The sequence below is a fragment of the Nocardioides sp. BGA-UO-ETr-FS32 genome (assembly GCF_059567905.1).
The window spans coordinates 168,304-963,336 of record NZ_JCAQOX010000013.1; the positions used below are offsets into that span (position 1 = coordinate 168,304).

Below are 795,033 nucleotides of genomic sequence, written 5' to 3' on the forward strand. Positions count from 1 at the left end.
TTGGTCGACCAACTCGTGAGTTGGCGACTTGGGTGCGCAGAATCGGACGATTCCGCACCCAAGTCGCCAACTCGCGAGTCACAACGACGCCCGGATGCGTTCCCGCAGCAGCGCCTGACCGGCTGGCGAGAACAGGGACTTCTTCAGGAGCGCGTGCCAGGCCCGGACCCGGGTGGGGTCGTGCGGGCGACCCAGGGCCTGGTCTGCGTCCTTCAGGATCGTGATCGCCCGGTGGAGAACGTCGTGGGAGGTGTAGCCGCGCCGCTCCCACCTCTCGGTCGCGAGCCGGCGTTCCCGCCGGAGGTCCTTCCGGTGTTGCTTGGGGTCGCGGTGGCCCGCACCGTCGAACTCCGGGAGCCGCCGCGTGTCCACGATCCACAGGTCGCTCCGCGCGATGAACTCACCATCCGCGCCGAGGACCCGGTGCTGCGCCACGACCGCCACGTCGCAGGCGCGGTGCAGCTCTCGGAGCAGCACCTCCCAGATGCTCTCCGCGCCGCCGGTCGCCCTGTCGAGAGCACGCCGCATGCGAGGTGACCCTGGGTAGCTCTCGCTCAGCAGCCGGTCCTCGTCGTCCTCGGTGAGCACGCCGCGGTGGCGGGCACCTTCGACCAAGCACGTGAGGTCGAGCTCATGGAGGTCGCGAGCGGCGATGAGCAAGCACTGGGGAGCGGTGTCGCAGCGAAGCCCGTTGACGATGACGGGATTAGGCGAGACGTGTCGGCGTACGACTCGCAGGCCGGGACGAATCGGTCGCGGGACGCCGTAGGGGAGTGAGATCCAGACAGGGAGGCCGTCGTGCGGGGGTAGCCAGATCCCGTGGACGCCAGCCCCTGTCAGGTGGGTGAACGCCGCCTCGGGTGGCAGTGCCAGCTGCCACGCGTGCAGCGAGCCGGTGCGTACGTCCTCGGAGTCGGAGAGCCGGTACGCGTTGCGGGTCACCCGGGTCGTCCCGGCGGGCGCGCGGCTCGTACGGCTGGTGCGGATGGCGTCCATGGATCGGGAGCCTGCCGACGGTTGGGCGGCCGGGGCCACCCCGTCAGCCGGATCTGTGGACGAGCGCGGCCGAGCTACTGCCGAGTTGGCGACTTGGGTGCCGCTGGAGGCCCGATCCGAGCCCGCAAGTCGCCAACTGACGGGTTAGCTCACCAACTCGTGAGTTGGCGACTTGGGGCGAGGGGCAGTTGGGCCGGGGCAGCGGCCCGCGGACTCACCCCTCGAAGACCGTCGGGATCACTGGCTCGCCCGCCGACATCATCGTGATCGCGCGGGGCAGCTCGGCCACGGAGGCGCGGTGCCGGGCGCGGGCCTCCTCGAGCGTGGCCCGACCGACCACCTCGCCGCCCTCGACCAGGCGCACCAGGAGGGGACGGTCGTTGCCGTCGTCGACGGGGGTCTCGCCGATCCCGACCACCTCGGCCTCCGCGACCCCGGACGGGCCGAGGCGGCGCAGGGCGTGCTTGCGGCCGCCGATGGAGATCTTGTCGTGGGACTTCTTAGCCACCGAGACGAGCTCGCCGTCGTCGCCCTCGCGCGCCACGATCTTGTAGACGAAGCCGCACGTCGGGTGGCCCGACCCGGTGACCAGCTGGGTGCCGACGCCGTACGCGTCCACGGGCGCCGCGGCCAGCGCGGCGATGGCGTGCTCGTCGAGGTCGCTCGTGACCACGATCCGGGTGCCGGTCGCGCCGAGGCCGTCGAGCTGGGCCCGCACCTCGCGGGCGACCTCGCCGAGGTCGCCGGAGTCGAGCCGTACGGCGCCGAGGCCGGTGCCGGCGATCTCGACCGCCAGCGCCACCGCCTCGGCGACGTCGTAGGTGTCGACCAGGAGCGTCGTGCCGACACCGAGGGTCTGGACCTGCGCGCGGAAGGCGTCGGCCTCCTCGTCGTGGAGCAGCGTGAAGGAATGGGCGGCGGTGCCGCTGGACGGTACGCCGTGGCGTGCCCGTGCGGCGAGGTTGCTCGTGGCCTCGAAGCCCGCGACGTACGCCGCCCGCGCGGCCGCGACCGCCGCCTCCTCGTGGGTGCGCCGGGAGCCCATCTCGATGCACGGTCGGTCGCCGGCCGCGAGGGTCATCCGTGAGGCGGCCGAGGCGATCGCGGAGTCGTGGTTGTAGATCGAGAGCAGCACCGTCTCGAGGATCACCGCCTCGGCGAAGGTGCCCTCGACGACGAGCAGCGGCGAGTGGGGGAAGTAGGCCTCGCCCTCGGCGTACCCCCAGACGTCGCCCGAGAAGCGGTAGGACCCGAGCCAGTCGAGCATGTCGGCGTCGACGACCCCCTCCAGCGCGGTCAGGGCCGCCGCGTCGAACCGGAACCCCTCGATCGCGTCCAGCGCGCGGCCGACGCCCGCCACCACGCCGTACCGCCGCCCCGCGGGCAGCCGGCGCGGGAAGAGCTCGAAGACCGCCCGCCGGTCGGCGGTGCCCGACTGCCGCGCGGCCTGGACCATGGTCAGCTCGTAGTGGTCGGTCAGCAGCGCTGTCGACACATGGGGTGAGCTCGTCACGACCCACACTGTGCCACGATGGGAGACGTGTCAGCCGCCAGTCCCGTAGAGGTCGAGCCGACCCAGACCCCCGACGAGATCACCTTCCTGGCCAAGCCGTGGGTGACCCTCGTGTGGGACGACCCGGTCAACCTCATGTCCTACGTCTCCTACGTCTTCCAGAAGTACTTCGGCTACGACAAGGCCAAGGCCGAGAAGCTCATGCTCGAGGTGCACAAGGAGGGCAGGTCCGTGGTCTCCACGGGCACCCGCGAGGAGATGGAGCGCGACGTCCAGGCGATGCACGAGTACGGACTGTGGGCGACGATGGAGAAGGCGTCCTGAGGTGAGCGGCTTCGAACGACACCGCAGGACCGGGAACGTGATCGCCACCTTCACCGGTTTCGAGGCAGACCTCCTGCGCTCCCTGGCCTCGCAGATGGTCGAGCTGCTGCGCAACGAGCGCGCCGAGCCCGCGTCACCGACCGCCGACCCCTTCGAGGCGCTCATGACGGAGTTCTCCGGGGCGACCACCATCCCCGAGGACCCGGTGCTGGCGCGCCTGTTCCCGACGGCGTACACCGACGACGAGGAGTCGGCCTCGGACTTCCGCCGGTTCACCGAGGGCGGGCTGCGTGACGGCAAGGCGGCGGCGTCCGGCTCGATCATCGACGTCCTCGAGGAGGCGGGGCTGCCGCCCGAGCTGACCGAGGACGGCCTGGTCATCGACGTCGAGCTCAGCCACGGCGAGGCCGAGACGTGGATGCGCGCCTTCACCGACATCCGGCTCGCGCTGGCCACCCGCTTGGGCGTCGAGGCCGGCGACGAGCACTACTGGCACTCGCTGCCCGACGACGACCCGCGCGCCCAGGCCCACGACATCTACGAGTGGGTCGGCTACCTCCAGGAGACGATCGTCGAGGCGCTGACGGCGTGAGGCCGGCGTGAGCCCCGTCCCCGACTTCGTGGTCGCGATCCGCGAGAAGATCGGCAGCGACCACCCGCTGTGGCTGCCCGCCGTCACCGCGGTCGTGCGCCGCGGGGACCAGGTGCTGCTCGTCAAGCGCGCCGACAACGGGCACTGGACGCCCGTCACCGGCATCGTCGACCCCGGCGAGGAGCCGGCGGTGGCAGCGGCACGCGAGGTGACGGAGGAGACCGGCGTACGCGTCCGGGTCGACCGGCTCGCCTCCACCGACGCCCACCCCGAGGTCCGCCATGCCAACGGCGACCGGGCCGCCTACCTCGACCTCACGTTCGCCTGCACCTGGCTCGACGGCGAGGCGCACGTGGCCGACGACGAGTCGAGCGAGGTGCGCTGGTGGCCGGTCGGCGGCCTGCCACCGATGGGCGACCTGCCGCTGCGGCGGATCGAGGCGGCGCTCAGCGACGAGCAGGAGGCGCGCTTCGTGGCCCCGGCCGATCCCGACGGCCTCGAGCCGCCGCCCGTCCTCAGGCCACCGGCCCCCGTGCTCGGCGTCGACGCCTGCCCGGCCGGCTGGGTCGGCGTGGTGCTCGACCCGACGCTGCGGGCCACGGTCTTCGTGTCCGCCGACATCACCAGCCTGCTCGCGCTGGTGCGCGAGCAGCACGACGTGCCCGTCGTCGCCGTCGACATCCCCATCGGCCTGCCCGACGCCGGCGGCCGACGCGCCGATGCCGAGGCCCGCCGGGCGCTGGTCGGCAAGGCGTCCTCGGTCTTCTCCACGCCCGTACGCTCCGCGCTCGAGGCCGCGACCTACGCCGAGGCGCGCGAGGCCAACCTCGCCGCGACGGACGGACGCACCAGCGTCAGCGCGCAGGCGTACGCACTGCGCGACAAGGTGCTGCAGGTGGACGCCTGGGTCCGCTCGGGCCCTGGCGCCGACGTGATCGAGGTGCACCCCGAGGTGAGCTTCGCCCGGATGGCCGGCGGACCCGTGCTGGCCCGCAAGAAGGACTCCGACGGCGTCCGTGCCCGGCGCGAGGCGCTCGCCGCGCACGGCATCGTGGCGCCACCGTGGTTCCGAGGCGCGGGGTTCGGCGAGGACGACCTGCTCGACGCCTGCGCGGTCGCGTGGACGGCCGTACGCCACGCCCTCGGGGTCTCGGAGTCGTTGCCGGGCGAGCCCGAGGTGTTCTCCGACGGGATCTCGGCGGCGATCTGGGTCTGAGGCTCAGCCCGAGTGGGTGAGCACGCCGTAGCGCTCACGCGACGCGAGCGCCCACCTCGAGACTGGCACCGTGACCAGCGCGACGGCCAGCATGAGGACGGCGAGCACGAGCCAGCCGGTCTCGCCCATCTCGACGCACAGCAGGGTCACGATCGGCGGGCCGATGACGGCGATGACGCTGAAGCCGAGGCCGGCGAAGCCCTGGTACTGACCCTGTCGCTCGTGAGGGGCGAGCCCCATCTGCAGACCCCACTGGCCGCCGGAGCCGATCATCTCGCCGACGACGTGGACCAGCGACCCGACCACGAGCACCACGATCGCGAAGGCGGCGTCGCCGCGGGCGGCCAGCGCCACGATCGCGAAGCCCGCCGCGATCCACACCGCACCGCGGACCAGCGCCCGGGCGCCCGCCTCGACCGAGTCGGCGCGACGGCTGAGCCGCACCTGGAAGAGCGCGACGCAAGCGGTGTTGACGATCAGCAGGACCGCGACCATCACGGGCGGGGCGGCCGTGCGCTCGGAGATGTAGAGCGCCAGGCCCAGCTCCATCACGAAGAAGTGCAGGGAGAACAGGCCGGTCAGCGCGACGACGGCCACGTAGGGCCAGTCGCGCAGCACCGCGAGCCGCGGCTCGCCCTCGAGCCGTACGTAGGCCGGCAGGTCGGGGAGCCGGGTGGAGTTCCACGCGGCGAACCCGGTGAAGACGGCGTTGAGGACGAAGACCGACACGTAGGCCCAGGTCTCGTCGACGACGAGCGCGGCGCCGCCGAAGACCGAGCCGAGGCCGATCGCGGTGTTGGTGACCGCGCGCAGGTAGGCCTTGAACTGCACACCGCGGCCGCCGGTCGCGAGCTGCGCGATCACGCCCTGCTGGACGGAGCCGGCCGAGCGCTCGAAGAGGGTGAGCAGGGCGAGCAGCAGCGCGAGCTGCCACGGCGTACGGGCCAGGGCGGGCAGGGCGCTGGTGAGCGCGGCGCCGACCATGCAGACCGTCAGCACCCGGCGCGGGCCGTGGCTGTCGCCGAGCTGGCCGGCCGGCACCTGCACGAGGATCCCCACGACTGCCGCGACCGCGAGGGCGAGCGCGACCTCGGCGGCGGAGAAGCCGACCCGGCGGGTGAAGTAGAGCGCGCTGGTGGTCATGACCGCCCCGGCGCCGAACCGGTTGGCGAAGGATCCCAGCGCCAGGACCCGCAGGTCGCGCTCGAGGGGGATGCCGCGGCGGGTCAGCGGCGCGTACGCCTGCGGCAACGACATGCTCTTCCCCCCGTGAACTCTCTCGACGTCAAGACTATGCGTTGAGACGTGGTCGGGTCACATCGGTTTCCGACCTACCCTTGACGGCGTGCTGACCATCGAGCAGGAGATCTACGACGCCATCGTGGCGCACGCCCGACGCGACCATCCCGACGAGGCGTGCGGCGTCGTCGCGGGCCCCGAGGGCAGTGACCGGCCCGAGCGGTTCATCCCGATGGTCAACGCCGCGGGCAGCCCCACGTTCTACGAGTTCGACTCCACCGAGCTGCTCGCGCTCTACAAGGACATGGACGCCCGCGACGAGGAGCCGGTGGTCGTCTACCACTCCCACACGGCCACCGAGGCCTACCCCAGCCGGACCGACATCGGGCTCGCGAGCGAGCCGAACGCCCACTACGTGCTCGTCAGCACACGCGAGCACGGGAATAGTGAGGGCCCGGTGGAGTTCAGGTCCTACAGAATCATCGACGGAGCCGTGACCGAGGAAGAGGTCACGATCACGCCTACCCAGAAAACCCAGGAAGCGAGCACCCCCTGATGGCCATCGAGGTCCGGATCCCCACCATCCTGCGCACCTACACCGACGGCGCCAAGGCCGTCGAGGGCTCGGGCGGCACCCTGTCCGCGCTCATCGACGACCTCGAGGGCAGCCACCCCGGCATCAAGGAGCGCCTCGTCGAGGACAAGTCCGGCTCGGTGGACCTGCGCCGCTTCGTCAACGTCTACATCAACGACGAGGACGTCCGCTTCATCGGCGGCCTCGACGCCGAGCTCGCAGACGGCGACCAGGTCGTCGTCCTGCCCGCCGTCGCCGGAGGCTGATCCCGGGCCGTGACCCGCTACGACGACCTGCTGGCCTCGGTCGGCAACACGCCTCTCGTCGGGCTGCCGCGGCTCTCTCCCGGCGTCCAACCCAACGGGGCCGACGTACGGCTGTGGGCCAAGCTCGAGGACCGCAACCCGACCGGCTCGATCAAGGACCGCCCGGCCCTGAAGATGATCGAGCAGGCCGAGGCCGACGGCACACTGCGCCCCGGCTGCACGATCCTCGAGCCGACCAGCGGCAACACCGGCATCTCCCTGGCGATGGCGGCCAAGCTCAAGGGCTACCGCATCGTCTGCGTGATGCCCGAGAACACATCCGAGGAGCGCCGCCAGCTGCTGCGCATGTGGGGCGCCGAGATCGTCTCCTCGCCGGCCGCCGGCGGGTCCAACGAGGCGGTCCGGGTCGCGAAGAAGATCGCAGCCGAGCACCCCGACTGGGTGATGCTCTACCAGTACGGCAACGAGGCCAACGCCCTCGCGCACGAGGAGGGCACCGGCCCCGAGCTCCTCGCCGACCTCCCCGAGATCACCCATTTCGTCGCCGGGCTCGGCACGACAGGCACGCTCATGGGCGTCTCCCGCTTCTTCCGTGAGGCCAAGCCGGACGTACGCATCGTGGCCGCCGAGCCGCGCTACGGCGAGCTCGTCTACGGCCTGCGCAACCTCGACGAGGGCTTCGTCCCGGAGCTCTACGACGCCTCGTTGATCGACTCGCGCTTCAGCGTCGGTCCGCGCGACGCCGTACGCCGGGTCCGCGAGCTGCTCGAGCTCGAGGGCATCTTCGCCGGCATCTCGACCGGCGCGATCCTCCACGCGGCGCTCGGCCAGGCCGCCAAGGCCGTCAAGGCGGGGGAGTCCGCCGACATCGCGTTCATCGTCTGCGACGGCGGCTGGAAGTACCTCTCCACCGGCGCCTACGAAGGCACCATCGACGATGCCGAGGACGCGCTCGACGGCCAGCTCTGGGCCTGAGCTCCCCTCACCTCGGTGGTCGAGGTGCGAGCGCGCTCTCTTGGTGGTTGAGGTGCGAGCGCACTCTCTTGGGGTTGAGGTGCGAGCGCAGCGAGCCTCGAAATGACTTCCGAGATCACTGTCCGGCAACCATTCCAGCCACGGCCATTGTCGGTGGGCTTCCGTAGACTCGAACACATGATCGATGGACTGGCAGCCGAGGCGCGAGAGGTCGCAGACGACCTCTCGGCCTCCGAGCTGCTCGCCTCGATCAAGACTTCCCGCGACCTCGAGAACGCCGAGGCCGCCCACCAGCTGGTCCTCGCCGCTCGCTGGGCCGACCTCCACCCGCCCGAGTCGATCCACGACGCCGCCTCGTTCACCGTCCCCGGCTGCGAGCACGAAGAGCCCATCGCCGGCGACGGTGCTCCCCTGGTTGCGGAGTTCTGCGTCGCCGAGCTCGGCACCACCCTCGGCATCTCCACGACGGCGGCAAAGAAGCTCATCGGCCACGCCCTCGAGCTGCGGCACCGCCTGCCGCGGTTGTGGGAGCAGGTCCATGCCGGTCGGGTGCCGGCGTGGCGGGCTCGCGCGGTCGCGGACACGACCATCCACTCCTCGCCCGCGCTGACGGCCGAGGCGGCGGGGTTCGTCGACTCCCAGGTCGCGGCCGTCGCCGGACGCATCGGGTCGGCGCAGCTCGACCGGCTGATGGCGGAGACGATCAAGCGGTACGACCTCGCGGTCGCCGATCCCTCCGCGGACCCGGAGGACGGGTGGCAGCACGTCGACCCCCGACATGTCACCGTGAACAAGGACGACGTGCACTACGCCGGCACGATGCGCATTGAGGCGGAGGTCGACATGGCCGATGCCCTCGACCTCGACCGCGCGGTCGCCCACCACGCCGCCACGCAGAAGGTCCTTGGATCGCAGCTGCCGCTCAACGCGCGACGGGCCAAGGCGCTGGGCGACCTCGCCCGCACGCAGACCGCGCTCGACCTCGCCTTCCAGGACGGTGCAGCGCAGGAGGGTGGTTTCGAGGCTCGCTCCGCTCACACCTCAACCACGGACAGCAACGCCGACGCCGAGGCCGAGGAGCCGAACCTTCCGGCCGCGCGGGAGGTCGTGATCCACGCCCACTTCGACGCCAGCTTCTCCGGCGACACCACGGTCTTCGGTCCCACCGGGCGGATGGAGAACGGGCAGCGCCTCGTCCTGCTCGACCAGATCAAGTCGTGGTGCTCAGACTCCCGCACCAAGGTCACCATCAAGCCCGTCATCGACCTCAACGCCCAGCTCACCGCGCAGGGCTACGAGATCCCCGACCGGATCCGTGAGCAGATCCAGCTCCGCGATCGCGCGTGTGTCTTCCCGTGGTGCACCCGCCCGGCACGCGGCTGCGACGTCGACCACATCGTCGCGTACGACGCCGACGCCGACGCCGAGGGCAGACCCCAGCCCGGGCCCACACGGACCGACAACCTCGCCTGCCTGTGCCGCTTCCACCACCGCCTCAAGACCCACTCCGCCTGGCGCTACGCGATGGTCGAGCCCGGGATCTTCGAGTGGACCAGCCCTCACGGCCATCGCTACCGACGAGACCGATCAGGCACGGCGGCAATCGAGCCACCCGATCCGCCTCGCATCCCGCGACCCCGCCGACGATGACCCCGCCCCGCACCCCGCTCAGCATTGACCGGCGGGGCCGTCGGCGCGCCCAGGCCGGTCCTGCGGTCTGCTGATCAGACGGGGTCGGTGAACGAGACTGGCTTGCCGGCTGCGCGGGCGTAGGCGATCTCCCTGCTCGTGGACTCGCCGACGTACCCGCCGGGGTTCACGACCAGGACCCGGTCAGCCAGGTCGATCTTGCGCAGGTGGAGGGCGTCCAGTGCGGTCTTCTGCTCGGCGGTGACCACCTCGTCTGCCTCGCCCGGCGCGACGACGATGACACCGGCGAAGGTCAGGTCGCGGTTCGCCGCACGCATCTCCGCCGCGAAGCGGATGGAGCCGCAGATGCAGACGATCTCAGGTCGTTCCGGCACGGTTCAGTCCTTCTGTCGCGGGGGAGGCGGTCAGGCCGACGGTGTGCCAGCGCTCGATGGCCATGAAGCGTTCTTCGCTGGTCGCGCGGTACCGGAATCGGGTGAGGCTGAGCGAGTCGAACCATGTCAGTGGGCCGGCGACGCTCACCGGCGGGCACTGTCACGGCCCGGAGCCTACTGCCGGTTCGCAGGAGCGGAGGGAGCGACGCCACGGCAGCGTAGGCTCCCGACATGCCCCGGGCCGCCCTCGTCGCCGTCGCGGTCGTGCTCGCCCTGGGCCTGCCCGCCCCGCCGGCGGCTGCCTTCGAGGCCGAGGCGCGTGAGCACCGGCGTACGCCCGGCGCGGGCGAGCAGACGGCCGAGGCGTACGCCGTGCCCGTGCGCCGGCGCGTCACCTACTCGGTCACCACCCGGGGCCGGATCACCGCCTCGCTGAAGGTGTTCCGGCGTCAGGCGCAGGAGACCTTCGACCACCCGAGCGGCTGGCGGGCCGGGGGAGTGGAGTTCCGCCGCGTACGCCGGGGCGGGGACTTCACCCTCGTGCTCGCCGCTGCGGGGACCCTGCCGTCCTTCGCAGCCGGTTGCTCCGAGCAGTGGTCGTGCCGGGTCGGGCGCCTCGTGGTCATCAACCAGCTGCGGTGGACGCAGGCGTCACCGGCGTGGAACGCGGCCGGCCGGTCCGTGCGCGACTACCGCCACATGGTCGTCAACCACGAGACCGGGCACTGGCTCGGCCTCGGGCACGCGTCGTGCCGCGGGGGCGGCAGGGCGCCGGTGATGATGCAGCAGTCCAAGGGCACCGGCGGCTGCCGGTTCAACCCGTGGCCCCTGCCCGGCGAGGCCGCCGCCGTCAGGCGACGGTGATCACCGGGCCGGGGCTCACCTGCGGTTGTCCCGGATCACGACCGTCGCGACGTGGGGGGAGCCGATGACCAGCTCGCGCGACGAGCCCGTCAGGAGCACGCGCAGGTTCTCGCGTCCCTCGGTGACTGCGTCGTCGAGGATCCGCACCGGGACCCAGCGCTCCTGCTGCCCGGGCGCGAAGGTCACCTGCCCCTGCTCGTCGACGTAGTCCTCACCCGGTGTCGCGCTGCCGGCCCGCAGGCTCCAGCTGACCTGCACCGAGGTGGTGGCCGGGGACTGCAGCTGCACCGGTACCCACACGGTGCGCTCGCGCTCCTCTGTCGCCTGCCGAGTGCTGCCGAGGCGCACCTCGTTCTTGCTCAGCCACTCGATCCGCTTGGTGAGCCAGTCGCCGAGGTAGGCGACCTCGCCGTCGAGGGTCTTCGCGTGGTGGGTCCACTCGAGGTCGCCCGACTCGTGCCACTGCTTCCAGTCGGCCTGCGCGGCCGGGGCCAGCGTCGCCGCGGCCGCGGGGATCTGGGACACGACCTCGCGCACGCCGGGCCGCAGACGGGCCCACCGGCTCTTCACGCGTGCGGAGAACGCCGGGTCCTCGAGCATCCGGGCGACCCAGTGGCGTCCCTCGCGGGTGTGCCACACGTCGGGCGGGCCGTAGTCGCGCCACCGCGTGCCGGCGCTCAGGTCGAAGTCCCAGACGGGACCGAAGACGAACTTCTTGCCGGGCACCCAGCTGAAGTTGACGCTGGACTGGAAGTTGGAGTCCTGGTTGGAGAACAGCTCCTCGACGAGGTACCAGTCGATGATCCGACGCACGTTGACGTACTTGGCGTAGCCGCGGGTGGGGTGGGCGAACGAGGGTCCGTAGAGGACCTTCTCGAAGCGCGTCACGGCACCGCGGACCTCGCGCCGCTGGCGCTTGGTGATCTCGTCGGGGTCCTTGAACGCCACCGCCGTCCCGCGACCCGTGCGGAACCCGGGCTCGCCGTCACGGAGGTAGCGCTTGTTCATCTCGAGCAGGTAGCCGTCGTCGGGCAGGTCGACACGACCCTTGCCCTCCTCGACCTGCTCGGTGAGCATGTAGAGCCCCTGCACCTGGCCGTTGAGGACGACCTCGACGAAGCGGAAGCGCGGGGTCCACGCCAGCCGGGTCTGGGCCGCCACGGCGAAGGCGGCCGCCGTACGCAACCCGCTGCGGTCGCCGTAGCCGGCCAGGAGCACCCACTCGTCGAAGGGGCGCGAGCCGATGAGCGCGGCGTCCTCCTCCAGCTTGAGCTTGTAGGGCTTCTTGGGCCAGCCCCACGTGGAGTTGCCGCGGCCGCGGACCTCGGTGACGTGTGTGACGCCGTCGAGGGTCACGGTGCCGGGGACGTAGTCCTCGCGGCCCACCTCCGCGCCCTGCGTGTCGATGACGAGCTGGCTGGGCGCAGCCGGCGGCCAGCCCACGGACGCGGGACTCCGGTCGGAGGCCTGCGGCGCGGCGCTCTCGCGAGCGGACGCGGGGGCCAGGAGCAGGGTGGCGGCAGCCAGCGCCAGCGCGGTCGCCACGGACAGGTGCCTCGGCACGGACATGTTGCCCCCTCTATCCGGAGGACCCGCCGGCTGGTGGGTCCTACCCGGTCGTATCAGTTTGCGTAGGAGACGTCGAGATCGAGCGCAAAGTTGTGCTCACTTCCGGGTACGGCGTCGATGTCGAGCAGGTCGAGCGCCAGGTTGGCCAGGTCGCCGTTGCGTACGGGCTGCACGGACTGGCCGTAGGACGTGCGCTTGGTGCCGGGGTCGCGGCGGTCGTCGGCGTTGAGGTCGTAGAGGTCCGCACCGACCGCCACGCCGGGACCGGCCACCATGAACGGGACCCGGTAGTTGGCGAGCCGACGCGGGTCGGAGTGGCTGGCACCGCGTCCGCCGTGGTCGCTGGTGACGATGATCGCGGTGCGGGCGTCGAGGAGCGGGTCGGAGTCGACGGCCGAGACGATGCTGCCGAGGAGGGCGTCGACCTGCTTGATCGCGCGCAGGTAGGGCTTGGACATGAACCCCTTGTCGTGCCCGACGGAGTCGGGCAGCGAGAAGTGGACGAAGCGGAAGGCGCGGTCGTGGTCGCGCAGGTCGCGACGCACGGCCCGGGCCAGGAGGCCGTTGTCGAGCTGGATCCGGGTCTTGTCGATCGCGAGCGGCCAGCTGCGCCTCCACAGGGAGAACTTGGTCTTGCTCGCGAAGAGCGCGGTCGAGCCGCCGGCGTCGCTGACGGAAGTGAAGACGGACTCGACCCGCTCGCCCGCGGCCGCCTGCACCGTCCTGGGCCGGCGTCGGTCGTCGTTCCACGTCACGCCGTGGCCGCCCGAGGTCTCCTCGACGCGACGGCCGGTCACCATTCCCGTGTGGTTGGGCAGGGTGACGGTCAGCTCGCGAAGGCCGCGGGCGTTGAGCGTGGAGGCCCCGGACGCGATGAAGGCGTGCAGGTGGGGGGTGCCCTCGGGCCCAAGGGCGCGCAGCGCGTCGGGGTTGAGGCCGTCGACCGAGATCGCGAGGACCGAGTCGATGGCATTGTCCGCGGACACGCGGCGGGTCTCGGGGGCCGTGCTGTCGTACTCCGGCTGGGCCGGCGCGGAGGTCACGACCAGGCCGACGGTGGCGGAGGCGAGGACGGAGGCGAGGATGGAGCGGAGGATCACCGCACGACCCTAACCCGGCGCGTGCCGTGTGACCGGGACGACGCACGCGATGGCGTGACCGGCGGCGGGCCGAGCGCCTAGCCTGCTGCCTGTGCCGACCCCGACCCCGCGGATGACCGCCGATGCCCCCATCGGCATTTTCGACTCCGGTTTCGGTGGGCTGACCGTCGCGCGCTCGGTGATCGACCAGCTGCCGCACGAGTCGGTGGTCTACCTCGGCGACACGGCGCGCCAGCCCTACGGCCAGAAGCCGATCGGCGAGGTCCGCGAGTACGCACTCGAGTGCCTCGACCACCTCTACGCGCGGGGCGTGAAGGCGCTCGTCATCGCGTGCAACTCCGCCAGCGCCGCGATGCTCCGCGACGCCCGCGAGCGCTACGACGTGCCCGTCGTCGAGGTGATCCTCCCGGCTGCCCGCCGCGCCGCCGCCGCGACCCGCAACCGCAAGGTCGGCGTCATCTGCACCCGCGCGACCGCGAGCTCGATGGCGTACGACGACGCGTTCGCCGCGGCACCCCACCTCGACCTGCACATCCAGGCGTGCCCGCGCTTCGTCGACTTCGTCGAGCAGGGCGTGACCGGTGGCGACGAGCTCCTCGCCGCCGCCCACGAGTACCTCGACCCTTTGGTGGAGGCCGGGGTCGACACGCTGATCCTCGGCTGCACCCACTACCCGCTGCTGACGGGGGTGATCTCGTACGTCATGGGTGACGAGGTCACGCTGGTGAGCTCGGCGGAGGAGTGCGCCAAGGACGTCTACAAGATGCTCGCGAGCACCGGGCTGATGCGCGCGGACGGCGAGCCCGACTACACGTTCGCCACCACCGGGAGCCCCGAGGACTTCGCGACCGTCGGGCGCCGCTTCCTCGGCGCGGAGCTGCTCAGCGCCACCCAGTTCGCCGGAGGCACCCGATGAGTGCCGGGATGCAGCTCACCATCGTCGGGTGCTCGGGCTCCTACCCCGGCCCCGAGTCCGCTGCGAGCTGCTACCTCCTCGAGGCCGACCACACCCCGGAGTCGGGGGAGACCCGCACCTGGCGGATCCTGCTCGACCTCGGCAACGGCGCCCTCGGCCAGCTCCACCGCTACGTCGACCCGCTGGCCATCGACGCGGTCTTCCTCAGCCACCTGCACGCCGACCACTGCCTCGACCTCTGCGGCTACTACGTGATGCGCAAGTACCACCCCACCGGCGCGCAGCCGCAGATCCCCGTGTGGGGTCCGGCCGGCACGGCCGCGCGGATGGCCCGCGCCTACGACCTGCCCCTCGAGCCGGGGATGAACGAGGAGTTCGAGTTCCTCGAGCACGGCGCCTCCGGCACGTCGGTGGAGGTCGGTCCCTTCTGCGTCGAGGTCCGCGAGGTCGTGCACCCCGTCGCGGCGTACGCGCTCAGGGTGACCGCCGGCGGCCGCACCCTGGTCTACTCCGGCGACACCGGGCCGTGCCCCGAGCTCGACGAGCTCGCCGGTGGCGCCCACCTGCTCCTGGCCGAGGCGTCCTTCCGCAGCGTGGACGACAACCCGCCCGACCTGCACATGACCGGGGCGGACTGCGGGCGTACGGCGTCGGTGGCGGGCGTCGAGCGCCTCGTGCTCACCCACGTCCCGCCGTGGCACGACCCCGCGGACGCCGAGGCCGAGGCACGGGGCGAGTGGTCCGGGCCGGTCGACGTGGCCCGCGCCGGAGCGACCTACGCGATCTGATCAGACGAGGCCCGCGTCGTGGACGACCATCGCGACCTGCACCCGGTTGGTGGAGTCGAGCTTGGTCAGCAGCCGCGACACGTGTGACTTCACCGTGGGGATCGAGAGGTAGAGCTCCGAGGCGATCTCGGAGTTGCTGAGCCCGCGTCCGACGCACACGGCGACCTCGAGCTCGCGCTCGGTGAGCACGGCCAGCCGGTCCGCCGCGGAGGTCGTCCGGTCGTCGGGCCTGGTGCCCCGCAGGCGCGACACCAGGCTGCGGGTCGCCGAGGGCGACAACATCGCGTCGCCCGCCGCGACGGTGCGGATCGCACCGACGATGTCCCCGGGCGGGGTGTCCTTGAGCAGGAAGCCGTCGGCCCCCGAGGCGACCGCCCGGAGCACGTGGTCGTCCGCGTCGAACGTGGTCAGCACGACGACGGCGGGCGGCGACGGTCGCGAGTGGAGCACCCGAGTCGCCTCGAGGCCGTCCATCACTGGCATGCGGATGTCCATCAGCACGACGTCGGGCTGTGTCTGCGACACCAGGGCCAGGCCGGCCTCCCCGTTGGGGGCCTCGCCGACCACCTCGATGTCGGACTGCCCGCCGAGCATCAGCGACAGCGCCGATCGGACCAGCGGGTCGTCGTCTACGAGCAGCACGCGGATCACGCCGACCACGGTAGCCAAGCCTCCAGCACGAACCTCGACCCGTCGGTGCGCTGGTGCAGGCGACCGCCCCGCAGCTCGGTGCGCTCGCGCAGGCCCACCAGCCCGAGCCCGGCGCCCGGCGTCGCGGACGTACGCCCACCGATCGGGTTCGACACCACCACGGTGATGCCCCTGCTCGGGTCGCCGCTGGAGCGGATCTCGACCTCGGCGCCGGGGGCGTGCTTGCGGACGTTGGTGATGCCCTCCTGCACGATCCGGTAGACGGTGCGCCCCGTGGCCGGCGGCACCGGGACCGAGGCGTCCAGCTCGTCGGCGAAGGCGATGTCCATCCCGAGGGACACCTCCTCCGCGACGAGGGCCTCGATGTCGTCGTACGTCGGCTGCGGGCGCGCCGTCGGCGGGCCCGGGTCGTCCGCGCGGAGGACGCCGAGCACGTCGCGCAGCTCGTGGAGGGCGTCGTTGGCATGCCGCTGGATCTGGCCGAGCCCCTCGCGGAGCCGGTCGCCGGCGAGGTCGTCGCGGAAGGCGAGCGCGCCGGCGTGCATGGACACCTGCGTGATCCGGTGCGCGAGCACGTCGTGCATCTCGCGTGCGATGCGGGCGCGCTCGGTCGAGCGCGCCTGGGCGAGCCGCAGCTCCTGCTCCAGCTCGGCTCGCTCGGCGCGGTTGCGCAGACTCCACAGGAGCTCGCGGCGCGAGCCGATGTAGAGACCCCAGCCCATCATCCCGGCGTTGACGGTGAGGTTGACGAGGGTGGTGATGAGGTAGTCGTTGTCCGGGATCGGGGCGATCGTCGTCCAGGTCTGGGCGGCCACGAAGTTCGTGGTGCCGACCAGCACGACCTCGCGGAAGCGGCGCCGGGTCGCGACGGAGACGGCCGCCAGGGTGGCGGGTCCGGCCGCGATCCCCGAGAACGCGCTCATCGCCGCGATCACCAGCGCGACGCGTACGGGAGCGCGGCGCCGGAAGTGGACCAGGACGAAGGCGGCGGCGCCCAGCGCGACCTCGGCGGTGAAGAGGAGGCGGTTCTCGCGCCACTCGATGCCCGCCACCGTCTGCCAGACCGCTGCGGAGAAGACGAGACAGAGCGCATAACGCCATGCGTGGGACACCCAGGTCAGCTCGGGCCGGGTGTCGGGGACGGCGGGTCGCTGCTCCACGGGCGCCAGCGTAGCCAGCACATTTCCTACTTTGGTCTGCATTGACATGGCCTGACGGCCGATGACGTCCCCGGCCGTGACGCGCACGCTGGTGGCACCACCGCGCGGAGGGAGCTGCGCGGCGTGGGGCCGCGCAGCATGACGGTCCCACGGGGGAAGGGGCTTCGAGCCGGGTCCGGTGACACACGGGGGTGACCGGACCCGGCTCAGCCGCGTCTAGGGTCGTGCCATGACTTCTGCCGCACCCGGATCCACCTCGCGTGCCGACGGCCGCGCCGACGACGAGCTCCGTCCGATCACCATCACCCGCAACTGGCTCGACCACGCGGCCGGGTCCGTGCTCGTGGAGTTCGGCGGCACCAAGGTGCTCTGCGCCGCGTCCGCCTCCGAGGGCGTGCCGCGCTGGCGCAAGGGCTCGGGCCTGGGCTGGGTCACGGCCGAGTACGCCATGCTCCCCGCCGCGACCAACACCCGCTCCGACCGCGAGTCGGTCAAGGGCCGCATCGGTGGCCGCACGCACGAGATCTCCCGCCTCATCGGCCGCTCGCTGCGCGCCGTCATCGACTACCAGGCGCTCGGCGAGAACACGATCGTCCTCGACTGCGACGTCCTCCAGGCCGACGGCGGCACGCGCACCGCCGCGATCACGGGAGCGTACGTCGCCCTCGCGGACGCGGTCGCGCACCTGCGCGGCCAGGGTGCCCTGACCGGCGAGCCCCTCACGGGATCGGTCGCCGCCGTCAGCGTCGGCATCATCGACGGCGTCCCGCGTCTCGACCTGCCCTACGTGGAGGACGTCCGCGCCGAGACCGACATGAACGTCGTGATGACCGGCGAGGGCAAGTTCGTCGAGGTGCAGGGCACCGCCGAGGGCGCTGCCTTCGACCGCGCCGAGCTCGACGCGCTCCTGGCGCTGGCCGAGAAGGGCTGCGCCGACCTGACCCGGCTCCAGCAGGAGGCCCTCGCTCGATGAAGGTCTTCCTCGCCTCGGCCAACGCCAAGAAGATCCTCGAGATGCAGCGCATCCTGTCCGAGCACGTGCCCGGCATCGAGGTGCTCGGCATCGGCGACGTCGAGGGCTACGTCGAGCCGGTCGAGGACGAGCCGACGTTCGCAGGCAACGCGTTGCTCAAGGCCCGCGCCGGCGTCGCGGCCACCGGCCTGCCCTCGGTCGCCGACGACAGCGGCCTGTGCGTCGACGCCCTCAACGGCATGCCGGGGGTGCTGTCCGCGCGGTGGTCGGGCCGGGTCCTCAGCGACAAGCGGTCGGTCGACATCCGCAACAACGAGCTCCTGCTCGACCAGCTCCACGACGTGCCCGACGGGCGCCGCGGCGCCCACTTCGCGTGCGCGGTCGCCTGGGTGCTGCCCGACGGTCGCGAGCGCGTCGTCGAGGGTCGGATGGACGGCCGCATCATCCGCGAGCAGCGGGGGAGCGGGGGCTTCGGCTACGACGTGGTCTTCGTCGCGGTCGAGCACGACGCCGAGGACCTCACGTCCGCCGAGCTCGGGCCGGGGGAGAAGGACCTGATCTCGCACCGGGGCCGGGCGCTGCGCGAGCTCGCGCCGTACGTCGCCGCGGACCTCAGCGACGCCGGGTGAGGCGCCAGAGCGTCCACACCTGGACGCAGACGTAGGCGACGAGCAGCACCTGGACGACCGTGAACGCCCAGTCGGGCCAGCCGCCCTCGGTCACGCAGGTCGGCGGCACGGTCGAGCTCACGGCCCCGTTCGGGCCGACCTCGGTCGAGACCGCCTCGGCGCTGCATGTCGTCGTGCCGCCGGACACCGGGACGAGGAGCACGGTGACGACCACCGGGAGCCCCGTGGCGAGGGCCGCCAGCCCCCAGGCCTTCTGCGCTCCCCACCAGACCCGTGACACCGCGAGCAGCACCACGCCCGCCAGCCAGAGCAGGACGGCGAGGGGGAGGATGACGAACAGGAGCTCCGCGCCCACCAGGCCGACCAGCGCCAGGATCTCGACGGCGCCGAACCGCGGCTCCTGTGTCGGCGGTGCTCCGGGGTGGGTCGCCGGCCCGCCGGCGGCCGAGACCAGCTCCTGCGGCGTGCCGAGGCGGTCGAGCACGTCGCGCACGGCCGCCTCGTCCGCCTGGTCCGGGATGGCCTCGCGGAGGTGGTCCGCGATGTCGGTGACCAGGTCGTCGGCCTCGTCGTCGGTGAGGACTCGAGCCGCCACGCGCAGGCGGTCCAGGTAGCCCAGCGCGAGCGGGTGGAGGTCGGTGGCGGCAGTCATGGGGTCCCCTTCTGGAGCAGCTGGTCGACGGAACCGGCGAACCCGGCCCAGGCGGTGCGGAACGAGTCGAGCGCGGCCTGCCCGCGGTCGGTCAGGGCGTAGTAGCGACGAGGCGGGCCGGCGGGGGACTCACGCCAGGCGGTGCTCACCAGCTCGTCGCGCCGCAGTCGGCTGAGCAGCGGGTAGAGGGTGCCCTCGCTGGCGAGGAGGCCTGCCTCGGACAGCTCGGTCACGAGGTCGTAGCCGTAGCGCTCGCCCGACTGGAGCAGGGCGAGCACGCAGTGCTCCAGCACGCCGCGGCGCAGCTGCGTGAGTGCCGCTTCGCCTGTCGCCATGTAGAAAGGCTAGCCGCAAGGTACCTTGCGGCACAAGATAGAGGTCTCCCGGTCAGGCGTCAGGCAGAAGCGCTCTCGCGAGCCTCGACCTGCTTGCTGACCCACATGCCCCACAGGGCGGCGAAGAGGAACATGATCAGCGAGTAGACCGCCGCCGGCACGGAGATCTCTACCTCGTCGAGCACCTCGACCGCGACGAAGATCGCGAGGGTGGCGTTGTGCACCCCGACCTCCATCGACGAGGCGATGGCCTGCGGGCCGGTGACGCCGAGCGCCTTCGGCACGTAGTAGCCGACCACCAGGCTGATCGCGCAGAACAGGGCGGCGATCAGGCCGACGTCGGCGATGTAGTCCCCGACGTCCTCCCTCTGGTCGAGCAGGATCCCGAGGACCAGGATCGCGAGGATCACCGCCGACCCGATGCGTACGGGCTTGTCCATCCGGCGCGCGAAGCCGGGCGCCCGCTTGTTGACGAGCATGCCGATGCCGACGGGCAGCAGGATCAACGCGAACACCTTGACGATCTCGACCAGCGGCATGGACACGTCGTCCTGCCGGTCGTACCAGGCGATCGCCAGGCCGGTGATCAGCGGCAGCGTCACGACCGCGATGACCGTGTTGATCGCGGTCAGGGTGATGTTGAGGGCGACGTCGCCGCGGAACAGGTGGCTGAACAGGTTGGCGGTCGTCCCGCCGGGTGACGCAGCGAGCAGCAGCATGCCGATGCCGAGCAGCGCGGGCAGGTCGAACAGCACGACCAGGCCGAAGCAGATCGCCGGCAGCAGGACGACCTGGCACCCGAGCGCGACCGCCACCGCCTTCGGTGCCCGGCCGACCCGCTTGAAGTCGCCGACCGTGAGGTCGAGGCCGAGGCCGAACATGATGATCGCCAGCGCGAGGGGCAGCCCGACGGTGGTCAGAGCGGAATCCATGCGCGGACCCTAGTGGTGACGGGGGTCACAGGGGAGGAACTCGCGCGAAACCTGGTGCCGAAGGCGGGAGTCGAACCCGCACGCCCGAAGGCACACGGACCTAAACCGTGCGTGTCTGCCTGTTCCACCACTCCGGCAAGGGCGACAGTCTAGGAGGTGGCGGCTGCCTGCGACGGCGGCAGGGCGGTCGTACACTGGACGGCCAGGGTGTGCGGGGCCGCCGGTGATCCGATGGCTGTCTCGGGACAGGCAGCAGAGGCTGGAATCCGTATGGCAACCACGAGGTCGACGGCGTCGGGGCGGGGCGTCCTGCCCGCTGAGCTGACCAGCTTCGTGGGCCGACGACGCGAGCTGGCCGAGACCCGGAAGCTCCTGGCCGGCAGCAGGATGCTCACCCTGACCGGCGTCGGTGGGGTCGGCAAGACGCGACTGGCCCTCCGGATCGCGGCCGAGGTCCGGCGCACCTTCCCCGACGGGGTCTGGTTCGTCGAGCTGGCCGCCCTCCGCGACCCCCAGCTGCTCCCGCACACCGTGGCGAACACCCTCGAGCTGCGCCAGGTCTCCGCGGACCCTGCCGGCGACCTGGCTGCCTACCTCGAGAAGAAGAGGCTCCTGGTGGTGCTCGACAACTGCGAGCACCTGACCGACGCGTCCGCGGTGCTGGCCGGCAAGCTGCTGGCTGCCGCGCCCGACCTGCGCATCATCGCCACGAGCCGGCACGTGCTCGGCGTCGAGGGCGAGCAGATCCTCGTCGTGCCACCCCTGTCGACGCCCGATGCCCAGGTGAGGGCGGGCGACGCGGCCCACTACGACTCCGTCTCCCTCTTCCTGGACCGCGCCGCCGCCGTGGCACCCGACTTCGAGCTCGCGGACGGCAACCGCGACGCCGTGGTGGAGCTGTGCCGGAGGCTCGACGGCATCCCGCTGGCGATCGAGCTCGCCGCGGTGTGGTTGCGCACGCTCTCGCCGGTGCAGATCCTCGAGCGCCTCGAGGACCGGTTCCGGTTGCTCACGACCGGCCGCCGTGGCGCGCCGGCGCGGCAGCAGGCACTGGCCGCGACGATCGGGTGGAGCTACGAGCTCTGCTCACGCGCGGAGCAGCTGTTGTGGGCGCGGCTCTCGATCTTCTCCGGTGGCTTCGACCTGGAGGCGGCCGAGGACGTCTGCAGCGGCGGGGAGATCGCGCACGAGGAGGTCCTGAACCTGGTCGCGAGCCTGGTCAACAAGTCGATCCTGGCCCGGATCCAGGCGACCGAGCACACGACCGCCTGGTACCAGATGCTCGAGACGGTCCGGCAGTACGGCGCGGAGCGGCTCGACGAGGAGGAGCGGCGGGCGCTGCAGGTCCGACATCGCGACCACTACCGGTCCCTGGCGCAGCAGTACGACGCCGAGAGCTTCGGGCCCCGTCAGGCGGACTGGTTCATCCGGCTCCGGCGCGAGCAGGGCAACGTACGAGCCGCGCTGGAGTTCTGCCTCTCGGACCGCGCGGAGGCGGCCGCTGCCTTCGAGATCGCCGCTCCCACCTGGAACTTCTGGTTCGCCGGCTTCCTGCGGGAGGGCTACCGCTACCTCCTGCAGGCGCTGGACCTGGCCGCCGAACCGACCAGGGGCCGGGCCTACGCGCTGTGGGCCGCGAGCTACCTGGCGATGTTCGCCACCGAGTTCGACCGCAACGCCGCGATGCTCGCCGAGTGCGCCGAGATCGCCGCAGGCCTGGACGACGCGCGGCTGACCGCGCGCATCAAGGAGTGTCGCGGGCACGCGACCCTCTACCAGGGTGACCTGCCCACCGCGATCACCCTCCTGCTGGAGGCACGTGCCGAGTTCCGCGCGGTCGGCGATCCCCTCGGCGAGTTCGACACGCTGATCCTGCTGACCGCGGCCATGTTCTTCCTCGACGACCCGCGGGTCGCCGAGTTCAGCCGCGAGGCCCTGGCCCTCGCGGATCGACACGGCGCGCTGTCGTCGAAGGCCTACGGGCTGTGGAGCGTCGGCGTCGCCCAGTGGCGGGCCGGGAGGTACGACCGGGCGGTCCGCTCGCTCCGCGAGTGCGTCCGGCTCTTCCGGCCGATGCGCGACCTCACCGGCATCAGCTTCGGCGTCCAGGCGCTGTCGTGGTGCGCCGCGTCCACCGCACCCGACGAGGCGGCGGCCCGGATGCTCGGTGCCTCGCAGGCGGTCTGGCGCACGAGCGGGGCGAAGGTCGACGAGACCAACGCCTACGGCGCGTTCGACCAGCGCTCGCAGGTCCGGGTGCGCGAGGCGATCGGCTCCCCGGCGTACGAGGAGGCGTTTGTGGAGGGTGCGGCGTACTCCTTCGAGCAGGCGGTGTCGCTGGCCCTCGGGGAGGCGCCCGACGGCGGAGACGCGGCCACCGGGTCCCGCCGCGGGCCGCGCGAGTCGGGCGGGCTGACCCGGCGTGAGCGGGAGGTTGCCGGGCTGCTCGCCGAGGGATTGAGCAACAGGGAGATCGCGACGCGGCTCGTCATCTCCCAGCGCACCGTCGAGACCCACGTGGACCACGTCCTGGGCAAGCTCGGCATCACCTCGCGCGCCCAGGTCGCCAGCTGGGTGGCCGAGCAGCAGGCTCGCTGAGCCGCGACCCGGACTACGTAGTCCCGCGCATCTCCGTAGTGATCTCCGTACCTCTTCGGATGCCGGGGGCCGTGCCATGCGTGAGCGTTCACATACGCCGTTCCCCGCCATCCGACGACTCCCCTGATGTCCACCCTGACCCTTGCTCCCGCTGTTTCCCCCGGCAGCGACGAGCGGTCTCGTGGCAGCCGCGGGTGGTGGCGGAACGGCGTCACCCACCAGGTGCGGAGCGAGGAGATGTCATGAGGCACCGCCCACTGCTGCTCGGCTACATCCGTACGGACGTCGTCGGCGACCGCGAGGACCTCTCCCGGGTGGAGGCCGGTCTCCGGGAGTGCGCAGACCGCGAGGACTTCTGCCTCGGCACCGTCTACGTGGAGCAGCGCCACGACCCCGGCGCGTTCCACGCCCTGATGGCCGAGGTGAGCCGCGAGGAGGCCGTCTGGGGAATCGTCGTCCCGGACCTGCGCCATGTGGGCGCGGTCGAGCAGCTCATCCTGGACCGGCACGAGGCGGGCTCGCGGATGGCCGTGCTCGTCGCCCTCGTTGCCCCCCGTACCGGCGGACCTGGCGCCTCCCAGCCTGCGCGCCAGGTCTGCCGTTCCACCTGATGCGCCGGTCCCGCGCCGCCCGGGATCAGTCGAGCCCCAGGTCCCGCCGCAGCTTCGCGACGTGCCCGGTGGCCTTCACGTTGTACTGCGCGAGCTCGAACTTCCCGTCCTCGTCGATGACGAAGGTGGAGCGGATCACACCCTCGACCTCCTTGCCGTAGAGCTTCTTGGTGCCGTACGCCCCGTAGGCCCGGTGGACGGCTAGGTCCTCGTCGGAGAGCAGGGTGAGCGTGAGGGAGTCGCGCTCGCGGAACTTCGCGAGCTTGGCCGGCTTGTCCTTCGACACCCCGAGGACCTCGTAGCCGGCACCCCGCAGGGAGTCGAGCGACTCCGAGAAGTCGCAGGCCTGCGTGGTGCAGCCCGGGGTCATCGCGGCGGGGTAGAAGTAGAGGATCACCTTCTTGCCGCGCAGGTCCGCGAGGCTCACCTGCTCCTCGGTGTCGCTGGTGAGGGTGAAGTCGGGTGCGGTGTCGCCGATGGCGAGCCGGTCGTCGGCCATGAGGTCTCCTGGTGGGTCGGGTCGGTGTGGAATGGCTGGTGCCGAATGGTTGTTGCAACACCATTGCAATAAGGTCGAGGAGTGCCGGCCCGGTACCGGGGGGTCCGCGGCCGGCCACCAGACATCCAACCAGCCCACCCAGGAGTGAGACGTGCACGTGCCCGACGGCTTCCTCGACGCCCCCACCTCGGTGGCCACCGGCGTCGTGGCTGCAACAGCGGTCGCCGTGGCGCTCCGCGGTGCGCGACGCGAGCTCGACGACCGTACGGCTCCCATGGCGGGACTGGTGGCGACCTTCGTGTTCGCCGCGCAGATGATCAACTTCCCCGCCGGCGCGGGCACGAGTGGGCACCTGATGGGTGGTGCGCTGGCCGCGGTGCTCGTCGGCCCGTGGACCGCGGTGCTGTGCCTGTCGGTCGTGCTGGTGGTGCAGGCGCTGCTCATGGCCGACGGCGGGATCACCGCGCTCGGCACCAACATCACCCTCATCGGCATCGTGACCGTCGCGGTGGGCTGGGCCGTGTTCGTCGTGCTGCGCCGGGTGCTGCCCAAGCGCCTCGACCTCGTCGCCCCTGCGGCTGCGGTCGGTGCCCTGCTCAGCGTGCCGGCCGCCGCGCTGGTCTTCACGGGCCTGTTCGCCATCGGCGGCAACGCCCCCGTCGACCTCGGCGCGGTCGTCACCGCGATGCTCGGCTGGCACACGGTGATCGGCATCGGGGAGGCGGTGATCACCGGTCTGGTGGTCGCCAGCGTCGTCGCCGCCCGTCCCGACCTCGTCCACGGGGCGCGTCCCCTGATCGCCGAGCGCGAGCTCGTGACCAGGAAGGTCGTGCCGCAATGAGCACCCGCCGCTTCTTCGCCGTGGCCCTCGTGGTGAGCCTGCTCGTCGCGGGCGTCGCCAGCTACTACGCCAGCTCGCACCCGGACGGTCTCGAGCACGTCGCCGAGCAGACAGGCTTCATCGACTCCGCGGAGGACTCCGCGACGGCCGACAGCCCGCTCGCCGACTACGAGACCTCCGGCGTCGACGACCCCCGCATCAGCGGCGGCCTCGCCGGAGTCATCGGCGTCGTGGTGATGCTCGTCCTGAGCACGGGCCTGTTCTGGCTGGTCCGCCGCCGCGAACCCGCCGACGGCACGCGCTGATGGGCGCGGGGCACGGGCACCGGCTGCACTTCCACGCGCACAGCCCTGTCCACCGCGCGCCGGCGCACCTCAAGGTGCTGGCGCTGCTGGGATTCATGCTGGTCGTCGTCGCGACCCCGCGCCAGGCGTACGCCGTGCTCGCCGTCGAGGCGCTCGTGCTGCTCGGCGTCATCGGTGTCTCGCGGGTTCCGCTGCGCTACCTGCTGCCACGGATGGTGGTGGAGGTGCCGTTCGCCGTGTTCGCCGTGCTGATGCCGTTCATCTCCCACGGCCCGCGCACCGAGGTGCTCGGCGTGAGCGTGTCCGAGCCGGGGCTCGTCGCCGGCATCGCCCTGCTCGTCAAGGGCAGCATCGGCGTGCTCGCCTCGCTCACGCTCGCCGCCACGACCGAGCCCCAGGACCTGCTCCGCGGCCTCCAGCGGCTCCGGATGCCCGAGCTGGTCGTGCAGATCATGGGCTTCATGATCCGCTACCTCGACGTGGTCACCGCCGAGCTGGGCCGGATGATGACCGCACTCCGCTCGCGCGGCTGCGACCCCCGATCGCCGCGGCACTGGCCGGTGCTGGCGCGCTCGCTGGGCGCGCTGTTCATCCGGTCCTACGAGCGCGGCGAACGCGTGCACCTGGCCATGCTGTCGCGCGGCTACGACGGGAAGCTGCCCCAGCTGGAGAAGACCTCGTGAGCACGCCCGTGCTGGACGTCCGCGGGCTCGCCTTCGCCTACCCCGACGGCCACCAGGCGCTCTTCGGCGTCGACCTCCACGTGCACCGCGGCGAGCGCGTCGCGCTGCTCGGCCCCAACGGCGCCGGCAAGACCACCCTCGTGCTGCACCTCAACGGCATCCTCACCGCCGGCAAGGGCTCGGTCACGGTGAGTGACCTCCCCGTCGCCAAGGAGCACCTCAAGGAGATCCGCCGCCGGGTCGGCGTCGTCTTCCAGGACCCCGACGACCAGCTCTTCCTCGGCACGGTCCGCCAGGACGTCGCGTTCGGCCCCGCCAACCTCGGGCTCAAGGGGCCCGCGCTCGACCGTCGGGTGATGGACGCCCTGGACCGCGTCGGGATGGCCGACTTCGCCGACCGCCCGCCGCACCACCTCTCGTACGGCCAGCGCCGCCGCGTCGCGGTCGCCACGGTCCTCGCGATGGAGCCGGAGGTCCTCGTCCTCGACGAGCCGTCCTCCAACCTCGACCCCGCGTCGCGGCGCGAGCTGGCCGAGATCCTGCGCAGCCTCGACGTCACCGTGCTGATGGTGACCCACGACCTGCCCTACGCCCTCGAGCTCTGCCCGCGCAGCGTCGTGCTCAGCGAGGGAGTCGTGGTCGCGGACCGGCCGACCTTCGACGTGCTCACCGACGAGGCGCTGATGGCGGCCCACAGGCTGGAGCTGCCCTGGGGATTCGATCCCCGGCGCATTGATAGCCTTCCCGGGTGACCCAGGACATGAGCGCGCTCGAGCGCGAGATCGAGGAGACGCGCCAGCGGCTCGCCTCGACCATCGACCAGCTCGCCCACCGCGCCCACCCCAAGACCATCGTCGGGCGGCAGGTGGTTACGGTGAAGTCCCACTTCGTCGAGCTCGACACCGGCGCCCCGCGCACCGACAACATCCTCAAGGCCGCCGGAGCGGTCCTCGGGGTCGTGGTCCTGTTCGCCGTCGTCCGCAAGGTCGCGCGCTGAGCGCCGTGCCGGGCACCGGGGGCATGAGGGCCGCCCCGATCAAGATGCTGCACGACCGCCTCCTCGTCGAGGTCGACCAGGAGGCCGGCGAGCGCCGCTCGACCGGCGGCATCGTCATCCCCGCGACGGCGGCGATGGGTGCGCGGCGTCTGGCGTGGTCGCGCGTGATCGCGGTCGGGCCGCACGCCCGTGCCGTCGAGGTCGGTGACCGGGTCCTGTTCGACCCGGAGGACAAGGCGGAGGTCGAGGTGCACGGCGAGGTCTACGTGGTCATGCGCGAGCGCGACGTCCACGCCGTCGCCGCCGAGCGCCTCGAGGGCGGCTCGACGGGCCTCTACCTGTGAGCGCCCTCCCCGGGAGCCACCGCTGATGGGTTACCTCGTCAAGCAGTCGCACCGCGCGCCCGCGGTCACCGTGCCGGTGCCGGTGGACGCGTCGCTGCCCCGCGCGTGCGTGATCGGCGCCGGCTCGTCGGGCATCGCCGCGGCCAAGCACCTCCACCTCGCCGGCATCGGCTTCGACTGCTTCGAGATGGGCAGCGACATCGGGGGCACGTGGGTCCTCGACAACTCCAACGGCCAGTCGGCCTGCTACGACACCCTCGAGATCAACACGTCCTGCGCGCGCATGGCCTACTCCGACTTCCCGATGCCGGAGGACTACCCGCCCTACGCCCGCCACGACCAGGTCGCCGCCTACTTCGACCGCTACGTCGACCACTTCGGGTTCCGGCACACGATCACCTTCGACACGACCGTGGAGGACGTCTCCCGCTCCGGCGACGGCCGCTGGGACGTCCGGATCACCGGTCCCGGCGGCACCGAGACCCGGACCTACGACGCCGTGCTGGTCGCCAACGGCCACCACTGGGACCCGCGCTGGCCCGAGCCGGCCTATCCCGGCACGTTCGACGGCGAGCAGATCCACGCCCACGACTACCGCTCCGCCGAGCAGCTCGCCGGTCGCGACGTCGTCGTGGTGGGTGCCGGCAACTCGGCGATGGACATCGCCGTCGAGTCGTCGCTCACCGCGCGTACGACGACGTGGTCGGTGCGGCGTACGGAGTGGGTGCTGCGCAAGTTCTTCCTCGGCAAGCCGAGCGACCAGGGCCTGCTGCCACCGGGGTGGGTGCCGTGGTGGGTGACCGCCACGCGCCTGCGCATCGGCGCGATGGCGGCGGGCAGCATGACGAAGCACGGCCTCCCCGCGCCGACACACAAGCCGGGCCAGTCCCACCCCGTGCAGTCGGAGCGGATCCGCGAGCGGCTCGCGGCGGGTGCGGTCACGGCCCGGCCGGGGATCGAGCGCCTCGACGGCGACCGGGTCGTGTTCGTCGACGGCTCGAGCGCGCCGGCCGACCTCCTGGTGTGGGCCACCGGCTACCGGGTCAGCTTCCCCTTCTTCAAGCCCGAGCTCGTCGCCGCCGAGGACAACGACCTGCCGCTCTGGAAGCGTACGGTCCACCCGGACCTGCCGGGCCTCTACTTCCTCGGCCTGATGCAGCCCCTCGGCGCGGTGATGCCCCTGGCGGAGGCCCAGGCGGCGTGGATCGCCGAGACCCTCGCCGGCCGCTACGTCGCGCCGCCCGACGCGGCCGTCCGCCGGCAGATGGCCGCCGAGCACGCGCGCAACAAGAAGCGGTTCTACGCCTCTCCCCGCCACACGATGGAGGTCGACTTCGACCACTACCTGTGGGACCTCGCGCGCGAGCGCAAGAAAGGACGTTCCCGTGCTGCGTCGTAGGATCGCCGGACTCGTCCTGCGCGCCGTCAGGTGGAAGGCCGTCGGCGAGGTGCCGCAGCGCGGCGTGCTCGTGGGGGCGCCGCACACCTCCAACTGGGACTGGGTGCTGACCATGCTCCTGGCCTGGAAGTACGGCATCACCATCCGGCTGCTGGTCAAGCAGGAGCTCTTCGTCGGCCCGCTCGGCTGGCTGCTGCGCCGCACCGGCGCGGTGGAGCTCGACCGCAAGAACCCGGCGCGGACGATCAAGGAGCTGCTCGCCGAGGCCGAGGGCGACGACCCGTGGCTGATCGGGATCGCCGCAGAGGGGACGCGCTCGCGCGGCGAGCACTGGAAGTCCGGCTTCTACCGAATCGCCCGCCAGACCGGGCTGCCGATCACGCTCGCCTTCATCGACGTGCCCTCGCGCACGGTCGGTTGGGGCCCGACCTTCCACCCCACCGGTGACGTCGGTGCCGACATGGACCTGGTGCGCCAGTTCTACGCGGACAAGACCGGCTTCAAGCCGGAGAACTTCACGCCGCCGAGGTTGCGCGAGGAGGGCTGAGACCGCCCACCCCACCATCCCTCCGGGTGTGACCCGGTGTCGCCGACCCTCCGCGAAGGCTAGGTTGAGGGCACAACCGAAGGGAGCATGAAATGGCATTTCTGCTGTGGATCCTTGCCGTCATCCTCGTGGTGGCCGGCATCGTCTCGTTGATCAGGGGTCAGATGCTCTGGGGCATCGTGCTCATCATCGTCGGGCTGCTCGTCGGCCCGGGTGGTGTCAGTCTCTTCACGTAGGAGCACCCTGCGGGAGAGAACATTCGAGGAGCCGGTCCGAGCGGACCGGCTCCTCGCTTGTCAGTCGGTCGGCGGCGGAGGCGGGGTCGGTGCGCCGCGCGGCGGGGAGATCTTCGCGGCCAGCGTGCGCTCGCGCGCGCCGGTCTCCCCGGACTCGGTGGGGCCACCCACCCGCTCCCGGTGCGGAGCCGGGTCCCACCCGGTGTCGACCACGCGCTTCTGCCACATGATGGCCGCACCGAGGATGCCCGCGCCGACGAGGACGATGAGCGGGATGCCGGCAGCGCCGAGGAGCGCCGGGTAGCCCGTCGCGATGCCGACCCAGCCGAAGTCCGTGTCGCCGAAGGTGGTGTTGGCGTCCCCGAAGTCGCCCAGCACCTGCAGCAGCAGGGCCGGCAGGAACGTGATGAGCAGCCCGTTGAGGAACCCACCGACGAGGGCCCCGACCCGTCCGCCCGAGGCGTTGCCGTAGACACCGGCGGCGCCACCGGTGAAGAAGTGCGGCACGAGGCCGGGCAGGATGAGGGCCAGGCCCAGCCAGGGGTTGAGCCACACCGACAGCACGGCCAGCCCGACGAGGCCCCCGGTGAAGCTGGAGAGGAAGCCCAGGAGCACCGCGTTCTGGGCGTAGGGGAACACGATGGGGGCGTCGAGGGCCGGGATGGCACCCGGCACGGCCTTCGCGGCGATGCCCTGGAAGGCCGGCACCAGCTCGGCCAGGATGGTCCGGACACCGAAGAGGATGACCGCGACCGCGACACCGAACTGGAGGCCCTGGGTGACCGACTGCATGACGTAGTCGCCCACCCCCGTCGCGCCGCCCTCGAACGCCTCGAAGGCCGTCTCGCGGCCGCGACGCGCCAGGAGGGCCACCGCCAGCACGACGTACATGACCACCATCGACAGTGCGGTCGCGACCATCGAGTCACGCAGGAACCGGAGCGACTCGGGCAGGCGGAGGTCCTCGGTGGAGCGGCTGTTCCGGCCGATCCGCGACCCCACCGCTCCGGCCGCGACGTAGGCCGCGGTGCCGAAGTGGCCGATGGCGATGCTGTCGTCACCGGTGATCCGACGGGTCCACGGATGGGCGAAGGCCGGCAGGGCGACCATGAGGATCCCGAGGACGAGCCCGCCGAGACCGACGACGACGGCAGGTGCGTAGTCGGCGGAGGCGAGCACGATGGTGAGCAGGGTCGCCATGAACAGCATGTGGTGACCGGTGAGGAACACGTAGCGCAGGGGCGTGAACCGGGCGAGCACGAGGCTCACCGCGAAGCCGAGGATCATCAGCCACGAGACCTGCGCGCCGTACTCCGCCTGGGCGATGCCCGCGATCGCCTCGTTGGTCGGCACCACCCCCTGTGCTCCGGTCGCGCCCTCGATCATCACCCCGAGCGGGGCGAGCGAGGCCACGACCAGGGTGGCGCCGGCCCCGATCAGGAGGAATCCCAGCGTCGCCTTCAGGGCGCTCCCGACGACCTGGCCGACGGGGCGACGCAGTGCCGCGAGCCCCACCGCCGTGATGATGCCGATGAGGAAGGCCGGGACGCTGAGGACCTCGTTGACGACGAATTGCGCTGCGGTCAGGAGCCAGTCCATGTCGATCTCTCCCTGGTGCCTCTAGATGTCGTACGACGCGCGAAGTGCGGCGTCGATCTCGCGTTGGCTGGTGAAGTTCTCGATCACGACGAGGGGTACGCCGACGTCCCCGAGCGCGCGGGCGATCTCGCCCGAGGTGAGGATCAGGTCGGCGTCCTTGGCCTTGCCGCGTGCCGAGACCGTGTCCGTGGCCTCGACGGTGATCAGGCCGCCCCAGCCCCACCGGTCGAGGACCTGCTCGAGGGTGTTCTTCAGGAACAGGCTCGTGCCGAGGCCGTTGCCGCAGACGGTCAGGATGTGGTCGCGGGTACGGCCCCCGCTGTCGGGTCGTGCCCGCTCTGTGTCGTCGGGTCGCGTCCGTTCCGTGTCGTCGGGTGGCGTCCGTTCCGTGTCGTCGGGTGGCGTCCGCGCCGTGTCGTCGGACGCGGCCACGGCGCCGGTGGAGGTGTCCCCGCGGAGGATCGCGTGCACCTCCGCGGCCGACGTCGCCTCGTCGAGCGACTCCCGGAGCGAGGTGTCGGTCATGACGGTGGCGAGCGAGGCCATCGCCTGCTGGTGGGTCGAGCTGTCGGTCGCTGCCAGCGCCACCACCAGGGTGACGGGATCGTTGGCGCGGCTCCCGAACTCGACCGGAGATGCGAGCCGCACCCACGACATCCCGGTCCGGTGGACGGCCTCGGACGGCCGCGCGTGCGGGAACGCGAAGCCCGGGGCGAGCACGATGTAGGGCCCGTTCTGGTGCACGCTGTCGACCATCGCCTGGGTGTACGCCGGTGCGGCGACGCCGGCCGACTCGAGGAGGCGGCCGGCCAGGCGGATGGCGTCCTGCCAGTCCTCGGCCTCCTCGTCGAGGGCGATCGTGTCGGGGGTGAGGAGGTCGCTGAGTGCGGTCACAGGCGCTCCTCCGCCGCGAACGCAGCCAGCACGTACTCCTCGGCGGCGTGGTTCCAGATGTTGTCCTGCTCGGCGCAGATCTCGGCGAGCCGGGCGAACCGCTGGTCCTGGGCGGCGTGGGCCTCGAAGTCGGCGATGGCCGTGAGGTCCATGTCGACGTGCGGGTAGATGAGGATCTTCCCGCCCGTGAAGGAGGGCAGGTCGGACAACGCGTCGGGCACGGCTTCCAGCCCGCCGACGTGCGTCACCATGCGCGAGGGGTTGATCGCGCCGGACGCGGACAACGCCAGGCTCTCCTCCATGTCGCTGCGCGAACCGCCGGAGGTGCCCACGAGGTGGGTGCTCTCGTAGTGGATGTTGTAGAGGTTGAGCGAGGCGGAGAAGGTCCCGTCGGTCGGACCGGCGAAGAAGTTGAGGCAGCCGTCGTGGGCGAGGACGGCGTCGCCGGCCTCGACGAGCTCCGTGATCGCGGCGAACACCACGACGTCGTCGAAGCCGTCCGGGGAGATCGCGCGCAGCGCCTCCACGGGGTCCTGGCCGCTCGCGTCCACCACCTCGAGACGACACCCGCGTCGGCGCGCCTCCTCCGCGGGGAAGAGCGTGCGCAGGCGCTCCAGCCGCTCCGCGTCGACGTCGACCGCCACCACGAGGCTCGGGGTGAACGGCCCGTGGAGGGCGTAGTCGAGCGCCCCGATGCCCATGGCGCCGCCACTGCCGAGGAGGGCGAGCCGCCCGCCGGGCTTCAGCCCCATGTGGTGCTCCCACACGAGCGGCTCGGTGTGGTAGTTGGACCGGAACGCCCCGATGATGCAGGACATCGGCTCGGCCAGCGACCCGTTGGCGTAGTAGCCGTCGTCGTACGGCAGCACGCAGCCCTTCTCGACGGCGATGGCGGGGACGATGCAGTACGTCGCGTCGCCGCCGAAGTAGGGATAGCTGTAGCCGGGGGAGTACCCGCTGGGCAGGCCCATGGTGGGCAGGATCGCCACGCTCTGGCCGACGGTGAACCTGTCGGTGAGCTCGTCACCGACCTCCTCGAGCACGCCGGCGAACTCGTGGCCGGTGATGACGGGGTCCGAGGAGATCGTGTCGGGGACGCGCTTGTGGTCGCTGCCCAGGGACATGGCCTTGTAGGTCGAGAGGCACATGCTGCTGCTCACGACCCGGAGCAGGAGCTCGTCCGGCCCGATGTCGGGGAGCCCGAACTCGCTCACCGCCACCTTGTGGGTCCCGTGGATGCGCGCCGCGCGGGTCAGGCGCCTCTGCATGGGCTCGTGGTGGTCACTGCTCGGCATCGGTGGTGGTCCTCTCGGTCAGGCGCTGGCTGAGCGCGTCGAGTGCGGGATCGCCCAGGTAGCTCTGGATGGTGACGATCTCGACGTCCGGTCGCGCCGCCCGGGCGCGGTGGGCGAGGTCCTGGTGCACGACGACCAGGTCGGCGTCGGCCGGGACGGACTCGATCGCCGCGTGGGTCACGGTGACGTCGTCGCGACCGGCGTCTCGCAGTCGCTTGCCGAAGGCGCTCGAGCCCATGGCGCTGCTGCCCATCCCGGCATCGCAGGCGAAGACGACCCGGCGTACGTCCGCCGCGGCGCCCGCGCTGCCGTGCGAGCCGCCCACGAGCGCTCGGCGTGCTCCTCCAGGTCCGACTGCTCGTCGTCGCCGGGCTTGCGCCCGAGCTTGAGGATCCCTGCGGTGATGACGAAGCTCACCGCGGCGGCGACGAGGACACCCGCGACGACGCCCAGGTGGTTGCCGGGCGGGGTGAGGGCCAGGTAGGCGAAGATCGAGCCCGGGCTCGGCCCGGCCGTGAGGCCCACGCCGAACGCCATGAACGTCGCAATGCCGGAGGCGCCGCCGGCGATCATCGCGATGATGGTCGACGGCTTCATGAGCACGTAGGGGAAGTAGATCTCGTGGATGCCGCCGAGGAAGTGGATGATCACCGCTCCCGGGGCGCTGTCGCGGATCACCCGGTTGTGTCCGAAGAGCCAGAAGGCCAGCAGCAGCCCGAGACCCGGGCCGGGGTTGGACGCCACCATGAAGAAGATCGACTTCCCCTCGTCGGCGGCGACCTGCAGGCCGAGCGGGTAGTAGATGCCCTGGTCGATGACGTTGTTGAGGAACAGGACCTTGGCCGGCTCGTTGAGGATCGAGAGCAGGGGGAGGGCGCCGGTGTCCACGAGCGCGTTGATCGCCCGGAGGAGCTGGTCGTTGAGCGCGCTGATGACCGGGCCGATGACGCGGTAGGAGGCCACGATCAGTCCCAGGCCCAGGAAGCCGAGCGTGAAGTTGTTGACGACCATCTCGAAGCCGGAGCGGATCCGGGGCTCGAGGACCCGGTCGACCTGCTTGATCAGCCAGGCGCTGAGCGGACCCATGATCATGGCGCCCAGGAACATCGGGATGTCGGCGCCGACGATCAGGCCGATCGTGCCCACCGCTCCCGCGACGCCACCGCGATGGCCGTGCACCAGCTTGCCGCCGGTGAAGGCGAGGAGCAGCGGGAGCACGTAGGTGATCATCGGCCCGACGGGCTTGGCCAGGTCCTCGTTGGGCAGCCAGCCCGTCGGGATGAACAGGGCGGTGAGCAGGCCCCAGGCGATGAACGCCCCCACGTTGGGGATCACCATCGCGGTCAGGAACCCGCCGAACGCCTGGACGCGCGCTCGCAGGCTCGTTCCGGCCTCGGCGGGGAGGCCACCTTCGATCGATTGACTCATCACATCTCTCCTTGCTGGATGGATCCGTCGGCCTGGACCACCAGCGTCAGGTCGACCTTGCTGAAGTCGGAGGAGCCCATGACCCGCTGGACGTTCAGCCGGTCGCTGCGCTCGTAGAAGTCCTCGGCCTCGGCCGGGGTGAGGCCGCCACGGACCTTCCGCTCGACCAGGCGCTCGCGCAGCAGGTCGGGGTCGGCCGTGAGGAGCACGACGTAGTCGGCATGGGTCGCGAGGTCCCGCCAGCCCGGCTCGTCGAGCAGCAGCCAGTTGCCCTCGACCAGCACCAGGTCGGCGCTGAGAGGGTGCGTGCCGGGTACGACGTCGTGCACCCGGCGGTCGTACGTCGGCCAGACCACGTCTCGGTCCGCAGAGGCCGCGAGGTGCCAGGCGAGCCCCTCGACGTCGAAGGTCTCCGGAGCACCCTTGATCGAGCTGAGCGGGACCGTTCCGTCGGCGGTGCGGAGGTGGTGCGCCTCCAGGTGGCTCTGCGGGAGGTGGAAGCCGTCGATGCCGACGACGTCCATCTCGGTCGGCTCCGGGCGGCGGCGACTCCCGGCCTCGGCCAGGACCGTGGCCAGCGTCGACTTCCCCACGCCGGGCGGACCGACCAGGAACGTGAACGCCCGCCGCTGGGCCCGCGGACGCGCGGCCACCTCGGCGAGTGCGGGGAGCAACGTCTCCTCGACCAGCCCTCGGTCGACGTCGACCTCCACCTCCAGGCCGTTCACGAGCATCTGCCGAACCTCCATGCCGCTCATATGAGCATTGCTGCACGTTTGAGAGTGACATGGATTACAGCACTGCGTCCCGGGGGAGTCAAGGGGCGCACCACAGCCGCCTCGTCGGGCAGGCGGCGGCCGCGAGGGTGTGTCAGCGCTCGATCAGCGCCTGGTCAGCGTGGAGGGAGACGCAGCAGCGCTGCCGCTGCGCGGTCGTCGGTGACGAGGCTGCTCAGGATCCCGGACCGGCAGACGGCGGCGATGGCGGCGGCCTTCTCGACGGAGCCCGCGACGGCCATCACGCGAGGCGTATGCCTCAGCTCGTCGGCGGTCACCGAGATGCGGCGGCGGCTCACGTCGGTCTCGATGACCGAGCCGTCCGCGCGGAAGAAGATCCCGGCGATCTCGGCCACGACGCCCTCGCGCTCGAGCTCGGCGCGCTCCTCGTCCCGCAGCAGGGGCCCGAGCTGGGTGATGGGCGGGTCCCACGACCCGACCGCCACGACGGCGAGCGCCAGCTCGCTGTAGCGGCTGAGGGCGGCCTGGATCGAGGGGTCGCTCCGGAACGTGTCGGCAGCAGCCTCGGAGGCGGCGAAGAGGGGTGCGAAGACCGCCACGGCCTCGACGCTGGACCGCCCGCTGATGCGGCGGATGACCTCCACGGGGGACTGGCGCAGGTCGTTGCCGACGGTCCCGGTGAGCTGGATGACGGTGCTCGGGGGGAGGGCCGGGAGCTCCTCGCCGATCGCCACGAGCGTCCGGCCCCAGGTGAGGCCGAGGACGTCGCCGTCGCGGATGGTCCGCGCGATGCGGGGCGCCGCGGCCCTGGCAAGGCGGCGCCTGTTGTCGTCGCCGGTGTCGCCTGCCTTGACGACCACGCACTCGTCGAGACCGAGGTGGCCGGCCAGCTCGGCCGACAGCGCGTCGCGCGGCTCGTCGCGGTCGTGGATCTCGATGGTCACGACGCCCTGCTCGCGAGCCTGCTGGAGGAGCCGCGCGACACGGAAGCGGCTGATCGAGAACTCGTCGGCGAGCTCGGTCTTGGAAGCGTCCTCGAGGTAGAAGCGACGAGCGATCGTCGACAGCAGCCGCCACTGCGCCTCGTCCATCCCAGCCCCCGCTCGCTCGGCTCGTACGTCGTGCGACGACGAAGGCCAGGTCCCGGTCGGGGCCTGGCCTTCGTCGAGTTGGTACGCCATCAGGGACTCGAACCCCGAACCCGCTGATTAAGAGTCAGCTGCTCTGCCAATTGAGCTAATGGCGCAGGCGGTGAAGCGAGTAGAACTCTACCGCCTCGTGATCGGTAGGCGAAATCGAGGGGGGGCTGGTCAGAGCTCCGCGAGGACGGCCTGCGCGGCGTTGTGCCCACCGAGGCCCGACACGGCGCCGCCGCGACGCGCGCCGGAGCCGCAGAGCAGCACCGCGTCGTGCCAGGTCTGGACGCCCCACTGCTGGGCGGGCGTGTCGAGGCGCGCGCGGTTGGGTGCCCACGGCCACTCGAGGTCGCCGTGGAAGATGTGGCCTCCGGGCATCGCGAGGTCCCGCTCGACGTCCTGCGGGATCTTCGCCTCGATGCAGGGCCGGCCGTCGGCGTCGGTGGCGAGGCAGTCGGCGAGCGGCTCGGCCAGGACGGCGTCGATCGAGGCGAGCGCACGCTGCACGGCGAGGTCGCGGGCGCCGGGGTCGGCGTCGAAGATCCCGGCGGGGGTGTGCAGGCCGAAGTAGGTCAAGGTGTGCGCCGACCCGGCGCGGTCGCCGAGGATCGAGGGGTCGGTGAGGCTGTGGCAGTAGACCTCGCCCGGCATCGGGTCGGGCACGCTGCCGGCGGCGGCAGCGGCGTACGCCCGCTCGAGCTGCGCGTAGTCCTCCGCGAGGTGGAGGGTCCCGGCGAAGGCGACGGCCGGGTCCTCGCCGGACCTCAGCGCGGGCAGCCGGTCCAGCAGGAAGTTGATCTTGAGCTGTGAGCCCACCGGCTTGGTCTGGGCGTCCTCGCCCTCGCCCAGCAGGATCCGCAGCACCCACGGGGCGACTCCGGACAGCACCCGCCGCCCGGTGACCGAGCGCTGCTGGCTGCCGTCGTGCCAGGTGACCTCGGCGCCGTCGGGGCCGGGGGTGATGGCGCTGACGCCGGCGCCGGTCACGATCTCGGCGCCAGCCTCGACCGCGGCCTTCGCGAGCGCGTCGGTCACCGCGCCCATCCCGCCGATCGGCACTCGCCACTCGCCGGTCGCGTTGCCGATCAGGTGGTAGAGGAAGCAGCGGTTCTGGACGAGCGACGGGTCGTCCATGGAGGCGAAGGTGCCGATCAGCGCGTCGGTGGCGACGACGCCGCGCACCGTGTCGTCGCTGAACCGGTCGACGATCGCGCGACCGAGGGGCTGTTCGACGACGTCGGCCCAGGTCCGCGGCTCGACCAGGGCGCGTACGTCACGCTCGAGGGGCAGGGGCTGCATCAGCGTCGGCGCCACGACCTCGGCCAGACGACCGATTTCGGCGTAGAACCCCTGCCATGCGGCGTACTCCTCGTCGCCGCCGGTGAGCTCGCGGAACGACGCGCGCGTCGCCTCGCCCTCGGGGCGCTCGACGAGCAGGCCGCCGGTCCGGTCGTCCCGCGTCCACGGCGTGTAGGACGCGGTGGTGCGGGAGGCGAGCCGGACGTCGAGGCCGAGGTCTGCCATCAGCTGCTCGGGCATGAGGCTCACGAGGTAGGAGTAGCGCGAGAGCCGGGCGGGCTGGCCGGCGAAGGGCTCGACCGACACCGCGGCCCCGCCGGTGTGGCCGAGTCGTTCGAACACGACGACGGAGAGTCCTGCGCGGGCCAGGTAGGCGGCGGAGACGAGGGCGTTGTGGCCGCCGCCGACCACGACGACGTCATAGCTGCTGTTGCCGGGATTCACCGATCCAACGTAGACCCTCGGCGCGGCGTGGCCCGTCGACGCCTCCGGGCGTCAGGCCGTGAACGTGTCGTTGGGCACGATGACGGCTCGACCGGTGACCTCGCCGTGTGCCAGGTCCCGGTAGGCGGAGACGGCGTCCTCCAGCGGGTAGATCGTCGTCTCGGCGTGCAGGAGACCCCGGTTCGCCAGGTCGAGGACCTCCACCAGCTCGCGCCGGTTGCCCCAGTAGGTGGTCTGGACGCTGGCCTCGTAGGGCAACCCGAAGAAGGAGACGGGCAGGGTGCCGCCGCCGATGCCCACGATGGTGACGTCGCCCAGCTGGCGTACGCACGCGGCGGCGGTCGCCAGCGTCTCGTCGGAGCCGACGAAGTCGAGCACCACGTCCGCACCCCGGCCACCGCAGGCCTCGCGGATCCGGGTCGCGGTGTCGGGGCTGGGAGCCAGCACCAGGTCGGCGCCGAGCGCCGAAGCCTGGTCACGGGCGCTCTCGCGGCCGTCGACGGCGATGACGCGCGTCGCCGTGACGGCCTTGAGCACCTGGAGGCCGAGGTGGCCGAGGCCGCCCACGCCGATCACCACCGCGGTGGTGCCGGGGCCGAGCTTGCCCAGCGAGCGGCGTACGGCGTGGTAGGGCGTGAGCGCGGCATCGGTCAGCGGTGCGGCGTCGACGACCTCCAGACCGTCGGGCAGCGGGACGAGGTGGCGCGCTGCGGGGACGAGCAGGTAGTCGGCCATGCCGCCGTCCATGCCCAGGCCGCCCCCGCCGCCCGCGACGGGTGCCAGGTCGGGACGCTCGCAGTAGGTCTCCATCCCTGCCAGGCAGTGTGCGCAGGTGCCGCAGCCCCAGGCGCCGACGACCGCGACGGCCTGCCCGACCTCGAGCCCGGTCACGCCCTCACCGAGCGTGTGCACCCAGCCGGCGTTCTCGTGCCCCAGGGTGAACGGCGGGTTCCAGGGAACGGCACCCGGCTCGAACTCGTGCATCAGGTGCAGGTCGGAGTGGCAGGCGCCCGCGGCGCCCACCTGCACCAGCACCTCGCCGGGTCCGGGCTCCGGGCGCGGCACCTCTTCGAGCACCGGCTCGCTCTTCCACTCCTTCAGACGCAACGCGCGCATGTCGACCTCCTCAGGCTCGACTCCAGCCTCCTCCCGGCAGGCGGCGCGGAGCAGGGCCCTTTGCCGTCGTTCCGCGGGCCCAAGGACCCTTCGTGCCGGGCCGCGCTCGGCGAAGAGTGGAGGCACAGGACCACCGAGGAGGACGTCATGACCCAGCAGCCCGCCCCCGCCACCACCGCCCCGCGGATCGTCGTCGGCGTGGGACCCGAGGAGGTCGAGTCCGCCCTGGCCTTCGCGGCCGCCGAGGCCGTACGCGTCGGGTGCGGCCTGCACCTCGTGCACGCCGTCAGCCTCGTCCCACCGGGCCCCGACCAGGTGCTCCTCCCCGCGATCGACCTCGAGGCGTGGGGCGCCGAGCGCCTCGCCGAGGTCGTCAAGCTGGCCGACGACCTGGTGCAGGGTGCCGTGCCCGTCACGCACGAGCTCCGCCGCGGCACGCCCGTCGGCGTGCTCGTCGACGTCGGTCGCACCGCGCGGATGGTCGTCCTGGAGCACCGGCACCTGTCCCGGCTGTCGCGGATCGTGAACCGTACGGTCGCCGGCGGCGTGGCCGCACACCTGCGCATCCCGGTCGTGGCGGTCCCGAGCGGCTGGCACGAGGACCAGCGCCGCGGCGTGGTCGTCGCCGGCATCGACGTGCCGGACCGGTCGGAGGAGGTCCTGCGCGCGGCCCTGGCCGAGGCGAACGCCCGTGGCGCGCGACTCCGGCTCGTCCACTCGTGGTCGCTGCCGGGGCCCTACGAGGAGTCGCTGCCGTCGGACGAGGTCCGTCGGTGGTCCGACCGCTCGCGTGCCGAGGTGCGCGCCGCCCTCGACGCCATCGGGGACCTGTCGGCGGCGATGGACGCCGACGTCCAGGTCGTCCACGGCCGTGCCGCCGAGACGCTGGTCGAAGCGTGCACGGACGCGGAGCTGCTGGTGATCGGGCGCCACGACCCGCTCGTGCCGATCGGGTCGCACGTCGGGCCCGTCGCGCGAGCGGTGCTCAGGGAGGCCACCTGCCCGGTGCTGCTCGCGAGCCCGCGACCGCACCGTGCGGCGTACCACCCGTGACGGTCAGCCGCGGCCGAGGAGCCGCGACAGGAAGCCGCCGCTGCCGCCGGTGCTGCTGGCTGCCTTCTCGCCCGCGGTGTGCTGGCCGTTGCACCAGTCGTTCGCGGGGACGCCGGCCTTGACCTGCCCGACGTGCTGGCCGCAGCCGGCCCATGTGGTCTTGCCGCAGGTCTTGCATCGAACTGCTCGGCACATGGTGGATCTCCTTCTCGGTTGGATTTTAGGGTCAGACGAGTGCGGGGAGTGCGGTGGCGGCGGTGTACGCCGCGACGACCAGCACGAGGCCGGTGAAGGCGGCCGAGAGGCGTCGGGTGTCGACGCGGTCGGCGAGCCGGGCACCGGCGACCGCGGCCAGCGCGGCCGCGACGGTGAGTGCGGCCACCAGCGACCAGTCGGGCGCGGTGCCGGTCCCGGCGCGCGCGGCGAGGGCGACGGTGCTGGTGATCGTGATGACCACCAGCGACGTGCCGGCCGCGAAGTCGACGGGGAGGCTGAGCGCGAGCAGCAGGGCCGGCACCACGAGGAAGCCGCCTCCGACGCCGAGGAAGCCGGTGAGCAGGCCGACGACGGTCGCGGTCACCAGCACCTTGAGGGCGCGCGGGCACCGACAGGCGAAGGTGGGGCTGAAGGTGATGATCGGGTCGTCGATGCCGGGGTGGCGGGTGCTCCGGTCTGTCGCGGTGTCGTGCCGCCCGCGCCACTGGCGTACGGCGAGCGCACCGCCGACGAGGAGCATCAGCGCGGCGAAGGCTGCCAGCAGGACCGGCTCCGGGACCGCGCTGGAGGCGCGGGCGCCCGCCACGGCGCCGCCGGTGGCGACGAGGCCGAAGGCCAGGCCGCGCGCCAGCAGCACGTTGCCGGCGCGGTGGGCCGTCACCGCCCCGGCGAGCGAGGTCACCGCCACCACGACCAGCGAACCCGTCGTGGCCTGCGCCGGCCCCTGGCCGAGGGCCACGAGCACGGGGACGGCGAGGATGGAGCCGCCGCCGCCGAGCGCACCCAGGCTGAGCCCGATGAGCGCGCCGGCGACGACGGCGAGGAGGAGCTCGATCACGCCTCGGGTCCCACGAGGTGGAGGCCCACCCGCTCGGCGTTGTCAAAGGTGTCGTCGATCGCCACGAGCGTGCGGCCGGCGGCGTCGAGCATCGAGGCGGCGACCGACGCGCGGTAGCCACCTGCGCAGTGCACCCAGACCTCGCCGGGAGGCACGTCGCCGAGCCGGGACGTCAGCTCGTGCAGCGGGATGTTGACCGCGCCGTCGATGCGGGCGGCGTCGTGCTCGTCGGCCCGGCGCACGTCGAGGACGACCACCTCGCGATGGTGGCGCACCTGGGCGAGGTCGGCGAAGGTCGCGGTCGAGAACGAGCTGAGCTCGCCGTCGCTCCAGTCCTGGGGCCCGCCGGTGGCGTGGGCCGCCGGCCGGTCGATGCCGATGCGCACCAGCTCGCGCTGAGCCTCGGCCACGTGCTCGGCGGTCTCGCCGAGGAGCGTGATCGGCGTGCCCCAGGCGACCAGCCACCCGAGGTAGGTCGCGAAGCCGCCGTCGAGGCCGAAGTTGAGCGTGCCCGGGGCGTGTCCGGCTGCGAACGCGGTGCGGTTGCGCAGGTCGACGACCCACTCGCCCGCCTCGATCCGTCGGCGCAGCTCGGTCGCGTCGGCGACGGCCGGGGGAGACAGGTCGGGCTCGGAGGGGCCGGCGGCGTTGGCCGGTGCCATGTGGGCGTAGTAGGCCGGCCACGGGCCGAGGCCCGCCAGCAGCTCCTCGACGTAGGTCTGCTCGTCCTGCGTGAGCACCGGGTTGGCCTGCTTCTCCCGGCCGATGGTCGACGACGTCGCGTCCGACTGGGTGGCGGAGCAGAACGAGCCGAACCCGTGCGTCGGGTAGACCTCCGCCTCGTCGGGCAGCAGGTCGGCGAGCCGGTGGGCAGAGGCGTGCTGGTGGTGCACGAGCTCGTGGGTGTGCTCGGGTCCGAGCAGGTCGGGACGTCCGGTCGCGCCGTAGAGCAGCGACCCGCCGGAGAACACGCCGACGTGCTCGTCCCCGTCGAGCCCGCCGTCGGTGAGGAGGTAGGAGAGGTGGGTGAACGTGTGGCCGGGGGTTGCCAGCGCAGTGATGCGCATACGTCCACCCACCTCGACGACCTGTCCGTCCGTTACGGGGGTACGGGAGAAGGACACGTCGTCCTCGCCATTGACGAGGTACTGGGCACCGGTCCGCTGCGCGAGCGCGAGGCCGCCGGTGACGTAGTCGTTGTGGATGTGGGTCTCGAAGACGTGGGTCAGGCGTACGCCGTGCTCGTCGAGCAGGGTCAGGACCCGGTCGATGTCGCGCTGCGGGTCGACCACGAGCGCCACCTCGCCGTCGTGCACGAGATAGCTGCGGTCGCCGAGCGTGGGCGTGTCGATCACGAGGACGGTCAGGTCGGTCATCACAGGCCCACCCCGATCGCACGACCGGAGGCGATCCAGGCCTTGGTGCCGCCGGCGACGGACACGGCGTCGAAGCCCTGGGCGACGAGCAGGTCGGTCATCGCCTTCGAACGGTTGCCCGAGGCGCAGATGACGTGGACCCGGCTCGAGCGGTCGAGCTCGCCGAGGCGGGAGGCCAGCTGGCCCATCGGCACCAGGAGGGCGCCGGGGACGTGGCCCTGGGCGTACTCGCCCCGCTCGCGGACGTCGACGGTGATGCCGTCCTCACGCTCAGCGGCGAACTCCTCGAGGGTGATCTCGGGCGTCGGGTGTGACATGCGAATCCTCTCGTGCTCGGGTGTTCCAACCTGTCGACAAATACCCTAGGGGGTATCTGGGCGGAATGCAAAAACACCCCGGGGGGTATGCTTGGTGCATGACTACCTACACGCTGTCGGTCGAGATCGCCCGCCCCTACACGGAGGCAGTGGACGCCACGCGCGCAGCGCTGGCCGAGCAGGGGTTCGGGATCCTCACCGAGATCGACCTCGCCGCCACCATGAAGACCAAGCTCGACGTCGACCTGCCCCCGCAGGTCATCCTCGGCGCGTGCCGCCCGCCACTCGCCTACGAGGCGATCCAGGTCGACCCGTCGATCGCCGCGGTGCTGCCGTGCAACGTCGTCGTACGCTCCCTCGACGACTCGACCACCCTGGTGGAGGCCTTCGACCCGGACGCGATGATGGGCCTGTCCGACTCCGGCGCGCTCGACTCCGTCGCCGCGGACGCCAAGCAGCGCCTGACCGCGGCCCTCGCCGCCCTGGCCGCGCCTACCGAGGAGGACTGATGCAGCTCGACGCCGACGAGATGACACCCGTCATCAACCGCATCAAGCGCGCACAGGGGCAGCTCGCCGGCGTGCTGCGCCTGCTCGAGGAGGGCCGCGAGTGCGAGGACGTCGTCATGCAGCTCGCAGCCGTGTCCAAGGCACTCGACCGGGCCGGCTTCGCGATCGTCGCCAGCGGGCTGCAGCAGTGTCTCCTGGCCGGCGACGGCGAGGTGGACAGCCTCGACGTGAAGAAGATGGAGAAGCTCTTCCTCTCCCTGGCGTGACCACGGGATGAGGCGCGCCCCTCGCCCCAGCCGTAGTGTCGATCGGTGAGGGAGAGGAGATCGCATGAGCACGTGGAGGGAGCGCGTCGACGACCGGCTCGGTGACCCGATCTGGTGGAACGACGTCCTGCAGCTGGTCAAGACGGTGCTCGCGGCGGTCGTCGCGTGGGTGATCGCGGCGAGCCTGCTCGAGCTGCCACAACCGTTCCTGGCGCCGTGGGCGGCGCTGCTGGTGGTGCACGCCACCGTCTACAGGACATTCTCCAAGGGCATGCAGCAGGTCGCCGCGACCGTCGTCGCGGTGCTGCTCGCCACCGCGGTGGGTGAGGCGCTGGGACTGAGCACCTGGGCGATCGCGCTGCTGCTCGTGGTGGCGCTCGTCCTGGGAGCCGTCCCGTGGCTGGGGGCGGAGGCGACCACCATCGCCACGACCGGCCTGGTGGTCCTCACCACCGGGTTCGAGAGCGACGTCATGCTCATCTCGCGGCTCTACGACACCGGGATCGGCGTCGCCGTCGGCCTGCTGGTCAACGTGGTCGTGTGGCCGCCCCTGCGCAGGCACACGGCCGCCAAGGCGGTGGACCGGATCGACGACGGCATCGGCGAGCTGCTCGTCGACATGGCCGGCGCGCTGGGGGAGGGCTGCCAGGAGGAGGACGTCAGCGGCTGGATCGAGCGCACGCGAGACATCGACGCCGACCTGGACCAGGCCTGGGCGCTCGTCCGGCAGGCACAGGAGAGCGCCCGGCTGAACCCGCGGCGCCAGGCGCGCGCGATGCGCAACCCCGAGCACTGGCACGGGCTGCTGCGACGCATGGAGCAGGCAGTGGCCGAGACCCGCAGCCTCGCGCGCACGCTGGGTGGCCAGGGCTCGCACCGCGAGACGTGGGGCGAGGCCTTCGCCGACCAGTGGATCTCGATGCTCGGCGACGCCGGCCGCGCCACCAGTGACGCCGACCCGGGCGCGCTGCTCGACGTACGCCGCCGGCTCGAGGTGCTGACGGAGGACCTCCGGTCCACCGAGCGGTCGCCCGAGTGGCCGATCTACGGCGCGCTGATCATCAACCTGCGCAACATCGTCGACTCGATGGACCGCGTCGCCGAGGCCAACCCGATGGGGGGCCCGCCGCTGCCGCTGCGTGTGCCGGTCCGCCGGCGAGCGGCAGGCGGGTAGCGGGACCTTCGCCTCTGGCCCTGCGCGACCGCCGGCATGAGGATCGTCGTGAGGAGGGAGGCGACGTCGTCATGCGGACGATCCGGATGCCCGCCTCCGCCCGGGCCCGGTCGTCGACCGTCCTGCTCCTGCCGATCGGTCTGGTCGCCCTCGCCGCCGGGGTCGGGCTGGGACCGCGCCACTACGCCGAGGAGGGCTTGACCGCCACCGCCGCGACCGGCGTCGTCCTCCTCGCCGCGGGAGCTGTGCTGGTGATCTGGGGGACCATCCGCATCCTGGCCTCCATCCGGCGCAGGTGGTGGACCCCGGTTGCCCTCCTGGTGCTGGTCGCCACCTTGCTGTCCTTGTGGACACTCGGCCAGGCGGTAGCCGCGGCGTACGCACCGCGCCCCGAGCTGGGTGAGCGCACGCCGGCCGACCTGGGAGTGGCGTTCAGCGACGTCACCTTCCCCAGCGGCGACGGGGTGGAGCTGGCCGGCTGGTACGTCCCCACCCGCAACGGCGCCGCCGTCGCCCTCATGCACGGAGCCGGGTCCACCCGGTCCGGGGAGCTCGAGCACGCAGCGGTGCTCGCCGAGCACGGATACGGGGTGCTCCTCTTCGACGCCCGGGGCCATGGCGAGAGCGAGGGGCGGAGCATGGACTTCGGGTGGTACGGCGAGGCCGACGCCTCGGGGGCGGTGGACTTCCTCGCCGGACAGTCCGGCGTCGCTGCTGGACGCATCGCGCTGGTCGGCACGTCGATGGGAGGAGAACAGGCCATCGGTGCCGCCGGAGCGGACGGCCGGGTCGCCGCAGTGGTGGCCGAAGGGGCCACCAACCGGGTGGCGGCCGACAAGGGCTACCTCGAGGCGGCGTACGGCGCACGCGGAGCGGTGCAGCAGCGCATCGACGCCGTCACCTACTGGTTCACCGACCTGCTGAGCGACGCGCCTCGGCCCCTTCCGCTGCGCGACTCCGTGTCGATCGCCACCAGCCGTTCCGACCCGACTGCCTTCCTCCTCGTCGCCGCCGGCAGGAGGCGCGACGAATCACTGGCCGCCGACTACCTGCAGCAGCGGGGCCACGGCCTCGTACAGACCTGGACCGTGCCGGACGCCGGCCACACCCAAGCCCTGGAGACGGCGCCCGACGAGTGGGAGGAACGGGTGCTCGACTTCCTCGACGACTCATTGGACGGGCGACGATGAGAGGCGCCCGAGAACGCTCCCGAGAAGGAGGGACGTCATGGAGAGGATCATGTGGCTCGTGCTCGGGGGCACCGCCCTCGTCGCGGCACTGCGGGCGGGGCAGAGCCCGCGCGCACTCAGGGTGGGCCGATGGGCACTCGGCATCCTGTTCACCGTGTTCGGCGCGGCGGTCAACGCCGCCTACCTGGCAGCCGACAACGGCTACTACGACGAGTTCGCAGAGCCGTCCCCGTTCGCGTTCGTGAGGGACACGTGGGAGTCGCTGGTCCTGTCCCACCAGTGGTTCTTCATCGGTCTGCTGATCCTCGGTGAGGCCATCGCGGGGACGCTCGTCCTCCTCGGTGGACGACGGGCCCAGGCCGGGCTCATCGCCCTGATCGTCTTCCACGTGGGACAGCTGGCCTTCGGCGGCGTGCTGTGGGTGTGGGCCCCGCTGATGCTGGTGACGCTCTCGCTCATGCTGCGCGCCGAGCGCAGGGTCGAGCGAACGAGTCGAGCCCCCGACCTGGTCGGGTCGGGGGCTCGATCTGCTTGGGGTGAGTAACGGGACTTGAACCCGCGACATCCGCCACCACAAGGCGGCGCTCTACCAGCTGAGCTATACCCACCATGTCCCGCGGCGCTCGCGCTGCGGACGACGAGAAGTGTAGGGCACTCAGCCCGCGGAGTCGGAATCGGGACCGGCGTCCTCGCCGAGCCCGGTCAGCCGGCCGCCGTGGCGGGCCGCGATCTCCTTCGCGCGGGCGCTGTCGGGGCCGGGCGGGGGCACGAAGACGGCCTCGCGGTAGTAGCGCAGCTCCTCGATGCTCTCCTGGATGTCGGCCAGCGCGCGGTGGTTGCCGCGCTTGGTCGGCGCGGCGAAGTAGGCCCGGGGGTACCACCGGCGCGAGAGCTCCTTGATGGAGGAGACGTCGACGATGCGGTAGTGCAGGAACGACTCCAGGCCGGGCATGTCGCGTGCCAGGAAGGCCCGGTCGGTGGCGACGGTGTTGCCGGCCAGCGGCGGTCGGCTGCCGTCGGGGCAGTGCTCCTTGATGTAGGCGAGCACCTGCTCCTCGGCCTCGGCCAGCGTCGTACCGGTGGCGAGCTCGTCGAGCAGCCCCGACTTCTCGTGCATCGACCGGACGAACTCGACCATCTGGTCCAGCGACTCCTGCGACGGCTTGATGATGACGTCGACTCCCTCGCCCAGGACGTTGAGCTCGAAGTCCGTCACGAGCGCCGCCACCTCGATGAGCGCGTCCGCGCCCAGGTCGAGGCCGGTCATCTCGCAGTCGATCCACACCAGTCTGTCGCTCACGACGGGCCACCCTACTGGGGTGCTCTCAGCCTCGACTCAGCCTCACCTCCTAGGGTCGGGGGTGCAACACCTGCAGATCACCACACCGAACGACGAAGGAAGCCTCGATGGCGCAGAAGAAGAGCTCGCACAGGAGCGCTGAGGAGAAGGCGGCGACCGCGGCCAGGCGGGAGGCACGGCGCGCGCGCACCGAGCGCGCCCGCGCGGAGGCCGAGGAGCGGCGCAAGAAGGCCAAGCGCAAGGAGCAGCTCACCCGCTTCGGCCTGATCGCGGGCGTGCTGGTCCTCCTCGTCGGCGGCTACTTCCTCGTCACCAACCTCGGTTCGGACAAGCCGGACACGCCGCCGGAGGGCGCGACCGACACCTACGGGCTGCTCGTCGGTGAGGCCGACGCCCCGAAGGAGATCGTGATCTACGAGGACTTCCTCTGCCCCTTCTGCGGCCAGCTCGAGCAGACCGTCGGCGACCAGCTCGACGCGGCGGTCGAGGCGGGCGAGGTCAACGTCGAGTACCGCCCGCTCCCGTTCCTCGACCGGATCAGCGACTACTCGCCCGCGTCGGCCAACGCCTTCGCCGTCGTGCTCGACGAGTCCGGGCCCGACGTCGCGAAGGCCTTCCACGACCTGCTCTTCGACAACCAGCCGTCCGAGTCCGGGCCGTTCCCCGACGACGACCAGCTCGTCGAGTGGGCCGTCGAGGCCGGCGCCGAGGAGGACGCCGTACGCCCCGGCATCGAGGACATGGCCTTCGAGGGCTGGGTCGAGGCGGCCGGGGACGCGGCGGGCGACGCCGACGTCGACTCGACGCCGACGGTCCTCGTCGACGGCGAGCGGGTCGAGGGCGAGACCCTGGCCGACATCGCCGAGGCGATGGTCGGGCCGACGGGCTGACACACTGCGGGCGTGAGCCTCACGTCCTTCATCGCCGGTCTCCCCAAGGCCGAGCTGCACGTCCACCACGTCGGGTCGGCGTCGCCGCGGATCGTCTCCGAGCTCGCCTCGCGCCACCCCGGCGCCGGCGTCCCGTCGGACCTCGACGAGCTGCGGAGGTTCTTCACCTTCCGCGACTTCGCCCACTTCATCGAGGTCTACCTCGCGGTCGTCGACCTGGTGCGCACGCCCGAGGACGTCCGGCTGCTGACCTACGAGGTGGCGCGCGAGATGGCCGAGGGCCAGCACCTCCGGTACGCCGAGCTCACCTGCACGCCGTACACGTCCGTGCTGCGCGGCATCCCGATCGAGGCCTACACCGAGGCGATCGAGGACGCGCGGGTGGCGGCCGAGCGCGACTTCGGCCTGGTGCTGCGGTGGATCTACGACATCCCCGGCGAGTCCGGGATCCCGGCGGCCGACGCGACCCTCGCGTACGCGCTCGAGCACCGCACCGACGCCCTGGTGGGCTTCGGGCTGGGCGGTCCCGAGATCGGGGTGCCACGGGCACAGTTCGAGGAGCACTTCACGCGAGCCCGCGCCGCGGGCCTGCGGTCGGTGCCGCACGCGGGCGAGACGACCGGTCCCGAGACGGTCTGGGAGTCGCTGCGGTTGCTCGGCGCCGAGCGGATCGGCCACGGCGTCTCCGCCGCACAGGACCCGGAGCTGCTCGCCCACCTCGCCGAGACCGGGGTGGTGCTCGAGGTCTGCCCGACGTCCAACATCGCCACCGGGGCCGTCGAGCGGATCGAGGCGCACCCGCTGCGCAGGTTCGTGGAGGCCGGGGTGACGGTGACGATCAACTCGGACGACCCGCCGATGTTCGCGACCACGCTCAACAACGACTACGAGGTGGCCGCCGGCCTGCTCGACCTCGACGAGCGCGGCGTGGCCGACCTGGCCCGCGCCGCGGTGGACGCGTCCTTCGCCCCCGACGACGTCAAGGCGCGCATCGGTGCGGAGATCGACGACCACGTCGCGGCGTACGCCGGGAGCCGCTGACCGCTGACCTCCGGGTCAGGACTCCACGCGTCGCCGCTCCGCGCGGTGCGACGGCTTCGGCGTGCTGGTGGGGTCCAGGACGGCCATGACGTACAGGAGTGCGCCGATCGCGGCGAGCACGCCGATCACGGTCATCAGGGTCGTGCTCATGTCGTACGTCATCGGGTTCCTCGGTCTTCTCGGGTGCGATCTGGGGGACGATCCCGGGACCGGTACCCGTGCGGAGGTGCCGCATGAGCGTCGCCCACCCTCAGGGCGGTACCTCGATGGGTAAACGCCAGTCGGACACGTGTCCTAGCCCGTTGGGGTATGACCGGCAGAGGTCGACCGTGCCTACCGTCGGCAGCTGGGGGCGGCGCCTGTCGTCCTGCGGGAGGCGTTTCAAAACTCGGAGGGAAAAATGCCACACATCACACATGCAGCACGGCGGTTCGCCGGAGGATTCGTGATCGCTCTGGCGATGTCCGTCGGACTGACCTCGTTCACCGTCGGCACTGCTTCGGCCGCCGAGACCTCGAGCCGCTCGGTCGTGGGCAAGTCCGACCTCGGCAAGATCACGAGCAAGGTGGTGGGTCGCACCTCGAACGGTGACCGCGTCAGGGGCTCGTTCACCCCGATCAAGACCGTCGACCGCGACGGTGTGCTCTACATGAAGGGCTTCCTGCGCGGGGTGATCAAGGACGCCGGGCCCAACACGAAGTTCTCGGGCGTGAAGCTGATCCCCGTCAAGAAGATCAACGGTCAGTCGCTCGTCGACGGACGGATGGCGTCCAGTGCGGCCGCCTGCGACATCCTCAACCTGGTGCTGGGTCCCCTCGACCTCAACGTCCTGGGGCTGGAGATCAAGCTCCAGCGCGTCGTGCTCGACATCGTCGCCGTGGCGGGGGCCGGCAACCTGCTGGGCAATCTGCTCTGCGCCGTGGCAGGGCTGCTCGACGGTGGCCCGCTCGCCGGGCTCCTCGGCCAGTTGCAGACCCTGCTCAACCAGATCCTGGGGCTGCTCAACCTCGGCGTCTGATCGCCGCGACGGCCCGGGGTCGGGGGACGAGCTCCTCCGACGCCGGGCCGCTCGGCACGTACTCGGCCCCGCTACCTCATACGTGGCGGGGCCTGGCCACATCCTGACGTGGCCAGGCCGCGGGGTCGGGGAGGCGGAGGGGCGTGTCGGGCAGAAGCGCAGACACAGCGCCCCCGGCAGGACTCGAACCTGCAACCCACGGATTAGAAGGCCGTTGCGCTATCCATTGCGCCACGGGGGCTGGGCGCCGCCAGTATCCCAGCAGCGCCCAGCCCGTCCGTTGCTCCCCCCGATGACCCTTACGGGTCGATGACGATGGTGCAGGTGATCGTCCGCGGCGACGGATCGATCTTGATGCCGGCGTAGGTCGCCGAGTCGTCCCAGCCGGTCGCGGTGGTGGTGTCTGCCGTGACGCCCGTGTTGGTGCAGGAGATGGCCCCGACCAGGCTGGTCTCACCCGACCCGCCGTCCCGGAAGTTGACCTGGAGATCGGCCAGCGGGGCGTTGACGAAGGTCGCGACGCCCGTGCCGGTCGGCTGGTTGTCCGAGCAGTTCGTGCCCGTCACGACCGTCACCGCCACGTTGGTCTGCGTGGCGCCGCCGTACCCGGGGGGCGGTGTCGTCTCGTTGACCGTGTAGTTGCCGGTCGCGAGCCCGGGCACGCACACCTCACCGATGTCGGGGTCGGAGTCACCCGTCCCGTTGTCGGTCACGGTGCCGCCGGTGTAGGAGAACACGGCGCCTGCTGTGGAGACCGCTCCGCCCTTGGTGCTGTTCTTGAGGATCTTCAGGGCGCCGAGCTGGAGCTCGTTGTAGTAGGTGCACTCGAGCACGTCGGTGTCGGCGTCGATGTCGAAGGTCACCTCGGCGCCGTCGAACGTCGGTGTCACGCCCACGCTCGCCGAGCAGTCGACGCTGTCGAAGGCCCAGTTGGTCGGGATCACGTCCTCGGTCACGGTGTAGCCGGTGCCGAAGAGCACACCGTTGAAGACCTTCTCACCGTCGTCCTTCAGGGTGAAGGTGTTGGCGGACGTGGGGTCCGTCCCGAAGGCCTTGGTGTAGCCGAAGTCCGTGACGTTCGGGTCCTCCTCCGGGATCGTCTGCTTGTGGATGACGACCTTGCCGCAGTTGGTGAGGTTGATGCCGACCGGTGCCACGAAGTCCTTGAGCTGAGAGGTGAACGCGTCGGAGGACCGGCTCTTCAGCATCGCGCTGCCGAACGACGAGCACTTGTTGGCCTGGAAGATCAACCGCAGGTCGAGCTGCGCCTCGCCGAAGGTGCGGGCCTGCTTCGAGCCGGCGTCGATGAGCCCGTCGGACTCGGCGAAGGGGATCGGCGAGGAGTTGATCGTGCCTGCGGCACACGGGTTGCCGCCGCAGGTTGCTGACGGGATGTCGAGGTCCGCGGGGTCTCCCCAGGCCGTACCGGACCAGGTCCGGGCGGTGATGTCGGCGCGCGAGCCTCCCTGGTCGATGGCGTACTCGAGCAGCAGGTCACCGGCGGTGCGTACCTTGTTGGGCCCGGAGGCGCAGCTCTCGCTCGACTGGTTGAACTCGAAGTCCATCAGCGTCGTGCCGCTCGGCTCCGACACGCGGCTCCAGGCGAGGTTGAGGAAGCCGGGGTGGCCACCCGTGCCGGCCTCGCGGTAGACGTGGAAGCTGAGCAGGTCGCTCTTGTTGGGTGGGATCGAGTCGGTGACCGCGCCGGGACACGACGTGTCCTCCTTGACGCCTCCGGCGTAGGAGTCGTCGCCCGTGCCGTTGACCTTGTCGGTCGCACGGGTCTCGGGGACGTTGGCCCAGTCGAGCGAGGGCGGGGCGGCGTCGTCGACCTTGAGGTTGGCGTCGACGTCTATCTCGAAGTTGCTGCCGGCCAGCGAGGCCTCGGCGTGGCTGGCGAAGGCCCCCGTCGAGGCCATGGCGATCACCAGGAGGGTGGCGCCGCCGACGGCGGCTGCCCTCCTGGTCCGGTGGGTGCGAAGGTGTGGATGCATGCCGAAAGCTCCCTGCGTGAAGGAATTCGGTCGCGGTCGACGTGGAGGTCGGGGCCTGGTGCCCGAAGGATCGGGTCTCGGCGCGCGCGCTGCGGCCGTGCGGAAGTGCTAGGACCTCCGATCGTGACCCGCCCACCCGTAGGGGTGCGCCGTCGCAGGCGTCACGATTCGACCCTGCTTCCCCGCAAGTCCTGTCACTTCGGTCAAGCGGGCCGACAGACTCGCCGCGGGTCCAGACCAGTCCAGACCAGTGCGGACGCAGACGGGCCGCCGACGGACGTGTCCGTCGGCGGCCCGGTGAGGTGCGCTCGCGTCGTCAGGCAGCGGCCCGCGCGGAGTCCTCGGTGCGCGCGGACTCCTCGCGCCACACGGTGCGCCCGCGCGGGGCGTCGTACGCCTCCTGGTCGAGGATGCCCTCACGCTTGGCGACGATCGTCGGCACCAGCGCCTGGCCGGTGACGTTGACCGCGGTGCGGCCCATGTCGAGGATCGGGTCGATCGCCAGCAGCAGGCCGACGCCCTCGAGCGGCAGGCCGAGGGTGGACAGCGTCAGCGTCAGCATGACCGTCGCGCCGGTGACGCCCGCGGTGGCGGCCGAGCCGATCACCGAGACGAAGGCGATCAGCAGGTAGTCGGTGACCGAGAGGTCGAGGCCGAAGAACTGCGCGACGAAGATCGCCGAGATCGCGGGGTAGATCGAGGCGCAGCCGTCCATCTTGGTGGTCGCGCCGAGCGGCACGGCGAAGGAGGCGTACGAGCGCGGGACGCCCAGGTTGCGCTCGGTCACCGACTCCGTCAGCGGCATGGTGCCCACCGACGATCGCGACACGAAGGCCAGCGAGATGGCCGGCCAGGCGCCGGAGAAGAACTGCCGCACCGAGAGGCCGTGGAGGCGGAGCAGCGCGGGGTAGACGCCGGCGATCACCAGGGCCAGGCCGGCGTAGATCGCGACGGTGAACATGCCGAGCGAGCCGAGGGCGTCCCAGCCATAGCTGGCGACGGCGTTGCCGAGCAGGCCGACGGTCGCGATCGGGGCGAGCAGGATGATCCACCACAGGACCTTCTGCACGACGGCGAGCGCGGAGCGTACGAACGCGAGGAACGGCTCGGCGGCGTCGCCGACCCTGAGGGTCGCGATGCCCACGGCGATGGAGACCACGAGGATCTGCAGGACGTTGAAGGACAGGCCCACGGAGCCGTCGCCGGACGCCGAGCCCTCGAGCCCGAGCACGTTGGCCGGCACCAGTCCGGTGAGGAAGTCGAGCCACGAGCCGGTCGTCGAGGGGACGGACGCCGCGTCGGAGGTGACGCTCGTGTGGTCGCCGGGCTGCAGGACCAGGCCGAGGACGATGCCGATGACGACGGCGATCAGCGCCGTGATGGCGAACCAGGCCAGGGTGCGCCACGCCAGGCGCGCGGCGCCGGTGACGTCGCGCAGGTTGGCGATCGAGGCGACGATCGCGAGGAACACCAACGGCGGGACGACTGCGCGCAGCAGCGTGACGAACGTGCCCCCGACCGTGGCGAGGGTCTCGGTGAGCCAGTTGGGGTCGATCTCACCGGTCGTGGCGTCGACGCCGTCCGCGCCCATGCTGCGGGCGACGAGGCCCAGGGCGACGCCGAGCACCAGGCCGAGCAGGACCTGGACGCCGAAGGATGGGAGCGTGAAGCGGGTCCGCTTCTCGGGCTCGATGACAGAAGTACTCATGCTGGAGGGCAACCTTTCGGGACCGTCCGGACGGGAGGCGGACGGTGGACGCAGCGGATGTCGGGATGTCGACGGGTCAGGCAGTGCGTCGATGGCGACAGAGCGCGCTCTCGGTGCGGGCGAGGTCGACGGCACGGCGCTGCGTCAGCAGGTCTCCGACTGTCAGGTTGGTGCACACGACCGGCACAACCTGTGGTGGCGGCCACTGATTCCGTGGTTCCGGTCACAGCCGAGGTGCCGGGTACCTAGGGTTCACGGCATGTCACGCCTCGCCACACGGCTCGTCGCCGTCCTCGCGCCCGTCGCCCTGCTCCTGCCCGCTGCCGCCCACGCCGAGCAGGCGACCGTCGACGACGCCGTCGGCGACGCGAAGGCGCTCAACTTCGCCTCCGAGCTGGGAGGGTTCCTCTTCGGGACGGAGACCGAGGGTCAGCCGGCCTTCCTCGACGCGCCGGCCGAGACGGCCACCGACATCACCCGCACGACCATCCAGCACGCGAAGCGCGTGACGGTGACCACCCACTTCCGCGACCTGGTCGAGAACGCGGAGCACTCCCTCGACCTGCGCTTCTTCACCCCGGACGGGCGCTACTCGCTGTCGGCCTCGCGGTCCGCGGACGGAACCGGGTACGCCCACCTCTTCCCGGCCGTCGTCGTCGCCAGCGAGGGCCCCGTGCGTCCGCGCCCCTGCCGCTCGGTGCGCGGGCGCTACGACGTGGTGGCCGAGACCGTGACGGTGTCGTTCCCCGCTGCCTGCATCGGCAAGCCTCGCTGGATCCAGGTCGCGTCCGGCGCCTTCCGGGTCCAGGTCACCCCCATCGGCGACGGCTCGGTCAACCTCGCCGGATGGGCCGACGACGCGTTCCGCTCGAGCCTGAGCGAGAAGAGCATGGGCCGGAGCCAGAAGGTCCGCCGGGGCTGAGCGCGGCGCCATGATCAGGACGGACCCTGTGCTCACTCGTCGACGCGTCAGGCCGGCTGCCCTCCTCGCGCCCGTCGCCCTGCTGATCCCCACCTCCGCGCATGCAGCGAAGGTGGTGTCCGAGGACCCGGCAGGTGACGCGGTGGTCGTCGGCTGGCTCGCGGATGACGACGCCGAGCTCCCACCGCCGCCCGACCCGTCGCCGGCCGACGTCGTCCGCACGGTGGGCGCGCACGGAGAGAACCGGTTGGCCGTCACGGTTCACTTCCGCGACCTCGCGGGCATGCAGCAGCACTCCACGCGCATCCTCGTCCGGACCGGGGCAGGTTCGTTCCACCTCGAGGTGAAGGCGGAGGAGGGACGTCGGACGCGCGCGACACTCGCGCGGCGCGGAGAGCAGATCGACTGTCGCGGCCTCCGGGCACGACTCGACGCCAGTGAAGACCTGGTCGCGGCGTCGGTGCCCACGGCGTGCCTCTCGTCGCCCCGCTGGGTCCGGCTGGGCGTCAAGGCCTTCGCCCCGCTTCCCACGACGGACCCCGCGGTCCTCGCGTCCACCGTGGACGACGGCCACCGCGACACGGTGCGCCTGATGAGCACCGGCACCGGACCCAGGATCCACCGGGGCTGACGCTCACCGCTCCAGCAGCACCATGACCTCGTAGTGGGTCGTGTGCGGGAACATGTCGAGCACCCGCGCCTCCACCGGCCGCAACGACGGCACGAGGGCGAGGTCGCGCGCCAGCGACTCGGCGTTGCACGAGGAGTAGACGACGTGGCGCACGCCCGACGCCTCCAGCCAGCCCGCGAGGTCGGCGCCGATCCCGCGTCGGGGCGGGTTGACCACGACGAGGTCGGGCACCTCGGGCGAGGCCAGGGCGTACGCCGTCGCGTCCGCCGCGACGAACCGCGCGGCCACGTCCATCCCGGCCGCCGTGATGGCAGCCGCGTCGACGGCATCGGCTGACACCTCGACGCCGAGCACGTCGCGACCGGGCGCCGCGAGGTGGAGGGCGAAGCCGCCGACGCCGCAGTAGAGGTCCCACACGGTGCGGACGTCCGGCAGCGCGTCCACCCACGCGCGCGCCTGGTCGTACAACGCCTCGGCGACGAACGTGTTGGTCTGGAAGAACGACCGCGGTCCCAGCCGCAGCGTCACGCCGGTGGCGAGGCGCATCGGCAGGGTGGCGTGCTCGGTGAGCACGATCTCGCGCTCGCCCTCCAGGACCGCCTTGTGCTCGGGCTGCACGTTGATCGTCACCACCCGCAGCCCGGACACCGCCTCCAGCAGCGCGGGCAGGCGGGACCGTACGCGGGCCTCCAGCGCCGTGGAGCGCATCACCAGCCGGAGCAGCATCTCGCCGTCGGGCGACTCCGAGAGCAGCACGTGCTTGAGCTCACCCGTGCGTGCGGCCACGTCGTAGGGCACCAGGCCGGCGTCGCTGACCCAGCCCGCGATCCTGTCGAGGGCCGCCGTCAGGCCGGGGGAGTGCAGGCCGCAGTCACGCAGGTCGACCCCGGCCAGGTCGCGGTCGAGGATGCCGAGGGTCGGCGCGTCGACCGTGCCGCCGACCGCCATCTTGGCCTTGTTGCGGAAGCCGGCCTCCGGGCCGGCCACGGTCGGCAGCCACGCCGGTGCGTCGACCAGCGACCGGGCGTGCTGCTCCTTGTCGGAGAGCTGTCGGGCGCGCGGCACCTCCAGCAGCGTGCAGGAGCGGCACCGGAAGGCGTCGTAGTGGTGGCAGTCCACCTCAGCGGAGCCGGCCCATCCACTCCTCGACGTCGGCCGACGTGCGGGGGAGCGCGGCCGAGAGGTTCCGGTGGCCGTCGGCCGTCACGAGGATGTCGTCCTCGATGCGGATGCCGATGCCGCGCAGCTCCTCGGGGACGAGCAGGTCGTCCTCCTGGAAGTAGAGGCCCGGCTCTACCGTGAGCACCATTCCCTCGGCGAGGTCGCCCTTGGGGTAGATGTCGGCCGACGAGCGGCCGCAGTCGTGCACGTCCATGCCGAGCATGTGCGAGGTGCCGTGGAGGGTCCAGCGCGCGTAGAGCTTCGACTCGGGATCGAGGGCCTCCTCCGCGGAGACGGGCAGGAGCTGCATGTCGGCGAGGCCGTGCGCCAGCACCTCCATCGCCGCGTTGTGGGCGGCCAGGAAAGGCACGCCGGGGCGTACGGCGTCGATGCCCGCCTGCTGCGCCTTCTGGACGAGGTCGTAGAGCTCGCGCTGGAGCGGGGTGAACGTGCCGTCGACCGGCAGCGTGCGGGTGACGTCGGCGGTGTAGAGGTTGTGGCCCTCCACGCCCATGTCGAGCAGCACCAGCTTGCCGGGCTCGATGGAGCCGGTGTTGTCGATCCAGTGCAGCGTCGTGGCGTGCGATCCACCGGCGCAGATCGAGTCGTAGCCGATGTCGTTGCCCATCGCGCGGGCGCGACGGAAGAAGGTGCCCTCGATCCAGCGCTCGCCGAACTCCAGGACCCGGTCCCACTCGCTCACGGAGTCCTCGAAGCCGAGCGTGGTGATGTCGCAGGCCTCCTGCAGCTCGCCGACCTCCCACTCGTCCTTGACGAGCCGCAGCTCGTCGGCGACGCGGGCGAGGTCCTCGTCCTTGGTCAGGTCGCGCGTCTTGCGATCGTCGCCGAACGACGGCAGGTCCTTGACGTGGCGCACCTCGATGCCGAGCGAGTCGGAGATCTCCTGCGCCGACGGGCGGCGGCCGGCCCACAGCTCGCCGTACTGGCGGTCGCGGAAGAACTCGTCGGTGTCGCGGTCGGAGCGCGGGCGGGCGTAGAGCACGGACTCGCCGTCCTCGATCACCAGCACGGCGTCGGAGGTCTGGTTGCCGGTGAAGTAGGTGTGCGCGGTGTCGGGCCGGAAGCGGTAGTCGGTGTCGTTGGCGCGCACCTTGTAGGTGCCGGCCGGCAGCACCAGGCGGTCATCGGGGAAGGCCTCGGTGAGCTTCGCGCGGCGGGCAGCGGCCAGGTCCGCGACGGGGTGGCGCGGCACGTCGAGCTCGCGGTCGCCCCAGCCCTTGCGCATGAACGCGGCGTAGGCAGCCGGCACGGCGGGGTCGTGCGACTCGGTCTTGGGCTCGGTGCTCTCGGGGGTCGTCTGCTCGCTCACGCGGTCACTGTACGCCCGGCGGGGGGTGCGAAGTCCCCGAGGCGACGCCCCGCAGCCGCCGCCCCAAGGGGTGCGGCGAGGCGGGCGCGAGGGGCCTGCTCCGTTAGGGTCGGGCCCATGCAGAGAGGCCGCCGCGACAGTGTCGCGTTCACCGTGGTGGTCGCGGCCCTCGTGCTCCTCGGCGGCGTCGTGATGGCGGCCGTCGTCGCGTTCTCCGGGGCGCCCGGCACCCTCGCCCTCGCAGCGCTGGTCGCCGCCGTCCCCGTCGGCCCGCTGGTCGGCTGCTTCATGTGGCTCGACCGCTACGAGCCCGAGCCGCGCAACCTCCTCGTCGCCGGCCTGCTCTGGGGCGCGTTCGCCGCGACCGGCGCGGCGCTCGTCTTCCAGGGCCTCGGGCTGGTCGGCGGTGCCAGCGAGCGCGACAGCCTCGCCGTGGTCGCCCCGGTCACCGAGGAGCTCACCAAGGGCGCGTTCCTCCTGCTCCTGCTGTGGTGGCGCCGCCACGAGCTCGACGGGGTGCTCGACGGCATCGTCTACGCCGGCATGGTCGGCGTCGGGTTCGCCTACACCGAGAACATCCTCTACCTCGCTGCCGCCTACGACGGCACCGACGGCCTCGGCCCGGGCGGGACCACCGCCCTGACCGTCACCTTCGTCGTGCGGTGCCTCATCAGCCCGTTCGCGCACCCCTTCTTCACCGCGTTCATCGGCATCGGGGTCGGGCTCGCCATCGCGTCGCGCCGCGGCGTCGTACGTGTGCTCGCGCCCGTCGCGGGCTTCGTCCTGGCCGCCTTCCTCCACGGTGTGTGGAACTCCTCGACGCTGTCGGGCACGGATGACTTCCTCGTCGTCTACGGCACGCTGATGTTCCCGGCCTTCGTCGGTGTCGTCGCCTTCGCGGTCTACCGACGCCGCTCCGAACGCCCCCTCCTCACCGAGGCCCTCCAGGACGCCGCGGACCGCGGGCTGCTCCCCGCCACCGACATCCCGTGGCTCGTCGACCTGCCCGCGCGGCGGCACGCCCGGCGCTGGGCACGCCACCACGGCGGTCAGCAGGCCGAGCGTGGCATGCGCGAGTACCAGGCCGTCGCGATCGAGCTCGGCTACCTCCACCACCGCTACCTGCGGGGGACCGCACCGGACGACTTCTCCGTGCGCGGTCAGGAGCACGTCGAGGAGCTGCGCCGGATCCGCCCCTACATCTCCTTCCCCGGACAGGTGGTACCCACCCGATGAGCGACACCACTGCGATGGTGACGGCCCTGGTGCGGCTGCGTGGTGCCCTCCAGGAGGCGCGGCTGCCGCTCGAGCTCCCCGGTGCCGCCGAGCAGCGTGCGGCCCGGGCGGAGATGGTCGACCAGCTCGAGGACTACGTGATCCCGCGGTTGATGACCCTCGAGGCACCGCTGCTCGCCGTCGTCGGGGGGTCCACCGGCGCCGGCAAGTCGACGCTGGTCAACTCCCTGGTCGGCACCCGCGTGACCGCCCCCGGCGTGCTGCGTCCGACCACGCGCTCGCCCGTCCTCGTGCACCACCCCGACGACGCCAAGTGGTTCGGCCAGGACCGGTTGCTCCCCGAGCTCGAGCGCGTCGACCGGCAGACCAACGACCCCGGCGCGCTCCAGCTGGTGCCGTCGCCGGCGATGGCACCCGGCCTCGCGATCCTCGACGCGCCGGACATCGACTCCGTCGAGGAGCAGAACCGCGTCCTCGCCGCCCAGCTCCTCGCCGCCGCCGACCTGTGGCTGTTCGTCACGTCCGCGGCCCGCTACGCCGACCAGGTCCCGTGGGAGTTCCTGCGCAAGGCCGCGGAGCGGTCCGCCGCGGTCGCCATCGTCCTCGACCGCACGGCCCCGGACGCGGTGGACACGATCTCCACCCACCTCGCGCGGATGCTGGCCAGCAGGGGTCTCAAGGACTCCCCGCTCTTCGTCGTCGAGGAGGGCGAGGTCTCCGAGCTCGGGCTGTTGCCGGCGCCGGACATCCTGGAGATCCGGCAGTGGCTCCGGGCGCTCGCCGACGACCAGGAGGCGCGCGCCTCCGTCGTCCAGCAGACCCTCGACGGCGCCATCCGCACCCTCGGTCGGCGTACGCACGCCGTCGCCGACGCCGCCACCGAGCAGGTCGACGCGGTGCGCCGGCTCCGGGAGGACGCCAACGAGGCCTACGACCGCGCGGTGACCGCGGTCGGCGAGGCGTCGGCCGACGGCTCGCTGCTGCGTGGGGAGGTGCTCGCCCGCTGGCAGGAGTTCGTCGGCACCGGCGAGCTGCTCCGCAGCCTCGAGACCCGCGTCGGCTGGTTGCGCGACCGCGTCGTCAACGCGGTCAAGGGCAAGCCCCAGCAGGCCGAGCGGGTCAGCGTCGCGGTCGAGTCCGGCCTCGAGACGCTGATCCTCGAGCACGCCGAGGCCGCAGCCGAGCGCGCCGAGGCGTCGTGGCGCAGCACCGCGGCCGGTCAGGTCCTGATGCGTGACGCCGGCGAGGACCTCGGCCGCGCCTCCCGCGACTTCCGCCGCCGCGCGGAGCGGGCCGTGCGCGACTGGCAGTCCGACGTGCTGGAGATGGTCCGTACGGAGGGGGCCGACAAGCGTTCCACCGCGCGCTTCCTCGCCTTCGGCGTCAACGGTCTGTCGGTCGCCCTGATGGTCGTCGTCTTCGCCCACACCGCGGGTGTCACGGGCGCCGAGGCGGGCATCGCCGGTGGGTCCGCGGTGCTCGGCCAGAAGCTCCTCGAGGCCGTCTTCGGCGACCAGGCCGTCCGCTCGCTCGCCGAGCGCGCCCGCCTCCAGCTGGAGGCCACGATGCACGAGCTGCTCGACGCCGAGCGTCGCCGCTACACCGACCTCCTCGACAGCCTCCAGATCGCGCCGGAGACGCCGGACCGGATGCGCGCAGCGGCTCGCAAGGTCGACGACCTGCGCTATGCCGCAGCGCACACCCCTACGGGTTCGGACACGGACGCGGACGCGCCCTAGGGTTGGGGGACAAGCAGTCCGCCCAAGCCGTGAGGGAGTCATGACGTCGTTGCTCGAAGGTGCCAAGAAGCTGGTCACCAGGAGCTCTGACATCGGCGCTCGCGTCGACGGGCTCGAGCGCGCGGCCGAGGCAGCCCGAGGCCGCGTCGACGACGCCGTGGTCGACGACGCCGCGACGATCGCCGCCCGCGCCGCGGGCCGCCTCAAGCTGTCCGCCGACCACACGGTGGTCGCGCTCGCCGGGGCGACCGGCTCCGGCAAGTCCTCGACCTTCAACGCGCTGAGCGGGCTCGAGCTCGCCGCGGTCGGCGTACGCCGGCCCACCACGTCGTGGGCCACCGCCGTCGTGTGGGGCAAGCAGGGCGCGGAGGAGCTGCTCGAGTGGCTCGGCATCCCCGCCCGCCACCAGGTCACCCGCGACTCCATGCTGTCGAAGGCCGACGAGGACGTCGAGATGCGCGGCGTGGTGCTCCTCGACCTGCCCGACCACGACTCGACCGAGGTCTCGCACCACCTCGAGGTCGAGCGCCTCGTGCAGCTCGCCGACATGCTGGTGTGGGTCCTCGACCCGCAGAAGTACGCCGACGCGGCCATCCACGACCGCTTCCTCAAGCCGCTCGCCGGCCACCGCGACGTGATGCTCGTGGTGCTCAACCACATCGACACCGTGCCCGAGGACCGCCGCGCGGGGATGGTGGACGACGTACGCCGCCTCCTCGAGGCCGACGGTCTGGCCGGGGTGCCCGTGGTGCCGGTCAGCGCACGACACGGCTGGGGCGTCGACGAGCTCCGCGGCCTCGTCGCCAAGCGCGTCGCGGAGAAGAAGGTCACCCGCTCGCGGCTCGAGGCCGACGTGCGGTCCGCCGCCGAGCGGCTCGAGCAGGCCGTCGGCACCGGGAAGGCCCCGACGCTGTCCAAGGAGCGGGTGGCCGCCCTCGACGACGCGTTCGCCGACGCCGCCGGTGTCCCCACCGTGGTCAAGGCCGTCGCCGACTCGACGCGCCTGCGTGCCAACCGTGCCACCGGCTGGCCCGTCACGGCATGGTTCTCCCGGCTGAAGCCCGACCCCCTCAAGCGGCTCCACCTCGACCTCGGTGCGGCCGGCAAGGAGCTCACCGGCACCGCCCGGACGTCCGTGCCGAAGGCGACCGGCGTGCAGCGCGCCCGGGTCGACACCGAGGTCCGCGCGCTCGCCGACCAGGTCGGCGAGGGGATGGCCCCCTCGTGGGCCGGGGCCGTGCGTGCGGCATCGGTCTCGCGGCTGCCCGACATCAACGACCGTCTCGACCGCGCCGTCGCCGCCACCGACCTCGGCGCCGCGCGGATCCCGGCGTGGGCCGGCCTGGTGCGGGTCCTCCAGTACGTCCTGATCATCTCCGCGCTGGTCGGCGCGGGCTGGCTGGCCCTGCTCGCGCTGGGCTCGTACGCCCGGCTGCCCGAGCCGCCGACGCCGGAGGTCGGCACGTTCCCGTTGCCGACGCTGCTGCTGCTCGGTGGGATCGGTCTGGGCCTGCTCCTCGCCCTGGTCAGCCGGTGGCTGGTCGCCGCCACCGCCCGCAAGCGGGCGCGCACGGCCGACAAGCGGCTGCGCGACGCGATCTCCGAGGTCTCCGCGGAGCTGGTGGTCGCTCCGATCGAGGCCGAGCTGGCGTCGTACGCCGCGGTGCGCGAGGGGCTCACGGCAGCCCTGCGCTGAACGAGTCGGGGCTGAACGGTCGCGGCCGAACCGTTCCGGGGCCAGCAGGCGTCCACAGGCGCCTCCGACGGCCCGTCCTCCACAGGGAACCCGCCCGGTCAGCCCGTGCTGTCGGTCGGACTGCGGAGCCTTGGGTCATCGCGGCGGACCACCGCCGCCCGACTCGAGGAGCCTTCGATGAACGACACCCACATCACCCTGGCCGGCTGGATCGGCGGGGACATCACCCTTCGCGAGGTCGCCGGCGGCCGCGTGGTCGCCTCGTTCCGCCTCGCCTGCACCCCCACCCGCTACCGCGACGGCGAGTGGGTCAAGGGCACCACGTCGTGGCACACCGTCAAGGTGTGGAACCGGCTCGCCCGCCACGTCGCGGCCTCGCTCCACAACGGCGACCCGGTGGTGGTGCACGGCCGGCTGGTGGCCGACGTGTGGGAGCGCGACGGCAAGCCGCAGACCACGTTCGAGGTCGTCGCGACCTCGGTCGGGCACGACCTGACCCACGGCACTGCGAGGTTCACCAAGGCGACGGCTGCCGAGGCGGCTGCCGAGGCGGCTGTCGAGGCCGCACCCGAGGCCGCACCCTCACCCGCACCGGAGGCCGCACTCGGGTCCGCGCCGCAGGCGGCGTGAGCCGGGGCGCGATTGTCGGCGGGGGCTCGCTTCCCCGTAGGCTCGCCCGCATGGCTGAGTACGTCTTCACGCTGCGCAACGTGCGCAAGGCCCACGGTGACAAGGTCGTCCTCGACAACGTCACCCTCTCGTTCCTCCACGGCGCCAAGATCGGCGTCGTCGGACCCAACGGCACGGGCAAGTCCTCGCTCCTCAAGATCATGGCGCAGCTCGACCACGCCAACAACGGGGACGCGATCCTCGACCCCGACGCGACCGTCGGGATGCTCCAGCAGGAGCCGCCGCTCTCCGAGGGCAAGACCGTCCTGGAGAACGTCGAGGAGGCCGTCGGCGAGCTCAAGGCGAAGATGAAGCGCCTCGAGGACGCCTACATGGAGATGGGCGAGCCCGACGCCGACCAGGACGCCCTCATGGAAGAGACCGGCAACCTCCAGACCGAGCTCGACAACGCCAACGCCTGGGACCTCGACAGCCGCCTCGACCAGGCGATGGACGCGCTGCGCTGCCCGCCGCCGGACGTGCTCGTCGACAACCTCTCCGGTGGTGAGCGCCGTCGCGTCGCGCTCTGCAAGCTGCTGCTCCAGCAGCCCGACCTGCTGCTCCTCGACGAGCCGACCAACCACCTCGACGCCGAGTCCGTGCAGTGGCTCGAGGGCCACCTCGCGTCCTACCCGGGCGCCGTCCTGGCCGTCACCCACGACCGCTACTTCCTCGACAACGTCGCGCAGTGGATCCTCGAGCTCGACCGCGGCAAGGCGCACCCCTACGAGGGCAACTACACGACCTACCTCGAGACCAAGAAGGACCGCCTCAAGATCGAGGGCCAGAAGGACGCCAAGCGCGCCAAGGTCCTCGAGCGCGAGCTCGAGTGGGTCCGCTCCAACGCCAAGGCCCGTCAGACCAAGAGCAAGTCCCGACTCGCGCGCTACGAGGAGATGGCGGCCGAGGCAGACCGGATGCGCAAGATCGACACCTCCGAGATCAACATCCCCGCCGGTCCCCGCCTCGGCGACGTCGTGCTGGAGGCGGACGGTCTCGGCAAGGGCTTCGAGGGCCGCACCCTCATGCACGACGTGTCCTTCAAGCTGCCGCGCGCCGGCATCGTCGGCGTCATCGGTCCCAACGGCGTCGGCAAGACCACGCTGTTCCGGATGATCACGGGGGAGGAGCAGCCCGACACGGGCGAGCTCAAGGTCGGCCAGACGGTGAAGCTCTCCTACGTCGACCAGAGCCGCGGCGGCATCGACCCCAACAAGAACGTCTGGGAGGTCGTCTCCGACGGCCTGGACTTCATCAAGGTCGCCAACTTCGAGATGAACAGCCGCGCCTACGTCGCGTCGTTCGGCTTCAAGGGCCCCGACCAGCAGAAGAAGGCCGGCGTCCTCTCCGGTGGCGAGCGCAACCGGCTCAACCTCGCGCTCACCCTCAAGATGGGCGGCAACATGCTGCTCCTCGACGAGCCCACCAACGACCTCGACGTCGAGACGCTGTCCTCGCTCGAGGACGCGCTGCTCGACTTCCCCGGCTGCGCCGTGGTCACCTCGCACGACCGGTGGTTCCTCGACCGCGTCGCGACCCACATCCTGGCGTGGGAGGGCGACGACGAGGACCCGGCCAAGTGGTTCTGGTTCGAGGGCAACTTCGCGGCCTACGAGGAGAACAAGATCGAGCGCCTCGGCATCGAGGCCGCGCGCCCGCACCGGGTCACGCACCGCCGCCTGACGCGCGACTGACGAGCCGGGCAGCCGGCCGTGAGGACCGAGCGGCCGGCGTGGGCCCGGCCAGGTCGAGTGGCCCGCGACCGAGGGACGAGGTCGCGCAACGGCTGTATCGAGACCCGGTTACCTGATCTCGCTCTCCGGGTGCCGGGTGACCAGGTGGTCGGAGATCCGGTCGAACACGCGTCCGACGGCGGCGAAGTCGGCGGCCGGCACCAGGTCGACCACGTTGCGCCGCACGCTCTCGACGTGGCACGGCGCCGCCTTGACGAGCAGGTCGTAGCCGGCCTCGGTCATGGTGGCCACCACGCCGCGCCCGTCCTCCGGCGTCGTGCCGCGGGTGACGTAGCCGGCCGCCTCCATCCGGGCGACCGTGTGGGTCACCCGGCTGCGCGAGTACGCCATGGCGTCGGCGAGCTGCGCCATCCGCATCGCCCGACCGGGTCGCTCGGAGAGGCGCACCAGCACCTCGTACTCGGTCAGGGACATGCCGAACTCGCGCCGCAGGTCGTCGTCGAGCCGTTCGAGCAGCAGCGTCATGCCCATCATCAGGGCACGCCACGAATGCTGCTCGTCGTCGTCGAGCCAGCGCGGTTCCCCCGTCACGGTCATGACGGCAGCCTAGTGCGGACGAGCGCCGGTTCGGCTCAGGAGACGCGCTCGAGGATCATCGCCATGCCCTGGCCGCCGCCGACGCACATGGTGATGAGGCCGGTGGACTTGTCGTGCCAGTCGAGGCTGTTGAGCATCGTGTTCTGCAGCCGGGCGCCGGTCATGCCGAACGGGTGGCCGACCGCGATGGCACCACCGTTGACGTTGAGGCGGTCGAGGTCGATGCCAAGGTCCTGGTAGGACGGCACGACCTGGGCGGCGAACGCCTCGTTGATCTCGACGAGGTCGATGTCGTCGATGGTCATGCCGGCGTACTTCAGGGCGTTGCGAGTCGCCTCGACGGGGCCGAGGCCCATGATCTCGGGGGACAGCCCGGACACGCCGGTCGACACGATCCGGGCCAGCGGCGTGAGGCCGAGCTCGGCCGCCTTGGTGTCGGACATGATGACGACCGCGGCCGCGCCGTCGTTGAGCGCGCAGCAGTTGCCGGCGGTGACGACGCCGTCGGGGCGGAAGACCGGGTCGAGGCCGGCGATGGCGTCGTACGTCACGCCCGCACGCGGGCCGTCGTCCTTGGTCACCACGGTGCCGTCGGGAGTGGTGACCGGGGTGATCTCGCGATCCCAGAAGCCGTCGGCGATCGCCTTCTCGGCGAGGTTCTGCGAGCGTACGGCGAACTCGTCGAGCTCCTTGCGGTCGAGCCCGCGCATCCGGGCGACGTTCTCGGCCGTCTGGCCCATCGCGATGTAGATGTCGGGCAGGAGCCCGTCCTCGCGCGGGTCGTGCCAGTCCCGGCCACCCTTGGCGTACTCGTCGGTGCGCGCCCCTGCGTCCTCGAACAGCGGGTTGCGGGTGCCGGGGAGGTGGTCGGAGGTGCCCTTGGCGAAGCGGGACACGGTCTCGACGCCGGCGGAGACGAAGATGTCGCCCTCGCCGGCCTTGATCGCGTGGAACGCCATGCGGGTCGTCTGCACCGACGAGGAGCAGTAGCGGGTGACGGTCGCGCCGGGCACCTCGAGTCCGAGCAGGGTCGTCACGACGCGAGCCATGTTGTTGCCCGACTCGCCGCCGGGGAGTCCGCAGCCGAGGAGGAGGTCCTCGATGGCGGCCGGGTCGAGACCGGGGATCTTGTCGAGCGCGGCCTGGACGACGAGGGCGGTGAGGTCGTCGGGGCGGAAGTCCTTGAGCGAGCCCTTGTTGGCCCGGCCGATGGGGGAGCGCGCTGCGGAAACGATCACTGCCTCGGGCATGGAGAACTCCGGTTACTCGTGGGTTGCATGGTCTCCCGGCACCTTAGCGCCGCAGCTGGTCAGGCCTGCCCCTGGCCCGGGTCGAACCCGGCGAGCAGCAGGTCGACACTGCTCGCCACGAACGCGCCGCGGCGGTCGGCGGGCAGCAGGAGCGAGGCGAGCAGCACGCCGTCGAGCGCGGCGACGAGTGCCTCCGCGGATCCCGGGTCGTTGCCTGCGTCGGCCAGGACGTCGCGGACCATGCCGACGAGGTCCTCGCGCCACTGGGTGAACCGCTCGGCCAGCCGCGGGTCGCGGGTCGCGGCCACGGTCAGCTCGAGCCTCGCCGCGAGCAGGTCCGGCTGCTCGAGCCACTGGGCGAACAGTGCGGACACCTCCGCCACGGCGCGCTCGTGGTCGTCCGGGCAGCACGCCAGGCGGGTGCCCAGCGCCGCCACGTCTGCCGCCAGCCGGTCCGCGACGAAGTCCCCGAGGGCTCCCATGAGGGCCTCGCGGGTGCGGAAGTAGGCCGAGGAGCTCCCCTCGGGCAGACCGGCCTCGCGGTCGACCGCGCGGTGGGTGAGGCCGCGGTTGCCGTTCCTCGCCAGCACGGTCGTCGCCGCCGAGAGGATCTCGCGGCGCCGCGGCGACAGGGCTTGGGTCCTGGGGCTCACGGGTCTCCTCTCCCGACCACGGTGACGCAGGACACCCACGGTCCGGCTTGTGGTTCGGCGAGGGCAGCGTAGTCTTCTACATACGTAGAACCACACCTGTAGAAAGAAGGACCCCGTGCAGCTCTTCGCCTCCACCGCCCTCGCCCCCTACCTGTCCTTCGTGGGCGTGGTGCTCCTCGTCGGCCTGGTCACCCTGCTCGCCGTCGCGCCCCTCGCCCTGCGCGAGACCCGCCGCGACCGGCAGACGCGTCGCGAGTCGATCCCGACCTACTACGGCCGTCTGCACTTCGCGCACTGATCCCCGGCACCGGTGGCATCTGCGACGATCAGGTCGTGCGCCATCTGTACCGCTGCCCGCTGAGGTGGGCCGACCTCGACCTGCTGGGCCACGTCAACAACGTCACCTACGTCGACTACCTCCAGGAGGCGCGGGTCGACATGTTCCGCACCCACGCCCCCGACAGCAGGGCCGAGGACCTGGCCGAGGGTGTGGTGGTGGTCCGGCACGAGGTGACGTACGTGTCCTCGCTGACCTTCGGCTTCGAGCCGGTGGCGATCGAGTGCTGGGTCACCGAGATCCGCGCGGCCAGCTTCACCATGGCCTACGAGGTCTTCGAGGAGGACGAGTCGGGTGAGCGCACCGTGTTCCTCCGTGCGCGCACGGTGCTGACGCCGTACGTCTTCGCCACCGAGCGCCCGCGGCGGCTGCACGCGGAGGAGCACGAGTCGCTGTCCCGCCTCCTCGAGCCGGACGAGCCCGTCCGTCCGCGCCCGGCGCCCGAGGTGGTCGACGTGCCGGGTGGGCACTACCCGGTCCACGTGCGGTTCAGCGACGTCGACGTCTACGGCCACGTCAACAACGTGAAGTACTTCGAGTACTTCCAGGAGGCGCGGATCCAGCTGATGGTGGCCAGCGGCCGCGAGCTCGGCGAGGGCTACCACCTCGTGGTGGCGCAGACCGACGTCGACTACCGGCGGCCGATCCTGTTCCGCCCCGAGCCCTACGACTGCCGTACGTGGGTCTCCCACCTCGGCAGCACCTCGGTCGTCTTCGAGTCGGTCGTGCGCGACGGCGACGAGGTCCTCGCCCGCGCCCGTGTCGTGGGGGTCTGCATCGACAGCGCGACCGGGCGCCCGGCGCCCGTGCCGGACGGGTTCCGCGACGTCGTCGCGGCGGCTACTCCATCGAGTTGACCATGAACTGGGCTGCGTGGGTCACGTAGTCCCAGAAGCGCGCGTCCTGCTCCTCGGTGAGGTCGGCCTCGTCCAGGCCCGCCCGGAAGTGCACGAGCCAGCGCTGGGCGGCCTCGGGCGTCACCCGGAACGGAGCGTGGCGCATCCGCAGCCGCGGGTGCCCGCGCGTGTCCCCGTACGTCGTCGGCCCGCCCCAGTACTGCATGAGGAACAGGGTGAAGCGCTCCTCGGCCGGGCCGAGGTCCTCCTCGGGGTACATCGGCCGCAACAGCTCGTCGTCGGCCACGCCCTCGTAGAAGCGGTGGACGATCGTGCGGATCGTCGCCTCGCCGCCGATCTCGTCGTAGAACGTGGTCGTCACCCGGCCATTGTGTCCGGTGGCTGCTCGTCCGCTCAGGCGGGCCCCTCCGCGCGGGAGGGCCCCTCCGCCGGCGGGGTGCCGGCGGGGGGCTCGGCGGGCGAGTCCGCGGCGTCGCCGTCGGGCTGGCGCGGGTCGCCGTCGCGCATCCACAGCACGCGCTGGGCGAAGGGGATCTCGATGCCCTCGTGGTCGAAGCGGTACTTGATCCGCTGGCGCATCTCGCGGGCGACCGCCCACTGCTCGAGGGGCGCCGTCTTGAGCGCCACCCGGACGACCACGGCGTCCGGTCCGAGGTCCTGCACGCCCCACACCGAGGGCTCCTCGATGATGCGGCCCTTGAAGTCCTCGTCCTCCCAGAGGTCGTGGGCGACGTCGGCCAGCACGTTGCGCACGCGCGCGAGGTCCTCGCCGTACCCCACGCTCACGTCGAGCACGGTGCGCGCCCAGTTCTGGCTCATGTTGCCCACGCGCAGGATCTCGCCGTTGCGGACGTACCAGACCGTCCCGTTGACGTCGCGCAGTCGCGTGACGCGCAGGCTGACGGCCTCCACCGTGCCGACGGCCTCGCCGAGGTCCACCTCGTCGCCCACGCCGTACTGGTCCTCGAAGATCATGAAGATGCCGGACAGGAAGTCCTTGACCAGTGCCTGCGAGCCGAAGCCGATCGCGACGCCGATGATGCCGGCGCTGGCGATGAGCGGGGCGATGTCGTAGCCCAGCTCGGCGATGAACATCAGCGCGATCACCACCATCACGACGCCGGTGACGATGCTCTTGAGCAGCGAGCCCATGGTCGCGGCGCGCTGGACGCGCCGCGTGTAGGCGGGGTCCTCGCGCAGGTTGAGCGCGGCTCCCATCCGACCGCCGGCGATGGCGCGGCTGACCCGGTTGGGCAGCATCCCGTGCTCGGCCTTGAGGACGACGCGGTCGATCAGCCGGTGGAGCAGCCACCGGACCGCGAGTCCGATGAGGATCAGTCCCAGCAGGGCCGACGGCTTGCCGACGACCCAGTCCGCGACGTTGGCCAGCTGCTGGTTGCCGGTCTGGTCGAAGACCCATCCGCAGATGTTCTCGTCGGGGCCGCAGGTGGACATCAGGTTGAGGGGGCGCTCGATGGGAATGGTCTCGCTCCCGGAGACCTCGGTCACGTTGATGATCGGGGTGGTGAGGGGGTGAGGCATGCCCGCCAGTATGGCGATAGCCTTGTGGCCGTGACCACGCACGTCAGCCCGCACGTCAGCCCCTCCCGCTCGCCCCGCCGCGCGTACGCCCCCTGGGCCGGGCGAGCCGTCGTCCTGGCCGGCGCCCCCGTCCTGGCCCTGCTCTCCGCGCCGGCCCACGCCGACGTGCCCGCGGGCTGGGGCGACCAGACCGAGCCCGCGGGCCTCGACGCCCTGCACAGCCTCGGCATCTTCCTCGGGGCACCGCTCCTGCTGTTCGTGATCATCGCGGTCGCGGTCTACCTGCCCGCCATGATCCGTGGCGAGAAGCTGCTGCCCGACCACTCCGCCGGCGAGGCCCAGTGGATCGGCGGCCCCCGCCAGGGTGTCGCCGAGCTGCCCGCCCCCGACGGCGCGGACTCCCGGGCGGGTGGCGCCAGTGGCAGCTGGTGAGCTGAGCGAGACCGACCGGCTGTCGCTCGACAGGGCCATCCGTCTCGCCGAGCAGTCCTGCCGCTTCGAGTTCTCGGTCTACGTCGGGCCGGCCGAGGGTGACGACACCCGTGCCTGGGCGACCCGGCTGCACAACCGGCTCGTGGCCCCCGCGCGCAGCGTGCTCGTGCTCGTCGACCCTCGCCGACGCGTCGTCGAGGTCGTGACGGGCGGTGACGTCCGCCGGCACCTGACCGACGCCGAGGTCGAGCTGGCCGTGCTGACGATGTCGTCGGAGTTCGCCGCAGGCAACCTGGCCGTGGGCCTCCAGCGCGGGATCGCGATGCTCGCCGAGCACGCCCGCCCGCAGAACACCCTGCACGCCTGAGGCTCGAGGTCAGCTGGCGTCGTACCGCTGGGCCGTCAGGGCCCGGGCGATCTCGGCGCGCGCCTCACCGACGTAGCGCTGCGCCTGCTTGGGCGCGGTGTTGTCGGCGAGCCACTCGTCGAGGCGGGCGAGCGTGGCCTCCGAGCCGAGGGGCGTGGGGAAGCCGTACTCGAGGATCGTCGACGCCTTGTGGAAGCCCAGCACGTCGACGAGCGTCTCCGAGGCGGTCAGGAACTTCTCGAGGTAGGGCTCGATGACGTCCTCCTGGCCGAACCGGAAGATCGAGAACGCGATCTCGCGCGAGGTCTCGTTGGGCGTGGCCGGGTCGACGAGCGCGTCCCAGGCGGCGGCCTTGGCCTCCGCCGTCGGCTGGGCGGCGCGGGCGGCTGCGGCCTGCTCCTGGCCGGAGATCGTCCTGTCGACCTCGAGCTCGGCGTCGATCTCCGCGTCACCGAAGCGACCCTTCTTGGCGAGGGCGGTGATCAGCGCCCAGCGCATGTCCTGGTCGATCGCGAGACCCTCGACCGTGAACGACCCGTCGAGGAGGCCGATGAGGTCGCCGAGCGCCGCGTCGCTGTGCGCGGCGCCGGCGTAGGACCGGGCGAAGGTGAGCTGGTGGTCGCTGCCGGGCTCGGCGGCGAGCAGGAGCTCGCGCAGACCCGTCTCCCAGCGCGCCTTCAGCTCCGGACGGTGGGCGGGGTCGGAGTAGAAGTTGATCGCAAGGGCGGTCGACGCCGGGATCCGGGTCACCGCCCACGCGTCGGTCTCCGCGCCGATGTTGGCGAGCACGAGGTCCGCCCAGTCGCGGGTGCGCATCTCGCCGTCGCGGGTCATGTCCCACGCCGCACCCCACACGAGCGCTCGCGGCAGCGAGTCCTCGAAGGTCGACAGCGCCGAGATCGCGGTGGCCATGGACCGCGCGTCGAGGCGGATCTTGGCGTAGGCATGGTCCTCGTCGTTGAGCAGCAGCAGGTCGGGCTGCTTGACGCCCGCCAGCTCGGGCACCTCGGTGCGGGCGCCCTCGACGTCGATCTCGAGGTAGTCGCGACGGACCAGGGAGCCCTGACCGTTCCCGTCGGACACAGCGTCGTAGAGACCGATGCCGAGGCGGTGGCGCCGCAGGGTCGGCCAGTCCTCGTGGGCCGTCTGCTGGACGGAGAACGACGAGTAGGCACCCTCGCCGTCGAGCTCGAAGGCGGGGGCGAGGGTGTTGACGCCGGCGGTCTGCAGCCACTCCTGCGCCCAGCCCTGGAGCTCGCGGCCCGACGCCTTCTCCAGCGTGGCGAGCAGGTCCTTGAACTCGGGGTTCGCGTACTCCCACTCCTTGAAGTAGGCGCGCAGGCCCTCGAGGAACGGGTCGATGCCCACCCACGCGACGAGCTGCTTGAGCACCGAGGCGCCCTTGGCGTAGGTGATCATGTCGAAGTTGACCTCGACGGCGTGCAGGTCGACGTTGTCGGCCGCGATCGGGTGCGTCGAGGGCAGCTGGTCGGCGCGGTAGCCGGTCTGCTTGCGGGCGTTGGCGAAGCCGGTCCAGGCGTCGTCGAACTCCGTGGCGTTGGCCTCGCACCAGTAGCAGGCCCACTCGGCGAACGACTCGTTGAGCCAGAGGTCGTCCCACCACTTCATCGTGACGAGGTCGCCGAACCACATGTGGGCCATCTCGTGGGTGATGACCGAGGCGCGGAACTCGAAGAACGAGCGCGGCTGGCGGCTGCGAGGGAGGTACTCGTCGCGCAGCGTCACGCAGCCGGCGTTCTCCATCGCCCCGGCGTTGTACTCGGGGACGTAGAGCTGGTCGTACTTGCCGAACGGGTAGGGGTAGTCGAACTGCTCCTCGAACCACGCGAAGCTCTGCTTGGTGAGCTTGACGAGCTCGGCCGTGTCCATGTGCTCCTTGAGCGACTGGCGGCAGTAGTGGCCGAGCGGGATGGTGCCGAACTTGCCCTCGTAGGTGTCGAGCTCGCCGTGGTACTCGCCGGCGACGATCGCGGTGATGTAGGTCGACATCCGCTTGGTCGTCGGGAAGCTCCACAGCGACGCACCGTCGCCCGCGTCCGTCGGCTCGGGGGTGGCGGCGTTGGAGACCACGACCCAGTGCGACGGGGCGGTGACGTTGAAGGTGAAGACGGCCTTGAGGTCGGGCTGCTCGAAGGTGGTGAAGACGCGGCGGGCGTCGGGCACCTCGAACTGGCTGTAGAGGTAGACCTTGTCGTCGGCCGGGTCGACGAAGCGGTGCAGGCCCTCGCCGGTGTTGGAGAACGCGCAGTCGGCGGTGACGACGAGCGTGTTGGTCGCCTCGAGGTCGTCGAGCGCGATGCGGCTGTCGGCGTACGCCGTGGCGGGGTCGAGGCTGCGGCCGTTGAGCGTGATCTCGCGGACGGTCGGGGCGACCAGGTCGGCGAACGTGCTGGCGCCGGGCTCGCGGCAGGTGAACTCCAGCGTGGTGGTGGAGACGAAGGTGGTCTCCTCGGGTCGGGTGGCTGACGTGAGGTCCAGGTCGACGGTGTACGCCGAGACGTCCAGGAGCGCGGCGCGGGTGGCGGCCTCGTCCCGGGTGAGGTTGGTTCCAGGCATGCGGGCATCCTGCCACCGCGGTTGTGGCCCGGCCCACACCGGTGGGGAATACGTGGACGAGGAGAGGGATTGTGGTGGACATGGCCACCGCTGACCTCTGGTTCGACCCGCTCTGCCCCTTCGCCTGGATCACTTCGCGCTGGATCCGCGAGGTCGAGCAGGTCCGCGACATCGACGTGCAGTGGCACGTGATGTCGCTGGCCTACCTCAACAAGGACAAGGACATCCCGGCCGACTACCGCGAGATGCTCCAGGGCACCGAGAAGCCGGTCCGGGTGGCGATCCGGATCGCCGAGCTCTACGACAACAAGACCCTCGGCGACTGGTACACCGCGATCGGCACCCGGCGCCACAACAACGGCGAGGAGCTGTCGAAGGAGACGGTCGCTGCGTCGCTGGCCGACGTCGGCCTGCCGGCCGAGCTGATCGAGGCCTGGGACGACGCGTCCCTCGACGAGGCCGTCGCCAAGAGCCACCACGAGGGGATGGACGCCGTCGGTGACGACGTCGGGACCCCGACCATCCACATCAACGGCTCGGCGTTCTTCGGTCCGGTGCTGTCGAAGATCCCGCGCGGCGAGGAGGCCGGCGAGCTGTGGGACGGTGCCGTCGCCGTCGCGAAGTTCCCCTACTTCTACGAGCTCAAGCGCTCGCGTACGGGCGACCTCGACTTCAGCTGACGCCGGGGTCGGCCGTGCGCACCGCGCGGTCGGCCAGCTCGGCCCCCGCTGCGTCGTACAGGCCGACGACCGCCGCCCGCTCCACGAGCTGGGCGACCTCCTCGTCGTAGCGCGTCACCGCGGTGACCGAGCCCCCGAACCCGCCGCGCTGCAGCTGCTCGAGCGCGGCGAGGTTGCTGCCGTGGAACGGCATCGCGAGGAGGACCAGCCGCACGGTGCCCTCGTCCCGGACCCGGGCCCAGAAGAGGGGGTCCGTGGCGTCGCCCTCGACCACGTGCAGCCCCTCGGCGGTCAGGTCCCCGGCTCGCGCGGCGTCGGAGTCGACGCCGGTGACGCGCAGGCCGTAGCCCTCGACGAGCCTGGTGCTGGCGGCCCGTCCCAGTCGTCCCATCCCCAGCACGAGCGCGTCAGCACTCCGCAGGTCGACGGGACGCTCCTCCGGGTGCAGGCGTCCGGGGTCCGGGACCCGGCGAGAGGCCGCGGACGACACGCCCTCGACCGCGGCACTGGTCACCGACGCGGCGACGAAGCTCAACGCGACCGCCGTCGAGACCACGACCAGCCACTCGGGGTCCAGGGCGCCGGCCGAGGCCGCCGCCACGACGACGATGAGGGCGAACTCCGAGAAGCTCGCGAGCGAGACGGCAGCTCGGGTGGCTGTCCGTACCCGGAAGCCGCACGCCCGCAGCAGCAGCACGAAGAGGACGGCCTTCAGCGGCACCAGCGCCGCGAGCGCCACGGCCAGCGCGATGCCGGACGCGTCGGGTGCGCCGTGCAGGCCGACCGACAGGAAGAACGCGACGAGGAGCAGCTCCTTGACGGAGAAGACGGACTTGGCCACCTCCTCCGCCCGCGGCGAGGGCGCGAGCAGGACTCCGATCGCGAGGGCTCCGAGGTCTCCCTTCAACCCGGCAGCGTCGAACAGGGCGTAGCCGGGGACCAGTGCGAGGGCGACGCCGACGAGCGTGAGCAGCTCGCCGTGGTCGAGCCGGGCGAGCATCCGGCGTGCCGGCCACGAGGCGGGCACCAGGAGCAGGAGCAGTGGCGCCCACCACCGGGGCGCCTCTCCCTCGACGACGGCCAGGACGGCGACGGCGACCAGGTCCTGCACGACCAGGATGCCGATGGTGGTGCGTCCCGGGAGCGATCGCGTGGCGTTCTGCTCCTCGAGGACCTTGACCGCGACCACCGTGCTGGAGAAGGACAGTGCGAGGGCCACCAGCGCCAGCTCGCGGCCCTCGACGTCGGCGAGCAGTCCCACCCCGACGGCTCCAGCGGCCGCGAGCAGGGTCAGCACCAGCACGATGCTCAGGAAGGCGTGCACCGCGCTCACGCCGAGGACCTCGCGGCGTACCAGCACGCGGATGTCGAACTTCAGTCCGATCGCGAACAGCAGCAGCACCACGCCCAGGTCGGCCAGCGTGTCCAGCGCGGGCGTACCGGTCACGCCCAACCCGGCGAGCACGAACCCGGCGAGGAGGAAGCCGACCATGGGCGGCAGTCGCAGTGCATGGGCCAGCAGGCCCCCGGTCACGGCCACCGACAACATGAGCACCAGGTCGATCGACATCCCACCTCCCAGCGACCGGTCGGCGCCACCCTAGGTGCTGCGCGCGGTCGCCGCGGTACCGGCTCGGAACCGGCTCGCGAGCCTCACTAGTCTTGCCCCATGACTCGTGTCCTGTCCGCCGTCGCCTGGCCGTACACCAACGGCCCGCGCCACATCGGCCACGTTGCCGGTTTCGGCGTGCCCTCCGACGTGTTCAGTCGGTTCATGCGGATGGCAGGCCACGACGTCCTGATGGTCAGCGGCACCGACGAGCACGGCACGCCGATCCTGGTGCTCGCCGACAACGAGGGCGTGCCCGCGCGCGAGCTCGTGGACAAGTACAACCAGGTGATCGTCGACGACCTCTGCGGCCTCGGGCTGTCCTACGACCTGTTCACCCGCACGACCACCGGCAACCACTACGCCGTGGTGCAGGAGATGTTCGAGACCTGCCGCCGCAACGGCTACATGGTCGAGGAGACGACGAAGACCGCGATCAGCCCGTCCACCGGCCGTACGCTCCCGGACCGCTACATCGAGGGCACCTGCCCGATCTGCAAGTATGCCGGCGCGCGCGGCGACCAGTGCGACAACTGCGGCAACCAGCTCGACCCGACCGACCTGATCGAGCCGAAGTCGAGGATCAACGGGGAGACGCCGCAGTTCATCGACACCCAGCACTGGTTCCTCGACCTGCCCGCGCTCGCCGACGCGCTGGGGGAGTGGCTCGACCAGCGCGAGGCCACCGGCCTGTGGCGCCCCAACGTCATCAAGTTCAGCCAGAACATCCTCAAGGAGATCCGGCCGCGCGCGATGACGCGCGACATCGACTGGGGCATCCCGGTCCCCGGCTGGGAGGACCAGCCGACGAAGCGCCTCTACGTCTGGTTCGACGCCGTCATCGGCTATCTCTCCGCCTCGATCGAGTGGGCCCGTCGGCTCGCCGAGAAGGAGGGGACCAGCCCCGAGAAGTGGCGTGAGTGGTGGAACCCGACGGCCGACGGTGAGGTGGCGGAGTCCTACTACTTCATGGGCAAGGACAACATCGTCTTCCACTCCCAGATCTGGCCGGCCGAGCTCCTGGCCTACAACGGGGAGGGCGCCAAGGGCGGCGAGCCCGGCACCTTCGGCACCCTCAACCTGCCGACCGAGGTGGTCTCCAGCGAGTTCCTGACCTTCGGCGACTCCCAGTTCTCCACCAGCAGGGGCAACGTCATCTACGTCGGCGACTTCCTGGCCCGCTACGGCCCCGACCCGCTGCGCTACTACATCTGCGCCGCGGGGCCGGAGACCTCCGACGCCGCCTTCACCTGGGCCGACTTCGTCACCCGCAACAACTCCGAGCTGGTGGCCGGCTGGGGCAACCTGGTCAACCGCACCGCGACGATGATCGCGAAGAACTTCGGCGAGATCCCGGCGGCCGGGACGCTCGAGGAGGTCGACGAGCAGGTGCTCGCGACCGTCCGCGGCGGCTTCGACACCGTGGGCGGCCTCGTCGAGAAGCACCGGCTGCGCGCCGCGATCGCCGAGGCGATGCGCGTCGTCGGCGAGGTGAACAAGTACCTCACCGTCACCGAGCCCTACAAGATGAAGGACGAGTCGCAGCGCGAGCGCCTCGGCACCGTCCTCCACGTCGCGGCCCAGTGCGTGAGCGACTGCAACACGCTCCTGTCCCCGTTCCTCCCGCACTCGGCCAACAAGGTGCACGCGGTGCTGGGCGGCGAGGGCGAGTTCATGCCGATGCCGCGCATCGAGCAGGTCGACGAGCTCGAGCCCGACAACGGCGCCGGCCACACGTCCTACTCGATCATCACCGGCGAGTACACCGCGACCCCCGCCTGGGAGTCGCGGCCGGTCACCGTCGGTGCGAAGGTCGACAAGCCGACGCCGGTCTTCACCAAGCTCGACCCCTCGGTGGTCGAGGAGGAGCTCGCCCGCGCGGTGGCTGACTAGGCTCGGCACATGTCCGCCGGAAGCACTGCCGAGATGTACCTGCCCCACTTCGTGGTGAAGCAGAAGCTCACCCTGATGGTGAACCGCTACGAGGTCTCCGAGTCCGACGAGGCCGGGAACCCGACGCGGCTGATGGCGCTCGCCGAGCAGAAGCGGATGGCCTTCAAGGAGCAGGTCACGTTCTTCTCCGACGCGAGCAAGGCGCGTCCCGTCTTCGGCTTCAAGGCCCGCAAGAAGCTCGACCTCAACGCCGGCTACGACATCACCGACGAGTCCGGCGCTCAGATCGGGTTCTTCCGCAAGGACTTCGGCGCCTCGCTGCTGCGCTCCACCTTCCACATCGAGGGCCCGGGCTACACCGGCACCGGCCAGGAGCGCAACCAGGTCGTCGGGCTGCTGCGCCGTTTCGCCGACCTCGACTTCATCCCGATCCACTTCGACTTCGTCGACTCCGCGGGCAGCCCGCTCTTCTCCGTCGAGCGCAAGATGTCGTTCGGCGACCGCTACCGCGTCACCGTCCCGGACCAGCGGGTCGACTTCCGCGTGGCGGCCGCCGTCGCAGTGGCACTCGACGCACTCATGTCCCGCTAGCCCCAGGAGGTCGTCATGCAGGTCGCAGTCCTCGGCACCGGAATGGTCGGTGTCACGATCGCCCCGCGACTCGCCGAGCTCGGCCACGTCGTACGCCTCGGCACCCGGGACCCGGCGACGACCCGGGCACGCGAGGGGTGGAGCGAGCTGCCCGGCGTCGAGCTGTGCACGTTCGCCGAGGCGACGGCGGGCGCTGACCTCGTCGTGCACGCCGGCAACGGCGCGAGTGCGCTCGACCTGCTCGCGCAGGCCGGCGACCTGGCGGGCGTCGTGCTCCTCGACATCTCCAACCCGCTCGACTTCTCCGCCGGGTTCCCGCCGACGATGAGCGTCAAGGACACCGACTCGCTGGGGGAGCAGGTCCAGCGGGCCTTCCCCGACGCGCGCGTGGTCAAGTCGCTCAACACCCTGACGGCCGAGCTGATGGCCCACCCCGACCGTCTGCCCGAGCCGACGAGCGTCTTCGTCAGCGGCGACGACGCCGACGCGAAGCGCCTCGTCGCCGGGGTGCTGGCCGAGCTGGGCCACCGCGACGTGATCGACCTCGGCGGCATCGAGACCTCGCGCGGCGTGGAGATGTGGCTGCCGCTGTGGCTGCGCCTGATGGGGTCTCTGGGCACGGCCGAGTTCAACCTCAAGGTGGTGCGGGCGACGTGATGTACCCGGAGGTCCGTGCCGCGGTCGCAGCCGACACCAGCCCCGACCTCCGCGCGCCGGGCTTCGACCTCGCCGGCCACCGCGAGAAGGTGCGCCGGTTCAACCTGCGCCAGCCCCGCGAGGACGTCGCCTCGGTCGAGGACCTCGATGCCGACGGCGTGCCGTGCCGGTTGTTCACACCCGAGGACCCGCTTCCCGGGTTGGTCGTGCACGCCCACGGCGGCGGCTTCGTCCTCAACGACGTCGACGTCCACGACGGCATCTGCCGGCGGATGGCCAACCGGGGCCGGCGCGCGGTGCTGAGTGTGGAGTACCGCCGTCCACCCGAGGACCCGTTCCCCGCGGCCCCCGACGACCTGGACACCGTCGTGCGCTGGCTGCGCGACGGCCACGGACCGCAGGGGCCGTACGCCGCCCACGGCGACTCCGCCGGCGGCAACCTCGCACTGGTCGCGGCGCTGCGCAACCCCGGTTTCTTCCACGCCGTCGCCCTCGTCTACCCGTTCCTCGACCCGCGCACCAGCTTCCCGTCCTGGGAGGTGGGGGCCGCGACGGGCTTCGACCCCGCCGAGGCGACCTGGTACTGGCAGCAGTACGCCCGCAGCGAGGCCGACTGGGACGACCCCGACCTCGCGCCACTGCTGTCCGACCGGCTGCACACGCTCCCGCCGACCTTCGTCGCGACCGCGGAGGCCGATCCGCTGTGCGACGAGGGCGAGGAGCTCGCGCGGCGCATCGCCGAGGCGGGGGTCGAGACGGTCGGCATCCGCTGCCTCGGCCAGACCCACGGCTTCTGGCGGCACGCGCAGTTCACCGCGTCCGAGCCGCTGGTCCGGCAGGTGGCGGGCTGGCTCGACCAGCACCTCGCGTGAGCTGACGCGACCGCCCGGACCGGCGGGGGAGGCGTCCGTCCGCTCTGCCAAACTCATCCCATGCGCGTTCACCTCGGCTCCGACCATGCCGGCCTCGACCTGAAGGACCACCTGGTCACCTGGCTGGTCGACCAGGGCTACGAGATCGTCGACCACGGTCCCTTCGTCTACGACGCCCTCGACGACTACCCGTGCTTCTGCCTCCGAGCAGCAGAGGGAGTCGCCGCCGACCGGGCCGAGGGGCTGGACAGCCTCGGCGTCGTGATCGGCGGCTCGGGCAACGGCGAGCAGATCGCGGCCAACAAGGTCGAGGGCATCCGCTGCGCGCTGGCCTGGTCCGAGGAGACCGCCGCGCTCGCGCGCGAGCACAACGACGCCAACGTCGTCTCCGTCGGCGGCCGGATGCACTCGCTGGAGGAGATGACCCGCTTCGTCGAGGTGTTCCTGACCACCCCGTTCTCCGGCGACGAGCGCCACGTGCGCCGCATCGGCCAGCTGACGACCTACGACGAGACCCAGGAGCTCCCCCCGCTGCCCGAGTCGGCCCTTCGCGGCCCGGATGCCTGAGGGGCACACCCTCCGCAAGCTGGCTGACGACCTCGCCGCTGCGTTCGCCGGTCGTGCCGTACGGGTGACCTCGCCGCAGGGGCGCTTCGCCGCCGACGCGGAGCAGGTCGACGGCTCGCGCCTCGTCGGCGCGGAGTCCGCCGGCAAGCACCTCTTCGTCGAGCTCGAGGGCGAGCGCTTCATCCACGTCCACCTCGGCCTGATCGGACGCTTCGACGTGCACGTCCTCGACGCGGGCGGGCACGAGGTGCCGGCCCCGGTCGGAGCCGTACGCCTGCGCCTGGTCACGGTCGCGGTCCCGAGCGGGGCGGACGACCCGCGCCCCCCGGCGTACGCCGACCTGCGCGGCGCGATCCTGTGCGACCTCATCGGTCCGGCCAAGCGGGAGCAGGTGCTCGCTCGGCTCGGCCCGGACCCGCTCCGCGCCGACGCGGACCCCGACCTGGCCTGGCGGCGGATCTCGAGGAGCCCTCGCGCGATCGGCGACCTGCTGATGGACCAGAAGGTCCTCGCGGGGGTCGGCAACGTCTACCGCGCCGAGGTGCTGTTCCGGCACCGCATCCACCCGCTGCGCCCGGGCAACACCCTCCGCGTCAGCCAGTGGCAGGCGATGTGGGCCGACCTCGTCGAGCTCATGGCCGAGGGCGTGCGCACCGGCCGCATCGACACGGTGCGCCCCGAGCACACCCCGGAGGCGATGGGTCGCGAGCCCCGCCGCGACGACCACGGGGGCGAGGTCTACGTCTACCGCCGCACCTCGATGCCGTGCCTGGTCTGCACCAGCACCGTCCGCACAGGTGAGCTCGTGGGGCGCAACATCTTCTGGTGTCCGCAATGCCAACCGAAGTTCCGCTCGCGGGCCGTACGATCTCCGAGCAAGGGGCCTGGTGCAGTGGGAGGAGCTCGGTCGTGAGTTCTCCATCGCTGGGCGCAGCCGTGGGACGGGTCGTCCCACGGGGATCGCGCGTGCTCGTGCTGCTCGTGGTCGCGACCGTCCTGATCGGCCTGGCCATCTGGCAGTTCGACGAGAGCATGCCGCTCGTGACCCTGCTCGTGCCGCTCGTCGTGTCGAGCCTCGTGCTCGGCCCCCGGCAGCTGCCGTGGTTCGTCGTGTTCGTGCTGCTGGTGCTCGCGCTCGTCGTGCCCACCCAGGACGACATCTCGGTCCGCATCGCCCTCACCGTGGTGATCATCTTCGGCCTGGGCTTCATGGTGCTGATGTCCTCGTTCCGGCGTTCGCGCCTCGGCGTCGCGGGCATCCAGGGCGAGATGATGTTCGTCGACCTGCGCGACCGGATCCTGAGCCAGGGCGGGATTCCGGACCTCCCCGACGAGTGGTACGCCGCCTCCGAGCTGCGGTCGGCCGGCGGAACGCCTTTCGCGGGGGACTTCGTCGTCGCCTCTCGGGTCGAGGGTCGCCTCGAGGTGGCGGTGGTCGACGTCTCCGGCAAGGGCCAGGGCGCGGGCACCCGGGCGCTGCTCCTCTGCGGGGCGATCGGCGGGCTGCTGAGCGCACTGCCGCCGAGCGAGTTCCTGGCCGGCGCCAACCGGTTCCTGCTCCAGCAGGACTGGGACGAGGGCTTCGCGACCGCGATCCACCTCTCCCTCGACCTCGAGACCGGCCACTTCGACGTCCGCAGCGCCGGCCACCCGCCCGCCGCGCTCCGCCACGCCGGCTCGGGGCGCTGGGAGGTCCTGGAGTCCGAGGGGCCGATCCTGGGCCTCATCGACGGCGCCGACTTCCCCGCGACGTCGGGGGAGATGCGCCACGGCGACGCCCTGCTGCTCTACACCGACGGCATGGTCGAGACGCGCAACCGCGACATCGCCCTGGGCATCGACCGGATGCTCGGCCAGGCCGAGCGACTGCTGCGGGGGGAGTTCGAGGGCGGGGCCACCCGGCTCGTCGAGGCGCTCGGCTCCCGCAACGACGACCGCGCGCTGCTGCTCGTCCACCGCCGCTGACCCCGCGCGAGCCGGTTGCGGCGCGCGCTCCCAGGTGTGGCACCATGACACCCGCACGAGGCAGCGCACCCCGCCCGAGAGGTTCTTCGGGGGCCCACGGGGGCGGAGCCCCGTGTATGCGGATGTAGCTCAATGGTAGAGCCCCAGTCTTCCAAACTGGCTACGCGGGTTCGATTCCCGTCATCCGCTCCAAGCTGGCTCCCGCGCCTTGGCCTCGAGGCGCGCAGGGCCCGTTTGGCGGGGCGTAGCGTAGTGGCTAGCGCGCCTGCTTTGGGAGCAGGAGACCGCAGGTTCGAGTCCTGTCGCCCCGACCCACCTGTCCCTCCCGTGACCTCCTGTCCCAGGGCTTGCGGCACGGTGTGGGCGTGATTCGGCGTGTGCCCACGGCGTCGATAGACTCATCGGGTTTGCGGTCGCCGGGCGCGTGCCCGGGCGCTGCCGCACGTCACCCCACGACCATCAGCATCAGGAGACATTTGTGAAGAGCGCCGTCGAGACCTTGAGCCCGACCCGGGCCAAGCTGACCGTCGAGGTGCCCTTCGAGGAGCTCAAGCCGAGCCTCGACGCGGCGTACCAGAAGATCGCGAAGCAGATCAACGTCCCGGGCTTCCGCCGCGGCAAGGTCCCGCCGGCGGTCATCGACCGCCAGATCGGTCGCGGCCCGGTCCTCGACGAGGCGATCAACGCCGTCGTCCCGCAGCAGTACATGGCTGCCCTGCAGGAGCACGACCTCGAGCCCCTCGCCCAGCCGGAGATCGAGGTGACGAAGTTCGAGGACAACGAGTCCCTCGAGTTCACCGCCGAGGTCGACGTGAAGCCCGACTTCGAGCTGCCCGCCTACGACGGCCTCGAGGCCAGCGTGGACGACGTCGAGATCTCCGACGCCGACGTCGAGGAGCAGGTCGAGGCGCTGCGTGAGCGCTTCGGCACCCTGGTCCCCGTCGAGCGCGCGGCCGCCGACGGCGACTTCGTGACGATCGACCTCCTCGCGGCCAGGGACGGCGAGACCGTCGAGGGCGGCGAGGTCACCGGCATGTCCTACAAGGTCGGCCGCGGCGGCATGATCGACGGCCTCGACGAGGCGCTCGCCGGCATGTCCGCCGGTGAGGAGAAGACCTTCGACTCCGAGCTCGTCGGTGGCGACCTGGTCGGCGAGCCGGTCCAGGTGACCGTCAAGGTCTCCGCCGTGCAGGAGCAGCAGCTGCCCGAGTACGACGACGAGTTCGCCCAGCTCGCCTCCGAGTTCGACACCGCCGAGGAGCTCACCGCTGACGTGCGCGAGCGCCTGGGTCGCGGCAAGCGCCTCGAGCAGGCCGCCGCCGCCCGCGACGCCGTCCTCGAGGCCCTGCTGGAGAAGGTCGAGATCCCCCTGCCCGAGGTCATGGTGACCGACGAGCTCAACGCCCGCCGCGCCAACGTCGAGCAGCAGCTCGGCTTCGCCGGCATCACCATGGACAAGTACCTCGAGGACGAGGGCCAGACCCAGGAGGAGTTCGAGGCCGACCTCGAGCGCCGGGTCCGCGACGCCGTCGCCGCCCAGTTCATCCTCGACAAGATCGCCAAGAAGGAGGAGTTCGGCATCGACCAGGCCGAGCTCTCCGAGCACCTCGTGCGGCGCGCCCAGCAGTCCGGCCAGGACCCGCAGGAGTTCGCCAACCACATGTTCGAGCACAACCACATCCCCGAGCTCGTGCAGGAGATCCTGCGCGGCAAGGCGCTCGCGACGATCGTGGAGGCCGCGACCGTCAAGGACGCCTCGGGCAACGTGGTCGAGCTGAAGAACCTGCGCCCCGACGGCACCATCGGCGAGCCCGTCGACGAGGCCCCCGCGGACGCCGATGCTGCCGAGGAGACCGCGGAGGACTCCGAGAAGGCCTGACCAGCACCACGCGCGACGGCGCCCGTTCCTCCGGGGGCGGGCGCCGTTCGTCGTCCCTGCGGCTCCTCAGGTGTCGGTGGCGGCGAGGACGCCGAGGGAGTAGCGGGCGATCGCGGCCCGCTGCCGCGACCAGTGGTCGAGGGCGGCGTCGTCGGGGCTGCCCAGCATCTCCAGCGGCAGGCTCGGCAGGCCGTTGAACAGCGCGAGGCACACGGCGTGGCTGCGCCGGACCTCGGCCAGGGGGACGTCGAGGCCCTCGTCCGCGAGGCCCGCGGCGTACGCCTCGACGCAGGCGGCGGCACGCCCGGGCAGGTCGTCGGCGTCCTCCCGCCCGATCTGGATGTCGCCGACGAGGAGCTGCGACAGGTCGAAGCCGACCGGCTGCCGACGCCAGAAGCCGAAGTCGATGAGGGTGAACCCCGGGTCACCCTCGCGACGCAGCAGGTTGTTGGGGCAGGCGTCGCCGTGGGCGGCGAGGTGGCGCGACGTGGCGAACTCTCGGGCCAGGACGTCGAGGTGGCGCGCCGTCGCCTCCAGGCCGCTGCGGAGCTCGCCGAAGTGCTCGGCCACGCACGGGTGCGCCCAGGTCGCCTCGTCGTACAGGCCCGGGAGGACGGTGTAGGCGAGCCGTCCGGCGACGAAGTCGTCGATGTGCCACGGCTGCGGGTCGATGCCGGCGAGGGGTGCGACGGCCGGACTCGCGGAGAGCCGCCCGAGCAGGCGCGCCGCTCGTACGCTGTCGTCGGGGCTCCAGCCGACCGGGTCGGTCTCGACGGCCTCGATCCACACGACCGCCGTCTGGTCCGGCCGCTCCTCCACCCGGAGCCCGCGCGGCATCTCCAGTCCGTCGGGCAGCCGGTCGGCGAGGTCCGACGCGTAGAGGAGGGGCTCGGCGCGCCACGGCACCGAGGCCGCCGCCCACTCGCCGATCTCGGGCGGCACGCCGGCGAACGCGGGGGAGTGGCGCCAGTTGTGCACGCGCTTGACGAACAGGGTGAAGCCACGCGGCCCGTGGCCGGCATCGGCGTGGCCGCGCACCCACGTGCGGGCTCCGGTCAGGATCGACGGCACGTCGTACGCCACGGGCTCCGCGCTCGAGTCGAGCAGGTCCACCGTGTCGACTCCCCAGAGGTCCGCCACCATCGCGGCAAGCTCGGCGTCGCTCACGTCGTCGGCTCCGAGCACCTCACGCCGGTCCGTTCCCGACGACGGCGTGAAAGTTGCTTTCATGAACAGAAAAGGTAAGTTGCTTTCATGACCGGCGTCAAGAGGCTCCCCGCGACGGAGCCCCACCTGCCCATGCTGATGGGGATGGTCTTCGGCCGGCTGCGCGAGCAGCTCGCCGAGCAGGCCCCCGAGCTGCGTCCGTCCCAGCTGCGGGTGCTGGAGTGGCTGCCGCCCGAGGGGCTCACGATCAGCGAGCTCGCCGAGTGCGCCGAGATGACCACGCAGGGCTGTGGCCAGTTCGTCCGGCAGCTCGAGGCCCTCGGCATGGTCGAGGTCGCGGTGGCCGACCACGACGCCCGCGCGCGCGTCGTACGGGTCACCGACCGCGGTCGCACGGCGCTCGCGCGGTCCGCTGCCGTGCTCCGGGCGTGCGACGACGCCTGGGCCGCGCAGGTGGGTGCCGAGCGGTGGCGCGTGTTCCGCGAGGTGCTCGAGGAGGTCGCGCTCGGGTGAGGGCCCGTGCGCGGCACACGAATCCGCTGTGGGCGAACAGGGTGGGTTAGCGCGTGGAAGTGTCCGACCTTCCGGCTAGTGTCGCCAGCGTGAACCAGAACTCCAGCCCAGCCCTCTCGCCCGAGATGAACGGCGCCGGTGGGATGTATGGCCTCGACGACCACATCTACCAGCGCCTCCTCCGTGAGCGCATCGTCTTCCTCGGCTCCGAGGTGCGCGACCAGAACGCCAACGCGATCTGCGCGCAGCTCCTCCTGCTGTCCGCGGAGGACCCGGAGGCCGACATCTTCCTCCACATCAACAGCCCCGGCGGCTCCGTGGACGCCGGCATGGCGATCTACGACACGATGAACTACATCCCCAACGACGTGGCGACCGTCGGCATGGGCCTGGCTGCGTCGATGGGCCAGTTCCTGCTCTGCGCCGGCACCAAGGGCAAGCGCTACGCCCTTCCCCACGCGCGCATCATGATGCACCAGCCCTCCTCGGGCATGGGCGGCTCGGCCTCCGACATCAAGATCCAGGCCCAGCAGTCGCTCCACATCAAGAAGGTGCTGCTCGACCTCATCGCCGAGCACACCGGCCAGACCGTCGAGCAGGTCGTCGCCGACGCCGACCGTGACAGGTGGTTCACCGCCGACCAGGCCGTCGAGTACGGCCTGGTCGACCAGGTCATCACCAGCGCCCGCGAAGCCGCTGACGAGGGCCGCCCGGCCCGCCAATCCAGCTCGACGCAGAAGGACTGAACATGAACTACTACATCCCCCAGTGGGAAGAGCGGACCTCCTACGGTTTCCGCCGCATCGACCCCTACGCCAAGCTGTTCGAGGAGCGCATCATCTACCTCGGCACCCCGATCAGCGACGACGTGGCCAACGCGGTCATCGCCCAGCTGATGTGCCTGGAGACGATGAACCCCGACACCGACATCAGCATCTACATCAACAGCCCCGGCGGATCGTTCACCGCGCTGACCGCGATCTACGACACGATGCGCTTCATCAAGCCCGACGTGCAGACCGTGTGCCTGGGCCAGGCGGCCTCCGCGGCGGCGATCCTGCTGGGCGCCGGAGCCAAGGGCAAGCGGATGGCGCTGCCCAACAGCCGCATCCTGATCCACCAGCCCTACACCGAGGGCACGTTCGGCCAGACCTCCGACATCGAGATCCAGGCCAACGAGATCCTGCGCATGCGCGAGCTCCTGGAGCAGATGATCGCCGACTCCAGCGGCAAGAGCATCGAGCAGGTCAGCTCTGACATCGAGCGCGACAAGATCCTGACCGCGGAGCAGGCTGTCGAGTACGGCCTGATCGACCAGGTGATCGAGTCCCGCAAGGGCACCCCCGTCCTCGCCTGAGGCGCGGAAATGAGCGCCCCCGACATCTCGTGTCCGGCCCCCGCAAGGGGCCGGCACGGGGTACCGTCGTGGGGCTCGTCGCAAGGCAGCACAGTGCAAGGTGTGGAGTGCCGGAGCCCCCATCCGGCGAGACTGGAGGACACGACTCGTGGCACGTATCGGTGACGGCGGCGACCTGCTGAAGTGCAACTTCTGTGGCAAGAGCCAGAAGCAGGTCAAGAAGCTCATCGCTGGCCCCAACGTCTACATCTGCGATGAGTGCATCGAGCTCTGCAACGAGATCATCGAGGAGGAGCTCGCCGAGGGCTCCGAGGTGAGCCTCGAGGAGCTCCCGAAGCCCAAGGAGATCTTCGAGTTCCTCAACTCCTACGTCATCGGCCAGGAGCACGCCAAGAAGTCCCTGGCCGTCGCGGTCTACAACCACTACAAGCGCGTCCAGTCCGGGCTCCAGCCGGTCTCCGGCAAGGCCAAGGACGACGTGGTCGAGGTCGCCAAGTCCAACATCCTCGTCATCGGACCGACCGGGTGCGGCAAGACCTACCTCGCCCAGACGCTCGCGCGGATGCTCAACGTGCCGTTCGCCATCGCCGACGCGACGGCGCTGACCGAGGCGGGCTACGTCGGCGAGGACGTCGAGAACATCCTCCTCAAGCTCATCCAGGCCGCCGACTACGACGTCAAGAAGGCCGAGACGGGCATCATCTACATCGACGAGATCGACAAGGTGGCCCGCAAGGCGGAGAACCCCTCGATCACGCGCGACGTCTCCGGTGAGGGAGTCCAGCAGGCGCTGCTCAAGATGCTGGAGGGCACGACCGCGTCGGTGCCCCCGCAGGGCGGTCGCAAGCACCCGCACCAGGAGTTCATCCAGATCGACACCACCAACATCCTCTTCATCGTCGGTGGCGCCTTCGCCGGCCTCGAGCAGATCATCGAGCAGCGCGTGGGCAAGAAGTCCCTCGGCTTCACCGCCGAGGTGCGAGGTGCCGCCGAGCGCGAGGCCGACGACCTGCTCGCCCAGGTCCGCCCCGAGGACCTGACCAAGTTCGGGCTGATCCCCGAGTTCATCGGTCGCCTGCCGCTGATCGCGAGCGTGAGCAAGCTCGACCGTGAGGCGCTCGTGCAGATCCTCACCGAGCCGCGCAACGCGCTCGTCAAGCAGTACCAGAAGCTCTTCGACCTCGACGGCGTCGAGCTCGAGTTCAACGACGACGCCATCGACGCGATCGCCGAGGCGGCGCTCGAGCGCGGCACGGGCGCCCGCGGCCTGCGCGCCATCATCGAGGAGGTCCTCCTCTACGTGATGTACGACGTGCCCTCCCGCGGTGACGTCGCCAAGGTGATCGTCACCCGCGAGACCGTCGAGAACGACGTCGCCCCGACCCTGGTGCTCCGCGAGTCCGAGGGGCGCAAGAAGAAGTCCGCCTGACCCACTGTGACCATGCCGGTCTAGTCATTTCGGACTATTCCGGGCCATGGACGTGGGACACGCGTCATGGCCCGTGGAGACTGGCGTCTCGTCTGCATGTGGGAAGGGGACCCGGTGGGGGTTGACCAGAAGCGGCCACTCGTGGGGTTCGCTCTCGTAGCGGTGCTCTGTGCCGTCCTGATGTCGCTGTCGGTGAGTCGCGGCTTCGGGCTCGACGACCTCGTCCAGCCCGGCAAGCCCATCGCTGCACCGGTCGAGCATCGCGCGGAGGCTCCGACTGTCGAGGTCGTCGCCGAGGACGCGCCCGTGAGCATCCCTGCGGAGCTGAGCGCCCAGCCGCTGACGGCGATCGTCGCCGGCGCCGCGCCCGCCTCTGCCGCTGAGCAGCCCGCGGATCAGACCACCGAGCAGACCGCAGGGCAGACCAGCGAGCCGTCCACCGCCGTCGCGTCCTCGGACACCAGGGACGCTGCGAAGGCGGACCGCAAGGCCGAGCGTCAGGCTGCGAAGGCGGACCGCAAGGCCGAGCATCAGGCGGCCAAGGCCGCCCGCAAGGCCGAGCGTGAGGCAGCCAAGGCCGCCCGCAAGGCCGAGCGTGAGGCAGCCAAGGCGGACCGCAAGGCCGAGCGTCAGGCAGCCAGGGCCGCCCGGAAGGCTGAGCGTCAGGCAGCCAGGGCCGCCCGCAAGGCCGCCCGGATGGCTGAGCACGAGGCGGACAAGGCTGCCCGCAAGGCCGAGCGGGACGCGGTCAAGGCTGCCGCGCACGCCGCGCACGCCGCCAAGGGTCACGGCAAGGGCTGACCGCACGGCCTGTCGGACAGGACGAAGTCCGGCTCCGCGCGCTCCGCGAGCGTACGGCTGAGGGGCGAGGCGGGTTCCTCCTGTCCGACGCGCCGCGCACCCCGAGACGCACAGATCCCCCTCGCGGGCCGACCAGCGGCCCGGGAGGGGGATCTGTGGTGGTCAGTCCTCGGTGGGCGCCAGCTCCGCGGTCACCCGCAGCTCGGTCGCCGACTCGTCGGCCACGAAGTCGAGGTCGCCGACGATGGTGCCGACGGCCCGGAGGTCGTCCTGCGCCTGCTGCGCGGCCTCGATCAGCGTGGTCGGGCCGGTGATCTCGACGCGAGAGAGGGGCGCGCGCATCTTGGCCTTGGCCTGCGACTTGGCGCCGCGGATGCCGGTGAGGGCGGCGGCCACGGCGTCGAGCACCAGGGGCTGCGAGGCCGCGGCGGAGCCGAGGTCGGCGGCCGTGGGCCACGCAGCGTGGTGGATCGACCCGCCCTGCCACCACGACCAGACCTCCTCGGTCGCGTACGGCAGGAAGGGCGCGAGCAGCCGCAGCTGGACGTGGAGGGCGATCGCCAGCGTGGCGCGGGCGGAGTCGGTGCCCGGGCCGCCCTCGGCGTCGTACGCACGCTCCTTGACGAGCTCGAGGTAGTCGTCGCAGAACTCCCAGAAGAACTTCTCGGTCACCTCGAGCGCGGTGGTGTAGTCGTAGGCGTCGAACGCCTCGGTCGCCCTGCGGACGACGACCTCGAGGCGGCCCAGCAGGGCGCAGTCGACCGGGGCGCTGACGGCGGCCGGGCTGAGCTCGGTGGCGCCGACGTTGCCGAGGACGAACTTCGAGGCGTTGAGGACCTTCATCGCGAGCCGTCGACCGACCTTCATCTGCGACTCGTCGAAGGGCGAGTCCATGCCCGGGCGGCCGATGGCGGCGCGCCAGCGGACGGCGTCGGCGCCGTACTTGTCGAGGATGTCGGTGGGGACGACGACGTTGCCCTTGGACTTCGACATCTTCTTGCGGTCGGGGTCGACGATGAAGCCCGAGATCATCGCGTGCGACCACGGGACGACCTGGTGCTCGAAGTCGGCACGGACGACGCGGGAGAACAGCCAGGTGCGGATGATGTCGTGGGCCTGGGTGGCCAGGTCGTAGGGGAAGACCCGCGAGAACAGGTCGTCGTCGACCTCCCACATCCCCGCGATCTGCGGGGTGAGCGAGGACGTCGCCCAGGTGTCCATCACGTCGGGGTCGCCGACGAAGCCGCCGGGCTTGCCGCGCTGGTCCTCGGTGTAGCCCTCGGGCGCCTGGGTCGACGGGTCGACCGGGAGCTGGTCCTCGGTGGGCATCAGCGGGTGGTCGTGGTCGGGCTCGCCGTCGGCGTCGAGCGGGTACCAGACCGGGAACGGGATGCCGAAGAACCGCTGGCGCGAGATCAGCCAGTCGCCGTTGAGGCCACCGACCCAGTTGTCGTAGCGGTGCTTCATGTGGGCAGGGATCCAGGTGATCTCCTCGCCGCGGACCAGCATCTCCTTGCGCAGCGCCGCGTCACGGCCGCCGTTGCGGATGTACCACTGGCGGGTGGCGATGATCTCGAGCGGCTTGTCGCCCTTCTCGTAGAAGTTCGCCATCCGCTGGGTCGCCTTCGGCTCGCCGTCGAGGTCGCCCGACTCGCGGAGCAGGCCGACCATCGCCTCGCGTGCGCTGAAGGTGGTCTTGCCGGCCATCTCGGCGTACGCCGTGGCGGCGGGCCCGGCGGCCAGCCACTCGGGCGTCTCGCGCGCGAGGCGTCCGTCGCGGCCGACGACCGTGCGGATCGGCAGGCTGAGCTCGCGCCACCACATGACGTCGGTGAGATCACCGAAGGTGCAGCACATCGCGATGCCGGCGCCCTTGTCGGGCTCGGCCGCCGGGTGCGCGAGGACCGGGATCTCGACGCCGAAGACCGGCGAGGTGACCGTGGTGCCGAAGACGTCCTGGTAGCGCTCGTCGTCGGGGTGGGCGATCAGCGCGACGACGCTCGGGATCAGCTCGGGACGGGTCGTCTCGATGTGGATGGGGCTGCCGTCCGGCTTGTGGAACGCGATCCGGTGGTAGGCGCCGGGGTAGTCGCGGGCCTCGAGCTCGGCCTGCGCGACCGCGGTCTGGAAGGTGACGTCCCAGAGCGTCGGCGCCTCGGAGAGGTACGCCTCGCCGCGCGCGTAGTTGCGCAGGAAGGCCCGCTGGCTGACGGTGCGGGAGTGGTCGCCGATCGTGGTGTAGGTCGGGTTCCACTGGACCGACAGGCCGAGCTGGCGCCACAGTGCCTCGAAGGCCTTCTCGTCCTCGACGACGAGCTGCTCGCACAGCTCGATGAAGTTGGGCCGGCTGATCGCGACCTGCTTCTTGGGGTCAGGCTTCTCGGGCGGGGTGAAGTCGGGGTCGTAGGGCAGCGTCGGGTCGCAGCGGACGCCGAAGTAGTTCTGCACGCGCCGCTCGGTCGGCAGGCCGTTGTCGTCCCAGCCGATCGGGTAGAAGACGGCCTTGCCCTGCATCCGCTGGTAGCGCGCGATCAGGTCCGTGTGGCTGTAGGAGTAGACGTGGCCGACGTGCAGTGATCCGCTGACGGTCGGCGGGGGAGTGTCGATCGAGTAGACGTTCTCCCGCGGCTGGGTGCGGTCGAAGGCGTAGGTGTCGTTGTCGGCCCACGCGCGGGACCACTTGTCCTCCAGACCCTCGAGCGCCGGACGCTCCGGTACGACGACGGCACGCTGGTCGGTGCTCGCTGTCGTCGGACCAGTGTCCGGGGCCTGGGTGCTGGGGTTCTCAGTCATGCTCTGAGTCTATTGACGGGCCTCCGGCCCGCGAAAACGAGTATCGACGCAGGCCGTCCGCGCCCTAGCGTCCCGGTATGGACCACGACCTCGGCGGCGCGTACGCACTGGAGTTCTTCGACGACCCGCGATCCTTCCTCGACGCGGCTGGGCAGCTCCTCGGGACCGACCCCGTGCTCGGGAGCGTCATCGCGAGCGTGAGCGAGCGGACCGCCCGGGAGCTCGCCGACGGCCACGACTCCTGGACCGGGGTCGGCGCGCCGTTCGAGCGCTGGTGGCTCGTCGTGCGCGACCCCGCCGGCGAGGCGGTCAGCGCCGTCATGCGGACCGCGCCGTTCAAGCCCCACCCGACGTTCGCGATGCCGATGCCGGACGCCGCCGCCCGCGCGCTCGCCGTGGTGCTGCACGAGCGGGGGGAGTTCCTCGGCGGGGCCAACGGTGCGCTGCCGGGCGCGGAGGTGCTGGCCCGCGCCACCGCCGAGCTGACCGGCGGTGAGCTGCTCGTCGACAAGGGCACGCGACTGTGGGAGGCCACCTCGGTCGAGGTGCCCCCGGCGCCGGAGGGTCGCCTGCGGCTCGCGACGGAGGACGACGCCGCCCTCGTGCTCGCGTGGTTCACCGCGTTCCACGAGGAGGCCGACGAGCAGGCCGGGCGCGAGCCCGACCCGACCTCCGGGGAGCACAACACGCTCGACAGCGTGCTGGTCCGGATCCGCGAGGGCGTCGAGTGGCTCTGGGAGCTGCCCGACGGCACGGTGGCCCACCTGACCGGCGCCGGCCTCCCGTCGTACGGCGTCTCCCGGATCGGTCCCGTCTACACGCCCCGCGAGCACCGTGGGCGCGGCATCGCGTCGTACGTCGTGGGCGAGCTGACCCGACGCGGGCTCGAGGCCGGGCACCGGATGTGCCTGTTCACCGACCGGGCCAACCCGACGTCCAACAAGATCTACGCCGGCCTCGGCTACGAGCCGGTGGTCGACATGGCCGAGCACCTCGTCAGGCGGTCGACCACGTCCTAGCCCCAGTGGATCGTCACCTGCTGGCGACAGTCCCTAGACTCGAGGAGCCATGACTGACGCCTTCCCTGACCAGCAGGACGCCCCCCGGCTCGCCGAGACCTTCGAGGAGGTCGAGGACGCCCTGCTGTCCCGCTGGCCCGAGACCAGGCTCGAGCCCAGCCTGGACCGGATCGAGGCGTTCACCGAGCTCCTCGGGGAGCCCCAGCGCTCGTTCCGGTCGGTGCACCTGACGGGCACCAACGGCAAGACGAGCACCAGCCGGATGATCGAGACGCTCCTGCAGGCCCTCGACCTGCGCACCGGCCGGTTCAGCTCGCCCCACCTGGAGCGGATGAGCGAGCGGATCAGCATCGACGGCGAGCCGCTGGACGACGAGGCGTTCGTGCGGGCCTTCAACGACGTGGCCCCCTACACCCACCTCGTCGACTCCGAGCAGGAGCACCCGCTCAGCTTCTTCGAGACCATCGTCGGCATGGCGTACGCCGCATTCGCCGACGCGCCCGTCGACGTGGCCGTGGTCGAGGTCGGCATGGGCGGCAGCTGGGACGCCACCAACGTCATCGACGCCGACGTCGCGGTCGTGCTGCCGATCGCGGTCGACCACGCCAAGTACCTCGGCGAGGATCCCGCCACCATCGCCGCCGAGAAGGCAGGCATCATCAAGCCCGGGTCCGTCGCTGTCCTGGCCGAGCAGACCCCGGAGGCGGCCGCCGTGCTGCTCGCGCGCGCCGCCGAGGTCGGCGCCACCATCGCCCGCGAGGGGATGGAGTTCGGCGTGGTCTCCCGCACCCCCGCCGTCGGTGGACAGGTCGTCTCGCTGCAGGGCCTGCGCGCCCGCTACGACGACGTGTTCCTGCCGCTCTACGGCGCCCACCAGGCGCAGAACGCCGCCGTCGCGCTCGCCGCGGTCGAGTCGTTCGGCACCGGCGAGCTCGACGACGACCTGGTGCGCGCCGCCTTCGCGGAGGTCACCTCGCCGGGGCGGCTGGAGATCATCCGCCGCAGCCCCACGATCGTGCTCGACGCCGCGCACAACCCCCACGGCGCGGAGGCGGTCGCCGCCGCTCTCGACGACTCGTTCTCCTTCAGTCCGCTCATCGGGGTGATGGCCGTGATGGAGGACAAGGACGCCGAGGGCGTGCTGGCCGCCTTCGAGCCCTACCTCGAGCACGTGGTCTGCACCCAGAACTCGACGCCGCGGTCGATGTCCGCCGCGGCCCTCGGCCGCGCCGCGGCCGAGGTGTTCGGGGAGGACCGGGTCAGCGTCGTCCCCGACCTCGCCGAGGCCATCGACCGGGCAGCCACCCTCGCCGAGGCCGGCGAGGCGATCAACGTCTCGATCGGGTCCGGCGCCGTGCTGGTCACCGGGTCCGTGGTGACCGTCGGCGAGGCGCGTGGCCTGCTGAAGGGGCGCCGATGACCGACCCGGCACCTGAGGCCGCACCCGAGGACGTGCCCACCAACACCGAGCGCTCGCCGCGTCGCGGGATGGCCGCGGCGGTGCTGAGCCTCGAGGCCGTCACGCTCGGCCTGACGACCCCCGTGATGATCACGATCGCCGACGTCGACACCTCGCTGGCGCTCTCCGTGGGCCTCGGCCTGGCCGTCGTGTGCCTGCTCCTCGCCGGCATGCTGCGTGCCGAGTGGGCCTACCTGGCCGGCTACGTCGTCCAGGTCGCGGCCGTCGCGCTGGGCTTCGTCGTGCCGGTGATGTTCGTCCTCGGCGTGGTCTTCGCGATGCTGTGGACGGCCGCGGACCAGCTCGGTCGCAAGATCGAGCGCGAGCGCGCCGCGGCGTGGGCGGCGTACCACGCAGAGCAGGGCTGAGCGTCCTCGCTAGGCTGCGCCCATGACCGACGTGCAGCGTTCCCTCGTCCTCGTCAAGCCCGACGGCGTGCGCCGCGGCCTCTCGGGCGAGGTCCTGTGCCGGATCGAGGCCAAGGGCTACACGCTCGCGGCCGTCGAGCTGCGCACCGCGACCCCGGAGATCCTCGCCGCCCACTACGCCGAGCACGAGGGCAAGCCGTTCTACGGCCCGCTCGTGGAGTTCATGCTCTCCGGCCCGGTGCTCGCCGTCGTCATCGAGGGTGAGCGCTGCATCGAGGGCTTCCGCTCGCTCGCCGGCGCTACCGACCCCACCGTCGCGGCGCCCGGCACCATCCGCGGCGACCTCGGCCGTGACTGGGGAGTCGCCGTCCAGCAGAACATCGTGCACGGCTCGGACTCCGAGGAGTCCGCCGCCCGCGAGATCGGGATCTGGTTCGCCGACCTGGCCTGAGGCCGACACCTTCCGGCACACCCCGCACGCCGCCCGTTGGTGGGGTGGCGGCGGATTGCGTCCGTACGGGGGTGTGGCCCGCGACGTGCCGCCACCTCGGGATCGCGGCTGACCCGCCGCCACCCGGGGGTAGTCCAGTGGGAAGTGGCTGCCTGGTGCGGTAGTCCAGTGGGAACTGGCTGCCGATGTTCCGTTTCGGGAACCAGTCTCCGCTGGACTACCCCGGCGGGCGGCGAGATCGAACCAGTTCCCACTGGACTACCCCGGCGCGCGACGCCACCTCCGTCACACCAGCCACACACACCCGCGCGTGTCCTGCCGGGAACGGGCGCGACCGCTACCTACCCTGAGTCACGGGTCGGCTGCAGCGGTCGGCCCCCTTCCCACGTACGACCCGACCTGCAGGGGCAGCAGCGGCAATGGCACACAACATCATCGGCCGGGACATGGCCGTCGACCTCGGCACCGCCAACACGCTGGTCTATGTCCGCGGCAAGGGCGTCGTGCTCGACGAGCCGTCCGTCGTCGCGATGAACACCACGACCGGCGAGGTCCTCGCCGTCGGCCACGAGGCCAAGCGGATGATCGGGCGCACCCCGGACAACATCGCCGCGATCCGGCCGCTCAAGGACGGCGTCATCGCCGACTTCGAGGCGACCGAGCAGATGCTGCGCTACTTCATCCACCAGGTCCACCGCCGCCGCTACTTCGCCAAGCCCCGCATGGTGATCTGCGTGCCGAGCGGCATCACCGCCGTCGAGCAGCGCGCGGTCAAGGAGGCCGGCTACCAGGCCGGCGCGCGCCGCGTCTACATCGTCGAGGAGCCGATGGCCGCCGCGATCGGTGCCGGGCTGCCGGTCCACGAGGCCACCGGCAACATGGTCGTCGACGTCGGCGGGGGCACCACCGAGGTCGCCGTCATCAGCCTCGGTGGCATCGTGACGAGCATCTCGGTGCGCACCGCGGGCGACGACCTCGACCAGGCGATCATCGCGTGGATGAAGAAGGAGTACTCCCTCATGCTGGGGGAGCGCACCGCCGAGGAGATGAAGATGACCCTCGGGTCGGCCTTCCCGCTCCCCACCGAGCCCGATGCGGAGATCCGCGGCCGCGACATGGTCTCCGGCCTGCCCCGCACCGTCGTGGTGTCGAGCTCCGAGCTCCGCCAGGCGCTCGAGGAGCCGCTCCACAACATCGTCGACGCCGTGCGCACCACCCTCGACCAGACGCCGCCCGAGCTGGCCGGCGACATCATGGACCGCGGCATCGTCCTCACCGGCGGCGGCGCGATGCTGCGCGGGCTCGACGAGCGGTTGCGCCACGAGACAGGCATGCCGGTCCACGTCGCCGAGGACCCGCTGTCCTCGGTGGCCTACGGCGCCGGCAAGTGCGTGGAGGAGTTCGAGGCGCTCCAGCAGGTCCTCGTCTCCGATCCGAGGCGCTTCTGATGGGCGCCTTCGGGGGACACGACGGGCGGGAGCGGCGCTGGACCGGTCTCGACCGTCTCGAGTCACGCAACCGCCCGCCCCGGTCGCTGCTCGTCGCGCTGGTGCTCGCGAGCATCACCCTCATCACGCTCGACGTGTCCGGCGACGGCGCCTCGCCGCTCGAGCCGGCCCGCCGCGTCGTCGGAGAGGCGCTCGGGCCCGCCGAGGCAGGCGTGGCGGCAGCCGTACGCCCCTTCACGACCGTCCCGGCGTGGTTCCGCAGCAAGGGCGACCTCGCCGACCAGGTCCGAGACCTCGAGGCGAGCAACGCCGAGCTCCGCGGCCAGGTGGAGCTGGCCGGCTTCGACCGCAACCGGCTCGAGCAGTACGACGGGCTCACCACCGCTGCCGAGGACCTCGGGTCCGCGCTCGTCCCGGCCCGCGTGGTCGCGCTCGGGTCCCGCCAGTCGCAGAGCTTCACCGTGACCATCGACGCCGGCTCCGAGGCCGGCATCGGCCCCGACATGACGGTCGTCAACAACGACGGGCTCGTCGGTCGGGTCCTGCGAGTCACCCGCAGCACGGCCACCGTGCTGCTCGTCATCGACCCCGACTCGACCGTCGGCGGACGCGTGGGGTCCAGCATGGAGATCGGCTTCGTGACGGGCAGCGGCTCGCTGCGGCAGGAGTCGGGCCTCGACCTGCGCCTGGTCGACGACGCCTCGGTGCCGTCGCGCGACGACACCGTCGTGACGTGGGGCAGCACGACCGGCCCCTACGCCCCCGGCGTCCCGATCGGCACGATCACCGAGGTCTACAGCTCGCTGCGCGAGGCCTCCCAGCGCGCGGTCGTGAAGCCGTTCGTCGACTTCTCCGCCCTCGACGTGGTGGGCGTGATGGTCCCGAGCGGCATGGAGAGCGATCGCGCGATCATCGAGGCGGACGGCACGCTGCGATGACCCAGCTCCGCTGGCTCGCCGCCCTCGCTGCGGTCGTCGTCGCCCTCGTCGTCCAGGTCTCGCTCCTCCCGCACGTGGCCTGGCACGGCGTCGTGCCCAACCTCTGCCTGCTCGTCGTGGTCGCCGCCGCGCTGACCGTCGAGGCGCCGTTCGCGCTCCTCCTCGGGTTCGCCGCCGGCCTCACCCTCGACCTCGCGCCGCCCGCCGACCACGTCGCCGGGCGCTGGGCGCTGGCGCTCACCGTCGCCGCCTTCCTCGCGGCCCGGGTGCGCCAGGACCAGAGGCCCAGCGCGCTGGCCGTGGTCGGCACCGTCGCCGCCGCCTCCTTCGTCGCGTCCTCGCTCTTCGCGCTCTCGGGGGTCCTGCTCCGGGACCCGGCGATGTCGGTCGCCGGCCTCCTCGAGGTCGTCCTCGTCGCCGTCGTGTGGGACGTGCTGCTCACGCCGTTCGTGCTGCCGCCGCTGATGAAGCTCTTCACCCGCCTCAGCCCGCAGTGGGCGACGGCGTGAGCTCCTCCACCAGCCGGTCGGCCGGCAGGAGCCGACTGCGCCTCGTGGTCGTGCAGGCGCTCGTGTTCTCGCTGTTCGCGACTCTCTTCGTCCGGCTCTACTACCTCCAGGTGATCGGCGGGGAGTCCTACCAGGCCCAGGCCGCCGACCAGTCGGTGCGCGACATCGTCGTGCAGCCCCAGCGCGGGCTGATCGTCGACAGCCAGGGCCGCCCGCTCGTGGCCAACCGCACGTCGTGGGTGATCTCGGTCGACCGCACCCTCCTCGGCAAGCTCGAGGACGGCCAGCGCGCCGAGCTCGTACGCCGGGTCGCGGTCGTCGTCGACGCGACGCCCGAGGACGTCGAGGCCCGCCTGGTGACCTGCGGCGACCCCGGTAGCGTCCCCGACGTCTGCTGGAACGGCTCGCCCTACCAGCCCGTACCCGTGGCCACCGACGTGCGCAAGGACGTCGCGCTGCGCATCCTCGAGCAGCCGGAGGACTACCCCGGGGTGCTCGCCGAGCAGCAGAGCGTCCGCTCCTACCCGCGCCCCTTCGGCATCAACCTCGCGCACGTGCTGGGCTACCTCAGCCCGGTCACCGAGGACGAGTACGACCTGGCGGCCGAGCGCGACGACCGCTCGCTCAACGGCGCCTCGGTCGTCGGCCGGGCCGGCGTCGAGAAGGAGTACGACGAGTGGCTGCGCGGCCTGCCCGGCTACCACCGCGTCGCCGTGGACTCGATGGGCCGCGTGCTGGGCGACGACTCGATGGTCGAGAGCACTCCCGGTGACACCCTCGTCACGTCGATCGACGCCAAGGTCCAGTCCGTGGTCGAGCGCCAGCTCGCCGAGCGGATCGCCTACCAGCGCACGCAGCTCGACACGGTCACCGGCCGGAAGTACGCCGCGGACTCCGGCGCGGCCGTCGTGCTCGACGCGAAGACCGGTCGCGTCATCGCCATGGCCAGCCAGCCGACGTACGACCCTGACGTGTGGACCGGCGGCATCAGCGAGGCGCAGCTGACCCGGCTCTACTCCGAGAAGGCCGGCACGCCCCTGCTCTCGCGCGCCACCCAGGGCCAGTTCGCGCCGGGCTCCACGTGGAAGCCGTTCATGACCGCGGGTGCCCTCACCAACGGCTACTCGCTCGACACCGCGCTGCCGTGCTCGTCGGGCTTCCAGGTCGGCAACCGGGTCTTCAAGAACTACGAGTCCGGCGCCTACGGCAGCATCGGCTTCGCCAAGGCGCTCGAGGTCTCGTGCAACACGTTCTTCTACCGCATCGGCTATGACTTCTGGCAGCGCTTCGGCAGCGACCCGGCCGACATCGACGCCCGCGACCCGCTCGTGGAGGAGGCGAAGGAGTTCGGCTTCGGCTCCCGCACGGGCATCGACCTGCCCGGCGAGGCACCCGGCCGCATCGCCGACCGGCAGTGGAAGCAGGACTACTACGAGTCGCAGAAGGACTACTACTGCGAGCTCAGCGAGAAGCCCCAGACCGCGGACACCAGCGACTTCGTCTACAAGTTCGCCCGCGAGTTCTGCCTCGAGGGCAACCTCTACCGCGCCGGCGACGCCGTGAACTTCTCGATCGGGCAGGGCGACACGATCGTCACCCCGCTCCAGCTCGCCCGCGGCTACGCCGCGCTCGGCAACGGCGGCACGCTCTGGGCGCCCACCGTCGCCAAGGCGATCGTGAGCCCCGAGGGCGAGGTCCTGCGCCGCATCGCGCCGCGCAAGGTCGGCAAGGTCGACGTGCCGAAGAAATACCTGGACTACATCGACGGCGCACTCGAGAACGTGTCGCGGGTCGGCACGATGGCCTGGAAGCTCGTCGGCTTCCCGATCGACGACGTGACCATCCGCGCCAAGACCGGCTCCGCGGAGGTCTACGGCAAGCAGTCCACGGGCTGGGTGGCGTCCTACTCCGAGGACTACGTGGTCGTGATGATGATCAGCCAGGGCGGCACCGGCTCGGGCTCCACCGGCGAGGGCATCCGCGCGATCTGGGAGGCGCTCTACGGCGTCGAGGGCGAGACCGTACGCCCCGCGCGGGCCGCGATCCCCGGGACCGTCCCGCCCGTCCGGCTGCCGCAGTTCCTCGAGGACGGGTCGATCATGCCGCCCGTGCCCGACAAGGCGGGGGAGTGAACACGATGACCGTCCTGTCGAACCGTCCCGCCAGCCGTCCTGCGAGCCGTCCCGTGGGTCGGGCGTCGACCTTGCGCGCCCCCGGCCTCGACTGGGTCCTGATGGCTGCCACGCTCGCGCTCGTCACGATCGGGACGCTGCTCGTCTGGTCGGCGACCTCGACCCGCGCCGACCTCACCGGCGGCGACCCCCACGCCTACCTCCGCAAGGAGCTGGTCAACGTCGCGATCGGCCTGGTGCTGATGGTCGCGGTGCTCGCCACCGACCACCGCTGGGTCCGCATCCTCGCCCCGCTGGCGTACGTCGCGAGCGTGGCGGGCCTGGTGATGGTGCTCGTCGCCGGCAGCACGATCAACGGGTCGCGCTCGTGGCTCCAGCTCGGCGGGATGTCGATCCAACCGGCCGAGTTCGCCAAGCTGGCCGTGGTGGTCGGCATGGCGCTGGTCGTGGCGGAGCGCACCGAGCGCCGCTGGGGCCGGGGGGTGGGCAGCCTCGAGGTGGTCGCGATGCTGGCGATCGCCGCCGTGCCCGCGGTCCTGATCCTGCTCCAGCCCGACCTCGGCACCATGCTGGTGCTCACCGCGACCGTCTTCGGGGTGCTGGCGATCGCCGGGGCCGGGCGCGTGTGGCTCGCCGGTCTCACCCTGGCCGGCATCGCGGGGGCTGCCGGCGCGGTGACCATGGGTGTCCTCAAGCCCTACCAGGTCGACCGGTTCCTCGCGTTCACCAACCCGGGCCTCGACCCGCGCGGGGCCGGCTACAACACCGAGCAGGCCCGCATCGCCGTCGGCAACGGCGGCCTGTTCGGCCAGGGGCTGTTCGACGGCTCGCAGACCCGCTCGGGGTTCGTCCCCGAGCAGCACACCGACTTCATCTTCACCGTCGCGGGCGAGGAGCTCGGCCTCGTCGGCGCGGGCCTGCTGATCCTGCTCCTCGCGGTCGTGATCTGGCGCGCGCTGGCGATCTCGGCGCAGGCCGACGACCTGTTCGGCCGGGTGGCCGCCGCGGGCATCGCCTGCTGGTGGGGCTTCCAGGCCTTCCAGAACATCGGCATGTGCCTCGGCATCATGCCCGTCACCGGCGTGCCGCTGCCCTTCGTCTCCTACGGCGGCAGCTCGCTCTTCGCCGGCATGCTCGCCCTCGGCCTGCTCCAGAACATCCACCTCCGCTCGGCCGGCCAGGTCCGTCGCTGAGTAGGCCGCACCACCGCCCGGGACGTAACCTTGAGGGCCGGTGCTGTCGTTGCGCCTGGCTTCTCCGGTCCACACCATGCCCCTAGCCCTGTCGAGGTGAGCTGTTCATGTCCGTCGCGTCGGTCTTCCCGCGCCTGGAGGCACGTCTGCCGTCGGTGCAGAAGCCCATCCAGTACGTCGGCGGCGAGCTCAACTCCGTCGTCAAGGACTGGGACTGCGCCGCGGCTTCGGAGACGGGCGGCCCCACCGTCCGCTGGGCGCTGATGTACCCCGACGCCTACGAGGTCGGCCTGCCCAACCAGGGTGTCCAGATCCTCTACGAGGTCCTCAACGAGCGTGACTGGATCCTCGCTGAGCGCACCTACTCGGTGTGGCCTGACATGGAGAAGGTGATGCGCGAGGGCGACGAGCACGGCCCGATCCCGCAGTTCACCGTCGACAGCCACCGTCCGGTCGGGGCGTTCGACCTCTTCGGCCTGAGCTTCTCCACGGAGCTCGGCTACACCAACATGCTCAACGCCCTCGACCTCGCCGGGATCCCGCTGCACGCGGCTGACCGCGGCGAGGACGACCCGGTCGTGATCGCCGGCGGCCACGCGGCGTTCAACCCCGAGCCGATCGCCGACTTCATCGACGCCGCGGTCCTCGGCGACGGCGAGGAGGTCGTGCTCGCGATCTCCGACATCGTGCGCGAGTGGAAGCTCGAGGACCGGCCCGGCGGCCGGGACGAGCTGCTGCGCCGCCTCGCGGTGACCGGCAACATCTACGTCCCGCGCTTCTACGACGTGGCCTACGCCGCCGACGGCGCCATCGAGGCGGTCGTGCCCAACCGTCCCGGCATCCCCTTCCGCGTCCGCAAGCACACCCTGATGGACCTCGACCAGTGGCCCTACCCGGCCAACCCGCTGGTGCCGCTGGCCGAGACCGTGCACGAGCGCTTCTCCGTGGAGATCTTCCGCGGGTGCACCCGCGGCTGCCGCTTCTGCCAGGCCGGCATGATCACCCGCCCGGTGCGCGAGCGGTCGATCAAGACCATCGGCGACATGGTCGAGAACGGCATCCGCAAGTCCGGCTTCGAGGAGGTCGGCCTGCTCTCGCTGTCGAGCGCCGACCACACCGAGATCGGTGAGGTCGCCAAGGGCCTCGCCGACCGCTACGAGGGCTCCAACGTCTCCCTGTCGCTGCCGAGCACCCGCGTCGACGCCTTCAACATCACCCTCGCCAACGAGTTCTCCCGCAACGGCCGGCGCTCGGGCCTCACCTTCGCGCCCGAGGGCGGCTCGGAGCGGATGCGCAAGGTCATCAACAAGATGGTCAGCGAGGAGGACCTGATCCGCACGGTCGCGGCGGCGTACTCCCACGGCTGGCGCCAGGTGAAGCTCTACTTCATGGTCGGCCTCCCGACCGAGACCGACGAGGACGTGCTCCAGGTCGCCGACCTCGCCAAGCGCGTGATCGCGACCGGACGTGAGGTCTCGGGCCGCAACGACATCCGCTGCACCGTCTCGATCGGCGGCTTCGTGCCCAAGCCCCACACGCCTTTCCAGTGGGCCGCCCAGCTCGACCACGAGGCCACCGACGAGCGGCTGCGGCTGCTGCGCGAGGTCGTCCGCGAGGACAAGAAGTTCGCCCGCGCGATCGGTTTCCGCTACCACGACGGCAAGCCCGGCATCGTCGAGGGCCTGCTCTCGCGCGGCGACCGTCGCGTCGGCCGCGTCATCGAGCAGGTGTGGCGCGAGGGTGGCCGATTCGACGGCTGGAGCGAGCACTTCTCCTACGACCGCTGGATGGAGTCGGCGGCGACCGCGCTGGCCGGCACCGGCGTCGACGTCGACTGGTACACCACCCGCGAGCGCGACTACGACGAGGTGCTGCCCTGGGAGCACCTCGACTCCGGCCTCGACAAGGACTGGCTGTGGGGCGACTGGGAGGACGCGCTCGCGGCCGCCGACGGCGCCGACATCGAGATCGAGGACTGCCGCTGGACGCCGTGCTACGACTGCGGCGTGTGCCCCGAGATGGGCACCGAGATCCAGGTCGGGCCGACGGGCCAGAAGCTGCTGCCCCTCAGCGTCGTCTGACCTCCGGGACGGGCGCCGACCGGTGTCCCGCCGGGCTGGGGAACGGTCGGCACCCTGAGGGAACCGAAACAGGTGCGGTTGGTTCCCCAACCCCTCCGGGTCGCCGTGGCACAATCCCCGCTCGTGCTGCACCTCCTCGACCTCGGGACCCGGAAGTTCTGGCGGCTCACCGGCCGTGAGGTCGACCTCGACGGTCCGGAGCGCTGGCTGGACGCGCCGATGAGCGGGTCGTCACGCGTCACCACCGCGTGGCTCGAGGCCGAGGCCGCCCGGCACGGGGGAGCGATCGGCCCGCAGGACGACGAGGCCGGACTGCTGCCGTCGATGGGCGCGCTCGACGGTCCGGGGTTCGACTCGCGACGGCTCCGCCCGGAGGTCCGCGACTTCTACGAGCGCACGTCCGCCTGGCAGATGGAGGTGTGGACCGGCTGGTCGCCGCTGTTCTGGCCCGGCGGCGAGCTCGTCTCGCGGCTGTGGGGACGGCGCGTCGAGCAGCTCGCGCTGCCGATGCGGCCGCTCGACGTCGCGCGCGGGATGGACAGCCGGGTGACGCCGATCCGCGACGGCACCGGCACCCAGGTCGCGGCGGCGTGGACCCGTACGCTCCGCGGCAGCGGTCGGCCGGTCTTCAGCGGCGCCTACTCCGCTCGTACGCTCCCCGGCGCGGCCGGTCCGAGCGTCCACGTCGCCTTCCCCCTCGAGTCCGGCAACGTGCAGGTGTTCCTCCGGCCCTCCGTCGTCGGCGACTGCGGACTGCTGCTCGAGTCCCCGGCCGGTCGCTTCGGCGAGGACGGGGCGTACGTCGTGGTCCGCGACGGCGGTGGCACGTACGCAGCCCGGGTGCCGCTGCACGAGACGTTCCACATGTACGTCGACGAGCACGGCGTCCTGCGCACCGACCACGCGCTCCGGCTCTGGGGCGCCTCCGCCGTCCGGCTGCACTACAAGCTGGACCGTGCCGGGTGAGCCTGCACTCCTTCCACCTCGCCGAGGTCCCGCGCGTGGTCGGCGCGCGTGCGCTGCTGCGCCCGCCCGGGCGCACGGTCGACGGGCTCGACCACGCCGAGTGCCTGTCCCTGATGCGGCTCGGCGCCCCGACCGTGTCACCCGAGCGCCTGCAGCTGCGCCGGCTGGCCGTCTTCGCGCAGTGGCGCGACGAGGCGGCGCTGGAGCGCTTCCTCGCCGACGACCCGCTCGGCCGCTCGCTCGCCGGGGGCTGGCACGTGCGGCTGGAGTTCCTGCGCCGGTGGTCGACGCTCGCCGCGCTCTCTGGCCTGCCGGTGCGGGCGGGCATGTGGGACCAGGACGAGCCGGTCGTCGCCGTCACCCTGGCGCGGATGAGACTCCCGGAGGTGCCGCGGTTCCTCCGTCACGGCAAGCCCGTCGAGCGGCTCGTGCGCGACCACCCGGGCGCCACGCTCGCGCTGGCCGCCGTACGACCGCCCCGCACGATCTCGACCTTCTCCGTGTGGCGCAGCGTGCGCGAGATGGAGGAGATGGTGCACGGGCGCTCGGACGTGCCGGACCCCGCGCGCCACGCCACCGCGATGGCCGAGCGGGAGCGCCGCGACTTCCACCACGAGTTCGCGACCTACCGGTTCCGGCCACTGTCGGAGCACGGCGCGTGGCAGGGACGCAGCGGCATCGTGCCGGCCCGGTAGGGGGTCGCTAGAGTGCGGCGCGTGAGCGAGCCGGACCTGGAGACCCTGCGCGACGAGGTCGACCTGCTGCGACGCGAGCTGGCAGCCGTGCGCGCGGAGCAGGAGAAGTGGGGCGAGCGCGAGGCCCGCCTGCGCAAGTCCCGCGACCGCGCCGCCAAGGCCGCCGAGACCCTGTCGGCGCTGCTCGCGGAGCGGTTGCGCGGCGAGACGGCCGTGGCGGGCGCTGGCGAGCGGTCGTGGTGGAAGCGTGGCTCGACGAGCGTGACGGCCGAGGAGGCCGGGCAGCTGGAGCTCATCCGCCAGTCGCCGCTCTTCGACGCCGCCTACTACCTGCGCAGCCACCTCGACGTGGCCCGGCGCGGAGAGGACCCCGGTGTCCACTTCCTGCGCCACTGGGACCACCCGTTCCGCAAGCCCAGCGAGGCCTTCGACATCGCCCAGTACGTCCTCGACCACCCCGAGGTCCTCGTCGAGCGGGTGAACCCGCTGGTGCACTTCCTCGCCTCGGCCGAGTCCGACGGCGCCGACGCCTACCCCCCGGCGAGCCGGTGACGGGCGGCGTGCAGCCGGAGGGCAAGGGTCGGCTCGAGGATCGCCTGGCCGAGCGGCGCGCCGTCGTCGCGGACTTCGACGACCGCTGGGCGGGCTTCGTCCGGCGCTGGCGTCGCGCCGCCGCCGACGGCCCCGAGGCGGCGCAGGCACTCGTCGAGGAGGTGCTGCGCGACGGGCTGCCGGAGGGCGGTGCCGTTGGTGCGCAACCACCCGAGCGGGTCCGCGTCGCCGCCGCCCGTGCCGTGGTGGCCGCGAGCGGCTTCCTCGACGCCGACGCGTACGCCGTGCGCCACCGCCTGCGACGCGGCACCGACCCCTACCGCCACCACGTCGAGACCGGCTGGCGCCTGCTGCAGAACCCCAGCCCGCGCTTCGACCTCTGGTCCTACTGGGTCGACCACCTCGACCCGACCACCGACGGTGCCGACCCGCTCCTGCACTGGCTCGTGGTCGGTCGCCACCTCGGCTGGGGCCCGGTCCCCGAGCCGGCGCCCGAGCGGACCCCGACGCGGCCGCCTGCCGGCACGACCCCCCGCCGTCTCTGCCTCTTCGCGGCCTACGACGCGGACGGGGTCGTCGACGACTACGTCGTGACCTACCTCCGCGAGCTCTCCCGGCACGCCGACGTCTACTACCTCGCCGACGGCGTCCTCGAGCCCGGCGAGCTCGACAAGCTGGCCGACGTCACGGCCGGGGCGTGGAGCGTCCCGCACGGCGCCTACGACTTCGGCTCGTTCTCGATGCTCGCCCGCGACCTGGTCGGCTGGGACGTCGTCGACTCCTACGACGAGCTGCTCCTCGCCAACGACTCGTGCTTCCTGCTGCACCCGCTCGACGACGTGTTCACCACGATGGACGCCCGTGCCTGCGACTGGTGGAGCCTCCAGGCCACGTCGATGGAGCACGACGAGAACTACTTCCGCGACGACTCGCCCATCCCGCTGGCCGAGGCCAAGCGGCGGTTCATCGGTCCGCGGCACTTCAGCGACGTGCGCTACCTGCACCTCAGTTCCTACTTCCTGGTGTTCCGTCGGCCCGTGGTGGCCGACGAGGGGTTCCGCTGGCGCCTCGACACGGTCGTCCCGCAGGAGGCCAAGGGCCTCGTGGTGCACAAGTACGAGATCGGCATCAGCCGCCACCTCACCGACGCCGGCTACGACTTCGACACGTGGCTGCCGGACCTCCAGCCGTTCCACCCGCTCTACTCCCGGCACGTGTTCGACCTCATCGGGCGAGGCTTCCCGTTGGCCAAGCGCAACTTCCTCGGGGAGAACCCGCGCCGCGCGCCCGACGTCGGCCGGTGGCGCGAGCACCTGCGCGAGCTCGCCCCCGGGGCGAGGGTCGAGGAGATGGCGGCCAACATCGACCGGGTCACCGATCCCGCGCGGCTGCACGACGCGTACGACGTCGTCCAGGATCCCGCGACGGGGCGCCGGACCGTACGCACCTCCGCACTGGCCGGCCACCCCTTCCGACGGATGGACCGCGAGACGCCGTCGTTCGGCCACTGGTGGGCCTTCGCGGCCGGTCCGTCCGGCCGGCTGGACCCCGGCGTGCGGGCCGTGTTCGAGGAGGTCAGGCACGACCCGACCGTGCGCAAGGTCGTCCTGACCCGCACCCGGGCCCTGCGCGACGACGTGACCGGCAGCAACGTGACCGTGGTCCCGATCGCCACCCTCGACGGCCAGGAGGCCGTGGTGCGGTGCGGCGTGATCGTCGTCGCCGACCCGCTCGACGCCGCGCTGCCGCACGCGCCGCTGCCCGCCCGGCACCGCATCGTCCACGTCGGCGCGCCGTGGGCGCCCGGTCGAGCAGCGCCGGGCCTCGGCGCCGTCGACGCGGTCGCGGTGACCTCCGACCACGAGGCCGCATCTCGCCGGGTCGCCGACCCGCACCTGGGCGGGGACGACGTGTGGCTGACCGGTCTCCCTCGCCACGACCTGCTTCTCGCCGAGGTGCTGCCCGACGACCTGGCGAAGGTCGAGGCGCGGCTGCGGGCGCGGCTCGAGGGTCGCCGGCTGGTCGTGCTCAGCGGCGACCGGCCCGCGACCTGGTCACCGGACGACGTGGCGCTGCTGGGCGACTGGGCGCGCAGCGCCGGGGTGGTCCTCGGTGTGCGCGAGGAGCGCCCGGACACCCCGACAGGGCTGACCCGGGCGCTCGGGCCGCTGGCCCCGATCGGCCTCAGTGACCGCAGCGTCCTGAGCGCGGCGGTCGTGCTGCGGGCCGCTTCGGCGGTCGTCGGTGGCTCCCCGGCTGGCCTGCTCGACGCCCGCGCGGCCGGGCACGCCCACGTCGTGCACCGTCCGGGCGACCCGGTCGCACGACTCCTCGAGGACCTGTCCGCCGCGGCCGCCGCGGGCTGGCAGGCCCCGCCGGGCTCGTCCGACGACGTCGTGCGGCTCGACGGCGGTGCGACGCGACGCTTCGTACGCCGGGTGCGCGAGCGCGAGCTCGAGCGGCTCTGAGCCGCCTCAGTCCGTCCCGAGCGAGGCTTCCTCGGCCGCCCACTCGTCGACCGGCAGGTAGGTCCGCTTGAGCGCGAGGACGACGCGCTCGGCGGCGTGCCCGTCGCTCGCGGGGTGCAGGGCCTGCCCCCAGGCGACGTAGCCCTCGTCGGGGCCGTGGGCGAGAGCGGCGTCCAGGGCCACCCCGAGGTCGCGCCCCGCGATGGACGCCAGCGGCAGACCGGCTGCCTGCGCCTGCTCCGTCGGGACGATGCTGACGGCGGGGCGCCCGAGCACCGCCCAGTCGGCGAGGTCGGCCGCGGAGCCGGAGACGAGCACGTCGGCGACGCGCCACGCGGTCTCCGGGTGCACCGGGAGCGGCGTCTTCGCCGGGTCGGAGACGAGGGTCTCGTCCGACAGGTCGAGCAGGGGCTCGGGCAAGGTGGCGCCGGCGCCGGTCCCGGGGCGTACGGCCACCGCGACGTCCGGGTGTGCGTTCGCCCAGGCGACCAGCACGGGGAGGTCGAGCATGCGGTCCCACGGCTCGACGACCACCAGCCGGCGGCCGGAGAGGACCCAGCGCAGCCGCTCGAGCTCGCCGCGATGGGCCGGGGCGAGCGCGGCCTCGTCCGCCACGAGCAGGTCGATGCGCGGCGAGCCGACCTCCCAGACGCCGTCGGGGTCGAGCCTGGGGAGCTGTGCGGCCGCCTCGGCGCCGGGCGTGCCGGAGACCACGACCACCCGCGTGAGGGCGTCGTCGAGCTCGACGGCGCCGGCGTCGCGCAGCCCCCAGGTGTCGCCGCTGCCGTCGAGCCCGACGTCCGGGGACGCCAGGCCCGTGGGCCGACCGAGCTGGAGGAAGCGGTGGTGGCGCGGCGACAGTGGGTGGTTGACGTCGCTGCGGGGGCCGACCGAGGTGAGGATGGTGCCCATCCGCAGGCCGTACATCTGGCCCGGCGGGCTCTCGGTGGCCACCCGGACGACGTTCTGGCCGGAGACGTCCAGCGGGCGCGAGCCCTCCAGCACGATCTTCTTCACCGAGGGGTCGTCGCGCACGGCGTCGAAGACGGCACGCACCGCGCCACTGAGCAGGCCCGTGCGCGGGTCGACGGGGAAGCCCCACCAGTGGTCGAAGGAGGGGACCCACCGGTCCTCGTCGGGGAAGGTCTCCGAGCCGAGGGGCTCGGGCAGCACGGCGGCGCCGTCGGGTCCGGACCGGATGGCGAAGCTGCGGTGCAGGCTCCAGGCGGGCGCGATGCGGCGCAGGTTCGACTCCATCGCGTCGACGTCGGCGTCGGGGACGTGCTCGAGCACCCGCTGCTTCCACAGCCGCAGGTCGGGGGCGGAGAAGGGGTTCTCGTAGAGGAACTGCCGCTTGAGCAGCGGGAAGCCCTCGGCCATCAGGTCGAAGGCCGACGCCCGGTAGACCGGGTGGTAGGGCAGGATCCCGTCGACGAAGGTGGCGAGGTGGTAGCCGCTGAGGATGAGGTGGCGGGAGAACCCGATCTCGTACTTGAGGATGATCGCGGTCTTGTCGCGCTGCTTGGCGACGGTCTCCAGCCGGCGGCGGAACTCCGGGTCCTCGAGCACGCGTCGGCGGTAGACGAGGAAGTAGGAGCCGACGTGGATGAAGTCGGAGTAGCGCCAGAGGTCCTGCTGGCGCATCTGCTCCTCGACGTCGTCGAGCGAGAGGGGCCGGCCGAGCGCCTCGTAGTCCTTGATGCCGAAGTCCTCGTAGGTGGCCTGCAGACCCCACCAGTCGCACGCGGTGGCGTCCATCTTGGCGAAGACGGTGTCGAGCGGCTGCACGAGCCAGCACGAGTCGTTGGCCAGCATCATCTCGTCGTACTGGTCGATGACGTCCCAGCCGACGAGGTCGGTGGCGAGCATCGAGTAGGAGCCGAAGTCGTAGCGGCCGTGGCGCACGGCCCACGCGCCCTTGGTGTAGGGCGCGAGCTTGTCGAGCTCGCCGTCCTCGAGCTCGCAGTCGGCGAGGTAGTAGATGTCGGCGAACCGGCTGAGGTCGGCGAGGTAGGACACCACGGTCGGGTCGACGATGCCGTCGACGTCGAAGGCGGCGTACAGGCAGACCCGTCGCGGTGAGTCCGGGGGCGTGCTCGGGGCCGGCAGCACCCGCACCTCCGGGAGCGTGGCGAGCCCGTGGCGCCGCCCCTCGAGCGCGTAGTGGACGACGGGGTTGACCTCGTCGTCCTCGGGGTCGAGGTGGGCGTTGGTGTAGTGCCAGAGGTCGAAGCCGGGGGAGGGGTGCCGCATCTCGTGCCAGCCGCGCTCGGCGAAGTGGATCGCCTGCTCGGGACCGGTGCACAGGTGCCAGCGCAGGTCCGGGTTGTGCCACATGTAGCCGAACTCGTCGAACTCCCCGCTCGCGCGGATGACGGCCACCTCGGCGGCGAGGACGGCGTCCCGGTCCGGGGTGTCGGTCGGCTCACCCTCGGGGAGGCCGTGCGCCATCGCGTCCTCGACGAGCCGGGTGCGCTCCTCGGGAGACGCGGCGGCCCAGCGGGGGACGAACGCGCGCCAGCGCGAGGTGAACTCGGCGAGGTCCAGCATGCCCGTCACAGGTGAAGGTCGCTGGCCGGGGACGCGGTGGCGTCGTCGTCGCGCGTCTCGCCGAGCCGGTCGTGGCGGATCGCGTGGATCAGGGCGGGCAGGCCCGCGCCGGCCGCGTCGGGATGGCGTTCGAGGTAGCCGGCGGTGCTGAACGACGGCCCCGGGTCGAGCCGCTTGGCGTTGCCGTGGCGTACGTAGTGCAGGGCGGGGCTCAGGCCCGTGCCGACGGCCTTGGGGTGGGTGCGCAGGTACCACCCGCCGTCGAAGGCGGTGCTCGCCTCGACCTCGCGCACCAGGTCGGCCTCGGGGTCGGCCGACGAGCGTCGTCCGACGAGGCGGCCCACGCCGGAGCCGCGCGACTCCTGGGCGGTCCAGTAGGCCTCCGACAGCGTGGTCGCGAGGACGTCGGAGAGCGTGTCGACCTGGTCGCGCAGCCGCGCCCGCTGGCGCCGCGCCCGCTGCAGGGCCTCCTTGGTGTGCTCGAGCTCGATCTGCCACCACTTCAGCTCGCGCCCGGACTGCCGCAGCGCCTTCTCCGCGCGGGCGAGCCTGGTGGTCGCGTCGGTCTCGTCTCCCCGGTTCTCCACGGGGCAGCACCCTACCCTCGGCGCGCAGTACCTATGCTGTCGCCCGACCTCGCACCAGCACCTTGGAGGACCCCAGTGGCCGACACCTTTGACCACGTCGTCGTGGGCGGCGGCATCGTGGGAGCCGCGACCGCGTGGACCCTCAGCCGACGCCACCCCGACCGGCGGGTGCTGCTGCTCGACAAGGAGCCCGAGTTCGGGCGCCACCAGACGGGCCACAACAGCGGCGTCATCCACTCCGGCATCTACTACACGCCCGGCAGCCTCAAGGCCGACCTGTGCCGAGCCGGCGCGACCGCGACCGAGCAGTTCGCCGAGGAGCACGGGATCCCGTGGCGGCGCATCGGCAAGCTCCTGGTCGCGACCGACGAGCGCGAGCTCGCCGCGATGCAGGCCCTGGCCGAGCGGGCCGCGGTCAACCAGATCGAGGCCACCGTCCTCTCCGGCGCCGAGCTGCGCGAGCGCGAGCCGCACGTGGCGGGCCTGGGTGCGCTGCACGTCGCCGCCACCGGGATCACCGACTACGGCATGATCAACCGCCGCCTCGCGACCCTGGTCGAGGACGCCGGCGGGACGCTCATGCGCGACACGCGGGTGCTGGGGATCCGCGAGACCGCGCAGGAGGTCGTCCTGACGACGAGCCGCGGGGACGTACGCGGGTCGCACGTCGTCTTCTGCGCGGGCGTGCAGGCCGACCGGGTGGCGGCGATGGCCGGCCTCGACGTCGACTTCGCGATGGTGCCCTTCCGCGGCGAGTACTACGACGTACGCCCCGAGCGGGCCGACCTCGTCGACACGCTGGTCTACCCGATCCCCGACCCGGAGCTGCCCTTCCTCGGCGTCCACCTGACGCCCACGGTGGACGGGGGCCTCAACGTCGGACCCAACGCCGTCCTGGGCCTCGCCCGCGAGGGCTACCCGAAGTTCTCCTTCGACCGCCGCGACTTCCGCGACATCGTCACCTTCCCCGGCATGTGGCACGTCGCGCGCGCCAACGTCCGCACCGGGGCGCGCGAGATGCGCAACTCGCTCTCCAAGCGCGGCTACCTCCGGCTGTGCCAGAAGTACTGCCCCGACCTGCGCCTCGAGGACCTGACGCCCCGGGAGGCCGGCATCCGCGCACAGGCGGTGATGCGCGACGGGTCGTTCGTGCACGACTTCCTGATGCGCGACACGCCGCGCTCGCTCCACGTGGTCAACGCACCGTCACCGGCTGCCACCTCGGCGCTCCCGATCGCGTCCCTGATCGTCGACCGGGTGGACGGCGTCCAGGGCTGACCAGAGGGGCCAGGTCGGGGGACGGTCAGACCTCGTCGTCGCCGACGCCCTGGTCGTGGGGGATCGGTCCGTAGTGCCGCCGCTCCCACCAGCCGAGCCCGGCGGCGCAGGCGGCGGTGAGCAGGTCGGCGATGACGATCAGCACGCGCGAGACGGCGGCGAGGGCGATCGCTTCGCCGGCCCCGATCGTCGGTGCGAGCGCCGTGACGATGATGACCTCGCGCACGCCGGCGCCGGAGGGCAGCAGGAAGAAGAACAGGCCCGAGATCATCGCGATCGCCATGGTGCCGATGCACACCAGCAGGAACGACGCGCTGCCGTCGACGTCCGAGACGCCGCGCACCAGCAGCCACAGGTGGAGGCCGAAGAAGCCGTACGACGCCACGGCCGCTGCGAGGGAGAGGGCCACGGCGCGCGCCCGGACGGGGTGGTCGCGCTGCGGGCGGCGCAGGATCTTGAAGCCGAGGGCCACGAGCCGCTCGAGGATGCGCGGGTGCAGGCACACGACACCGATCGGGAGCAGCAGGTAGAGCCAGACCAGGTTGCGGAGGTCCTCGTAGTCCCGGATGAAGCCGGGGAGCACCAGCGAGCCGGCGAGGAGGGCTGCCACGACGGCGACGGCGAGGGAGAACAGGGTGGCGGTGAAGATCCGCGCCCGCGCCAGGCCGGCGCGTCGCCCGAGCTCGATCTGCAGGAGGTAGGCCCACACCGAGCCGGGGAGGTACTTGCCGAGCTGGCCGACCAGGAAGATCTGCGCACCGCGGGCCACGCCGATCGGCTTGCCGAGCTCGTCGACGAGCAGCTGCCAGCTCCAGGTCGACAGCAGGATCGCGACGGGCAGCGCCAGGAACGACGGCAGCCAGTCACGCCAGGACAGCTCGGCCAGGGTCTCCTGCACGACCTCGTGGTTGGACCAGAGGGCGTAGCCGGCGGCCAGGACCACCGCGACGACCAGGAGGATGCGCGCCCAGTGGATGAGCCGGCCGCGCATGGTGTGCGCGGGCTGCACTTCGGTGGACGTGACGGATCCCTTCGTCGGGCGGCCGCCGGAGCGGCACCTGGTGAGGCGACGCCGTGCTGCGGCGTCTGGACAGCCATCTTGCCCCACCGGGGCGCGATGCGGCCAAAACGCGGCCCGTATATAGGGTTCGGGCATGGCTGAACCACTGCGCATCGCACTCGTCGGATCCGGGTCCATGGGCCGCAACCACGCACGTGTCATCGCCACCGGTCCGCGGACCGAGCTGGCTGCCGTGATCGACCCCCACGAGGAGAGTGGCCGCGCCGTCGCCGGCCAGTACGGCTCCGCGTGGCAGGCCGACCTCGACGGGATCGGTTCCTTCGACGCGGTCGTGATCGCCGCGGCGACCGAGGCCCACCACGGCCTCGCCGCCCAGGTCATCGACGCCGGCCTGCCGCTGCTCGTCGAGAAGCCGCTGTGCCCCTCGCTCGAGCAGTCCCAGGAGCTCGTCGACGCCTCCGCGGCGGCCGGCACCCCGCTCATGTGCGGCTTCCTTGAGCGCTTCAACCCGGCCGTCATGACCGCGATGAGGATGGTGGAGGCCCCGCTCTACGTGCGCGCCCAGCGCCACTCCCCGTACGCCCCCCGCATCAAGACCGGCGTCGCCTGGGACCTGCTCGTGCACGACGTGGACCTCGTGGTGCGCGCCTTCGGCGGCGAGCAGCCGGAGTCGTTCGACGTCAAGGTCGGCCAGTTCCACCCCCAGAGCGTCGAGGGCGCGGAGGACATCGTCGAGGCCGGCGTGCGCTTCTCCGGCGGCGGCATCGCGTCGGTGTCGGCGAGCCGGCTCGGCCAGGTCAAGGTGCGCTCGATGGTCATCCAGGAGCTCGACCGGATGATCGAGATCGACCTGCTCCGGCGCGGTCTGACCAGCTACCGCCACTCCAGCATCGAGGCCGACGACGACTTCGTCGGCTTCCGCCAGTTCACCGAGATCGAGGTCCCCGAGATCGGGGGAGCCGAGCCGCTGGTCTCCCAGCTCGCCCACTTCGTCGACCTGGTCGACGGCAAGGTCGACGTCGACGCCGAGCGTGCGAGCATCCTGCCCGCTCACAGCGTCGTGGACGAGGTCCTCAGGACCCGGTGACCAACTTCGGGTCGGTCGGGGCGGCGAGGTCGACCCGACCGATCTGACGCGCCGGCACGCCCCCGACGATCGCGCGGGCCGGGACGTCCGCGGTCACGACCGCCCCGGCCCCCACGACGGCCTCGTCACCGATGGTGACGCCCATGTTGATGATGGCGCCGGCGCCCACGAAGACGTGGTCCCCGATGGTGACCGGTCGGCGCTCCACCTCGGCGAAGCGGCGTCCGGAGACGCACCGCCTCGCCGAGGAGTGGGTGTAGATGTGCACGCCGGAGGAGATGTCGCACCCCCGGCCGATGGTGAGCCCGCCCGAGGCGTCGATGACCGTGAAGGCACCGATCCAGGTGCCCTCGCCGACCGTCGGCTCGCCGACCACCCAGGCGTGCTCGTTCCACGGGTTGGGCGGCAGGGAGGCGCTCACCGGAGGCTCACTGGGCCCGGATCAGGTCGATCATGCCCTGCCGCACCTCGATGGTCGGCTCGAAGCCGAGCATCTCCTTGGCGCGGGTGATGTCGGCCGCGCGGCGGCTGGCGATGACGTCGCGCTCGTTGAAGATCGGCGTCACGTCGGCGTTGACGGCCTCGATGAGGATGTCGGCCAGCTCGGCGATGGTGGTGTCGATCCCGGTGCCGATGTTGACCGGCTTGTTGTCCTGCTCGGACTCGAGCGCCAGCACGACGGAGCGCGCGATGTCGTGGACGTGGATGAAGTCCATCGACTGCTCGCCCTTGCCGTCGATGACCGGGGGCTCGCCGTTCTTGATCCGGTTGACGAAGTGGTTGATCACCGAGGTGTAGTAGGCGGTGGTCTTCTGGCCGGGGCCGTAGACGTTGAAGAACCGCAGGCCGACCCACGACAGCCCGCTGCGGCGGTGGTAGAAGTCGAGGAGGTCCTCGCCCGCGCGCTTGGAGATGCAGTAGGGGGTCTGCGGGGAGAGCCGGTCGTCCTCGTGCATCGGCAGCCGCTCGGGGTCGCCGTAGACCGACGCGGACGAGCAGTAGACCAGGCGGTCCACGCCGTGGTCGGCGGCGGCCGCGAACACGTTGTGGTTGCCGATCATGTTGATGTCCATCGACTCAAAGGGGTCGGCCTGGCTCTTGTTGATCGACACCGCAGCGGCGTGGATGACCTTGGAGCACCCCTTCATCGCCGCGTGGACGGCACCGCCGTAGCGCACGTCCTGGTCGATCAGCTCGACGTCGTCGCCGAGGGCGGCCACCGCCTCGCGGTCACCGCGGAACATGTTGTCGAAGATGCGGACCTTGTAGTCCTTCTCGAGCAGCATGGGAACGACGTGCATGCCGATGAAGCCGGCACCGCCGGTGAAGAAGACGGTTTCCTTCGAGCTCATCTGATGGATCTCCTCATGGGTGTGGTTCGGGGTTCGGGGGCGTACGGGTGGGTGGGACCGGACGGGGTGCCGGGGTCAGCGGGTGCGCTGCGGTGCGGGGGCCGCCACGAGGTCGCCGAGGACCTCGAGGTGCCGCTCGGTCACCCGGTCGAGGGCGAAGTGCTGGTCGACGATCGTCCGGGCGCTCTCGCCGACGAGGCGGGTCGCCTCGGGGTCGTCGAGGGCGAGGTTGAGGCGCTCGGCGAGACCGTCGACGTCGCCGACCTCGCACATGAAGATGTCGTCGCCGTCGATCATCGGGATGCCGGGGAAGTTGTCGATGCGGCCCCACGCCACCACCGGGGTGCCCGCGGCCATCGACTCGAGGGTCGCGGTGCCCAGGCCGAGGCCCTGCTCGTGGCTCTCGACGGTGGCAGCGGCCAGCAGGTGCGGGATGTCGGCCTTCGGGACCGCGCCCAGGCTGTGCACGGCATGGGCCACGCCGAGCTCCTCGGCACGCTTCTGGAACAGGTCGTAGTAGACGCGACCCACCACCACGAGGCGGGCGTCGGGGTGCCGGGCGAGGACCGCCGGCAGCGCCTCGACCAGGCCGAGCCGGTCGCGCACGGGGATGACGTGCCCGACGGACAGGATGATCGGCGCGTCGGGACCGACCCCGGCGAGCTCGCGACCGCGTGCCGCGTCGCCCGAGCGGACCCAGGCCGGGTCCACGCCGACGGGGATCGCGACGAGGTCGCGGTAGCGGCCGCGGTAGCGCTCCTTGATGTAGTCGTCCATGTAGGAGTCCATCACCACGAGCGAGGGTCGCGAGCGCCGCAGGCGCGGCGCCACGAGGGTGGCGTCGAGGAAGCGGAACGCGTGCCGGTAGGCGGCCGCCGGGTTCTCCAGGCGCGTGTGGATGCTCAGCAGCACCGGGATGTCACGGCGCCGCGCGTAGGCGCCCGTGGCCCAGGTGAGGTCCATGAACTGCCCGTGCTGGTGGATCACGTCGGGCCTGAACTCGTCGAGGAGCGCGGCGAGGCGGCGGCGCAGCGAGGGTCGCGTGGCGAAGGAGATGTCGAAGGAGACCGCCAGCCGGCTCTCGGGGAGCACGAAGGCGGGGAAGCGCACCACCCGCACGCCGTCGCGCCACTCCTCGGCGGGGGCGTCCTCGTAGGCCGCCGTCACCACCAGCACCTCGTGGCCCCGGGCGGCATAGCCGCGCGCCAGGGCGTCACTGAGGTGCGCGCTGCCTCCCACCCGCGGCGGGTAGAAGTTGTTCACCACGACGATGCGCACGTAGGGACCCCGATCGATTGCGCCGACAAACCGGTCCACCATAACGATCTGCGGCGGCGTGCTCCCAATCCGGCCGCGGCCCGGGCGCGGCCCGCGCGGGAGGTGTGCCGTACGGCATGGAGTAGCCTGACCGCCGCTCGGAACCAGACACGGGGGAGGCCGTCATCGACACCACGTCGCCGGAACCAGCGGTGTCGGAGTCACCGGAACCCCCGGAATCCCCGGAGTCGTCGGAGTCGCCGGAATCCCCGGTCCCCGACGACCAGCGGCGGACGTGGCGGATCCTCGGCAGCTGGCCCGACCGCCTCGAGGTGCTGCTGCCGCTGCTCGCCTACGCCGCGATCGCGCTCGGCAGCCTGTCCACGTCCTCGCTCGGCCTGCTCTCGGTCGACGGAGGTGGCGACGGTGCCGACCAATGGGGCTCGTCGCTCCCCATCCGCAGCGACGAGTGGCTCACGCAGGCACCGATCGACCTCTCGGTGCTCGCCCACGGCACGTCGACGGCGCCGTCGCTGTCGCAGGACCCCGACCTGATCTACCAGATCTCCTCCGGGCAGGTCGTGGAGTCGGTCCTCTTCCACGAGGGCAACTTCCTTCGCCTGGGGCCCTGGCTGCCCGACGAGATGCTGTTCTCGGCGTTCCGGGCGTGGCCCTGGCTCCTCCTCGTGCTCGCGCTGCCACCGCTGCTGCGCCGCATGGGTGCCTCGAGGCCGATGTCGTGGCTGGGCGTGGTGCTCGTCTTCCTGGCCCCGGCCTCCGTGTGGTGGTCGTTCATGCCGGTGCGGATCATGGCCTTCGCCGCAGCCGGCAGCTACGTGCTGTGGCTCGCGCGCGACCGGATGGTCGCGGGGCACCGGCTGGTCGCCGTGCTCCAGGCCGCGGTGGCCGGCGTCCTGCTCGCCCGGCTGGTGACCTACTACGTGCCGTGGTCGCTCACCCTGGGCGTGCCCCTCGTGATCGCCACGGGGGTCTACCTCGTCGCGGACCGGGTCACCCGCCGACAGGCGCTGCTGACCGTCGGGGCCGGCGCGCTCGTCTCGCTGGCCGTGCTCGCCGGCACGCTGCTCGAGAACGCCGCGTCGCTGTCGGCCGAGCTCAACACCGTCTACCCGGGACTGCGGCGGGTCACCGGCGCGGCCCAGATGCCCTCCCAGCTCTTCGGTGGGCCGGCGCTGTTCGAGATGGAGGACGGCGCGGCGCCGATGCTCCTCAACCAGAGCGAGATCTCCTCCGGCTTCCTCGTGTGCGCCTTCTGGGCGCTGGTGGTGTGGCGACGCGCCTGGGCCGGTGCCACCACCGCCCAGCGGGGCGCGATCGCCACCCTCGCCGCGGCCACCGCCCTGTGGAGCGCCTGGGCGATGTTCGACTGGGGGCCGCTCGGCGAGAGCATCCCGCTGCTCAGCGCGGTGCTGCCGGTGCGCGCGGCGCAGACCGTCGGCTTCCCGGCGACGCTGCTGCTGGTCCTGCTGGTCTCCCGCCTCACCGGGGACTCCTCGCGCCTCGCCGTGGCCGCGGCCGTCACGACCGGTCTCGTCACGGCCTACGGCGCCTCCGACGCGCGCCGCGCCCTGCCCGACCTGGCCACCTGGCAGGTCTGGGCGGCCGTCCTGGCGGTGTCGGCCGTCGCCTATGCCGTGACCCGCTGGCCGTCGCGCTCGTGGCCGGTCGTCGGCACGCTCGTGGTGTGCCTCGCCGCGGGCATCGACGCCAACCCCGTCGTACGCGGGGTGGGCGACCTGCGCAGCAGCCCGGCGGCCGACGCGGCCCGGGCACTCACCCGGCGCGCCGAGGCCGACGGCACGCTCATCGCGACCAACTCGATGGCGGCCAACGCGCTCTTCATCGCCAACGGCGCGCCGACCCTCACCGGCAACCAGGTCACCGGCCCGATCGTGTCCGAGTGGGAGAAGGTCGACCCCGACCACGAGTACGAGAACGTGTGGAACCGGGGGGCGAGCTATCTCTACGTCGCCTTCGACGGCGAGCGCGACGCCCCGTGGGTGGAGGAGGCGGCCCCCGACGTCATCGTCATCCACGTCCACCCGTGCTGGCTGGCCGAGAGCGACCTCGACGTCGGCTACGTCGTCGCGACGCTGGAGATCCCCGGCCCGTGCGTGCGGCCACTGCGCACCTTCACCTGGTACGGCGGCACCCAGTACGTCTACGCCTTGCGCGACCGGCGGTGAGCAGGGATCGGGGAGTGCCGGCTTGCCCAGGGCGAGCCGTCACTCCCCGATCTCGTCGGGCGGGGGCGCTCAGGCGCCGGCGCGCACGGTCGTGTTGACCGCCGTGACGATGCGCTCGAGGGCGGCCTCGTCGAGCGAGGGGTGGACCGGCAGCGAGATGACCTCGCGCGCCACCTGCTGCGTCACGGGCAGCTCGAGGCCCTCGGCGTAGCGGGTGAGCGAGGCGAGCTGGTGGTTGGGGATCGGGTAGTAGACGCCCGAGCCGACCTGGTGCTCCTCGCGCATGGCGGTGACGATGCGGTCGCGCTCGTCGCCGTCGACCTTGATCGTGTACTGGTGGTAGACGTGCGTCGCGTCGTCGGCGACCGGCGGCACCACGACGCCCTCGAGGTGGGCGTCGAGGTAGGCGGCGTTCTCCTGGCGGACCTTGGTCCAGCCCTCGACCTTGGTGAGCTGCACGCGGCCGATGGCGGCGTGGATGTCGGTCATGCGGGCGTTGAAGCCGACGACCTCGTTGGCGTACTGGCGCTCCATGCCCTGGTTGCGCAGCAGGCGCACCATGCGCGCGATCTCCTCGGTGGCGCAGGAGACCATGCCGCCCTCGCCCGAGGTCATGTTCTTGGTCGGATAGAGGCTGAACATCGCGAAGTCGCCGAAGCTGCCGACCTGGGCGCCCTTCCACGTGGCGAGGTGCGCCTGGGCGGCGTCCTCGAACAGGCGCAGGCCGTGCTCGTCGGCGACGGCGCGCAGCGCGTCGACGTCGGCCGGGTGGCCGTAGAGGTGCACCGGCATGATCGCCGCGGTGCGGTCCGTGACGGCCGCGCGGACGCTGTCGGCGTCGAGGCAGAAGTAGTCGGGCTCGACGTCGGCGAAGACCGGCGTCGCGCCGGTCAGCGCGACCGAGTTGGCGGTCGCGGCGAATGTGAAGGACGGCACGATGACCTCGTCGCCCGGGCCGATGCCGGCAGCCAGCAGGCCGAGGTGGAGGGCCGAGGTGCCGGAGTTGACGGCCACGGTCGTACGCCCGCCCGCCACCGCGGCGCCGAACTCCTGCTCGAACGCAGCGACCTCGGGGCCCTGCGCGATCATGCCGGAGCGCATCACGCGGTCCACGGCGGCGCGCTCGTCGTCGCCGACGATCGGCTTGGCGGGCGGGATGAACGGGAGTGACTCGGCGGACATGTGGGGCCTTTCGGGTGCGGACGGTGCAGTCGGTGCAGTCAAGGTCTGGGCGGGGCTGGTGAGGTCTGGTCAGGAGTGGTCAGTGGGCCTCGAGGCGCGACAGCCACGCCTCGACGGGGGCCCGCAGCGGGTCCTGGAGGCCGCCGGTGTCGCGCGAGCCGTGCAGGACGACGGCCGCGAGCGGTTCGTGCTGGTCGGCGGAGACGCCGAGGCGGTCGAGCCGATAGGTGTTGAGCCGTGCGGCGCGGGCGGGGACGCCCATGCTCACGACGAAGGGCGGCAGCTGCCGCGTCACGGCCGACTGCATGCCGATCATCGACCCCTCGGGCACGGTCAGGCGCTGGTGCACGACGGTGCCGAGGCCGAGGTTGGCGCCGTCGCCGACGGTGACGTGGCCGGCGGTCACGACCATGGCCGACACGGTGACCTCGTCGCCGATCCGGCCGTCGTGGTTGACGTGGGCCTTGGTCATGAAGAAGCCGTCGTCGCCCACCGCCGTCTCGTGGGCCCAGCCGCCGCTGATCGTCACCATCTCCTTGAAGACGTTGCGCGAGCCGATGACGACGGGGTTGCCGTCGAACGGCTCCTCCCACGACGCGGTCATGTCGTGGCCGCGCACCTCCGCGGCGCCGCCGACCACGACGTGCGAGGCGAGGTAGTTGTCGTCGCCCAGGCTGACCCTGCCCTGGAGGACGCAGAAGGGACCGACGACGTTGTTGTCGCCGAGGGTGACCTCCGGGCCGACGACCGCGGTGGGGTGGATCCGGTTGCTGGTGCCCACGTGCGTGCTGCTCCTGCGCCTCAGCGGCGTACGGCCGGGTCGGCGAGCACGGCGCGCAGCTGCTCGGCGACGTAGTCGAGGTCGTCGGCCACCAGGTTGGCGTGCATCGGCAGCGCGAACTGCGTGGTGAACAGGCGCGCCGACACCGGGCACACGTCCTGGGTGCCGTAGACGGGCTGGACGTGGGAGGCGTACGTGCCGAAGTTGCTGCCGACCCCGCGCTCACGCAGGGCCATGACGACGGCGTCGCGGTCCACCGAGTCGTCGGTGGTCACGAGGTAGGACTGGTAGGGGTGGGTGCGGTCCTCCGCGACGACCGGCAGGGTGATGCCCTCGACGTCGCCGAGGCGCTCGGCGTAGCCGTCGGCGGCGGCGGTGCGCGCGGCGAGGAGGGCCGGGAGCCGGGTGAGCTGGACCCGCATCATGGCCGCCTGCACGTCGGACATCCGGTAGTTGTAGCCCGCCATGTCGAAGGACGGCACCGCGAGTGCCGAGGACCCCTCGCGGCTGACGGCGGGAGCGATGCCGTAGGTGTGCAGCTTGCGGGCCAGGTCCATGCGTGTGGCGTCGTCGCCGACCAGCGCGCCGCCCTCACCGGCCGTGATGCCCTTGCGGCCGTGGAAGCTGAACGCGGCCAGGTCGGCCAGGCTGCCCGCCGGGCGGCCCTTGTAGGTCGCCCCGGCCGAGCAGGCGGCGTCCTCCATCAGCCACAGCCCACGGCTGCTGCAGAGCGCGGCGAGCTCGTCGTAGTCGGCCGGCTGGCCGACCATGTCGACGGCGATGATGCCCACGGTGCGCTCGTTGACCAGGGCGGCCGCGGCGTCGACGTCGATGGTCCCGATGTCGGGGCGGACGTCCGCGAAGCGCGGCGTGGCGCCGGTCCACATGACCGAGTGGCCGGTGGCCGGGAAGGTGTAGTCGGCGACGATCACCTCGTCGCCGGGGCCCGCGCCGAGCACCTGGAGCGCCAGGTGCAGCGCCGAGCCGCAGTTGGAGGTCGCGAGCGCGTGGGAGGTGCCGGACACGGCGGCCAGCTCACCCTCGAAGGCGACGCACGTCGGGCCCGCGCCGGACAGCCAGCCGCTGGCGAACACCTCGCGGAGCGCCTCGATCTCCTCCTCGCCGACAGTGGGCTGACCGAGGGCGACCTGACGGGTGGCGAGCATGGAGGACCTTCCGGATCTTGGCCCGAGAGGGCCTGCGCATCGTGGGTTGTGACCGTCACAACCTAGACGCCGCCCCGGGCAAGACGGAAACCACCGGCGTCGACCACCGCGCTCACCAGGCGCTGACGCACCAGGCCACGACGGCGATCGCGCTGACCGAGGCGAGGACCCGGGCGAACCAGGGGTGGTCGCGCGCGAGCAGGAGGATCACCAGCACGAAGAACGGGGCCAGGGAGATGGAGTAGCGGGAGACGACCGGGTAGTCGATGCCCACGTTGACCGCGTTGAGCAGGCGGAGCAGCGGCGGGTAGGCCAGCAGGCCGAGCAGCGCGGACACGGCGGCCAGCTGGAGGACCCGTACGGGCTCGTCCGCGGGAGGTCGCGGCGGGTCGAACCGGCGCAGGACCCCCGTCGCCCCGGCGATCAGTCCGCCGGCGACCATCGCGGTGACGAGCAGCGGCATCCCGATCCCGGCCGCCCGGACGTAGGTGCGCACCGTCCCCAGCTCGGGGCGCACCAGGCTGCCGTCCTCCACCCACGGCAGGTGGGAGGCGAAGATCTCCGCCCACACGCCGAGCGCGACCTGGTCCCAGCCCGCCCGGGCGTACGGGGCGTAGAGCGTGGCGTCGTCGATCGTCGCGCGGGCGTCGATGAGGGCGCCGAAGGCGAGGATCGGGACGACGAGCAGACCGGCGAGCACGGCGGCGTGCCACCAGCGGGGGTCCCACGGCGTGTTGAACCGCCGGCCCCGCAGCCGGAGCACGAGCCCGAGCAGGACCGCGACGAGCAGCACCCCGGCGGGCAACGACGCCGTCACCGCGACGGCGGCGCTGACCGCCGTGGCGGCCGCGACCCAGCCGAATCCCCGCCCCGTGAGCAGCCACCGGAGCCCCGCGCCGGCGACCAGCGCCCCGCACACCACGGCTGCGGACATCGGGTTGACCATCGTGGAGTAGACGAGCACCGACGGGGCCGCGACCGGGGTGAAGGCGGCCGCCACCTGCTCCGCCGATCCCAGTCCCAGCCGCCTCGCGACGTACGCGCAGAGCGCCATGCCGAGGACGGCGACGACGGCGGCGAACCGCCGGTAGGTGTCGATGTCCCACCTGGCCTCGCCGGCGACCGCGTCGTGGGCACGGCGGAAGCCCTCGCCGGCGACGAAGTAGGTCGGGTAGTGGATGTATCCCGTGGTGCGGGAGCCGGTGGGCTGCGGTAGGCGGCTCGGCACGGCCCTCGCGGAGCCGCACCGGGCCTGCCACGCGATGGTCTGGTGCCCGGAGTAGCAGGTCCACGTGTCGACGAGCGGCTGGCCGACGTCGGCACCGCGGTAGGGGAAGGTGCCCCGGTGCACCTTGAAGGCCGTGTCGGCGTGGGCGATCTCGTCGACGGGGGAGAGCGGCTTGCCCTCCCCGGCCAGGCGCCAGGTCGTCACCAGGGTGAGGAGCAGGCCGGCGACGAGCACGCCGACGCCGAACCATGACGCCGCGCGGCTGCGGAGGGAGGACTCGCGGGTCACGGGCCTCACCAGGTCGCCAGTCCGAGGCCGAGGCAGGTGGCGGTCGCGACGACGGCGAGCCCCCGCGTGAGGAGCGGCCGGTCCTGCACGGCGACCAGCACGAGCCACACCAGCAGCGGCGCGAAGCCGATCGAGTAGCGGGCCACGACGGGGAAGTCGAAGCCGACGTTGAGGGCGTTGCTCGTGCGCAGCAGGACCGGGTAGACGAGGACGCCCGCGAGCGTGCAGGCGGTGAGCAGCTGCATCGGCTGCAGGATGCGCTCCTCCTCGGCCCGGGTGGCGGCCACCCGCGTGACCAGGCGCACCGACGCGACCGCCAGGACGGCGAAGACGGCGATGGTCACCCACAGGGGCAGGCCGTTGACGCTCGCCCGCAGGAAGCGCTGCAGCAGCAGTCCGTCCTCGCCGATGCCGAGGGAGCCGGTGGCGTACCACGGGCTGTGGACGATGAACAGCTCCTCCAGGGCTCCGGACACCACGGTCCGCCAGGAGTCGAGCGCCACGAAGGAGTAGAGCTCGGCGTTGGAGATGGTCGCGCGGGACGAGATCCACCGTCCGTACGCGACGACGGGCGCCACGACGACGACCGTGAGCACGCCGAGCTGCCACCACCGCGGGCGCCAGTCGCCGGCCACGCTCCACCCGGCGCGGTGCAGCAGCAGCGCGACGATGATCGCGAGCATGAACGCACCGGCCGGCAGCGTGTGGGTCACCGCGACCGCGGACGCCAGCACGGTCGCCGCCGCGAGCCACCAGAACCCGCGGCCCGTACGCATCCAGCGGATGCCGGCCCAGCCGATCAGGGCACCCGCCAGGACCGCGGCGGCCTGCGGGTTGGCGATCGTGCCGAAGAGGAGGATGCCGGCCGAGGCCGAGGGCAGCAGCGTCCCGGCGACGAGACCGGCGCCGCGAAGCCCCAGCGCCCACGCGGCGGCGAGGCAGGCGAGCAGTCCGGCGACCGTCACGAGCGCCGCGTAGCGCCGGTAGGTGTCGACCCACGAGTCCGGGTCCGCCACGCTCTCCTCGACGGCGCGGTAGGCCTCGCCGACGACGAAGTAGGTCGGGTAGTGGATGTAGCCCGTCGTGTGGACGCCCGACGGCAGGGAGATCGGGCCGAGGTCGGGGTGGTCGCAGGGCGCCATCGCGGCCCCGGCCTCGTGGCCGACGCCGCACGCCCACTCGCGCACCAGGTCCATGGTCATGAGCGACCCGCGGTGCGGGTACTCGCCGTCGTGGACCCGGACGTGCGTGTCGAGGTGCACGTGCTCGTCGACCGCGCTCATCGGCATGCCCTCGCCGGCCCGCACGAAGAGTCCGATGGCCAGCGCGCCCAGCACCAGCGCGAGCAGCACGGTCGCCCCCCTGCTCCCGCGGTCCGGCCGCGTCCGGGCGTGCCTCGTCGTCCTGCGCACTGCGCCCCCGCTCCTGTCGTGCGTCGTGTGGGCGACGCCGCTGCGCCGCCGGTCCTGCCCGGCCGCAGGCTAACCCGTCCGGCGACTACCCTTGACGCCCGTGCCCCAGCAGCAGCCCGAGCAGCAGGCCCCGCCCGTCCAGCGCCTGCGGGTGCGCTACGCCAAGCGCGGCCGGCTCCGCTTCACCAGCCACCGCGACTTCAGCCGGGCCTTCGAGCGCGCCGTCTTCCGCGCGCGCATCCCGATGGCCTACTCCTCGGGCTTCAACCCCCACCCCCGCATCTCCTACGCCGGCGCCGCGCCGACGGGCTCTGCCAGCGAGGCGGAGTACCTCGAGCTGGCGCTCGCCGAGGTCGTCGTCCCGGTCGACGTCCACGCGATGCTCGACGAGGCGCTGCCGCCCGGCCTCGACGTGCTCGAGGTCGTCGAGTCCCCGGGCGGGTCGCTGGCCGACCTCCTCGAGGGCAGCCGGTGGCGCATCGACCTCGCGGCCGACCGGGACGCCACGACCGACGCCGTCGCGCGCTTCCTCGCCGCCGACGAGGCGCTGGTGGAGCGGATGACCAAGAAGGGCCTGCGCGAGTTCGACGCCCGTGGCGCCGTCGTCTCGCTGGTGGTCCTGCCCGCCGACACGGCGACCGGAGGGCGTACGTCGCTCGACGTGGTGGTGCGGCACGGGACCCCGGCCGTACGCCCCGACGACGTGCTGCGCGGGCTCGAGGCCGTCGCGGGACTGTCGGCCGGTGAGGCCCCCCTCATGACCCGTACGGCCCAGGGGCCGCTCAGCGCCGCGGGTGAGGTGGGCGACCCGCTGGCGTCTCACGCATAGGGCCCGCGCCGCGAGGGTGTGCGATACTCGCCACGTTCGACGCCCCGGCTCCCGCCGGGATCCCGTCGAGCCGACGACGTTCTCGCCGGCCACACCAGTGTCCGGCACCCCGGGTGGGTGGACGTCACCGGACCGCGACGCGGCCACATGAGTCGGTGACAGCGACTCGACGGTGGCCCGGCGACCGCGGCAGGTGACGGATCAGCGGCCCGGAGACGCACACGCGGAGGGTGTCGCCGCCACAGAAGCTTTGCGTCCCCGGGATCGTCACTCGAGAGCGGCGGACGCCGTATCGGCACCGCCACGGTGCCCGAGGAGCACCACATGCTCAGTGAAGACCAGATCGACGACCAGCCCGAGCGCAGCGAGTCGGGGGCCGACACCTCGGCGGCACTCCCGGAGACGGCGCCCGCCGCTCCCGTCGTGACGCGACGTACGCGCAAGGCACCCGCCAAGAAGGCGGCCCCCGCGGCGGAGGCGCCCGCTGAGGCAGCTGCCGAGACGGCCGGGGAGCCCGCCGCGTCTGCGAAGGCGACCGCCAAGAAGGCCGCGGCCAGGAAGGCCGCCCCCCGCAAGTCCACCGCCAAGAAGGCCGCCGCCGCGCCCGAGGCCGGCGCCACGGCCGATGCCGCTGTCGAGCCCGCCGTCGACGTCGCCGTCGAGCCCGCCCCGGCCAAGAAGGCCGCCGCGCGCAAGACCGCCGCGAAGAAGGCTCCGGCGAAGAAGACCACGGGCATGAAGGCCGCCAGCGAGCCCACCGCCGAGCCCACCGCCGAGGACCCGGGTCCCGCTGCCGACGCAGCCGGGCACGCCGTGCTGTTCCAGGCTCCGGTCGTGACCACGACCACCCGCCGGACACGCAAGAAGCCGGCGCCGGTGCCGGTCGAGTCCGCGCCGGCCGGGGACGAGGCGGCCGGGGACGAGGCGGCTGCGCCCGAGTCGGCTGCGGTCGACGTGGCCGGTGACGAGGTCGTGCCCGCCACGACGTCCGCGAGGACGAGGGGTGGCGCGAGCAAGAAGGCCGCCAAGAAGACCGCCGGCAAGAAGACGGCCGCCAAGAAGACCGCTGGTCGCGGTGCGGCGGCGCAGGACGCGCCGGACGCCGACGACCTGGCGGCTGAGGAGCTCGCCGAGGACGAGGTCACCGAGGAGGCCAGGGAAGAGCCCGCCGAGCAGACCGCCGCCGCGGACGCCGGCACCGAGGCCGACACCGACTCCGCGGACGACGACACTGACGGCGAGGGCGGCCCCGCGCGGCGTCGCCGTCGTCGCGGCGGCCGACGCCGCCGCAAGGCCGAGTCCGGTGCCGACGGCTCCGAGCCCGGCGCCGAGAGCGCCTCGTCGGACTCCGGGGAGGAGTCCGAGTCCGAGGGCGAGTCCGGCACGGCCGACGGGTCCGACGGCAGCTCCTCCGACGGCAGCTCCTCCGACGGCAATGGCGAGGCGAACGGCGAAGGGACCTCCCGACGTCGCCGGCGCCGCCGGCGCGCGGGCGATGACAGCTCGTCCGACGCCGACGACCCCAACACCGTGACCCGCGTGCGCAAGGGGCGCTCCGCGGAGGACCAGATCACGGCCGTGGCCGGGTCGACGCGTCTCGAGGCCAAGAAGCAGCGCCGCCGCGAGGGCCGCGAGGCCGGTCGTCGCCGCGCCCCGATCGTGAGCGAGGCCGAGTTCCTGGCCCGCCGCGAGTCCGTCGAGCGGGTCATGGTGATCCGCCAGCGCGAGGACCTCATCCAGATCGGCGTGCTCGAGGACAAGGTGCTCGTCGAGCACTACGTGGCCCGCGAGTCGCAGACCTCGCTCATCGGCAACGTCTACCTCGGCCGGGTCCAGAACGTGCTGCCGTCCATGGAGGCGGCCTTCATCGACATCGGCAAGGGCCGCAACGCCGTGCTCTACGCCGGTGAGGTCAACTGGCAGTCGCTGGGCCACAAGGAGGGCCAGCCCCGCAAGATCGAGTCGGTCCTCTCGAGCGGGCAGATGATCCTGGTGCAGGTCACCAAGGACCCCGTCGGGCACAAGGGCGCCCGCCTGACCAGCCAGGTCAGCCTCGCCGGTCGCTTCCTCGTCTACGTCCCGGACGGCACCACCTCCGGCATCTCGCGCAAGCTGCCCGACACCGAGCGCAGCCGCCTCAAGACCCTCCTCAAGGAGATCGTCCCCGACACCGCCGGCGTCATCGTGCGTACGGCCGCCGAGGGCGCCAGCGAGGAGGAGCTGACGCGCGACGTCGAGCGACTCAAGTCGCGCTGGGAGGACATCGAGAAGAAGGCCACCAACAAGGGTTCCGGCCCGCAGCTGCTCTACGGGGAGCCGGACCTGACCCTCAAGGTGGTCCGCGACCTCTTCACCGAGGACTTCTCCAAGCTCGTCATCGAGGGGGACGACGCCTGGAGCACCGTCTTCGGCTACGTCGAGTCCGTGGCCCCCGACCTCGCCGAGCGCGTCGAGAAGTTCGAGCGCGGCGCGACCGGCGGCGACGTCTTCGCGACGTACCGGATCGACGAGCAGATCCAGAAGGGCCTCGACCGCAAGGTCTGGCTGCCCTCCGGCGGTTCGCTCATCATCGACCGCACCGAGGCGATGACCGTCGTCGACGTCAACACCGGCAAGTTCACCGGCTCCGGCGGCAACCTGGAGGAGACGGTCACCAAGAACAACCTCGAGGCGGCCGAGGAGATCGTGCGCCAGCTCCGGCTGCGCGACATCGGCGGCATCATCGTCGTGGACTTCATCGACATGGTCCTGGAGTCCAACCGCGATCTCGTCGTGCGGCGCCTCGTCGAGTGCCTGGGCCGCGACCGCACCCGCCACCAGGTCGCCGAGGTCACCTCGCTCGGGCTGGTGCAGATGACGCGCAAGCGCATCGGCACGGGTCTGGTCGAGTCGTTCAGCGAGAACTGCGAGCACTGCCACGGTCGCGGCGTCGTGATCAAGGACCAGCCGGTCGACCCGAACGCCAAGTCCTCCGACGACGGCGGGGAGGGCCGCCGCGGCAGCCGCAGGCGCGGCCGTCGCGGCGCCGACGACGGCAGCCCCAACGGCAGCGGCTCCAACGGCGGCGGCTCCAACGGCGGGGGCAACGGGAAGGCCACCGAGCCCCACCACGCTCCGTCGCCGAAGGACGTGGCCGCCATGGCTCGCCACGAGAAGCCCGCCGACGAGCCGGCAGACGAGCCGGCAGACGAACCGGCGGCCGACGAGCCGACGGTCGACGAGGGTGCTCCCGAGCCGGAGGCGCCCGGCGTGGAGGCGCCTGCCGAGGAGTCCGCGACCGAGGCTGCCGACGCTCCTGCCGAGACGCCTGCCGAGACGCCTGTCGAGACGCCTGCCGAGGCTCCCGAGGAGGCTGCTGCCGAGGCTCTCGCCGAGCCTGAGAAGCCGCGGGTCGTGACGCGTACGCGCCGTCGGTCCGCCAGCCGCCCAGCCGGCCCGCCGGCCGGTGTCGGCACCGTGCCCGACTCAGGCCTGGTCGAGCCGGGCGCAGCCGGCGTCGAGCAGGGCGTCCAGCCGTCGGGCGAGCCCGCAGCCGACCTCTCCACCGAGCCTGCCGGACAGCCCGCGGCGGACGCGCCGGTGGTCGAGCACGTCCCGATCAAGAAGAGGGGCTCGCGCAAGCGCTGAGCGCGGGGGAGCGGGTGGCCGACCTCGTTTTGCCCGGTCGGCACCCGATCCCGTAGTCTTGACCCTCGGTGTTCGACACACCGATTCTGCGCGCCCGCCACGCGGCGTACTCGCCCCACCAGGCGGTGTCGTGCGCAGTCCCGCAAGTTTTCTTATCTGTAGTCCGTATCGAGGAGAGTGACTCGCCGTGTACGCAGTCGTGCGCAGTGGCAGCAAGCAGCAGAAGGTTGCCGTGGGCGACGTCATCGAGATCGACGCGATGGCCGCCGCCGGTGACACCCTCACCCTTCCCGTGGTGATGGTCGTCGACGGTGACAAGGTGACCGCGACCGGCCTCGACAAGGCGAGCGTGACCGTCGAGGTCACCGGCCGCACCAAGGGCCCGAAGATCATCATCCAGAAGTACAAGAACAAGACCGGCTACAAGAAGCGCCAGGGTCACCGCCAGAAGTACACCCAGGTCAAGGTCACCGACATCTCCCTCTGAGCGTTCGCTCGAGGTCGACCAAGTCTCTTCAGAAGGACTGAACAATGGCTCACAAGAAGGGTGCTGCGAGCACCAAGAACGGCCGTGACTCCAACTCCCAGCGCCTCGGTGTGAAGCGCTTCGGCGGCCAGGTCGTCGGCGCGGGCGAGATCATCGTCCGCCAGCGGGGCACGCACTTCCACCCGGGCACCGGCGTGGGTCGCGGCGGCGACGACACCCTGTTCGCCCTGCAGGCCGGCGCCGTCGAGTTCGGCACCCGCCGCGGTCGCAAGGTCGTCAACATCGTCCCCGGCGAGTGACGTCACCGCGACACTGAGCACTTCTGCGAAGGGCGTCCCTGTCTGGGGGCGCCCTTCGTGCTTTCACCCACCGATGCAAGGAATCTGATGGCCATCCCCACGTTCGTCGACCAGGTCACGCTGCACCTCGCGGCCGGACGAGGTGGCAACGGCGTGGCCTCCGTCAAGCGGGAGAAGTTCAAGCCGCTCGGCGGGCCCGACGGTGGCAACGGCGGCCAGGGTGGGTCGATCATCCTGCAGGTCGACACCAGCGTGACCACGCTCGTGGACTACCACCACAGCCCCAAGCGGCGTGCCGACAACGGCGGCCAGGGGGCCGGTGACCACAAGAACGGCGGCAACGGCAAGGACCTCGTCCTGACCGTCCCCGACGGCACCGTGGTCAAGGACGCCGACGGCAACGCGTTGGCCGACCTGGTCGGCCAGGGCACCACGATGGTCATCGCCCAGGGCGGGCGCGGGGGGCTCGGCAACGCGGCGCTGGCATCCTCCAAGCGCAAGGCGCCCGGCTTCGCGCTGCTGGGCGAGCCCGGCGACGAGCTCGTCGTACGCCTCGAGCTCAAGGTCGTCGCCGACATCGGCCTGGTCGGGTTCCCGAGCGCCGGCAAGTCCTCGCTGATCGCCGCGATCTCGCGGGCTCGGCCCAAGATCGCCGACTACCCGTTCACCACCCTGATCCCCAACCTCGGCGTGGTCACCGCGGGCGAGACGACCTTCGTGGTCGCCGACGTGCCCGGCCTGATCGAGGGCGCCGCGGAGGGCCGCGGTCTCGGACACGACTTCCTGCGCCACATCGAGCGCTGTGCGGCGCTGGTCCACGTCATCGACACCGCGTCCATCGAGCCCGGTCGCAACCCGCTCGACGACCTCGACGTCATCGAGGGCGAGCTCGCCCGCTACGGCGGACTGGAGGACCGGCCCCGGTTGGTGGCCCTCAACAAGGTCGACGTGCCGGACGGCCAGGAGATCGCCGACATGGTGGTCGAGGAGCTGCGCGGCCGCGGGCTGCGGGTCTTCGAGGTCAGCGCTGCGTCCGGCGCGGGCCTGCGCGAGCTCACGTTCGCCATGGCCGAGATCGTCGTCGCGTCCCGCGAGGTCGCGCCCACCGCCGAGCCCGAGCGGATCGTGCTGCGTCCGAAGGCGGTCGACGGCGGGGACGACTTCGAGGTCGTCGCCACCGACGACGGCTGGCGGGTGCGCGGCACCAAGCCCGAGCGCTGGGTGCGCCAGACCGACTTCAGCAACGAGGAGGCGGTGGGCTTCCTCGCCGACCGCCTCAACCGGCTCGGTGTGGAGATCAAGCTCGCGCAGATGGGTGCGCAGGAGGGCGACGCCGTCATCATCGGCCCCGAGAACAACTCGGTCGTCTTCGACTTCAAGCCCAGCATCGAGGCCGGCGCCGAGATGCTCGGTCGCCGCGGCGAGGACGAGCGGCTCCGCGAGACCCGCCCGGCCCGCGAGCGCCGCCGCGACATCGCCGAGGCGATGGAGACCAAGGCCGAGGAGGAGGCCCGCGCCGACGTGGCCCGCCGCCTCGACGAGGAGCGCCGCAAGAAGGGTCCCAACCGCAGCTCCGGCAGCTCGGGTGTCGGGCCGATGGCCTACGAGATCGGCACCAAGGACGACCCCGACTGGGACGGCAGTGACGACTGACCGCTCGGCCCTGGTGGAGGCCGCCCGACGCGTCGTGGTCAAGGTCGGCTCGTCGTCGCTGACCACGGCCGCCGGCGGCATCGACCCCGCACGTGTGCGGCAGCTCGTCGAGGTCCTGGCGGCCGCCCGTGACGGAGGGGCCGAGGTCGTCCTCGTGTCGTCCGGGGCCATCGCCGCCGGTCTCGCGCCGCTCGGGCTCACCGCCCGACCGCGGGGCCTCGCCGCCCAGCAGGCCGCGGCGTCCGTGGGGCAGGGGCTGCTGGCGCACCGCTACCAGGAGGAGTTCGCCCGGCACGGCATCGTCACCGGTCAGGTGCTGCTCACCCTCGACGACGTCACCCGGCGTGCCCACTACCGCAACGCCCACCAGACCTTCGCCAAGCTGCTCGAGCTCGGCGTCGTGCCGATCGTCAACGAGAACGACACCGTGGCGACCTCCGAGATCCGCTTCGGTGACAACGACCGCCTCGCCGCACTCGTCGCCCACCTGGTGCACGCGGACCTGCTCGTGCTGCTCTCCGACGTCGACGGCCTCTACGACGGACCGCCGTCGCGGGCCGGTTCGAGCCTCGTCCCGCTCGTACGCTCCGAGGAGGACCTCGCGTCGGTGACCATCGGGTCCGCCGGCGCGGCCGGGGTCGGCACCGGCGGCATGACGACGAAGGTCGAGGCCGCCCGCATCGCGACCGGCGCCGGGATCGACGTGGTGCTGACGTCCGCGGAGCAGGCCGCGGCGGCGCTCGCGGGTGCGGAGGTCGGGACGCTGTTCGAGGCGACCGGCAAGCGCCGCCCGACGCGGCTGCTGTGGCTGGCCCACGCGACGTCGGGGCAGGGCACGCTGACCCTGGACGCCGGAGCCGTACGGGCCGTGGTCGAGCGCCGGGCCTCGCTGCTCGCCGCGGGCGTGACCGCCGTCGACGGCAGCTTCGTGGCCGGCGACGCCGTCGACCTCCTCGACCCGGCCGGCGTCGCCGTGGCGCGCGGCCTGGTGAACTTCGACGCCGACGAGCTGCCGGCGCTGCTCGGTCGCTCGACCCGAGAGCTCAAGGTGGCCCTCGGCGCGGCGTACGAGCGCGAGATCATCCACCGCGACGACCTGGTCCTGCTGTAGCCAGCCCTCGCGCCGGCTCAGTCGCCGCTGCGGGCAGCCACCAGGGTGTCGTCGAACGCCTGCAGCAGGTCGATCACCGCCTGCCGGGGGACGTTCGGAGCCTCGACCCCCAGGTTCCCGAACTCGACGGCGGCGAAGGTCGCCAGCAGCTCGTCGGAGTGGACGAGCGCGCTGCTGGCCGTACCGCCGGAGGTCACGATGGCGATGCCGGCGTCGCCCTCCTCCACCGGGAAACGGCTCTCGCGCTGCGCCGGCCGGGCGGCGTCCGCCACCAGCGCATCGGCCTGCTCCTGCGGGATCGGGCCGGCGGTCAGCCGGAGCTGGCGGTCGCGCTCGGGGTTGCGGTAGAGGCACTGGATCTTGCCCGCCCCGTTGTCGGAGCCGCGTGCCGTGGTCGCCTCGCCGATCACTGCCCGGACCTGGGGGTCGTCCTGGCGGGGGCACGCCTCGGGCAGCAGCACCCGCGGCTGGACGTCGCGTTCGAGCGACAGCGAGTCGAGGACGGCGAGCAGCCTGTCGGTGGTCCTCTGTCGTGCGGCTGGGTCGAGCTCGTCGAAGCGGCGGGCGGCGCTGTCCTTGACCAGCACCCAGAAGCCCACCTCCTCGGCGGCGTGGTAGCCGTAGCCGTTGACGGTGGCGAAGTCCGACGTGGTGATGGCGGCGTAGCCGCGGTCGGTCGCCGTCCCGCCAGCCGTGGCGAGGATCTCGTTGACGTCGGTGGGCCCGAACTTGCCGAGGAACCAGCCCCACGCCGCGACGTCGACCTCGTCGCCGTCCTTGCCGGGGTGGCTCACGACGCAGCCGTACTTGGGCGTGTCGTCCACGACGAAGGCGCCGATCGCGTCGAGCAGGGTGATGGCGCCGGTCAGCTCGGTGTGCAGCCGGACCGACTCGCGCTGGGCCCGGGGGACGAAGAGGCGCCACTCCTCCGGGGCGAGGCTCTCGCACGGATTGATGTTCTCGACCGCCGCGGCGTCGGCGGTCGGCTCGGGCTCGTCGGGCTCTGTCGATGCCTCGGGATCGTCGGTGTCGGTGGACTCCGACGTCCCGGCCGTCGGCTCGCCCTCGCCGTCCGAGGGGTCGGACGATCCGCCGCTGCAGCCGGCGAGCAGCAGCGTGGCGAGCAGCAGGGCGAGCAGGGAGCGGAGTCCGGGACGGGCAGGCGTCGTCATGATCGCCATCCTGCCCACTCGCCCGCCCGGTAATCCTCGGGTCGGGCTCAGTCCTCCGCGAGCACCGTGTCGAGCTCGTCCATCGTGCTCGTGAACGCGCCCGCCAGGTCGACGTCGTAGGCGTCGGCGAGGGTCAGGACGGACCACAGGCAGTCGGCCAGCTCGTGGGCGAGCGCCTCGTCGAGGTCCTCCCGGGGGCGTACGCCGGCCTTGCCCTGCACGAGCTTGGCGAGGTCGCCGACGTCGCCGAGGAAGCCGAGCATGATCTCCTCGGTCGTCCACGACCGGCCGTAGGCCGAGGCCTCGACCTCGGCGTAGCGCGCCCGGACCGAGCGGGCGCGCTCCTGCATCTGCTGGAAGTCCATGGGTCGATCCTGCCTCAGCTGAAGGTGCGCGCGAGGCCGAGCTCGGTGGCGAGCCGGTCGGCGTACGGCCTGCGCTCCACGGCCGGCACCCAGCGGGTGCTGCGGTGCTGCTCGTAGAGCCGGTCGTCGGCGTGGCGGGGGAAGACGTGGACGTGGAGGTGCCACACGTCCTGGTTGCCCGCCGGCTCGTTGTGCTGGCGGGTGGAGATGCCGTCGCAGTCGTACGTCGCGCGCATGGCCACTGCGACCTGCTGCGTCAGGTCCCAGACGGCGTGGCCGGCCTCGGACGGGATGGCGTAGAGGTTCTCGTGGTGCCCGCGGGGGATCACGAGGACGGCGCCGTCGTTGGCCGGCCACCACTTCGGTGAGATGCGGGCGTAGGCGAGGTCGGTGACCGCGACGACGTCCGTGGGCTGGTTGTGCTCGTCGTGGACGCCTTGCTCGAGCCGGCAGAAGGGGCAGTCGTAGCCGAGGGGTTCGTGCACGCGGACACCCTGCCACGGTGCGGAGCGCTAGCGTCGCCACATGACCGACGAGCGGGAGCCACTTCACCGGACCGCGGAGGAGATCGCGGAGGACGAGGTGTTCTTCCGGTGGTACGGCGACTGGGCACCGCTCGACCCCGCAGGTCTGGCGGCCTTCATGGCCGGCTTCACCCGGCCGTGGTGGATCGTCGGCGGCTGGTCGATCGAGGCGTTCACCGGGGTGCCGCGCGAGCACGAGGACGTCGACCTCTCGATCCTGGCCTGTGACCTCGACGCCTTCCGCGAGCACGTCGGCGAGGAGTGGAACCTCTGGAGCATCCACGGGGGCACGCTGCGCCCGTTCGACGACCGCCACCCCGAGGTGCTCGACGTGCGCAGCCAGGTCTGGGTGCGGCGCAGTGCCGCCGACCCGTGGGTGATCGACCTCCCGATCACACCGGACCGCGGCGGTCTCTGGACGAGCAAGCGCGACCCCGACCACGTCGCCCCGCTCGACGACGTCACGTGGGTGGCCGACGACGGTGTCCGGTACCTGCGACCCGAGATCACGCTGCTCTACAAGGCCGTGCTGCACCGCCCCAAGGACGACAGGGACCTGGCCGTGACGTGGCCGCTGCTCGGCGAGGAGCAGCAGGCCTGGTTGCGCGAGGCCGTACGCCGGCTGTACCCGGACCACGACTGGCTCGAGCGGATGACCTGACTCAGGCAGACCGCGCCCAGGCGAGCGCGTCGGCCACGATCTCCTCCGTGGACATGCCGAGCTCCGCCCGGACGCGGGCCTCGACGTCGGCGGGGAACGGGGCGCCCTTGCGACGGAAGCTGTCCATCAGGTCCCACAGCACGTCGTCGCCGCGCGTGCTGGCGAGGTAGTCGCAGGCGAGGTGGGCGAGCGCGTAGTTGAGCCGGGAGCGACCCTGGTAGAAGTCGCGCCCCGTCGGCAGGCTCCGCGGCGCCATCGACCCGACCTGCTGGGCCAGGCCGCGGCGGCGCTGGTAGACGTCGTAGACCGCCGAGTAGGCGACGTAGTCCGCCACGCCCTCGCTCAACCACCGCGGGCTGCCGTTGTCGGAGGACCCGAGCGCGACGTGCACGAGCTCGTGGCGGAAGAGGATGCCCCGCCACTCCTCGCCGTCGGTGTGGACGGGATTGACCGCGAAGCGGTGGGCCGCGACCTTCTTGCCCCCCGGCCGCGCCATGACCGGGAACGCGATGCCGGCCGTCCGGTCGATCGACATCGAGCTCATCTTGTCGATGGCGTCGACGTCGCTGATGTCGTAGGCGACGACCCGCCCGGACCACGGGGGCACGAGCGGCTCGATGGCGTCGCGGGCCGCGACGATGGCGTCCTGCAGCTCGGCGGCCTCGTCCTTCGTCTCGTCGTCGAAGACCCCGAGCACGCCGTCGGACTCCTCGACGGTGATCGCGGCGACGTCCCACGGCGCGGGGAGCCAGCCGGTGAGTGCGTCGTTCTGGAGGTTGCGGTCGCTGGTGAGCAGCACCTCGTCCTCGTCGCCCACGAACGTGTAGATCAGCGGCTGGGTCACCGCGTGCTCGTCGTAGCCGTCGAGGCGCATCGTGAAGTCGACCGGTAGCTGGAGGTCTCCCTCGCCGTGGACCCGCGTCATGACGCCCTCGTCGCCGAGCTCGAGGGACATGTCGGTGGCCGGCAGGCGGGCGATGTTGTCCCACCACCGGGCCTGCGTCCTCGCGAACTCCCCGGCCGAGGGGTCGATGGTGGCCAGGAACGCGTCGCGGTCACCGTCGACCAGGGCCTGTTCACGTGTCTCCACGAGCTCCAGCGCGGCGTCGCGGAGGGACTCGTCCATGCCCGCGGGCGGTCCGGAACGCTCCGGCAGGCCCGGGTGGCTGGGCTCGTCAGGAGCCGGCGTACCGCCCTGGCAGGCGGCCGTCGGCAGCAGGAGGAGGCAGGCGAGCCAGGCCCGGGATGCGCGCACGGGGGAAGCCTAGGTGGTCAGCACGACACTCGGGCCGGGTTCGCGAGGGCCGCCCCGTAGGCTTGGCAGGTCATGAAGCAGCCGCTCGTCTACCTCGACCACGCCGCGACCACGCCCATGTTGCCGGTCGCGGTCGAGGCGATGACCCGGCTGCTCACGGGCGTGGGCAACGCGAGCTCGTTGCACGCCTCGGGCCGCGGCGCTCGCCGGGTGGTCGAGGAGTCGCGCGAGACGATCGCCGGCGTCATCGGCGCCCGCCCGGGGGACGTGGTCTTCACCTCCGGCGGCACGGAGTCCGACAACCTCGCCATCAAGGGCATCTTCTGGTCGCGACGCGCGCAGGACCCGCGTCGTACGCGCATCCTGTCGACCGCGATCGAGCACCACGCGGTGCTCGACCCGCTGCACTGGCTCGCGGAGAGCGACGGTGCCGACGTCGAGCTCCTCCCGGTCACGTCCGAGGGCGTGCTGGACGTCGAGTCCCTCAGGGACTCAGTGGCGCGCGACCCCGGCTCGGTGGCCCTCATCTCGGTGATGTGGGCCAACAACGAGGTCGGGTCGCTGCAGCCGATCGACGAGGTCGTCGCCCTCGCCGCCGAGCACGCGATCCCGGTGCACACCGACGCGGTGCAGGCGCTCGGCCAGGTGCCCGTCGACTTCGCCGCCTCGGGCGTCGACGCCCTGACCTTCACCGGCCACAAGGTCGGTGGCCCGTACGGCGTGGGCGCCCTCGTCGTGCGCCGCGACGTCGCCGTGAGCGCCCTCGTGCACGGCGGCGGGCAGGAGCGCGACATCCGCAGCGGCACCCTTGACGTGCCGGCCATCGCCAGCCTCGCCGCCGCGGTCGAGGAGTCGGTCAAGCAACAGCACGAGCACGCCGTGCGCGTCGCCGCGCTGCGCGACGACCTGGTGCGCCGCGTCATCGAGGTCGTCCCGGACGCCCACCTCCACGGCACGCCGTCCGGTCCGCTGCGGCTGCCCGGCAACGCGCACATCGGCTTCCCCGGCTGCGAGGGCGACTCCCTGCTCATGCTGCTCGACGCCCGCGGCATCGAGTGCTCCACCGGCTCGGCCTGTTCCGCGGGTGTGCCCCAGCCCTCCCACGTCCTGCTCGCCATGGGCTGCGACGACGACCAGGCCCGCCACTCGCTGCGCTTCTCGCTGGGCCACACCACCACGTCCGGCGACGTCGACCGGCTCGTCGAGGCGATCGGCCCGGTCGTCGAGCGCGCCCGGGCCGCCCGGGCGCGCTGAGGTGGCGGCATGAGGGTCGTCGCCGCGATGTCCGGCGGGGTGGACTCCGCGGTCGCCGCTGCCCGCGCCGTCGAGGCGGGGCACGAGGTGACCGGCGTGCACCTCGCGCTGAGCCGCAACCCGGCGTCCTACCGCTCCGGGGCACGCGGCTGCTGCACCATCGAGGACAGCAACGACGCGCGTCGCGCCGCCGACGTCATCGGCATCCCGTTCTACGTCTGGGACCTCTCCGACCGCTTCCACGAGGACGTGGTGGAGGACTTCATGGACGAGTACGCCGCCGGGCGCACGCCCAACCCGTGCCTGCGCTGCAACGAGAAGATCAAGTTCGCGGCCGTCCTCGACCGCGCGCTGGCGCTGGGCTTCGACGCCGTCGCGACGGGCCACTACGCGCAGCTGCGCACGGGCGCCGACGGGCTGATCGAGATGCACCGGGCGACCGACCACGCCAAGGACCAGTCCTACGTCCTCGGGGTGCTCGACCAGGAGCAGCTGCGCCACTCGCTGTTCCCGTTGGGCGACACCGACAAGCCGGCGGTGCGCCGCGAGGCCGGGGCCCGCGGGCTGCTGGTCGCCGACAAGCCCGACTCGCACGACATCTGCTTCGTCGCCGACGGCGACAACGCCGGCTGGCTCCGGGAGAAGCTCGGCGACCGCGCCCCCAACCACGGCGGCGACATCGTCGACGTCACGACGGGGGAGAGGGTCGGCAGCCACAGCGGCACCTACGGCTTCACCATCGGCCAGCGCCGCGGGCTGCGGCTCGGCGTCCCGGCCGCCGACGGCAAGCCGCGCTTCGTCCTCGACATCGAGCCGGTCAGCGGCACCGTCACCGTCGGCCCGCGCGAGCGGCTCGCGGTCGACCACGTGTCGGGCATCCGGCCGCGCTGGTGCGGCACCGTGCCCGAGCGCGTCGACGGCACCGTGCAGCTGCGCGCCCACGGTGCCGAGCACCGTGCCGTCGTGGAGGTCTCCGGCGACCGCGTCGAGATCGACCTGCTCGACCCCGCCGAAGGCATCGCGCCCGGCCAGGCGGCGGTGATCTACGACGGCACCCGCGTCGTCGGCTCGGCCACGATCTCGGCCACCCGCCCCGTGGTGGCCGCGTGAGCGCCGCCACCGGCGTCGGATCGATGCCCGGCGCGACGGATGCGGCGTACGCCGAGTCGGTGCGGCTCGTCGTCGGCGAGCTGCCTGACCTGCCGCACGTGCCGGAGGTGCCCGGGCGCGGGGTCTGGGCCGCGATGACCGGACGCGGCCTCGCTGTGCTCGACGGGCTCGCGGCGGACCTGCAGCCGGCCGGCTGGCGGCTCACCGACGTCAGCGGCGTCGACCTCCGCAGGGCGCGGTCCCTGCTCGCGCAGGACCTCGACACGGTGGAGGAGCTGGCCCAGGACTACGCGGGTGCGTTCAAGACCCAGGTCGCGGGGCCGTGGACGCTGGCCGCCACGGTGGAGAAGCCCCGCGGCGACAAGGTCCTCAGCGACCACGGCGCGCGCCGGGAGCTGGCGCAGGCCCTGGCCGAGGGCGTACGGCTCCACCTCGCCGACCTGCAGCGCCGGCTCCGCGGTGTCGACCGCTGGATCGTCCAGGTCGACGAACCCGCCCTCGCCGCGGTCGTCGACGGACAGGTGCCCACCGCGAGCGGCTACGGCCGGCACCGCAGCGTCGACCTGCCCGAGGCCGCGGCCCACCTGGAGTGGGTGGCGGCCGCGGTCGCCGAGGCCGGGGGAGAGGCGTGGGTGCACTCGTGCGCGCCCCGCACGCCCTGGTCGCTCGTCGCCGGGACCGGCGTGCTCGGTCTCTCGGCCGACCTCGACCTCCTCGGACCGGGCGACCTGGACACGTTCGCCGAGGTGCTGGAGGCGGGACGTACGGCGGTGCTGGGCGTCGTGCCGTCCACCGACCCGGCCACCGACCCCTCCGACGCCCGCCTGACCGAGCGGGTCCAGCGGTGGCTCGACATGCTCGGCCTCGACCCGGCGGTCCTGGGGGAGAGGCTGGTCGTCAGCCCGACCTGCGGGCTGGCGGGTGCCACTCCGCAGTGGGCGGCACGGGCGGTCCGGTTGTCGGCGACGGTCGCGCGCAACCTCTGAGACGACTCACCTGCGAAGGTGCGGGACCTGCGCCTCCAGCACGGAGAGGCACGACTCGATCGCCACGTCGTGCCAGCGCCGCGAGCCGGCGAGCATGTAGTGGCCCAGCGCGCCCATTTCGCTGAGCTCGGCGCTCTCGGCCACCGCGCGGGCCCGCTCGACGTAGCGGGCGGTCTCGCGGAAGGACGTGATGCGGTCGCGACGGCCGTGCGCCGCGCGGAGCCGGCGGCCGGCGAGGGTGTGCACCGGGTCCTCGGCCGACCACCAGGGCGCGAGCCCGACCACGCCGACCACCGACGGGTCGTCCGCGACGTGCACCGCCACCCGCGCGCCCATCGAGTGCCCCAGCAGCACGACGGGCACCTCGCCCAGCTCGGCGCGTACCTGCTCCAGCGCCCAGCGGGCGTCGGCCTGGGGCTCGCGCCCGCCGTTCCAGCCGCGGGTGCGGTAGCGCGCCGACCACACGCCCACGCCCGCCGCGTGGGCCCGGTCGGTGATCTCGCGCTGCAGCCACAGGACGCGACGCCACGAGGCGCTGCGCCCGTCGACGGACTGTGTGGAACGCGGCTTGCCGCCGTGGAGCACGAGGATGATCGCGCGGGCGGATCCGTCGACGGTGTCGTGGCGGGTGAGGTGCGGGTCGGTCACGACTCTCCTTCGGAGCGGCGGCTGGAACGGATCGGGCGTCGGGTCGGGTGTCAGTGGGCCCCGGCGCCCTCGGGTGCGGACTCGGTGGCGAGCTCCTCGTGCTTGACGTCGAGGAAGATCCACACGATGGCGGACGCCGCGATCATCATCAGCGAGCCCACGAAGAACGCCATGGTGGCGCCCTCGGTGAACGAGCCGAGCGAGGCGAGCTGCCCCACGGTTCCCGGGTCGAGCTGGGGCGCCGCGCCGGCGATGGACGGGGCGATCTCGTCGGCCCGCGTCTGCGCGAAGTGGAGCGACACCGTGCTGAGGGTGGCGAGGCCCAGCGCACCGCCGACCTGCTGCATGGTGTTGAGCACGCCGGACCCGATGCCGGTGTCCTGGGCACGCAGGTGGTGCACCGCGACGAGGGTCAACGGCACGAAGTTGAGCCCCATGCCGAAGGCCATCAGCACGACGAACGGCAGGATCTGCGTCCAGTAGCTGACGCCGTCGCCGAGCGCGACGCCCTGGCCGCCGAGCGCCTCCGGGAGGGAGGCCAGGATCGAGGACGGGTCCTCGGGAACCGTGATCCGGCTGAAGCCGTAGAGGGCGATCGCCGACAGCAGGGTGCCGACGCCGGAGAGGAGGCGCGGGTCGACCGAGCTGATCAGCCTGGACGCCGTGGTGGCCGAGATGATCATCGCGATCGAGAAGGGCAGGAACGCCACGCCGGTCTGCAGCGGGGAGTAGCCGACGACGAGCTGGATGAACAGCGAGAGGAAGAAGAACATCGCGAACATCGCCGCCGGGACGATCATCATCACGGCGAACGCTGCGGCGCGGTTCTTGCTGCGGAAGATCCGGAACGGCATCAGGGGGTGCTCGACGCGGGACTCCAGCAGCAGGAAGAGCCCGAGCAGGGCGACGCCGACGACCAGGCTCGCGATCGTGGTCGTGTCGTCCCAGCCGTAGCGCTCGTCGCCGGCGCGGGACAGGCCGTAGACGATGGCGAGCAGGCTGCCCGTGCCGGTGATGGCACCGGGGACGTCGAGCCAGCCGGTGTGGCGCTCGGACTCGTCGAAGAAGCGCGGGGCGAAGAAGGCCGCGGCGAGGCCGATCGGCACGACGATGAGGAAGGTGTAGCGCCAGCCCTCCAGGCCCAGGATCGGGTCGAGGCCGGTGAGCCAGCCGCCGAGGATCAGGCCGACGGCGGCGCCCACGCCCGCCATCGCGGCGTACACCGCGAACGCGCGGTTGCGCTCGCGGCCGGCCGGGAAGGTGGTCGTGATCAGCGCAAGGGCGGCAGGCGAGGCCATCGCGGCGCCGAGGCCCTGCAGGCCACGGGCGGACAGGAGCATGAACTCGTTCTGGGCGAAGCCGCCCACCAGCGAGGCGACGGCGAACACGAGGACGCCGATGATGAAGACCAGCCGCCGGCCGTAGAGGTCGGCCAGCCGACCTCCCAGCAGCAGGAAGCCGCCGAAGGTGAGGGCGTAGCCGGTGACGATCCAGGACAGGTTGGCCTGGTCGATGTCGAGGTCGGTGCCGATGTAGGGGAGGGCGATGTTGGCGATGGTGCTGTCGAGCACCACCATCAGCTGCGCGAGGGAGATGAGCACCAGCGCCCAGCGCAGGCGCTTGTGCTGCTCGGGGGTCACCTCTGCGGCGGCCGGAGCGAGGTCGGTCATGGGGTTCCTTCGGTCGTGGTGGGTCGGTGTTCGTGGGTCGGGCCGTGCAGGGCTGCGGGGAGGACGACCTCGTCGAGGACGCGTGCGACGAGGTCGGGCGTGACGGCCTCGCCGAGCAGGAACGCGCGGTGCAGGACGATCCCGGCGAGCGACGGCGCGAGCATCTCCAGGTCGGCGTCGGGGTGGACCTCGCCGCGCGCGCGGGCGCGCTCGTAGATGGTCCGTGAGGAGGCGATCTTGGGGCCGATGAAGTCGCGCCGGTAGACCTCGGCGAACTCCGGGTCGCGACCCATGGCCGTGACGACCGCGCTGAGCACGGACCGCGTCATCGGGTCGTTGAGCCCGCCGTGGCCGCAGTACGCCGCGATCAGGTCGCCGCGCAGGGTGCCGGTGTCGGGGACGACGGACTCGCCCTTGTGGGCCATGATCGCGGCCACCACGAGCTCCGGCTTGCCCTTCCACCGGCGGTAGAGCGTGGCCTTCGAGGCCTTGGCGCGGCTCGCCACGGCGTCCATGGTGAGCAGGTCGTAGCCCACCTCGTCGAGGACCTCGAGGGTCGCCTCGAGGATCTGCAGCTCGCGCTCGCCCTCCACGCGGGGGCGGGTGCCGGTCTCGGTCGGGGTCACGGCGTCCTTCCTGGGGGTGGTCGGATGGAATGGAACGGAACGGTTTCGTTTCGACCAACGCCCTACCCGTCCGGTTCATTCCGATGGAACAGATGTGTTCCATCCGGTCCAGACCGGTCCTCGCAGACCCTGTCGGTGCGGACCGGCAGACTGTGCCCATGAGCACGCCCGACCGGACCGCCGCCGAGCCTGTCGCGCCTGCCGTCGCGACTGCTCCGACCGAGGCGCGCGAGCGCCACCAGGAGCTGAGCGAGCAGGTCGAGGACGCCCGCTGGCGCTACTACGTCCTCGACGACCCGACGCTGTCCGACGCCGACTTCGACACCCGGCTGCGCGAGCTCGAGGCGCTCGAGGAGCAGTTCCCCGAGCTGCGCACCCCGGACTCACCGACGCAGAAGGTCGGCGGCGCCGTCTCGACCGACTTCACCGCGGTCGACCACCTCCAGCGCATGGAGAGCCTCGACAACGCCTTCGACCTCGAGGAGCTCGAGGCCTGGCACGCCCGCATCGTGCGCGAGGGCATCGCGGCCCCTGCCCTGCTCTGCGAGCTCAAGGTCGACGGCCTCGCCATCAACCTGCTCTACGAGGACGGGCGCCTGGTGCGCGCGCTGACCCGCGGCGACGGCCGCACGGGCGAGGACGTCACGCCCAACGTCAAGACGATCGCCTCCGTCCCGCACCGCCTCACCGGCACCGGCGAGCACCCGGTGCCCGCGCTGGTCGAGGTGCGCGGCGAGGTCTTCCTCCCGAGCGACGCGTTCGAGCGGCTCAACGCCTCGATGGTCGAGGCGGGCAAGCCGATGTTCGCCAACCCCCGCAACGCGGCCGCGGGCTCCCTGCGGCAGAAGGACCCCCGCGTGACCGCGACGCGCGACCTCGGGATGGTCTGCCACGGCATCGGGGCGCGCGAGGGCTTCGAGCCGCCCGCCCAGAGCGCGGCGTACGACGCCCTTCGCGCGTGGGGGCTGCCGGTCTCCGAGCAGGTGCGGGTCGTGCCGACGCTGACGGACGTCGAGGAGTGGATCGGCCACGTCGGCGAGCACCGGCACTCGATCGTCCCCTACGAGATCGACGGGGTCGTGGTCAAGGTCGACTCCGTGGCCGAGCAGCGCCAGCTCGGCTCGACCTCGCGCGCGCCGCGCTGGGCGATCGCCTTCAAGTACCCGCCCGAGGAGGTCAACACCGAGCTCCTCGACATCCGGGTCAACGTCGGCCGCACCGGCCGGGTCACCCCCTACGGCGTGATGCGTCCGACCAAGGTGGCCGGGTCGACGGTCGAGCGCGCCACGCTGCACAACGCCCACGAGGTACGCCGCAAGGACGTGCGTCCCGGCGACACGGTCATCCTGCGCAAGGCGGGCGACGTGATCCCCGAGATCCTCGGACCGGTGCTGGCGCTGCGCCCCGAGGGCCTGCCGGAGTGGGTGATGCCCACGGTGTGCCCGACCGAGATCGGCGGCTGCGGCACCGAGCTGGTCGAGCAGAAGGAGGGCGACAAGGACCTGCGCTGCCCCAACCACGAGAAGTGCCGCCTCCAGGTGCTCGACCGCGTCTTCCACGTGGCGGGCCGCGGTGCCTTCGACATCGAGGGTCTGGGCTCGGAGGCGGCGGTCGCGCTGCTCGACGCCGGGGTGATCGACAACGAGGGCGACCTGTTCGACCTCGACGCCGACAAGCTGCTGCGCACCGAGCTCTTCACCCGCGCCGCGAAGAAGCAGGAGGGCGAGGGCCGGGTCCTCTCGGCCAACGGGGAGCGGCTCCTGGCCAACCTCGCCACGCGCCTCGACGTGCCGCTGTGGCGGGTGCTCGTCGCGCTGTCGATCCGCCACGTCGGCCCGACGGCGGCACGGGCGCTCGCCACCGAGTTCGGGTCGGTCGAGGCGATCCGTGCCGCCTCCGAGGAGGAGCTCGCGGCGGCCGAGGGGGTCGGGCCCACGATCGCGGCGTCGGTCCGCGAGTGGCTCGACGGCGAGGAGTCGGGCTGGCACACCGCGATCCTCGACAAGTGGGCGGCAGCCGGCGTGACGATGGCCGACGCGCGCGACGAGTCGGTCGCGCGGACGCTCGAGGGCCTCACGATCGTGGCCACGGGCTCGCTGCAGGGCTACACCCGCGACTCGGTCAAGGAGGCCATCATCAGCCGCGGCGGCAAGGCGTCCGGCTCGGTGTCGAAGAAGACCGACTACGTCGTCGTGGGCGAGAACGCCGGCTCCAAGGCCGACAAGGCCGAGCAGCTCGGCGTCCCGGTGCTCGACGAGGAGCAGTTCACGGTCCTGTTGGAGAAGGGGCCGGACGGGCTGGACGCCTGAGGGAGTGCCGGATGTGCCCCCGGGGTTTGGGAGGCGGAGGATCCGGTTAGGAGACCGGGACAGACCAATCCCTGGGAGTCAGCATGCGTCTCGCCCGTTCACTCGTCCCCGCGCTCGTCGCGGCCGCCGGCCTCGCCGCCCCGGTCGTGCTCGCGCCGACGGCCCACGCCGCCGCCCCGAGCTGCGGAGGGCTGAAGGCCACGATCGTGGGCAACAACAAGGCCAACACCATCACCGGCACGCCGCAGCGCGACGTCATCGCGGCGCGCGGTGGCAACGACACCATCCGCGGCATCGGTGGCAACGACGTGATCTGCGGCGGCGACGGCGCCGACACCATCCTCGGCGGAGACGGCAACGACCGGATCTGGGGCGACGCCGACCTGGTCCGGATCGACCCGTTCGGGCGGGTGGTGAAGAAGGGCGACACCATCTCGGGTGGGGCCGGTGACGACACGATCGACCTCGGCCTCGATCCCCGCCCGGCCACCGAGGGCACCCGGGTCGTCGGGGACGGGCTGTCCTACGCCGGCGCGCCCGCGGCCGTCGTCGTGGACTTCCGCGCCGCGGCGACGTCGGTGATCACGGCCGAGGGCAGCGACACCATCAGTGGCTACGGCCAGGGCATCCGGGTCATCGGCTCGCCGCAGGGCGACATGATCAAGGGCACCAACTCCGACGACGTGATCCACGGCCGCGGCGGCGACGACCTGCTCTACGGCCAGGGCGGCGACGACACCATCGTCGGCGACAACGACGGCGTGGCCGGCAACGACCGCCTCTACGGCGACGCGGGCGACGACGCCATCACCGGCTCGGTCGGCATCGACACCTTCGTCGGCGGCAGCGGCAGCGACGTGCTCACCTCGACCTCGGAGAGCCACCAGAGCTTCCGCGGCGGCAGCGGGGTCGACACGATCACCTTCCCGATCCCGCTCGAGTCCGGCTTCGTGGCCAAGGGCCACGGCGGCCAGGACAAGCTCCGCCTGCTGCCCAACGCCAACCCCTTGGCGAAGCCGACCGTGCGCATCGACCAGCTCAAGAAGTCCACCATCCGCGACCTCCAGCCGTACACGCTCGAGGGCAGGATCAACGGGTTCAGCGACATCGTCCTGCCGGCCCGGGCCCTGTCGATCTTCAAGGGCAGCAACGACTCCGAGGTCATCACCGCCCACCCCGACTACCGCGCGATGATCTACGGCCGCGGCGGCGCCGACGTGATGACCGGCTCGCGCCAGCCGGACCGCCTCGACGGCGGCAACGGCTTCGACATCGCCCGCGGTCGCGGCGGCAACGACACCTGCAAGAACGCGGAGAAGCGCTCGAGCTGCTGAGGGCCCGCCGCGCGCGCCCGCTTCCCCCGTGCCCGGCGCGAGGGGCACGATGCCTGCATGTCGCGCAGAGGCAGGCTGCTCGTGCTGGCAGCCGCGTGGGCGGTGCCGGTCTGCTGGACCCTCCTCGCGCTCCTGGCGACACCCTCCGACGGCACCAGCCTGTCCTCGCGGCTGGTGCCGTCGGGGGCCGTGCAGTGGGGCGAGACGGTCCGCGTCGCCGCGACGTACGGTGACACGCCGCTGCGACCCGGCGACGAGGTGCAGGCGGTCGACGGCCGGTCGTTGTCCGACTGGGTCCAGGGCCGCGGGGCGGCGACGCTCGAGACCGGGGACGTGGTGCGCTACGAGGTGCGCCGCGCCGGCGCCGGGCTCGACCTGATCCAGCAGGTCGACGTCAGGCTCGGCACCTACCCGGTGCTGGGTGCGCTGCGGGCGGCACCTCTCGTACCGCTCCTCGCCGTGCTCGTCCTGCTCGTCGGGTCGGCGGTGTTCTGGTCGCGGCCCGCGGCCGCGTCGGCGCGCGCGTTCCTGGTCGCGGCTGCGCTCCTTCCGGCCTCCGTGACCTCGACCCCCTGGGGGCCGGACGTCGTCGACCTCGGGGACGGGGCCTGGCCCAGGTTGGCCGGCGAGGCGATCTCCGCGCTCGGGCTGGTGGCGCTGGTGACCGCCGTCGCCCTGGCGACCCGTCCGTCGGGGCGCGAACGCTGGGTGACGGCCGCGCTGGTCGCGATCCCGCTCCTCGCGTACGCCGCGACCCTGGACCTGCGCCTCGGCGCGGCCGGCTCGCCTGCCGCCCGCCTCCAGGTGCTGTCGAGCGTCGCCGCTCCGACCCTATGGGCCTCGATCCCCGTCCTGCTCGTCGCAGCGACGCTCGCCCACCTGCGTGCGAGCCGACGCGACGACGTGCTGGCCACCCGGCTGGCGCTGCTCGGCAGCGGTGCCGGCGTGGGCGCCTGGTTCGTCCTTGGTCCCTCCCCGGTGCTCCTGACCGATCGGGCACTCGTGCGGGCGGACCTGCTCGTGCTGCTCGCCGGTGGACTGGTCCTGGCCTGCGTGGCCGCAGCGGCCGGCCGCTTCCGGCTCGAGGAGATCGAGCCGCGTGTGCGGCGGGGCCTCGTCCAGGCGCTGGTGCTGGTGGTGGTCGGGGCCGCCTTCGGCGTCGTGGTGCGCGCGGTGGACCTCGCGGCCGACGTCGCCGTCGAGTCGATGCTCGCGGGCGGGCTGCTCGCGCTCCTGCTCCTCCCCGTCGGTGTGGCCGTGCAGCGGACGGTGCGGCGCTGGGTCTACGGCGACCGCGACTTCCCCGAGCGGGTCGTCTCCGAGCTGCGGCGGCTCGACGCGCTCACGGCCCCGGAGGAGACGCTGCGCGAGGCGCTCGAGCTGCTCGCCCGGCGGCTCCACCTGTCCTTCGCCGCGGTCGACGTGTTCGCCACCTCGACCTCCGGCCCGATCGCCGCCTCCATCGGGGACTCCGCCGGAGTCCCGTCGACCGTCGACCTCGCCGTCGGCGGGACGACGCTGGGTCGTCTGCGCGTCGAGGTCGACCCCGGGCACGACCCCTTCGGTCCCGGCGACCGGCGCCTGCTGGAGGACGTCGGTGCCCAGGTCGGGGCCCTCGTCCAGGCCGTCACCGCGAACCGCGAGCTCCAGCTGTCGCGCCGTCGGCTGGTTGCTGCCCGCGAGGAGGAGCGGCGGCGCCTGCGTCGCGACCTGCACGACGGACTGGGACCGTCGCTGGCGACCTTCGCGATGGAGCTGGAGGCGGCCACGGACCTGATCCGCGACGACCCCGACCGGGCCGCCGACCTCGTCGCCCGACTCTCGGACCGGGCGCGGGCCGACATCGGCGAGGTGCGGCGCCTGGTCGAGGGGCTGCGGCCGCCCGCGCTCGACCAGCTCGGCCTGGTCTCGGCGCTGCGGCACCTGGCCGCGGACCACGCCGACGGATCGGGCCCGGTCGCGGTGCGGTGGTCGGTGGAGGCCGAGGACGGCCTGGAGCCGCTGCCCGCAGCGGTGGAGGTCGCGGCGTACCGGATCGTCGTCGAGGCCGTGACCAACGCGCGCCGCCACAGCGGGGCGTCCCGCTGCTCCGTGCGGCTGAGCCGCGCGGGTGACGACCTCGAGATCGAGGTGTCCGACACGGGCTCGGGGCTGGCCGCGGACCGGTCGCCGGGTGTAGGCCTGTCCTCGATGCGTGAGCGCGCGGAGGAGCTCGGCGGTTCCTTCGAGGCGGTGGACCGTCCGGGCGGTGGAACCGTCGTCCGGGCGCGGCTGCCGGTCACGGGACCGTCGGGCGGTGACGGCGGGCTCCCGACGAGCTGAGGGGCCGGCATGGAGAGGGGGAAGGCATGGACACGCAGCGCGTGCTGATCGCCGACGACCACGAGGACTTCCGCAAGGGCCTCGCGGCGCTGCTGGCGGCCACGCCGGCGGTGGAGGTCGTGGGCTCCGCGTCCGACGGCGCGATGGCGGTCGCGCTGGCGCTCGACCTGCAACCCGACGTCGTCCTGATGGACCTGCACATGCCCCGGGTCAACGGCATCGACGCGACCGCGCAGATCGTGGCGTCCTCGCCCCACATCGGGGTCCTGGTGCTGACCATGATGGAGGACGAGGAGTCGGTGTTCGCGGCCGTGCGGGCGGGCGCCCGCGGCTTCCTGCTCAAGGGCGCGCGTCGCGCCGAGATCACCCGCGCGGTGCAGGCCGTCGGGGCAGGCGAGGTGATCTTCGGTCCGGGGATCGCGGACCGGGTGATGGCCTACTTCTCCGGCGTGCGGAACCGCCCCGTCGCCAACGCCTTCCCGGACCTCACCGACCGGGAGCGGGTCGTGCTGGGGCTCATCGCCGAGGGCCGGGAGAACGGCGAGATCGCACGGCAGCTCGGGCTGTCGGTCAAGACCGTGCGCAACCACGCCAGCAACATCTTCACCAAGCTCCAGGTCGCCCACCGCGCCCAGGCGATCGTCAAGGCCCGCGAGGCCGGGCTGGGATAGCGCCTCAGCCGTTCCCGTCGCGGCACCCGCCCTGGAGGCGTACGTCGTCGCGTGCGTCCGCGCCGACTGCCCGGGCCTGCGCCGCGTCCGGGTAGACGACGTCGGCGCCGAACTCGACGCCGAACTCGCCGCGGATGATGCACGCGTCGGTGCGCGCGGGGTCGATGGTGGTCAGCGCCTGGAGCAGGCGGTAGGCAGCCGACGGCGACAGGTCCGTCTCGAGCCCCTCGAGCGCGGCGAGCGCGACCTGCTCCATGAAGCCGACCTCGTCCTCCGCGCCCCGCAGCCGCTCGAGCGCGGCGAGCAGGAGTCGCTGGTGGTTGGCGGCGCGGTCGAAGTCGCCCGCCGGCAGGCCCTCCCGGGTGGAGGCGTACGCCAGCGCCTGGCGGGCGTCGAACGTGTTGGTGCCGCGTCGCACCTCTACGCCGCCCTCCTCGGTGGTGAAGCCGATGGGCGACTCGACGCGGACGTCGCCCACGGCGCCCATCATCGACAGGAAGCCGTCGGCGGCGGTCACCATCACGACGTCGGGAGTGATCCCCAGGAGGTCGTCCACCTCGCGCGCCGCGCCCTCGGGGCCACCCTCGGAGAGTGCCTCGTTGATCCGCGCGCGCCCGCTGGGCAGCTCGACCCACAGGTCGCGGGGCAGGCCGATCGCCACCGCCCGACCGGTGTCCCAGCTCACCCCGATCAGCTGGATGGCGTCGGTGCGCCCCGCCGTCACGTCCTGGCCGGGCCCTGCCTCGGAGCCGAGGGCGAGCACCCAGAGCTCGCCGTCGCCGGCGTCCACCGACTTGGCCGCCGTGACCGTGGTGAGGCTGAGGGTCGTCGGGTGCACGGAGGCGGTCGGGACCAGCAGGGCCACGCCGGCCAGCAGCAGCAGGCGCGCCGCAAGGCGTCGTACGGCGCTCACGACGAGCCCTCCGTCGCTGAGTCCCCGGCCTCGTCCTCGAGCTCGGCGTCGACCGGGGCTCCGTCGTCGAGGGCCACGTCGTAGCCGAAGATCGACCAGCCCTCACGGTCGGGGACGAGCAGGAAGCGGCCGTCGAGCACGAGCGGTCGGGTCGAGCCGTCCTCCATCGTCGCATCGAACGCGAAGTGCACCGTCGCCGTGCCGCCGTGGACCGTGCCGGCGCGGGCCAGGAAGGACAGGCGGGCCTCGAGGTCGGTCGCGCGCACGGCGGTCGCCTCGCGCGCGCTCGCTGCGGTGAGCACGTCGATGTCGCCGGCACCGTCGCGCGCGGCGATGCTGGTGAACGACTCGAAGGAGCGGACGAACTCCTGGCGCGGGAACGTGCCGAGGAAGGCCTCCACGACATAGGCCGACAGCGTCTCCCCGACCGCCGCCTCGACCTCGGCGCGGGTGCCCTCGTCGAGGCGGTCGGCCCCCGCCACGGTCTCCACCCGCAGGGCGACCTGCTGGGCCTGCGGCGGCTCCGGTTCGTCGGGCGGGCCGCCCGCGGAGCACCCGGCCGCCGCCAGCACGGCGACCGCCGCGGCGATCGCCGCGAGGTCTCGACAGTGGCCCATGCGCTTCATCATGGCCGAACCGGGGGCGCCGTGCCTCAACTCGCCGACACGCTGTTGGTGGCGGAGAGGCCGAAGTCGTCGACGTTGTCGCGGGCCGGGTGTCGCTCGCCGACCGGCCCGCGGGCGAACTCGGTGAGGAGCGTCGTGGTGACGGTCCGGACGAAGGCCGCCGTCCCGGCACCGAGCGGGCGCTCGCACCGCTCGGCCATGGCGCAGCCCCAGCGGAGCGTGCCGGCGTTGAACACCCCGGCGCCCGAGCCCGTCGTGTAGTAGACCGACTGCGAGGACGTCGTGACCCCGCGGCACGAGTACGGCGAGTGGGCCAGCACCTGGAGCGGACGGGGCAGCCGCGCGTCGGGGTAGACCCGGTCGGCCTCCGGCCCCACCAGGCCGAGCACCCGGTGACCGCGACGCACGCCGGTGCCGCGGAAGCCCCACCAGCGCGGGCTCGCGATGACGTAGTCGGTGTCGACGGGGTAGCACTCGTACTGCATCCCCAGCAGGTCGTGCTCGGGCCGGGGCACCGGCGACTGCCGGAACAGCGCGGTCGCGTCCACGGAGCCCTCGGCGTACAGCGGGTCGAGGTGGGCGTCGTGGCGGTAGCCGACCATCCGGCGGGCGCGACCGCCGGCGGTGTCCTCCAGGCGCACCCGCCAGTACATGGTGTTGGCGCCGAGGAACGCGAGGTTCGTGCCGGCCTCGCGCGCCGCCAGCACCGCGTCGCGCATGGCGTTCGTCCAGTACTCGTCGTGGCCCATCGACACGTAGCCGTGCGCACCGTCGAGCGCGCCGACGCTGGTGTGGAGGTCGAGGTTGGTGAAGTAGGACAGGGCGACGCCGGACCGCTCGGCGCGCACCACGACCGGGATCGCCGCGGTGCGGTAGTCGTTGGCGCCGGTCGTCGCGGCGTACGGCCGGTCGAAGCTCACGGCGTGGCTGCGGGAGTCGCCGGGCGGGCCGGCGTACAGGCTGTGGCCACCCCACCGGTTGTAGGCCTGCCAGGTCGTCACGGGCGCCACCAGTGCCACGGTTCCTTCCGCCGACGGCGACGTCACCACGTAGGGCACCTGGACGTCCCAGCCGGTGTCGGTGCGCAGCAGGAAGACGTAGAACCCCGGCTCCCACCCGGCCGTGTCGACGGTGAGGTCGCGCGTCCAGGGAGCGACGACCGTGCGGGTGGCGTACGGCTCCAGGCGAGGAGCGGGCTGGGCGCGCCCGAGCCGGAAGCCCGACTCCCAGACGAACGCGCCGCTGCCCCCTGTGTAGGCGCCGATGCGGAAGGCGGACGCCTCCCACCCGCCCTCGGTCGTGGAGACCTTGAGCCCCACCCGGGTCCCCGGGATCCCGCTGGCACGGGTCGTGTACGCCGCCAGCTCGCCGTCGAGCGACGGGTTGCGCGAGCGCCAGTCCTCGGACCCGCGCGGACCGGGGGCCCCCTCCCTGTCGGGATCGACGGCCTCGGACCCCGCCGCGTGGGGGAGCGCGGCGCTCGTGCCCACGGAAGGCACCGTGCGCGCCACCGGCGACCCGCACCCCACGCCCCCCAGCGCCAGCAGCACCCCGACGACGGCCGTCCCCGCCCTCATGATCTCCATGGGGCCGACGATCCGGCCGGCGCCGGTCCCGGCACACGAGGCGGTGATCCCGGCCGCCCGGGAGGATCCGGACCTTGGTCCCGACCGGCTCCCGACCGGCTCCCGACCGGCGTCGGGCCCCGACCTGGCGTGGACCTAGGATTGCCCGCATGCCCGAGATCACCCGCGACGAGGTGGCCCACCTGGCCACCCTCGCCCGCATCGACCTCTCCGACGCCGAGCTCGACCACCTGGCGCCCCAGCTGAGCGTCATCCTCGAATCCGTCGCCTCCATCACCGGTGTCGCCGGCGACGACGTGCCGCCCACGTCGCACGCGATCCCGCTGACCAACGTCTTCCGCGAGGACGTCGTGGTGCCCGGCCTGACGGCCGATGAGGCGCTCGCGGGCGCCCCCGAGGTGGAGGAGCAGCGCTTCTCCGTCCCGCGGATCCTGGGTGAGGAGGCCTGATGACCGAGATCATCCGCAGCACCGCCGCTGCGCTCGCCGAGCGCCTCGCCGCCGGCGAGGTCACCTCCACCCAGCTCACCGAGGCCCACCTCGACCGCATCGACGCGGTCGACGGCGCGGTCCACGCCTTCCTCCACGTCGACCGCGACGGCGCCCTCGCCGACGCGGCCGAGTCCGACGCCCGTCGCGCCCGGGGCGAGGCCCGCGGCCCGCTCGACGGCGTACCGGTCGCGGTCAAGGACGTGCTCACCACCCGCGGGCTGCCGACCACCTGCGGCTCGAAGATCCTCGAGGGCTGGATCCCGCCCTACGACGCGACCGTCGTGACCCGCCTGCGCGAGGCCGGCCTGCCGATCCTCGGCAAGACCAACATGGACGAGTTCGCGATGGGCTCCTCCACCGAGCACTCCGCCTACGGGCCGACCCGCAACCCGTGGGACCTCGACCGGATCCCCGGCGGGTCCGGCGGCGGCTCCGCGGCCGCGGTCGCGGCCTTCGAGGCCCCGCTCGCGATCGGCACCGACACCGGCGGCTCGATCCGCCAGCCCGGCGCCGTCACCGGCACGGTCGGGGTCAAGCCGACCTACGGCGGCGTGTCCCGCTACGGCCTCGTCGCCCTCGCCAACAGCCTCGACCAGGCCGGCCCGGTCACCCGCACCGTGCTCGACGCGGCGATGCTGCACGACGTCATCGGCGGCCACGACCCGCGCGACTCCACGTCCATCGCCCAGGACTGGCCCTCGTTCACCGAGGCCGCGAGGGCCGGCTCGACCGGCGACATGACCGGCGTGAAGGTCGGTGTCATCACCGAGCTCGCCGGCGACGGCTGGCAGCCCGGCGTCATGGCCCGCTTCCAGGAGTCGGTGGACCTGCTGGTCAAGGCCGGCGCCGAGGTCGTCGAGGTGTCGTGCCCGTCCTTCGTGCACGCGCTCGCCGCCTACTACCTGATCCTCCCGGCGGAGGCGTCCAGCAACCTCGCCAAGTTCGACGCCATGCGCTTCGGCCTGCGGGTCACGCCCGAAGGTGACCCGAGCGCCGAGGACGTCATGCGCGCCACCCGCGACGCCGGCTTCGGCGACGAGGTCAAGCGCCGCATCATCCTCGGCACCTACGCCCTCTCCAGCGGCTACTACGACGCCTACTACGGCCAGGCGCAGAAGATCCGCACGCTGATCAGCCGCGACTTCGACGCCGCGTTCGCCAGCGTCGACGTCCTCGTGTCGCCCACCGCCCCCACCACGGCGTTCAGGCTGGGCGAGAAGCTCGACGACCCGATGGCGATGTACCTCAACGACCTCGCCACCATCCCCGCCAACCTCGCCGGCGTCCCCGGGATCTCGGTCCCCAACGGTCTCGCCGACGAGGACGGCCTGCCCAGCGGCTTCCAGGTGCTCGCACCCGCGCTCGCCGACGACCGCGTCTACCGCGTCGGCGCCGCTCTCGAGGCCATGTACGCCGAGCAGTGGGGCGGCCCGCTGCTCGACCGCGCCCCCGGACTGGGTCTCGATACGCTCGCTGGCGCTCGCTACTCGACCGACGAGGAAACCCGATGACCGCCCCCGCGACCGACCTGGCCCTGATGCCCTTCGACGACGTGCTGGCGGCGTACGACCCCGCCCTCGGCCTCGAGGTCCACGTCGAGCTCAACACCGCCTCGAAGATGTTCTGCGGCTGCCCGGCCGTGTTCGGCGGCGAGCCCAACGCCGGCGTCTGCCCGACCTGCCTGGGCCTGCCCGGCGCGATGCCCGTCGTCAACGGCAAGGCCGTCGAGTCGGCCATCCGCATCGGCCTCGCGCTCAACTGCGACATCGCCGAGTGGTGCCGGTTCGCCCGGAAGAACTACTTCTACCCGGACATGCCGAAGAACTTCCAGACGTCCCAGTACGACGAGCCGATCTGCTTCGACGGCTGGATGGACGTCGACATCCAGAACGACGCGGGTGAGACCGAGACCTTCCGCGTCGAGATCGAGCGCGCCCACATGGAGGAGGACACCGGCAAGTCTCTGCACGTCGGCGGCTCGACCGGTCGCATCCACGGCGCCGACCACTCGCTGGTCGACTACAACCGCGCCGGCATCCCGCTCATCGAGATCGTCACCCGCCCGATCCTCGGCGCGGGGGAGAAGGCGCCCGAGGTCGCGAAGGCGTACGTCGCCCAGCTGCGCGAGCTGATCGTCGCGCTCGGCGTCTCCGAGGCCCGGATGGACCAGGGCAACCTGCGCGCCGACGTCAACCTGTCGCTCTCGCCCAAGGGCAGCGGCACCCTCGGCACCCGCACCGAGACCAAGAACGTCAACTCGTTCCGCTCCGTCGAGCGCGCCGTGCGCTACGAGATGCAGCGGCACGCCGCGATCCTGAGCGGTGGCGGCTCGATCCTGCAGGAGACGCGCCACTGGCACGAGGACACCGGCATCACCACGAGCGGCCGCGTGAAGTCCGACGCGGAGGACTACCGCTACTTCCCCGAGCCGGACCTGGTGCCGGTCGCGCCGAGCCGCGAGTGGGTCGAGGAGCTGCGCGGCACGCTGCCGGAGAACCCGACGGTCCGTCGGGCGCGCCTGCAGGCCGAGTGGGGCTTCAGTGACATGGAGATGCGCGACACCGTCGGTGCCGGGGCGCTCGGGCTGGTCGAGCAGACCATCGCCGAGGGCGCTGCTCCGCAGGCCGCCCGCAAGTGGTGGCTCGGCGAGCTGGCCCGGCGCAGCAACGAGGACGGCGTCGACATCGTCGACCTCCCGATCACGCCTGCCCAGGTCGCCCGCATCCAGGCGCTGGTCGACGAGAAGGTCGTCAACGACAAGCTCGCCCGGCAGGTCTTCGAGGGCGTGCTGGCCGGTGAGGGCACCCCCGACGAGGTCGTGGAGAAGCGCGGACTCGCGGTCGTCTCCGACGACGGCGCGCTCGGCGCCGCCGTCGACAACGCGATCGCTGCGAACCCCGACGTCGCCGACAAGATCCGCGACGGCAAGGTCGCCGCCGCTGGAGCGCTCATCGGTGCGGTGATGAAGGAGATGCGCGGGCAGGCCGACGCCGGCCGGGTCCGGGAGCTGATCTTGGAGAAGCTCTCCTAGAAAGCCGGTTGTCTAGACAACTTGTTAGGGTGCAAGCGCGTCACATTGGTCACATCACCAACCAACGCTCGCACCATCGGGGGAAGGGGGTCGGCCGCGGCATGCGGTCATGACCGCCCCGGCGAGCGGGAAGGAAGTCATGCACCATCGCATTCGACCCATCCGAACGGCTGCCGTCGCCCTGTCGACCGCGGCGCTGGGGGTCGGCGTTCTCGCCGCTCCGCCCGCCTCCGCGGAGCCGACGCCCGCACTGCGTGCCGCCAAGGCCGCGATGCCCACGGACAGCACGCCGTCCACCATCGCCGCGGAGTGGCTCGCCGACGAGCTCACCAACGGCCTCATGGTCGGCGACAACGGCCCCGACTTCGGTCTCACCATCGACACCGGCATGGCCCTGTCGACGGTCGTCGACCAGGGTGCCACCAACGCGGCGATCACCACGGCCCTCGAGGCCCGCATCGGCGAGTACGTCGGCGACGGCACCAAGGAGTCCTACGCCGGACCGCTGGCCAAGGCTGCCGCCTACGCCAAGGTGGCGAAGCGGAACCCGACCAGCTACGGCGGGGTCAACCTCATCACCCGCCTCGAGGAGCGCACCGCCGACGTGCCCGCCGACGCGGCGGCAGAGCCGCAGGCCGCGGCGATCGCCGGGCGGATCTTCGACAAGTCGGAGTACGGCAACCACGCCAACGTCGTGGGCCAGTCCTACGCCGTACGAGCCCTGTCGCAGGCCCGGTCCACCGAGGCGGCCGCGGCGCGTGACTTCCTGCTCAAGCAGCAGTGCGCGTCGGGCTACTTCCGCGCGAGCTTCGAGAAGGCCAACGTGCCCAACCAGTCGTGCACCGAGGGCGCTCCGGGCAGCGAGGCCGACCCGGACGCCACTGCGCTGGCGGTGATCAACCTGGTCGAGTCGGACGACAAGACCCCGGCCGTCCAGGCGGCGCTCGACAAGGCCGGCGCCTGGCTCGTCGACCGGCAGCGGGGGAGCGGGGCGTTCCGCGCCGCCGCGCCGATCAGCCAGATCAACACCAACTCGACCGCGGTCGGCGGCTTCGCCCTCGGCCTGCTGAAGAAGCGCGACGCGGCGCTGAAGGCCGCGCTGTGGGTGCGCAAGAACCAGCCCGTCGACAAGTACAAGTGCCGCACGGCGCTGACCAAGGACATGGGTGCCGTCGCCTACCGCAAGGACCGGGTGAAGGCCTCCTCGACGACCGGGATCCCGGCGTCGGCCCGTGACGAGTGGCGCCGCGCCACCGCCCAGGCGGTGCTCGGCCTCCAGTTCGCCCCGGCGAGCAAGGACGAGCTGCGCATCGTGTCGGTGCGCAAGGAGGCCCGCGCGGGTGACCGCGTCCAGTTCCGCGTCTTCGGCCTCGCGCCGAGCGAGAGCGCCTGCATGCAGGTCAAGGGCGACTTCCGACGCGTGAAGGGCAAGAAGTCCGGCGGCAAGATCGTGCGCAAGCTCCAGCTGCCGGCGGGCAACCAGCGCCGCGTCGGCCTGGTGAAGACCTCGGACGACGAGGCGCGTACGTCGCTCCGGGTCCGCAACTGATCCACCAGCTCCACCAGCCACACCGCTCCGGCCCGGCGTCCCACGACGCCGGGCCGGAGTGCGTCCGGGGGCGCGCGAGGGTTACGCTTCGCAGGCCGCACCCGACCGGGTCGGCACCACACACGCCCGAGCTGGGGAAAGCCGGTCCGAAACCGGCGCTGACCCGCAACCGTGGGCACGGGAGCCATCCCGTGCGAGCCGGAACACCCGCCTCGACGCGTCTTGATCACCATCGCTGTCGAGGAATGCAGCGGGGCGGACCGGCACGTGCCGATTCCCTCGCTGTCGCAGCGAGGGAGGAAATCATGAAGCTCATCCCAGGGTTCGCGGCCGTCACGCTCACCGCCAGCCTCGTCACCGCCACCCTTGCCGCCCAGCCGGCCGGTGCCGCCACCTCCGCGTCTCCCACCCGGCTCGCGGGGGACTGGATCGCCACGCAGCTCACCAACGGCATCGCCGTCGGCGACTTCGCCGACATCGGCCTGACCATCGACGCGGGTCTCGCCTTCGACGCGATGGGTGACACCGCCCGGGCCGAGCTCATCGGCGACAGCATCGCGGGCACCCTCGTCACCTCCGAGGACTTCCCCTACGGCTACGCCGCGTCCGACGAGTACGACTGGCAGTCCCCCTACGACTTCGTGCAGGTCGGCCGCTACGCGAACGCCACGGCCAAGGCGGCAGCGTTCACCGGGCGCATCGGTCGCGACGCCGGCACGGCGTACGCCAGCATCGACCTCCTCGCGCAGCTCGAGGATCTGACCGACGACGCCACCGGCGTCATCGCAGACGACTCCAGCTTCGGCGACTACGCCAACACCATCGGCCAGGCCTTCGCCGTCGAGGCGCTCGTCCGGGCGGGCTCGGACGAGGCGGCGGCCGCCACCGATGCGCTCCTGGCCCAGCAGTGCCCTGCCGGCTACTTCCTCTTCACCCTCGGCTCCACCGCGTGCACCGACGTGCCCAGCGCCGACACCACCGCGCTGGCCGTGATCGCCCTGCGCGAGTCCGGCCTCGGCACGGCCAGGGTGGCCGGCGCCATCAGCCTCGCGACGCAGTGGCTCGAGTCCGTCCAGCTGCCCGACGGCTCCTTCGCCGGCGATGCCTCCGCCCCGGGCAGCAACGCCAACAGCACCGGCCTCGCGGGCTGGGCGCTCGGCGAGTCCGGCCGTACGGCCGCCGCTACGAAGGCGGCCGCGTGGACCCGCGGGCTCCAGGCCGCCGACCCGGGCGCGTGCGCGGCCCAGGCCCCGACGGGAGCGATCGCCTACAACGCCGAGGACCTCGCGAGCGGCCGCACCAGCGGCCTCGGCGCGAAGACCGGCGTGTGGCGCCGTGCCACCTTCCAGGCGGCGCCCGTCCTGCGGTGGGCACCTGCGGCCTCGGGCGCTCTCGGCCTCACGGCTCCGGCCTTCGCCGCGGCGAGCAGCAAGGTCGACGTGGTCGTGCGCGGCCTCGCCGCCGGGGAGCAGGGCTGCGTGACCTTCGGGACCGCCAAGCGCCTGGTCACAGGCACCGGCAGTGACCTCACGGTGTCCTTCGCCCTGCCCGCCACCGTGCCCGCCGGGCACACCTTCACGGTCACCACCCTGTCCGGCGCCCAGTCGGCCACCACGACCGTCGCGGCCCCGCCGGTGCCGGCGCCCGTCGTCGGCGACCTGAGGGTGGCGAAGGTCGAGAAGGTCGGCACGAACAACCGCTTCAAGGTCGCGGTCTCCTGCGACGCAACGGTGGCCTGCACGGGCAAGCTCAAGGTCCGGACGGCTGGCAAGGTCGAGCGCGCCGACGGCACCACGGCCAGGCTGGTGGTGGCGAAGTCGACGTACGAGGTCGAGCCCGGCCGGTCCTCCCGGATCACGCTGCGGCTCACCAAGCCCGCGCGCGCAGTCCTCGGTACGAAGCGGATCCGTGTGGTGGCAACGCAGACAGCCCCCGGTGCCGAATCCGGCGTCACGAAGTTCTGGCTGCGGCGGAAGTGACCTCCATGGGAGCCCGGACCCGGCGGTTCGCCACGTCGGCTGCCGCCACCTTCGCCGCCCTGGCCGTGAGCCTGGTCGGCGGCGGCGTGGTGCTCGGCCTCGGCCCGGCCGCCGTCCTGCCCGCGGCCGCCGCGGCCACCTGCACCTCGGCCGGGGGCGTCAGCGTCGTCGTCGACTATCGCGAGCTCGGCGGGGGAGTGACGACGGCCTGCGCGGCGGACGGCGGAGGCAAGAGCGCCACGGCGATCGTCGGGTCCGTCGGCGTGAGCCTCACGTACGCACAGCGCCAGCCCGGGTTCGTCTGCCGGGTCAACGGCGTCCCGACCACCGACCCCTGCGTCACCACCTCGCCCGCCGACGCGTACTGGGGCCTGTGGTGGTCCGACGGCACGTCGGGATCGTGGACGTACTCGTCGTACAGCTCGGGCTCCCTGACCGTCCCGGCCGGCGGCTCGGTCGGATGGGCCTGGAAGCAGGGCAGCGGCAACGCCGCACCCCCCAGCGTCGCTCCGCCGGTGATCGCGGCCTCGCCGTCGCCGACGTCGTCGCCGTCCTCCTCGCCGACCAGCTCGCCGTCCTCCTCGCCCACGTCCTCCCCCTCGGGCGGCGGTGGGTCCGGCAGTGGTTCGGGCAGTGGTTCGGGCAGTGGTTCCGGCAGTGGTTCGGGCAGTGGTTCGGGCAGTGGTTCGGGCGGTGGCTCCCAGACGAGCCCGTCGCCGTCGAGCGGCAGCAGCCCGTCGTCGTCCCCGTCGTCGAGCCCCTCGGCGTCGGCGTCCGACGCCCCGTCCGAGTCGCCCCTTGCCAGTGAGTCTCCTGGAGACTCAAGGTCACCCGCGGGCTCGGGCGAGCGCGGGAAGAAGAGGCCCGGCGACCGTGAGTCTCCTGGAGACTCACGGCCCAGCGACGAGGACGACCCCACCGCCGAGCCCCTTGAGTCTCCAGGAGACTCAACGGCAAGCGACGCGCCGGCCACGGCCCAGCCGGACGCCGACGGACCGACGAAGGTCCCGGCAGCCGTCACCTGGGGAGCGGTCGGCCTGCTGGGCGCAGGTGTCGCGGCGAGCGCTCTCGTGGCCCGTCGTCGACGGGAGCCCGGCGCGTCGTGACGGCTTCGGCGCTGACCCGTCCCGGGCTGGCTCGTGACCTGCACCCCCTGGCCTGGTGGGCCTGGGCGGTCGGTCTGGCCACGGCTGCGTCGCTGACCACCAACCCGCTGCTGCTCGTGCTGGTGATGGGGTCGGCGACGCTGGTGGTCATGGCTCGCCGGTCCGGACACCCGTTCGGCCGCTCGTTCCGCCTGTACGCCCTGCTCGCTGCGCTCACCGTCGTGCTGCGGGTGGTGTTCCGCATCCTCTTCGGCGGGCAGGAGGTCGGCCACGTGCTCCTCGACCTCCCCGAGATCCCGCTCCCCACGTGGGCGGCCGGGGTCCGGCTGCTCGGACCGGTGACCAGCGAGGCCCTGCTGGCCGGTCTGTACGACGGGCTGCGGCTCGCGGCGGTCATCCTGTGCGTCGGTGCCGCCAACTCGCTCGCCAACCCCAAGCGCCTGCTGGCCTCGGTGCCGCCGGCGCTCTACGAGATCGGCACGGCGCTCGTGGTCGCCGTGACGATCTTCCCCCAGCTGGCCGACAGCGCCCGCCGCGTACGGGCCGCGCAGGCGCTCAGGGGCGGGAGCACGACGGGCGTCGGTCGGCTCCGACGGTTCCTGGTGCCGGTGCTGGAGGACGCGCTCGAGCGGTCCCTGGCGCTCGCGGCAGGCATGGACACCCGCGGCTACGGCCGCTCCGGCGGCGCGTCCCCTCGGGAGCGGTGGGTGACCGGGTCCCTGCTCCTCCTCGCCCTCACCGGCATCTGCGTCGGCACGTACGCCTGGCTCGACCCCACCGCGCCCCGGGTCCTGGCCGTCCCCATGCTGGGCGCGGGCGTGTTGGTCGCGGTGCTCGGCCTCGTCAGCGCGGGACGCCGGGTGCAGCGCACCCGCTACCGGCCCGACCCGTGGCGCGCGCCGGAGCTGGTCACCGTCGGCACCGGTCTGGTCGTGGCGGTGCTCGGCTGGTGGGTCGCCCACACCCAGGTCGTCGTCGCCTACCCGGGCGTCGACGTCGCCCCGTACCTCTCGCCCCTCGCGCTCCTGGTCGGCGTGATCGGCACCCTGCCCGCCGTGGCGACGCCGGTCCCGGCGAGCGCCCCGGTCCGGCGGGAGGCGATCGCATGATCGAGCTGCGCGGGATCGGCTTCCACTACGACCGGGAGGTCGTGCTCAGCGGGGTCGACCTCACCCTCGAGGAGGGTGAGCTGGTGCTCGTGTCCGGCCGTACGGGCGTGGGCAAGTCGACCCTCCTCGGCGTGGTCACCGGGCTCGTGCCCCGCTTCACCGGCGGCGTGCTGACCGGTGAGGTGCTGCTCGAGGGGCGGAGCATCGTGGAGCAGCCGCCGCGCGAGCGCGCCCACCTCGTCGGCTACGTCGGCCAGGACCCGCTGGCGGGGTTCGTCGCCGACACCGTCGAGGAGGAGCTCGCCTACGGGATGGAGCAGCTCGGCACCGCTCCCGAGACGATGCGCCGGCGCGTGGAGGAGACCCTCGACCTGCTCGGCATCGCCGACCTGCGCGCGCGTGACCTGCGTACGCTCTCCGGCGGCCAGCAGCAGCGGGTCGCGATCGGGGCGGTGCTCACCACCCACCCGCGGGTGCTCGTGCTCGACGAGCCGACCTCCGCGCTCGACCCGACGGCCGCGGAGGACGTCCTCGCGACGATCACCCGCCTCGTGCACGACCTGGGCCTGACCGTCCTGCTGGCCGAGCATCGCCTGGAGCGGGTCGTGCCCTTCGCCGACCGGATCTGCCTCGTCACGGGCGACGGCGGTGTCCGCGTCGGCGATCCGCGGTCGGTCCTCGCCGACTCACCCGTCGCGCCTCCTCTGGTCGAGCTCGGTCGCCTCGCCGGGTGGCACCCCCTCCCGCTCACGGTGCGCGACGCCCGCCGGCACGCACGTACGCTCCCGGACCTGCCGGCCCCGGACCCGGCCCCGGACCCGGCCCCGGACCAAGCTGCAGCACCCGGGGCGGACCCGTTGGTCGTGGCCCGCGGCGTCACCGTCGTGCACGGTCGCCACGTCGCCGTCCGCGACGTCGACCTGACCCTGACGTCGGGGCGCACCACCGTGCTGATGGGCCGCAACGGGTCGGGCAAGTCGAGCCTGATCTGGGCGCTCCAGGGCTCCGGGCGGCGACGCTCCGGCTCGATCGACGTCGCGGGGAGCGACCCCGCGGAGCTCGCGCCCGCCCAGCGGCGTACGCACGTCGGACTGGTCCCGCAGACCGCCGCGGACCTGCTCTACCTCGAGACGGTCGCCGACGAGTGCGCCGCAGCCGACCGCGGCGCGGAGGCGGCACCCGGCACCTGCCGCGACCTCCTCGACCGGCTCGCTCCGGGCATCGACGACGCGATCCACCCGCGCGACCTCTCCGAGGGCCAGCGCCTGGCGCTCGCGCTCTCCGTCGTGCTCACGGCGCGGCCCCCCGTGGTGCTCCTCGACGAGCCGACCCGCGGACTGGACTATGCCGGCAAGGCCGAGCTGGCCCGGATCGTCGGCGACCTCACGGCCGACCACCACGCGGTCCTGGTCGCCACGCACGACGTCGAGTTCGCCGCGCACGTCGCGGACGAGGTCGTGGTCATGGCCGAGGGGGAGGTCGTCTCCAGCGGACCGCCGCGTCGCGTGCTGGCGGAGTCGCCGTCCTTCGCGCCGCAGGTCACCAAGGTGCTCGGCGCGCCCTGGCTGGTCGTCGAGGAAGTCGCCGCGGCCATGGGCGGGGTCGCCCGGTGAACGCCGCCCTCCCCGTCGGCCCGCGCACCGCCGCGGTGCTCGTCCTGGCCTCGGCGGCCGGGCTGATGATGCTGTGCTGGCCGCTGCTGCTCGAGGCCGAGCCGGGCCAGCGTGTGGAGCCCCCCTTCGTCTTCCTCGCCCTGCTGCCGCTCGTGATGGTCGTCGTCCTCGCCGAGATGGGCGAGGGGGGCATGGACTCCCGGGTCCTGGCCGTCCTCGGGGTGCTGTCCGCGATCAACGCGGTGATGCGTGGCCTCGGTGCGGGCACGGCCGGCATCGAGCTGGTGTTCTTCCTGCTGGTCCTGGGCGGCCGCGTCTTCGGGGCCGGGTTCGGCTTCGTGCTGGGCTGCACGTCCCTGTTTGCCTCCGCCCTGCTCACGGCGGGGGTCGGGCCGTGGCTCCCCTTCCAGATGATCTGCGCGGCGTGGGTGGGGATGGGCGCCGGCCTGCTGCCGCGCCGGGTCGGCGGCCGCGCCGAGATCGCGATGCTGGCCGCCTACGCGGTCGTCGCCTCCTACCTCTACGGCCTGCTGATGAACCTCAGCTCCTGGCCGTTCGCCCTCGGCATCGTGGTGCCCGGGCACGAGGGCTCGCTGGCGTACGTCGCGGGTGCGCCGGTGCTCGAGAACGCGCACCGCTTCCTCGTCTACACCCTGCTGACCTCGACCGGCGGCTGGGACACCGGCCGCGCGATCACGACCGCCGTCGCGATCGTGGTCCTGGGCCCGGCGATCCTCACGACCCTGCGCCGCGCGGCGCGGCGCGCGGTCGTACGCCCCGGCTCACCGGTCACGGCCGGACCAGGATGATCCGGTCGTCCACCGGAGTGAGGGCGCCGCGGCCGTCCTGGTTCGAGGTGGTGAGCCAGAGCAGCCCGTCGGGCGCGGTGGCCACGGTGCGCAGCCGGCCGTAGTCCTCGGTGAAGTACGCCGTCGGCCGGGACGCCTTGCCGTCGCCCGAGACCCGGATCCGCCACAGCCGCTGGCCGCGGAGCCCGGCCATCCAGAGGTGCCCGTCGGCGTACGCCAGCCCGCTCGGTGAGGCCTGTTCGACCGGCCAGACGAGCTGGGGGTCGATGAGCTCCGGGCCGCCGCCCGTGCCCTCGACGCGGGGCCAGCCGTAGTTGCCGCCCTTCTCGATGAGGTTGAGCTCGTCCCACTCGGAGGCGCCGAACTCGGAGGCCCAGAGCCGGTCCTCGTCGTCCCAGGCGAGGCCCTGCACGTTGCGGTGGCCGAGCGACCAGACGGGGGAGTCGGGGTCGGGGTTGCCGGGAGCGGGGTCGCCGTCAGCGGTGATCCGGAGGATCTTCCCGGCCAGGCTGTCCGGGTCCTGGGCCAGCTCGGGGTCGCCGGTCTCGCCCGTGGTCACGTAGAGGTGGCCGTCCGGGCCGAAGGCGATGCGTCCGCCGTCGTGGATGAAGCCCGCCGGGATGCCGTCGAGGACGACGCTGGCCGCGCCGAGCCGCGAGCCCTCGAGCCGGGCCCTGACGACGCGGTTGTCGGTGTCGGTGGTGAGGTAGAGGAACACCGTCCGGTCAGTCGCGAAGTCAGGGGACACGGCGACGCCGAGCAGGCCCGCCTCGCCCTGCGGGACCGCGGCGGTGATCGCGCCGAGGAGGCTCACCCGGCCGTCGGCGGTGACGCGCAGGACGCGCCCGGAGTTGCGTTCGGTGACCACGGCTGCGCCGTCGGGGAGGAAGTCGACGCCCCACGGCACCTCGAGGCGGTCGACGAGCGTGCCGACCGCCTGCGGGTCGCGGTTGCTCGTGGGTTGGCTGGGCGTCGTCTCGGCGGGCGTGGTCTCGCTGGAAGAGGTCTCGCTGGGTGTGGGCTGGCTGGGCAGGTCGGTCGGCTGGGTCACCCGCGGGATCGGTTCGGCGGTGTCGCCCGCGCAGCCGGAGACGGCGAGCGCCAGGGCCAGCGACCCGAGGACCAGTCTCATGTCGCCAGTGTGCCCGGTGCGGCCGAACGGTCCTCGTCGCCGTGACGGCCGGGCGGCTCGCCGGGCGTCGAGCCGGACCGGGTCGCCCCGATCGACGCCGCGACGACGCACGCGATGGCCAGCCACTGCACCGGTGAGAGGTGCTCCTGGAGCACGACGATGGCGGCCAGCGCCGCGGCAGCCGGCTCGAGGCTCATCAGGATCCCGAACACCGCGGGTCGCAGGCTGCGCAGGGCGACGAGCTCGCAGCTGTAGGGGATGACCGAGCTGAGCAGGCCGACGAGCGCACCGATGAGGAGGATGCGACCGTCCCACAGCGACGTACCGGCGCTCAGCAGTGCCGGCGTCGTCATCGCGAACGCGGCGACGATGCTCGCCACCGCGAGCCCGTCGAAGCCCTCCCATCGTCGACCGGTGCTCGCGCTGAGCAGGATGTACGCCGCCCAGGCCGCACCGGCCAGCAGGGCGTACAGGACGCCGAGCGGATCGAGTCCGGTGCGCTGGAATCCGAGGAGTGCGACGCCGATGCCCGCCAGCAGCACCCAGACCAGGTCGCGGGCGCGTCGCGAGCCCAGCACGGCCAGCGTGAGAGGGCCGATGAACTCGATGGTGACCGCGATGCCGAGCGGGATGCGGGAGAAGGACTGGTAGATGGCCCAGTTCATGGTGGCGAGGCTGGCGCCGAAGCCGAGGACGACCAGCCAGTCGTGACGGGTCCGTCCGCGCAGCCGCGGCCGGACGACGGCAGCCAGCACGAGGGCACTGGTGGCCAGGCGCAACCAGACCATCGCGGTGGGGGAGATCTCGCCGAAGAGCCCCTTGGCGATCGCGGCACCGATCTGGACCGACAGGATGCCGACGAGGACCAGGCCGACGGGGCCGAGCACGTCCCGGCTGGCTCGCGTGGTCACCGCCTCACCCTATTCAGCCGCGCGTCTGCCCCCGCCGCCGGTCTCGTCGCCGGTCTCGCCGCCGGTCTCGGCGAGGCTCTCCAGCGCACGGCGGGCGTGCCGTGCCTCCGCGGCGAAGTAGTCCAGCCCCCAGTCCGCGACCAGCGAGGGAAAGCGGAACGGCTCGCCGAGTCCGTCTGCGCCGCGCAGCGACTCGCGGACCTCGGCGAGGTCGTGGAGGGCCTGGTCGAGCTCGGTGAGGTAGTCGTGCAGCATCCGCCGTGACTGCTCCGGCTCTGTCGCGTGCCCGACCAGCAGGCGGAGCAGGACGGTGTGCTTGAGGACCGGGAAGCCCGCCGGGGTCTCGTCCATCCAGTTCCGCAGGGCGTCCTGGCCGGCCGCGGTGATGGCGTACGTCGTGACGTCCCGTCCGCCGTCGGCGCGGGAGTCGGCCCGCACCAGCCCGTGGTCGGCGAGGCGGCGCAGCTCGGTGTAGATCTGGCTCATCGCGGGCGACACCCAGTAGAAGCGGAGCGTGACATCGGCGCGCTGCTTGATCTCGTACCCCGTCAGCTCGTCGCCGAAGGTGAGGAGGCCGAGGATCGCGTAACCGGTGACCGGGATGTCTTGACTCATCTCGGTCCGAGAGTAGTGTTCCTAATCGGAATAGTCTCGTTTCTCCAGCGCCGGGAGGCCCGATGTCGCGCACTCTGCTCATGGTCGGCACCCGCAAGGGCATGTGGCTCGGGACCTCGGACGAGACTCGCTCGTCGTGGGAGTGGACCGGGCCGCACTTCCCGATGGAGGAGGTCTACTCCGCCATGATCGACACCCGCGGCACGACTCCTCGCCTGCTCGCCGGTGCGTCGTCGAGCTGGCTCGGCCCTCAGGTCTGGCGGTCAGACGACCTCGGCGCCTCGTGGGACGAGACCCCCAACGGCGCGGCACGCTTCCCCGAGGACACCGGCGCCACGCTTGCCCGGGTCTGGCAGCTCCAGCCCGGGCTCTCCGACGACGGCGGCAGCGACGTGGTGTGGGCCGGGACCGAGCCCGGCGCAGTCTTCCGCTCGACGGACCGGGGCGAGACCTTCTCGCTCGTGCGGGGGCTCTGGGACCACCCGCACCGGGAGGAGTGGAACGAGGGCTTCGGCGGTCAGGCGTTCCACACGATCCTGCCCCACCCCTCAGACCCCTCGCGGGTGCTCGCGGCGCTCTCGACGGGCGGTGTCTACGTCACCAGCGACGGCGGAGAGAGCTGGTCGCCGTCGAACACCGGCGTGAAGGCCGAGTTCTTCCCCGGCGAGCGCAACTACCCCGAGTTCGGCCAGTGCGTGCACAAGGTGGCTCGTGACGCTGTCGACCCCGAACGGCTCTACCTGCAGAACCACGGCGGGGTCTACCGCTCCGACGACGGCGGCGCATCGTGGCAGGACATCGCCCCCGGCCTCCCGACCGAGTTCGGGTTCGCCATGGTGGCCCACCCGCACCGCGCCGACACGGCGTACAACTTCCCCATCACCGGTGCGGAGGCCCGGTGGCCGGTGGACGGCAAGGCCCGTGTGTACCGCACGACGGACGCCGGGTCCTCCTGGGAGCCCCTGGGTGAAGGGGTGCTCCCCGACGGCTACTACACCGCGGTCATGCGCGACGCGATGTGCGTCGACGACCACGACGAGGTCGGCCTGTACTTCGGTGGCCGCAACGGCGGAGTCTGGGCGTCGCCGGACGAGGGCGCGACCTGGCGTGAGATCCACAAGGACCTGCCGGACGTGCTCGTCGTCCGGGCGGCCAGGGTCTAGCGCGCGCACATGGTCGACTTCTCGCTCTCCCGCACCACGCGCATCCACGCGGATCCTGCAACCGTGCACGCGCTCGTCGACGACTTCCGGGAGTGGCAGAAGTGGTCGCCATGGGAGGGCCTGGACCCCGACCTCCGACGCGAGTACTCCGGTCCGGACCACGGGGTCGGGTCGACGTACCGCTGGTCGGGCAACAAGAAGGCCGGCGAGGGCGAGATGCGGATCACCACGTCGACACCGGCCGCCGTCGTGGTCGACCTCGAGTTCCTGAAGCCCTTCAAGGCCACCAACATCACGACCTTCACCCTCACTGAGGTGGGAGAAGCCACCGAGGTCACCTGGACGATGACCGGCACACGCAGCGCGATCATGTCCCTCGCAGGCAAGCTCTTCTTCGACAAGGCGATCGGCAGCGACTTCGAGAAGGGGCTGGCTGCGCTGAAGCAGGAGGCAGAGCGGTCTGCTGGCCAGCGTCCTTGACGCTCCCTTGCCCGTGAGTCTCTGAGGGACTCACGGTCCGCGCGGGCCTCTGCCGTGGCCCCTTGCCGGCGAGTCTGTGGGCGACTCATGGGCAAGGGTGGCTGGCGCCTTCGCGCGCGGGAGGGGCTGGCGGTGCCGAGAGGGGGCCGTGAAGTGTCCACAGGCGCTGCCCGGGCGGCGTGTGCGGGGTGGGTGTGGATGACGGGTGCGGGGTGTCGGTCGTGGGGCGTGGGATGGGGGTACGAGGCGCCCCGACGGGCGGGGGCCGTGCACCGAGAGGGTGGAGCGAGCGTGAGCGAGGAGAACGGGGACGACAAGCGCCGGGACGAGCGTGGGGACGAGCGTGGGGACGAGCGTGGGGCCGAGCCGGTCGGCGCGCCGGTGGGTGGGCCGGAGCGGGATGCGATGGTGAACTGGTCCGAGGCCGAGCGGGAGTGGTGGTGGATGGGGCCGTTCGCGGGCCGGGTGCCGGGGCTGGTGCGTCGGGTCAGACGGATCCTGGATGTCTCGCAGCGGGGGCTGGCGGCGTTGTTGGGGGTCTCGCAGTCGGTGGTGGCGCGGTGGGAGACCGGTCGGACGAGTCCGCGGGCTCGGGTGGTGCAGGAGATGCTGCAGCTGGCGGGGCTGCGGGTGGGGTTCAGTGATGCGGAGACCGGGCAGCGGGTGGAGCCGATGCGTGCCGATGGGGCGCGTACGCATGCGGGGAGCCGGTTCCCCGCGCACGTGGACCTGCGGGCGCGGGGGTGGTGGTTGCCGCGCCGGTTGCGGGCGATGACCTCGATCGAGGCGTGGCAGTGGCTGGATCGCTCACGTGAGCTGCGTGATCCCGCGATCGGGTTCTGCCTGTCACCGCACGACAAGCACCACGAGCGGCAGCGGTGGGGTGTCCCGGTCGACCATCCGGCCGTGCACCAGTTCGCCGCCGAGGTCGAGTGGCGCGACGAACAGCGCGAACGACGACGCCAGGAGATACGACGCCAGGAGATCCGACGCCGCCGCACCGGCTGACCGACCGGACGTGGCGAGCGGGTGAGACGCAGGGGACCATCCGGGGGAGCGGCCACTAGCCTGACGCCATGACCCACGCAGCCGACGGACCCGACATCAAGCCCCGCAGCCGCGACGTCACCGACGGTCTCGAGAAGGCCGCCGCGCGCGGGATGCTCCGCGCGGTGGGCATGGGTGACGACGACTGGGAGAAGCCGCAGATCGGCGTTGCTTCCAGCTGGAACGAGATCACGCCGTGCAACCTCTCGCTGGACCGGCTCGCGAAGGCCGTGAAGAACGGCGTGCACGCGGCGGGCGGGTTCCCGCTGGAGTTCGGCACGATCTCGGTCTCCGACGGCATCTCCATGGGCCACGAGGGCATGCACTTCTCGCTGGTCAGCCGTGAGGTGATCGCCGACTCGGTGGAGACGGTGATGATGGCCGAGCGGCTCGACGGGTCCGTTCTTCTCGCAGGCTGTGACAAGTCGCTCCCCGGCATGCTCATGGCCGCGGCCCGCCTCGACCTGGCGAGCGTCTTCCTCTACGCGGGGACGATCATGCCCGGTCAGGTCGACGGCAAGGACGTCACGATCATCGACGCGTTCGAGGCTGTCGGCGCCTGCCTGGCCGGCAAGATCACGCGCGAGAAGGTCGACGAGATCGAGCGGGCGATCTGTCCCGGCGAGGGTGCCTGCGGCGGGGCGTACACCGCCAACACGATGGCCAGCGTCGCCGAGGCGCTCGGCATGTCGCTGCCCGGCTCGTCGTCGCCGCCGGCGGTGGACCGCCGCCGCGACGGCTTCGCCCACAAGTCGGGCGAGGCTGTCGTCGGGATGCTGCGCCAGGGCATCACCGCGCGCCAGATCATGACCCGGCCCGCCTTCGAGAACGCCATCGCGATGGCGATGGCTCTCGGCGGCTCGACCAACGCCGTCCTGCACCTGCTCGCGATCGCGCGTGAGGCCGAGGTCGACCTCACGCTCGACGACTTCACCCGCATCGGCCGGAAGGTCCCGCACCTGGCGGACATGAAGCCGTTCGGCCGGTTCGTCTGGACCGACTTCGACCGGGTGGGGGGCATCCCGGTGCTGCTGCGCGCACTGCTCGACGCCGGGCACCTGCACGGCGACGTCCTCACCTGCACGGGCAAGACGATGGCGGAGAACCTCGCCGCCCTCGACCCGAAGCCCCTCGACGGCGAGATCCTGCGCCAGCTCGACCGGCCGATCCACGCCACGGGCGGGCTGACGATCCTCAAGGGCTCGCTGGCCCCCGAGGGCGCGGTCGTCAAGAGCGCCGGGTTCGACGACTCGACGTTCACCGGCACCGCCCGCGTCTTCGACGGCGAGCGCAAGGCCCTCGACGCCCTGGGCGAAGGCGCGATCCAGGCAGGTGACGTCGTGGTGATCCGCTACGAGGGCCCCAAGGGCGGCCCCGGCATGCGCGAGATGCTGGCGATCACCGGCGCGATCAAGGGCGCCGGCCTGGGCAAGGACGTCCTGCTCATCACCGACGGCCGGTTCTCGGGAGGCACGACCGGACTCTGCGTCGGCCACATCGCGCCCGAGGCGAGCGACGGCGGTCCGATCGCGTTCCTCCGCGACGGTGACCAGATCACCCTCGACGTGGCCAACATGACCCTCGACGTCCACGTCGACGAGGCCGAGCTGGCCGCCCGCGCGGAGGGCTGGGAGCCGCTGCCGCCGAAGTACACCCGCGGCGTCCTCGGCAAGTACCGCAAGGTCGTGCAGTCGGCGGCCCACGGCGCGGTCTGCTACTGACGTACGCCCGGTCCTGGTCAGGTGGGGGAACGGTCGGCGGATAGGTTGCCGTGGTGACCAACCCGATCCAGTCCGGCCCGATCCAGTCCGGCCCGATCCAGTCCGGCGCCGAGCAGCTCGACGCCGCCGACCCCCTCGCCCGGTTCCGGGAGCGGTTCGTCGGCGCCGGCACCGACCTCGTGTACTTCGACGGCAACTCGCTGGGGCGTCCCGTCGCGGCCGCCGCCGACCGCCTCGGCGAGTTCGTCCGGCAGGACTGGGGCGGCCGGCTGATCCGGGGCTGGGACGAGAGCTGGATGGAGCTGCCGACCCGCCTGGGCGACGACCTCGGCCGGGTCACCCTCGGTGCGGCGGCCGGCCAGACCGCCGTCGGCGACTCGACCACCGTCTGGCTCTACAAGCTGATGCGCGCCGCCGTCGACCACGCCGTACGCACCGACCCGGGCCGTACCGAGATCGTGATCGACACCGACAACTTCCCGACCGACCGCTACGTCGCGGAGGGGATCGCCGCCGAGCGCGGCCTGACCCTCAGGTGGATCGAGGTCGACACGTCCGCGGGAGTCACCGCCGACCAGCTCACCGACGCCGTCGGCGAGCGCACCGCGCTCGTCGTGCTCAACCACGTCGCCTACCGGTCCGCGTGGCTCGCCGACGTCCCGGAGCTCACCCGCATCGCGCACGCCGCGGGCGCGCTCGTCCTCTGGGACCTGTGCCACTCCGCCGGGGCGGTCCCGGTCGCGCTCGACGAGTGGGACGTCGACCTGGCCGTCGGCTGCACCTACAAGTACCTCAACGGCGGTCCCGGCTCGCCGGCCTTCGGCTACGTCAACGCCCGCCTCCAGGGCCAGCTCACGCAGCCGATCCAGGGCTGGATGGGCCACGCCGACCCGTTCCTCATGGGGCCGGGCTACACGCCCGCGCCGGGGATGCGGAGGTTCATCTCCGGCACGCCGCCGATCCTCGGCATGGTCGCGATGCAGAGCATGCTGGAGCTCGTCGAGGAGGCCGGCATCGACGCGATCCGCGCCAAGTCCGTCGCGCTCACGTCGTACGCGGTCGAGCTCGCAGACGCGACGCTGCCCGAGGTCACCCTCGCCTCGCCCCGTGACCCGGCGCTCCGCGGTGGCCACGTGACGCTCCACCACGACCGGATGCGCGAGGTCACCGCCCGGCTGTGGCAGCGCGACGTGATCCCCGACTACCGCGACCCGGGCGGCCTCCGCATCGGGCTCTCACCGTTGTCCACGTCGTTCGACGAGGTCGAGCGCGGCATCGCCGCCGTGGCGGAGGCGCTGCGATGAGCGCCGCGACGCCCCGCACCAACGAGCACGGCCAGCGGATCGGACGCCCGGTCGACTGGACGCCCGCCACCGCGCCCGGCCGGACGACCGTCCTGGAGGGCGTCGGCGTACGCCTCGAGCCGATCGGCCCGCAGCACGTCGACGACCTGTTCACCGCGCTGTGCGGCGAGGACGACGAGCCGATCTGGACCTACCTGTCGTGGGAGCGGCCGCGCGCCCGCGACGAGATGGCCGCGATCGTCGACGCCGCTGCGGACGCCCCCGACCGGGTGATGTTCGCGATCGTGGCCCGGGAGACCGGCCGCGCGGTCGGCTTCTGCTCGCTGATGCGCATCGACCCGGCGATGGGCTCGATCGAGGTCGGCCAGATCGCCTACGGCCGCCAGCTCCAGCGCAGCCGCGCCGCGACCGAGGCGATGGCGCTGCTGGCGCGCCACGTCTTCGACGACCTCGGCAACCGCCGTTACGAGTGGAAGTGCGACAGCCTCAACGCGGCGTCGCGCCGGGCGGCGATCCGGCTCGGCTTCATCTGGGAAGGCCGCTTCCGCAACGCCCTCGTCCACAAGGGACGCAACCGCGACACCGACTGGTTCTCGATCACCGACAGCGAGTGGCCCCGGGTCCGCAAGGCCCTCGACGACTGGCTCGACGAGCGCAACTTCGACGACATGGGGCGCCAGCGCGTACGCCTCGCAGCCCGCCCGCCCGCACCTGACCAGCACGTCGACCAGCAGGAGGCCTGAGATGGACCAGCGCGTCAGCTTCATCACCCTCGTGGTGACCGACCTCGACCTGACCCGCCGCTTCTACGTCGACGGGCTGGGGTGGGAGCCCGAGGTCGACGTGCCGGGGGAGGTGCTGATGTTCCGGGTCGCCGAGAAGGTCGTGCTGAGCCTGTGGGTCGAGACGGGCTTCGCGGCCGAGGTCGGCCACGCACCGGCCCGCGGCGGCACGCCACCCGTCACCCTGTCGCACAACGTCGCTACAACGCAGGGCGTCGACACCGTCCTCGAGCAGGCCCGCGCGGCGGGTGCCTCGCACGTCGGCGAGGCGAGCGAGCGCGACTGGGGCGGCTACTCCGGCTACTTCGCCGACCCCGACGGATTCCGCTGGGAAGTCGCCTACAACCCCGGCGAGATCGGGCAGTCCGTACTCCCGTGAGCACCCCCGACACGACCCAGGTCCCTGGGCAGGTCCCCAGCTGGGACGACTACTTCCTCGGCATCGCCGTCGCCGTCGCCGCGCGGGCCAAGTGCACGCGCCGGCGCGTCGGCGCGGTCCTCACCATCGACCACCGGATCATCGCGACCGGCTACAACGGGGCCGCCCCTGGCGAGGACGACTGCCTGGCGGGAGCGTGCCCGCGCGGCCAGCTCGGGTACGACGACGTGCCCGGGCTCGGCGACTACGACCGGCCGGGCACTCCGGGGTTCTGCATCGCGATCCACGCGGAGGTCAACGCGCTGCTCTTCGCGACCCGCGACACCAAGGACGCGACGGCGTACATCACCGACCCGCCCTGTCCGGGGTGCCGCAAGGCGCTGGCGGCGGCCGGCGTGGTGCGCGCGGTCTGGCCCGGGGGCGAGCACGACCGCGAGGGCCTCACCTCCTGGGCCTGACCCAGACCAGCTCGCCGGCCTCCCACATCGCCAGGGCCACGGGCACCAGGCTCGTCATCGCCTCGGACGGCGAGAGCCCCGCCAGGTCGTCGGCGTGCTCGGAGCCGTACGCCTGGCCGGCCGCGTTGTTGTGCTCGTCGACGCGCGAGTCGCGAAGGCGGGGGCTCGAGGACTCCTGCGCCGCCGCGATCGAGCGCGCCGCGTCGACCCCGAAGCGCGCGGTGAGCGCGGCCTGCCACAGGAAGTGCCGCAGGGCGTTGCTGCGCCCGGGCACGCCACGCCCGTGGGTGGCGGCGGCGGAGAGGGCGGCCTGCGAGATCCGCAGGACCTCGACCGCGCCGGCCGGTCCGAGGCCGACCCGGATGGCCGCAGCGTAGAGCCGCGGCACGCCGGTGCCTGCATGGATGGCCTGCTGGACCACGTCACCGAAACCCATGGACACAGACTGTCAGAATCAGTCCATGGCTCCACCACTCCGCTTCCCACGCCCCCTCCGTCCGGGTGATCGCATCGGCGTGACGTCGCCGTCGGCGGGCGTGTCCGGCGCCGCCGAGGCGCGGATCGACTTCTGCGTCGAGTGGCTGCGCGGACGCGGGTACGACGTGGAGGTGGGGGAGTGCATGGACGGCACCGGCCTGACCTCGGCCCCTGCCGAGGAGCGGGCGGCCGAGCTGACCCGGATGCTGGCCGATCCGGCCATCGCCTGCGTGGTGCCGCCGTGGGGCGGCGAGACGGCGATCGACCTGGTGGACCTGCTGGACTGGGACGCCCTCGCCGCTGCCGAGCCGACGTGGCTCGTCGGCTTCTCCGACCTCACGACCGTGATGCTGCCCATCACCACCCGCCTGGGGTGGGCGACCCTGCACGGTGACAACCTCGCCGACACGCCGTACGCCGTCCCCGACGGGCTGCTGCACTGGCTCGAGCTGGTGAGCGGTGCCGGCCCGTTCGTCCAGCGCGGGTCCGGCGTCGTCGCCGACTGGTGGCGCTTCGAGGAGGACCCGCGTGCGACGACGTGGAAGCACGTGGGCGCGGGAGCCTGGGAGGTCCACGGCGGCGGCAGCCTCGACGCCACCGGCCGGCTCATCGGCGGTTGCATCGAGACCATCGCCCACCTCGCCGGCACGCCGTACGGCGACGTGCGGGCGTGGGCCGACTGGCTGGGCGAGCCGACCATCGTCTACGTCGAGGCGTGCGAGGACCATGCGGTCGACATCTGCCGCTACCTCCACGGCATGCGGCTCGCCGGGTGGTTCGACCGCGCCGCGGCCGTGCTGGTCGGCCGGACGAACGCCCCCGACCACCCGGAGCTGACGCAGCGCGAGGCGGTGCTCGACGCGCTCGGTCGCCTCGACCTGCCGATCGTGTGGGACCTCGAGATCGGGCACGTGCCTCCCCACCTGCCGCTCGTCAACGGGGCGCTGGCCAGGGTCCTCGTCGACGGCGACACCCGGCAGGTCACCCAGACCCTGGCCTGACGGGTAGCCGCTGTCGGTGGGCCGTGGCAGTGTCGTCCTCATGAGCGATCCGGACCCGAAGACCAGGCTCACCCACGACCAGATCCTCGCGGCGGGCCTCGACGACTGGCGCAAGGTCCTCAACGGGCTGCGTGCCCGCTTCCGCACGGGCGACTTCGCCACCGGCGTCGCCCTCGTGGACAGGATCGGCGCGGCGGCCGACGAGGCCGACCACCACCCGGACGTCTCGCTGACCTACCCCGAGGTGATCGTGACGCTGTCGAGCCACGACGTCGGCGGCATCACCAGCCGCGACGTCGACCTGGCCCGGCAGATCAGCGGCTTCGCAGCCGAGCTGGGCGCGACGGCGGACGTGTCCGGGCTGACGCAGGTCGAGCCCGGGCTCGACACCGCGGACGGCGCGAGGCTGGCTCCGTTCTACGCCGCCCTGATCGGCGGCGAGGTGCAGGGCGGCGAGCCCGTCGACCCCAGCGGCCAGGTGTCCACGCTGTGGTTCCAGCAGCCCGCCGCGAGCGAGGACGACGTCGGACCGGTGCTGCCCGAGCAGGACCACGAGCAGCGCTGGCACCTCGACGTGTGGGTGCCGCACGACGAGGCGGAGCGGCGGCTGCAGGCCGTCCTCGACGCCGGCGGGCGACTCGTCAGCGACGCGGAGGCGCCGTCCTACTGGGTCGTCGAGGACGCCGACGGCAACCGCTCCTGCATCTGCACCCCGCTCGACCGCGGGTGACAAAGCCACCGAACTGCCACATTCCGAGACGGCTGTTCCACATCCTGGGACGCCTGTCACACTCGCTTGACGCCGGACCGTCCCGGCGGCGACGGTTGTCGCATGCGCACCGAGATTCTTGTACGCACGCGACGCGTGAGCTGAGGCCCCCGGCCGAATGCACGCGCGTCACCCCTCGTCGCCCACCGGGCCGAGGGGCTTTTTTATGGGCTCAGTTGGTGGACAGCCAGACGCAGGAGAGAAGGACATGACGGAGCAGGGCGGACAGGGCAGCGGATCGGTCACGGGCGCGCAGAGCCTGGTGACGTCCCTCGAGGCGGCCGGCGTCACGGACATCTTCGGCATCCCGGGCGGCGCGATCCTCCCGGCGTACGACCCCCTCATGGACTCGACGCGGATCCGGCACATCCTGGTCCGCCACGAGCAGGGGGCCGGCCACGCCGCGCAGGGGTACGCCGCGGCGACCGGGCGGGTGGGCGTGTGCATGGCGACGTCGGGGCCGGGGGCGACCAACCTGGTCACGCCGCTGGCCGACGCGCACATGGACTCGGTGCCCCTGGTGGCCGTGACCGGACAGGTCGGCGCCTCGATGATCGGCACCGACGCCTTCCAGGAGGCCGACATCCGCGGCATCACGATGCCGATCACCAAGCACAACTTCCTCGTCACCGACCCCGCCGACATCCCGCGCACGATCGCCGAGGCCTTCCACATCGCCTCGACCGGTCGCCCCGGTCCGGTGCTCGTCGACGTGGCCAAGTCGGCCCTGCAGGCGCAGACCACGTACGCCTGGCCGAGCGAGCTCCACCTGCCCGGCTACCGGCCCGTGACGACGCCCCACGCCAAGCAGATCAAGGAGGCCGTGCGCCTGATCCGCGAGGCGAAGCGGCCCGTCCTCTACGTCGGCGGCGGCGTGATCCGCGCCCGCGCCGACCGTGAGCTCGCGCAGCTGGCCGCCCTGACGGGCATCCCGGTCGTGACCACGCTGATGGCGCGCGGGGCGTTCCCCGACAGCAATGCCCAGCACCTCGGCATGCCGGGCATGCACGGCACCGTCGCCGCGGTCGCCGGCCTGCAGAAGAGCGACCTGATCATCAGCCTCGGCGCCCGCTTCGACGACCGCGTCACCGGCAACCTCGACTCGTTCGCGCCCGGGGCCCTCGTCATCCACGCCGACATCGACCCGGCCGAGATCGGCAAGAACCGCCACGCGGACGTGCCGATCGTCGGCGACTGCAAGGAGGTCATCGCGCAGCTCGTCGCGCTCCTGCAGGCCGAGGGCGCCGACGGCGACTACGAGGCCTGGATCGCGTTCCTGGCGGGCGTCAAGAAGCAGTACGCGCTCGGCTACGACGCGCCGTCCGACGGCTCGCTGGCGCCGCAGTACGTCCTCGAGCGGCTCAGCGACATCGCCGGCCCCGACTCGATCTACGTCGCGGGCGTGGGCCAGCACCAGATGTGGGCCGCCCAGTTCGTCGGCTACGAGAAGCCCAACACCTGGATCAACTCCGGCGGCCTCGGCACGATGGGCTACGCCGTGCCGGCCGCCATGGGCGCCAAGGTCGGCATGCCCGACACCACCGTCTGGGCCGTCGACGGCGACGGCTGCTTCCAGATGACCAACCAGGAGCTGGCCACCTGCGCGATCAACGACATCCCGATCAAGGTCGCGATCATCAACAACGAGTCGCTCGGCATGGTGCGGCAGTGGCAGACGCTCTTCTACAACGAGCGCTACTCCAACACCGACCTGCACTCCAAGCGCATCCCCGACTTCGTCAAGCTCGCCGACGCCTACGGCTGCGTGGGCCTGGCGTGCGAGTCGCCCGGCGACGTGGACGCCACGATCGAGAAGGCGATGGCGATCGACGACCAGCCGGTCGTGGTGGACTTCCGCGTCCACCGTGACGCGATGGTGTGGCCGATGGTGGCCGCCGGCACGAGCAACGACGAGATCAAGTACGCACGGGACCTCGCGCCCCAGTTCGACGAGGACGACATCTGATGAACAAGCACACCCTGTCCGTGCTGGTGGAGAACAAGCCGGGCGTCCTCGCCCGGATCGCCAGCCTGTTCTCGCGGCGCGGGTTCAACATCGACAGCCTTGCCGTGGGCCCGACCGAGCACCCGGAGATCTCGCGGATGACCATCGTCGTCAACGTCGACGAGTCGCCGCTCGAGCAGGTCACCAAGCAGCTCAACAAGCTGGTCGAGGTCATCAAGATCGTCGAGCTCGACGGGCCCGGCTCGGTCAACCGGGAGCTGCTGCTGGTCAAGGTCCGTGCCGACGCGGCCAGCCGTGGTGCGGTGCTCGACGCCGTGCAGCTCTTCCGCGCGAAGGTCGTCGACGTGGCACCGGACGCCGTCACCATCCAGGCCGTCGGCAACGCCGCCAAGCTCGCCGACCTGCTGCGTGTGCTGGAGCCCTTCGGCATCCGTGAGCTCGTGCAGTCCGGCATGGTCGCGATCGGTCGCGGCTCGCGCTCCATCAGCGAGCGCCCGCAGCGCCCCGTCGCCGTGCCCGCTCCCGTGTCCGCCATCGCCACCTGACCCAGATCTCGACAAGCCGCTCTCGCGGCTACTCGATCAACGAGTGACACACCAACCCATGAAGGAGAGCCCCCAGTGGCTGAGATGTTCTACGACGACGACGCCGACCTGAGCCTGATCCAGGCCAAGAACGTCGCCGTGATCGGCTACGGCAGCCAGGGTCACGCCCACGCGCTGTCCCTGCGCGACTCCGGCGTCGACGTCCGCATCGGCCTGCAGCCCGGCTCGAAGAGCCGCGACAAGGCCGAGGCCGAGGGCCTGCGCGTCCTCACCCCCCGCGAGGCGGCGGAGGAGTCCGACCTGATCGTGATCCTCGCCCCCGACCAGCACCAGCGCAAGCTGTACGCCGAGGAGATCGAGCCTGCCCTGACCCCGGGCGACACCCTGGTCTTCGGTCACGGCTTCAACATCCGCTTCGGCTACATCACCCCGCCCGAGGGCGTCGACGTCTTCATGGTCGCCCCCAAGGGCCCCGGCCACCTCGTGCGCCGCGAGTACGTCGACGGGCGCGGCGTCCCGGTCCTCGTCGCGGTCGAGAAGGACGCCTCCGGCAACGCCTGGCCGCTCGCCCTGTCGTACGCCAAGGCCATCGGCGGCCTGCGTGCCGGCGGCATCAAGACCACGTTCACCGAGGAGACCGAGACCGACCTGTTCGGCGAGCAGGCCGTCCTGTGCGGTGGCGCCTCGCAGCTGGTGATGTACGGCTTCGAGACGCTCATCGAGGCCGGCTACCAGCCCGAGGTCGCCTACTTCGAGTGCCTCCACGAGCTCAAGCTCATCGTCGACCTCATGTACGAGGGTGGCATCGCCAAGCAGCGCTGGTCGGTCTCGGACACCGCCGAGTTCGGCGACTACGTCTCCGGCCCGCGGGTGATCACCCCGGACGTGAAGAAGAACATGCAGGACGTGCTCGCCGACATCAAGAGCGGCGCGTTCGCCGACCGCTTCATCACCGACATGGACAACGGCTCGCCGGAGTTCACCGAGTTCCGCAAGAAGGGTGAGTCGCACCCCATCGAGCAGACCGGCCGCGAGCTGCGCAAGCTCATGGCCTGGGTGAAGTCGCACGACTCCGACTACACCGAGGGCACCGCCGCCCGCTGACCGCGGCGCACCCGTGACGCGTACGGCGCGTCGGATCACCTGAGGGGTCGATCCGGCGCGCCGTCCGCGTGTCAGGATGCCGTCATGAGCAACACGACCACGCCCGCGTCCGGGCTCGAGCGGACCAGACGCCTCGGCGTCGAGACCACCGGCATCGAGATCATCGAGGAGTCCGCGCGGACCGCGCGCCCGCGCGACCTGTTCTGGCCGTGGTTCGCGGCCAACGTCTCGGTCTTCGGCATCAGCTACGGGTCGTTCGTGCTGGGGTTCGGGATCTCGTTCGTGCAGGCCCTGGTCGTCGCAGTGGTCGGTGTCGTCGTCTCCTTCGCGCTGTGCGGGATCATCGCGATCGCGGGCAAGCGCGGCTCGGCGCCGACCATGGTCCTCAGCCGAGCGGCGTTCGGCGTGCAGGGGCAGAAGCTCCCGGGAGTGGTCTCGTGGCTGGTCTCGATCGGCTGGGAGACGTTCCTCGCGATCCTCGCCGTGCTGGCGACGGCCACGATCTTCGACCAGCTCGGGTGGGCGGCCGGCACGACCACCCAGGTGGTGGCCACCGTCGTCGTGGCCGCCCTCATCGTCTCCGCCAGCGTGGCGGGCTACCACGTCATCATGCGCATGCAGTCGATCCTGACCTGGCTGACCGGCATCGCCACGATCGTCTACGTCGGCCTGACGCTCGACGAGATCGACTGGTCGGCCGTGCAGGCCGTTCCCTCCGGCAGCACCCAGCAGATGGTCGGCGCGCTCGTGATGGTGATGACCGGCTTCGGGCTCGGCTGGATCAACATCGCGGCCGACTGGTCGCGCTACCAGCACCGCGACGCGAAGGGCGCGGCGATCGTCGGGTGGAACACCTTCGGCGGGGCGGTCGCGCCGGTGCTCCTGGTGGTGTTCGGCCTGCTGCTCGCGGCCTCGTCGGACCAGCTGAGCGCCGGCATCGTCGCCGACCCGATCGGCACACTCGGCATCCTGCTGCCCACGTGGTTCCTCGTGCCCTTCCTCCTGGCGGCGATCCTCGCCCTCGTCAGCGGTGCCGTGCTCGGCATCTACTCCTCGGGCCTGACGCTGCTCTCCCTGGGCGTACGCGTCGCGCGCCCCGTCGCGGCCTTCATCGACGGGGTGATCCTCACCCTCGGCACCGTGTGGGTGGTCTTCTTCGCCGAGGACTTCCTCAGCCCGTTCCAGAGCTTCCTGATCACGCTCGGCGTGCCCCTGGCCGCCTGGGCGGGGATCATGATCGCCGACATCGCGCTGCGCCGACGCGACTACGACGACGAGGCGCTCTTCGACAGCCGCGGTCGCTACGGCGCCGTCGACTGGACCTCGGTCGCCACGATGGTGGGCGCCTCGGTCGTCGGCTGGGGCCTGGTGGTCAACAACTTCGCCGTCGACGCCGCGTGGAACAACTGGCAGGGCTACTTCATCGGGCCACTCGGCCTCGGGACCTACGTCGACGACCCGGCCGGCCCCTACTGGGACGGCAACTGGCCCTATGCCAACCTCGGCGTGCTGCTCGCCCTGGTCCTGGGGTTCGCGGTGACGTACGTCGCCCGCCGGGGCACGGTGCGCCGCCAGGAGGCCTGACGCGGGAACACGCGGGTCAGGGCGGGTGTTGGGCCGGACGTGAAGATCGAGATCTGGTCCGACGTCGTCTGCCCGTGGTGCTACATCGGCAAGCGCCGCATCGAGAAGGCCCTCGCGGAGTTCGAGCACGCCGACGAGGTGGAGGTGCACTGGCGGTCGTACCAGCTGGACCCCGGCGCCCCGACCGCCCCGAAGGAGAAGACGGCGACGATGCTGGCCCGCAAGTACGGCCAGTCGACCGCGGGGGCGCAGCAGATGCAGGACCGGGTCGAGGCCGTCGCCGCCGAGGACGGGCTGGTCTACCGGCTCTCCGAGACCATGCACCTCAACACCGTGGACGCCCACCGGCTCATCCACCTCGCGCACCAGCAGGGTGGCAACGAGCTCCAGGGGCAGGTGAAGGAGGCGCTGCTGCAGGCGTACTTCACCGAGGCTCGCAACGTCGCCGACCACGACGTGCTGCGTGAGGTCGCCGTGACGGCCGGGCTCGATGCCGTACGCGTCGACGAGGTGCTCGCGGGCACCGAGTTCACCGCGGACGTCCACGCCGACATCGAGCAGGCGCAGGCATACGGGGCGAGCGGCGTCCCGTTCTTCGTCGTCGACGAGAAGTACGGCGTCTCCGGCGCGCAGCCGAGCGAGGTCTTCAGCCAGGTGCTCGAGCGGGCCTGGTCGGAGTCGCACCCGAGGATCGAGGTGCTCGCGACGGGCGACGCCGGCGAGGCGTGCGGCCCCGACGGCTGCGCGATCTGACGTGTCAGCGCGACTTCTCGCCGCGGGCGGCCTGTTCGGCCGTCGCCTCGACCCGGGTGGCGCGGGTCTCCGGTCTCTTCGCGAGCACGATCCACGCCAGGATCATCCTGTGCGCGGACGGTGACCAGGACTCCCAGTGCTCGCGCGCGCCGGGGTGGCGGTCGAAGGCGGCGGCGAGGTCGTCGGGCACGATGCAGTCCTCGACGTCGTCCATCAGGGTCCACATGCCGGTGTCCTTGGCGACGGCGATCGCCGCGGCACCGGCGGGCTCCATGAGTCCGGACGCCTCGAGTCGTGCGACGCGACCCTTGTTGATGCGGGTCCACATGCTGCCGCGACGGCGTGGGGCGAACCACTGCATCGAGCGGAGCTCGTCGAGCGGCCGCACGGTCGAGTCGACCCAGCCGTAGCGCAGCGCCTCGAGCACGGACTCCTCGTAGGAGAACGGCCTGTCCGCCGCCTTGCGCGGCATCACCAGCCACACCCCGACGGGCCGGGTGTGGTGCTCCCGCAGCCACGCGCCCCACTCCTCGACGGTCGCGAGCTCGAGCCGCTCGGCATCGTCCATCGCACCCATCCCCCCAGCGTAGGCGCGGCCGGGGACATCGGGTCGGGGTCGCGCCGCGGCAGGCCGGCGTCCCGCCATGTGGGGCGATGGAGCGTACGTCCGACTCACGGGTAGTGTGGGTCGGGCACAGCGTCGTGCAGTCCCGGACCACCCTTGATCATCACGAGGACCCCGCTGTGAACGCACCCGCCAAGCCAGTCGTACTCATCGCCGAAGAGCTGAGCCCCGCCACGATCGAGGCGCTCGGGCCGGACTTCGAGATCCGCAGCTGCAACGGGGCCGACCGCGCCGAGCTGATCCCCGCGATCGCCGACGTGGACGCGATCCTGGTCCGCTCCGCCACCAAGGTCGACGCGGAGGCGCTCGCTGCTGCCGCACGGCTCAAGGTCATCGCCCGCGCCGGGGTCGGGCTCGACAACGTCGACGTGAAGGCCGCCACCCAGGCCGGCGTGATGGTCGTCAACGCGCCGACCAGCAACATCGTCAGCGCCGCCGAGCTCGCCGTCGCGCTGATGCTCGCCGCCGCCCGCCACCTCAGCCCCGCCCACGCCGCGCTTCGTGGCGGCGAGTGGAAGCGCTCGAAGTACACCGGCATCGAGCTCTACGAGAAGACCGTCGGCATCGTCGGCCTCGGCCGCATCGGCGTCCTCGTCGCGCAACGCCTGAGCGCGTTCGGCATGAAGGTGATCGCGTACGACCCCTACGTGCAGGCCGGCCGGGCCGCGCAGATGGGCGTGCGCCTCGTCGACCTCGACACGCTGCTCGCCGAGTCCGACTTCATGAGCGTCCACCTGCCCAAGACCCCCGAGACCGTCGGCCTCATCGGCGCCGACCAGCTCGCGCAGGCCAAGCGCAGCCTCGTCCTGGTCAACGCCGCCCGCGGCGGGATCGTCGACGAGGCCGCCCTGTTCGACGCCCTCAAGACCGGGCAGATCGCGGCCGCCGGCCTCGACGTGTTCGCCAGCGAGCCGTGCACCGACAGCCCGCTCTTCGAGCTCGAGAACGTCGTCGCGACGCCGCACCTCGGCGCCTCGACCGACGAGGCGCAGGAGAAGGCCGGCATCGCCGTGGCCCGCTCGGTCCGGCTCGCGCTCAGCGGCGAGCTCGTCCCCGACGCCGTCAACGTCCAGGGCGGGGTCATCGCCGAGGACGTCCGTCCCGGGATCCCGCTCACCGAGAAGCTCGGCCGCGTGTTCACCGCCCTCGCCGGCGAGGTGGCCCAGCAGCTCGACGTCGAGGTCCGCGGCGAGATCACCGAGTTCGACGTCAAGGTGCTCGAGCTCGCGGCCCTCAAGGGTGTGTTCGCCGACATCGTCGAGGAGCAGGTCTCCTACGTCAACGCCCCGCTCCTCGCGGCCGAGCGCGGCACCGAGGTCCGCCTCGTGACCGACCCCGAGAGCCCCGACCACCGCAACCTCATCACGCTGCGCGGCACCCTCGCCGACGGCACGCAGGTCTCGGTCAGCGGCACGCTGGTCGGCCTCTCGCAGAAGGAGCGCCTGGTCGAGGTCAACGGCTTCGACGTCGACATCGAGCCCACCACGCACCTCGCCTTCGTGACCTACGAGGACCGCCCCGGCATGGTCGGCGTGGTCGGCGGCATCCTCGGCGACGCCGCGGTGAACATCGCCGGCATGCAGGTCTCGCGCCAGGACCGCGGCGGCGAGGCGCTGGTCGCGCTGAGCGTCGACTCGGCCATCCCCGCCGACACGCTCGCGGAGATCGCGACGGCCATGCAGGCCACCACCGTGCGCGCGGTCGACCTGTCCTGACCGAGGCCCTCCTAGGCGACCATCACCCGGCCGGCAGTCCTACGCGAGCCTGATGGCCGCGTCGCTGCCCTGGTCGCGTCGGAGCTGACGTGGTCCCACGCTGCGGCCAGCCGGCGTACGGCCTCGGTGAGGGTCTCGGGCGACGCGGTCCACGGGATGCGGACGTGGCGGTCGAGACCGCCCTCGACGGCGAACACCGGTCCCGGCGCTACGATCACACCGCGCCGCTCGGCCTCCGCCGACGTCGCGGTGCCGAGCGCCTCGGGCAGCTCGCACCACAGCGCCAGGCCGCCGTCCGGCACCCGGAACCGCCACGAGGGCAGGTGCTCGCGCACGGCCGTCACCAGCGCGTCGCGGCTGACCAGCAGCCGCTCACGGTGCAGCGGCAGCACCTCGTGGGCGTGGTCCATGAGGTCGGCCAGCACCAGCTGCTCGAAGACCGGTGCGCCGAGGTCGAGGCCGATCCGGGCGTGGACGAGCCGGTCCATCTCGGCGAGCGGCGCCCGCACCCAGCCCAAGCGCAGGCCGCCCCAGAACGACTTGCTCGCGCTGCCGATCGTGATCGCGTCCTTGGCGTACGCCGCCAGCGGGCGCGGCATCGCGGCGGCGAGCCCCGGGCGCAGGGCCAGCGCCTGGTGGGCCTCGTCGGCCACCACGACCGTCCGCGTGCGGGCGAGCGCGGCGGCGAGCTCCTCGCGCTGCTCGTCGGACATCAGGTGCCCGGTCGGGTTCTGGAAGTCTGGGATCAGGTAGGCCAGGCGCGGCGACGTCTGCCGCAGCGTGGCGGCCAGGGCGTCGAGGTCCCAGCCGTCGGGGTCGACGGCGGCCGGGACGAGGCGCGCACCGGCGTGACGGACGGCCTGGGTGGCGTTGGGGTAGGTCGGCGACTCGACCACGACCCGTTCGCCCGGGGCGGTGAACGCCTGCGCGACGATGGAGGCGGCCGCCAGCGCCCCCGCCGTCACCATGACCTGCTCGGGCACGGTCGGCAGGCCGCGCGCCTCGTACGCCGCGGCGATCCGCGCCTGGAGGGCCGGGACGCCGAGCGGGAAGTAGCCCGGCCCGCTGAGGTAGGCCGGCAGCTGCTCGGTGGCGCGCTGGTAGGCCTCGACCAGGCCCGGTGGCGCGGAGTGGGCGGCGCAGTTGAGATCGATCACGTCCTCGCCGCCGACGCCCGGCAGCAGGGACCGGTCGTGCGCGCGGAGCCGCCCGCCGGGGACCGTGGTAAAGGTGCCCGCGCCGCGGCGGGACTCGGCGTAGCCCGACTCGCGCAGCACCTCGTACGCCCGCGTCACCGTGGTGCGCGAGACGTCGAGCGCAGCGGTGAGGTCACGCTCGCTCGGCAGCCGGACCCCGATGCCGACGCGTCCGTCGCCGACCAGCACGCGCAGGCTGTCGGCGAGGCCGACGTAGGCGGGGGAGCGGGGGAAGTCGCCGACGAGAGTGGCTATGCGCTGGGCGCTGATCACGTGGCTCATGCAGGCCACTGTCGCACGATTGGCTATGGGCAACAAGGCCAATCGCGGGAACCATGGTCGCCATGGCCAGCACCACCCCTGAGCTCGGCGGCGCACCTGCCGGCACCGTCCACGCCTCCCGCGGGGTCCTCGTCGACCTCGGTCCGATCGCCCAGCTCCGCGCCGGCAGGCTTGCGCGCCGCCTGCCCCAGCTCTACGTGGGCCTGTTCCTCTACGGCGTCTCGCTCGCGCTGATGGTGCGCGGCGCTCTCGGGCTCGCCCCGTGGGACGTGCTGCACTCCGGCTTCATCCGCCACGTGCCGATGACCCTCGGCCAGGCCGTCGTGCTGTTCAGCTTCGTCGTGCTGGTGCTCTGGATCCCGCTGCGGGAGATGCCCGGGCTCGGCACGATCAGCAACGCGGTCGTGGTCGGGCTGTCCGCCGACGCCACCCTCGCGGTCCTCGAGCGCCCCGACGCCATGGCGGGCCGGGTCGGACTGATGGTCGGCGGCGTGGTGCTCTGCGGGCTGGCCAGCGCTCTCTACATCGGCGCCCAGCTCGGGCGCGGGCCGCGAGACGGGCTGATGACCGGCCTGTCCCGCCGCACCGGGCTGTCGCTGCGCCTGGTCCGCACCGGGCTCGAGGTGACCGTGGTGGTCATCGGGCTCCTGCTCGGCGGCGTGCTCGGCATCGGCACCGTGGCGTACGCCCTGGCGATCGGGCCGCTGACCCAGCTGATGCTCCCGTGGTTCACCGTGGCGCTACCGGGCGGCCCGGTGGGCCGCGACACGACTCGCTGACAGCGCGGAGTGATAGACCGCGACGTTGTCGATGGAGCCGGTGAACGTGGCGGTCCCGGACCCGCCGCCGATGCGCACGTAGCTGGTGTAGTCGTCCACCTTCGAGGTCAGTCCGCTGGCGCGTGCCACCCCGTCGACGTAGACGACCGTGCTCTGGCGCCCGCCGTTCGCGGCGGTGGAGACCACCACGAGGTGGTGCCAGGCGTCGTCGTCGTAGGCGCCCGGGGTGGCGATGAGGCTCCTCGGGTTGGAGTCCCAGTCGCCGTAGGTAATCTGCCCGGACGGCGTGAGCCGCACGACGCGGTCCTCCTGCGGAGGTGCACCCGCCGTGGTGCTGGACCCGAAGCCGATCAGGGGGCCGACGCTCCGGGGGCCGGCCCTGAACCAGAGCTCCATCGAGTGCGTGCTGGGTGATCCGGCGGTGTACGCACTGGTGAGGGCCAGGCCGCCGCTGGTGCCCATCGAGGTGCCGGGGTTGTCAGGCAGGCCGCCCGGCTGGCCGAGGACCGCGGGGGGCTCGTAGTCGCCGAGGAACGCGTTGCCGGACCTGTCCTGGGCGGTGGTCGTCCCTGCCGGCTCGTCGAGGAGCCACAAGAACCGGGGCGAGTCGGCGAGGACCGCGCCCACGTACGGCTGCGCCCAGGCTCCGGCCGTCCACTCGCTGCCCGAAGCCGTCGTCCGATCGGTGAAGGTGGCACCGGCAGACCCGGCGGTCCCCGCAGTGACGGCTCCCACGGCCACGGCCGTCACGGCGGCCGTACGGGAGCCGCGCGGGCGTGAGGGCCGCTGGGTGTCGAGCCGCTGCGCGGCGAGCACGAAGGTGGCACTGCTGGCGAGGATCCACACGAGGAGCGGCACCCAGTCACGGCTGCGCGCCCAGTGCACGGGCAGTCCCACCAGGGGGACGAGCAGGACCGCCTGGGCCCGGATGGCCGCGGGCTCCAGAGGGGCGATGTCGGTGACGTCGTTGGCGTCTCCCGCGGTGGTGTAGTCGCCGTCGTCGCGCCGCTCCACCACGCGGTGCACCAGCAGCCGTCCGGGGCGCGCGGGGTCGTCGAAGACGTAGACCCGGCCCACGCGCACCCGGTGATCGGTCGCGGTCGGCCGCCCCAGGACCACGTCGCCGGGGGCGATCGAGGGCTGCATCGACGCGGACGCCACGACGTACGAGCCCCAGCCGGCCACGAGGGGTGCTGCGGCGATCGCCGCCAGGGTCAGCAGCATCGCCCGGTAGGCGCGTGACGCGAGCACGAGCAGCAGCCGGGTCCATCCGGACCCGGCTGCTGTGTCGTGTGGTGACGTCTGCACGCGTGTTGCTCCGAGAAGAGGGGTGCCGCCGGGCAGGGATCAGGGGGTGGACTCCGCGGTCCGCATCTCCCACTGGATGTCCACGCCGGTCTTGGAGCCCTGCATCTGGTCGATCTGCGCCTGGGTCATGCCGGTGGTGTCGAACTCCCAGGTGATCTTGTAGGTCCGGCTGCTGACACCGGACGGCACGTCCCAGCCGCCCATCGCGGTCTCGAAGGTGTTCTTCTGCGAGACCATCGACAGCGGTGCGTCGGCGACGATGACGCCGCTGGTCGCGTCCTCGAGCGGCGCGAACCCGGCGCAGTCGGCGAAGCCGCCGCCGTTGCCCGCGATGATCGTGATCATGATCCGGTTCTCCAGGCCCTGCACGGAGGTGACCGGGTTGATGGTGAAGCCCCTCACCGTGCTCGGCACGCTCGCGTCGGCGGTCACCTTGATGCACTTGGTCTCGGTGTCGCCGGGGAGCATGTTGGCCACCCGGAAGCGGGCCTGCCCGTTGTCGTCGTCGGTCAGCCGGACCGAGCCGGTCGCCCACTCGTTGCCGGAGTTGCGCGTCTGGCCGGTGAAGGCGGCGTAGGACGCCTGGTAGACGAGGGCGCCCGCCGCGACCACGGCGACGGGAGTGGTGGCCGCGGCCAGGAGCTTCTGGGCGCGACGGGACGGCTTGATCATGGTGTGTGTCTCTCCAACCGAGAACGTGCAGATGGTCGGGGCGCCCGGTCAGGACACCCGGCACTGAGTGCAGCCACACCGTAGGAACGAAAGGTAAAGAAATCTGCTGTTCGGCAAAATCTGGTCAGTTCGGTATTGACAACTAGTCACGCGACCGTCAGCGACGCGTGGCGATGACCGCGGAGGCGTCGGCCGCCACCATCACCTCGACCGCGGTGAACCGGTCGTCGGTGAGCCACTGCTCGCGCAGTGTGTCGACCCGCCCGTAGGTGATCGGCGGCCAGGACTCGCAGGGCGCGAAGTCGTCGAGCACCACGATGCCGCCGGGCTCGACGAGGTCGATGACCGCGTCGACGCCGACCTCCGACGGACTGCCCGAGTCGAGGAACAGCAGGGAGAACGGGCCGTGCTCGCGCAGCACGTTCCAGTCGGCGGCGAGCACCTCGACCTTGTGGTCGTCGTCGAAGATCTTCGAGGCCGCGCCGGCCAGCGACTCGTCGAGCTCGGCGGTGAGGATCCTCGCACCGTTGCGTACGCCGCTGCGCAGCCACGCGGTGCCCACGCCGCAGCCGGTGCCGAACTCCGCCATGGTGCCGCCGCGCGTGGCGGCGAGGGTCGCGAGCAGCCGTCCGGTCTCGTTGCGGCAGAACGCGACGTAGCCGGCCTGGCGGCACACGTCGAAGGCGCGCTGGACGATGTCGGGGAGATCAGGGGGAGCAGACATGAGGCCGTCGAGTCTGTCACCCCTCGCTCCCGATCCCAGTGGGCGGGCCGACATCTCACGATCTGACACGTTTGCGGAAATGCGGTGCGCCGGGCCAGCGGGCGGTCGTACAGTCGGCTCACCATGCGGAGCGTCTTCGTACTTATCGATCGCCGCGGCGGGGCCTGACAGAGAGGCCACCTCGTCGCGGTGTTCGGCGTTGACGAGGTTCCGCCACCCGGCCTTTCGCCCCCTCAGCTGGGCACCAGCCCAGCCGAGTTCGAAGCCGCCGCCTCCGTGGCGGGTCCCACGCAGTCACTGCGCGATCCGCACGCTCGTCGGCCGGCAGCCGGGCCCGGGCGATCCCCGCATCCCTGCTCCGTCACCCGCCGCGGTGTCGGCAGCTTCGGACTCACACCTTCCACCGAGATGTGACCAGGAGTGAGAACGATGTACGACCTGTACCCCGACACCTGGGGCCCCGCGGCCCACGACCCCGAGAACCCGCGCAGCGCGGAGAACGTCGCACTGGCGCTGCAGACGGCGCTTGACCTGCGAGACGGCGGCGGCCAGCGGCCCGACGACAACTAACGTCAGCCGCATGCCAGACACCCAGCAGACCGCTCCCACCGGCACGCCCACCCTCGCCGTCATCCCCGGCGACGGCATCGGCCCGGAGGTGACCGCCGAGGCCCTCAAGGTCCTCGAGGTCGCGTCCCCGGTGAAGTTCGAGTCGACGCGCTACGACCTCGGCGCCGAGCGCTACCTCGCGACCGGCGAGGTGCTGCCCGACTCGGTGCTCGCGGAGATCCGCGAGCACGACGCGATCCTGCTGGGAGCCGTCGGCGGCAAGCCAAACGACCCGAACCTGCCCCCCGGCATCCTCGAGCGCGGCCTGCTGCTCAAGCTGCGCTTCGAGCTCGACCACTACGTCAACCTGCGTCCGTCGCGTCTCTTCCCCGGGACGGCCTCACCCCTGGCCGAGCCGGTCCTGCAGAAGGGTGAGATCGACTTCGTGGTGGTCCGCGAGGGCACCGAAGGCCCCTACACGGGCAACGGCGGTGCCCTCCGGGTCGGCACCCCCGCCGAGATCGCGACCGAGGTGTCGGTCAACACCGCGTACGGCGTGGAGCGGGTGATCCGCGACGCGTTCGCCCGCGCCGAGAAGCGCCCGCGCAAGAAGGTCACGCTGGTCCACAAGACCAACGTCCTCGTCAACGCCGGCTCGCTGTGGTGGCGGCTGTTCGAGCAGGTCGCGGCCGAGCACCCCGACGTCACGACCGACTACATCCACATCGACGCCGCCATGATCTTCATGGTCACCGACCCCGCGCGCTTCGACGTGGTCGTCACCGACAACCTCTTCGGCGACATCATCACCGACCTCGCCGCCGCCATCACCGGCGGCATCGGGCTGGCCGCCTCCGGCAACGTGAACCCCGACCGGACCGCGCCGTCCATGTTCGAGCCCGTCCACGGCTCGGCCCCCGACATCGCCGGCCAGCAGAAGGCCGACCCGACCGCCGCGATCCTCTCCGGAGCGCTGCTGCTCGACCACCTCGGCCACCCCGACGCCGCCGCCGCGATCGAGGCCGCCGTGCTGGCCGACCTCACCGCACGTGAGCCCGGGACGAGCCGTCGTACGAGCGAGGTCGGGGACGCCATCGCCGCCCGCCTCTGAGCCGAACCTGAGTAGGTTGACCCCATGCAGATCAGCACCACCGCCAACCCCACGCCCGTCGACGACGCCCGGCTGGCCGAGATCCTCGCCAACCCCGGCTTCGGCACCTACTTCACCGACCACATGCTCACGGTCGAGTGGACGCCCGACGAGGGCTGGCACGCGGCCCGCATCGAGCCCTACGGTCCGCTGACGCTCGACCCGGCGACCGCGGTGCTGCACTACGCGCAGGAGACCTTCGAGGGCATGAAGGCCTACCGGCACGACGACGGCTCGATCTGGACCTTCCGGCCCGAGCAGAACGCCGCGCGCATGGTGCGCTCGTCCGCGCGCCTGGCCTTCCCCGAGCTGCCGGTCGAGGACTTCGTGGCGTGCGTGGACGCACTCGTCGAGACCGACCAGCGCTGGGTGCCCGACAACGCCTCCGGTGGTGGAGAGGGCGAGAAGTCGCTCTACCTGCGCCCGTTCATGTTCGCCTCCGAGACGTTCCTCGGCGTGCGTCCGGCGCAGCACGTGACCTTCATGGTGATCGCCTCGCCAGCCGGCGCCTACTTCAAGGGCGGCATCAAGCCGGTCAACCTGTGGCTCTCGGAGACCTTCACCCGCGCCGGTCGCGGCGGCATGGGAGCGGCCAAGACGGGCGGCAACTACGCCGCGTCGCTGGCCGCCCAGCGCGAGGCGATCGAGAAGGGCTGCGACCAGGTCGTCTTCCTCGACGACCAGGAATTCCGCTACATCGAGGAGCTCGGCGGGATGAACCTGTTCTTCGTCCACGCCGACGGCTCCATCGTCACCCCCGAGACCGGCACGATCCTCGAGGGCATCACCCGCGCGTCGATCATCGAGCTCGCCGGCAAGCTCGGCCACGCGGTCGAGGAGCGCAAGTTCAGCATCGACGAGTGGCGCGACGGCGTCGCCTCCGGAGAGATCACCGAGATCTTCGCCTGCGGCACCGCGGCGGTGGTCACTCCGGTCGGTGAGCTGCGCTCGCCCCACGGCGTGACCCCGGCGCCGGCCAGCACCGAGCTGACCATGCGGATCCGTGAGGCGCTCGTGGGCATGCAGTTCGGCCGTGCCGATGACACCTTCGGCTGGATGCACCGCGTCGTGTGAGCACCGAGCAGTCCGCCTGCACCGGATCCGCGGCGTTCGAGGCGCAGAGCCCGCGCTCGCTGCGCGACTTCATCCGCACCGAGTCCGGCTCCGCCGGGTTGCTCGTCGTCGCGGCGCTGGTCGCGCTGGTGTGGGCGAACTCGCCGTGGTCGCAGTCCTACGTCGACCTGTGGCACACCGAGCTGTCGGTCCGGCTGGGCGACGGCGGGCTGTCGATGGACCTGCACCACTGGGTCAACGACGGCCTGATGGTCGTGTTCTTCTTCGTCATCGGCCTCGAGGTGCGCAAGGAGTTCGCCATCGGCGAGCTCACCGACCGCAGCCGGGTCGTGGTCCCGCTGGTCGCCGGCGTCACCGGCATGCTGGTGCCGGCCGGCATCTTCCTCACCCTCAACCCGTCCGGCGAGGCGGCGGCCGGGTGGGGCGCGGTCATCGGCACGGACACCGCGTTCCTGCTCGGCGTGATGGCGCTCGTGGGGCCGGCCGTCTCGACCCAGCTGCGGATCTTCCTGCTCACGCTGACCGTCATCGACGACATCGTCGCCGTCAGCGTGATCGGCGTCGTCTACTCCGACGACCTCTCGGTCGGCGCCCTGCTCGTGGCGGCCGCCTGCCTGGCGGTGCTGGTCGGCCTCGACCGCGCCGGCGTGTGGCAGGCCGCGCCCTACGTGCTCGTCGTGCTCGTCCTCTGGATCGCCACCGTCGAGTCCGGCGTGCACGCCTCCATCGCGGGCATGCTCAGCGGACTCCTGGTGCCCGCCCTGGACCCGCGCCGGTCCGACGTGGAGGACGCCGCGCGCAGCTTCCGCGCCTTCCGGCAGTCGCCGATGCCGGGCGTGCAGCGGGCCGCCCGCCGCTCGCTGACCCGCGCGATCTCGGTCAACGAGCGGCTCCAGGAGGCCCTGCACACCCCGACCAGCCACGTCGTCGTACCGGTGTTCGCGCTGGCCAACGCCGGGGTCGACCTGCGCGACGGCGTGCTGGGCGACGCCCTCGGCTCACGGTTGATGTGGGGCATCGTGCTCGGCCTGGTCGTGGGCAAGGCGGTCGGCATCTTCCTCGGCGCGTTCGCGAGCGTACGGCTGGGCTGGGGCCGGTTGCCTCAGGGCGTCGGGCTGGGCCACACCCTGGCCGGCGGCGCGCTGTCCGGCATCGGCTTCACCGTCTCGCTGCTCATCATCAGCCTCGCCTTCGAGTCGCCGCGGCTGCAGGACCAGGCCCGGGTCGGCGTCCTCCTCGCGGCCGTGCTGGCCAGCCTGGCCGGGTGGCTGGCCTTCCGCTTCGCCGCGCGGTTCCTCGGCCAGCGCGACGCGGCCCTGCCGACGCTCCTCAGCCGTGCGGTCGACCCGGCGCGCGACCACGTCCTCGGCCCGGCCGACGCCGAGCTGACGCTCGTGGAGTACCTCGACTACGAGTGCCCGTTCTGCGCCCGCGTCAGCGGCGTCGGCGACGAGCTCCGCGCCCACTTCGGCGACCGGCTGCGCTACGTCGTCCGCCACCTCCCGCTCCCGGTCCACCCGCACGCAGAGCTGGCCGCCCTCGCGTCCGAGGCGGCGGCGCGCCAGGACCGGTTCTGGGAGATGCACGTCGTGCTCTTCGCCCACCAGGACGAGCTCGAGCTCGAGGACCTCGTCGGCTACGCCGCGGAGCTGGACCTCGACGTCGAGCAGTTCATGCGCGACCTCGACGACGACGAGCTCGCGCGCCACGTCGCGCACGACGTCGCGTCGGCGGAGGAGAGCGGCGTACGCGGCACGCCGACGTTCTTCATCGGCGAGGACCGGCACATCGGGCCGCACGACGCGAGGACCCTCATCGGCGCGCTCGAGGCCTCCGGGCGCGCGCCTCGGACGATCGGCTGAGGCGCTCCGGCCTGCTGGCCGATGCGCCCGTACGCCGGTCGCGGCGAGGCTCGTCGCCATGACGACCATCGCCCCGGACCGGCCCGACGCCACGACCCGACCCCGCCGCGAGTGGTGGATCCCGGCGAGCCTGCTGGCGCTCACTCTCGTACCCGTCGCCGCCGGGGTCTTCCGCGTCGCGGAGCTGGCGGCGGGGGAGGCCGACGCGGGCAACCAGCGCTTCTTCGACTCGCCGCTGGCGGTCGTGGTGCACGTCTTCGGTGCCTGCCTCTACACCGTGCTCGGGGCGTTCCAGTTCATGCCGTCCTTCCGGTCCCGGCGCCCGCGGTGGCACCGCTGGAGCGGACGGGTCCTCGTGCCCGCCGGCCTCGCCGCGGCGCTGAGCGGGCTGTGGATGGCGGTCTGGTACCCGCTCCCGGCCCACGACAACGACGCCCTGATGCTGTCCCGGCTGGTGTTCGGCTCGCTGATGGTCGCCGGCCTGGTGCTCGGCGTCCTCGCGATCCGGCGCCGGGACGTCCGCACCCACCAGCGGTGGATGGCACGGGCGTACGCCGTCGCGCAGGGCGCGGGCACGCAGGCGATCGTCCTCGGGCCGATGGTCCTGCTCATGGACGGGCCCAGCGTGGGCCCGCCGGGTGGCAACCTCAAGGCCGCCGGCATGACGGTCGCGTGGCTCAACAACCTGGCGGTGGCGGAGTGGCTGGTGCGGCGCAGCCAGACACAGTCGGGTAAGTCCAGGCGCCGGGGCTGATCGCCCCGAGGGTGACTGCGACCCGGTTGCGGGGGGTGTTCCTCGGTCGGTCCGCGGAGCGGACCGTAGGCTCAGCGCATGCACGGGGGCACGGGTCGGAGCCGCGGAGGCGGGGCCGTCCGGAAGCGGCGTACGGCGGTCGTGGCGGCCGCGGCGATAGCGGTGGTGGGGCTCGGGCTGGTGCTGGCCGTCTTCGCCGTGACCTTGTCCGTGGGGCAGCAATGGTGGTGGTCGCCGGACGCGGCGGTCGCCAGGGACGGAGCACCACACCGCGTCTCGGTGGAAGGGGCCGCCGAGTCCTACGCGATCTGGAGCGACCGCAGTCTCGGCGATCCCGACTGCACCCTCACCGGCGACGACGGAGCGCCGATCGAGGTCACCTCGGTACCGCGCGACGAGCGCGTGTTCCTCGACGAGCCGTGGGTCGGAGAGCCCGAGGCGTCGTTCACCTTCACGGCACCCTCGGACGGCGTGGTCGTCGCGACCTGCGAGGCCGTCGACGCCACCCCGATTCAGGAGCTCCACCTCGCGCCCATGCACCCGCGCATCTACTACGACGCGATGCAGTACGGGCTGCCGCTCCTCGGCATGCTGCTCTTGGTCGGGGGCATCGCCCTCGCCGTTGTCACCGCGATCCGGCGGCAGGCGCGTGTCTGAGGCGTGCCGATGACCCCGTCGACCTCAGGTCAGCGGGGTGTGGGGCGGGGTCATGGTCGGCGTGGTCGCGGGATGCCGGGCGAATCGAGTGGGTCGAGGTCGGTGGTTCCGGTGTGGTCGCGGCGGTAGCGGTGGCCGTGGGGTGAGGTCCACTCGAACACCCCGTTCTCGATCATGAGATAGCGCCAGGCGGAGTGGGTCTTCAGGCGGTGGTGGAAGCGGCACAGGCAGGCGAGGTTGTCGGTGCGTGTCGGTCCGGGTTGGGGTCTGCCCTCGGCCTCGGCGTCGTGGTCGTACTCGATGATGTGGTCGACGTCGCAGGCCCGCGCGGGGCGGGTGCATCGCGGGAAGACGCACGTCCGGTCCCGGAGCTGGATCTGCTCGCGGATCCGGGCGGGGATCTCGTAGCCCTGCGCGGTGAGCTGGGCGTTGAGGTCGATGACGGGCTTGATGGTGACCTCGGTGCGCGAGTCGGCGCACCACGACTTGATCTGGTCGAGCAGGACGAGGCGCTGGCCGTTCTCCATCCGCCCGGTGGGCCCGAAGACCGTGGTGTCGCCGGAGAAGCTGGCGTCGAAATGGGCGTGGATCACAACCTCGCGAGCGGCCGGCAGATTGTCGGTGCTCTCGTCGTCGCCATCGCCCTTGACTGCACCGTCCTGGAAGGCGAGGTCGAGCGCGGTCTGCGTGCGGGCGAGCTCACCGAGCGCCTTGGCGCGTCGTGCGTCGAGTGACAGCTGGGACCCGAGAGCCTTCTGGACCGCCGCACCGTGGGCGACGGCACGGTCGAGGTCGAGGGCGTCGGCGATGTCGACCTCGGCCTCGATGCGCATGGTGCCGGCGTAGTGGACGTCGTCCTTGTTGACGGTGACGTGGCGAGGGTCGACGGCGAGGTGGCCGTCCTCGGGGTCCTTCGTCGGGTCGGCGGTGGCGAGGTCGTAGCGCTTGATGGTCTCGGCGACGAGCCGGTCGAGTTGTGCTTGCCCGATGCGTCCGGCGACGGCGGCGACCTGGGAGTCGACGAACCCCGCCGCCTCGGCCGTGAGTGCTGGTGAGGAGTGAATGGTCGTGTCGGCGACGGCGCGGGCGCGCCAGGCGGGCACCCGTCCGGCGTGGACCTGGTCCCACAGCCGGGGGAGGCGGTGGCGCAGCTCGAGGGCGTGGCCGACGAGCTTCTTCGCCGCCGTGCTCGAGATCCCGAGGGTGGTGCCGAGCTCGGCAACGCAGAACTCCGCCACCAGCGGTGCGCCTTCGCCGGCGATGGGCTCCTCGTGCTCACAGCCGGGGACCGTGAACGAGGCGGCGTCGTGGATCGACTCGGGTGGGTGCAGGTCCGCCCACCGGGCAGCGAGGACCAGCTGGTGGGCGGCCTCGGCGTTCTCGAGCTCGCGGGAAGCCTTGATCGAGGCGAGCAGCTCGGCGGCCGAGAGGTCGTCTGCGAGCTCTCGTGCCCCGGCTGCCAGTCCGTCGATCATGTGTTCGAGTCTACGGAAGCCCACCGACAATGGCCGTAGCGCGAGTTCAAACGGCTGTTGCAACGAGCCTCTTGTTGAGGGCCTGACCTGGAGTCTGCCATTCGAGGGTCTTGCGGGGTCGGGTGTTGAGCTGCAGGGCGACGGCGTCGCAGTCGGTGTCGGTGAGCTGGCGCAGGTCCGCGCCCTTGGGCCAGTACTGGCGCAGCAGCCCGTTGGTGTTCTCGTTGGTGCCGCGCTGCCACGGCGACTGGGGATCGCAGAAGTAGATCGGGAGCCCGGTCTCGGTCTTGAACCGGGCGTGCTGGGCCATCTCCGATCCCCGGTCCCAGGTGATCGACTTCCTGAGTTCCAGCGGCAGGGTCGCGATCATCTCGCTCAGCTTCATCCGGGCGATCTCCGCGGTGTGACGGCCCGGCAGCGGCGCGAGGAGCACGAACCGCGAGGACCGCTCCACGAGTGTGATCACCGCGCCCTTGCCCGTGCCGCCGAGCAGAAGGTCGCCCTCCCAGTGCCCGGGCACGGCCCGGTCCTCGGCCTCGGCTGGGCGCGCGGAGATCCGGATGTCGTCGGTGATGCCGAGTGTGGGGCGCTTGGCGCCGCCGGTCTGGGTCTTGCGGCGCTGCCGCCGGCTGCGTAGGTGGGCGGTCAGCTCGCGCTTGAGCTCGCCCTTGGTCTGGACGAACAGCGACTGGTAGATCGTCTCGTGCGACACCCGCATCCTCAGATCGCGTGGGAACAACACCGGCAGCATCGCCGCGATCTGTTCCGGCGACCAGTTGTCCCGCAACAGCTCCCACACCTTCTCCCGCAGCGGCGCATGATCCAGCCGGCGGGCCTTCGGGCGGCGGGCCTTGCGCGCGGCCTCCCGCTGGGACCACTTCGCGCTGTACTTCACCCGATACCCCCGACCTCGATCGCGGGCCGTACGAGCACGCGGGGACCTGGTCCCGAACGACCCCGCCCGACGCAGCTCCCTCGAGATCGTCGACGGGTGCTTGTCCACCAACGCCGCAATCGTGGCCTGGTCCAGCCCCGCCAGATACGCCCGCTCAATCACCAACCGCTGATTCGCGGTCAACCTCACTCCCGGCATGCGCCGCAACCTCTCACCTCACGATCGAGTTGCAACAACCGATTGAGTTCGCCTAGCTGGAATGGTTGTTGGCCAGCGATGTCGGAAGGGGTTTCGAGGCTCGCTACGCTCGCGTCTCAGCCACGCACCGAGGCGCACCCGATGCACGTCCGGGCGGCCGGCACGGCCTCGAGCCGCGCGTCCCCGATCGCCTTCCCGCAGCGCTCGCACACGCCGTACGAGCCGGCATCGACCCGCTCGAGCGCGGCGTCGATCTCGGTGAGGTGGTGGCGCACCTGCCGGACCAGCGCCCCGATCTGCGAGCGCTCGAAGGCGATCGTCGCGCCCTCCGGGTCGTGCTCGTCGTCGGCGTTGGTGTCGAGGGAGGCCGCCACCACGGAGTCGTAGTCGCCGGACAGGCTCGCCAGCCGCGCGACGGCCTGCTCCCGCTCGACGGCGAGGCGTCGGCGGGTCTCGTGCATCACCTCGTCCACCACCCCATGGTGACCCACCCGTCCGACAGCGCTCCCGGCGCGGCGCGCGGATCGGCGTGATCACGGGTCGGCGCCCGTATCCTCGTGCCGTGACGACGTCCCCGAAGGCGCCGCCGCCCGGTCTCACCGTCGGCGGCTACGCGCTGCGTGCCCGCCTCGGCGAGGGCGGCATGGGCGTGGTCCACCTCGGCCAGAAGCCGGGGGAGCGGCCGGTGGCGATCAAGGTCCTGCGCCCGCACGTCGTCGGTGACGACGAGGCCCGTCGCCGGCTCGCCCGCGAGGTCAGCTCGCTGAGCCGGGTCCGCAGCCGCCGCATCGCGGAGATCGTCGACGCCGACCCGTTCGGCGACATCCCCTTCGTCGCGACCCGCTACGTCCCGGGCCTGTCGCTGCACGACCACGTGCAGGAGGAGGGGCCGCTGGCCGGCGACGACCTGCTCTGGTTCGCCGACTGCCTCGCGGAGGCGCTGGAAGCGGTGCACGACGTCGGGGTGCTGCACCGCGACATCAAGCCCTCCAACGTGATCATGGAGGGGCGTACGCCCATCCTCATCGACTTCGGCCTGGCCCGCGTCGCAGACGACTCGCGCATCACCATGAACGGCTGGCTGCTCGGGACGCCGGGCTACCTCGCCCCCGAGATCCTCTACGGCGACGACGCGACCGCGGCCTCCGACGTGCATGCCTGGGCCGCCACGGTGGCGTACGCCGGCACCGGCCGCGCGCCCTACGGCCGTGGGCCGTCGATGGCGATCATGGACCGCGTCCGCCGCGGTGAGCACGACCTCACCGGGCTCGACCCCGACGTGCTCGAGCTCGTGGAGGACGCGCTCGCGCCGTCGCCCGAGGACCGGCCGTCGCTCGACGAGGTCCGCGACTGGCTCGAGGACCTGGCCTCGGAGCCGGTGGAGCACGACGAGCGAGGTGCCTCCCGAGAACACCGCGGCTCGGCGCCGGCCACCCTGCCCTACGCGGCGGTCGCCCAGGAGGCGTACGACGCGCCGACGCGCGTGGGCACCGCGGGCGCGCCGCCGGCACCGCCCGACGAGCCCGTGCACTGGTCCGACGACTGGACGGCTCCGAGCAGGGACCCCTTCCACGACCGGTCGGACGGCTCGACCGAGTACGTCACCGACTACGGCCCCCCCGCGCGGGAGAGGCTGCCCACCGGCCAGCGCCTGCGCAGGTCACTGACCCTCCTCGCCCTCGGCGGCGTCGTGACCGGCGGCATCGTCCTCGCGCCCTACGTGAGCCTCGCCGTCCTTTTCGTCGCCATCTGGCTCCTGCGCAGCGGATCGCTCGCCGCCGCGTCCGCCGGCAACCGCCGCGACCGGCGCGGCGTGAGGTGGTACGACGGGATCCAGGTCCTGCTGGCCGCTCCGTGGCACGTCGTCGCAGGACTCGGCGGGTCTCTCGTCCTCCTCCTCTGGAGCGCCGGGATCGCGTGTGCCGTCGCGCTGCTCTGCTTCGCCGCGTCGCTCTCGATGACCACCTCGCTCGCGGCCATCGGCGGCGCCTTCGCGGTCTCGGCCTGGTGGGGACCCGGAGCCGAGCGCGTCCGCTCGCCGGTGCACCGGCTGGTCGACCCGCTGGCCCGTCGTGGCGTGCCGTGGCTGCTGGTCACGCTGCTCGTCGCGGCCGCCGGCTCGGGGCTGGGTGCGGCCGCGTCGGCGCAGGGCACCAGCTGGACGCCGTACGACGGTGCGCCGTTCTCCGACGTACGGGTGCCGGGCTGGCTCTGAGGGCCTCCGGGAAACCCACCCCAAGGTGGGTCTTCTCGTCAGCACCCGAAGGGGCATACGGTCCCCTCAACCGACTTCGGAGGGGACCACATGAAGCTCACCAACACCCGCACCCTGCAACGCCTCGGCGTCGCGGCCACCGCGCTCGCCCTCGGGATGGGCATGTCGACGCCGACGTTCGGCGCACCGGCCAAGGACACGTCGACCGACTGCATCGACTACGGCGACGTCGCCGAGGGTCCGGCCGGCACGATCCCGCGCGACGACCTCCACGTCGTCCACAAGGACCCGCTGGCCAGGGCGGCGGCCCGCGCGGCGCGTACGTCCGCCAAGGGCAAGCCGGGCGCCAGCACGGCCGCGGCGTTCGAGCCGGTCGAGATCCCGGTCCGCTTCAACGTCGTCTACAAGGACATGGGCAAGGGCGGCGGCTGGCTCTCCGACGAGCGGATCCAGGAGCAGATCAACGTGCTCAACGAGGGCTTCGCCGGCACCGGGTTCACCTTCGTGCTCGAGGAGATCGACCGCGTGAACCAGCCCGAGTGGTTCAACCTGGTCTCCTCCAACGGCGGGCTGCCCCGCTTCTACCGCGGCAGCGGCAAGGAGGTGAAGATGAAGCAGTACTTCTACGACGACAGCACCTCCGAGACGCTCAACATCTACTCCGCCTCGCTGGCGCAGTCGTTGCTCGGCTGGGCCTACTTCCCCTCCGACTTCACCTCGGAGACCACCCTCGGTGACCCGCTGCCGCAGTACCGCGACGGCGTCGTCGTCGACTACCGCAGCCTGCCCACCGTCGAGGGCGACACGGGCGACTCGTCGGTCTACACCGTCTACGGCGAGGGCGACACCGCCACCCACGAGGTCGGCCACTGGCTCGAGCTCTACCACACGTTCCAGGGCGGCTGCTCCGAGCCGGGCGACTACGTCGCCGACACCGCTCCCGAGGCGTCGCCGGCCTTCCGGTGCCCGACCGGGCGTGACACCTGCGAGGGCGGGGGAGTCGACCCCATCACCAACTTCATGGACTACACCTACGACTCCTGCATGACCGAGTTCACCGCCGGCCAGGCCGCGCGGATGCAGATGGCGTGGACGGAGTACCGCGCGCTCTCCTGAGGTCCCCAGCACGGACTTCCAGCACGGACTTCCAGCACGAACTGTGCGGGAAGTGTGCGGGTCACTGACCGTGGTCGGTGGCCCGCACCACCGCTGGACTGTGTGGTGCCGGGATCCGCAGGGGGTCCCATCACGAGGGGAACACCACATGAGCATCACCACCGTCCGGCGCCTCGGCGTCGTCGCCGGCGCGGCCACGGCGGCCGTCGCCCTGAGCGCGACGAGTGCCAGCGCCTACCACTGCTTCGTCCCGATGTACTCCCTGTCCGGGCCGACCTCGGCCAACTGGTTCGTGGTCTCGGCCGCGATGGGGGCGGAGTTCGAGGGCTACGCCGCCGAGTGCGAGGGAGCCGAGGAGGCGGGGTACGCCGCGCTGCGCGAGGCGGGCCTCCCGGTCGGCCTCAAGGTCTTCGAGAAGATGACGATCGGCGACCCGAAGCACACCGGCCGGACGAACCCCAACGGGGCCGACGGCATCGGCCTGGAGTACTTCGCCGACGGTTCGCCGCTGCCGGAGCAGATGGTCACCACCTACATCGCCGGCGCGGAGGCGTACGCCTGCTGACCGGCTGCTGAAGTGGGGGGAACACTGCGTCCCGGGAGCCGTCGTGGGGGCGGCACCCGGGACGCAGTCGCGCGCGTGGCCGACCGGATCCCGAGACGGGCGTCTCACGGCCGGGCCTGGCGTGGCACGATCGGACCTGTGAGCACCAGCACCATCATTGCCTAGCGCGACGGGACTCCCCGCCGCGCCGACCTCCTGCACCCCAGGAGGTTTTTTTGTACCCCCGCCCCGACCGAGAGACCACCGATGGACCTGCACGGCTCGTTCCACGTCTACGACACCACCCTGCGCGACGGCGCCCAGCAGGAGGGGCTCAACCTCTCCGTCGCCGACAAGCTCAGCATCGCCCGTCAGCTCGACGGCCTCGGCGTGGGCTACATCGAGGGCGGCTGGCCCGGGGCCAACCCCAAGGACACCGAGTTCTTCCGGCGCGCAGCTGCGGAGCTCGACCTGCGCCACGCGCGGCTCGCGGCGTTCGGCGCCACCCGCCGCGCCGGCGTACGGGCCGCCGACGACCCGCTCGTCGCGGCGCTGCGCGACTCAGGTGCCGGGGTGGTCACGCTCGTCGCGAAGTCGCACGACCGGCACGTCGAGCTCGCGCTGCGCACGACGCTGGAGGAGAACCTCGCGATGGTGCGCGACACCGTCAGCCACCTCCGCGCGGAGGGGCAGACGGTCTTCCTCGACGCCGAGCACTTCTTCGACGGCTACCGCGAGAACCGGGCGTACGCGCTCGAGGTGCTGCGCACGGCCGCCGAGGCCGGCGCGGAGGTCGTCGCGCTCTGCGACACCAACGGCGGCATGCTGCCCGACTGGGTCTCCGACGTGGTGCTCGACGTGATCGAGTCCACCGGCGCCCGCGTCGGCATCCACGCCCACAACGACAGCGGCTGCGCGGTCGCCAACTCCCTCGCCGCGGTGGCGGCCGGGGCCACCCACGTGCAGGGCTGCATCAACGGCTACGGCGAGCGCACCGGCAACGCCGACCTCGTCACCGTCGTGGCCAACCTCGAGCTCAAGCTGGACCGCACCGTCCTGCCGCAGGGCCTGCTCCGCGAGGCGACCCGCATCGCCCACGCCGTCGCCGAGGTCACCAACGTCCCGCCTGCCTCGCGCCAGCCCTACGTCGGCACGTCGGCCTTCGCGCACAAGGCCGGCCTGCACGCCAGCGCGATCAAGGTCGACCCCAACCTCTACCAGCACCTCGACCCGCTGGTCGTCGGCAACGACATGCGCCTGCTGGTCTCCGACATGGCCGGCCGCGCCTCGATCGAGCTCAAGGGCAAGGAGCTCGGCTACGACCTCTCCGACGACCGCGAGCTCGTCACCCGCGTCACGGCCCGCGTCAAGGAGATGGAGCAGCGCGGCCACACCTTCGAGGCCGCCGACGCGTCCTTCGAGCTGCTTCTCGCCGAGGAGGTCGAGGGCACGCGGCCGTCGTACTTCGACGTGGAGTCGTGGCGGGTCATCACCGAGACCCGCACCGACGGCGAGGCGATCTCCGAGGCGACGGTCAAGCTGCGCTCGGAGGGCGTGCGCTACGTCGTCACCGGCGAGGGCAACGGCCCGGTCAACGCCCTCGACGCGGCGCTGCGCGAGGCGATCGGACAGGCGTTCCCCGAGGTCGCGAAGTTCGAGCTCATCGACTACAAGGTGCGCATCCTCGACCAGGGCCACGGCACCGACGCCACCACCCGCGTGCTCATCGAGACCACCGACGGGGAGTCGTCGTGGGTCACCGTCGGTGTCGGCGCCAACGTCATCGAGGCGTCATGGGGCGCGCTGGTCGACGGCCTCACCTTCGGCCTGCGGCGGCACCACCGCTGACCCGTACGGGCGCCGCCACCGCTGCGGCTGGGCGGCGCCGTACGGGGGTCACAGGCTGTCGCGCAGCTCCCGGAGGGCCTGCCCCGGAGGGCCTGCGTGAGCTCGCCCTGGTCGCCGCTGTCACCGAGCGCCCGGATGGCGTTGGTCAGCTGCTCCTTCGCGGAGGCCACCTCGCCCTTGCCGGCGAGCTCCTCGGCCTTGTCGAGGTGCTTGGTCACGGTCGCCAGCGTCTTGCCCGCCAGCTCGCCGGACCGCACCGCTTGGTCGTAGTAGGCGCCGGCGACGTTGAAGCTCGGCTCCCAGACGATCTTCCGCTGGTGCTGGGCGTTGAACTCCTCGACCCGCACCTCGCGGGCCGCGTCGAGCTCGTTCTCGCTGAGCAGGTCGCTGGTGGTCAGGCCGAAGGTGTCGAAACCGCGGGCTATCTCGGTGCCGTAGACCTGGCCGTTGTACCAGTAGGTCGACCAGAGTCCGCCGAGGTTGAGACCGGTCGGGTTCGCCGGTGTGGTGATCGGGCCGCGGTCGAAGTAGGCGATCTCGACCGGGTTGGCGGTGTCGCTGAAGTCGATCACGGACAGTCCGCCCTGGTACCACGCCTGGACGAGGATGTCGCGACCGGGAACCGGGACGAGTGAGGAGTTGTGGGCCACGCAGTTCTCCTGCGTGGTCTGTGCGGCGGGCATCTTGTAGTAGCTCGCGAACTCCATCTGGTCACCCGCGATGTCGAAGAGCGCGTCGGCGCCCCACTCCGGCTTGTCGGTGACCCGGCAGCGCGCGCTCGTGCCGCCGCCCCACTCGTCGGTGAAGATCACCTTGGTGCCGTCGTTGTTGAACGACGCGGAGTGCCAGTAGGAGAAGTTCGGGTCGCTGACCGCGTCGAGGCGTACCGGGTTCACCGGGTCCTCGACGTCCAACAGGATGCCGTTGCCCTGGCAGGCGCCGGCCACCAGCTCGCGGGCCGGGAAGGCCGTGACGTCGTGGCACGTGTTGGTGTTGGGCAGGGGCGAGTACGGGGTGCCGGACGGGTGCAGGGTGCCGGGCAGCGTGTTCTGGAGGCCGTTGAACGCACCGGTGTCGGGGTCGGTGAAGATCCGCGGCTGGCTGACGATGGCTGCCGTCGCGGGGGCCGCCAGCGGCACCTTGATGACGTCGATGCGCCACTGGGTCGGGTTGCCGGTGGTGACCGGGCTCTGCGTGAGCGCGGCGTTCTCGCAGCCGGCGAGCTCGAGCGGCGAGCGGACCCCGGAGGTGCCGGAGTTGTAGATGTAGATGTTGGCCGGGTCGTCGGGGTCGGTGACGATCGTGTGCGTGTGGGACCCGCGACAGGTCTGCACCCCCGGAAGCTGCACGGGGTTGTCGAGGTCGGAGATGTCGAAGATCCGTACGCCGCGGAACCGCTCGGGGTTCACGGCGCCGGCGGCGCCCTGGGTGCCGCAGTCGATGCGGCCGCGCGTCTCCTCCACGGAGATGAACAGCAGGTCACCGTAGACCGACGGGTCGCCCTGGCCACCCGGGCACACGAAGGACGCGCGCAGCGCCGGGTCGGTGGGGTCGGACAGGTCGTAGACCTGGAAGCCGTTGAAGTTGCCGACGATCGCGTTGTCACCGCTGAACGCGAGGTCGGAGTTGGCGAACCCGATGCCGCTGAAGCCGGTCACGTCCGAGTCGAAGGCCCCGCTGCGCGGGTCGTTGTCGAGCAGCTCGATGTTGCTGCTGGCCTCCGACCACGGGATGTAGCCCGGCGCGAGGTCCTCGCGCGGGTCGTCCGCGGCGTACGCCGTCGCGGGCAGGAGCGCGGCCGCCAGGGTGAGCACCCCCGCCGCGCGCATCGTGGTCCGGTTTCGGCGGGGTTGACGAGACATCGCGGTGACCCTCTTTCACCCAGGTCGGCGCCTCGTGCTCGGGCCGGGAGGTCCGCGGTGTGGTCGACCTTCTATGACCTGCCAACGTATCGATGACAGGTCGCCACCGCCAGCCCCAGAATGTGACAAGACCTGGTGAATGGAGACCCCATGCCGACGACCCGCGACTGCCGTCCCGGCCGGACCACCGCCGCGCTCGTCGTGCTGCTCGTCGGCCTGGCGGCGTGCACCTCCGAGGCCGAGCCGGAGGAGGCAACTGCTCCGGTGGTGCAGCTCGGTGCGCCGGGGGAGTCCGGCACCACGCTGTCGCCTGAGGAGGCCGAGAGCGTCGACGAACCGGCCTACACCGATGCGGACGTCGCCTTCGTCCAGGGGATGATCCCGCACCACCAGCAGGCGCTGGAGATGACGGCGCTCGTCGACGACCGTGCCGAGGACCTCGGCCTGGCGGCGATGGCCGAGCGGATCGAGGTGACGCAGGTCGCCGAGATCGAGCAGCTCGAGGGATGGCTGACCGGACGCGGCGAGAGCCTGTCCGGAATGCACGCAGGCCACGCCGACGGTGAGCACGGCATGCCGGGGATGCTCACCCCGCGGGAGATGGCGCGGCTCGAGCGGGCATCGGGACCGCGCTTCGACCGGCTGTTCCTGCTGGGGATGATCCGCCACCACGAGGGCGCCGTGGTGATGGTGGAGTCGCTGCTGACCGAGGGCGAGGGCGGGCAGGAGTCCGAGGTGTTCCAGCTCGCCAGCCACATCGGGACCGACCAGCAGGTCGAGATCGCGGCGATGAAGCGCAAGCTCGGCGCGCTCGCGGGCTGAGCTGACCCCACGGGGCCGCCGGGGTCAGCGACCGACCACGCGCCGCACGAGGTCGTCCCACCCGGCCTCGATCCGCTCGAGCGAGATGTGCTCGGCGTTGACCTGCTGGTCCAGCACGACCATCTCCAGGGGTGCGAGGAGCGCGGTGGCCAGCATCAGCAGGTCACCGGTGACGCCGAGCTCGCCGAGGAGGTAGCGGACGTGCATGTTGGTGAAGGACAGTGCCGCCGCGGACCGGGCGCCGGGGCGGCCGGCCGCCGCGATGAGCTCGGCGTGGGTCAGGTTCGTCCGCAGCCGGGAGTGCCCGAAGGCCAGCAACCGCTCCATCGGCGGCGCGCCCGGTCCGAGGGGCGGGGGACCGGAGATGACGCTCGCCTGCCAGGCCGTCTCCGACTCGTTGAGCACGGCAGCCATGAGCCCTTCGCGGTTCTCGAACCGACGGAACAGCGTGCCCTTGCCGACCCCGGCCTCCGTCGCGACCGTCTCCATGGTCACGCACCCGACCCCCCGGGTCTGCACCAGACGCAGTGCCGCCGCGAGGATCGCCTCGCGGTTGCGCGCGGCGTCGGCCCGCTCCGGCGCGGGCGCGTCCGCGAGCGGCAGCAGGTGGGTCACGGCGGCAAGCCTAGGCGCGAGAAAAGTTCCGCCGCATCGGAATAGAAGCGGACCGCGGTCCGTTTTGACCTGCATGACCACTCCCAAGCAGACCCGCGTCGCTGTGCTCCTCGGTTCCTACCGCGCCGGCTCCCTCAACCGCCGCATCGCCGAGCACCTGCGCGACCACGCCCCGGCCGGCGTGACCGTCGACGTCGTCGAGGGCATCGACGCCGTCCCGTTCTACAACGAGGAGCTCGACGGCGAGACCGCTCCCGCCGCCGCCACCGCGCTCCGCCAGTCCGTCGCCGCCGCCGACCGCGTCCTCGCCGTCACCCCGGAGTACAACGGCACCATGCCGGCCGTGCTCAACAACGCCATCGACTGGCTCTCGCGGCCCTACGGCCAGGGCGCCATCGTCGGCAAGCCCTTCGCCGCCATCGGCGCCACGCCCACGCCGTACGGCGGCAAGTGGTCGCACGAGCACGCCCGCCACTCCGCCACCATCGCCGGCGCCGTCGTGGTCGAGGGCATCGTCGTCGACGAGCCCGCCGTCGACGGTGACCCGCTGGAGAACGAGGCCGCCGTGCAGCGGTTCCTCGGCGCGCTGGACGCCCTCGTCGCGCACGAGGTCGAAATCGCGGCCTGACCAGTACGGTCGGCGTGTGCTCCACGACCTGACCGCGCTCGAGCAGGGCGACGCCGTACGCCGCGGCGAGGTGTCGCCGCTCGAGCTGGTCGAGCACTACACCGGCCGTGCCGATCGCGTGGGTGCGTTCATCACGACCACCCACGAGCAGGCGCGCGAGCACGCGCGCCGCTTGACCGAGGCGGGACGCCCCGAGGACGCAGGTCCGCTCTGGGGCGTCCCGACCGGTATCAAGGACCTGCACCCCACCGCCGGGGTGCGGACCACCTTCGGCTCGGCGGCGTACGACGATTTCGTGCCGGACGCCTCCGACGACCTGGTGCTGACCGTCGAGGCGGCCGGGATGCCGAGCCTGGGCAAGACCAACACCCCGGAGTTCGGCTCGCCCTGCTACACCGAGCCCGACGTGGCACCGCCGGCCGTGACGCCGTGGGACCCGAGGCGTACGGCGGGCGGGTCCTCGGGCGGAGCGGCAGCGGCCGTGGCCGCGGGCCTGCTCCCGGTCGCGCCCGGCTCGGACGGCGGCGGGTCGATCCGGATCCCGGCGTCGTGCTGCGGCCTCGTCGGCCTCAAGCCGAGCCGCGGGCGGATCAGCGGCGCCCCTCGGTACGGCGACCCGGTCGGGCTCGCGACCGCCGGCACCCTCGCCCGTACGGTCCGCGACGCCGCCGCGCTCCTGGACGTCCTGGCCGGGCGGCGGGTGGGCGACCCGTTCTGGGCACCCGCGCCGAGCGGTCCGTTCCTCGACGCCTGCGACCGCGACCCGGGGCGGCTGCGCGTCGCCCGCTTCATCGCCCCGGTGATCACGGAGGTCGAGGTCCACCCCTCCTCGGCCGCGGCCTGGCGCGAGGCCTCCGACCTGCTCGCGTCCCTCGGACACGAGGTCGAGGACGTGCCGGTGCCGATCCCGCCGGAGGCGGTCGCCGACTTCGAGACCTGCTGGGCCGTCCTCACCGCCCTCTCGACCGCGCCGCCCGGACGCGAGGGGCGGCTCAGACCCCTCACCCGGTGGCTCGCGGAGCGGGGCCACGCGGTCAGCGGTCCGGAGTTCGGGCTCGCGATCGGCCAGCTCCGCCAGCACGCCGCCGAGGCACTCGCGGCGCTGGCGGCGTACGACGTCGTGCTCACCCCGACCCTCGCCCGGCCCCCGACCTTCGTCGGCGAGCTGCGCGACGACGCCGGCCCGGCGCGCGACTTCGCCCTCCAGAAGGCGTTCACGCCGTGGACGTCTGCGTGGAACGTCACCGGGATGCCGGCGATGTCGCTGCCGCTGCACTGGACGGACGACGGACTGCCGGTCGGGGTCATGCTCGCCGCCCGACCGGCTGAGGAGGAGCTGCTGCTCTCGCTGGCCGCCCAGGTCGAGCAGGCGCAGGCCGACGCGGGCCCCGCGTGGGTGGACAGGCGCCCGCCCGGCTGGTGAGGTGAGGCCGAGTCCGCCGGGGTGGCCGCGCCCGACCCTCGCGAGGTGCCGCGGTCTCGCTGCACCTCGAGGTCGACGACGTCGATGCCCTGTGCGAGCGGGTGGTGGCGGCCGGGGTCACCCTCGACCGCGGTCCCGAGGACAGCCCGCCCGCAGGGCGGGTGGCGGTGTTCCGGGACCCGTTCGGGCACCGCTGGTTCCTCGACGAGCCGCTCGACTGATCAGTCGTCGCCGATCCCGCGCGCGTGCAGGGCGTCGCCCGACTCGTGGGCGCGGGCGACGACGCGGATGACGAACGGGGAGAGGTACGCCCTGGGGTTGCGGTCGAGCCCACGCGCACGGGCAGCGTCACGGGTCTCCCGGGCGAGGGCGATGGTGCCCGGCAGCGCGCCGATGGTGAGCGCGACGGTGAGTGCCACGCGGTCGGGGTCGACGCCGAGCACCTTCAGTGGTCGCGCCCACCGGGCGAGGGCGTCGACCATCTCGTTGACCTCCGTGGTGGCGGTCAACGACAGGGCGGCCAGGCCGAGGCTGAGCAGGTCGAGGAAGGTCTCCACGGCCTTCTCGCCGCCGTACCACCACCACTGGAACAGGCTGGCCACGACCGCGATGAGGAGCACTCCTCGGGCCGCGCGCCACACCGAGCGCAGCGGCACCCGCGCCACGGCGGCGAGCAGCAGCGTCACGGCCAGGAAGACCGGTGCGGCACGGACGTCGCGGACCATCACGATGGCCAGGCTGAGCGCCGCGAGCCCGAGCACCTTCGTCCCGACCGGCAGTCGGTGGAGGACCGTGTCGCCGGGCTGGTGCAGCCCGGCCATCAGGTCGCTCATGCGGTGCTCAGGCCGTCGACGAGGGAGGTGTAGTGGGCGACGGCCTCCGAGGGCGGCCCGTCGGCGACCACCCGGGCCGAGTCGACGACGACCACCCGGTCGCAGCGCGCGGCCAGGTCGAGGTCGTGGGTGACCAGCACCAGCTGCTGGTCGAGGCCGAAGAGCGTGTCGGCGACGCGACGGGTGTTGGCCCGGTCGAGGAGCGTGGTCGGCTCGTCGGCGACCACCACCATCGGCTCGAGGGCCAGCACGCCGGCGAGCGCCAGCAGCTGTCGCTGGCCCCCTGACAGCGAGTGCACCGAGTCGTGGGCGTGCTCGACGAGCCCGTTGGCGGCGAGCACGTCGAGTGCCCGCTGGCGACGCGTGGTGCCGTCCTTGAACCTGCGACGCAGCGAGAGCTCGATGTCCTCGACGCAGGTGGGCATGACCAGCTGTGCGGCCGGGTCGGTGAAGCAGAAGCCCACGAGACGTCGTACGGCTGCTCCGTCGCGGACCACGTCGTGACCCTCGACGACGACGCGACCCGACGTCGGCCGGACCAGGCCGTTGAGCATCCGGGCCAGGGTCGACTTGCCCGACCCGTTGGCGCCGATGATGCCGATCCGGCGCTCGGTCAGGGTGAGCGTGGTGGGCGCGAGGATCTCGCGCTCGCCGCGTCCGGGCAGGGGGACCCGGACCGCAGCGGCGTCGAGCTGGATCGCGGACAAGGGGTCAGTCGCGCTGCAGCAGTTGGGGGAAGGCGCGGTGCACCTCGGCCGCGATCATCGCCACGAGGGAGGTCTTCACCACGTCGCCCAGCCAGAACGGCATGTCCCAGGCGGCGGCCTCGAGGAACGAGACGTCGAAGTGGAGCATCATCCCGAGGATGCCGAGCGGGTGGATGACCAGGATGCTGGCGGCGATCGAGCAGGCGAAGACGACCATCGCTCGCGTACGGCGGTCGCGGGCGACGTGCTTCACGAGGAAGCCACCGAAGGCCGCGGCGATCGGGAACGAGAGGAGGTACCCGCCGCTCGGGCCCGTGAAGACGCCGATGCCGGAGGAGTGCTCGGCGAAGACGGGCAGGCCGACCGCGCCGAGTGCGAGGTAGAGGGTCACGGCCGAGAAGCCGCGGACGGGGCCGAGGATGCAGCCGGCCAGCATGACCGTCAGGGTCTGCAGGGTGATGGGTACGCCGGCGCTCCCGACCGGGATGGCGCCGACGTACGCGCTGGCGCTGATGAGGGCGGCGAAGGCGGCGATCAGCGCGATGTCGCGCGACGGGGACGAGTCACTCGCGGGGGCGTCCGGGTGCGTGGTGTCGGGCTGGGTGGTGGCAGACATCGGGCTCGGGACTTTCTACGGGGAGATGGGGGAGTCGACCTGAACGGTGTTCAGGCTGAACGGTGTTCAGGTTAGGGTGGCCGCCAGAGCGACGTCAACGACGTCCAGCCCCTGATCGCGATCCGAGGAGTGTGTGGTGGCCCACAAGCGCAGCGACGTGCTGGCCCACGCGGTCGCGCTGCTCGACACCCACGGCCTCTCCGCGCTGACGATGCGTCGCCTCGGCGCGGAGCTCGATGTGCAGCCGAGCGCGATCTACCACCACTTCGCCAGCAAGCAGGCGCTGCTCGCGGCGGTGGCCGACGAGATCCTCGCCCGCGGCGCGCGCCCCCGTACGGCCTCTGAGTGGCCCGACCAGCTGCGCGAGATCTGCTCCGAGCTCCGCGACGCGATGCTGGCCTGCACCGACGGTGCGGACGTCGTCGCCACGGTGTGGGCGTTCGGCCTCGGGGCGGCTGCCCCGGTCGCGGACCTGGAGAAGGTGCTGACCGACGCCGACGCGCCCGACGAGCTCGTCGCGGTCGCCTCCCGGACGCTCGTGCACTACGTCTTTGGCCACACCTTCGAGGAGCAGACCGCTCGCCAGGCCGTCAGCCTCGGAGCCGTCGAGCGGTCGCTCGACTCGCTGCCCGACTTCGACCTCGGGCTCGACCTCGTGATCGACGGCCTGCGCGCCCGCCTGGGCTGACGCCTGCCTTCCCCCCCCGGGTATCTAGGGATGTTCTGGTAGGGAATCCCGGCCGAGGACCCCCGTTTCGTCCCTAGATACATCGCTCAGGCGGAGGCGTCGACCTCCGCACCCTGCAGCTCCGCTAGCAGGACCGCACCGGCGAGGTCGAGCCGGGTCCGCTTCAGCTCGGCGGCAGCGAGGTCGACGCCGTCGAGGCTCGCCCCGCGCAGGTCGGTGCGGTCGAGCCTGGTCTGGCGCAGCACCGCGCGGTCGAGACGGGCGCGGGCGAGGGTGGTGAGGGTGAGGTCGGACATCGACAGGTCGGCCTCGCGCAGGTCGACGCCGGTGAGGTCGAGGCGCGAGAGGTTGGTGCCGCGGATCGTCACCCCCAGCCACGAGCCACCGGTCACCGTGAGCGGCCGCAGGGTGCAGTCGGAGAAGACCGAGCCGACCAGCTTGCAGCCGTCGAGCGTCGCGTCGAAGAACGAGGTGCGCCGGAAGTCGCACCCGACGAACGCGGTCGCCGTGTGGGTCGAGGCGTTGAAGCGGCCGCCGTGGAACGTGCACAGCTCGAAGGTCGCACCGGACGTGGTGGCCTCGGAGAGGTCGACGTCGGTGAAGGTGCACTCGACGAAGCGCGCCGCGCCCAGGTCGTCGCCGTACCAGTCGTCGCCGCGGAAGTGCCGGTTGCGGTGGGGCTGCCCGGTCTCGTCCATCGGCTCCATGGCGGCCACGCTAGCGAGCCCCACGGACAGGACGAGGGACTGGGGAGGGTCAGGCCAGGAACCCCCGCAGCAGCGCGGCGGACCCGGCGAGGTGCTCCTCGGCGGCGGCGGCCGCGGCGTCCGGCTGGCCCGCCAGGATCGCGGTCACGAGCGTCCGGTGCTGCTCGTCGGAGTGCGCGATGTTGCGCTCCAGCAGAGGGATCCCGTCGAGGAACCGGTTGACCCGCATGCGGTTGTCGGCGACGAGGGTGACCAGCGATCGCACGCCGGTGATCTCGGCGACGACGAGGTGCAGGCGCGAGTCCAGCCGCCGGTAGTCGGCGGGATCGGCGCCGGTCACCTCCTCGAGCGCACGCCACACCAGGTCGCGCTCGGGCGCCGACAGCGTGCGCGACGCCGCCAGCCGGGCGGCCCCCACCTCCAGGACCTCGCGGAGGGCGAGCACCTCCTCGAGGTCGGCGTCGTCGGGACCGGCCGCGTCGGGACCGGAGGACTCGTGCGGCTCGGCGTGCGGCAGCTCGTCGGCGACGAAGGTCCCGCCGTAGCGGCCACGGCGCGCCACGACGTACCCCGCCTCGCCCAGCGAGCGCAGCGCCTCGCGCACGGTGTCGCGGCTCACCCCGAGTCGCACCGCGAGGTCGCGCTCCGACGGCAGCGACTCGCCCGGCGCGACCACGCCCAGCCGGATCGTCTGCAGCAGCCGCTGCACGGTGTCCTCGAAGGCGTTGCCCGGCCGGACGGGTCGGAAGAACGTCTCCTCGGCGAGGCGGGACTCGGTCATGGGATCAGAGCGGCGTGACGTACGCCGCGTGGATGCCGCCGTCGACGAGGAAGCTGCTCGCGGTGATGAACGAGGCGTCGTCGCTGGCCAGGAACGCGACCGCCGCCGCCAGCTCCTCGGGCTCGGCGAACCGCCCGACCGGGACGTGGACGAGGCGGCGTGCCGCCCGCTCGGGGTCCTTGGCGAAGAGCTCCTGGAGGAGCGGGGTGTTGACCGGTCCCGGGCACAGCGCGTTGACCCGGATGCCCTGCCGGGCGTACTGCACGCCGAGCTCGCGCGACATCGCGAGGACGCCGCCCTTGGACGCGGTGTAGGAGATCTGCGAGGTGGCCGAGCCCATCACCGCGACGAACGACGCGGTGTTGATGATCGACCCGCGCTGCTGCGGCGCCATGTGGCGCAGCGCCGCGCGGCAGCAGAGGTAGACCGAGGTGAGGTTGACCAGCTGGACGCGGTCCCACGCGTCTAGGTCGGTCGACTCGATGAGGTCGTCCTCGGGCGGCGAGATGCCGGCGTTGTTGAAGGCGATGTCGACCGACCCGTGCGAGGCGGCGACCGAGTCGAAGAGCGCGTCGACCTGCTCGCGGTCGGAGACGTCGACCGCGACGAACGTGCCGCCGACCTCCTCGGCGGCCGCACCGCCGGTCTCGGGGTCGAGGTCCGCGACCACGACGCGCGCGCCTTCCGCGGCGAGCCGCCGCGCGGATGCCAGGCCGATGCCCGAGGCACCGCCGGTGACGACGGCGACGCGGTCGCGCAGCCGCTGGGTGAGGTCGACGGGGGTGGGGCTCATGACAGCTCCTCGGCTGGCTCGACGGCGATGAAGACGTTCTTGGTCTCGGTGAACGACAGGGGCGCGTCCGGGCCGAGCTCACGGCCGACGCCCGACTGCTTGAACCCGCCGAACGGCGTGGAGTAGCGCACCGAGGAGTGGGAGTTGACCGACAGGTTGCCGGCCTCGACGGCCCGGCTCACCCGTACGGCCCGGGACACGTCGCGGGTCCAGATCGACCCGGACAGGCCGTAGGCGGAGTCGTTGGCCAGCGCGATCGCGTCGGCCTCGTCCTCGAACGGCAGGACCGCCACGACGGGGCCGAAGATCTCCTCGCGCGCCGTCCGGTCCTCGCGCGAGGGCGTCAGCACGGTCGGCGGGAACCAGAAGCCCGGGCCCTCGGGCGCGGTGCCGCGGAACGCCACGGGCGCGTCGTCAGGGACGTAGGAGGCGACCTTCTCCCAGTGCGCGCGGGAGACGAGCGGGCCCATCTCGGTCTCGCGGTCGCGCGGGTCGCCCACCCGTACGCCGGCGACGGCGGGCTCGAGCAGCTCCATGAAGCGGTCGAGGACGCTGCGCTGGACGAGGATCCGGCTGCGGGCGCAGCAGTCCTGGCCGGCGTTGTCGAAGACGCCGTACGGCGCGGTCGCCGCGGCCTTCTCCAGGTCGCTGTCCGCGAAGACGATGTTGGCGCTCTTGCCACCGAGCTCGAGGGTGACCTGCTTGACCTGGGCCGCGGCCCGCGCCATCACCCGCGTGCCGGTGTCCGTCGACCCGGTGAAGACGACCTTGCGCACGTCCGGGTGGTCGACGAGGCGCTCGCCGACCACGGAGCCCTTGCCCGTCACGACCTGCAGGAGCCCCTCCGGCAGACCGGCCTCGAGCGCGAGCTCGGCCAGGCGCAGCGACGTCAGCGGCGTCCACTCGGCCGGCTTGAGGACGACGGCGTTCCCGGCGGCGAGCGCGGGAGCGAACCCCCACGACGCGATCGTCATCGGGAAGTTCCACGGGGTGATCACGCCGACGACCCCGATCGGCTCGGCGAAGGTGAGGTCGAGGCCGCCGGCGACCGGGATCTGGCGACCGAAGAGGCGCTCCGGCGCGGCGGAGTAGTAGGTGAGCACGTCGCGGACGTGTCCGGCCTCCCACTCGGCCTGGCCGAGCGGGTGGCCGGAGTTGCGCACCTCGAGGTCGGCCAGCTCGTCGACGTGGGCGTCCACCACCGCGGCGAAGGAGCGCAGCGCCGCCGCGCGGTCCGCCGGGGCGAGGGCGGCCCACGTCCGCTGGGCGGTCCTCGCCCGGTCGACGGCGTCGTCGACGTCGCCGGCCTCCAGCTCGGGGACGCTCGTCACGACCGACTCGTCGGCCGGGTTGACGATGTCGAACATCGCGGTGGTCACACCATCTCCCTTGATCGCTGGTCCGTCTGCTCGCGTGCTGCCTGCACCAGCGACTCCATCAGCCGCAGGTCGTCCAGCGTCTGCTCGGGGTGCCACTGCACGCCCACCGCGAAGCCGGTGCCGTCGAGCTCGACGCCCTCGACGACGCCGTCCTCGGCATGGGCCGTGGCGCGCAGGCCGTCGGGCAGCCGCTCCACGGCCTGGTGGTGGTAGCAGGACACCTGCACGTCACTGCCCAGGGCGGCGGCGACGCGGCTGCCCGCGACCGTCCGCACCGTGTGCGAGGCGAATTCGCCGGGGCCGTGCTTGTGCGCCCCGGCCGCGGGCAGGTCGGGCACGTGCTGCACGAGGGTCCCGCCCAGCGCGACCGTCAGGACCTGCGCGCCGCGGCAGATGCCCAGCAACGGCACCCCCCGGTCGAGCGCGACCCGGGTGAGGGCGATCTCCCACTCGTCGCGGTCGGTGGCCGGCGGGTCGGCCGTCTCGTGCGGGTCGGCGCCGTAGCGCCGGGCGTCGACGTCGCGACCGCCCGCCAGGACGAGCGCGTCGACCCGGTCGAGGACCTCGTCGGCAGGGGTGGTCCCGCTGCCCAGCGGCGGGAGCAGCACCGGCACGCCGCCCGCTCGTGTCACGAGCTCGACGTAGTCGTACTGCAGGTAGGCCGCCGGGACGTCCCAGACGCCCTGCCGGGCGCGCTCGACGTACGTCGTCACCCCGATGACGGGGCGGCGCAGACCGGCGTGGGGAGGGGTGGTGTCACATCCGCTCAAAGCACCGCACCCGCTCCCAGTCGGTGACCGCCGCGTCGTACGCCCGCTGCTCGACGCGGGCGTTGTTGAGGTAGTGCTCCACGACCTCGTCGCCGAAGGCGGCACGCGCGACGGCGGACCCCTCGAACAGGTCGGCCGCCTCGCGCAGCGTCGTCGGCAGCCGGTCGACGTCGCTGGTGTAGGCGTTGCCCTCGAACGCCGGCTCCAGCGGCAGCTCGTTCTCGATGCCGTGCAGGCCGGCGGCGATGATCGCGGAGACCGCGAGGTAGGGGTTCACGTCGCCGCCCGGCACCCGGTTCTCCAGGCGCATGCCGAGGCCGTGGCCGACGACCCGCAGGGCGCAGGTCCGGTTGTCCATGCCCCACGCGACGGCGGTCGGGGCGAAGCTGCCCTCGACGAAGCGCTTGTAGGAGTTGATGTTGGGCGCGAGGAACAGCGTCAGCTCACGCATGCACGCGAGCTGTCCGGCGACCCAGTGCTCGAAGAGCTGCGACATCCCGTGCGGCCGCGACTCGTCCGCCATGACCGCCGAGCCGTCCTCGCCACGCACCGAGAGGTGCACGTGGCAGCTGTTGCCCTCGCGCTCGTCGTACTTCGCCATGAAGGTCAGGCTCTTGCCGTGGAGGTCGGCGATCTCCTTGGCACCGTTCTTGTAGATCGTGTGGTTGTCGCAGGTGACCAGGCCGTGGTCGTAGCGGAACGCGATCTCCTGCTGGCCCAGGTTGCACTCGCCCTTGGAGCCCTCGCAGTACATCCCCGCGCCCTCCATGCCGCGGCGGATGTCGCGCAGCAGCGGCTCCATCCGCGTCGAGCCGAGCATGGCGTAGTCGATGTTGTAGTCACTGCCGGGGCGCAGGTCGGTGTACCGGCGGGCGAAGGCGTCACGGAAGGTGTCGTCGAAGACCATGAACTCCAGCTCGGTGCCGGCGTACGGGACGAGCGAGCGCTCGGCCAGCCGATCGACCTGGCGCTGGAGGATGCTGCGCGGCGCGGCCGCGACGGGGGAGCCGTCGAACCACTCGAGGTCGGCCATCACCAGGGCCCCGCCGGGCAGCCACGGGGTGAGGCGCAGGGTCGACAGGTCGGGGCGCATCACCATGTCGCCGTAGCCGCGCTCCCAGCCCGACATGGCGTAGCCGGCGACGGTGTTCATCTCCACGTCGACGGCCAGCAGGTAGTTGCAGCACTCGGCGCCGTGCGGCTCGACCTCCTCCATGAACAGGCGCGAGGAGACCCGCTTGCCGACCAGCCTGCCCTGCATGTCGGCGAAGCCGACGACGACGGTGTCCACCTCCCCGGCATCGACCAGGCCGGCCAGGTCGTCGAGGGAGAGGAGGCCTGAGGTGTGCCGATCACGTGCCATGGGACCTCCTGGGGTGGGGGCTGCGACAAGGGTGGGACGGGCTGCGGTGTGCGACCAGTTATCCGCTCATTGACGAGAGCAGTCAACCATTGCGGCCCGAGACGGCGGAGCCCCGCGTCGTCGTGTCAGGGGAATCTGCGGTCCAAAGGTATAGCGGCCCTGCCATTGGCGGGTCTAGCATCCGGCCAGAGCCGTCATGCGACCCAGTCCCTCGAGGAGCGTCCGACATGAGCAAAGAGAGCCTCAACGTCTCCGGTGTGAGCTATCACCACGCCGAGGAGGGCTACTTCGACAAGCGCCAGCTCCATCGGTCCGCCGGGTTCTGGGGACTGTGGGGCATCGGTGTCGCCGCGGTCATCTCCGGTGACTTCTCCGGCTGGAACTTCGGCATCGGCGAGGCCGGGTGGGGCGGCCTGGCCATCGCCAGCATCGTCATCGTGATCATGTACTTCGGGATGCTGTTCTCCATCGGTGAGATGTCGGCCGCGATGCCGCACACGGGCGGGGCCTACTCGTTCGCCCGCTCCGCCATGGGTCCGTGGGGCGGGTTCGTGACCGGGCTCGCCGAGACGATCGAGTACGTCTTCACCACCGGCGTGATCGTGCTGTTCTCCGCGCTCTACCTCGACTCGATCACCGACGAGCTCTTCGGCCTCAGCGTCGGTGACGACCAGTGGATCTGGTGGATCGTGCTCTATGCCGTCTTCGTCGGGCTGAACTCGGCGGGTGCCGAGATCTCGTTCAAGTTCGCCATCGTCGTCGCCATCATCTCGATCGGCGTCCTGGTCCTGTTCGCGGTGCTCGCGATCGCCAACGGCGCGGTCGACTTCGGCCGCCTCCTGGACATCGAGCCCGAGCCCGGCAACAGCGACTTCCTCCCGTTCGGCTGGCTCGGCGTGCTCTACGCGATGCCGTTCGCGATGTGGTTCTTCCTCGGCATCGAGGAGCTCCCGCTGGCCGCGGAGGAGGCGCACTCGCCGCAGACCGACATCCCGCGCGCCGGCATCATCGGCCTGATCACGCTGTGCGCGACGGGCGCGTTGGTCTTCGTCCTCAACCCGGCCGTCGTCGGCTCCGAGGCACTCGGTGCGTCGGGCGAGCCGCTTCTCGACGGCTTCCGGGCCTTCCTGTCCGACGACCTCGCCGCGCTGCTGTCGCTCTTCGCGCTGATCGGGCTGCTCGCCAGCCTGCAGGGGATCATGTTCGCCTACGGCCGCAACATGTACTCGCTGAGCAGGGCCGGCTACTACCCGAAGTTCCTCTCGATCACCGGCGCCCGCCGCACCCCGTGGGTGTCCCTGGTGGCCGGCGCCGCCTTCGGGTTCGTGGTGCTCCTCATCGTCGACATCCTGGCTCGCCGCGGCGGCGAGGCCGGCGAGCAGGCGACCGCGATCGTGCTGAACATCGCGGTGTGGGGCGCGGTCCTGGCCTACGTCCTGCAGATGGTGTCCTACGTGCTGCTGCGCCAGAAGTTCCCGAACGCCAAGCGTCCCTACGTCAGCCCGGTCGGCGTCCCGGGCGCCGTGGTCGCCGGTGTCATCGCGGGCATCACCTTCATCGGCGTCTTCATCAACCCCGACTTCCGCCCGGCCATCGTGGCCATCGCGGTGGTGTACGCGATCGGCCTCGCGCTCTTCGGGGCCGTGGGCCGGCACCGGCTGATCCTCTCGCCGGAGGAGGAGTACGCCGTGAGCCACGGCATGCACGGCGACCCCGAGGCGGAGGGCTACGGCGGCGCGGTCGAGGACGAGCTGCTGGCCGAGGAGGACCGCGGGTAGGTCGGGCCCACCACGGTGGCGCGACGGATAGGGTCGTGCCCGTGATCGCGTCCCACCAGCACCGCTTCGTCTTCCTCAAGACCCGCAAGACCGCGGGCACGAGCGTGGAGATCGCGCTGTCGAAGGTGTGCGGGCCCGACGACGTCATCACCGAGATCAGCCCGGAGGACGAGAAGCTGCGCCAGGCCGCCGGCGGCCGTGCGCCGCAGAACTTCCAGTCGCCGCCGCAGCCGCGCAAGGCCTACAACCACATGGGGGCCAAGGCCACCCGCGACCTGCTGGGCGCCGAGGTCTTCGATTCCTACTTCACCTTCGCGATCGAGCGGAACCCGTGGGACGCGGTCGTCTCGCTCTACTTCTGGAAGTACAAGGACCGCGACGAGCTGCCCGACTTCGAGACCTACGTCCAGGAGATCTGGATCGAGCAGCTCGCCAACAACCGCCGGCTCTACCGGATCCGCGGCACGATGGTGCTCGACCGCGTGCTGCGCTACGAGAACCTCGACGCCGAGCTCCAGGAGGTCTGGGACCACCTCGGCCTGCCCGGCAGGCCCGACCTGCCGCGCGCCAAGGGCAACGCCCGCCCGGCCGGTCACTACCGCGAGCTCTACACGCCGACCTCGAAGCAGCGGGTCGCCGACGTCTTCGCCGACACCATCGAGGCCTTCGGCTACGAGTTCTGAGCCGCCGCCTCCAGCAGGCGCTCGCACTCGGCGACGAGCCGCGCCCGCAGCGGCGCGCCGCGCTCGGCGAACCCGCGCTGAGCCTCGACGTACGCCGCCTTGCCCTCCGGCGTCTCGATCCGCACGGGGTCGAAGCCGAGGTCGCTGAGGTCGTACGGCGCCGCGCGCATGTCGAGCACCCGGATGTCGCGGGCGAGCTCGAAGCAGTCGGCCACCAGGTCGCTGGAGACCATCGGCGAGAGCCGGAAGGCGTGCTTGTAGAGGTCCATCCCTGCGTGCAGGCAGCCGGGCTGCTCGAAGTCGGCGCGGTCGTCACGCCCGGGCTGGAGGGTGTTGAGCGGGCGGGCAGTCGGGGTGAAGAAGCGGAACGCGTCGAAGTGCGAGCAGCCGATGCGGTGCGACTCGACGACCTCGTCGGTGCCCTCCTGGCCGAGGCGCAGCGGCCAGTCGTGGCGCGTCCCGTGCTCGGCCGACCGGTGCACCATCGCCCACTCGTGCAGGCCGAAGCAGCCGAACTGCGGCGTACGCCTGGCGGTCGCGGACAACAACGTGTGCAGCTGGGTGAGCAGCGGGCGCTGCGAGACGACGTACGCCTCGGTGACCGTCGGCGGATCGCCGCCGTACCCCTTGAGCCCGGCGTACGCCTCAGCGTCCTCGAGTGCGATCCCGTACCCCGCGTGCCACCGGCGCAGCTGGGCCGGTCGCTGGGAGTAGTAGGTGAAGAGGAAGTCGTGGACCGGGTGCTTGACCTTCTCGGCCCGGCGCGCGAGGTGCGGCTCGACGAAGGCGTCGACGCGGGCGGCGTGGGCCTCGGCCCGCGCCCGCCACTCGGGTCCGGACATCACGTGCACGCGGCAACGGTACGGCGACCGAGCGGTCCGTACCGCTTCGACGAACCCTCGACCCGGGCACGTCCGCGGAGGACACTGCCCGCATGGACCGCACCTCGGGACTCGACCGCGCCCACGAGCACGCCGTGGGGTGGCTGGGGTCGCTCGCCGACCGGAAGGTGCCGCCGCGCCTCACCGCCGACGAGATGCTCGCCCGCCTCGACCGGCACCTGCAGGACGGTCCGACCGAGCCGGCCGCCGTCGTCGACGAGCTCGCCGCGGCCTGCGAGCCCGGCCTGACCGCGATGCCCGGCGGCCGCTTCTTCGGCTTCGTCATCGGCGGTGCGCACCCGGCGGCGCTGGCCGTCGACTGGCTGGTCAGCGCGTGGGACCAGAACGCCGGGCTGCGGATGCTGACTCCCGCCCACTCGGCGGTGGAGGACGTGGCCGAGGCGTGGGTCGTCGACCTGCTCGGCCTGCCCGCCGGCAGCGCCGTCGGCTTCGTGACCGGCGGGACGATGGCCAACTTCACCTGCCTGGCCGCCGGCCGCGACGAGGTGCTGCGGCGCGCGGGGTGGGACGTGGCCGAGCGCGGGCTCGTCGGCTCCCCGGGCGTACGCGTGCTCGTCGGCGCCGAGCGGCACGACACGATCGACCTGAGCCTGCGCTACCTCGGCCTCGGCGCCCCCGAGCCGGTCGCGGTGGACGACCAGGGTCGGGTCGAGGCGGCGGCGCTGGCGGCGGCCCTGGACGCCGGGGACGGTCGTCCCACGATCGTGTGCCTCCAGGCCGGCAACGTGCACTCCGGCGCGTTCGACCCCTTCGACGAGGCGGTGACCGCGGCCCACGACGCCGGCGCCTGGGTGCACGTCGACGGCGCGTTCGGCCTGTTCGCCGGCGCCTCCCCGCGCCACCGGCACCTCCTCGCCGGGGCCGAGCGGGCGGACTCCTGGGCGACGGACGCCCACAAGACGCTCAACGTGCCGTACGACTGCGGGCTCGCGATCGTGCGTGACCGGGCTGCGCTGCGGGCAGCGATGGGCATGCACGGCGACTACCTCATCCACGACGCAGCGGGGGAGCCGTTCGACAAGGTGCCGGAGATCAGCCGGCGCGGCCGGGCGTTCCCGGTCTGGGCGGTGCTGCGCGCGCTGGGGCGCGACGGGGTCGTCGACCTCGTCGACGGCTTCTGCGACCACGCGGCCGCCTTCGCGGAGGGCATCGCCGCCATCGACGGGGCGGAGGTGCTCAACGACGTCGTCTTCACCCAGGTGTGCGCGTCGTTCGGCGACGACGCCCGCACCCGGGGCGTGGTCGAGGCGATGCTCGCCGAGGGCACGGCGTGGACGACCGGCTCGCGCTGGCACGACCGGGCGGTCCTGCGCGTGAGCGTGAGCAACTGGTCGACGACCGTCGACGACGTCGCCCACAGCATCGCGGCCCTGCACCGGGCGGCCGGCAGGTAGGTCCGCTGGATAGGGTCGGCGCATGCGCATCTGTCGGTTCAGCACGGGCGAGGAGCCCCGCTTCGGCGTCGTCACCGGTGAGGTCGACGAGTTCGGCCAGCCCGCCGAGGACTCCGTCGTCGTGGCCCTCGCAGGCGACCCCCTCTACGTCGGGGTCAAGCCGCTCGAGGAGCAGCACCGGCTCGGCGACGTACGCCTCCTCGCGCCGATCATCCCGCGCAGCAAGGTCGTCGGCATCGGCCGCAACTACGCCGCGCACGCAGCCGAGATGGGCAACGACATCCCCGCCGAGCCGCTGATGTTCCTCAAGCCCAACACCACGGTCGTCGGGCCGGGCGACCCGATCTTCTACCCGCCGCAGACCAGCAACCTGCACTACGAGGGTGAGCTCGCGGTCGTCATCGGCCGGATCTGCCGGGACGTGCCGGTCGAGCAGGCGACCGACGTGATCTTCGGCTACACGATCGCCAACGACGTCACGGCCCGCGACCTCCAGAGGTCCGACGTGCAGTTCACCCGGGCCAAGGGCTTCGACTCGTTCTGCCCCCTCGGGCCGTGGATCGAGACCGACCTCGACCCGCAGGACTTCGTCGAGGGCCGCGTCGTGCAGACCTACCTCAACGGTGACGTCGTCCAGGACGGGACGACCGCCGACATGATCTTCGACGTGCCGACCCTGGTCGCCCACGTCTCCTCCGTGATGACGCTGCTGCCCGGCGACGTCATCCTCACCGGCACCCCCGAGGGTGTCGGCCCGATGCAGGTCGGCGACGAGGTCGAGATCTCGATCGCCGGCATCGGCTCCCTGACCAACCCCGTCGCCCAGCGCAGCTGACTAGAGAGTTCCGACCATCGCCATGAGCACCCCCGTACGCGTCCGCTTCTGCCCCTCGCCCACCGGCTCGCCGCACGTCGGCCTGGTCCGCACGGCCCTGTTCAACTGGGCGTTCGCGCGCCACCACGGCGGGCAGATCGTCTTCCGCATGGAGGACACCGACAAGGAGCGCAGCACCCGGGAGTCGTACGACGCGATCCTCGAGCTGTGGCGCTGGCTCGGTCTCGACTGGGACGAAGGCATCGAGGTCGGCGGTCCGCACGGCCCCTACAAGCAGAGCGAGCGCGGCGAGATCTACCGCGACGTCCTTGCCCGCCTGCGCGAGTCGTCCTACACCTACGACTGCTACTGCCGCAACGAGGAGGTCGACGCGCGCCGTAAGGCCTCGGGCTCCAAGATGCAGGGCTACGACGGCTTCTGCCGCGACCTGTCGGACGAGCAGCGGGCGGCCTTCGAGGCCGACGGCCGCACGCCCATCGTGCGCTTCCGGATGCCGGACGGCTCGATCACCTGGACCGACCTGGTCCGCGGCGACATCACCTTCGAGACCGAGAACGTCCCCGACTACGCCCTCTCGCGCGCCAACGGCGACCCGCTCTACACGCTGGTCAACCCCGTCGACGACGCGCTCATGGAGATCACCCACGTCCTGCGCGGGGAGGACCTGCTCTCCAGCACGCCGCGCCAGCTGGCGCTCTTCGAGGCGCTGGTCGCCCTGGACATCGCCAAGGAGGTGCCTTCCTACGGCCACCTTCCCTACGTGATGGGCCAGGGCAACAAGAAGCTCTCCAAGCGCGACCCCGAGGCCCACGCGCTGGCCTACCGCGAGCAGGGGTTCCTGCCCGAGGGCCTGCTCAACTACCTCGCGCTGCTCGGCTGGTCGATCGCTGCGGACCGCGACGTGTTCTCGGTGGCGGAGATGGTCGAGGCGTTCGACATCAAGGACGTCAACCCCAACCCGGCGCGCTTCGACCTCAAGAAGGCCGAGGCGATCAACACCTCCCAGATGCGGCTGCTCCCGCTCGACGACGTCACCCACCGCGTGCTGCCGTTCCTCAAGGAGGCCGGCGTCGTCAGCGACCCGGTCAACGACGCCGACGCGCAGATGCTCGAGCTGGCGATGCCGCTGGTGGCCGAGCGGATCAACAAGCTCACCGAGGCGGCCCCGATGCTCGGCTTCCTCTTCGTCGACGAGGCCGAGTTCGAGCGCGACCCCGACGACGTCGCCAAGGTGCTCGACGAGACCGGTCGCAGCGTGGTCCAGGCGTCGTACGACGCCCTCTCCGGGCTCCGCGAGTGGTCGACCGCCGCGATCGAGGAGGCGCTGCGCGTGGCGCTGATCGAGGGCATGGAGCTCAAGCCGCGGGTGGCTTTCGGTCCCGTACGCGTGGCCGTCACCGGGCGGCGCGTGAGCCCGCCGCTGTTCGAGTCGATGGAGCTGCTGGGCCGCGAGCGCAGTCTCGCGCGGCTCCAGTCGGCCTTGGCCTGACCCGCCCATGGCCAGACCCCTGCCGCCCGGCTTCCAGCCGCAGTACCACCAGCTGCACCGGGTCGGTCGCCCCGGCGAATGGCGCTCGATCGTGGGCGCGCTGCTCCTGCTGGTCCTGGTCTTCGGCGTCGTCCCGCTCGTCGCGGGGGGAGTCGCGTTCGCCGTCCTCCTGCTGACGGGCAGCACCATGGAGGAGGCAGGTGGGATCCTGGACGTCACCGCCGAGGCGACGCCCGCCGGGCTCGCACTCCTCAACGCGATCATCGCGACCGCGATCCCGTTGACCTTCCTGGTCACGTGGTGGCTCCACCGGCTCAAGCCGCGCTGGGTCTCCTCGGTCGCCCCGCGGCTGCGCTGGGGCTACCTCTTCGCCTGCGTGGGGCTGTCGGTGGTGGCGCTCCTCGCGTCCCTGGGGGTCGGCCTGCTGCTGCCCCTCGAGGCCGGCGACCTACCGGTCGCCGAGGTCAACGACTTCACGACGCAGACCCGTGACTTCATCATCGTGATCCTGCTGCTCACGCCGCTGCAGGCGGCCGGCGAGGAGTACCTCTTCCGCGGCTACCTGACCCAGGCGTTCGGCTCGCTGGTGTGGGGCCGACGGGCCTCGCAGGCGCTGGCGGTGCTCGTGCCCGCGCTGGTCTTCGCGGTGTTCCACGGCCTCTCCCAGGACTGGCCGGTGTTCTTCGACCGGTTCGCCTTCGGCGTGGTCGCCGGCATCCTCGTCATCCGCACGGGCGGGCTCGAGGCACCCATCGCGATGCACGTGCTGAACAACTTCCTCGCCTTCGGTCTCGCGCTCGCCTTCGGCGACCTGACCTCGGCGCTCAACGCCGAGGGCGGCGGCAGCTGGTGGACGATCCTGTCCACGCTCACGCAGTCGCTGGTCTACCTCGGGCTCGCGACGTGGGTCGCGCGCGCGATGGGGCTGATCAACGTCGGGCCGCCCGTGGGCGGACCGTCGCTCCCGCCGCCGACGGGAGACCCCGTTTTGGCCGTGCCGCCACCGCGCGTGTAACGTTCGGGATCGGTTCGGCAGAGGTCACCGCTGCCGACCGCGTGGGTGTCCGGAGATGATCCGATACCCCCATGGGGTATGGTGTAATTGGCAACACGGCTGATTCTGGTTCAGTTGTTCTAGGTTCGAGTCCTAGTACCCCAGCAAGGTCCAGGCCCCAGGGTCAGGATTTGGAGCGACACTCCGGCACCGCTAGAGTTCAGCTCCGTTGCTCCTCGGAGCAGCACTCGCAAGCCCCCGTTGTGTAGCGGCCTAGCACGTCGCCCTCTCAAGGCGGTAGCGCCGGTTCGAATCCGGTCGGGGGTACAGCACACGAAGGGCCCGGTCAGCAGACCGGGCCCTTCGTCGTTCTGTCTCGATGGATCGGACGAGCGGTGCCCCAGCGACCTTCCCGATGGTCGGGATGTGGCTGGGGCACCGCTCGCCGCGGGGCAGGACCGCTCAGTGCGGGGGCTTCACCGCCAGCACCGCGCAGTCCGCGCCGAGCAGGATCCGCTGGGCCACGCTGCCCATGAGCAGCTTGCCGACGGGGGAGCGACGGCGCAGGCCGATCACCACCAGGTCTGCGGAGACGTCGGCCGCCACCCGGAGGACCTGGTCGCCGACGTCCGAGCCGATCGAGCGGCGTACGTCCACCTCGAGACCGCTGTCGGCCAGGCCGGCCGTCAGCCGGGCGAGCTGCTCCTCGTCGGCGTACCGCTCGTCGACGAGGGCGTCGCCGCGCGTGGCGTTGACCACCACGACGCGCCCCGACCTCAGCCGGGCCTCCTCGACGGCCCGGGCCAGGGCCGCCTCGCCGTACAGGTCGGGGGACCAGCCCACCACGATCGTCGTCCGGCTCATCGCACCTTCTCCTCTTCGTCGACGGGGGTGTCGAGCTCCGCGGACACGGCGGCCGGGGCCGGTCGTACGCGGCGGAGCACGAGCGGGGCGATCACGGCGAGGGCCACGACCACGTAGATGATCACGGCGAGCGGCTCGCTCCACAGCGCCGAGACGTCGCCACCGGAGATCGCCATCGCCTCACGCAGGCGGAACTCCATCAGGGGACCGAGGATCACGCCGAGGATCAGCGGCAGCACGGGCAGGGCGAACCGCCGCATGAGCAGGCCCAGCAGTCCGAGCACGAGCAGCAGGAAGAGGTCGAACGCCTGCAGGTTCGTGGCGTAGGCGCCGAGCGTGGCGAAGAACAGGATCCCCGCGTAGAGCTGCGGCCGCGGGATCCGCAGCAGCTTGGCCCACACCGGGGCGAGCGGCAGGTTGAGCACCAGCAGCAGCGCGTTGCCGATCAGCAGGCTGGCCAGCAGCGCCCACACCAGCTCGGGCTGGTCGGTCATCAGCCCGGGGCCCGGCTCGATGCCGTAGCCGGTGAGGGCGGCGAGCATCACGGCCGAGGTGGCGGTCACCGGCAGCCCCAGCGCGAGCAGGGGCACGAAGGTGCCGGCCGCCGACGCGTTGTTGGCCGCCTCCGGTCCCGCCACACCCTCGATCGCACCGCGTCCGAACTCGTCGGTGCCACGGCGGACGGCGATCCGCTTCTCGGTGACGTAGGAGAGGAAGGTGGGGATCTCCGCGCCGCCGGCGGGCAGTGCGCCGAACGGGAAGCCGTACGCCGTGCCGCGCAGCCACGGACCCCAGGACCGCTTGAGGTCGGTGCCGCTCAGCCACGGCTGACCGACAGGGATGACCTGCAGCGGGCTGCGGCGCAGGTGGGCGGCGACCCAGAAGGCCTCGCCGAGGGCGAAGATGGCGACCGCGACGACCACGACGTCGATGCGCTCGGCGAGCAGCGGCTGGTCGAAGCTCAGTCGCGTCTGGCCGGTGTTGAGGTCGAGGCCGACCAGGCCGATGGTGAGGCCGAGGAAGAGGGCGATGAAGCCGCGCAGCCACGATGCGCCGAGCACGCTGGTGACCATCACCATGGTGAGCACCATCAGGGCGAAGTAGGACGGGGCGCCGATCTCGTTGGCCACCGACGCCAGCGCCGGGGCGAAGAACACCACCAGCATGGTGCCGATCGTGCCGGCGATGAAGGAGCCGATCGCGGCGGTGGCCAGGGCTTGCGAGGCCCGTCCGGCCTTGGCCATCAGGTTGCCCTCGAGCGCGGTCATCACCGACGCCGACTCGCCCGGTGTGTTGAGCAGGATGGCGGTGGTGGAGCCGCCGTACATCCCGCCGTAGTAGATCCCCGCGAACATGATGAAGGCCGGGATCGGGTCCAGGCCGTAGGTCACCGGCAGCAGCAGCGCCACCGCCATCGCCGGTCCGATGCCCGGCAGCACGCCGACGAACGTGCCGAGCAGCACGCCGATCGCGGCGAAGAGCAGGTTCTGCGGGGTGAGGACGGCACCGAAGCCGTCCATGAGGAGTCCGAGGTTGTCCATCACAGCACCCCGTCCAGGATCCCGGCGGGCAGGATGACGCCGAGGCCCTCGTGGAAGAAGTACCAGCTGAGGACCGACAGCACGAAGCCGACGATGACGTCACGCACCAGCGTGCGGCTGCCGAGGGCCCACGCGGACCCCACGAACAGCAGCGCGCCGCTGACGGCCCAGCCGATGAACGAGATGGTCAGCACCGTGAAGAGCAGGACGCCGACCAGCTTGAGGACGGTCACCCAGTCGGCGCGCTGGCGCAGGTCGACGTCCTCGCCGCCCTCTGCCTGCGGGACGTCGCCGCGCAGCGTGGCGAGCACGAGCAGCAGCCCGAGCACGACGGTGACGGCACCGACCACGTAGGGGAACAGGCGCGGGCCGACCGGGTCGCCGAACCCGACCCGCAGGGTCGTCGCGTCGTAGAAGGTGTAGGCGCCGACGACGACGAGCATCGCGGCGAGGCCGAGCTGGGGGAGGTCCCGCTCGGGTGCGGGCGCCGCCGTCGGCGGCGCGTCGGGGGTGTCGAGTGATGTGCTCACAGCAGGTCCAGCTCCTCGAGGGTGGTGGCGACGCGCTCGTCCTGCTCCTGCAGGAACGTCGTGAACTCGTCGCCGGTCTTGAACTCGTCGATCCAGCCGTAGTCCTCGAGGGCCTGGTGCCACTCGGGGGTGTCGTGCATCTCCTCGAGCAGCGCGATCAGCTCGTCGCGGCGCTCGTCGCTGATGCCGGGGGGCGCGAAGACGCCGCGCCAGTTGGTGAAGACCAGGTCGATGCCGGCCTCCGTGAGGGTGGGGGCGTCGCTGATGCCCTCGCCCTTCAGCCGCTCCTCACCGGAGACCGCGAGCAGGCGGAGCTCGCCGGAGGAGAGCGCGCCGGCGAACTCGCCGACGCCGGAGAAGCCGACGTCGATCTTGTTGCCGAGCAGGGCGCTCGTCAGCGGGCCGCCGCCGTCGTACGGCACGTAGCGCACGTCGCGGGCGTCGATGTCGACCGCGCTCGCGAGCTGCATCGGGAAGAGGTGGTCGGGGCCGCCGGGCGAGGAGCCGCCGCCGGCGACGATCGAGTCCGGGTCGTCCTGCCAGGCCTTCACCAGGTCGTCGATGGTCTCGAAGGGCGAGTCGGCCGGGACCAGGACGCCCTCCTGGTCCTCGATCAGCTGGGCCAGCGGCGTCGCGTCCTGGAGCTTGTAGGGCACGCCGAACGAGTAGAGCGACCCGACCACGCCCAGCCCGGCGGTCATCATGGTGCGCTCGTCGCCCTCGGCGTTCATCAGTCGCGTCATCGCGACCGAGCCGCCGGCGCCGATCACGTTGGTGACCTCGAAGGAGCCGCCGGTGATGTCGCCGTTCTCCATGACCGCGACTGCGGCGCGACCGGTCTGGTCGTAGCCGCCTCCTGCGCTGTTGGGGATCAGCATCGTCAGGTCCCGGCTCTGCTCGCCGCGGGTCACCCCGCAGCCCGTGGCCAGCACCAGGGCGGCGCCGAGCGACATCGCCACCGCGACGGTCCGCCTCATGCGTGGGCGCATCATGTGGTCTCCGATCTGTTCGAGCGTCGCCCCCTCGCTGTGAGGGGCGTCTCCCACGATGGTGGAGACTGCGTGTGGTGCTCGTCACGCTTGGGAAAGCAATGGAGGTTGTGGAACTTGTGGTCACGCTCGCGCCTGTGGCCGGCGACGCTCGCCGGCCAGTTCCTGGTGCTGCAGCTCACCGTCCTCCTGGTCGTCGTCGTCGTGGCCAGTGTGGTGTCGGTGCAGCAGAGCGACGCCGACTTCCGTGACACGCGCGGCGCGGAGATGCGTGCGGCGGCCGAGTCGCTGGCCAACATCAAGCCGGTGCGACGACCGTTCCTGCGCGGCGAGGTCGAGCAGCTGCGGGCCTTTCTGACGTCCTACACGCAGCAGGTACGCACCAACGAGCAGGCGAGCGGCGTCTACCTCACCGACCCCGAGGGAGTGGTGCTGGTCAGCAGCGACTTCGCCGGTCGCGACGACCGCATCGACCTCTCCGGCAGCACCGTCCAGCAGCTGCGCCCGTGGACCGGGGACGTCGACGACTTCGGCACCCGGTCCATCGCGGCGCAGGTGCCGATCATCAACCGCGCGGGCGACCTCGTCGGGATCGCGATGGTGGCGGAGGAGTACCCGTCGTGGCGCGAGCGGGCCGGTTCGGTGCTGCCGGACCTGGCGCCCGTGCTGGGCCTCGGCCTCGGCCTCGGGGTGGCCGGGTCGTTCCTGCTGTCACGCCTGATCCGACGGCGTACGCGCGGGCTGGAACCTGCGGCCATCGCTGCGCTCGCCGACCAGCGTGAGGCGCTGCTGCACTCGATCCGCGAGGGCGTGGTCGCGGTGGCCGACGACGGGACCATCACCGTGCTCAGCGACAGCGCCCGCGAGCTGATCGGGCTCGACGGGATCGAGGTCGAGGGCCGCCGCGTCGACGAGCTCGACCTCGATCCCGCCGTGCACGACCTGCTGGTCGACGACGCCGAGATCCGCGACCACGTGGTCGTCGTCGGCGACCGGGTGCTCGTCGTCAACCGCAACCCGGTCCTCGAGCGCGGCCGCCGGGTCGCGTCCGTGACCACGCTGCGCGACCGCACCGAGCTGCTCTCCCTCCAGAGCGAGCTCAGCGCCCGCGAGTCCATCACCAACACCCTGCGCGCCCAGACCCACGAGTTCCACAACCAGCTGCACACGATCTCCGGCCTGGTGCAGCTCGGGGAGTACGACGAGGTGTCGCGGCTGGTCGGCACGTTGAGCCGTCGACGAGCCCGGATCTCCGACGCTGTGCTGGCCAGGGTCGCGGACCCGGCCGTGGCGGCGCTGCTGATCGCCAAGACCAGCCTGGCCGCCGAGCGCGGCGTCGACCTCCGGGTGTCCGAGGACAGCCACCTGCCGCGCCTGGACCCCGAGGCGTCCACCGACGTCGGCACGGTGCTCGGCAACCTCGTCGACAACGCCGTCGATGCGTCGGTGGCCGTCGGCGGCGCGAGCGTCGAGGTCGACCTGCGGCTCGACGACGACGTGGTGCACCTGTCGGTCGCCGACACCGGACCGGGCGTGCCGCCTGAGCTGGTCGGGCAGATCTTCCGGCGGGGGTGGAGCTCCAAGGCGGCCACCGCGGAGGGCCGGGGTGTCGGACTGGCGCTGGTGCAGGTGGTCTGCGAGCGTCGGGGCGGCGCCGTGACCGTCCACCCCGGGCCGGACGGCACGGGCGCGGTGTTCGCGGCGCGGCTGCCCGGAGTGGGAGCGGGAGTGGAGGCGGGATGACGGGACCGGCCGAGGCGGTGACGGTGCTGGTGGTCGACGACGACTTCATGGTGGCGCGCATCCACACGCAGTTCGTCGAGCGGACCGAGGGGTTCGTCGTCGTCGGGGTCGCCAGCAGCGGCCAGGCCGCGCTCGACGACGTCGCGCGGCTGCGGCCCGACCTGGTCCTGCTCGACGTGCACCTGCCCGACATGACGGGCATCGACGTGCTGCGCCGGCTCCGCGCCGGCGGCGACGACGTCGGCGTCCTCGTGGTCACCGCTGCCCGCGAGGCCGACACCGTCCGCGCCGCGGCGTCCGGGGGAGCGGTGCACTACCTCGTCAAGCCGTTCGACTACGAGGACCTGCGCGTGCGGCTGGAGGCGTTCCGGGCCGCGCGGCTCGCGCTGTCAGGTGCGGGCGCACCCGGCCAGCAGGACATCGACGCGGTCTTCGGCGCGGCGGTCGCACCTGCTCCGGCTGCGATCCTGCCCAAGGGCCTGAGTCCCGAGACGGCCGAGGCGGTCCTGGCGTCCCTGCGCGGTGCGGGTGAGCTCTCGGCGGCGGAGTGCGCCGACCGGGTCGGGATCTCGCGGGTCTCGGCGCGGCGCTACCTCGAGCACTTCGTCGCCCGCGGTGCCGCGTCCGTACGACTGCAGTACGGCGGGGCGGGCCGACCCGAGCGCCGATACCGCGCAGGCGGCTCCTGAGGTCAGTCACGGCGGTGTCCGTTTTCCGCTGGTGCGGCGTGCCCCGGGCTGACAGGCTCGGGGCATGACGCCGACCGGACACCTCGACACCGACGCGTGCTACCGCGCGGTGCGGAGCCGGGACCGCCGCTTCGACGGGGTGTTCTACACCGCGGTGCGCACGACCGGCATCTACTGCCGGCCGTCCTGCCCGGCGCGGACCCCCGCCGCTGGCAACGTGACCTTCCACCCGACCGCGGCCAGTGCGCACGCCGCCGGCTACCGCGCCTGCAAGCGCTGCCTGCCCGACGCGACACCCGGCAGCCCGGAGTGGGACGTCGCCGCCGATGCCGCGGGCCGGGCGATGCGGCTCATCGCCGACGGCCTCGTGGACCGTGAGGGCGTCGAGGGGCTCGCGCGCCGCATCGGCTACACGCCGCGCCACCTCGGGCGGCTGCTCACCCAGGAGCTCGGTGCCGCGCCGCTCGCACTGGCGCGGGCCCGTCGCGCCCAGAGCGCCCGGGTCCTCATCGAGACCACGGACCTCCCGCTGACGGACGTCGCGTTCGCTGCGGGCTTCGCGAGCGTGCGCCAGTTCAACGAGACGTTGCGCGAGATCTACGCCGCCTCGCCGAGCGAGCTGCGCGGACGGCGTACGGGTGCCCCGAGCGCCGGCGCCGTCACCATGCGCCTGCCCGTCCGCACCCCCTTCGCAGGTCGGCGGCTGCTCGACTTCCTCGCCTTCCACCTCGTCCCGGGCGTCGAGGTCGCCGGACCGGGGTGGTACGCCCGCACCCTCGACCTGCCCCACGGGGCCGGCACCGTCCGGCTCGAGCTCGCCGACCTCGCCGAGGGCGGCACCGGCTTCGTCACGGCGGAGTTCCACCTCGACGACCTGCGCGACACCGCCGCCGCCAGTGAGCGCGTACGCCGCCTGCTCGACGCCGACTGCGACCCGCGGGCGGTGGACGAGCACCTCGGAGCCGACCCCGTCCTCGGCGCACTCGTGCGTGCCACGCCGGGCCTGCGCGTGCCGGGTCAGGTCGACGGCGACGAGACCGCGATCCGTACGGTCATCGGCCAGCAGGTCAGCGTCAGTGGCGCGCGCACCGTTGCGGGCCGGATCGTGTCGCAGCACGGCAGGACCGTCTCGACGACCGTGCCGGGCCTGACGAAGCTCTTCCCCGACGCCGCGACGCTCGCCACGGTCGACCCGGCGACGCTGCCCATGCCGCGCGCCCGGGGCCGTGCCCTCGTCGGTCTCGCCGCGGCGCTGGCGGACGGCCGGGTCCTGCTCGACCGTGGTCCCGATCGCGGCGACGTCCGCCGTGCGCTGCTGGAGCTGTCCGGGATCGGTCCCTGGACGGCCGACTACGTGGCCATGCGTGCGCTCGGGCACCCCGACGTCTTCCTGCCCACGGACCTCGCGGTGCGCCGGGTCCTCGCCGGGCTGGCGACGTCGGGAGGCGGCGACCCCGACCCCGCGACCTGGCGGCCGTGGCGCTCGTACGCCCTGATGCACCTGTGGAACACCCTGATGCCCGACACCCCCTCGCCCACCGGCTCACCGGAGGAGAACTGACATGTGGACCGTGATGCCCTCGCCCGTCGGCGACCTGCGCGTCGTCGAGCGGGACGGCTCGATCGTGGCGATCGAGTTCTCGCCGTTCCTGCCCCCGGCCGACGGCCGTCCGCTCGGCGCTCGGTCCGACGACGAGCCCGTGCTCGCCGAGGCCGTACGCCAGCTCACGGCCTACTTCGACCGCGAGCTGACCGACTTCGACCTCCCGCTCGCGCCCACCGGGACCGACTTCCAGCGGCGCGTGTGGAGCCAGCTGGAGCAGATCGGCTACGGCGAGACCGCGTCCTACGGCGAGATCGCGGGACGGCTCGGCATGACCAACGCCGCCTCGCGTGCGGTGGGACTGGCCAACGGCCGCAACCCCATCCCCATCGTCGTGCCGTGCCACCGCGTCATCGGCGCCAACGGCACGCTCACCGGGTACGCAGGCGGGATCGAGCGCAAGCAGCAGCTGCTCGAGCTGGAGCAGGACGCCCTCTTCTGACTCCTCCGGGCGCCGCTCACCCGGCGTAGCTGGAGATGCCGCCCTCCCCGATGACGATCGCGCTGTCGAACTCGCCGACCGGGCTCTCGGCGACCACCAGCTGGACCTTCACCGGGACGCCGGGAACGACTGGGCGGTCGCAGTACATCTGCGGCGTGACACGCCCGTAGCGCGTCGCGAGCTGGCCGGTGTTGACGACCGTGGCGTCATGGGACGTGACCTCGCCGCACAGCTCGCCGTTGACCCAGATCGCCCCCACGTCCCTGTAGTCCTCCGATTCCTCGGTCCCGAAGATCCACGGGATGCGCAGCCGGTTGAACGCCGGTGTGACCTCGAGGTCGGTGCGGACCACGTCGTGGACGTAGTTGCCGTAGCTGTCCGGCGGGTCGTCCCGGACGAAGCTCGCCACCTCGTTCACGCCACCGGGCAGCTCGACGGCCACTCCGGTGGTCATCGTGTAGCCCGGGATGAACCAGTTCGTCGCGATCGCGTCGGGGAAGGGGGCCCGGATGTTGGTGTTGACCTGCGCGTTGAGTCCCTCGAGCACGTGCGCTTGTTCGACGGCCTTCGGACGAGGACCGTCTGCCTGTGCCAGACGCCACGTCTTCTTCACGAGCTCGTTGTTGCCCGCCTCGAGCTTGAGGCAGCCGAGGAAGGAGAAGCACAGGTTGCCCACCCGGACACCGGCGCCGGCCGACCCCTCGGCGTCGATGTGCCACCACGGGTTGGCGGCCGAGTCGGCCGTGCCGATGACCCCGACGCGGGCCTGCGCATAGGGACCTGCCACGCCGTAGGCGAGGATCGTCAGCCGACCCCGGACATGGGCCTCGGCGGCTGCGCTGGCCTTCATGTCGAAGTAGCTCGAGCCGTCGAAGGTCGGACCGGAGCCGTTGATCTCCGGCGCCTTCCTGAGGCTGACCCTGATGGTGGCCCCGGCGTCGGCGCGCACGCCGCCCCCGAGCTCGATCTTGCCGCTGGCGGTGATGCTGGCTCCCGCGTCGATCCCCAGGTGCGGCACCAGGACCACCGGGATCGGCCCGATCGCGAACGCGATGACCGTGAGGTTCTGGTTGTAGAGCGTCTTCTCGCCCGTGGTGCACGTGCCCTTCGCCTTCGCCCAGGCACGCGCGTTGACGGTCGCGTCGATCGACATCCCCATCTGCACGTAGGGATTCGCCTTCCACGGCTTGTACCACTTCCAGTCCGCGACGCCGCCACTGAAGGACCCGTTGAGGTTCGCGTCCCCGGTGAGCTCTGCACCCGCCTCCATCGACCCTGAGCAGCCGGCCGACGTGGAGCCGCTGCCGCGCCGGGGCGTGCCCGCGCCGAGACGGCCCTGGATCGGGACGGTCGTGTCGATCGGCACGTCGTACTCGCCCCGCAGCACCGCCTCCTGGATGCCGGCGATCCGGACCTCGTGCTCCCAGCCGGCAGACGTCTTCCTCGCGGACAGGACCGCGACGAGCGCGCCGTACGGCGTCCGGGGCGTGACGCCGGCTGCGAGGACGGTCCCGTCCGCGGCGCGCCTCGCCAGCGTGATCACGCCGGTGCGGTCGGCCGCGCTCGGCGCGGTGAAGGCCTTGATGTCCCGCGCCTTCAGCACCTTGGCAGCCGACGACACCACCGTCGGGAAGCTGACGCGGGAGACGGCGCGACGCCCCGCCCGCACCCGGACGCGTGGCTTGCTGACCGCCGGGTGCGCGGTCCAGTCCTCGGTGCGCACCCGGGCGGCCCTCACCCGGTAGCGGCCCGGAGCGAGGTTGCGCAGGACCGTCGTGCTCGTCAGCACGCGCTTGAAGCGCTGGGGCCCGCGGACGACGACCCGGCGCTGTCCGGGGAGCGAAGCCACCTTGACCTTCAGGGTGCCGAGGCGTGCGTCGCCCGAGGCGCGCGCGTGCGCCGGACCGTCGGCGAGGACGGGGCCCGCCGTCGCGGCTGGGACGAGGAGAGCGACGGCCGCGACGCACGCCAGGGCAAGGCGTCGAGCAGGCGCGGGGTGGGTGTGGGACATGGCGACCTCCGAGGTGCGATGCGACCAGGACCGCGAGCACTGCAGCAGGCCGTCGGGCCGCGTCCCTGCCGGGATCCTGCCACCGCGGACCGGCTCCGTCAGGCAAACGTCGCAGCTTCTCCAGCAGAGCCTGCAGGTGTGCGGCGGCTCAGTCGTCCGAGGGAGGCATGCTGCCGCCGATGGCCGCACCGACCCCGGCAGGCAGGAAGACCAGGCCGGCAGTGAAGACGGCGAGGAAGGCGTCGAGCCGGAGCCGCTCGGCGATGTTCATGCTGTCGTCGACCTCGACCGCGGCCAGACCGAGCAGCCACAGGAGCCCGAACGCAACGGCGACGATCGCCCAGGTCGCCGTGGTCGACGCCGCACCCCGCCGACGTCCGTCGACGTACGCCCAGCCGAAGCTGACGGCCACCACGACGCCGAACGCGATCAGGCCCGCGCCGATGTTGGCGCCGCCGCCGTCGTCGGGGAACAGGAAGGGCAGGGCGGCGTAGTAGCCGGCCAGTGCGGCGCCCATCACGACGAGGCGCACGAGAACGCGGACGAGGGTGGCGATGGCGTGGTGTCCCATGTCCCCAGCCTGCGCCTCGCAGTTGCGACTCGACACCGCCGACGTACTCAGGCGGGCGCCCAGTGCGGGTCGCGACCTGAGCGAGCCAGCAGGTGGTCGAAGACGGGAGCATCGGGACTGACGGTCCTCGAGGGCCCGAAGAGCCCCGGCGTGCCACCTTCGTCGAAGCTGCCGACGAATGCCATGCACGCCTGCGCGGTGGCGTCGTCGCAGTCGTAGGTCTGTCCCGTGGCGCGCGCCAGGTCCCACCCGTGGAGCACGAGCTCGTCGAGGGCCACCAGGCCGGCGACCTCGCCGGGCAGGTCGACGCCGCCGGCGCGGGTCATCCCCTCCCACGCGTCCGGGTTGCGCCAGGCCGCGGCGAGTGCGGGAATGCGCTGCCCGAGCGCCTCGCGCCACCCGGGTTCGACGTCCGGCCAGCCGCCGTCGCCCGGGTTGGTGTCGGTGAGGGGGCCGAAGTCCTTGTCGGCCGCGGCCCGGAAAGCCACGGCCAGTCCGGCGATGTGCTGTACGAGCTGGCCGACGCGCCGCCCCTCGCACGGGGTCGGCGCAGCGAGCTGGTCGTCGCCGACGTGGGCGGCGACGTCCAGCAGGCGCTCGCAGGCGGGGCCGAGGTCCACGAGATCGCTCATGGGCCCACCCTGCCCGAGACCGCCGACCCTGAGAAGGGTGGCGGCAGATCGCGGGTCGACGGGGCCGGGGCGTGCGAGGTGCCGCCACCTTCGGCGTACGGGCCGCGAGGGCTACTCCGACGCGGCGCGGCGCAGCGACTCCGAGAGCCGGTCGGCCGCGGCGAGGACCGCGGGCGCGTGCATCCGGCCGGGCTGGCGCGAGAGGCGCTCGAGGGGGCCGGAGACAGACACGGCGGCGATGACCTTGCCGCCGGGGGAGCGGACCGGGGCCGACACCGAGGCGACGCCCTGCTCGCGCTCGCCGACGGACTGCGACCACCCGCGGCGGCGGATGCCGGACAGCGCGGTCGCGGAGAACGCGGCGTTCTGGAGGCCGCGGTGCATCCGCTCCGGGTCCTCCCAGGCGAGCAGGATCTGTGCGGCGGACCCGGCGTTCATGGTGAGCTGCGAGCCGACCGGGATCGTGTCGCGCAGGCCCGACGGGCGCTCTGCGGCAGCGACGCACACGCGGTGCTCGCCCTGCCTGCGCCAGAGCTGTGCCGACTCGCCGGTGATGTCGCGCAGTCGCGCCAGGACCGGGCCGGCGGCCGCCAGCAGGCGGTCCTCGCCGGCAGCGGCGGACAGCTCCGCGAGCCGCGGGCCGAGCACGAAGCGGCCCTGCATGTCGCGGGCCACGAGACGGTGGTGCTCGAGCGCGACCGCGAGGCGGTGCGCGGTCGGTCGGGCCAGCCCGGTGCCGGCCACCAGCCCGGCCAGGGTGGCCGGTCCGGCCTCGAGGGCCGCGAGCACGAGCGCGGCCTTGTCCAGCACTCCGACACCAGATCCGTTGTCCATATGCCGATATTCTCATCTCAGAGAGTGGGATGCAAGATGTAGCGTCGTCCCACCGCAATGCAGCAGAAGGAGTTTGTGTCATGGGCAAGACCCTGTCCGAGAAGGTCTGGGACGAGCACGTCGTCCGGAGCGCCGCAGGAGAGCCCGACCTGCTCTACATCGACCTCCACCTCCTCCACGAGGTGACCTCGCCGCAGGCCTTCGACGGCCTGCGCCTCGCCAACCGTACGGTGCGCCGCCCCGACCTCACGCTGGCGACCGAGGACCACAACGTCCCGACCCTCGACTGGGACAAGCCGATCGCCGACCCGGTGAGCCGCACGCAGGTCGAGACGCTGCGCAAGAACTGCGCCGACTTCGGCGTACGCCTCCACCCGCTCGGCGACATCGAGCAGGGCATCGTCCACGTCGTCGGCCCGCAGCTCGGTCTGACCCAGCCGGGCATGACCATCGTGTGCGGCGACTCGCACACCTCCACGCACGGCGCCTTCGGCGCGATCGCATTCGGCATCGGCACCTCCGAGGTCGAGCACGTCCTCGCCACGCAGACGCTGACGCAGGCCAAGCCCAAGACCATGGCGGTCACCGTCAACGGCAGCCTGCCCGAGGGCGTCACCGCCAAGGACCTCGTCCTCACCCTGATCACCCACACCGGCACCGGCGGCGGCCAGGGCTACATCGTCGAGTACCGCGGCCAGGCCATCGAGGAGCTCTCGATGGAGGGCCGGATGACCGTGTGCAACATGTCGATCGAGTGGGGCGCCAAGGCCGGACTCATCGCCCCCGACCAGACGACCTTCGACTACATCGAGGGCAAGCCCGAGGCGCCGAAGGGCGCCGACTGGGACGCCGCCGTCGCACACTGGAGGACGCTGCGCACCGACGACGACGCCGTCTTCGACAAGGAGATCGAGCTCGACGCGTCGACGATGACGCCGTTCGTCACCTGGGGCACCAACCCCGGCCAGGGTGCGCCCCTCGGCGCCAGCGTGCCGAGCCCGGACGACTTCGACGAGCCCAACGACAAGATCGCGACCGAGAAGGCCCTCCAGTACATGGGCCTCGAGGCCGGCACCCCGCTGCGCGAGGTCAAGGTCGACACCGTCTTCGTCGGCTCCTGCACCAACGGCCGCATCGAGGACCTGCGCCTGGCGGCGTCGATCCTCGAGGGCCGTACGGTCGCCGCCGACACGCGCCTGCTCGTGGTGCCCGGCTCGGTGCGCGTACGCCTCCAGGCCGAGGCGGAGGGACTGGACAAGGTCTTCGTCGCCGCCGGTGCCGAGTGGCGCGGCGCGGGGTGCTCGATGTGCCTGGGCATGAACCCCGACCAGCTCGCACCCGGCGAGCGCAGCGCGTCGACGTCCAACCGCAACTTCGAGGGCCGGCAGGGCAAGGGCGGTCGTACGCACCTCGTGTCCGTCCCCGTCGCCGCGGCAACCGCCGTGCGCGGCACCCTCTCCAGCCCAGCCGACCTCACGCCGATCGGAGCCTGACCATGGACAAGTTCACCACCCACACCGGCGTCGGCGTCCCGCTCAAGCGCAGCAACGTCGACACCGACCAGATCATCCCGGCGGTCTACCTCAAGCGCGTGACGCGCACCGGCTTCGAGGACGGGCTGTTCGCCGCCTGGCGCAACGACCCCGACTTCGTGCTCAACAACCCGACCTACACCAGCGGTTCCGTGCTCGTCGCGGGTCCCGACTTCGGCACGGGCAGCTCGCGTGAGCACGCCGTGTGGGCGCTGCAGAACTACGGCTTCAAGGTCGTCATCTCCTCGCGCTTCGCCGACATCTTCCGCGGCAACTCCGGCAAGGCCGGGCTGCTCGCGGCGCAGGTCGACGAGAAGGTCGTGCAGCGGTTGTGGGACTGGCTCGAGGACAACCCGGGCGGCGAGATCACCGTGGACCTGGAGAGCCGTACGGTCCGCGCCGGTGCCGGCGAGGACGCCGTCGAGGACTCCTTCGACATCGACGACTACACGCGCTGGCGGCTCCTCGAGGGCCTCGACGACATCGGGATCACGCTCTCGCACGACGACACGATCACCGCCTTCGAGGTGGGACGGCCGGTCTGGAAGCCCGTCACTGCCTGAAAAACCCCTACAAACAGGGGCTTTGGTGATTGTTCTCACCCTTCCATGTGCCTAGCGTGCCTTGGAGAGTCGAGCACGAGCTCGGCGCCAGGTTCATTGGGAAGGGAAGCTAGTGAACAAGTCAGAGCTCATCGACGCGCTCGCCGCGCGTTACGAGGGGAACCGCAAGCAGGCGGCCCACGCACTGGAGTCGGTGCTCGACACCATCACCCGCGAGGTCGCCAAGGGCGAGAAGGTCGCGATCACGGGCTTCGGCTCCTTCGAGAAGGCCGTCCGCAACGCGCGGTGGGTGCGCAACCCGCAGACCGGCGAGCGGATGAAGTCCAAGAAGAAGGCCGTGCCGAAGTTCTCCGCCGGCAAGGAGCTCAAGGACGTCATCTCCGGTGCGAAGAAGCTCCCGAAGCTGACCGCGGCCACCATGCCGAAGCCGCCCGGCGTACGCGTCGCAGCGGCCGTCGTCGCCAGCGCCACCGGCAAGAAGGCCGCCCCGGCCAGGTCGACGGCGTCGAAGTCGGCCGCCCCGGCCAAGAAGGCGACCGCCACGAAGTCCGCTCCTGCGAAGAAGGCGGCCCCCGCCAAGAAGGCCGCCGCCAAGAAGTCGGCGCCGGCCAAGAAGACCACGGCCGCCAAGGCGCCGGCCAAGAAGGCCGCCGCCAAGAAGTCGACGTCGGCCTCGTCCACCACCGCCAAGAAGACCACGGCCAAGAAGACCGCACCCGCCAAGACGGCTGCCGCGAAGAAGGCGCCCGCCAAGAAGGCACCTGCCAAGAAGGCCGCCAAGAAGTCCTGAGCCGCGGGCTCCGAGCAGAGGGCGGGTCACCCCAGCGGGGTGGCCCGCCCTTCGCATGCACGCGAGGTGTGCGGCCCGACGCCCGCGAGCAGCGCAGCGTCGAGGTCGGCGAGGTGGTCGACGTCCGTACGCACGCTGGTGGCGGTGGTGCCCGCCTCGACGGCGCCGGCGCTGCGGTGCCGCGCGGCCGACTCCGGGCCGAACCGAGGCTCGAAGTGCTCAGCGGCCGCGGCGTACAGGGTCGTGCCGGTCCCGGCGCGGTCGGGCACGAACGCGGAGCGCCCGGCAGCGACGTGCTCGGCCACCTCGAGGAGCACCGCCGCGAGCTCGACCGGTCGCAGACCGGGCAGGTCGGCGCACAGGGCGACCGGCACCGCCCCCGGCCAGCGGCGTACGACCTCGGCGACGGCCTGGACGAGCGTCGCGTTGAGGTCCTCGCTCGTCCCGTCCGGCATCACCTCGCAGCCGAGCGCGCGCATCGAGGACGCCAGCCGGAAGTCGTCGGTGACGACCAGCACGGCCTCCACGCCGGGCGTCGACGCGGCCGCCTGGGCGGTGTCGAGAGCGAACGCCTCGGCAACGTCGCGGCGTGCCTGATCACCCAGCCCGGTCAGTCGGGACTTGCCGACGGCAGGCGGCTTGACGGGCACGACGACCACGCACCTGTCCGGGACGGACGGGGCCGGCGAGGGAGCGGACATCGGAGCGGGCATCGCGACGATCCTCCCACCCCGGACCAGCGCGCCGGTGGGGTCCGCGCACCGGGGTGACCGAGTAGCCTGCTCGCGACGCAGGGAGCGTCCGGGCACGGCCCGCGGGAGATCTGGTCGAGAGGGAGACGGTGCGCGTCAGGAAGCTGGAGCAGCCGCGCGGCTGGGCGATGACCGTTGCTGCGGCCATCCTCAAGCCCACCTTGCTCCCGGCCACGTCGCGCACCTGGATCGACGGGGAGAAGATCCCGGCCACGGGTGGGTGCATCGTCGCGATCAACCACATCTCCCACGTCGACCCGCTGCTGTCGGCACACTTCGTCTACGACCACGGCCGGCTCCCGCGCTACCTCGCGAAGTCGAGCCTGTTCACCAACAAGTACCTCGGCGGGTTCCTGACCTCCGCCGGTCAGATCCCCGTCGAGCGGCTGAGCCGCAACGCGATCGGAGCGTACGACGCGGCGGTGCGCGCGATCGGCGACGGCGAGTGCATCGTGATCTATCCCGAGGGCACCCTGACCCGCGACCCGGACCTCTGGCCGATGAAGGGCAAGACGGGTGCCGCCCGGATCGCCCTCGCCACGGGCTGTCCGGTGATCCCGGTGGGCCAGTGGGGCGCGCAGCAGGTGCTGCCGCCCTACACGAAGCGGCCGCACCTCGTCCCGCGCAAGAACATCGTGATGAAGGCGGGCGACCCGGTGCCGCTCGACGACCTGGTCGCCCAGCCGCACTCGGCCGAGACGACGGCGCAGGCCACCGAACGGATCATGTCGGCCATCACCGCGCTCGTCGCGGACATCCGCGACGAACCGGCTCCTGACCGGCGCTACGACCCGCGTGCCAGCGGGGTGCGCGAGATCGGCAACCCCTACGACGAACCCCACCGAACGAAGAGGAAGCGCAGCCGATGACCAAGATCGCAGTCTTCAGTGCCGGATCGTGGGGCACCGCGTTCTCGCTCGTGCTCGCCGACGCCGGCAACGACGTGTCGCTGTGGGCCCGGCGCGACGAGGTCGTGGAGGCGATCAACCACCGCCGGGAGAACACCGACTACCTCCCCGGCATCGAGCTGCCGCCGTCGATCACGGCGTCCACCGATCCCGAGCAGGTCGCCGCCGACGCCGACGTCGTGGTGCTCACGGTGCCGTCGCAGAGCCTCCGCGAGAACCTCACCGCGTGGGCCCCGGTCCTGCCGGAGAAGGCGACCCTGGTGTCGCTGATGAAGGGCGTCGAGCTCGGCACCCTGATGCGGATGAGCGAGGTCATCCAGGAGGTCACCGACGCCTCCGCCGACCGGATCGCCGTCGTCAGCGGACCCAACCTGGCGCGCGAGATCGCCCGCCGCGAGCCGGCCGCCTCCGTCGTCGCCTGCCTCGACGAGGAGCGCGCCAAGCACATCCAGGCCATCACCCACGGACCGTCGTGGCGGCCCTACACGTCGGTGGACGTCCTCGGCTGCGAGATCGGCGGGGCCTACAAGAACGTCGTCGGCCTCGCCGTCGGCATGGCCGTCGGGCTGGGCTTCGGCGACAACACGACGGCCTCGGTCATCACCCGCGGACTCGCCGAGACCGCCCGGCTCGCGACGGCGCAGGGCGCGAACCCGCTGACGCTCATGGGCCTCGCCGGCCTCGGTGACCTCGTCGCCACCTGCTCCTCGCCGCTCTCGCGCAACCGCACCTTCGGCGAGCGGCTCGGCCAGGGGATGACCACCGAGGAGATCTACGCCTCGACCCGCCAGGTCGCCGAGGGCGCGAAGTCCTGCAAGTCGCTGCTCGAGCTGGCCCGGCGTACGGGCGTCGACGCACCGATCGCCGAGGCGGTGGACGCCGTCGTGGACGGCAAGATGACCGCGCTCGACATGATGAACTCCTTCATCGCCCGCGACACCAAGGCCGAGATGGGTTGAGCGAGGAACGAGCTCAGCCCATCTCATCGGTGGTCGAGTGGCTCCCGAGGCTGAGGAACGAAGCCTCGACGGAGCTGTATCGAGACCCGGTCAGTTGAGGAGCAGCCGCAACCACGTGGTTTCGACACGGTCGCTGCGCGACCTGCTCAACCAGCGTCGGATCAGCCGACGCACCCGTCGAGCGCCGTCCGGAGGTCCTCCCAGAGGTCCTCGACGTCCTCGATCCCGACCGACAACCGGACCAGCCCCTCGGGGATGGTCGCAGCCTCCGCCTTCCAGCGACGCCGGCGCTCGAGGCTCGACTCCACGCCGCCGAGGGAGGTGGCGTGGATCCAGAGCCGGGTCTTGCGGCTGAGCAGGTCGGCGGCCATCTCGCCCTGGGCGAGCACGATGCTGACGATCCCGCCGAAGCCGGGGTAGCGCACCTCGGAGAGGGCCGGGTGATCGCCGAGCCGGCGCACGAGCTCCTGGGCGTTGGCCTGCGCGCGCTCGACGCGCAGGTGGAGGGTTCGCAGGCCGCGCAACGTCAGCCACGCCTCGAACGGGCCGGGGATCGCTCCGACGAGGTCGCGCCGCCCCTTGAGCACGGTCCAGAGCTCGTCGTCGCGGGTCACGATGGCGCCCAGCTGCACGTCGGAGTGGCCGGCGAGGTACTTCGTCGCGGAGTGCACGACGAGGTCCACGTCGTCCTCGAGCGGCCTCTGCAGCAGGGGAGTGGCGAAGGTGTTGTCGACGACGACGTACGCCCCGGCCTCGTGCGCCGCGGCGGTGATCGTGGGGATGTCGGCGATCTCCAGCGCGGGGTTCGTCGGCGACTCGAGCCACACCAGGGCCGCGCCGTCGCACGCCTTGACGACGGCGTCGGTGTCGGTGATGTCGACCATCTCGGCCGTCAGGCGGCCGCGGGACTCGAGGTCGGCGAGCTGCATGATCGTGCCGGTGTAGGCGTGCCTGGGCACCACGACCCTGCCCTCCTTGCCGACCAGGTCGAGGACGGTGGCGACGGCCGCGAGGCCGGAGGCGAAGGTCAGGCACCGTCCCCCCTCGAGCGCGCCGAGCGCGTCCTCCAGCGCCGTCCACGTGGGGTTGCCGTAACGGCCGTACTCCACCTCGCCGCCGGCGACGTAGGTCGCGGCCATCGTGATCGGGGTGTTGAGCGGGGCGTCCGGCACCCGGTCCGGGCGTCCGGCCGTGACGGCGATCGTGCTGGGCCGGAGGGACGAGGTCGAGGACGGGTCTGCAGCCATGCTCGCCAGCGTAGGTGGATAGGGTCACCGGGATGAACACGGCGATGAACGAGACCTCCCCGAACGGGGACGCCCGCAAGCCACGCGTCGCCGTGGTGTTCGGCGGCCGCTCCTCCGAGCACGGCATCTCGTGCGTCACCGCGGGGAGCGTGCTGGCCGCGATCGACCGCGAGGCGTACGACGTGGTGCCGGTCGGCATCGCCACCGACGGCCGCTGGGTGCTCGAGGCCGACGAGCCCGGCCGGCTCGCCATCCGCGGCAACGACCTCCCCGAGGTCGATCCCGACCGCTCGCCGGTCGCCCTGATGGGCGCGACCACCGGCACCGACCTCGTGGTCACCGAGCCGTCGAGCGTCCCCTCGGTGATCGGCGAGGTCGACGTGGTCTTCCCGCTGCTCCACGGGCCGTGGGGCGAGGACGGCACCCTGCAGGGGATGCTCGAGATGGCAGGCGTGCGCTACGTCGGTTCCGGCGTCCTGGCCTCGGCGGTCGGCATGGACAAGGCCTTCATGAAGGTCGTCCTCCAGTCCGCCGGCCTGCCGGTGACGCCCGGCATCGTCGTGACCCGCTCCGAGCTCGAGCAGGACCCGGTCGGCGTGCGCGCCCGCGTCGAGGAGCTCGGCTTCCCCTCCTTCGCCAAGCCGGCCCGCGCCGGGTCGAGCATGGGCATCAGCAAGGTCCACGACGCCTCCGAGATCGAGGACGCCCTCGAGGAGGCCTTCCGCCACGACCCCAAGGTGCTGGTGGAGCAGTCGATGGAGGGGGCCCGCGAGATCGAGTGCGGCGTCCTCGGCACCCTCGAGGGACCGCCCGAGACGTCGCGGCCCGGCGAGGTCCGCACGGGTGGCGACCACGAGTTCTACGACTTCGAGGCCAAGTACCTCGCCGACCAGCACACCGAGATCGACATCCCCGCCGAGCTGCCCGCCGAGGTCGAGCAGCAGCTGCGGGCCATGGCGGTGCGCGCCTTCGAGGCACTGGCGTGCGAGGGCCTGGCACGCGTCGACTTCTTCGTCATGCCCGACGGCACGCTGGTCATCAACGAGCTCAACACGATGCCGGGCTTCACGCCCACGTCGATGTACCCCCAGCTGTGGGCGTCCACCGGCATGACCTACCCCGAGCTCGTCGACCGCCTCGTCCAGCTGGCGCTGCGCCGCGACACCGGCCTGCGCTGAACGCTCGCCCGAGGTCCTACAGGCAGGACAACCCCTCGCCGAGGTGCTCCTCGAGCGCCGGTGCGAGCTCCGCGAGCGCGCGGTCGATGCCCAGGGTGCGGTAGTCGGCCGGCACCAGCACCTCGACGTAGGGTGTACGGCTGAGGGCGATCGGTGTCGCGTCCTCGTCCTGGTCGGTCAGCTGGTCGTCGGGGACGTACCACCCGACGCCCCCGATCACGCTGCACTCGGCGGTCGGCTCGTAGTCCGCAGGCTGCGGGACCCCGCACGTGAGGACGTACGCCGGGTCGCCCCACGCGGCGCCCAGCGCGCCCTCGGGCTCGACTGCCACGCGGTCCTCCCCGGCCAGCGTCTCGGGCAGGTCGGCGACGAGGGCCTCGCACGCGGCGCGATCGGCACCGGAGAGGTCCTGGTCGTCGATGGTGATCGTGCTGCTGCACCCGGCCAGCGCCAGGCAGGCAGCAGCGGACGCGACGACGCCCCGGCTCCGGGTGGAGCCGAGGCGTCGTGCGGGTGGCACTCGGATCAGATGTGGACGACCGGGCACGTCAGCGTGCGCGTGATGCCGTCGAGGTTCTGCACCTTGGAGACGACGAGCTTGCCGAGCTCGTCGACGTTCTTGGCCTCGGCGCGGACGATCACGTCGTAGGGACCGGTCACGTCCTCGGCGAGGGTGACGCCGCTGATCTGCGCGATCTCGCGGGCGACCTCGGCGGCCTTGCCGACGTCGGTCTGGATCAGGATGTAGGCCTGGACGACCATCGTGGACTCCTCGGTCTCGTTCAACGGGTGTGACCGGCACAACCTACCGCGCCGCGCGGGCGGGCGGACAGGGGATGGGTGCCTGTGGTCACAGTCGCCGTCTGGTGGGATGGGGGCATGGCACTCGACGCGGACGCAACCCTCGGCGATGCAGGAGAGTTCGGCCTGATCTCGCAGCTCGTGGAGATCTTCGAGGGCGACGAGCACGTGCTCGTCGGACCCGGCGACGACGCCGCTGTCCTGCGCATCAAGCACGGCCACGTCGTCGTCTCCACCGATCTCATGGTCGAGGGTCGCCACTTCCGCCGCGACTGGGCCAGCGCCGCCGACGTGGGCCACCGAGCGGCCGCCCAGAACCTCTCCGACATCAACGCCATGGGCGGCACCGCCCGTCACCTCACGATCGGCCTGGCCGCTCCCGCGGACCTCCCGGTGGCGTGGGCGCTCGACTTCGCCCGTGGGTTCGCGGAGGAGTGCGCGAGCATCGGCGCGACCGTCGTCGGCGGCGACGTGACCCGGGCCGACCAGGTGATGGTCGCGGTGACCGTGCTGGGCCAGTGCACGCAGGCGCCGGTGCTCCGCTCGGGCGCCCGGCCCGGCGACGTGCTCGCGCTCACCGGCCGCCAGGGTTGGGCGGCCGGAGGGCTGGCGGTCCTGGGCCGCGGCTTCCGCTCGCCGCGGGTGCTCGTCGAGGCCTACCGCCGCCCGGAGCCCCCGTACGCCGCGGGCAAGCAGGCTGCCGAGGCCGGCGCGACCTCGCTCATCGACGTCTCCGACGGCCTCCTCGCCGAGGCCGGGCACCTCGCGGAGGCGAGCGGTGTCGCCATCGACGTGCGCACGGGCGCCTTCGAGATCCCCGAGCCGCTCCAGGCCGTCGGCGCCGCGCTCGGGGCCGACCCCCTCCAGTTCATCCTCGGCGGGGGAGACGACCACGCGCTGCTGGCGACCTTCCCCGACCTCGCCTCGGTGCCGTCCGGCTGGCAGGTCGTCGGCGAGGTGACCGAGGGCGAGGGGGTGACCGTCGACGGCGGGGCCTACGAGGGCCCGACCGGCTGGACGCACTTCTGAGCGCGTCCCGCGGGATTGGCTGCGGACCTGGTGGGGGAGTCCGACACCTGGAGGGGGTTGTGAAGGCCTCCAGGTGACGGAGTCCCCGCTCGAGCGGGGACTCCCCCGAGCGGGGCCGCCCCGGGATCCGGTTCGAGGAACGACGAAGCCCCCGCCGCATCAGCGACGGGGGCTCACGTACGGGTCTGGTCAGGTCAGCGGGAGACCTTGCCGGCCTTGAGGCAGCCGGTGCAGACGTTGAGGCGCTTGGGCGTGCCGTTCACGGTCGCCCGGACGCGCTGGATGTTGGGGTTGAAGCGACGCTTCGTGATCTTGCGCGACCAGGGACGGTTGTTTCCGAAGCCCGGCTTCTTGGCGCAGATGTCGCAGACGGCAGCCACCGTGCACTCCGATCCGTTCGAGGTTGATTGAGGTTCGAGAGGCCTGCACGCCGCACGAAGCGGCACGAGGCAACCGGGCAACAGTAGCCGAGGACCGGCGCGAGGATGAAATCGGAAGCCGCGTCGTGGTCGGTCGCGTCGGAGCAGGGCACTACCCTGTGGCGCGCACCACATCGTACGACGCAGCACACGTCCGACCGCAGACACCGGGAGAGCACCGACGCGATGGAGCACGTCACCCACGGCATCACGCTGGACGGCGTCGCGCGCTTCGTCGAGATCGCGACCGACGCCCTGTCCTCGGCCCGCGAGGAGATCGACGCGCTCAACGTCTATCCCGTGCCCGACGGCGACACCGGCACCAACATGTTCCTCACCGTCTCCGCCGCTCGCGACGCGCTGCGCGAGGCCCGGGCGGCCACGCCCGACCTCGCGCTCGGCGACGGCATGGCGGTGCTGGCCCGCGCCGCGCTGATGGGCGCCCGCGGCAACTCGGGGGTGATCCTGAGCCAGATGCTGCGCGCCTACGTGCGCCACCTCGCCGGCGCCGCGATCGAGGACCGGCCGGCCGAGACGATCGCCGCGGCGATGGGTGAGGCCACCGAGGCGAGCTACGCCGCGGTCGGAACGCCGGTCGAGGGCACGATGCTCACGGTCTCGCGGGCCGCGTCCGACGCGGCGCTGGAGGCGGCCGGGCGCGGGGTCCGCACCCGCGACGTCTTCACGGCGGCGGCAGCGGCCGCACGCGAGGCGCTCGCCCGTACGCCCGAGCAGCTCGAGGTGCTGGCCCAGGCGGGTGTGGTCGACGCCGGCGGCCGGGGGCTGTGCGTGGTGCTCGACGCCGTCGAGACGACGGCCACCGGACGCCGGCCCACCCCGTGGTCGCCCCCGATCGGCACCCACCACATCCCGGTGGCGGCGGCGGTGCCGAGCGACGACCTCACCGAGGACGGGCCGGGCTACGAGGTGATGTACCTCCTCGACGCCGGCCCCGACGTCGAGGACGACGCGATCGCCGTGCTCCGCGAGACCCTCGCCGGCCTCGGTGACAGCCTCGTGGTGGTCGGCGGCGACGGCCTGTGGAACGTCCACGTCCACGTCGACGACGTCGGTGCCGCGATCGAGGCCGGCATCACCGCGGGCCGTCCGCACCGCATCCGGGTGACGCACTTCGCCGAGCAGGTCGCCGCCACCCGGCAGCGGAGCTCGACCCGTACGGGTCGCCGGGTCGTCGCGGTCGCTGCCGGGCCCGGGCTCGCCGCTCTGTTCGAGTCGGCGGGCGCCGTCGTCGTGGCGGGAGGGCCGGGCCAGCGTCCCTCGACCGGCCAGCTCCTCGAGGCCATCACCTCCTGCGGCGCCGCCGAGGTGGTCGTGCTGCCCAACGACGGCGACACCGTCCGCGCGGCCGAGATCGCCGCCCGCACCGCCGAGGCCGAGGACGACGTCTCGGTCGAGGTCATCCCCACGCAGGCCCAGGTGCAGGGGCTGGCCGCGATCTCGGTGCACGAGCCGGGCCGCGCCTTCGACGCAGACGTCCGCGAGATGACCGCGACCGCGCGCCACGCCCGCCACGGCGCCGTCACCGTGGCTTCCCGCCAGGCCATCACGATGGCCGGTCCGTGCGAGCCCGGCGACGCGCTCGGTGTCGTCGCCGGCGACTTCGCCGTCGTGGGTTCCGACCTCGAGGTCGTCGCCAATGACGTCCTCGAGCGGCTGCTCGCCGGCGGCGGTGAGCTCGTGACGATCGTGGCGGGTGAGGGCGGAGCCGAGCTCGCAGACCGGGTCGCCGCCCACGTCGAGGAGCGCCACCCCACGGTGGACGTCGCCGTCCACGACGGCGGCCAGCCGCGCTACCCGCTGCTGGTCAGCGTGGAGTGAACGGCTAGGAAGTCACCCATGGTCGCGATCACGCCGGACAGCCCGATCGGGTCGGTCTTCGGCAACCACCACAAGAAGCGCAAGCTCGCCGAGGAGGGCCTCGGGCTCGCCACGGTGGGTGACCTGCTGCGCCACTTCCCGCGCCGCTACGTCGCCGCCACCGAGCTCTCCGAGGTCGCCACCCCGGTCGTCGGCGAGCAGCTCACGATCGTGGGGGAGGTGCGCTCGTGCTCCAGCGCCCCGTTCAGCGCCGGCAACCGCCGCCAGTGGCGTACGACGATCCGCCTGCGCACCGACGGCCCCGACTTCTCCGTGACGCTGTTCAGCCCCTACAAGAACCTCGCGGACCGGCACGAGGCCGAGTTCGGGTGGGGGAGCCGGGCGCTGTTCACCGGCAAGGCCAAGCAGTTCCGGGGCAGCTGGCAGCTCGAGCAGGCCCACGGCTTCGCCCTCGACGGCGACGAGGGGGCGATGCTCAGCAAGCTGATCCCGGTCTACCCGCTCACCGCGAAGCTCTACACGTGGGACCTCCAGAAGGTCATCGCCGCCACCCTCGACCTGGTCACCGGGGTGCCCGACGTCTTCACGCCCGAGCTCCGCGAGCGGTTCGGTGTGCTCGACGTCATGCAGGCCCTGCGCTGGATCCACGCCCCCGACGAGTGGAGCCAGCTCGGCGCGGCGCAGAAGCGCTTCCGGTTCGAGGAGGCGCTGGTGCTCCAGCTGGTGCTCGCCCGGCGCCGCGCGGCCCACCGTGCCCAGGGCGCCCGGGCGCGCGTACGCCGCGACGACGGGCTGCTCGCCGCGTTCGACGCGCGGCTGCCGTTCGAGCTCACCGGCGGCCAGCGCGAGATCGGCGACCTCGTCGCCGACGAGCTCGGCCGCGACCACCCGATGAACCGTCTCCTCCAGGGCGAGGTCGGCTCCGGCAAGACCCTCGTCGCCCTGCGCGCCATGCTCCAGGTCGTCGACGCCGGAGGACAGGCCGCGCTGCTCGCCCCGACCGAGGTCCTCGCCCAGCAGCACCATCGTTCGATCTCAGGCCTGCTGGGCGACCTCGCCCAGGGCGGCATGCTCGGCGGCGACGCCGACGCGACCCAGGTCGTGCTGCTGACCGGGTCGATGGGCAAGGCCGCCCGCCAGGAGGCGATGCTCCGGATCGTCACGGGCGAGGCCGGCATCGTCATCGGCACCCACGCCCTGCTCGAGGACAGGATCGAGTTCGCCGACCTCGGCCTCGTCGTCGTCGACGAGCAGCACCGCTTCGGAGTGGAGCAGCGCGCCGCGCTGACCGACAAGGCCGGTACCCCGCCGCACGTCCTCGTGATGACGGCGACCCCGATCCCGCGCACGGTCGCGATGACCGTGTTCGGCGACCTCGAGACCTCCGTGCTCGCCGAGCTCCCGGCCGGCCGGGCGCCGATCCAGACCAACGTCGTCCCGCTCGCCGACCAGCCCTCGTGGCTCGAGCGGGTGTGGCAGCGGGTCCGCGAGGAGGTCGAGAAGGGGCACCAGGTCTACGTCGTGTGCCCCCGCATCTCCGGAGACGCAGGGGAGGAGGGCGAGACCGACCAGGTCGACGTCGACGACGACGGCAGGGAGATCGCGCCCAAGCGGTCCCTCGCCGCGGTCGAGGAGGTGCACGCCGAGCTCTCGTCCGGTCCGCTCGCCGGGCTGCGCACCGCGACCCTGCACGGCCGGATGCCGCCCGACGACAAGGACCGCACCATGCGCGCCTTCGCGGCCGGCGAGGTCGACGTGCTCGTGTCCACCACCGTCATCGAGGTCGGCGTCGACGTGCACAACGCGACCACGATGGTGCTGCTCGACGCGGACCGGTTCGGCGTCTCCCAGCTCCACCAGCTGCGCGGGCGCGTGGGCCGTGGCGGGCTCCCCGGCCTGTGCCTGCTGGTCTCCCACGCGGAGCTCGGGTCGCCCGCACGCGACCGCCTCGACGCGGTCGCCGCGACCACCGACGGCTTCGAGCTGAGCCGTGTCGACCTCGAGCAGCGGCGCGAGGGCGACGTGCTCGGGGCCAGCCAGTCCGGGTTCAGGTCCGGGCTCGTCACACTTCGGGTGTTGCGCGACGAGAAGACGATCGTCCGTGCCCGCGAGGCCGCCGAGGCGCTACTCTCCGAGGATCCTGCGCTCGCGCAGGCGCCCGCCCTCGCCGCAGCCGTCGCCGAGGTCGAGCGCTCGGCGGCGTCGGCCTACATGGACAAGGGCTGAGGCGAGGAATGAACGGAGAAGGGCTGAGCACGGGGACATGACTCGGATCATCGGGGGAACGGCCGGCGGGCGTCGGCTGGAGACGCCGCGCGGCCAGACGACCCGGCCCACGAGCGACCGCGTGCGCGAGGCGCTCTTCTCGGCGATCGAGTCGAGGACCGGCTCGCTCGACGGCCTGCGGTTCCTCGACCTGTACGCCGGCTCGGGCGCCGTCGGCCTCGAGGCGTGGTCGCGCGGCGCCGGTGTCGTGACGATGGTCGAGCAGGACCGGCGTACGGCTGCTCTGATCACCCGCAACGCCGCAGCACTGGGCTTCTCGCGCGCCCGGGTCGTGGCTGGCTCGGTGGGCGCCTTCCTCGCCTCGCCCCCCGCGGCGCCCTACGACGTCGTCTTCTCCGACCCGCCCTACCCGATGTCCGACGCGGACGTCGACGCCGACCTCGTCGCGCTGGTCGCCCACGGGTGGCTCGTGCCGGGGGCGCTCGTGGTGGTCGAGCGAGCCGCCAAGCGCACCGTCGTCACGTGGCCCGGCGGGATCGAGGAGGACCGGACGAAGCGCTACGGCGAGACCGCGCTTTGGTACGGTCACGCCACCCCGGCACCCTGACCTCCACCCTCGGGAGCCCCTGATCGAAGGGAGTCCAGCGTGCGTCGCGCTGTCTGCCCCGGGTCGTTCGACCCGGTGACCAACGGCCACCTCGACATCGTCGGCCGGGCCGCCAAGCTGTTCGACGAGGTCGTCGTCGCCGTCGGCGTCAACATGAGCAAGAACCGCCTCTTCACCCCCGAGGAGCGCATCACGATGCTCGAGGAGGCCACGGGCGAGCTCGCCAACGTGCGCGTCTCCGGCTTCGACGGCCTGATCGTCGACTTCTGCCGCGAGATCGGGGCGGTGGCCATCGTCAAGGGGCTGCGCGGGGCCGGCGACTACGAGTACGAGCTGCCGATGGCGCAGATGAACTCCCACCTCACCGACGTCGAGACCGTGTTCCTGCCCGGCGCCGTCGGCAACGCCTTCGTCTCCTCCAGCCTGATCAAGGAGGTCGCGGCCCTCGGCGGCGACGTACGCGGCCTGGTCCCCGAGGCGGTCCGCGAGCAGCTCGTGGCACGGCTCGCGGAGCGCTCGTCGCGATGACCGGGCGGCCCCGCCCGCCACTCGTTTTGCCCCGGTGCCCGGGCGGCGGATACGATTCCGAGGTTGTGTTGGTGTCCAGACGTGGGAGTTCGACGTGAACAGCCTGGACCCGAGGGCGCCGCTCGTGCTTGACACTCGCGAGCTCGGCCGCCGCCCGGGGTCCCAGCGTGAGCTCGAGCTCTCCGTTCCGGCACCAGCAGAACTTGGCATCGAAGTCCTCTCTGTCCCCGAAGGATCGCCGGTCGAGCTCGACCTGCGGCTCGAGGCGGTCATGGAGGGAGTGCTGCTCACGGGCACGGCCACGGCCGTGCTCGCGGGGGAGTGCGTACGGTGCCTGGAGCCGATCGAGGACGAGATCCACGTCACGCTCCAGGAGCTCTACGTCTACCCCGACCAGCACGACAAGGCCGCGGAGCACGACGACCGCGACCTCGACGACGAGACCAGCCTGCTCGAGGACGACCTGCTCGACCTCGAACCCCTGCTGCGGGACGCGGTGGTGCTCGCACTACCGTTCCAGCCGCTGTGCATGGACGATTGCCCCGGATTGTGCACCGAGTGCGGTGCGCGACTCGCGGACGACCCGGACCACGCGCACGACGCACCGATCGATCCGCGCTGGTCAGGACTCCAGCAGCTGCAGGCAGAAACCGAGCAGGACCCACACGACTGACCACCTCGCCGGGAGCCCCCGGTGGAGCAAGCAACAGGAGACAACCATGGCTGTTCCCAAGCGGAAGATGTCGCGCAGCAACACGCGCCACCGCCGTTCGCAGTGGAAGGCCGTCGCGCCGACCCTCGTGACGTGCGCCAACCCCGCCTGCGGCTCCAAGCACCTCCCGCACCGTGCGTGCGGCCAGTGCGGCCAGTACGGCGCCAAGGCCGACCGCCGCCAGGTCCTCTGACCACCGACGAGCTCCGCGCAGCGCTCGGTGATCCGGTCCTGGATCCCGAGCTGCTGCAGCGTGCCCTGACGCACCGCTCGTTCGCCTACGAGAACGGGCAGATCCCGACCAACGAGCGCCTGGAGTTCCTCGGCGACTCGGTGCTCGGGGTCGTGGTCACCGAGACGCTCTACCGCGCCCACCCGGACTTCTCCGAGGGCCGGCTGGCCAAGCTGAGGGCCGCGGTCGTCAACGCCCGCGCCCTGGCCGACGTCGCCCGCGAGATCGAGCTCGGCCAGCACATCATGCTGGGTCGCGGCGAGGAGACCACCGGTGGCCGCGACAAGGCCTCGATCCTCTCCGACACGGTCGAGGCGGTCATCGGCGCCATCCACCTCAGCGGCGGCATCGACGAGGCCGCCAAGGTGGTCCACCGGCTCTTCGACCCGGTGATGCAGGCCGCTGCGTCGATGGGTGCCGGCCTCGACTGGAAGACCTCCCTCCAGGAGCTCTCCGCCGACCTCGGCCTGGGGGTCCCCGAGTACCTCCTCGAGGACGACGGCCCGGACCACATGAAGACCTTCGTCGCCCGCGTGCGCGTCGGCGAGCAGGTCCTCGGCAACGGCACCGGCCGCTCCAAGAAGGAGGCCGAGCAGGGCGCCGCCGAGACCGCCTACCGCGAGATCAAGGCCGCGCAGTCCGCGGTGAAGTCCGCCACGGAGCCCGCCGCCGAGCAGCCCGCGGCGGAGCAGGCCCCGGCCGACGCCTGACCCGTGCCCGAGCTCCCCGAGGTCGAGGTCGTCCGCGCCGGCCTCGAGCGCCACGTGGTCGACAGCATCATCGAGTCCGTCGAGGTGCTGCACCCCCGCCCCGTACGCCGCGACCACCGCGGCTCGACCGGCTTCGTCGCGGCCCTCGTCGGCCAGCGCATCGTGGCCGTGCGCCGCCGCGGCAAGTACTTCTGGCTCGCCCTCGCGAGCGGCGACGCCCTCCTCGGCCACCTCGGGATGAGCGGGCAGATGCTCCTCCACGAGCCCGGAGCCCCCGACGAGCGGCACCTGCGCGTCCGGTTCACGCTCCGTACGCCCGCCGGCGCCCCCCTCGGGATGCGCTTCGTCGACCAGCGGATGTTCGGGGGCCTGGTCGTCTCGGCAGGCGGGGCCGACCTGCCGACCGAGATCGCGCACATCGCCCGCGACCCGATCGATCCGGAGTTCGACGACGACGAGTTCGTGCGGCGCGCGCGGCGGCGTACGTCCGCCATCAAGCGACTGCTGCTCGACCAGGGGCTCATCTCCGGCGTCGGCAACATCTATGCCGACGAGGCGCTGTGGCGCGCGCGGCTGCACGGCGAGCGGCCGGGGGACCGGCTGACCGGCCCCGTCCTGCGCGGACTGCTCGGCCACGTCCGCGACGTCATGGGCGAGGCACTCGCCCAGGGCGGGACGTCCTTCGACGCGCTCTACGTCAACGTCAACGGCGAGTCCGGCTACTTCGACCGCTCGCTCGACGCGTACGGCCAGGAGGGCGAGCCGTGCCGGCGCTGCGGCACCCCCATCCGTCGCGTCGCCTTCATGAACCGCTCGTCCTACTTCTGCCCGCGTTGCCAGCGCCGGCCGCGCTCGCGCTGACCTCCGCCCCGCATTGACCGCGGCCCCACGCGGTGGGACTCTTGTAGACGGCCGGTTCGCCGGCCGGTCGATCCGTCTTTGTCGAAAGGTTCCCCATGGCCAAGGCGCTGTTGGGTCATCTGAACAGCGATGCGCGGACCACGACGGCTCTCGCCGTCGAAAACCGCCGGCTCCGGCGTCGCGTCGACGACCTCGAGGCGCTGGTCCTGCGCCTCCAGGCCGACAACGACCGGCTCGCTGCCGCCGCACGCGACGAGCAGCTGACGGTCGAGGAGCTCCAGCCCGTCTGAGCCCCGCCCGGGCCGGACGTCGCGGCCTACGGTCCACTGGGTGGGGAAGTCCGACGCCTGGAGGCCGTTGTACACCCCCCGAAGTGACGGACTCCCCGCTCGAGCGGGGAGTCCCCGGGCGGCAGGGACTCCCGCGCCGGGCCGGATGTCGCGGTGCGGGCACCCCGGCCGCGTGCGTACGCTCCGGTGCTTGTGAGCCGCCTCGTCGAGACCGTCCTCCCCGCACGTCTCGGCCCGGGGTTCCGCTGGCTGGTCGGGTCGTCGTGGGTGACCAACCTCGGCGACGGGATGCTCATCGCGGCAGGCCCCCTGCTCGTCGCCTCCCAGACCCGCAACCCGATCCTCGTCGCGTCCGCGATGGTGGCGCTGCAGGCGCCGTGGCTGGTCGTCGGGCTGTTCGCCGGCGCACTGGCGGACCGGCTGGACCGGCGGGTGGTCATCATGGTCGCCAACTCCGTGCGAGGCCTCGTGCTCGCCGGGCTGTGCGCCGTGATCGCGACCGGTCACGTCAACATCGCGATCGTGCTCGCGGCCATGCTCGCCCTCGGCACGGCCGAGACGTTCGTCGACGCCACGGCCGGCACCCTCACCCCGATGCTGGTCGAGAAGCGCGACCTCGGCATCGCCAACTCCCGACTGATGGCCGGCATGATCACCGGCAACCAGCTCGTGGGCCCCGCGGTCGGGGCGCTGCTCTTCTCGGTCGGCATGGTGTGGCCGTTCGTCCTCACCGTGGCCTGCATCGCGGCCGGAGTGGTGCTCGTCGCGCGCATCGGGACCCCGCGCGGGGCGGTGCGTGCGGACGTCGACACCCACATCCGCCAGGACATCGCGGGCGGTGTGCGGTGGCTGATGGGCAACCCGCCCGTCCGCACGCTGGCGCTCATCATCGTCGTCTTCAACGTCACCTGGGCGGCGCCGTGGTCGGTGCTCGTGGTGTGGGCCCTCGACCGGGTCGGGATCGACGAGGCGGGCTTCGGCCTGCTCACCACCGCGGCCGCACTGGGCGGCCTGCTGGCGACCTTCTCCTACGGCCGCCTCGAGCGGCGCGTACCGCTGGCCACGCTGATGCGGGCCGTGCTCCTCGCCGAGGTGCTGTTCCACCTCGCGATGGCGTTCACGACCTCGCCGTGGGCGGCGTACCCGCTGATGTTCTTCTTCGGTGCGTACGCCTTCGTGTGGGGCACGCTGTCGCAGGCCGTGCGCCAACGCGCGGTGCCGAGCGAGCTGCAGGGACGGGTCGGCTCGGTCTACATGATCTGCGTGATGGGCGGCATGCTGGCCGGCTCGCTGCTCGGCGGCGTGATCGCGCAGGTGTGGGGGCTCACCGCGCCGTGGTGGTTCGCCTTCGTCGGATCGGGACTCACGCTGGCTCTGGTGTGGCGCTCGCTGGCACACATCGCCCACGCCGACGAGGCGGCCACGGCGTCGTCCTGAGACCCCTGCCTGCGGGCGAGGTGGTTCGATGGCGGGATGGAAGCCCTCGCCGAGCTCGTCGAGTCCCTGCCTCCCGGCGTCGTCGCCACGGACCCCGCCACGGTCGAGGGCTACCGCTACGACTGGTCGCGCGACACCGGTGCCGGCACCCCGGTCGCGGTGGTCCGCGCGGAGGACGCCGGCCAGGTGCAGGTGGCCGTCCGATGGGCCGCGAAGCACCGGGTGCCGGTCGTCCCGCGAGGAGCGGGCTCCGGGCTGTCCGGCGGGGCCAGCGCGGTCGACGGCGGCATCGTGCTGAGCCTCGAGCGGATGCGGGCGATCGAGATCGACCCCGACTGCCAGGTCGCGGTGGTCGAGCCCGGCGCGTTCAACGCCGAGGTCAAGGCGGCCTCCCGCGAGCACGGCCTCTGGTACCCCCCGGACCCCTCGTCGTACGAGATCTGCTCCATCGGCGGCAACGTCGCCACCAACGCCGGTGGGCTGTGCTGCGTGAAGTACGGCGTGACCACCGACTACGTCCTCGGCCTCGACGTCGTCCTCGCGGACGGCACCCTCGTCACGCTCGGGGGCAACCGGATCAAGGACGTCGCCGGACTGTCGCTGGTCAAGCTCTTCGTCGGGTCCGAGGGAACCCTCGGGATCGTCACCCGCGCCGTCCTCCGCCTCGTCCCCCTGCCGCTCCCGGCGGCGACCCTCGTGGCGTCCTTCGCCTCCGTGGTCGACGCCGCGGAGGCCGTCGTCGCCGTACGCCGGACGCTGCGGCCCTCGATGATGGAGCTGATGGACCGGGCCTCCATCAACGCGGTCGAGGACTACTCGCCGCGCGGCCTCGACCGGGACGCGGGCGCGTTGCTGGTGGTGCAGTCCGACGCACCCGGTGACGCGCGCACCGCCGAGATCGCGACGGTCGAGGCCGCCTGCATCGCCGCCGGCGCCACCGAGGTAGCGGTGACCGACGACCCCGACGAGGGAGAGATGTTCGTCGCGGCCAGACGAGCGGCCTTCCCCGCGGTGGAGGCGCGCGGCGCACTCCTGCTCGAGGACGTCGGGGCGCCCGTACCCCTGCTCCCGGACCTGCTCGCCGCCGTCGCCGAGGTCGCCGCCCGCCACGACGTGGAGATCCCCACCGTCGCCCACGCCGGTGACGGCAACACCCACCCGATCATCGTCTACGACGCAGCCGACCCCGACTCGGAGCGTCGCGCGCGCGCGGCGTTCGACGACATCCTGAGCGCCGCGATCCGGCTCGGCGGCACCATCACCGGCGAGCACGGCGTGGGCCGTACGAAGAAGGCAGCCCTCCCCGAGCAGCTCGGCGAGGACGTGATGGCGCTGACCCGGCGGATCAAGGACGCGCTCGACCCGGACGGCATCCTCAACCCGGGAGCGGTGCTGTGACGACGGTCCATTCGCTACGGTCGCTGCCATGATCCGCGAGCGCCACCTCTTCGGTCCCGGTCCGTCCAACCCCTACCCCGAGGCCACCCGGGCCCTCGCCGAGCCCCTGCTCGGCCACCTCGACCCGGAGTTCCTCCGGATCATGGACGAGACCTGCGACATGCTGCGCACCGTCTGGGGCACGGACAACGCCCGTACGCTCCCTCTGAGCGCCACCGGCTCCGCCGGCATGGAGGCGGCCTTCGTCAACACGGTGCACCCCGGTGACGTCGTCGTGGTCGCGGTCAACGGCCTCTTCGGCCAGCGGATGACCGATGTCGCCGCCCGGTGCGGCGCCGAGGTCGTCGCGGTCGAGCACGACTGGGGCCAGCCGGTCGACGTCGACCGCGTCCTGGCCGCCCACCCCTCGCCGGCGATCATCGCCGCCGTGCACGCCGAGACGTCCACCGGCGTCCGCTCCGACATCGCCGCGCTCGGCGCCGGGCTCCGCTCGCAGGGGAGCGACGCCCTGCTGCTCGTCGACGCGGTCACCTCGATCGGCGGCATCGAGCTGCGCGCCGACGACTGGGGCATCGACGTTGGCTACGCCGGCACCCAGAAGTGCCTCGGTGTCGCCCCCGGCCTCGCGCCCTTCACCATCGGCGACCGGGCGTTCGACCGCCGGGTGGAGAAGCCGCGCTCGTGGTACCTCGACCTCGGCATGCTCGGCGGCTATGTCGGCGAGGCGGGCGTCAAGGGCGGCCAGCGCACCTACCACCACACCGCGCCGACGGCGATGGTCGCCAGCCTCCACGCGGGCCTCACCCGCATCCTCGAGGAGGGCCTCGAGGCCGTCTGGGCCCGCCACCAGGCCGCGGGCGACGCGCTCCAGGCCGGGCTGCAGGACATGGGCCTCGAGCTGTTCGCGGCCGAGGGCCACCGCCTGCCCGACCTCACCACGGTGAAGGTGCCCGAGGGCGTCGACTCCGCAGCGGTCCGCAAGGAGCTCCTCGAGCGGCACGGCATCGAGATCGGTGCCGGCGCGGGAGCGTACGCCACGAGCGTGTGGCGCATCGGCCTGATGGGGCCCAACGCGCGGCCCGACGCGGTGCTGCTCGTGCTCGCCGCGCTGAAGGACGTGCTGGATCGTGCCTGAGGCGTGGCCGGTGGCCCGGGCATAACCCGCGCGCCTCGCGGGTCGTTGGACGCGCATGCGCCCCGCCACCCCCGTACGCCTGGCCGTCGTCGGCGTCCTGGTCCTCGCGCCCGTCCTGAGCAGCACGTCCGCCCACGCCCACAGCGACCGTGAGCGGGCCGAGCGGATGGCGCAGACCTACGACGCGGGGCTCACCGTGCCGTTCGTCGCCTCGCCCAACGTCCGGCTCGCGGCCACGCGGCCGGGCAGCGCCGGGATCTCGGGGTGCTTCCTGCACTCCGCGCCCTACTTCGTGATGTCAGGGCTCGACGACGTCACGGTCTACGACGTGAGTGATCCGGTCTCGCCGCGGGAGGTCGGCTCGATGCCGAGCGCGCAGTTCGAGAACGAGGCGATGAACTGCGGCGAGCGCAAGGTCTCCCGCACCCGCACCGACCGGTTCGCGATGATCGGGGTGGATCTCTACCAGGCGTCCCCGGACGACCTCGAGCACGTCAACGACCCGGTCACCGGCGACTACGAGCTGGTCGTCGTCGACGTCAGCGACCCCACGAACCCGCACGTGCGCTCGCGGGTCGCGTCGACGACCAGCACCCACACGGTCACCTGCATCGACGGCACCGACTGCCGCTACGCCTACTCCGCCGGCGACGACTCGGAGGTCGCCGGACAGGGCAGCTTCTCGATCTTCGACCTCACCGATCTCGACCGGCCGGTCGAGGTCGACAGCGACCCCGCCACGCCCGGCACCCAGCCGTTCCGCTCGGACGCCGTCGGGTGGGGCGGGCACAAGTGGAACCTGGACGAGGCCGGCTTCGCGACCCACACCGGTGCCGGTGGGTCGTACGTCTTCGACGTGCGCGACCCCCTCCGCCCGGTCGAGGTCGCCAACACCGGTGCTGCCGGCGACTCGGCCCGCGACGGCGCGGTCAACCACTTCAACGACTTCATCCACCACAACAGCCACCGGCCCAACGCGAACGCCTTCCGGCCCGACACACCCCCGTCGCTGGCCAACGGCAACGTCCTGATCGTCACCGAGGAGGACTACGAGGACCCCGACTGCTCGACGGCCGGCTCGTTCCAGACGTGGCACGTCAAGCGCCTCGACGGCTCGGACGGGTCGATCGTGCCGCTCGCCAAGGTCGAGCTCGCCGACCTCGGCACCTACCCGGTGCCGGTGGGTGCCTTCTGCTCCTCGCACTGGTTCGACTTCCACCCCAGCGGCATCGCCGCCGTCGGCTTCTACGGCGGCGGCACGCAGCTGATCGACGTCACGGACCCGACGAAGCCCGTCAGCCACGGCTTCGCCACCTGGGGCGCCTCGGAGGTGTGGGACTCGATGTGGGTGCCGGTCTACAACCGCAAGGGCGTCGCCACGTCCCAGAGGACCAACCTGGTCTACTCGGTCGACCTCGTGCGCGGCCTCGACGTCTACGTCGTCGACGTGCCGGGTGACGGCATCGGCACGCTGCCGTCCGTGGAGCCGCCGGCCGGTGTCACGGGTGCGGCGATGGTGCCCGGGACCGTCCTCGGCGGCAGCGTGATGATGGCGCTGCTGCTGCACAAGCGGCGCCGGCACCTCGCCCACGCCTGAACGCGCCCGCCCCGCTCAGCCGAGGCGATCGGCCGCCAGCCGGCCGAGGGCGACGACGTCGTCCTTCGGGGGACGTACGTCGGTGAAGCCCACGTCCAGGACCGAGACCGTGCGACCGACACGGACCGCCAGCACCCGACGCCAGTCGACGGAGCCGCCCTGGAACCAGCCGATGAGCATCCCTGCGGACTGGTCCCCGACGCGCGGGGGAAGCCAGGCGCGGTTCTTGAGCCGTACGTCGCCGCCCTCCCCGTCGTCGGTGTCCACGTCACCCACGCACCGCGTGCTGAAGTGGCGGTAGCGCCGGACGAGGTCCTTCGCCTCACGCGCGGAGGCGAAGCGGACGACGTTCTGGTCGATGAGCGTCACGGACCGGCGGCGGACCTCGGGCGACACGCTGCCCAGGATCCGGCTGGTGCCGCGGACCAGCAGGTCCTGGTCGTCGCAGCCCCGCGGGGCGAAGAGCGGTGAGCGCAGCACGATGCGCGACGGGTCGCGCATGTCGGGATAGACGGTCTGGTGCTCGGCCAGGGTGAGCAGGTGGTCGCGGCTGACGGGAGCGGACGCCGACAGCGCCGGCGCGGGGGCGAGCAGGGCCAGGACGAAGACCAGGACGGACACCGGGGCGAGGGCGGTCAGGCGCATGCCCCAGCATGGCGGCGTGCCACGCCCGTGCGCAACGGCCTCCGGAGGCGGCTGGTGTCGTAGGGTGAGCGGCGCTGAGCTTCCCCAGTCGTCAGTCTCCCTTCCGGTGAGGAGCCCGCGTTGTACCTGAAGAGCCTGACCCTGAAGGGGTTCAAGTCCTTCGCCTCCTCGACGACCATGCAGCTCGAGCCGGGCATCACCTGCATCGTCGGCCCCAACGGGTCGGGCAAGTCCAACGTCGTCGACGCGCTCGCGTGGGTGATGGGTGAGCAGGGCGCCAAGAGCCTGCGCGGCGGCAAGATGGAGGACGTCATCTTCGCCGGTACGTCCGGCCGGCCGCCGCTGGGCCGCGCGGAGGTGCAGCTGACCATCGACAACTCCGACGGCGCGCTCCCGATCGACTACGCCGAGGTCACGATCAGCCGCACGATGTTCCGCAACGGCGGCTCGGAGTACGCCATCAACGGCAGCGGCTGCCGTCTGCTCGACGTGCAGGAGCTGCTCAGCGACTCCGGCATCGGGCGCGAGATGCACGTGATCGTCGGGCAGGGCCAGCTCGACTCGATCCTGCACGCGACCCCGGAGGACCGCCGCGGCTTCATCGAGGAGGCCGCAGGAGTCCTCAAGCACCGCAAGCGCAAGGAGAAGGCGCTCCGCAAGCTCGACGCCACCGACGGCAACCTCACCCGGCTCGCCGACCTGCTGTCCGAGATCCGCCGCCAGCTCAAGCCGCTCGGGCGCCAGGCCGAGGTGGCGAGGCAGGCCCAGACGGTGCAGGCCGACGTGCGCGACGCGCGGGCCCGGCTCCTGGCCGACGACCTGGTCACCGCCCGTACGGCCCTCGAGTCCGAGCTGGCCGACGAGTCGGTGCTCCTGGAGCGGCGCGAGCAGGTCGAGGCCGAGATCGCCGCCGGGCGCGAGCAGGAGGCCCGGCTCGAGGCGACGCTGCGTGACGACCTGCCCCGGCTGGCGGCTGCGCAGGAGACGTGGTTCGCGCTGTCCGGGCTCAAGGAGCGGTTGCGCGGCACCGCGTCGCTCGCCGACGAGCGGATCCGCAACGCGGCCGGTGCGTCCGAGGGTGACACCGTCGACTCGGGACGCGACCCCGACGACCTCGAGGCGCAGGCCGAGCGCGTGCGGCGGCAGGAGGCGGAGATCGCGGAGCAGGTGGAGGCCCACCGCGCCGCGCTCGACGCCGCGGTCGTGGCCAAGCGCGCGGCCGAGGAGGCCGCCGCGGAGGAGGACAAGCGGATCGCCGGGCTCCAGCGCGCCGCCGCCGACCGTCGCGAGGGACTGGCCCGCCTCACCGGCCAGGTCAACGCCCTGACCTCGCGCTCCGAGGCCGCCGACGCCGAGATCCAGCGGCTCACCGAGGCCCGCGAGGAGGCCGTGACGCGCGCCGAGCGGGCGCAGCGCGACTTCACCGCGCTCGAGACCAGGGTCGCCGGCCTCGACGCCGGCGAGGAGGGCCTGGACTCCGAGCACGAGGAGGCCGTGGCCGTCCTCGACGACGTCGACGAACAGCTCGCCAGGGCCCGGGAGGACTCCCAGCAGGCCGATCGCGACCGTGCCGGGCTCGTCGCCCGGCGCGACGCCCTCGAGCTCGGCCTCAACCGCAAGGACGGTGCAGGCGCCCTGCTCGCCGCCACCGACAAGGTCGGCGGCCTGCTCGGCTCGGTCGCCGCGCTCCTCGACGTGGACCACGGCTACGAGACGGCCGTGGCGGCCGCCCTCGGCACCGCCGCCGACGCGGTCGTGGTCGCCGACCCCCACGCCGCGATCGAGGCCATCGGCCACCTCAAGGACGACGACCTGGGTCGCGCCGGGCTGGTGCTCGGCGGGGCGCCCGCCGCCGACCGCGACTGGCCCGGGCTGCCCGCGGGCGTGCCCTATGCCGTCGACGTGGTCTCCGCACCCGAGGACGTACGCCCCGCGCTGGTGCGCCTGCTGCACAAGGTCGCGGTCGTCGACGACCTCGACGCCGCCCGCCGACTCGTCGAGGAGCTCCCCGACGTGGTGGCGGTGACGCGCGAGGGCGACCTGCTCGGCGCCCACTTCGCGGCCGGTGGGTCCACCAGCCAGCCCAGCCTCATCGAGATCCAGGCTGCCGTCGACGAGGCCACCAGCAAGCTGGCCGAGGCCACGGCGGTGTCGGAGCGGCTCGGGTTCGAGATCTCGCGGCTCGAGGCCGCCCGCCACGACGCGCTCAAGCGCGTCGACGTCGCCCTGGCCAAGCTGCACGAGTCCGACGCCACGCTGGCAGCGGTGGCCGAGGAGCTCGGCCAGTACGGCTCCGCGGCCCGCGCCGCCAAGGGCGAGGCCGATCGGCTCGAACGCGCCATCGCCACCGCTCGCGAGGCGCGCGAGAAGGACCTCGCTGGGCTGGCCGAGCTGCAGGCGCGGCTGCAGGCGGCCGAGGACGTCACCGACGAGGAGCCCGACACCTCCGAGCGCGAGCGGCTCGCCGAGGCCGCCCGCGAGGCCCGTCAGGGCGAGATGGACGCCCGGCTCGCCCTCCGTACGGCCGAGGAGCGCGCCCGCGCGCTGCACGGGCGCGCCGACTCCCTGCTGCGGGCCGCCCAGGCCGAGCGGGACTCGCGGGCGCGCGCCGCCGAGCGCCGCGAGCGGCTGGTCCGCGAGGGGCGCGCCGCCCAGGCGGTGGCGGTCGCCGTACGCGTCGTGCTGCACCAGCTGGAGCGCTCGGTGATGCTGGCCGCCGACGAGCGGGCCGCCGTCGAGGAGTCCCGCCGGGGGAGCGAGGAGCAGCTCATGACCGTGCGCACCCGGCTGCGCGACCTCGGGCGCGAGCACGACGAGCTGGTCAGCTCCGTGCACCGCGACGAGATGGCCCGCACCCAGCAGAAGATGCGCATCGAGCACCTCGAGGAGCGCGCGCTCGAGGAGCTCGGTCTCGACCCGGACGGCCTCGTCGCCGACTACGGCCCCGAGACGCTGGTCCCCTTCACCGGGCAGGTGCCCGACGGCGAGGAGCCACCCGAGCCGACCCCCTTCGTGCGCGAGGAGCAGGTCAAGCGGCTCCGGACCGCGGAGCGCTCGCTTTCCATGCTCGGGCGGGTCAACCCGCTCGCGCTGGAGGAGTTCTCCGCGATGGAGGAGCGGCACAAGTTCCTCACCGAGCAGCTCGAGGACCTCAAGCGCACCCGCAAGGACCTCCTCGACATCGTCCGCGAGGTCGACGCCCGCGTCGAGCAGGTGTTCACCGAGGCGTACGCCGACGTGGAGAAGGCCTTCGACCAGACGTTCGCGCGGCTCTTCCCCGGTGGCGAGGGCCGGCTGGTGCTCACCGACCCGAGCGACATGCTCAACACCGGCATCGAGGTCGAGGCGCGACCGGCCGGCAAGAAGGTCAAGCGGCTGTCGCTGCTCTCCGGTGGCGAGCGGTCGCTGGTCGCGGTCTGCTTCCTCGTCGCGCTGTTCAAGGCCCGGCCCTCGCCGTTCTACATCCTCGACGAGGTCGAGGCCGCGCTCGACGACACCAACCTCGGCCGCCTGCTGGAGATCTACGAGGAGCTGCGCGAGAACTCCCAGCTCCTCGTGATCACCCACCAGAAGCGCACCATGGAGGTCGGCGACGCGCTCTACGGCGTCACCATGCGCGGCGACGGCGTCTCGGCCGTGATCAGCCAGCGGCTGCGTGACGCGGAGCCGGCGTGAGCGCACCCCCCGACCGTCCCGCCCGGCCGACGCGGGCCGACTACGTCGCGTGGCGCACCGCCACCACCCGGTGGCGCGACGACGACGCCTACGGCCACCTCAACAACGCGACCTACTACGAGCTGTTCGACACCGCGGTCAACGCCCACCTCTACGAGGCGACCGGGCTCGACGTACGCGCGCTGCCGCAGATCGGGGTCGTCGCCGAGACCGGGTGCCGCTACTTCCGCGAGATCAACTTCCCCGAGCCGATCGAGATGGGCCTCGTGGTGGACCGGGTCGGCACCAGCTCGATCGTCTACCGGATCGGGCTCTTCCAGGGACCGTCGGACGAGGCGGCGGCCGAGGGTCGTTTCGTCCACGTCTACGTCGACAACTCCCGCGGCGCGGGGGACCGGCCGGTGACGCCCGTCCCCGACGTGGTCCGCGCGGCCGTCCTGCCCCTCCTGCGCGACCCTGCGTGACGGTCCTCACCGCGACGCGCCGCAGGACCTCGCCGGTTCACGGACGGCACCGTCGGTGTGGGACGGTGGAGGGAACCCGACCGGCCCACCTCGGAGGAATCCCGTGCTCGCGATCGTTGTGATGATGACCCTCGGCGTGCTCGTCGCCGTCGGCGTCGCCGTCTATGTCGCCTACCCCCACCGTGGCGAGGAGATGCCCGTCGCCCCCCAGCTGGGCAACGCCATGCGCAAGGGCGTCGACGCCCTCCCGACGCTGGAGGACTCGGAGTCCCGCGTCTGACGAACCCGGACCGGCGGATCGGCGCGGCACCCCACGACGGGGTCGCAACGGGCTAGCGTGCCAGCGTGACCGGCTCACGCCACGACGTGCAGAGGGCCTACTGCGCGGCCTGCGGGACGAGGGTGTCCCGGGAGTTCCGTCCGGGACCGGACGGGCGCCCCGGCGCGAAGTGCCCGCGGTGCGGGAGCCTCGAGCGGCACCGGTTCCTGTCCCTCCTGCTGGGTGCGCTCGGGCCTGACCTGCGCGACCTCGACACGGTCGTCGAGATCGCCCCCTCACGGCAGTCGACGCCGCTGATCGACCGGCTGGGCGCCCGTCGTCGGGTGCGGCTCGACCTCGGCCACGACAAGCGGGACGTCGACGCCCTCGCCAGCCTCACCGCGCTGCCGCTGCGCGACGCCTCCGTGGACCTCCTGGTCTGCTACCACGTCCTCGAGCACGTCCCCGACGACTGCACCGCCATGCGCGAGATCGCCCGCGTGCTCAGCCCGCGCGGCATCGCGCTGCTCGAGGTGCCGATCAGGATGGGGATGGCGACCGAGGAGGATCCCCTCGCCGCGCCCGAGGACCGGGTCCGCCGGTTCGGCCAGGCCGACCACGTGCGGTGGTACGGCGACGACTTCGACGACCGCCTCGCGACCGCGGGGCTCGCCTCGGTCCGGGTCACGCCTCCTGCGCTGGTCGGCGACGCCGCCGTGTCGTGGTTCCACCTGATGGAGCACGAGGTGGTGTGGGTCGCCCGACCGGGCCACGGCTGTGCCACACCGATGCTGCCGGGCAGCGGATCCGGACTGGCCGCGGCGTTCGACGCGCTGCTCGCCGACCTCGCGCGGGCCGAGAGCCGGCTCGACCGGGCGCGGGCGCGGGTCGACCGGCTGGCGGCGCAGCGCGACGCCCTCCGGGCCCGGCTGGTCGTCGATCCGGCCTCGGCCGGGCGTCCGGTGCTCACCCGCCTGCGTCGCGCCGTGCACCTCTGATTGGATTGCCCCATGGGTGACTGGCTCTATCTGATCATCGCCATCGCGGTCGTGGGTGTCCTCACGCTCGCCGGCCTGCTGACCTCCGGGCGCCGCCGCAAGGCCGTGCCTCCGAGGAGCACGACCGACGTGATCGTCCCGTCGCCGACGGAGACGGACACCGCGACCGGGGCGCCACCGGAGCCGGCGGTCGACACCGCCGAGCCCGTCGTGACGGAGGCGGCCGTGGAGGCGCCGCCGGCCGTCGAGAGGCCGGAGAGCACGGCGTCGCGGCTCGTACGCCTGCGCCAGCGCCTGTCGAGGTCGCAGGGCGGGCTCGGCAAGGGCCTGCTGTCGCTGCTGAGCCGTGACCGGCTCGACGAGGACACGTGGGAGGCGATCGAGGACACCCTCCTCACCGCCGACGTCGGCGTCGCGCCCACGCAGGCGCTCGTCGAGAGGCTGCGTACGCGCCTGCGCGTCGAGGGCGGTCAGGCGCCCGACCCCCGCACCGTGCTGCGCGAGGAGCTGATCGAGCTCGTCGGCACCGACCTCGACCGCCGCGTCCAGGTCACCGGAGAGGACGGCAAGCCCGGCGTGGTGCTGGTCGTGGGCGTCAACGGCGCCGGCAAGACGACCACCGTCGGCAAGATCGCCCGCATCCTCGTCGCCGAGGACCTCACCGTGACCCTCGGCGCGGCCGACACCTTCCGCGCGGCAGCCGTCGACCAGCTGGCCACCTGGGGCGAGCGCGTCGGCGTCGAGGTCGTCCGCGGGCCCGAGGGCGGCGACCCCGCCAGCGTGGCGTTCGAGGCCGTCAAGCACGGCATCGACAACGGCGTCGACACGGTCCTGGTCGACACGGCCGGTCGGCTCCAGAACAAGGCCGGGCTGATGGACGAGCTCGGCAAGATCAAGCGCGTCATCGAGAAGCAGGCCGCCGTCACCGAGGTGCTGCTCGTGCTGGACGCGACGACCGGGCAGAACGGCCTCATCCAGGCCCGCGTCTTCAGCGAGATCGTCGACGTCACCGGCATCGTCCTCACCAAGCTCGACGGCTCCGCCAAGGGCGGGATCGTGGTGCAGGTGCAGCGCGAGCTCGGGGTGCCGGTCAAGCTCGTCGGCCTCGGCGAGGGACCCGACGACATGGCGCCGTTCGAGGCGTCGGCGTTCGTGGACGCGCTCCTCGGCTGAGCCGAACGCGGCGCTCACGTGGGGGCGTGTGCCAACTGACCGGTTGGCACGCCAACTCGTGAGTTGGCGGCCCGCAGGAGAGCGTGCCCGGTCAGCGGCGGGCGAGCAGGTGGCGTACGGCGTCGTCGACGAGCGTCTCGGCCCGCTTGTCGAAGCTGTGCTCGGCGATGATCCGGTGGGCGATCTCGCGGCGCGTGGCGTTGTCGGGGAACGCCTCGTAGGGGGGCTTCACCAGGCGGGCGAGCTCGTGCTCGTTGTCGAAGGGCAGCGCCAGGCCCGAGAAGATCTCCTCGAGCCCGTCGATGCGGTCGCTGAGGATGCGGGCGCCGCACGCGGCCGCGTCGAAGAGCCGGTTGGAGGCGAAGCTGTCGCGCCGCATGTCGAGGTGGTGGTCGTTGAGCACGATCCCGGCGGACGCGTAGAGCACGCCGACCTCACGGTTGTCGACGCCACCGGAGGCGATCTGGTCGCGCTCGACGAACTCCGTCCAGTCGTTGCCGTGGAGGGTCAGGTCGGCGCCGATGGCGAGCGCGCTGCGCACGGCGTAGCGGTAGACGCCGCGCGAGTTGCCGACGAAGAGCAGCGCGGGGCCGGTGTCGGGCTCGGCGCGGTCGGGGTGGAACCACCGGGTGTCGGTGCACTGCAGGAGCGGCTCGATCGGGGTGCCCCACTCGCGGCTCATCCGGGTGGCCCAGCTGGTGCTGGCGGCGTACACGAGGTCGAAGTCGGCGACCTCGTCGGGCGTGATCATGTCGGGGTGGCTGATGATCCACTCGACGTTGAGCAGGCCCGGGCGCGGGGCCACCCGGTCGAGCCCACGCAGCACGAGCAGCACGTCGTCGTGGTCGCGGGAGTCGCGGTCGCGCGCGTCGCGCCGGTCGATGGCGACGTGCTGGCCCCGTCGCTCGAGGGCGTCGGCGAGCGATCGCGCGAAGTAGGTGTCGCCCCACCGGTCGCCGCGCTGCGCCGCCGGGGCGGCGATGTCGACGGCCCACCGCAGCCGCGGGGGCGTCTCGTGGATCCCCTCGATCGCGCGGACGACCAGCTCCGGCACCAGCACCGCAGGGGCGCCGCGGTCCTCGGGGTCGGCGGTGACGCGACGGTTGCGCTGGGCGGTCACCTCGAGCCCGGCGGAGGCGAGCAGCTCGGGGGCGGCGTCGGGCGGAGGCGCGGCGCCCGCGTGCACGGTGGACCGCAACGAGGACAGCGCGCCGATGAGCTCCTCGGCGCTCGCGTAGGGCGTGCGGGAGGTGATCACGGTGTCGGGCACCAGCACGGAACCGCCCAGCCCCGCGCGCCGGGCGCGCAGTCCGAGGTCGGTCTCGGCGAGGACGGAGTGGAAGCGCGCGCTCAGCCCGCGGAGTGCGACGGCCGTCTCGGTGCGTACGGCCACCATCGGCGCCGCGGGGGCCGCGATCGCGCACCGGCCGATCCGTACGGCGTCGCTGCTGGGCAGCCCGGAGAGGAACAGCTCCGGGTGGGGGCTGTCCGGACCGAAGCGGGCACCGGCGCTCAGCACGACGCCGTCGAGGTCCACGACGAGCGGCTGGGCCACCGCGACGTCGGCGCCGCGGACGACCTCGGCCAGCTCGTGCGCGATCGGCTGTCGCGGCGGCATCGCCTCGGGGCGGACCAGCAGCACGGTGCTTCCGGCAGCGGCCGCGATGCCGACGTTGGTGGCCGCGGAGGTGGAGACGGCCGTGGGCACCGAGACGAAGCGGGCGCCGGAGATGATCGCCGCGATCGACGCGGCCAGGACGTGGTGCGCACGGCGCAGCCGCACGCCGACCAGGATCAGCTCGGACCCCTCACGCGGCACCGACCCCAGCCACTCGACGGTGCGCCGCGGCTCGGTGCCCACCGGCATGACGTGGCTGACCAGGTCCTCCTCGGTCTCCCGCGCGGCCGCGGCGTCCCAGTCCACGAGCTGCCGCTCGAGGACGACCGAGCCCCAGTCGTCGGCGAACCCCGGCTGCGGGGCGTCGGGGCGCTTGAGGGCCGGTACGTCGACGGCGAGCGGGTCGTGGTCGCGGGTCAGCCGGAGCAGCAGGTCGCGCTCGACGGCCCCGCCGAGGCTCTCGTCGAACCCGCCGACGTCCTTCACGGCGTCGCGGCGCAGCAGCGCGGTGGTGAGGTCGACCGGGCGCCCCGTCACGAGCTCCAGGCGCGAGCGCGCCACCGCTCCGGTCCCGGCGAGGACGGCCGCCGCGCCCGTGTGGTGCGCGTGGGCGAGCAGGTCGGCGAGCATCTCCGGCAGCCACTCGCGCCCGAGGGGGAGGACGGCGACGTGCTCGGCCGTGCCGTGCTCGAGGGCGACGTTGAGCGCATGGGCCTCCCCGCACCGCCCCTCCCGGACGAGGGTCACCCGGTCGTCGAAGGCCGCGACGCCCTGGAGGACGGCTGCGGTGTCGTCGAGGGATCCGCGGTCGACCGCGACGAGGTGCCAGTCGGTGAAGGTCTGGGCCTGGAGGGACGCGACGGTCCTGCGGACCTGCGGGCCGGCGTCCTGGGCGGCCATCACCACGGTCACCGCAGGGGACGTCCCGAGGGTCGCGGGCAGCGCCGGTGTCGGGCCGACCAGCCCGGGTCGCTCGCGCACGACCTCGTCGCGCCACTGGGCGGCGGCGTCGATGGCGGCCGCGCGATAGGTGGACCAGGACACCTTGCGGGGCAGGATCCGGGTCGGCAGCGGCGTGCCGGGTCCCGACACCGAGAGCCAGTAGGACAACGCGCCGTAGGGGTGGTGCCGGGCCTCGGGGTGGGCCGCGAAGATGATCCGCGGGTCGACCAGCGGGTGCGGGGCGATCCGGTTGCGGCGCCGGCGCTCCGAGACGTACCAGAGCACGGGGTGCTGGCCCAGCCGCTGCCACGACCGGCGGCGTCCGATCCACTGGGCCTCGAAGAGCGGGTGGGGGGAGACGTCCCCGGCGGCCACCGCGGCGCGGGCGGCCTCGGCGACGGAGTCGAAGGTGGTGCCGAGCTGTGCGGCGACGTAGTCGGCGTCGACGAGGCCGGAGTCCACCAGGACCTCTGCGGCGTCGTCGAACCGCACCGGTCCCGGCCGGCGACGCTCACCGCGCATCGGAGTACCTCACGCGCGGGAACAGCGGCTCGAGGGCCAGCGGCGTCGGCAGCAGCCGCTCGGTGTCGCGGAGGGGGTAGTACTGCGCGGTCTCCTCGAGGAACTCGCGCACGCCGTCGAAGCGCTGGGGGAAGCGACGCTCGCACAGCTCGAGCAGGCGCTTGGCGTCGAGGTTGTAGGGGTCGTAGCGCAGGGTGTCGATCTTGACGTAGGGCAGCCGGGCGTTGTCGAGCACCCGGTCGGCCAGGCTGCGTGCCGGGTTCCACGGCTCGTTGGCGCGTTCGCGCCACTCGCGGACCTCCGCGCGCGTACGCGGGAAGCTCGAGCGGTGCGCGGCCCACCAGCGCATCCGCTCGCGCGCGATCCGGCGGTCCTCGGGGGTCTCGACGAAGTAGGTGTCGGAGACGAAGCCGGCGTCGTAGAGGCGGCGCGACATCCCGATCTCGTAGCGCCGGATGACCTGCCGGCGCTTGGAGATCGGCTCCATCTCCTCCCAGAAGCGGGTGAAGGCGTGCGAGGAGACCACCCACGGGCGGAACGCGACGAAGAACGACTGGATGTGCGGTGCGAGGCGCTCGGCGGCGGTGAGGCCCCAGAAGTCGCAGGGCCGGGTGGCCATCTCGGCGAAGACCGGGTCGTAGGAGTCGAGCGCGAAGACATAGGTGTCGTTGCAGACCACCACCTCGTCGTACGCAGTCAGGTCGCCCGCCGCGTCGAGGCCGACCTTGTAGCTGAAGAAGTCGTAGCCGTAGTTGGCGCGCTCCACGACCCTCGCGCGCTCGTTGAGCCAGGCGCGGGCGGAGTCCTGCAGGCTGGCGGTCGTGCACACCAGCAGGGTGTCGACCGACGCGGCCAGCGCCTCCACCTGACCGCGCACGTGGGGCCGCAGCTCCCCGGCGACGTCGTAGTGCGCCATCACGGCCAGTCTGGACACGGCCGAACACTAACAAGGCGGGTTCCGGGGCCGGTCCGTTCACACACCTGTAACACGAGGGCTGATTCCGTTGCCTGCGCGCAACATCCGTCGCGGGCGGGTGAAACCTCGTCCCCGGAAGGTACGGGACAACGCGTGGGCACCGTCACGACAGCGGCGTCATGAGCCTGGGCCCACACCCCGTACGTTCCCTGGAGGTTCTGTGGACGGCTATTACGCCTTCATGCTGGTGGCTACTGCCTTCGTCCTGATGATGACGGTGCCCGCTCTGGCCCTGTTCTACGGCGGCATGTCCCGGTCGAAGTCCGTGCTCAACATGATGATGATGTCGTTCATCGCGGCCGCCATCGTCGGCATCCTGTACGTCGCCGTCGGCTGGTCGATGGGCTTCGGCGGCGAGGGCACCTTCTTCGCCAACCCGTTCGAGCTGTTCTGGCTCGACGGCGTCACCACCGACAACTACATCTACGTCATGTTCCAGATGACGTTCGCGATCATCACCGCCGCGCTCATCAGCGGCGCGGTCGCCGACCGGCTCAAGTTCTCGGCGTGGGTGGTCTTCCTCCCGCTCTGGGCCCTCATCGTCTACTTCCCGATGGCCCACATGGTGTTCAGCTGCACCGACGACTCGCTGATCTGCGGCCGCATCGGCGCGCAGGACTACGCGGGCGGCACGGCCGTGCACATCAACGCCGGCGTCGCGGCCCTCGTCCTGGTGCTGCTGCTCGGCAAGCGGATCGGCTGGCCCCGCGAGCAGATGCGTCCGCACAACCTGACGCTGACCATGCTCGGCGCGGGCATGCTGTGGCTCGGCTGGTACGGCTTCAACGTGGGCTCGATCGTCTTCGGCACGACCTTCGACGAGGACCCCGACGCCTTCCTGGCCCAGTTCTACTCCGAGACCGGGCGCACCTTCGCCAACACCACGCTCGCCACCTTCGCCGCGATCCTGGGCTGGCTGCTGATCGAGCGCCTGCTGCACGGCAAGGCCACCTCGCTGGGTGCCGCCTCCGGCATCGTCGCGGGCCTCGTCGCGATCACCCCGGCCGCCGGTGCTGTCGACGTGAGCGGCGCCGTGGCCATCGGCCTGGTCGCCGGTGCGGTCTGCGCCTGGGCGGTCGGCCTGAAGTACAAGCTCGGCTACGACGACTCGCTCGACGTGGTCGGCGTGCACCTGGTGGGTGGCATCGTGGGCACCGTGCTGATCGGTGTCTTCTCCACGGCCGACGGCGCCGGTGGCGTCGACGGTCTGATCTACGGCGGCGGCTTCGGCTCGCTGGCCGACCAGTCCCTGGGCGTGGTCGTGGCCGTCGTCTACTCCGGCGTCCTCACCGCGATCATCGCGCTGGCGATCAAGTACACGATCGGCCTGCGCCTCGACGAGGAGGACGAGGTCAACGGCATCGACCTGGCCGCTCACGGCGAGTCGGCGTACGACCTGCACAGCGGCACCAGCGGCGGCGGCAACAGCGTCCTCGCCGCAGCCACCGCCCCGACCACCAAGACTGAAGGAGCCAGCGCATGAAGCTCGTCACCGCGGTCATCAAGCCGCACAAGTGGGAGGACGTCCGCGAGGCGCTCGAGACCTTCGGGGTCGCCGGCATGACGGTCTCCGAGGTCAGCGGCTACGGCCGCCAGAAGGGCCACACCGAGGTCTACCGAGGCGCGGAGTACGACATCGCGCTCGTGCCCAAGATCCGCATCGAGATCGTGGTCGACGACGCCGACTCCGACGACGTCGTGGGGATCATCGTGAAGACCGCGCAGACCGGTCGCATCGGCGACGGCAAGGTCTGGGTCAGCCCGGTCGACACCGTCGTGCGGGTCCGCACGGGCGAGCAGGACGCGTCCGCGCTCTGATGGCAGACCTTCTCGGGTTCGAGGGGACCGGGCTCTCGTGACCGCAGCACAACGCCAGACCAGGGCCACCACGGCCGACGAGCTCTGCAGGGAGGCATACGCTGCCTCAGCAGGGCCCGCCACCGGGGTGGCCCTGGTCGCGGTCGGGGGCTACGGCCGCGGCGAGCTGGCCCCCCACTCCGACCTCGACGTCGTGCTCGTCCACGACGACGACGCCCAGATCGGAGACCTCGGCCACACGCTCTGGTACCCCCTCTGGGACTCCGGGCGCCGGCTCGACCACTCGGTGCGGTCCATGGGGGAGATGCTCGAGGCGGCCGCGGACCTGCGGGTCGCCCTGGGCCTGCTCGACGCGCGCCACCTGGCCGGCGACCCGGGCCTGACCCTCCGCCTGCGCACCACCATGCTCGCCGACTGGCGGCGCCAGGCCCGCACCCGCCTGCCGGAGCTCAGGGCGATGACGCACAAGCGGCACGACGTCACCGGCGAGCTCGCCCACGCCTCGGTGCCCGACGTCAAGGAGGCCGAGGGCGGCCTGCGCGACGCCGGGGTGCTCAAGGCGATCGAGGCCAGCTGGCTCGTCGACGCCTCGACCCCCGCGCTCGAGGCGGCGCGCCAGATGCTCCTCGACGTGCGTGACGAGGTGCAGGACCTGGCCGGCCGGCCGAGCGACCGCATCGCCCCCGAGATGTGGGGGCCCCTGGCCGAGAGGCTCGACCTCGCCGGCGCCGAGGCCGCGCAGCGCCACGTGCGCTCGCTCGGGCGCCGCATCGGCCACCTCTCGCGCCTCGCCTGGCGGCGTACGGACGCGGTGATGGCACGCACGACGGGGGAGAAGGGGCGCCGTACGCCCGCCCTCGAGCGGATCGCCCCGGGCATCGCGCTCTCGCGCGGCGAGGTGGTGCTCGACGCGGGCACGAAGCCCGGCGACGACCCCTCCCTCCTGCTCCGTGCCGCCGCGGAGGCCGCCAGCCGCGACGCGGTGCTCGCCCCGACGACGGCCGCCCGGCTGGTGCGTGAGGGCGCCGAGCTCCCCGTCCCGTGGCCGGCCCCTGCCCGCGACGCGCTCGTCCGCCTGCTCGCCAGTGGCCCGGGGCTGCTGCCGGTGTGGGAGACGCTCGACGAGATCGACGGCATCGAGACCTTCCTCCCCGAGTGGGAGCAGATCCGGCTGCTGCCGCACGCCTCGGCGATCCACCGCTTCACGGTGGACCGGCACGTCGTGGAGACCTGCGCCGAGGCCGGCGGGTTGATCCGCCGGGTCCGGCGACCCGACCTCCTGCTGGTCGCCGCGCTGCTCCACGACATCGGCAAGGGCTCCCTGCACGACCACTCGGTGGCCGGCGAGCCGCTCGCGCGCAAGATCGTCGCGCGGATGGGGTTCAGCGACCTGGATGCGGAGGTCGTCGCGTCCCTCGTGCGGTGGCACCTGCTCCTCGCCGACCTGGCGACCACCCGTGACCCGGACGATCCCGCCACCACCGCCGAGCTGCTGACCCACGTCCCCGACGCGGCGAGCCTGGAGCTCCTGCGCGCCCTCACCGAGGCAGATGCCAAGGCCGCGTCGCCCGCGGCGTGGACGACCTGGCGGGCCTCCCTGGTCGACCGGCTCGTCTCCCGCGCAGGGCAGGCCCTGGGCACCGAGGTCACGCACGTCGGCCCGGAGGGGACGCTGCCGGTGCCGGAGGTCGTACGTCGCGACCCGGGGGCGGTCTCGGTCGAGATCACCCCGCACGAGGTCGGCGCCACCGTGACGGTGGTCGCGGCCGACCGCGTCGGGCTGCTCGCCGACGTCGCCGGGGGACTGGCGGCACTACGGGTCCCGGTCCACGCCGCGCGCGCCTGGGCCCAGGTGGACGCCGACGGCGAGTGGGGGGTCAGCGCCTGGGAGGTGCCCGACGCCTACCTCGACCCCAGTGTGGTCCGCGAGCGCATCCGTCGCGTCGTCGAGGGCACCCAACGCCTCCCCGACCTGCCCGCGCGCCCCGACGGCGAGCTGCCGCCGATCGTCGAGGTGCGCCCCGACGCCTCGCGCGCCTCGCTCGTGCTCGAGATCCGCACCTCAGACCGCCCCGGCGTCGTCCACCGCGTGCTCACCACGCTCGCCCGGCTCGGCCTGACGGTGGCGTCCGCGCACGTCTCGACGCTCGGCCCGCAGGCGGTCGACGTGTTCTACGTGCAGGAGGTCGGCGGCGTACGCCCCACCGAGGAACGCGCCGCCGCGGCCGCCCACGCCGTACGCACTGCGCTCGGCGGGTGACCAGGGCTCAGGGAGTCGCCCAGGACGGCCAGTCCTCGGTCCACGACCGCCAGTCGTCGGGGACGTAGGTGTCGGTGCCCCACCGCTCCGGCAGCACCCGCACCTCCCAGGTGGCGCCGTAGTCCGTGCTCACGTGGAGCAGGCGGACCGGTCCGGGCTCGATCGCCCCCATGGTGCCGGGAACTCCTGACCTCAGCATCTGCGTCGACCACTCGGTGACGCCGATCGGCAGCATCCGTACGCCATGCGAGCCGTCGGGGTTGCGCCAGGTGAGCCCCTGCCGGACCACGTCGCCCGCCTCGTTGGTGACGAAGACGTTCCCCCAGTGCCACGTGTCCTCCGCGCCCCACCAGTCCCAGTAGCCGTCCCCGGCGATGGTGTGCAGCCGCATCGCGTCGAGGTCCAGCCACGCAACCCCGTCGGACGCACCGACGAGCGGACCGCGGATCTCGGTGACGGGAAGCGGCTCGCCGGTGTCGACGGGTCGTCGCTCGCCGGTGCCGTCGACCAGCTGGCTGCCGAGGAGGAACCACCCGTCGATGGCGTGCGACAGGTTGTCCCCGGTGAAGGGGTACAGCGCACTGGACGCGAAGTCGTCCTCGGTCACCTCGATCGCTGCCTGGTACTCACCCGCCTGCTGCTGGGTGTCGCGGGAGCAGTCAGCGAGGCACACGCCCCACTCTCGCGCGGCGACACCAGGAGCGCCGGTCACCGGAAAGCTGTTCTCCACCAGGACCGCGTCGGGGTGGTTCCTGATCTCCTGCGGGGTCAGGGTCGGGAAGGGGCCCTGCGTCGCATCGGGTGGAGGGGTGGATACCCGGGGCTCACGCGGAGTGGGTACGGACGGCGACGGAGACGGAGCGATCGGTGCCGGGAGGGCGTCGCGGGACGCAAGGGGCTGCAGGGCGAGCAGGAGCCCGACCACGGCGGCGGTCACCCCTCCGGTCACGACGACCGTCGCGCGGCGCCGGCGGCGCGCGGCCACAGCCCGGAGCCGCTCGAGGTCGGGCGGGCGTACGGCGCTCGCGTGGTCGAGGAGGTCGGTGATGTCAGCCACGGGTCTGGGCCTCCTCGTCGTCCAGCGTGTCAGTCAGCAGCTCGGACAGCCGGGCACGTCCCCGTGACAGGCGGGACTTCACCGTGCCCTCCGCCATGTCGAGCTGACGAGCGATCTCCTCGACCGACAGGTCGGCGAGGTGGTGCAGCACCACCACCTCCCGGCTCGTCGGGTCGAGCCGCTGCAGGGCGGCCACCAGGGCCACGTGGTCCGGCCCCAGGTCGAGCCCCTGCTGGGGGCCGGGCACCTTCACCTGCAGGCGGCGCACGACCTGGGCGTGCCGCCAACGGTTGCGGAGGTGGTTGAGCGCGACGGTCCGCAGCCAGGCCTCGGGGCGGTCGACGAAGGCGAGCCGGTCGCGGTGGCGCAAGGCCTGCACGAAGGCTTCCTGCACGGCGTCCTCGGCGTCGACCTGGCTGCCGCAAAGCGCGAGCATCTGCACGACGAGCCGGCCGTACGACGCGTCGTACAGCTCGTCGATCAGGTCGGGAGCGCGCACTGCTCATCTCCTGTGGGGTCGGGCCTCCTGACATGACGACACCCGCCACCGGGACCCGGTTCCCTGCCCGACGCACTGAATCCGGCCATTCTCCTCCCGGCGGTTAGGCTTGGGCGCCGAACCACCCACCGATGCGAGGACTGACCCACACCGTGTTCGCCACACTCTCCGACCGCCTTGCCGACACCTTCAAGAACCTGCGGGGCAAGGGCCGGCTCTCCGAGGCCGACATCGACGCCACCGCGCGCGAGATCCGCATCGCGCTGCTCGAGGCCGACGTCGCGCTGCCGGTCGTCAAGGAGTTCGTCGGGGCGGTGAAGGAGCGGGCCCGCTCCGAGGAGGTCAGCGGCGCGCTCAACCCCGCGCAGCAGATCATCAAGATCGTCCACGAGGAGCTCGTGGAGATCCTCGGCGGCGAGACCCGCCGCCTGCGCTACGCCAAGTCCGGCCCGACGGTGATCATGCTGGCCGGCCTCCAGGGTGCCGGCAAGACGACGCTCGCGGCCAAGCTCGCACGGTGGCTCAAGGAGCAGGACCGGACCCCGATGCTGGTGGCCGCCGACCTCCAGCGCCCCAACGCCGTCCAGCAGCTGCAGGTCAACGGCGAGCGCGTCGGCGTGCCCGTCTTCGCACCCGAGCCGGGCAACGGCACGGGTGACCCGGTCGCGGTGGCTCGCGCGTCGATCGAGGAGGCCAAGCGCAAGCTCCACGACGTCGTCATCATCGACACCGCCGGCCGCCTCGGCGTCGATGAGACCCTGATGCAGCAGGCCGCCGACATCCGCGACGCCGTGCAGCCCGACGAGGTGCTCTTCGTCGTCGACGCGATGATCGGCCAGGACGCGGTCACGACCGCGCAGGCGTTCCTCGACGGCGTCGGCTACGACGGCGTGGTGCTCACCAAGCTCGACGGCGACGCCCGCGGTGGTGCCGCCCTGTCGATCCGCTCGATCACCGGCAAGCCGGTCATGTTCGCCTCCAGCGGCGAGAAGATGACCGACTTCGACCTCTTCCACCCCGACCGGATGGCCTCGCGCATCCTCGACATGGGCGACATGCTCACCCTGATCGAGCAGGCCGAGAAGGCCTTCGACTCCGAGCAGTCGTTGAAGGCCGCCGAGAAGCTCGCCACCAAGGGCGGCTTCACCCTGGAGGACTTCCTCCAGCAGATGATGCAGATCCGCAAGCTCGGCTCGATGACCAAGATCATGGGGATGCTCCCTGGGATGGGTCAGTTCCGCGACCAGCTCGAGAACTTCGACGAGCGTGAGATCGATCGGATCCAGGCCATCATCCAGTCGATGACGCCGGCCGAGCGCGACAACCCCAAGATCATCGACGGCTCGCGCCGCGCCCGCATCGCCGCCGGCTCCGGCCGCCAGGTCTCCGACGTCAACCAGCTCGTCGACCGCTTCTTCGAGGCGCGCAAGATGATGGAGCAGATGGCCCGCGGGGGCGGCGTGCCGGGCATGCCCGGGATGCCCGGGATGCCGGGCATGGGCGGCGGCAAGCGGTCCGGTGCCAAGCAGCAGGCGAAGGGCAAGAAGGGCAAGAAGCGCGTCTCCGGCAACCCCGCCAAGGCAGCCCAGCAGAAGGCGGCCGGCAAGGCCGCGGCGGCCGAGCAGGCCGCCAACCCCTTCGGCAACCCCGACGGCGCCGCGGTGGACTACGAGAAGGCCGCCGAGCAGCTCAACCTGCCCAAGGACTTCTCGCAGTTCTTGAAATGACCGTCCTCGTCGTCGACGGCGCCAACGTCGTCGGCTCCGTGCCCGACGGCTGGTGGAAGGACCGCGCCGGCGCGGCGCGTCGCCTCCACGAGCGGCTGCTGGTCGCCGACACGGCGTACGACGAGGTCGTGCTGGTGCTCGAGGGTGGGGCCAAGGCCGGCGTACGCGCGGGGCGGGACGCGCACGTACGCACCGTCCACGCGCCAAGGGACGGCGACGCCGAGATCCGCGAGCAGGCTCGTCGCGCCGGTGAGGCGGGCGCCCGGGTCACGGTGGTGACGGCCGACCGCGCGCTCGCGGCCAACGTGTCGCCGGCGCAGGTGCTCAGCCCCGCGTGGCTGCTCGACCGCCTGTGAGCACGACGCGCGCGAGCACGACGGTCCAGCTGGTCACGCGGGCTCGGCTCACTTCTTCTTGACGTCCTCGCACGTGAAGTCCGACAGCACGAGCTTGCCCGGCAGGTTCGTGCTGGCGCTCAGCAGGTCGCCGCCGGCCGAGACGTAGAAGTGCTGGGTGTTCTTGTTGACGGCCGATGGAGTGACCCCGGTGTAGACGGTTCCGTCCGAGAACTCGGCGTTCAGAGTCCCGGGTGCTGCGCCGTCCGTCTGGTTGTTGACGAAGTGCCAGAGCCCGGAACCCTCTCCGCACGACTGACCGTTCAGGTTGTCCAAATTGGCCGCGATGGCGGGCGTGCTGATACCCACCATGACCATGGTGGCGGCCGCCACGATGTACTTCTTGTGCCTCATGCTCGTCTCCGTCCGGTTGCCTGGATCGCACCGCACCGACAGGTGCCGGCACGGACGGCCGTGCTCCCGTCGTCGGGGGTCGGCCAGGCAATCACGGTGCAGCCTCTGCGACATGGTGGGCGGGCATGCAGGCGATGATCGTCAATATCGAGGACGCCGCGTCCGACATCATTCGGGTGCAGGGCCCACATCCGTCACGACCGCAGTGCGGTTGTCACCGTCGGTGCCGAGCGTGAAGTCGACCCACGTCCGGTTGTTGTCGGTGGTCTCCTCGCGGAACACGCCCTGCTCGTCGGCGACGGCATGGATGCGGTAGTCGCCGTCGGCCAGGCCGTCGACGGGGATGCTCTGGCCCGGGAGGTTCCAGTGGTAGTAGTCCACCCAGCCCCGGCTGAGACCCATGACCAGACGGTTCGAGTCCTCGCTGCCGCACCCCTCGCGCTCGTAGACCGCCTCGTCGGGACCGAGGTCGAGCCCCGAGTGCTCGAAGTCGTAGATGCAGAACCCGACCTTGTGGTCGGTGCGCGGTTCACCGGACTCCTTGCCCTGCTCGTCGAGGGCGAACAGGTGGTAGGTCACGTAGCGCTCCACGTGCCAGTGCTCGTGGCCGTCGCCACCCCACACCGGCCGCGCCGCGCTGGGCGCGTGGCTGGCTCCGCCGTCGGAGTGCTCGATGTCCTGCGTCACGGTCCACTCACCGCCGAGGTTCTTCTCCGCCGTGGCGTGGAAGTCCCCGGCCCCGACGTTGACGAGGGCGGAGCTGAACTCGACCGACCAGCTGTCGCCGACCCTCTTGGTGTGGATGTCCTCCGGCGGCGCGGGGACGAAGTCGGGCAGCCGCTCGGCGCCTGCAGGATCCTCGGACCACCGGGCGTCGGCGTCGCCACCGCACCCGGACACGACGGCCAGGGCCGCCGCAGCAGCGCAGACCCCGCCTCTGCGGACCCACCCACGCGCCTTCCCCATCCGTCGATGGTGGCAAGGTGCCGGAGCGACAGGGCCGCGGATCCGGCCACGTACCCCATTTGTGGGAGCCGACAGGTTCGGCGCTGGCGTCACGGGGGATCGCTAGGGTCGGGGCATGAGTGCCCAGCGCTTCCGCGGCCCGGTCCTGCCCGATGGTGAGGCACGCGACCTCTACGTCGTCGATGGTCGGATCACCTACGAGCCGCAGGCGGGGGCCGACACGGTCGCCGAGGGGTGGATCGTGCCCGGGCTGGTCGACGCGCACTGCCACCTCGGCCTCGACGACTTCGGCCCCACCGACGACGCGGCGACCGAGCAGCAGGCGATCGACGACCGCGACGGCGGAGCGCTGCTCATCCGCGACGCAGGGTCGGCGGCCGACACCCGGTGGATCCACGACCGCGACGACCTGCCCCGGCTGATCAGGTGCGGCCGTCACATCGCCGCGACGAAGCGCTACATCCGCAACTACGCCCACGAGGTCGAGCCCGCCGACCTGGCGACGTACGCCGCGCAGGAGGCCCGCAACGGCGACGGCTGGATCAAGCTGGTCGGCGACTGGATCTCCCGCGACGACGGCGACCTCGCGCCCTCCTTCCCGGCCGCGGCGTTCCGCGACGCGATCGACGCCGCCCACGCGGAAGGCGCCAAGGTCACCGCGCACTGCTTCGGCCACGGCGTCCTCCCCGGCCTGATCGAGGCCGGAATCGACTGCATCGAGCACGGCACCGGCCTCACCGAGGACCTCATCGACGCGATGGTCGCCCACGGCACCCGGCTCGTCCCGACCGTGATGCAGCTCGACAAGTTCCCCGAGCACGCGGCGGCCGGGCAGGAGAAGTTCCCGGCCTACGCGCAGACCATGACCGACCTCTACAGCCGGATGCCGGCCACGATCATGGCGGCGTACGAGGCGGGCGTGCCGATCTACGCCGGCTCGGACGGCGGTGGCATCAGCCGCCACGGCAACATCGCCGGCGAGGTCGATGCGCTGGTGCGGATCGGGATCCCGGCCCACGACGCCCTCGGCGCGGCGAGCTGGCGGGCCCGCGAGTGGCTCGGCGTCGACGGGCTCACCGAGGGAGCGTCTGCCGACTTCGTGGTCTACGACCGCAACCCGGTGGAGGACCTGTCCGTGCTCCGTACGCCCACGACGGTCGTGCTGCGGGGCGCGGCACGTACGACGAAGGGCGGTCACCCGGCCGGGTGACCGCCCCTCTGGACGTCGTTCGCGCTCAGGCGGTCGGCGTCTCGGTCTCGGTCTCGAGCTCTGCTTGGGCGGCGCTGACGTGCGCGCGCACCGCGCGGATGTCGGCCTTCGTGCTCGTGGCCGCGATCTCGAGGGCGGCCGCCTCGGCAGCTACGAGGTGCGTGACTGCCTCCGGGTCGGCCGCGGCGGCCTCCTCCAGGCGCTCGACCTTGGCCAGGACGTTCGCGACGATCCGGAAGTTCTCCACGCGGAACGAGCGCAGCTCCTTGCGGGCGGCGCGGGTGTCGAAGGTGCTGTCGGCGGCCTCGACCTGCGTCTTGACCTCGCCCAGCGCAGCACGCGCCTCGTCGAGGTTGGTGACCAGCTCGGCCTCGGTGTCGTCGGCGAGGCGGACGACGGCCTTGCTGCCGGAGAGGCGGGTGAGGCGCTTGTCCTTGCCCGCGATGTCCTTGAGCAGCTGCTTGGTCTGCGCCTTGACGGGCTTCGTCGGCTCGGCGGCGTGCGCCGAGACGGCCAGTGCGGACGGCGTGGCGAGCGCGACGGACGCGAGCAGGCCGGTGGTCAGACGGGTGGTGCGGTTCATCGAGAGCGCTCCTCGAGGTGGGGGGATGGAGTACCGACGGCCGAGTCTGCGCGACGCGGGTGGTCCAGACAACTCGAGGACCGGTCATTTCGCGTGGTCACTACGAGCCATTGCCGCGGACGCATCCGGGTGGGTCGTCGGCACAGGAAACCGGTTTGTCGCGCTGCTGCCCGGCCCCTGAGGATGGGCCCCATGAGCGCTCTCGTGGACCTGTTCCCGCCCCTCGGGCTCCGCGTGGTCGCCGGCCCGCTCGAGCTGCGGGGACTGACCGACGAGCTCATCGCCGAGCTGTGCGACGTGGCCGAGGCGGGTATCCACGATCCGGGGGAGATGCCGTTCTACTTCCCGTGGAGCGCGGCCCCGGCGGGGGAGCTCTCGCGCAACACCGCGGCGTACCACTGGGGCAAGCGGTCCACCTTCTCTCCCGACGACTTCTGCCTCGACCTCGCCGTCCTGCTCGACGGCCGGGTGATCGGAGCGCAGGGCGTCGCGGCGAAGCACTTCCCCGTGACGCGCACCGGCGAGACGGGGTCCTGGCTGGGACGGGAGTTCCAGGGCCGTGGGTTCGGCACGGTCATGCGGCACGCGATGTGCGAGCTGCTCTTCGACCACCTCGGCTTCGAGGAGGTCACCTCTGCTGCCTTCCTCGACAACCCCGCCTCGCTGGGGGTCTCCCGCAAGGTCGGCTTCCGCCCGACCGCCGTGTCCCGGATCAAGCGACGCGAGGGGGAGCTCGCCCTCAACCAGGGGCTCGTCCTGACGCCCGAGGCGTTCGTACGCCTCGGCGAGCCGGTCGAGGTCACCGGTGCGGAGGCGGTCCGGGCCTTCATCGGCCTCGACGACTGAGGCCCGTTGAGCGGTCGATTGGTCGCGGGCGGTGACCCTCTGGCAGAATCGTTGCTCGTGTCCTGCGCGCCCGGACCCTCTCATCCGGACGACGTAGCGCCCTTCGAGTGACCAGCACCGGTGACCCCACCTGGGAACGGTCCCTCACCCACGACAATTTCTGAGGAGACACCACAAACGTGGCCGTCAAGATTCGTTTGAAGCGCCTGGGCAAGATCCGGGTGCCGCAGTACCGCATCGTCGTCGTCGACTCGCGCAAGAAGCGCGACGGCAAGGTCCTCGAGGAGATCGGCAAGTACCACCCGAAGGAGGACCCGTCCTACATCGACGTCGTCTCCGACCGGGCGCAGTACTGGCTCGGCGTGGGCGCACAGCCCTCCGAGGCCGTCGAGGCGATCCTCAAGGTGACCGGTGACTGGCAGAAGTTCAAGGGTCTGCCGGGCGAGGAGGGCACCCTGAAGGTCAAGGAGCCCAAGCGCGCCAAGCTCGACATCTTCAACGAGGCCCTCAAGGAGGTGTCCGCCGAGTCGAAGGGCTCCGCGACCACGGCCAAGAAGAAGACCGAGAAGAAGACCGAGGAGCCCGCTGCCGAGGTCCCCGCTGCCGAGGCTCCGGCCGAGGTGCCTGCCTCCGAGACCCCTGAGGGCGCTGCCGACGCCGCGGAGGCCACCGAGACGGTGACCGCCGAGGACGCCGGCAAGAGCGAGGCGTGAGCGACGTGCTGGCCGAGGCTCTCGAGCACCTGGTGCGTGGCATCGTCGACCACCCCGACGACGTCATCGTCCGCGACAAGCAGCTGCGTCGTGGCTCGATCCTCGAGGTCCGGGTCCACCCCGACGACCTCGGCAAGGTGATCGGCCGCAACGGCCGCACCGCGACCGCCTTCCGCACCGTCGTCTCGGCCCTCGCCGGCCGCGGCGGTGCCCGGGTCGACTTCGTCGACACGGATCGGCGCCGCTAGCACCCCGCACGTTGACACCACCCACTGACCCGGCAGGGATCCTCTGCCGGGTCAGTGGCATTTCGTGACACGGGGGAGCTTCGTCGTGACATGTCGATGACGACCTTCCCCGCTCGCCCCCGTTCGTCCCCCGGTCGGCGGGCCCCGGCGCCTGAGTCGCTGGGAGACTCGAGCGCCGGCCCCTCTACGCTGACGCTGTGAGTCCCCAGGAACCCGGCGACATCGAGGTCGTGGTCGGCCGCATCGGCAAGCCCCACGGCATCCGCGGCGAGGTCACCCTCGACGTACGCACAGACGAGCCCGACCGGAGGTTCGCCCCTGGCACGACGCTGCGCGCCGAGGCCCCGGCCGGCGCCGACCGTCGCCCCCCGACGCTCACCGTCGCGCGCGCCCGCTGGCACCAGAGCACCCTGCTCGTCACCTTCGACGAGCTCGCCGACCGCAACGCCGCCGAGGCGGCGCGTGGCACCGTCCTGCACGCCACCATCGGCCACGACGAGGTGCCCGACGACCCGGACGAGTACTACGACCACCAGCTCGTGGGCCTCGACGTCGTCGACCTCGACGGCACCCCGCTCGGCACCGTGAAGGCACTCGTCCACGGCTCGGCGCAGGACCTGCTGACCGTACGGACCCCCGACGGCCGCGACGCCCTGGTGCCGTTCGTGACGGCGCTGGTGCCCGAGGTCGACCTCGACGCCGGCCGGATCGTGGTGGCCGACCGCCCCGGACTCGTCTCGCCCTTCCCGGACGAGCAGGGCCCCGACGAGCAGGGCCCCGACGAGCAGGGCCCCGACGAGCAGGCGCCGGACGACGAGGAGTCCGGGGCGTGAGGATCGACGTCGTCACGATCTTCCCCGACTACCTCGCCCCGCTGGAGCTGAGCCTGCCCGGCAAGGCGCGCGCCAAGGGCCTGCTCGACGTCGCGGTCCACGACCTGCGGCAGTGGACGACCGACCGGCACCACACCGTCGACGACACGCCCTACGGCGGCGGGGCCGGCATGGTGATGAAGCCCGAGCCCTGGGGCCAGGCGCTCGACGCGGTCGCGCAGGGCGCCACGATCGTCTTCACCACGCCGAGCGGGGAGCCGTTCACGCAGGCCCTCGCCGAGGAGCTCAGCAGGCACGAGCACCTCGTCTTCGCGTGCGGTCGCTACGAGGGCATCGACCAGCGGGTCATCGAGCACGCCGCGACCATCGGGACGGTCCGCGAGATCAGCCTCGGCGACTACGTCCTCAACGGCGGCGAGGTCGCCGCGCTCGCGATCACCGAGGCCGTCGTACGCCTCCTGCCGGGCTTCATGGGCAACGCCGACTCGCTGGTGGAGGAGTCGCACGCCGACGGGCTCCTGGAGTACCCCGTCTACACCAAGCCGGCCTCCTGGCAGGGTCGCGACGTCCCCGACGTGCTGCTGTCCGGCGACCACGCCCGGATCGCGGTCTGGCGGCGCGAGCAGGCCGCCCGGCGCACCGCCGAGCGACGCCCTGACCTGCTGCCGCCGGTGGCGACGGTCGCGGGCCTGGCCGACCTCGACGTACGCGCCGCCGTCCCCGCCGATGCCGGCGAGCTCTACACCCTGCAGCGGGCCTGCTGGCTCCAGGAGCTGGAGGCCAACCCCGGGGTCGAGATCCCGGCGCTGCGCGAGTCGCTCGACGACGTACGCCGCGGGCTGGGGGAGTGGACGGTGATGGTCGCCCGCGAGCCGTCCTCCGGGCGTCTGGTCGGAGCCGTGCGCGGCCGGGTGGACACGCACGTCGACCCGGCCGGCGAGTGGGACATCGGCCGGGTGATGGTCGCCCCCGACCTCCAGGGCCGCGGCCTCGGGCGCGCGCTGCTGGAGCTGGTGGAGGGCCTCGCCCCCGCCCACGTCGAGACGTACGTGCTCTTCACGGGCGCGGGCTCGACCGACAACCTGCGGATGTACAAGAAGGCAGGCTTCCGGCTGCGCCCCGACCGTGCGGCTCCCGCGGGCGCGGTCGTGCTCACCAAGAAGGTGCGCCGCCGGATTTCACGCTGACGGCGCGCTCTGGCAGACTTCACCCTTGGTCTGCTCGAGGCCAGGGTCGCCCGGAGGCATCGCAGGATGCACCGCGCCGGGGATCCGCCGAACCGCACCTGCCACAGGGGGCGCGCCGGCCGGCCGGACCGGGCACCGACCGATCCCACCACCCCACGTATCCGCGGCTGACCTGTGGCACTCGCGAGGAGCAACGTCATGACCAACGTCATCGCCGACCTCGGCACCGCCATCAAGCGTGACGACGTCCCGGACTTCCGTGCCGGCGACACCGTCAAGGTCCACGTCAAGGTCATCGAGGGCAGCCGCTCCCGTGTCCAGGTCTTCCAGGGCGTCGTGATCCGCGTCCACGGTTCCGGCATCGGCCGCACCTTCACCGTCCGCAAGGTCTCCTTCGGCGTCGGCGTCGAGCGGACCTTCCCGGTCAACTCCCCGATCTTCGAGACGATCGAGGTCGTGACCCGCGGCGACGTGCGCCGTGCCAAGCTCTACTACCTGCGCAACCTGCGCGGCAAGGCTGCCAAGATCAAGGAGCGCCGCGAGGTGTGATCTTCGGACCGCGCGCCGCGAGGCGTGGGTTCGACCAGGGACTGGTTAGTCTCTGCGAGTGACTTCTGACGACCGCGGTTCCACGTCTGTCTCGATGGACGAGGAACCGCGGTCGTCGCGTTCTGGCGAGCCTGTGGGGGATGACGTGGTGAGCGGTGCCGACGAGCAGAAGTCCCGCCGCAGCAAGCGCAAGCAGCTGCCGCTGTGGCAGGAGACGATCCTGCTGCTCGGGGTCGCCCTCGTGCTGGCCGTGGTCATCAAGACCTTCTTCGTGCAGGCCTTCTACATCCCGTCGGAGTCGATGGAGCCCGGCCTGATCCTCAACGACCGGATCCTCATCGAGAAGGTCTCCTACTGGGGCGACGAGGCACCCGAGCGCGGTGACGTCGTGGTCTTCAAGGACCCGGGCGGCTGGCTCCCGCCGATCGACTCCGCGGGTCCCACCAATCCGGTCGCGCGGGTGATGGCGAAGATCGGCCTCTACCCGACCGGCGGACACCTGGTGAAGCGCGTCGTCGGCGTCGCCGGTGACACGATCGAGTGCTGCGACGACCGGGGCCGCCTCCTCGTCAACGGGCAGCCGCTCGCGGAGTCCGCCTACGTCAAGCGCGGGGGCGCGGCGTGCAACGGCCCGATGCCGACCAACGGCGCGTGCGACGAGAAGTGGTCGGTCGGGCCGATCCCCGACGGCCACATCTTCGTGATGGGCGACAACCGCTCCCGCTCGGCCGACTCCTCGCAGAAGATGTGCCAGTCCGACGAGACCGAGTGCGTGCCCGGTGACGAGTTCGTCCCGGTCGACCTCGTCGTCGGCAAGGTCTTCGTCCTCCTCTGGCCCGCCGACCGCTTCCGCTGGGACACCCGTCCGGCCACGTTCGAGGACGTGCCGGACCCGGCACCGTGACCTCCTCGTCGCACTTGCCGCCCCAGCCCCGTGAGGGCGGCGTGACCGTACGCCGCGACGCCGGGATCTACGGCTACGAGCGCGCCCTGCGCCGGGCCGGGCTCGAGCCGATCGCGGGCGTGGACGAGGCCGGTCGCGGGGCGTGCGCGGGCCCGTTGGTCGCCGGTGCGGTCATCCTGCCGCCCGGGAAGGCGGGGATCGTCCCGGGCCTCGCGGACAGCAAGCTGCTGACCGAGGCGGCGCGAGAGCGGGTCTACGCCCAGGTCGTACGCCGGGCCCTGGCGTGGTCGGTCGTGGTCATCGACAACGAGGAGTGTGACCGGCTCGGCATGCACGTCGCCAACGTCGAGGCGCTCCGCCGGGCAGTCGCCCGGCTGTCGACGCGCCCGTCGTACGTCCTCACCGACGGCTTCCCCGTCGACGGGCTCGGCGTGCCGGGCCTGGCGGTCTGGAAGGGCGACCGGGTCGCCGCCTGCATCGCCGCCGCGTCCGTCATCGCCAAGGTGACCCGCGACCGGCTCATGGTCGGCATGCACGACGACTGGCCCGCGTACGACTTCCGGACGCACAAGGGCTACATCACCTCCGAGCACGAGGCCGCCCTGGCCGAGCACGGACCCTCGCCGGTGCACCGGATGCGGTTCGTCAACGTACGCCGCGCGGCGGGTCTCGAGCCCATGCCGGCCCCGTCGCTGGATCCGGCCACTAGTGTCGGGCAGGACCAGCCGGCACCGGGGGGCGACACCGTGGAGGAGGACGCATGAGCGCCGAGGATCTCGAGAAGTACGAGACCGAGATGGAGCTCACCCTCTATCGCGAGTACCGCGACGTCGTCGGCATCTTCAAGTACGTCGTGGAGACCGACCGCCGCTTCTACCTCTGCAACCAGGTCGACGTGAAGGCCCGCTCGGAGAGCGGCGACGTGTTCTTCGAGGTGTCGATGAGCGACGCGTGGGTGTGGGACATGTACCGCCCCGCGCGATTCGCCAAGAACGTGAAGGTGCTGACCTTCAAGGACGTCAACGTCGAGGAGCTGGCGGCCCAGGAGATCGACCCGCCGAAGGACTGACGACGCTCGTGTGATCCGGGGGCGGGTCGGCGCCCACTGGGGACTCCCCGCTCGAGCGGGGAGTCCGCCACTTCGTGGCCGTTGCAGCCCCCACGAAGTGTCGGACCACCCCTCCAGGTCGTGCTCACCGACGGTCGCGAGCGGCGGTGAGCCAACGCGAGCCGGTGGCCACGAATCGTCCACAGGCGGCTCCTTGCAGCCGTCCTCCACAGCCGCCGCACCGCGCAGCCCGCCACGGTCGGTGCGTCGCGGTGTGCTGGTGCCTTCCCGATCCCGCTCGACCCGGAAGGCATCCACGATGGCCCTAACCGCTGCCGCCTCCCCCTTCGCCCGCGACCCCGCCGCCGAGCGCAAGCGCCTGCTGGGCCAGCGCGGGGAGGCCATCGCAGCGCGCCACCTGACCGGTCTCGGCATGGAGGTGATCGACCGCAACTGGCGCTGCGACGCTGGCGAGATCGACCTCGTGCTGCGCGACGGCCGGGTGCTGGTCGTCTGCGAGGTGAAGACCCGCACCTCGATCGCCTACGGCGCTCCGCTCGAGGCCATCGACCAGCGCAAGCTCGACCGGCTGCGGCGCTTGGCCGCCCGGTGGCTGCGGGTCCACGACTGCCATCCCGACGATGTCCGCATCGACATGGTCGGGGTCCTGGCGCCGCCCGGGATGCCGGTCGAGATCGAGCACGTCGAGGGAGCCGGCTGATGGCCTTCGCGACAGCCCGCTCCCTGGCCCTCAAGGGAGCCGACGGGCACGTGATCGACGTGCAGGTCGACGTCTCGCCCGGAGTCGTCGGCACGACCCTGGTGGGCCGCGTCGACAAGAGCCTGTCCGAGGCCCGCGACCGGGTGCGGATGGCCATCAACAACGACTGCGGGCGCTGGCCGGCGACCAAGCGGGTCACGGTCCTGCTCTCGCCGGCCGACCTCCCCAAGGGCGGCACCCACTACGACCTGGCGATCGCCGTCGCGGTGCTGGCGGCGGACACGTCCTGCAAGGACCTGACCGCCGACCTGCTCGACGGCTGGGCGTTCGTGGGGGAGCTCTCGGTCTCCGGCGGGCTGCGCCCGGTCCCGGGCGTGCTCCCGATGGTGATCGCGGCAGCGGCGCACGGGCTGACGCGCGTGTTCGTGCCGGAGCCGCAGGCGGCTGAGGCGTCCCTGGTGCCGGGCATGACGGTCTTCGGGGTCAGGTCCCTCGCGCAGGTGTCGGCCGTGCTCCGCGGGGCCGAGGTGCCGGAGGCCTCGCCTGTGGTCGCGCCGTCCGCGAGCCCACTGGCGACGTGGCGCGGCGAGGACCGCCTCGCCGGCGTCGACCTCAGCGACGTCGACGGCCTCGAGGACGTGCGCTACGCCGTCGAGGTGGCGGCCGCCGGCGGGCACCCGCTGATGCTCGTCGGTCCGCGCGGCTCGGGGAAGACCTCGATCGCCGAACGGATCCCCACGATCCTGCCCGACCTGACGACCGAGCAGTCCCTGGAGGTGACGGCGCTCCACTCGGTCGCCGGCACGCTCCCCGACGGGTCCGGCCTGCTGCGGCGCCCGCCGTGGTACGCACCGCACCACTCCGCCAGCGGTGCCAGCGTGCTCGGCGGAGGTACGGGCCGGGTGCGCCCGGGCCAGGTCAGCCTCGCGCACCACGGGGTGCTGTTCCTCGACGAGTTCCCGCACTTCCGCGCGGACGTCGTCGAGGCCATGCGGCAGCCGATGGAGTCCGGCGAGGTGACGATCGCCCGCGGCGAGGAGTCGGCGACCTATCCGGCCCGCTCGCTGGTCGTCCTGGCGGCCAACTCGTGTCCCTGCGGCCGGTTCCACGGGCAGTCGGGCGGCGCCTGCGAGTGCAGCCCCGTCCAGCGCCAGCACTACCTGCGCAAGCTCAGCGGCCCGATCGTCGACCGGGTGGACATCTGGATGGAGGTCCGCCCGCAGCCACGGATGTCGCAGGCCCCCTACGCGCCGGACAGGGAGTCGTCCTCCGACGTACGAGCCAGGGTGACCGCTGCCCGGGAGCGTCAGGCCAGCCGCTACCGCGGGTGCGACTGGATGCTCAACGCGGCCGTTCCCGGCCCCGTGCTCGACCAGCAGTGGCCGCTGACGCCCGAGGCGCAGCGACTCGTGGACCGCGAGCTCGCGGAAGGCCGGCTCACCCGACGTGGCCTCACCCGGGTCCAGCGGCTCGCGTGGACGGTCGCCGACTGTGCCGACGTGCCTCGCCCCGGGCGGGAAGAGGCTGCGACAGCACTCGCCCTGCGCTCCAGCGATCCGGCGCGGAGCCTGCCCGCCGACGTGGTTGTGGGGGCTGCGTCGTGAGCGGGCTGCGGAGCGTCGGCACGACGACCGAGGCCGACCGGCTCGCCCGGGTGGTGCTGAGCGTCGGGGTCGAGCCGGGTGACATCACCACCTCGCGGCTGGTCCGCGACCTCGGCCCGCAGCGGGCGCTCGGCCAGCAGCTGGTGCCCAAACCGGACAGCGGCCTCGCGGAGCGGCTGGCCGAGGTCGACCCGGCCCGCGAGCTCGAGCGGGCCGAGAAGCGAGGCATCCGCTTCCTGGTGCCCGGCGACGCCGAGTGGCCACGCGGGCTCGACGACCTCGACCAGGTCGACCAGCTCGACCACCGGTGCCGTGCCCCGGGCGAGAGCAGCGAGGGTGAGCCCGTCACCTTCGGTGGCACCCCGCCGGGCATCTGGGTGCGTGGTCCGATGCCGTTGACCGAGCTCGCCCGCTCGGTCGCGGTGGTCGGCTCGAGGGCGGCCTCGGTCTACGGCATCGAGACCGCACGCGCGATCTCCGGTCACCTCGCACTGTCCGGCGTGCCCGTGGTGTCGGGCGGCGCGCTCGGCATCGACTTCGTCGCCCACGACGCAGCGCTCCGGGCGGGCGGCGCCACGGTCGCGGTGCTTGCCTGCGGCGTCGACCGGGTCTACCCGGAGAAGAACCGCGCGCTCCTGGCCCACCTCGCAACCGAGTTCGCCGTGGTCTCCGAGCAGCCGCCCGGGTCCGGCCCCACCCAGCTGCGCTTCCTGGCCCGCAACCGCCTGATCGCCGCGCTCACGCGCGGGACGGTGCTCGTCGAGGCTGCCCTGCGCAGCGGTGCCCTCAACACCGTCGGGTGGGCCGAGCAGATGAGCCGTGCGGTGATGGGCGTGCCGGGCCCCGTCACGAGCTACACCTCGGCCGGCGTGCACCAGTGCCTGCGACGCGGGGGCGCCACGCTCGTGACGCACGGGTCCGAGGTGCTGGAGGTGGTCGGCGGATCGGGGGAGCACCTGGTCGAGGTGCCGCGCGGCCCGGAGCGACCTCGCGACAGGCTGAGCGCCGTCGAGCGTCGGGTGCTCGAACAGGTGCCGCCAGCAGCACCCCTGGCCGTGGACGCCATCGCGAGCCTGAGCCTGCTCCACGTCCGCGACACGATGGGCGCGCTCACCCGCCTCGAGGTCAAGGGCTTCGTCGACCGGGTCGACGGCGGCTGGCGACTCGCAGGTGCGGGGTGAGGGGCGCTGACGCACCTACGATGCGGAGGTGAGCGACAGCGCGGCCGAGCCCGGCGACGAGGCCCTCCCCGAGCGGCTGGTCCGGCTTCTCGCCGACTACGAGCGCCACCTCGTCTCCGAGCGCGACCTCGCTCCCCACACGGTCCGCGCCTACCTGGGCGACATCTCCGGTCTGCTCGACCACTGCGTACGCCTCGGCCTCGACGACGTCGCCGAGCTCGACCTCCGCGCGTTGCGCAGCTGGCTGGCGAAGCTGCAGACCACGGGCCGCAGCCGTACGACGATCGCGCGCCGCGCCACGGCGGCGCGGGTCTTCACTGCCTGGCTGCACCGCACCGGCCGCGTGTCCACGGACCCGGGCGCCGCACTCGGCTCGCCCAAGAAGCACAAGACCCTGCCGCCGGTCCTGCGCGCCGACGAGGCCGAGGCGCTGATCCGGTCGGCGGCGGAGCGGGCCGACGACGGCACGGCCGTCGGTGTCCGCGACGTCGCCATGCTCGAGCTGCTCTACGCGACCGGCATCCGCGTCGGTGAGCTGGTCGGCCTCGACATCGACGACGTCGACGCCGAGCGCCGTGTCGTACGCGTCTTCGGCAAGGGCCGCAAGGAGCGCTCGGTGCCGTACGGCACCCCGGCCGGCCGCGCGGTCGAGCGCTGGCTGACGAGCGGACGCCCGTCGCTGCGCGTGGAGGGCTCGGGCGCGGCGCTCTTCCTCGGCGTGCGCGGCCGACGCATCGACCAGCGGGCCGTCCGCGACCTGGTCCACCGGCGGATCGCCGACGTACCCGGAGCGCCCGACATCGGGCCGCACGGCCTGCGGCACACAGCCGCGACCCACCTGCTCGAGGGCGGGGCCGACCTCCGGTCGGTGCAGGAGCTGCTCGGCCACGCATCGCTCGCCACGACCCAGCTCTACACGCACGTCACCACCGACCGCTTGCGCCGGGCCTACCAGCAGGCCCATCCGCGGGCCTGACCACCGCCGGCCCCGCCGGCCCCGCCGGCCCCGCCGGCCTTCGAGCGTCATACGTTCTCGCACCCATGGGTCCCGACCGGCATGACGCTGGGTCTGGCGCCCGGGCCCGCCGCAAGCCCGCCGGCGTCAGGCCAGCCAGTCGACCGGGCGGCGCCACGCGTCGAGCGGGGGAGCCCACGGCAGCCGGACGGTGACCGGCTCGTCGCGCCACAGTGGCAGCAGCCGCACCGGCCCGCCGCCGACGAGGGTGAGCGGATCGAGGTACTCCTCGTCCGCGCCGTGGCCCGCGATCAGCCCCCAGTGGAGGCACGCGGCGGGAAAGCAATGGCTGTCGGTGAGGACGAGCCGCCCGAGCACCTCACCCGCCGCGACGGCCTGGCCGCGCTCGACGGAGGCCGCGACCGGCTCGTAGGTCGTACGTCGGCTCCCGTGCAGGACGGTCACCACGGGCTTGCCGCCGATCGACCCGGCGAAGCCGACGGTCCCGGGCAGGGCGCTGCGCACCGCCTGCCCCGGCCGGCCGGCGAGGTCGGCGCCCCGGTGGCCGGCGGCGTACGGGTGCGGCGGCGGCTCGAAGCCCCGGACGACCTCGGGCTCGGGGTCCAGCGGCCAGACGCCCGCCGGTCCGTCCTGCGCCGACGCGGCGGGGTAGGACCCGAGCGGGACGAGGGTCGTCAGGACGACAGTGAGGAGGGTGGTCAGGAGGGCACGCATCGGCCGATCGTCGCCTCGTCGGGCGCAACCCCGCGCCGTGTGCCGCCCCTACCTGTGGACGACCAGTCAGCGGAGAGGGTTGTGGACGGTCCGTGGCCGCCGGATCCACGCTCGGCCCAGGTGGAGACGAGCGCTCCACACGGATTCGCGGATGGGGGAAAGGAGGGCCTACGATGTGCGGAGCAGTCCACCCGGACTGACTTCGCACGCTCGCTGACCGCGTCGGAATGCATCCCTGGTTCCGGACCGCCCGTGGGCGTCGGTCCTCAGTTCCGTCAGCTCCTCGCTGCGGATCGGACCGGCGCGCGAGCGTCAGGGCACCCGGCACCCGCCGGGCGCAGCAACTGAAAACCAACAGGAGTCCGCTCCCGGTCCGCACCTGCCGCAAGGTCGGGCACATCGGCGAGCGCCTCCGCAACAACAGGAGAACCCATGGCAGTCGTCACCATGCGCCAGCTGCTCGAGAGCGGCGTCCACTTCGGTCACCAGACCCGTCGTTGGAACCCCAAGATGAAGCGCTTCATCATGACCGAGCGCAACGGCATCTACATCATCGACCTGCAGCAGTCGCTCGCCTACATCGACCGCTCCTACGCTTTCGTCAAGGAGACCGTCGCCAAGGGCGGCGTCGTCATGTTCGTCGGCACCAAGAAGCAGGCCCAGGAGGCCATCGCCGAGCAGGCGACGCGCGTCGGGATGCCCTACGTCAACCAGCGCTGGCTGGGCGGCATGCTCACCAACTTCCAGACCGTGCACCAGCGGATCAACCGCCTCAAGGAGCTCGACGACGTCGACTTCGACACCGTCGCCGGCTCGGGTCGCACCAAGAAGGAGCTCCTGCAGATGAAGCGGGAGCACGCCAAGCTCGAGAAGACCCTGGGCGGCATCCGCGAGATGTCCAAGGTCCCCTCCGCGGTGTGGATCGTCGACACCAACAAGGAGCACCTGGCCGTCGAGGAGGCGCGCAAGCTCCGGATCCCGATCATCGGCATCCTGGACTCCAACTGCGACCCCGACCTCGTCGACTTCCCGATCCCGGGCAACGACGACGCCATCCGCGCGGTCGGCCTGCTGACCCGCGTGGTCGCCGACGCCGTCGCCGAGGGCCTCATCGCCCGCTCGGGTGCCAAGGCCGGCGACGCCGACCAGGCCGTCGGTGCCGAGGAGCCCCTTGCCGAGTGGGAGCGCGAGCTCCTCGAGGGCGACGCCGAGAAGACGGCTGCCGCCGCCACCGGTGACGCCACCGCCGAGACCCCGGCCTCCGAGGCCACCGGCGCCGCTGCGGAGGCCCCGCAGGCCGAGGCTGCTGCCGAGGCTGCGACCGACGCCCCGGCCGAGTCCGCTGCGACCGAGGCCCCGGCCGAGTCCGCTGCGACCGAGGCCCCGGCCGAGGACGCTGCCGCGGAGACCCCGGCGGAGACCCCGGCCGAGGACGCTGCTGCCGAGGCGCCCGCCGCCGAGGCCGAGGCCGACAAGAAGGACTGAGCAGGTCACGCCGGCCGCGGGCTCCTGTCCGCGGCCGGCGCCCCGCGTCGTCCCACCGCGCCGGCTCGCGGAGCCGGACGCAGAACTCCCTCTGATCGAAGGAAGAAGGACCATGGCCAACTTCACCGCCGCCGACGTCAAGAAGCTCCGTGAGCTGACCCAGGCCGGGATGATGGACTGCAAGAAGGCGCTGACCGAGACGGACGGCGACTTCGACAAGGCCGTCGAGCTGCTCCGCGTCAAGGGTGCCGCGAAGGCCGCCGCCCGCGGCGCCGAGCGCGAGACCGCCGCCGGCCTCGTCGCCACTGCCGGCAACGCGCTGGTCGAGCTCAAGAGCGAGACCGACTTCGTCGCCAAGAACGAGGACTTCATCGCCAAGGCGCAGCAGATCGCCGAGGTCGCCAACGAGGTCAAGGCCGCCGACACCGCGGCCCTCAAGGCCGCCGAGCTCGACGGCAAGACCGTCGGTGAGGTCGTCGAGGACCTGGCCATCACCATCGGCGAGAAGATCGAGCTGGGCGAGGTCGCCTACTTCGAGGGCACCACCGTCACCTACATGCACAAGCGTGCCGCCGACCTGCCCCCCGCCGTGGGCGTGCTGGTCGAGTTCGAGGGTGACGAGGCTGCCGCCCGCGGCGCCGCGATGCAGATCGCCGCGATGAAGGCCCAGTACCTCACGCGCGACGAGGTCCCGGCCGACGTCGTGGAGTCCGAGCGTTCGATCGCCGAGCAGAAGACCCGCGAGGAGGGCAAGCCCGAGCAGGCGATCGCCAAGATCGTCGAGGGTCGCCTCGGTGGCTTCTTCAAGGAGATCGTCCTGCTCGAGCAGGAGTCGGTCACCGAGTCCAAGAAGTCGGTCAAGGCCGTCCTGGACGAGGCCGGCACCACCGTGAAGCGGTTCGCCCGCTTCGAGGTCGGCGCCTGACGCCACGCTCCACCTGACCACCGACGAGGGGTCGTGCGCCACGGCGTACGGCCCCTCGTCGCGTCCGGGTTCGACCCCCGGGGCTGCTGGCCGGTAGGTTTCGGATGACCCACCCAGGCGCGCGAAGGGAAGCACGTGGCGTACAAGCGAGTCCTCCTCAAACTCTCCGGTGAAGTGTTCGGCGGAGGCGAGGTGGGGTTGGACCTCGACGTCATCAACGCCTTGGCGTCCGAGGTGGCCGAGGTCGCCAAGTCGGGCGTCCAGATCGCGATCGTCGTGGGCGGCGGCAACTTCTTCCGCGGCGCCGAGCTGCAGCAGCGCGGCATGGAGCGTGCCCGCGCCGACTACATGGGCATGCTCGGCACGGTGATGAACTGCCTCGCGCTGCAGGACCTGATCGAGAAGCACGGCGTCGAGACCCGCGTGCAGACCGCCATCACGATGGGCCAGGTCGCCGAGCCCTACATCCCGCGCCGCGCGATCCGGCACATGGAGAAGGGCCGCGTCGTGATCTTCGGTGCGGGCGCCGGCATGCCGTTCTTCTCCACCGACACCGTCGCCGCCCAGCGGGCGCTCGAGACGCGCTGCGAGGTGATCCTGATGGGCAAGCAGGGCGTGGACGGCGTCTACGACTCCGACCCCAAGCAGAACCCCGCCGCGGTCAAGTTCGACCAGCTGACCTACGACGAGTACCTCGCCCGCGACCTCAAGGTCGCCGACGCGACGGGCATCGCGATGGCACGCGACAACAAGATGGACATGGTCTTCTTCAACCTCTCGACGCCGGGCACCATCGTGCGCGCCGTGCGGGGTGAGAAGATTGGCACGCTGGTCAGCAGCTCGGCCTGATCGGGCCCGGCGACCACCCTTCACCGCGCCCGCACCACGGACGTACGACGAGAGAGAGCAACCGTGATCAACGACGTCATGAACGATGCCGACGCCAAGATGGGCAAGTCCGTCGAGGCGACCCGCGAGGAGTTCGCCGCGATCCGCGCCGGTCGTGCCAACCCGGCGATGTTCGCCAAGATCACGGCCGACTACTACGGCACCCAGACGCCCCTGCAGCAGCTGGCCAGCTTCACCTCCCAGGACGCGCGCACGATCCTGATCCAGCCCTTCGACTTCGGCGCGATGACGGCGATCGAGAAGGCCATCCGTGACTCGGACCTCGGCGTGAACCCCGCCAACGACGGCAAGGTGCTGCGTTGCGTCTTCCCCGAGCTGACCGAGGAGCGCCGCAAGGAGTTCATCAAGCTCGCCAAGGCGAAGGCGGAGGACGGGCGCGTGTCCGTGCGCAACGTGCGCCGCACGGCCAAGCAGGCCCTCGAGAAGCTCGAGAAGGACGGCGAGGTCGGCAAGGACGACGTCACCGGCGCGGAGAAGCGCCTCGACGCCCTCACCAAGACCCACACCGACAAGATCGACGAGCTGGTCAAGCACAAGGAAGCCGAGCTGCTCGAGGTCTGAGCGCCCCCCGTCGATGACCACACCCGAACCTCCGGCGCCGCCGGCTCCCGAGCCGCAGGCGCCCAAGGACCACGGCCGCGCCGGGCGCGACCTGCGCGCGGCCGTCACCTCGGCGGTGCTCCTGGTCGCGGCGATCCTGCTGTCGCTGCTGTTCTGGAAGCCCGCCTTCATGGGCATCGTCGCCATCGCGGTGGTGGTGGCGGTCTGGGAGCTGCAGAAGGGGTTGTCGGCCAAGGGGATCGACATCCCCGAGCAGCCGCTGATGCTCGGCGGCGTCGTGATGGTGGTCGTCGCCTACGTGTGGGGTGCGCCGGCGCTGGTGACCGCCACTGCCGTCACCGCGCTGGTGATCATGCTGTGGCTGCTGCGACGCGGCGTCGACGGCTACGTCAAGAACGCGACCGCGTCGGTCTTCACCCTCGTGTACGTCCCGTTCCTCGCCTCCTTCGTCGCGCTGCTGCTGGGTGAGGGCGGCAAGGCACCGGCCCTCGGGCTCAACCTCGACGACCCGGGCATGCGCGGCGTGGTCACGTTCATCGCCATCACCGTCGCCTCCGACACCGGTGGCTACGTCGCCGGCGTCCTGTTCGGCAAGCACCCGATGGCCCGGGTGATCTCGCCGAAGAAGTCGTGGGAGGGCTTCGTCGGCTCCATGGTCGCCACGATCGCCGTGGGCGTCTGGCTGGTGACGGCGTTCCTGGGTGGCGAATGGTGGGTCGGGGTCCTGCTCGGCGTGATCGCCGCGGTGATGGCCACGCTGGGTGACCTGTGCGAGTCCGTGATCAAGCGCGACCTCGGCATCAAGGACATGAGCCAGGTGATCCCCGGCCACGGCGGCCTGATGGACCGCCTCGACTCGCTGCTCGCGACGGTCGCGCCGATCTGGCTGGTCCTCTACTACCTCGTCTTCTGAGGTCCTCCCCGATGCGCTTGCTGGTCACCGGCGGCCGGACCGGATACCTCGGCCGGCACGTCGTACGCGCTGCCGCAGGCCACGACGTGGTGGCGGTCGGCTCCGCGGACGCCGACGTACGCGACCCCGCCGCGGTGGACGCGCTCGTCGACCGGCACCGGCCGGACGCGGTCGTGCACACCGCCTACGTCCAGTCCGACCCCGAGGTCACGGGCGCCGGTGCCGTCCACGTCGCACGCGCCGCCGCCCGCATCGGCGCCCGCCTGGTGCTGGTCTCCTCAGACGTCGTGTTCGGGGGCTCCGACAGGCCCTACGACGAGTCGGCGGTGCCCGACCCCGTGTCGGCCTACGGCGAGGCCAAGGTGCTGGCCGAGAGCGCTGCGCTCGCGTCGGGCGCCGACGTCGTCGTGGGCCGGTCCTCGCTGATCCTGGGCGACGGGGAGTCGCAGCACGAGGCGCTGTTCCGCGAGCTGGCCCGCGGCGCGGACGGCGCGCTCTTCGAGGACGAGCGACGCTGCCCGGTCCACGTCGCCGACCTGGCGGCCGCCCTGGTCGAGCTCGCGGGCAACGACGTGCGCGGGGTGCTCCACCTCGGCGGGGCCGACGCGATGAGCCGCCTCGAGCTCGGCCGGCTGGTCGCCCGCCGTGACGGTCTCGACCCCGGCGCCCTCCGCGCGGGCCGGCGGTCCGAGCTCCCCGACCCCGGCCCCATCGACGTACGCCTCGACTCGTCCCTGGCGTCGCGGCTGCTCACCACCCGACTGCGAGGGGCGCGCGAGTTCCTGGCGGGATGACGGCGCCATGACCCTGCTCCCGGACGCTGGTGGCGGCCGAGCTGACCGGGCAGCCGCCCGACCTCGAGCGCTGGGAGTCGCTGGCGATGCCCGACGTCATCCGCGTCGACCCGTGACCGACAGCACCCGGGCGGATGTCCCCGTCACAGCGTGCCCCGCGTCGTCGGGCGCCACCGACCACCTAGGCTGACGGCGTGGAGACGCACGAGGCCCAGCAGGGCGAGCTGCCGCAGGACCGGCACTTCGAGTGGTGGCACCACAGCCACCCCACCTTCGCCGGCATCACCGGCTTCTTCGCCGGGATGCTCTACGTCACGGCTGTGCCGGGCGCCTTCGCCGGCATCCTCCGGCTCCTCTTCACCTACGAGACCGCCGAGAAGCTGTTCCCCTTCGTGCTGCTCGCCCTGGTGCTGCCGATCGCGATGCTGGTCAAGCGCAAGACCCGGCGCTTCGCCCAGTTCATGTTCGTCGGGATGGTCGTCACGACCCTGGTGGTGCTGGGAGTGGCCTCGCTGGTGCTCTACTTCATGGTCGACGCCTGACCTGATCGGGCCACGGCGACTGAGCACGCGGGACCTCCCCGCGGTGCGGCAGGATCTGCGAGGCTCGGCACATGTACCCATCCGTGGGTGTGCTGCCCACGCACGGCCTCTTCGTCGCCCTCGGCGTCGCTGCCGCGGCGCTCGTGTTCGTGCTCGAGGCACGCCGTCGTGGGCACACCGACGAGCGCATGGTGTACGTCGTCGCGGGCGCGCTCGTGGGCGGGGCGATCTTCATGCGGATGGGCACCTGGCTCCAGCACCTCGACCTCGACCGCAACGCCGGGTTCGCCGACCAGTGGCTCTACGGCAACCGATCGATCCTCGGCGGCCTCTTCGGCGCGTGGCTCGGTGTGCACGTCGCGAAGAGGCTGGTGGGGTACCGCCAGCGGACCGGTGACCTCTTCGCGCCCGCGGTCGCGATCGGGATGGCGATCGGGCGGGTGGGCTGCTACCTCACCGAGCAACCCGGCACGCCGACGGGAGGCGGCTGGGGGATCACCCTCGACGCCGAGCAGGCGGCGTACACCGGTGCTCCGGCGGGCGTGGGGCTCCACCCGTCGTTCGCCTACGAGATCGTCTTCCACCTCGTCGCGTTCGTCGTCCTCTGGACGTGGCTGCGCCACCGGGACCTGCCCCCGGGTGAGACGTTCGTACGCTACGTCGCGGCCTACGCGGTCTTCCGCTTCTTCGTCGAGTTCGTGCGCGGCAACGAGGTGGTCTGGGCCGGGCTCACCCGCCCGCAGCTCGCGCTGCTGGCGACCATTCCCCTGCTGGCCGCGCGGATCGTATGGTCGGTCCGCCGGGCGCGGGTCGCCGAGGAGGTGACGGCATGAGTGGCATGCCACTGCGCGGTGATCGCATCCACCGCTACGTCAATGCGTTCTGCCCGTTGTGCCACGAGGCCGAGCCGCTGCGCCCGCTCGAGGACGTGCGGCGGCTGTCGGGCTGGCTGGTCGTACGCGCCGACCGGGTGTGGCTGGAGCGCGGGTGCCCGGACCACGGCCTGGTGCGCACCCTCTACGACGAGTCGCCGGAGATCCTGTCCTACCTCGAGCAGTGGACCGCGCCGACGAAGGTGCACGCCCCCGACCTCGTCGGGAACTTCGAGCCGGTGCCCGCGGCCTACGCCGACGGCCTGCCGCAGATGCAGACCCAGCACACCTGCATCCTGCTGGAGGACCTGCTCGACCACTGCAACCTGAAGTGCCCGACCTGCTTCACCGAGTCATCGCCCGCGCTGGCGTCCGTGGCACCGCTGAAGGCGGTGCTCGCCTCGATCGACACCCGGCTGGAGCGGGAGAACGGTCGGCTCGACGTGCTGATGCTCTCGGGCGGGGAGCCGACGCTCTACCCGCACCTGGCCGAGCTCCTCGACGAGGTGGTCCGCCGTCCGGTGGTGCGGGTGCTGGTCAACACCAACGGGCTGCGGGTCGCGACCGACGACGACCTGCTCGCGCTCCTGACGCGGCACCGTCAGCGGGTCGAGGTCTACCTCCAGTACGACGGCGAGTCCGCCGAGGCCTCCACCCACCACCGCGGCGCCGACATCCGCCGGTTCAAGGAACGCGCGCTCGAGCGCCTCTCCCGCGCGGGGATCTTCACGACCCTGACGATGACGGCCGCCCTCGGGGTCAACGACGACGAGATCGGCCTGGTGGTCAAGCGTGCGCTCGGGACGCCGTACGTCGGCGGGGTGACGATCCAGCCGGTGTTCGGGAGCGGACGCGGCGCGGGCATCGACGCGCTCGACCGGCTGACGCACACGGGGGTGCTCGCCCGACTGGAGGAGCAGACCGCGGGCCAGGTGACCTGGCGCGACCTGACCGCCCTCCCGTGCAGCCACCCGCACTGCTGCTCGGTCGGCTACCTCCTGCGCGACGACGCCGGGACCTGGCAGTCCCTCACCAGCCTCGTGGGCCACGACCGGCTCAAGCAGTGGCTCGACCTCGAGCCCGACCTGCTGGCGAACCGCATCGCAGACGACGCGATCCCGTCCGGTCTGCGCCAGGTCGTGAAGTCGTCCCTGCTCGACCTGCTCAGCGAGCAGTCGTCGCTGTCGCACCCGTCGATGGCGGCCATCTGGCGCGACATCTGCACGGGCTGCGACCTCGGCATCGGGACCCTGGCGACCCTGGCGTCATCGCGGCTGCCGGGCGGTCAGGAGAGGCTGCGGTCCCTGCTCGGTGAGCGGGTCGTGCGGATCACCGTGAAGCCCTTCATGGACATGAACACCATGATCGAGGAGCGCCTGACCCAGTGCTGCGTGCACGTCGGGACGGTCAACGCCGACTCCGGTGCCCACCAGTGCGCTCCCTTCTGCGCCGTCCAGGCCTGGCAGCCGCTGGGTCGTACCCGACTCTCCACCGCAACAGGAGGCAGGTCATGACCGACCCTCGAGTCGTCGACACGTCGGCGCCACCACGCAAGGAGGTCCACGACCCTCTCCGGCTGTGCATCTTCGCCACGGTGGCAGCCATCGCGTGGCTCGCCGGTCCGCTGGCGCTCGTGTTCTTCGCCGCGCTCGGCATCCGTGGCTACGTCGTCGCCATCCGGGGCGGGCTCACCCGGACCCGGTGCCTGTGGCACGACCCGCGGATCTCCGTGGCCTACCTCGCCGCGCTGGCGGCGCTCGGCGTGGCCGCCCTCGTCACGGGCCTCGGGCCGTGGCAGCCGGGAGCGCTCCGGTGAACGCCGAGGACCAGCAGTCGCCCAAGGTGGGCAACGTCATCGGGGGAGTGGCGCTCGGGCTCGCAGCTGCCGTCGGCTACATGGTCGTCGCCTTCGTCGGCCTCTACTCCCTCGATCCTTCGGGGTCGGGATCGGATGTCGTGGGGGTCCTGGTGTTCGCGGCCCCGGCGGTGCTCGGTGCCATTCTGCTGGCCTTCCCGCGGACCCGTCGCGCAGGCGCAGGGCTGGTGATCGGGCTGGCGGTCGGTCTCATCGTGGTGCCGGCGATGTGCGTGAGTCCGCTGATGCTCGGCGGCTGAATCGCGCCCACGGCCTTCCGGATGGGACACTCGGGGCGATGTCCGACTCAACTCAGCAGCCGATCAAGACCCTGCCCCTCGTCTTCGACGAGCCGCGCGGCCGCAAGAAGCCGCCGCCGCACCTCGCCGACCTCGACGAGGCCGGCCGCAAGGCGCGGCTCGAGGAGATGGGCCTGCCGGGCTTCCGTGCCAAGCAGCTCTCCCACCACTACTTCTCCCGCCTCGTCGACGACCCGGCTGAGATGACGGACCTGCCCGCCGGCCAGCGCGACGAGCTCGTGTCCGCGCTGCTGCCGCACCTCATGACGCCGCTGCGCACCATGGAGGCCGACAAGGGCACCACCCGCAAGACGCTGTGGAAGCTCTTCGACGGCGCGCTCGTCGAGTCGGTGCTGATGCGCTATCCCGACCGCGCCACGATCTGCGTCTCGAGCCAGGCCGGCTGCGGCATGGCGTGCCCGTTCTGCGCCACCGGGATGGGAGGTCTCCAGCGCAACATGTCGACCTCCGAGATCGTCGAGCAGGTCGTCGCCGGCGCCCGTTCGCTGGCCCGCGGCGAGGTCCCCGGCGGCCCCGGCCGCGTGTCCAACGTGGTGTTCATGGGCATGGGCGAGCCCCTCGCCAACTACAAGGCGGTCATCGGGGCCGTACGCCGCCTCACCGACCCGTCGCCGGCCGGCCTCGGGATGAGCGCCCGCGGGGTCACCGTCAGCACGGTCGGCCTCGTGCCGCGGATCAACCAGCTCGCCGACGAGGGCATCCCGGTCACCCTCGCGCTGAGCCTGCACGCGCCCGACGACGAGCTGCGCAACGAGCTGGTCCCGATCAACACCCGCTTCTCGGTCGCCGAGACCGTCGAGGCCGCCTGGAACTATGCGGCGAAGACCAAGCGTCGGGTCTCGATCGAGTACGCCATGATGCGCGGCATCAACGACCAGGCGCACCGCGCCGACCTGCTCGGCGACGTGCTCAACTCCTACGGCGACTGGGGCTGGGTCCACGTGAACCTCATCCCGCTCAACCCGATCGAGGGGTCGAAGTGGACCGCCTCGGACCCCGCCGACGAGCGCGAGTTCGTCCGCCGTCTCGAGGCCAAGGGCATCCCGACGACGGTCCGCGACACCCGCGGCCGCGAGATCGACGGCGCCTGCGGGCAGCTGGCCGCCAAGGAGTAGGGCTCCCGGTCCTCCCTGCATGTCGAGGACCGTTCACGTGTCCTTCGCACGGAGCGGGGCGTCCGTTGCGGGTCGCTTCCTAGCGTCCGTGGCATGGACCTGCTCGAGAGGCGGCGTCGCAGCCGCACCGCACCGGCCGACAACCTCCTCACCCTCCCGGTCCCGCCACCGGCCGCCCGTCCCACCGCCGCCTCCCGGCTCCGCGTGCTGGTGGTCGCCGAGTCGTTCCTGCCGCAGGTCAACGGCGTCACCAACTCGGTCCGCCGGGTGCTGGAGCACCTGGCGACGGAGGGCCACGAGGCCGAGCTGATCGCCCCGACCGGCCCGGGGACGTACGCCGGGTTCCCGGTCACCCACGCGCGCGGCGCGAGCCTGCCGTTCTACGCCGACTTCCGGATCGGCCTGGAGACCCGTCGCCGCCTCCGCGCCGCGATGGAGCGGTTCCGCCCCGACGTCGTGCACATCGCCTCGCCGGCCACGCTCGGCTACCAGGCCATCAAGGCGGCCCGCTCGCTCGGCATCCCCACCGTGGCGATCTACCAGACCGACCTGGTGGGCTTCGCCGACCGGTACGGCGTGCCCGGCGGCGCTCGCGCGATGGAGTCGCTCACCCGCCGGATCCACCTCGGTGTCGACCGGACGCTGGCCCCGTCGACGGCCAGCATGGCCCAGCTCGCCCGGCTCGGCATCGACGACGTCGCCCGCTGGCCGCGCGGGGTGGACCAGGTGCTCTTCGAGCCGGCGAAGCGGGACGAGGCGCTGCACGCCGAGCTGGCACCCCACGGCGAGGCACTCGTCGGGTACGTCGGGCGGCTGGCCCCCGAGAAGGAGCTCGAGCTCCTCACCCACGTCGACCGGCTGCCGGGCGTACGCCTCGTGCTGGTCGGGGGCGGGCCGGAGGAGGCCCGCCTGCGGGCGCTGCTCCCGGACGCGGCGTTCCTCGGCGTGCTGCACGGCGACGAGCTCGCCCGGGCGTACGCCACCCTCGACGTCTTCGTGCACACAGGTCGCCACGAGACCTACTGCCAGTCCGCCCAGGAAGCCCTGGCCAGCGGGGTCCCGGTGGTCGCGCCGCGGGCGGGTGGACCGATCGACGTCGTCGACGACACCGTCGCGGGCTACCTCTACGCACCGGGGGACGGCGACGAGCTGGCGGCCCACGTCGCGCGGCTGGTGGCGCAGCCTGTGCTGCGCCGCCGGATGGCGGCCGCGGCGCGGCTCAGCGTGCGCGACCGCACCTGGCGGGCCGTCAACGACCTGCTGGTGAGCCACTACCGCGACGTCAGCGTCCCGGCCGGGACGCGCCGCCGAGCCGGCTGAGCCTCACCCGGCCGCGCTCACCCGGCCACCACCTCCACGGCCTCCTCGACGCTGTCGACGAGGTGGACGTACGGCTCCATCGCGCGGTCGCGGGCCAGGGCCTGCAGCAGCGGCCACACGGGCAGCTGCTCGGTCCAGTGGTGCCGCCCGACGAGCACCATCGGCGCCACGGCGGAGGCGTCGGCGTAGTAGTTCTCGCAGGCGTCCTGGAAGACCTCCTGCACCGTCCCGGCGGCACCCGGCAGGAAGACGATGCCGGCGTTGCAGACCTCGAGCAGCACGGCCTCGCGCGGGGCGTTGTGGAAGAACTTCGCGATCGACGTGGCGAACACGTTCGGCGGCTCGTGGCCGTAGTGCCACGTCGGGATGCCCAGCGACTCCCGCCCGCCGCTCGTCGCCCCCACCACCTCGAGCGCGACCCGCGCCCACGCGCCCACGTCGGGGCCGTACGACGGAACCGGCGCCACGGCCGTCAGGGCGGACTCGAGGTCCCCGGGGACGTACGCCCCGAGGTTGGCCGCCTCCATCGCGCCCGGCCCGCCGCCCGTGGCGACGGTCATTCGGTCGGCGAGCGCGTGGCCGAGGCGGGCCGCGTCGGCGTACGCCGGGGTGCCGCGCTGGAGCGCGTGGCCGCCCATGACCCCGACGACATCGCGATCGGCCACCCAGGCGGTCAGCGCGGCGTCGACGTGGTGGTCGTGCAGCGCCATCGCGAGGGTGTCGTCCGGGCCGTCACCGCGGCGCGACCAGGCGTACGCCCGCGCGTCGACACTGTCCTCGTAGCGGGGCGTGTCGTAGAGGTCGCCGGGGGAGTAGAGGGTCGGGCGGTAGGGGTCGACCGGGACCCCGGGGATCTCGTGCAGCACCATCGCGCCTGCGCGGCGTACGGCGTCGTCGTCCCCCTCGGCGAACTCGCACCCGAGGAACAGCGCCTGCTCCAGCGTCCGCTGCAGGAGGGCCGGGCCGCGGTCGGTGAGGTCGAGCCCGACCAGGCGCCACCCCGTGAGCGAGGTCGCGCCGGTGTCCAGCCGTCGGTCGAGCTCGGCCAGGGTGGTGACGTCGACGAGGCGACCGTGGGAGTGCTTCACGCGCGCCAACCTAGCCGTGCCTGTCTCGACACGGCCCTCACGCGGCTTCGTGCCTCAGCCGCGGGGCCACTCGACATGGCAGGGCCCACGCGCCGACCTCGTGCCTCGGTCGTCGCTGCCCGTCTCAGAACGCGTGCGCCATCAGCTCCCCGAACAGCTCCTGCTCGTCGGCCTCGAGGCCGCGCGAGCGGAACCAGGCGCACATGTTGGCGCAGTCGCGCAGCAGGAAGTCCATGCCGCGCGGGTTGCCGACGAGGTCCACCATCTGTGGCAGGTCGATGATGACGAGCCGGTCGCCGGCGGCCAGGGTGTTGTAGGGCGAGAGGTCGCCGTGCACCAGCCCTGCCTGGGCCAACGTGGCCATCGCGTCGCGCAGTTGCTCGTAGTAGCCCTCGACGACCGAGCGTTCCGGACGGACCTGGGCGACGCGGGGGGCGGTCTCGGTGTTCCCGTCGACGGTCACAGTGATCCACTCCATGAGGATCTCGGTCTCGTCGATCTGGACCGGGTAGGGCACCGGGAGGCCGAGCTCCCAGCAGCGGCGGAGCGCGTTCCACTCCGAGACCGCCCACTCGCCGGCCGCGACCTGACGCCCCCAGGTCGACTTGCGCTTGAGGGCGCGGTTGTCGCGCGAGCGCTTCATCGACCGGCCCTCGGTGTAGGACGCGGCGCGGTGGAACGAGCGGTGGTCGGTGTCGCGGTAGCGCTTGGCGGCCATCACGACCGCCGTCTCCGGGCGGTGCGGGTCCTCGCGCTCGAGCAGGTAGACGTCGGCCTCCTTGCCCGTCTTGAGGACGCCGAGCTCGGTGTCGATGGCTCCGCTGGAGGTCACGACCCAGTCGGGGCGCGGCTCGGGCCCCTTCATCAGGGCTTCGAGGTCCTCCCAGCGGGACCAGCGCTGACCCTCTCCGAGGTCGTCGGAGTAGGTGTCGTAGGTGAAGACGAACGACTCGTCGATGCCCTCGAGGGGCGAACGGTCGTCAGGCCGGAGGAAGTCCTCCGGGAAGGTGTGATCGGTGTGCAAGTGGGACAACGTGGGTGCTCCGTGTGTGCGAGAGGTGGTCGGCGGGCAGGCCGAGGACAGTCATGGACATGTCACGGCTCCTCTCGGGTCACGGGGCACCGACGTGCGGGCGCACGCGGCGGGCTGGTGTCGCCGGTGCCATCGTCCACGAGCACGTCGGGCAACGCAACGGAATTAGGCGCGCTAGGTTCGGACGGTGACCACGCGAGCCGTCTCCCGCCCCCTGCTGTCCGTCGCGCTGCTGGCGACCCTGGCCGTGGCGTTCACCAGCGTCCCGGCCACCGGCGAGGAGCGGGCCGCCGCACCGGTCGAGGGGGCGTCCGGGATCGGCGATCCCTACTGGCCCCTCGACGGCAACGGCGGTATCGACGTCTCGGCCTACCGGATCGCCAACCGCTACGCGCTGGACACCAAGCGGCTCAGCGGCAGGACGACGGTCAGGCTGACCGCGACCCAGGACCTGTCCAGCTTCTCCCTCGACTTCCTGCTGAAGGTCTCGAAGGTCACCGTCGACGGCAAGAGGGCCGAGCACGTCAGGACCGACGGCGGCCACGAGCTGCGCATCACGCCGGCCCAGCCCCTGGCCGCCGGCACCCAGCACGCGGTCGTGGTGAAGTACGCCGACCGGCCGTCGAAGTACGCGTACGCCGGGGGACGCAACTGGCTGGCCAGCAAGCGCGAGGTCGTCACGATGAACGAGCCGCACATGGCGCCGTGGTGGTTCCCCGCCAACGACCACCCGCTCGACAAGGCGATGGTCGACGTGAAGATCCGCGTGCCCAACGGGCGCGAGGTGGTCTCCAACGGCAAGCTGCGCGGGCGCGACGTCGGCAAGCGGTGGACGCAGTGGCACTGGCGTGCCGACGAGCCGATGGTGCCCTACCTCGCGTTCTTCGCAGCCGGGGACTTCACGATCGCGAAGGGCCGGCACCGCGGCCTGCCGTGGCTCGTCGCGGTCTCCCAGCGGCTGAGCAAGCGCGACCAGGCCGCGAGCATGCGCCTGATGAAGAAGACCCCGGCCGTCGTCGCCGGCCTCGAGAAGGACCTCGGCGCGTACCCGTTCTCCGTGGTCGGCGGCATCACGACCGGTCTCAACCCCGGGTTCGCCCTGGAGAACCAGACCCGCCCGACCTACCCGGCCGTCGGCGCCGGCTACACCAGCCTCGTCGTCCACGAGCTCGCCCACCAGTGGTTCGGCGACGACATCGCCGTGCAGCAGTGGCGCGACATCTGGCTCAACGAGGGCTTCGCCACGTTTATGGAGTGGCGGTGGACCGAGACCCACGGTGGCCGTTCGGGCGCCTCGATCCTGCGCAGCTACTACGACAACGTCGCCGCCACCTCGGACTTCTGGAGGGTCGTCGTCGGCGACCCCGGCGCGGCCAGGGTGTTCGACTCCGCCGTCTACGGACGCGGTGCGATGACGCTCCAGGCGCTGCGCAACCGCGTCGGCGACGTCGTCTTCTGGCAGATCGTCCGCACGTGGATCCGCGAGCAGAAGGGCGGCAACGGCTCCTCTGCCGAGTTCGAGGAGGTCGCCGCCCGGGTGAGCGGGCAGGACCTGGGCTCGTTCTTCACGGCCTGGCTGCGTACCCCGTCCAAGCCGGCGGCCACCGCCGACAACGGGCTGGCCTGAGGCCGCGATGACGTCCACCGACGTGGCCTGGTTCCGCGCGCCCTCCGACGGCGATCCCGGCACCCTCAACGCCTGCTACAACGCCCTCGACGTCCATGTCATCCGGGGCCGCGCCGACGACATCGCGCTGACGCTCGACGGCGCGCAGCGCAGCTTCGCCCGGCTGCTGACCGAGGTGGCCGCCTGCGCCGGGGTGCTCCGCGCCTTCGGCGTCGGGCCCGGCGACCAGGTCGCCGTCGGGTCGCTCCCGCAGGAGACGGCCGTGGTCGCGGTGCTCGCGACCGCCCGCGTCGGCGGTGTCGTCCAGCACGACGACTCGCCGGGCGCCGAGGGCAAGGTCGTGCTCGCCGGTACGCCGGACGGGGTGGTGCTGAGGACTGACGGCGAGGACCTCGCGTGGGACGTCGCGATTCGCGCCGGACGTACGGACCCGGCCGCGTGCGCCGACGTGCCCGGTGACGCCGTCCTGTGCAGGCACGCCGGCGACACCCTGACCGTGCTGGCCGCCCTCGGCGCGTCGGACGACCAGAAGCCCGTCGCTCCCGCGGGGGCCACGCTCGTGGAGGTCGGCGGACTGACGTTCTGGTCGTTCGACCCGCCGGGCGACCAGCCCTAGTCTCAGCGCTTCTTGCGCAGCCACCTCGCGAGGTCGTCGTACTCCCCGGAGGCGTTGGCGTAGAGCGCGACGTTGCGCGCGGTCTCCATCCAGGGGCCGATCGACGGGCGGATCTCGGAGAGGGCCTGGTCGAAGTCGGCCATCCCGATCATCCGCACCTGACCGGAGCCGACGGACTCCATCAGCGCGTTCTCCGACGCCGACTCGCACAGGTGCGCGAGGTCGGCGCCGCTGAACCCCTCGGTGGCCTTGGCGAGGCGACGGGTGTCGATGCGCTCCACGGGCCGGTCGCGCAGGTGGGTGCGCAGGATCGCCTCGCGTGCCTCGCGGTCCGGCGGCAGCACCAGGAGGGTGCGGTCGAGGCGTCCCGGCCGGCGCAGCGCGGGATCGACGTCCCAGGGGTGGTTGGTGGCGGCGAGCACGAAGACGCCCTCGTTGTCCGACCCGACCCCGTCGAGCTCGGTGAGCAGCTGGTTGACGGTCGTCCGCGCGCCCGAGCTGCGGTTGAGGGAGCGCTTGCCGCCGATCGCGTCGAGCTCGTCGAGGAACAGCACGCACGGGGCCGAGCTGCGGGCCACCTCGAACAGCTCCTTGACGTTGCGCTCGCTCTGGCCGATGTACATGTCGAGCACGTCGGCCAGCGACACGTGCAGGAAGGACGCGCCGAGCTCGCCCGCGACCGCTTTGGCGAGGAACGTCTTGCCGCACCCGGGCGGGCCGTAGAGCAGCAGCCCGCCGCGCAGCGACTTGCCGTAGAGCGCGCGCAGCTCCGGGTTGCGCAGGGGCGCGAGGAAGCTCGCCTCGAGGCGCTTCTTGACCTCGGTCAGCCCACCGACGTCCGCGAGCCGTACGCCGGCGGTCTCGGCGTCGTACGCCGCCGGGCCGGGGTCCTCGGTGGACCCGTCGACGAACATCGGGCCAACGCTCTCGCCCAGGTCGGACTCGGCGGCGTGCCAGTCGAAGGTCGTCGGCTCGGCCGTCGTCGGTGCTGCGGCCTCGTCCGGGGTCGGCGTCTCCGGCGCGGTGCCCATCGCCCGCCCCATCAGCTCGCGCGCCTCGACGGACTCCGGGTCGGCTGCCAGAACCGTCGCCGCGTGCGCGATCGCGTCGGGTCCGCGGCCCGCCTCGACGAGCAGGCCGGCCAGGTGCAGCCGCAGGGTCAGGTCGTCCGGGGCGGCGCGCACGGCGGCGGCCAGACTCTCGATCAGGCGCTCGTCCACGGCGCCCACCCTAGGTGCGACGTCAGCGGCCGCGCACGAGGTTCACCGCGGCGTAGCCCAGCCAGCCGAGGATGCAGACGAAGCCGATCACCTGCAGCGAGGAGGCCAGCGCGATGCCTGCCGCCACCGCCACGGCGTACGGCGCGAACGCGAGCAGCAGTACCCCGACCGACAACAGCAGCAGGAGCGCCATCAGGTAGCGGCCGGTCCACCCGGTGCGGCCCCAGATCCCGCGACCCCACTGGCTGACGCCGCTGGGCAGCCGGGCCCGGACGCGGTGGACCATCACTGCAACCACCCCGACGTACGCCGCGCCGCCGAGCGCGCGGGCCCACCACGGCGCCCCAGCAGCCAGCATGATGCCGAGGACCACCGCGGCGCCGAACAGCGACCACAGGACCCGTCGGCCGAGCAGCAGGAGCACCGCGTCGATGTTCTCGTGCAGCCGCTTCTCCTGCGGGTCGTTGCCGACGGCCGAGCGCAGCATCCCGGCCGCCCGGCCCAGCCGGCCGCGGCCCATCTCGGTGGCCGCGAGGTTGTTCTGCGCGAGCGTGTGGCCGGGATCGATGGCGAGGGCGTTGCGGAACGCCGCCTGCGCGTGGTCGTGGTAGCCGAGCGAGTCCAGGCAGAGGCCGACGAGGTTGTGTGCGTCGGGACTGTGCGGGGCGAGGTCGACCGCGCGCAACGCCGACTCGTACGCGTCGCGGACCCGCGGCCGGCGCAGGCCCAGCAGGGCGCGGGCGTGCTGATAGTGCGAGGTGAAGTCGTGCGGCGCGAGCGCCAGCGCGCGCTCGGCCGCGGCGACCGCCGCGGGTCCGTCCCGGCGGTCGCAGAGGACGTCGACCAGCACCTGGTGGCCGCCCGCGTGCGCGGGCTCCAGCGCCAGCGCGCTGCGTACGACCCTCTCCGCCTCGTCGTGGCGGTCCTGGCGGTTCAGCGCGCGGCCGAGGCCGAGCAGCGCGCGTACGGACTGCGGGTCGCTCGCGAGCACGTCGCGGAAGCGCTGCTCGGCCTCCGCATTGCGGCGCAGGTCGAGCAGCGTCTCGGCGCGCGCGATCGCCTGCCAGTCCCCGTCCACGCCGCCCATCCTGACAAACTGGCGCGGTGACTGCGCGCGACATCGTGATCCTCGGCTCGACCGGTTCGATCGGCACCCAGGCGCTCGACCTCGTCCGCGCCAACCCCGACCGCTTCCGGGTGGTCGGGCTGACCGCCGGCGGCTCCAACCAGGACCTGTTCGACGCGCAGGTCGCGGAGTTCGCGCCGACCTACGCCGGGCTGGGGGAGGAGGCCTCGACCGAGGCCGCCTCGCAGGCGTGCGACGTGGTCCTCAACGGCATCACCGGGGCGGTCGGGCTCCGACCGACCCTCGCCGCGCTCGACGCCGGCAACACCTTGGCCCTGGCCAACAAGGAGTCCCTCATCATCGGCGGCCCCCTCGTCAAGGAGCGCGCGCGGCCCGGCCAGATCGTCCCTGTCGACTCCGAGCACAGCGCAATCGCGCAGAGCCTGCGCGCCGGGTCCGCCGCGGAGGTGCGCCGTCTCGTCCTCACCGCCTCGGGCGGCCCGTTCCGGGGGCGTACGGCCGACGAGCTCGCCGCGGTCACCCCCGAACAGGCGCTGGCCCACCCCAACTTCGCGATGGGCCGCGTGATCACCACCAACTCCGCGACGCTCGTCAACAAGGGCCTCGAGGTGATCGAGGCGCACCTGCTCTTCGACATCCCGTTCGACCGCATCGACGTCGTCGTGCACCCGCAGCAGCTGATCCACTCGATGGTGGAGTTCGTCGACGGCGCCGTGGTGGCGCAGCTCGGCCTGCCGACGATGCTCGTCCCGATCGCCCTCGGCATGGGCTGGCCCGACCGGGTGCCCGACGCCGAGACGCCCATCGACTGGACGAAGGCCGCCGACTGGCGCTTCGAGCCCCTCGACGACACCGTCTTCCCGGCCGTCACGCTCGCCCGGGCGGCGGGGGAGCGCGGCGGCACCGCACCCGCGGTCTACAACGCGGCCAACGAGGTGGCGGTCGACGCCTTCCACGACGGCCGGCTGGGGTTCCCCGACATCGTGGCCACAGTGGCACGGGTCCTGGACCTCCACGACGTACCATCGAGGGAGCACTTCACGGTGGACGACGTCCTCGCCGCCGACGCCTGGGCGCGCGCCGAGGCCGCCGCCCTCATCTGACGCTCCTGACCTGACGCTCCTGACCTGACAAGGATCCCCGCACATGACCGCCCTGCTCTACACCCTGGGTGTCGTCTCCTTCGTCCTGGCGATCCTGGTCTCGATCGGGCTCCACGAGTTCGGCCACCTGGTGCCGGCGAAGAAGTTCGGCTGCAAGGTGCCGCAGTGGTTCATCGGCTTTGGCCCCACCGTGTGGAGCAAGCAGGTCGGTGACACCGAGTACGGCGTCAAGGCGATCCCGCTCGGTGGCTACGTCAAGATCGTCGGCATGCTGCCGCCGGGCGCCGAGCACCTCGTCGAGGAGACGACGTACGACGAGGACGGCGAGCCGGTGCACAAGGTGCGCCGCTCCAACACCGGCATGTTCACCCAGCTGATCTCCGACGCGCGCGCCGCGGAGTGGGAGTACGTCAAGCAGCACGACACCGACCGGCTCTTCTACCGCCTGGCCTGGTGGAAGAAGGTGATCGTGATGGCCGGTGGCCCGACGGTCAACATCGCCATCGCGTTCGGCCTGTTCGCGATCCTCTTCGCCACCTACGGCAACCCCCGCGACCAGGTCGTCGAGCCCACCGTCGCCGCCGTGCCCGAGTGCGTGATCCCCGTGGAGGAGGCCGGCCGCGAGTGCACCGCAGCCGACCCGCCGACTCCGGCCCAGGAGGCCGGGATCCGGCCCGGCGACGAGATCCTCAGCTTCAACGGCACCCCGTTCCGCGACTGGGAGAGCTTCCAGTCGCTGATCCGTGGCAACGCCGACGGCGACGCCGTCATCGAGGTCCGCCGCGGTGACGAGCAGCTCACCCTGACCACCAACACCACGGTCACGCTGCGCCAGACGTCGATCGAGGACGAGACCCTCACCGAGGTCGGCTTCCTCGGCGTGCAGCCCGAGACGCGCTTCGAGACCGGCGGTCTCATCTACACGACCGCGCAGATGGGGACGATGACCGTCGAGACGGTCAAGGCGCTCGGCCAGCTGCCGGTGAAGGTCTACGAGGTCGGCCGGGCCGTCGTCGGGCTCCAGGAGCGCGACCCCGAGAGCCCGGTCTCCATCGTCGGCGGCGGCCGGTTCGCCGGCGAGGCCGCGGCCAGCGAGGCGTTCCCGCTCACCGAGAAGATCGTGACGCTGCTCTTCCTCGTCGCGAGCTTCAACTTCTTCATCGGCATGTTCAACTTCGTGCCGCTGCTGCCGCTCGACGGCGGCCACATCGCCGGCGCCCTCTACGAAGGCCTCAAGCGCGGCATCGCACGGCTCCTCGGCCGCCCCGACCCGGGCCACGTCGACGTCGCCCGGCTGCTGCCAGTGGCCTACGTCGTGGGGCTCGCGATGCTCGTCATGGGCGTGGTGCTGATCGTCGCCGACATCGTCGTGCCGCTGCGCCTGAGCTGAGGGCCGTACGCCCGCCCCGCCCACGCCGCCGCAGCGGTGAGTGGCGCAGGTTCTGGCGCTCGAGAACCTGCCTCACGCACCGCTCGGGCGGGGCCACGGCGGCGCGGGGATCCCACGGCCCGGCCCGTACGATGGCGCCATGACTTCCGTCGGCCTGGGCATGCCCGCCCTCCCGCCCCCCGTCCTGGCCCCCCGCCGCAAGACCCGCCAGATCAAGGTGGGGTCCGTGGGCGTCGGCAGCGACTCGCCGATCTCGGTCCAGTCGATGACGACCACGCTGACCTCCGACGTCAACAGCACGCTCCAGCAGATCGCCGAGCTGACCGCGTCCGGCTGCGACATCGTCCGCGTGGCGTGCCCCAGCCAGGACGACGCCGACGCGCTGCCGGCCATCGCACAGAAGTCGCAGATCCCGGTCATCGCCGACATCCACTTCCAGCCCAAGTACGTCTTCGCGGCCATCGACGCCGGCTGTGCGGCCGTCCGGGTCAACCCCGGCAACATCCGCAAGTTCGACGACCAGGTCAAGGAGATCGCCAAGGCCGCCAAGGACCGCGGCACCTCGATCCGGATCGGCGTCAACGCCGGCTCGCTCGACAAGCGGATCCTCGACAAGTACGGCAAGGCCACGCCCGAGGCGCTCGTCGAGTCCGCCGTGTGGGAGGCCAGCCTCTTCGAGGAGCACGACTTCCACGACTTCAAGATCTCGGTCAAGCACAACGACCCGGTCGTGATGGTCCGCGCCTACGAGCTGCTCGCCGAGGCCGGCGACTGGCCGCTGCACCTCGGCGTCACCGAGGCGGGCCCGGCCTTCCAGGGCACCATCAAGTCAGCCGTGGCCTTCGGCCACCTGCTCAGCAAGGGCATCGGCGACACGATCCGCGTCTCGCTCTCCGCCCCGCCGGTCGAGGAGGTCAAGGTCGGCATCCAGATCCTGGAGTCGCTCAACCTCAAGCCGCGCCGCCTCGAGATCGTGTCCTGCCCCTCGTGCGGCCGCGCGCAGGTCGACGTCTACAAGCTCGCCGAGGAGGTCACCGCCGGGCTCGAGGGCATGGAGGTGCCGCTGCGCGTCGCCGTCATGGGCTGCGTCGTCAACGGTCCCGGTGAGGCCCGCGAGGCCGACCTCGGTGTCGCCTCCGGCAACGGCAAGGGCCAGATCTTCGTCAAGGGCGAGGTCATCAAGACCGTGCCCGAGTCGCAGATCGTGGAGACCCTCATCGAGGAGGCCATGCGCATCGCCGAGGGCATGGAGCCCGTCGAGGGTGCGGAGGCCTCCGTCAGCGTGTCGTGAGACGGCCCCGCGGTGCGGGGTCTCCCTACTCGGTTCCCACTAGGCTCCAAGCGTGCTGAGGACCCGCGAGCAGGTGCGCGTGCTGGGCCCGGGTGACCGGGACAGCTTCATCGCGCTCGCGGAGCAGGACCCGGTCGTCAACGTCTTCGCCGACTACCGCGCCCGCCTCACCAACCTCGACGAGCGCTGGCTCGGCGGACAGGTGTGGGGGCGGTTCGAGGGCGACCAGCTCGTCGCCGGGTGCCACCTCGGCGCCAACCTCGTCCCGGTGCAGTGCACGCCCGACGACGTCGGCGCCTTCGCGGACGTCGCCCTGCGCCGCCGCAACACCGTCGGGACCATCGTCGGCCCCAGCGACGTCGTCACCTCGCTGTGGGAGGTCATCGAGCCCCGCTGGGCCCGCCTCCGGGAGATCCGGGCCGCCCAGCCGCACCTCGAGATTGCCCGGCCGCCTGCCGTGCCGGCGGCCCCCGACGTACGTCCCACGACCCCGCGCGACCTCGACGTGCTCTACCCCGCGTGCGTGGCGATGTACACCGAGGAGGTCGGCGTCTCGCCGGAGAACGACGCGGGCGGGGGAGACCTCTACCGGGCGCGGATCCAGCAGCTCATCGGCCGCGGCTGGTCGATGGCGAGCTTCGACGACGACGGCGTGGTCTTCAAGGCCGAGGTCGCGTGCCTGACGCCGTACGCCGCCCAGGTGCAGGGCGTCTGGGTCCGCCCGGACCGCCGCGGTGAGGGGTTGTCCACCAGCGGCATGGCCGCGGTCGTCTCCCACGTCCTCGGATCGGGGATGGCGCCGGTGGTCTCGCTCTACGTCAACGAGTGGAACGCGCCCGCGCGCGCGGCGTACGCCCGGGTCGGCTTCGAGCAGACCGCGACCTTCGCGACCCTCATGTTCTAGGTCCCGGAGTGCTCGGCAAAAAAAGATCTGCCCCGTCCGTATCACGCAGGGGTGTACGCACACCTGTGCTGACATGGGGACAATGGTCGCCATGTCAGAGGACCGAAGGACTGAGGGGCAGTCCGGGCTGTCACCGTGGGACATGGCCAGTGGGGCGTTCATCGCCTGGCGTCAGGGGGACGCCGGTGCGGTGGACGAGCTGGTTTCCGCGATGACACCGGTCCTGTGGCACGTGGTGAGGGCGTACGGTCTCGACCGCGAGGCCGCCGAGGACGTCGTCCAGGCGACCTGGCTCGGCTTCGTACGGCTCCACCGGACCATCGAGGACCCGCAGGCGGTCGCGTCCTGGCTGATCACCTCAGCCAGGCGCGGCGCAGCCGCACACACCCGGACCGCACGCCGTGCGACCCCGGTGCAGGACGAGACGCTGCACGCCGCACTTCCCGACGCGGAGTCGGCCGAGGCGCTCGCCGTGCTCGACGACGAGGCGTCACGGCTGTGGGGTGCCGTGGCGTCCGTCGACGAGCGGTGCCGCAAGCTGTTGCGGGTCGTGGCCTTCATGGACCGCCCCGACTACCAGTCGCTGAGCCAGGAGCTCGACATGCCCGTCGGGAGCATCGGGCCCACGCGGGCACGGTGCCTGGCCAAGGTCCGGACCGCCCTGATGAAAGGAGGCGAGCGATGACTGCCTCGAACGACGCCGCACTCCTCGAGGAGCTGCGTGACATGTGGACGACCTACGACCCACCGCCGCCCGACCTGATCCCGACGATGATCGCCTTCGTGGCGGCCGCCGACCTCGACGCCGAGTGGGAGATGCTCGTCCTGGTCCGCGACTCCGCCGACGAGCCTGCCGCCCAGGTGCGGGGGCTCGGCACGTCACGGATCCTCTACTTCACCGCCGCGGAGGGCTGGTCGCTCGACGCCGAGCTCGACGAGGGACAGGTGCGCGGCCAGCTGCTCGACTTCGACGGCGACCCGGGATCCGTCGAGGTCGTGGTCGAGACCACCGACGAGCAGAGCTGGACGACCGGCCTCGACGAGGTCGGCTTCTTCGCGATCGCCGCCGAGCCGACGGGGTCGATCCGCTTCACGGTCCGCTACCGCCGCAGGGCGATCAGCAGCCGCTGGGTCGAGCTCTGACCGTGAGGGTCATTCGCCTCTGCAGACCCGGTGGTACGAGCGCCATGCTGGAGTGGTGAGCAGCACCCGCGGAGTCACCCGCACGGCGCACATCCCTTGGGCACGCCTTCTGGTCCTCGCCGGTGCGGCGACCATGATCGTCTCCGCAGCGGTGGGCTATGTCTGGCTCACACGCATGCCGGAGCTGCAGCCGGTGGACTTCGGGCAGCAGACGTCGATCCGCGCAACGGAGTCCACGTCAGCCACGATCTTCGCGTCCACAGGCATGTCCCAGCCGCCGTCCTGCAAGGTGACCTCCGGGAACGGGGACCCGGTCACCGTGGGCGACGCACAGCACTATCACCAAGGAGCTGGCCTCGAGTCGGCATGGGGGTTCCCGGTGACCTCGGGGACGACGTACACCGTCACGTGCCGCGGTGTGGCCGAGGATGGGCGTTTCGCGGTCGCGCAAGACGCTGCTGTGCCCGAGGTCGGCTTCATCGCGGCGGGCTCACTGGGTCTCGTCATGGCTGTGCTGGGAGGTCTCGTCGCCTTCCGTCAGCGGCACCGATGATGAAGAACCCTCGGCTCAGTGTCCGCCGAGGGCCTCACCGACGGCGAAGGCGACGACGACGAGGAACGTGAGGGACGCGAGCACGACCACGAGCACCGAGCGCTCCTTGCTGCGGAAGATGGCCAGGCCTGAGGTGACAAGCGAGGCGAAGGCGAGCCCGATGATGGCGATGCCTACGGCGATGCTCAGCGGCCGCGGCAAGTAGGAGATCAGGAGCCATACAGGAAGCACCACGTAGAGCAGCACGGGGAGCAGGAGCCACAGCGCGAGACGGCCCATCGGGGTGCGAGGCAAGGCGTACATCTCGATTCCTCCTGTCCGGGCCAACCGGTCCGTTCCTGGTGTCCCGAGACCTGGCTCAAGCCAATCGCGGGATCGATCGGCGCGGCAGAGGCTGAGGTCCCCAGATGGCCGGGACGCACTGTGAGAGCCCGGGCGCCCCGGACCGTCAGGGGCGGGGATAGGGCTGCCGCAGCTCCATCATCGGGCCGATCGTCGGGTCGGAGTCGTAGTCAGCCCGGGCCAGCACTACGTCGCGCGCGTCCGCGGCAGACGCCCCGGTCTCGCTGATCTCGCGGGCGATCAGGCCCGCCACGACGGGGGCGGCGAAGGAGGTGCCGCTCCAGCGGGCCATCCCGCTGTCGAAGACCCGGACGTCGCCCTTGTCGGGCGTCTCGTTGCATGTGAAGGTCCCGTCGGGGAATGCGTTGACCAGGTTGCGCCCGAGCGCGTAGACGTCGGCGGAGACGCCGAAGTTGGAGTACGCCGAGACCCGGCCGTTGCGGTCGAGCGAGCCGACCCCGACGCACCAGTCGAAGGCGGCCGGCCAGAAGGGCGCCGCCCACGAGTCGTTGCCGGCAGCTGCCACCAGCACGCAGTCCAGCCTCTGGAGCCGGGTGCGGTAGAACGTCTCGAACGCAATCGACGGCAGGTCAAGGCGGGTGCGGCAGCCGGCGGAGAGGTTGATGACCTGCGGGTCGTGGGCGAGGGCCTCCTCCAGCTGCTCCACGAGGTCGGACTCGAGGATGCCGCCGCCACCGACGCCGCCGATCGCGAACCCCTCGACGAACACCTTCGTCACCGGGGCCACGCACCGCACGACACCGGCGATGAACGTGCCGTGGCCGGCGTACGGGCGCAGGTCCGGGCCGTTGAGCTCGTCGTCGCCGTCGACGCCCTTCAGCCACGGCGTACGGGGGTCGTTCGCGGCGGGCGGGTGCCAGCCGGTGTCGACGACCACCACGCTGACCTCGTGCCCCTTCTCCTGCGGGGCGACCGGCGGCCACGGCTCGGTCAGGCCGGTCTCCTGGGGCTCGATCGCGGGGCACGCACTGCCGCCCGGGCCGCCGGGGCTGATGTGCACCCAGTGGTCGGGAGAGGCGGCTCCGAGAGGAAGGCCGGACTCCTCGAGGAGCTCCAGCACCTCGATCACCGTACGACCCTCGGCCCGGTCGGGCAGGAGGTAGCGGACCAGCTCGCCGTTGAGGAGCCGGGTGTCGTCGCGCACCGGTTCGCCGAGGAGGACACCCTTGGCAAGGCGCGCCACGGCCTGGTCGAACCCCTCCACGTCCGCGGCGCGGACGAGGATCCGGTCCGGGTGGTAGAGGAAGGTGAAGTCGGCAGGCGCCTCGGTGTCCCAGGCCACCTGCCCGTCGTTGGCCTCGCGGAGGCTCTGAAGCTGGTCCGTGCTGCGTCGTCGTCGGTCATCGCCGATCTTCCAGTCGCCCATGGGAACCGACGCTAGCCCCGCGAGGGACGGGTGTGAGCGGCTTTCGCGAATTACCGGCTGCCGATCGGCGAGGATGGCCCCACCATGATGACCAGGGGCGAGGCAGAGGAGCTGCTGCGCACGCTCTTCGCCGACCCCGAGGCCGCGCGGAGGAGGGCACTGGCCGAGCTGGTGCCGGCTCCGGACGCCGCACTCGCGTCGATCGGTCACCAGGTGGTCGGGATCGTGCTGCGTGACACCGGTGAGACGGACGACGCACTGGCGCACCTGCGCCGTGCGCTGGCCCTCGCTCGACGCGTCGATCGGGAGCGTGAGGCTGACGTCAGGGCGACGTTGGGCGGCACCTTGGTCTACGTCGGACGTTCGCGCGAGGGCCTGGTCCAGCTGGACCGTGCTGCCGCGGAGCTCGACGGGCTGCCGTTGGCTCGCGTGCTGATCCGGCGCGCACGGGTCCTCAGCTTCAACCTCGAGCGGTTCGAGGAGGGAGCGGACGACCTGCGGCGAGCCCTGTCGATCCTGGACCGCTCGGACGACGACGTGTGGCGTGCGCGCGCACTCCACCTCGACGGCCTGACCCGGACCGGGCTCGGTGACCTCGACGCGGCTCGTCGTGCCTTCACCGAGGCGCTCGAGATCCACTCGGCGCTCGGACTGACGTTCGACATCGCCGCGGGCGTGCACAGCCAGGGCTGGCTCGCCTTCCTGACCGGCGACCTGCCGACTGCCTTCGAGCGCTACGCAGCAGCGAGCGTCGGGTACGGCGAGGCCGGGTTCACGAACGTGGACCTCGTCTTCGACCAGTGCAGCGCGTTCCTCGCTGCGGGCCTGGGCGCGGACGCCCTCGACGTCGTGGAGCGCGCGCTGGTGGCGCGTCCGTTGCTCGAGGGCGAGCAGGCCGACCTGTTGCTGGCACTGTCGGGGGCTGCGCTGGCCGCGAACGACCCGGAGCGGGCCCGGTCGGCGGCAGATGGTGCGCGTCGCCTCTTCCGGCGACAGGGGCGCCAGCAGCACTGGCTGCGGGCCGAGCTCTTCGCCATCTCGGCACGGAGCGCGGCCGGGTGCCGGCCGGACCGCCTGCTGCCGCGCATCCGGACCCTCGTCGCGTTGGCTCGCGAGTCCGGCGCCCTCGAGCTGCCCCAGGTCCTGATGGTGGGCGTCGAGGTGGGGAGTCGCGTGCGCTCGGCGCGCGCCAGGGCGTGGGTCGACGAGTGGCTCGAGGAGGCGTCGTCCTTCCGTGACTCAGCGATGGGTACGACGCGTGCGCTCGGCTGGCTGGCGCTCGCGCGGCGTCGCGCGACCATGGGTGAGACCGCCGGGGTGCTGAGGGCCTGTGAGCGGGGGCTCGCCGCGCTCGACGCGCACCAGGCCACCTTCGGCAGCCACGAGCTCCGTGTGCTTTCGGCGGGCCACGGCTCCGACCTGGCCGAGCTCGGGACCCGCACGGCGCTCGTCTCGGGTGACGCGCGCAGGCTGCTGCGGTGGTCCGAGCGCTGGCGTGCCACCGCGCTGACGATCCCGACATCCGCGAGCGAGCACGACGCGGCGACCGCGGCCGACCTGACCGCGCTGCGTGCCCAGCACAGCCGCCTCGCAGAGGCTCGCGTCCACGGCATGCCGACCGAGCGGCTCCAGGCGCGCGCCACACGACTCGAGCAGTCCGTCCGACAGCGGCTCTTCCAGGCGCACGGATCGGGGCAGGTCGCCTCTTCCCTCGACGTCGGTGCCCTCCTCGACGCCCTGCGCGAGGACGACACCGTCCTGGTCGAGCTGACCGAGATCGACGGAGTCCTCCACGCGCTCGTCGCTGGACGTGGACGCGTACGGCACCGCGTCGTCGGCGAGGCCTCGGGCGCCGCGAAAGCCGTGGACTTCGCCCTCTTCACGCTGCGCCAGGCCGCGCGCGGTCGCCGGGCCCAGCTGGACGTCGCCGGGGCCAGGCTCGAACGCTCCCTGCTCGGCGCGGCGCTCGACGGCGTGGGGGAGTCGCGCGTCGTCGTGTCCGGCACCGCTGCGCTGCAGGGCGTGCCGTGGGGGCTGCTGCCCTCCCTTGTGCACCGGCCTGTGACCAGTACGCCGTCGGCCCGCCTGTGGCTGCGCGCTCGCGGGGCCGTTCCCGCCGAGGACGACCGTCGCGTGATGCTCGTCGGGCCGGGGTTGGGCAGCGGCGGGGCAGAGGTGCCCGCGGTGGCCGCGGAGGACCCCGCCGCCCAGGTGCTCGACGGCGACGCCGCGACCGTGGCGGCCGCCCTCGCCGCCCTCGACGGGGCCTCGCTGGCGCACGTCGCCGCCCACGGTCACTTCCGCGAGGACAGCCCGCTCTTCTCCTCGCTCACCCTCGCCGACGGCCCCCTGCTGGTGCACGACCTCCAGCGGCTCGAGCGTCCGCCCCACCGGGTGGTGCTGTCGGCCTGCGAGTCCGGCGTCATGCAGCCGGTCGGCGACCAGGAGCTCCTCGGCCTGGCCGCCGCGCTGCTGTCGATGGGCACCGCCGGCGTGGTCTCCAGCCTCGCCGAGGTGGACGACGCCGCGACCGTCGACGTCATGGTCGCGCTGCACGCGAGGCTGCGGCAGGGTGGCGGCCTGGGCGATGCGATGCTCGCCGCGCGCGAAGCGGCGGCGGGCGACCCGGTGCTGGCCGCGACCGCAGCCTCGTTCACGGTCCTGGGGACCTGAGTCGCGTGCCGCCTGGCGAGGGTGGCGGCACACTGCGCGCGGAGGGCCGCTTCGCCTGCGATCTGCCGCCACCCTCGAGGTCGGGCGGGGTCGGCCGGGGCGAGGGTGGCGGCACCTTGCACGCTGAGGGCCCGTCCTACCTGCGATCTGCCGCCACCCCCGGGGCGGCCACAGCGGCGGAAGGCCCGAACCTGAGGATCAGGGAACCCTGACCTTCACCGGGTCGGTCGCGTTCTCGCAGGCGCCGAGCGTGCAGCGCACGGTCGACGACTTGCGCGTGCCGTTGATGTCGAGCAGCAGCGTGCCGGGGGACTCCCAGCCCCAGGTGGAGAACCAGTTCGTGCGGTAGGTCGCGAGCCGGGTGCCGTCGATCTCGCGCAGCCGCAGGTCCCGCGGGCCGAGCCCGTCGGTGAGGATGTGGAAGGTCAGCATCTGCTCGCCGTCGGGGGAGATGGCGGCCACCCGGTCACGGCACGACTTCCAGACCTTCATCCGCGGAGCACTGAGGCGGACGAGCTTCGTGCAGCCGCCGAGGTAGGGGTCCCTGCTGTAGATGCTCAACAGGTCGTGCTCGATGCTGGCGAGCCCGGCCAGCTTCTTCACGATCGTCCGGGTGTTCCCGGACGCCGGCTTCCACTGGAAGACCCGCGTGCCGCTGGCGAGGACGACGCGGGTGGCGTCCACGTCCAGCAGGGAGATGTTGCGGGCCGGGCCCTTGGTGCCCAGGACGGTGCCGTCTGCGGCCGAGCCGGCGTACGTGATCACCTTGCGGCCCCCGCTCACGAAGCGCTGCCACGCGAGCGTGCCGCCGTCGGCCGACAGGATGACGGTCGAGGGATCGACGTCGCGCAGCACGTCGGTGACCGACCCGTCGGCGGCGACCCGTACGACGCGACGGTTGCGCTTGCGGTCCACGTTGTTCGTGCCGACGAGCCACGAGTCGCCGGAGCGGCCGATGACCCGCGCCTCGGTGCCCGGCAGCTCGACGCGCCGGTCGCCGTCGACGAAGTCGCCGTCCTCGATGTGGGGGACCGCGATGTCGGCGCCACGCGGCAGCTGCTCCGGCTGGAGCTCGACGGTCGGTGCGGCCGCTTGGGCCGGTGCGCCGAGCGCGGTGACGAGCGCGGTGGCGGTCGCGATGGCGGCCAGCACGGTGGCTGTGCGGCGCGAGCGGAGCATGGTGTTCCCCCTGGGACGGTGCGGTGCGTGGTGCGGCGTCATGGAGGAGACGTCGCGGGACGGCGCCGGGTTGCGGCGTCCGAGGACGAATCTGGTTCGCCGTGCCGGAAGGCCCACCCCTATCGTTGCGCACATGACTGGCCGCATCCTCCGCATGTCGACCCTGTTCGTGCGCACCCTGCGCGACGACCCCAACGACGCCGAGGTCCCGAGCCACCGCTTGCTGGTCCGCGCCGGCTACATCCGCCGCAACGCGCCCGGCATCTACACCTGGCTGCCCCTGGGGCTGCGGGTGCTGCGCAAGATCGAGGCCATCATCCGCGAGGAGATGGACGACATGGGCGCCCAGGAGCTGTCGTTCCCCGCGCTGCTGCCCAAGGAGCCCTACGAGGCGACGAACCGGTGGACCGACTACGGCCCCAACATCTTCCGCCTCCAGGACCGCAAGGGCGGCGACTACCTCCTCGGCCCCACCCACGAGGAGATGTTCACCCTCGTGGTGAAGGACCTCTACAACTCCTACAAGGACCTGCCGCTCTCGATCTACCAGATCCAGAACAAGTACCGCGACGAGGCACGTCCGCGCGCAGGCCTGCTGCGCGGGCGTGAGTTCGTGATGAAGGACTCCTACTCCTTCGACATCGACGACGCCGGGCTCGCGCGGTCCTACCAGCTGCACCGCGACGCCTACATCCGGATCTTCGACCGGCTGGGCTTCGAGTACGTCATCGTCAAGGCGACGTCCGGCGCGATGGGCGGCTCGGCCAGCGAGGAGTTCCTCGCCAAGGCCGCCGTCGGCGAGGACACCTACGTCCGCTGCACCCACTGCGACTACGCCGCCAACGTCGAGGCCGTCACCGTGCGCGCGCCCGAGGCGATCACGTACGACGACGCGCCCGCCGCGCACGCCGAGGAGACGCCCGACACCCCGACCATCGACACGTTGGTCGACCACCTGAACGCGGCCTACCCGCGCGACGACCGCCCCTGGGCTGCCGGCGACACGCTCAAGAACGTGCTCGTGGTGCTGAAGCACCCCGACGGAACCCGCGAGCCCCTCGCCATCGGCGTGCCCGGCGACCGCGAGGTCGACCAGAAGCGCCTCGAGGGCCAGCTCGAGCCCATCGAGGTCGAGCCCATGGACGAGGCCGAGCTCGCGAAGCACCCCGCGCTGGTCAAGGGCTACATCGGCCCGGGGGCGCTGGGCGAGGACTCGAAGTCCGGCATCCGCTTCCTCGTCGACCCCCGCATCGTCGAGGGCACCCGCTGGGTCACCGGCGCCAACGTCCCCGGATCGCACGTCATCGACATGGTGGTCGGGCGTGACTTCACGCCCGACGGCACGATCGAGGCCGCCGACGTCCGTGACGGGGACGCCTGCCCCAACTGCGTCGACGGCACGCTCGAGTCCGCACGTGGCATCGAGATGGGCCACATCTTCCAGCTCGGCCGCTCGTACGCCGACGCGCTCGGGCTCCAGGTGCTCGACGAGAACGGCAAGCTGGTGACGGTGACGATGGGCTCCTACGGCATCGGCCCGTCGCGTGCGGTCGCCGCCATCGCCGAGGGCACCCTCGACGACATCGGGCTCTGCTGGCCGCGCAACGTGGCCCCCGCCGACGTGCACGTCGTGGCCGCCGGCAAGGACGACGCGATCTTCGACGCCGCCGAGCGGCTCGCCGCGGACCTCGCCGCCCAGGGCATCGAGGTTCTCTACGACGACCGCCGCGGCAAGGTCAGCCCCGGCGTGAAGTTCAAGGACGCCGAGCTCATCGGCGTGCCCACGATCGTCACGGTCGGCCGCGGCCTCGCCGATGGCAACGTCGAGGTCCGCGACCGCCGCTCCGGCGAGCGCGAGGACGTCCCGGTCGGGTCGGCCGGCGCGCGGATCACCGAGATCGTCCGCAGCTGACGGCGTCGCCCATGACCTCCACGCGCATCGAGGCCGTCATCTTCGACTGGGGCGGGACCCTGACCCGCTGGCACGACGTGGACTTCCACGCCGAGTCGCTGGCCCTGGCGGAGGCCGTACGCCGCACGCCCACACCGGACGACGACCACCACGCCCACGCCGCGCGCCTGCACCGCGCGGGCGACGTCGTCTGGGGACGCAGCCGCGACCACCAGCAGAGCGCGACCATCGCCGACCTCTTCGCCGAGGCCGGGCTCGACCACGACCCCGCCCTGTTGTCCGCCTACTACGACTTCTGGGAGCCGCACACCTCGACCGACCCCGAGGTGCGGCCGATGTGGGAGGAGCTGCGCGCGATGGGGCTCAAGGTCGGCGTCCTGTCCAACACCGTCTGGCCGCGCGAGTGGCACGTCGGCTTCTTCGAGCGCGACGGCGTCTACGACCTGGTCGACGGCGACGTCTACACCAGCGAGATCCCCTGGACGAAGCCCTCGCCGAAGGCGTTCGGCGCCGCGATGGAGGCGGTCGGCGTGAGCGACCCGGCCGCGTGCGTCTATGTGGGGGACCGGCTCTTCGACGACGTGTGGGGCGCCCACAACGCCGGCCTGCGGGCCGTCCACGTGCCGCACAGCACCATCCCGCCCGCCCAGGTCGGCCACACCGAGGGCGATCCCGACGCGACCGTCACGTCGCTGGCCGAGGTCCCCGCAGTCGTACGCCGTCTCGACCCCTCCTGAGCGCGGCACTTCTGCAACTTCGTGCGTTGCAGGAACATGCAAGTGAGATGTGCTTACGTTAGCCCGGGATCGAATGCATGATTGTGCATGTCGAACCGGCCACCCCACAGGGCCGGCCGACTCAGGGTGATGCTGACCAACCCCATCGGGCGGTCCGCGTCCTCGGCCCTTGGGAGAGATCTCGGGACTTTCCCAAGGGTTGAGGCCGCGGGCCGCTTGCCCCATTTCCGGGGCGGGCGCCCTGGCGGTCTCCCTCGATCGAGCCGTCAGTCGAGCTCCGGCGCGCCGGGCCAGGTCTGTGCGGTGCCGCCGAGCTCGAGCTGCCACACGGCCGACCACGTCGCCTCGGTGAGCGCCCAGTCGCGCACGTCGCCGCTCGACTGGGCGACCAGGGCGAGCAGCGTCTCCACGCCTGCCGCCTCGAGGCCGACCGCGGCCCGCTGCACCTGCGGCGGACGTACGAGCGCTCCGTCGAGCTCGTAGGCCACCGCCGCCACGACCGGCTCGCCGCCGGCGTCGCGGACCAGCAGGCGCAGCTGGTCGCGCCGCGAACGGTGGCGCCGGTACGCCGCCGTCACCGCGTCGTACAGCGCCGGCGAGGCCGACTGGGACGTGCGCGCACCGAGCACGCCGTAGGTCCAGAGCGTGGCGTGCTCCTCGGCGAGCGCGGACTGGAGGGCGTCCAGGGCGGTCATGGCGCCACCGCCGCATCAACCGCGGGGTCCGCGAGGGCCGCGCCGTGCTGTGCCGTCGAGGCCGCCACGCTGGCCAGCACCCGCGCCAGGTCGCCGCTGGCGGCGGTCAGGCACGCCCGCCTGACCTCGCGCTGCAGCCGTCGCTCCGAGCGTCGGACCGCGGCCAGGGCGCGTGCCCGGCCGGCGGCGATCGCGGGCGGCTCCGAGGCCGGTACGTCGGCGTCCGCGACCGCGCCGCTGAGCAGGTCGAGGTGGTCGGCGTGGGCCGCCGCGACGGGCGCCAGCAGGGGAGTGAGGCCGGGGACCGACAGGGTCGCCGCCTCCAGCACCGCCCCAGCGCGTGCGAGCTCTGCCACCACGGTCGCCACGAGCTCGGCGTCCTCCGGTGGCGGCGGCGTGGCCGGGGACGATCCGTCCGAGGGCGCGGGCGGATCGATGTCGCAGGCAGCGAGGACGAAGGGTGCCGTGAGCACCGATCCGACCGCCGAGACGACCGCCGTACGACGGGTCAGCGGGCGTCCGGGCACCCCCGAACCCTACCCATCCGGTGCTCCGGTCCGGACCGGTCGCCCGGGGATGTCGACGCCCGGGAGGGGGCCGCTATCGTGATCCCTCGACAACTACACAAGGAGGTCGCACCCGATGAGCACTCCCCGACAGGACGCCACCCGGGACCGCATCGAGGCGGAGCTGGTCGACCCCTTGCGCGTGTTGGGCCTCGACGTCGAGGCCGTCGAGGTCACCCCCGCCGGCAAGCGCCGCGTGCTGCGGGTTGCCGTCGACAAGGACGGCGGCGTCACCCTCGACGACGTCGCCGACGCGACGCGTGAGGTCTCCCGCGTGCTCGACGAGTCCGAGGTGATGGGCGAGATGCCCTACACGCTCGAGGTCACCTCCCGTGGCGTCGACCGCCCGCTGACGCTCCCGCGGCACTGGCGCCGCAACGAGGACCGGCTGGTCAAGGCCACCCTCGTCGACGGGTCGAGCCTGACGGGTCGCATCGTCGCCTCCAGTGACGACGCGGCGACGCTCGACGTGGACGGCACGCAGCACGAGGTCGCCTACGCCGACGTGACCAAGGCGCTCGTGCAGATCGAGTTCAACCGCAAGACCGAGAAGAAGGACGACTGATGGACATCGACCTGAGCATCCTGCGCATGCTGGAGCGGGAGAAGGAGATCTCCTTCGAGGTGCTCGCGGAGGCGATCGAGCAGGCGCTGCTCACCGCCTACCAGCGCGCCACCGAGTCCCACCACCCCGCCCGTGTCGAGCTCGACCGCAAGACCGGCCACGTCACCGTGTGGGCCCGCGAGCTCGACGAGGACGGCGTCGCCGGACCCGAGTACGACGACACCCCCGCCGGCTTCGGTCGGATCGCGGCCACCACCGCCAAGCAGGTCATGCTCCAGCGGCTGCGCGACGCCGAGGACGAGAAGACCTTCGGCGAGTTCTCCGGCAAGGAGGGCGACATCATCTCGGGCATCATCCAGCAGGGCCGCAACCCCGACGACGTCATGGTCGACCTGGGCAAGCTCGAGGCGATCCTGCCCATCAGCGAGCGCGTGCCGGGGGAGAAGTACGTCCACGGCGAGCGGATCAAGTGCCTGGTGACCTCGGTGCGCAAGGGCATGCGCGGACCGCAGATCACGCTCTCGCGCTCCCACCCGACGCTCGTGAAGAAGCTTTTCGCGCTCGAGGTCCCCGAGATCGCCGACGGCACCGTGGAGATCGCCGGCATCGCCCGCGAGGCCGGCCACCGCACCAAGATCGCGGTGCACTCCACCGTCCCCGGCGTCAACGCCAAGGGCGCGTGCATCGGCCCGATGGGCCAGCGGGTGCGCAACGTGATGAGCGAGCTGCACGGCGAGAAGATCGACATCGTCGACTGGGCCGAGGACCCCGCCGAACTGGTCGCGCACGCGCTGTCGCCTGCCCGGGTCAACTCGGTGGAGATCGTCGACCTCGCCGCGCGCTCGTGCCGCGTGGTCGTGCCGGACTTCCAGCTCTCCCTCGCCATCGGCAAGGAGGGCCAGAACGCCCGGCTCGCAGCCCGGCTCACCGGGTGGCGCATCGACATCCGCTCGGATGAGGCTCCCGCTCCCGAGTAGGCGCCCCAGGGCGCTCAGTTCGTAAACCACTGGCTCCACGCAGTAGAGTGACGATCAGTGGCCACCACGTCTGACACCCCTGCGCCCGGACCCGTCCGGACCTGCGTGGGTTGCCGGACCAGGGCCGCTGCGAGCGAGCTGCTGCGAGTGGTCGCAGGCTCGGACGCCGGGGGCACGCCAGCCCTGGTGCCCGATCCGGACCACCGGGCACCCGGTCGTGGGGCGCACCTGCACCCCACGCTCGAGTGTTGGGAGCTCGCGGTGCGACGCCGAGCATTCCCCCGGGCCCTGCGCTCGGGAGTCCCGCTCGCCGGAGCGCCGGTGGAGGACTACCTCTCCTCGTTGCACGACCTTCCCGATCCACAGCACGACCGACCAGAAACTGGAGCACGCAGCTCATGAGCACTCGATGAGTAACTCGTAATGAGTGTGCACACCCACTAGCTGTTCCGTTTCCCCTGTCCTTCTGGGGTCACGGACCAGAAGGAGTAGTTACCAACCGTGGCAAAGACCCGAGTCCACGAACTCGCCAAGGAGTTCGGAGTCGAGAGCAAGTTCGTTCTCGAGAAGCTCAAGGAGATGGGTGAGTTCGTCAAGTCGGCATCGTCGACCGTCGAGCCCCCCGTCGAGATGCGCTTCAAGAAGCAGTACGGCGACGAGCTGAAGGCCGCTGCGGCCTCCGCTCCCGCCGCCGACAAGGCGCCCGAGGCCGACAAGCCCACCGCCAAGAAGGCCGCGCCCAAGCCCGGCCCCAAGCCCGCGCCGGCGCCTGCCGCGACCGAGGCACCTGCCGAGGCTCCCGCCCCGGCTGCTGCCGAGCCCGCCGCAGAGCCTGCTGCCGAGCCCGCCGCAGAGCCCGTAGCCGAGCCCGCCGCGCCTGCGGCCAGGCCCGGCCCCAGGCCCGGTCCCAAGGCTCCGGCCGCCGAGCCGGAGGCCCCCGCGGCCGAGCCCGAGCCCCCCGCCGCTCCGGCGGCCAAGGCTCCGAGCCCGGCCCCGCGACCGGTCGGCCGGCCGGGCGCGCCGCGCCCCGGCAACAACCCGTTCGCCCCCAGCCAGGGCATGGGGCAGCGCCCCGCACCCCGTACGGGTGGCGACGAGAACCGTCCGCCGCGCCCGCCGGGTGCTGGTGGCGGCGACGCTCGCCCCGGCATGCCGCGGCCCAACCCGGCGATGATGCCCAAGTCCCCGGCTGCCTTCGGCAACGGTCCGGGCGGTCGTCCGGCCCGTGGTGGCCCCGGTGGCGGCCCCGGTGGCGGCCCCGGTCGTCCGGGTGCCCCCGGCCGCGGTGCCCCGGGTCGTCCCGGCGCCGGTGCCGGCGCCCCCGGCGGCGCTCCCGGACGCCCCGGCGGCTTCGGCCCGTCCGGTGGCGGTCGTCCCGGTGGCGGTCGTCCCGGCCAGCGTGGCCAGACCCAGGGTGCCTTCGGGCGTCCCGGTGGTCCGTCGCGTCGCGGTCGCAAGTCCAAGCGGGCGCGTCGTCAGGAGTTCGAGGCCATGGACGCCCCCACCCTGGGTGGGGTGCGCGTCCGCAAGGGCAACGGCGAGACCGTGCGCCTGCCGCGCGGTGCGTCGCTGACCGACTTCGCCGAGAGGATCAACGTCGACGCGGCCGCCCTGGTCCAGATGCTGTTCTCGCTCGGCGAGATGGTCACCTCGACCCAGTCCGTCGGTGACGAGACGTTCGAGCTGCTCGGCGAGGAGCTCAACTACGTCGTCCAGATCGTGTCGCCGGAGGACGAGGACCGCGAGCTGCTCGAGACGTTCGACCTCGAGTTCGGCGCCGACGAGGGCGACGAGGGCGACCTCGTCGTCCGTCCGCCGGTCGTCACCGTCATGGGTCACGTCGACCACGGAAAGACCAAGCTCCTCGACGCCCTGCGTGACGCCAACGTGGTCGACAAGGAGGCCGGTGGCATCACCCAGCACATCGGTGCCTACCAGGTCCACACCGAGGTCGAGGGCGAGGACCGTCGCATCACCCTGATCGACACCCCCGGTCACGAGGCGTTCACCGCCATGCGTGCCCGTGGTGCCCAGGCCACCGACATCGCGATCCTCGTGGTCGCGGCCGACGACGGTGTGATGCCGCAGACGGTCGAGGCGCTCAACCACGCCAAGGCCGCCGGGGTCCCGATCGTGGTCGCGGTCAACAAGATCGACAAGCCCGAGGCCGACTCCACCAAGGTCCGCGGCCAGCTCACCGAGTACGGCCTGATCCCCGAGGAGTACGGCGGCGACGCGATGTTCGTCGACGTCTCGGCCAAGGCCGGGCTCAACCTCGACAAGCTGCTCGAGGCCGTCGTGCTCACCGCCGACGCGTCCCTCGACCTGCGGGCCAACCCCACGCAGGACGCCCAGGGCCTCGTGGTCGAGGCGCACCTCGACCGCGGTCGCGGTCCGGTCGCCACGGTGCTGGTCCAGCGCGGAACCCTCCGCGTGGGCGACTCGATCGTGGCCGGTCCGGCCCACGGTCGTGTCCGGGCGATGCTCGACGAGCACGGCAACGAGATCGTCGAGGCCGACCCGTCGCGTCCCGCGATGGTGCTGGGTCTCTCGGCGGTGCCGGGTGCGGGCCAGAACTTCATCGTGGTCGAGGACGACCGCATGGCCCGCCAGATCGCCGAGAAGCGCGAGGCGCGCGAGCGGGCGGCCATGCAGGCCAAGCGTCGCGTGCGCCGCAGCCTCGAGGACTTCATGGCGTCCATGGAGAAGGGCGAGAGCCAGGAGCTCAACCTCATCCTCAAGGGCGACGTGTCCGGTTCGGTCGAGGCGCTCGAGGACGCGCTGTCCCAGATCGACGTGGGCGACGAGGTCTCCCTGCGCGTGATCGACCGCGGTGTCGGTGCGATCACCGAGACCAACGTCGACCTCGCCGCCGCCTCCGACGCCATCATCATCGGCTTCAACGTCCGCCCGCAGGGCAAGGCGAGCCAGATGGCCGACAAGGAAGGTGTCGAGATCCGCTACTACTCGGTCATCTACCAGGCGATCGAGGAGATCGAGGCGGCGCTCAAGGGCATGCTCAAGCCGGTCTACGAGGAGTCGACCCTCGGTCAGGCGGAGATCCGCGAGATCTTCCGCTCGTCCAAGGCCGGCAACATCGCAGGCTGCATGGTCACCTCCGGCCTCATCCGGCGCAACGCCAAGGTCCGGGTCCTGCGCGACGGAGCGGTGGTGGCCGACAACCTCGACCTCTCCTCGCTGCGCCGCGAGAAGGACGACGCCTCCGAGGTCCGCGAGGGCTTCGAGTGCGGTCTGGTGCTCCGTAACTTCCAGGACATCAAGATCGGCGATGTCGTGGAGGCCTTCGAGATGCGCGAGATCCCGCGCAGCTGATCACGAGCGGGCACTTCGTGCCCGTCTGCGTCATCGACCGGGCGCTTCGTTCCCACTCACGGGCACGAAGCGCCCGGTCACCGTCTGTGACGGGCACGAAGCGCCCGGTCACCTGTAGGAGAGACTGGACCCATGAGCAACCCCCGCGTCCGCAAGATCGCCGACCGGATCCAGGTGATCGTCGCCGAGATGCTCGAGCGCCGGATCAAGGACCCGCGCCTCGGCTTCGTCACCGTCACCGACGTCCGCCTCACCGGCGACTCCCAGCAGGCCTCGATCTTCTACACCGTGCTGGGCACCGAGGACGAACTGGCCAGCACCGCCGCTGCGCTCGAGTCGGCCAAGGGGGTCATCCGCTCCGAGGTCGCCAAGCAGCTGGGCATGCGCATCGTGCCGTCGCTGACCTTCATCCCCGACGCCCTCCCCGAGAGCGCCCGCGCTCTCGACGAGGTGCTCGCCCGCGCCAAGCAGCAGGACGAGGAGGTCGCGGCCCGTCGCGTCGAGGCGTACGCCGGCGAGCCCGACCCCTACAAGAAGCCCCGCGCGGCCGAGGACGACCTCGACGACGAGGACGACGACGCGCTGGACGACGTCGAGGACGACCGCTCCTGATGGTCGACCCCGGTCTGGTCGTCGTCGACAAGGCCCCGGGCATGACCTCGCACGACGTCGTCGCCCGGGTGCGCCGGCTCGCCGGCACCCGCAAGGTCGGCCACGCCGGCACCCTCGACCCGATGGCCACCGGCGTGCTGGTGCTGGGCGTGGACCGCGCCACCCGCCTGCTCGGCCACCTCATGCTCACCGAGAAGGCCTACGACGCGACCATCCGGCTCGGCGTCGCGACGACCACCGACGACGCCGAGGGCGAGGTCGTCGCGACCAGCACGACCGACGGCGTGGAGCCGGAGGCCGTACGCGCGGAGCTGGCGCGGTTCGTCGGCGACATCGAGCAGGTGCCCACTGCGGTGTCCGCGATCAAGGTCGACGGCAAGCGCGCCTACGCCCGGGTGCGCGACGGTGAGCAGGTCGAGCTGAAGCCGCGGCCGGTCACCATCCACGAGCTGGTGGTGCACGACGTGTCGCTCCCCGACGTACGCATCTCGGTGCGGTGCTCGTCCGGCACCTACATCCGCGCCATCGCGCGCGACCTCGGCGCCGCGCTCGGGGTGGGCGGGCACCTGACCGCGCTGCGGCGTACGGCAGTCGGGTCCTTCGGCCTGTCGGTCGCACAGACGCTCGAGCAGCTGACCGAGGACTTCGCGGTCGTGCCGATCGCCGACGCGGCGCGGGCGACGTTCCCGACCGTCGACCTCGACGACGAGCAGGCGGCGCACGTGCGGTTCGGCCGGGCGCTCGACCTCGTCCTCCCCGACGACCGACCGCACGCGGTCTTCGCCCCGGGCGGCGAGTTCCTCGCGCTCTACGAGCGGCGCGGCGAGCAGGCCCGACCGGTCGCCGTCTTCGTCTGACACGAGCCATCTCCACCCCTGCGGGTGAGCGGCTGGTCTTGACCACCTCACATGTCGGTGGTGCCCGGCGCGTTGCAGGCGCAAGGTGTGAAAGGGCCGAGAGGTCGCAGGGTGCGGCCCGGCGCTCGAGGAGGCATCCCATGTTCGTCCATCGCATCGCCGCATCCGCCGTCAGCGTCCTGGTGCTGACCGCCGGTGCGCTGACAGGGACCACGGCCGGAGCCGCCGGTGCTGCTGCACGGGAGACAGCAGCCGGCACCGTGTCGGTCAGCATCACCGCCGCCCACAACGTGGTGATGGCCACCACGATCCAGCCCGGCGTCAGCCAGTTCCGGGTGACGACCGAGGCCAAGCGGTCGGGCTTCCAGCTGCTCCAGCTCGCTGAGGGCTACACCCTCGAGGCCGCCATCGCCGACATCGACGCTGGCCTGGAGAAGGGCAGGCTCAAGGCATTCAAGCGGTTCGAGGCCAACGTGACCCTGCTCGGCGGCGTCAACCTGCTGCGGGGGAAGATCGGCAAGCTCACGGTGAACCTGCCGGTCGGCACCTACTACGCCGCCGACATCGAGAGGAACCGGCCGTCGGCGTTCACCGCGTTCACGGTCGCGGGCGCCGACACCGGTGCAGCCATGCCGTCGGGACCCACGGTCAGGGCGGTCGGCGGCGCCAGCTGGTCCAAGCGCCCGAAGACCATCCCCCGCCGGGGCATGCTGACCTTCGAGAACTTCAGCTCGAAGAACCACTTCGTGGGCCTGGTGAAGCTGCAGAAGGGCAGGACGGCCAAGGACTTCGCGGCGTGGCTCGACGGCCTCATGGAGGGCGAGGAAGGTCCGCCGCCGGTCAACTTCCGCGTCGGCTTCGACGGTGGTGTGGTGTCGCCCGGCCAGACGGTGGCGATGAACTACCGCCTGCCGAAGGGCGACTACGTCCTCGTCTGCTTCTGGCCCGATGCCTCGATGGGCGGCATGCCCCACGCATTCATGGGCATGTTCCGCGGCATCAAGGTCGGCTAGCGACAAGCAGACCCGGCGACGCGGGGTGCGGGCCCCGCGTCGCTAGGCTGCGCAGGTGCAGATCTGGCAAGACGTCGACGACGTGCCGGCCGACCTCGGCCGCACGGTCGTCAGCATCGGCAACTTCGACGGGGTGCACCTGGGCCACGCCCACGTGCTCCGCGAGGCGCGGGCGACGGCGCAGCGGCTGGGCATCGACACCGTGGTGGCGGTGACCTTCGACCCGCACCCCATGGCGGTGCTGCGGCCCGAGCACGCCCCGCCCACCCTCACCTCGATCGAGACCCGCGCCCGGCTGCTCGAGGCCGCCGGGGTCGACGCGATCCTCGTCGTCGGCTTCGACCGCGAGATCGCGTCGTGGTCGCCGCAGGACTTCATCGACCGGATCCTCGTCGACTCGCTGCACGCAGGTGCAGTCGTCGTGGGCGCCAACTTCCGCTTCGGCAACAAGGCCGCCGGCGACGTGGCCACCCTCGTCGAGGCGGGGAAGAGCCGCGACTTCGAGACCGTCGGGGTCGCCCTCGACGGCGGGCCCCAGGTCTGGAGCTCCACCTACGTCCGCCAGTGCCTGGCGACCGGTGACGTCGCGGGGGCGGCCGAGGCCCTGGGGCGGCCGTTCACCGTGCGCGGCACGGTCGTCGAGGGTGACAAGCGCGGGCGCGAGCTCGGCTACCCGACCGCCAACGTCCCGCTCCCGCCCGTCGACGCGGCCCCGGCCGACGGTGTCTACGCCGGGTGGCTGACCCGGCTCGACACCGGCGAGCGGTTCCCGGCCGCCATCTCGGTGGGCACCAACCCGACCTTCGACGGTGAGCGCGACCGTCGAGTCGAGTCCTACGTCCTCGACCGCGACGACCTCGAGCTCTACGAGGTCGAGGTCGAGGTCGCGTTCGTCGAGAGGCTGCGCGGGATGGTGAAGTTCGAGGGGATCGAGGCCCTCGTGCAGACCATGCACGACGACGTACGCCGCGCGCGGGACCTGCTGGCGTGACCGGGGACCGTGCGGCGGTCGAGGCGTGGTTCCTCGCCCACGGGCTGCCCTACTTCGTCGCGGAGGAGCGGGCGGCTGCCCGTGCCGGGCTGCGGCCGAGGCGGCTGGTGTCCCTGGCCCTGGTCCTCCTCGGCCTCGCTGCGGGTGCCGGACTGCTGGCCTGGCTGTCGGACACCTACACGGCCGGGCCGGCCCTGTGGCTCTCCGTCACCGTCCTCGCGCTGCTCTGGTACGCCGCAACGGCGCTGCACGCGCGGCCCATCCTCGGCTTCGCCCTGTCCCGCACCCTGGGAAGCCTGCGGTTCATCGCACCGATGGCCTCGCGGGCGCTGCCGCTGCTCCTGGTCTTCGTGACGTTCCTCTTCGTCAACGCCGAGGCCTGGGAGATGACCACCAACCTGCCCTTCGGGCTGCTGTGGGTCACGGTGCTGCTGATGTTCGGCCTCGCGGTGCTGTTCCTGCTGGTCCGGCTCCCTGAGGAGGTCGACCGCGTCGACGACGAGGTGGACGACGCCTTCGTCATCCGCGCCTGCGCCGGCACGCCGCTGGAGGCTGCCAGCCGGGAGGTCGCGGCCGACCCCTCGATCGACCCGCAGGCCCACGCCCAGGTCTCGGGCTTCGAGCGCTGGAACCTGATCCTGGTCCTGCTGGTGATCCAGGCGGTGCAGGTGCTGCTGCTGGCGGTCACCGTCTTCGTCTTCTTCATGATGTTCGGCTCGCTGGTGATGGAGACCAAGACCCAGGAGTCGTGGACCGGCCGCGACTTCATCCAGGCCGCGCCGTTCCTCCCGCACGTGTCGCTGTCGCTGATGAAGGTCTCGCTGTTCCTCGCCTCGTTCAGCGGCTTCTACTTCACGGTCTCGGCCGTCACCGACGAGACCTACCGCCGCCAGTTCTTCTCGGTCGTGGAGAGCCAGCTCGAGCGCGCGGTGGGGATGCGCGCCGTCTACCTGGCCTCCCGCGCTCGCGACTGACGCACGCGGCTGCCGTACGCCCCCGGACGCGCCGATGGGCGGTGCACGAGCCACCTCCGCGACGTACGGGATGTGGCTGGCGCACCGCCCATCGGGCGATCAATGATGGAACAGCCGGGTCAGGCGTCGAGGTCCTGCTCGACCAGCGCGGCGATGGTGTCGACGGCGGCCTGGTCGTCGCCCGCCACCTCCACGGTGTCGCCGTTGCCGGCGCCGAGGGTCATGATCATCAGCGAGGAGCTGGCGTCGACACCGTTGATGGTGACGTCGGTGCCGAGCTCACCGGCCTTCTCGGCGATGATCGCGGCGGGACGGGCGTGGAGGCCGACGGCGGAGCCGACGACGACGGACTTGCTGGGCATGGTTCTCCTCGGTGGGTCTGGTTGGGCCAGGTGGGTGGAGTGGGTCAGACAGTAGCGACGTCGGTGTCGGCGTGGCTGGCGGTCTTGAGGATGACCACCAGTGCCGCGCTCACGAGCACCCCCGCGACGAGGGCGATGATGAAGCCGAGGATCCCGTCGACGGCGAAGAGGACGAAGATCCCGCCGTGCGGTGCCCGCAAGCCGACGTCCAGCCCCATGGACAAGGCTCCGGTGACCGCGCTGCCGGCCATGATCGACGGGATGACCCGCAGGGGGTCGGCCGCGGCGAACGGGATGGCGCCCTCGGTGATGAACGAGGCCCCCATCGCCCAAGCAGCCTTGCCGTTCTCGCGCTCCGGGACGGTGAAGAGCTTCGGACGGACGACCGTGGCCAGTGCCAGGGCGAGCGGCGGGACCATGCCGGCGAGCATGACGGCGGCCATCACCTTGAGCTCGGGCGCGTCGGTCGCGGTCGCGGCGGCACCCAGGCCGGTCGTGGCGAAGGCGTAGGCGGTCTTGTTGAGGGGGCCGCCCATGTCGAAGGCCATCATCAGACCGAGGATCACCCCGAGGATGATCGCCGATCCGCCCTGCAGGTTGTTGAGGCCGTCGCTCAGGGCCTCCATCAGGCGACCGAGCGGCTTGCCCAGGATGACCACCATGACGAAGCCGGAGATGAGGGTCGCGAGGAGGGGGATCACCAGCACCGGCATCAGGCCGCGCATCCAGGTGGGCACCTTCCACCTGGTGATCCAGAGGGCGACGATGCCGGCGAGCACGCCGCCGACGATGCCGCCGAGGAAGCCGGAGTTGAGCGTGCCGGCGATGGCGCCCATCACGAAGCCCGGCGCGATGCCCGGGCGGTCGGCGATGGCGTACGCGATGTAGCCGGCGAGGGCCGGGACGAGGAAGCCGAAGGCGGCGGCACCGAGGGTGAACAGGAGTGCGCCGAGGTAGGCGAAGAAGGCGCTGCCGCCGAGCGCGTGGTCGAGGCCGAGCTCGTTGACGTCGGGCAGGTTGAAGAACGTGTTGTCGACCGCGATCGTCTGGCCGTCGTTGACGATCTCGTAGCCGCCGAAGAGGAAGCCGAGGGCGATGAGGAGGCCGCCCGCGGCGACGAACGGGATCATGTAGGAGACACCGGTCATCAGGACGCGGCGGGCCGTGGCCCCGAAGGACTCCTTGCCACCGTCCGTGGCCCCGGCCTCCGACGCCGTGCCCTCGACCCTGGGGGCGCTGGCCGGGTCGGCGGCGTAGCGCAGGGCCTCGGCGATCATCGCGTCGGCGTCGTCGATGGGGCGCTTCACGCCGGAGCTGACCATCGGCTTGCCGGCGAACCGCGAGCGGTCACGCACGCCCACGTCGACGGCGAAGATCACCGCACCCGCGGCGGCGATCGTCGACGGCGCCAGTGGCGTCGAGCCGGCGGAGCCCTGGGTCTCGACCTGGAGCGCGACGCCGGCACGCTCGGCTGCCGCCTCGAGGGCCTCGGCCGCCATGTAGGTGTGCGCGATGCCGGTGGGGCACGCGGTGACGGCTACGAGGGACGTCGGGGTGCCGGAGGTCGCCGGGGCGGCCGGGGCGGCCGGGGTGGCCGGGGTGGCCGGCGAGGCGGCGGGGGCGGCGGCCGCTGCTGCGGCGGCCGGAGCCGCGGCCGCCCTCGCCGGCGCGGACTCGCCGAGCTCGTGGGTGACCAGGTCGACGACGTCCTCGTCGGTCTCGGCGGCACGTAGCGCGTCGGTGAAGGCCGGCTTCACCAGTGCGCGGGCCAGCTTGGTGAGGATGGTGAGGTGGTCGGCGTCGCCACCGGCCGGCGCCGCGATGAGGAACGCCAGGTCGGCCGGGCCGTCCTTGGCGCCGAAGTCGACGGGCGGCTCCAGCCGCGCGAACGCGAGCGTGGGAACCTCGACGCCCGCCGTACGGCAGTGGGGGATGGCGATGCCGCCGGGCAGGCCGGTGGCCGAGGTGGACTCGCGCGCGAAGGCGTCCTCGACCAGCTGGTCCTTGCTGGTGGCGCGGCCGGCGTCGTCGACGACCGCGGCGAGCGCTCGGATGACGTCGTGCTTGTCCGAGCCCCAGTCGGCGCCCAGCCTGACGAGTTCGGTGGTGATGAGTGCGGTCATGCTGTGCCTCCGAAGGCGGTGACGCCGACGAGGTCCGGGCGGACCTGCGACGGCTGGGGGATGGTGGTGCCGGGGAGACCTGCGGCGGCGCTGCCGTAGGCGACGGCCAGTGCCAGGCGCTCCGGGGCGGGCAGCCCCCGGATGTCGCCGAGCAGGTAGCCGAAGAGGCTGGAGTCGCCGGCACCGACGGTGCTGACGACAGTGGTGGGCGGCGGGGTGGCGTGCCACGCCCCCTCGGACGTGACGAGGACGGCTCCATTGCCGCCCAGCGTGGCCAGGACCGCGCCCACGCCGCGATCGATGAGCTGGCGCGCCGCCCGCGCCGTGGCGGCGGGGTCGGACTCGAGCTCGTCGGCGTCGGCGCCGGTGAAGGAGGCGAGCTCCTCGCCGTTGGGCTTCATCAGGTCGGGCGCCGAGTGCGGCAGCGCGTCGACCAGCGCCTGCAACGGCGCCTCGCTCGTGTCGACGGCCACCCGGCCGCCCACCTCGCGCAGGCGGCGCACGAGGTCGGCGTAGAAGGACGGCGGTGCACCCGCGGGCAACGAGCCCGCGAGCACGGTCCAGTCCGCGCTCGAGGCGCGGACCAGCACGGCCTGCGCCATGAGCTCGAGGTGGAGGGGGAGCACGGCGGCACCGGGGGAGTTGAGCTTGGTCGTGGTGCCGTCGGGCTCGGTGATGGTGAGGTTGACGCGTACGTCTCCTGCCGGCTGCACCGGCCGGCAGTCGATGCCGGCCCCGAGCAGCTCGAGGACGAACGGGTCGTCCTTGGCGGCGGGCACGACCGCGATGCTCGGGATGTCGGCGCTGACGGCGGCGCGGGAGATGTTGACGCCCTTGCCGCCGGCCTGCGAGGTGACCGAGGCGACGCGGTGGACCTGGCCGCGGCTCAGCCGGCCGTCGAGGGCGACCGTGCGGTCGACGCTCGGGTTGGGGGTGAGGGTCAGGATCATGCGACCACCACCTCGATGCCGGCGCCCTCGAGCGCCCTGCGGTCGGCGGCGTCGATGTCGCTGTCGGTCACCAGCACGTCGATGCTGTCGAGGGTCGCGAAGCGTACGGCGGTCTCGACCCCGAGCTTGGTGGAGTCGGCCAGCACCACGGTCTTGCGGGCGCACGCGATGATCGCGCGCTTGGTGGCCGCCTCGTCGCTGTCGGGCGTGGTGAGCCCGTGCCCCACGGTGATGCCGTTGGTCGCGACGAACGCGACGTCCGCGCGGAGGTCGGCGAGGGTGGCGACGGTGTCCGCGCCGACGGCCGCGTGCGTGGTGGGCCGGACCTTGCCCGGCAGCAGGTGCAGCTCGATCTGCGGCAGGCCGGCCAGCCGCGTCGCCACCGGCACCGCATGGGTGATGACGGTGAGGCGGTGGTCGCGGGGGAGCGCAGCGGCGAAGCGGGCGGTCGTGGTGCCCGCGTCGATGACCACGATGGAGTCGGGCGGCGGCAGCAGGGCGACGGCCGCGTTGGCGATCGCCTCCTTGGCCTGCGTGTTGGACTGGTCGCGCTCGACGATCCCTGATTCGATGACCGTGAGGGAACCGGCCGGCACGGCGCCGCCGTGCACCCGACGGACCAGCCCCATCCGGTCCAGGGTGGACAGGTCGCGGCGGACGGTCTCGGTGGTGACTTCGAACTGTTCGGACAGCTGGACGACGGACAGCCGGCCGCGACGACTGATCAGGTGAGCCATCGCCTGCTGGCGCTCTTCGGCGTACATCGGTCCACCTCCCGGGGAATCTGTGTATGTGTTGTTTTAGTACCGAATGTGTTGCTTGTCAACAACTGGGTGATCTACGGTGTGTCCATGACCACACCCGCGAGCTCATCCGCGAACTCCCTGAGCGGGACCCCGGTCGTGCCGGGCGTCGCCGCAGGGCCCGTCCTCCACGTGCGGGGGGAGGTGTCGCCCGACGCGATAGCCCGCTTCGGCGACGGGGACTTCGCCGACGCAGATGCCGCGCTGGCGGCGTACGACGAGGCGGCTGCGGCCGTCGCGGACACGTTCTCCGCCAAGGCCGCTGACGCCCAGGGCGCGGCGGCGGAGGTGCTGACGGCGAGCGCCGGCCTCGCGCGCGACAAGGGGCTGCGCTCCGCCGTCGCCAAGAACCTCAAGTCCGGGCAGGGCCCGGTCGCGGCCGTGCAGGGTGCGGTGGAGCAGTTCGCCACGATCTTCACCAACATGGGCGGCCTGATGGCCGAGCGGGTGACCGACCTGCGCGACATCGAGCGCCGCGTCGTCGCCCACCTCGTCGGTGAGCCGCCGCCGGGCGTGCCGACCCCGAGCGAGCCGTCGATCCTGGTCGCCGAGGACCTCGCCCCGAGCGACACCTCGGGGCTCGACCCCGCGCTGGTCACCGCGCTGGTCACCGAGCGCGGAGGCGCCACCAGCCACACCGCGATCATCGCCCGCCAGCTCGGCATCCCGTGTGTCGTCGGCGCCGCTGGGGTCATGGAGATCCCTGCCGGCACGTTCGTCGTGGTCGACGGCGAGACCGGCGTCGTCGAGCAGGGCGCCGACCCCGACGAGGCGTCCGCCCGCGTCGAGGAGAGCCGCCGCCTGCGCGAGGAGCTCGCCAGCTGGAGCGGCCCGGCGTCGACCTCCGACGGCCTGCCGATCAAGCTGCTGGCCAACGTCGCCGACGGGCCGTCCGCCGCGTCCGCCGGCACCGAGCCAGTGCAGGGGGTCGGCCTGTTCCGCACCGAGCTGTGCTTCCTCAACCGCAAGGACGAGCCCAGCGTGGAGGAGCAGACCGACATCTACTCCGACGTCCTCTCGCCCTACTCCGACGGTCGCTACGTCGTCGTACGCACACTCGACGCCGGGTCCGACAAGCCCATCGCGTTCGCGACCCAGGAGGGCGAGGAGAACCCCGCCCTCGGCGTACGCGGCCTGCGGCTCAGCTTCGGCAACCCCGGTCTCATGGACCGCCAGCTCGACGCCGTCGCGGCAGCTGCCGAGCGGACCGGCACCGAGACCTGGGTGATGGCGCCGATGGTCGCCACCGTCGCCGAGGCCGCCGACTTCGCCGCCAAGGTGCACGCGCGCGGGCTCAAGGCCGGCGTCATGGTGGAGATCCCCAGCGCGGCGCTCCTGGCCCACCGGATGCTCGAGGTCGTCGACTTCCTCTCGATCGGCACCAACGACCTCACCCAGTACGCGATGGCCGCCGACCGCATGGCCACCGACCTCGCCCACCTCACCGACCCGTGGCAGCCGGCCGTGCTCCAGCTGATCGCGATCACCGCGCACGCCGGCACCGAGGCCGGCAAGCCCGTCGGCGTCTGCGGCGAGGCCGCGGCCGACCCGCTGCTGGCGACGGCGCTCATCGGCATGGGCATCTCGTCGCTCTCGATGGCCGCGCGCGCCGTACGCCCCGTCGGAGCGCAGCTGGGCAAGGTCACCCTCGAGACCTGCGAGGCCGCCGCCGAGGCCGCCCTCGGCGCCCCCGACCCGATGGCGGCGCGGGCCGCGGTCCGCGAGCTGCTGGGGCACTGAGCCCTCATCCCTGGCCTCAACCACCTCACGACGGAGGAAGCATGACATCAGCGTACGACCGGTACCGCGCGGCCGACCTCGAGCTGCCCGAAGCTGCCTGGGCCTGGAACCTGTGGGGCGCGGGCGAGGAGAACATGGGCAAGGACGACCAGCCCGAGCTGCTCCCCATCCCCGAACCCGATGCCGACCACATGCTGGTGCGCATCGACAGCGTGGGCCTCTGCTTCTCCGACGTGAAGATCATGCGCCAGGGCGGCAGCCACCCGAAGCTCTACGACCGCGACCTGTCCCAGGAGCCCACCCGGCTGGGGCACGAGGTGAGCCTCACCGTCATCGAGGTCGGGGACAACCTCAAGGACCGCTATCACGCCGGCCAGCGGCTGGCCGTGCAGCCCGACATCTACCAGGACGGCAAGAGCACCGCCTACGGCTACACGATCCCCGGCGGACTGATCCAGTACCACCTCATGGGTTCGGAGATGCTCGACACCGACGACGGTGCCTGCCTGCTGCCCCTCCCCGACACGATGGGCTATGCCGAGGGGTCCACGCTGGAGCCGTGGGGTTGCGTGATGGCCGCCTACACCCAGCGTCGCCGTCTGGAGCCCAAGGCCGGCGGGACCATGTGGATCGTCGGCCGGCCCGGGGACGAGCGGGAGTACCTCTTCTCCTCAGGGCTGGACGCTCCGGCCACCATCGTGATGACCGACGTGCCGGCCTCGGTGGCGAAGCTGGTGGAGCGCACCTCGGCCACCACGGTCGTGCGCGACGGCATCGACACCGATGACTACCAGGCGCTGGTGGACGAGCTGACCGACGGCGCCGGCTTCGACGACATCGTCGTCCTCGATCCTCGTTCCGCCGCGACGGTGGGTGCCGTGGCCCAGCACATCGCCCGGCGGGGCACCCTCAACATGGTCGGCGAGACCGCCCTGGACGGCTTGGTGGACACCGACGTGGGCCGTCTGCACTACGACTACACCGCCTATCTCGGCGGCCGGGGTCCGGACATCGCCGCTTCCTACGGAGAGGCGCGCAACCGCTGTGACCTGCGTCCGCAGGGCACGACGGTCTTCGTGGGCGCCGGTGGTCCGATGGGGCTGATGCACGTCCAGCGCGCCATCCAGCAGCCCGACGGCCCCCGCACGATCGTCGCCACAGAGGTGAGCGACGAGCGCCTGAAGAGCCTCGAGGATCGTCTCGCCCATCTGGCGGAGAGCAACGACTGCGAGCTGCTCACCTTCAACTCCCAGACCGCGGACCAGTCCCTCCACGACTACGTCATGGGGATCACCGACGGCCGGGGGGCAGACGACGTGGTGGTCAGTGTCCCGATCTCCGCCGTGATGGCCGAGGCCGACACACTGATGAACTCCGACGGCATGCTGGTGTTCTTCGCCGGCGTTCCCAACGGCACGCTGGCGCCGCTGAACCTGAGCGCGGTCTACCTGGACAATGCGCAGTACACCGGGACGTCAGGTTTGACCATCCACGACCAGCAGCAGGTGGTGGACCTGGCCAACCAGGGTGCCCTCTCCCCGGGATCCATCGTCGGCGCCGTCGGCGGCATGCGGGCGGCCAAGGACGGCCTCCAGGCATTGGTCGAGGGTCGCTACTCCGGGAAGGTGCTGATCTTCCCCCAGATCCACGACCTCCCCCTCATGGGGCTCGACGAGCTGAAGGAGACGCTGCCGGACGTCGCCGAGAAGCTGGGACCCGGCGACACGTGGAACGACGAGGCGGAGAAGGCGCTCTTCGACAGTCAGCTGGGTAGCCGGTAGGGACCCTCCGCTGGGTAAAGCCACAGATTCGGGCACGAAATCATGCCCGAATGCTTGGCAACGGGCCCGTTCGTGCGGTTTAATCCAAAGATCGTGTGATGGGGATCACCCCCCGTCGAGCTCTCATGGAGGACACAAGCATGGCGACCACCACCTCGAATCCCGCGGCTCGAACCGGCGCGCGGGTCCACGTGCAGAGGTTCGGCACGTTCCTCTCCAACATGGTCCTGCCCAACATCGGCGCCTTCATCGCCTGGGGCCTGATCACCGCCCTGTTCATCGAGAACGGGTGGCTCAACCTGGGCGGCGGCGACAACGCCTGGCTCGCCCCCGACAGCTGGGTGGCCGAGTTCGGCGGCTGGGGTGACTTCGCCGGCGGCGGCATCGTCGGCCCGATGATCACCTACCTGCTGCCGCTGCTCATCGGCTACACCGGCGGCCGGATGATGTACGACGACAGCATCCGCGGCGGCGTGGTCGGCGCGATCGCCACCATGGGCGCCATCGCCGGCGCCGGCGTGCCGATGTTCCTGGGCGCGATGATCATGGGCCCGCTGGGCGGCTGGTCGATGAAGAGGCTCGACGCCATCTGGTCCCACAAGATCCGGCCCGGCTTCGAGATGCTCATCAACAACTTCGCCGCCGGCATCTGGGGCATGGTCCTCGCCGTCGTCGGCTTCGTGGTGGCCGGACCGTTCGTCACGTGGTTCAGCGCCCGCGCCGAGGAGGTCATCGACTTCCTCGTCAGCAACAGCCTGCTCCCGCTGACGTCGGTGTTCATCGAGCCGGCCAAGGTCCTGTTCCTCAACAACGCGATCAACCAGGGCATCCTCACCCCGCTCGGCACGGCCGAGGCCACCCGCGAGGGACAGTCGATCCTGTTCCTGCTCGAGGCCAACCCGGCCGCGGGCGCCGGCCTGCTGCTGGCGTTCATGTTCTTCGGCAAGGGTGCGGCGAAGGCGTCTGCCCCCGGCGCGCTCCTGATCCACTTCGTGGGCGGCATCCACGAGATCTACTTCCCCTACGTGCTGATGAAGCCCAAGCTGATCCTCGCGATGATCGCCGGCGGCATGACGCAGATCTTCATCAACCTGGTGTTCGACTCCGGGCTCCGCGCACCGGCTGCGCCGGGATCCATCATCGCGGTGCTGATCCAGACCCCGGGTGCCAGCTATGTCGGCGTCATCCTGTCGGTCATCGGTGGTGCTGCGGCATCGTTCGCCGTCGCGGCCGTCCTGCTGAAGATGGACAAGGACGAGGAGGAGGGAGACCTCACCGCAGCCACGGCGAGCATGGAGTCGATGAAGGGCAAGAAGTCGATCGCCTCCTCGACGCTCGGCGGCGGCACGGCCACCGAGACCCGTGAGATCCGCACCATCGTGTTCGCCTGCGACGCCGGCATGGGGTCCTCGGCGATGGGCGCCTCGGTCCTCCGCAAGAAGATCCACGACTCCGGTCACACCGAGGTGACGGTGGTCAACAAGGCCATCTCCAACCTCACCGACGACGTCGACCTGGTGGTCACCCACCAGGACCTCACCGACCGGGCCCGCCTGAAGACCCCGTCGGCCGTCCACGTGTCGGTCGACAACTTCATGGGCAGCCCGAGGTACGACGAGATCGTGGAGCTGGTCCAGGAGAGCAACAACCCGGCCTGACGGCCGCACCCGGATGCACCTCACGTCGAGCCCGGCTCTCTCTCCCCCGGGAGGGCCGGGTCCGACGTTCTCGGGCCCGATCCGTCACCTCGACGGTGTGGTCTGATGAGCAGCACCTGACTGACACCCCCGACTGACAACCACCACGACACCTGCGAGGAAAGAGGCGCCAGATGAGCGACGTACTGAGCCGGGAAGCGATCGTGCTCGGCGGACAGGCCAAGGACCGCGACGCGGCCATCACCGAGGCGGGCCAGCTGCTGGTCGCAGCCGGCGCCGTCGACGAGGCGTACGTCGACGCGATGCACGAGCGCGAGACGTCGGTCTCCACCTTCATGGGCAACGGGCTGGCCATCCCGCACGGCACCAACGAGGCGAAGGCGCTGATCCGCCACACGGCGATCTCCTTCATCCGCTACGACGAGCCGATCGACTGGAAGGGCAGTCCCGCGACGTACGTCGTCGGCATCGCCGGTGCCGGTGACGACCACCTGACGGTGCTCCAGGCGCTCGCCGGCGCGTTCACCGACGACGCCAGCATCGCCGCACTCGACGCAGCCCAGACCCCGGACGACGTCCTCGCCGTTCTCGGCGACGTCAGCGCCTGACGTACGTCGCACAGCGATCCGCCACGCCCGGTAACGGGTCCGTCCTCGCACTCCCGCCCCCACTGATGGGGGCGGGAGTGCTCTTTTGGGCAGTTGCCGCCGCTGGGTGGGACACGCGGGACCTGTGCCACGCGTACTACTGCGGGATGCGTAGTAGTGTGCGTCGCATGGATCAGACCCAGCTCCTCAAGGGAGTGCTCGACCTCGCGGTCCTCGCCGTGGTGCAGCACGAGGACGGCTACGGCTACGACATCGTCCGGCGCCTGCGCGACGGCGGCCTCGCCGAGGTCGGCGACGCCTCGGTGTACGGCACCCTCCGTCGCCTCTACGGCGCCGGGGCGCTGACGTCGTACGTCGTGCCGTCCGAGAGCGGCCCGCACCGCAAGTACTACGGCATCACGTCCATCGGTCGCGAGCAGCTCGCCCGCCAGCGCGACGACTGGCACGCCTTCGCCACGACCCTCGACGGGCTCCTCGCCGGACCCGCCGCCCCCGCCGCCCGAGGAGCCAGCGCATGAACACCACCGAGCTGCCCGTCCGCCCCGACGTCACCGCCTTCGTCGCCCGCGTCCGCGAGCTGCTCGCCGACCTCCCCGAGGAGGACCGGCTCGAGCTGACCGAGGGCCTCGAGGCAGACCTGACCGACCAGGTCGCCGAGGACGGCGGGGGAGCGCTGGGCGACCCGGAGGCGTACGCCCGGGAGCTGCGGACCGCGGCGGGCTTCGACCCGGCGCCGCGCCGCCGGCTGCGTCCCGTGAGGGGGGTCCCGCTGCCGGAGCGGCTCGACGCCGTGCGCGCCTGGTGGGACACCCAGGTCGACCGACCGCGCGTCGCACCGGTGTGGTCGGTGGTCGCCGCGCTGCGTCCCGCCTGGTGGGTCCTGCGTGGCTGGATCGCCGCCGTGCCGATCTGCGTCGCGGTCCCGGGCTACCAGGTCTGGGGCTTCACCTGGCTCCCGGGCGTCGCCAACGAGGTCGGCCTCGCGGTCCTCGCGGTCTGCGTCGTGCTCAGCACGCTCGTCGGCATGGGCCGCCTCTGGCCCGGGGCGACCACGCCCGGAGCCCGGGGACCCGCGGCCAGGGTCACGCTGCTCGCGCTCAACGTGCTGGCGCTGTGCCTGGTCCCGCTGGTCGAGCAGAAGTTCCAGGACGCCGAGTGGGCGCAGGCGCGGGAGTACGGCTTCGCCGACACCTCGTGGGTGCAGGGCGAGGGCGTGGTGAACCGCGGACGGCAGGTCTGCAACATCGCGGCCTACGACGCCGACGGTCAGCCGCTGACCGGCGTGCAGCTCTTCGACCAGGCCGGACGCCCGCTCGAGGTGCGCTGCCCTGGCCAGCAGGACCGTACGGTCCCGTGGATGCTCGGCGACGTCACGCGGTGGAACGTCTTCCCGCTCGGCGAGCGGGCCTTCCCGGCTCGGCGTGCCGCGCAGCGTGAGGACCTCGAGGGAGCGGCCTTCCCCGTCCCGGACCGCGCGACCACCCCCGCAGTGACCAACCCGCTGGTGCCGGCCGAGTCGGAGCCGGCTCCCACGGGGACGAAGGACGGCGACCGCCGAGAGGGCGAGCGCCGGGAGCGCGACGTCAGCAGGCGGTGACCACGACCGGCACGCCGTTGAGGGCCGCGTTGCCCGACACGTCGAGCAGCTCGGGGTCGGTGAGGTCGTTGACCGAGACGCCCGGCACCTCGCGGCTGCGAGCCATCAGCACACCGTCGCCGGCGTGGCCGTAGCCGTGGGGGAGCGACACCACGCCTGGCATGAGGTCGTCGGAGGCGGCGACCTCGACCTCGACCGAGCCGACGCGTGAGGTGACGCGTACGAGCCCGCCGTCGGCGATGCTGCGCGCGGCGAGGTCAGTGGGGTTCATCAGCAGGTGGTGTCGTGGCCTGCCCTTGGTGAGCCGCTCGGAGTTGTGCATCCACGAGTTGCAGTCGCGCTGGTGGCGCCGGCCGATCAGGAGCAGGTCGTCGCCGGTCGGCGCAGGGACGGCGGCGAGCCGCGCGACGTCCGCCACCACCAGCGCCGGCGCGAGGTCGAGGCGCTTGCCCCTCGACGGCAACCGGTCTGGCAGCTGCCCGCCGCGCAGCGGCCCCAGGTCGATGCCCGCCGGGCGGGCGCGCAGCTTCTTGAGGGTGACCCCGCTCGACCCGCGACGCAGCAGCTGCCCGACGAGGAAGGTCGGGCTCGCGGTCAGTCGCGCGCGCTGCACCAGCCGCTTCTTCAGCGGTGCCTTGCGGTCCAGCCGGGCGGTCGTGCGCAGCGTGATCTCCCGGAAGATCTCCCAGTCGTGGCGCTGGTCGGGCCCCTTGTCGAACACCGCGGGGGTGAACCGGGCCGTGTCGCGCACGGCGAGCAGGTGGAAGACCAGGTCGTAGTGGTCGCGCTCCAGCACCGTCGTCGGCGGCAGGATCACGTCGGCGTGGCGCGTCGTCTCGTTGACGTAGATGTCGACCGCCGCCATGAAGTCGAGGCCGCGCAGCGCGGCGTCGAGCCGGGCGCCGTCCGGCGTCGAGAGCACGGGGTTGCCGGCGACCGTCAGCAGTGCTCGGACCTGGCCCTCGCCGGGCGTCTCGATCTCCTCGCGCAGTGCCGCGACCGGCAGCTCGCCGGCGGTCTCCGGCAGGTCGCGCACCCGCGAGCGCCACGCGTCGTGGTGACCGCGGCCGATGAGCCCGGTGCCGACCGCGTCGATGGCCGGCGTGGTGAACATGGCGCCGCCCGGTCGGTCGAGGTTGCCGCTGAGGACGTTGAGGCAGTTGACCGCCCACTGGCACACCGTCCCCCACGGGCCGGCCGAGACGCCGATCCGGCTGTAGACCACGCCCGCGTCCGCGGCCGCGAGCTCGTGGGCCAGCCGCCGGACCTCGGTGGCTGGCAGGCCGCTCATCGCCTCGGCGCGCTCGGGCGTGAACTCCGCGACCAGCTCCACCACGGTGTCGACCCCGTCGACGTACGATGCCGGCGTGGGGCTGGTCTCCGTGGTGAGGACGTGCAGCATCGCGAGCAGCACCCACGCGTCGGTGCCGGGCCGCACGAAGTGGTGCTCGTCGGCCACCTTCGCGGTCTCGGTGCGGCGCGGGTCGAGGACCACCATCCGGCCGCCGCGCGCCTTGAGGTCGCGCACGCGCTGGGGGAAGTCGGGCACCGTCATCAGGCTGCCGTTGGAGGCCATCGGGTTGCCGCCGACGACCAGGAACCACGAGGTGCGGTCGATGTCGGGGATCGGCAGGAACAGCTGGTGGCCGAACATCAGGTGCGCCACCAGCTGGTGGGGGAGCTGGTCGACGGAGGTCGCGGAGTAGCGGTTCCTGGTCCGGAACGACTTGAACATCGCCGTGCCGTGGGTCATCGAGCCGAGGCTGTGGGCGTTGGGGTTGCCGAGGTAGACGCCGAGCGCGTCGTCGCCGTGGTCGTTGACCACCCGGGCGATGTTGTCGGCCACCAGGTCGTACGCCTCGTCCCAGCCGATCTCCTCCCACCGGGCGTCCACGCCCTCGCCGACGCGACGCACCGGGCGTCGCAGCCGGTCCGGGTCGGCGTACACGTCCGCGATGGCGACGCCCTTCGGGCAGACGTGGCCGCGCGACAGGGGATCGGCGCGGTTGCCGCGCACGCCGATGACCTCACGCCCCTCGATCGTCAGCTCGAGGCCGCAGATGGCCTCGCAGAGGTTGCACACGCCGATCCGCTTCTCCGTCGCCATGGGGCGATCGTCGCACGGAGCACCCCGCAGGGGGGTGACACGAGACGGCTGGCAGGCCAGACTCTGCCGCGCCCGGTCCAGACCGGGCCGCATCCCCCAACAGAATGGAGCACGTCATGGGTTTCGGAGGGCCGATCGGCCTGATCGTCGTGGGTCTCATCCTCGCGCTGGCCTTCAACCAGCAGCAGGTGGGTCCCCTCGAGGTGACCACCCTGGGCTGGATCCTCGTGCTGGCAGGTGTGCTGTGGCTGGTGCTCACCGTGGTCCAGCAGAACACCAAGCGGCGCCACACCACCACCGCCACCAGCACGGACGCGCACGGCCGCCAGGCCACCACGCAGCGGACGGACGAGTCCGACCCGCCGCCCCCGCCGGCCGTCTGAGGACCGCCGCGGACTGACCCGAGGGTCTCGTACGTCCTCCGAGCGCGGCGCGGATTGGGCCGCAGGTCCGGCGCCTCGATATGCTTCTGCGGTTGCCCGGAAGGGTGACACGCCGTCACGACGGCCGCGGAACCAGAGTGCCCCGGTGAACAGGCCCGGGCGCGCCGCGCAACGAGAACCGAAGGAGCCCCCATGTCGATTGGTACCGACGCGGAGACCAAGAAGAAGATCATCGCCGAGTACGCCCTGACCGAGGGCGACACCGGTTCCCCCGAGGTCCAGATCGCGCTGCTCAGCCACCGCATCTCGCACCTCACCGAGCACCTCAAGACGCACAAGCACGACCACCACAGCCGTCGTGGCCTGCTGCTCCTCGTGGGCCAGCGCCGTCGTCTGCTCAACTACCTGCAGAAGACCGAGATCGAGCGTTACCGCTCGATCATCGAGCGCCTCGGCCTGCGTCGCTGATCGCGTCAGGAGCGGCTCCCCGCCACGGGGGGCCGCTCCTCTCACATCCGGGATCGGTCGCGCTAGTGTCGACCCGGAACAACTGAACAACCACCCAACAGGAGCGACCCGCCTCGTCGCCCGGTCCTCGGTAGTGGCCTTCAGACCCCCAGCCTCCGGCTAGGGCGAGCTGCGGGCCTCGATCGAAGACCGGCCCCGCGGGACCTTCGATGGTCCACCACATGAGGGGTGGACGCCGCGGATCGCTCCGCGAAGAGAAAGCAGGATCCTGCTTCCATGAGTGAACCCATCATCTCCGCTGTCGAGACCGTCCTCGACAACGGCAAGTTCGGCAAGCGCACCGTCAAGTTCGAGACCGGCCTGCTGGCCCGTCAGGCTGCCGGTTCCGTCACTGCCTACCTCGACGACGAGACCATGCTGCTCTCGGCGACGACCGCGGGCAAGACGCCCAAGGACCACTTCGACTTCTTCCCCCTCACGATCGACGTCGAGGAGCGGATGTACGCCGTGGGCCAGATCCCCGGCTCGTTCTTCCGTTCCGAGGGTCGTCCGGGCGAGGACGCGATCCTCACCTGCCGCCTGATCGACCGCCCGCTGCGCCCGACCTTCAAGAAGGGCCTGCGCAACGAGGTCCAGGTCGTCATCACCGTCATGGCGCTCGACCCCGACATGCCCTACGACGTGCTCGCGATCAACGCCGCGTCGCTGTCCACCCAGCTCTCCGGCCTGCCGTTCTCCGGCCCGGTCGGCGGCGTACGCGTGGCGCTCATCGACGGCCAGTGGGTCGCCTTCCCGAGCCACTCGCAGCTCGAGAACGCGGTCTTCGACATGGTCGTCGCGGGTCGCGTGACCGAGTCCGGCGACGTCGCCATCATGATGGTCGAGGCCGAGGCGCCCGAGGACACCATCGCGCTGGTCCAGGGTGGCGCCCAGGCGCCCACCGAGGAGGTCGTGGCCGGTGGCCTCGACGCCGCCAAGCCCTTCATCAAGCAGCTCGTCGAGGCCCAGGCCCAGCTCGCGGCCGAGTCCGCCAAGCCGGTCCAGGACTTCCCGGTCTTCCTCGACTACGAGGACGACGTCTACGCCGCCGTCGAGGCCGCGGCCAAGGACGACACCGCCGCCGCGATGACCATCGGCGACAAGCAGGAGCGCGAGCTCAAGGTCGACGAGATCAAGGCCGGCCTGCTCGAGAAGCTCTCCGGCCAGTTCGAGGGTCGCGAGAAGGAGATCGGCGCGGCGTTCCGCTCGCTCACCAAGCAGCTCGTCCGCCAGCGCGTGCTGCGCGACAAGGTCCGCATCGACGGCCGCGGCCTCGCCGACATCCGTCCGCTGCACGCCGAGACCGACGTGATCCCGCGCGTCCACGGCTCGGCGCTGTTCGAGCGCGGCGAGACCCAGATCCTGGGTGTCACCACCCTCGACATGCTCAAGATGGAGCAGCAGCTCGACACGCTGTCGCCGGAGAAGCACCGCCGCTACATGCACAAGTACGTCTTCCCGCCGTTCTCGACCGGCGAGACCGGCCGCGTGGGCTCGCCCAAGCGTCGCGAGGTCGGCCACGGCGCCCTGGCGCGCCGCGCCCTCCTGCCGGTGCTGCCCTCGCGCGAGGAGTTCCCCTACGCGATCCGCCAGCTCTCCGAGGCCATGGGCTCCAACGGCTCCACCTCGATGGGCTCGGTCTGCGCCTCCACCCTGTCGCTGCTCCAGGCGGGCGTGCCGCTCAAGGCCTCCGTCGCCGGCATCGCGATGGGCCTCATCTCCGACGAGGTCGACGGCGAGACGCGGTACGTCGCGCTGACCGACATCCTCGGTGCCGAGGACGCGTTCGGCGACATGGACTTCAAGGTCGCCGGCACCCGTGAGTTCGTCACCGCGCTCCAGCTCGACACCAAGCTCGACGGCATCCCCGCCGAGGTGCTGGCAGCCGCGCTGACCCAGGCCCGCGACGCGCGCCTGGCGATCCTCGACGTGATGGCCGAGGCCATCGACGCGCCGGAGGAGATGTCGGTGCACGCGCCGCGCATCATCACCGTCCGCGTCCCCGTCGACAAGATCGGCGAGGTGATCGGTCCCAAGGGCAAGGTCATCAACCAGATCCAGGACGACACGGGCGCGACGCTGTCCATCGAGGACGACGGCACGGTCTACATCGGTGCGACCAACGGCGAGGCCGCCGAGGCGGCCAAGGCCGCGGTCAACGCGATCGCCAACCCGACGATGCCCGAGGTCGGCGAGCGCTACCTCGGCACGGTCGTGAAGACGACCAACTTCGGTGCGTTCGTGTCGCTGATGCCCGGCAAGGACGGCCTGCTGCACATCAGCAAGCTCCGTGCCCTGGCCGGCGGCAAGCGCGTCGAGGCCGTCGAGGACGTGCTCTCGGTGGGCCAGAAGGTCCAGGTCTCGATCGCCGAGATCGACGACCGCGGCAAGCTCTCGCTGGTCCCCGTCGTCGAGGAGTCCGAGGGCTCGGAGGAGTCGGCCGAGGCCGGTTCCGACACGGCCCCCGAGGCCGGCGACGAGTGACCCTCGCCTGACGCTCCATCCCACGACCGGTCGGCCGTCAGGCCGGCCGGTCGTGGCGCTTCGCCCCACCCCGGAAGGACCCCCGTGCAGAAGAACGGCACCACCCGCACCCTCCACACCGTCAAGGACGCCGACGGCGCGGTGACCTCCCGCGTACGCCGCACGATCCTGCCCAGCGGCCTGCGGGTCGTCACCGAGCAGATGGCCGGCAGCCGTTCGGCGAGCATCGGCGTGTGGGTCGCAGTGGGGTCGCGCGACGAGACGCCGGCGCTGCACGGCTGCTCGCACTTCCTCGAGCACCTGCTCTTCAAGGGCACTCCCGAGCGCAGCGCGATGGACATCTCCGTCGCGCTCGACGCGGTCGGTGGCGAGTTCAACGCCTTCACCACCAAGGAGTACACCGTCTTCCACGCGCGGGTGCTCGACGAGGACCTGCCCACCGCCGTCGACGTGCTCGGCGACATGGTGACCGCCTCCACGATCACCGAGGCGGACGTCGAGGCCGAGCGCGACGTGATCCTCGACGAGATCGCCATGCACGACGACGACCCCGACGACGTGGTGCACAACCTCTTCGCCCACCAGGCGTGGGGCGACACCCCCCTCGGGCGCCCCATCGCGGGCACCGAGGCGTCGATCACCGCGATGACGCGCGCGCAGGTCCACCGCTTCTACGCCCGCCACTACCGCCCCGACAACATGGTCGTCTCGGTCGCCGGCAACGTCGACCACGCGACCGTCGTGCGCCAGGTCAGGCAGGCGTTCGGCCGTGGGGGGTTCCTCGACGGCGAGGCCGCCCCGACGCCCTCCGAGCAGTCGGAGAAGGCCCGCCGCGTGCACCCCGGCGAGTCGCGGACCGTACGCCCCCAGGAGCAGGTCAACCTCGTCCTCGGCGTCAAGGGGATCACCCGCACCGACCCGCGCCGCTACGCCCTCGGCGTGCTCAACACCGCGCTCGGCGGCGGCACGTCGTCCCGGCTGTTCCAGGAGGTGCGCGAGCTGCGCGGCCTGGCCTACTCCGTGTACTCCTTCGCCACCCACCACGCCGACGCCGGCGTCGTGGGCGTGTCGGTCGGCTGCCTGCCGGGCAAGTACGACGCGGTGCTCGAGACCGTGCGCAACGAGCTCGCCAAGGTGGCGTCCGACGGCCTGACCGCGGAGGAGGTCGAGCGCGGCAAGGGACAGCTCAAGGGTGGTCTCGTGCTGGGCCTCGAGGACTCCGGCTCGCGGATGTCGCGCCTCGGCAAGGTCGAGCTGATCCACGACGAGCTGCTGACGATCGACGAGGTGGTGGCGCGCATCGAGGCCGTGACGCTCGAGGACGTGGCCCTGCTGGCGAAGGAGCTGTTCACGCAGCCCGAGCTGCTGGCCGTGGTGGGCCCAGCCACCTCGGTGGTCGAGTAGCCGAGCATCCACTCGTCGGTCGAGTAGCCGAGGATCCACTCGGTGGTCGAGTAGCCGAGCGAGGAACGAGCGAGGCGTATCGAGACCTCACTCACCCGCGGGTCTCGATACGCGCGGTCACGACCTCGTTCCTCGGTCGTGCGCGCTACTCGACCACCGATGCTCGGCGACCGTCGTGCACGGTCACCGTCGCGCGATGATCCCGATGACCGGGGGAGCCTTCTGCTCCACGACGCTGACGCGGAAGCCGCCGCGCAGCAAGTTCTCGGAGGCCTTCTTGACGATGTTGGGGACCAGCTCGGGCCGCGCGGCCTCGTAGAAGAGGTAGACGGCGCCGCCGGGGACGACCCGCTCGTGGAGCAGGGCGACCTCGTCGTCGCAGGCGCGCACCCAGAACAGGTTCACGTTGAAGGCGAAGACCTTGTTGAGCCGCTTGACCGGCACCCGCAGCGTGGCGAGGTCGATCTGGCGCACGACGAGCCGGCCGGCGTCGACGTACTTCTGGTTGCGGCGCTTGGTGCGGTCCACGCCGGACTCGGAGCGGTCGATCGCGAACAGCTTGCCGGTCTCCAGCTTGCTGCAGATGGCCTCGGCGCCGGCGCCGGGGCCGCAGCCGATCTCGAGGACCTGGTCGCCCGGCTGGACGTCCATGAGGTCGACGGCCCACTTGATGCGCGGCGGGATGGTCGAGGCAGGCATGGGCCACAGCCTGCCAGACCCGGGTCCACCCGTCAGCCACCGCCACTCGGGTGACGCCGTCCGGCCGATACGGTGGGTCGCGTGAGCACACCAGGAGGGGCCCCCCGCAAGGTCGGCGTGCTGGGCGCGCGCGGCAAGGTCGGCGCAGAGGTCTGCCGGGCGGTCGAGGCCGCCGACGACGCCGAGCTGGTGGCGACGGTCGACGCAGGCGACGACGTCGAGGAGCTGGTCCGGTCGGGGGCCGAGGTCGTCGTCGACTTCACCCACCCCGACGTCGTGATGGACAACCTGAGGTTCTGCATCGAGCACGGCATCCACGCGGTCGTCGGCACCACCGGCTTCGACCAGTCGCGGCTCGACCAGCTCGAGGCGTGGCTCGCCGACGCGCCGGGCGTGGGTGTGCTGATCGCCCCCAACTTCTCGATCGGCGCGATCCTCATGATGCGCTTCGCCGCGCAGGCGGCCCCGTTCTTCGAGTCCGTCGAGGTCGTCGAGCTGCACCACCCGGACAAGGCCGACGCGCCGTCCGGCACTGCCCGGCGTACGGCCGAGCTGATCGCCGCTGCCCGCCGTGAGGCCGGCAGCGCGCCGATGCCCGACGCGACCTCGACCGGGCTCGAGGGCGCCCGCGGCGCCGACGTGGAGGGCGTACGCGTCCATGGCCTGCGCATCCGCGGGCTCGTGGCGCACCAGGAGGTCGTCCTCGGCACGGCGGGGGAGACCCTCACGATCCGGCACGACTCCCTCGACCGGGTCTCCTTCACCCCGGGAGTGCTCGTGGGCGTCCGCTCGATCGGCGACCACCTCGGGCTGACGGTCGGGCTGGACGCGTTCCTCGACATCGGCTGACCCGGCCCGGGAGCGGCCTCACACCAGGCGGGCCAGTGCTGCCACGACCGCTGCCCCCACCACGACGACGAGGAACGGCAGCCGCAGCAGCAGCGCCACCACGGCGAAACCGAGCCCGAGGGCGCGGGCGTCGAGGGTGAGCGCGGTGCCGGACGAGCCGACCTGCACGGCGACGAGGGCGGCGAGCAGCGCGACGGGGATGAGGTCGGCCACTCGCTCGACCGTGGCGTGGCTGAGCACCCGTTCCGGGAGGGACAGCCCGGCGAGCTTGAGCAGGTAGCAGCCCACGCCCGCCAGCAGGACGGCGGTCCACATCAGCGGTGACCTCCCGCCACGTCCCCGGGCCCCGGGATCTCCGTGGGGTCCTGGCGCCTCGCCAGTACCCCGACGAGCAGGGCCACGCCACCGGCTGCGAGCACCGGCACGCCCGGTGCGGTCAGGGGCACCATGGACAGCGCGACCGCCGCGGCCAGCGCTGCCACGAGGACGTTGCGACGGTCCTTGAGCCGCGGCCAGAGCAGGGCCAGGAAGGCGGCGCCGACCGCTGCGTCGAGACCGTAGGTCCGCGGGTCGCCGACGGCCTCGCCCGCCACCGCGCCGATCGCGGTCGCGAGGTTCCACAGGACGAAGACGGAGACGCCGGTCGTGAGGAACCCGAGCCGTGCCGCCTCGGTGGTCTCACGGTTGACCGACATCGCCGTCGACTCGTCGATCAGCACGTGTGCCGCCGCCGCCCGCCGCCACCCGCGCCACCGGAGCTGCGGCCCCATCCGGAGCCCGTAGAGCGTGTTGCGGGTGCCGAGGAGCAGGGCGGTCGCCGCGCCGGACAGGGGCGCACCGCCGGCGGCGACTACCCCGGCGAGGGCGAACTGGCTCGCGCCGGTGAACATGACCAGCGACAGCACGCACGTCTGCGCCACGCTCAGCCCGGAGGCGACCGACACCGCACCGAACCCGACGCCGTACGCCCCGGTGGCCACGCCGACCGCCAGGCTGTCGCGGGCGATCGCCGAGCGCTCGGTGGGGGTCAGGGCGGCCTCGGTCACGCCCCGAGGCTAGGTGATCACCGCGTCACTGCGGCGGGCCGGTCGGGCGCCTAGTGGGCGCGGCGGCGGGCGCGGGCCGGGCGTGCCTCGCGGTGGTGGAAGTCGTGGACCAGGACGAAGGCCGCGGCGGCACCGGCCGCACCGCCGGCGAGCAGGCCGAGGCGGAGGTTCAGCGGGACCTCGGGGATGGCGCCGAACCAGAGCCCGAGGCCGACGCACACGACCAGCGCGGCGACGACGAGTGCGAACCTGTGCAGTGCGGGAAGCGGACCGAGCATCTGGGGACCCCCGTGGTCGGCCGGCGAAGTAGCCGGCCACTCCATAGTGACGCGCGTCACAGGAAAATCAAGCACCGCAGGGGTGAAATCCGTCGGCCTCAGGCGATGGCGGTGTGGAGGCGGACCTGCTTGACCGTCGTCGCGCCGGTGCCGTCGAGGTCGAGCTCGCGGTGGGCCGTGTCTGGAGCCCACCCCGCGTCGGTGAGGAACGTGCGCAGCGCGTCGTCGCCGGAGTTCACCCAGGTCACGGCCCTGCTGAACCTGTCGGCGGCCAACGTGTCCACGGCCGCCTGGAGGAGCCGGGAGCCGTGGCCCTTGGCGCGCTCGGCGGGGTCGAGGGTGACCTCGGCCAGCTCACCGTCGGCCACGGGGTCGCAGTCGGGGTCGGCGGCCGGGAGGGTCAGCGCGAAGCCCACCACGCGGTTGCGCACGAGGGCCACGAGCACGCGGTTGCGGGCGTCGGCCGGCTTGGCCAGCGACTGGCGCCACTGGGCCGCGACCGCCTCGACGTCGCTCGGGAGAGCCTCCGCGGGGAGCAGGCCGGCGTACAGCTCGGGCCACGCCCGCACCTGGACGGCGGCGATCGCATCGGCGTCGTCGGCCCAGGCCACGCGCACGGAGACGTCGGCGGTCGGGCCGCCGGAGTGGCTGTGTGTCATCGCAGGGGGCTCATCGATAGGTCTCGGGGAGCTTCTCGCCGATCCTGACCTGTGCCTTGGGCAGGCGCAGGAACTTCATCTGCAGCGAGCGCATGGCGGCGTAGAGCGTCGTGCCCTTCAGCGGCTCGTCGGGGAAGCGGCGGGAGAGCTCGCGGCGCAGGCGGAAGCGGAGCATCACGATGTCGAACACGATCACGAGCAGCGTGGTGAACAGGACGGTGTTGCCGAGCTGGATCATGCTCGGGTTGCCGGAGTAGCCGAGCACCATCGACACGATCAGCAGCGGGACCATGAGCTCGATGAACGAGAAGCGCGAGTCGACGAAGTCGCGGATGAAGCGGCGTACGGGGCCACGGTCGCGGCTCGGCAGGTAGCGCTCGTCGCCGGTCTTCATCGCCGCGCGCATCTTGCGGGAGGCGTCGCCGCGCGCGGCGCGCTGGGCGGCCGCCTGCTCCTTGCGGGTCCGCGGCACCTTGGCGCGGGCACGCGCGGCGGCCTCGGCCTCCTTGCGCGACGGCGTGGGGCGACCCTTGCCGCCCACCTTGTCGTGGGTCGGCGGGAGCTCGGGCTCGGGGGTGGAACGACGGAACACGGGTGCTGCCTTCACGTGGTCTTCGAGGAGGAACCGGGCGTGGATCGGGGGGCCGATCGGGTGCCGGACGGGATGTGGGGGCCAGCCTATCGCCGCGACCCGCCGGGACCGGTGTCGCGCCGATGCCCTACCTCCGGCTTGGGTTTGGTCCTAGGGTGAGGACACAGTCCGTACGTCTCTGGACGTCACCGCCAGCACCCCCGCATGACCAAGAGAGGGTCTCCACCCCGATGAGTCTCATGAAGCGCATCAGCCTGATCTTCCGCTCCAAGGCCAACAAGGCCCTGGACAAGGCGGAGGACCCCCGCGAGACCCTCGACTACAGCTACCAGCGCCAGCTCGAGCTGCTCTCCAAGGTGCGGAGGGGCGTCGCCGACGTCGCCACCAGCCGCAAGCGGGTCGAGCTCCAGGTCAACCAGCTCGAGCAGCAGGCCGCCAAGCTGCAGGGGCAGGCCGAGAAGGCGATCGGCGCCGGCCGCGAGGACCTCGCCCGCGAGGCGCTGACCCGCAAGTCCGGGCTCGCCTCCCAGATCACCAGCCTCAAGGAGCAGCAGGCCACGCTCCAGGGCGAGGAGGAGAAGCTCGTCCTGGCCCAGCAGCGGCTGCAGGCCAAGGTCGAGGCGTTCCGCACCCGCAAGGAGACGATCAAGGCGACCTACACCGCCGCCGAGGCGCAGACGCGCATCGGCGAGGCGATGTCGGGCATCGGTGAGGAGATGGGCGACGTCGGCCTCGCGATCCAGCGGGCCGAGGACAAGACCGCCCAGATGCAGGCGCGCGGCCAGGCCATCGACGAGCTCATCGCCTCCGGCGCCCTCGACGACGCCTCGCAGCTCAACGCCGGCGACGACATCACGCGTGAGCTCGACGCCCTCAGCTCGGGCTCCGACGTCGAGGCCGAGCTCGCCCGGCTCAAGGCGGGCAGCTCGCCGCAGGCGATCGAGGCGGGCGAGGACGGCGGGGACATCCTGGCCGCCGAGCCCGAGGCCGTGCGCACCGAGGACGACAACACCGAGGGCGGACGGGCATGATCGTCCGGATCCTCGGCGAGGGGCAGTACGACCTCGACGACCACGCGCTCGATGCCCTCAACGGGCTGGACAACCAGATCGAGCACGCCATCGAGTCCGGCGACGAGGCGATGTTCCGCACCGCGCTGGAGGGCCTGCTCGCCGCCGTGCGCTCCAGCGGCACGCACCACGCGCTGGAGTCGCTCGACGAGTCCGACCTGATCCTGCCGCCACCGGACGCGACGATCGACGAGGTCCGCGAGCTCTTGGGCGACGACGGCCTGATCCCTGGCTGAGACGCCCCCTCGGTGGCCACCACACGCTTCATCAAGGACTCCGGGCTCACCGCCCGGATGACCTTGACCATGTTCCTGCTCGGGGCGCTCTTCGTCGGCCTCGTCGTAGGACTCATCTACGTCGTCGGCACGGGCTACGCGCCGATCGTCGCGGTCATCGCGATCGGCATCGCTTTCTGGCAGTGGTGGACCTCCGACTCGGTCGCCATGCGCGCGATGCGCGCCCGGGAGGTCACCCCCGACGAGGCGCCCGAGCTGCACGGCATGATCGACCGGCTGTGCGCGCTGGCCGACATGCCCAAGCCCCGCGTCGGCATCTCGGACCTCGCGGTGCCCAACGCCTTCGCGACCGGTCGCTCGCCCGACCGGGCGGTCGTGTGCGTGACCACCGGGATCCTCCAGACGCTTGACGCGGAAGAGCTCGAGGCCGTCCTGGCCCACGAGCTCAGCCACGTCGCGCACCGCGACGTGCTCGTGATGACCGTCGCCTCCTCGGCCGGGATCGCGGCCGGGCTCCTGATGCGGTTCGCGCAGTTCGGCGGGATGGGCCGCTCCCGCAACAGCAGCAGCCTCCCGGCCGTGCTGGTCGCAGTGCTCATCAGCCTCGTCGTGTACGCCGTCAGCTTCCTGCTGCTGCGGCTCCTCTCGCGCTACCGCGAGCTCAGCGCCGACCGGGCCGGCGCCTACCTGACGCTCAAGCCCGGCGCGCTGGCCCGCGCGCTGCAGAAGATCAGCGGAGAGGCGGCCGCGACGCCCCGGCGTGACCTGCGCGCCGGCAGCGCTGCCAGCGCCCTGTGCATCGTCCCCGCCCTCAGCGGCGGCCTCAGCGGCCTGGTGGCGACCCATCCGCCGCTCCAGCAGCGGCTCGAGCAGCTGGCCCGGATCCAGGCCGAGCTGAGCCGGCCGACCGGCTGAGGGGGACCGATGGGACTGTGGGAGGCGATGCGGGGGCGGGTGCAGCCCCGGCGCAACAACCTCGACGCGCTCTTCCACGTGCCGAGCGCGGCGATCACGCTGCAGACCGCACTCGGCTTCGAGCCGACGGGCACCGGGTCGGTCTGCTACCGCTCCGCGGCCGGGGCCGCCTTCGCGCAGACCCAGGCTGACATGCTCGCGCTGATCCGCGACGACCCCGAGGCGCCCGACGTCGAGGTCACCCAGGACGACTTCGGCTTCACCTGGCTCGTCGTCACCGGTGACAAGGCGGACATGGCGGGGCTGTGCACCGACCTGCACGCCGTCAACACCACGCTCGAGCTCAACGGCTTCGACTCCGGGCTGCTGTGCTCGATGGTGCCGTTCGCCAACGCCTCCGGGCAGCGCTTCGGTCTGACCTACCTCTACAAGCAGGGCACGTTCTACCCGTTCGCACCCACCGGCGATCGGTCCCGTGACACGCTGCTCGAGCTGTCCGTGCGCGACCTGCTGGGAGAGGAGCTGCCGATGGAGCCCGACCTGCAGCGATGGCTGGCGGTCTGGAAGGCGCCGGGGCTGTGAGCGGACCGGCCGACGACCAGCGTCGCGAGCGCGTGCTGGCGGCGTACGACGTGCTGGGCCGCCCGCCCCGCCGCGAGCTCGACGCACTGGTCGAGCTCGCCGCCCAGGTGGCCGGCGTGCCCTTCGCGGCCGTCAACCTCTTCAGCCGCGGCGTCCAGCACCCGGTGGCCACCTCGGGCTTCGAGGGGCAGGGCACGCCGATGGAGGACGCCATGTGCCGCCTCGTCGTCGAGTCGGGCGAGCCGATCATGGTCGAGGACGCCGGGCACGACGCGCGGTTCGCGGGCAACCCCTGGACGACCGGCGAGCTCGCCGACGTGCGCTACTACGGCTCGCAGCCGCTGCGCACCCCCTCGGGCGTCGTCATCGGCACGTTGTGCGTCTTCGACAACGAGGTGCACCAGGTCACTCCGGAGGCGGCCAAGGGCCTCGAGCAGCTGGCCGACCGTGTCGTCGACGTGCTCGAGCTGGAGCTCGCGTCCCGGCGCCTCAGCGAGGTCAACGAACGGCTCAGCACGTCCAACGACCGGCTGGCCCACTTCGCCGGGCAGGTCAGCCACGACCTCAAGAACCCGTTGACGGCGATCTCGCTCTCCCTCGAGGCGCTCGAGCTCGAGATCACCGACCCCTACCAGACCGACACGCTCGCGCGGGCCCGTCGCGGCGTCGACCGGATGGGCGGCCTGATCAGCAACCTGCTCGAGTTCGCGACCCAGGGGGTGGCGCCCGGCGACGACGTCGTCGACCTCGACGCCGAGCTGGTCTCGGCCCTCGACGACCTCGACGGCCGGGTGCCGCGCGGGAGCGTACGGTCCGGCCCGCTCCCGCCCGCCCGCGGCGACGCGGCCCAGCTGCGGTCGGTGCTGATGAACCTGCTCGACAACGCGGCGAAGTTCACCGTCGACGGCACCGACCCCGAGATCGAGGTGGAGGCGGTGCTCCGTGACGGCCACAGCCGGATCGAGGTGCGCGACCGCGGACGAGGCGTGCCCGACGACAAGCACGAGCGGGTCTTCGCCCCGCTCGCCCGTCTCGACAAGACCGTCGACGGCACCGGGATCGGGTTGGCCACGTGCCGGCGGATCGTCGAGGCCCACGGCGGTTCGATGGGGGTCGAGGAGCGCGTCGGCGGCGGGTCCGTCTTCTGGTTCGAGCTGCCCGTCGTCGGGGCCTGAGCCCACGCCCCGCAGCGGCTAGGGCAGCTTCGCCTGCTTCATCTGGCGCGAGGCGTACACGTTGCCCACGACGACGCCGTCGAGCCACGCGGTGAGCCGCTGCGCCTCCTGCTCGAGGGCCGCCCGGCCGTCGGGCGCGACATCCTCGAGGAGCGACAGCCGTACGGTGCCGGCGTCGTCCTGCACCCAGCAGCCCACGATGCGTCCGTCCCACCACGCGGTGGTGCCGGCGTTGCCGTTGGTGTCGAAGAGGTGGGGCACGTGGGCCGGGTCGAGGTAGAACGCCCTCGACTTCCACCCCATCACGGTCGGGTCGAGGCTGGGCAGGAGCGCGGCCCACGGCTCGACCGGGCCGGTGTCGTCGACGTCGCCGGGCCCGACCCAGCCGGTCGAGCCGTCGTCGAGGGCGACCTCGACCGCGCCGACGTCGGCGAGCGCGCGGGTGACGGCCGTCTTGGTGGAGCCGAGCCACCACTGGAGGTCCGCGGCCGTGCCCGGCCCGAAGGTGGCCAGCCAGCGGCGTACGAGCTCGGCGTAGCCTGCGGCCTCCTCGAGCGGCCCCGGCACGGGCCCCAGCCAGTCGTCGGTCCGCGTCCAGGTGGGCTTGTTCAACCGCCAGTGACCGGCGTTGCGGCCCCGCAGGATCGCGCCCTCGAGACCGAGGTGGGTGAGCACCCACGGGGCGACCGGCACGGGCCGGTCGTAGGGCTTGTCGGTGTCGCCGCCGATCATCCCGGCCAGCTCCGGCAGCTCGGCGCGGAGCTCGGAGGTGGAGGCCGGCCCGGCGGCGAGGCGCGCGAGCACGGCCGCGCGGGCCGCGTCGAGCCAGACGTCACCGTCGTCGGCGATGCGGGCGCCCGCGATGGCCTTGGCGATGCGCTTGCGCTCCGACGACGCGACCCGGGCCGACGCGCTGCCCCACGCCGCGGGCAGCAGCTCGCGGGGGAAGACGAAGAGCGTGCGGCGCATGGCGAGCTGCTTGACCACCCGACGGGCCTCGTAGAGCTCGTGGTCGACGTGCGCGGGCGTGAGCCCGTCCGAGCGCGCCGCGACGGCGAGGTGCACGGTGGCGGCCTCGGTGGCGTGCAGCACCGTCATCGCGTTGGTGACAGCGACGACGGAGTCGAGGCGGTACGCCGGCGCGAGGCCGTGGCGCATCGCGATCCGGCGGCGACGCTCGGCGTCGCCGATCGTGCGAGCTGCGCTCATCGGGCCCCGTGGTCCGACTCAGTCGCGGTGCGACTTGCCCGGCAGGTCGAGCATCCGCTGCAGCGCCACGAGCGCGTCGGCCTCCGTCTCGGGATCGACGGTGACCTGGTTGACGACCGTGCCGGCGACGAGGCTCTCCAACGCCCACACCAGGTGCGGCAGGTCGATGCGGTTCATCGTGGAGCAGTAGCAGACGTTGCGGTCGAGGAAGACGATCGTCTTGTCGGGGTGGGCGTCGGCCAGCCGCTTGACGAGGTTGAGCTCGGTGCCTATCGCCCAGACCGTGCCGGGCTCAGCGGCCTCGATGGTCTTGATGATGAACTCCGTCGAGCCGACCAGGTCCGCCTTGAGCACCACCTCGTGCTTGCACTCGGGGTGGACGAGGATGTTGATGCCGGGGTGCTGGGCCCGCAGCTCGTCGACGACGTCCTCGGAGAACCGGCCGTGCACCGAGCAGTGGCCCTTCCAGAGGATCATCCGCGCGTTGCGGAGCTCATCGGCGGTGAGGCCGCCGCCGGGCTGCAGCGGGTCCCACACGACGCACTCGTCGAGGGCGATGCCCATCTGGAGGACGGCGGTGTTGCGGCCGAGGTGCTGGTCGGGGAGGAAGAGCACCTTGGCGCCGTCGGCGGCGTCGGGCTTCTGGTCGAAGGCCCACTCGAGCGCGACCTCCGCGTTGGAGGACGTGCAGACGACGCCCCCGTTGCGTCCGCAGAACGCCTTGATGTCGGCGCTGGAGTTCATGTAGGTGACCGGGACGACCGCGTCCTGGATGCCGGCGTCGGCCATCGCGTCCCAGGCGTCCTCGACCTGGCGCAGACGGGCCATGTCGGCCATCGAGCAGCCGGCGGCGAGGTCGGGGAGCACGACCTGCTGGCTCGGCGCGGTGAGGATGTCGGCCGACTCGGCCATGAAGTGCACGCCGCAGAAGACGATGAACTCGGCGTCGGGTCGTGCCGCGGCGTCGCGGGCGAGCTTGAAGGAGTCGCCGGTGACGTCGGCGAACTGGATGACCTCGTCGCGCTGGTAGTGGTGGCCCAGCACGAACACCCGCTCGCCGAGCGCCTCCTTGGCCGCGCGGGCGCGGGCGACGAGGTCGGGGTCGGACGCCGCGGGCAGGTCACCGGGGCACTCGACGCCGCGCTCGGCGTCGAGGTCGCGGCCCTTGCCGAGGGGGAGGAGCGGCAGGTCGACGAGGCTCATGTCCCGATCCTAGATCGGCCGCTCAGCAGGACCGGCACCCGCTCACCGCACCCGCACCGGTGTCAGCCGGTCGTCGAGCCCGCCGTAGCCGAGCTGCCCGCTGGTGCCGCTGCCCCAGCACCACGCCGTACCGCCGCCCCGGAGCCCGCAGGTGTAGGTGTCGGCGAGGGACAGGGAGGTCCAGCGACCGTCGAGACGGTAGGGAGAGAAGCGCGGCTCCAGCGTGCCGTTGCCCACGTTGCCGTCCTCGTTGCTGCCCCAGCACCACGCGTGGCGGTCGGTGCGGATGCCGCAGGTCGTCGAGCCCAGCGACTCCAGCCCCGACCACCGGCCGGGGAGCCGGTGCAGGCCGGCGACCTCGGTGCCGGCGCCGGCGCCTGCCGTCCCCACGCCGTTCCAACCCCAGCACGCCCCACGCCCGGAGGCGGTGACCCCGCAGGTGGTGGCACCGCCGGGGTCGACGTCGCGCCACCTGCCGGGGAGGACGCGCACGCCCTCGACGTCGCTGGGCGCGCCGGGGCGGACCTGTCCGGAGGTGTTCTCGCCCCAGCACGCCGCGCGTCCCGAGGGGCGTACGCCGCAGCCCGTGCCGTCGTCGACTGCCACGGCGCGCCATCGGCCTGGGATCCGCTGGGGGACTCCGGTGTTGTAGTCGTCGCCGTTGGCCAGCTGGTTGTAGTTTCCCCGTCCCCAGCACCAGGCGGACGCGTTGCGCTTCAACCCGCAGGACGTGCCGCCGGGTGTGACGGAGACGAAACCGACTCCCAGCCGCTGGGGCCCGATGACGTAGAGGGTGTCCACGCCACCCGCCTGCCCGTTGTTGTCGTAGCCCCAGCAGTAGAGGGCTCCGCCCCTGCGAACACCGCACGAGGTGTCCCCGTCGGTGCGGATCTCGCGCCACCGGCCCGGCACCCGTTGCGGTCGCGGCTCGGGCAGTCCCGAGATCGGGCCACCGAGCTGGCCCATGTCGCCGCGACCCCAGCAGTAGCCGCGACCACGGCTCCGCACGCCGCAGAGGACTCCGCCGCCGTTGTCCAGCTGGACCCAGCGGCCGGCGATGGGCCGGGGGCTCGCCACGGTGCCGTTCATCCCCTCAGGGCCCAGCGCCCCCGAGCCGTTGCTGCCCCAGCACCACACCCGGACCGCGGAGCCGCGGCTGCCCGCAGCCGTCGCGCAGCTGGTCCCGGACGTGGTCGAGACGTCGGTGAAGGCGGGCAGGGCGCGCGCGTCCTGCTCCGGCGCGGCCGCTGCCGTGGCCACCGGCCCCAGCAGCGCGAGCGCGGCGGCGAGCACGGCCCACGCGAGGGCAGTCACCGACCTGGTCATCCATGCACCTTCTGCCCGAGGGGGTGAGCGCGCCACACCCGCAGGAGTGCCATGCTCTCGCCATGTCACGACGCGGTGAGGTGCTGGCCCTGGTGCAGGCCGGGGGACAGGGGTCCCGGATGGACGTGCTCACGAGGGAGCGCGCCAAGCCGGCGCTGCCCTACGGCGGGGTGCACAAGCTCATCGACTTCGCGATGTCCGGCCTCGTGCACGCCGACCTCGTCGACGTGTGGGTCTCCTTGGAGTACCAGGTGACCTCCATCGACGACTACCTCTCCGGCGGCCGGCCCTGGAGCCTGGACCGCAACCGCGGCGGCTTCCGCCGGATCATCCCGCAGACGGGCACCGGGCCGGCGACCGAGAGCGGCTTCGCCTTCGGCAACGGCGACCTGCTCCTGCGGATGTCGGCCGACATCGAGGCGTTCGGCGCCCGCACGCTCGTGGTGTGCAGTGCCGACCACGTCTTCAACATGGACCTCGCGCCGGTCGTCGACGAGCACATCGCCTCCGGCCGGGTCGCCACTGTCCTGACCAGCGAGGTGACCAGGAAGGACGCCTCCGACAACGTCGTGGTGCTGGCGAAGCGGGACGGCACGATCACCGGCGTCGAGCACAAGCCGTCGCGCCCTTCGTCGGGCACTGTCGCGACCGAGATCTTCGTCTACGACACCGAGGTGCTCCTGGCGACCCTGCGCGACCTGCGGCACGAGCTGTCCGGCGAGCAGGGCGACGACGGCGACAGCGGCATCGGCGACTTCGGCGAGCACCTGCTCCCGCGGCTGGCCGAGACCGGCCGGGCCGTCGCCGTGCCGCTCACCGGCTACTGGCGCGACGTCGGCCAGCCGGGTCTCTACCTGCAGTCCCACCGCGACCTGCTGGCCGGCAAGGTCGACGTGTTCGACGCCCCCGAGCGCCCCGTCATCTCGCACTGGCCGGACCGGCCCGCCTCGCGCGTACGGGCCACGGGGGAGTGTCGCGACTCGTTGCTCTCTCCGGGGGCCGACGTCGCGGGGCTCGTCTCGGGCAGCGTGCTCGGCCCCGGTGTCGTGGTCGAGAGGGGCGCCGAGGTCCACGACAGCGTGGTGATGGAGGACTGCGTCATCCGCGCGGGCGCCGTGGTCCGTACGACCGTGCTGGACGAGCGCTGCGAGGTGCTCGCGGGCGCACGGGTGGGTGCGGAGCCGACGCGCAGGCTCGCCCACGACGACGACCTCGTGCTGGTCGGCCGCGACTCGCGGGTGTCGGGCCCGATCGCAGCCGGGGCACGCCTGGAGCCCGGGTCCGCGACCTGACGGGCTACAGCAGCGAGCCGTGGTGGACGTACGGCGCCGGCGGCTTCATCTGGCGCACGCAGAGGTAGCCGTTGGTGTAGATCGCCAGCCGGGCCGCCAGCCCGACGTCGAGCGCCCACCCGTTGGCCGCGGTGATGTGACGGACCTCGACCTGCGCCCCGGGGGTCGAGGACGCCAGCGCTTCCCACATCAGCCCCGCCGCCGTACGCCGGTTGGTGGCGGCGACCAGCACGGGGACGCCGTCGTCGTCGACGTAGGCGTAGCCCGAGCCGGTGGTGTGGTCGGTGACGACCAGCCGGAACTGGTCGAGCAGCAGGTCGTGGTCGTCGAGGTGAGCGGCGCCGCGCGTGCGGCGGTCCACGGAGTTCATCAGCTCCACGTCCGCGGCGGTGCCCTCGCGAACGCGTTCGACGACGGGGATCGCGCTGCGGTCGACGACACCGGTGAGCAGCATCTGCGGGTGCAGGTCGAACCCGGCGAGCCGGTAGCGGCGGACGGCCCCGGGGTCGGCGCTGGCCGCGAACATGCCGCGCAGGCAGCCCCTGCCGTGGTGCATGGCTGCCGCCATCAGCTGGGTGCCGATGCCGCGGCCCTGCTGGTCGGGCCGCACCGCGAACGAGGCGAGGATCCACATCAGCTCGCGCACGCGCGACACGGCGCCGCCGACGACCTCGCCCTCGACCTCCGCGACCCAGCAGCCGCCCGGGTCGGTGGCGAGCGCACGGCCGGTCCGTCGCATCCAGTGCGCGTTACGGCCCGGCGGCCGGCGTACGGGGTCGGGCCAGGCCCGCTGGTAGGTGCGCGCGTCGACCTCGAAGTAGCTGGTCGCGGTGATCTCGCCGAACGCCTCGAGGTCCTCCTCGCGCATCGGCCGGACGACCGGAGCGGTCACGACACGTGGGAGGCGTACCGCTCCAGCAGCTCGCCCCAGTGCGTGAACTTCTCGCGGAGCTCCTCGGTGCCGGGGACCCAGCCGCTGTGCACCAGCCGCACCAGCGTGCCCTCGGGTGCCTCGGTGAAGCGGACGTCGACGACGGTCGCCTCGTCCTCCGGGTGCCCGAGCCAGAACTCCTGCGTGTAGTGGCCGATCGGGTCCCACTTCATCACCCGTCCCCAGGTGAACTCCTCGTCGCCGTGCAACGACGCGACGGGGCCCTCGGGGTCGATCGAGATCCCGGTGAAGGTGGCGGGCTCGGGGGTCAGCATCGGGTCCCACCACTCGCCCATCTGGGCGGTGAAGCCGACGAAGGCCTCGGTGATGCTCACCGGGACCGTGATCTCGGCGACGACGGGTTCGATCATGCGGTGTCCAGGCTCATGCCCCAAGCATGCCCGACGCACCCGCTGCGGGGCCGTGCTGGATCATGGGAGCCATGCGCGTGCTGATCGCCCCCGACAAGTTCGCCGGCACCCTCACCGCCGTCCAGGCCGCGGAGGCGATCGCCGCGGGCTGGCGTCGGCAGGCGCCCGACGACGATCTCGACCTCGCGCCGATGGCCGACGGCGGCCCCGGGTTCGTGGACGTCCTGCACGCGGCCCTCGGCGGTGACCTGTCCGCCGTCACCGTCAGCGGCCCGCACGGGTCGCCGGTGCCCGCCGTGGTGCTCCGCGTGGGTGACACGGCGTACGTCGAGAGCGCGCAGGCCGCCGGCCTGCACCTGGTCTCCGGCGCCGAGTCCGGCCCTGACTCCGGCGACGTCGAGACCGCGACCAGCGCGGGCGTGGGCGAGCTCGTCCTGGCGGCGGTGGAGTGGGGTGCCACGACGGTCGTGGTCGGCCTCGGCGGGTCGGGCACCAACGACGGGGGCGCCGGCGTCCTGGCGGCGCTCGGCGCCACGGCGGACGGCGTCCTCGACGGCGGGCCCGCCGCGCTTGCCGGGGTGACGTCGGTCGACCTCGCACCGGCCCGGGCGCGCCTGGCCGGCGTCACGCTGGTCGCCGCGAGCGACGTCGACAACCCGCTGACCGGGCTCTTCGGCGCGACGAAGACCTTCGGCCCGCAGAAGGGCCTCGCCGAGGACCGGATCGCCGAGGTGGACGGCTGGCTGGAGTCCTTCGCGGCAGCCACGGACCGGCGTACGTCCCTGGAGAAGGGGGCGGGCGCCGCCGGCGGGATCGGGTACGCCCTGCTCGCGCTCGGCGCGACCCGCGAGCCCGGCATCGCCCTGGTCGCCGACGCCGTCTCCCTGGCCCCGCGGGCGCGCGCGGCAGACCTCGTGGTCACGGGGGAGGGAGCCTTCGACTTCTCCAGCCGCGCCGGCAAGGTGCCCTACGGCGTGGCCGGGATCGCGTCGGAGGCCCTGCGTCCCTGCGTCGCCCTCGCCGGCCAGGTGCTCGTCGGCTCCCGCGAGATGCGCGCCCTCGGCATCGAGTCGGCGTACTCGCTCGTGGAGCTGGTGGGGGAGGAGCGGGCCCTCGGCGCCCCCGCCGAGGCCCTCGCGGACCTCGCGGCCCGGGTGGCGCGCACCTGGTCGCGCTGAGGTCGGCGCGAACGTGGGGCCGTCTCGGGGTGGCGGCACATTGCGACTTGCGGGGTCCTTGGCGTGCGATCTGCCGCCACCCTTGCTGGAGGTCCGGTGAGGGTGGCGGCATATTGCGGTTCGCGGTGTCGTTCTCGTGTGATCTGCGGCCACCACGGTTGGCATGTCCGAGGCCAGAAATCCTCCACAGGTCGGCCGCTACAGGCCTCGTCCCCAGGCCAGACCTTGCGCGAGCGACAGCCGGACGTCGACGCCCGAGTCTCAAGCCATGGGCGAGATCGAGGCGATCAGGGGACATCGGCGCGGCGCGACGTGGGCGAACGTGACGTACGGCGTGCACAGGCCCATCGGCACGCCCGTCTCGACGGACCATCCGCCCGTCTGGGACGAGGGCGACCTGGCTGGCTGGCAGCTGCTGATGACGGAGGTCGGGTGCTTCACCGGCCTCACCGCGCTGGAGGTGCGCGGCGTGCCCCTTCCACCGCTACCTGTCGGATGTCCCGTCTTCATGGCGATGGCCAAGGACGACCCGCGGCCGATGCGCACCGGCGTGCACACCAGTCGGCACGTCCGTCCGGTGGCGTACGACGTCGTCCGCGGGCTCCGTGTTGCCGTGGTGCCAGAGGCACTCATGGCCACGGCACGATGGGTGGGGCTGGTGGACCTCGTCGCCCTTGTCGACGCTGCGCTCTACCTGGGCCTGGTCTCGCTGGACGAGCTGGAGGCCATGGCGAAGTCGCGACGACCGGGGAGCCGACGGCTGAGAACGGCCCTCAGCTTGGCCGACGGGCGCGCCGAGTCCCTGTGGGAATCGTTGCTCCGACTGCTTCATGTCGTCTGCGACATCGAGGTGGAGCCCCAATGGACGCTCACCGACGCGAACGGTGTCTTGGTGGCCAAGGCCGACCTGTGGGTCGTCGGAACGGATGCCCTCCACGAGTTCGATGGGGACGAGCACGAAAAGGCCCCGCGTCGTGTCGGCGACCGGCGTCGTGATCGTCGGGTCGATCGGGAGGGGTTCGTACGTCGCGGCTACACAGCGGGGGACGTCATCCACCGGGCCGTCTCGGTGCTCGAGGACGCCGACAGGTCCCTCGGGCGAGCTCACGATCCCGGTCGGATACGCGCATGGCACCGGCTCCTGCAGGAGTCCCTGTTCACGCCGGCCGGTCGGGCCTCATTCCTCCGGCGGGTCCCGGTGGTCCCGCCACGACGCCGAACTGCCTGAGAGTGGCGGCAGATGGCAGTCCCGAGGGTTGTTCGGGCGCGATGTGCCGCCACCCCGGAGTCGGGGTGGGCGTCAGTGGCGGCAGATGGCGGTCGCGAGGGCTGCTCGAGAGCGATGTGCCGCCACCCCCGAAGCACGGCAGGGCGAGAGCGGGCGCGAGCGCGGGGAATATCGCTCGATGTGCGACCATTGAAGCAAGCAGTACCCCGAGACTTCTGGAGTGATGAGATGACCGAGCAGGTCGAGACCACCGAGCGCCGCACCGACCAGATCAACCTCTCCGCTGTCGCCGCCGGCAAGGTGAAGAGCCTCCTCGAGCAGGAGGGTCGTGATGACCTGGCCCTGCGCATCTCCGTGCAGCCGGGTGGCTGCTCGGGCCTGCGCTACCAGCTCTTCTTCGACGAGCGCACGCTCGACGGCGACGTCACCACCGACTTCGACGGCGTGACCGTCGTCGTCGACCGGATGAGCGTCCCCTACCTCAACGGTGCCGAGATCGACTTCGTCGACACCATCGAGAAGCAGGGCTTCACGATCGACAACCCCAACGCCACGGGCTCGTGCGCCTGCGGCGACTCGTTCCACTGATCTGACGCGACGAAGGGCCCCAGCCGGTCGGCTGGGGCCCTTCGTCATGCGTACGGGTGCCGTACGCAGCGGGAGTCGTCAGTCCAGGTGCAGGTGCAGCGCGTTGGCGATGCGGGCAGCGGCGTCGGAGACTCGGATCTCGCGCTTGCCGACCTCGACCGGGTAGTCGTCGAAGCGGAGGCTCGGGGCCGGGCTCGCGGCCGCCTTGGCGGCACGCTCGAGGCGGCCCTGCAGGCCGAGGTTGCGGCTGGCCTCACGACCGTCGGCGGCCATCTCGGCGAGGGTCCCCAGCTCGTCGCCGGCGAGGGAGGAGGGGCGTCGCGAAGTCGTCATGTCCCCGACCGTATTGGCTACTGATGCGTATCCCGAGGTGTACCGAAAGGTAGTGTTTCGAGTCGTGTCCCTCCTCGTTGCCGGATCCATCGCCACCGACCACCTGATGTCCTTCCCGGGCAAGTTCAGCGACAGCCTGGTCGTCGACCAGCTCGACAAGCTGTCGGTGTCCTTCCTCGTGGAGGACCTGGACGTACGCCGGGGCGGGTGCGCGGCCAACATCTGCTTCGGGCTCGGCAACCTGGGCCTTCGCCCGGTGCTCGTCGGGGCGGTCGGCGAGGACTTCGCCGACTACCGCGCCTGGCTCGAGCGCCACAACGTCGACTGCGACTCGGTGCACGTCTCCGAGACCCGCCACACCGCGCGCTTCGTGTGCACCACCGACTCCTCGATGGCGCAGTTCGCGAGCTTCTACACCGGCGCGATGAGCGAGTCGCGCGAGATCGAGCTCAAGCCGATCGTGGACCGCGTCGGCGAGCCCGACTACGTGATCATCGGGCCCGACGACCCGATGGGCATGCTGCGCCACACCGAGGAGTGCCGCCAGCGCGGCTACCGCTTCCTGGCCGACCCCTCCCAGCAGCTCGCGTTCGGCGACGGCGAGCTGATCCGCCCGCTCATCGACGGCGCGGACATCCTGTTCTCCAACGAGTACGAGGCCAGCCTGATCACCCAGAAGACCGGCTGGAGCCGCGAGGAGGTCCTCTCGCGCGTCGGCACCTGGGTGGTCACCCTCGGCCCCGCCGGCGTACGGATCGACCGCGAGGGCGAGGAGTCGATCGTCGTCGGCGCCGTGCCCGAGATCGAGAAGGTGGAGCCGACCGGTGTCGGCGACGCCTTCCGCGCCGGCTTCCTGGCCGCGCTCAGCTGGGGCCTCGGCCACGAGCGCGCCGCCCAGCTCGGCTGCCTGCTCGCGGTCCACGTCGTCGAGCAGGTGGGCACCCAGGAGTACGAGATCTCCCGCAGCGCCTTCCTCGCGCGGTGCGCCGCGACCTACGGCGACGACGCTGTCGCCGACTTCGAGCCGCACCTCAAGACGATCCGACCCTGACGCGTCGTACGACGTAGCGCGGGGCGCCGTCGGCGGCGACGTCCGCGCCGACGTACTCCTGCTGCTTCATCCGGCACCAGGCCGGTACGTCGACCGCGGCGGCGGGGTCGTGCGCGACCACCGCGAGCAGCTCGCCGACCTCGACGTCGGCAAGGTGCCGGGCCAGCTCGATGACGGGCATCGGGCACGGCATCTCGCGGCAGTCGAGCTCGAGGGCGACCTCGTCTCCGGGGCTCACAGGCCCACCCGCGAGCGGATCTCGGCCACGACCCCGGGGAGCGCGTCGCAGAAGGCGTCCACGTCGGCCCGCGTCGTCCCGCGCTGGAGCGAGAGTCGTACGTTGCCGTGGGTCAGCACGCCCATCGCCTCCAGCACGCGGCTGGGGGTCAGCGTCGACGCCGTGCAGGCCGATCCGCTGGCGATCCCGAACCCGCGGCGGTCGAGCTCGGTGACCAGCGCCTCGCCGTCGACGTAGAGGCACGAGAACGTCACGAGGTGGGGGAGGCGGCGGTCGGGGTCGCCGACGACCTCGACGTCGGGCACCTCGGCGGCGACCCGGCGGCGTACGACGTCGACGAGCTCGTGCTGGCGGGCGTTGACCTCGTCGCGCTCGGCCACGACTGCCTGCAGGGAGGCAGCCGCGGCAAGGACGGCGGGGACGTTCTCGAAGCCGGTGGACCGCTCGTCGACCCTGTCGTCGTCGGGGAACGGGTTGCGCCACCTGGCGCGCTTGCGGACCAGCAGCACGCCGACCCCGGCCGGGCCGCCCCACTTGTGCGCCGAGCCGGCGGCCGCGGCCCAGCCGTCCGGCAGCGGCAGGCGGCCCATCGAGGCGCAGGCGTCGGTGAAGAGGGGCACCTCGTCGGGCAGCTCGAAGCCTCCGACGTCCTGGACGGTGCCCACCTCGTGGTTGGCGGTCTGGAGCGCGACGACACCGGTGCCGGGAGCGATCGCGCCCTGGACCAGGTCGCCGTCGTGGACGCGGCCGTCGCCCATGACGCCCACCTCGTCGCCCCTGGCGCCCCACGCCACGGCGTGGCGCACCGCGGAGTGCTCCACGGCCGAGTGCACGACCCCGTCGCCACGGCGTGAGCCGCGCACCAGCCCCAGCAGCCCCAGGTGGACCGCGTGGGTGCCGCTGGGCGTGAAGGTGACCTCGTCGGGGCGTACGCCGAGCGCGTCCGCCGTGGCCTCGCGCGCGTTGTCGAGCAGCAGCCGCGCGTCGCGACCCGCGCGGTGCAGCCGTCGCGGGTCGGCGTACCCCCGGTCGAGGGCGGCGAGCAGCACGTCGCGGGCCGCCGGGTGCAGCGGCGCGGACGACGCGGCGTCGAGGTCGCCGGGCCCGGTCGAAGGGGCAGTCACAGGGGCAACTTATGCCACGCACCGCCTGCGGCAGGCGCAAGCACGGAGCCTGACCTGCACAGATCGCCCGACACCCGACCCTGCCCTGCCCGGCGTGGCCCGTTGGGGATACTCTCTGTACGTCGAAAAGGACCGAGAGAGAGGCTCGTCAGTGGGTCTGCAAGTCCCCAAGCTTTCAGGCGTGCCTGCGAGGCGCACCCTGAAGGTCGCGCTGCTGGGCGTGACGATGCTGGTGCTGGCCGGATGTTCCGAGGCCGACCAGCACCAGATCCGCAACCTCGCGATGCCCGACCGTGCCAGCGCCGAAGGTCCCTACACCTACGAGCTCTGGAAGTGGGCCTGGGTCGCCGCCATGGTGACCGGCGTCATCGTCTGGGGCCTCATCTTCTACGCCGTGGTGAAGTTCCGTCGCCGCAGCGACGACGAGGTCCCGCGGCAGACGCGCTACAACCTGCCGCTCGAGGTCTTCTACACGATCGCCCCGGTGCTGATGTGCGTGGTGTTCTTCTTCCACACCGTGCGCGTCCAGGACGAGGTCGTCAAGCTCGACGACAACCCCGACATGACGGTCGAGGTGCTCGGCCAGCAGTGGTCGTGGACCTTCAACCACGGCGTGGGCGAGCAGCAGAACCCGTCCGCCACCGCTGGCGAGGACGAGAACGGTGAGCCCGACTTCGCCTACAGCTCCTACGTCTACACCTCGGGCACCGGCGCCCAGATCCCGACGCTGGTGATCCCCGTCGACCAGACCATCCAGTTCAACCTGCACTCGCCCGACGTGATCCACGACTTCGGCGTGCCGTCGTTCCTCGTCAAGATGGACGTCATCCCCGGCCGGGTCAACAAGCTCCAGGTCACCCCGACCGTCGAGGGCACCTATGCGGGCAAGTGCTACGAGCTCTGCGGTGTCTCGCACTCGCGGATGCTCTTCAACGTCGAGGTCGTCAGCCAGTCGGAGTACGAGGCCCACCTCGCCGAGCTGGCCGAGGCCGGCAACACCGTCGAGACGCCCATTCTCGGCGGCAGCTACGTCCGGGACCAGGCCGGTCTCGATGACGAGTCGGAAGGACACAGCGAGTGAGCGCCGCAACCACCGCCACGCCGCACGCCGCGGCGCCGCCGCCGGAGCGCAAGCCCTTGGGTGAGCAGGCCGTGCGCATCCTCACCACGACCGATCACAAGCTGATCGGCAAGATGTACCTGATCACCTCGTTCGCGTGGTTCCTGATCGGCGGCCTGATGGCCATGCTGATCCGGTCCGAGCTGGCCTACCCGGGGCAGCAGGTCGTCAACGACCAGCTCTACAACCAGCTGTTCACGATGCACGGCACGATCATGCTGCTGCTGTTCGCGACGCCCCTGTTCTTCGGCTTCGCCAACGTGATCATGCCGCTGCAGATCGGGGCGCCCGACGTGGCGTTCCCACGCCTCAACATGTTCAGCTACTGGCTGTTCCTGTTCGGCGGCCTCATCGCCGCGTCCGGCTTCCTCACCCCGGGTGGCGCCGCCGACTTCGGCTGGTTCGCCTACACGCCGCTGTCCGACGCCGTACGCAGTCCGGGGGTGGGTGGCGACCTCTGGATCATGGGCCTCTGGATGGCCGGTCTCGGCACGATCCTCGGTGGCGTCAACTTCATCACCACGATCATCTGCATGCGCGCGCCCGGCATGACCATGTTCCGGATGCCGATCTTCGTGTGGAACACGCTGATCACCAGCATGCTCGTGATCCTGGTCTTCCCGATCCTCGCCGGCGCGCTGCTCTCGCTGGAGGCAGACCGGATCCTCGGCGCCCACGTCTTCGACCCGTCGCACGGCGGACCGATCCTGTGGCAGCACCTGTTCTGGTTCTTCGGCCACCCCGAGGTCTACATCATCGCCCTGCCGTTCTTCGGCATCATCTCCGAGATCCTCCCGGTCTTCAGCCGCAAGCCGATCTTCGGCTACGTCGGCCTGGTCGCCGCGACCCTCGGCATCGCGATGCTGTCGGTGGCCGTGTGGGCCCACCACATGTTCGTCACCGGTGCGGTCGACCTGCCCTTCTTCTCCGGCATGACGTTCCTCATCGCCGTGCCGACCGGCGTGAAGTTCTTCAACTGGATCGGCACGATGTGGGGCGGTTCCCTGTCCTTCGACACCCCGATGCTGTGGTCGATCGGCTTCCTCACGACCTTCCTCTTCGGTGGTCTCACCGGTGTCATCCTGGCCAGCCCGCCGCTGGACTTCCACGTGTCCGACTCCTACTTCGTGGTGGCGCACTTCCACTACGTGGTCTTCGGCACCGTGGTGTTCGCGATGTTCGCCGGGTTCTACTTCTGGTGGCCCAAGATGACCGGCAAGATGCTCGACGAGCGTCTCGGCAAGCTGCACTTCTGGCTGCTGTTCATCGGCTTCCACACCACCTTCCTCGTCCAGCACTGGCTGGGTGTCGAGGGCATGCCGCGCCGCTACGCCGACTACCTGCCCGAGGACGGCTTCACCACGCTCAACCAGATCTCCACGGTGGGTGCCTTCCTGCTCGGCGCCTCGACGCTGCCGTTCCTCTACAACGTCTACGTCTCCGCCAAGGGCCCGAAGGTCGAGGTGGACGACCCGTGGGGCTGGGGCCGCTCCCTCGAGTGGGCCACCAGCAGCCCGCCGCCGCGCCACAACTTCCACACGCTCCCGCGGATCCGCTCCGAGTCGCCGGCCTTCGACCTGCACCACCCGGAGATCGCGCTGCTCGAGCTGGCCGACAACGAGGCCGAGCGCAACGGTGACGTCGCCGACGCGCCGGAGGTCGACGGTCGCGAGGAGATGCTGCGCAACCGTGCGGACGGCGTTGCCGAGCCCCACAAGCCCACCGAGGAGGACGACCGATGAAGGCCGAGGCATGGATCTTCGGGATCACTGCGCTGTTCATCGCGGTCGTCACCCCGGCCTACTGGTTCCTCGCCGGGGACTGGACCGGCACCACGGCGCTGGTCATGACCGCGCTGCTGTTCGGCATGGTCACGCTCTACCTCGGGTTCCACGCCTCGCGCATGGACGCGCGTCCCGAGGACCGCAAGGACGGCGAGATCGCCGACGGCGCCGGTGAGCTGGGCTTCTTCCCGCCCTATTCGTGGTGGCCGCTGTGGTGCGCCCTCGCCCTGGGCGTGATCGTCTACGGCACGGCGATGACGGCGTGGTGGCTGGTCATCATCGGCTTCACCGTCGGCGCGGTCGTGACCTGTGGGTTCGTCTTCGAGTACTACCGCGGCGAGCACGCCCACTGAGCCACGCGCGCTTTTCGGAAGGACCCGTCCAGGACGTACTCTGGACGGGTTCTTCTGTTCCACCGCCCGTCCCGGGCGGGCTCTGCACGGGGGTTGGTCGCATGCGCTCACGCACGCTCGGGTCCACGCACACCGCACGCCGGCGTACGGCCGCCGCGGCGACGGTGCTGATGCTGGCGGGCGGTCTCGCCGCGTGCAGCACGTCGTCCGGCACCGGTGACGACGGCGCCGCGAACGGCTCCGGGGCCGTGGGAGCCACCGAGGACGCCAGGCCCGCCCCGGTCCGGCTGACGACCAGCTTCGCCGACGCGGCCGCCGTACCGATCGACGCGCCCGTCACCGTGACCACCTCCGGTGGGACGTTGGACGCCGTACGCGTCACGTCGGCGGCGGGAGACGTCGAGGGCACGGTCGCGGACGGCACGTGGACCTCCTCGAGCCTGCTCGAGCCCGGCACCGACTACTCCATCACCGCCACCGCGACGCGTTCCGACGGTCGCAGCGTCGAGCGCACGCGCTCGTTCCGCACCGTCGACCTGACGCTCGACGAGCAGACCTTCGCGGCGGTCGCGCCGCTCGACGGCGAGACCGTGGGTGTGGGGATGCCGGTCGTGGTGACCTTCGACCTGCCGGTCACCGACCGGGCGCTGTTCGAGAAGCACATGCGCGTCACCAGCACGCCCGCGCAGAAGGGCTCCTGGTACTGGCTGAGCGACCGTGAGGCGCACTACCGGCCCGCGCGCTACTGGAAGCCCGGCACCGACGTCTCCGTCGACCTCGACATCAACAGCCTGCCGGCCGGCAACGGGATCTACGGCCAGGAGTCGCGCAGCATCGACTTCCAGATCGGTGACTCCGTCGTCAGCCGCGTCGACGTCAGCACCCACACGATGCGCACGTTCGTCAACGGCGAGCTCGCCCGCACCATGCCGATCAGTGCCGGCAAGGCAGGCTGGGAGACCCGCTCCGGCACCAAGGTCATCATCGAGAAGTTCCGCCGCAAGCGGATGAACGCCGCCACGATCGGCGTCGACGAGTCCGACCCGGAGTACTACGACCTCTCCAACGTGCAGTACGCGCTGCGGGTCACCTACTCCGGTGAGTTCCTCCACGCCGCACCCTGGTCGACCGGCTCCCAGGGCAGTGCCAACGTGTCCCACGGCTGCGTCGGGATGAGCCTGGCCGACGCCCAGTGGCTCTACGACCGCACCAGCCGGGGCGACGTCGTCGAGGTCACCGGCTCGGAGCGGCAGATGACCCTCGAGAACGGCTTCGGCGACTGGAACCTCTCCGCCGCCGAGTGGAAGCAGGGCTCCGCGCTCTCCTGAGCGTCCTGTGCCGCGCGCTCGTGAGCGGTGAGTGAGGCGGGTTCTCGCGCCACGGAATGCGCCTCACGCACCGCCGGCGGGTGTGTCGTACGCCGGCGCGCGGGGCAGCGGTGCGCCAGCCACCTCCGGTACTCGTGGACTGTGGCCCACGCACCGCCCTGGGGCATGCCGTACGGAGGCACGCGGGGAGCGGTGAGTGAGGCACGTTCTTCCGCCTCAGAAGGTGCCTCACGCACCGCCAGCGGGTGTGTCGTACGCCGGCGCGCGGGGGAGCGGTGAGTGAGGCAGGTTTTCGCGCTACAAAAGGTGCCTCACGCACCGTCCGCAGGCGCGTTGGGTAGGAACGACGAAGGGCCCGCCGGGATGATCCCGGCGGGCCCTCGTGCGTGGAGCGGTGACTCAGTGGTCGCGCAGCGGCACGTCGGTCGTGTCGCGCAGGCGGTGGTCGTCGAACTGGTGACCGTCGACCGGGTGGTCGAGGCCCGCCTGGAGCTCCGCCTCGTGCTGGGCGTGGTGGTGCGCCGCCTCGAGCTCCTCGCGCGTGGGCTTCTGCACGTTGTCGCTGTACATCCAGGACGACAGCCTGGCGCGCAGCTTCTCCGAGCGGGAGTTGGGCGCCGCCACGCCCGAGGCGTCGGTGTCGCTGCCCACGGTGTAGACCTCGTCGCGGTCACGTGCGGTGAGCGTGTAGGCGGCCGTCTCGCTGATCGGCAGGTGCCGTTCGGCGTAGGCACCCTCGGGCGAGCGGGTGATGACGCCCGTCTCGTAGCCGTGGAGCAGCTTCTCGTTGTCGTGGCGCTGCAGGGAGATGCACCAGCGGCGAGTGACCCAGAACGCGATCGCCGGGCCGACGAAGACCGCCACTCGCATGAAGTAGGTGATCTGGTTGATGCTCAGGTCGAGCTTGATGGCGATGATGTCGTTGCCGCCGGCGGCCCAGGCGAGGCCATAGAAGGTCATCAGGGACACCATCACCGCGGTGCGCGTCGGCGCGTTGCGGGGCCGCTGGAGCAGGTGGTGGTCACGCTTGTCACCGGTGATCCAGCCCTCGATGAAGGGCAGCAGCATCAGGATCACGAGCATCAGCGGCGGGAGGAGCAGGATCGGGATCAGCACGTTCCACGAGATCGTGTAGCCGAAGATCACCGACTCCCAGCCGGTGGGGATGATGCGCAGCAGGCCGTCGGGCCAGCCCATGTACCAGTCGGGCTGCGAGCCAGCCGTCACCTTGGTCGGGTCGTAGGGGCCGAACTTCCACACGGGGTTGATCGACATCAGGCCGCCCATGAGGGCGGTGACGCCGAAGACCATGAAGAAGAAGCCACCGGCCTTGGCGGCGTACACGGGCAGCATCGGAAAGCCGACGACGTTCTGCTCGGTGCGGCCGGGGCCGGGCCACTGCGTGTGCTTGTGGTAGACGAGCAGCAGCATGTGCGCGGCGATCAGCGCGAGCAGGATGCCCGGGATCAGGAGCACGTGGATGATGTAGAGGCGCGGAATGATCGACTCGCCGGGGAACTCGCCGCCGAACAGCAGGAACGACATGTAGGTGCCGACCACCGGGGTGGCCTTGAGGAACCCGTCGGCGGCCCGGACGCCGGTGCCCGACAGCAGGTCGTCGGGGAGCGAGTAGCCGGTGAAGCCCTCGAGGGTGCCGAGGAGGAGAAGCAGGCAGCCGATGACCCAGTTGAGCTCACGCGGCTTGCGGTAGGCACCGGTGAACGCGACGCGCAGCAGGTGGACCATCATCGAGGCGATGAAGATCGACGCCGCCCAGTGGTGCATCTGGCGCATCAGCAGTCCGCCGCGCACGTCGAAGGAGATGTGCAGCGTCGAGGCCATCGACTCCGACATGCCGACGCCGCGGAGCTGGTCGTAGGAGCCCTCGTAGGTGACGTGACCCATCGACGGGTTGAACCACAGGGTGAGGAACACGCCGGTGAGGAGCAGCACGACGAAGCTCCACAGGGCGATCTCGCCGAGCATGAACGACCAGTGGTCGGGGAAGACCTTGCGCAGGTTCTTCTTCATCGCCGAGGCGAGACCGAGGCGGTCGTCGGCCCACGTGGCGAGCGAGCCGGCCGGGCCGGGCTTGGAGGCGGTGGCCGCATCCGTGCGGTTGCTGGTCGCCACCTTGCTGGTGTCCAGCCTCGAGTCGGTGCTCACAGCTTCTCACGCTCCCAAAAGCTCGCCCCGATGGGCTCGGTGAAGTCGCTCTGCGCGACCAGGTAGCCCTCGTCGTCCACCGCGATGGGCAGCTGGGGGAGAGGGCGGGCAGCCGGTCCGAAGACGACCCGCGCGTGGTCGGCGAGGTCGAAGGTCGACTGGTGGCACGGGCACAGCACGTGGTGGGTGGTGCGCTCGTAGAGGGAGATCGGGCAGCCCACGTGGGTGCAGATCTTGGAGTAGCAGATGATGCCGTCGACGGTCCACTTCTCGCGGCCCTCGAGCGGGGTGATCTCGTCGGGGTCCATCCGGACGATGATGATGGCGCCCTTGGCCTTCTCGGCCTGCTCCTCGGCGCCCTCGAGCTCGGGGTAGCCGTTCTCCTCGGAGGGGAACATCGCCTCGGGCGCGGCGTTGATCAGGTCGCCGGTCTCGACCTCGCTGGCGAGGATCGGCGTGCCGACGACGTCGCGGACCAGGCGCATGCCCGGCTCCCAGATCGTGTGGGCGAGCTTGTTGATGTCGAGCGCGTTGCCCGGCGCCAGGTCGCGCAGCAGCACGACCGCGGGGAGGCCGAGGATGCCGACGGCGCCGAGCATCGTGTTGCGGACCAGCGGGCGGCGGGCGATGCCGGCCTCCTCGAGACCGTCGTTGAGCGCCTGGACGGTCGCCTCGCGGTCCTCGGCCGGGGAGGCGGCCGGGTGCCGCATCTCGACCATCTCGTGGTCGGCCATGAGCTTTCGGGCCAGGTGGATGATGCCGGTGCCGATGAGCAGCAGGCTCATGCCGAGCGTCACGCCGAGCGAGACCGTGGAGGCGCCCATGCCGGCGAAGGTGTCCCAGTTGTCGCCGACCTCGAACGAGAAGTAGGCGACCACGAACAGCACGGCGAAGACCATCGCGGCGATGAACATCGCGGCGATCTGGCGCTCGGCACGCTTCTCGGCCTTGGGGTCGACGTCGGTCGGGCGCCACGTGTGCGCCGGGAGCCCGGGGTCGGGGATCGGCTCGGACTCGCGGTGCGCGGGCACGTGCGAGTCGTACGTGTCGAGGGTGTTGTCGTTGCTCACGCGTTCACCTTGCTCTTGTTGCTGCGCGTCGTGTGCGAGGCGATCCAGACCGCTGCACCCACGAGTCCACCGATGCCGACCACCCAGGCGAACAGGCCCTCGGAGACCGGGCCCAGTCCGCCGAGCGTGAAGCCGGCGTACTCGGGGGTTTCCTCGAGACTACCGAGGTAGGCAATGACGTCGCGCTTCTCCTCGGGGGAGAGGTTGCCGTTGCTGAAGTTGGGCATCTGCTGCGGGCCGGTGAGCAGGGCCTCGTAGATGTACTTGCCCTCGACGCCGTGGAGCGAGGGGGCGTACCCGCCGCGCGGCATCGCGCCGCCGGCACCGTTGAAGTTGTGGCACGCGGTGCAGTTGGTGAGGAAGATCTGCCCGCCGCGGGAGATGGCCTCCTCGCGCTCCTCCTCCGAGAGACCCTCGATGGAGTAGTCGGACTCGTCGGGGATCGCGGGGCCGGGGCCGAGCGAGGCGACGTAGGCGGCGAGCGCCGCGGTCTCCTCGTCGGTGAACACGACCTTCTTGCGCGGCGCCTGCGCACCCGGGCTCGCCATCGGCATGCGACCGGTGCCGACCTGGAAGTCGACGGCGGCGGCACCCACGCCGACCAGCGACGGGCCGAGCTGGTAGCCGTCGCGGACGGTCGGCACGCCCTCGCCGTTCTGGCCGTGGCAGAACGAGCAGCTGGCCAGGAAGAGCTCCTTGCCCTGCGCGACCTGCTCGGTCTCGCTCGGCTGGCTGTCAGCCTGGGCAGGGGAGAAGGCCGTGTAGAGGGAGCCGCTGATCAGGAGCCCCAGCAGCAGCACCGCGAGACCCGCAAGTGGTCCCCGACGGTGCCGGGAGAGGCGACCAGCGGTTCGGTTGAGCAAACGCACGATGAGTCCTTGCCGGTTGCGGGACGAGGGGGATTACTTGATGACGTAGATCGTGAAGAACAGGCCGATCCAGACCACGTCGACGAAGTGCCAGTAGTAGGACACGACGATCGCGGTCACGGCCTGCTCGTGGGTGAAGCGTCGGGCCAGGTAGGTGCGACCCAGGACGAACAGGAAGGCGATCAGACCGCCGGTCACGTGGAGGCCGTGGAAGCCGGTGGTCAGGTAGAACATCGAGCCGTAGGCCGAGCTGCCCATGGTGATGCCGTGGTGCACGAGCTCGGCGTACTCCAGGGCCTGGCCGCCGATGAAGATCGCGCCCATCACGTAGGTGAGGATGAACCACTCACGCAGACCCCACTTGCTGAAGTTGAGCAGGCCGCCGGTGCGCCCGACCTGCCCCCGCTCCGCGGCGAAGACGCCCCACTGGCAGGCGAACGAGGACGCCACCAGGATCGCGGTGTTGGCGGTCGCGAACGGGACGTTGAGGTCCGCCGTCTCCTGCGCCCACAGCTCGGGGCTCACCGCGCGGATGGTGAAGTAGGCGGCGAACAGCGCCGCGAAGAACATCAGCTCGCTCGAGAGCCAGATGATCGTGCCCACGCTGACCATGCTCGGTCGGTCGTGGTGCCCGTGCAGACGGGATGCCGGAATCGTCGCAGTTGCTGTCGCCACGCAGACATTATGGCCGCTGGGGGCGACAAGGGGCACCCCGACCCCCTGTACAGCCACGTCATAAAGTTCACAGCGTGCTGACCGCCCTCTCCGACGCCTCCGCGGACGCCGCCGAAGTCCTGCCGGAATTCACCCTCGGTCGGGTCGTCACGGACTGGGGGATCGACCCGATCCCGTTCGTGGTGACGGTCTGGGCGGTCGGGCTGTACGCCTGGGGCGTGCTCGTGCTGCGGCGCCGCGGGGACCGCTGGCCCGTCGGTCGGACGCTGGCGTTCGTGGGCCTGGGGATGGGGTCGTTCGTATGCGCGACGATGTCGGGCCTCGGCCGCTACGACACCACCCTGCTGAGCGTGCACATGGTCCAGCACATGCTCTTGTCGATGGTGGTCCCGCTCGCCCTCGCCCTCGGCGCGCCGGTGACGCTCGCGCTCCGTACGCTCCCGCCGCGGCCGCGCCGCTGGCTGCTGGCCGTGCTCCACTCGAGGGTCGCGAAGGTCCTCGCATTCCCGCCGCTCGCGTTCGTGCTGTACGTCGCCTCGCCGTGGGCGCTCTACTTCAGCCCCTGGTATGACGCCAGCCTCAGCTCGGCGTACGTCCACCAGATGATGCACATCCACCTCGTGCTGGTCGGGACCCTGTTCTTCTGGCCGCTGATGGGGGTCGACCCGGTGCCGGGGCGCGTCAGCCACCCGTTCCGGGTGCTCCTCACGCTGATGACGCTGCCCTTCCACGCCTTCCTCGGCGTCACGATCATGGGCCAGACCACGCTGATCGGCGGGTCGCACTACCTCGAGCTGCGGGAGGGCCCGATGGGCGCGTGGCTGCCCCCCGCGATCGACGACCAGCACCTCGCCGGCGGGATCCTCTGGGCCAGCGGCGACCTGATCGGCGTGCTGTTCTTCGCGGTGCTGTTCATCCAGTGGGTGCGGTCGTCGATGAAGGAGGCGGCGCGCGAGGACCGGCGGCTCGACCTCGCGGAGCGGCGCTCTGGCTCTTCGGTGGTCGAGTAGCCCGCGAGGGACGAGCGGGCGTATCGAGACCTGCTCACGCCGGCTCTTCGGTGGCTGAGGTGCGAGCGAAGCGAGCCTCGAAACCACGCAGCCGAGAGCCCGGTTACGATGCCCCCGTGACTGATGCCGCACCGCGCTCCCTCAAGGTCCTCGTCTACAGCGACGACGTGAACACCCGCCAGCAGGTCATCCTCGCGCTGGGCCGCCGCCCGCACCCCGACCTGCCGGAGCTCGAGTACGTCGAGGTCGCCACCGAGCCCGTCGTCCTGCAGAACATGGACCGCGGCGGCATCGCGCTCGCCATCCTCGACGGCGAGGCCGTCCCCGCCGGCGGCATGGGCATCGCCAAGCAGCTCAAGGACGAGATCTACGAGTGCCCGCCGGTCCTGGTGCTCACCGGCCGACCCCAGGACGCGTGGCTCGCGACGTGGTCGCGCGCCGAGGCCGCGGTCCCGCACCCGATCGACCCGATCCAGCTCGCCGAGGCCGTCATCGGCCTGCTGCGCCCGTCGGTGCCGGCCACGTCCTGACACGCCCGCCGGCCGAGCTCGCGGTCGCCACTAGCCTGAACCCCATGTCCCACACCTGGCCCGACGTCCTCTCCACGCTGGTCGCCGGGAGCGACCTGACGACCGAGCAGGCGCGATGGGCCATGGACGAGGTGTTCGCCGGAGCGGCGACGCCCGTCCAGCTCGCCGGGCTCGTCGTGGCGCTGCGCGCCAAGGGCGAGACGGTCGAGGAGGTTTCCGGGATCGCGGCGGCGATGCTCGCCGCAGCCAACCCGATCTCGGTGCCGGGACGGCTGCTCGACATCGTCGGCACCGGCGGGGACCGGTCGATGTCGGTGAACATCTCCACGATGGCCGCGATCGTCGCGGCCGGCGCCGGTGCGCGCGTGGTCAAGCACGGCAACCGCTCGGCGTCGTCGAAGTCCGGCTCCGCCGACGTCCTCGAGGCCCTGGGCATCCGCCTCGACCTGGCTCCGGCACGCGTCGCGGAGGTCGCCGAGGAGGCCGGCATCACGTTCTGCTTCTCCGCCGCCTTCCACCCCGCGATGCGGCACGCGGCGGTGCCGCGGCGCGAGCTCGGCATCGCCACCACCTTCAACATCCTCGGCCCGCTGACCAACCCGGCCCGCCCGCAGGCGCAGGCCATCGGCTGTGCCGACGCCCGGATGGCTCCAGTGATGGCGGGCGTGCTGGCCGAGCGCGGCGTGGACGCCTGGGTCTTCCGCGGCGACGACGGCCTCGACGAGCTGACGACGACCACCACCTCGACGGTGTGGCGCGTCCGCGGCGGCAAGGTCACCGAGCACACCGTCGATCCGGCCTCGCTCGGCATCGCACGCGCGACGACGGAGGACCTGCGCGGCGGCGACGCCGCGCACAACGCCGAGGTCGTACGCCGGGTGCTGGCGGGCGAGGCCGGTCCGGTCCGCGACGCGGTCGTGCTCAACGCGGGCGCCGCGCTGGCTGTCTACGACACCCCGGACGACGACGTCGACACCGCGCTCGCCGCGGGCGTGGGCAAGGCCGCCGAGGCGATTGACTCCGGGGCGGCCCAGGCTGCGCTCGACCGGTGGGTGGCGGCGAGCTCGGCCCAGGGCTGACGAGTCAGAGCTCGAGCACGTACGACTCGCCCTCGCGGCGGAAGCCGAGGCGGTCGTAGTAGGCGCCGACCATGCCGGGCGGCGTCACCACCCGGCGGATGCCGCGGTCGGTGAGCAGGCCGCTGCGGCGCCAGACGAACTCGCCGGGGGAGAAGTCGCGGTAGCGCGGGGTGACGTAGTCGAGCAGCACGTTGGCCGAGTCGCCCTCCTTGCGGAGGAGCACGACGCCGACGGTCTCGTCGCCCTTCTGGACCAGGAAGGACTCCTGGTCCGCCGACGGGTCGTGGACGAAGTCGGGGTTGAACTTCAGGATGTCGCCGCCGTGCACCCGCAGGGTGTGGCGCAGGTACTCGTCGGCCGGTCCGACCTCGAGCACGTCGAACGCCGTCTCGTCGTGCCGGTCGCGCAGGAGTTGGGCGATGAACCAGAGGTTGATCGCCACGAGGACCGTGTTCATCCCGACCATCGGCCAGACCTCGAGGACCGCGTTGAAGACGATCAGGATCACGCAGGCGACGGCGTTGAGCACCCGCAGCCGCAGCACGCTGGCCTGCAGCAGGGAGTAGACGAGCAGGGCGCTTCCGCCCCATCCCAGGATGTCGAGCCAGTGGTCAGCGAGCCAGTTCACGGCGGGATGCTATCTCCCGCCGTGAACCGTGCCCCTACTTCACGACGTAGAGGATGATCCTCTTGGACTTGGACCCGAAGGTCTGCCCGTTGCCGAGGTAGATCACCTTGAGCTTGTGCTTGCCCTTGGGGAGCTTGCGCAGCTTGAAGGTCTTCTTGCCCTTGTGGACCGGCGCCAAGGTGAACTGCTTGATCTTCTTGCCCTTGTCGAGGACCTGGACCACCCCGGTCGGGGTGCTGAGTCCGGCGACGGTGACCGTGATGCTCAGCTTGGCCCGCTTGCCGACCTTGATGCGCGACGCCTTGAGCGCGCCTGCGACGGTCGACTTCAGCCGAGCGACGGCCACGGCCGCGGTGTTGGCCGACCCGTCTGCAAAACCGGTCTTCCGTGCCAGCACGGTGACGGCGACGTTCGTGCCGGCGTCGTCGGCGGTCAACCGATAGGTCGCACTGGTCGCGCCGGGGATCGGTACGCCGTTGCGCAGCCACTGGTAGCTGAAGGTCGGCGCGGGCTGGGACCACGTGCCGGGCTCGACCTTCACGATGCTGCCGGGGGCCGCTGTCCCGGTGATGACCGGTTGCACCGTGGCCTGGAGTGCGCCGCCCGCGGTGCCCACCACCACGTTGCTGATCGCGACGCTGTCCTGGAAACCTGACTTCTTGCCGGTGGCGCGAAGACTGATCTCCTTGCCCAGGTCGGTGACGGTGAGCGTGTAGCTCAGCGTGGTGGCACCGAGGATGGCCGAGCCGTTGCGCAGCCACTGGTAGGTCGTGGTCACGTCCGGCTGGTTCCACACCGGGGCCTGTCCCACGAGTCCGGCACCCACCCCCGTCCCCGAGGGGGCCGCCAGCTGCGGACCTGAGATGGGCGCAAGCGTCTCGACCCGGACAGGGTTGGACTGGGCGACGCCGTCGGTGTAACCGGTGGCCGAGGCAGTGACGCGGAAGATGATGTCGGTGCCGACGTCTGCCGCCACAGGCATGTAGCTCAGTGTCGTCTGACCGGGGATCGGTGCGCCGTCGCGGAGCCACGCGTAGGTGTAGGTCAGCGACCCGTACGTGGTCGGCCACGTGCCCTTGTTGCCGGTGAGGCGGCTGCCGACGGCCACCGGGGACCCGGTGATCGTGGGCGGTGTCACGTTGGCGATCGCGTCACCGGACGTCGGCGAGATCGGCAGGCTGGTACTGACGCCGTCGAGGTATCCGGGCGCCTTGCCGGTCGCCTTGACCGTGATCGACTTGCCGAAGTCGGCGTTGACGAGCGTGTACGTCGTGCCGGTGGCCCCGGTGATGCCCACGCCGTCGCGCTGCCACTGGTAGGTCGTGGTGACATTGACACCGCTGGGGGACCAGCTGGGGGCGGAGAGCCCGAGGGTCTTGCCCAGCCCGGTGCCCTCCGGGGTCTCGATGACCGGCTTCAGGGAGGCCTGGAGCTGGTTGTTCACGCTGAACGACGAGGACGCGGAGCCGATCGCGTTGCCGCTCGCGTCCCTGGCGGTGACGGTCCACTGGTACGTGCCGCTGACCAGGTTGGTCAGGGGCGCGTACGCGGTCGCTGCGGTGATGAAGGTCTGCGGGACGCCCGTCGGGGGCGACAACGTCACGGCGTAGGTGGCTGCTCCCGTGACCTGGCCCCACTGGAGGACAGCACCGTTGGGCGGTGTCGACCCGCCCAGCGCCGGCGCGAGGAGCTCGACGGCGCCAGCCGTGACCCGGAAACGGCCGGCGACCGACCAGGGTCCCTTGTTGCCGTCCGCATCCGTGCGTCGCACGCGCCAGAGGTAGTACGCGTCAGATGCCGGCAGCGTCTGCGTCGGGACGAACGCGGAGTTCCGCACGTTGGTGGCGGATGCGTACGCAACCTTGTTGGCGGTCGAGAAGGTGGTGTCGTCGTTGGCGTAGACCTCGATGTCGTAGGACTTGGCGAAGGCCTGGGGCGCCCAGCGGAACGGGACCGTGCCCGCGACGCTGGCGTTGCTGATCGGTGCCGTCAGGCTCACCTGTGGGCTCTGCTTGGTGAAGGAGTGGTAGTTCCCTACCGACCCGGTGTTCGACCAGGCGAGGCCGTTGTCATCGCTGTCCACGGCCTGGACCCGCCAGTAGAGCGTGCCCTCGGGGTAGAGGTCCTTCGGCGAGGTGAAGGTCGCCTGGTCGACGAGTGCGGTGTCGATCAGCGTCCCGGCGAACGAGGCGTCGTCGTCGACCTCGATGCGGTACTGCTTGGCGGACTGGTTGGGGATCTCGCCGGTCTGCGCCCAGGGCTGCTCCTGGTTGGTGGCCCAGTAGTCGGTCCAGCTGAAGGTGATCTCGGTGCCGGCCGGGCTGGTGCTCGTGAGGCCCTGGACCTCGGGGGACCGCTTCTTGAAGGTGCCCTGCGCCACGTCGGTCTGGGAGACGGGGTCGGGGCCGCAGTTCAGCTTCGTGCGGCAGGGTCGGATGTGCCAGTAGTAGGACTGGCCGGCCTGGCTGTCCGGGTAGGTGTGCTCCCGGTTGTCCAGCGCGGGTGCGTACATGGTGTTGCGGGTCGCGGGCACCGCGTTGCTGGGCTCGAGCAGGTTGGTGAAGCTCGGGTCGCTGGCGACGTAGACCATGTAGTAGGACGCCCGCGGGTCAGGCGTCCAGCTGAGGACCGGCGTGCTGGGCACGGTGCAGTTTCCGGTCGTGGGCGTGCAGGGGTTCTTCGCCCCGGTGTAGTTCGCGTCGAGCTGCTGCCCGCCCTGCGCGAGGGCGTGCCCCGTGGTCGAACGGATCTCCTCGACGGTGAACGTTCCCTCGGGACCCGTGCCCATCGGTTCGTTGTCGGCGTCGTAGGCCGTGACCTCCCAGTCGTAGTCCCCGGGCAGCAGCAGCCGCGTCGACGTGTCGGTCATGGCGGGGTAGGGCATGGGCTGGCCGAAGAGGTCGTCGGAGGTGTGGCCGAACCACACCTGGTCCCCGTCGGTCGCGTTGCCCACGTTGACGGAGTAGTGGTGCGCGCCGGGCATGGGCGACCACGTCAGCAACGGAGCGGTCATGATGCCGGTCGTGGTCGAGGTCGGCGTCAGGGGCGTGAGCGGCGGCTCCGCGCTGGTGGGTTCGTTGCCGGACAGGTTGAACTCGTTGACGTAGGTGATCGACGGGCTCCTGTCAGCACCCAACGCGGTGATCCGCCAGGTGAACGGACCGTCGGCCGGGTTCAGGCGGGCGCCGCTGGGCGTGTAGGACGTCGCGGAGGTCTCCTTGCTGATGACCAGGTTGCCGTTGGCCTTGTGGATGGAGACCTGGTAGGTCTCGGCCCCGATCGCGGTGTCCCACCGAAGGGTGGGGACGTCGACCGTCGCACCGAGCCGGGGCGACATGTTCGTGACGCTCAGGGGCATGTAGCGGAAGGCCTGTGCCTCGGAGAAGAGTCCTTGCACGCCAGGGATGTCTCCGCCCTTGGTGAAGGGGCGGTCCAGGCCGCGCACGCGCCAGTAGTTGATCTCGCCTGCCTTGGGGATGCAGTCCTCGTTGACCCGCGGCGGAGCCAGGACGCCGGTCGTGTTCACGGCGAACATCCCCGGCGTGTACGTCGTGCCGGCGACCCGGCAGCTCGCGAACGTGCCGACGGTGAAGTTGGCCTGGGTGCCGACCTGGATCTCGTACTCCGACGCGTGCGGCACCGGCGACCACTGGAAGTAGAGCGGGGCCGGCACGTCCTCAGCGCCCTCGGCTGCGGGGTAGACCGCAGTGGGGCGGTGCGGCCAGTTGCGGGTGAAGCTGAAGCGAGCGGCGGTCCACGGCGTCGCCTGGCCGGACATGTCGATGGCCCGGACCCGCCAGAAGTAGCTGGCGTTGTCGTAGGACACGGCCGGGGAGTACCTCGTCCCGAGGATCCCGGTCTGCTCGTCGATCAGGGCGCCGCCCTGGCTGAAGTCGGCCTCGGTCGAGACCTGGATGTCGTACGACGCCGCACCGGGCACCGGGGTCCAGTCCAGCACGACGTCCTGGAGCGTCTGGGTGGAGTCGTCCGGCGGTGAGGTGATCGAAGGGGCGGCGAGCGGGGAGACCACGAAGCGGCGCTCCTCGCTGACCGGCGAGTTGAGGCTGCCGCCCTTGCTGGCGGTCACGCGCCAGAACCAGTCGCCGTCACCGAGGTTCAGCGGGACGACCAGGGAGGTGTTCGTCGTCGACCAGGAGGAGGCACCGACGAAGTCCGCGTCGCCGTCGACCTCCACCTTGTAGGAGGTGGCACCGGCCGAGGGGGCCCAGGTCAGGAGCGGCGGGTTGGTCGGCTGGGCCAGGATCGCGTTCGACGTGGGGGAGGTCAGGACGGGGGCCGCGAGCCGGGTGCTCGAGAAGGTGCCGAAGGCCGGAGCGCCGGCCTCCGCCCCGGTGAACGCCGTGACCGACCAGTCGAGGTTGCCCTCGGGCAGTGCCTGGGTGGGCACGAAGGAGTTGTTGACCGTGTTGGTCGTGGTGCCGTTGACCGTGACGACGTACCGCGTCGCGTTGGGCACGTGCTCCCACGACAGGATCGTGGTGGTGCTGTCCGGCTGGTTCACCGACAGGCCGGTCGGCATGTCCGGAGGCACAGCGGACGCAGGGGACAGCTGCCCGAACGTCGCAGCGACGAGCCCCAGGGTGAGCGCGGTGGCGATCCGCAGACGGACGGTGGCGCGGCGCGTGGTGCGTGGCATCCCGGAAGGTCCCCTCGTGGTGTGACTCAGACCGCTTCACGCTAGGCCGCGGGTGGGGCGCGTGGTGGAGAAATGACCCGCCCTAGTCACAAAGGACTAGTGGGTCCGACCGATCGGTCGCCGCAGGTGCCGCTGTCGTCGGGAGCGCTACGGTGAAGCCATGATCACCGCCATCGTGTTCGTGAAGGCCGACGTCGCGCGCATCCCCGAGGTCGCCGAGGCGATCGCCTCCCTCGACGGTGTCAGCGAGGTCTACTCGGTGACCGGCCAGATCGACCTCATCGCGCTCGTACGGGTGCGCGAGCACGAGGACGTCGCGGCCGTCGTCGCCGACCGGCTCAACAAGGTCGAGGGCGTCACCGAGACCGAGACCCACATCGCGTTCCGCACGTACTCGAAGCACGACCTGGAGTCGGCGTTCAGCATCGGACTGGACTGAGGGCTCACCGCACCGGGCGGCGCACCGAAGCCGGCAGCCGGTGCTCGTCGAACGGCACGAGCGAGAGCCGCGACTGGTTCGCCGCGTCGTAGATCGCGAGGTGTCGCGCGGCGCCACCGAGCGGACACACCCACTCGCCGTCGACGTCGACGAGGCGTACGCCGGGTGACTCCAGCCAGCGCAGGATCTTCTCCGACTCCTCGGCGGTTGCGGCCGGGACCGGTCCGGGGGCGTCGCTGACGGTCTCGGCGCTGGCGGTCAGCTCGCGGACGTATTGATGCGCATCGGCTCCGGGCGGGATGACCCCGGCCGCGGCGAGGCGGCCGTGGCGGACGACGTGCACGGACCAGCGGCCGCTGTCCTCCCGTCGTGCGGCCACGATCTCCGGACAGCGGGTGAGGGCCGAGAGACGCTGGGTGCGGGCCGCGGCGCGCACGAACGTCGCGAGCCGGTCGCGGTGGACCCCCGCCTCCTCGAAGCGCTCGCGGTCGGCGAGCGCAGTCATGCGCTGGTTGATCGCCTCGACCACCTCGTGCGGGCTGCGGAGCAGGGTGTCACGCAACTGGCGGACCACGGCGGCGTAGGTCGATGCGTCGGTCGACCCGTCGCAGGGTGACAGGCACCGCCCCATCTCGGCCAGCACGCAGGCCGAGCGTGATGGCGCCACGGGGAGGCGGCCGCTGCACTGGCGCACCGGGAAGGTCTCGTGCAGGGCGGCGAGGCACTTCTCCGCCGTCTTCTTCGACGAGAAGGGGCCGAGGTAGTCGGCGTCGTCGTCGAGCACCTTGCGCACCAGGGACAGCCGCGGCCAGGCCTCGCGCGTGAGCTTGAGGAAGTGGACCTTCTCGGGGAACCGCGAGCGCCGGTTGTACTTCGGCTTGTGCTCGGCGATCAGCCGCAGCTCACGCACCTCGGCCTCGAGCGGCGTTGCGCACTCGATGCCGGTCACGGACGCCGCGAGGCCGACCATCTCGCCCATGCGCGTGCGCGTCTCCGACGAGGTGAAGTAGGTGCGGACGCGGGTGCGGAGGTCGCGGGAGGTGCCGATGTAGAGGACGCGGGACCGCTCGTCGCGGAACAGGTAGACCCCGGGCGCGTGCGGCAGGCCCTCGGCCAGGTGGCGCTTGCGGCGCTGGGCGGTGCTCACCCGGGAGGAGAACGTCTGGAGCTCCTCCAGCGTGTGCACGCCCAGACCGCCGAGCCGTTCCATCAGGCCGTGCAGGACGTCCACCGTCGCGCGGGCGTCGGACAGGGCGCGGTGGTTGGGCGTGGTCGAGGCGTTGAACACCTTGGCCAGAGAGGACAGCTTGCAGTTGGGCGCCTCGTCGCGGGTGATGACCCGACGGGCCAGCTTGGCGGTGTCGAGCACGTCGAACCTGGGCCAGGGACGTCCCTGCTGCCGGGCGAAGTGCTGGAGGAAGCCGACGTCGAAGGGAGCGTTGTGGGCGACCAGCACGCACCCGGCCGCGAAGTCCAGGAACGTCGGCAGTGCGGTCTCGATCGACGGCGCGTCGTGGACCATCGAGTTGCTGATGCCGGTGAGCACCGCGATGAAGGCCGGGATCTCCGTGTGGGGGTTGACTAGGGTCTGGAACTCGCCGAGCACCTCGCCGCCGCGCACCTTGACCGCGCCGATCTCGGTGATCATCGACCCGCCCTCCGCCGAGCCGCCGGTGGTCTCGAGGTCCACCACGCAGAAGGTGAGGTCCCGCAGCGACCTCCCCAGCTCGTCGAAGCTGCGCTGCGCCTCCCAGCGGGAGGTCCCGCGAGCGGGTCGGAGGGCGATGGTGCTCATGTCCGACGACGCTAGACGTGGGATCCGACATCGGCGGGCACGGCACGCGGACTACGCTGACCGCGCCCGACCAGATCGCACCCCCGAGGAGCACCCGTGCCTAACCAGACCGCCGCCCTCCGCGTTCCGGCCGAAGGCGAGCGGTGGCGCTGCGCCGGCTGCGGGAACCTCACCCGGTTCGACGTGACGCGTACGCGGCGTACGACCGAGTACTGGCACTTCGACCTCGCCGGCGACCACCAGGTCGAGGAGGAGACCGTGCGATCGGAGGACGTGGAGTCGGTGTCCTGCCGCTGGTGCGGTCGCGCCGACGCGATCGAGATCGTGGACCGCGCCTCGGCCGACACCGCCGCCGACCCGGCCGCCGGGTGACAGGACGCCCGTGACCGAGCAGGCGCCCGTGCCGGAGCGGCTCCGCATGCGGGTCATCGCCCTGGTCTCTGCGGTGCTGCCGTCGGTCACGCCCGTGCCGCCGTCGCTGCGGAAGGTCGCCGGCTTCGCGCCCGCGCGCCGGGCGCGCCTCGGCGGCGCAGCGATCTGGGCCGCGCTCGCCGAGGACGCCTTCCGGGAGCACGCCGCCGTACAGGTCGCCGCGGTGCCCGGCGCCGCGGACGACCCTGTCGAGACGGCGGCTCGTGCGTGGCTGGCCCGCGAGGAGGGCTGGGAAGCGGTCGTCGCGGACGTCGTGGATTCCCTGGGCGTCGAGGAGCGGCGCGACGACCAGGTCGCCGCTGAGCACGCCAGGCTCACCGCGCAGGTGGCCGCTCTCCAGGCCGAGCTCGTGGCCGCGCGCGCGCTGCACCGGGAGGAGCTCGACAGCGCGAAGGCCGACCACAAGGTGCTGCGCCAGCGACTGGGCGAGGCCCGCGGGGTCCTGCGCGCCGCGGAGGAGGAGCGGGACGCGGCGTACGCCGCACGTGACGAGGCCGTGGCCGCGGCCGAGCGGGCGACGCGGGCTGCGGAGGCCGACGTACGCCGACTCCGGGCGCAGCTCGAGGAGGCGGAGTCCGGGCTGGCGGCGAATCGCCGCGACGCCCGCTCCGAGCGTGACTCTGCGACCATCCGCGCGCGGCTGCTGCTCGACGCGGTCGTCGACGCGGCGACCGGGCTGCGCCGCGAGCTGGCGCTCCCACCGGTCAGCGGTGCGCCGGGCGATGCCGTCGAGGCAGAGCTGGCCGGCATCGAGGCGGCACCTGCGTCCAGGGCCCCCGCCACCCCCGCCCTCCTCGAGCAGACGCTCGCCATGCCGCGCTCGCGCCTCATCGTCGACGGATACAACGTCACCAAGCAGGCGTGGCCGACCGCGAGCCTCGAGGCGCAGCGCAGCCGGCTCGTCGCGGCGCTCGGACCGCTGGTGGCGCGGTCCGGTGCGGAGACGACCGTCGTCTTCGACGCGGCCGAGTCCACGGTGCGTACGGCGATGCCGGCGCCGCGCGGCGTGCGCGTGGTGTTCAGCCCGGAGGGCGTGATCGCGGACGACGTGATCCGCCAGCTCGTCGCGGCCGAGCCGCGGGGGAGGGTGGTCGTGGTGGTCAGCGACGACCAGGCAGTGGCGCGTGACGTGGTGCGCAGCGGCGCGCGGTCGGTGCCCGCGTCCGCGCTCCTCGGCGTCATCGGCGGATAGGTCGACACGCGGCCCGACAGGCCGGCCCGACACGCCGAGGGGCCGTTGTCGGTGGGCCCTGTCACCGTTCGGGACATGACGACACGGATCGATTGCGACACCTGCGTGGTCCGCGGGCTGCACTGCCACGACTGCGTGGTGACGGTGCTCCTCGGCCCTCCGCCCGAGCTGACCATCGACGACGACGAGCTGGCCGCGCTGGACGCGCTCGCCTCGGGGGGCCTGGTGCCGCCGCTGAGGCTGGTGGAGCCCGTGGCGGGACCCGTGATCGAGTCGGCGTGAGCGTGCGACGACACGTATTCCCACCAGATGACCCGAAGATTGGCGAGGGGTCGGTGGGCGGTTTAGGGTGTGGGCTGACGTCCGTGGCAGTGGGTCACCCGGCCCGCGCGGACGTCGCGCCGAGTCGTGGACCACGTCCCCCGCACCACCCGTGGTCCGCGAGCCGGGGAACCACAATTCCCCCTGGGGTGAATCCCCTGTGAGGCGCACCGCGCGAGCGGTGCGTGGAGCAGGAGTAGGCCAGTCGTGCCGAACCCGTCAGCTCACCTGGTAGGCGTACGACACCCCGAGGAGTTCCCCCGCTCGTGGCTCACACCCGCAAGCGAGTCGGCGCGACCGTTCTTGGTCTCACCGCGATCGCTGCCATTGCCTTCGTGCCCGCGACCCCCGCGCAGGCCGAGCCCGACATCAAGGACGTCAAGGCCCGTGTCGACCGGCTCTACCACGAGGCCGAAGCCGCGCAGGAGCGCCTGCACGACGCCAAGCTCGACCTCGCCGACCTCCGTCGCGACCTCAACGGACTGAAGGCCGACCAGGCGCGTCAGGACGAGCGACTCGACGCCGTCCGCGAGCAGGTCTCCGACGCCGTGGTCCGCCAGCTCGAGGGCGAGAGCATCTCGACCGTCGGCCAGATCGTCGTGTCCGAGGACCCGGGCGCCTTCCTGGACTCCCTGTCGACGATGTCGTCCTTCAACGACCTGCAGGCCTCGCTGCTGTCCGACTACGACACCGAGCTCGAGGCGCTCGAGATCCGGCGCGAGGCCACCGACGCCCGCACCAAGGAGATCGCCCAGCTCACCGAGCAGCTGAGCGCCGAGAAGGACACCGTCGACGACAAGCTCGCCGAGGCCAAGGACCTGCTCTCCGACCTCGAGGTCGAGGAGCGCGAGCGCGTGCTCGCCTCGCGCGGCAGCACGACCCGGGTGCCCACCTCGGTGCCCGCGTCCGGACGGGCCGCCGCCGCCGTGCAGTACGCCATGGCCCAGGTCGGTGACGCCTACGTCTACGGCGCGATGGGCGAGAACGCCTTCGACTGCAGCGGTCTCACGATGCGCGCATGGGCCCAGTCCGGCGTGTCCCTCCCGCACTCCTCCAGCGCCCAGTTCAGCTCGGGTCCGCGCATCGCCGCGAGCGACCTCCAGCCGGGTGACCTGGTCTTCTACTACAGCCCGATCAGCCACGTCGGCATCTACATCGGTAACGGCATGATCGTCCACGCGGCCAACCCGGGCACCGGGGTCGCCGTCGCAGGCCTCTACTCGATGCCCTACGTCGGCGCGGTCCGCCCTGGCTGAGCAGCAGACCTCGAAGGCCGGTCGTCCACTCCTGTGGGCGGCCGGCCTTTCGCTGTGCGTGGTCGTCGCGCTCCTCGTGGTCCTGACACGCGACGGCCGGGACGCGGTCGAGCCGCGCCCCGTCGAGGTGCAGCGGGCCAGTCCTGCGGAGGCGTCGGCTGCCCTGGCCTCGTTCGTCGCCGGCGTGCAGGAGCGTGACATCGACACCCTCACCGGACTCGCCCCCGAGGACTCACCCGAGGTGCAGGAACAGCTGTCGGGCATCGCCACCAACGCGGCGTCGCTCGACCTCCGGGACGTCACCGCGCGGTACGTCGACCAGGTCGGCACCGTGAGTGCAGACGGCTCTTGGTCGGGGGTCGTCGAGATGACGTGGAGGTTCCGGGTCTTCGACAGGGCGCCGGCGCGCGCGGACGTGGTGGTCCGCTTCACGCCTGCCGGCGACGATCTGGCCATCGCCGGCTTCGGTGCGTCGGGCGGTTCGGAGGGCCGGGTGCCGCTCTGGCTGCGGGGAGAGCTGGCAGTCGCTCGCTCGGAGGGCCACCTCGTCATGGTCGACGGGGAGCAGCGCGAGGCGAACGACGTCGCCGAGCGGGTGGCCCGCGGGATCCCGGTCGTCACGAAGGTCCTGCCCGAGTGGAGCTCGCCCGTCGTCGTGGAGGTGCCAGCCAGTGCTTCCGACCTCGACGAGACCCTGGGCGTCGCACCCGGGACGTACGCCGGGATCGCAGCGGTCACTGCGGGAGCAGGCACGGACACTGGTCCGGACGCACCGGTCCACGTGTTCGTGAACCCCGAGATCACCGACGGCCTGCGCCGTGCGGGCGCCCAGGTCGTGATGAGCCACGAGCTGGTCCACGTCGCCACGGACGCGGTGCGCAGGCCGGTCGAGCCGTGGCTGCTCGAGGGCTTCGCCGACTACGTCGCGCTGCGTGGCACCAGGCTGCCCGACCGCGTCACCCTCGGCCGGGCCATCGCGGCGGCGCAGCGCGACGGGGTCCCCGAGGCGCTGCCGACGGCCGCTGACTTCGACACCCGCGAGCGAGACCTGCAGGCGCGGTACGAGGAGGCATGGCTGGCCTGCCGGGTCATCGCTGAGACGCTGGGGGAGCGGGGGCTGGTGGAGGTCTACGAAGGGGCCTCGAGTGGCGCGTCCCTGGCCCAGCAGCTCGGGCGAGCCGGTCTTCCGGTCGACACCCTGACCGACGCGTGGCGTGATGAGCTGCGCAGCCTGGTTCGGCCGGGGTTGACCGAGAAGCACTGAAGGCGACCGCAGATGCGATCGCCTTCGAGGTGCAGGTGCGACGTCTCCGCCAGACCTCAGGTCGTCCGGCTGTGTCGCTGGTGCCTCCGACTAGTTCCGGCCGAGGCGCGGAGGGATCTCCTGGAACAGGCTGACCACTTCTTGTCCGAAGACGCCGACGGCGAGGATGATCGCACCGCAGATGAGCGCGAGCATCAGGCCGTACTCCACGGCCGTCGCACCGCCCTCGTCGCGCTGTTCGTCGCTGCCAACCATCATCCTGCTCCTTCCTGCGTGAATGGGCGAAGGCCGGCACCCGCGACGATTCGCGGGTGCCGGCCTCCAGAGGATCAGCGACCCTGCATGCCCGCGGTGACCTCGTTGAAGAGGGCGACGAGCTCGTCGCCGAGGAGGCCGACGGTGATGATGATGGCGGCGGCGATCAGCGCGACCATCAGGCCGTACTCGACGGCGGTGGCGCCCTTCTCGTCGTCCTTGCGGCCGGCGAGCATGATGGCGAAGAAGTTCTGCAGCATGGTTTTCCCCTTGTGTCTGTGTGATGAGTCTCGGCTTCCGAGCCCGCGAGGACCCGTCGAAGAGAACTCTGCCAAGATCGCGAGGATGCCGAATCGGGTGATCGGCTCCGGCTGGGTAGTCCCTTGTGACTATCTCCGTGCCACCCGCGCGGCCCTGCGTGTCACCAGAGCGACTAGGTCAGAAGCGCTGAGGGGAGGCGTGGTCGAGCAGGCCGAGTCGCATGGCCGTCACCAGGGCCTGTGCGCGGTTGGCAGCCCCGAGCTTCTGGTAGATGTGCGTGATGTGCGTCTTGGCCGTCGACTCGCTCATGTAGAGCGACGAGGCGATCTCGCCGGTGCCGAGACCGTCGGCGAGGAGGGCGAGCACTTCGGCCTCGCGCCCGGACAGCCGGGGCGGCGCAGGGGAGGTGGCGCGACGCATCACTGCCTGGCTGAGACCGGCGCACAGGAAGGTTCGCGGTGCCACGGCAGCGTGCTTCGCGGCGCTCACCACCTCGGTCGCCCGGGTGTCCTTGCCGACGAACGCAGAGGCGCCCGCCTCCATCGCGGCGAAGATGTGGTCGTCGCCGGCGTGCATGGTCAGGACCACGACTCCCGTGCTGTCGGAGGTGTCGCGGATCGCACGCACCACGTCGAGGCCGTGGCCGTCCGGAAGCTGGAGGTCCGTCACGACGACGTCGGGCTGCAGGTCCCGCCAGGCGGACACACCGTCCGCGACCGTGCCTGCCTGGCCGACGACGGTCATGTCGGCGTCCCGTTCGAAGGCACGCGCAAGTCCTTGGCGGATCAGCTCGTGGTCGTCAACCAGTAGCACGGTGGTGCCCATGGGGGGTCTCTCCTTCTGGGGTGACGGTCGAGGGTGACCGCAGGCTCACGACGGTGCCGCCGTCGCTTCGGGGGGACACGTCCAGGCGGGCGCCGACTCCTTCGGCCCTCTCGCGCATGGTCTGCAGGCCCCAGTGCTGCTCGCGCGGCGTGGCGTTGCCGACTCCGTCGTCCGCCACCTCCAGTCGCAGGGTGGTGCCGTCGGAGTCGAAGGTGACCCACAGGTTCTCGGCTCGGGCGTGCTTCCTGACGTTGCCGATGGCCTCCTGGGCGACGCGGAGCACCTCCGTCGCCGTTCTCGCGGGGAGCGGGGGCCCGGACTCCGCCAGTGAGAGGTGCACCTGCAGGCCAGAGGCGTGGGACACCTCCCGCGCGTAGTCGGCCAGCGAGCTGGACACCCGGCCGTCGGTGACCTGGTGGCGCAGGTCGAAGATGGAGAACCGGATCTCGGAGACCAACCTGGTGATCTCCGCCCGCAACGTCGACGCGAGCTCGCGCGTCTGCTCCTGGTCGCTGATCGACTCGATCTCGTCGACGATGTAGCCGAGCCCGACGATCTCCTGGGCGACCCCGTCGTGCATGTCGCGGGCGATCCGGTTGCGCTCCTCGGACGTGGCGAGGGACCGTACGTCCTCGAAGAGGACAGCCGTGTCCAGCCTGAGGGCGAAGTCGTCAGCCACCTCGCGAGCACGCTCGTCGAGCTCGTCGGTCCAGCGGGGGACCCCCACGACGACGCAGTAGCCGAGCACCTGCTGGGCGCCTCGCAGGGGAACGACGGCGGCGCCGGGCGTGCGGTCGGCCTCCGGGACGAGGATCTCCTGCTCCAGACGGTCCACGTCGCCGCCCGGGTTGATGGCCCGGAGCGAGTGGTCGTGGTCGACGACGAAGACGGTGCAGCGCGCGCCGGCCGTGGCCCGCAGCATGGCCGCCTCGAGCTCGGTGGCCAGCGAGGCGCTGTCGAGACCTACCGTCCCGGACGCGGCGAGCTGGTGGATCCGCGCCATCAGGTGGTGCGCAGCGGCGTACGGGGCCTCGCGGGCAGCGAGGTCGCGGTTGCCTCGCGACTGCCAGCTCGCGAGCAGTCCGACCCCGAGCCCGATGGCGAGCCACGGCAGCACGCCGGCGGCTCGCTCGACAGCGTCCCCGGACGGATTGGCTGCCAGGGTCGCCGCCGTGGCCAGACCAGCGATCAATGTCACATTGAGCGTGGTCACCAGGCCGTGCCGGACGCCGGCCACGACTGCGGGGAAGGCTAGGCAGGCCCCGAGGCCGACGGTGGAGTCCGTGGCGACGATGACCGTGGGCACCACGATGGCCTCGGCCACGGCGTACCAGTGGGTGGGCAGCTCGCGCGACTTCCACTCGAGCAGGGACATCACCATCGCGACGAGCAGGACGACCACCAGGACGGGAGCCGACTCGACCAGTACGCCGTCGCTGATGGTGGCGCCCGTGGCCAGGGCGACCGCGAAGACCCGCACCGCGGTCGTCGTCCGCCACGCGTTGACGGCGGATCGTGTCGGCGCCGTGTCACCCGGTGCGCGGACGCGCGACGCCGTCATCAGTTCGAGCTGAAGTTCTCGGCGATGGAGATTCCAGCGGGGCCGAGGATGACGAGGAACAGGCACGGCAGGATGAACATCACCAGCGGGATCATCATCCGCACGGGGACCTGCTGGGCCTTCTCCTCTGCCCGCTGCCGGCGCTTGGTCCGCATCTCCTGGCTCTGGATGCGCAGGACCCGGGCGATCGGTATGCCGAGGCTGTCGGCCTGGACCATCGCCAGGCAGAAGGACTTGAGGTCGGGCAGGGAGGTTCGCTCGGCCATGGCACGCATGGCCTCTGCCCGGCCCCTGCCGATCTGCATCTCCTGCAGCAGGCGGGCGAACTCGCTCGCCAACGGGCCGTCGCTGTTCTTGGCGACCCGGCTCACCGCTGCGTCGAAACCGAGTCCGGCCTCGACCGAGATCGTGAGCAGGTCCATCGCGTCCGGGAGGCCGTTGCGCATCTGGGTCGCGCGCTTGGTGCCGGCGTTGTAGAGCAGGATGTTAGGCAGGACGTAGCCGAAGGCGGCCGCGATCCCTGTCACGAGCAGCACGCGGTAGAAGGGCCAGTTCAGCCCCAACAGGTAGAGGAATCCCAGCACGCCGAAGACGCCCAGCCCGAGGACTTTGAGCCCGATGATGCGGTTGACGTCCCACGCCGGCGGGTTGCCGGCGACGTTGAGCCGGTACTGGATCTTCCTCGCAGTGTCGGCGCGAACGATTCGGCGACCCGTGACCACCAGTCGATCGCCCAACGGCCCGATGACGCGTTCGACGAAGGGCCGCTCGATCTCGCCCTTCAGCTCGGCGGGAGCACTGTCGATCGCCTGGATGGCGGCCACCGAGCGTGCCACGCCTCGTCGCTCGGAGGTGGCCACTCCGATGATGGACAGGGCAAGAGTGAGCCCGGCACACAGCAGGGCCGCACCCGCCAGCATGATCGTCGCTCCCATGTCAGACCTCCACCTTCGCGAGCTTGGCCATGGCGAATCCGCCGAGGGCGAGAAGGAAGCCGGCGACCACGATGAGGATCCAGCCGACGACCGTGGTGTAGAGCACCTCCACGTAGTCCGGGTTGGCGAACATCATGTAGAAGAAGAGTCCTGGCGGGAGCGCGGTCAGGATGTATCCCGAGAGCCGGCCCTCGGCGCTGAGAGCACGCACCTGACGCCGCAGGTAGTCGCGCTCGCGCAGCGTGTCCGCGACCGTGTGCAGGATCTCGGCCAGGTTGCCGCCCACCTCGCGCTGGATGCGGATGGCCATCACGATCCACGAGAAGTCCTCGCTCTGCATGCGTTCGCCGACACCCTCGAGGGCATCGGTGATGTCGACGCCGAGACGCTGCTCGACGAGTGCCCGCCGGAGCTCGCCCGCCATCGGCTCGTTGCCCTCGCGGACGACGCTGTCCACTGCTTGGGGGAGCGAGAGCCCCGCCTGGAGGCCACCTGCCATGAGGCCGAGCGTCTCCGCGAGCTGACCGTTGAACGCGTTGAGCCTGCGGACGTGCCGGATCTTGAGGTAGAGCCACGGCCCCACGAGCCCGAGGACCAGGCCCATCGCCGCGAGACCGGCGCCGCTGAGCAGGAAGCCTGCAAGGGCAGCCCCCACTGCGACGGCGGCATGGAGGAGCAACCACTCCGACGCGGTCAGCGCCGAGCCGGCTCCGGCGAGTCGCTGCGAGATGCGGCCCTCCAGGTCCTTCGAGACGACTCTGTCCGTCAGGGCGACCGCGGATCCACGCAGGTCGGCGCTGGCGTTGCCCTTGCGCTTGGCACCGCCGGTCTCACCGAAGTAGGCCTCCAGCCGACGGTCCGCCGAAGAACGGTTGGGGCCCGCGATGGCGACGGCGAGGATCCCGGCCAGACCGAGTGCCAGGGCCAGGGCGCCACCGAGCATGCCGGGCGTGCCCACGAGCGAGCGTCCGGATGAGACGAGGTCCGGGGCAGAGGAAGCTGCGCCGAGCGAGATGAAGGCCGAGTCGGTGTACGACGAGCCGTCGGCGTCGACCGTGACGCCGAGGTTCACCTCATCGGCTGCGTCGTCCGGGCGCTGGAAGGTCACCAGGAGCTGCTGCGCGAGGGCGTCCGCCTGGGCGGAGAACACAGACTCCAGGGCCTCCTGCTCCGCAGGGATCACCTGGCCGCCGGTGCCCTCGGCGAGGGACGACATGGTCTCGGCGTTCTTGGGATTGGCCAGGGAGACGACGTCGACGACGACACCGCCGTCCTGCGCGTCCTTGGCGACCACGTCGAGCGTCGTGGCGCTGTTGGTGTCACCACCGTCGGACAGCACCAGCAGCGAGCGCGACCCGTCGGTCCCGACCTGGGCGAGACCCTCGGCCATCGCGTCGTAGACCCCGGTGCCCTTGCGAAGGGTGATGTCCGCGAGCGCCGCGCGGACCGACTCGTGGTCGGTCGTGGGCTCGATCACGTCACCGAGGTCGCCCGCGAACGGCACCAGGCCGATGCGTACGTCGTCGGGTGCGGCCGCGAGGAAGGCGTCCACGGCTGCCGTGGCGGAGGCGAACTTGTCGCCCTGCCGCATGCTGTTGCTCGCATCCAGCACGAGCACGGTCGTGCGGGTGACGTCTCCGGCCGCGATGATCTTGGCGGACGACTCGACAGCCCGTCCGTCCACCTCCACCCGGACGGATGCGGGGTCCACGGCCGCGTCGCCGGGGATGCCGTCGACGGCGACGACCATCGACACCTTCCCGTCGACGGACTCGACGTGGTCGATGTTCACCTCGTCGGCCGCGTGCGCCGGTGCCGTCGCGAACAGGACGACCAGCCCGCCGGCCAGCAGCGCTGCTGCCCGTCGCGGTGCTCGCGAGGTGTGACGCAGGTTCATCGCAGGGTTCCGCCCGTGGCGAAGATGGCGGGATCGACGTGCACGCCGTGGTCGGAGAGCCGCTCGAGGAACCGCGGTCGCAGTCCCATCGACTGCAGGCCGCCCTTGAACCTGCCGTTCTCGTCGAGACCGGCCGCGTAGTCGAAGAGGAAGACGTCCTGCGTGGTGATGATGTCGCCCTCCATGCCGACGATCTCGGTGATCGCTGTGATCCGCCTCGTGCCGTCCTTGAGCCGGGTCTGCTGGATGATGAGGTCGACGGCGCTGGCCACCTGCTCGCGGATGGCGCGGACCGGAAGGTCCATGCCGGCCATCAGCACCATGGTCTCGAGTCGTGCGAGGGCGTCGCGCGGGGTGTTGGCGTGCAGCGTCGAGATGGAACCGTCGTGGCCGGTGTTCATGGCCTGGAGCATGTCGAGGGCCGCAGCGTCACGGATCTCACCGACCACCACGCGGTCCGGTCGCATGCGGAGCGAGTTCTTGACGAGGTCACGGATGGTGACGGCGCCCTTGCCCTCGATGTTGGCCGGACGCGACTCGAGTCGGAGCACGTGGTCCTGGCCGAGCCGGAGCTCGGCCGCGTCCTCGATGGTGACGATTCGCTCGTCCTCCGGGATGAAGGCCGAGAGCACGTTCAGGGTGGTTGTCTTGCCTGAGCCGGTGCCGCCCGACACCAGGATGTTGAGCCGGCCGCGAACGCAGCCCTCCAGCAACCGTGCCGAAGCGGGCGTGAGGGTACCGAAGTTGATCAGGTCGTCGACCGTGTAGGGGTCCTCGGAGAACTTGCGGATCGTGAGCTTCGATCCGTCGAGCGCCAGCGGCGGGATGATGGCATTCACGCGGCTGCCGTCAGGGAGGCGCGCGTCGACCATGGGGCTGGTCTCGTCGACGCGACGACCGATCTTGCTCACGATCTTGTCGATGGTCCGGCGCAGGTGTGCCTCGTCGGTGAACGACGTGTCGACCTTGACCAGCTTGCCGCTGCGCTCGACGAAGATGTCCTGGAACGAGTTGACCATGACCTCGGAGAGGCTCGGGTCGCGCAGCAGCGGCTCGATCGGACCGTAGCCGAGGATGTCGTCCGCGATCTCCTGCGAGACTCGCGTGCGGTCCGCCGACGACATCGGGATGTCGGCGTCCGCGATGGCCGTCTGCAGCGCGAGGCGGACCTGCTGCTCGAGCTCGGACTGCGTCATGTGGGCGTCGTAGAGCTTGGGCCCCAAGGCCTCGACGAGGCGTTGGTGGACGATCCGCTTGAGGTCCTGGAACGGATCACCCTTGGGGCCGGCAGCACGCTTCCTGGCTTCGCCCGCTGCGGGTCGCACGACGGTGGTCGTCGCGTTCGGGGCGCCCGACGGCGCTCCGGCAGGGGTCTCCGTCGACTCGGTGGTGCGGCCGCGCGCAGCCGCGAGACGGTCGGTGAGGCTCACGTCATGCCCTCCTCAGGCGAAGCCGGGATCCACTGGACCTCCGGCCGGTCGGGGTGCCCTCGTCGTCGTCACCTGGACCGGCGACGGCTGATGCGACGCTGTCGGAGAACGCGATGAGGGCCTTCGAGTTGGGGTGGTTGGGGTAGGCGCTCACGAGGGCCTCGCCCCGGTTCACGGCGGCCAGGACCTCGCGGCTCGACACCAGCGAGCTGTCGGCCTTGAGCCCGAGGGTCTTCTCGAACTCGTCCACCGTGAGACCGACCTTGCTGTCGGCCCGGTTGAGCACGAAGCGCCAGGTGGACTTGGGGAAGTTGAGGACCTCGAGCGTGCTGGTGGCGAGCTTGAGAGCCTTGAGCGAGGGGATGTCGAGGGTGCCGACCAGGACGATCAGGTCGGACCGGTCCAGCGCGCAGAGCGCGTGGTCGTCGAACACGCCTGAGGTGTCGACCACGACGAAGTCGACCATGCGGCGCAGCGCGTCGAGGAGCTTGCCGATGTCCTCCACCGAGGCCTGGTCCGGCGAGTCGAGCCGCACCGGAGCCGCGACGACGGACAGGTTGTCGGAGTGCCGCGTGAGGATGGAGGCGATGCCCTCGGCATCGATCACTCCGCTGAAGGTCGCGAGGTCGTTGATCGTCCGGTTGGGGGTCAGCTGCAGCATGATGGCGACGTCGCCGCTGTTGACGTCGAGGTCGACCAGGCAGACCGAGCGCCCCTTGCCGGCCAGGGCCACGCCGACGTTGGTCGCCACGAGGCTCTTGCCCACGCCGCCCTTGGTGGAGAACACGGTGACGATCCGTCCCCGCGGCGCGTCGGCCTCGGCCTGTGCGACCGCCGCCGCCTGGGCGGCCTGGGCGGCGACCTCGGCCCGGACGGACTCGGCCGCTGCCTGGGCCTCGTCCATCATGGTCTGCCCGATGGCGTTGGCGACGCTGCGGGCTCGCTGGACGGCCGTGGTGATCCCTGCCAGGTCACGTGCGGCCACGACCTCGCGCATGCCGCTGCGGAGGGCGAGGGCGAGGGCGTTGCTGTCGACCTCGTGACGGAGCAGGATCACGCCGAGGTCTGGCCGATGGACGCGCGCCCACTGCGCCAGATCGGCAGCGGAGTCGCTCGGGACGGACGGGCCGATCACGACGGCGAACTCGTTGGTCGTGGTGCGGATGTGCGCGTCGAGGCCCTCAGGGTCGGCAAAGGCCACTGATCCGTGGAGCATGGCCTGCAGGACGGCGCGTTGTGCGCCGTCGGGCTCGAGGATGGCGGTCACGGCTGCGGGCTCCGGAACAGCTCGGGGTAGACGTCGCGGAGGTAGGCACCTTCGTTGTCGGCCGACGCGGAGTCCTCGGTGAGGAGGGCGAAGTTGAGCTCGGAGGTCCGGTCGGCCTGGAAGAGCTTCTCGGCCTGCTCCTGCGTCACCGCGATGGACAGGATCGTGCGGGCGACCTCCTCGGTCTCCGTCCCCCCGTCCTCGGCCTCTGTGGTGCGCGAGGTGACGCTGGTGGTGCCCACGCCGAGCACCAGGTTGCGGGTGAGGACGATGCGGGTGTAGCTGCCGAGCTTCTGCTCCTTGCCGTCAGGCAGGAGGCGGATCGGATCGAGGGCGGTGGCGAAGACGGCGACCTCGTTGCCGGGGTTGACGAAGCCGGCAACGCGCTCGAAGTCGGTCAGCTCGACTGAGACTGCCATCATGTCGTCCGGAATCACGAGGGTCTGGGTGTCCCCGAGGCTACCGAACTTCTTGGCGATCAGCTGCTCGCCGGGGTAGATCGTGCCGATCGCGACGAGGTCGGAGATGGACGACGTGGACGAGAGGCTGCCGTCGACGACGTCTGCCCGGCGGATCTCGGCCGTGTCGATCTTGCCGGCCTCCTGCGCCTCCGAGACCGACTCGCCGGTCTCGATCGTCTCGGTCGCGACGAGGACCTCGACGAGCTCCTGGTCCTTCGTGGCGCGGGCATCGATGCCCTGGACGTAGAGCACGATCATGGCCGTGCCGGCGAGGGCGATGAGGGCGGCGACGAGGAGGAGAACTGATCGGCGAGCCATGGTGGGTCCTTCGCGAGTCGTGGGATCCCCACGGCGAGGGTCCCGGGCGCGCAGGAGGTCTCAGGTCGTGGTGCGAGAACCGGGCCCCGAAGCCCTCCCAGCGGGATGAATCTAGGGGGGCGGGAAAAGGCTTGCGGGCTAAACCGAGCAAACCACCCGAAAGTAGTCCGGACGCCACCCGAAGTGACTACGTGGGCCTAGTCACTGGTGCCGGTGGTGCCGCTGGTTCTCGTGCGTCGTACGGGCCATGGACTGCTCAACCGAGGTAGAGCGCCTCGATCTGCTCGCGGGACTCCCGCATGACGACACGCCGCTTCAGCTTGAGGCTGGGGGTGAGCTGCCCGCCCTCCTCGGTCCACTCGCCGGGCAGGATCGTGAACTTCCGGATCGCCTCGGCCTTGGAGACGGCCTTGTTGGCCTCGTCGACGGCCTCCTGGACCGCGGCGACGAGGTCGGGGTCCTCGACCAGACGGGACAGGTCGTCACCCTTGCCGTGCTGCTCGGCCCAGGCGGGGAAGGTCTCGCGGTCGATCGTCACGAGAGCGCCGATGAAGGGCTGTCCGTCACCGACCACGAGGCACTGGTCGACCAGCGCGTGGGCACGCAACCGGTCCTCGAGGACCGCCGGGGCGACGTTCTTGCCGCCCGCCGTCACGATGATCTCCTTCTTGCGGCCGGTGATCCGGACGAAGCCCTCGTCGTCGACCTCGCCGACGTCGCCGGTGTGGAACCAGCCGTTGCGGTCCAGCGCCTCCGCCGTGGCGGCCTCGTTGCCCCAGTAGCCGGAAAAGACCTGGCCGCCACGGAACAGGAGCTCCCCGTCGTCAGCCACCCGTACGCTCGTGCCGGGGATCGGTCGGCCGACCGTCCCGATCTTCTGCGCGTCCGGCAGGTTCACGCAGAGCGCGGCGGTCGTCTCGGTGAGGCCGTAGCCCTCGAGCACTGTCAGGCCGATGCCGCGGTAGAAGTGGCCGAGCCTGTCGCCCAGTGGTGCACCACCGGACACGGCGTACGTGCAGCTGCCGCCGAGCGCCTGCCGGAGCTTGCCGTAGACGAGCCGGTCGAACAGCGCGTGCTGCGCGCGCAGGCGCAGCGGGACCCGCTTGCCGTCCAGGGCCCGCGAGTAGGCGATCGCGGCGTCCGCGGCGCGGTCGAAGATCCGGCCCCGGCCGTCGGCGGTCGCGCGCTGCGAGGCGGTGTTGAAGACCTTCTCGAAGACCCGGGGGACGGCGAGGATGAAGGTCGGCCTGAACTCGCCCAGGTCCGCGACGAGGTTCTTGATGTCGGCGCTGTGGCCCAGACGGGTGCGGCTCTTGACGGCGCCGATCTGGATGATGCGAGCGAAGACGTGGGCCAGAGGCAGGAAGAGGAGGGTGGACGAGTCGTCGGCGTCGAAGAGCTCGTGCAGCTCGTCGACGGCCACGCCGAGCTCGAACATGAAGTTGCCGTGGGTGATCATGCAGCCCTTGGGCTTGCCCGTGGTCCCGCTCGTGTAGATGAGGGTGGCGAGGTCGAGGGGGGTGGCGCTGGTGCGGCGCTCCTCGAGCAGGTCGTCGGAGATGTCGGACCCGAGGCGGCGGAGGACGTCGACCGCGTTGTCCTGGATCGACCACACGTGCTGGAGCTCGGCGAGGTCGCCGGCCCTGCGGGCCTCACGGACCCGCGCGAGGTGCTCGGGCCCCTCGGCCACCACGGCCCGCGCGCCCGAGTCCTGGAGGATCCAGCCGATCTGCTCGGCGGAGGACGTCTCGTAGATCGGCACGGTCACGGCGCCGGCGAACCAGATGGCGTAGTCGAGCAGCGTCCACTCGTAGCGGGTCTTCGACAGCAGCGCGACGCGGTCCCCGGCCTCGACACCGGCGGCGACCAGACCCTTGGCCACGGCACGGACCTCGTCGTGGAACTCCGCTGCCGTGACGTCGGCCCAGCCGTCGGGTGTGGCCCGGCTGAAGGCAGCGGTGTCCCCGTGGTCGCGCGCATTGGCGACGACGTCGTCGGTGAGGTTCCCGGTCGTCGGGATCGAGATGGAGAGCGGCGTGGAGAACTCCCGCACGATGGAACCTCCTGGGTGTCGTCGTGTGCGGTCCGCAGGCTATCGCTTGAGGGATCTCGTCCGGCTTGCCGGGCGAGCAGCCCGAGCCTCACAGCCGCTTGCGGCACGAGGACCTCGCCGCGGCAGTGCCGTGGGCTAGGCTCCGGCCATGGCCGAACAGACCTCCTCGTCGATCACGATCGACGCTCCTCCGGCCGACGTGATGGCCGTCATCGCGGACTTCGAGTCCTACCCCGAGTGGGCCAAGGGCGTGCAGACCGCGGAGGTCACCGCGGCCGGGACCGGCGACCGCGCCGAGCAGGTCTACTTCGCCCTCGACGTCTCGCCCATCAAGGACGAGTACACCCTCGCCTACGACTGGGACGGCGACCGCGAGGTCACCTGGACCCTGGTCGAGGGCAACATGCTCAAGGCACTCGACGGCGCCTACACCTTGGTCGACCGGGGTGACGGCACCACCGAGGTGACCTACCGTCTGGCCCTCGACGTCAGCATCCCGCTGATCGGCATGCTCAAGCGCAAGGGCGAGAAGATCCTCATCGACACCGCGCTGAAGGGCCTCAAGAAGCGCGTCGAGTCGCTCTAACTTCCCGGTCCGGGATGCGAATCCTCCTGTTCACCGGCAAGGGCGGTGTCGGCAAGTCCACTCTGGCCGCGGCCACGGCCTGTGCGAGCGCGGCCGCCGGTCACCGGACGCTGGTGCTGTCCACCGACGCCGCCCACTCGCTGGCAGACGCGCTCGATGTGGCCGCCACTGCCGAGCCGACCGAGGCGGCACCGAACCTCTGGGTGCAGCACGTCGACGCCCAGCAGCGCTTCGAGCGCTCCTGGGCCGACATCCAGGGCTACCTGATGAGCGTCCTCGACGTCGCAGGGGTCGACCCGGTCGCCGCCGAGGAGCTCACCGTCATCCCCGGGGCCGAGGAGGTGCTGGCCCTGCTCGAGGTGCGGGCACAGGCGCGGTCGGGGGAGTGGGACGTCCTCGTGGTCGACTGCGCGCCAACGGCCGAGACACTCAGACTCCTCGCGCTCCCCGAGGCGCTGGGGTGGTACATGACGCGCGTCCTCCCCGTGGAGCGCCGTGTCGTCAAGGCTCTGAAGCCCGTCCTCACCCGCGCCGCCGGCGTGCCGATGCCCGAGGACTCCGTCTTCGACGCGATCGAGCGACTCCATGCCGAGCTCGACGACGTACGGACCGTGCTCACCGGGCCGGACACCTCCGTACGGCTCGTCCTCACCCCCGAGTCGGTGGTGCTCGCCGAGGCGCGACGGGCCTACACGTTCCTGACCCTCTTCGGCTACCGCGTCGACGCGGCCGTCGTGAACCGGGTCTTCCCCGACGGCGGCGCCGATGAGTGGCGTACGACGTGGGTGGCGGCCCAACGGACGGTGCTCGAGGAGGCGGCCGACTCGTTCGCCGGGCTGGACCTCCGGACGTCGGTCTACCGTCCGGCCGAGCCGGTCGGACGCGCGGCGCTGCTCGAGCTGGCAGCGGACGTCTACGACGGGTCCGACCCCCTGGCGAAGGGCGCTGGCACCGCGGGGATGTCGGTCCGTACGACGGGCAGCGGCAGGGTGCTGTCGGTGCCCCTCCCGCTCGCCGCGCAGGACGACGTACGTCTCGCGCGCAAGGGCGACGAGCTCGTGGTGTCCGTCGCGTCGTATCGTCGCCTCCTGACGCTCCCGTCCGGACTGGCGCGACACCGCGTGGCGGGAGCGCGAGTGCGCGACGGAGAGCTGCAGGTCCGGTTCACCGAGCCGGACCGCCCGACCACCACCGCTACTACTGAGACGCCGGAGGAGACCCTGTGACCGACGCGGGTGACGCGCACGACGTCGGGTCGCTGGGCGAGGAGGCGGCCAAGCTCCTCGGCGCCCTCTCCGGCTGGGCGCGCGAACACGCAGGCGACGCGGGCGAGGGCCTGTCGGGCCTCGCTGCACAAGCAGCGGCGTCGGCACACGGCCTCAACGAGCACCTCGCCACCGGGTCGGTCGAGTGCACCGTGTGCCCGGTCTGCCGGACCGTTCACGCGGCGCGGCAGCTGAGCCCGGAGGTCAAGGCCCACCTCGCGACAGCGGTCACCTCGCTGGCCCAGGCCGCGGCGGCGATCATGGCCACCACGCAGTCGGGCACGCCCCAGGACGGCGGTGTCGAGCACATCGACCTCGCCGACGACTGGCCATCGGAAGACTGAGGCAGGGTCGAGCTACTCGCCGCCGCCGGTGAGCCGGCTGCGGCGCAGCAGGCCGTCACACTCCGAACCGAGCGCGCACTCCGAGTCCTCGTTGGAGACCGACGTGCGCTCGTTGACGTACTTCAGCAGCATGAAGTTGGTGTCGTTGCCGTCCTCCCACTCGGCGCTGGTGTACATCGACGGCATCCCGGCGCACTCTCCCGTGGTCGAGACGTAGCGCTCGGTCTTGCTGAAGTGGAATCCGCAGATGACCGCTGCGACCATCTTGAAGACCGGGTAGACCGCAGTGGTGCCGGTGCCCTCGATCGTGGAGGCGTCGCACTGCGGCACGGCGCAGAAGACGGGGAAGATGGCTGTCTCCTCGTTCCTGACCAGGAGCTCCCACTTCTCAGCGGTGTGACCGGAGTCGATGTTGCCGGTGTCGCCGCTGAGGCATTCCTCCTGGTCGTCCTTGGGCGCGCACTCGCCACCGATGGCGAGGGTCAGCTCGCCCGGCGTGACAGCGTCCTCCTGCCCGGGGATCACGGAGACCGGGTTCTCGCAGCCGAACTCGATCTGGTCCTCGGTGCTCTCACCGGGGTCCTCGTCCGGGCAGTCCACGACCCACCAGTTGCCGCTGCCGGTCTTGGCCGGGCAGGTCGTCGGAAGCTTGGTGGCGTTCTTGGGAGCGTCGATCCGGACGAAGGGGTACGTGCTGGGGCGGGGCTCCACCTGCACCTGTGCCGAGCACAGGGCGAGCGGCCGTACGCTCTCGCCGGCGCCCGGCGCGACGTCGACGGTGGCTTCGGCGCGGCGTTGCGTGGTGATCGTGTCGGGGACGTCGCCGCCGAAGATCTCGAGGACCTGTGTCGACGAGGTGTCGGTGTCACCTGCGAGTCCGTACTGGACGATGAGCACGCCCGGGGTGCGGTCGCAGTCGATGTCGAACTCGAGCTCGGTCGAGTCGTAGTAGCCCGCGTCCTTGGTGTCCTCGTAGTTGAGCAGGCCGAACCGTCGCGCCGCGGCCTGCGCCTCCGCGAAGGCCGCCGAGTTGTCCCGCACGGTCGGGCAGTCGCCCGCGTACTGGGTCAGCACCTGGGCTGCCGCCAGGGCTCCGGCGTCCGTCGCCTTCTGCAGGTTTCGCTTGCTGACATAGGCAGTCCCCAGGTCGATGGTGAACCCGGAGATGCCGATCAGGACGATTGCCAGGACCGCGGCCACGACCGCGGCCGCTCCGCGCTCGTCGCGTCCGTGTCGCCGATTCATGAGAACTCGCACTGGAACTCCGCCTGACTGTTGAGCCTGATCTCTCCGGGCAGCACTGCGTCCGGGAGGGGCCACGGGAAGAGAAACTCTGTGGTGACCTCGGCGCGCACCTGCAGGCTCTCGCCCAGCTCGGTGCCCTCGCACGTCGCCCGGAGCGGCAGGGTCACGGTGGGGTCGGGGTCCGTGGTGATGGGCCGGTACTCGTCCGCGACGATCGTCGCCGGCGTCACCCCCCGGTTGGAGTCCACCACTGCAGCGCGGGCCGCCTGCCGGACCGCGTTGTCCAGCGAGATCTGGTTGGCGAAGGCCACGCCGAAGTTGATGATGCCCCCGACCACGAGCAGCAGCGGGATCACGACGAGCGCGAACTCGACCGCGGACGCACCCCGTTCGGTGCGACCGTTCGTGCGTGTGCGCAAGCGCATGAGATCCCCTTGCCCCTTGATGTTCACCCGTCACCGTAGGAGTCGGCGTCCTCGGCTGTCGCTTCTTTGACGGCACTTGGGGCCGTCCATGACGAAAGATGGCTCGTTGTGACTAGACCGCTGGTCCGATCGGCCCATGTCTCCGTGCGTGCGCAAGGATTGCGCGCATGAGTGGGGGCACGAGCAGCGGCACGAACAGCGGTGTGGTCGTCGGGGTCGACATCGGCGGCACGAAGGTGCTGGCCGGCGTCGTCGACGCCGACGGGCGGGTGGGGCGTACGGCCCACCGCACCACCCCAGGGCGCCGGGTGGTGACGAGCCAGGTCGAGGACGCGCTGGTGGCGGCAGTGCTCGAGGCGGCCGGCGGTCGTCCCCTGGCCGGGGTCGGGGTCGCCGCGGCCGGGTTCGTCGATGCGGCCGGCGAACGGGTCATGTTCGCCCCGCACCTGCCGTGGCAGGGGCAGCCGTTGCGCGCGCTCCTCGCCGACCGGCTCGGATGCCCGGTCGGGCTCGACAACGACGCCAACTGTGCTGCGCGCGCGGAGGCACATCACGGCGCTGCGCGAGGTGTGGGCTCGGCGCTCATGATCACCATGGGCACCGGCATCGGGGGTGCCGTGCTGATCGAGGGCCAGGTGGTGCGCGGTGCCAACGGGATGGCGGGGGAGTTCGGCCACATGCAGGTCGTGCCCGACGGCCAGGCGTGCGAGTGCGGGCGCCGAGGCTGTTGGGAGCAGTACTCGTCGGGCAACGCGCTCGTCCGCAACGCCCGCGCCCTCATGGTCGACCAGCCCTCCGTGCTCGTGGAGATGAGCGACGGGGCGCCGGAGCAGGTCACCGGTCCGATGGTGACCTCGGCCGCGGAGCAGGGCGACCTGGTGGCGCGGCAGGCGTTCGCCTCGGTGGGTGGCTGGCTCGGCGTCGGCACCGCCAACCTGATCGCCGCACTGGACCCGGCGGTCGTGGTGGTCGGGGGCGGCGTCTCGGCCGCGGGGGACCGGCTGCTCGACCCGGCGCGCACCGCGCTGCGGCGTACGCTCGTCGGCGCCGAGCACCGGGTCGTGCCGCCGCTGGTCGCCGCCCGGCTGGGACCGCAGGCCGGGATGGTCGGGGCGGCGCTGCTGGTCTCGAGCGATCAGGCCTGTCGGTAGTCCGCCACCAGCTCCAGCGCGAGCTGCTCGAGGAAGAGGCCCACGTCGGAGACGATGCCGCGCTCGAGGTGGGTCCCGCGGTCGGGGAGCCTGGTGACCACGGCCGGGTTGATGTCCACGCACACCACGGGGACGCTCGCCGGCAGGATGTTGCCGGTGGCGGCCGAGTAGAGCTGCGTCGCCATCATCAGGCAGTAGCCGACCTCGCCGATCTCGGCGCGCATCGCCCGCTGGCCCTCGACCACGTCGGTGTGGACATCGGGCAGCGGGCCCTCGTCCCGGACGGAGCCCACCAGCACGAAGCGACGTCCGCAGGTGGCGAGCGCGTGCATCAGCCCACTGGCCAGGACCCCCTGGGCCGCCGCGGCCTCGATCGAGCCGGCCCGGCGGATCGTGTTGACCGCGCGGACCTGGTGCTCGTGCCCGTGCTCGAGGCCCTGTGTGGACACGTCCGCGGCACGGCCCCTGCCGTAGAGGGCGGCCTCGATGTCGTAGGTCGCCAGCGCGTTGCCGGCGAACAGGACGTCGACCCACCCGGCCCGGACGAGCGCCACCATCGCCGGCACGGCGCCGGCGTGGACCACGCCGGGGCCGGCGACCCACAGCAGGCGCTTCCCGTCCGCGCGAGCCTGCCGCATGCCGTCGGCGACCTGGCGTACGAGCACGGCCTGTGGGCGGTCGCGCGCGACCTCGCCGTCGCCGAAGGCGAGCGGGTCCGCCTCGGAGTCCTGGCTCGGCACCGACACCCGTACGCCGGTCGCGCCGACGACGATCCGCATGCCGGCCCGCACGTCGGACAGGGGGACCGTACGGACCCGCGCCACGCCTGAGGGGGCGTCCACGACCAGGCCGCAGTCCATCTCGGGGTTCTCCACGTCGTGCCACTCACCGTCGAGCTGCACGTGCGTGTCGAGGTTGGACGTGGCGTAGAAGCCCTCGGGCAGCACGCCGTCGAGCTCAGCCGTGGCGATGACCGCGTCCCCCTCGGAGACCTGGTTGACACCGCGCGTCTGGAGGCGCATGAGCAGTCGCTGGAGAGAGGGGTCGTCTGCCGCCTCGACCGTGATCCGCGCGCTGCTGGGGTCGTGGGCGTCGTGGCCGACGTCGAGCTGCTCGATGACGTAGTCGCCGCCGAAATCGCGGATGTCGTCGAGGACGCGCGACAGGATGCCGCTGTCCATCAAGTGCCCCGTGACCTCGACGGTCTCATGTGGCCCCACCCCGGTCACACTACGCCCAGGCGGCGTCAGACGCGGGAGCCGTCGTCCCACGGATCGCGCGGAGACCTCGGCATCTCGCGCACCAGGTAGACGAAGCCGCCGACGAACCAGCCGACCAGGGCCCAGCCGAGCAGCGGCGTGACGTACAACGAGAACAGGCCGAGCACGAGGGCGACCAGCGGCGCCACGAAGAGGCCGGCCCACGCCACCCCGCGCTGCCACGTGCGGGGTGCCGGGAGCGGCGGCGCCGGGGGTGGGCGGAAGCGCTCGGCCTCGGCGATCGCCTGCTCGCGCCGCTCGACGGGGTCGTCGTCCTCGAGGTGCTCGGGAAGGTCCGGTGCGTCGGGAGTGTCGTCCGCCTGCGCCGCGGTGGCCGGTTCGTCCGCCGCGGGGGCCTGGTCGTCCAGCACCGGACGCTCGCCGTAGTGCTCGACGATCTCGCGCCACGCCAGCTCCGTGTGGCTCTCGTCCTCCGGTCGGCTCACGCGGCCAACGGTAGCCCGCCGGAGGTGAACAGACCGGGTCTCGATACGCCCGCTCGTCCCCTTCGATACACCGGCTCGTCCCTCACCGGCACTCAGGACACCGCCTCGCGGGCTACTCGACCAGCGAGATGGGACTCCCGGCCCGCGTGCTGGTGCACACTGTGCCCGTGAAGATCCCGTTCCGCGGCACCCCGGCCGCGCCCCTCGACCCCACCCTGGTCGCGCCGATGTCGACGGCGGCGCAGCCCGAGCTCACCGGCGGGCGTCGCATCGGCGTCCTCGTCGTGCACGGGTTCACCGGCAGTCCTGCCTCCATGAGGCCGTGGGCGGAGGACCTGGCGGCCCGTGGGTACGCCGTCGAGATGCCGCTGCTGCCCGGCCACGGCACCCGGTGGCCGGACATGAACAAGGTCACCTGGGCTGACTGGGTCGCGACCGTCGAAGGGGCCTTCGACAAGCTCGCCTCCGAGAACGACGCTGTCGTGGCCGTGGGGTTGTCGATGGGAGGAGCACTGTCCCTCCGGCTCGCGGCGGACCACGGCGAGGAGCTGGCCGGCGTCGTCATGGTCAACACGGCGGTCGACACGATGCGCAAGGACGCGGCGCTCCTGCCCGTCCTCAAGCACGTCGTGCCGGCCTTCCCCGGGATCAGGAACGACATCAAGAAGCCCGGGATGGACGAGATCGCCTACCCCTACATCCCGCTCAAGGCGGCCGCGTCGATGTCCGCCGGTTGGGCCGAGCTCCGGCGGGACCTGCCGAAGATCACCATCCCGGTGCTCTACTTCCGGTCGAAGGTCGACCACGTCGCCGACTTCTCGTCGTCGCGCGCGATCAACGCAGGACTGTCCTCCAAGGACTTCGAGGAGCGGATCCTGGAGGACAGCTATCACGTGGCGACCATCGACAACGACGCCCCGCGGATCTTCGCGGAGTCCGCGGAGTTCATCGAGCGGGTCACCTCGGCCGAGCGGGGATAGGCTCGGCCCGTGCTCTATTGGTTCCTGAAGTGGATCGCCCTCGGGCCGGTGCTCCGCCTCGTCTTCCGGCCCAAGGCCTACGGTGTCGACCACGTGCCGGAGGAGGGTCCCGCGATCCTCGCGAGCAACCACCTCTCGTACGCAGACTGGCTCTTCATGCCGCTCACCCTCAACCGTCGGGTCACCTTCGTCGCCAAGGCGGAGTACTTCACCACTCCCGGCATCAAGGGCTGGTTCCAGAAGAAGTTCTTCACCGGCGCCGGCCAGGTGCCGATCGACCGCTCCGGTGCCAACGCTGCCGAGGGCGCGATGAAGTCGGCGATGAAGATCCTCGCCGAGGGCGACCTGTTCGGGATCTATCCCGAGGGCACCCGCTCGCACGACGGCAAGCTCTACCGCGGCAAGACCGGTGTCGCACGCCTGGCGCTCGAGACCGGCGCCCCGGTCATCCCGTGCGCGGTGGTCGGCACCGACGTCGTGGCGCCCACCGGCAAGGTCTACGGCACCTGGACACGCCCGGTCGTGCGCTTCGGCAAGCCGCTCGACTTCTCGCGCTACGCCGGCATGGAGAACGACCGCTACATCCTGCGCTCGATCACCGACGAGATCATGTACGAGATCATGCGGCTCTCGGGCCAGGAGTACGTCGACCTCTACGCCAGCAAGGCCAAGGAGCTCGACAAGGAGAAGGCCCGGCAGGCCGAGCGTGACAAGGCCGAGCGGGAGAAGGCCGAGCGCGACCAGGCCGCCGCGGACGGGCCGGAGCAGAAGGCGTCCTGAACGCCCACCCGCGCCCGCTGGTCCCCGGGCCGCGCGCCGACTCCGCGCTCGCCGTCGAGGACCGGCTCTACTCGGCGCTGGCGATCGTCCGGGTGGTCGTGACCATCAACATGGTGGGCCTCAACGCCTACCGCCGCGACAACTTCGAGCACCCGACGGTAGGCCTGCTCGTCGTCGTCGCGCTCGCCGTCTGGACGGTCGCGGCGATCTGGCTCTACCGCGACCGGGCGCGACGCACTCCCGTGCTGCTGGTGGCTGACCTCGCGGTGGTGCTCGCGGCCCTGGCCGTCACGCCGTGGGTGAAGTCGCCCGACTTCAACGCGACCGTCCCCGGCTTCTACGTGATGGGCGCGTTCTTCGCCTGGGCCATCCACTGGCACTGGCGCGGTGGCCTGGTCGCCTCCGTCCTGATCGCTGCGTTCGACCTCCTGCCGCGCTCCGACGTCGACCAGGGCAACTACGGCAACACCTTTCTCGTGCTCATCGGCGGACCGATCGTCGGCTACCTGTGCGAGTCCCTGCAGCGGATGGCGCGCGAACGCGATGCCGCCGAACGCGCGGCGGCCGCGGCGGATGAACGGACGCGGCTCGCCCGGGCGGTCCACGACGGCGTGCTGCAGGTGCTGGCGATGGTCCAGCGCCAGGGCTCGGCCGTCGGAGGGGAGTGGGCCGAGCTCGGGCGCCTCGCGGGGGAGCAGGAGCGTGGGCTGCGCTCTCTGATCCGGCAGCAGGACGCGGTGCCGACGGAGTCCAGGGGACTGGTGGACCTGACGGGTGCCCTCGAGGTGATGGCGACGGCCCACCCCGTACGCGTCGAGGTCGCCACGCCCGGCGGTGCCGTGCTCGTCGACGAGCACGTCGCGGCCGAGACCGTCGCCGCGGTCCGGGCCTGCCTGGACAACGTCCTGGCCCACGTCGGACCCGGCGCCACCGCGTGGGTGCTCGCCCAGGCCGCCCCCGAGGCGGTCACGATCTCGGTGCGCGACGACGGCCCCGGCGTCCCTCCGGGCCGGCTCGACGCGGCCGCGGCCGAGGGACGGCTCGGTGTCGCCTCGTCCATCCGCGGGCGGATCGAGGAGCTCGGCGGCACCGCCACTGTCGCGAGCGGCGAGTGGGGCACGGAGTGGGAGCTCGTCGTTCCGGTGCCGTGACCCTGGAGATTCTGCTCGGATCCCACCTCCCGAGGGCGCTCCAGGCGTTACCGTCGGCGAGCGCTCGATGTCGATTGTGAGGTGGTCCAGTGGCTGGCAACGTGCTGTCTGCCCGGTGGTCCCGACCCAGGCTGGTCCTCGCCGCGATCGTGTGCCTCCAGGTCGCCGTACCGGTGTGGGCGACGTGGGAGGGAGTTCCGCACAAGTTCGGCTTCCACATGTTCACCGGCTACGACCCGCTCGACGTGCAGGTCGTCGACGACGACGGTGCGCTGCTGGACATCGAGCTCTCCGACTGGATCGTCGTTCCCCGCGAGGACATCGACTGGACCGTGCGCCTGCCTCCGCTGATCTGTGCGGACGTCGCCGAGGCCGCGACCGTCACCGTGCGGCAATGGGGAAGCGATCGGACGCAGTCGTGCTGAGGCTGGACGACGTCGTCGACGGGCGCGCGCTTGCCGTCGCCCGCATCGGGATCGGCCTGTCCGGCCTCCTGAATTGCGCCGAGTCGTGGGTCGTCTTCGTGAAGGTGGAGCAACGTGGCGCCATGGCGGTGCGGACCTGGGACTGGCTTCCCGCGGTGTCGCCGATGGCCGCTGCCTCGATGGCGGCCGTCGGCGCGGTGGCAGCCGTGTTCGTGCTGGCCGGTCTGGGGAGCAGGGTCGCCGGGGTCGTGCTGGCCGGGGCGCTGGCGACGATGATGCTGCTGGAGCAACAGACCTACAGCAACCACGTGGCGCTCTCGATGTGGTGCGCGCTCTGGTTGGCCTTCTCGCACGCGGACGCGCGGTGGTCCCTTCGGAGCCGGATCGAGGGAGCGCGGGACGTCCGCGTCGCCGACCAGCTGCTGCTCATGACGCAGGTCAGCGTCGTGTACGCGTTCACAGGCCTGTTGAAGGTCAACCCGGAGTTCCTGAGCGGCCGCGTGATCCAGGAGAACTCCCACCTCGCGATCTCGGACCCGCTGGCGCAGGTGATGGCGGTCGCCGCAGTGGTGACCGAGGTCGGCCTCTGCGTGGGGTTGTGGATCCCGCGGCTCCGCTGGCTCGTCGCCCTCGCCGGCGTCGGCCTGCACGCGTCCATCCCGATCGTGATGTACCAGCCGCTGCCACTGGTCTCGTTCTCCATCTCCGTCGTCTTCCTCTACCCGCTCTTCTTCGCGCGGCCCGTGCCGGACCCTCACCCGGTGGTGGAGCAGGGCGCGCTCGCTAGCGTGACCTGGTGACGATCCACAGCAGCCACCCGTTCCCGACCCCCGACGACCCCGTACGCCGTCTGCGCGGACGCCTCGGGGGCGCGGTGTCGCTCTGGACGGCCGGCTCGGCCGACGACCCGGCCGGGCCGTCGGGCCTCACGGTGTCATCGCTGCTCGTGGCGGGCGGGGAGCCGGGCAGGGTGCTCGCGCTGCTCGACCCCGACGCCGACCTCACCGAGGCGCTGCTGGAGACCGGCCGCGGTGTCGTGCAGCTGCTGTCGTGGGGACACCGCGACCTCGCCGACGCCTTCGCGGGCACGACCCCGGCTCCGGGCGGTCCGTGGCGGCTGGCGGACTGGGTCGCGACCGACCACGGACCCCGCCTGGCGCAGGCCGCCGCGTGGGCGCTGGTGAGCGTCGAGACCGACGTCGAGGTGGGCTGGTCACGGCTGGTGACCTGCACGATCGACGACCTGGTCGTCGGGGACGACCCCGAGCCGCTCGTGCACAGGCGTGGGCGCTACGTCACGCCCGGCGGCTAGAGGTCTACGCTTCCCCCAACTCTTGGGAGGGGGTGCCATGGTCAGGGTGATGGTGGTCGACGACCATCCGATGTGGCGGGACGCGGTCGAGCGCGACCTGCAGGCCGCCGGTCACGAGGTCGTTGCGATCGCGTCCAACGGGCGCGAGGCGATGGCACGCTTCCCCGCGGCGGCGCCGCAGGTGGTCGTCCTCGACCTCCAGCTGCCGGACCACAGCGGGGTGCAGGTGACGAGCATGATGCTCGAGCACGACCCGACGGCACGGGTGCTGATCCTGTCGGCCAGCGGTGAGCAGGCCGACGTGCTCGAGGCGATCAAGGCCGGCGCCACGGGCTACCTGGTCAAGTCGGCCTCGAGCGCCGAGCTCATCGACGCGGTGACGCGTGTGGCCGACGGTGACACGGTCTTCACACCCGGCCTCGCCGGCTTGGTGCTGGGCGAGTTCCGCCGCATCGCCGACGGTCCCGCCGACGACCCGCGCGACCAGCTCACCGAGCGCGAGACCGAGATCCTCAAGATGGTTGCGACCGGTATGAGCTACAAGCAGATCGCGGCCCGTCTGGTGCTGTCGCACCGCACCGTGCAGAACCACGTCCAGAACACCCTGCGCAAGCTCCAGATGAACAACCGGGTCCAGCTGACCCGCTGGGCCATCGAGCACGGCCTCGACGAGGGACCCGCCTGATCAGCGCGGCCCTATCCGGTTCGACGCCGCGCCGCGGTGTGCATCTTGGCGCTCGCGCCGATCCCTGCTGCCATGGTGGCGAGGGCCAACATGCCGAGAAACACCGGCTCGCGCTCTTCGTCGCCCGTGAAGCCGGCTGCCAGCTCCAAGGGGCCGGTCACGTCACCCACCCCGACGCTGGTTCCGGGCGCGGCCTGGACGACGGTGACCCGGGCCGGCTGGAGGGCCTGTGCCTCAGAGCCCGCCCCCGAGCTCGCGGCGCTCAGGCCCAGCACCGCGAACAGTGCGGCCAGGCACGAGAGAACGAGTCGACGCATCTGCCTACACCCCCCGTAGAACGCCCCCTGGCACGGGAGCTCTCTCCACCAGAACACCGGGGTGGGGGCGCCTCAACCCCGATATGCGGTACGCCGGACGGGGCCGTACCCAGGCGGGGGTAGGTTTCCTCGTCATGGAGGTCGAGTGGCGGGTGGCAACCTCCGTGGACGCCGTCGCGCTGCGCGACCTTGAGCGCACCGCGAGCCGCGCGGGGCTGGGCCACGTGTTCGGCGAGCTGCCCTACCCGGACGACGACGTGCTGGCCCGCTGGGCGCTGCTGCTCGACGACCCGGAGGTGACGGTCGAGGTGGTCGAGGACGAGCACGGGCTCGTCGCGCTGGTGGCCCACGACGGCTCCACCCTGCGCCACCTGGCCGTCCGTCCCGACCGCTGGGGCGCCGGGCTGGCGCGGGCGGGCTTCGCCCGCGCGGAGGCCGCGGGCGCACGGCGGCTGTGGGTGCTGGAGGCCAACGGGCGGGCACGCCGGCTGTACGAGTCGCTGGGGTGGCGGCCGAGCGGCACCACCCAGGAGTGCCCGTGGCGCCCGTACCCGACCGAGGTCGAGTACGCCGCTCCCTAGGATCAGGGCATGCCCGACTCGAGGTCCGACCCGCTGCTGGAGATCGCCGACGACCTCTACGCGCTGCCGCTGGCCGACTTCACGCCGGCGCGCGACGCGCTGGCCAAGGAGCACAAGGCCGACAAGGCGCTCGCAGCCGCGATCAAGGGGCTGCGCAAGGCGTCGGTCGCGGCGTGGGTGGTGAACCTGCTCGTCCGCCGCGACCCCGACCAGGTCGACCAGGTGCTCGCGGTCGGCGAGGCGCTGCGCGACGCGCAGGACAACCTCGACGCCACGCAGCTGCGCGAGTTCACCAAGCAGCGGCGCCAGCTGACCGCGTCGGTCACGACCGCCGCCCGGCGGATGGCCCGCGAGGAGGGCGTACGGACCACGCAGTCGGTCGCCGACCAGGTGGAGGCCACGCTCACGGCCGCGATGCTCGAGCCCGACGCGGCGAAGGCGGTGCGCAGCGGGCTGCTCGTGACGTCGCTGAGCGCCACCGGCCTCGGCGACCTCGACCTCACCGGCGCAGTGGCGGCACCGGACGCCCTCGGCTTCACCGCGCGCGCCCGCCCGGTCGCGGCGCCCGACCCGACGCAACGGCCCCAGCTCCACGTCGTGCCCGATCCGGACGCCGACATCAAGGCGAGGGCCGCGGCCGACGAGCGGCTCGCCGAGGCCAAGGGGGTGCTCAAGGAGGCCGAGAAGGAGCACCGGGCGGCCCGGCGGTCGGTCGAGAAGCTCCAGGCGCGCACGCTCCAGCTGCAGTCCGAGCTCGACGAGCTGCGCAGCCGGGTCGCCGCGCTGGAGGACACGCTCGAGGAGGTCGACGACGAGCTCGGGGAGGCCGAGGCCGCGCAGGCCGAGGCCGAGGAGGCCGTCGACGAGGCGCGGGCCGAGGTCGAGTCGGCGCGCGAGGCCCGCGACGGGCTCTAGGTCTCGCGAGCGCGGTGAAAGCAGCGATTCACCACCAGACACTCCATTCCGGTGCGGCGGGTCGCTGTCATGCCGCAGACTTGCGGCTGCGATCGGGGAGGGGGATTCGGGATGAAGGTGGCAGCCGCCGCGGCCCGGATCGTGGTTTCCGGTATCGGCGCGCTGATCCTCGTTCCACTCGCGGTGACCTGGCTGGTCGAGATCGGCGTGGCAGGGGCCTGGAAGTGGCTGCCGGGCTGCGTGGTCCTGGTCGCCGGTCTCGCCGGGTGCTCGGCCGCGGCGCTCTGGTGGCCGCGTCGGCGCATGCGGGTGGGGGCCGGGCTTGCCGCGCTCGTCTGGGGGACGGTGGCGCTGAGTGCTGCCTACTGGCCCGGGGTCACCACCCGGGCAGAAGTCCGCGAGGCCTTCGAACGGGTCGGTTACAACGACGGTCTCGTGGATCCAACCATCTGGGAGCTGGGTGGGGACTGGTGCGTCGCCGACTCTGCGCATCTTCTCGGCTGCCCCCGGCTGTCAGCGGACTACCTGGTCGACGAGGGCGGGAGCGAGGACCTGCTCCGTGCGCTGGAAGATGCCGGCTTCCAGCTGGTCGGAGAGATCGAGCCGCGTCCGGTCGAGAACTTCGACCTGCCGTTGTCGGGCTCGTTCGGCGTCGGCTCGAGGCACTGGTTCGTCGACGGCGGGATGCGGGTCGAGGTCACGGTCATCAGCGATCGGACGCTGGCAGCGCCCATGCAGGGCACGGACACCGGCACCATCCACGTCCCGACGGGCACGGAGAGTGTCAGCCTGGAGCTCTTCGACGCGGAGAACTCCCATCAGCTGCTCGACAACATCGCAGAGCTCGGCTTCTGGTCACCCGACGCCTCGCTCGAGGACGTCGAGCCGCCGCCCGGATGGTGAGGCGGTAGGTCTCGATACGTCCGCTCGCTGGCGCTCGCGGCCTACTCGACCACCGAACGCACTACTCTGCCCAGCCCTTCGAGCGCTCGACCGCCTTGTTCCAGAGGGCGTACGCCGCGTCGAGGGCCGCGCGGTCGCCCCCGGGCTCGAAGCGGCGGTCCAGCGCCCAGGTGTCGCGGAGCTCGTCGGTGGAGGACCACGTGCCGGTGCCGAGGCCGGCGAGGAACGCCGCCCCCAGCGCGGTGGTCTCCACGATCTCGGGCCGCTCGACCGCCCGTCCGACCTGGTCGGCCTGGAACTGGCAGAGCAGGTCGTTGGCCGCGGCGCCGCCGTCGACGCGCAGCGTGGTGAGCTCGGGCAGGGTCTCGAGCACGTCGCGGACCTCGAAGGCGATGGCCTCGAGCGTGGCGCGTACGAGGTGGGCCCGGGTGGTGCCGCGGGTGATGCCGATGATCGTGCCGCGGGCGTGGGGGTCCCAGTGCGGGGCGCCCAGGCCGGTCAGCGCGGGCACGAAGACGACGCCGTCGGTGTCCTCGACGGTCGCGGCGATGGCCGCGGTCTCGGCGGCGTTGCCGACGATCTGGAGCCCGTCGCGCAGCCACTGCACCGCAGCGCCGGTCACGAAGATCGCCCCCTCGAGGGCGTAGGTCATCTCGCCGTCGGGGGAGCGCCATGCGGCGGTGGAGAGCAGCCCGGCGTCACTGCGCACGACCTGGCTGCCGGTGTTGGTGAGGATGAAGGAGCCGGTGCCGTAGGTGCACTTGGACTCGCCCTCCTCGAAGCAGGTCTGGCCGAACAGGGCCGACTGCTGGTCGCCCGCGATGCCGGCGATCGGCAGGGACAGGCCGAGGAACGACTTCGGGTCGGTCGGAGCGACCTCGCCCCAGTTGGGCACCAAGTCGGGGAGCGCGCCGCGGGGCACCCCGAAGAGCCCGCACAGCTCGTCGGACCAGTCGCCCGCCTCGAGGTCGAAGAGCAGGGTGCGGCAGGCGTTGGAGACGTCGGTGACGTGCCAGGTGCCGCGGGTCATCCGGGCGATGAGGTAGGAGTCGACGGTGCCCACGGCGTACCGCCCGGACTCGACCAGAGCCCACGTGTGCGGCTCGTTCTCGGCCAGCCAGGTGAGCTTGGTGCCGGAGAAGTAGGGGTCGAGCCGCAGGCCGGTGAGCTCGGCGACGCGCTCCTCGTGGCCGTCGGCGCGCAGCCGTTCGCAGATGTCGGCCGTACGCCGGTCCTGCCACACGATGGCGCGGCGCGGGGAGCCCAGGGTCTCGCGGTCCCACAGCACCACCGTCTCGCGCTGGTTGGTGATGCCGACCGCGGTGAGCTCGACGGCGTCGACCTTGGTCAGCACCTCGCGGGTGGCCTCCAGCGTGGCCTGCCAGATCTCCTCGGCGGAGTGCTCCACCCACCCGGGCTGCGGGAAGTGCTGGCGGAACTCCTGGTAGCCCTTGGCCTGGATGCGGCCGTCGGGCGTGACGACGACCGCCGTCACTCCGGTCGTACCGGCGTCGATCGCGAGGACGCTCATGCCTGCGCCTCCTGCTCACCCCGGATGATCGCGAGGATCCGGCGGTCGATCCACGGCGGTCGCGCACCCGGGCCGACGCGCATCTCGTAGTTCTCCGAGCCGACCCACATGTGGAAGCTGTCCTTGCCCTCGGCCTTGGCGAGGGACTCGAGCTCGATCATCAGCGCGTCGTCGACGGGCACCTGCTCCTCCGGTGTCGACGCGGTCAGGTAGAGCTCGTTGAGGTCGACGAGCCGCGCCAGCTCGGTGACGGGGTCGGCGTGGTCATCGACGCGGAGGTCGACGGCGACGTCGTCGTGCCCGCCATAGCCCGCCCCGTCGCGTACGACGAGCAGGGCCGCGCTCTGCCGGCCGCGGCTGTCGCCCCCGGCCTCGTCACCCGCGGCGAGGGCGGCGAGGAGGCGGCGTTCGAGGCTGAGGTCGCCGCCGGCCTGCCAGGCCCGCTCCATGGCCTCGACGACCTCGGGGCCGGTGAGGATGTTGCCCTGGATCGCGTAGCCGCCGCGTTCGCCGCTGCGGCCAGTCGCCCCGCCGGCCCAGGCGAAGCACTCCGAGCCGGTCCAGGTGGCGGCGTTGCCGTCGGAGTCGACGACCCCGGCCTGCCGGTGCTCGCGGCCGTCGTCCTCCTCGACCAGCCGGTCGAGGGCGACCTGCGCGGTCGCGCCCTCGTCGAGGTGCGCCAGCCCGAGGTACTTGTAGGCGATGTTGGCGTCGGCCTGCGTGGCGATCGCCCCGACCCCGGCCGCGGCCGCCGGCACGGCGGACCCGACGGCCAGGAACTTGGAGGCGACGGCGACCCCCCATGAATCGCCGTCGTCGGACCGGGCAACGATGGAGAACGTCATGTGCCGACCCTAGTGTGATCCCGTGCTGAACCGTCTCGGATTCCCTCGCGTCGGGGAGCATCGCAGGTTCGTCGCGGCCATCGTGGCCGACACCGTCGGCAGCGGGCTGTTCATGCCGATCACGCTGCTCTACTTCCTCGCGATGACCGACCTGTCGCTGGTGCAGATCGGCACCGCGCTGTCTTTGTCGGCCGTGCTGACCATGCCGGGCGCCTTCGTCATCGGCAGCCTCGTCGACCGGTTCGGCCCGCGGAAGATGATGCTCGCGGGCAACCTCGTCCAGGCGGTCGGGATGATCGCCTACCTCTGGGCCGACTCGCTGCTCGTCGTCGCGCTGTGGACCACCCTGCTCAACATCGGCCGCCAGGCGTTCTGGGGGTCCTTCGGCAACGTCGTCACCGCGATCTCCGCCCCTGGGGAGCGCGAGATCTGGTTCGGCTTCCTCCAGGCGGTGCGCAACCTCGGCTACTCCCTCGGCGGCGTGCTCGCGGGGGTCGCGCTCCAGGTCGGCACCGACCTCGCCTACGAGACGGTCGTGGTCGTCAACGCGGTGACCTTCGTCGTCGCGTTCGTCCTGCTGCTCGACGTGCCCGACCACCGGGCCGCGCATGCCGACGACGCGCCGATGGAGGGCTGGGGCGTGGTCCTGCGCGACCGGGCCTACCTGCGGCTGGTGGTCGGCCAGTTCGGCTTCGTGGCCGGGATGATGGTGCTCAACTTCGCGCTGCCGGTCTACGTCGCCGAGACCATCGACCTGCCCGGGTGGGTGGTGGGAGCGATCTTCACCCTCAACACCGCGATGGTGGGGCTGGGCCAGGGCCTCGTCGTACGCCGGATGACCGGCCGCGTCCGGGCGCGGATGATGGGGCTCGCCCAGGTCGTGTTCGTCGTCAGCTACGCGCTGTTCGTGCTCGCCGGCTGGCTGCCGGTGTGGCTGGCCGTCGTGGTCATGCTGGTCGGCGCCGCCGTCTACACCTTCGGCGAGCTGACCGGCGGGCCGGTGTTCAGCGCCACGGCGGCCGAGGCCGCCCCCGACCACCTGCGCGGCCGCTACCTCGGGCTGTTCCAGCTCAGCTGGGGCATCGGGGGAGCGGTGACGCCGGTGGCGTTCACCTGGCTGCTGGCCCACGGGCAGACAACCCTGTGGTGGGTGCTCGCGCTCGTCGCGATCGCCAGCGGGGCGTACCTCCAGCGCCTGCCACGGGTGCTCCCCGCGGCCGGGGTGCGGGTGACCGACCGGTCCGGCCAGGAGCCCGCCCCCGAGTCCGCCCCGGGACCTGCCTGAGGGTGGCGGCGGATTGCGTGGCGAGGCCGTCCGAGGCTGCGATGTGCCGCCACCTCGCGGCGGCGTACGGCGGGTGGCCGGTGGGGGTGGCGGCGGATTGCGTGGCGAGGGCGTCCGGGGCTGCGATGTGCCGCCACCTCGCGGCGGCACACCCGCTCAGCACCAGCAGCGAGCTCAGGCCTGGCCGATGCCCTCGAGGAGCTCGGTGAACCAGGCCTGGCTGTCGTCGAACGGTTTGTGCCCGGCGATCCGCTCGAACTCGATCGCGCGGAGCTCGTCGCCGCGGTCCTCGTCGTGGCCGATCACGCCCGGGCGGCCGGCCATGGCGGAGGCGACGGCGAGCTCGGCCATCTCCTTGATGAGGGCGAGGTCGGTGTCGTTGGCCGGCGCGGAGCGGGAGAAGTAGCCCGACTTCTGCACCATCTTCTTCTCCGCGCCGATCGCCTCGGAGAACCGGTTGGCGAAGTAGCGGCCCGGGTTGATGGTGTCGATCTTGACGTGGCCGAACGGGTCGCGGCCGACCGTCTCGCCGGCCGCCTCGAGGTCGGCGACGATGTCGTCGATGCCGGCGCCCTCGGCCAGGAAGATGTTGACGCAGCCGATCTCGTCCATCACGGCGCGCAGGCGGGTCGCCTCGGCAGCGAGGTCGATGGCGCGCTCGGGGACGTAGACCGCGTGGATCGCCCACTTGCGCCCGTCGAGGCCGATGCCGGGCAGCCACTCCTGCTCGGCGTGCCAGGCCATGTAGTCGCGGGCCGCGGCGGCCGTCAGCCAGCCGCTCGCGCGCCCCATCACCTCGTGCACGATGAGCATCCGGGGGTTGGAGCCGTGCTCGGCCAGCACGTTCTGGGCGAAGCGCGACGCCTGCTGCGCCGCGGTCTGGGCGCCGAGGCTCTGGCGGATCGGGACGATGTCGTTGTCGATCGTCTTGGGCAGGCCCACGACGGTGAGCTCGGAGCCCTGCTCGCGCAGGTGCGCCGCGAGGTCGGCCGCCGCCGTGTTGGTGTCGTCGCCGCCGATGGTGTGCAGCACGTCCACGCCGTCGGCCCGCAGCCGCGCGGCCGCCACCTCGAGCGCGCTCTCGTCCGCGCCGATCAGGCCACGCTTGCGGCAGTCCTCGTCGTTGGTGAGCTTGACCCGGCTGTTGCCGATCGGGCTGCCTCCGTAGCGGTGCAGCAGCGCGGCACCGGCGCGTACGTCGGCGCCGATGGTGATGCTGTTGCCGGTGAGCAGGCCGTGGTAGCCGTGTCGGTAGGCGATCAGCTCGATGTCGGGGTCCGTGGCGTCGTAGGTCTCGATCAGGGCGCCCACGGCGGAGGAGAGGCAGGGGGCGTACCCGCCCGCGGTCAGGAGGGCAACACGCTTCGGCATGGGCAGCAGGGTAGTTGGAACGTTCTAAGCCCGAAAGGGTGCCCGCACCGCGGAATCCGCCCCCAGAGGGCGCCCGGGAGTGAACGACCGGCCGACACGGCGTCGTCGGGACGGGCGGTGGTTGCCTCGCCCGTCCGGCGAGTCCATTGTGAGGAGAGGCCGTGCGGTTCACGGAACGACGACGGGAGTCTCGATGAGCGCGACAGAAGCCACGCAGCAGGACGTCGACGGATCGGAGCCGGAGCTGAGGAGGGTCATCGGCCCCCGGCTGCTCCTGCTGTTCATCGTGGGAGACATCCTCGGCACGGGCGTCTACGCCCTCACCGGGAGCGTGGCCGGTGAGGTGGGCGGAGCCGCATGGGCGCCGTTCCTGGTGGCGTTCGCCGTCGCCACGATCACGGCCTTCTCCTACCTGGAGCTCGTCACGCGATACCCCCAGGCAGCCGGGGCCGCGCTCTACACGCACAAGGCCTTCGGCATCCACTTCGTCACGTTCCTCGTCGCCTTCACAGTCATGTGTTCCGGGATCACCTCGGCGTCGACTGCCTCCAACGCCTTCGCCGGATTCCTCAACGACGGCTTCGACCTCGGCTTCGAGGTGGGCGGCACCGGCATCCTCCTCACCGCACTCGCGTTCATGGCCCTGGTGGCGGCGGTCAACTTCCGCGGAGTGGGTGAGAGCGTCAAGGCGAACGTCGTGCTGACCCTCGTCGAGCTGTCCGGCCTGCTGATGATCATCTTCATCGGCCTCTGGGCCGTCACCCAGGGCAACGCCGACTTCTCCCGCGTCGTCGTGTTCGAGAGCCCGAGCGATCGCAACACCTTCTTCGCCATCACGGCCGCCACGTCGCTCGCGTTCTTCGCGATGGTCGGCTTCGAGGACTCGGTCAACATGGCCGAGGAGTGCAAGGACCCGATCCGCGACTTCCCGAAGATGATGCTCACCGGGCTCGGCGTCACCGGCCTCATCTATGTCCTGGTGTCCATCACTGCGGTGGCACTGGTCCCGGTGGGCGACCTCACCGACCCGGACAAGGGATCGGCGCTCACCCAGGTCGTGGCCGCCGGAGCGCCCGACCTCCCCTTCGACACGATCTTCCCGTTCATCGGCATGTTCGCCGTCGCGAACTCGGCGCTCATCAACATGCTGATGGCCAGCCGGCTGCTCTACGGCATGGCCAACCAGGACGTGCTGCCCCGCACGCTCGGCAAGGTGCACGCGACTCGTCGTACGCCGTGGGTCTCGATCCTCTTCACGACCGCGATCTCCTTCGGCCTCATCATCTACGTCGTCCGAGCGAGTGCGTCGGAGGAGGGAGCGACGTCAGTGGCACTCCTGGGCGGAACGACGGCGCTCCTGCTGTTGTGCGTGTTCACGGTCGTCAACATCGCGTTGATCGTGATCCGGCGCCGTCCCGACAGCCGGGACCACCAGCACTTCACGGCACCGACCCTCCTGCCCTACCTCGGTGCCGTCACCTGCGCCTTCCTGGCCGGGCCGTGGGCGCGCAGCGACGAGCAGCAGGAGCAGTACGTCATCGCGGGCTTCCTCCTCCTCGCCGGGGTCGTGCTCTGGGCCCTGACCTGGCTCACGAACCGCGGCGTACGCGCCAAGAAGACCGGCTTCCGCGACATCGAGCACATGGAGGACGATGTCCGCTGAGGTCGTCGACACGGCCGGGTGCTGCTCGGTGGTGTCGTGCCCTCCGTCTACGGTTGGCCGCGTGACACGACGACCTCTCGGGCCGCTGCTGGCTGTGCTGGTCGCCGGCGCGCTCGGCTGCTCCTCGGTCACCCCTCCCGCGCCGCCGGCGAGCGCGACGCCGACCGGGGACTACCCCGCCCCGACGATCGACGGCGAGCCCGACGCGCGCGGGCCGCGGGAGCGCCCGCCGGTCCCGCCCGCCCCCGTGCTGGCCGACGCCTACCGCTTCGTCTCGGCACCCGACTTCCTCAACCAGGACGTCGCCGACCTGACGGCGGGTGGTCGCCGTACGCATGTCGTGAAGGGCACCGGGGAGGTCGCCAACTCCACCAACGCCTCCTACGAGACCGCCCTCGACCGGGTGATCGACGAGATGGCCTCCCACGGCACCCGCGACGTGCTCGTGCCGGGCGACCTCGTCGAGGGCCGGTGGGGCCGTGACGACGCACGCACGGGCGTCTTCGGGCCCGTCCGCACCGAGGCGCAGCGGATGCGCGCCTGGCGCCGCGCGGCCGACGTCTACTACCCGGCCTGGTTCGAGCGGTTCGACGCCCACGACCTCCGCACCTACCCCGCGGTCGGCGACCACGAGGTGGGCGACGACCCCTGGCAGACGCGCAGGCGCAACCCCTGGGTCGACTTCAAGCGCCGCCACGTCCCGCAGATCAAGGAGATCTTCGCCGACCACGCGCTCACCCGCGCCGACGGCCGGCCGCGCTTCACCGACCGCCCGCGGCGCGGCCCGGCGCGACGCACCGCCTACGCCGTCCGGCTCGACGCGGACGTGCTCCTGGTGACGCTCGACGTGTTCGAGCGACGCGACGGAGACGTGCACATCTCGGTCGACCCCGCGCAGCTGCGGTGGCTCGAGGGCGTGCTGAGGCGCGCCCGGCGGGCGGACGTGCCCTGGGTGATGGTGCAGGCCCACACGCCGATGCCGGGGTCGGTCCGGGTCCGCAACTCCACCCACCTGGTCTACGAGGGCGGCCTCCGCTCCGACCTGTGGCGCACGATGGTCGACGGCGGGGTCGACGTCTACCTCAGCGGCGAGGTGCACGACCAGACGGTGCGCCAGCGCGACGGGATCCTCGAGGTGTCGCACGGCTCCCTCTTCTACCGCGGCGAGGCGTCCTACGTGGTGGGTCAGGTGACGGGCGACGATCTCGTCCTGGAGAACCGCCAGTTCCGCGGCACCGTCGGCTACGACGAGCGGCTGTGGACCACGTCCCGCCAGGGCGCCCCGGGGGAGGTCACCTACCCCCTCCGGTCGATCGTCACCGGCACGCTGGTGGCCAGCCGTACGCGCGCCGGCGGGCTGCGGGTCGAGGACGCCGAGGGCGTGCTCGCGCCGAGGGGATGATCTCGCGGAAGCCGGTCAGCGTGCCTCCGCGCGGACCAGGCGTACGGCCAGCAGCAGGTCGATGAGGTCCTCGACCCGGCGCACGTCACACCCGGTGCGCTCGGCGATGCGGTCGAGGCGGTAGTAGATCGTGTTGGCGTGCACGTGGAGGTGCATCGCGGTGAGCTTGGCGTTGAGGTCGTGGGAGACATAGGTGCTGAGCGTCTCGACCAGGATCCCGCCGGTCGCGAGGTCCTCCTCGACGAAGGCACGCACCTCGGGCGGCACCAGTCGAGCGCTCTTCTGGCTCGAGATGAGCAGGTCGAGGGTCGACATCTCCTCCATGGCGCGCACGCCGGGACGGCCGAGCAGCGAGTCCATCGCGGTCCGAGCGTCCTCGTAGGCCCACGGGATCTCACGGAAGCCGGTGCGTGCACTGCTGAGGCCCACGCTGGTGAGGATGCCGTCGGCAAGAAGGGAGACCACCGCCGTACGGACGCCCTCCACCACGCGGGCCGGGCCGCTCGCGCCCACCGGCAGCAGGGCGACCACCTCGTGGTGGCGCGCCACGACCATGCCCCGTCCGGCCACCGTCAGGGCCGCCCGCAGCCTGGCCCGCTGTTCCGCCCCGACGAGCTTGGACGGCAGGGTCGCCACGAGCGCGACGAGGGGCACGTCGTCGGCCAGGCCCATCTGGGCCAGCGCCAGCTGCCGCTCCTCGACCGTCGGTGGCTTGCCGGCCAGCAGGTCCTCGAGGAGGTCGCGAGCCAGGCGGGCGGAGTCGGCCAGCTGGTACTGCTGGGCCTCGAGGTACGCCTCGGCCGCGGCCGTGCTGCCGACCTCGATGGTGCGCATCACCTGGCTGACCAGCAGGAGCGCGGCGTCCTTGGTCGAGGGCCACTCGTTGACCCCCGCGAGGATGTCGTCCCACAGGGTCAGCTGGCCGACGCGGAAGGCCTTCATGAAGTCCGACAGCGTGATGCCGAGCTCGACGCGGCGCATCGCGTGCTGCCCGCTCCAGGGGAAGTCCGAGCGGAGCGGGTGACGGCGGTCGTTGACGCTGGCGAGGAACGCAGCGAAGACCTGCCGGCAGTGCGCCTCGACCTCGCGGCGCAGTCCGGCGTCCGCGCGGTCGCCGTACGCCGGCACCTGGTGCCAGATCGAGTTGGTCGCGTCATGGGCGATCACGGACTCGCGCCGCTGGACCCACTGGGCGAGCTTGTCCGCACTGCGCGCCTCGCCGCCGAGCGCGACCGTGGTGTCCGTCATCCAGCCTCCCTCGAGGTGATCGCCCATGGTCGCCTGCCGATCGCGGTTCCGCCACCCCTCCGGCGGCGGTTGTGATCCGGCCATGACCCGGCACACGAGGCTTTGGGCGGTCGACCAGTGACATCGGCGTCGTGCCGGGTCCACGATGTGACTCTCGTCACTCGCACCTCCCGGAAGGAGAGTGAGGTCCACGATGCTCTCCGCCCGCAACCTCGAGGTCGTCTACGACGACGTCGTCCTGGCCCTGCGCGGGGTGAGCATCGACGTGCCCGAGGACCGGATCGTCGCCCTACTCGGCTCCAACGGAGCCGGCAAGACCACGCTCCTGCGGGCCCTCACCGGGCTGCTGGACATCCACGACGGTGAGGTCACCAAGGGGCGGGTCACCCTCGACGACACGCCGATCCACCGGGCCAGTCCCGAGCGGGTCGTGCGCCAGGGGGTGCGCCAGGTGCTCGAGGGACGTCGCGTGTTCGTGGAGCTCAGCGTCGAGGAGAACCTCAAGGTCGGTGCCCACACCGCCCGCTCGCGCATGGCGGACAACCTCGAGCGCGTCTACGCGTTGTTCCCGGTGCTCGGCGACCGGCGGGCCGCGATCGCGGGATACCTCTCCGGCGGTGAGCAGCAGATGCTCGCCATCGGCCGGGCGATGATGTCCGAGCCGCGCTACCTCCTGCTCGACGAGCCCACCCTGGGGCTGGCGCCACGGATGGTGGAGAACATCCGCGACGTCGTGCTCGAGATCAACAAGAGCGGCACCGCCGTGCTGCTGGTCGAGCAGAACGCGACGATGGCCCTCTCGATCGCCCACCACGGCTACGTGATGGAGACCGGCCGGGTGGTCCTCGACAAGCCGGCCGACGCCCTGCTGAAGGACGACGACGTGCGCGAGTTCTACCTCGGCCTCCATCCCGGCCAGGACGGCCGCAAGTCCTTCCGCGACACCAAGCACTACCGGCGCAAGAAGAGGTGGTCGGCATGACAGGCCAGGCGCCCGACCCGACACCCGTCGCCCGGCTCGACGACGTCCACCTCTCCTTCGCAGGCGTGAAGGCCGTCAACGGAGTGAGCTTCGAGGTGCGACCGGGGGAGCTGTTCGCGATCATCGGCCCCAACGGGGCGGGCAAGACCTCGCTCTTCAACGTGCTCTCCGGCGTCTACCGGCCGCAGCAGGGCTCGGTGGAGTTCATGGGGGAGAGCATCCTGGGCCGCCGACCGCACCAGATCGCCGCCATGGGCATGGCCCGGACCTTCCAGAACATCGCGCTGTTCGAGCACCTCACCGTCCTCGACAACCTCATGCTGGGCCGTCACCAGCACATCACCTACGGCTTCCTCCAGGCGTTCGCCTGGGTGGGCACGGCACGCCGGCAGGAGATCGAGCACCGTCGCGCGGTCGAGGAGATCGTGGACTTCCTCGAGCTCGAGCAGTGGCGCAGCATGCCGGTCGGCCTGCTGCCGTACGGCGTGCAGAAGCGCGTCGAGCTCGGCCGGGCGCTCGCCATGGAGCCCAAGCTCCTGCTCCTCGACGAGCCGGTGGCCGGGATGAACCTGGAGGAGACCGAGGACACCGCCCGCTACGTCCTCGACATCCGCGACGAGCTGGACGTGCCGATCATCATGGTCGAGCACGACATGGGCCTGGTCATGGACCTCGCCGACCGGGTGCTGGTCGTCGACTTCGGCACCCCGATCGCCACCGGGACGCCCGACGAGGTGCAGCGCCACCCCGACGTGGTGCGCGCCTACCTGGGCAGCGAGGTCGGGTCGTGAGCAGCCCCGTCACCCGGATCCGTGCCCACGCCGCGGCGATGCCCGACGCGGTGGCGCTGCGCGACAAGCACTTCGGCATCTGGCGGGAGTGGACGTGGGCGTCCTACTGGGAGCACGTCCAGCTGGCGGGCCACGCCTACCTGGCCCTGGGCGTCGTGCCCGGCGACCGCGTCGCCATCCACTCCGAGAACCGGCCCGAGTGGCTGATCTGCGACATGGGCGCGCTGGCCGCACGCGCGGCGTCCGTCGGGGTCTATCCCACGAACCCCGCCGCGGAGGTGGGCTACCTCCTCAACGACTCGGGATCCAAGGTGCTGGTCGCGGAGGACCAGGAGCAGGTCGACAAGGCCTTCGCCGTGCTCGACCAGGCGCCGGACCTGGCCCGGATCGTCTACCTCGAGCCGCGCGGCATCCGCCACCGCTACGACAGCGAGCTGCTGCTCTCGTGGGAGGACTTCCTCGACCTGGGCCGCGAGCACCGTACGGCCCACCCGGACGCGATCGCGGAGGTGATGGCCGGGCAGGAGCCCGCGGACCTCGCGACGCTGATCTACACCTCCGGCACCACGGGCCCCCCGAAGGGGGCGATGCTCACGGTCAGCAACGTCGAGTGCGCGATCCAGGTGCTCGTCGAGCAGGGCGCCTTCACCGACCCGCCGCCCGGGCCGCAGGACCTGACCCTGTCCTACCTGCCACTGGCGCACGTCGCCGAGCGGATCTTCTCCACCTGGTTCAACGCCGCGGCGGGGACGCAGGTCAACTTCGCCGAGTCCATCGAGACGGTGCCGGCCAACCTCCGTGAGGTGCAGCCCACCATCCTGTTCGGCGTCCCGCGGATCTGGGAGAAGCTGCTCGCCGGCGTCGAGACCCGGCTGTCCGGCGCCTCCTGGTTCAAGCGGGCGGTGTCGCGGTTCTGGCTGGGCGTCGCAGACGACATCGGGCAGCGCCTGGTCGCGCAGGGCGGTGTGCACAGCACGTCGACGCGCCTGAAGTACGCCGTGGGCTACGTGTTCTTCTACCGCGCACTGAAGGACCGGCTGGGCATGCGGAAGGTGCGCTACGCCGCCTCCGGGGCTGCCCCGATCGCGCCCGAGGTGCTGAAGTTCTTCATGGGGATCGGGGTGCCGATGCACGAGGTCTACGGGATGACCGAGAACACGGCGGTCGCCACCGGCAACCGTCCGGGCCGGATCCGGCTGGGCACCGTGGGCGAGGTGCACCCGGGCACCGAGCTGCGGATCGACGAGGAGACGGGGGAGATCCTCACCCGCAGCGGCGCCACCTTCGCGGGCTACTGGCAGCGCGAGGAGGCGACCCGCATGGCGTTGACCCCCGACGGGTGGCTGCACACCGGCGACGTCGGCGAGTGGGTCGAGGGGACACACGTGAAGATCACCGACCGGATGAAGGACATCATCATCACCGCGGGAGGCAAGAACATCTCGCCGTCCATGATCGAGAACGAGCTCAAGGCCTCGCCGTTCATCCGCGAGGCGATCGTGATCGGCGACGGCCGCAAGTACCTCACGGCGCTGATCGGCATCGAGCTCGACACCGTCGGCGAGTGGGCCCAGCGTCGGCAGCTCGGCTACAGCACCTACCGCGACCTGAGCGCCAAGCCCGAGGTCGTGGAGCTGGTCTCGGGGGTGGTCGACGCCGTCAACGCCGACCTGTCCCAGGTCGAGCGGATCAAGGTCTTCCGGCTGCTGCCCAAGGAGCTCGACCACGAGGACGGTGAGCTGACCGCCACGCAGAAGGTCAAGCGCTCCGCGATCTCCCAGATGTTCGAGGACACCGTCGTCGAGATGTACGGGGGGGCCACACGATGACCCAGTTCCTGGAAGTGGTCCTGCGCGGGCTCGGCTCGGGCTCGATCTACGCGCTGCTGGCCCTCGGCTTCGTGATCATCTACAAGTCCACCGGGGTGATCAGCTTCGCCCAGCCAGCGATGATGCTGACCGGCGCGACGATCACCAGCTATGTCGGGCCGGCCCTCGGCGTGATGCTCTTCACCGGCTTCTCCTTCTTCGTCTCGATGGCCGTCGCGGCCCTGCTCACGGCGGCCCTCGCGCTGCTGATCGAGCGAGGGGCGGTCCGGCCGATGGTGGGGCGCCCGGCGTTCGTGGTCGCGATCATCACCATCGGGATCGACATCGTGGTCCGCGTCGTGACCAGCGGCTTCATCGGCCTGGGCGCCCGCAACATCCCCAACCCGTGGGGACTCGAGCGGGTGGAGCTGATCGGTCTTCGGGTCCAGGAGCGGCACCTGGTGTCGCTGGCCACGCTGGCCGTCGTCGTGGCGGCCCTCTTCTGGTTCTACCGCTACACCCGCCACGGCCTCGCCATGCGGGCCGCCGCGTTCGACCAGGAGGCGGCCCTCACCCAGGGCGTCAGCGTCGGCAGCGTCTTCGCCCTGTCGTGGGCGATGGCGGGGGCCCTCGCCGCCGTGGCCGGAACGCTGCTCGCCATCTCGGCCGGGGTCGACCGGCAGATCTGGATCGTGGCCCTCGTCGCCCTCCCCGCGATCATCCTGGGCGGCCTCGACTCGCTCGAGGGTGCCGTGATCGGGGGGCTCGCGATCGGGGTGGTGGAGTCCCTGGTCGGCACCTACCAGCGCGACTACGCGCCGTGGCTGGGCGACAACTTCGCCGTCGTCTCGCCCTACGTCCTGATGTTGCTGGTGCTGCTGGCCAAGCCCTACGGCATCTTCGGAACGCCGGAGGTGAGGCGCGTATGACCACCCTCTCGACAGGGTCCACGGACTCGACGGGCTCGACGGGCTCGACGACCGCTACGCGGGAGGCCGCGCCCCGCGCGCGCCGCACCGGGCGACTGTCCGGCCGGCCGCAGTTCTACCGGTCGTACGCGCAGGAGCTCGCGCTCTTCAACACGCGACCCAAGCGGATCTGGGTCGGCATCATCGTCCTGGCCGCCTTCGGGTTGTCGCAGATGCTGACCGACAACCACCTCAACACCCTCGCACTGGCGTACGCCTTCGCGATCGGTGCGCTCGGCCTCAACATCATCACCGGCCTGGCCGGACAGGTGTCCCTCGGCCACGCCTTCTTCCTGGGCGTCGGCGCCTACACCGCGGCGGCGATCTCCGGCGACCCGGACGGACGCACCATCGGCTTCGGCATCACCAACATCCTGGTCTGGCTGCCCGCAGCCGGCCTCGTGGCCGGGATCGCGGGAGTGGTGGTGGCGCCGCTGGCCACCCGGCTCCGTGGCCTCTACCTCGCGATCGTCACCCTGGGGCTGGTCTTCATCGGCGAGCACCTGTTCCGCGAGTGGAGCGACCTGACCGGTGGCGCGGGCGTGGGTCGCGAGTCGGCCGTGCCGGAGCTGTTCGGCCTCGAGTTCGCCAGCGACGGCGACTACCTGACCTCCGACCAGAAGTTCTACCTGCTGATGCTGGTGCTGATGCTCGTGTTCGCGCTGGGTGCGCGCAACCTGGCGCGCTCGCGCACGGGTCGCGCCTTCGCCGCGGTCCGGGACCGTGACATGGCCGCGGAGATGATGGCCATCAACCTGCCTCGCGCCAAGACGGTGGCGTTCGCCATCTCCTCGTTCTACGCCGGCTGCTCCGGCGCGCTGATCTACAGCATCATCGGGTTCTTCGAGCCGTCCAGCTTCGGTCTGCTGCTCTCGGTGCAGTTCATCGCGATGGTCCTGATCGGGGGAGCGGGCACCGTCAGCGGAGCCATCATGGGCGCGCTGTTCATCACGCTCCTGCCCACCCTGACGCGCGAGCTCCCGGCGTACGTGCCCTTCATCTCCGGCCAGGTCACCGACACCCCCAACGTCTTCCAGCTCGAGCAGGTCCTCTACGGCCTGCTCATCGTCGGCTTCCTGCTGTTCGAGCCGCGGGGACTCTTCGGCATCTGGATCCGGATCCGCAACTACTGGAAAGGCTGGCCCTTCAGCTACTGAGCGGCCGGACACACACAAAGGAGAGCACCGTGAAGTCAAGGAAGTCAGCAGTGCTGCTGGTCGCGCTGGCGCTGCTCGCCACCGGTTGTCGCGGTGGCGGGGAAGCAGAGGGTGAGTCGGCCGTCAATGCGCCGGGTGTCACCGACGAGGCGTGCCCCGAGGCGGTCAACGCCGACAACGGGTGCATCTACCTGGGCACCATCTCCGACCTGACCCAGGGTCCGTTCGCGCCGCTGGGCGTGCCCATCACCGAGGCGCAGGCAGCGTTCTGGAACCGCGTCAACGAGGACGGTGGCATCGGTGGCTACGACATCGACGTGACCAAGTACGTCAAGGACAACCTCTACAACCCGCAGACCCACCAGCAGGTCTACGGCGAGATCGAGGGCGAGGTGCTGGCGCTCGCACAGACGCTGGGCTCGCCGACCACGCTGGCGATCATCCCCGACATGGACCGCGACGAGATGATCGGCGCCCCGGCGTCGTGGACCTCGCTGTGGGCCTTCGAGGACGCGATCCTCGAGTCCGGCGCCAACTACTGCGTCGAGGGCATGAACGCCGTCGACTACATGGTCGCTGAGAAGGACATCGCCTCGGTGATGGCGGTCGGCTTCCCGGGCGACTACGGCGGTGACGGCGCAGCGGGTGCCGAGATCGCCGCCGAGGCCAACGGGCTCGAGTTCACCGGGGTCGAGACGGCGCCCGGCCAGGAGGCGCAGGCGGGCGCGATCAGTGCCATCGTGAAGCAGAAGCCCGACCTCGTCCTGCTCGGCACCGGACCGACCGAGACCGCTGTCATCGTCGGGCAGGCAGCCGCCCAGGGCTTCCAGGGCCAGTTCATCGGGCTCGGCCCGACCTGGAACCCCGCCCTGCTGGAGACCCCGGCCGCCCCGGCGCTCGAGGCGCTCTACATGCAGTCCGGCTACTGGGGGCCCTTCGGCACCGAGACGCCCGGCCACCAGGCGATGCGTGACGCGCTGGGCGACGTGGCCCAGCCCAACGACGGCTACACGGCCGGCTGGGCGTGGTCCTACCCGTTGAAGGCGGCGCTGGAGGAGTGGCTCGAGGGCGACTACGACAAGGACCGTGCCGGTCTGCTCGAGGCAGTGCAGTCGCTGGAGACGATCGACTACGAGGGGATGCTCCCGGAGGAGGCCGGCAACCGGGCCGGTGAGCCCGACGAGACGATCTTCCGCGAGTCGGTGCTGAGCAAGGTCGACCCGTCGGCCCCGTCCGGCGTGGCGATCGTCGAGGACTTCGCGGCCGGCCCGACCGCGTCCGAGCACACCTTCGAAGGAGCGTGCTTCGAGGGCTGAGCCACACGCGTGCCCGGACCCCGACCGCCCGGAGAGCGGTCAGGGTTCGGGCGCGCGGGCGCGCGCGCCGTACCCTTGAGGGGTGACCGCGATCCCCACCCTCGAGCAGCTGCACGCGCTCGGGCCCCTCCAGCAGCCCACCTACCCCGACGCCGGGGCGGTCGACGCTGCCGTGGCCCGACTGAGGACCGCGCCGCCGCTGGTGTTCGCGGGCGAGTGCGACGACCTCACCGAGAAGATCGCCGCCGTCACGCGCGGCGAGGCGTTCCTGCTGCAGGGCGGCGACTGCGCCGAGACCTTCGCCGGCGTCACCGCCGACAACGTCCGCAACAAGCTGCGGGTCCTGCTGCAGATGGCCGTCGTGCTGACGTACGCCGCGTCGGTGCCGGTCGTGAAGCTCGGCCGCCTCGCGGGCCAGTACGCCAAGCCCCGCAGCAGTGACCTCGAGACCCGTGACGGCGTGACGCTCCCCGCCTACCGCGGCGACGCGGTCAACGGCTACGACTTCACCCCCGAGGCGCGCGTGCCCGACCCGCAGCGCCTGGTCGACGTCTACAACTCCTCCGCCGCGACGCTCAACCTCGTGCGCGCCTTCGTCACCGGCGGCTACGCCGACCTGCGGCAGGTGCACACCTGGAACACCGACTTCGTGCAGTCCTCGCCTTTCGGCCAGCGCTACGAGGCGATGGCTGACGAGATCGAGCGCGCGCTGACCTTCATGAAGGCCATCGGCGCCGACCCCGACGAGTTCCACCGCGTCGACTTCCACTCCAGCCACGAGGCGCTGCTGCTCGAGTACGAGCAGGCCCTGACCCGCATCGACTCGCGCACCGACCTGCCCTACAACGTCTCGGCCCACTTCGTGTGGATCGGTGAGCGCACCCGCCAGCTCGACGGCGCGCACATCGAGCTGCTGTCCAAGATCCGCAACCCGATCGGCATCAAGCTCGGGCCCACGACGACGCCCGACAACGCCCTCGCGTACGCCTCGCGGCTCAACCCCGACAACACGCCGGGCCGGCTCACCTTCATCACCCGCTTCGGCGCGGGCAAGATCCGCGACGGGCTCCCCGCGCTGGTCGAGAAGGTCACCGCCGAGGGCCTCAACGTGGCGTGGGTCTGCGACCCGATGCACGGCAACACCTTCGAGGCCTCCTCGGGCTACAAGACGCGCCGCTTCGACGACGTCATCGAGGAGGTGCAGGGCTTCTTCGACGTGCACCGCAGCCTCGGCACCTGGCCCGGCGGCGTGCACGTCGAGCTCACCGGCGACGACGTCACCGAGTGCGTCGGTGGCGGCGAGGAGATCGACGAGGCAGGCCTGGCCAACCGCTACGAGTCCGTCTGCGACCCGCGCCTCAACCGCGTCCAGTCCCTCGAGCTGTCCTTCCTCGTCGCGGAGATGTTGCGCAAGGCGTGATCCCGCCTGCTCGATCGTGACCTGATCGTGAGCAGGTCGTGGCCCGCCGGGACGCCCGCGCACCGATGCTGTCCCGATGGGGGACCTGTCGACGTCGTTGCGCGCGCTCGCGCACCCGGGATCCGTGCTCGCACTCGTGGTGCTGGTGCTCAACGACCACGTGCTCAAGCAGACGTGGCCGGGCTGGGTCACCGGCAAGCTGAGTGACGTCGCCGGCCTCGTGGTCGCGCCGCTGCTCCTGGCGGCGGCGCTCGCCCTCGTGCGTGCGCCCCGGAGCATGCCGGTGTCGCTCGCAGCGACCGGAGCGGGGTTCGTGTTCTGCAAGACCTCGGACCTGGGCGCCGCGGTGACGAGCAGCACGTGGAGCCTCTTCGGCACGCCGACGATGATCCGTGCCGACGTCACCGACCTGCTCGCGCTGCCGGCGCTGTACACCGCCTGGTGGATCCACCGGACGGCGCGCGACGCCGCCGGGGGCGGATGGCGGCGTACGGTCGCCGTGGCGGTCGGCACGGCGCTGCTGCCGGTCGGGGTGCTCGCGACGAGCGCCACCTCGTGCGGCGAGTGGCGCGGCTACATCGGGGTGGCCGTGCTGGAGGGTGACTTCCCCGGAACCCCGCACGAGGTCGAGACGCGGCTGGGCGGCCACGACGAGCACGGGTGGCTCACCATCGACGCCGAGGGCCGGTTCGCCGAGCCCGACCTCCGGGTCGACGGCCCCGAGGCGTGGCAGGGCGAGCGGACGGAGACCTGCGTCGCGGGACGCTGCTGGCGGCTCGTGGGCGACTCCGTCGAGAGCTCGGTGGACGGCCGGCCGTGGAGTCGCGAGGGGACGCTGACGGAGGCCGACCGCGCGGACATCACCGACGAGGAGGGCGACGAGGAGTGCGGTGACCCGCTGCCGGTGCGCCCGGTCGACATCGCGGCCGCGGAGCTGGACGGCGTCGTCCGCGTCGTAGTCGCGCTGCAGCGCGGAGGCATCTGGCAGCGCAACCACGACGGGACGTGGACGGTCCTGACCATCGACACGCTGGGCGAGGCGGTGGCGCGCGACCTGCCCTCGCCGCCACGGGTGACGGAGGTCGACGCCCCGGACCCGCCGGACGAGACCGAGCCCGAGACCGTGCCCGAGACCGGCGAGACCGAGCCCGAGACCGGGTCGCCGACGCCCCCGTGCGCGTCCCCGACCACCTACACCGTCACGCCGAACCCCCTCAACGGTCCGCCCACCACCCGCGAGGTCTGCCCCTGACGACGGGTAGGTTCGCCCCGTGATCGACCTGCGCTCCGACACCCTGACCCGTCCGACGGCCGAGATGCGCGAGGCGATGGCCCGCGCGGAGGTGGGCGACGACGTCTACGGCGAGGACCCGACGGTCACCGCGCTGCAGGAGCGGGTCGCGGGGATGTTCGGCCACGAGGCCGCGCTGTTCACGCCGACGGGGTCGATGGCCAACGTGCTCGCCGTGGCGAGCGTGGTGTCCCCGGGCGAGGAGGTGCTCTGCGAGTCCTCCGCGCACATCGCCCGTGCGGAGCTCGGGGCCCACGGCGCGATCAGTGGCATCACCATGCGGACGTGGACGCACGCCCGCGGCCAGGTCGACCTGGCCGCGATCGAGTCGATGCACGCCCCCGACATGGGACCGTTCTTCGTCCGGACCGCGGCGGTGTCGGTGGAGAACACGCACAACTTCGCCGGCGGCGCGGTGCTCCCCCTCGACGACCTGCGGGCGCTGCGTGCGTGGGCAGACCGCACCGGCACCCGGGTCCACCTCGACGGCGCCCGGCTCTGGAACGCACACGTCGCCACCGGCACCCCGTTCGCCGAGTACGGCCGGGTCGCCGACGTGCTCGCCGTGTGCCTGTCCAAGGGGCTCGGTGCCCCGGTCGGGTCGCTGATGGTCGGCTCGGCCGACGCGATCGCGGAGGCCCGCGTACGGCGCAAGCGGCTCGGCGGCGGGATGCGGCAGGTCGGCGTGCTCGCGGCGGCAGGGGCGTACGCCCTCGACCACCACGTGGAGCGGCTGGCCGACGACCACGCGCACGCCCGCCTGCTCGGAGAGGCGCTCGGCCTCGACCCGGACGCGGTCGAGACCAACATCGTCGTGGTGGAGCGTCCGGACGCGGCGTCGTTCGTGGAGCGGGCGGCCGCGGAGGGGGTGCGGATCGCGGCGGTCGGCCCGCGCGCCGTACGCCTCGTGACCCACCTCGACGTCACCCCGGCCGACGCCGACCGGGCCGCTGCGGTGCTCAGCCGGCTCGCTGCCCGATGATCGAGACCTCGCTGATCGCGGTGTAGTCGCGGCCGAGGTCGCCGCTGCCCGGCGGCGTCACGGCGTTGATGGTGATCGAGAGCGTCCTCGTCGCCACCGGCGGCACCTTCATCGTCTGCAGCCCGGGACGCTGGGCGAAGCTCTGCTCGATCGCCGAGCCGTCGGCGAACTGCCACGTCACGGTGAGGATGCGGCGGTTGTTGGGGTACCACGCCACGCCCTCGACGTTCTTGGCGTAGCCGTTGACGATGCCGAGGCGGTGGACCACGGCGGTCTCGGGCAGGGTCATCGTGATCTTCTGCCCGGTGGCGTCGCCGCCGATGCGCCACGCCGTGCTCGGGTCGCCGTCGCCCATCTGGCTGGCCTCATAGGCGACCAGGCTGCCGTCGAAGTCCTGCGTCGGCGGGGCGGTGCCCGGCACGTCGAAGGTCGCGGCCCCGGCCAGCTCGCGGCGCTTGCCCACGCCCTGCGGCGCACTTCCCGCATCCTGTCCCGTGCCGGCACCCTCGGTCGCTCCCGCGTCCCCCGAGGACTCCGTGGAGGACGCGGCGTCCACGGCGGCGGTCGCGTCGACAGCGGTGTCCTCGGACTCGAAGACCTTCAGCAGCACGAGGACCAGTGCCACGAGCAGCACGGCACCGGCGACCCAGTACAACCAGGCGTGGCCCCGGACGGCCGGGAGGTCGACCTCGTCGACCTCCTCGTAGGGCAGCAGCTCCTCACGCGGGTCCCACTCGGGGCGGCGGGGGCCGGCGGGAGCGGGCGCCGGCCGCTCGACCGGTGGCTCGACCGGGTGCGGGGCCGGGTCCTCGTCCGGTACGTCGGGCGGGCTGGTCGGCGCGACGGGCGTCGGGTCGGCCGCCTGGACGGGTGGCGCGATCGGCTGCTGCTCCACCGGTGCGGGCACTGGTGCGGGTGCGGGTGCGGGTGCGGGCGCGGGCGCGGGGGACGGCGCGGGGGCCCCGATCGGGTGGCCGCAGTTGAGGCAGAACCGGCCCACGCCGAGCTCGGCCCCGCACGACACGCAGCTGTCCACGCGCCCCACGATAGGGGGATGCGTCCACCCGGACGCGAGGAAATCGCGATCGTGGCGCGTCACACGGCGATGTGCGGCACCTCTCCCTCGACGACACGTCGCGGGGCCAGCTCGACGGCCAGCATCGCGACGAGCACCATGCCGCCGCCCAGCAGCAGCCGCGTGGTGAGGCCCTCACCGCCCAGCCAGACCGCGAAGAAGGAGGCGAAGACCGGCTCCATGCTCATGATGATCGCGCTGCGCGTCGGCGGAAGGTGGGCCTGCGCCCACGTCTGGCCGAGCAGCCCGGCAGCGCCGACGACCACGGCCATGTAGCCCACCGACGCCCAGTCGCCGGGCCGGTCGGGCAGCACGATCCCGTCGTGCACGGTCGCCAGCGTGCAGACGGCGGCGATGACCATGATCTGCAGGATCGTCATCCCGACCGCGTCCTGCGCGCTCGACCAGGCCCCGAGCCCGACGATGTGCAGGGCGTACAGCACGGCCGAGGCCAGGGTGATCAGCTCGCCGTAGCCGATGCTGAACCCGTTGAGGGCCAGCACGCCCAGCCCGACGGTGGCGAGCGCGACCGCGGCCCAGGTGATCGGCGGGATCCGGGTGCGCAGGATCGCGGCGGCGAGCAACGGCGTGCACACGACGTACAGGCCGGTGACGAAGCCACTGATGCTGGCCGGGGTGTGCGCGAGGCCGGCCATCTGGAGGATCTGGGCCACGCCGTAGAGGAGGCCGAGGACCACCGCGTGGCGACGGACGACGGGGGAGAGGCGGCCGAGCGCCCTCGGGGCGACGGCCAGCAGCGCGAGCGAGGCGATCGTGAACCGCACGGCCAGGAAGTCGAGGGTCGGGACCCGGTCGAGGAGGTCCTTGATCATGAAGAACGTCGACCCCCAGCTGGCGGCCACCGCCAGCAGCACCACCGCTGCCAGCAGGGTCGTACGCCGGGTCTGCTGGGTGTGCACGGACGAACGCTAGGGCCTCACACGAGGAAGAGCGTGATCGTGGATCCCTTCGGGACCTCCTCGCCCTGGTCAGGGTCGCTGCTCGAGACGAACCCGAGCCCGAGGTAGGTGTCGGACTGCTCGGTCTCGACCTGGAAGCCGAGTCCCTCGAGCAGCTCGGTGGCTGCCTCGACGCCCATCGCCCGCACCCGCGGCACCTCGACGAGCTCCGGTCCGAGGGAGACCACGAACGACACCGTGTCGCCGCGGAAGAGGGTCCCCGAGGTCGGGTCCTGCGAGATGACGTCGCCCTCGGCGACCGTGTCGCTGTACTGCTCGTCGACGACACTCACCTGGAACCGGCGCTTCTCCAGCGCCGCGCGGGCCGCCTCGAACGACTGGCCGGTGAAGTCCTTCACCTCGGTCGGCTTGCGGCCGCGGCTCAGGACCAGGTCGACGGTCGCGCCGGGCTTGAGGGTGGTGCCGACCTTGGGGGACGTGCGGATGACCTGGCCCTCCGGCACCGTCTCGCTCCACCGCCCCTTGCTCTCGCCGAACGCGAGGCTGGTGGCGGCGAGCGCGTCCTGCGCCTGGTCCTCGGTCCGGCCGGCGAGGTCCGGGACGTCGTAGCGCTCCGGGCCGAGGGACAGCACGAGCGTCACGGATCCGCCGTCGAGCACCCGACCGCCCGGTCCGGGGTCGGTCGCGATGACGAGCCCGGCGGCCACGTTCTCGGAGTAGGCCGGCTCGCCCGCCTCGGCCTGGAGGCCCGCGTCCTCGAGCTCGGCGGCAGCGGCGGCCTCGTCGAGGCCCAGCACGCCGGGGGTCGTCGTCCAGCGCTCCCAGCCGAACCACCACGCGCCGGCGGCCACGCCCCCGAGCAGGAGGACGGACAGCAGCAGCGCGATGGGTCCCTTCACCGAGCGGCGGCGCGCGGTCGTGGCGACGGGCGCCGCCCGGCTGGGCGCGCGACCGGGCGGCCCGGGTCGTACGGCGGTCGCGGTCGCGGTCGTCGGCGCCGCGGCCGCGGCCGCGGCCGCGGGCGTGGTCCGCATCGGCTCGGTCATCGGTCCACCGACCGGTCCACCGACCGGTCCGTCGCCCCGCGCCGGGTGGCGCTCGAGGGCGGTCGTGCGGTCGGGGCTGCCGTCGTCGACCAGGCCGGAGTCGCGGGGGTCGACCTCGGTCAGCAGGGCGAGCGCGCTCGCGTCGAACGGCTCGGGGGTCGTGGGCTCGCCGATGTCGTCCGTCGCGTCGGAGGGCGTACGCCGGGGGAGCAGGTCGGCGGCCAGCTCGGGGTCGGACGCGAGCCCCTCGCGCAGCGCCTGCTCGACGCGGTGCAGGTGGTGCAGCAGCACCGTGGCGTCGGCGGGCCGCTGGCCGCGGTCGCGCGAGGTCGCTCGCGCGACGAGGGCGTCGACGTAGTCGGGGATGCCCGGCTCGAGGAGCGAGGGCATCGGCACGTCGTGGTGCACGTGGCGGTAGGCGACCTGGATGGGCGACTCGCCCTCGTGCGGCTTCTTGCCGGTGAGGAGCTCGTAGAGCACGACCCCAGCGGCGTAGACGTCGGCCCGTGCGTCGGAGCGTCCGTCGACCACGAGCTCGGGGGCGAGGTAGGACACGGTGCCGATCAGCACGCCGCCCGTCGCGGTGTGCTGGGTGTCGGCGCTGACGGCCTTGGCCAGGCCGAAGTCGGCGACCTTCACCCGGCCACCGTGCGCCTCGTCGGCGATGAGGACGTTCTCGGGCTTCACGTCGCGGTGGACCAGGCCGGCGCGGTGGGCGGCGGCGAGAGCGGAGACGACCGGCTCGAGCAGCGCCAGCGCCCGCACCGGAGGCATGGGCGCCTCCTTGCGGACCACGTCGCGCAGGGTGTGCCCGGGGACGTACTCCATGACGAGGAAGACGGTGTCCGTGCCGTCGGAGGCGTCGTCGCCCTGGTCGTAGACACTCACGACGTGGGGATGGTTGAGCCGGGCCGCGGCACGCGCCTCGCGGACGAAGCGCTGCGCGAACTCCTGGTCGTCGCCGAGGCCCGGGTGCATCACCTTGACCGCGACCAGGCGGTCCAGGCGGGTGTCGGTGGCCTCGTAGACACTGGCCATGCCGCCGCGCGCCACCCGGGCGCCGATGCGGTAGCGACCGTCGAGCAGGCGTCCGACCAAGGGGTCGCCAGCAGCGCCGGGCGCGGTTGCGCGGGCGTGCTCGGGTGGCTCCACTGATCGACCTCCAGCGCCGGACCACGGAGAGGCGGGGAAGGATCCGGCCGCCCCATCGTACGGAAGCGGCGCCTGCCGCCACGCTCAGGCGACGTCCCGGCGTGGCGTCAGGCCGGGGGTCGGCCCGCCTCCAGGCGCTGCTTGATGGCCTCGACGTTGTCGACGTACGTCCGCGTCTCCTCGTAGAGCCCGTGCCGCCGCACGGCGCCCAGCCCCTGGTAGTAGGCACCGATCTTGTGCGCCCGCCGCTCGGTGTGGCGCGAGAGGACGCGGAGCAGCAGCACGCCGGCCTGGGCGTTGTCGCCGGTCCGGCGCAGGTCGAGGTCGCGGCCGGCGTAGTGCTCCATCCACCGTCCGGTCGAGGGCAGCACCTGCATGGCGCCGATGGCGTCGGCGCTCGACACCAGTCCCATCTGCCAGCCGGACTCCTGCCAGGCGACGGCCAGGGCCAGCTGCGGGTCGACGCCGTGGCTGCGCGCGGCGCCGGCGATCACCCGGCGTACCTTCTCGCGGTCGCGGTCGGGGTGCTGCCACATCCTCGTGCGGGTCGTGCCGTCCCGCTTGCCGCCCTGCTTGCCGCCCTGCTTCCCGCCCGTGGCGCCGTCGCGGCCCACCACCGGGACCTCGATCCGCTGGCCGACCCGCAGGCCCCCGCTGCGGTCGAGGTGGTTGTGTGACACGACCTCGGCGGTCCACGCGCCGAAGCGCACGGCCAGGCCCGAGGCGGTGTCACCCCGCTCCACGACGTACGGGACGAGCGTGCGGTCCGACGGCAGCCGCTCGTGGTCGGCGTGGGCCGGGGCGGCGTGGACGGCCGTCGCGGCGGCTGCGAGCACCAGTCCGACCGTGCAGCGTACGGCGCGGTCGAGCGGTCGGCGCGGTGGTCGGTGGGATGGTCGGGTCACGGGCGTGCTCCTCGTCCCGTCCGCTGCGCCCGGGGGCCGAGGTCCACCGAGGGGGAAGCGCGCGAACGAGCGTTCGACGTTACCGACCGGCGTACGACGACGCGAGGCGGCGGCCGGGTCGGGCGTGTCGCGCGACCGGCCGCCGCCTCGCGGTCAGGCCTGTCAGGCACGTGTGCCTGGCAGGTGTGCGGGGTCTCAGCAGGCGCCGTTGAACGTGCTGAGCTCGAGCTGGGGAGCCTTGATGGACTTCTCGTTGGGGGCGCGCATCGACCAGTAGCGCATCCAGTCCATCTGCATCCGCGCCGGGTCCATCTTCTTGCCGCCCTGGGCGCGCAGCTCGAACTTCAGCTGACGGGCGACGGGGTCGAGGGCCTCGGCGCGGCGCTCGGTGTTGATGACGTGGCCGTCGACGAACCAGGAGACGTGGTCCTCGGCGACCTCGACGCCGTAGGTGTGCCACCGGTCGTTGCGCAGGTGGCGGCCGAGGAAGCCGCGGTAGGAGTTGTTCGGCAGCGTGTGGACGTAGGACTTCACCGTGTTGGTGCCGAGCGTGAAGTTCTCGATGCCGATGTCACGGCCGCCGCAGTGCTGGTCGCGGGTGCCGCCGGGGACGAGCTCGGTGACGACCTTGAAGGGCTTGCCGCCCTTGACCTTCGACATGGTGCGGGCCCGCATCCGGATCTCCCAGCGGCCGTAGGTGTGGCCCTTGAGGTCGAGGGTGGCCGACACGCTGCCGCGCTGGGTGCTCATCAGCGTCAGCATGCCGTTCTGGGTGCGGACGACGCCGCGGCCCTTCTGCTTCCAGAACGCCGGCTTGGGGCCGATGAACTCCTGGCGGAACACGCCGTGCTGGTACCAGCCGAACGTGTTGCCGGCGTGGACCGGGCCCGGGGCGCCGTCGTAGTGGTCGGCCGCCGCGGGGGAGACGGACGGGGAGAGGGTGAGCGCCAGCAGGCCGGCGAGGGCAGCGGCGAGTGCGGATCTCAGGGGGTGCATCCGCGACACGCTACGGAACGCTCCCCGGGCCGACAACTCCGGCGCCGACCTGCGTCCTACCTCTGGCATGCGCCGCGACTCCCGGCCCGTACGGCTCCTCACCTAGGCTTCGCGCATGACCGACGTCCCCCTCGCCGACCGTGACCTGGCCGCCCTCGTCCCCGAGTGGCTCGACTGGAGCCAGGTCGCCGAGCTGCTCGGCGTGACGCCCGGCAAGGTCCGCACCATGATCCGTGAGCACGAGCTCGCCGCCGCCGTCCCCGAGCCGGGCGCCGGCCCGAAGGTCCCGGCCGACTTCATCCAGGACGGGCTCGTGGTCAAGGGCCTGCCCGGACTGCTCACGCTGCTGCACGACCACCGCTTCGACGACCGCGAGTGCATCGCGTGGCTGTTCACCGACGACGACCTCCCGGGGCGTCCGATCGACGCGCTGCGCGAGAACCGCGGCAGCGAGGTCAAGCGCCGCGCGCAGGTGCTGGAGTACTGATGACCGCCTCGCCCGGGCGCAGGCGCTACCGGGTGTTCCTGCTGCTCGTGGCGGCGGCCGCCCTGGTCGTCTGGTTCTTCACCCCGGCCGACCAGGACGATCCGCCCTCGAGCAGCGGCGACACGACGACCTCGTCCGACTTGCGCGCCGGGACGCCGTCCGACTCGCCGTCGCCGACGCACGAGCTCACCCAGACCAACACCCCCAGCACCGAGCCGACCACGCTCCCTTCCACGCCGCCGGCGAGCGAGGGCACCGACCCCGCCAGCGGCCTCCCCCTCGTACGGCTCGCGGACCTGCCGCCCGAGGCGGCCCGCACCGTGGTGCTCATCGACGCCGGCGGCCCCTTCCCGGAGGTCGAGCACGACGGCGGCACCTTCGGCAACCGCGAGGAGCTGCTGCCCGACGAGCCGTACGGCTACTACCGCGAGTACACGGTGCCCACGCCCGGCCTCAAGACCCGCGGCGCCCGGCGTATCGTGGCAGGACGGGCCGGCGAGCTCTACTGGACGGCCGACCACTACAGCTCCTTCTCACGCATCAGGAGGTAGCCGTGAACACCCCACGACGTTCTTCTCCTCCGCTTCGCTCCTCCGAACAACGCCTCGGGGACCCCGGATGAGCGGACTTGCTGCCGTCCTCGCGGGACACGAGGCGCCCGGCATCCACCTGTGGCACGGCGCGTTCGACGTGGCCGACGTACGCCACTCGGTCGAGCACGCGGGGTGGGGCTTCGGGCACGTCGACGGCTGGACGGGCGCCGACAGCAAGGCCGCGTTCCTCGCCGCCGTGGGCGAGGCGCTCGACTTCCCGGACCACTACGGGCAGAACTTCGACGCCCTCGCCGACTGCCTGCACGACATCGGCGCGGGCCGGGACGGGGTCGTCCTCCTCTGGGACGGCTGGGCCACCCTGGCGCGGGCGGACGAGAAGGCCTTCAGCATCGCCCTCACCGTGCTCGGCTCCCGCGTCAACGCCGACCGCGGGGTGCCGTTCTCGGTACTGCTGCGCGGCGACGGCCCTCCGGTGCCGGGCATCACCAGCCTGGACTGAGCGCCGAGCCCCTGTCGGACGTCGGCGGTCAGACGGTCCGCTGGGTCGCGGCGGCTGCCAGCTCGGTCAGCACCTCGCGCGCCCGCTCGTCGACGTCGGCCGCCCGCAGGGCCTCCACGGCATGGTCGGCCAGCTGGCCGATCACGGCCTCGACCTGCGCGCGTGCGCCGGAGTCCTCGATGATGCCGCGCAGCCCGTCGACGTCGGCCGTCGTCAGGGGAGTGCCGAGGGCCGCGTCGAGCCGCTCGGCCGCCGCCGGGGGAGCGGCGTCGAGCGCGAGGGCGACGAGGACGGTGCGCTTGCCCTCCACGAGGTCGTCGCCGGCCGGCTTGCCGGTCTCGGCCGGGTCGCCGAAGACGCCCAGCAGGTCGTCGCGCAGCTGGAAGGCCTCGCCGAGCGGGAGCCCGAAGCGGGTCAGCTGCTCGATCTGCTGTGGCGTGGCGCCGGCCAGCCCGGCGCCGATGTGGAGCGGTCGCTCGATGGAGTACTTCGCCGACTTGTAGCGCAGCACGGTCATCGCGGTGTCGACGTCGGCACGCCCGCGCGCCTGCACGGACACGTCGAGGAACTGCCCGGCGATCACCTCGTTGCGGCACTGCTCGAACAGTGCGAGCCCGGGCGCCACGTCGTCGGGGGCGAAGCCGCTGCGGCGCAGCATGTCCTCGGCCCATCCGAGGAGCAGGTCGCCGAGCAGGATCGCGGCGGCGGCGCCGTACTGCGCCGGGTCGCCGCGCCATCCCGCGGCGCGGTGCTCGGCCTCGAACGCGCGGTGCGTCGCGGGGCGGCCGCGGCGGGTGTCGGAGGCGTCCATGTAGTCGTCGTGGACCAGGGCGCTCGCGTGGAGCACCTCGAGCGACGCGCAGGCCCGGGCCAGCGCCAGCTCGTCGGCGACGTCGGGCCGGATCGCCCGGTGCCCCCAGTGGCAGAACGCCGCGCGGAACCGCTTGCCGCCGCGCACCGCCGTACGGGCCTCCGCGATCAACCGGCCGGCGTCGGGGCCGAGCGGGGCGAGCTCCGCCTCGCGGTCGTCGAGGAACGCGTCGAGCACCCCCTGGACCTGGTCACGGAAGGCGGCTGGGTCCCAGGTCGTCACCAATCCAGCCTAAACAGTGGGACGGGGAGCCCGTCGGCCGCGGTCGTCCGTAGGCTGTTGCGCATGACGCACGGATGGAGCTCGGCCCGGGACCTGAGCATGCGCGAGCGCCTCGACAGCGGCGAGCGCTCCTTCTCGTTCGAGTTCTTCCCGCCCAAGGACGCGGCCGGCGAGGAGCAGCTCTGGCAGGCGATCACCGAGCTCGAGCCCTACGGTCCGACCTTCGTGTCCGTGACGTACGGCGCCGGCGGCACCACGCGCGACCGCACCGTCGCGATCACCGCGCGGATCGCGCGCGAGACCAGCATGCTGCCGGTCGCGCACCTCACGTGCGTCGGCCACACCACCGACGAGCTCACCGCGATCCTCCGTGACCTGGGCGAGGCCGGCGTACGCCACGTGATGGCCCTGCGCGGGGACCCGCCGGGTGGCCCGGGGTCGCCCTGGACGCCCACCGACGGCGGCCTCACCTATGCCAACGAGCTGGTCGCGCTGATCCGCGAGCGGACCGACCTGCGCATCGGTGTCGCCGCGTTCCCCGAGGGGCACGTCGAGGCCGCCGACCTCGACCACGACGCCCGCGTGCTGAAGGCGAAGTACGACGCCGGTGCCGAGTTCGCCGTGACGGACATGGTGCTGCGGGCCTCCGACTACGTGGGCCTGGTGGAGCGCGCCGAGGCCGTCGGGGCCGACCTGCCGATCATCCCGGGCATCATGCCGATCCTGAACCTGCGCTCGATGGAGCGGATGGCCGAGCTCTCCCGCCGCCAGCTGCCCGCGGAGGTCGTCGCCCGCCTCACGCCGTACGCCGACGACCCGCAGGGGCTGCGTGCCGAGGGCATCGCGATCGCGACCGAGCTCTGCGAGGCCCTGCTCGACGCGGGGGCGCCCGGGCTGCACTTCTACACCCTCAACCGGTCGAAGGCGACGCGGGAGATCTTCGGCAACCTGCGCATCACCGTCTGAGTCCGTCGCCACTACGGTGAGCGGCATGCACACCGTCACCGTCACCGGGACCGGCACCAGCAGGGTCGCTCCGGACAGCGCAGTCGTCCGGCTGGGCGCGGTCGCGCGGGGGAGCGGGGTCGCCGAGGCCTATGCGGCGATGACGTCGGCCGCCGCCTCGATCGTCGAGGTCGCCCGGCGCCACACCGACGAGCGACGCATCGCCTCGACCGGGATCACGGTGTGGCCCTGGCACGACCACTCCGGCACGCGGCAGGGCTACGAGGCGCGCCACTCCTACATGATCGGGTGTCCCGACCTCGCCGGTGCCGGCACGATGCTCGCCGACCTCGCGGCCGAGGTCGGCGACGGCCTCGCGATCGACAGCGTCGGTCTGGAGGTCACCGAGGACCACGGCGCCGGCGACAAGGCCCGCGAGGCGGCCTTCCACGACGCCCGCGACAAGGCCGCCCAGCTCGCGCGGCTGGCGGGAGCCGGCCTCGGCGCCGTGCAGACCGTGGTCGAGGGCGACGCCGGACGTGAGCCGTCCCCGGTGGCCAGGATGGCGATGGCGCACGACTCCGCCGGCGGCCTGGAGGCGGGCGAGACGACGGTGACCACCTCGGTGACGGTGGTCTGGGAGCTGGCCTACTGACCCGCGCGGCCGACGACCTCGGCGACCAGTGCTGCGCTGAGCCCCGCGAACGGTAGCCCCGAGCCCGTGGTGGCGTGCGCACCGGCGGCGAGCACGCCCGCGATCGGCGTACGTGGACCGAGCCGGGTGCGGGCGGTCCGCGGGCCCTGCCACTGCACGCCGTGCGGCGAGCCGCCCCACGCGTCGACGAGGTCGCGGGGCGTCCGGTCGAGGCGCGTCACGACCCGGCGGCGCACGTCGATGCCGCGCCGGGCCAGCGCGACGAGGACGTCCTCGGCGATGCGACCGCGCGCCAGGACCGTCCAGGCCGCGCCGCCGTCCGGCGCGCGCCCGCCGGTGCGGACGACGAGGAGCGGGTCGCCGTGCAGCGCGACCTCGTGCGGCAGGTCGGGCAGCTCCTCGCCCGCGGCGTCGATCCCGACGTGGCACACGACCGGGGGGAAGGCGGGAGTGGTGCGCCGGACGTACGCCGCCAGCGCGGGCAGGCGGCGTGGGTCGATCGCGACGACCACGTGGTCGGCGTCGACCTCGCCCGCTGCGACCTGCACCGCTGCGACGCGGCCGTCGCGGACGACGAGGTCGGTGGCGCTCGTGCCGGTCAGGACGGTCACTCCCCGCAGGGTGAGCCGGTCGGCCATCGCGGTGCCGAGCGCGGCGAGCCCGCCGGGGACGGTCCAGGCGCCGAAGCGCTGCTCGAGGTAGACGTCGACGCCGGCCAGGACCGGTGCGTCCCGCAGGTCGTGGCCGTCCATGACGAGCCGGTGCCCGGCGACCAGTCGCAGCCGTTCGTCGCGGAGGGCGCGGCGCAGCCGCCGGTGCAGCGACTCGCGGCTCCCGAGCAGGGCGGTCAGCTCGCGGGGGGCGACGTCGGCGTCGAAGGGCCGCTCGTACCACTCCTTGCGGAGCAGCTCCCACATGTCGCCGTACGACGCCACGTGGTCGACCCACTGCTGCCCCAGGCCGGGCCCCAGGTCGTCGAAGGCGTCGAGCTGTGCCGCCCGCGAGCCGCCCGGCAGCCGCAGCGAGGTGCCGTCCTCGAAGCGGTGCTCACGGACGAGGGGCAGGGCCTGGAGGTCGACCTCGCGCTCGAGCGGGCGACCGGACTTGCGGAAGAGGTCGCGCACGACTGCGGGCAGCAGCGTGCTGCTGGGTCCGGCGTCCCAGGCGAAGTCGTCCTGCTCGACCGTCGACAGGGCGCCGCCGAGGTGGTCGGAGCGCTCCAGCAGGGTGACCTCGTGGCCGAGCTTGGCCAGGCGCGCGGCGGCAGCCATGCCGCCGAAGCCGCCGCCGACCACCACCACGCGAGCCACGGGGGAACCCTAGGGCCCGCGCCCGTGGGACGGGTCAGGCGACCCGGTGCAGCGGCTCCTCCTTGCGCCAGCGGCGCCACCCACGGCGCACCAGGCGGGCGAGGAGGAAGACGGTGACGAGCCCGAGCAGCAGCAGGACGCCGGCGACGGCCGCGGCCGTACGGGGGTGCTCGATCGCGAACCACACCACGACCAGGACCCCGGCGTCCTCGGTGAGGCTGGCGACGACATTGGTCACCGGTTCGGGGGAGGTGTTGATCGCCAGGCGGCTGCCGGCCTTGACGAGGTGGCTCAGCAGGGCGGTGCCGCCACCCACGGCCCCGAGCACGGCCTGGTCGAGCGAGGACGCGTCCCCGGCGAGCAGCACGCCGATCACCGCGCCGGCCGTCGGGCGGATGGCGGTGGAGATCGCGTCCCACGTCGAGTCGATGTAGGGGATCTTGTCGGCGATGAACTCCATCGCGTACAGGAACGCCGCCGCGGCCAGCACGTCCCACCTGCCCAGCACGTCGGGGATCTCGGCGAGGTCCCCCACGCGGTCGGAGACGCCGAGCACGAGCACGACGAGGTAGGCGTTGATGCCGCTCGCCCACCCGCTCGAGAAGGTCAGCGCCAGTGCGTCCACGGGTGCGCCCTCACTCGACGCTGACCTCGACGGCGCCGGTCATCGCGACCAGCTCGTCGTAGGTCGTGGAGAACACCGCCGCCGGGTGCCCGGCAGCCGCCCACACCACCTCGTGCTGCCGCAGCCACGGGTCGATCCACGTCGGGACGGGAGCGGGGTGGTCGATGGGGGAGACGCCCCCGATCACCTGCCCGGTGTGCCGGCGCACGAAGTCGGGGTCGGCGCGCCGCAGCCGGCTCACCCCGATGCGCTGCGCAACTGCCTTCGTGTCCACCCGGTGCGCTCCCGAGGTGAGGATGAGGACGGGCTCGCCGTCACCGTCGAAGAGCAGGCTGTTGGCGATGGCGCCGACCTCGCAGCCCAGCGCCGCCGCGGCGAGTGCCGCGGTGTGGGCGGTGTCGGGCAGGATGACCACGTCACCGGTGCCACCGCGCCGGGTCAGGTCGCCTCGAAACGAGGTGATGGATGCGTGCTCGATCTCCATGATGCGAGCCTAGCGACGAACGACGATGAGTCTCAGGGGTGTTTTGATGGCGCGCGACCTGCCCGGATCCGTGGTCAACAGCATGCGAGTGCTGGGCCTGATCGTGGCCACCGCCGGAGTGATCACGCTGCTGATCTGGTGGATGCGTGACGAGGTGATCCTCGGCTGGGCCGAGGGCAACCCGTCTGCGCAGGAGATCCTGGCGCAGGGGGGCATCGAGCAGCTGCGGGAGAGCCCGATCGTGCCGGGCTTCGTGGCGCTGGCCGTGGTGGCGTTCGTCGGCTTCGCGGCGATGGCGCTGGTGCTCGGGTCGTTCTTCGTCGGCGGGCACGCGTGGACCCGCCCCGTGCTGGCCGCCACCGCAGGCGTCGGCGTCCTGGTCGGGGTGGTCTGCCTCGATGCCCACCTGCCGGCGATCTTCGTGGCGCTCTCGGCGCTGGTGATCGTCGAGGGCCTGGTGCTCTCGTTCTTCCTGTGGCGCCGGGAGACAACCGACTTCCTGCGCCGGGCCTGAGAGCCCTCCCTCTCGTTCTCCACCATCTGCCGGCCGGCTCTTGACGGGCTGTCGGTGGGGGGTAGTACCGTCCGTGGTGTTCGAACAGATGTTCGATGCGATCCGGGTGGCGGTGACCTCGACCCCCACCGCCGCCCGGGTCGGCCGTGGGGTCGACGGATGTGCGAGGAGGCGCGATGAGGCAGTACGACGACCCCGTCGAGGTGCGACGAGGAGAGGCCGAGGGCCCCGACCAGTTCCTGTGGCGGGGCAGGCTGTGGAAGGTGCGCACCGTGGTCGCGCACTGGGTGGAGACCGGTCCGTGGTGGCAGGGGGCGCAGGGCGTCGCCGCGACCGACCTCCTCGCCGAGCGGGAGCTCTGGCGGGTGGAGGCGGGCCGCGGACCGGGTGCCCGGCGGGCGGCACCGGCGGTCACCGGTGACGAGGAGACCTACGGCGTCTTCGACCTCTCCTTCGACTGGACCGACGGGCGCTGGCAGCTCGTCGGCTGCCAGGACTGAGGGCGGACGGATGGGTCCCCACATGCTGCCGGCCACCGCACACTCCTACCTCGAGCGATCCGCGACGTCGCTGCGCGACGCGATCACCGCCCGGGACGTGCCCACCCGCTATGCGTGCGCCCACGTGGCGGCGCTGTGCGCCGCGGCGGCACTGCTGGCGGCTCGTGCCCGACCGGCTCCCCGCGGGCGCCGCCAGAAGAACGCCTGGGTCCTGCTCACCGAGGTCGCACCGGAGCTCTCGGAGTGGGCGACCTTCTTCGCCGCCGGTGCCGCCAAGCGGGCGGCGGCCGAGGCGGGCTCGACCCGAGCCGTGACGGAGCGCGAGGCGGACGACCTGGTCCGCGACGCAGACCGGTTCCTGGCGGTCGTCGAGCAGGCGCTGGGCCTGGTCCCGCACGCCAGCGTCGCCTGAGGGAGCGAGGTGTCGCGCGACCCCTTCGTCCACCTGCACGTCGCTTCGGGCTACTCCCTCCAGTACGGCGCGTCCCACCCGCACGTCCTGGCCGAGCGTGCCGCCGAGCACGGGATGGACACCCTGGCCCTCACCGACCGCAACGGCACCTACGGCGCGGTCAGGTTCGTCCGCGCCGCCCGGCGCGCCGGCATCAGGCCGGTGCTGGGGGTCGACCTGGAGGTCGCCCCGCTGGCGCTGCCGGCGCGACCTGCCGGTCCGCCCCGGTCCCAGGACACCCGCCGTACGCCCACCCGCGGTGGAGCTTTCCGTGAGCTCCCGTCCGAGCGGGCCGACGGGTCGGGCGGCTCGCGGGTGACGTTCCTGGCCAGCGGCCGGGAGGGGTGGGCGGCGCTGTGCCGGATGGTCTCCGCGGTCCACCTGGCGGGCGAGCGCGGCCGGCCGGTCGCCACCGTCGACGCGCTGGCCCCGCACCTGGCCGGCGGGCACGTGCTGGCCCTGCTCGGTCCGTCCTCCGAGCTCGGCCTCGCGGCCACCCGCCGGCGCGACGACCTCGGTCTGGCTGCGATCGCCCCCTGGCTCGACCTGCTGCCCCGGGAGAACCTCGTCGTCGAGCTGGTCTCGCACCGCCTCGGCGGCCGCCGCGGGGAGTGGGGGCCGGGCACGTCCCCGCACGCCGCCCGGATGGCCGGCGTCGCTCGCACGGCCGGCCTCTCGACCGTGCTCACCAATGCCGTGCGCTATGCCGACCGCCTCGACGCGCCCACGATCGACGTCCTCGACGCCGCCCGGCGGCTGGTTCCGCTCGGCTCGGCCGGTCTCCGCGACGTCGGCCCGGCGGCCGCCCGCGGCAACGCCGAGGGCTTCCTCAAGTCCGGCAAGCAGATGGGTGAGATCGCTGAGGAGATCTGCCGGCTCGCGGGTCTCGGCGACGGTCGGGACGAGGGTCGGCGACTGCTCGCCCGCACCCGTCTGGTCGCCGACCGCTGCGCGCTCGACCCGCGCCGAGACCTCGGCATCGGTGAGGTGCACTTCCCGGAGCTCGAGCTGGCGGGCGGCGCCACCCACGACCAGACGGCCGACACGTTGCTCCGTCGCCGGTGCGAGGCCGCCATCGGCCACCGCTACGGCACCGCGCCCCGCACGCGCGTCTCGACGCGGCTCGACGAGGAGCTCCGCACGATCGCCACCCTCGGCTACGCCTCCTACTTCCTCGCCGTCGCCGACGTCACCGACCTGGTCGCCCGCATGGGCATCCGGCGCGCGGCCCGAGGGTCCGGTGCCGGCAGCCTGGTCACCTACCTCCTCGGCATCTCCGGGGTCGACCCGCTGCGCCACGGGCTGCTGATGGAGCGGTTCCTCTCCCCGCTGCGCGCCTCGCTGCCCGACATCGACGTCGACGTCGAGTCCGCCCGGCGCGAGGAGGTCTACCGGGCGATCCTCGACCGCTACGGCGGCGAGCGGTGCGCGACGGTGTCGATGATGGACACCTACCGGGTCCGTCACGCGGTGCGTGACGTCGGCGCCGCGCTCGGCATGCCGCCGGGCGAGATCGACGCGATCGCCAAGGCGTTCCCGCACGTCCGCGCCCGTGAGGCCAGGAGCGCGCTGCGCGACCTGCCCGAGCTGCGGGCGAGCGGGCTCGGCGACGGGGCCCTCGACCGGTTCTTCGGCCTCGTCGAGCGGCTCGACGGCCTGCCGCGCCACATCGCCATGCACCCGTGCGGGGTGGTGCTCTCCGACGCCACGCTGCTCGACCGCACTCCGGTCGAGGCGTCGTGGGCCGGGTTCCCGATGAGCCAGTTCGACAAGGACGACGTGGAGGAGCTCGGCCTGCTCAAGCTCGACGTGCTGGGGATCCGGATGCAGTCGGCGATGGCCCACGCGATCGCCGAGGTGGAGCGGGTCGACGGCCTACGTATCGACCTCGACGACGAGAGCCAGGTGCCGCTCGACGACCCGGCGACCTTCGCCCTGATCAGCAGTGCGAGGACCCTCGGTGTCTTCCAGATCGAGTCGCCCGGCCAGCGCGAGCTCGTCGGCAAGTCCGGCATCGAGACCTTCGACGACATCGTCATCGACATCTCGCTGTTCCGCCCCGGGCCGGTGAAGAGCGACATGATCACCCCCTACCTGGAGGTCAAGCAGGGCTGGGCGGCCCCTCGCTACCTCCACGACGACCTGCGCCCGATCCTCGAGCAGACCCGCGGCGTGGTCGTGTTCCACGAGCAGGTGATCGAGATCATCGCCCGGTTCGCCGGCGTCTCCCTCGCGGAGGCCGACGAGAAGCGGCGGGCCCTCGGCGGCACCGAGGGGATGGCCGCGACGAGGACGTGGTTCTTCCCCCGCGCACTCGCCCGGGGCTACGCCCTCCCGCTGGTCGAGCAGGTCTGGTCCGTCCTCGAGGCGTTCGCGTCCTTCGGCTTCTGCAAGGCTCATGCCGCCGCCTTCGCGCTGCCGACCTACCAGTCGGCGTGGCTCAAGACCCACTGGCCCGCCCACTTCCTCGCGGGGGTGCTGACCCACGACCCCGGGATGTACCCCAAGCGCCTGATCCTCGACGACGCCCGCCAGTTCGGCGTCGGGGTGCTCGGCCTCGACGTCAACGCCAGCGCTTCCTCCTACCTCGTCGAGCCGAGCGCGACCGGGGACGGGCACGCCATCCGGCTCGCGCTCGCGGACGTCAAGGGCATCGGCTCGGCCGAGGTGGCCCGCATCGTCGAGGCCCGCGACGGTGCCCCCTACGCCTCGCTGTCCGACTTCTTCCACCGGGCGCGGGTCTCGCGCCCGATCCTCGAGAGGCTCGTGCTGGCCGGCGGGTTCGACGGCGTCTACGGCATCGGCTCGGGCGAGCAGGCGGTGCACAGGCGGGGCCGGGTGACGCGGCGCGACCTGCTCCTGCAGGTCGCCGAGCTCGACCACTACGCCCGCTCGATCGACCGGGTCTCGCGGGCGCGTGGGCGCGGGCCGTCCGCCCGGCGTACGCCGCCCGCCGCCGCCGTGGCCGCAGGCGCCGCGGCCGCGCGCAACAGCTCCGACCCCACGCTGCGAGCGGAGTCCGGGTCCACCGAGCGGCACGCGCTCGCCGACGGCGGGGTGTGGGCACGCGCCGCCGCACAGTCCCTCGCCCCCGTGCAGGCGCCCCCGGCCGAGTCCGTGCAGCTCACCCTCCGGCTGGGCGACGAGCCCGGAGATCCGGGCGAGCGGCCGAGCGGGCTCCCGGAGATGACCACGCTCGAGCGGATGCGCGCCGAGCTCGAGATCCTCGGCCTCGACGTCAGCCAGCACGCGGTCGCTGCCTACGACCCGTTCCTCGACGCGCTCGGGGTGACCCGCAGCCGCGACCTGCTGCGGCGCCGCAGCCGCTCCGAGCTGCTGGTCGCCGGGGTCAAGGTCGCCACCCAGACCCCGCCGGTCAGGTCCGGGCGGCGAGTCGTGTTCCTGACCGTCGACGACGGCACGGGGCCGATCGACACGACCTTCTTCGAGGACGCCCAGGGGCCCTGTGCCACCACCGTCTTCTCGTCGTGGCTGCTGCTGGTGCGCGGCGAGCTGCGGCGCACGGGCCGCCGAGGCGTCTCGGTGCGCGCCACGGGTGCGTGGGACCTGCCCGCGCTGCACGCGCTGTGGCAGCGTGCCCGCTCGGGCGAGGACGGGGTCGCGCTGGTGCGCGCCGAGCTCGCGCGGGTGCCCGAGTCGCGCGGCGAGGAGCAGGTCGGGCGCCGGGTGCTCGTCCACCCCAGCGGGTTCCGGGTGTCCCCCTACTCCGACACCAGGCCGGCCGGCGATCCCGCCAAGGACGTCGCGCGCCACCTCTGGCACCGCAGTCCGGGGAGTCCGGGATGACCGCACCCCACGCACTAGGGTTGGACCCATGCAGCCTCCCGCCACCGCCTCTGCCAGCGAGCGCCGTCAGTCGGTCCGGGCCGGCGTGGTGTGGGACGGCGTACGCCGGCTGCTGGAGGCTCCCGGGGCCTTCCCCGAGCAGGCCCGCATCGTCGACGTGGGCGGTGGCACCGGAGGGTTCGCCGTGCCGCTGGCCGAGCTCGGCCACACCGTCCAGGTCATCGACCCCAGCCCCGACGCGCTGGCATCCCTCGACCGTCGCGCCCGCGAGCGCGGCGTCGCCGACCGCGTCACCGGCCAGCAGGGTGACCTCGACGACCTGCCGAGCCTGGTCGACGGGGCCGACCTGGTCCTGTGCCACGGCGTCCTCGAGATGGTCGACGACCCGGCTGCCTCGCTCGCCACGATCGCCGGGGTCCTGCGTCCGGGCGGCCACCTCAGCCTGCTCGTCGCGCAGCGCCACGCGGCCGTGGTGGCCCGCGCGATGGCCGGCCACTTCCAGGCGGCCCGCGAGCTCCTCGACGGCGACGCGGCGACCCCGGCCGGTGGTCGGGGCGGCCGCCGCTTCACCCACGACGAGGTGGTCGGCCTCCTCGCCGCCGCCGGCCTCGAGCCCACGTCCGTCCAGGCCGTACGCGTCTTCTCCGACCTGGTGCCGGGCAGCCTCCTCGATCTCGAGCCCGGTGCGACCGCGGCGCTGGTCGAGCTCGAGCGGGCGGTCGCCACTCGCCCCGAATACCTCCCGCTCGCGGCGCAGGTCCACGTCGTCGCCCGCCGCGGCTGACCTTCCCGCCGGTGGCGCAGCCACCTCTGCGCACCCGGACGGCGGTGCGGCGTGACCGAGACACCGATCCTGCACGTCGACATGGACGCCTTCTATGCGTCCGTCGCGTTGCGCGAGCGTCCTGACCTCGTCGACCAGCCGGTGGTGGTGGGCGGCAGCGGTCGGGGCGTCGTGCTCGCGGCCAACTACGTCGCCCGCCGCTACGGCGTCCGTTCGGCCCTGCCGATGACCCGCGTACGCCGGCTCTGTCCCCATGTCGTCGTGCTCGCGCCCGACTACGCCACCTTCACCAGCGTCTCCGCCTCGGTGATGGAGACCTTCCGCGAGGTCACGCCCCTCGTCGAGGCGTTGTCCCTGGACGAGGCGTTCCTCGACGTCCGAGGCTCCACGCGCCGTCTCGGCCCGCCCGCACGGATCGCCGAGCGACTGCGCTCGACGATCCACGACGAGCAGGGCATCACGTGCTCGGTCGGTGTGGCGGCCTCCGTCTCGGTCGCCAAGCTCGCGAGCCGCCGGGCCAAGCCCGACGGGGTGCTGGTGGTGCCGCCGGCCGCGGTGACCTCGTTCCTCCACCCCCTCGACGTCGGGGAGCTCTACGGCGTGGGGGAGAAGACCCAGGCGCTCCTGCACCGGTTCGGCCTGCTCACCGTCGGCGACGTCGCGCACACCCCGCTCGCCACCCTGCAGCGCGCAGTCGGCCACCACCTCGGCCGCGAGCTCCACCACCTCGCCTGGGGCACCGACCGCGGAGAGCTGCACGTCAGCGCCGGACCGCACGAGCCGGAGAAGTCGATGGGCGCGGACGAGACCTTCGCCCGCGACACCGACGACCGGGACGTCGTCGTCCGCGAGCTGCTGCGCCTCTCCGCCCGCGTGGCCGGGCGGATGCGGGCGGCCGGGGTCTCAGGCCGGACGGTCACCATCAAGATCCGCTTCGCCGACTTCACCACCATCACCCGCTCCCGGACCCTCGCCGAGGCCACCGACGTCACGGTCGAGATCCATCGCGCGGCCACCCGCCTCTACGACCGGCTCGGGCTGCAACGCGCCCGCCTGCGGCTCGTCGGCGTACGCGTCGAGGGCCTGGTCCCGCGCGCCACCGTGCACCACCAGCTCGAGCTGGGTGAGCCGGAGCGCGGCTGGGCGGAGGCGGACCGCGCGGTCGACCGCGCGACGCGGCGGTTCGGGGCGGCCGCCGTACGCCCGGGCAGTCTCGTCTAGCCCGACAGCGACGCACGGCCCTCAGAGATCAGGGTGCGGCCCCCTTCGTGCGGGTGGAATTTTCGGGGGACGCCTACCGTGACTGGAAGAGCGTGCCTAGACTTGCGACAAGAAGGTGAGGAGGAACCGTGGAGCTCTCCGAGGAAGAACTGCGACTGCTCGAGCAGATGGAGCGCGCCCTCGTCGAGGAAGACCCCAAGCTCGCCTCCACGCTGCGCGGCACGTCCATCGCGCGCACGGCCCGTCGCCGCATGATCGCGGGCGGTGCGGTCGTCGTCGTCGGCATTGGCCTCCTCATCGTGGCCGTGCTGCTCAACCTGAGCTCGGTCCTCCAGACCGTCGTCGGGGTCACGGGCTTCGTGGTCATGCTGGGTGGGGCGATCCTCGCTCTCACGTCCGCACGCTCGCCCGGCCACCAGGCACCCAAGGTGCGGTCGTCGGGCCGCACCGGATTCGGTGTCGTCGACGGGGGTCGCCCGCACCGGCCGGGTCGGCCGGGTCGCCAGCGCTCCGGTGCTCCCTTCATGGAGCGCATGGAGGAGCGGTGGCGTCGCCGCCGCGAGCGCGGCTTCTGAACTGCCGCTCGCTCCCTGCTCCCTGCCCCGCCCCCCTGCGCCCGCTGAGGTGCGAGCTCGGCGTCGCGTACGCCCACCCGAGCACCGACTGGGAGGGGTAGACCGACACCTCGAGGGGGTTGTACGCCCCTCCCAGTGACGGACTCCCCGCTCGAGCGGGGACTCTGCGCACGCCGGTACGCCGAAATCACGCCAAGAGAACAGGCCCGAGCCGCCCGGATCCGGCCGGAGCAGGATCAGCCGACGAGCTCGTCGACCGACCGTACGGACTCGTCGGCGGTGGTGTCGCTCCGGGACTGGCCCGCGCGGGTGCGCGAGCGCCAGGACGTACGTCGACCGCCCACGACCGAGACGGGCCACCAGGCGGCGCGCCGTACGTCGCGCGGCGTGACGCCGGCGGCCAGGGCGTCCTCGACGAGCGCGAGGTCGTCGGCGAAGCGGTCGGCGGTGAACGTCTCCGGGTCTCGGGCGTAGCGACTCTGCTCGAGGGCAGCGACGAGCCGGTCGAGTGCGTCCGAGGCCTCCGGGGCCTGGTCGCGGCCGCGCCGGGGGCGGTCGGGCCGCGAGCCGTCGTGGACCGGCGTGGCCAGGAGCCGGCCGAGCCAGTCGCCGGCGCGGCGCGGCGAGCGGCCATCGGGCCATGCGTGCCCCAGGTCGCGCGTGACGTCGCGCAGCTCGACCCACAGGTCCTCGATGTCGCCGGCCAGGCGACGCCGGCGCCGCGCCGCGCGCGCCAGCCGGGGCGTCATCAGCAGCAGGGCGACGAGCCCCAGGCCCAGCAGCGCCGCGAGGATCGGGACCCACGGGATCGAGGAGGTGTCCTCGTCGGCCGCCGCGGCCGCGGCGTCGGGCTCCTCGCCGCGCTCGGGCAGCAGCTCGTCCGAGCTGCTGGCACTCGGCGAGGCAGTCTCGGGGACCGCCTCGAACTCGGCCTCGGTGTACTCCGGCGGCCGGGTGGCGCGGGCCTGCGGCGTCGGCTCGAAGCGCACCCACCCCGAGCCGGGGAAGTAGAGCTCGGGCCACGCGTGGGCGTCGCGCGAGGAGAACTCCCACGAGCCGTTGGTGGCGCGCTCGGGCTCGAGGAAGCCCACCGCGACGCGGCTCGGGATGCCGATGATGCGCGCCATGATCGCCATCGACGCCGCGAACTGCTCGCAGTAGCCGACGCGCTCGTCGAGGAACGCCAGCAGGTCGGCGCCGCCGTCGCCCGCCGACGGCACCTGGCCGAGGTCGTAGCGGAAGCCGCCGTCCTCGCGGAACCACTGCTGCAGCACCTGGGCCTTCTGGAAGCGGGTCGGCGCGTCGGCGGTCACGCTCGCCGCGAGTCGCCGGATCTCGTTGTTGACGGTGCTCGGCACCTCGGTGAAGATGCCGGCCACCGAGCCCGCGCCCGACACGGAGGAGTTCATCGAGTCGGCGTCGTAGGTCAGCTGGACCCCGGTGTAGTCGTACGTGCTGTCGGCGGTGGTGACGTCCTCGCGCGCGGCGATCACGTCGCGGGTGTTGATGTCGTAGCGCCAGTCGCTGCTGGCCGCGATGCGAGTCGTCTGCGCGGCGATGGGCAGCCACGTGGAGCGGAAGTCGGGCCCGACGCGCACGTCGTACTTGAACTCGCGCCGCGAGACCTCGAGTGCCACGCCGTCGAGCGGCGGCAGCGCCCCCGTCGCCGACTGCGACTCCGGGATCTCGCGGTCGCCCGGCGTCCACTCCGAGCCGCTGAACCGGGAGAGCACCGTGTAGCGGAGGTAGCTCGGCCGGGGGCCGGACGTGGTGACCCACAGCAGCGGCACGTCCTGGCCGCGGCGCAGGTCGCGACGCAGGTCCACCATCGGGTCCTGGACCTCGACCTCGCGGGTGCCGGGACCGTTGCCCTCGAAGACGCTCATGCTCAAGGTGGGCACGGCTGCCGGCACGACCACCGCCAGGGCGATGGCGGTCGCGCCCAGGGCGAGGGCGGTGTTGGCGATGGCGCCGGTGCGGACCGAGAAGGAGCCCTTCTCGCCGTCGGGCGCACGCCCCCAGCTGGTGACGTGGTCGCTGTGCTGGATGAAGACCAGGGTGAGGAACAGGGCGGCGATCACGGCGAAGAGCCACCACGAGACGGCGTCGCCGGTGACGGCGACAGGCAGCGTGTACGCCGCGAGCAGGACGAGGCCCGCGACCGGCGCGCGCCGCAGGGTGCACGCGGTGACGTCGACCAGCAGCACGACCAGTGCGCCGCCGATGAGCAGCAGCGGGTGGACCGGCGGCACGCCGAGCTGGACGGGGGCGGCATAGCTCCGCGAGGTCTCGAGCGCGTCCTGGAGGGCAGCGGTGAAGAGGTCGACATTGCCCGGCGTCGGGAGGGGCGAGCCTGTCGTCGTCCCGAGCACCAGGAGGCTGCCGATGACGAGCTGGGCGGCGAGGATGCCGGCGGCGGGGAGCCGCTGCCACCGCGCCACGGCACCTGCCCCGGAGACGACCACGCCGATGAGCAGGAGCGGGACGCCGACCTCGGCGAAGCCCTCGGTGAGCACGCGCCACGACAGGACGGTGGTCCAGGCGGCGAGCAGGGCGATCCCGGCGACCCGCAGCTGGTGGGGGAGCGTGCTCCACTGGGCGCTCATCGCGCGGCTCCTGCCGAGGCGGTGGCGCGGCTCTGGAGCAGCCCGAGCTCCTGCCAGGCGGTGTCGAGGCGGTCCCGCGGACCCACGGTGATGGATCGCCACCCGGTCGAGGTCAGGTGCGAGGCAGCACCGGGACCCGGCTGCACGGGCAGGTGCGGCGCCCAGGCGTCGACGTCGAGCGCGATCGCCAGGCTCGAGGACGCGTGGTGCTGGAGCCTGCGCAGGAACGGGAGGTCCGGCTCACCGAGGCCGCCGAAGATCCCGATGGTGAGGCCGCCGTGCCCGGGCTCGGCGAGCCACTGGGTGTCGGGCGCGGGGGAGTGGTCGAGCTGGACGACCGCGAGGGCCTCGAGGAGGGGGATGGTGCCGGCGCCGGCGGCGTGGGAGTGCCACTCGGTCTCGCGGCTGTCGCCGGAGGCGGTCACCAGGCGCACGGTGTAGCCGTGGTGGGCGAGGTGGACGGCGATCGACGCGGCCGCAGACACGGCGCCCTCCAGCGAGCTGGCCGCCCCCTGGCCGCGGTGCGAGGTGCCGCGGTTGTCGAGGAAGACGGTCGCGCGCGACTGCCAGGGCTGCTCCTCGCGACGCACCATCAGCTCGCCGACCCGCGCCGAGCTGCGCCAGTGGACGCGCCGCAGGTCGTCGCCGCGCCGGTACTCGCGGACCGTGACGTCCTCGGCGCTGCCGGTCGCGAACGCGCGCGGCCGGTTGTCGCCCGACCCGGTCCACGCGCCGCCCAGCGGGATGCTCGGCAGCGCGACGGTGCGCGGCGTGACGGTGAGGCGAGAGGTCGCGTGGAACGTGCGCCCGAGCTCGACGAGCCCGAACGGGTCCGTCACCCGCACGGACATCGGGCCGATGTCGAACTGGCCGCGCAGCTCGGAGCGGACCTGGTAGGTCGCATGGCGGCGCCAGCCGTGACCGAGGCCCTCGAGCACGAAGCGCGGTCGCGTGCCGAGGACGTAGGGGAGGCGCTCCTCGAGCAGCAGCACCCCGGTCGGCGACCGGGACTCGTTGGACACCGTGAGCTCGACGGTCGCGGGCTGACCGGCGACGACGAGCTGGGGGGAGACCGTACGCACGAGCGAGAGGCGGTAGCGGGAGCGGCCGACCCACCATGCCGTGAGCAGCGGCAGCACGGCGACGAGGACGCCGATGCGTACGACGGAGGAGTGGCCCACGACGATGGCCGCGACGACGGTCGTGATGCCGGCGGCCAGGAACGCCCGTCCGCGGACGGTCAGCGCACCGAGTGCCTCACGCACGGCTGCCACGGGTGTCGGGCGCCGTGGGGACCGGCACGGCCTCCACGATCCCGGACAGGATCGCGGAGGTGGTGCGTCCACTCATCGTCGCCTCGACGTTGGGCAGCAGCCGGTGTGCGAGGACCGGCGAGGTGATGCCGTGGATGTCGTCGGGGAGGACGTAGTCGCGACCCTGGGTGGCGGCGACCGCCTTGGCCGCCCGCACCAGGTGCAGCGTCGCACGGGGCGAGGCGCCGAGGTGCAGGTCGTTGCTGGTGCGGGTGGCGGTGGTCAGGGCCACCGCGTAGCGCTGCACGGCCGATGACACGTGGACCCGGCCGACGATCTCGATCACCTTGCGGATCTCGCCGGCGTCGGTGACCGGCTCGAGGTCGTCGAGCGGGTTGTGGGCGGTGTGCCCCTCGAGCATCGCGATCTCCGCGGACTCGACGGGGTAGCCGACCGAGACCCGCGCCATGAAGCGGTCGCGCTGGGCCTCCGGGAGGGCGTACGTCCCCTCCATCTCGATGGGGTTCTGGGTCGCGATGACCATGAAGGGCTTCTCGAGCATGTAGGTCGCGTTGTCGACGGTGACCTGGCGCTCCTCCATCGCCTCGAGGAGCGCGGACTGCGTCTTGGGCGACGCGCGGTTGATCTCGTCGCCGACCACGATGTTGGCGAAGACGCCGCCGGGGCGGAACTCGAACTCGCGGGTGTCCTGGTTGAAGACCGAGACGCCCGTGACGTCGGAGGGCAGCAGGTCCGGGGTGAACTGGATGCGCCGCACGGTGCAGTCGATGCTGCGGGCCAGCGCCTTGCTCAGCTGGGTCTTGCCGACCCCGGGCACGTCCTCGATGAGGAGGTGGCCCTCGGCGAGCAGGACCACGAGGGCCGCGTTGACGACGTCGGGCTTGCCGGCGATCACCCGCTCGATGTTCCCCCGTACGGCACCGGTCACCCGGCGAACCGTGTCCAGGTCGGGCGCCTGCCCGGAGAGCCCTGTCGTCACGTCTGTCCGTCCCCTCGTTCGCGCTCGAACCGCTGGTCACCACCGTATGTGGTGCGCGCAACATACCCGCCCTTTCGCGCGCTTCCCCCACTTCGCTCCACCACGTGTGGCCGTTCCTCCCCACCGGCGCTCCACCCGGGCTCGGAATCGGCCGACCTGAGCGTGGAGTCGCGGCCGTCCACGCTCAGCCGGGGCGTCCGGCAGGAGGGGAGGAGCGGCAGCCACGAGCTCGGGCTCGCCGAAATTCGTGCGTGAAACACGCGTGATCTGGTTGACGGTGGAGTGAAGTGGAGTACTGTGGTGCGAAGTGGGGGACAGGGTCGATCTGCCCGCCGAGCAAGGGGAGGTGCCGGATGTTCTTCGGCACCTACACGCCCAAGCTCGACGAGAAGGGCCGGCTCTTCCTCCCGGCGAAGTTCAGGGACGAGCTGACGGAGGGACTCGTGGTGACGAGGGGACAGGAGCGCTGCCTCACTGTCTGGTCGCTCGAGGACTTCGGGAAGCTCACCGACCGGCTCCGCGAGGCGCCGGTCACGCAGAAGAACACCCGCGACTACGTCCGCATGCTGTTCGCCGCCGCCAGCCAGGAGGTGCCGGACAAGCAGGGACGCATCAACATCCCGGCACCGCTGCGGGAGTACGCCTCGCTCCGCAAGGAGTGCGTCGTCATCGGGTCGATGAACCGGATCGAGATCTGGGACCCGACGGCGTGGGCGACCTACTCCGAGGAGCAGGAGCAGAAGTTCTCCGAGCTCAGCGACGAGGTCTTCCCCGGCATCTGAGCACCACCCGAGAACCACCCAGCACCACCGAGCACCGCCCGACAACTCCACAGCTGACATCGCGACCCGCATCACCAGGTCTCGAGCCCGCTCCTCGCGTGGCCATCTGGGGCACTTCCCCGGCACCAGAGGGCACTTCCCAGCGCAGGGGAGCGGGCAGGGACCTGGTGCGGCGGCTCACCCCGTGCCACACGACGGGGGGTGTCAGCCGCACCGCCAACGTCAGCAGCACACGTCAGCAGCAGCCAGCCAGCAGCAACAAGTGGGGTCGAGACCATGAGCACCACCCAGCCCTTGGGACGCACCGCAGCGGCACCGCCGCTGCGGGTGCGCGACCAGGCGCGCGAGGCGGCCGCCCTGATCGCGTTCTCCGCCGCCACGGCGTGCGGACTCGCCCTGGCGCTGCTGCTGCTGACGCACCTGGGCTCCCAGGGCTGAGCAGATGACGACTCCCCGCCACGCCCCGGTGCTCCTCGACCGGGTCGTCGCCCTGCTGGCGCCTGCACTCGAGGCACCCGGCTCGGTCTACGTCGACTGCACGCTCGGTCTCGGCGGCCACAGCGAGGCCGTCCTGGAGCGCCTGCCCGAGGCCCGGGTCGTCGGGATCGACCGCGACCCCGAGGCGCTGCGGAGGTCGACCGAGCGGCTCGCCGCCCACGGCGACCGGTTCACCGCGGTCCACGCGGTCTACGACGAGCTGCCCGAGGTGATCGCCTCGCTCGGCCTCGACCACGTCGACGCCGTCTTCTTCGACCTCGGTGTCTCCTCGATGCAGCTCGACGTCCGTGAGCGTGGCTTCGCCTACGCCGAGGACGCCCCGCTCGACATGCGGATGGACCCCACCACCGGGCAGACCGCGGCCGATCTCCTCAACACCGCGACCGCCCAGGAGCTGACCCGCATCCTGCGCGAGTACGGCGAGGAGAAGTTCGCCAGCAAGATCGCCCGGGAGGTGGTCCGACGCCGCGAGACGACGCCGTTCTCCTCCAGCGCCGACCTGGTCGAGCTGCTCTACGCGACGATCCCCGCCCCGGCCCGGCGTACCGGCGGGCACCCGGCCAAGCGCACGTTCCAGGCCCTGCGGATGGCGGTCAACGACGAGCTCGCGGTGCTGCGCCGGGCCGTCCCCGCCTCGCTCGAGGTGATCGGCGTCGGCGGCCGCGTGGTCGTGGAGTCCTACCACTCCCTCGAGGACCGCCTGGTCAAGCGGGCCTTCGCCGACGCCACCCGGCTCGACGTGCCGCCGGACCTGCCGTTCGTGCCGGAGGGCGCGGAGCCGGCGTTCCGGCTGGTCACCCGCGGCGCCGAGCAGGCCGACGAGCACGAGATCGCCGAGAACCCCCGCGCCGCCTCCGTACGCCTGCGCGCCGTCGAGCGCGTCCGTCCCCGTTCCACCACCCGCTCCACTTCCCCAGGAGTCGCCCGATGAGCAGTCCCGCCCTCCAGCCACGCACGCGTGTCACCCGCATCGCCCAGGAGGCCGTGGACCGGGCCCGCCTCACGGTGGTGCCCCGGGTGCGGACCCGGGCGCCGCGGGTGCCGTTCGTGACGCTGGTCAGCCTGGTCCTCGTGGGCGGCATCGTCGGGCTGCTGCTGTTCAACACCTCCATGCAGCAGGCGTCGTTCACGGCGTCGTCGCTGGAGACCCAGGCCGACACGCTCGCGGCCCGCGAGCAGACGCTCCGCATGGAGCTCGACGAGCTCCGCGACCCGCAGCGGGTCGCGACCCAGGCCCAGCAGATGGGGATGGTGATCCCCTCCGCGCCCGTCTTCCTCGACCTCGAGTCGGGCAAGACGAGCGGTGTGCGTACGCCCGCCACCCGCGAGAACGCGATCCAGCTGCAGCCGCCGGCGCCGATCATGCCGGCCAACCTGGCTCCGGAGCCGATCGTCGTGGAGGTGCCGGCCGTCCCCACCGTGGAGGAGCAGACGGCCGGCGCGCAGGCCGACACCCGTACGGACAAGCAGCGCAAGAACCGCAACCGCTGACGGCGCGGTCGCGCCGATCGGCGCACCCACCGACCTAGATTGACGAGCAGGCCGACTCGAGACGGAGCCGGCCGGAGGAGAGGGAGACCAGTGCCGAGCACCCGCACCAGGCGTGGCGCCTCGCGCGGCGCGCCGATGCTGCGCCTGCGGATCGGGTTCGTCCTCATCGCGGTGGTCCTCTCCTTCTTCGGCGCGCGGCTGGTGCAGCTGCAGGGCGTCGACCCGCGCTCGTACGCCGCCATGGCCGCCGCCGAGGGCGCTGCCCGGGTGACGCTGCCGGCCGAGCGCGGCGACATCCTCGACCGCAACGGCGTCCCGCTGGCCGACTCGGTCAAGGGAAAGATGGTGATCGCCGACCCGGCCCTCACCGCTGACTCGGCCCCGGAGCTCGCCCGCCTGCTGTCTGAGCTGCTGTCCATCGACTACTTCAAGGCGCTCACCGCGCTCGAGGGCCGCAACGAGGGCAGCCGCTACGAGTACGTCGCCCGACGGGTGCCGAGCACCCTCGCGGGCGACACGCTCGCCGCTGTCGAGGACGCTGGCTTCGAGGGCATCCGCCTGGAGGACGACCCGATCCGCGCCTATCCCGCCGGCGACGTCGCGGCCAACCTGCTCGGCTACATGGGCACCGACGAGCCGCTCGGCGGGTTCGAGCGCACCTTCGACAAGCAGCTCGCCGGCGTCGACGGCGAGGCCACCTGGCAGTCAAACTCCGGCAAGGGCGTCCGGATCCCGCTGCGCGAGAGCACGCTGAAGGCCGCCCAGAACGGCGAGGCGCTGCGCACGACCATCGACCGCGACCTCCAGTGGTTCACCCAGAAGGTGCTGGCCCAGTCGGTCCGGCAGTACCGCGCCGAGAGCGGCTCCGCCGTCGTCCTGGACACCCGCACCGGCGAGGTCCTCGCCCTGGCCGACGTGCCCACCTTCGACGCCAACGAGCCGACCGAGGCCGCGTCCACCGACGACCTCGGGTCGCGGGCGATGAGCGACACCTACGAGCCGGGCTCGGTCGCCAAGGTGCTCACCGCCGCCTCCCTGATCGACGCCGGCAAGGCGTTCCCGCGGCAGCGGTTCAAGGTGCCGCCGAACCTCGCGCGCCAGGACCGGGTGATCGGCGACTGGTTCGACCACGGCAACATCCGGCTGACCCTGGCCGGCATCATCGCCAAGTCGTCCAACATCGGCACCGTGCTCGCCGCCGACGCGTTCACGCCGGTGCAGCTGGTCGACTACCTCAACAGGTTCGGCCTCGGCCAGAGGACCAACATCGGGGTCCGCGGCGAGACTCCCGGCATCCTCACCCCTGGTGAGGCGATGACGTCGCAGACCAAGGACCGCGTGGCCTTCGGCCAGTCGCTGTCGGTCAACGTCGTGCAGATGGCCGCGGCGGTCAACACGATCGCCAACGGCGGCGTACGGGTCTCGCCGAGCGTGGTCTCCGGCACCGCCGTCACCGACGACGGCGTCACCGTCGGCACCGACGTCGCCACCCGTACGCGCGTCGTCAGCAAGCAGGCGGCCCGCGCCACCGCGAAGATGATGGAGAAGGTCGTCGACCCCGAGGACGGCGTCGCTCCCGGGGCGCAGGTGCCGGGCTACCTCGTCGCCGGAAAGACCGGCACCGCGCAGCGCGTGGACGGTGACTGCGGCTGCTACGACGGCAGCACGTCGGTCTCCTTCGGCGGGTTCGCACCCGCCGACGACGCCCGCTTCACCGTCTACGTCGTGGTCCACGCCCCGTCGGTGGACGGCGGCGGCGGCTCGATCGCCGGACCGGTGTTCTCGCGGATCATGGGCTACGTCCTGGGCCGCTACGGCGTGGAGCCGACCGGCGGCACGCCGTCGCGTCTCCCCGTCGAGTGGTGAGTCGATACGCTCGGCCGGTGGACCAGCCAGCCGATCCGGCCAGCGCGACGCGCCCGCGCGTGGCCCCGTCGACCTCTGCCGCCGAGCTCGCCGACTGGCTGGCCGAGTCGCCCGATGCGCTCCCCGACGCGACGGGCGTGGTCCGCCACGGCGACCTCGACGTCGCCGTCTCCGGACTGTCCCTGAGCACCGCACGCGTCCGGCCCGGTGACCTGTACGCCGCCCTCCCCGGCACCAGGGCCCACGGCGCGGACTTCGCTGACCGGGCGCTCGCCGCCGGCGCCGTGGGCGTGCTGACCGACGCCGTCGGCGCGGACCGGCTGCCGACGGGCACGCCCGCGATCGTCGTGCCCGACCCGCGCCGCGTGCTGGGCCGGCTCGCCGCCCACCTCTACGGCGAGCCCGCCGCCGCGCTGCGCGTGATCGGCGTGACCGGGACGCAGGGCAAGACCACCACCACCCGCGTGCTCGAGCAGGGCCTCACCGCGGCCGGCGTGACGTCGGCGGTGATCGGCACGGTCGGCACGAGGATCGCGGGGGAGGACGTCAAGACCCAGCTCACCACGCCCGAGGCCCCCGACCTGCACGGCCTCTTCGCGGTGATGCGTGAGCGCGGTGTCGACACGTGCGCGATGGAGGTCTCCAGCCACGCCCTGGTGCTGGGCCGGGTCGACGGGGTGGTCTTCGACGTGGCCACCTTCCTCAACCTCGGCCGCGACCACCTCGACTTCCACGCCGACCTCGACGACTACTTCGCCGCCAAGGCCGGCCTCTTCACGCCGGAGCGTGCCGCGGTCGGCCTCACCAACGTCGACGACGAGTTCGGCCGACGGCTCCTCGACGTCGCCTCCATCCCGATGTCGACCTTCTCCTCGCGCGGAGCCGACGCCGACTGGCGGGCCGTCGACGTCGACCTCACGCCCGGCGGCGCGACCTTCACGGTCCGCGGCCCCGGGGTCGAGCTCCCGGCGGCGGTGGGCCTGCCCGGAGAGTTCAACGTGTCCAACGCCCTCGCCGCCATCGCGTCCGCCGCACTGGCCGGCCTCGACCCGCGCCGCGTCGCGGACGGGATCGCGCGGGCCGGCGGCGTACCCGGCCGCCTGGAGCAGGTGTCGGCCGGGCAGGACTTCACCGTGGTCGTCGACTACGCCCACAAGCCCGACGCGCTCGAGGCCGTGCTCGCCACGTTGCGCCCGCTCACCGACGGCCAGGTCGTCGTGGTGGTCGGGGCGGGCGGCGACCGCGACACCACGAAGCGACCGGTCATGGGGGAGATCGCCGCCCGGCTGGCCGACGTCGTGATCGTGACCGACGACAACCCGCGCACCGAGGACGCCGCCTCGATCCGCGCCGCCGTCCTGGCCGGCGCGGCCGGAGCGACGGCCGAGGTCCTCGAGATCGGCGACCGCCGACTGGCGGTGCGCGAGGCCGTACGCCGCGCCCGCCCCGGCGACGTGGTGCTGATCGCCGGCAAGGGCCACGAGACCGGCCAGGAGGTCGACGGGGTGGTGCACCCCTTCGACGACCGGGTCGTCGCGGCCGAGGAGATATCCGGACTCGGGGGCGCACGATGATCGAGATGACCCTCGCGGAGGTCGCCGAGGTGGTGGGCGGAGTGGCCCATGGCGAGGCGACCGTCACCGGTGGTGCCTTCGTCGACACCCGTACGCCCGAGCCGGGCGGGCTGTTCGTGGCGATCGCGGGGGAGCGGGTCGACGGCCACGACTTCGCCGTCGCGGCCGGCGACGCCGGTGCCGTCGCGGTGCTGGGCAGCCGGCCCACCGACCTGCCGACCGTGGTCGTCGACGACGTGACCGCCGCGCTGGGCCGCCTCGCCCGCCACGTCGTCGACCGGCTCCCCGACGTCGTGGTCCTCGCGATGACCGGGTCCCAGGGCAAGACCGGCACCAAGGACTACCTCGCCCACGTGCTCTCCGAGGCCGGGCCCACCGTCGCGACGCGGGGCAACTCCAACAACGAGCTCGGCGTGCCGCTCACCGTCCTCCGCGCCACCCCCGAGACCCGCTACCTCGTCGTCGAGATGGGAGCGCGCGGCGTGGGCCACATCGCCGAGCTCTGCCGGATCGCGCCGCCGCACGTCGCGGCCGTCCTCAACGTCGGCACCGCCCACATCGGCGAGTTCGGCGGCCGCGAGGCGATCGCGCGCGCCAAGGGCGAGATCGTGGAGGCCCTGGCGCCCGACGGCACGGCCGTCCTCAACGCCGACGACGACCTGGTCGCGGCCATGGCCGCACGCACGGCCGCCACCGTCAGCACCTTCGGCGACGGCTCGGCAGGTCGCGCACCGGACGTGTCGGTGAGCGAGGTGACCACCGACGAGATGGGCCGCCAGTCGTTCGAGCTGTCCCACCGCGGGTCGGGCGCCACCGTGCACCTCGCGCAGGTCGGCGCCTTCCAGTGGCGCAACGCCGCCGCGGCGGCCGCGATGGCGCTCGCCGCCGGCCTCGACCTCGACACCCTTGCCGACTCGCTCGCGGACGCCGGTCCGGCCAGCCGCTGGCGGATGGAGCTCACCGAGCGTGCCGACGGCCTGGTCGTGGTCAACGACGCCTACAACGCCAACCCCGAGTCCATGCGCGCCGCCCTCGAGACCCTCGCGGGCATCGGCGCGCGCAGCGGTCGGCGTACGGTCGCGGTGCTCGGCGAGATGCTCGAGCTCGGCGACGAGGCGGACGCCGCCCACAGCGGTGTCGGGGCCTACGCGGCGGAGGTCGGCGTCGACGTCCTCGTCGCGGTCGGGCCCGGCGCCGCCGCGATCGCCGAGGGCTTCGGTGCGGGCCGCACGGGCCGAGTGACCATCCCCACGGCGGGGCGTGACGAGGCCGCCGACTGGCTGCGGCACAATGTCTCGGCTGCTGATGTCGTCCTCGTGAAGGCATCGAGGGGGGCGGCGCTGGAACTGATCGCCGACGACCTCCTCACCCGGGGCGGCAACGAAGGGAGTAGCACGAGATGAGAGCCATCCTGTTCGGAGGAGGACTCTCCCTGCTGATCTCTCTCCTCGGCACCCGCTACGCGATCCGCTTCTTCACCCGTCAGGGGTTCGGCCAGCCGATCCGCGACGACGGCCCCACCACCCACCACGTCAAGCGCGGCACGCCGACCATGGGCGGGGCGGTCATCATCCTCGCCACGGTCATCGGCTACTTCGCCGCCAAGCTCATCACCCAGACGGCTCCGACCGCCTCCGCGCTGCTGCTGCTCTTCCTGCTCGTGGGCATCGGCGCGGTCGGCTTCCTCGACGACTTCCTCAAGGTCAGCCGCCAGCACAACCTCGGCCTGCGCAGCCGCGCCAAGATGATCGGCCAGACCGTCGTCGGACTCGTCTTCGGCTTCCTCGCGCTGTCGCCGACGCTCGAGGACGAGCGTGGCTGGCGACCGGCGTCGGACCACCTGTCCTTCATCCGCGACTACGAGGGGTTCGCCCTCCCCACGGTCCTGGCGATCCTGCTGATCTGGCTCATCGTCACGGGTGCGAGCAACGCGGTGAACCTCGCCGACGGCCTCGACGGGCTAGCCGCGGGCGCCTCGATCCTCGTGTTCGCCGCCTACACGCTGGTCAACATCTGGCAGAACAGCCAGTCCTGCGCCCTGGAGGCCGGACCCAAGTGCTACGAGGTCCGCGACCCGCTCGACCTCGCCGTCGTCGCCGCCGCGATCACGGGTGCCTGCTTCGGCTTCCTCTGGTGGAACGCCTCGCCCGCCCAGATCATGATGGGCGACACCGGGTCCCTCGCCCTGGGCGGAGCGATGGCGGGCTTCGCGATCATGACGCGCACCGAGCTGCTGCTGGTGGTCATCGGCGGGCTCTTCGTGGCCATCACCCTGTCGGTGATGATCCAGGTGTCGGTCTTCAAGCTCAGCCGTGCCAGCGGGCTCGTGCGGTCGGTCTTCAAGATCCAGGCCGGCCACCGGGTCTTCCGGATGACGCCGCTGCACCACCACTTCGAGATGCTCGGCTGGGAGCAGGTCACCATCGTGATCCGCTTCTGGATCGTCACCGGCCTCGCGGTCGCCACCGGACTCGGCATCTTCTACGCCGAGTGGGTCGCAGGCATTGGCTGACCACGCGATGGGCACGCCTGACATCGAGTCGCTCGGTCGCACCAGCGACTGGTCCGGCGTACGCGTCGTCGTCGCAGGCTTCGGCGTCTCCGGCTTCGCCGCCGCCGACAACCTGCTCTTCCTCGGCGCGCAGGTGACCGCGCTCGACGAGGCCACCAGCGAGGAGAAGGCCGAGAAGGCCGGTCTCCTCGAGACCCTGGGCGCCACGATCCGGCTCGAGCCGGGCGCCACCGCGGTGCTCCCCGACGGCACCGACCTCGTCATCACCTCTCCGGGGTGGCGCCCCGACGCCCCGCTGCTGGCCCAGGCGGTCGAGCGCGGCGTACCCGTGTGGGGCGAGGTCGAGCTCGCGTGGCGGCTGCGCGACCCCGAGCGGCCCGCGCCCTGGCTGGCCGTCACGGGCACCAACGGCAAGACCACGACCGTGCAGATGCTCCAGTCGATCCTCACCGCGGCCGGCCTGCGCGCCGCCGCGGTCGGCAACGTCGGCCTGCCGATCGTCGAGGTGGTCATGGACCCCGAGCCCTACGACGTCCTCGCCGTCGAGCTGTCCAGCTTCCAGCTGCACTACGCGCACTCGATGTCCGCGGAGTCGGCCGTCGTGCTCAACGTCGCTGAGGACCACCTGGACTGGTACGACGACGACCCCGGGGGACCGACCGGGATGGAGAAGTACGCCTCCGACAAGGCGCGCATCTACGAGCGCGTCCAGCGCGCGTGCGTCTACAACCTCGCCGACCCCGCCACGGAGGCGATGGTCCGCGAGGCCGACGTCGTCGAGGGGGCGCGCGCGGTGGGCTTCACCCTCGGCATGCCGGCGCCCGGCAACCTCGGCGTCGTCGAGGACCTCCTCGTCGACCGCGCCTTCGTCGAGGAGCGCGCGACCAGCGCCGCCGAGCTCTGCACGCTGGGCGACCTCGCCTCGCCCGCGCCCCACTTCGTCGCCAACGCGCTCGCCGCCGCCGCGCTCGCCCGTGCCCACGGCGTCAGCCAGCAGGCCGTGCGCGACGGGCTGCGCGCCTTCCGGCCCGACGGGCACCGCATCGCCCACGTCGCCGAGGCCGACGGCGTCACCTGGGTCGACGACTCCAAGGCCACCAACCCGCACGCCGCCCAGTCCTCGCTCTCGGCCTTCGACGACGTGGTGTGGGTGGCCGGCGGGCTCGCCAAGGGCGCGCGGTTCGACGACCTGGTCGTCGCCGTGCGCGAGCGGCTGCGCGGCGTCGTCCTGCTCGGCCGGGACCGCCACGTCGTGGCCGACGCTCTTTCGCGACACGCGCCCGATGTGCCGGTCATCGATGTGGGCGCCGACGAGACTGGGGACCCGATGGAGCGCGTGGTCGACGCGGCCGCCGGGCTCGCCAGGTCCGGTGACACGGTGTTGCTGGCGCCGGGCTGCGCCTCCATGGACATGTTCACCAACTACGGCGCCCGCGGCGACGCGTTCGCAGCAGCCGTGCACCGCCGGATCGCCCGCACCGACTAGTCACCCAGAGGGGAGCGCGAGGAGTGACCACCGCGAACCCCGAGGACGTGAAGGTCGAGTCCTCCGTCGACGCGCGCGCGTCCCACGCCGCGCCCGTCAAGGTCCGGCCCCCGCTCGGGTCCGGCGTCGTCGGCGCCTGGCAGGGCTTCCGCGCCACCGTCGCCGGCGGCTGGCGGGGCTTCCGCGCCACCGTCGCCGGCGGCTGGCGGGCGCTGCGCGAGGCGGTCGACAAGCCGCTCGCCTCCTACTACCTGCTGCTCGGTGCGTCCGCGCTGCTGCTCACCATCGGCCTGATCATGGTGCTCAGCGCCTCCAGCGTCCGGTCCTACATCGTCTACGACGACTCCTACGCGGTCGTGAAGCGTCAGCTGATGTGGGTGGCCCTGGGCCTGCCCGCCGCCTGGGTCGCCTCCCGCATCCCGGTCCGGCACGTACGCCGCCTGGCCTATCCCGGCTTCCTCGTCGCCCTGGTGCTGCTGGGGCTGGTCGCCCGCTTCGGCGTGGTGATCAACGGCAACAAGAACTGGCTCGCGCTCGGGCCGGTCAACATCCAGCCGGCCGAGATCGCCAAGCTCGCGATCGTGCTGTGGGCCGCCAACATCTACGCCCACAAGGAGCGCCGCCTGCGCGAGCTCCACCACCTCCTGGTGCCCGTGGTCCCCGGACTGTTCGCGGTCATCGCGCTGGTGCTGGTCGGTCGCGACCTCGGCACCGCCCTCGTGCTCGCCGCGATCCTGCTCGGGATGCTGTGGGTGGTCGGCGCGCCACTCAGGCTCTTCGGGCTCAGCCTGTCGGTGCTCGGCGTCGCTGCCGTCGCCCTCGCCGCCACCGACCCCGAGCGGCTCAACCGCATCACGCACTTCACCGACCCGTTCAAGGACTACACCGACGCCGGCTGGCAGCCCGCCCACGGCCTCTACGCCCTGTCCAGCGGCGGGTGGTTCGGCCAGGGCATCGGCGCCTCCACCCAGAAGTGGGGCGACCTGCCCGAGGCCCACACCGACTTCATCTTCGCGGTGCTCGGCGAGGAGCTCGGCCTGGTCGGCACCCTCCTCGTGGTCGCGCTCTTCTTCACGATCGCCTACGCCGCCATCCGGGTCGCGCTCAGCACCCAGGACCCGTTCGTGCGCTACGCCACGTTCGGCATCGTCGTGTGGCTGCTCGGCCAGATGATCATCAACGTCGGCATGGTGATCGCCGTGCTGCCCGTCATCGGCATCCCGCTGCCGATCGTGTCCTACGGCGGCTCGGCCCTGCTGCCCTCACTGGTCGCCCTCGGCCTCCTCATCGGCTTCGCCCGTCGCGAGCCCGAGGCGGCCGCGGCCCTCGCCGCCCGGCGCCGCGACCGGTCCGCGGGCCTCTCCGCTGCTCCGTCCTACGACCGCTCTCGATAGATTCATCCCGATGCGCGTACTCCTCGCCGGCGGCGGCTCCGCCGGCCACACCTCGCCCCTGCTCGCCACGGCCGACGCCCTGCGCCGCCTGGACCCGGCGACGGAGGTCACCTGCCTCGGCACCCGGGAGGGCCTCGAGGCGCGGCTCGTCCCGGAGGCAGGCCTGCCGCTGGAGTTCGTCCCGCGGGTGCCCCTGCCGCGCAGGCCAGGGCCCGACCTGCTCCGTACGCCCACCCGGCTGCGGGCCGCGCGCGCCGCGGCGCTCGAGGTGGTCGACCGCGTGCGCCCCGACGTGGTCGTCGGCTTCGGGGGCTACGTCTCGGTCCCGGCCTACCTCGCAGCCCGTACGCGCCGGCTGCCGATCGTGGTGCACGAGGGCAACGCGATCCCAGGCATCGCCAACAAGCTGGGTGCCCGGATGACGACCCACGTCGCCACGAGCTTCCCCGGCACCGCGCTCCCGCACGCCGTCTGTACCGGCCTGCCGATCCGCCGCCTCATCTCCACCATGGACCGGACCGCGCTGCGTGCCGAGGCGCTGGCGACCTTCGGCCTGCGCGACGACCTGCCGACGCTCCTCGTCACGGGCGGTTCCCAGGGGGCGGCGCGGATCAACGCCGCCGTGTCCGGTGCGGCGCCGGCGCTCGCCGAGGCCGGCGTCCAGGTGCTCCACGTCGTCGGTCCCAAGCACGAGCTGTCGGTCCCCTCGGAAGAGGTGCCCTACGTCGTCGTCCCCTACGTCGACCGCATGGACCTCGCCTACGCCGCGGCCGACGCCGTGCTGTGCCGATCGGGCAGCAACACCGTCACCGAGGTCTCCGGCGTCGGCCTGCCCGCGATCTACGTCCCGCTGCCTATCGGCAACGGCGAGCAGGCGCTCAACGCCCGCCCCGTCGTCGACGCAGGCGGCGGCCTGCTGGTCGCTGATGCCGCCCTCACGCCGGAGTGGGTCGCCGCGAGCGTGCCCGGCCTGCTCACCGACGCGGGCCGGCTCGCCGAGATGGGCGCCGCGGCGACGGGCGTGATCCCGCTGGACGCCGACGACAAGCTCGCCCGGATGGTGCTCGACGCGGGCTCCGATCGGGAGGGGGCCGCCTCGTGAGGATCCCGGTCCCCGACGAGCTGCTGCCGGCCTCCGAGCTGGGCAGGGTCCACTGCGTCGGCATCGGCGGTGCGGGCATCTCCGCCATCGCCCGGATCATGGCTGCGCAGGGCGTGCACGTCACCGGCAGCGACGACCACGACACGCCGTTCCTGCCCGCCCTGCGCGAGCTCGGCGTGACCTGCCACCTCGGCTACGACGCCGCCCACGTCGGCGACGCCGACACGCTGGTCGTCACCACGGCCGCCCGCGACGACAACCCGGAGGTCCTCGAGGCCCGGCGCCGCGGACTGCGGATCCTGCCCCGCTCGGCCGGGCTCTCCGCCGTCATGGCCGGCTCCCGCGTCCTCGCCGTGGCCGGCACGCACGGCAAGACCACGACCACCGGGCTGCTCACCTCCGCGCTGCTCGCAGCCGGAGTCGACCCGTCGTACGCCGTGGGCGGGGTGCTGACCGCCACGGGTCGCAACGCCGACGCCGGCACCGACGACCTCTTCGTCGCCGAGGCCGACGAGAGCGACGGCGCCTTCCTCCACTACCGCCCGTTCGCGGCGATCGTGACCAACGTCGAGGCCGACCACCTCGACAACTGGGGCACCGAGGAGGCCTACCACCGCGCGTTCGAGGAGTTCGCCGACACGATCGACCGCTCCGGCTTCCTGGTCTGCGTGCTCGACGACCCGGGCGCCGCCCAGCTCGCCGCCCGAGCCCGCGCCCAGGGCCTCGACGTGGTCACGGTGGGGGAGTCGGCCGACGCCGACCTCCGCATCGACGACCTCGTGCTCGACGGCTCCACCTCCTCGTGCCGGGTCACGCACCACGGCACCCACCTGGGCGAGCTGCGGTTGCGCATCCCGGGGCGCCACTACGTCCTCGACGCGGTCGCCGCCCTGGCGACGGGCCTGCGCCTCGATCTCCCCTACGACGCGCTCGCGGAGGGGCTCGGTCGCTTCACCGGCACCGGCCGCCGGATGGAGCTCAAGGGCGAGGCGGCGGGGGTGCGCGTCTACGACTCCTACGCCCACCACCCGGTCGAGATCCGCGGCGACCTCGAGGCCGCTCGAGCGCTCGCCGGGGACGGGCGCGTCGTCGCCGCGTTCCAGCCGCACCTGGTCTCCCGCACCCGCATCTTCGGCGAGGCCATGGGCGTCGAGCTCGGTGCCGCCGACGAGGTGGTCGTGCTCGACGTCTACGTCGCCCGCGAGGACCCTGACCCCGCCGTGACCGGGCTCCTCGTCGCCGACGCCGTACCCCTCCCGGCCCAGCACGTGACCTACGTCGACGGGCTGGGTGCAGCCGCACAGGCACTCGCCGAGCGCGCGCGCCCCGGCGACCTCGTCATCACCCTCGGTGCCGGCGACATCACGAGCGTCGGGCCCCAGGTGCTCGAGCTGCTCGGGGGTGCGTGAGTGGAGCAGGGGACCGTCTCCGGCGTCGAGCCGGACACACGGGCCGGGTCGGCCAGGCAGACCCGTACGGCGTCCCGCACCCGGCGCCGCTTCGCGCGACGCCAGTGGGCCCGCCGCTGGCTCTCCCTTCGCTACGTGCTGGCCCTGCTGCTGGTGCTCGCGATCGTCGGCACGGCGGTCCACCTGGTGTTCTTCTCCGCGACGACGCAGGTCACGCGCGTCGAGGTCGTCGGCAACTCCCTGCTGAGCGACGGCCGGGTCCGTGAGATCGCCGACGTGCCGCTCGGGGAGCAGCTCGCGCTGGTCGACCTCGGCCGCGCCGACGCCCGCGTCGGGGCGCTGGCCGAGGTCCGGTCCGTCGACGTCACCCGCACCTGGCCCGACACCGTGCGGATCGAGGTCGCCGAACGCACCGCGGTCGCGGTGGTCGAGCTGGCCGGACGGCTCCGCGGTCTGGACGCGGAGGGCGTCGTCTTCCGGGACTACCAGCGGGTGCCCCAGGGCATGCCGCGCATCCGGCCGGGCTCCGCGGCCGGCACCGACGCGCTGCGGGAGGCCGCGACCGTGGTCTCCGCGCTCCCCGCCGACCTCGCTGCCCGGGTCGACCACGTCGAGGTCACGACCATCGACCAGATCACGCTGGTGATGCGCGACCAGCGCCAGGTGTTGTGGGGGAGCGCGGAGGAGTCCGAGCTGAAGGCCCAGGTCGTCGACCGGCTGCTGGCCGCCCAGAAGGCCTCCTACTACGACGTCAGCGTGCCGGGGAACCCGACCTACCGCCCCTGACTCGCCGTCGCCCCTCCGGCCGGCCTCCGCGAGCGGTGCGGCACGCGCAGAAACCTACGCCACCCACCGACACGCGGCGTGTCCGGCCGGGTTTCGGGTCGAGCGCTGCCTATGGTCTAGCGAAAGGCGAGGTTGACATAACTATAACCCTCAGGTTCACGGTTAGGGTTCCGCAGGCCCGAGGGACAGCAGCAGTCGACCCGCACCCCCTACGTCACACAGACCCACTCAAGGAAGGCCCCGGAGCCGTGGCAGCAGCGCAGAACTACCTGGCGATCATCAAGGTCGTGGGCATCGGTGGCGGCGGCGTCAACGCCGTCAACCGGATGATCGAGGTCGGCCTCAAGGGTGTCGAGTTCATCGCGATCAACACCGACGCCCAGGCACTCCTCATGAGCGACGCCGACGTCAAGCTCGACATCGGTCGCGAGCTCACCCGCGGCCTCGGTGCCGGCGCCAACCCCGAGGTGGGGGCGAAGGCGGCCGAGGACCACGCCGACGAGATCGAGGAGGTCATCAAGGGCGCCGACATGGTGTTCGTGACCGCCGGCGAGGGTGGCGGCACCGGCACCGGCGGCGCGCCCGTGGTGGCCCGCATCGCCCGCTCCCTGGGCGCCCTGACGATCGGCGTCGTGACCCGGCCGTTCGCCTTCGAGGGCCGGCGCCGCGCCAACTCCGCGGAGGAGGGCATCAGCCAGCTCCGCGAGGAGGTCGACACCCTCATCGTCATCCCCAACGACCGGCTGCTGTCGATCACCGACCGCAGCGTGTCCATCCTCGACGCCTTCAAGCAGGCCGACCAGGTGCTGCTCCAGGGTGTCTCGGGCATCACCGACCTGATCACCACCCCGGGCCTGATCAACCTCGACTTCGCCGACGTCAAGTCCGTGATGGCCAATGCCGGCTCCGCCCTCATGGGCATCGGCTCGGCCCGCGGCGAGGACCGTGCGGTCGCGGCCGCCGAGATGGCGGTCTCCAGCCCGCTGCTCGAGGCGAGCATCGAGGGTGCCCACGGCGTCCTGCTCTCCATCGCCGGCGGCTCGGACCTCGGCCTCTTCGAGATCAACGAGGCCGCCGCGCTGGTCTCCCAGGCCGCCCACGCCGAGGCCAACATCATCTTCGGCGCGACCATCGACGACGCGCTGGGCGACGAGGTGCGGGTGACCGTGATCGCGGCCGGCTTCGACGGCGGCATGCCCAAGCGTCGCTCCGACGGCAACGTGCTGCGCCAGGGCCAGCCGGCCCAGACACAGGAGCAGACCCGCGCCGCCGCCCAGCAGCTCGCGACGCAGGCGCCGGCACGCTCCGAGTCGGCGTCGTCCGGCCCGGCGACCACGACCTTCGCGCCGTCGTCGCCCCAGCCGACCCAGCAGCCCGCCCAGCAGTCGGGGCAGCAGTCTGGGCCGTCGCAGTCGAGCCAGCCCGCCCAGCAGCCGGCCCAGTCGCGGCCTGCCCGTCAGGTGCAGTTCGACGACGACGACCTCGACGTGCCCGACTTCCTGAAGTGACCCTGCTCCGCCACCGCGATCGGATCGAAGGCGACCTCGTGATCGAGGTCGCCTTCACCGACGTCTCCCTCAGCCTCGGTGACGCGGCCGAGGACGAGGTGCGGGCGGCCGCGCTGCGCGCCGTCGCGGAGGAGACGGGTGCGACGCCCGTGCTGATGCGCCAGGTGCACGGTGCTCGCGTCGACTTCATCGACGACCGCCGTGCCAGCGGCGCCCTCGTCGGGGACGCGATGATCACCGCGCAGACCGGTGTCGCGCTGCTCGCGCGCGCCGCCGACTGCGTGCCGGTGCTGCTGGCCGACCCCGCCACGGGCTGGATCGCGGCGGTGCACAGTGGGCGTCCCGGTCTCGCGGCCGGCGTCGTCCCTGCAGCGATCACGGCTGTGCGCGAGCGGGGTGGTGACCCGAGCGTCGCGTGGATCGGCCCGCACGTGTGCGGAGCCTGCTACGAGGTGCCCGCCGACCTGCAGGACGAGGTCGCGGCGCTCGTCCCCGAGTCACGCTCCACCACCTCCTGGGGCACTCCCGCCCTCGACCTCGGCGCCGGCGTACGTGCACAGCTCGACGCCGCCGGCATCACCGACGTCCGCGCGGTCGACTCCTGCACGCGCGAGGACCCGTCGTGGCCGTCCCACCGGCGTGACGGAGCCGACGCCACCCGCTTCGCCGGCGTCATCTGGAGCCACCCGTGAGCGGGCGCCAGGGCGAGATCGCCGCCAACCTCGACGCCGTACGCCGGCGCATCCGCGACGCCTGCACGGAGGCCGGCCGACCGGAGGACGACGTCGCGCTCGTCGTGGTCACCAAGTTCTTCCCCGCCTCCGACGTGCGCATCCTCGCCGACCTCGGCGTCACCGACGTGGGGGAGAACCGCCACCAGGAGGCGGAGGCCAAGGCCGCCGAGTGCGCCGACCTCGGGCTGCGGTGGCACTTCATCGGCGGCCTGCAGTCCAACAAGGCGGCCGCCGTCGCGGCGTACGCCGACGTGGTCGAGTCGGTCGACCGCGCCAAGCTCGTGGGCCCGCTCTCGCGTGGCGCCCAGGAGCGTGGGGCGGAGGTCGACGTGCTGCTGCAGGTCAGCCTCGACCCGCCCGGGTCCGACCACCGGTCCGGCGCAGCACCCGCCGACCTGCCCGACCTCGCCCGCCGGGTGGTCGAGGCCGACCTGCTGCGGCTGCGCGGCCTGATGGCTGTCGCGCCGCTGGGGGAGGACCCCCGTACGGCCTTCGCGAGGCTCGCGGACGTGCACCAGGAGCTCGTGCGCGAGCACCCCGGCGCCACCGTGCTGTCCGCGGGGATGAGCGGTGACCTCGAGGCGGCCATCGCGTGCGGTGCGACACACGTGCGTGTCGGCTCCGCGGTCCTCGGTCCGAGGCCTGCGGTCCAGTAATGTCCACAACAGTCAACAGGTGTACCGAACGGTGCACCAGGTCTAGCGGAGGATCTGTCTCATGAGCGGCGCGATGCGCAAGATCGGCGAGTACCTCGGCCTGCTCGAGGACACCGGCCACTACGACGACTACGACGGCGACACCGAGACCACGACGCACGACGCTGTCGACCAGCGCCCCGTCGCGCGGGAGCGTCGCCCAGCCCCAGTGTCCGACCTTGCCGAGCGCCGTCGACCGGCCTCGGTCCAGACGGGAGTCGTGGCCGAGTTGAGCCGCATCACCACCCTGCACCCCCGCAACTACAACGAGGCACGCCTGATCGGTGAGAACTACCGCGACGGCACGCCCGTGATCATGAACCTCAGTGAGATGGACGACAACGATGCCAAGCGCCTCGTCGACTTCGCTGCCGGCCTGATCTTCGCCACCCGAGGCACCATCGAGCGCGTGACCAACAAGGTCTTCCTGCTCTCGCCGCCCAACGTCGCGGTCTCGGCCGAGGACAAGGAGCGGATCGCCGAGGACGGCTTCTTCAACCAGAGCTGACCCATACTCGACTCGTGCAAGCCATCGGCCAGATCCTCTACGTCCTCCTCTTCCTGTTCATCGCGCTCCTGTGGGTGCGGTTCATCGTGGACTGGGTGCAGGTCTTCGCGCGCCAGTGGGAGCCGCGCGGCCCGCTCCTGGTTGCTCTGGAGGGCGTCTACACGACCACGGACCCGCCCATCGTGGCGCTCCGCAAGGTCGTGCCCCCGCTCCGCATCGGCTCGGTCGCGCTCGACCTGAGCTTCCTGCTCGTGATGGTGGGAGCATGGCTGCTGCTCAACGTGGTCGCCACCATCTTCGGGCTCTGAACCATCCGCCACACGGGTCACTGTGCCCCGCGGCTACCCGGGCGCTATTGTCTCCTGACAGCAGAGCCACCGTGATTATCGATCGTGAAAGTTTGGTGAGGTCATGCCGCTGACGCCTGAGGACGTGAGCAACAAGCGCTTTACGCCTGTCCGTCTCCGTGAGGGCTACGACATGGGCGAGGTGGACCAGTTCCTCGACGAGGTCGAGGCCGAGCTCGCCCGGCTGACCAAGGAGAACGACGACCTGCGGTCCAAGCTGTCGGCCGCTCAGTCCGGTGGGGCCTCGGCGCCTGCCGCTGCTCCTGTGTCGTTCGCGCCGACCCCCGAGCCGGAGCCCGAGCCCGAGCCGGAGCCCGTCGCCGCCGCGCCGGTCGCCGCCGCGCCCGTGCAGACGGTGCGGGTGGAGACCGTCGCCGACGCGTCCAACGCCGCAGCCCGCCTGCTCGAGATCGCGACCCGCAACGCCGACGAGCTCGTCGAGGACGCCAAGAACGAGGCCGACCGCATCGTCGGCGCCGCGCGCACCAAGGCCGAGCGCCTCGAGTCCGAGTCGAAGACCAAGGCCGACCGCATGGAGGCCGACGCCCGCCAGCGCTCGCAGATGCTCGACTCCGAGACCGCCGAGCGCCGCCAGCAGATGTTCGGCGACCTGGAGAAGGAGCGCGACAAGCTCAACAGCGACGTCGAGACCCTCCGCCAGTTCGAGCGCGAGTACCGCTCCCGCCTGAAGACCTACTTCACGCAGCAGCTGGAGGCGCTCAACAACGGCAGCGAGACGCAGGCGCCCGTCGAGAGCGGCAACGCGCCCAAGCGCCTGCGCTCCGTGCTCGGCGACGACGAGGGCTGATCCCTCCGCGCTGTGCGCCCCGGCCTTCGAACAGGCCTCTGAAAAGCGAGAACGACCGCCCCTACGGGTGGTCGTTCTCGCATTTCGGCGAGCCGCTGTTGGTTCGTCAGGCGGCAGCGGCTAGCCTCCCTGCCACCGTGTGGTTCCTGCCACACCCGACGCATGCTGGAGGCCCTCGGAGATGGCTGGCACCACGCGCAAGTCCCTGGCCGGTACGGCCGCCGCCGCTGCGAAGCGCGTGATCGGCCGCCGCGGAGCCGCCAAGGACGCGCCGGCTGCGACGTCGCCTGCGAAGAAGTCGGCAGCGAAGAAGGCCGCTCCGGCCACGAAGGGCGCAGCCAAGAAGGCCGCGCCGGCCAAGAAGGCCACGCCGGCGAAGAAGACCGCAGCCAAGAAGGCCGCTCCGGCGAAGAAGGCCGCCGCCAAGAAGGCGACCGCTCCGGCGAAGAAGGCCGCAGCCAAGAAGACCGCGCCCGCGAAGAAGGCCGCAGCCAAGAAGACCGCGCCCGCGAAGAAGGCCGCAGCCAAGAAGACCGCGCCCGCCAAGAAGACCGCAACGAAGACCGCCACCCCTACCAAGAAAGCTGCGCCCGTGACGAAGGCCGCCCCGACGCCCGCCAAGAAGGCCGCGCCGGCGAAGAAGGCACGCAAGGCCACCCCCTCCACCCTCGTGGTCCTCGACGGCGAGGACGCCTGGACCCGCGCCGAGCTCAACGAGGTCGTCAAGGAGCTCAAGGAGCACCAGGACCGCCTCACGACGATCGTCGGCCAGTCCGAGCAGGAGCTCGCGGGGCTGATGCGCGATGCCGGCGACGGCGCCGGTCAGGACCAGGCCGACGTCGGGGCGACCAGCTTCGAGCGCGACCACGAGCTCACCGTGCTCGCCAAGGAGCGCGAGACGCTGGAGCAGATCAGCCGTGCGCTGTCGCACATCGACGACGGCACCTACGGCGTGTGCGACTCCTGCGGCAACCCCATCGGCAAGAATCGGTTGATGGCGGTGCCCCATGCCACACTGTGCATGTCATGCAAGCAGCGCGAGGAGCGTCGCTGAACCCCAGCGACCAGGCCGATTCCGTCCCTGCCCGCCGGCGCGTCGACGCGCGGCTGGTCTTCGCTGGCGTGGCCCTGCTGGCGTACTCCCTGGACCTCGCCACGAAGCAGTGGGCGCTGTCCGCGCTGGCGGACGGTGACATCCCGGTCCTCGGCGACTGGTTCACCTTCCACCTGACGTTCAACCCGGGTGCGGCCTTCAGCACCGGGACGGACTTCACGATCGTCTTCACCGCGCTCGCCATGGTCGCCGTGGTGGTCGTCCTGTGGCTGAGCCGTCGGATCGCCAGCACGGGCTGGGCGCTCGCCCTCGGCATCCTGCTCGGTGGCGTGGGGGGCAACCTCACCGACCGGATCGTGCGCCCGCCCGAGCCGTTCCACGGGCACGTGGTCGACTTCCTGATGCTGCCCAACTGGCCGGTGTTCAACATCGCCGACATCTGCATCAACGTCGCGGCTGGGCTGATCATCCTGCAGACCTTCCGGGGCATCAACCTCGACGGCACCCGCGACGACTCCGCCGGCAAGGACCGCGAGCGGCCTGAGGCCCAGCCCGGGTCCGAGCCCGGCTCCGGGTCGGTGGCGTGAGCACCCGAGCCGAGCAGCGCACCGTCTTCGTGCCCGACGGGCTGGCCGGTGAGCGCGTCGACGCCGCGATGGCGCGCATGTTCGGGTTCTCGCGCACCAAGGCGGCCGACCTGATCTCCCAGGGCCTCGTCCACGTCGACGGCACGGCCGTCGGCAAGAGCGACCGGGTCCACGGGGGCGCGATGCTCGATGTCACCATCCCCGCCGAGACCGACCCGCTCGAGGTCGTGCCGGAGATCGTCGAGGGGATCCGGATCATCCACGACGACGACGCCATCGTGGTGATCGACAAGCCCGTCGGTGTCGCCGTGCACCCCTCGCCCGGCTGGAGCGGGCCGACGGTCGTCGGCCACCTCGCGGGCGCCGGTTTCCGGATCTCGACCAGCGGCGCGAGCGAGCGGCAGGGCATCGTCCAGCGCCTCGACGTCGGCACCAGCGGCGTGATGGTGATCTGCAAGTCCGAGCGCGCCTACTCCGTGCTCAAGAACGCCTTCCGCCACCGCACGGTCGACAAGACCTACCACGCGCTCGTCCAGGGGCACCCCGACCCGCTCTCCGGCACGGTGGACGCCCCGATCGGCCGGCACCCGCACCACGACTACAAGTTCGCCGTCATGGCCGACGGGCGGCACAGCATCACCCACTACGAGACGCTCGAGGCGCACCGCTTCGCCAGCCTGCTCGAGGTCCACCTCGAGACGGGCCGCACCCACCAGATCCGCGTGCACATGAGTGCGCTCAAGCACCCGTGCGTCGGCGACCTGACCTACGGCGCCGACCCGACGCTCGCCGCGCGGCTCGGCCTCCAGCGGCAGTGGCTGCACGCCATGCGGCTCGGCTTCGAGCACCCCGAGACCGGCGAGCAGGTCAGCTACGAGTCCACCTACCCCGACGACCTCGCGCACGCGCTCGACGTCATCCGGGACGAACGCTGACGAGATGAGCACCGACGCGATGCACACCGACGTCGAGCTCCGCCCGGCCTCCGAGGAGGACCTGGCCTCGATCGCCGACGTCCACCTCGTTGCCCGCGCGGGCGCCGGCCCGGCGTTCCCGCCGAGCATCCACAGCGACGACGAGGCCCGGGCGTGGGTGGCCGACTGGGACCTGGCGGCGTACGACGTGTGCGTGGCCGTCCTCGACGGCCGGGTGGTGGGCTACACCCGCGCCACCACGACGTGGCTCGACGACCTCTACGTGCTGCCCGACGCGCAGGGCCGCGGCGTCGGCAGCCTCCTCCTGGCCCGTGTTCTGGCCCTGCACCCCGACGGCATCGGGCTGTGGGTGTTCGAGTCCAACCGACCCGCCCGGGAGTTCTACGCTCGGCACGGCTTCGTGTCCTTGGAGCGCACCGACGGCTCGGCCAACGAGGAGCGGGCGCCCGACATCCGACTCGTGTGGCCCGGTGCTGACGCCCTGGCCTGCTTCCGCTCGATGATCGACGACGTCGACCTGGCGCTCGGCGACGTGCTCGCCCGGCGTACGGCGCTGACCCGCGCGATCCAGGCGGTCAAGCCCTCGGGCGAGCGGGACCCCCGCCGGGAGGCGGAGATCGTCGCCCGGGTGGCCGCGGTGGTGCCCGACCTCGGTGTCGAGCGGGTCGCGCGGATCGTCGACGTGATCATCACCGAGTCCCTCGACGCCGCCGACAGTGGAGCCGCCGTCCGCTAGGACCGGCCGTACGCTCCACTGTCCGGGTCTTCGAGCCGGCCGCCGGGCAGGATGGGCGCCATGCTGCTCCATGACGACGTGATCGAGGAGTACCGCGACTTCGCGACGTACGCCGCGGGCGACTCGCCGTGCTTCGAGGAGTGGGCGCTCGGCGTCGTCGGTGACGAGGAGGTGCTCGAGTGGCTCGGCACCCTGCCGTCGATCAAGCGCCAGCCCAACCTGGTCTTCGCCGCCGCGCGCTGGCACGGCGCGCCCGCCCCGGGCCCGTACGAGGGGTTGCGCCGCGTGCTGCGCGAGCAGGAGCCGGCGGTCCGCGAGACCGTCATGACGCGGGCGACCCAGACCAACGAGGCGGGACGGCTGGCCACGCTGGCCCCCGTGCTCGGCCTCGTCGAGGGGCCGCTCGCACTGGTGGAGGTGGGCGCCAGCGCGGGCCTGTGCCTCTTCCCCGACCGGTACGACTACGACTGGCCGACCGTAGGCTCGCTGCTCGGGAGCGGTGGTCCGCTGCTGACCGCGCGGGCCACGGGCCCGCTGCCGGTGCCGACCGCCCACGTCGACGTCGTCTGGCGCGGCGGTGTCGACCTCAACCCCCTCGACGTGACCGACCACGACGCGACGGCGTGGCTGGAGACCCTCGTCTGGCCCGAGCAGGACGAGCGGCGCGACCGGCTACGCGCGGCGATCGAGGTGGCCCGCGCCGAGCCGCCGGCGTTGCGGTGCGGGGACCTGTTCGACCACCTTCCGGGCCTGCTGGACGAGGCGGCTCCCCACGGCACCCCGGTGGTGTTCCACTCCGCCGTGGTCGCCTACCTCGAGGAGTCGGATCGGGAGCGGTTCCACGACCTCATGACGGGGCTCGTGGCCGCCGGCAGGTGCCGCTGGATCAGCAACGAGGGCAGGCGCGTGCTGCCCCGGGTCACCGGCGACCGCGACGTCCCGTCGGGGCGTTTCGTGACCGCGTTGGACGGCGTCCCGGTGGCGTACGCCCACGGCCACGGCCACGCGATCGACTGGCTGTGAGCACCTCGGACGCGGCGTGTGTCCTGTCGGTGGGGCCGGGCAGACTGACGTAGGCTTGCTGCTCTTCCCCCCTTCCCGAACTGCGTGGCCCCGCTGAGCAGTCAGCACCCTCGTACGACCCTTGTCAGCGACCCACGAAAGGCGCGGAAGTCACCTCCATGTCGGCCGGCTCCTCCACCAGCTCCGCGGACAGCTTCGTGCACCTGCACGTGCACACCGAGTACTCCATGCTCGACGGGGCGTCGCTGCTCGACGGCCTGTTCAGCCGCACGAGCGACCTCGGCATGCCGGCGATCGCGATGACCGACCACGGCAACCTGCACGGCGCTTACGACTTCTACTCCAAGGCGCGCAAGCACGGCGTGAAGCCGATCATCGGCATCGAGGCCTACATCACCCCCGGCACCCAGCGTGGCGAGCGCCGCCGGGTCCGGTGGGGGCAGGGTGACCTGGCCGAGGAGGGCGGCAACGACGTCGCCGGCGGCGGCGCCTACACCCACATGACGATGTGGGCCGAGACCACCGAGGGCATGCACAACCTGTTCCGGCTGTCCTCGCGCTCGAGCCTCGAGGGCTACTACTTCAAGCCCCGGATGGACAAGGAGATCCTCGCCGAGCACAGCAAGGGGCTGATCGTCAGCACCGGCTGCCCCAGCGGCGCGATCCAGACCCGGCTGCGCCTGGGCCAGTACGACGAGGCGGTCCGCGAGGCCGCCGAGCTCCAGGACATCTTCGGCCGCGACAACGTCTTCCTCGAGCTGATGGACCACGGCATCGACATCGAGAAGCGCGTCCGCGACGACCTGCTGCGCCTCGGCAAGCAGATGGGCCTCCCGCCCATCGCCACCAACGACTCCCACTACAACAACCCCGAGGACGCCGCCGCCCACGACGCACTCATCTGCGTCGCGTCGGGCAAGCGACTCTCCGACACCAACCGGCTCAAGTTCGACGGCGGCGGCTACTACATCAAGTCGGCCGCCGAGATGCGCGAGCTGTGGGCAGACCGCTTCGGGATGCCCGAGGCGTGCGACAACACCCTCGCGATCGCCGAACGCTGCGAGGTCGAGTTCACCGAGTCCACCGGCGGCTACATGGCGCGCGCCGACGTGCCGGCCGGCGAGACCGAGGAGTCGTGGTTCCGCAAGGAGGTCTGGCGCGGCATCGAGGCCCGCTACCCCGGCGAGCAGACGACCCAGGAGGTCCGCGAGCGGGTCGAGATGGAGCTCGCGATCATCTCCCAGAAGGGCTACTGCGGCTACTACCTCGTGGTCGCCGACTTCATCAACTGGGCCAAGGACAACGGCATCCGCGTCGGTCCCGGTCGCGGGTCCGGTGCGGGCTCGATCGCGGCCTACGCGCTGCGCATCACCGACCTGTGCCCGCTCGAGCACGGCCTGTTCTTCGAGCGGTTCCTCAACCCCGAGCGACCGTCGATGCCCGACTTCGACATCGACTTCGACGACGCCCGCCGCGGCGAGGTCATCCACTACGTCAGCGAGAAGTACGGCGCCGACCGCGTCGCCCAGATCGCGACGTTCGGACGGCTCAAGGCCAAGGCCGCGATCAAGGACGCCGCTCGCGTCCTCGACCACGGCTTCGCGATCGGCGACCGGATCACCAAGGCCTACCCGGCCGACGTGATGGGCAAGGGTGTCGCGCTCAAGGACATCTTCAACGCCGACCACAAGCGCTACAACGACGGCGGGGAGTTCCGCGCGCTGCACGGACAGGACCCCGACGTCCGGACGATCTACGAGACCGCCGTCGGCCTCGAGGGCCAGATCCGCAACTGGGGCGTGCACGCCGCCGGCGTGATCATGTCGAGCGAGCCGCTCATCGACATCGTGCCGATCATGGCCCGGCCGCAGGACGGCGCGGTCATCACCCAGTTCGACTACCCGATGTGCGAGTCGCTCGGCCTGGTCAAGATGGACTTCCTCGGCCTGTCCAACCTCCGCATCCTCGACGACGCGATCGCCAACATCGAGGTCAACCGGGGCGAGAAGGTCGTCCTGGAGGAGCTGGGCTTCGAGGACCGCGCGACCTACGAGCTGATGGGCCGCGGTGACACGCTCGGCGTCTTCCAGCTCGACGGCTCGGGCATGCGGTCGCTGCTCCGCTCGCTGCAGCCCGACGCGTTCGCCGACATCACGGCCGTCAGCGCGCTCTACCGCCCCGGCCCGATGGGCGCCGACTCGCACAACAAGTACGCCCGCCGCAAGAACGGCCGCGAGGCGATCGAGCCGATCCACCCGGCGCTCGCCGAGGCGCTCGAGCCGGTGCTGGGGGAGACCTACGGCCTGATCGTCTACCAGGAGCAGGTGATGGCGATCGCGCAGGTGCTCGCCGGCTTCACCCTGGGCGCCGCCGACAACCTGCGCCGCGCGATGGGCAAGAAGAAGAAGGAGGAGCTCGACAAGCAGTACGCCGGGTTCCAGGCCGGCATGCTCGAGCGGGGCTTCCCGCAGGTCGCGATCGACAAGCTGTGGGAGATCCTGCTCCCGTTCTCCGACTACGCCTTCAACAAGTCGCACTCCGCGGCCTACGGCGTCATCACCTACTGGACCGCCTACCTCAAGGCCAACTACCGCACCGAGTACATGGCGGCGCTCCTCACGTCCGTGAAGGACGACAAGGACAAGATGGCGATCTACCTCAACGAGTGCCGCCGGATGAAGATCCAGGTCCTGCCACCCGACGTCAACGAGTCCCACGCCGACTTCACCCCGGTCGGCAACGACATCCGCTTCGGCCTCACCGCCGTGCGCAACGTCGGCCACAACGTCGTCGCCGGCATCGTGGCCGCCCGCGAGGAGAAGGGCCGCTACGCCGACTTCAACGACTTCATGGAGAAGGTCCCCGCCCTCGTCTGCAACAAGCGGGTCGTGGAGTCGCTGATCAAGGCCGGCGCGTTCGACGACATGAAGCACAAGCGCCGCGCGCTCGCCGCGGTCCACGAGACGGCCGTCGACCAGTTCGTCGACCTCAAGAAGAACGAGGCGATCGGGCAGGACTCGCTCTTCGGCGGCCTCGGCGACGGTGACGACGACGCGGGCTTCGGGGTCAGCGTGACCATCCCCGACATCGACGACTGGGACAAGATGACCCTGCTCGGCCACGAGCGGGAGATGCTCGGGCTCTACGTCTCCGACCACCCGCTCCTCGGCCTCGAGCACGTGCTGTCCCAGGGCACCGACTGCACCATCGGCCAGCTCCTGCTCGACGAGGAGCGTGCCCACAACTCCACCCTCACCGTCAGCGGCCTCATCACCTCGGTCTCGCGCAAGATCACCAAGCGGGGCGATCCGTGGGCCACGATCACCCTCGAGGACCTCGACGGCGCGATCGACGTGCTGCTGTTCCCCAGTGCCTACACGCTGGCCTCGACCCTGCTCGTCGAGGACAACATCGTCCGGATCAAGGGCCAGCTCTCGCGCGACAAGGACCAGCCCGAGCTGCGCGCGCAGGAGGTCACCGCGCCCGACCTCACCCAGGGCCCGGCCGGCCCGGTCGTGATCAGCCTGCCGTCGACCCGGTGCACACCGCCGGTCGTGGCCCAGCTCCGCGACGTCCTCGGCACGCACCCCGGCATGACCGAGGTCCAGCTGCGGCTGCTGACCCGGAGCTCGACCAAGGTGCTGCGCCTCGACGACAACCTGAGGGTCAGCCCGAGCCCGGCGCTGTTCGCCGACCTCAAGCAGCTCCTCGGCCCCGGGTGCCTGACGGGATGAGCGAGCCCGCCACGCGACAGTCCTCACCGGTGCGACGGGTGGTGTCCGTGCTCGTGCTGTTCGCCGCCGGCGGCGCCGCGGGCGGTGTGCTGTGGGAGCGGCTGTGGCAGGCGCCGACGGGCCTGGCCTACCAGGGCACCTGGTACCTCGAGCCGGCCGGACCGGACTTCTCCTTCGAGGCGATCGCGCTGTTCGTCGTGATCGCCTTCCCGCTCGGACTGGTGCTCGCGGTCCTGGCCGGGATGTGGCGGGGCCACGAGACCGCGACGCTGGTCAGCGTGCTCGTCGGTGCGGGCGCCGCAGCCTTCGTGATGTACGCCGTGGGTCACGCGCTCGGCCCGGGCGACCCGCAGGCCCTGGCTGCCGGGCAACCCGACTACACGCCGCTGCCCGGAGACCTCGGTCTGACCGCTCCCGACCAGGGTCGGGTGCCCTGGCACTCGACCGCCCTGCTCGCGCTGCCGGCCGGCGCGATGACTGGTCTGGTCGGCACCTACCTCTTGGGAAGTCGAGGGTTCGTCCGGCGTCCGCGTGGGTAGGCTTTGCACGCCCGCACAGGGCAGTCCCGGCGCCCGCCGGGAACCGTGCAACGGGGGAGCAGAACCAAATGAGCATGACACCGGGTGGTCCGACCAACGGCCCCGAGTACCTCGACGGATCGGGGCCGGTCGAGGCCGCGCCGTCCAACGACAACAAGAAGCGCCTCATCGCGCTCGGCGCCATCGTCGCCGGCGGTGCCGTGGTCGCGGGCGGTGCCTGGGCCGCCACCAGCTTCTTCGCCACCGGCTCACAGCCGGCCGAGGCCCTGCCCGACTCGACGGTCGCCTACTTCAGCGTCGACCTCGACCCGAGCGGCGGCCAGAAGATCGAGGCCATCAAGACCCTGCGCAAGTTCCCCGGGTTCGCCGACAACGTCGACCTCGAGACCGACGACGACCTGCGCGAGCGGCTGTTCGAGGAGGTCCTCAAGTCAAGTGCGTGTGAAGGCATCGACTACGCCGACGACGTCAAGCCGTGGCTCGGCTCGCGGGCTGCGATGGCCGCCGTCGATCTCGGTGAGGACGAGCCGGCTCCCGTCGGGGTGATCCAGGTGACCGATGCAGGCAAGGCCGAGGACGGCGTGGCCCGGCTGGTCGAGACCTGCGGCGCAGAGACCGATGGGGACGCCGGGGGCTGGGTCGTCGACGGCGACTGGATGGTCGTGGCCGAGACCAAGGAGATCGCCCAGCAGGTCGTCGACGCCGCGGACGGGTCCTCGCTGGCCGCCGACTCCTCCTTCGCGCAGTGGACCGGCGAGGCGGGCGACGACGGCTTCATGTCGGTGTACGTCGCCAAGGGCGTCACCAAGTACGTCGAGGACCTCGGCGGCATGGGCATGATGGGCATGCCCGGGGCCCTCGGCGCGGAGCCCGGCGCCATGAGCGAGACCGAGGAGGTCCCCGAGGAGCTCCAGCAGATGATCAACGACTTCGACGGCGCGGCCGCCACCGTCCGCTTCGCCGACGGCGCGGTCGAGGTCGAGTACGCCATGTCCAACTACAACAAGGACCTCACCCGCTACATCGAGAGCGAGGAGGGCGTCGAGATGATCTCCAGCCTTCCGGAGGACACGGTCGCAGCGTTCGGCTTCGCCCTCGAGGAGGGCTGGGCGCAGGGGCTGCTCGACTACGTCAAGACCCTCGCGCCCGACGAGTCGGCGTCCATCGACGAGCAGCTCGCCCAGTTCGAGTCCGAGACCGGCCTCGCCTTCCCCGAGGACGTCGAGACGCTGCTCGGCGACGGCGTGACCGTGTCGATGGGCGGCGGGCTCGACCCCGACGCCGTCGCCAACGGTGGGCCGGGCGAGGTGCCGGCCGGCATCCGCATCAAGGGTGACGCCGACGAGATCCAGGCCGTGCTCGACAAGATCAGCGCCCAGGCCGGGCCCGAGGCCGCCGAGTACCTCCAGGTCACCGAGGGCGACGGCTACGCCGTGCTCGCCCTCGCGGACGACTACCGCGGGGCGCTGGAGGGCGGGGGCAGCCTCGGCGACAGCGCGACCTACTCCGAGGTCGTGGACGCCGACGAGGCCCAGTCGGTGATGTTCGTCAACTTCAACGCCGACGACGACTGGCTCGTGCGCCTCACCGAGGACATGCCCGAGGTGAGCGAGAACCTCGAGCCGCTGGCCGCGTTCGGGTTCAGCACCTGGGTCGACGACGAGGTCGTCCACGGCCTCATGAAGGTCACGACCGACTGACCGCGGTCGGCCGGGACACCCGCCGCCGATCAGCGACCGATGGTGGCGGTCACCGCTCCGGTGATCGCCACCAGGTCCTGCGGTGCGAGCTCGAGGTCGAGGCCGCGCCGTCCGCCCGAGACCAGGATGGTGCCGTGGTCGAGCGCAGAGGCGTCGAGGACCGTACGGTGCGGGCGCTTCTGGCCGATGGGGGAGATGCCGCCGGCGACGTAGCCCGTGGCCCGCTCGGCCGCGCCCACCTCGGCCATCACGGCCTTGCTGCCGTCCAGCGCGCGGGCGAGCGCCTTGAGGTCGAGGTGGCCCGACACCGGCACGATGCCGACGACCAGGGTGCCGTCGAGCGAGGCGAGCAGGGTCTTGAAGACCCGGGCCGGCTCGACGCCCAGCGCCTCGGCGGCCTCCAGGCCGAACGACTCCGCCCGGGGATCGTGCTCGTAGGCCCGGACCTCGTAGGCGATGCCGGCCTGCGTGAGCGCGACCGTGGCGGGCGTACCTCCCGCGGCGCGGGTCTTCTTCGCCATCGAGGAGCGTCAGTTGGGCGACCAGGCCGTACGCGCGACCTGGGTGGCGGGCAGCGACGGGATCACGTTGATGGCGCGCAGCTCGTCGGTCAGCAGCTGCGTGACGAGGATGAGCCGCTCGGTCGCGTCGGTCGCCTCGAGCAGCGACTGGCGCTCGGCCATCGGGAGCGGAGCGAGGGCGGACAGCGTCCACGCGAGGTAGTCGGGGTCGCGGGGGAGCGACCCGCTGTAGGGGTCACCCTGGAGCTCGGTCATCGCGACCCGGAAGGCGGTGAAGGTCGCGCGGGCACGGTCGAGCAGGTCCTGCGGCACCTCGACGTCCGGCTCGGGCAGGACCGCGGCGACGCCCTGGGGGAAGTCGGCGCCGCGCTGCATCTCCTCGAGCACCAGCCGTTCGCGGGCCACCGCCACGATGTCGAAGGTCCCGTCGCCGCGGCGCTCGACCTCGGTCAGCTGGAGCATGCAGCCCACCCGGTAGACCGACTGGGCGCCGTGGTCACCGACCTCGTAGCCCTCGCGGATGGCGACCGTGCCGAAGACGCGCTGCGCCGGATCGCCGACCTCGAGCAGGTGGCGTACGAGCATCCGGTAGCGGTCCTCGAACACGTGGAGCGGCACGCTCATCCCCGGGAACACCACGGTGCTCAACGGGAACATCGGCAGCGGATCGCTCACACCTGTGACAGTAGTCGCCGCTGTCCACCCCACGCCCGCGACTTCGGCCCGACCCGCCGGGGAACCTAGAATCGACGGCATGTCCCTGATCCGCCGCATCGACCTCAGGGGCGCCGACCCGGCGTCCGTCGACTACCGCACGAGCGTGCCTCGCGCCGAGTTCGACGTCGAGGCCGCCACGCATCAGGTGCAGCCCATCATCGACGCGGTCCGCGCACGGGGCGTCGAGGCGATCACGGAGCTCTCCGAGCGCTTCGACGGCGTGCGGGTCGAGGACATCCGGGTCCCCCGGGAGGCCCTCGACCGCGCCCTCGCCGAGCTCGACCCCGCCGTGCGCGCCGGCCTCGAGGAGTCGATCCGGCGGCTGCGGGCGACCAGCGAGGCCGAGCTCGAGCGCGACGTCACCAGCGAGGTGGCCCCGGGCGCGACCGTGACGCACCGCAAGGTCCCGATCGGCCGGGTCGGGCTCTACGTCCCCGGTGGCCTCGCCCCGCTCGTCAGCAGCGTCGTGATGAACGTCGTGCCCGCCCAGGTCGCCGGCGTGCCCTCGATCGCCCTGGCGAGCCCGCCGCAGAAGACCCGCGGCGGACTGCCGGAGCCCACCATCCTGGCCGCGTGCGCGCTGCTCGGCGTCGACGAGGTGTACGCCGTCGGTGGCGCGCAGGCGATCGCGATGTTCGCCCACGGCGCGGGCCCGTGCGAGCGGGTCGACCTGGTCACCGGTCCTGGCAACATCTACGTCGCCGCCGCCAAGCGGCTGCTGCGCGGCGTCGTCGGCATCGACTCCGAGGCCGGGCCGACCGAGATCGCCATCCTGGCCGACGACAGCGCCGAGCCCGCGTTCGTGGCGGCCGACCTGATCAGCCAGGCCGAGCACGACCCGATGGCCGCGTCCGTGCTGGTCACCGACTCCACGGACCTCGCCGACGCGGTGGAGACCGAGCTGGAGAAGCAGGTCTTCGAGACCCGCCACACCGAGCGGATCCGCACCGCGCTCGGCGGGCGGCAGTCCGGCATCGTCCTGGTCGACGACATGGACCAGGGTGTCGCGGTCGTCGACGCCTACGCCGCCGAGCACCTCGAGATCCTCACCCGCGACGCGTCCGCGCACGCCGCGCGCGTCCGCAACGCCGGGGCGATCTTCGTCGGCCCCTGGGCTCCGGTGTCCCTGGGCGACTACTGCGCCGGGTCCAACCACGTGCTGCCCACGGCGGGCTGCGCCTGCCACTCGAGCGGGCTGTCGGTGCGCGCGTTCACGCGCTCGGTCCACGTCGTCGACTACTCGCAGGCGGCGCTGGCCGAGGTGGCCGACCACGTCGTGACGCTGGCGGAGGCCGAGGACCTCCCCGGCCACGGCCAGGCGGTCAGCGTGCGCTTCGAGCCGGGCCGGTCGGCGCAGTGAGCCCGGCCTTCCCACCCCTGCGCGAGGAGCTGCAGGGGATCGAGCCCTATGGCGCGCCGCAGCTCTCGCTGGAGCAGGCCCCGGTCCAGCTCAACGTCAACGAGAACCCCTACGGCCCCTCGCCGGAGGCGGCGGCCGACATCGCGCGCGCCGTCGGCGAGGCCGCGGCCTCGCTCAACCGCTACCCCGACCGCGAGTTCGTCGAGCTGCGCACGGCTCTGGCGGCGTACCTCGACACCTCCGGCGGATCCGGCATCACCCCGGACATGGTGTGGGCCGCCAACGGCTCCAACGAGGTCATGCTCCAGCTGCTCCAGGCCTTCGGCGGACCGGGACGGGTCGCGCTGTCGTTCGCACCGACCTACTCGATGTATCCCGAGTACGCCCGCGACACCATGACGGAGTGGGTGGCCGGCCACCGGGCCGAGGACTTCTCCCTCGACCTCGACGCCGCGAGACGGCTCGTGCTCGAGCGGCAGCCCTCGGTGGTGCTGCTGCCGAGCCCCAACAACCCCACCGGCACGGCGCTGCCGCCCGAGGCGGTGACCATGCTGTGCGAGGCGGCCGCCTCCTACGAGCCGGGCGGACTGGTCGTCGTCGACGAGGCGTACGGCGAGTTCCGGCGCGCCGGCACACCGAGCGCGCTGGAGCTGCTGCCCCGGCACCGCAACCTGGTGGTCACCCGCACGATGAGCAAGGCGTTCGCCCTCGCCGGGGCGCGGCTGGGCTACCTCGCCGCGGACCCGGCGATCTGCGACGCGATCCGGGTCGTACGGCTGCCTTACCACCTCTCGGCCGTCACCCAGGCGACCGCCCTGGCCGCGCTGCGGCACGCGCCCGAGCTGCTCGGCCGGGTCGACGACCTGCGTGCCGAGCGCGACGCGACGGTCACCTGGCTGCGCGAGCAGGGCTTCGAGGTCGCCGACTCCGACGCCAACTTCGTGCTCTTCGGCCGCTTCGCCGACCGCCACGCGGTCTGGCAGGGTCTGGTCGACCGCGGTGTGCTGATCCGTGAGACCGGGCCCGACGGCTGGTTGCGGGTCTCGGTGGGCACGCCCGACGAGATGGCAGCATTCCGGCAGGCACTGCTGGACACAATCGACACGACGGAGGACCCGGCATGAGCCGCACCGCGAAGATCGAGCGCAGCACCAAGGAGTCGAAGGTCCTCGTCGAGGTGGACCTCGACGGCACCGGCCGCTCCGAGGTGTCCACCGGCGTGGGCTTCTACGACCACATGCTCGACGCGTTCGCCCGTCACTCGCTCGTCGACCTCGTGGTCCGCACCGAGGGCGACACCCACATCGACGCGCACCACTCGGTGGAGGACACCGCGATCGTGCTCGGCCAGGCCCTGCGCGAGGCACTCGGCGACAAGTCCGGGATCCGCCGGTTCGGCGACGCGACCGTCCCGCTCGACGAGGCGCTGGTCCAGGCCGTCGTCGACGTCTCCGGTCGCCCCTACTGCGTGCACACGGGCGAGCCCGAGGGACAGGTCTACGTCGCCATCGGCGGCTCCGGCGTGCCCTACATGGGCTCGCTGACGCAGCACGTCTTCGAGTCGATCGCGCAGCACGGCCACTTCGGTCTGCACGTCCGCGTGCTCGCGGGTCGCGACCCGCACCACATCGTCGAGACCCAGTACAAGGCGTTCGCCCGGGCGTTCCGCGACGCCGTGGCGATCGACCCGCGCGAGACGGGCGTGCCGTCGACCAAGGGCAGCCTGTGAGCGAGCCTGCGAGCCCTCCCGACGTCGTCGTCCTCGACTACGGCTCGGGCAACCTCCGCTCGGTCGTGCGCGCCGTCGAGCGGGCCGGCGCGTCGGTGACGCTGACCAGCGACTTCGACACCGCCCTCGCGGCCGACGGTCTCGTCGTGCCGGGCGTCGGGGCGTACGCCGCGTGCATGGCCGGCCTGCGTGAGATCAAGGGCGAGCGGATCATCGGACGTCGCCTCGCCGGCGGACGCCCGGTGCTCGGCATCTGCGTCGGGATGCAGATCCTGTTCGCCGGCGGCGTCGAGCACGGCGTGGAGACCGACGGGTGCGCCGAGTGGCCCGGCCTGGTCACCCGGCTCGAGGCCGACGTGGTGCCCCACATGGGCTGGAACACCGTCGAGGCGCCCGAAGGGACCCGCCTCTTCGCGGGGGTCGAGGACGAGCGCTTCTACTTCGTGCACTCCTACGCCGCCCGCTCCTGGGACCTCGTGACCAACGACCGGACGGCCGCGCCGCTCGTGACCTGGGCCGAGCACGGGGGCGACCGGTTCGTCGCCGCCGTGGAGAACGGCCCCCTGTCGGCCACCCAGTTCCACCCCGAGAAGTCCGGCGACGCGGGCGCCGCGCTGCTGCGCAACTGGGTGTCCTCGCTGGCCTGACCTGGCCTGCTGGGAGGATGGACGCGTGCCCGACTGGCCGGTCCTGCCGCTCTACGCCTTCCTCGTGGTGGTCGCGTTCTGCCGGGCAGGCGCCACCTACGCCGTGGGGCGTACGGCACGAGGTGCCGCCGGACGACGCTGGCGCCTCGACGCGGCCTGGATGCGGCGGGGCGAGGACGTCGTACGCCGGTTCGGAGCGCCTGCGGTCACGCTGTGCTTCCTGACCGTGGGTGTCCAGACCGCGGTGAACCTGGCGGCGGGGACGCTCCGCATGCCGCTGCGCCGCTACGTGTCCGCGCTGTTCCTCGGTGCCCTGCTGTGGGCCGGGGTCTACCTGACGGTTGGCATCGCGGTCGTGGAGACGTTCTGGGGGAGCAGCCGACCGTGGCTGCTGCTCGCCGTGCTCGCGACGGCCGGACTCACCGCCGTCGCCGTACGACGGCTGCTGCGCCGGCGCGTCACCGACTGAGCGACGGCCCGAAAAAGCGGTCGTCGCCGCCGTGGCTCGAGGGTCAGCGCCCCAGGCCGTCACGGGCGTCGCGCTCGGCGAGCTCCTTGAGGGTCAGCAGCTGCTTGCGGGCCATCACGAGGTCGCCGACGGAGAGGAGCGGCGCCAACCACCGGTTCGTACGGGCGACCACCTTGAGCACGAGCCGTGAGCCGCGTGGGTGCGGCAGCACGGCGTACGTCATGTGGGCGCCCATGATCTGCGCGGTCAGCTCCCGACCGGGGTCCACCGCCACGACCCGGCCCTGGTCGCGGCCGAACGCACGGGTGAACGGGTCGCCGACCTGCGGCTCCGGCACGTCGAGGAGCTCGCGCGGCGACCGGCTGCCGAGGTTGTCGACGAGGTCGTAGGAGTACGGCGCCACCCGCACCTGCCGCACCCGCGCCCAGACGACGTCCGGCTGGGCGTGCACCGTGACCCCGCGCCACGCCTCCATCGTCGGGACGAGGACCAGGTCGTCGCACCCGTAGTGGCGCCGCACCTCCGCGTCGCTCACGCCCCACTGGTCCCCGATCACGGGGCCACGCTAGCCGAGCCGACCTCCCCATCCCGGGGGATTGCCGCGGGTGCGGGCCGGGTCTACGTTCGGCTCAACGACCGCGGCAGCGCCGCCGCGTGCGTGGAGGGAGTCGTGATGGCCCGGCACCATGCCCGCCTGCTCGCCGTCGTCACCGCCGTTGCGGTCGCGATCACCGTCGCGGGGACCCAGTCGGGTGCCCAGGCCGGGGACCGCGACCGGCACGGGCCGGGGCATGCGGAGCGGCCGACGAAGGTCGTGATCATCGTCGTGGACGCGCTCAGCAAGGAGATCGTCGAGACCTACGACATGCGCCACGTCGAGGCGCTCATGAAGGACGGCGTCGACACGCCCAACGGCTACCTCGGCCACACCGGGTCGGTCACCGTCGTCACCCACAACGTGGTCACGACGGGCGCCCTGCCCAAGAACATGGGCTGGACCACTGAGGGCTACCGCGACGTCGACGGACTCCTGGGAGCCCCCGGAGGCCTCTACATCACGAGCAACTTCGGTCGCACGCAGATGGCGCCGCTGCAGCAGGCGGCCGGCTACCCCCACCTCTCCGACTACCTCGACGACACCGGCAAGGTGTTCACCGTCAGCCCCAAGGGGTACGCCGCCTGGGGGCTCAGCGGTCCCGGCTCGGCGAACACCTCGACGATCACGTTCGGGAGCGGCCCGACCTGCCCCAACCCCGACGGATCCACCACGCGCTACCGCCAGCCGACCGGCTTCAACGTGCCGGCGTACTTCTCCGCCGCATGCGGCTCCCGGTGGCTGGCCCGGCGCGACACCATCTACGACACCGGACAGTTCCCGGCCCAGCTCTACCCCGCGACCGACAACCGCTACGTCGTGGGCAACGACGCGGCCCAGGCGGGCGGTGACGTGTGGGCCACCGACGCGGTGCTCGAGATCATGGGCCAGGAGGGCGACGCCTGGAGCGGCATCTTCGTCAGCCTTCCGGGCGTCGACAAGGCCGCCCACATGTGGGGTGGTGTCAACGACCCCGAGGGAGCAACGCCCGGCTACGACCCGATGACGCACATGGAGTACGCGGCGGCGACCGCCGACGCGCAGGTCGCCCGGATCATGCAGGCGCTCGAGGACAGCGGCCAGCTCGACGACACGCTCGTCGTCCTCACCGCCGACCACGGCTCCGTCGCGGCCGCCGAGGGCCACTTCCACGGCGACTTCGAGCCGGAGAACGACTACGGCTACTTCAACTGGTACTACGGCTCGCCGGCCAACGACGTCCCCTACCTGCGGCCGCAGGAGGCCCTGCTCCCGCTCATAGAGGGCACCGACGACGGGACCGGAGCCACCAACGTCGGCCTCTCCTACAGCGACTCCTCGCTCAACGTGTGGCTCAAGGACCAGTCGTCCGGAGCGGTCGCCGACGCGGCGGCCATCATGGAGGACCTGCCCGACGTGACTGCGGTGTGGCAGCGCGACGGCGACCACTACGACCGGGTGACCCCGGTCCGCTGGGACCGCATGCACGGCGCGGAGAGGCGATGGTTCGCCGCGAAGGCCCAGGAGCTCGTCGACACCCAGGCCGCCGACTACGGCCCCGACCTGATCGCCACCCTGCCCGACGACACGACGTACTCCGTCCTCGGCGACCACGGAGGCATCCAGCGCGCGTCGCAGCAGGTCCCGATCGTGTTCGCCGGAGCCGACACCTCGCACCTGGACCTGCGTGCCGAGGTGAGGTCGGTCGACATCATGCCGACGATCCTGAGGGCCATGGGCATCGCGCCGACCCGATCCATGGACGGCACCGCCCACGAGCTGCCCACACGAGGGAGGAGCCGGCACTAGCGTCTCGCGCGGGCACCACGGTGGAGGCTGTCGGGACCGCCACTCCTAGGATCGACCCATGCCCAGCACCCCCGAGCAGCCCTACCTCGAGCTCCTGCCCGCCGTCGACATCAAGGGCGGCCAGGCCGTCCAGCTGGTGCAGGGCGTGGACGGGTCGGAGAAGCGCTTCGGCGACCCGGTCGAGGCCGCGCTGCGGTGGCAGGACGCCGGCGCGGAGTGGATCCACCTCGTCGACCTCGACGCGGCCTTCGGGCACGGGCACAACCGCGACCTCCAGGCGAGGATCGTCGGCACGCTCGACATCCAGGTCGAGATGAGCGGCGGCATCCGCGACGACGAGTCGCTCGAGGCCGCGATGGCCACCGGCTGCCGACGCGTCAACATCGGTACGGCCGCGCTCGAGCAGCCCGAGTGGTGCGCCAGGGCCATCGCGACGTACGGCGACCGGGTCGCGGTCGGCCTCGACGTACGGGGGACGACGCTCGCGGCGCGCGGCTGGACCCGCGAGGGCGGCGACCTCTACGAGACGCTCGCGCGCCTCGACTCCGAGGGGTGCGCGCGCTACGTCGTCACCGACGTCAACAAGGACGGCATGCTCCAGGGCCCGAACCTCCAGCTCCTGCGCGACGTCTGCGCCGCCACCGACAAGCCCGTCGTCGCCAGCGGCGGCGTCACCACCCTCGACGACATCCGGGCGCTGATGACCCTCGTCGACCAGGGCGTCGAGGGCGCGATCGCCGGCACCGCGCTCTACGAGGGCCGCTTCACCCTCGAGGACGCGCTCGCCCTGACGAGGTCGAGCTGATCATGGAGTTCACCGACTACCACACCCGGCTGGCGGCGTACGCCCTGCTGGTCGACGAGGACGAGCGGGTGCTCCTCGCCTGGTGGAACGGCGAGGGCCACAGCGACCCCGAGTGGTCACTGCCCGGCGGCGGCATCGAGTTCGACGAGTCGATCACCGACGGCCTGGTGCGGGAGGTCCTCGAGGAGACCGGCTACCACGTGCAGCCGGGCGCGCTGGTCGCCGACCACCACTTCACCGCCCGCGGCCGGACCTTCGACGGGTGGTTCCGGTCGCAGAGGTTCGTCTTCGAGGCGACCATCAACGGGGGAGAGCTCGGGACGACCGAGGTGGGCGGCTCGACGGACCACGCCGCGTGGGTGCCGCTAGCCGACCTCGAGGGTCAGCCCCGCTCGGAGATCGTCGACGTCGCGCTGGCCGCCCGTCGGACCGAGGGGATGCGCGCATGAGCCTCGCCATCCGCGTCATCCCGTGCCTCGACGTCGACGGCGGCCGCGTCGTCAAGGGCGTCAACTTCACCGAGCTCCGCGACGCCGGTGACCCGGTGGAGCTGGCCCGGCTCTACGACGCCGAGGGCGCCGACGAGCTGACCTTCCTCGACATCTCCGCCTCCCACGAGGGCCGCGCGACCACGATGGAGGTGGTGAGCCGGTGTGCCGAGGAGGTCTTCATCCCGCTCACCGTCGGCGGCGGGGTCAGCAGCGTCGAGGACGTCGACCGGCTGCTGCGAGCGGGCGCCGACAAGGTCGCGGTCAACACCGCCGCCATCCACCGCCCCGAGCTCGTCGCCGAGATCGCCGACCGCTTCGGCAACCAGGTGCTCGTGCTCAGCGTCGACGCGCGGCGCACCCGCCCGGACCAGCAGCGCACCGCGAGCGGCTTTGAGGTCACCACCCACGGCGGCCGCAAGAGCGCCGGGCTCGACGCTGTCGAGTGGGCCGTACGCGCCGCCGAGCTCGGTGCCGGCGAGATCCTGCTCAACGCGATGGACGCCGACGGCACCACCGACGGCTTCGACCTCGAGCTCATCCGGGCCGTACGCCGCGAGGTGAGCATCCCCGTCATCGCCAGCGGGGGAGCCGGTGCCGTCGAGCACTTCCCGCCCGCGGTGGAGGCCGGCGCCGACGCCGTGCTGGCCGCGACCGTGTTCCACTTCGGCACCCTCAGCATCGGCGACGTCAAGGCCGGTCTGTCCGCGGCCGGTCACCCGGTCCGCTGAGCCGGGGCGGGGCCGTACGATTCCCCCATGCTGAAGACCTCCCGGCGCGCCGCGAAGCGCCAGCTCGCCGTCGCCGCCCTCGCGGCCGCCTCGCTCGCGCTCACCGCCTGCGCCCCGACCGACGAGGCCGACAGCGCCGACGACACCTCGAGCGACGCGTCCTCGGAGACGCCCGCCGCCGAGGAGTGCACGCCCGACACGATGGAGACCGTAGCCGACGGCACGCTCACCATCGCCACCGACGACCCGGCCTACGAGCCGTGGTTCGTCGACAACGACCCGACCAACGGCAAGGGCTACGAGTCCGCCGTGGCCTATGCGATCGCCGAGCAGCTCGGCTACACCGCCGAGCAGGTCACCTGGGTCAAGGTGCCCTTCAACAAGGTCGTCCAGCCCGGCCCCAAGGACTTCGACTTCGACATCAACCAGGTCTCGATCACCGAGGCCCGGCGCAAGGCGGTCGACTTCTCCTCCGGCTACTACGACGTCGTCCAGACCGTCATCACCAACTCCGGCAGCTCGATCGACGGAGCGACCAGCGTCGCCGACCTCGCCGACGCCAAGCTGGGCGCGCAGGTCGGCACCACGAGCTACACCGCGATCACCGACCAGATCCAGCTGTCGGAGGAGCCGTTCGTCTTCGACACCAACGACCAGGCGGTCCAGGCCCTCAAGAACGGCCAGATCGACGGCATCGTCGTCGACCTCCCGACGGCCTACTTCATGACCGCCGTTCAGCTCGACGACGGCGTGATCGTCGGACAGCTGCCGCTCCCGGAGGGTGAGGTCGAGCAGTTCGGTGCCGTCCTCGGCAAGGACAGCCCGCTCACCGACTGTGTCTCCGGCGCCGTCGACACGCTCCGCGAGGACGGCGTCCTCGACCAGATCAGCCAGGAGTGGCTGGCCCAGCAGGGCGCGCCCGAGCTGTCCTGATGACCGACCAGCTCGCCCCACAGGCGGACTGGCAGCCCTCCGACGTCCAGCGCGAGCGTGACGAGTGGCGACGCCGCCGTACGGTGCGCAGCGCGGCGATCGCCGCCGTCAGCACCCTGCTCCTGCTCGGCACCCTCGCCGGCGCGGTGGTCAGCTCGCCGGGCTGGGAGCGGGTTCGGGAGACCTACTTCGACTGGGACAAGGCCGTCTCGTCGTTCCCCGCCGTGGTCGACGGGCTCTGGCTCAACATCCGCGTCATGGTGGTCTGCTGGGTGCTGATCCTGGTGCTCAGCCTGACCGTCGCGATCGTGCGTACGCTCCGGGGCCCCGTCGCCTTCCCGCTGCGAATGCTCGGCACGGCGTACGTCGACGTCTTCCGCGGCCTCCCGCTGCTGCTGGTGATCTTCCTGCTCGGGTTCGGCGGCCCGGCGCTGAGCCTCCAGGGCCTGCCGACGTCGCCACTGTTCTGGGGCGGTGCCGCGCTGGTGCTGTCCTATTCCGCCTACGTCGCCGAGGTGTTCCGCGCCGGCATCGAGTCCGTGCACCCGAGCCAGCGCCTCGCCGGCCGGTCCCTCGGGCTGTCCTACGGGCAGACGCTGCGCCACGTGGTGCTGCCGCAGGCCTGGCGCCGGGTCATCCCGCCGCTGATGAACGACCTCGTCTCGCTACAGAAGGACTCCGGCCTCATCGCGGTGCTCGGGGTCAGCGACGCGATCCGCAGGGCCCAGATCGAGACCGCCCTCGACTTCAACTACACGCCCTACGTCGTCGCCGGCGTGCTCTTCTGCTGCCTGACCATCCCGATGGCGCGGCTCACCGACCGCTACGCGCGCAAGAAGGGCTACCACGGCGCGGGAGGACACCTATGAGCGAGCTGCTGAGCCTCGAGGGCGTCCGCAAGTCCTTCGGCGACAACGTCGTCCTGCGGGACGTCGACCTCGCCGTCGAGCCCGGGCAGTGCGTGGTGCTCATCGGTGCGTCGGGCTCCGGCAAGTCGACCCTGCTGCGCTGCGTCAACCTCCTCGAGGTCGTCGACGACGGCGTCATCACCTTCGACGGTCGCGACATCACCGACCCGCGGGTGGACGGCGACGAGGTCCGCGCGCGGATGGGGATGGTCTTCCAGGCCTACAACCTGTTCCCGCACCTCGACGTCATCGGCAACGTCACGCTCGCCCTGCGGCTGGTGCACGGCGTGGGGGCCGACGAGGCGCGTACGAGGGGGCTGGCGATGCTCGACCGCGTCGGGCTCGCCGAGAGGGCCCGGGCCCGCCCCGACGACCTCTCCGGCGGCCAGCAGCAGCGCGTCGCCATCGCCCGCGCCCTCGTGGCCAACCCGCGGTTGATGCTGCTCGACGAGGTGACCAGCGCGCTCGACCCCGAGCTGGTGGGGGAGGTGCTCGACCTGCTCGGCGAGCTCAAGGCCGAGGGCGTCACGATGCTGCTCAACACCCACGAGATGGGCTTCGCGCGCGACGTCGCCGACCAGGTGTGCTTCCTCCACGACGGCCGGATCCACGAGCAGGGCCCTCCCGACCAGGTGATCGACGACCCCCAAGAGGAGCGCACCCGCGCCTTCCTGTCCCGGATCCGGGTTTCCTGATCGAGAGGCGCCCTCCCAGGCATGCGATTCGTCCGCTGTCGGTGCCGAGGAATAGCCTGACCCGGTTGGTTGGTTGCGCTCGGCAACCGACCGGGCGCGATCGCGCCGTACGACGAGGAGGCGGGCGACACCTGTGGGCGAGGAAGCGGAGCCGCGGGGCACCACCACACTCGACGGCTTCCGGGTCCTGTGGGTCGGCGTCAAGCGCGAGCCCAAGGTGTTCACGGTCGCGACGCTCGGCGCCGTCCTGTTCGGCGTGCTCACCGTGGCCGACGCCTGGGTGCTCGGCTGGTCCACCGAGCACGTCCTGATCCCGGCCTTCGACAACGGCGAGATCGGCACCGACATGCTGGTCTGGGTCTTCGCGCTCTTCATGGCCGTCGCCATCCTGCGCGCGGTCGGCATCGTCGCCCGGCGCCTCGGCGGCGGCATCATGTACTACCGGATGCAGTCCCACACCCGGCGGGCAGTGACGCGGCAATACCTCTCCCTGCCGATGGAGTGGCACCAGCGCCACCCGACCGGCCAGCTGCTCTCCAACGCCTACTCAGACGTGGAGGCCGCGTGGTCGCCGATCATGCCGCTGCCGATGGCGCTCGGCACCGTCGTGATGATGGTCATCGCCGTCGTCCAGATGTTCGTCGCCGACACCGTCCTGGCGCTGGTCGGGCTGCTGGTCTTCCCGGCCGTCGTCGTCGCCAACCTGCTCTACCAGCACTACTCCTCGCCCCTGATGACCCGCGCCCAGGGCCTGCGCGCCGAGGTCAGCGAGATCGCCCACGAGTCCTTCGACGGCGCCATGGTCGTCAAGACCCTCGGCCGCGAGGTCGAGGAGACCGACCGGTTCGGTGCCAAGGCCCGCGAGCTGCGCGACGTCAACATCCGGGCCGGTCGCATCCGCGCCGTCTTCGACCCGGCCCTGGCCAGCCTCCCGGGCCTGGGCGTCCTCGTCGTGCTGGCGGTCGGTGTCTCGCGCGTCACCAGCGGTGCGACAGACGCGGGCGACGTGGTCACCGTGGCCTACCTCCTCACGATCGTCTCCTTCCCGATCCGCGCCATCGGCTGGCTGCTGGGGGAGTTCCCGCGCTCGGTGGTGGGCTACCGCCGTGCCCGGGCCGTGCTCGACGCGCAGGGATCGATGGAGTGGGGAGACGCCGAGCTGCCCCGCACCGACGAGGGCGCCCTGCTCGAGGTCGAGGACCTCCACTACTCCTACGACGCCGACGCGCCGCTCCTGCGCGGCGTCGACTTCGACGTACGCCCCGGGCGCACCGTCGCACTCGTCGGCGCGACCGCGTCGGGCAAGAGCACCCTGACCAGCCTCCTGACCCGCCTGGTCGATCCCGACTCCGGCACGGTCCGCATCGACGGTCGCGACGTGACCCAGCTGCGCAAGGGCCAGCTCTCGAGGAGCGTCTCGCTGGTCCCGCAGACCGCCTTCATGTTCGACGACACCGTGCGCGACAACGTCACGCTGGGGGCCGACGTCTCCGACGAGGAGGTGTGGGCGGCTCTGCGCACCGCCCAGGCCGACGGCTTCGTCGCGGCCCTGCCCGGCGGCCTCGACTCGCTGCTCGGCGAGCGCGGCACGTCCCTCTCCGGCGGCCAGCGGCAGCGGCTCTCCCTGGCCCGCGCGCTGGTCCGGCGGCCCCGGCTGCTCATCCTCGACGACGCCACGTCCGCCGTGGACCCCGAGGTCGAGGCCCGCATCCTGGCCTCGCTGCGCGACGACGTCGACGGGTCCGCCGCATCGCTGGTGGTCGTGGCCTACCGCAAGGCCACGATCTCCCTGGCCGACGAGGTGGTGCACCTCGACGAGGGCCGGATCGTGGGTCGCGGCACCCACGCCGAGCTGCTGGCCACCAGCCCCGCCTACGCCCAGCTCGTCAACGCCTACGAGGTCGACGCAGCGGCTCCGGTCGCCGAGGCAGAGGGGACGAACCGATGAACCCACCCCACGACGTTCTCGTCCTCCTCCGCTTCGCTCCTCCGTCCGACAACGCCGCAGGGACCCCGAGATGAGCACGACCGCACCCACCTCCGGCACCAAGATGGACTCCGGCGAGCAGATCGGCGCCTGGGCGACCATCCGGCTCGGCATGAAGTACTCCCCGGAGCTCCGCGACGGCCTCGGCTGGACCCTGGTCCTGGCGGTCATCGCCTCGTGCGGGCAGATCGTGGTGCCGATCGCGGTCCAGCAGACCCTCGACAAGGGCCTCAACGGCCCCGGCGGCCCGCGCTTCGACTACGTCGCCTGGATGGGCGTGCTGGCCGCCCTCGCCATCGTGGTCACCAGCGTCGCGTCCTACGCCATGACGAGCCGGCTCTTCACCACCTCCGAGCACGGTCTCGCCACGCTGCGCACCAAGGCCTTCCGCCACGTCCACGACCTGCCGCTGCTCACCCAGAACACCGAGCGTCGCGGAGCCCTGGTCTCCCGCGTCACCTCCGACGTCGACCAGGTGAGCCAGTTCCTGGTGTTCGGTGGCCTGATCTTCGTGGTGAGCATCGGGCAGATGCTGGTCGCGACCGTGCTGATGCTGGTCTACAGCTGGGAGCTCGCCCTGGTCGTCTGGCTCTGCTTCGCCCCGCTCTTCCTGTCGATCCGCTGGTTCCAGAAGAAGCTCTCGGCCGCCTACACCGTCGTACGCCAGCAGGTCGGCGTGCTGCTGGGCGCCATCTCCGAGCCCGTGGTCGGCGCCGCCGTGGTCCGCACCTACGGCGTCGAGGACCGCACCCAGCACCGCATCGACACCGCGATCTCCAACTGGCAGAACGCCTACACCCACGCGCAGACCTACACCGTCACGTCGTTCTCGCTCGGCGGCCTCTCGGCCGGCCTGGCCAACGCCGGCGTCATCATCGTCGGCATCCTCCTCGGCTTCACCTCCGACATGACCCCGGGCCGGGTGCTGGCCTTCGCGTTCCTCGTCACGCTGTTCGTCGGCCCCGTGCAGATGGGCACCCAGATCCTCACCGACGCCCAGAACGCCATCGCGAGCTGGCGGCGCGTCCTCGGCATCCTCGAGACGCCTGCCGACCTGATCGACCCCGGCCCCGAGGGCGAGGCGCTGCCCCGCGGCCCCATCGACGTGCGCTTCGACCGCGTCACCTTCGCCTACCCCGCCGGCCCCCCCGTGCTGCGCGACATCGACCTCACCATCGAGGCCGGCACCCGGGTCGCGATCGTCGGCGAGACCGGGTCGGGCAAGTCGACCTTCGCCAAGCTGCTCACCCGCCTGATGGACCCGACCGAGGGGTCGGTGCTGCTCGACGGCATCGACGTACGCCACATCGACTCTCGCTCACTGCGGCGCAGCGTCGTGCTGGTGCCGCAGGAGGGGTTCCTCTTCGACGACACGATCGCGGCCAACGTGCGCTACGGCAAGCTCGACGCCACCGAGGACGAGATCCGCGCCTCGGCGGTCGAGCTCGGCGTCGACGACTGGCTGGCCGGCCTCCCGCGCGGCCTGCACACCCAGGTCGGCCAGCGCGGCGAGTCGCTCTCGGCCGGTGAGCGCCAGCTCGTCGCGCTGCTGCGCGCCCACCTCGCCGACCCGGACCTGCTGGTGCTCGACGAGGCGACGAGCGCGGTCGACCCGGCGCTCGAGATGCAGATCGGTCGCGCGCTCGAGCGGCTCATGCAGTCGCGCACGTCGGTGACCATCGCCCACCGGCTCTCGACGGCGGAGGGCGCCGACGAGGTGATCGTCGTCGACAAGGGCCGGGTCGTGCAGCGCGGCCCGCACCACGAGCTGGTCGGGCAGGTGGGCACCGTCTACGCCGGCCTCCACGCGAGCTGGATCGCCCAGCACTCACGCGCCTGAGGCGGTGCCGACCCGACGGTCAGGAGGCGAGGAGCCGGCTGATCAGCAGGTCGGCGTCGAAGGCGTCCGACTCGGCGCCGGGAGCGACCACTGCGGCGGTGCGGGCGATGAAGTCGCTGACGTCGCCGGTGCGGGCCATCAGCACCAGGTGACCGTCGGGGGAGCTGAGCTCGATGGCGACCATGGCGCGGCCGCTCAGGCCGACGGCGGGGGAGACGTGCACGTCGCCGTCGCCGGCGGGGGCCTCGGTGCCGCGGATGAGCAGGTCCCGCCCGAAGGTCCACACGAGGTCGCCGTCGGACGTCACGAACGTCATCGCGACCGCGAACGGGTCGGAGCTGGCGTAGCTGAGGACGGTGTCGATCTCGTGGCGGATCCCGCGGTCGTCCATGCACTCGACGGTGATGTCCAATGCCACGTCGGACAGGGTGTGCCCGCTTCCGGACAGATTCATCGAGAGCTCCTTCTCATCGCCCGGGGTGGTGGGTCCCCGAGTTGCGTTGCTCATGAGACGGCATCGGGTGCCGCGCGTGATGCGGAACGGCAAAAATTCCCCCGAACCGGTCCAGACCGGATCTTGAGGCCGACTCATGTCGATCTTGACGGTAACCCGGGGTTTCGCAGGTCGTGAACTCGGCGGTGGGAAGTCGCTGGTGTGGCCCGATAGGTTCTTTCCATGACGGGGGCAGCAAAGCGCATCGGTCTCGAGATCCTGGGGTGGACCCTGCTGCTCCTCGGGGTGGCCGCGATCTTCCTTCCCGGCCCCGGCCTGCTCGGGATCTTCGCCGGCCTCGCGCTCCTCTCCCAGCAGTACGACTGGGCGGAGAAGCGGGTCGAGCCCGTACGGCTGCGCGCCATGCTCGGCGCCGCCGAGGGCGTCGAGACCTGGCCGCGCGTCATCGCCTCGGTCCTCGGTGCCGTGGTCCTGGCCGCGTGCGGTGTGCTGTGGATCATCAAGCCGCCCGCCCCCGAGTGGTGGCCCGTCTCGGACACGTGGTGGCTGCCCGGAGGCATCTGGACGGGCATCACCCAGGTCGCGTCGGCGTTCATCGCCGTCGGCCTCATCATCTACAGCTACCGCCGCTTCCACGGCCACCCCGAGAAGGCCGAGGAGCTGCGCCGCGAGATCAAGGGCGACCGCTCCTCCGAGGACCGCCCCGGGGTCGGCGCCGATTCCTGACCCGATTCCGGTTCGGGCCCGACCATGGGATACCGTTCTGCCGAGCTCGGGCGATTGGCGCAGTGGTAGCGCGCTTCGTTCACACCGAAGAGGTCACTGGTTCGAACCCAGTATCGCCCACCGAGATCATGCAGGTGAGAGGCCGGTTTCCCAGCGGGAGCCGGCCTCTTGTGCGATCCGACCGGCACCGACTGCCGGGCCCGCGTAACGCCGGCCACCACGTCGCGTTGATCCGGTAGCCGCCCGACACCCGCGGGCGCCTCGAAAGGAACGACGTTGCGCCGACTCTCGCCCCTCGCTCTCGCCCCACTCCTGACGAGCGCGTCGCTGGGCGCCCCGGCGACCGTCTCGACGGCTCCGGGCCAGGCCAGCCCGGCCGACGACTACGTCGGCCCCTACTTCGACGCGGCTTCCTTCCCGCGCAGGAAGGGCGACACCGGCCTCGTCCGGTGACCCAGGCTGGGCGGTGGGCCGTTCCGTGGGGCCGGCCCACCGTCCGCATCGGCAGGCGCACGCCGTCACGTGACCTGCCGGCCACTGGTCCGTTGAGGGTGCATGCGGCGAGGACAGCCGCCCACACCCCCGGAGGATCCCCATGCGACGTCACCACCTCTGGCAGCGACAGGCGATTGCCGCGGCGCTGTCCGTGCTGGCGCTCGGCGCCGCCGCGCTCAGCGTCCCCTCTCCGGCCCAGGGCACCGCAGTCACGGTCACGGACGTGTTCGCGCCCAGGCTGGTCACCGTCGACACCCCGACGCGGGCGGACAAGGCCCGTCTCCAGGGGCTGGGCCTCGACCTGACCGAGCACGCCGGTCACGACTACGTCGAGGTCGTGCTGCACACGGTGGCCGACCTCGAGGCCCTCCGCGCCGCCGGCTTCACGTGGGACGTACGCATCCCCGACCTGCTCGAGCGCGAGGCGGAGATCAACCGCCTCGACGACCTCTTCGCCGCCACCCGGCTGCGCACCGCGCTGCCGTCCGGCCGCGACGCCTACCGCAGCCTGGCCGACTACAACGCCGAGATGAAGGCCATGGCCGAGGCCAACCCCGGCCTGGTCAAGCTGCTGACGCTGCCCGAGAAGACGCTGGACGGCCGGACCGTCCACGGCGTCGAGATCGCGAAGGACGTCGCCGCCCGTGACGGCCGGCCCACCTTCGCCATGTTCGGGGTGCACCACGCCCGCGAGTGGCCCTCGGGCGAGCACGCCATGGAGTTCGCCGTCGACCTGGTCAAGGGTGCCCGCGCCGGCGACCCGCGGATCAGCGGCTTGCTCGAACGCGGCCGGATGGTCGTCGTCCCGGTGGTCAACCCCGACGGCTTCCACCTGTCCTTCACCGACGGCCAGCTCATCGACCTGCGGGAGGTGGACGGCGGCGGCACCGCGACGATCCTCGGGACGCCGGGCAACGCCTACAAGCGCAAGAACTGCCGCGTCGTCGACGGGCAGGACACGCCTGACGGCACCTGCGCCGCCCTCAGCCTCACCAGCCCGGGCGGCTACCTCGTCGGCACCGACCTCAACCGCAACTACGGCGGGCTGTGGGGCGGTCCCGGCGCCTCCGACCTCTTCGCGGACCCGACCTACCGCGGCGCCGAGCCGTTCTCCGAGCCGGAGACGCGCAACGTGCGCGAGCTCATCTCCACCCGTCAGGTCACGATGATGATCTCCAACCACACCTTCTCCAACCTGGTGCTGCGGCCCAACGGCGTGAACCCCACCACGATCGGTCCCGACGGGCTGCCGGTGGGCGACGCCCCCGACGAGGAGGCCATGAAGGAGGTCGGCGCGCGGATGACCGCGCAGAACGGGTACGCCAACATCCACGGCTGGGAGCTCTACGACACCACCGGCACCACGGAGGACTGGTCCTACAACGCGACCGGCGGCTACGGCTACACCTTCGAGATCGGGCCCAACGAGTTCCACCCGCCGTTCTCCCAGGTGGTCGACGAGTACCTCGGTGCCGGGGCTTACGCCGGCAAGGGCAACCGCGAGGCCTACCTCGTGGCCTTCGAGGAGGCGGTCAGCCGAGCCAGCCACGCCGTGATCTCCGGCAAGGCTCCGACCGGCGCCACGCTGCGGCTGCGCAAGCAGTTCTCGACCCCGACGTGGAGCCCGGAGAACGACTTCACCGACTCCCTCGAGAGCACGATGGTGACGAGCGGCAAGACCTTCAGCTGGGACGTCAACCAGTCGACCCGTCCGGCGGTGCAGGCGCGGCTCGTCAAGCTCCTCGCCGAGGAGCCGACCCGCAGCGAGACCTGGAGCGGCACCGCCGCCCCCGCCTCGTCGGTGGACCACGAGCTCGTCGTGACCGAGACCGACCAGGAGATCCTGCAGGTCGTCCTCGACTGGCCGACGCCGGATGACCTGGACCTCGAGGTCTACCGCAAGAACGCGGACGGCTCGCTCACCCAGGTCGGCAGCTCGGGCAACTTCGTCGGGGAGAAGGAGAAGGCGACGATCAGTGCGCCCACCCCCGGCACGTACGTCCTCCGCGTCATCAACTTCGCCTCCGTCAGCCCGACCTACACGCTGACCGCCGCCCTCTACGACGCCACCGAGCAGACGACGGCGCCACTCGTCGAGGCATGGACGCTGACGTGCGAGAAGGACGGCCAGGTCCTGCAGGCCGTGCCGGTCGTCGTCGAGCGCAGCCAGCAGGTCAGCGTCGACCTCAAGGAGTGCAGCCGCCTCTGGAACCGTTGAGCGCCTGCCGCTGACGTCAGCGGCTCGCCGGCCGTGCCGCCGGGGGCAGCTCGCCCTCGTCGGCAGCCGGCGCCGCGGCCGGGTCGGCGGGGAGCTGGGCCACCTGCTCGCGGCACCACACCGACACCGGTCGGGTGCCGTCCAGCACGCCGCGGCGGAACTCCTCCCACGGCTCCCACCGGGTCGCGCCCACCTCGTCGGGATCGGGGCGTACGTTGCCGTCCGCCGTGCCGACGAAGACCGGGCACATCTCGTTCTCGACGACCCCGTCCTGCTCGGCGCGGTAGCGGAACCGCGGCAGCACCAGCCGCAGGTTGGTCACGGTGGTGCCCAGCTCCTGCTCCACCCGGCGGCGCACGGCGTCGGCCAGCGCCTCGCCGGGACCCGGGTGGCCGCAGCAGCTGTTGGTCCACACGCCGGGGAAGGTCCGCTTGTGGAGGGCCCGCTGGGTGACGAGCACGTTGCCGGCGCCATCGAAGAGGTAGCAGGAGAAGGCGAGGTGGAGCGGTGTGTCGGCGTGGTGGACCCCGGCCTTGTCGGCCGTGCCAGCGGCACTGCCGTCCTCGTCGAGCAGCACCACCAGCTCGGCTGGTGAGGGATCGGTCGGGCGGGTGACGGTCATGCGGGCCTCCCCACGGGTCGGGCGAGCTGGTTGACGGCGGTGTCGAAGACCCACGGCAGCCGGGCTGCGGCGGGGACGAGCCTGCGACGCACGGGCCCGACCGCGGTGGCGCGCAGGAGCGCGTGGGTGAGGAGCTCGTGGCGCAGCCCGAGCCGGCGCGCGAGTCGGTCGTAGCGGTCGGCACGACCGGCGACGAGGCACTCGACGGCGACGCGTGCCTGCGCCAGCCCGAGCGCGAGACCCTCGCCGGTCAGCGCGTCCACGTAGCCACCGGCGTCCCCGACGAGCAGCACCCGGCCGGCCGACCGCGACCGGGCACGCTGGCGCAGCGGTCCGGCGCCCATCACCCGGGTGCGGGGGCCGGTCAGCCGCTCCTGCAGCAGCGGGAAGTCGTCGAGGAGGTCCTCGAAGCGCGAGCCGGCCTCGGCCAGCACCGCCAGGCCGACGAGGTCGTCGTCGACCGGGGTCACGTAGGCCTCGGCGCGCCGCGACCAGTGCACCTCGACGTACGACGTCCACGGCGCCTGCTGCACGTGGCAGCGCAGCCCGAAGCGGCGCCGTCCGGTGACCGGGGCGTCGAGCCCCACGAGGCGCCGGACGGGGGAGTGCAACCCGTCGGCGGCGACGAGGTGGCGCGCCGGCTCGCCGTCGACGAGCAGGTGGTCCCCGGCGTCCACGACGGCGGCGACGGGCCGGGGGTCGATGGGGATGCCGGCGACGTCGACCTGCTCGGCGAGCGCCTCGTGGAGCACGGTGCGGCGTACGCCCCGCCCCGGGCCGCGCGCGAAGCGGGCCGTCGCCTCGCGCCCGCCGTCGGAGCCGTCGAGGTAGCGGATCCCGGCCAGGTCGCGGCCCCTCGGGTGCACGCCGAGCGCGGCCAGCTCGGCCACGGCCCCTGGCATCAGGCCCTCACCACAGGCCTTGTCGATCGGGCCGGTCCGCGGCTCGCGCACCACGACCGACAGGCCCGCGTGGTGGGCGTGCAGCGCCGCGGCGAGGCCGACCGGGCCGCCGCCGGCCACCACCAGGTCAGGCACGCCGTCACGCACCGGCGGGCTCCTCGGCCGGCAGTGTGGCCAGCGCCGCGTCCTCCACCCGGATGCGTACGACGAGCAGCGCGGCGTTGAGGAGGGTGAACACCAGCGCGGTGATCCAGGCGGCGTGCACCAGGGGGAGCGCGACGCCCTCGACCACGACCGCGACGTAGTTGGGGTGGCGCAGGAGGCGGTAGGGCCCTGATCGGACGGGTGGCATGCCGGGCACCACGATCACGCGGGTGTTCCAGCGCCGCCCGAGCGTGGCGATGCACCACCAGCGCAGCGCCTGCGAGGCGACGACGAGCGCGAGCATCGACCAGGCGAGCAGGGAGGGCACCTGCGGCTGCCGGATCCACGCCTCGGCGAGTGCGCCGACCAGCAGCGCGGTGTGGAGCACGACCATGAAGGGGAAGTGGCCCAGGCCCTGCTCGACGCCGCCGCGCTCCATGCTCCAGCGCGCGTTGCGGGTCGACACCACGAGCTCGGCGACCCGCTCGAGCCCGACGAGCGCGACGAGGACGGTGAACGCCACCAGCCCAGTCACGACGCCGCCCGCAGCAGCACGAGCTCGGAGCAGAAGCCCGGCCCCATCGCCATCAGCACCCCGTGGCTGCCCGGCACCGGTGGCCGCTCGCGCAGCGTGTCCTCCAGGACGTGCAGCACCGACACCGAGGAGAGGTTGCCGACCCGGGCGAGCGACTCCCAGGTCAGCCGGACCGCCTCCCGCGGCACCTCCAGGGCCTCCTCGAGGGCCTCGATGACCTTGGGGCCGCCGGGGTGGCAGACCCACCAGCCGATGTCGGCGCGGGTCAGGCCGTGGTCGGCGAGGAACGCGTCGACGTCGCCGCGCACGTAGCGGCCCACCAGCGTCGGCACCTCGGCGTCGAGCACGATGCGCAGGCCGTTGCCCGTCACGTCGAAGCCCATCGTGCGCTCGCTGTCGGGGTAGAGCCGACTGCGCGAGTCGAGCACCTCGATGGGTCCGGGTCGCCCGGACGAACCGGTCGCGACGACGGCCGCCGCGCCGTCGCCGAACAGCCCGCTCGCCACCAGGTTGGGCACCGACGCGTCGTCGCGCTGCACCGTCAGCGAGCACAGCTCGACCGCGACCAGCACCGCCGTGTGCCCGGGGTGGCCGAGGAGGTAGTCGTGCACCCGGGCGATGCCGGCGGCACCGGCGACGCAGCCGAGCCCGACGAGCGGCATGCGGCGTACGTCCTCCCGCAGGCCGACCTGGGCGGCGATCCGGGCGTCGAGGGACGGCACGGCCAGGCCGGTCACCGTGGCGGTGACCACCAGGTCCACGTCGGAGGGAGTGAGGTCGGCGGCCTTGAGGGCGTCGACGAGCGCACGCGACCCCAGCTCGACGGCGTGCTCGATGAACAGGTCGTTGGCCTGCCCGAAGTCGCCCAGGCCGGCGTAGTCCGCCAGCGGCAGGACGGTGTGGCGTCGCTCGACGCCCGCGTTGGCGTGGAAGCGGCGCAGCATCGACCGGTCGAGGCTGCGCTCGGAGATGAACTCCGCGAAGGCCTCGGTGATCTCGGCCTGGGGGTAGGAGTGCGACGGCAGTGCGCCTCGCACGGCGAGGATCCTCATGTCAGCCACCTCTGGTCTGGGTGTCGGGTACGTGCTCGGGAGGGTGGGGTCGGGCCAGGCTGCGGAGCAGTCCGGCGGCCAGGCGGGCGTCGATGCGTCCGTCGCCGAGGCCGAGCTCGACGAGGGCGTCGAACGCGTGGCGGTCGCGTCCCGCCGCGCGGATGCCGGCGTCGACGATGCGGGGGGAGCGAGACAGGCGCGAGGCCGCCCACGTGTGGCGCAGGTGGGTCCCGAGCAGGTCACGGACGACCCTACGGTGCCGGGCTCCGGCGTCGCCCGGCCGGCCGGCGGCCACGGCGCGAGCCGCGGTGCGGCCGGCGGCGATGCCGGTGGCGACGGCGTAGTAGATGCCCTCGCCGGTCATCGGGTTGACCAGCCCGGCGGCGTCGCCGGCGAGCAGGACCGGCCCGTCCGGCTGGTCCCAGCGCCACGTGCTCAGCGGGAGGTGGTGGCCGCGCCAGTCGCCGCCCGTACGCGCGGCGCCGGGGACGAGCTCCTCGAGCTGCTCGAGGAGGAGCCGCCGGCTCGGTGCGCCCGCCCCGCCGCGCTCGCCGGGGAGCAGCTCGCCGTAGCCGACGTTGGCGAGCCCGTCGCCGCGGTCGAAGGCCCAGGCGTACGACGGCTGGCGACGGCTGCCGTAGCGGATGACCTGCCGGCCGGCGATCTCCGGCGTCGTGGGTGCGTAGCCGCGGATCGCGATCGCGCGCGGCTCGCGTCGCCGGCCGAGGAGGGCGGTGCGGACGAGCGAGTGTGCCCCGTCGGCGCCGACGAGCACGTCCGCCGAGACCTCACCGGAGACCACCGGGACTCCGGGACGACGCGGCGCGTGGAGGTTGGCCAGCGACGTCACCCGGTGGGTGCGGAGGACCGCGCCGGCCGCGACCGCGCGCTCGACCAGGCGGGCGTCGAGCACGGCACGTGGCACGACGTGCACCTCGCGGCGCATCGGACCGCTGACGGTGACGCCGCCGTGGGACAGCTCGAGGTCGCGCAGCGGGGTCCAGTCCGCGACGACGTCGGCGGCCCCGACCGGCGCGAGCGCGTCGAGCACGTGCGGGGCGATGCCGTCCCCGCACGACTTGTCGCGGGGGAACTCGCTGCGGTCGAGGAGCAGCACCCGCAGGCCCGGGTCCTCCGCGAGCGCTCCGAGCGCGGCCGAGGAGCCCGCCGGGCCGGCGCCGACGACGACCAGGTCCCAGTGCTCGAGGTTGCGGCTCATCGGCCCACCACCAGGAGCAGGGCGTCGACCAGGGCGACGCCGACCGCCGCGACGAAGGGTGAGCGTCCCCGCGCGGCGACGACCACGGCGCCGAGCCCGAGCACCACGACGGCGGCGCCGATGGTCACGGCGAGCGGCGGCGCGGCGCCGATGAGCACCACGGCCGAGGCCGCGACCAGGACGACGGCGGCGACGGGGGCGATGCGGCGCGGACCCAGCCGGTGCGGGAGGCCGCGGACTCCCGTGGCGGCGTCGTCGGCGAGGTCGGGCAGCACGTTGAGCAGGTGGGCCCCGACGCCCAGGAGTGCGGCACCGACCGGCCACCACCACGGCGGAGCCTGGCCGTCGGCGAGGGTGACCACGGCGGTGAGGCCGCCGAAGGAGACGGCGTAGGGCAGCCACGACAACACCGTCGCCTTCAGCCCGAGGTTGTAGGCCCAGGCGGAGGCCACGCAGGCCAGGTGGACCAGGCCAGCAGCCGTGCCGAGCGCCAGCGACAGCCCGACGCAGGCCGCCACGGCCAGCGCGCACGCGGTGCGTACGACGACGACGGGCGCGCCCTCCGCGGCGAGAGGCTTGTCCGTACGCCCGGCCGCGCGGTCGCGTGAGCGGTCCACGAGGTCGTTGCTCCACCCCACGGTGAGCTGCCCGGCGAGCACCGCGGCCACCAGCAGGACGGCCGTCGCCGGGGACAGGCCCTGGGCGAGCGCGAGCAGGCCGGCCAGGACCGTCACGGCCAGGGCGGGGCCGGGGTGCGAGGCCGCCACGAGGGTGCGGACGACGGACGCTGCGGGGCGTGCGGTGAGCGCGGAGCCGGGAGTGCTCATGTCGCACCTCCCGGTCGCTCGGCCCGTGCCCGCAGCCGGTGGCCGACCGGGCGGGCGACCGCGACGCCGAGAGCGGCGACCAGCCACCCGGCGAGCACGTCGACGACGTAGTGCTCGCCGGTGTAGACGAGGGTGAGGGCCATCGCCAGGGCGTACGCCGCCAGCAGGCCGCGCACGAGGTGCGACACCGAGGGCCAGAGGAACGCGGCCGCGAGGAAGGCGGCTCCGGCGTGCAGGGAGGGCATCGCCGCGACCGGGTTGCTCCCGGCCTGGCCCAGCTCGACGAGCCGACCGATCGCGTCGAGGCCGAGCACCTCCCAGCCGACGTGCGAGATGCGGTCGACGGCGCCGATGGCGCCTCGCTCGGCGGCCAGCCACGGGGGCGCGGCGGGATAGGCGAGGTAGCCGGCGATCCCGACGAGCGACATGGTCAGCACCGCGGTGAGCCACTCGGCGAACCGCTCGCGCACCCGGAACCAGACCACCGCCGTGATGAGCGGGATGGTGACGAAGTGGGTGACGTAGACCAGCGCGGCGAAGGCGTCGTACCAGTGTGCTGAGCCGTCGACCAGGCGGGCCTGGAGCCATCCGCTGGGGACGGCCCCGAACAGCGCCTCGTCGCCGCGCGCCGGGCCGAGCACGTGGAGCTCCGCGCCGACGCGGTTGGTCTCGGACCCGCCGCCGAGGCCCAGCGGTGCGGTGATCCACTGCGCCACCCAGTAGGCGATCAGGATCGCGCTGAGCGGGGACCACGCGATCAGGAGCTGGGCCACGGGACCGTGTCGCGACCCCTGGTCCTCCTGCTCATGGGCGCCTGCCCGCGACCGCGAGGTCGCCACGCTGGTCATGCGTTGCTCCGCCGACGTGACAGCCGCTCGAGCAGTGCCTGGGTGCGGAACCGGTTGTAGCGCTGGATGGCGATGAAGGGGAGGTTGACCAGCACGCCGTAGGACACCAGCAGCGCGGCCGCGAGGGGCGGGTTCCAGAGGAGGAAGAGCGGGCTGCACCACAGCGCCCACCAGTGCGCGAGCTCGGCGCGGCGGGTCTCGCGCACGAAGACCCCGAGTCCCTCGGCGTCGCGGGCCGGCAGCTCCCGCTTGCTGACACCTCCGTCGAAGAGGGCGCCGGCCTCGGGCACCCGGTCCTTCCAGCGGTGGATGCGCAGCCGACGGCGGTACCAGTGGCCGCCGGCCTCGAAACGGCGCTCCCGCAGTCCCCACCCGTCGCGGGCCAGGCGGTCGTCGCCGAGGCGGTGGGCGGCGTAGCCCGTCGCGGCGTGGAAAACGCCCCACGCGAGGACGTCCACCACGATCGTGACGGTCTGGGGCATGACGAGCCCGAGCATCAGCCCACCCCCTCCGGTGATCCGCGGTCGGCGAGGGAGACCTCGCGTCCGCGCCACGGCACGGAGCGGCGTACGACGGTGAGCGCGAGCGAGCGGGCGAAGACCAGGTCGAAGGCGAGCAGGGTGACGGGGAACAGCGCCCACGCCCACCACCGGAACGACCCGGTGCGGCGCAGCACCCAGCGCAGCTGGAGGGCGACACCGACGTAGGCGAGCGCCCACAGCAGCGCGCTGCCCGCCACGAGCGAGCCGCCGCGGCCGGTGAGCGCGGTGACGAGCGACGCGAGGGCCCCGACCGCGACCGCGTGGTGCGCGCTGATCCACGCGACGGTCGCCGCGCTCGCCGACGGGGCGGCGGCGGACGCCCCGGAGGCGATGTTCTTGGTCCAGCCGGCCGCGAGCTGGCGCAGCCCGCCGGGATAGCTGCGCATCCGCACCGCGTCGCCCCCGACGGCGCACCACACCGGGAGGCCGGCGCGGTGGTAGGCCGCCGCCAGTGCGGCGTCGTCGAGGATGTCGGCGCGTACGGCCGCGTGGCCCCCGGCTGCGCGGTGGTCGGCGCGCGAGGTCAGCAGGCAGGGACCGAAGGCCATCGGAGGACTGTCGCCGGGAGGCGTGGACGGGTCGGCGCCCGCGCTGCGGGTGAACGCGCCGCTGGCCATCACCGCGACGACGTTGAAGTAGGCCGAGAGCTGCTCGTAGGGGCGTACGACGACGTGGTGCGGCTGCACCGAGACCAGCCCGCCGTGGCGTGCGTGGGCGTTGAGGAGGCCGGCCAGCGCCCCCGGGGCGAGGACGGTGTCGGCGTCGAGGAAGAGGAGCAGGTCACCGGTGGTCGCGTCGGCGCCGGCGTGGCAGGCCCACGCCTTGCCGGTCCAGCCCGGGGGAGGGGTGCCCGCGGGCAGTACCCGGGCGCCGCCCGCGCGTGCGACCTCGGCGGTCGCGTCCTGCGAGGCGTCGTCGACGACGAGGACCTCGGTGACGGCCGGGCCCTGCGCGCGCACGGAGTGCAGCAGCAGGGGAAGCGTCTGCTCCTCGTCGCGGGCCGGCACGACGACCGACACGGACGGCGAGAGGTGCGACGGATCGCGGTCCGCGGGTCGCGGGAGCGTGCGCAGGTCGGCCACCAGCCGCTGGGCGCACACCGCCGCGACCACCAGGAGCGCGGCGATCACGAGGTCGACCACGACGTCGGCGCTCATCGCGCACCCAGGCGTCGTACGACGAGGGGCATCCCGCCGCGGGGGTGCACCGCGACCTTGGCCTCCGCGACCGGTCGGGTCCACCCGGTCGGGACGTCGACGCGGTGGTCGCGCAGGAGCTCGGCCAGCACGACGACCATCTCACCCAGCGCGAACTCGCGGCCGATGCACAAGCGCGGTCCCTGGCCGAAGGGCAGGTAGCCGGTGCGCGTGGTGCCGTCGACGAACCGTTCGGGGCGGAAGGACTCCGGGTCGGGCCACAGGTCCGGACGACGGTGGACCAGCCAGGGGCTGATGATCGCGAGCGTGCCTGCCGGCACCGCCCGGCCACCCACCACGTCGTCGCGGTGGGAGCGGCGCGAGATCGCCCAGGCCGGCGGGTAGAGCCGCAGCGCCTCGTCGACGACGGCGCGGGTCCACGGCAACCGGTCACGGTGGCCCACGAGAGGGACCGGTCCGGGATGGCCGTCCAGCTCCGTGCGCACCCGGTCCTGGGCGTCGGCGTGCTCGGCGAGCAGCATGAGGGTCCAGGCGAGGGCGGCGGCGACGGTCTCGTGGCCGGCGATGACCATCGTGACGAGCTCGTCACGCACCTCCTCGTCGTGCATCCCGCTGTCGAGGAGCAGGCCGAGGAGGTCGTCGCCACGGCCGGCACCACGGTCGGCGCCGCGCGCGCGACGCTCCGCGATGATGGCCGCGGCGCCCGCGTCGAGCCGGCGGCGCGCCGAGCGCAGCCGCACGTTGGTCCGGGTGGGGGTCCACCCGGCTCGCGGCAGGATCGAGCGTCCGAGCCGGACCACGAGGTCGGCGGCGTCGCTGGTCGCCCGGAGCAGGTCCTGGGCCTGGTCGGAGAGGTCGGTGCTGAAGAGGGCGCGCCCCACGGCGTCGAGGCCGATGGCGTGCGTCAGCGCGGCCACGTCGACCACCTCGCCACCCCCGACCCGGTGCAGGTGCCCGCCGCCGAGCCGGGCGTCGATCGCCGTGCGCGCAGCAGCCCGCACCTCGTCACCGACGGCCTGGAGGCGCTGGTGGTGGAAGGCAGGGGCCGCGAGCCGCCGGTGCTCGATCCAGCTCGGCTCGGCCGACGCCAGCAGGCCGGGACCGGTGACCCGGGCGAGGGCGGCGTACTGGACGGTGTCCTTGCCCCAGCTGCGGGCGGAGGTCTGCAGCACGTGCCTGACGTCGGCGGGGTCGTTGAGCAGGAGCGCGGGCGCACCGGGCACCGGGAACGACACGGTGTCGCCGTAGCGCCCGGCGACCTCGCCGAGAAAGGTCAGCGGGTCGGCACGGACCGACCGGAAGGCCCGGGCCATGTCCCAGGACGTGGGGCCGGGCACGCCGACGTCGGTCGGCTGCATCGCCTGCAGGCGGGTCGCGACGCTCATGCCCCCACCTCGTCCCCGGCCTGGTCACGGAAGGCCGGTCGACGCCCGAGCCAGGTCCACGCCACACAGCTGCACAGCACGAGCCCGAAGCCGAACATCAGGTCCTCGACCGGGGCGAAGACGAGCCGACCGTCGCCGATGAAGCGGATCTCACCGCTGCCGAGGATGGCGTCACCGGAGTAGCGCACGATGCCGCGGCCGGTGAGCCAGCCGTTGGTGAGCAGCTGGAAGAACACGATGATCGCGTAGGCGGACCACCAGTCCCGGGTCGAGGTGACCCGGGTGCGCGCCACCCACCGGTCCAGCACGAGGGCCAGGACCACGCAGGCGACGCCGATGGCGGTGTAGGTCACCGGGCCTCCTGCCGGCGTCTCGCCGTGCCGGGTCGCACCCCGCGGCGGGCCGCGCGTACGCCCTCGAGGGTCAGCACGGACACGAGGGGGATCACGACGAAGAAGCCGATCTCCTCCAGCGGCAGACCGGCCACGCGCCACGGCAGGGTCTGCCCCTCGTCGAACCACCAGTGGCCGACGTCGGTCGCCCACAGGTCCCAGAGCAGGAAGGGCGTCCCGGCCAGGGCGATCGTCAGCAGCAGCCGACGCGGCTGGCGCAGCACCCGCAGGCGGAACGCCGGCACGAGCGGCAACGTGCCGGCCAGGCAGAACGCCAGCATGGCGACGTAGGACCAGTGGGGAAGGCTCACGGGGTCCTCACGTGCCCACCGGCAGGCTCGACCGGTCACCGGTGAGGCGCTTGAGCACGAGCTCGGCACTGATCAGGCACATCGGCAGTCCGACGCCGGGCACGGTGCTGGCGCCGGCGTAGAGCAGGCCGTCGACCTTGGACGAGGCGTTGCCGGGACGCAGGAACGCGCTCTGGCGCAGGGTGTGCTCGAGGCCGAGGGCGCCGCCGCGCCACGAGTGGTAGCGACGCTCGAAGTCCTGGGGCCCGACCGTGTGGCGCACGCGGATCCGCTCGCGCAGGTCGGGCACGCCGGCCCACGAGGCGATCTGGTCGATCGCGGCGTCGGCGGTCAGCTCGACGGTCTCCGAGCCGGCGCCGTCGTCGCCGCCGCTGCCGATCGCGGTGTCGGCGGGCACGGGGACGAGCACGAAGAGGTTCTCGCAGCCCTCGGGCGCGACGGTGTGGTCGGTCTCCGACGGCTTGCAGACATAGATCGACGCGGGATCGGGCACACGTGCATCCTTGCCGAAGATGTCGCCGAAGTTCTGCCCCCAGTCGCGGGTGAAGAAGAGCGTGTGGTGCGGCAGCTCGGGCAGCGGGCCCTCCACACCGAGCATCGCCAGCACGGCGCCGGGTCCCGGCGAGCGGTCCCGCCACGACTGCTCGGGGTGCGTCTGGAGCTCGCGCGGCAGCAGCTCCGTCTCGAGGTGGTGCAGGTCGGCGGCGCCGACGACCACGTCGGCGGGAAGGGTCCGCGTCCCTCCCGGTGCCTCGTGCTCGACACCCGTGACCACCGGTCGCCGGCCGTCACCGTCGGTGGTGAGGATCCGGGTCACGGCGGCACCGGTGTGGAGGCGGGCGCCGTGGCGCTCGGCGAGGTCGGCGATGACGCGGATGAGCTCGGTGAACCCGCCCTGCGGGTAGAGCACGCGGTCGCCGAGGTCGAGGCGGCTCATCAGGTGGTACATGCTCGGCGCCCGGCTGGGGGAGGAGCCGAGGAAGACGGCGGGATAGCCGAGGACCTGGCGCAGCCGGTGGTCGGAGAACGACGCGGCCACGTGGCTCTCCAGCGACCGCGTGAGCAGCCGGCCGAGCGCCGGCGTGCGACGTACGACGTCGGGGTGCACGAAGGCCGTGGGCGAGTCGAAGCTCGTGTAGAGGAAGCGCCGCAGCGCCATGTCGTAGGTGCTCTCGGCCGACCGGAGGTAGGCGTCGAAGGCCTCGCCCGCGCCCGGCTCGAGCGACTCGAAGAGCGCCCGGTTGTGGTCCCGGTCGGGCCGCAGGTCCACCGGCTCGGGGTGTCCCTCGAAGAACACGCGGTAGCTCGGGTCGAGCACGGCGAGGTCGAGCTCGGCCTCGGCGGACGTGCCGAGCAGGGCGAAGAAGTGCTCGAAGACCTCGGGCATGAGGTACCACGACGCACCGGTGTCGAAGCGGAAGCCGTCGCGCTCCACGCTGCCGACGCGGCCGCCCAGGTCGTCGTTCTTCTCCAGGAGGTCGACGGAGTGGCCGCGCGAGGCCAGGAGGGCGGCGGTGGCCAGGCCGGCGATGCCACCTCCGACGACGACCACCCGCCGGGGACCGCCGTCACCGGAGTGGCGCGGGGAGGGGGCGAGCCGGGTGAGGCGCTCGGGGAGTCGCAGGGTCACGGTCGACCCTCCCGCAGCGAGCCCACGGCGAGGCGGAGCTTGACCGGCGCCGGCACCCGCACGCGGGTGCGCCGGATCTCGCTGGCCGGGGCCGCGCGCAGGCGGCTGGCCAGCTCGGCGAACGTCGCGTGGGCGGCCCGTACGGCCCTCCGGCTGCTGGGCGGCAGGTCGGGCACCACGGCGGACGCAGCGCGCAGGTCGGTGTCGATGTCGTCGAGGATCCGGTCGCGGTCGGCGTCGCAGAACGTCTCCACGTCCAGGCCGGGGAAGTAGTCGCGGCGCAGCAGGTCGTGGTCGTCGGAGAGGTCACGCACGAAGTTGAGCTTCTGGAAGGCCGCGCCGAGGCTGCGGGCGCCCGGGGCCAGTCGGTCGTACTGTGCCCGGCCGTCCGGGCCCGCGTCGGGAGCGGCCAGGAAGGCGCGCAGGCACATCAGCCCGACCACCTCGGCCGAGCCGTAGACGTAGCGCTCGAAGCTCTCCTGGGTGTGCGTCCGGGTGTCGAGGTCGGTGCGCATCGAGTCGAAGAAGGGCGACACGATCTCGGTCCCGATCCCCACGGCGATGGCCGTACGGGCGAAGGCGTGCACCACGAGGTTGCCGCTGTAGCCGGTGCGCAGCGCGTGGTGCACGTCGTCCTCGAGCCAGTCGAGCATGGTGGCACGGGCCGTACGGTCGAGCGCCGGGTCGGGGTTGTCGACGATCTCGTCGGCGACCCGCACGAGGGCATAGATGTTGCGGACCTGCGTGCGCACCGGCTCGGCGAGGAGGCGGGAGGCGAGGCCGAAGGAGCTGGAGTACTCGCGGATCACCACCGCGGAGCTGGCCTCGGACGTCGCGTCGTACAGGCTGCGAGGGGCGCCGCCCTGGACCAGCCGGCCCACGAAGAGCGTCATGCCGCCACCTCGCTGCCGTCGGCGAGCACCCGCGGGCGTACGCCCACGCCGTCGAGCAGGTCGGCCGGGATGCCGACGCCGTCGAGCACCGCCCGGGCCTTCTCGAGGTGTCGCTCGGCGAGCTCCTCGACGAAGCGTCGCGAGCCGGAGGACGTGAGCAGGTCGCGCACCTCGGCCAGCTCGGTGGCGTCGAGCTCCCGGCCGAGGTGGCCCCGGACCTGCTCCCACTGCGGGGTCGTCCGGGCGTGCACGAGGAGCGGCGTCTGCTTGCGGGTGCGGAGGTCGCAGGTGGTGCTCTTGCCGGAGCGGGCCGGGTCGCCGAACACCCCGATGAGGTCGTCGGCGAGCTGGAAGGCGACACCCATCGCGCGGCCGGCGTCGCCGAGCCGGGCGGTCGTCGCGTCGTCGGCGCCGGCCAGCACCGCGCCCGCCTGGAGGGGGAGGGAGAAGGAGTAGGCGCTGGTCTTCTGCGCCTCCATCTCCAGGCTCTGGTCGAGGGAGGCCGCGGCGAGGTCGAGCGAGAGGCGAACGTCGGCGAGCTCGCCGGACGCGGTCCGGTGCAGGGCGACGTCGAAGAGGTCGAGCAGGTGCGCCACGACCGGTGCCGGGGCGCCGCTCAGGGCAACCGCGCGAACGGCTGCGGCCAGGGCGAGGTCGCCGGCCAGGATCGCCGCGGTGAGCCCGTAGCCGGCCGCCGCGTCGGCCCCGGCGCCGTCGATGCCGGCCACGGCCCGGAAGGTGCCGCTGACGTTGGGCCGTCCGCGGCGGACGTGGTCGTCGTCGATGACGTCGTCGTGGACCACGAAGGCGGTGTGCAGCAGCTCCACGGCCGCGCCCACCTCGGCCGCCGGGCCGGCGCAGTCCCCGCCGAGGGCGTCGTGCGTGGCGACGACCAGGGCCGGGCGGAACCGCTTGCCCCCCTCGGTCGCGGCGCACAGCGCCTCCCACAGCAGGGCGTGGTGGACGTCGATCGTCGCCGCCCGCCTGCGCCCCTCCTCCAGGAGGCGCGCCAGTGCCGCGTCCGTGCTCCTGGTCGTGCCGGTGTCCGTGCCGATCATGTGGTGCCTCCCGCAAGCTGGACCGTCGCTACCGAATCTATGCAACACTTCCAACTAAATCTAGACACGATGCGAAGGGATGGACCACGGTGGATGCCAGCTCCCGCGTCCCGCTGTCGATCGGCGACCTGGCCCACAGGACAGGAGTACCCATTTCGACGCTCCGCAGCTGGGAGAAGCGCTACGGGTTCCTCCAGCCCGACCGGCGCGCCGGTGGCCACCGCCGCTACAGCGAGGACGACGTGGACGCCGTCCTCGAGGTCCTGGCGCGTCGGCGGGGCGGACTCTCGCTCGCGGCCGCAGTCCAGCGCGCCGACACCCCACCGGTGCGGTCGGGGTCGGTCTACGCCGAGCTGCGGCGCCGCCACCCCGTGCTCCGGCCCCAGGTGCTCTCACGACGCACCCTGGTCTCGATGAGCCACGCCATCGAGGACGAGTGCTGTGCCCGCGCCGCCGACCCGGTGCTGTTCGGCGCCTTCCAGCGCGAGCGGTTCCTGCGCTCGGCCTACGACCGCTGGCGCGAGCTGGCCCGTACGGCGCAGTGCGCCGTGGTCTTCGCCGACTTCGAGCACCTCGCACCGGCGACCACGGGTGCTCCGATCGAGGTCCGGGTCCCGTCCGACTCCCCGCTCAACCGCGAGTGGGTCGTGGTGTGCGACGCCGTCGACCTGCCCGCGTGCCTGACCGCCGTCGAGCGCCCCGGGCAGGACCCCGGGTCGGGACGCCGCACGTTCGAGGCGGTGTGGTCGGTCGACCCGCAGGTGGTGCGCGACGCCAGCCGCATCGCCGCCACCCTGGCCGACGAGCTGCGTCCGGAGTGGCGGGCGGTCGCCGACCTGCCGCCCCAGCCCGACCCGCGGGGTGCGTCCGAGGACCTGCACCGGGCCACGGAGCTGTTCGACCGGATGGTCGCCTACATCGACGCGGCCCGCTGACGCTCGACCGGGCCTCCTAGCCTGTGCGGGTGCTCGAGCCCGTCGCCCCCGATGACGTCCAGCCCCTGCGTGCCCTGTGGCGCCGCTACGGCGCCTACCGCAGCCGCTTCGTCGGCGCGGTCGTGGCGTCCACGGTCAACAAGGTCGCCGACGTCGTCCCCGAGCTGCTGATCGGTGCAGCCGTCGACGTCGTAGTCCGCGGCGACGCGTCGTTCGTGGGCGAGGTGCTCGGCGTCGAGTCCCGCTTCGCCCAGCTCGGCTGGCTCGCGGTCGTCAACGCCGTGGTGTGGGTGGTGGAGTCGCTCAGCGAGTACGTCGCCAGCGTCCTGTGGCGCGGCCTGGCCCAGGGCGTGGAGCACGACCTGCGCGTGGAGGCGTACGACCACGTCCAGCACCTCGACCTCGGCTGGCACGAGAGCCGGCCCGCCGGCTCCACGCTGGCGACCCTCAACGACGACGTCAACCAGCTCGAGCGCTTCCTCGACGTCGGTGCCCCCGCGATCCTGCAGACGGCACTCAACGTGCTGCTCGTCGGCGCGGTCTTCGCCGCGGCGTCCGGACAGCTGCTGGTCCTGGCGTTCCTGCCGATCCCGGTGATCGTGGTCGGGTCGCTGGTCTTCCAGCGGCGCCTCGAGCCGCTCTACGACCGGGTCCGGGTGGCGGTCGCGGACCTGTCCAGCACCCTGTCGTCCAACATCTCCGGCGTCGCCACCATCAAGGCCTTCACCGCCGAGGACCGCGAGCGCGACCGGGTGGCCGCGGTCTCGCAGGCCTACCGCGAGGCCAACACCGACGCGATCCGGTCCTCGGCCGCCTTCGTGCCGCTGGTGCGGATGGCCATCCTCGCCGGCTTCACCTGCACCCTGCTGCTGGGCGGCTGGGCGACGCTGCGCGGCGACCTCGAGGTCGGCCTCTACTCCGTGCTGGTCTTCATGACCCAACGACTGCTCTGGCCGCTGACCGAGGTGGCCGAGGTGCTCGACCTCTACCAGCGCGGGCGCGCCTCCGCCGCCCGGATCCTCGGCCTGCTGGCGGTGCCCGTCGCCGTCCCGGCCGGCGTCACTGCCCTGGCGCGCCCGGTCGCGGGCCGAGTCGAGCTGCGCGGCGTACGGGCCGGGTACGCAGACGGGCCCGACGTGCTGCACGGGATCGACCTGGTCGTCCCCGCCGGGGAGACCCACGCCATCGTCGGGGCCACCGGGTCGGGCAAGTCGTCCCTGCTGCGGCTCGTGCTGCGCTTCGACGACCCCCGCGAGGGACGGGTCCTGCTCGACGGCCAGGACGTCCGCGACCTCGACTGGGACTCGCTGCGCGGCTCGATGGGCTACGTCGCCCAGGACGTCTTCATGTTCGCCGGCTCGGTCGCCGACAACATCGCGTACGGCCGACCCGACGCCACCCGCGAGGAGGTCCGGGCCGCGGCCGAGGGGGCGGCGGCGCTGGACTTCGTCGACGCGATGCCCGACGGCCTCGACACCTGGGTCGGGGAGCGCGGCGTCACGCTCTCGGGCGGTCAGCGACAGCGCCTCGCCCTGGCCCGGGCGCTGCTCCGCGACCCCGCCGTGCTGGTGCTCGACGAGGCGACCAGCGCCGTCGACAACGAGACCGAGGCGGCCATCCAGCGCTCGCTGCGCGAGGCCACGGCCCAGCGCACCGCGATCGTCGTCGCCCACCGCCTCTCGACCGTCCGGCACGCGCACCGCATCTGGGTGCTCGACGCGGGTCGGGTCGTCGAGTCGGGGACCCACGACGAGCTCATCGCCGGTGACGGGGCGTACGCCGCGCTCTGGCGGGTGCAGACGGGGGAGCAGGACCCGGCCGTCAGGTGACTGCCGACGCCTCCCGGGCGTGCGCCCGGGACTGCGACCCGATCACCACCACGTCACAGGTCGCTGCCGCGATGATGCGCTCGGTGAGCCCGTGGCGGCCGTGCGGTGGCCCGGAGCCCAGGACCACCAGGTCGTGGCTCGCCGAGGCACGCACGATCGCCTCGGCGACGTCCGCGTTCTCCAGGGAGACCGACCCGATCGGCGCCGTCGACACGACGTCGGCGGCGCGGCGGATCGTCTCCGCCTGGGCGATGACGGCGTCCCACCGGGCAGCGCAGAAGTGGCCGGGCACCTCGTGCACGAACACGCTGCGGTGGTCGGGCCAGACCGTCAGCACGTCCACCCGGGTGTCGCTGTCGGCGGCGTGGCGGAGCGCCCAGACGAGCGCGTCGACGCCGCCAGCGGTGCCGTCCACGGCGACGAGGCAGGCCCGACCGAGCGTGGACTGCTGCATCTCCCGAGCGTAGGCAGCGGCCGCGTCGTCGCGCCGCGGGCGGAGGTCCCGCGTGGTCGGGACCTTGTGCCCGGGTCATCATGTCGATCGTCGTCCTTCCTTGACGAGACCGTCGACGGTGACGAGGGCCACGGGGGCCGCAGCGGCTGCGAGCCACCCGGTGCTGGTCGGCCACGACCCACCCAGCAGGCCGGCGAGCGGGGCGAACCCCAGGAAGACCGCGAGCAGCACCAGCTGGACCAGGACGGCGGCCACCACCAGGCGGTTCGTCATCGCCTTCAACCTCCAGACCGGCGTGATCGTGCTGCGGCAGGCGAACGCGTTGGCCATCTGCGCGAGGGCGATGGCCGCGAAGGTCGTGCCGGATGCCGTCGCGAGCAGCGGCGCGGAGGGTGCTTCGTCCCACGACCACCCACCGGCAACGAGCACCCAGGTGAAGGCCGACATCGCCATCACCGCCTCGGTCGGTCCCAGGACGCCGAAGGAGCGCAGCAGCAGGGGACGGTCGACGATCGAGCGGGTGGTGCGGTTGCCCATCAGGCCGCGACGGGGAGGTTCGGCCCCCAGCGCGAGGGCCGGCAGCATGTCGGTCCCGATGTCGAGCGCGAGCACCTGCAGGACCGTGAGGGCGAGGGGGTACTGCCCGCCGCTCAGGGCCCACAGTGCGAACGGCGCGAGCTCAGCGACGTTGTCCGTCAGGTGGTAGGTCAGGAACCGCCTGATGTTCGCGAAGGTCGCTCGCCCCAGCTCGATGGCGGTGACGATGGTCCCGAAGTGGTCGTCCAGCAGGATCAGGTCGGCACTCTCCCGCGCGACGTCGCTCCCGCTCGCTCCCATCGCCACGCCCACGTCGGCCTCACGCAGGGCCGGGGCGTCGTTGACGCCGTCGCTGGTCATGGCGACCACGTGTCCACGACTGCGCAGGGCCTTCGCGATGCGCAGCTTGTCCGCGGGCGTGACGCGTGCGACGACCGCGCCGTCCACGTTGTCCAGCAGCTCGGCGAGGGCGGCGTCCGCGACGGGCAGCTCGCCCCCGTCCAGGACGACTCCGCCCTCCCTCAGCAGGCCCACCTCGCGCGCGATCGCCGCCGCCGTCGCCGGGTGGTCCCCGGTGACCATGGCCACCCGGACCCCGGCGTCGCGACACGCCTGCAGCGCGGGGGCGACGTCCGGACGAGGCGGGTCCTCGAGGCCGACGAGCCCGAGCAGCTCCAGGTCGTGCTCCATCTCGTCGGAAGCCGTCCCGCGCCACTGGCGGCGGGCGACGGCCAGGACGCGCCTGCCGCTCCCGGTGAGCCGCGCGAGCTCGGCGACCACCACCGTCGGGACCGAGGTGCAGCGACGGAAGACCTCCTCGGGTGCGCCGAGGACGGAGACCTCCTCACCCGTCAGCGCGGAGCTCAGCAGCCGGCCCGCTGTGTACGGGCGTCGCCGGGCGGTCGGCCCGGACGGGTGCCGCGCGCCGGACCTCATCGCCAGGCAGTGCAGGGCGGCCTCCATCGGGTCGCCGTCCGCGTCCCACCGGCCGTCGTGCTCCACGGCGCGGCCCGCCACGCACGCCACGGCCGCGAGAGCGATGCGAGGCACGAGGGCGACCGCCTCGTCGTCCCCGACGAGGCGTGCCGTCGGCTCGTACCCGGCACCCTCCACCGTGACGGAGCCCGCGACCGTGACGACGTCGACGGCGTTCATGCGGTTCTGGGTGAGCGTGCCGGTCTTGTCGGTGCAGATGAACGTGGTGGCGCCGAGGGTCTCCACGGCGTCGAGACGCCGGACGAGGGCCCGGTGCTCGGCCATCGTCTGTGCCCCGCGAGCCAGCGAGAGGGTCATGGTCGGCAGGAGTCCCTCCGGCACGAGCGCCACCGCCACCCCGACCCCGAACAGGAACGCCTGGGTCGGGTGCAGGCCGAGCAGCACGGCGGTCGCGCCCAGCCCGACCCCGGCGAGGGCAGCCACGACGGCCACGACCCGCACCACCCGGTCCAGCTGCACGGCCAGCGGGCTCCGCGGCCTGGTGGCGGTGGCCGCGAGCCGGGAGATGTCCGCGAGGCTGGTGCGCGCCCCGATGGCCTCGACGACCGCCCGGCCCTCGCCCTCCACGACGAACGTCCCGGCCAGCAACCGGTCTCCGACCTCGTGGGGCACTGCGCGGCTCTCGCCGGTGACCATCGACTCGTCCTGCGTCAGGTCGTGCGCCAGGACGAGTCGGAGGTCCGCGCCCACCCGATCACCGGCCCGGAGGACCACGAGGTCGCCCCTGACCAGGTCTGCGACGTCGACCACCTGGAGGCGGCCGTCCCGCACGACCCGCGTCCCGGCGGGCAGGAGCTCGTCGAGCCGCTCGGTCGACCGGTCCGCGCGGTGCTCCTGCCAGAACGCGAACGTCCCGTTGAGCAGGACGATGACGACGATGGCAGCCGCCAGCGACGGCATGCCTGCGAGCAGGGCAAGGACGGCCGCCACCCACAGCAGCAGGGCGAGCAGGTGGGTGCACTGGCGCGCGAGCTCCCGCCACACTGCGGTGCGGGGGCGGTCCGGGAGCGCGTTCGGCCCGTCCGAGGCGAGCCGTCGCGCCGCTTCGTCGGCCGAGAGCCCGAGCGCGTCAGTGGCGACGGGGACCGTCATCCTCATCACCTTCGATCACCGGCCGTCACCGGCGGACGACCGGACGCGGCTCGTGACCACCCGCCTGCCGGTTGCCTCCACGGTCCGTCCGGCCGGCCCCGCACGAGTAGGGCCGAACGTCCCGCCGCAACCGGACCGGGGGCGTACGCACCGAAAGCCCGGAGGGCAGGTGACCTTCGGCCCTGTGGTCGCGTCGTCGGCGGAACGAACGTGGAGGTGAAGAGGCCACCTGCCGTCGGCTCGCACCTGTCCGAGGAGCTCCCATGCAGACCATCCGCTGGTTCGACGAGATCTCGCTCGCCGCTGTCGACGAGGTCGGCGGCAAGGGCGCCAACCTGGGCGAGCTCACCCGCGCCGGGTTCCCGGTGCCCCACGGGTTCGTGGTGACGAGCTCCGCCTACCTCGCGGCCGTCGAGGACTCCGGTGCGCGCCAGCGGCTCGGCGAGCTGATGGCCCGCACCGACCCGGGCGACGCCGGCAGCCTCGCCGAGGCCTCGGGCGCCGCCCAGGAGCTGGTCCGGGCCAGCGCCGTGCCGGAGGAGATCGCGCAGGCCGTCACGAAGGCCTACCGCGAGCTCGGGGACGACGTACGCGTCGCGGTGCGCTCCTCGGGCACCTCCGAGGACGCCGGGGACACCTCGTTCGCCGGCATGAACGCCACCTTCACCAACGTGGTGGGACCCGACCAGGTGCTCGACCGCATCCGGGACTGCTGGGCCTCGCTCTACGGCGAGCGGGTCGTGGCCTACCGGGCCAACGGCCGGCTCACCGACGAACCGGCGATCGCCGTGATCGTCCAGGTCATGGTGGCCTCCGAGGTATCCGGGGTCATCTTCACCGTCGATCCGACCCGCGCGACGACCGACCGGTTGATCATCGAGGCCGTGCTCGGCCAGGGCGAGGCGATCGTCAGCGGCATGGTCGAACCGGACACCTACGTCGTCCAGCGGGAAGGGCCGCGCATCGTCAACGTCCGCCTCGGCCACCAGGCCAGCAAGATCGTCCGCGGCCCGGACGGAGCCGACCAGGTCGTGGACCTGTCCCGCGAGGAGGGTGGCGCCCGGATCCTCGACGACCGGCGCGTCCTGGACCTCGCCCGGCTCGCTCTCAGGGTCGAGGAGCACTACGGGTCGCCCCAGGACATCGAGTGGGCGATCGCGGACTCGAGCACCTGGCTGGTCCAGTCCCGGCCCATCACCACGCTGGCGTCGCGGGCGGGGGAGGGCGTCGACGAGGCGACCGCCGGCTCCGGCCAACGGATCCTCGTACGCGGGCTGGCCGCGTCGAGCGGTCGCGCCACGGGCGCCGTACGCGTGCTGACCGACCCGTCGCAGCGCGACCAGCTGCTGGCCGGCGAGGTCCTCGTCGCCCCGATGACGAGCCCGGACTGGATGTCCGCGATCCGCCGGGCCGCCGGCCTCGTCACCGACGGAGGTGGCATGACCTGCCACGCCGCGATCGTCTCCCGCGAGCTCGGAGTGCCGTGCGTCGTGGGAGCCCGCGACGCGACGACCGTGCTGCGCGACGGTGAGGTGGTGACGCTCGACGGGTCTCTCGGCCTGGTGCTCGAGGGCGCCGACGCGACTCCGTCCGAGCCCGCGGCGCCCCCGCCGGCAGCGGTGGCAGCAGCCGCCCCGGCCCCGACCTCGACCCGTCTGTACGTCAACCTCGCCCTCGCCGAGCACGCCGCCGAGGTGGCCGCCCTCCCCGTCGACGGCGTCGGGCTGCTCCGCGCCGAGTTCATGGTCGCCGACGCACTGGGCGGCGTACATCCGCGCCTCCTGATGGAGCGGGGGGAGGAGAAGCAGTTCGTCGACGCGATGGCCGAGTCGCTGCTGACCATCACCCGGGCGTTCGCCCCGCGGCCGGTCGTCTACCGCAGCATCGACTTCCGCTCCAACGAGTTCGGCAACCTCGAGGGGGGCGACCGCTTCGAGCCCCGCGAGGAGAACCCGATGATCGGCTATCGGGGCTGCTACCGCTACGTGCAGGACCCCGAGCTGTTCGACCTCGAGCTCGACGTGCTCGGCCGGGTGCGGGCCGAGACGCCCCACCTGCGCCTGATGCTCCCGTTCGTCCGCACGGCCTGGGAGCTCGAGGCGTGCCTGGCCCTCGTCGAGGCCCACCCGACCGCGTCGGGCATCCCGGTGTGGGTGATGGCGGAGGTCCCGTCCGTCGCCTTCTGGATCCCGACCTACGCCCGCATGGGCATCGAGGGGGTCTCCATCGGGAGCAACGACCTCACCCAGCTGGTGCTCGGGGTCGACCGGGACTCGCAGATCTGCGCCGAGGTCTTCGACGAGGCCGATCCCGCCGTGCTCGATGCGATCGACCGCATCGTCGCCGCCTGCCAGGAGTCCGGGATCACCTCCTCCCTGTGCGGTCAGGCGCCGTCCAACCGTCCCGCCTTCGCCGAGCACCTCGTGCGTCGCGGGATCACGTCGATCTCGGTGAACCCGGATGCGATCGAGGCCGTGCACAGCACCATCGCCGAGGCCGAGTGGCGGATCGTGATGGAGGCGGCTGACCCGTCGCGGCGGATGCCCGAGGTGCCACTGGCGCGCCACCGGCTGCGTCACCGCGGCCTGCTCGAGGAGGGCTGAGACCGGTGTTCAGCGTGCGGATCCACGGCAGGGGCGGTCAGGGCGCCGTCACCTCCGCCGAGATGCTGTCCGTCGCGGCCTTCGACCAAGGCATGCACGCACAGGCGTTCCCCAGCTTCGGCTCCGAGCGCACCGGTGCACCCGTCGTCGCCTTCTGCCGGATCGACCGGCTCCCGATCCGCGCGCACGACCCGGTGTCGGAGCCCGATGCGGTCATCGTCCAGGACCCCACGCTGATGCGGCTCGTCCCGGTCCTGGCCGGGCTCCCGGCCGACGGCTTCGTCCTCGTCAACAGCTCCCGCCCGTTCGACGACCTCGGTGTCGGCGACCTGGTCGCGTGCCTCGATCCGGCCCGGCTCGTGACGGTGCCGGCGACCGACCTCTCCCGGCGGGTGCTCGGGCGGGCGCTTCCCAACACCGCCCTCCTCGGCGGCTTCGCCGCCCTGACGGGAGTGGTCACGCTGGACGCGGTCCAGGACGCGATCCGCCAACGCTTCGACGGCGACGTCGGGCGGGCCAACGCCGAGGTCGCGCGCCTCGCCCACGACCACGTCCGTACGACGGTCGGGGGTGGCGTCCGTGCTTAGGCAGGTGGAGGGCTCGCGAGCGGTGGCCGACGCCGTCGCGCGCTGCCGGCCGCAGGTCATCGCGGCGTACCCGATCTCGCCCCAGACCCACATCGTCGAGGCGCTCTCGGACCTGGTCCGGACGGGCGAGCTCGCGCGGTGCGAGTACCTCATGGTCGAGTCGGAGTTCGGTGCGCTCTCGGCGTGCATCGGGGCATCGGCCGCCGGCGCGCGGACCTACACCGCCACCGCCAGCCAGGGCCTGCTCTTCATGGCGGAGGCCCTCCCCAACGCCTCGGGGCTCGGGCTGCCGGTGGTGATGACGGTGGCCAACCGGGCCATCGGCGCGCCGATCAACATCTGGAACGACCACTCCGACGCGATGTCGCAGCGCGACGCCGGCTGGGTCCAGCTGTTCGCCGAGTCCAACCAGGAGGCCGTCGACCTCCACGTCCAGGCCTTCGTCCTCGCCGAGCGCCTCTCGCTCCCGGTGATGGTCTGCATGGACGGCTTCGTGCTCACCCACGCCGTCGAGGAGATCGACGTGCCGGAGCAGGAGGTCGTCGACTCGCTGCTCCCACCCTTCGTGCCGCGGCAGGTCCTGGACCCGGCTGCGCCGGTCACCATCGGGGCGATGGTCGGTCCCGAGGCCTTCACCGAGGTGAAGTACCTCGCCGCCGTGCAGCAGCTGCGCGCGCTGGACGAGATCCCCGTGATCGCCGAGGAGTTCACCCGCGCCACCGGTCGTACGTCGGGCGGGCTCGTCTCGGGCTACCGCACGGACGACGCCACGACCGTGGTCGTCGCCATGGGATCGGTGCTCGGATCGGTCAAGGACGTCGTGGACGAGCTGCGGGACGACGGCGTCCGCATCGGCGCCGTCACGGTGACGTGCTTCCGGCCGTGGCCCGCGGACGAGGTCCGCGAGGCGCTGGCCGGCGCCTCGCGGGTCATCGTGCTCAACCGGGCCTTCTCCGTCGGGTCGGGCACGATGCTCGGGCAGGACGTCCGGCTGACCCTGACCACCCCTGCCTCTGCCCCGGCCACTGCCGTGTACGACGTGGTCGCCGGGCTGGGCGGTCGACCCGTGACCCGCGACAGCATCCGGGCCCTGGTCGCCGCGGTGCTGGGCGGGGAGGTCGATCCCGACCGGCTCCACTTCCTCGACCTCGACCGGTCCCTGCTGGGGGACGAGGGCCTCACTCCTGCGGCGAAGGACGCGCCATGACCTCGGACCTCAAGCTCTACCAGATCGGGACCTTCGCGGCCGGCAACCGGCTGCTCGACCCGGACGAACGCTCCGTCCAGGCCGACCCGGGGCGGGCCAACGCGATCACCTCGGGCCACCGGGCCTGCCAGGGCTGCGGCGAGGCGCTGGGGGCCCGGTTCGTGCTCGACGCGGCGGTCCGGGCCGCGGGGGGCAACATCGTCACCGCCAACGCGACGGGGTGCCTCGAGGTGTTCTCCACCCCCTATCCCGAGTCCGCGTGGCAGCTGGCGTGGGTGCACTCGCTCTTCGGCAACGTCGCCGCGGTGGCGAGCGGCATCGCCGCCGCGCTGAAGGCCCAGGGCCGCGAGCACATCAGGGTGGTGGCCCAGGCCGGCGACGGCGGGACCGTCGACATCGGTCTCGGCTGCCTGTCGGGCATGTTCGAGCGCAACGACGACGTGCTCTTCGTCTGCTATGACAACCAGGGCTACATGAACACCGGCGTGCAGCGCTCGGGGGCGACGCCGCCGGCCGCCCGTACGGCGACCACCAGGCCCGTCGGGGCCGAGCCGGGCAACGTCTTCGGCCAGGGCAAGGACCTGCCCCGGATCGCCATGGCGCACGAGATCCCCTACGTGGCCACCGCCACGGTGGCCGACCTGCGCGACCTCGAGCGCAAGGTCGAGAAGGCGATGTCGATGCACGGCGCGCGCTACCTGCACGTGCTGGTGCCCTGCCCGCTTGGTTGGGCGTCGGCGTCCCAGGACACGATCCGCCTGGCCCGGCTGGCCACCCAGAGCGGCCTGTTCCCGGTCTTCGAGGCCGAGCACGGGGTCGTCACGGCCACCACGCCGATCCGGCACCGGGTGCCGGTGGAGGACTACCTCGCCCTCCAGGGCCGCTTCTCGCACCTGTTCGGCGAGCACGGCCGTCCCGACGTCGTCGCGCGCCTCCAGGCCGGCGCCGACCACACCATCGCCAGGTACGGTCTGGTGCCCGACCCGGAGGTGGTCCCCCATGACTGAGCCCGAGCTGCCGTTCGCGATCACGCTGGGGCCCGGCACCAGCCGGGCGGACCTCACCGGCTCGTGGCGCACCGAGCGGGCGACGTACGTGACCCGCCAGGCGCCCTGCGGCAACGCCTGCCCCGCGGGGGAGGCGGTGCGTGACTGGCTGTACGACGCGGAGGAGGGCGATGCCGGCTACGAGCGGGCCTGGCGCCGCATCGTCGAGGTCAACCCGTTCCCGGCCGTGATGGGACGGGTCTGCTACCACCCGTGCGAGACGAGCTGCAACCGCGGCCAGCTCGACGAGTCCGTCGGCATCAACTCGGTGGAGCGGTTCCTCGGCGACCGTGCGCTCGAGCTCGGCTGGCCGCTGCCACCGGTGGCGGCCCCGTCGGGACGGAGGGTGCTGGTGGTGGGCGCGGGCCCCGCCGGACTCTCCGCGGCGTACCACCTCGCCCGGCTCGGCCACGCGGTCACGGTCAAGGAGGCCGAGGACCGGCCCGGCGGGATGATGCGGTGGGGCATCCCGCGCTACCGACTGCCCCGCACGGTGCTCGACGCCGAGGTGCAGCGCATCCTCGACCTCGGCGTACGCCTCGAGCTCGGCGTACGCGTCGACGACCTCGCCGCCACCCTGGCGGCTGAGCACTTCGACGCCGCCCTGGTGGCGATCGGGGCCCAGATCGGCAAGCGTGCCTACATCCCGGCGGGGTCGGCGGCCCACGTGATGGACGCGGTCACGGTGCTGCACGGGCTCGAGGAGGGGGAGCAGCCACTGCTGGGCCGCCGCGTGGCGGTGTACGGGGGCGGCAACACCGCCATCGACACCGCCCGGACCGCTAGGCGGCTCGGCGCCGCCGACGCGCTCGTCGTCTACCGCAGGACGCGCGACCGGATGCCCGCCCACGAGAGCGAGGTCCGCGAGGCCGAGGAGGAGGGCGTCCGCTTCCGCTGGCTGTCCACCATCGGCGACGTGGAGGAGGGCGCGATCACCGTCGAGCAGATGGAGCTGGACGACACCGGCTTCCCCCGGCCGACCGGCCGCACCGAGGTGCTGGCCGCCGACTCCGTCGTGCTGGCGCTGGGCCAGGACTCGGACCTGTCCCTGCTCGCCGGCCTGGACCAGGTCGACCTCCGCAGCGGCGTCGTCCACACCTCGCCGGCCCTGATGACCGGGCAGCCCGGCGTCTTCGCCGCGGGCGACGTGACGCCGGGGGAGCGCTCGGTGACGGTGGCGATCGGGCACGGCCGGACGGCCGCCCAGCACCTCGACGACTGGCTCGCAGGGCTCGCGCCGGCCCCCGAGCCGCCCGCGGAGCTGGCCGCGTTCGACATGCTCAACACCTGGTACTACGAGGACGCGCCACGCTCGCACCGGCCGCGCCTGGAGCTCGTGCGTCGGCAGTCGACCTTCGAGGAGGTGGTCGAGGGGCTCGACGCCGACAACGCGCTCTACGAGGCGCGTCGCTGCATGTCCTGCGGCACCTGCTTCTCGTGCGACAACTGCGTGGCCGTCTGCCCCGACAACGCCGTGGTCAGCCTCGGCATGCCGGGCAGCTACGCGATCGACCTCGACTACTGCAAGGGGTGCGGGATCTGCGTCGCCGAGTGCCCGTGCGGAGCCATCGAGATGGTGCCCGAGCAGATCTGAGGCGACGGAGGGTCAGCCGTCGGTCGGTGCGAGCGCCTCGAGGTCGCTGGTGTACTGCCCGCGGCGGGCGGCCCCGTTGAGCTGGGCACGGTGCCGGAGGGCCTCGTGGGCGGCCTGTGTGTGGGCCGGCTCCCCGGCCCAGGCACGCAGCACGGGCGCCTGGAGCGCGCGCCCGAAGGAGAAGCTGAGCTCCCAGGGCTGGACCCCGGAGCGGTTGAGGGCGTCGAGCCGCGCCGTCGCCTGGACGTCGGTCTGTCCGCCCGAGAGGAACACGATGCCGGGCACGGCGGGCGGCACGGCCTGCCTGAGGGCTGACAACGTGGCCGCGGCGACGGTCTGGTCGTCCACGACCTGGGCGCTGTGCTGGCCCGGGAGGACCATGTTGGGCTTCAGCAGCGTGCCCTCGAGCGTGACGCGGTGGCGGGCGAGCTCGGCGTACACCTCGCGCAGGACCGTGACGGTCACCTCGGCGCAGCGCTCGATGCCGTGATCCCCGTCCATCATCACCTCGGGCTCGACGACGGGTACGAGCCCGGCCTCCTGCGAGAGGGCCGCGTAGGCGCCGAGCGCCTGCGCGTTGGCCGCCACGCACGTCGTGCTGGGGCGTCCGGCGCCGATCCGGATCACCGCGCGCCACTTGGCGAACCGGGCTCCCAGCGCGGCGTACTCGGCGAGCCTGTCCCGCAGCCCGTCCAGCCCGCCGGTGACGACCTCGTCCGGGAAGCCTGCCAGCGGTGTCGTGCCCGCATCGACCTTGATGCCCGGGATGACACCGGCACCCTCGAGCAGCTCGGCGAACGGGCGGCCGTCGCTCGCGCGCTGCCGGATCGTCTCGTCGTAGAGGATCACCCCGCTGATGTGCTCGCCCAGCCCCGGCGTCGTGAACAGGATCTCGCGGTAGTCGCGCCGCAGCGCCTCGGTCGAGGTCAGGCCCACGGAGGCGAGCCGCTTCGCCATGGTGGGCGTGCTCTCGTCCGCGGCGAGGATGCCCTTCCCCACGGCGACCAGTGCGCGAGCAGTGTCCTCGATCGGCTTCATGGCGATCCGCTCCTTCGGTGGCTGACGACCCCAGCCTCCGCCGCTCCCGGGCAGGTGTGAACGGGCCTTCGTCCTCACCCCTCCGGGAACAACGGCCCCCGCATCCGGTAGGGACCAATGGCCCTGCCCGTCGCCGGCCCGGCCGCCTAGCGTTCGTGGTGGGCGCTGGTCCAGTCAGGGGAGACCGAACAGGCGCACACGGCCCGGGCGCGTTCAGCTCACGCAGCGAGCGCGTCCCGGCCACCGCCGGGGGCCTGCTCTCGGAGGGAGCGAGAGGCCCCCGGCACCCATCACGTCCGTACGAGGAGTGAGGAACGACGATGAGTGGCGACGTCAGCGCATCGACCTGGCAGGTGGAGATCCAGCTCGGGGAGCACGACGGCCGCACTCGCGCCGTGGCCCGGCTCCGTACGCACGACCGGACCGCCCTGGTCGGCACCGGGCTCGCCCGGCTCAACCCCACGGACCGCGACGTGCCCGAGATCGGTGCCGAGCTGGCCACCGCCCGGGCCCTGCACGACCTGGCCGACCGTCTCCTCGGCGCAGCGGTCGGCGACATCGCGGACGTGACGCACGAGGACGTCGAGCTGCGCGACGTCCGCTGACCGCGCGTGGGTGAGGGCTGGACGCAGGGCCGGCCGATGGACCACGACCCCGATGTCGGGACCGCCGGCGGCCTGACGGTCGAGGAGGCATCGCGCCGACTGCTCGAGCTCGGCCCCAACCGCCTCCCGGACCCGCCGCGACGAGGGGTCGCGCTCCGCGTGCTCGACCAGCTGCGCGACCCCATGATCCTGCTGCTCCTGGGGGCTGCCGCACTGACCGCGGCGCTCCGCGACCTGGGCAACACGGCCATCATCGCGATGGTCGTCGTCTTCAACACCTCTGTGGGGGTGGCCCAGCAGGTGCGCGCCGAACGTGCGATGAGCGCGCTGCGGGCGCTGACTGCTCCCACGGCCAGGGTCGAGAGGGACGGGGTCGTGGCGGAGGTGGCCTCGGAGCACGTGGTGCCCGGGGACCTCGTGCACCTGACGGCCGGGGACGTCGTCCCGGCGGACGGCGTGCTGCTCGAGGCGGTGACCCTCCAGGTCAACCAGGCACTCGTCACCGGCGAGGCGTTGCCGGTCGACCTCGACGAGGGGGACGAGCTGGTCGGCGGCACCTCGGTCACCCGTGGTCGGGCGTCGGCACGCATCGTCAGGACCGGTGCCGACAGCGGTGTGGGGGCCATCGCGCAGATGCTGGTCCGCGCCACGACGCGACCGACACCCCTTCAGCGACGACTCACCAGACTCAGCCGCGACCTCGTCGCGGTCATCTCGGTCCTCACCTGTGTCGTCGTGGCGAGCGGGCTGTGGCAGGGGCGGCCGCTGACGGAGATGCTGGTGGTCGGGCTCAGCCTCGCCGTGGCAGCCGTCCCCGAGTCGCTGCCGGCCGTCGTCACCATCGCCCTCGCCCTGGGCGCCCGACGGATGGCCCGGCACAACGCCGTCATCCGCAGCCTCCCCGCGGTGGAGACGTTGGGATCGGTCACCGTCGTCGCGACCGACAAGACCGGGACCATCACGGAGGGCACGATGCTCGCCCGGCACGTCTGGGTCCCCGAAGGCACGTGGGCCGTGTCCGGGAGCGGGTACGACCCGAGGGGCCACCTCACCAACGGCGCGTCCTCCGCTCCCGGGCTGCCCGCGTCTGTCCAGCGACTCCTGCGGGACGCCGCACTGTGCAACGACGCGCGGCTGGTGCACGAGGACCCGGGCTGGAGCGTGGTCGGTGACCCGCTGGAGGGGGCGTTGCTCGTGGTGGCCGCGAAGGGGGGCCTGGACCTCGACGAGACTCGCGCCGCCTGGCGCAGGACCGCCGAGGAGCCGTTCGACCACAGCACGCTGCGGATGACCACCCGCCACGCAGGACCGGACGGCAGTGCGCTGACCATCTGCAAAGGCGCTCCGGAGGCCGTCCTCGACATCGTCGCACCGGGGCCGGCGGTCAGCGTGGCCCGAGGCGTCGCCGGAGCCTTCGCGGACGAGGGGCTGCGGGTGATCGCCGTGTCGGACGCACCGTCGACCGACACGGGTCGAGCGCTCGAGCTCGTGGGGCTCGTCGCAGTGGGCGACCCACCCCGGGCGCACGCCGCGCTCGTCGTCGAGCGTCTCGAGGAGGCCGGCATCCGGGTCGTCCTCGTGACGGGCGACCACCCCGGCACCGCGTCCAACATCGCCCGCGCGGTCGGCATCGAGGAGGAGGACGTCGTGGCCCGGGTCCGCCCCGAGCAGAAGGTCGAGGTGGTCGAACGCCTGCAACGGTCCGGCGAGGTCGTGGCCATGATCGGTGACGGCGTCAACGACGCACCCGCACTGCGTCACGCCGACATCGGGGTCGCGGCGGGTGACGGGGGAAGCGAGGTGGCCAAGCAGGCCGCCGACCTGGTGCTGATGGACAACGACCTCTCGACCGTGGTGGCGGCCGTCCAGGAGGGGCGCCGGATCTTCGCCAACATCCGCACCTTCCTCACGTTCGCGCTGGCCGGCGGCCTGGCCGAGGTCGCCGTGATGTTGCTCGGGCCCGTGATCGGACTCGTGCTGCCGCTGCTCCCGGGCCAGATCCTCTGGATCAACCTCCTCACCCACGGCATCACGGGCGTCGCCTTCGGCAACGAGCCGTCGGCTCCGCGGGACATGTCGACGCCTCCGCGCCCGGCGAGCGAGGCCGTCCTCACGGCTCGCTCCTGGCTGCTCATCGCCGTGGCCGTCGTCGCCCTGACGACGGTCGCGGTGACCGTCGGTGCACTCACCACGGGTTCGGTGGAGGAACGACGCACGTCGATCTTCCTCACCCTGGGGCTGGCCCAGCTGGGGGTGGCTCTCGCCCTGCGGGCCCCGGGTGGCCGGCGCACTCTCAGGAGCAGGCAGCTCGAGCTGGCCGTGCTCGTCGCCGCGCTGCTGCAGCTCGGCGCGGTCGTCGTCCCACCCCTGCAGACGCTCCTCGGCACGACGGTCCTCGAGGCGTCCGGGCTGGTCCCGCTGGCGCTGGCTGCCACGGTGCCGGGCGTGCTCGTGCGCCTGACCGTCGGCGTCCTCGGGTGGCGACGACGCACGTGAGGGCTCGGTCACTCGCCCGGCATCCGAACGCGGGTACGGGGTACGGGGCGGTCATGCCCACCCACGATCGGTTTCCCCGCGTCGTCCTCGTCACCGGCGCCTCCAGCGGGATCGGCGAGGCGGCGGCCCACCGCGCCGCGCGTCGCGGCGACCACGTCGTCCTGCTCGCCCGCGGTCGTGGTGCCCTCGAGAGGGTGGCGAGGGAGTGCCACCGGCTGGGCGCCGCGTCCACCGCGGTCGAGCCCACGGACATCAGCGTCGACGCGGAGGTCTCCGCGGCGGTCGCCGCGACCCTGGCCCGCCACGGCCGGATCGACACGGTGGTCGGGAGCGCCGGCGTCGTCGCCTACGGCCGGGTCGAGGAGGTGCCGGTCGAGGTGTTCGACCAGGTCGTGGCCACCAACCTGCTCGGGTCGGTCAACCTCGCACGCCACGTCCTCCCGGTGCTGCGCGCGCAGGGCGCCGGCAGCCTCGTGATGGTCGGCTCGCTGATCGGGCACATCGCCGTGCCGGACATGGCGCCCTACGTCCTCAGCAAGTGGGGCGTACGCGCCCTCGCCCGCCAGCTCCGGGTCGACAACCGCGACCGGCCGGGCGTCCGCATCGCGTACGTCAGCCCCGGTGGCGTCGACACGCCCATCTACCGCCAGGCCGCGACGTACGGGGGAGCGGTCGGACGACCGCCGTTCCCGGTCACGACGGCCGAGCGCGTCGCCGAGCGGGTGATGGCGGTCGCCGACGGCAGGCGCGGGAGCGGGCAGGTCGGCATCGCCAACGAGGTGATCCGCTTCGGCTTCACCGCCCTGCCGTGGGCGTACGACCGGCTCGTCGGTCCGCTCTTCGCGGTGGCCGCCCAGGACCAGACCGCGCCGCCGCAGTCGGGGCCCGGCAACGTGCTCGTCTCCCGCCAGGAGCACAACGGGCTGCGCGGCGGGCACGGCAACGCCCTGCTGGCCGCGGGTGCCAACGTCGTCGCGCTCGTACGCCGCCGCGTGCGGTCGCCGCGCGAAACCGGGGTGAGGCGGCCCGGCGACGGCCGATAGCATCACCGGACACGCACGGGGACGTCCGTCCCGCCCAGTGCCACCTCCAGCCTCACCTCCCGAAGGAGCTCTCGTGTCCGACATCAAGGTCGTCCGCATCCACGCCGATCAGCGTGCGGAGACCACGGTCACGACGGGCACCAAGGCCTGGGAGCTCTTCCGCGACGACGCCGACGTGATCGCCGCGCGCGTGGGCGGCAAGCTCAAGGACCTCGCCCACGAGCTCGCCGACGGCGACGAGGTCGAGGGCGTGGCCATCGACAGCGCCGACGGTCGCGACATCCTGCGGCACTCGACCGCGCACGTGATGGCGCAGGCCGTGCAGCAGATCTGGCCCGAGGCCAAGCTCGGCATCGGTCCGCCGGTGGAGAACGGGTTCTACTACGACTTCGACGTCGAGACCCCGTTCGTGCCCGAGGACCTCGTGAAGATCGAGTCCGCGATGCGCAAGATCATCAAGGAGAACCAGCGCTTCGAGCGCCGGGTCACCACCGATGCCGACGCGCTCGACGAGCTCAAGGACGAGCCCTACAAGATCGAGCTGATCGGCCTCAAGGGCGGCTCGGGTGCGTCCGACACCGAGGGCGCCTCGGTCGAGGTCGGTGCCGGCGAGCTCACCATCTACGACAACATCGGCCGCTCCGGCGAGGCCAAGTGGTCCGACCTGTGCCGCGGCCCGCACCTGCCGACCACCAAGCGGATCCCCGCCTTCAAGCTGATGCGCAGCGCGGCGGCCTACTGGCGCGGCGACGAGAAGAACAAGATGCTCCAGCGCATCTACGGCACCGCGTGGGAGTCCAAGGAGGCGCTCGAGGAGCACCTCCACCGCATCGAGGAGGCCGAGCGCCGCGACCACCGCAAGCTCGGTCGTGACCTCGACCTGTTCTCCTTCCCCGACGAGATCGGGTCCGGCCTGGCGGTCTTCCACCCCAAGGGCGGCGTGATCAAGCGCGTCATGGAGGACTACGTCCGCCAGCGGCACATCGAGGAGGGCTTCGACTACGTCGGCACCCCCCACATCAGCAAGGAGGGGCTGTTCCACACCTCCGGGCACCTGCCGTACTACAAGGACACGATGTTCCCGCCGATGGAGTTCGAGGGCTCGGACTACTACCTCAAGGCGATGAACTGCCCGATGCACAACCTGATCTTCCGCTCGCGCGGACGGTCCTACCGCGAGCTGCCCCTGCGGCTGTTCGAGTTCGGGTCGGTCTACCGCTACGAGAAGTCCGGCGTCGTCCACGGCCTGACCCGCGTGCGCGGCCTGACGCAGGACGACTCGCACTCCTACGTGACCCCGGAGCAGGCGCCGGCGGAGGTCAAGCACCTGCTGGACTTCGTGCTCGGCCTGCTGCGCGACTTCGGCATCGACGACTTCTACCTCGAGCTGTCGACCCGTGACGACTCCAAGCCCGAGAAGTTCGTCGGCACCGACGAGGAGTGGCAGGTCGCGACCAAGGTCCTCGAGGACGTCGCGATCGAGTCGGGCCTCGAGCTGGTCCCCGACCCGGGCGGTGCGGCGTTCTACGGCCCGAAGATCTCCGTGCAGGCCAGGGACGCGATCGGTCGTACGTGGCAGATGTCGACCATCCAGTACGACTTCAACCAGCCCAAGGGCTTCGAGCTCGAGTTCGCCGCGGCCGACGGCTCGCGCCAGCAGCCGGTGATGATCCACTCGGCGAAGTTCGGCTCGCTCGAGCGGTTCTTCGGCGTGCTGGTCGAGCACTACGCCGGCGCGTTCCCGCCCTGGCTCGCGCCCGTCCAGGTCCAGGGCATCCCGATCGCGGAGCGCCACAACGACTACCTCTTCGACATCGCCCGGCAGATGAAGGCGCAGGGGCTGCGGGTCGAGGTCGACGACTCCGACGACCGGATGCAGAAGAAGATCCGCAACGCGCAGCTGCAGAAGGTGCCGTTCATGATGATCGCCGGCGACGACGACGTCGAGAAGGGCGCCGTCAGCTTCCGCTACCGCGACGGCCGCCAGGACAACGGCGTGCCGCTCGCCGACGCGATCGAGCGGGTGGCGGCGGCGGTCGCGAGTCGCGAGCAGGTCTGAGCGTTCCTCGATGGTTGAGGTGCCAGCGGAGCGAGCCTCGGAACCGCGCCGCCCGATCGCCGACCTCACCGACGAGGAGGCGCGGCGCGCGCTTCCACTGAAGTGGGGCACGGTCCCGCCCGGGGTGATCCCCGCGTGGGTCGCGGAGATGGACTACGCGGTCGATCCGGTCGTGCTCGGGGCGGTGCAGCAGGCGCTCGCCGACGGCGTCACCGGCTACCCGCTCTTCGGGTTCGACCCCGCACTCGCCGAGGCGTACGCCGGCTGGTCGGCGCGGCACTTCGGGTGGGCGCCCGAGCCCGAGGCCGTCCTGCCGGTCGTCGACGTGACCGCCGGCGTCCGGGTGGCGCTCGACGTGTTCTCCGGGCCGGGCGGCGTGGTCTTCCCGACCCCCGGCTACAACGCCCAGCTCGGCCTGGCCGGGCTCACGGGCCGCGAGGAGGTGCGGCTGGAGGTGCCGACCGCGGCCGACCGCGCCGAGATCGACCTCGACCGCCTCGACCGGCTCTTCGCCGACGGCGCGCAGACGCTGATCCTGACCCAGCCGCACAACCCGTGGGGCCGCGTCTTCACCCGCGTCGAGCTCGAGGGCATCCGCGACGTCGTGCTGCGCCACGGCGCGCGGGTGGTGAGCGACGAGATCCACGCCCCGCTGGTCCTGCCGGGGGCCGAGCACGTCTCCTACCTCGCCATCGAGGGCACCCACGACCACGCGGTGGCGGTGGTCGCCGCGTCCAAGGCCTTCAACACCGCGGGCCTGCGCTGCGCCCAGCTGGTCGTCCCCGACGCCGCGTCCCGTCGGCTGCTCGCCGACCAGCCGATGGCGCGCAACGACTCGCACTCGCCGCTGGGCGCGATCGCCGCACGCACGGCGTACGCCGAGGGCGACCCGTGGCTCGCCTCCCTCGTCGAGCGCCTCGACCAGCAACGTGCCCTGCTCGCCGAGCTGCTCGCCGCCCACCTGCCGGACGTACGGATGCGCCCACTCGAGGCGACCTACCTCGCTTGGCTCGACGCGTCCGCCTACGGCCACGACGACGCCGCTGCGGTCGCGCTCGACCGCGGCCGGGTCAAGGTGAGCCCGGGACACTCGTACGCTCCCGGCACCACCGGCCAGGTCCGGCTCAACATCGCCACCTCGCCCGAGCGGCTGAGCGAGATCGTGGAGCGGCTCGCCATGGCCTGGGCCTGAGACCCGGCTCCACCTCGGTGGTCGAGTAGCTCGCTTCACTTCTGTGCCCCACTCTCGCTGGTTGAGGAGGGACGAAGTCCCGTCACGAAACCAGTCTCGAAAGAGCCCGAGAAACCATGGCCAGGAACCGTCCACAGCCATGGCCACTGTCGGACCCGACGACTAAAATCGTGCACATGATCGACGGACTGGCAGCACCGGCACGAGGGGTCGCGGACGACCTCTCTCCCGCCGACGTGCTGTCCGCGATCCGCGACCGCAAGGCCGCCGAGGACCAGGCCGCAGCCGACCAGCTGATCCTCGCCGCCGCCTGGGCTGACCTCCACCCGCCGGAGTCCATCCACGACGCCGCCTCGTTCACCGTCCCCGGGTGCGAGCACGAGGAACCCATCGCCGGTGAGGGTGCCCCGCTGGTCGCGGAGTTCTGCGTCGCCGAGCTCGGCGGAGTCCTCGGCATCTCCACGACCGCGGCGAAGAAGCTCATCGGCCACGCCCTCGAGCTGCGCCACCGGTTGCCGCGGCTGTGGGCGCAGGTCCACGCCGGCCAGGTGCCGGCGTGGCGGGCCCGGGTAGTCGCGGACACCACCATCCACACCTCACCCGCCCTGACGGCCGAGGCGGCGGGGTTCGTCGACGCGCAGGTCGCCGCCGTCGCAGGCAGGGTCGGCACCGCGCAGCTCGACCGGCTCGTCGCCGAGACCATCAAGCGCTACGACCTCGCCACCGCCGACCCGGCCGCGGACCCCGAGGACGGGTGGCAACACGTCGACCCGAGGCATGTCACCGTGAACACCGACGACGTGCACTACGCCGGCACCCTCCGTATCGAGGCAGAGGTCGACATCGCCGACGCCCTCGACCTCGACCGCGCCGTCGCCCACCACGCAGCCACCCAGAAGGCCCTCGGGTCGCAGCTGCCGCTCGACGCACGCCGGGCCAAGGCACTCGGTGACCTCGCTCGCACGCAGACCGCCCTCGACCTGGCGTTCCAGGACGGTGCAGTCAAGGGCGATGGCAACGACGAGAGCACCGAGTCCGATGACCAGCCGAACCTGCCGGCTGCTCGTGAGGTCGTCATCCACGCCCACTTCGACGCATCCGTGGTCGGCGAGCAGACCGTCTTCGGCCCCACCGGGCGGATGGAGAACGGCCAGCGGCTCGTGCTCCTCGACGAGCTCCGGTCCTGGTGCGCCGACAGCCGGACGAAGGTGACCGTCAAGCCCGTCATCGACCTCAACTCCCAGCTCATCGCGCAGGGCTACAAGGTCCCCGCCGACATCCGCGAGCAGGTCCAGCTGCGAGATCGCACGTGCGTGTTCCCCCGGTGCACCCGCCCGGCCCGCGGCTGCGATGTCGACCATGTCATCCCCTACGACCATGACGCCGAAGCCGAGGGACGACCACAGCCCGGGCCGACACAGACCGACAACCTCGCCTGCCTGTGCCGCTTCCACCACCGCCTCAAGACCCATTCCGCCTGGACCTACCGGATGGTCGAGAACGGGGTGTTCGAGTGGACCTCGCCCCACGGCCACCGCTACCGCCGCGACCACACCGGCACCACCGACCTCGACCCACCCGGCATCCCGCGACCACTCCGACGATGACCCCGCCCCGTACCCCGCCAACCTGTGATGGCGGGGCATGAGGTCTGTCCGAACGGCACGTCGAGGGGCGGGTTCGGTGAGAGACTCGCGCATCATGGGGGAGAGGACGTCGTGGGCCCGCGCTGCCCGGATCTGGTCGGTGCTCGCGGGATGCGCGGCTGTCGCAGCGTGCTCGCTTGCGGCGAGCGGTGACACCGAACCCGAGAGCGGGCTGGAGCCGAGCCTGCCGACGGTCGTCAACGCGCCGGGGACATGGTCGTCCGAAGCGGACATACGCGGACCGCTCGCGGCGATCGGCCTCGCCTTCCGCACCAAGCCCATCGGTGTGCTCGACGAGGTGGAGTCGTTGGAGATGTTCGCCGTGTCCGCACTGGACGGCCGGGCCACCTGGCTGAGCCTCCCTGACCTCGACATCAACCGGCCTGCCGGCGACGCGTTCGCGCTGTCGCCGGACGGTCGCCACATCGCCTGGGCGCGCAACGCCCCGTGGGGCCTGGGTCTCCGCGGGAGGTGGGTCGACGGATTCGCCCTCATGGACACGACCACGGGCGAGGTGCGCGAGCTCGTGGACCGCGCCTCCCCATCCGGAATGCTCTGGGCCGGCCTCAACGAGGTCCGGTTCTCCGGCGACTCCCGTTACCTGCTGACCAGCTACGCGCTCCCCGGCGAGCGGCCGCGCCAGCCACGCAGCGACCAGTTCGTCGCCTGGGACGTCGAGTCCGGCGCCCCCACGGTGCTCGAGGAGCCCGGTGAGCACTGGGCCCCCAGCCTGGGCTCGGCTTCGTCCGGCGTCGTCTGGGCGCGCGAGAAGGACGTGTTCAGGGTCGATCCGGCCACTGGCGACCGGACGACCGTGCAGCTGCCTGAGCGCGTCGTCACCGCGTCCTGGGGACCCGGGGACTCGAGCTTCGCCTACATCAGCCGTACGCCCGGCGGCGCGGCGAGCGACCAGCTGCACGTCGGATCGAGCGCCGACGAGGCCGCCGCCCGCCCGGTCGACCTGCCTGCCGACGCGCCACTCTCGCACGTGCTGGGCTGGCAGGACGCGACCCACGTCGTGGTGGGCCACCACCGGACCTGGGTCCACGTCGTCGACGTCGAGACCGGCGAGGCGCAGCGGATCGACATGGCCGGCCACGGTCGCCAGCTCAACGCGCCGGTGCTCGCCAACGCCCTGTGGCAGGAACCCCTCAGGGCCCGAGTGGATCCGAGTGGGACGACCGACCCGCGCGGGCCGTGGCGATGGTCGGCCCTGGCCCTGGCGCTGGTGGGTGCCGGTGCGATCGTCGTACGCCGCCGCCGCGGCTAGCGGTGAGCTGGACCTGGGTCCCGTACGGATACCCGAAGCGGGCGATGCGGCGCCCGGCGTCGCGGCGTAGCGTCGGGAGCGGCTCAGCACCGAGCGGGGGGCGCCCGTGATTCGGAGGTCCACCATGAGCAGCAAAGCCGTACGTGGGGCAGCGTTGGCGACTGCCATCGCGGCAGCAGTCGTCACCGGTGCCGCCGGCCCGTCCTCGTCCGCGACCCCCGTCCACATCGACGCCGACGAGACGTTCGAGGGCGCCGGGTCCACCTTCACCAGCACGATCGAGGGATGCGCCTCTGGCACGGTCTCCAACGGGCCCTTCCGGATCGGCGGGGGCCCGGGGACGGACTTCGGCAAGTTCAACGGCTTCAAGGTCTTCGAGTGCGCGGACGGCGGCGGCTTCGTCGTGCGCCTCATGGCGAAGTTCAACGAGGAAGGGTCCACCGGCACGTGGGCGATCGTCGACGGGTGGGACGGCTACGAGGACCTGCACGGTGCGGGGACGCTCGTCGGCACCCCCACGAGCACCGGGATCAACGACGTGTACGACGGGACGCTGCGCCCCTGACAGCCGCTCAGGCGGTGCCGTGCAGGTCCTTCACGTACCTCCGGCACGGCGACACGAAGGTCTCGCCACCCGCCGTCACCTCGTACGGCAGGTCACCCTCGTCGACCCAGCCCTGCTTCTCGTAGAACCGCCGCGCCCGGGCGTTGCCCACGACCACCGCGAGCCACGCCCGGTCGTGCCCGGCGGCAGCGATCCGACTCGTCGCCTCGGCGAGCAGGTCGGCGGCGACGCCGGTGCCCCGCCATGCGGGGGAGACGAAGAGCTGCTCCACCTCGTCGCCCACCACCATCACGAAGCCCACCAGGGCGCCTTCCCCGTGCTCGACGTCCGTGACAGCGACGGTCGTGTCGCCGACGCGCGGCGGCGTCCGTTCATGGAAGGCGGCCAGGGTGCGCAGATCGGTCAGGCCGTCGGGCACGTGGCCGGCGTGGCCGGCGTGCCAGCCCTCGTGCCACAGCTCCGCCACCGCGGCCATGTCGGCAGGAGCAGCCGGTCGGATGGACGTCATGCGCCCACCCTAGGATCGCTGGCATGGCTGACGACGGGCTCGAGCGGATCTGGACTCCTCACCGCATGGCCTACGTCAGGACCGCGGTGGACGACGAGGGCTGCCCGTTCTGCGCCATCCCCGGCCACCCCGACGAGGAGGCGCTCGTCGTCGCGCGCGGAGACGCGGCGTACGCCGTGCTCAACCTGCACCCCTACAACCCCGGCCACCTGATGGTGCTGCCCTACCGCCACGTCGCCGACCTCACCGACCTCACGCCCGAGGAGGCCGCCGAGGTCATGGCGATGACGCAGCAGGCCCTGCGCACGATCCGGTCGGTGAGCCGGCCCCACTCGTTCAACGTGGGCCTCAACCTCGGCCGCTCGGCCGGTGGGTCGCTGTCGGAGCACCTCCACCAGCACGTGGTGCCGCGCTGGACCGGTGACGCCAACTTCATCACCGTGGTCGGCGGCGCCAAGCTCCTGCCGCAGCTCCTCCAGGACACCCGGAAGCTGCTGGCCGACGCCTGGCAGGGGGCCTGAGCCCCCGGGACTCACTTCTTGCGGGGCACCACCGGGTCCGGCGTGTCGCTCTTGGCGGCCGTCTTGGCGTGCTTCTCCGCACGCTTCTCCTTGATGGACTTCCCGGATTTCTTGGACATGCCCTGTCGCGGCGACTTGTCGCTCATGGAGGCTCCTCAATAGGAAGCCTGGGTGGCTCCGTCCTGCCACAGTACGCCTCCGGCTAGCGTGGGACCCGTGGACGACGACACCCGGCTGCAGCGTGACGCCGCGCTCGCCGCCGACCTGGTCCGCGAGGCCGCCCTCCTGGCCGCGCGGATCCGTGCCGAGGGACTCGACGTCGAGCGCAAGACCAGCGGGTCCGACATCGTGACGCAGGCCGACACCGCCGCCGAGCGCCTCATCGTCCAGCAGCTCGCGGCCGAGCGCCCCGACGACGCGATCGTGGGGGAGGAGGGCACCTCGCGGCCCGGTACCTCGGGCCGTACGTGGGTCATCGACCCCGTGGACGGCACCTTCAACTTCTCCCGCGGCAGCGACTGGTGGTGCAGCGCGATCGCGCTGCACGACGAGGACGACGTCCTGCTCGGCGCGGTCCACCACGCCGCCTCGCTGCGCACGTGGGTCGGCGGCCCCGACCTGCCGAGCACCTGCGACGGGGTGCCGCTCGGCCCCCTGCCGGAGACCGCGCGCGAGGAGCGGTGCGCCGCGACGTACCTCCACCCGCCGTACTACGGCAGCGAGGTGGGAGAGGCGTTCACCCGCGCCCTCGGCCAGGTCGGCACGCTCCGGATGTTCGGCTCGGGGACCATGGACGTCATGGCGATCGCCTCGGGCCAGTGGGACGTGCTGTTCCAGCACTCCGTGGCCGACTGGGACCGGCTCCCGGGGGCAGCCATCATCCGCGGCGCGGGAGGCGACTCGGTCCTCGTGCCGGCATCCGGGGTGACCTGGACGGTCACCGGCGCCCCGGCCGCCGTGGCTGACGTCCGCGCCGCCCTGCTCGACCGGTAACCTGCCGCCGTGCTCGATCGGTTCAAGGCCTTCTGGCAGGGCAAGATGCTCGCGCCCTTCGTCAACCTGTTCATCCGCCTGGGCATCAGCCCCGACGTGGTGACGCTGGTCGGCACGCTCGGGGTGAGCTTCGGAGCGCTGTTCTTCTTCTCCCAGGGCTGGGTCTGGCAGGGCGTCCTGTTCATCACCGCCTTCGTCTTCAGCGACCTGATCGACGGCGCCATGGCCCGCAAGGTCGGCCGCAAGGACGACTTCGGCGCCTTCCTCGACTCCACCCTCGACCGGATCGCCGACGGAGCCCTGTTCGGGGGCCTGGCCCTCCTCTTCGCCTGGCACCGCGAGAGCCACCTCTACCTCGCGCTGACCCTCGTCATCCTCGTCATGGGGGCGGTCACGTCGTACGCCCGGGCCAAGGCCGACCACCTCGGCTACGACGCCAAGGTCGGCATCGCCGAGCGCCCCGACCGGCTCGTCGGCATGCTCGTCCCCGCCTTCTTCGCCGACGTCCTCGACCTCTGGATCCTGCTGGAGGTCGCCCTCTGGGCGCTGGCGATCGCGGCGACCGTGACGGTGGCCCAGCGCATCTGGGTCGTACGCCGCCAGGCCCTCGCCCGGGCCGCGTCGCGCGGCTGACCGGCCCCGACTTCGGTCGTGGCCCGATGCATCCTTCCGGATGAGGCCGCACTACGATCGAGACATGGCTGAGCACACCCCTGAGACCCCCATCGAGCACGGCACGAGCCGCGTCAAGCGCGGCATGGCCGAGATGCTCAAGGGCGGCGTCATCATGGACGTCGTCACCGCCGAGCAGGCCAAGATCGCCGAGGACGCCGGCGCCGTCGCGGTGATGGCGCTCGAGCGCGTCCCGGCCGACATCCGCGCCCAGGGCGGCGTGTCGCGCATGAGCGACCCCGACATGATCGACTCGATCATCGAGGCCGTGTCGATCCCGGTGATGGCCAAGGCCCGCATCGGCCACTTCGCCGAGGCCCAGGTCCTGCAGTCCCTCGGAGTCGACTACATCGACGAGTCCGAGGTGCTCACCCCGGCCGACTACGCCAACCACATCGACAAGTGGAAGTTCACCGTCCCGTTCGTGTGCGGTGCGACCAACCTCGGCGAGGCCCTGCGCCGCATCACCGAAGGTGCGGCGATGATCCGCTCCAAGGGCGAGGCCGGCACCGGCGACGTGTCCAACGCGGTCATGCACATGCGCACCATCGGCGGCGAGCTGCGCCGCCTGCACGGCATGTCCGAGGACGAGCTCTACGTCGCGGCCAAGGAGCTGCAGGCCCCCTACGAGCTGGTCAAGGAGGTCGCGGCCGCGGGCAAGCTGCCGGTCGTCCTCTTCACCGCCGGCGGCATTGCGACCCCGGCCGACGCGGCGATGATGATGCAGCTCGGCGCCGAGGGCGTCTTCGTCGGCTCGGGCATCTTCAAGTCCGGCAACCCGGCCCAGCGCGCCGAGGCGATCGTCAAGGCCACGACCTTCTTCGACGACCCCGACGTGGTCGCCAAGGTCTCGCGCGGCCTCGGCGAGGCCATGGTCGGCATCAACGTCGACGAGATCCCGCAGCCCCACCGCCTCGCCGAGCGCGGCTGGTAGTCAGCCCGAGGATCGGCGCAGCGCCCGGGTCAGCACCCGCGCGGCGTCGGTGAAGCCGTACGCCTCCTCGCCCGGCTGGGCGGGGAGGCCGAGACGGACCACCATGGTCCGGGTCGTCGGGTCGACCAGCAGCACCTGGCCGCCGAAGCCCAGCGCGGCGTACAGCTCCTCGGGCGCCCCGGGCGCGAGCTGGCCGGTCACCGGCCGCAGCGGCTGTCCCAGGTCGTCGACCGCGTCCGTCGCCCCGCGGATCGGGCCCGGCCGGTTGAGCCACCACAGGTGGCCGTAGGCCGCGTTGTGCACCGTCGACGAGCGGCCGACGGCGCGCCGGACGTACGACCTGTCGAGCAGCCGGCGTCCGCCGACCGTGCCCTCGGCGAGGTAGAGCCGGCCGAGCCGGGCGACGTCGAGGCACGTGGTCCGCATGCCGTAGAACACGGCAGCGTCGTCGGCGCGGTCGGTGATGAACGTCGAGTGGGTCATGCCCAGCGGCTCGAACAGGCGGGTCTCCGCGAACCTCGCGACAGGCTTCCCGGTCGCCCGCTCGAGCACGGCCTCGAGCACCTGGATCGCCGCGTTGTTGTACGCCCAGGCGGTGCCGGGCGGGTACTGCTGCGGCAGCGAGACGGCGTACCTCGTGCGGCTCCTCGCCGAGAGCAACCCGGTGTAGTCGGTCTCGAGCGACCAGAACCGGCCGCTGTCGTTGGACAGCAGGTTGCGGACGGTCACCGACTCCGACGCGGTGCCGCGCCACTGCGGGACCCATCGCGAGACGCGGTCGTCGAGGCGCAGGTCGCCGTCGCGCACCGCGATGCCGACCAGCGTGGCGGTCACCGACTTGGTGATCGAGAAGACCTCCCGCGGCTCGTCGCGCGCCAGTCGCCAGTTCCAGTCGCGGGCGAGCCTTCCCTTGCGGAGCACGGCGAAACAGGTGGAGTCCAGGCGTCCCGCCTCGTCCGCACCGCGCCGGATCGCGGTGCCGCGCAGGCCCAGTGCGGAGGGCGTACGCACGGTCCAGCCGTCGACGGTCCCCGCCCTGTCGGCGGCCGGTGCCGCGCCGGCCGGGGGAGTGCTCCCCGCCGCGAGCACCAGGGCCAGCGCGGCGGTGCCGAGCGCTGCAGGTCGGAGGAGCCTCATGGGCACTGAGCCTACGACCGGCACCCGGTCCTAGGATCGGCGTCCGTGAATCCCGTCATCGGCGTCCTCGCCCTCCAGGGCGACGTGCGTGAGCACCTCGCCGCCCTCCGCGCGCTGGGTGCCGACCCCGTGTCCGTACGCCGTCCCGCCGAGCTCGCTGCGTGCGACGGCCTCGTCATCCCCGGCGGCGAGTCGACCACGATGATCAAGCTCGCCCGGATCTTCGACCTCCTCGAGCCCCTGCGCGACGCCGTACGAGGTGGCCTGCCCGCCTTCGGCACCTGCGCCGGCATGATCATGCTGGCCGACCGGATCGAGGACGGCGCACCCGGGCAGGAGTCGATCGGCGGGCTGCACATCACGGTGCGCCGCAACGCGTTCGGCCGGCAGGTCGACTCGTTCGAGGAGGACCTGCACGTCGACGGCCTGGCCGAGGCGGTGCGCGCCGTGTTCATCCGGGCGCCGTGGGTCGAGTCGGTCGAGGACGACGTCGAGGTGCTGGCTCGGGTCGAGGACGGACCGGCCGCGGGTAGGATCGTCGCGGTCCGTCAAGGCCCCCTGATGGCGACCTCGTTCCACCCCGAGGTCGGCAGCGACCACCGGATCCACGGCATGTTCGTGGACCTGGTGCGCTCGGCCCGCTGACGCACCGACCCGAACCGCGACAGATAGAGGGATCCATGTCAGGCCACTCCAAGTGGGCAACGACCAAGCACAAGAAGGCCGCGATCGACGCCAAGCGCGGCAAGCTCTTCGCCAAGCTGATCAAGAACATCGAGGTCGCGGCGAAGCAGGGCGGCGGCGACCCCGCCGGCAACCCGACCCTCTACGACGCCATCCAGAAGGCCAAGAAGAGCTCGGTCCCCAACAAGAACATCGACTCGGCGGTCAAGCGCGGCTCCGGCGCCGAGTCCGGCGGCGTCGACTACCAGGGCATCTCCTACGAGGTCTACGGCCCGCAGGGCGTCGCCTTCCTCGTCGAGTGCCTCACCGACAACAAGAACCGTGCCGCGATGGAGGTCCGCACCGCCGTCACCCGCAACGGCGGCACCATGGCCGACCCCGGCTCGGTCTCGCGCCTGTTCACCCGCAAGGGCGTCATCGTGGTCCCGAAGTCGCAGGACCACGACGGCACGGTCCGTGACGTCACCGAGGACGACGTCCTCGAGGCCACGCTCGACGCCGGCGCCGAGGAGGTCAGCGACCTCGACGAGGCCTTCCAGGTCGAGAGCGAGGCCACCGACGTGGTCGCCGTCCGTACGGCCCTCCAGGAGGCCGGCATCGACTACGACTCCGCCGACGTGGAGTGGGTCGCCAGCCTCGAGATCCCCGTCGACGCCGAGGGCGCCGGCAAGGTCATGCGCCTCGTCGACGCCCTCGAGGACCTCGACGACGTGCAGGACGTCTTCACCAACGTCGACATCCCCTCCGACGTGATGGCCGAGCTCGAGGCCGCCGACGCCTGAGCCCGGCGCCGCGCGTGTCGTCCGCGCTCCCGCGCCCGCGGCGGGTTAGCGTGGCGCACGAACACATGTTCGGACGGGTGCGTGGCCCGGTCGACGGAAGGGGAGCGGCGTGCGGGTGCTCGGCATCGACCCCGGCCTGACCCGCTGTGGCGTCGGGGTGGTCGACGGGAGCGTCGGCAGGCCGCTGACGATGGTCGACGTGGGCGTCGTCCGCACCAGCTCCGGCCTGCCCATCGCCGAGCGACTGGTCACCATCGAGAAGGGCCTCGACGCCTGGATCGAGGAGCACCGCCCCGACGCGGTCGCGGTCGAGCGGGTGTTCGCGCGCTCCGACTCCAGCACGATCATGGGCACCGCGCAGGCGAGCGGCATCGCCCTCGTCGTCGCCGCGCGCCGCGGCCTGCCGATCGCGATGCACACCCCGAGCGAGGTCAAGGCGGCCGTCTCCGGCAACGGCCGGGCCGACAAGGCCCAGGTCGGCGCCATGGTGGTCCGCATCCTCCGGCTGACCGAGCTGCCCAAGCCCGCCGACGCCGCCGACGCGCTCGCCCTGGCCATCACCCATCTCTGGCGCGGCTCCGCCAGCAACCGCCTCGAGGCCGCCGTGGCGCGGGCCAGGACCCAGCAGTCACAGCAGCAGACCCCAGTGAGGACCCGATGATCGCCTTCGTCCGCGGCGAGGTCGCCGCCGTCACCCTCAACAGCGCCGTCCTCGAGGTCGGAGGGGTGGGCCTCGAGCTCATGTGCACGCCCGGCACGCTGGCGACCCTCCGCGTCGGGAGGTCCGCCACCCTGCCGACGAGCATGGTGGTGCGCGAGGACAGCCTGACCATCTTCGGCTTCGTCGACGACGACGAGAAGCAGATCTTCGAGATCGCCCAGACCGCGTCCGGCGTCGGTCCCAAGGTCGCCCAGGCGATCGTGGCCGTCATGAGCCCCGACGAGGTCCGCCGCGCGATCACGACCGAGGACGTCAAGGCGCTCACCCGGGTCCCGGGCATCGGCCAGAAGGGCGCCCAGCGCATCATCCTCGAGCTCAAGGACCGCGTCGGCCCGCCCGTCGGCGTCCACCACCCGGCGGCGTCCGCGGCCCCTGCGGCGCCGTGGCGCGACCAGGTCCAGCAGGGCCTCATCGGGCTGGGCTGGTCGGCCAAGGAGTCGGAGAAGGCCGTCGAGGCCGTCGCACCCGAGGCAGGCGACGCCCCCGACGTCGGGGCGCTGCTGCGCGCCGCCCTCCGGACGCTGAGCAAGGCCTGAGGCGGGCCCGACGATGAACTGGGACGACACCGACGAGGACACCTACGAGACCGAGCTGACCGAGGCGGAGCTCGGCCACCTCCAGCGCCTGACCGACGCAGACGCCGACGGCGACGAGCGCGCGGTCGAGGCGGCCCTGCGTCCCAAGACCCTCGACGAGGTCGTCGGCCAGGCACGCGTACGCGACCAGCTGGGGCTGGTCCTCGAGGCCGCCCGCCGGCGTGGCCGCGCCCCCGACCACGTGCTGCTGTCCGGTCCGCCCGGGCTGGGCAAGACCACGCTCGCCATGATCATCGCCGCCGAGATGAGCACGCCGCTGCGACTCACGAGCGGCCCCGCGATCACCCACGCCGGTGACCTGGCCGCCATCCTGTCCGGTCTCAACGAGGGTGACGTGCTGTTCGTCGACGAGATCCACCGGATGTCGCGCCCGGCCGAGGAGATGCTCTACATGGCCATGGAGGACTTCCGGGTCGACGTGGTCATCGGCAAGGGGCCGGGCGCCACGGCGATCCCGCTCGAGATCCCGCCCTTCACCCTCGTCGGCGCCACGACCCGGGCCGGCCTGCTGCCCGGTCCGCTGCGCGACCGCTTCGGCTTCACCGCCCATCTCGAGTTCTACGAGCCCCACGAGCTCGACCAGATCGTGCACCGCTCCGCCGGCCTGCTCGGGGTCCACCTGACCGCGGACGGGTCCGGCGAGATCGCCTCCCGCTCCCGCGGCACGCCCCGGATCGCCAACCGGCTGCTGCGCCGCGTCCGTGACTACGCCCAGGTGCGCGCCGACGGGGTGCTGAGCCTCCCGGTCGCGCAGGCCGCGCTCGAGCTGTTCGAGGTCGACGAGTCCGGTCTCGACCGGCTCGACCGGGCGGTGCTCGACGTGCTCTGCCGCCGGTTCGGCGGGGGACCGGTCGGGATCTCGACGCTGGCCGTGGCCGTCGGGGAGGAGCGCGAGACGGTGGAGGAGGTCGCCGAGCCGTTCCTCGTCCGCCTCGGCATGCTCGCCCGCACCCCGCGCGGCCGCGTCGCGACTCCGGCGGCGTGGCGCCACCTCGGCCTCACGCCGCCGCCGGTGCCGACCGTCGACTCCACCCTCTTCGAGGACCTGTGAGGAGGACCTGTGGGGCCGCGTAGACTCCACGCGCTCACGCACCCCACCTCCTGAGGAGACGTACGACCGTGAACGACCTTGCCGCCCTCCTGCCCCTGGTGGCCATCCTTGCCCTGTTCTGGTTCATGGTGATCCGCCCCCAGCAGCGCCGGCAGAAGGAGGTCGTCTCCCTCCAGAACAGCATCCAGGTCGGCCAGCGCGTGATGATGTCGTCCGGTGTCTTCGGCACGGTCGTCTCGCTCACCGAGGACCGCGCCCGCCTCGAGATCGCGCCGGGCACCCAGATCGAGATCGCGCGCGCCGCGATCGCGAAGGTCGACGAGCCGGTCGGGCAGGCCGGGGTCGACGAGCGCGACGAGCGCGGCGATGCCTGACCGTCGTACGGCCCAGGAGGCGCTGACGCGTCTCACCGTCGACGTCCCGGACTGGCCCGAGCAGGGCGTGACCTTCAAGGACATCACGCCCGTCCTCGCCGACCACCACGCGTTCTCCGCGATCATCACGGCACTGGCGGCGGCCGGGCGTGACGACCACGGCAACGTCGTCGTCGACAAGGTCGTCGGCATGGAGGCCCGCGGCTTCATCCTGGCCGCGCCCGTGGCGCTCGCGCTCGGCATCGGGTTCGTCCCCGTCCGCAAGGCGGGCAAGCTCCCGCGTGCGGCCCACGCGGTGTCCTACGCCCTGGAGTACGGCGAGGCCACCCTCGAGGTGCACCGCGACGGGATCGCAGCCGGCGAGCGCGTGCTCATGGTCGACGACGTGCTCGCGACCGGCGGCACGGTGGACGCCACCCGGCGACTCATCGAGGCCTGCGGGGGCGTCGCCACGGGCGCCACGGTGCTCATGGAGCTGTCGTTCCTCGAGCCGCGCACCGTCACCGGCGACCTGCCGATCTCGACGCTGCTGACGCTCTGACCGACGTCGGCGCCGGGTCCGCCCGCAGCGTGGGTGCAGCGTCACTAGACTGGGCCAATGGCTGAGGACACGGTGCCCGCGCAGGAGCCCAAGGTGGCGCCCCTGACCGCGCGCGGCATGCGTGCCCGCCTCGCCCGCGTCGGCACCCGCCCCCCGTCCTCCAACCCGGTCCTCGAGCCGCTGTTCCGCGCGGTCCGCGCCAACCACCCCAAGGCCGACCTCGCGCTGCTGGAGCGGGCGTACGCCGTCGCGGACAAGTGGCACACCGGCCAGATGCGCAAGAGCGGCGACCCCTACATCACCCACCCGCTCGCGGTGACCACGATCCTCGCAGACATCGGCATGACCGAGCCGACCCTCGTGGCGGCGCTGCTGCACGACACCGTCGAGGACACCCCCTACACCCTCGACGCGTTGCGCGCGGACTTCGGCGACGAGGTGGCGGTGCTCGTCGACGGCGTCACCAAGCTCGACAAGGTCCAGTACGGCGACTCGGCGCAGGCCGAGACCATCCGCAAGATGATCGTGGCGATGTCGCGCGACATCCGGGTCCTGGTCATCAAGCTCGCCGACCGCCTGCACAACATGCGTACGCTCCGCTACGTCCCGGCCGCCTCGCAGGAGCGGTCCTCGCGCGAGACGCTCGACATCTACGCCCCGCTGGCCCACCGGCTCGGCATGAACACGCTCAAGTGGGAGCTGGAGGACCTCGCCTTCGCGACGCTCCACCCCAAGATCTACGACGAGATCGTGCGGATGGTCGCCGAGCGGGCGCCGTCGCGCGACCAGTTCCTCGCCGAGGTCGTCGTCGAGATCGAGCAGGACCTCAAGGCGGCGCGGATCAACGCCAAGGTCACCGGCCGGCCCAAGCACTACTACTCGATCTACCAGAAGATGATCGTCGGCGGTCGCGACTTCTCCGACATCTACGACCTGGTCGGGATCCGCATCCTCGTCGACGAGGACCGCGACTGCTACAGCGCGCTCGGGGTGATCCACTCGCGCTGGAACCCGGTCCTGGGCCGGTTCAAGGACTACGTCGCGATGCCGAAGTTCAACATGTACCAGTCGCTCCACACGACGGTCATCGGTCCGCAGGGCAAGCCGGTCGAGGTGCAGATCCGTACCTTCGCCCAGCACCGTCGTGCCGAGTACGGCGTCGCCGCGCACTGGAAGTACAAGGAGAACAGCAAGGCCGGCGTCGACACCGACAAGCTCGGCGACAAGGACGACCTCACCTGGCTGCGCCAGCTCCTCGACTGGCAGAGCGAGGTGGAGGACCCGGGCGAGTTCCTGGAGTCCCTGCGCTTCGAGATGAACCAGCAGCAGGTCTACGTCTTCACCCCCCGCGGTGACGTCATCCCGCTGCCGAGCGGCGCGACCCCGATCGACTTCGCCTACGCCGTGCACACCGAGGTGGGGCACCACACGATCGGCTCGCGGGTCAACGGCCGCCTCGTCCCGCTGGAGTCGACGCTCGACAACGGCGACGTCGTCGAGGTGTTCACCTCCAAGTCGCCGACCTCGGGTCCGTCCCGCGACTGGCTCAACTTCGTCCAGTCGCCGCGGGCCCGCTCCAAGATCCGCCAGTGGTTCACCAAGGAGCGGCGCGAGGAGGCGATCGAGCGCGGCAAGGACCAGATCGCCAAGCTCATGCGCAAGGAGGGGCTGCCCCTCACCCGGTTGATGACCCACGACATCCTCGCGCTGGTGGCCGAGCACTTCCACCACGCCGACGTCTCGGCGCTCTACGCCGCGGTCGGCGAGGGAAACCTGAGCGCGCAGGCCGTCGTACGCCGCGTCATCGACCTGCACGGCGGCGACGAGGGTGCCCAGGAGGACCTCTCCGAGGGCGTCACCATCACCGGCCGCTCCCGCACGGCCACCAAGCGCGGACCCACCGACTCCGGCGTGATCGTCAAGGGTGTGGAGGACCTCTGGGTCAAGCTCGCCAAGTGCTGCACGCCCGTGCCGCCCGACCCGATCCTGGGCTTCGTCACCAAGGGCGGGGGAGTCTCGGTGCACCGCAAGGACTGCACCAACGCCTCCAGCCTGCTCGGCCAGCCCGAGCGGGTCCTCGAGGTGGAGTGGGCGCCGACGTCGCAGTCGACGTTCCTCGTCAACATCCAGGTCGAGGCGCTCGACCGGGCACGGCTGCTGTCGGACATCACGATGGCGCTCTCCGACGCCCACGTGAACATCCTCAGCGCCACCCTCTCCACCACCCGCGACCGGGTGGCGAAGAGCCGGTTCTCCTTCGAGATGGCCGACGCCGCCCACCTCGACGGCGTGCTGCGGGCCGTACGCGCGGTGCCGGGCGTCTTCGACGCCTACCGGGTGACGTCCTGATCAGCCCAGCCCAGCCCGGCCCTGATCAGCCGAACTCGGCGGCCGCCTTGCGGGCCATGTCGAGGAAGGCCTGCTTGTTGGCCAGCTCGGACTCGAGGTCCTTCGCGCGCCGGTCGTCGCCGGCCGCGCTCGCCTTGTCGAGCTTGGCCCGGGTCTCGGCGATGCCGGCCTCGAGCTTGCCGATCATGTCGTCGGCGCGCGCGGACTTCTCCGGGTCGCTCCTGCTCCACTGCTCGTCCTCGACCGCGCGGATGGCCTGCTCGACCTTGCGCATCCGGCCCTCGAGGTCCTTCATGCGGTCGCGGGGGACCTTGCCGGCGGCGTCCCAGCGGTCGGCCAGCTCGCGGAAGGCCTTCTTGGTCGACTCGAGGTCTGTGACGGGGAGGAGGGCCTCGGCCTCGACGAGGATCGCGTCCTTGACCTCGGCGTTGGCGGCGAACTCCTGGTCGAGTGCCGCGTTGGCGGCGTCGCGGGCACCGAAGAACGTGTCCTGCGCCCCGCGGAAGCGCTGCCAGAGCTGGTCGTCGACCTCGCGCGGGGCGGGGCCGGCGGCCTTCCACTCACGCATCAGGTCGCGGTACTTGCCGGCGGTCGGGCCCCACTCGGTCGAGGACGAGAGGGCCTCGGCCTCCTTGACGAGCCGCTCCTTGACCACGCGCGCGGAGTCGCGGCGCTCGTGCTCCTCCGCGAAGTGCGCCTTGCGGTGGCGGGTGTACGTCGTGCGCGCGGTGGAGAAGCGGCGCCACAGGGTGTCGTCGGTGGCGCGGTCCAGCCGGGGGAGCTCCTTCCACGTGGCGAGCAGGTCGCGCAGCCGGTTGGCGCCGTTGCGCCAGTCGGTGCCCTCGGCGAGGCGCTCGGCCTCCGCGACCAGCTTCTCCTTGGCAGCCTTCGACTCCGCCGCCTTCTGTGCGCGCTCCTCCTTGCGGGCGGAGCGCTGCACGGCGATGACGGGGGCCAGCGCGTCGAGCCGGGCGGCGAGGGAGACGAGGTCGCCGACCGCGTGGGCGTCCACGACCTGCTCGCGCAGCGCCTTGACCGACGAGGTCGCCTCCTCGGGAGCCAGCCGCCCCGAGGTGACCCGCTGCTCGAGCAGGTGGACCTTGCCCTCGAGCTCCTCGAAGCGCTTGGTGAAGAACTCCAGGGCCTCGTCCGGCGTACCGGCCTCGTAGGACCCGACGGAACGCTCTCCATCGGCGGTGCGGACATAGACGGTGCCGTCCTCGGCAACCCGACCCCAGGCAGTGCCGGCCTGGGTCGCGTCGTCTGGGGACTGCTTGTCGGCGCTCATGGTCGCCCATCGTAGTCATGGCCCGGAGTGCCGTCGGTAGGCTTCCCACCGACAGGCAGACGACTGGCCGGACGGCCAGGCGACCCGTGGACGACAAGCAAGGACTGACGCCCGTGTTCATCGCCGGCTTCCCCGCCGGACCTTGGGGGACCAACTGCTACGTCGTGGCGACGGGTCCCGGGTCCGAGTGCGTGGTCATCGACCCGGGCAAGGACTCCGCCGCAGGTGTCGACCAGGTCGTGCGCGAGCACCGGCTCAAGCCGGTCAGCGTGCTGGTCACCCACGGCCACGTCGACCACGTGTGGTGCGTCGCCCCCGTCGCGGGCACCTACGACGCGACCGCGTGGATCCACCCCGCCGACCGCCACCTCCTGAGCGACCCGATGGCGGGGATGAGCCGCGAGACCACCCAGATGCTGCTCGGCGGCGACTACTCGTGGGCCGAGCCCGACGACGTGCGCGAGCTGTCGGACCTCGCCGAGCTCGAGCTGGCCGGCCTCAGGTTCGTCGTCGACCACACGCCGGGCCACACCGAGGGCTCGGTGACCTTCCGCTCGCCGTACGCCCAGGAGGACGTCTCCGAGGTGATGTTCTCCGGCGACCTGCTCTTCAAGGGCTCGATCGGGCGCACCGACCTCCCGGGCGGCGACCACGCGACGATGCTGCGCAGCCTCGCCGACAAGGTGCTCCCGCTGGCCGACGACATCGTCGTGCTGCCGGGCCACGGCGAGCAGACCTCGATCGGGCGCGAGCGCGCCACCAACCCGTTCCTCCACGACCTGATCCAGGACCACTGATGAGCAAGATCAGCCCGCTGAGCGGGTTCCCCGAGCTGCTGCCTGCCCAGCGCGCCGTCGAGCGCGAGGTCATCGCGTCCGTCTCGCGCACCTTCGAGCTGCACGGCTTCACCAACATCGAGACCCGCGTGGTCGAGCCGGTCGACCGCCTCGCCAAGGGCGGCGAGGTGGACAAGGAGATCTACGTCCTCCAGCGCATCGCGGCGGAGCCCGACGCGAAGGCCGACCTCGGCCTCCACTTCGACCTCACCGTGCCGTTCGCGCGCTACGTCCTCGAGCACGCCGGACACCTCGAGTTCCCGTTCCGTCGGTTCCAGGTGCAGCCGGCATGGCGCGGCGAGCGGCCGCAGGAGGGCCGCTACCGCCAGTTCACCCAGGCCGACGTCGACATCGTGGGGCGCGACGAGCTGCCGTTCCACCACGACGTCGAGGTGATGGCGGTGATGGTCGACGCCCTCGGCCGGCTGCCGATCCCGCGGGTGTCGTTCCAGTTCAACAACCGCAAGCTCATCCAGGGCTTCTACCGCGGCCTCGGCATCGACGACGTCACCGACGCCATCCGCGTCATCGACAAGCTCGACAAGCTCCCGGCCGACGAGGTCGCGGCGATGCTCGTCGAGCGCGTCGGCACGACCCCGGAGCAGGCCGCGCGCTGTCTCGAGCTGGCGACCATCCGGGTCACGGACACCTCCTTCGTGGAGCAGGTCCGGGCGCTGGGGGTCACCGACGAGCTGCTCGAGCAGGGCCTCGAGGAGCTCGCGGCCGTGGTGGAGGGCTGCCGGGCCGTGGCCGGCGACCGCGTGGGCGTCGAGGCCAACCTCCGCATCGCCCGCGGCCTCGACTACTACACCGGCACCGTCGTCGAGATCTTCATGGACGGCTACGAGCGCCTGAAGTCCGTCGGTGGGGGCGGGCGCTACGACGCGCTGGCCAGCGACGGCCGTACGACCTATCCGGGCGTGGGCGTGTCGTTCGGCGTCTCCCGCACCCTCATCCCGCTCATCGCCGACGGCGTGCTCTCCGGCAGCCGGCCCGTGCCGAGCGCCGTCCTCGTGGCCCTCAACAGCGAGGACGACCGCGCGGCGAGCACCCGCGTCGCCGCGGCGCTCCGCGCACGTGACATCGCCTGCGAGGTCGCGCCGTCGCCGGCGAAGTTCGGCAAGCAGATCCGCTTCGCCGAGCGCCGCGGCATCCCGTTCGTCTGGTTCGTCCGGGCCGATGGGAGCAGCCAGGTGAAGGACATCCGCAGCGGCGAGCAGGCCGAGGCCGATCCCTCGACCTGGACACCGCCCGAGGCCGACCTACGGCCTTCGGTCATCAGCACCGCCCGCACCACCGCAACCAGCGAAACCGAGGAGAACCAGTGATCCGCACCCATGACGCCGGCGCCCTGCGCGCCGAGCACGTCGGCCAGACCGTCACGCTCGCCGGATGGGTGGCGAGGCGGCGCGACCACGGCGGCGTCGCGTTCCTGGACCTCCGCGAGCGCAGCGGCGTGGTGCAGGTCGTCGTCCGCGACGAGGAGGTGGCCCACAGCCTGCGCAGCGAGTTCTGCCTCAAGGTGACCGGCGAGGTCGTGGCCCGCAAGGACGGCAACCAGAACCCCAACCTGGCGACCGGCGACATCGAGGTCGTCGCCACGGAGCTCGAGGTGCTCTCCGCCTCCGACCCGCTGCCGTTCCCGATCGACGACGCGTCCGGCCACAAGGGTGGCGAGGTCGGTGAGGAGGCGCGCCTGAAGCACCGCTACCTCGACCTGCGCCGATCCGGCCCCAACGCCGCCCTGCGCCTGCGCAGCAAGATCAACAAGGCCGCTCGCGACGTCCTGGACGCGCGTGACTTCGTCGAGGTCGAGACCCCCACCCTCACCCGCTCGACGCCCGAGGGCGCCCGCGACTTCCTGGTCCCGGCCCGTCTGGCGCCGGGCAGCTGGTACGCCCTTCCCCAGAGCCCGCAGCTGTTCAAGCAGCTGCTCATGGTCGGCGGCATGGAGCGCTACTACCAGATCGCGCGCTGCTACCGCGACGAGGACTTCCGCGCCGACCGCCAGCCCGAGTTCACCCAGCTCGACATCGAGATGAGCTTCGTGGACCAGGAGGACGTCATCGAGCTGATGGAGGACGTCCTGGAGGCGATGTGGGCCCAGGCCGGCCACACCATCGAGCGCCCGCTGCCGCGGATGACCTACGCCGAGGCGATGGCCAGGTACGGCTCGGACAAGCCCGACCTCCGGATGGGCCTCGAGCTCGTGGAGTGCACGGACTACTTCGCGGACACGCCCTTCCGCGTCTTCCAGGCCGACTACGTCGGCGCCGTGGTCATGCCGGGCGGCGGCAGCCAGCCGCGTCGCCAGTTCGACGCGTGGCAGGACTGGGCCAAGCAGCGAGGCGCCAAGGGGCTCGCCTACGTCACCATCGCCGACGACGGCGAGCTCGGGGGACCGGTCGCCAAGAACCTCACCGACGCCGAGCGTGCCGGGCTCGCCGCCCACGTGGGTGCCCAGCCCGGCGACTGCGTCTTCTTCGCCGCCGGTCCGGTCAAGAGCAGCCATGCGCTGCTCGGCGCCGCCCGGCTCGAGATCGGCCGTCGGCTCGACCTGCTCGACGAATCGACCTTCGCCTTCACCTGGGTCGTCGACGCACCACTGTTCGAGCCGAGCTCCGACGCGGTCGCGAGCGGCGACGTGGCGGTCGGCGCCGGCGCCTGGACCGCCGTGCACCACGCATTCACGAGCCCGAAGCCGGAGTTCGTCGACACCTTCGACACCGACCCCGGCAGCGCCCTGGCGTACGCCTACGACATCGTCTGCAACGGCAACGAGCTCGGCGGCGGGTCCATCCGTATCCACCGCGGGGACGTGCAGAAGCGCGTGTTCTCCGTGATGGGCCTGGGGGAGGAGGAGGCGCAGGAGAAGTTCGGCTTCCTGCTCGACGCCTTCAAGTTCGGCGCGCCCCCGCACGGCGGCATCGCCGTCGGCATGGACCGCATCGTCGCGCTGCTCGCCGGCACCGACTCGATCCGCGACGTGATCGCCTTCCCGAAGTCCGGAGGGGGCTACGACCCCCTCACGGCGGCGCCCGCACCCATCACCCCGGAGCAGCGCAAGGAAGCCGGTGTCGACGCCGCGCCCGTGAAGGACGTCCCGCCCTTGGGGTGATCTCCCGCAGGTTTGCCGGGGGTTCGGGACAGCTGCGGGGTCCGTGCGTCGTAACGGGATCGTTACCCGTCGGTGATCGTCCACGCGGTGCAGGTCACATAGAGTCCCGTCTCGGCGCAGGCCCCGGGGGACCCCCGATCTGCGCCGGGACAGTCCCGAACCAGATGGGGAGAGCATGTCGGCAGAGACCGCAGGGCCGGAGACGCTGGGCTCGTTGAGTGACGAGCCGCAGCACCAGGATCCCAACAGCCAGAAGGCCAAGGAGATCTCCGGCAAGTCGCCGATGCGGATCGCGTTGGGCCGCCTGGCCAAGGACAAGATCGCCGTCGTCTGCGCGGTGGTCGTGCTGTTCTTCATCATCTGCGCCGTCTTCGCCGGCACGATCAGCAGCATGTTCGGCGTGAGCCTGGAGACGCCGCTCGCCTCCGAGCGGGTCGACGGCCTCAACAACGGTCTGCCGAAGCCGGAGATGGGCCCGCCCGCCGGTCCGTTCACGTGGGACCACCCGATGGGTGTCGCCCCCCGCACCGGTGAGGACAACCTGGCCTACTGGCTGCACGGGTGCCGGATCTCCCTGATGATCGCCTTCGTCGCGACGGTGATCGCGAGCACCGTCGGCGTGATCGTCGGCCTGCTGGCCGGCTTCCTGGGCGGCGCGGTCGACAAGGTCCTGTCGTTCTTCATCGACATGTTCCTGACGATCCCGTTCCTCCTCGCGGCGCTCACGATGGCCCCGATCCTCAACGACCGCTTCAACACCTCCGAGAACTACGGCACGATCCAGAAGTTCAGCCTCGTCATGGTGCTGGCGTTCTTCGGCTGGATGGGCACCGCCCGCCTGATCCGCGGTGAGGTCCTCGCGCTCCGTGAGCGCGAGTTCGTCCAGGCGGCCCGGGTGATGGGCATGCCGACCTCCCGCGTCCTGTTCAAGGAGCTGCTGCCCAACCTCGCGGCTCCGATCATCATCAGCGTCTCGCTGATGCTGCCGGCGTTCGTCGCGCTGGAGGCGGGCCTGGCCTACCTCGGCATCGGTGTCACCGACGGTGTGTCGTGGGGCCAGACGATCTTCAAGGCCGCGACCCCGACCTACTTCCGCGAGTACCCGCAATACCTGTGGCAGCCGCTGCTCGGCATCGTCGCGCTGGTGCTCTCCCTCAACCTCCTGGGCGACGCCGTGCGCGACGCCCTCGACCCCAAGACCCGTCGCTGAGCCAGACCTGCCATCGCAGGGGCCCGGGTCCCACACACACACACACGTCGCCGGAGACGCCGTCCTCGGTGAGAACAAGAAAGAAAGGCTGGACAGCATGAAGCGGAACAAGCCGCTCGCACTCGTTGCTGGTGCCGCCCTCCTGACGCTCGCTGCCTGTGGCGGCGGTTCGTCGGACGATGGTGGTTCCAACGGCTCGGGTTCGGACCGAGAGTTCGGCGACCAGGAGGGGGGCACCAAGGACGCTGAGCGTCAGGGCCCTGCTGCCGACGTCGAGGGCGCCACCCCGGGCGGGACCATCACGGTCTACCTCCCCGGCGACCCCGGTCCGGACTCCCTGGACCCCACCGGTGGCTGGTCGGTCACCGGCAACTCCATCCAGCAGGCGCTCACGAGCCGCTCGCTGACCCAGTACGTGCGTGACGAGGCGGGTCAGCCTGTGCTGGTTCCCGACCTCGCCACGGACCTCGGCACCCCCAACGAGGACTTCACGGAATGGACCTTCACCATCCGTGAGGACGCCACGTGGGAGGACGGCAAGCCCGTCACGGCCGAAGAGGTCGCGTTCGGCATCTGCCGTTCGCTGGACTCCGAGGCGTTCCCGTCGGGTCCGGGCACCGAGTACTCCAAGCACTACTTCGCTGGTGCTGAGGAGTACGAGGGCCCCTACACCGGCAAGGACCCCAAGTGCGAGGCCTGGGACGGCATCTCGGTCGAGGGTCAGGACATCACGATCTCGATGTCCGTGCCGTTCCCGGACATGGACTACTGGGGCGCGTTCATGGCGATGGGCCCGGCTCCGCTGGGCAACGCCTCCAAGCCGCCGAACTACGGCACCAAGCCGCTGTCGAACGGCCCCTACAAGGTCGAGAGCTACAAGCCCAACGAGGAGCTCCGCCTGGTGAAGAACGACCAGTGGGTGGCTGAGTCCGACCCGGGTCGTCACCAGTACGCCGACGAGTTCGTCTTCAAGTTCAACCAGGACCAGGCCAAGGTCGACGAGATCATGCTCTCCGACAACGCCGACAGCCAGACCGCCGTCTCCACCAGCCTCGGCTCCGACAAGTACAACGACGCCAACTCGCAGCTGGGCGACCGCCTGGTGCAGCAGACGTCGCAGTGTGTCTCGACGCTGACGCCTGACTACACCAAGATCACCGAGATCGAGGTCCGCAAGGCCCTGGCCTACGCCTACCCCTACGAGGACGTCTGGATCGCCGGCGGCGAGGTGCCCGGTGTGACCCGTGTCCCCGCCAACTCGATCATGCCTCCCGGCATGGCGGGCAAGAAGGAGTTCCAGGTCGACGGTGAGCAGATCACCTACGACCCGGAGAAGGCCAAGGAGCTGCTCGCCGAGGCCGGCTACGGTGACGAGCCCTACGAGATCACGATGGTCTACTACGAGGTCGACCCGCTGGCCGTGGCCACCCAGGACCAGATCACCAAGGGCTTCGAGGCCTCCGGCTTCAAGGTCACCGCGATCCCGGTCCAGGACTCGCCGTACAACATCTGGCTCGACCCCGACAACAAGGTCAACAAGAAGCTGAACCTGCGTGGCGTCAACTGGTGCTCGGACTGGCCGGCCGGCTCGACGATGCTCCCGCCGCTGCTCAAGGGTGGGGCCGTCTACAACACCGCGTTCTTCGACGAGCCGTCGATCAACGAGGAGATGGACGCCATCAACGAGCTCCCGCTCGAGGAGCAGGCTGACGCCTGGGGCGCGCTGGACGAGAAGATCATGACGGAGTACTTCCCGATCATCCCGACCGCGTTCCGCAACGACCTGTTCGCCTTCGGCACCAAGATCGGCAACCCGACGGGCGATGGCTCGATCGGTGCGCCGAACTACAAGGACCTGTACGTGATGCAGTGATCCTGGTTGCCCACCGGGCTCGGGCCCGGAGCACCGTGTAGTACCCCAGCAGCACAACACTGACGGGTGGGGGCTCCCGAACAACGGGAGCCCCCACTCGGCAGCCCGGACCCAGTAGGCTTCCTGCCTCGGGGGTCCGACTCATCCACCATCCCCGGAGAGTGACCAGCGATGTTTGCCTATGTCGTGAAGCGCCTGATCTCGGGAGTCCTCGTCGTGGCCCTGGTCTCGATGGCGATCTTCCTGCTGTTCTGGTACGGACCGTCGAGCCCGGCCCAGCCGATCTGTGATCGTGAGACCAGCAACAGGTGCACCCCCGCGCGGCTCGAGGTCTACGAGCGCACGCTCGGCTACGACAACCCCGTCTACGTGGAGTACGGCAAGTTCGTCGGGGGCGTCTTCGGCGGGCGCACGATCACGATCGCCTCCAGCGAGTACGAGTGCACCGCGCCGTGCCTCGGCGTCAGCTTCCGCACCAAGCAGCCGGTCAAGGAGGAGCTGGTCTCGCGCATGCCCGCGACCTTCTCCGTTGCCATCGGCGGTGCGTTCCTCTACCTCCTCTTCGGCGTGCCGATCGGCGTCGCCGCCGCGAGACGACGCGGCACCGTGGCCGACAAGGCCCTGGTCTCGAGCTTCCTGTTCATCAGCTCGATCCCCTACTACCTCTTCGCCCTGCTGACCTGGCTCTACCTGACGATCACCTTCGAGGTGCCGCTGTTCAGTGACACCGGCTACTTCCCGATAGGCGAGTACAGTCCGTTCAAGTGGTTCAGCGGGTTGTTCCTCGCGTGGGTGGCGCTCGGCATCTTCGGCTGCACCCAGTACACCCGTTTCACGCGCGGTGCGATGGTCGAGGCCCTGAGCGAGGACTACATCCGCACGGCCAAGGCCAAGGGCCTGCCCGCCCGGACCATCGTCTACAAGCACGGCCTGCGTGCCGCACTGGTGCCGGTCGTGACGATCTTCGGCATCGACTTCGGCACCCTGCTCGCCGGCACGATCTTCACCGAGCGGATCTTCGAGATCCAGGGCATCGGCTGGTGGGCGCTCGAGGCCGTCCAGGGCCGTGACCTTCCCGTCGTCCAGGCCACCGCGCTCTTCAGCGCCGTCATCCTGATCATCTCCAACCTGCTCGTCGACGTTGTCTACAGCGTCCTCGACCCGAGGGTGAGGCTTTCGTGACCAGCGTTCCCGTGACCCAGTCGAGCGCCGCCGCGGCGGCAGCAGAGACCGACGGACCCTTCCTCCAGGTCGAGGACCTCAAGGTCACCTTCCCGACCGAGGACGGCCCCGTCACCGCGGTGCAGGGCTTGTCCTACTCGGTCGAGAAGGGCAAGACCCTCGGCATCGTCGGCGAGTCCGGCTCCGGCAAGTCCGTGTCGAGCATGGCCGTGATGGGCCTGCACGACGCCAAGTCGGCGCAGATCTCCGGCTCCATCCGCGTGGGTGGCACCGAGGTCGTCGGGCTGAGCGAGTCGCGGATGCGCGGCCTGCGCGGCAACGCGATGGCGATGATCTTCCAGGACGCCCTCGCCGCGCTCCACCCGTTCTACAAGATCGGCGCGCAGCTCGAGGAGGCCTACCTCGTCCACCACTCGAGCGCGTCCAAGCGCGACGCACGCCGCAAGGCGATCGAGATGCTGGACCGCGTCGGCATCCCGCAGCCGGACCGGCGCGTGGACGACTTCCCGCACCAGTTCTCCGGCGGCATGCGCCAGCGCGCGATGATCGCGATGGGCCTCATCAACGACCCGTCGTTGCTGATCGCCGACGAGCCGACCACGGCGCTCGACGTGACCGTGCAGGCACAGATCCTCGACCTGCTCCAGGACCTCCAGCGCGAGTTCAACTCCGCGGTCATCATCATCACCCACGACCTCGGCGTCATCGCCGAGATGGCCGACGACGTCCTCGTGATGTACGCCGGGCGGTGCGTCGAGTTCGGCACCACCAAGCAGATCCTCACCACGCCCGAGATGCCGTACACCTGGGGCCTGCTGTCCAGCGTCCCCGACGTGTCGTCGTCGACCGACGCCCGACTGATCCCCATCCCCGGCAACCCGCCCAGCCTGCTGCGGCCGCCGCCGGGCTGTTCCTTCCACCCGCGGTGCGTGCACTCCGACAAGGTCGCCGGTGACCTGTGCAGCACCCAGCTCCCCGAGCTGCTGCCGGCCAGCTCGGGCACGGCCCATCTCAAGCGCTGCCACCTCGCGGACCCGGTCGGGGTCTACCAGTCCGAGGTGCTGCCCGAGATCGCCCCCGAGCTCCTCGAGGAGACCCGATGACCCAGGACCCCAACGCCCGAGCCGAGATCGAGCCGACCGACATCGGGGCCAACGCCGCCGAGACCGGCGACCGCCAGCTCGGCGGCGGCCACGACGTCGTCTCCGAGCACGAGGCACGGGTCGACGGCCTCGACTTCGCGAGCGTCGCCGAGATGGGCCACACCGCGTCCGAGCTCGACCCCGACGCTCCCTCCGTGCTCACGGTCGACAACCTCAAGATGTACTTCCCGGTGAAGTCGTCGGGGGTCGTGCGCCGCACCATCGGCCACGTCCAGGCCGTGGACGGCATCTCCTTCGAGGTGCCGCAGGGCGGGTCGATCGGCCTCGTCGGCGAGTCCGGCTGCGGCAAGTCCACCACCGGCCGCCTGATCACCCGGCTCTACAAGCCGACCGGCGGCTCGATGATGTTCGCCGGCAAGGACCTGGCCAAGCTCTCCAACAGGGAGATGAAGCCGCTGCGCCGCGACGTGCAGATGATCTTCCAGGACCCCTACACCTCGCTCAACCCGCGGCACACGGTCGGCACGATCGTCGGTGCGCCGCTCGAGGTCCACAACGTGGTCCCGAAGAACAAGGTGCTCCCGCGCGTGCAGGAGCTGCTGGAGGTCGTGGGTCTCAACCCCGAGCACTACAACCGCTACCCCAACGAGTTCTCCGGCGGCCAGCGCCAGCGCATCGGCATCGCCCGGGCACTGACCCTCAACCCCAAGCTGCTCGTGGCCGACGAGCCGGTCTCCGCGCTCGACGTGTCGATCCAGGCCCAGGTCATCAACCTGCTCCAGGACATCCAGGCCGAGTTCGACGTGGCGTTCCTCTTCATCGCCCACGACCTCGCCATCGTGCGCCACTTCTGCCCCGAGATTGCCGTGATGTACCTCGGCAAGATCGTGGAGATCGGCGACCGCGAGACGATCTACGGCAAGCCGCACCACCCCTACACCCAGGCGCTGCTCTCCGCGGTGCCCGACGTGAAGCAGGCGGCCGTCGGCGGTCGGCGCGAGCGCATCCGCCTCGAGGGCGACGTGCCGAGCCCGATCAACCCGCCGTCGGGTTGCCGGTTCCGCACACGCTGCCAGTTCGCGCAGGAGATCTGCGCCAAGGTGGAGCCGCCGCTGCTGCAGATCGGCAAGCGGCACAAGGTGGCGTGCCACTTCGCCGGCGAGCTCGGCTCCCACCCGGCCACCCCGGTGACGACGGACCTCCTGGGCGTCGACGACCAGGGCAGCCCGGTCCCCGGTGCCGTGCCGAGCAACACGCAGCTCACGATCCCGGGCTACGAGAAGACCTGGTACGACCTCAAGACCAAGCAGACCACCGGGGTCTGAGGCGGACCCCCGACGACGTCGGGGGATACTCAGCGACGTGGACGGCTTGTTCGAGATCGCGGGCGCGGGGCAACCCGCGCCCGGATCCCTCGGCGTACCCAGCGCGGGGTCTCTGGGCGCCAACACCCACGCGTCGGCCCCGCTGGCCGTACGGATGCGTCCGCGCACGATCGACGAGCTCGTAGGCCAGCAGCAGCTGCGAGCAGCCGGGTCGCCCCTGCGACGCCTGATCGAGGGCGACCAGTCGATGTCGCTCCTGCTGTGGGGGCCGCCCGGCACGGGCAAGACCACGATCGCGGCGATCGTCAGCCAGCAGACCCGTCGCCGGTTCGTCGAGGTGTCCGCGGTCGCCGCGGGGGTCAAGGAGGTCCGCGCCGCCATCGACGGGGCGCGGGCCGAGCTCGCCCGGGGCGGGCAGGAGACCGTCCTGTTCGTCGACGAGGTGCACCGCTTCACCAAGGCCCAGCAGGACGCCCTGCTGCCGGGTGTGGAGAACCGCTGGGTCACGCTGATCGCCGCCACGACCGAGAACCCGTTCTTCTCGGTCATCAGTCCGCTGCTCTCGCGCAGCCTGCTGCTGCGCCTGCAGTCGCTGACCGACGACGACGTGGCCGAGGTCATCGACCAGGCGCTTGCCGACGAGCGCGGCCTGGCCGGGTCGACGGAGCTCACCGACGACGCCCGCGACCACCTCGTACGGCTCGCTGGCGGCGACGCGCGCCGCGCGCTGACCTACCTCGAGGCGGCTGCGGGCGCCGCAGCGAGCAACGGTCTGGACACCATCGACCTCGCCACTGCCGAGACCGCTGTCGACCAGGCCGCGGTGCGCTACGACCGTCAGGGCGACCAGCACTACGACGTGATCTCGGCCTTCATCAAGTCGATCCGCGGCTCGGACCCCGACGCTGCCCTCCACTACCTCGCCCGGATGATCGAGGCGGGGGAGGACCCGCGCTTCATCGCCCGTCGGCTGGTCGTGCACGCCAGCGAGGACATCGGCCTGGCTGACCCGAGCGCCCTCCAGGCGGCTGTCGCGGCTGCGCAGGCCGTCCAGCTGATCGGCATGCCGGAGGCGCGGATCAACCTCGCCCAGGCCACCATCCACCTCGCGGTCGCACCGAAGTCCAACGCCGTCATCGCCGCCATCGACGCGGCGATCTCCGACGTCAGGGCGGGCAAGATCGGCCAGGTGCCCGCGCACCTGCGCGACGCCCACTACGGTGGAGCCCGGGACCTCGGCCACGGGAAGGGCTACGCCTACCCCCACGACGAACCGTTCGGCGTCGCCGAGCAGCAGTACCTCCCCGACGTCCTCGCGGACGCGACCTACTACCGTCCGACGTCGCTGGGCGCGGAGGCCGGGGTCAAGGACCGCTGGGAGCGGGTGCGCCGGATCGTCCGGGGCCACTAGGCGGGATGGGGACAGCTGAGACCATGAGGGGGAGCAGGCCGCTGGTCGTCACGACCGGCGCGGCCCTCGCGCTGCTCGCCGCGTGCAGCGGCGGCGGAACGGGGCACGGGTGGGACGCATCCAGGGCCGGGGCCTACACGCAGCCGGTTGACGTGTCGAAGGACCCGACCCGTCGCGGGCCCGCGCCCGAGGTCGACGGCGCCACGTCCGGTGGCACGATCACGGTCTTCCTCCCCGGCGCCCCCGGTCCCGACACGCTCGACCCCACTGGGGGTTGGTCGGCCACGGGCAACGCCATCCAGCAGGCCCTCGTCAGCCGTTCGCTGACCCAGTACGCCCGCGGCGCCGACGGGCGACCGGTCCTGGTGCCCGACCTCGCGACCGACCTCGGCCGCCCCAACGACGACTTCACCGAGTGGACCTTCACCATCCGCGGCGACGCCACGTGGGAGGACGGGTCGCCGGTCACGGCCGACGAGGTCGCCTTCGGCATCTGCCGCTCGCTCGACTCCGGCACGTTCCCCTCCGGGCCCGGCACCGAGTACTCCACGCACTACTTCGCCGGTGCCGAGGACCATGCGGGCCCCTACACCGGGGACGACCCCGGCTGCGACGACTGGTCCGGCATCTCGGTCCACGGCCAGGACGTGACGATCACGATGGACCGACCGTTCCCCGACATGGACCACTGGGGAGCCGTGATGGCGATGGGGCCGGCCCCGCTGGGCAAGGCCTCCGATCCCTCGCACTACGGCCAGCGACCGCTGGCCAACGGGCCGTACGAGGTCGAGAGCTGGGAGCCGGCGGAGGAGCTGGTGCTGGTCAGGAACGACGAGTGGGAGCCCGCGTCCGACCCGGCCCGCCACCAGTACGTCGACAGGTTCGTCTTCCGGTTCGACCAGGACCAGGCGAAGGTCGACGAGATCATGCTGTCGGGCAGCACACGGAGCCGCGCCGCCGTGTCGACGTCAGTGGGCTCGGACCGCTACCTCGAGGCGACCGTCCGGCTCGGGGACCGTCTCGTCCAGCAGGCCACGCAGTGCGTCTCCACCATCGCGCCCGACTACACCAGGATCACCGACATCCGCGTCCGCAAGGCGCTGGCCCACGCCTACCCCTACGAGGACGTCTGGATCGCGGCAGGGGAGGTGCCGGGCGTGACCCGCGTCCCGGCCGGCTCGATCATGCCGCCCGGGATGGCGGGACGCAGGGACGTGCAGGTCGACGGCGAGCAGATCACGTACGACCCGGAGAGGTCCCGGCAGCTGCTCGCCGCGGCCGGCCACGGCGAGCAGCCCTACCCGATCACGATGGCCTACAACGAGCTGGACCCGCAGGCCGTTGCCGCCCAGGCCCAGCTGAGGACCGGTCTGGAGGAGGGCGGCTTCGACGTGACGGCCATCCCCGTGCAGCAGTCGATCTACAGCGTCTGGCTCGACCCCGACAACGACGTGAACCGGCAGCTCAACCTGCGCGGGGTGACCTGGTGCCCCATGTGGCCGTCCGGCTCGGCGTTGCTGCCACCCCTGCTGAGGAGCGGCGCCCCGTTCGACACGGCTCGCTTCTCCGAGCCGTCGGTCGACGAGGCGATGGACGACATCGCGCGGCTGCCGGTCGAGGAGCAGGCCGCGGCGTGGGGTGAGCTCGACGAGAGGATCCTCACCGACTACTTCCCGATCATTCCCACGGCCTACGCCAACCGCCTGTTCGCCTTCGGGGACAGGATCGGCAACCCCACGGGCGAGGCCTCGTGGGGCGCGCCCAACTACAAGGACCTCTACGTCGTGCGCTGACCGGTCCGTCGTCCCAGCGTGCCGAGCCGTCTACGGTGGGGGCATGCGCATCGGCTTCCACGCCTCCCACGAGCAGATCGCCCCCTCCCGGCTGCTGGCCGACCTCCAGCACGCCGAACGCGCGGGGTTCGACATGGCCATGTGCTCCGACCACCTCTCACCGTGGAGCGAGCGGCAGGGCCACTCGGGCTACGCCTGGAGCTGGCTCGGCGCGGCCCTCGCCACCACCGACCTCGAGCTCGGCTGCGTCTGCGCCCCCGGCGTGCGCTACCACCCGGCGGTGGTCGCGCAGAAGATCGCGACGCTCGCGGAGATGTTCCCCGGGCGCTTCTGGACCGCGCTGGGCAGCGGTGAGGCGAGCAACGAGCACGTCACCGGCGTCCGCTGGCCCCCGAAGGAGGAGCGCACGCGGCGCCTGGAGGAGTGCGTGGACGTGATCCGCAGGCTGCTGGCAGGGGAGGAGGTCACGCACGACGGTCTCGTCACGGTCGACCGCGCCCGGGTGTGGGAACGCCCCGAGGTGCCGCCGCGCCTCATCGGTCCCGCCGTGTCGGTGCCCTCGGCTGCGCGCGTGGCTGCGTGGGCCGACGGCCTGGTCACCATCAACCAGCCCGTCGAGGTGCTGCGCGACCTCGTCTCCGCCTACCGCGACGCGGGTGGGCGCGGGCCGCTCGCCCTCCAGGTGCACCTGTCGTGGGCGCCGACGCTCGAGGAGGCGGAGGCGGTCGCCTTCGACCAGTGGCGCAGCAACGTCTTCACCGAGCCCGTCAACTGGGACACCGAGACCGCCGAGGCGTTCGACGTGATGGCAGAGCACGTCGGCATGGACGGCGTACGCCGCGCGGTCGAGGTGTCCGAGGACCTCTCCTGGCACCGCGACCGGCTCGCCGAGCTCGCCTCGGTCGGCTTCGACGACGTCTACCTGCACTTCGTCGGGAAGGAGCAGGGCGGCTTCATCGACGCCTTCGGCGAGCACGTGCTTCCCGCCCTGAGGGGCTGACGCCGCGGCCCCGGGTCTGCTTGTGTAGGTCCGTGAGAGTCACTGACACGAGCGACCTGTGGTGGAAGAGCGCGGTCATCTACTGCCTCGACATCGAGACCTTCCACGACTCCGACGGCGACGGGATCGGCGACCTCGGGGGACTCTCCGAGCGCATCGACTACCTCGCCGAGCTCGGGATCACCTGCCTGTGGCTGATGCCGTTCTACCCCAGTCCCGACCGTGACGACGGCTACGACCTGACCGACTTCTACGGCGTCGACCCGCGCCTGGGCACCCTCGGACAGCTGGTGGAGGTGATCCGCACCGCCCACGACCGCGGCATCAAGGTCATCGCCGACCTCGTGGTCAACCACACCTCCGACCAGCACCCGTGGTTCCGGGCGTCGCGACGGAGCACGTCCAACCGCTACCGCCACCACTACATCTGGCGCGACACCGAGCCGCCGGACACCTCGAAGCTGGTCGTCTTCCCCGACCAGGAGGACTCCGTCTGGGAGCTCGACGAGCGAACCGGCGAGTGGTACCTCCACAACTTCTACAAGCACCAGCCCGACCTCAACCTCGCCAACCCCGAGGTCGTCGACGAGATCCTGCGCACGGTGGGGTTCTGGCTCGAGCTCGGGTTCGACGGGTTCCGCGTCGACGGCATCCCGTTCCTGGAGCAGAACGCGAAGAACGCGGGAGACCCGGCGCTCGCGGTCGACCCCCACGAGCTGATGCGGACCATCCGGGCCTTCCTCAACCGGCGCTCGGGCACCGCGATGATGCTCGGCGAGGTCAACCTCCCGCACGCCCAGCAGCGGGCGTTCTTCGGCGGCGCGGCGGCCGACGAGCTCCAGATGCAGTTCGACTTCATCGGGATGCAGGCCACCTACCTCGCCCTCGCCCGGGAGGACGCCCGTCCGCTCGTCAAGGCGCTCTCGCAGCGCCCGGCGATCGATCACACCTGCCAGTGGGCGACGTTCGTGCGCAACCACGACGAGCTGACCCTCGACAAGCTGACCGACGCCCAGCGCAAGGAGGTCTTCGCGGCCTTCGGCCCCGAGCCGGAGATGCAGCTCTACGACCGCGGGCTCAAGCGGCGCCTGCCCACGATGCTCGGGGGCGATCCCCGACGGATCCGGATGGCCTACAGCCTGATGTTCTCCCTGCCCGGCACGCCCACGCTCTACTACGGCGAGGAGATCGGCATGGGGGAGGACCTCGAGGCCGACGGCCGGATGGCGGTGCGCACGCCCATGCAGTGGAGCTCGGGACGCAACGGGGGCTTCTCCTCGGCGCCGCCCGGGCGCCTGGTCCAACGCGTGGTGCCAGGAGCCTGCGGTCCCGAGCACGTCAACGTCGTGGCCCAGATGCACGACCCGGACTCCCTGTGGAGCTTCATGCGCAAGCTGATCGGCATCCGCCGCACCTGCTCCGAGCTCGGGTGGGGCACCTGGAGCGTGGTGGAGCAGGACCAGCCGCAGGTGCTGGTGCAGCGCTGCGACCTGGACGGCACGGCCGTCGTGACCGTCCACAACCTCGGAGCCGAGCCCGCCACCGTCGAGGTACCGGTCGACCCGCGCGGAGAAGGACTCGAGGCGGTCGACCTGATGGCAGAGGAAGTGGTGACGGGGGAGCCCGTCGCCAGGGTCGCCCTCGACGGCTACGGCTTCCGCTGGTGGCGCGTGCGCCCGACGGGTGATCTCGCCATCCCGTGAGGCTTGTAGGCTCGGCGCCGTGACTTCGGAGCAGGTGTGGCCGGCGGCAGCCGGGCTCGTGGCGGTGGTGGCGGTGGTGGCGCTTCTCGTCGCCCTGCGCGCCCGCGGCCGTGCCGCGAGCGCCGAGGCGACCGTCGCCGCCCTCGCCGAGCGGGTCGCCCTCCTCGAGGCGCCGCTCGCGCCCGCTCCGCCGCCCGCGGTCGACGACGCGCGCGTGGGCACCTACGTCATCACCGGTGTCGGGACGGACGACCCCCCGGAGCCGGCCTCCGTCGAGCAGGCCCCCGTCGCCGCCCCCATCGACGGGCGGCTGTTCACCGACATCGTCGCCCGCGAGACGGTCGTCAAGGCCGCCTCGTGGACCCACGGCCTGCGCCGCGCGCTGTCGGCCGAGAACCGCAACCGGATCCGCTTCCAGGTGCGCCAGGAGACCCGGCGCGCGGGTCGCGAGCGCCGTGCGGAGACCAAGCAGGCGCTGCGCGAGTTCCGTGCGCGGCAGCGCCAGGACCTCGGCGGACGCGTCGGGGAGGACGTCGCCTGATGGGTCGCCCACTCTGGTTCGTCGCCGGGGCGGGGGTCGGGGTGTACGCCGCTGCCCGCGCCCGCCGTGCCGCCGAGGCGCTCACCGCCGAGGGGATGCGCGACCGCGTCCGCGGGTGGCAGGTCGGCGCCCGCCTGTTCGCCGAGGAGGTCCACCTGGGCCGGGTCGAGCGCGAAACCGAGTTGCGCGAGCAGCTGGGCCTGAGGCCACATGGTCTTCCCGAACTGACCACGAGCACCACCGACAAGAAGGACCAGCCCTGATGGACACCGCCGAGATCCGCCGCCGCTTCCTCGCGCACTTCGAGGCCGCCGGACACGCCGTGGTGCCCTCCGCCTCGCTGCTCGTCGACGACCCCAACCTGATGTTCGTCAATGCCGGCATGGTGCCGTTCAAGCCGTTCTTCCTCGGCCAGGAGACCCCGCCCTACGAGCGCGCCACCAGCGTCCAGAAGTGCGTGCGCACCCCCGACATCGAGGACGTCGGCAAGACCACCCGGCACGGCACGTTCTTCGAGATGTGCGGCAACTTCTCCTTCGGCGACTACTTCAAGGAAGGCGCCATCGAGCTGGCGTGGGACCTGATCACCAAGCCCGTCGCCGACGGCGGCTTCGGGCTGGACGAGGCGCGCCTCTACCCGTCGGTGCTCGCGGGTGACGAGGAGGCCATCGGGCTCTGGACCAGGATCACCGGCCTGCCGCGCGAGCGCATCGTGCAGCTCGGCCCCAAGGAGAACTACTGGTCGATGGGTGTGCCCGGCCCGGGCGGCCCGTGCTCGGAGATCCTCTACGACCGCGGCCCGGAGTGGGGTCCCGACTTCGACGCGGCTACCCTGGGCCCGGACATGCCGGAGGAGCTCGAGGACCGGCTCCTGGAGATCTGGAACCTCGTCTTCATGCAGGACGAGCTGAGCGCCGTGCGCTCCAAGTCCGACTTCGACATCGCCGGCTCCCTGCCCAAGAAGAACATCGACACCGGCATGGGCCTCGACCGCGTCGCGTTCCTGCTCCAGGGCAAGAACAACATGTACGAGATCGACGTGATGTACCCCGTCATCGAGAAGGCCGAGGAGCTGACCGGCAAGCGCTACGGCGCCGACGCTGGCGACGACGTGCGCTTCCGCGTGGTGGCCGACCACGTGCGCTCGTCGATGATGCTCATCGGCGACGGCGTCACCCCCGGCAACGACGGCCGCGGCTACGTCCTGCGCCGCCTGCTGCGGCGCGCCGTACGGTCCATGCGCCTGCTGGGCTGCGAGGACCGCGTGCTGCCCGAGCTGATGCCCGTCTCCCGCGACCGGATGGGGGAGACCTACGACAACCTGATCGCCGACTGGGCGCGGATCTCGCAGGTGGCCTACGCCGAGGAGGACGCCTTCCGCAAGACGCTGCAGGCGGGCACCCAGATCTTCGACACCGCCGCGTCCGAGGTGAAGCAGACCGGCGGCTCGACCCTGTCTGGCGAGCGCGCCTTCGCGCTCCACGACACCTACGGCTTCCCGATCGACCTGACCCTGGAGATGGCGGCCGAGCAGGGCCTGCAGGTCGACGAGCAGGGCTTCCGGGGCCTGATGGCCGAGCAGCGCGAGCGCGCCAAGGCCGACGCTCGTGCCAAGAAGGGCGCTCACGGCGACACAGCCGTCTACCGCGGGGTGCTCGACGAGCACGGTCCGACCGAGTGGCTGGCCTACGAGACCCTCGAGACCGAGTCGAGGCCGCTGGCCCTGCTCAGCGGCGGCGCGCCCGTCGCGCGGCTGGCCGAGGGCGAGGTCGGCGAGCTGGTCCTCGACCGCACGCCGTTCTACGCCGAGTCCGGCGGCCAGGTCGCAGATGCGGGCACGATCGCGTTCGACGGCGGCATGCTCGAGGTCGTCGACGTCCAGCGCCCGATCAAGGGACTGGTCGTGCACCAGGTGCGCGTGCTCGAGGGCGAGCTGGACGCGAGCCGCGAGGTGCACGCTCGGGTCGACCCCGAGTGGCGCACCGGCGCCCGCCAGGCCCACTCCGGCACCCACGTCGTGCACGCCGCGCTGCGCGAGGTGCTCGGCCCGACGGCGCTGCAGTCCGGCTCCTACAACCGGCCCGGCTACCTCCGCCTCGACTTCGGGTGGACGCAGGCGCTGAGCCCGGCGCAGGTCCGTGACATCGAGCTGGTCTCGCAGCAGGCGCTGCGGGCCGACCTCCCGGTCGCGTGGGACTACATGACGCTCGAGCAGGCCAAGGAGTGGGGCGCGATCGCGCTCTTCGGCGAGACCTACGACAACACCAAGGTCCGGGTCGTCGAGATCGGCGGCCCCTGGTCGCGCGAGCTGTGCGGCGGCACCCACGTCGACCACTCCTCACAGATCGGCACGGTCGTGGTGACCGGCGAGACCAGCGTGGGCTCCGGCAACCGGCGCATCGAGGCGCTCACCGGCGTCGAGGGCTTCGGCTACCTCGCCCGCGAGCGCGACGTGGTCGCCCAGCTCACCGGCCTGCTCAAGACCCAGCCCGACGACCTGGTCAGCCGCGTCCAGGGGCTCACCGAGCGCCTCAGGACTGCCGAGAAGGAGCTTGAGAAGGCGCGCCTGGCCCAGCTGCTCGGCGCCAGCGCCGACCTGGCGGCCGGTGCGACGCAGGTCGGTCCGGTCCGGCTCGTGGCGCACCGCGCCGACGGCGCCGGCGGCGGCGACGTGCGCAACCTCGCGATGGACGTGCGCGGCCGGCTCCCGCAGGGCGAGCCGGGCGTCGTGGTGATCATCGGACAGGCCGACGGCAAGGTGTCCGTCGTCGCGGCCACCAACGACGAGGCCCGCGCGCGCGGGCTGTCGGCCGGTGAGCTCGTACGCGCCGTCGGTCCGCTGCTCGGCGGCAAGGGCGGCGGCAAGGACGACGTCGCGCAGGGCGGCGGCACCGACGCCTCGCGCATCGACGAGGCGCTGGGGCTCGTCGCCCGCGAGGTCGCCGCGAAGGTCCAGGCCTGAGCATGCGGTTCGGGGTGCGGCTGGGCATCGACCCGGGGGACGCCCGGATCGGTGTCGCCAGCAGCGACCCCTCCGGGTTCCTCGCCACGCCCGTCGAGACGGTGCGCAGCGGCAAGGGCGACGTACGCCGGATCGCCCAGCTCGTCGGTGAGCTCGAGGCGGTCGAGGTCGTGGTCGGCCTGCCGCGCTCGCTGAACGGTTCGGAGGGTCCCGCGGCCGAGAAGGCGCGCGCACTCGCCGCCCGGCTGGCGCGCCGAGTTGCACCCGTGCCCGTCAGGCTGTGTGATGAACGACTGACCACGGTCTCGGCCGAGTCCATCCTGCGCGAGCAGGGTCGGCGCGGGGCCAAGCGACGGGCCGTGGTGGACCAGGCAGCCGCTGTCCTGATCCTGCAGACCGCACTCGACACCGAACGGTCGAGTGGGCAAGCCCCGGGAGAGATCGTCGAGGTGACCGATGAGTGAGCACGAGGCCCGTACGGACGAGGACCTGCGTCCCGACGAGCTCGAGGAGCTCGACGACCGCGAGTACGTCTCCGGCGGCAGGCGACGCAAGGGTCGCGGCGCGAAGGGCTGCATCGCGGTCCTGGTCGCGCTGGTCGTGCTGCTCGGTGGCTTCTACGTCGCGCTGACCCAGGGTGTCTCCTGGGTCGCCGACCAGTTCCAGGGGCCCGAGGACTACCCCGGCCCCGGCACCGGCTCCGTGGAGTTCACCGTCAACGAGGGCGACACCGTCGCCCAGATCGGCCGCAACCTCAAGGCCGAGGGCGTCACCCTGTCCGTGCAGGCGTTCATCGACGCCGCCGCAGGCGAGCCCGACTCGAGCGGCATCCAGGTCGGCGCCTACGAGCTCCAGAAGGAGATGCGCGCCGCCGACGCGCTCGAGGTCCTCATCGACCCCGACAACCTCATCGGCTTCCCGACCGTCACCGTCCCCGAGGGCCTGCGGCTCACCGAGATCGTGTCGACGCTGGCCGAGAACACCGACTTCCCCGAGCAGGCCTGGAACCGTGCGCTCCAGCAGCCCGACCGGATCGGCCTCCCCGACTACGCCGAGGGCAACGCCGAGGGCTACCTGTTCCCCGCGACCTACGAGATCAAGCCGGGCATGAAGCCGGTGCGGATCCTCAAGATGATGGTCGACCGCTGGCGGCAGGCGGCCGACGAGGCCGGACTGGAGGAGAAGGCCGCCGAGCTCGGCAAGACCCCCGGTGAGCTGATGATCATCGCCTCGCTCATCGAGGCCGAGGGCCGCGGTGACGACATGCCCAAGATCTCGCGCGTCATCTACAACCGCCTCGACGGCCCGGGCGACAAGGGCGGCACCAACGGCACGCTCGGCATCGACGCCTCGATCGCCTACGGACTGGGGCTCTCGCCCGGCTCGACCGAGCTGACGCCCGAGCAGCTGGCCGAGGACACGCCCTACAACACGCGCATCAACGCCGGGCTCCCGCCGACCCCGATCGAGGCGCCCGGTGACGACGCGATCGAGGCGGCGGCCAACCCCGCCGAGGGCGACTGGTACTACTACGTCACGGTCGACCTCGCCACCGGCGAGACGAAGTTCTACGAGGACTACGACGGGTTCCTCGAGGGCCGCGACGAGTACAAGGCCTACTGCGAGACATCCGACCGTTGCTGAGTCGACGCTGCGGCGTGCTGGGCGATCCGATCGCCCACTCGCTGTCGCCGGTGCTGCACCGGGCTGCGTACGCCGAGCTCGGCCTCGACTGGACCTACGACGCGCACCGGGTGTCGTCGGGAGGGCTGGAGGAGCTCCTTGCGGGTCTCGGCCCTGAGTGGCGCGGGCTGTCGCTGACGATGCCGCTCAAGCGGGAGGCGTTGCCGCTGGTGGACCGGCTCACCGACCGCGCCCGGCTGGCGGGAGCCGTCAACACGCTCCTGCTCGAGGACGACGGCACCCGCGTCGGCGACAACACGGACCTGCCCGGCGCGGCTGCGGCGATCCGGGAGCGTACGTCCGGCCCGCTGGCGTCCGCGGTGGTCCTGGGCGGTGGCGCGACGGCCACCTCCGTCGGTCTCGCGCTGGCCGACCTCGGCGTGCGGTCGATCGTCGTGGCGGTGCGGGACGAGGCGCGTGCGGCCGAGACCGTCGACGCGCTGCGAGCCCACTCGGGGGCGCCGGAGGTGGTCGTGGCGTCGCTCGCCGACGGACGGTGGAGCGCCGACATCGTGGTGTCGACGATCCCGGCCGCTGCGCAGACCCCGGAGCTGGTCGAGCGCTGTGCGGGCGCGCCGGTGGTCTTCGAGGCCCTCTACGACCCGTGGCCCACGCCGCTGGCGGCGTCGGCCATCGACTCCGGCCGCACGCTCGTCGGCGGGCTGGACCTCCTCGTCCACCAGGCGGCGCTCCAGCTCGAGCTGTTCACCGGGATGCCGGCCCCGCTCGCGGTGATGCGAGATGCCGGCGAACACGCCCTCGCGGCGCGCCGTACGGGTTGAATGCTGCCGTGAACGAGACCCTGCTCGCCGCCCTCCTCGCGGCCGTGCTCGCCGGGCTGGGCGGGCTGCTGGTGCCACGGCTCATCGCGCGGGTGCCGGAGCCCGCGCCGAAGGCCGACGCGACCCCCGATGACGAGCCGGACGGCGAGCCGCCGAAGACGCCGTACGCCGCCATCGCCGCGCAGCCCGGGCTGGGCCTGCGCAGCGCCCTCGTCTCGGCGGTGTCCGGGGCCCTCGTCGGGGCGGCCGCCGGGCTCGACTGGCCGCTGCTGTGGCTGGTGCCGCTGGTCCCGGTCGCCGTCGCGCTGTCGGTCATCGACTGGCACACCAAGCTGCTCCCGCGGGTCATCGTCATCCCCGCGACGCTCGCCGCGATCCTCGTCGTCACGGTCGTCGGTCTGGCGGCGGACCAGCGGGAGGCGCTCGTGCGCGCGCTGGTCGCGATGGTGGTGGCGCGGTCGTTCTTCTGGGTGCTGTGGTTCCTCCGCTCGGCCGGGATGGGCTTCGGCGACGTCCGGCTGGCCGCGCCGGTCGGCCTCGTGCTCGGCTGGGCGGGCTGGAACGAGCTCGCCCTCGGCCTGTGGGTCGGCTTCGTCTCCTTCGCCCTTCCCGCCCTGGGCCTGGCGATCGTGCGCCGCGACCGGGCGATGCTCAAGAAGTCGTTCCCGTTCGGTCCCTTCATGGTGCTCGGTGCCCTCGCGGGTCTCGTCTGGGGGACTGCGCTCTCGTGGCCCTTCGGGCCCTGAGAGACTTCACCCATGCTCCGATGGCTCACAGCAGGCGAGTCCCACGGTCCCTCTCTGGTGGCGATCCTCGAGGGGCTGCCCGCCCACGTCCGCGTCACCTCCGACGACCTCGCCGACTCACTGGCCCGCCGACGGCTCGGCTACGGCCGCGGCGCGCGGATGAAGTTCGAGCAGGACCAGGTCCGGGTGCTCGGCGGCGTGCGCCACGGTGAGACCCAGGGCGGCCCCGTCGCCATCGAGGTCGGCAACACCGAGTGGCCCAAGTGGGAGAAGGTCATGTCGGCCGACCCCGTCGACCCGGTGGAGCTCGAGGCCCTGGCCCGCAACGCCCCGCTGACCCGGCCCCGGCCCGGCCACGCCGACCTCGTCGGCATGCAGAAGTACGCCTTCGACGAGGCGCGCCCGATCCTCGAGCGGGCCTCCGCCCGGGAGACCGCCGCCCGCGTGGCGCTGGGCCGGGTCGCGTCGAACTTCCTCGAGCAGGCCGTCGGCGCGCGCATCGTGTCGCACGTCGTGTCGCTCGGCGGCGTCAAGGCGCCCGCCGGTTCGGTGCCCGGTCCCGACGACGTCGATCGGCTCGACGCCGACGAGGTGCGCTGCCTCGACCCCGAGGCGAGCGCCGCGATGGTCGCGCGCATCGACCGCGCCCACAAGGACGGCGACACCCTCGGCGGCGTCGTCGAGGTCGTCGTCCACGGCCTGCCGCCGGGTCTCGGCTCGCACGTCCACTGGGACCGGCGTCTCGACGCCAGGCTCGCGGCAGCCCTCATGGGCATCCAGGCGATCAAGGGCGTCGAGGTCGGCGACGGCTTCGAGCTCGCCGACACCCCCGGCTCGGAGGCCCACGACGAGATCGTGTCCACCGACGAGGGGCTGCGGCGCACGTCGGGTCGTTCCGGCGGCACCGAGGGCGGCATGTCGACCGGCGAGGTGCTGCGTGTCCGCGCGGCGATGAAGCCGATCGCGACCGTCCCCAAGGCGCTGCGCACCGTCGACGTCGCGACCGGGGAGGCGACGGTCGCGCACCACCAGCGCTCCGACGTGTGCGCCGTTCCGGCCGCCGGCATCGTCGCCGAGGCGATGGTCGCGCTGGTCCTCGCCGACGCGGTCGTCGAGAAGTTCGGCGGCGACTCGGTGCAGGAGACGCGCCGCAACGCCGAGTCCTACCTCGACACCCTCCGGTACCGGTGATCCCCGAGATGTCACCTCGCGTGGTGCTGGTCGGCCCGATGGGCGCCGGCAAGACGACCGTGGCCGGACTGCTCGGCGAGGCCTGGGGCGTGCCCGTGCGCGACACCGACGCCGACATCGAGGCGAGCACCGGGCGCGAGATCTCCGACATCTTCGTGGAGTCCGGCGAGGACCACTTCCGTGAGCTCGAGGCCGCGGCCGTCGCGGCGGCGGTCGCCGAGCACGACGGCGTGCTCGCGCTCGGGGGTGGCGCCGTGCTGCGTCCCGAGACCCGCGACCTGCTGGCCGGCGTGCCTGTGGTCTTCCTGCGCGTGGGGCTCTCCGACGCGGTGAAGCGGGTCGGCCTCGGCGTCGGCCGGCCGCTGCTCCTCGGCAACGTACGGTCCCGCATCAAGGCGCTGCTCGACGAGCGGACCCCGGTCTACGAGTCGGTCGCGACCCACGTCGTCGACACCGACGGACGCCTGCCCCTCGAGGTGGCCGCCGACATCCAGGAGCTGCTGAACACCCCACGACGTTCTTCTCCTCCGCTTCGCTCCTCCGAACAACGCCGCGAGGGCCCCCGATGAGCGCCCCCCGTCCGGAGAGCGTCCTTCCCGTGCGCGGCGCGTCCCCCTACGACGTCGTCGTCGGCCACGGACTGTCAGGGCGGCTGCCGGCGCTGCTGGGCGAGTCGGTCGAGCGCGTGGCGGTGCTCTACGCCGGCTCGCTGGGCGAGCTGGCCGACCCGGTCGTCGACGCCCTGGTCGAGCACTACGACGTGCTCGCCCTGGGGCTGCCCGACGGCGAGCGGGCCAAGGCCGCGCCGGTCGCCGCGGACTGCTGGGAGGCGCTCGGCGAGGCCGGCTTCACCCGGTCCGACGCCGTCGTGACCATCGGCGGGGGAGCGACCACCGACCTCGGCGGCTTCGTCGCCGCGACCTGGCTGCGCGGCGTACGCGTCGTGCACGTGCCCACGACCCTGCTCGCCATGGTCGACGCGGCGGTCGGCGGCAAGACCGGCATCAACACCGGGGCCGGCAAGAACCTCGTCGGGTCCTTCCACGAGCCCGCCGGCGTCCTGTGCGACCTCGCGCTCCTCGAGTCGCTGCCGCGCGAGGAGCTCGTCGCCGGGCTCGGCGAGGTCGTGAAGTGCGGCTTCGTCGCCGACCCGGCGATCCTCGACCTCGTCGAGCGCACCGACCCGGCTGCGCTGACCCACGACTCCGCCGAGCTGCGCGAGCTCGTCGAGCGGGCGATCCAGGTCAAGATCGACGTGGTCGTCGACGACCTCAAGGAGACCGGCGGGCGCGACGGCCACCCCGGCCGCGAGGTGCTCAACTACGGCCACACGCTGGCGCACGCGATCGAGCGCACGAGTGACTACACGGTGCGTCACGGCGAGGCCGTCGCGATCGGCTGCGTCTTCGTCGCCGAGCTCGCGGCCCGCGCGGGCTCCCTGACCCCCGAGGTCGTCGAGCGGCACCGCGCGGCGTTCGGCAGGGTCGGCCTGCCGACGTCCTACGACCCGGCCTCGATGGGTGCGGCGTCCTTCGACGACCTGCACGCCGCGATGAAGGTCGACAAGAAGGCGCGCGGCTCGCAGCTGCGGTTCGTCGTCCTCGACGACCTGGCCTCACCCCGGATCCTGGCCGGCCCCGGCGAGGACGACCTGCGCGCTGCCCACGAGGCGATAACCTCCGCCGGGTGACGGACACCTCGGGGGACCACGACAGCGCCATCAGCGACTCGGGCGGCACCATGACGCGCCTGGTCGGACCCGCGAAGCCGCGACCCGTCGACCTCGAGCTCCTCGAGGCGCAACGCTCGGTGGGCGCCGACGACGGCTGGCGCCCGGACGGCACGCCGCCCTTCCTCGACCACGGCGACGTCCTGCTGTGGCGCTACGGGCCCCGGCTCGAGCCCGTGCGCGTGGTGCGCGACGACGAGCGCGGACTCGTCGTGTGGCTCGCGGAGCACACCGAGGTCGTCACGTGGGTGCCTGTCGACGGCCGCCTGCCACGGGAGATCCCGCTGGCCGAGCGGTTCCTGGCGGAGGGCACCACGGCCGTGAGCCGCTGGCAGGGCGGCGGGATCCTGCGGATCGCGCCGACGGGACGACCGTGGTCGGTGTGGCTGTTCTGGGAGGACGACGGCTCGTTCGCCGGCCACTACGTCAACCTCGAGCTTCCCCATCGCCGCTACGGCGCCGAGACCGCGACCCGGGACCTGGTGCTCGACCTCTGGCGGGACGCCGACGGCGAGCTGTGGCTCAAGGACGCCGACGAGCTCGAGGTCGCGGTGTCGTGCGGGCGCTACACGCGCGAGCTCGCGGACGAGGTGCGTGCGGCGGCCGAGTGGGCGCGCGCCGACCTCGTCGAGGCCGCGGACTGGCCCCTCGACGAGGAGTGGACGACGTGGCGACCGCCCACCGGCTGGGACGTGCCGCCGCTCCCGGACAGCGCAGACGTACGCACCGCACGCGCCACTACGCTGCCGTCATGACGAAGGTCCTCGTCCTCAACGGTCCCAACCTCGGGCGGCTCGGCCGCCGGCAGCCGGAGATCTACGGGTCGACGACCCACACCGAGCTGGCCCACCAGTGCGTGGAGTGGGGCCGCGACCTCGGTCTCGACGTGGAGGTCCGCCAGACCAACCACGAGGGCGAGCTCCTCGACTGGCTCAACGCCGCGGCCGACGACGGCAACCCTGTCGTGCTCAACGCGGGCGCGTGGACCCACTACTCCCTCGCGCTGTGGGACGCGTGCGCGCAGCTCGTCGCACCGCTGGTCGAGGTGCACATCTCCGACCCCAGGCAGCGTGCCGAGGAGTTCCGCCACACCTCCGTCGTGGAGCGGCACGCGATGGCGACGATCGCCGGGCAGGGGATCGACGGCTACCGGCAGGCGCTGGAGCTCCTGGTCCGCACCTAGTCCGTGGTCGCGAGCGCGGCCCGGGTCGCCGCGTCCGCGGGGTAGAGCGCCTCGATCGCGAGCTCGGCCACCGTCACGTCGCCGGGCGTGCCGAAGACAGTGGTGGTCGTCAGGAAGGACAGCACGTCGTCGCCGGCCCGCAGGCGCAGCGTCAGCACGATGCCTGGCGTCGGGTGGGGGCGCGGGACGGGGAACTCCGCGACCAGGGCTGCCAGCCGCGGGTCGCCCGTCGTGTCGTGCTCGTGGCGGATCCGCGACATGATCGCCGCGTGCCACTCGTCGAGGTTGGCGATGCGCGAGGCCAGCCCGCGCGGGTCGAGGCTGAGCCGCACCACGTTGACGGGCGGCTCGAGGAGATCGGGCGGCACGTCTGCCAGCAGGCGGTAGGCCGCCTCGTTGGCGGTGACGAGGTCCCAGCCGCCGTCGATCACGAGCGCGGGGTAGGGCTCGTGCCCGGCGAGGATCTGCTCGAGCGCCTCGTTGACCTCGGCCAGGGCCGGGGCGTCGAGCGGCAGCGCGGAGGTGTCCGGGGCGAATCCCGCCGCGGTGAAGAGCCGGCGCCGCTCGCGCAGGGGCACGGCCAGCGCCTCGCTCAGCTGGCCGACCATCGTCGGGCTCGGCCGCGCCTTGCCCGTCTCGATGTAGGACAGGTGGCGCGTCGAGACGCCGCACTGGTCGGACAGCGCCTGCTGCGACAGGCGGCGGCGCTGCCGCCAGTGCCGGACGAGCGAGCCCACGTCGGCCGGCGCCGCGAGGTCCAGGGTCGTGGTGGTCCCCAAGGTCATGGTCGTCACTGTGTCAGCCCAAGCGCGCCAGCCACACCTGCCCGGCCGCGAACACGACCACCACGACGGCCTGGAGGACGGTCCAGGCGACGCCGATCGTCGTGAGCCCGCCGAGGAGCGCGTAGTCGAGGCTGGCGAGGACCCACGCGATGTTGAGCGTCGCGAGGGCGGTGACGCCGCGCCGGGGGATCGGGCGCCGGGTGGCGAGCAGCGCCACGCCCGCGGCGACGACGAGGAGGAAGACGCCGAGGGAGCGTACGAGCGTCTCCGGGGCGCCGAACCAGTCGGCGAGCCAGCCGCCGGCGAGGACGTACGCGAGTCCGTTGACGCCGGTCATGGCCGCGTCGGCGAGGAGGAAGGCGCCGGCGATCGGCACGGTGATGCCGACGCGGGTGGTGGAGGAGGTGGCGGTGGAGGTCTGCTGTGTCGTGGTCATGGCACAAGGCTCGCGGTGCCTGGGCATGGAGACCATGACGTCGGAGGTCATGACGCCGGCTCCTGGCCGCGCACGCCTGATCGGCCGTCTGGTTGGATCGGCGGGTGCTTCCCTTCCGGCAGGTCGACGTCTTCAGTGCCGATCCCTGGCTCGGCAACCCGCTCGCGGTCGTGCACGACGCCGACGGCGTCAGCGACGCGCAGATGGCGGAGCTCGCGCGGTGGACCAACCTGTCGGAGACGACGTTCCTCTGCACGCCGACCGACCCCGCCGCGGACTACCGCGTCCGGATCTGGACGACGGGCGGCGAGCTGCCGTTCGCCGGGCACCCGACGATCGGCAGCGCGCACGCGTGGCTGGAGGCCGGGGGAGTGCCGCGGGGGGACACCCTCGTGCAGGAGTGCGGCGCGGGACTCGTGGACGTACGCAGCTCGCCCCACCTCGGGTTCGCCGCGCCGCCGCTGCGGCGCTCGGGACCTGTCGAGGCGGACCTGCGTGCCCGCATCGTCCGCGCGCTCGGTGTCACCGACGACACGGTCGAGGACATGGCCTGGATCGACAACGGCCCCGGGTGGGTCGGTGTCGACCTCGGGGCGGCCGAGTCCGTCGTGGCCGTCGAGCCCGACGTCGCCGCCTTCACCGACCTCAAGGTGACGATCCTCGGCCGGTGGGACCCGGCCACCGCGGCCGACCTCGGCGCCGACGTCGAGGTGCGCGCGTTCTACGCCGACGGCCGCGACTTCGGCGAGGACCCGGTCACCGGCTCGGCCAACGCCGGGCTCGCCCAGTGGCTCATCGGCACCGGCGCGCTCCCGTCGGCGTACACGTCCCGGCAGGGGAGCGTGATCGGCAGGGAGGGGCGCGTACGCCTCGAGGCGGCCGACGGACAGGTGTGGGTGTCGGGGGACGCGGTCACGCGGATCGTGGGAGAGGTGGACCTCTAGACGCCTGCTCCGGCGTCACCCGTGCGGCTCTCACGCGACCGGCGCCACGGCAGGGCGCCCTCGAGCTCCACCTCCAGCGAGAAGCTGAGGAACGTGCGCACGAGCACGATGAGCCCGAGCGCGAGCGCGCTCTCCAGGGTCGGGTCGACCGTGATGGTGAGGACGATGTCGGCGATGATCAGCAGTTCCAGCCCGAGGAGGATGGCGCGGCCCACGCCGCGCCGGACCCGCTCGTAGGCGACCGAAACGCCGGTGCGTCGCGCCGTGACCAGCGCCGATGCGAAGGCCGCGAGTGCCCCGACGACCAGGACGAGGACTCCCGCGACCTCGAATCCGTGGACGACCAGCTCCATGAGGGTGTCGAAGTCGGCTTCCTCCATGAGCGCCAGACTCCCACGCTCGCGCGGTTGCCGACACCGCGTCACTGGTGGGCTGCGCGCACGGGTCGCGGCTCAGCTGATCTCGGGGAGCTCCTGGGCGGCGCCGAGCAGGACCCGGAAGGGATCGCCCCTCTCCGCAAGCCTGTCGAGCACCGTCCGGACGGTCCACCGGTCGGGGCGCACCTCGGGGTCGTCGAGCTCGTCCCACGCGATCGGCACCGACACCGGCGCTCCGGGCGCCGGTCGGGGTGACCACGGGGCGACGAGAGTCTTGTTGATGGCGTTCTGCGTGTAGTCCAGCCTGGCCAGTCCCTTGCGAGCCCTGACCTCCCACTTCCAGCTCACCAGCTCCGGCACGACCTTCCCGACGGTGCGCGACAGCTTCTCGACCCAGGCACGGGTGTCCTCGAAGGCGTAGCCCGGCACCACCGGCACCCACACCTGGATCCCGCGGCGGCCGGTGACCTTGGCGCGCGCGGTCACCCCGAGGTGGTCGAGGGCCGTGCGGTGCAGGCGCGCGAGCACGAGCAGGTCCTCCCAGCTCGTCGACGTGCCCGGGTCGAGGTCGATGAGGGCGTACGTCGGCTCGTGGGGCGCGACGGTCCGTGACGTCCACGGATGCCACTCGAGCGCCCCGAAGTTGGCCGCCCACACGAGCGCGGCCGGCTCGTCCGGCACGACGTACGTGCGGGTCTCGCCCTCGTCGGCCTCCTCGTTGTCCCACGCACAGAGCCACTCGGGCGCGTGGTCGGGCCTCTCCTTGTGCCAGAAGCCCTTCGACCCGGCGCCGTCGGGGTAGCGGTGCATGTTGAGGGCGCGGCCCTCGAGGTAGGGGAGCGCGAACGGTGCGATGCGCGCGGTGTAGGCCAGCAGCTCGCGCTTGGTGACGGGCGGGTCGCCCGGGAACAGCTGCTTGTCGAGGTTGGTGACCTTCAGCCGTCGTCCGAACACCTCCCACGTGCCCTGCGTGCCGAGCGCGCCCAGCTCGTCGATCGCCTCGTCCGGGAGCGGATCGGGCACGAGCGAGACCGCCGCTACCTCCGCCGGCAGGTCCGAGCGCCACAGCCGGTGCGGGTCCGCGAGCACCTCGTCGTTGGTGCGGCCGCTCAGCACCGAGCGCGGATGGTCCTCAGGGTCCCAGCACGCGACCGCGTGCTCGTCCCTCTTGTGCAGCAGCATCCACGGCTCGCCGGACTCCTCGGACGTATCGCGGCGGACCAGCACCAGCCGGCCGCGGAGCTTGCGACCGTGCACCTCGGCGTGGAGCTCGCCGCCGTCGACGGCGGCGCGGGGGTCGTCGGTCCCCACAGGCTCCCACGTGCCGATGTCCCAGACCACGACGTCGCCCCCGCCGTACTCGCCCGCCGGGATGACGCCCTCGAAGTCGAGGTAGTCGATCGGGTGGTCCTCCACGTGCATCGCGAGCCGCCGCGCTGCAGGGTCGAGCGTGGGCCCCTTGGGCACGGCCCAGCTCACCAGCACGCCGTCGATCTCGAACCGCAGGTCGTAGTGGAGGCGACTGGCCCGGTGGCGCTGCACGACGAACCGGCGTGCCCCCTCTGCCGGTGCGACCTCGCCGGCGGGCTCGGGAGTCCGTCCGAAGTCCCGCATCCGGCGGTAGGTGTCGAGCGGGTCGGTCATGCCACCACGGTTCCCCCCGTCCCAGCGGGCATGCAATCACCGTCCCACCGGGGAACAGCCGGTCCAGACATGCGTAGTAATGCCGATGCCGGCTGTCGGACCGCCGGGCCACACTCGGGGGAGGCGGTCACGAGGTCGTGTCGCCGGGGGAGGCGAACCATGAGGAGCGTCGTCAGCAGGAGCGCGCACGCGGACCAGCTCGAGGCCGAGGTCCGCGACGCCATGTGCTGCGTGCCGACCGACCGGTGCTGGGACTGCCAGGTCAAGCTCGGGGAGGTGCGTGCTGCGCGCCGCGACGCGGTGCTCCACCGGCTCGGCACCGTACGCCCGAGGCGGTCGGTCCGATGATCGTCCGCGACGGCGCGGCCGGGGCAGGCAGCGGGGGACGCGTGCCTCCCTCCGTCGTCGGCACGGGCAGGCGCGAGCGCCGCGAGGCCGCACGGGGGCGCGCTGCGCTCGAGTTCGGGGGACAGGCCTCGGCGGCGCTCGACCTGCTGGAGCTGCTCGAGCTCGCCTGGCACGACACCCGCGGTGACCTCACGCCGCCCGCGGAGGTCGTCGAGGACGTGTGGCGGGTCGCGGAGGGCGACCTGGGCCGGCTCGCCTCGGCAGCACGGCTCGCCGTCACCGACCGGCGGGACCTGCGGGTGGCCGCCGACCAGGTGCGGGCGCGGCAGACCGAGCTCGTCTGACCCGGACGACGAGCCACTCCGTCAGAGGGCAGCCAGCCAGTCGTCGATCGCAACCTCGCCGTCGCCGAAGACCAGGGTCCTGTGGTGGGCGCGTCGGTCGGGGAGGACGGCCAGCGCGACCTGCGCGACGAGCTCGCGCGAGGTCGTGTCGCCGTCCTGGAAGCCCGCGTCCGGGTTCACCGATCCCGTGCCCGGCTCGGTCGTGAGGGAGCCGGGGGCGAGGACCGTCCAGTCGAGGCCGGAGGAGCGGAGGTGCTCGTCGGCGGCGATCTTGGCGTCCTGGTAGGTCCGGAACGGGTTGTCCTCGGGGACGAGCGCGTCTGGCGTCGAGCCGGAGAACGACACCATCACGTAGCGACCGACCCCGGCGTGCTTCGCGGCCTCCATCGACCGGATCGCCGCATCGCGGTCGACGGCGTACGTCCTGTCGGGGTCGCCACCGCCGGCGCCGGCCGACCACACGACCGCATCCTGCCCGGAGAGCAGGTCGGCCAGTGCCGCCGTGTCAGCGTCCTCGACCGATGAGAGGACGGCCGAGGCGCCAGTGGCCTCGACGTCCGCGACGTGGTCGGGGTTGCGGATGACCGAGGTGACCTCGTGACCCGCCTCGACCAGCATGGGTGCCAGGAGGAGAGCGATCTTGCCGTGTCCGCCGAAGATGGTGACTCGCATGGAAGCGACGCTAGCGCGGCTACGGTGAGCCGGTGCAGACCTCGACCCACGCCCTGACCATCGGGGCGACCGAGGTGCGCAAGGAGTTCGTCGCTGACCACGAGGACCAGGCGGAGCGGGAGTGGGCGTGCCTGACGCTCCTCGCCGAGCACGTCCCCGGCCTCGCCCCGCGGCCACTGCGCCGCGAGGACGGCGAGACGCCGGTGATCGTGATGGAGCGGCTCCCCGGCGAGCCGCTCGCCCCACGCCCGCTGACGACCGTGCAGACGCAGGCCGTCGGCGCGTCGCTGCGCCGGCTGTACGGCGTACCAGTCGAGGTGGTCCGGGAGGGATGGCATCGGTCCGCGACGCCGGCCAACGTCCTGTGGGACGGACGGACGACGCGACTCGTCGACTTCGAGGACGGCGGACTCAGCGACCCGGCCTACGAGCTCGCCGACCACGTCGAGCACCTCGGCAGCCGCCTGCCCGGCGTGTACGACGTGCAGGCGCTGCCCCGCGCGGTCGGCCTGGACGACGACGCGCGGGAGCGGATGGAGGCCTACCGCCCGCTGTGGGCCGCGTTCTGGCTGGCGATGCTCCTGCCGGGCAACGGCGGGTGGCGGCGCAACCCGCGCGGCACCACCGAGGACCAGGCCCGGCATTTCATGGCTCTCGTGGCCCGCGACTAGACTGGCGCGTCGGCGCCGGGCCCTGTGGCCGCAGCACCTGCACTGTTGACATCTGGACACGCGACGAAGGCGGAGATCGAGCACATGGCAAGCACCAACGACCTCAAGAACGGCATGGTCCTCAGGATCGAGGGTCAGCTCTGGGCCGTCGTCGAGTTCCAGCACGTCAAGCCCGGCAAGGGCCCGGCCTTCGTGCGCACCAAGCTCCGCAACGTCGAGTCGGGCAAGAACGTCGACAAGACCTTCAACGCCGGCACCAAGGTCGAGACCGCCAACGTCGACAAGCGCACCATGCAGTACCTCTACAACGACGGCTCGTCCTACGTCTTCATGGACACCAGCACCTACGAGCAGCTCGAGGTCTCGCCCGAGGTCGTCGGCGACGCCAAGAACTTCATGCTGGAGAACCAGGAGGCGATCGTCGCCACCAACGACGGCCGCGTCCTGTTCATCGAGCTCCCCGCCTCGGTGGAGCTGCTGATCGCCGAGACCGAGCCGGGCCTGCAGGGCGACCGCTCGACCGGCGGCACCAAGCCCGCCACGCTGGAGACCGGCCACACCATCGCGGTGCCGCTGTTCATCACCACCGGCGAGAAGGTCAAGGTCGACACGCGCGACTCGTCCTACCTCGGCCGCGTCAAGGCCTGACGCCGACGTGGCAGCCCGTTCCAAGGCCCGCAAGCGCGCGCTGGACATCCTGTTCGCCTCCGAGCTCCGCTCGGAGGACCCGGTGGCGGCGCTCGACCGTGCCATCGAGGCCGGCGAGGGCCCGACCAACGACTACACCAGCACGCTGGTGCGCGGCGTGGTCGAGCACCGCGAGCGCATCGACGAGGTGCTGACGACCTACAGCAAGGGCTGGACGCTCTCGCGGATGCCGGCGGTCGACCGCAACGTGCTCCGCATCGGCGTCTACGAGCTCCTCTGGGGCGACGCCGACGTGCCCGAGACGGTCGCGGTCAGCGAGGCCCTGCACCTGGTGCAGGACCTCTCCACCGACGACTCGCCCGCCTTCGTCAACGGCCTCCTCGGCTCGATCCAGCGCGACCGCGCCACCCTGGTCTAGGGCATGCCGACCCCGGGCTCACCCTCAGGGGTCGGAGGGCTCGCGGCATCGGTCGCCAGGTCCTAGGTTGAGCCCATGAACGCCTCCGACACTGCCGAGCAGGCCCACGAGAGTGACTGGCTCGACCACGCGATCCGCGCCGGCCTGGTGGCGTACGGCGTGGTGCACCTGCTGATCGCCTGGCTGGCCATTCAGCTGGCCCTCGGTGAGAAGGCGGACTCCGCGTCCAACAGCGGCGCGATGCAGTACCTCGCCGAGCAGCCGCTCGGCGGGGTGCTGGTGTGGCTGGTCGCGATCGGCATGTTCCTGCTGGTGGTGTGGCGGCTGCTGGAGTTCGCCTTCGGCTATCGCGACGAGTCGGACGACACGAAGCGGTGGCGCAAGCGCGCCACGTCGCTCGGCAAGGCCGTCATCTACGGTGCGATCGGGTGGAGCGCGGTGCAGACCGCGACCGATTCCGGAGGAGGCAAGGGCGGCACCGACTCGACCACGGCGAAGCTCATGGAGCTCCCCGGCGGCCAGCTGATCGTGGGTGCGGTCGGGCTCGCGATCATCGGCTACGGCGGCTCCCTCGTCTACCGCGGGTGGACCGAGAAGTTCCGCGAGCACCTCGACGCCCAGGGGCAGTCCGGCACGGACGGGTCGGCCTACGTCAAGCTCGGCAAGGCGGGCTACATCGCCAAGGGCATCTCGATCGCCCTCGTGGGTGGCCTCTTCGGCTACGCCGCGATCACGCACGACCCGAAGAAGTCCGGGGGCCTGGACCAGGCGTTGCAGACCGTGCTCGAGCAGCCGTTCGGGCAGGTGCTGCTGATTGCGATCGGACTCGGCATCGCTGCCTACGGGGTCTTCTGCTTCGCGCGGGCCAAGCACCTGTCGCGCTGAGCAGACGCTAGCGCCGAGGCGCTGCGGCTGCGGGGGCGCCGGCCGCCAGGGCCAGCGCGGTGGCGACCATGTGGTCGCGGACCTGGGCTGCCGTGATGCGGCTGATCCGGGGCACGCCCGGCTCCTCCTCGGCCACGAGCATCGCGACCCGGCCGAGCTGGAGGGTGCCGAGACCGCTGGCGTAGAGCATGTTGGCGAGAAGCTCGGGGTCCTCGACGTGGAAGTCGCCGCTGCGGGCACCCGAGGTGATGGTGCGGGTGAGCACCGACAGGCAGCCGCTGATGGCCTGGCCGAGGCGGTACATCGCGGACTCGCTGACCTCCTCGAGCAGGTCCCCGCCGGGGCGGCGCATGATCGACTGCGCGCAGTCGACGAACGCCGGGTGGGCCAGGCCGTAGTCGACGAAGGCGTCCACCAGGCGTACGAGCTGCTCGCGCGGGTCGTCGGTCGTCGCCGCGGCGTCCTGGAGGGCCACGCGCAGCTCGTCGAGGTACTGCACCAGCGTGAGGCTGAACAGCTCCTCCTTGCCGGTGAAGTGGCGGTAGATGATGGCGCGGTTGATGCCGACGGACTTCGCGATGTCCTCGATCTGCGCGTCGCGGACGCCGCGCTCGTCGAACAGCTGCCGGGTCGCCGAGATGATCTCCGCCTCGCGCGCCCGGCGGCGGGCGGCCGCGGAGCCGCCGCGTCCGGGGGCCGCGCTGGCCGTGGGGTCGGTGCTCATGCCGGTCAGTGTAGGGAGCGTCGTTCCGGTGCGGCCGTGTGGTTCCATGCCGACATGCCGCTTCTCCGGGCCCGTCGGGCCGCATCGTCGGTCGTGCTCGCCCTGCTGGTCCTCGGCGCGGTCCTGTCGCCGCTCCCCACGTCAGCGGTCCCCACGTCGGCGGGCACGGACACGGGTCGGTTCACCGGCACGGCACGGCTGCCCGGCTGCTCGGGCGCGCTGGTGCGCTGGCCGGCCGCCCTCGACACCGACCGCGCCGTGGTGATCACCAACGGTCACTGCGTGCGCTTCCCGTTCCTGGGCGCCCGGGAGGTCCTCGTCGACCAGGAGCGGTGGACTCGCGTCGAGCTGCTCGACGGTCGCGGCGAGGTGGCACGGTCCGCGCGCGCCGTGCGGTTGGACTACGCCTCGATGTTCCGCACCGACCTCGCGGTGCTGACGCTGCGCGAGACGTACGCCGAGCTGGCAGACGCGGGTGTCGCACCGCTCGCGCTGGCCGAGGCGGGACCGTCGCGCGGTGACCGGATCCGGATCCCGTCGGGCTACTGGACCGAGCAGCGGGCCTGCACCACCCGCGGCACGGCCTACCGGCTGCACGAGCGGGCGTGGGACTGGTGGCGCTCGATCCGGCTGCCGGCGCGGGACGGGTGCGCGATCCGCGGTGGCTACTCCGGCTCGCCGATCGTCTCACGCTCGACGGGCCTCGTCGTCGGTATCGCCAACACCGGCTACGTCGGTGGTCGCCGCTGCATCGACTCCGCGTGCGAGGAGGACCGGCGCGGCCGGGTGCGGATGGTGCGGCACATGAACTACGGGCAGCAGACGTCGTGGCTGCTCGGCTGCCTCGACGGTGGTCGCACCTTCGACCTGGACGCGGTGGGGTGCCGACTCGCGAAGCCGCGGGGCTGACCTCAGCCCGCTGCGTGGACGCGGACCGTCTCGATCGTGTCGGCCTCGTCGGGCGCCTTGTCGTCGCGGTAGCGCAGGACCCGCGCGAACCGGAGCGCGAGCCCGCCGGGGTAGCGCGTCGATCGCTGGAGGCCGTCGAAGGCGATCTCGACCACCTGCTCGGGCCGGAGGTGGACGACGTGCCCCTCGCGGTGCGTCTCGAGGCCGAGGAACCGTTCGGTCTGCCAGGTGAGCATCTCGTCGGTCATGCCCTTGAAGGTCTTGCCGAGCATGACGAAGCCGCTCGGCGACGTCTCGTCGCGGGCGCCGAGGTGGATGTTGGAGAGCCAGCCCTCGCGCCGGCCCGAGCCCCACTCGACCGCGAGGACGACGAGGTCGAGGGTGTGGACCGGCTTGACCTTGACCCACGCGGAGCCGCGGCGACCGGCGGCGTAGGGCGCCGACAGGTCCTTGAGCACGACGCCCTCGTGGCCGGCGGCCACCGTCTCGGCCGCGAACGCGTCTGCGGCGGCCGGGTCGGCGGTGACGAGGCGGCGTACGCGGTGCCGCTCGGGCACCAGCGCGTCGAGGGCGGCGAGCCGCTCGTGACCGGGGGAGTCGAGCAGGTCGCGGCCATCGACGTGGAGCAGGTCGAAGAAGTGGGGGGTCACGGCGACCCCGGTCTCCTGCGCGGTGCGGCTGGCGGTGTCCTGGAACGCCATCGGTCGCCCGTCGTCGGTCAGCGCGAGCGCCTCGCCGTCGAGGACGAACCGCTCGGCGGGGAGCGAGCGGGCGACCTCCACGACCTCGGGCAACCGGCCGGTGATGTCGTCGAGCGAGCGGGTCACGACCAGCACGTCGTCGCCCTCGCGGTGGACCTGGATGCGGATGCCGTCGAGCTTGGCGTCGATCGCGACCTCGGTCGCGCCGTCGGGGGAGAGGCCGGCCATCGCGGCCGCGACGTCGGGCGCGCTGGAGGCGAGCATCGGCATGACCGGCCGGCCAACTTCCAGGCCGATCGCGGCCAGCGCCTCCTCGCCCGCGAACGCAGCCCCGGCCGCCGCGACGGTCGACCCGGCGAGCATCGCGGCGCGGCGTACGGCGGCGAGCGGCACCTCGGTCACCACCGCCACGGCCTCCTGGGTGACCGCGTCGAGGGCGCCCTGGCGGAGGTTGCCGGTGACGACGGCCTGGAGCCACTTCTGCTCGGCGGGGGTGGCCCGCCCGAACAGGTCGACCACGGCCTCCCGTCGAGCGTTCTGCGACCCGGGGCCCGAGAGCTGCGACATGGCGTCGAACGCCTCGTGCACCTCGAGGACCTCCAGCGACGGCTCGTCGGCCGGCGGCGGCAGGTCGCTGACGCCGCGCCAGCCCAGGCCCGTACGCCGCTGGCGCAGCGCGCCGCCGAGGTAGGACACGACGACCTCGAGCTCATCGGGCTCGACCCGGCCCAACAGCTCGGCGAGCAGGACGACCTTGGCCTTGCGGGACCTGGTGGCGGACACCTCGGCGGAGGTCGCGACGAGCTCGGCGAGCAGCATGGGTCCATCCTGCCGCGGGCCACCGACAGCCGCAGCGCCCGAACGGGCAGGATGGGGTCATGCCAGACGCGCAGCTCTACGTCCCGCGCTTCAACGTGATGGACCCCGACGACGTACGTCCGTTCGTCTCCGCGATCGGCACCGCGCAGCTCGTCACCGTAGGTGGGGACGGCACGCCCGACGCGACCTTCCTGCCGGTGCTGTGGGAGGGCGACCGGCTCGTCGGGCACCTCGCCCGCGCCAACGCCCACTGGCGCCGCATCATCGACGGTTCGCCCGCGCTGGCGATCGTGACCGGGCCGGACACCTACGTCTCGCCCTCCTGGTACGCCACCAAGGCCGAGCACGGCCGGGTGGTGCCGACGTGGAACTACTCGGTCGTCCACCTGCGCGGTGCCGTCGCCGTCCACGACGACCCCGAGTGGGTGCGCGGGCTCGTCACGCGGCTCACCGACCACCACGAGCAGCCGCGTGCCGAGCCCTGGGCGGTCACGGACGCGCCGGCCGACTACGTCGAAAAGAACCTCCGCCCGATCGTCGGCGTCGAGATCGTCGTCGCGTCGGTCGAGGCCAAGGCCAAGCTCAGCCAGAACCGGTCCGACGAGGACCGCGCCGGCGTCTCCGCCGGGCTGGTCGCGGACGGCCGCGACCCGGACGGCCTCGTCGCGCCGTGACGCGCGTCCGCGAGCGCTTCACCGGCCGCATCGCCGGTGTCGGCAGCACCAGCGGGGTGCGGATCGTCGTCGGCCGGTGGGACGCCTCGCCGTGGGGTCCGTTCGCCGACGTGATGGTCGAGGACGCGGCGGGCCACCGGGTGCTGCTTGCACCGGACGAGCGCGTGCGGGACTTCGTCGCGGCGACCTACACCTTCGACGAGCACGTCATCGAGCCGGTCGCGGTCGAGGACACCGCTGACGGGTGGGCGGTCTCCACACCGTCGCTGTCGCTGCGGCTGGTCGTCGGAGGCCGTACGCCGCTGGGCACCGCACTCGGGCTCGTGCCGGCCCGGGTCGCCACCGCCCCCGCCTGGTGCTCGCTCGTCGACCCGGTCGCGCGCGTCGTGATGCGCGGCGTACGCACCCGCGGCACGGCCGGCAACGACCGGCGGGAGTGGTACGGCGCGACGTCGGTGCGTACGGTCACGGCCGTCGCGGGGGAGTGGCGCGGGACCGACATCGGTCGGCTCGCGCCCGTCGACCCGCCGTGCCGGTTCGGGTTCTCCAGCACGCCGAGGCGGCCGTCGGTGACCGGCGTGGTGACGACGGTCGAGCGGTCGGGGTAGGCGTGGTCGTCAGCGCTCAGGCGGCGAGGGTGAGTGCCTGGGCGAGCCGGAGCTCGGCGGGTGAGTGGTCGGTGGACCGGCCGCCTGGAAGTGGCGGCGCGGTCGATCGGAGGATGCGCAGGTGCTCGGTCACGCCGTGGACCTCGTGAGGTCCGGGGTCGGTGGACGCCACCCAGGACGTCCAGCCCGGGCTCTCCTTGACGTAGTTGCAGCGCTCGCAGAGACCTTGCCCGTTGTGGGCGCTCGTGGATCCGCCGTCGCTCTCGCGGACCACGTGGTCGTGGTGGCGGATGGCGGCGTTGCAGCCGGGCGTGCGGCACAGGCCGCCGTCGCGGAGGTCGAGGAACTCGGCCATGCCGGCCGGGAAGACCCGGCTGGTCGACTCCATCGCGACCAGCGAGCGGTCGTCGGGACGGACGAAGAGACGCCGCAGGGTGGCCTTCGCGGCGGCCGAGGCTGCCCGGACCAGGTCGGTGCACAGTGCGGCGGGCAGCCAGCCGATGCCTGGAACCTGCGCCGGCTCGGTGCCTGCGCCGACCAAGGACTCGGCGGAGACGACGAGGTTGACGCGGACCGGGACCGGCTCGACGGGGTCGCGGCCGGTGATGCGCTGCACGACGGTGTCGGCGCGGACCTGCCCGCCGGTGCGCCCGTCGCCGGTGGCTCGCGCCGCAGCAGCCTCCGTGTCCAGAACCGCACGGACGGCCGCGAGGTCCTCGGCGGTCACGATCGCGGTGATGCGGCCGGTGCCGTCGTCGAGCTGCCGGGTGGTCACGTGCCGGTCGGCCCGGGCGCGGCGGTAGCGACGGGTCTCGGCGTCTGCGGCGATGGCGAGGCAGGAGCGGCGTACGGCCTGGCGGAGCTTTTCGTCACCGAGACCGGCGACGTTGTCGGGAGTGCCAGCGAGATCGGCGTCGACGGCGGCTCGCTGAGCGGGCTCCAGGTGGGCCACCTCCCGGGCGACGGCGAACGCCTGCCGCTCGCTGATGTGGCCGCGCCCCAGTGCGAGGTGCACGCCCGGCAGGTCGTCGCGCAGCCGGCGCGAGAGCAGCACCCGCTGCTCGCCCTGGTGGGGGCTGGTCCGCGTCGCGAGTGCGACCTCGGCCCCGATCGACATCGCACGGGAAGGGCGCCGCCGGCCCTCGGCAGGCGCGTCCTCGGCGGACTCGACCGCATCGGCCAACGCGGCCGCAAGAGCCACTTGGGCTGCCGCAGCGGCGGACTTGATCCGCTCGAGCGCGTCGAGCTGGTCCAGCAGCAGCACCGGGACGTCGGCCGCGCTGATCTCGGCCAGCACGTCGGCCAGGCCGTGCAGCTCGTCGGCGGACCACGCGTTCTCGGCGGGTTGGCTGTCCGTGGTCGTCGTCATCCTGGTCGTGCACCCCCGCCGAGTCGTGGATCGAACATGTGCTCGATTATCGTCCATGTGCGGTCCGAGGTCAATGGGCGGGACCCCCGTCTGTGGATCCCGTCTCGTTCGTCGTCGAGGGAGGCTTGCGCTCCTCACTGTCACGTCGACGAGGGTGCCTCCGGGCGAAGGTGGTCCTTGAAGAACATCGCGATGCGTCGGCGAGCATCCGTCGCCGACGCCTCGTCGTACCGCGTGCCCGAGACACGGGCGAGGAAGCGCAGGAACAACGTCTGGTCCTCCGGTGCGTGGTCGTTCATGAAGCCGTGGCCCGCCCCCGGATAGATCTTCACGTCGTGCGGCACGTCGAGCTCGGTCAACAGCGTGTCCAGCCGCTGACCGGCCCGAGCGCCCAGCGGGGACTTGTCCGCACCGCCGAAGCTTCCGACGACCGGACACGCCCGCGGCAACCAGTCCCTCGCGTCGGAAGGACAACCGCCGTAGTTCACCGCCGAGGCGTCGAACCCGTGCCCCTCGGCCAGGGCGATGGCGTACCCGCCACCCATGCAGAAACCCACCACGCCAACGACTCCCGTGCAACCGTCCTGGTCGCGCAGCCACTGCCGGGCTGCCTCGATGTCGTCGAAGGTCCGACCCCGGCGGGGACCGAGCTCCCGCATGATCGTGCGCAGGCAGCGCAGCCGGCTGCCCCAGTAGTACAGGTCAGGTGCGATCGCCAGGAAACCTTCCCCGGCCAGCCAGTCGACGTGGTTCCGCAGGTCCTGGCTCATCCCGGTGAAGTCGTGGATGACGACGACCCCCGGCCACGGTGGCGGCGTCACCGGCACCGCCGTGTACGCCGGCATCAGCCCGTGACCAGTCTCGATCTCGATCAGCGGTCGCGTCTCCATGGCTCAGTGTGGGCCGTCCGGCGAGCAGGCGCACCCCCTCAGAGCAGCCCGAGGCCCCGCGCGTGCCGGCGTACGGCGTCCGAGTCGGCCGCCAGCACGAACGGCACGTCCGAACCCCATGCGTCCGACACCTTCTCCACGCGGCCGTCGCCCGGGTCGAGGCGTACCTCCCGGATGTAGACCGCGAGGACCCGGCCGGGGTGCTCGCGCACGATGTCGGCGTAGATCTGCGGGTCGTGCTCGCCGGAGTCGCCCAGCAGGACGAAGGGCAGGTCCGGGTGCAGGTCGAGGACCTCGCGGATGCGGTCGTGCTTCTGCTCGCGCCCCGCCCAGGTGCCGAGGAGGTCGCGCAGCAGCACGGGGCCGAGCGGGAAGCCGCGGTGGCGCAGGAACTCCACGAGGAAGGCGTGCAGGTTCCACGGGCTGGAGGACACGTAGAAGACCGGGTTCACGCCCGCGGTGAGATCCTGGTAGAGCTCGACCGCTCCCGGGAACGGCGTGCGGGTGAGCGAGGAGCCGGTGAGGGTCTGCAGGATCATCCGGCCAACCCGCTGGACGCCGGTCTGGAGGATCGTGTCGTCGACGTCCGAGATGATCCCGAACCTCGCCTCGGGCGGCGGCACGCTCACCTCCACCGGCGTCGTGTGCGGCTCGGCCACGCCGCGGTAGTCCCCGCGGAGCTCGACGGTGCCGCGGGTCCACGGGCTCTGGAGGGCCTGAGGCTCGGTGGGGACGCGGACCAGGAAGTAGCCCTCCGCGTCCGTGACGGTGTCGACGACGACCCCGGCCACGCGGACCGCGAGCGGGACCCCGGGCAGGTCGTTGGTCAGGAAGTGGCGCACGGTGCGTCGTACGGCGGGTCCCACGCCCTCCCCGTCCTCGGCCTCGGTCGCCAGCGGGTTGTCGAGGACGCGTCCACGGACGACCGCTCCGGCGGGGCCGCCGTGGCCGATGTAGGCCTCGATCCGGAAGTGCTCGGGCAGCCTGGAGCGGGCCCGGCGCAGCCGGGCTCCGTCCCATGCGCGCTCGACTGCGACGACCACCCTGCGAACGTCCATGGAGCAACCGTATGCGTGCGCCCGATTCGACATGCCGGCGAGATCGTGTTCTGGTGGATGTGCCGCAGGCAGTGTCCTCGCCGTTGTGCGAGGTGCCTCCCGTCGCGAGGTGATGCACGCCGCGGCCCGTCGCCCCCAACCCCCGTGAGGTCCGAAGCACGTGCGTGCCACCACCACACCCGCCCTGTCCGCCCGCTCCCTGTCCGCCGGTCTCGCCGTAGCTGCCCTCACCCTGGGCCTCGTGCCCGGCAGCGCCGCCGCCGAGGAGACCCGCGAGGCCGTCGCCGTACGCGTCAAGGTGGCCGACCAGCCGCCCGTCGAGGTGGCGACCGTGCCCCGGGTGTGGCCCGGGCAGCTCCTCGAGACGCAGGGCGTCCCCGTCGACGGCAACGACCTGGTCGACGTCGTCCGCGACGGCCGCGAGGTCTCCGGCAAGCGCAAGCGCCTGCGCCAGGGTGACGTCGTACGCCTCACCGACGTGGTCAAGGAGCGCAAGACCAAGCGCGAGCGGGTGCGCCGTGGCATCGTCGAGGTCCCGACGACGAAGCTCGAGCCCGGCAAGCGCAAGGTCGTGCGTGAGGGCCGTGCCGGCGTCCGCAAGGTCGTCGCGGTCAAGATCCTCCACAACGGCGAGCCGGTGAAGTACCGCGTGGTCAAGAAGAAGCTCGTCCGGGACCCGCGCCCGCGCCGCGTGCTCGTGGGCCGCAAGCCGTACGCCGTGGCAGGTGCCGACGGCCTCAACTGGGGTGCCCTGGCCAACTGCGAGTCGGGCGGCAACCCGCGCGCGGTCAACCCGGCCGGCTACTACGGGCTCTACCAGTTCGACCTCGGCACGTGGCGCAGCGTCGGCGGCTCCGGCCTGCCGACCGCCGCCTCGGCGGGCGAGCAGACCTACCGCGCGAAGCTGCTCTACAAGCAGCGCGGCCGCTCGCCGTGGCCCACCTGCGGCCGCCTGCTCTGAGGCTGCAGCGTCACACCGTGCGGGCGCGCACCATCCGCAGCACCTCTTCGGAGCGCTCGGTGAGCGCGCTGACCACCACGGGCGCTGCCCGGGCGGCCGCGACCTCGCGGGCGCGCGCCACCCACGCCTCGTCGACCGTGTACACCGGGAAGAGGCTGGCGGTCAGCGCGAGACCGGGGATCATCCCGCCCTCGTGCAGGGTGGGCAGCGCCTCGAGGTAGCGCTCGGCGTAGGGAGCCAGCACGTCCTCCTGGCCCGGTCGCCAGAAGGCTGCCGCCACGGTGCGGGTGGCCTGGATGGGCACGGTCCGCTCCACCATCGCGGTCCACGCCTCCTCCTTCGCCTCGGCAGAGGGTGAGCTCGCGCGTACGCCGAGCGCCCGGACCCAGGCGTCGGGGTCGGGGTCGCGCTCCTGCAGGGCCTGCACGGCGTCGGTGTCCACCTCGCCGAGCACGGCCCGGCGCTCCAGGGCGTACCACTGCAGGTCGACGTCGTCGCCGGCCAGCTCACGCGCGGCGGCGAGGTCGTCCTCGCCGGTGGCGGTGCGCACCAGCGTGCGCAGCGCCGCCTGCCGGGACACCCCTGCCTCCACCAGGCGACGTGCCGCGGCAGCGACCTGTGCCTCGAGGTCGAGCCGCTCGGACTCCGGTGCCCACCGCTGGGCGGCGGTGAGGGCGAGCTCGAGGCAGGGCTCGGCGAGCGTCTCCACGGTCTCGACCCGGAGCACGTCGGTGAGCGCCCCCACGGCGTCGGCAGCCGTGGCGTCGGCGTTGGACAGCATGTCCCACACGGTGGCCATCGCCACGGCCCGGGCCAGGGTCGTGGGCAGGCCAGAGGGGCGGCTGACCAGCACCTGCCGGCCGGCGGCGTCGGGCCGGGTGGTGGCGAACGTGGTGTCGTCGTGGTTGACGAGGTAGAGGTCGGCCTCGGGCAGGCCCTCGACAGCGGTGCGCTCGCCGACCACCTCCACGCGGACGGAGCCCACCTCCTCGAGCGCCTCACCGGCGCGGCGGTAGGCACCCACGCCCACCACCTGCGGGTGCGGGGCGCCGTGGGCGCCAACGGCGGTGAGCACCAGGCCCTCGTCGGTGTGCTCGAGGCCCAGCCGGTCGACGCCGGCGGTCTCCAGCCAGGCCGTACGCCACGGCTGGAGGTCGCGGCCGCTGGCCTGCTCGAGCGCTCCGACGAGGTCGTCCAGGGTGGTGTTGCTCCACGCGTGCTCGGCGAAGTAGGCGCTCATGCCCACGCAGAAGGTGTCCTCGCCCACGAAGTGCATGAGCTGCTTGAGCACCGCCGCGCCCTTGGGGTAGGTGATGGAGTCGAAGATCGACTCCGCGTCGGCCACGGTGGGCACGGGCTGGCGGATCGGGTGGGAGCTGGGTCCCTGGTCGGCGAGGTAGGCGTTGAGCTTGTCGTCCACGAGGTTGTTGGCGGCCGTGTCGCCGTAGGCGGTCGCCCGCTCAGCGGCCCACATGCAGGCGAACTCGGCGAAGGCCTCGTTGAGCCAGAGGTCGTCCCACCAGCGCATCGTGACGATGTTGCCGAACCACATGTGCGCCATCTCGTGCAGCAGCACGTTGGCGAACACCTGCCACTCGCCGGTGGTCGGCTCGTGGCGGCGCAGGACGCTGTCGGCCCAGGTGACGCAGCCGTAGTTCTCCATCGCGCCACCGAACTCGGGCAGGAACACCTGGTCGTAGGTGCGCTGCGGGAACGGCATGCCGAAGCGCTCGCCGAAGAACTCGAGGCCCTGCGCGGTGAGCGTGAACAGCTGCTCGGCGTCGCGCTCCAGCGCGGTGGCCAGGGTCTGCCGGGCGTACAGGCCGAGGTCGTGGCCACCGACCTCCTGCCGCACCTCGACGAACGGCCCGGCCACCACGACGGGGTTGTACGTCGACAGCGGCGGCGTGGGCTCGAAGGTCCAGCGCCGCCCGCCCTCGACGTCCTCGACCAGCGGGTCGCCGGAGTTGCTGACCACGGTCCATGCCGCCGGTGCGGTGACCGTGAACGCGTGCGGTGCCTTGAGGTCGGGCTGGTCGAAGCAGGCCCATGCGTAGCGCGCCTCGTCGGGCTCGAAGCTGGTCCACACGTAGACGTTGTCGTCGCCCGGGTCGACCGCGCGGTGCACCCCCCGCCCGTGCGTGGTGTCGCTCTGCACGGTGGCGACGACCAGCTCGTTGTCCTCGGCGAGGTCGGCCAGCGCGATCCGCCCCTCGTGTGCCGGGGGAAGCGGCTTGCCGTTGAGCGTGGCCGACTCCACCTCCGCGCAGCAGTCGACGAACGTCGACGCCCCGGCGGTGCTCGTGAACCGCACGGTGCTGACGGCCCGGAAGGCGGGCCCGTCGACCAGGTCGGTGAGGTCGACCTCGATGTCGTAGGAGGTGACCGCCAGCAGGGCCGCGCGGGTGACGGCCTCCTCCTGGCGAAGGCTGCGGACGGGCACGGCAGGCGCCTTCACTGCCCGACCCGCGTCCGCACCTCGTAGAGCTCGGGGAAGAAGGTCAGGCTCAGCGCACGTCGCAGGAAGTCCACGCCCGACGACCCGCCGGTGCCGACCTTGTGGCCGATGACGCGCTGCACCACCTGGAGGTGGCGGAAGCGCCACTGCTGGAAGGCGTCCTCGATGTCGACGAGTTCCTCGCACGTCTCGTAGACGCCCCAGTGCTCGGCGGGCGCGGCGTACACGGCCGCGAAGAGGTCCACGAGCTCGTCGTCGGTGGTGTGCGGCTGCGACCAGTCGCGCTCGAGCAGCCGCTGCGGGACGGCGTACCCCTGGCGTGAGAGGTGGGCGAGGAACTCGTCGTAGAGCGACGGCTCGTGCAGCAGCTCCGTGAGGGTGGTGCGGGCCGTCTCGTCGTGGGAGAAGACGTCGACCATGTCGGCGTTCTTGTTGCCGAGCAGGAACTCGACCTCGCGGTACTGCGCGGACTGGAAGCCCGAGCTGGTCGCCAGGAACGGCCGGATCTCGGCGTACTCGCTCGGTGTGAGCGTCGCGAGCACCGACCACTGGTCGGTGAGGGTGTGCTGGATGTGCTTGATGCGCGCCATCCGCTTGAGCGCGGGGGAGAGGTCGTCGGTGCGCAGGAGTGCGCGGGCCGAGCGCAGCTCGTGGACCATCAGCTTGAGCCACAGCTCGCTCGTCTGGTGCTGGACGATGAAGAGCAGCTCGTCGTGCTGCGGCGGGTCCGACAGCGGCTGCTGCGCCGAGAGCAGCACGTCGAGACGCAGGTAGTCGCCGTAGGACATGGACCTCGAGAAGTCCGTCTGGATGCCGCCCTCGAGGTCGCGCTTGTTGGGTGTCCCGCCCGTTCCTTCTGACATGGCTGCAACCTATCCGTCATCGCGGTCGGTGGCCTCGTCTACCGTCGCACCATGCCCGAGTCGTCCGCCGAGCGCACCCGCACCTGGGTGCCCGACTGGCCGTGTGCGCCTGCGCAGGCGCTGCGACCGCAGCGGCGCGGCGCGGGGGACCCGACGCAGCGGCACCTCGACGACGGTCGCATCTGGCGTGCCATGCGTACGCCCGCGGGCCCGGCGTCGCTGTGCGTGCAGCCGCGACCGTCGGCCGGCGAGGTCGTCGGCCGGGCCTGGGGACCGGGCGCGGAGTGGGCGCTCGACCGGATGCCCGCGCTGCTCGGCGCCGACGACGACCCGACCGGCTTCGAGCCGCACCACCACCCCGAGGTCGCCGAGGGCTGGCGCGCCCACCAGCACTGGCGCATCGGCCGCACCGGCCTGGTGATGGAGTCGCTGGTGCCCTCGATCCTCGAGCAGAAGGTGACCGGCAAGCAGGCGTTCGGCTCGTTCCGCGAGCTCGTACGCCGCCACGGCGAGCCCGCGCCCGGGCCGGTGGCGCCGCTGCGGCTGATGCTCCAGCCGACGCCGGAGACGATCGCCGCGATCCCCTCGTGGGAGTGGTTGCGCCTCGGCGTCCAGCCGGCCCAGTCCCGCACCGTCGTGACCGCGTGCCGCCTCGCCGCGTCGCTGGAGCGCGTCACGGAGGTGTCCGCCGACGAGGCCGACCGGCGGCTCCGGTCGGTCCGGGGGATCGGCGTGTGGACCAGCGCCGAGGTCCGCCAGCGCGCGCTCGGCGATGCCGACGCCGTGAGCTTCGGCGACTACCACCTCGCCAACTGGGTCGGCTGGGCGCTCGTCGGCCACGACATCACCGACGAGGAGATGGCCGCGCTGCTCGAGCCCTACCGGCCGCACCGCGGCCGGGCGGCGACGATGGCGGTCGCCGGCGGCCGGTCACGCCCGCGCAGGGGACCGCGGATGAGCGTCCCGACACACCTGCCGACCCGCTGACGCCCAGGTCGGCGCCCCGGTCCAGACCCCCAGAAATGGTGTCGCCGCCCGCCGCGGCCCGGGAGTAGCGTCGATCGTCATGGGCGACACGGACCCCGTCCTGCTGCTGGCCACCACCGACGAGACGTCTCGGGACGTCCTCGAGTCAGAGCTGCGGCACCGGTACGGAGGCGACTACGAGGTCGTCGTGTGCGCCGACTACGGCCACGCACGGGCAGTGCTCGAGGGCCTGCGCCGGTGGGAGCGGCAGGTGGCCCTCGTGATCGCCTGCTACGGACCCGAGGACCGCGACGGCCTGGACTTCCTGCGCCGCGCCTACTCGCTGCACCCCTCGGCGAAGCGGGCCGTCACCGGCATCTGGGGTGACTTCGCCAGCACGAGAGAGGTGTTCGCGGCCATCGGCCACGGCCATGCCGAGCTCGTGCTGCTGCGGCCGGAGCGACGGCGTGACGAGGAGTTCCACGGTGCCATCACCGACACGCTCGACGACTGGCACCTGGCCCAGGGCATCGGGTTCGAGGCGGTGCGGATGATCGGCGAGCAGCGCGACGAGCGCACCCACGCGCTGCGCGACCAGTTCGGCCGCAACCACATCCCGGTCGGCTTCCACCAGGTGGGCACCGAGTCGGCCAACCGGCTGCTCGCCGGGCTCGGCCTCGCCGACCCGGAGCTTCCGGTGCTCCAGCTGGCGTTCACCTCGCCACCCACCACTCTGGTCGCGCCGACCGACCTCGAGATCGCCGACGCCTTCGGGCTGATGGGTCCGATGCCGACCGACCACGTCTACGACGTCGTGGTGGTCGGAGCCGGCCCCAGTGGTTTGGCGGCGGCGGTCTACGCCTCCTCCGAGGGGCTCTCGACGATGGTGGTGGAGCAGCACGCGGTCGGTGGCCAGGCGGGCACGTCGTCGCTGATCCGCAACTACCCGGGGTTCGCCCGAGGGGTCAGCGGCGCCCACCTCGCCTACCGGTCGTTCCAGCAGGCCTGGGCCTTCGGCAGCGAGTACTCGTTCCTGCGCGAGGTGCAGGGGCTGGGCACCGACGGGGGCCTGCGTACGGTCTCCATGTCCGACGGCAGCGTGATCCGCGCCCGCAGCGTCGTGATCGCCACCGGCGTCGACTACCGCATGCTCGACGTGCCGTCCCTCGAGCGGCTGGTCGGGCGCGGTGTCTTCTACGGAGCCGCGGTGTCCGAGGCGCCGTCGATGGCCGGGACGGAGGTGTACGTCGTGGGAGGCGGCAACTCGGCCGGGCAGGCCGCGGTCCACCTCGCGCGCTACGCCCACCAGGTCACCCTGCTGGTGCGCGGGCCGTCGCTCGCGGCGAGCATGTCGGACTACCTCATCTCACAGCTCGAGGCGACCCGCAACGTCGCCATCCGCTACCGCACCGCTGTGCTCGACGGACGCGAGGAGGACGGCTGCCTGGCCGGGCTGACCCTGGGCGACCCGCACGGGCACTCGCGCGAGGAGGTGCCGGCCGGCGGGCTGTTCGTGCTGATCGGCTCGGTGCCGCGGACCTCCTGGCTGCCGGACGAGATCGCGCGCGACGAGGCGGGCTTCATCCGCACCGGTCAGGACGGTCGGCTGCTGCTGGAGACCAGCATGGAAGGCGTCTTCGCGGTCGGCGACGTCCGTTCGGGCTCGGTCAAGCGGGTGGCGACGGCCGTGGGCGACGGCGCCACCGTCATCGCCCTGCTCCACGGCTACCTCGCCGCGCACCCGGCCCCGACCGCATGACGCCAGTCACGGGCGCACCGGTCACCGGGGCGATGCGTCGGCTGCTGGTCGTGGCGGCCGTGTTGGTGTTCCTGGCCGGCTTCCAGCTCACGGTCTTCCCCACCCGCACGGCCGACTGGTTCTCGTGGACCATCGACGTGCCGATGACCGCGGTCTTCCTCGGGGCGGCCTACTGGGCCAGCGCCGTTCTCGAGGTGGCGGGAGCGCGCGCGGCGCGTTGGGGGCGCGCCCGGCTGACGGTGTGGGCGGTCCTCGTCTTCACCACGCTGACGCTGGTGGTCACGCTGCTGCACCTCGACAAGTTCCACCTCGGCGCCGAGCACCCGGCCACCGCCCGTGCAGTGACGTGGGGCTGGCTGGCGATCTACGCCGGCGTGCCGGTGCTCATGGTCCTCGGCCTGGTCCGTCAGCCCCGCACGGCGCCGTCGCCCGCCGACGGCGTACGGCGGCTGCCGCGCACCCTGCGCGTCCTCCTCGGCGGTCTCGCGGCGGTGCTGCTGGTGTCGGGCGTCGCCCTCCTGCTCGCCCCGGAGTGGGCTGCCGCAGGCTGGGCGTGGCCGCTGACGCCACTGACCGGACGGGCCGTGGGCGCCTGGCTCGTCGGGCTCGGCTGGGCGGCCGCGCACGCGTACCTCATCGACGACACCGACGACGTGCGTCCGCTCGGCCTCACGGGCGCTGCCTTCGTGGTCCTCGAGACGGTCGCGCTGCTGAGGTACGGCGACGCGCTCGACTGGTCGGGGTGGCAGGCCCTGGTGTACGTCGTGGGGCTGGGGTGGATCGCCGTCGTCTCGGCGTGGATCCTGCTGCTCAGAGCAGCGGGCGCAGCGGCGCGAGGAAGCTCTCGGTGAACTTCCGGTTGAGGTCGCGCGCCTCCCACTCGTCGAGGGTCAGCTCGAGGCAGTTGGACTCGTCGGTGCGGAAGACCTCCTCCATCACCGCGGCGAAGGCGGGGTCGATGACCTCGAGGTTGATCTCGTAGTTGCCCTGCAGGCTCAGCCGGTCGATGTTGGCGGTGCCGACCGTCGCCCAGCTGCCGTCGATGGTCGCGGTCTTGGCGTGCACCATCGCGTCCCGGAAGCGGAGGATGCGCGCCCCGGACCGGAGCAGCTGGCCGTAGTAGCCGCGCGAGATCCAGTCGGCGACGATGTGGTTGGACTTCAGCGGCAGCAGGATGCGTACGTCGACGCCGCGGCGTGCGGCCTCGGCGAGCGCGTCCACGAAGTCCTGGTCCGGCAGGAAGTACGCCGTGGTGAGCCAGATGTTGCGGCTCGCCCGGTTGATCGCCTCGAGGTACATGCTGCGGATCGGGAAGTTCCACTGCCGTGGGATGTTCTTGTGGATCCGGATCTGGGGGTCCCAGTCCGACGCCGTCTCGATCAGGAGCGGTCGTTCGTTGCGACGCAGCCGGTGGTGGCGGTTGAGGTTCCAGAAGTCGGCGAACGCCCGCTTCATGTCCCAGACCCCGGGGCCGGTGATGCGGACGTGGGTGTCGCGCCACTCGGTGGCGTAGGCCGAGCCGATGTTGTAGCCGCCGAGGAAGGCGACCTCCTCGTCCACGACCAGCACCTTGCGGTGGTTGCGGCCGTAGCGCCGCAGGTCCCACACGCGCAGGCCGGCCGTCCACACCGGGTAGCGCAGCACCTTGAGGGAGGGGGGGAAGCGCTTGAACGCGGGCGAGACCACCATGTTGGCGAAGCCGTCGTAGACGCAGTGCACGTCGACGCCGCGCGCCGCGGCCGCGGTCAGGGCGGTCTTGAACTTCCACCCGATCTCGTCGCCCTTCCAGATGTAGGTCTCGAAGAGGATCTGCTTCTTGGCACCGTCGATCGCGGCCAGCATGTCGTCGTAGAGGTCGCGTCCGAAGGTGTACGTGGTGATCTCGCCGTCACCGACCGGGACGGTGTCGGGACCGGAGACGGGGAAGGGCTTGGGCTTCTTGCCGCGGCGGCGGTAGGAGTCGACGAGCGAGAGCGCGATCGCCACGCCGAGCTGGAGCCCGAACAGCCCGAGCAGGGTGCGCCGCAGGGCGGTCAGCGTGCGGGCGACGGTCACGGGCTCAATCTAGCCACGGGACCCAGCGACCGTGTGGCGCGACGCGGCTGGGGTCGTCACCCTCGACCGCGTGCGCTAGCCGGCGAGCCCCAGCGCGGCGTACCGGTCGACGTCGCACGGCTCGTCGGACAGCACCCGGAACAGAGCGGCCCGCAGCATCGCCTGCCGCTCCACGCCGCTGCGCCACCCGTCCAGCGCCGCGGCCGGCGCTCCGTGCCAGAGCACGGCGTCGAGCACGCAGACCGCCTCCGCCCACAGCGGCGGGCGCCACGCAGGCGAGAGGTCGATGACGAACGGCACGCCCGACGCGTCGAGCAGCACGTTGCCCGCCAGGTCGGCGTGGACGAGCTGCTCGCGGCCGAGGTCGGTGTCGTCGAGGCCCGCGGTCAGTGCGCGCACGAGGTCGACGAGCCCAGGTTCGGGCCGCCCGGCTGCGGCATGCTGCGCGGCGTCGACGTCGTACGCCTGTCGCTCCGCCTCGGCCCAGCGGCCGGTGCGGGCGTCGAGCCCGGCGGGGCGTTCGGGGACCGAGGTCGCGAGATGTGCGTGCAGGAGGTGCGCGGCGGCTCGCAGGGTCGGCAGGTCGCGGCACGGCGTCGTTCCCGGCTCGAAGCGGGTCGCCGCCCAGCCGTCCACGGTCAGGCTCCCGTCGCGCGCCGGCACCGGCAGCGTGAGCCGGAGCGACCGGGGTGCCGCCTCGTCGAGGCGTACGGCCAGCCTGGCCTGGATCGGCGCCAGCCACGCCTCCGACTCGTCATGACCGGGCGACAGGACCAGGTCGCCGGCCCGCCAGCTCGTTCCCTGTCCGCCCGGCAGCGGCTCCAGCACGCCCTCGGCCGCGAACAGGTCGAGCACGCGGTCCGGCGGCTGGGCGTGGTGGGGCACGACGCGAGCGTAGGACGCCGCTGTCGGTGCCTCCCCGTAGGCTCGACGCATGCGTCCAGTCACCGATCTCCAGCGCCGGGTGGCCCCCTTCAAGGTGGTCTCCGACTACCAGCCCTCGGGCGACCAGCCGGCCGCGATCGAGGAGATCGTCGAGCGGGTCAACGGCGGCGTCCAGGACATCGTGCTCCTCGGCGCGACCGGCACCGGCAAGACCGCGACGGTCGCGTGGGTGACCGAGCAGCTCCAGCGGCCCGTGCTCGTGCTCCAGCCCAACAAGACCCTGGCCGCGCAGTTCGCCAACGAGCTGCGCCAGCTGTTCCCCGACAACGCGGTCGAGTACTTCGTCTCCTACTACGACTACTACCAGCCCGAGGCCTACGTCCCCCAGACCGACACCTACATCGAGAAGGACTCCTCGATCAACGAGGAGGTCGAGCGGCTGCGCCACAGCGCGACCAACAGCCTGCTCACGCGCCGCGACACGATCGTGGTGTCGACGGTGTCCTGCATCTACGGCCTCGGCACCCCCCAGGAGTACGTCGACCGGATGCTGCGGCTCAAGGTCGGCGAGGAGCACGACCGCGACTCCGTGCTGCGGCGGCTCGTGGAGATCCAGTACACCCGCAACGACATGTCCTTCACCCGCGGCACCTTCCGCGTCCGCGGCGACACCCTCGAGATCTTCCCGGTCTACGAGGAGCTCGCGATCCGCGTCGAGTTCTTCGGCGACGAGGTCGAGCGGTTGATGACGCTGCACCCGATCACTGGCGAGGTGGTCTCCGACGACACCGAGCTGCACGTCTTCCCCGCCACCCACTACGTCGCCGGCCCCGAGCGGATGGAGCGGGCGATCAAGGGCATCGAGCTCGAGCTCGAGGACCAGCTCGCCACCTTCGAGAAGCAGGGCAAGCTCCTCGAGGCCCAGCGCCTGCGGATGCGCACCACCTACGACATCGAGATGATGCGCCAGGTCGGCTCGTGCTCGGGCATCGAGAACTACTCGATGCACATGGACGGCCGCACCCGCGGCAGCGCCCCCAACACGCTCCTCGACTACTTCCCCGAGGACTTCGTGCTCGTCATCGACGAGTCCCACGTCGCGGTCCCGCAGATCGGCGGCATGTACGAGGGCGACATGTCGCGCAAGCGCAACCTCGTCGACCACGGCTTCCGCCTGCCCAGCGCGATGGACAACCGCCCGCTGCGGTGGGAGGAGTTCGTCGACCGGATCGGCCAGACGATCTACCTCTCCGCCACACCGGGCAACTACGAGATCGACCGGGTCGGAGGCGTCGACAACGCCGTCCAGCAGATCATCCGCCCGACGGGCCTGGTGGACCCCGAGGTCGTCGTCAAGCCGACCAAGGGTCAGATCGACGACCTGATCCACGAGATCCGCACCCGCGCCGACAAGAACGAGCGCGTCCTGGTCACCACGCTGACCAAGAAGATGTCCGAGGACCTCACCGACTACCTCCTCGACGCCGGCATCCGCACCCGCTACCTCCACTCCGAGGTCGACACGCTGCGCCGCATCGAGCTGCTCCGCGAGCTGCGGATGGGCGAGTACGACGTCCTCGTCGGCATCAACCTCCTCCGCGAGGGCCTCGACCTCCCCGAGGTGTCGCTGGTCGCGATCCTCGACGCCGACAAGGAGGGCTTCCTGCGCTCCGACAAGTCGCTGATCCAGACCATCGGCCGCGCGGCGCGCAACGTGTCCGGCCAGGTCCACATGTACGCCGACAAGATCACGCCCTCGATGGAGAACGCGATCGGCGAGACCAACCGCCGCCGTGCGATCCAGGTCGCCTACAACACCGAGCGCGGGATCGATCCCCAGCCGCTCCGCAAGAAGATCGCCGACATCACCGAGATGCTCGCCCGCGAGGACGAGACCACCCAGGAGCTGCTCAAGACCTGGGCCGACGTCGGCCAGAAGGGCCGCGCCGGCGGCGTGAAGGCCGGCAAGTCCCCGACGCCCGCCCTGTCGCGCATCCACGCCGAGGCGCCCGACACGGCCGGCATCCCGAGCAGTGACCTCGCGGTGCTGATCCAGGAGCTGACCGACCAGATGAAGACCGCGGCGGCCGAGCTGCAGTTCGAGGTGGCGGCGCGCCTGCGCGACGAGATCAGCGACTTGAAGAAAGAGCTGCGCCAGATGATGGAAGCGACGAAGTGAGGAAGGGGCGCTGAGCGAGGAACGAGCTCAGAGCGTCCCTGACGAGCGAGGAGCAGCGCGAGCGCAGCGAGCGCCGGCGACGCGCTGAGCGCTTGGCCGCCTCAGAACTCGTCCGGGCGACGCCTGAGCTCCTTCTCCTGCTTCTTCTCCAGCCGCCGGGCGTGCTCGTCGATGATGTCGCGCTTGTTCACGATGACCCGCGCGAGGTTCATCAGCGCGAACCCGATGGGGAAGAGCGGCCAGGGGAACCCGCCCCACATCGTGACCGCCCAGATGGTCCAGAGCAGGGCGGAGAGGCCGATCAGGCCCAGCAACGCCTCACGTCGGTCGGCCTGCCACTTCCGGACGGCCTGCTGGTGGATGTCGCCGGCGCCCGGTCGAGGTGCTCGCGCCACCGGCAGGTCCTCGACCAGCGGCACGAGGTCGCCGAGCGTACGGCTGGCGAGCGCGGCGTCGGTGCGCTCGTCGTACTCGGCACGGGTGATGCGTCCCTCGGCGAACGCGTCGGCGAGGACGGTCTCGATCACGGCGCGGTCGCGGTCGGACGCCCGGATCGACCGGTTGGCAGGACTGCGCGGATCGTGGTCGAACTGTCGCCACACCTCGATCTCCGGCACGGTGCCAGCATAGGCACGGCATGCCGACGGCGGACGGGAGATCCCGTCCGCCGTCGGTCGTGCGTCAGCCGGTCAGTGCCTCAGGGGCAGCTGGTGGTGGTGGAGGTCTGCGCTGCAGCCAGGGCCGCCTGCGCGGCGGTGAGGGCGGTCTGGGCGGCGGCCTTCCGCTTCTTGGCCTTCCTGACCGCCTTCTTGGCCTTCTTCACCTTCTTCTTGGCCTTCGCGATCTTGGCCTCGTCGTCGGCCTTCACGGCCTTCTTGAGCGCCTTGCGAGCCTTCTTGAGGACCTTCTTGGCCTTCTTGAGGGTCTTGGCCGCGGTGGCGTACGTCGCGGTCGCCGTGGTGACCGTGGCCTGCGCGGACGCGACCGAGGTCTGGGCGGTGGTGCAGGCGACGGAGGCGTTGTCGGTGAAGGCGACGGAGTCGATGCCGATGTAGTCGCTGTTGTCGCCGCTCGGGCCGCCCTCGGTGACGTAGTAGCGGAAGGCGACGCAGCCGGACACGTTGGTGGTGCCGAGCCCGGTGAGCGGCATGCTGTACTTCGTCCAGGTCCGCGGGTAGCCCTCGACGGTGAGCGTCGGGTTGATCGTGCCGAGGACGGTGGTGAAGTCACCGACGCCGTCGGCGGTGGAGCCCGGGTTGCAGGAGCCGTTGGTCGACATGCGGACCTCGAGGCGGTCCGGGTAGGCGGTCGCGGTCAGCGTGCGGGTCCAGAACTCGAAGACGTCGGTGCTGCTCAGCGAGGTCTGCCGCGGAGTGATCAGCCAGTCGCTGATCGTCGCCAGGTTGGCGCCGTCCTGGAAGTTGGCGGCGAAGAACGAGTTCGGCGTGCCGGCCTGGGCGGTGAAGTCGCCGTCGGTCACACCTTGGCTCCAGCTCTGGGTGCCGAGGGGCGAGCTGAGGTTGACGACCTGCCAACCGGTGGGCACGGTGCCGCTCTCGAAGCCCTCGCTGAAGGTGGCGGCCTGGGCCGGCTGGGCGGTGGTGACGGCCAGTGCGCCGGCGACGAGGCCGAGGGCCACCGTGCGGGCTGTGCGTCGGAACAAGGACATGCTGGATTCCCCCTGGGAAGCTGGTGCGCCGGACCCCCGTGGCGGGCGCGTCAGGCGCGACACTAGGGAGGACGGGCGGGCGCCGCAGGAGAATCCGAGAACCTCACCGGAAGGTGGGACCCGCAGGGGTGAGGACCGCATTCGCGGCGGGTCGCTAGCGTCGCGGCATGAGCACCCCCATCGACCTCGGCAGGCCGGTCTCCGGCGACGTCATCGACCTGATCCTCGAGGACCACCGCCGCTTCGAGTCCCTGCTGCGCCAGCTGCGCGACAGCTCCTCGGACCGCGACGCCGTGCGCAAGGCCCTCGCGGCCCTCCACGTCGCCCACGCGGAGGCGGAGGAGCAGCACGTCTACCCCACGCTGCGCCGCAAGGACGCGATCACCGAGCACGAGGCCGAGCACGGCGAGGAGGAGCACGCCGAGGGCCACGAGGCCATGCTCAAGGTGCTGGAGCTCAAGGGCACCGACACCCAGGCCTTCGACGACGCCGTGGAGGAGCTCGCCACCGCGCTCAACCACCACCTCACCGAGGAGGAGCTGACCATCCTCAACCCGGCACGGGACGAGGTCGGCGAGCAGGTCCGCGCCGAGCTGGGCGTGGCCTTCGCGACCGAGCGCAACAAGCAGCTGGACGCCGACTGCGGCAGCATCGACAACGTCCGCCGTATCGTGCAGGAGGCCGAGAAGGAGGGCCTCCTCGACGACGAGGAGGACGAGGACGACGACTGACTGACCGGCCTCGCGGTCAGCGCTGACGCAGGATGGTCAGGCCGACCATGCGTGAGACGACCATGGCGATGTAGAACACGCCCGTCATCATCTCGACCATGACCACCGACCTCGCCTGGGTGCCCACGGCGACCAGGTCGGAGAGCCCGACGCTGGTCAGGACGGAGAACGACAGGTAGAGCAGCTCGAACCACGAGTGCTCGAAGCCGCCCGCGTTGCTGAACGACTGCGGCCACACCACCTGCACGGCCGCGAAGAGGTAGGCGAAGCCCCACGCGACGACGGTGAACGCGGCGCCGGTCGCGAAGTACTCGTCGGTCGTCACCTTGTCGTCGTGGAACAGGTAGCGCAGCATCGCGTAGGAGACGTAGAAGTAGAACGGCGCGTGCAGGAGGCCCGAGACGAGCAGGATCGGTTCGGTCGTCGGGAACACCGCCTCGAGCAGCGTGAAGACGATCGTCGGAGCGCCGAGGAAGAACACGATCCGGCTCACGTGCGGCGTACGCCGGACCGCGAGGACCGCAGACCCCACGGCCAGCATCCCGATGACGCCGAGGAACGCCTTGCCCAGCTCGGAGCCGCCGAGGAACGGCCAGGCGAGCACCTGGAGCAGCTGCGCGCCCAGCAGCATCGCAGAGGGGTGGGCGCTCAGGAACTGGATCGGTCGGCTCACGACGACGCAGTCTAGGGACGCGCCGATCAACCGCACGGCGACGCCCCGTTGGGCTAGGTTCGCCGCGTGGGCGTACGAGCACGGAGCTGGGCGGCAGGCGGGCTCGCCGTCGTGCTCGTCGGCCTGCTCGTCGCGATCGGGCTCGTCGTCACCTCGCGCGACGCCGTCGACGCCGAGCTGACTGCTGCGCAGCAGGACGTCGCGGCCGCGGCCCGGGCCGAGGCGCTGGCCTTCCTCACCGTCGACCACGAGGACATGGACCCGCTGATCGACGCCGTGCTGGCGGGCGCGACCGGCGAGTTCGCCGAGCAGTACGAGTCGCAGCGCGAGACCCTGACCCGCGAGGCCGTCCGGACCGAGGCCACCTCGGTGCCCGAGGTCGTCGCGCTCGGCGTGGGTGACCAGGACGCCGACTCGGCCACGGTCCTGGTCGCCGCCAACAGCACGGTGACCAACACCGGCACCGGAGGCGAGGGGCAGGTCCGCTACTACCGCCTGCGGCTCGAGCTCGTCCGGGAGGACGACCGGTGGCTGACCGACAACCTCGAGTTCGTGCGGTGAGCGGGCCCGTGATGACGAGCAGGCGGTGGATCGTGGGCCTCGCGGTGCTGGTGTGCGTGGCGGTCCTCGCGCTCGTCTGGGTGCTGAGGGACCCCGGACCGGGGTCGGGTGCAGGGATCAGCAGCGCCGACGACCCTGACGTGTCCGTGGTGTCCGCCTCGGTGAAGGACGCCGTGCGCGAGCGGGCCGCGGAGGGTGCCGCCGCCGCGTACAGCTACTCGTGGGAGACGCTTGCCGACGACAAGGCTGCGGCGCGCGCGCTGATGACGACCGCCATGCAGGACCGCTACGACCGGACGATGGCGGGCGTCGCCACCTCGAGCCAGCGCGACCGTACGGTGGTCTCCGCCGACGTCGTCGACACCGCCCTCGTGACCGCCTCGGCGACCCACGCGCGGGTCCTCGTGTTCGTCAACCAGCGCACCTCCGGCGACGACCTCGCCGAGCCGACGCTCGACCTCGACCGCGTCCTCGTGACACTGCGGCGTGACGGCGGGGAGTGGAAGCTCAGCGAGCTCGACGCCCTGTGACGGACACCGGGCGGGGGCCGACCGGCCCTTGTCGGCAGCGCGCGCGACCGGAAGGATCCGGGACGTGGACGACGTCACGACCGACCTGCTGATCATCGGAGCCGGCCCGACCGGCCTGTTCTCCGCCTACTACGCCGGCTTCCGCGGCCTGCGCGTCGCCGTGGTCGACTCGCTGCCCGAGCTGGGCGGTCAGATCACCGCCATGTATCCCGAGAAGGCGATCCTCGACGTCGCGGGCTTCCCCAGCATCAAGGGGCGCGACCTCGTCGAGGGGCTGGTCGCCCAGGCGGCGACGGCCGACCCGACGTACCTGCTGGACCGCACGGCCACCATGCTCGACCACGGCGAGGACGAGGTCGTGGTCACCCTCGACGACGGCACCCGGGTCACGGCCGGGGCGGTGCTGATCACCTCGGGCATCGGGAAGTTCAGCCCCCGCCCACTCCCGGCCGGCGAGGGCTGGGTGGGCCGCGGCATGGAGTTCTTCGTGCCCAGCTTCGCACCGTACGCCGGCCGGGACGTGGTCGTCGTCGGCGGAGGGGACAGCGCCTTCGACTGGGCCCAGCACCTCGAGCCGATCGCCGCGTCCGTGACGCTGGTGCACCGCCGCGACGCCTTCCGCGCCCACGAGCGGACCGTGGCGGCCGTCAAGGACTCGAGCGTGGAGATCATCACCAACGCCCAGGTCACCGAGCTGCGCGGCGACGGGCACCTCGAGGAGGTGGAGATCACCGTCGACGGCCAGGAGCCGCAGGTGCGCAAGGCCCAGGCCCTCGTCGCCGCGCTCGGCTTCATCGCCGACCTGGGGGCGATCCAGCAGTGGGGCCTGGAGACGCAGAAGCGGCACGTGGTGGTCGACTCGTCGATGCGGACCAACCTCCCGCGCGTCTTCGCCGCGGGCGACATCACCGACTACCACGGCAAGGTGCGGCTGATCGCCGTCGGCTTCGGTGAGGCCGCGACGGCGGTCAACAACGCGGCCGTGGTCCTCGACCCGGCGGCGCACGTCTTCCCCGGGCACTCCAGCGAGGGGTGAGGAGCCGGTCCGGCTGTGGGTCGCCTACCGGTGAGTAGGCATAATGTGCGGGTGCGCATCGCCATGCTGTCCTACCGGAGCAAGCCCCACTGCGGCGGACAGGGCGTCTACATCCGGCACCTGAGCCGCGAGCTCGTACGCCTCGGGCACGAGGTGGAGGTGTTCTCGGGCCAGCCCTACCCGGACCTCGACGACGGCGTCGTGCTCACCAAGGTGCCCAGCCTCGACCTCTACCGCGAGCCCGACCCGTTCCGGGTTCCGCACCTGCGCGAGTTCCGCGACCGCATCGACGTCGAGGAGTTCCTCACGATGTGCGCGGCCGGCTTCCCCGAGCCGAAGACCTTCAGCTCGCGCATCGCGCGGCTGATGAAGGACCGTGCCGGCGACTTCGACGTCGCGCACGACAACCAGGTGCTCGGCACCGGGATCCTGGCGCTCGAGTCCTACGGCCTGCCGGTGGTCGCGACCATCCACCACCCGATCACGATGGACCGGAGGATCGACCTCCAGACCGCGCCGACGTGGCGCAAGCGCCTCACGCTGCGCCGGTGGTACGGCTTCCTGCGCATGCAGACCAGGGTCGCCAAGCGCTACCGCAAGGTGCTCACGCCCTCGGAGTCGTCGCGACGCGACGTCGCCCGGGACTTCGGCGTCGACCCCGCCCGGATGCAGACGATCCTGCTGGGCGTCGACGACGTCTTCGCCCCGCCGACCGCCCCGCGCGTGCCGGGCCGGATCCTGGCGATGGCCAGCGCCGACGCCCCGATGAAGGGCATCGCCACGCTGCTCGAGGCCTTCGCCAAGCTCGCCGTCGAGCGCGACGTCTCGCTGGTGCTCGTCACCCGCCCAGAGCCCGGCGGCCGCACCGAGCAGCTCGTCGACCAGCTCGGCATCGCCGACAAGGTCAGCTTCGTCAACGGCGTCAGCGACGCCGAGCTCGTGGAGGTGATGGGCTCGGCCGAGGTGGCCTGCGTGCCGTCGCTCTACGAGGGCTTCTCGCTGCCGACCGCCGAGCTGATGGCGTGCGCGACCCCGCTGGTGGTGTCCCGCGCAGGCGCGATCCCCGAGGTGGTCGGCCCCGACGGCGAGTGCGCCGACCTGGTCACGCCCGGCGACGTCGGCGAGCTCGAGCAGGCGATCGCCGCGCTGCTCGACGATCCGGAGCGGCGTACGGCGATGGGCGCGGCCGGGCGCGCCCGCGTCGAGAGGATGTTCAGCTGGCGGGCCGTGGCCGAGGCCACCGCCGCCGCCTACGAGGAGACCATCGCCGCCTTCCACGCCGAGAGGGCCGGCCAGAGGGAGGGCCACCGTGCTGACCGTTGACTTCGACCGGCTGGGACTGCGTCCCGGCGACCGCGTCCTCGACATGGGCTGCGGTGCCGGACGGCACGCCTTCGAGATGTACAAGCGCGGCGCCGACGTCATCGCGTTCGACCAGGACGCCGACGAGCTCGCGACCGTGCGCGAGTGGTTCACCGCGATGCGCGAGGCGGGCGAGGTGCCCGAGGGCGCCGAGGCCGACGTCAAGGAGGGCGACGCGCTGGCGCTTCCCTTCGCCGACGGCGAGTTCGACCGCATCGTGGCCGCGGAGGTCCTCGAGCACATCCACCGCGACGTCGACGCGATCAAGGAGCTGGTCCGGGTGCTGCGCCCCGGCGGCACGCTCGCGATCTCGGTGCCGCGGTGGCTGCCCGAGATCGTCAACTGGAAGCTCTCCGACGACTACCACAACGCCGAGGGCGGCCACGTCCGGATCTACACGACCGAGGAGCTCGTCGACAAGGTCACCAAGGCCGGCCGCGCCAACGACGGCACCCCCGGCGACGCGATGGTCTTCACCGGCAAGGACCACGCCCACGGTCTCCACACGCCCTACTGGTGGATCAAGTGCGCGGTCGGCGTCACCAACGACGACCACCCGCTCGCCAAGGCCTACCACCGGCTCCTGGTCTGGGAGATCATGGAGAACCCCAAGGCGCTCCAGTACGCCGGCAGGGTGCTCGACCCGCTCATCGGGAAGAGCATGGTGCTCTACTTCCGCAAGCCGGCATGACGGACGTCCCCACCCGCGCCCGGGTCGAGCAGACCGCCGCGACCATCGAGGCGATGCAGGAGCCCTCGGGCGCGATCCCGTGGACCCCGGGCGAGCACACCGACGTCTGGAACCACCTCGAGGCGGCCATGGCGCTGATGGTCGGCGGGCGCCGCGACGCCGCGGAGCGCGCCTTCGCGTGGGCGCGGGAGACGCAGCGGGCCGACGGCTCGTGGCCGATGAAGATCGTCGTCGGCGAGGTCGAGGACCACTCCGGTGAGACCAACATGTCTGCGTACGTCGCGGTCGCCACGTGGCACCACTGGCTGGTCGCGCGCGACGAGGCGTTCGTCCGGCTGATGTGGCCGACCGTCCGGCGCGCGCTCGACTTCGTGGTGTCGCTCCAGCTGCCGTTCGGCGGTGTCGCGTGGTCCCAGGAGTGGCACGACGGCGAGCCCGCCACCGTCAACGAGCAGGCCCTGCTGGCCGGGTCGTCCAGCATCTACCACTCGCTGCGGGCCGGCGTCGCGCTGGCCGAGCTGGTGGGGGAGCCGCAGGTCGAGTGGGAGCTGGCCGGCGGCCGTCTCGGCCACGCGTTGCGCGAGCACCGCGACCTGTTCCTGGACAAGTCGACCTTCTCGATGGACTGGTACTACCCGGTCCTCGGTGGGGCCGTCCGCGGCGAGGCGGCGCGTGAGCTGCTCGCCGAGCGCTGGGACACCTTCGTTGAGCCCGGGCTCGGGATCCGCTGCGTGTCCACCAACCCGTGGGTCACCGGCGCCGAGACGTGCGAGCTGGTGCTCGCGCTCGAGGCGATCGGCGACCGCGAGCGGGCCCGTCAGCTGCTCGCCGACATGCAGCACCTGCGTACGGACGAGGGGTCCTACTGGACCGGCTACGTCTGGCCGACCGAGCGGGACGAGCAGGGGGGCAACTGGCCGGTCGAGCAGACGACCTACACCGCGGCGGCAGTCATCCTCGCCGTGGACGCGCTCACCGACAGCACGCCCGGGGCCGACATCATGCGCGGCACGACCCTCGCCCCCGACTTCGCCGAGATCGGCCTGGAGTGCGGGTGCCGGTCAGGTGAGCGGGTCGCCGGCGTCGCCGGACGTACGGCGTAGCACCCGCATCGACCCGACGGCCTCCACCTCGGTGAAGGCACCGCTGGCCAGCGCCGGGAGGTAGATGTCCTCGTAGGGAGGGCGACCCCCGTCGGCCGGGTCGGGGAAGACGTCGTGGATCACGAGGACGCCGTGGGCGGCCACCCAGCGGGGCCAGGTGCGGAAGTCAGTGCGGGCGGGCTCGACGCCGTGGCCGCCGTCGATGAACAGCAGCGAGAGCGGTGTGCGCCACCACGCGCCGACCGTCTCCGACCGGCCGACGACCGCGACCACGTGCTCCTCCAGGCCGGCGGCGGCGATGGTCCTCCGGAACGTCGGCAGCGTGTCCATCAGGCCCAGCGCGGGGTCCACCAGGCTGTCGTCGTGGTGCTCCCACCCGGCCTGGTTCTCCTCGGAGCCGCGGTGGTGGTCGACCGTGAAGACGGTGCCGCCGACCTCGCGCGCGGCGCCACCGAGCCAGATCGCCGACTTCCCGCAGTAGGTGCCGACCTCGAGGGCCGGGCCGTGCTGGAGGCGTGCGCGGGCCCACCGGTGCAGCAGCTCGCCCTCGTCCTCGGGCATGAAGCCCTTGGCGGCGCGGGCGTGCTCGAGCAGGTCCGCAGGCAGCGACTGGTCCACGGCTAGCCTGCGTCCCGGTCGGCGTCGTCCATCCGGTCGATCTCCTCCGGCTCGACGCCGCTGTCGGCGTCGAGCCCGTGGCGCCACGTGTTCCAGTGCCACGTGAGGTAGCGGTCGACCGCCCGCACCGCGTACGTGCTGCGGATCGAGTGGAAGACGTCGAAGGCGTGCTGGGCTCCCGGCAGCTCGGCGTAGACCACGGACTTCCTCGACGTGCGCCGCAGCTCTGCGACGAACAGCCGCGCCTGGTCCACCGCGACGAGCGTGTCGAGCTCGCCGTGGACGACGAAGAAGTCCGGGGCGTCGGGCGTGATCCGGAGGATGGGGGAGGCGGCCTCGTAGACGTGGGGGGCGTCCTGCCAGGTCGTCTGCATGACGCGCGGTCCGAGGAAGGCGTCGCGCATCCCGATGGCGTTGGTGAGGCCGGTCGAGCCGGCGAAGTCGTAGACGCCGTAGAACGGCACGGCGGCCTGGACCGAGGTGTCGGCGTCCTCGAACCCCGGCTGCCACTCCGCGTCGCCGGGAGTCAGCGCGGCCAGCGCCGCGAGGTGGCCGCCCGCGGACCCGCCGGTGATGGTGACGTAGCCGGGGTCGCCGCCGTAGTCGGCGATGTTGTCCTTGACCCACGCGATGGCGCGCTTGACGTCGACGATGTGCGCCGGCCACGGGTTGCGGGGCGACAGGCGGTAGTTGATCGCCACGCACACCCAGCCCTGGGCGGCCATCCGGTTCATCAGGGGGCGCCCCTGGTGCTCCTTCTGGCCGATCGTCCAGGCACCGCCGTGCACCTGGAGGAGCACCGGCGCATCGGTGATCGCGTCGTCCGCGGCCGGGAGGTAGATGTCGAGGTGGCCGCGGCGGCCGGCCTCGGAGTAGGGGAGGTTCCTGATCACCCGCACGGCGTCGTCGGAGAAGTCGAACGGCCGCGCCAGCCGTCGCCACGACACCGCCAGGTCGGCGGGATCGGGCGCCCGGTCGAGCTGCTCGACGTAGTCGACGCCGAGGCCGTCGACGAGGGCGTCCTCGAGCACGTCCCCGGCCCGGCGGCTCTGCCGGAGCATGTGGGCCAGGCCGAGCGCGCTCGCCCCGGCGAGGGCCAGACCGGCCTTGGCGCGTACGCCCCGGCGGCGCCCCCTGGTCAGGTGCGCGGCCGCGTCGAGTGCGGTCAGGGCGAGCATCTGCGGCGCCGTCTCGCCGAACAGCCACCCAGCGGCGAAGGACGCCACACCGGCCCGCTGGTCGCGTGGCGGCCGGAGCGCATTGGCGGTGAGGGCGGCGATCACGGACTGACGGCTCAGGAAACTCACGTGCCCACGTTACTCGTGGGTACTACGGTGCTGTCCGATGAGTGGGATGCACGCGGACGAGGTGACCGTCGACGACGCGACCGTACGCCGGTTGCTCGCCGCGCAGTTCCCGGAGTGGGCCGCCCTCGCGGTCCGCCGGCTGCCGCCGACCGGGACCGACAACCAGCTGTTCCGCCTCGGCGACGACCTGCTCGTCAGGATGCCGCGGGTGCCGGGGCCGGCGGAGACCGTGGCCTTCGAGCACCAGTGGCTGCCGCTGCTGGCGCCGCACCTGCCGCTGCCGATCCCCGCGCCGGTCGCGCTGGGCGCGCCGGGGGAGGGGTATCCGTTCGCGTGGACGGTGGTGCCGTGGATCGAGGGCGAGAACCCGAGCGAGGAGACGTTCGACCCCGAGGAGTGGGCGGTCGCCCTCGGCTCCTTCGTGCGGGCCTGTCGCGAGGTGCCCGGCATGGACGGCCCCGTGACGACCGAAGGCCGCGGCGGGCCGCTGACCGCGCTCGACGGCTGGGTGCGGGAGTGGACCGGCCGCGCCGATCCCGGGGGGATCTCCCGCGACGCGGTGCTGGCCGTCTGGGCGGACGCCCTCGACGCGCCGGCGTACGACGGCGAGCCGCGCTGGTTCCACGGCGACCTGCACGAGGGCAACCTGCTGGTGCGCGACGGGCGCCTGGCGGCCGTGATCGACTGGGGGTGCGCCGGGCGGGGCGACCCCGCCATCGAGCTCAACGCGATGTGGGGCTACGTCCCCACGTCGGCCGCGCAGGTCTACCGCGACGCCGTGGGGCTCGACGAGGCGGCCTACCGACGCGCCCGCGGGTACGCGCTCGCGCCCGCGATCAGCGGGTGGACCTACTACCGCGACACCGCGCCGGAGATCTCGCGCGGAGCGCTCGAGACCGTCGAGCGGCTGATCGCCTCGTTAGAGGGCTGAGGGTCGCCGGGCGGTGGCGCCGGCCTACCGCAGCCGCTCCGCGAAGAACTCCAGCACCGCGTCGACCGCGACCTGCGAGCGCTGCTCGGTGACGGTCGAGTGGCCCCGCCCGTCGAGCTCCACGCGGATGAAGGCGTCGCCGATCAGTGACGTCAGGGTGTCGAAACGCGTCCCGACCAGCGGGTCGGAGGCGTACCGGATGCCCAGGACGGAGCAGCCGTCGGCGGCGCGCCGGCGTACGACCTCGGCGTCGGCCGCGGAGAGGTTGAGGTCGGCGGCCCGCCTGGGAAGGCCGATGAACGGTGTGCTGGGCTGGCACACCACCGGGGCGACGGTGGCGTCGTCGACCATCATCGCCAGCGCGAACCCGCCGGTGAAGCACATGCCGAGAGCGCCCACGCCGGGCCCGCCGAGCTCGGCGTGGAGGTCGCGCGCCAGGGAGCGCAGCCAGCCGGCGACCGGCGTGGTGACACCTCGCGCGAGCGTGGTGAGCTCGCGGCTGACACAGATCCGCGGGAACACGCGGGCGACGTCGAGGTTGCTGAACTCGCGGCCGACCGGGCCGAACAGGTGCGGCAGGAGGACCGTGTGGCCGGCGGCGACCAGCTCCTCGCCGAACCTGATGACGCCCGCGGTGAGTCCGGGCATCTCGTGGATCACCACGACGCCGGGACCGGTGCCCTTGCGCCAGACGGGATGCGTCGTCGGGCGGCCGGCGACGTCGGCGGTGTGCTCGCTGCGGGTCCAGCTCTCGAGTGCGTCCACGAGACGGAAATCTGACAGCCGGGACGGCCGACCGGAAGAGGGTGTCCACGAGATCGGGCCGAGGGCCTGTTCTTCTTGCTGTCCGCCCGGTTAGGTTGCTGCCTCCCCACGTCACACAGACAGGACATCTCGGATGCGACACTCCCGTTCCCTGCGCGGTCTCGTGGTGGCCGGCTCGATGGCGCTCGTCGCCACGACGCTCTCGGCCACCGCCGCCATCCCCGCCACTGCCGTGGCCTTCTCGCCGAAGGCCGCCGAGTGCGTCGACGGCCACTCCGACGAGGCCGCCGCCAACGCCCGGGTGCGCAAGGGCGCCAAGGCCAACGAGCCGAAGCCCTTCTCCGGCACCGGCGAGCAGTACCTCACGCTCGACAACGCCTCCACCCTCGCCGCGGCGTCGGTGACCGTGCCGACGTGGTTCCACATCGTCACCCCGACGACCGCGACCCAGGCCGACCGTGACCGTCTCACCCAGCTGGCGACGGCCCAGCTCGACGTCCTCAACGAGGCGTACACGGGCCGCACGGGAACCCAGGCGTCGGCGGCCACCCCGTTCCGCTTCGAGCTCGCCGGCTTCACCTACCCCGTCAACGACGCGTGGTACACCGTGACGCCGGGCGGCGTGGAGAAGGAGATGAAGGCCGCGACCCGCCAGGGCGGCAAGGAGACCCTCAACATCTGGACCGCCAACATCGGCGACGACCTCCTCGGCTGGGCCACGTTCCCGACCAGGAAGCTCAGCACCAACGACGGCGTGGTGATCCTCGACGAGTCGATGCCGGGCGGCACCGCGGGCAAGTACGCGCTCGGCGACACGCTGACCCACGAGGTCGGCCACTGGCTGGCGCTCTACCACACGTTCCAGGGCGGCTGCAACGGCAAGGGCGACCAGGTCGCCGACACCCCGGCCGAGGCCGGACCGCAGTTCAACTGCCCCGTCGGCGCCGACTCATGTGCCTCACCGGGCGTGGACCCGATCCACAACTACATGGACTACACGCAGGACTCCTGCATGTACCAGTTCACCGGTGGCCAGGTCGCGCGGATGAGCGACGCCTGGAACCAGTACCGGGCGAGCTGACCCGATTGGCTCAGAACGTGTAGCCGAAGGCGTCGAGGTCTGCTGCGTAGACCTCGGCGACCTTCGCTCGCGTCGCGTCGGTGTAGTAGTCGCGATAGCTGCCGTGCGGTGACTTGTTGCGGTGCGGGACCCGCTCGGGCTCCCCGCCCAGCCGCCGCTCGACCTCGGCGAGGTCCTCGGCGAAGCTCTCGGTGCGACCGACGAAGTCGACCTCACGGTCGGGCGCCCTCAGGTAGTCGACCTGCGGGCGTCCCACCCGGGGGAGCTCCTCGGTCCCGCGGAGCACGAACTCCTCGAACCCCGAGTACGCCGCCGCGGCCCGCCACATGTCGTTGCCGCGCATCCTCGTCGCCTCGGCGCCCTGCGGCCGCCCGCTCGACGGGCCCCACTCCCGGTCCCAGTCCTGGATCATCGACCACCACGAGACCATGCGCGCCCACGGGTTCCGCACGAACGCGAACGACCAGTAGTCGGCCGTCTGCGGCTCGGCGCGCAGGATCCGGGCGTACGGCGCGTGGCGGCCGAGGGGCGGGGTGACGCCCGGCGCCTTGCTGCGCGCGTCGGGGCAGCAGCGCTCGAACGCCACCCCCACCGAGACCCCGCCCGTCTTGGGCACGTGCACGAACAGCGCGCGCCTGGAGTCGGAGATCAACACGGGCGCGAGGCTAGCCCAGCCCGGCCCGGCCTGGCGCATGCGGGATGATCGGCCGCGTGATGACGTTCCTCGAGCTCGGGCCCGGACGCGACTTCGTGCTGCTCGCCATGCCGAAGACCGCCAGCACGAGCCTGGAGCGCGCGCTCGCGCCGTACGCCACCGAGGTCGTCGGGTCGCCGCCGGGGCAGAAGCACCTGCCGGCGCGCGGCTTCGTCCACACCCGGGCCCCTCGGCTGGCCGAGCAGGGACACCCGCGCGAGTCGTACGAGCTCGTGACGATGTTCCGCGAGCCGATCGCCTGGCTGGAGTCGTGGTGGCGCTACCGGGCGCGCGAGGACAGCCGGCAGTCGACGGCCGACCTGACGTTCGAGGAGTTCGCGCTGCGCTACCTCGCCGGTGACGGGGACGCCCCGGTGCCGAAGGGCAGGCCGGCGAGGTTCATCCACGCCCAGGGCGCGATCGCGGTGGACCGGATCTTCAGCGTCGAGCACCCCGAGGTCTGGTCGGCCTGGTTCAGCGAGCGGGTGGGCGCGCCGCTGGAGTTCGAGCGGCGCAACACGTCCGATGCCGAGCGGGGTGAGCTCGCCTTCGCCACGCGCGAGGCGTTGGCCGCCCACTTCGCCCCGGAGTACGAGGTCTGGCGACGGCTCGAGGCGACGGGGGAGTGGGCAGGGGCGCGGGGCACGCCGCTGGAGAACCCGCTTCAGTCGTAGGTGTAGCCGAAGAGCTCGATGTCCTCGGCATAGACCTCCGCGACCCGCTGCCGGGTCTCGTCGGTGTAGTAGTCGTGGTAGGTCCCGTGCTTGGACTTGTTCTTGTGCACCGGCGTCGACGGCTCGAGCCCCAGCTGCACCTGGACCCGCTGGAGGTCCTCGACGAAGTTCTCGGTGCGTCCGATGAAGTCGACCTCACGGTGGTGCTTGGGCGCGCGGAGGTAGCTGATCTGCGGGGTGCCGACGCGGGGCAGCTCCTCGGTGCCGCGCATCACGAACTCGTCGAAGCCCGAGTAGGCCGCCGCGGCGCGCCACATGGCGTTGCCGTCGCGCATCGAGCCGTGCTTGACGTCCTGGGGCTTGCCGCTCCTCGGGCCGTGCCGGCGGTCCCAGGCCGAGATCATCGAGTACCACGAGACCATCCGCGCCCACGGGTTGCGGACGAAGCCGAACGTCCAGTAGTCGACGACCTGGGGCTCGGTCTTGATGATCTTGCCGAGCGTGGCGTGGCGCCCGATCGGGATGCGCGCCTTGCGGGCGTCGGGGCAGGCCTCCTTGACGGTCTCCTCGACCGACACGCCGCCCGTCTTGGGGACGTGGACGAAGAGCACCTGTCGCGAGTCGCTGATGAGCACGCGGCGAGGCTATCCCACAGCCCGCGCACGCCGGGTCGGGCACGTGGTGTCCACTGGTCCAGACCAGCACCGGGTGATTTGCGAAGGGAAATCGAAGGAATCCTCAAGAAAGGCGTGTCTGTGTGTGGGGGAGCCTGCGGACCCGTACTTTCGACATCGGAGCCATCGTGGGGATGGCGTCTTCCGAGGACCGTGGGGGTTCCAGCATGTCGCAGTACAACCGCAGGACGATCGTGCGCGGAGCCGCGTGGACCATTCCCGTCGTCGCCGTCGCCTCGACGGCCCCGGCCTTCGCCGCGTCGACCGACACGCCCGTCGTGCCGGGCCCCGGCGCCTTCACGGTCTGCAAGCAGCCGGGCGGGCCCAACGGCCCCAACTGCCAGGGCTACAAGTTCTCGCTCAACCTCACGGTCCAGCCGAGCGACACCTGGACGATCCAGTTCACGGAGCTCACCGTCGACGGGGTCAACTTCCTGCCGCAGACCAACCCGCAGTCCTTCGAGGTGACGGCGACCGCGAACCTCATCAACTTCGTCTTCTGCACCGCGTCGAGCCCGAGCCAGTTCAACCTGACGCTGCGCTACTCCGCGACCAACCAGAGGACCGGCGTGACCACGACGGGCCTCGGCGGCACCTACGACCTCAGCGGCGTCCGGAACTGCGCCTAGCATTCACCGGGTGGCCGCACCCCAGCCCCGCGTGGGCTACCGCACCTCGCAGAAGGTGCTGCACTGGCTGACCGTGCTGGCGGTGGCCGCCCAGCTCGCGGTCGGCTACAACCTCGACCTCGACGACGGCTGCGACCCGGCGGGGGAGGACCGCAGCGGCGGCGACACCAGCGACGCCGAGGAGGAGCGCCTCGACCGCCTCGAGGACGCCTGCGAGGCGCGCGCCGACGGCTACGACCTGCTCGGGGGCGGCTTCGACCTGGCCGAGGTGCACCTGCTCCTGGGGCTGGCGGTGCTGGCGCTGGGAGTCGTACGGCCGCTGTGGCGCCGCGTCGCGGGCCTGCCGCCGTGGTCGGAGCACCTGTCGGCGAGGCGGCGACGGCTCGCGACGTGGACCGAGCGTGCGCTGATGACGCTGCTGGTGGTCGTGCCGCTCACCGGGCTCGTGCTCGTCGGCACCGGCGACGACGCCTGGGTGCCGCTGCACGTCGGCGCGCACGTGGCGTTCTTCGTGGCCCTCGCGGCGCACCTGTCCACCAACCTGCGACCGGCGATCCTGCGCCGGATGCTGTGACGAGCCGGGTCCGGGTCAGGACTCGAGCGGCCACCCGCGCTGCGCCCAGCCGCCGGTCCCGCCGGCGACGTTGATGGCGTGCAGCCCCTGTGCGCGCAGGTGGTCGACCACCTGACGGCTGCGGCCGCCGGCCTGGCAGATCACGAAGAACGGCTTGTCCTTCGGCAGCTCGGCGACGCGGCCGGGGACGTCGTTCATGGGGATGTGCACGGCGCCGGGCACGCGCCCGTCGGCCACCTCCTCGGCCTCGCGCACGTCCACGACGTACGCCCCCTGGCTGTGCGCGGCGGCGAAGTCGTCGAGCTCCACCTCGTCCTGGGGGCCGTTGGCGGCGGCCTCCTGCGCGGCCTGCACCTCCTGGCGGACGGCGTCCATGTCGAGCTCCCGTGCCTGCTGGATCACCCCGGCCAGGGCCTGTGCAGGCAGTGCGCCGGCTTGGTTGAAGAGCAGGACACCGTCGCGGAAGAGCATCAGCGTCGGGATCGAGCTGATCGCCGCCATCTGGGCCAGCTGCTGCTCGGCCTCGGTGTCGACCTTGCCGAACACGATGTCGGGGTTGTCCTCCGACGCCTTCTCGAATACCGGGGCGAACTGGCGGCATGGGCCGCACCAGGCGGCCCAGAAGTCGACGAGGACGATGCCCTCGCTGCTCACGGTCTGCTCGAAGTCGGCCAGGGTCAGCTCTCGCGTGCTCATGCACCCAGCCTGCCACGGACTACCAGCCGCGCTCGCGCCACTCCGCCAGGTGAGGGCGCTCGTCGCCGAGGACGCCGTCGTTGCCGTGGCCCGGGTAGAACCAGGTCTCGCCCGGAAGCCGGCCGAAGAGCTTCTGCTCCACCTCGCCGATCAGCTGCGAGAACTTGTCGGCATCGCCGAAGGTCGCCCCGACGCCTCCCGGGAAGAGGCAGTCGCCGGTGAACAGGTGCGGGGTGGACGAGACCTTCTCGTCGTCGAGGACCAGGCAGATCGACCCCGGGGTGTGGCCGGCGACCGGGATGACCGCGAGCTCGCACGTCCCCACCGGCACGGTGTCGCCCTCGCCCACGCGCCGGCCGACCGTCACGCCGGTCTGCTCCTCGATGGCGTCGGCGTCGGGTGCGCCCGCCACGACGACCGCGTCCGGGTGCGCGGTCGTCACCGCCGCCAGCCCGCGGTGGTGGTCCCAGTGCTGGTGCGTGGTGACGATCGAGGTCAGCGTCCGGTCGCCGATGAGCTCGAGCAGGCGCTCGGGCTCGGCGGCGGCGTCGACCAGGACCACCTCGTCGGTGTCGCTGCAGTGCAGCACGTAGCAGTTGTTGGACATCTCCGGGTCGACGGCGACCTTGGTCAGCGTCAGGCAGCCCAGTCGGCGTACGTCGGGGTCGCCGCCGGGGGAGACGTCCCCGGTGTAGGTGTCGGTCACCATTTCTCCACCTCCGGGAGGTCGGTCGTGTCGGACGTGAGACCCTCGCCGGAGCCGCGGCCGGTCAGCCACCAGCCGGCGGCCGCGGACGGCCCGGTCACCACCGGGACGGTGTCGACCGCCTGGGCGCCACCCTCGCCGTACGCCCACGTGCCGTCGAGGTCGGTGGGGCGTACGACGAACGGCGCGGGGTAGGGCCGCTTGGTCATCGAGTCCAGCAGGAGGATGCGGAAGCCCTCGGGCCAGTCTGCGGCCGTGTAGCCGGCGTCCAGGTCGGCGTGGTGGACCTCGACCTCGCGCACCCGCATCAGCGCGACGTTGGCCAGCGCGAAGTCCGGTCCGCCAGGGGTCCGCTCGAACCGGCCGGCCCAGTCGTCGGCGTGCATCGCCTCCAGCGCCTGGGCGAAGGTGGCGGTCGAGGCCAGGAACCGCTCGCGGAGCTCCGCGGGGGCCGCCCCGGCGAGCTCGTCGATGTCGACGTCGCGGGCCTCCGCCGAGGCGTACATCGGTTGCGGTCGGCCGAGGTGGGCGCCGTGCAGCACCCCCGCCAGCCCCTCGGCGTTGAGCGTGAGGTGCGCCACGACGTGTGCCCGGGTCCAGCCGGGGAGCAGGGACGGCTCGGCCCACGCCGCGTCGTCGAGCCCGTCCACGGTGCGTACGAGCGCCTGGTCGGCGGCTGGGAGAAGGTCGGGCGCGCGGCCCGCTGCATCGCTCACGGCACCCATCGTGCCACTCCTCGACCTCCACCCCCGAGGGTGACGGATGGGCCCGTTGTCGGTGGTGGGTCATAGTGTGGAGCGGTGCGTCGTCTTGACCGCGGCGCACGATCGAGGCGAACATGTGTTCGACTCCGCCGATGCCATCTCACCGAGGACCACTGTGGCCGACCAGCTCATCATCCGGGGCGCCCGGGAGCACAACCTCAAGGACGTCTCCCTCGACCTCCCGCGTGACTCGCTCATCGTCTTCACGGGCCTGTCGGGGTCCGGCAAGTCCAGCCTGGCCTTCGACACGATCTTCGCCGAGGGCCAGCGCCGCTACGTCGAGTCGCTCTCGGCCTACGCGCGCCAGTTCCTCGGGCAGATGGACAAGCCCGACGTCGACTTCATCGAGGGCCTCTCGCCCGCCGTGTCGATCGACCAGAAGTCCACGTCCAAGAACCCTCGCTCGACCGTCGGCACGATTACCGAGGTCTACGACTACCTCCGCCTCCTCTACGCCCGCGCCGGCCGCGCCCACTGCCCGACCTGCGGCGCACCGATCGAGCGGCAGACGCCGCAGCAGATCGTCGACCGCATCCTCGCGCTCGAGGAGGGCCGCCGCTTCCAGGTCCTCGCCCCGGTGATCCGCGGCCGCAAGGGCGAGTACGTCGAGCTGTTCCGCCAGCTGCAGCAGCAGGGGTTCAGCCGGGCGCGCGTCGACGGCCAGACGCACACCCTCGACGACCCGCCGACGCTCGACAAGAAGCTCAAGCACACCATCGAGGTGGTGGTCGACCGGCTCGCCGTCAAGGAGTCGTCCAAGCGCCGGCTCACCGACTCCGTCGAGACCGCGCTCGGTCTCGCCGGCGGTCTCGTGGTGTTCGACTTCGTCGACCTCGACGCCAAGGACCCCGGGCGCGAGATGAAGTTCTCGGAGAAGATGGCGTGCCCCAACGACCACACCATCGACACCGACGACCTCGAGCCGCGCTCCTTCTCCTTCAACTCGCCCTTCGGCGCGTGCACGGTCTGCTCGGGCCTCGGCACCCGGATGGAGGTCGACCCCGAGCTGGTCGTGCCCGACCCCGGCGCGACCCTCGGCGAGGGCGCGATCGCGCCGTGGAGCGGCGCCCACGTCGCCGACTACTTCCTCCGGTTGGTCAACGCGCTCGGCGAGGAGCTCGGCTTCGACCTCAACACCCCGTGGGACCAGCTGACCCCCAAGGCGCGTACGTCCCTCCTCGAGGGCCACAAGACCAAGGTCCACGTGGTCACCAAGAACCGCTACGGCCGCCAGCGCGCCTACTATGCGGCGTTCGAGGGCGTCCGCCCCTATGTCGAGCGACGGCACCGCGAGGCCGAGTCCGACACGAGCCGCGAGCGGTTCGAGGGCTTCATGCGCGAGGTGCCGTGCCCGGCCTGCCACGGCTCCCGCCTCAAGCCGGTCTCGGTGTCGGTCACCCTCGGTGCCCGCGACCAGGGCGGCAAGAACATCGCCGAGGTCTGCGCGCTGCCGATCAACGAGGCCGCCCACTACCTCCGCACGGTCGACCTGTCGGTGCGTGAGCGCCAGATCGGCGAGCGGGTGCTCAAGGAGATCCAGGAGCGCCTGCAGTTCCTGCTCGACGTCGGCCTCGACTACCTCTCCCTCGACCGCCCGAGCGGCTCCCTGTCCGGCGGCGAGGCGCAGCGGATCCGGCTGGCCACCCAGATCGGCGCAGGTCTCGTCGGCGTCCTCTACGTCCTCGACGAGCCGTCCATCGGCCTGCACCAGCGCGACAACAAGCGCCTCATCGAGACGCTCCTGCGGCTCAAGGACCTCGGCAACACCCTGATCGTGGTCGAGCACGACGAGGACACCGTCCGGGTCGCCGACTGGGTCGTCGACATCGGCCCCGGCGCCGGTGAGCACGGCGGCCAGGTCGTCCACTCGGGCTCGGTCGAGGACCTGCTCACGCACCCCGACTCGATGACCGGCCAGTACCTCAGCGGCCGCCGCGAGATACCCGTCCCCGCCGTACGCCGCCCGCGCACCGTCGGTCGCGAGCTCACGGTCCACGGCGCCCGCGAGCACAACCTCCAGGACGTCGACGTCAGCTTCCCGCTCGGCGTCTTCACCGCGGTCACGGGCGTGTCCGGGTCGGGCAAGTCGACGCTGGTCAACGACATCCTCTACACCTCGCTGGCCAAGCAGATCTACAACGCCCGCACCGTGCCCGGTCGGCACACCAAGATCACCGGTCTCGAGCACGTCGACAAGGTGATCCACGTCGACCAGTCGCCGATCGGGCGCACCCCGCGCTCCAACCCGGCGACCTACACCGGCGTCTTCGACCACGTCCGCAAGCTCTTCGCCTCCACCCCGGAGGCCAAGATGCGCGGCTACCTCCAGGGCCGGTTCTCGTTCAATGTCAAGGGCGGTCGCTGCGAGGCCTGCTCCGGTGACGGCACGATCAAGATCGAGATGAACTTCCTGCCGGACGTCTACGTCCCGTGCGAGGTGTGCCACGGAGCCCGCTACAACCGCGAGACGCTCGAGGTCCACTACAAGGGCAAGACGATCGCCGAGGTCCTCGACATGCCGATCGAGGAGGCCGCCGACTTCTTCGCCGCGGTGCCGGCGATCGCGCGCCACATGAACACGCTGCAGGAGGTCGGTCTCGGCTACGTCCGGCTCGGTCAGCCGGCCACCACGCTCTCCGGTGGCGAGGCGCAGCGCGTCAAGCTCGCCAGCGAGCTGCAGAAGCGGTCCACGGGACGCACCGTCTACGTCCTCGACGAGCCGACCACCGGCCTGCACTTCGAGGACATCCGCAAGCTCCTGCACGTCCTGTCCGGCCTGGTCGACAAGGGAAACACCGTCCTGGTGATCGAGCACAACCTCGACGTCATCAAGACCGCCGACTGGCTCATCGACATGGGGCCGGAGGGCGGCTCGCGTGGCGGCATGGTCGTCGCCGAGGGGACGCCCGAGGAGGTGGCGGCCGTCGCGGAGAGCCACACCGGCTCGTTCCTCGCGCCGATCCTCGAGGGTCGCGGTGCGCAGCAGCCCGGAGCGCCGCGGCGCCAGAAGGCGGTGGCTGCGACCTCCGCCCCGGCCCGCAAGGCGACCCGCACGACCGCCAAGAAGGCACCGGCCAAGAAGGCTGCGGCCAAGAAGGCAGCGGCCAGGAAGGCCCCGGCGGCGAAGAGGGCTGCCGCGCGGAAGACGTCCTGACGGCCCTGCTGGTGCTCGCCCGGTAGTGTCCTTGTCAACCACTTCTGGGCGAAGGGAAGCCGTCATGACGTCTGGGCCGATTCCGGGGATCAACCGCCGCCGCACCCTGACCGGCGTCGCGGCTGTTGCGGCCGGACTGCCGATCCTGGCCGCCTGCGGGGAGGACGAGGCCGGCACGACCGGCGCGTCGGGCCAGGACACCGGGACGCCGAGCCCCTCGGACTCCGGGAGCGCGTCCGGCGGGAGCGCGGGCGCCGTGGTCGCCAGCACCGCTGACATCGAGGTGGGCGGCGCGGTCTTCATCGACGACCCCAGCATCGTCATCACCCAGCCGGAGGAGGGGGAGTTCCACGCCTTCAGCCGGACCTGCACCCACCAGAAGTGCCCCGTGACCGACATCCAGGACGGGAAGATCCACTGCTCCTGCCACCAGAGCCTGTTCGACATGACGACCGGTGAGAACGTCGGCGGACCGGCTCCCGCCCCACTGTCCGAGGTGGACATCACCGTCGACGGGGACTCGATCACCCTCGCGTGAGCGCCCTCCGAGTCGGCTGAAGCGCTGTGGGTGGCCGCCCGTAGGGTTGGCGGGTGGCCAGCCCGAGCTCCTACCGACCCGCGCCGGGGTCGATCCCGACCAAGCCGGGGGTCTACCGCTTCCGCGACGCCAAGGGCCGTGTCATCTACGTCGGCAAGGCCAAGAGCCTCCGGCCCCGGCTGTCCTCCTACTTCCAGGACATCGGCAACCTGCACCCGCGCACGGCCACGATGGTCACGACCGGGGCGAGCGTCGAGTGGACGGTCGTCGACACCGAGGTCGAGGCGCTCCAGCTCGAGTACAGCTGGATCAAGGAGTTCGACCCACGCTTCAACGTCAAGTACCGCGACGACAAGTCCTATCCCTGGCTCGCCGTCACGGTCGGTGACGAGTTCCCGCGGGTGATGGTCGGGCGCGGTGCCAAGCGCAAGGGCACCCGCTACTTCGGCCCCTACAGCCACGCGTGGGCGATCCGGGAGACCGTCGACCTGCTGCTGCGGGTGTTCCCGATGCGCTCCTGCAGCAACGGCGTCTTCAAGCGCTCGGCGCAGATCGGCCGCCCGTGCCTCCTCGGCTACATCGACAAGTGCTCCGCCCCGTGCGTCGGCAACGTGACCCCCGAGCAGCACCGCGAGATCGTCGACGACTTCTGCGACTTCATGGGCGGCAACACCACCGCCTTCGTCAAGCGCGTCGAGCGCGAGATGTACGCCGCCTCCGAGGAGCTCGACTTCGAGAGGGCCGCGCGGTTGCGCGACGACCTCGGCGCCCTCACCAAGGCCCTCGAGAAGCAGGCGGTCGTGCTCGGTGACGGCACCGATGCCGACGTGATCGCCCTGGCCGAGGACCCCCTCGAGGTGGCCGTGCAGATCTTCTACGTGCGCGGCGGGCGCATCCGCGGCCAGCGCGGCTGGGTGGCCGACCGCTCGGACGACAGCGACACCGCAGGCCTGGTCCAGGAGTTCCTGCTCCAGCTCTACGGCGGCGCCGACCCCGACGCCGGCGACACCATCCCGCGGGAGGTGCTCGTGCCGGCGCTGCCGCCCGACCACACCGTGATGGAGGACCTGCTCGCCGAGCGGCGGGGCAGCAAGGTCGCGATCCGGGTCCCGCAGCGCGGCGACAAGCGCGACCTCCAGGCGACCGTCGCCTCCAACGCCGCACAGGCCCTCGCGCTCCACAAGACCAAGCGCGCCAGCGACCTCACCACCCGCAACCGTGCGCTGGAGGAGATCCAGCAGTCGCTGGGTCTCGACGAGGTGCCGCTGCGCATCGAGTGCTACGACGTGTCCAACCTCCAGGGCACCGAGGTGGTCGCGTCCATGGTCGTCTTCGAGGACGGCCTGCCCCGCAAGTCCGAGTACCGCCGCTTCGTGATCCGCGGCGTCGACGGCCAGAACGACGTCGCCTCGATGCACGAGGTGATCACCCGGCGGTTCAAGCGGTTGCTCGACGAGCAGGCGCGCAGCGAGACGGTCTCGACCGACTCCGGTCCGATGCTCGTCGATCCCGAGACAGGCCGCCCCCGCAAGTTCGCGTACGCCCCCTCGCTCGTCGTCGTCGACGGAGGACCGCCGCAGGTGGCGGCGGCGCAGCAGGCGCTCGCCGAGCTCGGCATCGACGACGTCCCGGTCTGCGGGCTGGCCAAGCGGCTCGAGGAGGTGTGGCTGCCGGGGGAGGAGGACCCGGTGATCATGGCCCGCACCAGCGAGGGCCTCTACCTGCTCCAGCGCATCCGCGACGAGGCGCACCGGTTCGCCATCACCCACCACCGCAACCGCCGGTCCAAGTCGATGGTCGAGAGCACGCTCGACGACGTCCCCGGGCTCGGCGAGGTGCGCCGCAAGACGCTCCTCAAGCACTTCGGGTCGCTCAAGAAGCTGCGGGAGGCCGAGGTCGACGAGATCGCGCTCGTCCCCGGCATCGGTCCACGCACCGCCACGGCCATCAAGGACGCGGTCGCAAAGTCCGACGCGACCCGCAAGACTGCAGCCACGGCGCCGACGGTCAACACCGCCACCGGCGAGATCATGGAGGACTAGGGCATGTCCCTGACGAACGAGCCGACCCCCGGCGAGCTGGTGATCGTCACCGGCATGACCGGTGCCGGTCGCAGCACGGCCGCCAAGGAGCTCGAGGACCTCGGCTACTTCGTGGTCGACAACCTCCCGCCGACGCTGGTGCGTGACGTGGTGCGCCTCGTCGACGACAGCCGCGGGATCCACCAGCCGATCGCCGTGGTCGTCGACGTCCGCTCGGGCTCGTTCTTCGACTCCCTCCAGGCCAACCGTCACCAGCAGGTCACCGGCCGGCCGACCACGCTGCTGTTCCTCGAGGCCACCGACGAGGTGCTCGTACGCCGTCAGGAGGCCGCCCGGCGACCGCACCCGCTGCAGGGTGGCGGGCGGCTGCTGCACGGCCTGCAGCGCGAGCGCGGGGTGATGGCCGACCTCCGCGGCGACGCCGACGTCCTGCTCGACACCTCCAACTTCAACGTCCACCAGCTCCAGGACCGCATCGCCGAGCTGTTCGGCACGGCGGCGTCGACGCGGCTCAAGGTCACGGTGATCAGCTTCGGGTTCAAGTACGGCATCCCCGTGGACGCCGACTGGGTGGCCGACATGCGGTTCCTGCCCAACCCGCACTGGGTGCCCGAGCTGCGCCCCCAGAACGGCCGTGACCCCGACGTGTCGGCCTACGTGCTCTCCCAGCCCGGTGCCGGGCAGTTCCTCGAGCAGTACCTCCCGGTCCTGCGCACCGTCGCCGAGGGCTACCTCACCGAGGGCAAGCGCTTCATGCAGGTGGCCGTCGGCTGCACCGGCGGCAAGCACCGCAGCGTCGCGATGACGGAGGCGATCGCGGGGCTGCTGCGCGAGGCGGGCTACGACGTCAGCACCGCCCACCGCGACCTCGGCAGGGAATGACGTGGCGCGCGACACCGCGCAGGCCGCGGTGGCCCTCGGTGGCGGGCACGGCCTGTTCGCCACGCTGTCGGCGCTTCGCCGGCTCCACGACGACCTGACGATCGACGACCTGACCGCCGTCGTCACCGTCGCCGACAACGGCGGGTCGTCGGGGCGGCTGCGCGGGGAGTTCGGCGTACTGCCCCCGGGCGACCTGCGCATGGCGCTCGCCGCGCTGTGCGGCGACGACGAGTGGGGCCGCACGTGGGCAGACGTCATCCAGCACCGCTTCGCCGGCCAGGGCGAGATGAACGGCCACGTCGTCGGCAACCTCCTGATCGTCGGGCTCTGGGAGCTGATGGGCGACCCCGTGCGGGCGCTGGACTGGGTGGGCCGGCTGCTGGGGGCGCACGGACGCGTGCTCCCCATGGCGACGACGCCGATGGACATCACCGCCCGGGTGCGTGGCGCCGACCCGACCGCGCCGGACGCGGTCACCCTCGTGCGCGGCCAGGTCGAGGTGGCGACGACCGAGGGCCGGATCGACTCCGTCGCGCTGGTCCCCGAGGACCCGCAGGCATGCCGGGAGGCCGTCGACGCGATCCTCGCGGCGGAGTGGGTGGTGCTCGGACCCGGCTCGTGGTTCAGCTCGGTGATCCCGCACCTGATGGTGCCGGGCCTGCGCCGGGCGCTGGCCGAGACGCAGGGGCGGCTCGTCGTCGTCCTCAACCTGGAGGCGCAGGCGGGGGAGACCACGGGGTTCGGGCCCGCCGACCACCTCGCCGCGCTCTTCGAGCACGCTCCGGACCTGACCGTCCACGCCGTCCTCGTCGACTCCTCGGCGCTCGCCGACGACCACGCCCGGCTGGAGAAGGACGTCGCCGACCGGGGCGCCCGCCTCGTCGTCGCCGACATCGCCGTGCCGGGCGAGCCGCGCCACGACCCCGACCGCCTCGCCGAGGCCTTCCGGCGGATCGTCGACGAGGCCTGACTCAGCTCGACCGACCCCTCCGGAGGGGTGGGTGAGGGGGATTTCGGTTGTTGACCAACGTGGCAGGATGCGCCCCATGGCAATGACGGCACAGGTGAAGGCAGAGCTCGCCTCCACCCAGATCACCAAGACCTGCTGCCGCAAGGCCGAAGTGGCCTCCATGCTCCGCTTCGCCGGCGGGCTGCACATCGTGAGCGGACGCATCGTCGTGGAGGCCGAGCTCGACACCGGTGCCGCCGCCCGTCGGCTCCGCAAGGACATCGCCGAGGTCTACGGCCACCCCTCCGACGTGGTGATGGTCCAGGGCAACGGCATCCGCAAGGGCAGCCGCTACATCGTGCGGGTCACCAAGGACGGCGAGGCCCTGGCCCGCCAGACTGGCCTGCTCGACCAGCGCGGCCGTCCCGTACGCGGCCTGCCGCCCGCAGTCGTCAGCGGCGGCGGCTGCGACGCCGTGGCCGCGTGGCGCGGTGCGTTCCTCGCCCACGGCTCGCTCACCGAACCCGGCCGGTCGTCCTCGCTGGAGATCACCTGCCCCGGTCCCGAGGCGGCACTGGCCATCGTCGGAGTGGCGCGCCGGCTCGGCATCTCCGCGAAGGCCCGCGAGGTGCGCGGCGTCGACCGGGTCGTGATCCGTGACGGCGACGCGATCGGCGCGCTGCTGACCCGCCTCGGTGCCCACGAGTCCCTGATGGCGTGGGAGGAGCGGCGGATGCGGCGCGAGGTGCGCGCCACGGCCAACCGCCTCGCGAACTTCGACGACGCCAACCTGCGACGTTCGGCTCGCGCCGCCGTCGCCGCCGGTGCCCGGGTGGACCGGGCCCTGGAGATCCTCGGCGAGGAGATCCCCGACCACCTCCGCCAGGCCGGCCACCTCCGGCTCGAGCACAAGCAGGCCTCGCTCGAGGAGCTCGGCCAGCTGCACGACCCGGTCCTCACCAAGGACGCGATCGCCGGCCGGATCCGTCGCCTCCTCGCGATGGCCGACAAGCGGGCCGAGGAGCTCGGCATCCCCGACACCGAGGCGTCGCTGACCCCGGAGATGCTCGCCGAGGACGCCTGACGGCGTTTGCTGGAGTCACCGGATATCCGGTGACCGCCCTGCTCATTGGTAGAGATCTCTACCGATAAGCACGCAACTGGGGTGCGAAGCACACCTCTCGCCGGACGCGGCCGAGATCCCGCATCCCGAGGATTGGATCGTTCCAAGGTTACCGGTCCGTACCGCGGGAGACTGCAGGTGTTCGGCCGTCCGCCACCCGATAGGGTCGGAAGCGGTCACCGAAGGCCAGATCGTCCACGGGGTCACCGAAGGCCCCATCCGAAGGAGACAATCACCATGACCGTCCGCGTAGGCATCAACGGCTTCGGCCGCATCGGCCGCAACTTCTTCCGCGCAGTGCGCGCCTCGGGCGCCGACATCGAGATCGTCGGCGTCAACGACCTCACCGACAACGCGTCGCTGGCCCACCTGCTCAAGTTCGACTCGATCCTCGGGCGCCTCGACGCCGACGTGTCGAGCGACGACACCTCGATCATGGTCGGCGACCAGAAGATCGCCGTGTCCGCCGAGCGCGACCCGGGCGCCCTCAAGTGGGGCGACCTCGGAGTCGACGTGGTCGTCGAGTCCACCGGCTTCTTCACCGACGCGACCAAGGCCAGGGCCCACGTCGACGCCGGCGCCAAGAAGGTCATCATCTCCGCGCCTGCCTCCAACGAGGACATCACCATCGTGATGGGCGTCAACCACGAGCTCTACGACCCGTCCCAGCACACGGTCATCTCCAACGCGTCCTGCACCACCAACTGCCTGGCGCCCATGGCGAAGGCCCTGCACGACGGCCTCGGCATCAACAAGGGCCTGATGACCACCATCCACGCCTACACCGCCGACCAGAACCTGCAGGACAACATCCACAAGGACCCGCGTCGCGCCCGCGCCGCCGCGCTCAACATGGTGCCCACCTCGACCGGTGCCGCGAAGGCCATCGGCCTGGTGCTGCCCGAGCTCAAGGGCAAGCTCGACGGCTACGCCATGCGCGTCCCGGTCCCGACCGGCTCGGCCACCGACCTCACCTTCGAGGCCTCGCGCGAGACCTCGGTCGACGAGGTCAACGACATCGTCAAGGCTGCCGCCGACGGCCGCTACCTGCGCTACTCGACCGACCCGCTCGTCTCCACCGACATCGTCACCGACCCGGCGTCCTGCATCTTCGACGCCCCGATGACCAAGGTCATCGGCAACCAGGTGAAGGTCCTCGGCTGGTACGACAACGAGTGGGGCTACTCCAACCGCCTCGCCGACCTGATCACGCACGTCGGCACCTCGCTCTGACCGCGATGACCGACTCCACCGCAGGGATCGAGTCGCTGGGTGAGCTGAAGGGCAAGCGCGTGCTGGTCCGTTCGGACCTCAACGTGCCACTCGACGGCACCGCCATCACCGACGACGGCCGGATCCGCGCGAGCGTCCCGACGATCAAGCAGCTCTCCGACGCGGGGGCCCGGGTGGTCGTCACCGCCCACCTGGGCCGCCCGAAGGGCGCGCCCGACCCGCAGTACTCGCTGCGACCGGTCTCCGAGCGGCTCGCCGAGCTGCTCGGCCGCCCCGTCGCCTTCGCCACCGACACGGTCGGCGCACGTGCGACGGAGGCGGTGGCCGGCCTCCAGGACGGCGACGTCGTCGTCCTGGAGAACGTCCGCTTCAACGACGGCGAGACCAGCAAGGACGACGCCGTGCGTGGCGCGTTCGCCGACCAGCTCGCGCAGCTCGCCGACGCCTTCGTCTCCGACGGCTTCGGCGTGGTCCACCGCAAGCAGGCCAGCGTCTACGACGTCGCGCTGCGACTGCCGTCGGCGATGGGCGGTCTGGTCGCGTCCGAGGTCGACGTGCTGCGGCGCCTCACCGAGCACCCCGAGCGGCCCTACGTCGTCGTGCTCGGCGGCTCCAAGGTCTCCGACAAGCTCGGCGTCATCGACAACCTGATCGACAAGGCCGACAAGCTGCTCATCGGCGGCGGCATGGTCTTCACCTTCCTCAAGGCCCAGGGCCACGAGGTGGGCAAGAGCCTGCTCGAGGCCGACCAGCTCGACACCTGCACCCGCTACCTCGCCGAGGCGGCGGACCGCGGGGTCGAGATCGTCCTCCCGACCGACGTCGTCGTCGACACGGCCTTCCCGTCGGGCGACCGCGAGCCCGAGCCCCGCGTCGTACCGGCGTCGGAGATCCCGGCCGACGCTCTCGGCCTCGACATCGGACCGGAGTCGGCCGCTGCGTTCGCAGCAGAGCTGGCCGACGCGCGGACGGTCTTCTGGAACGGCCCGATGGGCGTGTTCGAGGTCGACGCGTTCGCCGGCGGCACCCGTGCCGTCGCCGAGGCCCTCACCAAGGTCGACGGCCTCTCGGTCGTCGGCGGCGGCGACTCGGCCGCGGCCGTACGCCAGCTGGGCTTCGACGAGGCCGCGTTCGGTCACATCTCCACCGGCGGTGGCGCGTCGCTGGAGTTCCTGGAGGGCAAGGAGCTCCCGGGCATCGCCGTACTCGAGAGGGACTGAACACCATGGCGCGCACACCTTTGATGGCCGGCAACTGGAAGGCCAACCTCAACCACCAGGAAGCGGTGGTGCTGGTCCAGAAGCTCGCCTGGACGCTCGCGGACAAGCGGCACGACTTCGGCAAGGTCGAGGTCGTGGTGGTGCCGCCCTTCACCGACCTCCGCTCGGTGCAGACGCTGGTCGACGGTGACCGCCTCTCGATCCGCTACGGGGCCCAGGACATCTCGGTCCACGACGGTGGCGCCTACACCGGTGAGATCACGGCCGGGATGCTGTCCAAGCTGGGCTGCTCCTATGTCGTGGTCGGCCACAGCGAGCGCCGGATGTACCACAACGAGTCCGACGAGCTGGTCAACGCCAAGGCACACCAGGCGCTCCACGCGGGCATGACGCCGATCGTGTGCGTCGGGGAGGGCCTCGACACGCGCCAGGCGGGGGAGCACGTGTCGTTCACGCTCACGCAGGTCGACGGCTCGCTCGACGGGTTCACCGCCGAGCAGGTCGCGGGCCTCGTGGTCGCGTACGAACCCGTGTGGGCCATCGGCACCGGCGAGGTGGCGACCCCCGACGACGCGCAGGAGGTCTGTGCCGCCATCCGCGAGCGCGTGCGCGAGGTGCACGGCGATGGGGCGGCCGAAGGGCTCCGGATCCTCTACGGCGGCTCCGTGAAGGCCGCCAACGTGGGCGGGATCATGGAGAAGGCCGACGTCGACGGGTGCCTCGTCGGCGGCGCCAGCCTGCAGGTCGACGAGTTCGGCGGGATCTGCCGGTTCTACGACATGCCGGTGCTGTGAGGGCACCCGCCGGTTCCCGTGAGACGTGACGTAGGCTTCCGACCGTGATTCTGCTCTTCACCATCCTGCTCGTCATCACGAGCGCGATTCAGATCCTGCTGGTCCTCCTCCACAAGGGGCGAGGTGGCGGCTTGTCCGACATGTTCGGCGGCGGCGTGTCCAGCAGCCTGGGGGGATCGTCGGTGGCTGAGCGCAACCTCGACCGCTTCACGGTCGGCGTCGGCGTCATCTGGTTTGCCTGCATCATCGCCCTGGGCCTTCTCATGGCCTACCAGGGCAACTGATAATTCCCCCTGAGCGTTTCTGAGAAGGAGTCGTCATGGCTGGTGCTGGGAACGCGATCCGCGGAAGTCGGGTCGGAGCCGGTCCGATGGGCGAGGCCGAGCGCGGTGACGCCGCGCCGCGGCAGACGGTGACCTACTTCTGCAGCCACGACCACCGCTCGGTGGTCACGTTCGCCATTGAGGCGGCCGTGCCGGACTCGTGGGACTGCCCGAAGTGCGGGCTGCCCGCCAGCCTCGACAGCGAGAACCCGCCGCCGGCGCCCAAGATCGAGCCCTACAAGACGCACCTCGCCTACGTGAAGGAGCGTCGCAGCGAGACCGAGGCCGCCGACATCCTCGACGAGGCCGTCGCCCTGCTGCGCAGCCGCCGCAAGGCCGGCGAGATCATCTTCTGAGCCACTACACGTGAGCGGGCACGTCGTGCCCGTCCTGCGTGCTGAGCGGGCACTTCGTGCCCGTCCGGGGATGCCTGTGGATGACGTTCCCCGTCGAGCGTCCGGTCCGGGCACCGTAGTGGCATGCACATCATGCCTGCGTGGTGCCGTGACGTGGTGCGGATCGAATCCGATGCCCCGGTTCCGGTGGACCGTCCCTTCTCGGCCCAGGAGGCGACGAGAGCCGGCGTGGGCGCCAGCCTGCGTCGCAGGCTCGTCGAGCGCGGGCTGCTCCGCCCCGTCCTCCGCGGTGTCTTCGTGGCAACCCAGGTCCCGGACTCGTTGCGGTTGAGGGTCGCCGCGCTCGAGCTCGTCGTACCCGACCACGCCGTCGTGGTGGACCGCACCGCAGCGTGGCTGCATGGCGTCGATGCGCTTCCGCGATCCGCGATCCACGAGATGCCTGCGCTCGACGTCGTCAGCCGGCAGTCGAGCCGGCTGCGCAGGCCGGACGTTGCGAGCGGTGTACGAGACCTGAGGACGCGGGACGTCGAGCATCTCGGCCACCTCACGGTGACGACGCCGCTCCGGACCGCCTGCGACCTCGGTCGTCGCCTGTGGCGGTTCGACGCCCTCGCGGCGATCGACGGCTTCCTGCGGCTCGGCCTCGACCACGGGCTGCTCCTGTCGGAGTCCGAGCGGTTCAAGGGTCATCGCGGCGTGCGGCAGCTCCGCGAGCTCGCACCCCTGGGCGACCCCGGGGCGGAGTCGCCGCCGGAGAGCGCCCTCCGGCTGCACTGGTACGACGCCGACCTGCCGAGGCCGGAGACCCAGATCTGGGTGCCCGGCGATGATGGGCGGCCCAAGTTCCGCATCGACGTCGGCCACCGCGAGGTCCGCCACGGAGCCGAGTACTTCGGCGAGGAGTTCCACCCCGACGAACGGAGCAAGCACGACGAAACGCGGCTCGACTGGCTGCGGAGCCGGCGGGACTGGGTGATGGATGTCTTCGGGAAGACTCACGTCTACGGCGCCGACCTGGCCGCCGCCGACCTGTTGCGGAACGGGTTCGCCGCCGCGGTCGCCCGGCCCTCCGCGACGTACATCGACCTGTCACGCCCGTGACGGGCACGAAGTGACCGGTCGAGGGGCAGGACGGGCACGAAGTGCCCGCTCACGTGTAGTTCAGAGGGCGGAGGCGGCGGCCTCGTCGAGCCACCAGACGGTCTCGTCACCGCGTACGCCACGTGCGGGCGTCTCGGCGACGGAGCCGTCCTCGGCCAGGGCGCGGGCGACGGCCTCCGCCTTGCCCTCCCCGCTCGCGATGAACCAGACGGCGCGGCAGCGCTCCATCGCCTCGAAGGTGAGGCTGACGCGGTCCGGTGGCGGCTTCGGGGAGTCGTGCACCGCGACGGCGATCGCGTCGCGCGCCTCGAGGGCCGGGTGGCCGGGGAAGAGCGAGGCACAGTGGCCGTCGGGGCCGATGCCGAGCATGAGCACCTCGAAGAAGCCGGAGCCGTGCTCGCGCATGGCGGCGCTGTAGGTCGCAGCCGCGTCCTCGGCCGTCGCTACCTGGTCGCTGGCGGGCACCTCGTGGACGTTGGCCGGATCGACGGCGACGTGGTCGAGCAGCGCCGCGCGCGCCTGGCCGGCGTTGCGGTCGGGGGAGTCGGCCGCGACGAACCGCTCGTCGCCCCACCAGAACCTCACGCGCGACCAGTCCACCGACGAGTCCACGGCCCGCCGGGCGAGCTCGCGGTGGAGCTCCTCGGCGATCGACCCGCCGGTGAGCCCGATGTCGGGGGTCTCGCCGCGTGCCTGGGCGGCCTCGATCCGGTCGAGCAGCGCCGAGGCGACGTCGCCGACGAGGACGTCGGCGTCGTCGTGGCGCCGGACCTCCGGGGCGCTCACTTCGCGCTCCTGAGCTTGACGAGTCGCGCCGCGACATGGGCGTACACGTCGTCCTCGTCGAGGCGGCGCAGCTCCTCGGAGAGCAGTGCGGGGACCTCGCGCCGCTTCAGTGCGACGGGCCGGTCCGGCCGGTGGGGCGAGGAGAACGTCGCCAGTCGGCCGTCGGCGCGCGAGATCCGGATCGCGCCTTCCTTGGTGTCCATGCTGACCTCCGTGATGCCGGGTCCGTCCGAGCTGCCCCGGGTCACGTCGACCTTGAGACGGTCGGTGAGCCAGGCGACGAGCAGGTCGGCGCTCGGGCTCACCCGCTCGGCGACGACGCGTGCGCCGGTGACCTTGAGGGGGTGCTGGTCGAGTGCGGCGGCCAGCAGCGCACGCCACGGCGTGAGCCGGGTCCAGCTCAGGTCGGTGTTGCCCGGAGCGTAGGTCTCGCACTGGTTGAGCATCGCCGTGGCCTTCCCGCGCGAGACGGCGGCGGAGTCGGTGATGCGACGCTGGGCGAGGGCCCCAAGCGGGTCTGCGGCCGGGTCGGCGGGCGCCGCGGTCGGCCACCAGATGGCGACGGGGGAGTCGGGCAGCAGCAGGGGCAGCACGACGGACTCGGCGTGCTTGACCACCTCGCCCTTGAGCCGGATGAGCGCGGTCTCGCCGCCCCAGCCGTCGCCGCTGCCGACCTGGGCGTTGACCTGCGCGGACCCGCGGGCGTCGCCCAGGATCACGCCGAGCACGCGGGAGGGGTGCTCGCGCGAGGCGCGCTTGGCAGCGGCCATCGCCTCGGCTGCGTCGTCCTCAGGAGCGACGATGATCAGCGTCATCACCATCCCCATCGCGGGGCTGCCGGCGCGGGTGCGCGCCTGGACGAACTCCGCGGCGATCTTCGACGAGTTGGTGTCGGTGAGCTCGATCATCGTTACGGTCTCCTCCACGTGCGGCCGTCGCGGGCCAGCATCTTGTCCGCCGACGCGGGTCCCCAGGTGCCGGAGTCGTACGCCTCCGGCTTGCCCTTCCTGGCCCAGTGGGCGATCACCGGGTCGAGGATCTTCCAGGACAGCTCGACCTCCTCGTGACGCGGGAACAGCGGCGGGTCGCCGAGCAGCACGTCGAGGATGAGCCGTTCGTACGCCTCGGCGCTGGCCTCGGTGAACGAGCCGCCGTAGGCGAAGTCCATGTTGACGTCGCGGATCTCCATCGCGGTGCCGGGCACCTTCGACCCGAACCGCATGGTCATGCCCTCGTCGGGCTGGACCCGGATGACGAGCGCGTTCTGGGTCAGGTCCTCGGTGGAAGTCTGGCTGAACGGCAGGTGCGGCGCGCGCTTGAAGACGACGGCCACCTCGGTGACACGGCGACCGAGCCGCTTGCCGGTGCGGAGGTAGAACGGCACGCCCGCCCAGCGGCGGGTCTCGACGTGCACCGTGATCGCGGCGAAGGTCTCGGTGGTGGAGGTCTTCTTGATGCCGTCCTCGTCGAGGAACCCGTTGACCTTCTCGCCACCTGCCCAGCCGGCGGCGTACTGGCCACGGGCGGTGGTGGTGTCGAGCCGCGGCGGCAGCGTGGTGGAGGCGAGGACCTTCTGCTTCTCGATGCGCAGGCTCTCGGCGTCGAAGGCGATGGGCTCCTCCATCGCCACGAGCGCCATCAGCTGGAGGAGGTGGTTCTGGATGACGTCGCGCGCCGCGCCGATGCCGTCGTAGTAGCCGGCGCGGCCGCCGATGCCGATGTCTTCGGCCATCGTGATCTGCACGTGGTCGACGTAGTTGGCGTTCCAGATCGGCTCGAACATGTTGTTGGCGAACCGCATGGCGAGGATGTTCTGGACGGTCTCCTTGCCGAGGTAGTGGTCGATGCGGAAGACCGAGCCCGACGGGAAGACCCCGGCAAGGGTCTCGTTGAGCTCGCGCGCCGACTCGAGGTCGTGGCCGAACGGCTTCTCCACGACCACGCGCCGCCACTGGTCGGGACCGGGATCGGCGAGCCCGTGCTCCTTGAGCTGGCCGACGACCGTGCCGAAGAAGGACGGCGGGATCGCGAGGTAGAAGGCCATGTTGCCGCCGGTGCCGCGCAGCTGGTCGAGCTCCTCGACGGTGCGGCGCAGCTGCTCGAAGGCTGCGTCGTCGTCGAAGTCGCCGGACACGAAGCGGAAGCCCTCGGCGAGCTGGCGCCACACCTCCTCGCGGAAGGGCGTACGGGCGTGCTGCTTCACCGCGTCGTGCACGATCTGGGCGAAGTCCTGGTCGGCCCAGTCGCGGCGGGCGAAGCCCACCAGGCTGAACCCGGGCGGCAGCAGGCCGCGGTTGGCGAGGTCGTAGATGGCCGGCATGACCTTCTTGCGCGACAGGTCGCCGGTCACGCCGAACAGCACCATCCCGCAGGGGCCGGCGATGCGTGGCAGCCGGCGGTCCTGCGGGTCGCGCAGCGGGTTCACGTGCGTCATGCGGTTCGGTGCTCCTGGTAGTAGCCGATCAGGGACTGGGTGGAGGGGTCCTGCTGCGCCAGCACGCCGGCATCGCCCGACACGGCGGGGCCGAGCTGCTGGGCGAGCTGCTTGCCGAGCTCGACGCCCCACTGGTCGAAGCTGTCGATGCCCCAGACCGCGCCCTGGACGAAGGTGATGTGCTCGTAGAGCGCGACCAGCTGGCCGAGCACGGCCGGGGTGAGGGCGGGCGCCATGATCGAGGTCGTCGGTCGGTTGCCGGGGAAGGTCCGCGCGGACACCAGCTCCTCCGCGACCCCCTCGGCCCGGACCTCGTCGGCCGTCCTGCCGAACGCCAGGGCCTTGGTCTGGGCGAAGAAGTTGGCCAGGAACAGCTCGTGCACGTCGATGCCCTGCCCGTCGGGCCCAGTGTCGGTGAGGGCGTACGCCGGCCGCGCGAAGGCGATGAAGTCGGCCGGGACCAGCCGCGTGCCCTGGTGGATCAGCTGGTAGAACGCGTGCTGCCCGTTGGTGCCGGGCTCCCCCCAGAAGACCTCGCCCGTGTCGTGGTCGACAGGGGTGCCGTCCCAGCGCACGCCCTTGCCGTTGGACTCCATCGTGAGCTGCTGGAGGTAGGCCGGGAAGCGGTGCAGCAGCTGCGCGTAGGGCAGGACCGCGTGGGTGTGCGCGCCGAGGAAGTTGGTGTACCAGACGTTGAGCAGGCCCATCCGGAGCGGCACGTTGGCGGCGGCGGGCGCGGTGCGGAAGTGCTCGTCCATCTCGTGGAAGCCGGCGAGCATGTCGCCGAAGTGCTCCGGGCCGATCGCCACCATCAGGGACAGGCCGATCGCGGAGTCCATCGAGTAGCGGCCGCCGACCCAGTCCCAGAAGCCGAAGGCGTTCTCGGGGTCGATCCCGAAGTCGGCGACCTTGTCCAGGGCAGTGGAGACCGCCACGAAGTGCTGCGCGACGGCGGCGTCGGGGTCGGCGCCCTCGGGGAGCCGGTCCAGCAGCCAGGCACGGCACAGCCGCGCGTTGGTCAGCGTCTCGAGCGTGCCGAAGGTCTTGCTCGAGACGATGAAGAGCGTCGTCTCGGGGTCGAGGCCGGACAGCTTCTGACCGGCATCGGTCGGGTCGATGTTGCTGATGAACCGGCAGGTCAGGCCCTCCTGCCGGTAGGGCTCGAGCGCCTCGTAGGCCATGACGGGTCCGAGGTCGGAGCCACCGATGCCGATGTTGACGATCGTCTCGATCCGCCGGCCGGTGACGCCGGTCCACTCACCCGACCGCACACGCTCCGCGAAGGCGTACGCCCGGCCGAGCACCTCGTGCACCTCGGGCACCACGTCCTGTCCGTCGACCGTCAGGGACGCGTCGGCGGGGAGCCGCAGCGCCGTGTGCAGCACGGCGCGGTCCTCGGTGACGTTGATCCGCTCACCGGCGAACATCGCCTGCCGGCGGCCGGGGAGGTCGACCTCGTCGGCAAGGGCGAGCAGCGCCTCCTCGACGGCGTCGTCGACGAGGTTCTTGGACAGGTCGACGTGCAGGTCGCCCGCGAGCAGGGTGTGCTGCTCGACCCACGACGGGGTCAAGGTGCTGCGCAGGTCCGGTTCGAACGCGTCGGCGAGCCCGGCGAGCCGGGACCAGGCCGCGGTCGTGGTCGGGTCGACCGGCTCGCCGGCGCTCATGCCCGCGCGGCCTCGAGGGAGGCCGACAGGGTGGTCTGGAGCTCGTCCCACGCGACGACGAACTTCTCGACACCCTCCTTGATGAGCACCGCGATCACGTCGTCGTAGTCGATGCCGGCCTCGGCCAGCGCCTGCATGTGGGCGGCCGCGTCGTCGTAGTAGGGGCGGACCCGGTCGCCACGCACCTGGCCGTGGTCGGCGACCGCGTCGAGGGTCTTCTCGGGCATGGTGTTGACCGTGTTCTCGACGACCAGGTCCACGACGTACATCGTGTCGTCGTAGTCGGGGTTCTTGACGCCCGTCGAGGCCCACAGCGGACGCTGCCTGCGCGCGCCCCTGGCCTCGAGCGCCTCCCAGCGCTCACCGCTGAAGAACTCCTCGTACATCTGGAAGGCGAGCCGCGCGTTGGCGACGCCCGCCTTGCCCCGCAGGGCCGGGTCCGTGCCGGGGCCCTCGGTCGTCGCCTCGAGCCGCTTGTCGATCTCGGTGTCGACGCGCGAGACGAAGAACGAGGCGACCGAGTGGATGTCGGCGAGGTCGTGGCCGTTGTCGGCCGCCTGCTCGAGGCCGGAGACGTACGCCTCCATCACGTTGCGGTACTGCTCGAGGCCGAAGATCAGGGTGACGTTGACCGAGATGCCGGCGGCGATGGTCTCGGTGATCGCGGGCCAGCCCTCCTCGGTGCCCGGGATCTTGATCATCACGTTGGGCTCGCCGACGGTCTTGTGCAGCTCGGCGGCCTCGGCCACGGTCTGCTCGGTGTGGTGGGCCAGGCCGGGGGAGACCTCGATCGAGACGCGGCCGTCGACGCCGTCGGTGGCGTCGAAGACCGGTCGCATGACCTTGCAGGCCTCCCGCACGTCGTCGGTGGTGATCACCAGCGTGGCGCGGTCGACGTCGGCGCCCTCGGCGGCAAGCTCGCGGACCTGGGCGTCGTAGCGCTCGCCGTCGGCCAGGGCGGCCTGGAAGATCGACGGGTTGGACGTGACGCCCACGACGCTGCTGGTCTCCACGAGGTCGGCGAGGTTGCCGGTCTCGAGGCGCTCGCGGGACAGGTCGTCGAGCCAGATGGACACCCCGGCGTCGGCCAGGGCCTTGAGACGGTCGTTCATGCGTTTCCTCCCGTGGATGGGGTCTGGACGGTCGAGATCGCTCAGGCGTTGACGACGGCGACGCTGTCGCGCGCGGCGTCGGCGACGGCCTGGGCGGTGATGCCGAACTCGGTGTAGATCCGGGCGTGGTCGGCCGACGCGCCGTAGTGCTCGATCGAGATGATCCGGCCGTTGTCGCCGACGATCTCGCGCCAGCCCTGCTTGACGCCGGCCTCGACGGAGACGCGCGACTTCACCGTCGGCGGCAGGACGGTGTCGCGGTAGGACTCGTCCTGCTCCTCGAACCACTCGAGGCAGGGCATCGACACCACGCGGGCGTCGATCCCGTCCTCGGCGAGCAGCGCCCGCGCCTCGACGGCCAGCTGGACCTCCGAGCCGGTGCCGATGAGGATCACGTCGGGCGTGCCCTTGTCGGCGTCGAGCAGCACGTAGGCGCCGCGGGCCACGCCCTCGGTGGACCCCCACTGCTGTCCGGTGTCGGCGTCCTCGCCACGCGGGAAGACCGGCACGTTCTGACGGGTCAGGGCCAGGGCGGCCGGAGTGTCGGTGCGGCTCAGGACGGCATGCCAGGCGGCGACGGTCTCGTTGGCGTCCGCCGGGCGTACGACGTCGAGGCCGGGCATGGCACGCAGGGCCGCCAGGTGCTCGATCGGCTGGTGCGTCGGGCCGTCCTCCCCGAGGCCGATGGAGTCGTGGGTCCACACGTAGGTCACCGGCAGCTTGCTCAGCGCGGCCACGCGGACCGAACCGCGCATGTAGTCCGAGAACGTGAGGAACGTGCCACCGAAGACGCGGGTGAGCCGGTCGGCCGCGATGCCGTTCATGATCGCGCCCATGCCGTGCTCCCGGATGCCGAAGTGGAGGACCCGGCCGGCGTGGGGGTCGGTGCTCCACTCGCCGATCTCGGCGACCTCCGCACCCACGGACGGGGCGCTGGTGATCGTCGTGTTGTTGGAGCCGGCGAGGTCGGCGGAGCCGCCCCACAGCTCGGGCAGCACCGGTGCGAGGGCGTTGATCACCTTGCCGGAGGCAGACCGGGTGGCGACACCCTTGGCGTCGGCGGGGAAGGTCGGCAGCGCCTCGGCGAGGCCGACCGGCACCTCCCGGCGCTTGAGCCGGTGCAGCAGCTCGGCGGACTCCGGGTGCGCCTCGGCCCAGGCGGCGTACTTCTCGTCCCACTCGGCGCCCCACGCGGAGCCGCGCTCGCGCAGCTCCCGGGTGCGCTCGAGCACGCCCGGCGGGACCTCGAAGGTCTGGTCGGGGTCGAAGCCGAGGATCTTCTTGGTGGCGGCGACCTCGTCGGCCCCGAGGGCGCTGCCGTGCGCCGCCTCGGTGCCCTGGGCGTTGGGTGCGGGCCAGGCGATGACCGTGTCGAGGACGATCAGGGAGGGCTTGTCGCCCACGCCGTGGGCCTTGCGGATGGCGGAGTAGAGGGCCGGGACGTCCTCGACGTAGTCGGTGCCGCCGTTGGTCCAGTCGACCGTCTGGACGTGCCAGCCGTAGGCCTCGTAGCGGGCGGCGACGTCCTCGGTGAAGGCGATGTCGGTGTCGCCCTCGATCGAGATCCGGTTGCGGTCGTAGATGACGGTGAGGTTGCCGAGCTTCTGGGTGCCCGCGATCGAGCTCGCCTCGGAGCTGACGCCCTCCTGCAGGTCGCCGTCGGAGGCCAGGGCGTAGACCTGGTGGTCGAAGAGGCCCTCGCCGGGAGCGGCGTCCGCGTCCAGCATGCCGTGGACGCGTCGGCCCGAGAGGGCCATGCCGACGGCGTTGCCGACGCCCTGGCCCAGCGGTCCCGTGGTCACCTCGACGCCGGCGGTGTGGCCGAGCTCGGGGTGGCCGGGCGTCTTGGAGCCCCAGGTGCGCAGCGCCTTGAGGTCGTCGAGCTCGAGGCCGAAGCCGCCGAGGTAGAGCTGGGTGTAGAGGGTGATGCTGGAGTGGCCGCAGGACAGCACGAAGCGGTCGCGTGCGATCCACTCCGGGTCGGCCGGGTCGTGCCGCATGACCTTCTGGAACAGCAGGTAGGCCGCCGGGGCGAGGCTCATCGCCGTGCCGGGGTGCCCGTTGCCGACCTTCTGGACCGCGTCCATCGCGAGGACCCGGGCCGTGTCGACCGCGCGCTTGTCGACGTCGTCCCACTCGAGCGTGGCGGGCAGGGCGGACTTGGTGGTCGACTTGTTGGTCAACGCAGTTCCTCTCGGTGGAGTGCAACCGGGTGCGGTCAGGATCACAGCCCGGCGGGGGTGGCCTCGACTGCGACCCTATCGTCGTGGCCGAGTAGACTCGACCGTGCCCGAGGGTCGCCCCGGACGCCGGTGGATCCGGTTGTCGATGCCCCTCGGTGCCCCGTTGTCCGCGTTCCATCCGTTCCCGTCCCCGAGGTCTGCCACGTGTCCCACGCCGGTCCGAACGCTGCTGCGTCCGCGCGGCCGTCGAGCGGTGACGACGGCGAGGGAGAGGGTCCGAAGACCTGGCGCGACGTCGTCGCGGCCTATGTCGGGCTGACGAAGCCGCGCGTGATCGAGCTGCTGCTGCTCACGACCGTGCCGGTGATGTTCTTCGCCGCCCGCGGCGTGCCCGAGCTGGCCACGGTCGTGTGGACCGTGCTCGGGGGCACCTTCTCCGCGGGCTCGGCGTCGGTCTTCAACTGTGTCTACGACCGCGACATCGACGAGCAGATGCGCCGGACCCGGCGTCGGGCGCTCCCGCGGCACATCGTCTCCCCGCGCGCAGCGCTGGTCTTCGGGGTCGTGCTGGGGATCCTGTCGACGGTGATCCTCTGGGCGGGGGTCAACGCCCTGTCGGCCGTGCTGTCGGTGACCGCGATCGCGTTCTACGTCTTCATCTACACGATGCTGCTCAAGCGGCGCACGACTCAGAACATCGTCTGGGGCGGGATCGCCGGCTGCTTCCCGACCCTCATCGGGTGGACGGCCGTCACCGGCGAGCTCGCGTGGACGCCGGTCGTGCTGTTCCTGGTCGTGTTCTTCTGGACCCCGCCGCACACCTGGGCGCTGGCCCTGCGCTACCGCGATGACTACCGCAACGTCGACGTCCCGATGCTCCCGGTGGTCAGGCCCGCCCGCGAGGTCGGCCGGCAGGTCGTCGTCTACAGCTGGGTGATGGTGGCGACCTCGCTGCTGCTCTGGCCGGTCGCCGGCACGAGCCTGGTCTACCCGGTGGCGGCCGCGGTGCTGGGCGCGGTCTTCCTCGTGGAGGCACACCGGATGTGGTCGCGCACCAAGGCGTCCGAGGCCCTCGGCGAGATCAACCCGATGCGGCTCTTCCACGCCTCGAACCTCTACCTGTCCCTGCTGTTCGTCGCCGTCGCGCTGGACCCGCTGCTCGGCCGCTAGCCCGAACCCAGGGTCCGGTCAGGAGCTTCGGCGGGTCAGGCCGGGCGGGTCGCAGCGTGGGGCTGCGGCTCGCCGTCGGCCACCGCTTCGCGGTCGGCGCGGTGGGGGAGGACCGCCAGTGAGACGCGGGCCAGGCCGGCGGCCAGGAGCGACGCGCCGAGCATGTGCAGCGCCACCAGGGCGACGGGCAGGTCCAGCCAGTACTGCACCCAGCCGAGCACGCCCTGCAGGACCTCGACGAGGAGCACCAGGCCGGTGACCCGGGCCAGCCACTGGTGCCCGCCACGCACCGCCACGACCAGCAGGGCCACGGTCAGGGCGACCAGCACGTAGACCGAGACGGCGTGCACCTGCGACACCGTCGCCGGGTCGAGGCCGTTGCGGGGGGAGTCGGTGTCGCCGGCGTGCGGCCCCGCCCCGGTCACCACGGTGCCGAGGTAGAGCGCGACCCAGCCCGCGGCCAACGTCGCCCACGCGAGCGCCCGGGGCAGCGGGGGAGCGGCCTCGCGGTCGGGGCTGCGCAGCTCGTCGAGGAGCGCGACGCACACCATGACCATGGCCATCGACAGCAGGAAGTGCCCGGCGACGATCCACGGGTTGAGGTCGGTCAGCACGGTGATGCCGCCGATGACCGCCTGGAGCGGGATGCCGAGCCCGATGACGAGCGAGAGCCGGGTCGCGCGGCGGTGCATCGCCCCCAGGGCAGCCAGGAAGCACAGGAGCGCGATCGCCGCCAGCGCGAAGGTGAGCAGCCGGTTGCCGAACTCGATGGCGCCGTGGACGCCGAGCTCCCCGTGCGCGACGTAGGACTCGTCGGTGCAGCGCGGCCAGGTCGGGCAGCCGAGCCCGGACCCGGTCAGGCGGACGGCGCCGCCGGTGACGACGATGCCGATGTTGGCGAGCAGGTTGGCGATCGCCAGGGGCCAGAGGTACGGCGCGAGCTTGTCGAGGATGGCGTGTCTCATCATTCCCACTTGAAGGTTCGTGCGGTGAGCACCGTGCCGAGCCCCGCCCAGGCGGCGAGCACGAGCAGCGACCGGGCGTCGACCTGTCCGTCCACGAGCGCGCCGCGCATCGCCTCGCCGAGGGCGCCGGACGGCAGCCACTGGATCAGTGCGCCCGCGGCGCCGTAGGTGCTGGCCGGCAGCACGATGCCGCCGCCCGCCATGAGCAGGAGGTAGACCAGGTTGGCCAGGGCGAGGGTCGCCTCGGCGCGGAGCACCCCCGCGACGAACAGCCCGAGCGCGGCGAACGCCGCCGTGCCCAGGCCCACGGCGAGGACCAGGCCCGCGAGCGTACGGACGGGGTGCGCGAGCGTGGGCTCCCAGCCCAGCAGGAGCCCGACGGCGACCAGCACCACGAGCTGGAGGGCCACGACGTTGAGCAGGGCCAGCGCCTTGCCCAGCAGCAGGCCGTGCCGCGGCAGCGGCGAGGCCCCCAGGAGCTTGATGACGCCGTAGCGGCGCTCGAACCCCGTGGCGATGGCGACGGAGGTGAACGCGGTGGACATCACGGCGAGGGCCAGCACGCCCGGGGTGAGGACGTCGACCGCCCCGACGCCGCCGAGGGTGCTGCCCAGGCGGCCGGCCGCGACGACGCCGCCCACGAGCACGATGACGGGGATGACGAGGGCGAGCAGGAGCTGCTCGCCGTTGCGCAGCATGAGCCGCGACTCCATCCGCGCCTGCGCGAGCACCATCGCGGTCAGCGGTGCGCTGCCCGGTGCGGGCGTGAAGGTGTTCGGCGTGGCGCTCGTACGAGGTGGGGTCACGGCGCGAGCTCCCGCCCAGTGAGCTCGAGGAAGACGTCCTCGAGGGTGCGCTGGCCCAGGTTGAGCGTCTGCGGGAGCACACCGTGCTCCTCGCACCAACGGGACACCCGCCCCAGCGTCGTGGCATCGGCGGGACCGTGGATGAGCATGCTGACCTCGTCGAGCTGGCGCACCTCGGTCAGCGGACCGAGCTCGGCGCGCAGGGACTCGGGGGCGCCGTCGGGGAAGGGGCGGTTCACCACCAGCCGGATCGTGGCCGAGCGGCCACCGCGGGTCAGCTCGGCGGGAGTGCCGCTCGCGATGGCCGTGCCGCGGTCGATGATGTGGATCCGGTCCGCGAGGTGCTCGGCCTCGTCCATGTGGTGGGTGGTCAGCACGACGGTCACGCCGTCCCCCCGGATCTCCTCCAGCAGCTCCCACGTCGTGCGGCGTGCCTGCGGGTCCATGCCGGCGGTCGGCTCGTCGACGAACACCAGCTCGGGGCGCCCGACGAGGGCGACGGCCAGCCCCAGTCGCTGACGCTGGCCACCGGACAGCCGGCGGTAGGGCGTACGACCGCAGTCGCCGAGGCCGAGCCGCTCGACGAGCATCGCGGTGTCGAGCGGGTGGGCGTGCAGCGCGGCCATGTGCTCCAGCATCTCGACGGCGCGTACGCCGCTCCAGGCGCCGCCGTCCTGCAGCATCACGCCGATGCGGGGGAGCAGGGCGGAGCGGTCGCGCTGCGGGTCCAGCCCGAGCACGCGGACCGTGCCCCGTTGCGGCGCCCGGTAGCCCTCGCAGGTCTCGAGCGTGGTCGTCTTCCCGGCGCCGTTGGGTCCGAGGACAGCCGTGATCGAGCCGCGGGATACGTCGAGGGAGAGACCGTCGACCGCGACCTTGTCGCCGTAGGCCATCACCAGGCCGTCGATCTCGACGGCGGGGGAGGCGAGTGGCACGTACCGATTCTAGGTGCGACATATTGACGAGCGGCTGTCGGTCCCCGCGGCTAGCGTGGACGCATGACTCGAGCTGCAGCAATCGAGGCCGACGGCCTCGTCAAGCACTTCGGCGAGACCGTCGCGGTCGACGGGGTGTCCTTCCGGGTCCCGGAGGGCTCGGTGCTCGGCCTGCTCGGCCCCAACGGCGCCGGCAAGACGACCACGGTGCGGATGATGACCACGCTGACCAGGCCGACCGCCGGCACCGGACGCGTCGCCGGCCACGACATCATCACCGACGCGCCCGCGGTGCGGCGCAGCATGGGGCTGACCGGTCAGGCGGCGACGGTCGACGAGCTGCTGACCGGCCGGGAGAACCTCCGCCTCATCGGCAGGCTCTACGGTCTCGACCCGGGCTACATCAGGCGCGCGAGCGACGAGCTGCTCGAGCGGTTCTCCCTCGCCGACGCCGGTGACCGCACGGCCAAGACCTACTCCGGCGGCATGCGGCGCCGGCTCGACCTGGCGGTCAGCCTGATCGCCACGCCGCCGGTGCTGTTCCTCGACGAGCCGACCACGGGCCTCGACCCGCGCTCGCGCGTCGAGCTCTGGGACGTGCTGCGCGAGCTGGTCGCCGACGGCACCACGCTGCTGCTGACCACCCAATACCTGGAGGAGGCCGACCAGCTCGCCGACAACATCGTGGTGATCGACCACGGGACCGTCATCGCGGAGGGCACCCCGCTCCAGCTCAAGGACCAGTCCGGAGCCGCGGCACTGGTGGTGACCGTGTCCCACGCGGCGGACCTCGGGGCGGCCGAGGAGCTGCTGCGTCCGCACGTGCGCGAGGTCCACGTCGACGCCGGCGCCCGCCAGCTGACAGCCCCGGCCGAGGGGCTGGGACACATGACCCGCGTGGCCGGGCTCTTCGACCAGAGCGAGATCGTGCTCGACGACATCGGGCTCAAGCGGCCGAGCCTCGACGACGTCTTCCTCCACCTCACCGGCCACCGGGCCGAGGAGCGCTCCGACGGCACCGACGAGACAGCCGGCGAGCCGGCAGGGGAGATGGCCCGATGACCGGCCCGACGACCGACCCGACGACACGCGCGACCAGCACGCTCGAGCGACCCGAGATCCGCACCACCGGTCTGCTCACCCAGTCGTGGGCCATCGCACGACGCAACTTCCTCCACATCAAGCGCATGCCCGAGATGCTGATGGACGTCACCATCCAGCCGGTCATGTTCGTGCTGCTCTTCGCCTACGTGTTCGGCTCGTCCATCGACGTCGCCACCCCCGCCGGCTACCGCGCCTTCCTGCTCGCCGGGATCATGGCGCAGACCGTGGCGTTCGCGTCCTTCATCGTCGCGGTCGGGCTCACCGCCGACCTCGACAAGGGCATCGTCGACCGGATGCGCTCGCTGCCCATCAATCCCGCCGCCGTGCTCGTCGGGCGCAGCATCTCCAGCCTGGCCCACTCCTCGATCGGCCTCGTGGTGATGTCGCTGACCGGTCTGGTGATCGGCTGGCGGATCCACACCAACGTCTTCGAGGCCGCGCTCGGCTACCTCCTGCTCCTGGGCTGGGGCTTCGCGATGATCTGGGTCGGCATCTGGGTCGGGTCGGCCATGCGCTCGGTCGAGGCCGTCAACGGCGTCATGTTCGCCACGATGTTCCCGATCACGTTCCTGGCCAACACGTTCGCGCCCACCGACCGGATGCCCACCTTCCTGCGGTTCGTCGCCGAGTGGAACCCGATCTCGTCGCTGACCCAGGCGGTCCGCGAGCTCTGGGGCAACGACCAGCCGCTGGCCGAGGGCGCGGCGTTCCCGATGCACCACCCGATCCCGTTCACGATCGGCTGGATCATCCTGATCACCGCGGTCGTGGCGCCGCTCGCCATCCGCACCTTCCGCGCGCGCACGGCAGACTGAGCGAGTCCTGGGCGGCAGCCTTCCGGGGCGCCCGGGTGACTTAGGTGACCCTTGCTTGAAGCCCGGGCCGCAATAACGTCACACTGGTGTTGTGGAATTCACCAGGACGGCGGCAACCCTCGACGGGGATGCGCCCACGCGCGACCGCGTGGCGCGCACGATCCTGGAGAACGGCCCGTCCACCGCCGCCGACCTGGCACGCCTCCTCGACCTGACGCCGGCCGCCGTACGCCGCCACCTCGACCACCTCGTCGCCGAGGGCGTCGCGGAGTCGCGCGAGCAGAAGGTCTACGGCACCCGGGGCCGCGGCCGACCCGCCAAGGTGTTCGCCCTCACCGAGGCCGGGCGCGACAGCTTCGACCAGCAGTACGACGACCTCGCCGTGCAGGCCCTGCGCTTCCTGGCCGAGACCCAGGGCGAGGACGCCGTGGTGGAGTTCGCCCGCCGCCGGGTCGCGTTCGTCGAGCGTGACTACGCCGCCGTGCTGGCCGTCGACCCCGACCTGAGCCCGGCCGAGGCGCTGGCGAAGGTCTTCACCCAGAACGGCTACGCCGCGTCGGTGCGCGAGCGCGCTGCCGCGAACGGCGTGAGCGTGCCGCAGCTGTGCCAGCAGCACTGCCCCGTCTCCCACGTCGCCCACGAGTTCCCGCAGCTCTGCGAGGCAGAGACCGAGGCGATCGGCGCGGTGCTCGGCACCCACGTCCAGCGACTGGCGACCATCGCCCACGGCGACGGCGTCTGCACGACCTGCATCCCCCAGACCCCGAAGAAGGAGAAGGCATGACCTCCATCGAAGAACTCAACCCGGAGCTCAAGGGCATCGGCAAGTACGAGTTCGGCTGGTCCGACTCCGACACCGCGGGCGCCACCGCCACGCGCGGCCTCAACGACGACGTCGTGCGCGACATCTCCTCCAAGAAGTCCGAGCCGCAGTGGATGCTCGACCTGCGCCTCAAGGGCCTCAAGCTCTTCCACCGCAAGCCGATGCCCACCTGGGGCTCCGACCTGTCGACGATCGACTTCGACAACATCAAGTACTTCGTGCGCTCCAGCGAGAAGCAGGCCACCTCGTGGGAGGAGCTCCCCGAGGACATCAAGAACACCTACGACAAGCTCGGCATCCCGGAGGCGGAGAAGCAGCGCCTCGTCGCCGGCGTCGCCGCCCAGTACGAGTCCGAGGTGGTCTACCACTCGATCCGCGAGGACCTCGAGGAGAAGGGCGTCATCTTCGTCGACACCGACACCGCGCTGAAGGAGCACGAGGAGCTCTTCAAGGAGTACTTCGGCACCGTCATCCCGGTCGGTGACAACAAGTTCGCCGCGCTCAACACCTCGGTGTGGTCAGGCGGCTCGTTCATCTACGTGCCCAAGGGCGTCCACGTCGACATCCCGCTCCAGGCCTACTTCCGGATCAACACCGAGAACATGGGCCAGTTCGAGCGCACGCTGATCATCGTCGACGAGGACGCCTACGTGCACTACGTCGAGGGCTGCACCGCGCCGATCTACTCCTCCGACTCGCTGCACTCCGCCGTCGTGGAGATCATCGTCAAGAAGGGCGGCCGCTGCCGCTACACGACCATCCAGAACTGGTCCAACAACGTCTACAACCTCGTCACCAAGCGCGCCACCTGCGACGCCGGCGCGACCATGGAGTGGGTCGACGGCAACATCGGCTCCAAGGTGACGATGAAGTACCCCGCCATCTACCTCATGGGCGAGCACGCCAAGGGCGAGACCCTGTCGATCGCGTTCGCCGGCGAGGGCCAGCACCAGGACGCCGGCGCCAAGATGGTGCACGCGGCGCCGCACACCTCCAGCTCGATCCTGAGCAAGTCGGTGGCGCGCGGTGGCGGCCGTACGTCCTACCGCGGCCTGATCCAGGTCAACGAGGGCGCGCACGGCTCGAAGTCCAACGTGCTGTGCGACGCGCTGCTGGTCGACCAGATCAGCCGCAGCGACACCTACCCCTACGTCGACATCCGCGAGGACGACGTGTCGATGGGCCACGAGGCCAGCGTCTCCAAGGTCTCCGACGACCAGCTCTTCTACCTCATGTCGCGCGGCATGGAGCAGGACGAGGCGATGGCGATGATCGTGCGCGGCTTCGTCGAGCCGATCGCCAAGGAGCTGCCGATGGAGTACGCCCTCGAGCTCAACCGCCTGATCGAGCTGCAGATGGAAGGGGCCGTCGGCTGATGATCCGGTGCGCACCACGACGGCGCGCAGCGTCGTCGAGGGGCGCAGCGGAAGACATCACGCCTTGTACGTCCCCGTAAGAGAAAGTAGAGCTTTGACCGTCACCACCGATTCAGTCCGTTCCGCACTGGAGCAGGCTCCGGAGCACGACCACGTCGACAGCCACCTCCACCCCGCCGGCTCGTACGACGTCGCGGACCACGAGGTCCCGACGGGTCGCGAGGAGATCTGGCGCTTCACGCCGCTCAAGCGGCTCAAGGGCCTCCACGCGGACGCCCCGCTCGACGGCCGCAACACGAAGGCCACCTGGAACGCCCCCGAGGGGGTCCGGGTGGACGTCGTGACCGGCGACGAGGCGACCGCCCTGCGCGGCGTGAGTGGCTGGGCGCCCAACACGCGCTTCACCGCGCGCGTCCTCGCCGAGGTCCGGGCGACCCTGCTCGTCGACGTCCCGGCCGACGTCGAGGCCGGTGAGCCGATCGTGATCGACGTCGAGGGCACCGACGCCGAGGTCACCAGCGGTGCCCACGTGGTGCTGCGCTTCGGCCGGCACAGCAAGGCCGTGGTCGTGCTCAACCACACGGGTTCCGCCGCGGTGTCCGCGGTCGTCGAGGTCGTCGTCGGTGACGGGGCCGACGCCAGCGTGGTCTCGATCCAGGACTGGGCCGACGACGCCGTCCACCTCTCGCACCACCAGGCGCGGGTCGGTCGCGACGCGACCTACAAGCACGCGGCGATCTCGTTCGGCGGTGACCTGGTCCGGATGGACGCCAACGTCACCTACGACGGCCCGGGCGGCTCCGCGGAGCTCCTCGGCCTCTACTTCGCCGACGCCGGCCAGCACATCGAGCACCGGATCTTCGCCGACCACACCGCCCCGCGCACCAAGTCGCACGCCGTCTACAAGGGCGCGCTGCAGGGCGACAAGGCGCACACCGTCTGGGTCGGCAACGTGCTGATCCGCAAGGTCGCCGAGGGCATCGAGACCTACGAGGAGAACCGCAACCTCGTCCTCACCGACGGCTGCCAGGCCGACTCGATCCCCAACCTCGAGATCGAGACCGGCGAGATCGAGGGCGCCGGCCACGCCTCGGCGACCGCCCGCTTCGACGACAACCAGCTGTTCTACCTCCAGTCGCGCGGCATCTCCGAGCCGGAGGCCCAGCGCTTGGTCGTGCACGGCTTCTTCAACGACCTGATCCGCCAGGTCGGCGTGCCGTCCATCGAGCAGCGGCTGCTGACCACGGTCGAGGCCGAGCTCGCCAAGAACGTCCTCAAGGACCTCGGGTCGCTCGCGGCCTTCGGGTCGGACGACTGATGGCCTTCGAGCGCGCGTGCGCGCTGGACGAGGTGGCGACCGACCAGGCCCTGGCGGTCACCCTCGGTCGCTACGACATCGCCATCGCCCGCGACGGCGACGAGGTCTTCGCAGTCGAGAACACCTGCAGCCACGCCGAGGTCGCCCTCAGCGAGGGCGAGGTCGCCGACTGCCAGATCGAGTGCTGGCTGCACGGGTCGATGTTCGACCTGCGCACCGGCAAGCCCACCAACCTCCCCGCGACCGAGCCGGTCGCCACCTTCCCCGTCGACGTACGCGCCAATCCCAACGGCACCAGTGACGTCTACGTCGACACCGAGACCACCCTGAACGGAGTCACCCCCGCATGAGCAAGCTCGTCATCACCGACCTCCACGTCACCGTCGAGACCGAGGACGGCCCCAAGGAGATCCTCAAGGGCGTCACCCTCACCATCAACGAGGGCGAGACCCACGCCATCATGGGCCCCAACGGCTCCGGCAAGTCGACGCTCGCCTACTCCATCGCCGGTCACCCCAAGTACACGATCACCGGTGGCTCGGTGACCCTCGACGGCCAGGACGTGCTCGCGCTCTCCGTCGACGAGCGCGCCCGCGCCGGCCTCTTCCTCGCGATGCAGTACCCCGTCGAGGTCCCCGGCGTCTCGGTGTCGAACTTCCTGCGTACGGCCAAGACCGCGATCGACGGCGAGGCGCCCAAGCTCCGCACGTGGGTCAAGGACGTCAACGGCGCCCTCGAGCGACTCAACCTCGACCCGAGCTTCGGCACCCGTAGCGTCAACGAGGGCTTCTCCGGCGGCGAGAAGAAGCGCCACGAGATCGCGCAGCTCGAGCTGCTCGACCCCCAGGTCGCGGTGCTCGACGAGACCGACTCCGGCCTCGACATCGACGCGCTCAAGATCGTGTCCGACGGCGTCAACCGGTTCCGCCAGCGTGAGGGCAAGGGTGTCCTGCTGATCACCCACTACACCCGCATCCTGCGCTACATCGAGCCCGACTTCGTCCACGTCTTCGTCGACGGCAAGGTCGCCGAGTCCGGGGGCAAGGAGCTCGCCGACCAGCTCGAGGCCGAGGGCTACGACAAGTACCTCAAGGCGAACGCCTGAGGTTTCGAGGCTCGCTCCTCCGCCTTGACCAGCACCGCTTCTCCCACCGCCGAAAGGGGTAACTCATGGAAGGACTGCTTCCGGATCTCGACGTGATCCGCAAGGACTTCCCGATCCTCGAGCGCACGCTCGCGGGCGGAGTGCCGCTGGTCTACCTCGACAGCGCCAACACCTCGCAGAAGCCGCAGGTCGTCATCGACACGATGGTCGACCACCTCGAGCGGCACAACGCCAACATCGCCCGGGCGATGCACCAGCTCGGCGCGGAGTCGACGGAGGCCTTCGAGGCGGCGCGCGACCAGGTGACGGCCTTCCTCAATGCGCCGTCGCGCAACGAGGTCGTCTTCACCAAGAACGCCACCGAGGCGCTCAACCTGCTGGCCCGCACGATCGAGCTCTCGCCCGGTGACAACGTGGTGATCACGGAGATGGAGCACCACTCCAACATCGTGCCGTGGCAGCTCGCCTGCGAGCGGTCGGGTGCCGAGCTGCGCTGGTTCGGCCTGACCGACGACGGCCGGCTCGACCTCTCCAACGCCGACCAGCTGGTCGACGAGAACACCAAGGTCCTCGCGTTCACCTGGGTCTCCAACATGCTCGGCACGATCAACCCCGTCGCCGACCTCTGCGCCCGGGCGAAGGCTGTCGGTGCGTACTCCGTGATCGACGCCTCGCAGGCCGCCCCCCAGCTGCCCGTCGACGTCCAGGCCGTCGACTGCGACTTCCTGGTCTTCACCGGCCACAAGGTGTGCGGTCCGACGGGCATCGGCGTGCTGTGGGGCCGTGAGGCGCTCCTCAACGAGCTGCCCCCGTTCCACGGCGGCGGCGAGATGATCGAGACCGTCACCATGGCCCGCTCGACGTACGCCAAGGCACCGCACCGCTTCGAGGCCGGCACCCCGCCCATCGTCGAGGCCGTCGGCCTCGGCGCGGCCGTCGACTACCTGCGGCACATCGGGCTGGACGCCGTCCACCGCCACGAGCAGGCGATCACGGCGTACGCTCTGGAGGGCCTGCAGTCCGTGCCGGGCGTGACCGTGCTGGGCCCGCTCGACGCGGCGCAGCGCGGCGGTGCGATCTCGTTCGAGCTCGACGGCGTGCACCCGCACGACATCGCCCAGGTCCTCGACTCGCGCGGCGTCGCGGTCCGGGCGGGACACCACTGCGCGAAGCCGGCGCACGCCCGCTTCGGCGTGCAGAGCTCCACGCGCATGTCGTCCTACCTCTACACGACGCCCGCCGAGATCGACGCGCTCGTCGAGGGCCTCCACCACACCCGCAGCTACTTCAAGGTGGGCTGATCCATGAGCACCGACCTGGACGCGCTCTACCAGGAGATCATCCTGGACCACTACAAGAACCCGCACCACAAGGGGCTGCGCGACCCCTTCGAGGCCGAGGTGCACCACGTCAACCCGACGTGCGGCGACGAGGTGACCCTGCGGGTGCACCTCGCGGACGGCGCCGACGGACCCGTGGTCGAGGACGTGTCCTACGACAGCGTCGGCTGCTCGATCTCGCAGGCGTCGGCGTCCGTGCTGACCGACCTCGTGATCGGCAAGCCGGTCGACGAGGCGATGACCATCCACCAGACCTTCCTCGAGCTCATGCAGGGCAAGGGGCAGGTCGAGCCCGACGAGGACGTCCTCGAGGACGGGATCGCCTTCGCCGGCGTCGCCAAGTTCCCCGCGCGCGTGAAGTGCGCGCTGCTCTCCTGGATGGCGTGGAAGGACGCGACCACCCAGGCCCAGACAGAAGGAGAGACCGCATGAGCGAGTCCCAGCAGCAGCCCGACCACTCCGACCTGCCCGAGGTCCCCGAGGCCGCCCACGGCGGCGGCACGTCCACGGTGACCGTCGAGGACGTCACCGAGGCGATGAAGGACGTCGTCGACCCCGAGCTCGGGATCAACGTCGTCGACCTGGGCCTGGTCTACGACGTGCACCTCGACGAGCACAGCAACGCCGTGCTCGACATGACGCTCACGTCCGCGGCCTGCCCGTTGACCGACGTGATCACCGACCAGACCGAGTCGGCCCTCGAGGGCCTGGTCGGCGACGTCGCGATCAACTGGGTCTGGATGCCGCCGTGGGGTCCGGACAAGATCACCGAGGACGGCCGCGAGCAGCTGCGCGCCCTCGGCTTCAACGTCTGAGCCTCAGCTCCCGGCCTTCGCCCGGACCTTGGTCACCCAGTAGTCGGTGGTCGGGGTCGCCGGGGTGGTGAACCGCGCGTTGGGCAGGTAGAGGTGCGAGCCGAACTTCGCGACGGTGGTCGGCACGTCGAAGGACGTCGAGCCCGGCAGGTCGTCGGCGGTGATCGTCCGCACGAGGCGTCCGGTGAGACCGGAGCGCGAGAGGCGCAGCACCGCGACCTCGTTGATGCGGTTGCGCACGACGTAGAGGGTGCGGCCGTGCCTCAGCATGCCGTCGCCCATCGTGAGCGACGCCCCGTCGAGGTCGACCGTCGTGGCCTCGCCGGTGGCCGGGTCGACGCGGTAGAGCAGCCCGGTCGTGGAGTTCACCACCAGCAGCGCTCGACCCGTCGGCGTGGTGCTGATGCCGTTGGCGCCGAACCCCGCGCCCTGCACCCACTCGCCGGTCAGGGGCAGCGTGGTGGTGGCCGTCCCGGGCTCGCCGCCTGCCCCGCGGTCGACGCGATAGAGCTGGGGCTGTGAGGAGTCGGTGAACCACGCCGCGCTGCGCGTCAGGACCACGTCGTTGACGAAGCTGGCGCCGGTCGTGAGGGTCCGGTCGTCCAGCACGGCGCCAGTCTCGGTGTCGATGACCCGGGCGGTGCCGGAGCTGCCACCGGCGACGTAGAGGCGACCCTGCCGGTCGGACTTCATCCCCACCGAGGGGGTGCCTGGACCCTGGCTGATGACGGTGCCCTCGCCGGTGCGGAGCGAGACCTCGTAGATGTCGCCGTCGGCCCGGGAGCCGAACCACGCCGTCGGTCCGGGGCCGAGGGCGATCCCCTCCGGCTGGAAGCCGTCCGGCAGCTCGATGCGGTCGGGGAAGGTGCCGGTGGGTGCAGCGGTCACGCCACTCGCGGTCGGGACGACCGGCGACAGGGCCACGCCGAGGGCGGCGGCGGTGCAGGTGAGGACGAGGCGACGCATGTGGACCTCCGAATGGGTGGGGGACCTTCGACCGTAGCCCGCGGACCCCAGCCGGACCAGCGCCGCGGGGACCTGCCCGCGCTCGGATAATCCGTGGCGGCCGGGAGCGTACGGGCGCACACTCCAACCGTGCTGAACCCCCACCCGACGCGCTACGCCGAGCTCAACGGCGTGCTGCACGACCTCGTCACCGGCGCGCAGTCCGCCCTGGGCGAGTCGTTGGTCGGGGCGTACCTCCAGGGCTCCTTCGCCCTCGGCGCGGGGGACCGCCACAGCGACTGCGACTTCCTCGTCGTCGTCCGCGAGCGACCCGGCACCGCGCAGGAGTCGGCGCTCCGCGAGCTGCACGCCGAGCTGCCGCACCGGCCCGGCTTCTGGAACCGTCACCTCGAGGGGTCGTACGCCGTCGCGGGGGACCTGCGCACGGCGGACGGGCTCGGCCGCGAGTGGCTCTACGTCGACCACGGGTCGGACCGGCTCGAGTGGTCGGAGCACTGCAACCAGCCCTGGACGCGATGGATCCTCCGCGAGCACGGCATCACCCTCGCCGGTCCGTGCGCCGTCGAGGTCGTGGCCCCGGTGCCGGACGACGTGCTCCGCGAGAGCGCCCGCGCCGGGCTGGCGACGCTCGCCCACGACGTCCTGGACTGGTGCCCGCCGACCGTCGCGTGGTGCCAGCGATACCTCGTGGTGCAGGCGGCGCGCAGCCTCTACACGGTGCGCACCGGCGAGGTGGCCAGCAAGCGGGACGCCTTGCGCTGGGCGATGATGCACGGCGACCCCAGGTGGCGCCCGCTGCTGCAGCAGGTGCTCGCCGACCGGGACCTCGGCCTCGACCCGCTGGCCCCGCCGCGGCCCGGCTCGTTGGAGGCGGCCCGCGAGTTCGCGGCGTACGTCGCGGCCGTGGCCTAGGTCGATAGGGTGCGGCCATGGAGGAGCCCGAGGTCGACCCCAGCACTGTCGACACCAGTGAGATCGCGTTCGACCACGAGGAGCTGCGGGTCTTCTGGGACCTCGCCCGCTTCCACGCCAAGCTCAACGCGGCCCCGACCTACTTCGGTCCCACGACGCTCGAGTCCGTGCCGCCTCCCGCCTGGGCCTACGGCGAGTCGGCCGAGGAGTCCGACGCGTTCGTCGCGCAGGTGCTGGCCGACGAGAAGGGCAGCACGACGGCCGCCGAGGCCGACTACGCCGGCGAGCTGCCGCAGAGCGGTGTGCTGTCGATCCTGTGCGACGGGTCCGGCGTCCCGCGGGCGCTCGTCGAGGTGACCGACGTGGCCATGGCCGGTGGCGAGGTCGTCGAGTCCTTCAAGGTCGTCTACCAGGCCTGACGGCCGGCCCCCGGCCGGTGTGGGAGAGTCCTCGCATGGCCGAGCGGATGACCTACCTCCTCGTCGACGGGGAGAACATCGACGCCACCCTGGGCACCTCGATCCTGGGCCGGCGGCCCCGTCCGGAGGAGCGTCCGCGTTGGGACCGTCTGCTCGAGTGGGCGGAGCGGGCCTTCGACCAGGACGTCACGGGCCTGTTCTTCCTCGCCGCGACCACCGAGATGCCGACGAGCTTCGTCCAGGCCCTGCTGGCGATCGGCTTCAAGCCGATCCCGCTGAGCGGTGAGGGCAAGGTCGTCGACATCGCGATCCAGCGAACGGCCGAGGCGCTCGTCCACCGCGACGCCGACGTGGTGCTCGTCAGCCATGACGGCGACTTCGTCGAGCAGGTCTCCGCTCTCTGCGACGGCAGCCGTCAGGTCGGGGTCATCGGGTTCACCGAGTTCGTCAACTCCCAGTTCCGCAACCTGCCCGGACTGCGCATCTTCGACCTCGAGTACGACCTCGGTGCCTTCAACTCCGCGCTGCCGCGCACCCGGGTCATCCCCATCGACGAGTTCGACCCGCTCGACTTCCTCTGAGGACGGACGTCACCGTGCCCCACGTCCTGGTCCCCGTCGCGCGCTGGGAGCGCTGGGTGGCCAACTTCGCCACCGGCCACGGCGGCGCGACGCTGTCGGTGGACGACGGCGCGCTGTGCGGGGAGGCCGCGGACGGCTCGCACTTCACCGCGCGCCTGCCCTTCGGGGCGTCGTACGCCGGCGACCCCGAGGCGGCGGCGTTCGTCGCGTCGGCGGTCGCGCCGGGGGAGTGGGGGGTGCTCCTGGTCCGCAAGGGCGGGTTCGCCGTGGCGCGGCTGCGGGGCACCGACCTCGTCGAGCACAAGGTCGGGCAGCGGCACGTGCAGGGCCGCACCAAGGCCGGCGGACAGAGCCAGCAGCGGTTCGCGCGGCGCCGCGACAACCAGGCGCGGCAGGCGTACGAGGCCGCCGCCGACCACGCCGCACGGATCCTGGGCGGCGTGCCGGTCGTGTCCACCGGGGGCGACCACGCGGCGGTCGACGCCGTGCTGGCCGATCCGCGCCTCACCGGTCTCACGGTGGTCGAGCCGTGGCTGGCGGTGCCCGACCCGCGCCGCGCGGTGCTGGACGCGGCGATCGCCGACACGCAGGCGCTCCGGGTCGATGTCGTCAACGCCTGAGTTCGGCTAGGTTCACCACCATGGACGGGTCCGGCGCGACGGCCTGGCAGCCGGAGCCGGGGTGGCAGCGCCTCCCGGGAGCGGGGCCGGCCACCGTCGGTCTGTGGTCCGCGCGCACGGGCGGTCGCGACGTCGTCGTGAAGCGGCTCGCGCGCCCCGACCCGTACGACGGCGCCGGCCCGCTCGTGCCCGCCGACGTGAACTACTGGAGGCGTGCCGCCGACGTCGCCCTCAGCGGCGTGGTCGCGGACTCGCCCGGGCTCCGCGAGGCTCCGGTGGTGCGGGTGGACGAGGACGACGAGGGGATCACCCTGGTCCACGTCCGGGTGGAGCTCCACGATGCCCCCGGCCTCTGGCTCGCCGCCTGCCTCGGGCGGTTCGCCGCGGCCGACCTCGGTGCCCACCCCTGGCTCGCCCGCGACCAGCTCCGCAGCCGGCTGGCGCTGGTCGAGCGCCGCGGCGGCTGGCGCACCCTCGCGCGCACGCCGATGGCCGACATCGCCGACCACCTCTGGCGGCACAGGACCGTGTGGCTGGACCGGTGCGACACGTTGCCGCAGGTGGCGCAGCACGGTGACCCGTCCTCCGCCAACATCCCCGGACGGGTGCCCGAGGGCGAGGGGGCGATCGCCATCGACTGGGCCCACCTGGGTCGCGGCCCGGTCGGTGCGGACCTCGGCTACCTCTCCCTCGCCACCCGCGAGGACGTCGAGCCCCTCGTCGAGGCGTACGTCGACGCGCTGCCGTCAGGCCTCGCCTCAGCCGACGATGTGGTGACCGGCGCGCGCGTGATGGCCGTCTACACCGCCCTCACCCGGCTGGACTGGGCGCTCGCCCGGGTCGCCGACGGGGAGGGAGCGCTGGCCGGCAAGTTCCGCCACCCGAGCGTCGCGCCCTACATCTACGCGATGCAGCGCCAGGTGGGGCACATCGAGGCGCTGCTGGCCTGAGCGCCGGCCCTGCTCAGAGCTCGCTGGCCGAGAAGGTGTCGCACGAGTCGAGCGTGCCCTCCTCGTAGCCGCGGCTGAACCACGCCATCCGCTGCTCCGACGAGCCGTGGGTCCAGCCGTCGGGGTCGACGCCCTGGCCGGACTTCTGCTGGATGCGGTCGTCACCGACGGCCTTGGCGGAGTCGAGCGCCTCGGCGATGTCGCCGTCGTCGAGGGTGAGCAGCTCGCTGTCCTCGGCGTAGGCGGTCCACATGCCGGCGTAGCAGTCGGCCTGCAGCTCGAGGCGCACGGCGTCGGAGTCCGCGCCCTGCTGGGTGCGGACCTTGCCCATGGTGCCCATCAGGTTCTGGATGTGGTGGCCGTACTCGTGGGCGAGGACGTAGGGCTCGACGAAGTCGCCACCCTGGCCCCCGAGCTGCTGCTCGAGCACCTGGGGGAAGAACGTGGTGTCGAGGTAGATCTGCTGGTCACCCGGGCAGTAGAAGGGTCCGACCTGGGAGGTCGCCTGGCCGCAGGCGGTGTCGACGCCACCGGCGAACGTGTTGATCGTGGACGGCTGGAACTGGACGTCGCCCTGCTCGGGCAGGGTCTCGCCCCAGTAGTCCTCGAGGGAGACCGCGACACCGAGGCGGGCGCAGTCGGGGTCGTCGTCCGCGTCGGCGCCGGTCTTGCAGTTGGCGTAGCGCTCGTCGCCGGTGTCGATGCCCTCGGGCTGGGCCTGCGAGCCGGAGCCTCCGCCGGGGCTGGGCAGGCCACCGCCGCCCCCCACGCACTGGGTCAGCACGACGAACAGGATGACGATGATGAGGCCGCCGATGCCGCCGCCGGCCCGGGTGCCGCCGGGCAGCGGGATCCGCATCCCCCCGCCGCCGCGACCGCCGCTGCCGCCGACGTCGCGGACGCGACCGCCGCTGATGTCTGCCTTCGGGTTGAAGCGCATGGGAGTCGCCTTTCCGCGGTTCTGGAGGGCTGGGACAGCCCTTCGCGCACAGTAGCGCGAACGCCGCCGATGGGGCTCCCGGAGCCACCCCTTCGTAGGATGGCGCCCGATGATCACCGCCCAGAAGCTCGAGGTCCGAGCCGGCGCGCGGCTCCTCATGGAGGACGTCACCTTCCGCATCGCCGCAGGCGACAAGGTGGGCCTCGTGGGGCGCAACGGCGCCGGCAAGACGACCCTCACCCGCATCCTCGCCGGCGAGGGCCAGCCCGCGTCCGGGCAGGTCCTGCGCAGCGGCGAGGTCGGCTACCTGCCGCAGGACCCGCGCGTCGGTGACCCCGAGGTCATCGCCCGCGACCGGATCCTGTCCGCTCGCGGTCTCGACGAGGTCGTACGCCGCCTGCGCGAGGCCGAGGTCGACATGGCCAGCGAGGACCCGAAGGTCCACGAGCGCGGGATGAAGCGGTGGACGCGCGCCGACGCCGAGCTGCACGCCGGTGGCGGGTACGCCGCGGAGTCCGAGGCCGCGCAGATGGCCGCCGCGCTCGGCATCGAGGAGCGCCTGCTCGCCCAGCCGATCGGCACCCTGTCCGGCGGCCAGCGCCGCCGCGTCGAGCTCGCCCGGATCCTGTTCTCCGGCGCCGAGATCATGCTGCTCGACGAGCCCACCAACCACCTCGACGCCGACTCGATCGTCTGGCTGCGCGACTTCCTCAAGGCCCACCGCGGCGGCTTCGTCGTGATCAGCCACGACAACGCGCTGCTCGAGGCGACGGTCAACAAGGTCTTCCACCTCGACGCCAACCGCGCCGTCATCGACGTCTACAACATGGGCTGGCACAACTACCTCACCCAGCGCGAGGACGACGAGAAGCGGCGCAAGCGCGAGCGCCAGAACGCCGAGAACAAGGCGAAGGTCCTCACCGACCAGGCCAACAAGATGCGGGCCAAGGCCACCAAGGCGCAGGCCGCGCAGTCGATGCTCAAGCGGGCCGAGAAGATGATGGCCGGCATCGAGTCCGAGCGCCAGGCCGACAAGGTCGCGCGGATCGCGTTCCCCGACCCGGCCCCGTGCGGCAAGACGCCGCTGATGGGCACCGAGCTGTCGAAGTCCTACGGCTCGCTCGAGGTCTTCACCGCCGTCGACCTCGCGATCGACCGCGGCAGCCGTGTCGTCATCCTGGGGCTCAACGGGGCCGGCAAGACCACGATGCTGCGCATCCTGGCCGGCGTCGACCAGCCCGACACCGGCGAGGTCGTCGCGGGCTACGGCCTCAAGATGGGCTACTACGCCCAGGAGCACGAGACCCTCGACGTCAACCGCACCGTGCTGGAGAACATGCACAGCGCCGCCCCGGAGTTGACCGACACGCAGGCCCGCTCCGTGCTGGGGTCGTTCCTCTTCTCCGGCGACGACGCCCACAAGCCCGCCGGCGTGCTGTCCGGCGGCGAGAAGACCCGCTTGGCGCTGGCGATCCTCGTGGTCTCGAGCGCCAACGTGCTGCTGCTCGACGAGCCCACCAACAACCTCGACCCGGCCTCCCGCGAGGAGGTGCTGCACGCGATCCGCAGCTACACCGGGGCGATCATCCTGGTGACGCACGACGAGGGAGCCGTACGCGCGCTCGACCCCGACCGGGTGCTGCTCCTGCCCGACGGCGACGAGGACCTCTGGAGCGACGAGTACGCCGACCTGGTCTCCCTCGCCTGAGGTTACCGACGGGTAGTAACCTCGGGCCATGACTCCCGAAGACCTCGCCCCCGTCGGCCTCCGCCTCGACATCGACGGCCCGGTGGCCACGGTGACGCTCGACCGCCCCGACGTGCGCAACGCACAGACCCCGGCGATGTGGATCGCGCTGGGCGAGATCGGTCGCACGCTGCCGGACGAGGTCCGGGTCGTCGTGGTGACGGGGGAGGGGGAGACCTTCTCCGCCGGGCTCGACCGGGCCATGCTCGACCCGTCGACCTCCGGCCAGGAGAGCGTGGTCGGCCTGCTGGCGCTCACCGACGACGAGGCCTCAGCGCGCATCGACGAGTTCCAGGGCGGCTTCACCTGGCTGCGCGACCCGCGCTTCGTCTCGATCGCCAAGGTGCGCGGCTACGCCATCGGCGCCGGGTTCCAGCTCGCGCTGGCGTGCGACCTCCGGGTGGTCGCCGACGACGCGAAGTTCTCCATGAAGGAGTCGGCCCTCGGCCTGGTGCCGGACCTCACCGGCACCAAGCCGCTGGTCGAGCACGTCGGCTACGCCCGCGCGCTCGAGATCTGCGCCACCGCGCGCGTGGTGCCCGCTGAGGAGGCCGTCCGCATCGGGCTCGCCACCGCATCCGCGCCGTCCGCCGACCTCGACGCGGCGGTCGCCGACCTCGCCGCAGCCCTGGTCGCACCGATGCCCGGCGTCGTGCCCGAGACCAAGACGCTGCTCCAGGGGGCGGCCGACCGCGACCTCGACGAGCAGCGCCGGCTCGAGCGGGAGGCGCAGGTACGTCGCTTCCGCGCCGTCGCCGCCGCCCTCGCCGACTGATCCTCGTCCCCCTCAGGAACACTGGGGTCCAGCCGGGCGTTCTGCCTGGGACGGACGGGCAGAGGGAGAACACGCATGTCGATGGGACCGGGGGCAGGTGGCCCTCCATGGCGGTTCCTGCGCAGCGACCGGAGCGTCATCGACAACAAGATCGAGGGACGGACCGTACGCCGCGTGCTGGGGTTCGCCCGCCCGCACCGGCGCCTGATCACGGCGTTCCTCGCGGTCACGGTCGTCGACGCCGCCCTCGTGGTGGCTCCGCCGCTGCTGCTCAAGGCGATCATCGACGACGGGGTCCGCACCGGCGACGTGTCGCTGGTGGTGTGGCTCGCAGCCCTCGTCGCTGTCGTCGCGGTGGTCGACGCGGGATTCGGGTTGATCACCGGGTGGCTGTCCAGCCGCATCGGTGAGGGCCTGATCTACGACCTGCGCACGCAGGTGTTCGCCCACGTCCAGCGGCAGTCGCTCGCCTTCTTCACCCGTACGCAGACCGGCGCGCTGGTGAGCCGCCTCAACAACGACGTGATCGGCGCGCAGCGCGCCTTCACCTCCACCCTGCAGGGCACGGTGTCCAACATCATCGCCGCGGTCGTGGTGGGCGTGACGATGCTGTTCCTCAGCTGGCCGGTGACCCTGCTGTGCCTCGCGCTGTTCCCGATCCTGCTGATCGCCTCGCGGCTGGTCGGCAACAAGCTGGCCGACCTGTCCCGCCAGCAGATGGACGGCAACGCCGACCTCGGCAACGCCATGACGGAGCGGTTCAACGTCGGCGGCGCCATGCTGCTCAAGCTCTTCGGCCGGCGCGAGGTCGAGGACGTCGCCTATGCCCGCAAGGCCGCGGTCGTGCGCGACCTCGGGGTGCGCATCTCCCTGCTGACCCGCATCTTCTTCGCCGCCATGACGCTGGTGCCGCAGCTCGCGACCGCGCTGGTCTACGGCATCGGCGGCTGGCTCGCCATCCGTGGCGACCTGTCGGTCGGCACGATCGTCGCGCTCGGCGTGCTGCTCACCCGGCTGCTCGGCCCCCTCCAGGGTCTCTCCAACGTCCGGATCGACGTGATGACCGCGCTGGTCAGCTTCGACCGGGTCTTCGAGGTGCTCGACCTGCCGTCGCTGATCCGCGAGAAGCCCGACGCGGTCGTCCTCCCGGCCACCGCCTCGCGACTCGAGTTCGACCACGTCGCCTTCACCTATCCCCGTGCCGACGAGATCTCCCTCGCCTCGCTGGAGACGGTCGCGCGCACCGAGTCCCGCGACACGGGCCGGGTCCTGCACGACGTCACGTTCACCGCCGAGCCCGGGCAGATGGTGGCGCTCGTGGGGCCCTCCGGCGCCGGCAAGACCACCGTGACACACCTCGTCGCGCGTCTCTACGACGTCGAGTCCGGGGCGGTGCGCGTCGGCGGCCACGACGTCCGCGACGTCACTCTCCAGTCGCTCGAGGACGTCGTCGGCTACGTCACCCAGGACGCGCACATGTTCCACGACACCATCCGCGCCAACCTGCTCTACGCCCGTCCGGACGCCGTCGAGTCCGACATCTGGGCCGCCCTCGAGGCGGCGCAGATCGCGACGCTCGTGCGGGCCCTGCCCGACGGCCTGGACACCGTCGTGGGCGACCGGGGCTACCGCCTCAGCGGTGGCGAGCGGCAGCGCCTCGCGATCGCGCGGCTGCTGCTCAAGGCGCCCGCCGTCGTCGTCCTCGACGAGGCGACAGCTCACCTCGACAGCGAGTCCGAGGCCGCGGTCCAGCAGGCGCTCGACGCGGCGCTCGAGGGGCGTACGTCGCTGGTGATCGCCCACCGGCTCTCCACCGTGCGCAACGCCGACCTGATCCTCGTCCTCGAGGACGGTCGTGTGGTCCAGCAGGGCACCCACGCCGAGCTGCTCGCTGCCGGCGGGCTCTACGCCACCCTGCACGCGACCCAGTTCCGCGAGGGCAGGACCGAGTCCACCATCGCTGGTTAGGTTGGGGTGATGGACCTCGAGCTGACGGATCGCGTCTTCATCGTCACGGGGGGAGCCCGCGGACTCGGCCGGGCCAGTGCCGACGTGCTGGTCGCGGAGGGTGCCCGGGTCGTGCTCTCGGGCCGCTCGCAGGGGACCCTGGACGAGGGTGTTGCCTCGTTGAACGACGCGGCGGGCCGGGAGGCCGCCGTCGGGGTCGTCGCCGACAACGCCGAGCGGACGACGCCCGCCCGCCTCCTGGCCGCCGCCGAGGAGGCGTGGGGCCGGCTCGACGGTGCCCTGATCAGCGTCGGCGGCCCGCCCAAGGGCCGGGTGGGGGCGATCACCGACGAGCAGTGGAGCGCCGCCTTCGAGTCCGTCTTCCTGGGCGCCGTACGCCTCGCTCGCGAGATCGGCGACGCCCTGCCGGCCGGCGGCTCGCTCGGGCTGGTCCTCTCGAGCAGCGTCCGGGCGCCGCTGCCGGAGATGGCGATCTCCAACGGCCTGCGCCCGGGTCTCGCGATGGTCGCCAAGACCCTCGCCGACGAGCTGGGCCCGCGCGGCGTACGGGTCAACGGGCTGCTGCCGGGCCGCATCGCCACCGAGCGGGTCGCCGAGCTCGACGCCACGACCGGGGACGCCGAGGCCGCGCGGCGCGCGGCCGAGGCGACGATCCCGCTCGGTCGCTACGGCGAGCCCGAGGAGTTCGGCGCGGTCGCGGCGTTCGTGCTCTCGCCGGCGGCGTCATTCCTGACGGGCGTGATGCTCCCGGTCGACGGCGGTCTCCTCCGCGCCCTCTGACGCGTCCCTCGACTCACCTCCTGGCTCATCTCCTGGCTCAGCGCCCGAGTCGAGCCGCTCGCGCATGGTGCGACGACGCGCCCGCGCGGGCTCGGCCCGGCCCGGGGCGGTGCGCTCGGGGGCCGGTGCCTGGTTGTTCCCCCAGGGGCCGCGCCCGCCGCGCCACTCGTCGTAGATGAGGTAGAAGAACCCGAAGATCGCCAGCCCCCCGAAGAACCACCACTGGAGGCCGTAGAAGAAGTGCGGACCCTCGTCGAGCTCGGGGAGCTCGACGGGCTCCAGGGCCGTCTCCGGTTCAGGTGACTCCGAGCGCAGGTCGACCCAGCCGCCGAGCACCTCACGACCGATCGCCTCGCCGATGCGCTCGCTGTCGACCGCCCGGGTCGACTGGTCGCTGACCTCGGTGCTGTCACCCTCGGCGTCGCGGCGCACCCAGCCGGTCACGGTGACCTCGCCCGACGGTGGCTCGGGGACGTCCGCGCTGCTCGCACCCCGGTTGTCCGTGGCGTACCAGCCGCGGTCCACCAGCAGGCTGGTGCCGTCGGTCAGCTCGAGCGGGACGACCACGTCGACGCCGGCGGCCCCCTCGCGGGTGCGGTAGCGCACGATCACGGTGTCCTCGACCGCGTAGGTGCCGGTGGCCTCGACGATGCGCCACTCGTCGGCGAGGGCGACGTCCCTGCCGGGCGCCAGCACCTCGGCGACGGGGGCGGCGCCGGCCTCCTCGTTGCGCTGGATGATCTCGTTGCGTTCCTGGCGGTCCTCGAGTCGGTGGAACTGCCATTCGCCGAGCCGCCAGGCGACCCAGGCCAGCGCGACGACGACGAGTGCGAAGACGATCCAGCGGCGCGAGACCAGGAACCGCAGCTTGTGCACGCGTCGAGGTTATCCGGCGCGTCCTGAGCGTACGGCGGGTGCCTCGGGCCCGCTCGTTAGACTGTGACAGTGACGACACCGCTGGCAGACCGCTTCGGACGCGTGGCCACGGATCTTCGTGTCTCGCTCACCGACCGCTGCAACCTCCGCTGCAACTACTGCATGCCCGCGGAGGGCCTCGACTGGCTGCCCACCGACCAGACGCTCACCGACGACGAGGTCGTCCGGTTGATCACCATCGGCGTCGAGCGCCTCGGCATCCGCGAGGTGCGCTTCACCGGTGGCGAGCCGCTCCTGCGCCGCGGGCTGGTCGACATCGTGGCCCGTACGCACGCGCTCGGCGTGGAGACGTCGCTGACCACCAACGCACTCGGCCTGTCCCGCACCGCGCAGGCCCTCGCCGACGCCGGGCTCGACCGGATCAACGCCAGCATCGACTCGGTGCGCCCGGAGACCTTCGCCACGATCACCCGCCGCGACCGCCTCGCCGACGTCGTCGCCGGTCTCGAGGCGGCCAAGGCCGCCGGGCTCGGGCCGGTGAAGCTCAACGCGGTGCTGCTGCGCGGCACCAACGACGACCAGGCCGCCGAGCTGCTCCGGTGGAGCGTCCAGCACGGCTACGAGCTGCGATTCATCGAGCAGATGCCCCTCGACGCCCAGCACGACTGGAGCCGGGCCGCCATGGTGACCGCCGACGAGATCTTCGACGCGCTGTCGGCCGAGTTCACCCTGACTCCCCACGGGGAGCCGCGGGGGAGTGCGCCCGCCGAGCTGTTCGACGTCGACGGGGGTCCGGCGACCGTGGGCATCATCGCCTCGGTCACCCGCCCGTTCTGCGGCGACTGCGACCGCGTACGCCTCACCGCCGACGGCCAGGTGCGCAACTGCCTGTTCGCCCGCGAGGAGTCCGACCTGCGTACGTCCCTGCGGTCCGGTGCCGGTGACGAGGAGATCGCCGAGCGCTGGGTCATCGCCATGCGCGGCAAGCGCGCCGGCCACGGGATCGACGACGAGACCTTCCTCCAGCCCGACCGGCCCATGTCCGCCATCGGCGGATGAGCGAGGTCGACCCCGCAGCGGCGCCGTTCAGCTCGTGGTTCGGCCCGATCGCCTGGTGGAGGTTCGCGATCCTGGCGGCCATGGGGGTGGCAGCCCACGTGGCGCTGCCTCACGTGTTCGAGGCGGCGGAGGTCCGTCCTCTGCTCCTGATCGGCGTGCTCGTCGTCGGAGCCGTGCTGGGCGTCCCGCTCGGCCGTCACGACGCGAGACGCGCCGTGCGTCCCAGCCGGCCCGACCGGACCGCCCTCCCCGGCGCCGGGACCATCTTGGTCGGCCTCACCGGCACGGCACTGATCCTCGCGCAGACGCTGTCCGACGCCGTCGTGGTGCACGTCCCGCTGCTCGTCGCAGCCCTCGGCGCAGCCGGGTCCACCGGTGCACGGTCGCGGGACCGTGCCCTGACGCCCGAGGGCTCGCCGGGCTAGTCAGCCCGCCGGAGGGTGCGGGACGACGTCCTTGAGGAACCCCCGCGCCCCGAGGAAGTCCGAGAGGGAGGCGCGGTGCTCGTCGCACGCGAGCCACGACTTGCGGCGCTCGGGGGCGTGGATCTTCGGGTTGTTCCACTGCAGGTCCCACACGGCGTCGGCCTGGCAGCCCTTGGCCGAGCAGATGTCGCGGTCGAGGTCCATCGACGTCCTCCTCGGGCGTACGTGGTGCAAAGAGAAGTGCCGGACAGCCACGGGGGGAAGCTGTCCGGCACTTCGACGCTGACGCAGACGGGGGATGCTGCGCTCGCTGAAAAGATCATTCCATGGGTGTGGGTGAAAACCAAACTTTAGATGCGGCCGTGTCGGGCGACATTTCCTCAGTCTTCGTCGCTGCGAGCCGTCAGTTCGTGTGCCCCCGCGCCGTCAGGGAGCCTGAATCCGTCGTCACGCTGGTTCTCCGCGTTGGCGACGACCACGGCGAGGAAGGGGAGGAAGACGGCAGCAGCCACCAGGATCCACCGCAGCACCCCGTCGCCGACGAACACGGCGGCCAGGAAGCACACGGTGCGGATGGTCATCGAGATGGCGTAGCGACGCTGCCGCGTGCGCATGTCCTCGGCCGCGCTGCTACGGGCCGTGGTGATGCGCACAGCGTCGGACTTGGCCATGCTGCGAGTGTACGTCGCTAGGCTCAACCGACCACGTCCAGCCGTCGAGCAGGAGGAACCCCATGTCCAACCGCACCTACCGCGTCACCGAGATCGTCGGCACCTCACCGGACGGCATCGACCAGGCCATCCGCAACGGCATCGAGCGCGCCGGCCAGACGCTGCGCCACATCGACTGGTTCGAGGTGACCCAGGTCCGCGGCCAGGCCAAGGACGGCTCGGTCGAGCACTTCCAGGTCGGGATGAAGGTCGGCTTCCGTCTCGAGGACGAGTGACCACGTCCCGGAACCCGCGTTTCCCCGTACCGAGCGGTAATCACTAGCGTCGGGAGGGTGAGCGAGATTCCCGGATCCAGCGCCCCGTCCGAGCCCCGTTCGGTCCTCGTGACCGGCGGCAACCGCGGCATCGGCCGCGCGATCGCCGAGGCGTTCATCGCCCAGGGCGACAAGGTGGCGGTCACCACCCGGAACGGCGGGGCGCCAGAGGGCGCGCTCGACGTGCGCTGCGACATCACCGACCCGGACGCCGTCGAGGCGGCGTTCAAGCAGGTCGAGGAGGCGCACGGCCCGGTCGAGGTGCTGGTCGCCAACGCCGGCATCACCAAGGACACGCTGCTGCTGCGGATGAGCGAGGACGACTGGTCGTCGGTCATCGACACCAACCTCACCGGCACGTTCCGGCTGGCCAAGCGGGCCGCCAAGGGCATGCTGCGACTGCGCCGCGGCCGGATCATCCTCATCTCCTCCGTGGTCGGCCTGCTCGGCTCCGCCGGACAGGTCAACTACGCCGCGTCCAAGGCGGGCCTCGTCGGCATGGCGCGCTCCCTGGCCCGCGAGCTGGGCAGCCGCTCGATCACCACCAACGTGGTCTCGCCGGGCTTCGTCGAGACCGACATGACCGACGTGCTGACCGACGACCAGAAGGCCGCGATCAAGACGCAGGTCCCGCTCGGCCGCTACGCCTCGACGGCGGAGGTCGCCTCCGCCGTCACCTGGCTCGCGTCCGACGGCGCGGCGTACGTCACCGGGGCCGTCATCCCGGTCGACGGCGGCCTCGGCATGGGCCACTGACACCGACCACCTGACGGCCCCCGGGTCACACGAAGGGACACACTCATGGGAATCCTCGACGGCAAGCGCATCCTCGTCGCCGGCGTCACGATGGACAGCTCGATCGGCTTCGCCACCGCGAAGGTCGCGCAGGAGCAGGGCGCGACCGTGCTCATCTCCAACTTCGGCCGCGCCCTCGGCATCACCAGGCGGATCGCCAAGCGGCTGCCGCAGGAGGCGCCGGTGCTCGAGCTCGACGTCACCGACGAGGACCACCTCGCCGGCCTCGCCGACCAGGTGCGCGAGCACGTCGACGGCCTCGACGGCGTCGTGCACTCGATCGCCTACGGCAACCCGGAGACCCTGCTCGGCGGCAAGTTCATGGACGGTCCCTGGGAGGACGTGGCCCAGGCCGTGCACGTCTCGGCCTACTCCCTCAAGTCGCTCGCCGTCGCGACCAGGCCGCTGCTGTCACGCGGTTCCTCCATCGTCGGCCTGACCTTCGACGCCACCACCGCGTGGCCGGCGTACGACTGGATGGGCGTGGCGAAGGCCGCGCTCGAGAACACCAGCCGCTACGTCGCCCGCGACCTCGGCCCCGAGGGGATCCGCTGCAACCTCGTCTCCGCCGGCCCCCTGAAGACCCTGGCCGCCAAGGCGATCCCGGGCTTCGAGGACCTCGAGTCGGCGTGGAAGGACCGCGCCCCGCTCGGCTGGGACGAGTCCGACCACACCCCGACCGCGCAGGCCGTGGTCGCGCTGCTGAGCGACTTCTTCCCGGCGACCACCGGCGAGATCGTCCACGTCGACGGCGGCTTCCACGCCATGGGTCTCTAGGGGCCTGTGGGCAGCGCGCGGGCCTTCGATAGTTTCCCCGGGTGACCTCACTCGTCGAGCTGCGCGTCCTCGAAGGACCGAACCTCTACTTCCCGCGTGCGGCGGTCAAGCTGACCCTCGACGTCTCCACCATCACCGAGGCGGGCGAGGAGACGGCCCTGCGGTTCGCCCGGCGCATCGGGTTGCGGACGACGCGGCCGGGAGCCGCAGGCTCGGGCTTCCGCCAGCGGTTCGCGCTGCGGGCGGTGGAGCGGCTGGTGCGCGCCATCGCCGCCGAGGCGGGCACGCGGCGCCTCGCCGTGCGCGTACGCCCCACCAGTGACCCGGACGTGGTCGTCGTCGCCTTCCCCTGGCGCAACCGCGGCCGCGCGCGGGCGCTCGGCGAGGCGGTCGCGCACGCCCTCGACGCGCTCCCGACGCCCGACGTCGAAGCCGCCGTCAGCGCTGCCGCCCAGGAGGTCGCCGCGGCCCCGAGGGGCGACCGGCCGACGACGATCACGCCGACCATCCCGGTGGTCGCGGTGACCGGCACCAACGGCAAGACCACGACCAGCCGGATGATCGCCCACATCGCGCGCACGAGCGGGCTCGTCGTCGGCTGGTCCAACACCGACGGCATCTACCGCGACGGTGTGCTCGTCGAGGCGGGCGACTACTCGGGCCCCTCGGGCGCCGGGCGGGCACTCGGGCTCGAGGGCGTGCAGTTCGCGGTGACCGAGACCGCGCGCGGCGGAATCCTGCTCAAGGGGATCGGCATCACCCGCAACGACGTGTCGGTCGTGACCAACGTGACCGCCGACCACCTCGGACTGCAGGGCATCGACACCGTCGACCAGCTCGCCGAGGTGAAGTCCGTCGTCCCGCGGATCACCCGCAAGGACGGCTGGGCCGTGCTCAACGGCGACGACCCGCGCGTGCTCGCGATGAGCGCGGTGGTCTCCGCACAGCCGTGGATCTTCAGCCGCGACCCCGACTCACCGGCCGTCCGCGAGGTGCTCAGCCACGGGGGCGGACGCGCCACGACGGTCATCGACGGGTGGATCACCGTCCTCGCGCCCGGGGTCGACCCCGACCCGCTCGTCGAGCTCGTCGACGTGCCGATGACGCTCGCGGGGCTGTCGCGGTTCAACATCGAGAACGCGCTCGCGGCCGCCTCGGCCGCGCTGGCGATCGGGCTGTCCCGCGACGACGTGGTCGCAGGCCTGACCTCGTTCCGCCCCGACGCCGAGCACAACCCGGGCCGGATGAACTTCTTCTCCCTGCCCGGAGAGGTCAGCGTCGTGATGGACCTGGCGCACAACGAGGCCGGGCTCGAGGCGTTGCTGGAGATCATGTCGGGCGTACGCCGCCCCGGCGCGCGCCTGCTGCTCGGCCTCGGTGCCGTCGGCGACCGCACCGACGAGCTGATCGGCGCGCTCGGCGAGATCGGTGCCAAGGGCAGCGACGTGGTCGCGATCGGCCACAAGGAGCGCTACCTCCGCACCCGCACCATGGACGAGGTCGACGACCTGCTGCGCGCGGGCGCTGCCCGCGTCGGCGTCACCGACATCGACACCTATCCCACCGAGGTCGCCTGCCTCGCCGCCCTGGTCGACCGAGCGCAGCCCGGCGACGTCGTCGGGCTGATGTGCCACGCGGAACGGCAGGAGGCGTACGACTGGATCGCCGCGCACGGCGGCACCCCGGACAACCCCGAGACCCTCCGGCAGAAGGTGCGCGCGGCGAGCGCGTGAGGTCAGGGCTGGGGGCTGCTCGGCCCCGTCCAGCGGTGAGTGAGACATGTTCTGACGTCTCGGAAGGTGTCTGGCACACCGCTACGAGGCGTGTCATCGGACGACGCGTCGCTGAGCGGTGGTGGAGCGACATTCCCGGGCGTACGCAGGTGGCTGAGGCACCGCCCGGCGCCAGGGCCTGGCCTCAGACGTCGCCGGGGTCGACCTGCTCACCGGGTGCGCCGATGTCGAGGTCGCCCTCCACGATCATCGCCGTCATGCCGCGCGGCGACCGGGTCTCGTGCACCTCACCGGGCTCCCAGACCGCGGCCTCGCCGGCACCGAGGCGGCGTACGACCAGCTCGGCACCGCTCACCTCCGCCTCGCCGGACAGCACCACCAGGAGCTGTCGGCCCGCCGCCGGGTGGCGGCCGATGGTCCCGCCCGGCGCCAGGGTCACCGCCACCAGGTGCGCGTCGGCGCTGATGCCGAAGGCGCCCACCGAGAAGCCGCGGCTGCCGTGGACCTCGATCGGCCGGTGGGGCAGCTGCGACAGGTCGAGGACCCTCACTCAGCACACACTCCTGTGGCCACCCTCACGAGTCCGTCGCGGGCGGCGTGTAGTCCGGGTCGGCGGACGGCGCGTCGGGGTTGGCCGCCGAGCCGGCCTGGGCGACGTCGGACCACTGCTCGAGCTCCGCCATCACCTCGGCGTGCTTGTCGACGCACACCACGACGAGGTCGCCGCGGTTGGCGCGGCTCATCGCGTGGCGTACGGCCTCGATCTCCTCGAGGACCAGCTCGGCCTGCTTGCACCGGGCGCCGTCGTCCATCGCGGCGCGTACGCCGTCGAGCACCAGCTGCGCGGTCGCACCACGCTCACGGCCGCGCAGGGCGACGTCCTCACGGATGATGCAGACGTCGAAGTGCTGGGCTGCGATCTGGCCGAGCTCGACCATGTCCTGGTCGCGCCGGTCGCCCGCCGTGGCGATGATGCCGATCCGCGACGGTCGGGCCAGGTCGTGCGAGGACTCGAGCGAGTCGCCGACGCGGTCCACGAAGTCGCCGAGCATCCTCATGCCGGGCGCGTTGTGGCAGTAGTCGACGATGACGTTGACGCCGTTGACGTCGACCTCGTTGAGGCGGCCGGGGGAGAGGTAGTAGTTGGTCGAGAAGGTGCGCAGGCCCTGCCGGATGTCGTGCAGCGGTGCGCCGGCGGCGAAGGCTGCCGCCGCGGCTGCGAGGGCGTTCTGGACGTTCATCCGCGCGCGGCCGCTGAAGGTCGCGGGCAGGAGGTGGGTCCACGCCAGCTGCATCTCCCGGCGGCCGTGCTGCACGACCATCATCTCGCCGCGCTCGGTGGGGTTGAGGACGATGGCCTTGCCGCCGCGGCGGCAGTGGGCGTCGATCATGTCGCGCACCTCGCTGCCGGGCTCCTCCATCGAGAACCACACGACCTGGCCCGAGCACTTGCGGCGCATCTCCCGCACGAGCGGGTCGTCCGCGTTGAGCACGGCGTGCCCGTCGCGCGGCACCGCCTCGACGATGACGGCCTTGACGTCGGCGAGCTGCTCGACGGTGTCGATGCCGCGGAGCCCGAGGTGGTCCGGCTGGACGTTGAGCACGACAGCGACGTCGTTGCGCTCGTAGCCGAGGCCCTCACGGAGGATGCCGCCGCGGGCGACCTCGAAGACGGCGAAGTCGACGCGGGGGTTCTGCAGCACCATCCGGGCCGAGCGCGGACCGGACGCGTCGGCCCTGATCACGAGCCGCTCGTCGATCACCACGCCGTCGGTGGAGGTCATGCCGACCTTGCGGCCCATGCCCTTGAAGACGTGGCTGATCATCCGGCTGGTGGTCGTCTTGCCGTTGGTGCCGGTCACCGCGACGATCGGGATCCGGGACGGGGCACCCGGCGGGAACAGCATGTCGACGACCGGCTTGGCGATGAACTGCGGCTCACCGATCGTCGGGTGCGTGTGCATCCGGAAGCCGGGAGCGGCATTGACCTCGCAGATCGCGCCGCCCGTCTCACGCACCGGCTGGGTGATGTCGGGACAGATGAAGTCGATGCCGGCGATGTCGAGGCCGACCATCCGCGCGGCCTCCTCGGCGATCTCGACGTTCTCCGGGTGCGCCTCGAAGGTGCGGTCGATCGAGATGCCGCCCGTCGACATGTTGCCGGTGAGGGCGAGCTTGACCATCTCGCCCTCGGCAGGCACGGAGTCGAGCGTGTGGCCCTGGTCGGCGAGCACCTCGACGGCCGCCTCGTCGACCTTGATCCGGGTCAGCACCTTCTCGTGGCCGACGCCGCGGCGCGGGTCGGCGTTGGTCAGGTCGACCAGCTCCTCGACCGTCGACGTGCCGTCGCCCGTGACCGACGCGGGCACGCGCTCGGCGATCGCGACCATCCGGCCGTCGATGATCAGGCAGCGGTAGTCCTTGCCGGTCACGAACGACTCGACGATCACGTTGCCGCGGCGCGACTGGTCGTGCGCGATCGGGAACGCGGCGCGTACCTCGTCGTCGCCCTGCAGGTCGAGACAGACGCCGCGGCCGTGGTTGCCGTCGAGCGGCTTGAGCACGACGGGGTAGCCGATGCGGCGCGCGGCGGCGACCGCCCCGTCCTCGGTGCGGACCGACTCCTGCTTGGGCACCGGCAGCCCGGCGGCGCCGAGGAGCTTGGTGGTGAGGTCCTTGTCGGAGGCGATGTCGACCGCGATCGAGGACGTCTCCGAGGTCATCGTGGCGCGGATCCGCTTGGCGTGGACGCCCTGCCCGAGCTGGACGAGGGAGTGCTGGTTGAGCCGGATCCACGGGATGTCGCGTGAGACCGCCTCGTCGACGATCGCCTGGGTCGACGGGCCGAAGGCGGTGCGCTCGGCGCGACGGATGAAGTCGTCGCGCTCGGTCTCCCAGTCGAAGTCGGGGTCGCCCTCGACGAGGTGGTTGACCAGGCGTACGGCGAGGCGGCCTGCCGTCAGGCCGACGTTCTCGTCGATGTAGCCGTAGATGATGTTGTAGCGGCCCGGCTGACCCTTGACCTGGCGGGTCTTGCCGCGGCGGATGTCGTGGCCGACGAGCTGCTGCAGGGCCAGCGCGACGTGCTCGGCGACGTGGCCGAGCCAGGTGCCCTCGTTGAGCCGCTCGAGGAAGCCGCCGCGGCGCCCGCGCGAGCAGGAGTGCTCGCGCAGGCCGGGCAGCATCGCGACGAGGTCGTCGGTGAAGCAGGGGAGGGTGTTGGTGGGGAACTGCTCGAGCGAGCCGAGGTCGACCACGAGGTGGATCGACTTGTCGTAGGACCAGACGTTCGCTCCGCGGTAGACGCGGGTCTCGACGATCTCCAGGTCCGGGGTGGGCCGCTCGCTCATCGATTCTCTCCCTGGGTCGGGTCGGGGGTCTGGCGGGTGGTCGTACGGCGGAGCTTGAGGCGCCGGCGGATCGCGGCCGGGGTGGCGTCGGCCGCAGCGATGTCGCGGGCAAGCTGGCGCAGGTCCCGGGTCGCCTCGGCGAGCTCGTGGGCGTCCTCGGGCTCGATCACCTGCTCCTGCGGCAGGAGCGCGCGGGTGGAGAGGTTGAACACGGCGCCCTCGGGCAGCGTGTGGAAGACGACGCCGCTGGCCAGCAGGGGCGAGGAGCGGGTGGCCTCGTAGGCGTTGGACACCATGCGGGAGCCGTCGAAGACCGTCACCGCGCCCTTGCCGAGCACACGCATCACCATGTCGCCGTCGACGTCCTCGACGAGGCCGCACGTGTCCTCGTCGACGCCGATGCCGAGCAGCTGGGGGCTCTGGGCCACGATCATCAGCAGCCGGCCGTAGCGGTTGCGCTGGTCGAAGTGCTGGTCGATCACCGCCGTGTCCACCAGGCCGAGACCGGCGGCGACCTGGGTCATCCGCTGCTTCGGCGTGGCACCTCCGACGCCGAAGGCCACCATGTGCGAGGACTGGATGCTGGCGCCGGCCGAGGTGCCGGCGACGACTGCACCGCGCTCGTGGGCGCGCATGATCGCCTCGCCCACGGGGGTGCCGCACACGATCGAGGAGAGCTTGAGCTGGTTGCCGCCGGTCATGAACACGCCGGTGGCCTCGTCGAGGGCCTTCACGAGCGCGGGGTCGTGGGCCTGCTCGCGCGACTCGGGGCGTACGGAGTCGACGCGGGCCGCACCGAACTTGGTGAACAGCGCGTCGTAGACGTCGACGACCTCTCGTCCGAGCGAGGACGCGGTCGGGATCACCGCGATGCGGGCGTCCCGGCCCCCGCTGAGGGTCACGAAGTGCTTGAGGATCGTCGGCTTGCGCATCTTGTCCTCGGCGCCACCGATGATCATGAGTGGTCCCTTGGGCATGACAGGCAGGCTAGCGGCTGGAAGGCTGGACCCGAGCACGAGTGGGGCAGGACTGGGAGGGACGCCGTGGAACGTGTGCCGAGACGGCTGGTCGTGATGCGACATGCCAGGGCCGAGCACAGCGCACCCACCGACCACGTCCGCGCGCTCGCGGACAGGGGTCGGAGCGACGCGGAGGCTGCCGGTCGCCGGCTCCGCGAGCACGGGCTCGCTCCCGACTCGGTGCTCGTCTCCGATGCCCTGCGCACCCGTCAGACCTGGGAGCACGTCGCCCTGGGTGCGGGCTGGGACGAGGGCCTCGCCGACTTCTCCGAGGCGCTCTACGCTGCCGGCACCGACTCCGCGTTCGACCTCCTCCGCGAGACGGACGCCTCCGTCCGGACGCTGGTCGTCATCGGCCACAACCCGACGATGGCCTCGCTGGCCGAGCTCGTCGACGACGGCGAGGGCGACGCGGAGGCGACCACCGGCATGCTCACGCGCGGGTTCCCCACCGCGGCGGTGGCGGTGTTCACGGTCGAGTGCGTGTGGTCGGACCTCGGCCCGGGGCAGGCGCGGCTCGACGCCTTCCACCTCGGCGACGCGTGACCCACGCCCGGGTGGTCGCGCGGCTCCGCGCGGCCGGGTGCGTGTGGGCCGAGGCCGAGACCGAGCTGCTGCTGGAGGCGGCCGGCAGCGAGGCCGAGCTCGAGTCGCTCGTCGCCCGACGCGTCGCAGGGGAGCCCCTCGAGCTCGTGCTGGGATGGGTCGGGTTCCTGGAGCGGCGGCTGCGGGTGGCCCCCGGTGTCTTCGTCCCGCGCCGACGCACCGAGCTGCTGGCCCGTACGGTGCTCGGCGAGTCGGCGGCCAGGAGCCGGCCGGGTGACGCGGCGGCGGTCGTGGTCGTCGAGATGTGCTGCGGGGTGGCACCGGTCGCGGCCTGCCTGCCGGACGACGTGGAGGCGCACGCCGCCGACGTCAGCGCCGCCGCCCTGGACTGTGCCCGCGCCAACGCGCCCCTCGCCGCCCTGCACGAGGGCGACCTCTACGACGCGCTGCCGCGGGGGCTGCGGGGCCGGGTCGACGTGCTGGCCGCCAACGCGCCGTACGTCCCGACGGACCGCATCGCCGACATGCCGCCGGAGGCCCGCGACCACGAGCCCCTCGTGTCGCTCGACGGCGGTGCGGACGGCGTCGACCTGCACCGTCGCCTCGCCGCGGCCGCGGCCGAGTGGCTAGCGCCTGGGGGAGTGCTGGTCGTGGAGACCGGTCGGCCCCAGGTGGCCCTGACGTCCAGGGCGATGGCGGCCGCCGGCCTGACGACGCGGGTCGTCGAGGACCCGGCGGTCGGCGGGTGCGTCGTCGTCGGGCTCGGGCCCTAGGAGTCAGGGCGTCAGGGGCGGTGCGGGCGTCACGATGCCGACCGCGGCGTCGGCCTCCTCGATCTGCTCGCGGGAGATGCCGAGCAGGTAGAGGATCGCGTCGAGGTAGGGGACGTTGACGGAGGTGTCCGCGGCGTCGCGCACCATCGGCTTGGCGTTGTAGGCGATGCCGAGCCCGGCCGCGTTGAGCATGTCGAGGTCGTTGGCGCCGTCGCCGATGGCGATCACGGCGTCGAGGGGCACGCCGACCTCCGCGGCGAACTCCCGTAGCGCCGTCGCCTTGCCCGCGCGGTCCACGACGTCGCCGACGATGCGGCCGGTCAGCCGGCCGTCGACCACCTCGAGCTCGTTGGCCCGCGAGAAGTGGATGCCGAGGTCGGCGGCGAGCCGGTCCGTGATCTGGGTGAAGCCGCCCGAGACGATCGCGAAGCGGTAGCCCAGGCGACGCAGCGTGCGCACCATGGTGCGGGCGCCGGGCGCCAGGACGATCGAGTCGTAGACCTCCTCGAGCGCCGACTCCGGGACGCCCTCGAGCAAGGCGACCCGTTCACGCAACGACGCCTCGAAGTCGAGCTCGCCGCGCATCGCCGCCTCGGTCACCCGGGCGACCTCGGCCTCCTGGCCGGCATGGGCGGCGAGCATCTCGATCACCTCGCCCTGGATGAGCGTGGAGTCGACGTCCATCACGATCAGCCGGATCCCGCGACGGTGCAGCGAGTCGCGCTGGACGGCGAGGTCGATGCCCTGCTTGACCGCCTCGACGGCGAGCAGCGGTCGCAACGTGTCGGCCGGTGCCCCCGAGACGTGCAGCTCGATGGCGGTGACGGGATAGCGCGCCATCCGCTCGATCTTGTCGATATTGGCCCCGGAGTCGGCGATCCGTCCGGCGATGGCCGACATCGCGGACGCCTTGAGCGGGTTGCCGATGATCGTGATGTGCGACCGGTCGCCCTGCCTGCTGCGGTTGTCGCCGGCACCGCGCTCGACCTCGACGTTCATGTCGAGGTCGGCGGCGGTGCGCTCGATGACGTCGCGCAGCTTCTTCCAGTCGCGGGGTGCGGTCACGAGGATGCCGAGCACGAGGCGGCGTCGCAGCACGATCTGCTCGATGTCGACGACCTCGACCCCGGCGCCGGAGAGCGCGGCGAAGATCGCTGAGGTGACGCCCGGCCGGTCCTTGCCCGTGAGGGTGACCAGGAGAGTCTTCGGCTCGTCTTCCATGGTGGAGGAAGGCTAGCCCCGCACGTCGTGGCCGGGTGCCCGGGTCCGCGCCTCGGGCGGGGCGAGAGCCCCTGCGGCCGGGGTGCTGGTCCCGCGCCGCCGGATGCCCTACGGTGCTGCCGCTGGCGGTCCGGTCCTCGGAACCGCCCATACACAGGGGGTAATCCATGGACTTCATGACCGCAGTCCGCACGTGTCTGTCCAAGTACGTCGACTTCTCCGGACGCGCGCGTCGCTCCGAGTACTGGTACTTCGCCCTGTTCTCGTTCCTGGTCGGCATCGTCACCAACATCCTCGACGCGGTCATCGGCACCGACTACGACGGCGCCACCAGCGGCGGCCTGATCAACACCGTGGTCAGCCTGGCCCTGTTCCTGCCGAGCCTCGCCGTCGGCGTACGTCGCCTGCACGACACCGACCGCAGCGGCTGGTGGATCCTGATCGGCCTCATCCCGATCGTCGGCTGGATCCTCATCATCGTGTGGTTCTGCACCGACTCCAAGGCCGACAACAAGTACGGCCCCAACCCCAAGACCGGTCCGGCCGGCTACGAGGGTGGCTACCCGCCGCCGCCCCCCGCCGCGCCCTACGGCAGCGGCCAGTACGGCGGCTGAGCCCGCCTAGGCCGGAGGCCACACCTCGGGCGAGCACGCCGCGACGATCGCGCGGCGTGCCGCCCGACCCAGCGGCTGGAGCAGCGCGCGGCGTCGTTCCACCTCGTACGCCGACAGCGCCCCGCCGTCGTCTGCGAGCGCCAGGTCGACGATCGTCCACGCCTGCAGGCCGCGCGCCGCCAGCTCGACGCAGCGTGCCGGCGTGCCGAGCGGCGCGTCGACCGCGGGTCGGTGGTGCAGGTTCATCAACGCGTCGGCGGCCTCGGGACGCCAGCGCGCGACGTCGAGGTCGGCGAGGTCCCCGGCCGCCCCGAGCAGCTCCTCGCGGAGCCCGCGGTCGGCCTCGCCGACGTCGGGCAGCTGGCGGCGGGCCGCGTCGTACGTCCGCCACTGCATCGTCTCGCCCTGCTCCTCGGGCACGAGTCCGAGGTGGCCGACCACCACCGCCTGACCGGCCTCGAGCGCTGCTGTGTTGAAGGCGGGCGGTCCGCCGAGGCCCAGCGGGTCGCCCTCGACGGGCAGCGCCAGCCCGGCGTACGTCGCGCCGGTGCCGCGGGCGCGCACCAGCAGGTCAAGGGCCGAGCCTCCCTCGAGGAGGTGGGTGGCGTCGGCCAGCTCGTCGAGCACGTGGTCGGTCTGCTCGTGGCCGCGCAGCCATGCGGTGAGCCACCAGGCGAGCGTCGCCGAGTGGGGGAGGGCGGGGACGGTGGACGACATCGCGGCGAGGCTACTCCGCTGCTCGTCGTGTCCGGCCCGGTGGAGGGGCAGCTGCTGGATAGGGTGAGGAACATGGTCGCCGTCGTCGAGTTCGCTGGCGTCACGGTGCGCCGTGGTGCATCGCTGCTGCTCGACGACGTGAGCTGGCTGGTCGAGGAGGACGAGCGCTGGGTGGTCCTCGGCCCCAACGGAGCCGGCAAGACCACGCTCCTGCAGGTCGCCGCGGCCCAGCTGCACCCGACCTCGGGGGTCGCCGGCATCCTCGACGAGGTGCTCGGCACCACCGACGTCTTCGAGCTGCGTCCGCGCATCGGCCTGACCAGCGCCGCGCTCGCCGACCGGATCCCCAGGAGCGAGCTCGTCAGGGACGTGGTCGTGTCCGCGTCCTACGGCGTGGTCGGCCGCTGGCGCGAGGAGTACGCCGACCTCGACCACGACCGGGCCGCGGGCCTGCTGGCCGAGGTCGGAGCGAGCCACCTGCTCGAGCGGACCTTCGGCACCCTCAGCGAGGGCGAGCGCAAGCGGGTCCAGATCGCCCGCGCCCTGATGGCCGACCCCGAGCTGCTCCTGCTCGACGAGCCGGCCGCCGGCCTCGACCTCGGGGGCCGCGAGGACCTCGTCGCCACCCTGTCGCACCTGGCCCTCGACCCCGACTCACCCGCGACCGTGCTGGTCTCCCACCACGTCGAGGAGATCCCCCCGGGGTTCACCCACGCGCTCCTGCTCCGCGAGGGACGCGTGGTCGACTCGGGACCGGTGGAGGACGTCGTCACGGCCGAGACGCTCTCGGAGACCTTCGGGATGCCGCTGCTGCTCAGCCGGGCCGACGACCGCTTCGCGGCGCGACGTCGCCCCGCCCAGCGGGTCGCTCCCGCCTGACGTCAGCATCCACTGGATAAGGTCGGGGCATGGACTGGATCCGCGACCACCTCTGGGAGACCTGGCTCGCGCTCTCGATCGGCCTCGGCGTCGCGGAGATGTTCAGCCTGGACCTGATCCTGGCGATGCTGGCGGCCGGTGCCGTGATCGGGATGGCGGCCGCGCTCCTGGGCCTGCCGGTCTTCGTGCAGATCCTCGCCGCACTCGCCGCGTCGACCGCGATGCTGGCCTTCGTCCGTCCGGCCTTCGTCAAGCGCCTCCACGGCGGCCCAGAGCTCTCGCTCGGCCACGGCAAGCTGGTCGGCACGCGGGGGCTCGTGACCGAGGAGATCACCGGGCTCGCGCCCGGGAGGATCAAGGCCGGCGGCGAGGTCTGGACGGCGCTGCCCTACGACGAGAACCTGCGGATCGCCCCGGGGGAGACCGTCGAGATCCTCCAGATCAAGGGCGCCACGGCCTACGTACACCCCGTGGCGACGCTCGAGCCCTGACCCGACGCCTCGGGTCCTTTCATCCGCACCACCCAACGCACATCACAAGATCGGGGGGAGACCAGTGCCGTCAGCATTGTTCGTCCTGTTCCTGCTCGTCATCCTGTTCATCGTCGTCATGCTCGCCAAGACGGTCCGGATCGTGCCCCAGGCGCGTGCCGGCATCGTCGAGCGCTTCGGCAAGTACAAGGGGACGCTGCCGGCTGGACTCAACATCGTCGTGCCGTTCATCGACAGGGTGCGCTACCTCATCGACCTGCGCGAGCAGGTGGTGAGCTTCCCGCCGCAGCCGGTGATCACCGAGGACAACCTGGTCGTGTCGATCGACACGGTCATCTACTTCCAGGTGACCGACCCGGTGGCGGCGACCTACGAGATCGCCAACTACATCCAGGCGATCGAGCAGCTCACCATGACCACCCTGCGCAACATCGTCGGCGGCATGGACCTCGAGGAGACGCTCACCAGCCGCGACTCCATCAACTCCGGCCTGCGCGGCGTCCTCGACGAGGCGACCGGCAAGTGGGGCATCCGGGTCAACCGGGTCGAGCTCAAGGGGATCGACCCGCCGCCGTCCATCAAGGACTCGATGGAGAAGCAGATGCGCGCCGACCGCGAGAAGCGCGCCGTCATCCTCACCGCCGAGGGCCAGCGACAGGCGGCGATCCTGACCGCCGAGGGCTCCAAGCAGTCGCAGATCCTCAACGCCGAGGGTGACCGCGAGTCGCAGATCCTGCGCGCCCAGGCCGACCGCGAGGCCTCGATCCTGCGCGCCCAGGGCGAGGGCCAGGCCATCCAGACCGTCTTCCAGGCCATCCACGACGGCCAGCCCGACCAGTCGCTGCTGGCCTACCAGTACCTCCAGATGATGCCGAAGATCGCCGAGGGCAGCGCCAACAAGGTGTGGGTCATCCCCTCCGAGATCACCAAGGCGATGGAGGGCCTCGGCTCCTCCATCCACGAGATCGCCGGCATCCCGAAGGACGCCAACCCGCGCAAGCGGGTCGACATGGGCCCCTCCGAGCCGCAGCTGCCGCGCGGATCCGACGACTCCGAGACGTCGGCCACCTCCGAGGCCGTCCAGCAGGCGATCGCCGCGGCGGAGGTCGCCGCCAGCCCGGGCAAGATGCGGCCGACCACCGACAGCAGCGACCCGGAGGCTCCCGCCGGCCAGTGAGTCCGACCGAAGCAGTGCTGATCACCCTCGCGGGGGTCGCAGCCGGCACCATCAACACCGTGGTGGGGTCGGGAACGTTGATCACGTTCCCGACCCTGCTGGCGTTCGGCGTGCCCCCGGTCACCGCCAACGTCAGCAACACCGTCGGTCTCGTCCCGGGGAGCATGTCCGGGGTCTTCGGCTACCGTCGCGAGCTCGACGGTCAGGGGGCCCGCGTCCTCCGGCTCGGCTCCGCCTCGCTCCTCGGTGGCATCGCCGGAGCGCTCCTGCTCCTCTGGCTGCCGTCGTCGGCGTTCGACACCATCGTGCCGGCCCTGATCGCGCTCGGCGTCCTGCTCGTCGTGCTCGGTCCCCGGATCCAGCGGTCGGTCGCCGCCCGCGCCGAGTCGCGCGGCGGCATCCCCGACCACGGCGTGTGGTGGGTGTGGCCGGCCGTGGCCGCGGCCGGCGTCTACGGCGGCTACTTCGGGGCGGCGCAGGGCGTGCTGCTCATGGCGATCCTCGGCATCGGCGTGGCCGACTCGATGCAGCGCCACACCGCCACCAAGAACGTCCTGGCCCTCCTGGTCAACGCGGTCGCCGCCCTCGTCTTCATCGCGGTCGCCGACATCGACTGGGTCGTCGCGGGACTGATCGCCATCGGCTCGGTCGTCGGAGGTCAGATCGGGGCGGGCGTGGGACGCCGGCTCCCGCCTGCACTGCTGCGCGCCGTGATCGCCACGGTCGGGATCGTCGCGCTCGTGGTCCTCCTCGCCTGAGCCGGCTGCCCGGCTGTCGGTGGTCGAGGCGCGAGCGCAGCGAGCCTCGAAACCATCTTGAGTGCCGGTGAGGGACGAGCCGGTCTATCGCAGGGGGACGAGCGCGCGTATCGAGACCCATCCACAGCCACGGCTCGCGGCGAAGCTCGTTGTCGGACCTGACGACTACAATCGAGCACATGAGCGGAGCGCTGGTGGCACCCGGAGCAGGTGAGGTCGAGGACCTCACCGCCGGTGACCTGCTCGCGCTCGCCAAGGAGCGGAAGGCCGCCGAGGAGCAGGCCGCGGCCGACCTCCTCGACATCGCTGCCCGGTGGGCGGACCTGCACCCGCCGGAGTCGATCCACGACGCGGCATCGTTCACGGTGCCGGGGTGTGAGCACGAGGAGCCCATCGCCGGGGAGGGTGCGCCGTTGGTGGCGGAGTTCTGCGTCGCGGAGCTCGGCACCGTCCTCGGGATCTCTCCGACGGCGGCGAAGAAGCTCATCGGCCACGCCCTCGAGCTGCGCCACCGCCTGCCCCGGCTCTGGGCACAGGTCCACGCCGCGCAGGTTCCCGCGTGGCGTGCCCGTGTCGTCGCGGACACCACCATCCACTCCTCACCCGCCCTGACTCGCGAGGCGGCCGGGTTCGTCGACTCCCAGGTCGCCGCCGTCGCCGGCCGCATCGGGTCCGCACAGCTCGACCGGCTCGTCGCCGAGACCATCAAGCGCTACGACCTCGCCACCGCCGACCCCACCGCGGACCCCGAGGACGGCTACCTCGCCGTCGACCCTCGCCACGTCACCGTCAACAAGGACGACGTCCACTACGCCGGCACCCTGCACCTGGAAGCCGACCTCGACATCGCCGACGCCCTCGACCTCGACCGGGCCGTGGCCCATCAGGCAGCGGTCCAGAAGGCACTCGGATCACAGCTGCCGCTCGACGCACGCCGGGCCAAGGCCCTGGGTGAGCTCGCGCGTACGCAGACCGCGCTCGATCTGGCCTTCCAGGGCGGTGCAGCACCGGAGGGTGGTGTCGAGGCTCGCACCTCAGCCACCGACACCAACGCCGACGCCGACGCCGACGCCGACGTCGAAGACCAGCCGAACCTGCCTGCGGCTCGTGAGGTCGTCATCCACGCCCACTTCGACGCCACCTTCTCCGGTGACCAGACTGTTTTCGGTCCCACCGGGCGCATGGAGAACGGGCAGCGGCTCGCTCTGCTCGACCAGATCAAGTCGTGGTGCTCGGACTCGCGCACCAAGGTCACGATCAAGCCCGTCATCGACCTCAACACCCCGCTCACCGCGCAGGGCTACGAGATCCCCGACCGGATCCGCGAGCAGATCCAGCTCCGCGATCGCACGTGCGTGTTCCCGCGGTGCACGCGCCCGGCCCGACGCTGCGACGTCGACCATGTCATCGAGTACGACCACGACGCCGAAGCCGAGGGTCGACCCCAACCCGGCCGGACACGCACCGACAACCTCGCCTGCCTGTGCCGCTTCCACCATCGGCTCAAGACCCACTCCGCCTGGCGCTACGCGATGGTCGAGAACGGGGTGTTCGAGTGGACCTCACCCCACGGCCACCTCTACCGACGCGACCGGACCGGCACCACCGCGATCGACCCACCCGCACCACCGGGCATTCCGCGGCCCCGACGACGATGACCCCGCCCCGCACCCCGCCGAGCACCGCCGGCGGGGCCAGAAGCATGTCGTTGTCTCGGTGCATCGGCGGGCGAGTGCGGATTGTTGCCAGATGTAGCCGCCGGTTCCCTCGGGATGCTTGTGCTCCCCAGCGTCAGTGTGCACGCCACCGCCCCCACCGTGAGCCCAGGAGCGCCCCCTACGACCCCTGGCCCTCCACGACCCGCGTCGCCACCCACGCCCCCAACCACGTGTCGATGGCGGCGTACGCCTGCGCGCGCACCTCGGGCCGCGACAGCACCACGTCGTGGATGGCGCCCTCGATCGCGATCGAGGTGACGTGGCGCCCAACGGACGAGGCCCAGTGCCGGATCTGCTCGACGTCGAGCACGATGTCGTGCGTCGCGGCGGTCTCGTCGGTCTGCTCGCCGAAGAAGGACCGGGCCGACGAGAGCACGAGGGTCGGGCAGGTGAGGTCGAGGCCGGCGTGGAGCAGGGCGTGGCCGCGGCGTACGGCGCGCAGCCACCCGACGTACACGGGTCGCGACTCCAGGGGCTTCCACGTCAGGTCGTAGTCCCACTCGCCACCGTGCTCGCGGTGCAGCGACCGGCCGTAGACCGTGCTGACCTTGCGCGGGATCTCCTGCCGGGGACGACTGGTGCCGATGCGCTCGATGGCGAGGCGGGTCGCGGGGCTGCGCAGCCACGCCGCGCCCTGCATGTCGAACCACGGCGAGTTGAGCACCAGCGCGACCAGCTCGGCCGGCCTGCGCTTGTGGGCCCACAGGGGCACCGTGAGGCCGCCGGTGGAGTGGGCCGACGCGATGACCTCGCGGTGGCCGTCGCGCCGGGTGATGCGCCACCACGCGAGGTCGATCTCGGCGAAGTACTCGTCGAGGTCCGACACGTAGTGGGGGGTCTGGTGCTCCAGCAGCGACCGGCCGTACTTGCGGAGGTCGAGGGCATAGAAGGTGTAGCCGCGCTCGGCCCACCACCGGGCGTACTCGGCGTGGAAGAAGTAGTCGGCGAACCCGTGCACGTGCAGGACGGCGCGACCGTTCGGGCTGTCCGGCTCGAGCGTCACCAGGGTGGCGACGACGGGGCCTTCGGGATCGGGCGGGAGGGAGATGGTCTCCACGCGGAAGTCAGGACCGAGGACGTCGGCCTGCAGCGGGACCAGAGGCATGGGTCGAGCCTATCGAGCCGCCGCCGCGGATTTTGCCGGTTCCACGCCGGGGAAGCCTTGTCGAGCCCTACCCTTCGGACGTGTCGAACGCGTTGGGGACCGTGGTGCGCGGCCTCGCGGCGTACGTCCAGCAGCGCATCGACGGCTGGCGCACCGGCTCACGGGCCAGCCAGACGTTCCTGCTCGTCGTGCTGGTGGCGATGGTCGGCCTCACCGCGCTCCTCGGGGTGCTGGTCGAGGTCATCGTCCCGGTGGCGATGTGGTTCCTGTTCCTCATGGTCGGCACGATGCTCCTACGGTTCGTCCCGCTCCTGGTGCTGGCCGTCGTGCTCGCCGGCGTCGCGGTGTGGACCTCCCTGCAGAGCGAGTTCGCCACCCCGTCACGGGCGTCGGCACTCGTGATCTTCGCGTTGGCCCTGATGCTCGCGCTCTACCAGTCGAGCCGCCAGCGCTCCGGACTGCCCATGGCGCTCAGCGAGGCCGTGCTGACACAGCTGCGCGACCGCCTCCAGCGACAGGGTGTCGTCCCCCCGCTGCCCGACGGCTGGCGCTCCCAGTCGGCCACGATCACCGCGAACGGACCGAGCTATGCCGGCGACTTCCTCGTCGCCGACCTCCGCGAGGGCCGGTGGCTGGAGATGGCGCTGGTCGACGTGTGCGGCAAGGGCACGGCGGTGGGCCCCCAGGCCCTGCAGTTCGCCGGCGCGCTCGGCGGCCTCATCGGTGCGCTGCCGCCCGCCGAGCTGATGGCAGCGGCCAACGCGTTCCTGCTCCGCCAGGAGTCCGAGGAGTCGCTCGCCACGGCCGTGCACATCAAGGTCGACCTCGTCACCGGCGACTACACGATCACCAGCGCCGGGCACCCGCCCGCCCTCCACTGGCACCTCGGCCACCGGGGCTGGTCGATCGACAACGCGCGCGGGATGGCCCTGGGCGTCATCGACGACGCCGACTTCACCCCCAGCAAGGGGCGCCTGCACCCGGGCGAGGCACTGATGTTCTACACCGACGGGGTCATCGAGTCGGCCGACCGCGACCTCGACGAAGGGATCGACTGGTTGCGGCAGGTGGCGCTCCAGGCGGTCGACGCACGGGGCTTCACCGGCTTGCCGAAGCGGGTGCTCAAGAAGGTGTCGCGCGGTGACGACGACCGCGCCATGCTGGTGCTCGAGCGCATGCCGCTGACGTCGCCCGAGCGTGACTCCGAGCGGCACCGCGGCCTCAGCGGCTGAGCACCGCCCTCGGCGACGCCTCAGGCACCCCGCGAGTAGAGCTCGCGGATGACGTCCTCGATGTCCGGCTCCTGGATGGACAGGTCGGCGACGTCGTACGCCGCGGCTACCGCGGCCACGATCGGTGCGGCGCTCGCGTCGGCCGGGAACGACAGCCACTGGCGCGGCCCGTCGACCCGGCGCACGGTGGCGCCGGGCACGTCCACGGGCGGCGCCTCGTCCACGAGGTCGACGACGAGGGTCCGCGTGGACCCGCCCTCGGCGTGGAGGCCGGCGAGCGAGCCGTCGTACACGCTCGTGCCGTGGTCGATCACGATCACGCGGTCGCAGAGCGCCTCGATGTCCTGGAGGTCGTGCGTGGTCAGCAGCAGCGTCGTGCCGCGCTCGGCGTTGAGCGCACGGAGGAACTCGCGCAGGCGGCCCTTGCTCACCACGTCGAGGCCGATCGTCGGCTCGTCGAGGTAGAGCACCTCGGGGTCGTGGAGGAGGGCGGCGGTGATGTCCCCACGCATCCGCTGGCCGAGGCTGAGCTGGCGCACCGGGGTGTCGAGCTGGTCACCGAGGTCGAGCAGCTCGACGAAGCGCGCGAGGTTCTGGCGATAGCGGGCCGGCTCGATGCGGTACATCTTCTGCAGCAGGTCGTAGGAGTCGCGCAGCGGAAGGTCCCACCACAGTGTGGAACGCTGGCCGAAGACGACGCCGATGCGCCGGGCCAGCTCGACCCGGTCCCGGCTCGGGTCCATCCCGGCCACCCGCACCCGCCCCTCGGTGGGCACGAGGATGCCGGTGAGCATCTTGATGGTGGTCGACTTCCCGGCGCCGTTGGGGCCGATGTAGCCCACCATCTCACCGGCATCTACCGCGAAGGTCAGGTCGTGCACCGCGACGACGGACTCCCGCGAGCGGCGCCGGCGCCCCTCCACCTTGCGGCGTACGTCGAAGCTGCGCCCGAGGTCGTGCACGTCGATGAGCGGCTGGTGGGGGGTCATGTCAGCTCCCGGTCGAGGTGTAGTGCCGGACGCCCGTGCGCCAGACGAGGAGGGCCGCAGCCATCGTGAGGATCCCCGCCGCCGGCGAGGCGAACTGGAAGGCCTCGGGAGTCCCGAAGGGATCCGTGCGGCCGAGAAGGTAGAGGCAGGGGTACCAGTTGACGAACGCGACCGGGATGACGAAGGTCAGCCCGACCATCACCTCGCGCGGGAAGATGTTGAGCGGGTACTGGGTGACCGTCGCCCCGCCGTAGGTGAACGCGTTGGCGAACTCCGTGGCGTCGGTGGTCCAGAACTGGACGCACGAGAAGCCGACGAAGAGGCCGAAGAACACCATCGCCCCGCTGACCAGCATCGAGACGGCGACGAGCACTCGCAGCGGGGTCCAGTCGACGTAGGTGCAGGCCCAGCCGAAGACAACAGAGGCCTGGGTGAGCCGGCCGAGGCGGCGCAGGGTGAACTGGTCGGCGCACACCTGCACCAGCAACGGGACCGGCTTGGTCATCATCTGGTCGAGGCGTCCGGTCCGGATGTAGGTGCCGATGCGTTCCACGCTGCCGATGGCCGTGTCGGCGAACGCGAGCGCGAGGGAGGCGCTGCCGTAGAGCAGCGCCACCTCGTGGAGCGTGAACCCCTCGAGGTCGTCGAGGTGCGCGAACATGATCCACAGGCCCACGAAGTCCAGGCCGGTGATCAGTCCGTTGCCGACGGCCAGCAGCACGAACGACGTCGGGTACTGCCAGGCGGCGCGGATCCAGAGCCAGGCGATCTGGGCGTACGTGCGCAGGTGGTCAGCCACCCTGCACCACCACCTTGCGGGTCGCCAGGCGCAGCACGCCCTGGCACGCGGCGAGCAGCACGACGGCCCACATCACCTGGAAGCCGAGGGCGGCGACGAGGTCGGTCCCGGTGTGCTTGCCGAGCCAGATGTCCGCGGGCACCTGCACGTAGGACGCCCAGGGCAGGGCGTTGGCGAGGGTCCCGAGCCAGCCGGGGAAGAGCACGAGCGGCAGCATCATGCCGCTGAAGAAGATCGCGAACGCGCCGCTCATCACCTTGACCCCCGACTGGTCGAGCAGCCAGAACGCCGTGCTCGCCACCAGGAACCGGATCGCGAAGCTCACCACCACCGCGAGCACCAGCGAGACCGCGAACGCGACGGCCGCGAGGGGGGACGGGGGGAGTGCGATGTCGAAGACGACGAGGCCGATGATCGTCGGGCCGAACCCGCGCGTGGCGAGGTGGTACGCCGCGCGGCCGAGGTCGCTGGCGAGGTACCACCCGACGATGCCGACCGGTCGGTAGAGGTCGATGGCGATGTCGCCGGTGCGGATCCGCTCGGCGAGGTCGTCGGTGGTGCCGCCGCCCCACAGCGCGATCGTCATCAGGAGGGCCTGGCCGAGCCAGACGTACGTCACCGCGTCCTGCGCGTCATAGCCGCCCGCCGTGGGGTTGGCGTCCCACAGCGCGATGTAGGCGTAGGAGTAGATGATCCCGAACACCGAGTTGGTGAAGATCCCGGCGAGGGTGGCGGCCCGGTAGGTGGAGTAGCGGCGGAAGGCGCGGGTCGCGACGGCGACGTGCAGCATCCGCTTTCCCCCTTCGACGAGTTCGACCCCCGGCCCACCCACGAGGGGGCCGGGGATCGTCTCACACCCGGAGGCTCAGGTGCACCTCAGCCGTGACGCACGAGGTTGACGACGCCGATGGTGCGGCCCTGGCCGTCGTCGGTGATGGCGACTCCAGCGCGACGCGCACGGGGGCTCAGCAGGATCTCGCGGTGGCCGGGGGAGTCGAGCCACAGCTCGACCATCTCGTCCGGGCTCAGGCCGGCTCCCCGCACGAGCGTCTCACCGGCCCACGACTTGTTGCACTTGCGGATGACCTCGCCCTGGTCGCGGTGCTCGAAGGCCCCGGTGCGCGCGATCCGCTCGCCCCACTGCTCGGCGAGCCTGTCGGTGCAGACGTCGAAGTTCCAGATCTTGCGCAGCCCGTTGGAGGCCCGCGCCTGGTTGATCCGGACCATGAGCGCGTCCTCGAGCTCGCTGTTGGTCAGCTCGGCGGGGTCGGTCGCGGAGACGGCACGCGGCACCGACCAGGTCCTGGCCTCCGCGGCCGCGGGCACGCTGCACACGACGGCGGCGGCCAGACCGATGGCCGCGAGGCGCGAGAAGAATCGGGGGTGCTGCACGATGGTCCTCCAGAGCAGATCCGCGGTTCGGGGGTGCTGCAGATCTTGACGGAATCTTCAGAAACTCGGGGTTGAAGATACGCACTTCGTGTGGTGCATGTCGAGGTTTCGCGGAAGTCGGCCAGCGACATCGGGGTACATCGTCAAGTTTTCGAGGGACGACCTGAAAAAACGGGTCGACACTCATCAAAACGGCTTGACCGTTTCTTCATGACGGAAACGACGAAAAAGGAGACCCGTGGTCTGGACCTGTCGGCCCTGACCACGAGTCTCCTGAGGTTGATGAGGCTGGTGGGACTGGAGTGATTGGTGTGACGGGTGCGGCGGCGGGCGTCGAAGCGCCCGCCCGACCCGTCAGTGCTGGTACGTGCCGTGGAGGATGGCGCGACCCAGCGTCTTGAACGCGAGGTTGAACGAGACGACGGCGTTGGAGGCGTCCGCGTCCACGCCCAGCGAGTCGTCCTTCACGGCGTGGACGACGAAGAAGTAGCGGTGCGGCTGGTCGCCCTCGGGGGGAGCGGCGCCCATGAAGCCGGCCTCGCCGCCGTCGTTGCGGACGTGGAACGCCCCGCCGGGGAGGTCACCGGCCGCTGCGCCGGTGTCGAGCGAGGTCACCTCGGCTGGGATGTCGACCAGGCACCAGTGCCAGAAGCCGCTGGGCGTGGGGGCGTCGGGGTCGAAGCACGTCACGACGTAGGACCGGGTCCCCTCGGGCGCACCGGACCAGCTCAGCTGGGGGGAGGTGTTGCCGAGGGCGGCCACCTGGTCGTCCTTCAACGGGGCGCCGTCGGTCACGTCCTCGCTCGTCACGGTGAAGGACGCGGTCGGCGGCAGGTAGTCGTACGGGTTGGGGGCCACGGGGCGTTCGATGCTCATTCCTCGAACCTAGCCACCGCCCCGTGACGTCGGCCAGAGACAATGGGGCAATGACCGACACCGGTGCCGACCCCCATCCGTACCTCGCCGGACTGGTCCTCACCGGCCGCCGGGTCGTCGTCGTCGGCGGCGGCCACGTGGCGCAGCGCCGGGTGCCGGCCCTCATCGCCTCCGGTGGCGACGTGACGGTGGTGAGCCCCGAGGTCACCCCGGCCATCGAGGGCCTCGCCGGCGAGCTGACCCTGGTGCTGCGCGACTTCACCGAGTCCGACCTCGACGGCGCCTGGTACGTCGTCGCCGCCACCGACGACCCGGACGTCAACGCGCGCGTGGTCGCGGCCGCCGAGCAGCGGCACACCTTCTGCGTGCGCGCCGACGACGCGCTCGGGGGCACGGCGTGGACGCCGGCCGTCGGCCACCACGGCAGCCTCACGGTCGGGGTGCTCGGCAACCGCGAGCCGAAGAAGTCGGCCGCGCTGCGCGACGACATCGTCACCGCCCTGCGCGACGGTCACCTGGCGGCGTCCGACGCACTCGACCGGAGCCCCGGCGTCGTCCTCGTCGGCGGAGGCCCCGGGGAGCCCGAGCTGGTGACGGTCGCCGCCCGCCACGCGCTCGCCACGGCGGACGTGGTGGTCGCCGACCGCCTGGCCCCGCGCGAGCTGCTCCACGAGCTGGGCCCGCACGTCGAGCTGATCGACGTCGCCAAGCTGCCACGTGGCCGCTCGGCCACGCAGGAGCACATCAACGAGGTGATCGTCGACCGCGCGCGGGCCGGCAAGCGCGTGGTGCGGTTCAAGGGCGGCGACAACTTCGTGTTCGGCCGCGGCTTCGAGGAGCTGCTCGCCTGCGCCGCCGCCGACGTGCCGGTCACCGTCGTCCCCGGTCTCAGCTCGGCCATCGCGGTCCCCGCCCGGGTCGGGATCCCGGTGACCCACCGCGGTGTGGCGCACGAGTTCACCGTCATCTCCGGGCACCTGCCGCCCGGCCACCCCGAGTCGCTGGTCGCGTGGGACGCCGTCGCCGGTCTGCGCGGCACACTGGTCCTGCTGATGGCCGTCGACAACGCACCGGCGATCGCGGACGCCCTCGTCGCGGGGGGCCGGTCCGCCGGCACGCCCGTCGCGGTGATCGTCGACGGCACCATGCCCACCGAGCGCACCGTCCTCACCACCCTCGGCGAGCTGGCCGCCGACCTCGCCGCCCACCGGGTGGTGCCGCCCGCGATCATCGTGATCGGCGAGGTGGTCGCCGTGGCGCGTCCCGCGCACTATGCAGATCGTGGGCAGGCAGATCGTGAGCAGGGGCGTGGCTGACCTCGTCGAGCTCGACGACCCCGAGGACCCTCGTCTGGCCGACTACCGCGACCTGCGCGACGTCGAGCTCCGCAAGCACCTCGAGGCCGAGCACGGGCTCTTCCTCGCCGAGGGCGAGAAGGTCGTGCGCCGCGCGGTCGAGGCGGGCTACGACGCCCGGTCGTTCCTGATGGCGCCCCGCTGGCTCGACGGCCTCGCCGACGTGCTCGCAGCAGGCGCCGGTCCGGTCTACGTCCTGCCCGAGGCGCTGATCGAGCAGGTGACGGGCTTCCACGTCCACCGCGGTGCCCTCGCGTCGCTGCACCGCCGGCCGCTGCGCTCCGTCGACGACGTGCTCGAGGGTGCGCGGTCGGTGCTGGTCCTGGAGGACCTCGTCGACCACACCAACGTCGGCGCCGTCTTCCGCTCGGGCGCGGCGCTCGGCTTCGACGCGGTGCTGCTCGCCCCGCGGTGCGCCGACCCGCTCTACCGGCGCTCGATCAAGGTCGGCATGGGCGCCGTCTTCTCCACGCCCTGGACCCGGCTGCCCGACTGGTACGACGCGCTGCCCGACCTGTCCCGGCGCGGCTTCACGACGGTCGCGCTGACGCTGGGCCCGGACTCGGTGCCGATCGAGGAGGCGGTCGCGGGGGTGGACCGACTCGCCCTGGTGCTGGGGTCGGAGGGCCACGGACTGTCGGCGCGGTGGGAGGCGTCGGCGGACCGGCGCGCGGTGATCCCCATGGCCGCCGGGATCGACTCGCTCAACGTGGCGGCCGCGAGTGCGGTGGCCTGCTACGCCGCGGCGCGCCGCTGATGCGGCCCGTGACCCGGTGGCGGAGCCTGCGGGCCGCCACGACGACGACCACCACGGCCACCAGCACGTAGACGACGTTGCTCGCCGGCCCGACGTAGCCCTCGACCAGGTGCCACTGGGCGCCCAGCTCGTAGCCGGCCAGGATCAGGGCCGCGTTCCAGGCCAGGCTGCCCGCCGTCGTGTAGAGGCAGAAGGTCGCCAGCGGCATCCGGTCGACGCCGGCCGGGATCGACACCAGGCTGCGTACGCCCGGCACGAGGCGGCCGAAGAAGACCGCCTTGCGACCGTTGCGGCCGAACCACGCGACCGCCCTGCGGACGTCCTCGGCGTGCATGAGGGGGATCCGGTCCGCCAGGGCGCAGATGCGCTCCAGGCCCCAGGCCGCCCCCAGCCAGTAGAGGGTCAGGGCCCCGACGAGGGAGCCGGCGGTCGCCCACGCGATCGCGGGCCAGAGCCCGTAGTGGCCCTGGCTCGCGGTGTAGCCGGCCAGCGGGAGCACCAGCTCGCTCGGCACGGGCGGGAACACGGTCTCCAGGGCGGTGGCCACGCCGACGCCCGGGGACCCGATCGTGCGCATGACGAGGACGACCCAGTCGAGCACTGCTTCCATCTGGTCGGTGCCCCGTCAGCCGCGCTGCCGCAGCGCTTCGTGCAGCACGATGGACCCCGCGACGGCGGCGTTGAGCGACGACGCCGTGCCGACCATGGGGATGCTCGCGATGTCGTCGCACGCAGCCCGCCACCCGGAGGACAGGCCGGACGTCTCGTTTCCGACGACGACGAGGAGCCGCCCGCCCAGGTCGACCGACGACAGGGCGCTGCCGTCCTCGTCGGTGCCCACGATGCGGTGACCGTGCGCGTGGGCGTACTCCACGACCGGGCCGGGGACGGGCACCCGGAGCACGGTGAGGGCGAAGAGCGAGCCCGTGCTCGCCCGGACCGCCCGCGGGTCGTAGGGGTCGGCCGCGTGGCCGGTCACGACGAGGGCCGAGGCGCCGAACGCGTCCGCAGAGCGCGCGAGGGTGCCGATGTTGCCGGGGCTGGTCGGCCGGTCGAGGACGACGATCGGTCCGTGCGGGCGCGAGGAGTCGGCCAGCCGCTCCACCCCGTCCTCAGGCATCTCCACGACGGCGACGAGCTCGGCGCCGTCCTCCTTGCCGCTGAGTCGGGCGTGCAGCTCGGGGGAGAGGGTCACCCGCTCCGCGTCGGTGGTGCCCCACAGTCCGTCGGCCCAGTCCGAGGTCGAGCCCTCGGCGCGCAGGAGGGCACGCACGGTCCAGCCCTCCTCGACGGCGCGGGAGATGGGGCGTACGCCCTGCACGAGGAACTCACGGTTGCGGTGCCGCTTGGAACGGTTGGTCAGCAGCGCCTCCCACTGCTGGAAGCGCGCGTTCTCGCGGGTGATGCGGAGGTCTGCCACGGCTCAGGCGCTCTCGGCGGGCCAGGTCAGCGGGTAGTCGTCCGCCGCGGCGTCGTGCTTCTTGCCGAGCTTCTTGCGCGACTTCGCCGAGAGCCGGTCGCCGAACACCGTGCCGAGGGTGTGGTCGGTCTCGTGCTGCAGGCAGCGCGCCAGCAGGCCGCTGCCCTCGAAGGAGACCGGCTGCCCGTCGATCCCGGTGCCGTCGACGCGGGCCCAGTCCGGTCGGGCGCAGGGCTCGAAGGAGCCGGGGAAGGACAGGCAGCCCTCGTCGTCGCTGTCGAGGTGGCGGTCCTTGCCCTCGGGGAGGGTGAGGACCGGGTTGCAGACGACGCCGACCGTGTGGACGCCCTCGTCGTCGGGGCAGTCGAAGACGAACATCGCGACGTCCTCGCCGACCTGGCAGGCAGCGAGACCCACTCCGTCGGCGGCGTACATCGTGGCGACCATGTCGGCGGCCAGCGAGCGCAGGGCGTCGTCGTAGGACGTGACCGCTGCCTGCGGGCGGTGCATGACGGGCGTGCCCCACCGCGTGATCGCGCGAACCGTGCCACCCTCGGGGAGGGGACCGTACGGCGCGTGAGGCTCAGGGGTCTCGTCGTCAGGCATGCGGGCGATCCTAACGAGGAGGCGAAGGGTGACCGGCACCACGGGCGGACCTCTGGCGAAAGGTGTAACTCGGAGTTACAGTTTCGTCATGTCCATCATGAACAGCCTCCGGCCGGGCGGCCGCCACGGGTTGTCCTCCCGGGAGACCCGCGACCCCATCGGCCTCGCCGTCGCCGCCGTCAACCGGCTGGCGCAGAGCGAGATCATCGACCGCGTCGGGCTGCGCAGGCAGACCGAGCAGGTCGTCTACTCGACCACGCGCAACGGCTTCCGGGTGGCGACCGCCGCCGGTCGGCAGTTCGCCAGGGCCGGCCGACGCACGGCCGGCACCCGGCCCGCCACTGCCGAGTCCCGCGGCGTCTTCGACCTCACCCCGACCGACGACGAGAGCATGCTCCTCGAGGTCGTCCGCGAGCTCGCCGACGAGCTACTCCGGCCCGCAGCGGCCGCCGCCGACGAGGCGTGCGCGGCCCCGGAGGAGGTCCTCGCGGCCGCGCAGGAGGTCGGGCTCCCCGGCCTGGGCGTGCCAGAGGAGCTCGGCGGCATCATGGAGGAGCGTTCCGCGATGGCCGGCACGCTCGTCGCCGAGGCGCTCGCCCGCGGCGACATGGGACTCGCCGTCGCCACGCTGGCCCCCGGTGCGGTCGCGACGGCGATCGGCCTGTGGGGCACCGAGGCGCAGCAGCAGACCTACCTCCCGGCCTTCACGGGCACCGACGTCCCCGTCGCCGCCCTGACCCTCGCCGAGCCCACCGTGCTCTTCGACCCGTTCTCGCTGTCGACCACCGCGCTGCGCGACGGCGACGGCTTCGTCCTCGACGGGGTGAAGTCCGCCGTGGTCCGCGGGGCCGACGCCGAGCTGTTCGTGGTCGCGGCCATGCTCGACGGCACGCCCGCGCTGTTCCTCGTCGAGTCCGGCACCGCCGGTCTCGAGGTGGAGGCCGACCCGTCGATGGGTCTCCGGGCCGCGGGCCTGTCGCGCCTGCACCTCTCCGGGGTGCGTGTCGGCGCCGACGCCCTGCTCGGCGACACCGACGGCGAGGCATACCGCGAGTGTGTACGCCTGTCCCGGCTGGCGTGGTGCGCGCTGGCGGTCGGCACCGGGCAGGCCGTCCTCGACTACGTGAAGGACTACGTCAACGGGCGCGAGGCGTTCGGCGAGCCGATCAGCCACCGCCAGTCGGTGGCGTTCATGGTCGCCGACATCGCCATCGAGGTGCAGGCCATGCGGCTGCTGACCTGGAAGGCCGCCTCGCGCGCCACCCGCGGCCAGGACTTCGCCCGCGAGGTCGGGCTGGCTCGCCAGCTCTGCACCGATAAGGGGATGCGCATCGGCCTCGACGGCGTCCAGCTGCTCGGTGGCCACGGCTTCGTCAAGGAGCACCCGGTCGAACGGTGGTACCGCGACCTGCGGGCCGTCGGAGTGATGGAAGGCGCGGTGATGGTCTGATGATCAACCTCGAGACCCCCCGCAAGCACGCGGGCCTCGTCGACCAGGCGCACCAGCTGGCGATGAACATGCTGCGCCCGATCTCGCGCAAGTACGACCGCGCCGAGCACGAGTACCCCAAGGAGCTCGACATGCTCGCCGCGCTGATCGACGGCGTGTCCGAGACCGGCGCGACCGGCGGCGCCGGTGCGGGCGGCGTACGCCGTGACGACACGGGTGCCGACGCCGGCAAGGTGCGGAACGGCGCCAACCTCGCGTCCGTGCTGTCCGTGGCCGAGATGTGCTGGGGCGACACGGCGCTCCTGCTGTCGATGCCGCGGCAGGGCCTCGGCAACTCGGCCATCGCCTCGGTGGCCAACGAGGAGCAGCTCCAGCGCTACAAGGGCACGTGGGCGGCGATGGCCATCACCGAGCCGGGCACAGGCTCGGACTCGGCCAACATCACCACGACCGCCGTCAAGGACGGCGACGAGTACGTCATCAACGGCGAGAAGATCTATGTCACCTCCGGTGAGCGAGCGGACTCGGTCGTGGTCTGGGCGACCCTCGACAAGGAGCTGGGCCGGGCGGCGATCAAGTCGTTCCTGGTCCGCAAGGACAACCCGGGGCTCAAGGTCGAGCGGCTCGAGCACAAGCTCGGCATCCGAGCCTCCGACACCGCGGTCATCACGTTCACCGACTGCCGGGTGCCCGCGGAGGACCTGCTGGGCTCGCCGGAGATCGACGTCAAGTCCGGCTTCGCCGGCGCGATGGCGACCTTCGACAACACGCGGCCGCTGGTCGCCGCGATGGCCGTCGGGTGCGCGCGCGCCTCGCTCGACCTCACCCGGGACCTGCTCGAGAAGGCCGGCGTGGTCATCGACTACGACCGGCCCGCCCAGTCGCAGTCGGCCGCAGCGGCGACCTTCCTGCGGCTCGAGGCCGACTGGGAGGGCGCCAAGCTGCTGATGATGCAGGCGGCCTGGATGGCCGACAACCGCTTGCCCAACTCCCTCGAGGCGTCGATGGCCAAGGCCAAGGCCGGCCGCGTCGGGTCCGACGTGACGCTGTCGTGCGTGCAGCTGTGCGGCACGCTCGGCTACAGCGAGGCCGAGCTGCTGGAGAAGTGGGCGCGCGACTCCAAGATCCTCGACATCTTCGAGGGCACCCAGCAGATCCAGCAGCTGATCGTGGCGCGCCGCATCCTGGGGCTGTCGAGCGCCGAGCTCAAGTAGTCAGGAGACGGACTTGAACGGGTCGTGCTCGGCGAGGATCTTGTCGACGCGGGCCTGGTCGATCCGCGACACGACGTAGCTGTCCTCCTGCGCGTCGCGCACGCACTTGGCGAGGGTGAAGCTCGAGGTGGTGAGGAACATCGTCCCGAGGCCGAGGAAGGCGCGGATCCACGGGTCGACGGGGAGGTAGAAGATCGCGAAGATCATGGTCAGCAGCGCGACGGCGAACGAGATGCCGGCCTGCAGGAAGAAGGCGTTGGTGTTCTTGGAGGGAGTCGTGGAGGCCATGGGTCAACCCTCGCCCGGTGAGAGGCGCCGGGCAGCCGCCGACCTACTCGGTCCGGTCTGAGTACGCGGGCTCGACCTCGACGAGTACGTTCGGCGCATGCCAGACCAGCCAGCCCACATGTCGCCCGAGGAGTTCCGCAGGCACGGCCACGCCGCCATCGACTGGATCGCCGACTACTGGGCCTCGCTCGACGACCTGCCCGTGCGCGCGCAGGTGGCCCCCGGCGACGTACGCCGCCTGTTGCCGGCGTCGGCGCCGGAGGCCGGTGAGCCGTTCGACGCGGTGCTCGCCGACCTCGACCGCGTCGTCGTCCCGGGCCTCACGCACTGGCAGCACCCCCGTTTCTTCGCCTACTTCCCGGCCAACTCCTCCCCGGCTGCGATCCTCGGCGACCTGCTCTCCAGCGGCATCGGCGCGCAGGGGATGATCTGGGCCACCAGCCCCGCTGTGACCGAGGTGGAGCAGGTCGTCCTGGACTGGTTCGCCGAGGCGCTGGGCCTGCCGGAAGACTTCCGCAGTGACGGCCCGGGTGGCGGGGTCATCCAGGACACGGCCTCCACGGCCACGTTCACCGCACTCCTTGCCGCACTGCACCGGGCCAGCGGGGGAGAGGTCCGCCGCCACGGCCTCGGGGACGCCGGCTGGCGGGTCTACGGCTCGTCGCAGGCGCACTCCTCGCTGGTCAAGGCCGCGATCATGGCCGGGCTCGGCGAGGACGCCGTGCGCACCATCGCCGTCGACCCCGTGACGCAGGCGATCGACGTCGAGGCGCTGCGTGAGGCGATCGTCGAGGACGTCGAGGCGGGGCTGCGGCCGGTCATGGTGCACGTCGCGGCGGGCACGACCTCGACCGGGGCGATGGACGACATCGCCGCGGTGGCGGAGGTCGTGCGCGAGTGGGGTCTCTGGGTCCACGTGGACGCCGCCTGGGCGGGCGTCGCCGCGGTCTGCCCCGAGCACCGCGCCCACCTCTCCGGGGTCGAGTCCGCCGACTCGTTCGTCACCAACCCGCACAAGTGGCTCTTGACGACCTTCGACTGCAGCACCTTCTGGGTGCGGGACCGCGCCGCGCTCACCGGCGCGCTGTCGATCCTCCCGGAGTACCTCCGCAACGCCGCCACCGAGTCGGGCGAGGTCGTCGACTACCGCGACTGGCACCCGCAGCTCGGCCGACGGTTCCGGGCGATCAAGCTGTGGGCCGTGCTCCGGACGTACGGCCTCGAGGGCTTGCGCGCGCACGTGCGCAGCGGCGTCGACCTCGCCGCGCACGTGGCGGACCTGGTCGCGGCCGACGAGCGCTTCGAGATGCTGACGGAGCCGTCCCTGTCCCTCGTCGTGTTCCGGCTGACCGCCGGTGACGAGCAGACGATGGCCGCGATGGAGGCGGTCAACGCGTCCGGCGAGGCGTACCTGTCGCACACCACGGTCGAGGGCCGAGCCGCCATCCGGCTGGCAGTCGGCAGCTGGCGCACGACCGAGGCCGACGTCGACCGCACCTGGCGCGCCCTGCAGGAGGCGGCCGCAGCTCAGGGCTGACCCGGACTGGCAGGGTGGACCGCATGAAGCTCTTCGCCGACACGCCCGTACGCCGCACGCTCCAGGTGCTCGCCGACCTGTTCTTCGTGGCATGGCTGGTGGCGTGGGCCTGGATCGGCACGGCCGTCCACGACGGCACGATGGAGCTCGCCGGCCCCGCCCGCCAGACGGACGCGTCGGCCACCTCGATGGCCGAGCAGCTCCGCGACGCGGGCGGCCGGCTGGGCGAGGCGCCCCTGGTGGGCGACGAGCTGGCATCGCCGTTCGACAAGGCGGCCTCCGGCGCGGACGGCATCGCCGCGGCCGGGCGCGACACGGTGGAGGCGGTGGAGCGGCTGGCGCTGCTGCTCGGTCTCTCGGTGGCGCTCATCCCGATCCTCATCGCCGCCGCCGTCCACCTGCCGATCCGCTGGCGGTTCGTCCGCGAGGCGACCGCCGGCGCGAGGTTCATCGACGCGCAGGAGGACCTCGACCTGTTCGCCCTCCGGGCGCTGGCCAACCAGCCGATGCGGGTGCTCGCGAGGGTCAGCGACGACCCCGCGGGCGCGTGGCGCGCACGCGACCCCGAAGTCGTGCGCCGCCTCGCCGAGCTCGAGCTCGCCGAGGTCGGCCTGCGACCCAGGAAGCTGCCGCGCCCGGCTGCGTAGACTCCCGCCAGTGCAGTTCCTCCACGAGAACCCCGGTCACGACCTGACCTACGACGACGTGTTCATGGTCCCGCGCCACTCCGCAGTGGCCAGCCGCTACGACGTCGACCTCGCCACCTCCGACGGCACCGGCGCGACGCTGCCGCTGGTGGTCGCCAACATGACGGCCATCGCCGGCAGGCGGATGGCCGAGACCGTCGCCCGCAGGGGCGGCATCACGGTGATCCCGCAGGACATCCCGCTCCCTGTCGTCGCCGAGGTGGTCGCGTGGGTCAAGCAGCGCCACCGCGTCTTCGACACCCCGATCGAGCTGCGTCCGGACCAGACCGTCGCCGAGGCGCTGGCGCTGATCCCCAAGCGCGCGCACCGGGCCGCGGTCGTCGTCCAGGACGGCCGTCCGGTCGGCGTCGTGTCGGAGGCCGACTGCGCGGAGGTCGACCGGTTCGCCCAGGTGGGGACGGTGATGAACCGGGGCGTCGTCACTGTCTCGGCCGCAACGGACCCTCGCGAGGTCTACGACGCCATCGAGCGCGCCAAGGCCCCGCTTGCCGTCGCGGTCGACGACGCGGGCGAGCTGGTCGGGGTGCTGACGCGGCTCGGTGCCCTGCGCGCGACGTTGTACCGGCCCGCGCTGGACGCTGCCGGAGGACTGCGGATCGCGGCCGCCGTCGGTGTGAACGGCGAGGTCGCCGACCGGGCCGCGGACCTGCTCGCCGCCGGCGTCGACTGCCTCGTCGTGGACACCGCCCACGGCCACCAGGACCGCATGGTGCAGGCGCTGCAGGCCGTACGCGCCCTGTCGCCCACCGTGCCGGTCGCGGCGGGCAACGTCGTGTCCGCCGAGGGCACCCGCACGCTCATCGAGGCGGGCGCCGACATCGTCAAGGTCGGCGTGGGACCGGGCGCGATGTGCACGACCCGGATGATGACCGGCGTCGGCCGGCCCCAGTTCTCCGCCGTCCTGGAGTGCGCGACGGCGGCCCGCGAGCTCGGCAGGCACGTGTGGGCAGACGGCGGCGTACGCCATCCCCGCGACGTCGCCCTCGCCCTCGCCGCCGGCGCCTCCTCGGTGATGATCGGCTCGTGGTTCGCCGGCACCCACGAGTCTCCCGGCGACCTGATGCACGACGCCGACGGACGACCGTTCAAGGTGTCCTTCGGCATGGCGTCGGCGCGCGCGGTCGCCAACCGCACCACGGGCGAGTCGTCCTACGACCGGGCCCGCAAGGGTCTCTACGAGGAGGGCATCTCGTCCTCGCGGATGTACCTCGACCCTCAGCGTCCCGGTGTGGAGGACCTCATCGACCAGATCTGCTCGGGTGTGCGCTCCTCGTGCACCTATGCCGGCGCGCGTGACCTCGCCGAGCTCCACGAGCGGGCGCTCGTCGGGGTCCAGTCCGCTGCCGGCTTCCACGAGGGCCGGCCCCTGGACAGGTCGTGGTGACGTCCTGATGGAGCGTCAGCACGTCTTCGTCATGACGTACGGCAGGTCGGGCTCGACGCTGCTGATGGGGATCCTCAACTCGATCCCCGGGTGGCTGCTGCGCGGGGAGAACCGCCACGCGATGCGGCACCTCTACGACTTCCACCGCAGCGGTCTCGCGGAGAAGGCGCGCGTCGATCCCGCCCGCGCCTCGCAGCCGACCCACCCGTGGTTCGGCATCGAGTCCTTCCCCGAGGACGTCTCCCTCGCCCGCATCCGCGACCTCGCGGAGGCGACGCTGCTGCGGCCCGAGCCGGACACGCGGGTGACCGGCTACAAGGAGATCCGGTGGTACGACGCGGACCTGCCGGACTACCTCGACTTCCTGCGTCAGGTCTTCCCGGGGGCGCGTTTCGTGCTCAACACCCGCAACCTCGAGGACGTCGCTGCCAGCAACTACTGGACGCACAAGGACGACCCCCTCGGCCAGGTGCAACGGATCGAGGCGAAGATGCTCGCCGCCGCCGAGGGGCTCGGCGACGCGGTCTTCCGGGTCCACTACGACGACTATGTGGCCGATCCCGAGGTGCTGCGCGGACTCTTCGACTGGCTGGGCGAGGAGTTCGACGCCGAGCGCGTCCGAGCGGTGCTGGCGACGCCCCACTCGCGGCGGGGCAAGCACCGGGACTGAGTCGACCCCGTCGTCTCAGGGCTCCCGGCGGCTGCTGACCGGTCCTCTGCGAAGCGCGGCACGGGCGCCGTTCCAGACCGTCCGTGGCCTCAGGACCGGTGAGTCGGACGACGCTGCGTCCTGCATGCCGTCGAGGACCTCGGCCAGCACGGCCGTCCCGTCGACCTCGGGCTCCCACCCGAGCTCGGTCCGCGCCCGGGTCGTGTCCAGGAGCGGCACCGCGTAGCCCAGGTCGATCCACCCGGGATCGAGAGGCTGGAGCCGGGCGTGCCAGGTCGCCGACACGGCGGCCCGCACCGCTGCGGAGGGCACGTGGACGAGGCGGGCGTGCAGGGCTGCTGCCACGTCCTCGGCGTGGACCGGCTGGGCGGCCGCCAGGTTGAACGCCCCCGGCGCACGCGCCGCGAGCACCCGCGCCACGGCGTCCGCGACGTCGTCGGCGTGCACCATCGGGACGGTCAGTCGCCTGTCGAGCGGCAGCACCGGCACGTGGCGCAGCACTCCGGCCGGCACGAGGGCAGGCAGGCCGTAGCGTAGGAGGGCACTACCGGCGCGACGCTGGCCGATGATCCCGGGACGCATCCGCGTGACGACCACGGGACGGCCATCGGCCTCCAGATGGTCGAGGAGCCGCTCGGCGGCGACCTTGTGCCGGCTGTACATCGACGTGGGCACGCCCTCGGTCGGCCATGTCTCGTCGACCGGGGCGTCGTCCCGCTTCGGGGAGTAGGCCCCGACCGAGGACATGTGGACCAGGTGCGGCACTCCGCTGGCGACGACGGCCTCCACGACGCGGCGGGTGCCGCCCACCCCCAGCTCGCGGAGGTGGTCCTCCCGGTGTGAGGGCTGGAACCCCCACGCCAGGTGGACGACAGCGTCGGCCCCGTCACAGGCGCGGTGCAGGGCCGCTGCGTCGTCGCGGGCCAGGTCGACGGTGGCCCACTCCGCCTCGGCGAACGGGAAGTCGCTGCCCGGCGAACGGCGTGCGACGCCGACCAGCTCGTGCCCGCCGTCGGCCGCCAGCCTGCGCAGCAGGGCCGACCCGACGTTGCCGCTCGCGCCAGTGATGACGATGCGCATGTCTCTCCTCCTCGGGGCGGGGACCAGTGCCCGCTCCCGGACCCCGTACCCCGCGGGCCGCCGGCGCAACCCCGTCCGGCGGCCGTCACCGGCGAGAGGTGTTGGCCGTCCGTCCCTTGGCGACCCCGACGAACGCCTGGGTCACCTCGTCGTCCCGCTCGATGAGCCAGACGAGCGCGATGGTGGTCGGCTCGAGGTCGGAGACGACGCGGCTGATGACGTCCTTGCGCTGGTGGAGGCGGGCGATCGACATCGGGAGGACCACGATGCCCGTGCCGGCGGCGACGGTCTCGATCGCCTCCTGCTCCGTCATCGGCGGCCAGTCGAGCTGTTCGGCCTCCGGTGTCCAGCCGCTCGCGTGGGGGCGTACGAGCTGCTCGTCGACGAGGTCGGCGGTCGTGACCGCCTCGTCCGTGGCGGCCAGGAGGTGGTCGCGGGACGTGACGGCGACCTGCAGCTCGTCGTAGAGACGTACGCAGTGCAAGCCGTCGCGGTCGACGGGCAGCCGGACGAGCGCCATGTCGAGGCTGCCGGCGCGCACCCCGTCGATCTGGTCTGCCTCGGTGGTCGGCACCAGGTGGAGGGACTCGCGACGACGGTCGCGCCACTGCCGCGCCCACTTGTCGGGGGTCGCGCCGGTGACGAAGCCGACGCGGAGAGGGGCGATCATGCGACGACCCTAGTTGCGGGTCGCGCCCGGGTCCTTCTGCACCGACAGGACGAAGTCGTCGCCGTGCTCGGTCACGCCGGTGATCACGGCGGCCTCGACGGCCTCCATGGCGTACTTGCGGCGCACGACCAGCGGGTCCGAGGCGAGGTCCTTCACCAGCGCGACGGCGAGCCCGATCATGATCAGCACGAACGGCAGCGCGGCGATCACGGTGATCGTCTGCAGGCCGCCGAGTGCGTCGGCACCGCCGACGAGGAGCATCACCGCGGCGACGGCACCGGTCGCGACGCCCCAGAAGATGACCGTCGGGCGGCTCGGGTGGATGGTGCCGCGCTCGGAGAGCGAGCCCATCACGATCGAGGCGGCGTCGGCGCCGGACACGAAGAAGATGCCGACCAGCACCATCACCACGATGCTCGACACAGTGGCGAGCGGGTAGGCGTCGAGGGTGCTGAAGAGCTGGTTCTCCAGCCCGCCGGCACCTGCGATGTCGGTGCCCGTCTTCTGCAGGTCGATGGCAGCGCCGCCGAAGATGCAGAACCACACGACGCTCACGAGGCTGGGGACGAGCAGCACGCCGGTGACGAACTGGCGGATGGTGCGGCCGCGGGAGATCCGAGCGATGAACATGCCGACGAAGGGCGTCCACGAGAGCCACCAGGCCCAGTAGAAGACCGTCCAGGCGGAGAGCCACTCGCTGGCCTCGGACCCCTCAGCGGCGGTGCGCGCGGCCATCATCGGCAGGTCGGCGACGTAGCTGCCGATCGAGGTCGGCAGGAGGTTCAGGATGAACACGGTCGGGCCGACGATGAAGACGAACAGGGCCAGCGCGACGGCGAGGACCATGTTGATGTTGGACAGCCACTGGATGCCCTTGGCCACGCCGGACACGGCGGAGAGCACGAAGGCGGCGGTGAGGACGGCGATGATGCCGACGAGGACGGCGTTGCCGGTGTCGCCGAGCCCGGCGACGATCTGGAGGCCGGACTGGATCTGGAGGGCGCCGAGGCCGAGCGAGGTGGCCGAGCCGAACAGGGTCGCGAAGATGGCGAACATGTCGATCGCCTTGCCCCCGGCACCGTGCGCGTGGCGGCCGAGGAGGGGCTCGAAGGCCGAGCTGATCAGCTGGAGACGCCCCTTGCGGTAGACGCCGTACGAGACCGCGAGGCCGACGACGGCGTAGATCGCCCACGGGTGGAGCGTCCAGTGGAACATCGTCGTCGCCATGGCGTTCTGGGCGGCCTCGGTGTTGCCCGCCTCACCCGTGCCCGGCGGCGGGGTGACGAAGTGGGTGATCGGCTCGCTGACGCCGTAGAACATCAGGCCGATGCCCATGCCGGCGCTGAACATCATCGCGACCCAGGAGATCGTGCGGAACTCCGGCTCCTCGTCGTCGCGGCCGAGCGGGATGTTGCCGAACTTGCCGAGGGCGAGCCAGATGACGAAGACGACGAACGCGCTCGAGGTCAGGACGAACAGCCAGCCGGTCTTCTCCATCGTCCAGGCCAGGCCGCTGGCCGAGGCGTCGGCGAGGCTGCCGGTGCTGACGAATCCCCAGACGAGGAACGCGAGGCTGACGAGTGCGGTGACGCCGAAGACGACCTTGTCCACGCCTCTCTCGCGAGGCACAGTGGGCTCGATGGCGGAGTCGAGGGCCGGGTGCGGCTCGTCGACGACGTCGGGTGTGGGCAGGTCTCGTGGATGTTCGATTCCGGTGGCCATCGGTCCAACACACCAGCATTCGCCGGCCGATGGCAAACCGCGGGTATGCGTTTCCGCTCAGACCGTGAGATGACCCACAGCGTCACGTCTCCCGGCGAGCGAGGGCCCGCCCCCACGCCCGCGCGCGATCGAGCTCGCCGTTCGCCAGCGGACCGTGGGAGTCCTCGACGAAGAACGAGGCGGAGTCGACGACGCTCCCGAGGTGGTGGCGGACCACGGACCGGCCGGCCGCGCGTGCGGCTGATCCGGGCAGCTTCCTGACCGCGGTGACGCGGGTGTCGAAGGTGGCGATGTCGGGCAGGTCCCCGGTGGGGGTCAGGGTCTCGAGCCACTCGCGGACGCCGCGGGCCTCGTGGCCGGGGTCGGCGCCCTGGGCGCGCGCGTCGCGCCGCGTCGACGCACGGCTCATCGAGAACGCGTGGGTGGGCGCACCGACGACCAGCAGGTCCACGTCGGCGGCGAGCCGGTCGGGGGCGTGGGTCACGTCGACGACCTCCACGCGCCACTCGTGGCCGGCCCGTGCCTCGCTCGCGATCCCGTCCGCGATCCCGTCCGCGACCGCCTCGGCCACCGTCCGGGTGTTGCCGAAGTGTGACTCGTGCACGACCAGTGTGTTCATGACCTGCCTCCTTGCCACCAGCCTGCGCCGGGGCCGGCCCCGCGGGCAGGGGCGAAGGGCGGGGGAGCAGGGGACCTACGTCCCCGGCTTGCCTGCGTCGGCGTACGACCGCACGACGGAGATGCTGAGGGGGAAGTCGACCGCCATCTCGCGGAAGAGGAGCCGACCCGCGGCGGTGGCCGCTGCGGTCACCTCCGCCGACACGGCGTCGGCGAGGTGGGCGGGTGCGTGCACGACGACCTCGTCGTGCAGGAAGAAGACCAGGTGCGCTCGCGCCTCGACCGGCCCGTCGCCCGCCAGACGCCACAGCCGGTTGCGCAGGTCGGCGATCCAGCACAGCGCCCACTCCGCACCGGTGCCCTGGACCACGAAGTTGCGGGTGAACCGGCCGTGGGCGCGACGACGGCGGTCCTGGTCGGCCAGGTCGCCGGGTGGCGCGTCGGGTGACTCGTCCCACGAGGCGCCGAGGCGCGGGCAGCCGCGTCCGAGGAGCGTACGGACGCCCTGGCCCCGCTCCCCGGCGCGGGCCGCCGCCTCCACCAGCCCGAACGCCTGGGGGTATCGGCGGGTCAGGTCGGCCACCATGCGCCCGCTCTCGCCGCTCGTCGCGCCGTACATCGCACCGAGCAGGCCGAGCTTGGCGTGCTGGCGACTCGCGACCGCCCCGGCGTCGACCATCCCCTGGTAGAGGTCGGCGCCCCGCGCGGCCCGGGCCAGCCCGCGGTCGCCGCTCATGCCCGCCAGCACCCGTGGCTCGAGCTGTGCGACGTCGGCCACGACCAGCACCCAGCCGTCGTCGGCCACCGCGGCGGGGCGCACCTGCGCCGGGAACGACAGGGCGCCGCCGCCGTTGGAGGACCAACGTCCGGTGACGGACCCCGCAGGCTGGTAGGACGGCCGGAACCGTCCGTCGCGGACCCACTCGTCGAGCCACGCCCAGCCGTTGGTGTGGAAGAGGTGGGCGAGCTTCTTGTAGCGCACCAGCGGCTCGGCCACCGGGTGGTCGATGCGCTGCAGCGTCGACGCGCGCGTGTCGGTCACCGCGAGGTCCGCACGACGCAGAGCCGCGAGGAGCTCGGGTTGCGAGTCCGGGTTGAGGCCGGGCGCGCCGAGGAGTCGGCGTATGTCGTCGGCGCAGGCCGCCAGCAGGCGCGGCGGCGCGCCGCGTGGCGGGCGCGGACCCAGCTGGTCGGTGAGCAGGGCCTCGTGCACCTCGGTGCTCCACGGGACGCCCGCATGCGTCATCTCGGCCGCCGCGAGTGCTCCCGCCGACTCGGCGGCGAGGAGGAGGCCGAGCCGGGCGGCCTCCGGGGAGGCGGCGACTGCGGCGAGCTGGCGGGCGTCCTCGAGGTCGGCCCGCAGGTGGTCGGCGGAGTCGCCGGCGCCGAAGAGGACGGGGTCGGAGGCCACGGCGGCGCGCGGCCCGTCCCACAGCCGGGCCTCCTCGCCGCGCAGCAGCCCGGGGTCCACGGCAGGCGCCCGGGCGAGGAGCCGCCGGCACAGTCGCAGGTCGTGGCACCGCTCGACCCGAACGCCCGCTGCGAGGAGCGGGGGATACCAGCGTGCGGTGTCGTCCCACACCCATCGAGGCGCAGCCGCCTCGCGCTCGAGGACCAGTGGCGCCAGGTCACCCATCGCGATCTCGCGTGCCCCGTCGTCGTCGGTGACCAGCACACGATCTCCCGGCAGGCGGGACAGCCGGATGCGAGCCATGGAGAACACCCTCTCCCACGGCTCCGACGCGGCGGTCCGCGCCACGGCCGGAGGCCCTCGCAGTCACACCAGGTCCAGCACCTCCGACACCGGCCGGCGCGGGGTACGGGCGAGGGACGTGCCCGCCGTGGAGCGCCAGCCGACGCGGACGAGCAGGAGGGGGTGGGCCAGGCTGCCGAGGACCTCGACCTGGAAGGCGCGGCGGGTCTCGGGCACCTCGATCACCTGGCTGAGCGGCACGAGGGACAGGCCGCCCTCCTCGGCGGCGAGCCACATCGCGCCCAGTCCCTCCCCGGCCAGGAGCCAGGCACGTGGGTCGTCAGCGGTGTCGAAGAAGACGATGAGGCCGTCGGTGGCCTCGACCTCCGGGCCCGGGTGGTCCTCCGACACGGTCCCATCGAACCGGTGCGGGTGGGCACCGGCACGGTCGGCGGGACCCGGGAGGGCTGCGGCCGGCACACCGTCCCCGGAGAGGCGGTGCTGCCAGTCCTCCTGCTCGGCTCGGGCAGCCGGGTTCGCCCGCTGGCGGGCGGCGGCTCGTCGGACGAGTCGTTCGGCGATGTGGCGCTCGGAATCGTCGGTGAGGGCGACAGCGCGGGCACCCCACTGGTGCGCGACCCTCGCCAGGTGCGCCTGTCGCTCCTCCGGGACGGGCCAGGCGTTGAACCGGCGCCGGTCGGTGCACCGCGCCTCGATGGCGGCCAGGGTCTCCTGGGCCGTTGCGGATTGAGCACCGGGCGTCAGCTCGATGGTGGCGAGGAGGTCGGGCTGGTCGGGGTCGGGATGGCGTACGACGCGGGTCGACCACCCCAGCGCGCCTGCCGCCGCTCGCGCGTGGTGCAGCGCCGCCCCACAGCTGATCGTCAGGTTGCGGCCCAGTGGGTCGGTCTCGGTGAGCTGGTGGGTCCGGTCGGCGACCAGCTCGAGCGATCGAGCGCCGCCCCGCCATCGCCAGGGCTGGGTGTTGTGCACGCTCGGTGCGCGCGAGGCGACCTCGACGATGCGGTGGAGGGTCTCGACGGGGACGAGGCGGGTGGCGGTCATGGCCGGCTCCTCTGGGGTGCGGTTCCTCCTCCGAGACTGCGCCGCGGCCGCGCCGCCCGGCAGTGCCGTTGGTCCCGCCCGGCGGGGCCGTCGGTCTCTGCCGCGGCACGCCAGCTGCTCCTAGCGTCGCATCATGACGACCTTGGACGAGCCTGGCGAGCGGGACGGGCACGTCGACGCGGCGACCCTGCGGACGCCCGCGCTGACCTTCCTCGGTGCCGTCGACACGGTCACGGGCAGCCGGTTCCTGCTGGAGTCCGGAGGGCGTCGGCTGCTCGTCGACGCGGGCCTCTACCAGGGTCTCGCCGTCCATCGCCGCCGCAACTGGGAGTCCTTCCCGGTCGACCCGGCCGGCATCGACGACGTCGTGCTGACCCACGCGCACCTCGACCACACCGGCTACCTGCCACGCCTGGTCAAGGACGGCTTCCGCGGACGTGTGACCTGCACCGAGGAGACCGCGGAGCTCGCGGCCATCGTGCTGAGGGACAGCGCCCACCTCCAGCAGGAGGACGCCCGGTACGCCAACCTCGCCGGGTTCTCCCGGCACAGTCCGGCGCTCCCTCTCTACGACGACCGCGACGTCGAGCGGGCGCTCGACCTCATCAGCCCGGTGGACTTCGAGGAGCCGGTCGAGCTGTCGAGCCGGTTCACCGCGACGCTGCGCCCGGCAGGGCACATCCTCGGCTCCGCGACGGTCACGATCGAGGCGGCGGACGAGCGGGCACGGCACCGGGTGGCCTTCAGCGGTGACCTCGGCCGGCCCCACCACCCGCTCCTGCGGCCGCCGGTCGACCCTCCCGCGGTCGACACGCTGGTGGTCGAGTCGACGTACGGCGACCGGACGCACCCGCCTCCGGAGCCCGGCCTGCTCGCCCACGCGGTCCGCCGCACCGTCGAACGGGGCGGCAGCGTGCTCATCCCGGCCTTCGCGGTGGACCGCACCGAGCTGGTCCTGCTCGAGCTGCGGCGGCTCGTCGAGCAGAGCGAGATCCCGGACGTGCCGGTCTACGTCGACAGCCCGATGGCCCTCGCGGCGCTCGACTGCTACCGCCGGGCGGCCGAGCGCGGGGGTCCCCAGCTCCGTCCCGAGGCGCGCGAGCTGGTCGGTCAGTTCGACAGCCACCGTGTCCACGCCGTGCACGACGTCGAGGGCTCGATGCGGCTCAACAGGCCGCGCACACCCAGCATCGTGATCTCCGCCTCCGGGATGGCGTCCGGGGGGCGGGTCGTGCACCACCTCGCCCACCAGCTGCCCGACCGGCGCAACTGCGTGGTCCTCACCGGCTTCCAGGCCGACGGCACCCGCGGCCGGCAGCTCGCGGAGGGAGCCCGGGAGGTGAAGATCCACGGCCGCTACGTACCCGTGCGCGCCGAGGTGGTCGTCGTGCCCGACTTCTCGGTGCACTCCGACGCGCGGGAGACGATCGAGTGGCTCGCCCGTGCGCCGGAACCGCCCCGCACGGTGTACGTCGTGCACGGTGAGCCACGGTCGGCCGCGAGCCTGGCCCGCTCGATCTCCGACGAGCTCGGCTGGACGGCCGTGGTCCCGTCCTACGGCGAGCGCGTGCTGGTGGACTGATGTCCGCGCCGCGCACTGCTCCGACCTGGGTCGTGGTCGCCGACGTCGCTGCCAAGGTCCTCCTCCTGCTCGCCGTCGCACAGGTGGCGCTCGACCCCAGCTGGGGGAACCTGGAGGGCAAGGCGCCGGTCGCCCGTGCGGTGACCTACCCGATGCTCGCCCTGTTGGTGCCGCTGCTCCACTCCGTGCGGGTGCAGCGCCCGGGTGGTGGGGTCCCGGGCACGGGGGGCGGGCGCGACCGGCCCTACCCGTGGGGCGCCGACCTCCTCGTGACCGTGCCGGCCTTCTCCGACCTGCTCGGCAACCGCCTCGACCTGTACGACCGAGTGGTGTGGTTCGACGACGCGATCCACCTGGCCAACACCGCGGCCCTGAGCGCCGGCGTGCTGGTCCTCACCGGCGCGGCCGCGGCACCCCTGCTGCGGCGGCTGGAGATCTCCGTGGCGGCCGGGCTGACGCTGTCTCTGGTCTGGGAGCTGTGGGAGTACTACGCCTTCATCACCCGGTCCGCGGAGTCGAGCACGGCGTACGCCGACACGCTTGGCGACCTCGCGCTGGGCTGGGTGGGAGCGGTGCTCGCGGCAGGACTCGTGCGGCCTCCGGACGGGACCTCCGGCCCTGCCGGGCACCGGCGGCTGCGGGAGACAGTGGAGGCATGAACACCATCGCTGCAGGGAGTGTCGTCGTGGGCGTGACCGGGCGGGGTCGCGAGACACCCGCACTGCGCTTCGCCATCGACGTCGCCCGACGAGAAGATGCGCGCATCGCGCTGGTGCACGTCACGCGGAACCCGTTGCCGAGCGTCCCGGGCGCACTGGTGGACCGGGTCGAGGCGGCTGCCGTCGCTGAGGGCATCCTCGCCGACGTCTCGCATGAGCTGGTGGAGCTGTCGCACGGTGACGTCGCGATCGACACGCTCTCGCGACGCGGCGTGCCGGCACAGGTGCTGGTCGAGCTCAGCGGTGCCGCCCGCCTCGTGGTCGTGCAGCACCGCACCTCGAGCGCTCTCGAGCGGCTCGTCGTCGGGTCCACCAGCCACGGCGCCGCTGCCCACAGCGCTTGTCCCGTGGTGTCGGTGCCGGGCGACTGGCGGCCGGACCCCGCGGCGGCCGAGGTGGTGGTCGGCGTCCACGAGGGTGGCGTGCCGCGCCAGGTCCTCGATGCCGGATTCGCCTGGGCCGCTGCCACCGGGGCGCCCCTGCGGATCGTCCACGCATGGCGCCTCGACGCCGCCTACGACGACATCATCAGCAACCGGGTGGCCGCCGAGTGGCGTGACCAGCACCGGGAGCAGCTCGTCGCGACCGTGGCCGAGGTCCGCGGTGACTGGCCGCAGGTCGAGGTGGAGGTCGAGGTGCGGCACCAGTGGCCGGCCGACGTCCTGGTCGACGACTCCCGCAACGCCTCGCTCGTCGTCATCGGACGACGCGGCGTGCACGGATGGGTCCCCGAGCACCTGAGCTCGCTCGCCCGTACGGTCCTCCGTGCGGCGAGGTGCCCGGTCATGGTGGTGCCGGTCGTGGAGCACTCGGGCGAACCGGCCGACTGGGAGCTCGTGGCCGAGGAGGTCTCCCCGCAGACCTGAGCCGGCCCGCCGACGTCAGGGGCCGACCGGGATGATGGGCCGCGTGCTGCACCGTCACCCCGTCCTCAGCCTGCTGACCCTCGTCTACCTCGGGTTCGTCGGGCTCGTCACGCTCACCCCGGCCGAGGACCAGCCCGACTACGCCAGCCTGGCGGGGCGCCTCCTGGCCCGCCTCCAGCGCTACCCCGACCTCGACCCGCTCACCAGCCGCCTGAGCATCGAGCGGATCGAGTTCCTCGCCAACATCGGGCTGTTCGTCCCGCTCGGGATGTTCCTCCTGCTCCTCGTGGGCACGCGGCACTGGTTTGCGGCGCTCGCGGCCGGCATCGTGCTCACCTCGATGATCGAGAGCGTGCAGCGCGAGATCCCCGGCCGGGTCTCCGACCCCCGCGACGTGGCCGCCAACTCGATCGGGATGTTCGTCGGGGTGGCGCTGGCCGTCATGCTGACACTGCCCGCTGCGCTGCGACGGCGGCGGCGGGAGCAGCGGAGCCGGGGCTAGCCGTACGGCCGGGAGCGGGGCGGGTCAGTGCACGAGCTCGGCGAACACCTCGCTCTCGTCGCCGACGGGCTCGAAGGACGACGCGTCGGCGTCCTCGTCGAAGTCCAGCAGGGTCGCCTCGTCAGCGTCGCCGGTGCCCACGTTCGCGACCGCGACGACTCCCATGAGGGGCGAGAGGTAGGCATACACCTGGAGAGCCTGGTCGACCGTGAACCAGCGCAGGTCCTTGACGCCTGCTGCGACCAGGCCCGCGAGCACGGCGCCGATCACGGCGAGCACCGTGTAGATCGCCTTGCGGATGCGGGGGTCCAGCCGGCGGAGGACCTCGGTGGCGATGGGGAGCGGGTTCATGGTTCCTGCCTTTCGGGAAGTGCCTCGATCGCGCCCTGGATGCCACGGGCAGCCAGGGTCAGCTGCTCCTCGAGGGGGCCGAGGTCGGGTGTCACGAGGAGGGGTGCGGGCGTCGCGGGCAACGGCACCGTGACGGTGATGACGATCGAGCCCTGCTGGTCGGCGGTCCCGCCGTTCGTCGTGGTCATCACGGTCGGGGCGGCCGTGGCGCCGGTCGGGTCGGGCGTCTGCAGGGGGACCAGCTCGACGGATGGAATCGCCTCGACGGTCGGGGCCGCCTCGAGCGGCGCGGGGGTCGGACGCTCCGACACGGTCGTGCCAGGTCGCGGCTTGGCGCGACCGGGCTTCGCCGGGCGGCCCGCCGGGCGCAGTCGCAGCGCCGACAGGGGGAGGTCGGGGTGCAGGGCGTTCACGTCCACCCGCCCGAGTCCCGGCACGCTCTTGACGGGACCGAGCCTGCCGTTCGAGTGCTGCCAGACCGCGGCGCGCACCCACGGCCGAGGGATGACCGGGGCCCGGAAGTCGTCGCTGTAGCGCGCCACCCACAGCAGGCAGCCGAAGCCCTTGGTGAGGTTGAACGGTGTGTAGATGACGGGCTTGCCCGCGAGCTTCCTGCGGCGCAGCTCGTGCTCGACCGTACGCACCCAGGCCCCGGTCCACTCGGTGAGCTGGGGGAGCGTGAGGTCCCCGGTGTCCTCGAGGTCGAGCATGGGCACCATGTCGCCGGCCCGCAGGTCGATGTGGGCCAGGAAGTACTTCGCTTCCGCGACGGCATCGCGGCCCTCCGGACGGGCGAAGTGGTAGGCGCCGACCGGCAGCCCCGCCGTACGGGCCTGGCGCACCCGCTTGCGGTGGAGCCGGTCGGTGACCGACGTGCCCTCGGTCGCCTTGACGTAGAGCCACCGCACACCTGCCGCCCGGGCGGCCTTGAGGTCGAGGCGCCCCGACTGGTGGTGGCTGATGTCGACGCCGTCGAGGGTTCGGCGGGGCGGGAACGCGCTGCCCAGCGGTGTCACCGAACCTTTGCGTCGGTCCTCACCGGCGCCCGGCACGGTCACCTCGACCTCACGGGGCGGGTAGGAGAACACGGGTAGGGGGCTCGGTCGCGGGAAGTCGTCGACCCGCCTGCCCCTCAGCCCGTCGAGCCCGGCGCGGTAGGCGACGACCTGCCTCGCGGCGCTCGGGTCCAACCGCGGGTGGTCGATGAGCACGGCGTGGATGTGGGCACTCCACGAGCCCGGCAGGTCCGCGCGGTACCACGCCGCGAACCCGACCTCGCGCAGCACCCTGACCTTGCGCCGCCAGTCCCAGGCGAGCAGGTCGACGACGCCGCCGCCGTCGTGCGTGGAGGCGGACGCGTTCACCCGACCCTTGTTGTAGGAGCCCTGGACCACGGTGAGCCGGTAGTCGAGCCGGCGCTCGACCTCCTCGAGGGCGGCCCGGGTCAGCCAGTCAACGACCTTGGGGTTCCGGTCGCCGAACTCGGTGAGGGCGAAGGGCTTGTCCGCCGGACCGGTGAATGAGTGAGCGATGCCGGGGGTTGTGGCCGATCCGGGCACGGGCATGTCCCGCGTGGGGTGCCTGCGGGGCGTGAACGACTCGGCCGCCTGCTTCTTCTGCCGCTCCTTCCCGGGTCGCGCCTTGATCGTGCCCTTCTTCGGCCCGCTGCTCCCGTCCGGCGCGATCACCACGGTGCCGGGCGTCGGGGCTGCTCCCGGCCGTACGGAGGTGGTGAGGGCGAGCGTCGCCTGCCGGGCGTGGTGATCGCTGTTGCGCTGCATGGGAGGTCGACCTTCGCGACCCCGGAAGAGGGTGCGGGCACGCTCGCTCCACCTGGCCGTGGCGCCGTCGACGAACCAGAGCAGGTCGATGGAGGCGGTGTCGGTGCCGAAGGACACCTGGCGTCCACCCCCCAGCGCCTGGAGCCGGGCGCGGAACGCGCGCAGCTGCCGGTTGTAGTCACCGCCGGCGATCACGGGCGCGCCGGTCGCCACCAGCCGTTCGATGAGCGCGTCGTGGGTACGCATCGCGTCGTGCCACTCGTGCTGGCGCAGGGCCGCGTTGTCCTTGGGCGGACGGCGGAACGCGCCCGAGACGAGGTGCAGGTTGGTGACGTGCAGCTCGACGTCGAGCTCGCGGTGGCGCAGGTGGAGGCGGGTGAGGTATCGCCGCTCGTGCAGCTTGGGCACACCCGGGTGGATCTGCTGGGTCGATGCGTCGAGCACCTCGAAGATCGCCGTGCGCACGGCGATGGGGCACCGGTTGTCCTTCGGGCCGTAGAAGACGTGCCAGTCCGTGCTGGGGAACTCGTCGGCCACGATGCCGCGGTAGCGCTGGTCGATCTCCTGCAGCAGCACGAGGTCGCCGTCGGCCGCGTTCGCCCGCAGGTCCTCACGCGCCTCGGCGACGGTGATGGCGGTGCGGGGGAACGACTGCACGTTGGCGGTGAGGACGCGAAAGGTCCGGACCGCCGAGGCCGTGGTCGCCGGCGCACCGCGCGAGGAGCGCACGGTCGGCACCGGAGGAGCGGGAAGCGCCGCCGGCGCGGCACCGTTCGTCGTCAGCACGTCGATCTTCTCCGCCATGGCTCACCCCCGGGTCCGCAGCCGGGGACCGGAGTGGCCCCGGCGGAGCCCCATCACACGACGGTCCACCTCCCGGGCCGTTTGGTAAAGGGACGTCTAGACATTCCGGCCGGGTCAGGACGTGGGCAGCCATCGCAGGAGGTGCTCGACGACCTCGTCGTTGCGGAAGAAGGAGTTGTGCTCGACGCCACGGGCGGAGTCGAGGACGAGCCTGTTGTCGACCGGGAACCCGGGAGCACCGGGCACGTCGTAGCAGCCCCTGGTCGGCACCACCAGGTCGTTGTCGTCGGTGCGGAAGACCAGGTCGGTGGCACCGTCGCGGACGACCCGGCCCAGGGGCGAGCCGACCGGAGGCTCGTAGTCGGCCGCGACCACCGAGAGTGCCGCCGGCCCCGCCGGACGCGCGTTCAGCGAGGCCAGGTAGGCGCCGGCAGGCTCCATGCAGGTGATGCCGTCGAGCCCTCCCACGGCGGAGACGGCCAGCTGCTTGACGACCGCGAGGACCAGGCCGATGGTGTCCGTCACTCCGTTGTCGGGGATGAACTGCATCAGGTTGGTCAGCCGTCCGAGCAGGTCCGACAGGTGGGCGCGGTCGGCGAGCACGGTGCCTCCGTTGGGCGCCGCCACCTGCACGATGCCGCGCACTCGCACCGTGTCCAGTGCCGCGAGCTCACGACCCACGAGGCCACCGCGCGAGTGGGTGACCAGGTCGAGGTCGAGCCTCACGCCGGCCGGGACGAGCGAGGAGAACCACTCCGCGTTGTCCGCGGGTGAGGCGGACACGGAGTGGTGGTCGAAGGCGGCGACGCGGCCTTCGTACGCGGCGTGAAGCGTCTCCATGGCGTACCGGGGGAGGGCTCCGAACCCCCCGTGGGCGGTGGAGAAGGTGCCGTGCACGAACAGCAGGGCACGGCCCTCGCCGAGCCGTGCCCAGTCACTCGGGCCGAAGGAGGGTGCCGTGGGCAGGGCGTAGTCGTTGAGCCCCATCCAGCGGACCCGGTTGAGCCGGTGGCGCTCCTCCCAGCGCGAGGCGAAGAAGTCGCCCACCCGCCCGAGCACCGGGTCCACGAGCGGGAAGACCAGCACCTTGAGCACCTTCGTGCCGACGACACCGAGCAGTCCGCGGTGACCGGTCGCAGCCGGGCCGCTCGCCTCGACGACGGCCCGCGGCACCCGGTAGGTGCGCCGCTCCCCGCCGCGGGAGGGCACGTCCGCAGGAGCGATGTCATCGGGGAGGTGCCACGACAGCGAGCCGTCCTCCGCGGCGTACAGCAGCACCTGTCCGTTCCCGTCGCCCGGAGCCGGGACGTCGACGAGGAGGTCGTCGGAGCCGCCACTCGCGCGGGTGCCGGCGCTCGGGGTCAGCTCGCGGTGGTGGGACACCACCACCGAGAGCTGCTCCTCCATGCCTGCCCGGCCGAGGGCCTCGAGGAGGTCGAGCGTGGCCTGCTCCTCGCCGCGCATCCCGGCGGATCCAGCGAGGTGGACCTCGACCTCCCCGACCAGGCCGAAGCTGCGGATCACCACGCTGCCGACGACGACGGGGCTCCCCTCGGGGTTCAGCTGCTCGGCCATCGTCGTCTGCCTCTCACTGGGGTGCGGCCGCCGGGACGGCGGCCGGCTCTGGGGTCGTCGCACCGGCCCGCCGGAGTCGGAGTCGCGGGTGTCCGAACACCTGGTAGGCGATCAGGGTCGCGTGCAGCGTGGGGTCGCCGGCACGGACCGCCTGCTCCGTGTACGTCGCCCGCAACGCGCGCACGACCTCGGCGACGGGCACCGCTTCGGGTCCGAGGGCGGCCGCGTAGAACCGCTTGGCGACGCTGCTGGCGACGTCGTCGCGGATGTTCCACAGCGGCGCGACCACCGCGGTCGCGCCGATGCGGAGCAGGGTCGAGGCGAAGCCGGCGTAGTCGCCGAGCACCCGCTCGTCCGAGCCGACCTGACAGGCGTTGAGGAACACGAGCGGACCGTGCTCGAGGGAACCGTTCTCGACCTCGGCCGGCGTGAGGAACTGCGCCACGGGGGCGCCGGTGGTCGAGCTCCTCGTCAGCAGGACGATGCCTTCCTGGTCGCCGGCGGCGTCGTACTGCCCGTGCAGTGCCAGGTGCAGCACGTCGGCGGGCGAGGGCAGCCCCCGGAGCATGTCGATGACCGTCCACAGGTCAGGGGCGACGGTGGCGGCGGGCGGGTCGAACAGGCGGGCCACCTCGGCGGCCTCGGCGACTGCGGCGTCCAGGCGTCCCCAGCCGGGGACGCCGGTGTAGTCGGCGGTGAGGACGGCGCCGGTGCGCACGGACACGGCCGAGCGCGGTCTCGGCCGCGGCCGGTGCTCGGTGAGGGGCCAGCGCCCGACGGCGACGTGCGCGCCCAGGAACGGGGAGTCACCTCCCCACTGCGTCACCAGCCGGGGCTCCAGGCACGCGAGCTCCCACGGGACCACGAGCTCCTCGGTCAGGAGCAGCACGGCGGGTGCCCGGTCGCGGCTCGTTGCGGTCGTCACGGCGCGGATGGCCTCCTGGATGCCGTGCGGGATCGCCCGCCCGATCCGGCGCGCGCGTCCCGCCAGGCTCAGGAAGTCGGCGGACGCGTCCGCGGAGAACGCGATCGAGCGACGGGTCTCCAGCGCGAAGCCCGCGATGTCGCCCTCCAGCGTGGTGCTGCTGGGCAGGTCCGGGACCTCGACCGTCGGGTCCGGTGCGAAGGCGCACCAGACCCACGACGACTCCGCGTCCCCGCGGCACACCGAGACCAGCAGGTCGGGAGCGTCCTCGCCCAGGAGCGGGGCGAGATCGACCAGCTCGGCGTCGCGGGTGGCGACGGGCGGGGCGAGGTCGACGTGCTGCGCGGTGTCGACCGCGGCGATGGTGCGCCAGGCCACGGCGACGACCTGTCCGGCCCGCGCGACCTGCAGGCCCAGGCGCCGCTGCGGGCCGAGGTCCTCGCCGTAGCGCGCCGTGCAGGTGAGGGTCACCGCGGGGTAGGGGTCCTGCTCGCTCACCGTGATCGTCGCCCGTGGCCCCTCGGCGACCCCGATCGAGTCCGGGTCGTGGAGCAGGACGAGGTCGAGCACGACGGTCTCACCGGCCACGAGGGTGAGTGGTGCGGTGGCGACCAGGGTGCGGTCCCGGCGCGGCCGTATCCCGAGCGTGACCTCGAAGGGCTGGTCGATGACGACGACGTCCGGCCTGGTCGTCCCCGTTGCGACGTCGAGCCGGGGGTACGCCTCGCGCCGGCCGCTGTCCGCGCTCCCACGCCACACGGGACCGGGGTCGCCGGTCGGCGCAGCGCCGACCACCGCGATCTCGGGTTCCGCCGCGGCGCCATGGCCCTGCGGCTGGTCCTGCCACCACCGGTACGGTCCGGCGTCGGCGAGGTCCCGGCGCGCCCGGCCGACCTCGGACAGGACGCGCGCCACGTCCTGCGGAGCCACCCGAGCCGCCGCCAGCACGTGCGTGGTGCCGCGCAGCACGAGGACCTCCGGGGCGGCTGCGATCGCACACACCAGGCTCGCGCGCACGTGCCCGGCGGGCAGGGCGCTGGCGTGCGTGAGCAGCTGCGCCACGGGGAAGCGGTGCGGGGGAGTGGAGCGCAGCACCCAGTCGAGGCGTTGGAGGTCATCGGACGCCAGCAGGTCCGAGACCAGCGCGGCGGCGTCGTCCGGCGGGAGCGCCACCACGTCCGCCGGTCCCACCGCGGTGTTCCCGGCCCGGATCGACGTCGCGGCGCCCAGGGCGAGGTCGACCTCGCGGTCGGACCAGCGGGGGGAGTCGGCGTACAGGAGGACGGGCGGCGTCGGCGCCTCCGCGACGAGCCGCTGCACCGCCTGGGCCAGCTCGCCGTCCCCGGACGCGGCCGGGGCGAGTGCGGTGCGCTGCTCGTCGGCGAGCCCGAGGGCGGCGAGCGCGTCGACGAGGGCGGCCCGGTCGGCGGGCTCGCTCGTGGCGGCGACCGTCTCGCACAGGAACATCCAGCTGTCGACCGTGCTCACGCCACACCTCCGAGGGTGGAGGCCCGGGTGGACCCACCACTCGCCGACGCGGCGGCTCGAAGATGCGGGTCGCCGCGGGTACCTGTGCACCGGTCGGCGGCTCTAGTCTGTTGCAAGCAGCACCCCCCGCGAAAGAGCGCGCCATGCCTCCTCGTTGCTACCTCGACTTCGACCTGCTGCTGGAGCAGCGGGCCGACGGCGAGTACCAGGCGCTGGTGACCGGGTCCCCACTGGGCGAAGCCACCAGCCAGCGGTTCCGGCTGCCCTTCGACCCGCAGACGCTCGAGATCCTGCTGCTCAAGCTGGACCCCGGCCGGTCGGGGACCAGGCGGGTGGGGGCCACGGCCCAGCAACAGGCGGCCATGGACTTCGGCGGCCCCCTCTTCGAGGCCATCTTCCGCGACGAGCTCGGCCTGGCCTGGTCGCGGAGCCAGGACCTGAGTCGGCAGCAGGGCGCCGGGCTGCGCCTGCGGTTGCGGCTCACGGGCGCACCGGCGATCGCCGGGCTGCCCTGGGAGCTGCTCTACGACCGGAGGACGAACGCGTTCCCGGCCCAGTCCGAGCGGACCCCGCTCGTGCGCTACCTCGACGTGCCGCACGTGCCGAGGCCGATGACGGTCGACGGGCCCCTGTACGTGCTGGCGATCATCTCCTCGCCGACCGACCTCGACGTCCTCGACGTCGACGCCGAGTGGGAGCGCCTCCGGGGAGCACTGGCCGAACGGATCGACAGCGGGCTCGTGGTCCTGGACCGGTTGCCGCGACCGCAGCTCTCCGAGCTCGGCCCGTGGTTGCGCCGGCGGCCGACCCACGTCATCCACTTCATCGGCCACGGGGACTTCGACGACCGGCTGCGCGAGGGTGTCCTCTACTTCCAGGACAAACTGGGTGGCCGCTCCACCGTCACGTCCTCGATGCTCGGCCCCTACCTGCGCGACCACGATCCGCTGCGGCTGGTGGTCCTGAATGCGTGCCGGTCGGCGCGCACCGACGCGGTCGACCCCTTCGGCGGGATAGCCCAGGGGCTCGTCCAGCAGGACGCCACGGCCGTCGTGGCGATGCAGTTCCCGATCAGCGACCGCGCGGCCGTCACGTTCACGAGCGACTTCTACGGTTCGCTCGCGGACGGGCTTCCCGTCGACCAGGCCGTGACGAGCGCACGCAAGGCCCTGCTGGCCGAGTTCCGGGACGAGTGGGCCACTCCCGTGCTCTTCATGCGCGCCCCCGACGGCGCGATCTTCGAGAACGTCGTCCCCGAGACCCCGCCGGCGCCGGCAGGCGACGGAGCAGGATCCAGTGGCCCGGGCGCCGAGCCCGGCTGGGTCGCCCGGCGCGGCCGCGCCGCCGCGGTCGCGGGCGTCGTCGTCGCGCTGGTCGTCACCGCTCTCGTGTTCGCTCTCACCCGTGGTGACCGCGACCCGGGCCCGAGCGCGAGCGAGACGCCCACCTCCGAGAGTCCGACGGCGGTCGCGGGGGAGGGAGATGCCCTGGCCGGCTCGTGGGCCGGGACCGCGTCGTACGGTGAGGGCGACCGGTTCGACGTGCGGCTGGACATCTCGAGCCCCTGCCGCCTGCGGCAGTCGTGCGGGAGCATCTACGTGAGCTCGACGCCGTGCACGGGGCGGGTCACGCTCCGGGCGGTCGTCGAGGGAACCTACGAGTTCTACGTCGACGACTTCACCGCGGAGTCGCCGTCGGACTGCTACCCCGGCCCCGGCGAGTTCTTCGAGCTGGTCGACGGGACACTGCGGTACACGACCGACTACTCCGTCACGGGTGTGCTCAGGCGGGTCGACTAGCACGCGGGACGGCGCACCTACGACGAAGCCCCGGGCCGATGGGCCCGGGGCTCGCGCGTGTCGATCTGTGTCCGAGGGGGGACTTGAACCCCCACGCCCTAATACGGGCACTAGCACCTCAAGCTAGCGCGTCTGCCAATTCCGCCACCCGGACGAGTGCTGGAGAAGAGTAGCAAGGCAGTTCGCCGCCGACGAATCGGGGCTGGTGCTTGCTCGTGGGGCAGGATGGACGGCATGGAACAGGTGCCCTCGGACCGCTCGACCGACAGCTCGCAGGACCGTTCGTACGACCCCGCCGGGGAGGTCGTCCAGCTCTGCCAGGACCTCATCGGCATCGACACCTCCAACTACGGCACCGACGACGGCCCGGGGGAGCGCAAGGCTGCGGAGCACGTCGCCGCGCTGCTCGACGAGGTCGGGATCGAGAGCCGGATCATCGAGGGGCGGCCCGGCCGGGCCAACGTCGTCGCGCGCTGGGGCGGCGGCGACGGCCGCGCCCCGCTGCTGGTCCACGGCCACCTCGACGTCGTACCGGCCGAGGCGTCCGACTGGCAGGTCGACCCGTTCAGCGGGGAGATCAAGGACGGTCACGTCTGGGGCCGCGGCGCGGTCGACATGAAGGACTTCGACGCGATGCTGCTGAGCGTCGTACGCGCACGCGCGGCCGCGCACGCCGCCCCCGACCGCGAGCTGGTGCTCTGCTTCACCGCCGACGAGGAGGCGGGTGGCCACCACGGTGCCGGGATCCTCGTGGACCAGCACGCCGACCTGTTCGCCGACTGCTCCGAGGCAGTCGGCGAGGTCGGCGGCTTCTCCGCCACTGTGCGCGGTCGCCGCGTCTACCTGATCGAGGCCGCCGAGAAGGGCATGGCCTGGATGCGGCTGACGGCTCGGGGCCGGGCCGGCCACGGCTCGATGATCAACGACGACAACGCCGTCACCCGGCTCGCCGGCGCGGTCGCGCGGATCGGCGCCCACCAGTGGCCCGTCCGATTGACGCCGACCATGGAGGTGCTGCTCGCCACCGTCGGCGAGCTCGCCGGCACGGAGGCCACCCCCGACAACGCCGAGGCGCTGGTGGAGGAGTTCGGCGACGCGGCCCGGATGCTGGGAGCGGTCATCCGCAACACCGCCAACCCGACGATGCTCCGCGCCGGCTACAAGACCAACGTCATCCCGACGGACGCGCAGGCCACCGTGGACGGCCGCTTCCTGCCCGGCTACGAGGACGAGTTCTTCGCGACGCTGCGCGAGCTCGCGGGCGACGGCATCGACTTCGAGTTCGAGTCCAAGCAGGACCCGTGGGAGACCCCCTACGACGGCGACCTGGTGACCGCGATGACGCGCAGCCTCCTGGCGGAGGACCCCGGCGCCGTCGTGGCGCCCTACCTGATGAGCGGCGGGACCGACGCCAAGCACTTCCGGAAGCTCGGCATGCGGTCGTACGGGTTCGCGCCGCTGCGGCTGCCCGCGGACCTCGACTTCACCGCACTCTTCCACGGGGTCGACGAGCGCGTGCCCGTCGACGCCCTCGAGTTCGGCGCCCGCGTCTTCGACAGGTTCCTCGACCAGGTCTGAGTGTCGCGCACGTCACTCGTGGACCCCGGTGAGGGAATGGCCGCGGCTGTGGCATGGTTACCGGCACGAAGAGCTTGCGTGCTCTGGGGGCGGTGGAACTCCGCACCGGCGGTCACAGTCCGCGACCCGACCACCGCCAGTGGCCGGTTGACCAGGTGGAACTCCTGGACCGACGGTCAAAGTCCGGATGAGAAGTGCACGCTGACGGCTCGCGCGCCACTCCCTCGCGGAGGCGCGCCCCGTCGCCGCCCCCCTGAGTCCAGACACCGGACCGGAGGCGGAGATGACGACCAGCGAGGCAGAGCGCAACGCCATGCAGCGCGCCCTGGCGCTCGCCACCACTCCCGGCGTGCCTCTCGGGCCGAACCCGCGGGTGGGGTGCGTGCTGCTCGCGCCGGACGGCACGACGATCGCGGAGGGCTTCCACCGCGGGGCCGGTACGCCGCACGCCGAGGCAGCGGCACTCGCCGAGGCGGGCGACGCAGCCCGTGGTGCGACCGCCGTCGTGACCCTCGAGCCCTGCAACCACACCGGCCGCACCGGACCGTGCAGCGAGGCGCTGATCGCGGCCGGTGTCGTACGCGTCGTGTTCGCCCAGCCCGACGCCAACCCGGTCGCCGTGGGCGGCGCGGGGCGGCTGCGCGAGGCCGGGATCGAGGTCGTCGGCGGCGAGCTGATCGAGGAGGCGCAGGCGGTCAACCGGGCGTGGACCTTCGCCATCGCGCGGCGCCGCCCGTTCGTCACGTGGAAGTTCGCCACCACCCTCGACGGTCGCAGCGCCGCCGCTGACGGCACCAGCCGGTGGGTCTCCAGCCGCGCGGCCCGCCTCGACACGCACCGCCTGCGCGGGCTGTGCGACACGATGCTGGTCGGCACCAGCACCGTCGAGGTCGACGACCCCGAGCTCACCGTGCGCGACGAGCTCGACGAGCCGGTCGCCATCCAGCCGCTGCGCGCGGTCATGGGGCTGCGCGACCTGCCGGCCGACCGCCGCGTCTTCAACGACCGCGCCGAGACCGTGCGCCTGCGCACCCGCGACCCCCAGCAGGCGCTGGCCGAGCTGTTCGCGCGGGACCGCCAGCACGTGTTCCTGGAAGGCGGCCCGACACTGGCCGCGGCCTTCCTCGCGGCCGGACTGGTCGACGAGGTCGTCACCTACGTCGCGCCCATGCTGCTGGGCGCGGGCCGCTCCGCGGTCGCCGACCTCGGCGTCGGCACCATCGCCGACGCCCTCCACCTGCACGTCTCCGACGTGACGGTGCTGCAGGGCCACGACGGCGAGGACACCAACGTGCGCCTGACCATGCGCCCCCACCTGCGCCCCCACCTGAGGAGGAAGTGATGTTCACCGGGATCGTCGAGGAGCTCGGCACGATCGCCGAGGTCACCGACCAGGGCGACGCCATCCGGCTCACCGTCGCTGCCGACACCGTGCTCGAGGGCACCGTGCTGGGCGACTCCATCTCCGTCAACGGCTGCTGCCTCACGGTCTCCGAGATCGGCGAGGGCCGCTGGACCGCCGACCTGATGCAGGAGACCCTCGACAAGACCTCGCTGCGCGGCGCCGCGCCGGGCGACCGGGTCAACCTCGAGCGGGCGGTCACCGTCGACAAGCGGCTGGGCGGCCACATCGTGCAGGGCCACGTCGACGGCGTCGGCGAGGTGATCTCGCGTTCGCCCAGCGAGCACTGGGACGTCGTCGAGATCTCCCTCCCGGCGCACCTCGCGCGCTACCTCGTCGACAAGGGCTCGATCACCGTCGACGGCGTGAGCCTCACCGTCGTCGAGGCGCGGGAGGCGAGCTTCACCGTCAGCCTCATCCCCGAGACCCTCGCCCGCACCACGCTGGGCAGCCGGCGGGTCGGCGACCTGGTCAACCTCGAGGCCGACGTCATCGCCAAGCACGTCGAGAAGCTCCTCGGCGCGTACGCCACGGCACCCGCCGCGGCCCCCATCACCCCGACCGACGAGGAAGAATGATGCTCCTGCTCGAATGGCTGATCCACGGCACCATCCCGGTGCCGGGCGGTGCCCTCGGCGCCCGCGAGGTGATCGGCAACCTGTTCGGCCTGGCGAGCGCGATCCTCGGGATGAAGCGCTACGTCTGGGCGTGGCCCGTCGGACTCGTCGGCAACCTGCTGCTCTTCACGGTCTTCGCCACGGGTGAGTTCTCGGGGGCCGTCGAGGAGCCGCTGTGGGGCCAGGCCGGTCGCCAGGTGTTCTTCGCCGCCGTGTCGGTGTACGGGTGGTGGCGCTGGTCGCAGGCCCGCAACGCCGGCGGTGCCTCGGACGGAGGCGCGATCGCGCCGCGCTGGGCGACCCGGGCCGAGCGGGTCCAGCTGGCCGTGCTCGGCGTCGTCGGCTACGCCGCGGCGTACGCCCTGCTCCTGCGGATCGGCTCCTGGGGACCGACCACGGAGGCGTGGATCCTCGCCGGCTCCATGCTCGCGACCTACGGGATGGCCCGCGGCTGGGTGGAGTTCTGGCTGGTCTGGGTCCTCGTCGACGTCGTCGGGGTCACCACGCTCGTCAACGCCGGCTACTACCCGACCGCCGGGATGTACCTCTTCTACGCCGTCTTCGTCGTCATCGGCTTCTTCGTCTGGTGGCGCGACAGCAGGACCGTCGTCGAGGTCACCGAGGAGAGCAAGGAGGTGGTCGCGGCATGAGCGTGCGACTGGACCCCGTCGAGCAGGCGATCGAGGACATCGCCGCCGGCAAGGCCGTCATCGTCGTCGACGACGAGGACCGCGAGAACGAGGGCGACATCATCTTCGCCGCTGCGAAGGCGACACCCGAGCTGATGGCCTTCACCATCCGCCACTCGAGCGGCGTCATCTGCGTGCCGATGCCGGGCGCCATGCTCGAGCGGCTCGAGATCCCCCTGATGACCCCGCACAACAAGGACCGGCTGCGCACGGCGTACACGATCTCCGTCGACGCCCGTGACGGTGTCTCGACGGGCATCAGCGCCGCCGACCGTGCGCACACCGCGCGCACCCTCGCCGACTCGGCCACCGAGCCGTGGGAGCTCACCCGCCCCGGGCACGTGTTCCCCCTGCGCTACCGCGAGGGCGGCGTGCTGGTGCGTCGCGGCCACACCGAGGCCGCCGTCGACCTGGCCAGGCTCGCCGGCCTGACCCCGGCGGGTGTGCTCGTCGAGGTGGTCAACGACGACGGCACGATGAAGCGCGGCCCCGAGCTGCGCGAGTTCGCCGACGAGCACGGGCTCGCGATGATCTCCATCGAGGACCTGGTCCGCTACCGCCGCCGTCACGAGCGGCACGTCGAGCGGGTCGCGGAGACCCGGCTGCCCACGCGCCACGGCGAGTTCACGGCGTACGGCTACCGGATCACCATCGACGACAGCGAGCACGTCGCGCTCGCCCACGGCGACATCGCGGGCGCGGTCGCGGCGGGCGAGCCGGTGCTGACCCGCGTGCACAGCGAGTGCCTGACCGGCGACGTCTTCGGCAGCGAGCGCTGCGACTGCGGGCCCCAGCTCGACGAGGCCCTCGCCCGGGTCGTCGCCGAGGGCAGGGGAGTGGTGGTCTACCTCCGCGGCCACGAGGGCCGCGGCATCGGCCTGGTCGCCAAGCTGCAGGCCTACCAGCTGCAGGACGGCGGCCGCGACACCGTGGACGCCAACCTCGACCTCGGTCTGCCCGCCGACGCACGGCACTACGGCACCGCCACCCAGGTCCTGCGCGACCTCGGCATCGGGTCCGTGCGGCTGATGACCAACAACCCCGACAAGGTCGCCAGCCTGGAGGACTTCGGGATCAGGGTCACCGAGCGGGTGCCGATCACGCCCCATCCCACCGACCACAACCTGACCTACCTGCGGACCAAGCGCGACCGGATGGGCCACGAGCTGCCCGACCTCGCGGTCGACCACCAGGACGAGCACGACCCCAGCGAAGGAGAAGCACGATGAGCGGCGCCGGAGCCCCCACCGCCCAGCCCTACGACGCCAGCGGCCTGAAGGTCGCCGTGGTCGCCGCCACCTGGCACACGCAGGTGATGGACGGCCTCGTCGCCGGTGCCGAGCGCGCGCTCGCGGCGTACGGCATCACCGAGCCGGAGGTCATCCGGGTGCCCGGAACGTTCGAGCTCCCCGTCGTCGCCGCAGCGCTCGCCCGGGCCGGGTACGACGCGGTGGTCGCGCTGGGCGTGGTGATCCGGGGCGGCACCCCCCACTTCGACTACGTCTGCTCGGCGGCCACGGACGGCCTGACGCAGGTCAGCGTCGACCACGCGATCCCGGTCGGCTTCGGCGTGCTGACCTGCGACACCGAGGAGCAGGCCCTCGACCGCGCCGGGCTCGAGGGGTCGGCCGAGGACAAGGGCTGGGAGGCCACGGCCGCCGCGCTCGACACCGCGCGTGTGGTCCGGGCCGTCTGCGGCTGACCCGACACCGGAGCGAGACCAGATCTCGACCGCCGCCTCCCACCCTCGGGGCATGACCGCAACCGTACTAGCCGTCGGCGACCGGACCCGTGTCCCGAGGCGTTTGCCGAACCTGCCCCGTTGACCACGATGCGTCCCTACCATCTGGCCATGCGCTTCAGCGTGCTCGGCCCCCTCGCGGTGCACGGGCCGCGTGGCGCCGTGGACGTCGTGGGCGGCAAGGAGCGCACCCTTCTGGCGCACCTCGTCGCGGCAGGGGGCCGCGTCGTCACTGTCGACGAGCTCGCCGCCTCGCTGTGGGACGACCAGCCTCCCCGCTCGCCCGGCAAGGCGTTGCAGACCTACGTCCTCCGGCTGCGCAACGCGCTGGAGCCCGAGCGCCGCGGCGTTCCGACCATCGTCGTGACCGAGGGGTCGGGCTACCGGCTGGCCGTCGCCGAGCACGAGGTCGACGCCGGACGGTTCGCGCACCTCGCGGTGACCGGTCGTGCCGCACTGGACGCGGGCCGGCCGGACGAGGCGGCCGACGTCCTGCGCGAGGCGCTGGACCTGTGGCGCGGACCGGCCTACGCCGGGTTCGAGGAGGCCGCCTTCGGCCGGGCCGAACGGCAGCGCCTCGACGAGATCCGGGTGAGCGCCCGCGAGGACCGGTGGGCGGCGGAGGTCGACCTGGGCAGGTCCGCCGCCGCGGTCCCGGAGCTCGAGCAGCTGGTCTCCGAGCACCCCTGGCGCGAGCGGGCGTGGGGCCTGCTCGTGCTGGCGCTGTTCCGCGCGGACCGCCAGGGCGAGGCGCTTGGTGCCCTCGAACGGGCGCGCAGTCGCCTCGCCGAGGACCTGGGCGTCGACCCGGGACCGGAGCTGCGCGACCTCCACGCCCGCGTGCTCGCCCAGGACCCTGCGCTGATGCGGCTGCCCGAGCCCGCGGCGCGGTCATCCGTCGGCGACGTGGACCGGGCCCCGAGGGCATCGCGGGCCGAGAGCCTGGAGCTGGTGCGCGAGGAGGTCGGGTCGGTGGTCGCCGCCGGCGATGCCCTGCGCGGTGGCCGGTCGGCGCTGGTGGAGGGCATCTACGCGTTGCAGGCCGGGGGTTCGCCGGCGGTTCTGCCGCCCGGCGTGTGCCCGTGGCGCGGACTGGAGACGTATGACGTCGAGGACCGACCGTGGTTCGCCGGGCGCGAGCGCCTGGTCGCCGAGCTGCTGGCTCGCCTCTCCTCCGAGCGCCTGGTGGCGCTGGTCGGAGCGTCGGGCAGCGGCAAGTCGTCCCTCGTGCGCGCCGGCTTGCTCGGCGCCCTCGCGGAGGACGCCCTGCCCGGGAGCGCCGGCTGGACCACGTTGGTGATGCGGCCCGGCGCGTCACCGATGCGCGAGCTCGCAGCCGTGGCGTTGGGGGCGGCCCAGGCCTCGCCGTCGCTGGGCGACCTGCTGCTGCGGCTCGCGGAGCAGGGTGGGACCGATGACGTGCGTCGCACCGTGCTGGTCGTGGACCAGCTCGAGGAGGTGTGGACGGCGTGCGACGACGACCGCGAGCGTGAGTCCTTCCTCGACGCCCTCGCCGGGATCGCGCACGAGACCGACGCGCGGGTGGTGCTCGTCGTCCGTGGCGACTACTTTCCGAGGCTCGCCGAGCACGCCGCGTTGGCGTCCCTGGCCCGGGACGCCACGCTCCTGGTGGGCGCTCCCAGCGCGGCGGAGGTGCGACGCATGGTGGAGGTGCCCGCCCGAGCCGCAGGCCTGACCCTCGACGCCGGCCTGGCCGAGACGCTGACCGACGACGCGGGCCAGGAGCCCGGCCTGCTGCCGCTCCTGTCGACGTCCCTCCTCCAGCTCTGGGAGCGACGTCACGACCACCGGCTCACCTACGGCGACTACGTGGCGATCGGCGGCCTGCCCGGCGCGGTGGCCCACCTCGCCGAGGAGGCGTACGACGCCCTGCCCGAGGCCGACCGTGGCACGGCGCGGGTCGTCCTGCTGCGGCTGGCGGGCCGCAGCGGCACCGGTGAGGCCGTCCGCCGCCGTGTCCCGCTGGCCGAGCTCGAGGGGCTGCCGGGCAACACGGGCGACGTGGCCGCCGCGCTCGCGGGAGCGAGGCTCCTGACGCTGACCGGTGACTCGGTCGAGGTCGCGCACGAGTCGCTGTTCCGCGAGTGGCCGCGACTCGCGCGGTGGCTCGCCGACGACGTCAGCACCCGTACGGTCCAGCAGCGCCTGGCCGTCGCCGCCGGTCAGTGGGACGAGCAGGGCCGCGACCCGGGCCTGCTCTGGCGTGGGGCCGGCCTCCAGTCCGCGCTCGACGTGGTGGCCGCCTACCCCGACGAGTCGACAACGGTCGAGCGGGACTTCCTGGCCCGGGCCGAGGAGGCGGTCGACGAGGAGCGGCGCGGCGCCGAGCAGCGGGCGGCGCAGCGCGAGCGGCAGAACCGGTCCCTGCGCCTACTGCTGGCCGTCGCCGTCGTGCTCCTCCTGGTGGCCGTGGTCGCCGGCGTCCTGGCGGCCGTCTCCCGGCAGCAGACGGCACAGGCGCGTGACCGTCAGGCGGCAGCGGCGGTCGCCGCCGACGCCCGTCGGCTGGCGGCGGCGTCGCTCAACGAGGAGCAGCTCGACCTCGCCCTGCTGCAGGCCGTGGAGGCGGTGCGCACCGAGCCCGGCCCCGAGACCCACGGCGCCCTGCTCAGCCTGCTGGCACGCACGCCCGACCTGATCCGGCAGCGGCGCGCCGAGACGCCCTTCCTCCGTGCCGACGCCAGCCACGACGGCACGGTCGTCGCCGTGGCCGAGTACGACCCACGGGTCATCGGCGTCGACGCCGCGACGGGCGAGGAGATGTGGTCACGGGAGGTCCCGGACGCCGGACACGTCCTCGCCGTCCACGGAGCCGAGGGTGGCTTCCTCGTCACGTTCTGGGACGACACCGGCGGCTCGGGCGTCGAGCTGTGGGACGACGCGTCCGGCAGGACCCGGTGGTCGCTCGACCCCGACGACCTGAGGCGTCTCATCCGCGAGGGGGACCCACAGGTTCTGGATGCCGTGTGGCTCGCCGACGGCCGCGCGGCGGTCCTGACCCCGACGCACCTGGTCACCGCCTCGCCGGCCGGGCGGGCGCTCCGGGCCGTGGCGCTCGGGACCGACGCCTACCCGGGACTGCTCCGCGCCTGGCCCGACGGCCGGCTCAGCTACGAGGCGCCCCTCGACGTCGGACACGTCCTCGACCCGGACCGACCCGACCGCCTCCGCACCCTCGGCTTCTCCGTCGCCAGCGTCTCGCCCGACGGCGGCCTGGTCCTGACGGCCGACCGTTCCCGGCCCGACCGGGTACGGCTGCGGCTGCGTGACTCCCGGACCTTCGAGCCCCGGGGACAGGAGATGACGGTGTCCTCGTTCGACAACGGCGTCGACTGGGCGCCTGACGGTCGTACGTTCGTGATCGGGGCGGGGGAGGCGGTGCAGGAGCGTGACCGCCGGGGACGGCTGCTGCACGAGTTCACCGGCGCGCACAGCGGGGCGGTGATGGCCCCGGTCGTCGCTGGCGCTGACCGCGCGTTCCTCTGGTCCGCCGGCCGCGACGGCCTGCTGTCGTCCTGGACGCTGGGGGACGCCGGCGGACTGTGGTCCTCCACCGAGCTCGGCACCAGCCCGTTCTCCGGCCAGGCCAGTCTCGATGGCACGCGGGTGGTGGCGCTCGACTACGTCGAGACCGACCTCAACCGGGCCCACCTCGTCGACCCGCGGAGCGGGAGGGCATCCGGTCCGCTCCCGATGCCGGCCGGCTGCCGGTGCCAGCCGTGGGCCGTCGCGGTGGCCGGTGACGGCAGCGTGAGCGTCGGTGCGGTCCACGAGGTTGACCCCGAGGGGCGGCTGGTCGAGGACCGCGGCTGGCTCGTTGTCTGGGACACCGACTCGGGTGAGCTCCTGCGGGCGGTCGCGATGCCGTGGGCCCCGGTGGGCGTCGGCGTCACGACCGACGGGTCCCGCGCGGTCGTCAACGGACTGGCCGGCGTCGCCGTCGTGGACCTGGGCGCGGGAGCGGTCGTCGGACGACCGCTGCGGCTCGCCCCGCTCGGCGGTACGGAGGGCGTGACCCGGGTGGGCGCCGACGGCGGCACGGCCGCGCTGGCCCGCGACGGACAGATCATGCTGCTCGACGTCGACACCGGTGCCGAGGTGGTGTCCCGCCGGCTGGCCAGTCGGTCGGCGACGGCCCAGCAGGCCACGGCCTTGGGGTGGGCGGCCGGACACCTCGTCGTCGGCGGCCTGGACGGGCGGTTGCTGTTCCTCGACGGGCGGACCCTGGCCCCGGTGGCGCCGCCGCGCGAGGTGTCGGCCGGCTTCGTCATCGATGTCGTGGAGGTCGACGGGGTGGTCGCGACGCTCGGCACCGACGGTGACGTACGGCTGTGGGACCCCGGCACGTGGTCCCCGATCGGCCTACCGGTCACCGAGGAGAACGTGCCCGGCTTCCTGTCCGGGCACGACGGCGTGCTGCGTGCGTGGTTCGAGGGGGGCAGCCTCGGCACGACCGGCCGCGTGCGCGAGCTCGCCCTGGACCCCGCCGGGTGGGTGACCCGCGCCTGCGCCCTCGCCGGCCGTCAGCTCAGCGAGGACGAGTGGGACGTCATCCATCCCGGGCGCGCGTGGCGGGAGACGTGTCCGGCACCCTGACTCGTGGACGCCGTCTGGACGGCGCCGTGAGTGACTCGTGAGCGCTTCGCGACCGCCGTCGCGGACGCTTCGGTGCACCGGGGACTCCCGGAACAGAACCCGAAGGGATCCGAAGATGAAGCTCGCACGCACCATCGTCTCCGTGGCCGCAGCCGCCGTCGTCGCACTCACCACCACCCCGGCGCAGGCCCGGGAGTGGCTGCCGATCGAGGGCCACGACCAGATGGTCCTGGCCACCTGCTCGGACGGCTCGCAGATCCTCTCCTCGCTCGTCACCGACCCGCGCCGGAACCGCTACTCCATGGACTTCGTGGTCGACGCCGACGGCGCCACGACCGGGATGGTCCTCATGCTGAAGTACGCCGGTGGCGCCACCCACTCCACCACCGGCCGGACCATCGAGGGCAGCGGCGTCGACCGGATCGTCTTCGACTTCGTCAGCGGCAGCCAGAGGTCCACGGGGGGCCGGTGGACGGTCAACCTCGCCGGCGAGGGCTGGGTGATCAAGGACGCGGGCCGGATCACGTACGACGCCGTGAGCGGCGAGGTCGACTTCTCGGGCATCGTGTCCGCGGACTGGGGGGTGCTCTGCCCCTTCTTCGGCGTGCCGGCCTGACCCGGGGGCGCGTCGGACAGGCGGAGCAGGGGTCGGCGCGACGCCGTCTACGGGGGGAGACGGTGTCCGCCAGTGGTTCCTCCTGTCCGACGCGCACGGGGCACGGCCTAGGCTTGTCCCCCGTGAAGACGTTCGAGGAGCTGTGGGCCGAGCTGTCCACCAAGGCCGAGGAGCGCCCCGAGGGCTCGGGCACCGTCGCCCAGCTCGACGCCGGGGTCCATGCCATCGGCAAGAAGCTGCTGGAGGAGGCCGCCGAGTCCTGGATGGCCGCCGAGCACGAGGGCAAGGACGCGACCGCGCTGGAGATCAGCCAGCTGCTCTACCACGCCCAGGTCCTGATGCTCGCCTCCGGACTGACCCTCGACGACGTCTACGCCCACCTGTGAGAGACAGCTGGGAGAACCAGGTGACCTTCGCATGACCCTCCGCATCGCCGTCCCCAACAAGGGATCGCTGTCCCAGGCCGCCTCCGACATCCTCCGGGAGTCGGGCTACCGCCAGCGCAGCGACTCCAAGGAGCTCGCGCTCGTCGACACCGAGAACGACGTCGAGTTCTTCTACCTGCGCCCGCGCGACATCGCGCTCTACGTCGGCGAGGGCACGCTCGACGTCGGCATCACCGGTCGCGACCTGCTCCTCGACTCCGGCGCGAAGGCCGATGAGGTGATGGGGCTCGGATTCGGCCGCTCCCGCTTCCACTTCGCCGGCCCGGCAGGTCGCTACTCCTCCCTGCAGGACCTCGACGGCCTGCGGATCGCCACGTCCTACGTCGGTGTGGTCGAGGACTACCTGTTCCGCCACGGCATCGACGCCACCGTCACGCGCCTCGACGGGGCGGTCGAGACCAGCATCCAGCTCGGCGTCGCCGACGTCATCGCCGACGTGGTCGAGACGGGCTCCACGCTGCGGGCCGCCGGCCTGGCGACCTTCGGTGACGTCATCCTCGACTCGCAGGCCGTGCTGATCACGCGCGGCGGCGAGGTGCCCGAGGACTTCGAGATCTTCCGTCGCCGCGTCGAGGGCGTCCTCGTGGCGCGCAGCTACGTGATGATGGACTACGACATCGAGGAGGCCCACCTCGACCGGGCCACCGAGCTGGCGCCTGGGCGCGAGGGCCCGACGATCTCCCCGCTCGGCAAGGCCGGCTGGGTCGCCGTACGCGTGATGGTGCCGCGCGCGGGCTCGCAGCGGCTGATGGACGACCTCTACTCGATCGGCGCCCGCGCGATCCTGCTCACGGACATCCATGCCTGCCGCCTCTGACCCCGGTCCCGCGAGCGGCCTCCCGTCCCTGCCGCACACGTGGCGGCCGATGGGTGTGCGGATCGCCGTGATCGGGTTCGGGCTGATGCTGTTCGTGGTGTGCGCGGCGGCCTGGTTCGGCTTCGACGAGTCGGTCCGCGACCGGTTCAACATCCTGCAGCGCATCACTCTCCTGGTCATGGGCGCCGGGTTCGCCGTCATCGGCTGGGCCCTCGGCCGCGCGCGGGTGACCGCCACGGCGGAGGGGCTGGTCGTGGTCAACGGCTTCAGGACCCGGCACCTCGAGTGGGAGCAGGTCCTCGGCATCCACCTGCCCGCCGGTGCGCCGTGGGCGACGCTCGACCTCGCCGACGGCACCACCATCTCGGCGATGGCGCTCCAGGGCTCGGACGGCCGGGGCGCCCGCGACGGCGTACGCCAGCTGCGCGCGCTGATCGACCGCGGGTCCTCCCGCCACGTCTGAGAGGCGTCACCCTCCCGTCAGCCGCCGGTCGCCGGGCTGTCACCAGCAGGCGGTTGGCTCGGAGCATGACCCTCGGACACCGCGCGGCCGCGCTCGCCGCGAGCCTGCTCGCCACCGCCGCCCTCGTACCCGCAGCCGCGACCGCCACCCCCGACAAGGGCCGTCCCGGCAGCCCGGACGTGCCCACCCTCTCGGCCTGGTCGGTGCTGCCGGCAACGACCTTCGTCGCCGGCAGCGAGACCAGCGGCCACTGGACCTCCGGCAACGCGGCGGTCCCCGCGCCGTATCCCGGGCAGCCGGTGCAGGGCTTCTCCGGCACCCATGCGCGTGCCGACGGCTCGTTCCTGGTGCTCTCCGACAACGGTTTCGGCAGCAAGGCCAACAGTGCCGACTTCCTGCTGTCCGTGCACCGGATCGTCCCGGAGACCGACGCCCCCGACGGGGACGGCACCACGACGTACGACCGCACCGTGGCAGTCCTCAGCGACCCTGACCGGCTGATCCCGTGGACCACCTGGCGCGACGGCGGGTGCGAGGCGGCGACCTCGCTGCCGGCCGGATACACCTGCCCTGCCCCGGACCGCCGGCTCACCGGATGGGACTTTGACCCCGAGTCGCTCCAGGTGGCGCCGGACGGCTCGTTCTGGATCGGCGAGGAGTTCGGACCCTACGTCCTCCACTTCGACAGCCGGGGCAGGCTGCTGGAGGCCCCTGTGCCGACGCCCGGGGTGAGGAGTCCCTCCAACCCGACCCTCGACGGAGCCGCGCCGAACCTGGCGAGCTCGAAGGGCTTCGAGGGCATGTCGATCAGCCCGGACGGCACGGTGCTCCGGCCGATGCTGGAGGGCGCCACCGATGAGGACAAGGCCGCCGGCATGGCCGACGCCCTGCGGATCTACACGGTCCGCGACGGCGCGTTCGCCGACGGGTTCCTGCGCTACCGCATGGACGACCCGGCGCACGCGCTCGGCGACTTCGTCCAGGTCAACAGGCACGAGGCGCTCGTGATCGAGCGCGACAACGGCCAGGGCACGACCGCCGTCTTCAAGCGGATCTACCTCGTCGACCTGCGTGACCGCGACCGCGACGGGTGGGTGGGCAAGCGGCTCCTCGTCGACCTGATGGACGTCGCCAACCCCGACGGCCTCTCGCCCCACGGCGATCCGTTCACCTTCCCGTTCTTCACCATCGAGGACGTGGAGGTCCTCGACGCGCGCACCATCGCGGTGATGAACGACAACAACTTCCCGGCCGCGGGTGGCCGCTCGACGACCGAGCCCGACCAGAACGAGTACGTCGAGATCACCCTCCCCGAACGGCTCCGGGTCGACCGCCGGCTGCTGCCGCGCTGACGCCCGGCCCCTCCGTCACAGGGCGCGGATGCCCCACGACGCCGACAGCTCGTCGCCGGTCGTCCCGGCGGGAGCGAGGGAGACGAGATCGGTGCCGGAGTTGAACGCGTCGGCCGGCGCCGTCATCGGCTCCACGGCGAGCGCCGGGCGTGGACCGTCGGACGGCGCCGTGTAGACCTGCAGCCAGCGGTGCCGCTCGTCGACCCACAACGCGACGCCGTGCGCGCTCGAGGGCTCGACGAGGGTCACGGTGGCCCGCCCGTCGACGCGGTCCAGCGAGCCGAAGCCGTCGTCGAGCACCATGTCACCGATCCGCCTCGGCGACCTGAAGTCGTACGCCCCGGCCACCGGCTCCGTCCCGATCGGGAGCTGCCGGTCGTCGACCAGCACGCGCTCGCGGGCGGGCACGGTGAGCTCGAGGTCCTCGACGGCGTCCCCGACGCAGAGGTACGGGTGAGCGCCACTGGCGTACGGCGCGGGCTCGGGGGCGAGGTTGGTGGCGGTCTGGGTGACGACGAGGCCGTCGGCGGACAGGTCGTAGAGCACGTGCAGGTCGAGCGCCCACGGGTAGCCGGTCTGCGCCATCAGGCGGTAGACGAGCGAGACCGACGTGCGTGAGTGCTCCTCCAGCGTCCAGGCGGCCCAACGGGCCAGCCCGTGTGACGCGTTGCCGCGGCTCGGGTCGGTGAGACCGAGCTGGAGGTCGCGGCCGCCGAAGGTGTAGCGGCCGTCGCGGATCCGGTTCGGCCACGGCATCAGCAGCTGGCCGCGGCCGCCGCCGGACATCTCGGTCTCGGCGAACCCGTGGACGAGGTCGCGTCCTTGGTGGCGCAGGCTGCGGAGGGCGGCCCCGCTCTCGGTGACCACCGCGACGTAGCCCGCCGCCGAGATCTGGAACTGCTCGCCGCTCGGAAACACCATGACCACCACCTTAGGCATCACTAGCCTCTGTCCATGGGCATCACCCCGCGCGAGCTGACCGTGGACGACGCGCCTGCGCTCGCTGACCTGATGACCCGCATCGAGGCCGACCACCCCACCGGATTCTGCCTGGGGCCGGTCGAGGTGCGCGAGCTGTTGTCCGGCAACCCCGACGCCGTGTTCGAGGGCGCCTACGACGGGGAAGACCTCGTCGCCTACACGACCGTCATGCCCGGGGTGCCGCGCGAGGTGGGCCAGAGCTTCGCCCTGTTCGGCGACGTCGACCCGAGCCGGCTCGGCGAGGGCATCGGCACGCTCATGCTGGCCCGCTCCCTCGAACGGTCCCGCGCGATCCACGCGCACGCCGCACCGCACGTGCCCGCCAGGTTCTCCGCGACGGCACTCGCCGGTCGCGACGACCAGGCCGACCTCATGGCTGCGGCCGGCATGCAGGTCGGCCGGCACAGCTTCCTGATGGTCGCCGACCTCGGCGAGCCGGTCTCCTGCCCGGACCTCCCGGCAGGACTGCGGGTCTCTGCGTTCGAGGCTGAGCAGGGCGAGGAGCTGCGGCTTGCCCACAACGAGGCGTTCGCCGACCACCCCGACGGAGTGCCGATCAGCGCGGGCTTCTGGGCGACGTTCATGGTCGGGGCCGCGCACGACCGCCACCACCTCTCCCTCGTCGCCCGTGACGAGAGCGGATCCGTGGCCGGCTACGTCTTCGCGCACGAGTATTCCGTCCCACCCTCGGGCGGTGCGGGTCCCGAGCTGCACGTGCCCTACGTGGGGACGCTCCACCGGCACCGCAGGCGGGGCCTGGCCGGCTCGCTGCTGCGCCGGGTCCTCGCCCTCGGTCGCGACGCCGGCTACGTCACCGCCAGCCTCCATGTCGACACGGCGAACCCGACGGGCGCCCTCGGCCTCTACGAGCGCGCGGGTTTCCGCCAGTCCTACCGCCAGGACTCCTACCACCTCGACGAGTAGTCGCTCCTCAGCCGGTGGTGACCACCAGGTCGGCACGGTCGCGGGTGCCGAGCCGCGCGAACAACGCGTCCTCCTCGAGCCGCCACCGCTCCCAGTGGGGTCGCATGGCCTCCCCGTCACGCGCGATGCCGCGCGCCAGGCGCAACCCCGACTCCGCCTCGACCCAGACCAGGTGCCCCACCAAGCCGGCGATCCCGGGGGACCAGCAGCCGACCCCCTCCAGCACCAGCAGCCCTCTCGGACGTACGGCGTGCGTCTCCGCCCAGCCGTCGGCGAGCCAGTCCCACCGCCGCCATTGGCCGATCCGACCGGCGGCGAGAGGTCGCAGCAGCGCCTCCACGGAGTCGGCCAGCCCGGGCAGGCCACCCCAGCCCTCCAGCAGCTCGTCGCAGTGCACGACCTCCGTGTCGGGGACGACGCGGGCGACGGCCTGGGCCAGCGTGGTCTTGCCCGACCCGGCGGGACCGTCGATGCAGACCAGCCGTCCGCGCCCCAGGGTGGGCGGGGCGGCGAGCACCCGCTCGGCCACCTCCCGGGCCACCTGGTCGGGGTCAGCGGCCATCAGAAGACGAGGTCGGACCCGCGGTAGGACGGCACCACCTCGACGACCGACTCACCGCGGACCAGGTGCACGTCCCGGACGTGCTCGAACAGCTCGCCCGACTTCGCGTGGCGGAACCAGACGAGGTCGCCGATCCCGAGCAGCGCGGCGGGGTGGCCGGTCAGCGGCGTCTGCACCTCGCCGGCACCCTCCAGCCCGGTCAGGTGGAGACCCGGAGGCGCCCACGGCACGGGGGAGCGGTCCGCGCCGGTCGCCCCGCTGGCGATCAGCCCGCCGCCGTGCACCACCGCGATGGTCGGCTGGGGCTTGCGCGAGACCCGCAGCCCGAAGAAGGCCGCCGGTCGCGGCTCGAACGACGCGTAGTGGTCGAAGATGCCCGGCACCAGCAGGCCCGAGCCGGCGGCGATCTCGGTGACCGCACCGTCGGCTGCCGTCGCCTCGACCGACCCGGAGCCGCCCCCGTTCCAGAACTCCAGCTCGACGATCGGGGCCAAGGCGTCGGAGATCTCGCGCCGGCGCACCTCGAGCTGTGCCATCGAGGCCTGCTTGAGGCGGCGTACGAGCAGGGACTTCGTGCGCTGGTCGGGCACGTCGTCCTGGACGCCCGCGACCTGGCCCTCGTAGGTCATCACCCCGACGAGCCGGAACCCCTGGCGCTCGACCGCCAGCCGGGCGAGGGCGACGACGTCCGCGGTGTCGAAGAGTGGGGAGCGCTTCGGGCCGATGTGCTGGCCGCCGACCCGCAGCCCGGCGTCGACGTCGAAAGCGACCCGGATCGGCACGGCGAGCGAGCTGCGGGTGGCGTCGACGGCGTCGAGGTGGGCGGGATCGTCCACCATGAGGGTGATCGCTGCGGCCGCGGACGGCGAGGACGTCAGCCGCTGCAGCGCTGCCGCGTCGACCGTCGGGTACGCCACCACGATGTCGTCGCTGACCCCGGTCTCGTGCAGCCACAGCGCCTCGGCGAGCGTGTACGCCAGCACGCCGGCGAACCCGTCGTGAGCCAGCGCCCGCCGGATCAGCTCCGGCACCCGCAGGGACTTCGAGGCGACCCGGATCGGCTTGCCGCCGGCGCGGCGGACCAGGTCGTCGGCGTTGGTGTCGAAGACGTCCAGGTCGACCACCGCGATCGGCGTCGACGGAGGCTCGGGGAGCGTGTCGAGGGCAGCGTTGAGCCTCGACCACAGGCGGTTGCGGTCGACGAAGTGATCGCTCACTCGATGCCCCGCTTCTTGAGCAGCGCCTCGATGTCGGCCAGGTCGTCGTCGATGGGCGAGCCGCCGCTCGCCTTCGATCGTGTCGACGACGCCTCGGGCAGGCCCTGCGACGGCGCGCCCGCGGGCTTGCCCTTCTTCCCCACGGCCTGGCCGCGCGCGAGCTGGCGGTCGCGGATGATGCCGCTCACGACGAACAGGACGACCGCCAGGCCGGCCAGCCCCACGCCCGTCCACGTGAGCACGTTGAACACCAGGCTCGTGGCCCAGTCGGTGACCGAGCCGGCGATCTCGACGACCATCTCCAGCGTGCCCGTCAACCACGCAGCCGCAGGGAGGAGGGTGAACCCCATCGCGCGCAGGCCGTTGGCGGCCCCGCGTCGGCGGAACGCGATCCACGTCCAGATGGCGCCCGCCACCGTCAGTGCTGCGGTCAGTGCGGCCCAGGTAGTCCCTTCCACGGCCCCAGACTCCCACAGCGCACCATGCCCGCGAGAGGATGGCGCGGTGGCTCCCGACGACACCTCCCACCCGGATGACCTCGCGCGCACCATCCCGGACCCCGGGTTCGCCGACGACGACGGCGCGGCCGACGTACGCGTGGCGCAGGCGCTGGCCGGGCACGCGGCCGGCACCGTCACCTCCGGATCCGTCCTGTCGGCACTCCAGGACGCCCGGCTGCTCGTGCCGGTCGTCGCCGTCCTCGGTGAGGTCGAGCTCGACGAGCAAGGGCTGGCGCACGACAAGTCCTCCGACATGGCCGCCGTCCTCGTCCAGGCCGCGGACGGGAGCAAGGGCCTGCTGGCCTTCACCTCGACCGAGACGATGACCCGCTGGGACCCGGCGGCGCGCCCGGTGCCGGTCACGACCGCCACCGCGGCCACGGCGGCGGTCCAGGACGGGGCCGAGGCCCTGCTCGTCGACCTCGCCGGCCCGGCGCCCTACGTCGTCGACGGCGAGGACCTCGACAGGCTGGCCGCGGGGTGGCGCCTCGTCGAGCTCACCGGGACGGGTGGCGGGCACGGCTGGATTGGGCCCGCGCCGGAATGATCCGCTAGTCTTCGGTGTTGACCGATCAGTGCCACCATGCTTCACGGTGGCGTTGATCCCGCCAAGCGGAGGCAGCACCACCGTCTCCCACCCGCACCGATCGCCCTGCACCACAGATCGTCGGGTCCCGGTCCCAGTGAACACAGGCGTCGCACGGCTCCTGTGGCCACGAGTTCCTCCGAGAGGGGGGACGTGTCGTGACTGGCTCCCGCTTGGCACCAGCGGGAGCCGTTGTGCATTTCCGGGCGAAGTGATTCGACAGGGCACAGGGGGCTCCCACCCACCGAACCACTGGAGGACCCATCAGCACCGAGCTGCGCATCAACGAGCGGATCCGCGTACCCGAGGTCCGTCTCGTCGGACCCAACGGCGAGACCGTTGGCATCGTGCCGACCGACCAGGCACTCAAGCTTGCCGTGGAGGCCGACCTCGACCTCGTCGAGATCGCTCCCCAGGGACGCCCCCCGGTCTGCAAGCTCATGGACTACGGCAAGTTCAAGTACGAGAACGCCCAGAAGGCCCGCGAGTCGCGCCGCAACCAGACGAACGTGATCATCAAGGAGATGAAGCTTCGTCCCAAGATCGACAAGCACGACTACGAGACCAAGAAGGGTCACGTCGTGCGGTTCCTGGGTGCCGGCGACAAGGTCAAGATCACGATCATGTTCCGCGGCCGCGAGCAGCACCGCCCCGAGCTGGGCTTCCGCCTGCTGCAGAAGCTCGCCGAGGACGTCCAGGAGCTCGGCTTCGTCGAGTCCTCGCCCAAGCAGGACGGGCGCAACATGACCATGGTCATCGGCCCGCACAAGAAGAAGGCCGACGCCAAGATCGACGCCGACGCCGCCCGCGCCACCAAGGAGCAGGCACGTGCGGACCGCAAGGCCGAGGAGGACGCCGAGCGCGAGGCGGCCCACGCCGCCGGTCCGGTGGCCCAGAAGAAGGAGCGTCGCCGCTCCGAGAACCTCGATCCTGAGATCGAGGCCTGAGAGCAAGGCCTGAGCGAAGCGAAGGCCTCGCTCGAGCAGGTCGCGGCGAAGCCGTGACAACTCCCTCAGCGGGCTCGCTCAGCTCCACCCCAGACACACCCGAACCACGAACAAGGAAGTTGAGGCAGACATGCCGAAGAACAAGACCCACTCGGGCGCCAAGAAGCGCTTCAAGGTGACCGGCTCGGGCAAGATCATGCGTCTGCAGGCCGGCCGCAAGTCCGGCGCTGCCTTCGCGTCCGCGCCGACCACGGGCAGCCGCAAGAAGCACCGCCGCAACGCCGGCATGGTCGAGCTCGAGAAGGGCGACGTCTCGCGCGCCAAGAAGATGCTCGGCATCTGAGCCTCATCCACCTGGTGGCTCGGCCGCCGTCCCGTCTTCATCCCCATTGCATCAAGGAGTAACCCATGGCACGCGTCAAGCGCGCAGTGAACGCCCAGAAGAAGCGTCGTACCACCCTCGAGCGCGCCAGCGGCTACCGCGGCCAGCGCTCGCGGCTCTACCGCAAGGCCAAGGAGCAGGTCACCCACTCCCTGGTCTACAGCTACAACGACCGCCGCAAGAACAAGGGCAACTTCCGCAAGCTGTGGATCCAGCGCATCAACGCCGCTGCCCGCGCCAACGGCATGACCTACAACCGCTTCATCCAGGGCCTCGGTCTGGCCGGCATCGAGGTCGACCGCAAGATCCTCGCCGAGCTCGCCGTCAACGACGCCCCGGCATTCGCCGCGCTCGTCGAGGCCGCCAAGGCCGCGCTGCCCGAGGACGTCAACGCGCCCAAGGTCTCCGCCTGAGCCACGTGCAGCCCCTCGCCGCGAGCAACGCTCGGGTGAAGGAGGCTCGCAAGCTGAGCCGCCGTTCGGTACGCACCGAGCGGCGGCTCTTCCTTGCCGACGGGCCGAAGGCGGTCGAGGGAGCCCTAGACGTCGAGGCGTGCGTCGTGGAGGTGTTCGCGACCCCCGCCGCCCTCGACCAGTACGCCGGGCTGCTCGCCGACGCGCCCGTGACGCTCGTCGACGAGCGCGCCCTCGCGTCGCTGTCGGACTCGGTCTCGCCGGCCGGCGTGGTCGCGGTGTGCCGCCACTTCGACGCACCGCTCGAGCACGTCGTCGCGGTGTCCGCACGACTGCTCGCCATCTGCGCCGACGTCCGCGACCCCGGCAACGCCGGCACCGTGATCCGCACGGCCGACGCCGCGGGCGCCGATGCCGTGGTGCTCGCTGGTCAGTCGGTCGACGCCTACAACCCGAAGACCGTGCGGAGCACCGTCGGCAGCCTGTTCCACCTGCCGTTCGCGATCGAGCCGGACCCGGCCGTCGCGGTGCGGGCAGCCCAGGCGCGGGGCCTCACGGTCCTCGCCGCCGACGGAGCGGGCGAGGTCGACCTGTTCGAGGCCGACCTGTCCGGCCCGACCGCCTGGCTGTTCGGCAACGAGGCATGGGGGCTGCCTGAGGAGCTCGCGTCGCTCGCCGACCACCGGGTCGCGATCCCGATCCACGGCCGCGCCGAGAGCCTCAACCTGTCGACCGCCGCGGCGGTCTGCCTGTACGCCACCGCCCGCGCCCAGCGCGCCTGACCGGCTAGCCTCGCTCGACAATGATCCTCATCGACCCACCTGCCGTGGCCAGGTGGGACCGGCTCTGGTCCCACCTGGCCAGCGACACGTCGTACGCCGAGGTGCACGAGTTCGCCGCGTCCCACGGGATCCCCGCGCGCGGTTGGGACCGCGACCACTACGACGTGCCGGCCGACCACTACGAGGCGATGGTGGCGGCGGGAGCCGTCCCCGTCTCCTCGCGTGAACTGGTCCTCGCCCTCCGTGCAGCGGGGCTGCGGCGGCCCAAAGCACTGTTCGGCACCTAGGTCTGGCCTAGGGTGGCGGTCGTGTCCGACGACAGCTCACCACGCCACCGGGTGGACGGCGGCCGCCCGACCCGGCTGCGGACGCTGGCCGACTTCTACCCCGACGGCATCCTCGGCGCGAGCCGGTCGGGAGTCGTGACGATCCTCAACGCCCAAGGTGCGGCGCTGCTCGGCGTGGACTCGGAGGAGGCGCTCGGGCTCCGGCTCACCGACGTGCTGCGGTTGCTCGACCAGGACGGGCGGACCTGGCTCGACGTCAACCAGCCGTTCGACTCCGTCTCGATCGTGCGCGGCGTGCCGGAGCAGTCATGGCTCAACGCCTCGGGCGAAGAGGTGCTCACCACCGCACGGCTCGTGCGCGAGGAACCGCTGGGCCCCGTGACGGGCATCGCGGTCGGCCTGCGCAGCGGGCGTGGGCGCGCCCGACTGGACCGTGAGCGCTCCGACCTGGTCGCCACGGTCGCGCACGAGCTGCGGTCGCCGCTCACCGGCGTCAAGGGCTTCGTGCAGGCCCTGCTCAACCGCTGGGACAAGCTCACCGACGACCAGCGCAAGCTGATGCTCACCACGGTCAACGCCGACGCCGACCGGCTCGCCCGGCTCATCGCCGAGCTGCTCGACGTCGCGCGGATCGACACCGGCCGGCTCCAGCTCTATCCCCGCGAGTCGTCCGCCGAGGTGCTGGTCCGACGCGTCGTGGACTCCATCGAGGCCGGCACGGCCCGCGAGATCACCCTCGAGGTCGAGCCCGACCTGCCGGAGGTGTTCGCCGACCCCGACAAGTTCACCCAGGTCGTCACCAACCTCGTCGAGAACGCCGTCCGCCACGGCCAGGGCGAGGTGAGCGTGGGCCTCGCCTCGTCCGAGAGCCTCGACGGGGTGCGCATCACCGTCGACGACCAGGGCGACGGCATCCCCGCCGAGCTCCGCCGGCGGGTCTTCACCAAGTTCTGGACCACCGGCGACTCCGGAGGCAGCGGCCTCGGGATGTACATCGTCGGCGGTCTCGCCCGCGCGCACGGCGGCTGGGTCACCATCGACGACGCACCCGGGGGTGGCGCGCGGGTGATGGTCGACTGGCCGCGCGAGGACATGCGGCCGGACTGAGCCCGCCCGGCCCGGTCGGCCCGCACCTCCACACAACCTTCACGAGTCGCCCCCGTCTCCTGCCCGTCGGGGCTCCTAGGGTCATGGCATGACATCCGGACAGGCCCCGCGCACCGCCCTGGTGGTCGAGGACGAGCCCGCCATCAACGAGGCGCTCACCCAGCGACTCCGCGCCGAGGGGTACGCCGTGGAGCAGGCCTTCGACGGGCCGTCCGCGGTCGACCTCGCGGCCACCGTGCGTCCCGACGTGGTGCTGCTCGACGTCATGCTGCCCGGGTTCGACGGTCTCGAGGTCTGCCGGCGCATCCAGGCTGCGCGCCCGGTCCCCGTCCTGATGCTCACCGCGCGCGACGACGAGGCCGACGTGCTCGTCGGTCTCGGCGTGGGGGCCGACGACTACCTGACCAAGCCGTTCTCCATGCGGGAGGTCGTGGCCCGGGTCGCGGCCCTGCTCCGCCGCGTCGAGCGGGCAGCCGCGCTGGCCGACGAGCGGCCCGCCGCCATCGAGGTGGGCGGCCTGCGCATCGACCCCGGCACCCGGCGTACGAGCGTGGCCGGGGAGGCCGTGCACCTCACCCCGACCGAGTTCGACCTGCTGCTCTGCCTGGCCCGGACGCCGGGACAGGTGCTGGGCCGCGAGCGGCTGCTGCGCGAGGTCTGGGACTGGGGCGACGCCTGGGGCAGCGCCGGCGCGACCCGTACGGTCGACAGCCACGTCAAGGCACTGCGCAGCAAGGTCGGCGCCGCGCGGATCCGCACCGTCCACGGCGTCGGGTACGCCCTCGAGGACCTCCCATGAGCGCCTGGTTCGACACCGTCTCCAGCCTCAAGGTCAAGCTCGGGATCCTCGTCGCCGCCTCGGTCGTCACCGCCGTCCTGCTGACCCTGCTCGGCTCGGCGGCACGCGTCCCGGCCCTGCTGGTGCTGCCGGTCAGCGTCGCGCTCGCCCTGGGCGTCACCCAGCTCCTCGCCGCCGGGATGGTGGCTCCGCTGCGTCGCATGACGGAGGTCTCCCGGGCGATGGCGCGCGGCGACTACTCCGGACGGGTGCGCACCAGCGCCACCGACGAGGTCGGCCAGCTCGCCGCCGCCTTCAACCGCATGGCCGAGGACCTCGCCACGGTCGACCGGGAGCGTCGCGACCTCATCGCCACGGTCTCCCACGAGCTGCGCACGCCCCTCACGGCGATGACCGCGTTGCTGGAGAACCTCGCCGACGGTGTGGTGCCCGCCGCCCCCGAGCACCTCGGCGCGGCCCTCGACGAGGCTCACCGGCTCGGTCGGCTGGTCGAGGACCTGCTCCAGCTCTCCCGGCTCGAGGCCGGAGTGGTCGACCTCGACGACCAGGACGTCGCGGTGCGTGGGCTCGTCGAGGAGTCCGTCGCTCAGGTCCGGTCCACGGGCCGCCCCGGCGACTTCACCGTCGAGGTGCCCGAGGACCTGGTGGTCGTCGCCGACCCGTCGCGGCTGCGCCAGCTGGTCGTCAACGTGCTCGACAACGCCGCCCGGCACTCACCGCCCGGCACGTCCGTCCGGATCATCGGCGCCGCCGCCCCCGACGGCTGGTGGCTCGAGGTCTCCGACGAGGGCGGGGGAGTGGCCCCCCAGGACCGCGAGCGCGTCTTCGAGCGCTTCGGGACCGACGGCGCCGGCGGCACCGGGCTCGGCCTCGCGGTCGCGCGCTGGGTGGCGGGGCTCCACGGCGGGACCCTGCGCTTCCTCGACCCCGCGGCCGGCCGTGGCGCGAGGCTCCGGCTCGAGGTGTCCGCCGCGTCGGGCCGACCCGCGTCCACACCCTCCCCGGCCCGCGAGCGGGAGCCCGTCGTACCGACAACCGCGGCGCCCACCGGGACGAGCCAGGCTTCCGACGTCGCGGCCGGCCAGCGTCCACCGCAGGGCCTGGACGGTCTCTTCGGCCGCTTCTGGCCCGAGGACGGCATCGGCTCGGGATGGCGCACGGTCGTGGCCGCAGTGGTGGCGGGGGTGGTGGCCGGCGTCGCCCTCTCGTTCACCGCCGTCGGGGTCACCTGGACCCTCGTCGCGGTCGTGTGCGGCGCGGCGGCCCTCCTCACCGCCCGCAGGCGACGCGAGCCGTGGACCCTCGCCTGCGCGGGCCTCGCGCTGCTGCTGGTCCTCCCGATGACCCTGCTGGACGCGTGGTGGATCCAGATGCTGGGTCTCCTCGCGGCCACGGCCGTGTTCCTCTGCGGGGTCACCGGAGCCCGCACGATGCCCGGCATCGTCCTCACCGGCCTCGCCTGGCCGCTGGCGTCCCTGCGCGGGCTGCCGTGGTTCGGCCGCTCCCTGCGCATCGCCGGCACCGCGTCGCGAGCGCCCGCCGTGGTGCGTACGACCGCCTGGTCGCTGATGGGGCTCGCCGTCTTCGGCACGATCTTCGCCACCGCCAACCCGGTCTTCGGGTCGTGGGTCGACCAGCTCGTCCCCACCCTCACCTTCAACGACCTCGTCGGACGCGCCTTCGTCGCCTGCTTCGTCTTCGCCGCCACGCTCGGTGCCGCCTACCTCGCCCTCAACCCCGCCGACGTGGAGGTGCTGGGCGGCCGCCGGCCGACGCCCCTGGCCAACCGGTTCGAGTGGCTGGTGCCGGTGCTCGTGGTCGACGCAGTCTTCGTCGCGTTCATCGCCGCCGAGGCGCGCGCGCTCATCGGCGGCCGCGACTACATCGAGGCCACGACCGGGCTGACGTACGCCGACTTCGTCCACCAGGGCTTCGGCCAGCTCACCCTCGCCACGGCGCTGACCGTGCTCGTCGTCTGGGTCGCGGCCCGCCGCGCCGGGAGCACTCCGGAGGACCGCCGCTGGATGTTCGCCTCCCTCGGCCTCCTGTGCGTCCTCACGCTGCTCGTCGTGGCGTCGGCCCTGCGCGGGATGGCCGTCTACCAGGACGCGTACGGCTTCACGACCCTGCGGCTCTTCGTCGACGTCTTCGAGGGCTGGCTCGGGTTCGTCGTCCTGGCGATCATGGTCGCCGGCGTCGCGGGGTGGGCGCGCTGGCTGCCCCGGATCGCGCTGGTGTCGGGTGCCGTCGCCCTGGTCGGGCTCGCCGCGATCAACCCCGACGCCTGGGTGGCCGGGCGCAACCTCGACCGCTACGACGCGACCGGCAAGCTCGACCTGCGCTACCTGCAGACACTCTCGGCCGACGCGACCCCGGTCATTGCGGAGCGGCTGCCCGAGGACGTGTCGGGCTGCGTGCTCCGGGAGCTGCCGGCGAGCTCGCTGAAGGCGGAGGTCCTCGAGGACACCCGGGCCTGGAACCTGGGTCGGTCCCGCGCCGAGGACGCGATCGCGCGCATCGACCTCCCCGCCGCGTCCGGCGCCCGGGGTGACGAATGCACTGGCGTCTGGGCGGACTTCGGCGAGTAGCATGGGGTCCGTGGACACGAGCCTGCGATTTCTCCGCCCCGGACCTGGTCCGTCGGGCAGCTGACGTCACCGGGTCCGGGGAGTCCCCCGTCCGACCCGACGCTGATCCGCTTCTAGACTCTGCGGCGACCTGATGCCGCCGCGCGAAAGCCACGTCCCAGACCATGCGGCGACCTGAGTAGCGCCGCGCGAGAGAGAGCCATGTCCGGCCCCAACACCGACTACGACCCCGTCGAAGTGACCCCGCTCAAGGCCGACCAGGTCGAGGCGATGCGCGAGGCGGCCCTGGCCGCCATCGCCGACGCCGGCGACCTCGACGCCCTCAAGCAGGTCCGACTCGACCACGCCGGGGACCGTTCCCCCATCGCCCTCGCCAACCGCGAGATCGGGGCGCTGCCCCCGCAGGCACGCAAGGAGGCCGGCCAGCGCGTCGGCCAGGCCCGCGGCGCGATCAACCAGGCCATCGCCGCCCGGCAGGCCGTGCTCGAGGCCGAGCACGAGGAGCGGATGCTCGCCGAGGAGACGGTCGACGTCTCCCTGCCCACGTCGCGACGCCGTCGCGGTGGGCGCCACCCGCTGACCCTGCAGTCGGAGCTGATCGCCGACCTCTTCGTGGCGATGGGCTACGAGGTGGCCGAGGGCCCGGTCGTCGAGGCCGAGTGGCTCAACTTCGACGCCCTCAACCTCGGTCCCGACCACCCGGCGCGCACCATGCAGGACACGTTCTGGACCGAGCCGGCCGACGACCACGTCGTGCTGCGCACCCAGACCTCGCCCGTGCAGGCCCGCACCATGCTCACCCGCACGCCCCCGATCTACGTCGTGTGCCCGGGCCGTGTGTTCCGCACCGACGAGTACGACGCCACGCACTCGCCGATGTTCCACCAGGTCGAGGGCCTCGTCGTCGACGAGGGCATCACGATGGCGCACCTCAAGGGCACGCTCGACCACTTCGCCTCCCAGCTCTTCGGCGACGGCATCACCACGCGCTTCCGTCCGTCCTACTTCCCCTTCACCGAGCCGTCGGCCGAGGTCGACGTGAAGTGCTTCGTGTGCCGGGGCGGCGAGGGCGTGGCCGAGTGCCGCACCTGTCGTGGCGAGGGCTGGATCGAATGGGGTGGCTGCGGCGTGGTCAACCCGCGCGTGCTCGTCGCCTGCGGCGTGGACCCGGAGGTCTACAGCGGCTTCGCGTTCGGCATGGGCATCGACCGCTCGTTCATGTTCCGCCACGACCTCGAGGACCTGCGTCCGCTCTTCGAGGGCGACGTCCGGTTCAGCAGCGCATTCGGCACCGAGATCTGAGAGGGGAGAACTGAGATGAAGGCACCCCTGTCCTGGGTCCTGGAGCACGTCGACGTGCCCGCGGGCACCACCACCGACGAGATCACCGACCGGCTGACCCTCACCGGCCTCAAGCTCGAGGCGGTGGAGAGCCCCGGCCGCGAGATCACCGGTCCGCTGGTCATCGGACGCGTGCTCACCAAGGAGCCCGAGCCGCAGAAGAACGGCAAGACCATCAACTGGTGCACCGTCGACGTCGGTGACGCCAACGGGACGGGTGATCCGCAGGGCATCGTCTGCGGCGCCCACAACTTCGAGCCCGGCGACCTGGTCGTCACCGTCCTGCCCGGCGGCGTGCTGCCCGGTGGGTTCGAGATCGGCGCCCGCAAGACCTACGGGCACCTGTCCGCGGGCATGATCTGCTCGGCGCGCGAGCTCGGCCTCGGCGACGACCACGACGGCATCATCGTGCTGCCGGCCGACGCCGGAGAGCCGGGCCAGGACGTACGCCCGGTGCTGGGCCTCGACGAGGAGACCATCGAGCTCGAGGTCAACCCCGACCGCGCGTACGCCCTCTCGATCCGCGGCATCGCCCGCGAGGTGCTGGTGTCCGTCGAGGGCGCGACCGGATTCCGCGACCCGGCGCTGCGTGACACCCCTCCGGCCAACGGCGACGGCCACGCCGTCGTGGTCGAGGACGCCGAGGGGTGCCCGGTCTTCGTCGCCCGCAAGGTCACCGGCTTCGACCCGGCGGCGCCCACGCCGGACTTCATGGTCCGGCGGATCACCGCAGCCGGCATGCGCCCGATCTCGCTGGCGGTCGACGTCACCAACTACGTCATGCTCGAGACCGGCCGGCCGATCCACGGCTACGACGCCGACAAGGTGCAGGGCGCCCTGGTGGTGCGCCGCGCTCGGGAGGGTGAGACGCTCACCACCCTCGACGGGACGAAGCGCACGCTCGACCCCGCCGACCTGGTGGTCACCGACGACTCCGGGATCATCGGTCTCGGTGGCGTGATGGGCGGCGAGACGACCGAGATGTCCGACACCACGACCTCGATCCTCGTCGAGGCCGCGCACTGGGACGCCGTGTCGATGTTCCGCACGGGCCGCCGGCACAAGATCACGTCCGAGGCGGGCAAGCGCAACGAGCGGGGCGTCGACCCGACGATCTGCGAGGCCGTGGCGGACCGTGTCGTCGAGCTGCTCGTCGAGCACGGCGGCGGCCAGGCCGACCCGGGCGTCACCGTGGTCGGCACGCCGCCTGCGATGCCCGTCGTCGATGTGGCGGGCGACCTCGCCGCCCGGGTGTCCGGCATGCCGATCACCGAGGAGCGCAGCGTCGAGTGCCTGCGCGCCGTCGGGTGCGAGGTGTCGGGCTCGGGGACCCTGTCGGTCACCCCGCCGCCCTGGCGCCCCGACCTCGAGGACGCGCAGGACTTCTCCGAGGAGGTCATCCGTCTCGTCGGCTACGACAAGGTGCCGTCGATCCTGCCGACCCCGCCGTCGGGCAGGGGCCTGACCCGGCCGCAGCAGCTGCGCCGCCGGGTCGGTCGCACGCTCGCGGGCGAGGGCTTCGTCGAGGTCGTGACCTTCCCCTTCGTCGGCGCGGCCGACCTCGACGCGCTCGGTCTCACCGCCGAGGACCCGCGCCGTGACCTGCTGCAGCTGTCGAACCCGCTCAGCGCCGAGGCCGGGTTCATGACCACCACCCTGCTGCCCGGCGTGCTGCGCGCCGCCGGCAAGAACGTCGGGCACGGCAACGCCGACGTGGCGATCTTCGAGACCGGGACCGTCACGCTGCCGCGCCACGCCGGACCCGCGGCGATCCTGACGGTGGACCGTCGTCCGACCGACGAGGAGTTCGCGGCCCTCGACGCCGCCCTCCCGGCCCAGCCGCTGCACCTGGCCCTCGTCGCCGCGGGTGACGCGGTCGCCGGCGGCTGGTGGGGCGAGGCGCGTCCCGTCTCCTGGGCCGATGCCGTCGACGCCGTCCGCGCGGTGGCCGAGGCCCTCGGCCTCGAGGTGACCGCCTCGGCGGTCGAGCTCGCGCCGTGGCACCCCGGGCGCTGTGCCGAGCTCTCGGTCGCGGGAGTGGTCGTCGGTCACGCCGGCGAGGTGCACCCCACCGTCTGCCAGGCCTTCGGGCTGCCCAAGCGCACGGTCGCGGCCGAGGTCGACCTCGACCTGCTCATCGAGCGGGCGGTCCACCTCAGGAAGGCGCCGGCGTTCTCGTCCTACCCCGTCGCCAAGGAGGACGTCGCGCTCGTCGTCGACGCCTCCGTCCCGGCCGCCGAGGTGGAGGCGGCGCTGCGCGAGGGCGCGGGCGACCTGCTCGAATCCATCCGGCTGTTCGACGTCTACACCGGCGACCAGGTCGGCGAGGGCAAGAAGTCGCTCGCCTACGCGCTGCGCTTCCGGGCGCCCGACCGGACCCTCAAGGAGGGCGAGGCGGCAGCCGCGCGCGACGCCGCCGTGGCGCTGGCCGCCGAGCGGACCGGCGCCGTCCAGCGCGCCTGATCCGCGCCCGGGCCGACGCGCTCCGACGTGACACTGGCCCGTGAGTCTCCAGGAGACTCACGGGCCAGTGCGTCGACTCACCGCTCGCAGGAGCGACGCACCTCCGCCGAGCAGCGGTCCCGTCCCGGACCGCCCACGCCACGGTCCCGGCCGGCGTCGCCGCGGATCACGTCGTCGGAGCGCTTGCCGTCGAGGCGGTCGTTCCCGGGGCCACCGAGCAAGCGGTCGCGGAGATAGCTGCCACGGATCAGGTCGTCGCCCGCGCCACCCTTCACCACGGCCATCAACGCCTTCCGACCGACGCCAGCCCCGCTCGGGACGGCGAGCACGTCGTCGCCGCCGCGGCCGTCGATGCGGTTGGTGGCGCCGTAGGTGCTGATGCGGTCGGGGCCGGGGCTCCCGGTCACCCGGAGATGCCAGCCGGGCACCGAGACCTTCTCCCACCTGTCCAGCGCACCGGAGTACGGCGTGCGGGCGCGGCTCTCGTCCTGGCACTCGTAGCCGCGACCGAGGCGGACGTCCGAGACGTGGCAACGCGGCATGCCGAGCCGGTCCCGTCCGGGGCCGCCCACCCAGCTGCCGCCTGCGGCATCGAGCAGCTGCAGGCGGTCGGCCCCGGCGCCCATGTCGGCGTCGATGCGCAGACCGGGGTCCGACACCGACGACGGCGGCCCCTCCTGGTCGCGCTGCGAGGGCCAGAAGGTCAGGTACTCGTCGAGACCGGTCCCGGTGAAGGTGGTCCGCAGGTGGGTGTACTGCAGCGTGTAGGCGGTGACGTCCCCGGTCCAGCGCAGGACCGGCCGCGCGTCGGCGGTCACCAGCTCCGCGGGTGCGTCGATGTCCACGACGGACCCGGCCCATCCGGAGCGCAGCCGGAACCGGTTCTCCCCGCTGCCGAGGTCGAGCGGGCCGCCCACCTGCTCGCCGGCCCAGTCGACGGTGTCGTCGCCCGCCCCGGTCGAGACCTCGTCGGGGTTCGGCGTCCCGAGGGCCACCGATCCCGTGGTGACCACGTCATCGCCGGCCCGGGTGTCGACGACGTCCTTCTCCGTGTCGCTCGTGCCGCCCCAGGAGCTGGGACCCGCGCTGACGAAGTCCTTGCTGGCGTCGCTCCCGACATAGGTGTCGGCGCCCGCGCCGAGGGTCACGTGGGCGACCCGCTGGCTGGCGGTCGTCTCGTTGTGGACGACGTCGTCACCGGGCCCGGTCTCGAGGTAGAAGGAGCGCTTGGTGTCGTCGTCCAGGCGGATGCACACGAGGTCGTTGCCGGCCCCGGTGCTGACCGACCGTTGGCCGGGGCCCAGGACCATGACGTCGTCGCCGTCCGTCCCGGCGTCGCCCGTGGTCGTCACGGCCCTGCCGTCGCACGCGGACGGATCGGCGCTGGCCGGCGCCCCGGGCGCGAGCGTGAGGGCGAGGCCGAGCACTGCGCCCAGCCCTGTGGCGGCAGCGGTCATGGTCATGCGAGTCCCCCGAGAGAGTGGATGCTGTCCGACGTGGGACGCACCGTCGTGCCGAATGGTTGTCGTCAGTCGATCGGCAACGCCACGATCGCGGTGAACCGCTCGAGCGCCTCCGGGTCGCCGGCGACCGCGATGTCGCTGTCGTCGCCGCGGCTCCACAGCCACAGGTCGAGCGCCGCGGCGGGGCCGTCGACGACCACGTCGGGCTCGGCGCCGTCCGCGGGCGGGTCCACGACGTGGAAGTCCTCCTCGTCGGCGTACGTCGTCCCGCTCTCGGGGCTGGTGCCGCAGAACGTGCCGAACCGGAGCCAGAACTCCTCACCCGTGTCGGTCACGTCGACCCGCACCAGGCCCTCGCCGGGCTCCCAGCTGCCCCACGGCGGCATGGCGCCGTACATCACGTCGAGGCACTCGTGCACCCCGTCGGACGCCAGCAGCGGGTCGATCTCGCTCGGCAGCCCGGCCGCCTGCTCGGCGTCCACCCGGTGCACCAGCGCCTCGTGCGCCTGGCGGCGCAGGATGAAGCCCACGGTGTGGTCGTCGGACCAGTTCCACGCCTCCTCGCGCGGGTCGGCCTCCGCGAGCACCCCGGCGAGGTCGCCGGACCACGCGTCGTACGCCGCCAGCAGGTCCTCGTACGCCTCGGGTCGCGACGGCTCCACCTCCTCGGGCTGCACGGGCCGCGAGGCGAGGACCTCGGCCCACCACCGCTGCACGGTCGCCAGGTGCCAGAGCAGGTCGGCGGCGTCCCAGTCCGGGCACCCCGGCACGCGCGAGCCGGGGTCGCAGTCGGCGAGCACCGCGCGGAACCGTGCGGAGTCGCTGCGCAGGTGGCCGAGGTAGACATCGGGTGACAGACGGGTGTGGAGTGTGCTCACCCGTGCACCGTACGGGGACTGCCGCCTCCCACCATGCCATTTTCCGGGCATCCTGCAGATGAACGGACCCGGTGCGACCATCCATGCAGAGCAATGTATAGTCATGCACATGACCGCATCAGTCGCCGTTGCCGGAGCCAGTGGCTACGCCGGGGGCGAGGTGCTGCGCCTCCTCCTGGGCCACGACGGTGTCGAGATCGGCACGCTCACCGCGGGCTCCAACGCGGGCGAGCGCCTCGGCGCGCTCCAGCCGCACCTGCTCCCGCTCGCGGACCGCGTGCTGGCCGACACCACGGTCGAGACGCTGGCCGGCCACGACGTCGTCTTCCTCGGACTGCCCCACGGCCAGTCCGCAGCGATCGCGCAGGCGCTCGGCGACGACGCCGTCGTGATCGACTGCGGCGCCGACTTCCGGCTCACCGACCCGGGGGAGTGGCAGGCGTTCTACGGCGGCGAGCACGCGGGCTCGTGGCCGTACGGCCTGCCCGAGCTGCCCGGCCAGCGCGACCTCCTGCGCGGCGCGCGCCGCATCGCCGTCCCCGGCTGCTACCCGACCGTCTCCACGCTCGCGATCGTGCCGGCGGTCGCTGCCGGGCTGGTCGAGCCCGACGTCACCGTCGTCGCCGCGTCCGGCACCAGCGGCGCAGGGAAGGCCGCGAGGCCGCACCTGCTCGGCAGCGAGGTGATGGGCAACGCCAGCGCCTACGGCGTCGGCGGCACGCACCGGCACACCCCCGAGATCGTGCAGAACCTCAGCGGCGTCGCAGGCGGCCCCGTGAAGGTCGGCTTCACGCCGCTGCTGGTCCCGATGTCGCGGGGCATCCTCGCGACCGTGCAGGCGCCTCTGCTCGACGGCGTCACCTCGCAGCAGGTGCGCGACGCCTATGCAGCCGCCTACGACTCCGAGCCGTTCGTCCACCTGCTCCCCGAGGGGCAGTGGCCGCAGACCCAGTCGGTGCTCGGCTCCAACGCCGTCCAGGTCCAGGTCGCCGTAGACGAGCGCGTACGACGACTGGTGGCGGTGGCCGTGGTCGACAACCTGGCCAAGGGCACCGCCGGCGCCGCCGTCCAGTGCATGAACCTCGCCCTGGGCCTCGACGAGGCCACCGGGCTCTCCACGATCGGACTCGCCCCATGAGCGTCACCACCCCGAAGGGCTTCACCGCGGCCGGCGTCGCGGCCGGACTCAAGTCCACCGGCGCCAAGGACCTCGCGCTGGTCGTCAACCAGGGCCCGGCCTTCGACTCCGCCACCGTCTTCACCGCCAACCGCTGCAAGGCCAACCCCGTGCTCTGGAGCCAGGAGGTCGTCAAGGACGGCGTCGTGCGCGCCGTCGTCCTCAACTCCGGCGGAGCCAACTGCTACACCGGGCCGGAGGGATTCCAGACCACCCACGCGGTGGCCGAGAAGGTCGCCGAGGGCCTGGGCATCGGCGCGATCGACGTCGTCGTCTGCTCGACCGGTCTCATCGGCCTGGCCAACGACCGCGACGACCTGCTCGCCGGCGTCGAGGCGGCCACCGCCGAGCTCTCCTCCGACGGCGGCGCGAGCGCGGCCGAGGCGATCATGACCACCGACTCGGTCAGCAAGAACACCGTGGTCGAGGGGGCCGGCTGGTCGATCGGCGGCATGGCCAAGGGCGCCGGGATGCTCGCCCCGCAGCTGGCCACCATGCTGGTCGTCATCACCACCGACGCCGTCGTCCCCGCCGCCGACCTAGACGCCGCCCTGCGTGCCGCCACCCGGGTCAGCTTCGACCGGCTCGACTCCGACGGCTGCATGTCCACCAACGACACGGTCACCGTGATGGCCAGCGGCGCGAGCGGCATCACGCCGACGTCCGAGGACTTCACCGCCGCACTCACCCAGGCCTGCACGGACCTCGCCATGCAGCTGCTCGGGGACGCCGAGGGCGCCGACCACGAGATCGCGATCACCACGCTGCACGCAGCATCGGAGGACGAGGCCGTCGAGGTCAGCCGCAGCGTCGCGCGCAGCAACCTGTTCAAGGCCGCGATCTTCGGCAACGACCCCAACTGGGGCCGCGTCCTCGCCTCCATCGGCACCACCACCGCGCAGTTCGACCCCGCCGACCTCGACGTCGCCATGAACGGTGTGTGGGTCTGCAGGCAGTCCACACCCGCCGAGGACCCGGCGTCCGTCGACCTCACCGGCCGGGAGGTCAGCGTCACCATCGACCTCAAGGCCGGCGACGCGCGAGCCACCGTCTGGACCAACGACCTCACCCACGCCTACGTCCACGAGAACAGTGCCTACAGCTCATGACTGACACCGAGACCAACCAGAACCCGCGCCGGCCCGACCCCGCCAAGGCCCGTACGCTCGCCGCGGCGCTGCCGTGGCTCAAGCGCTACCACGGCCGGACCATCGTGGTGAAGTACGGCGGCAACGCCATGACCGACGACGCCCTCAAGGTCGCCTTCGCAGAGGACATCGCGTTCCTCCGCTTCGCCGGCTTCAAGCCCGTCGTGGTCCACGGCGGCGGTCCGCAGATCTCCCGGATGCTCGACCGGCTCGGCATCGAGTCGGAGTTCCGCGGCGGCCTCCGGGTCACCACCCCCGAGGCGATGGACGTGGTCCGGATGGTGCTCGTCGGACAGGTCCAGCGCGAGCTGGTGGGCCTGGTCAACCAGCACGGCGCGCTGGCCGTGGGCCTCTCCGGAGAGGACGCGGGACTCTTCACCGCCGAGCCCACCAACACCGTCGTCGACGGCGAGGAGGTCGACCTCGGCCTCGTCGGCGAGGTGGCCGAGGTCCGTCCCGAGGCGGTCCTCGACCTCATCGAGGCCGGTCGCGTCCCCGTCGTCAGCTCGGTCGCACCCGACGTCCACGGCCGTGTCCACAACGTCAATGCCGACACCGCAGCCGCGGCGCTCGCTGTCGCCCTCGGCGCGGAGAAGCTCCTCGTCCTCACCGACGTCGAGGGCCTCTACCGCGACTACGGCAACTCCGACGACCTGATCCAGGAGATCAGCCCCGAGGCGCTCGGCGAGCTCCTGCCGACGCTCGACGCGGGCATGGTCCCCAAGATGCGCGCCTGCTACGAGGCGGTGACCGGGGGAGTCCCGCGCGCGACCGTCGTCGACGGCCGCGAGCCGCACGCCGTCCTGCTCGAGATCTTCACCGACGAGGGCGTCGGCACCCAGGTGCTGCCGGGCGCCGCGACCAAGCTGCGCAAGCCCTACGGGAGCGAGGACCCGGCATGAGTGAGTCACTCCAGCATCGCTACGCCGGGTCGGTCATGAACACCTTCGGCCCGCCCGCCCTCGCCCTCGTGCGCGGCGAGGGAGCGCACGTGTGGGACGCCGACGGCAAGGAGTACGTCGACCTGCTGGGCGGCATCGCCGTCAACGCGCTCGGCCACGCGCACCCCGCGCTCGTGGCCGCCGTGACCACCCAGCTCTCGACGCTGGGCCACGTGTCCAACTTCTTCGCCACCGAGCCGCAGGTCGCCCTCGCCGAGCAGCTCGTCCGGCTCCTCGGCTGGGACGAGTCGGCCCGGGTGTTCTTCAGCAACTCGGGCGCCGAGGCCAACGAGGCCGCCCTCAAGCTGACCCGCCGCACCGGACGCACCCGTCTCGTCGCTGCCGAGGGCTCCTTCCACGGCCGCACGATGGGTGCCCTCGCGCTCACGTTCAAGGCCGCCTACCGCGAGCCGTTCGAGCCGCTGCCCGGCGAGGTCACGTTCGTCCCGTACGACGACGTCCCCGCGCTCGAGGCCGCTGTCGACGACACCGTCGCCGCCGTCGTGCTCGAGCCCGTCCAGGGGGAGGCGGGCGTCGTGGTCCCCTCCGCCGACTACCTCGCAGCGGCCCAACGGATCGCCCACCAGCACGGGGCGCTGCTGTGGCTCGACGAGGTGCAGACCGGCGTCGCGCGGACCGGTGCGTGGTTCGCCCACCAGCTGGTCGAGGGCGTCGAGCCCGACATCGTCACGCTCGCCAAGGGTCTGGGCGGGGGCATCCCGATCGGGGCGACGGTGGCGCGCGGCGCTGCCGCCTCCCTGCTCCAGCCCGGCAACCACGGGACCACCTTCGGGGGCAACCCGGTCGCCGCTGCGGCAGGCCGGGCCGTGCTCGACACGATTGAGGCCGACGGCCTGCTCGCGGCCGTGCTCGATCGCGGCGCGCAGCTCGAGGCACTGCTGCGCAAGCAGACCGGGGTCGTCGAGGTGACCGGCGCCGGCCTCATGTGCGGCGCCGAGCTCGACGGGCCGTACGCCACCCACGCGGTGGTGTCGGCCCGCGAGGCCGGATTCATCCTCAACGCGACCGGTCCGACCCGGCTGCGGTTCGTACCACCGCTGGTGATCACCGCCGCCGACCTCGACGCCCTCGACGCAGCCCTCCCCGCGATCCTCGACCACGCCCGCGCCGCCGCAGCACCGTCCACCACGGAGGCCACCCCATGACGTCCACGACGCGCCACCTCCTCCGCGACGACGACCTCTCGCCGGCCGAGCTCCTCGAGGTCCTCGACCTGGCCGACCGGATGAAGGCCGAGCCGTTCGAGCACAAGCCGCTCGCCGGCCCGCACACGGTCGCGCTGGTCTTCGACCGCCCGACGCTGCGCACGCAGGTGTCGTTCGCGGCCGGGATCGCGGAGCTCGGCGGCAACCCGATGACCGTCGACGGCGGGCTCGCCGCGATGGGGTCGCGCGAGGGCGTCGAGGACGTCGCCCGGATCCTCGGCCGACAGGCCGCCGCGATCGTGTGGCGCACCGCCCACCAGGCCGACGTGGTGACCATGGCGGCGTACTCCGGGGTGCCGGTCCTCAACGCGCTCACCGACGAGTTCCACCCCTGCCAGCTCCTCGCCGACCTCCAGACGGTCCGCGAGCGCAAGGGCCGTCTCGCCGGCGTCCGGGCCGCCTTCGTCGGCGACGGCGCCTGCAACATGGGCAACTCGTGGGTGCTCGCGGGTGCCACCGCCGGCATGCACGTGGTGGTCGGCGCCCCGGACGGCTACAACCCCGATGCGCACGTCGTAGCCAAGGCTCGCGAGATCGCCCAGGACACGGGCGGCTCGATCGAGCTGGTCGCCGACCCGGTCGCCGCCGTCACGGGCGCGGACGTCGTCATCACCGACTCCTGGGTGAGCATGGGCCGCGAGGAGGAGTCGCAGGAGCGGATGCGTGTCTTCCCGCCCTACGGCATCACCGAGGACCTGCTCTCGCACGCTGCCGCCGACGCGATCGTCATGCACTGCCTGCCCGCCTACCGGGGCAAGGAGATCTCCGAGGAGGTCATCGAGGGCCCCCACTCCGTGGTGTGGGACGAGGCGGAGAACCGCCGCCACGCCCAGAAGGCGGTGCTGGCCTGGTTGCTGGAGCGGTCATCATGAGCGCCGTGTCGCCCCTGACCAAGAGCGCCCGCCACCAGCGGATCATCGACATCGTGACCTCCCACCCGGTGCGCTCGCAGACCGAGCTCGCCAACCTGCTCGTCGACCACGGCGTCCGCGTCACGCAGGCCACGCTGAGCCGCGACCTCGTCGAGCTCGACGCGGTCAAGGTGCGCAGCGCCGCCGGCGCCCTCGTGTACGCAGTGCCGGGCGAGGGCGGCGACCGCACCGTCTCCGCGCCCCGCGAGAGTGCTGCCGGCCGTGATCGGCTCGCCCGGCTCTGCGGCGAGCTGCTCGTCAGCGCCGAGGCGAGCGCCAACCTCGTCGTCCTCCGCACTCCGCCGGGTGCCGCGCAGTTCCTGGCCAGCGCCTTCGACAAGGCCGACCTCGGCGACATCCTCGGCACGATCGCCGGGGACGACACCGTCCTGGTCATCGGCCGCGACCCGAGCGGCGGCGCCGCCCTGGCGCAGCGCTTCCTCGACCTCGCCAACGACGCCCACCACTCCACCCCAGCAAAGGACTCCCAGTGAGCAAGGTCCTCACCTCCCTCCCGGTCGGCGAGCGCGTCGGCATCGCGTTCTCCGGCGGCCTCGACACCTCGGTGGCGGTCGCCTGGATGCGCGCGAAGGGAGCGGTGCCCTGCACCTACACCGCCGACATCGGCCAGTACGACGAGCCCGACATCTCCGGCGTGCCCTCGCGCGCCATGCAGTACGGCGCCGAGCTCGCCCGGGCGGTCGACTGCAAGACGCAGCTCGTCGAGGAGGGTCTGGCGGCCCTCGCCTGCGGCGCCTTCCACATCCGCTCGGGAGGTCGCGTCTACTTCAACACCACGCCGCTCGGCCGCGCGGTCACCGGCACCATGCTGGTCCGGGCCATGCACGACGACGACGTCAACATCTGGGGCGACGGGTCGACCTTCAAGGGCAACGACATCGAGCGGTTCTACCGCTACGGCCTGCTCGCCAACCCCGACCTGCGCATCTACAAGCCGTGGCTCGACGCCGACTTCGTCACCGAGCTCGGCGGTCGGCACGAGATGAGCGCCTGGCTCACCGCGCGCGACCTTCCCTACCGCGACAGCCAGGAGAAGGCCTACTCCACCGACGCCAACATCTGGGGCGCCACCCACGAGGCCAAGACGCTCGAGCACCTCGACGTGTCGCTGGAGACCGTCGAGCCCATCATGGGCGTGAAGTTCTGGGACCCGTCGGTCCCGATCGAGGCCGAGGACGTCACCATCCGCTTCGACCAGGGCCGGCCGGTCGCCATCAACGGCACGACCTACGGCGACCCGGTCGCCCTCGTCCACGAGGCCAACACGATCGGCGGCCGCCACGGTCTCGGGATGTCGGACCAGATCGAGAACCGCATCATCGAGGCCAAGTCGCGCGGCATCTACGAGGCCCCGGCGATGGCACTGCTGTTCATCGCCTACGAGCGGCTGGTCAACGCCATCCACAACGAGGACACGGTCGCGCAGTACCACAACGAGGGCCGCAAGCTCGGCCGGCTGCTCTACGAGGGCCGCTGGCTCGACCCGCAGGCGCTGATGATCCGCGAGTCGATCCAGCGCTGGATCGCCTCGCTCGTCACCGGCGAGGTCACCCTCCGCCTGCGCCGGGGGGAGGACTACACGGTCCTGCGCACCGACGGCCCCGCGTTCTCCTACCACCCCGACAAGCTCTCCATGGAGCGGACCGAGAACGCCGCCTTCGGCCCCACCGACCGCATCGGCCAGCTGACCATGCGCAACCTCGACATCGCCGACTCGCGCGCCAAGCTCGAGCTGTACGCCTCCCAGCCGCTCGACCAGGGCCAGGTGCTCGTGGAGAACGGGACGCTGTTCGGCGCCATCGAGGAGGGCGGGTACGACAAGATCACCGACAACCCGTCCGCTCGTTCGGAGGCGGAGGACGACAGCGCGCTCGACGCCGCAGCGATGGAGTTCGGAACCGACTGATGGCAGACACACCGACGAGCGCAGGCACCACCAACGAGGGATCGCTCTGGGGCGGACGATTCGCCAGCGGTCCGTCGCCGGAGCTCCAGGCCCTGTCGAGGTCGACGCACTTCGACTGGCAGCTCACGCCGTACGACCTGGCCGGCTCGCGCGCCCACGCCAACGCCCTGCACCGCGCCGGGCTCCTCACCGACGCCGACCACGCCGAGCTGCTGCGCGGGCTCGCGGCGCTGGGGGAGCGCTACGACTCCGGCGACCTGCGGCCGGCCGACACCGACGAGGACGTGCACGGCGCACTCGAGCGGCTGCTGCTCGAGGAGGTCGGCCCCGAGGTCGGTGGCCGGCTGCGGGCGGGTCGCTCGCGCAACGACCAGGTCGCGACCCTGTTCCGGGCCTACCTCCGCGACCACGCCCGCACCATCTCCGGGCTCGTGCTCGACCTCGTGGACGTGCTCTCCGGCCAGGCCGCCGAGCACCTCGACGTGGTCATGCCGGGTCGTACGCACCTGCAGCACGCCCAGCCGGTGCTCCTGTCGCACCACCTGCTCGCCCACGCGTGGCCACTGGTGCGCGACGTCGAGCGCCTCCGGGACTGGGACGCCCGCGTGGCCGGCGACTCGCCGTACGGCTCCGGCGCCCTCGCCGGGCAGACCCTGGGGCTCGACCCCGAGGCCGTCGCGGCCGAGCTCGGGTTCACCGGCTCGTCCGCCAACTCCATCGACGGCACCGCGTCGCGCGACTTCGCCGCGGAGTTCGCCTTCGTGACCGCCCAGGTCGGTGTCGACCTCTCCCGGCTCGCGGAGGAGGTCATCCTCTGGACGACGCGCGAGTTCGACTTCGCGACGCTCCACGACTCCTGGTCGACGGGCTCGAGCATCATGCCGCAGAAGAAGAACCCCGACATCGCCGAGCTCGCCCGCGGCAAGTCCGGGCGGCTCATCGGCAACCTGTCCGGTCTGATGGCGACCCTCAAGGGCCTGCCACTCGCCTACAACCGCGACCTCCAGGAGGACAAGGAGCCGGTCTTCGACTCCGTGCAGACGCTCGAGGTCCTGCTGCCCGCCGTCACCGGGATGGTCGCCACGCTCACCTTCAACGGCCCGCGGATGGCCGAGCTGGCTCCCCAGGGCTTCTCGCTGGCCACCGACGTCGCCGAGTGGCTGGTGCGCGAGGGCGTGCCGTTCCGCGACGCCCACGAGCTCGCGGGTGCTTGCGTACGGCGCTGCGAGGAGCTCGGCTGCGACCTGCCCGACCTGACCGACGAGGAGCTGGCTGCCATCTCGCCGGCCCTGACGCCGGAGGTCCGCTCGGTGCTCACCGTGGAGGGCTCGGTGTCGTCGCGCTCCGGGCGCGGTGGCACCGCTCCCGTACGGGTGCGTGAGCAGCTCGACGAGCTGCGGGCCGCCAGTGCCGGTCACCGTGGTCGCCTGGGCTGAGGGCGACCCGCTCGAGGTCGCCCCCCGGTTGCTCGGCGCCGTGCTCACGCACGGGGGAGTGTCCGTACGCCTCACCGAGGTCGAGGCCTACGCAGGTCCCGCCGATCCGGGGTCCCACGCCTACCGGGGCCGTACGCCGCGCAACGCGGTCATGTTCGGTCCGCCCGGACACCTGTACGTCTACTTCGTCTACGGCATGCACCACTGCGCCAACCTCGTCACCGGGCCCGACGGGGACCCGGGCGCGGTCCTCCTCCGAGCGGGGGAGGTGGTGGCCGGCGTCGATCGTGCCCGGTCGCGACGGCCCGGGGTTCCCGACCGCGACCTGGCGCGAGGGCCCGCTCGTCTGTGCCGCTCGCTGGGCATCGACCTGTCCGACAACGGGGTGCGTCCCGAGCTCGTCCCGGGGGAGCCGGTGGTCCAGATCAGTCGGGGGCCCCGCGTGGGGCTACGACGTGCAGCCGACCTGCCGTGGCGGTTCTGGGCGACGGGCGACCCCACGGTGAGCCCCTACCGGCCGGCAGCGCCTCGCCCCACAGGCCCCTGACCTGCGGTTATGCGTGAGGGCGACCCCCGGTTTGGCATGTGGCCCGGACGTCGTCTAATGTTTCACCTGTCGCCGCAAGCGGCGCCGCCTCCTGGCCAGAAGGTCAGATGAAGCGGAAACCAGCTGCGACCACCGAAGCACGAAGCCCCGCCGAGTTTGACGCGGGATGGAGCGCCCGGTAAGTTTCTGCAGGTTGCCCCGCGACCGAACCAGCCTAGCTGGTGAGGAACGGGTGCGTCTGATTCTTGAGAACTCAACAGTGTGTTTGATTAGTCGACGAATTAGTTTGTTATGCCCCGTTGACACTGGCTTTGGTTGGTGTCGCGGTTTCTTTGACAATGATTCTGGCAA

General features: G+C 72.1%; 773 protein-coding genes, 10 tRNA genes, 1 pseudogene and 2 riboswitches. Of the genes and pseudogenes, 508 read left to right on the plus strand and 276 right to left on the minus strand.

All coding sequences use genetic code 11. The features are described from left to right. Window positions 1–78 precede the first annotated feature (78 nt). Window positions 79–996, minus strand: coding sequence for a putative endonuclease domain-containing protein (locus AC57BS_RS05935; RefSeq protein ID WP_496410524.1), 918 nt, complete (start codon window positions 994–996; stop codon window positions 79–81). 214 nt (window positions 997–1,210) lie between these two features. Then, on the minus strand, window positions 1,211–2,491 hold the full coding sequence (locus AC57BS_RS05940; RefSeq protein ID WP_496411250.1) for a nicotinate phosphoribosyltransferase: 1,281 nt from the start codon (window positions 2,489–2,491) through the stop codon (window positions 1,211–1,213). Between the two features lie 45 nt (window positions 2,492–2,536). On the opposite strand from AC57BS_RS05940, the gene clpS reads away from it, so the two are divergent. Genes clpS through AC57BS_RS05955 form a run of 3 tightly spaced genes read left to right on the plus strand, consistent with a single transcriptional unit; the run spans window position 2,537 to window position 4,641 of the window. After that, window positions 2,537–2,833, plus strand: coding sequence for an ATP-dependent Clp protease adapter ClpS (clpS, locus tag AC57BS_RS05945; RefSeq protein ID WP_496410525.1), 297 nt, complete (start codon window positions 2,537–2,539; stop codon window positions 2,831–2,833). 1 nt (window position 2,834) lies between these two features. Continuing rightward, window positions 2,835–3,425 carry a DUF2017 domain-containing protein gene (locus tag AC57BS_RS05950; RefSeq protein WP_496410526.1) on the plus strand — a complete coding sequence of 197 codons (591 nt, stop codon included), beginning with the start codon at window positions 2,835–2,837 and terminating at the stop codon, window positions 3,423–3,425. 7 nt (window positions 3,426–3,432) lie between these two features. Further along, window positions 3,433–4,641, plus strand: coding sequence for a DUF429 domain-containing protein (locus AC57BS_RS05955; protein WP_496410527.1), 1,209 nt, complete (start codon window positions 3,433–3,435; stop codon window positions 4,639–4,641). A gap of 3 nt (window positions 4,642–4,644) precedes the next feature. On the opposite strand, the gene AC57BS_RS05960 is transcribed toward AC57BS_RS05955, so the two are convergent. Next, window positions 4,645–5,898, minus strand: a complete 1,254-nt coding sequence (locus AC57BS_RS05960; RefSeq protein ID WP_496410528.1) for an MFS transporter — start codon at window positions 5,896–5,898, stop codon at window positions 4,645–4,647. A gap of 88 nt (window positions 5,899–5,986) precedes the next feature. Here AC57BS_RS05960 and AC57BS_RS05965 point away from each other — a divergent pair, with 88 nt between their 5' ends. The 4 genes from AC57BS_RS05965 (at window position 5,987) to AC57BS_RS05980 (ending at window position 9,345) form a co-directional block, all read left to right on the plus strand. Then, entirely contained in the window at window positions 5,987–6,436 is a 450-nt protein-coding gene (locus AC57BS_RS05965) for a M67 family metallopeptidase (RefSeq protein WP_496410529.1), read from the plus strand. Further along, window positions 6,436–6,720: a MoaD/ThiS family protein gene (locus AC57BS_RS05970; RefSeq protein WP_496410530.1), complete on the plus strand. Its 285-nt coding sequence runs from the start codon at window positions 6,436–6,438 to the stop codon at window positions 6,718–6,720. The genes AC57BS_RS05965 and AC57BS_RS05970 overlap by 1 nt, the downstream gene beginning before the upstream one ends. Window positions 6,721–6,729: 9 nt before the next feature. Continuing rightward, a complete protein-coding gene (locus AC57BS_RS05975; RefSeq protein ID WP_496410531.1) occupies window positions 6,730–7,695 on the plus strand; it encodes a PLP-dependent cysteine synthase family protein in 966 nt (321 codons plus the stop codon). Between the two features lie 177 nt (window positions 7,696–7,872). After that, the gene (locus AC57BS_RS05980; protein ID WP_496410532.1) at window positions 7,873–9,345 is read left to right on the plus strand and encodes an HNH endonuclease signature motif containing protein; all 1,473 of its coding nucleotides are present in this window, start codon (window positions 7,873–7,875) and stop codon (window positions 9,343–9,345) included. A gap of 74 nt (window positions 9,346–9,419) precedes the next feature. Here the strand turns inward: AC57BS_RS05980 and AC57BS_RS05985 are convergent, their stop codons facing one another. Both AC57BS_RS05985 and AC57BS_RS05990 read right to left on the minus strand, forming a co-directional pair. Beyond that, window positions 9,420–9,719 (minus strand): hypothetical protein, encoded by a 300-nt coding sequence (locus AC57BS_RS05985; RefSeq protein WP_496410533.1) that lies wholly within the window; start codon window positions 9,717–9,719, stop codon window positions 9,420–9,422. After that, a complete protein-coding gene (locus AC57BS_RS05990; RefSeq protein ID WP_496410534.1) occupies window positions 9,703–9,867 on the minus strand; it encodes a hypothetical protein in 165 nt (54 codons plus the stop codon). The genes AC57BS_RS05985 and AC57BS_RS05990 overlap by 17 nt, the downstream gene beginning before the upstream one ends. An 83-nt stretch (window positions 9,868–9,950) precedes the next feature. Between AC57BS_RS05990 and AC57BS_RS05995 the strand changes: the two genes are divergently transcribed. After that, entirely contained in the window at window positions 9,951–10,583 is a 633-nt protein-coding gene (locus AC57BS_RS05995; RefSeq protein WP_496410535.1) for a DUF3152 domain-containing protein, read from the plus strand. A 15-nt stretch (window positions 10,584–10,598) separates the two neighbouring features. On the opposite strand, the gene AC57BS_RS06000 is transcribed toward AC57BS_RS05995, so the two are convergent. Next, window positions 10,599–12,152 (minus strand): CotH kinase family protein, encoded by a 1,554-nt coding sequence (locus AC57BS_RS06000; protein WP_496410536.1) that lies wholly within the window; start codon window positions 12,150–12,152, stop codon window positions 10,599–10,601. Between the two features lie 53 nt (window positions 12,153–12,205). Then, complete coding sequence (locus AC57BS_RS06005) at window positions 12,206–13,252, minus strand: alkaline phosphatase family protein (protein ID WP_496410537.1); 1,047 nt, start codon at window positions 13,250–13,252, stop codon at window positions 12,206–12,208. Between the two features lie 112 nt (window positions 13,253–13,364). On the opposite strand from AC57BS_RS06005, the gene murI reads away from it, so the two are divergent. Next, on the plus strand, window positions 13,365–14,168 hold the full coding sequence (gene murI, locus AC57BS_RS06010; RefSeq protein ID WP_496411251.1) for a glutamate racemase: 804 nt from the start codon (window positions 13,365–13,367) through the stop codon (window positions 14,166–14,168). An 8-nt stretch (window positions 14,169–14,176) separates the two neighbouring features. Beyond that, window positions 14,177–14,956 carry an MBL fold metallo-hydrolase gene (locus tag AC57BS_RS06015; protein ID WP_496410538.1) on the plus strand — a complete coding sequence of 260 codons (780 nt, stop codon included), beginning with the start codon at window positions 14,177–14,179 and terminating at the stop codon, window positions 14,954–14,956. Here the strand turns inward: AC57BS_RS06015 and AC57BS_RS06020 are convergent, their stop codons facing one another. After that, the gene (locus tag AC57BS_RS06020; RefSeq protein WP_496410539.1) at window positions 14,957–15,607 is read right to left on the minus strand and encodes a response regulator; all 651 of its coding nucleotides are present in this window, start codon (window positions 15,605–15,607) and stop codon (window positions 14,957–14,959) included. It abuts the gene before it with no gap. Further along, window positions 15,604–16,767, minus strand: a complete 1,164-nt coding sequence (locus AC57BS_RS06025) for a sensor histidine kinase (protein ID WP_496410540.1) — start codon at window positions 16,765–16,767, stop codon at window positions 15,604–15,606. The genes AC57BS_RS06020 and AC57BS_RS06025 overlap by 4 nt, the downstream gene beginning before the upstream one ends. A gap of 229 nt (window positions 16,768–16,996) precedes the next feature. On the opposite strand from AC57BS_RS06025, the gene rph reads away from it, so the two are divergent. Together rph and rdgB are read left to right on the plus strand one after the other, a co-directional pair. Next, a complete protein-coding gene (gene rph, locus AC57BS_RS06030) occupies window positions 16,997–17,740 on the plus strand; it encodes a ribonuclease PH (protein WP_496410541.1) in 744 nt (247 codons plus the stop codon). Beyond that, entirely contained in the window at window positions 17,737–18,369 is a 633-nt protein-coding gene (rdgB, locus tag AC57BS_RS06035) for an RdgB/HAM1 family non-canonical purine NTP pyrophosphatase (RefSeq protein ID WP_496410542.1), read from the plus strand. The genes rph and rdgB overlap by 4 nt, the downstream gene beginning before the upstream one ends. Here the strand turns inward: rdgB and AC57BS_RS06040 are convergent. The 4 genes from AC57BS_RS06040 to AC57BS_RS06055 form a co-directional block, all read right to left on the minus strand. Next, window positions 18,353–19,021, minus strand: a complete 669-nt coding sequence (locus AC57BS_RS06040; protein ID WP_496410543.1) for an HAAS signaling domain-containing protein — start codon at window positions 19,019–19,021, stop codon at window positions 18,353–18,355. The genes rdgB and AC57BS_RS06040 overlap by 17 nt on opposite strands. Beyond that, entirely contained in the window at window positions 19,018–19,356 is a 339-nt protein-coding gene (locus tag AC57BS_RS06045) for a PadR family transcriptional regulator (RefSeq protein WP_496410544.1), read from the minus strand. The genes AC57BS_RS06040 and AC57BS_RS06045 overlap by 4 nt, the downstream gene beginning before the upstream one ends. 59 nt (window positions 19,357–19,415) lie before the next feature. Then, window positions 19,416–20,288: a bile acid:sodium symporter family protein gene (locus AC57BS_RS06050; protein ID WP_496410545.1), complete on the minus strand. Its 873-nt coding sequence runs from the start codon at window positions 20,286–20,288 to the stop codon at window positions 19,416–19,418. A 52-nt stretch (window positions 20,289–20,340) separates the two neighbouring features. Next, window positions 20,341–20,425, minus strand: a tRNA-Leu gene (locus tag AC57BS_RS06055). A 133-nt stretch (window positions 20,426–20,558) separates the two neighbouring features. Here AC57BS_RS06055 and AC57BS_RS06060 point away from each other — a divergent pair. Together AC57BS_RS06060 and AC57BS_RS06065 are read left to right on the plus strand one after the other, a co-directional pair. After that, a complete protein-coding gene (locus AC57BS_RS06060) occupies window positions 20,559–22,886 on the plus strand; it encodes an ATP-binding protein (RefSeq protein WP_496410546.1) in 2,328 nt (775 codons plus the stop codon). Window positions 22,887–23,128: 242 nt separating this feature from the next. After that, the gene (locus AC57BS_RS06065; protein WP_496410547.1) at window positions 23,129–23,497 is read left to right on the plus strand and encodes a hypothetical protein; all 369 of its coding nucleotides are present in this window, start codon (window positions 23,129–23,131) and stop codon (window positions 23,495–23,497) included. 25 nt (window positions 23,498–23,522) lie between these two features. Here AC57BS_RS06065 and bcp read toward each other — a convergent pair whose 3' ends face one another. Beyond that, entirely contained in the window at window positions 23,523–23,996 is a 474-nt protein-coding gene (bcp, locus tag AC57BS_RS06070) for a thioredoxin-dependent thiol peroxidase (RefSeq protein ID WP_496410548.1), read from the minus strand. 151 nt (window positions 23,997–24,147) lie between these two features. Here bcp and AC57BS_RS06075 point away from each other — a divergent pair, with 151 nt between their 5' ends. From AC57BS_RS06075 to AC57BS_RS06115, 9 genes are all read left to right on the plus strand, one after another. After that, a complete protein-coding gene (locus tag AC57BS_RS06075) occupies window positions 24,148–24,837 on the plus strand; it encodes an energy-coupling factor ABC transporter permease (RefSeq protein WP_496410549.1) in 690 nt (229 codons plus the stop codon). Further along, the gene (locus tag AC57BS_RS06080) at window positions 24,834–25,142 is read left to right on the plus strand and encodes a PDGLE domain-containing protein (protein WP_496410550.1); all 309 of its coding nucleotides are present in this window, start codon (window positions 24,834–24,836) and stop codon (window positions 25,140–25,142) included. The genes AC57BS_RS06075 and AC57BS_RS06080 overlap by 4 nt, the downstream gene beginning before the upstream one ends. After that, window positions 25,142–25,825, plus strand: a complete 684-nt coding sequence (cbiQ, locus tag AC57BS_RS06085; protein WP_496410551.1) for a cobalt ECF transporter T component CbiQ — start codon at window positions 25,142–25,144, stop codon at window positions 25,823–25,825. The genes AC57BS_RS06080 and cbiQ overlap by 1 nt, the downstream gene beginning before the upstream one ends. Beyond that, window positions 25,822–26,577 carry an energy-coupling factor ABC transporter ATP-binding protein gene (locus AC57BS_RS06090; protein ID WP_496410552.1) on the plus strand — a complete coding sequence of 252 codons (756 nt, stop codon included), beginning with the start codon at window positions 25,822–25,824 and terminating at the stop codon, window positions 26,575–26,577. The genes cbiQ and AC57BS_RS06090 overlap by 4 nt, the downstream gene beginning before the upstream one ends. Next, window positions 26,574–26,822 carry a DUF3618 domain-containing protein gene (locus AC57BS_RS06095; protein ID WP_496410553.1) on the plus strand — a complete coding sequence of 83 codons (249 nt, stop codon included), beginning with the start codon at window positions 26,574–26,576 and terminating at the stop codon, window positions 26,820–26,822. The genes AC57BS_RS06090 and AC57BS_RS06095 overlap by 4 nt, the downstream gene beginning before the upstream one ends. A gap of 23 nt (window positions 26,823–26,845) precedes the next feature. Continuing rightward, the gene (locus AC57BS_RS06100) at window positions 26,846–27,166 is read left to right on the plus strand and encodes a GroES family chaperonin (RefSeq protein WP_129456041.1); all 321 of its coding nucleotides are present in this window, start codon (window positions 26,846–26,848) and stop codon (window positions 27,164–27,166) included. 25 nt (window positions 27,167–27,191) lie between these two features. Then, window positions 27,192–28,565, plus strand: a complete 1,374-nt coding sequence (locus AC57BS_RS06105; RefSeq protein WP_496410554.1) for a flavin-containing monooxygenase — start codon at window positions 27,192–27,194, stop codon at window positions 28,563–28,565. Next, the gene (locus tag AC57BS_RS06110) at window positions 28,552–29,112 is read left to right on the plus strand and encodes a 1-acyl-sn-glycerol-3-phosphate acyltransferase (protein ID WP_496410555.1); all 561 of its coding nucleotides are present in this window, start codon (window positions 28,552–28,554) and stop codon (window positions 29,110–29,112) included. Before AC57BS_RS06105 ends, AC57BS_RS06110 begins: the two co-directional genes overlap by 14 nt. A 92-nt stretch (window positions 29,113–29,204) precedes the next feature. Further along, a complete protein-coding gene (locus tag AC57BS_RS06115) occupies window positions 29,205–29,348 on the plus strand; it encodes a GPGG-motif small membrane protein (RefSeq protein WP_165356137.1) in 144 nt (47 codons plus the stop codon). 60 nt (window positions 29,349–29,408) lie between these two features. On the opposite strand, the gene ulaA is transcribed toward AC57BS_RS06115, so the two are convergent. From ulaA to AC57BS_RS06165, 10 genes are all read right to left on the minus strand, one after another. Beyond that, the gene (ulaA, locus tag AC57BS_RS06120; protein ID WP_496410556.1) at window positions 29,409–30,947 is read right to left on the minus strand and encodes a PTS ascorbate transporter subunit IIC; all 1,539 of its coding nucleotides are present in this window, start codon (window positions 30,945–30,947) and stop codon (window positions 29,409–29,411) included. 21 nt (window positions 30,948–30,968) lie between these two features. Further along, window positions 30,969–31,841, minus strand: a complete 873-nt coding sequence (locus AC57BS_RS06125) for a PTS sugar transporter subunit IIAB (protein ID WP_496410557.1) — start codon at window positions 31,839–31,841, stop codon at window positions 30,969–30,971. Further along, window positions 31,838–33,109: an alcohol dehydrogenase catalytic domain-containing protein gene (locus tag AC57BS_RS06130; protein WP_496410558.1), complete on the minus strand. Its 1,272-nt coding sequence runs from the start codon at window positions 33,107–33,109 to the stop codon at window positions 31,838–31,840. The genes AC57BS_RS06125 and AC57BS_RS06130 overlap by 4 nt, the downstream gene beginning before the upstream one ends. Before the next feature lie 13 nt (window positions 33,110–33,122). Continuing rightward, complete coding sequence (locus tag AC57BS_RS06135; protein ID WP_496410559.1) at window positions 33,123–33,389, minus strand: hypothetical protein; 267 nt, start codon at window positions 33,387–33,389, stop codon at window positions 33,123–33,125. After that, window positions 33,314–34,564 (minus strand): mannitol-specific PTS transporter subunit IIC, encoded by a 1,251-nt coding sequence (mtlA, locus tag AC57BS_RS06140; protein ID WP_496410560.1) that lies wholly within the window; start codon window positions 34,562–34,564, stop codon window positions 33,314–33,316. Before mtlA ends, AC57BS_RS06135 begins: the two co-directional genes overlap by 76 nt. Then, complete coding sequence (locus AC57BS_RS06145) at window positions 34,564–35,298, minus strand: nucleoside/nucleotide kinase family protein (RefSeq protein WP_496410561.1); 735 nt, start codon at window positions 35,296–35,298, stop codon at window positions 34,564–34,566. The genes mtlA and AC57BS_RS06145 overlap by 1 nt, the downstream gene beginning before the upstream one ends. A 158-nt stretch (window positions 35,299–35,456) precedes the next feature. After that, on the minus strand, window positions 35,457–36,392 hold the full coding sequence (locus AC57BS_RS06150) for a sugar-binding transcriptional regulator (protein ID WP_496410562.1): 936 nt from the start codon (window positions 36,390–36,392) through the stop codon (window positions 35,457–35,459). A gap of 79 nt (window positions 36,393–36,471) precedes the next feature. Then, window positions 36,472–36,547 (minus strand) — tRNA-Lys (locus AC57BS_RS06155). 64 nt (window positions 36,548–36,611) lie between these two features. Further along, complete coding sequence (locus AC57BS_RS06160; RefSeq protein WP_496410563.1) at window positions 36,612–38,180, minus strand: phytoene desaturase family protein; 1,569 nt, start codon at window positions 38,178–38,180, stop codon at window positions 36,612–36,614. Between the two features lie 51 nt (window positions 38,181–38,231). After that, window positions 38,232–39,296, minus strand: coding sequence for an NAD(P)-dependent alcohol dehydrogenase (locus tag AC57BS_RS06165; protein ID WP_496410564.1), 1,065 nt, complete (start codon window positions 39,294–39,296; stop codon window positions 38,232–38,234). 147 nt (window positions 39,297–39,443) lie between these two features. Between AC57BS_RS06165 and AC57BS_RS06170 the strand changes: the two genes are divergently transcribed. Continuing rightward, window positions 39,444–40,349, plus strand: coding sequence for a universal stress protein (locus tag AC57BS_RS06170; protein WP_496410565.1), 906 nt, complete (start codon window positions 39,444–39,446; stop codon window positions 40,347–40,349). Window positions 40,350–40,352: 3 nt separating this feature from the next. Here AC57BS_RS06170 and AC57BS_RS06175 read toward each other — a convergent pair whose 3' ends face one another. The 4 genes from AC57BS_RS06175 to AC57BS_RS06190 are packed head-to-tail and all read right to left on the minus strand — an operon-like array spanning window position 40,353 to window position 43,096. Beyond that, complete coding sequence (locus AC57BS_RS06175; RefSeq protein ID WP_496410566.1) at window positions 40,353–40,544, minus strand: DUF8730 family Cys-rich protein; 192 nt, start codon at window positions 40,542–40,544, stop codon at window positions 40,353–40,355. A gap of 31 nt (window positions 40,545–40,575) precedes the next feature. Then, window positions 40,576–41,403, minus strand: a complete 828-nt coding sequence (locus AC57BS_RS06180) for a TSUP family transporter (protein WP_496410567.1) — start codon at window positions 41,401–41,403, stop codon at window positions 40,576–40,578. Continuing rightward, a complete protein-coding gene (locus tag AC57BS_RS06185) occupies window positions 41,400–42,779 on the minus strand; it encodes an MBL fold metallo-hydrolase (protein WP_496410568.1) in 1,380 nt (459 codons plus the stop codon). Before AC57BS_RS06185 ends, AC57BS_RS06180 begins: the two co-directional genes overlap by 4 nt. Next, window positions 42,779–43,096 carry a rhodanese-like domain-containing protein gene (locus AC57BS_RS06190; RefSeq protein ID WP_496410569.1) on the minus strand — a complete coding sequence of 106 codons (318 nt, stop codon included), beginning with the start codon at window positions 43,094–43,096 and terminating at the stop codon, window positions 42,779–42,781. Before AC57BS_RS06190 ends, AC57BS_RS06185 begins: the two co-directional genes overlap by 1 nt. A 98-nt stretch (window positions 43,097–43,194) precedes the next feature. Here AC57BS_RS06190 and AC57BS_RS06195 point away from each other — a divergent pair, with 98 nt between their 5' ends. The 5 genes from AC57BS_RS06195 to AC57BS_RS06215 all read left to right on the plus strand — a co-directional run bounded on the left by AC57BS_RS06195 (window position 43,195) and on the right by AC57BS_RS06215 (window position 46,779). After that, window positions 43,195–43,605, plus strand: coding sequence for a DUF302 domain-containing protein (locus AC57BS_RS06195; protein ID WP_496410570.1), 411 nt, complete (start codon window positions 43,195–43,197; stop codon window positions 43,603–43,605). Then, window positions 43,605–43,871, plus strand: a complete 267-nt coding sequence (locus tag AC57BS_RS06200; RefSeq protein ID WP_496410571.1) for a metal-sensitive transcriptional regulator — start codon at window positions 43,605–43,607, stop codon at window positions 43,869–43,871. The genes AC57BS_RS06195 and AC57BS_RS06200 overlap by 1 nt, the downstream gene beginning before the upstream one ends. Window positions 43,872–43,935: 64 nt before the next feature. Continuing rightward, complete coding sequence (locus AC57BS_RS06205; protein WP_496410572.1) at window positions 43,936–45,045, plus strand: FUSC family protein; 1,110 nt, start codon at window positions 43,936–43,938, stop codon at window positions 45,043–45,045. 71 nt (window positions 45,046–45,116) lie between these two features. After that, window positions 45,117–46,235: an alpha/beta hydrolase gene (locus AC57BS_RS06210; RefSeq protein WP_496410573.1), complete on the plus strand. Its 1,119-nt coding sequence runs from the start codon at window positions 45,117–45,119 to the stop codon at window positions 46,233–46,235. 37 nt (window positions 46,236–46,272) lie between these two features. Next, complete coding sequence (locus AC57BS_RS06215) at window positions 46,273–46,779, plus strand: hypothetical protein (protein ID WP_496410574.1); 507 nt, start codon at window positions 46,273–46,275, stop codon at window positions 46,777–46,779. Here the strand turns inward: AC57BS_RS06215 and AC57BS_RS06220 are convergent. Then, window positions 46,768–46,843: transfer RNA gene (locus AC57BS_RS06220), tRNA-His, on the minus strand. The genes AC57BS_RS06215 and AC57BS_RS06220 overlap by 12 nt on opposite strands. A 47-nt stretch (window positions 46,844–46,890) precedes the next feature. Next, window positions 46,891–47,535: an oligoribonuclease gene (orn, locus tag AC57BS_RS06225; protein ID WP_496410575.1), complete on the minus strand. Its 645-nt coding sequence runs from the start codon at window positions 47,533–47,535 to the stop codon at window positions 46,891–46,893. Between the two features lie 107 nt (window positions 47,536–47,642). Between orn and AC57BS_RS06230 the strand changes: the two genes are divergently transcribed. Continuing rightward, a complete protein-coding gene (locus tag AC57BS_RS06230) occupies window positions 47,643–48,425 on the plus strand; it encodes a DsbA family protein (RefSeq protein ID WP_496410576.1) in 783 nt (260 codons plus the stop codon). 12 nt (window positions 48,426–48,437) lie between these two features. Beyond that, window positions 48,438–49,466 carry an adenosine deaminase gene (locus tag AC57BS_RS06235; RefSeq protein WP_496410577.1) on the plus strand — a complete coding sequence of 343 codons (1,029 nt, stop codon included), beginning with the start codon at window positions 48,438–48,440 and terminating at the stop codon, window positions 49,464–49,466. A 15-nt stretch (window positions 49,467–49,481) separates the two neighbouring features. Here the strand turns inward: AC57BS_RS06235 and AC57BS_RS06240 are convergent, their stop codons facing one another. Next, window positions 49,482–49,616, minus strand: coding sequence for a hypothetical protein (locus tag AC57BS_RS06240; RefSeq protein ID WP_496410578.1), 135 nt, complete (start codon window positions 49,614–49,616; stop codon window positions 49,482–49,484). Between the two features lie 295 nt (window positions 49,617–49,911). Between AC57BS_RS06240 and AC57BS_RS06245 the strand changes: the two genes are divergently transcribed. Continuing rightward, complete coding sequence (locus AC57BS_RS06245) at window positions 49,912–50,484, plus strand: hypothetical protein (RefSeq protein ID WP_496410579.1); 573 nt, start codon at window positions 49,912–49,914, stop codon at window positions 50,482–50,484. Window positions 50,485–50,652: 168 nt separating this feature from the next. On the opposite strand, the gene AC57BS_RS06250 is transcribed toward AC57BS_RS06245, so the two are convergent. The 3 genes from AC57BS_RS06250 to AC57BS_RS06260 form a co-directional block, all read right to left on the minus strand. Continuing rightward, window positions 50,653–50,725 (minus strand) — tRNA-Arg (locus AC57BS_RS06250). 58 nt (window positions 50,726–50,783) lie between these two features. Next, a complete protein-coding gene (locus AC57BS_RS06255; protein ID WP_496410580.1) occupies window positions 50,784–52,478 on the minus strand; it encodes an MSCRAMM family protein in 1,695 nt (564 codons plus the stop codon). Between the two features lie 316 nt (window positions 52,479–52,794). Then, the gene (locus AC57BS_RS06260) at window positions 52,795–54,186 is read right to left on the minus strand and encodes a dicarboxylate/amino acid:cation symporter (protein ID WP_496410581.1); all 1,392 of its coding nucleotides are present in this window, start codon (window positions 54,184–54,186) and stop codon (window positions 52,795–52,797) included. 259 nt (window positions 54,187–54,445) lie between these two features. Here AC57BS_RS06260 and AC57BS_RS06265 point away from each other — a divergent pair, with 259 nt between their 5' ends. Together AC57BS_RS06265 and AC57BS_RS06270 are read left to right on the plus strand one after the other, a co-directional pair. Beyond that, complete coding sequence (locus AC57BS_RS06265) at window positions 54,446–55,108, plus strand: hypothetical protein (protein WP_496410582.1); 663 nt, start codon at window positions 54,446–54,448, stop codon at window positions 55,106–55,108. 28 nt (window positions 55,109–55,136) lie between these two features. After that, a complete protein-coding gene (locus AC57BS_RS06270; RefSeq protein ID WP_496410583.1) occupies window positions 55,137–55,739 on the plus strand; it encodes a hypothetical protein in 603 nt (200 codons plus the stop codon). A 3-nt stretch (window positions 55,740–55,742) separates the two neighbouring features. Here AC57BS_RS06270 and AC57BS_RS06275 read toward each other — a convergent pair whose 3' ends face one another. Together AC57BS_RS06275 and AC57BS_RS06280 are read right to left on the minus strand one after the other, a co-directional pair. Continuing rightward, a complete protein-coding gene (locus AC57BS_RS06275; RefSeq protein ID WP_496410584.1) occupies window positions 55,743–56,804 on the minus strand; it encodes a methyltransferase domain-containing protein in 1,062 nt (353 codons plus the stop codon). A 55-nt stretch (window positions 56,805–56,859) separates the two neighbouring features. Further along, window positions 56,860–58,230 carry an aminopeptidase P family protein gene (locus tag AC57BS_RS06280; RefSeq protein ID WP_496410585.1) on the minus strand — a complete coding sequence of 457 codons (1,371 nt, stop codon included), beginning with the start codon at window positions 58,228–58,230 and terminating at the stop codon, window positions 56,860–56,862. A gap of 117 nt (window positions 58,231–58,347) precedes the next feature. Between AC57BS_RS06280 and AC57BS_RS06285 the strand changes: the two genes are divergently transcribed. From AC57BS_RS06285 to ettA, 5 genes are all read left to right on the plus strand, one after another. Beyond that, entirely contained in the window at window positions 58,348–59,466 is a 1,119-nt protein-coding gene (locus AC57BS_RS06285; RefSeq protein ID WP_496410586.1) for a PrsW family intramembrane metalloprotease, read from the plus strand. After that, window positions 59,463–61,205 (plus strand): ABC transporter, encoded by a 1,743-nt coding sequence (locus AC57BS_RS06290; protein ID WP_496410587.1) that lies wholly within the window; start codon window positions 59,463–59,465, stop codon window positions 61,203–61,205. Before AC57BS_RS06285 ends, AC57BS_RS06290 begins: the two co-directional genes overlap by 4 nt. A 40-nt stretch (window positions 61,206–61,245) precedes the next feature. Continuing rightward, a complete protein-coding gene (locus tag AC57BS_RS06295; RefSeq protein WP_496410588.1) occupies window positions 61,246–62,901 on the plus strand; it encodes a YfjP family GTPase in 1,656 nt (551 codons plus the stop codon). 177 nt (window positions 62,902–63,078) lie between these two features. Further along, the gene (locus tag AC57BS_RS06300) at window positions 63,079–63,531 is read left to right on the plus strand and encodes a single-stranded DNA-binding protein (protein ID WP_496410589.1); all 453 of its coding nucleotides are present in this window, start codon (window positions 63,079–63,081) and stop codon (window positions 63,529–63,531) included. 50 nt (window positions 63,532–63,581) lie between these two features. Beyond that, entirely contained in the window at window positions 63,582–65,264 is a 1,683-nt protein-coding gene (gene ettA, locus AC57BS_RS06305; protein ID WP_496410590.1) for an energy-dependent translational throttle protein EttA, read from the plus strand. 108 nt (window positions 65,265–65,372) lie between these two features. Here the strand turns inward: ettA and AC57BS_RS06310 are convergent, their stop codons facing one another. The 3 genes from AC57BS_RS06310 to AC57BS_RS06320 are packed head-to-tail and all read right to left on the minus strand — an operon-like array spanning window position 65,373 to window position 67,764. Beyond that, entirely contained in the window at window positions 65,373–65,861 is a 489-nt protein-coding gene (locus AC57BS_RS06310; protein WP_496410591.1) for a MarR family winged helix-turn-helix transcriptional regulator, read from the minus strand. Window positions 65,862–65,896: 35 nt separating this feature from the next. Then, a complete protein-coding gene (locus AC57BS_RS06315) occupies window positions 65,897–67,111 on the minus strand; it encodes an acetyl-CoA C-acetyltransferase (protein ID WP_496410592.1) in 1,215 nt (404 codons plus the stop codon). 59 nt (window positions 67,112–67,170) lie between these two features. Further along, complete coding sequence (locus AC57BS_RS06320) at window positions 67,171–67,764, minus strand: TetR/AcrR family transcriptional regulator (RefSeq protein WP_496410593.1); 594 nt, start codon at window positions 67,762–67,764, stop codon at window positions 67,171–67,173. Between the two features lie 115 nt (window positions 67,765–67,879). On the opposite strand from AC57BS_RS06320, the gene AC57BS_RS06325 reads away from it, so the two are divergent. Both AC57BS_RS06325 and AC57BS_RS06330 read left to right on the plus strand, forming a co-directional pair. Further along, window positions 67,880–68,062, plus strand: a complete 183-nt coding sequence (locus AC57BS_RS06325) for a hypothetical protein (RefSeq protein WP_496410594.1) — start codon at window positions 67,880–67,882, stop codon at window positions 68,060–68,062. Window positions 68,063–68,097: 35 nt separating this feature from the next. Then, on the plus strand, window positions 68,098–68,958 hold the full coding sequence (locus AC57BS_RS06330; protein WP_496410595.1) for an acyl-CoA thioesterase: 861 nt from the start codon (window positions 68,098–68,100) through the stop codon (window positions 68,956–68,958). Here AC57BS_RS06330 and AC57BS_RS06335 read toward each other — a convergent pair. Beyond that, complete coding sequence (locus AC57BS_RS06335; protein ID WP_496410596.1) at window positions 68,942–69,319, minus strand: globin; 378 nt, start codon at window positions 69,317–69,319, stop codon at window positions 68,942–68,944. The genes AC57BS_RS06330 and AC57BS_RS06335 overlap by 17 nt on opposite strands. A gap of 32 nt (window positions 69,320–69,351) precedes the next feature. Next, window positions 69,352–70,500: a mechanosensitive ion channel family protein gene (locus AC57BS_RS06340; protein WP_496410597.1), complete on the minus strand. Its 1,149-nt coding sequence runs from the start codon at window positions 70,498–70,500 to the stop codon at window positions 69,352–69,354. A 30-nt stretch (window positions 70,501–70,530) separates the two neighbouring features. On the opposite strand from AC57BS_RS06340, the gene AC57BS_RS06345 reads away from it, so the two are divergent. Next, on the plus strand, window positions 70,531–70,932 hold the full coding sequence (locus AC57BS_RS06345) for a hypothetical protein (protein ID WP_496410598.1): 402 nt from the start codon (window positions 70,531–70,533) through the stop codon (window positions 70,930–70,932). Then, on the plus strand, window positions 70,919–71,299 hold the full coding sequence (locus AC57BS_RS06350) for a DUF5130 family protein (protein ID WP_496410599.1): 381 nt from the start codon (window positions 70,919–70,921) through the stop codon (window positions 71,297–71,299). The genes AC57BS_RS06345 and AC57BS_RS06350 overlap by 14 nt, the downstream gene beginning before the upstream one ends. A gap of 9 nt (window positions 71,300–71,308) precedes the next feature. On the opposite strand, the gene pepN (AC57BS_RS06355) is transcribed toward AC57BS_RS06350, so the two are convergent. After that, a complete protein-coding gene (gene pepN, locus AC57BS_RS06355) occupies window positions 71,309–73,876 on the minus strand; it encodes an aminopeptidase N (protein ID WP_496410600.1) in 2,568 nt (855 codons plus the stop codon). An 80-nt stretch (window positions 73,877–73,956) separates the two neighbouring features. Between pepN (AC57BS_RS06355) and AC57BS_RS06360 the strand changes: the two genes are divergently transcribed. Then, window positions 73,957–74,556 carry a mycothiol-dependent nitroreductase Rv2466c family protein gene (locus AC57BS_RS06360; protein WP_496410601.1) on the plus strand — a complete coding sequence of 200 codons (600 nt, stop codon included), beginning with the start codon at window positions 73,957–73,959 and terminating at the stop codon, window positions 74,554–74,556. Here AC57BS_RS06360 and AC57BS_RS06365 read toward each other — a convergent pair. Then, window positions 74,549–76,126: a cation:proton antiporter domain-containing protein gene (locus tag AC57BS_RS06365; protein WP_496410602.1), complete on the minus strand. Its 1,578-nt coding sequence runs from the start codon at window positions 76,124–76,126 to the stop codon at window positions 74,549–74,551. The two genes, AC57BS_RS06360 and AC57BS_RS06365, sit on opposite strands and share 8 nt — an antisense overlap. A gap of 99 nt (window positions 76,127–76,225) precedes the next feature. Between AC57BS_RS06365 and metG the strand changes: the two genes are divergently transcribed. The 10 genes from metG (at window position 76,226) to tig (ending at window position 84,589) form a co-directional block, all read left to right on the plus strand. Continuing rightward, window positions 76,226–78,058 (plus strand): methionine--tRNA ligase, encoded by a 1,833-nt coding sequence (gene metG / locus AC57BS_RS06370; protein WP_496410603.1) that lies wholly within the window; start codon window positions 76,226–76,228, stop codon window positions 78,056–78,058. A 9-nt stretch (window positions 78,059–78,067) separates the two neighbouring features. Beyond that, a complete protein-coding gene (locus AC57BS_RS06375) occupies window positions 78,068–78,649 on the plus strand; it encodes an LURP-one-related family protein (RefSeq protein WP_496410604.1) in 582 nt (193 codons plus the stop codon). A gap of 15 nt (window positions 78,650–78,664) precedes the next feature. After that, window positions 78,665–79,306, plus strand: a complete 642-nt coding sequence (locus AC57BS_RS06380) for an NADPH-dependent F420 reductase (protein ID WP_496410605.1) — start codon at window positions 78,665–78,667, stop codon at window positions 79,304–79,306. Beyond that, window positions 79,306–80,178: an alpha/beta hydrolase gene (locus AC57BS_RS06385; protein WP_496411252.1), complete on the plus strand. Its 873-nt coding sequence runs from the start codon at window positions 79,306–79,308 to the stop codon at window positions 80,176–80,178. The genes AC57BS_RS06380 and AC57BS_RS06385 overlap by 1 nt, the downstream gene beginning before the upstream one ends. Window positions 80,179–80,238: 60 nt before the next feature. Next, a complete protein-coding gene (locus AC57BS_RS06390; RefSeq protein ID WP_496410606.1) occupies window positions 80,239–80,745 on the plus strand; it encodes a ribose-5-phosphate isomerase in 507 nt (168 codons plus the stop codon). Further along, complete coding sequence (locus AC57BS_RS06395) at window positions 80,738–81,658, plus strand: Fpg/Nei family DNA glycosylase (protein WP_496410607.1); 921 nt, start codon at window positions 80,738–80,740, stop codon at window positions 81,656–81,658. Before AC57BS_RS06390 ends, AC57BS_RS06395 begins: the two co-directional genes overlap by 8 nt. After that, window positions 81,655–82,710 carry a PP2C family protein-serine/threonine phosphatase gene (locus AC57BS_RS06400; protein WP_496410608.1) on the plus strand — a complete coding sequence of 352 codons (1,056 nt, stop codon included), beginning with the start codon at window positions 81,655–81,657 and terminating at the stop codon, window positions 82,708–82,710. The genes AC57BS_RS06395 and AC57BS_RS06400 overlap by 4 nt, the downstream gene beginning before the upstream one ends. Before the next feature lie 118 nt (window positions 82,711–82,828). Continuing rightward, window positions 82,829–82,902: transfer RNA gene (locus tag AC57BS_RS06405), tRNA-Gly, on the plus strand. A 46-nt stretch (window positions 82,903–82,948) separates the two neighbouring features. After that, window positions 82,949–83,021 (plus strand) — tRNA-Pro (locus AC57BS_RS06410). Window positions 83,022–83,188: 167 nt separating this feature from the next. Beyond that, on the plus strand, window positions 83,189–84,589 hold the full coding sequence (gene tig / locus AC57BS_RS06415; RefSeq protein WP_496410609.1) for a trigger factor: 1,401 nt from the start codon (window positions 83,189–83,191) through the stop codon (window positions 84,587–84,589). A 66-nt stretch (window positions 84,590–84,655) separates the two neighbouring features. Here the strand turns inward: tig and AC57BS_RS06420 are convergent, their stop codons facing one another. After that, the gene (locus tag AC57BS_RS06420) at window positions 84,656–85,819 is read right to left on the minus strand and encodes a phosphotransferase (RefSeq protein ID WP_496410610.1); all 1,164 of its coding nucleotides are present in this window, start codon (window positions 85,817–85,819) and stop codon (window positions 84,656–84,658) included. A gap of 24 nt (window positions 85,820–85,843) precedes the next feature. Between AC57BS_RS06420 and AC57BS_RS06425 the strand changes: the two genes are divergently transcribed. The 5 genes from AC57BS_RS06425 to AC57BS_RS06445 all read left to right on the plus strand — a co-directional run bounded on the left by AC57BS_RS06425 (window position 85,844) and on the right by AC57BS_RS06445 (window position 89,856). Then, window positions 85,844–86,269, plus strand: coding sequence for a MarR family winged helix-turn-helix transcriptional regulator (locus tag AC57BS_RS06425; RefSeq protein ID WP_496410611.1), 426 nt, complete (start codon window positions 85,844–85,846; stop codon window positions 86,267–86,269). 125 nt (window positions 86,270–86,394) lie between these two features. Further along, complete coding sequence (locus tag AC57BS_RS06430) at window positions 86,395–87,015, plus strand: ATP-dependent Clp protease proteolytic subunit (RefSeq protein WP_496411253.1); 621 nt, start codon at window positions 86,395–86,397, stop codon at window positions 87,013–87,015. A 2-nt stretch (window positions 87,016–87,017) separates the two neighbouring features. Then, window positions 87,018–87,626, plus strand: coding sequence for an ATP-dependent Clp protease proteolytic subunit (locus AC57BS_RS06435; RefSeq protein ID WP_496410612.1), 609 nt, complete (start codon window positions 87,018–87,020; stop codon window positions 87,624–87,626). Between the two features lie 148 nt (window positions 87,627–87,774). Then, window positions 87,775–89,055: an ATP-dependent Clp protease ATP-binding subunit ClpX gene (clpX, locus tag AC57BS_RS06440; RefSeq protein ID WP_496410613.1), complete on the plus strand. Its 1,281-nt coding sequence runs from the start codon at window positions 87,775–87,777 to the stop codon at window positions 89,053–89,055. Between the two features lie 141 nt (window positions 89,056–89,196). Beyond that, window positions 89,197–89,856: a hypothetical protein gene (locus AC57BS_RS06445; protein ID WP_496410614.1), complete on the plus strand. Its 660-nt coding sequence runs from the start codon at window positions 89,197–89,199 to the stop codon at window positions 89,854–89,856. Window positions 89,857–90,018: 162 nt separating this feature from the next. Here AC57BS_RS06445 and valS read toward each other — a convergent pair whose 3' ends face one another. After that, window positions 90,019–92,649 carry a valine--tRNA ligase gene (valS, locus tag AC57BS_RS06450; RefSeq protein WP_496410615.1) on the minus strand — a complete coding sequence of 877 codons (2,631 nt, stop codon included), beginning with the start codon at window positions 92,647–92,649 and terminating at the stop codon, window positions 90,019–90,021. A 77-nt stretch (window positions 92,650–92,726) separates the two neighbouring features. Here valS and AC57BS_RS06455 point away from each other — a divergent pair, with 77 nt between their 5' ends. From AC57BS_RS06455 to AC57BS_RS06520, 14 genes are all read left to right on the plus strand, one after another. Beyond that, on the plus strand, window positions 92,727–93,668 hold the full coding sequence (locus tag AC57BS_RS06455) for a GNAT family N-acetyltransferase (RefSeq protein WP_496410616.1): 942 nt from the start codon (window positions 92,727–92,729) through the stop codon (window positions 93,666–93,668). A 49-nt stretch (window positions 93,669–93,717) separates the two neighbouring features. After that, window positions 93,718–95,088 carry a bifunctional tetrahydrofolate synthase/dihydrofolate synthase gene (folC, locus tag AC57BS_RS06460; RefSeq protein WP_496410617.1) on the plus strand — a complete coding sequence of 457 codons (1,371 nt, stop codon included), beginning with the start codon at window positions 93,718–93,720 and terminating at the stop codon, window positions 95,086–95,088. Further along, on the plus strand, window positions 95,085–95,495 hold the full coding sequence (locus AC57BS_RS06465; RefSeq protein WP_496410618.1) for a DUF4233 domain-containing protein: 411 nt from the start codon (window positions 95,085–95,087) through the stop codon (window positions 95,493–95,495). The genes folC and AC57BS_RS06465 overlap by 4 nt, the downstream gene beginning before the upstream one ends. Window positions 95,496–95,517: 22 nt before the next feature. Next, window positions 95,518–95,946, plus strand: coding sequence for a nucleoside-diphosphate kinase (ndk, locus tag AC57BS_RS06470; RefSeq protein WP_496410619.1), 429 nt, complete (start codon window positions 95,518–95,520; stop codon window positions 95,944–95,946). Window positions 95,947–96,365: 419 nt separating this feature from the next. After that, the gene (locus AC57BS_RS06475) at window positions 96,366–97,394 is read left to right on the plus strand and encodes a rod shape-determining protein (RefSeq protein WP_496410620.1); all 1,029 of its coding nucleotides are present in this window, start codon (window positions 96,366–96,368) and stop codon (window positions 97,392–97,394) included. Then, window positions 97,394–98,332 (plus strand): rod shape-determining protein MreC, encoded by a 939-nt coding sequence (mreC, locus tag AC57BS_RS06480; RefSeq protein WP_496410621.1) that lies wholly within the window; start codon window positions 97,394–97,396, stop codon window positions 98,330–98,332. The genes AC57BS_RS06475 and mreC overlap by 1 nt, the downstream gene beginning before the upstream one ends. Beyond that, window positions 98,329–98,841: a rod shape-determining protein MreD gene (mreD, locus tag AC57BS_RS06485; protein WP_496410622.1), complete on the plus strand. Its 513-nt coding sequence runs from the start codon at window positions 98,329–98,331 to the stop codon at window positions 98,839–98,841. The genes mreC and mreD overlap by 4 nt, the downstream gene beginning before the upstream one ends. Continuing rightward, entirely contained in the window at window positions 98,838–100,973 is a 2,136-nt protein-coding gene (gene mrdA, locus AC57BS_RS06490; RefSeq protein WP_496410623.1) for a penicillin-binding protein 2, read from the plus strand. The genes mreD and mrdA overlap by 4 nt, the downstream gene beginning before the upstream one ends. Window positions 100,974–100,978: 5 nt before the next feature. After that, entirely contained in the window at window positions 100,979–102,166 is a 1,188-nt protein-coding gene (gene rodA, locus AC57BS_RS06495) for a rod shape-determining protein RodA (RefSeq protein ID WP_496411254.1), read from the plus strand. A 107-nt stretch (window positions 102,167–102,273) separates the two neighbouring features. Then, window positions 102,274–104,247, plus strand: a complete 1,974-nt coding sequence (locus AC57BS_RS06500; RefSeq protein WP_496410624.1) for a TIGR03960 family B12-binding radical SAM protein — start codon at window positions 102,274–102,276, stop codon at window positions 104,245–104,247. A 123-nt stretch (window positions 104,248–104,370) separates the two neighbouring features. After that, complete coding sequence (locus tag AC57BS_RS06505; RefSeq protein WP_496410625.1) at window positions 104,371–105,213, plus strand: hypothetical protein; 843 nt, start codon at window positions 104,371–104,373, stop codon at window positions 105,211–105,213. Beyond that, window positions 105,210–105,908, plus strand: a complete 699-nt coding sequence (locus AC57BS_RS06510; RefSeq protein WP_496410626.1) for a hypothetical protein — start codon at window positions 105,210–105,212, stop codon at window positions 105,906–105,908. The genes AC57BS_RS06505 and AC57BS_RS06510 overlap by 4 nt, the downstream gene beginning before the upstream one ends. Before the next feature lie 21 nt (window positions 105,909–105,929). Next, window positions 105,930–106,460 (plus strand): hypothetical protein, encoded by a 531-nt coding sequence (locus AC57BS_RS06515; RefSeq protein ID WP_496410627.1) that lies wholly within the window; start codon window positions 105,930–105,932, stop codon window positions 106,458–106,460. Beyond that, a complete protein-coding gene (locus AC57BS_RS06520) occupies window positions 106,457–108,928 on the plus strand; it encodes a rhamnan synthesis F family protein (RefSeq protein ID WP_496410628.1) in 2,472 nt (823 codons plus the stop codon). Before AC57BS_RS06515 ends, AC57BS_RS06520 begins: the two co-directional genes overlap by 4 nt. 6 nt (window positions 108,929–108,934) lie before the next feature. Here the strand turns inward: AC57BS_RS06520 and AC57BS_RS06525 are convergent, their stop codons facing one another. After that, the gene (locus AC57BS_RS06525; RefSeq protein ID WP_496411255.1) at window positions 108,935–111,478 is read right to left on the minus strand and encodes a rhamnan synthesis F family protein; all 2,544 of its coding nucleotides are present in this window, start codon (window positions 111,476–111,478) and stop codon (window positions 108,935–108,937) included. Between the two features lie 5 nt (window positions 111,479–111,483). Next, entirely contained in the window at window positions 111,484–112,065 is a 582-nt protein-coding gene (locus AC57BS_RS06530) for a hypothetical protein (RefSeq protein WP_496410629.1), read from the minus strand. A gap of 75 nt (window positions 112,066–112,140) precedes the next feature. Between AC57BS_RS06530 and lhgO the strand changes: the two genes are divergently transcribed. After that, window positions 112,141–113,343, plus strand: coding sequence for an L-2-hydroxyglutarate oxidase (lhgO, locus tag AC57BS_RS06535; protein ID WP_496410630.1), 1,203 nt, complete (start codon window positions 112,141–112,143; stop codon window positions 113,341–113,343). 25 nt (window positions 113,344–113,368) lie between these two features. Here the strand turns inward: lhgO and AC57BS_RS06540 are convergent, their stop codons facing one another. Beyond that, a complete protein-coding gene (locus tag AC57BS_RS06540; RefSeq protein WP_496410631.1) occupies window positions 113,369–114,352 on the minus strand; it encodes a lysylphosphatidylglycerol synthase domain-containing protein in 984 nt (327 codons plus the stop codon). Window positions 114,353–114,497: 145 nt separating this feature from the next. Here AC57BS_RS06540 and AC57BS_RS06545 point away from each other — a divergent pair, with 145 nt between their 5' ends. Then, a complete protein-coding gene (locus AC57BS_RS06545) occupies window positions 114,498–115,451 on the plus strand; it encodes a Gfo/Idh/MocA family protein (RefSeq protein ID WP_496410632.1) in 954 nt (317 codons plus the stop codon). Here AC57BS_RS06545 and AC57BS_RS06550 read toward each other — a convergent pair. From AC57BS_RS06550 to AC57BS_RS06560, 3 genes are all read right to left on the minus strand, one after another. Continuing rightward, a complete protein-coding gene (locus AC57BS_RS06550) occupies window positions 115,438–115,872 on the minus strand; it encodes an acyltransferase (protein ID WP_496410633.1) in 435 nt (144 codons plus the stop codon). The two genes, AC57BS_RS06545 and AC57BS_RS06550, sit on opposite strands and share 14 nt — an antisense overlap. A 7-nt stretch (window positions 115,873–115,879) precedes the next feature. Further along, window positions 115,880–116,803, minus strand: coding sequence for an NAD-dependent epimerase/dehydratase family protein (locus AC57BS_RS06555; RefSeq protein ID WP_496410634.1), 924 nt, complete (start codon window positions 116,801–116,803; stop codon window positions 115,880–115,882). A 75-nt stretch (window positions 116,804–116,878) separates the two neighbouring features. Then, complete coding sequence (locus AC57BS_RS06560; RefSeq protein ID WP_496410635.1) at window positions 116,879–118,081, minus strand: glycosyltransferase family 4 protein; 1,203 nt, start codon at window positions 118,079–118,081, stop codon at window positions 116,879–116,881. Between the two features lie 191 nt (window positions 118,082–118,272). On the opposite strand from AC57BS_RS06560, the gene AC57BS_RS06565 reads away from it, so the two are divergent. Further along, entirely contained in the window at window positions 118,273–120,267 is a 1,995-nt protein-coding gene (locus AC57BS_RS06565) for a DUF7657 domain-containing protein (RefSeq protein WP_496410636.1), read from the plus strand. Between the two features lie 69 nt (window positions 120,268–120,336). On the opposite strand, the gene AC57BS_RS06570 is transcribed toward AC57BS_RS06565, so the two are convergent. From AC57BS_RS06570 to AC57BS_RS06590, 5 genes are all read right to left on the minus strand, one after another. Continuing rightward, window positions 120,337–121,449, minus strand: a complete 1,113-nt coding sequence (locus AC57BS_RS06570) for a DegT/DnrJ/EryC1/StrS family aminotransferase (protein WP_129456560.1) — start codon at window positions 121,447–121,449, stop codon at window positions 120,337–120,339. A gap of 79 nt (window positions 121,450–121,528) precedes the next feature. Then, window positions 121,529–122,230 (minus strand): hypothetical protein, encoded by a 702-nt coding sequence (locus AC57BS_RS06575; RefSeq protein WP_496410637.1) that lies wholly within the window; start codon window positions 122,228–122,230, stop codon window positions 121,529–121,531. 20 nt (window positions 122,231–122,250) lie between these two features. After that, window positions 122,251–123,396, minus strand: a complete 1,146-nt coding sequence (locus AC57BS_RS06580) for a DegT/DnrJ/EryC1/StrS family aminotransferase (protein ID WP_496410638.1) — start codon at window positions 123,394–123,396, stop codon at window positions 122,251–122,253. A 112-nt stretch (window positions 123,397–123,508) separates the two neighbouring features. Continuing rightward, on the minus strand, window positions 123,509–124,912 hold the full coding sequence (locus tag AC57BS_RS06585) for a hypothetical protein (RefSeq protein WP_496410639.1): 1,404 nt from the start codon (window positions 124,910–124,912) through the stop codon (window positions 123,509–123,511). A gap of 5 nt (window positions 124,913–124,917) precedes the next feature. Further along, on the minus strand, window positions 124,918–126,264 hold the full coding sequence (locus AC57BS_RS06590) for a hypothetical protein (protein ID WP_496410640.1): 1,347 nt from the start codon (window positions 126,262–126,264) through the stop codon (window positions 124,918–124,920). Between the two features lie 160 nt (window positions 126,265–126,424). Here AC57BS_RS06590 and AC57BS_RS06595 point away from each other — a divergent pair, with 160 nt between their 5' ends. The 6 genes from AC57BS_RS06595 to proB all read left to right on the plus strand — a co-directional run bounded on the left by AC57BS_RS06595 (window position 126,425) and on the right by proB (window position 134,330). Beyond that, window positions 126,425–127,153, plus strand: coding sequence for a TIGR03936 family radical SAM-associated protein (locus tag AC57BS_RS06595; protein ID WP_496410641.1), 729 nt, complete (start codon window positions 126,425–126,427; stop codon window positions 127,151–127,153). Window positions 127,154–127,477: 324 nt separating this feature from the next. Next, window positions 127,478–130,780, plus strand: a complete 3,303-nt coding sequence (locus AC57BS_RS06600; protein ID WP_496410642.1) for an Rne/Rng family ribonuclease — start codon at window positions 127,478–127,480, stop codon at window positions 130,778–130,780. A gap of 187 nt (window positions 130,781–130,967) precedes the next feature. Beyond that, window positions 130,968–131,267 (plus strand): 50S ribosomal protein L21, encoded by a 300-nt coding sequence (rplU, locus tag AC57BS_RS06605; protein ID WP_056908626.1) that lies wholly within the window; start codon window positions 130,968–130,970, stop codon window positions 131,265–131,267. 44 nt (window positions 131,268–131,311) lie between these two features. Next, window positions 131,312–131,566 carry a 50S ribosomal protein L27 gene (rpmA, locus tag AC57BS_RS06610; protein WP_135840891.1) on the plus strand — a complete coding sequence of 85 codons (255 nt, stop codon included), beginning with the start codon at window positions 131,312–131,314 and terminating at the stop codon, window positions 131,564–131,566. 87 nt (window positions 131,567–131,653) lie between these two features. Next, a complete protein-coding gene (gene obgE, locus AC57BS_RS06615) occupies window positions 131,654–133,219 on the plus strand; it encodes a GTPase ObgE (protein WP_496410643.1) in 1,566 nt (521 codons plus the stop codon). Beyond that, complete coding sequence (gene proB / locus AC57BS_RS06620) at window positions 133,209–134,330, plus strand: glutamate 5-kinase (protein ID WP_496410644.1); 1,122 nt, start codon at window positions 133,209–133,211, stop codon at window positions 134,328–134,330. The genes obgE and proB overlap by 11 nt, the downstream gene beginning before the upstream one ends. A gap of 17 nt (window positions 134,331–134,347) precedes the next feature. On the opposite strand, the gene AC57BS_RS06625 is transcribed toward proB, so the two are convergent. The 3 genes from AC57BS_RS06625 to AC57BS_RS06635 are packed head-to-tail and all read right to left on the minus strand — an operon-like array spanning window position 134,348 to window position 136,352. Then, entirely contained in the window at window positions 134,348–135,502 is a 1,155-nt protein-coding gene (locus AC57BS_RS06625; protein WP_496410645.1) for a hypothetical protein, read from the minus strand. Between the two features lie 47 nt (window positions 135,503–135,549). Then, the gene (locus AC57BS_RS06630) at window positions 135,550–135,867 is read right to left on the minus strand and encodes a MazG nucleotide pyrophosphohydrolase domain-containing protein (protein WP_496410646.1); all 318 of its coding nucleotides are present in this window, start codon (window positions 135,865–135,867) and stop codon (window positions 135,550–135,552) included. Between the two features lie 14 nt (window positions 135,868–135,881). Continuing rightward, window positions 135,882–136,352, minus strand: coding sequence for an HIT family protein (locus AC57BS_RS06635; RefSeq protein ID WP_496410647.1), 471 nt, complete (start codon window positions 136,350–136,352; stop codon window positions 135,882–135,884). Between the two features lie 40 nt (window positions 136,353–136,392). Here AC57BS_RS06635 and AC57BS_RS06640 point away from each other — a divergent pair, with 40 nt between their 5' ends. Further along, complete coding sequence (locus tag AC57BS_RS06640; RefSeq protein ID WP_496410648.1) at window positions 136,393–137,052, plus strand: nucleotidyltransferase domain-containing protein; 660 nt, start codon at window positions 136,393–136,395, stop codon at window positions 137,050–137,052. A 1-nt stretch (window position 137,053) separates the two neighbouring features. Here AC57BS_RS06640 and AC57BS_RS06645 read toward each other — a convergent pair whose 3' ends face one another. Continuing rightward, a complete protein-coding gene (locus tag AC57BS_RS06645; protein WP_496410649.1) occupies window positions 137,054–138,307 on the minus strand; it encodes a hypothetical protein in 1,254 nt (417 codons plus the stop codon). A gap of 72 nt (window positions 138,308–138,379) precedes the next feature. On the opposite strand from AC57BS_RS06645, the gene AC57BS_RS06650 reads away from it, so the two are divergent. Genes AC57BS_RS06650 through AC57BS_RS06660 form a run of 3 tightly spaced genes read left to right on the plus strand, consistent with a single transcriptional unit; the run spans window position 138,380 to window position 141,657 of the window. Next, on the plus strand, window positions 138,380–139,561 hold the full coding sequence (locus AC57BS_RS06650) for a cysteine desulfurase family protein (RefSeq protein ID WP_496410650.1): 1,182 nt from the start codon (window positions 138,380–138,382) through the stop codon (window positions 139,559–139,561). Between the two features lie 9 nt (window positions 139,562–139,570). Next, the gene (gene mnmA, locus AC57BS_RS06655) at window positions 139,571–140,671 is read left to right on the plus strand and encodes a tRNA 2-thiouridine(34) synthase MnmA (protein WP_496410651.1); all 1,101 of its coding nucleotides are present in this window, start codon (window positions 139,571–139,573) and stop codon (window positions 140,669–140,671) included. Next, a complete protein-coding gene (locus AC57BS_RS06660; protein ID WP_496410652.1) occupies window positions 140,668–141,657 on the plus strand; it encodes a uroporphyrinogen decarboxylase/cobalamine-independent methonine synthase family protein in 990 nt (329 codons plus the stop codon). Before mnmA ends, AC57BS_RS06660 begins: the two co-directional genes overlap by 4 nt. Before the next feature lie 6 nt (window positions 141,658–141,663). Here AC57BS_RS06660 and AC57BS_RS06665 read toward each other — a convergent pair whose 3' ends face one another. The 3 genes from AC57BS_RS06665 to AC57BS_RS06675 are packed head-to-tail and all read right to left on the minus strand — an operon-like array spanning window position 141,664 to window position 144,601. Further along, window positions 141,664–142,305 carry an alpha/beta hydrolase gene (locus tag AC57BS_RS06665; RefSeq protein ID WP_496410653.1) on the minus strand — a complete coding sequence of 214 codons (642 nt, stop codon included), beginning with the start codon at window positions 142,303–142,305 and terminating at the stop codon, window positions 141,664–141,666. Between the two features lie 50 nt (window positions 142,306–142,355). Further along, complete coding sequence (locus tag AC57BS_RS06670) at window positions 142,356–143,975, minus strand: MFS transporter (RefSeq protein WP_496410654.1); 1,620 nt, start codon at window positions 143,973–143,975, stop codon at window positions 142,356–142,358. Next, on the minus strand, window positions 143,972–144,601 hold the full coding sequence (locus AC57BS_RS06675; protein WP_496410655.1) for a TetR/AcrR family transcriptional regulator: 630 nt from the start codon (window positions 144,599–144,601) through the stop codon (window positions 143,972–143,974). Before AC57BS_RS06675 ends, AC57BS_RS06670 begins: the two co-directional genes overlap by 4 nt. 158 nt (window positions 144,602–144,759) lie before the next feature. On the opposite strand from AC57BS_RS06675, the gene ligA reads away from it, so the two are divergent. From ligA to AC57BS_RS06695, 4 genes are all read left to right on the plus strand, one after another. After that, window positions 144,760–146,910, plus strand: coding sequence for an NAD-dependent DNA ligase LigA (ligA, locus tag AC57BS_RS06680; RefSeq protein ID WP_496410656.1), 2,151 nt, complete (start codon window positions 144,760–144,762; stop codon window positions 146,908–146,910). Between the two features lie 83 nt (window positions 146,911–146,993). Further along, window positions 146,994–148,244 (plus strand): calcium-binding protein, encoded by a 1,251-nt coding sequence (locus AC57BS_RS06685; RefSeq protein ID WP_496410657.1) that lies wholly within the window; start codon window positions 146,994–146,996, stop codon window positions 148,242–148,244. 57 nt (window positions 148,245–148,301) lie between these two features. Continuing rightward, entirely contained in the window at window positions 148,302–150,566 is a 2,265-nt protein-coding gene (locus AC57BS_RS06690; protein ID WP_496410658.1) for a sensor histidine kinase, read from the plus strand. A gap of 26 nt (window positions 150,567–150,592) precedes the next feature. Beyond that, window positions 150,593–151,237, plus strand: a complete 645-nt coding sequence (locus tag AC57BS_RS06695) for a response regulator (RefSeq protein WP_496410659.1) — start codon at window positions 150,593–150,595, stop codon at window positions 151,235–151,237. Window positions 151,238–151,241: 4 nt separating this feature from the next. Here AC57BS_RS06695 and AC57BS_RS06700 read toward each other — a convergent pair whose 3' ends face one another. The 3 genes from AC57BS_RS06700 to AC57BS_RS06710 are packed head-to-tail and all read right to left on the minus strand — an operon-like array spanning window position 151,242 to window position 154,362. Further along, window positions 151,242–152,150: an LCP family protein gene (locus AC57BS_RS06700; RefSeq protein WP_496410660.1), complete on the minus strand. Its 909-nt coding sequence runs from the start codon at window positions 152,148–152,150 to the stop codon at window positions 151,242–151,244. Continuing rightward, window positions 152,147–152,767 (minus strand): hypothetical protein, encoded by a 621-nt coding sequence (locus tag AC57BS_RS06705; protein ID WP_496410661.1) that lies wholly within the window; start codon window positions 152,765–152,767, stop codon window positions 152,147–152,149. The genes AC57BS_RS06700 and AC57BS_RS06705 overlap by 4 nt, the downstream gene beginning before the upstream one ends. A 35-nt stretch (window positions 152,768–152,802) precedes the next feature. Further along, the gene (locus AC57BS_RS06710; RefSeq protein ID WP_496410662.1) at window positions 152,803–154,362 is read right to left on the minus strand and encodes a N,N-dimethylformamidase beta subunit family domain-containing protein; all 1,560 of its coding nucleotides are present in this window, start codon (window positions 154,360–154,362) and stop codon (window positions 152,803–152,805) included. 149 nt (window positions 154,363–154,511) lie between these two features. On the opposite strand from AC57BS_RS06710, the gene gatC reads away from it, so the two are divergent. From gatC to AC57BS_RS06735, 5 genes are all read left to right on the plus strand, one after another. Further along, window positions 154,512–154,811 carry an Asp-tRNA(Asn)/Glu-tRNA(Gln) amidotransferase subunit GatC gene (gatC, locus tag AC57BS_RS06715; protein WP_496410663.1) on the plus strand — a complete coding sequence of 100 codons (300 nt, stop codon included), beginning with the start codon at window positions 154,512–154,514 and terminating at the stop codon, window positions 154,809–154,811. Next, complete coding sequence (gene gatA, locus AC57BS_RS06720; RefSeq protein WP_496410664.1) at window positions 154,811–156,364, plus strand: Asp-tRNA(Asn)/Glu-tRNA(Gln) amidotransferase subunit GatA; 1,554 nt, start codon at window positions 154,811–154,813, stop codon at window positions 156,362–156,364. Before gatC ends, gatA begins: the two co-directional genes overlap by 1 nt. Next, window positions 156,361–157,884, plus strand: coding sequence for an Asp-tRNA(Asn)/Glu-tRNA(Gln) amidotransferase subunit GatB (gene gatB, locus AC57BS_RS06725; RefSeq protein ID WP_496410665.1), 1,524 nt, complete (start codon window positions 156,361–156,363; stop codon window positions 157,882–157,884). The genes gatA and gatB overlap by 4 nt, the downstream gene beginning before the upstream one ends. 139 nt (window positions 157,885–158,023) lie before the next feature. Next, the gene (locus AC57BS_RS06730; RefSeq protein WP_496410666.1) at window positions 158,024–159,433 is read left to right on the plus strand and encodes a prenyltransferase/squalene oxidase repeat-containing protein; all 1,410 of its coding nucleotides are present in this window, start codon (window positions 158,024–158,026) and stop codon (window positions 159,431–159,433) included. Between the two features lie 305 nt (window positions 159,434–159,738). Then, on the plus strand, window positions 159,739–161,412 hold the full coding sequence (locus AC57BS_RS06735; protein WP_496410667.1) for a hypothetical protein: 1,674 nt from the start codon (window positions 159,739–159,741) through the stop codon (window positions 161,410–161,412). A 175-nt stretch (window positions 161,413–161,587) separates the two neighbouring features. Here the strand turns inward: AC57BS_RS06735 and AC57BS_RS06740 are convergent, their stop codons facing one another. After that, a complete protein-coding gene (locus AC57BS_RS06740) occupies window positions 161,588–162,331 on the minus strand; it encodes a hypothetical protein (protein ID WP_496410668.1) in 744 nt (247 codons plus the stop codon). 183 nt (window positions 162,332–162,514) lie between these two features. Between AC57BS_RS06740 and AC57BS_RS06745 the strand changes: the two genes are divergently transcribed. From AC57BS_RS06745 to AC57BS_RS06755, 3 genes are read left to right on the plus strand one after another with little or no spacing between them, the layout of a single operon-like run. Further along, window positions 162,515–163,627 (plus strand): energy-coupling factor transporter transmembrane component T family protein, encoded by a 1,113-nt coding sequence (locus tag AC57BS_RS06745; protein ID WP_496410669.1) that lies wholly within the window; start codon window positions 162,515–162,517, stop codon window positions 163,625–163,627. Beyond that, complete coding sequence (locus AC57BS_RS06750; RefSeq protein WP_496410670.1) at window positions 163,624–165,240, plus strand: ABC transporter ATP-binding protein; 1,617 nt, start codon at window positions 163,624–163,626, stop codon at window positions 165,238–165,240. The genes AC57BS_RS06745 and AC57BS_RS06750 overlap by 4 nt, the downstream gene beginning before the upstream one ends. After that, window positions 165,237–166,049 (plus strand): ECF transporter S component, encoded by an 813-nt coding sequence (locus AC57BS_RS06755; RefSeq protein ID WP_496410671.1) that lies wholly within the window; start codon window positions 165,237–165,239, stop codon window positions 166,047–166,049. The genes AC57BS_RS06750 and AC57BS_RS06755 overlap by 4 nt, the downstream gene beginning before the upstream one ends. Here the strand turns inward: AC57BS_RS06755 and AC57BS_RS06760 are convergent. The 3 genes from AC57BS_RS06760 to AC57BS_RS06770 are packed head-to-tail and all read right to left on the minus strand — an operon-like array spanning window position 166,030 to window position 168,707. Beyond that, window positions 166,030–167,181 carry a PQQ-dependent sugar dehydrogenase gene (locus tag AC57BS_RS06760; RefSeq protein ID WP_496410672.1) on the minus strand — a complete coding sequence of 384 codons (1,152 nt, stop codon included), beginning with the start codon at window positions 167,179–167,181 and terminating at the stop codon, window positions 166,030–166,032. The genes AC57BS_RS06755 and AC57BS_RS06760 overlap by 20 nt on opposite strands. Then, the gene (locus AC57BS_RS06765) at window positions 167,178–168,092 is read right to left on the minus strand and encodes an EamA family transporter (protein ID WP_496410673.1); all 915 of its coding nucleotides are present in this window, start codon (window positions 168,090–168,092) and stop codon (window positions 167,178–167,180) included. Before AC57BS_RS06765 ends, AC57BS_RS06760 begins: the two co-directional genes overlap by 4 nt. Before the next feature lie 9 nt (window positions 168,093–168,101). Continuing rightward, window positions 168,102–168,707, minus strand: a complete 606-nt coding sequence (locus AC57BS_RS06770; protein WP_496410674.1) for a PadR family transcriptional regulator — start codon at window positions 168,705–168,707, stop codon at window positions 168,102–168,104. Window positions 168,708–168,769: 62 nt separating this feature from the next. Here AC57BS_RS06770 and AC57BS_RS06775 point away from each other — a divergent pair, with 62 nt between their 5' ends. The 8 genes from AC57BS_RS06775 to AC57BS_RS06810 all read left to right on the plus strand — a co-directional run bounded on the left by AC57BS_RS06775 (window position 168,770) and on the right by AC57BS_RS06810 (window position 176,041). After that, complete coding sequence (locus AC57BS_RS06775) at window positions 168,770–169,870, plus strand: WD40/YVTN/BNR-like repeat-containing protein (RefSeq protein WP_496410675.1); 1,101 nt, start codon at window positions 168,770–168,772, stop codon at window positions 169,868–169,870. Between the two features lie 9 nt (window positions 169,871–169,879). Further along, the gene (locus AC57BS_RS06780) at window positions 169,880–170,350 is read left to right on the plus strand and encodes an SRPBCC family protein (RefSeq protein ID WP_496410676.1); all 471 of its coding nucleotides are present in this window, start codon (window positions 169,880–169,882) and stop codon (window positions 170,348–170,350) included. 291 nt (window positions 170,351–170,641) lie between these two features. Continuing rightward, window positions 170,642–171,358 (plus strand): helix-turn-helix domain-containing protein, encoded by a 717-nt coding sequence (locus AC57BS_RS06785; protein WP_496410677.1) that lies wholly within the window; start codon window positions 170,642–170,644, stop codon window positions 171,356–171,358. A gap of 68 nt (window positions 171,359–171,426) precedes the next feature. Next, on the plus strand, window positions 171,427–173,118 hold the full coding sequence (ilvD, locus tag AC57BS_RS06790; protein ID WP_496410678.1) for a dihydroxy-acid dehydratase: 1,692 nt from the start codon (window positions 171,427–171,429) through the stop codon (window positions 173,116–173,118). Window positions 173,119–173,171: 53 nt separating this feature from the next. After that, window positions 173,172–174,422, plus strand: a complete 1,251-nt coding sequence (kynU, locus tag AC57BS_RS06795) for a kynureninase (protein WP_496410679.1) — start codon at window positions 173,172–173,174, stop codon at window positions 174,420–174,422. Then, the gene (locus tag AC57BS_RS06800; protein WP_496410680.1) at window positions 174,419–175,165 is read left to right on the plus strand and encodes a GNAT family N-acetyltransferase; all 747 of its coding nucleotides are present in this window, start codon (window positions 174,419–174,421) and stop codon (window positions 175,163–175,165) included. Before kynU ends, AC57BS_RS06800 begins: the two co-directional genes overlap by 4 nt. Window position 175,166: 1 nt before the next feature. After that, entirely contained in the window at window positions 175,167–175,583 is a 417-nt protein-coding gene (locus tag AC57BS_RS06805) for a VOC family protein (protein WP_496410681.1), read from the plus strand. After that, complete coding sequence (locus tag AC57BS_RS06810) at window positions 175,580–176,041, plus strand: deoxycytidylate deaminase (RefSeq protein ID WP_496410682.1); 462 nt, start codon at window positions 175,580–175,582, stop codon at window positions 176,039–176,041. The genes AC57BS_RS06805 and AC57BS_RS06810 overlap by 4 nt, the downstream gene beginning before the upstream one ends. Here the strand turns inward: AC57BS_RS06810 and AC57BS_RS06815 are convergent. Then, entirely contained in the window at window positions 176,025–176,477 is a 453-nt protein-coding gene (locus AC57BS_RS06815) for a DUF6973 domain-containing protein (RefSeq protein ID WP_496410683.1), read from the minus strand. The genes AC57BS_RS06810 and AC57BS_RS06815 overlap by 17 nt on opposite strands. A gap of 25 nt (window positions 176,478–176,502) precedes the next feature. Here AC57BS_RS06815 and AC57BS_RS06820 point away from each other — a divergent pair, with 25 nt between their 5' ends. The 7 genes from AC57BS_RS06820 (at window position 176,503) to AC57BS_RS06850 (ending at window position 184,240) form a co-directional block, all read left to right on the plus strand. Then, window positions 176,503–177,519 carry a S66 family peptidase gene (locus AC57BS_RS06820; protein ID WP_496410684.1) on the plus strand — a complete coding sequence of 339 codons (1,017 nt, stop codon included), beginning with the start codon at window positions 176,503–176,505 and terminating at the stop codon, window positions 177,517–177,519. A gap of 40 nt (window positions 177,520–177,559) precedes the next feature. After that, window positions 177,560–178,249 (plus strand): 4a-hydroxytetrahydrobiopterin dehydratase, encoded by a 690-nt coding sequence (locus tag AC57BS_RS06825; RefSeq protein ID WP_496410685.1) that lies wholly within the window; start codon window positions 177,560–177,562, stop codon window positions 178,247–178,249. 247 nt (window positions 178,250–178,496) lie between these two features. Beyond that, the gene (locus AC57BS_RS06830; protein ID WP_496410686.1) at window positions 178,497–180,254 is read left to right on the plus strand and encodes an acetolactate synthase large subunit; all 1,758 of its coding nucleotides are present in this window, start codon (window positions 178,497–178,499) and stop codon (window positions 180,252–180,254) included. Then, window positions 180,254–180,799, plus strand: a complete 546-nt coding sequence (gene ilvN, locus AC57BS_RS06835; protein WP_496410687.1) for an acetolactate synthase small subunit — start codon at window positions 180,254–180,256, stop codon at window positions 180,797–180,799. Before AC57BS_RS06830 ends, ilvN begins: the two co-directional genes overlap by 1 nt. A gap of 75 nt (window positions 180,800–180,874) precedes the next feature. After that, window positions 180,875–181,903, plus strand: coding sequence for a ketol-acid reductoisomerase (gene ilvC / locus AC57BS_RS06840; protein WP_275938079.1), 1,029 nt, complete (start codon window positions 180,875–180,877; stop codon window positions 181,901–181,903). 84 nt (window positions 181,904–181,987) lie between these two features. Then, window positions 181,988–183,487, plus strand: coding sequence for a purine-cytosine permease family protein (locus AC57BS_RS06845; RefSeq protein ID WP_496410688.1), 1,500 nt, complete (start codon window positions 181,988–181,990; stop codon window positions 183,485–183,487). A 39-nt stretch (window positions 183,488–183,526) separates the two neighbouring features. Then, window positions 183,527–184,240 carry a DsbA family oxidoreductase gene (locus tag AC57BS_RS06850; RefSeq protein WP_496410689.1) on the plus strand — a complete coding sequence of 238 codons (714 nt, stop codon included), beginning with the start codon at window positions 183,527–183,529 and terminating at the stop codon, window positions 184,238–184,240. Between the two features lie 4 nt (window positions 184,241–184,244). On the opposite strand, the gene AC57BS_RS06855 is transcribed toward AC57BS_RS06850, so the two are convergent. Continuing rightward, window positions 184,245–184,817 carry a YdeI/OmpD-associated family protein gene (locus AC57BS_RS06855; RefSeq protein ID WP_496410690.1) on the minus strand — a complete coding sequence of 191 codons (573 nt, stop codon included), beginning with the start codon at window positions 184,815–184,817 and terminating at the stop codon, window positions 184,245–184,247. A 167-nt stretch (window positions 184,818–184,984) separates the two neighbouring features. Between AC57BS_RS06855 and serA the strand changes: the two genes are divergently transcribed. After that, the gene (serA, locus tag AC57BS_RS06860) at window positions 184,985–186,580 is read left to right on the plus strand and encodes a phosphoglycerate dehydrogenase (protein WP_496410691.1); all 1,596 of its coding nucleotides are present in this window, start codon (window positions 184,985–184,987) and stop codon (window positions 186,578–186,580) included. An 11-nt stretch (window positions 186,581–186,591) separates the two neighbouring features. Here serA and yczR read toward each other — a convergent pair whose 3' ends face one another. Further along, on the minus strand, window positions 186,592–188,058 hold the full coding sequence (gene yczR / locus AC57BS_RS06865; protein WP_496410692.1) for a MocR-like transcription factor YczR: 1,467 nt from the start codon (window positions 188,056–188,058) through the stop codon (window positions 186,592–186,594). Between the two features lie 62 nt (window positions 188,059–188,120). Here yczR and yczE point away from each other — a divergent pair, with 62 nt between their 5' ends. Beyond that, the gene (yczE, locus tag AC57BS_RS06870; protein ID WP_496410693.1) at window positions 188,121–188,837 is read left to right on the plus strand and encodes a membrane protein YczE; all 717 of its coding nucleotides are present in this window, start codon (window positions 188,121–188,123) and stop codon (window positions 188,835–188,837) included. On the opposite strand, the gene AC57BS_RS06875 is transcribed toward yczE, so the two are convergent. The 3 genes from AC57BS_RS06875 to AC57BS_RS06885 all read right to left on the minus strand — a co-directional run bounded on the left by AC57BS_RS06875 (window position 188,799) and on the right by AC57BS_RS06885 (window position 191,541). Continuing rightward, a complete protein-coding gene (locus tag AC57BS_RS06875) occupies window positions 188,799–190,145 on the minus strand; it encodes a LamG-like jellyroll fold domain-containing protein (RefSeq protein WP_496410694.1) in 1,347 nt (448 codons plus the stop codon). The genes yczE and AC57BS_RS06875 overlap by 39 nt on opposite strands. 39 nt (window positions 190,146–190,184) lie before the next feature. Continuing rightward, window positions 190,185–190,817 carry a hypothetical protein gene (locus tag AC57BS_RS06880; RefSeq protein WP_496410695.1) on the minus strand — a complete coding sequence of 211 codons (633 nt, stop codon included), beginning with the start codon at window positions 190,815–190,817 and terminating at the stop codon, window positions 190,185–190,187. Window positions 190,818–190,974: 157 nt separating this feature from the next. Next, window positions 190,975–191,541 (minus strand): O-methyltransferase, encoded by a 567-nt coding sequence (locus AC57BS_RS06885; protein WP_129454632.1) that lies wholly within the window; start codon window positions 191,539–191,541, stop codon window positions 190,975–190,977. A gap of 429 nt (window positions 191,542–191,970) precedes the next feature. Between AC57BS_RS06885 and AC57BS_RS06890 the strand changes: the two genes are divergently transcribed. The 6 genes from AC57BS_RS06890 to AC57BS_RS06915 all read left to right on the plus strand — a co-directional run bounded on the left by AC57BS_RS06890 (window position 191,971) and on the right by AC57BS_RS06915 (window position 197,587). After that, window positions 191,971–192,111 carry a hypothetical protein gene (locus tag AC57BS_RS06890; protein ID WP_496410696.1) on the plus strand — a complete coding sequence of 47 codons (141 nt, stop codon included), beginning with the start codon at window positions 191,971–191,973 and terminating at the stop codon, window positions 192,109–192,111. A gap of 10 nt (window positions 192,112–192,121) precedes the next feature. Next, complete coding sequence (locus AC57BS_RS06895; protein ID WP_496410697.1) at window positions 192,122–193,201, plus strand: 3-isopropylmalate dehydrogenase; 1,080 nt, start codon at window positions 192,122–192,124, stop codon at window positions 193,199–193,201. A 24-nt stretch (window positions 193,202–193,225) separates the two neighbouring features. Further along, the gene (locus AC57BS_RS06900; RefSeq protein ID WP_496410698.1) at window positions 193,226–194,314 is read left to right on the plus strand and encodes a branched-chain amino acid aminotransferase; all 1,089 of its coding nucleotides are present in this window, start codon (window positions 193,226–193,228) and stop codon (window positions 194,312–194,314) included. Further along, window positions 194,311–196,176, plus strand: coding sequence for a Na+/H+ antiporter NhaA (gene nhaA / locus AC57BS_RS06905; protein WP_496410699.1), 1,866 nt, complete (start codon window positions 194,311–194,313; stop codon window positions 196,174–196,176). The genes AC57BS_RS06900 and nhaA overlap by 4 nt, the downstream gene beginning before the upstream one ends. Window positions 196,177–196,234: 58 nt before the next feature. Continuing rightward, entirely contained in the window at window positions 196,235–196,930 is a 696-nt protein-coding gene (locus AC57BS_RS06910) for a DUF2306 domain-containing protein (protein ID WP_496410700.1), read from the plus strand. A gap of 78 nt (window positions 196,931–197,008) precedes the next feature. Next, the gene (locus AC57BS_RS06915) at window positions 197,009–197,587 is read left to right on the plus strand and encodes a hypothetical protein (RefSeq protein ID WP_496410701.1); all 579 of its coding nucleotides are present in this window, start codon (window positions 197,009–197,011) and stop codon (window positions 197,585–197,587) included. Between the two features lie 50 nt (window positions 197,588–197,637). Here the strand turns inward: AC57BS_RS06915 and AC57BS_RS06920 are convergent, their stop codons facing one another. From AC57BS_RS06920 to AC57BS_RS06930, 3 genes are all read right to left on the minus strand, one after another. After that, window positions 197,638–199,062 (minus strand): HNH endonuclease signature motif containing protein, encoded by a 1,425-nt coding sequence (locus tag AC57BS_RS06920; RefSeq protein ID WP_496410702.1) that lies wholly within the window; start codon window positions 199,060–199,062, stop codon window positions 197,638–197,640. Between the two features lie 46 nt (window positions 199,063–199,108). Next, the gene (locus tag AC57BS_RS06925; RefSeq protein ID WP_496410703.1) at window positions 199,109–200,155 is read right to left on the minus strand and encodes an IS30 family transposase; all 1,047 of its coding nucleotides are present in this window, start codon (window positions 200,153–200,155) and stop codon (window positions 199,109–199,111) included. Between the two features lie 116 nt (window positions 200,156–200,271). Continuing rightward, a complete protein-coding gene (locus AC57BS_RS06930; RefSeq protein ID WP_496410704.1) occupies window positions 200,272–200,628 on the minus strand; it encodes a TraR/DksA family transcriptional regulator in 357 nt (118 codons plus the stop codon). 89 nt (window positions 200,629–200,717) lie between these two features. Between AC57BS_RS06930 and AC57BS_RS06935 the strand changes: the two genes are divergently transcribed. The 5 genes from AC57BS_RS06935 to AC57BS_RS06955 all read left to right on the plus strand — a co-directional run bounded on the left by AC57BS_RS06935 (window position 200,718) and on the right by AC57BS_RS06955 (window position 208,562). Beyond that, window positions 200,718–202,370: a serine/threonine protein kinase gene (locus AC57BS_RS06935; RefSeq protein WP_496410705.1), complete on the plus strand. Its 1,653-nt coding sequence runs from the start codon at window positions 200,718–200,720 to the stop codon at window positions 202,368–202,370. A 90-nt stretch (window positions 202,371–202,460) separates the two neighbouring features. Then, window positions 202,461–203,486: a zinc metalloprotease gene (locus tag AC57BS_RS06940; protein ID WP_496410706.1), complete on the plus strand. Its 1,026-nt coding sequence runs from the start codon at window positions 202,461–202,463 to the stop codon at window positions 203,484–203,486. Between the two features lie 148 nt (window positions 203,487–203,634). Continuing rightward, window positions 203,635–204,051 carry a hypothetical protein gene (locus AC57BS_RS06945; RefSeq protein WP_496410707.1) on the plus strand — a complete coding sequence of 139 codons (417 nt, stop codon included), beginning with the start codon at window positions 203,635–203,637 and terminating at the stop codon, window positions 204,049–204,051. A 246-nt stretch (window positions 204,052–204,297) separates the two neighbouring features. Then, the gene (cimA, locus tag AC57BS_RS06950) at window positions 204,298–205,878 is read left to right on the plus strand and encodes a citramalate synthase (protein WP_496410708.1); all 1,581 of its coding nucleotides are present in this window, start codon (window positions 204,298–204,300) and stop codon (window positions 205,876–205,878) included. Between the two features lie 2,012 nt (window positions 205,879–207,890). Then, window positions 207,891–208,562 (plus strand): DUF305 domain-containing protein, encoded by a 672-nt coding sequence (locus AC57BS_RS06955; protein ID WP_496410709.1) that lies wholly within the window; start codon window positions 207,891–207,893, stop codon window positions 208,560–208,562. 24 nt (window positions 208,563–208,586) lie between these two features. Here the strand turns inward: AC57BS_RS06955 and AC57BS_RS06960 are convergent, their stop codons facing one another. Beyond that, window positions 208,587–209,177: a TetR/AcrR family transcriptional regulator gene (locus AC57BS_RS06960; RefSeq protein ID WP_496410710.1), complete on the minus strand. Its 591-nt coding sequence runs from the start codon at window positions 209,175–209,177 to the stop codon at window positions 208,587–208,589. Between the two features lie 73 nt (window positions 209,178–209,250). Between AC57BS_RS06960 and AC57BS_RS06965 the strand changes: the two genes are divergently transcribed. The 3 genes from AC57BS_RS06965 (at window position 209,251) to AC57BS_RS06975 (ending at window position 211,449) form a co-directional block, all read left to right on the plus strand. Continuing rightward, a complete protein-coding gene (locus tag AC57BS_RS06965; protein WP_496410711.1) occupies window positions 209,251–209,805 on the plus strand; it encodes an NAD(P)H-dependent oxidoreductase in 555 nt (184 codons plus the stop codon). Window positions 209,806–209,821: 16 nt separating this feature from the next. Further along, the gene (locus AC57BS_RS06970) at window positions 209,822–211,228 is read left to right on the plus strand and encodes an amidase (protein WP_496410712.1); all 1,407 of its coding nucleotides are present in this window, start codon (window positions 209,822–209,824) and stop codon (window positions 211,226–211,228) included. Window positions 211,229–211,332: 104 nt separating this feature from the next. Further along, a complete protein-coding gene (locus AC57BS_RS06975) occupies window positions 211,333–211,449 on the plus strand; it encodes a VOC family protein (protein ID WP_496410713.1) in 117 nt (38 codons plus the stop codon). Here AC57BS_RS06975 and AC57BS_RS06980 read toward each other — a convergent pair whose 3' ends face one another. Genes AC57BS_RS06980 through AC57BS_RS06990 form a run of 3 tightly spaced genes read right to left on the minus strand, consistent with a single transcriptional unit; the run spans window position 211,450 to window position 213,384 of the window. Then, window positions 211,450–212,061 carry an energy-coupling factor transporter transmembrane component T family protein gene (locus AC57BS_RS06980; protein ID WP_496410714.1) on the minus strand — a complete coding sequence of 204 codons (612 nt, stop codon included), beginning with the start codon at window positions 212,059–212,061 and terminating at the stop codon, window positions 211,450–211,452. It lies immediately after the preceding gene. Then, window positions 212,058–212,768, minus strand: a complete 711-nt coding sequence (locus tag AC57BS_RS06985; RefSeq protein WP_496410715.1) for an energy-coupling factor ABC transporter ATP-binding protein — start codon at window positions 212,766–212,768, stop codon at window positions 212,058–212,060. Before AC57BS_RS06985 ends, AC57BS_RS06980 begins: the two co-directional genes overlap by 4 nt. Window positions 212,769–212,772: 4 nt before the next feature. After that, window positions 212,773–213,384, minus strand: a complete 612-nt coding sequence (locus tag AC57BS_RS06990) for a biotin transporter BioY (RefSeq protein ID WP_496410716.1) — start codon at window positions 213,382–213,384, stop codon at window positions 212,773–212,775. Between the two features lie 136 nt (window positions 213,385–213,520). Here AC57BS_RS06990 and AC57BS_RS06995 point away from each other — a divergent pair, with 136 nt between their 5' ends. Then, complete coding sequence (locus AC57BS_RS06995) at window positions 213,521–214,072, plus strand: TetR/AcrR family transcriptional regulator (RefSeq protein ID WP_496410717.1); 552 nt, start codon at window positions 213,521–213,523, stop codon at window positions 214,070–214,072. 86 nt (window positions 214,073–214,158) lie between these two features. Here the strand turns inward: AC57BS_RS06995 and AC57BS_RS07000 are convergent, their stop codons facing one another. The 6 genes from AC57BS_RS07000 to AC57BS_RS07025 are packed head-to-tail and all read right to left on the minus strand — an operon-like array spanning window position 214,159 to window position 219,865. Then, on the minus strand, window positions 214,159–214,779 hold the full coding sequence (locus tag AC57BS_RS07000) for a pentapeptide repeat-containing protein (protein ID WP_496410718.1): 621 nt from the start codon (window positions 214,777–214,779) through the stop codon (window positions 214,159–214,161). Window positions 214,780–214,828: 49 nt separating this feature from the next. Continuing rightward, the gene (locus AC57BS_RS07005; RefSeq protein ID WP_496410719.1) at window positions 214,829–215,560 is read right to left on the minus strand and encodes a FadR/GntR family transcriptional regulator; all 732 of its coding nucleotides are present in this window, start codon (window positions 215,558–215,560) and stop codon (window positions 214,829–214,831) included. A gap of 4 nt (window positions 215,561–215,564) precedes the next feature. After that, entirely contained in the window at window positions 215,565–216,353 is a 789-nt protein-coding gene (locus AC57BS_RS07010; protein ID WP_496410720.1) for a 3-oxoacyl-ACP reductase, read from the minus strand. Further along, window positions 216,350–217,732: an aldehyde dehydrogenase family protein gene (locus AC57BS_RS07015; RefSeq protein ID WP_496410721.1), complete on the minus strand. Its 1,383-nt coding sequence runs from the start codon at window positions 217,730–217,732 to the stop codon at window positions 216,350–216,352. The genes AC57BS_RS07010 and AC57BS_RS07015 overlap by 4 nt, the downstream gene beginning before the upstream one ends. Next, complete coding sequence (locus AC57BS_RS07020) at window positions 217,729–218,502, minus strand: gamma-glutamyl-gamma-aminobutyrate hydrolase family protein (RefSeq protein WP_496410722.1); 774 nt, start codon at window positions 218,500–218,502, stop codon at window positions 217,729–217,731. Before AC57BS_RS07020 ends, AC57BS_RS07015 begins: the two co-directional genes overlap by 4 nt. Beyond that, entirely contained in the window at window positions 218,489–219,865 is a 1,377-nt protein-coding gene (locus AC57BS_RS07025; RefSeq protein ID WP_496410723.1) for a glutamine synthetase family protein, read from the minus strand. The genes AC57BS_RS07020 and AC57BS_RS07025 overlap by 14 nt, the downstream gene beginning before the upstream one ends. Window positions 219,866–220,092: 227 nt before the next feature. On the opposite strand from AC57BS_RS07025, the gene AC57BS_RS07030 reads away from it, so the two are divergent. Together AC57BS_RS07030 and AC57BS_RS07035 are read left to right on the plus strand one after the other, a co-directional pair. Beyond that, entirely contained in the window at window positions 220,093–221,643 is a 1,551-nt protein-coding gene (locus AC57BS_RS07030) for an amino acid permease (RefSeq protein ID WP_496410724.1), read from the plus strand. A 41-nt stretch (window positions 221,644–221,684) separates the two neighbouring features. Beyond that, a complete protein-coding gene (locus AC57BS_RS07035) occupies window positions 221,685–222,326 on the plus strand; it encodes a sulfotransferase family 2 domain-containing protein (protein ID WP_496410725.1) in 642 nt (213 codons plus the stop codon). Here AC57BS_RS07035 and AC57BS_RS07040 read toward each other — a convergent pair. Continuing rightward, a complete protein-coding gene (locus AC57BS_RS07040) occupies window positions 222,314–223,168 on the minus strand; it encodes a 3-methyladenine DNA glycosylase (RefSeq protein ID WP_496411256.1) in 855 nt (284 codons plus the stop codon). The two genes, AC57BS_RS07035 and AC57BS_RS07040, sit on opposite strands and share 13 nt — an antisense overlap. Window positions 223,169–223,260: 92 nt before the next feature. Between AC57BS_RS07040 and AC57BS_RS07045 the strand changes: the two genes are divergently transcribed. The 6 genes from AC57BS_RS07045 to AC57BS_RS07070 all read left to right on the plus strand — a co-directional run bounded on the left by AC57BS_RS07045 (window position 223,261) and on the right by AC57BS_RS07070 (window position 228,267). Further along, complete coding sequence (locus AC57BS_RS07045) at window positions 223,261–224,622, plus strand: pyridoxal phosphate-dependent decarboxylase family protein (RefSeq protein ID WP_496410726.1); 1,362 nt, start codon at window positions 223,261–223,263, stop codon at window positions 224,620–224,622. A 22-nt stretch (window positions 224,623–224,644) separates the two neighbouring features. After that, entirely contained in the window at window positions 224,645–225,457 is an 813-nt protein-coding gene (locus AC57BS_RS07050) for a fumarylacetoacetate hydrolase family protein (protein WP_496410727.1), read from the plus strand. Window positions 225,458–225,479: 22 nt separating this feature from the next. After that, window positions 225,480–226,946 (plus strand): glutamate--tRNA ligase, encoded by a 1,467-nt coding sequence (gene gltX, locus AC57BS_RS07055; RefSeq protein ID WP_496410728.1) that lies wholly within the window; start codon window positions 225,480–225,482, stop codon window positions 226,944–226,946. A gap of 7 nt (window positions 226,947–226,953) precedes the next feature. Then, entirely contained in the window at window positions 226,954–227,961 is a 1,008-nt protein-coding gene (locus AC57BS_RS07060) for a CPBP family intramembrane glutamic endopeptidase (RefSeq protein WP_496410729.1), read from the plus strand. 72 nt (window positions 227,962–228,033) lie between these two features. Further along, window positions 228,034–228,105, plus strand: a tRNA-Gln gene (locus AC57BS_RS07065). 89 nt (window positions 228,106–228,194) lie between these two features. Continuing rightward, window positions 228,195–228,267: transfer RNA gene (locus AC57BS_RS07070), tRNA-Glu, on the plus strand. A 135-nt stretch (window positions 228,268–228,402) separates the two neighbouring features. Here the strand turns inward: AC57BS_RS07070 and AC57BS_RS07075 are convergent. From AC57BS_RS07075 to AC57BS_RS07090, 4 genes are read right to left on the minus strand one after another with little or no spacing between them, the layout of a single operon-like run. Continuing rightward, entirely contained in the window at window positions 228,403–228,804 is a 402-nt protein-coding gene (locus AC57BS_RS07075) for a universal stress protein (RefSeq protein WP_496410730.1), read from the minus strand. Continuing rightward, window positions 228,801–230,345 (minus strand): tripartite tricarboxylate transporter permease, encoded by a 1,545-nt coding sequence (locus AC57BS_RS07080; protein ID WP_496410731.1) that lies wholly within the window; start codon window positions 230,343–230,345, stop codon window positions 228,801–228,803. Before AC57BS_RS07080 ends, AC57BS_RS07075 begins: the two co-directional genes overlap by 4 nt. Beyond that, on the minus strand, window positions 230,345–230,875 hold the full coding sequence (locus AC57BS_RS07085; protein ID WP_496410732.1) for a tripartite tricarboxylate transporter TctB family protein: 531 nt from the start codon (window positions 230,873–230,875) through the stop codon (window positions 230,345–230,347). Before AC57BS_RS07085 ends, AC57BS_RS07080 begins: the two co-directional genes overlap by 1 nt. Continuing rightward, the gene (locus tag AC57BS_RS07090; RefSeq protein ID WP_496410733.1) at window positions 230,872–231,852 is read right to left on the minus strand and encodes a Bug family tripartite tricarboxylate transporter substrate binding protein; all 981 of its coding nucleotides are present in this window, start codon (window positions 231,850–231,852) and stop codon (window positions 230,872–230,874) included. The genes AC57BS_RS07085 and AC57BS_RS07090 overlap by 4 nt, the downstream gene beginning before the upstream one ends. Window positions 231,853–231,981: 129 nt before the next feature. On the opposite strand from AC57BS_RS07090, the gene AC57BS_RS07095 reads away from it, so the two are divergent. The 4 genes from AC57BS_RS07095 (at window position 231,982) to AC57BS_RS07110 (ending at window position 236,341) form a co-directional block, all read left to right on the plus strand. Then, window positions 231,982–233,607 (plus strand): sensor histidine kinase, encoded by a 1,626-nt coding sequence (locus AC57BS_RS07095; RefSeq protein ID WP_496410734.1) that lies wholly within the window; start codon window positions 231,982–231,984, stop codon window positions 233,605–233,607. Continuing rightward, window positions 233,604–234,296, plus strand: a complete 693-nt coding sequence (locus tag AC57BS_RS07100; RefSeq protein ID WP_496410735.1) for a response regulator — start codon at window positions 233,604–233,606, stop codon at window positions 234,294–234,296. Before AC57BS_RS07095 ends, AC57BS_RS07100 begins: the two co-directional genes overlap by 4 nt. A gap of 64 nt (window positions 234,297–234,360) precedes the next feature. Then, the gene (locus AC57BS_RS07105) at window positions 234,361–235,857 is read left to right on the plus strand and encodes a DNA-3-methyladenine glycosylase 2 family protein (protein ID WP_496410736.1); all 1,497 of its coding nucleotides are present in this window, start codon (window positions 234,361–234,363) and stop codon (window positions 235,855–235,857) included. Window position 235,858: 1 nt separating this feature from the next. Beyond that, window positions 235,859–236,341 (plus strand): methylated-DNA--[protein]-cysteine S-methyltransferase, encoded by a 483-nt coding sequence (locus AC57BS_RS07110; RefSeq protein WP_496410737.1) that lies wholly within the window; start codon window positions 235,859–235,861, stop codon window positions 236,339–236,341. A gap of 16 nt (window positions 236,342–236,357) precedes the next feature. Here the strand turns inward: AC57BS_RS07110 and AC57BS_RS07115 are convergent, their stop codons facing one another. The 4 genes from AC57BS_RS07115 to AC57BS_RS07130 form a co-directional block, all read right to left on the minus strand. Continuing rightward, complete coding sequence (locus AC57BS_RS07115; RefSeq protein WP_496410738.1) at window positions 236,358–238,352, minus strand: hypothetical protein; 1,995 nt, start codon at window positions 238,350–238,352, stop codon at window positions 236,358–236,360. A 148-nt stretch (window positions 238,353–238,500) separates the two neighbouring features. Then, window positions 238,501–238,923: a hypothetical protein gene (locus AC57BS_RS07120; protein ID WP_496410739.1), complete on the minus strand. Its 423-nt coding sequence runs from the start codon at window positions 238,921–238,923 to the stop codon at window positions 238,501–238,503. Window positions 238,924–238,970: 47 nt separating this feature from the next. Continuing rightward, window positions 238,971–239,555, minus strand: coding sequence for a TIGR03086 family metal-binding protein (locus tag AC57BS_RS07125; RefSeq protein WP_496410740.1), 585 nt, complete (start codon window positions 239,553–239,555; stop codon window positions 238,971–238,973). 111 nt (window positions 239,556–239,666) lie between these two features. Further along, on the minus strand, window positions 239,667–240,389 hold the full coding sequence (locus AC57BS_RS07130; RefSeq protein WP_090972091.1) for an IclR family transcriptional regulator: 723 nt from the start codon (window positions 240,387–240,389) through the stop codon (window positions 239,667–239,669). Between the two features lie 80 nt (window positions 240,390–240,469). Here AC57BS_RS07130 and leuC point away from each other — a divergent pair, with 80 nt between their 5' ends. The 3 genes from leuC (at window position 240,470) to AC57BS_RS07145 (ending at window position 243,274) form a co-directional block, all read left to right on the plus strand. After that, window positions 240,470–241,882: a 3-isopropylmalate dehydratase large subunit gene (gene leuC / locus AC57BS_RS07135; RefSeq protein ID WP_496410741.1), complete on the plus strand. Its 1,413-nt coding sequence runs from the start codon at window positions 240,470–240,472 to the stop codon at window positions 241,880–241,882. Window positions 241,883–241,884: 2 nt separating this feature from the next. After that, a complete protein-coding gene (leuD, locus tag AC57BS_RS07140; RefSeq protein WP_496410742.1) occupies window positions 241,885–242,484 on the plus strand; it encodes a 3-isopropylmalate dehydratase small subunit in 600 nt (199 codons plus the stop codon). A gap of 112 nt (window positions 242,485–242,596) precedes the next feature. Next, window positions 242,597–243,274, plus strand: coding sequence for an HU family DNA-binding protein (locus AC57BS_RS07145; RefSeq protein WP_496410743.1), 678 nt, complete (start codon window positions 242,597–242,599; stop codon window positions 243,272–243,274). Window positions 243,275–243,300: 26 nt separating this feature from the next. Here AC57BS_RS07145 and cofC read toward each other — a convergent pair whose 3' ends face one another. Continuing rightward, the gene (gene cofC, locus AC57BS_RS07150; protein WP_496410744.1) at window positions 243,301–243,987 is read right to left on the minus strand and encodes a 2-phospho-L-lactate guanylyltransferase; all 687 of its coding nucleotides are present in this window, start codon (window positions 243,985–243,987) and stop codon (window positions 243,301–243,303) included. A gap of 128 nt (window positions 243,988–244,115) precedes the next feature. Between cofC and AC57BS_RS07155 the strand changes: the two genes are divergently transcribed. Continuing rightward, window positions 244,116–244,895 carry a lysophospholipid acyltransferase family protein gene (locus AC57BS_RS07155; protein ID WP_496410745.1) on the plus strand — a complete coding sequence of 260 codons (780 nt, stop codon included), beginning with the start codon at window positions 244,116–244,118 and terminating at the stop codon, window positions 244,893–244,895. Next, entirely contained in the window at window positions 244,892–245,893 is a 1,002-nt protein-coding gene (locus tag AC57BS_RS07160) for an NAD(P)H-dependent glycerol-3-phosphate dehydrogenase (RefSeq protein WP_496410746.1), read from the plus strand. The genes AC57BS_RS07155 and AC57BS_RS07160 overlap by 4 nt, the downstream gene beginning before the upstream one ends. Window positions 245,894–246,054: 161 nt before the next feature. Here the strand turns inward: AC57BS_RS07160 and AC57BS_RS07165 are convergent, their stop codons facing one another. Continuing rightward, window positions 246,055–247,140, minus strand: a complete 1,086-nt coding sequence (locus AC57BS_RS07165; RefSeq protein ID WP_496410747.1) for a trans-sulfuration enzyme family protein — start codon at window positions 247,138–247,140, stop codon at window positions 246,055–246,057. A gap of 32 nt (window positions 247,141–247,172) precedes the next feature. Between AC57BS_RS07165 and AC57BS_RS07170 the strand changes: the two genes are divergently transcribed. After that, the gene (locus AC57BS_RS07170) at window positions 247,173–248,318 is read left to right on the plus strand and encodes a D-alanine--D-alanine ligase family protein (RefSeq protein WP_496410748.1); all 1,146 of its coding nucleotides are present in this window, start codon (window positions 247,173–247,175) and stop codon (window positions 248,316–248,318) included. Between the two features lie 16 nt (window positions 248,319–248,334). Here AC57BS_RS07170 and AC57BS_RS07175 read toward each other — a convergent pair whose 3' ends face one another. Beyond that, entirely contained in the window at window positions 248,335–248,838 is a 504-nt protein-coding gene (locus AC57BS_RS07175; RefSeq protein WP_496410749.1) for a DUF3515 domain-containing protein, read from the minus strand. 5 nt (window positions 248,839–248,843) lie between these two features. Continuing rightward, window positions 248,844–249,080, minus strand: coding sequence for an Lrp/AsnC family transcriptional regulator (locus AC57BS_RS07180; protein ID WP_496410750.1), 237 nt, complete (start codon window positions 249,078–249,080; stop codon window positions 248,844–248,846). A gap of 117 nt (window positions 249,081–249,197) precedes the next feature. Here AC57BS_RS07180 and AC57BS_RS07185 point away from each other — a divergent pair, with 117 nt between their 5' ends. Continuing rightward, window positions 249,198–250,148 carry a thiamine-phosphate kinase gene (locus tag AC57BS_RS07185; RefSeq protein WP_496410751.1) on the plus strand — a complete coding sequence of 317 codons (951 nt, stop codon included), beginning with the start codon at window positions 249,198–249,200 and terminating at the stop codon, window positions 250,146–250,148. Window positions 250,149–250,342: 194 nt separating this feature from the next. On the opposite strand, the gene rpmB is transcribed toward AC57BS_RS07185, so the two are convergent. After that, window positions 250,343–250,528: a 50S ribosomal protein L28 gene (rpmB, locus tag AC57BS_RS07190; protein WP_056602600.1), complete on the minus strand. Its 186-nt coding sequence runs from the start codon at window positions 250,526–250,528 to the stop codon at window positions 250,343–250,345. A 225-nt stretch (window positions 250,529–250,753) separates the two neighbouring features. On the opposite strand from rpmB, the gene AC57BS_RS07195 reads away from it, so the two are divergent. The 13 genes from AC57BS_RS07195 to AC57BS_RS07255 all read left to right on the plus strand — a co-directional run bounded on the left by AC57BS_RS07195 (window position 250,754) and on the right by AC57BS_RS07255 (window position 264,139). Then, window positions 250,754–252,406: a DAK2 domain-containing protein gene (locus AC57BS_RS07195; protein ID WP_496410752.1), complete on the plus strand. Its 1,653-nt coding sequence runs from the start codon at window positions 250,754–250,756 to the stop codon at window positions 252,404–252,406. 18 nt (window positions 252,407–252,424) lie between these two features. Next, window positions 252,425–254,632 (plus strand): ATP-dependent DNA helicase RecG, encoded by a 2,208-nt coding sequence (locus AC57BS_RS07200; protein ID WP_496410753.1) that lies wholly within the window; start codon window positions 252,425–252,427, stop codon window positions 254,630–254,632. A gap of 37 nt (window positions 254,633–254,669) precedes the next feature. Then, window positions 254,670–255,239 (plus strand): 16S rRNA (guanine(966)-N(2))-methyltransferase RsmD, encoded by a 570-nt coding sequence (gene rsmD, locus AC57BS_RS07205; RefSeq protein ID WP_496410754.1) that lies wholly within the window; start codon window positions 254,670–254,672, stop codon window positions 255,237–255,239. Between the two features lie 39 nt (window positions 255,240–255,278). Continuing rightward, on the plus strand, window positions 255,279–255,767 hold the full coding sequence (coaD, locus tag AC57BS_RS07210) for a pantetheine-phosphate adenylyltransferase (protein WP_496410755.1): 489 nt from the start codon (window positions 255,279–255,281) through the stop codon (window positions 255,765–255,767). A gap of 124 nt (window positions 255,768–255,891) precedes the next feature. Continuing rightward, window positions 255,892–256,440, plus strand: coding sequence for a YceD family protein (locus tag AC57BS_RS07215; protein ID WP_496410756.1), 549 nt, complete (start codon window positions 255,892–255,894; stop codon window positions 256,438–256,440). A gap of 46 nt (window positions 256,441–256,486) precedes the next feature. Then, on the plus strand, window positions 256,487–256,672 hold the full coding sequence (gene rpmF / locus AC57BS_RS07220) for a 50S ribosomal protein L32 (protein WP_129454709.1): 186 nt from the start codon (window positions 256,487–256,489) through the stop codon (window positions 256,670–256,672). Next, complete coding sequence (gene rnc, locus AC57BS_RS07225) at window positions 256,627–257,421, plus strand: ribonuclease III (RefSeq protein ID WP_496410757.1); 795 nt, start codon at window positions 256,627–256,629, stop codon at window positions 257,419–257,421. The genes rpmF and rnc overlap by 46 nt, the downstream gene beginning before the upstream one ends. A 3-nt stretch (window positions 257,422–257,424) precedes the next feature. Beyond that, window positions 257,425–258,282, plus strand: coding sequence for a bifunctional DNA-formamidopyrimidine glycosylase/DNA-(apurinic or apyrimidinic site) lyase (mutM, locus tag AC57BS_RS07230; protein ID WP_496410758.1), 858 nt, complete (start codon window positions 257,425–257,427; stop codon window positions 258,280–258,282). Window positions 258,283–258,377: 95 nt separating this feature from the next. After that, window positions 258,378–258,572, plus strand: coding sequence for a hypothetical protein (locus AC57BS_RS07235; RefSeq protein ID WP_496410759.1), 195 nt, complete (start codon window positions 258,378–258,380; stop codon window positions 258,570–258,572). A 192-nt stretch (window positions 258,573–258,764) separates the two neighbouring features. Then, window positions 258,765–260,009 carry an MFS transporter gene (locus AC57BS_RS07240; RefSeq protein ID WP_496410760.1) on the plus strand — a complete coding sequence of 415 codons (1,245 nt, stop codon included), beginning with the start codon at window positions 258,765–258,767 and terminating at the stop codon, window positions 260,007–260,009. Window positions 260,010–260,045: 36 nt separating this feature from the next. Then, window positions 260,046–261,407 carry an FAD-binding oxidoreductase gene (locus tag AC57BS_RS07245; RefSeq protein ID WP_496410761.1) on the plus strand — a complete coding sequence of 454 codons (1,362 nt, stop codon included), beginning with the start codon at window positions 260,046–260,048 and terminating at the stop codon, window positions 261,405–261,407. A 28-nt stretch (window positions 261,408–261,435) separates the two neighbouring features. Continuing rightward, window positions 261,436–262,542, plus strand: coding sequence for a pyridoxal-phosphate-dependent aminotransferase family protein (locus tag AC57BS_RS07250; protein ID WP_496410762.1), 1,107 nt, complete (start codon window positions 261,436–261,438; stop codon window positions 262,540–262,542). 55 nt (window positions 262,543–262,597) lie between these two features. Next, window positions 262,598–264,139: an LVIVD repeat-containing protein gene (locus AC57BS_RS07255; protein ID WP_496410763.1), complete on the plus strand. Its 1,542-nt coding sequence runs from the start codon at window positions 262,598–262,600 to the stop codon at window positions 264,137–264,139. Between the two features lie 15 nt (window positions 264,140–264,154). Here the strand turns inward: AC57BS_RS07255 and AC57BS_RS07260 are convergent, their stop codons facing one another. After that, the gene (locus tag AC57BS_RS07260; protein ID WP_496410764.1) at window positions 264,155–264,784 is read right to left on the minus strand and encodes a hypothetical protein; all 630 of its coding nucleotides are present in this window, start codon (window positions 264,782–264,784) and stop codon (window positions 264,155–264,157) included. Window positions 264,785–264,904: 120 nt separating this feature from the next. Between AC57BS_RS07260 and smc the strand changes: the two genes are divergently transcribed. From smc to ftsY, 5 genes are all read left to right on the plus strand, one after another. Next, window positions 264,905–268,459, plus strand: coding sequence for a chromosome segregation protein SMC (gene smc / locus AC57BS_RS07265; protein WP_496410765.1), 3,555 nt, complete (start codon window positions 264,905–264,907; stop codon window positions 268,457–268,459). Further along, window positions 268,456–268,923 (plus strand): acyl-CoA thioesterase, encoded by a 468-nt coding sequence (locus tag AC57BS_RS07270; RefSeq protein WP_496410766.1) that lies wholly within the window; start codon window positions 268,456–268,458, stop codon window positions 268,921–268,923. The genes smc and AC57BS_RS07270 overlap by 4 nt, the downstream gene beginning before the upstream one ends. A 103-nt stretch (window positions 268,924–269,026) precedes the next feature. Continuing rightward, on the plus strand, window positions 269,027–269,203 hold the full coding sequence (locus AC57BS_RS07275) for a hypothetical protein (RefSeq protein WP_496410767.1): 177 nt from the start codon (window positions 269,027–269,029) through the stop codon (window positions 269,201–269,203). Between the two features lie 65 nt (window positions 269,204–269,268). Beyond that, entirely contained in the window at window positions 269,269–270,180 is a 912-nt protein-coding gene (locus AC57BS_RS07280) for a class I SAM-dependent methyltransferase (protein WP_496410768.1), read from the plus strand. A 12-nt stretch (window positions 270,181–270,192) separates the two neighbouring features. Next, window positions 270,193–271,353: a signal recognition particle-docking protein FtsY gene (gene ftsY, locus AC57BS_RS07285; RefSeq protein WP_496410769.1), complete on the plus strand. Its 1,161-nt coding sequence runs from the start codon at window positions 270,193–270,195 to the stop codon at window positions 271,351–271,353. A gap of 91 nt (window positions 271,354–271,444) precedes the next feature. On the opposite strand, the gene AC57BS_RS07290 is transcribed toward ftsY, so the two are convergent. Together AC57BS_RS07290 and AC57BS_RS07295 are read right to left on the minus strand one after the other, a co-directional pair. Continuing rightward, the gene (locus AC57BS_RS07290; RefSeq protein WP_496410770.1) at window positions 271,445–274,435 is read right to left on the minus strand and encodes a glycosyltransferase family protein; all 2,991 of its coding nucleotides are present in this window, start codon (window positions 274,433–274,435) and stop codon (window positions 271,445–271,447) included. Continuing rightward, window positions 274,425–275,369, minus strand: coding sequence for a rhamnan synthesis F family protein (locus tag AC57BS_RS07295; protein WP_496410771.1), 945 nt, complete (start codon window positions 275,367–275,369; stop codon window positions 274,425–274,427). Before AC57BS_RS07295 ends, AC57BS_RS07290 begins: the two co-directional genes overlap by 11 nt. Window positions 275,370–275,571: 202 nt before the next feature. On the opposite strand from AC57BS_RS07295, the gene AC57BS_RS07300 reads away from it, so the two are divergent. From AC57BS_RS07300 to AC57BS_RS07310, 3 genes are read left to right on the plus strand one after another with little or no spacing between them, the layout of a single operon-like run. Continuing rightward, window positions 275,572–276,894 (plus strand): ammonium transporter, encoded by a 1,323-nt coding sequence (locus AC57BS_RS07300; RefSeq protein WP_496410772.1) that lies wholly within the window; start codon window positions 275,572–275,574, stop codon window positions 276,892–276,894. Beyond that, entirely contained in the window at window positions 276,891–277,229 is a 339-nt protein-coding gene (locus AC57BS_RS07305) for a P-II family nitrogen regulator (protein WP_091196194.1), read from the plus strand. The genes AC57BS_RS07300 and AC57BS_RS07305 overlap by 4 nt, the downstream gene beginning before the upstream one ends. A gap of 37 nt (window positions 277,230–277,266) precedes the next feature. Next, entirely contained in the window at window positions 277,267–279,489 is a 2,223-nt protein-coding gene (locus AC57BS_RS07310) for a [protein-PII] uridylyltransferase (protein WP_496410773.1), read from the plus strand. Window positions 279,490–279,496: 7 nt separating this feature from the next. On the opposite strand, the gene AC57BS_RS07315 is transcribed toward AC57BS_RS07310, so the two are convergent. Together AC57BS_RS07315 and AC57BS_RS07320 are read right to left on the minus strand one after the other, a co-directional pair. Then, the gene (locus AC57BS_RS07315; protein WP_496410774.1) at window positions 279,497–280,546 is read right to left on the minus strand and encodes a hypothetical protein; all 1,050 of its coding nucleotides are present in this window, start codon (window positions 280,544–280,546) and stop codon (window positions 279,497–279,499) included. Beyond that, the gene (locus AC57BS_RS07320) at window positions 280,539–281,045 is read right to left on the minus strand and encodes an RNA polymerase sigma factor (protein ID WP_496410775.1); all 507 of its coding nucleotides are present in this window, start codon (window positions 281,043–281,045) and stop codon (window positions 280,539–280,541) included. Before AC57BS_RS07320 ends, AC57BS_RS07315 begins: the two co-directional genes overlap by 8 nt. Window positions 281,046–281,197: 152 nt before the next feature. Between AC57BS_RS07320 and ffh the strand changes: the two genes are divergently transcribed. Then, window positions 281,198–282,772, plus strand: a complete 1,575-nt coding sequence (gene ffh, locus AC57BS_RS07325) for a signal recognition particle protein (protein WP_496410776.1) — start codon at window positions 281,198–281,200, stop codon at window positions 282,770–282,772. After that, a complete protein-coding gene (locus AC57BS_RS07330) occupies window positions 282,769–283,128 on the plus strand; it encodes a hypothetical protein (protein ID WP_496410777.1) in 360 nt (119 codons plus the stop codon). The genes ffh and AC57BS_RS07330 overlap by 4 nt, the downstream gene beginning before the upstream one ends. A gap of 48 nt (window positions 283,129–283,176) precedes the next feature. Here AC57BS_RS07330 and AC57BS_RS07335 read toward each other — a convergent pair whose 3' ends face one another. After that, complete coding sequence (locus AC57BS_RS07335) at window positions 283,177–283,521, minus strand: hypothetical protein (RefSeq protein WP_496410778.1); 345 nt, start codon at window positions 283,519–283,521, stop codon at window positions 283,177–283,179. 168 nt (window positions 283,522–283,689) lie between these two features. Then, the gene (locus tag AC57BS_RS07340; protein WP_496410779.1) at window positions 283,690–284,487 is read right to left on the minus strand and encodes a lysyl oxidase family protein; all 798 of its coding nucleotides are present in this window, start codon (window positions 284,485–284,487) and stop codon (window positions 283,690–283,692) included. A 115-nt stretch (window positions 284,488–284,602) separates the two neighbouring features. Here AC57BS_RS07340 and AC57BS_RS07345 point away from each other — a divergent pair, with 115 nt between their 5' ends. Continuing rightward, the gene (locus AC57BS_RS07345; RefSeq protein WP_496410780.1) at window positions 284,603–285,697 is read left to right on the plus strand and encodes an amidohydrolase family protein; all 1,095 of its coding nucleotides are present in this window, start codon (window positions 284,603–284,605) and stop codon (window positions 285,695–285,697) included. A gap of 25 nt (window positions 285,698–285,722) precedes the next feature. Here the strand turns inward: AC57BS_RS07345 and AC57BS_RS07350 are convergent, their stop codons facing one another. Continuing rightward, the gene (locus AC57BS_RS07350) at window positions 285,723–286,280 is read right to left on the minus strand and encodes a hypothetical protein (protein WP_496410781.1); all 558 of its coding nucleotides are present in this window, start codon (window positions 286,278–286,280) and stop codon (window positions 285,723–285,725) included. A 192-nt stretch (window positions 286,281–286,472) separates the two neighbouring features. On the opposite strand from AC57BS_RS07350, the gene AC57BS_RS07355 reads away from it, so the two are divergent. The 13 genes from AC57BS_RS07355 to AC57BS_RS07415 all read left to right on the plus strand — a co-directional run bounded on the left by AC57BS_RS07355 (window position 286,473) and on the right by AC57BS_RS07415 (window position 297,090). Continuing rightward, window positions 286,473–287,126, plus strand: coding sequence for a GNAT family N-acetyltransferase (locus AC57BS_RS07355; protein WP_496410782.1), 654 nt, complete (start codon window positions 286,473–286,475; stop codon window positions 287,124–287,126). A gap of 179 nt (window positions 287,127–287,305) precedes the next feature. Beyond that, window positions 287,306–287,839 (plus strand): 30S ribosomal protein S16, encoded by a 534-nt coding sequence (gene rpsP, locus AC57BS_RS07360; protein ID WP_496410783.1) that lies wholly within the window; start codon window positions 287,306–287,308, stop codon window positions 287,837–287,839. A gap of 5 nt (window positions 287,840–287,844) precedes the next feature. Further along, complete coding sequence (locus AC57BS_RS07365) at window positions 287,845–288,087, plus strand: RNA-binding protein (RefSeq protein ID WP_129454827.1); 243 nt, start codon at window positions 287,845–287,847, stop codon at window positions 288,085–288,087. Window positions 288,088–288,284: 197 nt separating this feature from the next. Then, window positions 288,285–288,920: a ribosome maturation factor RimM gene (gene rimM, locus AC57BS_RS07370; protein WP_496410784.1), complete on the plus strand. Its 636-nt coding sequence runs from the start codon at window positions 288,285–288,287 to the stop codon at window positions 288,918–288,920. Then, window positions 288,917–290,107: a tRNA (guanosine(37)-N1)-methyltransferase TrmD gene (trmD, locus tag AC57BS_RS07375; RefSeq protein WP_496410785.1), complete on the plus strand. Its 1,191-nt coding sequence runs from the start codon at window positions 288,917–288,919 to the stop codon at window positions 290,105–290,107. The genes rimM and trmD overlap by 4 nt, the downstream gene beginning before the upstream one ends. 198 nt (window positions 290,108–290,305) lie before the next feature. Beyond that, a complete protein-coding gene (gene rplS, locus AC57BS_RS07380) occupies window positions 290,306–290,656 on the plus strand; it encodes a 50S ribosomal protein L19 (RefSeq protein WP_496410786.1) in 351 nt (116 codons plus the stop codon). Window positions 290,657–290,804: 148 nt separating this feature from the next. Continuing rightward, entirely contained in the window at window positions 290,805–291,560 is a 756-nt protein-coding gene (lepB, locus tag AC57BS_RS07385; protein ID WP_496410787.1) for a signal peptidase I, read from the plus strand. Between the two features lie 41 nt (window positions 291,561–291,601). Continuing rightward, entirely contained in the window at window positions 291,602–292,324 is a 723-nt protein-coding gene (locus AC57BS_RS07390) for a ribonuclease HII (protein ID WP_496410788.1), read from the plus strand. Then, window positions 292,321–292,629 (plus strand): DUF2469 domain-containing protein, encoded by a 309-nt coding sequence (locus tag AC57BS_RS07395; protein WP_129454740.1) that lies wholly within the window; start codon window positions 292,321–292,323, stop codon window positions 292,627–292,629. Before AC57BS_RS07390 ends, AC57BS_RS07395 begins: the two co-directional genes overlap by 4 nt. Before the next feature lie 298 nt (window positions 292,630–292,927). Continuing rightward, complete coding sequence (locus AC57BS_RS07400; protein ID WP_496410789.1) at window positions 292,928–293,329, plus strand: YraN family protein; 402 nt, start codon at window positions 292,928–292,930, stop codon at window positions 293,327–293,329. Further along, window positions 293,329–294,933, plus strand: coding sequence for a YifB family Mg chelatase-like AAA ATPase (locus AC57BS_RS07405; RefSeq protein ID WP_496410790.1), 1,605 nt, complete (start codon window positions 293,329–293,331; stop codon window positions 294,931–294,933). The genes AC57BS_RS07400 and AC57BS_RS07405 overlap by 1 nt, the downstream gene beginning before the upstream one ends. Continuing rightward, on the plus strand, window positions 294,930–296,114 hold the full coding sequence (gene dprA / locus AC57BS_RS07410) for a DNA-processing protein DprA (protein ID WP_496410791.1): 1,185 nt from the start codon (window positions 294,930–294,932) through the stop codon (window positions 296,112–296,114). The genes AC57BS_RS07405 and dprA overlap by 4 nt, the downstream gene beginning before the upstream one ends. Before the next feature lie 28 nt (window positions 296,115–296,142). Continuing rightward, window positions 296,143–297,090 (plus strand): tyrosine recombinase XerC, encoded by a 948-nt coding sequence (locus tag AC57BS_RS07415; protein WP_496410792.1) that lies wholly within the window; start codon window positions 296,143–296,145, stop codon window positions 297,088–297,090. 126 nt (window positions 297,091–297,216) lie between these two features. Here AC57BS_RS07415 and AC57BS_RS07420 read toward each other — a convergent pair whose 3' ends face one another. After that, window positions 297,217–297,804 (minus strand): M23 family metallopeptidase, encoded by a 588-nt coding sequence (locus tag AC57BS_RS07420; RefSeq protein ID WP_496410793.1) that lies wholly within the window; start codon window positions 297,802–297,804, stop codon window positions 297,217–297,219. Window positions 297,805–298,236: 432 nt separating this feature from the next. On the opposite strand from AC57BS_RS07420, the gene rpsB reads away from it, so the two are divergent. The 13 genes from rpsB (at window position 298,237) to AC57BS_RS07485 (ending at window position 309,415) form a co-directional block, all read left to right on the plus strand. After that, window positions 298,237–299,289, plus strand: a complete 1,053-nt coding sequence (gene rpsB / locus AC57BS_RS07425; protein ID WP_496410794.1) for a 30S ribosomal protein S2 — start codon at window positions 298,237–298,239, stop codon at window positions 299,287–299,289. Window positions 299,290–299,401: 112 nt separating this feature from the next. Continuing rightward, entirely contained in the window at window positions 299,402–300,214 is an 813-nt protein-coding gene (gene tsf / locus AC57BS_RS07430; protein WP_496410795.1) for a translation elongation factor Ts, read from the plus strand. A gap of 135 nt (window positions 300,215–300,349) precedes the next feature. Beyond that, window positions 300,350–301,063, plus strand: a complete 714-nt coding sequence (gene pyrH / locus AC57BS_RS07435) for a UMP kinase (RefSeq protein ID WP_496410796.1) — start codon at window positions 300,350–300,352, stop codon at window positions 301,061–301,063. A 66-nt stretch (window positions 301,064–301,129) separates the two neighbouring features. Continuing rightward, window positions 301,130–301,684 carry a ribosome recycling factor gene (gene frr / locus AC57BS_RS07440; protein ID WP_496411257.1) on the plus strand — a complete coding sequence of 185 codons (555 nt, stop codon included), beginning with the start codon at window positions 301,130–301,132 and terminating at the stop codon, window positions 301,682–301,684. A 13-nt stretch (window positions 301,685–301,697) separates the two neighbouring features. Further along, window positions 301,698–302,597 carry a phosphatidate cytidylyltransferase gene (locus AC57BS_RS07445; protein WP_496410797.1) on the plus strand — a complete coding sequence of 300 codons (900 nt, stop codon included), beginning with the start codon at window positions 301,698–301,700 and terminating at the stop codon, window positions 302,595–302,597. 11 nt (window positions 302,598–302,608) lie between these two features. Next, the gene (locus AC57BS_RS07450; protein ID WP_496410798.1) at window positions 302,609–303,391 is read left to right on the plus strand and encodes an SDR family oxidoreductase; all 783 of its coding nucleotides are present in this window, start codon (window positions 302,609–302,611) and stop codon (window positions 303,389–303,391) included. Window positions 303,392–303,585: 194 nt separating this feature from the next. Then, complete coding sequence (locus tag AC57BS_RS07455) at window positions 303,586–303,933, plus strand: hypothetical protein (protein WP_496410799.1); 348 nt, start codon at window positions 303,586–303,588, stop codon at window positions 303,931–303,933. Window positions 303,934–304,004: 71 nt separating this feature from the next. Continuing rightward, a complete protein-coding gene (locus AC57BS_RS07460) occupies window positions 304,005–304,766 on the plus strand; it encodes a prolipoprotein diacylglyceryl transferase (protein WP_496410800.1) in 762 nt (253 codons plus the stop codon). Beyond that, the gene (locus tag AC57BS_RS07465; protein ID WP_496410801.1) at window positions 304,763–306,319 is read left to right on the plus strand and encodes a radical SAM protein; all 1,557 of its coding nucleotides are present in this window, start codon (window positions 304,763–304,765) and stop codon (window positions 306,317–306,319) included. Before AC57BS_RS07460 ends, AC57BS_RS07465 begins: the two co-directional genes overlap by 4 nt. Next, a complete protein-coding gene (locus tag AC57BS_RS07470) occupies window positions 306,316–306,621 on the plus strand; it encodes a hypothetical protein (protein ID WP_496410802.1) in 306 nt (101 codons plus the stop codon). Before AC57BS_RS07465 ends, AC57BS_RS07470 begins: the two co-directional genes overlap by 4 nt. Then, a complete protein-coding gene (locus AC57BS_RS07475; RefSeq protein WP_496410803.1) occupies window positions 306,618–306,920 on the plus strand; it encodes a hypothetical protein in 303 nt (100 codons plus the stop codon). Before AC57BS_RS07470 ends, AC57BS_RS07475 begins: the two co-directional genes overlap by 4 nt. A 38-nt stretch (window positions 306,921–306,958) precedes the next feature. After that, on the plus strand, window positions 306,959–308,095 hold the full coding sequence (rlmN, locus tag AC57BS_RS07480) for a dual-specificity RNA methyltransferase RlmN (protein ID WP_496410804.1): 1,137 nt from the start codon (window positions 306,959–306,961) through the stop codon (window positions 308,093–308,095). Between the two features lie 93 nt (window positions 308,096–308,188). After that, complete coding sequence (locus AC57BS_RS07485) at window positions 308,189–309,415, plus strand: glycosyltransferase family 4 protein (RefSeq protein WP_496410805.1); 1,227 nt, start codon at window positions 308,189–308,191, stop codon at window positions 309,413–309,415. 17 nt (window positions 309,416–309,432) lie between these two features. On the opposite strand, the gene AC57BS_RS07490 is transcribed toward AC57BS_RS07485, so the two are convergent. Both AC57BS_RS07490 and AC57BS_RS07495 read right to left on the minus strand, forming a co-directional pair. Further along, window positions 309,433–310,503 carry an LOG family protein gene (locus AC57BS_RS07490; protein WP_496410806.1) on the minus strand — a complete coding sequence of 357 codons (1,071 nt, stop codon included), beginning with the start codon at window positions 310,501–310,503 and terminating at the stop codon, window positions 309,433–309,435. Window positions 310,504–310,627: 124 nt separating this feature from the next. Continuing rightward, a complete protein-coding gene (locus AC57BS_RS07495) occupies window positions 310,628–311,527 on the minus strand; it encodes a serine protein kinase RIO (protein ID WP_496410807.1) in 900 nt (299 codons plus the stop codon). Window positions 311,528–311,723: 196 nt separating this feature from the next. Between AC57BS_RS07495 and AC57BS_RS07500 the strand changes: the two genes are divergently transcribed. Beyond that, on the plus strand, window positions 311,724–313,163 hold the full coding sequence (locus tag AC57BS_RS07500) for a M1 family metallopeptidase (protein WP_496410808.1): 1,440 nt from the start codon (window positions 311,724–311,726) through the stop codon (window positions 313,161–313,163). 7 nt (window positions 313,164–313,170) lie between these two features. Continuing rightward, complete coding sequence (locus AC57BS_RS07505) at window positions 313,171–313,779, plus strand: AMP-binding protein (protein WP_496410809.1); 609 nt, start codon at window positions 313,171–313,173, stop codon at window positions 313,777–313,779. Between the two features lie 2 nt (window positions 313,780–313,781). Here the strand turns inward: AC57BS_RS07505 and AC57BS_RS07510 are convergent, their stop codons facing one another. Then, entirely contained in the window at window positions 313,782–314,999 is a 1,218-nt protein-coding gene (locus tag AC57BS_RS07510) for an AAA family ATPase (RefSeq protein WP_496410810.1), read from the minus strand. Window positions 315,000–315,021: 22 nt separating this feature from the next. Then, on the minus strand, window positions 315,022–316,077 hold the full coding sequence (locus AC57BS_RS07515) for a tetratricopeptide repeat protein (protein ID WP_496410811.1): 1,056 nt from the start codon (window positions 316,075–316,077) through the stop codon (window positions 315,022–315,024). A gap of 26 nt (window positions 316,078–316,103) precedes the next feature. Between AC57BS_RS07515 and dxr the strand changes: the two genes are divergently transcribed. The 7 genes from dxr (at window position 316,104) to AC57BS_RS07550 (ending at window position 322,470) form a co-directional block, all read left to right on the plus strand. Beyond that, on the plus strand, window positions 316,104–317,189 hold the full coding sequence (gene dxr / locus AC57BS_RS07520) for a 1-deoxy-D-xylulose-5-phosphate reductoisomerase (RefSeq protein ID WP_496410812.1): 1,086 nt from the start codon (window positions 316,104–316,106) through the stop codon (window positions 317,187–317,189). A gap of 43 nt (window positions 317,190–317,232) precedes the next feature. Then, window positions 317,233–318,579 carry a M50 family metallopeptidase gene (locus AC57BS_RS07525; protein ID WP_496410813.1) on the plus strand — a complete coding sequence of 449 codons (1,347 nt, stop codon included), beginning with the start codon at window positions 317,233–317,235 and terminating at the stop codon, window positions 318,577–318,579. Between the two features lie 139 nt (window positions 318,580–318,718). Continuing rightward, window positions 318,719–319,870, plus strand: a complete 1,152-nt coding sequence (ispG, locus tag AC57BS_RS07530) for a flavodoxin-dependent (E)-4-hydroxy-3-methylbut-2-enyl-diphosphate synthase (RefSeq protein ID WP_496410814.1) — start codon at window positions 318,719–318,721, stop codon at window positions 319,868–319,870. Between the two features lie 52 nt (window positions 319,871–319,922). Then, a complete protein-coding gene (locus AC57BS_RS07535) occupies window positions 319,923–320,774 on the plus strand; it encodes a GNAT family N-acetyltransferase (protein ID WP_496410815.1) in 852 nt (283 codons plus the stop codon). 91 nt (window positions 320,775–320,865) lie between these two features. Beyond that, on the plus strand, window positions 320,866–321,459 hold the full coding sequence (locus tag AC57BS_RS07540; protein WP_496410816.1) for an RNA polymerase sigma factor: 594 nt from the start codon (window positions 320,866–320,868) through the stop codon (window positions 321,457–321,459). Continuing rightward, window positions 321,456–321,917, plus strand: a complete 462-nt coding sequence (locus AC57BS_RS07545; RefSeq protein WP_496410817.1) for a hypothetical protein — start codon at window positions 321,456–321,458, stop codon at window positions 321,915–321,917. Before AC57BS_RS07540 ends, AC57BS_RS07545 begins: the two co-directional genes overlap by 4 nt. A 55-nt stretch (window positions 321,918–321,972) precedes the next feature. Then, window positions 321,973–322,470 (plus strand): hypothetical protein, encoded by a 498-nt coding sequence (locus AC57BS_RS07550; protein WP_496410818.1) that lies wholly within the window; start codon window positions 321,973–321,975, stop codon window positions 322,468–322,470. A 15-nt stretch (window positions 322,471–322,485) separates the two neighbouring features. Here AC57BS_RS07550 and AC57BS_RS07555 read toward each other — a convergent pair whose 3' ends face one another. Together AC57BS_RS07555 and AC57BS_RS07560 are read right to left on the minus strand one after the other, a co-directional pair. Continuing rightward, window positions 322,486–322,773 carry a hypothetical protein gene (locus AC57BS_RS07555; protein ID WP_496410819.1) on the minus strand — a complete coding sequence of 96 codons (288 nt, stop codon included), beginning with the start codon at window positions 322,771–322,773 and terminating at the stop codon, window positions 322,486–322,488. Window positions 322,774–322,918: 145 nt separating this feature from the next. Then, window positions 322,919–324,199, minus strand: coding sequence for a S8 family peptidase (locus AC57BS_RS07560; RefSeq protein WP_496410820.1), 1,281 nt, complete (start codon window positions 324,197–324,199; stop codon window positions 322,919–322,921). A gap of 84 nt (window positions 324,200–324,283) precedes the next feature. Here AC57BS_RS07560 and AC57BS_RS07565 point away from each other — a divergent pair, with 84 nt between their 5' ends. Then, a complete protein-coding gene (locus AC57BS_RS07565) occupies window positions 324,284–326,872 on the plus strand; it encodes a CHAT domain-containing protein (protein WP_496410821.1) in 2,589 nt (862 codons plus the stop codon). Between the two features lie 198 nt (window positions 326,873–327,070). On the opposite strand, the gene AC57BS_RS07570 is transcribed toward AC57BS_RS07565, so the two are convergent. Beyond that, window positions 327,071–328,051 carry a hypothetical protein gene (locus AC57BS_RS07570; RefSeq protein ID WP_496410822.1) on the minus strand — a complete coding sequence of 327 codons (981 nt, stop codon included), beginning with the start codon at window positions 328,049–328,051 and terminating at the stop codon, window positions 327,071–327,073. 133 nt (window positions 328,052–328,184) lie between these two features. Here AC57BS_RS07570 and AC57BS_RS07575 point away from each other — a divergent pair, with 133 nt between their 5' ends. Together AC57BS_RS07575 and AC57BS_RS07580 are read left to right on the plus strand one after the other, a co-directional pair. Next, window positions 328,185–329,963, plus strand: coding sequence for a proline--tRNA ligase (locus AC57BS_RS07575; RefSeq protein ID WP_496410823.1), 1,779 nt, complete (start codon window positions 328,185–328,187; stop codon window positions 329,961–329,963). An 11-nt stretch (window positions 329,964–329,974) separates the two neighbouring features. Then, a complete protein-coding gene (locus tag AC57BS_RS07580) occupies window positions 329,975–330,700 on the plus strand; it encodes an HAD family hydrolase (RefSeq protein WP_496410824.1) in 726 nt (241 codons plus the stop codon). A gap of 266 nt (window positions 330,701–330,966) precedes the next feature. Here the strand turns inward: AC57BS_RS07580 and AC57BS_RS07585 are convergent, their stop codons facing one another. Together AC57BS_RS07585 and AC57BS_RS07590 are read right to left on the minus strand one after the other, a co-directional pair. Then, a complete protein-coding gene (locus AC57BS_RS07585; RefSeq protein WP_496410825.1) occupies window positions 330,967–331,395 on the minus strand; it encodes a ferritin-like domain-containing protein in 429 nt (142 codons plus the stop codon). Further along, window positions 331,392–331,922 carry a hypothetical protein gene (locus tag AC57BS_RS07590; protein WP_496410826.1) on the minus strand — a complete coding sequence of 177 codons (531 nt, stop codon included), beginning with the start codon at window positions 331,920–331,922 and terminating at the stop codon, window positions 331,392–331,394. The genes AC57BS_RS07585 and AC57BS_RS07590 overlap by 4 nt, the downstream gene beginning before the upstream one ends. Window positions 331,923–332,037: 115 nt before the next feature. On the opposite strand from AC57BS_RS07590, the gene rimP reads away from it, so the two are divergent. The 9 genes from rimP to AC57BS_RS07635 all read left to right on the plus strand — a co-directional run bounded on the left by rimP (window position 332,038) and on the right by AC57BS_RS07635 (window position 341,283). Beyond that, window positions 332,038–332,526 carry a ribosome maturation factor RimP gene (gene rimP / locus AC57BS_RS07595; RefSeq protein ID WP_496410827.1) on the plus strand — a complete coding sequence of 163 codons (489 nt, stop codon included), beginning with the start codon at window positions 332,038–332,040 and terminating at the stop codon, window positions 332,524–332,526. Beyond that, window positions 332,526–333,503 carry a transcription termination factor NusA gene (gene nusA / locus AC57BS_RS07600; RefSeq protein WP_496410828.1) on the plus strand — a complete coding sequence of 326 codons (978 nt, stop codon included), beginning with the start codon at window positions 332,526–332,528 and terminating at the stop codon, window positions 333,501–333,503. The genes rimP and nusA overlap by 1 nt, the downstream gene beginning before the upstream one ends. Before the next feature lie 105 nt (window positions 333,504–333,608). Further along, the gene (locus AC57BS_RS07605; protein ID WP_496411258.1) at window positions 333,609–333,905 is read left to right on the plus strand and encodes a YlxR family protein; all 297 of its coding nucleotides are present in this window, start codon (window positions 333,609–333,611) and stop codon (window positions 333,903–333,905) included. A gap of 99 nt (window positions 333,906–334,004) precedes the next feature. Next, entirely contained in the window at window positions 334,005–336,836 is a 2,832-nt protein-coding gene (gene infB, locus AC57BS_RS07610; protein ID WP_496410829.1) for a translation initiation factor IF-2, read from the plus strand. Window positions 336,837–336,968: 132 nt separating this feature from the next. Continuing rightward, window positions 336,969–337,448, plus strand: a complete 480-nt coding sequence (rbfA, locus tag AC57BS_RS07615; protein WP_496410830.1) for a 30S ribosome-binding factor RbfA — start codon at window positions 336,969–336,971, stop codon at window positions 337,446–337,448. Continuing rightward, a complete protein-coding gene (gene truB / locus AC57BS_RS07620; protein ID WP_496410831.1) occupies window positions 337,448–338,305 on the plus strand; it encodes a tRNA pseudouridine(55) synthase TruB in 858 nt (285 codons plus the stop codon). Before rbfA ends, truB begins: the two co-directional genes overlap by 1 nt. A gap of 140 nt (window positions 338,306–338,445) precedes the next feature. Beyond that, entirely contained in the window at window positions 338,446–339,318 is an 873-nt protein-coding gene (locus AC57BS_RS07625; protein WP_496410832.1) for a hypothetical protein, read from the plus strand. A gap of 55 nt (window positions 339,319–339,373) precedes the next feature. Next, entirely contained in the window at window positions 339,374–340,309 is a 936-nt protein-coding gene (locus AC57BS_RS07630) for a bifunctional riboflavin kinase/FAD synthetase (RefSeq protein WP_496410833.1), read from the plus strand. After that, window positions 340,306–341,283 carry a hypothetical protein gene (locus AC57BS_RS07635; protein WP_496410834.1) on the plus strand — a complete coding sequence of 326 codons (978 nt, stop codon included), beginning with the start codon at window positions 340,306–340,308 and terminating at the stop codon, window positions 341,281–341,283. The genes AC57BS_RS07630 and AC57BS_RS07635 overlap by 4 nt, the downstream gene beginning before the upstream one ends. A gap of 119 nt (window positions 341,284–341,402) precedes the next feature. Here the strand turns inward: AC57BS_RS07635 and AC57BS_RS07640 are convergent, their stop codons facing one another. From AC57BS_RS07640 to AC57BS_RS07655, 4 genes are read right to left on the minus strand one after another with little or no spacing between them, the layout of a single operon-like run. Next, window positions 341,403–341,645, minus strand: coding sequence for an HPr family phosphocarrier protein (locus AC57BS_RS07640; protein ID WP_496410835.1), 243 nt, complete (start codon window positions 341,643–341,645; stop codon window positions 341,403–341,405). Between the two features lie 44 nt (window positions 341,646–341,689). Beyond that, entirely contained in the window at window positions 341,690–343,768 is a 2,079-nt protein-coding gene (locus AC57BS_RS07645) for a PTS fructose transporter subunit IIABC (protein WP_496410836.1), read from the minus strand. Beyond that, window positions 343,765–344,718, minus strand: a complete 954-nt coding sequence (locus tag AC57BS_RS07650) for a 1-phosphofructokinase family hexose kinase (protein WP_496410837.1) — start codon at window positions 344,716–344,718, stop codon at window positions 343,765–343,767. The genes AC57BS_RS07645 and AC57BS_RS07650 overlap by 4 nt, the downstream gene beginning before the upstream one ends. After that, the gene (locus tag AC57BS_RS07655; RefSeq protein ID WP_496410838.1) at window positions 344,715–345,482 is read right to left on the minus strand and encodes a DeoR/GlpR family DNA-binding transcription regulator; all 768 of its coding nucleotides are present in this window, start codon (window positions 345,480–345,482) and stop codon (window positions 344,715–344,717) included. The genes AC57BS_RS07650 and AC57BS_RS07655 overlap by 4 nt, the downstream gene beginning before the upstream one ends. Before the next feature lie 87 nt (window positions 345,483–345,569). On the opposite strand from AC57BS_RS07655, the gene ptsP reads away from it, so the two are divergent. The 6 genes from ptsP to AC57BS_RS07685 all read left to right on the plus strand — a co-directional run bounded on the left by ptsP (window position 345,570) and on the right by AC57BS_RS07685 (window position 352,905). Then, window positions 345,570–347,261, plus strand: coding sequence for a phosphoenolpyruvate--protein phosphotransferase (gene ptsP / locus AC57BS_RS07660; RefSeq protein ID WP_496410839.1), 1,692 nt, complete (start codon window positions 345,570–345,572; stop codon window positions 347,259–347,261). A gap of 41 nt (window positions 347,262–347,302) precedes the next feature. Continuing rightward, window positions 347,303–349,042, plus strand: a complete 1,740-nt coding sequence (locus AC57BS_RS07665; RefSeq protein WP_496410840.1) for an alcohol dehydrogenase catalytic domain-containing protein — start codon at window positions 347,303–347,305, stop codon at window positions 349,040–349,042. A gap of 140 nt (window positions 349,043–349,182) precedes the next feature. Beyond that, window positions 349,183–350,700, plus strand: a complete 1,518-nt coding sequence (locus tag AC57BS_RS07670; protein WP_496410841.1) for a PTS mannitol transporter subunit IIBC — start codon at window positions 349,183–349,185, stop codon at window positions 350,698–350,700. Window positions 350,701–350,873: 173 nt separating this feature from the next. After that, window positions 350,874–351,308 (plus strand): PTS mannitol transporter subunit IIA, encoded by a 435-nt coding sequence (locus AC57BS_RS07675; RefSeq protein ID WP_496410842.1) that lies wholly within the window; start codon window positions 350,874–350,876, stop codon window positions 351,306–351,308. A gap of 167 nt (window positions 351,309–351,475) precedes the next feature. Further along, window positions 351,476–351,826, plus strand: coding sequence for a PadR family transcriptional regulator (locus tag AC57BS_RS07680; RefSeq protein ID WP_496410843.1), 351 nt, complete (start codon window positions 351,476–351,478; stop codon window positions 351,824–351,826). Continuing rightward, window positions 351,823–352,905: a DUF1700 domain-containing protein gene (locus AC57BS_RS07685; RefSeq protein WP_496410844.1), complete on the plus strand. Its 1,083-nt coding sequence runs from the start codon at window positions 351,823–351,825 to the stop codon at window positions 352,903–352,905. Before AC57BS_RS07680 ends, AC57BS_RS07685 begins: the two co-directional genes overlap by 4 nt. Here AC57BS_RS07685 and AC57BS_RS07690 read toward each other — a convergent pair. Then, window positions 352,892–355,012: a molybdopterin-dependent oxidoreductase gene (locus AC57BS_RS07690; RefSeq protein WP_496410845.1), complete on the minus strand. Its 2,121-nt coding sequence runs from the start codon at window positions 355,010–355,012 to the stop codon at window positions 352,892–352,894. The two genes, AC57BS_RS07685 and AC57BS_RS07690, sit on opposite strands and share 14 nt — an antisense overlap. A 116-nt stretch (window positions 355,013–355,128) precedes the next feature. Between AC57BS_RS07690 and AC57BS_RS07695 the strand changes: the two genes are divergently transcribed. The 4 genes from AC57BS_RS07695 (at window position 355,129) to AC57BS_RS07710 (ending at window position 359,790) form a co-directional block, all read left to right on the plus strand. Beyond that, a complete protein-coding gene (locus AC57BS_RS07695) occupies window positions 355,129–355,395 on the plus strand; it encodes a DUF6458 family protein (RefSeq protein WP_496410846.1) in 267 nt (88 codons plus the stop codon). A 192-nt stretch (window positions 355,396–355,587) separates the two neighbouring features. After that, window positions 355,588–355,863, plus strand: coding sequence for a 30S ribosomal protein S15 (gene rpsO / locus AC57BS_RS07700; protein ID WP_135840703.1), 276 nt, complete (start codon window positions 355,588–355,590; stop codon window positions 355,861–355,863). A 276-nt stretch (window positions 355,864–356,139) separates the two neighbouring features. Further along, window positions 356,140–358,386, plus strand: coding sequence for a polyribonucleotide nucleotidyltransferase (locus AC57BS_RS07705; protein ID WP_496410847.1), 2,247 nt, complete (start codon window positions 356,140–356,142; stop codon window positions 358,384–358,386). A gap of 84 nt (window positions 358,387–358,470) precedes the next feature. Then, a complete protein-coding gene (locus AC57BS_RS07710; protein ID WP_496410848.1) occupies window positions 358,471–359,790 on the plus strand; it encodes a M16 family metallopeptidase in 1,320 nt (439 codons plus the stop codon). A gap of 183 nt (window positions 359,791–359,973) precedes the next feature. Here AC57BS_RS07710 and AC57BS_RS07715 read toward each other — a convergent pair whose 3' ends face one another. Beyond that, a complete protein-coding gene (locus AC57BS_RS07715; protein ID WP_129454792.1) occupies window positions 359,974–360,489 on the minus strand; it encodes a class I SAM-dependent methyltransferase in 516 nt (171 codons plus the stop codon). An 81-nt stretch (window positions 360,490–360,570) separates the two neighbouring features. On the opposite strand from AC57BS_RS07715, the gene dapB reads away from it, so the two are divergent. Then, the gene (dapB, locus tag AC57BS_RS07720; protein ID WP_496410849.1) at window positions 360,571–361,338 is read left to right on the plus strand and encodes a 4-hydroxy-tetrahydrodipicolinate reductase; all 768 of its coding nucleotides are present in this window, start codon (window positions 360,571–360,573) and stop codon (window positions 361,336–361,338) included. An 18-nt stretch (window positions 361,339–361,356) separates the two neighbouring features. Here the strand turns inward: dapB and AC57BS_RS07725 are convergent, their stop codons facing one another. The 5 genes from AC57BS_RS07725 to AC57BS_RS07745 all read right to left on the minus strand — a co-directional run bounded on the left by AC57BS_RS07725 (window position 361,357) and on the right by AC57BS_RS07745 (window position 363,913). After that, window positions 361,357–361,653, minus strand: coding sequence for an AzlD domain-containing protein (locus tag AC57BS_RS07725; RefSeq protein ID WP_496410850.1), 297 nt, complete (start codon window positions 361,651–361,653; stop codon window positions 361,357–361,359). Further along, complete coding sequence (locus AC57BS_RS07730; protein WP_496410851.1) at window positions 361,653–362,384, minus strand: AzlC family ABC transporter permease; 732 nt, start codon at window positions 362,382–362,384, stop codon at window positions 361,653–361,655. Before AC57BS_RS07730 ends, AC57BS_RS07725 begins: the two co-directional genes overlap by 1 nt. 50 nt (window positions 362,385–362,434) lie before the next feature. Then, window positions 362,435–362,662 (minus strand): hypothetical protein, encoded by a 228-nt coding sequence (locus tag AC57BS_RS07735; protein ID WP_496410852.1) that lies wholly within the window; start codon window positions 362,660–362,662, stop codon window positions 362,435–362,437. 98 nt (window positions 362,663–362,760) lie between these two features. Beyond that, entirely contained in the window at window positions 362,761–363,321 is a 561-nt protein-coding gene (locus AC57BS_RS07740) for a GNAT family N-acetyltransferase (protein ID WP_496410853.1), read from the minus strand. Window positions 363,322–363,331: 10 nt separating this feature from the next. After that, entirely contained in the window at window positions 363,332–363,913 is a 582-nt protein-coding gene (locus tag AC57BS_RS07745; protein ID WP_496410854.1) for a DUF3043 domain-containing protein, read from the minus strand. Window positions 363,914–364,143: 230 nt separating this feature from the next. Here AC57BS_RS07745 and AC57BS_RS07750 point away from each other — a divergent pair, with 230 nt between their 5' ends. The 5 genes from AC57BS_RS07750 to AC57BS_RS07770 are packed head-to-tail and all read left to right on the plus strand — an operon-like array spanning window position 364,144 to window position 367,891. After that, the gene (locus tag AC57BS_RS07750; RefSeq protein ID WP_496410855.1) at window positions 364,144–364,944 is read left to right on the plus strand and encodes a PspA/IM30 family protein; all 801 of its coding nucleotides are present in this window, start codon (window positions 364,144–364,146) and stop codon (window positions 364,942–364,944) included. After that, window positions 364,941–365,219, plus strand: a complete 279-nt coding sequence (gene pspAA, locus AC57BS_RS07755; RefSeq protein ID WP_129454799.1) for a PspA-associated protein PspAA — start codon at window positions 364,941–364,943, stop codon at window positions 365,217–365,219. Before AC57BS_RS07750 ends, pspAA begins: the two co-directional genes overlap by 4 nt. Window positions 365,220–365,231: 12 nt before the next feature. Further along, on the plus strand, window positions 365,232–366,134 hold the full coding sequence (gene htpX / locus AC57BS_RS07760; RefSeq protein ID WP_496410856.1) for a zinc metalloprotease HtpX: 903 nt from the start codon (window positions 365,232–365,234) through the stop codon (window positions 366,132–366,134). Window positions 366,135–366,143: 9 nt separating this feature from the next. Continuing rightward, entirely contained in the window at window positions 366,144–366,716 is a 573-nt protein-coding gene (gene pspAB, locus AC57BS_RS07765) for a PspA-associated protein PspAB (protein ID WP_496410857.1), read from the plus strand. Continuing rightward, window positions 366,713–367,891, plus strand: a complete 1,179-nt coding sequence (locus AC57BS_RS07770) for a sensor histidine kinase (RefSeq protein WP_496410858.1) — start codon at window positions 366,713–366,715, stop codon at window positions 367,889–367,891. Before pspAB ends, AC57BS_RS07770 begins: the two co-directional genes overlap by 4 nt. A gap of 18 nt (window positions 367,892–367,909) precedes the next feature. Here the strand turns inward: AC57BS_RS07770 and AC57BS_RS07775 are convergent, their stop codons facing one another. Genes AC57BS_RS07775 through AC57BS_RS07785 form a run of 3 tightly spaced genes read right to left on the minus strand, consistent with a single transcriptional unit; the run spans window position 367,910 to window position 371,629 of the window. Beyond that, entirely contained in the window at window positions 367,910–369,100 is a 1,191-nt protein-coding gene (locus tag AC57BS_RS07775) for a winged helix DNA-binding domain-containing protein (protein WP_496410859.1), read from the minus strand. A gap of 18 nt (window positions 369,101–369,118) precedes the next feature. Then, window positions 369,119–370,303, minus strand: coding sequence for a quinolinate synthase NadA (gene nadA, locus AC57BS_RS07780; protein ID WP_496410860.1), 1,185 nt, complete (start codon window positions 370,301–370,303; stop codon window positions 369,119–369,121). A 42-nt stretch (window positions 370,304–370,345) separates the two neighbouring features. Next, a complete protein-coding gene (locus tag AC57BS_RS07785) occupies window positions 370,346–371,629 on the minus strand; it encodes an RCC1 domain-containing protein (protein WP_496410861.1) in 1,284 nt (427 codons plus the stop codon). Window positions 371,630–371,691: 62 nt separating this feature from the next. On the opposite strand from AC57BS_RS07785, the gene AC57BS_RS07790 reads away from it, so the two are divergent. Beyond that, window positions 371,692–372,921, plus strand: coding sequence for a glucose-1-phosphate adenylyltransferase family protein (locus tag AC57BS_RS07790; RefSeq protein WP_496410862.1), 1,230 nt, complete (start codon window positions 371,692–371,694; stop codon window positions 372,919–372,921). A gap of 4 nt (window positions 372,922–372,925) precedes the next feature. Here the strand turns inward: AC57BS_RS07790 and AC57BS_RS07795 are convergent, their stop codons facing one another. Both AC57BS_RS07795 and AC57BS_RS07800 read right to left on the minus strand, forming a co-directional pair. Further along, window positions 372,926–373,813, minus strand: a complete 888-nt coding sequence (locus AC57BS_RS07795; protein ID WP_496410863.1) for a GNAT family N-acetyltransferase — start codon at window positions 373,811–373,813, stop codon at window positions 372,926–372,928. Continuing rightward, window positions 373,810–374,223, minus strand: coding sequence for an SRPBCC domain-containing protein (locus AC57BS_RS07800; protein WP_496410864.1), 414 nt, complete (start codon window positions 374,221–374,223; stop codon window positions 373,810–373,812). Before AC57BS_RS07800 ends, AC57BS_RS07795 begins: the two co-directional genes overlap by 4 nt. Before the next feature lie 26 nt (window positions 374,224–374,249). Here AC57BS_RS07800 and AC57BS_RS07805 point away from each other — a divergent pair, with 26 nt between their 5' ends. From AC57BS_RS07805 to erpA, 3 genes are all read left to right on the plus strand, one after another. Next, window positions 374,250–375,401, plus strand: coding sequence for a glycerate kinase family protein (locus AC57BS_RS07805; protein WP_496410865.1), 1,152 nt, complete (start codon window positions 374,250–374,252; stop codon window positions 375,399–375,401). Window positions 375,402–375,669: 268 nt separating this feature from the next. Then, window positions 375,670–376,629, plus strand: a complete 960-nt coding sequence (locus AC57BS_RS07810; RefSeq protein ID WP_496410866.1) for a hypothetical protein — start codon at window positions 375,670–375,672, stop codon at window positions 376,627–376,629. Between the two features lie 228 nt (window positions 376,630–376,857). Then, window positions 376,858–377,217, plus strand: a complete 360-nt coding sequence (gene erpA / locus AC57BS_RS07815) for an iron-sulfur cluster insertion protein ErpA (RefSeq protein WP_090971856.1) — start codon at window positions 376,858–376,860, stop codon at window positions 377,215–377,217. Window positions 377,218–377,295: 78 nt separating this feature from the next. Here erpA and AC57BS_RS07820 read toward each other — a convergent pair whose 3' ends face one another. Continuing rightward, on the minus strand, window positions 377,296–377,550 hold the full coding sequence (locus tag AC57BS_RS07820; protein WP_496410867.1) for a hypothetical protein: 255 nt from the start codon (window positions 377,548–377,550) through the stop codon (window positions 377,296–377,298). A gap of 64 nt (window positions 377,551–377,614) precedes the next feature. Between AC57BS_RS07820 and AC57BS_RS07825 the strand changes: the two genes are divergently transcribed. Then, window positions 377,615–378,601 carry a carbohydrate kinase family protein gene (locus tag AC57BS_RS07825; protein ID WP_496410868.1) on the plus strand — a complete coding sequence of 329 codons (987 nt, stop codon included), beginning with the start codon at window positions 377,615–377,617 and terminating at the stop codon, window positions 378,599–378,601. Here AC57BS_RS07825 and AC57BS_RS07830 read toward each other — a convergent pair. Together AC57BS_RS07830 and AC57BS_RS07835 are read right to left on the minus strand one after the other, a co-directional pair. Beyond that, window positions 378,582–378,839 carry a sulfurtransferase TusA family protein gene (locus AC57BS_RS07830; protein ID WP_496410869.1) on the minus strand — a complete coding sequence of 86 codons (258 nt, stop codon included), beginning with the start codon at window positions 378,837–378,839 and terminating at the stop codon, window positions 378,582–378,584. The two genes, AC57BS_RS07825 and AC57BS_RS07830, sit on opposite strands and share 20 nt — an antisense overlap. Then, window positions 378,836–379,963, minus strand: a complete 1,128-nt coding sequence (locus AC57BS_RS07835) for a cysteine desulfurase family protein (protein ID WP_496410870.1) — start codon at window positions 379,961–379,963, stop codon at window positions 378,836–378,838. Before AC57BS_RS07835 ends, AC57BS_RS07830 begins: the two co-directional genes overlap by 4 nt. A gap of 181 nt (window positions 379,964–380,144) precedes the next feature. On the opposite strand from AC57BS_RS07835, the gene ctaC reads away from it, so the two are divergent. The 4 genes from ctaC to AC57BS_RS07855 all read left to right on the plus strand — a co-directional run bounded on the left by ctaC (window position 380,145) and on the right by AC57BS_RS07855 (window position 384,548). Further along, a complete protein-coding gene (gene ctaC, locus AC57BS_RS07840; RefSeq protein WP_496410871.1) occupies window positions 380,145–381,044 on the plus strand; it encodes an aa3-type cytochrome oxidase subunit II in 900 nt (299 codons plus the stop codon). Between the two features lie 56 nt (window positions 381,045–381,100). Further along, window positions 381,101–382,825 carry an aa3-type cytochrome oxidase subunit I gene (gene ctaD / locus AC57BS_RS07845; RefSeq protein ID WP_496411259.1) on the plus strand — a complete coding sequence of 575 codons (1,725 nt, stop codon included), beginning with the start codon at window positions 381,101–381,103 and terminating at the stop codon, window positions 382,823–382,825. Continuing rightward, window positions 382,822–383,220 (plus strand): cytochrome c oxidase subunit 4, encoded by a 399-nt coding sequence (locus tag AC57BS_RS07850; protein WP_496410872.1) that lies wholly within the window; start codon window positions 382,822–382,824, stop codon window positions 383,218–383,220. Before ctaD ends, AC57BS_RS07850 begins: the two co-directional genes overlap by 4 nt. 101 nt (window positions 383,221–383,321) lie before the next feature. Beyond that, a complete protein-coding gene (locus tag AC57BS_RS07855; protein ID WP_496410873.1) occupies window positions 383,322–384,548 on the plus strand; it encodes a L,D-transpeptidase in 1,227 nt (408 codons plus the stop codon). A gap of 399 nt (window positions 384,549–384,947) precedes the next feature. Here the strand turns inward: AC57BS_RS07855 and qcrB are convergent, their stop codons facing one another. Genes qcrB through ctaE form a run of 4 tightly spaced genes read right to left on the minus strand, consistent with a single transcriptional unit; the run spans window position 384,948 to window position 389,385 of the window. Beyond that, entirely contained in the window at window positions 384,948–386,714 is a 1,767-nt protein-coding gene (gene qcrB / locus AC57BS_RS07860) for a cytochrome bc1 complex cytochrome b subunit (RefSeq protein WP_496410874.1), read from the minus strand. Beyond that, window positions 386,711–387,784: a cytochrome bc1 complex Rieske iron-sulfur subunit gene (gene qcrA / locus AC57BS_RS07865; RefSeq protein WP_496410875.1), complete on the minus strand. Its 1,074-nt coding sequence runs from the start codon at window positions 387,782–387,784 to the stop codon at window positions 386,711–386,713. The genes qcrB and qcrA overlap by 4 nt, the downstream gene beginning before the upstream one ends. Continuing rightward, window positions 387,781–388,653 (minus strand): cytochrome bc1 complex diheme cytochrome c subunit, encoded by an 873-nt coding sequence (gene qcrC / locus AC57BS_RS07870; protein ID WP_496410876.1) that lies wholly within the window; start codon window positions 388,651–388,653, stop codon window positions 387,781–387,783. The genes qcrA and qcrC overlap by 4 nt, the downstream gene beginning before the upstream one ends. Before the next feature lie 33 nt (window positions 388,654–388,686). Then, window positions 388,687–389,385, minus strand: coding sequence for an aa3-type cytochrome oxidase subunit III (gene ctaE / locus AC57BS_RS07875; protein WP_496410877.1), 699 nt, complete (start codon window positions 389,383–389,385; stop codon window positions 388,687–388,689). Window positions 389,386–389,402: 17 nt separating this feature from the next. Here ctaE and AC57BS_RS07880 point away from each other — a divergent pair, with 17 nt between their 5' ends. The 3 genes from AC57BS_RS07880 to trpD all read left to right on the plus strand — a co-directional run bounded on the left by AC57BS_RS07880 (window position 389,403) and on the right by trpD (window position 391,947). Beyond that, entirely contained in the window at window positions 389,403–390,338 is a 936-nt protein-coding gene (locus tag AC57BS_RS07880) for a cytochrome c oxidase assembly protein (RefSeq protein ID WP_496410878.1), read from the plus strand. Window positions 390,339–390,454: 116 nt separating this feature from the next. Then, window positions 390,455–390,868: an Rv3143 family two-component system response regulator gene (locus tag AC57BS_RS07885; RefSeq protein WP_496410879.1), complete on the plus strand. Its 414-nt coding sequence runs from the start codon at window positions 390,455–390,457 to the stop codon at window positions 390,866–390,868. A gap of 44 nt (window positions 390,869–390,912) precedes the next feature. Continuing rightward, a complete protein-coding gene (gene trpD / locus AC57BS_RS07890; RefSeq protein ID WP_496410880.1) occupies window positions 390,913–391,947 on the plus strand; it encodes an anthranilate phosphoribosyltransferase in 1,035 nt (344 codons plus the stop codon). 4 nt (window positions 391,948–391,951) lie between these two features. Here the strand turns inward: trpD and AC57BS_RS07895 are convergent, their stop codons facing one another. After that, window positions 391,952–392,575: a hypothetical protein gene (locus tag AC57BS_RS07895; protein ID WP_496410881.1), complete on the minus strand. Its 624-nt coding sequence runs from the start codon at window positions 392,573–392,575 to the stop codon at window positions 391,952–391,954. A gap of 34 nt (window positions 392,576–392,609) precedes the next feature. After that, entirely contained in the window at window positions 392,610–397,232 is a 4,623-nt protein-coding gene (locus AC57BS_RS07900) for a hypothetical protein (protein ID WP_496410882.1), read from the minus strand. Between the two features lie 160 nt (window positions 397,233–397,392). Here AC57BS_RS07900 and AC57BS_RS07905 point away from each other — a divergent pair, with 160 nt between their 5' ends. Then, entirely contained in the window at window positions 397,393–397,671 is a 279-nt protein-coding gene (locus AC57BS_RS07905) for an Lrp/AsnC family transcriptional regulator (protein WP_056602367.1), read from the plus strand. 4 nt (window positions 397,672–397,675) lie between these two features. Here the strand turns inward: AC57BS_RS07905 and AC57BS_RS07910 are convergent, their stop codons facing one another. Next, the gene (locus AC57BS_RS07910; RefSeq protein ID WP_496410883.1) at window positions 397,676–399,466 is read right to left on the minus strand and encodes a DEDD exonuclease domain-containing protein; all 1,791 of its coding nucleotides are present in this window, start codon (window positions 399,464–399,466) and stop codon (window positions 397,676–397,678) included. 96 nt (window positions 399,467–399,562) lie between these two features. On the opposite strand from AC57BS_RS07910, the gene AC57BS_RS07915 reads away from it, so the two are divergent. From AC57BS_RS07915 to AC57BS_RS07935, 5 genes are all read left to right on the plus strand, one after another. After that, the gene (locus AC57BS_RS07915; protein WP_496410884.1) at window positions 399,563–399,838 is read left to right on the plus strand and encodes a hypothetical protein; all 276 of its coding nucleotides are present in this window, start codon (window positions 399,563–399,565) and stop codon (window positions 399,836–399,838) included. 10 nt (window positions 399,839–399,848) lie between these two features. Further along, on the plus strand, window positions 399,849–401,090 hold the full coding sequence (locus AC57BS_RS07920; RefSeq protein ID WP_496410885.1) for an NYN domain-containing protein: 1,242 nt from the start codon (window positions 399,849–399,851) through the stop codon (window positions 401,088–401,090). A gap of 75 nt (window positions 401,091–401,165) precedes the next feature. After that, window positions 401,166–401,372: a hypothetical protein gene (locus tag AC57BS_RS07925; protein ID WP_129457126.1), complete on the plus strand. Its 207-nt coding sequence runs from the start codon at window positions 401,166–401,168 to the stop codon at window positions 401,370–401,372. 145 nt (window positions 401,373–401,517) lie between these two features. Next, window positions 401,518–401,646, plus strand: a riboswitch (cyclic di-AMP (ydaO/yuaA leader). Between the two features lie 31 nt (window positions 401,647–401,677). Beyond that, window positions 401,678–402,667, plus strand: a complete 990-nt coding sequence (locus AC57BS_RS07930; protein ID WP_496410886.1) for a C40 family peptidase — start codon at window positions 401,678–401,680, stop codon at window positions 402,665–402,667. Between the two features lie 58 nt (window positions 402,668–402,725). Then, window positions 402,726–403,931, plus strand: a complete 1,206-nt coding sequence (locus AC57BS_RS07935; protein WP_496410887.1) for a hypothetical protein — start codon at window positions 402,726–402,728, stop codon at window positions 403,929–403,931. Between the two features lie 90 nt (window positions 403,932–404,021). On the opposite strand, the gene AC57BS_RS07940 is transcribed toward AC57BS_RS07935, so the two are convergent. From AC57BS_RS07940 to AC57BS_RS07985, 10 genes are all read right to left on the minus strand, one after another. Then, window positions 404,022–404,186: a Flp family type IVb pilin gene (locus AC57BS_RS07940; protein ID WP_496410888.1), complete on the minus strand. Its 165-nt coding sequence runs from the start codon at window positions 404,184–404,186 to the stop codon at window positions 404,022–404,024. 74 nt (window positions 404,187–404,260) lie between these two features. Beyond that, window positions 404,261–404,446: a Flp family type IVb pilin gene (locus tag AC57BS_RS07945; protein ID WP_496410889.1), complete on the minus strand. Its 186-nt coding sequence runs from the start codon at window positions 404,444–404,446 to the stop codon at window positions 404,261–404,263. Between the two features lie 178 nt (window positions 404,447–404,624). Continuing rightward, complete coding sequence (locus AC57BS_RS07950; protein ID WP_496410890.1) at window positions 404,625–405,272, minus strand: response regulator transcription factor; 648 nt, start codon at window positions 405,270–405,272, stop codon at window positions 404,625–404,627. Beyond that, window positions 405,247–406,833: a sensor histidine kinase gene (locus AC57BS_RS07955; protein ID WP_496410891.1), complete on the minus strand. Its 1,587-nt coding sequence runs from the start codon at window positions 406,831–406,833 to the stop codon at window positions 405,247–405,249. The genes AC57BS_RS07950 and AC57BS_RS07955 overlap by 26 nt, the downstream gene beginning before the upstream one ends. Continuing rightward, the gene (locus tag AC57BS_RS07960) at window positions 406,833–407,768 is read right to left on the minus strand and encodes a type II secretion system F family protein (protein WP_496410892.1); all 936 of its coding nucleotides are present in this window, start codon (window positions 407,766–407,768) and stop codon (window positions 406,833–406,835) included. Before AC57BS_RS07960 ends, AC57BS_RS07955 begins: the two co-directional genes overlap by 1 nt. Before the next feature lies 1 nt (window position 407,769). Then, on the minus strand, window positions 407,770–409,665 hold the full coding sequence (locus AC57BS_RS07965) for a type II secretion system F family protein (protein WP_496410893.1): 1,896 nt from the start codon (window positions 409,663–409,665) through the stop codon (window positions 407,770–407,772). Next, on the minus strand, window positions 409,662–411,095 hold the full coding sequence (locus tag AC57BS_RS07970) for a TadA family conjugal transfer-associated ATPase (protein WP_496410894.1): 1,434 nt from the start codon (window positions 411,093–411,095) through the stop codon (window positions 409,662–409,664). The genes AC57BS_RS07965 and AC57BS_RS07970 overlap by 4 nt, the downstream gene beginning before the upstream one ends. 1 nt (window position 411,096) lies before the next feature. Then, a complete protein-coding gene (locus tag AC57BS_RS07975) occupies window positions 411,097–412,362 on the minus strand; it encodes a CpaE/TadZ family protein (protein WP_496410895.1) in 1,266 nt (421 codons plus the stop codon). Further along, window positions 412,359–413,141, minus strand: coding sequence for a Flp pilus assembly protein CpaB (gene cpaB / locus AC57BS_RS07980; protein ID WP_496410896.1), 783 nt, complete (start codon window positions 413,139–413,141; stop codon window positions 412,359–412,361). The genes AC57BS_RS07975 and cpaB overlap by 4 nt, the downstream gene beginning before the upstream one ends. A gap of 256 nt (window positions 413,142–413,397) precedes the next feature. Continuing rightward, complete coding sequence (locus AC57BS_RS07985; protein WP_496410897.1) at window positions 413,398–415,194, minus strand: AMP-dependent synthetase/ligase; 1,797 nt, start codon at window positions 415,192–415,194, stop codon at window positions 413,398–413,400. Window positions 415,195–415,342: 148 nt separating this feature from the next. Between AC57BS_RS07985 and AC57BS_RS07990 the strand changes: the two genes are divergently transcribed. The 3 genes from AC57BS_RS07990 to AC57BS_RS08000 are packed head-to-tail and all read left to right on the plus strand — an operon-like array spanning window position 415,343 to window position 417,389. Then, window positions 415,343–415,780, plus strand: coding sequence for an SRPBCC family protein (locus AC57BS_RS07990; RefSeq protein ID WP_496410898.1), 438 nt, complete (start codon window positions 415,343–415,345; stop codon window positions 415,778–415,780). Window positions 415,781–415,794: 14 nt separating this feature from the next. After that, a complete protein-coding gene (locus AC57BS_RS07995) occupies window positions 415,795–417,006 on the plus strand; it encodes an ArsA family ATPase (protein WP_496410899.1) in 1,212 nt (403 codons plus the stop codon). Further along, window positions 417,003–417,389, plus strand: coding sequence for a hypothetical protein (locus AC57BS_RS08000; RefSeq protein WP_496410900.1), 387 nt, complete (start codon window positions 417,003–417,005; stop codon window positions 417,387–417,389). Before AC57BS_RS07995 ends, AC57BS_RS08000 begins: the two co-directional genes overlap by 4 nt. 12 nt (window positions 417,390–417,401) lie before the next feature. On the opposite strand, the gene AC57BS_RS08005 is transcribed toward AC57BS_RS08000, so the two are convergent. Both AC57BS_RS08005 and AC57BS_RS08010 read right to left on the minus strand, forming a co-directional pair. Continuing rightward, on the minus strand, window positions 417,402–418,634 hold the full coding sequence (locus AC57BS_RS08005; protein ID WP_496410901.1) for a pilus assembly protein TadG-related protein: 1,233 nt from the start codon (window positions 418,632–418,634) through the stop codon (window positions 417,402–417,404). Continuing rightward, a complete protein-coding gene (locus tag AC57BS_RS08010; RefSeq protein ID WP_496410902.1) occupies window positions 418,631–419,059 on the minus strand; it encodes a TadE/TadG family type IV pilus assembly protein in 429 nt (142 codons plus the stop codon). Before AC57BS_RS08010 ends, AC57BS_RS08005 begins: the two co-directional genes overlap by 4 nt. Window positions 419,060–419,226: 167 nt before the next feature. Here AC57BS_RS08010 and AC57BS_RS08015 point away from each other — a divergent pair, with 167 nt between their 5' ends. After that, entirely contained in the window at window positions 419,227–420,210 is a 984-nt protein-coding gene (locus AC57BS_RS08015; RefSeq protein WP_496410903.1) for an ROK family protein, read from the plus strand. On the opposite strand, the gene AC57BS_RS08020 is transcribed toward AC57BS_RS08015, so the two are convergent. Both AC57BS_RS08020 and AC57BS_RS08025 read right to left on the minus strand, forming a co-directional pair. Then, window positions 420,195–421,439 (minus strand): ornithine cyclodeaminase family domain, encoded by a 1,245-nt coding sequence (locus AC57BS_RS08020; RefSeq protein ID WP_496410904.1) that lies wholly within the window; start codon window positions 421,437–421,439, stop codon window positions 420,195–420,197. The genes AC57BS_RS08015 and AC57BS_RS08020 overlap by 16 nt on opposite strands. 17 nt (window positions 421,440–421,456) lie before the next feature. Further along, on the minus strand, window positions 421,457–421,915 hold the full coding sequence (locus AC57BS_RS08025) for a hypothetical protein (protein ID WP_496410905.1): 459 nt from the start codon (window positions 421,913–421,915) through the stop codon (window positions 421,457–421,459). Window positions 421,916–422,082: 167 nt separating this feature from the next. On the opposite strand from AC57BS_RS08025, the gene AC57BS_RS08030 reads away from it, so the two are divergent. The 7 genes from AC57BS_RS08030 to AC57BS_RS08060 all read left to right on the plus strand — a co-directional run bounded on the left by AC57BS_RS08030 (window position 422,083) and on the right by AC57BS_RS08060 (window position 427,248). After that, window positions 422,083–422,895 (plus strand): alpha/beta hydrolase, encoded by an 813-nt coding sequence (locus AC57BS_RS08030; RefSeq protein WP_496410906.1) that lies wholly within the window; start codon window positions 422,083–422,085, stop codon window positions 422,893–422,895. A gap of 9 nt (window positions 422,896–422,904) precedes the next feature. Next, entirely contained in the window at window positions 422,905–423,675 is a 771-nt protein-coding gene (locus AC57BS_RS08035; RefSeq protein WP_496410907.1) for a lysophospholipid acyltransferase family protein, read from the plus strand. 17 nt (window positions 423,676–423,692) lie between these two features. Then, on the plus strand, window positions 423,693–424,826 hold the full coding sequence (gene macS, locus AC57BS_RS08040; RefSeq protein ID WP_496411260.1) for a MacS family sensor histidine kinase: 1,134 nt from the start codon (window positions 423,693–423,695) through the stop codon (window positions 424,824–424,826). 89 nt (window positions 424,827–424,915) lie between these two features. Then, window positions 424,916–425,251, plus strand: a complete 336-nt coding sequence (locus AC57BS_RS08045) for a hypothetical protein (RefSeq protein ID WP_496410908.1) — start codon at window positions 424,916–424,918, stop codon at window positions 425,249–425,251. Then, window positions 425,221–426,051: an HTTM domain-containing protein gene (locus AC57BS_RS08050; RefSeq protein ID WP_496410909.1), complete on the plus strand. Its 831-nt coding sequence runs from the start codon at window positions 425,221–425,223 to the stop codon at window positions 426,049–426,051. Before AC57BS_RS08045 ends, AC57BS_RS08050 begins: the two co-directional genes overlap by 31 nt. Continuing rightward, a complete protein-coding gene (locus tag AC57BS_RS08055) occupies window positions 426,048–426,563 on the plus strand; it encodes a flavin reductase family protein (protein WP_496410910.1) in 516 nt (171 codons plus the stop codon). The genes AC57BS_RS08050 and AC57BS_RS08055 overlap by 4 nt, the downstream gene beginning before the upstream one ends. A gap of 37 nt (window positions 426,564–426,600) precedes the next feature. After that, window positions 426,601–427,248 carry a response regulator gene (locus AC57BS_RS08060; protein WP_496410911.1) on the plus strand — a complete coding sequence of 216 codons (648 nt, stop codon included), beginning with the start codon at window positions 426,601–426,603 and terminating at the stop codon, window positions 427,246–427,248. Window positions 427,249–427,259: 11 nt separating this feature from the next. Here AC57BS_RS08060 and AC57BS_RS08065 read toward each other — a convergent pair whose 3' ends face one another. Continuing rightward, window positions 427,260–427,565, minus strand: a complete 306-nt coding sequence (locus AC57BS_RS08065; RefSeq protein ID WP_496410912.1) for a hypothetical protein — start codon at window positions 427,563–427,565, stop codon at window positions 427,260–427,262. Between the two features lie 134 nt (window positions 427,566–427,699). Here AC57BS_RS08065 and AC57BS_RS08070 point away from each other — a divergent pair, with 134 nt between their 5' ends. From AC57BS_RS08070 to AC57BS_RS08080, 3 genes are all read left to right on the plus strand, one after another. Continuing rightward, a complete protein-coding gene (locus tag AC57BS_RS08070) occupies window positions 427,700–428,146 on the plus strand; it encodes a GNAT family N-acetyltransferase (RefSeq protein WP_496410913.1) in 447 nt (148 codons plus the stop codon). Between the two features lie 9 nt (window positions 428,147–428,155). Beyond that, window positions 428,156–429,061, plus strand: coding sequence for a hypothetical protein (locus AC57BS_RS08075; protein ID WP_496410914.1), 906 nt, complete (start codon window positions 428,156–428,158; stop codon window positions 429,059–429,061). 111 nt (window positions 429,062–429,172) lie between these two features. Continuing rightward, window positions 429,173–429,964 (plus strand): hypothetical protein, encoded by a 792-nt coding sequence (locus AC57BS_RS08080; RefSeq protein ID WP_496410915.1) that lies wholly within the window; start codon window positions 429,173–429,175, stop codon window positions 429,962–429,964. Between the two features lie 61 nt (window positions 429,965–430,025). On the opposite strand, the gene glpK is transcribed toward AC57BS_RS08080, so the two are convergent. Together glpK and AC57BS_RS08090 are read right to left on the minus strand one after the other, a co-directional pair. Continuing rightward, entirely contained in the window at window positions 430,026–431,495 is a 1,470-nt protein-coding gene (glpK, locus tag AC57BS_RS08085) for a glycerol kinase GlpK (RefSeq protein ID WP_496410916.1), read from the minus strand. Continuing rightward, window positions 431,492–432,340 (minus strand): DUF1028 domain-containing protein, encoded by an 849-nt coding sequence (locus AC57BS_RS08090; RefSeq protein ID WP_496410917.1) that lies wholly within the window; start codon window positions 432,338–432,340, stop codon window positions 431,492–431,494. The genes glpK and AC57BS_RS08090 overlap by 4 nt, the downstream gene beginning before the upstream one ends. 22 nt (window positions 432,341–432,362) lie before the next feature. Here AC57BS_RS08090 and AC57BS_RS08095 point away from each other — a divergent pair, with 22 nt between their 5' ends. Then, a complete protein-coding gene (locus AC57BS_RS08095; RefSeq protein ID WP_496410918.1) occupies window positions 432,363–433,625 on the plus strand; it encodes an MFS transporter in 1,263 nt (420 codons plus the stop codon). A gap of 174 nt (window positions 433,626–433,799) precedes the next feature. Here the strand turns inward: AC57BS_RS08095 and AC57BS_RS08100 are convergent, their stop codons facing one another. Continuing rightward, the gene (locus tag AC57BS_RS08100; protein ID WP_496410919.1) at window positions 433,800–434,996 is read right to left on the minus strand and encodes a pyrophosphate--fructose-6-phosphate 1-phosphotransferase; all 1,197 of its coding nucleotides are present in this window, start codon (window positions 434,994–434,996) and stop codon (window positions 433,800–433,802) included. 193 nt (window positions 434,997–435,189) lie between these two features. Between AC57BS_RS08100 and AC57BS_RS08105 the strand changes: the two genes are divergently transcribed. Beyond that, a complete protein-coding gene (locus AC57BS_RS08105; protein ID WP_496410920.1) occupies window positions 435,190–436,659 on the plus strand; it encodes an APC family permease in 1,470 nt (489 codons plus the stop codon). Between the two features lie 61 nt (window positions 436,660–436,720). Beyond that, window positions 436,721–438,061 carry a metallophosphoesterase family protein gene (locus AC57BS_RS08110; protein WP_496410921.1) on the plus strand — a complete coding sequence of 447 codons (1,341 nt, stop codon included), beginning with the start codon at window positions 436,721–436,723 and terminating at the stop codon, window positions 438,059–438,061. A 15-nt stretch (window positions 438,062–438,076) separates the two neighbouring features. Here the strand turns inward: AC57BS_RS08110 and AC57BS_RS08115 are convergent, their stop codons facing one another. Then, window positions 438,077–439,309: a PucR family transcriptional regulator gene (locus AC57BS_RS08115; protein WP_496410922.1), complete on the minus strand. Its 1,233-nt coding sequence runs from the start codon at window positions 439,307–439,309 to the stop codon at window positions 438,077–438,079. 193 nt (window positions 439,310–439,502) lie between these two features. On the opposite strand from AC57BS_RS08115, the gene AC57BS_RS08120 reads away from it, so the two are divergent. The 9 genes from AC57BS_RS08120 to AC57BS_RS08160 all read left to right on the plus strand — a co-directional run bounded on the left by AC57BS_RS08120 (window position 439,503) and on the right by AC57BS_RS08160 (window position 450,024). Then, complete coding sequence (locus AC57BS_RS08120; protein WP_496410923.1) at window positions 439,503–440,291, plus strand: ABC transporter ATP-binding protein; 789 nt, start codon at window positions 439,503–439,505, stop codon at window positions 440,289–440,291. Beyond that, window positions 440,288–441,082 (plus strand): ABC transporter ATP-binding protein, encoded by a 795-nt coding sequence (locus tag AC57BS_RS08125; protein WP_496410924.1) that lies wholly within the window; start codon window positions 440,288–440,290, stop codon window positions 441,080–441,082. Before AC57BS_RS08120 ends, AC57BS_RS08125 begins: the two co-directional genes overlap by 4 nt. Beyond that, entirely contained in the window at window positions 441,079–442,911 is a 1,833-nt protein-coding gene (locus AC57BS_RS08130; RefSeq protein ID WP_496410925.1) for an AMP-dependent synthetase/ligase, read from the plus strand. Before AC57BS_RS08125 ends, AC57BS_RS08130 begins: the two co-directional genes overlap by 4 nt. Further along, window positions 442,908–443,819 carry a branched-chain amino acid ABC transporter permease gene (locus AC57BS_RS08135; RefSeq protein WP_496410926.1) on the plus strand — a complete coding sequence of 304 codons (912 nt, stop codon included), beginning with the start codon at window positions 442,908–442,910 and terminating at the stop codon, window positions 443,817–443,819. The genes AC57BS_RS08130 and AC57BS_RS08135 overlap by 4 nt, the downstream gene beginning before the upstream one ends. Continuing rightward, window positions 443,816–445,015, plus strand: coding sequence for a branched-chain amino acid ABC transporter permease (locus AC57BS_RS08140; RefSeq protein ID WP_496410927.1), 1,200 nt, complete (start codon window positions 443,816–443,818; stop codon window positions 445,013–445,015). Before AC57BS_RS08135 ends, AC57BS_RS08140 begins: the two co-directional genes overlap by 4 nt. A 29-nt stretch (window positions 445,016–445,044) precedes the next feature. Beyond that, window positions 445,045–446,331, plus strand: a complete 1,287-nt coding sequence (locus AC57BS_RS08145) for an ABC transporter substrate-binding protein (RefSeq protein ID WP_496410928.1) — start codon at window positions 445,045–445,047, stop codon at window positions 446,329–446,331. Window positions 446,332–446,413: 82 nt separating this feature from the next. Next, window positions 446,414–447,751, plus strand: coding sequence for a class II 3-deoxy-7-phosphoheptulonate synthase (locus AC57BS_RS08150; RefSeq protein WP_496410929.1), 1,338 nt, complete (start codon window positions 446,414–446,416; stop codon window positions 447,749–447,751). 76 nt (window positions 447,752–447,827) lie between these two features. Beyond that, entirely contained in the window at window positions 447,828–449,003 is a 1,176-nt protein-coding gene (locus AC57BS_RS08155; RefSeq protein WP_496410930.1) for a hypothetical protein, read from the plus strand. A gap of 19 nt (window positions 449,004–449,022) precedes the next feature. Further along, complete coding sequence (locus AC57BS_RS08160; RefSeq protein ID WP_496410931.1) at window positions 449,023–450,024, plus strand: threonine aldolase family protein; 1,002 nt, start codon at window positions 449,023–449,025, stop codon at window positions 450,022–450,024. Here the strand turns inward: AC57BS_RS08160 and AC57BS_RS08165 are convergent. The 6 genes and pseudogenes from AC57BS_RS08165 to AC57BS_RS08190 form a co-directional block, all read right to left on the minus strand. Next, on the minus strand, window positions 450,002–451,060 hold the full coding sequence (locus AC57BS_RS08165) for an NADase-type glycan-binding domain-containing protein (protein ID WP_496410932.1): 1,059 nt from the start codon (window positions 451,058–451,060) through the stop codon (window positions 450,002–450,004). The genes AC57BS_RS08160 and AC57BS_RS08165 overlap by 23 nt on opposite strands. Window positions 451,061–451,119: 59 nt before the next feature. After that, window positions 451,120–452,019: a DMT family transporter gene (locus tag AC57BS_RS08170; RefSeq protein ID WP_496410933.1), complete on the minus strand. Its 900-nt coding sequence runs from the start codon at window positions 452,017–452,019 to the stop codon at window positions 451,120–451,122. Between the two features lie 17 nt (window positions 452,020–452,036). Further along, window positions 452,037–452,678 (minus strand): PASTA domain-containing protein, encoded by a 642-nt coding sequence (locus tag AC57BS_RS08175; RefSeq protein ID WP_496411261.1) that lies wholly within the window; start codon window positions 452,676–452,678, stop codon window positions 452,037–452,039. Then, a pseudogene (locus AC57BS_RS08180) lies at window positions 452,655–454,217 on the minus strand (protein kinase domain-containing protein); the annotation flags it as partial. The pseudogene AC57BS_RS08180 and the gene AC57BS_RS08175, both read right to left, overlap by 24 nt. 107 nt (window positions 454,218–454,324) lie before the next feature. Further along, the gene (locus AC57BS_RS08185; RefSeq protein WP_496410934.1) at window positions 454,325–455,122 is read right to left on the minus strand and encodes a lytic transglycosylase domain-containing protein; all 798 of its coding nucleotides are present in this window, start codon (window positions 455,120–455,122) and stop codon (window positions 454,325–454,327) included. Between the two features lie 195 nt (window positions 455,123–455,317). After that, window positions 455,318–456,118 (minus strand): glycoside hydrolase family 16 protein, encoded by an 801-nt coding sequence (locus tag AC57BS_RS08190; RefSeq protein WP_496410935.1) that lies wholly within the window; start codon window positions 456,116–456,118, stop codon window positions 455,318–455,320. A gap of 115 nt (window positions 456,119–456,233) precedes the next feature. On the opposite strand from AC57BS_RS08190, the gene AC57BS_RS08195 reads away from it, so the two are divergent. From AC57BS_RS08195 to AC57BS_RS08205, 3 genes are all read left to right on the plus strand, one after another. After that, window positions 456,234–456,605: an Rv2175c family DNA-binding protein gene (locus AC57BS_RS08195; protein ID WP_496410936.1), complete on the plus strand. Its 372-nt coding sequence runs from the start codon at window positions 456,234–456,236 to the stop codon at window positions 456,603–456,605. Next, window positions 456,605–457,156, plus strand: a complete 552-nt coding sequence (locus AC57BS_RS08200) for a guanyl-specific ribonuclease (protein WP_496410937.1) — start codon at window positions 456,605–456,607, stop codon at window positions 457,154–457,156. The genes AC57BS_RS08195 and AC57BS_RS08200 overlap by 1 nt, the downstream gene beginning before the upstream one ends. Window positions 457,157–457,223: 67 nt before the next feature. After that, window positions 457,224–457,658, plus strand: coding sequence for a barstar family protein (locus tag AC57BS_RS08205; protein WP_496410938.1), 435 nt, complete (start codon window positions 457,224–457,226; stop codon window positions 457,656–457,658). Between the two features lie 28 nt (window positions 457,659–457,686). Here the strand turns inward: AC57BS_RS08205 and AC57BS_RS08210 are convergent, their stop codons facing one another. Beyond that, window positions 457,687–458,751, minus strand: a complete 1,065-nt coding sequence (locus AC57BS_RS08210) for a polyprenyl synthetase family protein (RefSeq protein ID WP_496410939.1) — start codon at window positions 458,749–458,751, stop codon at window positions 457,687–457,689. A 63-nt stretch (window positions 458,752–458,814) separates the two neighbouring features. On the opposite strand from AC57BS_RS08210, the gene metF reads away from it, so the two are divergent. Together metF and AC57BS_RS08220 are read left to right on the plus strand one after the other, a co-directional pair. Further along, window positions 458,815–459,717, plus strand: a complete 903-nt coding sequence (metF, locus tag AC57BS_RS08215) for a methylenetetrahydrofolate reductase [NAD(P)H] (protein ID WP_496410940.1) — start codon at window positions 458,815–458,817, stop codon at window positions 459,715–459,717. 25 nt (window positions 459,718–459,742) lie between these two features. Next, window positions 459,743–460,351, plus strand: coding sequence for an SIMPL domain-containing protein (locus AC57BS_RS08220; protein ID WP_496410941.1), 609 nt, complete (start codon window positions 459,743–459,745; stop codon window positions 460,349–460,351). Here AC57BS_RS08220 and AC57BS_RS08225 read toward each other — a convergent pair. Genes AC57BS_RS08225 through AC57BS_RS08235 form a run of 3 tightly spaced genes read right to left on the minus strand, consistent with a single transcriptional unit; the run spans window position 460,345 to window position 462,770 of the window. Next, a complete protein-coding gene (locus AC57BS_RS08225; RefSeq protein ID WP_496410942.1) occupies window positions 460,345–461,661 on the minus strand; it encodes a phytoene desaturase family protein in 1,317 nt (438 codons plus the stop codon). The two genes, AC57BS_RS08220 and AC57BS_RS08225, sit on opposite strands and share 7 nt — an antisense overlap. A gap of 34 nt (window positions 461,662–461,695) precedes the next feature. Continuing rightward, entirely contained in the window at window positions 461,696–462,286 is a 591-nt protein-coding gene (locus AC57BS_RS08230; RefSeq protein WP_496410943.1) for a DUF4126 domain-containing protein, read from the minus strand. 10 nt (window positions 462,287–462,296) lie between these two features. Beyond that, window positions 462,297–462,770, minus strand: coding sequence for a YbaK/EbsC family protein (locus tag AC57BS_RS08235; RefSeq protein ID WP_496410944.1), 474 nt, complete (start codon window positions 462,768–462,770; stop codon window positions 462,297–462,299). 46 nt (window positions 462,771–462,816) lie between these two features. On the opposite strand from AC57BS_RS08235, the gene AC57BS_RS08240 reads away from it, so the two are divergent. The 7 genes from AC57BS_RS08240 to AC57BS_RS08270 all read left to right on the plus strand — a co-directional run bounded on the left by AC57BS_RS08240 (window position 462,817) and on the right by AC57BS_RS08270 (window position 470,622). Next, on the plus strand, window positions 462,817–463,284 hold the full coding sequence (locus AC57BS_RS08240; RefSeq protein WP_496410945.1) for a hypothetical protein: 468 nt from the start codon (window positions 462,817–462,819) through the stop codon (window positions 463,282–463,284). A 176-nt stretch (window positions 463,285–463,460) separates the two neighbouring features. After that, complete coding sequence (locus tag AC57BS_RS08245; RefSeq protein ID WP_496410946.1) at window positions 463,461–463,784, plus strand: DUF6504 family protein; 324 nt, start codon at window positions 463,461–463,463, stop codon at window positions 463,782–463,784. Between the two features lie 10 nt (window positions 463,785–463,794). Continuing rightward, complete coding sequence (locus AC57BS_RS08250) at window positions 463,795–464,196, plus strand: SAV_6107 family HEPN domain-containing protein (protein WP_129455078.1); 402 nt, start codon at window positions 463,795–463,797, stop codon at window positions 464,194–464,196. Window positions 464,197–464,205: 9 nt separating this feature from the next. After that, window positions 464,206–468,042: a DNA polymerase III subunit alpha gene (locus tag AC57BS_RS08255; RefSeq protein ID WP_496410947.1), complete on the plus strand. Its 3,837-nt coding sequence runs from the start codon at window positions 464,206–464,208 to the stop codon at window positions 468,040–468,042. 28 nt (window positions 468,043–468,070) lie between these two features. After that, window positions 468,071–468,826 carry a methyltransferase domain-containing protein gene (locus tag AC57BS_RS08260; protein ID WP_496410948.1) on the plus strand — a complete coding sequence of 252 codons (756 nt, stop codon included), beginning with the start codon at window positions 468,071–468,073 and terminating at the stop codon, window positions 468,824–468,826. 51 nt (window positions 468,827–468,877) lie between these two features. Further along, the gene (dinB, locus tag AC57BS_RS08265; protein WP_496410949.1) at window positions 468,878–470,047 is read left to right on the plus strand and encodes a DNA polymerase IV; all 1,170 of its coding nucleotides are present in this window, start codon (window positions 468,878–468,880) and stop codon (window positions 470,045–470,047) included. Between the two features lie 128 nt (window positions 470,048–470,175). Then, on the plus strand, window positions 470,176–470,622 hold the full coding sequence (locus tag AC57BS_RS08270; protein WP_496410950.1) for an SCO2097 family morphological protein: 447 nt from the start codon (window positions 470,176–470,178) through the stop codon (window positions 470,620–470,622). A 236-nt stretch (window positions 470,623–470,858) separates the two neighbouring features. Here AC57BS_RS08270 and AC57BS_RS08275 read toward each other — a convergent pair whose 3' ends face one another. The 3 genes from AC57BS_RS08275 to AC57BS_RS08285 are packed head-to-tail and all read right to left on the minus strand — an operon-like array spanning window position 470,859 to window position 475,481. Continuing rightward, window positions 470,859–473,228, minus strand: a complete 2,370-nt coding sequence (locus AC57BS_RS08275) for a transglutaminase TgpA family protein (RefSeq protein WP_496410951.1) — start codon at window positions 473,226–473,228, stop codon at window positions 470,859–470,861. Continuing rightward, window positions 473,225–474,493, minus strand: a complete 1,269-nt coding sequence (locus AC57BS_RS08280; RefSeq protein ID WP_496410952.1) for a DUF58 domain-containing protein — start codon at window positions 474,491–474,493, stop codon at window positions 473,225–473,227. Before AC57BS_RS08280 ends, AC57BS_RS08275 begins: the two co-directional genes overlap by 4 nt. Then, complete coding sequence (locus AC57BS_RS08285) at window positions 474,486–475,481, minus strand: AAA family ATPase (protein WP_496410953.1); 996 nt, start codon at window positions 475,479–475,481, stop codon at window positions 474,486–474,488. The genes AC57BS_RS08280 and AC57BS_RS08285 overlap by 8 nt, the downstream gene beginning before the upstream one ends. 353 nt (window positions 475,482–475,834) lie before the next feature. On the opposite strand from AC57BS_RS08285, the gene mraZ reads away from it, so the two are divergent. From mraZ to AC57BS_RS08420, 27 genes are all read left to right on the plus strand, one after another. Continuing rightward, window positions 475,835–476,263, plus strand: coding sequence for a division/cell wall cluster transcriptional repressor MraZ (mraZ, locus tag AC57BS_RS08290; RefSeq protein WP_129455085.1), 429 nt, complete (start codon window positions 475,835–475,837; stop codon window positions 476,261–476,263). A 276-nt stretch (window positions 476,264–476,539) separates the two neighbouring features. Further along, window positions 476,540–476,701: a hypothetical protein gene (locus AC57BS_RS08295; protein ID WP_168218621.1), complete on the plus strand. Its 162-nt coding sequence runs from the start codon at window positions 476,540–476,542 to the stop codon at window positions 476,699–476,701. Between the two features lie 4 nt (window positions 476,702–476,705). Then, on the plus strand, window positions 476,706–477,692 hold the full coding sequence (rsmH, locus tag AC57BS_RS08300) for a 16S rRNA (cytosine(1402)-N(4))-methyltransferase RsmH (protein WP_496410954.1): 987 nt from the start codon (window positions 476,706–476,708) through the stop codon (window positions 477,690–477,692). Continuing rightward, entirely contained in the window at window positions 477,689–478,252 is a 564-nt protein-coding gene (ftsL, locus tag AC57BS_RS08305; RefSeq protein ID WP_496410955.1) for a cell division protein FtsL, read from the plus strand. The genes rsmH and ftsL overlap by 4 nt, the downstream gene beginning before the upstream one ends. A gap of 90 nt (window positions 478,253–478,342) precedes the next feature. Beyond that, the gene (locus AC57BS_RS08310; protein WP_496410956.1) at window positions 478,343–480,118 is read left to right on the plus strand and encodes a peptidoglycan D,D-transpeptidase FtsI family protein; all 1,776 of its coding nucleotides are present in this window, start codon (window positions 478,343–478,345) and stop codon (window positions 480,116–480,118) included. 17 nt (window positions 480,119–480,135) lie between these two features. Further along, the gene (locus AC57BS_RS08315; protein WP_496410957.1) at window positions 480,136–481,692 is read left to right on the plus strand and encodes a UDP-N-acetylmuramoyl-L-alanyl-D-glutamate--2,6-diaminopimelate ligase; all 1,557 of its coding nucleotides are present in this window, start codon (window positions 480,136–480,138) and stop codon (window positions 481,690–481,692) included. After that, window positions 481,689–483,095, plus strand: a complete 1,407-nt coding sequence (locus AC57BS_RS08320) for a UDP-N-acetylmuramoyl-tripeptide--D-alanyl-D-alanine ligase (protein WP_496410958.1) — start codon at window positions 481,689–481,691, stop codon at window positions 483,093–483,095. Before AC57BS_RS08315 ends, AC57BS_RS08320 begins: the two co-directional genes overlap by 4 nt. Beyond that, the gene (mraY, locus tag AC57BS_RS08325) at window positions 483,092–484,204 is read left to right on the plus strand and encodes a phospho-N-acetylmuramoyl-pentapeptide-transferase (protein WP_129455089.1); all 1,113 of its coding nucleotides are present in this window, start codon (window positions 483,092–483,094) and stop codon (window positions 484,202–484,204) included. The genes AC57BS_RS08320 and mraY overlap by 4 nt, the downstream gene beginning before the upstream one ends. Window positions 484,205–484,211: 7 nt before the next feature. Further along, entirely contained in the window at window positions 484,212–485,690 is a 1,479-nt protein-coding gene (gene murD / locus AC57BS_RS08330) for a UDP-N-acetylmuramoyl-L-alanine--D-glutamate ligase (protein ID WP_496410959.1), read from the plus strand. A gap of 23 nt (window positions 485,691–485,713) precedes the next feature. Continuing rightward, window positions 485,714–487,084, plus strand: coding sequence for a putative lipid II flippase FtsW (gene ftsW / locus AC57BS_RS08335; RefSeq protein WP_496410960.1), 1,371 nt, complete (start codon window positions 485,714–485,716; stop codon window positions 487,082–487,084). A gap of 10 nt (window positions 487,085–487,094) precedes the next feature. Then, window positions 487,095–488,186 carry an undecaprenyldiphospho-muramoylpentapeptide beta-N-acetylglucosaminyltransferase gene (gene murG, locus AC57BS_RS08340; protein WP_496410961.1) on the plus strand — a complete coding sequence of 364 codons (1,092 nt, stop codon included), beginning with the start codon at window positions 487,095–487,097 and terminating at the stop codon, window positions 488,184–488,186. Further along, window positions 488,183–489,595 (plus strand): UDP-N-acetylmuramate--L-alanine ligase, encoded by a 1,413-nt coding sequence (murC, locus tag AC57BS_RS08345; RefSeq protein ID WP_496410962.1) that lies wholly within the window; start codon window positions 488,183–488,185, stop codon window positions 489,593–489,595. The genes murG and murC overlap by 4 nt, the downstream gene beginning before the upstream one ends. Continuing rightward, window positions 489,596–490,381, plus strand: coding sequence for a cell division protein FtsQ/DivIB (locus tag AC57BS_RS08350; protein ID WP_496410963.1), 786 nt, complete (start codon window positions 489,596–489,598; stop codon window positions 490,379–490,381). It abuts the gene before it with no gap. Window positions 490,382–490,629: 248 nt separating this feature from the next. After that, window positions 490,630–491,889: a cell division protein FtsZ gene (gene ftsZ / locus AC57BS_RS08355; protein ID WP_496410964.1), complete on the plus strand. Its 1,260-nt coding sequence runs from the start codon at window positions 490,630–490,632 to the stop codon at window positions 491,887–491,889. Continuing rightward, complete coding sequence (locus AC57BS_RS08360) at window positions 491,886–492,581, plus strand: purine nucleoside phosphorylase YfiH/LACC1 family protein (protein WP_496410965.1); 696 nt, start codon at window positions 491,886–491,888, stop codon at window positions 492,579–492,581. Before ftsZ ends, AC57BS_RS08360 begins: the two co-directional genes overlap by 4 nt. After that, window positions 492,578–493,279, plus strand: coding sequence for a YggS family pyridoxal phosphate-dependent enzyme (locus AC57BS_RS08365; protein WP_496410966.1), 702 nt, complete (start codon window positions 492,578–492,580; stop codon window positions 493,277–493,279). Before AC57BS_RS08360 ends, AC57BS_RS08365 begins: the two co-directional genes overlap by 4 nt. Before the next feature lie 61 nt (window positions 493,280–493,340). Next, complete coding sequence (locus tag AC57BS_RS08370; protein WP_496410967.1) at window positions 493,341–493,826, plus strand: cell division protein SepF; 486 nt, start codon at window positions 493,341–493,343, stop codon at window positions 493,824–493,826. Window positions 493,827–493,840: 14 nt separating this feature from the next. Then, window positions 493,841–494,134: a YggT family protein gene (locus tag AC57BS_RS08375; RefSeq protein ID WP_129455097.1), complete on the plus strand. Its 294-nt coding sequence runs from the start codon at window positions 493,841–493,843 to the stop codon at window positions 494,132–494,134. Window positions 494,135–494,237: 103 nt separating this feature from the next. Then, a complete protein-coding gene (locus AC57BS_RS08380) occupies window positions 494,238–494,981 on the plus strand; it encodes a DivIVA domain-containing protein (protein WP_496410968.1) in 744 nt (247 codons plus the stop codon). 181 nt (window positions 494,982–495,162) lie between these two features. Next, window positions 495,163–496,035: a TraR/DksA family transcriptional regulator gene (locus tag AC57BS_RS08385; protein WP_496410969.1), complete on the plus strand. Its 873-nt coding sequence runs from the start codon at window positions 495,163–495,165 to the stop codon at window positions 496,033–496,035. Next, on the plus strand, window positions 496,008–496,622 hold the full coding sequence (gene lspA / locus AC57BS_RS08390; protein ID WP_496410970.1) for a signal peptidase II: 615 nt from the start codon (window positions 496,008–496,010) through the stop codon (window positions 496,620–496,622). The genes AC57BS_RS08385 and lspA overlap by 28 nt, the downstream gene beginning before the upstream one ends. After that, window positions 496,619–497,557 carry an RluA family pseudouridine synthase gene (locus tag AC57BS_RS08395; protein ID WP_496410971.1) on the plus strand — a complete coding sequence of 313 codons (939 nt, stop codon included), beginning with the start codon at window positions 496,619–496,621 and terminating at the stop codon, window positions 497,555–497,557. The genes lspA and AC57BS_RS08395 overlap by 4 nt, the downstream gene beginning before the upstream one ends. 4 nt (window positions 497,558–497,561) lie before the next feature. Beyond that, on the plus strand, window positions 497,562–498,293 hold the full coding sequence (locus AC57BS_RS08400) for a GNAT family N-acetyltransferase (RefSeq protein ID WP_496410972.1): 732 nt from the start codon (window positions 497,562–497,564) through the stop codon (window positions 498,291–498,293). Between the two features lie 60 nt (window positions 498,294–498,353). After that, entirely contained in the window at window positions 498,354–499,316 is a 963-nt protein-coding gene (locus tag AC57BS_RS08405) for a DUF2332 domain-containing protein (RefSeq protein WP_496410973.1), read from the plus strand. Window positions 499,317–499,474: 158 nt separating this feature from the next. Then, window positions 499,475–503,050 (plus strand): DNA polymerase III subunit alpha, encoded by a 3,576-nt coding sequence (dnaE, locus tag AC57BS_RS08410; protein ID WP_496410974.1) that lies wholly within the window; start codon window positions 499,475–499,477, stop codon window positions 503,048–503,050. Continuing rightward, complete coding sequence (locus tag AC57BS_RS08415) at window positions 503,047–503,589, plus strand: hypothetical protein (RefSeq protein ID WP_496410975.1); 543 nt, start codon at window positions 503,047–503,049, stop codon at window positions 503,587–503,589. The genes dnaE and AC57BS_RS08415 overlap by 4 nt, the downstream gene beginning before the upstream one ends. A 68-nt stretch (window positions 503,590–503,657) precedes the next feature. Further along, the gene (locus tag AC57BS_RS08420; RefSeq protein ID WP_496410976.1) at window positions 503,658–505,289 is read left to right on the plus strand and encodes a DUF3352 domain-containing protein; all 1,632 of its coding nucleotides are present in this window, start codon (window positions 503,658–503,660) and stop codon (window positions 505,287–505,289) included. Window positions 505,290–505,318: 29 nt separating this feature from the next. Here AC57BS_RS08420 and ybaK read toward each other — a convergent pair whose 3' ends face one another. Both ybaK and AC57BS_RS08430 read right to left on the minus strand, forming a co-directional pair. Further along, complete coding sequence (ybaK, locus tag AC57BS_RS08425; RefSeq protein WP_496410977.1) at window positions 505,319–505,810, minus strand: Cys-tRNA(Pro) deacylase; 492 nt, start codon at window positions 505,808–505,810, stop codon at window positions 505,319–505,321. A gap of 9 nt (window positions 505,811–505,819) precedes the next feature. Continuing rightward, window positions 505,820–506,485, minus strand: a complete 666-nt coding sequence (locus AC57BS_RS08430) for an LON peptidase substrate-binding domain-containing protein (RefSeq protein WP_496410978.1) — start codon at window positions 506,483–506,485, stop codon at window positions 505,820–505,822. 79 nt (window positions 506,486–506,564) lie between these two features. Here AC57BS_RS08430 and hisD point away from each other — a divergent pair, with 79 nt between their 5' ends. Genes hisD through AC57BS_RS08455 form a run of 5 tightly spaced genes read left to right on the plus strand, consistent with a single transcriptional unit; the run spans window position 506,565 to window position 510,732 of the window. After that, the gene (hisD, locus tag AC57BS_RS08435) at window positions 506,565–507,887 is read left to right on the plus strand and encodes a histidinol dehydrogenase (RefSeq protein ID WP_496410979.1); all 1,323 of its coding nucleotides are present in this window, start codon (window positions 506,565–506,567) and stop codon (window positions 507,885–507,887) included. Then, window positions 507,884–509,011 (plus strand): histidinol-phosphate transaminase, encoded by a 1,128-nt coding sequence (locus AC57BS_RS08440; protein ID WP_496410980.1) that lies wholly within the window; start codon window positions 507,884–507,886, stop codon window positions 509,009–509,011. Before hisD ends, AC57BS_RS08440 begins: the two co-directional genes overlap by 4 nt. Then, window positions 509,008–509,616 (plus strand): imidazoleglycerol-phosphate dehydratase HisB, encoded by a 609-nt coding sequence (gene hisB, locus AC57BS_RS08445; protein WP_496410981.1) that lies wholly within the window; start codon window positions 509,008–509,010, stop codon window positions 509,614–509,616. The genes AC57BS_RS08440 and hisB overlap by 4 nt, the downstream gene beginning before the upstream one ends. Continuing rightward, a complete protein-coding gene (gene hisH / locus AC57BS_RS08450; protein ID WP_496410982.1) occupies window positions 509,613–510,263 on the plus strand; it encodes an imidazole glycerol phosphate synthase subunit HisH in 651 nt (216 codons plus the stop codon). The genes hisB and hisH overlap by 4 nt, the downstream gene beginning before the upstream one ends. A 25-nt stretch (window positions 510,264–510,288) precedes the next feature. Beyond that, window positions 510,289–510,732, plus strand: a complete 444-nt coding sequence (locus AC57BS_RS08455) for a DedA family protein (RefSeq protein ID WP_496410983.1) — start codon at window positions 510,289–510,291, stop codon at window positions 510,730–510,732. Between the two features lie 43 nt (window positions 510,733–510,775). On the opposite strand, the gene AC57BS_RS08460 is transcribed toward AC57BS_RS08455, so the two are convergent. Next, the gene (locus tag AC57BS_RS08460; RefSeq protein WP_496410984.1) at window positions 510,776–511,288 is read right to left on the minus strand and encodes a hypothetical protein; all 513 of its coding nucleotides are present in this window, start codon (window positions 511,286–511,288) and stop codon (window positions 510,776–510,778) included. A gap of 117 nt (window positions 511,289–511,405) precedes the next feature. Here AC57BS_RS08460 and AC57BS_RS08465 point away from each other — a divergent pair, with 117 nt between their 5' ends. The 9 genes from AC57BS_RS08465 (at window position 511,406) to AC57BS_RS08505 (ending at window position 521,502) form a co-directional block, all read left to right on the plus strand. Beyond that, entirely contained in the window at window positions 511,406–513,115 is a 1,710-nt protein-coding gene (locus tag AC57BS_RS08465; protein ID WP_496410985.1) for an alkaline phosphatase family protein, read from the plus strand. 58 nt (window positions 513,116–513,173) lie between these two features. Then, window positions 513,174–513,920, plus strand: a complete 747-nt coding sequence (gene priA, locus AC57BS_RS08470; RefSeq protein ID WP_496410986.1) for a bifunctional 1-(5-phosphoribosyl)-5-((5-phosphoribosylamino)methylideneamino)imidazole-4-carboxamide isomerase/phosphoribosylanthranilate isomerase PriA — start codon at window positions 513,174–513,176, stop codon at window positions 513,918–513,920. Between the two features lie 2 nt (window positions 513,921–513,922). Beyond that, window positions 513,923–514,369 carry an NUDIX hydrolase gene (locus AC57BS_RS08475; protein ID WP_496410987.1) on the plus strand — a complete coding sequence of 149 codons (447 nt, stop codon included), beginning with the start codon at window positions 513,923–513,925 and terminating at the stop codon, window positions 514,367–514,369. Continuing rightward, the gene (gene hisF / locus AC57BS_RS08480) at window positions 514,366–515,139 is read left to right on the plus strand and encodes an imidazole glycerol phosphate synthase subunit HisF (RefSeq protein WP_496410988.1); all 774 of its coding nucleotides are present in this window, start codon (window positions 514,366–514,368) and stop codon (window positions 515,137–515,139) included. The genes AC57BS_RS08475 and hisF overlap by 4 nt, the downstream gene beginning before the upstream one ends. A gap of 27 nt (window positions 515,140–515,166) precedes the next feature. Next, window positions 515,167–516,072 carry an ABC transporter substrate-binding protein gene (locus AC57BS_RS08485; RefSeq protein WP_496410989.1) on the plus strand — a complete coding sequence of 302 codons (906 nt, stop codon included), beginning with the start codon at window positions 515,167–515,169 and terminating at the stop codon, window positions 516,070–516,072. Beyond that, window positions 516,072–516,941 (plus strand): amino acid ABC transporter permease, encoded by an 870-nt coding sequence (locus AC57BS_RS08490; RefSeq protein ID WP_496410990.1) that lies wholly within the window; start codon window positions 516,072–516,074, stop codon window positions 516,939–516,941. The genes AC57BS_RS08485 and AC57BS_RS08490 overlap by 1 nt, the downstream gene beginning before the upstream one ends. Then, a complete protein-coding gene (locus AC57BS_RS08495) occupies window positions 516,938–517,675 on the plus strand; it encodes an amino acid ABC transporter ATP-binding protein (protein WP_496410991.1) in 738 nt (245 codons plus the stop codon). Before AC57BS_RS08490 ends, AC57BS_RS08495 begins: the two co-directional genes overlap by 4 nt. Before the next feature lie 133 nt (window positions 517,676–517,808). After that, entirely contained in the window at window positions 517,809–519,623 is a 1,815-nt protein-coding gene (locus AC57BS_RS08500) for an ABC transporter ATP-binding protein (RefSeq protein ID WP_496410992.1), read from the plus strand. Between the two features lie 70 nt (window positions 519,624–519,693). Next, entirely contained in the window at window positions 519,694–521,502 is a 1,809-nt protein-coding gene (locus AC57BS_RS08505) for an ABC transporter ATP-binding protein (RefSeq protein WP_496410993.1), read from the plus strand. Window positions 521,503–521,521: 19 nt separating this feature from the next. Here AC57BS_RS08505 and AC57BS_RS08510 read toward each other — a convergent pair whose 3' ends face one another. Continuing rightward, window positions 521,522–521,956 (minus strand): SsgA family sporulation/cell division regulator, encoded by a 435-nt coding sequence (locus AC57BS_RS08510; RefSeq protein ID WP_496410994.1) that lies wholly within the window; start codon window positions 521,954–521,956, stop codon window positions 521,522–521,524. Window positions 521,957–522,178: 222 nt separating this feature from the next. Between AC57BS_RS08510 and AC57BS_RS08515 the strand changes: the two genes are divergently transcribed. From AC57BS_RS08515 to AC57BS_RS08530, 4 genes are all read left to right on the plus strand, one after another. After that, on the plus strand, window positions 522,179–522,682 hold the full coding sequence (locus tag AC57BS_RS08515; RefSeq protein ID WP_496410995.1) for a PGPGW domain-containing protein: 504 nt from the start codon (window positions 522,179–522,181) through the stop codon (window positions 522,680–522,682). 48 nt (window positions 522,683–522,730) lie between these two features. Further along, window positions 522,731–522,802 (plus strand) — tRNA-Val (locus AC57BS_RS08520). 156 nt (window positions 522,803–522,958) lie between these two features. Continuing rightward, window positions 522,959–523,135 (plus strand): hypothetical protein, encoded by a 177-nt coding sequence (locus tag AC57BS_RS08525; RefSeq protein WP_496410996.1) that lies wholly within the window; start codon window positions 522,959–522,961, stop codon window positions 523,133–523,135. 142 nt (window positions 523,136–523,277) lie between these two features. Continuing rightward, a complete protein-coding gene (locus tag AC57BS_RS08530; RefSeq protein ID WP_496410997.1) occupies window positions 523,278–525,395 on the plus strand; it encodes a M14 family metallopeptidase in 2,118 nt (705 codons plus the stop codon). Window positions 525,396–525,411: 16 nt separating this feature from the next. Here the strand turns inward: AC57BS_RS08530 and idi are convergent, their stop codons facing one another. From idi to AC57BS_RS08605, 15 genes are read right to left on the minus strand one after another with little or no spacing between them, the layout of a single operon-like run. Next, a complete protein-coding gene (gene idi / locus AC57BS_RS08535) occupies window positions 525,412–526,017 on the minus strand; it encodes an isopentenyl-diphosphate Delta-isomerase (protein WP_496410998.1) in 606 nt (201 codons plus the stop codon). Then, a complete protein-coding gene (locus tag AC57BS_RS08540; RefSeq protein ID WP_496410999.1) occupies window positions 526,014–527,066 on the minus strand; it encodes an NAD(P)/FAD-dependent oxidoreductase in 1,053 nt (350 codons plus the stop codon). Before AC57BS_RS08540 ends, idi begins: the two co-directional genes overlap by 4 nt. Next, window positions 527,059–527,586, minus strand: coding sequence for an isoprenylcysteine carboxyl methyltransferase family protein (locus AC57BS_RS08545; protein WP_496411000.1), 528 nt, complete (start codon window positions 527,584–527,586; stop codon window positions 527,059–527,061). Before AC57BS_RS08545 ends, AC57BS_RS08540 begins: the two co-directional genes overlap by 8 nt. Before the next feature lie 8 nt (window positions 527,587–527,594). Beyond that, window positions 527,595–528,650: a type III polyketide synthase gene (locus tag AC57BS_RS08550; protein WP_496411001.1), complete on the minus strand. Its 1,056-nt coding sequence runs from the start codon at window positions 528,648–528,650 to the stop codon at window positions 527,595–527,597. A 1-nt stretch (window position 528,651) separates the two neighbouring features. Further along, a complete protein-coding gene (locus AC57BS_RS08555) occupies window positions 528,652–529,869 on the minus strand; it encodes a geranylgeranyl reductase family protein (RefSeq protein ID WP_496411002.1) in 1,218 nt (405 codons plus the stop codon). Next, window positions 529,866–530,696, minus strand: a complete 831-nt coding sequence (locus AC57BS_RS08560) for a UbiA family prenyltransferase (protein ID WP_496411003.1) — start codon at window positions 530,694–530,696, stop codon at window positions 529,866–529,868. The genes AC57BS_RS08555 and AC57BS_RS08560 overlap by 4 nt, the downstream gene beginning before the upstream one ends. Beyond that, window positions 530,693–531,544 (minus strand): phosphatase PAP2 family protein, encoded by an 852-nt coding sequence (locus AC57BS_RS08565; RefSeq protein WP_496411004.1) that lies wholly within the window; start codon window positions 531,542–531,544, stop codon window positions 530,693–530,695. The genes AC57BS_RS08560 and AC57BS_RS08565 overlap by 4 nt, the downstream gene beginning before the upstream one ends. Beyond that, entirely contained in the window at window positions 531,541–532,041 is a 501-nt protein-coding gene (locus tag AC57BS_RS08570) for a glycosyl-4,4'-diaponeurosporenoate acyltransferase CrtO family protein (RefSeq protein WP_496411005.1), read from the minus strand. The genes AC57BS_RS08565 and AC57BS_RS08570 overlap by 4 nt, the downstream gene beginning before the upstream one ends. Continuing rightward, window positions 532,041–533,243: a glycosyltransferase family 2 protein gene (locus AC57BS_RS08575; protein WP_496411006.1), complete on the minus strand. Its 1,203-nt coding sequence runs from the start codon at window positions 533,241–533,243 to the stop codon at window positions 532,041–532,043. The genes AC57BS_RS08570 and AC57BS_RS08575 overlap by 1 nt, the downstream gene beginning before the upstream one ends. Further along, the gene (locus AC57BS_RS08580; RefSeq protein WP_496411007.1) at window positions 533,240–534,628 is read right to left on the minus strand and encodes a cytochrome P450; all 1,389 of its coding nucleotides are present in this window, start codon (window positions 534,626–534,628) and stop codon (window positions 533,240–533,242) included. The genes AC57BS_RS08575 and AC57BS_RS08580 overlap by 4 nt, the downstream gene beginning before the upstream one ends. Then, complete coding sequence (locus tag AC57BS_RS08585) at window positions 534,625–534,981, minus strand: lycopene cyclase domain-containing protein (protein ID WP_496411008.1); 357 nt, start codon at window positions 534,979–534,981, stop codon at window positions 534,625–534,627. Before AC57BS_RS08585 ends, AC57BS_RS08580 begins: the two co-directional genes overlap by 4 nt. Continuing rightward, window positions 534,978–535,331 carry a lycopene cyclase domain-containing protein gene (locus tag AC57BS_RS08590; RefSeq protein ID WP_496411009.1) on the minus strand — a complete coding sequence of 118 codons (354 nt, stop codon included), beginning with the start codon at window positions 535,329–535,331 and terminating at the stop codon, window positions 534,978–534,980. The genes AC57BS_RS08585 and AC57BS_RS08590 overlap by 4 nt, the downstream gene beginning before the upstream one ends. A 7-nt stretch (window positions 535,332–535,338) precedes the next feature. After that, entirely contained in the window at window positions 535,339–536,961 is a 1,623-nt protein-coding gene (crtI, locus tag AC57BS_RS08595) for a phytoene desaturase family protein (protein ID WP_496411010.1), read from the minus strand. Then, complete coding sequence (locus tag AC57BS_RS08600; RefSeq protein WP_496411011.1) at window positions 536,958–537,854, minus strand: phytoene/squalene synthase family protein; 897 nt, start codon at window positions 537,852–537,854, stop codon at window positions 536,958–536,960. Before AC57BS_RS08600 ends, crtI begins: the two co-directional genes overlap by 4 nt. Next, complete coding sequence (locus tag AC57BS_RS08605; protein ID WP_496411012.1) at window positions 537,851–538,912, minus strand: polyprenyl synthetase family protein; 1,062 nt, start codon at window positions 538,910–538,912, stop codon at window positions 537,851–537,853. Before AC57BS_RS08605 ends, AC57BS_RS08600 begins: the two co-directional genes overlap by 4 nt. Window positions 538,913–539,001: 89 nt before the next feature. On the opposite strand from AC57BS_RS08605, the gene AC57BS_RS08610 reads away from it, so the two are divergent. Both AC57BS_RS08610 and AC57BS_RS08615 read left to right on the plus strand, forming a co-directional pair. Then, the gene (locus AC57BS_RS08610; RefSeq protein ID WP_496411013.1) at window positions 539,002–539,847 is read left to right on the plus strand and encodes a DICT sensory domain-containing protein; all 846 of its coding nucleotides are present in this window, start codon (window positions 539,002–539,004) and stop codon (window positions 539,845–539,847) included. A gap of 29 nt (window positions 539,848–539,876) precedes the next feature. Continuing rightward, window positions 539,877–541,676, plus strand: coding sequence for an ABC transporter ATP-binding protein (locus tag AC57BS_RS08615; RefSeq protein ID WP_496411014.1), 1,800 nt, complete (start codon window positions 539,877–539,879; stop codon window positions 541,674–541,676). Here the strand turns inward: AC57BS_RS08615 and AC57BS_RS08620 are convergent. Both AC57BS_RS08620 and AC57BS_RS08625 read right to left on the minus strand, forming a co-directional pair. After that, a complete protein-coding gene (locus AC57BS_RS08620; protein ID WP_496411015.1) occupies window positions 541,669–542,130 on the minus strand; it encodes a universal stress protein in 462 nt (153 codons plus the stop codon). The genes AC57BS_RS08615 and AC57BS_RS08620 overlap by 8 nt on opposite strands. A gap of 78 nt (window positions 542,131–542,208) precedes the next feature. Then, window positions 542,209–544,755 (minus strand): cation-translocating P-type ATPase, encoded by a 2,547-nt coding sequence (locus tag AC57BS_RS08625; RefSeq protein ID WP_496411016.1) that lies wholly within the window; start codon window positions 544,753–544,755, stop codon window positions 542,209–542,211. Between the two features lie 263 nt (window positions 544,756–545,018). On the opposite strand from AC57BS_RS08625, the gene ppsA reads away from it, so the two are divergent. From ppsA to AC57BS_RS08650, 5 genes are read left to right on the plus strand one after another with little or no spacing between them, the layout of a single operon-like run. Continuing rightward, complete coding sequence (gene ppsA / locus AC57BS_RS08630; protein ID WP_496411017.1) at window positions 545,019–547,358, plus strand: phosphoenolpyruvate synthase; 2,340 nt, start codon at window positions 545,019–545,021, stop codon at window positions 547,356–547,358. A gap of 5 nt (window positions 547,359–547,363) precedes the next feature. Next, window positions 547,364–547,945, plus strand: coding sequence for a 2-oxoacid:acceptor oxidoreductase family protein (locus tag AC57BS_RS08635; RefSeq protein ID WP_496411018.1), 582 nt, complete (start codon window positions 547,364–547,366; stop codon window positions 547,943–547,945). After that, window positions 547,938–549,152 carry a pyruvate ferredoxin oxidoreductase gene (gene porA / locus AC57BS_RS08640; protein WP_496411019.1) on the plus strand — a complete coding sequence of 405 codons (1,215 nt, stop codon included), beginning with the start codon at window positions 547,938–547,940 and terminating at the stop codon, window positions 549,150–549,152. Before AC57BS_RS08635 ends, porA begins: the two co-directional genes overlap by 8 nt. After that, window positions 549,149–550,159 (plus strand): thiamine pyrophosphate-dependent enzyme, encoded by a 1,011-nt coding sequence (locus AC57BS_RS08645; protein WP_496411020.1) that lies wholly within the window; start codon window positions 549,149–549,151, stop codon window positions 550,157–550,159. Before porA ends, AC57BS_RS08645 begins: the two co-directional genes overlap by 4 nt. After that, complete coding sequence (locus AC57BS_RS08650; RefSeq protein WP_496411021.1) at window positions 550,152–551,792, plus strand: NAD(P)-binding protein; 1,641 nt, start codon at window positions 550,152–550,154, stop codon at window positions 551,790–551,792. The genes AC57BS_RS08645 and AC57BS_RS08650 overlap by 8 nt, the downstream gene beginning before the upstream one ends. 12 nt (window positions 551,793–551,804) lie before the next feature. On the opposite strand, the gene AC57BS_RS08655 is transcribed toward AC57BS_RS08650, so the two are convergent. Continuing rightward, window positions 551,805–552,830, minus strand: a complete 1,026-nt coding sequence (locus AC57BS_RS08655; RefSeq protein WP_496411022.1) for a class I fructose-bisphosphate aldolase — start codon at window positions 552,828–552,830, stop codon at window positions 551,805–551,807. A gap of 320 nt (window positions 552,831–553,150) precedes the next feature. On the opposite strand from AC57BS_RS08655, the gene AC57BS_RS08660 reads away from it, so the two are divergent. From AC57BS_RS08660 to AC57BS_RS08695, 8 genes are all read left to right on the plus strand, one after another. Continuing rightward, window positions 553,151–553,435: a DUF1876 domain-containing protein gene (locus tag AC57BS_RS08660; RefSeq protein ID WP_496411023.1), complete on the plus strand. Its 285-nt coding sequence runs from the start codon at window positions 553,151–553,153 to the stop codon at window positions 553,433–553,435. 36 nt (window positions 553,436–553,471) lie between these two features. Continuing rightward, the gene (locus tag AC57BS_RS08665) at window positions 553,472–555,931 is read left to right on the plus strand and encodes a cation-translocating P-type ATPase (RefSeq protein ID WP_496411024.1); all 2,460 of its coding nucleotides are present in this window, start codon (window positions 553,472–553,474) and stop codon (window positions 555,929–555,931) included. A 53-nt stretch (window positions 555,932–555,984) separates the two neighbouring features. Next, complete coding sequence (locus AC57BS_RS08670; RefSeq protein WP_496411025.1) at window positions 555,985–556,974, plus strand: SDR family NAD(P)-dependent oxidoreductase; 990 nt, start codon at window positions 555,985–555,987, stop codon at window positions 556,972–556,974. A gap of 73 nt (window positions 556,975–557,047) precedes the next feature. After that, entirely contained in the window at window positions 557,048–559,033 is a 1,986-nt protein-coding gene (gene thrS, locus AC57BS_RS08675) for a threonine--tRNA ligase (RefSeq protein WP_496411026.1), read from the plus strand. 10 nt (window positions 559,034–559,043) lie between these two features. After that, window positions 559,044–560,225, plus strand: a complete 1,182-nt coding sequence (locus AC57BS_RS08680) for a MalY/PatB family protein (protein ID WP_496411027.1) — start codon at window positions 559,044–559,046, stop codon at window positions 560,223–560,225. 176 nt (window positions 560,226–560,401) lie between these two features. Beyond that, window positions 560,402–561,832 carry an HNH endonuclease signature motif containing protein gene (locus AC57BS_RS08685; RefSeq protein WP_496411028.1) on the plus strand — a complete coding sequence of 477 codons (1,431 nt, stop codon included), beginning with the start codon at window positions 560,402–560,404 and terminating at the stop codon, window positions 561,830–561,832. A 94-nt stretch (window positions 561,833–561,926) separates the two neighbouring features. Further along, window positions 561,927–563,141 carry a hypothetical protein gene (locus tag AC57BS_RS08690; protein WP_496411029.1) on the plus strand — a complete coding sequence of 405 codons (1,215 nt, stop codon included), beginning with the start codon at window positions 561,927–561,929 and terminating at the stop codon, window positions 563,139–563,141. Between the two features lie 124 nt (window positions 563,142–563,265). Further along, a complete protein-coding gene (locus tag AC57BS_RS08695) occupies window positions 563,266–563,706 on the plus strand; it encodes a hypothetical protein (protein WP_496411030.1) in 441 nt (146 codons plus the stop codon). Between the two features lie 7 nt (window positions 563,707–563,713). Here the strand turns inward: AC57BS_RS08695 and AC57BS_RS08700 are convergent, their stop codons facing one another. After that, window positions 563,714–564,214, minus strand: coding sequence for a GNAT family N-acetyltransferase (locus AC57BS_RS08700; protein ID WP_496411031.1), 501 nt, complete (start codon window positions 564,212–564,214; stop codon window positions 563,714–563,716). A 23-nt stretch (window positions 564,215–564,237) separates the two neighbouring features. On the opposite strand from AC57BS_RS08700, the gene AC57BS_RS08705 reads away from it, so the two are divergent. Next, window positions 564,238–564,735: an HIT family protein gene (locus AC57BS_RS08705; RefSeq protein WP_496411032.1), complete on the plus strand. Its 498-nt coding sequence runs from the start codon at window positions 564,238–564,240 to the stop codon at window positions 564,733–564,735. 11 nt (window positions 564,736–564,746) lie between these two features. Here AC57BS_RS08705 and AC57BS_RS08710 read toward each other — a convergent pair whose 3' ends face one another. After that, window positions 564,747–564,881 (minus strand): hypothetical protein, encoded by a 135-nt coding sequence (locus AC57BS_RS08710; RefSeq protein ID WP_496411033.1) that lies wholly within the window; start codon window positions 564,879–564,881, stop codon window positions 564,747–564,749. Between the two features lie 70 nt (window positions 564,882–564,951). On the opposite strand from AC57BS_RS08710, the gene AC57BS_RS08715 reads away from it, so the two are divergent. The 3 genes from AC57BS_RS08715 (at window position 564,952) to pdxS (ending at window position 567,334) form a co-directional block, all read left to right on the plus strand. Continuing rightward, window positions 564,952–565,728, plus strand: a complete 777-nt coding sequence (locus AC57BS_RS08715; protein WP_496411034.1) for an inositol monophosphatase family protein — start codon at window positions 564,952–564,954, stop codon at window positions 565,726–565,728. 9 nt (window positions 565,729–565,737) lie between these two features. Next, entirely contained in the window at window positions 565,738–566,361 is a 624-nt protein-coding gene (gene pgsA, locus AC57BS_RS08720) for a phosphatidylinositol phosphate synthase (protein ID WP_496411035.1), read from the plus strand. 64 nt (window positions 566,362–566,425) lie between these two features. Then, on the plus strand, window positions 566,426–567,334 hold the full coding sequence (pdxS, locus tag AC57BS_RS08725; protein ID WP_496411036.1) for a pyridoxal 5'-phosphate synthase lyase subunit PdxS: 909 nt from the start codon (window positions 566,426–566,428) through the stop codon (window positions 567,332–567,334). On the opposite strand, the gene AC57BS_RS08730 is transcribed toward pdxS, so the two are convergent. Beyond that, a complete protein-coding gene (locus tag AC57BS_RS08730; protein ID WP_496411037.1) occupies window positions 567,335–568,471 on the minus strand; it encodes a serine hydrolase domain-containing protein in 1,137 nt (378 codons plus the stop codon). A gap of 45 nt (window positions 568,472–568,516) precedes the next feature. Between AC57BS_RS08730 and pdxT the strand changes: the two genes are divergently transcribed. From pdxT to AC57BS_RS08770, 8 genes are all read left to right on the plus strand, one after another. Continuing rightward, on the plus strand, window positions 568,517–569,116 hold the full coding sequence (pdxT, locus tag AC57BS_RS08735) for a pyridoxal 5'-phosphate synthase glutaminase subunit PdxT (protein ID WP_496411038.1): 600 nt from the start codon (window positions 568,517–568,519) through the stop codon (window positions 569,114–569,116). 35 nt (window positions 569,117–569,151) lie between these two features. Next, window positions 569,152–569,937, plus strand: a complete 786-nt coding sequence (locus AC57BS_RS08740) for a YebC/PmpR family DNA-binding transcriptional regulator (RefSeq protein ID WP_496411039.1) — start codon at window positions 569,152–569,154, stop codon at window positions 569,935–569,937. Window positions 569,938–570,046: 109 nt separating this feature from the next. Further along, a complete protein-coding gene (gene ruvC, locus AC57BS_RS08745) occupies window positions 570,047–570,598 on the plus strand; it encodes a crossover junction endodeoxyribonuclease RuvC (RefSeq protein ID WP_496411040.1) in 552 nt (183 codons plus the stop codon). Then, window positions 570,595–571,194 carry a Holliday junction branch migration protein RuvA gene (gene ruvA, locus AC57BS_RS08750; protein WP_496411041.1) on the plus strand — a complete coding sequence of 200 codons (600 nt, stop codon included), beginning with the start codon at window positions 570,595–570,597 and terminating at the stop codon, window positions 571,192–571,194. Before ruvC ends, ruvA begins: the two co-directional genes overlap by 4 nt. Window positions 571,195–571,207: 13 nt before the next feature. Further along, complete coding sequence (gene ruvB, locus AC57BS_RS08755; protein ID WP_496411042.1) at window positions 571,208–572,305, plus strand: Holliday junction branch migration DNA helicase RuvB; 1,098 nt, start codon at window positions 571,208–571,210, stop codon at window positions 572,303–572,305. Window positions 572,306–572,373: 68 nt separating this feature from the next. Continuing rightward, window positions 572,374–572,679 carry a preprotein translocase subunit YajC gene (gene yajC, locus AC57BS_RS08760; protein ID WP_496411043.1) on the plus strand — a complete coding sequence of 102 codons (306 nt, stop codon included), beginning with the start codon at window positions 572,374–572,376 and terminating at the stop codon, window positions 572,677–572,679. Beyond that, window positions 572,672–573,220, plus strand: coding sequence for an adenine phosphoribosyltransferase (locus tag AC57BS_RS08765; protein ID WP_496411044.1), 549 nt, complete (start codon window positions 572,672–572,674; stop codon window positions 573,218–573,220). The genes yajC and AC57BS_RS08765 overlap by 8 nt, the downstream gene beginning before the upstream one ends. A 57-nt stretch (window positions 573,221–573,277) precedes the next feature. Further along, complete coding sequence (locus AC57BS_RS08770) at window positions 573,278–575,569, plus strand: RelA/SpoT family protein (RefSeq protein ID WP_496411045.1); 2,292 nt, start codon at window positions 573,278–573,280, stop codon at window positions 575,567–575,569. A 25-nt stretch (window positions 575,570–575,594) separates the two neighbouring features. Here the strand turns inward: AC57BS_RS08770 and AC57BS_RS08775 are convergent, their stop codons facing one another. After that, window positions 575,595–576,857, minus strand: coding sequence for a DUF349 domain-containing protein (locus AC57BS_RS08775; protein ID WP_496411046.1), 1,263 nt, complete (start codon window positions 576,855–576,857; stop codon window positions 575,595–575,597). Window positions 576,858–576,970: 113 nt separating this feature from the next. Between AC57BS_RS08775 and AC57BS_RS08780 the strand changes: the two genes are divergently transcribed. The 24 genes from AC57BS_RS08780 to AC57BS_RS08895 all read left to right on the plus strand — a co-directional run bounded on the left by AC57BS_RS08780 (window position 576,971) and on the right by AC57BS_RS08895 (window position 604,228). Then, the gene (locus tag AC57BS_RS08780) at window positions 576,971–577,654 is read left to right on the plus strand and encodes an MBL fold metallo-hydrolase (protein WP_496411262.1); all 684 of its coding nucleotides are present in this window, start codon (window positions 576,971–576,973) and stop codon (window positions 577,652–577,654) included. Beyond that, the gene (hisS, locus tag AC57BS_RS08785; protein WP_496411047.1) at window positions 577,654–579,021 is read left to right on the plus strand and encodes a histidine--tRNA ligase; all 1,368 of its coding nucleotides are present in this window, start codon (window positions 577,654–577,656) and stop codon (window positions 579,019–579,021) included. Before AC57BS_RS08780 ends, hisS begins: the two co-directional genes overlap by 1 nt. After that, on the plus strand, window positions 579,018–580,811 hold the full coding sequence (gene aspS, locus AC57BS_RS08790) for an aspartate--tRNA ligase (protein WP_496411048.1): 1,794 nt from the start codon (window positions 579,018–579,020) through the stop codon (window positions 580,809–580,811). The genes hisS and aspS overlap by 4 nt, the downstream gene beginning before the upstream one ends. Before the next feature lie 175 nt (window positions 580,812–580,986). Beyond that, a complete protein-coding gene (locus AC57BS_RS08795) occupies window positions 580,987–582,021 on the plus strand; it encodes an ABC transporter permease (RefSeq protein WP_496411049.1) in 1,035 nt (344 codons plus the stop codon). 97 nt (window positions 582,022–582,118) lie between these two features. Beyond that, the gene (locus tag AC57BS_RS08800) at window positions 582,119–583,894 is read left to right on the plus strand and encodes an ABC transporter substrate-binding protein (RefSeq protein WP_496411050.1); all 1,776 of its coding nucleotides are present in this window, start codon (window positions 582,119–582,121) and stop codon (window positions 583,892–583,894) included. Between the two features lie 171 nt (window positions 583,895–584,065). Then, on the plus strand, window positions 584,066–585,076 hold the full coding sequence (locus AC57BS_RS08805) for an ABC transporter permease (protein WP_496411051.1): 1,011 nt from the start codon (window positions 584,066–584,068) through the stop codon (window positions 585,074–585,076). Then, window positions 585,073–586,179 carry an ABC transporter ATP-binding protein gene (locus AC57BS_RS08810; protein ID WP_496411052.1) on the plus strand — a complete coding sequence of 369 codons (1,107 nt, stop codon included), beginning with the start codon at window positions 585,073–585,075 and terminating at the stop codon, window positions 586,177–586,179. Before AC57BS_RS08805 ends, AC57BS_RS08810 begins: the two co-directional genes overlap by 4 nt. 152 nt (window positions 586,180–586,331) lie before the next feature. Further along, window positions 586,332–587,504: an ABC transporter ATP-binding protein gene (locus tag AC57BS_RS08815; RefSeq protein ID WP_496411263.1), complete on the plus strand. Its 1,173-nt coding sequence runs from the start codon at window positions 586,332–586,334 to the stop codon at window positions 587,502–587,504. A gap of 46 nt (window positions 587,505–587,550) precedes the next feature. After that, a complete protein-coding gene (locus tag AC57BS_RS08820) occupies window positions 587,551–588,915 on the plus strand; it encodes a replication-associated recombination protein A (RefSeq protein WP_496411264.1) in 1,365 nt (454 codons plus the stop codon). 23 nt (window positions 588,916–588,938) lie between these two features. Beyond that, the gene (locus tag AC57BS_RS08825; RefSeq protein ID WP_496411053.1) at window positions 588,939–590,708 is read left to right on the plus strand and encodes an ABC transporter substrate-binding protein; all 1,770 of its coding nucleotides are present in this window, start codon (window positions 588,939–588,941) and stop codon (window positions 590,706–590,708) included. 43 nt (window positions 590,709–590,751) lie between these two features. Further along, complete coding sequence (locus tag AC57BS_RS08830) at window positions 590,752–591,708, plus strand: TIGR03885 family FMN-dependent LLM class oxidoreductase (protein WP_496411054.1); 957 nt, start codon at window positions 590,752–590,754, stop codon at window positions 591,706–591,708. A 32-nt stretch (window positions 591,709–591,740) separates the two neighbouring features. Next, the gene (locus AC57BS_RS08835) at window positions 591,741–593,411 is read left to right on the plus strand and encodes an alpha-amylase family protein (RefSeq protein ID WP_496411055.1); all 1,671 of its coding nucleotides are present in this window, start codon (window positions 591,741–591,743) and stop codon (window positions 593,409–593,411) included. 19 nt (window positions 593,412–593,430) lie between these two features. Then, the gene (locus AC57BS_RS08840; protein WP_496411056.1) at window positions 593,431–593,952 is read left to right on the plus strand and encodes a hypothetical protein; all 522 of its coding nucleotides are present in this window, start codon (window positions 593,431–593,433) and stop codon (window positions 593,950–593,952) included. After that, window positions 593,952–594,215, plus strand: a complete 264-nt coding sequence (locus AC57BS_RS08845; protein ID WP_496411057.1) for a DUF6167 family protein — start codon at window positions 593,952–593,954, stop codon at window positions 594,213–594,215. The genes AC57BS_RS08840 and AC57BS_RS08845 overlap by 1 nt, the downstream gene beginning before the upstream one ends. Beyond that, complete coding sequence (alaS, locus tag AC57BS_RS08850) at window positions 594,215–596,914, plus strand: alanine--tRNA ligase (protein ID WP_496411058.1); 2,700 nt, start codon at window positions 594,215–594,217, stop codon at window positions 596,912–596,914. The genes AC57BS_RS08845 and alaS overlap by 1 nt, the downstream gene beginning before the upstream one ends. 2 nt (window positions 596,915–596,916) lie before the next feature. After that, window positions 596,917–597,378 carry a Holliday junction resolvase RuvX gene (ruvX, locus tag AC57BS_RS08855; protein ID WP_496411059.1) on the plus strand — a complete coding sequence of 154 codons (462 nt, stop codon included), beginning with the start codon at window positions 596,917–596,919 and terminating at the stop codon, window positions 597,376–597,378. Then, complete coding sequence (mltG, locus tag AC57BS_RS08860) at window positions 597,371–598,558, plus strand: endolytic transglycosylase MltG (protein WP_496411060.1); 1,188 nt, start codon at window positions 597,371–597,373, stop codon at window positions 598,556–598,558. The genes ruvX and mltG overlap by 8 nt, the downstream gene beginning before the upstream one ends. 14 nt (window positions 598,559–598,572) lie before the next feature. Next, the gene (locus AC57BS_RS08865; protein ID WP_496411061.1) at window positions 598,573–599,379 is read left to right on the plus strand and encodes a shikimate dehydrogenase; all 807 of its coding nucleotides are present in this window, start codon (window positions 598,573–598,575) and stop codon (window positions 599,377–599,379) included. A gap of 8 nt (window positions 599,380–599,387) precedes the next feature. Continuing rightward, the gene (locus AC57BS_RS08870) at window positions 599,388–600,125 is read left to right on the plus strand and encodes a prepilin peptidase (protein WP_496411062.1); all 738 of its coding nucleotides are present in this window, start codon (window positions 599,388–599,390) and stop codon (window positions 600,123–600,125) included. Window positions 600,126–600,137: 12 nt separating this feature from the next. Beyond that, a complete protein-coding gene (gene aroC, locus AC57BS_RS08875; RefSeq protein WP_496411063.1) occupies window positions 600,138–601,316 on the plus strand; it encodes a chorismate synthase in 1,179 nt (392 codons plus the stop codon). An 8-nt stretch (window positions 601,317–601,324) separates the two neighbouring features. Beyond that, window positions 601,325–601,885 (plus strand): shikimate kinase, encoded by a 561-nt coding sequence (locus tag AC57BS_RS08880; protein ID WP_496411064.1) that lies wholly within the window; start codon window positions 601,325–601,327, stop codon window positions 601,883–601,885. After that, window positions 601,882–603,006: a 3-dehydroquinate synthase gene (aroB, locus tag AC57BS_RS08885; RefSeq protein ID WP_496411065.1), complete on the plus strand. Its 1,125-nt coding sequence runs from the start codon at window positions 601,882–601,884 to the stop codon at window positions 603,004–603,006. Before AC57BS_RS08880 ends, aroB begins: the two co-directional genes overlap by 4 nt. Beyond that, window positions 603,003–603,800 carry a ribonuclease FAU-1 family protein gene (locus AC57BS_RS08890; protein ID WP_496411066.1) on the plus strand — a complete coding sequence of 266 codons (798 nt, stop codon included), beginning with the start codon at window positions 603,003–603,005 and terminating at the stop codon, window positions 603,798–603,800. The genes aroB and AC57BS_RS08890 overlap by 4 nt, the downstream gene beginning before the upstream one ends. Then, entirely contained in the window at window positions 603,797–604,228 is a 432-nt protein-coding gene (locus AC57BS_RS08895; RefSeq protein ID WP_496411067.1) for a type II 3-dehydroquinate dehydratase, read from the plus strand. Before AC57BS_RS08890 ends, AC57BS_RS08895 begins: the two co-directional genes overlap by 4 nt. Here the strand turns inward: AC57BS_RS08895 and AC57BS_RS08900 are convergent. Together AC57BS_RS08900 and AC57BS_RS08905 are read right to left on the minus strand one after the other, a co-directional pair. Further along, on the minus strand, window positions 604,225–605,013 hold the full coding sequence (locus AC57BS_RS08900) for a helix-turn-helix domain-containing protein (protein ID WP_496411068.1): 789 nt from the start codon (window positions 605,011–605,013) through the stop codon (window positions 604,225–604,227). The genes AC57BS_RS08895 and AC57BS_RS08900 overlap by 4 nt on opposite strands. A gap of 13 nt (window positions 605,014–605,026) precedes the next feature. Continuing rightward, on the minus strand, window positions 605,027–605,449 hold the full coding sequence (locus AC57BS_RS08905) for a hypothetical protein (RefSeq protein ID WP_496411069.1): 423 nt from the start codon (window positions 605,447–605,449) through the stop codon (window positions 605,027–605,029). A gap of 104 nt (window positions 605,450–605,553) precedes the next feature. Between AC57BS_RS08905 and AC57BS_RS08910 the strand changes: the two genes are divergently transcribed. After that, window positions 605,554–606,393 carry a PhzF family phenazine biosynthesis protein gene (locus AC57BS_RS08910; RefSeq protein ID WP_496411070.1) on the plus strand — a complete coding sequence of 280 codons (840 nt, stop codon included), beginning with the start codon at window positions 605,554–605,556 and terminating at the stop codon, window positions 606,391–606,393. Here the strand turns inward: AC57BS_RS08910 and AC57BS_RS08915 are convergent. Both AC57BS_RS08915 and AC57BS_RS08920 read right to left on the minus strand, forming a co-directional pair. Then, window positions 606,390–606,773 carry a DUF1622 domain-containing protein gene (locus tag AC57BS_RS08915; protein WP_496411071.1) on the minus strand — a complete coding sequence of 128 codons (384 nt, stop codon included), beginning with the start codon at window positions 606,771–606,773 and terminating at the stop codon, window positions 606,390–606,392. The genes AC57BS_RS08910 and AC57BS_RS08915 overlap by 4 nt on opposite strands. A gap of 72 nt (window positions 606,774–606,845) precedes the next feature. Next, on the minus strand, window positions 606,846–608,414 hold the full coding sequence (locus tag AC57BS_RS08920; RefSeq protein WP_496411072.1) for a DNA polymerase domain-containing protein: 1,569 nt from the start codon (window positions 608,412–608,414) through the stop codon (window positions 606,846–606,848). Window positions 608,415–608,573: 159 nt separating this feature from the next. Here AC57BS_RS08920 and AC57BS_RS08925 point away from each other — a divergent pair, with 159 nt between their 5' ends. Next, on the plus strand, window positions 608,574–608,762 hold the full coding sequence (locus AC57BS_RS08925) for a hypothetical protein (protein WP_129454530.1): 189 nt from the start codon (window positions 608,574–608,576) through the stop codon (window positions 608,760–608,762). Beyond that, window positions 608,759–609,106 carry a hypothetical protein gene (locus AC57BS_RS08930; RefSeq protein WP_496411073.1) on the plus strand — a complete coding sequence of 116 codons (348 nt, stop codon included), beginning with the start codon at window positions 608,759–608,761 and terminating at the stop codon, window positions 609,104–609,106. The genes AC57BS_RS08925 and AC57BS_RS08930 overlap by 4 nt, the downstream gene beginning before the upstream one ends. A gap of 21 nt (window positions 609,107–609,127) precedes the next feature. Here AC57BS_RS08930 and AC57BS_RS08935 read toward each other — a convergent pair whose 3' ends face one another. Further along, on the minus strand, window positions 609,128–609,778 hold the full coding sequence (locus AC57BS_RS08935) for an SDR family oxidoreductase (protein WP_496411074.1): 651 nt from the start codon (window positions 609,776–609,778) through the stop codon (window positions 609,128–609,130). A 32-nt stretch (window positions 609,779–609,810) separates the two neighbouring features. Between AC57BS_RS08935 and AC57BS_RS08940 the strand changes: the two genes are divergently transcribed. From AC57BS_RS08940 to AC57BS_RS08955, 4 genes are all read left to right on the plus strand, one after another. Next, window positions 609,811–610,449 (plus strand): phosphotransferase, encoded by a 639-nt coding sequence (locus AC57BS_RS08940; RefSeq protein ID WP_496411075.1) that lies wholly within the window; start codon window positions 609,811–609,813, stop codon window positions 610,447–610,449. Between the two features lie 84 nt (window positions 610,450–610,533). After that, on the plus strand, window positions 610,534–611,097 hold the full coding sequence (gene efp, locus AC57BS_RS08945) for an elongation factor P (protein WP_129454524.1): 564 nt from the start codon (window positions 610,534–610,536) through the stop codon (window positions 611,095–611,097). 7 nt (window positions 611,098–611,104) lie between these two features. Continuing rightward, complete coding sequence (gene nusB, locus AC57BS_RS08950) at window positions 611,105–611,515, plus strand: transcription antitermination factor NusB (protein ID WP_496411076.1); 411 nt, start codon at window positions 611,105–611,107, stop codon at window positions 611,513–611,515. Window positions 611,516–611,590: 75 nt separating this feature from the next. Next, on the plus strand, window positions 611,591–612,400 hold the full coding sequence (locus tag AC57BS_RS08955; RefSeq protein ID WP_496411077.1) for a DUF1206 domain-containing protein: 810 nt from the start codon (window positions 611,591–611,593) through the stop codon (window positions 612,398–612,400). A 7-nt stretch (window positions 612,401–612,407) separates the two neighbouring features. Here AC57BS_RS08955 and AC57BS_RS08960 read toward each other — a convergent pair whose 3' ends face one another. Further along, a complete protein-coding gene (locus AC57BS_RS08960) occupies window positions 612,408–613,124 on the minus strand; it encodes a TetR/AcrR family transcriptional regulator (protein WP_496411078.1) in 717 nt (238 codons plus the stop codon). A gap of 54 nt (window positions 613,125–613,178) precedes the next feature. Between AC57BS_RS08960 and AC57BS_RS08965 the strand changes: the two genes are divergently transcribed. After that, window positions 613,179–614,033, plus strand: a complete 855-nt coding sequence (locus AC57BS_RS08965; protein ID WP_496411079.1) for a S1 family peptidase — start codon at window positions 613,179–613,181, stop codon at window positions 614,031–614,033. 2 nt (window positions 614,034–614,035) lie between these two features. Here the strand turns inward: AC57BS_RS08965 and AC57BS_RS08970 are convergent, their stop codons facing one another. Further along, window positions 614,036–615,553, minus strand: a complete 1,518-nt coding sequence (locus tag AC57BS_RS08970) for an ATP-dependent DNA ligase (protein WP_496411080.1) — start codon at window positions 615,551–615,553, stop codon at window positions 614,036–614,038. Between the two features lie 59 nt (window positions 615,554–615,612). Between AC57BS_RS08970 and AC57BS_RS08975 the strand changes: the two genes are divergently transcribed. Beyond that, complete coding sequence (locus tag AC57BS_RS08975) at window positions 615,613–616,227, plus strand: FMN-binding negative transcriptional regulator (protein ID WP_496411081.1); 615 nt, start codon at window positions 615,613–615,615, stop codon at window positions 616,225–616,227. Continuing rightward, complete coding sequence (locus tag AC57BS_RS08980; protein WP_496411082.1) at window positions 616,224–616,835, plus strand: hypothetical protein; 612 nt, start codon at window positions 616,224–616,226, stop codon at window positions 616,833–616,835. The genes AC57BS_RS08975 and AC57BS_RS08980 overlap by 4 nt, the downstream gene beginning before the upstream one ends. A 16-nt stretch (window positions 616,836–616,851) precedes the next feature. On the opposite strand, the gene AC57BS_RS08985 is transcribed toward AC57BS_RS08980, so the two are convergent. The 3 genes from AC57BS_RS08985 to AC57BS_RS08995 all read right to left on the minus strand — a co-directional run bounded on the left by AC57BS_RS08985 (window position 616,852) and on the right by AC57BS_RS08995 (window position 620,152). Next, on the minus strand, window positions 616,852–618,204 hold the full coding sequence (locus tag AC57BS_RS08985; RefSeq protein WP_496411083.1) for an HNH endonuclease: 1,353 nt from the start codon (window positions 618,202–618,204) through the stop codon (window positions 616,852–616,854). Between the two features lie 140 nt (window positions 618,205–618,344). Further along, on the minus strand, window positions 618,345–619,094 hold the full coding sequence (locus AC57BS_RS08990; RefSeq protein ID WP_496411084.1) for a dienelactone hydrolase family protein: 750 nt from the start codon (window positions 619,092–619,094) through the stop codon (window positions 618,345–618,347). A 38-nt stretch (window positions 619,095–619,132) separates the two neighbouring features. Further along, window positions 619,133–620,152 carry an App1 family protein phosphatidate phosphatase gene (locus AC57BS_RS08995; RefSeq protein ID WP_496411085.1) on the minus strand — a complete coding sequence of 340 codons (1,020 nt, stop codon included), beginning with the start codon at window positions 620,150–620,152 and terminating at the stop codon, window positions 619,133–619,135. Window positions 620,153–620,312: 160 nt separating this feature from the next. On the opposite strand from AC57BS_RS08995, the gene AC57BS_RS09000 reads away from it, so the two are divergent. After that, window positions 620,313–621,113, plus strand: a complete 801-nt coding sequence (locus AC57BS_RS09000) for a resuscitation-promoting factor (protein WP_496411086.1) — start codon at window positions 620,313–620,315, stop codon at window positions 621,111–621,113. Between the two features lie 10 nt (window positions 621,114–621,123). Here AC57BS_RS09000 and pepN (AC57BS_RS09005) read toward each other — a convergent pair whose 3' ends face one another. Both pepN (AC57BS_RS09005) and AC57BS_RS09010 read right to left on the minus strand, forming a co-directional pair. Then, entirely contained in the window at window positions 621,124–623,556 is a 2,433-nt protein-coding gene (gene pepN, locus AC57BS_RS09005) for an aminopeptidase N (protein WP_496411087.1), read from the minus strand. An 11-nt stretch (window positions 623,557–623,567) separates the two neighbouring features. Continuing rightward, a complete protein-coding gene (locus AC57BS_RS09010) occupies window positions 623,568–624,434 on the minus strand; it encodes a tryptophan 2,3-dioxygenase (RefSeq protein WP_496411088.1) in 867 nt (288 codons plus the stop codon). A 51-nt stretch (window positions 624,435–624,485) separates the two neighbouring features. On the opposite strand from AC57BS_RS09010, the gene AC57BS_RS09015 reads away from it, so the two are divergent. The 3 genes from AC57BS_RS09015 to AC57BS_RS09025 all read left to right on the plus strand — a co-directional run bounded on the left by AC57BS_RS09015 (window position 624,486) and on the right by AC57BS_RS09025 (window position 628,010). Beyond that, window positions 624,486–625,421 carry a DNA-3-methyladenine glycosylase family protein gene (locus AC57BS_RS09015; protein WP_496411089.1) on the plus strand — a complete coding sequence of 312 codons (936 nt, stop codon included), beginning with the start codon at window positions 624,486–624,488 and terminating at the stop codon, window positions 625,419–625,421. Window positions 625,422–625,500: 79 nt separating this feature from the next. Further along, a complete protein-coding gene (locus AC57BS_RS09020) occupies window positions 625,501–627,159 on the plus strand; it encodes an NAD(P)/FAD-dependent oxidoreductase (RefSeq protein WP_496411090.1) in 1,659 nt (552 codons plus the stop codon). Next, window positions 627,156–628,010, plus strand: coding sequence for a hypothetical protein (locus AC57BS_RS09025; protein WP_496411091.1), 855 nt, complete (start codon window positions 627,156–627,158; stop codon window positions 628,008–628,010). The genes AC57BS_RS09020 and AC57BS_RS09025 overlap by 4 nt, the downstream gene beginning before the upstream one ends. Here the strand turns inward: AC57BS_RS09025 and AC57BS_RS09030 are convergent. After that, window positions 627,970–629,214 carry a phospholipase D-like domain-containing protein gene (locus tag AC57BS_RS09030; protein WP_496411092.1) on the minus strand — a complete coding sequence of 415 codons (1,245 nt, stop codon included), beginning with the start codon at window positions 629,212–629,214 and terminating at the stop codon, window positions 627,970–627,972. The two genes, AC57BS_RS09025 and AC57BS_RS09030, sit on opposite strands and share 41 nt — an antisense overlap. A gap of 75 nt (window positions 629,215–629,289) precedes the next feature. Continuing rightward, window positions 629,290–630,099: a hypothetical protein gene (locus tag AC57BS_RS09035; protein ID WP_496411093.1), complete on the minus strand. Its 810-nt coding sequence runs from the start codon at window positions 630,097–630,099 to the stop codon at window positions 629,290–629,292. 49 nt (window positions 630,100–630,148) lie between these two features. Here AC57BS_RS09035 and uvrB point away from each other — a divergent pair, with 49 nt between their 5' ends. Continuing rightward, window positions 630,149–632,278, plus strand: coding sequence for an excinuclease ABC subunit UvrB (gene uvrB / locus AC57BS_RS09040; protein ID WP_496411094.1), 2,130 nt, complete (start codon window positions 630,149–630,151; stop codon window positions 632,276–632,278). A gap of 101 nt (window positions 632,279–632,379) precedes the next feature. On the opposite strand, the gene AC57BS_RS09045 is transcribed toward uvrB, so the two are convergent. Then, window positions 632,380–632,895, minus strand: a complete 516-nt coding sequence (locus AC57BS_RS09045) for a DUF1707 SHOCT-like domain-containing protein (protein WP_496411095.1) — start codon at window positions 632,893–632,895, stop codon at window positions 632,380–632,382. 80 nt (window positions 632,896–632,975) lie between these two features. Continuing rightward, window positions 632,976–633,947: a choice-of-anchor J domain-containing protein gene (locus AC57BS_RS09050; RefSeq protein WP_496411096.1), complete on the minus strand. Its 972-nt coding sequence runs from the start codon at window positions 633,945–633,947 to the stop codon at window positions 632,976–632,978. Between the two features lie 167 nt (window positions 633,948–634,114). On the opposite strand from AC57BS_RS09050, the gene AC57BS_RS09055 reads away from it, so the two are divergent. Continuing rightward, window positions 634,115–634,678: a hemerythrin domain-containing protein gene (locus tag AC57BS_RS09055; protein ID WP_496411097.1), complete on the plus strand. Its 564-nt coding sequence runs from the start codon at window positions 634,115–634,117 to the stop codon at window positions 634,676–634,678. A gap of 16 nt (window positions 634,679–634,694) precedes the next feature. On the opposite strand, the gene AC57BS_RS09060 is transcribed toward AC57BS_RS09055, so the two are convergent. Then, the gene (locus tag AC57BS_RS09060; RefSeq protein ID WP_496411098.1) at window positions 634,695–635,351 is read right to left on the minus strand and encodes an ion channel; all 657 of its coding nucleotides are present in this window, start codon (window positions 635,349–635,351) and stop codon (window positions 634,695–634,697) included. Between the two features lie 66 nt (window positions 635,352–635,417). On the opposite strand from AC57BS_RS09060, the gene AC57BS_RS09065 reads away from it, so the two are divergent. The 6 genes from AC57BS_RS09065 (at window position 635,418) to AC57BS_RS09090 (ending at window position 640,634) form a co-directional block, all read left to right on the plus strand. Beyond that, a complete protein-coding gene (locus AC57BS_RS09065; protein WP_496411099.1) occupies window positions 635,418–635,912 on the plus strand; it encodes an Rv1363c family protein in 495 nt (164 codons plus the stop codon). Next, window positions 635,909–636,442: a hypothetical protein gene (locus AC57BS_RS09070; protein ID WP_496411100.1), complete on the plus strand. Its 534-nt coding sequence runs from the start codon at window positions 635,909–635,911 to the stop codon at window positions 636,440–636,442. The genes AC57BS_RS09065 and AC57BS_RS09070 overlap by 4 nt, the downstream gene beginning before the upstream one ends. A gap of 64 nt (window positions 636,443–636,506) precedes the next feature. After that, window positions 636,507–637,478, plus strand: a complete 972-nt coding sequence (locus tag AC57BS_RS09075; protein ID WP_496411101.1) for an NAD(P)/FAD-dependent oxidoreductase — start codon at window positions 636,507–636,509, stop codon at window positions 637,476–637,478. 51 nt (window positions 637,479–637,529) lie between these two features. After that, on the plus strand, window positions 637,530–638,801 hold the full coding sequence (locus AC57BS_RS09080) for a glycosyltransferase family 4 protein (protein ID WP_496411102.1): 1,272 nt from the start codon (window positions 637,530–637,532) through the stop codon (window positions 638,799–638,801). After that, window positions 638,788–639,531 (plus strand): class I SAM-dependent methyltransferase, encoded by a 744-nt coding sequence (locus tag AC57BS_RS09085; RefSeq protein WP_496411103.1) that lies wholly within the window; start codon window positions 638,788–638,790, stop codon window positions 639,529–639,531. The genes AC57BS_RS09080 and AC57BS_RS09085 overlap by 14 nt, the downstream gene beginning before the upstream one ends. Then, complete coding sequence (locus tag AC57BS_RS09090; RefSeq protein WP_496411104.1) at window positions 639,528–640,634, plus strand: prenyltransferase; 1,107 nt, start codon at window positions 639,528–639,530, stop codon at window positions 640,632–640,634. Before AC57BS_RS09085 ends, AC57BS_RS09090 begins: the two co-directional genes overlap by 4 nt. Here AC57BS_RS09090 and AC57BS_RS09095 read toward each other — a convergent pair. Together AC57BS_RS09095 and AC57BS_RS09100 are read right to left on the minus strand one after the other, a co-directional pair. After that, complete coding sequence (locus AC57BS_RS09095) at window positions 640,593–641,252, minus strand: class I SAM-dependent methyltransferase (RefSeq protein ID WP_496411105.1); 660 nt, start codon at window positions 641,250–641,252, stop codon at window positions 640,593–640,595. The genes AC57BS_RS09090 and AC57BS_RS09095 overlap by 42 nt on opposite strands. A gap of 2 nt (window positions 641,253–641,254) precedes the next feature. Continuing rightward, the gene (locus AC57BS_RS09100; protein ID WP_496411106.1) at window positions 641,255–642,559 is read right to left on the minus strand and encodes an alpha/beta hydrolase fold domain-containing protein; all 1,305 of its coding nucleotides are present in this window, start codon (window positions 642,557–642,559) and stop codon (window positions 641,255–641,257) included. A 37-nt stretch (window positions 642,560–642,596) separates the two neighbouring features. Here AC57BS_RS09100 and AC57BS_RS09105 point away from each other — a divergent pair, with 37 nt between their 5' ends. Then, window positions 642,597–643,490 carry an aminoglycoside phosphotransferase family protein gene (locus AC57BS_RS09105; protein ID WP_496411107.1) on the plus strand — a complete coding sequence of 298 codons (894 nt, stop codon included), beginning with the start codon at window positions 642,597–642,599 and terminating at the stop codon, window positions 643,488–643,490. Window positions 643,491–643,514: 24 nt separating this feature from the next. Here AC57BS_RS09105 and AC57BS_RS09110 read toward each other — a convergent pair whose 3' ends face one another. Then, window positions 643,515–644,255, minus strand: coding sequence for a dienelactone hydrolase family protein (locus tag AC57BS_RS09110; RefSeq protein WP_496411108.1), 741 nt, complete (start codon window positions 644,253–644,255; stop codon window positions 643,515–643,517). 133 nt (window positions 644,256–644,388) lie between these two features. Here AC57BS_RS09110 and AC57BS_RS09115 point away from each other — a divergent pair, with 133 nt between their 5' ends. Beyond that, window positions 644,389–645,336, plus strand: coding sequence for a zinc metalloprotease (locus AC57BS_RS09115; protein WP_496411109.1), 948 nt, complete (start codon window positions 644,389–644,391; stop codon window positions 645,334–645,336). Between the two features lie 10 nt (window positions 645,337–645,346). On the opposite strand, the gene AC57BS_RS09120 is transcribed toward AC57BS_RS09115, so the two are convergent. Beyond that, window positions 645,347–645,991 (minus strand): sulfotransferase family 2 domain-containing protein, encoded by a 645-nt coding sequence (locus tag AC57BS_RS09120; protein WP_496411110.1) that lies wholly within the window; start codon window positions 645,989–645,991, stop codon window positions 645,347–645,349. A gap of 56 nt (window positions 645,992–646,047) precedes the next feature. Here AC57BS_RS09120 and AC57BS_RS09125 point away from each other — a divergent pair, with 56 nt between their 5' ends. Next, on the plus strand, window positions 646,048–646,704 hold the full coding sequence (locus AC57BS_RS09125) for a sulfotransferase family protein (RefSeq protein WP_496411111.1): 657 nt from the start codon (window positions 646,048–646,050) through the stop codon (window positions 646,702–646,704). Here the strand turns inward: AC57BS_RS09125 and AC57BS_RS09130 are convergent. Beyond that, entirely contained in the window at window positions 646,695–647,339 is a 645-nt protein-coding gene (locus AC57BS_RS09130) for a sulfotransferase family 2 domain-containing protein (RefSeq protein WP_496411112.1), read from the minus strand. The two genes, AC57BS_RS09125 and AC57BS_RS09130, sit on opposite strands and share 10 nt — an antisense overlap. Window positions 647,340–647,545: 206 nt before the next feature. On the opposite strand from AC57BS_RS09130, the gene AC57BS_RS09135 reads away from it, so the two are divergent. Beyond that, window positions 647,546–648,007, plus strand: coding sequence for a hypothetical protein (locus tag AC57BS_RS09135; protein WP_496411113.1), 462 nt, complete (start codon window positions 647,546–647,548; stop codon window positions 648,005–648,007). Window positions 648,008–648,017: 10 nt separating this feature from the next. Next, the gene (locus tag AC57BS_RS09140) at window positions 648,018–648,581 is read left to right on the plus strand and encodes a cytochrome b/b6 domain-containing protein (RefSeq protein WP_496411114.1); all 564 of its coding nucleotides are present in this window, start codon (window positions 648,018–648,020) and stop codon (window positions 648,579–648,581) included. Between the two features lie 15 nt (window positions 648,582–648,596). Here AC57BS_RS09140 and trxA read toward each other — a convergent pair whose 3' ends face one another. Genes trxA through AC57BS_RS09155 form a run of 3 tightly spaced genes read right to left on the minus strand, consistent with a single transcriptional unit; the run spans window position 648,597 to window position 650,699 of the window. Beyond that, complete coding sequence (gene trxA, locus AC57BS_RS09145) at window positions 648,597–649,277, minus strand: thioredoxin (RefSeq protein ID WP_496411115.1); 681 nt, start codon at window positions 649,275–649,277, stop codon at window positions 648,597–648,599. A gap of 19 nt (window positions 649,278–649,296) precedes the next feature. Beyond that, window positions 649,297–649,986 carry an MBL fold metallo-hydrolase gene (locus AC57BS_RS09150; protein WP_496411116.1) on the minus strand — a complete coding sequence of 230 codons (690 nt, stop codon included), beginning with the start codon at window positions 649,984–649,986 and terminating at the stop codon, window positions 649,297–649,299. Then, entirely contained in the window at window positions 649,980–650,699 is a 720-nt protein-coding gene (locus tag AC57BS_RS09155) for a maleylpyruvate isomerase family mycothiol-dependent enzyme (RefSeq protein ID WP_496411117.1), read from the minus strand. The genes AC57BS_RS09150 and AC57BS_RS09155 overlap by 7 nt, the downstream gene beginning before the upstream one ends. Before the next feature lie 163 nt (window positions 650,700–650,862). Between AC57BS_RS09155 and uvrA the strand changes: the two genes are divergently transcribed. From uvrA to AC57BS_RS09215, 12 genes are all read left to right on the plus strand, one after another. Continuing rightward, window positions 650,863–653,901: an excinuclease ABC subunit UvrA gene (uvrA, locus tag AC57BS_RS09160; RefSeq protein ID WP_496411118.1), complete on the plus strand. Its 3,039-nt coding sequence runs from the start codon at window positions 650,863–650,865 to the stop codon at window positions 653,899–653,901. A 64-nt stretch (window positions 653,902–653,965) separates the two neighbouring features. After that, entirely contained in the window at window positions 653,966–654,439 is a 474-nt protein-coding gene (locus AC57BS_RS09165; protein WP_496411119.1) for a Rieske (2Fe-2S) protein, read from the plus strand. Window positions 654,440–654,492: 53 nt separating this feature from the next. Next, window positions 654,493–656,481 carry an excinuclease ABC subunit UvrC gene (gene uvrC, locus AC57BS_RS09170; RefSeq protein ID WP_496411120.1) on the plus strand — a complete coding sequence of 663 codons (1,989 nt, stop codon included), beginning with the start codon at window positions 654,493–654,495 and terminating at the stop codon, window positions 656,479–656,481. Window positions 656,482–656,484: 3 nt separating this feature from the next. Then, a complete protein-coding gene (rapZ, locus tag AC57BS_RS09175; RefSeq protein ID WP_129454458.1) occupies window positions 656,485–657,363 on the plus strand; it encodes an RNase adapter RapZ in 879 nt (292 codons plus the stop codon). A gap of 1 nt (window position 657,364) precedes the next feature. Continuing rightward, window positions 657,365–658,333 (plus strand): gluconeogenesis factor YvcK family protein, encoded by a 969-nt coding sequence (locus tag AC57BS_RS09180; RefSeq protein WP_496411121.1) that lies wholly within the window; start codon window positions 657,365–657,367, stop codon window positions 658,331–658,333. 76 nt (window positions 658,334–658,409) lie between these two features. Beyond that, entirely contained in the window at window positions 658,410–659,396 is a 987-nt protein-coding gene (gene whiA / locus AC57BS_RS09185) for a DNA-binding protein WhiA (RefSeq protein WP_129454454.1), read from the plus strand. Between the two features lie 276 nt (window positions 659,397–659,672). Beyond that, window positions 659,673–660,668 (plus strand): type I glyceraldehyde-3-phosphate dehydrogenase, encoded by a 996-nt coding sequence (gap, locus tag AC57BS_RS09190; RefSeq protein WP_496411122.1) that lies wholly within the window; start codon window positions 659,673–659,675, stop codon window positions 660,666–660,668. Between the two features lie 5 nt (window positions 660,669–660,673). Beyond that, window positions 660,674–661,888, plus strand: coding sequence for a phosphoglycerate kinase (locus AC57BS_RS09195; protein WP_496411123.1), 1,215 nt, complete (start codon window positions 660,674–660,676; stop codon window positions 661,886–661,888). Window positions 661,889–661,893: 5 nt separating this feature from the next. After that, entirely contained in the window at window positions 661,894–662,682 is a 789-nt protein-coding gene (tpiA, locus tag AC57BS_RS09200; protein WP_496411124.1) for a triose-phosphate isomerase, read from the plus strand. 44 nt (window positions 662,683–662,726) lie between these two features. Beyond that, window positions 662,727–662,966 carry a preprotein translocase subunit SecG gene (secG, locus tag AC57BS_RS09205; RefSeq protein WP_129454447.1) on the plus strand — a complete coding sequence of 80 codons (240 nt, stop codon included), beginning with the start codon at window positions 662,727–662,729 and terminating at the stop codon, window positions 662,964–662,966. Window positions 662,967–663,001: 35 nt separating this feature from the next. Next, entirely contained in the window at window positions 663,002–663,361 is a 360-nt protein-coding gene (locus AC57BS_RS09210) for an RNA polymerase-binding protein RbpA (protein ID WP_129454445.1), read from the plus strand. A gap of 123 nt (window positions 663,362–663,484) precedes the next feature. Next, window positions 663,485–664,465, plus strand: a complete 981-nt coding sequence (locus AC57BS_RS09215; RefSeq protein WP_496411125.1) for a type IV toxin-antitoxin system AbiEi family antitoxin — start codon at window positions 663,485–663,487, stop codon at window positions 664,463–664,465. A gap of 60 nt (window positions 664,466–664,525) precedes the next feature. Here AC57BS_RS09215 and pgl read toward each other — a convergent pair whose 3' ends face one another. Genes pgl through tkt form a run of 6 tightly spaced genes read right to left on the minus strand, consistent with a single transcriptional unit; the run spans window position 664,526 to window position 672,647 of the window. Continuing rightward, the gene (gene pgl, locus AC57BS_RS09220; RefSeq protein WP_496411126.1) at window positions 664,526–665,251 is read right to left on the minus strand and encodes a 6-phosphogluconolactonase; all 726 of its coding nucleotides are present in this window, start codon (window positions 665,249–665,251) and stop codon (window positions 664,526–664,528) included. Beyond that, window positions 665,248–666,159 (minus strand): glucose-6-phosphate dehydrogenase assembly protein OpcA, encoded by a 912-nt coding sequence (locus AC57BS_RS09225; RefSeq protein WP_496411127.1) that lies wholly within the window; start codon window positions 666,157–666,159, stop codon window positions 665,248–665,250. Before AC57BS_RS09225 ends, pgl begins: the two co-directional genes overlap by 4 nt. A gap of 2 nt (window positions 666,160–666,161) precedes the next feature. Continuing rightward, window positions 666,162–667,685: a glucose-6-phosphate dehydrogenase gene (zwf, locus tag AC57BS_RS09230; protein ID WP_496411128.1), complete on the minus strand. Its 1,524-nt coding sequence runs from the start codon at window positions 667,683–667,685 to the stop codon at window positions 666,162–666,164. Beyond that, the gene (gene pgi / locus AC57BS_RS09235; RefSeq protein WP_496411129.1) at window positions 667,682–669,352 is read right to left on the minus strand and encodes a glucose-6-phosphate isomerase; all 1,671 of its coding nucleotides are present in this window, start codon (window positions 669,350–669,352) and stop codon (window positions 667,682–667,684) included. Before pgi ends, zwf begins: the two co-directional genes overlap by 4 nt. Further along, window positions 669,349–670,464: a transaldolase gene (gene tal, locus AC57BS_RS09240; protein ID WP_496411130.1), complete on the minus strand. Its 1,116-nt coding sequence runs from the start codon at window positions 670,462–670,464 to the stop codon at window positions 669,349–669,351. The genes pgi and tal overlap by 4 nt, the downstream gene beginning before the upstream one ends. A 41-nt stretch (window positions 670,465–670,505) precedes the next feature. Beyond that, window positions 670,506–672,647, minus strand: coding sequence for a transketolase (gene tkt, locus AC57BS_RS09245; RefSeq protein ID WP_496411131.1), 2,142 nt, complete (start codon window positions 672,645–672,647; stop codon window positions 670,506–670,508). 204 nt (window positions 672,648–672,851) lie between these two features. Here tkt and AC57BS_RS09250 point away from each other — a divergent pair, with 204 nt between their 5' ends. Then, complete coding sequence (locus AC57BS_RS09250; RefSeq protein WP_496411132.1) at window positions 672,852–673,817, plus strand: heme o synthase; 966 nt, start codon at window positions 672,852–672,854, stop codon at window positions 673,815–673,817. A 35-nt stretch (window positions 673,818–673,852) separates the two neighbouring features. On the opposite strand, the gene AC57BS_RS09255 is transcribed toward AC57BS_RS09250, so the two are convergent. Genes AC57BS_RS09255 through AC57BS_RS09265 form a run of 3 tightly spaced genes read right to left on the minus strand, consistent with a single transcriptional unit; the run spans window position 673,853 to window position 676,523 of the window. Then, window positions 673,853–674,782 carry a COX15/CtaA family protein gene (locus AC57BS_RS09255; RefSeq protein WP_496411133.1) on the minus strand — a complete coding sequence of 310 codons (930 nt, stop codon included), beginning with the start codon at window positions 674,780–674,782 and terminating at the stop codon, window positions 673,853–673,855. Continuing rightward, window positions 674,782–675,588, minus strand: a complete 807-nt coding sequence (locus AC57BS_RS09260; protein ID WP_496411134.1) for an ABC transporter permease — start codon at window positions 675,586–675,588, stop codon at window positions 674,782–674,784. The genes AC57BS_RS09255 and AC57BS_RS09260 overlap by 1 nt, the downstream gene beginning before the upstream one ends. Continuing rightward, window positions 675,585–676,523: an ABC transporter ATP-binding protein gene (locus AC57BS_RS09265; RefSeq protein WP_496411135.1), complete on the minus strand. Its 939-nt coding sequence runs from the start codon at window positions 676,521–676,523 to the stop codon at window positions 675,585–675,587. Before AC57BS_RS09265 ends, AC57BS_RS09260 begins: the two co-directional genes overlap by 4 nt. A gap of 63 nt (window positions 676,524–676,586) precedes the next feature. Between AC57BS_RS09265 and AC57BS_RS09270 the strand changes: the two genes are divergently transcribed. From AC57BS_RS09270 to AC57BS_RS09315, 10 genes are all read left to right on the plus strand, one after another. Next, a complete protein-coding gene (locus AC57BS_RS09270) occupies window positions 676,587–677,585 on the plus strand; it encodes an ATP-binding cassette domain-containing protein (RefSeq protein ID WP_496411136.1) in 999 nt (332 codons plus the stop codon). Next, on the plus strand, window positions 677,582–678,442 hold the full coding sequence (locus AC57BS_RS09275) for an ABC transporter permease (RefSeq protein ID WP_496411137.1): 861 nt from the start codon (window positions 677,582–677,584) through the stop codon (window positions 678,440–678,442). Before AC57BS_RS09270 ends, AC57BS_RS09275 begins: the two co-directional genes overlap by 4 nt. 91 nt (window positions 678,443–678,533) lie before the next feature. Next, on the plus strand, window positions 678,534–679,226 hold the full coding sequence (locus AC57BS_RS09280) for a helix-turn-helix transcriptional regulator (RefSeq protein ID WP_496411138.1): 693 nt from the start codon (window positions 678,534–678,536) through the stop codon (window positions 679,224–679,226). Then, window positions 679,223–680,641 carry a Fe-S cluster assembly protein SufB gene (sufB, locus tag AC57BS_RS09285; RefSeq protein WP_496411139.1) on the plus strand — a complete coding sequence of 473 codons (1,419 nt, stop codon included), beginning with the start codon at window positions 679,223–679,225 and terminating at the stop codon, window positions 680,639–680,641. The genes AC57BS_RS09280 and sufB overlap by 4 nt, the downstream gene beginning before the upstream one ends. 94 nt (window positions 680,642–680,735) lie before the next feature. After that, window positions 680,736–681,959, plus strand: coding sequence for a Fe-S cluster assembly protein SufD (gene sufD, locus AC57BS_RS09290; RefSeq protein WP_496411140.1), 1,224 nt, complete (start codon window positions 680,736–680,738; stop codon window positions 681,957–681,959). Next, on the plus strand, window positions 681,959–682,309 hold the full coding sequence (locus AC57BS_RS09295; protein WP_496411141.1) for a non-heme iron oxygenase ferredoxin subunit: 351 nt from the start codon (window positions 681,959–681,961) through the stop codon (window positions 682,307–682,309). Before sufD ends, AC57BS_RS09295 begins: the two co-directional genes overlap by 1 nt. Continuing rightward, the gene (gene sufC / locus AC57BS_RS09300; protein ID WP_496411142.1) at window positions 682,306–683,064 is read left to right on the plus strand and encodes a Fe-S cluster assembly ATPase SufC; all 759 of its coding nucleotides are present in this window, start codon (window positions 682,306–682,308) and stop codon (window positions 683,062–683,064) included. Before AC57BS_RS09295 ends, sufC begins: the two co-directional genes overlap by 4 nt. A gap of 65 nt (window positions 683,065–683,129) precedes the next feature. After that, entirely contained in the window at window positions 683,130–684,365 is a 1,236-nt protein-coding gene (locus AC57BS_RS09305) for a cysteine desulfurase (RefSeq protein ID WP_496411143.1), read from the plus strand. Between the two features lie 3 nt (window positions 684,366–684,368). Continuing rightward, on the plus strand, window positions 684,369–684,836 hold the full coding sequence (gene sufU / locus AC57BS_RS09310; RefSeq protein WP_496411144.1) for a Fe-S cluster assembly sulfur transfer protein SufU: 468 nt from the start codon (window positions 684,369–684,371) through the stop codon (window positions 684,834–684,836). Continuing rightward, window positions 684,833–685,219, plus strand: coding sequence for a metal-sulfur cluster assembly factor (locus AC57BS_RS09315; RefSeq protein WP_496411145.1), 387 nt, complete (start codon window positions 684,833–684,835; stop codon window positions 685,217–685,219). Before sufU ends, AC57BS_RS09315 begins: the two co-directional genes overlap by 4 nt. Window positions 685,220–685,222: 3 nt before the next feature. Here AC57BS_RS09315 and AC57BS_RS09320 read toward each other — a convergent pair whose 3' ends face one another. Beyond that, a complete protein-coding gene (locus AC57BS_RS09320) occupies window positions 685,223–686,185 on the minus strand; it encodes an SMP-30/gluconolactonase/LRE family protein (protein ID WP_496411146.1) in 963 nt (320 codons plus the stop codon). A gap of 129 nt (window positions 686,186–686,314) precedes the next feature. On the opposite strand from AC57BS_RS09320, the gene AC57BS_RS09325 reads away from it, so the two are divergent. The 5 genes from AC57BS_RS09325 to AC57BS_RS09345 are packed head-to-tail and all read left to right on the plus strand — an operon-like array spanning window position 686,315 to window position 689,667. Next, the gene (locus AC57BS_RS09325; RefSeq protein ID WP_496411147.1) at window positions 686,315–687,097 is read left to right on the plus strand and encodes an aminoglycoside adenylyltransferase domain-containing protein; all 783 of its coding nucleotides are present in this window, start codon (window positions 686,315–686,317) and stop codon (window positions 687,095–687,097) included. 17 nt (window positions 687,098–687,114) lie between these two features. Next, window positions 687,115–687,516 carry a hypothetical protein gene (locus AC57BS_RS09330; RefSeq protein WP_496411148.1) on the plus strand — a complete coding sequence of 134 codons (402 nt, stop codon included), beginning with the start codon at window positions 687,115–687,117 and terminating at the stop codon, window positions 687,514–687,516. 35 nt (window positions 687,517–687,551) lie between these two features. Beyond that, window positions 687,552–688,097 (plus strand): NYN domain-containing protein, encoded by a 546-nt coding sequence (locus AC57BS_RS09335; protein ID WP_496411149.1) that lies wholly within the window; start codon window positions 687,552–687,554, stop codon window positions 688,095–688,097. Window positions 688,098–688,111: 14 nt separating this feature from the next. Beyond that, window positions 688,112–688,717, plus strand: coding sequence for an acVLRF1 family peptidyl-tRNA hydrolase (locus AC57BS_RS09340; RefSeq protein WP_496411150.1), 606 nt, complete (start codon window positions 688,112–688,114; stop codon window positions 688,715–688,717). Between the two features lie 20 nt (window positions 688,718–688,737). Then, window positions 688,738–689,667, plus strand: a complete 930-nt coding sequence (locus AC57BS_RS09345) for a phosphotransferase (protein ID WP_496411151.1) — start codon at window positions 688,738–688,740, stop codon at window positions 689,665–689,667. A 13-nt stretch (window positions 689,668–689,680) separates the two neighbouring features. Here the strand turns inward: AC57BS_RS09345 and ypfJ are convergent, their stop codons facing one another. Further along, a complete protein-coding gene (ypfJ, locus tag AC57BS_RS09350; protein WP_496411152.1) occupies window positions 689,681–690,607 on the minus strand; it encodes a KPN_02809 family neutral zinc metallopeptidase in 927 nt (308 codons plus the stop codon). A gap of 109 nt (window positions 690,608–690,716) precedes the next feature. On the opposite strand from ypfJ, the gene abc-f reads away from it, so the two are divergent. The 4 genes from abc-f to AC57BS_RS09370 all read left to right on the plus strand — a co-directional run bounded on the left by abc-f (window position 690,717) and on the right by AC57BS_RS09370 (window position 695,877). Beyond that, window positions 690,717–692,315, plus strand: coding sequence for a ribosomal protection-like ABC-F family protein (abc-f, locus tag AC57BS_RS09355; protein WP_496411153.1), 1,599 nt, complete (start codon window positions 690,717–690,719; stop codon window positions 692,313–692,315). A gap of 28 nt (window positions 692,316–692,343) precedes the next feature. Continuing rightward, window positions 692,344–693,129, plus strand: a complete 786-nt coding sequence (locus tag AC57BS_RS09360; protein ID WP_496411154.1) for an enoyl-CoA hydratase/isomerase family protein — start codon at window positions 692,344–692,346, stop codon at window positions 693,127–693,129. A gap of 75 nt (window positions 693,130–693,204) precedes the next feature. Then, a complete protein-coding gene (locus AC57BS_RS09365; protein ID WP_496411155.1) occupies window positions 693,205–695,097 on the plus strand; it encodes an ABC transporter ATP-binding protein in 1,893 nt (630 codons plus the stop codon). 9 nt (window positions 695,098–695,106) lie between these two features. Beyond that, window positions 695,107–695,877: an SDR family oxidoreductase gene (locus tag AC57BS_RS09370; protein WP_496411156.1), complete on the plus strand. Its 771-nt coding sequence runs from the start codon at window positions 695,107–695,109 to the stop codon at window positions 695,875–695,877. Here AC57BS_RS09370 and AC57BS_RS09375 read toward each other — a convergent pair. Beyond that, the gene (locus tag AC57BS_RS09375; RefSeq protein ID WP_496411157.1) at window positions 695,821–696,753 is read right to left on the minus strand and encodes an SURF1 family cytochrome oxidase biogenesis protein; all 933 of its coding nucleotides are present in this window, start codon (window positions 696,751–696,753) and stop codon (window positions 695,821–695,823) included. The two genes, AC57BS_RS09370 and AC57BS_RS09375, sit on opposite strands and share 57 nt — an antisense overlap. 69 nt (window positions 696,754–696,822) lie before the next feature. Between AC57BS_RS09375 and moaA the strand changes: the two genes are divergently transcribed. Next, a complete protein-coding gene (gene moaA, locus AC57BS_RS09380; RefSeq protein WP_496411158.1) occupies window positions 696,823–697,812 on the plus strand; it encodes a GTP 3',8-cyclase MoaA in 990 nt (329 codons plus the stop codon). Then, window positions 697,809–698,237 carry a hypothetical protein gene (locus AC57BS_RS09385; RefSeq protein WP_496411159.1) on the plus strand — a complete coding sequence of 143 codons (429 nt, stop codon included), beginning with the start codon at window positions 697,809–697,811 and terminating at the stop codon, window positions 698,235–698,237. Before moaA ends, AC57BS_RS09385 begins: the two co-directional genes overlap by 4 nt. On the opposite strand, the gene AC57BS_RS09390 is transcribed toward AC57BS_RS09385, so the two are convergent. Beyond that, on the minus strand, window positions 698,238–698,441 hold the full coding sequence (locus tag AC57BS_RS09390) for an acetone carboxylase (protein ID WP_496411160.1): 204 nt from the start codon (window positions 698,439–698,441) through the stop codon (window positions 698,238–698,240). A 176-nt stretch (window positions 698,442–698,617) separates the two neighbouring features. Next, on the minus strand, window positions 698,618–698,908 hold the full coding sequence (locus AC57BS_RS09395) for a DUF3099 domain-containing protein (protein WP_129454389.1): 291 nt from the start codon (window positions 698,906–698,908) through the stop codon (window positions 698,618–698,620). Between the two features lie 62 nt (window positions 698,909–698,970). Here AC57BS_RS09395 and AC57BS_RS09400 point away from each other — a divergent pair, with 62 nt between their 5' ends. Genes AC57BS_RS09400 through AC57BS_RS09415 form a run of 4 tightly spaced genes read left to right on the plus strand, consistent with a single transcriptional unit; the run spans window position 698,971 to window position 702,527 of the window. Next, the gene (locus AC57BS_RS09400) at window positions 698,971–699,183 is read left to right on the plus strand and encodes a dodecin (RefSeq protein WP_496411161.1); all 213 of its coding nucleotides are present in this window, start codon (window positions 698,971–698,973) and stop codon (window positions 699,181–699,183) included. 57 nt (window positions 699,184–699,240) lie between these two features. Continuing rightward, window positions 699,241–699,978, plus strand: coding sequence for a 3-oxoacyl-[acyl-carrier-protein] reductase (fabG, locus tag AC57BS_RS09405; protein ID WP_496411162.1), 738 nt, complete (start codon window positions 699,241–699,243; stop codon window positions 699,976–699,978). A gap of 45 nt (window positions 699,979–700,023) precedes the next feature. Further along, on the plus strand, window positions 700,024–700,794 hold the full coding sequence (gene fabI, locus AC57BS_RS09410) for an enoyl-ACP reductase FabI (protein ID WP_496411163.1): 771 nt from the start codon (window positions 700,024–700,026) through the stop codon (window positions 700,792–700,794). 41 nt (window positions 700,795–700,835) lie between these two features. Beyond that, window positions 700,836–702,527 (plus strand): Mur ligase family protein, encoded by a 1,692-nt coding sequence (locus tag AC57BS_RS09415; protein ID WP_496411164.1) that lies wholly within the window; start codon window positions 700,836–700,838, stop codon window positions 702,525–702,527. A 184-nt stretch (window positions 702,528–702,711) separates the two neighbouring features. On the opposite strand, the gene AC57BS_RS09420 is transcribed toward AC57BS_RS09415, so the two are convergent. The 3 genes from AC57BS_RS09420 to AC57BS_RS09430 are packed head-to-tail and all read right to left on the minus strand — an operon-like array spanning window position 702,712 to window position 706,854. After that, complete coding sequence (locus tag AC57BS_RS09420) at window positions 702,712–703,077, minus strand: cupin domain-containing protein (RefSeq protein WP_496411165.1); 366 nt, start codon at window positions 703,075–703,077, stop codon at window positions 702,712–702,714. A 25-nt stretch (window positions 703,078–703,102) separates the two neighbouring features. Beyond that, window positions 703,103–705,877: a cyanophycin synthetase gene (cphA, locus tag AC57BS_RS09425; RefSeq protein ID WP_496411166.1), complete on the minus strand. Its 2,775-nt coding sequence runs from the start codon at window positions 705,875–705,877 to the stop codon at window positions 703,103–703,105. Beyond that, a complete protein-coding gene (locus AC57BS_RS09430) occupies window positions 705,874–706,854 on the minus strand; it encodes a cyanophycinase (RefSeq protein WP_496411167.1) in 981 nt (326 codons plus the stop codon). Before AC57BS_RS09430 ends, cphA begins: the two co-directional genes overlap by 4 nt. A gap of 96 nt (window positions 706,855–706,950) precedes the next feature. Here AC57BS_RS09430 and AC57BS_RS09435 point away from each other — a divergent pair, with 96 nt between their 5' ends. Continuing rightward, window positions 706,951–707,442, plus strand: a complete 492-nt coding sequence (locus tag AC57BS_RS09435; protein ID WP_496411168.1) for a SixA phosphatase family protein — start codon at window positions 706,951–706,953, stop codon at window positions 707,440–707,442. Beyond that, a complete protein-coding gene (locus tag AC57BS_RS09440) occupies window positions 707,439–708,215 on the plus strand; it encodes a putative protein N(5)-glutamine methyltransferase (RefSeq protein WP_496411169.1) in 777 nt (258 codons plus the stop codon). Before AC57BS_RS09435 ends, AC57BS_RS09440 begins: the two co-directional genes overlap by 4 nt. Before the next feature lie 3 nt (window positions 708,216–708,218). Here AC57BS_RS09440 and serB read toward each other — a convergent pair whose 3' ends face one another. Continuing rightward, a complete protein-coding gene (gene serB, locus AC57BS_RS09445; RefSeq protein ID WP_496411170.1) occupies window positions 708,219–709,436 on the minus strand; it encodes a phosphoserine phosphatase SerB in 1,218 nt (405 codons plus the stop codon). 167 nt (window positions 709,437–709,603) lie between these two features. Here serB and AC57BS_RS09450 point away from each other — a divergent pair, with 167 nt between their 5' ends. Next, complete coding sequence (locus AC57BS_RS09450) at window positions 709,604–710,050, plus strand: DUF805 domain-containing protein (RefSeq protein ID WP_496411171.1); 447 nt, start codon at window positions 709,604–709,606, stop codon at window positions 710,048–710,050. A 6-nt stretch (window positions 710,051–710,056) separates the two neighbouring features. Here AC57BS_RS09450 and AC57BS_RS09455 read toward each other — a convergent pair whose 3' ends face one another. Further along, window positions 710,057–710,767, minus strand: a complete 711-nt coding sequence (locus AC57BS_RS09455) for an Rv1486c family protein (RefSeq protein WP_496411172.1) — start codon at window positions 710,765–710,767, stop codon at window positions 710,057–710,059. Window positions 710,768–710,839: 72 nt separating this feature from the next. Between AC57BS_RS09455 and AC57BS_RS09460 the strand changes: the two genes are divergently transcribed. The 5 genes from AC57BS_RS09460 to AC57BS_RS09480 all read left to right on the plus strand — a co-directional run bounded on the left by AC57BS_RS09460 (window position 710,840) and on the right by AC57BS_RS09480 (window position 715,730). Then, on the plus strand, window positions 710,840–711,646 hold the full coding sequence (locus AC57BS_RS09460) for an ABC transporter ATP-binding protein (protein WP_496411173.1): 807 nt from the start codon (window positions 710,840–710,842) through the stop codon (window positions 711,644–711,646). 29 nt (window positions 711,647–711,675) lie between these two features. After that, window positions 711,676–712,137, plus strand: a complete 462-nt coding sequence (locus AC57BS_RS09465; protein ID WP_496411174.1) for an NfeD family protein — start codon at window positions 711,676–711,678, stop codon at window positions 712,135–712,137. A 118-nt stretch (window positions 712,138–712,255) separates the two neighbouring features. Next, window positions 712,256–713,314: an SPFH domain-containing protein gene (locus AC57BS_RS09470; RefSeq protein ID WP_496411265.1), complete on the plus strand. Its 1,059-nt coding sequence runs from the start codon at window positions 712,256–712,258 to the stop codon at window positions 713,312–713,314. Next, window positions 713,311–714,072, plus strand: coding sequence for a sulfite exporter TauE/SafE family protein (locus AC57BS_RS09475; protein WP_496411175.1), 762 nt, complete (start codon window positions 713,311–713,313; stop codon window positions 714,070–714,072). The genes AC57BS_RS09470 and AC57BS_RS09475 overlap by 4 nt, the downstream gene beginning before the upstream one ends. Before the next feature lie 179 nt (window positions 714,073–714,251). Then, window positions 714,252–715,730, plus strand: a complete 1,479-nt coding sequence (locus tag AC57BS_RS09480; RefSeq protein ID WP_496411176.1) for an HNH endonuclease signature motif containing protein — start codon at window positions 714,252–714,254, stop codon at window positions 715,728–715,730. A 178-nt stretch (window positions 715,731–715,908) separates the two neighbouring features. Here AC57BS_RS09480 and AC57BS_RS09485 read toward each other — a convergent pair whose 3' ends face one another. Next, complete coding sequence (locus AC57BS_RS09485; protein WP_496411177.1) at window positions 715,909–716,895, minus strand: alpha/beta hydrolase; 987 nt, start codon at window positions 716,893–716,895, stop codon at window positions 715,909–715,911. A gap of 80 nt (window positions 716,896–716,975) precedes the next feature. Here AC57BS_RS09485 and AC57BS_RS09490 point away from each other — a divergent pair, with 80 nt between their 5' ends. Then, window positions 716,976–718,127, plus strand: a complete 1,152-nt coding sequence (locus tag AC57BS_RS09490; protein WP_496411178.1) for a PP2C family protein-serine/threonine phosphatase — start codon at window positions 716,976–716,978, stop codon at window positions 718,125–718,127. Window positions 718,128–718,147: 20 nt separating this feature from the next. On the opposite strand, the gene AC57BS_RS09495 is transcribed toward AC57BS_RS09490, so the two are convergent. The 5 genes from AC57BS_RS09495 to AC57BS_RS09515 all read right to left on the minus strand — a co-directional run bounded on the left by AC57BS_RS09495 (window position 718,148) and on the right by AC57BS_RS09515 (window position 722,183). Next, window positions 718,148–719,116 (minus strand): ABC transporter ATP-binding protein, encoded by a 969-nt coding sequence (locus AC57BS_RS09495; RefSeq protein ID WP_496411179.1) that lies wholly within the window; start codon window positions 719,114–719,116, stop codon window positions 718,148–718,150. A gap of 1 nt (window position 719,117) precedes the next feature. Continuing rightward, entirely contained in the window at window positions 719,118–719,915 is a 798-nt protein-coding gene (locus AC57BS_RS09500) for an ABC transporter permease (RefSeq protein WP_496411180.1), read from the minus strand. After that, a complete protein-coding gene (locus tag AC57BS_RS09505) occupies window positions 719,908–720,705 on the minus strand; it encodes an ABC transporter permease (RefSeq protein ID WP_496411181.1) in 798 nt (265 codons plus the stop codon). Before AC57BS_RS09505 ends, AC57BS_RS09500 begins: the two co-directional genes overlap by 8 nt. An 86-nt stretch (window positions 720,706–720,791) precedes the next feature. Next, on the minus strand, window positions 720,792–721,307 hold the full coding sequence (locus tag AC57BS_RS09510; protein ID WP_496411182.1) for a CAP domain-containing protein: 516 nt from the start codon (window positions 721,305–721,307) through the stop codon (window positions 720,792–720,794). Between the two features lie 354 nt (window positions 721,308–721,661). Beyond that, entirely contained in the window at window positions 721,662–722,183 is a 522-nt protein-coding gene (locus tag AC57BS_RS09515; protein WP_496411183.1) for a YbhB/YbcL family Raf kinase inhibitor-like protein, read from the minus strand. Between the two features lie 50 nt (window positions 722,184–722,233). Between AC57BS_RS09515 and cobA the strand changes: the two genes are divergently transcribed. Together cobA and AC57BS_RS09525 are read left to right on the plus strand one after the other, a co-directional pair. Continuing rightward, on the plus strand, window positions 722,234–723,499 hold the full coding sequence (gene cobA / locus AC57BS_RS09520; protein ID WP_496411184.1) for a uroporphyrinogen-III C-methyltransferase: 1,266 nt from the start codon (window positions 722,234–722,236) through the stop codon (window positions 723,497–723,499). Beyond that, entirely contained in the window at window positions 723,492–724,295 is an 804-nt protein-coding gene (locus AC57BS_RS09525; RefSeq protein ID WP_496411185.1) for a TrmH family RNA methyltransferase, read from the plus strand. Before cobA ends, AC57BS_RS09525 begins: the two co-directional genes overlap by 8 nt. Here the strand turns inward: AC57BS_RS09525 and AC57BS_RS09530 are convergent. Genes AC57BS_RS09530 through def form a run of 3 tightly spaced genes read right to left on the minus strand, consistent with a single transcriptional unit; the run spans window position 724,243 to window position 726,321 of the window. Then, entirely contained in the window at window positions 724,243–724,905 is a 663-nt protein-coding gene (locus AC57BS_RS09530) for a DedA family protein (RefSeq protein ID WP_496411186.1), read from the minus strand. The genes AC57BS_RS09525 and AC57BS_RS09530 overlap by 53 nt on opposite strands. Window positions 724,906–724,920: 15 nt before the next feature. Beyond that, window positions 724,921–725,715, minus strand: coding sequence for a TrmH family RNA methyltransferase (locus tag AC57BS_RS09535; protein WP_496411187.1), 795 nt, complete (start codon window positions 725,713–725,715; stop codon window positions 724,921–724,923). Window positions 725,716–725,718: 3 nt separating this feature from the next. Continuing rightward, a complete protein-coding gene (gene def / locus AC57BS_RS09540; RefSeq protein WP_496411188.1) occupies window positions 725,719–726,321 on the minus strand; it encodes a peptide deformylase in 603 nt (200 codons plus the stop codon). A gap of 88 nt (window positions 726,322–726,409) precedes the next feature. Here def and AC57BS_RS09545 point away from each other — a divergent pair, with 88 nt between their 5' ends. Next, window positions 726,410–727,771: an acyl-CoA dehydrogenase family protein gene (locus tag AC57BS_RS09545; RefSeq protein ID WP_496411189.1), complete on the plus strand. Its 1,362-nt coding sequence runs from the start codon at window positions 726,410–726,412 to the stop codon at window positions 727,769–727,771. Further along, window positions 727,771–728,985, plus strand: a complete 1,215-nt coding sequence (locus tag AC57BS_RS09550; RefSeq protein ID WP_496411190.1) for an acyl-CoA dehydrogenase family protein — start codon at window positions 727,771–727,773, stop codon at window positions 728,983–728,985. Before AC57BS_RS09545 ends, AC57BS_RS09550 begins: the two co-directional genes overlap by 1 nt. On the opposite strand, the gene AC57BS_RS09555 is transcribed toward AC57BS_RS09550, so the two are convergent. Next, entirely contained in the window at window positions 728,986–729,273 is a 288-nt protein-coding gene (locus AC57BS_RS09555; RefSeq protein ID WP_129454357.1) for a YiaA/YiaB family inner membrane protein, read from the minus strand. Window positions 729,274–729,370: 97 nt separating this feature from the next. On the opposite strand from AC57BS_RS09555, the gene AC57BS_RS09560 reads away from it, so the two are divergent. The 4 genes from AC57BS_RS09560 to AC57BS_RS09575 are packed head-to-tail and all read left to right on the plus strand — an operon-like array spanning window position 729,371 to window position 733,571. Further along, complete coding sequence (locus AC57BS_RS09560; protein ID WP_496411191.1) at window positions 729,371–730,810, plus strand: pyridoxal phosphate-dependent decarboxylase family protein; 1,440 nt, start codon at window positions 729,371–729,373, stop codon at window positions 730,808–730,810. Between the two features lie 23 nt (window positions 730,811–730,833). Then, window positions 730,834–731,457: a hypothetical protein gene (locus tag AC57BS_RS09565; protein ID WP_496411192.1), complete on the plus strand. Its 624-nt coding sequence runs from the start codon at window positions 730,834–730,836 to the stop codon at window positions 731,455–731,457. 10 nt (window positions 731,458–731,467) lie between these two features. Continuing rightward, complete coding sequence (locus AC57BS_RS09570) at window positions 731,468–732,901, plus strand: GuaB1 family IMP dehydrogenase-related protein (RefSeq protein WP_496411193.1); 1,434 nt, start codon at window positions 731,468–731,470, stop codon at window positions 732,899–732,901. Between the two features lie 7 nt (window positions 732,902–732,908). Continuing rightward, window positions 732,909–733,571 (plus strand): sulfotransferase family protein, encoded by a 663-nt coding sequence (locus AC57BS_RS09575; protein WP_496411194.1) that lies wholly within the window; start codon window positions 732,909–732,911, stop codon window positions 733,569–733,571. A gap of 15 nt (window positions 733,572–733,586) precedes the next feature. Here the strand turns inward: AC57BS_RS09575 and AC57BS_RS09580 are convergent, their stop codons facing one another. The 6 genes from AC57BS_RS09580 to AC57BS_RS09605 all read right to left on the minus strand — a co-directional run bounded on the left by AC57BS_RS09580 (window position 733,587) and on the right by AC57BS_RS09605 (window position 740,419). Next, window positions 733,587–734,651, minus strand: coding sequence for an NAD-dependent epimerase/dehydratase family protein (locus AC57BS_RS09580; protein ID WP_496411195.1), 1,065 nt, complete (start codon window positions 734,649–734,651; stop codon window positions 733,587–733,589). A gap of 85 nt (window positions 734,652–734,736) precedes the next feature. Then, window positions 734,737–735,321 carry a LysR substrate-binding domain-containing protein gene (locus tag AC57BS_RS09585; RefSeq protein WP_496411196.1) on the minus strand — a complete coding sequence of 195 codons (585 nt, stop codon included), beginning with the start codon at window positions 735,319–735,321 and terminating at the stop codon, window positions 734,737–734,739. 9 nt (window positions 735,322–735,330) lie between these two features. Continuing rightward, window positions 735,331–737,043 (minus strand): BCCT family transporter, encoded by a 1,713-nt coding sequence (locus tag AC57BS_RS09590; protein WP_496411197.1) that lies wholly within the window; start codon window positions 737,041–737,043, stop codon window positions 735,331–735,333. An 82-nt stretch (window positions 737,044–737,125) separates the two neighbouring features. Then, window positions 737,126–737,662 carry a flavodoxin family protein gene (locus AC57BS_RS09595; RefSeq protein WP_496411198.1) on the minus strand — a complete coding sequence of 179 codons (537 nt, stop codon included), beginning with the start codon at window positions 737,660–737,662 and terminating at the stop codon, window positions 737,126–737,128. A 75-nt stretch (window positions 737,663–737,737) separates the two neighbouring features. Further along, a complete protein-coding gene (locus tag AC57BS_RS09600; RefSeq protein WP_496411199.1) occupies window positions 737,738–739,375 on the minus strand; it encodes a bifunctional 3'-5' exonuclease/DNA polymerase in 1,638 nt (545 codons plus the stop codon). A gap of 63 nt (window positions 739,376–739,438) precedes the next feature. Then, the gene (locus tag AC57BS_RS09605; RefSeq protein ID WP_496411200.1) at window positions 739,439–740,419 is read right to left on the minus strand and encodes an Acg family FMN-binding oxidoreductase; all 981 of its coding nucleotides are present in this window, start codon (window positions 740,417–740,419) and stop codon (window positions 739,439–739,441) included. Window positions 740,420–740,552: 133 nt separating this feature from the next. Here AC57BS_RS09605 and AC57BS_RS09610 point away from each other — a divergent pair, with 133 nt between their 5' ends. From AC57BS_RS09610 to AC57BS_RS09625, 4 genes are read left to right on the plus strand one after another with little or no spacing between them, the layout of a single operon-like run. Beyond that, a complete protein-coding gene (locus tag AC57BS_RS09610; RefSeq protein ID WP_496411201.1) occupies window positions 740,553–742,001 on the plus strand; it encodes an MBL fold metallo-hydrolase RNA specificity domain-containing protein in 1,449 nt (482 codons plus the stop codon). After that, window positions 742,001–742,660: a DUF2238 domain-containing protein gene (locus AC57BS_RS09615; RefSeq protein WP_496411202.1), complete on the plus strand. Its 660-nt coding sequence runs from the start codon at window positions 742,001–742,003 to the stop codon at window positions 742,658–742,660. Before AC57BS_RS09610 ends, AC57BS_RS09615 begins: the two co-directional genes overlap by 1 nt. Continuing rightward, a complete protein-coding gene (locus AC57BS_RS09620) occupies window positions 742,657–743,586 on the plus strand; it encodes a universal stress protein (RefSeq protein ID WP_496411203.1) in 930 nt (309 codons plus the stop codon). The genes AC57BS_RS09615 and AC57BS_RS09620 overlap by 4 nt, the downstream gene beginning before the upstream one ends. Before the next feature lie 43 nt (window positions 743,587–743,629). Then, window positions 743,630–744,088 carry a VanZ family protein gene (locus AC57BS_RS09625; protein ID WP_496411204.1) on the plus strand — a complete coding sequence of 153 codons (459 nt, stop codon included), beginning with the start codon at window positions 743,630–743,632 and terminating at the stop codon, window positions 744,086–744,088. Window positions 744,089–744,112: 24 nt separating this feature from the next. Here AC57BS_RS09625 and AC57BS_RS09630 read toward each other — a convergent pair whose 3' ends face one another. The 4 genes from AC57BS_RS09630 to AC57BS_RS09645 all read right to left on the minus strand — a co-directional run bounded on the left by AC57BS_RS09630 (window position 744,113) and on the right by AC57BS_RS09645 (window position 751,012). Further along, window positions 744,113–744,439, minus strand: coding sequence for a hypothetical protein (locus tag AC57BS_RS09630; protein WP_496411205.1), 327 nt, complete (start codon window positions 744,437–744,439; stop codon window positions 744,113–744,115). Beyond that, the gene (locus tag AC57BS_RS09635; RefSeq protein WP_496411206.1) at window positions 744,436–747,024 is read right to left on the minus strand and encodes a GH25 family lysozyme; all 2,589 of its coding nucleotides are present in this window, start codon (window positions 747,022–747,024) and stop codon (window positions 744,436–744,438) included. The genes AC57BS_RS09630 and AC57BS_RS09635 overlap by 4 nt, the downstream gene beginning before the upstream one ends. 114 nt (window positions 747,025–747,138) lie before the next feature. After that, window positions 747,139–748,599 (minus strand): esterase/lipase family protein, encoded by a 1,461-nt coding sequence (locus AC57BS_RS09640; protein WP_496411207.1) that lies wholly within the window; start codon window positions 748,597–748,599, stop codon window positions 747,139–747,141. 13 nt (window positions 748,600–748,612) lie between these two features. Continuing rightward, complete coding sequence (locus tag AC57BS_RS09645; RefSeq protein WP_496411208.1) at window positions 748,613–751,012, minus strand: CHAT domain-containing protein; 2,400 nt, start codon at window positions 751,010–751,012, stop codon at window positions 748,613–748,615. A 143-nt stretch (window positions 751,013–751,155) separates the two neighbouring features. Here AC57BS_RS09645 and AC57BS_RS09650 point away from each other — a divergent pair, with 143 nt between their 5' ends. Continuing rightward, window positions 751,156–752,811: a CHAT domain-containing protein gene (locus AC57BS_RS09650; protein ID WP_496411209.1), complete on the plus strand. Its 1,656-nt coding sequence runs from the start codon at window positions 751,156–751,158 to the stop codon at window positions 752,809–752,811. A 68-nt stretch (window positions 752,812–752,879) separates the two neighbouring features. Here AC57BS_RS09650 and AC57BS_RS09655 read toward each other — a convergent pair. Continuing rightward, window positions 752,880–752,965: transfer RNA gene (locus AC57BS_RS09655), tRNA-Leu, on the minus strand. A gap of 80 nt (window positions 752,966–753,045) precedes the next feature. Here AC57BS_RS09655 and AC57BS_RS09660 point away from each other — a divergent pair. From AC57BS_RS09660 to AC57BS_RS09715, 12 genes are all read left to right on the plus strand, one after another. After that, window positions 753,046–754,389: a M20/M25/M40 family metallo-hydrolase gene (locus tag AC57BS_RS09660; protein ID WP_496411210.1), complete on the plus strand. Its 1,344-nt coding sequence runs from the start codon at window positions 753,046–753,048 to the stop codon at window positions 754,387–754,389. Window positions 754,390–754,463: 74 nt separating this feature from the next. Continuing rightward, window positions 754,464–754,593, plus strand: a riboswitch (FMN riboswitch). Window positions 754,594–754,672: 79 nt separating this feature from the next. Next, entirely contained in the window at window positions 754,673–755,731 is a 1,059-nt protein-coding gene (gene ribD / locus AC57BS_RS09665) for a bifunctional diaminohydroxyphosphoribosylaminopyrimidine deaminase/5-amino-6-(5-phosphoribosylamino)uracil reductase RibD (RefSeq protein WP_496411211.1), read from the plus strand. Then, window positions 755,731–756,369, plus strand: a complete 639-nt coding sequence (locus tag AC57BS_RS09670) for a riboflavin synthase (RefSeq protein WP_496411212.1) — start codon at window positions 755,731–755,733, stop codon at window positions 756,367–756,369. The genes ribD and AC57BS_RS09670 overlap by 1 nt, the downstream gene beginning before the upstream one ends. Next, window positions 756,366–757,058 (plus strand): nicotinamide riboside transporter PnuC, encoded by a 693-nt coding sequence (gene pnuC, locus AC57BS_RS09675; protein WP_496411213.1) that lies wholly within the window; start codon window positions 756,366–756,368, stop codon window positions 757,056–757,058. The genes AC57BS_RS09670 and pnuC overlap by 4 nt, the downstream gene beginning before the upstream one ends. Beyond that, window positions 757,055–758,326, plus strand: coding sequence for a bifunctional 3,4-dihydroxy-2-butanone-4-phosphate synthase/GTP cyclohydrolase II (locus AC57BS_RS09680; RefSeq protein ID WP_496411214.1), 1,272 nt, complete (start codon window positions 757,055–757,057; stop codon window positions 758,324–758,326). The genes pnuC and AC57BS_RS09680 overlap by 4 nt, the downstream gene beginning before the upstream one ends. Further along, the gene (gene ribH / locus AC57BS_RS09685; RefSeq protein ID WP_496411215.1) at window positions 758,323–758,799 is read left to right on the plus strand and encodes a 6,7-dimethyl-8-ribityllumazine synthase; all 477 of its coding nucleotides are present in this window, start codon (window positions 758,323–758,325) and stop codon (window positions 758,797–758,799) included. The genes AC57BS_RS09680 and ribH overlap by 4 nt, the downstream gene beginning before the upstream one ends. Before the next feature lie 150 nt (window positions 758,800–758,949). Next, window positions 758,950–763,455 carry an nSTAND1 domain-containing NTPase gene (locus tag AC57BS_RS09690; RefSeq protein WP_496411216.1) on the plus strand — a complete coding sequence of 1,502 codons (4,506 nt, stop codon included), beginning with the start codon at window positions 758,950–758,952 and terminating at the stop codon, window positions 763,453–763,455. Between the two features lie 115 nt (window positions 763,456–763,570). Further along, window positions 763,571–764,071: a hypothetical protein gene (locus AC57BS_RS09695; RefSeq protein WP_496411217.1), complete on the plus strand. Its 501-nt coding sequence runs from the start codon at window positions 763,571–763,573 to the stop codon at window positions 764,069–764,071. Window positions 764,072–764,193: 122 nt separating this feature from the next. Further along, window positions 764,194–764,457 carry a phosphoribosyl-ATP diphosphatase gene (locus tag AC57BS_RS09700; protein WP_129454324.1) on the plus strand — a complete coding sequence of 88 codons (264 nt, stop codon included), beginning with the start codon at window positions 764,194–764,196 and terminating at the stop codon, window positions 764,455–764,457. 31 nt (window positions 764,458–764,488) lie between these two features. Beyond that, on the plus strand, window positions 764,489–765,334 hold the full coding sequence (hisG, locus tag AC57BS_RS09705; RefSeq protein WP_496411218.1) for an ATP phosphoribosyltransferase: 846 nt from the start codon (window positions 764,489–764,491) through the stop codon (window positions 765,332–765,334). Then, on the plus strand, window positions 765,318–765,797 hold the full coding sequence (locus AC57BS_RS09710) for a PH domain-containing protein (RefSeq protein WP_496411219.1): 480 nt from the start codon (window positions 765,318–765,320) through the stop codon (window positions 765,795–765,797). The genes hisG and AC57BS_RS09710 overlap by 17 nt, the downstream gene beginning before the upstream one ends. Before the next feature lie 65 nt (window positions 765,798–765,862). Beyond that, window positions 765,863–767,149 (plus strand): esterase-like activity of phytase family protein, encoded by a 1,287-nt coding sequence (locus AC57BS_RS09715; RefSeq protein ID WP_496411220.1) that lies wholly within the window; start codon window positions 765,863–765,865, stop codon window positions 767,147–767,149. A gap of 15 nt (window positions 767,150–767,164) precedes the next feature. On the opposite strand, the gene AC57BS_RS09720 is transcribed toward AC57BS_RS09715, so the two are convergent. After that, window positions 767,165–768,070, minus strand: a complete 906-nt coding sequence (locus AC57BS_RS09720) for an aldose 1-epimerase family protein (RefSeq protein WP_496411221.1) — start codon at window positions 768,068–768,070, stop codon at window positions 767,165–767,167. A gap of 33 nt (window positions 768,071–768,103) precedes the next feature. Here AC57BS_RS09720 and AC57BS_RS09725 point away from each other — a divergent pair, with 33 nt between their 5' ends. After that, window positions 768,104–769,054 (plus strand): GNAT family N-acetyltransferase, encoded by a 951-nt coding sequence (locus AC57BS_RS09725; RefSeq protein ID WP_496411222.1) that lies wholly within the window; start codon window positions 768,104–768,106, stop codon window positions 769,052–769,054. 7 nt (window positions 769,055–769,061) lie between these two features. Here the strand turns inward: AC57BS_RS09725 and AC57BS_RS09730 are convergent, their stop codons facing one another. From AC57BS_RS09730 to AC57BS_RS09740, 3 genes are read right to left on the minus strand one after another with little or no spacing between them, the layout of a single operon-like run. Beyond that, on the minus strand, window positions 769,062–769,616 hold the full coding sequence (locus AC57BS_RS09730) for a nucleoside/nucleotide kinase family protein (protein ID WP_496411223.1): 555 nt from the start codon (window positions 769,614–769,616) through the stop codon (window positions 769,062–769,064). Next, on the minus strand, window positions 769,616–770,833 hold the full coding sequence (locus AC57BS_RS09735) for an amino acid deaminase/aldolase (RefSeq protein ID WP_496411224.1): 1,218 nt from the start codon (window positions 770,831–770,833) through the stop codon (window positions 769,616–769,618). The genes AC57BS_RS09730 and AC57BS_RS09735 overlap by 1 nt, the downstream gene beginning before the upstream one ends. Further along, window positions 770,830–771,291: a hypothetical protein gene (locus AC57BS_RS09740; protein WP_496411225.1), complete on the minus strand. Its 462-nt coding sequence runs from the start codon at window positions 771,289–771,291 to the stop codon at window positions 770,830–770,832. Before AC57BS_RS09740 ends, AC57BS_RS09735 begins: the two co-directional genes overlap by 4 nt. A gap of 46 nt (window positions 771,292–771,337) precedes the next feature. Between AC57BS_RS09740 and AC57BS_RS09745 the strand changes: the two genes are divergently transcribed. The 11 genes from AC57BS_RS09745 to pheT all read left to right on the plus strand — a co-directional run bounded on the left by AC57BS_RS09745 (window position 771,338) and on the right by pheT (window position 783,028). Next, complete coding sequence (locus tag AC57BS_RS09745; RefSeq protein ID WP_496411226.1) at window positions 771,338–771,880, plus strand: SseB family protein; 543 nt, start codon at window positions 771,338–771,340, stop codon at window positions 771,878–771,880. A gap of 320 nt (window positions 771,881–772,200) precedes the next feature. Further along, window positions 772,201–772,866: a translation initiation factor IF-3 gene (gene infC / locus AC57BS_RS09750; RefSeq protein ID WP_496411266.1), complete on the plus strand. Its 666-nt coding sequence runs from the start codon at window positions 772,201–772,203 to the stop codon at window positions 772,864–772,866. A gap of 130 nt (window positions 772,867–772,996) precedes the next feature. Next, window positions 772,997–773,209 (plus strand): large ribosomal subunit protein bL35, encoded by a 213-nt coding sequence (locus AC57BS_RS09755; protein ID WP_056606600.1) that lies wholly within the window; start codon window positions 772,997–772,999, stop codon window positions 773,207–773,209. Window positions 773,210–773,274: 65 nt separating this feature from the next. Further along, entirely contained in the window at window positions 773,275–773,661 is a 387-nt protein-coding gene (rplT, locus tag AC57BS_RS09760; RefSeq protein WP_090971165.1) for a 50S ribosomal protein L20, read from the plus strand. Window positions 773,662–773,696: 35 nt separating this feature from the next. Beyond that, window positions 773,697–774,443, plus strand: a complete 747-nt coding sequence (locus AC57BS_RS09765; protein ID WP_496411227.1) for a TrmH family RNA methyltransferase — start codon at window positions 773,697–773,699, stop codon at window positions 774,441–774,443. A gap of 20 nt (window positions 774,444–774,463) precedes the next feature. Continuing rightward, a complete protein-coding gene (locus AC57BS_RS09770) occupies window positions 774,464–774,730 on the plus strand; it encodes a DUF4031 domain-containing protein (RefSeq protein WP_496411228.1) in 267 nt (88 codons plus the stop codon). Window positions 774,731–774,751: 21 nt separating this feature from the next. Continuing rightward, complete coding sequence (locus AC57BS_RS09775) at window positions 774,752–775,837, plus strand: sensor histidine kinase (protein WP_496411229.1); 1,086 nt, start codon at window positions 774,752–774,754, stop codon at window positions 775,835–775,837. A gap of 88 nt (window positions 775,838–775,925) precedes the next feature. Continuing rightward, window positions 775,926–776,636 carry a response regulator transcription factor gene (locus AC57BS_RS09780; RefSeq protein WP_496411230.1) on the plus strand — a complete coding sequence of 237 codons (711 nt, stop codon included), beginning with the start codon at window positions 775,926–775,928 and terminating at the stop codon, window positions 776,634–776,636. Beyond that, entirely contained in the window at window positions 776,633–779,224 is a 2,592-nt protein-coding gene (locus tag AC57BS_RS09785) for a DUF4153 domain-containing protein (protein WP_496411231.1), read from the plus strand. The genes AC57BS_RS09780 and AC57BS_RS09785 overlap by 4 nt, the downstream gene beginning before the upstream one ends. A gap of 201 nt (window positions 779,225–779,425) precedes the next feature. Continuing rightward, window positions 779,426–780,526 (plus strand): phenylalanine--tRNA ligase subunit alpha, encoded by a 1,101-nt coding sequence (gene pheS, locus AC57BS_RS09790; protein ID WP_496411232.1) that lies wholly within the window; start codon window positions 779,426–779,428, stop codon window positions 780,524–780,526. Window positions 780,527–780,541: 15 nt separating this feature from the next. Next, window positions 780,542–783,028 carry a phenylalanine--tRNA ligase subunit beta gene (gene pheT / locus AC57BS_RS09795; RefSeq protein ID WP_496411233.1) on the plus strand — a complete coding sequence of 829 codons (2,487 nt, stop codon included), beginning with the start codon at window positions 780,542–780,544 and terminating at the stop codon, window positions 783,026–783,028. A gap of 77 nt (window positions 783,029–783,105) precedes the next feature. On the opposite strand, the gene AC57BS_RS09800 is transcribed toward pheT, so the two are convergent. After that, complete coding sequence (locus AC57BS_RS09800) at window positions 783,106–784,491, minus strand: hypothetical protein (protein WP_496411234.1); 1,386 nt, start codon at window positions 784,489–784,491, stop codon at window positions 783,106–783,108. Window positions 784,492–784,556: 65 nt separating this feature from the next. After that, window positions 784,557–785,369 (minus strand): maleylpyruvate isomerase family mycothiol-dependent enzyme, encoded by an 813-nt coding sequence (locus AC57BS_RS09805; RefSeq protein WP_496411235.1) that lies wholly within the window; start codon window positions 785,367–785,369, stop codon window positions 784,557–784,559. Between the two features lie 109 nt (window positions 785,370–785,478). On the opposite strand from AC57BS_RS09805, the gene argC reads away from it, so the two are divergent. From argC to AC57BS_RS09850, 9 genes are read left to right on the plus strand one after another with little or no spacing between them, the layout of a single operon-like run. Next, window positions 785,479–786,507 carry an N-acetyl-gamma-glutamyl-phosphate reductase gene (gene argC / locus AC57BS_RS09810; protein ID WP_496411236.1) on the plus strand — a complete coding sequence of 343 codons (1,029 nt, stop codon included), beginning with the start codon at window positions 785,479–785,481 and terminating at the stop codon, window positions 786,505–786,507. Next, window positions 786,504–787,655: a bifunctional glutamate N-acetyltransferase/amino-acid acetyltransferase ArgJ gene (gene argJ / locus AC57BS_RS09815; RefSeq protein WP_496411237.1), complete on the plus strand. Its 1,152-nt coding sequence runs from the start codon at window positions 786,504–786,506 to the stop codon at window positions 787,653–787,655. Before argC ends, argJ begins: the two co-directional genes overlap by 4 nt. Then, entirely contained in the window at window positions 787,652–788,596 is a 945-nt protein-coding gene (argB, locus tag AC57BS_RS09820; protein WP_496411238.1) for an acetylglutamate kinase, read from the plus strand. Before argJ ends, argB begins: the two co-directional genes overlap by 4 nt. After that, complete coding sequence (locus tag AC57BS_RS09825) at window positions 788,593–789,801, plus strand: acetylornithine transaminase (protein WP_496411239.1); 1,209 nt, start codon at window positions 788,593–788,595, stop codon at window positions 789,799–789,801. Before argB ends, AC57BS_RS09825 begins: the two co-directional genes overlap by 4 nt. Further along, entirely contained in the window at window positions 789,798–790,733 is a 936-nt protein-coding gene (argF, locus tag AC57BS_RS09830; protein WP_496411240.1) for an ornithine carbamoyltransferase, read from the plus strand. The genes AC57BS_RS09825 and argF overlap by 4 nt, the downstream gene beginning before the upstream one ends. Then, entirely contained in the window at window positions 790,730–791,266 is a 537-nt protein-coding gene (locus AC57BS_RS09835) for an arginine repressor (RefSeq protein ID WP_496411241.1), read from the plus strand. Before argF ends, AC57BS_RS09835 begins: the two co-directional genes overlap by 4 nt. After that, window positions 791,263–792,699, plus strand: a complete 1,437-nt coding sequence (gene argG, locus AC57BS_RS09840; RefSeq protein ID WP_496411242.1) for an argininosuccinate synthase — start codon at window positions 791,263–791,265, stop codon at window positions 792,697–792,699. Before AC57BS_RS09835 ends, argG begins: the two co-directional genes overlap by 4 nt. Then, entirely contained in the window at window positions 792,699–794,135 is a 1,437-nt protein-coding gene (argH, locus tag AC57BS_RS09845; RefSeq protein ID WP_496411243.1) for an argininosuccinate lyase, read from the plus strand. Before argG ends, argH begins: the two co-directional genes overlap by 1 nt. Next, window positions 794,107–794,682 carry a DNA-3-methyladenine glycosylase gene (locus AC57BS_RS09850; protein WP_496411244.1) on the plus strand — a complete coding sequence of 192 codons (576 nt, stop codon included), beginning with the start codon at window positions 794,107–794,109 and terminating at the stop codon, window positions 794,680–794,682. Before argH ends, AC57BS_RS09850 begins: the two co-directional genes overlap by 29 nt. Window positions 794,683–795,033 lie beyond the last annotated feature (351 nt).

Bases quoted from the DNA above. Each gene is read 5' to 3' on its own strand.
- AC57BS_RS05935 (WP_496410524.1), bottom strand. From the start codon at position 996: ATGGACGCCATCCGCACCAGCCGTACGAGCCGCGCGCCCGCCGGGACG.
- AC57BS_RS05960 (WP_496410528.1), bottom strand. From the start codon at position 5,898: ATGTCGTTGCCGCAGGCGTACGCGCCGCTGACCCGCCGCGGCATCCCC.
- AC57BS_RS05970 (WP_496410530.1), top strand. From the start codon at position 6,436: ATGGCCATCGAGGTCCGGATCCCCACCATCCTGCGCACCTACACCGAC.
- AC57BS_RS05980 (WP_496410532.1), top strand. From the start codon at position 7,873: ATGATCGATGGACTGGCAGCCGAGGCGCGAGAGGTCGCAGACGACCTC.
- AC57BS_RS05995 (WP_496410535.1), top strand. From the start codon at position 9,951: ATGCCCCGGGCCGCCCTCGTCGCCGTCGCGGTCGTGCTCGCCCTGGGC.
- AC57BS_RS06000 (WP_496410536.1), bottom strand. From the start codon at position 12,152: ATGTCCGTGCCGAGGCACCTGTCCGTGGCGACCGCGCTGGCGCTGGCT.
- murI (WP_496411251.1), top strand. From the start codon at position 13,365: ATGACCGCCGATGCCCCCATCGGCATTTTCGACTCCGGTTTCGGTGGG.
- AC57BS_RS06015 (WP_496410538.1), top strand. From the start codon at position 14,177: ATGCAGCTCACCATCGTCGGGTGCTCGGGCTCCTACCCCGGCCCCGAG.
- rph (WP_496410541.1), top strand. From the start codon at position 16,997: ATGACTTCTGCCGCACCCGGATCCACCTCGCGTGCCGACGGCCGCGCC.
- rdgB (WP_496410542.1), top strand. From the start codon at position 17,737: ATGAAGGTCTTCCTCGCCTCGGCCAACGCCAAGAAGATCCTCGAGATG.
- AC57BS_RS06040 (WP_496410543.1), bottom strand. From the start codon at position 19,021: ATGACTGCCGCCACCGACCTCCACCCGCTCGCGCTGGGCTACCTGGAC.
- AC57BS_RS06045 (WP_496410544.1), bottom strand. From the start codon at position 19,356: ATGGCGACAGGCGAAGCGGCACTCACGCAGCTGCGCCGCGGCGTGCTG.
- AC57BS_RS06050 (WP_496410545.1), bottom strand. From the start codon at position 20,288: ATGGATTCCGCTCTGACCACCGTCGGGCTGCCCCTCGCGCTGGCGATC.
- AC57BS_RS06060 (WP_496410546.1), top strand. From the start codon at position 20,559: ATGGCAACCACGAGGTCGACGGCGTCGGGGCGGGGCGTCCTGCCCGCT.
- AC57BS_RS06065 (WP_496410547.1), top strand. From the start codon at position 23,129: ATGAGGCACCGCCCACTGCTGCTCGGCTACATCCGTACGGACGTCGTC.
- bcp (WP_496410548.1), bottom strand. From the start codon at position 23,996: ATGGCCGACGACCGGCTCGCCATCGGCGACACCGCACCCGACTTCACC.
- AC57BS_RS06080 (WP_496410550.1), top strand. From the start codon at position 24,834: ATGAGCACCCGCCGCTTCTTCGCCGTGGCCCTCGTGGTGAGCCTGCTC.
- cbiQ (WP_496410551.1), top strand. From the start codon at position 25,142: ATGGGCGCGGGGCACGGGCACCGGCTGCACTTCCACGCGCACAGCCCT.
- AC57BS_RS06100 (WP_129456041.1), top strand. From the start codon at position 26,846: ATGAGGGCCGCCCCGATCAAGATGCTGCACGACCGCCTCCTCGTCGAG.
- AC57BS_RS06105 (WP_496410554.1), top strand. From the start codon at position 27,192: ATGGGTTACCTCGTCAAGCAGTCGCACCGCGCGCCCGCGGTCACCGTG.
- AC57BS_RS06115 (WP_165356137.1), top strand. From the start codon at position 29,205: ATGGCATTTCTGCTGTGGATCCTTGCCGTCATCCTCGTGGTGGCCGGC.
- ulaA (WP_496410556.1), bottom strand. From the start codon at position 30,947: ATGGACTGGCTCCTGACCGCAGCGCAATTCGTCGTCAACGAGGTCCTC.
- AC57BS_RS06130 (WP_496410558.1), bottom strand. From the start codon at position 33,109: ATGCAGAGGCGCCTGACCCGCGCGGCGCGCATCCACGGGACCCACAAG.
- AC57BS_RS06135 (WP_496410559.1), bottom strand. From the start codon at position 33,389: ATGGGCAGCAGCGCCATGGGCTCGAGCGCCTTCGGCAAGCGACTGCGA.
- mtlA (WP_496410560.1), bottom strand. From the start codon at position 34,564: ATGAGTCAATCGATCGAAGGTGGCCTCCCCGCCGAGGCCGGAACGAGC.
- AC57BS_RS06145 (WP_496410561.1), bottom strand. From the start codon at position 35,298: ATGCTCGTGAACGGCCTGGAGGTGGAGGTCGACGTCGACCGAGGGCTG.
- AC57BS_RS06150 (WP_496410562.1), bottom strand. From the start codon at position 36,392: ATGGACGAGGCGCAGTGGCGGCTGCTGTCGACGATCGCTCGTCGCTTC.
- AC57BS_RS06165 (WP_496410564.1), bottom strand. From the start codon at position 39,296: ATGCGCGCGTTGCGTCTGAAGGAGTGGAAGAGCGAGCCGGTGCTCGAA.
- AC57BS_RS06170 (WP_496410565.1), top strand. From the start codon at position 39,444: ATGACCCAGCAGCCCGCCCCCGCCACCACCGCCCCGCGGATCGTCGTC.
- AC57BS_RS06175 (WP_496410566.1), bottom strand. From the start codon at position 40,544: ATGTGCCGAGCAGTTCGATGCAAGACCTGCGGCAAGACCACATGGGCC.
- AC57BS_RS06185 (WP_496410568.1), bottom strand. From the start codon at position 42,779: ATGACCGACCTGACCGTCCTCGTGATCGACACGCCCACGCTCGGCGAC.
- AC57BS_RS06190 (WP_496410569.1), bottom strand. From the start codon at position 43,096: ATGTCACACCCGACGCCCGAGATCACCCTCGAGGAGTTCGCCGCTGAG.
- AC57BS_RS06195 (WP_496410570.1), top strand. From the start codon at position 43,195: ATGACTACCTACACGCTGTCGGTCGAGATCGCCCGCCCCTACACGGAG.
- AC57BS_RS06200 (WP_496410571.1), top strand. From the start codon at position 43,605: ATGCAGCTCGACGCCGACGAGATGACACCCGTCATCAACCGCATCAAG.
- AC57BS_RS06205 (WP_496410572.1), top strand. From the start codon at position 43,936: ATGAGCACGTGGAGGGAGCGCGTCGACGACCGGCTCGGTGACCCGATC.
- AC57BS_RS06210 (WP_496410573.1), top strand. From the start codon at position 45,117: ATGCGGACGATCCGGATGCCCGCCTCCGCCCGGGCCCGGTCGTCGACC.
- AC57BS_RS06215 (WP_496410574.1), top strand. From the start codon at position 46,273: ATGGAGAGGATCATGTGGCTCGTGCTCGGGGGCACCGCCCTCGTCGCG.
- AC57BS_RS06230 (WP_496410576.1), top strand. From the start codon at position 47,643: ATGGCGCAGAAGAAGAGCTCGCACAGGAGCGCTGAGGAGAAGGCGGCG.
- AC57BS_RS06240 (WP_496410578.1), bottom strand. From the start codon at position 49,616: ATGAGCACGACCCTGATGACCGTGATCGGCGTGCTCGCCGCGATCGGC.
- AC57BS_RS06255 (WP_496410580.1), bottom strand. From the start codon at position 52,478: ATGCATCCACACCTTCGCACCCACCGGACCAGGAGGGCAGCCGCCGTC.
- AC57BS_RS06260 (WP_496410581.1), bottom strand. From the start codon at position 54,186: ATGAGTACTTCTGTCATCGAGCCCGAGAAGCGGACCCGCTTCACGCTC.
- AC57BS_RS06265 (WP_496410582.1), top strand. From the start codon at position 54,446: ATGTCACGCCTCGCCACACGGCTCGTCGCCGTCCTCGCGCCCGTCGCC.
- AC57BS_RS06285 (WP_496410586.1), top strand. From the start codon at position 58,348: ATGCAGAGAGGCCGCCGCGACAGTGTCGCGTTCACCGTGGTGGTCGCG.
- AC57BS_RS06290 (WP_496410587.1), top strand. From the start codon at position 59,463: ATGAGCGACACCACTGCGATGGTGACGGCCCTGGTGCGGCTGCGTGGT.
- AC57BS_RS06295 (WP_496410588.1), top strand. From the start codon at position 61,246: ATGACGTCGTTGCTCGAAGGTGCCAAGAAGCTGGTCACCAGGAGCTCT.
- AC57BS_RS06300 (WP_496410589.1), top strand. From the start codon at position 63,079: ATGAACGACACCCACATCACCCTGGCCGGCTGGATCGGCGGGGACATC.
- ettA (WP_496410590.1), top strand. From the start codon at position 63,582: ATGGCTGAGTACGTCTTCACGCTGCGCAACGTGCGCAAGGCCCACGGT.
- AC57BS_RS06310 (WP_496410591.1), bottom strand. From the start codon at position 65,861: ATGACCGTGACGGGGGAACCGCGCTGGCTCGACGACGACGAGCAGCAT.
- AC57BS_RS06315 (WP_496410592.1), bottom strand. From the start codon at position 67,111: ATGCCCGAGGCAGTGATCGTTTCCGCAGCGCGCTCCCCCATCGGCCGG.
- AC57BS_RS06340 (WP_496410597.1), bottom strand. From the start codon at position 70,500: ATGCCTCACCCCCTCACCACCCCGATCATCAACGTGACCGAGGTCTCC.
- pepN (WP_496410600.1), bottom strand. From the start codon at position 73,876: ATGCCTGGAACCAACCTCACCCGGGACGAGGCCGCCACCCGCGCCGCG.
- AC57BS_RS06360 (WP_496410601.1), top strand. From the start codon at position 73,957: ATGGCCACCGCTGACCTCTGGTTCGACCCGCTCTGCCCCTTCGCCTGG.
- AC57BS_RS06365 (WP_496410602.1), bottom strand. From the start codon at position 76,126: ATGTCGATCGACCTGGTGCTCATGTTGTCGGTGGCCGTGACCGGGGGC.
- metG (WP_496410603.1), top strand. From the start codon at position 76,226: ATGACTCGTGTCCTGTCCGCCGTCGCCTGGCCGTACACCAACGGCCCG.
- AC57BS_RS06375 (WP_496410604.1), top strand. From the start codon at position 78,068: ATGTCCGCCGGAAGCACTGCCGAGATGTACCTGCCCCACTTCGTGGTG.
- AC57BS_RS06380 (WP_496410605.1), top strand. From the start codon at position 78,665: ATGCAGGTCGCAGTCCTCGGCACCGGAATGGTCGGTGTCACGATCGCC.
- AC57BS_RS06385 (WP_496411252.1), top strand. From the start codon at position 79,306: ATGTACCCGGAGGTCCGTGCCGCGGTCGCAGCCGACACCAGCCCCGAC.
- AC57BS_RS06390 (WP_496410606.1), top strand. From the start codon at position 80,239: ATGCGCGTTCACCTCGGCTCCGACCATGCCGGCCTCGACCTGAAGGAC.
- AC57BS_RS06395 (WP_496410607.1), top strand. From the start codon at position 80,738: ATGCCTGAGGGGCACACCCTCCGCAAGCTGGCTGACGACCTCGCCGCT.
- AC57BS_RS06420 (WP_496410610.1), bottom strand. From the start codon at position 85,819: ATGAAAGCAACTTTCACGCCGTCGTCGGGAACGGACCGGCGTGAGGTG.
- AC57BS_RS06425 (WP_496410611.1), top strand. From the start codon at position 85,844: ATGACCGGCGTCAAGAGGCTCCCCGCGACGGAGCCCCACCTGCCCATG.
- AC57BS_RS06430 (WP_496411253.1), top strand. From the start codon at position 86,395: ATGAACGGCGCCGGTGGGATGTATGGCCTCGACGACCACATCTACCAG.
- AC57BS_RS06435 (WP_496410612.1), top strand. From the start codon at position 87,018: ATGAACTACTACATCCCCCAGTGGGAAGAGCGGACCTCCTACGGTTTC.
- valS (WP_496410615.1), bottom strand. From the start codon at position 92,649: ATGACTGAGAACCCCAGCACCCAGGCCCCGGACACTGGTCCGACGACA.
- AC57BS_RS06455 (WP_496410616.1), top strand. From the start codon at position 92,727: ATGGACCACGACCTCGGCGGCGCGTACGCACTGGAGTTCTTCGACGAC.
- folC (WP_496410617.1), top strand. From the start codon at position 93,718: ATGACTGACGCCTTCCCTGACCAGCAGGACGCCCCCCGGCTCGCCGAG.
- AC57BS_RS06465 (WP_496410618.1), top strand. From the start codon at position 95,085: ATGACCGACCCGGCACCTGAGGCCGCACCCGAGGACGTGCCCACCAAC.
- ndk (WP_496410619.1), top strand. From the start codon at position 95,518: ATGACCGACGTGCAGCGTTCCCTCGTCCTCGTCAAGCCCGACGGCGTG.
- AC57BS_RS06475 (WP_496410620.1), top strand. From the start codon at position 96,366: ATGGCACACAACATCATCGGCCGGGACATGGCCGTCGACCTCGGCACC.
- mreC (WP_496410621.1), top strand. From the start codon at position 97,394: ATGGGCGCCTTCGGGGGACACGACGGGCGGGAGCGGCGCTGGACCGGT.
- mreD (WP_496410622.1), top strand. From the start codon at position 98,329: ATGACCCAGCTCCGCTGGCTCGCCGCCCTCGCTGCGGTCGTCGTCGCC.
- rodA (WP_496411254.1), top strand. From the start codon at position 100,979: ATGACCGTCCTGTCGAACCGTCCCGCCAGCCGTCCTGCGAGCCGTCCC.
- AC57BS_RS06500 (WP_496410624.1), top strand. From the start codon at position 102,274: ATGTCCGTCGCGTCGGTCTTCCCGCGCCTGGAGGCACGTCTGCCGTCG.
- AC57BS_RS06525 (WP_496411255.1), bottom strand. From the start codon at position 111,478: ATGCTGGACCTCGCCGAGTTCACCTCGCGCTGGCGCGCGTTCGTCCCC.
- AC57BS_RS06545 (WP_496410632.1), top strand. From the start codon at position 114,498: ATGGCTGAACCACTGCGCATCGCACTCGTCGGATCCGGGTCCATGGGC.
- AC57BS_RS06555 (WP_496410634.1), bottom strand. From the start codon at position 116,803: ATGAGCTCGAAGGAAACCGTCTTCTTCACCGGCGGTGCCGGCTTCATC.
- AC57BS_RS06570 (WP_129456560.1), bottom strand. From the start codon at position 121,449: ATGTCCGCCGAGTCACTCCCGTTCATCCCGCCCGCCAAGCCGATCGTC.
- AC57BS_RS06580 (WP_496410638.1), bottom strand. From the start codon at position 123,396: ATGCTCGCCACCCGTCAGGTCGCCCTCGGTCAGCCCACTGTCGGCGAG.
- AC57BS_RS06600 (WP_496410642.1), top strand. From the start codon at position 127,478: ATGCTCAGTGAAGACCAGATCGACGACCAGCCCGAGCGCAGCGAGTCG.
- rpmA (WP_135840891.1), top strand. From the start codon at position 131,312: ATGGCTCACAAGAAGGGTGCTGCGAGCACCAAGAACGGCCGTGACTCC.
- obgE (WP_496410643.1), top strand. From the start codon at position 131,654: ATGGCCATCCCCACGTTCGTCGACCAGGTCACGCTGCACCTCGCGGCC.
- AC57BS_RS06625 (WP_496410645.1), bottom strand. From the start codon at position 135,502: ATGACGACGCCTGCCCGTCCCGGACTCCGCTCCCTGCTCGCCCTGCTG.
- AC57BS_RS06630 (WP_496410646.1), bottom strand. From the start codon at position 135,867: ATGGACTTCCAGCAGATGCAGGAGCGCGCCCGCTCGGTCCGGGCGCGC.
- AC57BS_RS06640 (WP_496410648.1), top strand. From the start codon at position 136,393: ATGACCGACGAGCGGGAGCCACTTCACCGGACCGCGGAGGAGATCGCG.
- AC57BS_RS06650 (WP_496410650.1), top strand. From the start codon at position 138,380: ATGAAGCAGCCGCTCGTCTACCTCGACCACGCCGCGACCACGCCCATG.
- mnmA (WP_496410651.1), top strand. From the start codon at position 139,571: ATGAGGGTCGTCGCCGCGATGTCCGGCGGGGTGGACTCCGCGGTCGCC.
- AC57BS_RS06670 (WP_496410654.1), bottom strand. From the start codon at position 143,975: ATGACCGACCTCGCTCCGGCCGCCGCAGAGGTGACCCCCGAGCAGCAC.
- ligA (WP_496410656.1), top strand. From the start codon at position 144,760: ATGAGCACGCCCGACCGGACCGCCGCCGAGCCTGTCGCGCCTGCCGTC.
- AC57BS_RS06685 (WP_496410657.1), top strand. From the start codon at position 146,994: ATGCGTCTCGCCCGTTCACTCGTCCCCGCGCTCGTCGCGGCCGCCGGC.
- AC57BS_RS06690 (WP_496410658.1), top strand. From the start codon at position 148,302: ATGTCGCGCAGAGGCAGGCTGCTCGTGCTGGCAGCCGCGTGGGCGGTG.
- AC57BS_RS06695 (WP_496410659.1), top strand. From the start codon at position 150,593: ATGGACACGCAGCGCGTGCTGATCGCCGACGACCACGAGGACTTCCGC.
- AC57BS_RS06705 (WP_496410661.1), bottom strand. From the start codon at position 152,767: ATGGGCCACTGTCGAGACCTCGCGGCGATCGCCGCGGCGGTCGCCGTG.
- AC57BS_RS06710 (WP_496410662.1), bottom strand. From the start codon at position 154,362: ATGGAGATCATGAGGGCGGGGACGGCCGTCGTCGGGGTGCTGCTGGCG.
- gatC (WP_496410663.1), top strand. From the start codon at position 154,512: ATGCCCGAGATCACCCGCGACGAGGTGGCCCACCTGGCCACCCTCGCC.
- gatA (WP_496410664.1), top strand. From the start codon at position 154,811: ATGACCGAGATCATCCGCAGCACCGCCGCTGCGCTCGCCGAGCGCCTC.
- gatB (WP_496410665.1), top strand. From the start codon at position 156,361: ATGACCGCCCCCGCGACCGACCTGGCCCTGATGCCCTTCGACGACGTG.
- AC57BS_RS06730 (WP_496410666.1), top strand. From the start codon at position 158,024: ATGCACCATCGCATTCGACCCATCCGAACGGCTGCCGTCGCCCTGTCG.
- AC57BS_RS06735 (WP_496410667.1), top strand. From the start codon at position 159,739: ATGAAGCTCATCCCAGGGTTCGCGGCCGTCACGCTCACCGCCAGCCTC.
- AC57BS_RS06750 (WP_496410670.1), top strand. From the start codon at position 163,624: ATGATCGAGCTGCGCGGGATCGGCTTCCACTACGACCGGGAGGTCGTG.
- AC57BS_RS06760 (WP_496410672.1), bottom strand. From the start codon at position 167,181: ATGAGACTGGTCCTCGGGTCGCTGGCCCTGGCGCTCGCCGTCTCCGGC.
- AC57BS_RS06770 (WP_496410674.1), bottom strand. From the start codon at position 168,707: ATGAGTCAAGACATCCCGGTCACCGGTTACGCGATCCTCGGCCTCCTC.
- AC57BS_RS06775 (WP_496410675.1), top strand. From the start codon at position 168,770: ATGTCGCGCACTCTGCTCATGGTCGGCACCCGCAAGGGCATGTGGCTC.
- AC57BS_RS06780 (WP_496410676.1), top strand. From the start codon at position 169,880: ATGGTCGACTTCTCGCTCTCCCGCACCACGCGCATCCACGCGGATCCT.
- ilvD (WP_496410678.1), top strand. From the start codon at position 171,427: ATGACCCACGCAGCCGACGGACCCGACATCAAGCCCCGCAGCCGCGAC.
- AC57BS_RS06800 (WP_496410680.1), top strand. From the start codon at position 174,419: ATGAGCGCCGCGACGCCCCGCACCAACGAGCACGGCCAGCGGATCGGA.
- AC57BS_RS06805 (WP_496410681.1), top strand. From the start codon at position 175,167: ATGGACCAGCGCGTCAGCTTCATCACCCTCGTGGTGACCGACCTCGAC.
- AC57BS_RS06815 (WP_496410683.1), bottom strand. From the start codon at position 176,477: ATGGGTTTCGGTGACGTGGTCCAGCAGGCCATCCATGCAGGCACCGGC.
- AC57BS_RS06820 (WP_496410684.1), top strand. From the start codon at position 176,503: ATGGCTCCACCACTCCGCTTCCCACGCCCCCTCCGTCCGGGTGATCGC.
- AC57BS_RS06825 (WP_496410685.1), top strand. From the start codon at position 177,560: ATGAGCGATCCGGACCCGAAGACCAGGCTCACCCACGACCAGATCCTC.
- AC57BS_RS06830 (WP_496410686.1), top strand. From the start codon at position 178,497: ATGACGGAGCAGGGCGGACAGGGCAGCGGATCGGTCACGGGCGCGCAG.
- ilvN (WP_496410687.1), top strand. From the start codon at position 180,254: ATGAACAAGCACACCCTGTCCGTGCTGGTGGAGAACAAGCCGGGCGTC.
- AC57BS_RS06845 (WP_496410688.1), top strand. From the start codon at position 181,988: ATGAGCAACACGACCACGCCCGCGTCCGGGCTCGAGCGGACCAGACGC.
- AC57BS_RS06855 (WP_496410690.1), bottom strand. From the start codon at position 184,817: ATGGGTGCGATGGACGATGCCGAGCGGCTCGAGCTCGCGACCGTCGAG.
- yczR (WP_496410692.1), bottom strand. From the start codon at position 188,058: ATGAGCCACGTGATCAGCGCCCAGCGCATAGCCACTCTCGTCGGCGAC.
- yczE (WP_496410693.1), top strand. From the start codon at position 188,121: ATGGCCAGCACCACCCCTGAGCTCGGCGGCGCACCTGCCGGCACCGTC.
- AC57BS_RS06880 (WP_496410695.1), bottom strand. From the start codon at position 190,817: ATGATCAAGCCGTCCCGTCGCGCCCAGAAGCTCCTGGCCGCGGCCACC.
- AC57BS_RS06885 (WP_129454632.1), bottom strand. From the start codon at position 191,541: ATGTCTGCTCCCCCTGATCTCCCCGACATCGTCCAGCGCGCCTTCGAC.
- AC57BS_RS06890 (WP_496410696.1), top strand. From the start codon at position 191,971: ATGTACGACCTGTACCCCGACACCTGGGGCCCCGCGGCCCACGACCCC.
- AC57BS_RS06895 (WP_496410697.1), top strand. From the start codon at position 192,122: ATGCCAGACACCCAGCAGACCGCTCCCACCGGCACGCCCACCCTCGCC.
- AC57BS_RS06900 (WP_496410698.1), top strand. From the start codon at position 193,226: ATGCAGATCAGCACCACCGCCAACCCCACGCCCGTCGACGACGCCCGG.
- AC57BS_RS06910 (WP_496410700.1), top strand. From the start codon at position 196,235: ATGACGACCATCGCCCCGGACCGGCCCGACGCCACGACCCGACCCCGC.
- AC57BS_RS06915 (WP_496410701.1), top strand. From the start codon at position 197,009: ATGCACGGGGGCACGGGTCGGAGCCGCGGAGGCGGGGCCGTCCGGAAG.
- AC57BS_RS06920 (WP_496410702.1), bottom strand. From the start codon at position 199,062: ATGATCGACGGACTGGCAGCCGGGGCACGAGAGCTCGCAGACGACCTC.
- AC57BS_RS06925 (WP_496410703.1), bottom strand. From the start codon at position 200,155: ATGCCGGGAGTGAGGTTGACCGCGAATCAGCGGTTGGTGATTGAGCGG.
- AC57BS_RS06940 (WP_496410706.1), top strand. From the start codon at position 202,461: ATGAAGCTCACCAACACCCGCACCCTGCAACGCCTCGGCGTCGCGGCC.
- AC57BS_RS06945 (WP_496410707.1), top strand. From the start codon at position 203,635: ATGAGCATCACCACCGTCCGGCGCCTCGGCGTCGTCGCCGGCGCGGCC.
- cimA (WP_496410708.1), top strand. From the start codon at position 204,298: ATGGACCTGCACGGCTCGTTCCACGTCTACGACACCACCCTGCGCGAC.
- AC57BS_RS06955 (WP_496410709.1), top strand. From the start codon at position 207,891: ATGCCGACGACCCGCGACTGCCGTCCCGGCCGGACCACCGCCGCGCTC.
- AC57BS_RS06965 (WP_496410711.1), top strand. From the start codon at position 209,251: ATGACCACTCCCAAGCAGACCCGCGTCGCTGTGCTCCTCGGTTCCTAC.
- AC57BS_RS06980 (WP_496410714.1), bottom strand. From the start codon at position 212,061: ATGAGCGACCTGATGGCCGGGCTGCACCAGCCCGGCGACACGGTCCTC.
- AC57BS_RS06990 (WP_496410716.1), bottom strand. From the start codon at position 213,384: ATGTCTGCCACCACCCAGCCCGACACCACGCACCCGGACGCCCCCGCG.
- AC57BS_RS07000 (WP_496410718.1), bottom strand. From the start codon at position 214,779: ATGGAGCCGATGGACGAGACCGGGCAGCCCCACCGCAACCGGCACTTC.
- AC57BS_RS07005 (WP_496410719.1), bottom strand. From the start codon at position 215,560: ATGACCGAGTCCCGCCTCGCCGAGGAGACGTTCTTCCGACCCGTCCGG.
- AC57BS_RS07010 (WP_496410720.1), bottom strand. From the start codon at position 216,353: ATGAGCCCCACCCCCGTCGACCTCACCCAGCGGCTGCGCGACCGCGTC.
- AC57BS_RS07025 (WP_496410723.1), bottom strand. From the start codon at position 219,865: ATGGCACGTGATCGGCACACCTCAGGCCTCCTCTCCCTCGACGACCTG.
- AC57BS_RS07030 (WP_496410724.1), top strand. From the start codon at position 220,093: ATGAGCAAAGAGAGCCTCAACGTCTCCGGTGTGAGCTATCACCACGCC.
- AC57BS_RS07040 (WP_496411256.1), bottom strand. From the start codon at position 223,168: ATGTCCGGACCCGAGTGGCGGGCGCGGGCCGAGGCCCACGCCGCCCGC.
- AC57BS_RS07045 (WP_496410726.1), top strand. From the start codon at position 223,261: ATGGACCGCACCTCGGGACTCGACCGCGCCCACGAGCACGCCGTGGGG.
- AC57BS_RS07050 (WP_496410727.1), top strand. From the start codon at position 224,645: ATGCGCATCTGTCGGTTCAGCACGGGCGAGGAGCCCCGCTTCGGCGTC.
- gltX (WP_496410728.1), top strand. From the start codon at position 225,480: ATGAGCACCCCCGTACGCGTCCGCTTCTGCCCCTCGCCCACCGGCTCG.
- AC57BS_RS07060 (WP_496410729.1), top strand. From the start codon at position 226,954: ATGGCCAGACCCCTGCCGCCCGGCTTCCAGCCGCAGTACCACCAGCTG.
- AC57BS_RS07075 (WP_496410730.1), bottom strand. From the start codon at position 228,804: ATGAGCCGGACGACGATCGTGGTGGGCTGGTCCCCCGACCTGTACGGC.
- AC57BS_RS07080 (WP_496410731.1), bottom strand. From the start codon at position 230,345: ATGGACAACCTCGGACTCCTCATGGACGGCTTCGGTGCCGTCCTCACC.
- AC57BS_RS07090 (WP_496410733.1), bottom strand. From the start codon at position 231,852: ATGAGGCGGACCGTCGCGGTGGCGATGTCGCTCGGCGCCGCCCTGGTG.
- AC57BS_RS07100 (WP_496410735.1), top strand. From the start codon at position 233,604: ATGACGGGACCGGCCGAGGCGGTGACGGTGCTGGTGGTCGACGACGAC.
- AC57BS_RS07105 (WP_496410736.1), top strand. From the start codon at position 234,361: ATGACGCCGACCGGACACCTCGACACCGACGCGTGCTACCGCGCGGTG.
- AC57BS_RS07110 (WP_496410737.1), top strand. From the start codon at position 235,859: ATGTGGACCGTGATGCCCTCGCCCGTCGGCGACCTGCGCGTCGTCGAG.
- AC57BS_RS07115 (WP_496410738.1), bottom strand. From the start codon at position 238,352: ATGTCCCACACCCACCCCGCGCCTGCTCGACGCCTTGCCCTGGCGTGC.
- AC57BS_RS07120 (WP_496410739.1), bottom strand. From the start codon at position 238,923: ATGGGACACCACGCCATCGCCACCCTCGTCCGCGTTCTCGTGCGCCTC.
- AC57BS_RS07125 (WP_496410740.1), bottom strand. From the start codon at position 239,555: ATGAGCGATCTCGTGGACCTCGGCCCCGCCTGCGAGCGCCTGCTGGAC.
- AC57BS_RS07130 (WP_090972091.1), bottom strand. From the start codon at position 240,389: ATGGACAACGGATCTGGTGTCGGAGTGCTGGACAAGGCCGCGCTCGTG.
- leuC (WP_496410741.1), top strand. From the start codon at position 240,470: ATGGGCAAGACCCTGTCCGAGAAGGTCTGGGACGAGCACGTCGTCCGG.
- leuD (WP_496410742.1), top strand. From the start codon at position 241,885: ATGGACAAGTTCACCACCCACACCGGCGTCGGCGTCCCGCTCAAGCGC.
- cofC (WP_496410744.1), bottom strand. From the start codon at position 243,987: ATGCCCGCTCCGATGTCCGCTCCCTCGCCGGCCCCGTCCGTCCCGGAC.
- AC57BS_RS07160 (WP_496410746.1), top strand. From the start codon at position 244,892: ATGACCAAGATCGCAGTCTTCAGTGCCGGATCGTGGGGCACCGCGTTC.
- AC57BS_RS07165 (WP_496410747.1), bottom strand. From the start codon at position 247,140: ATGGCTGCAGACCCGTCCTCGACCTCGTCCCTCCGGCCCAGCACGATC.
- AC57BS_RS07170 (WP_496410748.1), top strand. From the start codon at position 247,173: ATGAACACGGCGATGAACGAGACCTCCCCGAACGGGGACGCCCGCAAG.
- AC57BS_RS07180 (WP_496410750.1), bottom strand. From the start codon at position 249,080: ATGGTCGTCCAGGCCTACATCCTGATCCAGACCGACGTCGGCAAGGCC.
- AC57BS_RS07185 (WP_496410751.1), top strand. From the start codon at position 249,198: ATGGCACTCGACGCGGACGCAACCCTCGGCGATGCAGGAGAGTTCGGC.
- AC57BS_RS07195 (WP_496410752.1), top strand. From the start codon at position 250,754: ATGGAGCACGTCACCCACGGCATCACGCTGGACGGCGTCGCGCGCTTC.
- AC57BS_RS07200 (WP_496410753.1), top strand. From the start codon at position 252,425: ATGGTCGCGATCACGCCGGACAGCCCGATCGGGTCGGTCTTCGGCAAC.
- rsmD (WP_496410754.1), top strand. From the start codon at position 254,670: ATGACTCGGATCATCGGGGGAACGGCCGGCGGGCGTCGGCTGGAGACG.
- rpmF (WP_129454709.1), top strand. From the start codon at position 256,487: ATGGCTGTTCCCAAGCGGAAGATGTCGCGCAGCAACACGCGCCACCGC.
- AC57BS_RS07235 (WP_496410759.1), top strand. From the start codon at position 258,378: ATGGCCAAGGCGCTGTTGGGTCATCTGAACAGCGATGCGCGGACCACG.
- AC57BS_RS07245 (WP_496410761.1), top strand. From the start codon at position 260,046: ATGGAAGCCCTCGCCGAGCTCGTCGAGTCCCTGCCTCCCGGCGTCGTC.
- AC57BS_RS07250 (WP_496410762.1), top strand. From the start codon at position 261,436: ATGATCCGCGAGCGCCACCTCTTCGGTCCCGGTCCGTCCAACCCCTAC.
- AC57BS_RS07255 (WP_496410763.1), top strand. From the start codon at position 262,598: ATGCGCCCCGCCACCCCCGTACGCCTGGCCGTCGTCGGCGTCCTGGTC.
- AC57BS_RS07260 (WP_496410764.1), bottom strand. From the start codon at position 264,784: ATGCGCCTGACCGCCCTCGCCCCGGTGTCCGTCCTGGTCTTCGTCCTG.
- ftsY (WP_496410769.1), top strand. From the start codon at position 270,193: ATGGGTGACTGGCTCTATCTGATCATCGCCATCGCGGTCGTGGGTGTC.
- AC57BS_RS07290 (WP_496410770.1), bottom strand. From the start codon at position 274,435: ATGCGCGGTGAGCGTCGCCGGCCGGGACCGGTGCGGTTCGACGACGCC.
- AC57BS_RS07305 (WP_091196194.1), top strand. From the start codon at position 276,891: ATGAAGCTCGTCACCGCGGTCATCAAGCCGCACAAGTGGGAGGACGTC.
- AC57BS_RS07330 (WP_496410777.1), top strand. From the start codon at position 282,769: ATGACCGTCCTCGTCGTCGACGGCGCCAACGTCGTCGGCTCCGTGCCC.
- AC57BS_RS07335 (WP_496410778.1), bottom strand. From the start codon at position 283,521: ATGAGGCACAAGAAGTACATCGTGGCGGCCGCCACCATGGTCATGGTG.
- AC57BS_RS07340 (WP_496410779.1), bottom strand. From the start codon at position 284,487: ATGGGGAAGGCGCGTGGGTGGGTCCGCAGAGGCGGGGTCTGCGCTGCT.
- AC57BS_RS07345 (WP_496410780.1), top strand. From the start codon at position 284,603: ATGAGTGCCCAGCGCTTCCGCGGCCCGGTCCTGCCCGATGGTGAGGCA.
- AC57BS_RS07350 (WP_496410781.1), bottom strand. From the start codon at position 286,280: ATGAACCGCACCACCCGTCTGACCACCGGCCTGCTCGCGTCCGTCGCG.
- AC57BS_RS07355 (WP_496410782.1), top strand. From the start codon at position 286,473: ATGAGCGCTCTCGTGGACCTGTTCCCGCCCCTCGGGCTCCGCGTGGTC.
- rplS (WP_496410786.1), top strand. From the start codon at position 290,306: ATGACCAACGTCATCGCCGACCTCGGCACCGCCATCAAGCGTGACGAC.
- AC57BS_RS07395 (WP_129454740.1), top strand. From the start codon at position 292,321: ATGAGCGCCGAGGATCTCGAGAAGTACGAGACCGAGATGGAGCTCACC.
- AC57BS_RS07400 (WP_496410789.1), top strand. From the start codon at position 292,928: ATGGCCCTAACCGCTGCCGCCTCCCCCTTCGCCCGCGACCCCGCCGCC.
- AC57BS_RS07405 (WP_496410790.1), top strand. From the start codon at position 293,329: ATGGCCTTCGCGACAGCCCGCTCCCTGGCCCTCAAGGGAGCCGACGGG.
- AC57BS_RS07420 (WP_496410793.1), bottom strand. From the start codon at position 297,804: ATGCGTGCCCTCCTGACCACCCTCCTCACTGTCGTCCTGACGACCCTC.
- rpsB (WP_496410794.1), top strand. From the start codon at position 298,237: ATGGCAGTCGTCACCATGCGCCAGCTGCTCGAGAGCGGCGTCCACTTC.
- tsf (WP_496410795.1), top strand. From the start codon at position 299,402: ATGGCCAACTTCACCGCCGCCGACGTCAAGAAGCTCCGTGAGCTGACC.
- AC57BS_RS07445 (WP_496410797.1), top strand. From the start codon at position 301,698: ATGACCACACCCGAACCTCCGGCGCCGCCGGCTCCCGAGCCGCAGGCG.
- AC57BS_RS07450 (WP_496410798.1), top strand. From the start codon at position 302,609: ATGCGCTTGCTGGTCACCGGCGGCCGGACCGGATACCTCGGCCGGCAC.
- AC57BS_RS07460 (WP_496410800.1), top strand. From the start codon at position 304,005: ATGTACCCATCCGTGGGTGTGCTGCCCACGCACGGCCTCTTCGTCGCC.
- AC57BS_RS07465 (WP_496410801.1), top strand. From the start codon at position 304,763: ATGAGTGGCATGCCACTGCGCGGTGATCGCATCCACCGCTACGTCAAT.
- AC57BS_RS07470 (WP_496410802.1), top strand. From the start codon at position 306,316: ATGACCGACCCTCGAGTCGTCGACACGTCGGCGCCACCACGCAAGGAG.
- rlmN (WP_496410804.1), top strand. From the start codon at position 306,959: ATGTCCGACTCAACTCAGCAGCCGATCAAGACCCTGCCCCTCGTCTTC.
- AC57BS_RS07485 (WP_496410805.1), top strand. From the start codon at position 308,189: ATGGACCTGCTCGAGAGGCGGCGTCGCAGCCGCACCGCACCGGCCGAC.
- AC57BS_RS07505 (WP_496410809.1), top strand. From the start codon at position 313,171: ATGACGTCCACCGACGTGGCCTGGTTCCGCGCGCCCTCCGACGGCGAT.
- AC57BS_RS07525 (WP_496410813.1), top strand. From the start codon at position 317,233: ATGACCGCCCTGCTCTACACCCTGGGTGTCGTCTCCTTCGTCCTGGCG.
- ispG (WP_496410814.1), top strand. From the start codon at position 318,719: ATGACTTCCGTCGGCCTGGGCATGCCCGCCCTCCCGCCCCCCGTCCTG.
- AC57BS_RS07540 (WP_496410816.1), top strand. From the start codon at position 320,866: ATGTCAGAGGACCGAAGGACTGAGGGGCAGTCCGGGCTGTCACCGTGG.
- AC57BS_RS07545 (WP_496410817.1), top strand. From the start codon at position 321,456: ATGACTGCCTCGAACGACGCCGCACTCCTCGAGGAGCTGCGTGACATG.
- AC57BS_RS07555 (WP_496410819.1), bottom strand. From the start codon at position 322,773: ATGTACGCCTTGCCTCGCACCCCGATGGGCCGTCTCGCGCTGTGGCTC.
- AC57BS_RS07560 (WP_496410820.1), bottom strand. From the start codon at position 324,199: ATGGGCGACTGGAAGATCGGCGATGACCGACGACGACGCAGCACGGAC.
- AC57BS_RS07565 (WP_496410821.1), top strand. From the start codon at position 324,284: ATGATGACCAGGGGCGAGGCAGAGGAGCTGCTGCGCACGCTCTTCGCC.
- AC57BS_RS07570 (WP_496410822.1), bottom strand. From the start codon at position 328,051: ATGCTCCGCTCGCGCCGCACAGCCACCGTGCTGGCCGCCATCGCGACC.
- AC57BS_RS07575 (WP_496410823.1), top strand. From the start codon at position 328,185: ATGACTGGCCGCATCCTCCGCATGTCGACCCTGTTCGTGCGCACCCTG.
- AC57BS_RS07580 (WP_496410824.1), top strand. From the start codon at position 329,975: ATGACCTCCACGCGCATCGAGGCCGTCATCTTCGACTGGGGCGGGACC.
- AC57BS_RS07585 (WP_496410825.1), bottom strand. From the start codon at position 331,395: ATGACCGCCCTGGACGCCCTCCAGTCCGCGCTCGCCGAGGAGCACGCC.
- rimP (WP_496410827.1), top strand. From the start codon at position 332,038: ATGAGCACTCCCCGACAGGACGCCACCCGGGACCGCATCGAGGCGGAG.
- nusA (WP_496410828.1), top strand. From the start codon at position 332,526: ATGGACATCGACCTGAGCATCCTGCGCATGCTGGAGCGGGAGAAGGAG.
- rbfA (WP_496410830.1), top strand. From the start codon at position 336,969: ATGAGCAACCCCCGCGTCCGCAAGATCGCCGACCGGATCCAGGTGATC.
- truB (WP_496410831.1), top strand. From the start codon at position 337,448: ATGGTCGACCCCGGTCTGGTCGTCGTCGACAAGGCCCCGGGCATGACC.
- AC57BS_RS07625 (WP_496410832.1), top strand. From the start codon at position 338,446: ATGTTCGTCCATCGCATCGCCGCATCCGCCGTCAGCGTCCTGGTGCTG.
- AC57BS_RS07640 (WP_496410835.1), bottom strand. From the start codon at position 341,645: ATGCCCAGCAAGTCCGTCGTCGTCGGCTCCGCCGTCGGCCTCCACGCC.
- AC57BS_RS07645 (WP_496410836.1), bottom strand. From the start codon at position 343,768: ATGACCGCACTCATCACCACCGAACTCGTCAGGCTGGGCGCCGACTGG.
- AC57BS_RS07650 (WP_496410837.1), bottom strand. From the start codon at position 344,718: ATGATCCTGACCCTCACCCCCAACCCGAGCGTCGACCGCACGGTCGCC.
- AC57BS_RS07655 (WP_496410838.1), bottom strand. From the start codon at position 345,482: ATGTACGCCGAAGAGCGCCAGCAGGCGATGGCTCACCTGATCAGTCGT.
- ptsP (WP_496410839.1), top strand. From the start codon at position 345,570: ATGACCACACCCGCGAGCTCATCCGCGAACTCCCTGAGCGGGACCCCG.
- AC57BS_RS07665 (WP_496410840.1), top strand. From the start codon at position 347,303: ATGACATCAGCGTACGACCGGTACCGCGCGGCCGACCTCGAGCTGCCC.
- AC57BS_RS07670 (WP_496410841.1), top strand. From the start codon at position 349,183: ATGGCGACCACCACCTCGAATCCCGCGGCTCGAACCGGCGCGCGGGTC.
- AC57BS_RS07675 (WP_496410842.1), top strand. From the start codon at position 350,874: ATGAGCGACGTACTGAGCCGGGAAGCGATCGTGCTCGGCGGACAGGCC.
- AC57BS_RS07680 (WP_496410843.1), top strand. From the start codon at position 351,476: ATGGATCAGACCCAGCTCCTCAAGGGAGTGCTCGACCTCGCGGTCCTC.
- AC57BS_RS07685 (WP_496410844.1), top strand. From the start codon at position 351,823: ATGAACACCACCGAGCTGCCCGTCCGCCCCGACGTCACCGCCTTCGTC.
- AC57BS_RS07690 (WP_496410845.1), bottom strand. From the start codon at position 355,012: ATGGCGACGGAGAAGCGGATCGGCGTGTGCAACCTCTGCGAGGCCATC.
- AC57BS_RS07695 (WP_496410846.1), top strand. From the start codon at position 355,129: ATGGGTTTCGGAGGGCCGATCGGCCTGATCGTCGTGGGTCTCATCCTC.
- rpsO (WP_135840703.1), top strand. From the start codon at position 355,588: ATGTCGATTGGTACCGACGCGGAGACCAAGAAGAAGATCATCGCCGAG.
- AC57BS_RS07705 (WP_496410847.1), top strand. From the start codon at position 356,140: ATGAGTGAACCCATCATCTCCGCTGTCGAGACCGTCCTCGACAACGGC.
- AC57BS_RS07715 (WP_129454792.1), bottom strand. From the start codon at position 360,489: ATGCCTGCCTCGACCATCCCGCCGCGCATCAAGTGGGCCGTCGACCTC.
- AC57BS_RS07725 (WP_496410850.1), bottom strand. From the start codon at position 361,653: ATGTGGACCGCCGTCCTGCTGGCGGGCGTGGGCTGCTACCTGCTCAAG.
- AC57BS_RS07735 (WP_496410852.1), bottom strand. From the start codon at position 362,662: ATGCTCGGTCCGCTTCCCGCACTGCACAGGTTCGCACTCGTCGTCGCC.
- AC57BS_RS07740 (WP_496410853.1), bottom strand. From the start codon at position 363,321: ATGACACACAGCCACTCCGGCGGCCCGACCGCCGACGTCTCCGTGCGC.
- AC57BS_RS07750 (WP_496410855.1), top strand. From the start codon at position 364,144: ATGAGTCTCATGAAGCGCATCAGCCTGATCTTCCGCTCCAAGGCCAAC.
- pspAA (WP_129454799.1), top strand. From the start codon at position 364,941: ATGATCGTCCGGATCCTCGGCGAGGGGCAGTACGACCTCGACGACCAC.
- pspAB (WP_496410857.1), top strand. From the start codon at position 366,144: ATGGGACTGTGGGAGGCGATGCGGGGGCGGGTGCAGCCCCGGCGCAAC.
- AC57BS_RS07775 (WP_496410859.1), bottom strand. From the start codon at position 369,100: ATGAGCGCAGCTCGCACGATCGGCGACGCCGAGCGTCGCCGCCGGATC.
- nadA (WP_496410860.1), bottom strand. From the start codon at position 370,303: ATGAGCCTCGTCGACCTGCCGCTCCTCCCCCTCGGCAAGGGCCGCGAC.
- AC57BS_RS07785 (WP_496410861.1), bottom strand. From the start codon at position 371,629: ATGACCAGGTCGGTGACTGCCCTCGCGTGGGCCGTGCTCGCCGCCGCG.
- AC57BS_RS07790 (WP_496410862.1), top strand. From the start codon at position 371,692: ATGTCACGACGCGGTGAGGTGCTGGCCCTGGTGCAGGCCGGGGGACAG.
- AC57BS_RS07800 (WP_496410864.1), bottom strand. From the start codon at position 374,223: ATGATCGAACCCGTCGTCGCCGAGATCACGGTCCCGGTGAGCATCACC.
- AC57BS_RS07805 (WP_496410865.1), top strand. From the start codon at position 374,250: ATGCCCGACGCACCCGCTGCGGGGCCGTGCTGGATCATGGGAGCCATG.
- AC57BS_RS07810 (WP_496410866.1), top strand. From the start codon at position 375,670: ATGGGCGAGATCGAGGCGATCAGGGGACATCGGCGCGGCGCGACGTGG.
- erpA (WP_090971856.1), top strand. From the start codon at position 376,858: ATGACCGAGCAGGTCGAGACCACCGAGCGCCGCACCGACCAGATCAAC.
- AC57BS_RS07820 (WP_496410867.1), bottom strand. From the start codon at position 377,550: ATGACGACTTCGCGACGCCCCTCCTCCCTCGCCGGCGACGAGCTGGGG.
- AC57BS_RS07850 (WP_496410872.1), top strand. From the start codon at position 382,822: ATGAAGGCCGAGGCATGGATCTTCGGGATCACTGCGCTGTTCATCGCG.
- AC57BS_RS07855 (WP_496410873.1), top strand. From the start codon at position 383,322: ATGCGCTCACGCACGCTCGGGTCCACGCACACCGCACGCCGGCGTACG.
- trpD (WP_496410880.1), top strand. From the start codon at position 390,913: ATGTCCCACACCTGGCCCGACGTCCTCTCCACGCTGGTCGCCGGGAGC.
- AC57BS_RS07900 (WP_496410882.1), bottom strand. From the start codon at position 397,232: ATGCCACGCACCACGCGCCGCGCCACCGTCCGTCTGCGGATCGCCACC.
- AC57BS_RS07905 (WP_056602367.1), top strand. From the start codon at position 397,393: ATGATCACCGCCATCGTGTTCGTGAAGGCCGACGTCGCGCGCATCCCC.
- AC57BS_RS07910 (WP_496410883.1), bottom strand. From the start codon at position 399,466: ATGAGCACCATCGCCCTCCGACCCGCTCGCGGGACCTCCCGCTGGGAG.
- AC57BS_RS07925 (WP_129457126.1), top strand. From the start codon at position 401,166: ATGACGACACGGATCGATTGCGACACCTGCGTGGTCCGCGGGCTGCAC.
- AC57BS_RS07940 (WP_496410888.1), bottom strand. From the start codon at position 404,186: ATGGTTGGCAGCGACGAACAGCGCGACGAGGGCGGTGCGACGGCCGTG.
- AC57BS_RS07945 (WP_496410889.1), bottom strand. From the start codon at position 404,446: ATGCTGCAGAACTTCTTCGCCATCATGCTCGCCGGCCGCAAGGACGAC.
- AC57BS_RS07950 (WP_496410890.1), bottom strand. From the start codon at position 405,272: ATGGGCACCACCGTGCTACTGGTTGACGACCACGAGCTGATCCGCCAA.
- AC57BS_RS07955 (WP_496410891.1), bottom strand. From the start codon at position 406,833: ATGACGGCGTCGCGCGTCCGCGCACCGGGTGACACGGCGCCGACACGA.
- AC57BS_RS07960 (WP_496410892.1), bottom strand. From the start codon at position 407,768: ATGGGAGCGACGATCATGCTGGCGGGTGCGGCCCTGCTGTGTGCCGGG.
- AC57BS_RS07965 (WP_496410893.1), bottom strand. From the start codon at position 409,665: ATGAACCTGCGTCACACCTCGCGAGCACCGCGACGGGCAGCAGCGCTG.
- cpaB (WP_496410896.1), bottom strand. From the start codon at position 413,141: ATGGCTCGCCGATCAGTTCTCCTCCTCGTCGCCGCCCTCATCGCCCTC.
- AC57BS_RS07990 (WP_496410898.1), top strand. From the start codon at position 415,343: ATGGCCGAACAGACCTCCTCGTCGATCACGATCGACGCTCCTCCGGCC.
- AC57BS_RS07995 (WP_496410899.1), top strand. From the start codon at position 415,795: ATGCGAATCCTCCTGTTCACCGGCAAGGGCGGTGTCGGCAAGTCCACT.
- AC57BS_RS08005 (WP_496410901.1), bottom strand. From the start codon at position 418,634: ATGAATCGGCGACACGGACGCGACGAGCGCGGAGCGGCCGCGGTCGTG.
- AC57BS_RS08010 (WP_496410902.1), bottom strand. From the start codon at position 419,059: ATGCGCTTGCGCACACGCACGAACGGTCGCACCGAACGGGGTGCGTCC.
- AC57BS_RS08015 (WP_496410903.1), top strand. From the start codon at position 419,227: ATGAGTGGGGGCACGAGCAGCGGCACGAACAGCGGTGTGGTCGTCGGG.
- AC57BS_RS08050 (WP_496410909.1), top strand. From the start codon at position 425,221: ATGGGGAAGCGATCGGACGCAGTCGTGCTGAGGCTGGACGACGTCGTC.
- AC57BS_RS08060 (WP_496410911.1), top strand. From the start codon at position 426,601: ATGGTCAGGGTGATGGTGGTCGACGACCATCCGATGTGGCGGGACGCG.
- AC57BS_RS08065 (WP_496410912.1), bottom strand. From the start codon at position 427,565: ATGCGTCGACTCGTTCTCTCGTGCCTGGCCGCACTGTTCGCGGTGCTG.
- AC57BS_RS08070 (WP_496410913.1), top strand. From the start codon at position 427,700: ATGGAGGTCGAGTGGCGGGTGGCAACCTCCGTGGACGCCGTCGCGCTG.
- AC57BS_RS08075 (WP_496410914.1), top strand. From the start codon at position 428,156: ATGCCCGACTCGAGGTCCGACCCGCTGCTGGAGATCGCCGACGACCTC.
- AC57BS_RS08080 (WP_496410915.1), top strand. From the start codon at position 429,173: ATGAAGGTGGCAGCCGCCGCGGCCCGGATCGTGGTTTCCGGTATCGGC.
- glpK (WP_496410916.1), bottom strand. From the start codon at position 431,495: ATGAGCGTCCTCGCGATCGACGCCGGTACGACCGGAGTGACGGCGGTC.
- AC57BS_RS08090 (WP_496410917.1), bottom strand. From the start codon at position 432,340: ATGACGTTCTCCATCGTTGCCCGGTCCGACGACGGCGATTCATGGGGG.
- AC57BS_RS08100 (WP_496410919.1), bottom strand. From the start codon at position 434,996: ATGCCGAAGCGTGTTGCCCTCCTGACCGCGGGCGGGTACGCCCCCTGC.
- AC57BS_RS08105 (WP_496410920.1), top strand. From the start codon at position 435,190: ATGAGCGCGACAGAAGCCACGCAGCAGGACGTCGACGGATCGGAGCCG.
- AC57BS_RS08115 (WP_496410922.1), bottom strand. From the start codon at position 439,309: ATGACGGACACCACGGTCGCGCTCGGCGGCGAGGCGCGCAGTGCGGAC.
- AC57BS_RS08120 (WP_496410923.1), top strand. From the start codon at position 439,503: ATGCTCTCCGCCCGCAACCTCGAGGTCGTCTACGACGACGTCGTCCTG.
- AC57BS_RS08125 (WP_496410924.1), top strand. From the start codon at position 440,288: ATGACAGGCCAGGCGCCCGACCCGACACCCGTCGCCCGGCTCGACGAC.
- AC57BS_RS08135 (WP_496410926.1), top strand. From the start codon at position 442,908: ATGACCCAGTTCCTGGAAGTGGTCCTGCGCGGGCTCGGCTCGGGCTCG.
- AC57BS_RS08140 (WP_496410927.1), top strand. From the start codon at position 443,816: ATGACCACCCTCTCGACAGGGTCCACGGACTCGACGGGCTCGACGGGC.
- AC57BS_RS08155 (WP_496410930.1), top strand. From the start codon at position 447,828: ATGGGGGACCTGTCGACGTCGTTGCGCGCGCTCGCGCACCCGGGATCC.
- AC57BS_RS08190 (WP_496410935.1), bottom strand. From the start codon at position 456,118: ATGCACCCCCTGAGATCCGCACTCGCCGCTGCCCTCGCCGGCCTGCTG.
- AC57BS_RS08195 (WP_496410936.1), top strand. From the start codon at position 456,234: ATGACCGACGTCCCCCTCGCCGACCGTGACCTGGCCGCCCTCGTCCCC.
- AC57BS_RS08200 (WP_496410937.1), top strand. From the start codon at position 456,605: ATGACCGCCTCGCCCGGGCGCAGGCGCTACCGGGTGTTCCTGCTGCTC.
- AC57BS_RS08205 (WP_496410938.1), top strand. From the start codon at position 457,224: ATGAGCGGACTTGCTGCCGTCCTCGCGGGACACGAGGCGCCCGGCATC.
- metF (WP_496410940.1), top strand. From the start codon at position 458,815: ATGACGCACGGATGGAGCTCGGCCCGGGACCTGAGCATGCGCGAGCGC.
- AC57BS_RS08220 (WP_496410941.1), top strand. From the start codon at position 459,743: ATGCACACCGTCACCGTCACCGGGACCGGCACCAGCAGGGTCGCTCCG.
- AC57BS_RS08235 (WP_496410944.1), bottom strand. From the start codon at position 462,770: ATGGAGATCGAGCACGCATCCATCACCTCGTTTCGAGGCGACCTGACC.
- AC57BS_RS08240 (WP_496410945.1), top strand. From the start codon at position 462,817: ATGGCGCGCGACCTGCCCGGATCCGTGGTCAACAGCATGCGAGTGCTG.
- AC57BS_RS08245 (WP_496410946.1), top strand. From the start codon at position 463,461: ATGAGGCAGTACGACGACCCCGTCGAGGTGCGACGAGGAGAGGCCGAG.
- AC57BS_RS08250 (WP_129455078.1), top strand. From the start codon at position 463,795: ATGGGTCCCCACATGCTGCCGGCCACCGCACACTCCTACCTCGAGCGA.
- AC57BS_RS08260 (WP_496410948.1), top strand. From the start codon at position 468,071: ATGCAGCCTCCCGCCACCGCCTCTGCCAGCGAGCGCCGTCAGTCGGTC.
- AC57BS_RS08275 (WP_496410951.1), bottom strand. From the start codon at position 473,228: ATGAGCGCCCAGTGGAGCACGCTCCCCCACCAGCTGCGGGTCGCCGGG.
- mraZ (WP_129455085.1), top strand. From the start codon at position 475,835: ATGTTCTTCGGCACCTACACGCCCAAGCTCGACGAGAAGGGCCGGCTC.
- AC57BS_RS08295 (WP_168218621.1), top strand. From the start codon at position 476,540: ATGAGCACCACCCAGCCCTTGGGACGCACCGCAGCGGCACCGCCGCTG.
- rsmH (WP_496410954.1), top strand. From the start codon at position 476,706: ATGACGACTCCCCGCCACGCCCCGGTGCTCCTCGACCGGGTCGTCGCC.
- ftsL (WP_496410955.1), top strand. From the start codon at position 477,689: ATGAGCAGTCCCGCCCTCCAGCCACGCACGCGTGTCACCCGCATCGCC.
- AC57BS_RS08320 (WP_496410958.1), top strand. From the start codon at position 481,689: ATGATCGAGATGACCCTCGCGGAGGTCGCCGAGGTGGTGGGCGGAGTG.
- mraY (WP_129455089.1), top strand. From the start codon at position 483,092: ATGAGAGCCATCCTGTTCGGAGGAGGACTCTCCCTGCTGATCTCTCTC.
- murD (WP_496410959.1), top strand. From the start codon at position 484,212: ATGGGCACGCCTGACATCGAGTCGCTCGGTCGCACCAGCGACTGGTCC.
- murG (WP_496410961.1), top strand. From the start codon at position 487,095: ATGCGCGTACTCCTCGCCGGCGGCGGCTCCGCCGGCCACACCTCGCCC.
- AC57BS_RS08370 (WP_496410967.1), top strand. From the start codon at position 493,341: ATGAGCGGCGCGATGCGCAAGATCGGCGAGTACCTCGGCCTGCTCGAG.
- AC57BS_RS08380 (WP_496410968.1), top strand. From the start codon at position 494,238: ATGCCGCTGACGCCTGAGGACGTGAGCAACAAGCGCTTTACGCCTGTC.
- AC57BS_RS08385 (WP_496410969.1), top strand. From the start codon at position 495,163: ATGGCTGGCACCACGCGCAAGTCCCTGGCCGGTACGGCCGCCGCCGCT.
- lspA (WP_496410970.1), top strand. From the start codon at position 496,008: ATGCAAGCAGCGCGAGGAGCGTCGCTGAACCCCAGCGACCAGGCCGAT.
- AC57BS_RS08400 (WP_496410972.1), top strand. From the start codon at position 497,562: ATGAGCACCGACGCGATGCACACCGACGTCGAGCTCCGCCCGGCCTCC.
- AC57BS_RS08405 (WP_496410973.1), top strand. From the start codon at position 498,354: ATGCTGCTCCATGACGACGTGATCGAGGAGTACCGCGACTTCGCGACG.
- dnaE (WP_496410974.1), top strand. From the start codon at position 499,475: ATGTCGGCCGGCTCCTCCACCAGCTCCGCGGACAGCTTCGTGCACCTG.
- AC57BS_RS08415 (WP_496410975.1), top strand. From the start codon at position 503,047: ATGAGCGAGCCCGCCACGCGACAGTCCTCACCGGTGCGACGGGTGGTG.
- AC57BS_RS08420 (WP_496410976.1), top strand. From the start codon at position 503,658: ATGAGCATGACACCGGGTGGTCCGACCAACGGCCCCGAGTACCTCGAC.
- ybaK (WP_496410977.1), bottom strand. From the start codon at position 505,810: ATGGCGAAGAAGACCCGCGCCGCGGGAGGTACGCCCGCCACGGTCGCG.
- hisD (WP_496410979.1), top strand. From the start codon at position 506,565: ATGTCCCTGATCCGCCGCATCGACCTCAGGGGCGCCGACCCGGCGTCC.
- hisB (WP_496410981.1), top strand. From the start codon at position 509,008: ATGAGCCGCACCGCGAAGATCGAGCGCAGCACCAAGGAGTCGAAGGTC.
- AC57BS_RS08465 (WP_496410985.1), top strand. From the start codon at position 511,406: ATGGCCCGGCACCATGCCCGCCTGCTCGCCGTCGTCACCGCCGTTGCG.
- priA (WP_496410986.1), top strand. From the start codon at position 513,174: ATGCCCAGCACCCCCGAGCAGCCCTACCTCGAGCTCCTGCCCGCCGTC.
- AC57BS_RS08475 (WP_496410987.1), top strand. From the start codon at position 513,923: ATGGAGTTCACCGACTACCACACCCGGCTGGCGGCGTACGCCCTGCTG.
- hisF (WP_496410988.1), top strand. From the start codon at position 514,366: ATGAGCCTCGCCATCCGCGTCATCCCGTGCCTCGACGTCGACGGCGGC.
- AC57BS_RS08485 (WP_496410989.1), top strand. From the start codon at position 515,167: ATGCTGAAGACCTCCCGGCGCGCCGCGAAGCGCCAGCTCGCCGTCGCC.
- AC57BS_RS08490 (WP_496410990.1), top strand. From the start codon at position 516,072: ATGACCGACCAGCTCGCCCCACAGGCGGACTGGCAGCCCTCCGACGTC.
- AC57BS_RS08495 (WP_496410991.1), top strand. From the start codon at position 516,938: ATGAGCGAGCTGCTGAGCCTCGAGGGCGTCCGCAAGTCCTTCGGCGAC.
- AC57BS_RS08505 (WP_496410993.1), top strand. From the start codon at position 519,694: ATGAGCACGACCGCACCCACCTCCGGCACCAAGATGGACTCCGGCGAG.
- AC57BS_RS08510 (WP_496410994.1), bottom strand. From the start codon at position 521,956: ATGAATCTGTCCGGAAGCGGGCACACCCTGTCCGACGTGGCATTGGAC.
- AC57BS_RS08515 (WP_496410995.1), top strand. From the start codon at position 522,179: ATGACGGGGGCAGCAAAGCGCATCGGTCTCGAGATCCTGGGGTGGACC.
- AC57BS_RS08530 (WP_496410997.1), top strand. From the start codon at position 523,278: ATGCGACGTCACCACCTCTGGCAGCGACAGGCGATTGCCGCGGCGCTG.
- idi (WP_496410998.1), bottom strand. From the start codon at position 526,017: ATGACCGTCACCCGCCCGACCGATCCCTCACCAGCCGAGCTGGTGGTG.
- AC57BS_RS08550 (WP_496411001.1), bottom strand. From the start codon at position 528,650: ATGAGGATCCTCGCCGTGCGAGGCGCACTGCCGTCGCACTCCTACCCC.
- AC57BS_RS08555 (WP_496411002.1), bottom strand. From the start codon at position 529,869: ATGAGCCGCAACCTCGAGCACTGGGACCTGGTCGTCGTCGGCGCCGGC.
- AC57BS_RS08560 (WP_496411003.1), bottom strand. From the start codon at position 530,696: ATGAGCACTCCCGGCTCCGCGCTCACCGCACGCCCCGCAGCGTCCGTC.
- AC57BS_RS08565 (WP_496411004.1), bottom strand. From the start codon at position 531,544: ATGACCAGCGTGGCGACCTCGCGGTCGCGGGCAGGCGCCCATGAGCAG.
- AC57BS_RS08570 (WP_496411005.1), bottom strand. From the start codon at position 532,041: ATGCTCGGGCTCGTCATGCCCCAGACCGTCACGATCGTGGTGGACGTC.
- AC57BS_RS08575 (WP_496411006.1), bottom strand. From the start codon at position 533,243: ATGAGCGCCGACGTCGTGGTCGACCTCGTGATCGCCGCGCTCCTGGTG.
- AC57BS_RS08580 (WP_496411007.1), bottom strand. From the start codon at position 534,628: ATGAGCGTCGCGACCCGCCTGCAGGCGATGCAGCCGACCGACGTCGGC.
- AC57BS_RS08600 (WP_496411011.1), bottom strand. From the start codon at position 537,854: ATGACGCTCTTCGTGGGCCGGCTGGTCCAGGGCGGCGCCCCTCGCAGC.
- AC57BS_RS08605 (WP_496411012.1), bottom strand. From the start codon at position 538,912: ATGATCGGCACGGACACCGGCACGACCAGGAGCACGGACGCGGCACTG.
- AC57BS_RS08620 (WP_496411015.1), bottom strand. From the start codon at position 542,130: ATGCAGCAGTCCACGCTCGGTCGGGCCTGCCTCGTCGCCGTGGACGGC.
- AC57BS_RS08625 (WP_496411016.1), bottom strand. From the start codon at position 544,755: ATGACGGTCCCCGTCGCCACTGACGCGCTCGGGCTCTCGGCCGACGAA.
- ppsA (WP_496411017.1), top strand. From the start codon at position 545,019: ATGCAGACCATCCGCTGGTTCGACGAGATCTCGCTCGCCGCTGTCGAC.
- AC57BS_RS08645 (WP_496411020.1), top strand. From the start codon at position 549,149: ATGACCTCGGACCTCAAGCTCTACCAGATCGGGACCTTCGCGGCCGGC.
- AC57BS_RS08650 (WP_496411021.1), top strand. From the start codon at position 550,152: ATGACTGAGCCCGAGCTGCCGTTCGCGATCACGCTGGGGCCCGGCACC.
- AC57BS_RS08655 (WP_496411022.1), bottom strand. From the start codon at position 552,830: ATGAAGCCGATCGAGGACACTGCTCGCGCACTGGTCGCCGTGGGGAAG.
- AC57BS_RS08660 (WP_496411023.1), top strand. From the start codon at position 553,151: ATGAGTGGCGACGTCAGCGCATCGACCTGGCAGGTGGAGATCCAGCTC.
- AC57BS_RS08665 (WP_496411024.1), top strand. From the start codon at position 553,472: ATGGACCACGACCCCGATGTCGGGACCGCCGGCGGCCTGACGGTCGAG.
- AC57BS_RS08670 (WP_496411025.1), top strand. From the start codon at position 555,985: ATGCCCACCCACGATCGGTTTCCCCGCGTCGTCCTCGTCACCGGCGCC.
- AC57BS_RS08680 (WP_496411027.1), top strand. From the start codon at position 559,044: ATGGTTGAGGTGCCAGCGGAGCGAGCCTCGGAACCGCGCCGCCCGATC.
- AC57BS_RS08685 (WP_496411028.1), top strand. From the start codon at position 560,402: ATGATCGACGGACTGGCAGCACCGGCACGAGGGGTCGCGGACGACCTC.
- AC57BS_RS08690 (WP_496411029.1), top strand. From the start codon at position 561,927: ATGGGGGAGAGGACGTCGTGGGCCCGCGCTGCCCGGATCTGGTCGGTG.
- AC57BS_RS08695 (WP_496411030.1), top strand. From the start codon at position 563,266: ATGAGCAGCAAAGCCGTACGTGGGGCAGCGTTGGCGACTGCCATCGCG.
- AC57BS_RS08700 (WP_496411031.1), bottom strand. From the start codon at position 564,214: ATGACGTCCATCCGACCGGCTGCTCCTGCCGACATGGCCGCGGTGGCG.
- AC57BS_RS08705 (WP_496411032.1), top strand. From the start codon at position 564,238: ATGGCTGACGACGGGCTCGAGCGGATCTGGACTCCTCACCGCATGGCC.
- AC57BS_RS08710 (WP_496411033.1), bottom strand. From the start codon at position 564,881: ATGAGCGACAAGTCGCCGCGACAGGGCATGTCCAAGAAATCCGGGAAG.
- pdxS (WP_496411036.1), top strand. From the start codon at position 566,426: ATGGCTGAGCACACCCCTGAGACCCCCATCGAGCACGGCACGAGCCGC.
- AC57BS_RS08730 (WP_496411037.1), bottom strand. From the start codon at position 568,471: ATGAGGCTCCTCCGACCTGCAGCGCTCGGCACCGCCGCGCTGGCCCTG.
- AC57BS_RS08740 (WP_496411039.1), top strand. From the start codon at position 569,152: ATGTCAGGCCACTCCAAGTGGGCAACGACCAAGCACAAGAAGGCCGCG.
- ruvA (WP_496411041.1), top strand. From the start codon at position 570,595: ATGATCGCCTTCGTCCGCGGCGAGGTCGCCGCCGTCACCCTCAACAGC.
- ruvB (WP_496411042.1), top strand. From the start codon at position 571,208: ATGAACTGGGACGACACCGACGAGGACACCTACGAGACCGAGCTGACC.
- AC57BS_RS08765 (WP_496411044.1), top strand. From the start codon at position 572,672: ATGCCTGACCGTCGTACGGCCCAGGAGGCGCTGACGCGTCTCACCGTC.
- AC57BS_RS08770 (WP_496411045.1), top strand. From the start codon at position 573,278: ATGGCTGAGGACACGGTGCCCGCGCAGGAGCCCAAGGTGGCGCCCCTG.
- AC57BS_RS08775 (WP_496411046.1), bottom strand. From the start codon at position 576,857: ATGAGCGCCGACAAGCAGTCCCCAGACGACGCGACCCAGGCCGGCACT.
- hisS (WP_496411047.1), top strand. From the start codon at position 577,654: ATGAGCAAGATCAGCCCGCTGAGCGGGTTCCCCGAGCTGCTGCCTGCC.
- AC57BS_RS08795 (WP_496411049.1), top strand. From the start codon at position 580,987: ATGTCGGCAGAGACCGCAGGGCCGGAGACGCTGGGCTCGTTGAGTGAC.
- AC57BS_RS08800 (WP_496411050.1), top strand. From the start codon at position 582,119: ATGAAGCGGAACAAGCCGCTCGCACTCGTTGCTGGTGCCGCCCTCCTG.
- AC57BS_RS08805 (WP_496411051.1), top strand. From the start codon at position 584,066: ATGTTTGCCTATGTCGTGAAGCGCCTGATCTCGGGAGTCCTCGTCGTG.
- AC57BS_RS08815 (WP_496411263.1), top strand. From the start codon at position 586,332: ATGGGCCACACCGCGTCCGAGCTCGACCCCGACGCTCCCTCCGTGCTC.
- AC57BS_RS08825 (WP_496411053.1), top strand. From the start codon at position 588,939: ATGAGGGGGAGCAGGCCGCTGGTCGTCACGACCGGCGCGGCCCTCGCG.
- AC57BS_RS08830 (WP_496411054.1), top strand. From the start codon at position 590,752: ATGCGCATCGGCTTCCACGCCTCCCACGAGCAGATCGCCCCCTCCCGG.
- AC57BS_RS08845 (WP_496411057.1), top strand. From the start codon at position 593,952: ATGGGTCGCCCACTCTGGTTCGTCGCCGGGGCGGGGGTCGGGGTGTAC.
- alaS (WP_496411058.1), top strand. From the start codon at position 594,215: ATGGACACCGCCGAGATCCGCCGCCGCTTCCTCGCGCACTTCGAGGCC.
- ruvX (WP_496411059.1), top strand. From the start codon at position 596,917: ATGCGGTTCGGGGTGCGGCTGGGCATCGACCCGGGGGACGCCCGGATC.
- mltG (WP_496411060.1), top strand. From the start codon at position 597,371: ATGAGTGAGCACGAGGCCCGTACGGACGAGGACCTGCGTCCCGACGAG.
- aroC (WP_496411063.1), top strand. From the start codon at position 600,138: ATGCTCCGATGGCTCACAGCAGGCGAGTCCCACGGTCCCTCTCTGGTG.
- AC57BS_RS08880 (WP_496411064.1), top strand. From the start codon at position 601,325: ATGTCACCTCGCGTGGTGCTGGTCGGCCCGATGGGCGCCGGCAAGACG.
- aroB (WP_496411065.1), top strand. From the start codon at position 601,882: ATGAGCGCCCCCCGTCCGGAGAGCGTCCTTCCCGTGCGCGGCGCGTCC.
- AC57BS_RS08895 (WP_496411067.1), top strand. From the start codon at position 603,797: ATGACGAAGGTCCTCGTCCTCAACGGTCCCAACCTCGGGCGGCTCGGC.
- AC57BS_RS08900 (WP_496411068.1), bottom strand. From the start codon at position 605,013: ATGACCTTGGGGACCACCACGACCCTGGACCTCGCGGCGCCGGCCGAC.
- AC57BS_RS08905 (WP_496411069.1), bottom strand. From the start codon at position 605,449: ATGACCACGACACAGCAGACCTCCACCGCCACCTCCTCCACCACCCGC.
- AC57BS_RS08915 (WP_496411071.1), bottom strand. From the start codon at position 606,773: ATGGAGGAAGCCGACTTCGACACCCTCATGGAGCTGGTCGTCCACGGA.
- AC57BS_RS08920 (WP_496411072.1), bottom strand. From the start codon at position 608,414: ATGACCGACCCGCTCGACACCTACCGCCGGATGCGGGACTTCGGACGG.
- AC57BS_RS08925 (WP_129454530.1), top strand. From the start codon at position 608,574: ATGAGGAGCGTCGTCAGCAGGAGCGCGCACGCGGACCAGCTCGAGGCC.
- AC57BS_RS08930 (WP_496411073.1), top strand. From the start codon at position 608,759: ATGATCGTCCGCGACGGCGCGGCCGGGGCAGGCAGCGGGGGACGCGTG.
- AC57BS_RS08935 (WP_496411074.1), bottom strand. From the start codon at position 609,778: ATGCGAGTCACCATCTTCGGCGGACACGGCAAGATCGCTCTCCTCCTG.
- efp (WP_129454524.1), top strand. From the start codon at position 610,534: ATGGCAAGCACCAACGACCTCAAGAACGGCATGGTCCTCAGGATCGAG.
- AC57BS_RS08955 (WP_496411077.1), top strand. From the start codon at position 611,591: ATGAACGCCTCCGACACTGCCGAGCAGGCCCACGAGAGTGACTGGCTC.
- AC57BS_RS08960 (WP_496411078.1), bottom strand. From the start codon at position 613,124: ATGAGCACCGACCCCACGGCCAGCGCGGCCCCCGGACGCGGCGGCTCC.
- AC57BS_RS08965 (WP_496411079.1), top strand. From the start codon at position 613,179: ATGCCGCTTCTCCGGGCCCGTCGGGCCGCATCGTCGGTCGTGCTCGCC.
- AC57BS_RS08970 (WP_496411080.1), bottom strand. From the start codon at position 615,553: ATGCTGCTCGCCGAGCTCGTCGCGACCTCCGCCGAGGTGTCCGCCACC.
- AC57BS_RS08975 (WP_496411081.1), top strand. From the start codon at position 615,613: ATGCCAGACGCGCAGCTCTACGTCCCGCGCTTCAACGTGATGGACCCC.
- AC57BS_RS08985 (WP_496411083.1), bottom strand. From the start codon at position 618,204: ATGACGACGACCACGGACAGCCAACCCGCCGAGAACGCGTGGTCCGCC.
- AC57BS_RS08990 (WP_496411084.1), bottom strand. From the start codon at position 619,094: ATGGAGACGCGACCGCTGATCGAGATCGAGACTGGTCACGGGCTGATG.
- AC57BS_RS08995 (WP_496411085.1), bottom strand. From the start codon at position 620,152: ATGGACGTTCGCAGGGTGGTCGTCGCAGTCGAGCGCGCATGGGACGGA.
- AC57BS_RS09010 (WP_496411088.1), bottom strand. From the start codon at position 624,434: ATGTCAGAAGGAACGGGCGGGACACCCAACAAGCGCGACCTCGAGGGC.
- AC57BS_RS09015 (WP_496411089.1), top strand. From the start codon at position 624,486: ATGCCCGAGTCGTCCGCCGAGCGCACCCGCACCTGGGTGCCCGACTGG.
- AC57BS_RS09020 (WP_496411090.1), top strand. From the start codon at position 625,501: ATGGGCGACACGGACCCCGTCCTGCTGCTGGCCACCACCGACGAGACG.
- AC57BS_RS09025 (WP_496411091.1), top strand. From the start codon at position 627,156: ATGACGCCAGTCACGGGCGCACCGGTCACCGGGGCGATGCGTCGGCTG.
- uvrB (WP_496411094.1), top strand. From the start codon at position 630,149: ATGCGTCCAGTCACCGATCTCCAGCGCCGGGTGGCCCCCTTCAAGGTG.
- AC57BS_RS09050 (WP_496411096.1), bottom strand. From the start codon at position 633,947: ATGTCCTTGTTCCGACGCACAGCCCGCACGGTGGCCCTCGGCCTCGTC.
- AC57BS_RS09055 (WP_496411097.1), top strand. From the start codon at position 634,115: ATGAGCACCCCCATCGACCTCGGCAGGCCGGTCTCCGGCGACGTCATC.
- AC57BS_RS09090 (WP_496411104.1), top strand. From the start codon at position 639,528: ATGACGGACGTCCCCACCCGCGCCCGGGTCGAGCAGACCGCCGCGACC.
- AC57BS_RS09105 (WP_496411107.1), top strand. From the start codon at position 642,597: ATGAGTGGGATGCACGCGGACGAGGTGACCGTCGACGACGCGACCGTA.
- AC57BS_RS09115 (WP_496411109.1), top strand. From the start codon at position 644,389: ATGCGACACTCCCGTTCCCTGCGCGGTCTCGTGGTGGCCGGCTCGATG.
- AC57BS_RS09135 (WP_496411113.1), top strand. From the start codon at position 647,546: ATGTCGCAGTACAACCGCAGGACGATCGTGCGCGGAGCCGCGTGGACC.
- trxA (WP_496411115.1), bottom strand. From the start codon at position 649,277: ATGAGCACGCGAGAGCTGACCCTGGCCGACTTCGAGCAGACCGTGAGC.
- AC57BS_RS09150 (WP_496411116.1), bottom strand. From the start codon at position 649,986: ATGGTGACCGACACCTACACCGGGGACGTCTCCCCCGGCGGCGACCCC.
- AC57BS_RS09165 (WP_496411119.1), top strand. From the start codon at position 653,966: ATGACGTCTGGGCCGATTCCGGGGATCAACCGCCGCCGCACCCTGACC.
- rapZ (WP_129454458.1), top strand. From the start codon at position 656,485: ATGTCCCTGACGAACGAGCCGACCCCCGGCGAGCTGGTGATCGTCACC.
- whiA (WP_129454454.1), top strand. From the start codon at position 658,410: ATGGCAATGACGGCACAGGTGAAGGCAGAGCTCGCCTCCACCCAGATC.
- gap (WP_496411122.1), top strand. From the start codon at position 659,673: ATGACCGTCCGCGTAGGCATCAACGGCTTCGGCCGCATCGGCCGCAAC.
- AC57BS_RS09195 (WP_496411123.1), top strand. From the start codon at position 660,674: ATGACCGACTCCACCGCAGGGATCGAGTCGCTGGGTGAGCTGAAGGGC.
- tpiA (WP_496411124.1), top strand. From the start codon at position 661,894: ATGGCGCGCACACCTTTGATGGCCGGCAACTGGAAGGCCAACCTCAAC.
- AC57BS_RS09210 (WP_129454445.1), top strand. From the start codon at position 663,002: ATGGCTGGTGCTGGGAACGCGATCCGCGGAAGTCGGGTCGGAGCCGGT.
- AC57BS_RS09215 (WP_496411125.1), top strand. From the start codon at position 663,485: ATGCACATCATGCCTGCGTGGTGCCGTGACGTGGTGCGGATCGAATCC.
- AC57BS_RS09225 (WP_496411127.1), bottom strand. From the start codon at position 666,159: ATGATCGAGCTCACCGACACCAACTCGTCGAAGATCGCCGCGGAGTTC.
- zwf (WP_496411128.1), bottom strand. From the start codon at position 667,685: ATGACGCACGTGAACCCGCTGCGCGACCCGCAGGACCGCCGGCTGCCA.
- pgi (WP_496411129.1), bottom strand. From the start codon at position 669,352: ATGAGCGCCGGCGAGCCGGTCGACCCGACCACGACCGCGGCCTGGTCC.
- tal (WP_496411130.1), bottom strand. From the start codon at position 670,464: ATGAACGACCGTCTCAAGGCCCTGGCCGACGCCGGGGTGTCCATCTGG.
- AC57BS_RS09255 (WP_496411133.1), bottom strand. From the start codon at position 674,782: ATGAGACACGCCATCCTCGACAAGCTCGCGCCGTACCTCTGGCCCCTG.
- AC57BS_RS09270 (WP_496411136.1), top strand. From the start codon at position 676,587: ATGACTCGAGCTGCAGCAATCGAGGCCGACGGCCTCGTCAAGCACTTC.
- AC57BS_RS09275 (WP_496411137.1), top strand. From the start codon at position 677,582: ATGACCGGCCCGACGACCGACCCGACGACACGCGCGACCAGCACGCTC.
- sufB (WP_496411139.1), top strand. From the start codon at position 679,223: ATGACCTCCATCGAAGAACTCAACCCGGAGCTCAAGGGCATCGGCAAG.
- AC57BS_RS09295 (WP_496411141.1), top strand. From the start codon at position 681,959: ATGGCCTTCGAGCGCGCGTGCGCGCTGGACGAGGTGGCGACCGACCAG.
- sufC (WP_496411142.1), top strand. From the start codon at position 682,306: ATGAGCAAGCTCGTCATCACCGACCTCCACGTCACCGTCGAGACCGAG.
- AC57BS_RS09305 (WP_496411143.1), top strand. From the start codon at position 683,130: ATGGAAGGACTGCTTCCGGATCTCGACGTGATCCGCAAGGACTTCCCG.
- sufU (WP_496411144.1), top strand. From the start codon at position 684,369: ATGAGCACCGACCTGGACGCGCTCTACCAGGAGATCATCCTGGACCAC.
- AC57BS_RS09315 (WP_496411145.1), top strand. From the start codon at position 684,833: ATGAGCGAGTCCCAGCAGCAGCCCGACCACTCCGACCTGCCCGAGGTC.
- AC57BS_RS09320 (WP_496411146.1), bottom strand. From the start codon at position 686,185: ATGCGTCGCCTCGTCCTCACCTGCACCGCCGCCGCCCTCGGCGTGGCC.
- AC57BS_RS09330 (WP_496411148.1), top strand. From the start codon at position 687,115: ATGGAGGAGCCCGAGGTCGACCCCAGCACTGTCGACACCAGTGAGATC.
- AC57BS_RS09335 (WP_496411149.1), top strand. From the start codon at position 687,552: ATGGCCGAGCGGATGACCTACCTCCTCGTCGACGGGGAGAACATCGAC.
- AC57BS_RS09345 (WP_496411151.1), top strand. From the start codon at position 688,738: ATGGACGGGTCCGGCGCGACGGCCTGGCAGCCGGAGCCGGGGTGGCAG.
- ypfJ (WP_496411152.1), bottom strand. From the start codon at position 690,607: ATGCGCTTCAACCCGAAGGCAGACATCAGCGGCGGTCGCGTCCGCGAC.
- abc-f (WP_496411153.1), top strand. From the start codon at position 690,717: ATGATCACCGCCCAGAAGCTCGAGGTCCGAGCCGGCGCGCGGCTCCTC.
- AC57BS_RS09360 (WP_496411154.1), top strand. From the start codon at position 692,344: ATGACTCCCGAAGACCTCGCCCCCGTCGGCCTCCGCCTCGACATCGAC.
- AC57BS_RS09365 (WP_496411155.1), top strand. From the start codon at position 693,205: ATGTCGATGGGACCGGGGGCAGGTGGCCCTCCATGGCGGTTCCTGCGC.
- AC57BS_RS09370 (WP_496411156.1), top strand. From the start codon at position 695,107: ATGGACCTCGAGCTGACGGATCGCGTCTTCATCGTCACGGGGGGAGCC.
- AC57BS_RS09385 (WP_496411159.1), top strand. From the start codon at position 697,809: ATGAGCGAGGTCGACCCCGCAGCGGCGCCGTTCAGCTCGTGGTTCGGC.
- AC57BS_RS09390 (WP_496411160.1), bottom strand. From the start codon at position 698,441: ATGGACCTCGACCGCGACATCTGCTCGGCCAAGGGCTGCCAGGCCGAC.
- AC57BS_RS09395 (WP_129454389.1), bottom strand. From the start codon at position 698,908: ATGGCCAAGTCCGACGCTGTGCGCATCACCACGGCCCGTAGCAGCGCG.
- AC57BS_RS09400 (WP_496411161.1), top strand. From the start codon at position 698,971: ATGTCCAACCGCACCTACCGCGTCACCGAGATCGTCGGCACCTCACCG.
- fabI (WP_496411163.1), top strand. From the start codon at position 700,024: ATGGGAATCCTCGACGGCAAGCGCATCCTCGTCGCCGGCGTCACGATG.
- cphA (WP_496411166.1), bottom strand. From the start codon at position 705,877: ATGAGCGAGCGGCCCACCCCGGACCTGGAGATCGTCGAGACCCGCGTC.
- AC57BS_RS09430 (WP_496411167.1), bottom strand. From the start codon at position 706,854: ATGCCCAAGGGACCACTCATGATCATCGGTGGCGCCGAGGACAAGATG.
- AC57BS_RS09435 (WP_496411168.1), top strand. From the start codon at position 706,951: ATGCGACATGCCAGGGCCGAGCACAGCGCACCCACCGACCACGTCCGC.
- serB (WP_496411170.1), bottom strand. From the start codon at position 709,436: ATGGAAGACGAGCCGAAGACTCTCCTGGTCACCCTCACGGGCAAGGAC.
- AC57BS_RS09450 (WP_496411171.1), top strand. From the start codon at position 709,604: ATGGACTTCATGACCGCAGTCCGCACGTGTCTGTCCAAGTACGTCGAC.
- AC57BS_RS09455 (WP_496411172.1), bottom strand. From the start codon at position 710,767: ATGTCGTCCACCGTCCCCGCCCTCCCCCACTCGGCGACGCTCGCCTGG.
- AC57BS_RS09460 (WP_496411173.1), top strand. From the start codon at position 710,840: ATGGTCGCCGTCGTCGAGTTCGCTGGCGTCACGGTGCGCCGTGGTGCA.
- AC57BS_RS09465 (WP_496411174.1), top strand. From the start codon at position 711,676: ATGGACTGGATCCGCGACCACCTCTGGGAGACCTGGCTCGCGCTCTCG.
- AC57BS_RS09470 (WP_496411265.1), top strand. From the start codon at position 712,256: ATGCTCGCCAAGACGGTCCGGATCGTGCCCCAGGCGCGTGCCGGCATC.
- AC57BS_RS09480 (WP_496411176.1), top strand. From the start codon at position 714,252: ATGAGCGGAGCGCTGGTGGCACCCGGAGCAGGTGAGGTCGAGGACCTC.
- AC57BS_RS09485 (WP_496411177.1), bottom strand. From the start codon at position 716,895: ATGCCTCTGGTCCCGCTGCAGGCCGACGTCCTCGGTCCTGACTTCCGC.
- AC57BS_RS09495 (WP_496411179.1), bottom strand. From the start codon at position 719,116: ATGACCCCCCACCAGCCGCTCATCGACGTGCACGACCTCGGGCGCAGC.
- AC57BS_RS09505 (WP_496411181.1), bottom strand. From the start codon at position 720,705: ATGCTGCACGTCGCCGTCGCGACCCGCGCCTTCCGCCGCTACTCCACC.
- AC57BS_RS09515 (WP_496411183.1), bottom strand. From the start codon at position 722,183: ATGAGCATCGAACGCCCCGTGGCCCCCAACCCGTACGACTACCTGCCG.
- cobA (WP_496411184.1), top strand. From the start codon at position 722,234: ATGACCGACACCGGTGCCGACCCCCATCCGTACCTCGCCGGACTGGTC.
- AC57BS_RS09530 (WP_496411186.1), bottom strand. From the start codon at position 724,905: ATGGAAGCAGTGCTCGACTGGGTCGTCCTCGTCATGCGCACGATCGGG.
- def (WP_496411188.1), bottom strand. From the start codon at position 726,321: ATGCCTGACGACGAGACCCCTGAGCCTCACGCGCCGTACGGTCCCCTC.
- AC57BS_RS09545 (WP_496411189.1), top strand. From the start codon at position 726,410: ATGTCCATCATGAACAGCCTCCGGCCGGGCGGCCGCCACGGGTTGTCC.
- AC57BS_RS09550 (WP_496411190.1), top strand. From the start codon at position 727,771: ATGATCAACCTCGAGACCCCCCGCAAGCACGCGGGCCTCGTCGACCAG.
- AC57BS_RS09555 (WP_129454357.1), bottom strand. From the start codon at position 729,273: ATGGCCTCCACGACTCCCTCCAAGAACACCAACGCCTTCTTCCTGCAG.
- AC57BS_RS09560 (WP_496411191.1), top strand. From the start codon at position 729,371: ATGCCAGACCAGCCAGCCCACATGTCGCCCGAGGAGTTCCGCAGGCAC.
- AC57BS_RS09565 (WP_496411192.1), top strand. From the start codon at position 730,834: ATGAAGCTCTTCGCCGACACGCCCGTACGCCGCACGCTCCAGGTGCTC.
- AC57BS_RS09575 (WP_496411194.1), top strand. From the start codon at position 732,909: ATGGAGCGTCAGCACGTCTTCGTCATGACGTACGGCAGGTCGGGCTCG.
- AC57BS_RS09580 (WP_496411195.1), bottom strand. From the start codon at position 734,651: ATGCGCATCGTCATCACTGGCGCGAGCGGCAACGTCGGGTCGGCCCTG.
- AC57BS_RS09585 (WP_496411196.1), bottom strand. From the start codon at position 735,321: ATGATCGCCCCTCTCCGCGTCGGCTTCGTCACCGGCGCGACCCCCGAC.
- AC57BS_RS09590 (WP_496411197.1), bottom strand. From the start codon at position 737,043: ATGGCCACCGGAATCGAACATCCACGAGACCTGCCCACACCCGACGTC.
- AC57BS_RS09595 (WP_496411198.1), bottom strand. From the start codon at position 737,662: ATGAACACACTGGTCGTGCACGAGTCACACTTCGGCAACACCCGGACG.
- AC57BS_RS09600 (WP_496411199.1), bottom strand. From the start codon at position 739,375: ATGGCTCGCATCCGGCTGTCCCGCCTGCCGGGAGATCGTGTGCTGGTC.
- AC57BS_RS09605 (WP_496411200.1), bottom strand. From the start codon at position 740,419: ATGACCGCCACCCGCCTCGTCCCCGTCGAGACCCTCCACCGCATCGTC.
- AC57BS_RS09610 (WP_496411201.1), top strand. From the start codon at position 740,553: ATGACGACCTTGGACGAGCCTGGCGAGCGGGACGGGCACGTCGACGCG.
- AC57BS_RS09615 (WP_496411202.1), top strand. From the start codon at position 742,001: ATGTCCGCGCCGCGCACTGCTCCGACCTGGGTCGTGGTCGCCGACGTC.
- AC57BS_RS09620 (WP_496411203.1), top strand. From the start codon at position 742,657: ATGAACACCATCGCTGCAGGGAGTGTCGTCGTGGGCGTGACCGGGCGG.
- AC57BS_RS09630 (WP_496411205.1), bottom strand. From the start codon at position 744,439: ATGAACCCGCTCCCCATCGCCACCGAGGTCCTCCGCCGGCTGGACCCC.
- AC57BS_RS09635 (WP_496411206.1), bottom strand. From the start codon at position 747,024: ATGGCGGAGAAGATCGACGTGCTGACGACGAACGGTGCCGCGCCGGCG.
- AC57BS_RS09640 (WP_496411207.1), bottom strand. From the start codon at position 748,599: ATGGCCGAGCAGCTGAACCCCGAGGGGAGCCCCGTCGTCGTCGGCAGC.
- AC57BS_RS09650 (WP_496411209.1), top strand. From the start codon at position 751,156: ATGCCTCCTCGTTGCTACCTCGACTTCGACCTGCTGCTGGAGCAGCGG.
- AC57BS_RS09660 (WP_496411210.1), top strand. From the start codon at position 753,046: ATGGAACAGGTGCCCTCGGACCGCTCGACCGACAGCTCGCAGGACCGT.
- ribD (WP_496411211.1), top strand. From the start codon at position 754,673: ATGACGACCAGCGAGGCAGAGCGCAACGCCATGCAGCGCGCCCTGGCG.
- AC57BS_RS09670 (WP_496411212.1), top strand. From the start codon at position 755,731: ATGTTCACCGGGATCGTCGAGGAGCTCGGCACGATCGCCGAGGTCACC.
- pnuC (WP_496411213.1), top strand. From the start codon at position 756,366: ATGATGCTCCTGCTCGAATGGCTGATCCACGGCACCATCCCGGTGCCG.
- AC57BS_RS09680 (WP_496411214.1), top strand. From the start codon at position 757,055: ATGAGCGTGCGACTGGACCCCGTCGAGCAGGCGATCGAGGACATCGCC.
- ribH (WP_496411215.1), top strand. From the start codon at position 758,323: ATGAGCGGCGCCGGAGCCCCCACCGCCCAGCCCTACGACGCCAGCGGC.
- AC57BS_RS09690 (WP_496411216.1), top strand. From the start codon at position 758,950: ATGCGCTTCAGCGTGCTCGGCCCCCTCGCGGTGCACGGGCCGCGTGGC.
- AC57BS_RS09695 (WP_496411217.1), top strand. From the start codon at position 763,571: ATGAAGCTCGCACGCACCATCGTCTCCGTGGCCGCAGCCGCCGTCGTC.
- hisG (WP_496411218.1), top strand. From the start codon at position 764,489: ATGACCCTCCGCATCGCCGTCCCCAACAAGGGATCGCTGTCCCAGGCC.
- AC57BS_RS09710 (WP_496411219.1), top strand. From the start codon at position 765,318: ATGCCTGCCGCCTCTGACCCCGGTCCCGCGAGCGGCCTCCCGTCCCTG.
- AC57BS_RS09715 (WP_496411220.1), top strand. From the start codon at position 765,863: ATGACCCTCGGACACCGCGCGGCCGCGCTCGCCGCGAGCCTGCTCGCC.
- AC57BS_RS09720 (WP_496411221.1), bottom strand. From the start codon at position 768,070: ATGGTGTTTCCGAGCGGCGAGCAGTTCCAGATCTCGGCGGCGGGCTAC.
- AC57BS_RS09725 (WP_496411222.1), top strand. From the start codon at position 768,104: ATGGGCATCACCCCGCGCGAGCTGACCGTGGACGACGCGCCTGCGCTC.
- AC57BS_RS09730 (WP_496411223.1), bottom strand. From the start codon at position 769,616: ATGGCCGCTGACCCCGACCAGGTGGCCCGGGAGGTGGCCGAGCGGGTG.
- AC57BS_RS09755 (WP_056606600.1), top strand. From the start codon at position 772,997: ATGCCGAAGAACAAGACCCACTCGGGCGCCAAGAAGCGCTTCAAGGTG.
- rplT (WP_090971165.1), top strand. From the start codon at position 773,275: ATGGCACGCGTCAAGCGCGCAGTGAACGCCCAGAAGAAGCGTCGTACC.
- AC57BS_RS09770 (WP_496411228.1), top strand. From the start codon at position 774,464: ATGATCCTCATCGACCCACCTGCCGTGGCCAGGTGGGACCGGCTCTGG.
- AC57BS_RS09780 (WP_496411230.1), top strand. From the start codon at position 775,926: ATGACATCCGGACAGGCCCCGCGCACCGCCCTGGTGGTCGAGGACGAG.
- AC57BS_RS09785 (WP_496411231.1), top strand. From the start codon at position 776,633: ATGAGCGCCTGGTTCGACACCGTCTCCAGCCTCAAGGTCAAGCTCGGG.
- pheS (WP_496411232.1), top strand. From the start codon at position 779,426: ATGTCCGGCCCCAACACCGACTACGACCCCGTCGAAGTGACCCCGCTC.
- pheT (WP_496411233.1), top strand. From the start codon at position 780,542: ATGAAGGCACCCCTGTCCTGGGTCCTGGAGCACGTCGACGTGCCCGCG.
- AC57BS_RS09800 (WP_496411234.1), bottom strand. From the start codon at position 784,491: ATGACCATGACCGCTGCCGCCACAGGGCTGGGCGCAGTGCTCGGCCTC.
- argC (WP_496411236.1), top strand. From the start codon at position 785,479: ATGACCGCATCAGTCGCCGTTGCCGGAGCCAGTGGCTACGCCGGGGGC.
- argJ (WP_496411237.1), top strand. From the start codon at position 786,504: ATGAGCGTCACCACCCCGAAGGGCTTCACCGCGGCCGGCGTCGCGGCC.
- argB (WP_496411238.1), top strand. From the start codon at position 787,652: ATGACTGACACCGAGACCAACCAGAACCCGCGCCGGCCCGACCCCGCC.
- AC57BS_RS09825 (WP_496411239.1), top strand. From the start codon at position 788,593: ATGAGTGAGTCACTCCAGCATCGCTACGCCGGGTCGGTCATGAACACC.
- argF (WP_496411240.1), top strand. From the start codon at position 789,798: ATGACGTCCACGACGCGCCACCTCCTCCGCGACGACGACCTCTCGCCG.
- AC57BS_RS09835 (WP_496411241.1), top strand. From the start codon at position 790,730: ATGAGCGCCGTGTCGCCCCTGACCAAGAGCGCCCGCCACCAGCGGATC.
- argH (WP_496411243.1), top strand. From the start codon at position 792,699: ATGGCAGACACACCGACGAGCGCAGGCACCACCAACGAGGGATCGCTC.